The sequence below is a fragment of the Pseudomonas sp. AN-B15 genome (genome assembly GCF_019056475.1).
GTDB classification, from domain to species: Bacteria; Pseudomonadota; Gammaproteobacteria; order Pseudomonadales; family Pseudomonadaceae; genus Aquipseudomonas; species Aquipseudomonas parakoreensis.
In genome coordinates this window covers 5,155,691-6,069,411 of sequence record NZ_CP049737.1, presented here as the reverse complement: position 1 = coordinate 6,069,411, position 913,721 = coordinate 5,155,691, and the positions used below count along the sequence as shown (strand labels likewise).

Sequence of the window (913,721 nt, the reverse complement as noted above, 5' to 3'; positions counted from 1 at the left end):
AAAAAGCAGTGGCTATACTCTTGCGTTGGCATGTTTGGCGGCCTTCGCATGTTGTTGGTGTGCCTCAGTATAATAGGGTTCGCACAGTTCTGCAGAACACGGTTAATGCGACCAATGGAGTTAATTGGCAACTTCCAGTTGCCAGTTGGGGGGCGGCACACGAGTCGGCGCTGACGGCTCGATTATTTACGGCTCTTGAGGCACTGAATAACACTATAACGGGGGCTATTGCTTTTGGTTCTGGTGAAGTCCAGGGGGCGGTAAGAACTGGTCGTAATACATTCGTTTTGGAGAGCTAATGTGAAATTTTTATTTGTTTTTGCACTGTTTGCTACTGCTGTTAATGCAGCCCCCATAGACGTATGTTCTCCACAAGAGGGCGCGAAATATTTTCTATCCAAATGGTCTGAGGGAGAGCGTGAATTTGATATTCTTTCTCGGGTGGAAGGAGATAGCTTCTCACTCGAAGAGGGAAAGGTTGTCAATGTTGAAGATATTAATGGTGATGGTGTAAAAGATGCTATTTTTCTCTCGTACTCTAGTGGAGGGTCTAGTGGGGATTTTATTCACGAGTTTTTAGTGCAGTGCCATGGTTTTATGAGAAATGTGGGCGGTGAATATTTTGCAGATGTGAAGGTTCTCGACTCTCATTCTGAGATTAGTCAGTTCAGAGATATTAAAGTCTATTCGTATAAAAGAGATAAGCAGGATCAGATTATGCATAAGGATGGTAAGCCGCTAACCTCTGAGTATGTTTGGCGTTTTAATCCAGAAACCAAGCTTTATGAGGGGGAGTCTAGATAGTGGCTCGCCGTGGTTAAATAAATAATAAGGGGCGGATTAATTAGTTTTGTTGGTAATTGAAAAGTTTATCGATTTATTTGTGTTGCGAATAAATCCGCCCGCTCGTTGGTGGCAGTATTGTATTTGCTGATTGACGAGTTGTCAGTGTTTAACGAGTTTCGATAAATATGAGACGGTCATATTTTGGTTTCTTGGCGTTATTTCCTTTCGCCGCCCACAGCGCAGTCACCCGCGAATCACTCAGCTTCGAACTATCTGAAACCAGTCCGGTGAAGTTCGAATTCCGTACCTTTTACGACGCCTCGAGCAAATGGTCAGGCGGCTTCGTAAAGTACGCCAAGTCCAGCGAGCCAATTTCCATTGTGTTGACGGATACCCAGAACGAAATGCTCGGCGCCGATGCCCCTTGGCAGAGCACCAGAAGCTGGTTTGAAGTCATTAGCGGCAAGGTTTCTGGGACCTACGAGCTCGTGACTCAAGGAACGCAGATCGTCTCGATGACGTACACGAAGAAGTCCAACGGCAAGGTTTACTATTTTGGAAATAACACCAGCGTCGATTCCTCTTTGGAGTCCGGATGCAAGTGGGAGTAGGGAGAACACATGAGATCAAAAGCTCTAGCAGTATCACTCCTCGGCTTGCTGTGGACGATGCCGGTGTTAGCCGATACCACTACCTTCAGCCCAACCAAAAGCATCGAGGCGACGCTGGTGATCGAAGGCTCCACGCTGAACGTCGCGGTTAAAAGCGAAGCACATAGCGAGTCGCGGACAATCGATTTTCAAGCTGAAAACGAACTACATGTGAAGATCGATGATTTCAATTTCGACGGCGCCAAGGATTTCGCGATCCGGCAACTCGATGACGGCATGGGCTCTTACGACTACTACCGGGTGTTCATTTACCAAGTCAAAACCGGCACGTTCGAAGAGTTGCAGCCGGACTGCGGCGATGGTTTCGTTAATTTGCGTGTCGACAAAAAGCGTAAGGCGTTGCTCAGCACCTACTGGGAAATGAACATACCTAAGCAATGCGTCACCCGGTTCGCCAAACGCAAGGCATGAATAACTCAAGGAAGAACACAGTGAAACGTTTTGTTTTTACCCTTCTGGCCGTGCTGCTGCCAGTTTCAGCGGTGTACGCGCAGGATGACTGCAGCCATGTCACCTCAAGCCTGGAAATGGTGCCCTGCTCGGAGGCGGCGAAGAAGGCTGCCGATGCGCAGTTGAACCTCAGCTACAAGCAATTGATGGCGCGGCTTGAGTCTGACTATCGAGCAGATCCGGCGTTGGGCGCAGAGTACGCGGCGAAGGTCAAAGAGTCGCAACGTGCGTGGCTGAAATTACGCGATGCGAACTGCCCTTTGGAAGCATTCGAGATCGAGACGGGGATGCCTGCGCATATGTTCGCTGTTAACTCGTGCATCGCCAGAATGAGCCGCGAGCGCTCGGCGTATCTGGACAAGATTGTGCCGGCACAGTCGGCGCAGTTATCCGAAAAAGTCAGCGCCAGTCATGCTTGCCCATCCGAGGATTTCTTACCCTTCCTGGCAGTGTTTTCTGCCGATATCGAAGCACAGCGCCGGCTCACCGCGTTTACCGTCAAGTCGATGGTGTTAAAGCCAAAAGCCGAGCCGGGACGTTTCGAGCCTGTGACCACGGGCGAGAAGGGCGCCGGATTGGCCTATCCGTTGATGGCATCTATTGAATCTCGCAAAACGCCGGGTGTTGTGATTTGGGAATACGACGACAGCCACTCAACTGTTGTGGATCGACGCGCCGGTTGGAGCAACGTCAAAGTCTTCAATTTTTCCCGTCAGGCGTGCTGGGTGCTTGAAGGCGTTGAAGACTGGTCTATTCGCGAGAAAGACCTGCTCGCGGCGAGTACGCCGACTATGAGCAAGGAAGAAAGTCTCTGTTTCCAGCGTGCCGAGGCGTTCGAAGCATTGGGTGCACCGGAAGACCAGCCTCGCACCGTTGAGTTGTATGAGGCCACGCTGGAAAACTTGTTATGTGCAGCACACTCCGGAGACCCACTTGCCAGTTATAAAGCCGCTATTTTGAGCCTCTCGGGCATGGCGCCGCAGGTGCCGACGGATACTTTGGAGTCACTATTCAAAGCAGCGGCCACTACTTTGCCGAACGGTGCGATGGGACTTTCCGAGTTTTACTGCGATGGGAACGAACTAACATCCGACGGTCCCTGCAAAAATCCTGCGCTCGCAGAGCAAGCACTGATGGGCGCCGTGAAAATGGGCAATGCCAACGCTATCAGCAAGTTGGGATCCACCTTCGCGAGCGGTGAATGGGGTACCAAAGATCCATCCCGAGCCATGGCCTGTTACCAAATGGCCCTCGCGAAGGGTAGTGAAGGCGCGAGTTTCGGATTGGAAAACTTGAAGCAAAACTCCACCACACCAATCAAACCCAGCTACTGCTACTGACAACCCCCGAAACCCTACGCTTTTCCTTTAAACTCCCCACCCCCAAGGAATGCGCTCAGGACACGGAATGCCAGCCCCCTCGATCTCCCTTCGCCCCGCGTTAGTACTCTGGCTATACGCCGCCGCAATCGTGCACATTCTCGCCGGCCTCACCCTGACTTGGGCCGGTCACTCCGGTTTACTCGACGGCTATTTGCACACCCTCGAACTCGCATTCTGGGGCGCCGATGCGGTACCTGCGGCCGGCCACGAACAACAAGTCTGGTGGCTCGCGCTTTTCGGCGCGACGCTACAAAGCTATTCGCTGTACATGCTCGCTCTGGTGCACTTGGGCAATCGCTTGAAAGCCCCGGCAGTCTGGGGTTGGTTGATCGCGGGCATCCTGTTATGGGCGCCGCAGGACATGTGGCTTTCAGCGCAACGGCAGGTCTGGTCGCACCTGTGGCTCGACGGTTTTGCGTTGCTGGTGTTGTTGCCACCGCTGGTTTGGCTATATCGCCATGACCGCCGAAAATCCCCTTCAGTAAAGACTCCGAGCACATCCAACCCGTTTGTTGGCAGCGCTTTCAAACGCGTACTGATCACCGGCGGCACAGGGTTTATAGGTGAAGCTTTAGTCCTCCAGTTACTCGACGCCGGTCATTCAATTAGCGTTCTAACGCGTGATCCGTTGAGCGCCGCCACCTTGTTCAACGGCCGCGTCCGCTGTATGCATTCGCTCGGCGAACTCAGCCGCGACGAAGCCTTCGACGTAGTGATCAATCTCGCCGGAGCACCCGTCGCCGGCCCACGCTGGCGTCCCAAGCGTCAGGCGCAACTGCTCGCCAGTCGAGTCGGCACCACCGAAGCCCTGATGATCTGGCTGAAGAACACCAAGCAAAAACCACCGCTGTGGATTCAAGCTTCGGCCATCGGTTTCTACGGTGTGCGTGATGCCAGCGAAAGCCTCGATGAACAGGCCAGCAAGGGCGACGGTTTCATGGCCGAACTCTGCGCGCGTTGGGAAGCCGCCGCGCAACCGGCCACTGAGTTTGGCGTGCGTCAGGTGGTGCTGCGTCTCGGCGTGGTGTTCGGCCCGGGTGGTGCGTTGACACCGTTGCTAATGCCGTTCCGCCTGGGCTTCGGCGGGCGCATGGGCGATGGACGGCAGATCATGAGCTGGGTGCACCGCGACGATGTGCTTCAGGTGATCGCGCGGGCGTTCAACGACGACAGTCTGCGCGGCACCTATAACATGGTGGCGCCGGAAACGGTCAGTCAGGCAGCGTTCGCCGAGCAGGCCGGCAAGGTCCTCAAGCGTCCGGTGTGGTTCCACATTCCCGCCGCGCCAGTTCGTGCGCTGGCGGGGGAGATGGCGCAATTGTTCTTCGACGGTCAGCGTGTGGTGCCGCAGCGTTTGAGCGAGGCGGGCTACACGTTCCGCTATCCGACTCTTGACGCCGCGCTGCGCGATCTGGCCTGAGGATCGCCCATGAGCAAGCCCCTGATGTACCTGTTGGCCGGCAACGGCAGCGCCGCCGATTGGTGGGATGACGCGCTGCCGCATTTTCAGCGTTACGAGGTGGTGCCGCTGGAGCTGCCGGGTTTCGGCGCCAACCCGCAGCCGCCCTGCGAGGATCTGGCGGCTTATGCGCAGACCTTGCTGATGATGACGCAAAAGGGCAGCGCGATCATGGCCGTCGGAGTCAACGCGTTGCTGGTGCTGCATGCGCTGCAACGTCGGCCCGGGCACTTTTCTCGCAGTGTTTTGCTGGCGCCGGTGGGCGCTTTTTTGTGGCAGCGTCGACTGCCGGCGCTGATGTCACCGCTGCCGATCCGCAAGACCATTCATTGGCTGTTGTCGAACAAACCCACGCTGTTTGCCCGCAAGTTCTCCAACCAGACCTGGACGCCCGAGCAGTACCAGCGCATGGGCGCCGGCTATGCGCGCTGTCGTGCGTTCGTGCCGCACTGGGATCTGATTCGCGCCGACACCGCGCTGCCACTGCTGGAGTGGATCACCGATCCGGTCGAGCTGGTCTGGGGCGATCAGGACGCTGTGCTCGGCATCGAGCAAGCGGCGGCGTGGTCGGCGATTCTCGCTCGCGCTGATCTGACTATCAGTCTCAAACCCGGTTGGGGCCATTACCCGTGGATCGACTCGCCCGCGCAGTTCGCGCAATGGCTGGAGTCGGGCGAGCGCGGGTTTGTTGCGCACACCAAGGGCGGGCGTTTGCGCCTGGCTGAACTGGCGCGGCAAGCGGTGCCGGCGGCGCTGACGCTCAACGATTGCAATGATCCGCGTCTGCCAGCATTTCTCGCTGCCCAACCCGACGTGACCTGGGCGGTGCGCTCCTCCAGTTATGGCGAGGATCAGGCCGACTCGGCGAATGCCGGTTTGAGCACCACCTATCTGCGCGAGCCGACCGCCAATGTGCCGAAACGCATCGCCGAATTGACGGCCGAAGGTGTCGAGGAAGTGGTCGTGCAGCGCTTCATCACCCCCGTAGTTTCCGGGATCGCGTTCGTGCGCCATCTCTCGGTAGAACTGGAATGGGTTGAAGGTCATCTCGAATCACTGGCCGATGGACGCGTCAGCCCCTTACGAGCAACGCTTTCGCGACTGGGCGATGCGTGGCGCAGCGGTACGTTCACGCCGTCCCACGGCTTGACCGAAGACGTGCTGTGGCGCTTTCTGCAAGACGTGTTGCGCGTGTTCCACTACGTGCCCGGCGACGTCGAATGGGCCTGGGACGGCTCGCAACTCTGGCTGCTGCAATACCGGCCGATCAGTGACTACGGCTGGCGCCGGCACCTGACCGCCGCCAACATCGCCGAGATCCTGCCGCCGCAACCGAGCGTGCTGGTCGAGTACGCCCAGCGCCGCGCGGCAGCGAGTATCCCGGCGATCATGGCGCGTTGGGATGCGCGAGTGTTGCAGGACAACGAGCCATTCACTGCTGTGTTCGGCGGTGCTTCCTACATCAACAATGACCTGTTTCTTGCCCGGTTGGCCGACTGGGGCATCAGCGCCAGCAACTATGCAGGTGAAGTCGGCGGCGCGACCCCGCATCTGCCGTGGCAACCACACAAAATGCTGCGTTCGTTGCCGCTGTTTTTGCGTATGCAACGCAAGGCTCGCGGCCATTTGCTGAACCTTGAAAACGGCTTGCAGCGCTTCGATCGGGAGCTTGCCGAACTGGTCGCCCAAGCTGCCGATGGCCAGCAATTAGCAGACTGGTTCTCCCGGTTCTACGTGTTCGTGGTGCAAGGCAATCTGTGCATCGCCACGGCACTGGCCAGCAGCGGCGGCGATTGGCTGGGCCGCCCGCCGACCGCGTACGACAATCTGGAAAACAGTCCTCATCGACTGCCGTGGGAAACGGACCCGGCCACCCCTCGACCTGCGTCGAGCGAGCTGCCGCTACAGCCATTCCCGCAATGGTCCGGACTGATCCGCCTCGCGCATTCGACCGGCCTGCCGGGCCTGCGCGGTTACTACCTGCAAGTACGCGAGTGGTACCGCGACAACCTGATGCGCATCTTCTTCCGTCTGCACCACGCCATGCCCATGGCGGATCGCGAGCATTGGTTCGCGCCGCATCCGGACGTACGCACTCGCGATGGCAGCTTCTGGCAGGACGGTCGCGAAGGTGCGGAGCAGGCCACCGGGTTCATGATTTATCCGGGACAAGTGCAAGGCATTCTCGGCGAGGACATCCTGCTCGAAGACACCCTCGATCCGGGGCGGCATGCGCACTATCAAGCAGCACGAGCGGTGATTGCGCGGATGGGTGGGCGGCTGTCCCATGGCTCGACGTTGTTGCGGGAATTGCGCAAGCCGTCGGCGGTGATGCCGCAGGTGGATCCGGCGTGGATGGGGTGTGAGGTGTTGTATCGGGATGGTGAACTGGAATTGATGAATTCGAAGGATGTGAAGTGAAACGACTGCTGGTGTTATTCATGAGCTGGTTGCCGATAGCCGTTATGGCGGCAGGTGTCTGCAATCAGGAAACTGACTCTAAATATTTCTTATCTCAATGGCCGGAGAGCAGCGGAGATCAGGAAGACATACTTTCCAGTCTCGATGGAAAAGAATTCTCTATCGAGCCAGGCCACGTAGTCTTCCGTGGCGACCTAAACGGCGATGGTATCGAAGACTTCATCTTCAATTCCCGCGTAGGCATTGGTTCTTCGATGGACAGCACATTCGCCTTCCTGATCAAGTGCCGTGGTTACTTGAAGTATTCGGGTGGCGATTACTTCGCCGGGGTCAAAGTTCTGGACGGTCCGCCTAAAGGTGGCGGTGAATTCAAGGACATCGAGATCTACTCCTACATTAGGGACAAGCGAGGGCGGATTCGCTACAAGGGCGAAGAGGGCATGACCCGGCCACATCTGTGGCAATTCAACCCGCAGACACAGCGTTATGAAGGGCAGGCTGAGTAAGCCGACAGTCCCCACTGCATTTACGGAGTTACTACGTGAAAGGATTTTCGGTTCTTCTCGGCAGCTTGATATTGGCTGCAGAGTCCATGGCCTTCGCTGCAGATCCAGCCTTCAAGGATTACACCGTCACGCCAGTTTTCACCGGCCCCAACCATAAACTGGTGCCGCAAAAGAACAGCAGCCCAATGATGGATCAGGCACGGGTGCAAGCCCTGCAAGGCAAGGTCAACTTCGCCGGCCATTACATCCTGCACAGACTAAGTTGTGGCGGCAGCGCCATTTGCGGCCAAGTGCTGGACGCCCAGACTGGTGAAATGGTTGGAGGTCTGCCCAATGCTTACGACGGCAGCACTTTTGGCATGGTTTACCAGCCAGATAGTCGTTTGATCTTCGTCTCCGGCATCACGCTCGACGGTGAAGAAGATGCGCAGGGGAATGCTTTGGAAAGTGGTAACCGGGATCGTTACTACGAGTTTGTGAACAATGAATTTCGACTGCTGAGCATGACCGATGTTGAATCGTCGCCGATGGATGAGGAGTGAGTGGATGAACCGGTTTTTCATTTGGCCCGTGCTGATTGCGCTTTCGCTATTACCTCATTCACTGCCCGCGACTGCCAGCGAAGGGAGTTGCTACGGCTACCTTACTGAGCTTGTCAGGAGCAGCGATTTTCCGTTTCGTTATGTCGGCAAGGACAAGGTCAATTTGCTGATTGATGAGGATGACGGTGAAGTAGTGCGCGCTCAGCTGTTTTACGACACCGACGGCACCGGCACGATTGGCTGGATCAAATACACCCCGACTACCCACGAATTGCTCAACACCTCGGCCGAGTTGGATGAACCGGTGGCGTTGTCATTCGATGCCAAGTTTGCGGACGGCTATGCAAAGTGCCTGACAAAACAAAAGGCCGGCTAACGGCGAAAAGGATTAGCTATGGCCAGCCTTAAGTGGGTGTTGATGATCGGCAGTTTGTTCAGCGCTGCCAATGTCTTTGCCGTTGACCCGCCAATAGTGGGAGTCGCCGGAAACACCGTTACGTTCCAAGCAAAAAAATGGACATCGCCCGTCGTGGAATCTACGACCGCCTGGTTCACCGCGAATGGACAAACGTTCCCCTTGTTCCATGCCGGCATTGCTGCGCAGGCTTATCCTGACTGGCTCAGCCCTGACCAAAGATTTCTACTGGCGACTGCGGTGGAGTACGGCGTTGTCATAGGTGAGAACGGCGAGGAAATAGCGACATCACAGGGACATTGCGATGTGATCTCGATGGAAACCGGTTGCGTACTTGCTGAGACTTACGAACGGTTTTGTGAGGGTAAATGGGTAGGTAATCAATGGGTTTCTGAAGAGGGCGGGGTACTCAACCCTGTCTTGGAGACTAAGCCACCAAAGTACCTTCTGAAAAATTCTTCGAGTATTAAGCCTGCGCAGTCCCGAGCAGAGTCCATCGAATGGAGCCTGAGCTTTTTAAGCCCGGAATCCTATATGGCGTGTCATCCCCCGGCGCAAAATGTTCAGGCCTACAACGACCTCGGTTTTTATCTGGCCGAGGGCGGCAACGATGAGTTGGCAATGAAGTTTTATCGAGGCGTTGAAGCTGTCGGCAAACGCACAGTGCTGATGCTGAACATGGCTGATTCGCTGTGGCGACTTGATCGGCAAGAGGAAGCGCAGCGGTATTACCGCGAGTACCGCGACGCGATGAGTGCCGCCGGCAAAGCGCAGAAGATTTCGCAACGCGTCGTTGAGCGATCTGAAATTCAGGGACTGAAACAGTGAATATGTTCTTCCGCTTTATCGTGTTGAGCCTTGGGCTTTTATCCACTTCCTACGCATTTTCTACCCCGCAAGTCCTCAAGGAAATTCCTGCGAGTTTGCTGGGCGATGCATCACGGCAGAACGTATTCGTTCTGGCAGGAGACGCGGACGAGGCCTCTAACCGGTTGTTGATTGCGCCGGTACAGGCACGTGATGAGAACATCTTGCTTGATACGTCCAAGGCGCTGCCTCTGATCAAGAGTCAGTACTCGTCTGCTCTTCAGGGTGTCTTCAGCGTCCATGTACTCAAAGGTCGTCCTGGCGTCATGACCGTGATTAATCCGCAGGCTGAGGAAGCTGTGGTCAAGCAGCCGTTCGTTGAGGCTGGGGATTACATAGCGCTGGTAACCAGCGAGGAAGATAACGCGGTTTACAACTTCAACCTGTTGTTCACATTCAATAGAAGCTCGAAGCAGTTTGAGCTGAAAGCTCTCCTGGAAGTGGCGAATAACGACTCATGTGATCGATCGCTCGTCAGCGTAGTGGAGTTGCCGGTGCAGACATTGGGCCCCATCACTCTCGCTTCTTTCGATGGGCGTGAAGCGCTGCAGAAGCTGCAGGTTGCTCGTACTGGCAGTATTAAGGGCGTGAGAAAGAAATTGATGACCGTCGATTCGGCTGATTTGCTGGATATGGCGCTGGCAGCCTACCGAAAGGGTGATGACGTTTCCTTCAAGGATACGATGAGCTTCGCGTTGATGGGCGGCGGCTCGCATGACACTTGTCCCCCGGATAGCTATATCGTCGCAAAGTACTACTACCCGCAGCGTCCAGGTTGGTCCAACGACCTCGGTTTTTTGCTGGGCGAGGCGGGTTACTACGTTGAGTCGATTGAGTTGCTCAATGCAGTAATTGCCAATCACCCAAACAGGACGGTTGCTTACCTGAATCTCGCTGACAGTTATTGGGCCGTGAACGATAAAGAGCGGGCGGTGGCGGCATACAAGCAATACGTATCGCGAATGTCTGAAGCGGGAAAAGCTTCGAAGATCCCGGCGAGGGTGGGTGAGCGCCGCGCTTTGGTGCCCGAGGCGTGATCAACGCTCGTTGAGTTGCTGTAGATGTGTTTTCTGATACCTCATGAAATCGCTAAAGGAATGTTCGGTTTGAAATGTTTGCCTGCGTTTATTTCAGTGCTTCTTCTAATGCCACTGGCTGCGCACAGTGAAGTTTCTACACAGGTAAGGTGCTTCCGCTCGCTGGAAGGCAAAAATATCAATTTTGAATTCAGAACCTATTACGACGCGGCCGCTAAATGGAGCGGCGCAAGTGTCAGGTATAGCAAGTCGAAGAATGCTATTGCTCTGGTTCATCACCGAACCGAAGAGTACGTCATGACGGAGGACGGTCCCTACGAATTCACGACGACTTGGGTGGAAGTTTCAGGCGGTGCAGTGACGGGGCAGTATGTCATTGCAACGCAAGGCGCTCGGGTGAACTCAATGCGTTACACGAATTACAAATCCGGCAAACAGTATTCGTTCGATGAAGACTTCGGCATCGAGGCCTCCCCAGAGACGGGTTGTCAGTGGAGATGAAGTCTTCAAGAAAGGGGACTTAACGTCCCCTTTTTTTTCATCCACAAACCTCGCTAGGACTTGGCCGCCAGGTTCCGCACTTCAATATGATCGAGCGTCCCTTCCACCATCAATCGCACCCCATCCGCCATTCTGCTCAGAGCCAGTGCAACCGAGCGGCGGGAGCCGTGGAGGTCGTCGGCGAGGTCGCAGGCGATGGCGCTGATGGACAGGAGGTCTTCGGAGGCGTTGGCCATCAGGGCTTCGGCATCGGTGCCGGGGGTGAGGCTGAAGAGGCCGGTTTCGCGTTTGGGTTGGGATTCGGTGCGTGGTTTGAAGTGGTGGTCGAGGGCGCGTTCGGCGGCTTCGTGGAATTTCTTGGATTCCAGTGATTCGTAGGGCGATATGTCTGGGGTTTCGGGGGGATTGGGTGTTGGTTTGATCATAGGTATTTTCCGAGTTATGGAGCCAACACCGTTTCGCTTGCTTCGAGAGGGTGGCAGCTGTGTATAGGTGTGCAAGACCGGACTCGGAAACCGGCAGACCCGAAGGCCTCCCATACACAGCCGCCATAACAGTTCGCGAGCATAGGAAAACGCCCGGCGAATAGCCATAACTGAATGCATAACGAGTCTGGACTTGCACGTCCGAGTCACCGATTTTGCGGAGACACACACAGGCTATCGACGATGCTCCAACCTGCCTAGTTCACGCACAACACCACGCTTTGCAGGAAATTTCCCATAGGTTTGCAGGCTGGAAGATCAAAAGATCGCAGCCTTCGGCAGCTCCTACAGGGATGTGTTTCAACAGGTGTAGGACGGTGGGTGCAGAAGTGTGACTTGGCGGTCATCGTGCGGGAAATGGTCTGCATCATCTTCCAATAGCGGCGGATAGTGGCGTTATCGTTCGAATCCCTTACACTGCCCCGGCCGTTCATTTTCCTTTTGAGGCTGTGCGCATGAAATTTCGTTTTCTTCTGTGGATGATGGGTTTGTTGATGGGGAAGGCCAGCCGGACAAATCCTGCGTTCCAGCAGCAGTTGGGTGACAAGGATCTGGTGTTTCAGCTGCAGACGCTGGACGGGAAAGTGGCGCGGCATTTCGTGGTGAAGAATCAGCGCGTTACCAGCAAGTCTGGTGTGGTGGCGGAGCCGGCGTTTGCGATTGCGTTCAAGGATGCGGGTTATGCCTTTGCCACGATGCAGGCGAAGAACAAGCAGCTGGCGTTCATGCAGGGGATTCAGGACAAGTCGATCCAGCTGAAGGGGAATCCGGCGCTGGTGATGTGGTTTCAGGGGTTGATGAAGTATTTGAAGCCGAGGAAAGCCAAGCCTAAGGCTTGAGTAGATGTGCTTGAGTAGAAGGGCTTGAGTGGAGGGGCTGTTGTGGTGAGGGGATTTATCCCCGATGGGCTGCGCAGCGGCCCCAAAACCCGAGACCTCGATATAACTGACGCACCCTGTTGGCTGGGTTTGCGACTGCTGCGCAGTCGGTCGGGGACAAATCCCCTCACCACAGGGTTTCGCTGAGTCAGTTGGGTTGAGGTGGATTCTTCGCGAGCAGGCTCGCTCCCACAGGGGTTGTGTAAACCTTGGGGGAGCGGGCCTGTTTTGGTTCAGGCCTGGCTGAACTGCGAGGCCAGTTCGCGCAGCAGGACTTCGGCTTCGAGGACTTTGCTGACCACATCATTGGCCTTGTCACGAGTCAGGCCGACGCGTTCGAGCAGGGCGTCGGGGATGTCTTCGTCGGGGCCGGAGCCGATGCCGCGGCTGCGCAGCAGGCGCACGGCCAGGCAGACGAGGTTCGGGTATTCGGCGTAGGCGCCGTCGTAGCTTGGGTCGTGCTGGAAGCGCAGGGCGGTGGCCAGTTCATCGGGCATGTCCCAGTAGCGCATCAGCCACGAGCCGATCTGTTCGCGGCTGATGCCCAGCAGGTGCTGCTCGATGTAGCTGTGGCACAGGTGCGGGTTGACCTCCAGGTGGCGGCAGATCAGCGAGAAGTGCGGCGGGAACACGTGGGCCAGCAGCAGGTAGCCGAAGTTGTGCAGCAGACCGGCCAGATAGGTCAGGCCGGCTTCCGGGCGCTGGGCGCGCGGCATGGCGCGGGTCAGGCCTTCGATGACGGCGGCGGTGTAGATCGATTGCTGCCAGTACGGCGTGGTGTGTTGCGGATGGTCTTTGGGCAGGCTCAGGGTCTTGCCGAGGGCCAGGCCCAGCGCGAGGTTGATCACCAGATCGAAGCCCAGTACGCGAACGATCGCGTCTTCCACCGAACGAATCTTGCCCGGCGAGGCGTAGTACGGCGACGCCGCCCAGCTCACCACTTGTGCAGCCAGCGCCGGGTCGGTTTCGACCACGCCGGTGATGTCGTCGATAGTGGCGTTGGGGTCGACGCGTAGCTTGATGATTTTTTGTGCGGTTTCGGCCAGCGGTGGAATCTCGATGGTCGCTTCCAGACGCTGCTGAATCCGGCGTGCAGTGAACGCCTGAACCGCCTGGGTGATTTCCTCGCGGTCATCGTCCGGGCGGTCGAGGTTCGGGCGGATGCTGCTCAGGGCTTCGCCGAAGTTGGCGGCGCTGGCCTTGGTCAGCATGGTCTTGAAGGCTTCGCTGGTGATTTCCAGCAGCACGCCCGGCTCGCCAGAGTTGATCAGCAGCTTCGGCTCGCGCAGCAGGCTTTCTTCGTAGAGGCACGGCGAACTGGTCAGCGCCGGCAGGCCCGGCAGCAGGCTCAGGCTGTGTTTGCCGAGCATCTTTTCCAGACGCTCGGTGGACACGGCGGTCAGGCGCCGGCCCGTCAGTTCGGCGAGGCGGTTGAGGTCGAGCAACTGGCTCTGCGGAAACAGCACCATCAGCGCGCCCACGGCGTCGTCCAGCAACACGGCTTGTACCTTGCGCGAGGCATTGAGGCCGTGGTGGTCGAGCACTTCTTCGTAGGCGATACCCAGCTTGCCGAGCAGCAGCCGAATTACAGACGGCGCGTGCGGGGGTTCGGGGGCGAGAGCTGCGTCAGTCATGGTCTGTATCCGTTTTTGAAACAATGGCAGGAGTATAACCAGCTCTGTCGGAACGATCCTGCACAAACTGCGACGGTGCTCACACTTGGCCGTATTGCTGCCCATGGCGCAGCCAGCGGTCGAGCAATGGGCTGACGTGGGTTGGCCAGCGTTCCAGCAGCGCTTGCGCGGCATCGCGCACGGCGGGCAGCAAGTCGGCGTCGCGCATCAGGTCGGCGACTTTGAATTGCAGCAGGCCGGTCTGACGGGTGCCGAGCATTTCGCCGGGGCCGCGCAGTTCGAGGTCTTTTTCGGCGATGACGAAACCGTCGTTGGTCTCGCGCATGATGCCCAGGCGCTGACGGCCGATCTGCGACAGCGGCGGATGGTAGAGCAGCACGCAATGGCTGACCGCGCTGCCCCGGCCAACGCGGCCACGCAACTGGTGCAATTGTGCAAGGCCGAGGCGCTCGGGGTTTTCGATGATCATCAGGCTGGCGTTGGGCACGTCGACGCCGACTTCGATCACGGTGGTGGCGACTAGCAGTTGCAGATTGCCGGCCTTGAATTCAGCCATGACTGCCGCTTTTTCCGCTGGTTTCATGCGCCCATGGATCAGCCCAACCTTGAGCTCGCCGAGAGCGGCGGTGAGGTCTTCGAAGGTGGTTTCAGCGGCCTGACAGGTCAGCTCTTCCGACTCTTCGATCAGCGTGCACACCCAATAAGCCTGACGCCCTTCGGCGCAGGCGCTGCGCACCCGTTCGATGACTTCGACGCGACGGGTGTCGGTGACCAGCACGGTGTTGACCGGGGTGCGACCGGGCGGCAGTTCGTCGAGAATCGAGGTGTCGAGGTCAGCGTAGGCGCTCATCGCCAGCGTGCGCGGAATCGGCGTGGCGGTCATGATCAGTTGGTGCGGACACATGCGCCCACCGACGCCTTTCTGCCGCAGCGCCAGACGCTGCTGCACGCCGAAACGGTGTTGTTCGTCGATGATCACCAACGCGAGATTTTTGAACTGCACTTCGTCCTGGAACAGCGCATGGGTACCGACCACCATCGGCGTGCCGCTGGCGATCTGTTCCAGCGCGGCGACGCGGTTCTTGCCCTTGAGCTTGCCGGCCAGCCACGCCACGTCGATGCCCAGCGGTTCGAGCCAGCGCTTGAAGGTGATGAAGTGTTGCTCGGCGAGGATCTCGGTCGGCGCCATCAGTGCGACCTGATAACCGGCCTCCAGCGCTTGCAGTGCCGCGAGGGCGGCGACCACGGTTTTGCCCGCGCCGACATCGCCCTGAATCAGGCGCAGCATCGGTTCGTGCTGGCTGAGGTCGTAGGCGATTTCGTTGCCGACCCGTTGCTGGGCACCCGTCGGGTTGAAGCCGAGGTTGGCCAGGTATTTTGCCGGCAGTTTCGTGGCTTTCGGCATCGCCGGTGCGCGCAGGGAGCGCATGCTTTCGCGCAGGCGCTGCTGCGATAGCTGGTGAGTCAGCAGTTCTTCGAACGCCAGGCGATGCTGCGCCCAGTGATGACCGAGGGCGAGTGCATCGACGTCGGCATCGGCGGGCGGGTTGTGCAGGTAGCGGATCGCATCGGCCAGCGGCGCCAGTTGGTAGTCGCGAGCCAGTTCGGTCGGCAACCAGTCGGGCAGGGTGTTCGGCTTGAGCAGGGTCAGGGTCTGCATGCACAGCTGGCGCAGGCGCTGTTGGGTCAGGCCTTCGGTGAGTGGGTAAACCGGAGTCAGGGTTTCATCCACTGGCGGCGGTTCGTCACCGGTGATGGCGCGGTATTCAGGGTGGTAGATTTCCAGCCCCGAAGCGCCGGGCCGGACTTCGCCGTAGCAGCGAATCCGCGTGCCGCGCTTGAGGCCTTCTTTCTGCGCATTGCTGAAATGGTAGAAGCGCAGGCTCAGCCCGCCAGTGCCGTCCTGCATGCGCACGACGAGGCTGCGACGCCGGCCCATGACCACATCGGCGCCGCTGACGGTGCCTTCGACCACCGCGTCCTGGCCCGGGCGCAAGTGGCCGATCGGCACCACGCGGGTGCGATCCTGATAACGCAGCGGCAGGTGAAACAGCACGTCCTGGAGGTTTTCCAGGCCGACCTTGGCCAGTTTCTCGGCCATGGCTTCGCCGACACCCTTGAGTGCCGTCACCGACACTTGCGACAGCTCAGTCATGACCCTGGCTTAACCGGCCGTAACCGGCGCGACGGGCTTGGCCACCGAGCACAGGCGAACGGAGTCGGCGAGGATCTCGATGGCTTTCGGCCGTGGGAAGCTGGCGCGCCAGGCGATGGCGACTGTGCGGAATGGCACCGGCGCCGACAGCGGCCGCACTTCGATCACGCCTGGGGCGTAGTGATGGCTGTCCACCGCCGACAGCGGCAGGATCGAGATCCCCAGACCGGACGCGACCATGTGGCGGATGGTCTCCAGCGAGCTGGATTCCACCGTGGTGTGCTTGGCGCCGTCGTTGCCCTTGGTCAGGGTCGGGCAGGCTTCGAGCACCTGATCGCGGAAGCAGTGGCCTTCGCCGAGCAGGAGCAGGCTCTTGTCGTTGAGCAGGCCCGGATCGATGGATTCTTTTTGCGTCCACGGGTGCTGGGCTGGCATCAAGACGTAAAACGGCTCGTCGTACAGCGGCAGGGTCAGCACGTCGGCTTCGTTGAACGGCAGGGCGATGATGATCGCGTCGAGCTCGCCGTTGCGCAGTTTGTCGCGCAGCACGTGGGTGAAGTTTTCTTCGATGTACAACGGCATCTGCGGGGCGACCCGGTGCAGTTGCGGAATCAGGTGCGGGAACAGGTACGGCCCGACGGTGTAGATCGCACCGACTTTCAGCGGGGCGGTCAGCTGGTTCTTGCCGGCCTGGGCCAGTTCACGGATGCCTTGCGCCTGCTCCAGGACTTTCTGCGCCTGGGCGACGATGCCTTCGCCGACCGGGGTCAGGCGCACGGCGCTTTTGCTGCGCTCGAAAATCAGCACACCGAGTTCGTCTTCAAGTTTTTTCACGCCTACCGAGAGGGTCGGCTGGCTGACGTGACAACGCTCGGCGGCGTGGCCGAAGTGCTGCTCTTGGGCGAGGGTAACGATGTAGCGTAATTCTGTGAGGGTCATAGCGAGCGTCCATGAAGTTGCGGGCCAAGCATAACGGCTGCAATCGATAGACGCACGTTATCAGACTGAGTGAGGAATGCGACACCGGGCAATGTGAGTTTGCCGTTTATGGATGAGCTGAAAAACAAAAGATCGCAGCCTTCGGCAGCTCCTACAAGGGGCGAATACCTGTAGGAGCTGCCGAAGGCTGCGATCTTTTGATCTTGCTACTTAACGACGACGGTCCAGCGAGTACACAAACGGCGCCACAATTTCGATCGAGCCGTTGTTCAGCATATCGGCCGGCGGCTTGGGCAGCGGTTGTGCGCGACGGATCATTTCCAGGGTGGCCCGATCCAGGTCGGCGTTGCCCGAGCGGCCCACCAGTTCGAACGACAACACATTGCCTTCAGCGTCGACGACGAAACGCAAACGGTTCACGCCTTCCTTGCCGCGAGCCTGCGCACTGGCCGGATACTTCTTGTACTTGCCCAAGTGCGCGAGCAGGGTGTTTTGCCAGCTGGCCTTGGCGGCCATTTGTGCGGGCGACGGTCCAGGTGCCGGCTGGGCGGATTTCTCCGTCGGTGCCTGGGTCGGCTGCGTCTCCGCCGGTTTTTCCTCGGAAGGTTTTTCCTTCACCGGCTCCGGTTTTTTCTCCACCGGTTTGGGCGGCTGCGGTTTCGGCTTTGGCTTGGGTTTGGGCTTTGGTACGGCAATCTCGGCCTTGGGTGCTTCAGCCAGTTTCGGAATCGGCAATTCTTCGACCGGAGCCGGTGGCTGCGGCGGTGTGACGACTTTCGGCGGAGCAGGCGGTGGCGGGGTCGGAACCGGTGCCAGCTCGACCATCATTGCCTGCGGCGGCAGTTCGATGGGCGGACGGGCGGTCCAGTTCAGCGCCAGCGCGATGGCCAGCGCGTGAACGCCCAGCACCACGGCCAGGCTACCGCTGTAACGCGTCAGCTTATGGCGCGTCGTGATCATTTCTTGGCTGCGCTCTCAAGGCCCACCAGACCGACCTTCAGGTAACCGGCCGAGCGCAGTTTATCCATCACGCTCATCAGGTCGCCGTAGTCCACACCCTTGTCGGCCTGGAAGAAGATGGTGGTGTCTTTCTTGCCCTGGGTCTTGGCATCGAGCACGGCGCCAAGGGTTTCGGCTTTCACTTCATCGTCGCCGATGTACAGGCGCTGATCAGCCTTGACGCTGAGGAACACCGGTTTCTCCGGGCGCGGCGCCGGTTTGGCGGTCGAGGCCGGCAGGTCGACCTTGATGTCCACGGTGGCCAGTGGCGCGGCCACCATGAAGATGATCAACAGCACCAGCATTACGTCGATGAACGGCGTGACGTTGATTTCGTGGTTCTCGGCCAGATCGTCGTCTGCGCCTTCTTTCAAATGCAGGCCCATGGCCGATTACCCCACTTTCACCATGTGTGGTTGCGAGCTGCTGCGCTCAGGCTGGTGATCGAGGTCACGGCTGACCAGCAACAGGACCTGCGCCGAAGCGTCGGACACCTGCGCCTTGTAGCCGGCGATGGAGCGGGCGAACACGTTGTAGATCACCACCGCAGGAATCGCAGCAACCAGACCCAGCGCGGTGGCCAGCAGCGCTTCGGCGATACCCGGCGCCACAACGGCGAGGTTGGTGGTCTGGGTCTTGGCGATGCCGATGAAGCTGTTCATGATGCCCCACACGGTGCCGAACAGGCCGACGAACGGCGCGGTGGAACCGATGGTGGCGAGGACGCCGGTGCCGCTGCTCATGTTGCGGCCACAGGCGGCGACCAGACGCTCAAGGCGGAAGCTGACGCGCTCCTTGATGCCTTCCTTCTCGCGGCTGTTGACCGACAGGCGCATCTCTTCGAGGGCGTCGTGCACCAGCAGGTTGGCGAGGGTGCCTTCCTTTGCCGCAGTGGCGCTGGCTTCCTTGAGGGTGGCAGCTTTTTTCAGGGCAGCGATTTCACCACGCAGACGCCGCTTGGCGCCCATCAGCTCGAAGCCTTTGGCGATCCAGATGGTCCAGGTGATGATGGAAGCGATGGCCAGACCGATCATTACGATTTTCACAATGATGTCGGCGTTCTGGTACATGCCCCATGGCGACAGGTCGTGGGCCATGCCCAAGGTGTTGTCGGGTTCGAGCACTTCAGGGGCATCTGCCGGGGCGGCGTCTAATGCCTGCACCGGGTCGGTGGTGGCTGGCGCGGCTGCAGTTGGTGCGTGCTGTTCGGTGGCAGCCGGAGCGGTTGGCGCTTGTGCGTCGGCGAAAGCGGCGGTCGGTGCCAGCATCAGGCTGAGCAGCAGGGCCGCCACTGCGCTGAAGGCGCGAGGTCGTTTGGTTGGCGAAGCGGGGTTTTGATTACGTGTCATGCTGGCCGGACCTGAGGTAGAAAAACGGTAATGCTCTTCCAGGCCTCGTAAGGCCGAGAACAAAAGTGGGGTGCATTATTGCAAGTAATTCTTGTTAACAAAAGTAATAGAGTTTCTTTTTTTCCTTCATTGCTAGCCGTTCGTCCTGTACGAGGGCTAGTCTGTTCCTTTCTTTTGGGAGTTTTTTGATGTCCGCGCCTTCTGTTTTGATTGCCGGTTGTGGTGATGTCGGCAGTCGTCTGGCTACGCAATTGTTGGCCGCCGGCTGGGAGGTGCAGGGTCTGCGCCGTGATGTGTCGCGTTTGCCGGACGGCGTCATCGGCGTCGCTGGTGATTTGTTCAAGGAAGATTGCCCGGAAAACTGGCCATTCGGGGCGGTGGACTATCTGGTGTATTGCGCGGCGGCGACCGATCACGATGAAGCCGGTTATCGCGCTGCCTACGTACAGGGTTTGCAGAATGTGCTGAGCTGGCTGAATGACTTTGGCCAGGTGCCTGAGCGACTGCTGTTCGTGTCCAGCAGCAGCGTGTACGGGCAGCAGGAAGGAGAGTTGGTCGACGAAAATTCAGAGACTGTCGCCAGCGGATACTCCGGGCGACTGATGCTCGAAGCTGAGCAAGTGGCGCTGAACAGCGGTATCCCGGCGAGCATCGTGCGCCTGACCGGTATCTACGGCCCGGGGCGTGAGTGGCTGCTGACCCAGGTGCGTCGTGGTTATCGGGTAGCGGTCGAGCCGCCGCTGTACGGCAATCGCATCCATGCTGATGACGCGGCGGGGCTGATGGCGTTTCTGCTGCAGGCGGCTCATCAGGGCAAGCCGTTGCAGGATATCTATATTGGTGTGGACGATGCGCCGGCACCGCTGGCCGAAGTGGTCGCCTGGCTGCGGGAGTATCTGGGGGTTACCGAATGGGCTGACGACGCCAGCGTACGCCGCACTGGCAGTAAACGCTGCAGCAATGCTCGTGCGAAGGCGCTGGGCTGGACGCCGAAATATCCGAGTTACCGCGAAGGTTATGCGGCAATTCTTGAAGGCAAGTGCTGACTTTCTAACGCCACAAACCACTGTGGGAGCGGGCTTGCCCGCGATGGCGGCTTGGCAGTCAACTAAAGTGTTGAGTCTGATGGCCTCATCGCGGGCAAGCTGTGCTCCCACAGGGTTATGTATTGTTCTCAGGCGCGGTTACTGTTTCTCAAGCAACCACTTGCGCTCACCCGGGGTGAACTGCGGCATTTCATCCGCCAGCGCGGTATTCACTGCCTGGAAAATTTCCAGTGCCTTGCCTTTGCGGGCAAAGATCCAGTTGTTGCCCTGGCCGTTGAGCTGCAGCCACATGCTGTCGTGGTCGCTGTTCATCGAAGCGCAGTCGCCTGCCAGGCACAGCGCATAGCGGTCGGCGCCGGGCAGGCCGGACACCTGGCCGTCGGCCTGGAATTGCACGGTGTTGCCTTCGCCGTCGCCGCTGGCAATCTTCCAGCTGCCGCCCAGATAGGCTGAATACAGTGCGCGTTCGAAGCTGGCGCCGATTGGTGCGCCTTCCGGCACGGGGATTTGCGCGCGATCGAACAACTGATCCGGCTCGTTCTCGGTGGCGGCTTGTTTCATCCGGCCGCCGTCGCGTTTCAGCTCGCTGCCGGAGCTGCCATAGAAGTCGACTTTCCAGGCGCCGGACTGTTCGCCCTGCAGCCGTCCTTCGACGTTCTCGAAACCGTTGGTGTAGCGGGCCTGACCGGCCTTGGTATTGACGTCCCACTCCAGGTTCGGGCCATAGGCCTGAAGCGCTTCGCGCAGGGGACCGCCCTTGGCAGCGGCATCGATCGCCACCTGGTTGATCCAGGTGCCGCTGATGTCACGGTCGGCGGGGTCGCTGGCACAGCCGCCGAGGAAAATGGCGAGCAGCGAGAGAGCAAGCGCTTTGCGCATGGTGGAATCCTTTCAAAACCTTTTCTTTACCGCAGAGCAGTCGGCGCAGCGGTTGAAGGCTGCGCCGTGTGCATTACTCGATGACCAGGATGGCATCCATTTCGACTTGCGAACCCTTCGGCAGGGCTGCAACGCCGATGGCGGCGCGGGCCGGATAAGGCTGGTCGAAGTATTTGCCCATGATTTCGTTGACCTTGGCGAAGTGGCTCAGGTCGGTGAGGAAGATGTTCAGCTTGACGATGTCCTTGAACGAACCACCGGCAGCTTCAGCCACGGCTTTGAGGTTCTCGAACACCTGGACGGTCTGGGCTTCGAAGCCTTCAACCAGCTCCATGGTCTTAGGGTCCAGAGGAATCTGGCCCGACATGTAGACAGTATTGCCGGCCTTGATCGCCTGGGAGTAAGTACCGATGGCGGCTGGGGCCTTGTCGCTGGTGATAACAGTCTTGGTCATGTATGACTCCTTGTTAGGTGTGAATTAGGCACGCATGCGGGTGATGCGGATGACCCCGGTCAGGGCGCGCAGTTTCTTGATCACGCGGGCCAGGTGCACACGGTCGTGGACGCTGACCACCAGTTGGACGACGCTGATGCGGCCATCGCGCTCATCCATGCTGATTTTCTCGATATTGCCGTCGGCCGCGTTGACGCTGCTGGCCAGCAGCGCGATCAGGCCGCGCTGGTGCTCCAGCTCGACGCGCAGCTCGACGTTGAATTCGCCGGTGACATCCTTGGCCCACGAGAGCTGGATACATTTTTCCGGGTTGTGCCTGATTTCGCTGATGTTGCGGCAGTTGTCCAAGTGCACGACCATGCCTTTGCCCGCCGACAGGTGGCCGACAATCGGGTCGCCCGGGATCGGTGTGCAGCACTTGGCGTAGCTCAGCACCAGGCCTTCGGTGCCGCGAATCGCCAGCGGCCCTTCCGGACTCGGCAGCTGCTCGCCTTCGCCGAGCAGACGGCGCGCCACGACATAGGCCATGCGGTTGCCCAGGCCGATGTCTTCGAGCAAATCTTCGATCAGCTCCAGGCGATATTCGGCGAGCATTGCCTTGACGCGCTCGGCCGGGATCTTCTCCAGCGCGCTGTCGAAACCGTTGAGTACCTTGTTCAGCAGGCGTTCACCGAGGCTGATCGACTCGGAGCGGCGCTGCAGTTTCAGCGCGTGGCGGATGTGCGTGCGCGCCTTGCCGGTGACCACGAAGTTGAGCCACGCCGGGTTCGGCCGTGCGCCGGGCGCGCTGACGATCTCGACCGTGGAGCCGCTTTGCAGCGGTTCGGACAGCGGTGCGAGGCGGCGGTTGATCCGGCAGGCAATGCAGCTGTTGCCGACGTCGGTGTGTACCGCGTAGGCAAAATCGACCGCCGTGGAGCCTTTGGGCAGCTCCATGATCCGGCCTTTGGGCGTGAACACATAGACCTCGTCCGGGAACAGGTCGATCTTCACGCTCTCGATGAATTCCAGCGAGTTGCCGGCACGTTGCTGCATTTCCAGCACGCCTTTGACCCACTGGCGGGCGCGGGCGTGAGTGCCTTTCGGTTGCTCGTCACCGCTGGACTTGTACAGCCAATGGGCGGCAATGCCGTTGTTGGCCATCTCTTCCATTTCGCGGGTGCGGATCTGGATCTCGATCGGCACGCCGTGCATGCCGAACAGCGTGGTGTGCAGCGATTGATAGCCGTTGGCCTTGGGGATCGCGATGTAATCCTTGAAGCGCCCCGGCAACGGTTTGTACAAATTATGCACAGCACCCAGCACGCGGTAGCAGGTATCGACCTTGTCGACGATGATCCGGAACGCGTAGACGTCCATGATCTCGTTGAAGGCTCGACGCTTGCCGCGCATTTTCTTGTAGATGCCGTAGAGGTGTTTCTGGCGTCCGCTGACTTCGCCTTGGATGCCGTCGATGGCGAGGCAATGGCCGAGGGATTCTTCGATCTTGTTGACGATTTCCTTGCGGTTGCCCCGGGCGCGTTTGACCGCCTGGTAGATCCGCGCGGAACGCATCGGGTGCATCGCCTTGAAGCCGAGGTCTTCGAACTCGATACGAATCGCGTGCATGCCCAGCCGGTTGGCGATGGGCGCGTAGATTTCGAGGGTTTCCTTGGCGATGCGGCGGCGTTTTTCCCCGGACAACACCTCCAGCGTGCGCATGTTGTGCAGGCGGTCGGCGAGTTTGACCAGGATCACGCGAATGTCGCGGGCCATGGCCATGGCCATTTTCTGGAAGTTCTCGGCCTGGGCTTCGGCCTTGGTCTCGAAGTTCATCTGGGTCAGTTTGCTGACCCCGTCGACCAGTTCGGCCACGGTTTCACCGAACTGCGCTTGCAGCGCTTCCTTGGCGATACCGGTGTCTTCGATCACGTCATGCAGCATTGCGGCCATCAGGCTTTGATGGTCCATGTGCATGTCGGCAAGAATATTCGCCACCGCAAGCGGATGCGTGACGTACGCCTCACCGCTGCGGCGGCGTTGGCCGTCGTGGGCTTGTTCGGCGTAGAAATACGCTCGGCGGACCAGGTTGACCTGGTCGTTGCCGAGGTAGGTCGATAAGCGATCGGCGAGGGCGTCTATGCTCGGCATGATGACTCCTGCCGTAGGCTGTGTTCCCGCGCCGTGCTACGTCGACCAGGCATAGGCTTAGACGGCCTCGTTGGACTCGTCCTCGAAAGCAGCGAAGAGCGGTTCATCCTGGACGATTTCCTGCTCGGCGATGAACTCGTAGCTCATCAGGCCTTCAGCGATTTCACGCAGGGCGACAACGGTCGGCTTGTCGTTTTCCCACTGGACCAGTGGCTCTTTGCCGCCGGTGGCCAGTTGACGGGCACGCTTGGTAGAGAGCATGACCAGCTCAAAGCGGTTTTCCACGTGTTCTAGGCAGTCTTCAACGGTTACGCGGGCCATGGTATTCCTCGGAGCGAATGCAATATGCGCGCTGCCCGGTTGGGCGAGCGGACTCAACAGTTTAAAAAATCACCAGCGATTAGGGAAGCGCTGATTTTTTGACCAGACCCTTCAACGCGCTGCAGGCACCAATGTAAAGCGCTTGCAGCGGTTTTGGGAAGTGCTGATTAACCCAGCAATTCAGCCAGCAATCTGCCGAAACGCACTTGCTGGCGCTTCTGCTGCAGCTGATTGGCACGGAAAATCGCTTTCAGATCGTCCAGCGCGTGGGCGAAATCATCGTTGATGATCAGGTAATCGTATTCGACGTAGTGGCTCATCTCGCTGACTGCTTCGCGCATCCGGCCGTCGATGATCTCGTCGCTGTCCTGGCCACGGTTGGTCAGGCGCTGGTGCAGGGCTTGCAGCGACGGCGGCAGGATGAAGATCGAGCGGGCTTGCGGCATCAACTTGCGGACCTGCTCGGCGCCTTGCCAGTCGATCTCCAGAATCAGGTCGTGGCCTTCATCCAGCGTCTGCTGCAGGCGGCTTTGCGAGGTGCCGTAGAAGTTGCCGAAAACTTCGGCGCGTTCGAGGAAGTCGCCGTGTTCGCCCATCTTCACGAACTCTTCGCGGGTCACGAAGTGATAGTTCACGCCATCCACTTCGCCCGGGCGCATGGCGCGGGTGGTGTGGGAAATCGAGACGCGGATTTCCGGGTTGGTGTCGGTCAACGCCTTGACCAGGCTGCTCTTGCCCGCACCCGAAGGGGCGGAAATGATGTACAGGGTGCCGGTGTGGTGGGTCATGTCTGTTGCCTTACTCAATATTCTGCACTTGTTCGCGCATCTGCTCGATCAACACCTTGAGGTTGACGGCGGCCTGGGTGCTGCGCGGGTCGAAGGCCTTGGAGCCCAGTGTGTTGGCTTCGCGGTTGAGTTCCTGCATCAGGAAGTCGAGGCGCCGGCCAGCAGCACCGCCGGACTTGAGCACCCGGCGGACTTCAATGATGTGGGTGCTCAGGCGATCCAGTTCTTCGGCCACATCGCTCTTTTGCGCGAGCATGACCATTTCCTGTTCCAGACGCTGCGGATCCAGTTCGGCCTTCATGTCGGCGAAGCGGTCGAGGACTTTCTGGCGCTGGGTCGCGAGCATCTGCGGCACCAGTTCACGCAGGGTCACGACGTCTTCTTCTATGGAGGTCAGGCGCTCGTTGATCAGGCGTGCCAGCTCCGCGCCTTCGCGCTCGCGGCCGGCCTTGAGTTCCTTGAGACCTTGATTGAACAGGGCCAGCGCATCGGCATTCAGCGCCTGGGGATCAGTCGCGTCGGCCACCAGCACGCCGGGCCAGGCCAGTACTTCCAGCGGGTTCAGTGCCGCCGGGTTGTTGATCAGCCCGGCAACGGTTTCGGCGGCGGCGACCAATTGCGCGGCGCGCTCGCGGTCGACCTGCAACGGCTTGCCGGTGCTTTCTTCGGTGAAGCGCAGGGTGCATTCCAGTTTGCCCCGCGACAGGCCCTGACGCAGGGCTTCACGCACGGCGCCTTCGAGGTCGCGGAACGACTCCGGCAGGCGCAGGTGCGGTTCCAGATAGCGGCTGTTGACCGAGCGCAGTTCCCAGCTCAGGGTGCCCTGGGCGCCGGCTTTCTCAACGCGGGCGAAGGCGGTCATGCTGTGCACCATGGCGGTGACCTCGCAATGCAGATCGGCGCAGAAGGGATGTTCCGCAGGCTCGATATCAATGAATTTAAGCCGACTGGCAGCAAAGGCGCAGGATTGTAGCGCAGTGCGGCGGATGCGCCCAAACACACGGTGTGACAAAGGGCTGCAGGCCGTCGGTTATGCGTGTTTCAGGGCCGTAGGTCGACGGCCGGAATTTTTAACCCGTGCCCAGGCGCGGTGCAGCGCTCTATAATGCTCGGCAGTTTTCCGTCCCCAGTACAGGTATTCCCTATGAAACGTCCAAGTGGTCGCGCTGCCGATCAGCTCCGCTCGATCCGCATTACCCGCAACTACACCAAACACGCCGAGGGATCCGTACTGGTCGAATTCGGTGATACCAAAGTCATCTGCACCGTCAGCGTCGAAAACGGCGTGCCGCGTTTCCTCAAGGGCCAGGGCCAGGGCTGGTTGACCGCCGAGTACGGCATGCTGCCGCGTGCCACTGGCGAGCGTAACCAGCGTGAAGCGAGCCGTGGCAAGCAGGGCGGTCGCACCCTGGAAATCCAGCGCCTGATCGGCCGCTCCCTGCGCGCTGCGCTGGACATGTCCAAGCTGGGCGACGTGACCCTGTACGTCGACTGCGACGTGATCCAGGCTGACGGCGGCACCCGCACCGCCTCCATCACTGGTGCCATGGTCGCCCTGGTTGATGCACTGAAAGTGATCAAGAAGCGTGGCGGCCTCAAGGGCGGCGACCCGCTCAAGCAAATGATCGGCGCGGTGTCGGTCGGCATGTATCAGGGCGAGCCGGTGCTGGATCTGGACTATCTTGAAGACTCCGCCGCCGAGACTGACCTCAACGTGGTGATGACCAGTACCGGTGGCTTCATCGAAGTCCAGGGCACCGCCGAAGGCGCGCCGTTCCAGCCTGAAGAACTGAACGCCATGCTGGAACTGGCCAAGAAAGGCATGAACGAAATCTTCGAACTGCAAAAGGCCGCACTGGCCGACTGAGCAGGTTCGTAACCCGCAAGGAGGATGCGATGAGTGATGAGCAAGAGTTGCTGCCCAAACCGAGCCAGGAGGTTCGCCAATGGGCGATGTTTTGTCACTTGTCCGCCTTGCTGGGGATCTGGATTCCGTTCGGCAACCTGATCGGGCCGCTGATTCTGTGGCAGATGAAGCGCGAAACTGATCCGTTCATCGACGCTCAGGGCAAAGAGGCGCTGAATTTCCAGATCACCGTGGCGATTGCTGCCGCGATCTGTCTGCTGCTGATGGTGTTGATCATCGGCTTCTTCTTGCTGGGCCTGCTGGCCATCGGGGCGCTGGTGTTGACGATCATTGCCGGGGTGAAGGCGAACGAAGGGTTCCCCTACCGTTATCCGTTTACCTGGCGGTTGATCAAATAACGATCAGCACAAATGACCTGTAATCAGCGCGCACAAAAAAGCCGACAGCGATGTCGGCTTTTTTGCATTCACGAATCGACGCTTAGATGGTCAGCGTCCAGTCGTAGTCGACGATCAGCGGCGCGTGCTGCGAGAACCGCGGCTGACGCGGCAGGCGTGCACTGCGCACGAAGCGCCGCAGGCCCGGGGTCAGGATCTGGTAGTCGAAGCGCCAGCCCAGATTGAGCATCTCGGCCTGTTCGTTGTCCGGCCACCAGCTGTACTGGTCGCCTTCGCGGCTGACTTCGCGCAGGGCATCGACGTAACCCATGTTGCCGACAATCTCGTCCATCCAGGCGCGTTCTGGCGCCAGGAAGCCCGGGGATTGCTGGCTGTCGCGCCAGTTCTTGATGTCGAGCTTCTGCTGCGCCACGTACAGCGAGCCACAATAAATGTACTCGCGACGTTTACGCCGCTGCTTGTCCAGGTACTTGCCGAAATCGTCCATGAGCTTGAACTTCTGGTTCAAGTCCTCATCACCGTTCATCCCCGAAGGAAGCAGCAAGGTGGCAATACTGACTTTGTCGAAATCTGCTTGCAGGTAGCGCCCGTAGCGGTCGGCCGTCTCGAAACCGAGACCGCTGATGACAGCCTTCGGTTGCAACCGCGAATACAAAGCCACGCCACCTTGGGCAGGGACTTCAGCATCGCAGGCATAAAGGAAGTAGCCATCCAGTTGGAAGGCTGGGTCATCCAGTTCAAAGGCGGAGGCACGGGTGTCCTGCAGGCAGATGACGTCGGCATTCTGAGCTTGCAGCCAACTGAGCAAACCACGCTCGACTGCCGCCTGAATACCATTGACGTTCACACTGATGATCCGCATAAATGGCCCCAAAAATCGCGTGCGTGTATGATACACGGCGTCAAGCTAATTAGCTAAATCCGTGGTATTTGGGGTTTTTTTCATGCAAGCGTATCAGCGCGATTTCATTCGTTTTGCCATCGATCGCGGCGTTTTGCGCTTCGGTGAGTTCACCCTGAAGTCCGGGCGCACCAGTCCTTACTTCTTCAACGCCGGCCTGTTCAACACGGGATCGGCCCTGGCGCAACTGGGGCGTTTCTACGCGGCAGCCATCGCCGAAAGCGGCATATCCTTCGACGTCCTGTTTGGCCCGGCCTACAAAGGCATCCCGCTGGCGGCAACCACTGCCGTCGCGCTGGCCGAGCATCACGACCGCGACCTGCCGTGGTGTTTCAACCGCAAGGAAGCCAAGGCCCACGGCGAAGGCGGCAGTCTGGTCGGCGCACCGCTGACCGGAGACGTGCTGATCATCGACGACGTGATCACCGCCGGCACCGCGATCCGTGAAGTGATGCAGATCATCGCCTCCCAAGACGGCGCCAAGGCTGCTGGCGTGTTGATCGCCCTGAATCGTCAGGAGCGTGGCAACGGCGAGTTGTCGGCAATCCAGGAAGTCGAGCGTGATTTCGGTATTCCGGTGATCAGCATCGTTTCGCTGAACCAGGTGCTGGAATTCCTCGCTGACGATCCGCAGCTCAAGCAGCATCTGCCAGCTGTGGAAGCGTACCGCGCGCAGTTTGGCGTCTGATGTCGTAGGTGCTTTTGTGGCGAGGGAGCTTGCTCCCGCTTGAGTGCGCAGCGCTCACACTATTTTGGGGCCGCTTCGCAACCCAGCGGGAGCAAGCTCCCTCGCCACAAAAGAGATGGAATGCCGCAGGCAAAAAAAGACCCCGCTCAGTCAGGCTGAGCGGGGTCTTTTGGTTTCCGCGACGGCTTACGGACGCTTGCGATTGCTGATCAGCGTACCCACACCGGTATCGGTGAAGATTTCCAGCAGGATCGCGTTCGGTACGCGACCGTCGATGATCAGCGAGCTGCCGACGCCGCCCTGAACCGCTTCCAGTGCACAACGGATCTTCGGCAACATGCCGCCGTAGATGGTGCCGTCGGCGATCAGGTCGTCGACCTGCTGGGTGCTCAGGCCGGTCAACACAGTGCCCGACTTGTCCATCAGGCCGGCGATGTTGGTCAGCAGCATCAGCTTCTCGGCTTTCAGCGCCTCGGCGACCTTGCCGGCCACCAGGTCAGCGTTGATGTTGTACGACTCGCCGTTCTCACCGACGCCGATGGGCGCGATCACCGGAATGAAGTTGCCTTTGACCAGCAGATTCAACAGTTCAGTGTTGATCCCGACCACTTCACCGACCTGACCGATGTCGATGATTTCCGGCTGGGTCATCTCCGGAGTCTGGCGGGTGACGGTCAATTTCTTCGCACGAATCAGTCCGGCGTCTTTACCGGTCAGGCCGATGGCGCTGCCACCGTGGCGGTTGATCAGGTTGACGATGCTTTTATTGACCTGGCCGCCGAGGACCATTTCCACCACGTCCATGGTCGCCGCGTCAGTGACGCGCATGCCATCGACAAAGTGGCTTTCGATCGACAGGCGTTTGAGCAGATCACCGATCTGCGGGCCGCCGCCGTGAACCACCACCGGGTTGATGCCCACGGCTTTCATCAAGACGATGTCGCGGGCGAAGCCGGTTTTCAGCTCCTCGCTTTCCATCGCGTTGCCGCCGTATTTGATCACCAGAGTCTTGCCGACATAACGTCGGATGTAAGGCAACGCTTCGGACAGGACCTGGGCGGTGTGGGCGGCGGCTTCGCGTTCGAGGGTCATTCAGGGCTCCGGGTGAATCAGAACGGTAGTTGGAGATCAGGTGCAACGCGTTTCAGTTGGGTGTGGAACACCGCCTTGATACGCGCAAGTTCTGCCTCGTCATCGGCCTCGAAACGCAGCACCAGCACCGGTGTGGTGTTGGAGGCGCGCACCAGGCCCCAGCCTTTGGCGTAATCGACTCGCACGCCGTCGATGGTGGTCAGGTCAGCGCCTGGACCCCACTGTGCGTCGTGCAGTGCATCAATGATGCTGAATTTGCTCTCTTCGGTCACATGGATATTGATTTCCGGCGTAGAAATATCGTTCGGGAAGGTCGCAAACAGCTCTTCGGCGGTGGATTTTTCCTTGCTGAGGATCTCCAGCAGCCGTGCGGCGCTGTAAATACCGTCGTCGAAACCGAACCAGCGCTCCTTGAAGAAGATGTGCCCGCTCATCTCGCCGGCCAATAGAGCGCCGGATTGTTTCATTTTCTTTTTGATCAACGAATGACCGGTCTTCCACATTAGCGGGCGACCACCGTACTCCTTGATCAGCGGCACCAGGCGGCGGGTGCATTTGACGTCGAAGATGATTTCCGCATCGGGATTGCGCGCCACCACGTCGCGGGCAAACAGCATCAGCAGGCGATCCGGGTAGACGATGCTGCCGGTGTTGGTCACCACGCCGACACGGTCGCCGTCGCCGTCGAAGGCCAGGCCGAGATCGGCGTTGGTTTCCTTGACCTTGGCGATCAGGTCGACGAGGTTCTCGGGTTTGCCCGGGTCCGGGTGGTGGTTGGGGAAGTTGCCATCGACTTCGCAGAACAGCGGGATGACTTCGCAGTTCAGCGCTTCGATCAGTTGCGGAGCGATCACGCCGGCCGCGCCGTTGCCGCAGTCGACCACGACTTTCAGGCGGCGGGCCAGTTTGACGTCCTGGACGATTTCGGTGGTGTAGCGGTCGAGGATTTCGACCTGAGTGACGCTGCCCTGACCGCTGGTCAGGTCATTGGTCTTGATGCGCTCGTGCAGCACCTGGATCTGCTCGTTGGCGAGGGTGTCGCCGGCGATCACGATCTTGAAGCCGTTGTAGTTCGACGGGTTGTGGCTGCCGGTGAGCATTACGCCAGACTTGCCGGCCAGCACGTTGGCCGCGTAGTACAGCGCCGGCGTCGGCACCAGACCAACGTCGCTGACGTGACAGCCGCTCTCGGCGATACCGCGGATCAGTTCGGCAACCAGCTCCGGGCCGGACAGGCGCCCGTCGCGGCCGACCGACACGTTCGGTTCACCCTGGGCCAGGCTCTGCGAGCCGATGGCGCGGCCAATCCAGTACGCGGTTTCGGCATTGAGGAATTCCGGCACGGTGCCGCGAATGTCGTAGGCGCGGAAGATGCTGTCGGGAAGCTTCGGGGCGATCTTGGCTGGGGTGCTCATCTGCACAAATGCTCCATCTCGAAAAGGGCGGGACAGACCGACGATTCACTCGGCGGCAGGCTCAAACTGAAGGGTATGACGGCGTTTTCCACAGAGAGTTCGTGGTGTGAAAGGGCCATGACGCCTCGGCTGGCGTGGCTTTTGGCCGGCAAAACCTTGATTTTCGGTGTTAAAACCTGCTGTCGAAAATGCACAAATTTGTGGTGAGGGGATTTATCCCCGATGGCTGCGCAACAGATCCAAAAGTCTTGGGGCCGCTTCGCAGCCCATCGGGGATAAATCCCCTCGCCACAATAATGTTTCAGGGTTATTTAGTGCCGGTATGACCGAAGCCGCCCGCGCCGCGCTCGGTTTCGACGAACTCTTCCACCATTTCGAAGTGCGCCTGTACTACCGGCACCAGCACCAGTTGCGCCAGGCGCTCGCCGACGGTCATGGTGAAGTCGCTCTGGCCACGGTTCCAGCAGGACACCATCAGCGGGCCCTGGTAGTCCGAGTCGATCAGGCCGACGAGGTTGCCCAGCACGATGCCGTGCTTGTGGCCCATGCCCGAGCGCGGCAGGATCAGCGCGGCGAGGTTCGGGTCGCCGATGTAGACCGACAGACCGGTAGGGATCAGCACGGTTTCACCCGGCTTGATCACGATGTCCTGCTCCAGCATGGCGCGCAGGTCGAGGCCGGCGGAGCCCGGGGTGGCGTATTGTGGCAGCGGGAATTCGGTACCGATGCGGGGGTCGAGGATCTTGGCTTGCAAAGCGTGCATGTAAATTAAACCTGGTTCAGACGTTCGGCGATAAAAGTGACCAGTTGGCGAGCGATCTTGCCCTTGCTGGTCTGGGCGAAAACGGTGGCGTGAAGCTCACGGTCGATCACGCTGCAGGCGTTTTCTTCGCTGTTGAACCCGATGCTCGGATTGGCCACGTCGTTGGCGACGATCAAATCGAGATTCTTGTCTTTCAGCTTGCGTGCAGCGTAGTCGAGCAGGTGTTCGGTCTCGGCGGCGAAGCCGACACTGAACGGACGGTCGGGACGGGTCGCGATGGTGGCCAGGATGTCCGGGTTACGCACCATTTGCAGGACGAAGCCGTCGCCGCTTGTAGGGTCTTTCTTGAGTTTTTGCGGGGCAACGACTTCCGGACGGTAGTCCGCCACCGCTGCCGAGGCGATGAACACATCACATGGGATGGCGGATTCGCAGGCCGCGAGCATGTCGCGGGCACTGACCACGTCGATGCGCGTGACGCGATCCGGCGTTGGCAGGTGCACCGGGCCGCTGATCAGGGTCACGCGGGCGCCGGCTTCCACCGCGGCTTCGGCCAGAGCAAAGCCCATTTTCCCGGAGCTGTGGTTGGTGATGTAGCGCACCGGGTCGATGTTTTCCTGGGTCGGGCCGGCGGTGATCACTACGTGCTTGCCGGTCAGTGCCTGACGCTGGAAGCAGTCCGCCGCACACTGCGCCAGATCGGTGGCTTCCATCATCCGGCCCATGCCGACGTCGCCGCAGGCCTGACTGCCGGAGGCCGGGCCGAAGGTCTTCAGGCCACGGCTTTCAAGCAGTTGCAGATTGGCCTGGGTCGCCGGGTCGCGCCACATGGCCTGGTTCATTGCCGGCGCGACGGCCACTACGGCGTCGGTAGCAAGAACCAGCGTGGTCAGCAAATCGTTGGCGATGCCTTGGGCCAGACGGGCGATCAGGTCGGCGGTGGCCGGGGCGATCAATACCAGATCGGCCCACTTGGCCAGCTCGATGTGGCCCATCGCCGCTTCGGCAGCCGGGTCGAGCAAGTCCAGGTGAACCGGGTGCCCGGACAGCGCTTGCATGGTCAGCGGGGTAATGAACTCGGCGCCGCCATGGGTCATGACCACGCGCACTTCGGCGCCCTGGTCGATCAGGCGACGAACCAGATCGGCGCTCTTGTAGGCCGCAATGCCGCCGCCGACGCCCAGAACGATGCGTTTCCGATACAGCCGCTGCATAGGTCTGCCTTTCATTTCGTGGTTGATACGTGGCGAAACCCCCTCCCCAGGGTGAATTCGCCCGCAAAAAAGATGGGCTACGATATCACAGCGACCGCTACGGAACAGCGGCGCCCACAGACAAGGAACGTGTATGAGTATTCGCGATTGGCCGGCGGCGGAGCGGCCGCGAGAAAGGTTGTTGGAACAGGGCCCTGCGAGCCTTTCAGACGCCGAGTTACTGGCGATTTTTTTGCGTACGGGAGTCGCTGGAAAAAGCGCAGTGGACCTGGCGCGACACTTGTTGAATCAGTTCGGCAGCCTGCGTTTGTTGCTTGAGGCCGATCAGGAAGCATTCAGCAAACAGTTGGGGCTGGGGCCCGCAAAGTTTGCGCAGTTGCAGGCTGCCCAAGAAATGAACCGCCGGTATCTGGCCGAGCGCTCACGTAGAGAGCCGGCACTGGAGAATCCACAGGCTGTTCGGGATTACCTCAAATCCATGCTGCGCCATGAGCCCCACGAGGTGTTTGGCTGCCTGTTTCTTGATTCCAAGCATCAAGTGCTGACGTTCGAGGCGCTATTTCGCGGCTCGATCGACAATACCAGCGTGCATCCCCGGGAAGTGGTGAAGCGCTCATTGGCCAACAACGCGGCGGCGGTGATTCTCTGCCACAACCATCCATCGGGGAACAGCGATCCGAGCCAGGCGGATCGGCAACTGACCAAGCGTTTGCAGAAGGCTCTGGATCTGATTGATGTGCGGGTGCTCGATCACTTTATTGTCGGCGATGGCGAACCGCTGTCGATGGCGGAGTGTGGCTGGATGTAGCCGGCCTACCCTCTGCAGGAGCTGCCGGAGGCTGCGATCTTTTGATCTGAAAAACAAAATCAAAAGATCGCAGCCTCCGGCAGCTCCTACAGGGGGATTGTGCTGTGGTGGGTTATTTGAGGTTGACCTTAGAGTAGTCCTGCCGCCCAAACGGGCTGACGGAGTAACCCTGAACGTCTTTACGCGTCAGCGCATAGGCGGTCGGGTGGGCCAGTGGCAACCACAGCGCCTGCTGCTGAATCTGCGCCTGCGCCTGCTCGTAGAGTTTGGTGCGCACGCCCTGTTCGCTGGTGGTCTTGCCAGCGCTGATCAGCTTGTCCAGGTCGGCATTGCAGTAGCGGGCGAAGTTGGTGCCGGACTTGACCGCTGCGCAGGAAAACTGCGGCGTGAGGAAGTTGTCCGGGTCACCGTTGTCACCGGCCCAGCCCATGAACAGCAGGTCATGCTCGCCCGCCTTGGCACGGCGAATCAGTTCGCCCCACTCAATCACACGGATTTCCGCCTGAATGCCGATTTCCGCCAGGTCCGATTGCAGCAACTGTGCGCCCAGGCTCGGGTTCGGGTTGAGCAGGCTGCCGGACGGACGCGTCCAGATGGTGGTCTGGAAGCCGTCCTTGAGTCCGGCCTTGGCCAGCAGCGCCTTGGCTTTGGCCACGTCGTGCGGATAGCCTGGCAGGTTCTTCGCGTAGCTCCAGGTGTTCGGCGGGTAAGGGCCGTTGGCGGGTTCGGCAGTGTCTTCGAACACGGCTTTGACGTAGTTGGCTTTGTCGAAGGCGAGGTTGATCGCCTGGCGCACTTCCGGTTTGTCGAGCGGTGGATGCTGGCTGTTGATGCCGACGAAAGCGGTCATGAACGCGTCAGTCTTTTCCACTTTCAGCGTCGGCTCTTCTTGCGCGGCCTTCACGTCCAGCGGTTTTGGCGACAGAGCGATCTGGCACTCGTTGCGCCGCAGTTTTTGCAGGCGCACGTTGGCGTCCGGGGTGATGGCGAAGATCAGCGGATCGACCGCAGGCTTGCCGCCAAAATAGTCCGGGTTGGCCTTGTAGCGCACCGAGGCGTCTTTCTGGAAGCGCGTGAACACGAACGGACCGGTGCCGATCGGTTGGCTGTTGAGCTTGTCCGTGGCGTCGGCCTTGAGCAGCTTGTCCGCATATTCGGCGGAATAGATGGAGGCGAAGCCCATGCTCAGCGTCGCGAGAAACGTCGAATCCGGGTGGTCGAGGGTAAAGCGCACGGTCAGCGGGTCGAGTGCGTCGATCTTCTTGATCAGCGTCGGCAACTGCATGGACTGGGCGTGCGGGAAGCCGCTTTGCGCCACTTTGTGCCATGGGTTGGCCGGGTCGAGCATGCGGTCGAAGCTGAACTTGACGTCTTCGGCGCTCAGGGTGCGGGTCGGCTTGAAATAGTCAGTGCTGTGAAACTTCACCTGCGGGTGCAGCTTGAACGCGTAACTCAGGCCATCGGGGCTGACTTCCCAGCTGTCGGCCAGGCTTGGCACGACTTTGCCGCTGGCGGTGTCGAAGTCCACCAGGCGGTTCATCAGTACGTCGGCCGAGGCATTGGTGGTGGTCAGCGAGTTGTATTGCACCACGTCGAACCCTTCAGGGCTGGCCTCGGTGCACACGCTCAGGGCGGCAGCCTGGGCCAGGGGGCTCAGCAGAAGCGGGGCGAGCAACAGGGGTAGGGCAGCGAGGCGCATGGTCGGCTTCCTTTACAGATCGAAGGCCCATCTGCAGGTGCAGTCTGGAAAAGGGTTACCCTAGAGGGCTGGATTGCAAATGACTATCCCCTTTTTGCATTTTTCGGGCCGGGACAATGGTGTTTTTCAGACCACGGTGCACGAGGAAAAGTCGGGAACCTCTTTTAGAGCGGTTTTCTGCGACGAGTGGTCAAAACGCGCCTCAGCCTTTATCCAAAGCGTCCGCAGCCGGAAAATGCGCGTTTTTACCGGTCGATTGCACATCCATTGTTGTTGCACCCCGGTCTTTCTGGTATAAAGCAGCGCTCTTTTCTAGGGGCCCGGTTCCTTCACTGTAGGTGTAGCCGGTAAGACCTCTAAAGAAACGCGGCGCCTGGCGCCAAATGACTGAGAGATTAAGCGGCCAACCCATGCCGGGTTGGGCATGTGGTTTTAGAGGGCTGAGGCATGTCGAGAGTATGTCAAGTTACCGGTAAGGGTCCGGTAACCGGGAATAACATTTCCCACGCAAACAACAAAACCCGTCGTCGTTTCCTGCCGAACCTGCAGCATCACCGCTTCTGGGTTGAAGAAGAGAAACGTTTCGTACGCCTGCGCGTTTCCGCCAAAGGCATGCGTATCATCGACAAGCGTGGCATCAGCGTTGTGCTGGCCGAGCTGCGTCGCGACGGCAAGATTTAAGGGAGCTAATCATGCGTGAATTGATTCGTTTGATTTCGAGCGCCGGTACTGGTCACTTCTACACTACCGACAAGAACAAGCGTACTACCCCGGACAAAATCGAGATCAAGAAATATGATCCGGTTGTTCGCAAGCACGTGATCTACAAGGAAGGCAAAATCAAGTAATTGATTTTTCCCGACTTACGAAAAAGGCCCGTATCTCACGATACGGGCCTTTTTTGTTGCCTCGGATTTCTGCGGTGTCAGGCCGGGCCTCATCGCTGGCAAGCCAGCTCCCACAGTGATTACCGGTGTTCACAATATTGGTGTTAACCACAAAACCTGTGGGAGCTGGCTTGCCAGCGATAGGGCCGGAGCAGTCGGCGAAAGTCCTCAAGCCTTCTGTTCAAAGATCACATAGACCTTGCGGCAAGCCTCCAGCACTTCCCAGGTGCCACGGAAGCCCGCTGGAATCACAAAGCGGTCACCCACGCGCAAGGTCTTGGCATTGCCATCGCTGTCACGCAGCACCGAAACTCCCTGCAGGATTTCGCAATATTCGTGCTCGGTGTAGTTCACCGTCCATTGGCCAACCGCGCCTTCCCACACGCCGACACCCATTTGCCCGCAAGGGCTGTCGTACTGGTTGAACACCGCTTGCTCGGGATCGCCCTTGAGCACTTTGGCCGGATCCGGGCGATAGCGTTCGGCTGCGCTGGTGGTCAGGCTGATGTCGACGACGTTCTGGATGTTCATTGTTGTTTTCTCCCGTGATGACGGCGCGGTGACTTGAAAGTGCCAAAGTCTATGTTTATTAAAATGAACACCGCAAGGTCGTATGGCGCGCTTATGTCAAATATATTGAAACAAACCCGGCCGCTGGTTTAGGGTGGCGGGTGCCTTGGGCCGAAAAGCAGGCTGGCCGGGCAGCATTCCTGAAGACGACCGCGAAGAACGCGGCGCTCTATTCAACAAGAGGAGGACACTCGAATGACCACCCTGACTCGTGCCGATTGGGAACAACGCGCCCGCGACCTGAAGATCGAAGGCCGCGCCTACCTCAACGGTGAATACACCGACGCCGTTTCTGGCGAGACTTTCGAGTGCATCAGCCCGGTCGATGGCCGTCTGCTGGGCAAGATCGCCAGCTGTGACGCCGCCGACGCTCAGCGCGCTGTGGAAAGCGCTCGCGCCACCTTCAATTCCGGCGTCTGGTCGCGCCTGGCACCGACCAAACGCAAAGCCACCATGATTCGTTTCGCCGGCCTGCTCAAGCAGCACGCCGAAGAACTGGCGCTGCTCGAAACCCTCGACATGGGCAAGCCGATCAGTGATTCGCTGTACATCGACGTGCCCGGCGCGGCGCAGGCCCTGAGCTGGAGCGGCGAGGCGATCGACAAGATCTACGACGAAGTCGCCGCCACTCCGCACGATCAACTGGGTCTGGTGACCCGCGAGCCGGTCGGCGTGGTCGGCGCCATCGTGCCGTGGAACTTCCCGCTGATGATGGCCTGCTGGAAACTCGGCCCGGCGTTGTCGACCGGTAACTCGGTGATCCTCAAGCCGTCTGAAAAATCCCCGCTGACTGCCATCCGCATCGCTGCGCTGGCGGTTGAGGCCGGCATTCCGAAAGGCGTGCTCAACGTGCTGCCGGGCTACGGCCACACCGTTGGCAAGGCGCTGGCGTTGCACAACGATGTCGACACGCTGGTGTTCACTGGTTCGACCAAAATCGCCAAGCAGTTGATGATCTACTCCGGCGAATCGAACATGAAGCGCGTGTGGCTGGAAGCCGGCGGCAAGAGCCCGAACATCGTCTTCGCTGATGCGCCGGACCTGCAAGCCGCTGCCGAATCCGCCGCCAGCGCCATTGCCTTCAACCAGGGCGAGGTCTGCACCGCCGGTTCGCGTCTGCTGGTCGAGCGTTCGATCAAGGACAAATTCCTGCCGATGGTGATCGAGGCGCTGAAAACCTGGAAGCCGGGCAATCCACTGGATCCGGCGACCAACGTTGGTGCGCTGGTCGATACCCAGCAGATGAACACCGTGCTGTCGTACATCGAATCCGGTCACAGCGACGGCGCCAAACTTGTCGCTGGCGGCAAGCGCATCCTCCAGGAAACCGGTGGCACCTACGTCGAGCCGACGATTTTCGACGGCGTGAGCAACGCAATGAAGATCGCTCAGGAAGAGATCTTCGGCCCGGTGCTGTCGGTCATCGCTTTCGACACCGCCGAAGAGGCGATCCAGATCGCCAACGATACGCCGTATGGCCTGGCCGCAGCAGTCTGGACCCAGGACATCTCCAAAGCGCACCTGACCGCCAAAGCGCTGCGCGCCGGTAGCGTGTGGGTCAACCAGTATGACGGCGGCGACATGACCGCACCGTTCGGTGGCTTCAAGCAGTCGGGCAACGGTCGTGACAAGTCGCTGCATGCATTCGACAAGTACACCGAGCTGAAGGCGACGTGGATCAAGCTGTAAATCGTTGATGGGAGCCTGAGTGAATCAGGCTCCCGAATCGAACAGAGATCCCTGTGGGAGCAAGTCTCTGTGGGGAGGGGATTTATCCCCGATCGGCTGCGAAGCAGTCGCAAAACCAGTGCATTTGATGGTGCAGGTTTTGAGGTCGCTGCGCGACCTGTCGTGGATGAATCCCCTCACCACAGGGTTTGCTCCCACATTTGGTTTTGTGGTGTACATAAAAATAATCCACAGGAGCGTGGACCATGCGTTGGGCGACGTATTTCGCCGTGTTGGCGTCTGTCTTGAGTGTCGGTCTGGCCCTGGGGGTCAGCATGCCGCTGGTGTCGTTGCGTCTGGAGGGTTGGGGCTATGGCTCTTTCGCCATCGGCGTGATGGCGGCGATGCCGGCGATTGGCGTATTGCTGGGCGCGAAGATTTCCAGTCATCTGGCGGCGCGTTTCGGCACAGCCAACCTGATGCGCCTGTGCCTGTGGGCCGGCGCGTTGTCGATCGGCTTGCTGGCGCTGCTGCCGAGTTATCCGATCTGGCTGGTATTACGCCTGATGATCGGGGTGATCCTGACCATCGTGTTCATCCTTGGCGAAAGCTGGATCAACCAACTGGTCGTCGAACACTGGCGCGGGCGGTTGGTCGCGCTGTATGGCAGCAGTTATGCATTGAGCCAACTGTCTGGTCCATTGCTTCTGGGGGCGCTGGGTACTGAACATGATTATGGATTTTGGGTCGGCGTCGGGTTGCTGACGGTTTCGCCTTTTCTGTTGATGGGCCGCAGCGGGGCACCGAGCAGTGAAGCCAGCAGTGTGACCTTCGGCGATCTCTGGGGATTTGCCCGCGAGTTGCCGGCGATTGCCTGGGCGGTATCGTTGTTCGCCGCGTTCGAGGCGATGATCCTCACGCTGCTGCCGGTGTATTGCCTGCAGCAGGGCTTCACTGCCGAGATTGCGTTGGCGATGGTCAGCACCGTGGTGGTCGGCGACGCGCTGTTGCAACTGCCGATTGGCGCGTTGGCAGACTACCTGTCGCGGCGCACGTTGTTCACCGGATGCGCGGTGATCCTGATGCTGTCGAGCCTGGCGATTCCGCTGTTGATCGATACGCTGCTGATCTGGCCGTTGTGGGTGTTGTTCGGGGCCAGTGCCGGTGGCCTGTTCACCTTGTCACTGATCCTGATCGGCGAGCGTTATCGCGACGATGCGCTGGTGCGAGCCAATGCGCACATTGCGCAGCTGTGGGGTGTGGGCTGTCTGATCGGGCCTTTGCTCGCGGGGGCGGGCAGCCAGTGGATCAGCGGGCATGCGTTGCCATTGTTGATGGCGGTCGGGGCGTTCGGGTTGGTGATTCTCCTGATGCGCCAAGGTGCATTCGGGGCGGTGCAGACGGCTTAAGGTCAAAAGATCGCAGCCTGCAGGGAAACCGCATTCCTCCAGTGTAGGAGCTGCCGCAGGCTGCGATCTTTTGCTTTTTAAAGCATCCGTTCCAGGCCCACCGTGGTGCTGAACCACGCATTGAAGCGCCGCCACCAGCTCCCGGGTTCCTGGGTCAGCGTGTGCATCTGACCGTTGTCCTCGGTCACCCAGACAATCTTCCGATCCTGCAATTTCGCCTGATAACTCAGGGCTGGCGCCATGCCTTGCAGCGCCAGTTCGCGCACGTGTCCGGCCAGCTCCGGGCTGTCCACCAGCACCCCGACTTCGGTGTTCCACAACACTGAGCGCGGATCGAAGTTGAACGAGCCGATAAATGCTTTCTGTCGATCGAAAATCATCGCCTTGCTGTGCAGACTGGAGTCCGAGCCGCGGAACGACTTGCTGTAAAACAAATGCGGACCGCTGCCATAGTTATCCCCAGGCTGACGGCGCAGTTCATACAGTTTCACACCGTGTTCCAGCAACGCCTTGCGGTACGGCGCGTACCCGCCGTGCACCGCTGGCACATCGGTGGCTTCCAGCGAATTGGTCAGCAGGCTCACCGAGACCCCGGCGTCGGCGCGTCCGGTCAGGTACACCAGCCCCGGCTGGCCGGGCACGAAGTACGCCGAAATCATGATCAACTCTTTGCTGACGCCGCGCAGTTCCGGCGCCAGTTGCGTGGTCAGCAGCAGTTGCGGATCCGGCTCGTCCTTGGCCAGCACCTTGCTTGGCGCGTCCCACAGTGCCTGGTTCCAGGCCCAGATTAGTTCCTTGCGCCAGATATCCATGCGTGGCGCGGTCTTGAACGTCATCAACTGTTGATACAGCGCGTGGTTCTGTTTGCGGGTTTCATCCAGCGATTCTTCCAGGCGCGTGCGGGTGTTTTGCAGGTCTTTGATGCTCGGTTTGCTGGAGAGGAATTCGTCGATCAGCTTGCTCAGCGCGCTGTTCCAGTACTGGTCAAAACTGTGCCCGAGCTGTTCGGCCACCGGGCCCACGCTGAGCATGTCGATGTCGGTGAAATTCAGGTTCGGCTCGGCATCGAAGTACTCGTCGCCCAGATTGCGCCCGCCGACGATGGCCGCGCTGTTGTCGGCCAGAAACAGTTTGTTGTGCATGCGCCGGTGTTGCAGCGACAGGTTGAACAGGCGTCCGGCTGCGCGGGTCACGCCGGTGCTGCGACCCAGGTGCAGCGGGTTGAACAGGCGAATCTGGATTTGTGGGTGCGCCGCCAGCGTGGCGATGATCGTGTCCAGACCGTCGCTGGTGGTGTCATCGAGCAGGATGCGTACGCGCACGCCGCGGTCGGCAGCCTTGAGCAGTTCTTCCACCAGCATCCGCGTGCTGACACCGTCGTGAACGATGTAGTACTGCAAGTCGAGGCTGGTTTGCGCATTGCGGATCAGCTCGGCGCGCGCGGTGAACGCTTCAGTGCTGTTGGACAGCAAGCGGAAGCCGGAACGGCCCTGATAGGGCGCGGCCTGGGCCTGGATCGAGCGGCCGAAGCTGGACTTCGACGCAGGCAAGGCCTGGCTCGGCTCACGGGGTACATCAAAGCTGGCGCAGCCGCTCAGGAGCGAGGCGAACATCAGCAAAGCGAGTAGGGGCTGTCTGAAGCTCACGTAGGAACGTTCCGGTCGGCTGCAAAGGTCGGCATATGGACGCTGATCACTCGAAAAAGGTCAGTCGGCTTCGGCCAGTAGTTTGATCGCCGCTGCGCCGACCTTGCGCACCGCTTCTTCGATCTGCGGTGTCGGTTTGGCAGCGTAGTTCATTCGCAGGCAATTGCGGTACTTGCCCGAGGCGGAAAAGATGCTGCCCACGGCGATCTGTACGCCTTGGTCATGCAACGCACGATTGAGTTTCAGCGTATCGAAACCCTCCGGCAATTCGACCCAGAGCATGAAGCTGCCCTGTGGACGGCTGGCGCGGGTGCCGGGCGGAAAATAGCGAGTGACCCAGTCGATCATGATGTCGCGATTACGCTGGTATTGCGTGCGCATCCGCCGCAAATGCGGTTCGAAGTGCCCGGACTTGAGAAATTCTGCGATGGCAATCTGCGGCTGCGGCGCGGTGGAACCGGTGCTGATGTATTTCATGTGCAGCACCCGTTCCAGATACCGTCCCGGCGCGACCCAACCGATGCGCAGCCCCGGCGCCAGGGTCTTGGAAAACGAGCTGCACAGCAGCACGCGACCATCCTCGTCGAAGGATTTGATCGTGCGCGGTCGTGGGTAGGTGTAAGCCAGTTCGCCATACACGTCGTCCTCGATGATCGCCACATCGAAACGCTGCGCCAGCGTCAACAACGCGCGTTTGCGCGACTCCGGCATGATGTAGCCCAGCGGGTTGTTGCAGTTGGGGGTGATCTGGATGACCTTGATCGGCCACTGCTCCAGCGCCAGTTCCAGCGCTTCGAGGCTGATGCCGGTCAGTGGATCGGTGGGGATTTCCAGGGCTTTCATGCCCAGCCCTTTGAGGGTCTGCATGGCGCCGTGGAAGCTCGGCGAATCCACCGCGACGATATCGCCCGGCTCGCAGATCGCGTGGATGCTGGTGGACAGCGCTTCGTGGCAACCGGTGGTGATCACCAGATCGCTGGCGCTCAACTGGCAGCCGGAATCGAGCATCAGTCGGGCGATCTGTTCGCGCAGTTCGAGGGTGCCGTGGATGTTGTCGTAATACAGCCCGGGCATGTCCTGCCGGCGGCTGATCCGCGCCAGCCCGCGCAGCAGTGGTTTCAGGGTGGGCGTGGTCACGTCGGGCATGCCGCGACCCAGTTGCACCACGTCCTTGCGCGGTACCGCGCGAATCAGCTCCAGCACTTGATCCCACTGCGAAATCTCCACCGGCCGCTGCGCCGGACGGCCGACGGCAGGCAGCTCCGGCAGCTCGCGACCGACCGGCACAAAGTAGCCGGACTTGGGTTTCGGCGTTGCCAGGCCGCTGTCTTCAAGCATGCGATAGGCCTGCTGCACGGTGCTCAGGCTGACCCCGTGTTCTACGCTCAGGGCGCGCACCGAAGGCAGGCGATCACCGGGACGGTAGAAGCCTTGTTCGATGCGGGTGCCGAGCAGCTCGGCGAGGTTCACATACAGGGTCATGGCACTGCCTCGATGCAGGTGATTCGTTAAACCAGTACAGATGCAGCAAAAATCGGTAATTCAGACGCAGAAACGGCAAATCTGTATGGAATTAATACAGATGTGTTGAATCTGTAATGCTTTTGCCGACCCGCGCATCATGGAATCTCTGGCTACCCAAGTAAACAGGAGCGACAAAAATGAACGGCTTGAGCGATGTGCGGCTGACGTTACACAGTCAGGAACTGGCGGCAGGGCAGGAGGACAGCGCATGGAATAGCGCCATGCGCAACGCGCCGTCCGGCCTGAGTCGCTGGGGCCTGTTCTGGCATCGTCTGCACACGCGCAAGGCGCTTTTGAACCTGACGCCGGAGCAGCTCAAAGATATTGGGCTGACCCGGGAGCAGGCGCATGAAGAGGGGTTGAAGCCGTTCTGGCGGATCTGAAACCTGTATTTTTCTGGCGGGCCTCATCGCTGGCAAGCCAGCTCCCACAGTAATTTGGTGTTCACAATATTTGTATTCGCCGCAAAAACCTGTGGGAGCTGGCTTGCCAGCGATGGCGGCTTCAAGGACGCAGCAAAAACATCAGACCAACTCTTTGAGCCGATGCCACAACATCCCCAACGCCAGCAACGGCGAGCGCAAATGCTTGCCACCCGGGAAGGTGATGTGCGGCACCTTGGCAAACAGATCAAAGCCGCCGCTGTGCTGCCCGCTGATCGCCTCGGCCAGCAGTTTGCCGGCCAAGTGCGTGGCATTAACGCCGTGCCCGGAGTAGGCCTGGGCGTAATACACGTTCGGCTGGTCTTTGAGTCGGCCAATCTGCGGCAGCCGGTTGGCACCAATGCCGATCATCCCGCCCCATTGATAGTCGATCTTCACGCCTGCCAGTTGTGGAAACACGTCGAGCATCTTCGGTTGCATGTAGGCGCCGATGTCCTTCGGATCACGCCCGGAATAATGGCAGGCACCGCCGAACAGCAGGCGCCGATCCGCCGAGAGCCGGTAGTAATCCAGCGCCACCCGCTGGTCGCAGACCGCCATGTTTTGCGGCAGCAGGCTGTGCGCCTGGGTTTCGCTCAACGGTTCGGTGGCGATGATGTAGCTGCCGGCCGGGAGCACTTTGCCGCTGAGTTGCGGATTGAGGTCGTTGAGGTAAGCATTGCAGCCCAGCACCAGGGTTTTCGCCCGCACTGAACCTTGAGCGGTGTGGACGCGAACCTCGGTGCCGTAATCGATCCGCGTCACCGCCGATTGCTCGAACAGCTTCACACCCAATTGCTGTGCGGCAGCGGCTTCGCCCAGCGCCAGGTTCAGCGGGTGCAAATGCCCGGAGCCCATGTCGATCAAGCCGCCGACATAGCGTTTGGAGCCGACCACGGTGTGCATTTCATCCGCTTGCAGCAGGCGGGTTTGGTAGCGATAGCCGAGGCTGCGCAGCTCTTCGGCGTCTTCGGCAAAGCCTTCGAGGTCGGCCGGCTTGTTGGCGAGGTCGCAATAGCCCCAGGTCAGATCGCACGGGATCTGAAAGCGCTCGACGCGCTGGCGGACGATTTCAACTGCTTCCAGGCCCATCAGTTTCATCTGGCGTACACCGTCAGCGCCGATGACGTTGCTGAACTGATCGAGACCGTGGCCGACCCCGCGAATCAACTGTCCGCCGTTGCGGCCACTGGCGCCCCAGCCGATCCGGTGCGCTTCCAGCAACACCACGCTGAGGCCGCGTTCGGCCAGCTCCAGCGCGGTGTTCAGCCCGGAGAAGCCGCCGCCGACCACGCACACGTCCGCCGTCAGCTCGCCTTGCAGCGCCGGATGGTCAGGCTGCGGCAGGCTGCTGGCGGCGTAGTAAGAGGCAACGTGGGGTTGGCTCGCGAAGGTTCGGGCGCGGGCATTCATGGGCATCATCCAACGGCTGAGTGTCGAGAAAATTTGACGGAGCATAAGCCGCGCCGCCGAAGACCGGCAACACTGGTCGGCCGTTGCTGTCTGGATCACGGCTTTTGCGGCACAATTGCCGCCTATTTCATGTGGGTTACCGTTTCGATGAGTTGCAATCGCCAGACCCTTCGCGACCTGCGTCAGCAGATCCCCACGTTCGACTGCGTGCCGGGCTGTCACGATTGCTGCGGGCCGGTGACGACCTCGCCGGAAGAGATGTCGCGACTGCCGCGCAAGACCCGCGCCGAGCAGGATGCGGCGATGGAAGAGCTGAACTGTGTGCACCTGGGGTCCAATGGTTGCACGGTGTATGGCGAGCGGCCGTTGATTTGTCGCTTGTTCGGTACCACCAAAACCCTGCCGTGCCCGAACGGGCGGGGGCCGGTGGAGCTGATTCATCCACGGGTGGAAAAGCAGATCTTCGAGTACATGGCTTCGAACCGGCAGGTGCTGGTTTAGCGCAATTGCTGGAACTGAGTCGACCCAATCGCTGGCAAGCCAGCTCCCACAGTGATCGTTGTCGTTCGCAGAATATCTGTTGACCACTGAACCTGTGGGAGCTGGCTTGCCAGCGATGGGGCCGGATCAGGCAGCACAAATCTCAGTCCGGAATCGGCAGGCTCAGGCTCTCCTTCACTTCTTCCATCACGATATAGCTCTTCGACTCACGCACATGCGGCAGCTTCAACAGAATGTCGCCCAACAGCTTGCGGTACGAGGCCATCTCGGAAATCCGCGCCTTCACCAGATAGTCGAAATCCCCTGACACCAGGTGGCATTCCAGCACGTGCGGCAGCTTCAGCACCGCGCGGCGGAACTCCTCGAACGTGTCGCCGGATTTGTAGTCGAGGCTGATCTCGACGAACACCAGCAGGCTACCCTTCAAGTGCTGCGGATTCAGGCGGGCGTTGTAGCCCATGATGATTCCCTCACGCTCCAGCCGTCGCACCCGCTCAGTGCACGGCGTGGTGGACAAACCGACCTTCTCCCCGAGTTCGGTAAACGATATGCGCCCGTCTGCCTGCAGGATCCGCAAGATGTTGCGGTCGATCTTGTCCAGCTCACGTTTGGTCTGAGTGTTGGTACGCATAGGGGATGCGCCTCCGTGAAAAGGGTTTTTGCCGAGAATTGTCGCCAAATATAGGCGCTTATATAGTGAAATGCACTGGCCATTCTTTTTTACACTGCGCGCATCATTGCTCTAACAACAGACGTACGCGGCCCTGCCGCGATGAGGGATACAAAAATGCGCGTAATGGTCTTGGGTAGCGGCGTCATCGGTACCGCCAGTGCTTACTATCTGGCCCGTGCCGGGTTTGAAGTGGTGGTGGTCGACCGGCAGCCAGCCGTGGCCATGGAGACCAGTTTCGCCAACGCCGGCCAGGTGTCGCCGGGTTATGCCTCGCCGTGGGCCGCGCCGGGCGTGCCGCTCAAGGCCATCAAATGGCTGCTGCAGCGCCACGCGCCGCTGGCGATCAAGGCCACCGCTGACATTGACCAGTACCTGTGGATGGCGCAGATGCTGCGCAACTGCACTGCCAGCCGTTACGCGGTGAACAAGGAGCGCATGGTGCGTCTGTCCGAGTACAGCCGCGACTGCCTCGACGAACTGCGTGCCGAAACCGGCATCGCCTACGAAGGCCGTAGCCTCGGCACCACGCAACTGTTCCGCACCCAGGCGCAGCTGGATGGCGCCGCCAAAGACATCGCCGTGCTGAAAGAATCCGGCGTGCCGTTTGAAGTCCTCGACCGCGCCGGCATTGCCCGCGTCGAGCCGGCGCTGGCCAATGTCACCGATATCCTCGCCGGCGCCCTGCGTCTGCCGAACGACCAGACGGGCGACTGCCAGATGTTCACCACGCGCCTGGCGGAAATGGCCGTGAAACTCGGTGTGGAATTCCGCTTCGGTCAGGACATCCAGCGCCTCGACTACGCTGGCGACCGCATCAACGGCGTGTGGATCGACGGCAAGCTGGAAACCGCTGACCGCTATGTGCTGGCCCTCGGCAGCTACTCGCCGCAACTGCTCAAGCCGCTGGGCATCAAGGCCCCGGTGTATCCGCTCAAGGGCTACTCGCTGACCGTGCCGATCACCAACCCGGACATGGCGCCGACTTCGACCATTCTCGACGAGACCTACAAGGTCGCGATCACCCGTTTCGACAACCGCATCCGCGTCGGCGGCATGGCGGAAATCGCCGGTTTTGACCTGTCGCTCAACCCGCGTCGGCGCGAAACCCTGGAGATGATCGTCAACGACCTTTATCCTCAGGGCGGCAATCTGACCGAGGCGAGCTTCTGGACCGGTTTGCGTCCGACCACGCCGGACGGCACACCAATCGTGGGTGCCACACCGTTCAAGAACCTGTTCCTCAACACCGGTCACGGCACCCTGGGTTGGACCATGGCGTGCGGTTCCGGTCGTTTGCTGGCCGATCTGATGGCGAAGAAAAAGCCGCAGATCAGCGCCGAAGGCCTCGATATTTCCCGTTACGGCAACAAGCCTCAGGAGTCCGCAAAACATGGCAATCCAGCGCCAGCTCACCAATGAGCGCATGAGTCAGATCGTTACCCACAACGGCACCGTGTATCTGGCCGGTCAGGTCGGCGATGACTTCAACGCCGGGGTCGAACAGCAGACCCGCGACGTGCTCGCCAACATCGAGCGTTTGCTGGATCTGGCAGGGACTGACAAGCAGCATCTGCTGTCGGCGACGATCTACCTGAACGACATCGAGGCGCACTTTGCCGGGATGAACTCGGTGTGGGATCAGTGGCTGCCCAAAGGCGCCGCCCCGGCCCGCGCCACCGTCGAAGCGAAGATGGCCAAGCCGAGCATCCTGGTCGAGATTTCCATCGTCGCCGCGTTGCCGTAACCGTTTCAAAGATCCCTCTCCCGGCGCTGTTGGCGGTTCACGCCGTCAGCCAGCGCCGGTTTTTATTCCCATGACCGCCTAGAAGTCTGCCGCCATGCGTCCTGCCCGTGCCCTGATCGACCTAGAAGCCCTGCGCCACAACTACCGAATTGCCCGCGAAGTCACCGGCGCCAAGGCGCTGGCGGTGATCAAGGCTGATGCCTACGGGCATGGCGCGGTGCGTTGCGCCCAGGCGCTGGAAGCCGAGGCCGACGGGTTCGCCGTCGCCTGCATCGAAGAAGCGCTGGAGCTGCGCGTGGCGGGCATCAAGGCCCCGGTGCTGTTGCTCGAAGGCATTTTCGAAGCCGATGAACTGGCGCTGATCGTCGAGCATGATTTCTGGTGCGTGGTGCATTCGTTGTGGCAGCTCGAAGCCATCGAGCAGGCGGCATTGAGCAAACCGATCACCGTGTGGTTGAAGCTCGATTCCGGGATGCACCGTGTGGGTCTGCATCCGAAGGATTACGCGGCGGCCTATCAGCGCCTGCTGGCCAGCGGCAAAGTGGCGAAGATCGTGCTGATGAGCCACTTCGCCCGCGCCGATGAGTTGCACGAGCAGAGCAGCGCCGATCAAGTGGCGGTGTTCGAAGCGGCGCGTCAGGGCCTGACGGCCGAAGTCAGCCTGCGCAACTCGCCGGCGGTGCTCGGTTGGCCGCAGATCCCCAGCGACTGGGTACGCCCGGGTATCATGCTCTATGGCGCCACCCCGTTCGAAGAAGCCAACGCCGTGGCCGAGCGCCTGCAACCAGTGATGACCCTCGAATCGAAAGTCATCTGCGTGCGTGAATTGACCGCCGGCGAGCCGATCGGCTACGGCGCCAAATTCATTACCGACAAGCCGATGCGCATCGGCGTGGTGGCCATGGGGTATGCCGACGGCTACCCACGTCAGGCACCGACCGGCACGCCAGTGCTGGTGGCCGGTAAACGCAGCCGGATTCTTGGCCGTGTGTCGATGGACATGCTGTGCATCGACCTCACTGAGGTGCCGGAAGCCGACCTCGGTTCGACCGTCGAGCTGTGGGGCAAGAACATCCTCGCCAGCGAAGTGGCGCAGTGGGCGGACACCATTCCGTATCAGATCTTCTGCAACCTGCGTCGGGTGCCAAGGCTCTATTCCGAGGGTTGACGCCGCTGCGGGGGCCAAGTGTTGTAAATACTGAACGCTGTCGCCATGATAACGCTCAATATTCTTACAACATCAGGAGGCTCCCGCCTTGGACGTCGGTGAACGACTGCAATCGATCCGCAAGCTCAAAGGGCTTTCCCAGCGTGAACTCGCCAAACGCGCGGGCGTCACCAACAGCACCATTTCGATGATCGAAAAGAACAGCGTCAGCCCTTCGATCAGTTCGCTGAGGAAGGTACTGGGCGGGATTCCCATGTCCATGGTCGAGTTCTTTTCCGAAGAAATCCTGCAGGAAGTCCCGACCCAGATCGTCTACAAGGCCAACGAGCTGATCGACATCTCCGACGGCGCGGTGACCATGAAGCTGGTCGGCCGCGCGCACCCGAGCCGGGCCATCGCATTCCTCAACGAAATCTACCCGCCCGGCGCCGATACCGGCGAAGAAATGCTCACCCATGAAGGCGAGGAAACCGGGATTCTGGTGGAAGGTCGTCTGGAACTGGTGGTGGGGCTGGAAACTTTTATTCTCGAAGCCGGCGACAGCTACTATTTTGAAAGTACCAAGCCGCACCGTTTCCGTAATCCGTTCGACGCGCCTGCGCGACTAATCAGCGCAGCCACGCCGGCGAATTTTTAAACACAGAGGCGCCAGGCCATGACGGCGAAGGCATCCGAAGAGTTTTTCCACTGCGCGGTATAACCCCTTCGACTATGGGGTTGTTTCAGTGTGGCGGGCTACCCGCTATACTTGCGCCCGCCTGCGAACCGTGGCCGCAGGCGTGAATAGCCACCATTGAGGGTGAACGCGTGAACCTAATTATGAAAATGCTGGCCGCACCAGCAACCGTACTGGCCCTCTGGGCTGTCAGCGCTCAAGCTGCGACGAATGACGACATTGCCAAGCGCCTCGAGCCAGTGGGCCAGGTGTGCGTTCAGGGGCAGGAATGCAAAGGAATGGAAGTCGCTGCCTCTGCGGGCGGCGGCGGTGGTGCGAAGACCCCGGATGAAGTGATTGCAAAACATTGCAACGCTTGCCACGGCACGGGTCTGCTGGGCGCACCGAAAATCGGTGACACCGCCGCCTGGAAAGACCGCGCCGATCACCAGGGCGGCCTCGACGGCATCCTGGCCAAAGCCATCACCGGCATCAACTCCATGCCACCGAAAGGCACTTGCGCCGATTGCTCGGATGACGAGTTGAAAGGCGCGATCCAGAAGATGTCCGGCCTGAAATAAGCCGCGCTTCTGACGAAAAAAACCGTCTTCGGACGGTTTTTTTGTGCCTGCGATTCGCGACCTGGGCTGTCCTTTGCAGCAAAGTCGAGGCAAGCTCGGTCTACCTCTATTCACGGAACGGGCAGGAGGCTTCAGATGGTGCAGTTGTGTTCGATCGAACAGGCAGTGGACGAGGTGCTCGCACGCTTGCCGGCGCATATCCACATGGGCATGCCGCTGGGGCTGGGCAAGCCCAATCACTTCGTCAACGCGCTGTACCGGCGCATCAAGGGCCTGCCCGAGCGACAACTGACGATGTACACCGCGCTGTGCCTGGGGCGGCCGACGCTGGGCGACGGTCTGCAGAAGCGCTTCATCGAACCCTTCGTCGAGCGTGTATTCGGTGATTACCCCGAATTCGATTTCCTCGCCGACCTGCGCCGCGACAGCCTGCCCGCCAACATCCGTATCGAACAGTTCTTCATGCAGCCCGGCAGCCTGCTCAACAGCGCGCCGGCCCAGCAGGATTACGTCAGCAGCAACTACAGCCACGCCGCCCGCGACATCAATGCCGCCGGCCTCAATCTGGTGGCGCAGTTACTTGCCAGCAGCAGCGAACATCCTGATCGGTTGAGCCTGAGCTGCAACCCGGACATCACCCTCGACCTGCTGCCGATGATCGCCAAGCGCCGCGATGCCGGGGAGACCATTCTGCTGGTCGGCCAGGTGCACATCGGTTTGCCGTACATGCCCGGCGATGCCGAAGTCGATATCGACACCTTCGACCTGCTGATCGACGCGAAGGACAGCAGCACGCTGTTTTCCACGCCTAACATGCCGGTGGGCTTTCAGGATCATTTCATCGGTTTGCACGCCAGCACGCTGGTGCGCGACGGCGGCACCTTGCAGATCGGCATCGGCTCGATGGGCGATGCGCTGACCGCCGCACTGCTGGCACGGCAGGCGGACAACGCCGGTTATCAGGCCCTGCTCAATGACATCAATCTCAGCCAGTGGGCGCAATTGATCGAACGCGAGGGCGGCACCACGCCATTCGCCAAAGGCCTGTATGGCTGCAGTGAGATGTTCGTCAATGGTTTGCTGGTGCTGGCCGATGCCGGGATCATTCGGCGCAAGGTCTACCCCGACGTACAGACGCAGGAGCAGGCCAACGCCGGCACCCTCGATGAAGCGGCGCAGACCGATGGCATCTCGGTGCACGGCGGCTTTTTCCTCGGCCCGCGCAGTTTCTATGAGCGCCTGCGCGAGTTACCGCAGAGCAAGCGCCTCGAGTTCAACATGACCCGAATCAGCTACATCAACGAGCTGTACGGTCAGGAAGAGCTCAAGCGCTTGCAGCGCCTCGATGCCCGGTTCATCAACACCGTATTCACCATGACCCTGATGGGCGCGGGTGTGGCCGATCAACTGGAAGACGGGCGGGTACTCAGCGGCGTCGGCGGGCAATACAACTTCGTCGCCCAAGGCCACGCGCTGCACGATGCGCGCTCGATTCTGATCCTGCGCAGCTGGCGCGAGTCCGGCGGCGAGGTCAGTTCGAACATTGTCTGGGAGTACGGCCACTGCACGATTCCACGGCACCTGCGTGACATCGTGGTCACCGAGTACGGCATCGCCGACCTGCGCGGCAAGGCCGATGCGGCGGTGATCGAGTCGTTGCTCAATATCAGCGATTCACGCTTCCAGCCGGGGTTGATCGAGCAGGCACAGAAGGTCGGCAAGCTGCCGAAGGACTTCCGCCTCGATCCGCGATTTGCCGACAACACCCCGCAACGCTTGCAGGCCATTGCCGCAAAGCATCCGAACCTGTTTCCGGAGTATCCGCTGGGTTGTGATTTCACCGCGATCGAGCGCGATCTGCTGCGAGCGCTGAACTGGCTGAAGAGCAAGTTCAAGCTGAGCGAGATCCTGGAATTGGGCAAGGCTGCGCTGGATGCGCCGGAGGCTTCGACGTTCCCCGAACACCTTGAACGTATGCAGCTGACCAATCCGGAAGGCTTGAAGGAAGACCTGTTCCAGCGCCTGCTGCTCACCGGCCTGAAGGCCACCGCGCAATAAAAAACGACAAAAAACTGTGGGAGCGGGCTTGCCCGCGATGGCGGTGTATCAGTCAACGTGGATGTTGAAGGATAGGTCGCCATCGCTGGCAAGCCAGCTCCCACAGGAATTGCGGTGTATTCGCGTCTTTCAGCCGTTACTCGATGAAGGTAACGACACCATCCTTCAGCGACTTCACGCGAGCCAGCGATTCAACGCGATAGCCCTGCGAGTCCAGCTCGGCACGCCCACCCTGGAATGACTTCTCGATCACGATGCCCAGACCGGCCACCGTGGCGCCAGCCTGTTTGATGATCGAGATCAGCGCCTGCGAGGCCTTACCGTTGGCCAGGAAGTCGTCGATGATCAGCACGCGGTCGCTGCTGGTCAGGTGACGCGGCGAGATGGCCACGGTGCTTTCGGTCTTCTTGGTGAACGAGTAAACGGTCGCCGACAGCAGGTTTTCGGTCAGGGTCAGGGACTGTTGCTTGCGGGCGAAGATCACCGGCACGCCGAGGTTCAGACCGGTCATGATCGCCGGGGCAATGCCCGAGGCTTCGATGGTAACGATCTTGGTGATGCCCGAATCCTTGAACAGCGTGGCGAATTCGTCGCCAATCAGCTTCATCAGGGCCGGGTCGATCTGGTGGTTCAGGAAGGCGTCGACCTTCAGGACCTGGTCGGAAAGCACGATGCCTTGTTCGCGGATTTTCTGGTGCAATGCTTCCATGAAGCTGTCCTCATTTGGCGCTTTGTGCGCCGAAGGTCTAGTAAAAAGTGGTCAATTCTAGCGCTTTAACATCGCGCGTATATCAGCCAGTGCGCTGTTGCCCCGCACGGCTTTGACTTCGGTCGGTGTGTCGTCGTTGCCTTCCCACGCCAGATCGTCCGGCGGCAGTTCATCGAGGAAGCGGCTGGGCGCGCAATCGATGATCTCGCCGTACTGTTTGCGTTTGGCAGCGAAGGTGAAGGCCAGGGTCTGACGCGCGCGGGTGATGCCCACGTAGGCCAGGCGGCGTTCCTCTTCGATGGTGTCGGCTTCGATGCTGGAGCGGTGCGGAAGGATTTCCTCTTCCATGCCCATGATGAACACGTAAGGGAATTCCAGGCCCTTGGACGCATGCAGGGTCATCATCTGCACGCCTTCGGCGCCGTCCTCTTCTTCCTGCTGACGCTCGAGCATGTCGCGCAGGACCAGTTTGCCGATGGCGTCTTCGACGGTCATCTCGCCGTCTTCGTCTTTTTCCAGGGTGTTCTTCAAGGCCTCGATCAGGAACCAGACGTTGCTCATCCGGTAGTCCGCAGCCTTGTCGCTGGAACTGTTGGTACGCAGCCAGTTCTCGTAGTCGATGTCCATGACCATGCTGCGCAGGGCCGAGATCGGGTCTTCGCCGGCGCACTGTTCACGGACCTTGTCCATAAAGCGTTTGAAGCGCGACAGGCGATCGGTGAAGCGGCTGTCCAGATGCTCGCCCAGACCGATTTCGTCAGTGGCGGCGTACATCGAGATCTTGCGTTCGGTGGCGTAGTTGCCGAGTTTTTCCAGGGTCGTGGAGCCGATTTCCCGGCGTGGCACGTTGATCACCCGCAGGAAGGCGTTGTCGTCATCCGGGTTCACGATCAGGCGGAAGTAGGCCATCAGGTCCTTCACTTCCTGACGCCCGAAGAAACTGTTGCCGCCGCTCAGGCGATACGGCACTTGGTGGTGCTGCAACTTCAGTTCGATCAGCTTGGCCTGGTAGTTGCCGCGATAGAGAATCGCAAAATCGCTGTACGGGCGGTCGGTACGCAAGTGCAGGCTGAGGATTTCCATGGCCACGCGCTCGGCTTCGGCGTCCTCGTTGCGGCAGCGGATCACGCGGATCTCGTCGCCGTGGCCCATCTCACTCCACAGCTGCTTTTCGAATTCGTGCGGGTTGTTCGAGATCAGCACGTTGGCGCAGCGCAGGATGCGGCTGGTGGAGCGGTAGTTCTGCTCCAGCATCACCACTTTCAGCGACGGATAGTCGTCCTTGAGCAGCATCAAGTTTTCCGGCCGCGCGCCGCGCCAGGCGTAGATCGACTGGTCGTCGTCGCCCACCACGGTGAACTGGTTGCGCTTGCCGATGAGCATTTTCACCAGCAGGTACTGGCTGGCGTTGGTGTCCTGGTATTCGTCGACCAGCAGGTAACGCACCTTGTTCTGCCACTTTTCGAGAATGTCGGCGTGCTCTTCGAAGAGCTTTACCGGCAGCAGGATCAGGTCGTCGAAGTCCACCGCGTTGAACGCTTTGAGTGTGCGCTGGTAGTGGGTGTAAACGATGGCAGCGGTCTGTTCCTTGGGATTGCGCGCGTTTTCCAGCGCCTGGGCCGGCAGGATCAGGTCGTTTTTCCAGGCGCCGATCATGTTCTTGATCTCGTCGACGCCGTCGTCGCCTGCGTATTCCTTTTGCATGATGTCGGTCATCAGGGCTTTGACGTCGGTCTCGTCGAAGATCGAGAAACCGGGTTTGTAGCCCAGCCGCGCATGCTCCTTGCGGATGATGTTCAGGCCCAGGTTGTGGAAGGTGCAGACCGTCAGGCCGCGACCTTCACCGGCACGCAGCAGGGTGCCGACCCGCTCCTTCATCTCGCGCGCAGCCTTGTTGGTAAAGGTCATGGCGACAATGTACTGGGCGCGGATGCCGCAGTTCTGGATCAGGTGCGCGATCTTGCGGGTGATCACGCTGGTCTTGCCGGAGCCAGCGCCGGCGAGCACCAATAGAGGGCCGCCGACGTAGTTCACGGCTTCTTGCTGCCGGGGATTGAGTCGGGACATACGAAAATTCGGGAGTCGTTGACGAAATGGGCCGGCATTTTAACAGGCTCAGCGATTTGTGCTGCTCTCTCCGACTTGTGACGCACCACGCGATTCAAATTTGCCGGTTTTGTTACTTTCGCGGAGGATACACAGTGATTTTGCGGCTAATGTTCTCATTCGTGACACAAAATAACGTTCTGATAATCGTTGTCATTGAGCATCGCAACGGCATAATGCCCCGCCCACATCATTGCAGAGTCTAGGGAGCTAGCTTGTCTACGCCTGTCGAACCCTTGCGTTTGCTGCTACTGGCCGAAGAGCCAGCGTGGACAGCGTTATTGCGCGAGTGTCTGGCTCCGATGGGGAGCGCGGCGGTGCTGATCAGCGCGCCGAGCTGGGAGTCGGTCAGCAGTCTGTTCGAAGACAATCGCCACGCGGTGTTATTGACCGTTCCCGCGTTGCAGCCGGCCCCGGGCCGTTGCAGCCTGCCGACGGTGTTGCTGCTGGAGCACGAACCCGCCACTGCGCCAGTGGGTGTCAGTGACTGGCTGGTGTTTGACGCGCTTGACGCCGGCATGCTGCGCCGCTGCCTGCGCCACGTGCGTGAACGCGGCGTGCTGGAAAACACCCTGCAACGCCTGGCCGAACAGGATCCGCTGACCGGCATCGCCAACCGTCAGGGCTTCCAGACCCTGCTCGCGGCGCGTCTGGCGGAAAACGACGGCCGTGGCCTGGCCCTCGGGCATCTCGACCTCGACAACTTCCGCCACGCCAACGACGCCCTCGGCCATCAGGCCGGCGACCGGCTGATCCTGCAGGTCGTTGCGCGGCTGAAAAGCCAGCTCGAGGCCGGTGATCAACTGGCGCGGCTGGGCAGCGACGAATTTGCCTTGCTGATCGACACTCGCCGTGCGCCACAACGCGCCGAGTGGATGGCCGAACGCATCACCGAAGCCTTGTCCGAGCCGTATTGGGTCGATGGCGAAAGCCTGTTGATCGGCTCCAGCCTCGGCATCGCTCATGCCCGCGCACAAGGTGGCGCCGATCCGCTGATGTGGCATGCGCACATCGCCATGCAGCAGGCCAAGAGCACCCAGGGCTGCACGTTCCATATCTTCAACGAACGCATCAACCGCAACGCGCGGAGCATGGCCGACCTCGAAAGCGAACTGCGCCGGGCCTTGCGTCGTGATGAGCTGGAGCTGCACTACCAGCCACGGCTGAATCTGGCGGACGGACAAATCGTCGGCCTCGAAGCGCTGGTACGCTGGCGTCATGGCGAGCGTGGTCTGCTGCCGCCGAGCGAATTCGTGCCGCTGGCTGAACAAAGCGGTTTGATCGTGCCGCTGGGTTACTGGGTGATTTCCCGCGCCCTGCGTGACATGCAGGCGCTGCGCGAGCGCGGGCTGCCTGCGCTGCACATGGCAATCAACCTGTCATTCCGCCAGTTTCAGGACAGTCAGTTGCTGCCGACGCTCAGTCGGCTGATTGCCGAGCGTGGGGTCGAGGCGCAGTGGCTGGAATTCGAACTCACCGAAACCGCCGTGATGCGCCGCAGCGATCTGGTCAAACAGACCATGGATGCCCTCGGCCGCCTCGGCGTGCGCTTCTCGCTGGATGACTTCGGCACCGGGTTCTCATCGTTCGTGCACCTCAACAGCCTGCCGATCACCTTGCTGAAGATCGACAAGAGCTTCGTCGGCGGCATGGAGCAGCGCGAAGAGAACCGCAAACTGGTGCACGCAATGATCAACCTCGCGCACAACTTGCATCTGGAAGTGGTGGCCGAAGGCGTGGAAACACCGGAACAGCTGGAATTGTTGCGCGGCTTTGGCTGCGATCAGGTGCAGGGATATCTGATCAGCCGGCCGTTGCCGTTGGCGGAGTTGGTTGAGTACCTGACGTTTGGCTCAAGCCAGCAGGTTTCTGTGGAGGCCGTTTAAAAGATCGCAGCCTGCGGCAGCTCCTACACAAATCCCTGTAGGAGCTGCCGAAGGCTGCGATCTTTTGATCCTAATCTGCGCGAACGGCCTCAAACCTCTGTGACACAGGCTCCAGCCGGATCATTCGCTTCATCTTCCATTCAAACGCCAGCGTCAGGCTCACCGCCGCACACGCCAGACCCAGCGCCAGACCCCACCAGACGCCCGTTGGCCCCCAATGCAGGTGGAACGCCATCCACCACGCCGCCGGCGCGCCGATCAGCCAATAGCAACCGAGGCCGACCAGAAACGTGGTTTTTGCGTCCTTGAGTCCACGAATGCAACCCATGGCAATCGTCTGTGTACCATCGAACAGCTCAAACCATGCCGCCACCGCCAGCAGGCTCACCGTCACGCGGATCACCTCGGCAAACGCCGGGTCGTGGTGATCGAGGAACAACCCGACCAGTTGATTCGGCAACAGCCAGAACACCATGGCGAAACCCAGCATTACCACTGCACCGAAGACGATGCCGACCCGGCCGGACATGCGTGCATCGCTGAGTTGCCCGGCGCCGTAGTGCTGGCCGACACGCATGGTGATCGCGTAGGACATCCCCGCCGGCACCATGAACGCCACCGAAACGATCTGCAGGGCAATCTGGTGTGCGCCCAGTTGCGTGCTGCCCATGGTGCCCATGCACAGCGCGGCGAAGGCGAACAAACCGACCTCCACGGCATAGGTGCCGCCAATCGGCAGGCCGAGCCGCCACAGTTCTTTCAGATATTGACGATTTGGCCGCGACAGGCCGGCGCGCAACGGGTAAGCGTCGTAGGCCGGATGCCGACGGATGTGCCAGGCCAGCGCCAGCGCCATGCAGTTGGCAACGATTGCCGTGACCAGGCCGATGCCGGTCAGCCCCAGTTTCGGCAGGCCGAACAGGCCGGTGATCAGCGCGTAATTGAGCAGGAAGTTGGCCACGGTGCCGCCCAGGCTGATGACCATTACCGGCGTCGCCCGGCCGATCGCACTGGTAAAGCCGCGCAGGGCCATGAAGCTCAGATAGCCGGGCAGGGCAAAGGGCAGGGCGATGAGGAATTGCCCGGCAGCATGGACATTGGTTTCGGTTTGGCCGAACAGCAGTAACACCGGTTTCAGATTCCACAGCAGCAGACCGGCGCCCAGCGCCATCAGCCATGCCAGCCATAATCCGGCCTGAGTCAGGCGGGCCGCGCCGATGATGTCGCCGGCGCCCTGCCGGATCGCCACCAGGGTGCCGACCGCTGCGATCACGCCGATGCAGAAAATCGACACGAACGAATAACTTGCCGCGCCCAGTCCGCCACCGGCCAGCGCTTCGGGACTCAGGCGCGCCATCATCAGCGTGTCGGTCAGCACCATCAGCATGTGCGCCAACTGTGAAGCAATCAACGGCCCCGCCAGCCGCAGGATGGCCCAGAGTTCGGTACGCACAGGATGCTGCATGGTCATCACCACCCATTTATCAAAGGGAACACGAGACCGTCGATTCTCGGCGCTTGGCAGGGTTTGCACAAAAGGATAAAAAGGATGGGTGGCATGATTAAAACTCATCATGAGAACACCCCGTCGGGTTGACCGGATGCCGCTAGAGGAGCTTTGTGTATGTCCCGTCGTCTTCCACCCTTGTATGCCCTGCGCGCATTCGAAGCGGCGGCGCGGCACAGCTCGTTCACTCGGGCGGCCGAGGAGTTGTCGATTACCCAGAGTGCTGTCAGCCGGCACATCAAGACGCTGGAAGAGCATTTCGCCTGTAAACTGTTTCACCGCAGCGGACGCAACCTGCAACTGACGGAATCGGCGCGGATGTTGTTGCCCGGCATTCGCGAGGGCTTTGCAGCCCTTGAGCGCGCCTGCAACACCTTGCGCGCCGAGGACGACATCCTGCGCATGAAAGCGCCATCGACCCTGACCATGCGCTGGCTGCTGGCGCGACTCAGTCGTTTCCGCCATCTGCAACCGGGTAACGAAGTGCAATTGACCAGTGCGTGGATGGACGTGGATTCGGTGGATTTCAACAATGAGCCATTCGATTGCGCGGTACTGCTCAGTGACGGGCACTTCCCGCCGGACTGGGAGGCCAGCCTGCTGTTTCCCGAAGAACTGATCCCGGTCGGCGCGCCGAACCTGCTGAACGATCAACCCTGGGACGTGGCGCGGCTGGCCTCCACCGAGTTGCTGCACCCGACCCCGGACCGGCGTGACTGGCGCAGTTGGCTGGAGCATATGGGGCTGTCCGATCAGGTCTCGCTCAAGGGTGGGCAGGTGTTCGATACCCTCGAACTGGGCATGATCGCTGCCGCCCGTGGCTATGGGGTATCGATGGGGGATCTGCTGATGGTCGCCGAGGATGTGGCGCAGGGCCGCTTGAGCCTGCCGTGGCCGACTGCCGTCGCCAGTGGCCTGAATTACTACCTGGTATGGCCGAAAACCCGTCCGGGAGGTGAACGTTTGCGCCGTCTCAGTGATTTTCTGCAAGGCGAAGTGCGCGCCATGGTGCTGCCGCAGGTCAAGCGCTTGAGCTGAAACGTTTGAGCCGCCACAATGCCGGCCTTGCGCCATAACCCCGCTATTTACTCAAGTATTCGGTTTAACCGCCGAAAATGAGCATGTGGGACCGTCGTGCCGGTCTCCACGATTCCACCCCCATTATTAGAATTTTCCGAGCAGGTGCTGCGATCAAGGAGGATCCGGTGGCTCGGCCAGGAGCTGTTCATGTCTCAACCTCGCGCTCGGATCGCTTCGCAGCTGGGCCTCGCGCTCGCTGTGATATTGGCGATCGTCATCAGCGGCAGTACGGTATTCGCCCTGCGTTCGCTGGATTCCGCCAATCTCGCCACCCGTGAAGAACACCTCGCCAGTGAGGCGAGGCTGCTGGCTGACCAGTTGAGCACCTTCCACGGCACGCTGCGCGAGAGCACCCAGCGCCTGAGCGGGTTGTTCGAGAAGCGCTTCAGCGCGGGCCTGAGCATTCACCCGGATGAACCGGTGAACGTCGCCGGCACCCAGACCCCGGGCCTGCACCTGGGCAGTGAAGTGCTGAACAACAACTTCAAGGAAGTCGACGAGTTCAAGCAGATGACCGCTGGTGTCGCCACGCTGTTCGTGCGCAGCGGCGAAGATTTCGTGCGCGTCAGCACCTCGCTGACCAAACAGGACGGCACGCGCGCCATCGGCACTTTGCTCGATCATGCGCACCCCGCCTATGCCAGGTTGATGGCGGGGCAGGGCTACGTCGGCCGTGTCTTGTTGTTCGATCGTTCCTACATGACCCAATACACCCCGGTGCGCGACAGCAGCGGCAAGGTGATTGCGGTGTTGTTCGTTGGTTTTGACTACACCGATGCGCAGAACGCCCAGTTTGCCAATCTCAAGCGTTTCCGCATCGGCCAGACTGGTTCGTTGGCGCTGCTGGATGAGCAGAATAAATGGCTGGTGGCGCCGGCCGGCGTGCAAGCGCTGGATCAGGCCGTTCCGGTGATCAAGGGGCTGGCGGCGAAACCGGGCAAGGGTGAGTTCTGGAGCGACACCTCTGAAGACTTTTACAGCATTGCTGTTCCGTTCGAGGGCGGGCCTTGGTCGGTGGTGGCGAGCATGCCGAAAACCGAGATCCGCGCGGTGACCTGGAGTGTCGGTACGCAACTGGCTATCGGCAGTCTGCTGGCGATGTTGTTGGCGGTCGGTTCGGTGGTCTGGCTGCTGCGCAGCAAACTGGCGCCATTGAGCGATCTGGTACGTCAGGCCGAAGCCTTGGGCGCCGGTGATCTGAGCGTGCGCCTGAACGTGTCGAGCAATGACGAGATCGGCCAGCTGTCCCGCGCGTTCAACCAGATGAGCCAGGCGCTGTCGACCATGGTCGAGCACATCCGCCGCGCCTCGCAAGAGGTCAACAGCCGCGCCCAGGCACTATCCGGTTTGTCCGGTGGTGCGTACGAAGGCATGGAACAGCAGTCCGGCGAAATCACCAGCATGGCCGGCGCGGTGGAAGAGTTCAGCGCGACCTCGCTGAACATTGCCGACAACATGGGCGCGACTCAGCGTCTGGCGCAGGAAAATGCCCAGCAAACGCAGATCGGTCGCAGCTCGATGGAAGAAGCTTCGTCCTCGCTGGAACAAATCGCTGGCGCGCTGAACACCACGGCGTCCGTGATCAACACGCTGGGTCAACGCTCTCAGGAAATTGGCGGCATCGTCAGTGTGATCACTTCGATTGCCGAACAGACCAACCTGCTGGCGCTCAACGCGGCGATTGAAGCGGCGCGGGCCGGTGAACAGGGCCGTGGTTTTGCCGTGGTGGCTGATGAAGTGCGTAACCTTGCGTCGCGCACCCGTCAGGCGACCGATGAAATTTCCGGGATGATCCACAGCATCCAGCAGGAAACCGGCAACGCCATCAGCACCATGGAACAGGGCAATGTGCTGATGCAGGAAGGCCTTTCGCGCAACGCCAATGTGGCTTCGGCGCTGGCGCGGATCGATGAACAGAGCCGTTCGGCAGGGCAGCAGTTTGCGGCGATTACCACGGCGACGCAGGAGCAGAGCAGCACGGCGACGCTGCTCAGCAGCAATCTGCAGAGTATTGCGCTGGCCAACAGCGAGCAGCGTGAAGTGGTTTCCAACCTCGCGGTCACCGCCAAAGAGCTTGAAAAGCTGGCGGCGGATCTGCGTTCCGAGGTTGATCGCTTCCGTTGATTCGGCCTTGATATAGCTTTCGCGAGCAGGCTCGCTCCCACAGTTTCCGGGGTCGCTCATAAATCGTTTGAGCACCCGAATACTCTGTGGGAGCGAGCCTGCTCGCGAATGCAACGCCGCCGATCCATGAAAAATCACTCTATATGTCTCTCATCTTTTCTTGCTGAAACGTTTCCGCAGCGCTATAAAAATGGCACAACTCCAATAAAGGCTGCTGCCATGACCCCGCTCAAATTCGTCGTCGCCCTTGGCGCACTGTCCGCTGCTTCCCAGGCCATGGCATGGGATTACGTACTCCTCGACGCCAGCAAACCGGCGCAAAACTGGACGATCACCAGTGAGCAGCTCGGTGTGAAAACCGGCAAACCTTTCTCCATAAGCCTGCACACCCTGCACGGTGGGCGACAGGAAGGTGTCAGCATCGTCGATATCGATAACGGCACGATGAAACTCTCGGTGGTGCCAACCCGTGGCATGAATGTCCTGCAGGCCTCCGTCGGCAATGTACGCATGGGTTGGGATTCGCCGGTCAAGGACGTGGTCAACCCGGCCTTCATCGAACTCAATGGGCGCGGAGGTCTGGGCTGGCTGGAAGGCTTCAATGAACTGGTGACCCGCTGCGGTTACGAATGGGTCGGCCATCCCGGCATGGACAATGGTGAGTTGCTGACCCTGCACGGCCGCGCTGCCAATACCCCAGCCAGCAGCGTCACGCTGCACATCGATGAAAAACCACCCTATGCCATCAGCCTGCGCGGCGAACTGAAAGAGCAGGCGTTCAAGAAAGTCGATTTTTCGGTGATGACCGAGCTTGTCACTGAGCCCGGCAGCACCCGTTTTGCCCTTAACGATACGCTGACCAATAACGGCGATTATCCGAAGGAATACCAGGCGCTGTACCACAGCAATTTCAGCACGCCATTCCTCGAGCAGGGCGCGCGGTTCGCAGCACCGGTGAAACAGGTCTCGCCCTTCAACGACAAGGCCAAAGCCGAGTTGGCGGACTGGCAGACCTATCGCGGGCCGACCAAGGACTATGACGAAACCGTTTACAACGTCATACCTTACGCCGACGCCAAAGGCGAAACCCTGACCGTGCTGCATGACAAGGCTGGCAGCCTCGGTGTCTCCGTCGGCTTCAATACCCGGCAGCTGCCGGTATTTTCTCTGTGGAAGAACACCGACACCCAAGGGCAAGGCTATGTCACGGGCCTTGAACCGGGCACCAGTTTTTCCTACAACCGCCGCTATCAGCGTCCGCTGAACCTGGTACCGATCATTGCGCCAAAGGCCAGCCAACAGTTTCAGATCAGCTACAGCCTGCTGGCAGACAAAAGCGCTGTGGATAACGCATTGAAGCGCGTGACCGAGATTCAGGCCGGGCGCGAAACCGAAGTACGGCAGGCGCCGCTGGTGGATTTGACCGAGCATTAAGGCGTTGCCGGGCGGTATTGCAGCGCCTCGGCCAAGTGCTCACGCTTGATCGCATCCACTTGCTCAAGGTCCGCCAGCGTGCGCGCAACCTTGAGCAAGCGATGTGCCGAACGCAGTGAGAGTGTCAGCCGTTCACAGGCTGACTCGAGCCATTTCTCATCGGCTGTGGATAACTGGCAGTGCCGCTTGAGCGCCGGTAGATCAAGAAAGGCGTTGGCACAACGCTGGCGCTTTTGCTGGCGTTCTCGTGCCTCGGCCACCACGGCTGCCGCACTGGCACTGTCCTCGCCCGGTTTGACCAATGGATTCAGCGCCGTTGCCTCCCGCGCCACCGTCAGGTGCAGATCGATCCGATCCAGCAACGGCCCCGAGAGCTTGTTACGGTAGCGCTGCACCATGTCTGGTGTACACGAACACTTGCCGCTCGGTTCGCCCAGATATCCACAAGGGCAGGGGTTCATCGCTGCTACCAACTGAAAGCGCGCGGGGAATCGCACGCGGTCCTTGGCTCTGGCGATCACGATATATCCGGATTCCAGAGGTTCGCGCAGTACCTCCAACACCTTGCGATCAAATTCCGGAATTAGGATACCGGGCTACACTGTAGACGTTGGAGGTGGTCTATGAAGCTGCTTTGGCCTGCTCAAATTACCCATAGCGCCCTACAGCAGTCGCTTGATGAGGCGAGGCTGTTCGACGTCGCGAATCACTTTGCCTCCAAGAAATTTGCTCCCTCATCTGGGATACCTCTCATAATCGACAATTCGAACTCCATCGTTAGAGAGGCTAGTTATTTTCTTCAGGAAAAACTGTTTTACTCACCCGCATACCAAACCGATAAAACCGTTAAGACTTACGCGGAATGTTTGGCTGCTTGGTTTGACTATGCAGAAAAGAGTGGTTTTGATTGGAGGCGCGCGACTCCAAGAGTCATTTTAAGATATCGGAATTCAATAAAAAATACTATTAGTGAGAAAACTAATCGGCTGCTCGCGGTGCGCACGATAAATCTAAGGCTCGTGGTTGTCTCTGAATTTTATGAGTTCTATTGGTCTAGGCTATCGTTGCAGCCTTCACCAAGTGCGCAGATTTATCATGATAGCTTGCAAGAGCTATCAAGGCTGAAGCTGAACCTTCGAGGGGGAATTAAGAAGCAAAGGAGTATTCCTGTCGCCGCCTGCAATGCATTGGTAGCTAATTTGCATGGCGTGCACAAGTTGATTTTTGTATGGTCGGTCTCAACCGGATTGCGCATTGGTGCACTGCTGAATGTCAAGTTAGTTGATTTCGAGCAACTATGTAGTGAGGTCTCTGATCGTTTTGTCTTTGTACTTTCTAAAGGGGGTAAGGTAGTCCACGCTTATGTTCCGAGGTTAGTCATTGAGAGAACAAGCCGGTACGTGGAAATAGATAGGGTTTTGAGCCTGGGACGAGAAATCAAGTCTGGTCGCCCTCCTGAGGCGTTGTTCTTGAACTCCACAGGGACACCGGTCTCCTATAGCTGCTATTACTCTGCATTTAAAAGAGCTTGCTCTACAATTAGAATTAAGGCCAACCCTCATCAAGCGCGAAATACGTTTGCGACAGTGGTGGAAAGAAGGATGTCGACGTCTCCAGCATTCAATGATCTTGATTCAGTAAAGGTTATGCAGGGGTTGTTGAGTCATGCGTCTTCAGAAACAACAGAGGATTACCTGGATTCGATTGTTTCTAATAACAGCGATGTACTCGCACTGCTTGAAGATGTGGCCGGCGATATTGCGGGGGGCGTATGAGTAGGCCACTAGAAGCAAAGTTTTATGATCCGGAACGCAAGCGGTGGAATACCTATGATTTTGAAATCGTTGGCCTGGACCACACGATTGCTCAAGACCTTAAGGATGCCTTCGTAGAGCTAGTAGGACACTACCACCCTAGGAGCAGGATACAAGCGTGGAGGTCGACAAGACTACTTTGCTCCTGCATTGTCGAGCGAAAGATATCTTTTGAAGATGATTGCAAAGATATTCTCGCTGGATATGCGCTGTTCTTGGATAGTGGTAAAAGGCTAAAGAAAACTATTGGTTCACATTATAATTTTGCTCGTCGCTTGGTTGATTGGCTCTCAGGAGTTAGCGAATCTATTTTTTGGAAACGCCAGGTGATTCAGTTATTCGATTTTACTCGTGAGCGTAAAAACAATCGAGATAATGATGTTTCGTATAAGGATCTGCAGCGAATAGTCTCGGTGTGCAAAAAGGAAATCGCGGGTGTAACAAAGGATTTTGCGGTTAGCCGCGCTATCGGAAAAGGTGAAGCTGTATCGCATCCTGATTTGACTGCAGAGGACATTGAGGTTATATCGGTTTTGATTGGCGCAGCAAAAGAGAATGCGTGGACGCGGGCAGAGATAAGAGCAAAAATTGGCCGCACTATAAATCTCATTAGCCTGAAGAAATTTCGGCACTATCGTGAATTAACCTATAGAGCGGCCCTGCCGATTTATATTTTGCTTTTAGTTGAGATGGCCGCAAATCCAGTTGCGCTCATGGAAATAGAGGCGACCTGTTATGATACCGACCCGGCAGATGAAACTCGGGCTTTTATCCGGTGGGAGAAGGGGCGGTCAGGTAGGGAGCAACAACTCTCCTTTCTCAACGCAGGTAAATACTCAGCGCCAAGTTTGATTGAGCTAGTGCTCACCTTGACTGAGACAACTAGACATCTAGCCCAACCAGGCGATGAACGGCTTTTATTTTTGATACGCACCGGTCATGTCGCGAGGAGGTTCTGCGTGCAGTCCCTTCATAATTACCTCTCCGATTTTAGGGATCTGTATGGTTTTCCGTATTTTAACTTCAGCGACTTACGAAAAGCGGTTTCGGCTTTTATAAAAAACAAAAAGACAGCAAAAGACGCCAAGAATCATCTGCAGCATAAAGATATAGCGACTACAAATAGATTTTATTTGAATGGTAAGCAAGCGCAGCAGGATAGCTATGAGAAAGTTGCTGCTTATCAAGGGGAGTTGATCACCGCGGTGTTAGCTGACGAAACAGATGGCCAGTCAAGATACTCAACTCTTTTTGGCTTCTCATGCCATGGTGCAAAGGAAGGCAGGGCTCCTAATTCAGTAAGGGGAGAAGACTGTCTTGAGTTTCTTTCATGTGCAACCTGTCCGAATGCGCTGGTGGTAGTGGACGATCCAAGATTCGTTGCTAGAATTATAAAGTCCCAGATGGCCCTTGAAAAGATGGAGCGGGAATGCCAGCTTTCGGCTGATCAAATTATGCGCTTTGAATCTGTGTTTCGCCCAATACTTTCTATTATTTCTGAGCAAATAGTTCCACGTATTTCGCGCAAAGTGATCGACCGGGCTGAGCGTATGTTGGATCAACTGCCAGAATTGCCGATGGTGTATTGAGATGGAAAATCCAATCCTATTGCCTCAGCACTATTCACTCGTCACTGACGGTCTGGCAAAGTATGGTTGCGAATTTGATGATGATATTTGGACTTTTACAAATCCAAATCGTGACTCTATTGCTGACCGCCCGACACTATTTAAGTGGCCCAAAATATTGGTCGAACCTTACAATCTCTCTCCGCACTATGCAGGGCTTTTAAAATCAGTTGCCGCATGCATGCTTGTAGGCTTGGCAGGGGTTCGATATTCGCCAGAGACGGTGAAGGTGAAATTAACATATATCCGAAGGCTCTTCTTTGGCGCACATGAAAAAGGCTTCCCAAAGTTAGCTACGATGACGGCAATGCAAGCTCAAAAAATAATAGAAGAGCTATTTTTAAATAATGGCGAAAAGAAGCACTGCAATAAAACTATTGGTCAATGCTTGTTTAGCATAAATCTCGTTCATCGTTTATCCTCTTACACGGGCGATGGATTTGAATCCGAACCATTTCCAACAAAAGTTCGCAAACGGATTTTGTTTGGTTTTCGCGAGTTGGAGGAGTGGGAGGCGCCCCCTAATAATGCATCGTTTTATTTGCTTAGGCAGGCAATAAAACTTATCGACACCTGCACTGAATGCCTTCTGCGGGTGTATGGTAAATATGTTGGGGCGGTGGATAATATAAAAGCCCAAGGGGTAACTAATAGAGCGGCTGTTGCAAAATATGCTGATAGTGTAATCTCAAACGAGATTTTCAGCTTTGGCCCCGGCTTAGGTCAGTCCTTAGAGTCACTAAAGGCGAGTCGCCAGCAAGATATCTCCACGCTTCTTTGCCACATTCAGACCGCATGCTTCATTGTGATTACATTTACAACTGCGCCCCGTATTAGTGAGGTGCGGCGAGCTAGGGTTGGCAGTATTAGTAAGCGTAAGCACTATACTGGAAGGGAATACTATTATTATAGTTCTGCTCGATCTAAGAAGAGGTATTCGGCAGATCTTGAGAGTAGCTATGGAGATCAAGGTGAGGATGACCCATGGGTACTATCCAGTGCGGCCGTGAAAGCATTTGAAACGCTTACTAGACTTTCCGCGCCCGCCCGATTGGCCAGTGGCACGGATAATCTCTGGTTGGTTTCAAGTGGGGATACCCTGTGGCCATTTTTCCCAAAAGTAGGCTTCAACGTCATTGGTGTTACTGCGGTAAATATAAGGTTAAATACCTTTGCTAAGTTTATTGGGCTGAGTGAGGTCACTGGCTGGAGTGGAAGGTTACACTCTCATATGGGGCGGAAGTTATTCGCTCGATTCGTCGCGATGCGCGATCGTTCTGCTTTAGGTGATCTGGCAGTCCAGTACTCGCATACTTCGGCATATAGTGTTGATATTAGCTATGCCAAGCCAGGGATTGAGTTTCGGCGATTGGTGAAAGATGAACTTGCGCTGGAGATGGAAGCCGCAGTGCGGGATCTTGTAGGCGTTGATAGTGGCACAATTTATACGACCCCAAGTGGTGTGCACCAATCGGAGTCTATCCTGCGGTTTGCAGGTGAGTTTAAAACTAATAAGGATGTCTTGTTGTTGCTTGGACGGGGGGTAAAACTGATTCCCTGTCAGTGGGGGGCCTGTAACTACAAGCAGGAGTTGAGCGCTTGTGAAGGAAGTCGGGAAGAGCCCAATCCTTCGAAGAGAACCCCTGAGGTTTGCAGTCGCTGTTCAAATTTTTTAGCAACGCCTAAGCACGAGATTTGGTGGCAGCAGTATCGGGATGATAGCTTGAAATGGTTATCGCTTTCCGGGATGCCGGATCAGACGCGCCATGTTCTAAAATTGAGGCTGCAACAGGCTGAAAAAGTTTTGGGCGTAATTGCGAGAGGTTAATTTAAGCATGAGCAAAGGTAGCCGCGAAGCAATACTAAAGTCTTTTGAGGCTCTTAAGCTTGAGGGCACCCTCAGTATAACGAGCTTGGCCCGTGCTGTGAATTTAACTCGTTCGTCTATTTATAAATACTATCCTGACATTGTGGAACTAGTGAGAATTTATAATTCTGGAATTGATGCCGAGCCGAAAAGACAACAGGAGTTGAAAGTTCACTTGTTAAAAAGGCAACTTTCCGATCGAAAATATCTTGTTTCGGTCCTAGCGAAGGCGTGTTCTGAGTTGCTTGTGGAGTTAGAGGATGCGCGGCGCGATTATGAGGATGAAATTAAATCTAAAAATCTGATGATTTTATTTCTGGAAAAGCAATTGGCAGAATCAAAAGTTGTGCGGTTGAGGCCGGTTAAGTAACCTGAAGTGAAGATCACACTTTAAGGTGAGCCTTTACAGCGAGGAAAATAAGCTCTGTGATCGCCCCGGGTTTCGTAGACACCTCCAGCCTTAAACTGAGGCCCATTGGGAGGTGCTATATGTCACCAAAATTAATTCTGCATATGCGATCGGCTTTGCCCCTAAGGACCTAGGGGGCTTCAAGTCACACATATTCAAAATTGAGTTTTTCCCCAGGCATGGACTGACAAGCCTAAAGGACATGCTCTCGTTGAGGAGTTGGTAGGGGCTCTGGCAAAGGACAAGCCGCAGAACCTGTTCTATCGCCTGTCATCAGCGCATGACGTCCGCAATCGCTCAGGTCTGGAGCCGATCGGAGTTTACTGAGTAGCGACGGCTACTGGCCTTAATCCAGCTATATACCGCACTCACATATTACGACGCACCAAGGCATCTTTGATTTATCGTAGGACGAAGAATCTTAGGGTAGTTCAGCTGCTGCCTGGTCATACGAAGCTTGAAAGTACCGTCAGATACCTTGGGGTTGAGGTCGACGATACCATTGGAAATGGCTGAGCAGGCAGAGGTGTAAATTTTCCAGCGACAGTCGCAACTAGACCGTCGCTATCCGGCCAAAAGCGGGCGTTCGACTTGGCTCCGCTTTCGACCCAAACCAGTCATGCGACTCCTATCTAATGTGAAGAACCCATGAGTCTGTACCGGGACATACGATCAGGTCAGATGCGAATGTCTAATTCGCGCTGGTCATATCAATTTTGTGTTCTAAAAAACAACGAACCGCTAAAATTTCGTTGTGAAGTGTCGATCTACAATCTTTAGTCAATTGCCAAATCAAGGACGTGTTCGATGGCCATGAATTTTTCACCCGGTGTATTTGCCGATCATCTATCTGAAATTGCAGGTCAAAAGGTCGGCTTGGCTTTGTCGGTGCCAGAGCTATGTGATCACCTCTCGGGGGATCATCGGAATCTTGGTGATGTATTACTTAAGTCTGAAAAAGCTGGCTTGCGGATACGCTCTGAGGAATTTGAGGCGGTCTGCTATCGGTTACTTCACAGGATCGGCTATACAGAAGGCGAAGAGAATGGCATACCTCCACAGATTAAGCTCTACCATAAATACAAGCACAACCCACGTTTGCTCGCTATATACGAGGGTGTAAGCGAAATTTTCAATGAAATGATGATGGACCTAATTGAAGAAACCACTAAGGGCGGTGGTAAATCCTTAGATCCATCTCAAATAATGAAGCGTTGTGCCGTGGAGTTTGATCGAACGGGCTTGGATATGGCGATGGAGCATATTAATGGCTTCGACCACCACATGCGAATCAGTCTTCATACGTTATCAAGGTGCGATGAATGGGCCACCCCCTTAGAGCTCAAGGCACTCTTCTCCGGCACCCTAGAAACACCTGAAAGGGGAACATTCATTGACCAGCGGTTCATAAATTACCTATCTAACAATGATCACCGCTTGGGTGAAATGCACTGGCGAAAATTCGAAGAACTCACAGCAGAATATTTCGAAAGAGATGGCTTTCGAGTTGAGATTGGTCCTGGCACCAACGACGATGGTGTAGACGTCCGATTGTGGAAACCCGAAACGCTGAAGGATGCGGAACCTACTTGTCTGATCCAGTGCAAGCGCCAGAAAGCAAAAATCGAGAAAGTAATAATCAAGGGCCTTGCGGCGGACGTGCAGTTTATGGGCGCAGACTACGGCATGATAGTTACAACCTCGGAGTTAAGTCCGGGTGCACAAACCACAATCAGTGCTCGCGGTTATCCGATACAGGTTGTTGAGCGAGACGCCGTTAAGACTTGGTTAACTCGCCTTCGAACTCCCGGGACAGGAATTGTCAGAATCTAAAATAGAAAATTTGCTGGCATAGTCAATAAACTTTAACCCCGCCGCTGTGGGCCAGAACTGAGGAGAGACGAGCGTCAGTCGTTGCTGATAGCTGCGATTCATTACGGGCAGCTATCGGCCCAGAGTGTGTAAAAACGCTTCGCCAAAATTGAAGTGTGCGCTTCTACGTTGAATCTAAAATTTATCGGCACGTCAGCAGATGTGGATTTCGCGTAGAAGCGCGCTTTTCAGTCCGTTTTTAAGTACCTGTCGCGCTCAAAAACGCTTTTACACAGCCTTGGCCAAAAGCGGACATTCACCAATGTCAGCTTTGAATAAAACGCTCACTGGTTAGGTGATCTAGCTAACAAGAAATAGGTCGTCGTGAACGCGATACGTTGCCAGCGTCAGCAGTTCGAACTTAATACCATCTGCCTCAAGGTCACTCCTGGCCTTGTTGAGTTCTTTATCGAGCCGCGTGCTTTCCTCCATGACGGCAAGCATCGCTCGGTCGGGCCTGAGGCGCTTTGCAATACGGACAAAGTCCTCTACATGCACGCCCCGCAGGCTGCGCCATGCTGACTTCACCTCACAGAGAATTGACTCGCCATCGACGATGGCAAGTAGGTCCGCTTCGGAGTCGGGATTGTCGTAGTCTTGCAAGGAACCAAACCATGTCGGCCCCAAATACATAAACGACCAATGAGCACGATCGCGCAGCGCTGACAGAACCCAGACCAGCGACAGCACGCTATGAGAGCGAAGGCTTTCAATAAGGAATTCATTCGGCCGAAAGTACCAGGGAATACCGACAGGCAGATTCGTTTCGGTCCGGCAGACATCACAGGCAAGAGGCGATCTGAGGGCCTGAAAGTCCGTCCAGTTGCGATGCTGACAGGCCACACAAGTCCAGGGATAACCCTGAAAGAGCATTCGTGCTGTTCTCATTTCAGCGAGACAGTCATCAATGGCTCGCTGCTCCCTGGCATTCTGCTCTCTGCGTTCCTCTTCAGTGCCAGCCACCTCATCGGGGCGCTGTGCCCAGTACCTCTCCCTGTAAGCATTCCAGCGCTCTCGTAGATGGTCGAGCGCAACATGCATCTTCGGAGCCTTGACTGATTGCGCCGCCTTGACGACAAGCGCTGCAAGGGCTGTGCGCTCACTCTCAAGTTGAAGATCGAAGACTGGTCTTCCACGCGCACGTTTCGCGATAGCGTTCGCGGTGGCCAAAACATCGGCATCCGCAAGATTTGGCGATCCGCCCAAGGCTGCGAATTCCTCTTGTAAGAAGGGATGCAAAAGGAGGCTCTTGGCCCTCGAGAGACCACCGGCCATCCCAAGGACGCCAATGAGATGAGGGCTTTCACTTGAGGGATGCATCCATCCCGCCTTCGCCGAAGGCCACGGCGGATCACTTGGACCTACATTCCAGATCGCGGAGTCCCTGCACAGTGCATGCTGCATAGCCTCGTAGGCGCTCGGGACCCTTACCGACTCAAGCGCACGGTTAACACCAGCAAATACAGCCAGGTTACCGTGCCTACCCGTGCGACACATAGGAGGCAGGCTCTGCCCGAGGCCGCGCGTTACGAATTTGGCCTCAAAGGCAGCGGCCATGCGCCACCGCTTTGGCAGCATCCACATGTTGTCCTGCGCAAATCTGGGTTTGTCCCGCTCATACTCGAAGCTCAGATCGAGCGCCCAGAGTCCAAGTGTGAACGATTGACCCGGTGGAGCATCATTCAGATGTTCCGGCTCCATTGCTGACGGCCGAGCAATAGGCGGTTTCCACCGAAAGCCATGCCATGCAGCCCCCCTAAGTCGTCCCTCCATGGCTTGAGTCTCTTCACATGCACGTCGCAGCGAATCCTCGCTCGGGATGACGTGACCACCCGGCACGACGTCTCCCGTTCCACTAACGCTCCACACTTTTGCGCCGCGAAGCGTACTCAGTACTTCGGCGAGTTCATCTGCGCTATGTGACGCCGAGCGCACCTGAAGCTGCGACTGTCCTCCAGCACCACTATTAACGTGATTGCGCGAATTAAGCAGTTGGGCGAGTTGGCTAACCCAGTCCTCGTCCTTCAACTGGTCAAGCGTCAGCCGGAAGCAGCACAGGTCGCTGTCGAGCCATGCGGGTATGAGCAACCTTGCATTCCAGAACAGAAGCCTGTCTTCGAATGACTCACCGATTACCAGGTTGAACGCACTGCTCCACCGACTGTCCCGTATCTCGAGACGCGTCGCATACAAGGACGACAGCAAACTGATGCCCGTTGCCCGCTTGCACACAAACTCGGTAAAGGCCTCAGCTTCGGACGCGACGCGATCAAGATCGCGAGGCACTCCGTACTTGAGGTCTTGAAAATACTCTTCGGAGACAACCGTCAGTAGGCCAGCCGTTGACCGCGCATCATTTGGGTAGATGCCCGTGGCCGCACTCGTATGGTAGGTGCCAAGGTTGTCGGTCAGGAATCGGGTAGGCCTTTCCGTGTGCCAACTGTCGATGACCTTGATCTTTGGCCCATCTGGCAATGGGCTGTGACGACTTAGACGGAACATGGTCGACAGTGAGGAGAGCGCGGTAAAGCGATACTGCGGCCTGAACGCAGGAAGATCCAGTCTCGAATTGGACTCCAGCCGATGAAGGATGTAGTCCGACGGGACGAGGCGTTCGTGAATTTCAAGAACCGCATCTCCGGCCAGCTCAACATAGGAGTAGACGATGTCTGGATCGAAGGCCTCCAACCATGGCCAGTAGTCGGCGACAATCCGGCCGGCTGCACATGGGGCGATAAGGCTGAATCGACCACCCCATCGCGAGTAGCAGTCAGCAAATATACCGTCGAGAATGAGATCTGCGTGTTCACCTGGTTCGATGAGAAACGCTACCCGTATGGGCCGGGTCTTCTCCCACCCCGCCAGCTCTGTGGCTACTTTATCCGACATACGTGTGCCTCTGAAATTCGACGAAGACTTTCCTGATTGTTTACAACGTGCCGAGCTCTGCAAATGCAGCCGACAGCTCCTTGTAGCGAAGTCGCAGCAATGGTGACAGCTTCTCCTGAGCGAGCCCACGAGCATCATGCCTGGCATATCAGGCAAGCACGAAGTTCACAAAGGCTTTCTTGTCCGATAAGTCGGATACTGCCGTAAACTTGATGCGGACTCAGTCGCGCGAGTGACTGCTCTTGGCCGTTCGTGACCTAGGCCGAGTGTGTGCTGTATGCCTCCACGAACGAGATTACAGGTAGCATGGGTGCCACGTTCAACACCCTTATGAAGAAGGCGTTGAAGGTTTGGAAAGCCCGGTGAGCCGTTAGGAGTGGGAAGTATGGATTGCTACCTGTGCAGTGAGTCTCTAACGCCTCAAAACGATTCTGGTGAGCACATCATCCCTAACTCAATCGGCGGGATACGTGAGGTTAAAGGTTTCATCTGTCGTACGTGCAATGGTAAGGCCGGGGAGACGTGGGATACAGATCTAGCCAAGCAACTGAACAAGCTGGCCTTGTTCTTCCGTGTCGTACGTGACAGAGGCGAGAACCGCGCTGAAGTCGTTGAGACGACTGCTGGCGAAAAGCTAATCTACGATAAGAATTCGTTGAAATTCTTCGCGCCAGAGATCAAGAAGGAAGTGAAGGAAGATGGCGTTCACTTTCAAATCAGCGCCAATGACATGAAGCAGGCCCGCCAGATCGTGACTGGCTTGAAACGCACCTATCCCACGCTGGATGTCGAGAAAACCTTAGCCGGCGCGATAGCACAGCCAAAATACCCTGATGGGTATTTCCACTTCGAATTCAGCTTCGGCGGCCTGAGTGTTGGCAAGTCGTTCGTGAAAACGGCTCTAGCTCTGCTGTCTGCAAACGGTATCAACCCCAAGATCTGCGAGCGAGCGAACGCCTATATCTTCAACGATGGTGAACCGTGCTTCGGCCACTACTACCACCATGACCTACTCATCAACCGGCCAGTCGGCGTGCCCGTCCACTGCATTTGCGTGAAGGGCAACAAGGCCGCGCGGACGGTTCAAGCGTATCTCGAATATTTTGGCATTGTCCGAATCGTTATTTCGCTGAGCGCAGATTACGAGGGTGACGATTTTAAGCATTCGTATGCGATAGACCCAACCAAGGGTCAGGAATTTTCTGTCGATTTCGATTTGAATTTTGATGAGTCAGAGATCAGGAAAATCTATGAGTATCAGTTCTACGATTCGCAGGTAGCGTTGGACTGCCTGCACGCTGTCCTTCCCCATGAGATCCAGCGGCAGCAGGAGCAGCATCTAGAAGAGGTTCTTGCCAGCTCGCGAGCAGCGATGGAGCGTCGTTTCGCGGGCAACGACCAAGTAGACCCTGACGAGTTTATTGAAGCTTATGTAGAGAGTCTTGCACCCTACATCCATCACCTGGTCAATGCCGGACGTATCAGGCACAAATAGCCAAGAAGCCAGACGAGCGCTGAACTCTAGGTGAGCAACCGTTGCAGCTTCTGATTGTAGGTGTTGGCTGCAAGGTGTTCGCGGATTGCAACTCCGACAACTGAGTAATCGCGACTGATGGGGGAAGTATGAGATGAATTACCCCGGCTTTTGTAGACACCTACGACCGCTTCTGGCCGATTTCTGCCTGTCGCCACCGGCAGCTTTGGGTCGACATCTGCCCGCTGCGCCAGACTGAGGTCGGACAAAAGCGGCCATCGAGTTTCTACGAATACAGGGGCGATTCAACCATCCAAAATTTCGGCTCAAAAAAAGGCCCTTGCAGGGCCCTTTTGTACTCAAACAAAAATCACTTGGTCAGCCAGGACTCGACGGTAGCGGAGCCATGCTCAGCTTTCCATTCCTTCAGCGTTTTCTGATTGCCGCCTTTGGTTTCTACGACTTCGCCAGTGTGAGGGTTTTTATAAACCTTTACCTGGCGTGGTTTGCGGCTGCCGGCTTTGGAATCGACGGTTGGAGCGCGACGACCAGCTTGAGGATCAAGCAGGTTAATGATGTCTTTCAAGCTGAAGCCGTACTTGGCAAGCAAGTCCCGTAGCTTCGATTCAAATTCTATTTCTTTCTTGAGACCTGCATCGCCCTTCATTGCTTCAAGCTCAGCAAGCTGGGACGCAAGTTGTTGTTCGAGTTTACGAAACTCAGCAAGACGGGACATTTGATGCTCCAAATAAATTTAAGCGGGTAAAAATAACAACCATATCATACTCATTTTAATGGATAGAGTAAGCACGCTAAACTGAATCGGCCCTGAATTCGTAGACACTCGATGACAGCTTTTGGCCGAGGCTGTGTAAAAACGTTTTCAAGGGCAGCAAAGACCAAAAAACGTGCTGAAAAATGCGGTTCTACGCAAAATCCATATCTGCTGACCTACCGATAAATTTCAGATTTCGCGTAGACGCGCGCACTTCAATTTTGGCTCAGCGTTTTTACACACTCTGGGCCGATAGCAACCCTTGGATGCAGTCCGCTTTCGGCCCAGGCTGTGTCAAAAGACTGAATGGGATAACCTTGCACCATGAATCAATCATAAGGCTGCGAACTGAACGATGGGTTTTGAACAACTAGCTGAGCTACGCGACCGCCTGCGGGCCGAAAAAGTGCAGGTAAAGACTGATAGTACGAAGCAGCGTATGCGGAATCCTTCTCTGCAGACGAAGCCTAGCGAGCAAGATCCTGCGGTCGAAGCGATCTGGCGATTGCAGAAGCACTTTCCATTGGCCTTCCCGGTCAATCCGGCCCCCAAGGCTCCGCTAAAGGAGGGCATTTTCAAGGATGCCGAGCAACACCTGGAGCTGCTCGGAATATCCTGCGAACAGCTCAAGCAGGGCATCGCTGCCTGGTGCCGAGGAAATCGCTACTGGGCAAGCATGACGGAGAATGCGCCGCGCTTGGACTTAAACGGCCAGGCAGTTGGCATGGTGACGGCGGCTCAGGCGCTGCATGCTAAGCAGCAGGCTAAGCGGCAGCGCGGACAAGCACGACGTAATCAGACAAAGCCGAAAGAGCGTATACAGGACAAGGCCGTCGATACCGCTGTGGAACAGATCGTGGATTAAAATCACTCGTGCTCGGCGCCGAGTCGCCCAATCACTGACAAGGTGCGAGAGGCGGTTCGAAGAGCGGCAAGTGACGGGTACCGCCTGTCAGATGTGCCCGCTGCCGGCCAAATGGAGTCGTCGGGGTAGCCTATTCGAAGCTACCGGTACGCTCGCGCTCTTCTTCATCCTCGCGAAGCTCTTCCGCAGCGATTCCTCATCAAGTGCACATGAGGTTTGAGGGCATGTCGGAAGGCTATCCGCCAGCCCCATCAAGCCCTGGATCGTAAACAGCTAGTTTGTGGGCGCTTCTGGCCGATCTCAGCCGCCCACGACAGGCAGCCATTGGCCGATTCTGTTGAAAAAGTCAGCCGTGGTAATTGGCGATACTCACATCTGTATCGGCTGCTGCCAGTAATCGGGCGAGTGCGGTGGCCACCGCCTTCGAGCGCTGACGGCAGAACAGAACGAAGCCTTGCCACTAAGGCCTGCGGATAATCTATCGTCTCTGCCGTTTCTTCAGGCAGACCTCCGAAATGACTGCTTGCTTGTTGGGCCGCACCTTTTTGGATCGTTCGCAAACCTTATGTGCAGTACCGAACAGAGCTTCATTTCTGTCGCTATTACAGTGTACTCAACTTCTGTTAGAGATGTTGAGCATGCTTCGGCAGAACCGCCTTTTGATAGCCCTTTCAGAGGCCGCTAAAAAGCGCCTTTTCAGTCATATGGAATGGGTGGCATTACCGCAGGGCGAAATTCTCTACGAGTCCTGCGAGACAATAAGTCATGTCTATTTTCCCGTTGACTCGATCATTTCGCTCCTCCATGTATTGGGGAACGGTGATTCAGCTGAGGTATCTGTGGTTGGTAACGAGGGACTAGCCGGTATTTCGCTGTTCCTGGGCGTCGATAGCACAATCAGCCGTGCAGTCGTACAAAGTGCTGGTCGTGCCTACCGAATGCCTGGAAAACTACTCCAGGACGAGTTCAACCACCACAGTGAGCTGAATATACTGATACTGCGCTACATCCAGACACTGATTATCCAAATGTCGCAAACATCAGTTTGCAATCGGTATCACTCCATCCTCCAACAGCTATGCCGATGCTTACTGTTATCGCTGGATCGTTTGCCGGGCAATCAGTTGACGATGACCCAGAAGCTCATTTCCGACATGCTCGGGGTGCGTCGTGAGGGCATCACTGAAGCTGCCGGTATACTGCGGAGATTGGGCGTGATCGCATACAACCGTGGTCATATCACTGTGCTTGATCGTATTAAACTCGAACATCTGAGCTGTGAGTGCTATGCCATAGTCAGGCAGGAGACTGATCGACTACTGCCTCGGTAAGCGCCATCTTTTAGCTGATTGAATAGCCTCGAGTTCTCTAAAGGCTTCCATGCCTAATTGTGAGTCCGCTTTTGGCCGACTCCTGCCTGATGCGACAGGATCAAAGCGGCCAAAAGCGGCCTGTAGCAGGCAGCGTAAAAGGTCAGGAGCTGACGGCCACCGAACAATGTCTCCGTCCATGGCAGTTGGTTGCAATAGGTCTGAAGCGACCCTTGGCTCAGGATTGAATCGGTTAGCCTGCAGCTGCGCGAACCTCACCAATGCAGCTGCCTTGATGAGAGGCTTGGGCGCTGTGGCTTGCTTAGGCTTGTCTGCGCAGGTCAAAAAACTGGCAACCAGAGTTGAGACCCACCAGCCAACCAAACCTAGAGTGGCATTCCCGATACTTTCAATAACAGGGAATGCGTATGAAACTCAAACTCTTGGCGACGGTTCTAGTGGGCGTCGCTCTGACCGCCGGGTATCAGTACCTTGCCGTCCCCGACCTGCAGAAGAAAGATCCGGATGCAGGCCTCAGTCGCGACGAGCTTCGCAGCCGCGATGAGCGTGCGCAAGAAAACTGGGCCTACTCACTGGGCTTGCAGGCATATATCTGGGGGTTGCCGCTGACCATCACCGACCGCGAGCGCCTGCTGCGGCTTAACGAACGCAAACTGCGGTTCGTCACGGAACGCCAGATCTGTCCCTGCGCGCCCATCAACCAGATTGGCCACATGACCAAACTCGCCACCTCGGATGATGAACTGCCCTACACCCCGAACAATGACACCGTCTACAGCGGCGTCATGCTGGAGCTCAAGGATGATCCGGTGATCCTCAGCCTGCCGGAAGTCCACGACCGCTACTGGAGCGTGCAGGTCGTCGATGCCTATCTTGAAAATCTGCCCTATATCGGCACCCGTGCGACCCTGGGCAAGGGCGGCCACTATCTGTTCACCGGCCCGGATTGGCAGGGCGAGGTACCGCCCGGCGTCGAACTGCGTCGCTTGCCGACCAACTCCGGCGCCCTCGCCCTGCGCTACGGGGTGAGCAAGGAAGACCCTCAGGATCTGCCGCGCGTGCTGGAGCTGCAGAAACAGGTGCATACCACGTCGCTGAGCAACTGGAGCAGACCCGATGGCTTCGGCAAGGTGGTCGCGGTGAAGATGAACCGCAAGGAATACAGTGGCGACCTAGCCGTCTTCGAACGCATGGTCGACCTGCTTAATGAGAACCCTCCACGCCCTGGGCAACAGGCCGCCGTAGCTATGTTCCAGAGCATCGGCATCGAGCTCGGCAAGCCCTTCGATGCCAGCAAGCTGCACCCTGCCACGGTGGCTGGCCTTAAACGCGCCCTGCAGGACAGCCAGGACCTGATGACCTGGAAGGTGAAGTACCGCGGTACGCCCTATCCGACTCGCTGGAACAACCTGCACGAGGGCACCTACGGCTTCCACTTCATCAACCGGGCAGAAGGCGCGCTCGAAGGGCTGATGGTGCATGATCGCGAGGAAGGGGTGTATTTCAGCACCTACGAGGACGGCACCGGCCAGTTGCTCGACGGCCAGAGCCGCTATGTCCTGCACTTCGAGCGCGACGCACTGCCTCAACTGCAGAACAAGGGCTTCTGGTCCATCACCCTGTACGGCACGAATTTCCAGTTGGTGGACAATGCCATCGACCGCTACTCGATCGGCGACCGCACCCCGGGCCTGAAATACAACCCGGATGGTTCCCTGACCCTCTACATCCAGCACCAGCCGCCGGCAGGGCAGGAGAGCAACTGGCTACCGACTCCACAAACGGGTCTATTCCGCTTGAACTACCGCATCTATCTGCCCAATGAGCAAACACGCAATCCGCAAACACTGCAGCAATTTATTCCCGCCATTCAGCCTCAGGACCAGAGCTGATAGCGGCCAGGCTGGGTCCGCCTTATGCCCCAGCCTGAACTCTGCAAACTAGCGCGCCTTCCGTTCACGCCGGTACTGCCCAGGACTGCCACCTGTCCAGCGTTTGAAGGCCCGGTTAAAGCTGCTCTGATCAATGAAACCAAGGCTGAATGCGATCTCATTCAGACTCATGCCGGGCATGCCCAGATAGCGCAGCGCCAAGTCATGGCGGATCTCGTCCTGCAGCTCCTTGAACGAGGTGCCTTCCTCGGCCAGCTTGCGGTGCAAATTGCGTCCACTCATGTTCAGGCGCTCGGCAATCTGCTCAAGCCCGAACTGGTCGGTGCTCAGCAGGGCAATGATTTCCTTGCGCACCTGCAGGCTGACCTGCTCATGGCGCATGCGCCCCAGGTAATCGCGTAGCAGCTGCTCATTCATGCCAGCAATCATGGCGTTGGCCGCCGGCAGCTCACGGTCCAGCATGCCGGAGGCCATCAGCAGTACATTCGCCTCCGCGCCGAAGTGCAGGGGCACCCCGAAGAACTGCTCGAACGCATCCCGCTGCTGCGGAACCGGGCGGCGCAGATGCACCTCCAGCAGGCCATCCGCCGCACAGGCGCCGAGCAACTCGCGGAAGGTGCGGAACAACACCCCCATGAAGGCATCGATCGGAAAATAAGGCCGTTGCGCAGAGGTGGAACTGTCGGACCCGAGGATCAGCGCGACTCCCTGCGGCCCCTCGTTCACCTCGATCTCGGCGATGGTCGTCACCACCTGGACGTAACGCTGAAGACGCTGCAGAGCTTCGCGCAAAGTGGCGCTGGCCTGCAGGGCAAAGACCATGGCATTGAGGTGTGTGGGGTAGAGGTTGGCCGCCACCTGCAGTCCGAAGGCATCGTTGCCAGTCCGCTCCACGCTGAGCCGCCAGAGTTTCCACATATTGACCACCGCGACCCGAAACTCCGGATCGAGTACCGACGCCGGATCGATGCCCGCCTCCAACATTAGAGGCTCAGCCTCTATGCCATAGCCCTGCAGGGCACGCTGAATAGCCAGAGTCCATGTAGCGATGGTGGTGTGGACCAGTTCGTGGGGGGCGCTGCTCATCTGTATTCCTGTCTGAAAATGCCAAAAAAGCGGCAATGCACGCCAAGAAAGATAAGACGCTTCTTCATATCTTAAGCCTCCAGCCATGCGGAACAACCGTTTGCGCTCACAACAACAAAAACAATCCTCGAGGATTCTCATGCACAAATTTCGCAGAGGCCGCGGTGCAATCCTGTACCCGCTGCTAGCCCTCAATGGTGCGCTCTGCCAGGCCGCTACCTTCGAGCTGGACAACGGCATCAGCGGCCGTTGGGACACCAGCCTGTCAGCCGGCCTCAGCATCAGCACCAGCAATCCGGACAAGCCGCTACTGCCCATTGCCTACGGCGGGTCTGCAGCCGGCATCAACGGCAACGATGGGCGCCAGAACTTCAAGGCTGGCGACACCTTCTCCCGACGGGTCAAAGCCATCTCCGAGCTGGCTCTGAGCCGAGACAACCTCGGCCTGCAGATCAGTGGCAAGTTCTGGTATGACGACCTGCTGAAAAACGGGGACGCCCGCTTCAAAGACTTCGACGATTCGGGTTTTGATTCACTGGCCACGTTTTCCGGGGCCGAGTTGATGGATGCCTACGTCTGGGGTGAGTTCCAGCTGAATGACCGAGCGCTGGATATCCGCCTTGGTCAGCAGGTCCTGAGCTGGGGGGAAAGCACCTTCATCCAGGGCGGTATCAATGTGATCAATCCCATCGACGCAAATGCCCTCACCAGCCCAGGGGTCGAGATCAAGGAAGCCTTGATTCCAGTCAACCTGTTCAATCTGTCGTTGGGACTCAGCGACAACCTCTCGGCCAGCGCCTTCTATCAGCTGGAATGGCGTGCCACGGTACAACCGGGCTGCGGCACCTTCTTCGCTCAGTCGGATGCCAGCCAACCGGGCTGCGGCCCGCTGCACGCAGTGGCCGCGCTCACCGAAGCGCAGCAGGACAACCTGCAGTTGGTCTACCCGCGGCTGCCAGCTGGGGCCAACATGCGAATTCCTCGTCTCAGTGACGATAAGCCTTCAGATAGCGGGCAGTGGGGCCTAAGGCTGGACTACTTCGCCGAAGCGCTGAACAGCACCGAATTCGCCTTCTACGTGATGAACTATCACAGCCGTCTGCCCTATACCAACGCCGCCACTGCCGACTATTCGAAACGGCCCGGAAGCGGATTCTTCCTGCCCGGGGTCACCAACAACCCGGCTTATGGAGGCAGCATCGCCAATCCCTTGGCCCAGGCACCGCTCTATCAGATGGCCTTCCCAGAAGATATCCGCCTGTACGGGCTGAGCTTCAACACCTCGGGTCCCTGGGGAATTTCCTTAGCCGGTGAGATAAGCCACAGGCCCAACCAGCCGATTGCCATCAACGGCCAGGACTTTCTCTATGCCAGCGGTTTTCTCGATACCGAGTCGCCCATCGTCGATGAACTATTCGGCCTGGACATCGTGACCCCGGGCACCGGTCCCATCCTTGCTAAAGCCGCAGGTCTCTATGGAAAGCAAGTACAGGGTTACCAGCGCAAACCTGTGAGCCAGCTGCAATTGACCGCCATGCAAACCTTCAGCGACATCTGGGGCGCGGAGAACCTGCTGCTGATGGCCGAGGTCGGGGCCGTGCATGTGGCTGACCTGGAACCGGTGCAAACCATTGCCTACGGGCGCGATGCGGTCTACGGCTCTGGCGTGGAAGGCACCGCCATCGCCTGCAAGAACCCGGCGCTGAACAAAGACTATTGCCGGCTTGATGGCTACACCACGCCGTGGTCCTGGGGCTATGCCGCTCGGGCCAACCTGACCTACAGCAACCTGCTACCAGGCACCGTGGTCACCCCGTCGCTGGCCTGGCGCCATGATGTCAAAGGCTACGCGCCCTCTCCGGCACCACAGTTCATCGAGGGTCGCCAGGCCGTCACGCTAGCCGTGAACTTCGATTATCAAAATCGGTACAACGCGGCGCTCAGTTACACCGACTTCTTTGGGGGCGACTTCAACCCACAGACTGACCGGGACTTCATCTCATTCACCCTTGGCGCCAAGTTCTGAGGAACCACGCATGTTCAATCACTCTGCCACCCGCCACGTCCTCTTTGCATTGGGGCTGGCGCTCAGTCAACCCGTACTCTGTGCAGTTTCACCCGAGCTGGCTGCACAGCTTGATCTACAGCTGACCCCCATGGGGGCCGAACGCGCCGGGAATGCCGACGGAAGCATTCCCTCCTGGGACGGAGGTTTCAAGACATCGAGCATGGACCGAACGCTGGCTGACCCCTATAGCACCGAACAGATGCTGCAACGCATCGACTCCAGCAATATGGCGCCGTTCGCCAAATGGCTGAGCCCCGGCACCCAAGCGATGCTCCACCAGTATCCGCAGAGCTTTTACCTGCAGCTGTATCCCACACACCGTAGCGCGGCCTACCCCGAGTCCATCCTGCAGCAGAGCCGTCAGAATGCTACCCAGATCAGCCTCAATGCCAGTGGTAGTGGCCTGGAGGGCGGCTACGCCAGTGGCGTGCCATTTCCGATTCCGCAGCGGGCCGAAGAGGTCATCTGGAACCATGTCACCCGCTACCGCGGCGGCGCTGTCATGCGCGAGACGCATCGTATGCCAGTGCAAACTGACGGCAGTTATCAGGCCAGTCTCATCCGCCAGACCCAGGTCTTTGCCACCCATGTCAAAGACAACACCCCGGACAGCAATATCCTCTTCTACTTCATCGGCCAGACCCTGGCTCCTGCCCGCCTGGCCGGCAATATCGCCCTGATTCACGAGCCCCTTGATCAGTTACGTACGCCCCGTCAGGCCTGGTCCTACAACGCCGGACAGCGGCGTGTGCGCCGCGCTCCGACACTGGCCTACGACTCCCCACAGAACAGCGCGGAAGGCCTGGCAACTTCAGACAACATGGATATGTACAACGGTGCGTTCGACCGCTACAACTGGACCCTCAAAGGCAAACGGGAGCTGTTGATTCCCTACAACAATTACCACCTGCACGACAAAGGCCTGAAATACGCTCAGATCATCCAGCCCGCCCACATCAACAGCGGCTATATACGTTACGAGCGGCATCGGGTCTGGGAGATTGAAGGTGAGCTCAAACCTGGCCAGCGCCACATCTATCAGAAGCGCACCTTCTTCATCGATGAAGACACCTGGCAAATTGCCCTGGCGGATCACTATGATGCTCGCGGAGAGCTCTGGAGAGTATCGACCGCCTACCAGATGAACTTCTACAACGACCTGGTGCCATGGATGACCGCTGAGGCCACACATGACCTGCAGTCGCGCCGCTACCTGCTGAGCGGTCTGAGCAACGAAGTCAAGCGCGAAGCCAGCTTCGGCCATGAGGCTCTGCGCCAAGACTTCAAGCCAGATGCCTTGCGCCGCTTGGGTGGGAAGAACTGAAGGATCGGTCTTCGGCGAGTCAGCCATTCGGCGTCGGACGACGATCTGCTGCAGGTTGACCGCCTTGCCATGCCCTTCCCTAACGGGCCAACCAAGCATCTTGGCGCTGGCGCACGGTGGCATCATGGGCCAGAAGCACCTCGATGAAGCATTGCGCAGCCAGTGATAGGCGCCTGCCGCGCAGACGAGCAATCCCGAAACGCCCACGCAGGCCAGGGTCAAGGCTGCGTAAAGCCTGCAAGTCGCCGCGCCGCAGTTCGTCTTCCACCATAAACCAAGGCAATATCGCCAGCGCCTCACAGCCCTGCAGGAGCTGCTTGAGAATGGCCGAGCTATCGCAGGTGATGGCCAGCTTCCACTGCTCACGCCAGGTGTTCTGCAAGGCTCTAGGTAGGCGCTTGAGCAGCTGCTCGCGAATATCCTCGGGAAGGTTGGGTCCGGCCAGTGGATACTTCAACAGCATCTCCAGACTAGGCTCGGGGTGCTCAAGCAAGGGATGACCGGCGCGGCACATTGGCAGCGTGTGGTGCTCACCAAGGGCTTGTATCGTATAGCTGGGGTCGTCTTCGATCTCGTGCAAGTCGGCCACCAGCAGATCTATTTCCCGGCGTTGCAAACGCGCGGGCAGTTCTTGCCAGGGTGCCAGCACCACCTCCAAATGCACGCCGGGGTGCGCGCGGTTCAAGATGGCCAGCACCGGGGCGACAAGCGCGGCGCCGGCAAACGGACCTACTCCCACACGCAACTCACCTTGCTCCAGGCCGCGCGCCAATTGCAGGTCACGCTGCAAGTCCTGGGCGTGCAGCAGCAGTTGCCGGGCATGCTGCAATAGCAGCTCGCCCATCGTAGTGGGGGTCACTTCGCGGTGGCTGCGATCAAACAACTGCTCGCCAACCTGCGCTTCCAGCGCTTGCAGGCTGCGGGTCAGCGCCGGTTGGGAGAGGTGCAGCGCCTCTGCGGCGCGGGCAAAGTTGCCATGTTCGGCCAGGGCCAAGGCATGACGCAGGTGACGGAGCTCTATATTCATGTCTTTCGCGCATCAAGGAGATGATTTGATTGCATTGGACGCATAATAGGGCGCACGCCATGCTCTGACCAGACACTCTCTGGAGAACGCCGATGAATCTGCCCTTTCGCTGGATGCTAACCAGCACCTTGTTGCTACTCAGTGCATGCAGCGACAGCCCTGCGCCCAGCCACAGCGCCGCCACGCCACGCACGCAAGCTGCCCAGGCCGAGGTGGCGCAGAGCTATGACCTGAGCCATGTCGAGGGCCTGGCCCAGGCACGCCGCGGCCTGATTGCCACGCCTCAGGGCCAGGTGCGCGATGCCGAAGGCGAAGTGATCTGGGACTTCGATAGCTTTGCGTTTATCCAAGGCGAGGCCCCCACTACCGTCAACCCCAGCCTGTGGCGGCAAGCGCTGCTGAATAACCAGGTTGGGCTGTTCAAAGTCAGCGACAAAATCTATCAGCTACGCGGCTTCGACCTAGCCAACATGACGCTGATCGAAGGCGACAGCGGCTGGATTGTCATCGACCCGCTAACCAGCCGGGAAACCGCCGCCTTCGCCATGGACTTCGTTGCGCAACATCTGGGCCCGCGCCCGGTAAGCGCGATGATCTTCAGCCACAGCCATGTCGATCACTTTGGCGGCGCCCTCGGCGTGATCAGCGCCGAAGACGCCAAGGTTCGTCAGCTGCCGGTGATTGCCCCGGCTGGGTTTATGGAAGAGGCCACCAGCGAAAACCTGATGATGGGCATCGCCATGTCCCGCCGTGCCACCTTCATGTATGGCAAGCGTCTGCCGCGCAGCGCCGAGGGCCTGGTGGACAACGGCCTGGGCAAGGCGGTGGCCTTCGGGCACATGGGCATTCTGCCGCCCACCCAACTGATCGACGGCCGCGAACAGACGCTGGACGTGGATGGGGTGCGCTTCGTCTTCTACAACGTACCCGGGAGTGAAGCCCCGGCGGAAATGACCTTCAGCCTGCCGGAGCTGAACGCCTTTGGCGGCGCCGAGCTACTCTCGCAAACCCTGCACAACCTGTACACCCTACGCGGCGCCAAGGTGCGCGATGCCTTGCAGTGGGCCAACTACATCGACGCCAGCCGCGCGCAAGCCGCTGGCGCCGAGGTACTGTTCAACCAGCACCACTGGCCAGTGTGGGGGCAGGACAACATCCAGACCTTCCTCACCACCCAGCGTGATGTCTACCGCTACCTGCACGATCAAACTGTTCGCCTGATGAATGCCGGCCTCACCGCGCCGGAGATCGCCGAGCAACTGCACCTGCCGCCCAGCCTCGACCGCCATCTGAACGTGCACGGCTACTACGGAACCCTCAAGCACAACGTGCGCGGCATCTATCAGTTCTACCTGGGCTGGTTCGACGCCAACCCGGCCAACCTCGACCCACTGCCGCCGGTGGCCGCCGCCGCCAAGTACGTGGCCCTGGCCGGCGGCCGTGAGCCGCTGCTGGCAGCCGCCGAGCAGGCCTATGCCGAGGGCGATTACCGCTGGGCCGCGGAGCTGGGCAAACATCTGCTCTATGCCGATCCGGACGACCAGGGCGCCCGCGATCTGCAGGCACGCAGCTTCGAGCAACTGGGCTATCAGGCCGAGTCGGGGCCCTGGCGCAACTTCTACCTGAGTGGCGCCTATGAGCTGCGCCACGGCCTGCCGGAAGAGGGTTTCACCCCGGTGATGATGCTCGACATGCTCAAACACACCGCGCCCGAGCGGTTCCTGGACGTGATGGCCACCAAGCTCGATGGCACGGCGGCAGCCGACAGCGCGCTGCGTATCAACCTCAACTTCACCGACAGCGGCGCGCGCTATCACCTGTGGATCGAGAACGCCGTGCTGCATCACCGCCGCATGAATGAAGACGAAGTCGCCGAGGCCGACGCCAGCCTCAACCTGAGTAAGGACTTCTTCTTGCAGATGATCAGTGGGCAAGCCGGCGCCGCTGCCCTGCTCAGCTCCGATCAGGTGTCGATCGACGGCAACCCCCTGGCCCTTGGGCGCTTCTTCAGCCTACTGGATCAGCCAGACGGACGCTTCCCCATTGTCACGCGGTAGTATTTGGACTACGCCAACCAATTGCGCCGAGACAGAGTGGCGGGCTTGGCCGTACCCGCAAATAGGTCCAGCTATCGTAGAGTCCTCGATAGTTAGACTTAAGCCCCATGTTGCTGTGAGTGGGGCTGGCCGCTTTCGCTCTGACTGGCTGCACAGGTGTTTTGAATCATCTTGGATAGGATGCTTCGGGCCGGAAGTAGCACCTAGCTAACGGCTGCTTTTGGCCGATTCCGGTCTGTGAGAATGACTGCAATCGTCCAATGCAAACAAAGAACATCACGCGCTCGCAGGTTTCCCATAGCGAAAGGCTTACACACATTGGCTGCGATATCCTCTGTTGAGGCTTCGCCATTAAGCCTAACCTACATACATCAACTGAAGCGCAGGACGCGCTCAGGATCACGGATGATCGACCATCGCCTGGGAGGCTGCCGACAGGATGTCGGAATGGTCTTGAAGAGACCCGCTTCGGCGGGTTTTTTGTTGCATTATCAAAAGAGACCGGTTGATTCCGGTGCGTCTCGGACTTTAAAGTCTGGCCGATTTCTGCCGGTCGTGACAGACCGCAGTTGCCAACACGCTGCGGTGTGAGCAGGTGCAGCCGAGTGCAATCAGATGCCTATCTTGGATGATGAGTTAGCATCCCCAACGCGAGCCCCTTCAGTGCATGGCCGAATGCTGATGTTCGGGCTTCGGAAGGGGACTATGTGGCATGTTAAGGATGTGCCCAACGGGAAAGCCTGTGGCTGTGTTTGCCCTGAGTGTGCCGCACAGCTGGAAGCCAAGAACAATGGGAGAGTCCGGGCTGCCCACTTTAGCCATTCGTCGGGGGCTGATTGCGCTGGTGGCTACGAAACAGCCCTTCACCTGGCCGGCAAGGAAGCACTCCAGCGACTAAAGCGCGTGTGCCTTCCTGAGTACATCACCACGCTCCATGCCCAAGCTATCGACGGCAAGATTTTCAAGGAAACGATTCATCTCGAAACCACCACACCTATCAAGGCGGATCAAGCTTGGGAGGAGGTGTGGCTGGGTAGGTTTCGGCCCGATGTAGTGTTTGAGGTTAATGGCAAACAACTGCTAATTGAGATCAAGGTCACCCATGCGGTTGATGAAGTAAAACTGGCGAAAATCAAGGGAAAGGGCATTTCCGCCATTGAGATTGATCTGAGCGTCATTGAGCCAGAGGCGCTAAGGGATCAGGCCTCATTTGATAACTGCTTGGTTTCAGACCCCACTATTCGGACTTGGTTACATTCGCGCAAGATCGACAAGCTCGAGTCGGAGGCGAGGGCGAGGCTACGCGCACGGGTTGCAGTCCACACACCAGAGGCCCAGAAAATACGTGCGGCCGAACGCGCCTTGGAGCAGCGCAAGAAAGAGCCCCGCATCCAACGTAAAGTAGCTACGGAACAGTACAGGGCAGAGCAACCCACGAAAATCCAGGTTGCGCGCGTTACATTGGAACCCCACTTGGAGCAACTGATGCTCAGTCAAAATACGGAGAGGATGGCTACCCGTGAACATAAACTATCCGAGCGGATTTCAGTGCCCAGCTTGGGACGATACGAAGTGTGCGGGGTCGCTAACCTTTTCGTTCGGGTCAAAGGACACTGGGTATTCAATGCCACGTTCGCTCAATGGCAGTCCTACGTCCTCGATCACTTCTATCCAATAGACCGTGAGCCGCCCAAGTATGTGCTGCTGCAATTCGTCGGTGACGAGGTCGAGTCGAAGTTCGGAGTCGCCAGGTTCATCAAAGAGTTGAGGAACGCCATGCGTACAAAGTCCGGCAGACTGGCGCTGTACGCTGATGAGATTGCCGCCCTACCGCGGTCTACGGTAGTGATCTCTGCGTACCTGGATCACCTGTGCTCTCTCGGGTTGATCGTGAGACAGCGTACCCACTTCAAGACAAGCATCTTGCGAGTTGCCTATGAGCCGCGGGGTAGCACGCTTGAAGAAGCGCATGCGGCACACGTCAAAGCGACTGAAAATGCTTGTGTCGAGAAAGCCCGTAAGTCCGATGAGGCTTGCAGGTATCAGGACGAATACTTGGAGCGCCTGCGCAAGGGCCCACCCCCTCACATGGAGCCGCATGTCGCTGAACGTGTACTGGCGATCCTAGCATCAGAGCTCTGGGTTTTCGTTCACCAAGCGGGAAAGGGAAGACGATGCAACACCTGCCACATGGTTTCACCGGAGGCTGCCACCCTTTGCCCGTTCTGTCGGAAAAAGGGGAGTGGCCAGCAGGTTCGAGTCGACATTGAGCGTCTATGTGCAGGTCGCCATATTCTGCCTCTCTCGCCCGGTGTTGCTGGTTCGCTATATGCGGCCCCGATATTGGATTTGAGCGACCTGCAACTGTTTATGGACAGGCTAAAGGCCGAGTGCTGAAACGGCACTGCTTTGGTAGGCATTTTCAATGCATCTGCTTTTGACCGTTTCTGGGCATCCTAACAAGCTACTACCGGCCAAAAGCGGCCAATCCCGGTAGGACGCTGTCTTCAATCTAGCAATACATGGCATCACGAAAGAGAAGCTGGGGTATCAAGTCCAATCAGATGAGCTGCGGTTTGCTGTGCTTTCTCCAGATCGAGATACATCGTGGCGAACGACTCCATACGAAGCTCAGGAGGCAGCGCCCAGTCCCATTTCTCCCTGATCAAATTCTGAACATTGTGAAGGACGGTGCTCGCCTTAAGCTCTTTCAACGCAGCAACCTCTCGAAGCTTGCTTTCAAGCAACGCCACTCCCCCCTGCACTTCGATGACTAGCCCTGAGTTCTCAGTGGGCAAACCGACGTACTCCAGAAGAACGGCCAAGGCGTCGTTGGTCCAATCGCCCTGCCAGGTGAAAAGACAGGTTCTTCCTCCGCTCCCAATAAAGCTCTGGTGGCCCAACTCAAGATCAGCAAAGCTTTGCCGCGCCTCCGCCAATAAACTCTGTGCCACTGGATCGAGGTAGGGATAAGCCTTCTCTTCCTGCAGTACGGTTTTCATCTCCTGCCGAACATTGTCGTGAACTCGAGCAGCCAGACCGTCAAAAGCCGGGGGAGCTCCTCCTGGAGAGGGCCTGACGACAATCACCTTGCCTTCCGTATCAACGTTAATCACCTGCCAACGACGCCCGGCGAAGATGATGCGTTGTTCAGCACACAGTGGTCGCGAGACAGGCAGGGCCCCAAGGGGTCTGCCATCGCAAACAACTCGGAATTCTTCATTGCTTGTGAATGCACTGTAGAAGTCATAGTGGTTGATCAGCCGCTCGCCCAACTCACCTGGCAGCAGAAGCCCAGCCGATTCCTGAATAATCAGATCTCGTTCACCCAAAGCACGCAGGAGATTCAGAAAGCTGCCCTGCTCGACAGCCAAGAAAGGGCCGTTGCGTACTAACGTTCCCCACAACTCAGCCGCAGTGGCACCACCTTGCTGCGCAATCATCGAGAGGCATTGTTGCACCAAGGTCGACAAATGCAGCCCCTGCGCTCTTGGCGGTTCAAACCATCCCCTCATCAGTAGCCGGATCATCGCGATGCTTTGTACCAATCCTTGGCGCAAGCGATCCGATATTGGGGAGTCATCCGTCAATCGGCGCTCCTTGCAGTATCCGCGGAGAATGGCTGCCTCTCCTGGGCGACGTCCAGAACGGCCAAGACGCTGGCGCAAACTGGCAACTGAAGGCGGCGGCCCTATCTGTGCAACCGTTTTGATGCTGCCAATGTCGATGCCCAGTTCCAGCGTAGTGGTACAGATCGCAGTCGCCGGCCGGTCCCCCGCTTTAAGGGCCCGCTCGGTATCCTCCCTAATATCTTTCGACAGGCTGCCATGATGTGGCCAGAACTCATTAGGTACACCGTCTTGCTCGCAGCGACGCCGCAGCTGATCGGCAAACCATTCGACCTGAGTCCTGCTGTTAGGGAACACCAAGTTGTTGCTTCCACGCAGCACCTGGAAGAGGTGCTCGGAAATTGCGTGATCGGAGGCTGAGTTGTCTTCTAGGCTCTCCTTATCTTCGGGCTGCTGGGGTGTGTCTTTCTCTGGCTCCTGAAAGCCTCTGATCTGAACTTTCAGAATTTGCCCCGAACCTTTCGATTCGATCACCGTCACCTTGCTCGGGGAAGCTGGGCGCAAGAAGGTAGCAGCCAGCATCATGTCGCCCAGTGTCGCTGACAAACCTACTCGCGGGAGAGGACGTCCGATCACCTGCTCGACCCGATGCATCAAAGACTGCAGTTGCTTGCCTCGCTCACTGCCGATAAAGGCATGCAGCTCATCAATCACGAGGTAGCGCAGGTTCGCGAAAATCCCAGGCAGACTCGTCCCCCGGTTCACGAACAGCGCTTCAAGAGACTCTGGGGTGATCAACAGCACGCCTTCAGGGGATTTTAGAAAGCGATGCTTGCGGCTCGACGAGATATCGCCGTGCCAGGCAACGACGGGAATCTCGAGTTCGTCGCATAGCTTGCTCAATCGCTCCCACTGGTCATTGATCAGTGCCTTGAGCGGACTGATGTAAAGCACTGACCCTGGCGGCTCCTGCTGCTTCAGCAGGTTCGTCAGAATGGGCAGGAACGCGGCCTCGGTTTTCCCCGCCGCCGTCGCCGCGGCGACGATGACGTCCTGATCAGCATTGAGCAGCGCGGGGATGGCCCGCTCTTGGGCATCTCGTAGAGAGGTCCAGCCTTCCATCCAAATCCAGCGCTGAATCCGGGAGTCAAGAAGGCTGAAGCCCTCCGACTCAGAGCTGGAAGGTTGCGAGCTCATCGTCGGCATCTACTTGAGTGTCGGTTTCACCACCTCTATCCGGGCTCAGCTCCACAGCCCCCAACAAATGTCTCCAGTCCGCGCCCGGGTTCTGCTCCAGCACGGCCAGCAAGTTGATGAATGCCGTGATCGTGGTGCGGGGTGTACGGAAATAGGCATCCCCCAACCGTTGGTTGCAATGCGCCATGAACAAAGGCAGCGCCTCGTCAGGAAGGAGGTAGCGTGCGCTGTCGCCCGAGGCGTAGACATGGCGCAGCTTCTGAAGAAGCACATAGAAATCCTCGGGTGTCAGGCTCGCTAGGCGGATGACTGGCCCTGACAGATCCACCAACCCAGACTTGGCGAAACTGTTTTCCGCCAGACGTGACTGCAAAGCCGGATAGCTGTACAAGCCGCGGCGGGTATCCATCAGGAATTCGGGGGTGCCTCCGAGCACAAATCCAAGGCCTTCGGCAGAACCCTGCAAAGAGTCGTTAAGGATGCGCAGGATCTGTTCGTAGTTGGCGTTACGTGCCTGGGTATTGGCTAGTTTGTAGAGATTGACCAGCTCATCCAGGCAAACCATCAACCCCTCAAAGCCCGCCAAGCGGACAAACCGAGCCAGGAGCTTGAGCTGATCATAGACGGAAGCATCGTCGATGATTGTGCGTACACCCAAGGCAGAGCGCGCGTCGGTTCTTGTGGTGAACTCACCTCTCAGCCAGCGGATGGCATCGGCCTTGAGCTGTTCGTTGCCCTCCTCGAAGCCCTTGCAATAGGCCGCAATCACATCAGCGAAATCATAGCCGTTGACCATCTCGGTCAATTGGCCCAATTGCTCGCGTATCACAGCCTCGCTGTCCTTACCGGACGCCTTGGCCTCGCTCTTGGCTTGGGATATGAACCTTTCGACAATGCCCTGCAAGGCTCCGCCATCAGGCTTGGTACGCGTTGACATGTTTTTCGCCAGCTCAGCATAAAGCGAGCGAGCCTGGCCACCAGAGGCATGGAGCCGGCGATCGGGATTCAGATCCGCATGCATGGTCACGAGCTTGCGCTCCATCGCAATGGAACGCACAAGATTCAGGAAAAAGGTTTTTCCCGCGCCGTACTCACCAATTACGACTCGAAACGCTGAACCGCTCTCGGTCAAGCGCTCGACATCACGAATGAGCGCTTCCAGCTCACCAACCCTACCCACCTGGATCAGGTGTTGACCTGCCCGCGGAACGACTCCCGCACGAAGGGACTGAATAACCGCATCGCGATCTTTAGCTCTGATGCTGCTCATAACGGTAATTTTCCCATGATGTCAGGATTGATCTCGAGGGGATCTTCACCTTCGGTAATAGGCATATCGAAATGCTCGAAGGCCATGTCGTTAATGTGCTCAAGCGCGCCATCGAGCATGAGATCCATATCGCTGGCCACCGCCTCCAACTCCTCTCGTGACCATTCCATCCGAGAGACAAGCAAGCGAAGGAAGGCCGAGTGATCAGCATCCAGCCCACAGATGCTGCTGGCGTCATCCGAAGCGCCACTATTATCGGGCTCCTCAGGCTCGACGATTCGCTCATCCACGAAAACTTGGGCCAGCAACGCCGACACCTGCTCGGTTTCACGTTGTAGTTGGGCAATCCGCTCATGATCCAGCGTGAAGCCAGTCATCGACGCTGACGATGCGGAGGACGGTGATATCGACGCAACTGCAGGAGCAGTGCTCGTCGGCGCGCCACTAGCTGCCACATGGAGGTCGCCGTATAGGAGCTGAGAGTCCAGTTGAAGAACCTTGTAGACACGCTCAAGCAACTTCACTTCCGCAGGGCTCACCTCCCCATCCGCTTGAGCTAGGTGGGCAAGGAACGCCGCCACAGTTCGCTTCGCCGAGCTGGTCAGCGGTTCCAGCTTTTTCTTCAGGCTTTGCAAGGTCGGCGGCTGGTTGAGTTTTAGACGGAGGTGGGCCTTCAGGCGCTTGCGATGCGCCCCACTCAAGTGGCTCCAAGAATCGACGTGACGGGACAGCAGCATGATCTCTTCTGGAGATGTGTCGCCATCCGCCGCCGCAACGGCACAGGCTAGATCCAAGGTGACCGAGGCGGCATTGTAAGCGGGAGATGCTCTTAGATCCCCGTCTTCGATCTGGGTGGCAAACAGCGCCACGGTATCTTCCGCCTTAGGTGTTTTGCTGCCGGCTAATACATCTGGCTCAATGCCGATATGCAATGACTCCAACGCCCGCGCCAGTGCGATCACCTTGTCCCGCGAAAGGGCTCCGGCACTTTTCAGTCGCCCCGCCAATTCGCCGAAACTCATGACCACCATGCCGTCACCTAGGCGCTGCTTCAGCGCATCCAACTCAGCACGCGAAGCCGCCGGCCACAGCATGATGGGAAGCTGCAGCAAGCCTTCCAAGGCATCGGGGGCATCCGGATTACGACCGAGATATCGGCTGTAGGCCTCCAGCTCCGCCGTGCATTCATCGACTATCTGCTGCAGTTTTTTTCGGGGTACTGAAGTCGCTGTTACGTCGGGGATATCACCCACCCCCTCGAGCGCTTGAACCGGCAAGGCAGCCGACGCGGTGTTGTACTGCAACTTCAACCTGGTCTTATTCTGCGGCAGAATCAAGCCGTCGCCATGAAGCTGCTCATACTTGATCTTGAACAACACGGCGAAGGCGTCATGGCAACGGCTCACTGGCGTTCGCTTGCCAATATTCTGATCCGCCAGCGCCCAGGACAAGGCCCATTCGGCGGGCACACGCTGCTTGTCGGTAGCTAGTTGCCCCAGGCCAATACGCAATTCCATGGGCATTTCATAACCGTAGGCCTGGTTTTCCGGAGGCGGTGCCAAATAACGTCTCGGCGGGGTCTCACCCATGCGCAGAAACGCGAGAAACCGACCGGCGTAGTTGCTGAATGAACTGCTCCCCCCATAGATGGCGAGAAGGCGCTCGACTTCCAACGCGATGCCAGCGATTTCGGAAGCGACATTAGGATCGCTCTTCGCATCAACGAATACACGCCGCTCAAGGCCGTAGAAGAACAGGAATACATAGCCGATATTGGCATGAGGTGCTTTCCGTCCACTGGACAGCCATTGCAAGTAGGCGCGCCGCGCCTCGGGTGAAATCGAGTCGTAACTGGCCCAGTAGCCAGTCAGCCTCTCGGCGATGTCGATAACACCACGCGAAACCTTGAGTTTGGGGTTGATCAAAGACGGCTCGGGTGCAGCATAACGATCAACTCGCCCTGTACCGACATAGATCATGCCGCCAGGAATCTTTTCTCCGGCTACCTCTACGAATTCACCGGCCGGAATCCATCGGACATTTTCATCCATCAGTGTCACCGGCGCACTCGGCAGGCGATATGAGGATGGTGTCGAGACCTCGAGGGTGACCGTGAAAAATTCTGAGTCCGCTCGCCGCCTGACTTTCTCCTCCACAGCAGGTGCCAGTTCCCGAGTGTTGCCTGTATGGGCCTGATCTTGGATTTCGACCTCGTCCAGAGAGAACACTAGGACCCGATTCGGATCAGCCTCTACCGCTCTAGGCCGATTTGTCGAAGATGGAGGGCGGTGCTGTTGATGTGTCACCGCGGGCGGGGTTCTGGACGAGTTGCTGTAGGCCTTTACAATCAGCCATATACCGAAGCTGATCACCCCGACTCCAGCAAGAGCAATCCAGGCTTCTTTGGGGATGGAGGCAATCGCTCCCAAGAACAAAACTCCAAGGATAGCTACCCCGGAAATTTCAGATTTGTTTCTTCGCTTCCGTGCCATCAGATCTGACTGCCCCTCTAAGTCCATACTGGCTTATTGTCAGTATCTGCAATTTGAGCTGATCAGCCAATCTCTTTGATCCTCGGGATATGGCCTCGTGAATCACTTTTGCCTGCGATTTCAGTTCGCGTTCTGGTACCAAGTCGTTTGGAGCCCTCAATGTGAGTCATTTTTGAGGCGCTCAGCAAGCACTGGACTACCCCCGATCCGGTAGCGGCCTATGCTTGGACTACCCCCGCCCCGGTAGACATCCCCGGCCTATGCTTTGAGCATAGGAGAAAGTCTATGAGCACCCAACGATTCACCCCAGAAGTCAAGGCTGAAGCCGTCAGGTAAGTGACCGAGCGAGGCCTGCCCGTTGCCGATATAGCCGCTCCTCTGGGCATGTCGGCACATAGCCCTCAGCCAGTCGACTGCATGCGGTGCTGGGCCTCAGCCTCAATGACAGTGAACACTCCCGGCCTTGTTATCCATATGACAACACTGCCCTGGCGGTGAGCTTTTGCGGCATCCACCTCCGTGCTCGACAATCTCCGTTCCGTTTCGTGACATACCATGGCTAGAGGAACTGACCGCCAGAGAAGGGAGGTTGATGGCAAACAGTAGAGCAAAACCAATAGCCAAACGCTTCATGGGCGACCTCATAATGCCATCATTGCTGATAAGCCAAGAGAGCACGGAATCGCACCATGATCCATCGAAATAGTCACTTCGAGTGACCGACGGTGTCTGAGAAAAATCCGTCAGAAGTCTTTGCCATGCATATCGCCAACATAGGGAAGCATCACGATGAATATCAGGGAACGTCTTTTTCTTGAGGTCGATGCAACTGCCAGAAGCCATGGCTTATCAGGTTTCAACCGCTTCATCTGCATACTGATTATCGGCGCGGTGCTGCTGGCAGTATTGGAAACCGAGCAGCCTATAGCCGAAACCTACCATCAGATGTTCAGTGCAGTAGAGTGGTTGCTGTTTGGGGTTTTTCTGATCGAGTATTGCTTGAGGGTCTACATCGCTCCGATGAATCCCCTGTTCTCGGGCAAATATGGCCGGCTCAAATACATTTTCAGCGTCTGGTCGATCATTGATCTCATTGCTCTACTACCTTTGCTGCTGACTGTATTCGACGGCACCGCCTTCTACTTGCGCCTGGCCAGACTGGTGCGAATTCTCAGGGTGTCGAAGCTTGGGCGCTTCACAAAAGCCTGGACGCTTCTGTGGCAAGCCATCGCCAAGCGCCGTTACGAGTTGATGCTGAGTGGCATGGCCGCATTGATGCTGCTTCTGGTCTCCAGCACCTTCCTCTACGTGCTTGAAGCTGCTGAGCAACCGGAAGCGTTTGGCAGCATCCCGAGAGCCTTGTGGTGGAGTGTCGCCACGCTGACAACGGTTGGCTACGGAGACGTCACTCCAATAAGCGCTGCCGGCCGCTTTTTCGCCGGTATTACTGCGGTTGCTGGTATTGGGTTGGTCGCCATGCCAACCGGCATATTAGCGGCGGCTTTCAGTGACGCGTTTCAGAACCAGGAAAGCAAGGAGGCTTGAAATGGCATTTTGATTTCAGCGCCGGATCAAGACCGCACCCGGACTGCGTTTGAACATCGGACAAAAAGGGGGACTTTATTTATAGAGCAGGCCGGCGGCCTCGGGCCGTTTTCTACCCGTCCAAACAGGCAGCAATGGATCTGTTCCGGCCGTTCACGACAGGCCGCTACCGGCCCAGGCTGTGTGAAAACGCTTTAAGGCGAGTTTGACAGTCAGAATCGCAACGAAAAACGCGTCCGTATGCAAATTTCAGGGCTGCTGACCAACCACGCGCGGGCAGATTTTACGTAGCAACGCAGACCTCAAAAAGGAGCCAGCGTTTTTACACAGCCTGGGCCATAAGGGGACATTCATCGTCTCTGTGCTAGACAAGATGATTTACGTCAGCAGTGCGTCGTGTTTAGTTCTCCTAGTGGACTGTTTGGTTAGTTCAATAACTTATTCTTGATTGCGGTGAGCTTTGCGCGATTAACAGAGCTGATGATGGATTCAGCCGTTTTGTTCCAGCGAAATGGCTTGTCTGAATGCTCATTATGGGCCTCGATAAAACGGCGAATGGCCGCTTTCAGATCAGCCACGCTGCTGAACGCATCGCGATACAGCGCCCGCCTTTCCAATTGAGCAAACCACCCCTCTACGGCGTTCAGCCATGAGGCGCTGGTCGGCGTGAAGTGGAGCTTGAAGCGGGGATGCTTCTCCAGCCACGCCCTGACGGCGGCCGTCTTGTGAGTCGAGCTGTTGTCCAGAATCAAATGCAGATCCAGCTCGGCAGGCGTCGCGCGGTCGATCTGCCGAAGGAACTCAAGGAACTCTTTGGCCCTGTGTCGTTGGGTGATGCGACCAATGACCTGGCCCGTCAGGATGTCGAAAGCGGCATACAAACTGGCCGTACCGTGACGCTTGTAGTCATGCGTCCTGCGCTCGATCTGACCCGGCTTGAGAGGCAGCATGGGCTGGGTGCGATCCAGCGCTTGGATCTGGGTTTTCTCGTCAACTGACAGCACCAGTGCATTGCCAGGCGGGTTCAGGTACAGCCCAACCACATCGACCACTTTGTCAGCAAAGTGTGGGTCGTTGCTGATCTTGAAGGTTTTCAGCCGGTGAGGCTTGAGATCGGCGGCGGCCCATACCTGGGCGACTTGCCAGACGGTAACGCCCACGTATTTGGCCATCAGCCGCAAGCTCCAGTGAGTCGCCTCACGCGGTACACGCTGGGTCGTCAGGGTCAGGATTTCCTTAATCTTCGCCTCGTCGAGCTTGCGTGGATGTCCGCTGCGCGGGAGGTCGCTCAGCCCATCGAGGCCAGCTTCCTGATAACGCTTGCGCCATTTGAATACGACTGGCGCCGAAATTTCCAACCGATCGCTGACCTGCTTGGGCGTGAGGCCGCTAGCCAACAGCAACAGAATCCGGGCGCGTTGACCAAGGCTCTGAGGCAGAGATCCCATGCACAACCAGCTTTGCAGCGTCTCAACATCAGTGGGTTTTAAACAAAAAGAAGCCGCTGGTCGAGCCATGTTACTCACGCCGAAAAAGGAGGGGTGCACAGTATATTTGTTACTCCTTTATAGATAAACGAACTTTACGGACAGTCCACTAGTCTCGATTTCACAAAAGTCCGGACACCCTCTGTTCATGTTCTGGGTATTTTGCGTAGCAGTAGGCGAATTCTGGGCAAACTGGTTTCAACGTAATTAAGGGCAGGGATGTGCCACAGCTGCGTTGTTCTCAAGAATGACGCTAAGTCTGGATTCGAGTTTTTCCGGTGACAGCTCTATGCCAGTCTTGTTGACTCTTGAAAGATGGCAGGGCTGGTCGAGCAGCTCTTTCAGCTGCGCCAGATCGGTTGCAATCCGGGTGATCAGGGCTTCAGTGCTCGCTCTTGTGGTGCGGCTCCGTTTAAATTTCATTCTAAATCTAGTCGTTTAGCTGTTGACAAGTTTACTTTTTCAGTGCCCTTGTGATACCATTGTTATATCTCGTCTTGGCAACAAAAGTTGCTTCGACTCCAGAGCAATATGCTGCGTCATATGCGGCTCTTGGGGAGGCGGGTTGTTGATGCTGATCGTGCTGGCAATATTAATGTGGTACCTGCAAGCACTCATCGACACACCAAAAGCAACTCAACAACCTGGACAAGAAGGAGAAGGGCGTATGAAGAAAGTGGTTATTAAAACATTTGTAAATTTCATGGCAAATGCAACAACAGCCTTCTGCGTCAACAACCTGCCTACCTTGACCATTCGAGTATCTCGGTCTTAATCGAGAATACTCATCGCGATTCAACGTGTTGCTTGTCCAGCACACCAATTAAAAAGCCCAGCACTAGCTGGGTTTTTCTTTTCCGATGATCCATGCGATTGCAACGAAGAGAAGACTTTCAGCTGCGGCAAGGCTGATGGCTTCATCTCAACAGTCGAGCTTGGCCACAAGGCGCATCAGCCAGGCTGGGCTGGGCCGCTTGCTGCGGCGTGGCGGATTTCTTCGTCAGTGGCGGAGACTGGCGGGGTTCCGAGCTGCAGAGCCACGTTTGCCATGCAAACACAGAGACCGCCGGCGACCAGCAAGATGAGGAACAAGGCTCCAACTGGTCTGGGCCCGGCAAAGAACTACGTCACGAGCGTGCCAATGACCAGAAGGTAAGCCATGGCTGCATTGAAACGGCGAATGAAGATCTGGTGAGCGATCCAGGCATCCATGGCATATCCCTCGAACAGATTGGTTGTTACTGGCTGCGATAGCACTGCTTGAGATACTCGGCTGTTGCTGCAGGGCCGCCGTGGCGCTCCGTGAAAGCATCCGGCGACGCGGTCTAGTGGCAGTTGGTAAGACGGTACTGGCAGCGTATTTCTACCATGCCGTTGTCCTGGCGGGCAGTAATGAAATTCGCGCCATTCTCAAACTCAATTCGCATGGTGCGTCCTCGGCATCCGTAAAGACCTCATCGTTTCACGGAGTGCTGGTAACGCAATCCTATGAGAACTCAGCTCTTAGATTTCAGCCCAGGTAAGAGGGATGCCTAAGTACGGGCCGTTGTCCTCCTCTTCGTCATCATCTCGTTTTGGGCCATGGTCCTTGAGCTCATACCTGAAATTATTCGGATTGAGTTGGTTCGCGTGGTTATCCGCAGTAGCCTTGAAGGCCGGGTTGTTGGGGTTGAGCGTATTGCTGCGATCATCGTTGGCCGTATTTGAGCCCGGAATGGTCAGATGCTCATTGGGGTAGTGAGCCGCAGACGCAAGACCCGCGACCACGCGTTTTTGATACGGGTGAAAATCACGTGCTGGTTCGTAAATCATGAACAAGTAGTTCCAATGATCGTACTTATCTCCGATGTCGAGCCTGACATTGGCCTGGACGGCTGTTGCGAACGGATCCAGTTGGCATAGGCAAGGGTTACCAAGTGATGCATGTTCACACGGCAGACGAAAGAAGTAGGGGGTTACGCCTCCGAGGGCTTCACATAGCTCATTTACGCTATGGACCTGCTTTGAGGATCGATCCTTAAAACTGACCCATGTGAGCCTTTGACGGTGATGAGGTGGCAGAAGATTTCTGTAGTGTTCAGATTGCTTGTGAAGCTCTTTAAGCTGGTGCCAGTTTGAGTAGCCAGCTTTATGGGCGACAAGGTCTAGGGCCTGAGCGAGGCTGATGTCTGAACTTCTTACAAGGGATTTCGCTTCGCGATTGAGTTTCTCAACAGCGGTAGCAGTAATCAGGGGGAGGGTCATGCGTGTGCTCCAAAAGTTAGAGCGGATTTATCCAGTGCCCACTGCTGAATTCCGCAAACTCAAGGAATCAACGCATAAGGTGAAACTTCATCGTCCCGGCGAACCAGGTGAGCCATAGGTGGGCAGCACGCGTCGATGAACGCGTGTCACAGATACTACCGCTGATATTCATCGTGGCGCCAGCCTTTTGAGGCCTGGGAGGTCATTCCGCCGGTGGGCGCCGGAAAGGGCCTAGCTGGCTCCCGAGCCACTGTCTGTATCAGTCTTTGGGAATCGAGAAAGGGCCAGCCAGGTGCCGACACCCACTGCGAACAGGTCGGGCAGGGCGTATCGTGGGCTCCCAGTTGCTAGGGCAATGACGCCGCCAATAACCGCGCCAATGATTACCGCATTCCTGGATTTGCCTATAACGCCACCAAGAACGGGGGCAAGGCCATGGGCTGCTGCTACGAGTAAAACAAATGCGCTCAAGGTAGGTGCCCTCTGAATATCACTTTGAGTGGTGTTTTCGTCTTATCAGTCCGAAGCGGACAAGGATAGTCTAGGTAATTAAAAAGGCCGGCGCACATCTGTGGGCCAGTCTTGATTATCGTGGCGACGCCCCCTCGATTTGAGTAGCGCCAAGTTTTAGATTCCAACGCAAGCCGTCAATTTTAGGACGGATAAGATTTGTCCGCCTTTGGCCGATTGTTGCCCGTCACGACCGGCAGCGATCGGTCGGCCACTGCCGGTCGTAATAGGCAGTGATTTTTTGATGTGGCAAACACCGGCCCCTGTAAAAATCCCAAGAAACTGAGTTATTCAAGCTTCGAACTGAGAAACGGCTGATACCTATACTTAGCCTCAAGCCCGTCCTGAATCCGCCCCTGAAGCAGTACCTAACTTATGCTTGGGTAGTGCCAGAGACGGTGTATCGCGGCTCTCCGAACTTCTTCGCTTTGAGAAGCATCCCGTGAAAGCTCCTCCAGAAACTCCGCGCCTGCACAATTGCACGCGAACGCTCGTGGGGCATCGTCATCTGGCGAACTCTTCGCAGCTCATTAAAACATGCTGGTCACTATAGCTGGATCTGCTGTCTTCCGGCTTCCTGCACCCAGGAGGATGTAAACACTATTTTTGGTTTCAAAAAGACAATTACTCTTTTGATCGACCAAGAGCGTGCTCCTGACCCAATCACCTGGTGAAAAGCGACGTGCACTATCGGTAACTACAGTGTGGGCATAGAGAAGGACTGGCTGAAAACCTTGCTCTGTAACCAACGCTTTCTTGTCATCTGAAATATCGAGATCGACGAGAATCCACTGCCTTACTGAGCAGTATGGTTTTCCTTGGCACAGCTCCTGAGCAAGCACGATGCCAGCAGCCTCGTCGTCACAGGCGCTATGTATTGCTTCGCCTTCTTTTGATAGAAAATCACTGATCTTTTCAATGCTTATGTTTGCCATTTACGGCCTCCCCTGTAGCCACAATTACCGTTGCCTGCGATTTGATCCCCATGCTTACCTCCGATTATTTGCCTAGCCAATGACGCGGACGATCGCGCGCAATTCACACGCTGCCACAACTCTGGCTAAGGCCTCACAGCATCAAAAACAAGCCAACAACTGCTGCCTATAATGCTGAGAAAAGTTCACCTGATAGCTTGGCTCAGCTGCAAAGCCCCCAAGAGAAATATTGTTCGTAGCTTCTGCCCCGTCAGCCAGCTCAAACCCTCCACCAATACCATCATCCAGGCCTTCAACGCTGCCAACAACTCCAATCAAACCGGGCTTTGAACCCGGGGTAAGGCCTGGCATCTGCACCTCGTTCAGCACCGCAAGGTCATCAGGCAGGTCATCCGCTATTCGCTCCGCAAAGCTCTGCAGCGTCGTTTCCGCCAGCATAAATAGCCAAGCCTGGTCATCGGATTCACCTGTGCGCCGAAGTATCCGCCCCAGTACTTGCCGGTAATGCAGTTCGGTTCGGGTGCGACTGAGGTAGCAGCACACTTGCAGGCGTGGAATGTCGGTGCCTTCGCTGATCATTCCGACGGCGACAATCCAGCGGCAAGCACCCTGCCTGAACGCATTGATCACCTGTTGCGCATCAGGGGTTTTGTTGGTCACGAAGCGGCAACCCTCACCCCTAGCATCCAGGGCCTGGACAATTTGCTGGGCGTGCTCAATATCAGTGGCAACGACCAAGCCGGCTGCATCCGGCTTGATCTGGCGAAGATCATTGAGCTTGCTGCAGCCAAGATCGAGTAGCTGATAGATCACATCGTCATGGCGCAGCAATTCTTCGTAGGTGACAGGTGATTCCCCTAAGAGCTTGGGAATGCTGGGAAACAGCTTCACAGAGCTATCAGCGCCCAGTTCTTCCGTGAGTTTCACCTTCTGATTGTCGAGCAGGACAATGCGAGGGGATCGGCACACGCCGTCTGCAATGGCCTCTTCCAGGCCATAACGATAGTCGCAGATCAAGTGCCCCTCCGGCGAGGAGTAGCGAGCCAGGGCAATGGCCCGATCGTCCGAACGCCAGGGTGTGCCAGACAGGGCCAGCGTGAAGGCAGCGCGATCCTGTATCCGGTGCAGTATCTGCTGGCCCCAGGCGTTGCTGAGCAGCGGATCATGGCCAGCGCAATGGTGGATCTCATCAAAGACCACCAGCACACGGTAGTTATCAAGAAGCTGCCAGAACCCCTCATCCCGGTATTCCATGGCTTGGTAGGTGAATGCCGCACCCACGGCACCTATCTGGCCGTCGAGACGCCTGCCAAGCACCGCAGCAAAGGTCGAACGGAAGCCCTCAACGACCTGGCAGGATGGCGCGAAGCACATCACTAGGTCGATCCTGTTTTGCTCAAGCAGCCGGCTGGCCAGTTCTGCAGCCATGCGCGTCTTGCCAGCCCCCGGTGTTGCCTGGCAGAAGAAATGCGGCGTGACATTAAAGTGCTCCAGTGCCCTGGTGATACATCTGCATTGCCAGTCCCGTAGCAATCGGGTCATAAGGGGGCAGCAAGCGTCTTGAGGGTCTTTTCGATGGCACGAAGATGCCCGAGCAGGCGAGAACTGCGATCTCTGGCCTCCAGGTACTCGCCTTCAACCTTGTCCCGCAAATGGGGCATATCCTCCAGAAGCAGCTTGAATCGCTCCGCCTCGCCCATTGAAGACAGGAAATCCAAGCGAATTTCTTTGTGAAGCGCTTCCAAGTGCTGATCCGTATGGTCTGAAGAGTTAAGCGGTAAAGCCTCATTTTCTGGCACTGCAAGTATCTGCTCGGGCTCACAGGCAGTCTTGAGGCTGTTCTCAAACCCGTTGTCGATCAGCTCCAGTTGCAAATGCGCCGGAATCGGCTGCAGGTGGTAGATCTGCCCTCGAACACGGAGATCTTTATCGAGTACGACCCACCCCATGCGCAGTAATCGACGGATCTGCTCATACACATAGCGGCGTACATCGGCGATACGGAAATTCATGCCGTCCAGGCGATTGGCATAGGCATCGCGTAGTTCACGGGTCGTGAACGTTGTGCGCCCTTCCTCCTGAAGCAGCTCATACAGACGCCTATCGAAGATAAACGAGGCCGATTTCATTGAGGCACCAGAAGAGTTAATGCGAAAGAAATACGGATTATAATCCGTGGCTCGTGTGTCCGCAAACGCACGATAGTGCCGCCTCAGTGGAATTGAGACGGTCATGGATAAGTTGGCGAAAGCGTTAGGGGAACGCATCCGAATGCAGAGGAAAGCCTGTCGGATTTCCCAGGATGCACTGGCGCTGGCGTGCAATATCGACCGCAGCTATGTGGGGCGGATCGAGCGTGGCGAAGTAAACATCACCGTCGAGAAGCTATACCGCATCGCAGGGGAGCTCGCCTGCGACCCTTCAAGCCTTCTGCCTCAGCTGTCAGAAATCTAACCCGACTGAGCAATACCGGCCTCAAGAAGGTCTGACCCTAGCGCCGTTTTTCACATTTCCCCAAGCCTCTCGCCGCCATCAGCATCCTAAAAACTGCTAACACAAACGCCCGACTTTTGGTCTCGTTATCCAATTCAGGTAGACCTAGCGGCTCAACAAACTCACCTTGGTTAGGTCTCGTCAGTGAGTTGCGATATGTGGCCCCTGTATTAGTCGCTTCAATGTCCGCTTCTGGCCCAGGCTGTGTAAAAACGTGCACTGAGATCGACGCGACCAAAAAGCGACCTCCTGTAGTCGCGGGGGGGGGGGCACAACCTGCAATGACTATCGAAGAGAAGTGGGGGCAGGTGGGGTCAGTTGCTTCTGCGATTTGGCTTGTTGAGAATCCACCAGGCAATGGGGCTAGTTGTGAAGGAGCCCCTCTCAGTTATTTCCCGTTTTTTCAACAATTGCCCGATGTCGCAACGGGTATGCTAATTTTTATCTCCCCTCGGACTAGCTAACAGAGGCTTTTATTCCTGGTCACCTCATAAGCTCGTATGAGGTGACCAGGAGCGAAACAGCCGGGGGCGCTGCTTTGCCGGCTGAATCGATGCTGAGCGTACCTAGCCAGATTCTAAGTTAGACAGGATTATGTCGACACTGTTGACATGCTCACCTAACACTGAGCTCGTCGAGAAACAGCACGCCGTGGTGGGCGAGGGTGATTTCGCCGGGTTGTGGTTTCGAGTTGCCACCGACCAGCGCCGGCCCCGATGCAGAATGGTGCGGTTGACGGAATGGACGCTGCGGCCAATGAGTCAGCGGCACGCCGCTGGCGACCGATTGAATCGCCGCCACTTCCAGCGCTTCGCACTCGGACAGGGGCGGCAGCAGGCCTGGCAGGCGACTCGCCAATAACGTTTTGCCAGTGCCCGGCGGCCCGCTGAACAACAGGTTGTGCGCGCCTGCCGCGGCAATCAGCAGCGCCCGTTTGGCGGCCATCTGCCCTTGCACTTCGTTGAGGTCGGGATAAGGTTTCGCCGCGTGGATCAGCCCGTCCGAGACATAAGGCTCGACCGGAGTATGTCCGTTGAAATGCGCCACGGCTTCCAGCAGATGATCCACCGCAAACACTTTCAGGCCAGAAGCCAGACAGGCCTCCTCGGCATTCGCCCGCGGCACCACCAGGGCCCGCCCGGCCTTGCGCGCCGCCAGCGCCGCTGGCAACACCCCGCGCACCGGCCGCACCGCGCCGGACAGCGCCAGTTCACCGAGGCATTCCACCTCATCCAGCGTGAGACACGGCACCTGCACACTTGCCGACAGAATCCCCAAGGCAATCGCCAGATCGAACCGCCCGCCGTCCTTGGGCAAATCCGCCGGCGCCAGATTCAGGGTGATCCGCCGCGCCGGAAACTGCAGCCCGGAATTGATGATCGCGCTGCGCACCCGATCCTTGCTCTCCTTCACCGCCGCCTCGGGCAGGCCGACCATGGTCAGCGACGGCAGGCCGTTGGCCAGATGAACTTCGACGGTAACGGCGGGTGCATCCACGCCTATCTGGGCGCGACTGTGGACGATGGACAGGGACATGGTCGTTCCTTGAGCTGAATCGGGGGCCGCTTCCTGCGGGTTTTTGAAGGGTAGTCGGGGAAAGGGGAGCTGGCGCGCGCGAACTTTCACTGGATGTTGCGGGAGGAGGTCAACCAATTTCGAGGCGAAAAAAAACCGCCTTGAGTAGACGGTTTTCAGTTTGCAGGCTTCGGTGAGGCCAAGGCCTGCGTATCCTTTGCGGACACACTCGTGTATGTGCAGGTTATGCACGTTTTCACGTTGACGCAAGCACCGACATCATTTGTCCAAAGTCAATATCACCTTGAAATGATTGACTCATTAAGGTGTGAAACATTGCTTAATCACTTGATACAACTTGTTTAAGTCCCCTTCGAACTACCGGCATAACATCCCCGGCGACGATGCCCACTCCTCGAGTTTTCGTGAAGTGTGGTCGGGAGCTAAAGATTTCATGTTCCTCGACACGGTATGAGACCCGTGCCGGTGCTGTTTTTGGGGAACCCACACCCGGCCGCCTTGGCGGACACACTCGTGTGTAGTCCCGAAGATGTTCGTACGCCGGAAAGTGCATCGGAGGTTTGGCCCCACGCAAGGAGGGCCAAAGTATGTCCAAGTTTCTTAAACATAGGTGGCGCCTCGTCAGAATCGCGTTATGGGCTTTTCGCCTGTACGAGTTTCTGCGAGACCGTTGGAATAATTCGTTGTAGAGGATTGATCTGACGGAAACCGCTCCTGCCTCGGCGGGGGCGGTTTGATGTCTATTCGCAAACTTGAAGGCGTCTCGGCCCGGCGGCTGCAGTCTTACTCGGCCGGCGGCGTCAGCCTGGCTTCCAGTTCTGCGACTTTGGCTTCAAGGCTTTCAAGGCGGGCGCGAGTTCGAGCCAGGACGACCATCTGGCTATCGAATTCTTCACGGCTCACCAGATCCAGTTTGCTGAAAGCACTTTGCAGCAGCATCTTGAACTGGCTTTCGATTTCGGCTTTTGGCAGCGGGGTGTCGCCGCTGAACAGGCGGGAGGCAGTGCCGCTCAGGGCGTCGAGGAAGTCTTTGGGCGCGAGCATGGGATGTGTCCTGTAAACAGTGGTGCGCAGTGTATCACGCAGTGTCTATAGTCATTGACGCAGGCACGGATGCACGCTTTTCGCGCAAGCGGACGGACGGCAACGCACCGTTGTTGTGCGTAACCGTCGGGCGTTTTTCGTGCAAACGCCTGTGGCAGCGGCCAAAGGATTGAAATCAGAGGAATTTGGAGAGATGGCAAGCTTTCTGCTTAGTCGGTAGTGACCCATGCACTGATGCAGTCGCTGTGACGAATGCAGTGCGGCAGGCGGAGCGGGGAGTTTCGCCGGCAGCGGTTAGCTGGCGTCAGTCGGGCAGGCAAGGCCGACGATGCGTTACAAAGCCAGGCACTGCGCTTAGACTTGAGTCGGGTTTGTTTTCCTGGGGCAAGTCCACCAATTCGGGAGAGAGTTTCATGAAGCTAGTCACTGCCATCATCAAGCCGTTCAAGTTGGACGACGTGCGCGAGTCGCTGTCCGAAATCGGCGTGCAGGGCATTACCGTTACTGAAGTCAAAGGCTTCGGCCGGCAGAAGGGTCACACCGAGCTGTATCGCGGCGCGGAATATGTGGTCGATTTTCTGCCCAAGGTGAAAATCGACGTGGCCATCGACGACAAGGATCTGGATCGGGTTATCGAGGCGATAACCAAAGCGGCCAACACCGGCAAGATCGGTGACGGCAAGATCTTCGTGGTCAATCTGGAACAGGCGATTCGCATCCGTACCGGCGAAACCGATACCGACGCGATCTAAGCGCCGCCACAAACCCAACGCCCCAGGAGAAAACAATATGACTCTGCGTAAATTCGCAGGGCTAGGAGCCCTGTTGTCCATCGTAATGCCCGGCCTTGCAATGGCGGCAGACGAAGTGGCGGCCCCGGTCCTCAATTCCGGCGATACCGCCTGGATGCTCACCTCGACAGCCCTCGTGCTGTTCATGACCATCCCGGGCCTGGCGCTGTTCTACGGCGGCATGGTCCGCTCGAAAAACATTCTTTCCGTGATGATGCAATGCTTCGCCATTACCGGTCTGATCAGCATCCTGTGGGTCATTTATGGCTACAGCATTGCGTTCGACACCACCGGCATGGAGCAGGGCGTCGTCAACTTCAACTCGTTCTTCGGCGGCATGGGCAAGGCGTTCCTCGCCGGTGTCACGCCTTCGAGCCTGACCGGCCCGGCGGCGCTGTTCCCTGAGGCGGTGTTCATCACCTTCCAGATGACCTTCGCGATCATTACCCCGGCGCTGATCGTCGGTGCGTTCGCCGAGCGGATGAAGTTTTCCGCGATGCTGATCTTCATGGGCATCTGGTTCACCCTGGTCTATGCACCGATCGCGCACATGGTCTGGTCCGGTAACGGCGGCCTGATGTGGGACTGGGGTGTACTCGACTTCGCGGGTGGCACGGTGGTGCACATCAACGCCGGTGTGGCCGGTCTGATCGCCTGCCTGGTCTTGGGCAAGCGTAAAGGCTTCCCGACTACCCCGATGGCGCCGCACAACCTCGGTTACACCCTGATGGGCGCGGCGATGCTGTGGGTCGGCTGGTTCGGTTTCAACGCCGGTTCCGCTGCAGCGGCCAACGGCACTGCCGGCATGGCGATGCTGGTTACTCAGATTGCAACCGCTGCGGCTGCGCTGGGCTGGATGTTTGCCGAGTGGATCACCCACGGCAAGCCAAGTGCGCTGGGCATCGCCTCGGGTGTGGTTGCCGGTCTGGTGGCAATCACCCCGGCTGCTGGCACCGTGGGCCCGATGGGCGCACTGGTGATCGGTCTGGCGGCGGGTGTGGTGTGCTTCTTCTGCGCCACCACCCTGAAACGCAAGCTTGGTTATGACGACTCCCTGGACGCATTCGGCGTGCACGGTATCGGCGGTATCCTCGGTGCGATCCTGACCGGTGTATTCGCTGCACCGTCGCTGGGCGGCTTCGGCACCGTGACCGACATCGCGGCGCAAGTGTGGATTCAGTGCAAAGGCGTCGGCTTCACAGTGATCTACACCGCGATTGTCACCTTCATCATCCTCAAGGTGCTGGACGCCGTGATGGGTCTGCGTGTGACCGAGGAAGAAGAATCGGTTGGCCTGGACCTGGCACAACACAACGAACGCGGCTACAACCTGTAAGTACGCGCATCGAAAAAACTTGCCCGGCTTGCCGGGCATTTTTTTGTCCGGGATTTGTCATTGAGAGAGCAACTGAAAGGATTTTTCGTACGGCTTTCGTCGTGTTTACGATGGGCATTTTTCTGCGGCCAATGGCTTACATCATTGCAGGAATATTAGGGCCTTTGTTTTTTCCCAGAGCGCGCTAGAATGCGCCCCGAACGTGCGGAGAACTGTATGTGGCAACAGACTCTGATAACCCTGCGGGCACGGCCCCGGGGCTTTCATCTGGTAACGGACGAGTTACTCGCCGGCCTGCCTGAACTCAAGGCGTGCCGGGTCGGTCTGTTGCATTTGTGGCTGCAGCATACCTCGGCGTCGTTGACCATCAACGAGAACGCCGATCCGGCGGTCCGTCGCGACTTCGAACGATTTTTCAATCGTCTGATCCCACAAGGAACAGACGGCTATGAGCATAACGACGAAGGCCTGGACGACCTCCCGGCGCACTTCAAGGCCAGCGTGCTTGGCTGCCAGATCAGTCTGCCGGTATCGGCGGGACGTCTGGCTCTGGGAACCTGGCAAGGCGTTTATCTGGGCGAGCACCGTGATCATGGCGGTGCCCGTAAAGTCCTCGCCACCTTGCACGGTGAAGGGGCGTAAACCGCTGGTCACCAGCGGTTACCGATTTTTTTCCGGCGACTTTCGACAGTCGCCAAAGCTGGTCTATAACTAATCTGCTTTTCGCAAGTCATGAGGTAGAACATGAGCGACGATGATCTGGAAAACGACGACCTCGAAGTAGGCGACGAAGACGAGGCCGAGGACGGTCTGGAAGCAGCAGCGGAAGACGTTGCTGAAGACGATGGCGGTGACGATACGCCGGCCCCGGCTGCCAAAGGCAAAGCCAAGGCTGCGGTGTCGGTCGACGAGTTGCCGAGCATCGAAGCCAAGAACAAGGAGCGCGACGCCTTGGCCAAGGCCATGGAAGAATTCCTTGCGCGCGGCGGCAAGGTGCAGGAAGTGGAGGCCAACGTGGTCGCCGATCCGCCCAAGAAGCCGGACAACAAGTACGGCAGCCGCCCTATCTGAGGCGTGCCACTTGCTTGCTGAAAAAGCCCGCCGTCGCTGCGGGCTTTTTCATGCCTGGAACAAATACTCCAGACGCGCCGCGATCCCTTGCAGGGTGAGCCTTGTGGTGAGGGGATTTATCCCCGATGGGTCGCGAAGCGGCCCATGATGCAGCACGCCCCACAGTCCTGACACACCGCGCAAGATGACTTCACGGCTGCTGCGCAACCGATCGGGGATAAATCCCCTCACCACAAAAAAGCGGTTGTGGGTCAGCAGACGGTGGCATTCCAACGTGCGAGAACTGCTGGCAAATCAGTCAGGCTACGAATCTCGGCATCCGGCAGCCGCTCCGCTTCCCAGACCTTGCCCGCCGGGTTGAACCAGATCGCGCGCATGCCCGCCTGCTGCGCCCCGGCAATGTCGTCGCCCGGATGATCGCCAATGTGCACGGCTGCTTCCGCACTCACGCCACCGCGCTGCAACGCCTCGTGGAACAGCCGCGCATCCGGCTTGGCGATACCGATGTCTTCGGCGCACAACGCAAACTTGAAGTAATCGGCGAGCCCGAGGCGGCGTACGTCGGCATTGCCATTAGTGACCACGCCGAGAGCGTAGTGGTTGGCGAGGATTTCCAGGGTGGGTTCGACCTCGGGAAATACCGAGATCTGGTGCCGTGCCTGCAGGAACACTTCAAAACTTTTGTCGGCCAGATCCGAAGCCTCGCCGTGGGCGTACCCGGCGTCTTCCAGTGCGTGGAACAGCACCCGCCGGCGCAGCGCGCTGATGCGGTGCTTGAGGCCCGGTTCGCGGTTCAGCACCCGTTCGCGAATCGCCCACAGATGCTCCACCGGCACCGCGCCCAGGTTCGGTGCGTGTTCGCTCAGCCATTCGCGCAATACCGCTTCGGCGCTGACGATCACCGGCGCGGTGTCCCACAGAGTGTCGTCGAGGTCGAAGGTGATCAACTGGATGTTCATGAATCGTCGCCTTTGCTGCGTTTGGCCCGGGGGTGGGCGCTGTCGTAGACCGCCGCCAGGTGCTGGAAGTCCAGGTGGGTGTAGATCTGCGTGGTCTTGATGTCCGAGTGGCCGAGCAGTTCCTGCACCGCGCGCAGGTCCTGCGAGGATTCCAGCAAGTGGCTGGCGAAGGAGTGCCGCAGCATGTGCGGGTGCAGGTTCTGCCCCAGTTCACGTTCGCCGGCCAGTTTCACTCGCACCTGAATCGCCCGAGGGCCGAGGCGCCGGCCTTGCTGGCTGACGAACACGGCGTCGTCGGCCGGGTTGGTCATGGCCCGCAGCGGCAGCCATTGCTCCAGTGCTTCGCGAGCCTTTTTGCCGACCGGCAGCAGGCGGGTCTTGCTGCCCTTGCCGAGCACCTGAACCATGCCGTCGGCCAGATCCAGCTGATCGAGGTTGAGCCCGGTCAGTTCGGACAGGCGCAGGCCCGAGGAGTAGAACAGTTCGAGAATCGCTTGATCGCGACGGGCGAGAAAATCGTCCTCGACCGCACCTTCCAGCAGTTGCAGCGCACGGTCGGTGTCGAGGGTTTTCGGCAAGCGCCGTTCGCCTTTCGGCGGCGCCAGGCCGGTGGCCGGGTCGTGTTCGCACAGACCTTCGCGATTGAGGTAGTGATAGAGCCCGCGCACTGCCGAAAGCAATCGGGCAAGACTGCGTGACGATTGTCCCTGAGCATGCAGCCGGGCAATCAGGCTGCGCAGACGCTGAATATCCAGCGCCGCCCAACTGCCGATGTTCTGCTTGATGCACCAGCCGAGGACTTTATCGAGGTCGCGGCGGTAGGCCGACAGGGTGTGCGGCGACACCTGTCGCTCACTGCGCAGGTGTTCGCAGTAAGCGTCCAGTTGTCGTTCCATGTTCAGCGTACCGAGCGCAGGGAGCTGTTGACCCGTGGCAGCACGCGGCCCATGACTTCGGCGATGTAGCTGAGAAACAGCGTGCCGACCGAACTCTTGTAGTGCTGCGGATCGCGGCTGGCGATGGCCAGAATACCGTGGATGCCTTGGTGGCTGACGGCGACCACGGCGGTGGAGCCGATCTGCTTGCGCTGTTCTTCGCCGAACAGGAAGTCCAACTCATGCTCACGCAGGCTACCGCTGACGCTTTTGCCTTCGGTGAGCAGGCCGCCGATGGCGGTTTGCGCGTCGGCGTGGGTCACCCAGCGGCCAACCGAGGCCGGATTGTCGCCGAGCAGGATCAGGCTGACAAAAGGCACCTGGAAATCCTGACGCAGACTGTCTTCGACACTGATCACCACGTCTTCGAGGCTGGCGGCGTCCATCAGCGACAGAATCAGGCGACGGGTCTTGTCGAACAGCCGGTCATTGTCGCGGGCGACGTCCATCAAATGCGAGAGGCGATGACGCATCTCGATGTTGCGGTCGCGCAAAATGCTCATCTGCCGTTCGACCAGCGATACGGTGTCACCGCGCTGGTGGGGAATGCGCAGGGCGGGCAGCAGTTCTTCGTGCTCGACGAAGAAGTCCGGATGAGCCTCCAGGTATGCGGCAACCGCTGCCGCCTCCAGGCTCTCGGACGCTGATTCGTCGGACTGTCGGGCGGGTACCTGAGGCTTATCGGTCATGGCTTCTGCTCACTCAAAGACGCACTTGTCCTTCGTATACACGCACTGCCGGGCCGGTCATCAGCACCGGATGGCCGGGGCCTGCCCATTCAATGGACAGACGCCCGCCGGGCAGGTCGATCAACAGCGGCGAATCCATCCACCCCTGGCTGATAGCCGCGACAGCCGCGGCACAAGCGCCGGTACCGCAGGCCTGGGTCTCCCCGGCGCCGCGTTCCCAGACGCGCAATTGCGCGCGGTGGCGGTCGATGACCTGGATGAAACCGACGTTGACCCGTGCCGGAAAGCGCGGATGGTGTTCGATTTTCGGTCCCAGTTCATGCACCGGTGCGGTATTGATGTCCTGCACGCGCAGCACCGCATGGGGGTTACCCATCGACACGGCGGCCAGTTCGACCGTGGTGCCGTCGACTTCCAGCTGATAGCTGGACGCCTGCGCCGGTGCGTCGAACGGAATGTCCGCCGGCACCAGGCGTGGTGCGCCCATGTTCACGCCGATCTGGCCGTCGTTACGCACATCCAGCTCGATGATGCCGCCCTTGGTCTCGACGCGAATTTGCCGTTTGGCGGTCAGGCGTTTGTCGAGCACGAAGCGCGCGAAGCAGCGCGCACCGTTGCCGCACTGTTCCACTTCCGAGCCATCGGAGTTGAAGATCCGATAACGGAAATCCACGTCCGGGTTGCTCGGCGCTTCGACAATCAGCAACTGGTCGAAACCGATACCGGTGTGCCGGTCGCCCCATTGCTTGGCGTGCTTGGGCTGAATATGCGCGTGCTGGCTGACCAGGTCGAGAACCATGAAGTCATTGCCCAGGCCGTGCATTTTGGTAAAACGCAGCAGCATGGGTTACTCCGGCAGCAGGCTTTCGCCGGCAAACAGCTCAGCCACGGTTTCGCGGCGGCGCACTTCCAAAACCTGATCACCGTCTACCAGCACTTCAGCGGCACGGCCGCGGGTGTTGTAGTTGGAACTCATCACGAAGCCATAGGCACCGGCCGAATGCACGGCCAGCAGGTCGCCTTCTTCCAGCGCCAGCTCACGATCCTTGGCGAGGAAATCGCCGGTTTCGCAGATCGGGCCGACGATGTCGTATTTGCGCGCAGCGGAGTCACGCGGTTTGACGGCGGTGACGTCCATCCAGGCCTGATACAGCGCCGGGCGGATCAGATCGTTCATCGCCGCGTCGACGATGGCGAAATCCTTGTGTTCGGTGTGCTTGAGGTATTCGACCTGGGTCAGCAGCACGCCGGCGTTGGCGACGATGAAGCGGCCCGGCTCGAACACCAATGCCAGATCACGACCATTCAAACGCTCGCGCACAGCCTTGATGTAGTCGCCGGCCAGTGGCGGCTCTTCATCGCGATAACGCACGCCCAGGCCGCCACCGAGATCGATGTGGCGCAGGTGGATGCCGCAATCGCCGAGGCGATCGACCAGATCGAGCAGACGGTCGAGGGCATCGAGGAACGGTGGCAGGCTGGTCAGTTGCGAGCCGATGTGGCAGTCGACACCGATCACTTCCAGGTTCGGCAGGTGCGCCGCACGCACGTACACGTCTTCGGCGTCGGCAATGGCGATGCCGAACTTGTTCTCTTTGAGACCAGTGGAAATGTACGGGTGGGTGCCGGCATCGACGTCCGGGTTGACGCGCAACGAGATCGGCGCGCGAACGCCCAGTTCGGCAGCCACCACTTGCAGGCGCTCCAGCTCGTCGGTGGATTCGACGTTGAAGCAGTGCACGCCGACTTCCAGGGCGCGACGCATGTCGTCACGGGTCTTGCCGACGCCGGAGAAGACGATCTTGTCGGCACTGCCGCCAGCGGCCAGCACACGCTCCAGTTCGCCACGGGAAACGATGTCGAAACCGGCGCCGAGACGGGCCAGGACATTCAGCACGCCGAGGTTGGAGTTGGCCTTGACCGCGTAGCAGACCAGGTGCGGCATGCCGGCCAGCGCATCGGCGTAGGCCAGATACTGGGCTTCGATGTGCGCACGCGAGTAGACATAGGTGGGCGTGCCGAAGCGGTCGGCGATGGCGGACAGCGCCACACCTTCCGCGAACAGCTCCCCGCCACGGTAGTTAAAAGCGTCCATGGCGATCCCTTATTGGTAAACGTCGTGCTTGTGTGCTTTGGACGGCTGCTTTTGCGAAGACTGGGCTTGCTCGGCCGGGTCCTGATCGTCATCCGGCAGGTACAGCGGGCCTTTTTGACCACAGGCCGAAACGAGGCAGGCAACCGCGACGAGCGCAGCAAGGGAAGAGATCAGGCGCTTCATGGCGAAATCCTTGAAAATGCGTTAATTGCGCCGGAGTATACCGGCCACCCGGCAGCTTGCCTATGCGAGGGGGTTCCCGTCCGGCGGGGCTCTCTGGATACTGGCAATTCCTGCGGGAGCGCTGGATGGGAAATGGTGCTTGGTCGTTAATCTTTGCAATCGGCCGGCAGCGTCCGTATCTTGCGGCGCTTGAGCCTGACCCGACATTTTTTGAGGTTGCCACAATGAGTTTGTCCGAAGCGCGTTTCCACGATCTGGTCGATGCCACCCAGCAGGCGTTGGAAGAGTTGCTGGAGGATCATGCCGACGATATCGAGATCACGGCCGGCATGATGACCATCAAGTTCGATAACGGCAGCCAGTTGATCATCAGTCGCCAGGAGCCGCTGCGTCAGCTGTGGCTGGCGGCGCGTTCCGGTGGATTCCATTTCGACTACGACGAAGAGTCGGGCAAATGGAGCTGCGAGAAGTCTGAAGAACTGCTCGGTGAAGTACTGGCTCGTTGCGTTCAGGACCAGACCGGCCTCGAGCTGGACTTCGAAGAGATCTGATCGTGACCGAGGTTGCCCCACGCCCACCCAAGCCGCTCTACAGCAACGTCAGCCCGGCGGTGCCGTCACCGTGCAGCGGCGTGTGCCGGCTGGATGAGCAGAAGGTTTGCCTTGGCTGCTTCCGCCATGTCGAAGACATTCGTGAATGGCGTTCGGCGGACGATCAACGCCGCCGGGTGATTGTTGCCCAGGCCGCCAGGCGCAGAACCACCTCCCTGTAGGAGCTGCCGCAGGCTGCGATCTTTTGATCTTGCTCCTTTAAAAGCAAAGATCGCAGCCTGCGGCAGCTCCTACAGGGTTAGCGGGGTGCCGGGTGGGTGGCTTGTATATTTTTTGAGCTGTGATAGTGTCCGAACACGCCTCAACCCATCGAGGCCTGGTGAAAACCCCGTCTTTTTTGGCGGGGTTTTGCTTTTTTTGTGTGCAGAAGAAAGGAGTCTGCCCGGATCATGACCGCACCTTCCATCACCCTTACCCGTCTGGACGTACAACGTCTGGAGCGCCTGATCGACAACCTGAACGAGAAAGACCAGGCTGCGCCGGGCGTGATCGCGCTGCAAACCGAACTGGACCGCGCCGATACACTGGTCGGCCACGATGAAGTGCCCGCTGATGTCGTGACGATGAATTCACGCGTGCACTGCCGCGAAGAAGGCAGCGGCAAGGATTATCACCTGACGCTGGTCTATCCCAAGGATGCCAATGCTGACGAAGGCAAGATCTCGATCCTCGCACCGGTCGGCAGCGCGCTGCTGGGCCTGAAGGTCGGTCAGCACATCGACTGGCCCGCGCCGGGTGGCAAGACCCTGAAACTGACTTTGCTGGAAGTCGAGTCGCAACCGGCCAACGGCGGTGATTTCCGCGAGTGACCCCGCCTCAGATCTGTTCGAGCGCCTCGTTCAGGGCGCGCTCCAGGTCGGCCTTGTAGCGCAAATACAGATTGCTTGAACTCTGCCCGTCACCAAGCAGGCCCGAGAGGTCCAGGTCGGTGATGTAGCAGCGATAGCGCTCGGTTTCGCGGCGCTGTTCGACGATCTCCCGGGCGACCACGCTAAACAGCTGGTCGCCATGTTCGAGCTCGCTGAATTCTCGTTGATTGCAATACAGGGTGACCTGCACTTCGCCCGGTGCGGCTTTGCCAATGATTGCCTGCACATCGTAGAACGGTTTGTTCACCGGGGTTTGCGGCGCCGGCCGTGCTTCGACCCGGCGCGCGCGCCCCGGGCCTGAAGGCAATAACTGGTAATACAAGGTTTCGAGGCTGATCGCCCGGCTGCCGTCCATCGGCAACAGTGCTTCTCGCCGGTACTGGATCGATTGCAGGAATCGCTGCAGCGGCACCAGCAGGCTCTGTTCGTCGTGGTACGGCAGATGCTGTTGCCACAGCGCGTTGAACTCATCCAGCACGTACAACTCGGCCTGTTGTTCGGTAATCCGGTAGAACACCTGAATCGCCTCCGGCTGGCCCATGGGCAGAATCAGCGCGAGGTCATGATCCTCCAGCGCCATCGGATCCAGGTGCAGCGGGCTATAGCGCGGCTGTTCTTCACCCAGATAATCGAGCAGCGCCGGCAGGGTGGCGAGCGCGACATGATTGACCTGGCCCGGCACCAGTTCCAGCACGTGATAGTGCTGTTGCACCTGAATCAGGTAGCGGTGGTTGAGCTCGCTGAGCAGCAGAGTCTGCGCAGTATCGATGACTTCTTCGACGCGCCGGGCAATGAACTGTGCGCGGTTGTGGCAGAAGCAGCGCACTTTCAATGACGGCTGCTGCGGGCCGCGCGGCAGGTTGTTGAGGTAGTCGCGCAGGCAGTCGAGAAATGCGTGGGGACCGTCGAAGCGGTTGACCAGCACTTCGTTCCAGCTGTTGAGCGTGACCTGATCGAGGGTCAATACAAGGTTTTCGCGCACCCCGGCGTAACTCAACGAATCGGTGCGCTCGGTGGTCATCAGGATGTTCAGGTCGCGATGATGCTTGAGCGGGTCGACACCGACGTTGACCAGTATCAGCACCTCGCTCGGCACCGCGGCGCGCAGCAGCGGCTCTTCTGCAACGGTTGGCAGGGGCAGGGCGATGCACTGCTGCAGGCTGCCGAGCAGGTTGAACAACTCGAACTCGCTCATGTCGCTGGTGCCGGGATGAAGGGCCAGGCGCGTGCTGCTGTCGATCACGCCGTTGCGATGGCACCAGGTCAGCAGCTCGAGCAACTCGCGGCTGCGCTTGATCGGCGCAAAGTGCTCCCATTCCAGGGCGTTCAGGCTGCCGTTGTACAAGCCCCACTGGGTTTGCCCGGGCTCTTTCTTGTTCGGCGACTGCACCAGGGTCAAGGTGTCTTCGGCGAGGTCCGGGGCGATGCCGGGATTGATGAATTCGACCTTGTCGGCCTTGCGCTCGAACGCGGCGTACAGGCGACGGCCAAGCACGTTCAGGTCGCGCTTGTTGATCAGGCTGACGGTCTGTTCGCTGGGGCAACGGTCAGGAGCGGTAGCTGTAATTCAGCTCATTGACCAGGGCGCGGCGTTCAGCGCTGACCTGGCGGACTTTCCACTGGCTGCGGCTGTCGAGCAAGGCCAGTTGGCGCTGATCCCAATGCCATTCGTGCGCCAGGCGCTCCAGCAGCGAGCGCTGCCAGCTCTGGGTGCGGCTGCTGCCAGTGAGCTTGCGGTTGACCTTGAGGTACAACGCGCGTCGTACCAGCTCCAGCCGCTCCGGCTCGTTGCGGGCGGTCAGGTACTCTTCGATGCGTCGGTACACGACCATGTACGGATCCAGCTCATCCAGATCCAGTTGATTGGCAAACACGGCCTGCTTGTAACGCAGGCTCAAGCACTGCACTTTCGGGTGTTCGCTGGCGTAGACCTCGGTCAGCAACAATTTGAGTACCGATTTGTAGGGCGACTCAATGCCCTTGAACAGTTGCCACAGGCCGGCGCCGATGAACTCGCCCGGCGGAATCGTCGCCAAATGCCCGAGATCCAGCGTCTCGTCGGCGCGGATGAAGCGCTTGGACAGCAAAGTGTGGGTGTACAAGTCGTACGCACTTTCTTCGTAGACCGGCACCAGCCACCAGATCGGCGTGCGTCCGCCCAGCCAGATCGCGGTGCGATAAAACTCGTCCAGCAGCAGATAGTGCTGAGTGCTGCCGCAATTTTCGGAGCTGAGCTGGCTGTCGCGTTCGCCTGTGACGAAACGCACCGGGTCGATCAGAAAGAAGTGCGCCTCGGCGCCCTGGGTCGCGGCCCAGGCTTCGAGCAGCTGGCATTTTTTGCGCAGCTCGGCGATCTCGCTTTCGCCCAGATCCGGCGCATGGCAGACCCACACGTCCATGTCGCTCTGATCGGCCTGGGCCAGGGTGCCGAGGCTGCCCATCAGGAACAGCCCGTGAATCGGCCGTGGCGGGTTGCTGCCGTGGCGTGGTTTGTAGGAGAACGAGCGAGTCAGGCGTTGTGCTTCGGCGAGGGCGATGGCGTCCGGTTCATAGTTGGACAGCCCGGCTGGCGTGCTGCCGGAAACATAGCCCGGCAGCAGCGGATGATTGACGTGGAAGAACAGCGGCAGCAGGGTCAGCACGCCTTGCTGGCGGGTCGACAGCCCTTCGAGTGCCCGGCCAAGGCGACCTTCATTGAGCTTGAGAAAACGCGCGCGCAGCTGGCTGAGTACCTTGCGGTCGATGCCTTCGTCCAGATCGGGGCGGATTTCATGGGTGCGCGTCATGTCAGCTCAAACCGGCTCGTGGGCTCGGACGAAGAGGGTCTCGGAATGGGAGGCAGTTTAGCCTTTGCACGGCGGGACTTTTAAGCTGAATTTGTTTTTTGACGTCAGATTTTTAGCGCGAGGGCCGGGCAGGCCCGCGGAAATCCCGTGGCAGGAGTTCCCGTGGGCAAAGAAGGGGGATCAGGCGGTTTCCTGCTCTCTCAGAATGGTCAGCACGGTTTGCACATTTTGCGCGGCATCGCGACCCAGGCTGGTCAGATACCCGCCATCGGGCTGGTCGGTGAGTTCTTTTTCGAAGAGGCGTTTGGCGGCGGCAATGTGTTTCGGGGCAGCGGTCTGATGAATTTTCAAACCTTCCTGGGAACTGTCCAGGTTGAAGAGTGCGAGGACTTCCAGTTCGGCAACCAACTCAGGGGTAAGCGACATAAGGACTCCAGACTTTCTAGGAATTGGACGACAGCGTCCCTAAGGTGAACCCGCTTTTGCGGCATGTCCAGTGCTCAGATCAGGGATTTTGTCTTGAGGCGGATTCCAGTGTAGTCGGGGCCGGAGAGATGGCTGGATGGATGGGTGACAAATTGTGTGGGAGTGAGCCTGCTCGCGAAAGCGGTGTGTCATATAGCGTTGTTTTTGCTGATACACGGCATTCGCGAGCAGGCTCGCTCCCACAAGGGGATATGTTTTGCTTACTGCTTTTCCGCTGGCAGCTCGGGCAGCGCACGCAGTGCGGTTTCATACCACTCGGTATCGAACGCGCGGTCTTCGTCGAGCATCGCGTCAATCTCATAGGCCAGCACGTGCGCCATCAGATTGAGGATCTCTTCGCGCTCGACACCCACCAGGGTCAACTTGTTGAAGGTCGCCTTGGCGGCTGGCGGGTTGTCGCTTTCGATCTGGTTCTCGATGGCTTCGATCAACGTCGCCTCGGTGAACTCTTCTTCGTCGTTGTCGATGTCTGTCGGCTCGCTCATGGCAGGCTCCTCAAGGAAAGGCGCCAGTTTACCCGCATTCAGCGGCGTGATGCTGCTGGCAGGATCGTGACGGGCGATCTATAAACAGTGCCTGCCCACCCCGCACGGCCTGGAGGCTATGTGATGTTCAAGCTCTATGGATTCGCTGTCAGCAACTACTACAACATGGTCAAACTGGCACTGCTGGAAAAAGGCCTGGCGTTCGAAGAAGTCACCTTCTACCCGACGCAGACCCCGGAGTCGCTGGCGATCAGCCCGCGGCAAAGTGCCGGTACTCGGTGTCGATGCCGGATTTATTAACGAAACCGCGATCATCCTCGAATACCTTGAGCAGACCCAGAAAGGTACGCCGCTGCTGCCGAGCGATCCATTCGAGCGAGCGCAGGTGTTGGCGATTGCCAAGGAAATCGAGCTGTACATCGAGCTGCCGGGTCGCGCCTGTTATGGCGAGGCGTTCTTCGGCGCGACGGTGCCGGACGCGATCAAGGAGAAAACCAAAGCCGAGCTGTTGCTGGGTTTTGCGGCACTGGGCCGACACGGCAAGTTCGCGCCGTACGTGGCGGGCGACAGCCTGAGCATTGCGGATCTGTACTTTCTGTACAGCGTGCCGCTGGCCTGTGCGGTCGGGCAAAAACTGTTCGGGATCGATTGGCTGGCGGAGATGCCGAAAGCCAAGGCGCTGCTGGAGCAGCTTGAGCAGAATCCGCATGTGCAGAAGATTGCTGCGGACAAAGAGGCGGCGATGCCGGCGTTTTTGGCGATGATCGCTGCCAAGAAGTGATATTGCGGCGTTTGTAAATAGGTAATCGCTGGCAAGCCAGCTCCCACAGGTCTTTGGGTCGAACACAAAATCGTGTTCCAACAGAGAACCCTGTGGGAGCGGGCTTGCCCGCGATGCTTTTAGCGGCTTGCGATCAACGTCTGACCGCGAACCACCGCCGCCTGACCTTCTGCGCCGGCGCAGTCCCGCCGATGTGGTCACGGGCATTCACCGAGCCTTCCAGCGTCAGTACGGCAAACACGTCCTGCTCGATCTGGTCGCTGAACTGGCGCAGTTCCTCCAGGCTCATCTCGGCCAGATCCTTGCCGGTATCCACACCGTATTTCACCGCGTGACCGACGATTTCGTGGCAATCACGGAACGGCAGGCCACGGCGTACCAGGTAGTCCGCCAGGTCGGTGGCGGTGGAGAAACCGCGCAGGGCCGCTTCACGCATGATCGCGTGTTTCGGCTTGATCGCCGGGATCATGTCGGCAAAGGCGCGCAGCGAATCGCGCAGGGTGTCGGCGGCGTCGAACAGCGGTTCCTTGTCTTCCTGATTGTCCTTGTTGTAGGCCAATGGCTGGCCTTTCATCAGGGTCAGCAGGCCCATCAGCGCCGAATACCCGGCCGGTCTTGCCGCGTACCAGCTCCGGCACGTCCGGGTTTTTCTTTTGCGGCATGATCGAGCTGCCGGTGCAGAAACGATCCGGCAGATCGATGAACTGGAATTGCGCGCTGGTCCACAGCACCAGCTCTTCGGAGAAGCGCGACAGGTGCATCATCGCGATGCTCGCGGCCGAGCAGAATTCGATGGCGAAGTCGCGATCGGAAACGTTGTCCAGCGAGTTACCGCCGACGGCATCGAAACCCAGCAGTTGCGCGGTGTATTCGCGGTCGATCGGGTAGGTGGTGCCGGCCAGCGCAGCGCTGCCCAGCGGCATGCGGTTGGTGCGCTTGCGGCAGTCGACCAGACGCTCGTAGTCGCGGCTGAGCATTTCGAACCAGGCCAGCATGTGGTGGCCGAAGGTCACCGGTTGTTGCGGTCTGCAGGTGAGTGAAGCCGGGCATGATGCTCGCCGCTTCACGGTCGGCCTGCTCCAGCAGGCCTTTTTGCAGGCGAGTGATTTCGGCCAGGATCAGGTCGATTTCGTCACGCAGCCACAGGCGGATGTCGGTGGCGACCTGATCGTTACGGCTGCGCCCGGTGTGCAGTTTCTTGCCGGTGATGCCGATGCGGTCAGTCAGGCGCGCTTCGATGTTCATGTGCACGTCTTCGAGGTCGACGCGCCAGTCGAACTGGCCGGCCTCGATTTCGCCCTGGATGGTCTGCAGGCCATCGATGATGCTGTCGCGCTCGGCATCCGTCAGCACGCCGACCTTGGCCAGCATGGTGGCGTGGGCGATCGAGCCCATGATGTCGTGGCGATACAGGCGCTGGTCGAAAGTGACGGAGGCGGTGAGCGGGCGACGAAGGCGTCGACGGGTTCACTGAAGCGGCCGCCCCAGGACTGATTGGTCTTGTCAGTGCTCATGAATTCGCTCGTATCGGCTTGGAGAAAGAAGGCGTGAAACGCTGGCGCGGATAATAACAGGGTTGCCAATCCTGTCGCTGACACCGGTCGATACGTTTTTTTCTCATCTGCTCGTTCATAGTCGGCGCTGTCTGCAAGGGATTTGCGCAAGGATATTTTTCGATTGAGCAATATCGGCCCGGCAAGCGTCTACAGTTGGACATAAGGGTCGGCGCGACTGCAGATCGCGCTAAGGTCTGGACGCCGACTATAAGAAGAGGGGGTGGGTGGATTTGTCCTTTGGCATACCCCGTGAAAAACGCAGAAAACAGCGGGCTTTGAGCAGTACGACCCGACACTGGCAGAGGTGTGACTGACACTCCCTTTTCGCGAGCAGGCTCGCTCCCACAGGGGAAATATGTTCAGCAGTAAATTTCAGGCACAAAAAAGCGCGTATCAAACGCGGCTTTTTCTTGGACGTAACGCTTACACGTTGAAGCGGAAGTGCATCACGTCACCGTCCTTGACGATGTAGTCCTTGCCTTCCAGGCGCCATTTACCGGCTTCCTTGGCACCGGCTTCGCCCTTGTACTGGATGAAGTCGTTGTAAGCGATGACTTCGGCGCGGATGAAGCCTTTTTCGAAGTCGGTGTGGATCACGCCGGCAGCTTGGGGTGCGGTGGCACCGACGCGGACGGTCCAGGCGCGGACTTCTTCGACGCCGGCGGTGAAGTAGGTCTGCAGGTGCAGCATTTCGTAGCCGGCACGGATCACGCGGTTCAGGCCAGGCTCTTCCAGGCCCAGCGCCTCGAGGAACATGTCCTTCTCTTCGCCGTCTTCGAGCTCGGCGATTTCCGCTTCGATCTTGTTGCACACCGGAACCACCATGGCGCCTTCTTCTTCGGCGATGGCCTTGACCACGTCCAGGTGCGGGTTGTTCTCGAAACCGTCTTCAGCGACGTTGGCGATGTACATGACCGGTTTGGTGTCAGCAGGTGGAAACCCTTGATGATCGCCTTCTCGTCGGCGCTCATGTTCTTCATCAGGCTGCGCGCAGGCTTGCCTTCGGTGAAGTGAGGGATCAATTGCTCCAGCAGGGCTTTCTGAGCCACTGCGTCCTTGTCACCACCCTTGGCATTGCGCGCGACTTTCTGCAGTTGCTTCTCGCAGCTGTCGAGGTCGGCGAAGATCAGTTCCAGGTCGATGATTTCGATGTCGCGCTTCGGGTTGACGCTGTTGGACACGTGGATCACGTTGTCGTCTTCGAAGCAGCGCACCACGTGAGCGATGGCGTCGGTTTCACGGATGTTGGCCAGGAACTTGTTGCCCAGACCTTCACCTTTCGAGGCGCCGGCTACCAGGCCTGCGATGTCGACGAATTCCATGGTGGTCGGCAGGATGCGCTTCGGATTGACGATGGCCGCCAGAGCGTCCAGACGCGGATCCGGCATCGGCACGATGCCGCTGTTCGGCTCGATGGTGCAGAAGGGGAAGTTCTCGGCCGCGATACCGGATTTGGTCAGGGCGTTGAACAGGGTGGACTTGCCGACGTTAGGCAGGCCGACGATGCCGCAATTGAATCCCATGGTGTTTCCCCTCGGATTAGAGTCAGGCCTTCTGGCTGTGCAGGTTTTTCATCGCGCGGTTCCATTCACCGGCGAGGATATCCGGCAGCACGCCGAGGGCAAAGTCGATGCTGGCATCGAGTTTTTCCTGTTCGGCGCGTGGCGCACGACCCAGGACGAAATTTGAAACCATACTGGCAACGCCCGGGTGGCCGATGCCAAGCCGCAGGCGGTAGAAACGTATTCTGATTGCCCAGTTGCGCGATGATGTCGCGCAACCCGTTGTGACCGCCATGGCCGCCGCCTGCTTGAGCTTGGCGACGCCCGGAGGCAGATCGAGTTCGTCGTGCGCCACCAGGATTTCTTCAGGCTTGATGCGGAAGAAACCGGCGAGTGCCGCCACGGCCTGGCCGCTGCGGTTCATGTAGGTGGTGGGAATCAGCAGGCGAACATCCTGACCCTGATGCGAGTAGCGCCCGGTCAGGCCAAAATATTTGCGATCGGCCACAAGGTTCACACCTTGCGCGGCAGCGATGCGCTCAACAAAAAGGGCCCCTGCGTTATGCCGGGTCTGTTCGTATTCGGCGCCTGGATTTCCCAGGCCAACGATCAGTTTGATGGCAGTCACGATAGGGGCCCTTCCTTGGAGTGGTGGTTGACATCGCCGCGATCAGTGAAGGCGGCGAAAGTGGACGAAAATTGCTCATTTACCATGAATGTAAACTCCGCGTTCCCGCCCGCTTTCTCGCTACGTTCCAGTCCGCGATGTTTCACTCACTCCGACGAACAGAGTGAAATTACTCTGCTGCGCCTTCTTCGGTAGCTTCTGGAGCAAACACGTGGAGCGTGGACGTTGGCTACTGCCTTGTCATCGCCGTGTGCCAGAGCAACGAACTCGACACCTTTAGGAGCTTTGAGGTCCGACAGGGTGAACGATGGTGCCGATTTCAGCGTTAGCCAGGTCGACTTCGATGAACTCAGGCAGGTCTTTTGGCAGGCAGGAAACTTCGATCTCGGCAACAACGTGCGAGATTTCGCCGCCTTTCTTCACTGGAGCAGCTTCGTTGATGAAGTGCACAGGAACGATAGCGGTCAGTTTCTGGCCAGCGACAACGCGTACGAAGTCAGCGTGCATCACGTGGCCTTTGGCCGGGTGACGTTGCAGTGCCTTGATCACGACGTTTTGTTTCTTGCCACCAACGTTCAGCTCGATGATGTGGCTGTAAGCCGCTTCGTTTTCGAGCAGTTTGGCAACTTCTTTGGCCAGCATGCTGATGGATTCAGGGGCTTTGTCGCCACCGTAAACAACAGCTGGAACCAGAGCGGCGAGACGACGCAGGCGGCGGCTCGCACCTTTCCCCAGGTCGGAACGCACTTCAGCATTCAGAGTAAAATCGTTCATTTTGTATCTCCAAAATAGCCATGACCGAGCGGCGTTTGCGACCAGCGCCAAACACGGTATGGCAAAAAAGCCCCGCCCGACAGGAATGCCGGGGCGGGGCGCTTTTCGTCAACGAGACATTTCGAGAAGGGCAGGGCCCTTAACGGAACATCGCGCTGATCGATTCTTCATTGCTGATGCGGCGAACCGCTTCGGCAACAACCGGTGCGATATCCAGTTGACGGATACGTGCACAGGCTTGTGCTGCAGCGGACAGCGGGATGGTGTTAGTCACCACCAGCTCGTCCAGCACGGAATTTTCGATATTCTCGATGGCCCGACCCGACAGCACAGGGTGTGTGCAGTAGGCAAAGACCTTGGCTGCGCCATGCTCTTTCAAGGCCTTGGCCGCGTGGCACAGAGTGCCGGCGGTATCGACCATGTCATCGACCAGAATGCAGGTACGCCCTTCGACATCACCGATGATATGCATCACTTCAGAGTGATTGGCTTTCTCACGGCGTTTGTCGATGATCCCGAGATCCACGCCCAGGGATTTGGCAACGGCACGTGCACGCACGACGCCACCAATGTCCGGGGACACGATCATCAGGTTTTCGAAGCGCTGATCTTCAATGTCATCCACCAGAACCGGGGAGCCGTAGATGTTATCTACCGGAATATCGAAGAAGCCCTGAATCTGGTCAGCATGCAGATCAACCGTGAGCACACGGTCGATGCCGACTACGGTAAGCATGTCAGCAACGACTTTCGCGCTGATAGCCACACGTGCGGAACGCGGACGGCGATGACGGCATAACCAAAATAAGGAATAACAGCAGTGATACGAGTAGCCGAGGAGCGGCGGAAGGCATCAGCCATCACGACCAGTTCCATCAGGTTATCGTTGGTCGGGGCGCAAGTCGGCTGAATAATGAAAACGTCTTTACCGCGAACGTTTTCATTGATCTCGGCAGTGATTTCGCCGTCGGAAAAACTTGCCGACAGAGATGTCACCGAGAGGGATATGCAGCTGACGTACAACACGCCGAGCCAGATCGGGGTTAGCGTTCCCCGTAAAGACCATCATCTTGGACACGCGCAGTACCTAGAGGCTGAGGGTAACCTGGATGAGTATAGAAAATGGCAGGGGCGGCTGGATTCGAACCAACGCATGGCAGGATCAAAACCTGCTGCCTTACCGCTTGGCGACGCCCTGTATCTGTTGCTTCAAGTGCCTGGCACTTGATTCCTTTTAGAGCAGACTTTGCAGCTTGCGATGCAACATCGAAACGTTGCTTCCTTTTGCTACAAACCCTGTAAGGGTCTCTGTAAGAAGGGCCGAGACTTTATCAGCTTCAGCTTTGCTTGGGAAGCCCCCAAACACACAACTTCCAGTTCCGGTGAGTTTTGCTTCGGTAAATTACCTAACAAATCCAATGCGTTACGTACCTCTGGATAACGCCTTGCAACCACCGGCAAGCAGTCATTTCGACTGTTTCCCTCGGGAACGGGGCGCACTTTAATGGGCGGCGTGTTACGTGTCAACAAAGGATCGGAAAAATTTCTGCCGTACTTACAGAGACTTGCGGCACGAGCACCAGATACCACGGTTCTTCGGGTTCGACCGGGGTCAGTTTTCGCCCACGCCTTCGGCAAATGCCGCGTGGCCACGGACGAAAACCGGCACGTCAGCGCCGAGCGACAGGCCCAGTGCGCGAGGCGATCCTCATCCCAGCCCAGTTGCCACAGGTGATTGAGACCGAGCAGGGTAGTGGCCGCGTTCGAGCTGCCGCCACCGATGCCGCCACCCATCGGCAGCACCTTGTCGATCCAGATGTCGATGCCCAGTGGGCAGCCGGACTGTTGCTGAAGCATTTTCGCCGCGCGCACGATCAGGTTGCTGTCGTGGGGCACGCCAGCGAATTCGGTGTGCAGCTGTATCACGCCGTCGTCGCGCACGGCGAAGGTGATTTCGTCGCCGTAATCGACAAACTGAAACAGCGTCTGCAGTTCGTGATAACCGTCTGCACGGCGCCCGAGAATGTGCAGCATCAGATTGAGCTTGGCCGGCGACGGCAGCGTCAGACGTGGAGCGGTCATGGGTTATTGCCCCAATTTACGCGGTTGCCAGGTCTTGATCACCAGCGTCACGTCCAGATCGGTGCCATGCAGTTTGATCCGCTCGGGCAGCCAGTAACCGTTCTGCTCGGCGTAGCTGAGGTACTCGACCTTCCAGCCGTCCTGTTCCAGATTGGCCAGGCGACTGTCGTTATCCAGGGTCAGACGGCTTTTGCTGCTGGGTGCCGGCAAGCCACGGACCCACCAGGCCAGATTCGACACGGGCAGCTTCCAGCCCAGTTGCTCTTCGAGCAGCGCTTCCGGTGACTCGGCGTCATAGCGGCCCTGATTGGCGACTTCCAGCGAGACCTTGCCCGGACGCCCGGTCAGACGCGCCGCGCCACGACCCAGCGGGCCGGACAGACGAATGTCGTAATAGTCCTGGCGTTGCAGCCAGAACAGCGTGCCGCTACCGGAATCTTTCGGTGCGCGGATGCCGATCTTGCCGTCGATCTGCCAGCCGTCAAGGCCGGTCAGCTGTTGTTTGTTTGCGGTCCACTGAGCCGGACTGCCGTGGCCCTCGACCGACTCGCGAGCACCGAAGCCCGCGCAACCGGCGAGCAGGGCGATGAAACTGAAAATAATAACGTGGCGCAAAAACATGAGTTAAAGAGTCTCGGATCCGGTCAGGCGCTTGATGGTGCTGCGCAGGATGGTGCTGTCGGGCTGATCCTTGAGGAATTTGCCCCAGACTTGTTTGGCTTCGCGCTGATTGCCCTTGACCCCAGGACTTCGCCCAGGTGCGCGGCGACTTCGTGGTCCGGGAAGCGCTCGAGCGCCTGACGCAGATACTTCTCGGCGTCGTCCAGATTGCCCATGCGGAAATTCACCCAGCCAAGGCTGTCGAGTACCGCCGGGTCTTCCGGATTGATCTGCGCCTGTTCGATCAGGGCTTTGGCTTCGGCATAGCGGGTAGTGCGATCGGACAGGGTGTAGCCCAGCGCATTGAGCGCCATGGCGTTGTCCGGGTCGCGCTTGATGATCAGGCGCAGGTCTTTTCCATCTGCGCCAGGTCATTGCGCTTTTCCGCGAGCATGGCGCGGGTGTAGAGCAGATTCAGATCGTCCGGGTATTGCAGCAGCGCTTGCTGCAGGACCTTCCAGGCCTTGTCGTCCTGTTTGTTGGCCGACAGGGTTTCGGATTCGATCAAATACAGCTGGATTGCGTAATCCGGCTGGGCATCGCGCTCGGCCGCCAGTTTGCTCTGGGCTTCGGCGGTCTTGCCGTTGTTCATCAGAATGTCCGCCTGACGCAGTTGCGCCGGCAGATAGTCATTGCCCGGGCCGACCTGGGCGTATTCGATCAGCGCGCCCTGTGGATCGTTGCGCTCTTCAGCGATGCGGCCGAGGTTCAGGTGTGCCGAATCGACGTGGCTTTCCCGGGCGATCAGGTCTTCCAGGTAGCCCTTGGCCTCGTCCCAGGCCTTGGCTTCCAGGCAGACCAATGCCAGCGAGTAACGCAGTTCGTCATCTTCCGGGTATTGCTGAACCAGGGTGGAGAACTCGACTTTGGCGTCGTCCATCCGGTCCTGTTCGACCAGGGTGCGCGCATACGTCAGGCGCAGGCGCTTGTCGTCCGGGTATTGCTTGATGCTTTTGCGCAGCAGTGGCAATGCTTCGTCGCCACGATTCAGGGTTTGCAGCAGGCGCGCGCGCAACAGGATCGGAGCAATCTCGCCTTCTTCCGGGGGGTTGTCTTCGAGCAGGGTCAGTGCGGCTTTATTGTCGCCGTCCTGTTGCAGCAACAGGGCCTTGCCGAAAATCAGCTGACTGTTCTTCGGGTGGCGCTGCAGCAGACGGTCGAAACTTTTCATCAAACCGTTGCGGGTTTCCTGATCGGTGTCGGCCGCCGACAGTGCGAGGAAGTCGAAATGAGTGTCGCCCTTGCCCTGCAGAACTTTCTCCATGTAGACCATGGAGTCGTCGTAACGCCCGGCGCGTGCCAGCTGCACGGCAGCGGCGCGCTGCGCTTCGAGGTCGTCCGGGGCGTTTTTGCCCAGATCAGCGCGGTATCCAGCGCAGGCTGGTCGGCACCGAGGTATTCGGCGATGCGGAACGCGCGCTCGGAAACCCCCGGATCCTGGGTGTTGATCGCCTGGGTCACGTAGTTGTCCAGGGCAATGTCGAAACGATTGCGCTGGCCGGCGAGTTCGGCGCTCAGCAGGCTGAAGACGGTTTCCTCGCTGAACGAGCTGTAAACCTTGGGTTTTTCAGGCGCGGGCGTGGTGTCTTCGACCGGCGGGGTACCGTCCGGCGAAACGGGTGCCATGGCCTGGCAGCCGCTGAGGAAGACAAAAGCAAGGAGCAACGCGGAAGATCTATTCATATAGGAGAAGGACGACTAACTGCGGTCGGATCATCATGACACAAGCCTTCGGTCAAACATAACCGAGTCTCGAATGTGGCCTTTATAGTGGCCGACAATTGGGACAATAGTCAGCGGTAGTGTTCTGAATCTGACGAAGTAGGACAATTGCCGGCTTCACGTCACCATCAGCGACCTTGAATGGCCTTCCTTGCACTCGGTATTAACCACAAGACTGCTTCAGTAGACGTCCGCGAGCGCGTGGCCTTTACCCCTGAGCAGCTGGTTGAGGCCTTGCAGCAGCTCTGCCGACTCACCGACAGCCGCGAAGCTGCGATCCTCTCCACCTGCAATCGCAGTGAGCTTTATATAGAACAGGATCAGATTTCCGCTGATCTGGTTCTGCGCTGGCTGGCGGATTATCACCATTTAAGCCTCGATGAGCTGCGCGCGAGCGCTTATGTGCACGAAGATGATGCGGCAGTTCGTCACATGATGCGCGTCGCCTCCGGGCTCGACTCGCTGGTGCTGGGCGAACCGCAGATTCTCGGCCAGATGAAATCGGCCTACGCCGTGGCGCGTGAGGCGGGCACCATCGGCCCGCTGCTGGGGCGGCTGTTTCAAGCGACGTTCAACGCCGCCAAGCAAGTCCGTACCGACACCGCCATCGGCGAAAACCCGGTGTCCGTGGCGTTTGCCGCCGTCAGCCTGGCCAAACAGATTTTCAGTGATTTGCAGCGCAGCCAGGCCCTGTTGATCGGCGCCGGCGAGACCATCACGCTGGTCGCCCGCCATTTGCACGAGCTGGGGGTCAAGCGCATCGTGGTGGCCAACCGTACGCTGGAACGCGCCAGCCTGCTGGCCGAGCAGTTCGGCGCGCATGCGGTGCTGCTCTCGGACATTCCGGCAGAACTGGTGCGCAGCGATATCGTGATCAGTTCGACCGCCAGCCAGTTGCCGATCCTCGGTAAAGGCGCCGTCGAAAGCGCGCTGAAGCAGCGCAAGCACAAGCCGATCTTCATGGTCGACATCGCCGTACCCCGCGACATCGAGCCGGAAGTCGGCGAACTCGACGACGTTTACCTGTACAGCGTCGACGATCTGCACGAAGTGGTCGCCGAGAACCTCAAGAGTCGGCAGGGCGCAGCCCAGGCGGCGGAAGAGATGGTTTCGGTCGGCGCCGACGATTTCATGGTGCGTCTGCGCGAACTGGCGGCGGTCGATGTGCTCAAGGCTTATCGGCAACAGAGCGAACGCCTGCGCGACGAGGAGCTGCAAAAGGCCCTGCGTCTGCTGGCCAACGGCGGCAACGCCGAAGAGGTGCTCGGGCAACTGGCCCGTGGCCTGACCAATAAACTGCTGCATGCGCCCAGCGTGCAGTTGAAAAAGCTTTCTGCCGAAGGCCGCCTCGATGCGCTGGCCATGGCCCAGGAACTCTTCGCCCTCGAGGGCTCACCGGATAGTTTTTCGGATAAAAAACCGCAATGAAAGCGTCACTGCTCAACAAGCTGGACACCCTCCAGGACCGTTTCGAGGAACTGACCGCGCTGCTCGGCGACGGCGAAGTCATTGCCGATCAGGCCAAATTCCGCGCTTATTCCAAGGAATACGCCGAACTCGAGCCGGTGGTACAAGGCTATAAAAAGCTGCTCGGCGTACAAAGTGATCTTGAAGGCGCCCAGGCGCTGCTCAAGGACAGCGACCCGGACATGCGTGAAATGGCCGTGGAGGAAGTCCGCGAAGCCAAGGAATTGCTGATCAGACTGGAAGATGATCTGCAGCGCATGTTGCTGCCCAAGGATCCCAATGACGGGCGTAACGTCTTTCTCGAAATTCGCGCCGGTACCGGTGGCGACGAAGCGGCGATCTTCTCCGGCGATCTGTTTCGCATGTACTCGCGTTACGCCGAACGGCGTGGCTGGCGCGTGGAGATCCTTTCGGAAAACGAAGGCGAGCACGGTGGCTATAAAGAAGTCATCGCCCGCATTGAAGGCGACAACGTTTACGGCAAGCTGAAATTCGAGTCCGGCGCGCACCGCGTACAGCGTGTACCCGCCACCGAGTCCCAGGGCCGTATCCACACCTCGGCCTGCACCGTGGCGGTGTTGCCCGAGCCGGACGAGCGGGAAGCCATCGAGATCAACCCGGCGGATCTGCGTGTCGACACTTACCGCTCCTCCGGGGCCGGTGGTCAGCACGTCAACACCACCGACTCGGCGATCCGCATCACGCACATACCGACCGGCACCGTCGTCGAGTGCCAGGAAGAACGTTCCCAGCACAAGAACCGCGCGCGGGCGATGGCCTGGCTGTCGGCCAAGCTCAACGACCAGCAGACCGCCGCAGCGGCCAATGCGATTGCCAGCGAGCGTAAGCTGCTGGTCGGTTCCGGCGACCGTTCCGAGCGTATTCGTACTTACAACTTTGCTCAGGGCCGGGTCACCGACCATCGCGTCAACCTGACCCTGTACTCCCTGGATGAAATTCTCGCCGGTGGCGTTGAAGCGGTGATCGAGCCTTTGCTGGCCGAATACCAGGCCGACCAGCTTGCAGCGATAGGTGAATAAATGACCATCATTGCCAGTCTGTTGCGTGCCGCCGAACTGCCGGATTCGCCGACGGCGCGTCTGGATGCCGAATTGCTCCTGGCGGCGGCACTGGGCAAGCCGCGCAGCTTCCTCCACACCTGGCCTGAGCGCATCGTGCCCAGCGAAGCGGCGCTGCTCTTCGCCGAGTATCTGCAGCGACGTCGCGGCGGTGAGCCGGTGGCCTATATTCTTGGTCAGCAGGGGTTCTGGAAACTCGATCTGGAAGTTGCACCGCACACGCTGATTCCGCGCCCGGACACCGAATTGCTGGTCGAAGCCGCGCTGGAGTTGCTGGCGGCGACGCCGGCGAAAGTGCTCGATCTGGGCACCGGCAGCGGCGCGATTGCCTTGGCCCTGGCCAGCGAACGTCCGGCTTGGCAAGTCACGGCGGTGGATCGTGTGCTGGAAGCCGTGGCCCTGGCCGAACGCAACCGCCAGCGCTTGAGCCTGAATAACGCCACGGTGCTGAGCAGCCATTGGTTCAGCGCCCTTCAAGGCCAGCGCTTCGATCTGATCATCAGCAACCCGCCCTACATCGCCGCTGCCGACCCGCATCTGGTCGAGGGCGACGTGCGCTTCGAACCGGCCAGTGCGCTGGTGGCCGGTGTCGACGGGCTCGACGATCTGCGCCTGATCGTCGCCCAGGCCCCGGATCATCTGGAAGCCGGCGGCTGGCTGATGCTCGAACACGGCTATGATCAAGCCGAGGCCGTGCGTGATCTCCTGCTCACTCGCGGTTTTGAACAAGTCCACAGCCGCACCGATCTGGGCGGCCATCAACGGATCAGCCTGGGGCGCCTGCCGTGCTGAATGATCAGGAATTGCTGCGCTATAGCCGGCAGATTCTGCTGCAACACATCGACATCGATGGGCAACTGAAGCTCAAAGACAGCCGCGTGCTGATCGTCGGCCTCGGCGGCCTCGGTGCGCCGGTCGCGCTGTATCTGGCGGCGGCCGGTGTCGGTGAGTTGCATCTGGCGGATTTCGACACGGTCGACCTGACCAATCTGCAGCGCCAGATCATTCATGACACCGACAGTGTCGGCATGAGCAAGGTCGACTCGGCGCTCAAGCGCCTCGGCGCGATCAACCCCGAGATTCAATTGGTGCCGCACCGTCTGGCGCTGGACGAGGACTCCCTTGCCGCTGCCGTGTCGGCGGTGGATCTGGTACTCGACTGTTCCGACAATTTCTCCACCCGCGAAGCGGTCAACGCCGCGTGCGTGGCCGCGCGCAAGCCGTTGGTCAGCGGCGCGGCGATTCGTCTGGAAGGGCAGTTGGCGGTGTTCGACCCGCGTCGCCCGGAAAGTCCGTGTTATCACTGCCTGTACGGGCATGGCAGCGAAGCCGAACTGACGTGCAGCGAGGCCGGTGTGGTCGGGCCACTGGTGGGCCTGGTCGGCAGTCTTCAGGCGCTCGAAGCCTTGAAAGTGCTGGTCGGTTTCGGCGAACCACTGGTAGGCCGCTTGCTGCTGATCGATGCCTTGGGTTCGCGCTTTCGTGAGCTGCGGGTCAAGCGCGATCCGGGCTGCAGCGTCTGCGGATCGCACGATGCGTGAGGCACCGATCGCGGTGTTCGATTCCGGTGTCGGCGGCTTGTCGGTACTGGCCGAAGTCCAGCGGTTGCTGCCCCATGAGTCACTGCTGTACTTCGCCGATTGCGGGCACATTCCCTACGGCGAGAAATCCCCTGAGTTCATCCGCCAGCGCTGCAAGGTGATGGCCGGTTTTTTCCGCGAGCAGGGCGCCAAGGCCTTGGTGATTGCCTGCAACACCGCGACGGTGGCCGCTGTTGCCGATCTGCGCCGGGATTTCCCCGAGTGGCCGATTGTCGGCATGGAGCCCGCGGTCAAACCTGCTGCTGCCGCGACCCGTAGCGGTGTGGTTGGCGTACTTGCCACCACCGGCACGTTGCAGAGCGCCAAGTTCGCCGCGTTGCTTGATCGTTTCGCTACCGACGTTCGCGTCATCACCCAGCCGTGCCCCGGTCTGGTCGAGCTGATTGAAAGCGGCGATCTGCATAGCGCCGAGCTGCGCGCATTGCTCCAGCACTATGTCGAGCCGCTGCTGGCCAATGGTTGCGACACGATCATCCTCGGCTGCACCCACTATCCGTTTCTCAAACCGATGCTCAAGTCGATGCTCCCCGAAAGCATCAGCCTGATCGACACCGGTGCCGCCGTCGCCCGCCAGTTGCAGCGGCTGCTGGCCGAGCGCGGGTTGCTCGCCTACGGACCGAACCAGCCAGTCAGATTCTGGACCAGCGCGGATCCGGCGTCCTTTCGCAAAATCCTGCCCCTGTTGGGCCAAGCCGCCGGCGACGTCGAAAAATTCACCTTGTAAAAAAAATGTGAAATATCTAAAAAGTCAGCTGAACTTCTGCTCAAGCGCTGATTTCTATACCGCTGGGTTTACTAAAAAACCAAACGATCGTTCCGGAAAAGGAAGTTTCAAAGTGAAGCGACTATTCTGCTTGGCCGCGATTGCGGCTGCACTGATGGGGCAAAGTATTACCGCACAAGCGGCAGGCGTTGAGTTTGCAGTGGGTGCGACCAGCGATTCGACAATGACGTATCGCCTCGGCATGAATTTCGATTGGGACAAGAGCTGGCTGCAAAGTGACGTCGGTCGCCTGACCGGTTACTGGAGCGGTGCCTACACGTATTGGGAGGGTGACAAGACTTCCAGCAACAACAGCCTGTCGTTCTCGCCGGTGTTCGTTTACGAGTTTGCCGGTCAGTCGGTCAAGCCGTATGTTGAAGCGGGCATTGGTGTCGCAGCGTTCTCCAACACCAAATATGAAAGCAACAACATCGGCGGCTCTTTGCAGTTCGAAGACCGCATCGGTTTTGGCCTGCGCTTCAATGGCGGGCATGAAGTCGGGATCCGTGCGACGCACTATTCCAACGCCGGCCTGGCCAGCAGCAACGACGGTGTAGAAAGCTACGCGCTGCATTACACGATGCCGCTGTCGGAGGCGGTGCCAAATAACGTCTCGGCGGGGTCTCACCATGCGCAGAAACGCGAGAAACCGACCGGCGTAGTTGCTGAATGAACTGCTCCCCCCATAGATGGCGAGAAGGCGCTCGACTTCCAACGCGATGCCAGCGATTTCGGAAGCGACATTAGGATCGCTCTTCGCATCAACGAATACACGCCGCTCAAGGCCGTAGAAGAACAGGAATACATAGCCGATATTGGCATGAGGTGCTTTCCGTCCACTGGACAGCCATTGCAAGTAGGCGCGCCGCGCCTCGGGTGAAATCGAGTCGTAACTGGCCCAGTAGCCAGTCAGCCTCTCGGCGATGTCGATAACACCACGCGAAACCTTGAGTTTGGGGTTGATCAAAGACGGCTCGGGTGCAGCATAACGATCAACTCGCCCTGTACCGACATAGATCATGCCGCCAGGAATCTTTTCTCCGGCTACCTCTACGAATTCACCGGCCGGAATCCATCGGACATTTTCATCCATCAGTGTCACCGGCGCACTCGGCAGGCGATATGAGGATGGTGTCGAGACCTCGAGGGTGACCGTGAAAAATTCTGAGTCCGCTCGCCGCCTGACTTTCTCCTCCACAGCAGGTGCCAGTTCCCGAGTGTTGCCTGTATGGGCCTGATCTTGGATTTCGACCTCGTCCAGAGAGAACACTAGGACCCGATTCGGATCAGCCTCTACCGCTCTAGGCCGATTTGTCGAAGATGGAGGGCGGTGCTGTTGATGTGTCACCGCGGGCGGGGTTCTGGACGAGTTGCTGTAGGCCTTTACAATCAGCCATATACCGAAGCTGATCACCCCGACTCCAGCAAGAGCAATCCAGGCTTCTTTGGGGATGGAGGCAATCGCTCCCAAGAAACAAAACTCCAAGGATAGCTACCCCGGAAATTTCAGATTTGTTTCTTCGCTTCCGTGCCATCAGATCTGACTGCCCCTCTAAGTCCATACTGGCTTATTGTCAGTATCTGCAATTTGAGCTGATCAGCCAATCTCTTTGATCCTCGGGATATGGCCTCGTGAATCACTTTTGCCTGCGATTTCAGTTCGCGTTCTGGTACCAAGTCGTTTGGAGCCCTCAATGTGAGTCATTTTTGAGGCGCTCAGCAAGCACTGGACTACCCCCGATCCGGTAGCGGCCTATGCTTGGACTACCCCCGCCCCGGTAGACATCCCCGGCCTATGCTTTGAGCATAGGAGAAAGTCTATGAGCACCCAACGATTCACCCCAGAAGTCAAGGCTGAAGCCGTCAGGTAAGTGACCGAGCGAGGCCTGCCCGTTGCCGATATAGCCGCTCCTCTGGGCATGTCGGCACATAGCCCTCAGCCAGTCGACTGCATGCGGTGCTGGGCCTCAGCCTCAATGACAGTGAACACTCCCGGCCTTGTTATCCATATGACAACACTGCCCTGGCGGTGAGCTTTTGCGGCATCCACCTCCGTGCTCGACAATCTCCGTTCCGTTTCGTGACATACCATGGCTAGAGGAACTGACCGCCAGAGAAGGGAGGTTGATGGCAAACAGTAGAGCAAAACCAATAGCCAAACGCTTCATGGGCGACCTCATAATGCCATCATTGCTGATAAGCCAAGAGAGCACGGAATCGCACCATGATCCATCGAAATAGTCACTTCGAGTGACCGACGGTGTCTGAGAAAAATCCGTCAGAAGTCTTTGCCATGCATATCGCCAACATAGGGAAGCATCACGATGAATATCAGGGAACGTCTTTTTCTTGAGGTCGATGCAACTGCCAGAAGCCATGGCTTATCAGGTTTCAACCGCTTCATCTGCATACTGATTATCGGCGCGGTGCTGCTGGCAGTATTGGAAACCGAGCAGCCTATAGCCGAAACCTACCATCAGATGTTCAGTGCAGTAGAGTGGTTGCTGTTTGGGGTTTTTCTGATCGAGTATTGCTTGAGGGTCTACATCGCTCCGATGAATCCCTGTTCTCGGGCAAATATGGCCGGCTCAAATACATTTTCAGCGTCTGGTCGATCATTGATCTCATTGCTCTACTACCTTGCTGCTGACTGTATTCGACGGCACCGCCTTCTACTTGCGCCTGGCCAGACTGGTGCGAATTCTCAGGGTGTCGAAGCTTGGGCGCTTCACAAAAGCCTGGACGCTTCTGTGGCAAGCCATCGCCAAGCGCCGTTACGAGTTGATGCTGAGTGGCATGGCCGCATTGATGCTGCTTCTGGTCTCCAGCACCTTCCTCTACGTGCTTGAAGCTGCTGAGCAACCGGAAGCGTTTGGCAGCATCCCGAGAGCCTTGTGGTGGAGTGTCGCCACGCTGACAACGGTTGGCTACGGAGACGTCACTCCAATAAGCGCTGCCGGCCGCTTTTTCGCCGGTATTACTGCGGTTGCTGGTATTGGGTGGTCGCCATGCCAACCGGCATATTAGCGGCGGCTTTCAGTGACGCGTTTCAGAACCAGGAAAGCAAGGAGGCTTGAAATGGCATTTTGATTTCAGCGCCGGATCAAGACCGCACCCGGACTGCGTTTGAACATCGGACAAAAAGGGGGACTTTATTTATAGAGCAGGCCGGCGGCCTCGGGCCGTTTTCTACCCGTCCAAACAGGCAGCAATGGATCTGTTCCGGCCGTTCACGACAGGCCGCTACCGGCCCAGGCTGTGTGAAAACGCTTTAAGGCGAGTTTGACAGTCAGAATCGCAACGAAAAACGCGTCCGTATGCAAATTTCAGGGCTGCTGACCAACCACGCGCGGGCAGATTTTACGTAGCAACGCAGACCTCAAAAAGGAGCCAGCGTTTTTACACAGCCTGGGCCATAAGGGGACATTCATCGTCTCTGTGCTAGACAAGATGATTTACGTCAGCAGTGCGTCGTGTTTAGTTCTCCTAGTGGACTGTTTGGTTAGTTCAATAACTTATTCTTGATTGCGGTGAGCTTTGCGCGATTAACAGAGCTGATGATGGATTCAGCCGTTTTGTTCCAGCGAAATGGCTTGTCGAATGCTCATTATGGGCCTCGATAAAACGGCGAATGGCCGCTTTCAGATCAGCCACGCTGCTGAACGCATCGCGATACAGCGCCCGCCTTTCCAATTGAGCAAACCACCCCTCTACGGCGTTCAGCCATGAGGCGCTGGTCGGCGTGAAGTGGAGCTTGAAGCGGGGATGCTTCTCCAGCCACGCCCTGACGGCGGCCGTCTTGTGAGTCGAGCTGTTGTCCAGAATCAAATGCAGATCCAGCTCGGCAGGCGTCGCGCGGTCGATCTGCCGAAGGAACTCAAGGAACTCTTTGGCCCTGTGTCGTTGGGTGATGCGACCAATGACCTGGCCCGTCAGGATGTCGAAAGCGGCATACAAACTGGCCGTACCGTGACGCTTGTAGTCATGCGTCCTGCGCTCGATCTGACCCGGCTTGAGAGGCAGCATGGGCTGGGTGCGATCCAGCGCTTGGATCTGGGTTTTCTCGTCAACTGACAGCACCAGTGCATTGCCAGGCGGGTTCAGGTACAGCCCAACCACATCGACCACTTTGTCAGCAAAGTGTGGGTCGTTGCTGATCTTGAAGGTTTTCAGCCGGTGAGGCTTGAGATCGGCGGCGGCCCATACCTGGGCGACTTGCCAGACGGTAACGCCCACGTATTTGGCCATCAGCCGCAAGCTCCAGTGAGTCGCCTCACGCGGTACACGCTGGGTCGTCAGGGTCAGGATTTCCTTAATCTTCGCCTCGTCGAGCTTGCGTGGATGTCCGCTGCGCGGGAGGTCGCTCAGCCCATCGAGGCCAGCTTCCTGATAACGCTTGCGCCATTTGAATACGACTGGCGCCGAAATTTCCAACCGATCGCTGACCTGCTTGGGCGTGAGGCCGCTAGCCAACAGCAACAGAATCCGGGCGCGTTGACCAAGGCTCTGAGGCAGAGATCCCATGCACAACCAGCTTTGCAGCGTCTCAACATCAGTGGGTTTTAAACAAAAAGAAGCCGCTGGTCGAGCCATGTTACTCACGCCGAAAAAGGAGGGGTGCACAGTATATTTGTTACTCCTTTATAGATAAACGAACTTTACGGACAGTCCACTAGTCTCGATTTCACAAAAGTCCGGACACCTCTGTTCATGTTCTGGGTATTTTGCGTAGCAGTAGGCGAATTCTGGGCAAACTGGTTTCAACGTAATTAAGGGCAGGGATGTGCCACAGCTGCGTTGTTCTCAAGAATGACGCTAAGTCTGGATTCGAGTTTTTCCGGTGACAGCTCTATGCCAGTCTTGTTGACTCTTGAAAGATGGCAGGGCTGGTCGAGCAGCTCTTTCAGCTGCGCCAGATCGGTTGCAATCCGGGTGATCAGGGCTTCAGTGCTCGCTCTTGTGGTGCGGCTCCGTTTAAATTTCATTCTAAATCTAGTCGTTTAGCTGTTGACAAGTTTACTTTTTCAGTGCCCTTGTGATACCATTGTTATATCTCGTCTTGGCAACAAAAGTTGCTTCGACTCCAGAGCAATATGCTGCGTCATATGCGGCTCTTGGGGAGGCGGGTTGTTGATGCTGATCGTGCTGGCAATATTAATGTGGTACCTGCAAGCACTCATCGACACACCAAAAGCAACTCAACAACCTGGACAAGAAGGAGAAGGGCGTATGAAGAAAGTGGTTATTAAAACATTTGTAAATTTCATGGCAAATGCAACAACAGCCTTCTGCGTCAACAACCTGCCTACCTTGACCATTCGAGTATCTCGGTCTTAATCGAGAATACTCATCGCGATTCAACGTGTTGCTTGTCCAGCACACCAATTAAAAAGCCCAGCACTAGCTGGGTTTTTCTTTTCCGATGATCCATGCGATTGCAACGAAGAGAAGACTTTCAGCTGCGGCAAGGCTGATGGCTTCATCTCAACAGTCGAGCTTGGCCACAAGGCGCATCAGCCAGGCTGGGCTGGGCCGCTTGCTGCGGCGTGGCGGATTTCTTCGTCAGTGGCGGAGACTGGCGGGGTTCCGAGCTGCAGAGCCACGTTTGCCATGCAAACACAGAGACCGCCGGCGACCAGCAAGATGAGGAACAAGGCTCCAACTGGTCTGGGCCCGGCAAAGAACTACGTCACGAGCGTGCCAATGACCAGAAGGTAAGCCATGGCTGCATTGAAACGGCGAATGAAGATCTGGTGAGCGATCCAGGCATCCATGGCATATCCCTCGAACAGATTGGTTGTTACTGGCTGCGATAGCACTGCTTGAGATACTCGGCTGTTGCTGCAGGGCCGCCGTGGCGCTCCGTGAAAGCATCCGGCGACGCGGTCTAGTGGCAGTTGGTAAGACGGTACTGGCAGCGTATTTCTACCATGCCGTTGTCCTGGCGGGCAGTAATGAAATTCGCGCCATTCTCAAACTCAATTCGCATGGTGCGTCCTCGGCATCCGTAAAGACCTCATCGTTTCACGGAGTGCTGGTAACGCAATCCTATGAGAACTCAGCTCTTAGATTTCAGCCCAGGTAAGAGGGATGCCTAAGTACGGGCCGTTGTCCTCCTCTTCGTCATCATCTCGTTTTGGGCCATGGTCCTTGAGCTCATACCTGAAATTATTCGGATTGAGTTGGTTCGCGTGGTTATCCGCAGTAGCCTTGAAGGCCGGGTTGTTGGGGTTGAGCGTATTGCTGCGATCATCGTTGGCCGTATTTGAGCCCGGAATGGTCAGATGCTCATTGGGGTAGTGAGCCGCAGACGCAAGACCCGCGACCACGCGTTTTTGATACGGGTGAAAATCACGTGCTGGTTCGTAAATCATGAACAAGTAGTTCCAATGATCGTACTTATCTCCGATGTCGAGCCTGACATTGGCCTGGACGGCTGTTGCGAACGGATCCAGTTGGCATAGGCAAGGGTTACCAAGTGATGCATGTTCACACGGCAGACGAAAGAAGTAGGGGGTTACGCCTCCGAGGGCTTCACATAGCTCATTTACGCTATGGACCTGCTTTGAGGATCGATCCTTAAAACTGACCCATGTGAGCCTTTGACGGTGATGAGGTGGCAGAAGATTTCTGTAGTGTTCAGATTGCTTGTGAAGCTCTTTAAGCTGGTGCCAGTTTGAGTAGCCAGCTTTATGGGCGACAAGGTCTAGGGCCTGAGCGAGGCTGATGTCTGAACTTCTTACAAGGGATTTCGCTTCGCGATTGAGTTTCTCAACAGCGGTAGCAGTAATCAGGGGGAGGGTCATGCGTGTGCTCCAAAAGTTAGAGCGGATTTATCCAGTGCCCACTGCTGAATTCCGCAAACTCAAGGAATCAACGCATAAGGTGAAACTTCATCGTCCCGGCGAACCAGGTGAGCCATAGGTGGGCAGCACGCGTCGATGAACGCGTGTCACAGATACTACCGCTGATATTCATCGTGGCGCCAGCCTTTTGAGGCCTGGGAGGTCATTCCGCCGGTGGGCGCCGGAAAGGGCCTAGCTGGCTCCCGAGCCACTGTCTGTATCAGTCTTTGGGAATCGAGAAAGGGCCAGCCAGGTGCCGACACCCACTGCGAACAGGTCGGGCAGGGCGTATCGTGGGCTCCCAGTTGCTAGGGCAATGACGCCGCCAATAACCGCGCCAATGATTACCGCATTCCTGGATTTGCCTATAACGCCACCAAGAACGGGGGCAAGGCCATGGGCTGCTGCTACGAGTAAAACAAATGCGCTCAAGGTAGGTGCCCTCTGAATATCACTTTGAGTGGTGTTTTCGTCTTATCAGTCCGAAGCGGACAAGGATAGTCTAGGTAATTAAAAAGGCCGGCGCACATCTGTGGGCCAGTCTTGATTATCGTGGCGACGCCCCCTCGATTTGAGTAGCGCCAAGTTTTAGATTCCAACGCAAGCCGTCAATTTTAGGACGGATAAGATTTGTCCGCCTTTGGCCGATTGTTGCCCGTCACGACCGGCAGCGATCGGTCGGCCACTGCCGGTCGTAATAGGCAGTGATTTTTTGATGTGGCAAACACCGGCCCCTGTAAAAATCCCAAGAAACTGAGTTATTCAAGCTTCGAACTGAGAAACGGCTGATACCTATACTTAGCCTCAAGCCCGTCCTGAATCCGCCCCTGAAGCAGTACCTAACTTATGCTTGGGTAGTGCCAGAGACGGTGTATCGCGGCTCTCCGAACTTCTTCGCTTTGAGAAGCATCCCGTGAAAGCTCCTCCAGAAACTCCGCGCCTGCACAATTGCACGCGAACGCTCGTGGGGCATCGTCATCTGGCGAACTCTTCGCAGCTCATTAAAACATGCTGGTCACTATAGCTGGATCTGCTGTCTTCCGGCTTCCTGCACCCAGGAGGATGTAAACACTATTTTTGGTTTCAAAAAGACAATTACTCTTTTGATCGACCAAGAGCGTGCTCCTGACCCAATCACCTGGTGAAAAGCGACGTGCACTATCGGTAACTACAGTGTGGGCATAGAGAAGGACTGGCTGAAAACCTTGCTCTGTAACCAACGCTTTCTTGTCATCTGAAATATCGAGATCGACGAGAATCCACTGCCTTACTGAGCAGTATGGTTTTCCTTGGCACAGCTCCTGAGCAAGCACGATGCCAGCAGCCTCGTCGTCACAGGCGCTATGTATTGCTTCGCCTTCTTTTGATAGAAAATCACTGATCTTTTCAATGCTTATGTTTGCCATTTACGGCCTCCCCTGTAGCCACAATTACCGTTGCCTGCGATTTGATCCCCATGCTTACCTCCGATTATTTGCCTAGCCAATGACGCGGACGATCGCGCGCAATTCACACGCTGCCACAACTCTGGCTAAGGCCTCACAGCATCAAAAACAAGCCAACAACTGCTGCCTATAATGCTGAGAAAAGTTCACCTGATAGCTTGGCTCAGCTGCAAAGCCCCCAAGAGAAATATTGTTCGTAGCTTCTGCCCCGTCAGCCAGCTCAAACCCTCCACCAATACCATCATCCAGGCCTTCAACGCTGCCAACAACTCCAATCAAACCGGGCTTTGAACCCGGGGTAAGGCCTGGCATCTGCACCTCGTTCAGCACCGCAAGGTCATCAGGCAGGTCATCCGCTATTCGCTCCGCAAAGCTCTGCAGCGTCGTTTCCGCCAGCATAAATAGCCAAGCCTGGTCATCGGATTCACCTGTGCGCCGAAGTATCCGCCCCAGTACTTGCCGGTAATGCAGTTCGGTTCGGGTGCGACTGAGGTAGCAGCACACTTGCAGGCGTGGAATGTCGGTGCCTTCGCTGATCATTCCGACGGCGACAATCCAGCGGCAAGCACCCTGCCTGAACGCATTGATCACCTGTTGCGCATCAGGGGTTTTGTTGGTCACGAAGCGGCAACCCTCACCCCTAGCATCCAGGGCCTGGACAATTTGCTGGGCGTGCTCAATATCAGTGGCAACGACCAAGCCGGCTGCATCCGGCTTGATCTGGCGAAGATCATTGAGCTTGCTGCAGCCAAGATCGAGTAGCTGATAGATCACATCGTCATGGCGCAGCAATTCTTCGTAGGTGACAGGTGATTCCCCTAAGAGCTTGGGAATGCTGGGAAACAGCTTCACAGAGCTATCAGCGCCCAGTTCTTCCGTGAGTTTCACCTTCTGATTGTCGAGCAGGACAATGCGAGGGGATCGGCACACGCCGTCTGCAATGGCCTCTTCCAGGCCATAACGATAGTCGCAGATCAAGTGCCCCTCCGGCGAGGAGTAGCGAGCCAGGGCAATGGCCCGATCGTCCGAACGCCAGGGTGTGCCAGACAGGGCCAGCGTGAAGGCAGCGCGATCCTGTATCCGGTGCAGTATCTGCTGGCCCCAGGCGTTGCTGAGCAGCGGATCATGGCCAGCGCAATGGTGGATCTCATCAAAGACCACCAGCACACGGTAGTTATCAAGAAGCTGCCAGAACCCCTCATCCCGGTATTCCATGGCTTGGTAGGTGAATGCCGCACCCACGGCACCTATCTGGCCGTCGAGACGCCTGCCAAGCACCGCAGCAAAGGTCGAACGGAAGCCCTCAACGACCTGGCAGGATGGCGCGAAGCACATCACTAGGTCGATCCTGTTTTGCTCAAGCAGCCGGCTGGCCAGTTCTGCAGCCATGCGCGTCTTGCCAGCCCCCGGTGTTGCCTGGCAGAAGAAATGCGGCGTGACATTAAAGTGCTCCAGTGCCCTGGTGATACATCTGCATTGCCAGTCCCGTAGCAATCGGGTCATAAGGGGGCAGCAAGCGTCTTGAGGGTCTTTTCGATGGCACGAAGATGCCCGAGCAGGCGAGAACTGCGATCTCTGGCCTCCAGGTACTCGCCTTCAACCTTGTCCCGCAAATGGGGCATATCCTCCAGAAGCAGCTTGAATCGCTCCGCCTCGCCCATTGAAGACAGGAAATCCAAGCGAATTTCTTTGTGAAGCGCTTCCAAGTGCTGATCCGTATGGTCTGAAGAGTTAAGCGGTAAAGCCTCATTTTCTGGCACTGCAAGTATCTGCTCGGGCTCACAGGCAGTCTTGAGGCTGTTCTCAAACCCGTTGTCGATCAGCTCCAGTTGCAAATGCGCCGGAATCGGCTGCAGGTGGTAGATCTGCCCTCGAACACGGAGATCTTTATCGAGTACGACCCACCCCATGCGCAGTAATCGACGGATCTGCTCATACACATAGCGGCGTACATCGGCGATACGGAAATTCATGCCGTCCAGGCGATTGGCATAGGCATCGCGTAGTTCACGGGTCGTGAACGTTGTGCGCCCTTCCTCCTGAAGCAGCTCATACAGACGCCTATCGAAGATAAACGAGGCCGATTTCATTGAGGCACCAGAAGAGTTAATGCGAAAGAAATACGGATTATAATCCGTGGCTCGTGTGTCCGCAAACGCACGATAGTGCCGCCTCAGTGGAATTGAGACGGTCATGGATAAGTTGGCGAAAGCGTTAGGGGAACGCATCCGAATGCAGAGGAAAGCCTGTCGGATTTCCCAGGATGCACTGGCGCTGGCGTGCAATATCGACCGCAGCTATGTGGGGCGGATCGAGCGTGGCGAAGTAAACATCACCGTCGAGAAGCTATACCGCATCGCAGGGGAGCTCGCCTGCGACCCTTCAAGCCTTCTGCCTCAGCTGTCAGAAATCTAACCCGACTGAGCAATACCGGCCTCAAGAAGGTCTGACCCTAGCGCCGTTTTTCACATTTCCCCAAGCCTCTCGCCGCCATCAGCATCCTAAAAACTGCTAACACAAACGCCCGACTTTTGGTCTCGTTATCCAATTCAGGTAGACCTAGCGGCTCAACAAACTCACCTTGGTTAGGTCTCGTCAGTGAGTTGCGATATGTGGCCCCTGTATTAGTCGCTTCAATGTCCGCTTCTGGCCCAGGCTGTGTAAAAACGTGCACTGAGATCGACGCGACCAAAAAGCGACCTCCTGTAGTCGCGGGGGGGGGGCACAACCTGCAATGACTATCGAAGAGAAGTGGGGGCAGGTGGGGTCAGTTGCTTCTGCGATTTGGCTTGTTGAGAATCCACCAGGCAATGGGGCTAGTTGTGAAGGAGCCCCTCTCAGTTATTTCCCGTTTTTTCAACAATTGCCCGATGTCGCAACGGGTATGCTAATTTTTATCTCCCCTCGGACTAGCTAACAGAGGCTTTTATTCCTGGTCACCTCATAAGCTCGTATGAGGTGACCAGGAGCGAAACAGCCGGGGGCGCTGCTTTGCCGGCTGAATCGATGCTGAGCGTACCTAGCCAGATTCTAAGTTAGACAGGATTATGTCGACACTGTTGACATGCTCACCTAACACTGAGCTCGTCGAGAAACAGCACGCCGTGGTGGGCGAGGGTGATTTCGCCGGGTTGTGGTTTCGAGTTGCCACCGACCAGCGCCGGCCCCGATGCAGAATGGTGCGGTTGACGGAATGGACGCTGCGGCCAATGAGTCAGCGGCACGCCGCTGGCGACCGATTGAATCGCCGCCACTTCCAGCGCTTCGCACTCGGACAGGGGCGGCAGCAGGCCTGGCAGGCGACTCGCCAATAACGTTTTGCCAGTGCCCGGCGGCCCGCTGAACAACAGGTTGTGCGCGCCTGCCGCGGCAATCAGCAGCGCCCGTTTGGCGGCCATCTGCCCTTGCACTTCGTTGAGGTCGGGATAAGGTTTCGCCGCGTGGATCAGCCCGTCCGAGACATAAGGCTCGACCGGAGTATGTCCGTTGAAATGCGCCACGGCTTCCAGCAGATGATCCACCGCAAACACTTTCAGGCCAGAAGCCAGACAGGCCTCCTCGGCATTCGCCCGCGGCACCACCAGGGCCCGCCCGGCCTTGCGCGCCGCCAGCGCCGCTGGCAACACCCCGCGCACCGGCCGCACCGCGCCGGACAGCGCCAGTTCACCGAGGCATTCCACCTCATCCAGCGTGAGACACGGCACCTGCACACTTGCCGACAGAATCCCCAAGGCAATCGCCAGATCGAACCGCCCGCCGTCCTTGGGCAAATCCGCCGGCGCCAGATTCAGGGTGATCCGCCGCGCCGGAAACTGCAGCCCGGAATTGATGATCGCGCTGCGCACCCGATCCTTGCTCTCCTTCACCGCCGCCTCGGGCAGGCCGACCATGGTCAGCGACGGCAGGCCGTTGGCCAGATGAACTTCGACGGTAACGGCGGGTGCATCCACGCCTATCTGGGCGCGACTGTGGACGATGGACAGGGACATGGTCGTTCCTTGAGCTGAATCGGGGGCCGCTTCCTGCGGGTTTTTGAAGGGTAGTCGGGGAAAGGGGAGCTGGCGCGCGCGAACTTTCACTGGATGTTGCGGGAGGAGGTCAACCAATTTCGAGGCGAAAAAAAACCGCCTTGAGTAGACGGTTTTCAGTTTGCAGGCTTCGGTGAGGCCAAGGCCTGCGTATCCTTTGCGGACACACTCGTGTATGTGCAGGTTATGCACGTTTTCACGTTGACGCAAGCACCGACATCATTTGTCCAAAGTCAATATCACCTTGAAATGATTGACTCATTAAGGTGTGAAACATTGCTTAATCACTTGATACAACTTGTTTAAGTCCCCTTCGAACTACCGGCATAACATCCCCGGCGACGATGCCCACTCCTCGAGTTTTCGTGAAGTGTGGTCGGGAGCTAAAGATTTCATGTTCCTCGACACGGTATGAGACCCGTGCCGGTGCTGTTTTTGGGGAACCCACACCCGGCCGCCTTGGCGGACACACTCGTGTGTAGTCCCGAAGATGTTCGTACGCCGGAAAGTGCATCGGAGGTTTGGCCCCACGCAAGGAGGGCCAAAGTATGTCCAAGTTTCTTAAACATAGGTGGCGCCTCGTCAGAATCGCGTTATGGGCTTTTCGCCTGTACGAGTTTCTGCGAGACCGTTGGAATAATTCGTTGTAGAGGATTGATCTGACGGAAACCGCTCCTGCCTCGGCGGGGGCGGTTTGATGTCTATTCGCAAACTTGAAGGCGTCTCGGCCCGGCGGCTGCAGTCTTACTCGGCCGGCGGCGTCAGCCTGGCTTCCAGTTCTGCGACTTTGGCTTCAAGGCTTTCAAGGCGGGCGCGAGTTCGAGCCAGGACGACCATCTGGCTATCGAATTCTTCACGGCTCACCAGATCCAGTTTGCTGAAAGCACTTTGCAGCAGCATCTTGAACTGGCTTTCGATTTCGGCTTTTGGCAGCGGGGTGTCGCCGCTGAACAGGCGGGAGGCAGTGCCGCTCAGGGCGTCGAGGAAGTCTTTGGGCGCGAGCATGGGATGTGTCCTGTAAACAGTGGTGCGCAGTGTATCACGCAGTGTCTATAGTCATTGACGCAGGCACGGATGCACGCTTTTCGCGCAAGCGGACGGACGGCAACGCACCGTTGTTGTGCGTAACCGTCGGGCGTTTTTCGTGCAAACGCCTGTGGCAGCGGCCAAAGGATTGAAATCAGAGGAATTTGGAGAGATGGCAAGCTTTCTGCTTAGTCGGTAGTGACCCATGCACTGATGCAGTCGCTGTGACGAATGCAGTGCGGCAGGCGGAGCGGGGAGTTTCGCCGGCAGCGGTTAGCTGGCGTCAGTCGGGCAGGCAAGGCCGACGATGCGTTACAAAGCCAGGCACTGCGCTTAGACTTGAGTCGGGTTTGTTTTCCTGGGGCAAGTCCACCAATTCGGGAGAGAGTTTCATGAAGCTAGTCACTGCCATCATCAAGCCGTTCAAGTTGGACGACGTGCGCGAGTCGCTGTCCGAAATCGGCGTGCAGGGCATTACCGTTACTGAAGTCAAAGGCTTCGGCCGGCAGAAGGGTCACACCGAGCTGTATCGCGGCGCGGAATATGTGGTCGATTTTCTGCCCAAGGTGAAAATCGACGTGGCCATCGACGACAAGGATCTGGATCGGGTTATCGAGGCGATAACCAAAGCGGCCAACACCGGCAAGATCGGTGACGGCAAGATCTTCGTGGTCAATCTGGAACAGGCGATTCGCATCCGTACCGGCGAAACCGATACCGACGCGATCTAAGCGCCGCCACAAACCCAACGCCCCAGGAGAAAACAATATGACTCTGCGTAAATTCGCAGGGCTAGGAGCCCTGTTGTCCATCGTAATGCCCGGCCTTGCAATGGCGGCAGACGAAGTGGCGGCCCCGGTCCTCAATTCCGGCGATACCGCCTGGATGCTCACCTCGACAGCCCTCGTGCTGTTCATGACCATCCCGGGCCTGGCGCTGTTCTACGGCGGCATGGTCCGCTCGAAAAACATTCTTTCCGTGATGATGCAATGCTTCGCCATTACCGGTCTGATCAGCATCCTGTGGGTCATTTATGGCTACAGCATTGCGTTCGACACCACCGGCATGGAGCAGGGCGTCGTCAACTTCAACTCGTTCTTCGGCGGCATGGGCAAGGCGTTCCTCGCCGGTGTCACGCCTTCGAGCCTGACCGGCCCGGCGGCGCTGTTCCCTGAGGCGGTGTTCATCACCTTCCAGATGACCTTCGCGATCATTACCCCGGCGCTGATCGTCGGTGCGTTCGCCGAGCGGATGAAGTTTTCCGCGATGCTGATCTTCATGGGCATCTGGTTCACCCTGGTCTATGCACCGATCGCGCACATGGTCTGGTCCGGTAACGGCGGCCTGATGTGGGACTGGGGTGTACTCGACTTCGCGGGTGGCACGGTGGTGCACATCAACGCCGGTGTGGCCGGTCTGATCGCCTGCCTGGTCTTGGGCAAGCGTAAAGGCTTCCCGACTACCCCGATGGCGCCGCACAACCTCGGTTACACCCTGATGGGCGCGGCGATGCTGTGGGTCGGCTGGTTCGGTTTCAACGCCGGTTCCGCTGCAGCGGCCAACGGCACTGCCGGCATGGCGATGCTGGTTACTCAGATTGCAACCGCTGCGGCTGCGCTGGGCTGGATGTTTGCCGAGTGGATCACCCACGGCAAGCCAAGTGCGCTGGGCATCGCCTCGGGTGTGGTTGCCGGTCTGGTGGCAATCACCCCGGCTGCTGGCACCGTGGGCCCGATGGGCGCACTGGTGATCGGTCTGGCGGCGGGTGTGGTGTGCTTCTTCTGCGCCACCACCCTGAAACGCAAGCTTGGTTATGACGACTCCCTGGACGCATTCGGCGTGCACGGTATCGGCGGTATCCTCGGTGCGATCCTGACCGGTGTATTCGCTGCACCGTCGCTGGGCGGCTTCGGCACCGTGACCGACATCGCGGCGCAAGTGTGGATTCAGTGCAAAGGCGTCGGCTTCACAGTGATCTACACCGCGATTGTCACCTTCATCATCCTCAAGGTGCTGGACGCCGTGATGGGTCTGCGTGTGACCGAGGAAGAAGAATCGGTTGGCCTGGACCTGGCACAACACAACGAACGCGGCTACAACCTGTAAGTACGCGCATCGAAAAAACTTGCCCGGCTTGCCGGGCATTTTTTTGTCCGGGATTTGTCATTGAGAGAGCAACTGAAAGGATTTTTCGTACGGCTTTCGTCGTGTTTACGATGGGCATTTTTCTGCGGCCAATGGCTTACATCATTGCAGGAATATTAGGGCCTTTGTTTTTTCCCAGAGCGCGCTAGAATGCGCCCCGAACGTGCGGAGAACTGTATGTGGCAACAGACTCTGATAACCCTGCGGGCACGGCCCCGGGGCTTTCATCTGGTAACGGACGAGTTACTCGCCGGCCTGCCTGAACTCAAGGCGTGCCGGGTCGGTCTGTTGCATTTGTGGCTGCAGCATACCTCGGCGTCGTTGACCATCAACGAGAACGCCGATCCGGCGGTCCGTCGCGACTTCGAACGATTTTTCAATCGTCTGATCCCACAAGGAACAGACGGCTATGAGCATAACGACGAAGGCCTGGACGACCTCCCGGCGCACTTCAAGGCCAGCGTGCTTGGCTGCCAGATCAGTCTGCCGGTATCGGCGGGACGTCTGGCTCTGGGAACCTGGCAAGGCGTTTATCTGGGCGAGCACCGTGATCATGGCGGTGCCCGTAAAGTCCTCGCCACCTTGCACGGTGAAGGGGCGTAAACCGCTGGTCACCAGCGGTTACCGATTTTTTTCCGGCGACTTTCGACAGTCGCCAAAGCTGGTCTATAACTAATCTGCTTTTCGCAAGTCATGAGGTAGAACATGAGCGACGATGATCTGGAAAACGACGACCTCGAAGTAGGCGACGAAGACGAGGCCGAGGACGGTCTGGAAGCAGCAGCGGAAGACGTTGCTGAAGACGATGGCGGTGACGATACGCCGGCCCCGGCTGCCAAAGGCAAAGCCAAGGCTGCGGTGTCGGTCGACGAGTTGCCGAGCATCGAAGCCAAGAACAAGGAGCGCGACGCCTTGGCCAAGGCCATGGAAGAATTCCTTGCGCGCGGCGGCAAGGTGCAGGAAGTGGAGGCCAACGTGGTCGCCGATCCGCCCAAGAAGCCGGACAACAAGTACGGCAGCCGCCCTATCTGAGGCGTGCCACTTGCTTGCTGAAAAAGCCCGCCGTCGCTGCGGGCTTTTTCATGCCTGGAACAAATACTCCAGACGCGCCGCGATCCCTTGCAGGGTGAGCCTTGTGGTGAGGGGATTTATCCCCGATGGGTCGCGAAGCGGCCCATGATGCAGCACGCCCCACAGTCCTGACACACCGCGCAAGATGACTTCACGGCTGCTGCGCAACCGATCGGGGATAAATCCCCTCACCACAAAAAAGCGGTTGTGGGTCAGCAGACGGTGGCATTCCAACGTGCGAGAACTGCTGGCAAATCAGTCAGGCTACGAATCTCGGCATCCGGCAGCCGCTCCGCTTCCCAGACCTTGCCCGCCGGGTTGAACCAGATCGCGCGCATGCCCGCCTGCTGCGCCCCGGCAATGTCGTCGCCCGGATGATCGCCAATGTGCACGGCTGCTTCCGCACTCACGCCACCGCGCTGCAACGCCTCGTGGAACAGCCGCGCATCCGGCTTGGCGATACCGATGTCTTCGGCGCACAACGCAAACTTGAAGTAATCGGCGAGCCCGAGGCGGCGTACGTCGGCATTGCCATTAGTGACCACGCCGAGAGCGTAGTGGTTGGCGAGGATTTCCAGGGTGGGTTCGACCTCGGGAAATACCGAGATCTGGTGCCGTGCCTGCAGGAACACTTCAAAACTTTTGTCGGCCAGATCCGAAGCCTCGCCGTGGGCGTACCCGGCGTCTTCCAGTGCGTGGAACAGCACCCGCCGGCGCAGCGCGCTGATGCGGTGCTTGAGGCCCGGTTCGCGGTTCAGCACCCGTTCGCGAATCGCCCACAGATGCTCCACCGGCACCGCGCCCAGGTTCGGTGCGTGTTCGCTCAGCCATTCGCGCAATACCGCTTCGGCGCTGACGATCACCGGCGCGGTGTCCCACAGAGTGTCGTCGAGGTCGAAGGTGATCAACTGGATGTTCATGAATCGTCGCCTTTGCTGCGTTTGGCCCGGGGGTGGGCGCTGTCGTAGACCGCCGCCAGGTGCTGGAAGTCCAGGTGGGTGTAGATCTGCGTGGTCTTGATGTCCGAGTGGCCGAGCAGTTCCTGCACCGCGCGCAGGTCCTGCGAGGATTCCAGCAAGTGGCTGGCGAAGGAGTGCCGCAGCATGTGCGGGTGCAGGTTCTGCCCCAGTTCACGTTCGCCGGCCAGTTTCACTCGCACCTGAATCGCCCGAGGGCCGAGGCGCCGGCCTTGCTGGCTGACGAACACGGCGTCGTCGGCCGGGTTGGTCATGGCCCGCAGCGGCAGCCATTGCTCCAGTGCTTCGCGAGCCTTTTTGCCGACCGGCAGCAGGCGGGTCTTGCTGCCCTTGCCGAGCACCTGAACCATGCCGTCGGCCAGATCCAGCTGATCGAGGTTGAGCCCGGTCAGTTCGGACAGGCGCAGGCCCGAGGAGTAGAACAGTTCGAGAATCGCTTGATCGCGACGGGCGAGAAAATCGTCCTCGACCGCACCTTCCAGCAGTTGCAGCGCACGGTCGGTGTCGAGGGTTTTCGGCAAGCGCCGTTCGCCTTTCGGCGGCGCCAGGCCGGTGGCCGGGTCGTGTTCGCACAGACCTTCGCGATTGAGGTAGTGATAGAGCCCGCGCACTGCCGAAAGCAATCGGGCAAGACTGCGTGACGATTGTCCCTGAGCATGCAGCCGGGCAATCAGGCTGCGCAGACGCTGAATATCCAGCGCCGCCCAACTGCCGATGTTCTGCTTGATGCACCAGCCGAGGACTTTATCGAGGTCGCGGCGGTAGGCCGACAGGGTGTGCGGCGACACCTGTCGCTCACTGCGCAGGTGTTCGCAGTAAGCGTCCAGTTGTCGTTCCATGTTCAGCGTACCGAGCGCAGGGAGCTGTTGACCCGTGGCAGCACGCGGCCCATGACTTCGGCGATGTAGCTGAGAAACAGCGTGCCGACCGAACTCTTGTAGTGCTGCGGATCGCGGCTGGCGATGGCCAGAATACCGTGGATGCCTTGGTGGCTGACGGCGACCACGGCGGTGGAGCCGATCTGCTTGCGCTGTTCTTCGCCGAACAGGAAGTCCAACTCATGCTCACGCAGGCTACCGCTGACGCTTTTGCCTTCGGTGAGCAGGCCGCCGATGGCGGTTTGCGCGTCGGCGTGGGTCACCCAGCGGCCAACCGAGGCCGGATTGTCGCCGAGCAGGATCAGGCTGACAAAAGGCACCTGGAAATCCTGACGCAGACTGTCTTCGACACTGATCACCACGTCTTCGAGGCTGGCGGCGTCCATCAGCGACAGAATCAGGCGACGGGTCTTGTCGAACAGCCGGTCATTGTCGCGGGCGACGTCCATCAAATGCGAGAGGCGATGACGCATCTCGATGTTGCGGTCGCGCAAAATGCTCATCTGCCGTTCGACCAGCGATACGGTGTCACCGCGCTGGTGGGGAATGCGCAGGGCGGGCAGCAGTTCTTCGTGCTCGACGAAGAAGTCCGGATGAGCCTCCAGGTATGCGGCAACCGCTGCCGCCTCCAGGCTCTCGGACGCTGATTCGTCGGACTGTCGGGCGGGTACCTGAGGCTTATCGGTCATGGCTTCTGCTCACTCAAAGACGCACTTGTCCTTCGTATACACGCACTGCCGGGCCGGTCATCAGCACCGGATGGCCGGGGCCTGCCCATTCAATGGACAGACGCCCGCCGGGCAGGTCGATCAACAGCGGCGAATCCATCCACCCCTGGCTGATAGCCGCGACAGCCGCGGCACAAGCGCCGGTACCGCAGGCCTGGGTCTCCCCGGCGCCGCGTTCCCAGACGCGCAATTGCGCGCGGTGGCGGTCGATGACCTGGATGAAACCGACGTTGACCCGTGCCGGAAAGCGCGGATGGTGTTCGATTTTCGGTCCCAGTTCATGCACCGGTGCGGTATTGATGTCCTGCACGCGCAGCACCGCATGGGGGTTACCCATCGACACGGCGGCCAGTTCGACCGTGGTGCCGTCGACTTCCAGCTGATAGCTGGACGCCTGCGCCGGTGCGTCGAACGGAATGTCCGCCGGCACCAGGCGTGGTGCGCCCATGTTCACGCCGATCTGGCCGTCGTTACGCACATCCAGCTCGATGATGCCGCCCTTGGTCTCGACGCGAATTTGCCGTTTGGCGGTCAGGCGTTTGTCGAGCACGAAGCGCGCGAAGCAGCGCGCACCGTTGCCGCACTGTTCCACTTCCGAGCCATCGGAGTTGAAGATCCGATAACGGAAATCCACGTCCGGGTTGCTCGGCGCTTCGACAATCAGCAACTGGTCGAAACCGATACCGGTGTGCCGGTCGCCCCATTGCTTGGCGTGCTTGGGCTGAATATGCGCGTGCTGGCTGACCAGGTCGAGAACCATGAAGTCATTGCCCAGGCCGTGCATTTTGGTAAAACGCAGCAGCATGGGTTACTCCGGCAGCAGGCTTTCGCCGGCAAACAGCTCAGCCACGGTTTCGCGGCGGCGCACTTCCAAAACCTGATCACCGTCTACCAGCACTTCAGCGGCACGGCCGCGGGTGTTGTAGTTGGAACTCATCACGAAGCCATAGGCACCGGCCGAATGCACGGCCAGCAGGTCGCCTTCTTCCAGCGCCAGCTCACGATCCTTGGCGAGGAAATCGCCGGTTTCGCAGATCGGGCCGACGATGTCGTATTTGCGCGCAGCGGAGTCACGCGGTTTGACGGCGGTGACGTCCATCCAGGCCTGATACAGCGCCGGGCGGATCAGATCGTTCATCGCCGCGTCGACGATGGCGAAATCCTTGTGTTCGGTGTGCTTGAGGTATTCGACCTGGGTCAGCAGCACGCCGGCGTTGGCGACGATGAAGCGGCCCGGCTCGAACACCAATGCCAGATCACGACCATTCAAACGCTCGCGCACAGCCTTGATGTAGTCGCCGGCCAGTGGCGGCTCTTCATCGCGATAACGCACGCCCAGGCCGCCACCGAGATCGATGTGGCGCAGGTGGATGCCGCAATCGCCGAGGCGATCGACCAGATCGAGCAGACGGTCGAGGGCATCGAGGAACGGTGGCAGGCTGGTCAGTTGCGAGCCGATGTGGCAGTCGACACCGATCACTTCCAGGTTCGGCAGGTGCGCCGCACGCACGTACACGTCTTCGGCGTCGGCAATGGCGATGCCGAACTTGTTCTCTTTGAGACCAGTGGAAATGTACGGGTGGGTGCCGGCATCGACGTCCGGGTTGACGCGCAACGAGATCGGCGCGCGAACGCCCAGTTCGGCAGCCACCACTTGCAGGCGCTCCAGCTCGTCGGTGGATTCGACGTTGAAGCAGTGCACGCCGACTTCCAGGGCGCGACGCATGTCGTCACGGGTCTTGCCGACGCCGGAGAAGACGATCTTGTCGGCACTGCCGCCAGCGGCCAGCACACGCTCCAGTTCGCCACGGGAAACGATGTCGAAACCGGCGCCGAGACGGGCCAGGACATTCAGCACGCCGAGGTTGGAGTTGGCCTTGACCGCGTAGCAGACCAGGTGCGGCATGCCGGCCAGCGCATCGGCGTAGGCCAGATACTGGGCTTCGATGTGCGCACGCGAGTAGACATAGGTGGGCGTGCCGAAGCGGTCGGCGATGGCGGACAGCGCCACACCTTCCGCGAACAGCTCCCCGCCACGGTAGTTAAAAGCGTCCATGGCGATCCCTTATTGGTAAACGTCGTGCTTGTGTGCTTTGGACGGCTGCTTTTGCGAAGACTGGGCTTGCTCGGCCGGGTCCTGATCGTCATCCGGCAGGTACAGCGGGCCTTTTTGACCACAGGCCGAAACGAGGCAGGCAACCGCGACGAGCGCAGCAAGGGAAGAGATCAGGCGCTTCATGGCGAAATCCTTGAAAATGCGTTAATTGCGCCGGAGTATACCGGCCACCCGGCAGCTTGCCTATGCGAGGGGGTTCCCGTCCGGCGGGGCTCTCTGGATACTGGCAATTCCTGCGGGAGCGCTGGATGGGAAATGGTGCTTGGTCGTTAATCTTTGCAATCGGCCGGCAGCGTCCGTATCTTGCGGCGCTTGAGCCTGACCCGACATTTTTTGAGGTTGCCACAATGAGTTTGTCCGAAGCGCGTTTCCACGATCTGGTCGATGCCACCCAGCAGGCGTTGGAAGAGTTGCTGGAGGATCATGCCGACGATATCGAGATCACGGCCGGCATGATGACCATCAAGTTCGATAACGGCAGCCAGTTGATCATCAGTCGCCAGGAGCCGCTGCGTCAGCTGTGGCTGGCGGCGCGTTCCGGTGGATTCCATTTCGACTACGACGAAGAGTCGGGCAAATGGAGCTGCGAGAAGTCTGAAGAACTGCTCGGTGAAGTACTGGCTCGTTGCGTTCAGGACCAGACCGGCCTCGAGCTGGACTTCGAAGAGATCTGATCGTGACCGAGGTTGCCCCACGCCCACCCAAGCCGCTCTACAGCAACGTCAGCCCGGCGGTGCCGTCACCGTGCAGCGGCGTGTGCCGGCTGGATGAGCAGAAGGTTTGCCTTGGCTGCTTCCGCCATGTCGAAGACATTCGTGAATGGCGTTCGGCGGACGATCAACGCCGCCGGGTGATTGTTGCCCAGGCCGCCAGGCGCAGAACCACCTCCCTGTAGGAGCTGCCGCAGGCTGCGATCTTTTGATCTTGCTCCTTTAAAAGCAAAGATCGCAGCCTGCGGCAGCTCCTACAGGGTTAGCGGGGTGCCGGGTGGGTGGCTTGTATATTTTTTGAGCTGTGATAGTGTCCGAACACGCCTCAACCCATCGAGGCCTGGTGAAAACCCCGTCTTTTTTGGCGGGGTTTTGCTTTTTTTGTGTGCAGAAGAAAGGAGTCTGCCCGGATCATGACCGCACCTTCCATCACCCTTACCCGTCTGGACGTACAACGTCTGGAGCGCCTGATCGACAACCTGAACGAGAAAGACCAGGCTGCGCCGGGCGTGATCGCGCTGCAAACCGAACTGGACCGCGCCGATACACTGGTCGGCCACGATGAAGTGCCCGCTGATGTCGTGACGATGAATTCACGCGTGCACTGCCGCGAAGAAGGCAGCGGCAAGGATTATCACCTGACGCTGGTCTATCCCAAGGATGCCAATGCTGACGAAGGCAAGATCTCGATCCTCGCACCGGTCGGCAGCGCGCTGCTGGGCCTGAAGGTCGGTCAGCACATCGACTGGCCCGCGCCGGGTGGCAAGACCCTGAAACTGACTTTGCTGGAAGTCGAGTCGCAACCGGCCAACGGCGGTGATTTCCGCGAGTGACCCCGCCTCAGATCTGTTCGAGCGCCTCGTTCAGGGCGCGCTCCAGGTCGGCCTTGTAGCGCAAATACAGATTGCTTGAACTCTGCCCGTCACCAAGCAGGCCCGAGAGGTCCAGGTCGGTGATGTAGCAGCGATAGCGCTCGGTTTCGCGGCGCTGTTCGACGATCTCCCGGGCGACCACGCTAAACAGCTGGTCGCCATGTTCGAGCTCGCTGAATTCTCGTTGATTGCAATACAGGGTGACCTGCACTTCGCCCGGTGCGGCTTTGCCAATGATTGCCTGCACATCGTAGAACGGTTTGTTCACCGGGGTTTGCGGCGCCGGCCGTGCTTCGACCCGGCGCGCGCGCCCCGGGCCTGAAGGCAATAACTGGTAATACAAGGTTTCGAGGCTGATCGCCCGGCTGCCGTCCATCGGCAACAGTGCTTCTCGCCGGTACTGGATCGATTGCAGGAATCGCTGCAGCGGCACCAGCAGGCTCTGTTCGTCGTGGTACGGCAGATGCTGTTGCCACAGCGCGTTGAACTCATCCAGCACGTACAACTCGGCCTGTTGTTCGGTAATCCGGTAGAACACCTGAATCGCCTCCGGCTGGCCCATGGGCAGAATCAGCGCGAGGTCATGATCCTCCAGCGCCATCGGATCCAGGTGCAGCGGGCTATAGCGCGGCTGTTCTTCACCCAGATAATCGAGCAGCGCCGGCAGGGTGGCGAGCGCGACATGATTGACCTGGCCCGGCACCAGTTCCAGCACGTGATAGTGCTGTTGCACCTGAATCAGGTAGCGGTGGTTGAGCTCGCTGAGCAGCAGAGTCTGCGCAGTATCGATGACTTCTTCGACGCGCCGGGCAATGAACTGTGCGCGGTTGTGGCAGAAGCAGCGCACTTTCAATGACGGCTGCTGCGGGCCGCGCGGCAGGTTGTTGAGGTAGTCGCGCAGGCAGTCGAGAAATGCGTGGGGACCGTCGAAGCGGTTGACCAGCACTTCGTTCCAGCTGTTGAGCGTGACCTGATCGAGGGTCAATACAAGGTTTTCGCGCACCCCGGCGTAACTCAACGAATCGGTGCGCTCGGTGGTCATCAGGATGTTCAGGTCGCGATGATGCTTGAGCGGGTCGACACCGACGTTGACCAGTATCAGCACCTCGCTCGGCACCGCGGCGCGCAGCAGCGGCTCTTCTGCAACGGTTGGCAGGGGCAGGGCGATGCACTGCTGCAGGCTGCCGAGCAGGTTGAACAACTCGAACTCGCTCATGTCGCTGGTGCCGGGATGAAGGGCCAGGCGCGTGCTGCTGTCGATCACGCCGTTGCGATGGCACCAGGTCAGCAGCTCGAGCAACTCGCGGCTGCGCTTGATCGGCGCAAAGTGCTCCCATTCCAGGGCGTTCAGGCTGCCGTTGTACAAGCCCCACTGGGTTTGCCCGGGCTCTTTCTTGTTCGGCGACTGCACCAGGGTCAAGGTGTCTTCGGCGAGGTCCGGGGCGATGCCGGGATTGATGAATTCGACCTTGTCGGCCTTGCGCTCGAACGCGGCGTACAGGCGACGGCCAAGCACGTTCAGGTCGCGCTTGTTGATCAGGCTGACGGTCTGTTCGCTGCGGGCAAACTGGGTCAGGAAGCGGTAGCTGTAATTCAGCTCATTGACCAGGGCGCGGCGTTCAGCGCTGACCTGGCGGACTTTCCACTGGCTGCGGCTGTCGAGCAAGGCCAGTTGGCGCTGATCCCAATGCCATTCGTGCGCCAGGCGCTCCAGCAGCGAGCGCTGCCAGCTCTGGGTGCGGCTGCTGCCAGTGAGCTTGCGGTTGACCTTGAGGTACAACGCGCGTCGTACCAGCTCCAGCCGCTCCGGCTCGTTGCGGGCGGTCAGGTACTCTTCGATGCGTCGGTACACGACCATGTACGGATCCAGCTCATCCAGATCCAGTTGATTGGCAAACACGGCCTGCTTGTAACGCAGGCTCAAGCACTGCACTTTCGGGTGTTCGCTGGCGTAGACCTCGGTCAGCAACAATTTGAGTACCGATTTGTAGGGCGACTCAATGCCCTTGAACAGTTGCCACAGGCCGGCGCCGATGAACTCGCCCGGCGGAATCGTCGCCAAATGCCCGAGATCCAGCGTCTCGTCGGCGCGGATGAAGCGCTTGGACAGCAAAGTGTGGGTGTACAAGTCGTACGCACTTTCTTCGTAGACCGGCACCAGCCACCAGATCGGCGTGCGTCCGCCCAGCCAGATCGCGGTGCGATAAAACTCGTCCAGCAGCAGATAGTGCTGAGTGCTGCCGCAATTTTCGGAGCTGAGCTGGCTGTCGCGTTCGCCTGTGACGAAACGCACCGGGTCGATCAGAAAGAAGTGCGCCTCGGCGCCCTGGGTCGCGGCCCAGGCTTCGAGCAGCTGGCATTTTTTGCGCAGCTCGGCGATCTCGCTTTCGCCCAGATCCGGCGCATGGCAGACCCACACGTCCATGTCGCTCTGATCGGCCTGGGCCAGGGTGCCGAGGCTGCCCATCAGGAACAGCCCGTGAATCGGCCGTGGCGGGTTGCTGCCGTGGCGTGGTTTGTAGGAGAACGAGCGAGTCAGGCGTTGTGCTTCGGCGAGGGCGATGGCGTCCGGTTCATAGTTGGACAGCCCGGCTGGCGTGCTGCCGGAAACATAGCCCGGCAGCAGCGGATGATTGACGTGGAAGAACAGCGGCAGCAGGGTCAGCACGCCTTGCTGGCGGGTCGACAGCCCTTCGAGTGCCCGGCCAAGGCGACCTTCATTGAGCTTGAGAAAACGCGCGCGCAGCTGGCTGAGTACCTTGCGGTCGATGCCTTCGTCCAGATCGGGGCGGATTTCATGGGTGCGCGTCATGTCAGCTCAAACCGGCTCGTGGGCTCGGACGAAGAGGGTCTCGGAATGGGAGGCAGTTTAGCCTTTGCACGGCGGGACTTTTAAGCTGAATTTGTTTTTTGACGTCAGATTTTTAGCGCGAGGGCCGGGCAGGCCCGCGGAAATCCCGTGGCAGGAGTTCCCGTGGGCAAAAGAAGGGGGGATCAGGCGGTTTCCTGCTCTCTCAGAATGGTCAGCACGGTTTGCACATTTTGCGCGGCATCGCGACCCAGGCTGGTCAGATACCCGCCATCGGGCTGGTCGGTGAGTTCTTTTTCGAAGAGGCGTTTGGCGGCGGCAATGTGTTTCGGGGCAGCGGTCTGATGAATTTTCAAACCTTCCTGGGAACTGTCCAGGTTGAAGAGTGCGAGGACTTCCAGTTCGGCAACCAACTCAGGGGTAAGCGACATAAGGACTCCAGACTTTCTAGGAATTGGACGACAGCGTCCCTAAGGTGAACCCGCTTTTGCGGCATGTCCAGTGCTCAGATCAGGGATTTTGTCTTGAGGCGGATTCCAGTGTAGTCGGGGCCGGAGAGATGGCTGGATGGATGGGTGACAAATTGTGTGGGAGTGAGCCTGCTCGCGAAAGCGGTGTGTCATATAGCGTTGTTTTTGCTGATACACGGCATTCGCGAGCAGGCTCGCTCCCACAAGGGGATATGTTTTGCTTACTGCTTTTCCGCTGGCAGCTCGGGCAGCGCACGCAGTGCGGTTTCATACCACTCGGTATCGAACGCGCGGTCTTCGTCGAGCATCGCGTCAATCTCATAGGCCAGCACGTGCGCCATCAGATTGAGGATCTCTTCGCGCTCGACACCCACCAGGGTCAACTTGTTGAAGGTCGCCTTGGCGGCTGGCGGGTTGTCGCTTTCGATCTGGTTCTCGATGGCTTCGATCAACGTCGCCTCGGTGAACTCTTCTTCGTCGTTGTCGATGTCTGTCGGCTCGCTCATGGCAGGCTCCTCAAGGAAAGGCGCCAGTTTACCCGCATTCAGCGGCGTGATGCTGCTGGCAGGATCGTGACGGGCGATCTATAAACAGTGCCTGCCCACCCCGCACGGCCTGGAGGCTATGTGATGTTCAAGCTCTATGGATTCGCTGTCAGCAACTACTACAACATGGTCAAACTGGCACTGCTGGAAAAAGGCCTGGCGTTCGAAGAAGTCACCTTCTACCCGACGCAGACCCCGGAGTCGCTGGCGATCAGCCCGCGCGGCAAAGTGCCGGTACTCGGTGTCGATGCCGGATTTATTAACGAAACCGCGATCATCCTCGAATACCTTGAGCAGACCCAGAAAGGTACGCCGCTGCTGCCGAGCGATCCATTCGAGCGAGCGCAGGTGTTGGCGATTGCCAAGGAAATCGAGCTGTACATCGAGCTGCCGGGTCGCGCCTGTTATGGCGAGGCGTTCTTCGGCGCGACGGTGCCGGACGCGATCAAGGAGAAAACCAAAGCCGAGCTGTTGCTGGGTTTTGCGGCACTGGGCCGACACGGCAAGTTCGCGCCGTACGTGGCGGGCGACAGCCTGAGCATTGCGGATCTGTACTTTCTGTACAGCGTGCCGCTGGCCTGTGCGGTCGGGCAAAAACTGTTCGGGATCGATTGGCTGGCGGAGATGCCGAAAGCCAAGGCGCTGCTGGAGCAGCTTGAGCAGAATCCGCATGTGCAGAAGATTGCTGCGGACAAAGAGGCGGCGATGCCGGCGTTTTTGGCGATGATCGCTGCCAAGAAGTGATATTGCGGCGTTTGTAAATAGGTAATCGCTGGCAAGCCAGCTCCCACAGGTCTTTGGGTCGAACACAAAATCGTGTTCCAACAGAGAACCCTGTGGGAGCGGGCTTGCCCGCGATGCTTTTAGCGGCTTGCGATCAACGTCTGACCGCGAACCACCGCTGCCTTGACCTGCGCCGGCGCAGTCCCGCCGATGTGGTCACGGGCATTCACCGAGCCTTCCAGCGTCAGTACGGCAAACACGTCCTGCTCGATCTGGTCGCTGAACTGGCGCAGTTCCTCCAGGCTCATCTCGGCCAGATCCTTGCCGGTATCCACACCGTATTTCACCGCGTGACCGACGATTTCGTGGCAATCACGGAACGGCAGGCCACGGCGTACCAGGTAGTCCGCCAGGTCGGTGGCGGTGGAGAAACCGCGCAGGGCCGCTTCACGCATGATCGCGTGTTTCGGCTTGATCGCCGGGATCATGTCGGCAAAGGCGCGCAGCGAATCGCGCAGGGTGTCGGCGGCGTCGAACAGCGGTTCCTTGTCTTCCTGATTGTCCTTGTTGTAGGCCAATGGCTGGCCTTTCATCAGGGTCAGCAGGCCCATCAGCGCGCCGAATACCCGGCCGGTCTTGCCGCGTACCAGCTCCGGCACGTCCGGGTTTTTCTTTTGCGGCATGATCGAGCTGCCGGTGCAGAAACGATCCGGCAGATCGATGAACTGGAATTGCGCGCTGGTCCACAGCACCAGCTCTTCGGAGAAGCGCGACAGGTGCATCATCGCGATGCTCGCGGCCGAGCAGAATTCGATGGCGAAGTCGCGATCGGAAACGTTGTCCAGCGAGTTACCGCCGACGGCATCGAAACCCAGCAGTTGCGCGGTGTATTCGCGGTCGATCGGGTAGGTGGTGCCGGCCAGCGCAGCGCTGCCCAGCGGCATGCGGTTGGTGCGCTTGCGGCAGTCGACCAGACGCTCGTAGTCGCGGCTGAGCATTTCGAACCAGGCCAGCATGTGGTGGCCGAAGGTCACCGGTTGTGCGGTCTGCAGGTGAGTGAAGCCGGGCATGATGCTCGCCGCTTCACGGTCGGCCTGCTCCAGCAGGCCTTTTTGCAGGCGAGTGATTTCGGCCAGGATCAGGTCGATTTCGTCACGCAGCCACAGGCGGATGTCGGTGGCGACCTGATCGTTACGGCTGCGCCCGGTGTGCAGTTTCTTGCCGGTGATGCCGATGCGGTCAGTCAGGCGCGCTTCGATGTTCATGTGCACGTCTTCGAGGTCGACGCGCCAGTCGAACTGGCCGGCCTCGATTTCGCCCTGGATGGTCTGCAGGCCATCGATGATGCTGTCGCGCTCGGCATCCGTCAGCACGCCGACCTTGGCCAGCATGGTGGCGTGGGCGATCGAGCCCATGATGTCGTGGCGATACAGGCGCTGGTCGAAAGTGACGGAGGCGGTGAAGCGGGCGACGAAGGCGTCGACGGGTTCACTGAAGCGGCCGCCCCAGGACTGATTGGTCTTGTCAGTGCTCATGAATTCGCTCGTATCGGCTTGGAGAAAGAAGGCGTGAAACGCTGGCGCGGATAATAACAGGGTTGCCAATCCTGTCGCTGACACCGGTCGATACGTTTTTTTCTCATCTGCTCGTTCATAGTCGGCGCTGTCTGCAAGGGATTTGCGCAAGGATATTTTTCGATTGAGCAATATCGGCCCGGCAAGCGTCTACAGTTGGACATAAGGGTCGGCGCGACTGCAGATCGCGCTAAGGTCTGGACGCCGACTATAAGAAGAGGGGGTGGGTGGATTTGTCCTTTGGCATACCCCGTGAAAAACGCAGAAAACAGCGGGCTTTGAGCAGTACGACCCGGACACTGGCAAATATTGCTGGCCGACGTACGGCACTTTTTGGCGCTCGGGCTAGTCTTAGCGTGGATCGCGGTGACGGACGTCACTTCACCTGTCTACGCTATCCTTGTGCGAGACTCACGCAGGAATCCAGCGCAATATGAATGTCCTGATCGTTGATGACGAACCACTGGCTCGCGAGCGCCTCAGCCGAATGGTGAGCGAGCTCGAGGGTTATACAGTTCTGGAGCCCAGCGCCACGAATGGCGAAGAGGCGTTGGCGCTGATCGACAGCCACAAGCCGGATATCGTGCTGCTCGATATCCGCATGCCGGGCCTCGATGGCCTGCAGGTGGCTGCCCGTCTGTGCGAGCGTGAAACGCCGCCGGCCGTGGTGTTTTGCACCAGCCCCGATGAATTTGCCGTGGAAGCCCTGCAGGCCAGCGCCGTGGGCTATGTGGTGAAACCCGTGCGAACCGAACATCTGCATGACGCCCTGAAGCGGGCTGAACGTCCCAACCGGGCGCAACTTTCGGCCCTGACTCGGCCTGCCGCCGAAAGCGGCAACGGCCCGCGCAGTCATATCAGCGCCCGAACCCGAAAAGGCATCGAACTGATCCCGCTGGATCAGGTGGTCTATTTCATTGCTGATCACAAGTACGTGACCCTGCGCCATGAAAGTGGCGAGGTGCTGCTGGACGAGCCGCTCAAGGCCCTCGAAGACGAATTCGGCGAGCGTTTCGTGCGCATCCACCGTAACGCGCTGGTCGCCCGCGACCGTATCGAGCGTCTGCAACGCACGCCGCTGGGGCATTTCCAGCTATTTCTCAAAGGCCTCAATGGTGATGCGCTGATCGTCAGCCGGCGGCATGTGGCCGGTGTGCGCAAGATGATGCAGGGCCTCTGATCCGGCCTTCGCGCGCGGTTGCACTTTTCTTCTGCCGGGCATTGCAGGCCAGGGAGGCCACGCCGTTTCTGATTCAAGTCAAAGTGGACTTGGCTGAGCTGTTATTATCCGCCGTATCTATTCAGTACGGATTGATCCATGTCCTCTCGCGAAATCCGCATCGCCACCCGTAAAAGTGCGCTGGCCCTCTGGCAGGCCGAATACGTCAAAGCCCGTCTGGAGGAGGCCCATCCGGGTCTGCTGGTGACGCTGGTGCCCATGGTCAGTCGCGGCGACAAGCTGCTCGACTCACCGCTGTCGAAAATCGGCGGCAAGGGGCTGTTCGTCAAGGAACTGGAAACCGCGCTGCTGGAAAACGAAGCCGACATCGCCGTGCATTCGATGAAAGACGTGCCGATGGACTTCCCTGAAGGCCTGGGGCTGTTCTGCATCTGCGAACGTGAAGATCCGCGTGATGCTTTCGTTTCCAATACCTATCAAAGCCTGGATGCGCTGCCTGCCGGCGCTGTCGTCGGTACCTCCAGCCTGCGACGTCAGGCGCAACTGTTGACCCGTCGCCCGGATCTGGAAATCCGCTTCCTGCGCGGCAACGTCAACACCCGTCTGGCCAAGCTCGATGCCGGCGAGTACGACGCGATCATTCTCGCGGCAGCCGGCCTGATTCGTCTCGGTTTCGAAGACCGCATCACCTCGGCGATCAGCGTCGACGACAGTCTGCCGGCCGGTGGCCAGGGCGCGGTCGGCATCGAATGTCGTAGCGCCGATACGCAAATCCACGTCTTGCTCGCACCGCTGCATCATGCCGATACCGCTTCGCGCGTGACCGCTGAACGTGCTCTGAACAAACATCTGAATGGCGGCTGCCAAGTGCCGATCGCCTGCTACGCCGTGCTTGAAGGTGAGCAGCTGTGGCTGCGTGGCCTGGTGGGCGAGCCGAGCGGCGGCAAGCTGCTCAGCGCCGAAGAGCGTGCGCCGCGTGCCAATGCCGAAGCGTTGGGCGTGCAGGTCGCTGAAGCCTTGCTCAGTCAGGGTGCCGACGAGATTCTCAAAGCGGTGTATGGCGAGGCAGGTCACGAGTGACTGCCTGGCGCCTGCTGCTGACGCGTCCTGCGGATGACTGCGCGGCGCTGGCCGGGGTGTTGGCCGCAGAAGGTTTTTTCAGCAGTTGCCTGCCGCTTCTGGACATCGTGCCGCTGCCGGTCTCTGACAAGATACGTCGGGCACTGGCGCAGCTTTCGGGTTGCAGCGCGGTCATCGTGGTCAGCAAACCGGCGGCGCGGATTGCGCTTGATCTGCTGGACGCTCATGGGCCTGGGTCGTTGTCGATGCCGTGGTTCAGCGTCGGCGCGGCGACCGCGCAGATTCTTCGCGATCACGGTCTCGACGTGCACTTTCCCGCCGACGGCGATGACAGCGAAGCTCTGCTGCAATTGCCGCGTCTGCGCGAAGCGGTCAGCGGGGCCGACGCGCAGGTGCTGATCCTGCGCGGGGAGGGCGGTCGCGAGTTGCTCGCCGAGCGCCTGCGTGCGCTAGGTGCTAGTGTCGAGTATCTGGAGTTATACAGGCGTGACCTGCCAGCCTATGCCCCGGATGAACTGCCACGACGGATCGAAGCGGAACGCTTGAACGGGCTGGTGGTCAGCAGTGGACAGGGTTTCGAGCACCTGTGCCAACTGGCCGGCGCTGCCTGGCCGGCGATTGCGCAGTTGCCGTTGTTTGTGCCAAGCCCAAGGGTCGCCGAGCTGGCACGTGCCGCCGGGGCCCAAACAGTTGTGGATTGCCGTGGCGCGAGTGCTGCGGCTTTGCTGACGGCGTTACGGGAGCATCCCGTGCCCGTTCTCTAATGCAAAGGATGGATACGTGAGCGAAACAGCCTTGCCTAAAGATGATGTCCAGCCTGTGATCGATGCCCAGGTTGAAACGCCACCGCCGGCCCAAGCGCCGCGCCGAGGCAACGGCCTGGCCATTGTCGCCCTGTTGCTCGGCGCTGCCGGCGTGGCGATCGGTGGCTGGGGTGTCTGGCAGGTGCGTCACCTGCAGACCAACACTGCGCAGCAGTCCGGCCAGGTGCAGGCGTTGAACGATCAGGCGCAGAGCCTCAAGCTCAACGAACAGCGCCTGACCGAGCGCCTCGCGCAACTGCCCGGTGCCGATGAACTCGCCGAGCGCCAACGTCTGGTGACGCAACTGCAGGGTGATCAGCAGCGCCTCAACCAGCGTCTGGAAACCGTCCTCGGTGCCAGCCGCAAGGACTGGCGTCTGGCCGAGGCCGAGCATCTGCTGCGACTGGCCAGCCTGCGTCTTTCGGCCTTGCAGGACATCAGCAGCGCGCAGGCGCTGGTGCAGGGCGCTGACGAAATTCTCCGTGAGCAGAATGATCCGGGATCGTTCGCCGCCCGCGAGCAAGTGGCGAAAACCCTCGTCGCGCTGCGCAGCACCGAACAGCCGGATCGCACCGGCCTGTTTCTGCGCATTGGTGCCTTGCGTGACCAGGTCATCGAACTGACCGAACTGGCCCCGGAGTACAAGGATCGTGGCGAGTCACTGCTGGGCCTGACCGCTGACGGCGATGGTGCCAGTCGCTGGGCGCAGTGGTGGGATCAGGTGTCGCGTTACATCCGCATCGATTTCAATGCCGACAAGAACGTGAAGCCACTGCTGGCCGGGCAAAGCCTGAGTCAGGTGCGTCTGGCCCTGAGCCTCGCGCTGGAGCAGGCGCAATGGGCGGCGCTCAATGGCCAGGCGCCCGTCTACACCCAGGCGCTGACCGAAGCGCGGGACGTGCTCAAGGGCAATTTCAACCCGGACAATCCGCAGAGCAAAACCATGCTCGAACAGGTTGCCGAGCTGAGCCAGCAACCGGTCACCGTCAAGACGCCGGACCTGACCGGCACATTGAGCGCGGTGCAGGCTTATCTGGAGCGGCGTAACGTCAACGCTGAAGAGTCGGTCAAACCGTTCGCCAAACCTGCCGCCAGCACCGCGCAGGAGACCACGCCATGAAACGCCTGTATGTGATCGTGTTTCTGGTGATTGCGGCGACAGCGGCACTGGGCCTGGCGATTGCCGAGCACTCCGGTTACGTGCTGATCGCCTACAAGAGCTTCCGTTATGAATCGAGCCTGTGGGCGACGCTGGCACTGATCGCCGTGTTGTGGCTGCTGATTTGGGGCATCAAAGCCCTGATCGAGCTGGTCATGGCCTCCAGTGGTGTGGTCAACCCGTGGTCGCGACGTAATCGCAGCCGGCGGGTGCAGGTGGCCATCGAACACGGGCAACTGGATCTGGCCGAAGGTCGCTGGGCCAGCGCGCAACGTCATCTGTCTCGCGCCGCCGAGGCCGAGCGCCAGCCGTTGTTGTATTACCTCGGCGCGGCACGCGCGGCCAACGAGCAAGGCAAGTACGAGGAGTGCGATCAGTTGCTTGAGCGTGCGCTGGAGCGCCAGCCGCAGGCCGAACTGGCGATTGCCTTGAGTCATGCGCAATTGCAGACCGATCGCGGTGATACCGACGGCGCCCTGGTGACCCTGCAAGCGATGCACGAGCGGCATCCGCATAACGTGCAGACTTTGCGGCAGTTGCAGCGTCTGCATCAGCAGCGCGGCGACTGGTCGGCGGTGATTCGCCTGTTGCCGGAACTGCGCAAGGACAAGGCTCTGCCGCCAGCCGAACTGGCTGAACTGGAAAGGCGAGCCTGGGGTAACAACCTGTCGCTGGCGGCGCATCGTGACGAGGACGGCAAGGTTGGTCTGCAGTCGCTCACCCGTGCCTGGGAGCAATTGACGTCCGCGCAGCGCCAAGAGCCGGCACTGGTGCTGGCATACGCCGAGCAACTGCGTCAGCTGGGTGCACAGGTTGAAGCGGAAGAAGTCCTGCGCAGCGCCCTCAAGCGCAAGTACGACAGCCATCTTGCACGGCTGTATGGCCTGGTCCGCGGCAGTGATCCGGCGCGTCAGTTGCAGACCGCCGAAGGCTGGCTCAAAGAGCATCCGGCCGATCCGAGCCTGTTGCTGACCCTCGGTCGTCTCTGTCTGCAAACCAGTTTATGGGGCAAGGCACGGGATTACCTGGAAAGCAGTCTGCGGCTGCAGCGCAATCCGGAGGCCTGTGCAGAGCTGGCGCGTCTGCTCGCGCAACTGGGTGACACCGAGCGCAGTAACCAGTTGTTCCAGGAAGGTCTCGGATTGCTGGATGAGCGCCTGCTGGCCGCGCCGTTGCCAGTGCCGGTTCACGCCTGATATCGCGAGGGAGCATGCTCCCTCGTGAACGTTCAGTGAGCGAATAATTACCTCCGGCGGGCGTCTTGGGCGATGTCCTACAGCGGACTACGCCTATTCCTCTCGCGTCTGTCGGGTTTTCCCTACACTTCTGGTGAACTGTCGCCAGAGCTCCGCCTTGAAAGGCTGACAAGCTTTCCTCTACCGTAACTGCCTGTCTCCATTGCTACGGAAAAGCCATGTCGTTGGCCTGTTCACGCTCCTTGTTATTCACGGCTTTCACTGCAGGGGCTATGGCCCTGGGAGCTTCCTATTATCTCGAGTATGCGGTCGGGCTGACGCCCTGCAGCCTGTGCCTGGCGCAAAGATTCTTCATGGCGGTGCTGACGTTGTGTTGCGGGGTGGCGGCAGTCCATGGACCACGGCGTTTCGGCCTGTCGCTGTACTGGGGCGCTGCGCTTGGCCTGAGCCTGGGCGGGACGACGGCAGCCTGGCGACAGGTGTTGTTGCAGAGTGACCCGCTGGTGCAGATGACGAGATGCGCGCCAGATTCCGAAGCGTTGTTCAGCAATCTGCCATGGTTGTGTGCCACGGTGCGGATGCTCAGAGGGGATGGTGATTGCGCAGAAATTTCCTGGACACTGTTCGATTTGAGTATCCCCGAGTGGAGCCTGCTGTTCTTTGTGGCAATGTTCATCCTGTCTGTGTACCAATTGCTGAGGCTGGTCTGGAGCGCTCTGCAGCGCTCCCCCAGCGGCGAAGCGTCGCACCGCGCGCTGGTCAGGGATTAAACACTTGTATGAACTTTATCTCCTGCGTACCTTGAAGCCACAGGCGTGCGGGCATAATCTGGCCCGCACGTGTCATTGGATTTATGTTGCTCGATGACGCTCTGCCCGGTTCGCCTCCAAGCGATAACAGCCAGAAAAGGGGCGCGGGTGTAGAGCAGCATGACCCACAAGGGAAGAGAGATCGCCATGCTCGAAAGTTGTCAGAATGCTCAGGAACGCTGGGGTGGAGTTCATCTGCTGATCGACCGCTGGTTGCAAGAGCGTGAAGAACTGATCGGTGCCTACGACAAGCTGGGCGACAAGCCGCAGGCTCTGTCCGAGAACCGTAAACCCTTGCTGGAATTCTGCGGTGTGCTTGTCGATTATGTCTCGGCCGGGCACTTCGAGATCTACGAACAACTGACCGGTGAAGCCAAGGCGTTCAACGACAAGCGCGGCCTCGAACTCGCCGAAACCCTTTACCCGCGTATTGACGTCATCACCGAAAAACTCCTCGCGTTCAACGACCTTTGCGATGCGGGCAAATGCGTCGCCGAGAAGTTCAAGGAGCTGGGTGGCCTGCTGCACGAGCGCTTCGAGCTGGAAGACTGTCTGATTGAAGTGCTGCACACGGCACACAAGGAAGAAGATACCGCTCAGGCCTGATTGATTTTCTCAGGCACAAAAAAACGCGATGCGCCGAAAGCGCATCGCGTTTTTTTATGCCCGTGAATCGGCGTGAATTAGCTCGTTGCACCGCGCAATTCGATCTCAAACACCAGCGGTGTGAACGGCGCGATCAGATCACCCGCACCATCGGCCCCGTAGGCCTGATCCGATGGAATCACCAGTCGCCACTTGGCACCTACCGGCATGTTCTGCAGTGCGGTACGCCAGCCGGCAATCACACTGTCGAGGCTGAACCATTGCGGCTGAGTGTTCTGGTCGAACACCGTGCCATCCGGTAATCGACCGACGTACAGCACCTGCACTTTTCCATCGGGCCCGGCCTTGGCACCAGTGCCTGGGGTCAGCTCGGTCAGGAGAATGCCGTCGGCCAATTCTTTCACCCCCGGTTTGGCTTTTTCGGCGGTGAGAAAACGTTGTTCGTTTTCCATCGCGGCATCGCTTGAAGGCAGCGTTGAGTGTTCGGCGTTTTGCGATTCGTGATCGGCGAGGATCTGCTCGATCCGTGCTTCGCTCAGTGCCAATGGCTTGCCTTGATAGGCCTGCTGCAATCCGTCGACCAACGCCTGAATCTGCAATTGCGGGACCTCTTGGCGCAAGCGCTCACCGAGGCTGGCGCCGAGGCTGTAGGCCAGATCGTGAGCATCGTTCGCGGTGGTTTTTTCGTCGGCGTGGGCGGCAGAAAAAATCATCCAGAGGGATAAAACAAGGTAGCGCGACATGGGCACACTCCGTCCTGAGATGCGGGCGATTATGCCAGCGCGAACGTCTGCAACGGTGAACTGCTTTTGTCTTTGTGCAGAACATTTTCGCTTCGTTGCAACGCAACGGTTTCGTTACTGTCAAGATGACCTAGCGGCGGTAACTGCAGAGGTCTAGTATGAGCCGCACTCACGTCAGCCAGGAGGTAAACCATGTCGGCCACCAAGAAGCCTGTAAACACTCCGTTGCACTTACTCCAACAACTCTCGGGCAGCCTGCTCGAGCATTTGGAAAACGCTTGCTCCCAAGCCTTGGCTGATGCTGAAAAACTGCTCGCCAAACTGGAAAAGCAACGCGGCAAGGCGCAAGAAAAGCTGCACAAATCCCGCACCAAATTGCAGGACGCAGCCGCTGCCGGTAAAGCCAAGGCGCAGAACAAGGCCAAGGCTGCGGTCAAAGAACTCGAAGATCTGCTCGATGCGCTGAAGAATCGCCAGTCCGACACTCGCAGCTACATTCTGCAACTCAAGCGAGACGCCCAGGAAAGCCTGAAACTGGCCCAGGGTGTCGGTCGTGTGCAAGAAGCCGCCGGCAAAGCGTTGACCTCTCGCGCAGCAAAACCTGCAGCAGTGCCTGCGAAGAAAGCAGCCGCGAAACCTGCGGCGGCGAAAGCGCCGGCGAAAACTGCTGCAGCCAAACCAGCGGCAAAACCAGCGGCAAAACCCGCGGCCAAGGCACCGGCTAAAACCGCCGCCAAACCTGCTGCCAAAACCGCAGTGAAAAAACCGGCCGCAGCGAGCGCTGCGAAACCGGCTGCTCGTACTGCCGCTGCCAAACCTGCAGCGACAAAACCGGCTGCCAAGCCAGCGGCAAAACCTGCTGCGCGCAAAGCCGCTCCGGTAAAAACCGCTGCTGCTAAACCAGCTGCCAAAGTCGCGGTAAAACCGGCTGCCAAGCCTGTCGCGAAAACAGCCGCTGCAAAACCGGTCGCGGCAAAACCAGCTGCCAAGGTTGCTGCCAAACCAGTGGCCAAGCCTGCTGCTAAAACCGCGGCCAAACCAGCGACCAAACCTGCAGCAGCAAAACCTGCGACCGCTGCGGCCAAGCCTGCTGCCAAACCAGTAGCCGCTAAACCAGCCGCCAAGTCGGTTGCAAAACCCGCCGCGAAAAAACCGGCCGCTGCCAAACCCGCTGCCGCCAAACCGGCGACTGCACCGGCTGCCAAGCCAGCTGCTCCAGCGCCAGCCGCGGCACCTGCTCCAGCCGCTTCCACCTCGACCACCTCGACTGCGCCAACGCCAGCCGCTGCGTCGAGCGTCAGCAGTAACCCGACCAGCGCTTCCTAAGTGCCGGTTGCCGCGACGCGCAGCACTTGCAGCGCGTCGCGGTTCGGGCTGGCGGTTGCCCCCGCAAGACTCTCCAGCCATTGTCCCGACGCTGAGGCGTCATCGCGAGGCCAGTGCTGAGCGACCTGTTCCAGCTGCCACAGCAGATGTCGTTCGGCTTCCAGCTCCAGCGCTTTCATTTGTTCTCGCAGACCCTTGAGTACCGGATCATCTTCGGCCAGGGTTTTCCATTGAGTGCGCAGCGCACGCAGTGGCTGCACCACCTCCCGATCCCAAGGCCCCACCAGTTTTTTCAGCTGCTCTACGCGCTGTTCGTCACAGGCCGCGCCACGTTGCTCAAGCCACAAACTACAGAGCAGCAGGCAGACGTTGGCCCCCGCCGTTTGCAGTTGCAGGCAGGCAGGTTCCACGCCCGGTCGGGCGTAGGTGGCAAGGGAAAAGCTCCACAGGTCAGAGGACATCGTGCTACTCGCGCCAGTTGTGAGCGAAGCTGGTAGACTCCGCCGCCATTATGATCCGACTTCAGAACCTGACTTTACAGCGTGGCCCGCAACGTCTGCTAGAAGACGCCGAGCTGACCCTGCACGCCGGCCACAAAGCCGGCCTCATCGGTGCCAACGGCGCCGGCAAATCCAGCCTGTTTGCCTTGCTGCGCGGCGAGTTGCACCCGGACTCGGGCGATTGCCTGCTGCCGGCCGACTGGCGCATCGCGCACATGCGCCAGGAGGTCGACACCCTCGAGCGTCTGGCGGTCGACTATGTGCTCGATGGCGACCTGCGTCTACGTGAGGTGCAGCGTGACCTCGCCGTCGCCGAAGCGGCCCACGATGGCACGGCGCTGGCCCGCCTGCACGCCGAACTCGACAGCGCCGACGGCTATACCGCCGACGCTCGCGCCCGCAAACTGTTGGCCGGCCTCGGGTTCACCAATGAGCAGATGGACCGTCAGGTAGGCGATTTCTCCGGTGGCTGGCGGATGCGTCTGAACCTGGCGCAGGCCCTGATGTGTCCGTCGGATTTGCTGCTGCTCGACGAACCGACCAACCACCTGGATCTCGATGCGATCATCTGGCTCGAAGAATGGCTGAAAAGTTACCCGGGGACCTTGCTGCTGATTTCCCACGACCGCGACTTCCTCGATGAAGTGGTCGATCACGTGGCCCACGTCGATCAGCGCAAACTGACCCTGTACCGGGGCGGCTATACCGCATTCGAACGTGCCCGTGCCGAGCGTCTGGCCCAGCAGCAACAGGCGTACGAGAAGCAGCAGGCGCAACGTGCGCACATGGAAAGCTACATCGCCCGCTTCAAGGCCCAGGCCACCAAGGCCCGTCAGGCGCAGAGCCGGATCAAGGCGCTGGAACGCATGGAAGAGCTGTCGGCAGCCCACGTCGATTCGCCGTTCGACTTCGTCTTTCGTGAATCGACCAAAATCTCCAGCCCGCTGATCGACCTGTCCGATGCGCGTCTGGGTTACGGCGAAAAAACCATCCTGGAGAAGGTCAAGCTGCAACTGACCCCGGGTGCGCGGATCGGTCTGCTCGGGCCGAACGGTGCCGGTAAGTCGACCCTGATCAAGAACCTCGCCGGCGAGCTCGAACCGCTGGCCGGGCGCCTGACACGCGGCGAGAACACCGTGGTCGGCTACTTCGCCCAGCATCAGCTCGACTCGCTGGATGCCAAGGCCAGCCCGTTGCTGCACCTGCAGCGTCTGGCGCCGACCGAACGCGAGCAGACCCTGCGCGACTTCCTTGGCGGTTTCGACTTCCGTGGCGCGCGTATCGACGAGCCCGTACTGAATTTCTCCGGTGGCGAAAAAGCGCGTCTGGCCCTGGCGTTGATCGCCTGGGAGCGGCCGAACCTGTTGCTGCTCGACGAACCGACCAACCACCTCGACCTGGAAATGCGCCTGGCGCTGACCATGGCGCTGCAGGAATTCAGCGGCGCGGTACTGGTGGTGTCTCACGATCGGCACTTGCTCAAGAGCACCACCGACAACTTCTACCTCGTCGCTGACGGCAAGGTCGAAGAGTTCGATGGCGACCTTGAAGATTACGCGCGCTGGCTGGTGGAATACCGCCAGCGCAACGCTCCGGTCAGCAACACGCCGGTTAACCCGGACAAAACCGACAAGAAGGCCCAGCGCCAGGCCGCCGCTGCATTGCGTCAGCAACTGGCGCCGCACAAGCGCGAAGCCGACAAGCTCGAAGCCGAGCTCGGCAAACTGCACGAGAAACTCGCCAAGGTTGACGCCAGCCTCGGTGACAGCGACATCTACGAGCCGGCGCGCAAGAACGAGTTGCGTGATCTGCTGGCCGAGCAGGCCAAGCTGAAAGTGCGCGAAGCCGAGCTGGAAGAAGCCTGGATGGAGGCGCTCGAGACGCTGGAAAGCATGCAGGCGGAGCTGGAGGCGCTGTCCTGATGGACGCGTTCAAGTGGCCATTGCCGGCGGTGTGGGTCGAGCCGATCTGGCTCGGCGTGCAGATTCTGCTGATCCTGCTGGCCGGCTATCTGACCCAGCGTTTCGTTGCCAAAGGCCTGACCCGTCTGGGTGAGCGCTACCCGTTTCCGCCGCAGTTGCTGATGCCGCTGCGCGGCGGTCTGCGCTGGCTGATCATGGGCAGTGCGCTGATCTTTGTGCTGGAGCGCCTCGGCGTGTCGGCCACGGTGTTGTGGACGGCGCTGTCGGGTTTCGTCGCAGTGGCGGCGGTGGCGTTCTTCGCGATGTGGAGTGTGCTGTCGAACCTGCTCTGCGCGATCCTGATCTTCACCGTCGGCCCGTTCCGCCTCGGCGATGTGGTGGAGCTGGTCGACACCACTGACAAACCCGGGGTCAAAGGCCGGGTGGTGGCGATCAATCTGCTTTACACCACGTTGATCGAGGCAGAGGAGCTCGGGACGGGCAGCGCCATGGTACAAGTGCCGAACAGCCTGTTCTTCCAGCGCTCGGTGCGACGTTGGCGCGGCAGCGATGTGTTTCCGTCCAGCGGGTTCGAGAAGTAGTTTTTCCAGACACGATCAAAAGATCGTATTTCAATGCAGGAGCTGCCGCAGGCTGCGATCTTTTGCTTTTAGGCCCAAACCGCATTAGCTTTGACGTCTGTCACGATTCAAAGTCGAGGTGTGCGATGGAGCTTCAAACATGGCTGGCATTCTTTGCCGCCTGCTGGGTGATCAGTCTGTCCCCGGGTGCTGGCGCCATTGCGTCGATGTCCAGCGGCCTGCAATACGGTTTCTGGCGCGGTTACTGGAACGCGCTGGGCCTGCAAGTCGGCCTGGCGGTACAGATTGCGATTGTCGGCGCTGGGGTCGGCGCGATCCTCACTGCTTCGGCCACCGCTTTCTATGCGATCAAATGGTTCGGTGTGGCCTATCTGGTCTATCTGGCGGTCAAGCAATGGCGTGCGCTGCCCATGGACATGAGCGATGACGCAGCAGTCCGGCCGATCGGCAAACCGCTGGCGCTGGTGTTTCGCGGCTTCCTGGTCAACATCAGTAACCCCAAGGCGCTGGTGTTTATGCTGGCGGTGCTGCCGCAGTTCATCAATCCCCATGCACCGCTGCTGATGCAGTACCTGGTGATCGGCGTGACCATGATCTGCGTGGATCTGGTTGTCATGGCTGGCTACACGGGTTTGGCGTCCAAGGTGCTGCGTCTGTTGCGCACGCCGAAGCAGCAGAAACGCATGAATCGCACGTTTGCCGGGCTGTTCATTGGTGCGGCGGCGTTTATGGCGACGTTGCGTAAAGCGGCGGTCTAAGAGCCCCGGCAATAAAAAAGGCGACCTCTTGAGGTCGCCTTTTTCGTCTCTGACGATACATCTGGGTTACATCCAACTGTGGTGAGGGAGCTTTTGTGGTGAGGGGATTTATCCCCGATGGGCTGCGTAGCAGCCCCTTCTTTCAAGATCAAGAGGGGCTCGCTTCGCGAGCCATCGGGGATGAATCCCCTCACTACAGAGTTGTTCACTCAGCCGGTCAGTGCAAAATCACCGGCGCGGTATCACGCGGCAGATTGTTGCGCTGCTGCGCCTCGCGCGGCTGCTCGTAACCGCCGCCACCGAGCTGCATGCTCAGTTGCCCGGCGACGTCTTCGCCCAGGGCTTTCGACACTTCACGCACCACCCGCGGGCGGTTCAGCGAGATCTTGATGTCGCGGCCGTTCACCAGTTTGGTGTCCTGCGCTTCGCCCATCGCCGTGAAGGCCGAAGTGATCTCGTAGGTCTTGGTGTTGATCAGGCTGAAATCCGCCACCAGCGTCAGACCCAGCACTGCCGAATAGCTGTCGGTGTGCGCCAGCTCGTTCATGTCCTGGGTGAAGTCGATGTCGGATACGGTGCCGAACAGCACGTAGTCGGCGCCTTTGAAGCTGCCGGCCTTGATCCGCTTGATCACGTCATAGACGTCACCCTTGGACGACGCGGTATACGGCGTGCCCTGCACCAGCTGGAACATCCCGGTGCGCAGGATCTCGCCCTTGATGTCGCCGGTGAATTTACGCAGTTCACCCTGTTCGATGTAGCTGGTGGTCGCTTCCAGCTCGTTGTAGTTCGACGAACCACTGGAGCTGTAGTAACCCTCGCGGTAATTGTTCTGCGCCGAAACGATGTGGATGTACTGCTCCACACGCTCCTGATACGCCAGATCCGTTACCGCGACTTTCGGGGCCGCTTGCACGCTGAACGCGCAAGCCAGGGCCATCATGCCAATCCATGCGCGCATCAATTAACGCTCCGTGGTTTTGCGGATCTCTTTTTCGTCCATCCACTCGGCCAGACCGCTTTCGACGTCGATCAGTTGCAGGCTGAATTTGTAGAAAACGTCCTTGTAGTCGCTGCTGCGCTTGACGATCGAGCTGATCGAGCCTTCCAGACGGTACTTGGCGGCGATCATGTTGCCAGTCTTGGCCACGGTGCTCTTCTTGTACAGACCGCTCTGGTTTTGCAGCTTGAGCTGATCGACCTGGCTCTGCATCGCGGTGTTGTCGCTGGCGAAGCGGGCAGTGCCGGACTTCATCAGTTGAGTCTTGATGCTGGTGGTGATTTCGCGGGTATCGATGTACTCGCTGGTCTTGTTTTTCACGTCGTAGACCTGCACCACCGGGCGGCCCTGCAGAATGCCGGACTGGGCCAGGGAGCGGGTCATCGATTCGGCGATCATCTGCAGGTCGGTCGAACCGAATTCGTTGGTCACGGTTTCAACCGCTTTGGTGTCGCCGTAGCTGATGTTCTTGCTACCCAGGGTCGGCGAGGTGTTGGCGCAACCGGAGGCCAGCAGGGCGAGGACAGCGATCAGGGAAAAGCGTGCAAACATGGGGATGCTCTCTAATACAGGAATAGGTTGGCGGGCTTAAGGCGTCTTGAGTTCGAGACGGAAGTCCACGGCTTTCGGGGTCGGGGCGATGCCCTGGATGAAGCTGGTCTGAGCGCCGTACATCATCTGGCTTTTCCAGACCTCTTCCTCGGCGATCGGGAAACCTTCCGCACCGAGCCAGGCGAAGCGGTAGTAGAACGTCTTGTTGCTGTTGAGGGTGTTGGTCAACTGCACATTGACGGTCATGAAACCGTTCTCGCGGGCGACGCGCATGGCGCCGACCGCGATGTGTTTCTGCGGGCCCATGGCCACGACCTTGCTCGCGGCGCTGCCCGGCTCCGGTGGTGGCGGGGTGGCGCAGCCGCTGGCCAGGACGGCGAGGGCGGCAACGGCGATGAGTTTCAAGCGCATGCAAAGACTCCGTTCTTAAGGTTGTTTGAGGCTGGCGACGTTGGTCGCGCCGGCGCTCGGGATGACGTGGGCGGCGACGCCACCGGCAAATACCTGGTTGCCCACCGCTCGCAGGCTGATCACTTGATAACGCTGATCGACGGTGACCTTGACCAGCGAACCGCCGACGGCGCTCGGCAGGCTGACTTGATGCTCGCCTTTCTTCAAGCGCAGACGTACCACCTGGGTGTTGTCCGGCAGGGTGCGCCACGTACGGGTATCGGCACCTTCCAGCACGGCTGAAGAGATACCCACGGCCAGACCGGCCAGCGGATTGGTTTCGTTGATCTTCTTCTGTGCCACGCCTTTGGTGATTGCGCGCACGGTGGTGCGCACAATGATCCCCGGCATGTCATCGCGCAGGGCGCGGCGGGACATGGCGGTGGTGCTGTTGAGGGCCGTCAGGTTGACTTGCTGGCCATCGACACCGATCTGCGCAAGCGGTGCGGTGGAGGTGTCCGGCTTGATGATCGGGAACGACAGTGGAGTGATCACCACATTGTTGGAGATCGGCAATGGCAGCGGCACGCGGATCGAATCGCGCGAAGGTGCCAGACCGCTTTGCACCACGATCAGGATGTCGCTGTCGTCGGATTTGCTCGGCTTGTCGAGGTTGACCAGCGCCTGCTCCAGCAGCGGGGTGTTCGGGCGCAGTTCGGCCGCCTTGCGGTAGCCCGGTGCAGCCAGGTCTTTCTCGCCCAGGGCTTCGTAGACGAAACCGGCCAGGTAATGGCTGAACGCACTCTGGTAGCTGTTTTTCAGGCTGACCACTTCCGGCGCGTCGAGGCTGGCGACCGGGTAGCCTTGCAGATCCTTGTACTGAGTCTTGATCCCTTCTTTTTCGGCCTCTTCCTCACTCTTGAGGTATTCCTTGTCGCGCAGGTCGGCGATCACCGCTTCACGTTCGTGGGTTTTCTTGATCGCGGTGCGGGCGCCTTCGAAGTCGTTGACGGCCAGCAGGTTGAGGGCCATCTGCGTGGTCAGCATGACTTTCTCGTAGTCGTAACCTTCGTAGCGACGGACCTTGTCGTTGACGATGAAGCTGCCGAACTGGGCCAGGTATTTGCCGGAGTCGAGCTTGACCGAATCCTCCCACTGACCGACCACCTGGTCGGCGCTGGTCCAGGCGTTCTGGCTGCCGGACAGGTCACCCTTGGCGCGCAGCAACTCACCTTTCTCGAAGTAATAGAGCAGATCTTTGTCGGGGCCGGTGTTGTTCTTTTCCAGCAGGCTCAGCGCGGCGTCGACGTTGCCGGTGGCCAGTTGCTGGTTGGTCTGGGCCAGTTCCGAATCGTAGTTGCGAAACGCCGAACAGCCGGACAGCAGAGTGACAGCGCTGAGCGCGATCAAGGTGGGAGTGCGCAATGCCATGGGGGTACTTCTTCCCTGAGCTAGTAACTGCATCAGCCGCCGGTGCTGGTCGGGCTGGTGTGACCCATCGACAGTGGCGCTGGCCTCCTGCCAATTCCTCATAACCAGAGGAGCTTTTATGCCGCGTCGCTATAGCGAGGGCGCGGCATTATAAGCGGGCGATGCTGGCCATGTAATAGCTTTTTAATCGCACTTGTTAGTTTGGTGCCATTACTTATTTCAGGCTGGATACTCGATTTTCCAGTGAGATGCGGGGCTGAAAAGCGCTGCCGTTGGCGTAAATCTGTCCACCGAGCACGCGCAGGCCGATCATCTGCCGGTGCTGGTCGATACGGATCTTCAGCGGTGCCGCGGTATTCGACAGGCTGACCAGATGCTCGCCTTTTTTCAGGCGCAGGCGCACAACCTGCGTCAGGTCAGGCAGGGTGCGCCAGGTGCGGGTGTCGGCGTGTTCGAAATTGTCCCAGTGGGTCACGTAGGACGCCTTGCTCGGGTTGCGTCGATTGTCCGTGCCTTGAACATCTGCGGCGAGGAATGCCCGATAGGTCGTGCGCTGGATAATCCCGGGCATGTCGTCACGCAGCGTGCGCAAGGACATTTCGGTGATGCTGTTGACCGTGATCAGTTTTTTCTGGCGACCATCGATACTCACTTGGGTAAGCGGCGGGGTTGAGGTGTCCGGCACCATCACTGGAAACGAAATGTTGGCGACGATGACTTGCCCGTCTGCCAGCTTCACCGGGTACGGCACGCGTACTGAACTGCGGGCAGGTGCCAGCCCGCTTTGCACAATGATCAGCACGTCGCTTTCATCGGCCTTGAGTCCGGGGCTGTCGAGGTCGCGCAGTGCCTGTTGAAAAAAGGCTACGTCCGGGCGCAGTTCAATGGCCTGACGATATCCGGGCGCGGCAAGATCCTTTTCACCCAGCGCTTCATAAGTGAAGCCCGCAAGATAGTGGCTGAATGCACTTTGGTAACCGTTTTTCAGGGCAATCACCGCAGGCGATTCGAGCATTACCACCGGGTAGTCCTGCAGATCCCTGTAATGCACACGTGCGCCCTGGGCCTTGGCTGCTTCCTCGATTTTTTCGTATTCCAGCTCCCGTTGCCGAGCGATCAGCGCTTCGCGTTCGTGGGTTTTCTTGATGTCGGCGCGAGCGCCATCGAAGTCATTTAGCGCCAACTGATTGAGGGCCATTTGCGTGGTCAGCATGACCTTTTCATAGTCGTAGCCATCGTAGCGGCGCAGCTTGTCGTTGATGATGCTGCCCCAGTGATCGCCCATTGCAGCAAGCAACTTGTCGCCAGTGGTCTGAATTGTGTCCTGGCGTTCGATAATCATCTGTTCGGCGCTGCGCCAAGTGGTCTGGCTTTGCGCAAAATCGCCGCCGGCACTGAGTACGGCGCCTTTTTCGAAGTAGTAGAGCAGGTCTTTTTCCGGGGCCGGATTGTTCGCTTCGATCACCGACAGGGCACCTTCGATGTTGCCATTTTTGAGCGGCGCGGTGGTCTGTTGCAGCTCCAGATCGTAATTGCGATACGCACCGCAACCGTTCAGTTGCACAACGGTGGCGATCAACAGGGGTAGCAGCAAGCTATGGCGCATGAAGAGGGTTCGTCCTTGAGCGGCGAATGCAATGAGGTGGCGCAGTATAGAGTGCGGTAGTGGCCAAGTGATGCGTCCGTTTTCGCAGGTTCATGGCACCCGTCCCAGGTGGCGTACGTCGACAACGCTTGAGTGAAAAGCGTTCGAAGTGAACAATATGTAACTTCGCATTTCCATTTGAGACTCATTCATGACTGCCGCGTCCCGATTTCTGGCCTGGCTGGTGTTCCCGTTGTGCGCCCTGAGCAGCTTCAACCTGCTGGCCGACACGGTGGAAGGCGCCCCGCAAGCGCTGCACCTGCTCGATTACATCAGCGCCGACTACCCGCCGACGGTCGAAGCGGGCAAGGTCGTCGACGACGGCGAATACCGCGAGCAGCTGGAATTCACCCAAGTGCTGCAAGGACTGATCGGCGGTCTGCCGGCCAAACCGGAGAAGGCTGCGCTGGAGCAGGGCGTCGAGGCTCTGCATGCGGCTATCACGGCAAGGCAGGACGGTGCCGACGTCGCCCGTCAGGCCCGGCAACTGGGGGCGAAACTGGCGGTGGCGTATGAGGTCAGCCAGGCGCCGATCATCACGCCGGATCCGACCCGTGGCGCGCCGCTGTATGCGCAAAACTGCTCGGTTTGTCACGGTGCCAACGGGGCCGGTGACGGTCCGGCAGGTCTCGGCATGGCGCCGCCACCGGCCAACCTGCGCGATGCCGCGCGGATGGATCACCTGAGCCTGTACGCGATCTACAGCACCCTCGGCCAAGGTGTCGAAGGCACCGACATGCCGGCGTTCGCCGATCAACTGGACGACCGTCAGCGCTGGGACCTGGCGACCTACATCGCCGGTTTCAGCGCCGACCCGGCCGCCGCCAAGTCCGACAAGACCTTCAATATCGCTGATCTGGCACGCCAGACGCCGGCCGAAGTACAGGCTGCCGAAGGTGCGCCAGTCGCCGCGACCTTCCGTGCCCAGCGCGCCCAGCCACCGCAGGTCAAACGCGGCCCGGCGCAATTGCTCGACTACACTGCCGCGACGCTGGACAAAAGCCTGGCGGCGTACCGCGCCGGTGATCGTGATCAGGCCTATGACCTGTCGGTGGCGGCGTATCTGGAAGGTTTCGAACTGGTCGAAAGTTCGCTGGATAACGTCGACGCCAACGTACGCAAGGACACCGAAAAATCGCTGATGGCCTACCGTCAGTCGTTGCAGGACGGTCTGCCGGTGGCGCAGGCCGAAGAGCGCCTGGCCGCGGCCAAGGGCAAGCTCAAAGCGTCTGCCGAGCTGCTCGGCAGCGATGGCCTGAGCTGGTCGCTGAGCTACATCTCCGGTCTGCTGATTCTGCTGCGCGAAGGCCTCGAAGCGATTTTGGTGCTGGCGGCGATCCTCGCGTTCCTGCGCAATACCGGCCAGCAATCGGCGGTGCGCAGCGTCAACGTCGGCTGGGGCCTGGCGCTGCTCGCCGGTCTGGGTACCTGGGCGCTGGCGGCGTATGTGATCGACGTCAGCGGCTCGCAGCGTGAACTGCTCGAAGGCGCGACGGCGCTGTTCGCCAGCGTCATGGTGCTGTGGCTCGGTGTGTGGATGCACGACCGGCGCCACGCTGCAGCCTGGCAGGACTACATCAAACAGAGTCTGGTGGGCGGCGGCGGGCGTTTCGGCTTCGCGATCCTCGCGTTTTTCTCGGTGTATCGCGAGTTGTTCGAAGTGATCCTGTTCTACGAAACGCTGTGGCTGCAGGCCGGTCCCGCCGGGCATGATGCGGTGTTGGCCGGTGGTGCGACGGCGCTGGTGCTGCTGATCGGTCTGGCCTGGGTGATCCTGCGTGGCTCGGCGAAACTGCCGCTGGCGCTGTTCTTCAGCATCAACGCCGGTCTGCTCTGCGCGTTGTCGGTGGTGTTCGCCGGGCATGGCGTGAAGGCGTTGCAGGAAGCCGGGATCTTCGGCACACGGCCGGTGGCGTTCTTCGATTTCGACTGGCTGGGGATTCATGCCGACGCTTATTCGCTATCGGCGCAGGCCGTGGCGATTCTGGCGATTGTCGTGTTGTATGGGCGCAGCCGGATGGTTGAGAAGAAGCGGGTGATTGCTTAAGAGCATTCGCTGCGCTCACATTCGCGGGCAAGCCACGCTCCCACAGGTTTAGCGTTAACCTTGTGCGAGCGCGGCTTGCCCGCGATGCTTTTAGAAGAGGAAAAAATGATGCGCGTATGGATCGATGCCGACGCCTGCCCCCGGGCCGCCAAGGAGCTGGTGGTGAAGTTTGCCCTCAAGCGCCGGTTCGAAGTGGTGCTGGTGGCGGGGCAACCGCAGATCAAGCCGGGGCTGGCCATCGTCAAACTGATCGTGGTGCCCAGCGGCCCGGATGCGGCGGACGATTACCTGGTCGAACACGCGGTGCCCGGTGAGCTGGTGATCTGCAGCGATATCCCGCTGGCCGATCGCCTGGTGAAGAAGGGTGTGGCAGCGCTGGACCCGCGCGGCAAGGAGTTCGACGCGCAAAACATGGGCGAGCGCCTGGCCGTGCGCAACCTGTTCACCGACCTGCGTGAGCAGGGTCAGATCAGCGGCGGCCCGGCACCGTTCGGCGAGCGTGAGAAACAGGCGTTTGCCAATGCACTGGACAGGATCCTCACGCGCCTTGCACGTCAGTCCTGATTCAACCGTATTCCTGTGGTGAGGGGATTTATCCCCGATGGCCTGCACAGCAGGCCCAATGCTTCAAGATGCAAAGGGCTGCTGCGCAGCCATCGGGGATAAATCCCCTCACCACGAAAACCCTTCAGAAAGGTCGCATCAAACATCGTTCTCGTGCGTCAGTTCGAGCACCCGGTCGACCAGCTTGTTGATCCCCGAAGCCGCCTCACTGATGTTCTGCGCCAGCATGTAGGCCGGGGTGGTCACCAGTTTGCGCGCCTTGTCTTCGATGATCTCGCTCACCGCACAGTCTTCGTGGGTGGCGCCCATCTTGTTCATCGCGGTGGCGGTATCGGCATCGTTGCCGATGGTGCAGGTCACGCCCGGGCCGTAGATTTTCGCCGCCAGTGCCGGCGAGATGCACATCAGGCCCACCGGTTTGCCCGCTTCGGCAAAGGCTTCAGCCAAGGCCAGCACCTCAGGCTGTACCGTGCAGCCGGCACCTTCGATGGCGAAGTTCGAGAGGTTCTTCGCGGCGCCAAAGCCGCCGGGCACGATCAGCGCGTCGAAGTCTTCGACGTCGGCCTCACGGATGTCCTTGATGTTGCCGCGGGCAATGCGCGCCGATTCCACCAGGACGTTGCGCGTTTCGGGCATTTCTTCACCGGTCAGGTGATTGATCACATGCAATTGCGCGATGTTCGGCGCGAAGCACTGCACCTGCGCGCCGCGTTGATCCAGGCGCAACAGGGTGATGACGCTCTCGTGGATCTCGGCGCCGTCGTACACGCCGCTGCCGGACAGGATCACTGCAACTTTTTTGCTCATGGGTTTCTCTCCAGATTCATGGCGCTAAATGTCCACTAAATTGTCGTACGTTGCCATAGGGGAAAAGGGCGGCTAGACCTAGGATCTGTCCATAGAATCCGACTGGGGCGCGCCATGGACTTCATTCTGTATGCAGTGCCGTTTTTCTTCGTGCTGATTGCCGCCGAACTGCTTGCCGATCGCTGGCGCGGGACCCGACACTATCGCCTCGCCGACTCGGTCAACAGCCTCAGCGCCGGGGTGTTGTCGACCACTACCGGGCTGCTGGGCAAGGGTGTCGGGCTGCTCACGTATGCGTTTGCCCTGGAACACCTGGCGCTGCTCAGGTTGCCGGCAGACAGTCTCTGGGTCTGGGTGCTGGCCTTTGTCTTCTATGACTTCTGCTACTACTGGCTGCATCGCCTGGGCCACGAGCGCAACATCCTCTGGGCCGCGCATTCGGTGCATCACCAGAGCGAGGAGTACAACCTCTCCACGGCGTTGCGCCAGACCAGTACCGGATTTGTGCTGGGCTGGATCTTCTACCTGCCGATGGCCGTGCTTGGCGTGCCGCTGCTGGTGTTCGTCAGCGTCGCGGCGATGAATCTGCTGTATCAGTTCTGGGTTCACACCCGGCACATTCCCAAGCTCGGCTGGTTCGAGTGGTTCTTCGTCACGCCATCCAATCATCGGGCCCACCATGCACAGAACGCTCTCTACATGGATCGCAACTACGGCGGGGTGTTCATTCTTTGGGATCGGTTGTTCGGTACGTTTCAGGAAGAGGACGACAACGAGCCGGTGATTTTCGGTGTGACCACGCCGCTGGCGAGCTGGAATCCGCTGTGGGCCAATGTGCAGTTCTATGTGCAGTTGTGGGACGACGCACGCCGCACCGAAAGCCTTTGGGACAAGCTGCGGATCTGGTTCATGCGCACTGGCTGGCGTCCGGCGGATGTGGCGGCGAAGTACCCGCTGACCAAACCCGACTTGAGCCGCTTCCGCAAGTACGAGGTGCCGCTCGACAGCCGTCGCCAGTGGTATGTGGCGCTGCAGTTCTGCGTCTATATCGCGCTGGGCAGTGACCTGATGGGGCGGGCGCAACATCTGTCGACCGCCGCGCTGCTACTGGGGTGGGGTGTAGTGGCGTGGGGTTTGTTCGTGCTGGGGGTGATGCTGGAGAATCGCCCGTGGGCGTTGCGGGTCGAGCTGCTGCGGCTGGGGTCGAATGTGCCGCTGGTGTGGCTGGCGCCGCTGCTCGGGCTATGGCCGGCCAGCCCGTTGGCCTGGGCTGGTCTGCTCGGTTACAGCCTGCTCAGTGGCATCGGGCTGTATGGCTGTCGCCAGCGTGTTACTCGGCTGGCGTCTTAGGCTCGGCGGGTTTTGACTGTTCTGCCTGAAGCAGTGCGGCTTTTGCGGCTTGTTCATCGGCGTAAACCTGCTTGGCCAGGCGCGCATTCTTGAAGCGGCGACGCAGCCACAGGCCGACACCCAACACCAGCAGCGCGCCGAGTACCCACAACTCGTACTTTTTGATGCTGCCGAGCATGCCTTCGAGCACCGCGCCGAAATGGTAAGCGGCGGCTGCCAGGGCAGTGGCCCAGATCGCTGCGCCGATGCCGTTGAGCAGCAGGTAGCGTCCCGGCGGATAACCCGACAGGCCGATCGCCACCGGCATCACCGTGCGCAGGCCGTAAACGAAGCGGAAGCTCAGAACCCAGATGTCCGGATGCTTGCGGATATGTTCCAGCGCGCGGTCGCCCATCATCTGCCAGCGCGGCTTGCGCGCGAGCAATTTACGCCCGTGCTTGCGCCCCAGGAAGTACCACAGCTGATCGCCGGCATAGCTGCCGAAGAACGCCACGACCACCACCAGGTTGATGTCCATGTATCCACGGAACGCGAGGAAGCCTGCGAGCACCAGAATGGTTTCGCCTTCGAAGAACGTGCCGAGAAACAGGGCAAAGTAGCCGAAGTCATGCAGAAATTGTTGGAGCATTGTCTGGGTGCTGGCGAAATGAACGCGCAGCCTAACCCTTCGGACACATTCAGGAAAGTGTCGAAATGTGTCTCGACGTGAACAATTCCTACGCTAACAATGGAATGCGGCTACATGTCACGGGGTACGCACAACTGTAATCTGTTCGTCATAATGGCCGTCTATAACTGTCACGCTCGCCCGTATGCGCGGGCTCAGGAGTCTGCCGTGAGCTTTACCCCTGCCAACCGTTTGTTCCCCGCTACCCGTTTGCGCCGCAACCGTCGCGATGATTTTTCGCGTCGGCTGGTACGGGAAAACGTGCTGACGGTCGATGACCTGATCCTGCCGGTGTTCGTGCTTGACGGTGAGAACCGTCGCGAAGCCGTGGCCTCGATGCCCGGTGTCGAGCGCCTGACCATCGATCTGCTGCTGGAAGAAGCGGCGAAATGGGTCGAACTGGGCATTCCGGCGCTGGCGCTGTTCCCGGTCACGCCTGTCGAACTGAAATCCCTCGATGCCGCCGAAGCCTGGAACCCTCAGGGCATTGCCCAGCGCGCCACTCGTGCGTTGCGTGAACGGTTTCCCGAGCTGGGAGTGATCACTGACGTCGCCCTCGATCCGTTCACCACCCATGGGCAGGACGGCATTCTCGACGAAGATGGCTACGTGCAGAACGACATCACGGTCGACGCACTGGTCAAGCAGGCGCTGTCCCACGCCGAAGCCGGCGCTCAGGTCGTGGCACCGTCAGACATGATGGACGGTCGGATTCAGGCGATCCGTGAAGCGCTGGAGATCGCCGGCCACGTCAATGTGCGGATCATGGCTTACTCGGCCAAGTACGCCAGCGCCTATTACGGGCCGTTCCGCGATGCCGTGGGTTCGGCAGCGAATCTGGGCAAGGCCAACAAAGCCTCGTATCAGATGGACCCGGCCAACAGCGATGAAGCGTTGCACGAAGTCGGCGCCGACTTGTCTGAAGGCGCGGACATGGTCATGGTCAAACCCGGCATGCCGTACCTGGACATTCTTTTCCGGGTAAAAGATGCCTTCAAAGTGCCGACCTTCGTCTATCAGGTTAGCGGCGAATACGCCATGCATATGGCGGCGATCCAGAATGGCTGGTTGAGCGAGGCGGTGATTCTCGAGTCACTGACCGCCTTTAAACGTGCCGGCGCTGATGGCATCCTGACTTACTTTGCTGTCCGCGCCGCTCAATTGTTACGAGAGCAGAAATAGCCCTCCCAGGAACATTCGATGAATACCGAAGGACTCACTGAAGTTGCAGTAAAAGAAGCTCAACCGGTGGTGGAGCAAATCACCGAAACCCCGCCGGAACTCGAGCCTGCGCCACCCGCGCCGGTCACCGAAGCCGTCGCGGCGGCGCCAGTGATTGCGATCCCGGGGCTGGATGACAGCAGCCTGTACATCCACCGCGAGCTTTCGCAACTGCAGTTCAACATCCGCGTGCTGGAGCAGGCGCTGGATGAGTCCTATCCGTTGCTGGAGCGGCTGAAGTTCCTGCTGATCTTCTCCAGCAACCTCGACGAATTTTTCGAAATCCGCGTCGCCGGCCTGAAAAAGCAGATCACCTTCGCCCGGGAACAGGCTGGTGCCGATGGTCTGCAACCGCACCAGGCGCTGGCGCGGATCAGCGAGCTGGTGCACGGTCACGTTGATCGCCAGTACGCGATCCTCAACGACATCCTCCTGCCGGAGCTGGAAAAGCATCAGGTGCGCTTCATCCGTCGCCGTCACTGGACGACCAAGATCAAGACTTGGGTGCGCCGCTACTTCCGCGACGAGATCGCGCCGATCATCACCCCGATCGGCCTCGACCCGACGCATCCATTCCCGTTGCTGGTAAACAAGAGCCTGAACTTCATCGTCGAACTGGAAGGTATCGACGCCTTCGGTCGCGATTCCGGTCTGGCGATCATTCCGGCACCTCGCCTGCTGCCTCGGATCATCAAGGTTCCGGAAGAAGTCGGCGGCCCGGGCGACAACTATGTGTTCCTGTCGTCGATGATCCACGCCCACGCCGATGACCTGTTCCAGGGCATGAAGGTCAAGGGCTGCTACCAGTTCCGCCTGACCCGAAACGCTGACCTGGCGCTCGACTCCGAAGACGTGGAAGACCTTGCGCGCGCCTTGCGTGGCGAGCTGTTCTCGCGACGTTACGGCGATGCGGTGCGTCTGGAAGTCGCCGACACCTGCCCGAAACACCTCTCGGATTACCTGCTCAAGCAGTTCAACCTGAGTGAGACCGAGCTGTATCAGGTCAACGGTCCGGTCAACCTGACCCGCCTGTTCAGCATCACCGGTCTGGACAGTCACCCGGAGCTGCAATACACGCCGTTCACCCCGCAGATCCCGAAACTGCTGCAGAACAGCGAGAACATTTTCAGTGTCGTCAGCAAGCAGGACATCCTGTTGCTGCACCCGTTCGAGTCGTTCACCCCGGTGGTCGACCTGCTGCGCCAGGCGGCGAAAGACCCGCATGTCTTGGCCGTGCGCCAGACCCTGTACCGCTCCGGCGCCAACTCGGAAATCGTCGATGCGCTGGTGGACGCTGCGCGCAACGGCAAGGAAGTGACGGCGGTCATCGAACTGCGCGCACGCTTCGACGAAGAGTCCAACCTGCAACTGGCCAGCCGTCTGCAAGCGGCCGGTGCGGTAGTGATTTACGGCGTGGTCGGCTTCAAGACCCACGCCAAGATGATGCTGATCCTGCGTCGCGAGGCCGGCGAGATCGTGCGTTACGCGCACCTCGGCACCGGTAACTACCACGCCGGCAACGCCCGTCTGTACACCGACTACAGCCTGCTGACCTCCGACGATGCCTTGTGCGAAGACGTTGGCAAGCTGTTCAGCCAGTTGATCGGCATGGGCAAGACGCTGCGCATGAAGAAGCTGCTGCATGCGCCGTTCACTTTGAAGAAGGGCATGCTCGACATGATTGCCCGGGAAACCCAGTTCGCCGTCGAAGGCAAACCGGCGCACATCATCGCCAAGTTCAACTCGCTGACCGATCCGAAGATCATCCGCGCGCTGTACAAGGCCAGCCAGTCCGGCGTGCGCATCGATCTGGTGGTGCGCGGGATGTGCTGCCTGCGTCCGGGCATTGCCGGGGTTTCGCACAATATCCATGTGCGCTCGATCATCGGTCGCTTCCTTGAACACACTCGAGTGTTCTACTTCCTCAACGGCGGCGAGGAGCAGATGTTCCTCTCCAGTGCCGACTGGATGGAGCGCAACCTCGACAAGCGCGTCGAGACTTGCTTCCCGGTGGAAGGCAAGAAGCTGCTGACCCGCGTGAAGAAAGAGCTGGAGCTGTACCTGACCGACAACACCCACAGCTGGAGCCTGCAGTCGGATGGTCGATACATCCGCAACACGCCAACCGGCAACCAGAACCCGCGCAGCGCGCAGGCGACGTTGCTGGAGCGGCTGGGCAGCCCGATTTTGCCGGTGAGCAGCTAAGCCTCGGTTTCAGGTGAAATAAAAAGGCGATCCCTCGGGATCGCCTTTTTTGTATGCCAAACACCGACCTGTGTAGGAGCTGCCGAAGGCTGCAATCTTTTGATCTTGCCGTTTAAAGAGCAAAAGATCGCAGCCTGCGGCAGCTCCTACAGGGGTTATCAGTGGACTGTCAGCACGATGCCAACCCGCGTGAGCCACTCGGCCTCCAGGCCAAAGTCAGCCTGAGTCAGCTGATTCTCATCCAGCCAGTGCTCCGGGAATTCCACGTCGAGCGTGTTGCCCTTGGCGTGCAGCGCCACTTGCGGCATCGCCTGGGTGCCACGGATGTGGTGGAACAGGATCGCGAAGCGCAGCAGCACGCACAGGCGGATCAGCTTGTCGCCGTCGTCACCGAACTCGGCGAACTTGTCCTTGGGAATGTTGCGGCGGTGGCCACGCACCAGCAGGGCGAGCATTTGCTGGTCTTCGCGGGAGAACCCGGCAAGGTCCGAGTGCTCGATCAAGTAGGCGCCGTGCTTGTGATAGTGGTAGTGCGCGATGTCGAGGCCGACTTCGTGGACTTTCGCCGCCCAGCCGAGCAGTTCGCGCCAGATGCCGTCATCCAGCTCCCAGTCTGCAGCGACCTGATCAAAGGCGTGCAGCGCTTTGCGTTCAACCCGCGCCGCTTGTTCCAGGTCGACGTGATAACGCTCCATCAACGAAGTCAGGGTGCGTTCGCGCACGTCTTCGTGGTGATGGCGGCCGAGCAGGTCGTAGAGCACGCCTTCACGCAGCGCGCCTTCGCAGTGATCCATGCGTTGCAGTTCGAGGGCGTCGAAGATCGCTTCGAGAATCGCCAGACCCGCGGGGAAGATCGCCCGGCGGTCAGGTTTGATGCCTTCGAAATCGATCTTGTCGACGTCACCCAGTTTGAACAGGCGACGCTTGAGCCAGGCCAGGCCTTCGGCGTTGACTTCGCCGGTACCATGTCCGCCGGCCTTCAGCGCCAGGCCGATGGCGCGGATGGTGCCCGAGGAGCCGATGGCTTCATCCCAGGTCAGACGGTGCAGGGCGTGTTCGATGCTCATGATCTCCAGCCGCGCCGCCGTGTACGCCTGGGCGTAACGGGCCGGGGTGATCTTGCCGTCCTTGAAGTAGCGCTGGGTGAAACTGACGCAGCCCATTTGCAGGCTTTCGCGCAGCAGCGGTTCAAACCGCTGCCCGATGATGAATTCGGTACTGCCACCGCCGATGTCGGCCACCAGGCGCTTGCCCGGGGTGTCGGCGAGGGTGTGTGACACGCCCAGATAAATCAGCCGCGCTTCTTCACGGCCGGAGATGACTTCCACCGGGTGACCGAGGATTTCTTCGGCGCGGTGAATGAATTCCAGGCGATTGCGCGCTTCGCGCAGGGCGTTGGTGCCGACGATCCGCACAGCGCCCAGCGGCATGCCGTTGATCAGTTGGGCAAAACGCTTGAGGCAATCGAGCCCGCGCTGCATCGATTCTTCATTGAGATGGCGCTCGTCGTCGATGCCGGCGGCAAGCTGCACTTTCTCTCCGAGGCGCTCCAGAATGCGGATTTCACCGTTCTGGGCCTTGGCCACGACCATGTGGAAGCTGTTGGAGCCCAGGTCGATTGCGGCGATCAGGGACAGATTCTTGGCTTTGGATTGCGGCATGGTCAGGGGGTCTCGGTCGATAACCCCGCCATCGTGCCACGATCAAACGCTGGCGCCAACGCGCATGGTTCAAACCGTTGATCCAACACAGTTTCTGTGGCGCGGGAGCTTGCTCCCGCTGGGCTGCGAAGCGGCACTCAAGCCATTCACCTCGAGATTCAGGTAAATCGCGGTCGGCGGCTTTCACGACTGCTGCGCAGCCGAACGGGAGCAAGCTCCCTCGCCACAGGAGCGTGCCGGCTCAGTTGGCGGCTTCAACGGTACCAATGAAATTCGCCAGCTCCGCCGTCTGCGGGTTGGCAAACAACACCTTCGGATCCCCCACTTCATGCACCTTGCCATGGTGCATGAACACCAGTTTGTCGCCGACCTCCCGGGCGAAACGCATTTCGTGGGTGACCATGATTAGCGTCATGCCTTCTTTCGCCAGTTGGCGCACCACGGCCAGCACTTCATTGACCAGTTCCGGGTCCAGCGCCGAAGTGATCTCATCGCACAGCAACACTTTCGGCGACATCGCCAGTGCCCGGGCAATCGCCACGCGCTGTTGCTGCCCGCCAGACAACCGATCCGGAAACGCATCGAACTTCTCTCCCAGGCCGACGCGTTCGAGCATCTCGCGCGCCAGTTCGGCCGCCCTGGTCTTCGGTACTTTCTGCACCACTTGCGGGGCGAGCATCACGTTTTCGCCCACGGTCAGGTGCGGGAACAGGTTGAACTGCTGGAACACCATGCCGACTTTCTGCCGCAGGCTGCGCAGGTCGGCGCGGGCGGCGTCGAGGTACTCGCCGTCGACTTCGATTACCCCGTCATTGATCGACTCCAGGCCATTGAGGGTGCGCAGCAGGGTCGATTTGCCCGAGCCGCTGCGGCCGATGATCGCCACCACCTGGCCTTCCTCGACGCTCAGGTCGATGCCTTTGAGCACGTGGTGATCGCCGTAGTATTTATGCAGGGCGGAAATTCTAAGCAGAGGCATGCAGTCTCCTTTCCAGGTAGCGCGCACTGAGCGACAAGGGGTAGCAGAGCAAGAAGTAGCCGAGGGCGACGAGGCCGTAGACCATGAAAGGTTCGAACGTGGCGTTGGCGAGCATGCCGCCGGTCTTGGTCAGCTCGGTGAAGCCGATGATCGAGGTCACCGCCGTGCCCTTGACCACTTGCACCGAGAAGCCCACGGTCGGCGCGACCGCGATGCGCAGCGCCTGCGGCAGGATCACGTAGCGCAGTTGCTCCAGCGGATTCAGCGCCAGGCTCGACGAGGCTTCCCACTGGCCATTGGGGATCGCTTCGACGCAACCGCGCCAGATCTCCGCCAGATAGGCGCTGGTGAACAATGTCAGGGCAATGGCTGCCGCCATCCACGGCGAGATCTCGATCCCGGCCAGCGCCACGCCGAAGAACACCAGAAACAGCTGCATCAGCAGCGGTGTGCCCTGGAACAGCTCGATCCAGGTGCGGGCGATATTGCTCGGTAACGGGTTTTTCGAGATGCGCATGACCAGAATCAGCAAGCCGACGACCCCGCCACCAATGAACGCCACCAGCGACAGCGCCAGCGTCCATTGCAGGCCGGTGAGCAGGTTGCGCAGGATGTCCCAGAAGGTGAAGTCGCTCATCGGCTGCTCCTCGCGATATAGCGGCGGCCGACCCAGTTCAGCAACTGGCGGATCAGCAGCGCCATGCACAGGTAGATCAGCGTGGTCAGCGCGTAGGTTTCAAAGGCGCGGAAGTTGCGCGACTGAATGAAGTTGGCAGCGAAGCTCAGCTCCTCGGTGGCGATCTGCGAACACACCGCCGAGCCGAGCATGACGATGATGATCTGGCTGCTCAGTGCCGGCCAGACCTTGCCCAGCGCCGGCAGCAGGATCACATGGCGGAACGCTTCGAAACGGCTCATCGCCAGTGCGGCAGCGGCTTCCAGCTGCCCGCGCGGAATCGCCTGGATGCCCGCGCGGATGATCTCGGTCGAGTACGCGCCGAGGTTGATCACCATTGCCAGCACCGCCGCCTGCCACTCGGAAATCTGCACCCCGAGCGACGGCAGGCCGAAAAAGATGAAAAACAGCTGCACCAGAAATGGCGTGTTGCGGATCAACTCGACGTAGACGCCGAAGAGTGCCGAGAACGGGCGAATGTTCCACGCCCGTACCAACGCGCCAACGATGCCCACGCCGACCCCGAACAGCGCGCCAATCGCCGTCAGTTCCAGGGTGAACAGAGCGCCGCGCAGCAGCAGGTCGGTGTTTTGCACCACCGGCATGAAATCGAACTGATAAGCCATCAATTGTCTCCCGCGCGATCGATCAGAGATCGGCCGGCAGCGGCTCTTTGAGCCAGGTCTGCGAGTTTTTCTCCAGCGCACCGTCGGCCTTGGCGGTGGCGAGAATCTCGTTGACCTTGCCCAGCAGCGCCGGCTCGTTCTTGTTCACGCCGACGTAGACCGGCGAATCCTTGAGCTTCACTTTCAGCGCCGGCACGCGCTTCGGGTTCTTCTCGCTGATCGCTACCATCACCACGTTGCCGCTGGCGATCAGATCGACCTGACCTGCCAGATAGGCGGCAATGGTCGAGTTGTTGTCTTCGAAGCGCTTGATGGTCACGCCTTCGGGGGCGACCTTGGTCAGCTCGATGTCTTCGATGGCGCCACGGGTGACGCTGATGGTCTTGCCTTTAAGATCGTCAAGGCTGCTGATCGCTGCGTCAGGCGGGCCGAACACCGCGAGGTAGAACGGCGCGTAGGCGTGGGAGAAGTCGATGACTTTCTCGCGCTCCGAGTTCTTGCCGAGGCTGGAGATCACCAGATCGACCTTGCCGGTGGTCAGGAACGGGATGCGGTTGGTGCTGTTGACCGGGGTCAGTTCGAGTTTGACCTTGAGCTGCTCGGCCAGCAGTTTGGCCGTGTCGATGTCCAGGCCACGGGGTTTCATGTCCGGGCCGACCGAGCCGAACGGCGGGAAGTCCTGAGGCACGGCGACTTTCAGTGTGCCGCGTTTGACCACGTCATCCAGACCGTCGGCGTGGGCGGGCACATGGCTCAGCATCAGGCTGGCAAACAGGGCGGTGAGGAGGGCGCTGTAACGCAGGCTCATGGCAAATCTCCGGATCGGCGGGAAGTGTTTTCTGCGATCGGACAGAGCATGCGCCGTGCCAACACCGCGCCGGATGCCGCGCAGGCCGCGGATTTGGCGTGTTCTTTCGGTCTTACTGGTCTGAACAGTCAGGATGTTTTTCGCACCTCGATAGCGCATTGCGCCAAGGCGTCGAACCCCGCTGGGGCACGACTTGCCGGATCCGGCGAATAGCTTTACAACTAGCCGCACCTTGGCCTGACTCATCTTAAAAACCATGAACTCGATCTCCCGCGCCGTACCCGAAGTGGCGCTGCAAGCGATTCGCAAACTGATCACCGAACAGGGGTTCGGTGCGGGCGATGCGTTGCCGTCGCAACGGGATCTGGCGGTGCAACTGGGGGTCAGTCGGGCGTCGTTGCGCGAGGCGCTGTCGTCGCTCAGTGCGCTGGGCGTGGTCAGCATCCAGCCGGGCAAAGGCGTGTTCGTGCTGGCACCGGTGGACATTGCGCAGGGTGACCATGCGCCGGGCTGGCCGTTTGCGGCGCAGGCCTCGCCGCTGGACATCTTTCAGTTGCGCTATGCGCTGGAGGGTTTTGCCGCCGGGCTGGCGGCGGTGACCTTGAGCACGATCGATCTGGATGCGCTGGAGGACAACGTTGCGGCATTGCGCGAGCAATTGAAGGCTGGGGACTTCGAGGCCGCCGCGAAACTCGACTTCGAATTCCACCGGCGCATCCTGTTGGCCAGCGGCAATCAGGCGATGCTGAGCATCCTCACCGCCAGCGCCGAAATCTTTCTTGAGAGCCAGAAGCTACCGTTCATCCGCTCCGAACGGGCGATGGAGACCTGGCAGGAACACCGCAAGATCCTTCGTGCCCTCGCGCGCCGGGCTTCCGCCGCCGCCCAGAAGGCCATGCAAGAGCACGTGCGCAACGCGGCGCTGCGCACCGGGATCGCCTTCATCGCCCCCGCCACTGCGTGACTTGGGCTATACCCAGACTCATGGGGCGCCATAGCAAGACTCAATCAACTGCGGCTTCCTGAACAAGGGAAGGGCGGATATGATGGGCCACGTTTTTTTGCTTACAACCTGGAGAATTCCATGAGCAGCGATCTGATCAAACACGTTAGCGACGCCAGCTTCGAAGCCGACGTACTCAAGGCCGAAGGCGCTGTACTGGTCGACTACTGGGCTGAATGGTGCGGCCCTTGCAAAATGATCGCTCCGGTTCTGGACGAGATTGCCGAGACCTACAAAGGCAAACTGACCGTTGCCAAACTGAACATCGACGAAAACCAGGAAACCCCGGCCAAGCACGGCGTGCGTGGTATTCCGACGCTGATGCTGTTCAAGAACGGCAACGTTGAAGCGACCAAAGTCGGCGCCCTGTCGAAGTCGCAACTGGCTGCTTTCCTCGACGCCAACATCTAAGCGTCGCTGTAAATCGCCAAAAAAAAGCCTCGCAATTTGCGGGGCTTTTTGCGTATTCAGGGCTAGACGCTCCGAAACTCAGGTGGTACATTCGGCCCCGCACTGGTTTCTCCACTGCCCCCTGCTAGCCGTCGCCGACGCACTCCTTTTCGAACAAGTTCGCGATCCTGTCGCCTTCTCCGCGGCGCGGCCTCATTAAGCCAAAAGCTTAATTTCCCCCCTCCATAAATGATTACGTCATTCCTATATGAATCTGACTGAACTCAAGCAAAAGCCGATTACCGAACTGCTCGAATTGGCCGAACAGATGGGCATAGAAAATATGGCCCGTTCGCGCAAGCAGGACGTGATTTTCTCCCTGCTGAAAAAGCACGCGAAAAGCGGCGAGGAAATCTCCGGTGATGGCGTGCTGGAGATTCTCCAGGACGGCTTCGGCTTCCTGCGCTCCGCTGACGCTTCCTACCTCGCCGGCCCGGACGATATCTACGTCTCGCCGAGCCAGATCCGTCGTTTCAACTTGCGTACCGGTGACACCATCGTTGGCAAGATCCGCCCTCCAAAGGAAGGCGAGCGTTACTTCGCGCTGCTCAAGGTCGACACGATCAACTTCGATCGTCCCGAGAACGCGAAGAACAAGATTCTCTTCGAGAACCTGACCCCGCTGTTCCCGACCGTGCGCATGAAGATGGAAGCCGGTAACGGTTCCACCGAAGACTTGACCGGTCGTGTGATCGACCTGTGCGCCCCGATCGGCAAAGGCCAGCGTGGTCTGATCGTTGCACCGCCGAAGGCCGGTAAAACGATCATGCTGCAGAACATTGCCGCGAACATCGCGCGTAACAACCCTGAAGTTCACCTGATCGTGCTGTTGATCGACGAACGTCCGGAAGAAGTGACCGAAATGCAGCGTACCGTGCGCGGCGAAGTGGTTGCCTCGACCTTCGACGAACCGCCGACCCGTCACGTGCAGGTTGCCGAAATGGTGATCGAGAAGGCCAAGCGCCTGGTCGAACACAAGAAGGACGTGGTGATCCTGCTCGACTCCATCACCCGTCTGGCCCGTGCCTACAACACCGTGATCCCGAGCTCCGGCAAGGTGCTGACCGGTGGTGTCGATGCTCACGCCCTGGAGAAACCGAAACGTTTCTTCGGTGCTGCGCGCAACATCGAAGAAGGCGGCTCGCTGACCATTATCGCCACCGCGCTGGTTGAAACCGGCTCGAAGATGGACGAAGTGATCTACGAAGAGTTCAAGGGTACCGGCAACATGGAACTGCCTCTGGATCGCAAGATCGCCGAGAAGCGTGTGTTCCCGGCCATCAACATCAACCGCTCCGGCACCCGCCGCGAAGAGTTGCTGACTGCCGATGACGAACTGCAGCGCATGTGGATTCTGCGCAAGCTGCTGCACCCGATGGACGAAGTGGCTGCCATCGAGTTCCTGGTCGACAAGCTGAAAACGACCAAGACCAACGACGAGTTCTTCCTGTCGATGAAACGCAAGTAACATCGCCGCTGAACCGATAAAAATGGCGTCCCGCGCGGGGCGCCATTTTTTTGCCTGAATTTTGCCCGGATTATGGGAGGTTCCCGATCTGGTAAGGTCTGTGATCGGGCACTACAACCAGCAGCGCTCGCGAGCCTCTCGACTCGGGCTCGCGCTGTATAAAAACCACCACCTGATTGGCATTAAAGATTTTATGAGCACACTCGCTTATCGAAGGGATATCGACGGCCTGCGCGCAGTCGCGGTGATCGCCGTGGTGCTGTTCCACTTTGGCGTTCCGGGGTTTACCGGCGGTTTTGTCGGCGTGGACGTGTTCTTCGTGATTTCCGGCTACCTCATCACCTCGATCATCTGGAACCAGCGTCAAGCCGGGCGTTTCAGTTTCGTCGAGTTCTGGGCTCGGCGTGCGCGGCGGATTCTGCCGGCGCTGTTCGCGATGATCATTGCGGTGCTGGCGGTGGGCTGGTTCCTGCTGGCGCCCAAGGACTACGAAGAGCTGGGGCGTTCGGTGCGCTATCAGGTGACGTTCGTCTCGAACATTCTGTTCATGCGCCAGGACGGTTACTTCGACGTCGCCTCTGACTTGAAACCGCTGCTCCATACCTGGTCACTGGCGGTGGAAGAGCAGTTCTACATCTTCTTCCCGCTGCTGCTGACGTTGCTCTCGAGCCGGTTGAAACACTGGCGGCTGGCGCTGTTCGCTGTGCTGCTGGTGTCGTTCGGGCTGAGTGTGTGGGCGATCAATCATCATCCGGAGAAAGCTTTCTTCCTGCTGCCGATGCGTGCCTGGGAGTTGCTGGCCGGGGCGATGCTGGCGATTGCGCCGAAACACGCCTGGCGTTTGAAACCGCTGGCCGCCCAGGCCTTGAGCCTGCTGGGCATGGGGTTGATCCTGCTGGCAGTGTTCGTTTACGACAAGTCGACGCCGTTCCCGGGAGCGACCGCGCTGCTGCCGGTGCTGGGCGTGGTGCTGCTGATTCTGGCCAACGGTCATCGCGAAACGCTGGTTGGTCAATTGTTGAGCAGTCGGGTGATGGTCGGCCTCGGCCTGATTTCCTATTCCTGGTACTTGTGGCACTGGCCGGTGTTCGTGTTTTCCAGCTACGCCAGCGTCGATGAGCCGGGCGCGCTCGACACGGCCGGGTTGATCCTGCTGACCCTGGTGCTGGGTTATCTGTCATGGAAGTTCGTCGAAACGCCGTTCCGTGAACGGCGTTTGCTCGCCGGCCGTCGGCAGATTCTGTTGGCCGGTTTCTGCGGCATCCTGGTGCTCGGTCTGGCCGGGCAATCGCTGCGCTGGACCGATGGCCTGCCATGGCGCCTGTCCGAGCAGGCCCTGCAATACGCCAAGGGCCGCGAGTGGCGGCCGGAGCTGATGGCGTGTCTGGCGGATGACAAGACCCCGGACGACAAGCTGTTCTGCCATTACGGCATGACGGACCTGCCGAGCCGCGCCATGGTCTGGGGCGACAGTCACGCCACGGCGCTGATCCCGGTGTTCGATGACGGCGCCAAGGCCTACGGCGTGAGCGTGATCCTGGCCAGTTCTCCCGGCTGCATTCCGGTCGATCGACTGGAACATGACGGTGTCTGTGCGCGTTTCAACCAGCGTGTCGAGCAGGGGCTGAAGGCGCAATCGGTCAGCGATGTGGTGCTGGTTGCGCGCTGGAGCCTGTACCTGTACGGCGATGCCAAAGGTGATCTGGGCCATGTGCTGAGAACCACCGATGGCCGCTATGATCGTGCCGACGCCGAGCGGCGCCTGGCCGAAGGTCTGCGGGCCCGAGTGGCGCAATTGCGTGCCGGCGGGCATCGCGTATGGCTGGTGAAAGAGGCGCCGCTGCAGGCGTTCAGTCCGCCCTATCGGCTGACACGTCTGGCGATGCTTGATCGTCCGGTCGATGACGTCGGGCTGGACGTCGAAGCGCACCACAAACGCCAGGTGTTCATCAGTCAACTGTTTGCGCAACTTGCGCAGGAGGATCCGGCCGTGCGCGTGGTCGATCCGGCGCCACGGCTGTGCGATGACAAAGGCTTGTGCCACGCTGAACTCGGCGGCTATTCGCTGTACACCGACGACAATCACTTGTCCGAAGTCGGCGCACGCTTCGTTGCGCCGATCCTCGAGCCGCTGTTTATGAGCCTGCAAGCCCGGGAAAACCGGGGGAAAGCGCAGACCAATGCAGCCAAGTAAGCAGCGACAGGCTGCCACAGGGCTGCATAGCAGGTAGGATGTACGCCTATTTTGAGGGTGCCATCGTCAATGAAATTCAAGGATCTTCGGGATTTCGTGCAGCAGCTTGAGCAGCGCGGAGAGTTGAAACGCATCCAGATTCCCGTCTCGCCGGTGCTGGAAATGACCGAGGTGTGCGATCGCACGCTGCGGGCCAAGGGCCCGGCGCTGCTGTTCGAGAAACCCACCGGTTATGACATTCCGGTGCTCGGCAACCTGTTCGGCACCCCTGAGCGGGTAGCCATGGGCATGGGCGCCGAGTCGGTCAGCGAGTTGCGCGAGATCGGCAAGCTGCTGGCCTTCCTCAAGGAGCCGGAGCCGCCGAAGGGCTTGAAGGACGCGTGGTCGAAGCTGCCGATCTTCCGCAAGATCATTTCGATGGCACCGAAAGTCGTCAAGGACGCGGTGTGCCAGGAAGTGGTTATCGAAGGTGACGACGTCGACCTGGCGATGCTGCCGGTGCAGACCTGCTGGCCCGGCGACGTCGGTCCGCTGATCACTTGGGGCCTGACTGTCACTAAAGGCCCGAACAAGGAGCGCCAGAACCTCGGTATTTACCGTCAGCAAGTGATCGGCCGCAACAAGGTGATCATGCGCTGGCTCAGCCACCGTGGCGGTGCGCTGGACTTCCGCGAGTGGTGCGAAAAGCATCCGGGCCAGCCGTTCCCGGTGTCGGTCGCGCTGGGCGCCGACCCGGCGACCATCCTCGGCGCCGTGACGCCGGTGCCGGACAGCCTTTCCGAATACGCTTTCGCCGGCCTGCTGCGCGGTAACCGCACCGAGCTGGTCAAGTGCCGCGGCAACGACCTGCAAGTGCCGGCCACTGCCGAAATCATCCTCGAAGGCGTGATCCATCCGGGCGAAATGGCCGATGAAGGCCCGTACGGCGACCACACCGGTTACTACAACGAAGTCGACAGCTTCCCGGTGTTCACGGTCGAGCGCATCACCCACCGGATCAAACCGATCTACCACAGCACCTACACCGGCCGTCCGCCGGATGAACCGGCGATCCTTGGCGTGGCGCTGAATGAAGTATTCGTGCCGATCCTGCAGAAGCAGTTCCCGGAAATCACCGACTTCTACCTGCCGCCGGAAGGCTGCTCGTACCGCATGGCCGTGGTGACGATGAAGAAGTCGTATCCGGGGCATGCCAAGCGCGTGATGCTCGGTGTCTGGTCGTTTTTGCGACAGTTCATGTACACCAAGTTCGTTATCGTCACTGACGACGATATCAATGCCCGCGACTGGAACGACGTGATCTGGGCCATCACCACGCGCATGGACCCCAAGCGCGACACGGTGATGATCGACAACACGCCGATCGACTACCTCGACTTCGCCTCGCCAGTCTCGGGCCTGGGCTCGAAAATGGGCCTGGATGCCACCCACAAGTGGCCGGGCGAAACCACTCGCGAGTGGGGCCGTGTGATCGTCAAGGACGACGCCGTCACCCAGCGGATCGATGCCATCTGGAATCAGTTAGGAATAGATTGATGCGTGTAACCCTGCAGCCCTCCGGAGCGGTGCTTGAGATACGGCCCGGCGAGCGGATTCTCGATGGTGCGCGGCGCCTGGGCTACGACTGCCCGCAAAGCTGCCGCAACGGCAATTGCCACGTGTGTGCGGCGCTGCTGGTGGAAGGCCGGGTCGAGCAGGCCGGCAAGGTGCAGGACCACGGCGAGTTCTACACTTGCATAGCCGAGCCGCTGGAAGACTGCGTCCTGCTGTGGGATGGCGTGCTCGCGCTGGGAGAACTGCCGGTGCGCAGCCTGTCGTGTCAGGTCATCGAATGCCGGGATGTCGGCGGCGACACCTGGCGCGTGCGCCTGCGTGCGCCGGCCGGCAAGCCACCGCGTTATCACGCCGGGCAGTACCTGATGATCGAGCGCGAGAACGGTGAAAAGTCAGCGTTCTCCATGGCCTCGGCACCGCACGGCGGACGGGATCTGGAAATCCACGTGCTGGCCCGTGAGGCCAGTGCGCTGAGCCTGATCGAGCAACTGCAGCGCAACCCGCTGGTGCGCGTCGAACTGCCGTTCGGCGACACGCATCTTGCCGAATTGCCTGACGGGCCGCTGGTGCTGATCGCCGCCGGCACCGGCATGGGCCAGATTCACAGCCTGATCGAACACTGCCGCGCCAACGGCTTCAAACACCCGGTGCATCTGTACTGGGGCGTGCGTCGCCCGGACGATTTCTACGACATCGAGCATTGGGACGAATGGCTGAAGCTGCCCAATCTGTTCCTGCACAAAGTGGTCAGCGACCAGTGCGGTTGGGAAGGGCGCTGCGGGATGTTGCACCAGGCCGTGTGCGAGGACTTCGCCGATCTGAAGGCCCTCCACGTCTACGCCAGCGGCTCGCCGGCGATGGTCTACGGCACGCTGGATGCGCTGGTGGAAGCCGGGATGGATGCGCACCAGATGCGCGCCGACGTATTTGCCTACGCGCCGCGATCTTGAGCCCCGCCCCTAGAAACGTACGCCGCTAGTCACCATCGCCGCATTGGCGCCGAGAAACACCAGCTCGGCGGCCAATGGGCCGTAGTGAGTCCCGACGGACGGAATGATCACTGGCGCAACGCCATAGCGGTTCAACGGAATCTTGTCCTTGTAGTCACCGCGATAACCCTGCAACAGCCCACCGGTGACTTTCAGATACACCGGATACTCACTGCTGTCATAGCGCTTGCCGGCATAGGCGTAGTTCGAGCGCTGGCGGAACGAGTTACGGAAAGTTGCCCCGCCAAAGACCCAGCCGGAAGCCTGATTGCGTTCGATGCCGATCAAGTCCTGATGATTATTGTGTTCGGGGTCAGGCGAATAATGTCGGGTGTAGACGCTGGTCTGGGCATACCAGAAACCCTTGTCCTGCCCATCGTCCGCGGCCAATGCATGGCCGGTCTGAGTTATCAGCAATACGGTCAGAAGTCTTTGGATGTTCATTGTGCAGCCTCGGTTAAACGGGATGGCTTGCGCCAGAGGAAGGCCGTTATACGTAGGCGTTCAGCGACGGAGAAGAAAGAAAGTCCGACATTTTAGTAGGTAGTTTCCCGCGCCTTCATGAACGAAACCTGAACAAGTGAAGGCTTATGCATATTTCATTCGGGTATTTAAGATATTGCTGCAAGGGTATTAGGCTATATAAAACCGGATAACCGGGCAGATGATCCCGCATTATCGTTGTCAGGCGGGTCATACATCCTTTAGCACTTTTCGTTTTACAGTTACTGCTATATGTTCTATCAAGCGAATTGTGCTTACATCTTGTAATACTTGCGGGGCCGAACACTTCTGTCATGACAGCCATTGAATCTGCTTTTGTGAATCTGGCTTACCCTCCGCGGCTCGATCTGGGGCCGCAGCTGACCCACGAACAACTTCTCGTCTCGATGCAATCGACCATGGCGCGCCACAAGGGTGGACCGGTGTGGCTGTTCGCTTACGGCTCGCTGATCTGGCGCCCGGAGTGCACGGCGGTGGAGCGGGTGCGCGGGCGAGTCCACGGTTACCATCGCGGCTTGTACCTGTGGTCGCATGAGCATCGTGGAACGCCGGAAATGCCCGGGCTGGTGTTCGGTCTGGATCGTGGCGGTTCGTGCAGCGGCTTCGCCTATCGGCTGCCGGAAGAGAATCTCGACGCTGCGCTGTACGCGCTGTGGAAACGCGAGATGCCGTTCCCGTCCTATCGCCCGCACTGGCTGAACTGCCGGCTCGAAGATGGCAGTCAGGTTCAGGCGTTGGGGTTTGTTCTGGAGCGACACCTGCCCAGCTATGCCGGCAACTTGCCGGATCATGTGCTGAGTCAGGTGTTCGAAAGCGCTTGCGGGCGCTACGGCACCACTCGCGATTATGTCGAGCAGACCGCCCACGCCCTGCGCAGCCACGCCATGCCGGATCGAAATCTGGAGGCGCGGCTCAAGCGCTGTCAGGCAAAAGCCGATCAGGCGACGGCTTCGCGGCTCTGACTGGCGACTTGCTTGTGCCATAGCGTCGGGGCCAGGAAGGCCATCGACAGCAGGCAAGCGCCCACCAGCAGGACAAAACCACCGTCCCAGCCGAAGTGGTCAACGGTATAGCCCATCGCCGCACTCGCTGCGACCGAACCGCCCAGATAGCCGAACAGACCGGTGAAGCCTGCTGCCGTGCCGGCGGCTTTCTTCGGTGCCAGCTCCAGCGCCTGCAGACCGATCAGCATCACCGGGCCGTAGATCAGAAAACCGATCGAGAACAGCGCGATCATGTCCACGGTCGGGTTGCCGGCCGGGTTCAGCCAGTACACCAGCGTCGCCACGGTCACGAGTGCCATGAACACCATGCCGGTGAGGCCACGGTTGCCACGGAAGATCTTGTCCGACATCCAGCCGCACAGCAGCGTGCCCGGAATGCCCGCCCACTCGTAGAAGAAATAAGCCCACGAAGTCTTGTCGACGTCGAAGTGCTTGGCTTCTTTGAGGTAGGTCGGCGCCCAGTCCAGTACGCCGTAGCGCAGCAGGTAGACGAAGACGTTGGCCATGGCGATGTACCAGAGCATTTTGTTGCGCAGCACGTATTTGACGAAGATTTCCTTGGCGCTGAATTCGTCTTCGTGGCTGGCGTCATAGCCTTCCGGGTAGTCGTTCTTGTACTTCTCGATCGGCGGCAGGCCGACCGATTGCGGGGTGTCGCGCATGGTGATGAAGGCAAACACCGCCACGCCCAGCGCTACCGCTGCCGGGACGTAGAACGCTGCGTGCCAGTCATTGAACAGGCCCATGCCGATCAGGAACAGCGGGCCGATCAGACCGCCGCCGACGTTATGCGCCACGTTCCACACCGAGACCACGCCGCCCCGTTCCTTCTGCGACCACCAGTGCACCATGGTGCGTCCGCTCGGCGGCCAGCCCATGCCCTGGGCCCAGCCGTTGATGAACAGCAGGATGAACATCATGGTCACGCTGGACGTCGCCCACGGCGCGAAACCGAAAATGAACATCACTCCAGCCGACACCAGCAAGCCGAACGGCAGGAAGTAGCGCGGATTGGAACGGTCGGACACCAGGCCCATCAGGAACTTCGACAGACCGTAGGCGATGGCAATGGCCGACATCGCCAGACCCAGATCGCCACGGCTGTAGCCTTCGTCGATCAGGTACGGCATGGCCAGCGAGAAGTTTTTGCGCAGCAGGTAGTAACCCGCGTAGCCAAAGAAGATACCGGCGAAGATCTGCCAGCGCAGGCGTCGGTAAGTGCTGTCTATTTTTTCTTCAGGCAATGGAGCCTGATGTGCGGCAGGACGAAAGAAAGCAAACATTCAAGAGCTCCAGATTTCTTGTTTTGACTGCGGATGCGAATGTTACAGTTTCGTTACCGAAAATAGCACCGGTTCGCATCGGCAAAACAGCGGAAAATGTTGGAAGTCGCATGTTCTTTTACGAACCTGTCGCTCAGCTGTAAAAACAGGACGTTTTCACCACTTATCAACAGGGTGTGGCATAGACTCGCGGCCCGTTCAGCCAATTGATCAGCAGAGATAGGAAATGGCCCTGAAGGTTCGCATGTTGGTGCCGAGGTTCTTGGTGGCGGCGGGGCTCGCCGTTGTGCTGCTGACATTGATCGTCACCGATCATCCTTCCCATTCCGGCCTGCGCAACGCTACAGTGCTGATCATCCGGCATGCGGAAAAACCGGATACAGGATCGGTGCTCAATGCCCGAGGCGAGCAACGCGCGGCCGCCTACGTCGACTATTTCAATCCGCTGAAACTCGACGGCCAGACACTCACGCCCCAGCGTTTGATCGCTGCCGGCGACACCCCGGAGAGTTCGCGCTCGCGCCTGACCCTGACCCCGCTGGCCCAACGTCTGAACCTCGCGATCGAGCAGCCCTACGTCAATGGCGATCTGCATCAATTGGTCAAACTGTTGCGCAAGAGCAATCAGGCGCAAACGGTGCTGATCGCCTGGCACCACGGCCACATCAATAAACTGCTCAAGGCCTTTGGTGGCGATCCCACAGCGCTGATGGGGCAGGAAAGATGGCCGGATGAAGTCTTCGACTGGCTGATCGTTTTGCGCTTCGATGACAAGGGACGGCTGATTCCGTCCCGCAGCCTGAAGGTGCAGGAACATCTGTTGCCGGGCGACGCGGCAGCGACCAGCGGCGGCTAAACATCCGTCAGAAAATGTACCTGAAGCCCGTTGCGCAGGGCGTTCGCCTGTTTTCTTGTCAGGATCAGGAAATATCCTGCATTCAATAGCGAAGCTGCGCCATTCAGTTAACAGGCAGTGCTCCGTAACCTTTCTGTTGTTGCCGGACAGGCATCTCAATCGGGAAGGGGCGAGATCATGCGGTGGTTCTTTGCTGGGCTTTTATTGACGATCTTCAGTCTTGCGCTGGCAGCGGAAGGGTTACTCATACCGGAAAACATTCCCAAGCCGATTTACCCGAAGCTGTTGCGCAGGGCCGGGGTCGAAGGCGAGGTCAGGGTCAGTTTTGTCGTCAAGGCGGATGGTTCGGTCAGCGCGATCAACATTGTGCAAAGTGATCACCCTGATCTGGCTGAGGCAGTCAAAGACGCAATAACACAGTGGCGCTTCAAGCCCTGGACGACTGAAAACGGGCGGCCTGCAGAACAGCCCGTAGTGGCACCGATGCTCTTTCGACTGGGCCGGGACGAGCCGATCCACCTCAATCAGTGGCTGAAGTCAGTGAAGTGTCATGTCATCAATGGCAGTTTCAGGAGCATGCCTGAGTACGCCTGGGTCGACGCGGACGTGTTTCATTACACCCGCGCTTACCTTTCGAACGCGATCCACAAGAGTCAGTTGGCCGATGATCAACGTCTGGCAATCATCGCCAGGATGAATCGGCGCGTACCGATGATCGTCAGAGGCTGCCGCGAGGCTCCCATGCGTAGATACATGAGCTTTCTGCCGGGAGAGGTTCGTGAGTTGCTTTGATAACCAGCGCCGCTGAGATTGAAGCTGTGTTGCTGCCTGGCGCGAATCGGGCCGGCTCCAAGGGGCGCCGGCCGGGAAAAACTCAGCGCACCTGCACCACCACCTTGCCCACCGCCTTGCGCTGCCCCAGATCGTTGATCGCCTGCGCCGCGTTGCTCAGCGGGTACACCTGCGACACCAGCGGTTTCAGCTTGCCTTCGGCGAACCAGCCGAACAGTTGCTGGAAGTTCGCTGCGTTGTCCTGTGGCTGGCGCTGGGCGAAGGAGCCCCAGAACACGCCGAGCACGGCTGCACCTTTGAGCAGCGCGAGGTTGACCGGCAGTTCGGGGATGCGTCCGCTGGCGAAGCCGACCACCAGCAGGCGGCCGTTCCAGGCGATGGCGCGAATGGCCTGGTCAAACAGGTCGCCGCCGACCGGGTCGTAGATCACGTCGGCGCCCTGGCCGTCGGTGAGGCGTTTGATTTCGTCCTTGAGGCTGGTTGCGCTGTAGTTGATCAGTTCATCGGCGCCAGCCGCCTTGGCCACGGCGAGTTTTTCCGCGCTGCTGGCGGCGGCAATGACCCGGGCGCCCATGGCTTTGCCGATCTCCACTGCCGCCAGGCCGACGCCACCGGAAGCGCCGAGCACCAGCAGGGTCTCGCCCGGTTGCAGGTTCGCCCGTTGCTTGAGGGCGTGCATCGAAGTCCCGTAGGTCATGCTGAATGCGGCGGCCGTGTTGAAATCCATCGACGGCGGGATTGGCAACACGTTGTAGCCCGGCACCGCGACCTGTTCGGCGAAACTGCCCCAGCCGGTCAGGGCCATGACCCGGTCGCCGACGTTCAGATGGCTGACCTTTTCACCGACGGCGCTGACCACGCCGGCCGCTTCGCCCCCGGGGGAAAACGGGAAGGGCGGCTTGAATTGATACTTGCCCTCGATGATCAGTGTGTCCGGGAAGTTGACCCCGGCGGCATGCACCTCCAGCAGGATTTCGTTCTTCTTCGCGACAGGACTGGCGACGTCTTCCAGCACCAGCGATTCGGCAGGGCCGAAGGCTTTGCACAGCACGGCTTTCATCAGGGCTATTCCTTTGGGAGTGATGGCCGATAAGTGTAGGTATGTCAGTCAACGGGTCAACGAGCATGCCCGGCCCTGATAGTCAGCCATAAGCTTGTGCTTGCGCGGCGGGTCGTTATGCTAGGCCGCAAACCGGATAAGGAGCGAATTGTGAAAGCGTGGATCATGTTGTTGCTGGCCCTGTCTCTGCCTGTGGCAGCGCTGGCCGAAGAAGCCAAAGAAGGCGAGGCGCCGAAAGTCAACTACATCACCCTGAGCCCGCCGTTCGTGGGCAATTACGGGCTGGACGGCACGCCGAAGCTGAAGGTCTACAAGGCCGACGTGGCGCTGCGTGTGACCGGTGAAGAGGCGACCAAACTGGTCAAGGCCAACGAACCGCTGATTCGCAATCAACTGGTGGCGCTGTTCACTCAGCAGACCACCGAGGCGATGGGCAGTATCGAAGGCAAGGAAAAGCTGCGTCAGGAAGCCCTGAAGCAGACCCAGCAAGTGATGAATGACGAGACCGGCAAGCCGGTGGTTGAAGATCTGTTGTTCAACAACCTGATCATTCAGTAACCACACTGACCGCTGTTCAGGACGCCAGGCTTTTGCGAAAGCGTGCCAGCGCAATGAGGAAGAACAGCAGGCCGATGGCCGTCAGCGCCAGCAAGTCCGGCCAGACCACGCTCAGCCCGGCGTCGCGAAACAGAATCGCGGCGCTGAGGCTGACAAAGTGCGTGGACGGCGAGCCCTGCATCACCCACTGCAACCATTGCGGCATGCTGTCCAGCGGTGTGCTGCCGCCCGACAGCAGCAACATCGGGATGATCACTGGAATCGCCAGCAGGCCGAACTGCGGCGTCGAACGCGCCAGCGTCGCCAGAAAGATGCCCAGCGCGGTGCTGGCAAACAGATAAACCGCCGTCACCAGTAAAAACAGGCTCATCGAGCCGGCCAATGGCACGCCCAGCAGGCCTTTGACCACCACTTCCAGCGACAACCAGGTGCACAGCACCACCACCAGCAGGTTGCTCCAGATTTTCGCCAGCATGATTTCCAGCGCCGTCAGCGGCAGCACCAGCAAGTGGTCGAGCGTGCCGTGTTCGCGTTCGCGCAGCAGCGCCGTGCCGGTGAGGATGATCGCCAGAATGGTGATGTTGTTGACGATCTGAATCACCGCCAGAAACCAGCCACCCTCCAGATTGGTGTTGAACAGGGCGCGAGTAGTCAGTAGCACCGGCGCCTTGGTCGCTGCTTCACCCTGACCTGCATAGTCGAGTAACTCGCGTTGAAAGATCCGGCCAATGTAGCCAGCGCCCATGAATGCCTGGCTCATGGCCGTGGCGTCGACATTGACCTGAATCGCCGGTTGCCGCGCCGCCAGCAGATCGGTTTGAAACCCCGCCGGAATGTTGATGACGAAGGTGTATTGACCGCTGTCCATCACCTGGTCCAGCTGAGGGTAAGGCAACAGTACCGGCGTCTGGAACTCTGGCGGCTGCAGGGCTTGGGCCAACTGACGCGAGAGGGCGCTGTGGTCTTCGTCGACGATGGCCACGCTGGCGTTGTGTACGCCAATCACCGAACCCGCGGCGGGCATGTAGATCGCCACGGTGAAGGCGTAGAACAGAAACAGCAGCAACACGCTGTCATGGCGCAGGCTGGTCAGTTCCTTGAGGCCCAGGCGCAGGATATGTGCGAACTTGTGCATCAGGCCTCCTGCTTTTTCAGCATGATCAGGCTCAGCCCGGTGAACCCGACAAAGAACCCGAACAGCGCCAGGCACTGCGGCCACAGCTGACGCACGTCCAGCGCTTTGGTGAACGTGCCCACCGCGATGTCGAGGAAGTGCCCCGCCGGAAACAGCATGCCCATCACCGCAGCCGCACCCTCCAGCGACGAGCGCGGCACGATCAGCCCGGAGAACTGGATGGTCGGCAAGCTGGTGATGATCATGGTGCCGAGGATCGCGGCGATTTGTGTGCGGGTGAACGCCGAAATCAGCAGGCCCATGCTGGTGGTCGCCAGTACGTACAACAGGCCGCCGAATGCCAGCGTCAGCAGGCTGCCCTTGAACGGCACGCCGAACAGCCAGCGATTCATCGCCACCAGCACCGCGAGGTTGACCAGACTGACCAGCAGGTACGGCGCCTGCTTGCCCAGCAGAAACTCCAGACGCGTCAGGGGCGTGGCGTAGAAATTGGTGATCGAGCCCAACTCCTTTTCGCGCACGATGCCCAACGCCGTCAGCATCGCAGGAATGAAGGCGAGGATCAGCGCCATGACCCCGGGGCCGATGGCGTTGACGCTGACCACGTCCTGGTTATAGCGAAAGCGGGTTTCCAGACTGGCCGCCGCCGGGTGGGCCAGCGCGGGGCTGCTTTGCTCGGCCAGTTGTTGCAGATTGGCCAGGTGCACGGCTTCAACATAGTTGCGGCTGGTTTCAGCGCGAAACGGCATACCGCCATCCAGCCACGCCGCCACAGCGGGTTGGCGCCCGGCGTACAGATCGCGGCCGAATCCGGGCGGGATTTCCAGTGCGAATTTGATTTCCGAGCGTTGCAGGCGCCGGTGCAGCTCCTGTGGGTCATGAATGGCCGGCTGCTCGTCGAAGTAGCGGGAGCCGCGAAACGCCTCAAGATAAGCCCGGCTCTGCGGCGTCTGATCCTGGTCGTACACGGCGAACGCGAGGTTTTCCACGTCCAGGGAAATCCCGTAGCCGAAAATCACCATCATGAAAATCGCCCCCGCCAGTGCGAACGCCATGCGCACCTTGTCGCGCAGCAGTTCCTTGCCTTCGCGACGGGCCACTGCCAACAGGCGACCGAGGCTGAAACCGTGACGCGGCATTGGCGTTGTCGCTGCGCTCGGCGGCGCCATTTGCGGCTCGGCCTCAGGCGCCGATGCCTGAACGCCCTGCGCCTGTTCCAGGCAAGTGACGAAGGCCGCTTCCAGCGTCTCTCCGGCGAACTGGCGTTGCAGAGCCGCCGGGGTATCGCACGCGAGGACCTTGCCGGCGTGCATCAGTGAGATGCGGTCGCAGCGCTGAGCTTCGTTCATGAAATGCGTGGAGAGGAAGATCGTCACGCCTTGTTCACGGGACAACTCGATCAACAGTCGCCAGAAGTCATCGCGGGCTGCCGGATCGACGCCGGAGGTTGGCTCGTCGAGGATCAGCACTTCCGGGCGGTGCAGCACTGCCACCGCCAGCGACAGACGCTGACGCAGCCCCAATGGCAACGCCCCGGAAGGCTGGTCGGCGACCGCGAGCAGATTGAAGCGCTGAATCAATGCCTCGATGCGCTGTGTGCTCTCGGTTGTGGGCAGGTCGAACAGCCGCGCGTGCAGTTCGAGGTTTTGTCGCACACTGAGTTCGCCATACAGCGAAAAGCTCTGCGACATGAACCCGACCCGCTTGCGCGTGGCCAGATCCTTGGCGTTCACCGGGTTGCCGAGCAGCGTTGCACTGCCTTCACTGGCCGGCATCAGCCCGGTCAGGACTTTCATGGTGGTGGTCTTGCCGCAGCCGTTGGAGCCAAGAAAACCGAAAATCTCGCCACGGCCAATGGCAAAACTGACGTGATCCACAGCGGTGAAATCGCCGAAGCGCAGCGTCAGGTCGTGGGCTTGGATGGCGATGTCATTGCTGTTGCCGGTGCGCGGTGGAATCACCAACGGTTGAGCGTCGTGCTGGCTGTCACCCTGGAAATGGGTAAAGGCGTCATCGAGTTTGCCGCTGGGGGTGACGGTCGCCAGCTCGCGGCTCAAGCCGGTGGCGATCAACTGGCCGGCGTCGAGCATCAGGCAATGCTCGAACTGCTCGGCTTCTTCCATATACGCCGTGGCGACCAGCAGCGTCAGTTGCGGGCGCTGGCTGCGCACGTCGTCGACCAGCTCCCAGAAACGCCGGCGCGAGAGCGGGTCGACGCCAGTGGTCGGCTCATCGAGGATCAACAGGTCGGGCTCATGGATCAGCGCGCAGCACAGCCCGAGTTTCTGCTTCATGCCGCCGGACAACTTGCCGGCGGGGCGCTCGGCAAATTTCAGCAAGTCGGTCGCGAGCAACAGGCTGTGCATGCGTTGCTCGCTTTCAGCCCTGGACAGGCCGAACAGCGTCGAGAAGAACTGGATGTTCTCGCGGATCGACAGTTCGGGGTACAAGTTGCCGCCCAGCCCCTGCGGCATGAAGGCGATGCGTGCATAGAGTGTGTCGCGATGCCGGCGATCCTGGATCGCGCCTCCGAGCACTTCCAGTTGTCCTTGTTGCAGGGTTTTCACGCCGGCGATCAACCCCAATAGGCTGGACTTGCCCGCGCCATCGGGGCCGATCAACCCGCAGCGGGTTCCGGCGGGCAGGCTGAAGGCGATCTCGTTCAGCGCTTGCTGTTTGCCGTAGCGGTGGGCGATACCGTTCGCTTGAACCGCAAGGCTGCTCATTGCAGATTGGCCGGCCATTCGACGGGTGCGATCCGCACATAGCCGGCGCCGGGCATGCCGGGCTTGGCCTGTGGCACGGCGCTGGGCTGGGTCAGGCGCAACTTGACGCGGAACACCAGTTTTTGTCGCTCGTCGCGAGTCTCGACTTCTTTGGGGGTGAATTGCGATTTGGCCGCGACGAAACTGATTTTTGCCGGCAGCGGTTTATCGGGCAAGGCATCGAGCAGCACGCGCGCCTCATCGCCCACGGCCAGGCGCCCGGCCACCGCGGCTGACAGATAGAGGTTCATGTACTGGTCGTTGGGATCGATCAGCAACAAGACCCGGCCGCCGGCACCCAGCACTTCGCCGGGTTCGGCCATGCGCAGCTGGATCACGCCATCAATCGGCGCGCGCAGAAGGCTGTCGTCGATTTCGCTGGTCAGCTGCGCCACCTGCGCCTGCGCTGCGCCGATTGTTGCGCTGACGGCCGATACCTGGGCGCGGGCTGCGGTCACCGCAGCGTTGCCGGTGCCAATGCGCGACTGCAGTTGATCGATGATCTGCGCGCTGACGTAACCGTGCTTGAACAGTGACTGCGAGCGGCCGAGCTCTTGCTGGGCCAGCAGCAGCTCACTCTGACGCAACTGCACATTGGCCTGGGCGGCGTTGAGATTTTCCCGGGCGCGCAGGACTTCGGCTTCGGCCTGATTGCGCTGGGCTTCGAGGGTGCGGGTGTCCATGCGCGCCAGCAGTTGTCCTTTGCTGACCTTGTCGCCTTCATCCACCAGCACCTCGGCCAGGCGCCCGGGAGTCTTGCTGGCGATCTGCACCTCGGTGGCTTCCAGGCGCCCGTTGCCCATCGACAGCCCCTCGACCAGCCGGCTGCTGATCGACATCCAGTAACCGAGGCCACCAGCGGCGGCGAGTAACACCAGGAGCGAACCGGCATATAGAAGTGAAGAACGGCTGTGCGTCGACATGGGGGCATCCTGCGGCTGTGGCGTCCAGTCTGACTGTTCAAGCGTTTCACTCGCTTGATGTCAGTCAAATGAGCGCCAAGCCTAGCCCTTTTTTCGGGTAAAAAACCGTGACCGGAGAGTTCTCAACGCAATCCGAGCACGACGGCCCACTGTTCGGCGGTCACCGGCATGACCGAAAGACGGCTGCCTTTTTGCACCAGCGGCATCTCGGCCAGTGCGGTCTGCTGCTTCAGATAATCCAGTTTCAGCACCCGGGCAAAGGTCTCGACGTGTGCAACATCGATGGCACTCCAGGCGTTTTTCTCGGGCGTGGCTTTCGGGTCGAAGTAATGGCTTTCGGGGTCCAGTGCGGTGGGATCCGGGTACGCTGCCTGAATAATCCTGCCGATTCCGGCAATCCCCGGTTCCGGGCAACTGGAGTGGTAGAAAAAGAACTCATCCCCGACCGCCATCGCCCGCAGGAAATTGCGCGCCTGATAGTTGCGAACCCCGTCCCAGCGCGCTTTTCCGAGTGTCTCCAGGCCTTTGATCGAGAGTTCGTCCGGCTCGGATTTCATCAGCCAATAGGCCATGTCTTTTGCTCCTCAAGCGGTGATTGGACAGGTTGTCGGGCAATTTTATGACAAACCGACAGTCGGTTGACGTCAGCATTTGCGCCCGGGTTCACGTTGTCGCAAAATGCCGGCCTTTAAAGCTTGACGCTGCTGCACGGCCTACGAACGGAAACCGCTGCTGTCATCGTGATGATGTGCCTTGAGGGGGGCAATCGATGAAACGCAAACCGGATTTGCTATGGACTTTGGTTATTTTGTTCGGCCTGGGCGTCGTGACCACCGGTTATGCGCAAAGTCTGTGGACCAGCAAGACCGATGCGCCAATTGAAGTCGCGCAACAGGTCCAACAGTCGACCGCGTTCAAGCGCTGAAACAGCCTTCCCGACGCCGCTGACCTGCGCGGCGTCTACTCTGCGAAATACCACGCCTTATCGGTGACCGTGCCCTGCAACGGTACATCCCAGCTGGCCTGCGCCAGGCGTTCGACCTTCTGACATTCATGGGCCAGCCCCAGCAACGTCGGCTTGCGCCAGGTTTTGCGCCGGGCCAGGTAGGCCAGACTGCGGTCGTAGAATCCGCCGCCCATCCCCAGCCGTCCGCCGACATCGTCAAACCCAACCAGTGGCAGCAACACCAGATCCAGGGTCCAGATCCTGCGTTGCTGAGCCAGATTGGCTCGCGGTTCGAGAATGCGAAAGCGATTGGGCTTGAGCTTGTCGCCCGGGCGAATCCGCTGGAACACCATCTTGGTTCGCGGCCAGGCACTGAGCACTGGCAGGTAGGTGGCCTTGCCGCGCCGCTGGGCTTCGCGCAGCAGCAGGCGCGGGTCGATTTCACCGTCGGTGGGCAGGTACAGGGAAATGTGTCTGGCCCGGCGAAAGTGCGGGTCTTGCGCCAGTTGGCGGAACAGGCCTTTGGCGGCCTGGCGTTGTTCGCTCGGGGTCAATGCGCGGCGCGCCTTGCGCAGCAGACGGCGGAGTTGCGGGCGGGGCAGCAGCGCGGGTTCGGTCATGGTTCGGCTTCGGCAGGTGAGGGCGGAAACGCACGCATAAAAAATCCGATGCCGGCAAAAACCGGCATCGGATTCGAATCAGGCTCCCCGGATGAACCGCTGTCAACTTAGCCCTTGAACCCGAAAGTTCAAGGTGGAGGATGCAGTAGACTTTAAGGCTTTCCGTCTGGCGGACATGCACACCAGCCCAACGTGCAACCTCCAGGGTAGTGCAAATCGGCTCAGGGACATCGTCAACTGGCAAGCACCCCAGGGAGTGCCGCGAGTATACCTCAAGCGGCCCGGCGAATCAGCCCTTGGTGACGTCCGGATCGGTCGCCAGCACCAGATCGACACGATCGAGCAAGTCGCGCACCTGTTCACGGGTCGAGCCGCTGGCCTGGATGTCCGGGCGCTCTTCTTTGTGCAAGAGGTCGTGGGTGATGTTCAGCGCGGCCATCACGGCGATACGGTCGGCGCCGATGACTTTGCCGCTGCTGCGGATCTCGCGCATCTTGCCGTCCAGGTAGCGGGCGGCGCTGACCAGATTGCTGCGTTCTTCCTGGGGGCAGATGATCGAATATTCTTTGTCGAGGATCTGCACGGTAACGCTATTGCTTGAACTCATGAGTCTTGCTCCAGGGCCTTGAGGCGCGAAATCATCGATTCGACCTTACGCCGGGCGATTTCGTTTTTTTCAATGAGGTGAGCGCGTTCCTCGCGCCAGGTCTTTTCCTGAGCTAGTAAGAGTGCGTTTTGACTCTTAAGTTGCTCCACTCGACTAATCAGCAGTTCGAGTCTGGCCATCAGCGCTTGCAGGTCGGTGTCTTCCATTGTGTCCACTGAGTCGGAGTCTGTCTGATGGGATAGCTGGCGGACAGCCTTTAATAGTCTTGGCGAGTCTGTCGATGTAGGATACAAGGCCTTCATTCTAGACATAGCGCCGTCTGGCGCCTAGCTGCCCATGACCATTGCGAATTCCCCGTACCAAGCCTTTGCCACCCTGCTGACTGCCAGCGGCCACAACGTCTCGCCTGCCGAACTGCATGGCCTGCTGCTCGGCCGCAGCTGCGCCGGCGCCGGCTTCGATAACGAAGGCTGGTTGATCGACGCCGCCGAACTGCTCGAAGGCGATATCCAGGACAACGTCCGCAACGCCCTGATCGGCCTGCAAGAAATGGTCAAGGGTGAGTTGACCGGCAGCGACGTGACCGTCGTCCTGCTGCTGCCGACCGATGACGCGCCGCTGGCCGAGCGCGCTGCTGCACTGGGCCAATGGTGCCAAGGCTTCCTCAGCGGTTTCGGCCTGAACTGCCGCGACAGCAGCATGCTCAGCACCGAAGCTACCGAAGTGTTGCAGGATCTGGCGGCGATTTCCCAGGTGCAAGATGCTCTGGAAGAGTCCGACGACGGCGAAAACGATTACATGGAAGTCATGGAATACCTGCGCGTCGCGCCGCTGCTGCTGTTCTCGGAAACCAGGAAAGCCGACGTGCCGCCAGCCGCCAAGCCGTCGCTGCATTAATCGCGTGCCAGGGAAAGCCATCTGCCCATGACCCATATCCCCAAAGCGGAATACAGCCGTCGCCGCAAGGCCCTGATGGCGCAGATGGAACCCAACAGCATCGCGATCCTGCCCGCCGCCGCGGTGGCGATCCGCAACCGCGACGTCGAGCATGTCTATCGTCAGGACAGCGACTTTCAGTACCTCAGTGGATTCCCCGAACCGCAGGCGGTCATCGTCCTGATGCCCGGCCGCGAGCATGGCGAGTACGTGCTGTTCTGCCGTGAACGCAACGCCGAGCGTGAGTTGTGGGACGGCCTGCGCGCCGGGCAGGAAGGCGCGATCCGTGATTACGGCGCCGACGACGCGTTCCCGATTACCGACATCGACGACATCCTGCCGGGCCTGATCGAAGGCCGCGACCGCGTGTATTCGGCGATGGGCAGCAACCCGGAGTTCGACCGGCACCTGATGGACTGGATCAACGTGATCCGCTCCAAGGCGCACCTCGGCGCCCAGCCACCGAACGAATTCGTTGCCCTGGATCACCTGCTGCACGACATGCGCCTGTATAAATCGGCGGCAGAAGTGAAGGTGATGCGCAAAGCCGCACGGATCTCCGCTCAGGCCCACATCCGGGCGATGCAGGCCAGTCGGCCGGGTTTGTACGAGTACAGCCTTGAAGCCGAACTCGATTACGAATTCCGCAAGGGCGGGGCGAAGATGCCGGCTTACGGCTCGATTGTCGCCGCCGGACGCAACAGCTGCATCCTGCATTACCAGCAGAATGACGCGCTGCTCAAGGACGGCGATCTGGTATTGATCGACGCCGGTTGCGAAATCGACTGCTACGCCAGCGACATCACTCGCACCTGGCCGGTCAACGGCAAGTTCTCGCCAGAGCAAAAAGCGATTTACGAGTTGGTGCTGGCCTCGCAGGAAGCCGCATTCGCTGAAATCGCCCCGAACAAAAACTGGAATCAGGCGCACGAAGCCACGGTTCGGGTGATTACCACGGGGCTGGTAAAACTTGGATTGCTGCAAGGCGAGGTCGACGAATTGATCGCGACCGAAGCTTACAAGGCGTTTTACATGCACCGTGCCGGGCACTGGCTGGGCATGGATGTACACGACGTCGGCGAATACAAGGTCGGCGGCGAATGGCGAGTGCTGGAGGTCGGCATGGCGCTGACCGTGGAGCCGGGCATCTACATCGCCCCGGACAACCAGAACGTAGCAAAGAAATGGCGCGGCATTGGCGTGCGCATCGAGGATGACGTGGTAGTGACCAAAACCGGTTGTGAAATATTGACCAGCGGCGTACCGAAAACCGTCGCCGAGATTGAAGCGCTGATGGCGCAAGCACGGACCCACGCGGCATGAGTCGAGTCAATCTGGCAATCATCGGCGGCGGCCTGGTCGGCGCCAGTCTGGCGCTGGCCTTGCAGACCGGGGCCAAGGCGCGCGGCTGGAAAATCGTCCTGATCGAACCGTTCGCCCCCGGCGACAGCTGGCAGCCGAGCTACGACGCCCGTTCATCGGCGCTGTCCTTCGGTTCGCGGCAGATCTACCAGCGTCTGGGTGTGTGGCAGGAGATATCCCGCCGCGCCGAGCCGATCAAACAGATTCACGTCTCCGACCGTGGTCGCTTCTCCACTGCCCGTCTGTCGGCGATGGAAGAGGGCGTGCCGGCCTTGGGTTACGTGGTGGAAAACGCCTGGCTCGGCCAGTGCCTGTGGCAGCACCTCGATAAAGACGTGATCAGCTGGCGTTGCCCGGCGGAAGTCACGCGCATGGAGCCGCTGGCTGACGGCTATCGCCTGACCCTCAACGATGAAACCACGCTCGAATGTGATCTGGCGGTGCTGGCCGATGGTGGCCGCTCCGGTCTGCGCGAGCAGTTGGGCATCAACGTACGCAAGCGTCCGTACAACCAGAGCGCGCTGATCGCCAACATCACCCCGAGCGAGGCGCACAACGGCATGGCCTTCGAGCGCTTCACCGACGAAGGGCCGATGGCCTTGCTGCCGCTGCCGGACAACCGTTGCGCACTGGTCTGGACCCGCCTGGGCATGGACGCGCAGCGTTTGGCCGATTTGAGCGAGCGCGATTTCCTCAGCGAACTGCAGGGCGTATTCGGCTACCGCCTCGGCACCCTGAAACAGGTTGGCGCGCGGCATCTGTACCCGTTGTCGCTGGTCGAGGCCGAAGAGCAGGTGCGCTCGCATCTGGCCGTACTCGGCAACGCCGCGCACAGCCTGCACCCGATTGCCGGGCAGGGGTTCAACCTGTCCCTGCGTGATGCCGATGCGCTGGCTGCCGCACTGCTCGCCAGCGACAAAGCGCTGGGCGACTTCGCCACGTTGCAGGCCTATCGCGAGCGCCAGCGGCTGGATCAGGACCTTACAGTAGGCTTCTCCGATCAGGTCACCCGCCTGTTCGGCAGCACCCAGCCGCTGGTGTCGCTGGGGCGCAACATTGGCTTGCTCGGTCTCGATCTGCTGCCACCGGCCAAGCGCTGGTTTGCCCGTCAGGCCATGGGGCTGGGGACGCGGCCGGATGCTTGAGCGGCGGATCGTCACTTTCACTTTCAGCAGCGCGCCGCCCACTGGCGCGCTCGCTAAAACCCTTTACGGGCGGCGCATGCCGCCAGCGAGACAGGCTTAAAGCATGGAAATGCGCGCAGATCTGCTGATTGTCGGAGCCGGAATGGTTGGCAGCGCCCTCGCGCTGGCGTTGCAGGACAGTGGCCTTGAAGTGCTGCTGCTCGATGGCAGCCCGCTGAGCGTCAAACCGTTCGACGCCGCCGCAGCGTTTGAGCCGCGAGTGAGCGCCTTGTCGGCGGCCAGCCAGCGGATACTCGAACGCCTTGGCGTGTGGGACGGTATCGCCAAACGCCGCAGCAGCCCGTACACCGACATGCATGTGTGGGACGGCAGCGGCACCGGGCAGATTCATTTCTCGGCGAGCAGTGTGCACGCCGATGTGCTGGGACATATCGTCGAAAACCGCGTGGTGCAGGATGCCTTGCTCGATCGTTTGCACGATTGCGATCTGGGCATGCTGGCCAACGCACGGCTGGAGCAGATGCGTCGCTCCGGTGATGACTGGCTGCTGACCCTGGCCGACGGTCGCCAGTTGCGTGCGCCGCTGGTGATTGCGGCGGACGGCGCCCATTCGGCGGTGCGCCGGCTGACCGGCGTCGCCACCCGAGAGTGGGATTACCTGCACCACGCCATCGTCACCAGCGTGCGCAGCAGCAAGCCGCACCGGATGACCGCGTGGCAGCGTTTTACCGATCACGGGCCGCTGGCGTTTCTGCCGCTGGAGCGTGACGGGCAGCAAGACTGGTGCTCGATTGTCTGGTCGACCACGCCGAGTGAAGCCGAACGCCTGATGGCGCTGGATGAAGCCGCGTTCTGCCGAGAACTGGAGCGTGCGTTCGAAGGTTGCCTGGGCGAAGTGCTAAGCGCTGACCCACGGTTGTGCGTGCCGTTGCGTCAACGGCATGCCAAGCGCTACGTCGCCGAAGGGTTGGCGTTGATCGGCGATGCGGCGCACACCATTCACCCGTTGGCCGGGCAGGGCGTCAACCTGGGTTTCCTTGATGCGGCGGTGCTGGCTGAAGTGCTGCTGCAAGCTGCGGAACGCGGCGAGCGCCTGGCGGACGTGAAAGTGCTGAGTCGTTACGAGCGTCGGCGCATGCCGCACAACCTCGCGCTGATGGCGGCGATGGAGGGCTTCGAACGCTTGTTCCAGGCCGACCCGTTGCCGGTACGCTGGTTGCGCAACGCCGGGTTGAAGCTGGTGGAGCAGATGCCCGAGGCCAAGGCACTCTTTGTTCGTGAAGCACTGGGCCTCACAGGCGACCTCCCCGCGCTCGCCAAACCCTGAGTCGATAACGCTCCCCGTAGGAGCTGCCGAAGGCTGCGATCTTTTGATCTTGGTTTAAGATCAAAAGATCGCAGCCTCGTTTCACTCGGCAGCTCCTACAGGGGGTGTGTTGCCCTGTGCAACATCTGGTAACTCCTTGGAAAAGAGTTCGATTGAGGTGGTAAATGTGAGTCCTTATCATTTGGCCCACATTTTCCGACCGAGAGATCACTCCCATGTTGGCACCCAAGCGTCTTCTGACTGCACTGGCCCTGACCCTGATCGGCAGCACTACCGCCCAGGCCGCCGACGAGGTGGTGGTCTACTCCTCGCGTATCGACGAGCTGATCAAACCGGTGTTCGACGCCTACACCGCGAAAACCGGGGTGAAGATCAAGTTCATCACCGACAAGGAAGCGCCGCTGATGCAGCGGATCAAGGCCGAAGGTGCAAACGCCAGCGCCGACCTGCTGCTCACCGTCGATGCCGGCAACCTCTGGCAAGCCGAACAGATGGGCATCCTGCAGCCGTTCACCTCGAAGACCATCGACGCCAATATTCCCGCGCAATACCGTTCGTCCACCCATGCCTGGACCGGCCTGAGCCTGCGCGCGCGGACCATCGCTTACTCCACCGAGCGCGTTAAGCCGGGCGAACTGACCACCTACGAAGCGCTAGCCGACAAGAATTGGGAAGGACGCCTGTGCCTGCGCACGGCGAAGAAGGTCTACAACCAGTCGCTGACCGCGACCATGATCGAAGTGCACGGCGCCGAGAAAACCGAGAAGATCCTCAAAGGCTGGGTCAACAACTTGTCCACCGATGTGTTCTCCGACGACGTCGCGGTGCTGGAAGCGATCAACGCCGGGCAGTGCGACGTCGGCATCGTCAACACCTACTACTATGGTCGCCTGCACAAGCAGAAACCGGACCTGCCGGTAAAACTGTTCTGGCCGAATCAGGCCGATCGTGGCGTGCATGTAAACCTGTCCGGTATCGGCCTGACCCAACATGCACCGCACCCGGAGGCAGCCAAGGCGCTGGTCGAATGGATGACCACACCTGAAGCGCAGAAAATCTTCGCCGACGTGAACCAGGAATTCCCGGCCAACCCGGCGGTGGCACCTTCGGAAGAAGTGGCAGCGTGGGGCAAGTTCGTCGCTGACACCTTGCCGGTGGAAGTGGCGGGCAAGCGACAGGCTGAAGCGATCCGCATGATGGATCGGGCGGGCTGGAACTAAAACCTGGTTATATCCTGTGGCGAGGGGATTTATCCCCGATGGGGTGCGAAGCACCCCCAATGCCCTTAATCAAAGCGTACTGATACACCGCGGGCATAGTTTTTAAGAATGCTGCGCATCCGATCGGGGATAAATCCCCTCGCCACAATTGGGGCTGGCATTACTCTTGCGCCGACCCACGATTTATTAGAGAACCCCCTTGGCCCACCCCGCCCAACGCCGCTGGTACCCCATCGTCCTCGCCATTGCCGCGCTGGTGCTGCTGCCCCTGAGTGTCCTGCTGCTGTCGTGGCAGACCATTGATCAGCAAATCTGGTCGCACCTGTGGCAAACCCAGATGCCGCGCCTGCTGGGCAATACCCTGACGCTGGTGCTGGGCGTTGGCGTCGGCGTGACGCTGCTCGGCGTCAGTCTGGCATGGCTCACCAGCCTCTGCGAATTCCCCGGGCGGCGCTGGCTCGACTGGGCGCTGATGCTGCCGTTCGCCATTCCGGCCTACGTGCTGGCGTTCGTCTTCGTCGGCCTGCTGGACTTCGCCGGCCCGGTGCAAACCCTGTTGCGTGAGTGGTTCGGCAGCGGCCTGCGCCTGCCGCGTGTGCGCTCCATCGGCGGGGTGATTGTGGTGCTGGTGCTGGTGTTTTATCCCTACGTCTACCTGCTGGCGCGCACCGCGTTCCTGGCGCAGGGCAAAGGCCTGATGGAAGCGGCGCGGGTCCTCGGGCAATCGCCCTGGCAGGCGTTCTGGCGGGTGGCGTTGCCGATGGCGCGGCCGGCGATTGGTGCCGGTGTGGCGCTGGCGCTGATGGAGACATTGGCGGATTTCGGCGCGGTGTCTGTGTTCAACTTCGACACCTTCACCACCGCGATCTACAAGACCTGGTACGGCTTCTTCAGTTTGCCGAGCGCGGCGCAACTGGCGAGCCTGTTGCTACTGGTGGTGATGCTGGTGCTTTACGGCGAGCGGCGTGCGCGTGGCGCCAACCGGGCGAGCAACGAACGGCCGCGGGTCAAGGCGCTGTATCACTTGCAGGGACTCAAGGCGTTCGCGGCGACCGGCTGGTGCGCTCTGGTCTTTGCCTGTGCGTTCGTGATTCCAGTCCTGCAACTCATTGTGTGGTTCTGGCAGCGCGGGCGCTTTGATCTCGATGAGCGCTACGCCGGACTGATCCTGCACACCTTGTACCTGGGTGGCATGGCAGCCTTGATCACCGTCAGCGTCGCGCTGCTGCTGGCTTTTGCCCGACGACTGGCGCCGACCCGGGCGATCCGTTCCGGAGTCAGTCTGGCCAATCTCGGTTATGCGTTGCCGGGTTCGGTGCTGGCGGTGTCGATCATGCTGGCGTTCAGTTATCTCGATCGCGAACTGGTGATTCCGCTGTCGGGCTGGCTCGGTGGCGCCGGCAAACCGCTGCTGCTGGGCAGTCTGGCGGCGTTGCTGATGGCCTATCTGGTGCGTTTCATCGCCGTGGCGTACGGGCCGCTGGAAAACAGTCTGGCGCGTATACGGCCTTCATTGCCCGAAGCAGCACGTAGTCTGGGGGTCAGTGGGCCGCGACTGTTTTTCAAAGTGTATCTTCCGCTGTTGCTGCCTGGCACGTTGAGCGCGGCGTTGCTGGTGTTCGTCGATGTGCTCAAGGAAATGCCCGCGACCCTGCTGATGCGCCCGTTTGGCTGGGACACGCTGGCGGTGCGGATCTTCGAAATGACCAGCGAGGGCGAGTGGGCACGGGCGTCGCTGCCGGCGCTGACCTTGGTGTTGGTCGGCCTGTTACCGGTCATTGGCCTGATCCGCCGCTCGGCGCACCGAAACACTTAGTAGTGAGTCCTGAATCATGCGGCTACAATGCGCGGCATTCGGTGCGGTTCGTCTGACAGACCCGTTCGCTGAAATCGGCTGAAAGCCTTCTATTTCGCGGCTTTCATCCCGTACAGCGGCTGTCCGCACCTTCGCCACGCCCGGAAGGAGAAACCCATGGGACAGCGTACGCCTCTGTATGACCTGCATCTCGCCCTCGGCGCGAAGATGGTCGATTTTGGCGGTTGGGACATGCCACTGCATTACGGCTCGCAGGTCGAGGAACACCATGAGGTGCGCCGCGATTGCGGGGTGTTCGATGTTTCCCACATGACCGTGATCGATGTCGCCGGTGTCCAGGCCAAGGCCTGGCTGCAGCATTTGCTGGCCAATGACGTCGAGCGCCTGCATCGCCCCGGCCGCGCGCTCTACAGCACGATGCTCAACGAGCGTGGCGGCATCGTCGACGACATGATCGTCTATCGCCTCGAAGACCGTTATCGTCTGGTATTCAACGCCTCCACTCGCGACCAGGATCTGGCGTGGATGCAGGCGCAGGTCGCCGGTTACGACGTGCAATTGCATGAGCGTCAGGATCTGGCGATGCTCGCCATTCAAGGCCCGCAGGCCCGGCAGAAAATTGCCGAACTGGTGACCCAGTCCCGCGCCGAACTGATCAAACATCTCAAACCGTTCGAAGCTCACGTCGATGGCGACTGGTTCATCGCCCGCACCGGATATACCGGTGAGGATGGCCTGGAAATCGCCTTGCCGGCCGAGCAAGCGCCGGGATTTTTCAACGATCTGGTCGGTGCCGGCATTTCGCCGATCGGCCTCGGCGCCCGCGACACGCTACGGGTCGAGGCAGGGATGAACCTCTACGGCCAGGACATTCATCAGGATGTCTCGCCGCTGGCGTCCAATATGGCCTGGAGCATCGCCTGGGAACCGGCCTCGCGGCAGTTCATCGGGCGTGCTGCGCTGGAAGCGGAAAAAGCCGCCGGCGTTGCGCACAAACTGGTGGGGCTGGTGCTTGAGGAACGCGGTGTTTTACGCGCCCATCAGGTGGTTCGTATCGCCGATGTTGGCGAAGGAGAGATCACCAGTGGTAGTTTCTCTCCTACGCTGAGCAAATCGATTGCCCTGGCGCGTGTACCGATGGCCACCGCCGACCGCGCCGAAGTGGAAATCCGTGGCAAGTGGTATCCGGTACGAGTGGTCAAACCGACCTTCGTGCGCCATGGCAAAACCTTGATCTAACCTTTTCCGGCGGGCCTGACCGCTGACAATTTTTTGAGGACACCAAGCATGAGCAATATCCCCGCCGAACTGCGTTTTGCCGAAAGTCATGAGTGGGCGCGTCTGGAAGCCGACGGCACCGTTACCGTGGGCATCAGCGATCACGCGCAGGAAGCACTGGGCGATGTGGTGTTCGTCGAGTTGACTGAAGTGGGCAAGGTGTTTGCTGCTGAGGATCAAGCTGGCGTGGTTGAGTCGGTGAAAGCGGCCTCCGATATCTACTCGCCGATTGCCGGCGAAGTCATCGCCGTCAACGAAGAGCTGAGCGGCTCTCCGGAATTGCTGAACTCCGATCCGTACGGGGCGTGGATCTTCAAGCTCAAGCCAGCCAACGCTGCTGATCTGGACAAGCTGCTGGACGCCGCCGGCTACAAGGCTGCAATCGGCGAATAATCCTCGCTCTGTAGGAGCTGCCACAGGCTGCGATCTTTTGATTTTGTTTTTGAAGCAAGATCAAAAGATCGCAGCCTGCGGCAGCTCCTGCAGGCATGGCGGTTCAGGGCTTCAATACGGCTTTGACTGCCGCCACTGAACGCTCGACGTCGTCCTTGGTCATGCTGGTGAACATCGGCAACGACACAATCAATCGTCCGACCCGTTCGGCCACCGGCAACATCCCTTCCTTGAAACCGCGCTCGCGGTACAGACTCAACAAGTGAATCGGCGGGTAGTGATAGCCGATGCCGATGCCTTTGGCCTGCATCTGTTCCATGAACGTGGCCCGCGCCGGCAAGCCGTCCTTGCGCTCCGGCAGCACCAGCTGGAACAGATGCCAGTTGCTGTGGGTGAAATCCGCTGGCGGCAATTGCGCGCCATAGGTCGCTTCGAAGTCATCGCCAAAGCATTTGAAGTAGTGACGGGCCAGTTCCTGACGATGGGCGGTCAGCGCCTCGATATGGGCGAATTGGCCCAGACCGATGGTCGCGGCGACGTCGGTCATGTTGAACTTGCCGCCGAGCACATCAACGTCGAGACCGTCGAAGCCGTTGCGGGTCACGCCTTGCAGGCGATATTTCTCCGCCAGCCGCGCTTCTTCCGCAGTGTTCAGCACCAGACAGCCGCCTTCGGAGCAGGTCACGTTCTTGTTGGCCTGGAAACTGAACGACACGAAGTCGCCAGTGGCGCCGATGCGCTGGCCATTCCAGCTCGAACCCAACGCCTGCGCGGCGTCTTCGACAATCCGCAGATTGTGTTTGCGCGCGATGGCATATAGCCGATCCATGTCCACCGGCAGGCCGGCGAGGTACACCGGAATCAGCGCTTTGGTGCGCGGGGTGATCGCTGCTTCGAGCTTGTCCAGATCAATGTTGCGGGTCACCGGGTCGATGTCGGCGAACACCGGCGTGGCGCCGACTTCGAGGATCACGTTGGCGGTGGCGACCCAGGAAATCGGCGTGGTGATCACTTCGTCACCCGGGCCGATGCCGGCGATGCGCAGGGCGATTTCCATGGTGCAGGTGCCGGAGTTGAACGTGCGCACCGGGCGCCCGCCGAAGTATTCCGACAGCTGTGCTTCAAAGGCCTGTACCTTCGGCCCGCTGGTGATCCAGCCGGAGCGCAGCACGTCGCCGACGGCGGCAATCGTGGCTTCATCGATGACAGGTTTGGAAAACGGCAGGAACGGCAGTTGGCTCATGAGGGTTCGATCATCCGCAAGTTGGACGCCTGATGCAGGCGCTACAGCATGCCCCGGAACACCCGGCGCCGCCAAGCCGTGCGCGTCGGGATCGGCTGCTATGCTGGTTTGACCGTGTTGCATTGACGCCGAGCGCCAGCCAAGAGAGAGCCTGTCATGTCCCAGTTGCCATCCTTGAGCCAGTTACGCGACCCCGAAGCCTTCCTGCGCCGCCATTTGGGGCCCGATGCCGCCGAACAACAGGCGATGCTCGATAGCCTGGGCCTCGGCAGCCGGGTCGAACTGATCGAGCAGACGGTGCCGCCGGGCATTCGGTTGAACCGGGCGCTGGATTTGCCGCCGGCCCTTGATGAGCAGGCGGCGCTGGCCAAGCTGCGCGGTTATGCCGAGCAGAATCAGGTGTGGACCAGTCTGATCGGCATGGGCTACTACGGCACGCTGACGCCGACCGTCATTCTGCGTAACGTGCTGGAAAATCCTGGTTGGTACACCGCGTACACCCCGTATCAACCGGAGATTGCCCAAGGCCGTCTTGAGGCGCTGCTGAATTTCCAGCAACTGACCATCGACCTCACCGGGCTGGAACTGGCCAACGCCTCGTTGCTCGACGAAGCTACCGCTGCGGCGGAAGCCATGGCCCTGGCTAAACGCGTGGCGAAGTCGAAGAGCAATCTGTTCTTCGTCGACGAAAACTGTCATCCACAGACCATTTCCGTGGTGCAGACCCGCGCCGAAGGCTTCGGCTTTGAGCTGATCATCGACGCTGTGGATAACCTCGGCCAGCATCAGGTATTCGGCGCATTGCTGCAGTATCCCGACACCCACGGCGAGATTCGTGATTTGCGTCCGGTCATCGATCAACTGCACGCGCAGCAGGCGCTGGCCTGCGTGGCCACGGATCTGCTGAGCCTGTTGCTGCTGACGCCACCGGGTGAACTGGGCGCTGACGTGGTGTTCGGATCATCCCAGCGCTTTGGCGTGCCGATGGGCTACGGTGGCCCGCACGCGGCTTTTTTTGCCAGCCGTGAGGCGTACAAACGGGCGATTCCGGGGCGGATCATCGGCGTGTCGAAAGACGCCCGCGGCAACGTTGCATTGCGCATGGCCCTGCAAACCCGCGAACAACACATTCGCCGCGAGAAGGCCAATTCGAACATCTGCACCGCGCAGGTGCTGCTGGCCAACATCGCCAGTTGCTACGCGGTGTATCACGGGCCGCAAGGCTTGAAACGGATAGCGCAGAGGGTGCATCGGCTGACCTGCATTCTGGCGGCAGGCCTTGAACGCCATGGTATTACGCGAGTCAACGGGCAGTTTTTCGACACCCTCACGCTGGAGGTCGGCGGCGCGCAGAGCGCAATCATCGACAGCGCCAGGGCTGCGCAGATCAACCTGCGGATTCTCGGCCGTGGTCGAGTCGGGTTGAGCCTCGACGAGACGTGCGATGAAAGCACGGTGGCCAAACTGTTCGACGTGCTGCTCGGTGCCGATCATGGTTTAAACGTCGAGCAACTCGATGCAGAAACGTTGGTTTCAGGCATCCCCGACAGCCTCCAGCGCAAGACGCCTTACTTGCGCCATCCGGTGTTCAACGCACATCACAGCGAAACCGAGATGCTGCGCTACCTCAAGCAACTGGAGAACAAGGATCTGGCGCTCAACCAGTCGATGATCCCGTTGGGTTCCTGCACCATGAAGCTCAACGCCACCAGTGAGATGATCCCGATCACCTGGCCGCAGTTCGCCAATCTGCACCCGTTCGCGCCTCGGGAGCAGGCAGTCGGATACACCTTGATGATCGAAGAACTGCAGCGCTGGCTGTGCGCGATCACCGGGTTCGATGCGATCTGCATGCAGCCCAACTCCGGGGCTCAGGGCGAGTACGCCGGGCTGCTGGCGATTCGCAAATATCACGAGAGCCGGCAGCAGGGCGCACGGGATATTTGCCTGATCCCGTCCTCGGCCCACGGCACCAACCCGGCCTCGGCGCAGATGGCCGGGATGCGCGTGGTGATCGTCGAATGCGACGAGGCCGGCAACGTCGATCTGGACGACCTGAAAACCAGGGCGGCCGAGGCGGGGGACAAGTTGTCGTGCCTGATGGCGACCTATCCGTCGACCCATGGCGTGTACGAGGAAGGCATCAGCGAGATCTGCGAAGTTATCCACCAGCACGGCGGGCAGGTGTATATGGACGGCGCCAATCTCAACGCGCAGGTCGGGCTGGCGCGGCCGGCGGACATCGGCGCCGATGTGTCGCACATGAACCTGCACAAGACGTTCTGCATTCCCCATGGCGGTGGCGGGCCGGGCATGGGGCCGATCGGCATTCGCGCGCACCTGGCGCCGTTCGTCGCCAGTCATCCGGTCGTGCCGATTGACGGCCCGCTGCCACAGAACGGCGCGGTCAGCGCGGCGCCGTGGGGCAGTGCGAGTATTTTGCCGATCAGTTGGATGTACATCGCAATGATGGGGCCGCAATTGGCGGATGCCAGCGAAGTGGCAATCCTCGCGGCGAACTATCTTGCGCAGCATTTATCCGGCGCATTCCCGGTGCTGTACACCGGGCGCAACGGGCGGGTGGCCCATGAATGCATTCTCGATCTGCGGCCGTTGAAGGCGCAGACCGGGATCAGCGAAGAAGACGTCGCCAAGCGTCTGATGGATTACGGCTTTCACGCGCCAACCATGTCATTCCCGGTGCCGGGGACGTTGATGGTCGAGCCGACCGAGAGTGAATCCAAGGCCGAACTGGACCGGTTTATCGGCGCCATGCTGAGCATCCGTGCAGAAATCACCGAAGTGCAGAACGGCAACTGGCCGGCGGAAGACAACCCGCTCAAGCGTGCGCCGCATACCTTGGCCGATGTCACCGGAGTCTGGGAGCGGCCTTACAGCATCGAGCAGGGCATCACCCCGGATGCACACACCAAGGCGCACAAGTATTGGCCGGCGGTGAATCGGGTGGATAACGTTTATGGCGATCGCAATCTGTTTTGCGCCTGCGTCCCGGTGGACGATTACCGCTGATTTCCAGGTTGTACAACCGTCCAAATGTGGGAGCGAGCCTGCTCGCGAAGGCGTCGTGTCAGAAGACAAAGATGTATCTGACCCACTTTATTCGCGAGCATGCTCGCTCCCGCAGAGGTTGTGGTGAATTCGACATTACGGGCAAAAAAATGCCGCTCGATCGAGCGGCATTTCTGTCGGCGGCGGGCTTATTCGGAAGCCACTGCGTTTTTCGCCAGAATCGCATTCGCCAGTTCCATGTCCGTGGCCTGCAGGCCCGGATTGTCGGCGCGGACTTTCTGCATGGCTGCTTCCAGGTATGGCCCACGAATGCCGCCATCGCTGGCGACGAAGCTGCCGGCGTCGTCCTGCGCGGCAACGATCAGCTTGTGATCCTTGAAGGTCAGGTAGGTCGAACCGGTGGTGGCGCCGGACGAAATGACGTTACGCCAAAAGCTGTCGGCCATCGCTGAACCAACGGGAAGGGACAGCAAGGCAAGGGTGGCGACAGCAAGTTTGAGACGCATGATTGAGTGACTCCTGGGGGTTAACTACGGCGTTGGATAACGATTCCCCGATCCGGTTCCGTAGCGGCCTATTTCTGCTCGCTCTGCGGTGTCACCCGCAGCACCTCTTCAAGGGTGGTCAGCCCTGCCGCGACCTTCTGCGCACCCGACAGGCGCAGGCTGCGCATACCTTCCTTGAAGGCTTGTCGACGGATGGCGGTGAGATCGGTGTCCTGAGTGATGAGGGTTTTGAGGCTGTCGCTCAGTTGCATGATTTCGTAAACCCCGGCGCGCCCGCGATAACCGGTGTCGCGGCACTCGAGGCAGCCGATCGCCCGTTGCGCATTGCCCGGCAGCGGCGCCTGCCAGGGGCGGGTCAGGGTCTGCCAGTCTTCCTCTTCCAGCGTCAGCGGCGCCTTGCAGTGCGGGCACAGGGTACGCACCAGACGCTGGGCCATGACCCCGAGTACCGTGGCCTTGATCAGATAGTGCGGCACGCCGAGTTCGAGTAACCGGCTGATGGCACTGGGGGCATCGTTGGTGTGCAGGGTCGACAGCACCAGGTGGCCAGTGAGCGCCGCCTGAATCGCCATTTCCGCGGTTTCCAGGTCGCGGATCTCGCCGATCATGATGATGTCCGGGTCTTGTCGCATCAGTGCGCGTACCCCGGCGGCGAAACTCAGGTCGATGTTGTGCTGCACCTGCATCTGATTGAACGCCGGCTCGACCATTTCGATCGGGTCTTCGATGGTGCAGAGGTTGATCTCCGGCGTCGCCAGTTTCTTCAGCGTGGTGTAGAGCGTGGTGGTCTTGCCCGAGCCGGTCGGCCCGGTGACCAGGATGATGCCGTTGGGCTGGCGGGTCATGTCCTGCCAGCGGCGCAGGTCATCGGCGGAAAAGCCCAACTGATCGAAGTCCTTGAGCAGCACTTCCGGGTCAAAAATCCGCATGACCATTTTTTCACCAAACGCGGTGGGCAGCGTTGAAAGCCGCAACTCGACTTCGCCACCGTCCGGGGTCTTGGTCTTGACCCGGCCGTCCTGGGGTTTGCGCTTCTCGGCCACGTTCATCCGCCCGAGGCTTTTCAGGCGGCTGACGATCGCCATGGTCACCTGCGGCGGGAATTGATAGACGTTGTGCAGCACGCCGTCGATGCGAAAGCGCACGGTACCCTGTTCGCGGCGCGGTTCGATGTGAATGTCGCTGGCGCGTTGCTGGAAAGCGTACTGGAACAGCCAGTCGACGATGTTGACGATGTGTGCGTCGTTGGCGTCCGGCTCCTGATCGCTGGCGCCGAGGTTGAGCAGTTGTTCAAAGTTGCCGAGGTTGCCGCTTTGCTGATCGGCATTGCTGGCGCCGCTGACCGATTTGGCGAGGCGGAAGAACTCGACGCTGAAGCGCTGGATGTCCACCGGGTTGGCGACCACCCGTTTGATCGGCAGCTTCAGCACGTGAGTCAGGTCGGCTTCCCAAGCGGTGACGTAGGGCTGGGCACTGGCCACGACCACGGCGTCGCGGTCGACCGCCACCGCAAGAATCCTGTGCCGCTGGGCAAAGGCGTAGGACATCAGCGGGGTGATCGCGGCGACGTTGATCTTCAACGGGTCGATACGCATGTACGGCTGGCCGGCCTGCTGCGCCAGCCACAAGGTCAGGCTTTCCAGATCCAGATGTTTACCCGGACGGCTGAGGTCATCCAGCTGCTGGCTGGCAATGAACTCCAGCGGGTGCTGCTGGCCGTGGGTCGCGTGGCGGCGCCGGGCGTTGAGCGCCTGCTCCGCCGAATCCTGGCTGATGAAGCCTTGGGCGACCAATTCACGCAACACATCGTTGAGATCCAGCCAGCGGTCCTGAGTGGCGAGTTGAACGGACATGCGGGCTCCTTTTGAACGACAGTTCGCAAAGGATAGTCGTGGCCCCGCAGACCGTTGGGCCACTACCCGACAAAGCCGTTGCCGGATTTTTCAGCCAACCGCTTGCGCGGGCGTATCCCACGTCGTGTCGGCGTTTTGCAGGTTGACCGAGCAGACGCTGATCAGGTTACGAAGTTTTTCCGCAATCACTTGGGCGCGATGCCAACTGAAACCGCCCATGACGATGTCGATCGACATCAAGTCGTCCATCCGCTGCACATTGACCTGTTCAGGCGTCAGGAACTGCAGCGCGAACAGGTTCAGCACCCGCACCAGCAGATCCGGCTCGGCTTCGGCGAGGATCTGATACTGCGCCAGGCAATGGCTGTTGTTGACGTTCCAGACATCGGCCCGGGTTGGTGCGGTATTCACGGCTTCGAGGTGCGGCATGGCGAGTCTCCAAAAAACACTGGAGAAATTTTTACATTCGGTGCCGGGCATTTCTTGGCTAAGATCGATGTGATTGGCGAATGATCGACCGGTTTGATTCGCATGAATTCATATTTGAGGTTTTTCTATGCACAGCGAGCTGGACAGCTACGACCGCAGGATTCTCGCCCTGCTGCAAGAGGACGCTTCCTTGTCCAGCGCTCAGATCGCCGAGCAGGTGGGCCTGTCGCAGTCACCGTGCTGGCGGCGTATTCAGCGAATGAAGGAGGAGGGGATTATTCGCGGTCAGGTGACCTTGCTTGATCGCAAGAAGATCGGCCTGAACACGCAGATCTTCGCCGAAATCAAGCTCAACGCCCACGGGCGGTCGAACTTCACCGAATTCACCGAGGCGATTCGCGGTTTTCCGGAGGTTCTGGAGTGCTACGTGCTGATGGGCGCGGTAGATTTTCTGTTGCGGATTGTCGCGGCGGACATCGAGGCGTATGAGCGGTTCTTTTTCGAGAAACTGTCGCTGGTGCCGGGGATTCAGGAAGTGAATTCGATTGTGGCGCTGTCGGAGATCAAGTCCACCACCAGCCTGCCGGTAATGCGCTGATGGCCTCTGTGGCGAGGGGATTTATCCCCGATGGGTCGCGAAGCGGCCCCGCTTTAGTCGAAAGCAGGGACTGCTGCGCAGTCCATCGGGGATGAATCCCCTCACCACACAGTCATCACATACGCAGCAGCATTTTCCACGCACGATTCTGATAAACCGCAATCGCCTGCTGCTTGCGCGCATCGAGCAGTTCGTCAGTGATGGTCGGTTCGTTGGCCAGTTGTGCCAGTTTGTTCAGTTCGCCGTACAGGCGATCCATTTCCGCGATCTCCAGTACGTTGCGCGCGTGGTGCAGCCAGACCTGGATGCGCTCGATGCGCGGCAGTTGTTCGGCCAGATCTTCCGGTTGCTGCTGATAGCGCTGCAATTGCAGGGAGGTGGCTTCTTCGCCCAGCAGGCGCGGCAGCCAGCTGTGCAGTTGCGCGGCGCCCTGGCGGTTGCCGCGGGTGTTGCGCTCGGCGGTCCAGGCGCGGGCCAGCAGCCAGCGTGATGCGGTCAGCGAGAACAGGCCCCAGCGCGGGTCTTCCAGTTCTTCGAGGAATTGCTCCGGCGCCGCCTTGCGCACGTCTTCGTCTTCGATGCCGACCTGAACCAGCGGGCGCCAGTCTTCGAGCAATGCGTCCAACGCCACGCGCAGGTCGTGAGTGGCCGGACGCGGTGCGGCCTGGCCGAGGCTGCTGAGCAGGGCGCGCATTTCGGCGAGGTTCTCGACCCAGTCCTGCAGCAGGCGCCAGTGGCCATTGAAGCGATATTGTTCGGCCAGACGCTGGCTGCTGCCGAGCAAGTGCCAGGCCAGTGCGGCGAAGGCGTCGTCGAGTGGGGTTTCCAGGGTCAGTTGCGGCGCCGGCAGGCTCAGCGAGTAGCTGTTGGCGTCGTACAGACGGTAGCCGCGCTCGGCCTTGCTGATGTCGCACGGCATCAGGGCCAGGGTTTCGGCCAGCTCGGCGGCCAGTTCCAGCAGTGCGGCCGGCTCGCCTTCGCGCAGTTCCAGTTCCAGCTCGCAGATTTCTTCTTTCTGTTTGCCGACCACCACATGACCGAGGTCCAGCGCAGCTTCGATGACCACTTTGGCCTTGCCGCGGCCCCAGGCGATTTCCGCACGCTCGCGGACGAAATCGGTGGTGAAGATCGGTTTCAGGGTTTTCTTGTCCAGCTTGGCCAGCGACTCGGGCCAGCATTCGCCGTCGAGTTTCTTCACGTCGAGCTTGGCTTTGGGCAACTTCCAGTCGTATTCATTACGCTCGGACAGACCGGCAACACTCTGGCCGCGGGTCTTGAGGGTCTGAATCACTTCGTCACCGTCCTTGCGCAGGCGCAGGGCAACTTTGGCCTGGGCCAGGTCGCGCTCGGGGGTGTCGAAGTACTGGTTCATCAACTCACGGCGTTCCCAGCCATTTTTGTTGCGTTTTTTCAGTAGCGGGTGCTCGCGCAGGGCGGCGAGGGTTTCGCGGCTGACGCGGAGTTTGATTTCGGTTTCTTTCTGCATGGCCGGAAAATCCAGGATCGGGAGCGCAGCCGGGGGAATGTGTGGCTGCCAAGGCCGTGCAGTGTACAGGACTCAAACTTCCTACGCCCTGCGGCGGTTTATTCCTGGCGCCGGATGGCTCTATGATGGACTTCAAATCGGAGTTGGAGTCAGCGATGCCTTTGCCGTCCATGCAAGACCAGTTCGCTGCACTGATCGCCGCACCGTCGGTCAGCTGCACCCAACCGGGCCTGGATCAGTCCAACCGGGCGGTGATCGATTTGCTCGCCGGCTGGCTGGGTGATCTGGGCTTCAGTTGCGACATCCAGCAGGTCAGCCCCGGCAAATTCAACCTGCTCGCCAGTTTCGGCAGTGGCCCCGGCGGCCTGGTCCTGGCCGGGCACAGCGATACCGTGCCTTATGACGATGCGCTGTGGCAGACCGATCCGCTGAAGCTCACCGAAGTTGACGGCCGCTGGGTCGGGCTGGGCAGTTGCGACATGAAGGGCTTTTTCGCGCTGATCATCGAGGCCGTGCAGCCGCTGCTCGATCAACCGTTCAAGCAACCGCTGCTGATTCTCGCCACCTGTGATGAAGAAAGTTCGATGTCCGGTGCCCGCGCCCTGGCCGAGGCCGGCAAGCCGCTGGGCCGTGCGGCGGTGATCGGTGAGCCGACCGGGCTCAAGCCGATTCGCATGCACAAGGGCATCATGATGGAGCGCATCGATATCCTCGGACAAAGCGGCCATTCGTCGGATCCGCGTTTGGGGCACAGTGCACTCGAAGCGATGCACGATGCCATCGGCGAGCTGCGCGGTTTGCGCCTGTTGTGGCAGCGTGAATTCAACAATCCGCAGTTCAGCGTGCCGCAACCGACGATGAACTTCGGTTGTATTCATGGCGGCGACAACCCGAATCGCATCTGTGGCCAGTGTTCGCTGGAGTTCGACCTGCGTCCGTTGCCGGGCATGGACCCGAAAGTGCTGCGTGCGGAGATCCTGCGCAAGCTCAATCCCGTGGCCGAGCGGCACCAGGTGAAGATCGATTACAAACCGTTGTTCCCGGAAGTACCGCCGTTCGAACAAGCCGAAGACGCCGAATTGGTACGCATCGCCGAAAAGCTCACCGGCCATCGTGCCGAAACAGTGGCGTTTGGCACCGAAGCGCCTTATCTTCAGCGCCTTGGCTGCGAAACCATCGTGCTCGGCCCCGGCGACATCGCCTGTGCCCACCAGCCCGGCGAATACCTCGAAATGTCACGTTTGCAGCCTACCGTGCATCTATTGCGGCAGTTGGTTGAACATTACTGCCTGAAGAATTGAACACATCCCTTGTAGGCGCTGCCGAAGGCTCGGGCCGCGTTCGGACGATCTTTTGATCTTGTCTCTTAAAAACAAAGTCAAAAGATCGCAGCCTGCGGCAGCTCCTACAGGGGAAGACGTTAAATTAGTGGGAATCCAACCCGTATTCATGAGGAGAACGCGCGTGTCGCCAAGCCTGTTCCGACGATAACCATCAGCCCGCTGTGCGTTTTCCGTTTCGCCCTTTTTTCCGGCTGCTATTTATTACAGGCCCAGGTTCATGCCCGAATACGTCAATTGGCTTCGTCACGCGTCCCCTTACATCAACGCTCACCGCGACTGCACGTTCGTCGTCATGCTACCCGGCGACGGTGTGGAGCATCCGAACTTCGGCAACATCGTCCACGACCTGGTGCTGTTGCACAGCCTCGGTGTGCGTCTGGTGCTGGTCCACGGTTCGCGTCCGCAGATTGAAACCCGCCTCGCCGCTCGCGGCCTGACCCCGCACTATCACCACGGCATGCGCATCACCGATGCGGCAACCCTGGAATGTGTGATCGATGCAGTCGGTCAGCTGCGTATTGCCATCGAAGCGCGGCTGTCGATGGACATGGCCTCGTCGCCGATGCAGGGCTCGCGTCTGCGGGTGGCCAGCGGCAACCTGGTCACGGCGCGGCCGATCGGCGTGCTCGAAGGCGTCGACTATCACCACACTGGCGAAGTGCGCCGCGTCGACCGTAAAGGCATTAATCGCCTGCTCGACGAGCGCTCGATCGTGCTGCTGTCGCCGCTGGGCTACTCGCCGACCGGGGAAATCTTCAACCTCGCCTGCGAAGACGTCGCCACCCGCGCCGCCATCGACCTCGGTGCCGACAAGCTGTTGCTGTTCGGCGCTGACCTCGGTCTGATCGACGAAAACGGCAAACTGGTACGCGAACTGCGGCCGCAACAGGTGCCTGCGCATCTGGCGCGTCTGGGCAACAACTATCAGGCCGAACTGCTGGATGCCGCCGCCGAGGCCTGCCGTGGCGGCGTGGCGCGCAGCCATATCGTCAGCTACGCCGAGGACGGTGCACTGCTGACCGAACTGTTCACCCGCGATGGTGGCGGCACGCTGGTGGCTCAGGAGCAATTCGAATTGGTGCGCGAGGCGGCGATTGAAGACGTCGGCGGTTTGCTCGACCTGATCAGTCCGCTGGAAGAGCAGGGGATTCTGGTGCGTCGCTCGCGCGAAGTGCTGGAGCGCGAGATCGAGCAGTTCAGTGTGGTTGAGCGTGAAGGGATGATCATTGCCTGTGCGGCGCTGTACCAGATTGCCGATTCGGACGCCGGTGAGCTGGCGTGCCTGGCGGTGAATCCGGAGTATCGCCATGGCGGTCGCGGCGATGAGTTGCTGGAGCGCATCGAGACCCGTGCCCGGGCGCAAGGGCTGAAAACCCTGTTCGTGCTCACTACCCGTACCGCGCACTGGTTCCGCGAGCGCGGGTTCGAGCCTAGCAGCGTCGAACGCCTGCCGGCGGCGCGGGCGTCGCTGTACAACTATCAGCGCAATTCGAAGATCTTCGAAAAGACCCTGTAATCCGAGTCCCCTGTAGGAGCTGCCGAAGGCTGCGATCTTTTGATCTTGATTCAGAAAACCAAAGTCAAAAGATCGCAGCCTTCGGCAGCTCCTACAGGGTTTTGTGTTTACTCAGCGATGAACTTCGCACTGACGTACGGCGAATAGTCCGGCAGCACCGTCTCGACCTTGCCCTGTTCCTTCAAAAACTTCGCCGTCTCACCAATCGCTTTCGCCGTGCCACCGTCCAGCAGTGCGGTGGATTGCTGCGCCTTGGCATCCGGGAAGGCCGAACCGGCCAGCAGCTCCGGCACGTCGGCCGCATTGGCACCCGTCAGTTTTGCGATTTTCTGCACCGGCGCCGAGTCCGCTGTCCAGCTGTCCTTATGGCTGGCGTAATCGGCAAACGCATCTAGAGTGACCTTGGCAAACTTGGCCACCACCTCAGGATGCTTTTCGGCGTAGTCCTTGCGCGCGACCCAGACTTCGAAGGTCGGTGCGCCCCATTGGCCGACTTGTGCGGCATCGGTCAGGGTCTTGCCGGTCTTGCGGATTTCCCCCAGCGCCGGCGACCAGACAAACGCGCCATCTATATCTCCACGCTTCCACGCCGCTGCGATTTCTGCGGGCTGCAGGTTCACCACTTTGACTTTCGAGGTGTCCAGGCCCCAGTGCTTGAGTGCGCCAAGCAGGCTGTAGTGGGAAGTGGAAACGAAAGGCGTGGCGATGGTCTTGCCGACCAGGTCCTGCGGGGTATTGATCCCGCTGCCATTGCGCACCACCAGCGCCTCGGCGGCGTTGATCTGCGCTGAAACAATGAAAGCGACGATCGGCAGATTGCGCGATGCGGCCGCTGCCAAAGGACTGGAGCCAAGGTTGCCGATCTGTACGTCGCCTGATGCGATGGCTGTCACAACTTCCGGGCCGCTATTGAAGCGACGCCAGTTGATTTTCTCGCCGATGGTCTTCTCGTAGACGCCGTCGGCCTGAGGGACTTTGCTCGGGTCGATACCGGTTTGATAGCCAACGGTGAGGTTGGCGGCATGGGCGGAAAAAGAAATCAGCGCCGATACACAAACTGTAACAAATTGACTAGATAGTGCGCGTTTGGCCATCATGGCGTCGCCTTTTCGATAGGGTTTGACGAATCGGGGTTGCGCCAAAGCTAATCGATATAAAAAAAGGCTAACAAATACCATTTAGGAATGAGCTTAGTCGCCGATACGCTGTTTCCCGGCGGAGGTGGCACGATACTGGCCATATTTCGAAATGATATTAAAAAGAATGAATAAATTCTTTTTGGGTTTATCAGGAAATCTTTAATCTGCACGGACCAAATCACGGCGATTAGACCTTGGTCGTAGACACACAAGGTTACGATTGACTTGTCAGTCACGGTCTGGCGCTAATCGCGCATCTTAGGATCCAGGGCATCAGACCCCGGGCCAGGAACACAAGAATTAGAAACGAGAGGAGCTTTACATGAACAAGTCCACCTTGGCCCTGGCTGTGGCCGTAGGGGTTTTGGCGCAGCAGGCAGGCGCCGCCGGTTTCATCGAAGACAGCAAAGCTACTTTGGGGCTGCGTAACTTCTACATCAACACTGATAACCGTGACTCCGGCACCAAAGCGGCTGGCGCTCAGAACAAGAACGAAGAATGGGGCCAAGGCTTCGATCTGCGTTTCATCTCCGGTTACACCCAAGGCACCGTAGGCTTCGGTATCGATGCCATCGGCCTGTTGGGCGTGCGTCTGGATTCGGGCGGCGGCACCAACGGTGCAACCTCGACGTCCTACGGTGGCACAGTGTTCCCGAGCAAGTCCAATGGCGAAGCTGTTGATAACTTCTCGAGTCTGGGCCTGACCGCCAAGGCCAAAATCTCTCAGACCGAACTGAAGCTGGGCACGTTGCAGCCAAAGAACCCGGTCATCGTGACCAACGACGGTCGTCTGCTGCCACAAACCTGGCAGGGTGGCCAGATCACTTCCGGCGAGATCAAGGACCTGACTCTGGTCGCTGGTCAGATCGAAGCAGTGAAAGGGCGTAACTCCAGCAACAACGAGAACCTGTCTGTTGGCGGTGCGAACGCTCGCGTGGCCAACAGCAACAAGTTCTACTACGCCGGTGGTGACTACAAAATCACCAAGGACCTGACTGCCCAGTACTACTACGGCAACCTGGAAGACTTCTACAAGCAGCACTTCCTGGGTCTGGTTCACAACTGGGCAATCGGCCCAGGCGTACTGAAGTCTGACTTCCGCTACTTCCACAGCAGCGACGACGGCGCCAACGGCAACACCGCCGCCTACTTCGGCAACGGTAACTACGTCGGCAATGTCAGCGGTAAAGGTCCGATCGACAACAACCTGTACAGCGGCCTGTTCCTGTATACCGTTGAAGGTCACACTTTCGGTGGCGGCTATCAGGTTTCCAACGGCAGCTCCGACTTCCCTTGGCTGAACCAGGGCGACGGTTCGTCGAACTACACCATTACCGACATGCAGATCCAGAAGTTCGGTCGTGCTGGCGAGAAAACCTGGCAAGCACGCTACTCGTATGACTTCGCCAAAGTCGGCCTGCCAGGCCTGACCGCCGGCATGGTCTACCTGCGCGGCAGCGACATCGACACCGTGGGTTCCAACCGTCGTGAGAACGGCAACGGCAACTCCGAGTGGGAACGCGATCTGACCATCGGTTACGTTATTCCTGAAGGTCCGGCCAAGAACCTGGGCTTCATGTGGAAAAACGCTACCTGGCGCAACGACATCCCAGGTCAGCGTGACCAGGATGAAAACCGCCTGATCGTCAGCTACTCGATCCCGCTGCTGTAATAGCGCGCTCAAGCTACTGATGTAAAAAAGCCCCGTCCGGCATTGCGCCGGACGGGGCTTTTGCATTTTCGGGTCAGGCTCACCCCCGTAAGCCTGTCCCGACATTCCCTTCTTTTGCAGCTACTCAAGGCCTTCTCGAACCTTGGGGTCGATGTTCGTCGCGATGACGACGAGCGTCCAGTGAACGATGTTTAATATTCAATTAAATTCTAAATATCTAGTTATTTATTCTTTTTCATGATGGCAAATCCCAAGCTACAGTTGAGTTCTCCAACAACTCATCAGGAGCAGCATCATGAGCCTCAGACTCGGCGACATCGCCCCCGACTTCGAACAGGATTCCAGCGCCGGCAAGATTCGTTTCCACGAGTGGCTGGGCGATAGCTGGGGTGTGCTGTTCTCCCACCCGGCCGACTTTACCCCGGTGTGCACCACCGAGCTGGGTTTCACCGCCAAGCTCAAGGATGAGTTCAGCAAGCGCGGCGTCAAAGCCATTGCGCTGTCGGTGGACCCGGTGGACTCGCACCACAAGTGGATCGAAGACATCAACGAAACCCAGAACACCATCGTCAACTTCCCGATCCTGGCCGATGCCGATCGCAAGGTGTCCGATCTCTATGATCTGATCCACCCGAACGCCAACGACACGCTGACCGTGCGTTCGCTGTTCGTCATCGATCCGAACAAGAAGATCCGCCTGACCATCACCTACCCGGCGAGCACCGGGCGCAACTTCCACGAGATCCTGCGGGTGATCGATTCGCTGCAACTTACCGACAACTACAAGGTGGCCACGCCGGCCAACTGGCAGGACGGTGAGGAGGTGGTGATCGTGCCGTCACTCAAGGACGAGGAAGAGATCAAGCAGCGCTTTCCGAAGGGCTACCGCGCGGTGAAGCCATACCTGCGCCTGACGCCGCAGCCGAATCGTTAAGATCAAAAGATCGCAGCCTGCGGTGCTCCTACAGGAGGAGGCCGCTCCATGCAGAAGCTGCCGAAGGCTGCAATCTTTTGATGCATCCAAATAGCAGGGGATTTCAGGCCGTTTCGACGGCCTTTTTTTTGCGCGCAGTTTGTTGAAATTTATATCTCTAAAATGCATAACCAAATGAATAAATATGATTTATGGATATATAAATCAGCTGGTAAGGTCACTCCATCGAAGCGAGATCGCAACCGGCGAATCGCCTGTAACGCGCAAGGAATCGTCTGAATGCTGGTCGTCTCACTCGGTGGCAGTCCCAGCCAACGCTCCCGTTCCGGGGTGTTGCTGGAGCGCTCGCAACGCTGGTTGCAGGAGCAGGGGGTGGAAGTGGTGAGTTATCAGGTGCGGGACTTCCCGGCCGAAGACTTGCTCCACGCCCGCTTCGACAGCCCGAAGGTGCTCGACCTGCTGGCGCAGATTGAAAACGCTGACGGTCTGCTGATCGCCACGCCGGTGTACAAGGCGTCGTTTTCCGGCGCGCTGAAGACCGTGCTCGATCTGCTCCCGGAACGCGCCCTGAACCACAAAATTGTGCTGCCGATGGCCACGGGCGGCAGCATCGCCCACATGCTGGTGGTCGATTACGCCCTCAAGCCCGTGCTGTCGGCATTGAAAGCCCAGGAAATGCTGCAAGGGATTTTTGCCGAGGACAGCCAGATTGCTTACGGCGAAGGCAGTGCCCAGGCGCAACTGGCGCCGGCGCTGGAGCAGCGTCTGCACGAAGCACTGGAGCAGTTTGTCAGTGCCATGGCCCGCCGGCCGAAACCGCTGGAGCCGGGACTGTTGAATGAACGTTTGTTGAGTGCTCGCTGGAGCATTTAAGCCTCACCGAAATTGAAGTACTGGCCTTACTCGCCCGCCAACGGGCAAGCAGGTGCAGCCACAACCCAACAGCAAAAAGGAGAGCGCTATGCGCACTGTATTTTTGCGTCGTGGTCTGGTCGCTCTGTTTGCTGCGGCTGTGTCCTTCGGCGCCATCACCCAGGCTCAGGCCGAGACGCTAAGAATCGGTTATCAGAAGTACGGCACGCTGGTGCTGCTCAAGGCCAAAGGCACACTGGAAAAACGTCTGGCTGCCCAAGGCGTGGACGTGCAATGGACTGAATTCCCCGGCGGCCCGCAATTGCTCGAAGGCCTGAACGTAGGCTCGATCGACTTCGGTGTTACCGGCGAAACCCCACCGGTATTCGCTCAGGCTGCCGGCGCTGACCTGCTCTATGTCGCCTACGAACCGCCAGCGCCGAACAGCGAAGCGATCCTCGTACCGAAAGACTCGCCGATCAAATCGGTCGCCGATCTGAAGGGCAAGAAAGTCGCGCTGAACAAAGGCTCCAACGTGCACTACTTGCTGGTGCGCGCCCTTGAAGACGCCGGCCTCAAATACGCCGATATCCAGACCGTGTACCTGCCGCCGGCCGATGCCCGCGCCGCGTTCGAACGTGGCAGCGTCGACGCCTGGGTGATCTGGGATCCGTACCAGGCCGCTGCCGAGCAACAGCTGCAAGCGCACACCCTGCGTGACGGCAAAGGCATCGTCGACAACCATCAGTTCTACCTCGCGACCAAACCTTACGCGCAGAAAAATCCCGAGGTGATCAAGACCCTCGTCGAAGAAGTGCGCGCCGTGGGCGAGTGGTCCAAAGCCAATCCTGAAGACGTGACCCGACAGGTCGCGCCACTGCTCGGCCTGCCGGCTGACATCACCCTGACCTCGGTGAAACGCCAGGGCTACGGTGCGCTGTTCCTTACCCCGGACGTGGTCGCCGCGCAACAGAAAATCGCCGACACCTTCTACCAGCTCAAGCTGATTCCCAAGCCGTTGAGCATCAAGGATGTGATCTGGACACCACCGGCCGCTGTGGCCCAAAGCTCGGTCAGCCAAGCCCAGTAAATCGAATCCCCAAGGAGACCACTCCATGAGCCTTAACATCTTCTGGTTCCTGCCTACCCACGGCGACGGCCATTACCTTGGCACCGCCGAAGGCGCCCGCGCCGTTGACCACGGTTATCTGCAACAGGTCGCGCAAGCGGCGGATCGTCTGGGTTTTGGCGGCGTGCTGATTCCCACCGGCCGTTCGTGCGAAGACTCGTGGCTGGTGGCCGCGTCGTTGATCCCGGTGACCCAGCGTCTGAAATTCCTTGTCGCCCTGCGCCCCGGGATCATTTCCCCGACGGTGGCGGCGCGGCAGGCAGCGACCCTGGATCGTCTGTCCGGCGGTCGTGCGCTGTTCAACCTGGTGACCGGTGGCGACCCGGAAGAATTGGCCGGTGATGGTCTGTTTCTCGATCACGAAGCGCGTTATCAGGCTTCGGTGGAATTCACGCGGATCTGGCGTCGGGTGCTGGAAGGCGAAACCGTCGATTACGACGGCGAACACATCAGCGTGAAGGGCGCCAAACTGCTCTATCCGCCGATCCAGCAACCGCGCCCACCGCTGTACTTCGGTGGCTCCTCGGAAGCGGCGCAGGATCTCGCTGCCGAACAGGTCGAGATGGTCCTGACCTGGGGCGAACCGCCAGCGGCGGTGGCCGAGAAGATCGAGCAGGTGCGCGCCAAGGCAGCCAGGCTCGGGCGTACCGTGCGCTTCGGCATTCGTCTGCATGTGATCGTGCGCGAAACCAACGCCGAAGCCTGGCAAGCAGCCGACCGGCTGATCTCGCATCTGGACGACGACACCATCAAACGTGCGCAAGCATCGCTGGCGCGCTTCGACTCGGTCGGCCAGCAACGCATGGCCGCGCTGCACGGCGGCAGTCGCGACAACCTCGAAGTCAGCCCCAACCTGTGGGCCGGCGTCGGTCTGGTGCGCGGCGGTGCCGGTACCGCGCTGGTCGGCGATGGTCCGACCGTGGCCGCCCGCGTGAAGGAGTACGCGGATCTGGGGATCGATACGTTCATCTTCTCCGGTTATCCACACCTCGAAGAGTCGTACCGCGTCGCTGAGCTGCTGTTCCCGCACCTCGACATCGAGCGTCCGGAGCTGCCGAAAAGCGCCGGTTATGTCAGCCCGTTCGGCGAGATGGTGGCCAACGACATTCTTCCCAAAGCCGCGTCGCAGAGCTGAGGCGCGCCATGAAGAAACTTATCCACAACCTCGCGCCCTGGGCGTTGCCGGTGTTGTTGCTGGCGGTGTGGCAGTTGTCGGTGTCGGCCGGTTGGTTGTCGACGCGGATTCTGCCGGCACCGGTGGCGGTGATCGAGGCCGGTGTCAGCCTGGTGCGCAGCGGCGAAATCTGGACACACCTGGCAATCAGCGGCTGGCGCGCCGCGCTGGGCTTCACCATCGGTGGCAGCATTGGCCTGGTGCTGGGCTTCATCACCGGCCTGTCGAAGTGGGGCGAACGCCTGCTCGACAGTTCGGTGCAGATGATCCGCAACGTGCCGCACCTGGCGCTGATTCCGCTGGTGATCCTGTGGTTCGGCATCGACGAGTCGGCGAAGATTTTCCTGGTGGCGCTGGGCACGTTGTTCCCGATCTACCTCAACACTTATCACGGCATCCGCAACGTTGATCCGGCGTTGGTGGAGATGGCGCGCAGTTATGGCTTGAGCGGTTTCAGCCTGTTCTGGCAGGTGATTCTGCCGGGTGCGTTGCCTTCGATTCTGGTCGGTGTGCGCTTTGCGCTGGGCTTCATGTGGTTGACGCTGATCGTTGCCGAAACAATCTCCGCCAGCTCCGGCATCGGCTATCTGGCGATGAATGCCCGGGAGTTTTTGCAGACCGATGTGGTGGTGCTGGCGATCCTGCTTTACGCGGTGCTCGGCAAACTCGCCGACCTCGCGGCCCGTGGACTTGAACGTGTGTGGTTGCGCTGGCATCCGGCTTATCAGGTTGCCAAGGGAGGTGTGGCATGACCGCTCAACAACCTCCACGCCTGCTGCGCGGGATTCCGCTGGTGGTGCGCAACCTGCAGAAAACCTTTGGTGCGCGACAGGTGCTGCGCGACATCGACCTGCACATTCCGGCGGGGCAGTTCGTCGCCGTGGTCGGGCGCAGCGGTTGCGGCAAGAGCACGTTCCTGCGTCTGCTCGCCGGCCTCGATCAACCGACGGGCGGCGACCTGTTGGCCGGTGCCGCCCCGCTGAGTGATGCGCGGGAAGACACCCGGCTGATGTTCCAGGAAGCCCGGCTGCTGCCGTGGAAAAAGATCATCGACAACGTCGGGCTCGGCCTTAAAGGCAACTGGCGCCCGCAAGCGCTGGAGGCGCTGGAAGCGGTGGGTCTGGCCGATCGTGCCAGCGAATGGCCGGCCGCCTTGTCCGGTGGGCAGAAGCAGCGTGTGGCGCTGGCCCGCGCGCTGATTCATCAACCGCGCCTGCTGCTGCTCGACGAGCCGCTGGGTGCGCTGGATGCGCTGACCCGGATCGAGATGCAGCAACTGATCGAACGCCTCTGGCAACAGCATGGCTTCACCGTGCTGCTGGTGACCCATGACGTCAGCGAAGCGGTGGCGATTGCCGACCGGGTGATTCTGATCGAGGACGGCGAAGTCGGCCTCGACCTGCAAGTGGAGCTGCCACGTCCGCGCGTGCGCGGATCGCATCGACTGGCGGCGCTGGAAACCGAAGTGCTCAACCGTGTTCTGTCCCTGCCCGGCGAGCCGCCGGAGCCGGAACCTGTTTCACCACTGCCTACGCAATTGCGCTGGGCTCAATAACCCAAGTTACCTCCAACGACAGGAATCAAAGCCATGACTATCAAAGCCATCAACGTGCGCAACCAGTTCAAAGGCTCGATCAAGGAGATCGTTCTCGGCGACGTGCTGTCGGAAATCGACGTGCAGACCGCCTCCGGCATCGTCACTTCGGTGATCACCACCCGCTCGGTCAAGGAGCTGGAACTGGCGGTGGGCAGCGAAGTGATCGCCTTCGTGAAATCCACCGAGGTGTCGATCGCCAAGTTGTAAGCCTGTGAGTAAAAAATAACCCCGAATGGCGTGAGCCCTTCGGGGTTTTTTGTTATCTGCATCAGATGAGGATGCTGTCGCGGCGCTCCCACAGGTTATCTGTCGGTCACCAAATCTGCATACACAGCAGCTCCTTGTGGGAGCTGGCTTGCCAGCGATGAGGCCATTCAGCTCACCAGATGTCTCTTGGGCAGATAAGGCGGCAGATACAACCCGAGGTAGGCATCAAACACCCGCATCCCTTCCTCGGCCATGCGCGGCGTGATCTGCCCGTACTGCTGCACCGAACGTGCATACACGCGGTCGCCCAGTTCCATCGCCAGCGCAAACACGTCGACATCGGTCGGCAGTCGCGGCAATTCGAAGTGATGGTCGAACAGTTTGTGCATCAGGTCGCCGAGTTCGATGTCGTGCTGGCGATCGGCCTGGGTCACTTCGGTCAGGCCGTGCTGGGCGAGGATCAACTGACGGGCCGCCGCGTCTTCGCCGTAGATCTCCAGCATCCGTTCCTCGATCAGCCGCGACAGGTCGCGCCAGTCGCGCAGGGCATCGTGGTCGATCGGCGCTTGCAGGCAGGCGCGAAACGCCGCGTGCACGTCGGCGGTCAATGCTTCGAGCAGCGCCGGGACGCTGGCGAAGAAGTGGTAGACCGAGGAGGGCGGAATCTGCGCGCGTTCGGCGACGCTGTAGATCGACAGGCTGGCCACACCCTCGGCAGCCAGCAGCGTGCGCGCGGCGTCGAGTATCGAGTCGATGCGCGCCTGACTGCGGGCACGGGGTTTACGGACGGGGGCGGGACGCGTCATGAAAGTCTCCTGCGGGGCAGCGGGCATTGTACGAGCCGGGTTCGATGTTGTCTGCCCGGACGCCATCGCTGGCAAGCCAGCTCCCACAGGTATCCGTGTTGAACACAAATTTTGATTACACAACAGAACCCTGTGGGAGCTGGCTTGCCAGCGATCCGCCGCAGGCGGCCATGCATCCCAAACACAGAGATGTGTGTTTAGCCATAAAAAAACGCCGTTGGCTGCAAGAGCCGACGGCGTTCTGTTTGGCACTACAACCGCTTAAACGGTATGCAGATACCAGTTGTACTCAAGGTCGGAGATGGAGTGTTCGAACTCCTCCAGCTCGCTTTCCTTGCAGGCGACGAAGATATCGATGTATTTCGGATCGATGTACTTGGCCATCACCTCGCTGTCGTCCAGCTCACGCAGGGCATCGCGCAAGTTGTTCGGCAGGCTTTGTTCGTTCTGCTCGTAGCTGTTGCCTTCGACCGGAGCGCCCGGTTCGATCTTGTTCACCAGACCGTGATGCACACCGGCCAGGACCGAAGCCATCAGCAGGTACGGGTTGGCGTCGGCACCGGCCACGCGGTGTTCGATCCGTACGGCGTCGGCAGAGCCAGTCGGCACGCGGATCGCCACAGTGCGGTTGTCCAGGCCCCAGCACGGCGAGTTCGGTACATAGAACTGCGCGCCGAAGCGACGGTACGAGTTGACGTTCGGGCAGAGAAAAGCCATCTGCGCCGGCAGGGTCTCGAGCACACCGCCGATCGCGTGACGCAGCGCGGCGTTCTGCTCGGGATCCTCGCTTGCAAAGATGTTCTTGCCATCTTTGTCGAGCACCGAGATGTGGACATGCAGACCGTTACCGGCCTGGCCCGGGTACGGCTTGGCCATGAAGGTGGTGTCCATTTCATGGTCGTAGGCGATGTTCTTGATCAGACGCTTGAGCAGTACCGCGTAATCGCACGCCTTGATCGGGTCGGCGACGTGGTGCAGGTTCACTTCGAACTGCGCCGGGGCACTTTCCTTGACGATGGCGTCGGCCGGGATGCCTTGCTCTTTGGCGCCTTCCAGAATGTCCTGGAGGCAGTCGACGTATTCGTCGAGGTCGTCGATCAGGTAGACCTGAGTCGAGTGCGGGCGTTTGCCGGAAATCGGCGAGCGTGGCGGCTGTGGACGGCCGTTCACGTTTTCCTGGTCGATCAGGTAGAACTCCAGCTCGAAGGCTGCGCAGATGGTCAGGCCCAGCTCGTCAAACTTTGCAACAACTTGACGGAGCACTTCGCGCGGATCGGCGAAGAACGGGTCGCCTTCGAGTTCGTGCATGGTCATCAACAGTTGCGCGGTCGGGCGCTTCTGCCATGGCTCGTTGCACAGGGTATCGGGGATTGGATAGCAGATCCGGTCGGCGTCGCCGATGTCCAGACCCAGGCCGGTGCTTTCCACCGTAGAACCATTGATATCCAGAGCAAATAGAGAGGCCGGCAGGTTGATGCCTTTCTCGTAAACCTTGTGGAGGCTGGTGCGTTCGATGCGCTTGCCGCGCACCACACCATTCATATCCGCAATCAGAAGGTCAACGTACAGAACCTCAGGATGTTCCTTAAGGAACGCGTTCGCTTCGTTAAGCTGAACGGCACGCGGGGGTACCGACATGATGCAACACCTTTGTTGTTAAAAATATCAATCATTGATCTTTTCTGGTTTCAGTCAACCCGAACGGCATGCCGAAGTCAAGCGAGGCCTTTTTTGCCCTAAAAAAGCGCTGCGAGGGCATTTATGGGGCACTTTGGGGCAGTTTTTTGTCCTTGGGACGCTTGGCACCCGCGGGCTTGAGCAGGCCGTGTTGTATTTTTTACGGGGGTGTTGTGTAAAAAAATGAACAAGGCTAAGCTCCGATCAAACCCATAACAGCAATAATACCGGGGTGCTTCATGTCTCGCCTGCCGTTAATCGGCATCACCGACTGCTCGCAACAGTCCGGTCTGCATGCTCAACACATCAGTGGCGACAAATCCGTCCGTAGTGCAGCCCGCAAGGCTCGCGGGCTGTCGACGATGTCCTCGTCCGCATCACGCCAAACGGCAGCGTCCGTTATTCTGGACGTACGGCAAAGCATTCTGTTTATGGCGCCTTCCTTCAATATAGATCCCTTTGAGTCCCAAAGCCTGTGCCGCTTCCCCAGCCGTGCTCATGATTCTGCACGCCTTGAATGTGCACAGGAAATGCAACGCCAGCGTAAAGGGCAGGTAAGCTCCTCTTTCATTGTCGATGCGCGGTGCCAGGCGTAAGCCGGCACTGCGCGCAAGCAAGCCCTCCTTTAACGCGACGCCACGGCGTCAAACTTTGCCTGACACGATGTCAGGAGACTCAGCCCAGAGGCATTTATGAGTAACAACCTCGACCAGCTCACCGATTGGTTGAAAGACCACAAGATCACAGAAGTCGAATGCATGATCGGCGACTTGACCGGTATCACCCGGGGCAAGATCTCGCCGACCAACAAGTTCATCGCCGAAAAGGGCATGCGTCTGCCGGAAAGCGTGCTGTTGCAGACCGTGACCGGCGACTACGTCGAAGACGACATCTATTACGAACTGCTCGACCCGGCCGACATCGACATGATCTGCCGCCCCGATCAGAACGCCGTATATCTGGTGCCATGGGCCATAGAGCCGACCGCTCAGGTGATCCACGACACCTACGACAAGCAAGGCAACCCGATCGAGCTGTCGCCGCGCAACGTGCTCAAGAAGGTCCTGAAGCTCTACGCCGACAAGGGCTGGCAGCCGATCGTGGCACCGGAGATGGAGTTCTACCTGACCAAGCGCAGTGACGACCCCGACTATCCGCTGCAGCCGCCTATCGGCCGCTCGGGCCGTCCGGAAATCGGGCGTCAGTCGTTCTCCATCGAAGCGGCGAACGAGTTCGACCCGCTGTTCGAGGACGTCTACGACTGGTGCGAACTACAGGAGCTGGACCTCGACACGCTGATCCACGAAGACGGCACGGCGCAGATGGAAATCAACTTCCGTCACGGCGATGCACTGTCGCTGGCCGACCAGATCCTGGTGTTCAAGCGCACCATGCGCGAAGCCGCGCTCAAGCACGACGTGGCCGCCACCTTCATGGCCAAGCCGATGACCGGCGAGCCGGGCAGTGCGATGCACTTGCACCAGAGCATCATCGACATCGAGACCGGCAAGAACGTGTTCTCCAATGAAGACGGGACCATGAGCCAGCTGTTCCTGCACCACATCGGTGGCCTGCAGAAACTGATTCCGGAATTGCTCCCGCTGTTCGCGCCGAACGTCAACTCGTTCCGCCGCTTCCTGCCGGACACTTCGGCGCCGGTGAACGTGGAGTGGGGCGAAGAGAACCGCACCGTGGGCCTGCGCGTCCCGGATGCCGGCCCGCAGAACCGCCGCGTGGAAAACCGCCTGCCGGGCGCCGACGCCAACCCGTACCTGGCGATTGCCGCGAGCCTGCTCTGCGGTTACATCGGCATGGTCGAGGGCCTCAATCCGAGCGCGCCGGTGGTCGGTCGTGGCTATGAACGCCGCAACCTGCGCCTGCCGCTGACCATCGAAGACGCGCTGGAGCGTATGGAAAACAGCGCAACCATCGAGAAATACCTGGGCAAGACCTTCATCACCGGCTACGTCGCGGTCAAGCGGGCCGAGCATGAAAACTTCAAGCGCGTGATCAGTTCCTGGGAGCGTGAGTACTTGCTCTTCGCCGTCTGATACGCCGGGCGCGGCTGGCAGCAGCCGCGCCTTCACCGATAACAAGGAGAATTGGCATGACCAGCAACAACCCGCAAACCCGTGAGTGGCAAGCCCTGAGCAGCGAACACCACCTGGCCCCGTTCAGCGACTTCAAACAACTGAAAGAGAAGGGCCCACGGATCATCACCAACGCCAAGGGCGTGTACCTGTGGGACAGCGAGGGCAACAAGATCCTCGATGGCATGGCGGGTCTGTGGTGCGTGGCGATCGGTTATGGCCGCGATGAGCTGGCTGACGCCGCCGCGAAGCAGATGCGCGAATTGCCTTACTACAACCTGTTCTTCCAGACCGCGCACCCGCCGGCGCTCGAACTGGCCAAGGCCATCGCCGACGTGGCGCCGGAAGGCATGAACCATGTGTTCTTCACCGGCTCCGGCTCCGAAGGCAACGACACCATGCTGCGCATGGTTCGCCACTACTGGGCGATCAAGGGCCAGCCGAACAAGAAAGTCATCATCAGCCGCAAGAACGGTTATCACGGTTCCACCGTGGCCGGCGCGAGCCTGGGCGGCATGACCTACATGCACGAACAGGGCGATTTGCCGATCCCGGGCATCGTCCACATCGCGCAGCCGTACTGGTTCGCCGAGGGCGGCGACATGTCGCCGGAAGAGTTCGGCATCTGGGCCGCCAATCAGCTGGAAGAGAAGATTCTCGAAGTCGGCGTGGACAACGTTGGTGCGTTCATTGCCGAGGCGATCCAGGGCGCCGGCGGCGTGATCATTCCGCCTGATACCTACTGGCCGCGCATCAAGGAAATCCTCGCCAAGTACGACATTCTGTTCGTGGCGGACGAAGTGATCTGCGGTTTCGGCCGTACCGGCGAGTGGTTCGGTTCGGATTTCTACGACCTGAAACCGGACATGATGACCATCGCCAAAGGCCTGACCTCCGGCTATATCCCGATGGGTGGCCTGATCGTCCGTGATGAAGTGGTGAAAGTGCTCAACGAAGGTGGCGACTTCAACCACGGCTTCACCTACTCCGGGCACCCGGTGGCGGCAGCGGTGGGTCTGGAAAACATCCGGATTCTGCGCGACGAGAAAATTATCGAGAACGCGCACAACGAAACGGCACCGTATTTGCAGAAGCGTCTGCGCGAACTCAACGACCACCCGTTGGTGGGCGAAGTGCGCGGCGTCGGGTTGCTGGGGGCGATCGAGCTGGTGCAGGACAAGGCCACTCGCAAGCGTTACGAAGGCCGGGGCGTGGGCATGATCTGCCGGCAGTTCTGCTTCGATAACGGCCTGATCATGCGCGCCGTGGGCGACACCATGATCATTGCGCCGCCGCTGGTGATCAGCAAGGCGGAGATCGATGAGCTGGTGACCAAGGCACGCAACTGCCTGGACCTGACCCTCAGTGCGTTGCAAGCCTAAGTGCTAGGCTTCGAGCGGGGGAGCTGCGGCGCTCTCGCTCGAAGGTGTCAGAAAGGTGGGCCTTTTCTTGAAAGACCGCCTCCGATCTTGCCAGACTAGCCGCAGTTCCAGTTGTCGGGGTTCGGCCGCTGAACAAAGTGGTTCAAAAAAGAAAAATTTGGAGCATGACGCATGAAGGCATTAGGTAAAAAGCTTGCTGGCAAGACTCTTCTCGCGCTGTCCGTCGCGGGCATGATGGCGGGTGCGGTTCACGCGGACGACAAGGTACTGCACGTTTACAACTGGTCCGACTACATCGCTCCGGACACCATTGCCAACTTCGAGAAAGAATCCGGGATCAAAGTCGTCTACGACGTATTCGACAGTAACGAAACCCTGGAAGCCAAACTGCTGGCGGGCAAATCCGGTTACGACGTCGTTGTGCCGTCGAACAACTTCCTGGCCAAGCAGATCAAGGCCGGTGTTTACCAGGAGCTGGACCAGTCCAAGCTGCCTAACTGGAAGAACCTGAACCAGGACCTGCTCAAGGCCGTGTCGGTCAGCGATCCGGGTAACAAGCACGCCTTCCCGTACATGTGGGGTTCGATCGGTATCGGTTACAACCCGGAGAAGGTCAAGGCTGCGCTGGGCGTCGACACCATCGACTCGTGGGACGTGCTGCTCAAGCCGGAAAACATCGCCAAGCTCAAGGGCTGCGGTGTGAGCTTCCTCGATTCGCCGACCGAAATGCTCCCGGTCGCACTGCACTACCTGGGCCTGCCTACCGACACCCAGAAAAAAGAAGACATCAAGAAAGCCGAGGACCTGTTCCTCAAGATTCGTCCTTCGATCACCTACTTCCACTCCTCCAAGTACATCTCGGACCTGGCCAACGGCAACATCTGCGTAGCGGTCGGTTACTCGGGTGACGTGCAGCAGGCCAAGTCCCGTGCCGCCGAGGCCGGTGACAAGGTGAAAGTCAGCTATGCCATTCCGAAAGAAGGCGCTGGCAGCTTCTTCGACATGGTCGCCATCCCTAAAGATGCCGAAAACGTCGAAGGCGCCTACAAGTTCATGACCTTCCTGCAGAAGCCTGAAGTCATGGCCGGCATCACCAACGCCGTACGCTTCCCGAACGGTAACGCTGCTGCGACCGCTCTGGTGGAAAAAGACATCACCAGCGATCCAGGCATTTACCCGCCAGCCGACGTGCAGGCCAAGCTGTATGCGATCGCCGATTTGCCGGCCGCTACCCAGCGCGAAATGACCCGCAGCTGGACCAAGATCAAATCCGGTAAATAAGCCGGTTTGAAGCAGCAACCGCTGGCTGTCGTCGCCATGACGGCGGTCAGCGGATCAATTAAATGACAGAAAGTTTTGCTGGATCGGTTTTTCGAAGGTAAGTTGCGCGCCGGTTTTGTTGCCGGGCAACCGTGACTGTCTTGCAGCACGGGGCAACTTGGGCCCAACTCAATTAGAGGACCTCCACTTGCCTATTTTTTCTTCTTTGCGCAAAGCTCTGCTGGCCACTGCCGGCCTGACGATCGCTGTCGGAGCCCAGGCCGCCGGTACGGTGCATATTTATAACTGGTCGGATTACATCGGCGAGACCACCCTGGCCGACTTCCAGAAAGAAACCGGGATCAAACCGGTGTACGACGTGTTTGATTCCAACGAGACCCTGGAAGGCAAGCTGCTGGCCGGGCGTACCGGTTACGACGTGGTCGTGCCGTCGAACCACTTCCTTGGCAAGCAGATCAAGGCGGGCGCGTTCCAGAAGCTCGACAGGTCGCAGCTGCCGAACTATGCGAATCTCGATCCGGTGCTGCTCAAGCGCCTGGAGCAGAACGATCCGGGCAACCAGTACGCGGTGCCGTACCTGTGGGGCACCAACGGCATCGGCTACAACGTCGACAAGGTCAAGGCCGTGCTCGGTATCGACAAGATCGATTCCTGGAGCGTGCTGTTCGAGCCGGAGAACATCAAGAAGCTGCACAGCTGCGGCGTCGCGTTCCTCGACTCGGCCGATGAAATGATGCCGACCGTGCTCAACTACATGGGCCTGAACGCCAACAGCACCAATCCGAAGGATTACGCCAAGGCCACCGACAAACTGCTGGCCGTGCGTCCTTACGTCACCTACTTCCACTCCTCGAAATACATCGGTGATCTGGCCAACGGCGACATCTGCGTGGCCATCGGTTTCTCCGGTGACATCTTCCAGGCCAAGCACCGTGCCGAGGAAGCCAAGAAGGGTGTGAACATCGCCTACTCGATTCCGAAAGAGGGCGGCGCGCTGTGGTTCGACATGCTGGCGATTCCGAAGGACTCGTCCAACGTCAAAGAGGCCCACGCCTTCATCAACTATTTGCTGAAACCTGAGGTGATCGCCCAGGTCAGTGATTACGTCGGTTACGCCAACCCCAACCCGGGGTCGGACAAGCTGATGGAGCAGTCCATCCGCACCGATGAAGCGGTTTATCCACCGCAAGCAGTCCTCGACAAGACTTACGTGTCGGTCGAGTTGCCACCCAATATTCAGCGTTTGATGACCCGTAGCTGGACCAAGGTCAAGTCGGGCAAGTAAGGCACAAACTATCCTGGGTTCGTCCGCATGGGGCGAACTGCACTGTTTTTTTCTGGGAGTTTCGTAAATGGCAGTTGCCTCCGGCGCCTATAAGAAAGCCCTCGAGGGCGACCAGACACCTAAGCAGGTGTTGGTCAAAATCGACCGGGTCACGAAGAAGTTCGACGAGACGATTGCCGTGGACGATGTGTCCCTGGAAATCAAGAAGGGCGAAATTTTCGCCCTGCTCGGCGGTTCGGGATCGGGCAAATCCACACTGCTGCGGATGCTGGCAGGGTTCGAACGGCCCACGGAGGGGCGCATTTTCCTCGACGGCGTCGACATCACCGACATGCCGCCGTACGAGCGACCGATCAACATGATGTTCCAGTCGTACGCCTTGTTCCCGCACATGACCGTGGCGCAGAACATCGCCTTCGGCCTCAAGCAGGACAAGATCCCCAATGCCGAGATCGATGCGCGCGTCGCCGAGATGCTCAAACTGGTGCAGATGAGCCAGTACGCCAAGCGCAAGCCGCATCAACTGTCCGGTGGTCAGCGTCAACGTGTGGCACTGGCGCGTTCGCTGGCCAAGCGGCCGAAGCTGCTGCTGCTCGATGAGCCGATGGGTGCACTGGACAAGAAACTGCGGTCGCAGATGCAGCTGGAGCTGGTGGAAATCATCGAGCGCGTGGGTGTGACCTGCGTGATGGTGACCCACGACCAGGAAGAGGCCATGACCATGGCCGAGCGCATCGCGATCATGCACCTGGGCTGGATCGCCCAGATCGGCAGCCCGATCGACATCTACGAAACCCCGACCAGCCGTCTGGTCTGCGAATTCATCGGCAACGTAAACATCTTCGAAGGTGAAGTGATCGACGATGCTGAAGGCCACGCGACCATCACCTGCAAGGACCTCGACCGGCAGATCTACGTCGGCCACGGCATCAGCACCTCGGTGCAGGACAAATCCGTGACCTACGCGATTCGTCCGGAGAAGCTGCTGGTCACCGCCGAGATGCCGACCTGCGAATACAACTGGTCCAGCGGCAAGGTGCATGACATCGCCTACCTCGGTGGGCATTCGGTGTTCTACGTCGAATTGCCGAGTGGCAAGCTGGTGCAGTCGTTCGTCGCCAACGCCGAGCGTCGCGGTCAGCGTCCGACCTGGGGTGATCAGGTTTACGTGTGGTGGGAAGACGACAGCGGCGTGGTACTTCGCTCATGAACATGCGCAAATTCAAACGCCGGCTCAATCGAATAATTCCCGGTGGCCGCCAGTTGGTCATCGGGGTTCCCTTCATCTGGCTGTTCCTGTTCTTCATGCTGCCGTTCTTCATCGTCCTGAAGATCAGCTTTGCCGAAGCCGATGTGGCCATTCCGCCGTACACCGAGATCTACACCTTCGCCGAGCAGAAGCTGCAACTGCTGCTGAACCTTGGCAACTACGCAATGCTCGGCGACGACGAGTTGTACATCGCCGCGTACCTTGGCTCGCTGAAGATGGCTTTCTTCAGCACGCTGTTGTGCCTGCTGATCGGCTACCCGATGGCCTACGCCATCGCCAGCGCCCGTAAAGAGCTGCAGACGGTGCTGGTGCTGCTGATCATGATGCCGACCTGGACCGCGATCCTGATCCGTGTGTATGCGTGGATGGGCATTCTCAGCAACAACGGCCTGCTCAACGGCTTCCTGATGAGCATGGGCTGGATCGACGAGCCGCTGCAGATCCTCAACACCAACCTCGCGGTGTACATCGGCGTCGTCTACTCGTACCTGCCGTTCATGATCCTGCCGCTGTACGCCAACCTGGTGAAGCACGATCACAGCTTGCTGGAGGCCGCTGCCGACCTCGGTTCGAGCACCTTCAACAGCTTCTGGAAAATCACCATTCCACTGTCCAAGAACGGGATCATTGCCGGCTGCATGCTGGTGTTCATCCCGGTGGTCGGTGAGTTCGTGATCCCGGAACTGCTTGGCGGCCCGGAAACCCTGATGATCGGTAAAGTGCTCTGGCAAGAGTTCTTCAACAACCGTGACTGGCCGGTGGCGTCCGCACTGGCGGTGGTGATGCTGGCGATCCTGATTGTGCCGATCATCCTGTTCAACCGCAGTCAGGCCAAGGAAATGGAGGGTAAAGAATGAAGCGCTTCCGTTTCTCCAGCTTGATGCTGGTTCTGGGTCTGTTGTTCATCTACCTGCCGATGCTGATCCTGGTGATCTACTCATTCAACGCCTCGAAACTGGTGACGGTATGGGGCGGCTGGTCGATCAAGTGGTATGTCGGCCTGCTCGACAACACGCAACTGATGGGCTCGGTGGTGCGTTCGCTGGAAATCGCCTGCTACACCGCCGTTGCAGCGGTAGCGCTGGGCACGCTGGCAGCCTTCGTGCTGACCCGCATCACCCACTTCAAGGGTCGCACGCTGTTCGGTGGCCTGGTCACCGCGCCGCTGGTGATGCCCGAAGTGATTACCGGTCTGTCGCTGTTGCTGCTGTTCGTGGCCATGGCGCAGATGATCGGCTGGCCGCAGGAACGTGGCATCGTCACCATCTGGATCGCCCACACCACGTTCTGTGCAGCGTATGTGGCGGTGGTGGTGTCGGCGCGTCTGCGTGAGCTGGACCTGTCGATCGAAGAGGCAGCCATGGACCTCGGTGCGCGGCCGTGGAAGGTGTTCTTCCTGATCACCATTCCGATGATCGCGCCTTCGCTGGCGGCGGGCGGCATGATGTCGTTTGCGCTGTCGCTGGACGATCTGGTACTGGCGAGCTTCGTTTCCGGCCCGGGTTCGACCACGCTACCGATGGAAGTGTTCTCGGCGGTGCGTCTTGGCGTGAAGCCGGAGATCAATGCCGTGGCCAGCCTGATTTTGCTGGCGGTATCGCTGGTGACCTTCCTGGTGTGGTTCTTCAGCCGTCGCGCCGAAGAAGCGCGCAAGAAAGCCATCCAGCAAGCCATCGAAGAAAGCGCCGCCGATTCGTGGAAACAACCGGACGTGCGCCGCGCGCCTGCGCCGGAAGCGGCCTGACGGGCAAAAAGATCGCAGCCTGCGGCAGCTCCTACAGTGGATGCAATCTCTGTAGGAGCTGCCGCAGGCTGCGATCTTTTGCTTTTGGAGCTCAGGAAATCCAAGGGGATGTACGGATGACCTCGACAAAGTTCATCGGCTTGAACCCCGGTTCCTGATCCTTCAGCACATCGGTCTTCACATTGCCGAACGTGGTCTGCGGACGATGGCGCAAGCCGTCGGCAAACGCGCAGATGATGCATTCCTTGAAACCTTCCCCGCGTGGATGCGCATGCACCACCGCCTCGCGCTGGGTACTGCTGAACGCCGCATAATCCATACCCAGCACGTCCATCTCGACACCCGCCGTCACCAGCGCCACAGTCGGCCGCAGATGTTTGGGCACGCCCGGCGTGGTGTGCAAGGCAATCGACAGCCAGACCTGTTCGATGTCGTCATCGCTCAGCCCGTATGGTTTGAGGAACGCCGTTGCCGCGTTGGCGCCATCCACTTCGAAACGCTCGTCATCACTGCGATAACCGTCGACCAGTCCGAGGTCGTGGAACATCGCGCCGACATACAGCAGCTCCGGGTTGTAGGTCAGTTGTTGGCGTTCGCCGCTCAGCGCACCGAACAGAAACACCCGGCGCGAGTGGTGATAGAGCAGGTCGGATTCGATGTCGCGAATGTACTCGGTGGTGGCCCGGGCGAGGGCGCTGTCGGGGATTTTGATGCCGGCAATGGTCGTGCTCATAAGGTGTTTCCTCGTCGAAAACGCCGTCGTGGCGCTGATGGACAAAGTCTGTTCCCCGAGGCACTGCACGGACAATCAACCCATGGCTGCGATCCTTGCCAATCGACCTGCAAATCGTGCCAACTCACTTAAAACAGCAGACACCGAACCTGTGGCGAGGGGATTCATCCCCGATGGACTGCGCAGCAGTTCCAAAACCTGCTATTTCGGCGAATCAGGTAAACCGCGCAGTGAGGATCTACGACTGCTGCGCAGCCGATCGGGGATGAATCCCCTCGCCACAAAGATCCCCAAGGAGGCTTATGAACAAAACCATCGCCATCGTGGTGTTCCCCGGCGTGCAGGCGCTGGATGTCAGCGGGCCGATGGATGTGTTCGCCGAGGCCAATCGTTTTCTGCCCCCCGAGGATCACTATCGGCTGGAGGTGATCGGCGTCGAACGCGGGCCGATGGCTTGCTCCAATGGCTTGAACCTCAGCGCTCACCGGCATTTCAGCGAGGCGCTTGACGCCTGGGACTTGCTGCTCGTCGCTGGTGGCCCGCAGTTACCGTTTCTGGATTTCGGCAAAGGCTTCGACACCTGGCTGCGCGAGGCCAGTGCCCGTGCGCGGCGTTTTGGCTCGATCTGCAACGGCGCGTTCATGCTGGCGCGGGCGGGGCTGCTGGACGGGCGAACGGTGACCACCCACTGGAACGATGCCCAAGCGTTGGCGCAATTGTGTCCATCGGCGCGGGTCGAAGCCGATCGCCTGTATGTCGAGGACGGTGCGCTCTATACCTCGGCCGGGGTTACGGCGGGGATCGATCTGTCCTTGTACCTGTTGGCCCGCGATCACGGCGCTGACGTGGCGCTGAGCGTGGCCAAACGGCTGGTGGTGTTCACCCAGCGCTCGGGCGGGCAGTCGCAGTTCAGCCCGTTCCTCACGCCGCATGCGGAGCCGACCTCGGCGGTGGCAATGGTGCAGTTGTATGTGCTGGCCAATCTCACCGGCGACCTGACGATTGCCGACTTGGCAAATGCGGCGAACATGAGCGCGCGCAATTTTTCCCGGGTGTTTGCCCGCGAGGCCCGGGTCACCCCGGCAGAGTTCGTCGAAAGTGCGCGAGTCGATGCGGCACGGGTGCTGCTCGAAAGCACCACGGCGCCGCTGAAGACTGTGGCTTATCAGTGCGGGTTTCGCGATGCGCAGCACATGCGCAGTGTGTTCAATCGCCGGTTGGGGGTGACGCCGCAGCAGTTCCGGCTGAATTTTGCGTTGATGCTCTGAAGGTCTCTTGTGTTCTTAAGGGCCCCATCGCTGGCAAGCCAGCTCCCACAGGTTTCTCGGGTGTTCACATAATCTGTGTTCACTGAAAATCCTGTGGGAGCTGGCTTGCCAGCGATGGGGCCAGACCAGCCAGCACAAATCTATTGCGCAGCTCGCGCTGGCAACAGTTTCAACGTACTGCGGGTATTGGCCGTCACCTCTTCCTCGCTGAAGTGCGCCTGCACGTACATTCCCTCGATGTACTCTTCGGCCTGATCGTCATAGTGGCTGTCGAACAGCACACCGCTCTGGCCGACCGGGTTGATGGTCAGGCTGTGCGCCGGGTCGGCGAAGTCCACCAGACGCCGCGTCGAAGGCCCGTAAGTCACTGGCCATGGCGCCGGACCAAGCTTGGCCGAGAGGTTGTTCGGCACTTCGTGGCTGCCCGGCGCAGCGAATGGCCCGACATTGACGATCCGGTCCAGCGGCTTCTGCTGACCCAGCGGATGACCGTGGGTCAGGGTGTGCGCCGTGCCCCATTGCCAGTCCGACGGATTGTCGCCGAGGGTTTGTTTCAGGTGCGCGATGCTCGCCTGCCACGCCGCTCTGACGATGTCGGTGCGGGTCTCCTTGTTCGGCGTGTTGCGGTTGTCCCACCACGGCGAATCGGCGCTCGCCGCCAGGCGCGGCAGCGCGGCATCGATCACCCGGGTCGATAGCAGCGTCTCGAAGAAATCGTTGCCCAACTCATCGCGCATCGCCGCATCAGCGAGGTCGTAGAGGAACTGGTTGAACACGGTGGCGCTCACCGAATCCAGCGGATAGTCGCCCGGCCACAGCGCCAGTTGCTCGACCAGTTTCAGTTGCGCCGGATCGCTCACCACTTCACGCAGCACCGGCAGCAATGGCGCCAGGGTGCGCGGGCCGTAGGCGGTGGTGGTGCCCAGTTGCAGCTTCTGGTTGGCTTCGTTGCTCCATTTCACGCTCTTGTCACTGAGCTGGCGATTGAGCTGCTGGCCGCGATCGGCGAGGTTGTAGTAACCGGGAATCTCCATCCCGGTTGGCGACAGCGGTTGGAAGTTGGCCGAGACGATGTAGCCGCGCGCCGGATTTTCCTCCTGCGGGTTGGTGCTGAACGGGTAGTAGCCATCCTTGTCCGCCTGATTGCTGCTGCCGTCGAGAATGAACTCCGGTTTGACCCCGGCCGGGCGTTTGGGCAACAGCGCCGAGGCCCACCAGGCGATGTCACCCTTGGCGTTGGCGTAAACGATGTTCAGCCCCGGTGCCTGTACTTTGGCCGCTGCGGCGCGGGCCTTGGCCAGGGTGTCGGCGCGGTTGAGCTGGTAGAAACCTTCGAGGATCGGGTTCGGCGTTTCGAGGAATGCCCACCACATGGCGATCGGTGTCTTGCCGGCGGCAGTGCCGAGGGCGTCGTTGACGATCGGGCCGTGGGGCGACTGGCGCAAGGTCAGCGTCACCGGCGCCTGGCCCTTCACCGCGATCTGCTGCTCGGAGCTGAGCAGATCGGTCCACTGGCCGTGGTACCAGACTTGATTCGGGTTGTCCGGGTTGACCTTCTCGGCGATCAGATCCAGATCGTCGTTCTGGAACATGGTCAGGCTCCAGCCGAAATCCAGGTTGTGCCCCAGGAACGCGAACGGCACCAGCGCCTGATGATGGCCGTAAAGCTCAAACCCCGGCGCCGACAGTTGTGCTTCGTACCACACCGAAGGCACCGAGAAACGAATGTGCGGGTCGCCGGCCAGCAGCGGTTTGCCGCTCTGGCTGCGACTGCCGGCAATCACCCAGGCATTGCTGCCTTCGAATTGCGGCAGGCCGTTTTCAACCAGCGCCTGCTCGCTGAGGCGGGCGAGAGCGTTGAGGTCTTGCCAGTCGTCGGCGGCAAGGGTCGGCGTCTTCTTGGCGTGACCTTTGGCGAGTACGCCTTGGGGCTGCCAGTCGAGGTCGAAGATGTTGAGGTAATCGGCGCCGAGTTGGTCGCGCACGTAGGTCAGCAACGGCTCGGTGCGAAACGCGGCGGCGAAGCTGTAGGCCATGTAACCGGCGACGCTGATGCTGTCCTCTGCCGTAAACGGCCGCTTGGGGATGCCCAGCACGTCGAACTCGATCGGCGCCGCGTGGCTGTCCTGATACTGGTTGATGCCGTCCAGATAGGCTTGCAGGGCCTTCCACGCCGGTGACTGCTTATCGAGACTGGCGACATAACGGGCGGCGCGTTCGCGGATGCGCAGGCTGCGGAACAGTTTGTCGGTGTCGAGCAGCTTCGGCCCGAGCACTTCGGCCAGTTCGCCACGGGCGAGGCGGCGCATGGCTTCCATCTGGAACAGGCGATCTTGAGCGTGCACGTAGCCGAGGGCGCGATACAGATCGGTTTCGTTCTCGGCACGAATATGCGGCACCCCGCGTTCGTCGTAACGCACCGTCACCGAACCTTGCAGGTTGCGCAGCTCCACCTGGCCCTGACGCGTCGGTTGCTTGCTGTAGAGGTAGGCGCCGACGCTGGCGAGCAGGACAACGATGAGCAAGGCAAGAACGGTGAAGACGCGTTTCATGGTGACTCCTTGTGCATGCGGGATTGCCGCCCGTCGGGCTGCAAACAATTAGCACAGACCTTCCGTGCCGTGCATCGCTGTCCTCGAAAAGTCCGGAATGCCTTACTGCACCATCACCGGCCAAGGGCAATAACACCCGACCGCCAGGGTGTGCGTGGCGTTGACCGGTCGATCATCCATCAGCGCGTTGAGGATCGGTTCAATAAAGCTGTTGCTGGAGTTGCAGGTCAGGCCTTCGCTGTAGGGGCCGAAATACGCCAGTTTGCCGCTGCGGTCCCAGATCGCCACGGCGGGGCTGGCCGGTACCTGATCGGAACCGGGCAACACCGTGATGTGTTTCAGATTGCTCAGGGTCGCGGGCAACTGGCCGTGGCTGCCAGCCTTTTGCACGGCGAAGAATTCCACGCCGCGCGGGCCGAACTGCTCGACCATTTCCGTCAGGTGCTGTTGATTACCGACGTTGCACGGGCAGGCCGGATCCCAGAAGTGCACGAGACGGATTTTGCCGGGCCCGGCCAGTTCATCCGGCAGACGCAGCGAATCACCGGAAAACACCGCGGTGTGCTGACTGAACGCACGCAGATAACGCCCCTGAAACCAGTCGTACGCCGCCCACAGTACCCCGGCACACACAAGCGCGAGCAGGCTGGCAAACAGTGCGGTGCGGTAGGGCGAGCGCATGGTTTTTCGATCCTCGAAGGGGGGCTAGCTTGCCATGCTTGCCGCAACAGATGAATATCGCAGGCCGATAAAGTCTGTTTACCGCTTTGGAATACCCGCATGCCTGACACTTTCGATGCCGATCATTTACGCGCCAGCCTCAAGCCTTTGGCCCAGTGGCAGCCGTTGTCGGACGAGGCGAAGGTGTATCAGCGGTTTTATAAAACCGATTTCCCCGAGCGCGATGTCTGGCGCGGCATGGGCCGGTTCGAAGTGGACGGGTATGAGCTGGTCAGCCATTGCTGGTGGCCGGAGAAGGTCAAGGGCACGCTGTTTCTGCTGCACGGTTTTTACGATCACACCGGGCTGTACCGGCATGTCATCGAGTGGGCACTGGATCAGGATTTTGCTGTTATCGCCTGCGACTTGCCGGGGCATGGTCTGTCGAGTGGGCCGCGGGCGAGCATCCGTGATTTCTCTGAATATCAGGACGCCTTGCAGGCGCTGTTCGCCGAAGCCGCTTCGATTGCCTTGCCGCAACCCTGGCACCTGTGCGGACAAAGCACCGGCGGCGCGATCGTCGTCGACCATGTACTCAATCATGGCGAGGGCAGCCCGGCGCAAGGTCATTTGATTCTGTTGGCGCCGCTGGTGCGTCCGCGCGCCTGGGGCTGGTCGCAGCTCAGTTATTACCTGCTCAGGCCTTTCGTGCGAGGCATCGCCCGTCGCTTCAGCGAGAACTCCAACGACCCGGATTTCCTGCCGTTTCTGCAGGCCGATCCGTTACAGCCCAAACGCTTGCCCACCGCGTGGGTCGGTGCACTGTCGCGCTGGATCATCCGCGTCGAGCACGCGAAAAAAAGTCCGCGACGGCCGCTGATCATTCAGGGGCAGGCGGACATGACCGTGGACTGGCAGCACAACTTGCAGGTGCTGAAGTGGAAATTCGACCGGCCGCAGATTCTGTTGCTGCCAGAGGCGCGGCATCATCTGGCGAACGAGACGCTGGAGATGCGCGAGGAGTATTTCGAGTTTCTGAACAAGCGGATCAGGGGGCGGAATCTCTAGGGGAGTTGCTGGCCTCATCGCTGGCAAGCCAGCTCCCACAGGTTTTCCGGCGTTCACAAACTCTGTATTAGATGAAAATCCTTGTGGGAGCTGCCTTGCCAGCGATGGCGGTCTGAAAGGTGATAAAGCTTACTGGCCAAGGTTCGAAGTGCTTTGCCCCACCGCCAACCCGGCCCGAATCGCTGCGAGCGCCGCCTGGTAATACGCCTTGCCCTCGCTGGACTCGGCAAAGGTCGCGAACTGCTCCAGTTCGTCGTCCGACAGATCGCGATAAACGTAGAGCAGCGTGTTGTTCAAATCGGCACCGATCTGCTCCATCAGGCGCTGGCGCTGGCCGTTCAGCATGCCTTGCGCCTGACCGCCGCCGAGCAGGCCGGGAATCATCGAACTCAAGCTGTCCGCCGCCACGCCGGCAATCGCCAGGCTGACTTCGGCGCCGGCCTCGCGCGCCGGCAGCGCTTGCGCCAGATGGCCGATGATCAGCAGACGGCTGTCGCTGACCTGCATCTTCGGCAAGCCCTTGGCGTTCTTCGCCAGCTGATCGCGACGGGTGGCGAGCAACTCAGCGGCAACGATTTTCTTGCCCAGCGGCGATTGAAAAAAGGTCAGCGCCGGTTGTGGATCGGCAAGGTGCTGGCGCAGTTGCGCTTCGGCACGCTGATCCATGGCCTGCGGTGCGAAGCGCTGGTTGCTGTTATTGACCAGGGCCTGAAACACCGCCGGTGGCAGGTTGTTCTGGTAGCGCTGCTGCGCGGCACTCAGGGCATCGTTGAAATGCGCACGTTGATCTGGCCAGCCGGCGATCTTGTACAACTGATCGTGGCCGTCCGCCCAGGCGGGCAAAACGCAGAACATCAACAGTGAAAAAAGCAAACGGCGCATAGGGACTCCTGTCAGCAGCGGACTATTCTCCGTGCGGTGCCGGTACTTGTCGAGAATTCGTATCAAGCCGCCGCGTGGCTCTGTCGGATTTCCTGCCGCCGGCATACTATGCGCGCCATGCAAATATCCTCTGAACACCCGCTGCTGTTACGTATCGTCGACGACCTGGCCGAGCATGGCTGGTCGCAGCAGAACATTTTCCTGCCCGCGGGTTTGACCCGTGAGCTGGCGGCCGAGTGCCGCAAACGTGAGGCCGAGGGCGAACTGGCGCCGGCAGCGGTAGGCCGTGGGCCGTTTTCGGAGATTCGCGAGGGCATTCGTGGCGACCACATCCAGTGGATCGACCCGGGCCAGGCCGAGGCCAGCGACCGTTATCTGAATCTGATGGAGAGTCTGCGCGAGGCGCTCAATCGCGGGTTGTTCCTCGGGCTTGAGGATTTCGAGTGCCACTTCGCCCTGTATCCGCCGGGCGCGTTCTACCGCAAGCACGTCGACCGTTTTCGCGACGATGACCGGCGCATGGTCTCGGCGGTGGTCTACCTCAATGACGCCTGGCTGCCGGAAGACGGCGGTCAGTTGCGCATGTACCTGAGCGAAGACCGGGTGCATGACGTGCAACCCACCGGCGGCTGCCTGGTGGTGTTCCTCTCTGGCGAAGTACCGCATGAAGTGTTGCCGGCGCATCGCGAGCGCCTGTCGCTGACCGGCTGGTTTCGTCGTCGTGGCAACGAGCCGTTCTGAGATGCAGAAGATTCTGGTCAGCCGTTGCCTGTTGGGCCACCGCGTGCGTTACGACGGCGGGGCCAGCGGGCCGTTCGACTTGCTCGAACAGTGGATCGCCGAAGGCCGTGTAGTGCCGCTGTGTCCGGAAGTGGCCGGTGGTTTGCCGACCCCGCGCGCTGCGGCGGAAATCCCCGGCGGGCAGGGCGCCGACGTACTCGATGGCAAGGCGGCGGTGATCACCACCGAGGGCGAGAACGTCAGCGCGCAGTTTCTCGACGGCGCGCGGCAGGCGCTGGCGCTGGTGCAGAAACACGGCATCCGCGTCGCGGTGCTCAAGGCCAACAGCCCTTCCTGCGGGAATCTGCTGACTTATGACGGGACGTTCAGTGGGGTGAAGGTCTCGGGAGAAGGCGTGACGGCTGCGCTGCTCAAACGCCATGGGGTTCAAGTCTTCAGTGAACTCGAACTTTCTCAGGCCTCCATGGCCCTGGCCCACCTCGACTAAAAGCCCACCAAAGACCGTCTGTAGGAGCTGTCGAGTGAAACGAGGCTGCGATCTTTTGATCTTCAAAATCAAGATCAAAAGATCGCAGCCTGCGGCAGCTCCTACGGTTCGGTGAACCACTTCGCGGACAACGCCGCCAACCGCCCATCGGCCTTGATCCGCTGCAACGCACCTTCCAGGCTGGCGTGAAATGCCGGATTACCCTTCTGAAACGGAATCGCCAGCTCCACCGGGGTCGCTTTCGGCTTCTCTTCGGTCAGCGCCTGCACCAGCACCATTGGCCGTGGCTGCTCATCCTTCTTCGCCCATAGCTGCGAGTCGACCTTGCCGTAAGACTCGCTGAAGTCGAAACGATCCTTGAGTTCAGGTGTCAGTGCTATGTGGTTGAGCGCGACGTCGTACTTGCCGCTTTCAACGCCCTGGAGCAGGTCGGCTTCGTCGGTGACGATGAAGTCGGCGCGTACATCCAGCTCGTTGGCCAGCAGTTGCCCAAGCTCGACCTCGAACCCCGTGAGTGTGTCGCCATCCTTGAAATTGAAGGGCGGTGTATTAGCCTCAAGGGCAATGCGCAACTCGCCACGGTCGTTGATGTCATCAATCAGTTCGGCGTGAGCCAAGGGGCTCAGAAGGGGTAGCAGGCAGATCAGGCCAGGCAGAACGCGCATGGTCACTCCTTTGAAATCATTATTGCGATGCTCTGAGTCAGGCTCGCTTTGCTATGGTTGTCGAGTGCCTTCGACAACGAATGGTCATGAAGTTGTCATGACCGCGCGGATTTTACGGAAAAACTGGAGAAGAGAATGAAAACGTTTATGTCACGAGCAGCCTTGGCTGGCCTGTTGATGGGTGTTTCAGTGCTGGCCAGTGCAGCGACCCCGGCGCCTAAAGGTGCCGAAGTGTTCATCGTTTCTCCCGAAGACGGGGCCACGGTTTCTCAGGAGTTCAAGGTCAAGTTCGGGGTCAAGGACGTTGCGCTGGCACCGGCCGGTGACGTTACCAAGAATACCGGCCACCATCACCTGCTGATCGACGTCGACCAAATGCCGGCGGCGGGCGCGCCGATTCCGAATGATGCCAACCACATGCACTTCGGCAAGGCGCAGACCGAGGCCACGATCAAACTGGCCCCGGGCAAACACACCTTGCAGCTGGAGCTGGGCGACAGCGGCCACATGCCGTTCGATCCGCCGATCGTGTCGAAGAAAATCACCGTCAACGTCAAATAAGTTTTCGGCGTTGCATGAAAAAGGGAGCCCGAAGGCTCCCTTTTTCATTGCTCGGCGTTCGATCAGAACAGCACGCGGCTACGGATGGTGCCGTTGACGTGTTGCAGCTTCTCTTGCGCCAGCTCCGAGTACTCGGCGTCGACGTCGATCACCACGTAACCGACTTTCTCGTTGGTCTGCAGGAACTGACCGGAGATGTTGATGCCGTTTTCGGCGAAGACCTTGTTGATCTCGCTCATCACACCCGGAATGTTCTCGTGGATGTGCAGCAGACGGTGCTTGCCAGGGTGAGCCGGCAGGGCCACTTCCGGGAAGTTCACCGACGACACCGAAGTACCGTTGTCGCTGTACTTGACCAGTTTCTCCGCCACTTCCAGACCGATGTTGGCCTGGGCTTCGGCAGTCGAACCACCGATGTGCGGGGTCAGGATCACGTTGTCCAGGCCACGCAGCGGGCTTTCGAACTCTTCGTCGTTGGAGCGTGGCTCCACCGGGAACACGTCGATGGCCGCGCCGATCAGGTGCTTGTCCTTGATCGCGTCCGCCAGGGCGTCCAGCTCGACCACGGTACCGCGCGCCGCGTTGATCAGGATGCCGCCCTTCTTGATGGCGCGGATTTCCTTCTCGCCGATCATCCACTGGGTCGCCGCGGTTTCCGGAACGTGCAGGGTGACGATGTCGGACATGCCCAGCAGCTCGTGCAGGTTGCCGACCTGAGTGGCGTTGCCCAGCGGCAGCTTGGTCACGGTATCGTAGAAGAACACCTGCATCCCTAAGCCTTCCGCCAGAACCGACAGCTGCGTACCGATCGAGCCGTAGCCGACGATGCCCAGTTTCTTGCCACGGATCTCGAAGGAGTTGGCTGCGGACTTGATCCAGCCGCCACGGTGGCAGGACGCGTTTTTCTCAGGGATGCCGCGCAGCAGCAGGATCGCTTCGGCCAGCACCAGTTCCGCGACGGAACGGGTGTTGGAGTACGGCGCGTTGAACACGGCGATACCGCGCTCGCGGGCAGCACTCAGGTCGACCTGGTTGGTGCCGATGCAGAAACAGCCGACCGCGACCAGCTTCTTCGCGTGATCGAAGATCTCTTCGGTCAGTTGGGTGCGCGAACGAATGCCGATGAAGTGAGCATCAGCGATCTTTTCCTTGAGCTCGGCTTCCGGCAAGGAGCCTGTCAGGTATTCGATGCTGGTGTAGCCCGCCGCCTTGAGGACGTCGACAGCCGATTGGTGGACGCCTTCGAGAAGAAGGAACTTGATCTTGCTCTTATCGAGAGAAGTCTTGCTCATCTGCGTAAACCTGTATCCCGGAGAAAAATGGCAGGGAGGGGAGCAGCCTGGAGCTGACCCGCACGGCAAGAAAGCCGCCACCGCAGAACTGGCCTTGGGCACTGGCCTGCGGGGTCGGTATGCTAGCATAGCCACCCCGCGAAACACTCATTCCTGCGACGTGAAGCGTCTTCAGGATGACCATGAATTGTTCGAGAGTTCTGTCGATGACCAATCCTGCCCTGATTGATGAACTGAAGACCCTGGTCGAGCCTGGCAAGGTCCTGACCGACGCCGACTCCCTGAATGCGTACGGCAAGGATTGGACCAAGCACTTCGCGCCCGCGCCAAGCGCCATCGTGTTTCCCAAGACCATCGAGCAGGTGCAGGCCGTCGTCCGCTGGGCCAATTCCCACAAAGTGGCGCTGGTGCCATCCGGCGGGCGCACCGGGTTGTCCGCCGCCGCCGTCGCCGCGAATGGCGAAGTGGTGGTGTCGTTCGACTACATGAACCAGATTCTCGACGTGAACCTCACCGATCGCACCGCCGTGTGCCAGCCCGGCGTGGTCACCGAACACCTGCAAAACGTTGCCGAAGAAAACGGCCTGTATTACCCGGTGGATTTCGCGTCGGCCGGTTCCAGTCAGATTGGCGGCAATATCGGCACCAATGCCGGCGGGATCAAGGTGATTCGCTACGGCATGACCCGTAACTGGGTCGCCGGCCTGAAAGTGGTCACCGGCAAGAGCGATGTGCTGGAGCTGAACAAAGACCTGATCAAGAACGCTACCGGTTACGACCTGCGCCAGTTGTTCATCGGCGCCGAGGGCACCTTGGGTTTTGTGGTCGAAGCGACCATGCGTCTGGATCGTGCGCCGAAAAATCTCACCGCGATGGTCCTCGGCACCGCTGATTTCGATTCGATCATGCCGGTGCTGCACGCCTTTCAGGGCAAGCTTGACCTGACCGCGTTCGAATTCTTCTCTGACAAGGCCCTGGCCAAAGTGCTGGGCCGTGGCGACGTACCGGCGCCGTTCGACACCGAGTGCCCGTTCTATGCGTTGCTGGAATTCGAAGCAACCAGCGAAGAAGTGGCCAACACCGCGCTGGAAACCTTCGAACACTGCGTCGAGCAGGGCTGGGTGCTGGACGGCGTGATGAGCCAGAGCGAAACCCAGCTGCACAACCTGTGGAAGCTGCGCGAGTACATTTCCGAAACCATCTCGCACTGGACGCCGTACAAGAACGACATCTCGGTCACTGTGTCGAAAGTCCCGTCATTCCTGCAGGAAATCGACGCGATCGTCGGTGAACATTACCCGGACTTCGAAATCGTCTGGTTCGGCCACATCGGCGACGGCAACCTGCACCTGAACATCCTCAAGCCGGATAACCTGAGCAAGGACGAGTTCTTCGCCAAGTGTGCGACCGTCAACAAGTGGGTGTTCGAAACCGTCGAGAAATACAACGGTTCGATCTCCGCCGAACACGGCGTGGGCATGACCAAGCGCGACTACTTGACGTACAGCCGTTCGCCGGTCGAAATCGAGTACATGAAAGCGGTCAAAGCGGTGTTCGACCCGAACGGCATCATGAACCCGGGCAAGATCTTCGCGGTTTGATTGGCAATCCCCTGAATCAATGAAGGCAGGAGTCGGTAAATGAGCTATCAGCACCAGTACGTCGACGGCACGCGCATTCACTTCCCGATCGGGAAAGTGGTGTGCATTGGCCGTAATTACGCCGAACACGCCAAGGAACTGGACAATCCGGTGCCTACCGAACCGTTGCTGTTCATCAAACCGGGCAGTTGCGTGGTGCCGCTGGAAGGCGGGTTCAGCATTCCGACCGAGCGCGGCTCGGTGCACTACGAAGCGGAAATCGCCGTGTTGATCGGCAAGCCGCTGTCGACCAAGCCGAGCCGCGAAGAAGTGCTGGATGCGATCTCCGGCTTTGCTCCGGCGCTGGATTTGACCCTGCGCGACAAGCAGGCCGAGCTCAAGTCCAAGGGCCTGCCATGGGAAATCGCCAAGTCGTTCGATGGCGCGGCGGTGATCGCGCCGTTCGTGGTCGGCAGCACGTTCCCAGACCTGACCGACATCGGCATTCGCCTGACCATCAACGGTGAAGTGCGTCAGGACGGCAACAGCAGCGCGATGCTCAACCCGATCGTGCCGATGATCCAGCACATGGCCGGCTGCTTTTCGCTGCAGGCCGGCGACGTGATCCTCACCGGCACGCCAGTGGGCGTCGGCCCGCTGAATGTCGGCGACGACATTGTGCTGGAACTGGTTGGCGCGAGCAGCTTCAGCAGCAGCGTGCGCTGACCGAACGCATCCGATACACAGCAACTGTGGCGAGGGAGCTTGCTCCCGCTGGACTGCGCAGCAGGCCCCTTGAAAAGCAGGGTCGCTTCGCGCCCCAGCGGGAGCAAGCTCCCTCGCCACAATAAATCCCCTCACAACAGGGCTCACTCCCACACTGGTTATGTTTCGCGGCTCGCAAAGCCGCACGGCAATCCCGCCATTTGCCGTTTTTTTCACATTCTGTCCGGATAATTCCTCTCATTCTGGCGTCTGAGCCGGCCTCTTTGTGCTATTACCCATAGCCTGAATTTTCGGAATGCGTCCCTGATGTCAGCTCAAACACAGCTCAATCCTCCTCGCCGCTCACGTTTTGCCCTGCGCTGGTATGTCTGGCTGTTGCTGGTGCTTGCCGCCGCCTATGGCCTGGCGTTTGCCATGCATTGGGACGACCGTGGCCTGCTCTGGTTGCGCGAGCGGTTCGAAAGCCAGGCCGAGCAGAAAGCGAGCATCTGGTTGCCGGACTATCGTGTGGTCATCGACGGCAAACTGCTGCCGGGCATGGAAAAGGACGAGGCCTCTGACCTGTCCTACAACCCGCAGACCAAAACCCTGTTTTCAGTGATGGGCAAGAACCCGTTCCTGGTCGAACTGACCCTGCAGGGGGATGTGCTGCGCAAGATGCCGCTGGTGGGCTGGAGCAATCCGGAAGGCGTGACCGTGTTGCAAAACGGCCTGATGGCGATCGTCGATGAGCGCGAACACCTGCTCTCCATCGTCAAGGTCGATGCCGAAACCCGCGAACTGCAGCGTGACCAATTCCCGAAATACGACCTGGGCCCCTCGAAAGACCAGAACAAGGCGTTCGAGGCGATCACTTGGGATCCGCGCAATCAACAGTTGCTGCTGGGCGAAGAACGGCCGCCGGCGCTGTTCACCTGGAAAAGCGACGGCAGCCAGATCCTCAAAGGCGACAAGCAGAAGCTGGCCAATGATGAGCTGGATATTCGCAACCTCTCGGCGCTGGCCATCGACCCGCGTACCGGCCACACCCTGGTGCTGTCCGCCGATTCGCATCTGTTGCTGGAGCTGGACGAGAAGGGCGAGCAAGTCAGCTTCATGACCCTGCTGGGCGGCTTCAACGGTTTGAAGAGCACCATTCCCCGCGCCGAAGGCGTGACCATGGACGACGCGGGTACGCTGTACATGGTCAGTGAGCCGAACCTGTTCTACCGCTTCGAAAAGCAGAAATAACCACCGTTCACTAATCCTCGTGTAGGAGCTGCCACAGGCTGCGATCTTTTGCTTTTGTTTTTCAAGATCAAAAGATCGCAGCCTGCGGCAGCTCCTACACGGTTCTGTTGTGGACAAGGGCAAGTGGCCATTAAGCTTCAGTTCAGACAGGCGTGATATTTCATCCGCCTGTTTTGATCCCGAGCCTGCCTGAATGCGTCGACTTGCCCGTCCCAAGCCCCTGTTTGCCATCCTGTCAGTGATTGCCCTGATCGCGTTGATCGCGATCGGCCAATACCTGCGCCTGTTCGAGCGCGCCTGGTTCAACCTGCACAGTGTGTGGCAACCGTTAAGCAGCCAGGCCATCGGTCTGGATCAGGACCGGGTCGAGGTCGAGGCCAGGGTCATCGACGGGCTGAACGACGATGTGTCGGCGCTGACCTACGATCCGCTGCGCAAAAGCCTGTTCACCGTGACCAATAAGCACGCCGAATTGGTCGAGTTGTCGCTCGACGGCAAGATCCTGCGGCGCATCGCACTGATCGGCTTTGGCGATGCGGAAGCGGTGGAGTTCATCAGCGCCGACACCTACGTGATTACCGACGAGCGAGAGCAACGGCTGATCAAGGTGCATCTTGAGCAGGACACGACCTTCCTCGATGCCGCGGATGCCGAACAGATGACCCTTGGCGTGCACATGAGCGGCAACAAGGGCTTCGAGGGCCTGGCGTATGACTCGGTGGGCAAACGCCTGTTCGTGGCCAAGGAGCGCGACCCGATGCTGATTTATGAAGTGCACGGATTCCCGCACTTCAATCCGGAAAAATCCTACGCGGTGCACGTGATCAATAATCCCAAGCGCGATGCGGGGATGTTCGTGCGCGATCTGTCGAGCCTGCAATACGACGAGCGCAGCGGCCATTTGCTGGCGCTGTCCGACGAGTCGGGGCTGATTCTTGAACTGGATGTTGATGGACGTCCGCTGAGCACACTGTCACTCAACAGGGGCCGCCAAGGCCTACAAAAAAGCGTGCCACAAGCCGAAGGGATCGCGATGGATGACGACGGGACGTTGTATCTGGTGAGTGAGCCGAACTTGTTTTACGTCTTCAAGAAACCTGCACAGCCTTGACTCACACCGCAAAACACTGTGGGAGCGAGCCTGCTCGCGAAGGCGCCGTGTCAGCCAATGAAAATGTTGGCTGAACTGGCGCTTTCGCGAGCAGGCTCGCTCCCACAGGTTTATTCGTCTGCCCATCAATTGTGGGCGGCTGGCTTACTCAGCCTTCAGCGTTTTTACACCTTCGCTGGTGCCCAGCAACAGCAGATCCGCCGGGCGCGCCGCGAACAGGCCGTTGGTGACCACGCCGACGATCGCGTTGATCTGCGCTTCCAGCTCCACCGGGTTGGTGATCTGCAGGTTATGCACGTCGAGGATGATGTTGCCGTTGTCGGTCAGCACGCCTTCGCGGTACACCGGGTCGCCGCCCAGTTTCACCAGTTGGCGGGCGACGTGGCTGCGGGCCATCGGGATCACTTCCACCGGCAGCGGGAATTCGCCCAGCACCGGCACCAGTTTGCTGGCGTCGGCGATGCAGATGAAGGTCTTGGCCACGGCCGCGACGATCTTCTCGCGGGTCAGGGCGGCGCCGCCGCCCTTGATCAGGTTCAGGTGCGCGTCACTCTCGTCGGCGCCGTCGACATAGAACTCGAGGTCGCTGACGGTGTTCAGCTCATACACCGGAATGCCGTGGCCCTTGAGGCGCGCGGCAGTGGCTTCGGAACTGGCGACCGCGCCATCGAACGCGCCCTTGTGCTGGGCCAGCGCATCGATGAAGCAGTTGGCGGTGGAGCCGGTGCCGACCCCGACGATGCTCTTGTCATCGAGTTTCGGGAGGATGAAGTCGACGGCGGCCTGAGCCACTGCCTGTTTGAGTTGATCCTGGGTCATGCGGGCTCCGGAAGCGGGCAAGGTGAGTTCGGAAAGGCCGGCATTATAGCCCCCATGCCCGGCGAAAACTCCTGTGGTGAGGGGATTTATCCCCGATGGAGGGCGAAGCGCTCCCCGGCACTCCTCGCAAATATTGCGCTCTCAGGTTGACGACGGCTGCGCCGCCGATCGGGGATAAATCCCCTCACCACAATGAGGTTTACATCACAAAGTGTTTGCCCCGGCTAAAACCCCCTGTTCAGTGTGGTCGTGCGCCCAAAAGCCGGGTTAGACTCGTGGGTCCCGCCCAATCGCCAGTGATGCTTTCCGATGCTCGAACAGTACGTCAAAAAGATCCTCACCTCGCGCGTTTATGACGTTGCCGTAGAAACCCCGCTGCAGAACGCTCGCCAGCTCTCCGAGCGGCTGGGCAATGACATTTGGCTCAAGCGTGAAGACTTGCAGCCAGTGTTCTCGTTCAAGATTCGCGGCGCCTACAACAAGCTGACCCAGCTGACCGACGAAGAGCGCGCCCGTGGCGTGGTCACCGCGTCGGCGGGCAACCATGCGCAGGGTCTGGCGCTGGCGGCGAAAGTGCTGGGCGTGAAAGCCACCATCGTCATGCCCAAGACCACCCCGGAGATCAAGGTCGAAGGCGTGCGCTCGCGCGGCGGCAAAGTCGTGCTGCATGGCGATTCGTTCCCGGAAGCACTGGCCTACTCGCTGAAACTGGTCGATGAAAAGGGCTACGTTTACATCCACCCGTACGACGATCCGCACACCATTGCCGGGCAGGGCACCGTGGCGATGGAAATTCTGCGCCAGCACCCGCAACCGCTGGACGCGATCTTCGTGCCGGTCGGCGGCGGCGGTCTGATTGCCGGTATCGCGGCGTACGTGAAATACCTGCGTCCGGACATCAAGGTCATCGGCGTCGAGCCGGACGACTCCAACTGCCTGCAAGCGGCCATGGCCGCCGGTGAGCGCGTGGTACTGCCGACCGTGGGCATCTTCGCCGACGGCGTGGCGGTGGCACAGATCGGCCAGCACACCTTCGACATCTGCAAAGACTACGTCGACGAAGTGATTACTGTCAGCACCGACGAGATCTGCGCGGCAATCAAGGATATCTACGACGATACCCGCTCGATCACCGAACCTGCCGGCGCCTTGGGCGTGGCCGGAATCAAGAAGTATGTCGAACTGCGCGGCGTCAGTGGCCAGACCTTCGTCGCCATCGACTCCGGCGCCAACGTCAACTTCGACCGCCTGCGCCATGTCGCCGAGCGCGCCGAGCTGGGCGAGGGTCGCGAAGCGATCATCGCCGTGACCATTCCTGAGAAGGCCGGCAGCTTCAAAGCCTTCTGCGAAGCGATCGGCAAGCGCCAGATCACCGAATTCAACTACCGCTACAACACCGGCAGCGAAGCGCACATCTTCGTCGGCGTGCAGACTCACCCGGAAAACGACCCGCGCAGCGCGCTGCTGGCGAGCCTGACCGAGCAGGGTTTCCCGGTACTCGACCTGACCGACAACGAACTGGCCAAGTTGCACATTCGTCACATGGTGGGTGGCCATGCGGCGCACGTGATCGACGAGGTGGTGTTCCGCTTCGAATTCCCGGAGCGCCCGGGTGCGCTGTTCAACTTCCTCAACAAGCTCGGCGGGCGCTGGAACATCTCGATGTTCCACTACCGCAACCACGGCGCAGCTGACGGCCGGGTGGTCGCGGGCCTGCAAGTACCGCATGACGAGCGCCATCTGGTGCCGGCGGCGCTTGAGGAAATCGGTTATCCGTACTGGGATGAAAGCGAAAACCCGGCCTATCAGTTGTTTCTCGGCTGAGCGGCTACGCTGATGGGCAGGCCCTGAGGAAATCGAACAATGGAAACGTTAACTGCCCTGAAAACCGCGCACATGGTCGCCACTGTAGTATTGCTGGCCGGTGCGCTGGGACTGGGAGTCTGGGTGATTCTGGCAAAACGCAAGGGTGATGCAACGGCGGGCAGCCGCACCTTGCAACGGCCACGGGTGTTCATCTGGCTGTTGATGGGCCTGGCACTGTTGAGCATGCCGTTCACGGGCTGGGGCATGGTGCATCTGGTCGGCTGGCCGCTGGGGCAGACCTGGCTGCTGGCCTCCAGCGTGCTGTACACCGTGGCGGCGCTGGCGTGGTTCTGGTTGCTGGTGCGGTTGAATCGGTTGCGCAAGGCGCCGGGCGGGGTGGGCAGGTTCACTTTTGCCTTGGCGTTATTCAGTTTTGTCTGCTTTATCGCCATTGCCGGGTTGATGGGCGCCAAACCTGTTTAAAGCTTGAGGCCGCGTTGCTTTAATGGCTGGCAAGCCAGCTCCCACAGGATCTGTAGCGAACACAAATGGTGTGACCACCTGAAAAACCTGTGGGAGCTGGCTTGCCAGCGATAGCTATATCAGCCGCGCAGACTAATGACTGGCCAGCCCCGCTTCTCGGCTTCGGCCCGCAGATTCGGATCCGGATCCACCGCCACCGGGTTCGCCACCTGCTCCAGCAGCGGCAAGTCATTCATCGAGTCGCTGTAGAAATAGCTGTCATCCAGCGAATGCCCGGTTTCCTCCAGCCAGCGATTCAGGCGCGTCACCTTGCCTTCGCGGAAGCACGGAATGTCGGTGCTGCGCCCGGTGTAGCGGCCATCGACCATCTCGCACTCGGTGGCGATCAGGGTTTCAACGCCCAGGCGCACGGCAATCGGCGCGGTGACGAAGCGGTTGGTGGCGGTGATGATCACCAGTTTGTCACCGGCGTCGCGGTGCTGTTTCAGCAACTCCAGCGCCTTGGGCAGCATGATCGGCTCAATGCAGTCGCGCATGTAATCGTTATGCCACTGCTCAAGCACGGCCATTTCGGTGCGGCCGAGGATTTCCAGGCAGAAGTTCAGGTACGCGGCGTTATCCAGCTGGCCGGCCAGGTAATCCTGATAGAACTCGTCGTTGCGCGTCTTGTACGCCACCGGATCGAGGAAGCCGCGTTCGCACAGATAGTCGCCCCAAGCGTGATCGCTGTCGCCGCCCAGAAGGGTGTTGTCCAAATCGAATAGAGCCAGGCGCATTGCAGTTACCCGCTGAAAAGTCAGTAAAAAGGCGACAAGAATACGGTCTTTTCACAAGAGTGCACATAAGGTAGGAACCTTCGTTGCCGCCTTATCAAGCTTTGTGGAACAATGCGGCGACATGCGTTTGCGAGGTTGTTGCCGTGATCGACCCCGATGGTTTCCGCCCCAATGTCGGGATCATTCTGACGAATGACGCCGGCCAGGTGCTATGGGCTCGCCGTATCAATCAAGATGCCTGGCAGTTTCCGCAAGGGGGAATCAACCCCGAGGAGACGCCGGAAGACGCCTTGTACCGCGAGCTGAACGAAGAAGTTGGCCTGGAACGTGAAGATGTTGAAATACTGGCCTGTACCCGGGGCTGGTTGCGCTATCGTTTGCCGCAACGTCTGGTGCGTACCCACAGCCAACCGCTGTGCATCGGCCAGAAACAGAAATGGTTTCTCCTGCGCCTGATCTCCAACGAGCAGCGGGTGCGGATGGATTTGACCGGTAAACCGGAGTTCGATGGCTGGCGCTGGGTCAGTTATTGGTATCCGTTGGGCCAGGTGGTGACATTCAAGCGCGAGGTGTATCGACGCGCCCTCAAAGAGCTTGCCCCGCGCCTTTTAGCGCGCGACTGACGACGGAGTTCGACCCCGAGCCATGCTCAATACGCTGCGCAAGATCGTCCAGGAAGTTAACTCCGCCAAGGATCTCAAGGCGGCGTTGGGGATTATTGTGTTGCGCGTCAAAGAGGCCATGGGCAGCCAGGTCTGCTCGGTCTACCTGCTTGATCCCGAGACCAACCGCTTCGTCCTGATGGCCACCGAGGGCTTGAACAAGCGCTCGATCGGCAAGGTCAGCATGGCACCCAACGAAGGTCTGGTGGGTCTGGTCGGCACGCGTGAAGAACCCCTGAACCTCGAAAACGCCGCGGATCACCCGCGCTACCGCTACTTCGCCGAGACCGGCGAGGAGCGCTACGCCTCCTTCCTCGGGGCGCCGATCATTCACCACCGCCGCGTCGTCGGCGTGTTGGTCATCCAGCAGAAAGAACGCCGCCAGTTCGATGAAGGTGAAGAAGCCTTCCTCGTGACCATGAGCGCGCAGCTCGCCGGCGTGATCGCCCACGCCGAGGCCACCGGTTCGATCCGTGGCCTGGGCCGTCAGGGCAAGGGCATTCAGGAAGCCAAGTTCGTCGGCGTACCGGGTTCGCCGGGTGCTGCCGTCGGTACTGCGGTGGTCATGCTGCCGCCAGCGGATCTGGACGTGGTGCCGGACAAGCACATCACTGACATCGACGCCGAACTGGCGCTGTTCAAGACCGCCATCGAAGGCGTGCGCGCCGACATGCGCGCCTTGTCCGCCAAACTTGCGACCCAGCTGCGTCCGGAAGAGCGCGCGCTGTTCGACGTCTACCTGATGATGCTCGACGATGCCTCGCTGGGCAGCGAAATCACCACCGTGATCAAGACCGGCCAGTGGGCCCAGGGTGCGTTGCGTCAGGTGGTCACTGAGCACGTCAACCGCTTCGAACTGATGGACGACGCCTACCTGCGCGAGCGTGCGTCGGACGTCAAAGACCTCGGTCGGCGCCTGCTGGCCTACCTGCAGGAAGAGCGTCAGCAGAATCTGGTCTACCCGGAAAAAACCATTCTGGTCAGCGAAGAACTGACGCCGGCCATGCTCGGCGAGGTGCCGGAAGGCACGCTGGTCGGTTTGGTGTCGGTCCTCGGCTCGGGCAACTCCCACGTCGCGATCCTGGCCCGGGCCATGGGCATTCCGACGGTAATGGGCCTGGTCGATCTGCCGTACGCCAAGGTCGACGGCATCGAAGTGATCGTCGATGGTACCCGTGGCGAGGTCTACACCAACCCCGGCGACGTCCTGCGCAAGCAGTTCGCCGAGGTGGTTGAAGAAGAGAAACAACTGGCGCTGGGCCTCGACACCCTGCGTGACCTGCCGTGCGTGACCCTCGACGGGCACCGCATGCCGTTGTGGGTCAACACCGGTCTGCTGGCCGATGTGGCGCGGGCGCAGAAGCGCGGCGCCGAGGGCGTCGGCCTGTACCGCACCGAAGTGCCGTTCATGATCAACCAGCGCTTCCCGAGCGAGAAGGAACAGCTGGCGATCTACCGCGAGCAGCTCGCCGCGTTCCACCCGCAACCGGTGACCATGCGCAGCCTGGACATCGGCGGTGACAAATCGCTGTCGTACTTCCCGATCAAGGAAGACAACCCGTTCCTCGGCTGGCGCGGGATTCGCGTGACCCTCGACCACCCGGAAATCTTCCTGGTGCAGACCCGTGCGATGCTCAAGGCCAGCGAAGGCCTGAACAACCTGCGGATCCTGCTGCCGATGATCTCCGGCACTCACGAACTCGAAGAAGCCCTGCACCTGATCCACCGTGCCTGGGGCGAAGTGCGCGACGAAGGCACCGACGTGCCGATGCCGCCGATCGGGGTGATGATCGAGATTCCGGCGGCGGTGTACCAGACCAGGGAACTGGCGCGCCAGGTGGACTTCCTGTCGGTCGGCTCCAACGACCTGACCCAGTACCTGCTGGCGGTCGACCGCAACAACCCGCGAGTGGCCGATCTCTACGACTACCTGCACCCGGCGGTGCTGCAGGCCCTGCAGACCGTGGTGCGCGACGCGCATGCCGAAGGCAAGCCGGTGAGCATCTGCGGCGAAATGGCCGGTGATCCGGCAGCGGCGGTGCTGTTGATGGCGATGGGCTTCGACAGCCTGTCGATGAACGCCACCAACCTGCCGAAAGTGAAGTGGATGCTGCGTCAGATCAACCTGAGCAAGGCCAAGGATCTGCTGGCCGAGCTGATGACCATCGACAACCCGCAGGTTATCCACAGCTCGCTGCAACTGGCGCTGAAGAATCTCGGCTTGTCGAAGATGAATCCGCCGGCGGTCAACAAGGCCCTTTAAAAGGCTGATGGCCCTGTGGCGAGGGAGCTTGCTCCCGCTGGAGTGCGGAGCGCTCCCAATTCGGTCAATGAGATTCTTCTGAGAGATCGCATTGGCTGGGTTGCGGCTGCTTCGCACCCGAGCGGGAGCAAGCTCCCTCGCCACAATGGTTGCTCACTTTCAGGTATTGATCTCCACCTCCCCCAAATGCCCGCCATACGGCCCGAAACTGCGCTCGATCATCCGCCGCGTGCCGTCCGCCTGCACAATCAAGACGGTACTCGCTCGCGTCCCGTAACTCTGGCTGGCGATGAACACGCTCGACAGCAGTGATTCGGTCGCCAGCCCGACTCCGGTATCCGGCAGTTCGGCAAACGGTGCGGTTTGCGCATCGCCCAGCAACTCCAGCAACCGCGCAGGTTGTGGTTCGTCCAGCACCGCGCTCAGGGCAGCCTTGGCCTTGAGCAACTTCGGCCAGGGCGTATCCAGCCCGGCATTCGACAGACCGTAAACCCCGGGTTCGAGCATCACCGGCTCAGACGTCCGCGCATTGAAGTGCCACAGCTCGTGGGCATTGCCCAGCAGCAGGTTGAACCCGGCGTATTCCGGCGAGCGCGCGACCACATCGCTTAAATAATCATCAATTGACGCATCGCCCGTGAGAAACCGCGCCACCAGCTCGCCCCGCGATTTACGCGCCGGTGGCTGGTGCGGGTCGCGGATATTGGTCAGCGCGGCAAAGCGCCCGTTGGCGCCGATCCCCAGCCAGGTGCCGCCAGCCTCAAGATCGCGCCCGGCGTGCACGTGCGGCGCATCGGCCCATGGCGCCAGCGGCAGGCTCGGGCGGGCGTAGAACTCGTCACGGTTGGCCGCGACGATCAGCGGCTGGGCATGGCCCGGGCGCCAGGCGAAAACGATCAGGCACATAAGGTGGTCCTTGTGTGTTTTCTGCTCACTCTACGCAGTCGGCGTCCGTGCATCCATCGCAAGTGGAGCCGGAGGGCATGCATCCGTTACCATGCCGCTCCGGTTTTGGGGATGCGTCTGGGAGACGGTCATGGAATTTCTGCTCTATCTGGCGTTGGGCGCCTGTGCGGGCGTGCTGGCCGGGCTGTTCGGGGTGGGCGGCGGGATCATTATTGTCCCGGTGCTGGTGTTCAGTTTTACCTTGCAGGGATTCGATCAGTCGATCCTTACTCATCTGGCGGTAGGGACATCGCTGGCGACGATCATTTTCACTTCGGTCAATGCCGTGCGTGAACACCATCGGCGTGGTGCGGTGCGCTGGCCGATCTTCATGTGGATGACCGTGGGCATTCTGCTCGGCGCCGGTTTTGGTGCGCTGACCGCCGAGGCGATTTCCGGACCGAACCTGCAGAAGATCATCGGCGTGTTCGCCTTGGTGATTGCCGTGCAACTGGCGCTGGAGGTCAAACCCAAGGCCAGTCGAACGGTGCCGGGCAAACTGGGTCTGACCGTGGCCGGCAGTGTGATTGGCTGGGCCTCGGCGATTTTCGGGATCGGCGGCGGTTCGCTGACCGTGCCGTTCCTGACCTGGCGCAGCGTGCCAATGCAGCAAGCGGTGGCCACGTCGTCGGCCTGCGGTTTGCCGATCGCCTTGGCCAGTGCCTTAAGTTTCATGATTCTGGGCTGGCATGATCCGTTGTTGCCGCCGCATAGTCTCGGTTTTGTTTATTTGCCGGCGCTGCTGGGCATTGCCCTGACCAGCATGGTATTCGCCCGTCTCGGCGCGCGTCTGGCGCACAAGTTGTCGCCGCGCTTGCTGAAACGGCTGTTCGCCGCTTTGCTGTTCTGCGTGGGCCTGAATTTCCTGCTCTGAGCCTCTGGTTCAGAGCAGGCCGCAATCCTGGCTTAATCCTGAGGTGGCAGCGTCGCCCGGGAATTTTGGTTTCAACTCTAACGAGGAGTCGCAATGCTGCCTTACCCGCAGATCGACCCGGTGGCCCTGGCCATCGGTCCGCTGAAAATCCACTGGTACGGCCTGATGTACCTCGTCGGCATCGGCGGCGCATGGCTGCTGGCGTCGAGCCGGCTCAACCGTTTCGACCCGACCTGGACCAAGGAGAAACTCTCCGATCTGGTGTTCTGGCTGTCGATGGGGGTGATTGTCGGTGGACGTCTGGGTTACGTGCTGTTCTATGACCTGAGCGCCTACATCGCCAACCCGACGCTGATTTTCGAAGTGTGGAAGGGTGGCATGTCGTTTCACGGCGGCTTCATCGGGGTGATGCTCGCCGCGCTGTGGTTCGGCAAGCGTAACGGCAAGACCTTCTTCCAGCTGATGGACTTCGTTGCGCCGATGGTGCCGATCGGTCTGGGCGCCGGGCGTATCGGCAACTTCATCAACGCCGAGCTGTGGGGCAAGCCGACCGACGTGCCGTGGGCGATGATCTTCCCGCCGTTCAGCGATCCGGCGCAGCTGCCGCGTCACCCGTCGCAGCTGTATCAGTTCGCGCTTGAAGGCGTCGCGCTGTTCCTGATCCTGTGGCTGTTCTCGCGTAAACCGCGTCCGACCATGGCGGTATCGGGCATGTTTGCGCTGTTCTACGGCATCTTCCGTTTCATCGTCGAGTTCGTCCGCGTACCGGACGCGCAACTGGGCTACCTGGCCTGGAACTGGCTGACCATGGGTCAGGTGCTGTGCGTACCGATGATCGTCGGCGGGCTGTTCCTGATCTGGCTGGCCTATCGTCGTGCGCCGGCAGCGCCGCTCGCGCCGACCGCTTAAACTACGAACCCCGGCGCGCGACGCCGGGGCTCAAAGGACACAGGTAACTCATGAAGCAATATCTCGAACTGGTCTCGCACGTCATTGCGAACGGCACCAAACAGGCCAACCGCACCGGCATCAACACCATCAGCTTCCCGGGTGCGATGCTGCGTTTCGATCTGCAGGAAGGCTTTCCGGCGATCACCACCCGCAAGATGGCCTTCAAATCGGCCATCGGCGAGATGTGCGGTTTTCTGCGTGGCGTGAACAACGCCGCTGAATTCCGTGCGCTGGGCTGCAAGGTCTGGGACCAGAACGCCAACGAAAACGCGCAGTGGCTGGCCAACCCGTTCCGTCAGGGCGAAGACGACCTTGGCGAAATCTACGGTGTGCAATGGCGCAAGTGGCCGGCGTACAAGCAGATCCCGCTGAGCAACACCGCCGCCATCGAACAAACCCTGAACAACGGCTACAAGCAGATCGCCCAAGGCGAAGAGGATGGTCAGGCCTACGTGGTGCTGTACAAAGCCATCGATCAGGTGCGCCAGTGCGTCGACACGATCATCAAGGATCCAGGCAGCCGCCGCATCCTGTTCCATGGCTGGAACTGCGCCCAGCTCGATGAAATGGCCCTGCCGCCGTGCCATCTGCTGTACCAGTTCCACCCGAACATCGAGACCCGAGAGATCTCCCTGACGCTGTACATCCGCTCCAACGACCTGGGTCTGGGCACGCCGTTCAACCTCACCGAAGGCGCTGCGCTGCTGAGTCTGATCGGGCGCCTGACCGGTTACACGCCGCGCTGGTTCACCTATTTCATCGGTGATGCGCACGTCTACGAGAACCACCTGGACATGCTCAACGAACAGCTCAAGCGCGAGCCGTTCGCCATGCCAAAACTGAAAATCTCCGACCGCGTACCGGAGTTTGCCAACACGGGTGTGTATCAGCCGGAGTGGCTGGAGCTGGTGGAGCCGAGCGACTTCTCGCTGGAAGGTTATGAGCACCATGCGCCGATGACCGCGCCGATGGCGGTCTGACAGACTGCCATTAAACCTGTGGGAGCTGGCTTGCCAGCGATGACGGCAGCACATTCAACATTGATGTGTCTGTAAAACCGCTATCGCTGGCAAGCCAGCTCCCACAATATTTTGTGGTGTTGTCAGTGGCCGTGGCTGCGGCCCACATGGGAATGCTCCACCTCCGTCGCCACAACCCCGCCACTCACTTCCAGCCGCTGCAAAATCCCGCACTGATCGGCCCCCGGCCCTTCGCCACAGCGTTGGCGCAGGTCGAGCAGTTGTGTCTGCAACGCCAGCAAGCCATCAATCCGCGCTTTCACATGCTGGATGTGCTCGTCGATCAGTGTATTGACGCTTGCACACTGATCCTGCGGGCTGTCACGCATGGCCAGCAGGCTGCGGATTTCTTCGAGGGTCATATCGAGGGTGCGACAGTTGCGGATGAAGGTCAGGCGTTCGGCGTGGGCCTGGGTGTAGACGCGGTAGTTGCCATCGCTGCGCGCCGGTTCCGGCAGCAGGAGTTCCCGCTCGTAGTAGCGGATGGTTTCCACCGCGCAATCGGTGAGTTTCGCCAGTTCTCCGATCTTCATGACGGCCATCTCCAAATGGGTGCTTGACCCTATAGTGGCTACAGGGTCTTTACTTGGCAACAGGCACCTTTATGGACGCGACCAATGAGCGATTCCCAGCACACCCACAAGCCCGGCGACGGGCACGATCATAGCCACAGCCATAAATTGCAGCCTGTGCATAAGCACGAGCATGGCGGCGATTCCTGCTGCGGGTCGAAAGCCGCAGCACCGGCACCGGTTCATTCGCACGAAGATTCTTGCTGCTCGTCGACAGCGGCTGCGCCTGCGTTGGTGCAACTGAGCGAGAAAACCAGCGCTGACGCACGGTTGAGCAGTTTCCGCATTGAAGCGATGGACTGCCCGACCGAGCAGACGCTGATCCAGAACAAACTCGGCAAACTGGCCGGCGTGCAGCAGCTGGAATTCAACCTGATCAACCGCGTGCTCGGCGTGACCCACAATCTGCCCGACACCGCGCCGATTACCGAGGCGATCACCTCGCTGGGCATGCACGCCGAGCCTTTGGAGGCGGGCGTCGAAGCCCCGGCCCCAGCGCCAGTGAAAAAGCACTGGTGGCCCTTGGCGTTGTCCGGCGTCGGCGCGCTGGCGGCGGAAGTGATCCACTTCACCAACGCTGCGCCGACCTGGGTGGTGGCGATCATTGCGCTGGTGTCGATCCTCAGCGGCGGCCTGACCACCTATAAAAAGGGCTGGATCGCCCTGAAGAACCGCAACCTCAACATCAACGCGCTGATGAGCATCGCGGTGACCGGTGCGGTGTTGATCGGGCAGTGGCCGGAAGCGGCGATGGTGATGTTCCTGTTTACCGTGGCCGAACTGATTGAGGCGCGCTCGCTGGATCGCGCGCGCAACGCCATCAGCGGCCTGATGCAGATGACCCCGGAACAGGCCACGGTGCAGCAGGCCGACGGCAACTGGGTCGAACAAGAGGTTAAAAGCGTCGAACTCGGCGCCCGCGTGCGGGTAAAACCCGGTGAGCGCATCGCCCTGGACGGTGAAGTGGTCAGCGGCAGTTCCACCATCGATCAGGCGCCGATCACCGGCGAAAGCCTGCCGGTGGAGAAAACCGTGGGCGACAAAGTCTTCGCCGGCACCATCAACCAGGCTGGTTCGCTGGAATACACGGTGACTGCGGCGGCGAACAACTCGACCCTGGCGCGGATCATCCACGCCGTCGAGCAGGCTCAGGGGGCGCGCGCTCCGACCCAACGCTTCGTCGATCAATTCTCGAAAATCTACACCCCGGTGGTGTTCGTGCTGGCGCTGGCCGTGGCGATCATTCCGCCGGTGTTCATGGGCGCGGTGTGGTTCGACTGGATCTACCGTGCGCTGGTGTTGCTGGTGGTGGCCTGCCCGTGCGCACTGGTGATTTCCACCCCGGTGACCATCGTCAGCGGCCTCGCGGCAGCGGCGCGCAAAGGCATTCTGATCAAGGGCGGCGTTTATCTGGAGGGCGGTTTCAAGCTCGATTATCTGGCGCTGGACAAAACCGGCACCATCACCCATGGCAAACCGGTGCAGACCGATTACCTGTCGCTCGACCCGACCGCCGACGCCAGCGCTCCGGCCATCGCCGCGGCGCTGGCCGGACGCTCCGATCACCCGGTGTCGCTGGCGATTGCCAATGCGGCTGTGGATAAAAACCTCGCCGTGCTCAGTGTGGATAACTTTGAAGCGCTGGCCGGTCGCGGCGTGAAAGGCCAGGTCAACGGTCAGACTTATCACCTGGGCAACCACCGTCTGGTCGAAGAGCTTGGCCTGTGCTCGCCGCAACTGGAAGAGAAGCTGTTTGCGCTGGAGAAACAGGGCAAGTCCGTTGTGTTGCTGCTCGACAGTTCTGGTCCGCTGGCGCTGTTCGCCGTGGCTGATACGGTCAAGGAATCCAGCCGCGAAGCGATCCGCCAGTTGCATGCCCTGGGCGTGAAAACGTTGATGCTCACCGGCGACAACGTACACACCGCGCAGGCCATTGCGGCGCAGGTCGGCATCGACCAGGCAAAGGGCGACTTGCTGCCGACCGACAAGCTGCAGGCTATCGAAGAGCTTTATGCACAGGGTCATCGGGTGGGTATGGTCGGCGACGGTATCAACGACGCCCCGGCATTGGCACGGGCTGAGATTGGTTTCGCCATGGCGGCGGCTGGTACCGACACCGCGATTGAAACCGCTGATGTCGCCCTGATGGACGACGATCTGCGCAAGATCCCGGCGTTCATCAGCCTGTCGCGCGACACCGCGAGCATCCTGAAACAGAACATCGCCTTGGCCCTGGTGATCAAGGCTATCTTTCTTGGGGTAACCTTCGCCGGACTCGCCACCATGTGGATGGCGGTGTTTGCCGACATGGGCGTGAGCCTGCTGGTGGTGTTCAACGGTTTGCGCCTGCTGCGCAAATAAACGATGAGGGATGGTTGTGCTGAGTGCCGAGTTGAAAGCGTTTTACATGGTCGCCCGCCTGGGCAGCATGACGCTGGCGGCGAAAAAGCTCGGCCTCAGCCAACCCACCGTGACCACGCAGATCCGCAATCTGGAAAGCCAGTATTCGGTGGAGCTGTTCTACCGTGGCGGTCGGCGCCTGAGCGTCAGCGACGAAGGCGCGCGACTGCTGCCGATGGTCAAGGCGCTGTTGCAGCAGGAGGCCGATATCGAGTTCTTCCTGCGCAACAGCGGTCAGGTGCAGGGCACGTTGCGCATTGCTGCCACTGCGCCGTATTACATCCTCGATCTGGTGAAGACCTTCCGCGAGCGCCTGCCGCAGGTGGAAGTGTCGGTGGAAATCGGCAACTCGCAGCAGGTGCTCGAAGCGCTGGAGGATTACCGCGTCGATGTCGCGGCGTCGTCGCAGTTGCTTGAGGATGCGCGCTTGATTCGCCGGGTATTGGGCAGCGATCCGCTGGTGCTGGCGGTGCATCGCAACCATCCGCTGGCGGCGCAGGAGCATGTAGCGTTGAGTGCTTTGGCCGGTCATACCTTGCTGATGCGCGAGTCCGGTTCGACCACCCGGCGCCTGACCGAGGAGTTGCTTGAAAGCGCCGGGGTCAGTTTTGGCCCGTTGCTGGAGATCGGCAGCCGTGAGTCGATCCGCGAGGCGGTGCTGCGCAATATCGGCATCAGCATCATTGCCCGCCAGGAAGTGCCGCATGATCCGCAGTTGCGCGTGCTGACCATCGAGAATGCGCCGCAGATTCCCGAGTACCTCTATTGCCTCAAGGAGCGCAAGGGCGCGCGGTTGCCGGCGGCCTTCCTCGGCTTGGCTCAGGAAATGTCCCCGGCCTGATTTCTTCACTGCTCGTACTGGCCCCATCGCTGGCAAGCCAGCTCCCACAGGTATTTCAGGTGTTCACAAAATCTGCATTCACTGAAGATCCTTGTGGGAGCTGGCTTACCAGCGATGGGGCCAGACCCGGCAACCCATGACTTGAAACCTGAACCAAAATCCCCGAATACCACTATCGGCCGTTTTTGCCTCACTGCCACATGACGGACGCATTACAACTCTAGGATGGGCCCCATCTGCTTGATGAGGTCTGTCCATGAATCCTGCCATCGCAACTGCCCTGAGCAACCCCGGTGCGCCGATGAAAGTGCGCGGCGTACAGAAACGCTTCGGCGCCTTCACCGCACTGGATAACGTCTCCCTCGATGTCGCCGCCGGTGAATTGGTGTGCCTGCTCGGCCCGTCGGGCTGCGGCAAGACCACGCTGTTGCGCTGCATCGCCGGGCTGGAGAAGCAGGACAGCGGCGAGTTGTACCTCGGTGACCGCGATGTTTCGCAGCTCGCGCCGCAAGCCCGGGACTACGGCATCCTGTTCCAGTCCTACGCGCTGTTCCCCAACCTGACCGTCGAAGCGAACATTGCCTACGGCCTCGCTGGCAGTGGTCGTGACGAAGTACGCCGTCGCGTCGGGCAGATGCTGGAACTGGTCGGTCTCAGCGGCAGTGAGAAAAAGTACCCGGGCCAGTTGTCCGGCGGCCAGCAACAACGTGTCGCCCTGGCTCGTGCCCTCGCCCCGGCACCGTCGCTGTTATTGCTCGATGAGCCGATGTCGGCGCTGGACGCCCGCGTCCGCGAGCATCTGTGCACCGAACTGCGCCAATTGCAGCGCAACCTCGGCATCACCACCCTGATGGTCACCCACAATCAGGACGAAGCCATGCTGATGGCCGACCGCATCGCCGTGATGCACAACGGTCGGGTCGAGCAGTACGCCACTCCGCAGGACATCTACAATCGCCCGGCCACGCCGTTCGTGGCCGAGTTCGTCGGGCAGGGCAACTGGCTGCCGTTCCAGCGCAGCAGCGCCAGTCACGCCCGGGTTGGCGGGATGGAGGTGCGTCTGGCGGATGGTAGCGTGAGCGGCGCTTCGGGCCGGTTGTTCTGCCGCCCGGAGGCGATCAACGTCAATCCGCTGGTGCACGAAGAAAACCTGTTCCCGGCCAAGGTGCGCGAGATCACGTTCCTCGGCAACCGCTGCCGCATGAGCTTCGAACTCGATCAGTTGCCGGGCCATTCGCTGCTCGCCGAACTGGCGCCGGAAGCCATGCCGCGCCTCGGCGCCCAGCAGATCATGGTCGCCTTGCCGCCGCGCAGCCTGCAGGTGTTTGCCTGATGAGCGCGAACATCGCACTGCCGCTACCGCACAAGCAGGCGCGGCGAGTGTCCGGGGCCGAGGTCGGCGACCGGATCTTCGTCCTCGGTGGCAAACTCCTGCTGCTGTTGCTGCTCGGTGTCGCGGTGTTGCTGCCATTGCTGGCGATCTTCTGGCGCGGTTTCAGCAGCGAGGCCGGACAGGGCGGCGGCTGGCTCGCCGCCAAGGAACTGGTGAGCAGCGAGAATTTCCACTGGCTGCTCGGCAATAGCCTGAAGGTTTCCCTCAGCGTCGCGGCCATCGTCGTCCCGCTGGCCTACCTGTTTGCCTACGCTCTGCAGCGCACGCTGATGCCGGCCAAGGGCCTCTGGCGCGGGATTTCCCTGCTGCCGTTGATGGCGCCGTCGATGCTGCCGGGTATCGCGCTGGTTTATCTGTTCGGCAACCAAGGCATGTTGCGTGGACTGCTCTCGGACAATATCTACGGTTTCTGGGGCATTGTGCTGGGTGAGGTGATCTACACCTTTCCCCATGCGTTGATGATTCTGCTGTCGGCGTTGTCGCTGGCCGATGCGCGGCTGTTCGATGCCGCATCGAGCATGGGTGCCAGTCCGGCGAAAGCCTTTCGCAGCATCACCTGGCCGGCGACCCGGCAAGCGGTATTCGCCGCGTTCTGTCTGGTGTTCACCCTGACCATCACCGATTTCGGCGTGCCGGTGGTGGTCGGTGGCGACTATCAAGTGCTGGCACTGGAGGCCTACAAAGCCGTGGTCGGCCAGCAGCAATTCGGCCGCGGCGCGTTGATCGGCATGGTGCTGTTGCTGCCGGCGCTGTTCAGCTTCGGCGTCGATGCCTGGCTGCGTCGGCGTCACGGCGATTCCATGAGTGGCCGTGCGCAAGTATTCAAACCAGCGCCGTCGAAAATGCGTGATGCCTGCTATCTGGCGATTGTTGTGCTGATCAGCGCGGCGTTGCTGCTGGTGTTCGGCATGGCAGTGTTTTCCTCGCTGGTGAAGTTTTGGCCGTACAACCTGTCGCTGTCGCTCAATCACTACCAGTTCAACGAAACCGCCGGTGGCGGCTGGCTGGCCTATGGCAACAGCCTGAAGATGGCGCTGGGCACCGCTTTGATCGGCAGCGTGCTGATCTTCACCGGCGCTTACCTGATGGAGAAAACCCGCAGCCAGCGCGGCCTCAATTTGGCGCTGCGCATGCTCAGTTTCATCCCGATGGCCGTGCCGGGGCTGGTACTCGGTCTGGGTTATGTCTTCTTCTTCAACCTCAGCGGCAACCCGCTGCACGTGCTGTACGGCACGATGACCCTGCTGATTGTCTGCACCATTGCTCACTATTTGACCACCGCACAAATGACCGCGACCACCGCACTGCGCCAGCTCGACGCCGAGTTCGAAGCCGCCGCGCTGTCGCTCAAGGCGCCGCTGTACCGCCACTACCTGCGCGTCACCGTGCCGATCTGTTTGCCGGCGCTGCTGGACATCGTGCGCTACCTGTTTGTCTCGGCGATGACCACGGTGTCGGCGGCGATCTTCCTCTACAGCCCCGACACCATCCTCGCGGCGGTGGCGGTGCTGAACATGGATGACGCCGGCAATGTCGGCGGCGCGGCGGCGATGTCGACCCTGATTCTGTTCACCTCGGCAGGCGTGTCCTTGCTGCTGGCGTGGGCTTCGCGCGGCTTGCTGCGCCGTTCCCAGGCCTGGCGGCAAACCGCGCCCGGTCACTGATTTTCCCAACCTCAACTCAAGACAGGAAAACGATCATGTTCAAGCCTATGGCCCTGGCCGCTGCTGTGCTCGCTACTTTCAGCCTGAATGCCTTCGCGGCAAAAACCGAGTTGACGGTGTACACCGCCCTCGAAGCCGAGCAACTGACCGCTTACAAGGCGGCGTTCGAGAAGGCCAACCCGGACGTCGAAATCAAGTGGGTGCGTGATTCCACCGGGATCATCACCGCCAAACTGCTGGCCGAAAAGGCCCGTCCACAGGCCGACGCGGTGTGGGGCCTGGCCGCGTCGAGCCTGGCGATCCTTGACCAGCAGGGCATGCTGCAAAGCTACGCACCGAAGGACCTGGGCAAGATCGGCGCGAACTACCGCGACGCCGCCAACCCGCCCGCCTGGGTCGGCATGGACGTGTGGGCCGCGACCATCTGCTTCAACACCGTCGAAGCCGAAAAGCAGGGCCTGAGCAAACCGGTGAGCTGGCAAGACCTGACCAAGCCTGAGTACAAGGGCAAGATCGTCATGCCGAACCCGGCGTCGTCCGGCACCGGTTTCCTCGACGTCAGCGCCTGGCTGCAAACCTTTGGCGAGAAGCAGGGCTGGGCCTACATGGACGGTCTGCACCAGAACATCGGCCAGTACGTTCACTCCGGTTCCAAGCCTTGCAAACTGGCCGCAGCGGGCGAATTTCCGATCGGCATTTCCTTCGAATACCCGGCGGTACAGCTGAAACGCCAGGGCGCGCCGCTGGACATCATCCTGCCGAAGGAAGGCCTGGGCTGGGAGATCGAAGCCACTGCGGTGATCAAAGGCACGCCGCATGAAGACGCGGCGAAAAAACTCGCGGACTTCTCCGCCAGCGCCGAGGCGATGGACCTGTACAAGGAAAACTTCGCTGTCCTCGCCCAGCCGGGCATCGCCAAGCCACAGACCGAACTGCCGGCCGACTACGAGCAGCGCCTGATCAAGAACGACTTCGCGTGGGCTTCGAAGAATCGTGACGAGATCCTGACCGAATGGCGCAAGCGCTATGACGGCAAGTCCGAGAAAGTCGCTGCCAAGTAAGATTTTTATCGACTGACAGGGCCTCATCGCTGGCAAGCCAGCTCCCACAGGGTTTTGCGCTGAACACGAATTTTGTGAACACCTCGATACCTGTGGGAGCTGGCTTGCCAGCGATGACGGTCTCTCATTCAGAGCACCTCTAAATGACCCAACACCAAGACCTGCTCATCGTCGGCGCCGGCATCCTCGGCTTGTCCCACGCCTACGCCGCCGCCAAACGCGGCCTCAAGGTCAGCGTTTTCGAACGCACCGCCACGCCCCTCGGCGCTTCGGTGCGCAACTTCGGTCAGGCGCTGGTCACTGGCCAGCCGCCGGGTCAGATGCTCGAACTGGCCAAGGCCAGCCGCGAGATCTGGGGCGACTGGGCGCAACTCGCCGGTCTGCAGCTCAAGCGCAACGGCTCGTACCTGTTCGCCCGCAGCGAAGCCGAAGAGCACTTGCTCGAAGCTTTCTGCAACGGTCGCGCCGTGGAGCACGGTTACAACGTGGCCTTGCTGCGTGGCGCTGCCCTGCGTGATTTGTACCACGGTCAGTTCAGTCACCACCGGGCGGCGCTGCACGGCATGGACGATCAACAGCTGTACTCGCGGGAAGCGATTCCGGCGTTGATCGACTACCTGCGCCGCGACCTCGGCGTCGAGTTTCACTTCTCGACGCTGGTGCGCGACGTGGAACCCGGACACCTGTACAGCACCGCCGGCAGCTTCACGGCGAAGCAGGTCATTGTCTGCTCCGGTCATGACTATCAGACCCTGCTGGCCGAGCCGATCGCTGCGCTCGATCCGCAGATCTGTCGCCTGCAAATGCTCCGTGCCAAACCGCAGGTCGAGCTGAACCTGCAACACGCCTTGCTCACCGGACTGAGCTGCGTGCACTACGGCGCTTTCGCTGACCTGCCGCAAGCGGCGGCGGTGCAGGCGCAGATCCTGCGCGAACAACCGCACCTGCACGACAACGGCATTCATCTGCTGATCAGCCCGACGCCGTATGGCGAGCTGATCATCGGCGACTCCCACCATTACGGCAGTGATCCGTCGCCGTTCAACGCCGAGCAGGTCGACAACTGGATGCTCGATCTGGCCGAACAGACGCTGGGCTGCAAGGTGCAAGTGCTCGAGCGCTGGCAGGGCGTCTACGGTGCGCGTGGGCCGGGGCCGTTTTCGTTGCTGCGCCCGGCACCGGGGCTGAGTGTGGCGCTGATGCACACCGGCGTCGGCATGAGCATCGGCCCGGCATTGGCCGAGCGCAACGTCGCGCAGTGGCTGGAGGAAATCTGATGGATCATCCACAAATCGTCGCTCGGGTATTCGGGTTGTACGAGCGCTTCGGCACCAGCGATTACATCGGCGAGCCAGTGTCGCAGATCGAGCACATGTCCCAGGCCGCGCAGTTGGCGATGGCTGAAGGGTTTGATGATGAAGTGGTGCTGGCGGCGTTCTTCCATGACATCGGCCATTTGTGTGCCGAGGGCGCCGAGAACATGGGCGGGTATGGCGTGGTCAGCCATGAGCGCCTGGGTGCGGATTATTTGCGTGAGGCGGGTTTCAGTGAGCGTATGGCGCGGCTGGTGGAATATCACGTTGAGGCCAAGCGTTACCTGACCTTGCGCGAGCCTGGGTATTTCGAGCGCTTGAGTGAAGCGAGTCGCCGGACCCTGGAGTATCAGGGCGGGGTGATGAGCGAGGAGGAGGCGGATGCGTTTGAGCGTGATCCGTTGTGTGCCGTGAGTTTGCGCATGCGCCAGTGGGATGAGCAGGCCAAGGAGATGGATGTACCGGTGATTGACCTTCAGGTGTTGAAGGGGAAAGCGGTGCGTCTTTTGTCTTCTTAGGTCTTGGAACCGAGTGGCTGCCATCGCTGGCAAGCCAGCTCCCACAGGTATCTTGGTTGATCACAAAATGGGTTTTCACCGAGAACCCTGTGGGAGCTGGCTTGCCAGCGAAGAGGCCGGATCAGACGCTACAAATCTGCAGCTAATAGATCTATCTGCTCCTGCCGCTCCGCCTGATTCAACTTCGGATGGGGATTGAGCGACGACCACTGCGGATGCGCCCGCGCCTTGTTCAACGCCTCGGGCAACTTGCCCTCGCGCCAGCTCTTGTCCTGCGGGGTGGCGACCTGTACCGCGTCCATCGCCGCATGTCCGCGTTGATCCAGCGCTGACAGCAACTGCCGCTGACGCAACGCCAGTAGCCGCAGCACCCCGTCATCCACGGTCAACTCGCGCTGGCCCTTGATCTTGCCGAGCAGACGGCTGCCATAACTGCGCGCCGTTTGCAGCGCGCCGCCGGCAAGCGCACCGGCCAGCGCCGCAGCGCCAAGGGTGATCCCGCCCACCAGCAAATCCACGCCAGCCCCGGCCGCAGCGCCTGCCGCCATCCCGCCGCCAACCCGTACGCCGAGTTGCTTCAGGGTTTCCGGGTTGAACAGGTCATCGCCCCAACGCCCATCCAGCAGCGGCAGATCACTGGCCGACGCGTCCTGCGGGCGAAAGGCGTAGAGCTTGAGCAGCGCCTCAACGCATTTCTGTTCGCGCTGACGCACGGCTTTGCGCAGTTCGCTGATGGCTTGCTGTTCCTGCTCGGCGTCGCTGACCACGCTGCGCCGGCACGCCGCACAATCGATCAGCAATTCGGCGATCAGGCGTGCCGCACTTTGCTGGCGCGCCAGGCGCTGGGCCTGTTGATCGGCGATCAGCCGTTCCAGTTGCGGCCGGGCGTTTTCCAGCAGCAGCGCGAGGCTTTCGTACAGGCGCCGCTCGCCATCTTCCGGCGGCGCAACGCTGTCGAACCGCACCAGCGCATGCAGGCCGAGCCGCGCCAACGCTTCGCGCCAGTCCGGTTCGCGATCGCTGGCGCTGCTGACGAAATTCAGCACCGGCAGCAGCGGTTTGCCGCAGCTGGCCAGCACTTCCAGTTCGTCGCGATACTTGGCCAGCACCGGCTCACGGGCGTCGATCACATACAGTCCGGCATCGGAGGCGAGCAGTTGCCGCAGCACTTTCGCCTCCTGTTCGAAACGCTGGCGCGCCTCACTGCCGTCGAGAAACCGCGCCAGTCGAGCCGGGCCGTCGAGGCGTTCGCCGGGGCGCTCCAGACGCTCGAGGAAATCCAGCAGGGCAATGGCATCTTCCAGCCCCGGCGTGTCGTAGAGGTCAAGCAAGGGCTCGCCGTCCACCGACAACCGCGCGCCCTCGACATGGCGGGTGGTACTCGGGCGGTGCGAGACTTCGCCGAAACCGACGTCACGGGTCAAGGTGCGCAGCAGCGAGGTCTTGCCGACGTTGGTGTGGCCGACCACCGCGAGTTTCAGCGGGGCTTTGCGGGCATCAGTCATGACCGTTCTCCAGCCAGTTCATCGGTGCGCAATCGGCGAACGGCAATTCCAGCTGTTGCAGCGCGACATGCCAGTCGCCGAGGCGGGCGCTGTCCAGCGCTTCACCGGGCGGTGCTTGCAGCAGCCAGACGCGGGTGGCGCTGGCGTTGCGCGCCAGTTCGGCGATCAGCGCGAGGCTGCCGCGATCCGGCGAGCGCCGTGGATCGCAGGCGATCAGCAGGCGTGCCGGAGGGAAACGGCTGAGTTGCTCCAGGAGTTTGTTGCGCGATTCGCGGCTGTCGAGAATGCCGGCGTTGCTCACGGTTTTCGGCAGCGCTGGTGGCCAGGAGCGTTGATCGTCGAGTTCGATGGCGACCAGCAGGGCACCCTCGCTGGCGTGTTCGCTGACGCTGCTTTCGACCCGATGCAACTGCTCAGGCGCCGCGTCGTTGATGCCGAGGCGTTCGCTGGTCGGCATCAGCCGTTCGCGCAACTGGGCGTAGCCGGGCAAGTTGAGGTCCAGCGCCAGCGCGGCTTTGCCGCGATTCCAGCGCCAGAAACATAACAGCGTCAGCAGCAGACGCGGCAGCACGCCGTAGACCACCAGCACACCGACCAGCCAGGTCGCCCAGGCCTGTCGCGCGCTTTCGATACCCAGCGCCGCGTCGCCACTGGCACGGATCATTTCCACGCTGGGTACGTTGAAACCGAGCAGCGCCGGCAGCGCGCCAAGGGCTTGGGTCAGGTTGATGAACGTATCCGCGCTGAGGATCGTGGTTTCCCAGACGAAGCCATAGCGCCGGGTTGCCATCAGCGCGAGCAGCAGCACCAGCGCGCTGAGCATCGCCAGCAACCACAGGCCATTGACCAATGTGCCGAGGGCCCAGCGATTGAGTTTTCTGCGCTGTAACATCAGCAGCAGGGCCGGTGCGAGTTGCGCGGCTTTGGCGTCGCGGGCGAATTTTTCGCTGAGCCACAACCAGAGGCGCCCGAGAGTGGCGCCGTGTTCACCGGCAAAGATCAGCCCCAGCGCCCAGCTCAGCAGCAGAATCAGGTTCAGCCCGAGCAGGCTGCCCAAGGCCCAGAACACATTCACCGGTGACTGGCTCAGTGCGGCGAAAGCCAGACCGGCACCGCTCAGCAGCGCGAAAATGACCAGCAGCACCAGCGCCAGACGCGCGCCCTGCAGCCAGTGCTTGAGTGCCGTGCTCAGCCCGTCGCGCTCGGCCAGCCACGCCGCCCGGCGCTGAATACGGCTCGACAGATCGCCGCCGGCCGCGCGGGCCAGACGATTGGCTTCCAGATCCTCCAGAGGACCCGCGTGCTCTTCACGCAGGCGGATGGTTTCAGTCAGCCAGAGGTTTTGCAGGGGAGTCAGTTCAGTCACGCGCCATTCCGTTGCTCAATTGAGCCGTGAGCATAACCGCTGTGGCGCTTATCGGGTCAAGCGAGGCTCTGGTATCCTCGCCGGTATGACTAAATCACTCCCCCTCAGCCTGATCGCAGCCCTCGGTGAAAACCGCGTGATCGGCGTCGACAACAGCATGCCCTGGCACCTGCCGGGGGACTTCAAATACTTCAAGGCCACGACCCTCGGCAAGCCGATCATCATGGGTCGCAAGACCTGGGATTCCCTCGGTCGTCCGCTGCCGGGGCGCTTGAACATCGTGGTCAGCCGCCAGCCAGACTTGGTGTTGGAAGGCGCGGAGGTGTATCCGTCGCTGGAAGCCGCGGTGGTGCGTGCCGAGGAATGGGCGAAAGCCCAGGGCGTCGATGAGCTGATGCTGATTGGTGGCGCGCAGTTGTATGCGCAAGGGCTGGCGCAGGCCGATCGTCTGTATCTGACCCGTGTGGCGCTGAGCCCGGAAGGGGACGCGTGGTTTCCTCAGTTCGATCTGAACCAGTGGAAGCTGGTGTCGAATGTGCCGAATCCGGCTGAGGGCGACAAGCCTGCGTACAACTTCGAAGTCTGGGAAAAAGCCTAAAAGATCGCAGCCTGCGGCAGCTCCTACAAGGTTTACGCATGTCCCCTGTAGTAGCTGGCGAAGCCTGCGATCTTTTGATCGTGCTTTACATCAAGCCTGAGCAAGCTCCGCATGCTCATCCGCATCCAGCAGCGCTTTATCGGTCTGCTGCATCACCTGGCTGGTAATCGCACCCGCGGTGATCGAACCACTCACGTTCAACGCCGTACGACCCATGTCGATCAGCGGCTCCACCGAAATCAGCAGCGCCACCAGTGACACCGGCAAGCCCATCGCCGGCAGCACGATCAGTGCGGCGAATGTCGCGCCGCCACCGACCCCGGCCACACCGGCCGAGCTCAGGGTCACAATTGCCACCAGCGTCGCGATCCACAGCGGATCCAGCGGATTGATGCCGACCGTTGGGGCCACCATCACCGCGAGCATCGCCGGGTACAGGCCGGCGCAACCGTTCTGGCCGATGGTCGCGCCGAACGAGGCGGCAAAACTTGCTACCGACTGTGGAATGCCCAGACGACGGGTCTGCGCTTCGATGCTCAGCGGAATGCTCGCGGCGCTGGAACGGCTGGTGAACGCGAACGTCAGCACCGGCCAGATCTTGCGGAAGAAACGCAGCGGGTTGATCCCGGCCGCTGACACCAGCAGGCCATGCACCACGAACATCAGGCCCAGACCGAGGTACGAAACCACGACGAAACTGCCGAGCTTGATGATGTCCTGCAGGTTGGAACCGGCGACCACTTTGGTCATCAGCGCCAGCACGCCGTACGGGGTCAGCTTCATCACCAGACGCACCAGACGCATCACCCAGGCTTGCAGGGTGTCGATGGCGTTGATCACTTTCTGACCTTTTTCGACGTCATCCTTGAGCAGTTGCAGCGCCGCGACACCGAGGAAAGCCGCGAAGATCACCACGCTGATGATCGAGGTCGGCTTGGCCCGGGCCAGGTCGGCGAACGGGTTCTGCGGAATGAACGACAGCAGCAGTTGCGGCACATTCAGGTCGGCGACCTTGCCGGCGTAGTCGGTCTGGATGGTTTGCAGACGGGCCATTTCCTGAGTACCGGCGACCAGGCCTTCGGCGGTGAGGCCGAACAGGTTGGTCAGGCCGATACCGATCAGCGCCGCAATCGCGGTGGTGAACAGCAGCGTGCCGATGGTCAGGAAGCTGATCTTGCCCAGCGACGAGGCGTTGTGCAGACGGGCCACCGCGCTGAGGATCGAGGCGAACACCAGCGGGATCACGATCATTTGCAGCAACTGCACGTAACCGTTGCCGACCAGATCGAACCAGCCGATCGAGGCTTTCAGCACCGGGTTGCCGGCACCGTAAACGCTGTGCAGGGCCACGCCGAACGCCACGCCCAGCACCAGTGCAAGCAGGACTTTTTTCGCCAGGCTCCACGTCGTGTGGCGGGTTTGCGCCAGACCGAAGAGCAGGGCGAGGAACACCAGCAGATTGAGGATCAGCGGCAGATTCATGAAGACTCCGATAAGACTTGTGCCAGTCGCCTTCTGGGGCAACTGCGAACCGGCAAGCCTAACAGTTTGATTTCCAATGAATTAATACCGAAATAGCAGGTCGTCCGTCGTTTTTGGAATAAGCGCTTGTCGCTCTTGGCAATGCAACTGGCGTTGAAGAGACGTAAGCGGTCGCTGACAGACGAGGACTGTCACACTTATTTGTTAGCGTCGATGTCTTTCAGTCAGGGAGAAAACGCCGATGAAGTTCGCACCGAAAATGCTCGCTGTGGTGCTTGGATTGGGTCTAGCCGCTCACGCATTCGCCACCGATCTGAAGCACTGGCCGGCGGATCAGGCCAAGGCACTGGACGCGATGATCGCGGCCAATGCCAACAAAGGTAACTACGCGGTGTTCGACATGGACAACACCAGTTACCGCTATGACCTCGAAGAGTCGTTGCTGCCGTTCATGGAAAACAAGGGCCTGATCACCCGCGACAAACTCGATCCCTCCCTGAAACTGATGCCGTTCAAGGACACCGCCGACCATAAGGAAAGCCTGTTCAGTTACTACTATCGCCTGTGCGAAGTCGACGACATGGTCTGCTACCCGTGGGTGGCGCAAGTGTTCTCCGGCTTCACGCTCAAGGAGCTCAAAGGCTATGTCGATGAGCTGATGGCCTCGGGCAAACCGGTGCCGACCACTTATTACGACGGCGACGTGGTGAAGAACCTCGATGTGCAGCCGCCGAAAGTCTTCACCGGCCAGGCCGAGCTGTACAACAAGCTGATGGAGAATGGCATTGAGGTCTACGTGATGACCGCTGCCTCGGAAGAACTGGTACGCATGGTCGCGGCCGATCCGAAGTACGGCTACAACGTCAAACCGCAAAACGTGATCGGCGTGACCACGCTGCTGAAGAACCGCGAAACCGGCGAACTGACCACAGCGCGCAAACAGATCACCGCCGGCAAGTATGACGAGAAGGCCAACCTCGGCCTGGAACTGACCCCGTACCTGTGGACCCCGGCGACCTGGATGGCCGGCAAGCATGCGGCGATCCTGACCTACATCGATGAGTGGAAAAAACCGGTACTGGTGGGCGGCGACACCCCGAGCAGCGACGGTTACATGTTGTTCCATGATGTGGATGTGGCCAAGGGCGGCATTCACTTGTGGGTCAACCGCAAGGATAAATACATGACTCAATTGAACGGCATGATGGCCAAGCACGCAGCGGCGCAGGCCAAGGAAGGGTTGCCGGTGACGGCGGACAAGAACTGGGTGATCGTCAAGCCTGAAGAAATTCAGTAAGTCCTGAAATCCCTGTAGGAGCTGCCGCAGGCTGCGATCTTTTGATCTTGTTTTTAAGAGCAAGATCAAAAGATCGCAGCCTGCGGCAGCTCCTACATGGGGTGGTTTGCAAGCATCAGGCAAAAAAATGCCCCGCAGTTGGCGGGGCATTTTTGTTTTGGCGATTCGACGCTTACAGCCCGTCGAGCATCGCCTTGTTACGCACCGCACCCTTGTCGGCGCTGGTCGCCAGCAAAGCGTAGGCTTTCAGAGCGGTGGTCACTTTGCGTGGACGCTGTTCGACCGGCTTCCAGCCTTTCTTGTCCTGCTCGACCCGGCGTGCAGCCAGTTCTTCATCGCTGACCAACAGGTTGATCGAGCGATTCGGAATGTCGATCAGCACTTTGTCGCCGTCCTGCACCAGACCGATCGCGCCGCCGGCCGCAGCTTCTGGCGAAGCGTGGCCGATCGACAAGCCGGAAGTACCGCCGGAGAAGCGCCCGTCGGTGAGCAACGCACAGGCTTTGCCCAGGCCTTTGGACTTCAGGTATGACGTCGGGTAGAGCATTTCCTGCATGCCCGGGCCGCCTTTCGGACCTTCGTAGCGAATGATGACGATGTCGCCTTCCTTCACTTCGTCGGCAAGGATGCCGCGCACCGCGCTGTCCTGGCTTTCGAAGATTTTCGCGTTGCCTTCGAAGACGTGGATCGACTCGTCAACGCCGGCGGTCTTCACCACGCAGCCGTCCAGCGCGATATTGCCGTACAGCACGGCCAGGCCACCTTCTTTCGAATAGGCGTGTTCGAAGCTGCGGATGCAGCCGTTTTCACGGTCGTCATCCAGGGTTTCCCAACGGGTCGACTGGCTGAACGCGGTCTGGGTCGGGATGCCCGCCGGACCGGCCTTGAAGAAGTGGTGCACGGCTTCGTCGGTGGTCTGGGTGATGTCCCACTTGGCGATGGCTTCTTCCATGCTGCGGCTATGTACGGTCGGCAGGTCGGTGTGCAGCAGGCCGCCACGGGCCAGCGAACCGAGAATGCTGAAGATGCCGCCAGCGCGGTGCACGTCTTCCATGTGGTACTTCTGGATGTTCGGCGCCACTTTGCACAGTTGCGGCACGCTGCGCGAGAGACGGTCGATGTCGCGCAGATTGAAATCGATCTCGGCTTCCTGGGCGGCCGCCAGCAGGTGCAGGATGGTGTTGGTCGAACCGCCCATGGCGATGTCGAGCATCATCGCGTTCTCGAACGCCTTGAAGTTGGCGATGTTGCGCGGCAGCACGGATTCGTCGTTTTCGCCGTAGTAACGCTTGCACAGCTCGACGATGGTGCGGCCGGCCTGCAGGAACAGCTGCTCGCGATCACTGTGGGTGGCCAGGGTCGAACCGTTGCCCGGCAACGCCAGGCCAAGGGCTTCGGTCAGGCAGTTCATCGAGTTGGCGGTGAACATGCCGGAGCACGAACCGCAGGTCGGGCAGGCGCTGCGCTCGTACTCGGCAACCTTCTCGTCAGAAGCGCTGGAGTCGGCGGCGATCACCATGGCGTCGACGAGGTCGAGGCCGTGGGAAGCGAGTTTGGTCTTGCCGGCTTCCATCGGACCGCCGGACACGAAGATCACCGGAATGTTCAGGCGCAAGGCGGCCATCAGCATGCCCGGGGTGATCTTGTCGCAGTTGGAGATGCAGACGATGGCGTCGGCGCAGTGGGCGTTGACCATGTACTCGACGGAGTCGGCGATGATCTCGCGGCTCGGCAGCGAATACAGCATGCCGTCGTGACCCATGGCGATGCCATCATCCACGGCGATGGTATTGAATTCTTTCGCGACGCCACCGGCGCGTTCGATCTCACGAGCGACCAGTTGACCGAGGTCTTTGAGGTGCACGTGGCCAGGAACGAACTGGGTAAAGGAGTTGGCAATGGCGATGATCGGCTTCTTGAAGTCGTCATCTTTCATCCCGGTGGCGCGCCACAGTGCGCGGGCGCCGGCCATGTTGCGGCCGTGGGTGGATGTTTTCGAGCGGTAATCTGGCATGGAGCACTCCGGGCGGCTAATCAGGTATCAAAAGGGAGTGAGCTTCTATTGACGTCTGGAACACTCAGAAATGGCCGTGTGTCCTGGATGTTGCCGATGACTTTGCGGGATCGCCGCTTGCCTCAGCCTGAGCTCATAAACCCGCCGGGGGATGAATGGCGATGAATCAGTCGATTCTACACCGCTGGCGTCTGGAGGGAATGGCGCAAAGCGTTGTTCCAGTGCCGACGGTGCGTGTGGCAGGACGACCGGCAGGTTCAATCGCCGCCCGTGCTGGTGATGGGATTGGTGTCGAGCGCTCTGGCGTGGCGGCTGATCCGCCTGTTCAACGCCAGTGCGATGCAACTGAGCAGGACAAAACTGTAGCCGAGGGTCGCTTGCAGATTGCTCGGGCTGAGGCTGATCAGTGCGCTGATCAACCCACCACAAATAAAAATGATTGTGCTGCCGGCCGAGGCTGACGTACCGGCGTTCTCCGGGAACAGGTCCATGGCTCGTGAGGTGGCGGCCGGGCGTGAGATGGTGGTGCCGGCGGTGCAGATCAGCATCGGGATCAATACCGTAGCGGGCGAGAGTGCAGAGTGGCGCGACAGGAATAGCATCACCAGCCCTGCCAGCAGGATCAGGCTCAACCCGGCCACGATCTGTTGCGCAGAACTGATGCGCCGGCTCAATAGCGCGGCGGCAATTCCGCCTGTTACATAAGCCGCGCCGTAGATCAGCAGGATCAGCGAGAAGTCGTAGGCTGACAGCTGCAACTGATCCATGAAGATCAACGGCGAAATGACGATGAACGAGAAGTGACAGGCGAATGCGAAAGCCGAAATCAGCCAGTAGCCGACGAACTCGAAATCCCCGAGCACCCGTCGATAGGCGCTGAGGAAATTGAGCGGTGTAGCGTTGACGTCTGGTCGACCACCGTCGAGAAACAGCCAGGCCTTGAGCAACACCGCAGCCGCCAGGGCGATGAACAGCCAGAAGCTGCCGCGCCAGCCCAAGGCCGCTTGCAAGAAGCTGCCAGCCAACGGTGACAGAGAGATGAAGATCCCGGTGGCGGTCACCATCAGGATCCGCAGGCGATCGCGTTCCTTGCCATCGAACAGGTCCTGTACCAGCGCCTGCGACAGGACAAAGCAGCCGCAACCGATGGCCTGCACGATGCGAAAAGCCATGAACAGTATGTAGTCACTGGTCATCACGCAACCGATGGCGCCGAGGATCGAAACCGCCATGCCGGCAAGTAACAATCCCTTGCGCCCGATGACGTCGGACAACGGTCCGATCACCAGCTGGGCGAAGGCAATGCCCACGGCAAACAGGCTGATCGACAGCGCGATGTCGGCCGGAGTGCGGGCGAAGTGTTCGGCCAGCGCCGGGAACGACGGCAGCAGAACATCCAGCGGAAACACCCCCAGCAGCACCATGGCCAACAGCAGACTGACCGCCCCGCGGCGTTGTCGGGTTGTTACTGCCTTTCGTCCTTCACGCATCGATCAGTCCTGCCTTGGCGAAAAGTTTACGGTTGTTGGGTAGTGCGAAAAATCCGGCCCTTTCGAGTGCGGCAAGTGTGGCCACGGCTCTGGATCTGGCACGCTGGCGGCTGGCGTGCTCGTTGGTCAGGCTGTCGAGGATTTCCTTGATCGCAGCTTCGCCGATACCGGCGCGGCGCAGACTTTGGTGCAGCCATTGCTCGTCCACTTCGAAGAAGGTCGCCAGGGTCTCCAGCAAGGTTCTGGCAACAAAGGCGCGCTGGCGGCTGTTCAGGGTCAACCAGAGATAGTGGAAGACTTCGGAAAAAAACCGGCTGTGGCGCGCTTCGTCAGCGAGGTGATCGCGCAACATGTCATTCACGCTGCTGACCAGTGTTTCCCGACACACATCCAGCAGCTCCCGGGCAATGATGGTTTCCGAGACGAAACCCAGCAGAAACCATGCCAGCGGGCGTTTACTCTCCGGCGTTCGGGCAATCTGACCGGTCAGGCGGGTGATGCGCAGCGGCATCTGCGGACGACCGGTAAAACCATGCAGTTCGGCGATCTGTTCGGCCAGATGATGGGAGAACAGCGCGTGATAACCCTCGTCGGTATACAGCTGCAGCGCGGCGGTTTTCATCCGTGGAGGAATGTACGCGGGCAACTCGCCGTGGACGATGGTTTCCACGGCGCGGTTGACGATGCGGTGTTCAAGCAGCGTGGTGTAGTCCAGGAAGTGCACCAGGTGGCTGGCTGCCAGCCGATGCATGATCTTGCTGCCTGCGGCTTCGATGGCCGGGTGGGACAGATACGGCAGGAAGGCCGGCGGGAACCAGAAGCGGGTCTGCAGTTGCAATTGCAGGTCCTCCGGCAAACGGTAGTCGTGCCGGCTGGTGCGTACCGAAGCGTGGTTGTTCCAGTCGCCGAGGGTGAATCGAAGCGCCCAGGACGTTGGTGCTTCGGGAAGATCCGTGGATGGCACGTTCATGTCCGTGTCTCCAGCAACAGGTCGCGCATTTCCTGACACATCGCCTGACCGTCGCTGGCACCGCAGCCGACAAAGAACAACGGTTGTTCAGCGCTGCCTTCGAGCTTGAGCAGGGCTTCGACCTGCCGATCAGCGAATGCCCCGGTCAGCCACGTTCCCAGGCCCAGCGCCGTGGCCACCAGTTGAAAGGTCTGCGACAGATGACCCGCCTCGACGAACGCCATGCGATAGGCGCGCGAGTGTTCATACTTCCACCAGAGCTTGTCGAAACGAGCGGTGATGAACAGGCCCAGAGGCAGGTTATTGATGAAATGCTGGCCCGCCAGCAAATGACCGAGCGCAGGTTCGGGCAATGGGTTGACCCGGCTGAGCGCGTGTTCTGCCGGGTGATAGGCGTAGAGGCCCGGCTCAAGACCCTCGATATTGCGTGCCAGAAGAAAGCCTTCACACGCGTTCAGTCCACCCCCGGAGGGACTGCTGCGACGGGCGCCGAGGCCTTCGGCGATGCTTTCGTCGCGGTCATGGTCGCGATGGTGAAGAAAACCCAGTGTGAGATACATGAGTGTGCCGACGTCGCCGAGCGTGATCGCTTCGCCAGTAAAGGAGCGGCAGGTTTTTCTCAAGCGCAGGACATTACCCAGGCTGGCGACGGTCAGGGCCGCAGAGGCGGGGAGGGCGATTCGAGGTGCGTCTTCAAGTATCGGGCGATCTTGAGCGGGTGCCGGTGTGGTCAGCACTGCGCTGCAATGGTTCAGGTATTGCCTGGACCACTCATGAATATTCCGGGGTGTCTGTTCGCAGGGAATGTTCTGGGTACCAATATGATAAATCTTCGACAGCTCGTCCCAGCCCCATGGCGGACTGTCTATTTTTGCAACGGTTAATATGCCTGCGTTTAGAAGTTGTGAGTCTATTATGTTGCGTCTGTCGAACTGTTCCGGATTGTTGATTAGTTGTGCAAGTCGACAAGAGTAAGTCAGGTCCAGTTCATGTTGAGTGTGGTTTTTGTAGTTCCAGACTATTTGTCCGGGTGTGCGCGGCAATATGAATAAATAAGGATTGATGTACATGTTGTATTCATCACTCTGGATATAGTCGAAAGAACGCTGGGGTGCCGGCACTCCCCAGCGTTCCGGTTTACTTAGCGGGTTTTAGGCGCAACCAGAAAAGCCAGGTTTGCGATTTTGTTGGTTTCCAGAGTAATTGCTTTCATAAGTATGAACTCCTTGTTCATTGAGAGTGAATGTCACCGTCGTGGTGACAACTTAATAATAGGTTGTAATGAATTATTGGCAAGCGATACTTGGGTAGGAAATTTCTATTAATTTTGTCGGAGTGGATGTGCTGCAAGGTCAAGTTTGTAAGTTTTGGTTCTTGAAATTCAACGCGCAGGGAAATGTCCTGCGTACATGTAGGAAGTTAGTTGTAGGAAAAGGAAAGAAATTCGACGATATTGCATCGCCGTAAAGCCAACGGGAAGCCCGCAGGCTCCCCGTTTCATGGGCAATCAGCTGTTCGGCAGCAGACGGCAGGTAATGCTCTTGATGTAGCGAGTCTCGGCGATAGCCGGGTGTACCGGATGATCCGGACCTTGACCGCCGCGTTCAAGCAACTGGATGTTGCGGTCCAGGTGGCGGGCGCTGGTCAGCAGGATGTTCTGCAGATCGTCCTCCGGCAGGTGCATCGAGCATGAAGCGCTGACCAGAATGCCGTCCTTGGTCAGCAGGCGCATGGCTTGCTCGTTCAGGCGACGGTAGGCGCCTTCGCCGTTCTTCATGTCTTTCTTGCGCTTGATGAACGCAGGCGGGTCGGCAACGATCACATCGAAACGTTCTTCGCTGGCCTTGAGTTCCTTCAGCGCTTCGAACACATCACCTTCGATGCAGGTCATCTTGTCGGCGAAGCCGTTCAGCGCGGCGTTACGCTCGACGCCGTCGAGGGCAAAGCCCGATGCGTCGACGCAGAACACTTCGCTGGCGCCGAACGCGGCAGCCTGCACGCCCCAGCCACCGATGTAGCTATAGAGGTCGAGAACGCGTTTGCCTTTGGCGTAAGGGGCCAGACGGGCGCGGTTCATGCGGTGGTCGTAGAACCAGCCGGTTTTCTGGCCGCCAATGACCGGCGCTTCGAATTTCACGCCGTTCTCTTCCAGGGCCACCCACTCCGGCACCAGGCCGAACACGGTTTCGACGTAGCGGTTGAGGCCTTCGGCATCACGGGCGGCGGAATCGTTCTTGAACAGGATGCCGCTCGGCTTGAGCACTTGGGTCAGTGCAGCGATCACGGCATCTTTATGCGCTTCCATGGTCGCCGAGGCGATCTGCACGACGAGGATGTCGCCGAAACGGTCGACTACCAGACCCGGCAGCAGATCGGAGTCGCCGTAGACCAGGCGGTAGAACGGCTTGTCGAACAGACGCTCGCGCAGTGACAGGGCCACGTTCAAGCGGTGCACCAGCAGCGACTTGTCCAGCGGCAACTTGATGTCGCGCGACAGCAGACGCGCGCAGATCAGGTTGTTCGGGCTCATGGCAACGATGCCCAGCGGCTTGCCGCCGGCAGCTTCGAGGATCGCCTGATCGCCGGCCTTGAAGCCGTGCAGTGGCGTGGCGGCCACATCGATTTCGTTGCTGTAGACCCACAAGTGGCCGTTGCGCAGGCGACGGTCGGCGTTGGCTTTGAGGCGCAGGCTAGGCAGGGACATGACGTCGCTCCGGAAAAAAGAGCGGGAGTATAGCGTGTTGCTCGGCCTGATTGGCTGGTGAGTGGATATGTGGCAAGGGCAATCAGTGGAGAAGGAGTTTACTGTGGCGAGGGGATTTATCCCCGATCGGCTGCGTAGCAGCCGCAAACCCCGAACGCAGTTGTCTGACTGACCGCGTGAATCGATTTGGGACAGCTGCGCTGTCCATCGGGGATAAATCCCCTCGCCACATAAATCCCCTCACCACATGAATTCACTAGCCCACAGATCAGGCTGACAGCGCGTCGATCAGCTCCTTGTTGAACGCCGGAATATCATCCGGCTGCCGGCTGCTGATCAGATGACCGTCCTTGACAACTTCTTTATCGACCCAGTTGGCCCCGGCATTCACCAGGTCATCCTTGAGGGTCTTGTAACTGGTCATGGTTTTGCCGTTGACCAGCCCGGCGGAAATCAGCAACCAGCCGCCATGGCAGATCACCGCAATCGGTTTGCCGGCGGAGGCCCCGGTTTTCACCAGATGCTGGGCATCCTGGTCGATGCGGATGGTGTCGGAGTTCTGCACGCCGCCCGGCAGGATGATCGCGTCGTACTGCTCGCTGCTGGCGCCTTGAAAGGTCTGGTCGACCTTGAAGTCATCCGCCGGTTTGTCGTGGTTCCAGCCTTTGACCTTGCCGGCCTCGGCGGAGAGGATGTCGACCTGGGCGCCGGCCTGCTCAAGAGCCTGCTTGGGGCCGGTCAACTCGACCTGTTCGAAACCGTCTGTTACCAAAATGGCGACGCGTTTGCCGGTGAGGGAGGTAGTCATCAATAAGCTCCTGAGTCTGCGGGAAATTACCGCCGAGCCGGTGCTTGATTGTCCGGTCGGCCTTACACAGTCCGAAGCCTGAGCGTGAATGAAAGTTCCTGACAATTGCCCACTGGTGTGTCGTCGTGCGGTTTTTAGAGGTTAGAATCGCCGCCTGTCCCAGAGTGTGTACTTATGTCCCAAGAGCTGACCACCGAACAGATTCAACAATCCCTGCAAGGCATCAGTGTGCCGGCGCAGCCGCAGATCATGGTGGATCTGCAGATGGAGCAGTACATGCCCGACCCGGACCTGGAGGTGATCGCCAAGCTGATCTCCCAGGATCCCGGCCTGTCCGGTTCGCTGCTGAAAATCGTCAACTCGCCGTATTACGGCCTGAGCAACAAGATCACTTCGATCAAGCGCGCGGTGAACCTGCTGGGCAGCCGTTCGATCGTCAATCTGATCAACGCCATGTCGATCAAGGGCGAGATGAATGACGACACCATCGTCACCCTCAACCGTTTCTGGGATACCGCCCAGGATGTGGCCATGACCTGCCTGACCCTTGCCAAGCGCGTCGGCACCGAGGCCAGCGACGAGGCTTACGCCTTGGGGCTTTTCCACGACTGCGGCGTGCCGCTGATGCTTCAGCGTTTCCCGGATTACATGACGACACTCGAAAAGGCCTACGCCAACGCGAGTGCCGAGCGCCGGGTCGTGGACACCGAGAATGATGTCTACAACACCAATCACTCGGTGGTCGGTTATTACACCGCCAAGTCCTGGCGCCTGCCGGAACACGTCAGTGCAGCCATCGCCAACCACCACAATGCCCTGGCGATTTTCAGCGACGAAACCTCGCGCAACAGTCAGATGAAAAACCTGCTGGCGATCCTGAAGATGGCCGAGCACATCTGCGCGTCGTACCGGGTGCTGGGCAACCAGACCGAAGACTTCGAATGGCAGGCCGTCGGGCCGCTGGTGCTGGAGTACATCGGCCTCTCGGATTACGACTTCGAAACGTTGAAGCAGACGATCCGCGAACTTGGCGCACACTGATTTAGCAAACTGATTCGAGACCCCCATGCCTGAATTGCCGGAAGTCGAAACCACCCGCCGCGGGATCGCTCCGCACCTGGAAGGTCAGCGTGTCAGCCGGGTCATCGTGCGTGATCGCCGGTTGCGCTGGCCGATCCCCGAGGACCTCGATGTGCGCCTGTCCGGGCAGCGCATCGTGCTGGTCGAGCGGCGGGCCAAGTATTTGCTGATCAACGCCGAAGTCGGCACGCTGATCAGCCACTTGGGCATGTCCGGTAACTTGCGGCTGGTTGAGGTCGGGATGCCAGCGGCCAAGCATGAGCATGTCGATATCGAGCTGGAATCCGGGCTGGCCCTGCGCTACACCGATCCGCGCCGGTTCGGCGCGATGCTCTGGAGTAGCGACCCGCTCAATCACGAACTGCTGATTCGCCTCGGGCCGGAGCCGTTGACCGATCTGTTCGACGGCGAGCGGCTGTTCCAGTTGTCACGCGGGCGTTCGATGGCGGTCAAGCCGTTCATCATGGACAACGCGGTGGTGGTGGGCGTCGGCAATATTTACGCGACCGAAGCGCTATTCGCCGCCGGGATTGATCCGCGGCGCGAAGCCAAGAGCATTTCCCGGGCGCGTTACCTGAAGCTGGCGATCGAGATCAAACGCATCCTGGCCGCAGCCATCGAGCGCGGCGGCACCACGTTGCGTGATTTCATTGGCGGCGACGGGCAACCGGGGTACTTCCAGCAAGAGCTCTTCGTTTATGGTCGTGGCGGTGAGCACTGCAAGGTCTGCGGCACCGGTCTGCGGGAAGTGAAGCTGGGGCAACGGGCCAGTGTGTTCTGTCCGCGCTGCCAGACCTGAGGCAAAAAGCTGAAAAAGTCCTACGGTCTATAGTGAGTGGTCTCACTGTTCAGCCCGAAGGATCGTGCCATGAAGTCCTTGCAAGCCCTGTTTGTCACATTGCTGCTGTGTTCCAGCCTGGCCGTTCAGGCCACGGAAAACGGCAGCGGTGATCCGCGCTACGCCATCCAGAACCCTCCCGCCTACGCCATGATCGGCGATTTGCTGATTGCCCGACCTTTATTGGTGGTGGCAACGGTGCTGGGTGCGGGGGTGTTTGTGGTGTCATTGCCGTTTACCGCGCTGGGTGGCGGGGTAGGCGATGCGGGACAGGCGCTGGTGGTGGATCCGGCGAAAGCTGCTTTTGTGCGGTGTCTGGGGTGTACGGGGGAGGGGTTTGAGCAGCGTGAGTGAGCTGATCCGAGATCAGCGGTGTTATTGATGGCCTCATCGCGGGCAAGCCCGCTCCCACAAGGATTTCGGTGTTCACACGATTTGTGTATCACCACACAACCCTGTGAGAGCGGGCTTGCCCGCGATGGCGTCGGAACAGGCGCTGAAGGACTCAGGCCTTGCCGGTGATCTTGCGGTACTTCTCCATCAACTGTTCTTCAGTCTCCGGATGCGCCTCGTCCAGCGGAATGCAATCCACAGGGCAGACCTGTTGGCACTGCGGTTCGTCGTAGTGGCCGACGCACTGGGTGCACAGGTTCGGGTCGATCACGTAGATCTCTTCGCCTTGGGAAATGGCAGCGTTCGGGCACTCGGGTTCGCAGACGTCGCAGTTGATGCAATCGTCGGTGATGATCAGGGACATGCTAACTCCAGCCGGGGCGGCAGGCCCGGGCGCAATAAATCAATGCGCGCAATTGTGCCGCATTGGCGAGCGCAGTGCACGCGGCTGCGATCAAGGGCACAAGACTGCAATCTTTAAAAGCAAAAGATCGCAGCCTTCGGCAGCTCCTACTTTTTGAAGCGCAGGGTCAGGGCATCGGCCACGGCCGGGTGCACGAACTTGCTGATATCGCCACCCAGCGCGGCGATTTCCCGCACCAGCGTCGAGGAAATGAACGAATAACGCTCGGACGGGGTGAGAAACAGGCTCTCGACGTCCGGGGCCAACTGGCGGTTCATGTTGGCCAACTGGAATTCGTATTCGAAGTCCGACACTGCGCGCAGACCGCGAAGAAACACATTGGCATTCTGCTCCTTGGCGAAATGCGCCAGCAGCGTCGAGAAGCCGACCACTTCGACGTTGGGCAGGTGTTTGGTGACCTCGCGAGCCAGCTCAACCCGTTGTTCCAGCGGGAACAGCGGATTTTTCTTCGGGCTGGCGGCGACCGCAATGATCACGTGATCGAACAGGCGCGAGGCGCGTTCGACCAGATCGCCATGCCCTTTGGTAATAGGGTCGAAGGTACCTGGGTACAACACTCGGTTCATCGCGTCGTCCTGGCGGGAGTCCGTTGGGGAGTCGGATGGTATCGCAGCCGTCTCGGTCGGCCAAGTCGCCTGTTGGGTAAGAAAGCACTATAGACGACGCGATAAACCGTTTTTTTCACGGATTTCTCAGCCGATCGGCGAGGGATGTCGCCAGTTGTGCAGTCAGTCCATACACCGACAATTGCGGGTTGGCGCCAATGCTGGTGGGGAACAGCGAGCCGTCGTGAATCGACAGATTGCTCAGTTGATGATGCCGGCCAAGGCTGTCGGTGACTGCGTTTTTCGGGTCTTCACCCATTGCGCAACCGCCCATCACGTGGGCACTGCCCAGCCGCGTGCGATAGAGCTCAAGGCTCAGACCGTCGATCAATTTGCGCGCCTCGGCCAGGGTGTTCACGTAGCGCGCATCGGCGTGCATCGGCATTACCGCTTTCGCGCCGCCGGCGAACTGGATCTCGGCCATGCTGTGAAACGCGCGACGCAAGCCTTCCCAGGCGTAAGACGAGACTTGATAGTCGAGCACTGGTGAGCCGTCGCCGCGCAATTCGACACTGCCGCCGGGGCTGTCGGGATGGAAGCCGTCGCGCAGCAGCGCCAGCATCGCGTGGGTGCGCGGCAGATCAGCCATGTGTTCGGCGTTCTGCTGGCCGAAGCCGCCGAGCAGCGTTGCCGCCAGTGCCGGTTGCAGCGGTGGCACTTCGAGTTTGTAGCCCATTGGCCCGCTGGTGCCGTCCTGCCACTGGAAATGATCCGAGTAGATTGACTGCGGCGCGCCGTAGAACGGGTTGATCACCTCGTCGAAACGCCCGGCGGACATGTTAACCAGATGCAAAAAGGTGCGTTTGCCGAGGCGCTGATGCGGGTCCGGCGCGTCTGAACGCAAGAGCAGGGCCGGGCTGTTGATGCCGCCGCCCGCCAGCACGTAATGCCGGGCCTTGACCGTGATTTTGCGTCCGGTCGGCGCGACGCAGCGCTCGTCCATCGCCACACATTGCAGGCCGGTGATTTTGTCGCCGCTGATCAACAGTTTTTCCGCGCGGGCCAGGTACAGCAGCTCGCCGCCCTTTTCCAGGGTCGCCGGAATGGTGGTGACCATCATCGATTGCTTGGCATTGGTCGGGCAGCCCATGCCGCAATAGCCAAGGTTCCAGCAGCCACGGACGTTGCGCGGGATCACGTGCCAGCTGTAGCCGAGTTGCTCGCAGCCCTTGCGGATCACATCGTTGTTGGCGTTGGGCGGGACCCTCCATGGCGCGACGCCGAGGCGCTGTTCCATTTTCTCGAACCACGGCGCCATCTCGGCCGGGCTGTGGCCTTTGACGTTGTGTTCCCTGGCCCAGTGTTCGAGGGTCGGCTCGGGCGTGCGGAAGCTCGACGTCCAGTTGATCAGCGTGGTGCCGCCCACCGCACGGCCCTGGAGGATGGTGATCGCGCCGTCCTTGCTCATGCGGCCGATGCCTTCCTGATAGAGGCTGCTGTAGGCCTGGTCTTCAAGCATTTTGAAGTCGGAACTGGTCTTGAGCGGGCCTTCTTCGATCAGCAGCACTTTATAACCGGCGGCGCTGAGGATCTCCGCCGTGGTACCGCCTCCGGCGCCGCTGCCGATGATGGCCACGTCGGTTTGCAGCGTCAGGTCGTCGGTCAGTTGTGCGCCGTTGTAGGTTTTCCAGCCACGGGCAAGGCCTTCGCGGAACGGGTCGGGTACAGGCATTGATCAGGTTCTCTTGTTCTTGTTGTTTTGGCGGGCCCCTTCGCGAGCAGGCTCGCTCCCACAGGAGGAATGCGGTGCATGTGTGGGAGCGAGCTTGCTCGCGAAGACGCGACTCGGTTTCAAACAGTCGGCGGGCCGGGGTAGCCGCAATGCGCCCAGGACTCGGCGCGGGTGTACCAGGCCATCATCACCATTTGCTGCAATGAGCTATGGCCCATGCGCAGCAGGCTCAATGAACTGTTCTGCCAACGTTCGAGGAAGTGACGCATTGCCTCGGGGCTGGCGTTTTCCCAACTGCCCCAGATGCCGGTGAGCGGCCCGCGGGTAACGGCCATGCCGAGCACGTCGAACAGTTGTCGGGTGAGTTTGAGCATCTCCGGCGACAGGTGAGCGAGGCTGAAGTCCAGCGACTTCAGAGTGCCATCCACCGCACCGGGCATTTTCTCGGTGGTCATGGCGCCTTCGAGCATCACCGGAATCAGTGCACGCAGGAACAGCAGGTCGCCGTCACGCAAAGTGACGAAGCCATTGGCCGCGATACTCGATGAGCAACCACTGAGGCTGGCGCCAAGGCCGGCGGTGGCGAGGAACGCAGTGGCACCGAGGCTGAATTTCAGCAGGCCACGGCGCGACAGGACAGGTGTTTCGGTCAGGCTTGGGTGCATTGTTGTTATTACCCGGCGGTGACGACGATTAGCGGATGAACAGCTTCTGGATCAGTTTCTGGATCGATTTGCCGTACGGCGGATAGATCAACTTCGCGGCGTTGAAGCGCTGTTTGATCAGTACGCCCTTGGCCTTGCTGAAAGTCAGGAAGCCTTCGTGGCCGTGATAGTGGCCCATGCCCGACGGGCCGATGCCGCCGAATGGCATGTCGTCCTGGGCCACATGCAACAAGGTGTCGTTCAGGCACACGCCGCCGGAGTGGGTTTCGTGCAGCACGCGGTTCTGTTCGCGCTTGTCGTAGCCGAAGTAGTAAAGCGCCAGAGGACGCGGGCGCTGATTGATGTAGGCAAACGCCTGATCGAGATCCTGATACGGCACGATCGGCAGCAGCGGGCCGAAAATTTCGTCCTGCATCACGGTCATCTCATCGGTGACGTTCAGCAGCAGACTGTGCGGCATGCGCCGGCCCTGGCCTTGTTCGAACAGCGGAATCAGCAGCGCGCCCTTGCTCGTGGCGTCGCTGACATAACTGTTGAGCCGGGCCAGTTGGCGCTCGTTAATGATCGCGGTGTAGTCCGGGTTGTCGGCGAGGGTCGGATAGAAATTGTTCACTACCTGGCGATAGGCTTCGACGAACGCTCCGACACGGTCTTGCGGTACCAGCACGTAATCGGGCGCGACGCAGGTCTGGCCGGCGTTGAGGGTTTTACCGAAGGCGATGCGTTCGGCGGCGTCCTTGAGCGGTACGTCGCCGGAGACAATGGCCGGGGACTTGCCGCCCAGTTCGAGGGTCACCGGGGTCAGGTTTTCCGCCGCCGCGCGCATCACGTGCTTGCCGATGCTGGTGGCGCCGGTGAACAGCAGGTGATCAAAGCGCAGACGGGAGAACGCCACGCCGATGTCGGCCTCGCCGAGCACCACGCAGACCAGGTCTTCGGGGAAAATTCGTCCCAGCAGGGTTTTGAGCAACTGGCCGGTGGCCGGAGTCGATTCGCTGAGTTTGAGCATCACCCGGTTGCCCGCCGCGAGCGCACCGACCAATGGGCCGATGGCCAGATACAACGGGTAGTTCCACGGGACGATGATACCGACCACGCCGAGCGGCTGGTACACGACTTTCGCTGACGCCGGCTGAAAGGCCATGCCGACTTTGCGCCGCGACGACTTCATCCAGCCCTTGAGATGGCGGCTGGCGTAATGGATACCGTGCAGGCTGGGCATCAGCTCGGCAAGCAGGGTTTCATCGGCGCTGCGATGACTGAAATCTGCGCTGATGGCGTCGATCAAGGCCTGGCGCTCATTGCTGAGCATGTCGCGCAACGCTTTGAGCCATTGCTGACGCTGGGCCGCCGGCGGCATCGGGTTGGCTGTGTAGGCGGCGCGCTGTGCCGCGAACAGCCGATCCAGCTCTTCCAGGGGCTGTTGCAGCGTTTGCAGATAAGCAATGTCGGCAGTCATCGTCGGCTCCGGATTTATTGTAGTGAGGACTTTTTAGAGTCTAAGCTCTAGAAAGTCAAATGACTTCCCGACACAGCTTTGTTTTATCCAATTCCGGTTAGGTCGTAAGATGCCCCTCACCGCACTCTGAATTAAAGCTCAAGCCATGGCCCCACGAATAAAAACCAGCGAGCGCATCGTGCAGAACAGCCTCGAACTGTTCAATCAGCAGGGCGAGCGCAGCATCAGCACCAACCACATTGCCGCGCACATGGAGATTTCTCCGGGCAATCTGTACTACCACTTCCCCAACAAGCAGGCGATCATCGCCGTGCTGTTCAGTGAGTACGAAAGTCTGGTCGACAGCTTTTTGCGCCCGCCACAGGGGCGTGCCGCCACCGTCGAAGACAAGCGCTATTACCTCAAGGAGCTGCTGTCGGCGATGTGGGGCTACCGCTTTCTGCATCGGGATCTGGAACACCTGCTCGACAGTGACCCGGACCTGGCCGCGCGCTACCGGCGTTTTTCCCAGCGCTGTGTGATCCAGGGCATGGCGATCTACGAGGGCTTTGTCGCCGCCGGCATTCTCAAGATGGATCGGGTACAGATCGAGTCCCTGACGATCAATGCCTGGATCATCCTCACCTCGTGGGTGCGTTTTCTGTGCACCACCCGGGAAAACTCCAACCACCTCAGCGAGCAGGCCATCAAACGTGGCGTCTATCAGGTGCTGGTGCTGGAAGCCGGGTTCGTCACCGATCAGGCCCGCGAAGAGGTGAATGCCTTGTTCGACGAGTTCTACGTACCGCTGGCCCAGGCCCTCGAGGAAGGGCGGTAACCCATTTCGAAGTCGCTCACAGGAGTCCGTCATGCCGATTGCGCAACTGCTCAGCCCGACCGCACTGGATGCCCGCAAGGAGCAGCCGGGGCTGGTGATTCTCGATTGTCGTTTTGCCCTCGAAGACCCGGACTACGGGCAGCGCAGCTATGCCGAAGGGCACATCGCCGGCGCCCGCTTCGCTGACCTTGAGCGTGACCTGAGTGGCAAAGTGGTCAAAGGCGTGACCGGACGTCACCCATTGCCCGAGCCGGCGGCGCTGATCGAGCGTCTGCAGGCGTGGGGCATCAATGCCGACAGCGATGTGGTTTTGTACGACGACGGCCCTGGTGCCTATGCGGCCCGCGCCTGGTGGTTGCTGGCGTGGCTGGGCAAGCGCGACGGCGTGTACATTCTCGACGGCGGCCTCAAGGCCTGGCACGCGGCGGGTCAACCGCTGAGCCTGGATGCGCCGTCGGTCAGCCGGGGCAACTTCAGTGGTCAGCCGGACATGAAACTGCTGCTGAGCGCCGAGCAATTGCACCAGCGCCTTGCTCAGCCGTCGCTGACATTGCTCGATGCCCGGGCCTTGCCGCGCTTCAAGGGTGAGGTGGAACCGATCGATCCGATTGCCGGGCACATTCCCGGGGCGCAATGCGCGGCGTTTACCGAGAACCTCGGCAGCGACGGGCGCTTCCTGCCAGCGGAGCAGCTCAAGCAGCGTTTCGCGGCGAAACTCGGCGAGCGTTCGCCAACGGACCTGGTCGCTTATTGCGGTTCCGGGGTGACGGCGTGTCACAACCTGTTTGCGTTGTGCCTGGCGGGGTATCCGCTGGGTTCGCTGTATGCCGGGTCGTGGAGTGAGTGGATCAACGAGCCTTCCAGAGGTATAGCCACGGGCGAATAACAGCAAAAGATCGCAGCCTGCGGCAGCTCCTGCAGGGGCTGGCGTGCCGCAGGCTACGATCTTTTAGCGTTCCACGCGGGCACTGCGATACGCCGCCGGCCCAACCCCGTAAACCTGCTTGAACTGTCGGCTGAGATGACTCTGATCGGCAAAGCCCAGTTGCATGGCGATTTCCACCGGCAGGCAACCACTCTGCAATAAACCCCGAGCCGTGGCGATGCGTTGCTGCATCAGCCAGGTGTGCGGCGGCATGCCGGTGGCGCGGCGGAAGACACGGGCGAAGTGGAAGGGCGACAGATTCACCGCGGCCGCCAGTTCTTCCAGCGATGGCGGCGCCGCCAGTTGCGCGTGCAGCAGCTCCTTGGCCATCACCACCGCGCGATGCTCCTTGCCCGGTTTGCCGTTGATCTGCACCGCTGCATGCCGCTGCAACAGCAGCATCATCATTTCGCGCCACACCGTCTGCTGTTGCAGCGCGGTGGCCGGGCTTTCCAGCAAGCGGTGCAACTGACAGAAGCCGTTGACCAGATCCGGGTCGCGGTACAGCGTCGCGCCAAACGCCGGCATCGGCGCGCAGGGCAGTTCCAGTTCCTCGAGCAAGGACACGATCTGTCCGGTATCGGGATAAAAGGCCCGGTACAGCCAGCCGTCCTCGGTGCCCTTGTGCCCGGTGTGCAATTCGTCCGGATTGATCAGCACCAGCGTGCCGCTGCCGGCCAGGTGTTCGGCGCCGCGATAGCGATAACGCTGGGCGCCGGCCATGATCATGCCGATCACATAACCGTCGTGGACATGCGGGGCGAAGCGATGCTCGATGTAGCGCGCCGACAGCAACTCGACCCCGGCCAGCGGCGCGGTTTGCCAGAAGCGGATCGACTCGCCCTGATCGCTCACGACGTCACACGGGCCAGCCATTGCGGGATGCGCCGTTCCAGGTAGTAGCCGGGCTGGCGGAACGTGCCATCGACAAAGCCGACGTGCCCGCCCTTGGCCTGCAATTCGAACTGGGTGCTGGCGGACAGTTCTTCGGCCGTCGGCAAGCTGTGGGGGAACACGAACGGATCGTCAGCGGCCTGAATGATCAGGGTCGGGGTGCGGATCTCGCCGAGAAAGTAGCGACTCGATGCTCGCCGATAGTAATCCTCGGCATCGTTGAAACCGTGCAGCGGCGCGGTGACTCGGCCATCGAAGTCCCAGAAGGTGCGCATGTTCTCCAGCGAACCGAGCGCCGCCAGGGCTGCCAGGCCATCCTCACGCCCGTCATGCTGGAACTGGCGCTGCTTGTTCTTGATGTAGGCGACCATCTCGCGCATGAAGTGTGCTTGATAGACCTTGGAGAAACCCTGGCCAATGCGGTCGGCACACTGATCAAGACGAAACGGCACCGACACCGCCACCGCACCGAGCACGCCGCTGTCGCTGCCGGTCTCGCCCAGATGCTTGAGCAACACGTTGCCGCCCAATGAATAGCCGACCGCATACAGCGGCGCCAGCGGGCGCTTGGCCCGCAAGTGTTTGATGGCCTCGGCGAGGTCTTCGCTGGCACCGGAGTGGTAACTGCGCGGCAGCAGGTTGGGTTCGCCGGAGCAACCGCGCCAGTTCAGCGCGACGCTGGCCCAGCCTCGGGCGGCGAGCGCGGCCTGGATCCCGGCGACGTAAGGCGAATTGGATGAACCGGTCAGCCCATGCAGCACCAGCACCAGCGGCGCCTCGGCGCTGTGCGGGCCATGCCAGTCGAGATCGAGAAAATCCCCGTCGTCCAGCCACAGGCGTTCCCGCTCGCGATCAAGGTGGACGGTTTTGCGCCACAGCGGCCCCCACAAGGTTTGCAGGTGCGGATTGCCGAGGCCGAAGGCGGGGGTGAAGCGATCTGAAGAAGCGGGCACGATGATTCTCGATGCAGCTTTGTGGGCAGAGTAGGCAGGCTTTTGTGGCGAGGGAGCTTGCTCCCGCTGGACTGCGCAGCAGGCCTCGCTTCTGAAACAGGGGCCGCTTCGCGACCCAGCGGGAGCAAGCTCCCTCGCCACAGATTTAGCGCAAACTTTCAGTTAACCGGCGATCTCTGCCATACGTTGCCACAACGCGTAGTACACCCGCCCGGATTTCTGCTCGCGGTGCAGGCGCCAGTTGCCCGGCAGGCCCAACGTCGATGGCGCGGTCTCGCTTTCAGTGTAGATCCACGAATCCGGCGCCAGCCATTGGCGCTCTTCGAGCAAAGTGCAGACCGCTGGCAGCAGGTTCTGGTTGAACGGCGGATCGAGAAAGACCAGATCGAACGGCGTGGCGACCTGGGTCTCCAGATAACGCAGCGCGTCGGCGGTCTGTACCTGGCCGTTGGTGCAGCGCAGGGTGCCGAGGTGTTCCTTCAGGCTCGATACCGCTACGTGGCTGGCATCCAGCGCTTGACCCATGGCCGCGCCACGCGACAGTGCTTCAAGAAACAGCGCGCCGCTGCCGGCGAACGGGTCCAGTACTTTGGCCCCGGCGACGTACGGCGCGAGCCAGTTGAACAGGGTTTCGCGCACGCGGTCCGGCGTCGGGCGCAGGCCCGGCGCATCGGGGAAACTCAGTTTGCGGCTGCGCCATTCGCCGCCGATGATGCGCAGCTGGTTCACACCGTTATGGACGTTCTGCGCAGGTTTTTTAGGACGAGTAGCCATTAATGCTCCGGAACCCCGAGCGGTGGCTCGGCAGGTTTATCAGATGGGGCCGGTAACGGCTTTTGCGGCACGGTCGGGCCAGCGCTGACGATGACCAGTTTGTCCGTGCTCAGGTGTTTGTTCATCGCGTCTTTGACCTGCTCGACAGTCAGGCTCTGGGACTGACGCATGAAGTCATCCAGATAGCTCAGCGGCAGATTATAGAAGCCCATGGCGCCCAGTTGGCCGACGATATCGGCGTTGCTTGCGGTGGACAGCGGGAAGCTGCCGGCCAGCTCGCGTTTGGCGTCGTCGAGTTCTTTCTGGGTCGGGCCGCTCTTCAGGTAATCGGCGAGCACGTCCTGCACCAGTTTCAGCGTGCCTTCGCTCATTTCCGCGCGGGTCTGCAGGTTGATCATGAACGGGCCGCGAGCCTGCATCGGGCTGAACCCGGAATACACGCCGTAGGTCAGGCCGCGCTTCTCGCGCACTTCGCTCATCAGCCGGGTGCCGAAACCGCCACCACCGAGGATCTGGTTGCCCATCGACAGCGCCGCGTAATCCGGGTCGTCACGGTCGATGCCCAGTTGCGCGAGCAGCAGGTTGGTCTGCTTGGACGGGAACTCGATGTGATTGACGCTGGCCTTCGGTTCCTGCGGCTGGGCGATTTTCGCCAGCGCCGGGCCTTTCGGCAGGGCGCCGGAGACCTGATTGGCAATCGCCTCGGCCTCGGCGCGAGACAGGTCACCGACCAGTGCGATCACCACGTTGCCCGCGGCGTAGGCCTTGGCGTGGAACTCACGCAGTTGCGCCAGAGTGATCTTCGGCACGCTCTGCGGGTTGCCGTCGCTGGAATGTGCGTAAGGGTGGTCGCCGTACAAACGCTTCATCAGTTCAAGGCTGGCGAGTTTGCCGGGGTTCTGTTTCTGGTATTCGAAACCGGCGAGCATCTGATTCTTGATGCGCGCGAAGGAGTCGGCCGGGAACGTGGGTTTGCCCACCACTTCGGAGAACAGCTTGAGCGCCGGCTCGCGCTTGTCGGCGGCACTCAGACTGCGCAGCGACGCCAGCGCCATGTCCTTGTAGGCGCCGTTGCCGAAATCCGCACCGAGGCCTTCGAAGCCTTGGGCGATGGCGCCGACGTCCTTGCCCGCCACACCTTCGTTGAGCATGGCATTGGTCAGGACTGCCAGGCCCGGCGCATTGCCGTCCTGGCTGCTGCCAGCGGCGAAGATCAGGCGCATATCGAACATCGGCAGCTCATGGGCTTCGACGAACAGCACCTTGGCGCCTTCGGCGGTGTTCCAGGTTTGCACGTCGAGCTTGCGGCTGGCCGGGGCCTTGCCGTCGAGTTCGGTTAGCGATTGCAGCTTCTGGCTGGTCTTGGCGTTGTCCAGCGCTTCGCTGGCGTCGGGTTTGACTCCGGGCATCAGATAGAACGCGGCAGAGCCGATCACGGCAATAGCGATCAAACCGAGCAGCAGGCGTGGGGATTTGCGCTCACTCATGAGTCGTCTCCAGTGGCAGGACATGGGCGACGCTGAGACGTTCGCGGGTGAAATACAGCTTGGCGGCGTTCTGGATGTCTTGCGGGGTCACGCTTTCCAGATCGGCAAGTTCAGTGTCCATCAACTTCCACGACAGCCCGACCGTTTCCAGTTGGCCGATGGCGGTGGCCTGACTGGTGATCGAATCGCGTTCGAACACCAGGCCGGCGATGACCTGTGCCCGCACGCGCTCGAGTTCTTCGGCGGACGGTGCGGTGGTTTTCAGCTGTTCCAGCAGTTTCCACAGACCGGCTTCAGCTTGCGCCATGGTCTTGTTCTTCTGGGTGTTCGGCGTTGCCGACAGGGTGAACAGGCTGTCGCCACGGGTGTAGGCGTCGTAGCTCGACGAACCGCCGGAAACCAGCTCTTCGCCGCGCTCCAGTTGCGTCGGGATGCGCCCGCTGTAGCCGCCGTCGAGCAGCGCCGAGATCAGGCGCAGGGCGTTGACCGAGCGCTTGTCTTCAGCGGTGGCGATGCTGGGTACGTTGAAACCGAGCATCAGGCTCGGCAGTTGGGTCTGCACATGCAGGGTGATCTGGCGCTCACCCGGCTCGGCCAGTTCCAGCGGTTTCTTTGCTGGCGGCACGTCGCGCCTGGCAATCGGTCCGAAATAACGCTGGGCGAGGGTTTTCACTTCATCCGGGGTGACGTCGCCGACCACCACCAGCGTGGCATTGTTCGGCACATACCAGGACTGATACCAGTGGCGCAGCTCTTCGACCTTCATCCGATCCAGATCCGCCATCCAGCCGATGGTCGGCGTGTGGTAGCCGCTGGCCGGGTAGGCCATCGCCTTGTAGCGCTCGTAGGCCTTGGACATCGGCTTGTCGTCGGTGCGCAGGCGGCGCTCTTCCTTGATGACTTCGATTTCCTTGGCGAACTCGTCCGCCGGCAGGCGCAGATTGGCCATGCGGTCGGCTTCCAGTTCAAACGCTACGCCCAGACGGTCGCGGGCCAGCACCTGGTAATAGGCGGTGAAGTCGTCACTGGTGAAGGCGTTTTCTTCGGCGCCCAAGTCGCGCAGGATCAGCGAGGCTTCGCCGGGGCCGACTTTCTCGCTGCCCTTGAACATCATGTGCTCGAGCGCGTGGGACAAACCGGTCTGGCCCGGGGTTTCGTAGCTGGAGCCGACCTTGTACCAGACCTGCGACACCACGACTGGCGCGCGATGGTCTTCGCGCACGACGACCTTCAGGCCGTTGTCGAGGGTGAATTCGTGGGTCGGTTGCGGGTCGGCCGCCAGGGCCGAAAGGGGCAGGCAGACTGTGCTGAGCAGCAGGCCTGCAGCGCGGCGGGCTAGAGCATTCATTCGTTTTTTAACCTGTTGGGCTGCCCGCTTGGTCTTAGCGTCGGCGGGCGAGAGGGTGCTAGGATACTGATCCGTTTTACCGGCGACCACGCCTATCAGGTTTTCAGGCCTGATCCGGTTGTATAGGTTGGCGGCAGAAAGCTGCGGTTTATCGACTAGACTTCGCTTTTTCGCCGATTTTGCCGGTTTAGTCCTTCGTTAATACGAATCTTTGGGGTGCCGCTGGCGCCTCGACAAAATGTTGCGCGTGAACAAGCTGGATGAAACACAGTCTGTTCTGCATCGAATATTTATTTGCCGGGGCGCCCTTATGGCGCGTCGCTACCGTGAGATAGCCGTCCTCCATGTTTGGTTCCAACGACGACAAGAAGACCCCAGCTGCGGCTGGCGAGAAGAAAAGCCTGTTCGGATGGCTGCGTAAGAAACCGCAGGAACCCGTCGTCGAACAGCCGCCCGCGATTCCTGAACCGGCTCCGACGCCAGCGCCTGCCATAGAAGAAGAGTCGGCGCCGATCGTGCTGCCGATTGCCGAGCCGGTGCTGCAACCGGTTGAGCCAGAGCCGCAACCTGAAACCCCGGCGGCGGCCGAGTTGCCCCTGACCCCGGCGGCCGAGCCGTGGCTGACCTTGCCGGTGGCGGAAGAGCCGGTGGCGTTGGTCGAAGAGGCATCGCCGCATGTGACGCCGCCGATTCCGGCGCCCGCCGCGTTCGTCCCTGAAGTCGCTCCGGCGCCAGTGGTTGAGCCGGTTGTCGAGCCGGCACCGGTTGTTCCCGAACCCGTGGCCCCGGTGGTCGTCGCCCCTGTTGCGCCGGTCGTTCAGCAGCCTGCACCTGCACCGGTCGTCGCTGCTCCGGTGGTGCCGGTAGACGTGGTTGCTGAAACGCCAGTGGAAGCCCCGCGCAGCGAAGAAACCAAAGTCGGCTTTTTCGCCCGCCTCAAGCAAGGCCTGTCGAAAACCAGCGCCAGCATCGGCGAGGGCATGGCCAGCCTGTTTCTCGGTCGTAAAACCATTGATGACGATTTGCTCGATGAGCTGGAAACCCGTCTGCTGACCGCCGACGTCGGTGTCGAAGCCACCACGCAGATCATCCAGCGCTTGACTCAGAAGGTCGCCCGCAAAGAGCTGGCCGATGCCGACGCGCTGTACAAGTCGCTGCAGGCCGAGCTGGCGGCGATGCTGAAACCGGTCGAACAGCCGCTGAAAATCGCCTCGCAGACCAAGCCGTTCGTGATTCTGGTGGTGGGCGTCAACGGCGCCGGCAAGACCACCACCATCGGCAAGCTGGCGAAGAAGCTGCAGCTGGAAGGCAAGAAAGTCATGCTCGCCGCTGGTGATACCTTCCGCGCCGCCGCCGTTGAGCAGTTGCAGGTCTGGGGCGAGCGCAACAAGATCCCGGTGATCGCCCAGCACACCGGTGCTGACTCCGCGTCGGTGATCTTCGACGCCGTGCAGGCCGCCAAGGCCCGTGGCATTGACGTGCTGATCGCCGACACCGCCGGTCGTCTGCACACCAAAGACAACCTGATGGAAGAGTTGAAGAAAGTTCGCCGGGTGATCGGCAAGCTCGACGCCGACGCGCCGCACGAAGTGTTGCTGGTGCTCGACGCTGGCACCGGTCAGAACGCCATCAACCAGGCCAAGCAATTCAACCAGACCGTCGAACTGACCGGCCTGGCGCTGACCAAGCTCGACGGCACCGCCAAGGGCGGGGTGATTTTCGCCCTGGCCAAGCAGTTTGGCCTGCCGATCCGCTACATTGGTGTCGGTGAAGGCATTGACGATCTGCGTACCTTTGAAGCCGAACCCTTTGTCCAGGCACTGTTTGCCGAGCGGGAGCGTTCATGATTCGTTTCGAACAGGTCGGTAAACGCTACCCGAACGGTCACGTCGGCTTGCATGAGCTGAGCTTTCGAGTCCGTCGTGGCGAGTTTCTGTTTGTCACCGGTCACTCCGGTGCCGGTAAATCCACACTGTTGCGCCTGCTGCTGTCGATGGAGCGTCCGACCAGCGGCAAACTGCTGCTGGCCGGGCAAGACCTGAGCACCATCAGCAATGCGCAGATTCCGTTCCTGCGCCGGCAGATCGGCGTGGTGTTCCAGAATCACCAGTTGCTGTTCGATCGCACGGTGTTCAACAACGTCGCGCTGCCGCTGCAGATTCTCGGGCTGTCCAAGGCCGAGATCGCCAAGCGCGTCGATTCGGCGCTGGAGCGCGTGGCGCTGTCGGATAAAACCGATCTGTACCCCGGCGACCTGTCCACTGGTCAGCAACAGCGCGTCGGCATTGCCCGCGCCATCGTTCACCGTCCGGCGCTGCTGCTGGCGGACGAACCGACCGGTAACCTCGACCCGCGCCTGGCGGCCGAGATCATGGGCGTGTTCGAAGATATCAACCGACTGGGCACCAGCGTGCTGATCGCCAGTCACGACCTGGCCCTGATTGCGCGCATGCGGCACCGCATGCTGACCCTGCAGCGCGGCCGCTTGATTGGCGACGGGGAGGCCGGCGTATGAGTGCGACACGCAGTCCGAAGGTTTCCGAACGCGTGGCCCCGAAAGCCGCCGATCCGCAGCCGCCAAAGAAGAAAAAACACGACGATGACGACGGCCCGGACTTTTCCACGCTGTTGCGCTCGTGGATCGAAAGTCACCGTGCCAGCCTGCTCGACAGCCTGCGTCGCCTTGGCAAGCAGCCGATCGGCAGCTTCTTCACCTGCATGGTGATGGCCGTGGCGCTGAGCTTGCCGATGGGGCTGTCGCTGCTGATCAATAACGTCGAGCGTCTCGGCGGTTCGTGGCAGCGGGCGGCGCAGATTTCGCTGTATCTGCAACTGGATGCCACGCCCGCGCAGGGCGAATCGTTGCGCGAGCAGATCAAAGGCATGCCCGGCGTTGCTGATGCCGAATATGTCGGCCGTGACCAGGCGCTGGAAGAGTTTCAACAGCAGTCCGGTCTGGGCGAAGCCCTGCGCGAGCTGCCGGAGAACCCGCTGCCGGGCGTGGTGCTGGTGACCCCGAACGAGGTCGACAAGCCGACCCTGGAAGCATTAAGACAAAAACTTTCCGAGCTGCCCAAGGTACAACAGGCGCAACTTGATCTAGTCTGGGTCGAGCGTCTGGCTGCCATCCTCAAGCTCGGTGATCGTTTTGTCTTCGGTCTGACGGTGCTTCTGGTTTCTGCATTACTTTTGGTGATAGGCAATACCATTCGTCTTCATATTGAAAACCGCCGCACAGAGATAGAAGTGATTAAACTCGTCGGCGGCACCGACAGCTATGTGCGCCGTCCCTTCCTTTATATGGGCGCGCTGTATGGCTTCGGTGCAGGTGTTCTGTCCTGGGGTGTGCTGGCGTTCGGCCTGAACTGGCTGAACGACGCGGTGGTTGGACTGGCCGGCTTGTACGGCAGTGATTTCGCGCTGGCCGGAGTGCCAGTTGCCGACGGTCTGTCGCTCTTGCTTGGCGCGGTGCTGTTGGGTTATATCGGTGCATGGATTGCAGTCGCACGTCATCTCAGGGAGCTGGCGCCGAAGTAGAATCTTTTTTGCGCGTGATTGACCTTGCGGTTTTTTTGGGAACTTGTACTTGAATTCCCGGTCAATTTTTCGCAGTGCCGAGAGGCACGAGTATGTAAGTGGGAGGTTTTTTCGCATGACCAATTCTTTGCAACCTGCGTACGCGTTGGTTCCGGGTGCGAACCTGGAAGCCTATGTGCACACCGTCAACAGCATTCCATTGCTGACGCCGGAGCAGGAGCGTGAACTGGCCGAGAGTCTCTACTATGAGCAGGATCTGGGGGCGGCTCGGCAGATGGTGCTCGCCCACCTGCGATTTGTCGTACACATTGCCCGTAGCTATTCCGGCTACGGTCTGGCTCAGGCTGACCTGATCCAGGAAGGCAACGTCGGCCTGATGAAGGCTGTAAAGCGCTTCAACCCGGAAATGGGTGTGCGTCTGGTGTCGTTCGCCGTGCACTGGATCAAGGCGGAAATTCACGAGTTCATCCTGCGCAACTGGCGCATTGTGAAAGTCGCGACCACCAAGGCCCAGCGCAAGCTGTTCTTCAACCTGCGCAGCCAGAAGAAACGTCTGGCGTGGCTGAACAACGAGGAAGTCCACCGTGTGGCGGAAAGCCTCGGCGTCGAACCACGTGAAGTGCGCGAGATGGAAAGTCGCCTGACCGGCCATGACATGGCCTTTGACCCGGCTGCAGAAGCTGACGACGACAGCGCTTTCCAGTCGCCGGCCAACTACCTGGAAGACCACCGGTACGACCCGGCGCGTCAACTGGAAGATGCCGACTGGAGCGACAACTCCAACCACAACCTGCACGAAGCGCTGGAAGTGCTGGACGAACGTAGCCGCGACATTCTCTACCAGCGCTGGCTGGCAGAGGAGAAAGCCACGCTGCACGACCTGGCGCAGAAGTACAACGTATCGGCCGAGCGGATCCGTCAGCTCGAGAAGAGCGCGATGAACAAGCTCAAGTTGTCGATCGCCGCGTAACCGGCGCTCAGGCAAACAAAAACGCCCCGATCAGCGATGATCGGGGCGTTTTTTTATGCGCATATGTCAGGGCGGCATTAATCCCTGTGGGAGCTGGCTTGCCAGCGATGGCGTCGGGTCAGTCATGTAGATGGTGGCTGAACTACCGCTATCGCGGGCAAGCCCGCTCCCACAGGGATTTTCAGTGTCTATAAGAACAGTGAGGGCTATCGCGCCCAAGGCGCCCGGCGCGAATCATCCAGCCCCAGCAAATAACTGGTCCCGCCCAACTGGCTCATCTGCTGCCGAATCCACCCGGCCCGGCGCGATACATAAGCCGTCGGATGGCTCGCACTCCACACTCGCGGGTTGGGCAGTACTGCCGCCAGATAACTTGCCTGCTGACGCGACAGTGACTTGGCGCTCACGCCGAAGTGATGGCGTGCCGCCGCTTCGGCACCAAACACTCCGTCATCCCACTCGACGCTGTTGAGATAAACCTCAAGAATCCGCTGTTTGGGCCAGAACACTTCGATCAATGCGGTAAACCAGGCCTCCAGGCCTTTGCGCAGATAGCTGCGCCCCGACCACAGGAACAGGTTCTTCGACACTTGCTGGCTCAGGGTGCTGGCGCCGCGAATCGAACCGCCCAATTCGTTGTGGGCCAATGCCGCCTGGATCGCGCCGAAGTCAAAGCCCCAGTGCTCGGGAAACTTCTGGTCTTCGCCGGCCATGACCGCGACCTTGAGATCGTCGGAGATCTCGTCCCACGGTTTCCAGGTGCGCTGCAGGTCAATCGGCTCGCCGTCGACCCAGGATTCAACCTTGCGCTCGACCATCAGCGCCGTGCCCGGCGGCGGCACGAAGCGAAACAGCAACACCAGCAATACACTGCCGCCCGCGAACCAGAGCAGGGCCTTCGTGAGACGACGCAAAAGTGAACGCAGCATAGAGATGGCTTGGCCGAACCGATGGAGCGGGCCATTATACAGACCCTGCCGAACGAGTCTGACTGGAGTTCCACATGCTGCGTGGCTTTCTGATGCTGGCCGCTTTCTTTGGTTTCACCGGTGTGGGCCTTGGCGCCTTCGCCGCCCATGGCCTGAAAAACCGCCTGACCCCCGAGTATCTGGCGATTTTCCACACTGGCGTGACCTATCAGCTGGTGCACGCTTTGGCGTTGTTTGGTGTTGCACTGTTGGCCTCGCAGATTCAGGGGCGTCTCGTCGCTTGGGCGGGGGCATCGTTCGCCGTCGGCATCCTGCTGTTCTCCGGCAGCCTGTATGTGCTGACCACCACAGGTATCAGCAAGCTCGGCATCATCACTCCGTTCGGCGGTCTGGCGTTTCTGGTTGGCTGGCTGTGTCTCGGACTTGCCGCCTGGCGCCTGCAGTAAACCGCTTGACGCTTGGTGCTGACCTTTAGGTCATGATCGGGCTAGAATGCCACCCCCTAAAAATGATGGCGGCTTGGCGCATGCGCATTCAGTTGAACGGCGAATCCCTTGAACTGCCCGACGGTGAAACCGTTGCGGCCCTGATTGCCCGTATGGACCTGACCGGTCGCCGGGTGGCAGTCGAACTCAATCTGGATATCGTCCCGCGCAGTCAGCATGCCGACACCGTTCTCAATGACGGCGACCATGTTGAAGTGGTGCACGCCATCGGCGGCGGCTAGTCGCCCGGCCCGCAAGGGCACAGAATTCTGCAAGACCCTCACCCCTAAAGAGGATTCCCCATGAGCATCGTTCGTAGCGACAAGCCTTTCGTCCTGGCCGGTCGTACTTACCAGTCGCGTTTGCTGGTCGGTACCGGCAAGTACCGTGACATGGAAGAAACCCGCCAGGCCATCGAAGCCTCGGGTGCCGAGATCGTCACCTTCGCTGTGCGCCGTACCAACCTGGGCCAGATCGAAGGCGAGCCGAACCTGCTCGACGTGCTGTCGCCGGATCGCTACACCTTCCTGCCGAACACCGCCGGTTGCTACGACGCTATCGAAGCCGTGCGCACCTGCCGCCTGGCCCGTGAGCTGCTCGACGGCCACAACCTGGTGAAGCTGGAAGTGCTGGCCGACCAGAAAACCCTGTTCCCCAACGTGATCGAAACCCTCAAGGCCGCGGAAACGCTGGTCAAGGAAGGCTTCGACGTGATGGTTTACACCAGTGATGACCCGATCATCGCCCGGCAACTGGCGGAAATCGGCTGCATCGCGGTCATGCCGCTGGCCGGTCTGATCGGTTCCGGTCTGGGGATCTGCAACCCGTACAACCTGCAGATCATCCTCGAAGAAGCGAAAATTCCGGTACTGGTGGATGCCGGTGTCGGTACCGCTTCCGACGCCACCATCGCCATGGAACTGGGCTGTGACGCGGTGCTGATGAACTCGGCCATCGCCCATGCCCAGCAACCGGTGATGATGGCCCAAGCCATGCAACACGCGATCGTCGCAGGCCGCTTGGCCTACCTCGCCGGCCGCATGCCGAAAAAACTCTATGCCAGCGCCTCTTCGCCGCTGGATGGTCTGATCAAGTAAGAGCCATTGATGACTGAATCGAACGACACGCCTATCCAGACGGAAGAGGGCGACGAGCGCCAACACCGCCGCATCAAGAGCTTCGTGATGCGCGCCGGGCGCATGACCGAAGGCCAGCAGCGCGGTCTGGACCAGGGTGCGCCGCTGTACGTGCTGCCGCTGGCCGACGCGCCGGTGGATTACGATCAGGTGTTCGGCCGTTCGGCGCCGCGCTCGCTGGAGATCGGTTTCGGCATGGGCCACTCGTTGCTGGAAATGGCCGCAGCGGCACCGGATCAGGACTTTATCGGTGTGGAAGTGCACCGTCCGGGTGTTGGCGCGCTGCTCAATGGCGTGCTGACTCAGGGCCTGACCAACCTGCGCGTCTACGATTGCGACGCGATCGAAGTGCTCAACCGCTGCATCGCCGACAACAGCCTCGATCGACTGATGCTGTTCTTCCCGGATCCATGGCACAAGAGCCGTCATCACAAGCGTCGCATCGTTCAGGCGTCCTTCGCCGAACTGGTGCGCAGCAAGCTGAAAGTCGGCGGCATCCTGCACATGGCCACCGACTGGGAACCGTACGCCGAGTACATGCTGGAAGTGATGAACGTCGCCCCGGGCTACCGCAACCTCGCCGAAGACGGCAAATGCGTACCGCGCCCGGCCGAACGCCCGATCACCAAGTTCGAACGCCGCGGCGAACGTCTTGGGCATGGCGTGTGGGATCTGAAGTTCGAGAAAATCTCCTGAGCATCACGCAATAAAAACTGTGGGAGCGAGCTTGCTCGCGAAAGCGGTCTGATATTCAACGATGAGGTTGAATGTTAAGACGTCTTCGCGAGCAGGCTCGCTCCCACATTTGTTTTAGGTTCACGGTGCAAGCGGTGTAGGAGCTGCGGCACGCTGCGATCTTTTGATCTTGATTTGAAGATCAAAAGATCGCAGCGTGCCGCAGCTCCTACAGTTGTTTTGGGGGTACTGAAAGATCAGCGGCGGTCGGCGACTACGCCTATCAACACCAGCACCACCAACAACACCGGCGCCAGGCTGTAGTTGTTGAACTGGCTCAGGCCCTTGACCACCCACGGTGTGGCGTAGATCAGTGCGGCGCCGCTGCCGATCACGCACAGCAGGGCCATCAATGGTACGCGCAGGGCGCCGGCGATGCTGCCCAGGCGTTGTTCGACCCAGCCTTTGAAGTCGGCGCCGAACAGCACCAGCAGGCAGCCCACCAGCGCCAGGGCGATTTCCGAGAGGTTGCTGCGGCTCCAGCGGGATACGGTGGCGAGCAGGTCGAGTATCAAATCCATGCGTTTTCCCTTGGGACTGAAGTCAGTTCAGAAATTGTTGCAGCAAGTCGTTGAGGAACAACTGTCCGCGCTCGGTGGCCGCCAGACGTGACGGTTCGACCTGCAACAGGCCACTTTGTTCTGCCGCGGCCCGGCCTTCTGCGAGGCTTTCCAGCGGCAGGCCGGTACGCTCCGGATACAGGCGCGATTCGACGCCCGAGGTCAGGCGCAAAGCGTTCATCAGAAATTCGAACGGCATCTCGTCGTTGGTCAGCGCTTTTTCGCCAGCCTGGAAGTTTTTTGCCGGATTGAGATAGTCCTTCGGCAAACGCGTCTTCCAGGTGCGCACGATGCGCCCGTCCGGATGGCTGAGCTTGCCGTGGGCGCCGGCGCCGATGCCGATGAAGTCGCCGAAACTCCAGTAATTGAGGTTATGCCGCGCCGGACGCCCGGGCTGGGCATAGGCCGAGACCTCGTACTGCGCGTAACCGTGTGCGGCCAGCAGCGCTTGCCCGGCCTCCTGAATGTCCCATAGCGTGTCGTCTTCCGGCAGCACCGGCGGCTGGTTCCAGAACACCGTGTTCGGCTCCAGTGTCAGCTGATACCAGGAGATGTGCGTCGGTTTCAGTTCGATGGCCTGGCGCAGGTCGCTCAAGGCATCGTCCAGCGACTGATCGGGCAGGCCGTGCATCAGGTCGAGGTTGAAGTTGTCGAACCCGGCCTGGCGTGCCATGCCCGCCGCGCGCACCGCTTCGTCGCCGTTGTGGATACGGCCGAGGGCCTCGAGTTTCTGCTGCTGGAAGCTCTGGATGCCGATCGACAGGCGATTGATCCCCAGCTTGCGATACGCGACAAATTTCTCTTGCTCGAAGGTGCCGGGATTGGCTTCCAGGGTGATCTCGATGTCGGGCGCAAACGGAATGCGCCGCTCGACGCCTTTGAGCAACCGTCCGAGGGCTTCGGCGCTGAACAGGCTCGGCGTGCCCCCCCCGAAGAAGATCGAACTGATTTCACGGCCATACACCGCGTGCAGGTCCTGATCGAGGTCAGCCAGCAACGCGTCGACGTATTCCTCTTCCGGCAGTACCGGGCTGGCGGTGTGCGAGTTGAAGTCGCAATACGGGCATTTGCGCACACACCACGGAATGTGGATGTACAGCGCCAGAGGCGGCAGCGTCGGCAGCGGCGCCCGAGGCGAAGAGGCGGCGCCGCCGATGATCAGCGACGACGCGGGGTGGCTGTCGGTCATTTCAAACCCAGACGCTGGCGCAGCAGATCCATTGCACGGGCGCGGTGGCTGATCTGGTTCTTGTCGGCCGGGCTCAGTTCGGCGCTGGACACGTCACGTTCCGGCACCCAGAACAGCGGGTCGTAGCCAAAACCGTGCTCGCCGCTGGCGGCGGTCAGGATGCGTCCGTGCCACAGGCCTTCGCAGAGGATCGGCAGCGGATCATCGGCATGCCGCACCAGTGCCAGCACGCAGACGAACTGCGCACCGCGCTCGGCTTGTGGCACGTCTTTAAGCGCGTCGAGCAGTTTGGCGTTGTTCGCTGCATCGCCTTTGCCATCGGCATAACGCGCCGAGTAGATGCCTGGCGCGCCGCCGAGGAAATCCACCGCCAGACCCGAGTCATCAGCCAGTGCCGGCAGCCCGGAGATGCGCGCGGCATTGCGCGCCTTGAGGATCGCGTTCTCGACGAACGACAGACCGGTTTCTTCCGGTTCGACCTTGCTCCATTCGCCGATCGAGCGCAGTTGCACCGAGTCGCCGAGCATGGCCTGGAGTTCCTTGAGTTTGCCGGCGTTATGGCTGGCCAGTACGAGTTGCGTGAGGTTCATCATTCGCCGGGAAAGAGTTCTTGGTTGAAGTTGATGGTGTTGATCTTGTCGCCGTTCTGCACCTTGATTTCAAAGGTGCGGGTTTCCTGCTGCTCCACCGGGTACTGCGCGATGTAGTAGATCGCGCCTTGTTCGGTGACCTGGCGGAAGTTCAGCGGCACGCTCTGGCTGGTCAGGTCTTTGACCGTGCCAGTGACGTTGGCGATCAGCGGTTTGCCGTCCTTGATCACCGAGACGTTGATCACGCCCTGGTTCTTGCTGCGGATCAGCTCGGCTGCCTTGGCGATGTCGGGTGTCAGGAAGGTCGAGTTGAAGGTGTTGTAGTGCACGGTAATGTCACCGAACACTTCCTTGCGTTCGCCCTTGATGGCATCGGCGGCCACCGCCGACAGACTCAGGCAGGCGGCCAATAGCACAGTAATCAAGCGACCCATGATCGTTCTCCTCGAAATATCGTGGTTCAGACCGCGATCCGATGATCTGCGAGCACCGGGCTGCTGACGCGGTAGATACCAATCTCACCTAACAGATTAGGCCATAGCTTACTGGCCCACCCGTGGCGGTGCTGTTGATCCACGGCAAGCCGATCAATGACCTTCGCATCACGTTCGCGGCAAAGTTCTTCAAAGTCTTCGAAGGTGCAGAAGTGAATGTTCGGCGTGTTGTACCAGGTATACGGCAGAAACTCAGACACCGGCATCCGGCCCTTGCTTGCCAGGTACCAGCGGCAGCGCCAGTGACCGAAGTTGGGGAAGGTGATGATGCACTGACGACCGACCCGCAGCATTTCGTCGAGGATCTTGTCCGGGTAATGCACGGCTTGCAGGGCCTGGGTCATGACGACGATGTCGAAACTGTTGCTGGCGAAGTTGCCGAGCCCTTTGTCCAGATCCTGCTCGATGACGTTGATGCCCTTGGCCACGCACTCGGCGATGTTGTCGGCGTCGTTTTCCAGGCCATAACCGGTGACGTTCTTGTTGTCGCGCAGCCAGGTCAGCAGTTCGCCATCGCCGCAGCCGAGGTCGAGCACGCGGCTGCCGGCGGGGATCCATTCCTGGATGATTTCCAGATCAGCTCTCATGGCTTGTTCACACCGTAATTCGGTTCATGTAATTGCCGAACGCCTGCAGATAGCGCGGGATCGGAATCAGGAAGGCGTCGTGGCCCTGTGGCGCATCGATTTCCAGATAGCTCACGTCTTTGCGTGCCGCCATCAGCGCGTCCACCAGTTCCCGCGAGCGGGCCGGGGAGAAGCGCCAGTCGGTGGTGAATGACATCACGCAGAACTTGGCTGTGGCGTTTTCGAAAGTTTTCGCCAGGTTATCGTCGAAGTTCGCCGCCGGATCGAAGTAGTCCAGCGCCTTGGTCATCAACAAATAGGTGTTGGCATCGAAACGCCCGGAGAATTCTTCACCCTGATAGCGCAGATAGCTTTCGACCTGGAACTCGACGCTGTGGAAGTCGTAGTTGAGTTTTTCGCTCTTCAGGCCGCGACCGAATTTTTCGCCCATCGAGTCGTCGGACAGGTAGGTGATGTGCCCGACCATGCGCGCCAGCATCAGCCCGCGCTTGGGGATCACGCCGTGTTCCTGGAACGAACCACCGTGGAATTCCGGGTCGGTGAGGATCGCCTGTCGCGCGACTTCGTTGAAGGCGATGTTCTGCGCCGACAGCTTGGGCGCCGAGGCGATGGCCAGGCAGTGGCGCACACGATCCGGGTAGGTGATGGTCCACTGCAAGGCCTGCATGCCGCCGAGGCTGCCACCGATCACGGCGGCGAACTGACGAATGCCGAGCCGGTCGGCCAGACGCGCCTGGCTGTGCACCCAGTCTTCCACGGTGAGCACCGGGAAGTCGGCGCCGAATGGCTTGCCGGTTTCCGGATTGATACTGCTCGGGCCGGTGGAGCCGTTGCAGCCGCCCAGATTGTTCAGGCTGACCACGAAAAACTTATTGGTGTCGATCGGTTTGCCCGGGCCGATGCAGCTGTCCCACCAACCGGGCTTGCGGTCGTCGACGCTGTGATAGCCGGCGGCATGATGATGCCCGGACAAGGCGTGGCAGATCAGCACGGCGTTGCTCGCCTGCGCGTTCAGCGTGCCGTAGGTTTCGTAGATCAGGTCGTAGGCGGGCAGCGAACGGCCGCAGGCCAAAGCCAGAGGTTCACTGAAGTGCGCCGTTTGCGGCGTCACCAGACCAACAGAATCGGGGGGAAAGGCAGCTGGCATCGACCCTGCTCTCGTTGAAATGAGGCGTAAGTCTAAAGACCGGGGGGGTTAGCGGCAAGCAACGATGGGGCCTGATCGTTGATTGAGCGAAGTCCTTGTGGTGAGGGGATTTATCCCCGATGGGCTGCGTAGCGACCCTGTAATCTTTGGCCGTGCCGAAGGAATGGGGTGGGCAACAACCAGTGGGCCGCTTCGCGACCCATCGGGGATAAATCCCCTCACCACAGTGGATCAGGCTGGACGCGTCAGATCAGGCAATGCCGGCAGCTTCTTCGGCGCACGGATCTTCACCCGTTTCTGCCGGTTCAGCTCGCCACTGAGCAAACTGACCTGGCTCTTGGACACCCCGAAAGCCTTGGCCAGAAAGCCCATCAGATACGCATTGGCCTTACCCTCGACCGGCGGCGCGGTGAGGCGGATCTTCAGGCGGTCACCGTGCAGCCCGGCGAAATCATCGCTGCGGGCTGCCGGTTGCAGATGACATTCGAGAATCAAATCGTCCCCGTCCCAGCGAAACCAGCTCACATCAGCAGGCGCAGGATTTCCGGCATCATCGTCATCGCCGCCAGATTGTTGATCACCAGCATGTCGATCAGCTTCAGCGCGAGGAAGGCGAAGATCGGCGACAGGTCGAGACCGCCGAGGTTCGGCAGGATACGGCGGAACGGTGCCAGCGCCGGCTCGCAGATCTGGTTGACCAGTTCAGCGCCCGGGTTGTGGCTGCCTGGGGCGACCCACGACAGGATCACGCTGATGATCAGGGCGAAGAAGAAGATCTTCAGGAACAGCGCGGTCACGCCGATGATCGACCAGATGAACAGCTGCAGCGGGTTGCCGGTGGTGCCGTAGGTCAGCAGCAGGGTCAGGGCCATCAGGGCCAGTTGCACCAGAATTGCCAGCACCAGCGATGACATATCCAGGCCGAACAGGCTCGGGATGATCCGGCGCAGTGGCTTGAGCAGCGGCTGGGTGGCCTTGACCACGAACTGGCACAGCGGGTTGTAGAAATTCGCCCGCACCAGTTGCAGGACGAAGCGCAGCAGCACAATCAGCAGGTACAGGCTGCCGAGGGTTTGCAGCACGTAAACCGCTGCGGTGTTCAATCCAATCATGTAAGGCTCCTTATTTGCCCAGTTGTTCGGCCATTTCGGCCGAGCGGTGCGCGGCGGCGCCGAGTGCTTTTTCCACCAGGGCTTCGAAGCCATCAGCCTGGAATGATTTGATTGCAGCCTCTGTGGTGCCATTTGGCGAGGTCACGCGGCGGCGCAGTTCGGCGGCGTCGACATCGCTGGATACCGCCATGTGCGCGGCGCCCAGCGCCGTTTGCAGGGTCAGTTGCTCGGCGATTTCCTTGGGCAGGCCGAGTTTGACGCCGGCGGCGGTCATCGCTTCGATCAGCAGGAAGAAGTACGCCGGGCCGGAGCCGGAGACGGCGGTCACGGCATCGAGTTGCTGCTCTTCGTCCAGCCACAGCGCGATGCCCACGGCGGACAGCAGCTCTTCAGCCTGCTGACGCTGTTCGGCAGTCACTTCGCTGGTGGCGTACAAACCGCTGACGCCCTGACGCAGCAGCGCCGGGGTGTTCGGCATGCAACGCACGATCGGCTGCTCGCCGAGCCACGCAGTCATGCTCGCGCAGGTGATGCCGGCGGCGATCGATACCACCAGTTGATGCGGTTTCAGGCTTGGACGGATGGCTTCGCACACGGCTTTCATCGCCTGTGGCTTGACCGCCAGCACGATCACATCGACACCGTCGATGGCTTGCGCGTTGTCGGCGAAGGTTTCGATGCCGTGTTCGGCGCTGACGCGTTGGCGGGTTTCTTCACCCGGATCGCTGGCGCGGATGTGGCTGGCTTGCAGACCCTTGGCGCGCAGGCCGCCGATCAGACTGGCGGCCATGTTGCCGGCACCGATAAAGGCAATACGTGTGTTGCTCATGTCAGGTCCTTTTTCAGATGGCTGTCGGTCATTGCTGACCGTAATCTCTGGCCCCAAACAGGGCGGTACCGATCCGCACCCAGGTGGCGCCTTGGGCGATGGCCGACTCGAGGTCGTGGCTCATGCCCATGGAAAGTGTGTCGAGCGGCAGATTCAGGCTGGCCTGCAAACGTTGCACGGCAGCAAAAGCGGCGTCTTGTTCGGCGCGATCTTCGGTCGGCTCGGGAATCGCCATCAGCCCGCGCAATTTCAGCCGGGGCAGGGTGCTGATGGCCTCGGCCAGCGCCGGCAGGTCGGCCGGGGTGCAGCCGGACTTGCTGGCTTCACCGCTGACGTTGACCTGAATGCAGATGTTCAGCGGCGGCAGCTCGGCCGGGCGCTGTTCGGACAGGCGTTGGGCAATTTTCAGGCGATCCACGGAGTGCACCCAGTCGAAATGCTCGGCGATAGCGCGAGTCTTGTTCGATTGAATGGGGCCGATGAAGTGCCAGATCAAGGGCAGGTCGGCCAGTTCGAGCTGTTTGCCCAAGGCTTCCTGCAGATAGTTCTCGCCAAAGTCACGCAGGCCGGCGGCGTAAGCTTCACGCAGGTCCTGCGCGAGTTTGGTTTTGCTGACCGCCAGCAACTGCACGCTGTTTTCACTGCGCCCGGCCGCTGCGGTGGCAGCCTGGATGCGCGAACTAACCAGTTGGATGTTGTCTGCTATCGTGGACATCAAGAGGCGCCGGCGGTCTGAAGGTTCGCGGCATTCTACTGGAATTGAGGGACGCTATGGATATCACTGAACTGCTGGCGTTTAGCGCCAAACAGGGCGCTTCCGACCTGCACCTGTCGGCCGGCCTGCCGCCGATGATCCGCGTTGATGGCGATGTGCGGCGGATCAATCTGCCGGCGCTAGATCACAAGCAAGTGCACGAATTGATCTACGACATCATGAACGACACCCAGCGCGTCGACTTCGAGAAACACCTGGAAACGGATTTCTCGTTCGAGGTTCCCGGCGTCGCGCGTTTTAGGGTCAATGCGTTCAACCAGAATCGTGGCGCCGGCGCGGTGTTCCGCACCATTCCGTCGAAAGTGCTGAGCATGGAAGACCTCGCCATGGGCGATGTGTTTCGCAAGATCACCGATGCGCCACGCGGGCTGGTGCTGGTGACCGGGCCGACCGGTTCCGGCAAATCCACCACGCTGGCGGCGATGATCGACTACCTCAACACCCATCGCCATCATCACATTCTCACCATCGAAGACCCCATCGAGTTCGTCCACGAATCGCGCAAATGCCTGATCAATCAGCGCGAAGTCCACCGCGATACCCGCAGCTTTGCCACGGCGTTGCGTTCGGCGCTGCGCGAAGACCCGGACGTGATTCTGGTGGGCGAGATGCGCGACCTGGAAACCATCCGCCTCGCACTGACTGCCGCCGAGACCGGGCATCTGGTGTTCGGCACGCTGCACACCACTTCAGCCGCCAAGACCATCGACCGGGTTGTCGATGTGTTCCCGGGCGACGAGAAGTCCATGGTGCGTTCGATGTTGTCCGAGTCGCTGCTGGCCGTGGTGTCGCAGACGCTGATCAAGAAGATTGGTGGCGGGCGGGTGGCGGCGCACGAAATCATGCTGGGAACGTCGGCGATCCGGAATCTGATCCGCGAGGACAAAGTGGCGCAGATGTATTCGGCGATTCAGACCGGTGGGTCGCTGGGGATGCAGACACTCGACATGTGCCTGAAGGAGCTGGTGACCAAGGGCTTGATCAGCCGCGAGCATGCGCGGGAAAAGGCGCGTACGCCGGATAATTTTTAAAGGCTGGAATGCACCTGTGGCGAGGGAGCTTGCTCCCGCTTGAGCGCGTAGCGCTCACAAGATTTTGGGGCTGCTGCGCAGCCCGGCGGGAGCAAGCTCCCTCGCCACAGTTGATCGTGTTTCAGCGCTGAACCACGCGCATCTGCTTGCCGCCCGGGTCTTTCGGCAGCACACGCTTGGCAACCACGTAATGCTGTTCCCAGTACGGCTTGTTCAGCGTATCGATGCTGACCGCTTTGCCACGGCGTGGTGCGTGGATGAAGCGGTCGTTGCCCAGGTAGATGGCAACGTGGTTGACCCGGCGGCTCTTGATGTTGAAGAAAATCAGGTCGCCCGGCTTCAGATCCTTGCGTTCGACTTTCTCGCCATGCCCGCTGGCCATCGCGTTGGAGGTGCGTGGCAGGTCGAACGTGGCGTCGTTGAACGCATATTTCACCAGACCGCTGCAGTCGAAGCCTTTACTTGGGCTGCTGCCGCCCCAACGGTAGGGAGTACCGAGGACGTTCACCGCACGGCTCAGGACGTTGCTGCTTTCCTTGTTGGCCATCGGTGGCACCAGCTTGCCGTGACTCTTGCTGGCAAGTGTGGTGTGTTTCGTTTGTTTGCTGCTCTTGCTCGAAGGAGCCGAAGCATGGGATTTAGGGGTGAAACCGTTAACGTTGGGAAGACGTTGCTCACGATTGGTGGCGTGGGCGGCCAGTGGCATTAATAGGCAAATAGTTAGCCATGTCTTGAAAAATGGTCGCATTAGGCGTGGCTCTTAGGTGGTAGCGCGCAACTTTATAACAGCTTTTTTGTCCCTTCCGAGGCCGTTGGTCGATTCAATCGGGAGGCAACGGAACCAAACAAGCGGCAAATGGACGCGATTGTCCGACAGAAGTCCGGTGGTATAAGGCTTTGACGGACGACACAGTAACATTTGCCGTACGTCGGCTCCCTGTAAAAAAGTCACAAAGAATTAAAGAAAATTTATCTATCGAGTGAATCGAGGTCTTCATGAACCGCTATCAGCAGGTCGCTGCACCGCAGGATACGCACAGCAAAATCATCGGTTATCTGCTGTGGATTTTTGGTTTCACCGGCGCTCACCGCTTCTATTACGGCAAGCCGGTGACCGGGACGATCTGGTTCTTCACCTTCGGTCTGCTGGGCATTGGCTGGCTGATCGACGTGTTCCTGATCCCGGCGATGGATCGCGAGGCGGATCTGCGTTTCACCGCAGGGCCGATCGAATACAACGTGGCGTGGATTCTGCTGACGTTCCTGGGCGTGTTCGGCGTGCACCGGATGTACCAGGGCAAGTGGATCAGCGGGTTGCTGTATCTGCTGACCGGCGGGTTGTTCTTTATTGGTGTGCTGTATGACTTCTGGACCCTGAATGATCAGGTGTCGGTGCGCAACGCGCAGAATCGCGGCGCCTTTCAGTAACCTGTGGCGAGGGGATTTATCCCCGATGGGGCGCGTAGCGGCCCTAAAACATTCAACCGCGGAGGAACTGAAATCACCGCGGTTGTAGATCGAGGGCTGCTGCGCAGCCCATCGGGGATAAATCCCCTCGCCACAATGTCCCTCAGCAGCCGGTTACGCCTGGTGGCTGATCCGCCCATCGACCAAGGTGTAACGCACCACACCCGGCAGGCTGTGCCCGAGGAACGGGCAGTTCTCGCCCTTCGACAGCCAGCCTTCGCCGGCCACGGTGGAGGCTTTCGGGTCGAACAGCACGATATCCGCCGCACCACCGACTTCCAGTTTGCCCGCCGGCAAACGCAGCGCGTCCGCAGGCCCAGTGCTCAGGCGCGCCAGCAGGGTCGGCAGGTCCAGCAGACCATCCTCAACCAGCGTCATCGCCAGCGGCAGCAGCAATTCAACGCTGCTGATGCCCGGCTCGGTGGCGCCGAACGGCGCCAGTTTGGCGTCGCGTTCGTGCGGCTGGTGATGGCTGGAGATCGCCGACACCACGCCGGATTTCACTGCCTCGCGCAGGCCGTCGCGGTCGGCACGGGTGCGCAGCGGCGGTTGCACGTGATACAGGCTGCTGAAGTCGATCAGCGCTTCATCGGTAAGGATCAGCTGATACAGGGCGACATCCGCCGTAACCTTCAAACCACGGGCCTGCGCCTGAGCGATCAGGGCCACGCCGCGCGCGCTGGTCAGTTGGCTGAAGTGCGCGCGCACGCCGGTCTGCTCGACCAGCAGCAGATCGCGAGCGAGGGCCACGGTTTCCGCGGTTTCCGGAATGCCCGGCAAGCCAAGGAAACTGGCGACCGCGCCTTCATGGGCCAGACCGCCATCGGCCAGATCGTGATCCTGCGAATTGAAGATCACCGTCAGGTCGAAAGTGGCCGCGTAGTCCAGCGCCCGGCACAGGGTGCGGGTGTTGCGGAAACTCTCCAGACCGTTGCCGAACGCCACACACCCGGCGTCGCGTAGCGCCACCAGCTCTGCCAGCTGTTCGCCGTCCAGGCCTTTGCTCAGCGCGCCAATCGGAAACACCTTGGTGTTGCCGGCTTCGCGGGCGCGGTCGAGGATCAGTTCGGCCACCGCCGAAGTGTCGAGCACCGGTTTGGTCTTCGGCGGGCAGCACAGGCTGGTCACGCCGCCAGCCGCCGCGGCGCGGGTTTCGCTGGCGATGCTGCCTTTGCGGCTGTAGCCCGGTTCGCGCAGGGCGACGTTCAGATCGACCAGCCCGGGCGCGGCAACGAGGCCTTGAGCGTCGATGGTTTCAACGGCAGTGAAACCGGCGGGTGCGGCGCCGAAGGCGACGATCTTGCAGGCTTCAACGTGGATATCGGTGATTTGATCCAGGCCGCTGCTTGGATCGATGACGCGGGCGCCGAGAATGCTGAGCTTCACTGGGCGTTCTCCTGCTCGAATTGACGTTGCGCTGTTTGCCCGCTCATGGCCATGGACAGCACGGCCATGCGGATGGCGATGCCGTAGGTGACTTGATTGAGGATCACCGAGTGCGGGCCGTCGGCCACCGCGGACTCGATTTCCACGCCACGGTTGATCGGCCCCGGGTGCATGACGATGCAATCGGGTTTGGCCCCGGCCAGACGCGCGGTGGTCAGGCCGAACAGGCGGTAGAACTCGCCTTCACTCGGCAGCAGGCCGCCGCTCATGCGCTCGCGCTGCAGGCGCAGCATGATCACCACGTCGACGTCCTTCAGGCCTTCGTTCATGTCGGTGTAGACCTTGACGCCGTACTGCTCGATGCCGATCGGCAGCAGGGTCTTCGGCGCGATCACGCGGATGTCAGGGCAGCCCAGGGTCTTCAGGGCCAGCATGTTCGAGCGCGCGACCCGCGAGTGCAGGATGTCGCCGACAATCGCCACCGAGAGGTTTTCGAAACCGCCCTTGTGCCGACGGATGGTGAGCATGTCGAGCATGCCCTGGGTCGGGTGCGCATGACGGCCGTCGCCGCCGTTGATGATCGCCACCTGCGGGCAGACATGCTCGGCGATGAAATGCGCGGCGCCGGAATCACCGTGGCGCACGACGAACATGTCGGCGGCCATCGCTTCGAGGTTGCGCAGGGTGTCGAGCAGGGTTTCACCTTTGCTGGCCGACGAAGTCGACACGTTCAGGGTGATCACGTCCGCCGACAGCCGCTGGGCCGCCAGTTCGAAGGTGGTGCGGGTGCGGGTGGAGTTTTCGAAGAACACGTTGCACACGGTCTTGCCGCGCAGCAACGGGACCTTCTTCACCGCCCGGGCACCGACTTCGAGAAACGAGTCGGCAGTGTCGAGGATTTCCGTCAGCAACTCGCGGCGCAGGCCGTCGAGCGAGAGGAAGTGGCGCAGCTGGCCCTGATCATTGAGCTGCAGCGGGCGCTTGGTATCTAGAGGCGTCATCGCGAGGGGGACTCTCAATAAGGGCGGGTTAGGAATTCAGGTCTTGCAGTTCGAGCGTCAGCGGTTCCGGGCCGGACAGCTTCACGCGCTCGTTGGCGGACAGCGACAGCGTCGCGCCGACCACGTTCGGGCGGATCGGCAGCTCGCCGGCGTCCAGGTCGAGCAGGCAGACCAGGGTCACGCTGGCCGGGCGGCCGTAGTCGAACAGTTCGTTCATGGCGGCGCGGATGGTCCGGCCACTCATCAATACGTCGTCGATCAGCACCAGATGCTGGCCTTCGATCTCGAAGGGCAGGGCCGACGGACGCACTTGCGGGTGCAGGCCGTTCTGGCTGAAGTCGTCGCGGTAGAAGGAAACATCCAGCGTGCCCAGCGGCGCGTCACTGCCCAGTTCCTTGAGCAGGGCCTGCGCGACCCAGATACCACCGGTGCGGATGCCGATGTAACGCGGCTCGCGGATATCACGCTGGGCCAGGTGCGCCTTGAGGCGGGTCGCCATCTGGCTGATCAGATCGGCGGGATTGGGCAGGCTCATGGTTGCTCCTTCTTGGGGCCGAGCCGGGTCCTTGGACGCGGCTCGGGTCGTAGCTCAAAAGAAAAGCGCCGAAGCGCTTGTCAGGATTCAAACAATGCAGTGTTTTCATCGAGCCAGCCCTGCAGCAGCAGAGCGGCGGCGATGGCGTCCACCGGGTTGTCGCGGTAACTGCCTTTCTGCCCGCCACGCACCAGTCGCTCACCCTTGGCTTCAAAGGTGGTCAGGCGTTCGTCATGGGTATAGAAGGGCACATTGAAGCGGCCATTGAGGCGGCGGGCGAATTTCTCCGCGCGCAGGCACATCTCGCTGGGCGTGCCGTCCATGTTCAGCGGCAGGCCGACCACCACGGCGTCGGGTTTCCATTCCTTGAACAGCGCTTCAACCTGATTCCAGTCGGGCACGCCGTTCTGCGCTTTCAGGGTGCACAGTTCGCGGGCCTGGCCGGTAATCACCTGGCCGACCGCAACGCCGATCTGTTTGGTGCCGTAGTCGAAGCCGAGAATCAGGCGCAGGGCCATCAGGCGTGCCCCGCCTGGCTGGTCAGCAGGCTGAGGTTGATCCCCAGGTGCCGTGCCGCCGCTTCCAGACGCAGCTCGCTGCTGGTGTTGAACAGGATGTCGGCGTCGTACGGGCAGGTCAGCCAGGCGTTGTCGGCCAGTTCAGCCTCCAGTTGCCCGGCTTCCCAACCGGCGTAGCCGAGGGTGATCACGCTTTTCGCCGGGCCCACGCCGTCGGCGATGGCGAACAGCACGTCCTGCGAAGTGGACAGCGCCAGATCACCTTCGAGCTCAACGGTGGCCTGAAAGGTCTTGCCGGCCGGGTGCAGGACGAAACCGCGATCAGTCTGCACCGGGCCGCCGATGAAAATCGGCACGTGCTGGCACAGCGCTGGCGGATCGATGTCCGGGCGCAATTGCTCGAGGATGTCAGCCAGATTCAGCTCTTGCGGTCGATTGACCACCAGCCCCATGGCGCCATTGGCCGTGTGCTCGACGATGTAGGTCAAGGTGTGGGCAAAGTTCGGGTCGGCCATGTGCGGCATGGCGATCAGGAAGTGATGCTTGAGGTAGCTGGGGCTGACGTTTTTCATGAGCGATAGTGTGGCGTTCAAGGGGCGAACTGACAAGCTGAGGATCAGAGAACAACGCAGATCCATTGTTGAAGTTGAACCTTTGTGGTGAGGGGATTTATCCCCGATGGGGTGCGAAGCGGCCCTCAATCCATTGACGTGATATGCCTGACATACCGAGTGTGCTGGTTTTGCGACTGCTTCGCAGCCGATCGGGGATAAATCCCCTCACCACAAAAAAACTGTATGCCGGCGGTCAGTTACTGGAAAGCTTGTCGCCCCGGGCGAATTTCCAGGTGCGGATGATTTCCAGTCGGTCGATATCCGACAGATCGCCGGTAAACGGCGCGAACGGTGCCGCCAGCCGGACGATGCGCTGCGCCGCCTGATCCAGCAGCGGCTGGCCGGAGGACTCCAGCACCAGCACTTCATACAGCGAGCCGTCGCGGTTGATCGAAACCATCAGGCGCAGGTTGCCGTAAATCTGCTTGCGCCGGGCTTCTTCCGGGTAATTGAGGTTGCCGATGCGCTCGACCTTCTTGCGCCAGTCGTCCTTGTACCAGGCGCCCTTGTCGCGCATGGTCGAGGCCGCGCTCAAACGGTGAATGCGCGGGCGCTTGGCGTATAGCTGTTGTTCGTTGGCCAGTTCGGCTTCGAGGCTGGCGATGTCGCTGGACAGCTGCGAGCTGTCGAACGTCGGCGCGTTGACCGCAGGCTTGGTTTCGGTTTTGGTTTCTTCTTTCTTGGTCGGCGCCTTTTGCTGTTTCGGCGCCACGGTGGTCACCGCAGCCTTGGGCGCTGCTTCGCGCACTTCCGGCTTGGCGGCCGGTGGCGGGGTGACCTTCTTGACCTGGTTATCCTGGAACGGCGCGACCTCGGTGGTCTTGGGAATCGCCTTCTTGTCGAGGGTGCCGCTGCCTTCCTGGTTTTCCTGAGCGAGAAAATCCGCCTTTTTCGGCTTGGTTTCGCTCTTGAAGGTAGCGAGGGTGATTTCCAGGGTTTTACTGATCTGCTTGGGCTCGACCATGGTGAAGCCCACGCCGAGCAGCAGCGCCAAATGAATCAGCGCCGCCAGAAACAGGGTAAAGCCGAGGCGATCGGCCGGGCGCACGCCACGATGGGCGAGTTCTGCGGGCAGATCGGACGGGAGGGTCATGACAAGAAAACCAACATCGCGTTTTTCAGAGGCTGCGCATGATAACGCAATGTTGGTTTCACGCCTTGGGCTTCACGCTTCAAGCGACAGACTGCATGTGACGTGCATCAAGCTTGTGGCTTTTTGCCGGCGGCTTGCAGTTTCTTGTCGATCGCGTCCATCAGCATGCCGCCGATGTCGGTGCCGAACGCGTTGTCGATTTCGCGGATGCAGGTCGGGCTGGTGACGTTGATTTCCGTCAGGTGTTCACCGATCACATCCAGACCGACGAACAGCAGGCCTTTCTCACGCAGGGTCGGGCCGACTTGCGCGGCGATCCAGCGATCCTTGTCGGTCAGCGGCCGCGCTTCGCCACGACCACCGGCCGCGAGGTTGCCACGGGTTTCGCCTTGAGCCGGAATTCGCGCCAGGCAGTAATCCACCGGCTCGCCGTCGATCATCAGGATGCGTTTGTCGCCGTCGACGATGGCCGGCAGGTAGCCCTGAATCATGATCTGCTGCTTGCCGTGCAGCGTCAGGGTTTCAAGGATCACCGACAGGTTCGGGTGACCGGCGGTATGACGGAAGATCGACGAACCGCCCATGCCGTCCAGCGGCTTGAGGATGACGTCGCCATGGTGGTCGGCGAACTCACGCAGCACGTCCGGACGACGGCTGACGATGGTCGGCGGCGTGCACTGCGGGAACAGCGTGGCGAACAGCTTTTCGTTGCAGTCGCGCAGGCTCTGCGGTTTGTTGACCACCAGCACGCCGGCGGTTTCGGCCTGTTCCAGCAGGTAGGTGGAGTAGACGAACTCCATGTCGAACGGCGGATCCTTGCGCATCAGGATCACGTCCAGGTCGCTCAGCAGGTTGTCCTGCTCGGCGTCCAGTTCGAACCATTTTTCCGGGTTGGCGAAGACTTTCAGCGGCTTCATGCGCGCCCGGGCCTGACCTTCGGCCTGATACAGGTCGCGCTGCTCCATGTAGAACAGTTCCCAGCCACGTTTCTGCGCGGCCAGCAGCATGGCCAGCGAGCTATCCTTTTTATAGGAAATGCTGGCGATAGGGTCCATGACAATCCCGACGCGAACGCTCATTGGGTTTTCCTCGAAAATTGGCTACCGGATCGGTATTGAAAAAGTGCCGCCAGAGTGGCGCTGGCAGGGTTTTCGGTCAAGGAAAAACCCGTCGATAGATTGCATCTGGAGACTGTGCTAAAAAGGCTGGCATAGCGTGCTGGCCCTTGAACATCAAGGGTTTCCAGCCATTACTCATCGCAAAACGGACAATTTGATTCGCAAAGGCGACGGTAGAGCCCCCTTATGGAACAGCAGTCCAGCGCCTTGAAGGTCATGGTGATCGACGACTCGAAAACGATTCGTCGCACCGCCGAAACGCTGTTGAAGAATGTGGGCTGCGAGGTCATCACGGCCATCGACGGCTTCGACGCGTTGGCCAAGATCGCCGACAATCACCCCGGGATCATTTTTGTCGACATCATGATGCCGCGTCTGGATGGTTATCAGACCTGCGCTTTAATCAAGAACAACAGTGCGTTCAAGGCCACGCCAGTGATCATGCTGTCGTCGCGTGACGGACTGTTCGACAAGGCCAAGGGGCGCATTGTCGGTTCTGATCAATTTTTGACCAAGCCTTTCAGCAAGGAAGAACTGCTCGACGCGATTCAGGCCCACGTTCCGGGCTTTGCCGCCGTTTTGCCGCAGTAAGACACGTACAGTGACGCTCGGCCAGCGGGCCGGGAGTCGACAAGAAAAATGGGGAAGACCATGGCACGTATCCTGATCGTCGATGATTCGCCGACTGAAATGTACAAACTCACCGGCATGCTGGAAAAGCACGGCCATGAAGTGCTCAAGGCCGAAAACGGCGCCGACGGCGTGGCCCTGGCCCGTCAGGAAAAACCCGACGCGGTGTTGATGGACATCGTCATGCCCGGCCTCAACGGTTTTCAGGCCACCCGCCAGTTGACCAAGGATGCCGAGACCAGCCATATCCCGGTGATCATCATCACCACCAAGGATCAGGAAACCGATAAGGTCTGGGGCACCCGCCAGGGCGCCAGGGATTACCTGACCAAACCGGTCGAAGAAGACATGCTGATCAAGACTCTGAACAACGTGCTGGCCGGTTGATCGCGCGACCATGAGCGAATCGCTGACCGCGTTCGAACTGCTGTGGCAGATCGACCAGCGCTGCCGCCTGCTGGCGGCGGACCTGCCGTCGCAACCCGGCCGCCAGGACCGCTGGAGCGGCATCGGTTTTCGCCTCGGCGAGCACTGGTACGTCACGCCGATGGGTGAAGTCAGCGAAGTGCTGCACGAACCGCGCTGCACTCAATTGCCCGGGGTCAAGCCATGGGTCAAAGGGGTGGCTAACCTGCGTGGGCGCTTGCTGCCGATCATGGACCTGTGCGGCTTCTTCGGCCACGAGCTGTCACCGCTGCGCAAACAGCGGCGGGTGTTGGTGGTGGAGCACAACGACGTGTTCGCCGGGCTGCTGGTGGATGAGGTGTTCGGTTTGCAGCACTTCGAGCAGGACAGCTTCGAACCGATCTCGATCAGCAAGCGCCAGGGTTCCAAGGCCGAGTTCGTCAAAGGCTATTTCCGGCGCGAGCAGAACTGGCGGGTGTTCAGCCTGTTTGCGCTGGCCAGGTCGCCGGTGTTCATGAGCGTCGCGATTTAGTCGAAACACCACCCAAACCTGTGGGAGCGGGCTTGCCCGCGATGGCGTCAGATCAGTCGCCATAGATGTCGGATGTGCCGGCCTCATCGCGGGCAAGCCCGCTCCCACAGGGTTTTCGGTGAGCTTTAAATGGCGCGGGAATAGGCGAGGACCGATGACAAAAGCAAAAACAGGCAAGTCGGCAGAAGGGTCGCGCAGTCGTTCGCAGATCATCGTGCTGTTCATCGCACTGATCGTGTTCATCATGCTGCTGTTCGCCAACTTCGCCTACCTCAACACCCAGGCCAACTACGACAAGCAGTACATCGGCCACGCCGGTGAGCTGCGGGTGCTGTCGCAACGCATCGCCAAGAACGCCACCGAGGCCGCCGCCGGCAAGGCCGCCGCGTTCAAGCTGCTGAGCGATGCGCGCAACGATTTTGCCCAGCGCTGGGGTTACCTGAAGAAGGGCGACCCGGCCACCGGCCTGCCACCCGCGCCTGCCACCGTGCGCCCGGAAATGCGCGCGGTGCAGCTGGATTGGGAACGCCTGCTGAAAAACACCGACGCGATTCTCTCTAGCGAACAGACCGTGCTCTCGCTGCATCAGGTCGCCGCGACCCTGGCCGAAACCGTGCCGCAGTTGCAGATCGAATACGAAAAAGTCGTCGAAATCCTCCTGCAACGCGGCGCCCCGGCGGCGCAAGTGGCGATGGCCCAGCGCCAATCGCTGCTGGCCGAACGCATCCTCGGCGCGGTCAACACCGTGCTCGCTGGCGACGAAAACTCGCAGCAGGCCGCCGACGCTTTTGGCCGCGATGCCACCCGTTTCGGCCAGGTGCTCAACGGCATGCTGCAGGGCAACCCGACCCTGAAAATCAGCCAGGTCGAAGACCGCGATGCCCGTGCGCGCCTGAGTGAAATTTCCGAGCTGTTCCAGTTCGTCTCCGGCTCCGTGGACGAAATCCTCGAAACCTCGCCGGAGCTGTTCAAGGTCCGTGAATCGGCGAGCAACATCTTCAGCCTGTCGCAGACCCTGCTCGATGAGGCTTCGCACCTCGCCAGCGGTTTCGAAAACCTTGCCGGCGGGCGCAGCACCGACACCATTGGCGGCTACGTCCTGGGCTTGCTGGCACTGGCCTCGATCATCCTGATCGGCATGGTCATGGTCCGCGAAACCAACCGCCAGTTGCGCGAGACCGCCGAGAAGAACGAGCGTAACCAGAACGCGATCATGCGCCTGCTCGACGAGATCGAAGACCTCGCCGACGGTGACCTGACGGTGACCGCCTCGGTGACCGAAGACTTCACCGGGACCATCGCCGATTCGATCAACTACTCGGTCGACCAACTGCGCGATCTGGTCGCCACCATCAACCTCACCGCCGGCCAAGTGGCTGCCGCCGTGCAGGAAACCCAGGCCACTGCCATGCACTTGGCCCAGGCCTCGGAACATCAGGCGCAGCAGATTTCCGAAGCCTCGACGGCGATCAGCGACATGGCCCAGTCGATCGATCAGGTGTCGGCCAACGCCGCTGAATCCTCGGCGGTGGCCGAGCGTTCCGTGGAAATCGCCAACAAGGGCAACGAGGTGGTGCACAACACTATCCACGGCATGGACAACATCCGCGAACAGATTCAGGACACCGCCAAACGCATCAAGCGCCTCGGCGAGTCGTCGCAGGAAATCGGTGACATCGTCAGCTTGATCGACGACATCGCCGACCAGACCAACATCCTCGCGCTCAACGCGGCGATTCAGGCGTCGATGGCGGGGGATGCCGGACGCGGGTTTGCCGTGGTTGCCGACGAAGTGCAGCGACTGGCCGAGCGCTCGTCCGCCGCCACCCGGCAGATCGAAACCCTGGTGCGGGCGATTCAGACCGACACCAACGAAGCGGTGATTTCCATGGAGCAGACCACCACCGAAGTGGTGCGCGGCGCGCGACTGGCGCAGGATGCCGGGGTGGCGCTGGAAGAAATCGAAGGGGTATCGAAGACCCTTGCCGCGCTGATCCAGAGCATCTCCAACGCGGCGCAGCAGCAGACCTCGTCGGCCGGGCAAATCTCGCTGACGATGAACGTGATCCAGCAGATCACCTCGCAGACTTCGTCTGGCTCGACCGCCACCGCCGAGAGCATCGGCAACCTGGCGAAGATGGCCAGTCAGCTGCGCCGTTCGGTATCCGGTTTCACCTTGCCGTCGGCGTCCGCGACGGACAAGGCGTGAGTGGAGTGGTTATGGGTGACCGGCACGACTATGTGGCCCTCGAATGGGTCAAGGGTGAAATTGCCGAAACGCTGAAACAGGCGCATCAGGCGATTGAATCCGTGCTCGATGACCCGCAGGCCGCGCCGGGCCTGGACGAGTGCCTGGCGTTTATTCATCAAGTGCATGGCAGTTTGCAGATGGTCGAGTTCTACGGCGCGGCATTGCTGGCCGAAGAGATGGAGCATCTGGTGGACGCCCTGCAGCAAGGGCGCGTCAGCCACCGCGACGAAGCCCTGCACTTGTTGCTGCAAGCCCTCGGGCAATTGCCGATTTACCTCGATCGGGTGCAGAGCGCCCGCCGCGACTTGCCGTTGGTGGTGCTACCGCTGATCAACGATCTGCGCAGTGCGCGCGGTGAAAGCCTGCTCTCGGAAACCAGCCTGTTCAGCCCGCCACTGCCGGACTTGCCGCCGTTGAGCGAGGAAGCCTTGGCCGCGCTGGAGCCGGCCGAGTGGCCCAACGTACTGCGCAAGTTGCGCCAGATGTTGCAAATGGCGCTGGTCGGGTTGCTGCGCGAGCAGGATGACCAGACGCACCTCGACTACCTGGCGAAAGTCTTCCAGCGCCTCGAAGCGCTGAGCGCCAATGCGCCGTTGAGCCCGCTGTGGCAGGTCGCTTCAGCGCTGGTCGAAGGCATGCGCGAAGGCGCCATCGCCAACAGCCCGGCCTTGCGCAGCCTGTTCAAGGACGCCGACAAGGAACTCAAGCGCCTGCTCGAACAAGGCCCGCGCGGCCTCAATCAGCCGCCTCCGCCGGAGCTGCTGAAAAGCCTGCTGTTCTATATTGCCAAAGCCGAACATCCCACCGGGCAGATGCTGACCATGAAAGATCGCTACTCCCTGGACGACGCGTTGCCCGACAGCGCGATGGTCGACGAAGAACGCGCGCGCCTGGCCGGCCCCGACCGCGATGCGATGCGCTCGGTGCTGGCGGCGCTGTGCGAAGAGCTGGTGCGGGTCAAGGAGCGCCTCGACCTGTTCGTGCGCAGCGACCGTCAGCACACTGCTGATCTGGAGAGTCTGCTGGCGCCGTTGCGACAGATCGCCGACACCCTCGCGGTGCTCGGTTTTGGCCAGCCGCGCAAAGTCATCATCGATCAACTGGCGGTGGTGCTCAGCCTCGCTCAGGGCCAGCGCGAACCGAATGACGCGACCCTGATGGACGTTGCCGGCGCGCTGCTCTACGTCGAAGCCAACCTCGCCGGAATGGTCGGCACCGTTGAGCCGGAAAGTCCCGAAGACGCGCGCCTGCCGACCACCGACCTGACACAGATCCATCAGATCGTGATCAAGGAAGCGCGCATCTGCCTGCAACAGGCCAAGGACATGATCGTCGATTACATCGACGCCGACTGGGATCGCCAGCAACTGCAACCGCTGCCGGAGTTGCTGACCCAGGTGCGCGGCGCGCTCGCGATGATTCCGCTGAGCCGCGCGGCGAGTCTGGTCGAGGCCTGCAACAGCTTCATTCGCGAACACCTGCTGCTCGATCCGCATGAGCCGGGCTGGCAGCAACTGGATCACCTCGCCGACGTCATCACCAGCCTCGAGTATTACCTCGAACGCCTGAGCGACGACCCGCAAGCGCCGAATGAACAACTTTTGGATGTTGCACAAAAGAGCCTCGCCAGCCTCGGTTTCTTTCCTGACGAGCCTTCCGGCGAACCTCACGTGCCGTTGCTCGACGATGTCCTCAGCCCCAGCGAAGCGCTGGTGATGCAGGACCTGCAGACGCTGGACGATCCGCAGACCGTGCAGTCGCTGGCCGAGGTGCTGGCCAGTCCGGTATCGGCAGTCAACCCGCCGGCCTTGATCACCCCCGGCAGCCTGATGCCGCCGCCGCTCGATGAAGCACCGGTGGACGATGAACTGCGCGAAGTGTTCCTCGAAGAGACCGACGAGGTGCTCGAAGTCCTGCACGAATACCTGCCGCGCTGGACGGCTGACACCCGCGACCGCGCCGCCCTGACCGAGTTGCGCCGCGCTTTTCACACCTTGAAGGGCAGCGGGCGCATGGTTCGTGCGCTGATCCTTGGCGAGCTGGCCTGGGCCGTGGAAAACCTGCTCAACCGCGTGCTGGAACACAGCGTCGAGCCTGGCGCGCAGGTGCAGCAGTTGCTCACGGACACGGTGTTGTTGCTGCCGGAACTGATCAGCGAATTCGCCACTCAGCGCCAGCGGCAGCGCCGCGATGTCGATCAACTGGCGGCCCGCGCGCATGCGCTGGCCAAAGGCGTCGAGCCGCTGGCGGCCGAAGACGTCGACGATATGGCGGCCCTCGATCCGCTGTTGCTGGAGATCTTTCGCAACGAGGCTGAAACCCACCTCGCCAGCCTCAACCGCTTCCTCGATCAGGCCGCCGAGCATGTGCCGCTGCCGGCCAGCGACGAATTGCAGCGCGCCTTGCACACGCTCAAGGGCAGTGCGTCGATGGCCGGCGTGTTGCCGATTGCCGAACTGGCCGCGCCGCTGGATAAGCTGGCGCGGGAGTTCAAGGCGCATCAGTTGCCTCTGGATCTGGATGAAGTGGAATTGCTCCTCGAAGCCGAAGGCCTGTTCCGCGTTGGTTTGCGCCAGCTCAAGCACGATCCGCTGGCGCCGATTGTCGGTGCGCAGTCGCTGATCAAGCGCACCGAAACGCTGCTGGCCGACCGCCTGGAAGCGATCCTAAACGCGCCGAACACCGGCCTGCGGATCAAGCGCGATCCGCAACTGATCAACAACTTCCTCGCCCAGGGCATGGACATCCTGCTCGACGCCGAAAGCCTGTTGCAACGCTGGCAGCAACACCCCGGCGAGCGCCAGGAACTCAGTGCGCTGCTGGATGAGCTGACCACTTTGGGCGAAGGCGCGCACCTCGCCGATCTGCTGCCGGTGGATGTGTTGTGCGAAGCCTTGCTCGACCTTTATGGCGCCGTCGAAGAAAGCAGCCTGGCGGTCAGCGACAGGTTTTTCCACGAAGCGCAGAGCGCCCATGAAGCGCTGATCAACATGCTCGACGAACTGGCTGCCGGCCAGGAAATTACCCCGCAGCCGCAGCGCATTCGTGCCCTGCACGAGCTGCTCGATGAAAGCCTCGACCCGTCAGCGATGGGGCTGATCCGCAGCGACGGCAGCCGCACCTTGAACATCAGCGAACTGGGTGCCGCCACCGCCGAACTGTCCCGCGCGAATGCCGAGACGGCGCCAGACGACGAGATCGTCGAGATCTTCCTCGAAGAGGCGGTAGACATTCTCGACAGCGCCGGGCAAGCCCTGCAGCGCTGGTTGAGCGACCCGGACAACACTGCGCCGCTGTCGTCGTTGCAGCGCGATCTGCACACCCTCAAGGGTGGCGCGCGGATGGCCGAGGTCGATGCCATCGGCGATCTGGCCCATGAGCTGGAAAGTCTCTACGAAGGTCTGGTAGATCGTCGCCACAGCTACAGTGAGCTGCTCGGACGCTTGCTGCACAAGAGCCACGACCGCTTGGCGCAGTTGCTTGAACAGTTGCACAACCATCAGCCACTGACCCCGGCGCACGACTTGATCGAAGCGATCCGCCATTTCCGTCAGGGCCAGTCCGGCAGTGCCGAAGCGGCACAGCCGACGGCTGTATCCGACAGCGCAGCGCATGATCCGGAGCTGCTGGACATCTTCCTCGAAGAAGGTTTCGACATCATCGAAAGCTCCGGCGCGGCGCTGCTGCGCTGGCAGGCCGAGCCGGGCAATCGGCAGGAAGTGGAAACCCTGCTGCGCGATCTGCACACACTCAAGGGCGGCGCGCGGATGGTCGAGATCGGCCCGATCGGCGACCTCGCCCATGAGCTCGAATTCCTTTACGAAAGCCTCGCCACCGGCGTGCTGCAACCGTCCGCCGAACTGTTTGCGCTGGTGCAGCGCGGGCATGACCGCCTGGCGCAAATGCTCGACGGCGTACGCGCCGGGCAGCCATGTCCGCCGGCGGATCGGCTGATCAACGCGATCCAGAATTTCAGCCATCCGGCGACCCCCGACACGCCGCCGTTGCTGCCGATTCCGGCCAAGACCGAACCTGCCGCACCCGCCGCCGATGCTGGCGCGGACATGGTCAAGGTCTCCGCCGAACTGCTTGATGAACTGGTCAATCTGGCCGGCGAAACTTCGATTTTCCGTGGACGTATCGAGCAGCAGGTCAGCGATGCGCAAACCGCGCTGAACGAGATGGAAACCACCATCGAGCGCATGCGCGATCAATTGCGCCGGCTCGATACCGAAACCCAGGGACGGATTCTCAGCCGCCAGCAAGTCGATGCCGAGCGTCTCGGTTACGAAGAATTCGACCCGCTGGAAATGGATCGTCACTCGCAGTTGCAGCAACTGTCGCGGGCGCTGTTCGAATCCGCTTCCGACCTGCTTGACCTCAAGGAAACCCTTGAGCGCCGTAATCACGACGCCGAGAACCTGTTGCAGCAGCAGGGGCGGATCAATACCGAATTGCAGGAAGGCCTGATGCGCACGCGCATGGTGCCGTTCGAACGGATGCTGCCGCGCCTGAAACGTATCGTGCGGCAGGTCGCCGAAGAGCTGAACAAGGACGTCGCCTTCATCATCGACAACGCCGAAGGCGAGATGGACCGCAACGTGCTGGAGCGCATGGCGGCGCCGCTGGAACACATGCTGCGCAACGCCGTCGACCATGGCCTGGAGTCAGCCGAAGTGCGGCTGGCGGCGGGCAAACCGGCGCAGGGCACAATCAGCCTGGACTTGTCCCGCGAGGGCGGCGACATCGTTTTCGATATCCGTGACGACGGCGCCGGGGTGCCGCTGGACGCGGTGCGGCGCAAGGCGATCAAGCGTGGCCTGCTCGCACCGGACGCCGAGATCAGCGACCGCGACGTGCTGCAGTTCATCCTGCAGCCGGGCTTTTCCACCGCGGAAAAGATCACCCAGATTTCCGGGCGCGGCGTCGGCATGGACGTGGTTCATGAGGAAGTCCGGCAGCTCGGCGGCACCATGAGCATCGACTCGGTGCCGGGGCAGGGCGTGCATTTCCGCATTCGTCTGCCGTTCACCGTGTCGGTCAACCGCGCGCTGATGGTGCAGTGTGGTGAGGATCAATATGCGATTCCGCTGAACACCATCGAAGGCATCGTCCGGGTGTTGCCGAATGATCTGGAAGCGCACTACCGCAACGATCCGCCGAGCTACCACTACGCCGGCCAGCGTTACGAGTTGTGCTATCTGGGCGAGCTGCTGAAAACCGCGCCACGCCCCAAACTGCTCGGCCAGAGCCTGCCATTGCCGGTGCTGCTGGTGCAGTGCAATGACCGGCACATCGCGGTGCAGGTCGATGCGATGGCCGGCACGCGCGAGATTGTGGTCAAGAGCCTCGGCCCGCAATTCGCGGCGGTGCAGGGGGTGTCCGGGGCGACGATTCTCGGCGATGGCCGGGTGGTGCTGATTCTTGATCTGCTCGCACCGATCCGCGCGATGCAGGCGCGGATCGCCCAGCATCCGGCGCAGGCGGACATCGACAGTGAGCCGCAGAAACCCCTGCTGGTGCTGGTGGTCGACGACTCGGTCACCGTGCGCAAGGTCACCAGCCGTTTGCTCGAACGCCACGGCATGAACGTGCTGACCGCCAAGGACGGCGTCGACGCGATGCTGCTGCTCGAAGAGCACATGCCCGACCTGATGCTGCTCGACATTGAAATGCCGCGGATGGACGGCTTCGAAGTCGCCACCCAGGTGCGCCACGACGAACGTCTGCAGCACCTGCCGATCATCATGATCACCTCGCGCACCGGGCAGAAACACCGCGACCGTGCGATGGCCATCGGCGTCAACGACTACCTTGGCAAGCCGTATCAGGAATCGGTGCTGCTCGAAAGCATTGCCCACTGGAGCAAGAAACATGCATGAGCGCCGCCACAACGCGCGCACCAGCCAACTCACCGGCCTGCTGCTGCCGCTGGCCGACCGCAACCTGATCCTGCCCAACGTCGCCGTCGCCGAGCTCATCGACTATCAGGCCAGCGCCTTCGACCTGGACACGCCGCCGTGGTACCTGGGGCGGGTGAGCTGGCGTGAACGGCAGATTCCGCTGCTGAGTTTCGAGTCGGCGTGCGGGCAGAAAATCGTCATCGGCGAACGCGCGCGGATCGTCATCCTCAATGTCCTTGGTGGGTTGCCGCAGCTGAAATTCATCGCGCTGCTGGTGCAGGGGATCCCGCGTTCATACAAGCTCGACAGCCAGTTGAGTTATGTCGATGTGCCGTTGTGTGCGCTGGAGCAGGCGGCGGTGCAGGTCGGGGAACAGGTGGCCAAGGTGCCGGATTTGTTGGGGTTGGAGCAGTTGTTGGTGGAGGCTGGGCTGGTTCACTGATCCAGCCTTTGTGCTGCCCTGACTGGCCTCTTCGCTGGCAAGCCAGCTCCCACAGTGTCCGCGTCGTATTCGGATTTTGTGAATCACACAAAACCCTGTGGGAGCTGGCTTGCCAGCGATGGGGCCAGTTGAATCAGCAAATTCTTACAGGCAAATCTTCAATTTCTGCAGTGCAATAAACACTTTCCAGCACAGCTGTTTAAAGACACTCAGTGTTACGCCTCACCAGCCTACAAATCCTTGCGCCACTGCCTACGCATGCACCAGAATCCGCCGGCTTGTGCGCCCTCGGCAGGCTGCGTAACTTGATTGCGTCACTGATTCCCAGTGATCGGGTTTAGCAGCCCGTGGTTAATCTAAGGGTGCACATACATCATCGTCAGGCTCAGTGCCTGCATTCGATGGCGGCTGTGCGCAGGGCGCTTCGGCGCGCCGGCTTCCTTAGGTTCCCCGGTCTGCTAACCTGCGTTCAGCTGCCACCCCTTCTTTTAGCAGAGAAGCGGTTCCAGCTTTATTTCGGAACCTGAGAATGATTAAACCAACACCAAACCCGCCGCCAACAGACACGGCATCCCCCTACGAAGCCCCCGAATCAAAGAAATTCCACGAAGCCGCCGAACGCGCCCTCGACCATTACCTCGGCCCGCCAAAACCCGACCTCATGGCCACGCCCTACAGCCCCAACACGCTGTACATGGCCAACCCCGACGCCGACAGCGAATCCCTGTTGGCCGACGCCAGTGAATCGCTCGGCTCGGCCACGGTCATGCTCAACAACCATGCGGCGCTGGTGCAAGGCACGCACCGCAAGACCCTGCAAGGCATCGCTCAGGTGGTGATGGTGGCGGAGATGGCGGTGAATCGGGTGCTCGACAAATTGATGCCAACAGACTGAAAAGCGCAGCATTTCCCCGTAGGAGCTGCGGCACGCTGCGATCTTTTGAACTTGATTCTGAAGATCAAAAGATCGCAGCCTCGTTTCACTCGACAGCTCCTACAGGGGATTTGGGTTGTCACATAGTGGTTGAACAACTCAAATCCCTGTGGGAGCGAGTTTGCTCGCGAAGGCGTCGTCAAACGTTACGCTGACCGTAATGATTCACCACCGCGCTTGATTGATGCCCCCACCCCACACGCCTAACGTAGCTCCACGACAGCGAACCCCGTGGAGTGAGCATGACAACAATAATTTCCCCCGACTCGCGCTGGACGCGGCGGCGTGACGAGAAGCAGCGGCGTCTCGACAAGGTGCGCGGCCTGGCCGACGGTGTGGTACTGCCAAGCGACAAGATCGTCGCCGCACTCGAAGCGTTGATCCATCCCGGCGACCGTGTGGTGTTGGAGGGCAACAACCAGAAACAGGCGGATTTCCTTTCCCGTTCGCTGGCCAAAGCCGATCCGGAAAAGCTGCATGATCTGCACATGATCATGCCCAGCGTCGGTCGCTCCGAGCATCTGGATCTGTTCGAACGCGGCATCGCCCGCAAGCTCGATTTCTCCTTCGCCGGCACCCAGAGCCTGCGCATCAGCCAGTTGCTCGAAGACGGCCTGCTGGAAGTCGGCGCGATTCACACCTACATCGAACTCTACGCGCGGCTGGTGGTGGACCTGATCCCCAACGTCGTGCTCTCGGCCGGGTTCATGGCCGACCGCGCCGGCAACATCTACACCGGCCCCAGCACCGAAGACACCCCGGCACTGATCGAACCGGCGGCGTTCAGCGATGGCATCGTCATCGTTCAGGTCAACCAGTTGGTGGATGACGTCAGCGAACTGCCGCGCGTGGATATCCCCGCCTCATGGGTTGATTTCGTGGTGGTGGCGGACAAGCCGTTCTACATCGAACCGCTGTTCACCCGCGACCCACGGCACATCAAACCGGTGCACGTGTTGATGGCGATGATGGCGATCCGCGGGATCTACGAAAAACACAACGTGCAGTCGCTCAACCACGGCATCGGTTTCAACACCGCTGCCATCGAATTGATCCTGCCGACCTACGGCGAATCCCTCGGCCTCAAGGGCAAGATCTGCCGCAACTGGACCCTCAACCCGCACCCGACGCTGATCCCGGCTATCGAAAGCGGCTGGGTCGAAAGCGTGCATTGCTTCGGCACTGAACTGGGCATGGAGAACTACATCGCCGCGCGCCCGGACGTGTTCTTCACCGGCCGCGACGGCTCGCTGCGTTCCAACCGGATGTTCTGCCAACTCGCCGGGCAGTACGCGGTGGATCTGTTTATCGGCGCGACGCTGCAGGTCGATGGCGACGGGCATTCCTCGACCGTGACCCGTGGCCGCCTCGCCGGTTTCGGCGGTGCGCCGAACATGGGCCACGACCCGCGCGGTCGGCGTCACGGCACCCCGGCGTGGCTCGACATGCGCCACGACGACGCGCCGCAACCGATGCTCGAACGCGGCAAGAAACTCGTGGTGCAAATGGTCGAGACCTTCCAGGAGGGCGGTAAACCGACCTTCGTCGAAACCCTCGACGCAGTGGACGTGGCGAAGAAAAGCGGCATGCCGCTGGCGCCGATCATGATCTACGGCGACGACGTCACCCACCTGCTCACCGAAGAAGGCATCGCCTACTTGTACAAGGCGCGCTCGCTGGAAGAGCGCCAGGCGATGATCGCAGCGGTTGCCGGCGTCACCGCCATCGGCCTACGCCACAACCCGAAAGACACTGAACGTATGCGCCGCGAAGGCCTGATCGCCTTGCCCGAAGACCTCGGCATCCGCCGCACCGACGCCACCCGCGAACTGCTGGCAGCGAAGAGTGTGGCCGATCTGGCCGAGTGGTCCGGCGGCCTGTACAACCCGCCCGCCAAGTTCAGGAGCTGGTAATGCACGCACTCAACCTGCAAGCGAAACCCCTGAGCCTGAGCGAGCGCCTGGCGGATCTGGCGGTGGATGCGCTGATCGACGAAGCCGATCTGTCACCGAAACCGGCGCTGGTCGACCGGCGTGGCAATGGCGCGCACACCGATCTGCACTTGGGCCTGATGCACGCTTCGGCATTGTCATTGTGGCCGGCGTTCAAGGAAATGGCCGAGGCCGCAGTTGATATCGGCGCAGTCGATACAGCGTTGCGCGAAGCGATTGGTCGCATCGGTCGCGAAGGCGAGCAAGCCATGCTTGCGACCACCAACGGGGTGAATACTCATCGCGGCGCCATTTGGGCACTGGGTTTACTGGTGACCGCCGCTGCGCTGGAACCGAAATCTTCAAGTGCCAACGCCGTCTCTGTTCGCGCCGCACGTCTGGCCTTGCTGGATGATCGCTACGCACCAAAACCCTTGAGCCACGGCGCTCAGGTCGCCCTGCGTTACGGCGCACGCGGCGCTCGGGAGGAAGCGCAACTCGGCTTTCCGTCCGTGCTGCAACGCGGCTTGCCGCAACTCAAACGCAGCCGCGCCAACGGCCACGGCGAACAGAATGCCCGGCTCGATGCGCTGCTGGCGATCATGACCGATCTGGCCGACACCTGCGTGCTCTACCGCGCCGGTGAACAAGGCCTGCAGACCATGCAACACGGCGCGCAAGCAGTGCTCGACGCCGGTGGTAGCGCCAGCCTCAACGGGCGTCGGCGCCTGCACGCACTGGATCAACAACTCATCGCATTGAATGCCTCGCCCGGTGGCGCCGCCGACTTGCTCGCCGCCACGCTGCTGCTCGACCGAATCGAGCGCGACGGTATCCTTCAGGGAGCGTTTTGATGGAAATCTTATCCTTTGAATTTCCCGCCGGGCAGCCGCCACGCGGGCGCGCGCTGGTCGGTTGTGTCGGCTCCGGCGATCTGGAAGTGCTGATCGAACCGGGGCTGGCCGGCAAGCTGACGATCAATGTGCAGACCTCGGTCAACGGTGCGCAGCAGCGTTGGCAGCATCTGTTTGCGCGGATGTTCGACGGCACCACGCCACCGGCGATGGCCATCGATATCCACGATTTCGGCGCCACGCCGGGTGTGGTGCGGCTGCGTCTGGAACAAGGTTTCGAGGAGATCGGCCATGACTGACAGCGCAGCGCTGTTGCATAAGCACAGCTTCGTCGAACTCGGTGCGCGGCAACGGGCGAAGGCCTTGCTCGACGCCGGGACTTTCCGCGAATTGCTCGACCCGTTTCAACGGGTCATGTCGCCGTGGCTCGAGCGCCAGGGCGTGGTACCGCAAGCCGATGACGGCGTGGTGATTGCCAAAGGCAGCCTCGATGGCCTGCCGCTGGTGATCGCCGCGATTGAAGGCGCGTTCCAGGGTGGCAGCCTCGGCGAAGTCGGCGGCGCGAAGATTGCCGGCGCGCTGGAACTGGCCGCCGAAGACAACCGCAAAGGCATCCCGACGCGCGCCGTGTTGCTGCTGGAAACCGGTGGCGTGCGCTTGCAGGAAGCCAATCTCGGGTTGGCGGCGATTGCCGATATTCATGCGGCGATTGTCGATTTGCAGCAGTACCAACCGGTGGTCGGCGTGGTCGCGGGCAGTGTCGGTTGTTTCGGCGGCATGTCGATTGCCGCTGCGTTGTGCAGCTATTTGCTGGTGACTCAGGAAGCGCGCCTCGGTCTCAACGGCCCGCAAGTGATCGAACAGGAAGCCGGGATCGAAGAGTACGACTCCCGCGACCGGCCCTTCATCTGGAGCCTGACCGGTGGCGAGCAGCGTTTCGCCAGCGGCTTGGTGGATCGTTACGTCGCCGATGATGTGGCACAGATTCGCCAGCAGGTCGGTGCGTTGCTGCAACAGGGTTTGCCAACCCGGCCGCGCAGTCAGCGCTCCGATTGGTTTCTGCAACGTCTGGCGAGCCTGGACACCGATAAGCAAATCGAGCCTGCGGTGGTTCGCGATCTGTATCAAGGAGAGCGCTCATGAGTGGTTATTCGATGCGCGGTTTGAACTGGTTCAACGCATTGAGCGCGGGTGCGAAAGCGGTGGAAGGTTTGCCGCCGTCGTTGAAGGTGGCCGATGGCGAACTCGGACGCTTTATTGCTGTGGTTGCTGACCCCGACAACCGTTTTCCACGGGCTCGCAACGGCGAAGTCGGTTTGCTCGAAGGCTGGGGCCTGGCCAAGGCGGTGGATGACGCAATCACGGCAGATCGCGACAACACACGGAAACGCCCGATCATCGCCATCGTCGATGTACCGAGCCAGGCTTACGGTCGTCGCGAAGAAGCCCTCGGCATTCATCAGGCCCTGGCCGGTGCGGCGGACAGTTATGCCCGCGCCCGTCTGGCCGGGCATCCGGTGATTGCGCTGCTGGTGGGCAAGGCGATGTCCGGGGCGTTTCTGGCCCACGGTTATCAGGCCAACCGCTTGATTGCCCTGCGCGATCCCGGGGTGATGGTGCATGCGATGGGCAAGGCTTCGGCGGCGCGGGTGACATTGCGCAGTGTCGAGGAACTGGAAGCGCTGGCCGCCAGCGTGCCGCCGATGGCCTACGACATCGACAGCTACGCCAGCCTCGGATTGCTCTGGGAAACCCTCTCGGTGCAGCAGATCGAGCAGCCGACGACGGAGGATCTGACGCGGGTCACCGAGTGCCTGAAACAGGCCATCGACGATATCTCCGGCAATGACTTGAGCAAACGTCTCGGTGCGAAAAACCGTGAGGCCTCCAGCCGCGTGCGTGAACTGCTGAGGGCACAGTGGTGAACTTGCCATTGGCCCACGACCTGCTGTGGGGCATGACTCCTGCGCAGTTGCCAGCGGATGCGCCGCAGTGGGCGATCGAGTCGCTGGCTGCCGGGCAACCGGTGGTGGTGCGGCGCGCGGTGAGTGCAGAAGGTTGGGTCGCGGTGGGTATTCGCGGTGTGTTGCGTGAGCAGCGCCTGGCGGCGTTCATGAGTCTTGATGCAATCGTGCGTCGGATCAGTCCGGAGGCGCTTTGTCATGTCGATTGCGAGCACGATCTGTCAGTGATGCAGGCACTCAAACAACTGCGGCCGATGCTCGATGATTGTGGTTGGGTCTGGGGTGTCAGCGGCAGTGTCGGATTTGAGTTGGCCAGTGGTTTTACCGCGATGCACGCGGCCAGTGACCTCGATCTGATTCTGCGTACCCCGCAGCTGATCACCCGTAATCAGGCACGCAAACTGGTCGCGGGTTTCGATCAGGCTGTATGCCGGGTGGATATGCAATTGCAGACGCCGTTTGGTGCTGTGGCGCTGCGCGAATGGGCCAGCGGTTCGGCCCGGGTGCTGCTGAAAACTCAGCATCAGGCCTGTCTGGTCACTGACCCGTGGAACCCGCAGGAGCAGGCAGCGTGAGCAGCCTGTTGGTGTTCCCCGGCCAGGGCGCGCAGCAACCGGGCATGCTCCAGCGTTTGCCTCGGGCAACCTTGATTGAGGCCAGCGACGTGCTCGGTGAGGATGTCTCGCTGCTCGATTCGGCCGATGCGCTGCGCAGCACCCGGGCGGTTCAGCTGTGCCTGTTGATCGCCGGGGTCGCCGCCTCGCGGCAGTTGCTGCAGGACGGACTCACGGCGGATTACGTCGCCGGCCTGTCCATCGGTGCGTACCCGGCAGCGGTGGTCGCCGGGTCGCTGAGCTTCAGCGATGCGTTGCATCTGGTCAGCCTGCGTGGCGAGTTGATGCAGCAGGCTTATCCACAGGGCTACGGCATGGCCGCGATTATCGGTCTGCAGTTATCCACCGTCGAAACGCTGCTGGCGCAGGTGCACAGCGCGGAGTCGCCGGTGTACCTGGCCAACATCAACGCCGATAACCAGGTGGTGATTGCCGGCAGTGACGCGGCGATGCAAGGGGTGGCGGAACTGGCGCGCAGTCGTGGCGCCGGTCTGGCGAAACGTCTGGCGGTGAGCGTGCCGTCGCACTGTCCGCTGTTGGAAAAACCTGCGCAAATCCTCGCCAAAGCCTTCGCCAAGGTTGAACTGAAGCGCCCGACAATCGCGTACCTGAGTGGCAGCCGCGCGCGTCCGCTGATCAAGCCTGACGCCCTGCGCGACGACCTCGCTTTCAACATGTGCCGCGTGGTGGACTGGCGCGGCACCGTACAAAGCGCCTACGAGCGCGGCGTGCGTTTACAGATCGAACTGCCGCCCGGTGCGGTGCTGACCGGGCTGGCGCGCCGGGTGTTCGAATCGGGCACGGTCACTGCCTTCGACAGTGCGCGTCTGGACACCTTGCAGGCGCTGTTGCGAGAGGAGGGAGACCGCCGACCCTAAACCGCCGCGACTCAGGCTTCGAACAACAAAAACAACATTCGACGATGCACTTTGAGGACTACAACAATGATTATTTACGGTGTGGCGCTGTTGGCGATCTGTACGCTGGCAGGGGTGATCATGGGTGACATGCTCGGCGTGTTGCTGGGCGTCAAATCCAACGTCGGCGGGGTCGGCATCGCCATGATCCTGCTGATCTGCGCGCGGTTGTGGATGCAGAAACGCGGCGGCATGACCAAGGATTGCGAGATGGGCGTCGGCTTCTGGGGCGCGATGTACATTCCTGTGGTGGTGGCGATGGCCGCGCAACAGAACGTCGTCACCGCCCTGCACGGCGGTCCGGTGGCGGTGCTGGCGGCAATCGGTTCGGTGGTGGTGTGTGGCTGCACGATTGCCCTGATCAGCCGCACCCATAAAGGCGAACCGTTGCCTGACGAACCGGTGGAAGTCACCCCGGTCGGTACCCCGGTAGGAGGTCGCTGACATGTGGGCACTCATTGAAAACGGTCTGGAACACAACGGCCTGATCACCGCGTTCGCTTTCGTCGGCGTGATCATGTGGGTCTCGGTGATTCTCTCCAAACGCCTGACCTTCGGGCGCATTCATGGCTCGGCGATTGCCATCGTCATCGGTCTGGTGCTGGCCTGGGTCGGCGGCACCCTGACTGGCGGGCAAAAAGGCCTGGCCGACCTGACGCTGTTCTCCGGCATCGGCCTGATGGGCGGGGCGATGCTGCGGGATTTCGCGATTGTCGCCACGGCGTTCGAAGTGCAGGCGACCGAGGCGAAGAAGGCCGGGTTGATTGGCGTGATCGCGCTGCTGCTCGGTACGGTGTTGCCGTTCATTGTCGGCGCGTGCATGGCCTGGGCCTTCGGCTATCGCGATGCGGTGAGCATGACCACCATCGGCGCGGGCGCGGTGACCTACATCGTCGGCCCAGTGACCGGTGCGGCTATTGGCGCGACTTCGGATGTGATGGCGCTGTCGATTGCTACCGGGTTGATCAAGGCGATTCTGGTGATGGTCGGCACGCCGGTCGCGGCGCGCTGGATGGGCCTGGATAACCCGCGTTCGGCGATGGTGTTTGGTGGTCTGGCCGGGACGGTGAGCGGGGTGACCGCAGGGCTGGCGGCGACGGATCGGCGGTTGGTGCCTTATGGGGCGTTGACGGCGACGTTCCACACCGGGCTCGGGTGCTTGCTGGGGCCTTCGCTGTTGTTCTTCATTGTTCGCGGGATTGTGGGCTAGATCCGGAATTTCAGTTGTCTGCGCTGACGCCTTCGCGAGCAAGCTCGCTCCCACACTTGGAATGCATTCTCCTGTGGGAGCGAGCTTGCTCGCGAAGGGCGCAACTCGGTGTCAGATCTGGCGATTGGCATACATCCGACACTCCGCCAGCAACGCCAGCAGATTCGGATCGCGCTCCTTGGCCTTCAAGAAGACCACGCCAATGTGCTGCTGCAAGCGGTACTTCTCCTGCAACGGGATCAGCTTCACCCGATTCTCGTACACCGCCGCAATCCGCCCCGGCAGCAACGCATAGCCGACCCCGGAGCTGACCATGCTCAGCAGGGTGAAGATGTCGTTGACCTGCATCGCCACCTTCGGCTCGAACCCCGCCTGCTTGAACACCCGGATACCGTCCTGATGCGTAGCGAAGCCCTGGGTCAGGGTGATAAAGGTTTCGTCACGCACCTCGGCCAGATCGACTTCACTGCGTTGGGCGAACCTTGAATCTGCCGGTGTGGCGAGGAAAATGTCGTCGGAGAACAGCGGGATCTGCTCGCAGTCCGGGTCGCTGACCGTGTCGTCCAGCGACACCAGAATCGCGTCGACTTCCATGTTCTTCAGCTTGTACAGCAGGTCGATGTTGGAGCCGAGGATCAGGTCGATGTTGAGTTCGCTGCGGCGGATCTTCAGGCCCATGATCAGTTGCGGTACGGTTTTCACCGTCAGCGAGTACAGCGAGCCGAGTTTGAAGCGTTCAGCGGAGAAGCCGGCGGCCTCGCGGGTCAGGCGCACACTCTCGACCACGTCCTGGATCAGCTTCTGCGCGCGTTCTTCGAGCACGTAGGCGCTTTCCAGGGGCGTCAGGTTGCGCCCTTCATGCTTGAACAGCGGGCAGCGCAGGGCGCTTTCCAGCGAATGGATCGCCCGGTGCACGCTGACATTGCTGGTCTGCAACTCGGCTGCGGCACGCGCCAGATTGCCGGTGCGCATGAAGGCGAGGAACACCTCGAGTTTTTTCAGGGTCAATTCTTCGTCGATCAGCATGGCGCGGACTCTTTTTAGAATGCGTCGATTGTGCCCGGTATGCGCCGCTCTTTGTAGGAGCTGCCGAAGGCTGCGATCTTTTGATCTTTTAAACGGAAACATTGCGCTTTTACGCTCAAGGCCCGAGCCTTGCGCGTTGCGGTAACGAATCTTGAGGTGAGCGACACATGTATCACGGGGAAAAACTCAACGCCTGGACGCATCTGGTCGGGGCCGTGGCTGCGTTTATCGGCGGCGTGTGGATGCTGGTGATTGCCAGCCTCGACGGCAGTCCGTGGAAGATCGTCAGCGTGGCGATCTACGCCTTTACCTTGTTGGTGCTCTACAGCGCTTCAACCGTGTACCACAGCGTGCGCGGGCGCAAGAAAGCGATCATGAAGAAGGTCGATCACTTTTCCATCTATCTGCTGATCGCCGGCAGCTACACGCCGTTCTGCCTGGTGACGTTGCGCGGGCCGTGGGGCTGGACGTTGTTCGGGATTGTCTGGGGGCTGGCGCTGATCGGTATCCTGCAGGAGATCAAGCCACGCTCGGAAGCGCGGATCCTGTCGATCGTGATCTACGCGGTGATGGGCTGGATCGTGCTGGTGGCGGTCAAACCGTTGATCGCGGCGCTGGGCACAGCAGGCTTTGCCTGGCTGGCATCGGGCGGGGTGTTGTACACCGTGGGGATCATCTTTTTTGCCCTGGATCACCGGTTGCGGCATGCGCACGGAATCTGGCATTTGTTTGTGATCGCCGGGAGTCTGCTGCACTTTGTGGCGATTCTGTTTTATGTCCTTTAGAACATCACAAATCCTGTGGGAGCGGGCTTGCCCGCGATGACGGACTGTCAGTCACTCATGTGTTGATGGGGCAACCGCAATCGCTGGCAAGCCAGCTCCCACAGGGACCAGGGTTTGCAGTTGTATCTGCGCGCGTCTGCTGAATATCTGCAACAAGTCGCCGAGGGTATGCGGTGGCGGTTCGGTGGCGCGGGTCACTGCGTACAACGTGATCGGCAAGGGCGGCGCCAACGGGCGGATTACGGTGCTGGTCGGCGAAGCACCGAGTGCCGTGAAAGGGTCGATCACCGCCACCCCGGCGCCAGACTCCACCATCGCCCGCGCCAGCGAATACGTCTGCACGGCGATCCGCACGCGAGGCGGTGGCTCGACCGCTTCCAGGTAGCTGTCGAGTCGGGCAGCCAGCGGGTCGGCGCTGGACAGCCCGATCAGCGGTGCTCCCGCCAACGCCATCAGCGGCAACGGCTGACCGGTTTCTTCCTCCGGCCAGTAACCTTTCGGCGCCAGCGCCACCAACACGCCCGAGGCCAATGCCTGCGCCTTCAATCCCGGATGATCCGGCAACTGCAACGTCAGGGCCACGTCCACTTCGCGCATCAGCAGATTCTGCATCAGCTCGCGGCTGTGGGCGCTGGAGAGTTCGCAGGCGATGTCCGGGAACTGTGCCGTCCATTGCCGGATCGCTGGCGGCAGCAACGACAGCGCCAGCGCCGGGGTCGCGCCGATCCGCAGGCTGTGGCCGGGCTCGCGGCGCAGGCTCTGGGCCAGGCGTCGCACGCCTTGCAGACTTTCCGTGACCTTGTCGACTTCGCGCTCCAGTTCCAGCGCTTCCGGAGTCGCCTGCAATTTACCGCGCACCCGCAGAAACAGCGGAAAGCCCAACTGCTGCTCGGCGTGCTGCAGCACTTTGGTCACCGCCGGCTGAGAGACGTGCAGCAATTGCGCAGCGGCGCTGACCGAGCCGGTCTGGCGAATGGCCTGGAAAATCTCGATGTGGCGAAGGCGCATGGTGAGTCCATAACCTTTGTTTATAAGTCTGGCATCTTTATTCATTGTTCGGCGCCTGTCACCTCACCCTAACCTCAGCCTCGTCTTCACATAGAAATAAGGACGGACATGGCTCAGCGCGTGTGCATCATCGGCGGCGGTGTGATCGGGTTGGCAACGGCCTATGCGCTGGTGCGCGACGGTTTCGAAGTGACTGTGGTCGAGGCGCGGCAGTCGCTGGGCAGCGAAACCAGTTTCGCCAACGGCGGCCAGTTGTCCTACCGCTATGTGGCGCCGCTGGCTGATGCCGGCGTGCCGTTGCAGGCGCTCGGCTGGATGCTGCGCGGCGACTCGCCGCTCAAGCTGCGCCCGCGTCTGGACCCGGCGCAGTGGCGCTGGATGGCGTCGTTTCTCGCCGCCTGCCGCACCTCGGTCAACCGGGAAAACGCGGCGCATCTGTTGCGTCTGGCGCTGTTCAGCCAGAGCACGCTGAAACGCTGGCGCGAGGATGACGGGCTCACCGGTTTCAACTGGCGGCGCAACGGCAAACTGGTGACCTTCCGCAATGCCGGCAACTTCGACCATGCGCGCAAGGGCTTGGCCGATCCGCAGCAACAACAGGTGTTGTCCGCCGCCGAATGTGCGCAGCTGGAACCGGCACTGACCGATGCGCCGTTTGTAGGCGCGATCTACACGCCGGATGAAGAAGTCGGCGACTGTCACGCCTTCTGCCAGCAGTTGGCGGCGCGATTGACGGCGTCGGGTCGCTGCGAGTTTCGCCTCGGTCAGGCAGTCACCGGCATTCGCCACAGCCACGGCGTCGTTACGGCGATTGAGCTTGGCAACGAACCCCTGCCAGTTGAACAACTGGTGATCGCCGCCGGGCACCGAAGCCCCTTGCTGGCGCTGCCCGGCCTGCGCCTGCCGCTGTATCCGCTGAAGGGTTACAGCCTGACCTTGTCGATCGGCGATGAGCATCGGGCGCCGGACGTGAGCATCACCGACTACGACCGCAAGATCGTCTACGCGCGCATCGGCGAACAGTTACGGGTGGCGGCGATGGTCGACATCGTCGGTTTCGACCCGGCGGTAGATCCCGAGCGGTTGGCACTGATCAAGCGCCAGGCCCGCGACACCTTTCCCGATGCCGGCAATTACGACGCGGCTGTGGAATGGGCGGGCATGCGCCCGGCCACCCCCACCGGCGTACCGCTGCTGGGCGCCACGGCGTATCGCAATCTGTGGCTCAACCTCGGCCACGGCGCGCTCGGTTTCACCCTGGCCTGCGGCAGCGGGCAGTTGCTCAGTGAACTGATCGGTCAGCAGCGTACATCCATTGACCTGCACGGGTTCAATCCCCGTGCGGCGTGACAGTTTCTGCTAAAACACCCCAACCACAACGGAGAATAACAATGCAAAAAATCACGTTGCTCGGCTGCACACTGGCGCTGTTCATCGGCGCCCAGGCACAGGCCAATGAAGTGCCGCTGACCGGCGCGCTTGGCAAGATCGCCAGCGCCAACAGCATCACCCTGGGCTATCGCGACGCCTCGGTGCCGTTCTCGTATGTGGGCGATCACACCGGGCAGCCGATGGGGTATTCGGTGGAGCTGGCGGGCAAGATTGTCGAGCGGATCAAGCAGCAACTGGCGTTGCCGGAGCTGAAGGTGAAGTACAACCTGGTGACGTCGCAGACGCGGATTCCGCTGGTGCAGAACGGCAGGGTTGATCTTGAGTGCGGCTCCACCGGGGTGACGGCCGAGCGGCAGAAACAGGTGGCGTTCTCCTACGGTTTCATCTACGTCAAAGGGCAGTTGCTGACCGCAAAGGACAGCGGCATTCACAGCTTCGATGACCTGCGCGGCAAGAACGTGGTGACCACCGCCGGCACCACCAACGAGCGCTATCTGAAGAGCTACAACCTCGACCACAAACTGAACATGTTCGTGATCAGCGCCAAGGATCACGGCGAGGCGTTCCAGATGCTGCAGTCGGGACGGGCAGCGGCCTTCTACATGGACGACGCATTGCTCTACGGCGAGCGGGCCAAGGCGCGGGACCCGCACAACTGGGTCGTGGTGGGGGAGGAACAATCGCGGGAAATCTACAGCTGCATGGTGCGCAAGGATGATCCGCCATTCCTCGCGCTGGTGAACGGCGCGCTGGCCGATTTGTACAGCTCGGGGGAGATCAACGGGATCTACCGTAAGTGGTTCGAACAGCCGATCCCGCCGAAAGGCTTGAACCTTGAGTTCCCGATGACCAGCGAACTCAAGGCAATCATCGCCAAACCGATCAGTGATCCGGTGCAGTGACGGGTTAGAAATCACCCCAAAGCTGCTGAGCCACCGCCAGTGCAACCACCGGCGCAGTCTCGGTACGCAGCACGCGTGGGCCGAGGCGGGCGGCGTGGAAACCGTTGGCCTTGGCTTGCTCGACTTCGGCGTCGGACAAGCCGCCTTCGGGGCCGATCAGGAACGCCAGGGTCGCAGGCTTGGCGTGGCTGACCAACGGCTCGGCCACCGGGTGCAGAACCAGTTTCAGCTCGGCTTCGGTCTGTTTCAGCCAGTCCGCCAGCAGTACCGGTGGATGTATCACCGGCACCCGCGAACGACCGCATTGCTCGCAAGCGCTGATCGCCACCTGACGCCAGTGCAGCAGGCGTTTGTCGGCGCGCTCGTCCTTCAGGCGCACTTCGCAGCGCTCGCTGAAGATCGGGGTGATTTCGCTCACTCCCAGTTCGGTGGCTTTCTGGATCGCCCAGTCCATGCGCTCGCCCCGGGACAGGCCCTGGCCTAGATGGATGTGCAGCGGCGATTCGACTTGGCCGGCGAGCTGCTCGTCGATCTGCACCACCACGCGCTTCTTGCCGACTTCCACCAGCGAGCCGCGAAACTCATGGCCGGAACCGTCGAACAACTGCACCGCATCGCCCTCGGCCATGCGCAACACGCGGCTGATGTAATGCGCCTGGGCTTCCGGCAGTTCGTGTTCGCCGGTGCTCAGGGGGGCGTCGATAAAGAAGCGGGACAGTCTCATTTCGGGTCTCTGGAAAGATGTGAATCAGTTGGATCGGAGTCGACTTCATTCGCGAGCAGGCTCGCTCCCACAGGAAAATGCATTCCAGGGTGGGAGCGAGCCTGCTCGCGAAAGCGGCAGTTCAGGCGCCACAAATTTTCAATCAGCCCGGATCACGGAAGCCCGGGTGGAAATCCTTCGGCACCGCCACGCTGACGCTGTCGCGAGTGGCGATGTCGATGCCTTCGCTGGCGACTTCGGCGAGGAAATCGATCTGCTCCGGGGTGATCACGTACGGCGGCAGGAAATACACCACGCTGCCCAGCGGCCGCAGCAGCGCGCCACGCTCCAGCGCATGCTGGAACACCTTCAGGCCGCGACGTTCCTGCCAAGGGTAGGCCTCTTTCGTGGCTTTATCCTTGACCATCTCGATGGCCAGGACCATGCCGGTCTGCCGCACTTCGGAGACGTTCGGGTGATCAACCAGATGCGCCGTGGCCGAGGCCATGCGCCGGGCCAGCGCCTGGTTGTTCTCGATGACGTTGTCCTGCTCGAAGATATCCAGCGTCGCCAACGCCGCCGCACAGGCCAGCGGGTTGCCGGTGTAGCTGTGCGAGTGGAGAAAGGCGCGCAGGGTCGGGTAGTCGTCGTAGAACGCGCTGTAGACCTCGTCGGTGGTCAGGCACGCCGCCAGTGGCAGGTAGCCGCCGGTCAGGGCCTTGGACAGGCAGAGGAAGTCCGGACGGATGCCGGCCTGTTCACAGGCGAACATGGTGCCGGTGCGGCCGAAGCCGACGGCGATTTCGTCGTGAATCAGGTGCACGCCGTAGCGGTCGCAGGCCTCGCGCAGCAGCTTGAGGTACACCGGGTGATACATGCGCATGCCGCCGGCGCCTTGAATCAACGGTTCGACGATGACTGCCGCCACGCTGTCATGATGCTCTGCCAACGTCTGTTCCATGGCGGCGAACAGATTGCGCGAATGTTCTTCCCAGCTCATGCCTTCGGGGCGCAGGTAGCAATCCGGGCTTGGCACCTTGAGGGTGTCCATCAGCAGCGCTTTGTAGGTTTCGGTGAACAGCGGCACATCGCCGACCGCCATCGCCGCCATGGTTTCGCCGTGGTAGCTGTTGGTCAGGGTGACGAAGCGCTTCTTGTTCGGCTGGCCGCGGTTGAGCCAGTAGTGAAAGCTCATTTTCAGCGCGACTTCGATGCAGGACGAGCCATTATCGGCGTAGAACACCCGGTTCAGGCCCTCGGGCGTCATCTTGACCAGGCGCTCGGACAGCTCGATCACCGGCTGATGGCTGAAACCGGCGAGAATCACGTGCTCCAGCTGATCGACCTGATCCTTGATGCGCTGGTTGATGCGCGGGTTGGCGTGGCCGAACACGTTGACCCACCAGGAGCTGACGGCGTCGAGGTAGCGCTTGCCTTCGAAGTCTTCGAGCCAGACGCCTTCACCGCGCTTGATCGGGATCAGCGGCAGCTGTTCGTGGTCTTTCATCTGGGTACAGGGATGCCACAACACCGCGAGGTCGCGTTGCATCCACTGGTTATTCAGGCCCATTTACAGTCTCCTCGAGGCGGCTCGCGTCAGGCGCGGGCAAACAATCGCGCAAGCCTATGCAATGCATCGCGTCGGAACAACCCATTGTGTCGATTGAGCTACTTTGTATGGGCCGATAGACGTCGCTGGCGGCGTTTTGATGGCTGACGTATTCTTCGCGGTTCTTTGGGTCGTCTGACCCGCAAAAACTGCTTTTTCCTACGTGTATTTCCGGAGTTCGCTGAATGTCTGTCGGTTGGCTGCGCGCCTGTGCGCTGGTGATGTTGGGGCTGTTCAGCGTTACGGCGCTGGCCAAGGATAAAACCGCAATCGTGATCGGCGGCGGCCTGTCGGGCCTGACCGCGGCTTACGAGCTGCAAAACAAGGGCTGGCAGGTCACGCTGCTCGAAGCCAAGCCGAGCCTGGGCGGTCGCTCGGGCATGGCCACCAGCGAGTGGATCGGCAACGACAAGACCCAGCCGGTGCTGAACAAGTACGTCTCGACCTTCAAGCTGAGCACCACGCCAGCCCCTGAATTCGTGCGTACCCCGGGTTATCTGATCGACGGCGAGTATTTCTCCGCTGCCGATCTGGCAACCAAGCAGCCGGCCACCGCCGATGCCTTGAAGCGCTACCAGAAAACCCTCGACGACCTGGCGCGCTCGATCGACGACCCGCAGAACCCGGCCGCGACCAGCACCCTGCATGCGCTGGATCAGATCAACGTGTCGAACTGGCTCGACAAGCAGAACCTGCCGGCCACCGCGCGTCAGTTGATCAACCAGGACATCCGCACCCATTACGACGAGCCTTCGCGTCTGTCGCTGCTGTATTTCGCCCAGCAGAACCGCGTGTATCGCGGCGTCTCTGACCGCGACCTGCGTGCCTCGCGTCTGGTCGGCGGCAGCCAGGTGCTGGCCCAGGCCTTCGTCAAACAGATCAAGACCATCAAGACCAACTCGCCGGTGTCGGCGATCACTCAGGACAAGGACGGCGTGACCGTCAAGGTCGGCAGTGTCGGCTACCAGGCTGATTACGTGGTGCTGGCCGTGCCGCTGCGCGCACTCAACAAGATTGCGCTGACCCCGGCGCTGGACGCGCAGCACCTGGCCGCGATCAAGGGCACCAACTACGGCTGGCGCGACCAGATCATGTTGAAGTTCAAGACGCCGGTGTGGGAAAGCAAGGCGCGCATGTCCGGCGAGATCTACAGCAACGCAGGTTTGGGCATGCTCTGGATCGAACCGGCGCTGAAGGGCGGCGCCAACGTGGTGATCAACCTGTCCGGCGACAACGCTCGCGTGATGCAGGCGTTCGGCGACAAGCAGATGGTCGATCAGGTGTTGATCCGTCTGCACGCGTTTTATCCACAGGCCCGTGGCTCGTTCACCGGTTATGAAATCCGCCGCTACAGCACCGACCCGTCGATGGGCGGCGCCTACCTGGCTTACGGCCCGGGCCAGATCAGCAAGTTCTGGCGCCTGTGGGAGCGTCCGCTGCAACGTGTAGCGTTTGCCGGTGAACACACCGACACCCTGTACCCGGGCACCCTGGAAGGCGCGCTGCGCACTGGTCAGCGTGCGGCCAGTCAGGTTGAAGACCTGGCCGCCGGCAAGTCGTTTGAACCGGCCAAAGTAATTCCGGCTGCAGCAGCGGCGGGCGCGGCGGGTGCCGTGGCGGCGAAGAAGGGTAACTTCTTCAGCAACCTGTTTGGCGGTTCGGATGACGAGAAGAAGCCAGAGCCTGCGAAGGCGCCTGAGCCGGCTCCAGCTCCAGCTCCAGCGGCGCCAGCGCCTGCACCGACTCCGGCACCTGCGCCAGCTCCGGTGGAAGCGCCGAAACCAGCGACTCCGGTGAAAGCCGAGCCGGCGAAGAAAGCGCCAGCCAAGCCTGCGGCGAAGAAACCTGCAGCGAAAACCGAGGCGAAAAAGGCCCCGGCCAAGCCTGCGGCGAAAAAGGCTGAGCCGGCGAAGAAGCCAGCGGCCAAGCCTGCTGCAGTGCCGGCTCCGGCGGCAGGCACGGACAGCAAAGCGCAGTAAGGCTTTGCGGTGAATGAAAAGCGCGGCTTCGGCCGCGCTTTTTTATTGCCTGTGAGAACCTCATCGCGGGCAAGCCCGCTCCCACAGATTTTGCGGTGAGCGCAGAGTTTGTGTGCGCTATTGTCCACTGTGGGAGCGGGCTTGCCCGCGATGAGGCCTGTTCATACAGCACATCATCAGGATCTTCCACCTGACATCCCGCCACACTTTTCCCGGTTAATCTTTCCTTAACAAGCCACTTACAGACTCTTGATCGTATTTCTCGATATTTCAAAGCAAAATTTTTCGCTTTAATTCGATAGATAACTCGCTAGTCTTGGTTCGCAGTTCTCACAGGATTTGGGCAATGCAGCTACGTAACTCTGCTTCACGCTATGGTTGGGTCAGCATCTTCATGCACTGGGGCGTGGCGCTGGCGGTCTTCGGACTGTTCGCGCTGGGTCTGTGGATGGTGGGGCTGGATTACTACAGCAGCTGGCGCAAAGACGCGCCGGATCTGCACAAGAGCATCGGTCTGGTGCTGCTGGGTGTGATGGTGTTGCGGGTGTTGTGGCGCTTTATCAGCCCACCGCCACCGACGCTGCAAAGCTACAGCCGCATGACCCGCCTCGGCGCCAAATTCGGCCACGGGTTTCTGTACGTCGGGCTGTTCGCTGTGATGCTTGCCGGTTACCTGATTTCCACCGCAGACGGTGTCGGGATTCCGGTGTTTGGTCTGTTTGAAGTGCCTGCGCTGGTTTCCGGGCTACCGGATCAGGCAGATACCGCTGGGGTGATTCATCTCTGGCTGGCATGGGCGCTGGTAATTTTTTCCGGCCTCCATGCGTTGGCAGCATTGAAGCACCACTTTATCGATCGTGATGCGACCCTGACGCGAATGCTCGGTCGCAAATCCTGAAATTCAACCTCGACTCAAAGGAAAAGAAAGCATGTTGAAAAAGACTCTGGCCGCTCTGGCAATCGGTTCGGCCGTACTGTCCGCGAACGTGATGGCTGCTGATTACACCGTCGACAAGGAAGGCCAGCACGCTTTCGTCGACTTCAAGATCAGCCACCTGGGCTACAGCTACATCACCGGTACGTTCAAGGACATCGACGGCAAGTTCAGCTTTGACGCTGCCAAGCCTGAAGACAGCAAAATCGAATTCAACGTGAAGACCGCCAGCGTGTTCACCAACCACGCCGAGCGCGATAAGCACATCGCCAGCAAAGACTTCCTGGACGTGGGCAAATACGCTGACGCCAAGTTCGTCTCCACCAGCGTCAAATCCACCGGCAAGAACGCCGCTGGCAAAGACACGGCTGACGTGACCGGCGACCTGACCCTGCACGGCGTGACCAAGCCAATCGTGGTCAAGGCCGTGTTCCTGGGCGAAGGCAAGGATCCATGGGGCGGCTACCGTGCCGGCTTCGAAGGTACTACCAGCATCAAGCGTTCTGATTTCGGCAAGATGATGGACCTGGGTCCACAGTCCGACAACGTCGACCTGTACATCTCGTTCGAAGGTGTGAAAGCGAAATAACTTCGCCGCCATACAAAAACGCCCCCGGTCGCAAGGCCGGGGGCGTTTTTTATAGCCCGCCACAACCCGGATCCCCTGTAGGAGCTGCCGAAGGCTGCGATCTTTTGAGAGGTTGGTTTTTCCAGGATCAAAAGATCGCAGCCTTCGGCAGCTCCTACAGAAAGCGGGTTCTGGGACATCCATAAAAAATGCCCCGGCTCTTTCGAACCGGGGCATTTTTCATTGCAGCGATAACTCAGCGATTGCGGGTCAGCAAGGCTGGTTTTTCGCCGCGCGGACGGGTCGGCAATTGATCAAGTTGCTCAGGCGTCGGGAAGCGGTCGGCTTTCGATTCCTTGTGCATGATCTTCGGCCCGGTGCTGCGCGGGTTCTGCACGGCCGGTTCGGCGCGTTGCTGATCGTCACGAGCCGGACGGCGGTTGCGCGAGGACTCGTCACGACGGCCCTGGCCGTCACGTGGGGCGCCGTTGCGCGGACCGTTGCGTTTGCCCGGTGGAGTGCCGGTGCTCGAACCGTTGCTGTTGCGCGGGCCGTTCTGGCGACCTTGCGATTGACCGCCGCGAGGTGCGCCGGCACCTGCGCCCTGGCCTGGCGCGCCCGGACGGCGACCACGACCACCGGCCGGAGCGGCTTTGGGCACGTAGTCAACGCGGTTACCGAAGTTATCGATATCGTCGTCGAGGAACTCGTCCGGTGCACGATCAGCCGCCGCGCGTGGTGGCTGGCTCGGACGCTGTTCGCGGCTCGGCGTGCCTTCACGGGGCTTCTGCTGGCGGGCAGGGCGCTCGCCGCGTTCGCCGGCCGGTTTTTCCTTGCCCTTGTCTTTGCCTTTGTCCTTGCGACCGCCGCCACCGCCGCCGCCATTCGGACCGTCGCCGCGCGGACCGCGGGAGTTGCGCGGGTTGCGCATGTCCGGACGCTCGCGCACTTCAGGCTTCTCGGCCTCGATGGTGCTGGCATCGAAGCCCATCAGGTCGCCGTCGGCGATTTTCTGCTTGGTCATGCGTTCGATGCTTTTCAGCAGTTTTTCTTCGTCCGGCGCGACCAGCGAGATCGCCTCGCCCGAACGACCGGCGCGGCCAGTACGGCCGATACGGTGCACGTAGTCTTCATCGACGTTCGGCAGCTCGAAGTTGACCACGTGTGGCAACTGGTCGATGTCCAGACCGCGAGCAGCGATGTCGGTCGCTACCAGAATGCGCACTTCACCGGCCTTGAAGTCGGCCAGGGCTTTGGTGCGGGCGTTCTGGCTTTTGTTGCCGTGGATCGCCACAGCCGGCAGGCCGTGTTTGTCCAGGTATTCGGCCAGACGGTTGGCGCCGTGCTTGGTGCGGGTGAACACCAGCACCTGTTCCCAGGCGCCGGCGGTGATCAGGTGCGCCAGCAGGGCACGCTTGTGGCTGGCCGGCAGACGGAACACGCGTTGCTCGATGCGCTCGACCGTGGTGTTCGGCGGCGTGACTTCGATGCGTTCCGGGTTGTGCAGCAGTTTGCCGGCCAGATCGGTGATGTCTTTGGAGAAGGTCGCCGAGAACAGCAGGTTCTGACGCTTGGCCGGCAGACGCGCGAGGACTTTCTTCACATCGTGCACGAAACCCATGTCGAGCATGCGGTCGGCTTCGTCGAGGACGAGGATTTCGACGTGGGACAGGTCAACGCTGCCTTGGCCGGCGAGGTCAAGCAGGCGACCCGGGCAGGCGACGAGGACGTCAACGCCACGGGACATGGCCTGGACTTGCGGGTTCATGCCGACGCCGCCGAAGATGCAGGCGCTGACGAATTTCAGGTCACGGGCGTAGATCTTGAAGCTTTCGTGAACCTGGGCCGCGAGTTCGCGGGTCGGGGTCAGGACCAGTACGCGCGGTTGGCGCGGGCCATGACGCTGGGATTTGTCCGGGTGACCGTTGGGGAACAACCGCTCCAGGATCGGAAGGGCGAAACCGCCGGTTTTACCGGTACCTGTCTGTGCCGCAACCATCAGGTCGCGACCTTGCAACACGGCGGGAATGGCCCGCTGTTGCACCGGAGTAGGCTCGGTATAGCCCGCATCTTCGATGGCACGGACTAAAGCCTCGGAGAGACCGAGGGAAGCAAAGGACATGAGTAATCCTGTTTTAGTTAGGGCTTGGCCCAATGGGAGTCTTGCCTGGCGCGAATCGCGTTTAAGAGGACGCGATCCCGTCCGGTCCTGCTGCGGTCTCGAAGGCACGTCAGGAGCGCTCGCGCGGGCTGAAAAGCTGCGCTGTAGCGGGACTGGAGGCCTGTTACGGTTCCGGGCGTCCGGGCGTGAGCCTGGCGGGAACGCCGGAGTATAACAGAGCAATCACTGCGCGCTGCTTTCCTGCTGCTCAACGGTTTTGCGACTGGCCGAGACGTTGCTCATTGGCGCGGCGTCGACCGGGGCTGCGCCGTAGCGTGCGCTGAGCTCGGCGTAGGCCGGTTCGCGCTTGAAGCGCTTGAGCTCGGCGCCAAAACGCGCCACCAGCAGATCCATCCCGGCATTGCGACGAACGGCCAGATATTGGCTCTGGCGGCTTATGACTGTAGGGTTTTCGCTGATTTGATCGCGGATATTCAACTGATCGAGCAAATGCTGACCGACGCGGCGATCGGTGATCAGCAAGTCGATGCGCCCGCGCAGCAGTTTGCCGAAGTTGGCTTCGTGGGTTGGCGCCGGTTCCCGGGTGAACAGTGTCGATTCGCGGAAGTCAGGGCTGTACAGATAACCCGGCGAGGTGCCGATGGTCAGGCCTTTGAGTTCTTCGAGTTTGCTGAACGGGTGTGGCCGGTCGTTGGCGTAGAACATCACGAACTCGACGTCCGACAGCGGTTCGATGGGGTAGAGCAGGGTGGCGTCGCGCTCGTCGCTGTGAAAGATGTCCAGTGCGCCGTCAGCCTGACCGGTTTCGAGCATCGACAGGCAACGTTTCCACGGCAAAAATTGCCATTCGACCTCGATGCCCAGACGCTTGAACACGATGGCCGTGGTTTCGTAATCCAGCCCGAGGTTCTTGCCGTCCTCTTCGTACACGTACGGCGCCCATGGCTCGGTGACAATGCGCAACTTCTCGCCCCGAGCGGCAAAGCTCAGGCAAGCAAAAACCAGCACCGTGAATAATTGCGCGATCAAAGGCATGGCTTGAGATTACGACGAGAAACGCGAAAGAGCCAGAAAGTGCCTGCACAAGCTCTAATTCGGGGATTCAAAAGCAAAAGATCGCAGCCACGACACCCCTGTAGGAGCTGCCGAAGGCTGCGATCTTTTGATTGTGCTTTGATGCTTTTTAGCGCGGCAACTTCAGGTTATTCCAGATCGCCAGACTAGGCTCGGCCTGGTTCATGGAATAGAAGTGCAGCCCAGGTGCGCCACCTTGCAGCAGGCGCTCGCACATTTCGCTGACAACCTGCTCGCCAAAGCGCTGAATGCTCTGGCTGTCATCGCCGTAGGCTTCCAGTTGCTTGCGAATCCAGCGCGGGATTTCCGCACCGCAGGCATCGGAGAACCGCGCCAGCTTGCTGTAGTTGGTGATCGGCATGATCCCCGGTACCACCGGAATGTCCACGCCCAGCGCCTGCAAACGGTCGACAAAGTAGAAGTAGCTGTCGGCGTTGAAGAAGTACTGGGTGATCGCGCTGTCGGCGCCGGCGCGGGCCTTGCGCACGAAGTTGGCGAGATCGTCTTCGTAGTTGCGCGCTTGCGGATGCATCTCCGGATAAGCGGCAACTTCGATGTGAAAATGATCAGCGGTTTCTTCACGAATGAATTCAACCAGTTCATTGGCGTGACGCAGCTCGCCGCTGGTCATGCCCATGCCGGACGGCAGGTCACCGCGCAGGGCAACGATGCGCTTGATGCCGGCAGCCTTGTACTCGTTCAGCAGTCCGCGCAGGTCGTCCTTGCTGTCGCCGACGCACGACAGGTGCGGTGCGGCCGGTACTTTGACTTCGCTTTCCAGCTGCAGAACGGTGTTGAGGGTGCGATCACGGGTCGAACCGCCAGCGCCGTAGGTGCAGGAAAAGAAATCGGGGTTGTACGTTGCCAACTGACGGGCAACGTTGAGCAGTTTTTCATGCCCAGCATCGGTCTTGGTCGGGAAGAACTCGAAGCTGTAGCGACGGTCTTGGGACATGGTCATACCCTTGGAAACACGTAAGCCGGACGCTGTACTCCTGTAGGAGCTGCCGCAGGCTGCGATCTTTGAAGATCAAAAGATCGCAGCCTGCGGCAGCTCCTACACAGAGCGGTCAGCAGCGCCAGTCAGGCAACGCGGTGCGCAAGGCACACCGCGTCGACGCTCAGCCAATCAGTAGCGGTAAGCGTGCGGCTTGAACGGGCCTTCGACGGTGACGCCGATGTAGTCAGCCTGTTGCTTGGTCAGTTGAGTGACCACGCCGCCGAAACCGCGCACCATTTCCAGGGCCACTTCTTCGTCGAGTTTCTTCGGCAGTACTTCAACGGTCAGACGCTCGGCTTTCTGGGCTGGCGACAGGTCGGCGTACTTCTGGCCGAACAGGAAGATCTGCGCCAGTACCTGGTTGGCGAACGAACCGTCCATGATGCGGCTCGGGTGACCGGTGGCGTTGCCCAGGTTCACCAGACGGCCTTCGGCCAGCAGGATCAGGTAGTCGTCGTTCTGCGCGTCGAAAGCGCCCGGGCCGGTACGGTGGATCTTGTGGACCTGTGGCTTCACTTCTTCCCATGCCCAGTTCTTGCGCATGAAAGCGGTGTCGATTTCGTTGTCGAAGTGGCCGATGTTGCAGACAACAGCACGCTTCTTCAGGGCTTTGAGCATGTTCGCGTCGCAAACGTTGACGTTACCGGTGGTGGTCACGATCAGGTCGATCTTGCCCAGCAGCGCTTTGTCGATGCTCGCTTCGGTGCCATTGTTGATGCCGTCGATGAACGGCGAAACCAGTTCGAAACCGTCCATGCAGGCCTGCATGGCGCAGATCGGGTCAACTTCGGAAACCTTGACGATCATGCCTTCCTGACGCAGGGACTGCGCGGAACCCTTGCCCACGTCACCGTAACCGATGACCAGCGCTTGCTTGCCGGACAGCAGGTGGTCGGTACCGCGCTTGATCGCATCGTTCAGGCTGTGACGGCAGCCGTACTTGTTGTCGTTCTTGGACTTGGTCACCGAGTCGTTGACGTTGATCGCAGGGATCTTCAGCTCGCCCTTGGCCAGCATGTCCAGCAGACGGTGAACGCCGGTGGTGGTTTCTTCGGTCACGCCGTGAACGCGGTCCAGCACCTGTGGGTATTTCTTGTGCAGCAGCTCGGTCAGGTCGCCGCCGTCGTCGAGGATCATGTTGGCGTCCCATGGCTGGCCATCTTTCAGGATGGTCTGCTCCAGGCACCACTCGTACTCTTCTTCAGTCTCGCCTTTCCAGGCGAAAACCGGGATGCCGGCGGCAGCGATGGACGCAGCAGCCTGATCCTGAGTCGAGAAAATGTTGCAGGACGACCAGCGTACTTCGGCACCCAGGGCAACCAGGGTTTCGATCAGCACGGCAGTCTGAATGGTCATGTGGATGCAGCCGAGGATTTTTGCGCCCTTGAGCGGCTGCTCGGAAGCGTACTTGCGGCGCAGACCCATCAGGGCCGGCATTTCCGATTCGGCGATGATGGTTTCGCGACGGCCCCAGGCAGCCAGGGACATGTCGGCAACTTTGTAATCGTTAAAATCGGCAGGCGTGATAACAGCGCTCATGAAGAGCCTCCATTCGTAATGTATGCGAATGGGCGCCGTTGTGCGTTTAGTGTCCGGCCGTGGCCAGTCAACGCCCCATCCGAGCCTGACAGGTTGATCCTGCTGCAGCGCCCCTCGGACAGGTGGCGGGAAAACGGTAGCAAGTGAAGGTTACCGTTTTGAAACGGGGGCGATTATAGCCGTCTAGACTGATCTTCCAAAGGGTTTCTGTCGGCCAGATGAAGATCGTTAATAGCGACCATAGTAGAAGGCTCATGGAGCATGACCGCCCGGTCTGCCAAGATGGCGCCATCTTTCGGCAAATGCTCAGGAGTGAACATGAATTTCCACACCCGCAAATGGGTAAAACCCGAAGACCTGAACCCCAACGGCACCCTGTTCGGCGGCAGCCTGCTGCGCTGGATCGACGAAGAGGCGGCGATTTACGCGATCGTCCAGTTGGGCAATCAGCGCGTGGTGACCAAGTACATTTCCGAAATCAACTTCGTCAGCGCCTCGCGTCAGGGCGACATCATCGAACTGGGCATCACCGCTACCGAGTTCGGCCGCACCTCGATCACCCTCACCTGTGAAGTACGCAACAAGATCACCCGCAAGAGCATTCTCACCGTCGAGAAAATGGTCTTCGTCAACCTCGGTGAAGACGGCCTGCCGGCGCCGCACGGTCGCACCGAGATCAAGTACGTCAAAGACCAGTTCAAGGAAGATGAGCTCGTCAGCGAGTAATGCGAGCCCTGTAGGAGCTGCCGCAGGCTGCGATCTTTTGACGTTGTTTTTGCAGAGCAAGATCAAAAGATCGCAGCCTGCGGCAGCTCCTACACTGTCATGCGTAAAACCGGGGATTTGCGTGGCGCATACAGAACGTATTCCAAGCAAGAACGGTCGTAGCTAAAAGCCCCCACCCGGTTCCCACGCCATGACCACCCCGACAGACGGCAAGACCCCCAACCTCTCGACCGATGAACAACATGAAGTCGAGAAAAACCAGCCGCCTCGCGCAGCGGTTCTGCATGAAATCATCCGCACGCAGGGCGATCAGGAACTGGAGCGCAGCATCGCCGCGTTGTGGTGGTCGGCGCTCGCGGCCGGATTGACCATGGGCCTGTCGCTGATGGGCATGGGCCTGCTCAATTCGCGCCTGCCCGAGGGTGACGAATTCAAGGTCATCGCCAGTTTCGGCTACTGTGCCGGTTTCCTCGCGGTGATTCTCGCCCGCCAGCAACTGTTCACCGAAAACACCCTGACCGCCGTCCTCCCGGTGATGACCAAACCGACTCTGACCAATTTTGGCCGGTTGATCCGGTTATGGGGCGTGGTTCTGTTCGGCAATTTGTGCGGGACGATTCTGGTGGCCTACGTGATGCTCGAGCTGCCGATCTTTGATACCAAGACCGATCACGCCTTCCTTGAAATCGGCCGCAAGGTCATGGAGAACCACGCCAGCCAGATGTTCGCCAAGGGCATCGTCTCCGGTTGGATGATCGCCACCATGGTCTGGATGATCCCGTCCATGGAGAGCGCGAAGATGTGGATCATCATCCTCATCACTTATCTGATGGCGTTGGGCGACTTCACCCACATCGTGGTCGGTTCGGCGGAAGTCTCGTACCTGGTGTTTGCCGGCGAGTTGGCGTGGAGTGATTTCTGGATGGTGTTTGCCGGTCCGACGCTGGCGGGGAACATCATCGGCGGCAGTTGCATCTTTGCCCTGATCAGCCATGCGCAGATCCGCAGCGAAAGCGGTGCGCCAAAGGAAACAGGCAAGGCCAAAGGGTCTGCGGATCAGGCCGAAAAGCCTGATCCGCAGCAGATCAGAAAATGATCAGTGGTGCGCGGGCTCGGCCGTGGTGGCCGGCTCGTCGCGGGTGGCATGCTTGACCAGCTTGCCGATGGTCAGGCCTTGCAACAGGATCGACGACAGCACCACGATGTAGGTGATGCTCAACAGCAAGTCGCGCTCCGGGCCCAGCGGCAGGGCCAGCGCCAGTGCCACCGAAACACCACCGCGCAAACCGCCCCAGGTCAGGATGCGGATGGTGCCACGCGGCACTGTGCGCCAACGCCGCAGCAGAACGATGGCCGGGGCCACGGTGAGCAGGCGCGACAGCAGGATCGCCAGCGCCAGCAAGCTGGCCGCCGCCACGTGCGCCCAGTTGAACGGCAGCAGCAACAGCTCCATGCCGATCAGCGCGAACAGCAGGGCGTTGAGCATGTCATCGAGCAGTTCCCAGAAGCCGTCGAGGTACTTGCGGGTCATGTCGTTCATCGCCAGGTTGCGCCCCAGGTTACCGATGATCAGACCGGCCACCACCATCGCAATCGGCGCCGAGACGTGCAGCTCGGTGGCCATCGCCGAACCGCCAATCACCAGCGCCAGCGTCAGCATCACGGTGATCTGATGCTGCTGGACGCTTTTGATCATCCGGTACACCCCATAACCGATCAGCCCGCCGAACAGCACGCCGCCAAGGGCTTCATGAACGAACAGCATGGCCGTGGCGCCGAGGGTCGGCGTTTCACCCAATTGGGCGATGCCCAGCAGCACGGTGAACACCACGACCGCGGTGCCGTCGTTGAACAACGACTCGCCGACGATGGTGGTTTTCAGCGGCTTCGAAGCGTTGGCGGTGCGCAGTACGCCGAGCACCGCGATCGGGTCGGTCGGCGAAATCAGCGCGCCGAACAGCAGGCAGTAGAGGAAGCTCACGTGCCAGCCGAACAGGGCAAAAATGTAATAGGCGAGGCTGCCGATCACGGCGGTGGCAATCAGCACGCCGAACGTCGCCAGCAGGCCGATGGGCCAGCGATAGCTGCGCAAATCGTTGAGGTTGACGTGCAGGGCGCCGGCGAACAGCAGGAACGACAGCATCCAGTTCATCAGCAGATCGCCGAAGTCGATCTGGCCGATCAATTGCTGCACGCGTTCTTCGAGGCCGGGGTAGCCGAGCACGCTCAGGCCCTGCAGCAACAGGGAGAACATCAGCGCGGTGACCATCACGCCGATGGTCGGCGGCAGGCCGATGAAGCGGTAATTGACGAAGGTGAGAAGGGTGGTGAGGCAGATAAAAGCGGCTACAAGTTCTAGCATCCGGGCTCCATTGGATGGGGGGGAAGTCAGCGCCCCGATTCTTCGGCGCGAATGTTGGATGGGCTGTTTCGGGGTGGGGACACAATCGCATCCCTCGGTTGGTCAGCGGTACGCATTGGTGTAGGGTCAACAAAAAATCAAGGAGTGGGACGTGGCGGCGACAGTTCTGGTGTTGATGGCGGCGCTGTTGCATGCGACGTGGAATACCCTGATCAAGTTCAGTGCCGAACGGCTGTTGGTGGTGGCGTGCATGGACACGGTGGCGCTGTTGTTCGTGGCGCTGGCATTTCCGTTCATCAGCCTGCCACCGGCGCAAATCTGGCCGTGGATTCTGGCGTCGGCAGCATTCGAGCTGCTGTATCGCTATCTGCTGATCCAGGCTTATCGGGTCGGCGACCTCGGGTTGGTCTATCCCTTGATGCGCGGCTTGTCGCCGCTGGTGGTGCTGGCGCTGACCCTGATCTTCGCCGGCGAAGTGCTCACCACGCAGCAGATCTTCGGGATCATGCTGATTCCGCTGGGCATGGTCTGCCTGCTCTGGCAGGGCGGTGGTGGTAAGCATTTGCCGTGGTCGATGCTGCCGGTGGTGGCGCTGATCGGGCTGTGCATCGGTTGCTACACCTACATCGATGGCCAGGCCTTGCGGCGCTGGTCGCATCCACTGGATTACCTGGTCTGGGTCACGCTGCTCAGCGCCTGGCCGTTTCCGTTGCTGGCGTGGGTCGCCAAGCGCCCGGCGTTTCTGGTGTTCTGGCGCGAGCAATGGAAGCTGGGGCTGGCGGTCGGGTTCTGCGTGTTGTTCAGCTACGCTCTGGTGCTATGGGCGATGCAGTTGGGCTCGATTGCCGAGGCGGCGGCCTTGCGTGAGATCAGCGTGATCCTGGTGGTGCTGTTCGGCATGCGGTATCTGAAAGAACCTTTCGGCAGGCCGCGGCTCTTAGCCTGTGGGCTGGTGCTGATCGGCATGCTGGTGATGAAGTTCTGACGGCCCGCCATTTCCAACACTCGAAAAAAGGACGGCGTTATGACGGTGGCTCTGTGGTGTGTATTGATCGCGATTTTCCTGCCGTATGTGTGCACGATTGTGGCCAAGGTCTCGGGCGGTTTCCGGCTCAGTGACAATCATGATCCTCGGGACTTTCTCGATAGCGTGGGCGGCGTCGCCCGACGGGCGCATGCGGCACAGCTGAACAGCTTCGAAGTGATGCCGGCATTTGCTGCCGCAGTGATTGTTGCGCATCTGGTGGGCACGGCGCAGCTAGTGACCGTGAATGTGCTGGCGGTGCTGTTTATCACCAGTCGCCTGCTGTACATCATTTGTTATCTGGCGGACTGGGCGATCTTGCGGTCGCTGGTGTGGTTCGTCGGGATGGGGCTGATTGCTGCGTTCTTCTTTGTGTCTGTCTGATTCTCGGGTGCTGCTGCCGGCCTCTTCGCGGGCAAGCCCGCTCCCACAGGGCTTGGGTGTACACAGGATTTGTGCTCGCCATGGATACCTGTGGGAGCGGGCTTGCCCGCGAAGGCGGTAGCTCTGGCGCCGAGGCGCTTAAGGCTTGTCCTTAACCGTATCGGCCACCTGCGGTACTTGCGGCAACGCCGCACCTTTAGGCCAGAGCATCCAGATCTGCCCCTGCTGTTTCATGTCCCCGGCCAGTTGCCCGGCTGCGTCGCCGGTGCCCCAGAACAAGTCCGCGCGCACCTCGCCGGCAATCGCGCCGCCAGTGTCCTGCGCCGCGACCGGGCGAACCAGAGCGGTGCCATCCGGACGGGTGGTCGACAACCACAGCAGACTGCCCAACGGAATCACCTTGCGATCCACCGCCGCGCTATAGCCGGCCGTCAGCGGTACGTTCAACGAGCCGCGCGGGCCTTCATTGCTGTCCGGGTTGCGAGTGAAAAACACGTAGCTCGGGTTGCTGCCCAGCAGCTCCGGAATGCGCGACGGGTTGGCCTTGGCCCAATTGCTGATCGCGCTCATGGTCACGTCTTCTTTCTTCAACTCGCCCTGTTCCACCAGCCAGCGGCCGATCGGCCGGTACGGGTGGCCATTCTGGTCGGCGTAGGCGATGCGCAGTTGTTTGCCGTCCGTCGTCTGAATCCGCCCGGAGCCCTGAATCTGCAGGAATTGCAGGTTCATCGGATCGGTCAGGTACGCCACCACCGGGGCTTTGACGCCTTTGGATTCGATGGTTGCGGCGTCGTCATACGGCTTGAGCACCCGACCTTCGAGGCGACCGCGCAGGCGCTTGCCCTTGAGTTCGGGGTAAATGCTGTCCAGCGACACGATGATCATGTCTTCGGGCACACCATAGACCGGCACGTTGGCTGTTTCGGTGGGGGTCAGGCTGCCGGGGTAGACCGGCTCGTAGTAACCGGTGATCAGGCCGTTGGGGTTGTCGTGTTCGGCGCGCAACCCGAACACGTCGAGGTTCTGCTTGAGGAACGCGCGAATCTCGTTGGCGCTTTGCGGCACGCTGGCGGCTGCCGCGCAGGTGCCACCCCAGATCGGATCAGCCTTGAGTCGGGTGCAGGCGCTGCGCCACGAGCCGAAACCGGCGACCAGGTCGCTGTCGGACACCGCCGGCAAGGATTCCCAGGTGGCGCTGGAATAAGTCGCCAAGGCGTGGGTTTTCGGTTTGGCATTGTCGCCGCCCGTACAGCCAGCAAGGATAGCCAGCAGCGGCAGGGTTGCGATCAGCGGGTGACGCCAGGCCTTGAAACGGTGGTTCATGGAGTGATTCCTGTGCCGGTTGCCCGAGTGCTCCATGCGCTCGGGCAACCCGTATTTTTAATAGGGCTATTGGTGTTTGACGGCGACGCGAGGATACTGGCCGCCGAATTCCGTGACCTGAAGCCACCATGACTCTTAAAAGAATTGCTGTTGTATTGCTGGCCTGTCTGACCTTGTCCGCCTGTGGCGGCGTCGATCCGAATTCGCCGCTGGGTCAACGCAAGGCGATCTTCAAGCAGATGCTCAAGACCGGTGAAGACCTGGGCGGCATGTTGCGCGGGCGCATTCCGTTCGACGGGCCGAAATTCGAGGAGGGTGCGGTGAAGCTTGATGCGTTGTCCCATGAACCGTGGAAGCATTTCCCGCAGGTGCGTGAAGAAGATCACACCAGTGCCAGGGACGATGTCTGGCTGCGTCAGGCCCGCTTTCAGGAACTGGCCCGCAACCTTGAGGCGGCCACCGGTGAACTGGTGATCGCCAGCAAGGTTGAGCCGTACAAGGCCAGTAACCTGGGGCCAGCGGTGCAGAAAGTCGAAGATGCCTGCAGCGCTTGCCATAAAGAGTTTCGGGATCATTGATTGTCGGAGACTGCCGGACGACTGTGGCAGGGAGCTTGCTCCCGCTCGGCGGCGCAGCCGTCGTAAACCCATTCAACCAAGTTGAGTCTGGTATAGCGCGATTGAATGGAGTTTGGGCCGCTTCGCGGCCCAGCGGGAGCAAGCTCCCTCGCCACAGGAAATCGCCCTCAATACGGGTTACTTGTCAATCTGGTCCAGCGCATCCTGCAGTTCTTTGCGCGACTCGGCGAGTTTGTTTTTGCGCTTGTCGATCTTCTCCGGATCACCTTTCTTCATCGCCTTGTCGAGATCAGCCTGACGCTTGCTGACTTCGTGCTTGGCTTCCAGCACCTTGTTCTCGCGTTCTTTCTTCAGGCCCGCATCGGTGCAGTTTTTCGTCACTTCCTCCAGAGCGGTTTGCAGACCCGCCTGCTGGTCGGTGTTGCCTCGGGATTTGGCTTGTTCGATCTGATTGATGATGCCCTGCTTCTTCGCGGCGCAACCGGTCAGGCCCGGTGCATCTTCGTCGGCCATCGCAGGTGCGGCCAAAACGCCACAGAGGGTCAGCAAGGCGAGCGGTGCAAGAAATTTCATAAAAGCTCCATGTGCGAAGGCAATCGGGTCGGTGGCACTGCGCTGTTTGAGCGTCTGACGTTCCTTCGGTTCCCGGCTGCCGGGATTGCGTGATCAGAAGCCGTCGATTCCGGCGGCGCGTAATGTGTCACTCAAGGCCAGCACCTGCGGGTCGCGGAAGAATGCGCTCAATTGCGCCGCGCGGCCCGGGCCGATTCCGGCTTCTGCTTGCCATTGTTCGGTGTTGCGTTGTGCCAGCGCCTGCCACGAGTCGGCCAGTTGTGCCTGACCGGTGGGCGGTAAACCCAATGCTTTGAGCCACTGCGTGAACGGTCGTTGGCGGGCGCTGTGAAAACTGTTGATCAGACGTGCGCTGCTGCGCTCGCCGAAGCCGGCAATGTTAGCAAGCTCTGGCTCGTCGAGGGTCAACCAATCCAGCAGGTTGTTCAGGCGGCCTGTTTCCAGAAGTTTCTCCCAGGTGCCGCGCCCGACATTCTGCAGCGCCAGGCCTTGTTTGCCACTGAGCCAGGTCAGGCGCGCGAGAAACTGGCTTTCACAACCGGGTGTCGGTTGCCAGCAACTCAAGGCGTGGAAGTCGCGCGTGTCGGGAATGTCGAGGGCGGCTCGTTCGGTAGTGCGCAGCACCACACTGTCGAGTCGCGGGATGGTCAACCCGGCCAGGCTGATTGCTACTTGATCGCCGGGGCGGATATCCAGCGCCTGCCAGCGCTTGAGTGAACCGGCGCTGACGCGTTTGATCTCGCGGTCATCGAGCATCACCGGCGACAACTCCAATACCGGCGTGATGCGTCCACTGCGGCCGACCTTGAAATTCACTTTGCGCACCTCTGCCAGCGCTCGGGTAAACGGGTATTTCCAGGCGACGGCCCAGTAGGGCGCGCTTGCCTGCCAGCGCTCGGCCGGTGGGCGCTGGCTCTGGCGCAGGACAATGCCGTCAGTAGCGAACGGCAGGGGCGATCGATACCAGTACTCCCGCCATTTTTGCGCGTCGGCAAGGTTGGTGATGGCCTGACTGAATGGCGCTGTCGTGGCAAAGCCCAATGTCGCTAGCGTCGATATTCTTTCCGGCAGATTCGCCGGCCCCTGCGGCCAGTCCCAGACGAACAGACCGATCCCGGACGCCTGATCTGTGCTCAAGGTTTTACGGCTCATCAGCCCGGCAACGGTGGCGCGGGCATTGACGCTGCCGGCGCTGGCTTGCACATGTTGATCCAGGCGCCAGTAGAGTTCGCCCTGCACCAGCAAGTCCAGCGGTTGAGACAGTTGTTGCGGAATGGCAGCGATCTTTTGCGCCGACGCTGTCCAGTCCTGACCGCTGATCCCGTCGCCGCGACTGATCGCTTGCTGCAACAGGCCGCGACGGTAAATCAGCGTGACGGCCACACCGTCGACCTTGGGTTGTACCCAGACATCCTGCCGATTCTTCAACCACGCTTGAACGGCAGCAGCTTCGTGAAGCTTGTCCAGACCGGTGTGGGCGACCGGATGCGCGACGGAGCCAGACACGCTGCGCAACGGTTCGGGCGCTGCGGGCTGCTGGAAGCACTGGCGCCATTGGTTGAGCCGCAGGCGCGATTGATCGTAGAGCTCGTCGGCAATCAGCGAGCGACCTTGGCGGTGGTAGGCGTTGTCCCATTGATCGATCTGCAGTTGCAGGGCCGAGATTTCAGTTTTTGCTCTGCTGGTAGACCAGTCGGGGCAGGCTGAGTAAGCGATCAGAGGGATGAAGCTCAGCAGAACAGCGGAAAACAGGCGCAGCGTGGCAAGCATTTTGAGCGTCCTTGCTCAGGGGAATGTTTGAAGGCTAGGCGAGGATTGCGGGTCGGGTAGCCTGGGTGTTTTGCGGGGTGTTGCGCAGCGTTAAAGTCAAAAGATCGCAGCCTTCGGCAGCTCCTACAGGGGGATGCGTTGTGTAGGAGCTGCCGAAGGCTGCGATCTTTTAATCCTGGCAAGCATGAAAAAGCCCCGCACGGCGCGAACCGTGCGGGGCTTTTTTTGCAGCCGGGAAGGGCTTACAGACCAGCGGCAGAACGCAGAGCGTCGGCGCGGTCGGTTTTTTCCCAGGTGAAGGTGGAGAAGGTGTCTTCGCCAACCGTCTTGGTCTGCGGAGCACGACCGAAGTGGCCGTAGGCTGCAGTTTCCTGGTACATCGGGTGCAGCAGATCGAGCATGGTGGTGATTGCGTATGGACGCAGGTCGAACACTTCACGCACCAGTTTGATGATCTTGTCATCGCTGATCTTGCCGGTACCGAAGGTGTTCAGCGAGATCGAAGTCGGCTGAGCGACACCGATGGCGTAGGACACCTGAATCTCGCAACGCTCGGCCAGGCCGGCAGCGACGATGTTCTTGGCAACATAACGGCCAGCGTAGGCAGCCGAACGGTCAACCTTCGATGGATCTTTACCGGAGAACGCGCCACCGCCGTGACGGGCCATGCCGCCGTAGCTGTCGACGATGATCTTGCGACCGGTCAGACCGCAGTCACCTACCGGGCCGCCAATGATGAACTGGCCGGTCGGGTTGATGTGGAACTGGGTGTCTTTGCTCAGCAGTTCGGCAGGCAGCACGTGCTTGACGATCAGCTCCATCACGCCTTCGCGCAGGTCTTTGTACGACACTTCTGGGTTGTGCTGGGTCGACAGAACAACGGCGTCGATACCGACCACCTTGCCGCCTTCGTAGCGGCAAGTCACTTGCGACTTGGCGTCCGGACGCAGCCACGGCAGCAGGCCCGATTTGCGGGCTTCGGCCTGACGCTGCACCAGCTGGTGCGAGAAGGTGATCGGCGCTGGCATCAGCACGTCGGTTTCGTTGCTGGCGTAGCCGAACATCAGGCCCTGGTCGCCGGCACCCTGATCTTCAGGCTTGGCGCGGTCAACACCCTGATTGATGTCAGGGGACTGCTTGCCGATGATGTTCATCACGCCGCAGGTCGCGCCGTCGAAGCCGACTTCAGAACTGGTGTAGCCGATGTCGCAGATCACATCACGAACGATCTGCTCCAGGTCGACCCAGGCGCTGGTGGTCACTTCACCGGCCACGATGGCAACGCCGGTCTTGACCAGGGTTTCCACGGCAACGCGTGCGTGTTTGTCCTGGGCAATAATGGCGTCCAGCACCGCATCGGAAATCTGGTCGGCGATTTTGTCCGGATGTCCTTCAGACACGGACTCGGAGGTGAAGAGGGAGTATTCGCTCATCTCGATGTTTTCCTGAATTTACCGATGGTGAGTGTCGCCAGCCGGTCGCTGAAAGTGGCGAACCTGGATCTGGAAACCATTACGTAAGCCTACATAGAGGCTGTCCCCGGGAACGAGTCCCGCAGCGGTGGCCCAACGGGCCAGATCGTCCTGTTCAAACCCCAACCACAGATCACCGCAGGCCTCCCTGGCCCAACTCTGGTTGTGGCTACATAACTCTGTCACGAGCAGGCTACCGCCCGGTTGCAGCAGGCCGGCCATGTGCTTGAGCGCTTCGGCCGGCGCGGCGAAATGGTGCAACACCATGTTCAGTACCACGCAATCGGCCTGAAGGCTGGAGCCATTCAATGCATCGGCCAATTGCAGGCTGACGTTAGCCAGCCGTTCACGTTCACATACCTGACGCGCCAGTTCGAGCATCGCCGGGCTGTTGTCCAGCGCGGTTACGGTGCCGAAGCGGCGGGCCAGTTCCGGCAGAAAAGCACCATCGCCGGGGCCGACTTCAATGGCCGTGGCAGCACCATTGAAGTTCAGTTTGTCGAGCAGGGCCAGCACGCTGTCGCGGTACTGCGGCAGACCTGCGATCAAGTCTTGCTGGGCGCGGAATTTTTCCGCAACCCGGGCGAAAAAATCCTGGCTGGCGGCTTCACGCTGTCCGTGGACCTGAGTGATGCGAGCCTGCACGTCCTCCGGCAGCGCCAGATTGTCGACTTCTTCTAACAGTGCTGCATGCAACTTGCCGCCCAGCAATTCGGTGTGGGGCAGGGCGCGGCGATAGAAAATCGCGTTGCCCTCGCGGCGCGTCGCCACCAGATCGGCCTGGGCCAGCACCTTGAGGTGGTGGCTCATGCCTGACTGACCAATGCCGAAAATCTGCGCCAGCTCCAGTACGCCGAACGAATCGTTGGCCAGCGCGCGCAATACATTCAGGCGCAGCGGGTCGCCACCGGCCTTGCACAGGGCCGCCAGCTCGTCGCAATCGTCATGGCGAATGGAAGGCACGCGTAAGTTCATGGGGCAGCAGTCTAGTGACGGTGGGAAATCGCCGCAAGGGCAATATCAAAAAGTTTTGATATTGCTCGATAGATGGCACTTCTCACTGGCTGGTTAACTCTACAAACGAACAGCGGAAAGGTTTCACCAGACGAAACCGCCGTCCAGCACGGGAAAAACGCCCTCGGATGACTATCTGTCATTGCCCCGAGGCGCTCCGGTGAGGGAAAATGCCCTCCTTTTTTCCGTTTCAATCTATTCACACCCAGGAGATCAGCGATGCCTAGCCGTCGTGAGCGTGCCAACGCCATTCGTGCCCTCAGCATGGATGCCGTGCAAAAAGCCAACAGCGGCCATCCCGGTGCCCCCATGGGTATGGCAGATATCGCCGAAGTACTTTGGCGCGACTACCTCAAGCACAACCCGAGCAACCCGTCGTTCGCCGACCGTGACCGCTTCGTGCTGTCCAACGGCCACGGCTCGATGTTGATCTACTCGCTGCTGCACCTGACCGGTTACGACCTGTCGATCGACGACCTCAAGCAGTTCCGTCAACTGCACAGCCGCACCCCGGGCCACCCGGAATTCGGCTACACCCCGGGCGTCGAAACCACCACCGGCCCGCTGGGTCAGGGTCTGGCCAACGCCGTCGGTTTCGCCCTGGCGGAAAAAGTACTGGGTGCGCAGTTCAACCGTCCTGGCCACAACATCGTTGATCACCACACCTACGTGTTCCTCGGTGATGGCTGCATGATGGAAGGCATTTCCCACGAAGTCGCTTCCCTGGCCGGTACCCTGGGCCTGGGCAAGCTGATCGCCTTCTACGATGACAACGGCATTTCCATCGATGGCGAAGTCGAAGGCTGGTTCACCGACGACACACCAAAGCGTTTCGAGTCTTACAACTGGCAGGTGATCCGCAACGTCGACGGTCACGATCCGGAAGAGATCAAGACCGCCATCGAAACCGCGCGCAAGAGCCCGCTGCCGACCCTGATCTGCTGCAAGACCACCATCGGTTTCGGTTCGCCGAACAAGCAGGGCAAGGAAGATTGCCACGGCGCCCCGCTGGGTGACGCGGAAATCGCTCTGACCCGTCAGGCGCTGAACTGGAACCACGGCCCGTTCGAAATCCCGGCCGACATCTATGCCGAGTGGGATGCCAAGGAAAAAGGTCGCGCCGCCGAAGCCGAATGGGATCAGCGTTTCGCTGCCTACTCTGCGGCGTTCCCGACCGAAGCCAACGAGCTGATCCGTCGTCTGAGCGGCGAACTGCCGGCGGACTTCGCGGAAAAAGCCTCGGCTTACATCGCTGAAGTCGCGGCCAAAGGCGAAACCATCGCCAGCCGTAAAGCCAGCCAGAACACCCTGAACGCGTTCGGCCCGTTGCTGCCGGAGCTGCTCGGCGGTTCGGCTGACCTGGCCGGTTCCAACCTGACCCTGTGGAAAGGTTGCAAGGGCGTCAGCGCTGAAGATGCCAGCGGCAACTACATGTACTACGGCGTGCGCGAATTCGGCATGACCGCGATCATGAACGGCGTGTCCCTGCACGGCGGTCTGGTGCCTTACGGCGCGACCTTCCTGATGTTCATGGAATATGCGCGCAACGCGGTGCGCATGTCGGCACTGATGAAGAAACGCGTGATCCACGTCTACACCCACGACTCCATCGGTCTGGGCGAAGACGGCCCGACGCACCAGCCGATCGAGCAACTGACCAGCCTGCGTTCCACGCCGAACCTCGACACCTGGCGTCCAGCCGATGCCGTTGAATCGGCGGTGGCCTGGAAAAACGCGCTGGAGCGCAAGGACGGCCCGTCGGCGCTGATCTTCTCGCGTCAGAACCTGCAGCATCAGGAACGCGACGCCGCCCAGATCGCTGACATCAGCCGTGGTGGCTATGTGTTGAAGGACTGCGCAGGCGAGCCTGAGCTGATCCTGATCGCCACCGGTTCGGAAGTCGGTCTGGCCGTTCAGGCCTACGACAAGCTGACCGGGCAAGGCCGCAAGGTGCGTGTGGTTTCCATGCCTTGCACCAGCGTGTTCGATGCGCAGGACGCCGGCTACAAGCAATCGGTTCTGCCGCTGCAGGTCAGCGCACGTATCGCGATCGAAGCGGCTCATGCCGACTTCTGGTTCAAGTACGTGGGTCTGGAAGGTCGCGTGATCGGCATGACCACCTACGGCGAATCGGCGCCGGCTTCGGCACTGTTCGAAGAATTCGGTTTCACCCTGGACAACATCCTGGGTCAGGCTGAAGAGCTGCTGGAAGACTAAAACATAGCGCGGCGACCCAAGTCGCCGCGTTCCCTGTAGGAGCTGCCGAAGGCTGCGATCTTTTGATCTTGATCTTGAACAACAGGATCAAAAGATCGCAGCCTTCGGCAGCTCCTACATGGGGTTGTGTTGTTAGCGAATACTATCGAGAACCCCATGCCTCAACCGCGTCCCTACAAAGTTGCACTCAACGGCTACGGCCGGATTGGTCGTTGCGTCTTGCGTGCGTTGTTCGAGCGTGGCGAGAAGGCCGGGTTTGAGATTGTCGCGATCAACGATCTGGCGGACATGGCCAGCATCGAATACCTGACACGCTTTGATTCCACTCACGGCCGGTTTCCCGGCGAAGTGCGTGTAGAAGGCGATTGTCTGCATATTAATGGCGACTGCGTGAAGGTCCTGCGCAGTGCCACCCCCGAAGGCATCGACTGGGCGGCGCTGGGCGTCGACCTGGTGCTCGAATGCTCCGGCGCTTACCACACCCGCGAAGATGGCCAGCGTTTCCTCGACGCCGGCGCGCCCCGCGTGCTGTTCTCGCAACCGATGGCCAGCGAGGCGGATGTCGACGCCACCATCGTCTACGGTGTCAATCAGGATTGCCTGACCGGCGCCGAACTGCTGGTGTCCAACGCCTCCTGCACCACCAACTGCGGCGTGCCGCTGTTGCGTCTGCTGGACAAGGCGATTGGCCTGGATTACGTGTCGATCACCACCATTCACTCGGCGATGAACGATCAGCCGGTGATCGACGCCTATCACCATGAAGACCTGCGCCGCACCCGTTCGGCGTTCCAGTCGGTGATCCCGGTGTCCACTGGTCTGGCGCGTGGCATCGAGCGCCTGCTGCCGGAACTTGCCGGGCGAATTCAGGCCAAAGCCGTACGCGTGCCGACGGTCAACGTGTCCTGCCTCGACATCACGATGCAGACCGCCACCGCGACCGATGCGGGCGAGGTCAACCGGATCCTGCGTGAAGCCGCCACCAGCGGCCCGCTCAAGGGACTGCTGGCCTACACCGAGTTGCCGCACGCCAGCTGTGATTTCAACCATGACCCACATTCGGCCATCGTCGATGCCAGTCAGACCCGTGTTTCCGGCCCCAAACTGGTGAACATCCTGGCCTGGTTCGACAACGAATGGGGTTTTGCCAACCGAATGCTGGACGTTGCAGACCACTATCTGCAAACAGCGATTTCAAAAAAACCTGCTCTCTAAGAACAGTTACTCAGGAAGTGCGACCCATGACCGTGTTGAAGATGTCCGACCTCGATCTGCAAGGTAAGCGCGTATTGATCCGCGAAGACCTCAACGTCCCAGTCAAGGACGGTGTTGTCACCAGCGATGCGCGTATCCTGGCTTCGCTGCCGACCATCAAGCTGGCCCTGGAAAAAGGTGCGGCGGTGATGGTGTGTTCGCACCTGGGCCGTCCGACCGAAGGTGAGTTCTCCGCCGAGAACAGCCTCAAGCCAGTCGCTGACTACCTGAGCAAGGCTCTGGGCCGCGAAGTGCCGCTGGTGGCCGATTACCTGGATGGCGTTGACGTCAAGGCCGGCGACATCGTGCTGTTCGAAAACGTGCGCTTCAACAAGGGCGAGAAAAAGAACGCCGACGAACTGGCCCAGCAATACGCCGCCCTGTGCGACGTGTTCGTGATGGACGCCTTTGGCACTGCTCACCGCGCTGAAGGTTCGACGCACGGCGTGGCCAAGTTCGCCAAGGTCGCCGCGGCAGGCCCGCTGCTGGCCGCTGAGCTGGAGGCACTGGGCAAGGCGCTGGGCGCGCCGGCCAAGCCAATGGCTGCGATCGTTGCCGGTTCCAAGGTGTCGACCAAACTCGACGTCCTCAACAGCCTGAGCCAGATCTGCGATCAACTGATCGTTGGCGGCGGCATCGCCAACACCTTCCTGGCGGCCGCCGGTCACCCGGTCGGCAAGTCGTTGTACGAGCCGGACCTGCTGGACACCGCGCGCGCCATCGCCGCCAAGGTCAGCGTGCCGCTGCCGGTGGACTTGGTGGTTGCCAAGGAATTCGCCGAAAGCGCCGAAGCCACCGTCAAGCTGATCGCTGACGTTGCCGCTGACGACATGATTCTGGACATCGGCCCGCAAACCGCGGCCAACTTCGCCGAACTGCTGAAATCGTCGAAAACCATTCTGTGGAACGGTCCGGTCGGCGTGTTCGAATTCGATCAGTTCGGCAACGGCACCAAAGTGCTGGCCCAGGCCATCGCTGACAGCGCCGCGTTCTCCATTGCCGGCGGTGGCGACACCCTGGCGGCCATCGATAAATATGGCGTGGCCGAGCAAATCTCCTACATTTCCACCGGTGGCGGCGCGTTCCTCGAGTTCGTCGAAGGCAAGGTGCTGCCAGCCGTAGAAGTCCTGGAAAGCCGGGCCAAGGCCTGAGGCCGCCCGGTTGGCCAGGCAAAGGAGTGTTCAGATGGTCAAGTCGTTAGCGCTGTTGTTGCTGACCGGTACGCTGGCGGCCTGCGGGAGTAACCCGAAGGCCGAGGCCACGCCCGCGCCGGATGCCGCGCAGAAAGGCTGCTACCAGGCCGACTGGCAGGCCGAAACCAATCCGGTGCTGAACAAGCGCTCGGGGCCGGACGGCCTGGACAAATACGAGACGCAAACCCCGGCCAAGGAACATGGTTGTCCTTGACCGGTCTGACTCTTTAACGCAGGGCTGGCGGCGTGCGCTGTCAGTCGAGGAACACGGATGAAAGGCTTGATCGCCATTGCGGCGTTGGCATTGTTGGGCGGTTGCGCGCAGATGAACCTGTTTCAGTCGTCCGCGCCGGCGGATAGCTGGACCACCTGGACCTGCGACAGCCAGGCCAAAGTGCTGTGGCGTTACGCCGATGCCGGCCAGAAGGAAGTCGATGTCCGGCTCGGTGGCGGTGATCAGGTCTATCGCCTGAAAGAAGAGCCGGGCGCCTCGGGCGTGCTGTACAGCGACGGCATGCTGGCGTTTCACGTCAAGGGTGACGAAGGCCTGGTGTACTGGGTCGCCACCAATGACCTGATTGGCCGCGGCTGCAAGGCCGAGTAATTGAAGCACTGCAATTCTCATGTGGGAGCGAGCCTGCTCGCGAAAGCGGTCTGACAGGCACTGCATCAACGACTGCGAGATTGCTTTCGCGAGCAGGCTCGCTCCCACAGGGGATCTGTGCAGTTCTCAGGATTTTGCTTTATCGAATCACCAGACCGGGCCTCAACCCCCGATCTGCAATCACTTGAATAGCCGCCGCCGCTCCGGCAGGCTGGCACGATTAACGACCCTCAACCGGGAGAGACACACACAATGGCACTTATCAGCATGCGCCAGATGCTGGACCACGCAGCCGAGTTCGGCTACGGCGTTCCAGCCTTCAACGTCAACAACCTTGAGCAGATGCGCGCCATCATGGAAGCCGCTGACAAGACTGACTCCCCGGTGATCGTCCAGGCTTCGGCCGGCGCTCGCAAATACGCCGGCGCGCCATTCCTGCGTCACCTGATCCTGGCCGCGATCGAAGAGTTCCCGCACATCCCGGTGTGCATGCACCAGGACCACGGCACCAGCCCTGACGTCTGCCAGCGCTCGATTCAACTGGGCTTCAGCTCGGTGATGATGGACGGCTCCCTCGGCGAAGACGGCAAGACGCCGACCGACTACGAATACAACGTCCGCGTGACCCAACAAACCGTCGCCATGGCTCACGCCTGCGGCGTTTCGGTTGAAGGCGAGCTGGGCTGCCTGGGTTCGCTGGAAACCGGCATGGCCGGTGAAGAAGACGGCATCGGCGCTGAAGGTGTTCTGGATCACAGCCAGATGCTGACCGACCCGGAAGAAGCCGCTGACTTCGTCAAGAAGACTCAGGTCGACGCCCTGGCCATCGCCATCGGCACCAGCCACGGCGCCTACAAGTTCACCAAGCCACCTACCGGTGACGTACTGGCGATCGACCGCATCAAGGAAATCCACAAGCGCATCCCGAACACCCACCTGGTGATGCACGGTTCCTCGTCGGTTCCGCAGGAGTGGCTGGCGATCATCAACCAGTACGGCGGCGACATCAAAGAAACCTACGGCGTACCGGTTGAAGAAATCGTCGAAGGCATCAAGTACGGCGTGCGCAAGGTCAACATCGACACCGACCTGCGTCTGGCGTCCACCGGCGCCATGCGTCGTCTGATGGCCACCAACCCGAGCGAATTCGACCCGCGTAAATTCTTCGGCGCGACCGTGACGGCAATGCGTGATGTGTGCATCGCTCGTTATGAAGCGTTTGGCACTGCCGGTAATGCTTCGAAGATCAAGCCGATTTCGCTGGAAGCGATGTTCCAGCGGTATTTGAAGGGTGAGTTGAACGCGAAGGTCAACTAAGCCCGGGTGTTGAGCTGCTTTTATGAGAAACCCGCCGAGAGGCGGGTTTTTTGTGGGCGTAATTAAACAAATATTTCCGCTAGCTCTTCAAGCGTAGGCATCACTGCCGGAACGACGGTGAACTCACAATCCAGAGCGGCAATAACACGTGCATAAGCGTTCATGCCCACGGAGAGGGTGCCTTTCTCTATAGCGATGACTTTGTATGGCGTCACTCTCGCGAGGTCGGCGAGTTGCGCTTGCGTTAGTCCGCGCTCCCTACGCTTTATGCGTAATTGGGTGGCGAGGCGGCTCATTAATAGAACGTGATCCATCTACTGTCTCTGTAACGTTCAAAGTTAAATGGCGTAAACGCTACATTTGATCGTTATGAGTCCGCTCGGCGCGGGTCCGCGTCTACTCGATCCCCAGGCTTTGTTTCAAGCTGCTTGCGCCGCCTTCTGCAGAGTGGCACTTCACAAGGCACAGCTAGGTGAATGGCACCTGTAATGGAAGTTTGGAAGATTTTTCGACGAAAAGTCCGTTATCAGGGACTACTCCTTCAGTTCAACGTGATCCAGTGCCTGATTTACCGCCAATTCACCGAGCATGACCACCTGTGCGATACCTAGTGCAGTCTTGCGGTGGGAGATATCGAGTGTTGCGGCGAAGTTGTTGAGCATTTCGCTGGCTGAACCCAGGGTTTCGCTGGCGTTGGCCAGCAGAGATTCGGTGTTGTACTTCGGGTTGGCGAGGTACATGGACTCTGGTTCGCAGGTGCTGGTCATGATGTGTGCGGCCGGGTTGAGGTAGTGGTCGAGGGCGCGCTCGGCGGCGTCGTGGAGCTTTCTTGAGTCGAGGGATTCGTAGGGGGAGGCCAGGTCGGTGGCTGGCGGGTGTGGTGTTGATTTGGTCATGTTTCGTCTCCGGTAAATGGAGCCGGCACCGGATCGCTACTAAACGAAGGGGTGGCAGCTGAACGCAGGTTAGTAGACCGGGGAGACGCGACCGGCGCACCCGAAGGCGCCCTGCGTACAGCTACCATCAAGCGCGGATGAATGTCCGACTGAATGGTGCCAATGCGCATCGCGTAACCTCGGGCTACTAAACCCGATCACTGGAAATCAGTGACGCGAATCAAGTTACCGATGGCCCTCCAGGCGCACAAGCCGGCGGATTCTGGCGTAGCTGTAGGTATCCACGCAAGTTGTTGTAGGCATCGGGAAGTAACCGCCGAGCGATTTAAACAACACCGTTTAAAGGATGTCCGACTGGCAATAAATAACACTGTGGCGAGGGAGCTTGCTCCCGCTGGACTGCGCAGCAGGCCTCGCTTTTTTAGGGCCGCTGCGCGCCCCAGCGGGAGCAAGCTCCCTCGCCACAGGGATTTGTGCCAATGAAGCCTTATTTGTCGTGGTCGATGTCGAGTTTGCTGAAGGTGACCTGGCCGCCTTCGCTGGTATAGCCGGTGTTGTCCTGCACATACACCCCGGCCTTGAAGTACAGCGGCTTGTTGCGCCAGGTCGCGCTGATCTGTGAGTCCCACTGGTAACCCGCCGCGCTTACGCCAAGCGCACCGCCGGGGCTCAAGTGGATCAGGTAGTTGAATTCGCGATCCAGCTTGATGCCGGTGGCGAGGGTGATGACGCGGCTTTCCTGGTCGTCGGGGTGCATTCGCACTTTGATCACCAGGTTGCCGTTCTGGGTTTTTTCCTTGTACTGGTATTCGAGCTTGACCATCGGGCGCTGGCTTTCATAAGCGTGGATCTGGCCGATGACGATCTTGCCGGAGCTGGGCACCTTGTTGACCGAAAGGGTCGCGCGCAGCAGGTTGTCGGCGTCTGGGTAGTACCAGTTGCGCAGGGTGCCGTTGCTGTAGGTTTCGCGCAGTTCGGTGCGCGGGTAAATGGCGTTTTCGGTTTTTGACCCGGTCACCGGCGACCAGAAGAACAAGGTGCCGGTGTCGGAATGGAAGTACTGATCCTTGAAGCCATTCACCAGTTTGGAGGTTTCGACGGTGTACGGCGGACTGCCGACGGGAACGCTGAGGTTCCAGGTTGCGAGATCGATCATGTCGGTTCTTCCACTCAATTTTCCTGTACGCGAGTGCCAGAAGCTCTAGCCCGCGCTTTTTCGGGCGGCAGTTATAAGCGTAGAGGTGTTTTTTGTTAACGCCCGTTTGGCAGATGATTGGCGTCAACATCCTGTCGAAATGCCATCTGTGCCGGTTTTCGGGGGCTGCAGGGGTGACCGTTAGTCGGTAAATTACAGCTTTGGCTAAATGATGGCGGCGTGGCAGCTTCTGCTTTCACAGATCCGGGACTAGAGTGATGGCTCAGTAACTGTACGGTTTTCACAAAAAACCGGCCGATAGTCCGACAAGAGATGTCCCGACAAGAGAAGCAGCATGGAATGCGCGCAACCCCAGCCAGGTGAAGGCAGCTCTGTCCTTTTGATCGTTGATGACTACCCTGAAAACCTGATCAGCATGCGCGCGTTGCTGCAGCGTCAGGATTGGCACGTCATGACCGCCGCCTCCGGTTTCGAGGCGCTCAATCTGCTGCTCGAACACGACGTCGATCTGGTGCTGCTGGACGTGCAGATGCCGGGCATGGACGGCTTCGAAGTCGCGCGGCTGATGCGCGGCAGCCAGCGCACACGTCTCACACCGATTATTTTTCTCACCGCCAACGAGCAATCACAGGACGCCGTGATCAAGGGTTACGCCAGTGGCGCGGTGGATTACCTGTTCAAGCCGTTCGATCCGCAGATCCTCAAGCCGAAAGTCCAGGCGTTGCTCGAACACCAGCGCAACCGCCGCGCCTTGCAGCGTCTGAGTCATGATCTGGAGGTCGCGCGGGCCTTCAATGCCTCGGTGCTGGATAACGCGGCGGAAGGCATTCTGGTGCTCGGCGAGGACGGCCTGATCCGCTTCGCCAATCCGGCGATTTCGCGCTTGCTGAATGCGCCGGTGAAAGAGTTGGAGGGCAAGGAGTTTCTCGATTTTCTGCAGAAACCGCACATCCCGCTGTGGGCCGGTTCCGAGTTGCTGGCCGGCTATAAACGCGGTGAGACCTTGCGTCTGCACGATGCGCTGTTGCGTACGGCGCCGGGGCAGCAGGTGCCGGTGGCGTTGTCCTGTGCGCCGCTGCCCGCCGAGCAGCGGGCGATGGTGGTGACGGTGCTGGACATGTCGGTGGTGCGTCACCTGCATCAGCAGCTGGAATTTCAAGCGGTCACCGATCCGCTGACCGGCCTGCTCAATCGCCGGGGCTTTTATCAGACGGTGGAAAACCTGCTGCTGCGCGGTGAACGCAGCGACAGCAGTTGGGTGCTGCTGTATCTGGATCTGGATGGTTTCAAACGGGTCAACGATTCCCTTGGCCACGATGCCGGCGACCGGGTGCTGCGCTGGGTCTCCGAGCAGTTGAAAGCCTGTCTGCGACCGTTCGATATTCTCGCGCGCATGGGCGGTGACGAGTTCACCGCGTTGCTCGATCTGGAGTTTCCCGAGCAGGCCGCAAAAATTGCCGAGAAGCTCATCGAACGGGTGTCGATCTGTCAGCAGATTGAAGGACTGGACATCGCCCTCGGCGCGAGTATCGGTATCGCCACTTACCCGGACTGCGGCGCGAACCTCGACGGTTTGCTGCGCGCCTCCGACATCGCCATGTATGAAGCCAAGCGCGCCGGGCGTCAGCAATATCGTTTTTATGATCACGAAATGAACGGCCGCGCCCGTTCGCGGCTGATGCTCGAAGAGAGCGTGCGCAATGCCATCGAGAACCGGGATTTCAATCTGGTGTATCAGCCGCAAGTGGCGATCGACAGCGGGCAGATCCGCGGTTTCGAGGCGCTGCTGCGCTGGCAGCACCCGAGCGTCGGCGATGTGCCGCCGGGGCTGTTCCTGCCATTGCTGGAGGAAGCACGGCTGATCAGTCGGCTCGGTAGCTGGATCTATCACCGTGGCGCCGGCCAGCGCAAAGCCTGGGAAAGCCTGTTCGCCGAAGATCTGGTGCTCGGCGTGAGTTTGAGCAACACCCAGTTCGGCCTGCCGAACCTGGTCACCGAATTGCGTCAGGTGCTGGAGCGGCATTCGCTGCAGCCGCGGCAACTGGAGGTGGAAGTCACCGAAGACGCGCTGATGCACAACCCCGACGAGACCCGCAAACAGTTGCGCCTGCTGCGTAATCTCGGGGTGCGGGTGGCGCTGGATGACTTTGGTTCAGGGCCGTGTTCGCTGGCGTATCTGCGTGATCTGGAACTGGATACGCTCAAGCTGGATCGACACCTGATTGCGCGGCTGCCGGACTCGACGCGCGACGCGGCGCTGGTCAGCAACGTGATCAATCTGTGCAAACAGTACGGTTTGCTGGTGATCGCCGAAGGCGTGGAAACCGTTGAACAGTATCAATGGCTGCAGGCGCATGGCTGCGAATACGTACAGGGTTTCCTGGTGGCGCGTCCGCTGACCTCCGAGGACGCCGTCAGCTTTGCCAAACCCTTTGACTGGAGCGCGCTGCCGGTTTGAATTCGCTACACTGGCGCTCTTTTCGAACCGTGCTGCCGTGTCCATGACTGCGTTGAAATACCTCCAGGCCTATCCCGCGCCATTGCAGGATCAGGTGCGCCAACTGATCGCCGAACAGCGCCTGGGTGATTACCTGAGCCAACGCTATCCGGGGCGTCACGGTGTGCAGAGTGACAAGGCGCTGTACAGCTACGCGCTGGACCTGAAGCAGGAATACCTGCGCAACGCACCGGCCATCGACAAGGTGCTGTTCGACAACCGCCTCGACCTGACGCACCGCGCACTGGGATTGCACACCACGGTCTCAAGGGTGCAGGGCGGCAAGCTCAAAGCCAAGAAAGAGATTCGCATCGCCTCGTTGTTCAAAGAGGCGGCGCTCGAGTTCCTGAAGATGATCGTCGTGCATGAACTGGCGCACTTCAAGGAATCGGATCACAACAAGGCCTTCTATAAGTTGTGTGAACACATGCTGCCGGGGTATCACCAGGTCGAGTTCGATCTGCGGGTGTACCTGACGTGGCGGGATTTGCAATGAAGATCAAAAGATCGCATTCCAACTGTAGGAGCTGCCGCAGGCTGCGATCTTTTAACGTTGGGAGTGTTTAGATGGACGTAAGCAAGACCAAAAGCAGCTTTTACCGGCGCCTGTACGTGGCCTACCTGATCGACAGCGGCCTGGCCCCCAGCGTCCCGGCGCTGACCGAAGTGACCGGCATGCCCCGGCGCACGGCGCAGGACACGATCGCCGCGCTGGCGGACCTGGATATCGTCTGTGAGTTCGATCAGGAAGAGGGCGCGCGCAACCATGCCGGGCGCTATCGGATTCGCGAGTGGGGGGCAATTGATCGCGGGTGGATCGAGCGCAATCTGCGGCAGATCAAGGCTGTGCTGGAATATCCCTGAGTTTTGCAGTGTTTGAGCTGACGCAATCGCTGGCAAGCCAGCTCCCACAAGTGTCTCCAGTCAACACGGTTGTTGTGAGCAACGGATGAACCTGTGGGAGCTGGCTTGCCAGCGATGAGGGCCTCAAGGACGACGCATGCCGATATGCGGAATGTCATCCTCCAGATACTCCTCACCCGCCACCACAAACCCGTACCTGCCGTAATACCCCTGCAAATGCGCCTGCGCCGACAGATAGATCGGCACCTGCGGCCAATGCTTCTCGGCCTGATTCAGGGCGTGTTCCATCAACACATGTCCCAGCCCTTTGCCACGGCCCTGCGGCGCAATGATCACGCGGCCGATCACCACGTCACCGCCCTGGGATTCGGGGTCCAGCAGGCGCAGATAGGCCATCAGTTGATCGCCTTCCCAGCCCATCAAATGATGGGTGTCGCCGTCCAGATCCTGGCCGTCGAGGTCTGGGTAGGCACATTGCTGTTCGACCACGAACACCTCCGAGCGCAGCTTCAACAGCGCGTATAGCTGCTCTTTGCCCAGATCGCTTTGATGCTTGCAGATCCACTCGATTGTCATCTTCCGACTCCTTGAACTCCGTCGCCCGATACTAAGGGCACAGGCGCTGAATGTCTGTATGGCGGAAGAGTCTGTGACAAAGGTCAAAATGCCATCATTCCTTTCTCGCGGTGACGGCCGCTTTGTGTAATCTGCTGGAAAGCGCTGTGCACGGGCTTCAATGAGCTACTGTTAGGGCCTGGGTTCCGCCGGTACGGGGCCTTGGGGTTTTGACTGGAAAACACGCCGGGCCAACCGCCCGCTAAGGATTTTCAAGCATGCCGCGACTGCATCGAGCCTTTGCCTTGATCGGACTGCTCTTGCTGGCCCAACCCGCCGCTGCGGACAAGCTGCGACTGGTATTTGATATCTGGCCACCCTTTACCGACGACACGCTGGTCAACGGTGGCCTGGCCACCGACATCGTCAGCACCGCGCTGGCGCGGGCCGGTTACGCCAGCGACTATGAGCAGGTGCCGTGGGCGCGGGCGTTGTTGGGGGTGGGCGAGGGCCGGTACGACGTTCTGGTCAATGCCTGGTACAACGACGAACGCACCCGGATCGGCCAGTTCTCTGGCGAATACCTGCTTAACCGCATCCGCTTTCTCAAGCGCAAGGACACTCCGCTCGAATACAACAGCCTGGAGCAACTGCACACCTACCCGGTGGCGGTGGTGCGCGGTTATGCCTACTCGCAGGCGTTCGATGCCGACACGGCGTTGCAGAAAGTCCCGGTACACAACTTTGCAATGGCGGTGCGCATGCTGGCGGCGGATCGGGTCAAGCTGACCCTGGAAGATGAGTATGTCGCGCGCTATTACCTGGCGCGCGAATCACCCAAGGTACGCAACGCCGTGGAGTTCCTGCCCAAGCCGTTGAGCGAGAACAGCCTGCATATTCTGGTGAGCCTGAAGAACCCCGAGCATGAGCAGATTGTGGCCGGGTTCGACAAGGCGATTGCGGCGATGAAGGCGGATGGCAGTTATGACAAGTTGCTGAGGCAACATGGGATGTGAGCATCTGATCCCGGAGTTGCGTTGTTGCTGATGCCCTCATCGCTGGCAAGCCAGCTCCCACAGGTATTGCGGTGTACACAAGTCATGTGGGAGCTGGCTTGCCAGCGATGGGGCCAGTCCGGTCACCTTAAGCCTCACTGGTGTCTTTGATCAAATGCGCCGCCAACGTGCGCAACGGCCCCAGCTGCCGGCAGATCAACGCCAGTTGCGTCTGCACCAGCCGCTGCCCTTCGTCGATCTCGTCCGGCATCTGCTCCAGCTCATTGGCCAGCGCTTCCTCGTCGTCGCTCTGGATCGCCACTGGCTGCTTGTTGGCCAGGCCCTGGGCGATTTCATCGATGCTCGCGGCCAGTTTCACTCCAGCACCGTCGATCAGGTGTTCGCGGACTTCCGCCGGTAGCTGCGTTTCGCGATGCGCGCCCAATCCGGAGAGGTAGCTGAGCAGCGTGTGCGACAGCACCAGGAAGCGGAAACCGACATCCGCTTCCTTTCGGAAATGCCCCGGCTCCATCAGCATGTTCGCCAGCGTGGTCGACAGTGCCGCGTCGGCATTGTGCGCGTTGCGTCGGGCCAGGCGATAGGCGAGGTCATCGCTCTTGCCGGCGGCGTATTGCTGCATGATCTGGCGCAGGTAGATGCTGTTGCACGTCAGGGTGTTGGCCAGCACTTTGTTCAGGCGTCGACCCTGCCAGTCCGGCAGGAACAGGAACACCGTCAGGCCGGCGATCAGGCTGCCAAGCAGGGTATCGAACAGGCGCGGCAGGAACAGCCCGTAGCCATCGCCGATCTGGTTAAAGCAGAACAGCACCATGATCGTGATCGCCGCCGTCGCCACGGTGTAGCGCGTGGTGCGGTTGGTAAAGAACACCACCCCGGCGGCAATGGCGAAGCACGACTGCACCAGCGGGCTGGGGAACAGATCGAACAGCGCCCAGGCCACGGTCAGACCGATGGCGGTACCGAGAATCCGCTGTCCGAGTTTGCGCCGCGTTGCGCCGTAGTTCGGCTGGCAGACGAACAGTGTGGTGAGAATGATCCAATAGCCCTGCGACGGGTGAATCAGGTGCACCATGCCGTAGCCGATACTCAATGCCAGCGGCAGACGCAGGGCGTGGCGGAACAGCAAGGAGGTCGGTGTCAGCTGCGTGCGCAGACGAATCCACACGTCCTTGAGGTTGCGTGGTGAGCGGTCGAGCAGGCTACTGTCGGTGGCATCCGCCAGCGCGTCGGGGTTGCTCGCGTCGCTGAGCAAGCGGTCGAGGGTGCCGAGGTTGGCGGCCAGAGCACGCAGCGAGCGTAGCAGGCCGCGCCATGCCGGATTGCTCTGGATGCGCAGGTGTTCAAGGGAGGCATCGAGGTCTGTCAGCGCTTCGGCAAAACTGGCGTCGTAGACAAACGGCTGGCGCATCTGGATCGACTCGGCCAGCGCACGACAGGCTTTGCCCTGCTGGCGCAGCAGACGCTGGCAGCGGAACAGCACGTCGCTGTGGAAGAACGCCTCGGCCAGCGCGTTGTACGGATAGTGCGAAGAACTGGCGCGTTCGTGAATGTCTTGGGCGAGGAAATACAGCTTCAGATAACGGCTGACTTTCGAACCCGGGCGACCGTTGCCGACCCGGTGCAGGATGATTTCCTTGGCGCTGTTCAGCGCGGCCACTACGCGACCGTTCTGCTGCGCCAGTTCCAGCCGCCGCCCTTCGACGTCCAGTTGGCGGATCGGCTCGAACAGCGAGGCTTTCAGCTTCAGATAGAAGCCCAGTTCACGGAACAGCCGCGCCAGACTCTGCTGCACCGGCTGGTTGGAAAACAGCGCCTGCCACAGCACCGAGAGCAAGCCGTACCACGCCGCGCCCGCCACCAGCAGCATCGGCTCGTGCCAGAAATCGGTGACCGCGCCGCCGCGCTGATCCACGCCGATCATTGTGTAGACCGACAGAATCAACGTTGCCGAAGCAATCGCGCCATAACGCTCGCCGAGCGCACCGAGCATGGTCAGGGCGAAGCTGGCCAGGGCCAGGGCGATGGCAAAGACGATGGGGTAGGGGAAGAGCAGTTCCACTGACAGCGCGGCGATACTGAAACACACCAGGGTGACCGCCAGCGCGTTGAGGCGGCCCTGCCAGCTGTCGTCGGTCTCGGCCAGGGCGCTGGCGATAATCCCGAGGAACAACGGGATCAGCAGACCCATTTCATCCTGATACCAGCACAGCGCCATGCTGCCGGTCAGGGCGATGAACACCCGCACGCTGTAGCTGAATTTATCCAGCGCCCACAGGCGCCGCAAAGACTGACGAAACGAGGTCGAGGACATGAAGTGCGAAGGCCTTCCGAGGCGATGCCGCTAAATTGAGCCAGTAATGACGCCGACGCAATGGCGCCGATCACATCTGACAGCAAAAAGTGTTCCTTGATTGCCCGCTCCCCCCTGTAGGAGCTGCCGAAGGCTGCGATCTTTTGATCCTGTTTTTAAGATCAAAAGATCGCAGCCTTCGGCAGCTCCTACAGGGGAGTGTTGTTTCAGTCAGACGTACTGCGCAGCCGCGTACCCCGAGGCCCATGCCCACTGGAAGTTGAAACCGCCCAGATGCCCGGTGACGTCGAGAACCTCGCCAACGAAATACAGCCCCGGGCTTTTCAGCGATTCCATGGTCTTGGACGACACTTCGCGGGTATCGACGCCACCCAGCGTGACCTCGGCGGTGCGGTAGCCTTCTGTGCCGGCCGGGACAACTTTCCAGCTGCCGAGTTTGTCGGCGATCTGCGCCAGTTCGGCGTGGGTGTACTGCTTCATCGGTTTGGAGACGAACCAGTTGTCCGCCAACAGGTTGGCCATCTTCTTGGTGAAGATTTCCCCGAGCAGGGTTTTCAGTTCGCTGTTCGGGCGTTCGGCCACTTGCTGTTGCAGCCATGCGGCGGTGTCGTGATCCGGCAGCAGGTTGATCTCCACGGTGTCGCCCGGCTCCCAGAACGACGAGATCTGCAGAATCGCCGGGCCGCTGAGGCCGCGGTGAGTGAACAGGATGTTCTCGCGAAAGCTCTGCTCGTTGCAGCTGACCAGGCAATCCACCGACGTACCGGACAACTCGGTGCACAGTTCCTTGAGCTGATCGGTGATAGTGAACGGCACCAGGCCGGCACGGGTCGGCAGCAGTTCATGGCCAAACTGCCTGGCGACCTGATAACCGAAGCCGGTGGCGCCCAGTGTCGGGATCGACAGCCCGCCGGTGGCGATCACCAGCGATTGGCACTGAACCTGGCCGAGGGTGGTGTCGAGCAGGTAACCGCTTTCGACCTTCTCGATGGTCTGGATCGAGGTGTCCAGGTGCAACTCGACGCCGGCCTGATCGCACTCGTCGAGCAGCATGCCGAGGATGTCGCTGGATTTGTTATCGCAGAACAGCTGGCCGAGTTTTTTCTCGTGGTAGGGCACGCCATGCTTGGCGACCATGCCGATGAAATCCCACTGGGTGTAGCGCGCCAGTGCCGATTTGCAGAAATGCGGGTTACCCGAGAGGAAATTGTTCGGTTCGGTGTACATGTTGGTGAAATTGCAGCGGCCACCACCGGACATCAGGATTTTCTTGCCGGCCTTGTTCGCATGGTCGAGCAGCAGCACCTGACGCCCACGCCCGGCGGCGGTCAGTGCACACATCAACCCTGCGGCGCCAGCGCCAATGATCACGACTTCGGTAGAGCGCAAAACGGTGTCCTCTGAAATATCACCACAAAACCAACTGTTGTAGGAGCTGTCGAGTGAAACGAGGCTGCGATCTTTTGATCTTGCTCTTTAAAAACAAAGTCAAAAGATCGCAGCCTGCGGCAGCTCCTACAGGGCAGGCGTTGTTCTTACAAGACCCGTACGCGCAGCGAACGGCCCTTGATCTTGCCGTTGTTCAAGCGCTGCAGCGCCTGCATGACCACGGTGCGTTCAACCGCCACATATGACTGGAAGTCAAAGATCGCGATCTTGCCGACCTGGGCACCCGGGATGCCGGCGTCACCGGTCAGTGCGCCGAGGATGTCGCCCGGACGTACCTTGTCCTTGCGCCCGCCGGCGATGCACAGCGTGCTCATCGGTGGCTGCAGCGGGGCGCCGCCCTGGGACTTGAGGTTATCGACCTGATCCCAGTTCAACGGGGCTTTCTGCAACTGTTCGATGGCTTGCGCACGATGCGCTTCGGACGGTGCGACGAGGCTGACCGCGATGCCTTTTTCGCCAGCGCGACCGGTACGGCCAACGCGGTGAATGTGGATTTCCGAGTCGCGGGCCAGCTCGACGTTGATCACCATGTCCAGCGCATCGATGTCCAGACCACGGGCGGCCACGTCGGTGGCGACCAGGACCGACGTGCTGCGGTTGGCGAACATTGCCAGCACCTGATCGCGATCACGCTGTTCCAGGTCGCCGTGCAGGCCAACGGCGGAAATGCCTTTGGCGGTCAGGTGGTCAACGGTCTCCTGCACTTGCTGCTTGGTAAAGCAGAACGCCACGCAGGAGGCCGGGCGGAAGTGGTGCAGGACTTTGGTCACTGCGCTCATGCGCTCTTCCGGGGAAATCTCGTAGAAGCGCTGCTCGATCTGCGTGTCGTCGTGGAACGCTTCGGCTTTCACCGTTTGCGGATCACGCATGAATTTCGACGCCAGTTGCTTGATGCCCACCGGGTACGTGGCGGAGAACAACAGGGTCTGACGACGCGACGGGGTCTGCTCGATGATGTCTTCGATCGCGTCGTAGAAACCCATGTCGAGCATGCGGTCGGCTTCGTCGAGGATCAGCGTGTTCAGGCCGTCGAGGACCAGCGAACCCTTGCGCAGATGCTGCTGGATACGTCCCGGGGTGCCGACGATGATGTGTGCGCCATGCTCCAGCGAAGCGATCTGCGGGCCAAACGACACGCCGCCGCACAGGGTCAGGACTTTGATGTTGTCTTCGGCACGGGCCAGACGACGGACTTCCTTGGCGACCTGGTCGGCCAGCTCACGGGTCGGGCAGATCACCAGCGCTTGGCAACCGAAGTAACGCGGGTTGATCGGGTTGAGCAGGCCGATGCCGAACGCGGCGGTCTTGCCGCTGCCGGTCTTGGCCTGGGCGATCAGGTCCATCCCCTTGAGGATCACCGGCAAGCTCTGCGCCTGGATCGGCGTCATCTGGGCATAACCGAGGGATTCGAGGTTAGCCAGCATGGCGGCGGACAGCGGCAGAGTATTAAAAGCGGTGGCGATGGTGGTCACGGGACTGGCCTGCAAAACAAAATGTCGCGCAGTGTAGCAGCCCCGTGCCACTTTCCTCGAGAGTTCTGGACGAACAGTGCCTGAAACCCAAGGCGAGGTGGTTAAACTGTGGTGAGTGGATTCATCTGTGGTGAGGGGATTTATCCCCGATGGGCTGCGAAGCAGCCCCGGAATCTGTCACCTCAGTACATCAGGCTGATCGCATTCAACCTTTCTAGGGGGCGCTTCGCACCCCATCGGGGATAAATCCCCTCACCACAGGGTCTTCACGGCTCAAGTCAAGTTCAGTGTTCGATGTGCTCATCCGGATGTTCATCCGGGCGTTTGACCCGGCGACCGTCCTCTTTCGACAGTTGCGAGAAGATCGTCGCCGCCAGCATTGCCATCACTCCGACGGTCACAAACGTCAGCTGGAACGCCCCCAGCACGGTCTCGACGCCGTCGTTGCCGATTTCCGCCGTGAAGCCGCCCAGCAAGGCGCCGGCACAGGCCACGCCCAGGCTCAGCGACAACTGCGCCACCACCGACAGCAAGCTGTTGCCGCTGCTGGCGCTGGCGTCGTCGAGGTCGATCAGCGTCACGGTGTTCATCGCGGTGAATTGCAGCGAGTTGATCGCGCCGAGAACCGCCAGCAGGCACAGCAGCAGCCAGTACGGCGTCTGCTCGCTGACCAGACCCATGCTCGCCAGCATGATCCCCAACGCGAGGGTGTTGCCGGTGAGCACGATGCGATAGCCGAGGCGTTCGATCAGTGGTCGCGCCATCCACTTGGCAAACATCGCCGCAGCGGCCAGCGGCAGCATGCTCATCCCCGCTTGCGACGGCGAATAACCCAGCGCCACTTGCAGCAGCAACGGCACCAGAAACGGCAGGGCGCCGCTGCCCAGGCGGGCGAACAGGTTGCCGATAATGCCGACGGCAAAGGTTCGGGTCTTGAACAACGATGGGGCGAACAGCGGATTTTCCACACGCCCGGCGCGCAGCCAGTACGCCGCCAGGCAGGCCAGACCGCCGAACAGCAGCAACATCACCCGCAGGTGCGGCAAGTGCAGTTCGCCCAGACCTTCCATGGCGATGGTGATCAGGATCATTGCGGCGCCGAACAGCAGGAAACCGAGGCTGTCGAAGCGCGTGCGTTCGCTGCCGCGCAGGTCGGGAATGAACTTCCACACCGCATAGCAGCCGATGGCGCCGACCGGCAGGTTGATCAGGAAGATCCAGTGCCACGTCAGGTATTGCACCATCCAGCCGCCCATGGTCGGACCGATCAACGGGCCGAGCAGGCCGGGAATGGTGATGAAACCCATGATCCGCACCAGTTCCGAACGCGGATAGGCACGCAGCACCACCAGCCGTCCGACCGGCAACATCAATGCGCCGCCCAGGCCCTGGATTACCCGTGCGCCAACCAGCATGCTCAGGCTGCTCGATAACGCACAGAGCAGCGAGCCAATGCTGAACAGCAGGATCGCGCCGAAGAAGATTTTCTTGGTGCCGAAGCGGTCGGCGATCCAGCCCGAGGCCGGAATCAGCAAGGCCACGGTGAGCATGTAGGCGATGACCACGCCTTGCATGCGCAACGGGTCTTCGGCCAGATCCCGGGCCATGGCCGGCAGGGCGGTGTTGAGGATGGTCCCGTCGAGGGACTGCATGAAGAACGCAATGGCGACGACCCACGGCAACCAGCGGGCGGTGATGGCGTCGAGAGGCGGGCGTGTGGGCATGGAACCTCTTAGAGTGTGGGTCAGGCGGAACATTACCCTGCGGGAGCTGGCTTGCCAGCGATGGCGGATTTTCAGACAAAGTTATGTTGAATCTGATGTCCTCATCGCTGGCAAGCCAGCTCCCACAGGTTTTTGCGGTGTTACAGGGTTAGCGTGAGTCGGCTCACCAGCGCCCCCGGCAACAACGCCGACGAGGTATTGCGCTGGCTGTACGTGCTCGCCGACAGCAGCAACTCACGCTCGGCGGTCAGTGCTTCCAGCTGCGAACCCAGCAGGCTGTAGGCGCTGTCGTCGAAACGCATGGTGCTGACCGGCGCCTGAATCTCGCCGTTCTCGACCCAGAAGGTTGCGAAGCGAGTCATGCCGGTCAGGCGCGCCGCCGGTTGATCCGAGTAGTTCAGGTACCACAGGTTGCTGATGTACAGCCCGGTGCCCAACTGCTTGAGAATTTCTGCCTGTGACAGATCACCGGCCGCCATGTTCAGTGCACTCGGCATTTCACCGCCGCTGGCGCCGTTGGCGGTCAGGCCGTATTCGGCAGCACTGCGCGAGCCGACCAGTTGATCGCCGGCCTTGCCTTCGATGACCAGCCGCAGATCGCTGCGCGGATAGCCTTCGCCGGAGAACGCCGGGCTCAACGAGCCGCTGACTTTTTCATCCAGCGACACCAGCGAGCTGAACGCCTGATCACCGACATACAGCTTCTGCAGCGGACTGCTCTTGCTGGCGATCGACTGTGCGGAGAACCCGCCCCAACTGAGCATGCCCATGATTTCTTCCAGCGCGGCTGGCGCCAGATACGCCCGATATTGCCCCGGTGCGAGGGTGCGCAACGGTCGACCGAGAAACGCCAGTTGCTCGCGCGCCTGCTGGAAGCGCCGGGCGAAGCCTTCGCTGCTCCATTCGTGCCCGGCGTAGCTGGCCTTGACCGCTTCGCCGTTGTCGTGAAACAGGCTGAAGTCGAAGTTGAAGCTGTTGGCCTGATGCCAGCCAAATGCTCCCGAGGAGCTGGCGAAACCACGGCTGATCGGGCCGGCAGCATAGAAGCCGACCAGATCCAGACCTTCAGCCGCGGTGCAGATTTCCTCGACCACTAGCTCGGTGTCCGGCAGCGGATGTTGCTGTACGTTGTTGCTCTGCCAGCCGTTGTGGTTGAGCAGCAGGTACGGATCCTGCGGCAGCAGCGGCAGGGTTTCGCGCAGTTGTTGCAGGCCTTCGGCGAGGCGCTGCAGATCGGCTTCCTGATCACCGGACAGGGTGATGTGCAGGTCGGCATGACGGCCGTCGTTGATCAGCTTTAACCCGACGTCGGCTTGCTGCACCTGACCGGCCTGACGCACCTTGGCGTGATTGAAACGCACGAACGCCGAGGATTCCGCGGCATAGCTGAGGGTGAATTGTTCCGGCTCGCGCACACTGTCGCGCAGCCAATTGACCATGATCTTGAAGGCGTCGGACTGACTCTTCGAAATGCTCATCAGGCGTCTCCCCCAAACACATCAACGTTGCTGAATACGCAGGCCGGCGAAGCGTGGCCGACGCGGATCACCTGGTTCGGCTCGCCCTTGCCGCAGTTTGGCGTGCCCAGCACCATTCGGGTGCCGGCATCGCCGACCGCGCGCAGACTCTTCCAGAACTGCGCGGAAATACCTCGGTAATTCGGATTTTTCACCACACCCTTGAGTTCACCGTTCTCGATCAACTGCCCCCACTCGCATCCGAACTGGAATTTGTTGCGCGCATCGTCAATCGACCACGAACGGTTGGTGCTCATCAGAATGCCGTGCTCGATGCCGCTGATCAGTTGCGTCAGCGACTGATCGCCCGGCTCGATGTTGAGGTTGGCCATGCGGTCGATCGGTGGCCGGTTCCAGCCGCAGGCGCGGCTGTTGGCAACGCCGTCGAGGCCGGCGCGGAACTGTGACAGTGCGCCGCCCAATGGCCGTAACAGCAAGCCTTGGCGAATCAGGAATTGTTTGCTGGCCTTGCTGCCGTCGTCATCGTGGCCGTAGCTGGCCAGCTCTTCGGGAATGTCCGGATCGAAGGTCACGTTGAGCAGCTTCGAACCGTATTGCAGGCTGCCGAAGTCGCTGGTTTTGACGAAGCTGGTGCCGGCGTAATTGCGCTCGTCACCGAGGATCCGGTCAAGCTCCAGCGGGTGACCGATGGACTCGTGGATCTGCAGCATCATCTGGTCGGGCATCAGCAACAGATCGCGCGGGCCTTGCGGGGTATTTGGCGCGAGCAGCAATTGCAGGGCCTGATCGGCCACTTGCGGGCCGGCGCCGACCAGACCGCAACGGCTGATCACGTCGGCGCCACCCTGCTGACCGAAGTTCTCGCGGCCCAGGGAGCGGGTCTGGCTGTCGTTGCCGTCGTAGGCGGTGACATCGAAACTTGGATAAACGAAGCGCTGGGCCTGGCGCAATTCGGCGCCGGCGCTGCTCAGGTAAATCTGTTCGACGTGGGTGATGCCGATACTCGCTTGCCAATGCACCAGGCGCTCATCCTTTGGCACCGAGGCGGATTCCGCGCCGAGCAGTTCGAAGCATTCACTCAGCGACGGGAAGGGTTGATCGAGATTGGGCGAAAAGTAATCAGCGCGGTCACTCGATACCGGCTGATCGCGCAGGTCGAGCAAGGCGTGGGGCTTCAGTCGCCGGGCCTGCTGTTCGGCGCGCTCCAGGGCGGCTTGCAGGCCTTGCTGCGACAGGTCGTTGGTCGCTGCATAAGCCTCGACGCCGTTGACCCGGACTGTGAGCATCGCACCCTCGTCACGGCTCAGGCTGGGCGGTTCGGCGACGTTCTTGCGCACCGACAGGTATTGGCCGGACTCGCGCACATACCGCAGGGAAAAAAACTCGGCGCCCGTGCGCAAGGCAGCGAAGCGCTGCTTGAGCTGGGGGTGAAAATCGAACATTCGGAAACCTCCTTGTCATGGAGTTGCGGGGCGTAGCGATTCGGCGGGGAGGGGTGAAACGATTGCGCGAGGTCTAGAGTAGGCCTGCGTGGGGGTAGGATCAAGTGAAGAGGGGGTGTAGGAGGATTTACTGTGCAGCAGGGAGATGGATGCTGATTTGCAGGGCCTCGTCGCTGGCAAGCCAGACTCCCACAGGTTTCTCGGTGACCACAATATCTGTGAACGACGCAAAACCCTGTGGGAGCTGGCTTGCCAGCGATTAGCCGTGACGCGGTATCAAGTCTTACTGGGCAACAGGCGTGATATCACGCATCGGCTTGCCCTTCACCGGCGCACCGCCAGCAACATAGTAGGCAGCAGTGCTGCGCGGCAGCGGTTTGCGGCCACGGATCTTGTCGGCGATTTTCTCGGCCATCATGATCGTAGGCGCGTTCAGGTTGCCGGTGGTGATGATCGGCATGATCGAAGCATCGACCACACGCAGGCTCTGCATGCCGTGCACGCGGCCTTCGCCATCCACTACGGCCATCTCGTCGGTGCCCATCTTGCACGAGCAGGACGGGTGGAACGCGGTTTCGGCGTGCTCGCGGATGAACTTGTCCAGCTGCTCATCGGTTTGCACGTCGATGCCCGGGCTGATTTCGCGGCCACGGAAGGCGTCCAGCGCCGGCTGTTGCATGATTTCGCGGGTCAGGCGGATGCCGTCACGGAATTCCTGCCAGTCCTGCTCGGTGGCCATGTAGTTGAACAGGATGCTCGGGTGCTGACGCGGGTCCTTGGATTTGACCTGGATGCGGCCACGGCTTGGCGAACGCATGGAGCCCATGTGCGCCTGGAAGCCGTGCTCTTTCACACCGTTGCTGCCGTTGTAGTTAATCGCCACCGGCAGGAAGTGGTACTGGATGTTCGGCCATTCGAACTCTTCGCGCGTACGGATGAAACCGCCGGCTTCGAACTGGTTGCTGGCGCCGATGCCGGTGCCGTTGAACAGCCACTCGGCACCGATGGCTGGCTGGTTGTACCAGAGCAGCGACGGGTACAGCGAGACCGGTTGAGTGCAAGCGTATTGCAGGTACAGCTCAAGGTGATCCTGCAGGTTTTCACCGACGCCCGGCAGGTCATGGACGACCGGGATGTCGAGGCTTTCCAGCAGTTTTGCCGGGCCGACACCAGAGCGCTGCAGAATCTGCGGCGAAGCGATGGCGCCGGAGCACAGCAGAACTTCTTTGCGTGCCTTGGCTTCAACGCGCTCTTCCGCCGAACCGACCAGGTAACGCACACCGACCGCACGCTTGCCTTCGAACAAAATCTTGTCGGTCAGGGCGTGGGTAACGATGGTCAGGGTCGAGCGTTTTTTGGCGACGTCGAGGTAGCCTCGGGCAGTGGAAGCACGACGGCCGTTCGGCGTCACGGTGCGGTCCATCGGGCCGAAGCCTTCCTGCTGGTAGCCGTTCAAGTCTTCGGTGCGCGGGTAACCGGCTTGCACGCCGGCTTCAACCATGGCGTGGAACAGCGGGTTGTTGCCGGCTTTCGGCGTGGTCACGCTGACCGGGCCGTCGCCACCGTGGTAATCGTTCGGGCCGATGTCACGGGTTTCCGCTTTACGGAAGTACGGCAGGCAGTCGAGGTAGGTCCAGTCTTCCAGGCCTGGCAGTTTCGCCCAGCCGTCGTAGTCCATCGCGTTGCCACGGATGTAGCACATGCCGTTGATCAGCGAGGAACCGCCGAGGCCCTTGCCGCGACCGCATTCCATCCGGCGACCGTCCATGTGTGGCTCCGGATCGGTTTCGTACGCCCAGTTATAGCGACGACCCTGCAGCGGGAATGCCAGCGCGGCCGGCATTTGCGTGCGGAAGTCGAAACGATAGTCCGGGCCGCCTGCTTCGAGCAGCAGCACGGTGACGCCTTCGTCTTCAGTCAGACGGGTCGCCAGGGTGTTACCGGCCGAGCCGGCACCGATGATGATGTAATCGAACTCTTGGGACATTGAATGCACCCTCTTTAGATGTGGTCAGGCAGGACCTCAGCGAGTGCTGCGCACTCGAATCGCTGGCAAGCCAGCTCCCACAAGGATTGGGAGCTGCCACAGATTTGAGGGACGACTCCAAACCTGTGGGAGCGGGCTTGCCCGCGAAGAGGCCCTCGCAGGCAATACAAGACTCGGGGCTTAGAACACCGAGACGTAATCGCCCAGCTCGACCTGTACCGATTTGATGCGTGTGTAGTTGGTCAGCGAGCTGATGCCGTTTTCACGGCCTACGCCCGACTGCTTGTAACCGCCCACCGGCATTTTGGCGTCGGACTCGCCCCAGGCGTTGATCCAGCAGATACCGGCTTCCAGTTGATGAATCACGCGGTGCGCGCGGTTCAGGTCTTTGGTGACGATACCGGCGGCCAGGCCGAAGTCGGTGTCGTTGGCGCGGCGGATCACTTCTTCTTCGGTCTCGTAGGAGAGGATCGCCATCACCGGGCCAAAGATTTCTTCACGGACGATGGTCATCTCGTCGGTGCAATCGGTGAACACGGTCGGTGCAACGAAGGCGCCTTTGGCAAATTCGCCGTCGGTCAGACGCTCGCCGCCGCACAGCACGCGGGCACCTTCTTCTTTACCCTTGGCGATGTAACCCAGCACGCTTTCCATGTGGGCGAAGCTGACCAGCGGGCCGAAGTTGGTGTTTTCGTCTTCCGGGTTGCCGATGCGGATGCGCGCTACGCGCTCGACGATCTTGGCTTCGAAAGCGGCTTTCAGGTGGCTCGGTACGAACACGCGAGTACCGTTGGTGCAGACCTGACCGGAGCTGTAGAAGTTGGCCATCATCGCGGTGTCGGCGGCGCGATCCAGGTCGGCGTCGTCGCAGATGATCAGCGGCGACTTGCCGCCCAGTTCCATGGTCACGTCTTTGAGCGACGAAGCCGAAGCGCTGGCCATGACTTTCTTGCCGGTGTCGGTGCCGCCGGTGAAGGAAACTTTCTCGATGCGCGGGTGCTCGGTCAGCCAGGTGCCGACTTCACGGCCGCTGCCGGTCAGGACGTTGAACACGCCGTTTGGCAGGCCGGCTTCGGTGTAGATCTCGGCCAGTTTCAAGGTCGTCAGCGAGGTGACTTCGCTTGGCTTGAAGATCATCGCGTTACCAGCGGCCAGGGCCGGTGCGGATTTCCACAGCGCGATCTGGATCGGGTAGTTCCACGCGCCGATACCGGCGACCACGCCCAGCGGTTCGCGACGGGTGTAGACAAAGGACGTGTCGCGCAGCGGGATCTGCTCGCCTTCGATCGCCGGCACCAGGCCTGCGTAGTATTCCAGCACGTCAGCACCAGTGACGATGTCGACGTACTTGGTTTCGGAGAAGGCTTTGCCGGTGTCCAGGGTTTCCAGAGCAGCCAGTTCATCGTTGCGCTCGCGCAGGATGTCGACGGCGCGACGCAGGATGCGCGAACGCTCCATGGCGGTCATCGCGGCCCAGATTTTCTGGCCCTTTTCAGCGCTGACCACGGCACGCTCGACGTCTTCCTTGGTCGCACGTTGCACTTTGGCGAGGACTTCACCGTTCGCCGGGTTGATGGCTTCGAAAGTGGCATCGCTGCCAGCGTCGGAGTACGCGCCATCGATGTAGAGTTTTTGCAGTTCGAAACGGGCCATAGTGTCCTCGCAAGTGCATTAGTGGTTGGCGTCGACCACCGCGCTGAAACTGCGGTGGCGGTTCAGGTACCGAGCGTTTTCTGTGTGCTCTGGCTCACCTGCTTGGCCAATTGGAAATCCATGTATTCGTAAGCGATCTGTTGCGCCTGCGCGGTGTCGAAAGCGTCTCCCGACAGCGCGCCGCGCAACCACAAACCGTCGATCAACGCTGCCAGTCCACGCGCTGCGCTGCGCGCATCTTCGAGCGGCAACACACGGCGGAACTCGCAGCACAGGTTGGAATACAGACGGTGATCGTTGATCCGCTGCAACCTGTGCAAAGACGGCTGGTGCATGCTGGTGGCCCAGAAGGCCAGCCAGGTTTTCATTGCCGGGCCATTGACCTGGCTGGCGTCGAAGTTGCCTTCGATGATCACCTGCAGATGCGCCCGTGGGCTGCTGTCTGCCAGCGCCTGCCGGCGCGCGGTGACGTTCTCGCTGAGGACATTCATCAGATACCGCATCGTGGCGGCAATCAGGCCGTTCTTGTCCTGAAAATAGTGACTGATGATGCCATTCGAGACACCGGCCAAACGGGCGATCAGCGCAATGCTGGCGTCCCCCATACCGACCTGATCGACCGCCTGCAACGTGGCTTCGATCAGTTGTTGGCGGCGGATGGGTTGCATACCGACCTTGGGCATCTTGCACATCTCCTTAGGCCTTCCGACGGGCGATAAACGCCGATCGGATTGAGGGCCAGTCTATTTTGTTTTGATTGAACGTTCAATCAACAAAGAATAAGATCTGCGACAAATCGTCGCTGCCTACAGATTTTTTCTGCTTGTAAATGGCGATAAAACGACCTCCGGAAATTCTTGAAACCTGCGTGGGGCATGGCGCGGTTCGCTATTCGATGGACGTGTTGAATGGGCAAGACGCTCGGGGCCAGGTTTCGGATGAACGTCCGCACAGCTTTGGCTACGAAAGCGATTCGCAACGCCATTTCGGCAGGTTCGGGCTTTTTTCGGGGTGTCTTTATATCACCCGCCGGTCGGCTGCCAACTAACCGATTGGTCGGGTTCCGTGTTGCCTTGTGTTCTTCTCTCGCACTGCCTGGAGCATTTGTGCCATGAGTTCTGCCTCGCTAATAAAGACCCCGCCCGAGAAGGTGACGGTCAACGGTTGGGTGTTTTACACCTCGACCGCGTTGATTCTGTTGTTGACCGCCATTCTGATCATCGCCCCGCAAGAGGCCGGCAGAATGTTGGGTATGGCTCAGGCCTGGTTGTCGCGCAGCTTCGGCTGGTACTACATGGTGGTGATCGCCGCCTATCTGGTGTTTGTGGTGGGCCTGGCGTTTTCCTCCTACGGCAAACTCAAACTGGGCAGCAAGGACGATACCCCGGATTTCAGTTACGGCGCCTGGGCGGGGATGCTGTTCTCGTCGGGTATCGGTATTTCGCTGCTGTACTTCGGCGCGTCCGAGCCGCTGGACCATTACTTCAATCCGCCGGAAGGCGCAGCGGCCAGCAACCTGGCTGCGCGTCAGGCGGTGCAACTGACGTTCCTGCACTGGGGCCTGCACGGCTGGGCGATCTACGCACTGGTCGGTCTGGCCGTGGCGTACTTCGCTTACCGTCATAACCAGCCGCTGGCCCTGCGTTCGGCGCTGTATCCGCTGGTGGGCGAGCGTTGGGTCAAGGGCGCCGCCGGTCATGCGGTGGACGGTTTCGGCATGTTCGTGACCTTGCTGGGTCTGGTGACCAACCTGGGGATCGGCTCGCTGCAAGTGTCCTCCGGCCTGGAAAACCTGTTCGGCATGGAGCACAGCAACACCAACCTGCTGATCGTGATCATCGTGATGAGCACCGTGGCGACCATCGCTGCCGTGTCCGGTGTGGAAAACGGCATCCGTCGCCTGTCCAACCTGAACATCGTGCTGTTCAGCGGTCTGCTGATTTTCGTCCTGTTGTTCGGCCCGACCCTGCACCTGCTCAACGGCTTTGTGCAGAACATCGGCGATTACCTCAACGGCGTGGTGCTGAAGACCTTCGACCTGTACGTCTATGAAGGCGACAGCGCCAAGTCCGACCGCTGGCTGGGCCTGTGGACCCTGTTCTACTGGGCCTGGTGGATTTCCTGGGCGCCATTCGTCGGCATGTTCATCGCGCGTATTTCCCGTGGTCGTACCGTGCGTGAGCTGGTGGCTGGCGTGCTGCTGATTCCGCTGGGCTTCACCCTGGCGTGGCTGTCGATCTTCGGCAACTCGGCACTGGATCTGGTGATGAACCAGGGCGCGGTGGAACTCGGCAAGACGGCGCTGGAACAGCCGTCGATGGCGATCTACCAGTTGCTGGAACACTACCCGGCGTCGAAAGTCGTCATCGGTGTGTCGATCTTTGTTGGCTTCGTGCTGTTCCTGACCCCGGCCGACTCCGGCGCGGTGATGATGGCGAATCTGTCCTGCAAGGGCGGCAACGTCGATGAAGATGCGCCGCACTGGCTGCGGATCTTCTGGTCGGTGGTGATCACGCTGGTGACTATCGGTCTGCTGTTCGCCGGTAACTTCGAAGCCATGCAAACCATGGTGGTGCTGGCCGGGCTGCCGTTCTCGGTGGTGCTGGTGTTCTTCATGTTCGGCCTGCACAAGGCGATGCGTCAGGACGTGCAGATCGAACAGGAGCAGGCGCAATTGGCTGAGCGCGGTCGTCGCGGTTTCAGCGAGCGCCTGACCCAACTGGATCTGCAGCCGAGCCAATCGGTGGTGCAGCGCTTCATGGACAAGCAGGTCAGCCCTGCGCTGGACGATGCGGCCGCGCAAATGCGTGCACAGGGTCTGCAAGTGCAGACGCTGCTGGGCAAGTCCAAACGCTGCATGGGCGTGCGCGTCGAGATGGAAGAGGGCAACCCTTTCGTCTACGAGGTGAGCCTGGACGGTTACCTGGCGACCCCGACCGAATCGGCCCAGTCCGATGAGGCGCGCCAGCGTTATTACCGTGCCGAGGTGTACCTGCACAACGGCAGCCAGGACTACGACCTGATGGGCTTCACGCAGGATCAGATCACACGCGATGTGCTCGATCAGTTTGAAAGCCATCGGCAGCTCCTTGGCCGGGTGTATAGCTAAACCTTAAGTTAATGGCGAAGCTGTTTGTGGCGAGGGAGCTTGCTCCCGCTGGGTTGCGAAGCGACCCCAAGAATTTGTGAGTGCTGCGCACTCAAGCGGGAGCAAGCTCCCTCGCCAAAGTTGTCCATGTATCAAGTCAATTTCTGTACCAACAAAAACGCCGCGATCCTCTCGCGGCGTTTTTGTGTGCGGGGTTCTTACCCCAGGTTCTTGCCCAGCAACGCGTGATACAGCTCACTGTCGCCCAGAATCCCCACCACATGGTTGTTGTCGTGCAGCACCAGTTTGTTGCCGGTCTGGTAGCGAATCTGCAGCGCGTCACGCATGCCGATGTTCGAGTCCACCAGCGTCGGTTTGCGCTCCAGGCCTTCCACGGCCTGGCCCGGCGCCCAGTTCTGTAGGTTCAGCACCGAACCGTTCTGCCGCGCGCCTTTGATGGTGTTGCCTTCGGCCAGGTCCAGCCACGAGTCGCCGCCCGGGTCGAGGCACACCGAACCGTTGATGCGTTTGCAGTTGTCCAGTGTGCGCATCAGGCTGCGACCGCAGAGCACGTTGAGCGGATTGGTGTGGGCCACGAAGGTGCGCACATAGTCGTCCGCCGGGTTCAGCACGATCTCTTCCGGCACGCTGTACTGGATGATCCGGCCGTCCTTCATGATCGCGATGCGGCTCCCCAGTTTGAGCGCCTCGTCGAGGTCGTGACTGACAAACACGATGGTCTTGCTCAGCTTGCGTTGCAGTTCCAGCAGTTCGTCCTGCAGGCCCTGGCGGATCAGCGGGTCGAGTGCCGAGAACGGTTCGTCCATCAACAGAATGTCGGCGTCCATCGCCAGCGCCCGGGCCAGGCCGACCCGCTGCTGCATGCCGCCGGAGAGTTCATCGGGTTTCTTGTTGCGCCATTGGGTCAGGCCCACCAGTTCGAGCTTGTCGTCCACCAGCTTGCGCCGTTCCTTTTCCGGCCGGCCCTGCATTTCCAGACCGAAACTGATGTTCTCGCGCACTGTCAGCCACGGCATCAGGGCGAACTTCTGGAACACCATGGCGATGCGTTTGGTGCGCATCATTTTCAGCTCGGCCGGGGTGCAGGAAGCGATGTCGATCTGCTTGCCTTCGTGCTCAACGAACAGCTTGCCGCGACTGACGGTGTTGAGGCCATTGATGCAGCGCAGCAGGCTCGACTTGCCGGAACCGGACAGGCCCATCAGCACGCAGATCTCGCCTTTGTTGATGTCCAGGCTGGCCTTTTCCACGCCGACGATCTGCCCGGTCTTTTTCAGGATCTCACTGCGGGTCAAACCTTGATCAAGCAGTTTCAGTGCTTCGCGCGGATCCTTGGTGAAGATCACGTCAACGTTATCAAAGCGAATTATGCTCATGCGTCACCCCCTGCTTTGGCGTCGGGTTGTTTGCAGATACGGTCGAGCATGATCGCCAGCAGTACGATCGCCAGGCCCGCTTCGAAGCCCAGGGCGATATCAGCAGTGTTCAGTGCGTTGACCACCGGTTTGCCGAGTCCATCGGCGCCCACCAGTGCCGCGATCACCACCATCGACAGCGACAGCATGATGCACTGGGTGATGCCGGCCGCGATGCTCGGCATGGCGTGAGGCAGTTCGATCCGTGAAAGCAATTGGCGACGCGAGCAGCCGAAGGCCTTGCCGGCGTCCATCAGTTCTTGCGGGACATCGCGGATGCCCAGGTAGGTCAGGCGGATCGGCGCAGCGATGGCGAACACCACCGTGGAGATCAGGCCCGGCACCACACCCAGCCCGAAGAGGGTCAGGGTAGGAATGAGGTAAACGAAGGTCGGTACGGTCTGCATCAGATCGAGTACCGGACGCATTAAAGTGTAGAACATCGGCTTGTGCGCGGCGACGATGCCCAGCGGCACGCCGATGACCACGCAGACCAGGGTCGCGAACATGACCTGGGCGAGGGTTTCCATGGTTTCCTGCCAGTAACCCAGATTGAGGATCAGCAGGAACGAGGCGATGACGAATACCGTCAGTCCCCATTTGCGCTGGATGAAGTGGGCCAGCAGGGCGATGAGGCCGATCAGCACCAGCGGGTTGAACCAGGTCAGCGCAAACGTCACGCCGTGGATCATCGTTTCCAGAGTCACGGCGATTGCGTCGAAGGTGCTGGCGCCGTGTTGCGTCAACCATTCAACGAAGCCCGCGATGTACTGGCCTAAAGGGATTTTCTGATCAATCAGCATGGTAGTGAACGTCCGCATGCAAGGAATAAACAGCCCGGGCGAGCGAACTCGCCCGGCGTAAGGCAATTACTGTGCGAGCTTGGCTTTCACGGCTTCCAGGCCAGGTTTACCGTCAATGGTGGTCACGCCAGCGAGCCAGGTATCGAGCACCTGTGGGTTCTTTTTCAGCCAGGCCTTGGCGGCCGCTTCAGGCTTCATCTTGTCGTCGAGGATGTTGCCCATCAGGGTACTTTCCATGTCGACGGTGAACTCCAGGTTCTTCAGCAACTGACCGACGTTGCTGCATTCAGTGGTGTAACCCTTGCGGGTGTTGGTCGCCACGGTCGCAGCACCGAAATCGGGGCCGAAGAAGTCATCGCCGCCGGTCAGGTATTGAATCTTGAAGCGCTTGTTCATCGGGTGCGGCGCCCAGCCGAGGAAGACCACGGCGGTGTCGCGTTTCTGTGCGCGGTCAACCTGCGAGAGCATGCCCGCCTCGGAGGATTCGACGACTTTGAAACCGGCGTCCTTCAGGCCGAACGCGTTCTTGTCGATCATGCTCTGGATCAGGCGGTTACCGTCATTGCCGGGCTCGATGCCGTAGATCTTGCCGTCGAGCTCTTTCTTGAATTTGGCGATATCGGCGAAGTCATGCAGACCCTTGTCGTACAGGGCTTGCGGTACGGCGAGGGTGTACTTGGCACCCTTGAGGTTGGTGCGCACCACTTCGACGGTGCCGGCATCACGGTAGGCCTTGATGTCGTTTTCCATGGTCGGCATCCAGTTACCGAGGAACACGTCCATGTTCTTGCCGTCGGCCAGCGACTTGTAGGTCACGGGCACGGAGATCATGGTGGTCTTGGTCTTGTAGCCGAGGGCGTCGAGTACCACCGAAGTGGTGGCGGTGGTGGCGGTGATGTCGGTCCAGCCGACATCGGAGAAGTTCACGGTACTGCACTGAGCGGGTTCTGCAGCGTGAGCCAGTAACGGCAGACTCAGCATGGCGGCCAACAACAACGACGGGGAACCTTTCATGGATGGACTCCTTGGTGTTTTTTTTGGCAGTGTTCCGACTGTGGACCACCGCACTTATAGGTTGCGGTTGGATGGCGTTCTGGAGACAGCTCTACCACGGCGCCTTGCAATCGAGTCATAACGATCATGTACCAGTGAAAATCTGACGCCTACAGGGTGGGTCGTATCCAGTACAGGGATGGTCGCATCCAGTGTCAGTGACGTCGTTTACAGCTTTTTTCTACCCCGTTTGGCCATCTGAACCGCATAAAAACGGCGAAAACACGGGAGCAAACCGGCACGGCGTTGGTGGGCATGAGTGCGTCGGTGTCAGACGCCGGGCGACCTGACAAAAGCCTGATGATGCGGGCATTCCGGCGGATCGCAGCTTGAGCGTAGCAGCTCCGCCAGCGGGCGCTTAACGCCCGGGAACGGCATCCTCAGGAGCTCTGCAGCAATGGCTATCAGCGTTTTCGACCTGTTCAAAATCGGCATCGGCCCGTCCAGTTCCCACACCGTCGGCCCGATGCGCGCCGCGGCCCTGTTTGTCGAATCGCTGCGCGACCGGCACCTGCTCGAACAGGTGCGGCGTATAGAAGTGCAACTGTTCGGTTCGCTGTCGGCCACCGGCATTGGTCACGGCAGCGACAACGCGGTGATCATGGGCCTGATGGGCGAGTGGCCGGACGCAATCGACCCGGCGCAGATCGGCCCGCGAATCCAGGCCCTGCGTGAAACCCACACGCTTCTTCTGGACGGCCGCTTGTCGGTGCCGTTTGTCTGGGCGCGCGACATGCGCCTGATCGACGAGAACCTGCCGTTCCACCCCAACGCCATGACCCTGATTGCCGAAGGCGATCACGGCGAGATTCATCGTGACACCTACTATTCGGTCGGCGGCGGATTCGTGGTGGATCAGGCGCAGGCATCCAGCGGCGTGGTCGATCTGGATCGCACTGAATTGCCCTATGACTTTTCCAGCGCGGTGGAACTGCTGCAGCTGTGCCAAAAGAACAATCTGCGCGTCGCCGAATTGATGATGGCCAACGAAAAGGTCTGGCGCAGCGAAGAAGAAATCCGCGCCGGGCTGATGAAACTGTGGCGGGCGATGCAGGATTGCGTCGAGCAAGGCCTCAAGCACGAAGGCATCCTCCCCGGCGGTTTGAATGTGCGTCGGCGTGCGGCGAAGTTGCATCGCAACCTGCAGGAATTGAACAAGCCCAACGTGATCGGTTCGACGTTGAGCGCGATGGAATGGGTCAACTTGTTCGCCCTGGCGGTCAACGAAGAAAACGCGGCGGGCGGGCGTATGGTCACGGCGCCGACCAATGGCGCGGCGGGCATCATTCCGGCGGTGTTGCACTACTTTATGAAGTTCAGCGAAGCGGTCACCGACGCCAACGTCGTCGACTACTTTCTGGGTGCGGCGGCGGTGGGGATTCTGTGCAAGAAGAACGCCTCGATCTCCGGTGCCGAAGTCGGCTGCCAGGGTGAAGTGGGTTCGGCCTGCGCGATGGCGGCAGCGGGTCTGGCAGAGATTTTGGGCGCGACGCCGGAGCAACTGTGCAACGCGGCGGAAATCGGTCTGGAACATAACCTCGGCCTGACCTGCGATCCGGTCGGTGGACTGGTGCAGGTGCCGTGCATCGAACGCAATGCGATTGCGGCGGTGAAAGCGATCAACGCGGCGCAGATGGCCTTGCGCGGCGATGGTCAGCACTTCATCTCGCTGGACCGGGTGATCCGCACCATGCGCGATACCGGCGCGGATATGCATGACAAATATAAAGAGACTTCGCGCGGTGGTTTGGCCGTTAGCGCGGTTGAGTGCTGAGACCGTATCGCTCCCATCGCTGGCAAGCCAGCTCCCACAGGTATTTTCAGTGTGATCACGATTTCTGTATCACCACAGAATCTGTGGGAGCTGGCTTGCCAGCGATGAGGCCAGACCAGTCAAAACTGCTCGCTAACGGAACACACATAACCGCAGGCGCCACCTTTTAGCGCGTCGCAATCAGATAAGAGCTTTTCCCACTCGCAGTGCGCCATTCGCACTCCCTACCGTCCGTCACCCGTGCCTGCGGTGACACTCCCCACAAACTGCGCGCAGGCCAGTTCCCACAAGTGCTACCGATCTGCTCACAGGCAGCGGGGCAGGGCGCTCACCGCCGCTGATGGCACTTCGAAACAGCTGTTGGCCGACGTCTTGAATAGACACGTCGCGACGTCGTTTTCAGGAGTTATTGAACGGCCATTCAATTTTAGGCATGGCATTTGCTCTGTCATAACAAAGCCCGTCTCCCACGTGAGAACGCCGGCAATAACAAGAGCCTCCGCCTGAGGCCATCACCCGCTTTGTGTGAGGAGATACCGCGATGACGTCGTTCAACTCCGGGGCCCAACCCCAGAACCGTGCGCCTCAATCCATCGGCTTTCTGCTGCTGGACAATTTCACGCTGATTTCTCTGGCCTCCGCAGTCGAACCCCTGCGCATGGCCAACCAATTGTCCGGTCGTGAGCTGTATCGCTGGAGCACCCTGACCGTCGATGGCGGACAGGTGTGGGCCAGTGACGGTCTGCAAATCACCCCCGATGCCTCCATGCACAAAGCCCCGCCCCTGGACACCGTGATCGTCTGCGGCGGCATTGGTATCCAACGCACCGTGACCCGTGAACATGTGTCATGGCTGCAGAGCCAGGCGCGTCAGTCCAAGCGTCTGGGCGCGGTGTGCACCGGCAGCTGGGCCTTGGCTTGCGCCGGTCTGCTCGACGGTTTTGATTGCAGCGTGCACTGGGAATGTCTGGCGGCGATGCAGGAAGCTTTCCCGCGTGTGGCGATGAGCACTCGTCTGTTCACCCTCGACCGTAACCGTTTCACCAGTTCCGGTGGTACCGCGCCACTGGACATGATGCTGCACCTGATCAGCCGCGATCATGGTCGCGAACTATCTGCTGCGATCTCGGAGATGTTCGTCTACGAGCGCATCCGCAACGAGCAGGATCACCAGCGCGTGCCGCTCAAGCACATGCTCGGCACCAACCAGCCGAAGCTGCAGGAAATTGTCGCGCTGATGGAGGCCAACCTCGAAGAGCCGATCGACCTCGACGAACTGGCGGTGTATGTCGCCGTGTCGCGTCGACAGCTGGAGCGGCTGTTCCAGAAATACCTGCACTGTTCGCCGTCGCGTTACTACCTCAAGCTGCGCCTGATCCGCGCCCGGCAACTGCTCAAGCAGACGCCGATGTCGATCATCGAAGTGGCCTCGGTGTGTGGTTTCGTGTCGACGCCGCACTTCTCCAAATGCTACCGCGAATACTTCGGTATTCCGCCGCGTGACGAACGCGTAGGCTCCAACACCACGCAGCAAGTGGCGATGCTGCCGCTGCCGCAGGCCATCGTGATGTCGCCGCTGTCGGGGCCGATGTCGGCGTTGAGTCAGGCGCGCAATGAGTCGACGTTTGCCAGCGTAAGGCTGTAGACCGCGTCGATCTTATCGCTGGCAAGCCAGCTCCCACAGGTTCTGCGGTGATACAGATATCTTGATCACACCGAAAATCCCTGTGGGAGCTGGCTTGCCAGCGATGACGGTCTGTCAGGCGCTGTGGCTTTGCTGATAATCCGCCAACGCGGGCAACAACTGCTTGTCGATCGCCTGACGCACCGCAGGCTGAATACTGGCGCCGCTGGTGTACATGTCCTTGACCATTTTGCGCAGTTCAAACGCACGCACATTGTCCAGACCACGCACCGCACACTCACAGGCCTGCTCGGCGGTCGAACCGCTCGGCACCTGAAAACCCAACGCCTTGAGCTGGCCCAACAGGTCTTCCTGATCGATCAAATCGGCATACATCATGGCGCGCTTCCTTCTTCGGCAATGGAGGTCGTGGCTCGATTCTGGTGGGCATGCGCAGGCACGGCAAGGGTGATTTGTCGCAGTGGCCGCGACGGCTATGAACAGGTCGTTTTCGGCTAACTCAGTGCCAAGGGGAGTGGGCACACTGGCCTCAGCTCGCTACAGACGGTTTGGTCACCCTCGACTGGCAGCTCCTCAACAGTACCCTCTGCCCCGATCCTGTCACGGCTTGTATCGGGGCTTTTTTTAATTTTATGAAAGTCAAAAGATCGCAGCCTCCGGCAGCTCCTACAGTTGAAATGCGATCCCCTGTAGGAGCTGCCGGAGGCTGCGATCTTTTGCTTTTAGCGGTCTAGCGTTGCAACACCAGAATCCGCGACAACAACTCATCCCGATCGACGTAGCAGCCCTGGAAATGCCGCGCCCCGGTGGCCGGGTCAAATGCATTGCGCGCATGCAGCGTGCGGCGATTGTCAAAGCACCACAGTTCACCCGGATTGAGTCGCTGCATCAGCCGAAAACGTGGCTCACGGGTCATGGCGATCAAGCGCCGATAGGCCCGATACAGCAGCGGCATTTGCTCCACCGACGTATCGAATGCGCCACGCAGAAAGTTTGCCATGCGAATCTCCGCCACCCGGCCCAACGCGTCCAGTGCAATGATCGGCGCCAGGCAGCGATAGTCGCTGTGGCGGTCCTTGTTGCGAAACTCCACGGGGATTTCGCACAGTGCCTGAAACAGCTCCGGTGCTTCCTGACGCAACGCGTCGGCAATCGCGAAACCGTCGACAAAAATACTCTCGCCACCTTCGGCATCATTCACCAGGCAATGCAGAAATTGCAGCCCTGGTTGCAGCTCGCGAGTCGGCAAGTCGGTGTGCAACGGCAGGTTGAAAGCGGTGTAGGCGTTGCTGTCGGCATCGGCCTTGGACTGCACGTTGAACAGTACGCCGAAATTGCTCTCGCGGATGAATGAAATGCGCTGGGCGATCAGCTTCAGCGAACCTGGTTCGGTGGGCACGCCGCGCACCTGAGTCAGGCCGATGTCGCGCACCGCGATCAACCATTGCAGCAGCGCACCGTTGTCGTTCACCAGCGCTGAATAGTCGAATGCCGGTAGCTGCAAATTGCTGCGCCACAGATAGGGCTGAGGTTTAGCCGCCAGACGTTCGGCGCGGGACTCGTCGTCATAGGCGTGGGCGCGCAGCCAGCCCGGATCGAAGCGACTGTGGTGGCCGTCCTGCCAGTCGATCTGCAGACAGCCGTCGCTGTCGATGTGCGCGTTGACGGGAGCCAGATCCGGCGCGGCATCGACGATCTCGAATACCTGCTCGCGGGTTACGGTGTAGACGCACTGTTCACACGGGCAGTTGTCCCGCAACCAGACATGGTGAAACGGGCTGACACGGCCATCAGCCCAGGCCAGCGAAACGCGATCCGTCAGGTTCTGCACGCCGCTCAGCGCGCTGATCAACGGATAACTGCGGAAATCGGCAACAGCGGCAGCGGTGTGCATAGTGGCTCCTTGCGTGGGAGGAATTAGCGGGCGGGTGGCAGGGCGATGACGCGGCCGATGTAAGCCGGGGCGGGCAGATCGACTTGCTCGGCGACGATGGCTTGCAGACGGTTCAAGGTATCCGGGGTGAATGGCGCCGAACGCGGGCCGGCGAGGTCGACGTGCAGCAGCATTTGCTCGTTACCGGCCAGTTCCTTGTCGTCGCCGGCCAGGTGCAGGCTGTGATAGAGGTGCAGGCGTTTGCTGTCGTGACCGATGATCTGCGTGCGCACTTCGACCTCGGCGTCGAGCTTCACTTCGTGCAGATAATTCACGTGCAGTTCGAGGGTAAACAGTGAGTGGCCGCTGGCCTCGCGGTTGTTACTGTCCATGCCGAGACGGTCCATCAGGGCGTCCGTGGCGTAGCTGAAGATCAGCAAGTAGAAGGCGTCGCGCAGGTGGCCGTTGTAATCGACCCAGTCGGGGATGATGGTGGTTTGGTAGGTGGTGAGGGTTGGCATGGTTGAACTCCATAGATCGCTGGCGCAATACACATTGTGGCGAGGGACTTGCTCCCGCTGGGCTGCGCAGCAGCCCCAAAACCTCTGATCGCGGTGCGTCGGTCAGACAGCATTCGCTGGTTTTACGACCGCTTCGCGGCCGAGCGGGAGCAAGCTCCCTCGCCACAGGGGAAGGCGATTACTCGCTGAAACTCATCCCGTGCTTTTCCTTGGTGGTTTTCACCGCCTCCAGTACCGCCAGCAGGCAGTCATCACGATAGCGCTCCAGCGCTGAAATGCTGTGGCGGCCAAGCTGATCGCTGGTGCCATCGACCACATCGTCAATCAGCTTGTCAGTCAGCTCCGGTGCCGGCAGATACGTCCACGGCAACTGCAGCGCCGGGCCGAACTGCGACATGAAGTGACGCATCCCCGCGTCACCACCGGCCAGCGTATAAGTCAGGAACGTGCCCATGAACGACCAGCGCAGTCCGGCGCCAAAACGGATCGCGTCGTCGATCTCGCCAGTCGTCGCCACGCCGTCGTTGACCAGGTGCAGCGCCTCGCGCCACAGCGCTTCGAGCAAACGGTCGGCGATGAACCCTGGCACTTCCTTGCGCACATGCAACGGGCGCATGCCGAGGAACTCGTAAACCTTCATAGCCGCTTGCACAGCTTCCGGCGCGGTGTGCTTGCCGCCGACCACCTCCACCAGCGGCAGCAGGTAAACCGGATTGAACGGGTGGCCGACCACGCAGCGTTCAGGGTGGGTCGAACTCTCGTAGAACTCGCTCGGCAACAGGCCGGAAGTGCTGGAGCCGATCAGCGCATCGGGTTTGGCCGCCGCGCTGATTTTGCTGTGCAGTTCCAGTTTCAGCTCGAGGCGTTCCGGGGCGCTTTCCTGAATGAAATCGGCATCGCGTACGCACTCCTCGATGGTTGCGACAAAACGCAGACGATCCTGCGACGCACCCGGCGCCAGACCGTTTTTCTCCAACGCGCCCCAGGCATTGGCCACGCGTTTGCGCAGTGCGGCTTCGGCGCCGGGCGCCGGGTCCCAGGCCACCACGTCGAGGCCGTGGGCGAGGGCACGCGCGACCCAGCCGCTGCCGATGACACCGCTGCCGAGGGCGGCGAAGGTTTTGATGTCGGTGATAAAGCTCATAGGAACTCCCTGAAAAAGGTGTTTCCTGTAGGAGCTGCCGCAGGCTGCGATCTTTTGATTTTGATTGTTTGAAGCAAGATCAAAAGATCGCAGCCTTCGGCAGCTCCTACAGGTGAAATTGGGGTGCAGTCGGGGCCCCATTTTGGGGGCTGAGATTTAGCCGCGCTGGGTCAGGCCCATCTTTTTGCGGCCTTCAGCCGGGGTCAGCACCCGGGCGCCGAGGCGGCTGAGGATCTCGGTGGCGCGTTCGACCAGTTGGCCGTTGGTCGCCAGCACGCCTTTGTCCAGCCACAGGTTGTCTTCCAGGCCGACCCGCACGTTGCCGCCAAGCAGCACCGCTTGTGCGGCCATCGGCATTTGCATGCGGCCGATGCCGAACCCGGCCCACACCGCGTCCGCCGGCAGGTTGTCGACCATGGCTTTCATGGTGGTGGTGTCCGCCGGAGCGCCCCACGGGATGCCCAGGCACAGCTGGAACAACGGGTTGTCGAGCAGGCCTTCCTTGATCATCTGTTTGGCGAACCACAGGTGGCCGGTGTCGAAAATTTCCAGTTCGGCCTTCACCCCCAGTTCGGTGATGCGCTTGGCGCCGGCGCGCAGTTGCGCCGGCGTCGAGACGTAAATGGTGTCGCCGTCGCCGAAGTTCAGCGTGCCGCAATCGAGGGTGCAGATTTCCGGCAGCAGTTCTTCAACGTGGGCCAGACGGGTCAGCGGGCCGACCAGATCGGTGTTCGGGCCGAACTCCATCGGATGCTCGCCAGCACCGATTTCGAGGTCACCGCCCATGCCGGCGGTGAGGTTGACGATGATGTCGACGTCAGCCTCGCGGATGCGCTCCATCACTTCGCGGTACAGCGCCACGTCACGGCTGAACTTGCCGGTCTGCGGGTCGCGCACATGGCAGTGCACCACCGTGGCGCCGGCCTTGGCGGCTTCCACGGCAGCCGCGGCGATCTGTTTCGGGGTGACCGGCACGTGCGGGCTCTTGGCGGTCGTGTCGCCAGCACCGGTGAGTGCGCAGGTGATGATGACGTCGTGGTTCATGGTGCGGTTTCCTTCAGGCGTGATGGGTCTGTTCGCAGCCCGGTCGGGGCTGCGAAGCGTTGATTTCCGGTGTTTTATTTGCTGGTCAGTTGCAGGTTTTCAGCGGCCGGTTTGCCATCGAAGGTGGTTACACCTTCCAGCCAGCGCTGCTTGTCTTCGGGGTGATCCTTGAGCCATTGCCTGGCCGATTCGAACGCGTCCTTGTGATCGAGCAGCGGTTGCATCATGCGGCTCTCGTCTTCGGCGGTGAACGTCAGGTTGCTCAGCAGGCGACCGATGTTCGGGCACTGTTCGGCGTATTTTGGCGCGGTGACCGTCCACACCGTGGCCATGCCTTCGTTCGGGCCGAGGGCGTCCTCGCTGCCAGTGAGGTAAGTCATCTTGACGTTCACGTTCATCGGGTGCGGTGCCCAGCCGAAGAACACCACGGCTTCCTTGCGGCGCACGGCGCGGTCGACAGCGGCGAGCATCCCGGCTTCGCTGGATTCGACCAGCTGAAATTTGCCGAGGCCGAACTGGTTCTTGGCGATCATCGCCTTGATCTGCGTATTGGCGCCCGAGCCCGGCTCGATGCCATAGATCTTGCCGCCCAGTTCTTTCTCGAATTTGGCGATGTCGGCGAAGGTTTTCAGGCCCTTGTCCGCCAGATAAGTCGGCACGGCGAGGGTCGCGCGGGCGTCTTTCAGGCTTGGCGCCGGCAGGACCTTGACCTGGTTGGCGTCGACGAACGGGGTGATGGTCTGGGTCATCAGCGGGTTCCAGTAGCCGAGGAACAGATCCAGCCGCTGATCGCGAATCCCGGCGAAGATGATCTGCTGGGACGCGCTGGTTTGTTTGGTGCTGTAGCCGAGGCCATCGAGCAGCACTTGAGTCATGGCACTGGTGGCGATCACATCAGTCCAGTTCACGACGCCCATGCGCACGTTCTGGCACGACGCAGGTTCGGCCGCCATGACGCTGGCGCTCAAGAAAGCGGTACCGCTGAGTGCAAGAACACAGCTGCTGATCAGTCGTTTCATGTCGGGTTCCTCGGCAGGTCGTTTATTGTGGTTCCCGGCGTCTGATGCGCCGGTGATGCCAAGTTACGCAGCAATGCCCCCGTAAAAACGCACTGCGGCGACTGGCTCTTGCACTGTAGCGACCTGTGCTCTTGAACGCTGACGACAATCGGCGTATCAACGATCCACGCTACCCGCTAACCGAGTGCGCACATGTCCCAGGATTTCTACTTTCTGCTGATGCCGGGTTTTTCCGCCATCGGTTTCATCTCGGCGATCGAACCGCTACGGGTGGCCAACCGCTTTCGCGGCGAGTTGTACCGCTGGCACGTGCTCAGCGCCGATGGCGGGGCGGTGCTGGCGAGCAATGGCATGTCGGTCAACGCCGACGCGGCGCTGGAGCCGCTGAAGAAAGGTGCGACGCTGTTGGTGGTGGCCGGATTCGAACCGCTGAAGTTCGCCACGCCAACCCTTGAGCACTGGCTGCGCCGGCTGGACAACGAAGGCGTGACCCTGGGCGCCATCGATACCGGCAGTTTCGTCCTCGCCGAAGCCGGCCTGCTCGACGGCCATCGCTTGACCCTGCACTGGGAGGCCATCGATGCGTTCAAGGAATCTTATCCACAGCTCAGCGTGACCCAGGAATTGTTCGAAATCGATCGGCGGCGCATCACCTCGGCGGGCGGCACGGCGTCTATCGATCTGATGCTTGATCTGATCGCCCAGGCCCACGGCCCGCAACTGGCGATCCAGGTCAGCGAGCAGTTCGTGCTGGGACGGATTCGTCCGCGCAAGGACCACCAGCGCATGGAAGTCGCCACGCGCTACGGCATCAGCAACAAGAAGCTGGTGCAGGTGATTGGTGAGATGGAGCAGCACAGCGAACCACCGCTGACCACGCTGCAACTGGCGGAATCGATCAAGGTCACGCGGCGGCAGCTGGAGCGCTTGTTTCGGCTGCATCTGAATGACACGCCGAGCAATTTCTATCTGCGCTTGAGGTTGGAAAAGGCCCGGCAGCTGTTGCGCCAGACCGATATGAGCGTGCTGGAGGTCAGCATCGCTTGCGGGTTTGAATCGCCGTCGTATTTCACCCGCAGTTATCGAGCGAGGTTCTCTCGCTGTCCCCGCGAGGACCGGCGTACCGCTCAGGCCTGAAGGGTTTTAGCAACGTCATAGAACCCTGTGGGAGCGGGCTTGCCCGCGATGAGTCCAGCACATCCAACATTGTTATTGCCTGACACACCGCCATCGCGGGCAAGCCCGCTCCCACAGGTTTCAATGTGATGTCGGGAATCGCGTTACTTCTTCACCAACGCCGAACACGCCGCTTTATAAGCCTCATGCTGATACTTGTTCAGCGTCCCCGGCAGCTCGAAATTGTGCTTCTTGGCCTGCGCATTGATCGTCTGCGGCGACAGCAGCGTCACCTCACACCCCTCCAGCAACTGAAACACTCCCTCGATCTTGAATGTCGTCGGCCCACCGGCAAACTCACCCTTCTTGCTGCGCTTCTTGATCGCAATCCGGTCAATCGAATGCTCGCGTACAAATGACGCCACCTGCGCCGCGAAGCGTTTGACGTTGGCCGCCTCGTCATCATCGTCGAGGGCGATTTTCTTGGTGCTCAGTGCAACGTGGCTCAAGGCCGAACCGTCAAGGGAGGCCGCGGCGATGATCGCTTCGCTGCCTTTGATTTCGATGCCGCAGATGTTCATGGGAATTCCTTTGAATGAAGAGGGCAGCCTATAGGTCCGGTCGTTTTTTTTGCAATCTGCCAATGCAGCAAGAGTCGGCTTTTACTGTTCTGACAGATCGGCCGCTTGTCGGAAACATCGGCCTACCTGACAGTTCTGACAGTAGACCTTGCCGCGAAACACCTCCTAGATAGGGGCGGGAATCATCCCGGATCATGGCTGAACACCCGCATCCAACAGACAAGGAGTGACTAATGAACATCAGGAAAAACATTCGTGCATTAACCACCACCGAGCGCGACAACTTCATCAACTGTCTGCTGGAGCTCAAGCGCAGGGGGCATTACGACAAATACGTTCATTGGCATCATGGTGTGATGATCCCAACGGTTCACCCAGACGAACCGCATGATCCGGAATACCGTAACGGGGCACATTTGGGGCCGGCATTTCTGCCCTGGCACCGGGAAATGCTGATGCAACTTGAGCTTGATCTGCAATCTTTGGACGAAAGCGTGACCCTGCCATATTGGGATTGGACCGAGGATGCGGCCGACCCCCTGAATTCGCCGATCTGGTCGAGTCAGTGGATGGGCGGCGATGGCGACAAGAATGATCACGACCGGGTAAAAACCGGCCCGTTTGCCTATCAGAATGGCAAGTGGCCTGTGCCAGCCTACCCGGAAAACGGTGAGACGGAGCCAGGCCTCAAGCGTCAGTTCGGACAACGGGTGACTTCGCTGCCAACCCCGGCTGACCTGGCAATGGCAATGCGCGAGTGGCTATACGACACGCCACCGTATGATGCCGGACCCTACACCCGGGGCTTTCGCAATCGACTGGAGGGCTGGGTCACCCAGAGAGGCGATCCGCAGGTCACCACTCCGGGGTCGCAATTGCATAACCGGGTGCATTTGTGGATTGGCGGAAACATGCTTGCGATGACGTCTCCGGAAGATCCGGTGTTTTTTCTGCACCACTGCTTTATCGACAAGGTCTGGGCGGATTGGCAGGCACAGATGCAAGTCGACAATCCTGACTGGACTCCACATTACACACCGCTGTCCGGCGGGCCGTCGGGTCACAACTATGACGATACGCTCAAGCCCTGGACGCGGCGGGTGAGGGACGTCATGAGTATTGCCGAGCTCGGCTATGAATATGCGCCGAGCAAGCCGCTGGAAAAAAGTCCGTTCAGATCACCGTTCATGGCGCACTGACGTTGTTGTACGAGCGCTCTGGCCTGACGAGGCGGGAGTGTTCCTTCACTCCTGCCCAATCGACTCCAAAAACTCCGACCGTTCGTCACTCATCCGCGCCACACAGTCATTCTGCGCAATCTTGAAAGCCTTGCTGCCTTCGGTGGCGGGGAAGGCTTCCACGGCGCAATCGGCGTCGCGGGTTTTCAGCCATTGTTGCTGGGCGGTTTTCAGTTTGGCGGTGATGTCGGCCAGTTGCGCGGCGTTTTTGCCGTAGGTGGCCTGCATGCGCTCGTTGAGGCTGGCGTAGTTGTCCTTGAGCAGGTCTTCGGCGGTGCTGCGGCTGTAGGTCGAGCATTCCAGGGTCTGGACGTCGTTTTCCACCGCGTCGCACGGGTTGTTGTCGGTCTCTTCGGCGGCGTGTACGCCGGTCGCCATCAGTGCCAAAGCCAGGAAGATCGATTTCATGGTTGTCGCCGCTCTAATCCAGTGGTGTATCCAAGATGCGCCAGATTCTGGCTCAAGCTGGCGGGCTTGAACAGGTAGCTGATCGCAGCGCCTGGCGACCCTTTGTCGCGGATTGACGCTTTCGGCAATTCCCCTGTCGTTTTTGCACCCGGTCGCCCCGGCACCGAGGCATATGCTGGCCCCAAAGCGCCGGCAGACGATTCGGCGCATGAATCGCCAATAAGGGGACGCCTGATGAGCCCAGCCGAATTACACGCCGACAGCATCGTTATCGACGGTCTGATCATTGCCAAATGGAACCGCGAGCTGTTCGAAGACATGCGCAAGGGCGGTCTGACGGCGGCCAACTGCACCGTGTCGGTGTGGGAAGGCTTTCAGGCGACCGTGAACAATATCGCCGCCAGCCAGAAGCTGATCCGCGAAAACAGCGATCTGGTAATGCCGGTGCGCACCACCGCCGACATTCGTCGCGCCAAGGAGCAGGGCAAGACCGGCATCCTCTTCGGCTTCCAGAATGCTCACGCGTTCGAAGACCAGATTGGCTATGTCGAGGTGTTCAAGCAACTCGGCGTCGGTATCGTGCAGATGTGCTACAACACGCAGAATCTGGTCGGCACCGGCTGCTACGAGCGCGACGGCGGTCTGTCGGGCTTCGGTCGTGAGATCGTCGCCGAAATGAACCGCGTCGGCGTCATGTGCGACCTGTCCCACGTCGGTTCCAAGACTTCAGAAGAAGTCATCCTCGAATCGAAAAAGCCGGTTTGCTATTCCCACTGCCTGCCGTCGGGTCTCAAAGAGCACCCGCGCAACAAGTCCGATGCCGAACTGAAGTTCATCGCTGACCACGGCGGTTTTGTCGGCGTGACCATGTTCGCGCCATTCCTCGCCAAGGGCATCGATTCGACCATCGACGATTACGCCGAAGCCATCGAATACACCATGAACATCGTTGGCGAAGACGCCATCGGCATCGGCACCGACTTCACCCAGGGGCACGGCCAGGACTTCTTCGAATACCTGACCCATGACAAGGGCTACGCCCGTCGTCTGACCAGCTTCGGCAAGATCATCAACCCGCTGGGCATCCGCACCGTCGGCGAGTTCCCGAACCTGACCGAAACCCTGCTCAAGCGCGGCCACTCCGAGCGTGTCGTACGCAAGATCATGGGCGAAAACTGGGTGAACGTCTTGAAGGACGTTTGGGGCGAATAAGCCGCCGCACTTCTGAATCCTTTCCCCCGGCCGTCCGTGCCGGGGGCAACAAACCGAATTTTCTGGAGTTAAGTTTCCATGGCCAAGATCGCCCCGCAATTGCCAATCGAAGTCGACAGCGAGACCGGTGTCTGGACCTCCGACGCCCTGCCGATGCTCTACGTGCCACGACACTTTTTCGTCAATAACCACATGGGCATCGAGGAAGTGCTGGGCGCCGACGCCTATGCCGAAATCCTTTACAAGGCCGGCTACAAGTCCGCCTGGCACTGGTGCGAAAAAGAAGCTGAATGCCACGGCCTGGAAGGCGTCGCGGTGTTCGAGCACTACATGAAGCGTCTGTCGCAACGCGGCTGGGGCCTGTTCAAGATTCAGGACATCGACCTCGACAAAGGCACCGCCAGCGTCAAGCTCGAACACTCGGCGTTCGTCTACGTGTACGGCAAGGTCGGGCGCAAGGTCGACTACATGTTCACCGGCTGGTTTGCCGGCGCCATGGACCAGATCCTCGCCGCTCGCGGCAGCAAGATCCGCACCGTGGCCGAGCAGGTTTACGGTGGCTCCGAAGAAGGCCACGACGACGGCCTGTTCACCGTCAAGCCGTTGTAAGTCGAGGAACCCGCCATGGCTTTCGAAGCAATGTTCCAGCCAATTCAAATTGGCAAACTGACCATCCGCAACCGCGTGCTCAGCACCGCGCACGCCGAGGTCTACGCGACTGACGGTGGCATGACCACCGAGCGCTACGTCAAATACTACGAAGAGAAAGCCAAGGGCGGCATTGGCCTGGCGATCTGCGGCGGTTCGTCGGTGGTCGCCATCGACAGCCCGCAGCAATGGTGGAGTTCGGTGAACCTGTCCACTGACCGGATCATTCCGCACTTCCAGAATCTGGCCGACGCCATGCACAAGCACGGCGCCAAGATCATGATCCAAATTACCCACATGGGCCGACGCTCACGTTGGGACGGTTTTCACTGGCCGACCCTGATGTCGCCGTCGGGCATCCGTGAACCGGTGCACCGCGCCACCTGCAAGACCATCGAGCCGGAAGAAATCTGGCGGGTGATCGGCAACTACGCGCAAGCCGCGCGCCGTGCCAAGGCTGGTGGCCTGGACGGTGTCGAACTGTCGGCCGTGCACCAGCACATGATCGACCAGTTCTGGAGCCCGCGCGTCAACAAGCGTACCGATGAATGGGGTGGCAGCTTCGAAGGCCGGATGAAGTTCGGACTGGAAGTGTTGAAGGCAGTGCGCGCCGAGGTCGGTGACGATTTCTGCGTCGGCATGCGTATCTGCGGCGACGAGTTCCACCCGGACGGTCTGTCCCACGAAGACATGAAGCAGATCGCCAAGTATTACGACGATACCGGCATGCTCGATTTCATCGGCGTCGTCGGCTCGGGTTGCGACACCCACAACACCCTGGCCAACGTGATTCCGAACATGAGCTATCCGCCGGAGCCGTTCCTGCACCTGGCGGCCGGAATCAAGGAAGTGGTCAAGGTGCCGGTGCTGCACGCGCAGAACATCAAGGACCCGAACCAGGCCACGCGCATCCTTGAAGGCGGTTACGTCGACATGGTCGGCATGACCCGCGCGCACATCGCCGACCCGCACCTGATCGCCAAGATCAAGATGGGCCAGGTCGACCAGATCAAACAGTGCGTCGGCGCCAACTACTGCATCGACCGTCAGTATCAAGGTCTGGACGTGCTGTGCATCCAGAACGCCGCGACCTCCCGTGAATACATGGGCGTGCCGCACATCATCGAGAAGTCCACCGGGCCGAAGCGCAAGGTGGTGATCGTCGGTGCCGGCCCTGCCGGGATGGAAGCGGCGCGTGTGGCGGCCGAACGTGGCCACGACGTGACCCTGTTCGAGAAGAAAGAATTCATCGGCGGGCAGATCACCACGGCGTCGAAAGCGCCGCAGCGTGACCAGATCGCCGGGATCACCCGCTGGTTCCAACTGGAGCTGGCGCGCCTGAAAGTCGACCTGCGTCTGGGCACTGCCGCAGATGCCGACACCATCATGGATCTGCGTCCGGACATCGTGGTGCTGGCCGTCGGTGGTCATCCATACCTTGAGCAGAACGAACACTGGGGTGCCGCCGAAGGCTTGGTGGTCAGCAGCTGGGACGTGCTCGACGGCAAGGTCGCGCCGGGCAAGAACGTGCTGGTCTACGACACCATCTGCGAGTTCACCGGGATGTCGGTGGCCGACTTCCTCGCCGACAAGGGCAGCCAGGTCGAGATCGTTACCGACGACATCAAACCGGGCGTGGCCATCGGCGGTACGTCGTTCCCGACCTACTACCGCAGCATGTACCCGAAAGAAGTGATCATGACCGGCGACATGATGCTGGAGAAGGTCTACCGCGAAGGCGACAAGCTGGTGGCGGTGCTGGAGAACGAGTACACCGGCGCCAAAGAGGAGCGGGTGGTCGATCAGGTGGTGGTGGAAAACGGCGTGCGGCCGGATGAGGAAATCTACTACGCGCTCAAAGAGGGTTCGCGCAACAAGGGCCAGATCGACGTCGAAGCGTTGTTCGCGATCCAGCCACAACCTTCGCTGAGCAGCACCGGTGACGGCTACTTGCTGTTCCGCATCGGCGACTGCGTGGCGCAGCGTAATACCCACGCTGCGATCTATGACGCCCTGCGGCTCTGCAAAGACTTCTGACGGCTTGCACACAACCCTGTAGGAGCTGCCGAAGGCTGCGATCTTTTGACTTTTGTTGTTCAAAGCAAGATCAAAAGATCGCAGCCTGCGGCAGCTCCTACGCAAAGACCGTGTTTCTCCAGGCTGTACTGGTGGGAGCTTCACCATGTTGAACACCCTTCTTCCAATCCTGTTGTTCGCAGCCCTGGCCCTTGCGGTGCTGGGTGCGTTGCGGCGGGTGGCCATGTGGCGTCGGGGCCGGGCCTCCAAGGTCGATCTGATCGGCGGCCTCTTTGCCATGCCCAAGCGCTACATGGTCGACCTGCACCACGTGGTGGCGCGGGACAAATACATCGCCAACACCCACGTGGCCACGGCCGGTGGTGCGGTGGCGTCGATCGTGCTGGCGATTCTGGTGCACGGTTTCGGCCTGCATAACCGCATCCTCGGATACGCGCTGCTGTTGATGACGGCGGTGATGTTCGTCGGGGCAATCTTCGTTTATCGGCGTCGGCTCAACCCGCCGGCACGGCTGTCGAAAGGCCCGTGGATGCGTCTGCCGAAAAGCCTGCTGGCGTTCTCGGCGTCGTTCTTTCTGGTGACCTTGCCGGTGGCCGGGATCCTTCCAGAGAACTTCGGCGGCTGGCTGCTGGCAGCGATGCTCGGGCTCGGTGTTTTGTGGGGCGTGTCGGAGTTGTTCTTCGGCATGACCTGGGGCGGGCCGATGAAGCACGCCTTCGCCGGTGCCCTGCACCTGGCCTGGCACCGTCGCGCCGAGCGCTTTGGCGGCGGTCGTTCCACCGGTTTGAAACCGCTGGATCTGAATGATCCAAGCGCGCCGCTCGGTGTGGAAAAACCCAAGGATTTCACCTGGAACCAACTGCTCGGTTTCGACGCCTGCGTGCAGTGCGGCAAGTGTGAAGCGGCGTGCCCGGCCTTCGCTGCCGGCCAGCCGCTGAACCCGAAGAAGCTGATTCAGGACATGGTCGTCGGCCTGGCTGGCGGCACTGACGCGAAGTTTGCTGGCAGTCCGTATCCGGGCAAGCCAATTGGTGAGCACAGCGGTAATCCGCATCAACCGATCGTCAACGGTCTGGTCGATGCCGAAACCCTGTGGTCGTGCACCACCTGCCGGGCCTGCGTCGAGGAATGCCCGATGATGATCGAGCACGTCGACGCGATCGTCGACATGCGCCGCCACCTGACGCTGGAAAAAGGCGCGACCCCGAACAAGGGCGCCGAAGTCCTGGAAAACCTGATCGCCACCGACAACCCCGGCGGTTTTGCCCCGGGCGGGCGGATGAACTGGGCGGCGGACCTGAACCTCAATCTGCTGAGCGAGAAAAAGTCCACTGACGTGCTGTTCTGGGTCGGCGACGGCGCCTTCGACATGCGCAACCAGCGCACCTTGCGTGCGTTCGTCAAAGTGCTGAAGGCCGCGAAAATCGACTTCGCCGTACTCGGCCTCGAAGAACGCGACAGCGGCGACGTGGCCCGGCGTCTCGGTGACGAAGCGACGTTCCAGTTGCTCGCCAAACGCAATATCCAGACCCTGGCCAAATACCGCTTCAACCGCATCGTCACCTGCGATCCGCACAGTTTCCATGTGCTGAAAAACGAGTACGGCGCGTTCGACGGCAACTACCTGGTGCAGCACCACAGCACCTACATGGCGGAAATCATTCAGGCCGGTGCGCTGAACCTCGGTCAGCACAAAGGCAACAGCGTGACCTATCACGACCCGTGCTACCTCGGTCGCTACAACGGCGAGTACGAGGCGCCGCGTGAAGTGCTGCGCGCCCTCGGCATCGAGGTCAAAGAGATGCAGCGTTCCGGCTTCCGCTCGCGCTGCTGCGGCGGTGGTGGCGGTGCGCCGATCACTGACATTCCGGGCAAGCAGCGGATTCCCGACATGCGCATGGAAGACATCCGCGAGACCGGCGCCGAGCTGGTGGCCGTGGGTTGTCCACAGTGCACGGCGATGCTCGAAGGCGTGGTCGAACCGCGTCCGCTGATCAAGGACATCGCCGAACTGGTGGCCGACGCGCTGCTTGAAGATGCCGCGCCAGACAAGCCTGCCACGCCGGCCAAACGTGAACCTGCGGAGGCCCACTGATGAGCGACATTATCCGCCGCGACCCACGCGCCGAATGGATTGCGCGTAACCGTCTGCACCCGCTGCACGCGGCCATGCAACCGGCGCAACACAGCTGGATGGGCCCCAACGGGATCATCCGCAAGAACCTGCACGGCATCGGTTTCATCGGCCCCAACGGCATCAAGCGTATTGACCGCAGCGGCGCGCAACAGGGCGGGGCGGTCAAACGCTCGGCCACGGTTGAAGTGCAACTGCCGCTGCATCAGGTACCGGCCCCGGCGTTCTACATCAGCGTGGTGCCGGACATGGTCGGTGGGCGTTTGAGCAGCCACGACCGCGACCTGCTGGGCCTGGCTCACCAACTGGCCGGCAAGGACGGTGCGGTGCTGGCGGTGGTGTTTGGCGAACACAAAGAGAGCGCCTTCGCCACGGCCGGCGTCGATCGCTTGCTGGTACTGGAGGGCGACCAATTCAGCGGTTATGCACCGGAACAACGGGTGCAGGGCTTGCGGGCTGTGGATAACCAGTTCAACCCGCGCCACTGGCTGCTGCCGGACAGCCGCAGCGGTGGCGGCGAACTGGGTCGGCGCTTTGCTGCCGCACTGGGCGAACGCCCGGCCACACGGGTCTGGCAGGTCAAGGATCAGCAATGCATCGGGCGCGCTGGCGCGGGCTTGCAAGACCTGGCGCGGCCGGTCGCCCGCTTGATTCTGGCTGCTGCCGAATGCGCCGAACCGGTCAGCGAAACCCGTCACGAAGCCCTGCCGGTGGAGTTATCCACAACGGTGGCGCGTAGCCTGTCGCGGATCGAGGATCTGGGTGCGGTGGCGGTGGATCCGGCGGCCATTCCGATGGCCGAAGCCGAGTTCATTTTCTCCGGCGGCAACGGGGTCAAGGACTGGTCGCTGTTTCACCAGACGGCGGCGGCGCTCGGCGCCACCGAAGGCGCCTCGCGGGTGGCGGTGGACGACGGCTTCATGGCCCGTGACCGGCAGGTCGGCGCGTCCGGTACCTGGGTCACCGCACGGGTTTATGTGGCTGTGGGTATCTCCGGGGCGATCCAGCACCTGCAGGGCATCGGTGCCTGCGACAAGGTGGTGGCGATCAACCTCGACCCGGGATGCGACATGATCAAACGCGCCGACCTGTCGGTGATCGGCGAGAGCGCGGAGATTCTTCAAGCCTTGATCGCGGCGGTAGCGGCTTACCGCAACGACGCCAAGCGCGATGCGGCTTAAGGGAAGGACACAGTTATGAACACCAATGTCATCAGCCTGGTCTCCATCGGCGCCCACCCGACCTCGGGCCGGCCACGCCGTGCCGAACAGGACGCGCGCGCCGTGGAACTGGGCCTGCAACTGGCTGGGGATAACCTGCAAGTGCTGCATGCCGGGGACGTTGCCGAACCGGCACTGCGCGCCTATTTGGGCATGGGACTTGCGCAGATGCACGTGCTGGAGCAACCCGCTGGCGCCGACGCCTTGCCGGCGCTGACCGCGTATCTGCGCGATGCCGGCGCCCAGGTGGTGCTGACCGGCACGCAGGCGGAAACCGGCGAAGGCTCGGGCATGTTGCCGTTCCTGCTCGCCGAAGGACTGGGCTGGCCGCTGGTGGTAGGACTGGCGCAGGTCGAATCGATCAGCGACGGCTCGGCGCTGGTGCTGCAAGCCTTGCCCCGTGGGCAGCGGCGGCGTCTCAAGGTGAAGCTGCCGTTTCTGGCAACTGTGGATAACGCTGCACCCAAGCCACGGCAGAGCGCCTACGGCCCGGCACGACGGGGTGTGCTCAATGCCGAAGATGTGGCAGTGCTGGACGATGAACTGCTGACCGTCGCCACCTTGCAACCGGCCAAACCACGGCCGAAACGTCTGAAGGTGATCAAGGCCAAGAGCGGTGCGGACCGGATGAAAGCGGCGACGGCCAAGGCCAGTGGCGGTGGGGGACAAGTGCTTAAAGGCGTCACCGCGCAGGCCGGCGCTGAAGCGATCCTCAAACTGCTGATTGAAGAAGGCGTCGTCCGCTGACCCCTGTAGGAGCTGTCGAGTGAAACGAGGCTGCGATCTTTAGATCTTCAAGATCAAGATCAAAAGATCGCAGCGTGCCGCAGCTCCTACAGGATGTGGTTCGACGATTTGGTGTTGTTTACCCACAATCCCTGTTGGCGGATCTGTGGATAACGTGTTCGCCCATCCCTGTACCCCACGCCAATCAAGCCCTTCAGGCCCAAGATCAAAAAACAACCAGCCTAAGTCACGGTTTTTCCAGACGTTTTCTCCTGAATAAGTTCAAGAGTTGCCCCCAATCTCTGTTGGCGCTTCTGTGGATAAGATGTTCGCTATACGCTGTGAGCCTTATGAAACATGGCTTGTAGAGAATTGCTCAATAAATGATCGATTATGCATTTAAAGCTGATAATCCCCGCGCAAACCCACGAATTGCGCAGCATTCAGCGCTTTTCCACAGCTGCAACAAAGTTACCCCCGAACTCTGTTGGCGCTTCTGTGGATAACGTGTTCGCCATCCTCTACAGGCCTTGTGAAACGTGGCATGTAGAGACTTGATCAAAAAACACTCAATCACTCGTGCAAACCATCCTTCTGGATAAGTCATGATTTTTCTTCACAAGTCAGCCCGTTATTTTTCGGTTCATCCACAGTTACCCCCATTTGCTGTGCATGGCTATGTGGATAACTTGTTCGCCAAACCCTGCAGGCCTTGCCGGGTATAGTCCAAACGGCAATTGATCAGATTTCATACAGTTCTAAGGCGCGGCCTTGACTTCGATTACTGCGCTGTCTTCACTGCAATGGCACAAGGACAGCCGTCACTTATCCACATCAGGTTCTGGGAGAACGCATGATGGATAGCCGCCCACACCGCCATCCCCCCACGCCCCGCAAGCGCACGTTACGACGTGCGGCCAATCAACACGCTCGTCTGTAGCGACCTGCTGCTCCGACCGTTGTGCTGTCGCCGGGCTCGCCCGGAGGCCAGGTGCCCGTTCGCCCATTGATTGCAGGCAACCGCAGAGTTGCCCCCCATCTGCCTGAGAGAGGAACACCCTCATGACACGCATCGCAACGCCCATCAGTGAGATCAAGGAACACTATGACGTGATCGTTATCGGCTCCGGCTATGGCGGCGGCATTGCTGCGTCGCGGCTGTCCCGGGCCGGCAAGCAGGTGTGCCTGCTTGAACGCGGGCGGGAAATTCAGCCCGGTGAATACCCCAACACCATGATTGCCGCGACTGAGGAGTTGCAGATCCACGACCCGGACGGCCACATTGGCTCGCGCACCGGCCTGTTCGATCTGCACGTGAATGCCCAGCAGAATGTGGTGGTGGGTTGTGGCCTCGGCGGTACGTCGTTGATCAACGCCAACGTGGCACTGGAGCCTGAGCCCGGGGTGTTCGACGACCCGCGCTGGCCGCAAGCGGTACGCGAACACCGCGATACGTTGCTCAAGGACGGTTACGCCCGCGCCCGGGAAATGCTCAAGCCCAATCCGTACCCGAACAGCGCACCGAACCTGCCCAAGCTCGACGCCAATAAAAAGTCTGCTGACTACCTCAAGCAAGGCGCGCACTTCTACAAGCCACCGATCAACGTGACCTTCGACAAACTGCCGAACAATCTCAACCACGTCGGCGTTGAACAGTTGCCGTGCAACCAGTGCGGCGACTGCGTCTCGGGCTGTAACAACAAGGCCAAAAACACCACGCTGATGAACTATCTGCCGGATGCCTGGAACCACGGCGCGGAGATTTTTTGCCAGGCCGAAGTGCGTCATCTGGAGCGCGTCGGCGATGGCTGGATCGTGCATTTCCAGTACCTCGACAGCGGTCGCGAGAAATTCGACGCACCGACGCTGTTCGTGAAAGCCGACATCGTGGTGGTGTCTGCCGGCACCCTGGGTTCCACCGAGATTCTGTTGCGTTCGCGGGACAAAGGCCTGGTGATGTCCGGCCAGCTCGGCGAGAACATGAGCGGCAATGGCGACATCCTCGGCTTCGGCCACAACTGCGAGCAGACTATCAACGGCATCGGCTTCGGCGCGCATTCGGCCAAGGAACTGCACCCCGTTGGCCCGTGCATCACCTCGGTCATCGACATGCGCACCGAAGGTGACTGGCGCAGCCGCATGGTCATCGAGGAAGGTTCGATCCCCGGCGCGCTCGGCCGGCCAATGGTGCCGGCGATGGCCGGGTTTGCCGAGATGATCGGCAAGGCCACCGACGACAGTTTCAGCGGCAAGCTTGGCTACAAGGAGCGCGAGGCCGAAAGCTTCCTGCGCGGCCCGTATTACGGCGCGCTGCACAACATGCAGACCTACCTGATCATGAGCCACGACAGTGGCCAGGGCCGGATGCTGCTCGACAGCAAGGATCAGTTGCGCATCGACTGGCCGGGTGTCGGCGAGCAGGAAAACTTCAAGCTCGGCAACGAGCGGCTGTACCAGAGCACCAAGGCACTCGGCGGGGTCTGGGTCGAGAACCCGATCTGGACCCAGCTGCTCAAGCACAGCATCGTTTCGGTGCATCCGCTGGGCGGTTGCGTGATGGGTGAAGACGCCGGGCAGGGCGTGGTCAATCACAAGGGTCAGGTGTTCAGCGGCGCCAGTGGCACCGATGTTTACGCCAATCTGTACGTGACGGACGGCGCGGTGATTCCGACATCATTGGCGGTCAATCCGCTGCTGACCATCTCTGCCGTGAGCGAGCGCAACATGGGCCTGCTCGCCGCTGACCGCGGTTGGCACATCGACTACACACTGCCCTCGGCACCGCGCAAACAGGTGGCACCGCCGACCCTCGGCGTGCAGTTCACCGAAACCATGAAGGGCTATTTCTCCCGCGCTTTCACCGCCGCACAAAGCACCGATCTGAAAGTCTACGAAGCGGCGGCCAAACGCGGTGAGGCGGACAACTCGCCGATCGACTTCACCCTGACCATCACCGCCAACGACCTCAACCGGATGATCAAGGAGCCGGAGCACGCCGCGACCATTGTCGGTACGGTCAATGCCCCGGCGCTGTCGCCGCAACCGCTGACCGCCAGCAACGGCGTGTTCAACCTGTTCGAACAGTTCGAGCAGCAGGTCGATACGCGGCACATGAAATACGACATGAAGCTGAGCGCCGAGGACGGCACCGACTATTTCTTCAGCGCTTTCAAAACCGTGCCGGAAGACAACGGCGTGCTGAATATCTGGCACGACACCAGCACCCTGTACGTGACGCTGTACCGCGGGCCGGACAAGTCGGGCGAGGTGATCGGCTCCGGGGTGATGCACATTCATCCGACCGATTTCGCCAAGCAGATGACTACCATGAAAGTGCTCAACGCGCGCAACGAGCGTGAGCGCATCGAAGGCCTGGCGCGCTTCGGCAAGTTCTTCGCCGGGATTCTCTGGGAGAGTTACGGCGGGGTGTTTGCAGGGGACAAATACTTCAATCCCGACGCGCCGCCACGGCTGAAACGGCCGCTGGATGCGCCAACCCCGGCGGTGCATTTCTTCCCCACCGAGGACGGCGTCGAACTGCGCCTGACCCGTTATCAGGCCGGCAGCAAAGGCCCGGTGATGCTGGTGCATGGCTTGGGTGTCGGTTCGAATATCTTCTCCACCGACACCATCCAGACCAACCTGCTGGAGTATTTGTGCAAGCACGATTACGACGTGTGGCTGCTGGATTTCCGGGTGAGCATTCTGCTGCCGGCGAGCAAGAAAGAATGGAACGGCGACCAGATCGCCCAGTACGACTTCAAGGCTGCCATCGCGCAAATTCAGCAAGAAACCCAGGCCAAAGACGTGCAATGCGTGGTGCATTGCTACGGCGCGACGACGTTCTTCATGTCGCTGTTGGCGGGGTTGCAAGGCGTGCGTTCGGTGGTCTGCTCGCAGATTGCCGCTGACACCGTGGTCGCCACGGCCACGGGACTGAAGGCGGGTCTGCACTTGCCGGGAATGCTCGACGCCATCGGTATCAAATCGATGACCGCTTACGCCGACAGCAAGGAAAACTGGTTCAACCGGCTCTATGACAAGGCCCTCAACGGCTACGCGCGGATCGAAGCGCAGGGCTACTGCACCAACCCGGTGTGCCACCGCATCACCTTCATGTACGCCTCGCTGTATCGCCACGACACCCTTAACGAAACCCTGCACGACAACCTGCACGAACTGTTCGGCGAGTCGAACATCGAGACTTTCGAGCATTTGGCGCTGATCGTGCGCAAAGGGCATCTGGTGGATTTCAAGGGCAACGATGTGTACATGCCGCACTTTGAGCGGCTGACCATGCCGATCTGCTTTATCAGCGGCGCGGAGAACCAGTGTTACCTGCCGGAAAGCACGCTCAAGACCTACCAGCGCGTCTGCGCAGTCCACGGGCCGGAACATTACAGCCGGCATGTGGTGCCGGGTTACGGCCACATCGATTGCATGTTCGGCAAGAACGCGGTGGTGGATGTGTATCCGATCATCCTTGAGCACCTGGAGAAAACGGCCCTCGGTTGAGATCGATTACTGATCTCTGCGTTGAGGAGATTCTCTGTGGCGAGGGGATTCATCCCCGATCGGCTGCGCAGCAGTCGTAAACCTGAGCGCGCGGTGATCCTGACAGACCGCGCTGGCAGGTTTGGGGCCGCTTCGCGACCCGTCGGGGATAAATCCCCTCACCACAAGGGACATTGCAGGTTGGTGGTCAGAAGGAAATGGAAGACATGGACAGCTACATCCGCTGGTTTCAACGCTTCATCTGGCTCGGCATTGCGATGAACATGGTGTTCGCGATCCCGGCGCTGTTTGCGCCGGGGTTGCTGACATTGGTGGTCGGTCTGCCGCCGCAACTCTCCGACCCGTGGCTGGAAAACGCCGGGATGCTGCTGGTGGGCATCAGCGTGTTTTACATGCCGTCGGGCTTCAACGCGCCGCGCTATGTGGTGCATTCCTGGCTGTGCGTACTGACGCGGCTGATCGCCGTGGTGTTCTGGATTTACCTGATCAACACCAGCAGCCAAGGTTCGGTGTTCGTGCCGATGCTGCTGGGCGATCTGAGCTTTTTCCTGATCCTCGGCATTCTGCTGTACCTCGGCACCACGCCCGCGAACCGGCCATGGGCGCTGCTGTGCGATGGCTGTCGCGAGTGGCGCGCGGCCTGGGCGCGGCAATGGCAGCGTCACGCCTTCAAGGTCGGCACGCTGGTGGTTGTCGCGGTGTTGGGGTTTATCGGTTACGAGACCTGGTACCAGATGCTGCGGGTGGTGCCGGAGGAGGAATACGCGTCCGACGAAGATCACTACAAATACGCCGCGATTGGCCTGGGTATCGAAGCGCGGATCCCGTATTACCTGTTCGCCGTACTGCCGCAGATGTGCCCGGAAAAACTGCCCAAGCCCGGCGGCTGGGAGGTCTTCGGCTTTCTCTATGAGAACGGCAAGGACCTGCCGATCGGCATGGCCAAACGGCAGATCGGCTACCCGACCGTGGAACCGAACTGCGCGCTGTGTCACACAGGATCCTATCGGGCCAATGCCAGCGACGTCGCGGTCAACGTGCCCAGCGCGCCGGCCAACACCCTGCAACTGCAGGCCTTCCAGTGGTTCGCCTACGATTGCGCCAGCGATCCGACATTCACCACCGATGCGGTAATGGCGGCGATCAACGGCAAGTTCCAGCTGGGCTTTTTCGAGAAGCTCTACAACCGCTACCTGATCATCCCGATGGCGAAAAGCGCTTTGCTCAAACAGAAACAGGCCTACGCCTGGCAAAAGCTGCGTCCGCAACAGGGCCCGGGCCGCACCGACACCTTCAATCCGACGAAAATGGTGGTGTTCGGCTTCCCGGATGACTCGACCATCGGCACCGTCGACCTGCCGCAAGTGTGGAACCAGAAACCGCGGGAGTCGATGTACCTGCACTGGGACGGCAATAACAACAAGATCCACGAACGCAACTACGCCGCGGCAATGGCCGTGGGCGCGACCCCGGAATCGGTGCTGCCGCCAAGCTTCAACCGGGTGACCAACTGGCTGCTCGGGCACAAGGCACCGGCGTGGCCGTGGGCACTGGATCAGGCCAAGGTCGTCCAGGGCAAACCACTCTGGGACGCCAATTGTGCCGCGTGCCACGACTTCGGTCGCGCCGACACCGGGCAAGTGACCACCAACATCGATCAGCTCGGCACCGATCCACATCGGCTGGACTCATTCACCACCGGTCTGGTGACGGCGTTCCACACCTTCAAGAAACCGCCGTTCGACTTCGGCGCGTATCGCAAGACCCAGAGCTACAGCAACACGCCGACCGACGGCATCTGGCTGCGCGCGCCGTACCTGCACAACGGTTCGGTGCCAACCCTGTGGGACCTGCTGCAACCGCCGGAAAAACGCCCGGTGGTGTTCATCACCGGTTCCGACGTCTACGACCCGGTCAACGTCGGTTTCGTTACCACGGGTGCCCAGGCCAAAGCCTCGGCCGATTTCACATACGACACGCGGCTGGAGGGCAACCACAACAGCGGTCACCTGTATGGCACCACGCTGTCGGACGACGACAAGCGTGCGTTGATCGAATTCATGAAAACCCTGTGAACCCTTACGGATAGAGGATTACGCCATGTCAGCGGTCGGTCATCTGAAGCATGAATACGACAAGGTCAAGGTGCGCATTCACGGCTTGTTCACGCGCATGGAAATGGCCTGGATGAAGCTCATCAGCGAATTGGAGCCGCAGGAGTTTCAGGCAATCATCAAGCTGCTGCAGCGCGGCCACGATCAGGCGCAATACGTGCTGAAAAATGGCGAGCTGCCGGACGACGAACCGGCGGTGCCGTGGGAGTTGTCCCATGGTCTGTCGATCCTGCGCATCGGCAATGCCACGCCGTTGCCGCAATCGCCCGATCAATTGCAGACCAAGGTGCTCAAGGACGGCACGCTGCTGGGATGTCGCAAATGGGAACTGCTGGATCTGCTGTGGAGCGAGGCGCTGCTCAAGTGGATCGAAAACCTGCGCCATCACGCGACTTTCGGCACTGACCCGGCGATGGTGACCATGGATCGCGAAGTGACGCTGGCGATTGCCGGTGACTGGGGCACCGGGCCGTTCAACAGCCACGCGCCGGCGGTGTCGGTGGCCAATCAGATGCAACTGGCGAACGCTGATTTCACCATTCATTTGGGGGATGTTTATTACGCCGGCAGCCATTCCCAGGAAGACACCGACATGGCCGGCTGGCCGATGGGCACCCACGGCTCGTTCACCCTCAACTCCAATCACGAGATGTACAGCGGCGCCCACGGTTACTTCAAGGAACTGGCCGCGCGTTTTCCGCGGCAGCAAGGCACCAGCTACTTTGCCCTGATCAACGACGACTGGCTGATTGTCGGGCTGGACACCGCGTACGCTTCGGATGTCATGAACCTGTACATGGACGGCACCCTCAACAAACCGCAGATCGAGTGGATGAAGGGCCTGCCGAAACGCAAGAAACTCATGGTGCTCAGCCACCATCAGGGCTTCGACATCACCGGGCACCACAAGACCGCGCTGTATCAACCGGTGTGTGATGCGCTGGGGCGCGAGCCGGATTACTGGTATTGGGGGCATCTGCACAACGGCATCGTCTATGCGCCACAAGGTGGACTGCATGCGCGCTGCGCCGGACACGGAGCGATTCCCTACGGCACCACCAGCGAGCTGAACGGCCATTCGCGGGTGCTGTTTTCGGAGACGCAGGATGCGAACGATCCGGACTATCCGCTGCGGGTGTTGAACGGCTACGCGAAAATCAGGTTGGTGGGGGAGGAGATTTTTGAGGAGTTTATTGGGGAGGATGGCAGTTTGAGGTGGTCATCGACGTGAGGCGGTGAATGTTCTGACGCCATCGCTGGCAAGCCAGCTCCCACAGGTTTTGCGGTGTACACGGTATCTGTGAGCACCATCGACCACTGTGGGAGCTGGCTTGCCAGCGATGTTTTTAGCCTTGGACAGGCACGCCCTTGAGGTACGGCGCTGGCTCCGCCCCGAGGTTGTTCAGCATCCGCTCGCTGTACCAGTCCACGAAGTTGACCACGCCAAACTCATAGGTCTTGGAGTACGGCCCCGGCTGATAAGCCGTGGAGTTGATCCCGCGCTGGTTTTCTTCGGCCAGACGCCGGTCCTGGTCGTTGGTTGCGTCCCACACCTGGCGCATGCGTTCGACGTCGTAATCCACGCCTTCGACGGCGTCCTTGTGCACCAGCCATTTGGTGGTGACCATGGTTTCCTGGGCGCTGATCGGCCACACGGTGAACACGATGATGTGGTCGCCCATGCAGTGGTTCCACGAGTGCGGCAGGTGCAGGATGCGCATCGAACCCAGGTCCGGATTCTTGATCCGGCCCATCAGCTTGGCGCAGCCCTGTTTGCCGTCCAGGGTCATCGACACGGTGCCCTTGAGCAGCGGCATGCGCACGATGCGGTTGCGCAGGCCGAAACTGGCGTGGGCGTAAGGGATTTTCTCGGCTTCCCAGGCAGCAGCAGACGCGGCGACGTGATCCTTGAACGCCTGATCGGCGCGCGGGTCGGTCACGTCGTCCCATTCCAGCAGGGTTTTCAGCAATTCAGGGTGCGAGCCGCCGCAGTGGTAGCACTCGCGGTTGTTTTCCAGCACCAGTTTCCAGTTGGCCTTTTCCATCAAGGTGGTTTGCACCGCCACCTTGGTGTTCTCCATGTCGTACGGTTCCATGTAGTGGTTCAGCGTCGACAGGAAGTCATCGATGGCCGGCGGGTTTTCCGCCAGGCTGATGAAGATGTAGCCGCCGGCCGTCTTCACGTTCACCGGTTTGAGGCCGTACTGCTTCATGTCGAAGTCGGCGCCCATCTCGGTACCGGCGAACAGCAGGCGACCGTCCAGCTCGTAGGTCCACTGGTGGTAGTGGCAGACCAGTTTGGCAACCTTGCCCTTGTCGCTGGTGCACAGGCGCGAGCCTCGGTGGCGACAGACGTTGTGGAACGCATGCACCACACCCTCGGCGCCACGAATGACGATGATCGGGTTCTTGCCGATCTGCAGGGTGATGTAGTTGCCCTTGGCCGGGATCTCGCAGGTCATGCCGGCGATCAACCATTCCTTCTGGAAGATCTCCTGCATATCGATATCGAACAGGCGCTCATCGTTATAGAACGGCTGCGGCAGCGAAAAGGTACGTTCGCGCTCCTGCAGCATCTGTGCGGTGGCCTTGCGTGCGGGTTCCAGCGGGTCGCCCAGGCTGATTTTTGCGGTGTCCATCAATGTGATCCTCAAGGCCATCTGCGTGGCCGGCGAAAGTGGCTGATCAGGGTTGCTACGCAAGGTGTAAAGAAGTTGTCTTGGTGTGAGACGAGTGTGGGGCCGGCGCTGCCCGGAACCTTATCCATGGGCGACATGGTGCAATCTGTTCCCGACGCGCAACCCCCGGTGGTTGGGGGCTGGTCGCGATAAGTATGCCGATGTCGCGGATAGGTAAACGGGCGGTTCACGCTATACGCAGAATCGCCACATGAAGGCCGACAGTCGGCCGTGGAGAACAGCATGTCCAACAGCTTCCTGAATCCGGTCACCACCCAGACCTGGGCCAATGGCCGACACATCGTCCGTTGCGTCAAAGTCATCCAGGAAACCTGGGACGTACGCACCTTCTGCTTCATGGCCGACCAGCCGATCCTGTTCTTCTTCAAGCCTGGGCAGTTTGTAACCCTGGAGCTGGAAATCGACGGTCAGCCGATCATGCGTTCGTACACCATTTCCAGTTCGCCGTCGGTGCCGTACAGCTTCTCGGTGACCATCAAACGCGTGCCGGGCGGCAAGGTTTCCAACTGGTTGCACGACACCCTGCATGAAGGCCAGGAGCTGGCGGTGCACGGGCCGGTCGGGCTGTTCAATGCCATCGACTTCCCGAGCCCGAAAGTGCTGTATCTCAGCGGTGGTGTGGGGATCACCCCGTGCATGTCGATGGCGCGCTGGTTCTACGACACCAACGCCAATGTCGACATGACCTTTATCCACAGCGCCCGCTCGCCGAAAGACATCATTTATCACCGCGAGCTGGAGCACATGGCGTCGCGGATCGACAACTTCAGCCTGCACCTGATCTGCGAGAAACACGGGCTGGACGAGCCGTGGGCCGGCTATCGCGGCTACCTCAATCACAAGATGCTGGAGCTGATGGTTCCCGACTTCCTCGAGCGTGAAGTGTTCTGCTGCGGCCCGACGCCGTACATGACCGCCGTCAAGCGCCTGCTCGAAGCCGCCGGCTACGACATGTCGCGTTATCACGAGGAATCCTTCGGCGCCACGCCACCGGAAGCTCGCGCCGATGCAGTGGAGCAAGCCGAACAAGCGGCCGAAGCACCGGAAATCGATGCGGCGGATCTGCATCAGGTCGAGTTCACCGCTTCCGGCAAGAGCATTCGCGTGGCCCCGGGCGAAACCGTGCATGCGGCGGCGGCCAAGCTGGGCCTGATGATCCCGAAAGCTTGCGGCATGGGGATCTGCGGCACGTGCAAGGTGATGAAACTGGGCGGCGAAGTAGAGATGGAGCACAACGGCGGGATTACCGAGGACGACGAGGCCGAGGGGTACATTCTGTCGTGCTGCAGCGTGCCGAAAGGCGACGTCAGAATCGAATTCTGAGCCGGATCCCTGTAGGAGCTGCCGAAGGCTGCGATCTTTAGATCCTAAAAACAAGATCAAAAGATCGCAGCCTTCGGCAGCTCCTACAGGGGTAGGTATTTTCAGTCGACGAACAAGTCAGGCATAAGGGGGGCGGTGCTGTCCGGATCAAATCGGTAGTGATCGAATTCGGTCACGCCGCTCTCGCGCAAAATCTCCTCATCTATCAATAACCGCCCGCTGATCTGTCGCCCGCTGCTGCTCAGAATCACATGCGCCGCATCCGCCATGATCGAAGGCAGGCGCGCCTGCTTGAACGACTCGCGATTGCCCAACTGAAACTCGATCGCCGCCGTGGCAATCATCGTCTGCGGCCACAGCGAATTGACGCTGATGCCGTAACTGGCGAATTCCTCGCTCATGCCTACCGTCAGCATGCTCATGCCGTATTTGGTCACGGTGTAGGGGCTGTATTGGGCGAACCATTTGCTCGCCATATTCAGCGGCGGCGACAGGTTGAGGATGTGTCCGGCGGATTTCTTCAGATAGGGCAGGGCGGCCTGGCTGCACAGCAGCACCGCACGGGTGTTGATCTGGTGCATCAGGTCGAACCGCTTGAGTTCGATGTGTTGCACACCGGTCAACTTGATCGCCCCGGCATTGTTCACCAGCGCATCGATGCCGCCGAAATGTTCGTTGGCCTGGGCCAGCGCACGGCGCACCGCGTCTTCATCACGTACATCCAGTTGCAGCGCCAGGGCGTTGCCGCCGGCCGCTTCGACTTCTGCGGCGACGCTGTGGATGGTGCCCGGCAATTTCGGATGGGCTTCGGCGCTCTTGGCCGCAATCACGATATTGGCCCCGTCCTTCGCGGCCCGCAGCGCAATCTCACGCCCGATGCCACGGCTGGCGCCGGTGATGAACAGGGTTTTGCCTTGTAGCGACATGCCGATGCTCCTGCTTGTTGTTATGTGAGCGGAGGGCTCGACAGACAATGTAGACCAAGGAACATCGCAATCCCTGTAGGAGCTGCCGCAGGCTGCGATCTTTTGATTTTGTTTTTAAGATCAAGATCAAAAGATCGCAGCCTGCGGCAGCTCCTACAGAGGAAGAATCAGGCGGACATCACTTCGCGGATATCGCGCGCCAGTTCGCGCACACGTTCTTCTTCGGTGTCCCACGAGCACATGAAACGCGCGCCGCCCTTGCCGATGAAGGTGTAGAAGCGCCAGTGCTTTGCGGTCAGTGCGGCGATGGCCGGTTCCGAGAGTTGCAGGAACACGCCGTTGGCCTGCACCGGGAACATCAGTTCCACGCCCGGGATGTCGCTGACCAGCTCGGCCAGCAATTGCGCGCAGTGGTTGGCGTGGCGGGCGTATTTGAGCCAGGCGTCGTTTTCGAGGATGCCGACCCACGGTGCCGACAGGAAACGCATTTTCGACGCCAGTTGCCCGGCCTGTTTGCAGCGGTAATCGAAGTCTTCGGCCAGTTTGTGGTTGAAGAACAGGATTGCCTCACCCACCGCCATGCCGTTTTTGGTGCCGCCGAAGCACAGCACATCGACACCTGCTTTCCAGGTCAGGTCGGCTGGCGAGCAGCCGAGGAACGCGCAGGCGTTGGAGAAGCGCGCGCCGTCCATGTGCAGGTGCAGGCCCAGTTCCTTGCAGGTGGCGCTGATGGCACGGACTTCTTCCGGGGTGTAGACGCTGCCGACTTCGGTGGCCTGGGTCAGGGTCACGACCCGTGGTTTCGGGTAGTGGATGTCCTGGCGCTTGAGCGCGACTTCGCGGATCGACTGCGGGGTGATCTTGCCGTTTTCGGTACCGGCGATCAGCAGTTTCGAGCCGTTGGAGAAGAATTCCGGGGCGCCGCATTCGTCGGTTTCGACGTGAGCGGTTTCCGAGCAGATCACGCTGTGGTAACTCTGGCACAGCGACGACAGCGCGAGCGAGTTGGCGGCGGTGCCGTTGAAGGCGAAGAACACTTCGCAGTCGGTTTCGAACAGCTTGCGGAAATGGTCGGCCGCGCGTGCGGTCCATTCATCGTCGCCATAAGCGCGCTGGTGGCCGTGGTTGGCCTGTTCCATGGCAGCCCAGGCTTCAGGGCAGATACCGGAGTAGTTGTCGCTGGCGAATTGTTGGCTCTTGTCGGTCATGGCCGGCTTCCGTGGTCGAGACTCTTGTGAAGGCTCGTGGTCAATGAGGGTGCGCACTTTACCGAAGATCTTCCGGGGAGCACACGGGATGTCGCTGTCAGAACTTTACAAGGATGCGAGCCGATTATGCACCTGAGCCAGCGCGACGGCGCACTCGATCTGCTCAAGTGGCTGGCGCTGCTGAGCATGCTGCTCGATCACCTGCGATATGTCGGGATCAGCGCCGATTGGCTGTATGTGCCGGGGCGTCTGGCGTTTCCGTGGTTCTGCCTGGCGATGGCGGCGAATCTGACGCGGGACGGCGCACGCAAGACCGAATGGCGCTATCTGGGCTGGTTGCTGCTGTTCAGCGCTGTGAGTGAAATTCCCTACCGTTTGTACATTCCTGATCCCGACACCTTGAACGTGATGCCCACCCTGGCGCTCGGATTGCTGGTGGCGCGGGGCTGGCAGGATCGCAGCTTGTTGTCGCGGCTTTTGGGCGTGGGCGCCTTGCTGCTGGCGGCGTTGTTTGCGCAGTGGCTGATGTTCGGCATGTTTGGCGTGCTGTTGCCGCTGGCGCTGCTGTGGGTGATCCGTTGCCCCTGGTATTTTGGCGTGCTGCCGGGGCTGGTGTGTCTGGCGGGCAATCAGTGGCGGGTGCTGTATGAGGCGGCGGAGTTCGGTAACTACGTGGCGGTGTTTGGTATCGCGGCGTGTCTGATTGCGCCACTGCTCGGGGTGTTCCTGTTGCGACACGCGCGACATCTCCAGCCGCCACCGATGCGGCGCTGGGGCTACGCCCTCTATCCTGCACATTTCCTCTTGCTGCTACTTATCCGCCAAGTCGCCGCGTAACCCTGTGGGAGCTGGCTTGCCAGCGATAGCGGTGGGTCAGTCGTCATCAATACCAGATGTGCTCTCGCCATCGCTGGCAAGCCAGCTCCCACAGGGTTCTTCAGTGTTTTCGAGATCGAGTCTGGCAAGACCATTTCCCGCCATGTCGTAAACGCACCTTTGTGTGGCGTCCGTAGGCATCTGGGCTGTCTGCGCCGGCCATACCATCGCATCAAAGGGCACCTCCGCAAGCCGCGTGCCTGACCAAGACGAAATGGCGCACCGACGCCGCTGGGAGAGACGCGATGTTCAGCAAGCAAGACCAGATCCAGGGTTACGACGATGCACTGCTGGCGGCGATGAATGCCGAGGAGCAACGTCAGGAAGATCACATCGAGCTGATCGCGTCGGAGAACTACACCAGCAAACGCGTGATGCAAGCGCAGGGCAGCGGCCTGACCAACAAATACGCCGAAGGTTATCCGGGCAAGCGCTACTACGGTGGCTGCGAGCATGTGGATAAAGTCGAAGCGCTGGCCATCGAACGCGCCAAGCAACTGTTCGGTGCCGATTACGCCAACGTCCAGCCGCACTCCGGTTCCTCGGCCAACAGCGCCGTGTATCTGGCACTGATCCAGCCGGGCGACACCATTCTCGGTATGAGCCTCGCTCATGGCGGTCACCTGACCCACGGCGCGAAAGTCTCGTCCTCGGGCAAGCTCTACAACGCGGTGCAGTACGGGATCAACACCGACACCGGGCTGATCGATTACGACGAAGTCGAGCGTCTGGCCGTCGAGTGCAAACCGAAGATGATCGTTGCCGGGTTCTCCGCCTACTCGAAAACACTGGATTTCCCGCGCTTCCGCCAGATTGCCGACAAAGTGGGTGCGCTGCTGTTCGTCGACATGGCCCACGTCGCCGGTCTGGTCGCTGCTGGCCTGTACCCGAACCCGCTGCCTTACGCCGACGTGGTCACCACCACCACCCACAAGACCCTGCGCGGTCCACGTGGCGGGCTGATCCTGGCCAAGTCCAACGAAGAGATCGAGAAAAAGCTCAACGCCGCGGTATTCCCTGGCGCCCAGGGCGGCCCGCTGATGCACGTCATCGCCGGTAAAGCGGTGTGCTTCAAGGAGGCGCTGGAGCCCGGCTTCAAAGCCTATCAGCAGCAAGTGATCGACAACGCCAAGGCCATGGCCAGCGTGTTTATCAAACGTGGCTACGATGTAGTGTCCGGCGGTACCGACAACCACCTGTTCCTGGTCAGCCTGATCCGCCAGGGCCTGACCGGCAAAGATGCTGACGCCGCCCTCGGCCGCGCGCACATCACCGTCAACAAGAACGCCGTGCCGAACGACCCGCAGTCGCCGTTCGTGACCTCGGGCCTGCGCATCGGCACCCCGGCCGTCACCACGCGTGGCTTCAAGGTCGCCCAGTGCGAAGCGCTGGCCAGCTGGATCTGCGACATCCTCGACAACCTCGGTGACGCCGACGTTGAAGCGAATGTGGCCAAGAACGTCGCGGCACTGTGCGCCGACTACCCGGTTTATCGCTGAGCGGTTTGGAGTAAATGACTATGCAACGCTATTCGGGCTTCGGCCTCTTCAAACACTCCCTCAGCCACCATGAGAACTGGCAGCGCATGTGGCGCACGCCAACGCCGAAGAAGGTCTACGACGTGGTCATCGTCGGCGGTGGCGGGCACGGCCTGGCGACCGCCTACTATTTGGCGAAAGAGCACGGCATCACCAACGTGGCCGTGGTCGAGAAGGGCTGGCTGGGCGGCGGCAACACCGCGCGCAACACCACCATCGTGCGCTCCAACTACCTGTGGGACGAGTCGGCGCACCTCTACGAACACGCGATGAAACTGTGGGAAGGCCTGTCGCAGGATCTGAACTACAACGTGATGTTCTCCCAACGCGGCGTCTACAACCTGTGCCACACCCTGCAGGACATCCGTGATTCCGAGCGTCGGGTCAGCGCCAACCGCCTCAACGGCGTCGACGGCGAACTGCTCAACGCCAAGCAAGTGGCGGACGAGATCCCGTACCTCGACTGCTCGAAAAACACCCGCTACCCGGTGATGGGCGCGACCGTTCAACGTCGTGGCGGCGTTGCCCGTCACGATGCCGTGGCCTGGGGCTTTGCCCGTGCCGCCGACGCCTTGGGCGTGGACTTGATCCAGCAGACCGAAGTCATCGGTTTCCGCAAGGAAAACGGCGTGTGCATCGGCGTTGAAACCAATAAGGGTTTCATCGGCGCCAAACGCGTCGGCGTGGTCACCGCCGGTAACTCCGGGCACATGGCCAAGCTCGCCGGTTTCCGTCTGCCGATCGAATCCCACCCGCTGCAGGCACTGGTGTCCGAGCCGATCAAACCGATTATCGACAGCGTGATCATGTCCAACGCCGTGCACGGCTACATCAGCCAGTCGGACAAGGGCGACCTGGTGATCGGCGCCGGTATCGACGGCTACAACGGCTATGGCCAGCGCGGTTCGTACCCGGTGATCGAGCATACCATCCAGGCCATCGTCGAGATGTTCCCGGTGCTGTCGCGGGTGCGCATGAACCGCCAGTGGGGCGGCATCGTCGACACCACGCCGGACGCTTGCCCGATCATTTCGAAAACCCCGGTACCGAACATGTTCTTCAACTGCGGTTGGGGCACCGGCGGCTTCAAGGCCACACCTGGCTCGGGCAACGTGTTTGCCGCGAGTCTGGCCAAGGGTGAAATGCACCCATTGGCAGCACCGTTTTCCATCGACCGTTTCCACAACGGCGCACTCATCGACGAACACGGCGCTGCTGCCGTCGCCCACTAACAGGAGAAATTCCCATGTTGCATATCTTCTGTCCTCACTGCGGCGAACTGCGCTCCGAAGAGGAATTCCACGCATCCGGTCAGGCGCATATTCCGCGTCCGCTGGATCCGAACGCCTGCACCGATGAAGAGTGGGGCGACTACATGTTTTTCCGCGACAACCCGCGCGGTCTGCACCACGAGCTGTGGGATCACGTCGCCGGTTGCCGCCAGTACTTCAACGTCACCCGCGACACCGTGACCTACGAGATTCTCGAAACCTACAAGATCGGCACCAAGCCGCAATTCACCGACAAGGCTGATACGGCAAAAACAGCCACGACGGCGCTGGGAGAGAAGGTATGAGCCAGACCAATCGCCTGTCCAACGGTGGACGGATCGACCGCAATAAAGTGCTGAGCTTCACCTTCAACGGTCAGAGCTACAAAGGCTTCGAGGGCGACTCGCTGGCCTCGGCATTGATCGCCAACGGCGTCGACATCATCGGCCGCAGCTTCAAGTATTCGCGCCCTCGCGGAATCTTCGCCGCCGGTGCCGAAGAGCCGAACGCCGTGCTGCAGATCGGTGCCACCGAAGCCACGCAGATCCCCAACGTGCGCGCGACGCAACAGGCGCTGTACCAAGGCCTGGTCGCCACCAGCACCAACGGCTGGCCGAGCGTCAACAACGACATGATGGGGATTCTCGGCAAGGTCGGCGGCAAGCTGATGCCGCCGGGTTTCTACTACAAAACCTTCATGTACCCGCAATCGTTCTGGATGACGTACGAGAAGTACATTCGCAAGGCAGCCGGTCTGGGCCGTTCGCCGACCGAAGTCGATCCGGACACCTACGACTACATGAACCAGCATTGCGACGTGCTGATCGTCGGCGCCGGCCCTGCCGGTCTGGCGGCTGCCCTGGCCGCTGCGCGCAGCGGTGCGCGGGTGATCCTCGCCGATGAGCAGGAAGAGTTCGGCGGCAGCCTGCTCGATTCCCGCGAAAGCCTCGACGGCAAACCGGCGATGGAGTGGGTGGCCAGCGTTATCGCTGAGTTGAAGAACACTCCTGACGTGCTGCTGTTGCCGCGCGCCACCGTTAACGGCTATCACGACCACAACTTCCTGACCATTCACGAACGCCTCACCGATCACCTCGGCGACCGCGCGCCAATCGGTCAGGTGCGTCAGCGCATTCACCGTGTTCGCGCCAAGCGTGTAGTGCTGGCGACCGGCGCCCACGAGCGTCCGCTGGTCTACGGCAACAACGACGTGCCGGGCAACATGCTCGCCGGTGCGGTCTCGACTTACGTGCGCCGTTACGGCGTGGCACCGGGCAAGAAGCTGGTGCTGACCACCAACAACGATCACGCCTATCGCGTGGCGCTGGACTGGCTCGACGCCAGCCTGCAAGTGGTCGCCATCGCCGACGCCCGCAGCAATCCGCGTGGTGCGCTGGTGGAAGAGGCCCGCGCCAAAGGCATTCGCATCCTCACCGGCAGCGCCGTGATCGAGGCCCGTGGCAGCAAGCGCGTCACCGCAGCCCGCGTTGCCGCGATTGACGTCAAAGCGCACACCGTGACCAGCCCGGGCGAATGGCTCGACTGCGACGTGATCGCCAGTTCCGGCGGTTACAGCCCGGTGGTGCACCTGGCTTCGCACCTCGGTGGCAAGCCGGTCTGGCGCGAAGACATCCTCGGTTTCGTTCCGGGCGAAGCACCGCAGAAGCGTGTGTGCGTCGGCGGCATCAACGGCGTTTACGGCCTCGGTGATTCGCTGGCCGATGGTTTCGAAGGTGGCGCACGCGCGGCCAGTGAAGCCGGTTTCGGTGTGGTCGAAGGCACGCTGCCAAAAGCCCTGAGCCGTCTCGAAGAAGCGACCCTGGCGCTGTTCCAGGTGCCGCACGAGAAGGGCACCTCGCGTGCGCCGAAGCAATTCGTCGACCTGCAGAACGACGTCACCGCTGCCGCCATCGAACTGGCGACCCGCGAAGGTTTCGAGTCGGTCGAACACGTCAAGCGCTACACCGCGCTGGGCTTCGGCACCGATCAGGGCAAGCTCGGCAACGTCAACGGTCTGGCCATCGCCGCCCGTTCGCTGAACGTGACCATTCCGCAAATGGGCACCACGATGTTCCGCCCGAACTACACGCCTGTAACCTTCGGCGCCGTGGCCGGTCGTCACTGTGGGCACATCTTCGAGCCGGTGCGCTACACCGCGCTGCATCAATGGCACCTGAAAAACGGCGCCGAGTTCGAAGACGTCGGCCAGTGGAAACGTCCATGGTACTTCCCGAAAAACGGTGAAGACATGCACGCCGCAGTGAAGCGCGAATGCAAAGCCGTGCGCGACAGCGTCGGCCTGCTCGACGCCTCGACCCTGGGCAAGATCGACATTCAAGGCCCGGATGCCCGCGAGTTCCTTAACCGCGTGTACACCAACGCCTGGACCAAGCTCGACGTGGGCAAGGCACGTTACGGCCTGATGTGCAAAGAAGACGGCATGGTCTTCGACGATGGCGTCACGGCCTGCCTGGCCGACAACCATTTCGTCATGACCACCACCACTGGCGGCGCGGCTCGCGTGCTGCAATGGCTGGAGCTGTACCACCAGACCGAATGGCCGGAGATGAAGGTGTACTTCACCTCGGTCACCGATCACTGGGCGACCATGACCTTGTCCGGGCCGAACAGCCGCAAGCTGCTCAGCGCCGTGACCGACATCGACCTGGCCAACGAAGCCTTCCCGTTCATGACCTGGAAAGAAGGTCTGGTCGGCGGTGTGCCGGCGCGGGTGTTCCGTATCTCGTTTACCGGTGAACTGTCGTACGAAGTCAACGTCCAGGCCGACTACGCGATGGGCGTGCTGGAAAAAATCGTCGAGGCCGGCAAACAGTACAACCTGACCCCGTACGGCACTGAAACCATGCACGTCCTGCGCGCCGAGAAGGGTTTCATCATCGTCGGTCAGGACACCGACGGCTCGATGACCCCGGACGACCTGAACATGGGCTGGTGCGTCGGTCGCACCAAACCGTTCTCGTGGATCGGCCAGCGCGGCATGAACCGTGAAGACTGCGTGAAGGATCAGCGTAAGCAACTGGTGGGCCTGAAGCCGATCGACCCGAACGTCTGGCTGCCGGAAGGCGCGCAACTGGTGTTCAACACCAAGCAGGCGATCCCGATGACCATGGTCGGCCACGTGACCTCCAGCTACGCGCACAACTCCCTCGGTTATTCGTTTGCCATGGGTGTGGTCAAGGGCGGTCTGAAGCGCATGGGCGAGCGGGTGTTTGCACCGCTGGCCGATGGCAGCGTGATCGAGGCAGAGATCGTTTCTTCGGTGTTCTTCGATCCGAAGGGGGATCGGCAGAATATCTGATGGCCTCAGGAATTGTGGGCGGGCGGCTATTCGCGAGCAGGCTCGCTCCCACATTCGACCGCGTTCCCCTGTGGGAGCGAGCCTGCTCGCGAAAGCGGCAGTTCAGCCACCGCAGGAACCAACAGAATTCAGGAAGGTGCTTTATGACCACAGCCAACGTGTACCAACAACGCCCGACCACCGGTGCCCGTGCCGAGTCGTCGCTGCACCATGCCGACCTCGCCAGCCTGGTCGGCAAGGGGCGCAAGAACGCCGGCGTCATCGTGCGTGAAAAGAAACTCCTCGGTCACCTGACGATTCGTGGCGATGGTCACGATGCCGCATTCGCCGCCGGTGTACACAAGGCACTGGGCATCGAATTGCCCGGCGCCCTGAGCGTGATCGTCAAAGGCGAAACCAGCCTGCAATGGATGGGCCCGGACGAGTGGCTGCTGATCGTGCCAAGCGGTGAAGAATTTGCGGCCGAACAGAAACTGCGCGAAGCGCTGGGCGACCTGCACATCGCGATCGTCAACGTCAGCGGCGGCCAGCAAGTGCTCGAACTGAGCGGGCCGAACGTGCGTCAGGTGCTGATGAAATCCACCAGTTACGACGTGCACCCGAACAACTTCCCGGTCGGCAAAGCAGTGGGCACGGTGTTCGCCAAGTCGCAGCTGATGATTCGCCACACCGCTGAAGACACCTGGGAACTGCTGATCCGCCGCAGCTTCTCGGATTACTGGTGGTTGTGGTTGCAGGATGCTTCGGCCGAGTACGGCCTGAGCGTGCAGGCGTAACACTAAGTGGTTGCCGCGATTGCTTCTTGTGGCGAGGGAGCTTGCTCCCGCTCGGCTGCGAAGCAGTCGCAAAAAACTGCGAGCGCATTCTTTCTGGAAGAACGCGGTTGCTGATTTTAGGGTCGCTTCGCAACCCAGCGGGAGCAAGCTCCCTCGCCACAGAACTCATTCGCCACAGAGTTCACTCTGCTCACAGATGTTGAAACAGGAGTCACCGCACCATGAGCCGCGCACCAGACACATGGATTCTGACCGCCGACTGCCCCAGCGTGCTCGGCACGGTGGACGCGGTGACGCGTTTTCTGTTCGAGCAGGGTTGCTACGTCACCGAGCACCATTCGTTCGATGACCGGCTCTCGGGTCGCTTCTTCATTCGCGTGGAATTCCGTCAGCCCGACGGCTTTGACGAACAGTCCTTCCGCGCCGGCCTCGCCGAGCGTGGTCAGGCGTTTGGCATGATCTTCGAGCTGACTGCGCCGAACTACCGGCCGAAAGTGGTGATCATGGTCTCCAAGGCCGATCACTGCCTCAACGATTTGCTTTACCGCCAGCGCATCGGCCAGTTGTCGATGGACGTGGCGGCGGTGGTGTCCAACCATCCGGACCTCAAGCCGCTGGCCGACTGGCACCAGATTCCCTACTACCATTTCCCCCTCGACCCCAACGACAAGCCGTCGCAGGAGCGTCAGGTGTGGCAGGTGATCGAAGAGTCCGGCGCCGAACTGGTAATCCTCGCCCGTTACATGCAGGTGCTGTCACCGGAGTTGTGCCGCAAGCTCGATGGCAAGGCGATCAACATCCATCACTCGTTGCTGCCGGGGTTCAAGGGTGCCAAGCCGTATCACCAGGCCTACAACAAGGGTGTGAAACTGGTCGGCGCCACGGCGCACTACATCAACAACGACCTCGATGAAGGGCCGATCATCGCCCAGGGTGTCGAGGCCGTGGATCACAGTCATTACCCGGAAGATTTGATCGCCAAGGGGCGTGATATCGAGGGCCTGACTTTGGCCCGGGCCGTGGGTTATCACATCGAAAGAAGGGTGTTTTTGAACGCCAACAGAACCGTTGTTCTTTAGATCGCCATCGCTGGCAAGCCAGCTCCCACAGGGATTTGTGTCGTACACAATTTTTGAGTTCCACCCGAAACCCGTGGGAGCTGGCTTGCCAGCGATGAGGCCATAACAGGCAACACAACAATCAGCATCTGTACCCGAGCACTTAACGCGCTGCCTGCCTGGGCAACGCGGTTCCATAAAAACAACAGCGAGGTGAAAGCATGTCTGGCAATCGTGGTGTGGTGTATCTCGGCGCTGGCAAGGTCGAAGTACAGAAAATCGACTATCCGAAAATGCAGGACCCGCGCGGCAGGAAGATCGAACACGGGGTGATCCTGCGTGTGGTGTCCACCAACATTTGTGGCTCCGACCAGCACATGGTGCGCGGCCGGACCACGGCGCAGACAGGTCTGGTGCTGGGCCATGAAATCACTGGCGAAGTGATCGAGAAGGGTTCCGATGTCGAGAACCTGAAAATCGGCGACCTAGTCTCCGTACCGTTCAACGTGGCTTGCGGGCGCTGCCGTTCCTGCAAGGAGCAACACACCGGTGTCTGCCTGACCGTCAACCCGGCCCGCGCCGGCGGTGCTTACGGTTATGTCGACATGGGCGACTGGACTGGCGGCCAGGCTGAATACGTGCTGGTGCCGTACGCCGACTTCAACCTGCTGAAACTGCCGGATCGCGACAAGGCCATGGAGAAAATCCGCGACCTGACCTGCCTTTCCGACATTCTGCCGACCGGCTATCACGGTGCCGTCACCGCTGGCGTCGGTCCGGGCAGCACTGTTTACATTGCCGGCGCCGGTCCGGTCGGTCTGGCCGCTGCCGCCTCCGCCCGTTTGCTCGGCGCTGCGGTGGTGATCGTCGGCGACGTCAACACCATCCGCCTGGCGCACGCCAAGGCTCAGGGTTTTGAAATCGTCGACCTGTCGAAAGACACCCCGCTGCACGAACAGATCGCCGCGCTGCTGGGCGAGCCTGAAGTGGATTGCGCGGTGGACTGTGTGGGCTTCGAAGCCCGTGGTCATGGTCACGACGGCGTCAAATCCGAAGCCCCGGCCACCGTGCTCAACTCGCTGATGGGGGTGGTGCGCGTCGCCGGCAAGATCGGTATTCCGGGCCTGTACGTGACCGAAGATCCGGGTGCCGTCGACGCCGCCGCGAAAATGGGCAGCCTGAGCATCCGCTTCGGTCTGGGCTGGGCCAAATCCCACAGCTTCCACACCGGCCAGACCCCGGTGATGAAATATAACCGCCAGCTGATGCAGGCGATCATGTGGGACCGCATCAACATCGCCGAAGTGGTGGGTGTGCAAGTCATCAGCCTTGACCAGGCGCCCGAAGGTTACGGCGAGTTCGATGCCGGTGTGCCGAAGAAGTTTGTGATCGATCCGCATCGGTTGTTCAGTGCGGCGTAAGTAAAAAGGGCGACCCACGGGTCGCCTTTTTTAGATCAAAAGATCGCAGCCTTCGGCAGCTCCTACAGGGATCGATGGAGGAGCTGTCGAAGGCTGCGATCTTTGATTTTTGCAATCAGAGGGCTGCCAAAGCGCCCTGATACAGCACTGGCCCGGTCGGCTGCCCGGTCGGCGACCCACCTTGCGGCTCCAGACTCACCGCCAGCGCAATCGGCTGGCCGATCAAGGCTTTCTGCGCCGCGCTCAGTTCAACCTTGCCTTTGCCGCCTGCAGGAATCACCCCCAGCGAAATCGGCTTGCCATCGGCGGGTATCGCCCACAGTTCCAGGCTGCGATCTGGCCCGACTGCCGCCAATGTCAGCGGTTCGACTTGCAGATAGTCCGCATGCGCCTCGACCTTCAGCGCCGGTTGCGCGTCGGCGCTCAGCAGGGTGGCGCGGTAGCGGGCGTCGTCGCGGTTGTACAGGGAGCCGAGGAATACCAGGACCACGATTGAGCAGAGTGCGGCGGTGACTCGCAGCCAGTTCCAGAACGGACGTTTTTCCGGGACGTGCAGCACTTGCGGTTCGATGCGTGCAGTAATACCTTGCCACACCCGATCCGGCACCGGTTGCTCCGGCAATGTATCGGTAAGGCTGGCGAGGCTCTCCTGCCACTGCGCCAACTCGGTTCGCAGTGCTGCATCGTCCAGCAGCAATTGTTCAAAGCGCCGACGCGCCGCCGACGACATCAGGCCGATGGCGTAATCGGCAGCGAGGGCGCGGCGCAGGGCAGGGGTCTGGTATTTCATGATTCAAGGCACCTGCGCAGACGTTCCATGCCACGGCGAATCCACGATTTCACCGAACCCAGCGGCGCGGCCAGGTGTTCGGCGAGTTCCGCGCAGGACAGGCCCTGAAAGTAGGCGACGCTGATCGACTGGCGCTGCATGCCGTCGAGGGTGTCCAGGCAACGGTGCAACGCGCTGGCTTCGCGGCTGCTGTTCAACAGGTCGTGGGCCGAAGGGCCTTCGTCCGGCAGGGTGTCCTGTTCGAAGTCGGTCAGCGGCCGGTCACGCTGTTTGCGTAACTGGTCGATGGCCTGGTGGCGAGTGATGTTGATCATCCAGGTCAGCGGCGCCGACAAATGGGCTTCGTAGCGCGAGGCGTTGTTCCAGATGCGCACAAAGCTTTCCTGCAGCACGTCCTCGGCCAGATCTGCCCGGCCCATGAAACGCAAGGCGACACCGTGCAAGCGCGGGCCGACGCTGCGATAGAGGGTTTCGAATGCACGCCGATCGCCCAGTGAACACTGAGCCAACAATTGGCGCAACTGATCGGTGTCGGCGGTGGAAATGACGTTTCTCCAGACCATGTGCCGGTGGCGAGGGCGCTGCTCGGGCTGTTCACAGGCTAGTTCAGCGACAGCGCTTGTGCCATTCATCTCGGATTATCCACGGTTTCACGTTTTATATACGTGGCTATCCTGAAAATGGATGCGCCGGCGAGGAACATGCCAGCGCAAACCCGGTCAAATCGGCAGTTTTGCCGCCCATAAGCGGGCGGTTACCACAGCGCAAGAGGATGTCTGAATGAAGATTTCACGCGGTATGGCCTTTGCTTCACTGATGACCCTCGCAGCGAGCCCGGTGTTTGCCGGTTTCAGCTTGAACGATGTCGCCGGTGCAGTCTCGGGGATGCAAGGGGGGGACAAGGCTGCCGCCGCTGCACCGACTTCGGAAACCGCTGGATTGCTGAGTGCCTTGAGTGCGCTGAACGTCACGCCCCAGCAAGCTGTAGGGGGAACCAGTGCGATGTTGGGCCTGGCCAAGAACCAATTGAGCAGCACCGATTATTCGCAGTTGGCCAAAGAAGTGCCGGGCATCGACAAACTGTCGGGCGGTAGCGGTAATCTGGCGGCATTGAGCGGGTTGCTGGGCTCGTCGGGCAAGTCAGCCGGGCTGGAAAATGCGCTGGGCAACGTCAAGACCACCAGCGACCTGAACAACGCTTTCAGTGCGCTGGGCATGGACAGCGGCATGGTGGGCCAGTTTGCCCCGGTGATCCTGCAATACCTGGGTCAACAGGGTGTTGGCGGTTCGCTGTTGAGCAGTCTGGGCAACATCTGGGGCGCCGGCAGCGGCAGCTGATTCAGCTGCGCTCACCGCGCAGTTCGCTGATGCGCTGATCCTTCTCGGTCCAGAGCTGGTTGACCCAGTTCTGGACCTGCTGGCGAAACTGCGGATCGTTCTCGTAATCGCCCTGCGACAGCGCCGGGTCGAGTTCGCGGGTCTGGATGTCGACGATCACCCGCGGCACGCTGCCGCTGATCAGATCCCAGAACCCCGGAATGTTCTCCTGTGGATAAACCACGGTCACGTCGAGCAACGCATCCAGCTGCTCCCCCATCGCCGCCAGCACAAACGCCACGCCGCCCGCCTTGGGTTTGAGCAGGTGCTTGAACGGTGACTGCTGCTGCGCGCTTTTCGCCGCGGTGTAGCGAGTACCTTCCAGATAGTTCACGACCGTTACCGGCTGGCGCTTGAACAGCTCACAGGCCTGTTTGGTGATTTCCAGATCTTTGCCCGCCAGCTCCGGATGCTTCGCCAGAAACGCCTTGCTGTAGCGCTTCATGAATGGGTAATCCAGCGCCCACCACGCCAGACCGAGGAACGGCACCCAGATCAGCTCTTTCTTGAGGAAAAACTTGAAGAACGGCGTGCGCCGGTTGAGGGTCTGGATCAGCGCCGGAATGTCGACCCACGACTGGTGGTTGCTGACCACCAGATACGAGGTGTCACCGCGCAGGTCTGCGCCGCCGCGGATGTCCCACTGAGTGGGGATGCACAGACGAAAGATCAGCTTGTCGATTTCCGCCCAGGTCTCGGCAATCCACATCACCGCCCACGAGGCGTAATCGCGCCAGCGCCCGGGCGCAATCAGTTTGAGCAGGGCAAAGACCATCAACGGCCCGATCAGGATCAGGGTGTTGAGCAATAGCAGCAGGGTGACGAAACAGCCGGTGAGCAGGCGGCGCATAAGCAACTCTATGAAGGCGGATGGGCGCGCCATGATAAGTGGCTTCGGGCGACAGGCCAAATCGGCGGTGACGAATGTTTCACTTTTGGGCGGCTATGCTGGAGCCAATTAGTGAGGCTTGTGCTGGCCCCATCGCTGGCAAGCCAGCTCCCACAAGGATCTCCAGTGCATGTGATTTCCGTGAATGGCAGAGAAACCTGTGGGAGCTGGCTTGCCAGCGATGCGATATCAAGGGCGAACGAATTCCTTGATGGCTGTCTAAAAACTCGCGTCTGACGCCCTCATTTTCCAAGGAAGCCCTCTACGTGAAATCCCTCCTTGCACTGTTTGCCCTCGTCGCCCTGCCGGTCATGGCCGCCGAACCGACCCTGTACGGGCGTTATGAATACATCGCGCTGCCGGAAATCGGTGGCGAGGTGCTCAAAGCCAAGATGGACACTGGCGCGCTGACCGCCTCGCTGTCGGCCAAGGACATTGAGACCTTCACCCGCGACGGTGAAAACTGGGTGCGCTTCCGCCTCGGCACCAAGGACGCCAGCAACAAAGTGTACGAGCACAAGATCGCACGGATCAGCAAGATCAAGAGCCGCTCGGACGAAGAGGACGAAGGCGACAGCACTGAAGTCGCCAAACGCCCGGTGGTCGATCTGGAACTGTGCCTGGGCAACGTCAAGCGTACCGTTGAGGTCAACCTGACCGACCGCAGCAACTTCAACTACCCGCTGCTGATCGGTGCCAAGGCCTTGCGCGAGTTTGGCGCCGCAGTGAACCCGGCGCGGCGTTTCACCGCCGACAAGCCAGACTGCTAAGTGGTCTCATTGACGTAAGGTCAGGCTTGGGGCACCGTTCGCGCACTTAACCCATGGGCTCGGACGCCATGCCTCATATCCTGATTGTCGAAGACGAAGCGGCGATTGCCGATACGCTGATTTTTGCCCTGCAGGGCGAGGGGTTCACGACCACGTGGCTGAGCCTGGGCGCCGCGGCGCTGGAGCATCAACGACAGACCCCGGCCGACTTGATCATTCTCGATATCGGCCTGCCGGACATCAGCGGTTTCGAAACCTGCAAACAGCTGCGGCGCTTCAGTGAAGTGCCGGTGCTGTTCCTCAGCGCCCGGGACGCCGAGATCGACCGGGTGGTGGGGCTGGAGATCGGCGCCGACGATTACGTGGTCAAGCCGTTCAGCCCGCGTGAGGTGGCGGCGCGGGTCCGGGCGATTCTCAAGCGCATGGCGCCGCGTCCTGCGGTTGAAGCGTCCTCGACGCTGTTTCGCATCGATGCCGAACGTGTGCAGATCGTCTATCGGGGACAGCCGTTGAGCCTGACCCGCCATGAATTTCGCCTGTTGCAATGCCTGCTCGAACAACCGCAGCGGGTGTTCAGCCGCGAGCAACTGCTCGACGCGCTAGGCGTTGCCGCCGACGCTGGCTACGAGCGCAGCATCGACAGCCACATCAAAAGCGTGCGCGCCAAATTGCGTCTGGTGCGGGCCGACGCCGAGCCGATCCAGACCCATCGCGGCCTCGGCTACAGCTACAGCCCGGGGCACAGCTGATGTCGCTGGGGCTGCGGATCTTTCTGGTGTATGTGCTGTTTATCGGCCTGACCGGTTACTTCGTGCTCAACACGGTGATGGAAGAAATCCGCCCCGGTGTGCGTCAGTCCACCGAAGAAACCCTGGTCGACACCGCCAACCTGATGGCGGAGATTTTGCGTGATGATTTCAAGGCCGGCACGCTCAGCGAGAACCGCTGGCCCGAATTGTTGCGTGCCTACGGCGAACGCCAGCCGCAGGCGACCATCTGGGGGTTGCCGAAAAATCAGGTCAACCATCGCATCTACGTCACCGACGTCAAAGGCATCGTGGTCCTGGATTCCAGTGGCGTGGCGGTCGGGCAGGATTACTCGCGCTGGAACGACGTCTACCTGACCCTGCGCGGCGCATACGGTGCGCGCTCAACCCGCAGCGATCCGAACGACCCGGCGTCGTCGGTGATGCACGTCGGCGCGCCGATCCGCGACAACGGCAAAATCATCGGCGTGGTCACCGTGGCCAAGCCCAATAGCTCCTTGCAGCCTTACGTCGATCGCACCGAGCGGCGCTTGCTGTTTTACGGTGCCGGGCTGATCGGCCTCGGTCTGCTGTTCGGCGCTTTGCTGTCGTGGTGGCTGAGCCGCGCGCTGCACCGTTTGACCGGGTATGCGCAGGCGGTGAGCGAAGGCCGGCGAGTGGAAGTGCCGCATTACCGTGGCGGCGAACTGGAGCAACTGGCGACGGCGGTGGAACAGATGCGCACCCAGCTCGAAGGCAAGGCTTACGTCGAGCGCTACGTGCACACCCTGACCCATGAATTGAAGAGTCCGCTGGCGGCCATTCGCGGTGCCGCAGAGTTGCTGCAGGATGAAATGCCAGCGATTCAGCGCCTGCGCTTTGTCGGCAATATCGACAGCGAAAGCGCGCGGATGCAGCAGTTGATCGAGCGCCTGTTGAATCTGGCTCAGGTGGAACAGCGCCAGGGTCTCGAGGAGCGCGTGGCGGTGCCGCTGGCGGCGCTGATCGATGAATTATTGCGCGCGCAGGCAGCTCGGATCGAAGGCCGGCGGCTCACGGTCGAGCAGACGATTGCGCCGGATCTGCTGCTGATCGGCGAGCCGTTTCTGCTGCGTCAGGCGCTGGGCAATCTGCTGGACAATGCACTGGATTTCACCCCGGTCGCCGGGTTGCTGCGTTTCAGTGCCGAACGTGTCGGGGAGCAGGTCGAGTTGCGCTTGTTCAACCAAGCGACGGCGATTCCCGAGTACGCCTTGCCGCGCTTGAGTGAGCGATTTTATTCGTTGCCGCGTCCGGACAGTGGGCGCAAGAGCACCGGGTTGGGGCTGAACTTTGTTGAAGAGGTGGTGAAGTTGCATGGTGGGTCGATGCAGATTCGCAATGTCGAGGGCGGTGTGGAAGTGACATTGCGCCTGCCTTGAAACCCTAAAAAGATCGCAGCCTTCGGCAGCTCCTACAGGGAACGCAATCCCAAGGAGCTGCCGAAGCTGCGATCTTTTGATCTTTCCACACAATCTCCACAATCGCCCCACATTCCTCCCACACAGCCCAACCAGACTCCGCCCATCCAAACAGGGAGAGTCCCATGAACAAAAATCTGACCATAAAGCTCGGGGCCATTGCCCTGTTGATCCTGCTGTTGCTGATCCCGCTGTTGATGATCGACGGCATCATCGATGATCGCCAGCAACTGCGCGATGGTGTGCTCGAAGACATCGCCCGCAGTTCCAGCTACAGCCAGCAACTGAGCGGGCCCGTGATGGTGGTGCCGTATCGCAAAGTGGTGCGTACCTGGAAGACCAACGAGAAAACCAGTCAGCGCTATGAAGAACTCGGTGAGGAACGCGGTCGTTTGTACTTTCTGCCGGAACGCTTCGAGCTCGACGGACAGGTGCAGACCGAGCTGCGCGCCCGGGGCATTTACCAAGCGCGATTGTTCCATGCTGACAATCGCATCAACGGGCATTTCTCGTTGCCGGCGCAGTTAGGCATCAAAGAAGACTTTGCCGATTACCAGTTCGACGCGCCGTTTCTGGCGGTGGGCATCAGTGATATTCGCGGTATTGAAAACGCGCTGAAACTGGAACTCGACGGCCAGCGTCTGGACTTTGTACCTGGCACCCAGGTGGGCTGGCTCGGCGAAGGTGTGCGGGTCACGTTGCCGACACTGGACACCCGCAACGCCACGGAGCTGACCTTCGGTTTCGACCTGCGCCTGCAAGGCACCGGTTCGTTGCAAGTGCTGCCAGTAGGCAAGGCCAGCCACGTCAGCCTGGCGGCGAACTGGCCGCACCCCAGCTTCATCGGCAACTTCCTGCCCGCCAAACGCGAAATCAATGATCAAGGTTTCAGCGCCGATTGGCAGACTTCGTTTTTCTCCACCAACCTGCAAGAAGCGATGAACCGCTGTGTGATGGGCAATGATTGCGAGGCGTTCAACGGGCGCAGTTTTGGCGTGAGCTTCATCGACCCGGTGGATCAGTACTTGAAGAGTGACCGGGCGATCAAATATGCGCTGTTGTTTATCGTCCTGACCTTCGCCGGTTTCTTCTTGTTCGAAGTGCTCAAGAGTCTTGCGGTGCACCCGGTGCAATACGCATTGGTCGGGGTGGCGCTGGCGTTCTTCTACCTGTTGTTGCTGTCGCTGTCGGAGCACATCGACTTTGCTTTGGCCTATCTGCTGTCGGCCAGTGGCTGTGTGTTGTTGATCGGATTTTATGTCTGTCACGTGCTGCACAACGTGCGCCACGGCCTGAGTTTTTCCGCGGGATTGGCAGCGTTGTATGGCCTGCTGTATGGGCTGCTGAGCGCCGAGGACTATGCGTTGCTGATGGGTTCGCTGTTGCTGTTCGGCCTGCTCGGGGTGTTCATGGTGCTGACACGCGAACTCGACTGGTACGGGATCGGGCAGAAACCGGCCAAGCCGCTGGCGTTTGATGTGGGGGCGATGCAATGAGCGGGTTGGGATTGCGTGAAGATCAGCGAGAGGTGGAGGTTTTGGTGACGCTGATTGTTGCAGCACTGCCGCCGCAACCCAGGTGGTGCCATCGCTGGCAAGCCAGCTCCCACAGGATTTGTGCTGAAACAGAGGGTTCTGTCATACCCAAATCCATTGTGGGAGCTGGCTTGCCAGCGATGAGGCCAGAACAGGTTCCGCCGATTTAAGGCTTGGGCAGGGTGGCGACCATGGACGGTCGCTGACTCACTTCAAAGAACCAGTTGGCCAATTGCGGATTGGCGCTGCGCCAGTCCAGATCCGGATGACGCAGATCAAGGTAACCCAACGCACAGGCGACGCTGATGGCGGCCACGTCGAAATGGCTGGTCAGCTCGGCGATGGCGTCAGCTTCCAGATAGGCCAGGGCGCGGCGGATCTTCTCGCGCTGGGCCTCGAGCCATTCGTCCCAGTGCTTTTCCGGGGCGCGCAATACCAGTTCGTAACGCACCATCACCGAGGCATCCATGATTCCGTCGGCCAGCGAGGCCAGGGTCAGACGCCGCCACCGGGCCGCGCCGTCGCGGGGGATCAGCGGGTTGCCGACATGCTGCTGGTCGAGGTATTCGAGGATTACGCGGCTGTCATGGATCACGCTGCCGTCGGCCAGACGCAGGGCCGGGATCTTGCCCAGCGGATTGTCGGCGTTGAGCGCAGCATCCGGGCTGACCGGGCTGAGCACGCAGTCTTGCAGGGCGACGCGATCCTGCTGGCCGGTCTCATGCAGCAGCACCATCACTTTGCGCACGAACGGGGAGAGCGTGTTGTGGAACAGGGTCATGCTGGGGGCGGACATTGGCAAACCTCGGTGGTCATCGAAGAGCAGGACGTTAGCCTAGCTACAACCACTGTGGCTGGCGAGGAATTGATGGTGTTCGTGAGATCGCCATCGCTGGCAAGCCAGCTCCCACAGTTTTTGCAGCGAACACAAATTTCAGATTCAGCATTAACCCCCGTGGGAGCTGGCTTGCCAGCGATGAGGCCATCACCGACAACACAAAAACTACCTGCGCTGCAACAAACCTCTAATGGCCAGAAACGCCGGTACACCCAGCCCGACCCAGCTCAACGCATCCCAGATCCCATCCCCCAACAACGCCGCAAACAACCCCGCCGCACTCAGCAGCGCAATCACCAGCGGCGTGCTGAAGACCTTCCAGAAATTGCTCTGACGCGGCTTCATGCGGCCGCCTCCACCGTCACCGGTTTCGCCGCTTTACGCCGCACCATCCACAGATACACGCCACTGCCAAGGACGATGATGGTCAGCACGTCGAGGGTCGCCCAGAGGATTTTCATCGGCATGCCGCCGTAGTCACCGAAGTGCAATGGCTGCGACAGGCCCATGGCGTCCATGTACCACGGGCGCTCGGCCACGGCGGTGACCTGCAGGGTGCCGGCGTCGATCAGCACCGGCGTCAGCAGGTGCGAGGTCAGGTGCGTGCCGCCCTTCATGAACACCGCGTAATGATGCTCGCTGGAAAAGCGCGTACCGGGGAAGGCGATGAAGTCCGGGTTCATCCCCGGTGCCACGTCCCGGGCGATGTCGAGCAGGCGGGTGGCCGGGGCCAGTCGGGTCAGCGGCGGGGCATCGCGGTAGGGCGCAACCATGGCAGTCAGCGAGTCATTGCGCCACGCGGCGATGATCAGATCAGCACAGGCGCTGATCACTCCGGTGACACCGACCACCAGCGCCCAAGTCAATGTAACCACGCCGATCAGGTTGTGCAGGTCGAGCCAGCGCAGGCGGGAAGACTTGTCCTGGCGCACGGTGCCGAACTGCAAGCGGCGCATGAACGGCAGGTACAACACAGTCCCCGAAATGATCGCGACCACGAACAGCAAACCCATGAACGCCAGCAGCAACTTGCCCGGCAGGCCGGCGAACATGTCCACATGCAGGCGCAGGATGAACAACATCAGGCCTCCGTTGGCCGACGGGGTTTCCAGTGCTTCACCGGTGCGCGCATCGAGCATGAACGTGTGCGAAGAATTCGGCTCGGTACCGGCGGTTTTCGCCATGATGGTCAGCACGGCGTTGGGCTCGTCGTCCTCGAAACCGAAGTACTGCACCACTTCGCCGGGACGATGCTTTTCTGCGGCCTCGACCAGTTGCGCCAGGTTCAGGCGCGGGGTGTCGGCGGGCATTTCGCGCACTTGCGGGGCATCGCCGAGCAGGTGCTCGATCTCGTGATGGAAAATCAGCGGCAGACCGGTCAGTGCCAACAGCAGCAAAAACACGGTGCAGATCAGGCTGGTCCAGGTGTGGATGAACGACCAGCGGCGAATTGTTTTACTTTTCATTTCATGACCTTCAAAAACACCGAAGCCGTCCACGGGGGACGGCCTGGTGACAGGACCTGTTTCAGCTCACGCGCTTACCACTTGTAGGTGGCGCTGGCGACGACGCTGCGCTGGTCGCCGTAGTAGCAATAGAAGCCGTCGCAGGTGGAGATGTAGTCCTTGTCGAACAGGTTGGTGGCATTGACCGCCACCGATGCACCTTTGAGGCTGTTGTCCAGGCGACCGAGATCGTAATGCACGGAGGCATCGAACACGGTGTAAGCATCGGCCTTGCCCAGCCAAGTGTTGCCCTGATCGCCGTAGGTGTTGCCGGTATAACGCACGCCACCGCCGATACCGAAGCCGTCGAGCACGCCGTTGTGCCAGGTGTAATCGGTCCACAGCGAGGCCTGCTGGTTCGGCATCAGCTGCAGGCGGTTGCCTTTGTAGTCGCCTTTCTGCACTTCGGACTTGGCCAGGGTGTAGGCGGCGATCACTTTCAGGTTATCGGTGACGTCCGAGGTCGCCTCCAGTTCCAGGCCTTTGACTTTCACTTCGCCGGTCTGGCTGGTGATCGGGGTGTTGCCGACGGTGGTGGTGACTGCGACGTTTTTCTGCGTCAGGTCATACACGGCGGCGGTCAGCAGGGTCTTGCTGCCCGGTGGCTGGTACTTGACGCCCATTTCCCACTGCTTGCCTTCGGTCGGCTTCAGCGAACCGGTGGAGGAGGCGTCGGCGCCGGTGGTGGGCTGGAAGGATTCGGCGTAGGAAATGTACGGGACGAAGCCCGAATCGAACACGTAGCTGAGCGCTGCGTTACCGCTGAAGTTCTTGTCGCGCTGGGTGTTGGTCGCGTCGGCCTTGTTGAAGAATTTGGTGCCGGTGTGGACCCAGTCTTCACGACCGCCCAGCGTCAGGCGCCATTGGTCGAGGGCCATCTGGTCCTGCACGTAGAGGCCGGTCTGGTAGGTCTTCTGGTCGTAGTCGTAATACGCCGTCGAGCGATCCGGACGAACGATGGGCTGGCCGTAGATCGGCTTCAGCACATTGGTTTTCAGGCCGTCACCGTAGATCGACAGGTAGTTGGTGTTGCTGCGCTGGTGATCCAGCCCCAACAGTACGGTGTGGCGAATGTCACCGGTGGCGAAGTCGGCCTGGAAGTTGTTGTCCACCGCGAACTGGCTGATGTCTTCGTCAACGCTGGTGCTGGTGCGCCCGACGTTGCCTTGATCGTCCACCAGGGTGTACGGATAAGAACCGACAGTCAGGGCCTGGAACGACAGATCCGACTTGGTGTAACGCAGGTTCTGCTTGAACTGCCAGACATCGTTCAGCCGGTGTTCAAACGCATAGCCGAGCGCGTAGTAAGTGCGGTCGTAATATTCCCAATCCGGGTCGCCGAGGTTTTTGTGGTGCGAGACGCTACCGAACGGCATGTCGATCTTGGTGCCCTGCACCGGCAGGAACTGGCTGGTAATGCCGGTATCGTCGCGGGTGAACTGGCTCAGCAGGGTGAACCTGGTGTCGTCGTCAATATTCCAGGTCAGGCTCGGCGCGATGTTGTAGCGCTTGTTTTCGATGTGATCGATCTGCGTGTCGCTGTCGCGCACCACCCCACTGATGCCGTAGAGAAACTGGCCGGCATCGTCGATCTTGCCGGTGCTGGCGAAGTTGATCTGGCGGTGGTTGTCGCTGCCGTACTGCAGCTGGATTTCGCTGCTGGCGTCGCTGCTCGGGCGCCGGCTGACCATGTCCAGCAGGCCGCCCGGTGGGGTCTGGCCGTAGACGGAGGAGGCCGGGCCGCGCAACAGGGCGAGGCGATCGAGGTTCCAGGTTTCCTGTTTCGGGTTGGCGTACACGCCTTTTGGCAGTGGCAGCCCATCGAGGAACTGGGTCGGCTCGAAGCCACGCACGCGCAGCCAGTCGGCGCGGGTGTCGCTGCCGTAGCTGCTGGCGGTGATGCCCGGCATATAACGCACGGCGTCATCGAGGCTGTGCACGCTGCGGTCGTCCATTTGCTGACGGGTGGCGACCGAGATCGAGCGCGGTGCTTCGACCAGCGCGGTGTCGGTCTTGGTACCGGCGGCGGTGCGGGTGGCGGTGTAGCCCTCGACCGGGCCCCAGGCCGTTTCCAGGTTTTCCACGCCGATCACGGCAGTTTCCGGCAGCGCCAGTGTCCCTTCAGGCACGGCTACCAGGCTGTAGGTGCCAGTGCTGCTTTGTTCCAGTTGCAGACCGGTGCCTTGCAGCGCCACGCGCAGAGCGCCGGCGGCGTCGTATTGTCCGTTGACCGGCGACGAGGTCTTGCCCGCCGCCAGCGACGGATTGAGCGACAGCGCGAGGCCACCCTGGCTGGCGATCTGGTTCAGCGTGGTCGACAGCGGCGCCGCCGGCAGGTTGTAGGCACGCACGCTGGAGGCCTGTTCAGCAGCGAGCAACGGGCTGCTGAGCAGCGGCGCGCTGAAGGCAATGGCGATGGCCAGCAGACTGGGGCGCAACAAGGTGTCTAGCGAACGGGACATGCGAAGGCTCCTGAATGGAAATATTTCTCAATTGCCTGTGTGCCGGACGAGAATTGAAAAGTGATAGGGCTGGATGAAAATAATGTCGATTAACTGGGAGTGGGGCAGCCGATTCGCGTGGCAACATTGGTTTTGTGCAGTTGCGGGCGGCCCCATCGCTGGCAAGCCAGCTCCCACAGGTTCAGCGCAGCTCACAGAATTGATATTCACCATCGATCTCTGTGGGAGCTGGCTTGCCAGCGATGGCGGCCGCTCGGGCACCAGATAAATCAGGGCTTTGTATCTGCTTTGGCCACCGTGACCCAATACGGCGTGTGCTGCTCGATCTGCACCGGCAGGGTCGGCAGCAGGGCGCTCAAGGCCTTGTCGGTGTCGTGCAGCGGGAAACTGCCGGTGATGCGCAGGTCAGCGACTTCCGGCGCCACGTCCAGATGCCCGCGCCGGTAGCGTCCAAGCTCACGCACCAGATCTTCCAATCGAGCGTTGTCCACCACCAGCATGCCGCGGGTCCAGGCATCGGCGCCGGGCGTAAGCGCCGCGACCGCGTCGAGGCCGTTATTGCGGATCAGTACTTGCTGGCCTTCGCGCAGGATCTGTTCTTCAGGATGGCTTTGCGGATGCGCCGCCACCGCCGATTGCAGGACGCTCAGACGCGTGCCTTGGTCTTCACGCTTGACCAGAAACCGTGTCCCCAATGCGCGCATGCTGCCTTCGCGGGTTTCGACGATGAACGGCCGCGCATCACCGTGACCGGTCTCGACCAAGATCTCGCCTTCCTGCAATACGATCAGCCGCTGCCTGGCATCGAAGCGCACATCCACCGCGCTGTGGGTGTTGAGATTGAGCACGGTGCCATCGGCCAGGCGTACCGTGCGCTGTTCGCCGGTGGCGGTGCGTTGATCGGCAAGCCAGTAATCCAGCGGCAAATACTGATCACCGGCAAACAGCGCCAGACCGATCACCGCCACCACGCTGGCCAATCCGCTGCCGAGCATGCGCACGCGCCGCCGAATGCCTTCGCGCGATTGCAGTAACGCAGCGCGAGCCGGGCCGTTGGCGACGTTGAAGCGCTGATCGAGCATGCCCAGTTGGCGCCAGGCGCGGGCGTGTTCTTCATGGGCCGCATGCCATTTGGCGAACTCCTCGCGCTCCAGCGGACTGCCGGAATCCAGCGACAATTGCCAGGCAATCGCCGCGTCCAGCACCTGGGCCGAGACCGGTTTGGAGCTGGCCGGATTCATGTCGGCTCACCGTAGAGGGCGATGTAGCACTGGCGAATGCCTTGCGCGAGGTATTGCCGCACGCGGGGCACCGAGACGCCGAGCTTCGCGGCGATTTCGGCGTGGCCGAGGCCGTCGAGGCGGTTATACAGGAAAGCGGCGCGGGCCTTGGTCGAGAGTTTGCCGAGCAGTCGGTCGATGGCCTTGAGGTCTTCCAGGATCAACTGCTGTTCCTCCACCGAAGGTTGTTCGCCTTCGGGGATCAGCATCAATTCGGCGAGATAGGCCTGTTCCAGCGCGGCGCGGCGGAAGTAGTCGAACAACAGGCCCTTGGCGATCGCCACCAGAAACGCTCGGGGTTCGCGCGGGGTCAGCAGTTGATCGCGACCGAGCAGGCGCACGAAGGTGTCCTGGCTCAGGTCTTCGGCCCGTTGCGGGCACGCCACATTGCGCCGTAGCCAGCTCAGCAGCCAACCGCGATGGTCGCGATACAACGCACCGACGAGTTCACTGTGAGGGCTTGGGACTGACGACACCAGACGCACCGATTGGGAAATGTTAACCAACGAGAATTGTTCGCGATTCTCGCAGAGGTGGGAATGGTTAGCAATTGGCCACTGGTCAGATGAGGTTAATGGTAAGCCCTGTAGGAGCTGCCGCAGGCTGCGATCTTTTGATCTTGTTTTTAAAAGCAAGATCAAAAGATCGCAGCCTGCGGCAGCTCCTACAGGGGATGTGGTTCGGCCGAAAATCTAGAAGGAGGGCGCCTGCTGACGGCGTTTCCATTGACTCAAACGCTGCTGCAAATTCAACGGACTATGAATCTGCTGCTGCCGCGCCCGGCTGAACAGGATCAACGCCAGCTCCGCCGTGGCCAGCGCATCGGCACTCGCGTTGTGCCGCTCGAACACCTCAAGTTTGAACCAGTCGATCCATTCATCCAGCCCGGCCTCGCGAATACTCGCCTGCGGGCACAACAACGGCGCCATGTCCGCGACATCCAGAAACACGTTCTGCAGCTTGTAGCCCAAGTGCTCCTTCAGGGCGCGTCCGAGCATGTGCTGATCGAAGGGCGCATGAAACGCCAGCACCGGGCTGTCGCCGATAAACTCCATGAGCTCCAGCAGCGCTTCGGCCGGGTCGCTGCCGGCGGCAATCGCGTTCGGCCCCAGGCCATGAATCAACACACTGGGGCTGAGCTTCAGCTCCCGGCATTGCAGGGTGCGTTCGAACTGCTGGCTGAAGTCGATTGCGCCGTCCTCGATGACCACTGCACCGATCGACAACACGCGATCCTTGTTCAGGTTCAGCCCGGTGGTTTCCAGATCGAGCACCACCCAGCGCTGCTCGCGCAGGCTGCATTCTTTCAGTTCGCCAATGGTCGGCAGTTTTGCCAGGCGCTGTTGCAGGTCTGCCGACAGCAGTGGGCTGGCCGGCCGCAGCCACGAAAACAGGCTCATAGCTGATACCGCAAGGCCAGGCTGCTTTGCAGGCGCTGCGCCTGGCGCAGCGATTCACGCAGGATGCGCCGGTCCAGATGATTGAGGCTGTCCGGGTCGACGCGGTTGGACCAGGGCAGATTTTCACGGGTCTGGATCTGATGCTGCTGCATGCGCGTCTGTTGGATGAAGTGGTAGGCCTCTTCATACGCCGCGCCGTCGAGCCGTTCGATGACTTGTTTTTCGACCAGCTGACGCAAGCGTTCGAGGGTGTTGTTGGTTTCGATGCCATGGGCCAGCGCCAACAGGCGCGCGCCATCGACGAAGGGCGTCAGGCCCTGGACCTTGAGGTCGAGGGTGGCTTTCTCGCCGTTTTTGCGCGCCAGCACAAACTCGCGGAAACGCCCCACGGGCGGGCGATTGCGTAGCGCGTTCTCGGCCATCATGCGCTGGAACAAACGGTTGTCGCCGACCTGCTCGAGAATCCCGCGGCGCAGTTGCGCACAGCCTTTCTCGTCACCCCAGACCACCCGCAGGTCGAAATAGATGCTCGAACCGAGCAGGTTCTCCGGCGTCGCCTCGCGAATGAACGCTGCAAAGCGTCGCGCCCATTCTGCCCGGGACAGGCACAGCTCGGGGTTGCCGGCCATGATGTTGCCCTTGCACAGGCTGAAGCCGCACTGCGCCAGACTCTGGTTGATCTGCTGGGCGATTGGCAGCAGCTTGCCGCGAATTTCCGCCGCCTGCGCCGCGTCCCTCGCTTCGAAGAGAATGCCGTTGTCCTGATCGGTGTGCAGCGTCTGTTCGCGCCGGCCCTCGCTGCCGAAGCACAACCAACTGAACGGCACGCCGGGGTCGCCTTTTTCGGCGAGGGTCAGTTCGATCACCCGGCACACGGTGTGGTCGTTGAGCAGGGTGATGATGTGAGTGATCTGCGTCGAAGACGCACCGTGAGCCAGCATGCGTTCGACCAGTTGGCCGATCTCGCCGCGCAGGCTCACCAGTTGCTCGATGCGCTGGGCGCTGCGGATGGTCCGGGCCAGATGCACCAGATCGACCCGTTGCAGCGAGAACAGATCGCGCTCGGAGACCACGCCACACAAGCGCTGATCCTTGACCAGACAGACGTGGGCGATGTGCCGTTCGGTCATGGCGATCGCCGCGTCGAAGGCGCTGTGATCCGGCGACAGAAAGAACGGCGAGCAGGTCATGTGGCGCTCGATGGCTTCGCTGAAATCACCGCTGCCATTGGCGACCACCTCGCGCAGATCGCGCAGGGTGAAGATCCCCAGCGGCGCCTTGTGTTTATCCACCGCAACGATGCTGCCGACTTGTTGCTCGTGCATCAGCTTCACTGCTTCGCGCAGTGGCGTGTCGGGGCTGCAGGTCACCGGATGGCGCATCGCCAATTCGCCGAGGCGGGTGTTGAGCGAATACTGGGTTCCGAGGGTTTCCACGGCTTTCTGCTGGACTTGCTGGTTGACCTGATCGAGCAGGCTGCTGACCCCGCGCAGGGCGAAATCGCGGAAGCTGCCGGACAGGGCAAACAGTTTGATGAACGCCGGTTTGTTCAGCTGCAGGCAGAAGGTGTCTTCGCCGGCCAGGTGTTCGGTACGGGTTGCCCGTTCGCCAATCAGTGCGGCCAACGGGAAGCATTCTCCGGTGGTGATCTCGAAAGTGGTTTCGGTACCGGGCCGGGTGATGTGCTGACGCTCGCCGATCACGCGGCCCTGTTTGACGATGTAGAAATATTCGACCGGCCCGTCGGCAGGTTTGATGATGCTTTCGCCCTGGCCATAGAAGCGCAGTTGACATTGCTCCACCAGAAAAGCCAGGTGGGCGTGTTCCATCTGATTGAAAGGCGGGAAGCGCTGGAGGAATTGCAGGGTGCCCTGAATGTTCTGCAACACCGCGGTTTTCCCTGCCTGGGTGAAGGCGTCCGCTTTACTCATAACCATTACCGCAGTCTTTTTTGAATTGTTGTTGTCGGATCGATGCAGTCATGGTCGGCCCCTGCGTGCAGGGTGCCCATTGGACGTAAGTCTAGGTTGGGGTTGCCGTTCGGCACATTTGGGAAGAGCCCTACAAAAACAGTCGGAAATTCTCGCGTCAGCCTCTTGGAAAAAAATCCGACGAAGTGCACATTGAAGCTGTGCTTAGCGATGTCTGACGACTGTGCCAGGTGACTGAATTGAAAACGTAGAGAGTGCCATGTCCGACCACGATATTTTGAGCGACGCCGAGCGTGAAGCGCTCAGCGCTGTCATGCTCGAACCCGACTTGCCGCCGCAACGTGTACTGATCGTCGATGACGACAAGGACGCCCGGGAGCTGTTGTCGGAGATTCTCGCGTTGGAAGGCATTCGTTGCATGACCGCGGCCAGTGGCGAAACCGCGCTGAAGATGCTCGACGAAAAACCTTCGATCGGGCTGGTGATCACTGATTTGCGCATGGGCAATGTTGGTGGGCTGGATTTGATTCGGCAGGTGCGTGAGTCGGAGCGGGCGGCGTTGCCGATCATCATTGTTTCCGGCGATGCCGATGTGAAAGACGCCATTGCCGCGATGCACCTGAGCGTGGTGGATTTTCTGCTCAAGCCGTTTGATACGGCCCAGTTGCTGGGCCTGGTCAAACACGAATTGGGCATCGAGCCCTGACTTTTTGCAGATCAAAAGATCGCAGCCTTCGGTAGCTCCTACAGGTGATCTCATGTAGGAGCTGCCGAAGGCTGCGATCTTTTGATTCTGCTTTCCAAAGAAAAAGCCCTGATCTCTCGACCAGGGCTTTTTCACATCAGCGCAAAGTTACAGGCCGTTGGCCTTCTTGAACTCGCGACGACGACGGTGCAGGACCGGCTCGGTGTAGCCGTTCGGCTGTTTGGTGCCTTCGATCACCAGTTCCACCGCCGCCTGGAAGGCGATGTTGCTGTCGAAGTCCGGTGCCAGCGGACGGTACAGCGGGTCGTTGGCGTTCTGCCGGTCAACCACCGGCGCCATGCGCTTGAGGCTTTCCATCACTTGCGCCTCGGTGACGATACCGTGGCGCAGCCAGTTGGCGATGTGCTGGCTGGAGATGCGCAGCGTCGCACGGTCTTCCATCAGGCCCACGTCGTTGATGTCCGGCACTTTCGAGCAACCCACGCCCTGGTCGATCCAGCGCACCACGTAACCGAGAATGCCCTGGGCGTTGTTGTCCAGTTCGTTCTTGATTTGTTCCGGCGTCCAGCTCGGGTTGACCGCCAGCGGAATGGTCAGGATGTCGTCCACCGAAGCGCGGGCACGTTTGGCCAGTTCGGCCTGACGAGCGAACACGTCAACCTTGTGATAATGCAGCGCGTGCAGTGCAGCGGCGGTCGGCGACGGTACCCAGGCCGTGTTGGCGCCGGCCAGCGGGTGAGCGATTTTCTGTTCGAGCATTGCCGCCATCAGGTCGGGCATCGCCCACATGCCTTTCCCGATTTGCGCGCGACCTTGCAGGCCGGTGCTCAGACCGATATCGACGTTCCAGTTCTCGTAGGCGCCGATCCACTTCTCGGCCTTCATGTCGGCCTTGCGCACCATCGGGCCGGCTTCCATCGAGGTGTGGATTTCGTCACCGGTGCGGTCGAGGAAGCCGGTGTTGATGAACACCACGCGCTCGCTGGCAGCCTTGATGCAGGCCTTGAGGTTGACCGTGGTACGGCGCTCCTCGTCCATGATCCCGACTTTCAGGGTGTTGCGGGCAAGGCCCAGCACGTCTTCGATGCGACCGAACAGCTCGTTGGTGAACGCCGCTTCTTCCGGGCCGTGCATCTTCGGTTTAACGATGTAGACCGAGCCGGTGCGAGTGTTCTTGCGCGAGGTGTTGCCGTTGAGGTTGTGCATCGCTGCCAGACACGTCACCAGACCGTCGAGAATGCCTTCCGGCACTTCGTTGCCGTGCTTGTCGAGGATCGCATCGATGGTCATCAGGTGACCGACGTTACGCACGAACAACAGCGAGCGCCCGTGCAGGGTCAGTTCACTGCCATCGACCTTGGTGTAGGTGCGATCCGGGTTCATGGTGCGGGTGAAGGTCTGGCCGCCCTTGGCGACTTCTTCGGACAGGTCGCCCTTCATCAGGCCGAGCCAGTTGCGGTAGATCACCACTTTGTCGTCGGCATCGACGGCAGCCACGGAGTCTTCGCAGTCCATGATGGTGGTCAGTGCCGCTTCCATCAGGATGTCTTTGACGCCGGCGGCGTCGGTCTGGCCGACCGGGGTGCTGGCGTCGATCTGGATTTCGAAATGCAGACCGTGGTTTTTCAGCAGGATCGCGATCGGGGCATTGGCATCGCCCTGAAAACCGATCAGCTGAGCATCGTCGCGCAGGCCGGTGTTGCTGCCGCCCTTTAGGGAGACCAGCAGTTTGCCGTCAGCGATCTTGTAACCGGTGGAGTCGGCGTGGGAGCCGGCAGCCAGTGGCGCCGCTTCGTCGAGGAACGCACGGGCGAAGGCGATGACTTTGTCGCCACGCACCTTGTTGTAGCCTTTGCCCTTTTCCGCGCCACCGTCTTCGCTGATCGCGTCGGTGCCATACAGGGCGTCGTACAGCGAACCCCAGCGGGCGTTCGAGGCATTGAGGGCGAAGCGGGCGTTCATCACCGGCACCACGAGTTGCGGGCCGGCGGTGCGGGCGATTTCATCATCGACGTTTTGCGTCGTTGCCTGGAAATCAGCCGCTTCTGGCAGCAGATAACCGATTTCTTGCAGGAAGGCTTTGTAGGCCACGGCGTCGTGCGCCTGGCCGGCGTGTTCCTGATGCCAGGCATCAAGACGAGCCTGGAAGTCATCGCGTTTGGCGAGTAGGGCTTTGTTCTTCGGCGCCAGGTCATGAATGACCTTGTCGGCACCTTCCCAGAATTTTTCGGCGGTGAGGCCGGTACCGGGAATGGCTTCGTTGTTCACGAAGTCGAACAGGACTTTGGCGACCTGCAGGCCACCGACTTGAACGTGTTCAGTCATTGCTTGCCTCACTCTGCTCAGCTATTTCGCTTTTCAGCTCTTCAATTTAACAATGAAGCCTCTGGCCATTTAAACCACAAACCTTCCGACCAGTACATGCCATTGCTGGCGGCTGGGCTGGGACCAATCAACGGCTTGGGGGCCTTGCTGACGGGGCTTTCAGGATTGCGAACGTGCCTTGGGCAGACATCGATCCAGCGTTATGTAGTGCGCGCTGCGGCATACTACATGATGAGTTGCGCTTGTGAAAATCAGACTAATTACGTCGTTCTGCGACCTCATGACGCATTGCGGTCACGTCGCGGAACGGGATGTTCTCAAAAAACCAGCAGATTGTTCCAGTTAAATATAAAAAGTTGTACACATAAATGCTTTCTGCCTGCTATGGCATCCCCCTGTGGTGCGCACTTCTGTAGTGAGGGGATTTATCCCCGATGGGTGGCGAAGCCGCCCCCTGCGCGCTGACAGGTAGACCGAGCTGACAGGGGTTTACGGCTGCTGCGCAACCGATCGGGGATAAATCCCCTCGCCACAGGTTGCATCCAAAACCAGGACACAGGTCTGCTGCCTGGGCTGAATCAAACCCTTGCCTATACTTGCCTTTCTATAACAAAAGTCATGAAAAGAGGGGCTGCGCCATGGACCATCTCGTACTCACTGTGTTTGCTCCGGACAAGCCCGGGCAGGTCGAGCGCATCGCCCAATGCATCGCCGAGCATGGCGGTAACTGGCTGGAAAGCCGCATGTCACGGATGGCCGGGCAGTTCGCCGGGATTCTGCGGGTGGGCGTGCCGGCGGAGGCTTACGACGAATTAGTCGATTCCCTACAAGCACTGTCGGCACAGGGCATTCGCGTGCTGATTGCCGAGAGCGGCATCGAGCAGTCTTGTACCTGGAAACCGATCGCCATGGAGCTGGTGGGCAACGACCGTCCGGGCATCGTGCGCGACATCACCCGTTTGCTCAGCGAGCAGGGGGTGAACCTCGAACGGCTGGTGACCGAAGTGCGCCCGGCACCGATGAGCAGCGAGCCGTTATTCCACGCTGAAGCAATTCTCGCGGTGCCGCTGACCCTGTCGCTGGACGTACTGCAATCGCGCCTGGAAACCCTGGCCGATGATCTGATGGTCGAACTGGTGTTACGCACTGACGTTTAAGCGCCGCTGGGGTTATCCAGTTTTAACGTGCACCTGCCTGTGGATAACCTGTAGAGACCGGGCGCAACGCCACGCCGGCTGTGGCTTGCCGGGAACTTATCAAAAAACCGCCAGCATTCAGTGACTTGCGCACAAACGGCGGGGATCACGCTGTGGATAACCTTGGGAAGGAACGTTGCAGACCACGAGAATCGTGGTCTGCGAAGGTTTGTGCGTTTTTTGATCAGCTGCGCCGGCGCAAACTGATCACCGCATCGACGCTATAAACGGCCAGACCGGCCCAGATAAAGATGAACGCGATCAGCGTGCTCGACGACAAATGTTCGCCGAACAGCAGCACTGCCTGCAGCAGCACCAGGGTTGGTGCCAGGTATTGCAGGAAGCCGATGGTGGTGTAAGGCAAGTGGCGCGTGGCAGCGTTGAAGCACACCAGCGGCACCAGCGTCACCGGGCCGGCGGCTACCAGCCACCAGGCTTGCGAGGTGGTCCAGAACTCCGGTTGCGCGCTAGTCGCGGTCTGGTTGAACAACAGCCAGGCAATGGCGATCGGCACCAGCATCCAGGTTTCCACTACCAGCCCCGGCAAGGCTTTGACCGGCGCCTGTTTGCGGATCAAACCGTAAAAGCCAAAGGTCAGCGCCAGCACCAGCGACACCCACGGCAGACTGCCGACCTGCCACACCTGCTGCGCCACGCCGATGGCCGCCAGCCCCACGGCGATCCACTGCATGCGCCGCAGGCGTTCGCCGAGAATCAGCATCCCCAGCAGCACGTTGACCAGCGGGTTGATGTAGTAACCGAGACTCGCTTCGAGCATGCGTCCGTTGTTCACCGACCACACGTAGGTCAGCCAGTTGGCTGCGATCAAGGTACCGCTCAGCGCCAGAATCGCCAGGCGTTTGGGGTTGTCGAGCAATTCGCGCAACCAGCCCGGATGCTTCCACACCATCAGCAACAGGGCGCCGAACAGCGCCGACCACAGCACGCGGTGAATGATGATCTCGACAGCGGGGACTTCGGCGATGGCTTTGAAGTAGATCGGGAACAGGCCCCAGATGATGTAGGCACTCAGGCCCAGAATGTACCCGCGACGCGGGTTGGCGGCTTGCATGCAGAATCCTTGCTTAGGCAGCTAACAAAGGAGGGATTGTAAGGAGGTTGTATAGATGTGTCGTGTCAGAAAGCGAAAAGATCGCAGCCTTCGGCAGCTCCTGCAGGGGAATGCGATCCATGTAGGAGCTGCCGAAGGCTGCGATCTTTTGATATTGAATTCAGAACAATTTCAAAGGTTCTTCGTTGAGCGCCGACAGTTGCTCCCGCAGCGCCAACACCTGATCGCCCCAATACCGTTCGGTGCCGAACCAAGGAAAGCTGTGCGGAAACGCCGGGTCGTCCCAGCGCCGCGCCAGCCACGCGCTGTAGTGCATCAGCCGCAGGGCGCGCAGCGGTTCGATCAGCGCCAGTTCGCGCGGATCGAAGTCGTGGAATTCGTTGTAGCCATCCATCAGTTCCGAGAGCTGGCCGAGGCATTCCTGACGATCGCCCGCCAGCATCATCCAGATGTCCTGCACGGCCGGGCCCATGCGGCAGTCGTCGAGGTCGACGATGTGGAACATTTCATCGCGGCACATCATGTTGCCGGGGTGACAGTCGCCGTGCATGCGGATGTTCTGGTGCGGCGTGGCGGCGTAGACGTCTTCGACACGCTTGAGCAAGTCGCGGGCCACGGACTCGTAGGCTGGCAGGAGGCTCTTGGGGATGAAGTTGCCTTCAAGCAATGTTGCCAGCGAGGCGTGGCCGAAGTTCTGCACGGCGAGGGCTTCACGGTGTTCGAACGGCTTGGTGGCGCCGACCGCATGAATGCGCCCGAGCAACTGGCCGAGGCGATACAACTGATCGAGATTGCCCGGCTCCGGCGCACGGCCGCCGCGACGGGGGAACAGGGTGAAACGGAAACCGGCATGCTCGTGCAGGGTTTCACCGTTGTGGATCAGCGGCGCCACCACCGGGATTTCGACGTCGGCCAGTTCGAAGGTGAACTGGTGTTCTTCGAGGATGGCGTCATTGGTCCAGCGCTGCGGGCGATAGAACTTGGCGATCAGCGGTTCGGAGTCTTCGATGCCTACCTGATAGACGCGGTTCTCATAGCTGTTGAGCGCGAGAATGCGCGCATCGCTGAGGAAACCGATGCTTTCGACGGCATCGAGCACGAGATCGGGTGTAAGGGTTTCAAACGGGTGGGCCATGCTGACTCCTGCGCGCAGCAGGCTGCCGCGTCCGGCCCAGCATGGTAGCGCAGATGGCAGGGGGGGAGTGGGTTGGTGTCTGGGAGGACGCTATCGCTGGCAAGCCAGCTCCCACAAAGTCTTGCACTATTTTCAAATCAGCGCAGAACCTGTGGGAGCTGGCTTGCCAGCGATTAGGGCCTGTCAGGCGCCGACGATTCCACCGTCCTCACGGGTAATCGCCATCACCGACGAGCGCGGCTTGCCATTCGGCAGATGCTCGGGGAAGGTCGAACCACCGTTCTCGCCCGGGTGCTGAATCCCGACAAACAGGGTCTTCTGATCCGGTGAGAAGCTGATCCCGGTAACTTCGCAACCAATCGGCCCGACCATGAAGCGGCGAATTTCGCCGGTCTTGGGGTCGGCACAGAGCATCTGGTTGTTGCCCATCCCGGCAAAGTCGCCGGCATTGCTCGAGTCGCCGTCAGTCAGAATCCACAGCCGCCCGGCCTTGTCGAAGCCCAGCCCGTCCGGGCTGTTGAACATGTTCTGCGGGGTGATGTTCGACGAACCGCCCTTCGGCGTACCGGCATGGACACCTGGATTGCCGGCGACCACAAACAGATCCCAGGCAAACGTCTTCGAGGCGTGATCGTCGCGGTCGGTGCGCCAGCGCAGGATCTGCCCGTAGACGTTCTTCGCGCGCGGGTTCGGCCCGCCCACCGGCTGCCCGTCTTCGCCGCGTTTGGCGTTGTTGGTCAGGGTGCAATAGACCTGGCCGTCCTTCGGGCTGACGACGATCCATTCCGGGCGGTCCATGCGCGTGGCGCCGACCACGCTGGCGGCGAGGCGGGCATGGATCAGCACTTCGGCCTGATCGGCGAAACCGCTGCTGGCGTCGATGCCGTTCTTGCCATGGGTCAGTTCGATCCACTGGCCCTGGCCTTTCGGGTGATCCGGGTTGCCGTCACCGGCATCGAATTTCGCCACGTACAAAGTGCCGTGGTCGAGGATGTTGCGGTTGGCCTTGGCGTTGCGGTGGTTGATGCGGTCGCGGCTGACGAATTTGTAGATGAACTCGCCGCGTTCGTCGTCGCCCATGTACACCACGGCGCGGCCGTCGTCGGTCTCGGCCAGTGCGGCGTTTTCATGTTTGAAGCGACCCAGCGCGGTGCGCTTGACCGGGGTCGATTGCGGATCGAACGGATCGATCTCGACCACCCAGCCGTGACGGTTGAGCTCGTTGGGGTTCTTGGCCATGTCGAAACGCGGGTCGAACGGATGCCAGTTGATCTCGCGGCTGGCCGCCGACACACCGTAACGCTTTTGCGCCGGGTCGAACTGCTGCTGGGCGTTGCTGCTGCCAAAGCAGTCGGTGAAGTTTTCTTCGCAGGTCAGATAGGTACCCCACGGTGTCTTGCCGTTGGCGCAGTTCTGGAAGGTGCCAAGGACTCTCTTGCCGTGCTTGTCGGCGGCCGTCTTCATCAGCTCGTGACCGGCGGCCGGGCCGCTGATGCGCAGCGGCGAGTTGCCGTGGATGCGCCGGTTGTAACGCGAGCCCTGGACGAACTGCCATTGGCCGTTCTTGCGCTGCACTTCGATCACCGACACACCTTCGCAGGCCAGCGCCTTGCGCACGTCTTCGGCCGATTGCGGCATGCCGCCGTGCGGGTAGAGGTAGCGGTAGTTGGTGTATTCGTTGTTGATCGCCATCAACGCGCGGTTTCTGTCGTCGGGGAATTCGAACAGGCTCATGCCGTCGTTGTTGTCGCCGAATTGCACTTCCTGTGCGGCGGCGGTGCCATTGCCGCTCGGGTCGAACGCCGGGCCGTTCTTGTGCAATGGCTGACCCCAACTGATCAGCACCGAGGACTTGTAGCCCTTCGGCAGGCTGATGACGTCTGTGGTGGCGGCGGGAATGCTCTCGAAACCGAGCAGGCGGCTGTTGCCGGCGCTGATGCCGGTGGCCAGCGCGCTGCGGCTGAGCAGGTTGCCGCCGAGAAACATGGCGGCGCCGCACAGCGCGCCGGCGCTGATGAAACCGCGACGGCTGAGGCCGACCATTTTTTCCAGGTCTGTCGATTGGTTTTCTTCTAATAGGCTCACATCAGGCTCCCTGCTTGGTTTTGGCAGCCACCTTAATGAGCGTCGATTACGCTTTCGTTGCAGCGTCTGATTACAGCGGCGTGCCGATCAGTACATTGGACGGCGAAAACTGCACCTGCACCAGTTGCCCGACACTCAGCCCGCGGGTGCGAAGCTGCAGCGGCTCAGCCAGAGCGCAGAGCGTCTGGCCGTTGGGCAAAGCGATGCGCACTTCGCTGGGGCCGTCCTCGGCATCGAGAATGGCTTCGAGCGTGCCGCTCAGTAGATTGTGTCCAGATGTTGCCGCTTGATCCGCCGCCAGCAGTTCAAGCCAGCCGGCCTTGATCAATGCCACTACTTCAGTGCCCGGTTGCAGTTCCAGGTGCACGGTGCTGTCGTGGGTGATCTGTGCGTTGATCCACAAACCTTCAGCCAGTTCGAGGCGGATCACGTCATTGCGGCCCTGACCTTCGATGCTCACGACTTTGCCGTGCAGTTGATTGCGGGCGCTGGTTCTGAGCATCAATCGCCCGAGCAGATCCAGATCACTGGCGTCTTCAGCCGCTTCCAGCACCTGCGCCTGCAAAGCCTGCAGCTTTTGATAAAGGCGCAACACCCGCTCGCCTTCGCTGGACAATCTGGCGCCACCGCCGCCCTTGCCGCCGACCGCACGTTCCACCAGTGGCTTCTGCGCCAGGTTGTTCAACTCATCGATCGCATCCCAAGCGGCCTTGTAACTCAGCCCGGCGCTTTTTGCGGCGCGGGTGATCGAGCCCTGTTCGGCAATGTGTTGCAGCAGGGCGATGCGCTGCGGACGGCGGACGATGTGCTGGGAGAGCAGGGTGGGCAGGGACATGGGTGGGGGCTTTTTCACGGTGGCGGTGGGGGGAAATTGGCGGCTTGCAACGCCGGAGTCAAGCCTGACATAGAACCCTGTGGGAGCGAGCCTGCTCGCGAAGGCGTCAGCATATTCAACGCTGATGATGACCGACACTGAGCTTCGCGAGCAGGCTCGCTCCCACAAGGGGATTGTGCTGACTTTCAATTTCCCGGTTTTGGCGTGCGCGCCAGGCAATACACGTCAACCCGCGCTGCGCCTGCATTTTTTAGCAGTCGCGCCAATGCCTGGGCCGTGGCGCCGGTGGTCAGCACGTCATCGATCAATGCGAAGTGCCGACCTTTCACATCGGTGTCAGGGTTCAGCGCGAAGGCATGACGCAAATTGCGCTTGCGCGCCTTGGCGTCGAGATCCTGCTGGGCGCTGGTGTCGTGGACCCGCCGTAGCGCCTGTTCCTCAAAAGGCAGATTCAGCTGTTGGCTTAACCATCGCCCGAGCATCGCGGCTTGATTGAACCCGCGTTGGCGCAGACGTTTGATCGCCAGTGGCACCGGCAACAACACATCGGGTCGCGGCAACCCTTCATCGAAGCGATGTTGCAGGTATTGTCCGGCAACGTCGGCAAGCAGGTGGCCAAACGGCCATTTCGCCTTGTGTTTAAAGCGTGTAATCAGACTGTCCACCGGGAAGTCATAGCGCCACGGCACGACCACCTGTTCGAACGCCGGCGGCTCTAGCAGGCACTCGCTGCAGGTCAGACCGACAGCCGGCATCGGCAAAGCGCACGTCTGGCACTGGTCGCCGAGCCAGGGCAGCTCGGTTTCGCAGGCGACGCACATTGGCAATTCTGCTTCTGCGGGTTCATCGCACAGCAAGCAGGTCTGTACGTTTTTTAAACAGATGTAAACCTGCTGTTCGTATCGTGGTTGACAGCGCATGACTCTTCCTTAAATATGCCGAACATCCGTGTCGCGCCTGTGGGTATTACGTTCCCGCAGCCGCCAGCCAAGCATAACCAAGGAACTGCCCATGAGCGCCAGCACCTCTGCCACCCTGCGTCACGATTGGTCTTTAGCCGAAGTCAAAGCGCTCTTCGTACAGCCATTCAACGACTTGCTGTTCCAGGCGCAGACGGTGCACCGCGCACATTTCAACGCCAACCGGGTGCAGGTTTCGACCCTGCTGTCGATCAAGACTGGTGCCTGCCCGGAAGACTGCAAGTACTGCCCGCAGTCCGGTCACTACAACACCGGCCTGGAAAAAGAAAAGCTGATGGAGGTGCAGAAAGTCCTCGAGGAGGCTGCCCGCGCCAAAGCCATCGGCTCCACGCGTTTCTGCATGGGCGCGGCGTGGAAGCACCCGTCCGCCAAAGACATGCCGTACGTGCTGAAGATGGTCGAAGGCGTGAAAGCCATGGGTCTGGAAACCTGCATGACCCTCGGGCGTCTCGATCAGGAGCAGACCGAGGCGCTGGCCAAGGCTGGCCTGGATTACTACAACCACAACCTCGACACCTCGCCGGAGTTCTACGGCAGCATCATCACCACCCGCACTTACAGCGAGCGCCTGCAGACTCTGGCCTACGTGCGTGAGTCGGGGATGAAGATCTGCTCCGGCGGCATTCTCGGCATGGGCGAGTCGCTGGACGACCGCGCCAACCTGCTGATCCAGCTGGCTAACCTGCCGGAGCATCCGGAGTCGGTGCCGATCAACATGCTGGTGAAAGTGGCCGGTACGCCGCTGGAAAACGCCGACGACGTCGATCCGTTCGATTTCATCCGCATGCTCGCCGTGGCGCGCATCCTCATGCCGCAATCCCACGTGCGCCTGTCCGCCGGCCGCGAAGCGATGAACGAGCAGATGCAGGCGTTGGCATTCTTTGCCGGTGCCAACTCGATTTTTTACGGCGACAAACTGCTGACCACTGCCAACCCGCAGGCCGACAAGGACATGCAACTGTTCGCGCGTCTGGGTATTCAGCCAGAAGCCCGTGAAGAGCATGCCGATGAGGTGCATCAGGCCGCGATCGAGCAGGCGTTGGTGGAGCAGAAGAGCAGCGAGCAGTTCTATAACGCTGCGGTCTGATCTTCGCTTGAAATGCAAAACCCTGTAGGAGCTGCCGCAGGCTGCGATCTTTTGATGTTGTTTTTTAAAAGACAAGCTCAAAAGATCGCAGCCTTCGGCAGCTCCTACACAGTCATTTTTCAAATGTGAGGCCTGCATGTCTTTCGATCTCGCCGCACGCCTTGCTGCCCGCCGTGCTGAAAATCTCTATCGCCAGCGGCCGTTGCTCGAGTCCCCGCAGGGGCCTGAAGTGGTGGTCGACGGTCAGCCGTTGCTGGCGTTCTGCAATAACGACTACCTCGGCCTGGCCAATCACCCGCAGGTGATCGAAGCCTGGCGCGCGGGTGCCGAGCGCTGGGGCGTGGGTGGCGGAGCGTCACATCTGGTGATCGGCCACAGCGGCCCGCATCATGCACTGGAGGAAGCGCTGGCGGACCTCACCGGCCGGCCGCGTGCTTTGTTGTTCACCACTGGCTACATGGCCAACCTCGGTGCGGTCACGGCACTGGTCGGGCAGGGCGATACGGTGTTGGAAGACCGCCTCAATCATGCCTCGTTGCTGGATGCCGGTCTGTTGTCCGGCGCGCGTTTCAATCGTTATCTGCACAACGACGCCGGTAGTCTGGCCACGCGTCTGGAGAAAGCCACGGGCAACACGCTGGTGGTCACCGATGGCGTGTTCAGCATGGACGGCGACATTGCCGATCTGCCCGCGCTGGCCCGGGAAGCCAAGGCCAAGGGCGCGTGGCTGATGGTCGATGATGCCCATGGCTTCGGCCCGCTCGGCGTCAATGGTGGCGGAATCGTCGAGCATTTCGGCCTGAGTCAGGACGATGTGCCGGTGCTGGTCGGCACCCTCGGCAAGGCGTTCGGCACGGCGGGTGCTTTTGTCGCCGGCAGTGAGGAGCTGATCGAAAGCCTGATCCAGTTCGCCCGGCCCTACATCTACACCACCAGCCAGCCACCGGCGCTGGCCTGCGCAACGCTGAAAAGTCTGGAACTGCTGCGCACGGAACACTGGCGTCGTGAACATCTGCAGACGCTGATCCGCCAGTTCCGCCACGGCGCCGAGCAGATCGGTCTGCAATTGATGGACAGCTTCACCCCGATCCAGCCGATCCTGATCGGCGATGCCGGTCGCGCCGTGCGCCTGTCGCAGATGCTGCGCGAGCGCGGCTTGATGGTCACGGCAATCCGTCCGCCGACTGTCCCGGCGGGTAGCGCACGCCTGCGCGTGACCCTGACCGCTGCCCACAGCGAGGCGCAGGTGCAGCTATTGTTGGAAGGACTGGCCGATTGCTTTGCCCAACTGCCGCCGGAGCCAAGCCATGCGTGATCGTCTGATTCTGCTGCCGGGCTGGGGCCTTGGTATTTCGCCGCTGGAGCCTTTGACCGCAGCGTTACAGGGACTCGACGAGCATCTGTATGTCGAGATCGAGCCGTTGCCCGAGCTTGATTCAAGCGACGTGCAGGAGTGGCTCGACGATCTCGATGAACGTATTCCTCAGGATGTGTGGCTGGGCGGCTGGTCGCTGGGCGGCATGCTTGCCTCCGAATTGGCGGCACGGCGCGGCGAGCGTTGCTGCGGTCTGCTGACGCTGGCGAGCAATCCTTCTTTCGTGGCTCACGAGCATTGGCCGAGTGCGATGCCGGGCGAGACGTTCGATGCATTTCTCGGCGGCTGCCAGTCCGATCCACGGCTGACCCTCAAACGGTTCTCGTTGTTGTGTGCTCAGGGCGCGCAAGAGCCGCGCGGTTTGTCGCGGTTGATGCTGGGCGGCGCGCCGAATACGAACCCCGAAACCTTGTTGGCCGGGCTGGGACTGCTCGCCCAACTGGATACCCGGGAAGCGTTGCAGGCGTTTCGCGGCCCGCAGTTGCACCTGTTCGCCGGGCAGGACGGCCTGGTGCCGGCGGAAGCGGCGGGGGCGTTGTTCGCGCGGTTGCCGGATATCGAAATTGGTCTGATCGAACAGGCCAGTCATGCGTTTCTTCTGGAAGACCCCCATGGCGTGGCGGGTGCGATCCAGGCTTTTCTACACGAGTGCGGTGATGACTGATTTGTCTCTAGTTGCGCTGCCCGGCGGCTTGCCCGACAAGCGCCAGGTCGCGGCCTCTTTCTCCCGTGCGGCGGCCAGCTACGACAGTGTTGCCGAATTGCAGCGTGACGTCGGCTCACAGTTGCTGCAGCGGTTGCCGGAAGATTTTCTGCCGTCACGCTGGCTGGATCTTGGCTGCGGCACCGGCTATTTCACTCGCGCATTGGCCCATCGATATGTCGAGGGTCAGGGGCTGGCACTGGATATCGCCGAGGGCATGCTCGATCACGCACGGCCACTGGGCGGCGCGCAGCATTTCATCGCGGGTGATGCGGAGCGTCTGCCATTGCAGGATTCGACCTGCGAGCTGATCTTCTCCAGCCTCGCGGTGCAGTGGTGTGCGGACTTCGAATCGGTGCTCAGCGAAGCTTTTCGTGTGCTCAAGCCGGGCGGGATTTTCGCGTTTGCTAGTCTTTGTGTCGGGACGTTGTACGAATTGCGCGACAGTTGGCGGCAGGTCGATGGGCTGGTGCACGTCAACCGCTTCCGTGAATTCGTCCGGTATGAGCAGTTGTGTGCCGCCAGCGGCTTGCGTACGGTGAGTCTGCGGAACCAGGCGCATGTGCTGCACTACCCGGATGTGCGCAGCCTGACCCACGAACTCAAGGCGCTCGGTGCGCACAATCTGAACCCCGGGCGGCCGGGCGGTTTGACCGGGCGGGCGCGGATCCTCGGCCTGATCGAGGCGTACGAACAGTTCCGTCAGCCGCAGGGATTGCCAGCGACTTACCAGGTGGTTTACGCCGTGTTGGAGAAACCCTTATGAGCGCAGCCTATTTCATCACCGGGACTGACACCGATGTCGGCAAGACCACCGTGGCTGCCGGGTTACTGCATGCTGCGCGCTTGGCGGGGCTGAGTACGGCGGCGGGCAAACCGGTGGCTTCGGGGTGCGAGGTAACCGCCAAGGGTTTGCGTAATGCGGACGCGCTGGCGTTGTTGGCTGAATGTTCGGTGCCGCTGACTTATCAACAGGTCAATCCGGTGGCGTTCGAGCCGGCCATCGCGCCGCATCTGGCGGCGCGCGAGGCGGGTGTCGCGCTGACCGTGCAATCGCTGTTGGCGCCGATGCGCGAAATTCTGGCGCTGAATGCCGATTTCACCTTGATTGAAGGGGCCGGTGGCTGGCGGGTACCGTTGGCGGATCAGGACAATCTATCGGATCTGGCCATCGCGTTGAAGCTGCCGGTGATTCTGGTGGTGGGCGTGCGCCTGGGCTGTATCAGTCATGCCTTGCTGACGGCCGAGGCAATTGCCCGCGATGGCCTGCAACTGGCCGGTTGGGTGGCGAATATCATCGACCCGAAGACGTCGCGGCTGGAAGAGAATCTGGCGACGCTGGCCGAACGGCTGCCGGCGCCGTGTCTGGGGCGCGTGCCGAAACTCAAGGCACTCAATGCCGAAGCGGTGGCTGCCCACTTGCAGCTCGATCTGCTGGACTAATGCTTTTGCTATGACAGGGCACTGTGCCATCAGTATTTTTGACGGGTGTTTTTCTGACGCCTCTGCTTCAATGGCAACCATTGATCCTTCCCAAGGATGAGAACTCCCATGGAAATCACCGGTAACACAGCTTTTTATGCGGGTTTGAGCACCATTCAAACCGGGCAGAATCGTGTCGATCAGGCCGCCAGCCAGATCGCCAATAATACGATCGAGCGTTCGGTTACCAGCCAGTCTTCCGAGGCGCAGATCGATCGCCTGCGCGGTATCGACCGCAGTCAGCAAATGGATCCGGGCAGCGCCATGGCCGAAATGGCGCAGGGCAAGTTTCAGGTGGAACTGGGCACCAAGGTCGCCAAGGCTTCCGATGAAATGCTCGGTACGATCATTGATACGTTTGCCTGATTTTTCACGTTCATCGTTTGCCGAACGCCGCGCTTTGTCGCGGCGTTTTTCGTTGTAAGTCCTTCTCTCTCAACTAATCTTTTTTCATTACCCGTGGCGCTTTGCAGCCCATGGCCGTTTGCTGTGTCCGGCGTTTGAAAAAAGTCATGACGAACGGCAAAAGATCGACGCTTGACAAGATTTCGGCGTAAACGTATGTTTCAAACAACTGTTTGACCGTCACAACAAATCAACGCGGTCGTTCATTCCCGGTTACATCAGCAGAGGTTTATCGCTATGCCTGACTACAAGGCCCCCTTGCGTGATATTCGCTTCGTTCGTGACGAACTGCTCGGCTACGAAGCGCACTATCAGAGCCTTCCAGCTTGCTCCGAAGCAACGCCGGACATGGTTGACGCCATCCTCGAAGAAGGCGCCAAGTTTTGTGAGCAGGTATTGGCACCGCTGAACCGCGTGGGCGACCTCGAAGGCTGCACCTGGAGCGAGTCCGGTGTGAAAACCCCGACGGGCTTCAAAGAGGCTTACAAGCAATTCGTCGAAGGCGGCTGGCCGAGCCTTGCACACGACGTCGAGCACGGCGGTCAGGGCCTGCCGGAGTCGCTGGGTCTGGCTGTGAGCGAAATGGTCGGTGAAGCCAACTGGTCGTGGGGCATGTACCCGGGCCTGTCGCACGGTGCGATGAACACCATCTCCGAGCACGGCACCCCTGAGCAGCAAGAAGCCTATTTGACCAAACTGGTTTCCGGCGAGTGGACCGGCACCATGTGCCTGACCGAACCGCACTGCGGCACCGACCTGGGCATGCTGCGCACCAAGGCCGAGCCTCAGGCCGATGGCTCCTACAAGGTTTCCGGGACCAAGATCTTCATCTCGGCCGGTGAACACGACATGGCCGACAACATCGTCCACATCGTACTGGCCCGCCTGCCGGACGCACCGGCTGGCACCAAAGGCATTTCCCTGTTCATCGTTCCAAAATTCCTGCCGAACGCCGATGGCACCGTCGGTGCGCGCAACGCAGTGAGCTGCGGTTCGCTGGAACACAAGATGGGTATCCACGGTAACGCCACTTGCGTGATGAACTTCGACGGCGCCACCGGTTTCCTGATCGGCCCGGCGAACAAAGGCCTGAACTGCATGTTCACCTTCATGAACACCGCACGCCTGGGTACCGCGCTGCAAGGTCTGGCCCACGCCGAAATCGGCTTCCAGGGCGGCCTGAAATATGCTCGCGACCGTCTGCAAATGCGCTCTCTGACTGGCCCGAAAGCGCCGGACAAGGCCGCTGACCCGATCATCGTGCACCCTGACGTACGTCGCATGCTGCTGACCATGAAGGCCTTCGCCGAAGGCAACCGCGCGATGGTGTACTTCACCGCCAAACAGGTCGACATCGTCAAGTACGGCGTCGACGAAGAAGAGAAGAAGAAGGCCGACGCACTGCTGGCGTTCATGACGCCGATTGCCAAGGCGTTCATGACCGAAGTCGGTTTCGAAGCCGCCAACCACGGTGTGCAGATCTACGGTGGTCACGGTTTCATCGCCGAGTGGGGCATGGAGCAGAATGTTCGCGACAGCCGCATTTCGATGCTGTACGAAGGCACCACCGGTATCCAGGCACTCGACCTGCTGGGCCGTAAAGTGCTGATGACTCAAGGCGAGGCTTTGAAAGGCTTCACCAAGATCGTTCACAAGTTCTGCCAGAACAACGAAGGCAACGAAGCCGTCAAAGAATTCGTTGCACCGCTGGCTGCACTGAACAAAGAGTGGGGCGAGCTGACCATGAAGGTCGGTATGGCAGCCATGAAAGACCGTGAAGAAGTCGGCGCGGCCTCCGTGGACTACCTGATGTACTCCGGTTACGCCTGCCTGGCCTACTTCTGGGCTGACATGGCGCGCCTGGCTGCTGAAAAACTGGCTGCCGGCACCACCGACGAGGCGTTCTACACTGCCAAGCTGCAAACCGCGCGCTTCTACTTCCAGCGCATCCTGCCACGTACCCGTACCCACGTGGCCACCATGCTGTCGGGCGCCAATAACCTGATGGACATGAAGGAAGAAGACTTCGCACTGGGCTACTAAGCCTCAACGCGGTCTGACCAAACCGCTGCTCCTCCGGGGGCAGCGGTTTTTTTGTTGCTGAATCGCTCAGCAACCCGGCTTTTCTGCCGTTAAAGAGACTGCCTGTGATCTGGATCACATTGTGTGTGCTTAACTGACCACATTGCAGGCACAATGCCATCTCTTTGATATGACGGGTCGGAGCTTTACCCTTGCCGCGTTCTTCCGCTGTACGTTTCAGTCATTTCCTGCCTTCACTCCTGTTGTTGCTCGCGGGGTTGGCGGCTGCGTACGTCAAAGACCTCAATGTGTTCTTCACTTCGCTGTTCAACGTGCTGCCGACCCTGGTGCTGCTATTGGGCGGCGCCTACTGTGCGGTTTACCGACGTCAGCGCGAACTGTTTCTGATGCTCACGGTGTACATCGCCTACTTTCTGCTCGACACCCAGACTGACTATTACCGCGATAACGGCAAAGTGCGCGAAGACGCTGCGGTGGTGTTCCACCTTGTCTGTCTGCTGTTGCCGTTGTTGTTCGGGCTGTTCGCCGCGTGGCAGGAGCGCACCCATCTTTTTCAGGACATGGTCGCGCGATTCGCCGTGCTGCTGGCCTTTGGCAGCGTCGCCCTCGGTCTTGAGCAAAGTTATCCCCAGGCGTTGCTGATGTGGCTCTCGGAAATCCGCTGGCCAGCGCTGCACGGCGCCTGGATGAGCCTGATCCAGATGTCCTATCCGGTGTTTCTCTCGGCGTTCCTGTTGCTGGCCTGGCAATACTGGCGCAACCCGCGCCCGTTGCATGCGGCACAACTGGTCGGCTTGCTCGGGTTGTTCTGGATGCTGCCGAAAACCTTCATCCTGCCGTTCACCCTGAACATCATGTGCAGTCAGGTGATGCTGATGATTGCCGCCGCCGTGGCGCATGAGGCCTACCAAATGGCCTTCCGCGATGAGCTGACTGGTTTGCCGGGGAGGCGTGCGCTTAATGAGCGCATGCAGCGCCTGGGTCGCAATTATGTGTTGGCGATGAGCGACGTCGATCACTTCAAGAAATTCAACGACACTCACGGTCATGACGTTGGTGATCAGGTGCTGCGCCTGGTCGCGAGCAAACTGTCGAAAATCAGCGGTGGCGGCAGGGCATATCGCTATGGTGGTGAGGAATTCGCCTTGGTGTTTGCGGGCAAAACCCTCGAGGAATGCATGCCGCACCTGGAAGTGATCCGCGAGTCGATTGCCTCCTACAACATCCAGTTGCGCAATCAGGAGAACCGCCCGCAGGACGACCAGCAAGGTCGCCAGCGGCGTGGCGGCAGCGGTGCTTCCAGTGTCTCAGTCACGGTCAGTATCGGCGTCGCCGAACGCGTCGAGCAGCGCACCCCGGAAGAAGTCCTCAAGTCTGCCGACCAGGCGTTGTACAGCGCCAAGGGTGCCGGGCGTAACTGCGTCATGGCGTTCGGTCAGAACCGTCGCGGCGCGGTGCGCATGGACAGCGCCGCGGGCTGAGTCAAGCCACACGCCATCGCTCAAAAGCCCGCTGATTGCGGGCTTTGTTTTATCGCTGAATGCTGGTGACCAAAAATAACAAATCAGTCACCGGTTGACCCTATGTGTCGCAAAAGTTGTTGAGGTACACTCGGCCTCAACGAAAACACTCTTCCACGAATCACCTGTTTAGATCTTGCGAGGTTTGCCATGGCTGACTACAAAGCGCCGCTGCGCGATATGCGCTTCGTCCTCAATGAAGTATTCGAAGTCGCCAAACTCTGGGCCGAATTGCCGGCGTTGGCCGAGACTGTCGATGCAGAAACTGTAGAAGCCATTCTCGAAGAGGCCGGCAAGGTCACCAGCAAAAGCATCGCACCGCTGAGCCGGGCTGCCGACGAAGAAGGCTGCCACTGGAAGGACGGTGCTGTCACCACGCCGGCCGGTTTCCCACAGGCCTATCAGACTTACGCTGAGGGCGGCTGGGTCGGTGTCGGTGGCGATCCGGCCTACGGCGGCATGGGCATGCCCAAAGCCGTTTCGGCGCAGGTCGAAGAAATGGTCAACTCCGCCAGCCTGTCGTTCGGTCTGTATCCGATGCTGACTGCCGGCGCTTGCCTGTCGATCAACGCCCACGCCAGCGAAGAGCTGAAAGCCGCGTACCTGCCGAACATGTATGCCGGGATCTGGGCCGGCTCCATGTGCCTGACCGAGCCGCACGCCGGCACCGACCTGGGCATCATCCGCACCAAGGCCGAACCGCAGGCTGACGGTACCTACAAGGTCAGCGGCACCAAGATTTTCATCACCGGCGGTGAGCACGATCTGACCGAGAACATCATCCACCTGGTGCTGGCGAAACTGCCGGACGCCCCGGCCGGTCCGAAAGGCATTTCGCTGTTCCTGGTGCCGAAGTTCATGGTCAATGCCGATGGCAGCCTGGGCGCGCGCAACCCGGCAAACTGCGGTTCGATCGAACACAAGATGGGCATCCAGGCATCCGCGACCTGCGTGATGAACTTCGACGAAGCCGTGGGTTATCTGGTCGGCGAGCCGAACAAGGGCCTGGCGGCGATGTTCACCATGATGAACTACGAACGTCTGGGCGTCGGCATTCAAGGCCTGGCCAGCGGCGAACGTTCCTATCAGAACGCCGTCGAATACGCGCGCGATCGTCTGCAGAGCCGTTCGCCGACCGGCGCGCAGAACAAGGACAAGGTTGCCGACCCGATCATCGTTCATCCGGACGTACGTCGCATGCTGCTGACCATGAAAGCCTCGAACGAGGGCGGTCGCGCGTTCTCCACCTACGTGGCAATGCAACTCGACACCGCCAAGTTCAGCGAAGACGCCACCACCCGCAAGCGCGCAGAAGATCTGGTCGCGTTGCTGACCCCGGTGGCCAAGGCATTCCTCACCGACCTGGGCCTGGAAACCACCGTCCACGGCCAGCAGATTTTCGGCGGCCACGGTTACATCCGCGAGTGGGGTCAGGAGCAACTGGTGCGTGACGTGCGCATCACCCAGATCTACGAAGGCACCAACGGCATTCAGGCCCTGGACCTGGTCGGGCGCAAGATCGTCGGCAGCGGCGGCGCGTTCTACAAGCTGTTCGCTGACGAGATCCGCCACTTCACCGCAACCGCCAGCGCTGACCTCAGCGAATTCACCAAGCCATTGAACGATGCCGTCAGCACCCTCGACGAGCTGACAGCGTGGCTGCTGGATCGGGCGAAAACCAATCCGAACGAAATCGGCGCGGCTTCGGTCGAATATTTGCAAGCGTTCGGCTACACCGCTTATGCCTACATGTGGGCACTGATGGCGAAAGCCGCGCTGGGCAAAGAAGCGCAGGACGATTTTTACGCCAGCAAGCTAGGCACCGCGCGCTTCTATTTCGCCCGTCTGCTGCCGCGTATCCACTCGCTGAGCGCATCGGTGAAGGCCGGCAGCGAGTCGCTGTTCCTGCTGAGTGCTGAGCAGTTCTGATGATGTAACGTCATGTAAGCATTCTCTTACATGACGTGCTGCTGTTCTCCCATAGGCGTAGATTGGATCCACAGCTAATCTACAACTCATGGACGTCGCGCAGGAAGCGCAAAGCAACAACACGGACACGTAGGATTCTGCCAGGGTGGCGGAGTGAAATGGATGTCAGGGAAACAGTCTGCAAAGCCCCGCTTCGGCGGGGTTTTCTTTTGTCTGAAGAAAAGTTCTCAGGGCAACGGATCCAGTGGTGGCGCGGCTTTCAGCGGTTTGTCTTCACGCTGAATCACCTCTTCCAGCAACGTGCGCAGCAATGCCAAAGACGCCTGCTGGCGCTGCACATCGCGACACACCAGGCCAACCTGCAGGGGCACCCGTGGCTCGCTCAGCGGTTTCCACAGCAGATCCTGATCGTCGTATTCCCTCTGTGAGCGCCCGGGCAGCACCGTCGCCAGTCTGGTGTGCGGCAAACTGTCGAGAATCCCCAGCATATTGTTCAGCTCGGCCTGCACTTGGGGGCGTCGCCCCAGGCTGGTCAGTTGCGCCTGCCAGATCTGCCGGATCTGAAACTCTTCGCCCAGCAGCAACATCGGCAATTCCGCTGCCTGTCGCATCGAGACCTTCTTGAATTCACGCAGCGGATGATCCGCCGGGATCACCAACGTCAGCTCATCTTCATACAGCATCACGCCATGCAGCCCGGGTTGTCGCGGTGGCAGGTAGCTGATGCCGATATCCAGCGAGCCGTTGAGCAGGCGGCGCTCGATCTCCAGACCGGTCAGCTCGTAAATCTGCACCACCAGATGCGGCTGCGCCTTGCGCACCCGCTCGAGCATTTGCGGGACGAGGCTGGTGTGCACGGTTTGCAGTACGCCGATCGCCAAGGTGCGCAAAGCCTGGCCCTTGAAATTGCCCAAGGCCTCGCGCGCTCGCTGCAATCCATCGAGCAGTGGCAGAGCGTGGTTGTACAGGGTGTGCGCGGCGAGGGTCGGCAGCAGGCGTTTGCTGCTGCGTTCGAACAGGGTGACGTCGAGGTTCTGCTCGAGCTGGCGGATCTGTTGCGAGAGCGCCGGTTGCGAGATCGACAGACGCTCAGCGGCCCGGCCCACATGGCCTTCTTCGTAGACCGCGACGAAATAACGCAGTTGTTTGAAATCCATAAGTAATGCTTATCGAAAATGCTGGTAAATCGAAATGGCCCGAAGCCCGCTGTGAGCCTAGTCTAACCGCAATTACAAGGCTTACAGGGCCAAAGAGCGCGATGAATAGCGTTTGCTTCGACAGTGTTTGCATAGGCAGTTCAAAAAACCTCAAACGAGGTTTTTTTCAATGAATCTGTTCAGTTTGCGGCGCCAGGCGCCGAGTCTTGATGACCTTGCGTTCGAGATCCATCCCTCCGGGGCAGGCGACAGTCTGAATGCCGAGCGCTTGATGCCCAGCGTCGAGCGCCCGCTGCAGGTGTTCGTTCGTGGTCAGGGTTCCTGGCTGTGGGACAGTCATGATCGCGCCTACCTCGACTTCTCCCAGGCCGGCGGTGCCAACAGCCTCGGGCACAGCCCCTCGGCGCTGGTCAAAGCGATTGCCAGTCAGGCTCAGGCACTGATCAATCCTGGTTTCAATCTGCACAATCGCGGCATGCTCAACCTTGCCGAACGTTTGTGTGCCAGCACTTCCAGCGACCAGGCTTACTTGCTCAACAGTGGCAGCGAGGCCTGTGAAGCGGCAATCAAACTGGCGCGCAAGTGGGGCCAACTGCATCGTGGTGGGGCGTCGCGGATCATTGTTGCCAGACAAGGTTGTCACGGCCGTAGTCTGGCGACGATTTCCGCGTCAGACAGTTGCAACCTGCACAACCGTTTCGCTCCGCTGCTGCCAGGTTTCGATCTGGTGCCATTCAACGACTTGCCGGCGCTGCACGCGGCTGTCGATGCGCAAACCGTGGCGATCATGCTCGAGCCGATTCAGAGCGATGCCGGGGTTATTCCGGCCACTGAGCATTACCTCAAAGGCGTTGAACGGCTGTGCCGCGAACTGGGCATTCTGCTGATCCTCGACGAAGTGCAGACCGGTATCGGCCGCTGCGGCAGTTTGCTCGCCGAGCAGTCCTACGGTGTGCGCGCCGATATTGTCGTACTCGGCAAGGGCCTCGGTGGTGGTGTGCCGCTGGCAGCGCTGTTGGCCCGAGGCAAGGCCTGCTGCTTTGATGCCGGGGAACTGGGCGGCACTCATCACGGCAACGCACTGATGACCGCGGCCGGTCTGGTGGTGCTCGACAGCGTGCAGGACCGGGCATTTCTCGAACAGGTCAAAGACCACGGTCAGCACTTGCGCGAGGGACTTGCGCGTCTGGCGCACCGTTACGGCCATGGCGAACTGCGTGGTCAAGGCCTGTTCTGGGGACTGAGCCTGTCAGAGGATTGCGCCGATGCCGTAGTCAGTGCCGCCCTGCATGAAGGCCTGCTGCTCAATGCGCCGCAAGCCGATTGCCTGCGTTTCACCCCGGCACTCACTGTCAGCAAGGCCAATATCGACGAAATGCTCCTGCGCCTGGCCCGCGCCTTTTCGCGGGTGCGCACCGCGCAACTGCAATGCCGCAAAGGGATTGCCGTCTGAACTGAAGTTTCCTGCCCGATTTCAAGAACCGTCTCGCGGTGTAACGCACGCCTCACGCCTGATTCTTTTGGCGTGGGGCGTTTTTTTATGCCCGATAGTGGCGATCAAATGGCGTTTGCACTGAACCCTGACGAACGGCGCAGGTCGATTAGCTTGTATGGCTCAAGTGAGCCAACCCCCAATCAGGAGCTGACCCATGGACTTCATTCGTATCATCATCGCCATTCTGTTACCGCCACTGGGTGTGTTTCTGCAGGTCGGGTTCGGCGGGGCGTTCTGGCTGAACATTCTGCTGACGTTGTGTGGTTATATCCCGGGGATCGTGCATGCGGTGTATATCATCGCCAAACGCTGAGTTCAGCGGCGCGAGATAGATTGCTATCGCGGGCAAGCCCGCTCCCACAGTGTTTTCGGTAGGTCACACATTTTGTGTACACCAAAGAACCTGTGGGAGCGGGCTTGCCCGCGATGGGGGCGGCGTCATTTTGAAAAAAGTGCGGTATTCAGTCCGCCAACCCCATCACCCGCCGATAAAACGTCCACTCCTGCTCCAGCGCATGTGCCTGATTCACCGCCCGGCGAAAGCCATGGCGCTCCTCGGCGTAGTAATGCGCCTCGACCGGGATGCCATTGCGTTCCAGCGCCGTGACCATGTCGCGGGTCTGTTGCGGCACCACCACGACATCCAGTTCACCCTGAAAGAAGATCACCGGCACCCGGATGTTGTTCGCGTGTAGCAAAGGTGTGCGTGCGGCGTAGCGCTCGACGTCCTGCTGGGGATCGCCGATCAGCCAGTCGAGATAATCGCCTTCAAATTTGTGCGTCGCCCGGGCCAGTGCCACCGGGTCGCTGACGCCGTAGAGGCTGGCGCCCGCGCGGAACACCTGATGAAACGCCAGCGCACACAACGTGGTGTAACCCCCCGCGCTGCCGCCGCGGATAAACGCGCGCTCGCCGTCGATCAGACCTTGTCTGGCCAGATACGCCACCACCGCGCAGGCGTCCTCGACGTCCACCTCGCCCCAGCTCAGATGCAACGCTTGACGGTATTCGCGGCCATAACCGCTGCTGCCGCGGTAGTTGAGGTCGGCGACAGCAAAACCGCGTTGCGTCCAGTACTGAATGCGCGGGTCGAGCATCGGGTAGCAGGCCGAGGTCGGGCCGCCGTGGATGAACACCACCAGTGGTGGCTGTGCTTCGTCGTTCATTGCCGGATAAAAGAACCCATGAGCCTCACCGCTGCCGCTCGGGTAGCGCAAGGTCTGCGGACGACTGATGCGCTCCGTCGGCAGTGGCGCAATACCACCGGCCAGCACGTTCACTTCGCGGCTGGAACGGTCAATGGCTATCACCGCCGAGGGGCTGATTGGCGAGGCGGCGATGCAATAGATGAGTTGCTGATCCAGCGCCAGGTGCCGGAAACGACTGTAGTCGCCGGTGAAGTCGTCGCCGTCGAGCGCCAGGCGACCAAAACCGCCCTCGGTCCAGCTCGCCAGAAACGAATCACCCACCGGCAACCAAGTGCAGCCACCCATTTGCCAAGGGGCGGGCGCATGATCGGCCTCGGCGCAGGGCAGTCGCTGCAAACCGTCGGACGTTTCGCCCCACGGCTGCCAGAAACCGCCGCGATCGGTCAGGCAGTACAAGCGATTTTCAGTGTCGAATCGCGGTTGCTGGATCGACTCTTCACGCTCGATGCCAGCCACGCATACCGGGGGCGCAAATGCGTCGTCGGTCAGACGCTCAGTCACCATCAAGCGAGTTGAAGTCCACGGCTGATGCGGCCGGCTCCACTCGATCCACGCCAAACGTCGGCCATCCGGGCTGATGGTGGGCGCGGCATAGAAATCCGCGCCTTCAGCCAGCAAATGCCGGGTACCGTCAGCCAGATCAATGGCGACGAGTCGATGCTGATCTTGCTGCTCCTCAACCGCCAGTACCTGGCCGAAAGCACAATGCAGATCGCCATAACGACACTCGCCAGAAGTCAGCACCTCGGGCGCGCCATCCAGCGTCTGCCGATACAACTGCTGATCCGCCTCATTGACGAAAACCACCCCGTCCGGCGTCAGACAAAACGCGCCACCGCCATATTCGTACACCCGGCTACGCACGCTGAAGCCATTCGGCGTCAGACATTTCGCCACGCCGTCGCGCCAGTGCCAGATCCGGCACGCGGCGTCTTCGGGGCGATATTCATTCCAGAATAAACCGTTGGCACCGAGTTGCAGTTCGGCGAAGTCCATTCCGGCGGCGACGGCCTGGGTGGCGCTGAAAGGCTCAGCCCTTGGCGATGAGGCGTGAGTTTCGTTCATTACGGAAGGCCAGTTGTTCGATGGTCTGGGTGGCGGTCTCGGCTTCTTCGCGGGCCTTGAGAATCACGCCGTGATGGTCGGACTTGCTGCACACCGGATCGGCGTTATTCGCGTCCCCCGTGAGCATGAACGCCTGACAGCGGCAGCCGCCGAAGTCCTGTTCCTTCTCGTCGCAGGAGCGGCACGGCTCGGGCATCCAGTCATAGCCGCGAAAGCGGTTGAAGCCGAACGAGTCGTACCAGATGTGCTGCATGCTGTGGTCGCGCACATTGGGAAATTGCACCGGCAGCTGTCGGGCGCCATGACAGGGCAAGGCGGTGCCGTCCGGAGTCACCGTCAGAAAGACGCTGCCCCAGCCGTTCATGCAGGCTTTCGGGCGTTCTTCGTAGTAATCCGGGGTGACGAAAATCAACTTGCAGGGATGTCCTTCGGCTTCCAGTTTGGCGCGGTATTCGTTGGTGATGCGTTCGGCACGCACCAGTTGTTCCTTGGTCGGCAGCAGGCCGACACGGTTGAGTTGGGCCCAGCCGTAGAACTGGCAGGTGGCGAGCTCGACGAAGTCCGCTTCGAGCGCGATGCACAGCTCGATAATGCGGTCGATCTTGTCGATGTTGTGCCGATGGGTGACAAAGTTCAGCACCATCGGATAGCCGTGGGCCTTCACCGCGCGAGCCATTTCCAGCTTCTGCGCGAAAGCCTTTTTCGAGCCGGCGAGCAGGTTGTTCACCTGCTCGTCGCTGGCCTGGAAACTGATCTGGATGTGATCGAGACCGGCCTTCTTGAAGTCACTGATCTTCTGCTCGGTCAGGCCGATGCCCGAGGTAATCAGGTTGGTGTAGAAACCCAGCTGCCGCGCTTCACGAATCAGCTCGGCAAGATCCTGGCGCACCAATGGCTCACCACCGGAAAACCCCAATTGCGCTGCGCCCATCTCCCGCGCTTCGCGGAACACCTTGATCCACTGCTCGGTGCTCAGCTCTTTGCCCTGCTCGGCAAAATCCAGCGGATTGGAGCAGTACGGACATTGCAGCGGGCAGCGGTAGGTCAGCTCGGCGAGCAGCCACAGCGGCAGGCCGACTTCAGGTTTTGGCGGTACTTGCACCGATGTCTCAGGCAAGTTCGATCCAGTGTTGCGCACGGGCAACCTCCATGAATTGCTCGATGTCGTCACCGAGCTCGGGCACGCCGGGGAACTGCTCATCGAGTTTGGCGATGATCGCCGCGACATCACGCTCACCGTCGATCAAACCGCCGATCAGCGCGGCGCTGTCGTTGAGCTTGATCATGCCCTCGGGGTAGAGCAGCACGTAGCCTTTTTGCGCCGGTTCGTACTGGAAGCGGTAGCCGGGACGCCAGGTCGGGATCTTGCTGCGATCGAAACTCATAAGGTGATTCCTTTGTGCCAGACCCGTTGTTCGGTGACGCTGTGGTACGGCGGGCGGTTCAGTTCGTAAGCCATGCTCATGGCATCGAGCATGCTCCAAAGAATGTCCAGTTTGAACTGGAGAATTTCCAGCATGCGCTCCTGACCCTCGCGGGTCTTGTAGTGCTCGAGCGTGATCGCCAGACCATGCTCGACATCGCGCCGCGCCTGACCGAGGCGGGTGCGGAAATATTCGTAACCGGCCGGGTCGATCCACGGGTAATGCTGCGGCCAGCTGTCGAGGCGCGACTGGTGGATCTGCGGCGCGAACAGCTCGGTCAACGAGCTGCTGGCGGCTTCCTGCCAACTGGCGCGGCGGGCGAAGTTGACGTAGGCATCGACAGCGAAACGCACGCCGGGCAGCACCAGCTCCTGGGAACGCAACTGATCCGGATCGAGGCCGACCGCTTGCCCGAGGCGCAGCCAGGCTTCAATCCCGCCGTCTTCACCGGGGGCGCCGTCGTGGTCGAGCAGGCGTTGAATCCACTCGCGACGGATCTCGCGATCCGGGCAATTGGCGAGGATCGCCGCGTCTTTCAGGGGGATGTTCACCTGATAGTAAAAGCGGTTGGCGACCCAGCCCTGAATCTGCTCGCGGGTGGCACGCCCTTCGTACATCGCCACGTGGTACGGGTGGTAGATGTGGTAGTAGGCGCCTTTGGCGCGCAGTGCGGCTTCGAATTCGGTGGGGGACAGCGGGGTGTCGGTCATTGCGGTTCTCCGGGGAACAACCGTTAAAATCTTGGGTGTCTGGTCGGACGTCATCGCTGGCAAGCCAGCTCCCACAGTTTTTGTGTACACCACAGAACACTGTGGGAGCTGGCTTGCCAGCGATGGGGCCATCCGCTACAGCACAATACTCATGCCATCGAACGCCACTTCAACATTACGCCGCGCGAGCTCCGCGCGCTCCGGCGAATCCTCATCGAGAATCGGGTTGGTGTTGTTGATGTGGATAAGCACCTTGCGTTGCTCAGGCAACTGCTCCAGCACTTCGAGCATGCCGCCGGGGCCGTTCTGCGCCAAGTGGCCCATTTCACGACCGGTGCGGGTGCCGACGCCACGGCGCTGCATTTCATCGTCATCCCACAGCGTGCCGTCCACCAGCAGGCAGTCGCTGCCGGCCATGATTTCCAGCAGCGGCGCGTCGACCTTGCCCAGCCCCGGTGCATAGAACAGTTTGCCGCCGGTGTTGAGGTCTTCGACGATCAGGCCGATGTTGTCGCCCGGGTGCGGGTCGAAACGGTGCGGCGAATACGGCGGTGCGGCGCTGCGCAACGGCAGCGGAGTGAAGCGCAGGTTCGGGCAGGCAGCGACGGTGAAGCTCTGGTCGAGTTCGATGCGGTTCCAGTTCAACCCGCCGTTCCAGTGGGTGAGCATCTTGAACAGCGGGAAACCGGTGCTCAAATCCTCGTGAACCATGTCTGTGCACCAGACCTGATGCGGGCAGCCTTCGCGCAGGCTGAGCAGGCCGGTGGTGTGGTCGATCTGGCTGTCCATCAGGATGATCGCGCTGATCCCGGTGTCACGCAGGGCGCGGCCCGGTTGCATTGGCGCGAAGCTCTGCAGTTGCGCGCGGATGTCTGGCGAGGCGTTGCACAGCACCCAGTTCACGCCGTCGTCGGAAATCGCGATGGACGACTGGGTGCGGGCCTTGGCATTCAGGCTGCCGTCGCGAAAGCCTGCGCAATTGACGCAGTTGCAGTTCCACTGCGGAAATCCGCCACCGGCGGCCGAACCCAGAATCTGGACGAACATGAACGCTCCCATCTTTCAACGCTGAAAATAAAACGCCCCGGCGAGCCGAGGCGTTGCACTGCAAGTCTGCGTAGGCAGAACTCAGCGGCTGGCGAAGTACATGGTGACTTCGAAGCCGATACGCAGGTCGGTGTAAGCCGGTTTTGTCCAGGACATGGGTGTCTCCTTCAGGGTGGGTGGGATAGCGCTGTCCATAGTTATAGTCCACGGCAGCGCAGGGATGTTCCAAATAGTTAGGCTGCTATGTTACTCAAAATTTCAACGGTATTGCCCGTGAATCTTTGAGAAAGCTCCTTGCAGCCTTGGTAATGATCATTTTGTCGCTTGCCACGGTGCGCCGGGTGACGGTGCGCTGGCCAGGCAGCGCCAGCCGCCCTCGGCGTTGAGCAAGCGCTGCGCTGCCGCCAGCAATGCCGAGCGTTGCAGTTGACCAATGGCCGTGTGCAGTTGTGCCAGATAATCCGACGAGTGGCCCGCGAGTCTGGCCTGCCACAACAATTCGGCGGCGTCTTTGCCGGACAGCTGACGCTCATCGAACTGATCGGCGAGTGACTGGCGTTGCTGGGTGAAATGCATGTCGTCGAGGTTTTCGATCAGCGCAGGAATGCCCTTGAGGAACTGCTGGATATGGCCGAGCAGCTCCACGGGCGTAGTTTCTGGCGACTGCACTCCGAACAGCAATCCACTCTGACCATGTACCTGCCGCAAGGCACTGAACACCGCGTAGCCCAATTGCAATTCGACGCGCAGGCGCTGATAGAACGGGGTCTGGCACAGCTGCGCGAACAGTCGCCAGGCGGCTTCGTCAGCGATTTCGTGGCCTGCGGTCGGGCAGAACAGCAGCAGCGCATGCTCGCTGGAGGCGGTGTCGATGTGGCTCCACAAATGTTGCGTAGTGATCGTCGGCACTGTCGGCAGTTGATTGTCCGGTGTGCCGGGGATGCGGCTCAGGGCCAGACCCATGGCCGATTGAGTTTTTGCGTTGAGACCAAGCGCCAGTCCGTCCCAGCGCGACGTTGTCCACACCTGTCTGGCGTCGTTCGACTCGACGGCCGATGGCAGGCAATGTTCAGGCAACGCCTTGAGCAACTGACGGATCGGTATCAACGGCGCTTCCGGCCCAGCGTTAGTTGAATCGGCGTCGATTTGCGTCAGACATTTCAGCGCGTGTTCCAGGACACCGGGCATCGGCTCCTGCAGTCCCGTCAGTTTCAGCAGCCACTGAGTGCCGGTGGCACTGAACGCGATTTCGACGCCGGCCTGCCGTGCATCTTCCTGAGTTTCCTGCAGACTGCGTTGCTGCTTGCCTTGCAGATCTGTGCCGGCCGCCGCCTGCGTTTGCCAACGCAAGTAAATCGCGCCGTGGTCGCTATGATCCGGCAACGCCTGGCTGAATTGCATCGGCGAACGCTCACGCCGACCGCGCGAGCGATCCTGAGCGAAAGTCCGCAAGCCACGATGGGCGCTGGTCTGGCCGCGAATCAGGCCGGCGTTGGCCAGCGGCTCGTTGGAGCCTAGAAAAGGATTGGCGGCAGGCAGGTGCCAATGGTCGCTGAAGTTATCCACAACGCCGAAGTCGCGCAGGATGTGTTTGAGGGCGGCCACGCCGTTTTCCGACAAGCCGTGTTCAAGCTGTTCGCTGTCGCGGCGCGCCAGTAGCAGTGCGCCACTGACTTGCTGCTGACGTTCCAGCAATTTGGCGTATTCCTCGCGTAGCGCTGCCCAGTCCTGTTGCGCGGCGAAGAAGCTCAGCCAGTCCAGCAGCTGTTCACGAATGGCGCTGAGGGAGTCGGCGGGGGCGGTGAATTGCAGGTGCAGCAACGCTTGCCCGGCGAACTGATACAGCGGCACCCCTTTCAAACCGTCCGCGAGGCGTTGTTGCTGCAAATGGACGAGCAAACCGCCGGGCTTGGCGCTGTTCAGCCAATGGCAGAGAAACGCCAGCGCTTCGGCGGACGAGTCGGGCAGCGCTTCGAAAGCGAACAGCAGATGGCTGCTTCGCTCGCCGACCTGTTGATAACTGTTCACCGCCAATGGCACGGTCGCTGCCTGTTCGAGCTTATCCCCAACCGGCAGCACGGCGGCGAACTGCTGCGCCAGTACACGCAATTCCTCGATGCTATGCGGTCCGACCAGGCTCAGCGTCATTTGCCCGGTGCGATAAAACTGCCGGTGGAAATCCTTCAGCGCCTGTTGAAAGGCTGGTAACTCAACTTTCAGGCTGTCGCGATTCCCGGCATGAAACCCGCGCAACGGATGCGTGGCTGGCAACCCTTCGTACAACGCCAATTCCTGCAGGGCCGTGGGATCTTGCGACCACGCGACAAATTCCGCGTCCAGCACTTCGCGTTCGCGCAACTGATCGTCCGGATTCATACGCGGGTGCGTGAGCATATCTGACAGACGCTCAAGCCCGGCACTGAAGGCGGAGGTCGGCAGTTCGAAAAAGAAGTCGGTGGTGCGTTCACGGGTGCTGGCGTTCACTTGGCCACCGTGACTTCGCACGTAGGCCATCAGCGCCTGACTCGCAGGAAAACGCTCAGTGCCGAGAAACAACAAATGCTCGAGAAAATGCGCCAGTCCCGGCCACTCCAGCGGCACGTCATGACTACCGGCGGCCACCCGCAATGCAGCGGCACTGCGCTTCAAACCGGGCACCTGACGCAGGGTCACGCGCAAGCCGTTGGCCAGGGTTTCAGTGTGGGGGCGGGTGTGAGTCGGCGCAGGCATGGGCACTTCCAGAACAGTGAAGTGCCCATGCTAGCGGATTGCGTAGGGTCAGCGCTTGTTCAACGCGTGGTAAAGCTCGGGGCGACGGTCGTTGAGGTAGCGGTTGGCGGCGCGGGAATCGGCCATCAACTGCCGATCCAGCTCACCGACGATCAACGCTTCATCGAGGCCGGCCTGGGCGATACGGCTGCCGTCCGGCGCAGCGATGCTGCTTTGCCCGCAATAGTGAATCTCGCCTTCCTGTCCGCAGTAATTGGCGTACGCCACGTAGCATTGGTTTTCGAAGGCGCGGGAACGCACGGTGACGTCGGCGATGAAATCGAACGGAATCATGTTCGCCGTCGGTACCAGAATCAGCTCGGCGCCGGCCAACGCCAAACGCCGCGCATTCTCCGGAAACTCCAGGTCGTAGCAGATCAGGAAACCGATTTTCCAGCCGTTGAGTTCGACGATTGGAAAGTCATCCTCCCCGGGGCTGAACATCGACCGATCCAGATCACCGAACAGGTGGGTCTTGCGGTAATTGCACAAGCGCTCGCCGTGCGCGTCGATCAACTGCACGGCGTTGTAGATCTGCCCGTCGGCCGTGCGCTCGGGGTATCCGTAAGCGATCGCCAGCCCGGCGGCTTTGGCGATTCGACCGATCTGTTGCGCCCATTCGCCGTTGTAGACCTCGGCCAAGGTGCTGACCGCTTCCTTGCCGATGTTGTAGCCGCTCAGAAACATTTCCGGCAGCACCAGCAGGTCGGCACCCTTGGCTTCCATCGCCAGTTGCTGCAGGCGATGCAGGTTGGCGGCGGGGTCCAGGGGCAGCGGTGGACATTGGTAAAGGGCTACACGCATCGGGGATTCCTCTTACTCGGGCAGGGCGATAGGGCCGATGTCTTTGAACACATCACCCGGGCCCGGGTTCTCTTTATGTGTCGAACCGCCGAAATGCTTCATGATGCCCCACACTGCGTTGAGCGACGTCTGCACCGCGCCTTCGACCCACGCCGGGGTCCACGACACATCGTCACCGGCGATGAAGATTCCGCGCTGCTCGGCTGGCATGTCGTCCTGCATGAAGTGCGCGTACATCCGCTGGTTATAGCGATAGTGGCCGGGCAGGGCGCCTTTGAATGCGCCGAGGAAGTACGGATCGGCTTCCCACGACACGGTGATCGGATCGCCGATGATCCGCGCGGCGATATCGACTTTCGGGTAGATCTTCTTCAGCGCGTTCAACGCCAGCTCTACGCGTTTTTCAACAGGATGCGGGAGCATTTTCAGCGCGTCGCTCATCCACGAATACGACAGGCAGATCACGCCCGGCTTGTCGTCACCGTTGTCGAACAAATAGGTGCCGCGAGTCAGGCGATCGGTGAGGGTCATGCTCATCAGATCGCGACCGGTTTCCGGGTCCTTGTCCTTCCAGAACGGGCGGTCGACCATGACGAAGGTCTTCGACGACTGCATGTAGCGCGTGCGATCCAGTGCCATCCACATCTTCTGCGAGAACAGGGTTTCGTCGCATTCGATCTGGGTGGTCAGCAGCCAGCTCTGGCAGGTGGTCAACACGGCGGCGTATTCGCGGGTGTCGCCGTTGTTGTCGGTGACAGCGAAACGGCCGTCCGGCGCGTGGGCGATTTTCTTCACGCCGGAACGCGGCGCGCCACGGTGCAGGGATTTCAGACTGGTGCCTTGTGGCCAGTGCACGCAGCGCTCCGGTACGTGCCGCCAGATGCCCTGCGGCACTTGCTCCACACCGCCGACCACCAGGTGCTGGTGATCGTCGCAGTTGGTCATCACCACGCGGAAAATTTCCAGCATCGAGTTGGGGAAGTCCGAATCCCAGCCGCCGGTACCGAAACCGACTTGACCGAACACTTCGCGGTGATGAAACGACAGTTTGGCGAAGGCCTTGGAGGTGGCCACGAAGTCGTAGAACGTGCGGTCGTCCCACAGCGGCACGAGTTTGTTCCACAGTTCTTTGAGGCGTGGCACATCGCGGTCACGGATGGCTTGCTGGATATCGGCGAACTGCGAGCCCGCCTCCAGCGCATCCGCCCAGGCGTCAGCCACTTCCTGAAACAGGGCAGGAAGATCCTTCAGGCTTTGTGCGTAATGGGTTTTACCTTCCAGGTCGATCACCGTGCTGCCGGAGGCTGGCGTCAGCGGGTTCGGGAACGGTTTGGTCTCAAGGCCAAGCTTGTCGACGTAGTGGTAGAACGCCGTGGAGGACACCGGGAAACGCATGCCGCCCAGTTCCGCAACGATGCCGTCGGTACCGTTGAACGCCTGCGAACGCAGGCGTCCACCGAGCTTCGAAGCTTCGTATACCACCGGTTTCAGGCCGAGCTTCATCAGCTCGTACGCGGCCACCAGACCAGCGATACCGGCGCCGACAATCGCCACTTCAGCGCCATGGTGGTGTTCAGGAATGCTGCCGAGACCGGCCGGGTGTTCGATCCAGTCGTCGAAGGCGAACGGAAAGTCCGGACCAAAAATGGTGACGGGTTTCTTACCGTCTGCAGGATGGCGATTGTTCTTGTTCATGGCTGACCCTGTTGGCGACCCGACGCAGGACGCGCGTCTGAGTATAGGAAAAGATGCCAGCCATTCTAGGGAGCGTGGAACACGTTAATAAGACGCAATGTGTCGTCGTTTTGCCATTTAACTGATCAATATGACGATGGGTGACTGCATATCGACCAGATGTAGAAGCGAACCTGCTCGCGAAGAGTCCCTCTCAGCCAACACATTTAAACCGGCTGCCCCCGATCGATCTTGCTACTCAAAATGATCGACGTTGTCGTCTTCTCCACCCCATCCACACTGCCAATCTGATCCAGCAACTGATCCAGCTGCTCCGGCGAGTCGGTGCGCAACCACGCCACATAATCAAATTCGCCACTCACCGCACACAACTGCTGCACCTGCGCCATCGCGCTCAGCCGGCGCAGCACTTCCTTGCCGGAACGCGGCTGCACCTTGATCCCGACATACGCCTGCAACCCGCCATCGACCACGCGCTGCCCCAGACGCACGCCATAACCGGTGATCACCTTAGCCTTCTCCAGCCGCGCCAACCGCGAAGTCACGGTGGTGCGCGCAATGCCCAGTTGCCGGGCAAGCATCGCCACGCTTTCGCGGGCGTTGATCTGCAGAGCGGCGATCAGCTGGCGGTCGATTTCGTCGAGGGCGGGGGGGCGGGTGTCGGGCAAAGGGGCGGCTCCATGACTGTCGAGTGCGGATGAGTTCGCATGTTACAGGCACTATCTGCGACACGCTGCTGACGATGACTGAGCACGTCACTTATGCGTGGAGGCAATCGTTGCGCCAAAACAAACATCAAATATTTGGTTTGACTTGCCGGGCCTATTTATCAAGAATGCCAACAAGAGCGCGAAATCTGCTGCCTTGCAGGGCTTTAGCGGACGTAGGTACCTCAGCGATGCTGCAACATCGGTGTAAGGTGAGACCTCTTCATCCCATTTCCTGAGGATGCAAATATCAGGATTCAAATATCAAGGGCAGCCAACTGGCTGCCCTTTTCTTTGTCTTCAAGAATGTACCGCTTGTACAAAAGATCGCCTTGGCGGTGCTTGTTCATTGCTCTTGACGGAGCGTGCATGAAATTCCAGAGGACGTGCCCGTTCCGCACATCGACCACGACGAGCATGTCGTTTTTTGCCTCATAGGCGTTGATGAATGCCAATCGGAATCCGCCATTATCGTAGAGGACTTTCCATACTTCGAAAGGTCCCGCCAGCGTGTCGATGGCATGTCAAACATAGCGTTCTCGGGAGTCTGGACGTTTCTCGACGATATGGGCCAGTTTGTCTCGCATGACTGCAACGTTTCCAATAGGCGTGAGGATAGTAACGGCTAGTACGGAATCGTCGACGAACCCAAAGTGATTCAGAAGGATTTTGAGAGCACCTTCGGCGTCGTCAGCCCTTTTTACTTCTTCGATTGCGGCTGACCGAATTTCTCTTGGCAATGTTCTTAGATCTGGCAGAGCAAGGTCGATCCAGGTTGGTTGGTCGGCTGCTTCCTTTATCAGTGGCGCAGCATTCACAAGCATAAAAACAATCCTGGACGGGCAGTGGCGTCCGGAGATTACTTGTCTGGGGAAACAGTCAACAAGGCGCGGGGAGGGGAGAAAAAACAGCTTCGGAACATTCCTACAGCCTTCGGGGAAGTCTTCCGAACATTGCGCTCGCAAAGATAGTCCCCCCAACCGATCGCCCAAGAAAAAGCCGCGCATGTAGCGCGGCTTTCAAATGTGGTGGGCCCACACGGACTTGAACCGTGGACCAAAGGATTATGAGTCCTCTGCTCTAACCAACTGAGCTATAGGCCCTCAGTAGGTCGCGGATTATAACGACGGTTTCTCGGCTGTGCTATCCGAATAATCCGATACGGTTACACGAAGAAACGTTGCGGCGAATTCTTCCGGGGGCAGTGGCAGGCTGACGATGTAGCCCTGAATCTGTTCGCAGCCCTCAGCCGCCAGAAATTGCTGTTGCGCCTGGGTTTCCACGCCCTCGGCAATCACGGTGAATTGCATGCTCCGGCCCAGGGCGATGATCGCGCGGACGATCGCCGCGTCGTGCGGGTCGTCGGGCAGTCCGCGAACAAAAGACTGGTCGATCTTGAGGATGTCCAGCGGCAGGCGTTTGAGGTAACTGAGTGATGAATAACCGGTGCCGAAGTCGTCGATCGCCAGTTGTACACCCAGGTGTTTGAGCTGGTGCAGCACCGCCAAGGCCTCTTCGGCCTGACTCATGATGAAGTTTTCGGTAATTTCCAGTTGCAGTAAATCCGGCTGCAAACGGTTGTCCCTGAGCAGTTGTTCGATACGCCCGAGCAGATTCGGCTGGCGCAGTTGCGCACCGGCGAGGTTGACTGACAGCGGGCCGAGGCTGTCGTAGATCTGATTCCACTCGAACATCTGCCGGCAGGCGGTCTCGAGTACCCAATCACCGATCTGCAAGATCATGCCGTTCTCTTCGGCCAGCGGAATGAAGTGCTCGGGCGGCACTTCGCCGAAGGTCGGGTGGCGCCAGCGGATCAGTGCTTCGGCGCCGACCAGGCGATGGTCGTCGAGGCTGATTTTCGGCTGGTAGTAGAGGAACAACTCTTCGCGTTCGATGGCCCGGCGCAGTTCGTGTTCCAGTGCCACGCGTTCGCTGGCTTGGGCGGTGAGGTCGCGGGTGTAGCTTTCGACGCGGTTGCGGCCCTTGGCCTTGGAGCGGTACATCGCGGCGTCGGCGTTTTTCACCAGAGTTGCAACGTCGCAGCCATCCCGTGGGTAGAGGCTGGTGCCGATGCTGGCACTAATGAAAAACTCGTGCTCACCGGCCTGAAACGGTGCGCCAAAGCAGTTGAGCAGTTTGATTGCGATGTTGTCGGCATCACTGGCTTGTTGCAGGCCCGGCAGCAGGATAATGAATTCATCCCCGCCCAGTCGGGCGACGGTGTCGATATCGCGCAATTGCTCCTTCAGGCGTACCGCAATGCCTTTGAGCAACAGGTCGCCAACCGGGTGACCAAGGCTGTCGTTGATGTGTTTGAAACGGTCGAGATCGAGAAACAGCACGGCGCCCTGACCGCCATTTTCCTGCTGACTGTTCAGCGCGGTGAGCAGGCGACTTTCGAACAGGGTGCGATTCGGCAGGCCGGTGAGGGGGTCGTGGTGCGCTTGATAGTCGAGTTTGGCTTGCGCGTGTTTGAGGCTGGAGATGTCAGCAAACACCGCGACGAAGTGGGTGATGAATTTGTCGCGGTTGCGCACGGCGCTAATGGTCAGCCAGCTCGGGTACAGCTCGCCGTTCTTGCGCCGGTTGGAAATCTCGCCTTGCCAGTGACCCTCGTCGGTCAACTGGTGCCACATCGCCGCGTAAAACGCGCTGTCATGCAGGCCGGAGGCGAGCAGGCGCGGGGTGTGGCCGAGGGCTTCGCTTTCGCTGTAGCCGGTAATTTCGGTGAACGCACGGTTCACCGCGCTGATGTGCTGCTGGGTGTCGGTGATCAGCACGCCCTCGGCGGTGCTCTCGAAAACGGTGGCGGCCTGTTGCAGCTTTTCCTGCATCAGATGGCGTTCGGTGATGTCCCGGGCGATGGTCAGCATACAGTCTTCTTCGCCGATCGGCAGCGGTCGGCTGGACACTTCGCACAGGCGGATCTGCCCGTCGCTGCGGCGGATATGGCAGGTGAAGTCGCGCACGAAGCCGTCGCGGTGCAGCAGGTCGAGCATCTGCTTGCGTTCGTTGAGGTTGACCCAGATCCCCAGGTCCAGCGCCGAGCGATCCACCGACATCGCGCTATTGAATCCGGTGATGCGGCTGAAGCCCTCGTTGACTTCCAGCAGCAAGCCATCGCTCTGACGCGACAGCAGCAAGCCGTCCGGTGAGGCATGAAAAGCCTTGGCGAACTTCTCTTCGGAGGTTTGCAGTTGTTGTTGGGTTTCCTTGAGCTGAGTGATGTCGCGCACCACCACCACCAGCGCTGGAGTGGTGTCGAGGTCGAAGGGTTCGGCGGAGATCAGGCCGGTGAATACCTGACCGTTGTTGCGGCGAAAGGGCATCTCCAGGTTGCGGATGCTACCGGCCTGCAAGCGCTGGAGCAGTCCCGGACCGACTCCGGGAATGCCCCAGATATTGAGTTCCGTGGCGGTCTGGCCTATGACGTCTTCGGCCTTCAGGCCGATCTGTTCCTCAAAGGCTTCGTTGACCTCCAACAGGCAGCCATCGGACAGCCTCGCGATGACCAGAATGTCCGGGCATTGCTGGAACACCGAAGCGAACTTCTGCTCCGACAGCCGCAATGCTTCTTCTGTACGTTTGGTCTCGCTGATGTCGATCATCAGCCCGCGCATCACCGGCTCATGGCCGTGCTCGATCAGGCTGACAATATCGCGCACCCACAGGCAGCGCCCGTCTGCGGTAATCACCCGATAATCGAGGGTGTGATCGCGCCCTTCGCGCACTGCCTCATCGCAGATGGCCTGGGCACGCGTCAGGTCGGCAGGGTGGATGATGTTGCGCCAGAAACCCGGAATCAGCCAGTGCGCCTGTGGATAACCGAGCAGATCCTCGGCATGCGGCGACACATAGCTGTAGGTGAAGTCGCTCATGCGTGCTTCCCAGGCGATGGCCGACAGGCTCTCCACCAGTCCGCGGTAGTGGTATTCGCTGCTGCGCAATTCCTGTTCGAGGTCGACGCGGCGGGCAATTTCCGAACTCAGGCGGCGATTGATGCGAATGACCACAGCCAGGATGATCATCAGCAATAACAGGCCCGGCAGGCCGTAAATCAGCAAATCCGACCAGAATGTCCGATGATCGAGGACATTGCCGACCCAATGTTCCTGAATGCTGCTGATTTCCTCCGGGCTCATGTCCGCCAGGACCTTGTCCAGAATGCCCACCAGCATTTTGTTGTCACGGGGCACGCCCATGGCCAACTGGTAGCGATACGGGGTTTCGCCGCTTACGTATAAACCGTCGAGCTTGAGTTGGCGCAGGCTCCAGACGCTGGAGGCGAGATCGCCGACGACCGCATCTACTTCATCGGTAGCCAGGGCCTGCAAGGCCGAGCTGACATTGGGCATGGCCACCAGATTCAGGTCCGGATGGTGGGTGCGCAGCAGTTCGTGGGGGGCGTAGTTTTCCACCACGGCGATCTTCAGTCCGTACAGGTCTTCGATTTTGCGCGGTTGCGCGCCGCCGATATGGGCGAGGGTCACGATCGGGAAATCGAGATAAGGGCGAGTAAACGACAGATAGTTCTGGCGCTCGGGCGTGGACATGATCCCAGGCAGCAGATCGATCTTGCCGGTTTTCACCTGCGCCAGCACCTCAGTCCAGCTCGACGGCTCGACCGGGGTGAGTTTGACGGCCAGGCGCTGGCGGATCACGTCGATGTAATCAGCGGCCAGACCTTGATAGTGATTCTGTTCATCACGGAACTCGAACGGCGGCCACGAGGCGTCTACACCCAGGCGCAAGTCCGGGTGAGCCGCGAGCCAGCTACGTTCTTCATCGGTCAGAGTCAGCGCGTTAGCCGTTGCGGTCCAGATCATCAGTGACAGCAAGAAAAGCACGGGCGCCAGTCTGGGCATAACCGTCTCGTTAGGGCACGGGATTCATTGTTTCGAGTGTAGACGGGGTATGCGGGGGAGGGGCGGTGCGAGGGATTTAATCTGCCGTATAAACAAAACCCCCGGCCTGGGCCGGGGGTTCTGGTATCACTCGTCGAGGAAGGAGCGCAGATGCTCGCTTCGCGTCGGATGGCGCAGCTTGCGCAGCGCCTTGGCTTCGATCTGACGGATCCGCTCGCGCGTTACGTCAAACTGTTTGCCCACTTCTTCGAGTGTGTGGTCGGTGTTCATGTCGATACCGAAGCGCATGCGCAGTACTTTGGCTTCACGGGCAGTGAGGCCGGACAGCACTTCGCGGGTTGCTTCTTTCAGGCTTTCAACGGTTGCCACATCGATTGGCGACTGCATGGTCGAGTCTTCGATGAAGTCACCCAGATGAGAGTCTTCGTCATCACCGATCGGGGTTTCCATGGAGATCGGCTCTTTAGCGATCTTCAACACCTTGCGGATCTTGTCCTCAGGCATTTCCATGCGTTCGCCCAGTTCTTCCGGAGTCGGTTCACGACCCATTTCCTGCAACATCTGGCGGGAAATACGGTTGAGCTTGTTGATCGTCTCGATCATGTGCACCGGAATACGAATGGTGCGAGCCTGGTCGGCGATCGAGCGAGTGATCGCCTGACGGATCCACCAGGTGGCATAAGTCGAGAACTTGTAACCACGACGGTATTCGAACTTGTCCACCGCTTTCATCAGACCGATGTTGCCTTCCTGGATCAGATCGAGGAATTGCAGGCCGCGGTTGGTGTACTTCTTGGCGATCGAGATCACCAGACGCAAGTTGGCTTCAACCATCTCTTTCTTCGCGCGGCGGGCCTTGGCCTCACCGATCGACATGCGACGGTTGATGTCCTTGATTTCAGCGATGGTCAGACCGGTTTCGGTTTCCAGCGCAATCAGCTTCTGCTGGCAACGGATGATGTCTGGCTGCACGCGACCAATGGCTTCGGCGTATTTGCTCTTGCCTTTCGCCAGTGCGTCGGACCAGCTTTCGTCGACTTCATTGCCCGGGAACTGACGCAGGAAATCGGCGCGTGGCATACGTGCATCACGGACGCACAGTTGCATGATCGCGCGCTCTTGCTGACGCAGGCGATCCAAAGCACTGCGAACACGCTCGACCAGGGCTTCGAATTGCTTCGGCACCAATTTGATCGGCATGAACAGCTCGGCCAGGGCCAGCAACTCGGCAACGGCGGCCTTGTTGTGACGACCGTGCTTTTTCAGGGCCTTGCGGGTGATTTCCATCTGGTCGGAGACAGCGCCGAAACGCTGCGCAGCGATGACCGGATCCGGACCGCTTTCGGCTTCTTCTTCGTCATCCGAAGCTTCGGCGTCATCGTCGTCGGTATCGTCGTCAGCCTTGGCGGCTTTCGCGTCGATCGGCGGTGGCACTTCGGCAGCAGGCGGCGCAATACCGTCGTCCGGGTCGATGTAACCGCTCAGAACGTCGGACAGGCGACCACCTTCGGTGGTGACGCGAGTGTACTCGGAGAGAATGTGGTCAACCGTGCCTGGGAAGTGCGCGATAGCGCTCATCACTTCACGGATGCCTTCTTCGATACGCTTGGCGATTTCGATTTCGCCTTCACGAGTCAGAAGCTCGACCGTACCCATTTCACGCATGTACATGCGCACCGGGTCAGTGGTGCGACCGATATCGGTCTCCACCGCGGCCAACGCGGCGGCTGCTTCTTCCGCAGCGGCCTCGTCGGTATCGGCGTCGGCCAACATAAGGGCGTCCGCATCCGGAGCACTCTCGTGTACGGGGATCCCCATGTCGTTAATCATGCGGATGATGTCTTCCACCTGCTCCGGATCTGAAATATCCTCGGGCAGGTGGTCGTTGACCTCGGCGTAAGTCAGATACTTCTGCTCACGACCCAGTTTGATCAACTCAATAATACGAGACTGCTGTTGCGCTTTTCCGGACATAACACCCTATCCACTGAAGGTCTTGGCGGGCAAAAAACAAGCCGAGGATTATACCTGAGCTATGACCTCACGCGCCAGTTGAGGTCGGGTTTGATGCGGAAACATTGCGACTTAATAGGTCGCGCAGTTGATTTTTCTCTTCGGCGCTCAGTTCGCTTTGACGCGCTTTCCTGAGCAACTGTTCCAGATTTCGCTCGCGTTGGCGGGCTGACAAGCTAGTAATGGTGTCGAAAAACTGTTGTTCAAGGTTTTCTCCGTCAATCAGCCACTCCTTTTCCGCCAACGCCTTGAGCAAGCGACCCTGTTCAGTGCCATGCCATCGCGCGATCAACTGAAATGAGTTTAGCTTGGGATTCTTCTGTACGGCTTCGAGCAGCGCCACAAGCAACTGGGCATTGGTCTGATTTTCGTCCGCAATGTGTCCGGCGTCTTCGACGCGTTCGGCCAGTTGCGGGTGGTGCAGCAATGTACGCAGGGCGGTCAGCGTCGGCGACTCGACACCAATCGGCGTGCGTGGGCGCTGTTGATCGCGATCGCCGCCACGCTTGCCGTTCTTGTCCCAAGGTTTCTTGTCCCATTTCTTGCCGCCGGCGCCGGGTTTCTTTGGCGTCCACTCCTGCTGCGGCACATACATGTCCTGTGCCTGCGGCTGATGGTAGTCGCTGTAGTCCGGCATTGCGTCGTAATCGATGCCCGGATCGTAGGTCGGAGGAGCTTCCTGCGGCGCACTTTGCGCAAGCTGGCTGACCGTTTCGCTGCTCAGGCCGGTGATTTCGGTCAGGCGCTGACGCATCAGAATGCGCAAGTTGGCGCCGGGCACTTTGTCGATCAGCGGCGCGGCGAGGGTAGCCATGTGGGCCTTGCCTTCGAGCGAGCGCGGATCGGCTTCCTCGGTCAGTTGCTGGAAGAAATAGTCTGCCAGCGGCTGCGCATGCTGATTGATGCGAGCCTTGAAGGCGTCAGTGCCTTCGGCGCGAACCAGCGTATCCGGGTCTTCGCCTTCGGGTAGAAACAGGAAGCGCGCACGGCGCCCGTCCTGCAGGCACGGCAGTGTCGCTTCCAGTGCGCGCCATGCAGCATTGCGGCCAGCCTGGTCGCCATCGAAGCAGAACAGAACGTTGGGCACGACGCGAAACAGGCGCTTGAGGTGCTCTTCGCTGGTCGCCGTGCCCAAGGTTGCGACGGCATTGCGCAAGCCTTGCTGGGCGAGGGCGATGACGTCCATGTAACCCTCGACGACGATGATTTCGTCGAGGTTGCGGTTGTTCTTGCGTGCTTCATAGAGGCCGTAGAGTTCCTGGCCTTTATGGAAGACCGGGGTTTCCGGCGAGTTCAGGTATTTCGGCTTGTCGTCACCCAGTACCCGGCCACCGAAAGCGATGATCCGGCCACGGGTATCGCGGATCGGGAACATCACGCGATCGCGGAAGCGGTCATAGCGTTTGCCGGTTTCGGCGTTCTCGATCAGCAGGCCGGCGTCGATCATGGCCTTCTGCTGCAACGTGTCGCTGCTCAAGTGCTTGAACAGATTGTCCCAGCCCGGCGGCGCAAAGCCGAGACCGAAGTCCCGGGCGATCTCGCCGGTCAGACCGCGGCCCTTGAGGTAATCCACCGCAGCCTTGCGCGCCGGATGGCTCTTGAGCGCCTGGCGGTAGAAGTCGGCGGCGGCGGTGAGCAGCGGATACAGCGGCGAGTCGGTTGGCTGCCGCGGTTTGTGCGGGCGGCCGCTTTCTTCGCGGGGGACTTCCATGCCAGCGGCTTTGGCCAGGTCCTCGACAGCCTGGGGGAAATCCAGGTTGTCGTGGTCCATGAGAAAGCCGAGGGCATTGCCGCCGGCGCCGCAGCCGAAGCAGTAATAGAACTGCTTGTCGGGGCTGACGCTGAACGACGGGGTTTTCTCTTTGTGGAACGGGCAGCAGGCGGTGTAGTTCTTGCCGGCCTTTTTCAGTTGCACGCGCGAGCTGACCACGTCGACGATGTCGGTGCGGTTCAGGAGGTCGTCAATAAAGCTCTGGGGAATCAGCCCGGCCATGGCGTTCTCGTCTGCGCTGTAATGAGTCCGATGCGAAGGGCGGCCGGACACAGGTCTTGAGTGAAGCGCACAAAATGGGCGGTTCGACCGGTCGGTGCATATTCGCTGTCGGGAAGTGTATCTGCCGAAAATCCACTGACGTTAGTAACCATCAGTCTTCGACTATTTGAAAGTGTTGCGCTGAATCCGCTGACGGCCGATAAATGGCCTCGGATAGCTCAATAAAGCGGGCACGCATGGAGGTGCCTTGGGCTGATCGTCGTGAGAGGAATCAGTGGGTGTGCTCGTCAGTAGCCTTGAAAGGCTCGTCAGAAAAGACGTGCACCGCTGGCAAAAGAGCCAGGTCTGACGCGTGAAGCAGATTTGTCTCGGTCGCGTGTGCGGCTTCGACGGTGAAGCATCAAGCGTTTTACGCAAATGCCATTAGCCCGGCTGAAGGCCGGGCTTAGGCAAGAAGCTTGCTACGAACGTCTGTGTATTAGTACAGACGAACGGCGCGGCGCTGTTCGCGCTGAACTTTCTTGGCGTGACGCTTAACAGCGGCTGCTGCTTTGCGCTTACGCTCAGAAGTTGGCTTCTCGTAAAATTCGCGGCTACGAACTTCAGCCAGTACACCGGCTTTTTCGCAGGAGCGCTTGAAACGACGCAGAGCTACGTCGAAGGGTTCGTTCTCTTTAACTTTGACGGCTGGCATCCAGAGCTACCTTCATTCATTACCGGGGTCAACATCCTCGCGGCAAAAGAGCACTTGAAGACGTCGGTTTTTAAGGGTTGCGGATGTTAACCCCTCATCGCTCGGAATGCAAAGCCTCTGATCGAAAACCGCTAGTCGGGGCATCGCGTGGCGACTATTATGCGCGCCTTCGAATTCAGCCTAAACAAGGCGCAAACCCATGCTAGTACTGGGATTAGAAACCTCCTGCGACGAAACCGGCGTCGCATTATACGACAGTGAACGCGGCCTGCTGGCCGACGCGCTGTTCAGCCAGATCGACCTGCACCGCGTCTATGGCGGCGTAGTGCCGGAGCTGGCCTCGCGTGACCACGTCAAACGCATGCTGCCCTTGATTCGTCAGGTGTTGGCCGAGGCCGACTGCGTGCCGACCGAGATCGATGCGATCGCCTACACCGCGGGCCCGGGCCTGGTCGGCGCGCTGCTGGTCGGTGCCTCGTGCGCTCAGGCGCTGGCGTTTGCCTGGGGTATTCCGGCACTCGGTGTGCACCACATGGAGGGCCACTTGCTGGCGCCGATGCTGGAGCCCAAACCGCCGGAATTTCCGTTCGTCGCTTTGTTGGTGTCCGGTGGGCACACGCAACTGGTTCAGGTCGATGGCATTGGCCAATACAGCCTGCTCGGCGAGACCCTCGACGATGCCGCCGGTGAAGCGTTCGACAAAACCGCGAAAATGATGGGCCTCAATTATCCGGGCGGGCCGGAAATCGCCAAGCTGGCCGAGAAGGGCGTTGCGGGACGTTTCACCTTCCCGCGTCCGATGTGTGATCGCCCGGGTCTGGATTTCAGCTTCAGTGGCTTGAAGACCTTTGCCCTCAACACCTGGCAGCAATGCGTCAGCGCCGGGGACGACAGCGAGCAAGCCCGTTGCGACATTGCGCTGGCGTTCCAGCAGGCCGTGGTGGAGACTTTGACCATCAAATGCAAGCGGGCCCTGAAACAGGCAGGCATGAAACGTCTGGTGATCGCTGGCGGCGTCAGTGCCAACAAGGCGTTGCGTGTTTCGCTGGAAAAGATGCTCGGCGATATGAAGGGCGATGTGTTTTACGCCCGTCCCGAGTTTTGCACCGACAATGGCGCGATGATCGCGTTTGCCGGTTGTCAGCGTTTGCAGGCCGGTCAGCAGGAAAGTCTGGCGATCAGCGTGCAGGCGCGCTGGCCGATGGAGCAGTTGTCGGCGCTGTAATGTGCGGCGCTCATGGGCGGTATTTAAAAATGCCGTTCGCGCCCGGCAAACAGGTCGCGTAGATTGCCGCGGTGGCGCCAGACGATCAGAAGCGTCAGCGCGCTCATCGGCAGCAGCGCCTCCGGCTCTTGCCATGCAAGTAGGGGCAAGGTCAGTGGCGTGGCGATCAGCGCCGCCAGCGAGCTGGTACGGGTCAGGTAGAACGTCAGCAGCCAGGCGCACACCGCCAGCAGCGCGGCGGGTGGATACAGGCCCAGCAGCATGCCGGCAGCCGTGGCGACGCCTTTGCCACCGCGAAAACGGAAATACAGCGGGAACAGGTGACCGATCACGGCGCACACGCCGATCCAGGCCTGATCCTGCAGCGAAAGGCCAGCGGCTGCTGCGATCAGCACCGGCAACAGGCCTTTGCACAGATCACCGAGCAAGGTCAGGATCGCCAGTTTGCGACCGGCCAGGCGCAGCATGTTGGTGGCGCCGGCATTACCCGAGCCACTCATTCGCGGGTCCGGATTTCCGGTCAGGCGGCTGAGCAAAATGGCGAAGGACAGAGAGCCGAGCAGGTAGGCGAGGGTCGCCAGTAACCAAAACATGCTAACTATTCCGGGCGAGGACGCCCTGATTCTAACGGCGCATTGCGCCCTTGTCGTGCAGCGGAGAAAAGTGCTTGGACAGAGTGTTTATCGAGGGCCTGGAAGTCGACACCGTGATCGGTGCCTATGACTGGGAGCGCGGCATCCGTCAGTGCTTGCGTCTTGATCTGAGCTTCGCCTGGGACAATCGTCCGGCTGCGGCCGGTGACGACCTGACCCTGGCGCTCGATTACGCCAGCGTTTCCACGCGCATCCAGGCCTTTGCCGAACAAGCGCAATATCAATTGGTCGAGACCTTTGCCGAGCGTCTGGTCGAAGTGCTGATGACCGAGTTCAAGATTACCTGGGTTCGCCTGAAACTGACCAAGCCGGGCGCCGTGCCGGCCGCCAAGGGTGGCGTGGGTGTGGAGATCGAGCGCGGATGTCGCTGACTCAGGTGTACCTCGGGCTCGGTAGCAATATCGAGCGCGAAACCCATTTGCGCGCCGGGCTCGACGCTTTGGCGACATTTCTGGTGGATATCCACTGTTCGGCGGTGTTCGAGAGCCAGCCGGTGGGAATCAAGAGCGGGCCGTTCTTCAATTTCGTGGTCTCGGCGTTTACCGATCTGCCGTTGGTGGAATTGGATCGACGCCTGAAATTCATCGAGGCCGATAATGGTCGCTATGCCCCTGATCGCAAAGGGCTGCCGCTGGATATCGACGTGTTGTTGTACGGCGATCTGACGGGTAATTTCGATGGTTTGATCCTGCCGCGTGCCGAAATTCTGAAAAACGCCTTTGTGCTGTGGCCGCTGTCGCTGATTGCGCCGGATCGGGTGCATCCGGGTGTGGGAAAAAACTTCGCGACATTGTGGGCCGAGGCGCAGATTGATCAGGTGTTGGCACCGGTGGGATTTGAATGGCGTGGCGAACAGCTCACGCCTTTGAACCTTTGAAGCAAAAGATCGCAGCCTGCGGCGGCTCTTACACGGGGACGCGCGTTTCCATGTAGGAGCTGCCGCAGGCTGCGATCTTTTGATCTTGCTTCAGCGGTTTTCCTTGTACGCTTTCAACGCCTTGAGTCGCTCACGCTTGAGCGCTTCCCCAAGCTCCGGCCCTTTAAAGCCCTTCTCCAGCAGCGGCTGCACCGCCACCCCGCGTGCCACATTGGCTGCTCCACGCAGATAATCGGCCTGTGGATAACTGCGCTGTTCCAGCCCCTTGCGTCCGCGCGCATCCATCTCGCACGCGACGATGAACTCCTCGAAACGCTGCGGGCGACGATACACGTCAAAGCTCTGCAAAAGCTCCAGCAAGGTCGATGCCTTCAGCTCCAGGGCGCGGTGGCCGTGGGTGTGGTACTGGCCAACCAGCAACGCCAGTTCCTGACAGTCCTTTGGCGCCTTGAAGCGTTCGTTGACCGCTTTGATCAGCTTCAACCCCGTGTGTTCGTGGGCGATGTGCCGTGGCCAGGCTTCTTCAGGAGTCAGGCCTTTGCCAAGATCGTGGAGCAGACAGGCCCAGCGTACGGTTAGCGGTTGCTTGTGCAGCGCTGACTGTTCCAGCACGCTGAGTGTGTGGAGCCCGGTATCGATTTCCGGGTGATGCGCCTCCGGTTGCGGCACACCAAACAGCGCGTCAACTTCCGGCATCAGTACTTTCAGCGCGCCGCAGTCGCGAAGTACCTGAATGAATACCTGTGGCTGATCCTCCATAAGCGCGCGGGAGATTTCTTTCCAGCTGCGCTCGGCGGTCAACGCTTCCAGCTCGCCGGATTCGCTGAGCTGACGCATCAGTTCCAGCGTTTCTGGGGCGACGGTAAAACCCAGTCCGGCATAACGCGCGGCAAAGCGCGCAACGCGCAGTACCCGGAGCGGATCTTCGGCAAATGCGGGGGAAACGTGACGCAGGATGCGCGCTTCGAGATCGCGCTTGCCATGATAGGGATCGGTCAGATTCTGTTGATCATCCTCGGCCATTGCATTGATGGTCAGGTCGCGGCGGATCAGGTCCTCTTCAAGGGTGACTTCGGGGCTGGCGTGAAAGGTGAAGCCGCCATAACCGCGACCGCTTTTGCGTTCGGTGCGGGCGAGAGCGTATTCCTCGCCGGTTTGCGGGTGAAGGAATACCGGAAAATCCGCGCCAACCGGGCGATAACCCTTGGCGAGCATCTCGTCCGCCGTGGCGCCGACCACTACCCAATCAATATCGGTCACCGGTAACCCGAGCAAGCGATCGCGTACCGCACCGCCAACCTTGAAAATCTGCATAAAAAACCTCCGTTAGCCCGACAGGATAAACCTTGTGCCGGACTTTCGGAGGTCAGAACCGCAACTAGAGATGAATCACGGCCAGGTCGAGCCGACCGTAATCACCCTCGCTGTGTTCACTGCGTGGCGGCACGTGATGGGTTTTCATGATCTGGTCGCCCTGCAGGGTTTCCAGATGAATGTCGAAGCCCCACAGCCGGTGCAGATGCTTGAGTACCTCATCGGTGGAGTCGCCAAGCGGTTTACGGTCGTGTTGCTGGTGACGCAAGGTCAGCGAGCGGTCGCCGCGTCGGTCGATGCTGTAGATCTGCACATTCGGCTCACGGTTGCCGAGGTTGTACTGCGCCGCCAGAGTTTCACGGATGATCCGGTAACCGGTTTCGTCGTGGATCGCCGGCACCAGCAAATCGTCCTTCTGGTCGTCATCGAGGATGCTGAACAGCTTGAGGTCGCGGATGACCTTGGGTGACAAGTACTGCAGGATGAAGCTTTCGTCCTTGAAGCTGCTCATGGCGAACTTGATGGTCGAGAGCCAGTCGGAACCGGCAATGTCCGGGAACCAGCGCCGGTCTTCCTCGGTAGGGTTTTCGCACATGCGGCGGATGTCGCGATACATCGCAAAGCCCAGTGCGTAGGGGTTGATTCCGCTGTAATACGGGCTGTCGAAACCTGGCTGGAACACCACGCTGGTGTGCGAGGTAAGGAATTCCATCATGAAGCCGTCGGTCACCAGGCCTTCGTCATACAGGTCGTTCATCAGCGTGTAGTGCCAGAACGTGGCCCAGCCTTCGTTCATCACCTGCGTCTGACGCTGTGGATAAAAATACTGGGCGATCTTGCGCACGATGCGCACGATTTCCCGCTGCCACGGCTCCAGCAACGGTGCGTGCTTCTCGATGAAATACAGGATGTTTTCCTGCGGTTCGGCCGGGAAGCGGGCGTTGTCCTTGTCGCTGTATTTGTCTGCGCCTTTGGGAATGGTGCGCCACAGATCGTTGATCTGCTTTTGCATGTGCTCTTCGCGGTCCTTCTGCCGCCGACGTTCCTCTTCAGCAGAAATCGGATACGGACGCTTGTAGCGGTCGACGCCGTAGTTCATCAGCGCATGGCAGGAATCGAGCAGGTCTTCTACCGCATCGATACCGTGGCGCTCCTCGCACTGCATGATGTACTGCTTGGCGAACACCAGGTAATCGATGATCGAGCTGGCGTCGGTCCAGGTGCGGAACAGGTAGTTGCCCTTGAAGAAGCTGTTGTGGCCATAGCACGCGTGCGCCACCACCAGCGCCTGCATGCAGATGGTGTTTTCCTCCATCAGGTAGGCGATGCACGGATCGGAGTTGATCACGATCTCGTAGGCCAGCCCCATCTGTCCGCGGCTGTAGGATTTCTCGGTGCTGAGGAAGTGTTTGCCGTAGGACCAGTGGTGATAGCCCAGTGGCATGCCAACCGAGGCATAGGCGTCCATCATCTGCTCGGCGGTGATCACTTCGATCTGGTTGGGGTAAGTATCCAGAGCATACCGGGCCGCAATCCGGGCGATCTCGCGGTCGTAGGCCTGAATCAGCTCGAACGTCCATTCGGAGCCGGTGGAAATGGGTTGGCGCTTCTGCTCTTTGGCGGTCATGTCACTAACCTGCGCTGGAAGAGTTCACGGAAGACCGGATAGATATCCCCGGCCGAGACCAGCTGCTGCTGGGCAAACGTGTCGGAAAAGGCTTCGGCGATGCGTTCGTATTCGTACCAGAGGGCCTGGTGTTCGCGTGGGGTGATTTCCACATAAGTGTAGTACTGCACAAACGGCATGATCTGGTTGATCAGGATGTCGCGGCAGATCGGTGAGTCGTCGTTCCAGTTGTCACCGTCGGAAGCCTGCGCGGCGTAGATGTTCCATTCGTTGCTCGGATAACGCTCGGCCATGATCTCCTGCATCAGTTTCAGGGCGCTGGAGACGATGGTGCCGCCGGTTTCCCGCGAGTAGAAGAACTCTTCCTCGTCCACTTCCCGGGCGCTGGTGTGGTGGCGGATGAACACCACATCGATCTTGTCGTAGTTACGTTTGAGGAACAGGTACAGCAGGATGAAAAAGCGTTTGGCGATGTCCTTGGTGGCCTGGGTCATCGAACCGGAAACGTCCATCAGGCAGAACATCACCGCTTTGGAGCTGGGGTTGGGCTGCTTGACCAGCAGGTTGTATTTGAGGTCGAACGTATCGAGAAACGGCACCCGGTGGATGCGCGCGCTGAGTTTTTCGATTTCTGCCTCGAGTTCCTGAATATCGCCGAAGTTGTCCGGCTCTTCGCGTTTTAATCGCGCCAGTTCTTCTTTGGCCTCGCGCAGCTTGGCGCGGCTGCTGCCGGACAGGGCAATGCGCCGGGCATGGGCCGAGCGCAGGGTGCGGATGATATTGATCCGCGACGGGTTGCCTTCGTTGCTGATCCCGGCGCGCACGGTCTTGAACGTGTCAGTCCCGCTGAGATTGCGTTTCACCAGATTCGGCAGTTCGAGGTCTTCGAACATGAATTCGAGGAATTCTTCCTGAGTGATCTGGAAAACGAATTCGTCCATGCCCTCGCCGGAATTGCCAGCCTTGCCGGGGCCGCGTCCGCCGCCACCTCCCGGTGGCCGGGCGATGTGTTCGCCGGCAGTGAATTCCTTGTTGCCGGGGTGAACCACGGTCTGCTTGCCGCCGCGACCGTGGTGAAGCACCGGTTCGTCGATGTCGCGACCGGGAATGCTGATTTGTTCACCGTGTTCCATGTCCGTGATGGAACGCCGGCTGACCGCCTCTTCGACAGCCTTCTTGATGTGATCACGGTAACGCCGCAGAAAGCGCTGGCGGTTCACCGTGCTCTTGTTCTTGCCATTGAGACGTCGGTCGATCACATAGCTCATGACTGCTCCTTAGAAGCTGTCCTGCAAAGGCGGGAGCGGTCATGCAGCATGGAGCCGAATGCCAGGGGACGGAAACGCTCCCCCAAGCGCTCTGGATGCTGCCTGTACCTCGCTACCGACTTGCGGACACCTTCCAGAGGCCTGTGTAGCAGAAAATGCGGGCACAGGCCTCGGGCTGACGACAACCGGTCTTACCGGCCGCGGTTTACTGTGACTTTCTGACTCGCAGGTACCACTCGGACAGCAGTCGTACCTGTTTGTCGGTGTAGCCGCGTTCGACCATTCGAGTAACGAAGTCGTTGTGTTTCTGTTGATCCTCTTTGCTGGCCTTGGCATTGAAGCTGATGACTGGCAGCAGGTCTTCGGTGTTGGAGAACATTTTCTTCTCGATGACCACCCGCAGTTTCTCGTAGCTGAGCCAGGTCGGATTCTTGCCGTTGTTGTTGGCTCGGGCGCGCAACACGAAGTTGACGATCTCGTTGCGGAAGTCCTTCGGATTGCTGATGCCGGCCGGTTTCTCGATTTTCTCCAGTTCTTCGTTCAGGGCGACACGGTTGAGAATCTCGCCGGTTTCCGGATCGCGGTATTCCTGATCCTGAATCCAGAAGTCCGCATACAGCACGTAGCGGTCGAAGATGTTCTGCCCGTACTCGCTGTAAGACTCCAGGTAAGCGGTCTGGATCTCCTTGCCGATGAATTCGATATAACGCGGCGCCAGGTACTCCTTGAGGTAGCGCAGGTAGCGTTCACGGGTTTCAGCCTGGAACTGTTCCTGTTCGATCTGCTGTTCCAGCACGTACAGCAGGTGTACCGGGTTGGCGGCGATTTCATGCGGATCGAAGTTGAACACTTTGGACAGGATCTTGAAGGCAAAGCGGGTCGACAGACCGTTCATGCCTTCGTCGACGCCCGCCGAGTCGCGGTATTCCTGAATCGACTTGGCCTTCGGATCGGTGTCCTTGAGGTTTTCCCCGTCGTAGACGCGCATCTTCGAATAGATGTTGGAGTTTTCCGGCTCCTTGAGGCGCGACAGCACAGTGAACTGCGCCAGCATCTTCAGGGTGTCTGGCGCGCAGTGGGCCTTCGCCAGCGAACTGTTGAACAGCAATTTGTCGTAGATCTTCACTTCGTCACTGACCCGCAGGCAGTACGGCACTTTGACGATATAGATCCGGTCGATGAAGGCTTCGTTGTTCTTGTTGTTGCGGAAGGTGTGCCATTCCGATTCGTTGGAGTGGGCGAGCAGGATCCCGGTGAACGGAATCGCCCCAAGACCCTCGGTACTGTTGTAGTTGCCTTCCTGGGTGGCGGTCAGCAATGGGTGCAGCACCTTGATCGGTGCCTTGAACATTTCGACGAATTCCATCAGGCCCTGGTTGGCCCGGCACAGCGCGCCGGAGTAGCTATAGGCGTCGGCGTCGTTCTGTGGGTATTCCTCGAGTTTGCGGATGTCGACCTTGCCCACCAGTGCGGAGATGTCCTGGTTGTTCTCGTCGCCCGGTTCGGTCTTGGCCACGGCGATCTGATTGAGGATCGACGGGTACAGCTTGACCACGCGGAACTGGCTGATGTCGCCGCCAAATTCAGCCAGGCGTTTGGTCGCCCACGGCGACATGATGGTGTTCAGATAGCGCCGCGGGATGCCGAAGTCTTCCTCGAGGATCGCGCCATCTTCGGTGGCGTTGAACAGACCCAGAGGTGATTCGAATACCGGCGAGCCCTTGATCGCATAGAACGGCACTTTTTCCATCAACTGTTTCAGCTTCTCGGCCAGGGACGATTTACCGCCACCGACGGGGCCGAGCAGGTAGAGAATCTGTTTCTTCTCTTCCAGGCCTTGGGCGGCATGGCGGAAATACGAAACGATCTGGTCGATGCATTCTTCCATCCCGTGGAAGTCTTCAAAGGCCGGATAGCGACGAATCACCTTGTTGGAGAAGATCCGCGACAGCCGCGAGTTGGTCGACGTATCGAGCAGCTCGGGTTCGCCAATAGCCATCAGTAGACGCTCGGCGGCGGAAACGTAAGCGCTGCGATCCTTTTTGCACAGCTCCAGGTACTCCTGCAGCGAGAGTTCTTCCTGGCGTGTGGACTCGAAGCGTTGTTGGAAGTGGCTAAAGATACTCATGACGTCACCTCGCTCGATACGTGGAGCCGACGCCGGATCACTCAGTCGATGCTGGCAAGCAGCCGTGGTGGCCACTTGTTTACCCCCCAGAACACTTTCGCGGTCGACAACCTTGAAAGTCACTCCCGATGACCCGTGCGCCGGTGTACCGGCTCTCCCCTGTTTTGGATGGCCTGGGCTTAAGGATAGTTGGGAATTCGAGAGGTAAAGGCGAGATACGTAATTAGTTGTGGCAGACCGTTCGTCTGTCACGCGCAGGCCCGCGTGAGCCGGGGCCTGCGCGTGACAAAAAAATTATTCGGCGCCGCCTTGCGCGGTTTCCGCAGGATAAGTCGTACGCCACAGCTCGAAGCCGCCGTCCATGCTGTAGACGTCGGAGAAGCCCTGGCTGATCAGGTAAGCCGCAGCGTTCTGGCTGGAGTTGCCGTGATAGCAGACCACCACCAACGGTGCGTCGAGATCGGCGTTACGGATGAATTCCGAGATCGAGTGGTTATCCAGATGGGTCGAGCCGGCGATGTGCAGCGCGGCATAGGTTTGCGGGTCGCGGATGTCGACCACCACTGCGCCTTGTTCACGCAGGGCCTGGGCCTGTTCCGGGGGGATTCGTTTGAATTCGCTCATGGCGGGTTCCTGTAGCTCGGCAGAATGCGCAGTCTAACGCGGGACGCTGACTGGCGACGTTTCGGGGATAAGTGGCGCGACGGTCGGGGCAAGTCCGCCGTGCTCATCGCATTTGCACGACACGCGCTCGCCGCTGTCGACGTTCATCAGGGTCAGGCTGCCGCCCCAGACACAACCGGTGTCCAGTGCCGAGACGCCTGGTTCACGGACATCGCCTTCCAGTGCGGCCCAGTGGCCGAAAATGATCCGCAGGCCACGGGTTTTGCGCTCCTTGTGCTGAAACCACGGTTTGTAGCCCGGTGGCGCGGTGTCGAGGCCTTCCTTGCTCTTGAGGTCGAGCTTGCCGTCGGCGGTGCAGAAGCGCATGCGGGTGAAATAGTTGGTGATCACGCGCAGGCGGGTCACGCCGGTGAGATCGCTGTCCCACTTCGCCGGCTCGTTGCCGTACATGCCATCGAGGTACAACGGAAACAGGTTGTCGTCACGCAGCGCGGCTTCGGCTTCGGCGGCGTACTTCAAGGCCTTGCGCAAGGACCACTGCGGGGGGATGCCCGCGTGCACCATGGCGACTTCGCGCTGTTCGTCATAGTGCATGAGTTTCTGTTGGCGCAGCCATTCGAGCAGGTCAGCCGCATCGGGGGCTTCGAGAATCTCGCGCAGGGTGTCGGATTTCTTCAGGCGCTCGATGTTGTTGGCGGCGGCGAGCAGATGCAGATCGTGGTTGCCGAGTACGCAGACCAGTGAGTCGCGCATGCCATAGAGAAAGCGCAGAGTCTCCAGCGACTGAGGTCCGCGATTGACCAGATCACCGACCAGCCACAGCCGATCAAGCCTGGGGTCGAACGCGACTTGCTTGAGCAAGCACTTGAGCGGATCAAGGCAGCCTTGCAGGTCGCCGACGGCGTACGTCGTCATCAGTGCAGGGCTCCAGGCACGGCGAGGCGAAAAGGCTTGATGATCGCATCGAAATGCTTGCCATCGTCGGCGACCATTTCGTAAGAGCCCTGCATGGTGCCGACCTTGGTGGTCATCACTGTGCCGCTGCTGTAAGTGTGACTTTTGCCGACCTCGATCAGCGGTTGCTGGCCGACAACACCGGCGCCGCGAACCTCTTCGACATGTCCGTCACCGTCGGTGATCACCCAGTGCCGCGACATCAGGCGGGCGGGCTTTTCGCCATTGTTCTGTACGGTGATGGTGTAGGCGAAGGCGAAGCGGTCGTGCTCGGGTTGCGACTGGTCTGCCAGATAATGGGTAACGACGCTGACATCGACCTGGTAACGGGAATCGGACATGCAAAAGGGCCTTAACGAAGCGGAACGCGTGGCGTAGCTGATGAAGAGTCAGTCTAGGCAAGTATCGGGCAGTAAACCAGAGTGGCGTCCTGCCCGATAGCGTTCATCGCCGGTCAGTCGGCGGCAGGCGCGGCAGAAACCTGCTCGGCGAGCTTGTCGGCCAGGCGCACGAACGCGGCCAGGTCCAGTTGTTCGGGGCGCAGGCTGCCATCGACGCCGGCGGCTTCGATCTCGGCGGCGGTCATCAATTGCTTGAGGGTGTTGCGCAGGGTCTTGCGACGCTGGTTGAAGGCTTCGCGAACGACGCGCTCCAGCAGGCGATGATCCTTGGCCGGGTGCGGCAGCACCGCGTGCGGCACCAGACGGACGATGGCCGAGTCGACCTTCGGCGGCGGGTTGAACGCGCCCGGGCCGACGTTGAACAGGTGTTCCACGCGGCAGTGGTACTGAACCATGATCGACAGACGCCCCCAGTCGCCGCCGCCCGGGCCGGCCGCCAGACGCTCGACCACTTCTTTCTGCAGCATGAAGTGCATGTCGCGAATGATGCCGGCGTTGTTCAGCAGATGGAAAATCAGCGGCGTGGAAATGTTGTAAGGCAGGTTGCCCACCACACGCAGGCTGTTCGGCGCGGCGTTGAGGGTGTTGAAGTCGAACTTCAGCGCATCGCCCTGATGCAGGTTGAAGTTGCTCTTGCCGGCGAACTGCTGATTGAGGATCGGGATCAGGTCCTTGTCCAGTTCCACCACGTCGAGTTGCGCGCCGGAATTGAGGATGCCGGCGGTCAGTGCGCCCTGGCCCGGGCCGATTTCCAGCATGCGGTCGTCAGGCTTGGCGCTGATGGAGCGCAGGATGCGGTCGATGACGCCGGCATCGTGCAGGAAGTTCTGGCCAAAGCGTTTGCGCGCCTTGTGTTGGTATTGCTCGGTCATAAACGGGTCTCGGCCATCTGGTAGGCGGTTTCCAAGGCGACCTGCAGGCTGCCGGTGTCGATCTTGCCGCTGCCAGCCAGATCCAGGGCAGTGCCGTGGTCGACCGACGTGCGGATGATCGGCAGGCCGAGGGTCACGTTGACCGCCGCGCCGAAGCCTTTGTACTTCAGCACGGGCAGGCCCTGGTCGTGGTACATCGCCAGCACTGCGTCGCAGTGCTCCAGATATTTGGGGGTAAACAGAGTGTCGGCAGGCAGCGGGCCACGGAGGTCCATGCCCTCGCCGCGCAGGCGCTCCAATGTCGGTTCGATGATGTCGATTTCTTCATGGCCCAGGTGTCCGCCTTCGCCGGCGTGCGGGTTGAGTCCGCAGACCAGAATGCGTGGCCGGGCGATGCCGAATTTGTCTTGCAGGTCGGCGTGCAGAATTCGCGTGACCCGCTCCAGCCGCTCCGGGGTGATTGCATCGGCAATCTCGCGCAGGGGCAGGTGAGTGGTCACCAGTGCCACGCGCAAGCCGCGAGTAGCGAGCATCATCACCACTTGGGCGGTGTGGGTCAGGTCGGCGAGGAACTCCGTGTGTCCGGAGAACGGGATACCGGATTCGTTGATCACGCCCTTGTGTACCGGTGCGGTGATCATCCCGGCGAAGTCGCCGTTCAGGCAGCCGTTGCCGGCACGGGTCAGGGTGTCGAGGACGAAGGCGGCGTTAGCCTTGTTCAGTTGACCAGCGACCACGGGAGTGCTGAGTGGAGTGTCCCAGACATACAGGCTACCAGCGGGAGCTGGAACAGCCGGCCAGTTGTCAGGCGCAACCTCAAGCAAATTGACGGCCAGCCCCAACTGCGCGGCCCGCTCGGTGAGCAGGTCGCGGCTGGTGATGGCAATCAGGGGATGTGGCTGGGCTTGCGAGGCGAGCAGCAGGCACAGATCGGGACCGATGCCGGCTGGTTCGCCGGGTGTCAGCGCGAAACGCTTGGGTTTCACTGCGCTGCCTGGTCTGCACCAGGGAGTTTGATTTCTACGTAGGCTTCTTCACGAATCTGACGCAGCCAGTTTTGCAGCTCTTCATCGTATTTTTTGTTACGCAGAACATTCATAGCCTGTTGCTCGCGTGCCGATTCGGTGCTGTCGGTGGCGCGGCGGCCAAGGACTTCCAGCACGTGCCAGCCGTACTGGGTCTGGAACGGCTTGGACAGCTGACCTTGTGGGGTCTTGGCCATCACTTCGCGGAATTCCGGTACCAGTGCGTTCGGGTCGATCCAGTTCAGGTCGCCGCCGTTGAGCGCCGAGCCCGGGTCTTCGGAGTAGTTCTTCGCCAGTTCAGCGAAGTCTTCACCGGCCAGGATGCGCTCGTACAGCGATTGCACCAGGGCTTTGGTCTTGGCTTCGTCGCGGATCGGGCTTGGCTTGACCAGGATGTGGCGCACATGCACCTCATCACGCATCTGGGTTTCGCCACCCCGTTTGGCCAGCAGCTTGAGGATGATGAAACCACTCGGCGTGCGCGCAGGCTGAGTGATGTCGCCCACCGCCATGCTGCTCAACTCGCGGTCGAACGGCGGTGGCAGTTGCGCGGCTTTACGCCAGCCCATGTCGCCGCCTTCCAGCGCGTTGTCGCTGCCGGATTTGGCCACGGCCAGTTGACCGAAGTCAGCGCCTTGCTTGAGTTGCTGGTAAACATCCATCGCCTGACGGTAAGCGCTCTGAATCGCATCAGAGTTGGCGCTTTCCGGTGTAGGAATCAGGATGTTGGCCAGGTGCAGTTCTTCGGACAGTTGCATCTTGCCCAGGTCGGAAGCGAGGAAGTTCTTCACTTCCTGCTCGGAGACCTGAATGCGTTCTGCCACGCGGCGCTGACGCACACGGCTGATGATCATCTCGCGCTTGATCTGGTCACGGGCGTCGTCATAGGACAAACCGTCGTGAGCCAGGGCGGCGCGGAATTGATCCACGGTCATGTTGTTGCGCTGGGCGATGGTGCCGACTGCCTGGTTCAGCTCTTCGTCGGTAATGCGGATCCCGGAACGTTCGCCGATCTGCAGTTGCAGGTTTTCGACGATCAGGCGCTCGAGCACCTGCTGATCCAGCACGCCCGGCGGCGGCATGCCGCCGCCGCGCTTGGCGATGGTCTGCTGAACTTCATGGACACGCTGGTCCAGCTGGCTCTGCATGACCACGTCGTTATCAACGATCGCAACCACTTTATCGATGGACTGTACTGCGGCGTTGGCCGCAGTACCCAGGAACAGCGCGCCCAGCAACAGCGGGCGCAGAGAATCAGAAAGCTTGGTCTTCACGTTGACGATAACCTTGGATGCCTTTGTCGAGGAAGCTCTCTACCTTGGCGCCAGTCAGGCCGCCGAGTCCCTTCAGAACAATTTGGAGGAAGACGCCGTGGTCGCCTTTTTCGTTTTGTGGAGCTTCCTGACTGAATTCGTCGTAGGAAACCCAGTAACGGTTGATCAGGCGCAGTTTCCAGCAGCAGTTGTCGTACTCGAAACCACCAAAGGCTTCCAGCGTACGGTTGCGGTTGTAGTCGTACTGCCAGCGGCTGATCGCGCTCCACTGCGGAACGATCGGCCAGATGACCGAGAAGTCATGCTGCTGGATCTTGTAGTAGTCCTTCACGTAGCCAGGCTGACCCGGGGTGCCGTAGTCGCCACCACCCACCGACCATTTGCCGGTGGTCTGGTCGTAACGAACCTGGTCGTTGCGATAGCGATAACCGACGTTGACCACCTTGTTCGGGTTGTCTTCAGGCTGGTAATGGAACATCGCGCTGCCGGAACGCGGGCTGCGGCTGTCCGGGTCCCAGTTGTAGTCGGCCGTGGTGCGCCAATCGCGGTTCCAGCGGTATTCGTATTCCAGCGCGTATGGCGACACGTCGGACTGGGCATCCTTGCGATCCTTGAACGCGATGCCTGGCAGTTGTACTTCACGATCCTTGAAGTAGTACGCCTGACCGACGCTGATACGTTGACGCTCGAAACCGTCGTCTTCGATCCAGCGGCTGGTCACACCCAGCGACAGCTTGTTCTCGTCGCCGACACGGTCGGAGCCAGAGAAGCGGTTGTCACGGAACAGTGACGCGTAGTTGAAGGTGTATTCACTGGTGTCGAATACCGGAATGTCTTCCTGATCAACCTTGGGTACATACAGGTAGAACAGGCGCGGTTCCAGAGTCTGGCGATAGTTCTTGCCGAAGTACGACGTGTTGCGGTCGAAGTACAGGCCGCTGTCGACGCTGGCGATCGGTACGCCACGACTCTGATTGCTGTCGAAGGTGCCGTTGAGTTTGTTCTGCTCAGCGGTTTGTGCAGCAATCTGGGACTTGCCGGTACCGTCCAGATCCAGCTGATACTGGGTGTACTGGTACTTGAGCGATGGCTTCAGGAAACCATAGGTCCAGTTCATCGGCAGGCTGACGCCCGGCTTCAGATTCAGACGGTCGCCGTTGGCGCGCGCCAGACCCTGTACGTTGGTATCGAGGCGTGGCGAGACGTTGCCGTCCTCGTCCGTGAAGTTTCCTTTTTCCAGATCACGATCAAACCGAACGATCTCGGTCTCGTAATCGAAATTCAGACCTTCCGGGTGATACGGCAGTTGACCATTAAAGGTGATCTGCGGCAGACGGCCGTACGGCGTGATGTTCGAAACAGTAGCCAATTGGTACTGCTGAGCATTCAGGCGTGCGGTATAGCTGTCACCGCGGTAGGTCACCGAACCCTGCTGATTCACATAGTCAGCGCTCTTCACACCGATCTGATCGGTGGTCAGGTCCTGGAAGTAGTACGGATCGCTGATCTTGGTGTAGTCAACCTGAGTCATCACACGGGAGTCGAGTCCGCCCTTGTGCTGCCAGTTGTACATGTAGCGATTTTTTTCGTAATCGGTCTGCTTGCTGCGATCGGTATCTTCGTCGTTCAGATACGCCGCACCGAACTGGCCTTCGCTGGACTTGGTCAGGTAACGGAACTCGCCTTCGACCAGCATGCCGCGCTTGCTCATGTAACGCGGGTACAACGTGGCATCGTAGTTCGGCGCCAGGTTGAAGTAGTACGGGGTGACCAGCATGAAGCCGGTATCGCTGCCGGTACCGATGGTCGGCGGCAGGAAACCCGATTGGCGACGATCGTCGATCGGGAAGTAGATGTACGGCGTGTACAGGATCGGAATGTCTTTGACCCGCAGTGTCACGTTGGTCGCAGTACCAAAGCCGGTGGCCGGGTTCAGGGTGATGTTGTTGCCCTTGAGCTGCCACGCGTTGCTGTTCGGTTCGCACGTGGTGTACGTGCCGTCCTTCAAGCGGATGATCGCGTTCTCGGCACGCTTGGCGTACAGCGCGTTACCGCGGATGCGCGATTTGTGCATTACGTATTCGGCGTTGTCGACCTTGGCTTCACCGGTGTCGAGCTGCACATCGGCGTGGTCGCCGACAATCAGTGCACCGTTGTCGCGTATGCGCACGTCGCCATTGAGTTCGGCGCGGCTTTCGGCCTGATAGAGGCTGGCCTCGTCGGACTCGACCTGCATGCTGCCCTGACGCAGGACCACGTCGCCGGCCAGCGTACCCACCTGATCTTCGGTGTTGTAGCGCGAGGCCTTGGCGCCGATAAAGGTCGGTGCGTCACTTTTATTCGTCTTGTCATTCATGCCAGGACGAATCGGTTCGATATAGGAACCAGAGCAGTAAGGACCGGTCTCGGCCAATTGGGCGGCGGTGAGCTTCTCGCGCGGAACCCAGTCGAGGTGACTGTAGTCTTCGCTACGGGATTTCAGGCCGCGGCCCTTGGCTTCGGTGACCAGCACAGGCTTGGCGCCGGTGTCGGCAGTGGAACCGTTCTGGGCCGGGGCTTCGCCGGCGGCGCTGACAGCGCTGACAGCGCTGCCGTCATGCACCGGACGCGGCGGCAATGCAGCTGCCGGCGTCTTGGGCGCACAGGCCCAGCCACCCGTTGCCGAGACGGCGCAGTCATACTGCTCGGCGGCAACAACGAATTGACTGGCCAGAGGTTGCATAGCCAGCAGACTGCCGGTTACCAACAACGGAAATTTTTTACGAAACGCGGGGGATTTCAATGCCATCTTATTAGTCCGGGCTTCCTGCGTGCCATCTGCCCGCGGTGTGGGCCGCACGCCTCTCGATGGTCTGAAAAAGATGCTGGATAATAAAGCATGACCCGCTTGACGGCTAGCGCCGTCGGAGACCCTTGCAATGCCTGACCAAGATGTACGCTTGCAACACCTGAAAGTTTGGCTCGATGAGCAGTTGGCAATCCTGTTTGCAGATCAAGGCTGGGGCACCGTGCCCCCGGCCACGTTGACCGCGGCCAGCAGCGACGCGAGTTTCCGCCGGTATTTCCGTTGGGAAGGCGCGGGTCGCAGTTTCGTCGTGATGGACGCGCCACCGCCCCAGGAAAACTGCAAACCGTTCGTGGATATCGCCTTTTTGCTGGCGAAATCCGGAATTAACGTGCCGAAAATTTATGCAGAAGACCTCGAACGCGGTTTTCTTTTGCTCAATGACCTGGGCAACAAGACCTATCTCGACGTGATCGACGGCGAAAATGCCGATGCTTTGTTCAGCGATGCCCTGCAGGCGCTGTTGGCTTTTCAGCAATTACCGATGGTCGCACCGCTGCCGAGCTACGACGTCGCGCTGCTGCGCCGTGAGCTGGAATTGTTCCCCGAGTGGTACGTGAAACGCGAACTCGGCATCGAGTTCGACGCAGCACAGCAGCAACAATGGCAGTCCGTCAGCGAACTGCTGATCGACAGCGCACTGGCCCAGCCGAAAGTTCTGGTGCACCGCGACTACATGCCGCGCAATCTGATGCTCAGCGAGCCGAATCCCGGCGTGCTGGACTTTCAGGATGCGGTCTACGGCCCGGTCACCTACGACGTCACCTGCCTGTTCAAGGACGCCTTCCTCAGTTGGCCTGAAGAGCGCGTGCGCGGCTGGCTGGAAAGTTATTGGCAGCAAGCCTCGGCGCTGGACATTCCGGTGCAGGCCGACTTCGAAGACTTCCTGCGTGCCAGCGACCTGATGGGCGTACAGCGGCACCTGAAAGTCATCGGTATCTTCGCCCGCATCTGCCATCGCGATGGCAAACCGCGCTACCTGGCCGATGTGCCGCGTTTCTTCGCCTATATAGAAGCGGTGATTGCGCGTCGTCCTGAACTGGCGGATCTGCAGGCATTGCTCGCCAGTCTGCGTGGTGGAGCGATCGCATGAAGGCGATGATACTGGCAGCAGGCAAGGGCGAGCGCATGCGCCCCCTGACCCTGACCACCCCGAAACCGCTGGTGCGTGCCGGTGGCGTGCCGTTGATCGAATACCACCTGCGGGCGCTGGCGGCGGCCGGTTTCAGTGAAATCGTGATCAACCATGCCTGGCTCGGTCAGCAGATCGAGGATTACCTGGGCGACGGTTCGCAGTTTGGCGTGAGCATCCAGTACTCGCCGGAAGGCGAGCCGCTGGAAACCGGCGGCGGGATTTTCCGTGCTTTGCCATTGCTCGGTGACGACGCCTTTTTGGTGGTCAACGGCGATATCTGGACCGACTACGACTTCAGCGTACTGCACCAACCGATCAACGGTCTGGCGCATCTGGTGCTGGCGGACAACCCGGCCCACCACCCGCAAGGCGATTTCACCTTGACCGACGGTCAGGTGATCGATGGCCAACCGGACGCGGCAACTCTGACCTACAGCGGCATCGCCGTCCTGCATCCGCAGTTGTTCGATGGTTGCGCGGACGGCGCATTCAAGCTTGCACCGTTGCTGCGCATAGCCATGGCAAACGGGCAGGTCAGCGGTGAACGTCTGAAAGGCCATTGGGTGGATGTCGGCACGCATGAGCGTCTGGCCGAAGCTGAAGCATTGATAGAAGCGAGTCGTTGATATGTTGTGGCCAGGGACTCTGATTGGAGCCGGAGCGGGTTTTGCGATCGCCAGCATTCCGGGGGCCATGCTTGGGGCATTGTTGGGGCAGGCGCTGGATCGGCGCCTGCACTTGCAAAGCTGGGGGCATCTGCGGGAAAAGCTCGGCGGGCGACCGATGTTGCGCAACGACGAACTGTTGTTCGTGCTGCTCGGGCGTCTGGCCAAGAGTGACGGGCGGGTGACGGACGGCCATATCCAGCAGGCGCGCAACGAAATGAACGCGTTGGAAATGAGCGAGCCGGCGCGGCGGCGGGCGATTGCGGCGTTCAATCGTGGCAAGTCCGGCGGTGACCGCCTGCGCGGTTATCTGCGGCGCCTGAGTGCTCAGCCGCATGCCGCCGAAGGCGTGTTGCGTGCCTGCTGGCGGATGGTCTGGGCCGACGGTCGTGCGGGTGTCAGTGAGCGCGAATTATTGGCGCAGTGGGGCAAGTGGCTGGGCTGGACGACGCACCAGATCCAGGCGCTGGCCAATGATTACGAGCCGAATAAACGGCCGATTGTCAGTGCGGCGGTGAGTTATCAGGAAGCGATGCGCCTGCTCGGCGTGTCGGCGACCAGCGAGCCGGCACAGATCAAGCGCGCCTATCGACGGCTGCTCAGTCGTCATCACCCGGACAAGATCGCCGGCAGCGGTGCGACGCCTGAGCAGGTGCGCGAGGCGACCGAGAAAACCCGTGAGTTGCACAACGCGTTTACCCTGATTCGGGCGCGGCGGGATTTTCGCTGATCGTTGCCGTTAAATATGGGTTGGCTGAAATGGCCTCATCGCGAGCAGGCTCGCTCCCACAGTTGAATGCATTCCGTCTGTAGGAATGCGATCAGTGTGGGAGCGAGCCTGCTCGCGAATGGGGCGACTCGGTCTTCGAGTCAGTCAGTCTTCTGCGGATTCAACCAGCCACGCACCCGCCGAAACAACTGTTCCTGCTCAGCCTTTTTATCCGGCAACGCCTTGAGCGCCACCTGGCTGAACGCCGAAGTCTTCAGGCGCTTGCTGGCCTGCATGCGCTCCAGCGCCGCGTTACGATCCAGCGCCTTGTCCATGTAGAAAATGTCAGCCGTCGGCAACTTCAGGGTCGGCGTCAGCTCGGCCAGTTGCGGCTTGGCTTTACTTGGCGTTTGCGCATCGACCATCACTAGCTTCTCGACCTGCGAACTCTGCCGCTCGCTGAGGAAACGCGCCGCCCAGTACGCGCCCGTACCGTGACCGAGGATCACGACCCGGCGTGCGCTTTGTTGCTCGGCGTAGGCAATGGCCGCGTCGATCCGCGCAAAGATTCGCTCGGCATCCGCCTTGGATTGTTCTTCAGTCGTTTCGGCCACGACCTGATCCGCCACGTCCGCTTCGCCGCCCGCCGCCTGTTCGATTGGTTGCGCGGTGGTGGAATCCTTGCTGCCACTTTCCGCGGCTTTTGGCGCGGCGGCGGGCGCAATCACGCGTGGAGCGATGACATCGCTTTGCAGATCCGGCAGGGTGATACTCAGGCTGCTCCACTCGACGTCGGGCAATTTGTTGCGCAGCGGGGCGATCACTTGCGGCCAGTCAGCGGTTTCGCCGGCGCCCGGCACAATAATGACCGCACCTTTGGGTTCGGCAGTGTTGGCCGGTTTCCACAGGGCGAGGAAAGTGTCGGCGCCGGCCTGCAGTTGCTGCTGCTCTTGCGCCGGGACTTTACGTTCGAGTGCTGCGGCTTCTTCCTGACTACGCTCAAGCAGTGGCTGGCGTTCGGCGGGTTTTTCGGCGGCCGGTTGCTCGGCGGTGGAGGCGGGCGCCGGATCGGCGGCTTCGACGGAAAACGCACAAGGCAGGATCAGCGACAGGCACAATGCTGGCATTGCCAGGCGATAGACAGAGGGCATCGGTTATTCCAGGCCAGAAAAGTATCCCGGCAGCCTAATGGGTTGGTCAGAATTTGTCAGTGCAAGAGACTTCAATGATGCGTTTTTGCTGCCTGTGGGTTATCGGCTGGTTGTGTTTTCCCTTGATGGGCTGGGCGGCGTCTGCGCCGGCGGCGCATGCAGCGCTGTTGACGCCCGCCGAGCAGCAATGGCTGGCGCAGCACCGTGAGTTGCGTGTGGGCCTGGTGCTGCAGGCGCCGTACGCGCAATACGACCGACGTCTGCAGCGCTTGTCCGGGGCCAATGTCGAATTGATGAAATCACTGGCCAAGACCTTGAACGTCGAGCTGAGCTGGCGCAATTTTCAGGATCTGGCGCAACTGGAGGAGGCCGCCCGCGAAGGCGAAATCGACATCGCCCCGGGCCTGACCCAGACCCCGGGTGCACTGCGCCTGTGGCAGTTTTCCGATCCCTACATGCGGGTGCCGCAGCTGGTGGTCAGCGACCAGAAGAGCGGCGGCGTGGTCGAGCTGGAAAAACTCGACAGCCTGTCGCGCGTCGCCGTGCGCATGCCCAGCGTGACGGCAGACTATTTGCGCAGCACCTATCCCCATCTGAATCTGCAAGGCGTGCCGCTGGAGCGCCAGGCGCTGCAACTGCTGTTGACCCAGCAGGCGTCCTACGCCGTGGTAGATGAAGCGCAACTCGGACGGTTGTCTGCCGAACCTGAGTTCGCCGGGTTGGTGGTGGTCGGCGATATCGGCTTGCCGCAGCTGTTGCGCATTGCCACACGGCGCGACTGGCCGGCGTTGGCCGGCATTGTTGAAACTGCTCTGCGGGCGATTCCCGCGAAGGATCTGGAACGCCTGCACACGCAATGGCTGCAACCCAAATACCCGCGTCTGTCGGAGTCGCCGGGGTTCTGGCAGAACCTCAGTTTGCTGTTTGCGGTGTTGTTGCTCAGTTGTGTGGCCATTGTGGTCTGGCAACGACGCCAGCAACACAGCCTCGAACACCGTCTGTTGACCGCCCGGGAAGACATCGCCCTGCGCACGGCCAGCGAAGAAGCCTTGCGCCTGACCCAGTTTTCCATCGATCAAAGTACTGTCGGCATTCTTTGGGTCAACTGGGACAGCCATGTGCGTTACGCCAACCGCGCGGCGGAAAGCATGCTCGGTTATCCACAGGGCGCGTTGATCGAACGGCCGCTGATCGATTTCGAACCCGGTCTGCACATGGACCGCTGGCTCAACCTGTGGAAACGCGCGCGGGCCAGTGAAGAGGGACCGCTGAGCTTTGAAACCAGCTGCGTGCGCGCTGATGGCAGCGTCCTGCCGGCGGACGTTTCGCTGAGTTTTCTGCGCTTTCGCGACAGCGAGTATCTGGTGGTTTATCTCACCGACGTCACCGAGCGTCGCCGCGCGCTGGCCGCGTTACAGGAAAGTGAAGCGCGCCTGCAAGGCATCGCCGCCAACGTACCGGGGCTGGTGTTTCGCCTGGAGCGGGCGCCAGTGACCGGGCAGATCGATTTCGCCTACATCAGCGAGGGCAGCGAGACTCTGGTCGGCTACGCGCCGGCCGCCATTGCGCACCGCGACATGGGCTTGCGCAGCCTGGTGCACCCGGACGACAAGGCCAGTTACCACCAGACCCAGGACCAGGCACTGGACACCGACAGTGACTGGTCGTGGCAGGGCCGCATCCTCACCCGTCAGGGCGAACAACGCTGGGCCGAGATCAAGGCAATCACCCGCCAGCTGGAGGATGGTGCCTATGTCTGGGACGGCATCGTCTGGGACATCAGCGAAAGCAAGCGCATCGAACTGGAACTGGCGGCGTCCCGCGAGCAACTGCGCGAGCTGTCGGCGCACCTGGAAAGCGTGCGCGAAGAAGAGAAGGCGCGCATTGCCCGCGAAGTGCACGATGAGCTGGGGCAGATGCTCACGGTGCTGAAACTGGAAACCTCGATGTGCGAGCTGGCCTACGCGCAACTCGATCCGGGCCTGCACGAACGGTTGAACAGCATGAAACGCCTGATCGCCCAGTTGTTCCAGCTGGTGCGCGATGTGGCGACGGCGCTGCGCCCGCCGATCCTCGATGCCGGGATCGCTTCGGCGATTGAGTGGCAGGCGCGGCGATTCGAGGCGCGCACGCAGATTCCATGTCTGGTGCAGGTGCCGGACAATCTGCCGGTGCTCAGCGACGCCAAGGCGATCGGGCTGTTCCGCATCCTGCAGGAGGCGCTGACCAATGTGATGCGCCACGCCCAAGCGCATACTGTGGAGCTGACGCTGGCGCTGAAAGGCGACGAGTTGTGTCTGACGGTCAGCGACGATGGCGCAGGCTTTGTCGCGACGGCGCAGCGGCCGACATCCTTTGGCCTGGTCGGAATGCGCGAGCGGGTGTTGATCATGGGCGGGCGGCTGGTGCTTGAGAGTGAGCCGGGTGAGGGCACCAGTCTGAAGGTGTGGGTGCCGGTGAGTGAGGTTTGAAGGTTTGTGGTGTTTGAGCTGACGCTATCGCGACCAGGCTCGCTCCCACAGGGTTTGGTGTGTACCTGAAATCTGGAGAAAAAATTTGATCCGTGTACTGGTAGCCGAAGACCACACCATCGTCCGGGAAGGCATCAAGCAATTGATCGGCCTGGCCAAGGACCTGCAAGTGGTGGGGGAGGCGAGCAATGGCGAGCAGTTGCTCGAAACCCTGCGCAGTGTGCCGTGCGAGGTGGTGCTGCTGGACATCTCGATGCCTGGCGTCAACGGTCTGGAGGCGATCCCGCGGATTCGCGCGTTGAACAATCCACCGGCGATTCTGGTGCTTTCGATGCACGATGAAGCGCAAATGGCCGCTCGCGCGCTAAAGGTCGGCGCTGCTGGTTATGCGACCAAAGACAGTGATCCCGCGTTGCTGCTGACGGCGATTCGCAAGGTCGCGGCGGGTGGGCGCTACATTGACCCGGAGCTGGCCGACCGGATGGTCTTCGAGGTCGGCCTGACCGACACGCGACCGTTGCATTCGTTGCTGTCCGAGCGCGAATTCTCAGTGTTCGAACGCCTGGCCCAAGGCGCCAACGTCAACGACATCGCCCAGCAACTGGCGCTGAGCAGCAAGACCATCAGCACGCACAAGGCGCGGCTGATGCAGAAGCTCAACATCACCTCGCTGGCCGAACTGGTCAAATACGCGATGGAGCACAAACTCCTCTAAGCACATTGATCCCGTGTGTAGGAGCTGCCGAAGGCTGCGATCTTTTGATCTTGTTTTCATAAGATCAAGATCAAAAGATCGCAGCCTTCGGCAGCTCCTACAGTTAGAACCGTGTGGGCATATCCATCAGCGACAACCGCTTTTGCTTGTTCTTGCGGCTCGCAGCTTGGCGCTCGTCGCTCGCTTGCCAAAACGCGCCATCCTTGTAGGGCAATCCCTACCCCCAACCTTCCATCCCGCTGAGGCGATTCTCTCCTGCGCCCCGATTTGCGTGGCTGGCGCCAGCCACTAGGCTTAATCCACAGCAGTTACCAATAACAAAGGTGTGGGTATGAGCCAGGTCGATTCAAACGCAGGGGCCAGTGACGTGCTGGTCAGCTTTCGTGGAGTGCAGAAGAGCTACGACGGCGAGAACCTGATTGTCAAAGACCTCAACCTGGACATTCGCAAAGGCGAGTTCCTGACCCTGCTCGGGCCGTCCGGCTCGGGCAAGACCACCAGCCTGATGATGCTCGCCGGGTTCGAAACGCCGACCGCCGGCGAAATCCTCCTCGCCGGCCGTGCAATCAACAACGTGCCGCCGCACAAGCGCGACATCGGCATGGTGTTCCAGAACTACGCGCTGTTCCCGCACATGACTGTGGCCGAGAACCTGGCCTTCCCGCTGACCGTGCGCGGCCTGAACAAGAGCGACGTCAGCGACAAGGTCAAGAAAGTCCTGAGCATGGTCCAGCTCGACGCGTTCGCCTCACGTTATCCGGCGCAACTCTCCGGCGGTCAGCAGCAGCGGGTGGCGCTTGCCCGGGCGCTGGTGTTCGAACCACAACTGGTGCTGATGGACGAACCGCTGGGCGCGCTCGACAAGCAACTGCGCGAACACATGCAGATGGAGATCAAGCACCTGCACCAGCGTCTCGGCGTGACCGTGGTCTACGTAACCCACGATCAGGGTGAAGCGCTGACCATGTCCGATCGCGTCGCCGTGTTTCATCAGGGCGAGATCCAGCAGATCGCGCCGCCGCGCACCCTCTACGAAGAACCGAAAAACACCTTCGTCGCCAACTTCATCGGCGAGAACAACCGCCTCAACGGCCGTCTGCTCAGCCAGAGCGGCGAGCGTTGCGTGGTCGAGTTGGGTCGGGGCGAGAAGGTCGAGGCGCTGGCGGTCAACGTCGGCCAGACCGGCGAGCCGGTGACGCTGTCGATCCGCCCGGAGCGCGTCAGCCTCAATGGCTCGAGCGACCAATGCGTCAACCGCTTCTCAGGGAGGGTGGCGGAATTCATCTATCTGGGCGACCACGTCCGGGTGCGCCTGGAAGTCTGCGGCAAGACCGACTTCTTCGTGAAACAGCCGATTGCCGAGCTCGATCCCGGGCTCGCGGTCGGCGACGTGGTACCGCTTGGCTGGCAGGTCGAGCACGTTCGTGCACTCGACCCACTTCTAGAGGCGCATTGATCGCCCCGGCAATACCAACACCAACCCTGCACGTGGAGAGAACAATAAATGTTGAGATCCCTGAAGTTCACCGCCCTGACCCTGGGCCTGATGGGTGCGGCCAGCGCGATGGCCGCCGGTCCCGATTTGACTGTGGTGTCGTTTGGCGGGGCGAACAAGGCGGCGCAAGTCAAAGCCTTCTACGCACCGTGGGAAGCCGCGGGCAACGGCAAGATCGTGGCCGGCGAGTACAACGGCGAAATGGCCAAGGTCAAAGCCATGGTCGACACCAAGAGTGTGTCGTGGGATCTGGTGGAAGTTGAATCGCCGGAGCTGTCCCGTGGTTGCGATGAAGACATGTTCGAACAACTCGACCCGGCGCTGTTCGGCAAAACCGAAGATTACGTCAAAGGTGCGATTCAGCCTTGCGGCGTGGGCTTCTTCGTCTGGTCGACCGTGCTCGCGTACAACGCTGACAAGCTGAAAACCGCGCCAACCAGCTGGGCCGATTTCTGGGACACCAAGAAATTCCCGGGCAAGCGTGGCCTGCGCAAAGGCGCCAAGTACACCCTGGAATTCGCGCTGATGGCCGACGGTGTAGCGCCGAAAGACGTCTACAAAGAACTGGCGAGCAAGGGTGGTCAGGATCGTGCATTCAAGAAACTGGATGAGCTCAAACCGAACATTCAGTGGTGGGAAGCCGGCGCCCAGCCACCGCAGTACCTCGCTTCCGGTGACGTGGTGATGAGCTCGGCCTACAACGGTCGCATCGCCGCCGTGCAGAAAGAATCCAACCTGAAAGTGGTGTGGAACGGCGGCATCTACGACTTCGACGCCTGGGCAATCCCGAAAGGTCTGGACAAGACCCGCGCCGATGCAGCGAAGAAATTCATCGCCTACTCGGTCCAGCCGCAACAGCAAAAGACCTACTCGGAAAACATCGCCTACGGCCCGGCCAACACTCAGGCAGTCCCACTGCTGAGCAAAGACGTGCTGAAAGACATGCCGACCACTCCGGAAAACATCGCCAACCAGGTGCAGATCGACGTCAGCTTCTGGGCTGACAACGGCGAGCAACTGGAGCAGCGCTTCAACTCCTGGGCTGCGAAGTAATCCTTCGCCCTGTAGGAGCTGCCGCAGGCTGCGATCTTTTGACTTTGCCTTTGAATATCAAGAGATCGCAGCCTCGTTGCACTCGACAGCTCCTACAGGAGTGAGGTGTTTCTTGTGTGTTGAGGTAATGCGGCATCGTTTTGTGGGGTGCCGCCCATCCAAAGATTTGCGGAGTACGTCATGGCCATCGCCGTTCCCCTGAACGAGGGCGCCAGCCCCACCTTGAAGCAGAAGCTCAAGCACGCCGAGCGGGTCAACCGCTGGAAGGCCCAGGCGTTGATTGCGCCGCTGGTGCTGTTTCTGTTGCTGGTGTTTCTGGTGCCGATCGTGGCGCTGCTCTATAAAAGCGTCGGCAACCCGGAAGTGGTTGGCGGCATGCCGCGCACCGTGGCGGCCATCGCCAGTTGGGATGGCCGTGGCCTGCCTGCTGAACCGGTGTACAAAGCGGCTGGCGAAGACCTCGCTGAAGCGCGCAAAAACCAGACGCTGGGCGATTTGTCCAAGCGCTTGAACATGGAGTTGGCCGGCTATCGCAGCCTGTTGACCAAAACCGCCCGGGCGCTGCCTTTCGCCAGCGAACCGGCCTCCTATAAAGAAGCCCTCGAAGCGCTCGACGAGCGCTGGGGCGATCCGGCCTATTGGCAAGCGGTCAAACGCAACACCAGCAGCATCACCCCGTATTACCTGCTGGCGGCGGTTGATCACCGTATCGACGATCTCGGCGAACTGGCCCCGGCCACCCCGGATCAGGCGATCTACCTCGACATCTTCGCCCGGACTTTCTGGATGGGCCTGGTCATCACCGTGATCTGCCTGTTCCTCGCTTATCCATTGGCTTACCTGCTGGCCAACCTGCCATCGCGGCAGAGCAACCTGCTGATGATTCTGGTGTTGCTGCCGTTCTGGACCTCGATTCTGGTGCGGGTTGCGGCGTGGATCGTGTTGCTGCAGTCGGGCGGGCTGATCAACAGCGCGCTGATGGCCATGGGCATCATCGATAAACCGCTGGAGCTGGTGTTCAACCGCACCGGGGTCTACATCTCGATGGTGCACATTCTGCTGCCGTTCATGATCCTGCCGATCTACAGCGTGATGAAAGGCATCTCGCCGACCTACATGCGCGCCGCCATATCGTTGGGCTGCCATCCGTTCGCCAGTTTCTGGCGGGTGTATTTCCCGCAGACCTACGCCGGTGTCGGCGCCGGTTGCCTGTTGGTGTTCATCCTCGCCATCGGCTACTACATCACCCCGGCGCTGCTCGGCAGTCCGAACGATCAGATGGTCAGCTACTTCGTCGCGTTCTACACCAACACCAGCATCAACTGGGGCATGGCCACTGCACTCGGCGGCTTGTTGCTGCTGGCGACCGTGGTGCTTTATCTGATCTACAGCTGGCTGGTAGGCGCCAGCCGCCTGCGCCTGAGCTAAGGGGAATTTGAAATGCTGAGTCCTTACATGTCGCCCATTGAACGGGTGTGGTTCTACAGCTTGCGGATCCTCTGCGGCCTGATCCTGCTGTTCCTGATCCTGCCGGTGCTGGTCATCGTGCCGCTGTCGTTCAACTCGGGCAGTTTCCTGGTGTATCCGCTGCAAGGCTTCTCGCTGCACTGGTATCAGGACTTCTTCGCCTCGGCGGAATGGATGCGCTCGCTGAAGAACAGCATCATCGTCGCCCCCGCCGCGACCGTGCTGGCGATGGTTTTCGGCACCCTGGCCGCGATCGGCCTGACCCGCGGCGATTTCCCCGGCAAGGCGCTGGTGATGGCGCTGGTGATTTCGCCGATGGTGGTGCCGGTGGTGATCATTGGTGTGGCGAGTTACCTGTTCTTCGCGCCGCTGGGGCTGGGTAACAGCTTCTTCTCGCTGATCGTGGTGCACGCGGTGCTCGGCGTGCCGTTCGTGATCATCACCGTGTCGGCAACGCTGCAAGGGTTCAACCACAACCTGGTACGGGCGGCGGCCAGCCTAGGGGCTTCGCCATTGACCACGTTCCGCCGGGTGACTCTGCCGCTGATCGCACCGGGGGTGATTTCCGGGGCGCTGTTCGCCTTCGCCACGTCGTTCGATGAAGTGGTGGTGACGCTGTTCCTCGCCGGCCCCGAGCAAGCGACGCTGCCCCGGCAGATGTTCAGCGGGATTCGCGAGAACCTCAGCCCGACGATTGCTGCTGCGGCAACCTTGCTGATCGCGTTCTCCGTCATCCTGTTGCTGACCCTTGAATGGCTGCGTGGGCGCAGCGAAAAACTACGTACCGCTCAGGTCTGACGCAGCTCCTATATAGGAATGTTCGTGCGTACAGCAAATCTATGTGTGGTTGTCATTCATGGGGTGAATGGCAGACAACCCGGTTTCCCCAGCTACGCTTGTGCTCAGCTCCCACATCTATAAGAGGCTGCGCACGATGAGTCTGTCCCAGTTCAAAATTGCTCACAAACTGATCACCGGCGCCGGGGCCATTGAGCAACTGGCAGCGGAACTCACCCGCCTCGATATCGACAACCCGCTGATTGTCACCGACGCCGCGCTGGTCAAGTCCGGCACTGTGGAGCTGGCGCTGTGCCAATTGGGCGGGCGCGAGTACGAGATTTTTGATCGGGTGCTGCCGGACCCGGAAATCGCCATTGTCGAAGATTGCATGCGCGTGTACCGCGAGGGCGGGCATGACGGTTTGATCGGCCTCGGTGGCGGCAGTGCCATCGATATTGCCAAGAGTGTCGCCGCGTATGCCGGGTACCACGGCGCGCTGGAAGACCTGTTCGGCGTCGATCAGGTGCCGCGCAAAGGCCCGCCGCTGATCGCCATCCCGACCACCGCTGGCACCGGTTCGGAAGTGACCAACGTCGCCATTCTCTCGGACAAGGTCGCGCAACTGAAGAAAGGCATCGTCAGCGACTACCTGTTACCGGATGTGGCGCTGGTCAGTCCGCAGATGACCCTGACCTGCCCGCGCAGCGTCACCGCCGCCAGTGGCGTCGATGCGCTGGTGCACGCCATCGAATCCTATCTGTCGGTCAATGCCTCGCCCATTACCGACTCACTGGCCATCGGCGCAATCAAGTTGATCGCCAAAGCCCTGCCCAAGGCCTACGCCAATGGCGCCAATCTCCAGGCCCGTGAAGACATGGCCACCGCCAGCCTGATGGCCGGCATGGCGTTCGGCAATGCCGGGGTCGGCGCGGTGCATGCGTTGGCCTATCCGCTGGGCGGGCGTTTCAACATCGCCCACGGCGTCAGTAACGCCTTGCTGCTGCCGTATGTCATGACCTGGAACAAGATGGCCTGCGTCGAGCGCATGCAGGATATCGCCGAAGCCATGGGAGTGAAGACCGCTCATTTGAGCGCCACCGAGGCGGCGGACAAAGCCGTGCAGGCGATGACCGAGTTGTGCGCGGCGGTGGAAATTCCTGCCGGGTTGCGCAGTTTTGGCGTCCCGCAAGAGGCGATCCCGGCCATGGCCGTGGAGGCCGCGGGAATCGAGCGTCTGATGCGCAACAACCCGCGCAAGCTCAGCGCTGCGGATATCGAGAAGATCTACCGAGCGGCGTACTGATCATCGCGGTCACGGTGCGCGCACGGAAACTTGAGGTATACAATGCGCGCCATCGTGATTTAGCTCAGAAAAGGTGCGTCATGCAGCCCTTCGTAATTGCTCCGTCGATTCTCTCCGCCGACTTCGCCCGCCTCGGCGAAGAAGTGGACAACGTTCTGGCCGCCGGTGCCGACTTCGTTCACTTCGATGTCATGGACAACCACTACGTGCCGAATCTGACCATCGGCCCGATGGTCTGCGCCGCATTGCGCAAGTACGGCATCACCGCGCCGATCGACGCGCACCTGATGGTCAGCCCGGTGGATCGCATCGTCGGCGACTTCATCGAGGCCGGCGCCACCTACATCACCTTCCACCCGGAAGCCACGCTGCACGTCGATCGTTCGCTGCAACTGATCCGTGAAGGCGGCTGCAAATCCGGCCTGGTGTTCAACCCGGCGACCCCGCTGGATGTGCTCAAGTACGTGATCGACAAGGTCGACATGGTGCTGCTGATGAGCGTCAACCCGGGCTTTGGCGGGCAGAAGTTCATCCCCGGCACCCTCGACAAACTGCGCGAAGCGCGGGCGATCATCGATGCCTCGGGGCGTGATATCCGTCTGGAAATCGATGGCGGCGTCAACGTCAACAACATTCGCGAAATCGCGGCCGCTGGCGCTGACACCTTTGTGGCCGGCTCGGCGATCTTCAATGCGCCGAACTATCAGGAAGTCATCGACAAGATGCGTTCCGAACTGGCGCTGGCCCGCCCATGAGCGGTTTTGAGCAGCTGTTCCCGGGGCAACTGCCACGGTTGGTGATGTTCGATCTGGATGGCACGCTGATCGACTCGGTTCCCGACCTGGCGGCGGCGGTGGACACCATGCTGCTCTCCCTCGGCCGCAAGCCTGCCGGCATCGAGGCGGTACGCGAGTGGGTCGGTAACGGCGCACCGGTGCTGGTGCGCCGGGCGCTGGCCGGCGGCATCGATCATTCGGCGGTGGATGACGTCGAGGCCGAGCACGCGCTGGAAGTGTTCATGGAGGCCTATGGCGCGAGCCACGAGCTGACCGTGGTCTATCCGGGTGTGCGCGACACCCTCAAGTGGCTGCACAAGCAGGGTGTGGCCATGGCGCTGATCACCAACAAGCCGGAGCGCTTTGTCGCGCCGCTGCTGGATCAGATGAAGATCGGCCGCTACTTCAAGTGGATCATCGGCGGCGATACCCTGCCGCAGAAGAAGCCTGATCCGGCCGCGCTGTTCTTCGTGATGAAGATGGCCAACATCCCGGCCTCGCAATCGCTGTTCGTCGGCGACTCGCGCAGCGACGTGCTGGCGGCGAAGGCGGCGGGGGTCAAGTGCGTGGCGCTGAGCTACGGCTACAACCATGGCCGGCCGATTGCCGAAGAATCCCCGGCACTGGTGATCGACGATCTGCGCAAGCTAATTCCCGGTTGCCTCGGTACAGCCGCTGAGATAACGTTGCCCGACGCATCTCAATCCCATTCTGGAAACGCCATCGTGGTGGTCACCCGCAAACTCTGGATGAAAGTCATCAAGGCCCTGGCCCGCTGGCGTTGGCGCGCCTGACGGGTTCCTGGCCGGCTTGCCGGCGCGTTTGCACACCTGACTGATTTGCCCCTCACACCACGAGGCACCCCATGATCCGCGAAGAATTCCTGCGCCTGGCCGCTGACGGCTACAACCGCATTCCGTTGGCCTGCGAAACCCTGGCCGACTTCGATACGCCGCTGTCGATCTACCTGAAACTGGCCGACCAGCCCAACTCCTACCTGCTCGAATCGGTGCAGGGCGGCGAGAAATGGGGCCGTTACTCGATCATCGGCCTGCCGTGCCGCACCGTACTGCGGGTGCACGACCATCACGTAAGCATCACCGTCGATGGTGTCGAGACCGAAAGCCATGACGTCGAAGACCCGCTGGCCTTCGTCGAAACCTTCAAGGCCCGCTACAACGTGCCGACCATTGCCGGTCTGCCGCGTTTCAACGGTGGCCTGGTCGGTTACTTCGGTTATGACTGCGTGCGCTATGTCGAGAAGCGTCTGGGCAAATGCCCGAACCCGGATCCGCTGGGCGTGCCGGACATTCTGCTGATGGTGTCCGATGCGGTAGTGGTGTTCGACAACCTCGCCGGCAAGATGCACGCGATTGTCCTCGCCGACCCGGCGCACGCCGATGCTTACGAGCAGGGTCAGGCGCAATTGCAGGCACTGCTGGAGAAACTGCGCCAGCCGATCACCCCGCGCCGTGGCCTGGATTTCAGCAAGCAACAAGCGGCTGATCCGCTGTTCCGCTCCAGTTTCACCCAGAGCGACTACGAAAAAGCCGTCGACACCATCAAGGAATACATCCTCGCAGGCGACTGCATGCAAGTGGTGCCGTCGCAGCGCATGTCGATCGACTTCAAGGCCGCGCCGATCGATCTGTACCGCGCCCTGCGTTGCTTCAACCCGACGCCGTACATGTACTTCTTCAACTTCGGCGACTTCCACGTCGTCGGCAGTTCGCCGGAAGTGCTGGTGCGGGTCGAAGACAACCTGATCACCGTGCGCCCGATCGCCGGCACTCGTCCACGCGGAGCTACCGAAGAGGCGGATCTGGCGCTGGAAGAGGATCTGCTGTCGGACGACAAAGAGATCGCCGAACACTTGATGCTGATCGACCTCGGTCGTAACGACACCGGTCGTGTTTCGGAAATCGGATCGGTGAAGCTCACCGAGAAAATGGTCATCGAGCGTTATTCCAACGTGATGCACATCGTCTCCAACGTCACCGGCCAGTTGAAGGCCGGGCTGACCGCGATGGACGCGCTGCGGGCGATTCTGCCGGCGGGCACCTTGTCTGGCGCACCGAAGATCCGTGCGATGGAAATCATCGACGAACTGGAGCCGGTCAAGCGTGGGGTGTATGGCGGTGCGGTCGGTTACTTCGCCTGGAACGGCAACATGGACACCGCGATTGCGATTCGTACCGCGGTGATCAAGAACGGCGAACTGCACGTGCAGGCCGGTGGCGGCATCGTGGCCGACTCCGTGCCGGCGCTGGAATGGGAAGAAACCCTGAACAAGCGCCGCGCGATGTTCCGCGCCGTGGCCCTGGCTGAGCAGACTCCGGACGCCTGACCCACATGGGCTTTATGGTCAGGCATAAAAAACGCGACACCCGCAAGGGCGCCGCGTTTTTTGTACCTGCCAGGCCCCTGTAGGAGCTGGCGCAGCCTGCGATCTTTTGCTTTTCAGCCTCAGAAATCGAGACTGACCCCGACGTTCACCCCTTGCTGGGTAAAGTCATCATCCTTGCGCACGTTGTAGCTGGCGCGCAACGCCAAATCCTGCGTGAGCTTGTGGCTCACGCCCAGGTTCAGGCGATTGAGGTTGGTCTGCGGCTCGTAGCCTTCGAGCGTGAAGCGGTTGTTCGGCAAGCTGTTGAGGTTGATGGTCAGATCCTGACGGTCATCGTTGTACTCACGTTCGTGAGCGAACTCGCCAAACACTTCGGTCTGCGCCGTGATCTGGTACTTGCCCTGAATACCCAGGCCCAGACGCCGCGAGTTGCGCGACTGGTCATCGAAGGTCAGCGCGGTGGAATCCGCGCCTTTTTCCGAGTAACCGTCGACCTCGACCTTGCCAAAGTCGGCGCTGACGAACGGCGACAGGTGCCACGGACTGCTGGCCTGCTGTGCGATGTCGTAGCCGATACGGCCGCTGATCGCCAGCACGTAGCCATCGGTATCGCCTTTCTCCCCGCGCTCGTTGACCCCGAGTTGAAATTTACGCTTGAGGCTGTCGTAGTCGAGTTTGCCGGCGGTCATTGCCAGATCGCCCCACCAGCGGTTTTGTTGATACTGGGCGAACGCGGTGCCCATGTAGGAGTTGAGTTTGTATTCCGAATCGGCGTCGCCGGCCTCGAGTTTCTGGTTATAGAAACCAGCGGCCAATCCGACACGCCAGGCGTCGTTGACGCGATAGCTGCCGCCGATGTTCAGGTTGTAGCCGTTGCCGTCGGCACTGGCGGCGCTGTGCTGGCCGTCGAAGTCCTGATGCTGTCCGCCACCGGCGACGATAGCGCGCCATTGGCCCACGGCCTGCCAGTTTTCCCAGTCGGCCAGCCATTGATTGCGCAGTTCATCCTGATGCGCGCGCAACGAACCTTGGGCCATTTCCGGCAGCAGGGTCAGTTCCCACGGGGCGGCGAGCAGCGAGTAGGCGTAGTCGGCAATCAGGCGCTGGCCAGCTTCGGTGGGGTGCACCGAGTCGTTGTAGATCAGCTTGGTCGGATCCGGCGTGGCGCTGTTGATGCCGTATCGGGCGTTCTCGGTGCAACTGTTGCCGCTGAAGCAGGTGGCCGTCAGGTTCTGGTCGGTCGCGAGGCCGAACTGCGCCGGGTTGGCGAACGCTTCTTTGAGCAGCACCGGAATGTTCAGTGGAATGATTTCGGCGTTGATGCCCTGCAACTGGCTGACCAGTTCGGTGTTGAATTGGGCGCTGAGCTGCGAGGTGAAGCTCTGCAGCGGTGAGCCGTTGATCGCCGGGGTCAGGCCGATGTCTGGCAGCAGCCAGACCATGATGTATTTGGCGCCGGCACCTTGCAGCGTGCGCACGCTGTCGGCCAGTCGGTCGGCCGCCGAGCTGGCCTGATCGAGGCTGAGCACGCGGCCCTGAAGGAAGTCGTTGCCGCCCCCGGACAGGTAATACAGCGCGTTCGGATCAGCGCGGAAGCCATTCGACGGCAGGTAACCGCTGCGCGTGCGTTCACCGGTGGCGGACTGGGTAGTGATCGAGTCGAGGATCTGGTCGGTACGGTAACCACCCACCGCCCAGTTGTTGCCATCGGCCAGACCTTCACCGGCACGCACGGCCGAGGACGCGGAGGCGGTCTGATCCGGGCTGAAACCGAGTTTGCCGCCGATGATCTGGGTGGCGTTGAGGTCGCGGTTTTCCCCGGTGCCATCCTTGTACAACGGGCCGGTGCGGTTGGTGTAGCGCTGCGTGGCGCCGGCCGGGCCGCCGGTGTCCTTGAAAGTCCCGGCATCGTTCAGGCTGTCGCCGAACACGATGAAGTTCGAATAGGGTGCGGGGGCTGCGTAGGCCTGGGCGCAAGCCATGGCGAGCAGGCAACCGGCGAGCGGTACAAACAACGTCTGTTTGATCATGAGCAAGTCCGTTTATTTATTGTTGTAGGTGAACGAAACGACAGTACCAAAAACTCCCGGCGTTTTGCCATCGGTCGCGAAGCCTCCCATAGTTTTGTCCCCCGTCAGCCCCGCCATATTGCACGCTCTGCCCAGCTAAGTTACTGTGCCGGAACGTATGAACGAGACCTTCCCCGTGTTGATCGTCAGCAAACTTCTGGATCAAGTCATCAAGGCACACGCCCGTTGGCGTTGGCGCGCCTGAATCTTTTCTGCCGGCCCGGCCGGATCTGTATCGCTTTGCCTTCCTCGCCCGTTTGAAATGCCGCTGTGCCGACGCTCTCTGTGCGTCCGACATCGTGCAGCGCCCTGCGGGCAAGTCATCTGAAGGCTGTCTTCAAGTCAGAATTCAAGAGGTTCGAAACGCCATGTTGCTGATGATCGACAACTACGACTCCTTTACTTACAACGTTGTGCAATACCTCGGCGAGCTGGGTGCCGAGGTCAAAGTGGTGCGCAACGACGAACTGACTGTCGCCGAAATCGAAGCGCTCAACCCCGAGCGCATCGTGGTCTCGCCAGGTCCGTGCACGCCGACTGAAGCCGGCATCTCCATTGAGGCCATCAAATACTTCGCCGGCAAACTGCCAATCCTCGGCGTCTGCCTCGGCCATCAATCGATTGGCCAAGCGTTCGGCGGCGACGTGGTGCGCGCCCGTCAGGTGATGCACGGTAAGACTAGTCCGGTATTCCACGAGGACAAGGGCGTTTTCGCCGGTCTGAATCATCCGCTGACGGTTACCCGTTACCACTCGCTGATCGTCAAGCACGGTACTTTGCCCGATTGCCTGGAGCTGACCGCGTGGACGCAGCACGATGACGGCAGCGTCGATGAAATCATGGGCCTGCGGCACAAGACCCTGAACATTGAGGGCGTACAGTTCCACCCCGAGTCGATCCTCACCGAGCAGGGTCATGAACTGTTTGCCAACTTCCTCAAACAAACCGGCGGCACGCGCTAAGGACTCCCATGAATATCAAGACAGCCCTGAGCCGTATCGTCGAACACCTCGACCTCAGTACCGAAGAAATGCGCGACGTGATGCGCGAAATCATGACCGGGCAATGCACCGACGCACAGATCGGCGCATTCATGATGGCCATGCGCATGAAGAGCGAGAGCATCGATGAAATCGTCGGCGCCGTGTCGGTGATGCGTGAGCTGGCCGATCAGGTCGAACTCAAGACCCTCGACGGCGTGGTCGATGTAGTCGGCACCGGCGGTGACGGTGCGAACATCTTCAACGTATCGACGGCTTCGGCGTTCGTTGTCGCGGCAGCCGGTTGTACCGTGGCCAAGCACGGTAACCGTGCGGTGTCGGGCAAGAGCGGCAGCGCCGACTTGCTGGAGGCCGCCGGTATCTACCTGAACCTGACCCCGGTGCAGGTTGCCCGTTGCATCGACAACGTCGGCATCGGTTTCATGTTTGCCCAGACTCACCACAAAGCGATGAAGTACGCCGCCGGCCCACGCCGCGATCTTGGCTTGCGTACGCTGTTCAACATGCTCGGCCCGCTTACGAATCCGGCCGGTGTCAAACATCAGGTGGTGGGCGTGTTCACTCCAGCGCTGTGCCGGCCATTGGCCGAAGTCTTGCAGCGCCTGGGCAGCAAACATGTGCTGGTAGTGCATTCGAAGGATGGCCTGGACGAGTTCAGCCTTGCCGCGCCGACCTTCGTCGCTGAGCTGAAAAACAACGAGATCACTGAATATTGGGTCGAGCCGGAAGATCTCGGCATGAAGAGCCAGAGCCTGCACGGTCTGTCGGTCGAAGGTCCGGAGGCATCGCTGGCATTGATCCGTGATGCGTTGGGCAAGCGCAAAACCGAAAGTGGCCAGAAAGCTGCTGAAATGATCGTGCTCAATGCCGGTGCGGCGCTGTATGCCGCCGACCTGGCGACCAGTCTCAAAGAAGGCGTGGCGCTCGCGCACGACGCACTGCACACCGGTCTTGCTCGGGAAAAACTCGAGGAGTTGGGTGCCTTTACCGCGGTATTCAAAGTGGAGAATGAGGGATGAGTGTACCGACGGTTCTGGAAAACATTCTGGCGCGCAAAGTCCAGGAAGTCGCCGAGCGCAGCGCTCGCGTCAGCCTGAGCGAGCTGGAAAGTCTGGCCAAGGCGGCCGATGCACCCCGTGGTTTTGCCCAGGCATTGCTGGCGCAGGCCAAGAAGAAGCAACCGGCGGTGATCGCCGAAATCAAGAAGGCTTCGCCGAGCAAAGGCGTGATACGCGAGAACTTCGTGCCTGCCGATATCGCCAAGAGCTACGAGAAGGGCGGGGCGACCTGTCTTTCGGTGCTGACCGATATCGACTACTTCCAGGGCGCTGATATCTACCTGCAACAGGCCCGCGCCGCGTGCAAATTGCCGGTGATCCGCAAAGACTTCATGATCGATCCGTACCAGATCGTCGAAGCTCGCGCGCTGGGCGCCGACTGCGTACTGTTGATCGTCTCCGCACTGGACGACGTAAAAATGGCCGAGCTGGCCTCGGTGGCCAAAGGTGTCGGTCTCGATGTGCTGGTGGAAGTGCACGACGGCGATGAGCTGGAGCGCGCACTGAAAACCCTCGACACACCACTGGTCGGGGTCAATAACCGCAACCTGCACACGTTCGACGTCAGCCTGGAAACCACCCTCGACCTGCTGCCGCGCATTCCGCGCGACCGACTGGTGATTACCGAGAGTGGCATCCTCAACCGTGCCGATGTCGAGCTGATGGAAATCAGCGATGTGTATGCCTTTCTGGTGGGCGAAGCGTTCATGCGCGCGGAAAGCCCGGGCACCGAACTGCAACGCCTGTTCTTCCCTGAACGCGGCGTACCGGTCAGTGGTTCGACCCTCGACTGACCGAGTCGACCTCATTCGTGAGCAGGCTCGCTCCCACATTGGAATGCATTTCCCCTGTGGGAGCGAGCCTGCTCGCGAAAAGGCCCTCAAAATCCCTAAAGATTCCAGATCTGCCGGAGCCCTCCATGTCGCTGCCCACCTTCCTGACCATCGAGGCCGGCCTGCAAGCCGAACAAGACTTGCTCGCTTCCGTCTGCGCCGGCGACGCCGAGTTCGGCCTGCTGTTCTGGCAACCCAGCGATAACGCCCTGGTCATGCCGCGCCGCCTTAATCGTCTGCCCGGTTTTGATCACGCCTGCGAAGTCTCCGCCACTGCTGGTTGGCCAGTATTGCTGCGGGAAACCGGCGGTGAACCCGTCCCGCAGTCCTCCTCAACCATCAACATCGCACTGGTCTACGCTCCGCCCCGCAGCGAGGGCGATCTGAATCGCATCGAAACTGGCTATCGGCGTCTGTGCGATCCAATCTGTGAGTTGCTGGATGAGTTGGGCGGCACATCGTCGTTGGGCGAAATCGACGGTGCGTTCTGTGACGGCCGGTTCAACGTCAATCTCGACGGCCGCAAGATGGTCGGCACTGCTCAACGCTGGCGCCAGAGTCAGGGCGGTCAGCGTCCGGTGGGGTTGGTGCACGGGGCGATGTTGATCGATAACGAGCGCGAATCGATGGTCGCGGCGGTCAATCGCTTCAACGAGGCTTGCGGTCTGGAGCAGCGAGTGCGGGCTGAAAGCCACATTGCCCTGCATGAGAAGTTCGTCGCGCCAAATGCTTTGGCGCGTCTGGATGAGCTGTTTCGACGGATGCTGGCGCAGGTCTACAGCGCCTGAGCTTGCGCGCTTAGCGGGTGCCGAAGACCACCATGGTCTTGCCTTTCACATCGACCAGGTTGCGTTCTTCAAGATCCTTGAGCACGCGACCGACCATTTCCCGCGAACAACCGACAATTCGCCCGATTTCCTGACGGGTCACCTTGATCTGCATGCCGTCCGGGTGGGTCATTGCGTCAGGCTGTTTGCACAACTCCAGCAGGCAACGGGCAACGCGACCGGTAACGTCGAAGAACGCCAGGTCGCCGACCTTGCGCGTGGTATTGCGCAGACGTTGTGCGATTTGTCCGCTGAGGACGTAAAGAATGTCGGGATCCTGCTGTGACAGTTCGCGGAACTTCACATAGCTGATTTCGGCGATTTCACTTTCAACCTTGGCCCGCACCCAGGCGCTGCGTTGTTGTTCCTGACCCGCTTGTTCGAACAAACCCAGTTCGCCAAAGAAATCCCCGGCGTTGAGGTAGGCAATGATCATTTCGCGGCCGTCGTCATCTTCAATCAGGATCGTGACCGAACCCTTGATGATGAAGTACAGCGTGTCCGAGCGATCGCCGGCGCAGATGATGTTGCTTTTGGCCGCATGGCGACGGCGTTGGCAATGCATCAACAGTTTGTCGAGGTTTTTGATTTTGGGTGTGGGGGTAATAGCAACCATGGTTGTATCCCGAAAAGACTGCACGGTGATGTTTGATTTTTATATGAGGCGCTGAAGGCGGTCGCTACACAGGCTGACAATTGGCGCCAGCGAATTGGCGCCAGCTTACCAGACACTTCGTCGAAAATTCGAGAAATTACCTACGCAGCTTAGGCATCTTTCCCAGGAACGCCGGGCGCTGTCAGAGCAAAGGCCTGTGTTAAGCTGGCGACCCTTTTTTCTACAGTGGAGTCTTGGCGATGAAGGCACGCATCCAATGGGCTGGCGAAGCCATGTTCCTCGGCGAATCCGGTAGCGGTCATGTCGTGGTGATGGACGGTCCGCCCGACGCCGGTGGTCGTAACCTGGGTGTTCGCCCGATGGAAATGCTTCTGCTGGGCGTGGGTGGTTGCAGCAACTTCGACGTGGTGAGCATCCTGAAGAAGTCGCGTCAGGCGGTTGAAAGCTGCGAAGCGTTCCTTGACGCCGAGCGCGCGACCGAAGACCCGAAGGTGTTCACCAAGATCCACATGCACTTCGTGGTCAAGGGCCGAGGCCTGAAAGAAGCCCAGGTCAAACGCGCCATCGAACTGTCTGCCGAGAAGTATTGCTCGGCCTCGATCATGCTCGGCGCGGCCGGCGTGGCGATCACTCACGATTATGAAATCGTCGAACTCGGTTGAACCGACATTCAACTATCATAAAAGCAGTGCAGACTCTGGCGATCCCTCGCTGACGTCTGCATAATGCGCCACTTTTTTCAGGGCAGTGATCGGTCAGCCGACGGATCATCCGCCTGAACAGATAACCAAAATCGCCATCGCGAAGAGGTGTTAACCGTCCTACGCAGGTGCGTTGTTCGCACTTGACGGGCATGCTTGATCACGCGGCTGCGCCGCATACATAGAGAGTTTTTAACGGTGAAAAGCAAACTCAAGCTCCACGGGTTCAACAACCTGACAAAGACCTTGAGCTTCAACATCTATGACATCTGCTACGCGGAAACCCCGCAAGACCAGCAGGCTTACGTCGAGTACATCAATCAAGAGTACAACGCCGAACGCCTGACGCAGATCCTCACGGAAGTTGTCGAAATCATTGGTGCCAACATTCTGAACATCGCGAGTCAGAACTATGAGCCTCAGGGTGCCAGCGTCACGATTCTGATCTCGGAAGAGCCGGTGACCCCGACTGACAGCCAGATCGAGGAGTCCCCGGGCCCATTGCCCGAAATCATCCTTGCCCACCTCGACAAGAGCCACATCACGGTGCATACCTATCCGGAAATCCATCCGGACGCCGGTATTGCGACGTTCCGTGTGGACATCGACGTGTCGACCTGTGGTGTCATTTCACCGCTTAAAGCGCTCAACTTCCTCATTCACCAGTTCGATTCGGACATCGTGACTGTGGATTACCGTGTGCGCGGTTTCACCCGTGACGTTGAAGGCAACAAGCACTTCATCGACCACGAGATCAACTCGATCCAGAACTACCTTTCCGAAGACACCCGCGACGCGTACCAGATGACCGACGTGAACGTGTACCAGGAAAACCTGTTCCACACCAAAATGCTGCTTAAGAACTTCGAGCTGGATAACTACCTGTTCGGCGACGCCACCAGCAACCTGTCCGCTGAACAGCGGGCACAGGTAACTGAACGTGTGAAACACGAAATGCTGGAAATCTTCTACGCGCGCAACATGCCGGCGTAAGATTCCCGGGCACAAAAAAGGCGACTACTTTGCGGTAGTCGCCTTTTTTATTACCGAAACAGAGCCCTGTGGGAGCGAGCCTGCTCGCGAAGGGGCCCTCAGCAGCAATACTGATCTCAGATCCGATAAGTACTCTTGGTCATCACCTTCGCCAACAGACTCATCCCGAACTTCACCGGCGCCGGAAAACGGAAACCACCCGCATCCAGTGCACTCTCCGCATGATGTTGTTCATCAATGCGCATCTGTTCCAGAATTGCCCGGGACTTCTCGTCCTCGGCCGGCAATTGCTCCAGGTGCTCGTTCAGGTGCTTGCACACCTGATGCTCGGTAGCTGCGACGAAGCCAAGGCTGACCTTGTCACTGATCAGACCGGCCACAGCGCCGATGCCGAACGACATTCCATAGAACAGTGGATTGAGCACACTGGTATGGCTACCCAGTTGATGAATGCGCTGTTCGCACCACACCAGATGATCAATTTCCTCTTCGGCGGCGTGTTCCATGGCAGCACGCACCTGCGGCAACTTGGCGGTCAGCGCCTGACCTTGGTACAACGCTTGGGCGCACACTTCACCGGTGTGGTTGATGCGCATCAGGCCGGCGACGTGGCGGGTGTCTTCATCGCTCATCTGCACTTCCGGCTGCACAATGGCTGGAGACGGACGGTACGGCTGACCACTGAAGGGCAGCAGGGTACGCATCGCGGCATCGGCTTGCAGCAGAAGACGGTCAATCGGCGAGTAGTGACGTTGGGTAGTCATGCTGACCTCCGGGAAAAATCTCGACCGCCAGTTTAACCGAATCGGCCGGGGAAGGTTTGCGCTGGGTCATCAGTCACACTGGATGTGCTTTTTGCTTTATGCAGGAGCTGCCGAAGGCTGCGATCTTTTGATCTTGTTTTTTCAGGATCAAGATCAAAAGATCGCAGCCTTCGGCAGCTCCTGCACAGGTTTGCTGATATCAGCCCGGCGGCCAGTTCATCTGGCGCTGACCGAGTACATGCATATGAATGTGATAGACGGTCTGCCCACCTTTTTCATTGCAGTTCATCACCACCCGGAAGCCTTCCTCGCAGCCCAGTTCCAGCGCCAGACGCTGGGCGGTGAACAGGATGTGCCCGGCCAGTGCCTTGTCGTCTTCGGTCAGGTCGTTGAGGGTGCGCACCGGTTTCTTCGGGATCACCAGAAAGTGCACCGGTGCCTGAGGGGCGATGTCGTGGAACGCCAGAACCTGGTCGTCCTCGTAAATGATCTTGGCCGGGATTTCCCGGTTAATGATCTTGGTGAACAGAGTATCCACTGCTGTTTTCTCCGTTGTGGGGGCTGGCCTGAGTGTACTCATGGGAAATGACCGCGCCCAGTGATTTGCCGTAGGACAGTTCAGCGCGGGCAGTAAGCCTTGTTGACCATGCCGACGAGGGTGCGATTGAGCCAGCGCGAGCCGAGGCGCGGCAGGAACGCCAGCCAGCGGTTGCGTCGTCCCGGGATAATGATTGCGCGGTTTTTCTCCAGCGCACGCACGGTGTACAGCGCGACTTCCTCGGGGCTCATCAGCAGTTTGCTGTCCTTGAGTTTGTCGCTGTTGAGCTGAGCGGTGCGGAAGAAAGCGGTGCGTGTCGGGCCGGGGCAGAGCACCGAAACCTTGACCGCGCTCTGTTTCAGTTCAACCCGCAGCGCCTCGGAGAAGTGCAGAACGTAAGCCTTGCTGGCGTAGTAAGTGCTCATCCACGGACCGGGATTGAACGCTGCCACTGAGGCGACGTTGAGGATCTGTCCGCCGCCCTGCAGCGCCATGCTGTTGCCGATGGCATGGCACAGACGGGTGAGGGCGAGGATGTTGACTTCGATCAGGTCCTGCTCGGTCATCCAGTCCTGGGCGAGGAATGGGCCGCAGGTGCCGATACCGGCGCAATTGACCAACAGATCGATCTGCCGGTCGCCTTCTTCCAGCTCCAGCAGGAAGCCGGACAGGCGCAATGGCTCGCCCAGATCGCAGGCGCGGAACAACACTTCCACGCCAAAGCGCTGGGTCAGTTCGATCGCGATACTTTCCAGCTGATCACGCTGTCGAGCCACCAGAATCAAGCTGCGTCCGCGTCGGGCCAGCGCTTCGGCCATGGCCAGGCCGATGCCGCTGGAGGCGCCGGTGATCAGAGCGTAACGGGTCATGCATTTCTCCATCGCAACAGCCCCGCGCCAGCGACGCAGGTGTCACGGCGGGGAGCGTTGTTCATTCTTTCGCAGAGTCTACAGGGGCCGGGGCCGCTTCGGCTGCATCGTCCACGGAATTCGCAGGTTCAGTTTCGACCTCGACTTCATCCGTGGTGACCGAGCCACTTTCATAGCTGCTCTCGAGGTTGGTTTCATATTCTTGCTGAATGGCCGAAATACCGCCGAGCATGCCGCCGGCAAATACCAGGGCGAAGAACACGATCCACAACGAGCACAGCACTTTGACCGCGGTGCTGTTGGGCGGGGGCGGCGGGCCGTAGCGGTTGGCCCCGGTGTTGCCCGGCACGACCATGATCACCAGCGGGAAGAAGCTGCCCACGAACGGCACCAGATTCAGCAGCCAGAGCCAGCCGGACCAGCCGATGTCGTGCAGGCGCTGCACGCTGAACAGAATGCTGACAATGATGAAACCGAGGAACAGGAAGAACGCGAATAGCCCGCCGATGATCAGGCCGGTGGTGGAGTCGCCACTGACCAGTCCGAGCCCGATAAACGCGAATATAGCCACGATCGGCAGAGTCACCAGGCTCAGGACCATGGTCCAGGCCAGAAAGCGCAGGCGACCGATCCGGCCCTCGACGCTGAAGGGCTTGAGGGTGGCGAAGGCTGGCAGGTTTTCGCCGACGTTGGCCTGAGGGGGCGCATAAGGTGATGCGGAGTCGTTGAAGGTTGCCGGTTGCTCATGCACGTCCGACAGACTCAGTTCGATCGCCGTTTCGCTTTCGATCCGTGCATCGATCCCGGTCTTGTTCAGTGCTTGCAGATAGGTTTGCGCATCGCTGTAGGTCAGGTCGCGTTTGAGGGCGACGGTGCTGCCATTGAACAGGCGCTCTATGGCGGCGACATCGCTTTTGAACAGGGCCGCGAGATTGAGCTTGGCGGTGGTGAGATCGACACCGGGCTGTAGAGCTCCGGCGAAAACGATCTTGTAACGAGGTTCGCTCATGGCCGAGGCATCCTTGTCGCGAATTAATTGAGGGTCAGCAAGTGTAAGGCCAGTCACTCTAAGACTGGCCTGATTTTTCTCAGCGTGGCCAACGCTTCGGCAACTGCGCCGCACGCTCCAGCGCCTGACGGTATTCCGCGTCGAGCCGGGCGATCAACTGATCCACGCTCGGCAGGTCGTCAATCTGGCCAACGCCCTGGCCGGCCGACCACACGGTCTTCCAGGCCTTGGCTTCGTCGTTGATCGGTTTGAGCTTGTCACCGAAATTGACCTCGCCTTTGCCTTGCAGCGCGGCCATGTCGAAACCCGCAGCTTCCAGACTTTGGCGCATGAAGCTTGCGGGTACGCCAGAGACCGCAGGCGTATGAATGATGTCCGCCGCTTTGGCCGTCAGCAGCATGTCCTTGTAGGCGTCAGGCGCATGACTTTCGGTGGTGCCGATAAATCGCGTGCCGAAGTAGGCCAGATCCGCGCCAAGCAGTTGTGCAGCCAAAATCTCATGGCCGTGGTTCAGACATCCGGCAAGCAGCAGGGTTTTATCGAAGAACTCGCGGATCTCGGCGATCAGCGCAAACGGACTCCAGGTGCCGGCATGGCCACCGGCACCCGCCGCAACCGCGATCAAACCGTCGACGCCGGCTTCGGCGGCTTTCTCGGCATGCCGGCGCGTGGTCACGTCGTGGAACACCAGGCCGCCGTAGCTGTGCACGGCATCGACCAGTTCCTTCACCGCACCGAGGCTGGTGATGACAATCGGCACCTTGTGCTCGACGCAGATGTTCAGATCCGCCTGCAAGCGCGGATTGCTGTTGTGCACGATCAGATTCACGGCATACGGCGCCGGGTTGTCCAGTGTCGCCAGGCCCGCTTCAATCTCCTCCAGCCAGGCCTTGAAACCGCTGCTTTCACGCTGGTTCAGCGCCGGGAAGCTGCCGACCACGCCGTTACGGCAGCAGGCGAGCACCAGTTCCGGGTTGGAGATCAGGAACATCGGCGCCGCCACTACCGGCAAGCGCAGACGTTGTTCGAGCAGAGCGGGCAGTGACATTGGAAATCCCCCGAGGTGTGATGCCTGTTATGAAATTAGAACGGCTTGACCACGACCAGAATTACGATAGCCAGCAATATCAGAACCGGCACTTCATTGAACCAGCGATAAAAGACATGGCTGCGGGTGTTCTCGCCACGGGCGAAGCGTTTTACCTGCGCGCCGCACATGTGGTGGTAGCCGATCAGCAGGACCACCAGGGTCAGCTTGGCGTGAATCCAGCCGCCCATGCTGAAGATGCCCGGATTGAGGTAGATCAGCCAGCCGCCGAAGATCAACGTGGCGATCATCGCCGGGCCCATGATGCCGCGATACAGCTTGCGTTCCATGAGGCTGAAGCGTTCCTTGCTGATCGTGTCTTCACTTTGTGCGTGATAAACGAACAGCCGTGGCAAGTAGAACAGCCCGGCAAACCAGCAGACGACGCTGACAATATGAAGCGCTTTGATCCATAGATAGAGCATTTTGGTTATTCCCAGGTTCACGGTAGCCGGGATAGTAGAGGCTTGAGCGTCCGCACGTCACCTTGATGGTTGTCGCAGGGCCGCGCGGCCCCTATTATCGACGGCTTTCCAGTGGGTTCGTTGAGGGCAGGTTTATGGTCAAGGTCGGTATCGTCGGCGGCACGGGTTACACCGGTGTCGAACTGCTGCGTCTGTTGGCACAGCATCCGCAGGCAGAAGTGGTGGTGATCACTTCCCGATCCGAGGCCGGTCTGGCCGTGGCTGACATGTACCCGAACCTGCGCGGTCACTACGACGGTCTGGCGTTCAGCGTGCCGGACATCAAAACCCTGGGCGCATGTGATGTGGTGTTCTTCGCCACCCCGCACGGCGTTGCTCATGCGTTGGCCGGTGAACTGCTGGCGGCGGGCACCAAGGTCATCGACCTGTCCGCGGACTTCCGTTTGCAGGACGCTGAAGAATGGGCCAAATGGTACGGCCAACCACACGGCGCGCCCGAGTTGCTGGACGAGGCGGTCTACGGCCTGCCGGAAGTCAATCGCGAGCAGATCAAGAAAGCGCGTCTGATCGCTGTGCCGGGTTGCTACCCAACCGCTACGCAGTTGGGTTTCCTGCCGCTGCTTGAAGCGGGTCTGGCTGACACTTCGCGGCTGATCGCCGACTGCAAATCAGGTGTCAGCGGTGCCGGTCGCGGCGCATCTGTAGGCTCGCTGTACTCTGAGACCTCGGAAAGCATGAAGGCTTATGCGGTCAAAGGTCACCGTCATTTGCCGGAAATTCGCCAGGGTCTGCGTCGCGCGGCGGGCAAGGATGTCGGTCTGACTTTTGTGCCGCACCTGACGCCGATGATCCGTGGTATTCACTCCACGCTCTACGCGACCGTGGTTGATCGTTCGGTGGATCTGCAGGCTCTGTTCGAAAAGCGTTATGCCAACGAACCGTTCGTCGATGTGATGCCGGCCGGCAGCCATCCGGAAACTCGCAGCGTGCGTGGTGCCAACGTCTGCCGCATCGCCGTGCACCGCCCGCAGGATGGCGATCTGGTGGTGGTGCTGTCGGTGATCGACAACCTGGTCAAAGGCGCGTCGGGTCAGGCGGTGCAGAACATGAACATCCTGTTCGGGCTGGATGAGCGTTTCGGCCTGTCCCACGCCGGTATGCTGCCGTAACACGTTCGTCAACACAGCAAAAAGGCCCGTCAACCGGGCCTTTTTGCATTCTGGGCAGTTGGTCGGGTTTATTGATATACCGTAACAATAGTTGACCGATTTTCTAGGACAAGCGGATAATGCGCGTCATCACGCATTATGGCGGCGTAACGCCGGGAGATAGTCAGCATGAGCGTCGAATCCTTCACCCCCACGGCTTTGCAATTCACTCAAGGTGCTGCGCACAAAGTGAAGAGCCTGGTCGATGAAGAGGGGAATGATCGCTTGAAGCTGCGCGTATTCGTTACGGGCGGCGGTTGTTCAGGGTTTCAGTACGGCTTCACCTTCGATGAAGATGTGGCCGAGGACGACACCATCGTCGAGCGCGAAGGCGTGAGCCTGGTGGTGGATCCGATGAGCTTCCAGTATCTGGCGGGTGCCGAAGTGGATTACCAGGAAGGTCTGGAAGGTTCGCGCTTCGTGATCAAGAACCCGAACGCCACCACTACTTGTGGTTGCGGCTCTTCGTTCTCGATCTGATCGCGCCTCGCTGCACGCAACAAAACGCCGCAGAGCCTTACGGTTCTGCGGCGTTTTTTGTTGCCGGCGTTTTGCTCAGTTGGGGTAGATGGCGCCGAGTACCCGCAGGCCTTTGGCGCCGGTGACGCTCGGGCGATTGGCGGCAATGCCTTCGAGGCAGCAATGGGCCAGCCAGGCGAAGGCCATGGCCTCGACCCAGTCCGGATCGACACCGTGAGTCGCGGTGCTGGCGACGATAGCGTTCGGCAGCAGATCGGCCAGACGCTTCATCAGCGTGGCGTTATGAGCGCCGCCGCCGCAGACCAGCATTTCCCGGGTATCAGATTGAGCGCTTTGCAGCGACTCGACGATGGTCAGTGCCGTCAGTTCCAGCAATGTTGCCTGGACGTTTTCAGCAGCAAAGGTCGGCAGTCTGGATAGGTGTTGTTGCAGCCACGGCAGGTTGAACACTTCGCGGCCGGTGCTCTTCGGGCCCTTTGTGACGAAGAACGGGTCGCTGAGCAGCGCTGACAGCAAGGCGGGCTGGACCGTACCGCTGGCTGCCCACTGACCGGCGCGATCATAATTCTCACCGCGTTGCTGATGAATCCAGGCATCCATCAGCACATTTCCGGGGCCGCAGTCGAAACCGGCTACAGGCCGCGTCGGCTCTATCAGGCTCAGATTGCTGAAACCGCCGACATTCAAGACTGCACGGTTGCCGCTACGCTCTTCGAACAAAGCTTCATGGAAGGCTGGCACCAGCGGCGCGCCCTGGCCGCCGGCAGCCACGTCGCGGCTGCGGAAGTCGCTGACCACGGTGATACCGGTCAGCTCTGTAAGAAGCGCAGGATTGCCGATCTGTACGGTGAAGCCGCGAGCGGGCTCATGGCGAATGGTCTGGCCGTGGCTGCCGATTGCACGAATGGCGTCGGGCTTGAGCTGCTGCTGATCGAGGAGGGTATGGATGCCCTGTGCGGCGAGTTTCACCCAGTGCTGTTGGGCGATCGCCGAGCGTGCGATCTCGTCGGGGCCGCTGGCGCACAAGCCAAGCAGCTCGGCGCGCAGGGATTCAGGCATGGGGATGTAGTGCGTGGCGATCAGTTTGATCGCCGAGGTTTGCTCGATCAGGGCGATGTCCAGCCCGTCGAGACTGGTGCCGGACATCACGCCAATATAAAGCGCCATGGCTTAGCGCTTGCTCGAAGCCAGCATGGTGGCCTTCTCTTGATCCATGCGCGCCATCAGCGGCTGGCTCTGCGCAAGGAAACGTGCGCGTTCGGACTTGGCGATCGGATCCGCCATTGGCAGCTTCTGGCCCAATGGGTCGACGTGAACACCGTTGACCTGGAACTCATAGTGCAAGTGCGGGCCGGTGGACAGACCGGTAGTCCCGATATAACCGATCACCTGACCCTGCTTGACGTTACCGCCGGTCTTCACGCCCTTGGCGAAACCCTGCATGTGGCCATACAAGGTGCGGTAGGTGTTGCCGTGCTGGATGATCACCGTGTTGCCGTAGCCACCGCGGCGACCGGCCAACAGCACTTTGCCGTCGCCGGCAGCCTTGATCGGCGTGCCGCGTGGCGCTGCGTAATCGACGCCCTTGTGGGCGCGGATTTTGTTGAGGATCGGATGTTTGCGGCCCATGGAGAATTTGGAACTGATGCGGGCGAAGTCCACCGGGGTACGGATGAACGCTTTGCGCATGCTGTTGCCATCAGCGGTGTAATAGCTGCTGTTGCCTTGCTTGTTGGTGTAACGCACGGCGGTGTAAGTCTTGCCGCGGTTGGTGAAGCGCGCCGACAGAATCGGGCCATTACCGACGGCTTTGCCGTTAACCACTTTCTGCTCGTAGATCACGTCGAATTCGTCGCCCTGACGGATATCCTGAGCGAAGTCGACGTCGTAGCCAAATACGCTGGCCATGTCCATGGTCAGACTGTGGGACAGGCCTGCGCGGGCAGCGGATTGTGACAGGGAGCTATTGATCACGCCGTGCACGTAAGCCGTGCGAACAGTCGGTTTTGCGGTGACGCGGTTGAATGCATAGCCCTTGTCGTTCTTGGTCAGGGTGATGGTTTCAACGTCGCTGACTTTGCTGTGCAGGCTGGTCAGTTGGCCTTGCGAGTTCAGTTCGAACTCAAGCTTCTGGCCGTGCTTGAGCTGGCTGAATTGTTTGGCTTGCTTGTCGCTCGCCAGGACTTCATGCACGGCGGCGGCTGGCAGACCGACTTTCTCGAACAATGTAGAGAGCGTATCGCCTTTGGAGACAACGACTTCGCGGTGTCCTGGAGCTTTTGGCTTTTCGGCAACCGGAGCGGGCGCAGGTGCGGCTTCAGCGGCTTGCGGAGTGTCTTCGGTGCTGTTTTCGATCTGGGCGAAAGGTGAGGCTACTGGCTCATTTGTGGCTTGAGCCGCGTCAGCAGCGTCTTGATCTTGTGTCAGTTGTTCAGCAGGACTTTCCAGTTCAAGGCTCAGGGTCGTCTTTTTGGCTTCAACATCACTGGAAGGGAATACCAGGAGCGCCAGGCTGAGAAGGGCGGCGATTCCACTTGCGGCGAGCAGGTGGGTCTTCGGGTAAAGCGGTGGCGCTTTAGACGGTTCAGTGGTCATAAGTATTTTTGACTTTGAAAAAAGATGAATTGGAAAAGATGAATGACATGATGAAGATGAAATAACTGTATAAAATATAACCAAATCATCCCCGAAGCAAGTCTACAGACACCCTGTCTGCAGATTGGTGTCCGTGCGCCGGGCAAAACTTGTAATTGGTGCACGATCTTGTATGGTTGGTTCCCTTTGAATCTGAGCCTTGCGGGTCTGTTATGAAGTCGGTTGAAGAGCAGCTAGCGCTGATTAAACGTGGTGCGGAAGAACTATTGGTCGAGTCCGAGCTGATCGAGAAGCTCAAGCGCGGCCAGCCGCTGCGTATCAAGGCTGGTTTCGATCCAACCGCCCCGGATCTGCACTTGGGTCACACCGTGCTTATTAATAAGCTGCGCCAGTTCCAGGAATTGGGGCATCAGGTGATTTTCCTCATTGGTGACTTCACTGGAATGATCGGTGATCCAAGCGGCAAGAGTGCGACTCGTCCTCCCTTGACTCGCGAGCAGGTTCTGGAAAACGCCGAAACGTACAAGACTCAAGTGTTCAAGATTCTTGATCCGGCGAAAACCGAAGTCGCATTCAACTCCACCTGGATGGATCAGATGGGGCCGGCGGACTTCATTCGTCTGACTTCGCAATACACCGTCGCGCGCATGCTAGAGCGTGATGACTTCGACAAGCGTTACACCACCAATCAGCCGATCGCTATTCATGAGTTCCTCTATCCGCTGGTTCAGGGTTATGACTCGGTTGCTCTGCGCGCGGATGTCGAGCTGGGCGGTACCGATCAGAAGTTCAACCTGCTGATGGGGCGAGAGCTGCAGCGTGGTTATGGTCAGGAAGCTCAGTGCATTCTGACCATGCCGTTGCTCGAGGGCCTGGATGGCGTGAAGAAGATGTCCAAGTCGTTGGGCAATTACGTCGGTATTCAGGAAGCGCCAGGTGTGATGTACGGCAAGCTTGTTTCGATTCCGGATGTGCTGATGTGGCGTTACTTTGAGCTGCTCAGCTTCCGTTCGATGGATGAGATCGATGCCTTCCGTGCGGATGTTGAGGCGGGGGCCAATCCGCGCGATATCAAGATCAAGCTGGCGGAAGAGATTGTTGCGCGTTTCCACGGTGAGGAGGCTGCGGCCAATGCTCATCGGGCTGCGGGTAATCGTATGAAGGATGGTGAGTTGCCGGATGATCTGCCGGAGATCGAGCTGGCCTCTGTTGAGGATATGCCAATTGCTGCTGTCCTTAATAAGGCGGGCTTGGTGAAGAACTCGGCGGCGGCGCGCGATCTGTTGGCTTCCGGTGGTGTGCGTGTCGATGGTGAGGTGGTTGATCGCTCCTTTATATATGTACTGGGTGCGACTCACGTCTGTCAGGCCGGCAAGAAGGCGTTTGCGCGCATCACGCTGAAATCGGAATAAAGTTTGAAATAAGGGTTGACGGCGAATTTTAGAAGCCTATAATTCGCCCCACTTCCGGCGCAGTCGAAACGGAAAACTCCTTGAGATTCAACGAGTTACGCAGTTTTCGACGGCAGATCGCTTCAGTTCATCGAAGCCTGGAAGGAGTTGAAGGAGCGGTGATGTTTGGCTCTTTTGACGGTTCGGTCTTCTCGGTCGAAAGCGGTGAAAAAGAGGTGTTGACAGCAGCGTGTAACGCTGTAGAATTCGCCTCCCGCTAACGAGAGATCGGAAGCGCAAGTGGTTGAAGTTGTTGAAGAATTCTTCGAAAACTTCTGAAAATAATCACTTGACAGCAAATGAGGCTGCTGTAGAATGCGCGCCTCGGTTGAGACGAAAGATCTTAACCAACCGCTCTTTAACAACTGAATCAAGCAATTCGTGTGGGTGCTTGTGGAGTCAGACTGGTAGTCAACAAGATTATCAGCATCACAAGTTACTCCGCGAGAAATCAAAGATGTAACCAACGATTGCTGAGCCAAGTTTAGGGTTTCTTAAAAACCCAAAGATGTTTGAACTGAAGAGTTTGATCATGGCTCAGATTGAACGCTGGCGGCAGGCCTAACACATGCAAGTCGAGCGGATGAGAGGAGCTTGCTCCTGGATTCAGCGGCGGACGGGTGAGTAATGCCTAGGAATCTGCCTGGTAGTGGGGGACAACGTTTCGAAAGGAACGCTAATACCGCATACGTCCTACGGGAGAAAGCAGGGGACCTTCGGGCCTTGCGCTATCAGATGAGCCTAGGTCGGATTAGCTAGTTGGTGAGGTAATGGCTCACCAAGGCGACGATCCGTAACTGGTCTGAGAGGATGATCAGTCACACTGGAACTGAGACACGGTCCAGACTCCTACGGGAGGCAGCAGTGGGGAATATTGGACAATGGGCGAAAGCCTGATCCAGCCATGCCGCGTGTGTGAAGAAGGTCTTCGGATTGTAAAGCACTTTAAGTTGGGAGGAAGGGTTGTAGATTAATACTCTGCAATTTTGACGTTACCGACAGAATAAGCACCGGCTAACTCTGTGCCAGCAGCCGCGGTAATACAGAGGGTGCAAGCGTTAATCGGAATTACTGGGCGTAAAGCGCGCGTAGGTGGTTTGTTAAGTTGGATGTGAAATCCCCGGGCTCAACCTGGGAACTGCATCCAAAACTGGCAAGCTAGAGTATGGTAGAGGGTGGTGGAATTTCCTGTGTAGCGGTGAAATGCGTAGATATAGGAAGGAACACCAGTGGCGAAGGCGACCACCTGGACTGATACTGACACTGAGGTGCGAAAGCGTGGGGAGCAAACAGGATTAGATACCCTGGTAGTCCACGCCGTAAACGATGTCAACTAGCCGTTGGGAGCCTTGAGCTCTTAGTGGCGCAGCTAACGCATTAAGTTGACCGCCTGGGGAGTACGGCCGCAAGGTTAAAACTCAAATGAATTGACGGGGGCCCGCACAAGCGGTGGAGCATGTGGTTTAATTCGAAGCAACGCGAAGAACCTTACCAGGCCTTGACATCCAATGAACTTTCCAGAGATGGATTGGTGCCTTCGGGAACATTGAGACAGGTGCTGCATGGCTGTCGTCAGCTCGTGTCGTGAGATGTTGGGTTAAGTCCCGTAACGAGCGCAACCCTTGTCCTTAGTTACCAGCACGTTATGGTGGGCACTCTAAGGAGACTGCCGGTGACAAACCGGAGGAAGGTGGGGATGACGTCAAGTCATCATGGCCCTTACGGCCTGGGCTACACACGTGCTACAATGGTCGGTACAGAGGGTTGCCAAGCCGCGAGGTGGAGCTAATCCCACAAAACCGATCGTAGTCCGGATCGCAGTCTGCAACTCGACTGCGTGAAGTCGGAATCGCTAGTAATCGCGAATCAGAATGTCGCGGTGAATACGTTCCCGGGCCTTGTACACACCGCCCGTCACACCATGGGAGTGGGTTGCACCAGAAGTAGCTAGTCTAACCTTCGGGAGGACGGTTACCACGGTGTGATTCATGACTGGGGTGAAGTCGTAACAAGGTAGCCGTAGGGGAACCTGCGGCTGGATCACCTCCTTAATCGACGACATCAGCTGCTCCATAAGTTCCCACACGAATTGCTTGATTCATTGAAGAAGACGATAGAAGCAGCTTTAAGCTCCAAGCTGATAGCTCTGAGCTAATCAGTTACGCGCTCGAAATTGGGTCTGTAGCTCAGTTGGTTAGAGCGCACCCCTGATAAGGGTGAGGTCGGCAGTTCGAATCTGCCCAGACCCACCAATTTTGTATGGGGCCATAGCTCAGCTGGGAGAGCGCCTGCCTTGCACGCAGGAGGTCAGCGGTTCGATCCCGCTTGGCTCCACCATTAACTGCTTCTACTTGTTAGAGCTTAGAAATGAATATTCCGGCGTGAATATTGATTTCTAGTCTTTGATTAGATCGTTCTTTAAAAATTTGGGTATGTGATAGAAAGATAGACTGAACGTTACTTTCACTGGTAACGGATCAGGCTAAGGTAAAATTTGTGAGTGACTCTTAAGAGTTTTGCGAATTTTCGGCGAATGTCGTCTTCACAGTATAACCAGATTGCTTGGGGTTATATGGTCAAGTGAAGAAGCGCATACGGTGGATGCCTTGGCAGTCAGAGGCGATGAAAGACGTGGTAGCCTGCGAAAAGCTTCGGGGAGTCGGCAAACAGACTTTGATCCGGAGATGTCTGAATGGGGGAACCCAGCCATCATAAGATGGTTATCTTGTACTGAATACATAGGTGCAAGAGGCGAACCAGGGGAACTGAAACATCTAAGTACCCTGAGGAAAAGAAATCAACCGAGATTCCCTTAGTAGTGGCGAGCGAACGGGGACTAGCCCTTAAGTGGCTTTGAGATTAGCGGAACGCTCTGGAAAGTGCGGCCATAGTGGGTGATAGCCCTGTACGCGAAAGTCTCTTAGTCATGAAATCGAGTAGGACGGAGCACGAGAAACTTTGTCTGAATATGGGGGGACCATCCTCCAAGGCTAAATACTACTGACTGACCGATAGTGAACTAGTACCGTGAGGGAAAGGCGAAAAGAACCCCGGAGAGGGGAGTGAAATAGATCCTGAAACCGTATGCGTACAAGCAGTGGGAGCAGACTTTGTTCTGTGACTGCGTACCTTTTGTATAATGGGTCAGCGACTTATTTTCAGTGGCGAGCTTAACCGAATAGGGGAGGCGTAGCGAAAGCGAGTCTTAATAGGGCGTCTAGTCGCTGGGAATAGACCCGAAACCGGGCGATCTATCCATGGGCAGGTTGAAGGTTAGGTAACACTGACTGGAGGACCGAACCGACTACCGTTGAAAAGTTAGCGGATGACCTGTGGATCGGAGTGAAAGGCTAATCAAGCTCGGAGATAGCTGGTTCTCCTCGAAAGCTATTTAGGTAGCGCCTCATGTATCACTGTAGGGGGTAGAGCACTGTTTCGGCTAGGGGGTCATCCCGACTTACCAAACCGATGCAAACTCCGAATACCTACAAGTGCCGAGCATGGGAGACACACGGCGGGTGCTAACGTCCGTCGTGAAAAGGGAAACAACCCAGACCGTCAGCTAAGGTCCCAAAGTTATGGTTAAGTGGGAAACGATGTGGGAAGGCTTAGACAGCTAGGAGGTTGGCTTAGAAGCAGCCACCCTTTAAAGAAAGCGTAATAGCTCACTAGTCGAGTCGGCCTGCGCGGAAGATGTAACGGGGCTCAAACCATACACCGAAGCTACGGGTATCACGCAAGTGATGCGGTAGAGGAGCGTTCTGTAAGCCTGTGAAGGTGAGTTGAGAAGCTTGCTGGAGGTATCAGAAGTGCGAATGCTGACATGAGTAACGACAATGGGTGTGAAAAACACCCACGCCGAAAGACCAAGGTTTCCTGCGCAACGTTAATCGACGCAGGGTTAGTCGGTCCCTAAGGCGAGGCTGAAAAGCGTAGTCGATGGAAAACAGGTTAATATTCCTGTACTTCTGGTTATTGCGATGGAGGGACGGAGAAGGCTAGGCCAGCTTGGCGTTGGTTGTCCAAGTTTAAGGTGGTAGGCTGAGATCTTAGGTAAATCCGGGATCTTAAGGCCGAGAGCTGATGACGAGTTACCTTTCAGGTGACGAAGTGGTTGATGCCATGCTTCCAAGAAAAGCTTCTAAGCTTCAGATAACCAGGAACCGTACCCCAAACCGACACAGGTGGTTGGGTAGAGAATACCAAGGCGCTTGAGAGAACTCGGGTGAAGGAACTAGGCAAAATGGCACCGTAACTTCGGGAGAAGGTGCGCCGGTGAGGGTGAAGGACTTGCTCCGTAAGCTCATGCCGGTCGAAGATACCAGGCCGCTGCGACTGTTTATTAAAAACACAGCACTCTGCAAACACGAAAGTGGACGTATAGGGTGTGACGCCTGCCCGGTGCCGGAAGGTTAATTGATGGGGTTAGCTAACGCGAAGCTCTTGATCGAAGCCCCGGTAAACGGCGGCCGTAACTATAACGGTCCTAAGGTAGCGAAATTCCTTGTCGGGTAAGTTCCGACCTGCACGAATGGCGTAACGATGGCGGCGCTGTCTCCACCCGAGACTCAGTGAAATTGAAATCGCTGTGAAGATGCAGTGTATCCGCGGCTAGACGGAAAGACCCCGTGAACCTTTACTATAGCTTTGCACTGGACTTTGAATTTGCTTGTGTAGGATAGGTGGGAGGCTTTGAAGCGTGGACGCCAGTTCGCGTGGAGCCATCCTTGAAATACCACCCTGGCAACTTTGAGGTTCTAACTCAGGTCCGTTATCCGGATCGAGGACAGTGTATGGTGGGTAGTTTGACTGGGGCGGTCTCCTCCTAAAGAGTAACGGAGGAGTACGAAGGTGCGCTCAGACCGGTCGGAAATCGGTCGTAGAGTATAAAGGCAAAAGCGCGCTTGACTGCGAGACAGACACGTCGAGCAGGTACGAAAGTAGGTCTTAGTGATCCGGTGGTTCTGTATGGAAGGGCCATCGCTCAACGGATAAAAGGTACTCCGGGGATAACAGGCTGATACCGCCCAAGAGTTCATATCGACGGCGGTGTTTGGCACCTCGATGTCGGCTCATCACATCCTGGGGCTGAAGCCGGTCCCAAGGGTATGGCTGTTCGCCATTTAAAGTGGTACGCGAGCTGGGTTTAGAACGTCGTGAGACAGTTCGGTCCCTATCTGCCGTGGACGTTTGAGATTTGAGAGGGGCTGCTCCTAGTACGAGAGGACCGGAGTGGACGAACCTCTGGTGTTCCGGTTGTCACGCCAGTGGCATTGCCGGGTAGCTATGTTCGGGAAAGATAACCGCTGAAAGCATCTAAGCGGGAAACTTGCCTCAAGATGAGATCTCACTGGAACCTTGAGTTCCCTGAAGGGCCGTCGAAGACTACGACGTTGATAGGTTGGGTGTGTAAGCGCTGTGAGGCGTTGAGCTAACCAATACTAATTGCCCGTGAGGCTTGACCATATAACACCCAAGCAATCTGAATGCTCGAAAGAGACCAGATTGCGGTGTGTGAAGACGCAATGAACCGAAAGTTCGCGCTACTCACAAAACACCTGTATCACATACCCGATTTGCTGAAGCGAGGCCAGTTGGTCACGAGTCAGTACCCGAATTTCTTGACGACCATAGAGCGTTGGAACCACCTGATCCCATCCCGAACTCAGAAGTGAAACGATGCATCGCCGATGGTAGTGTGGGGTTTCCCCATGTGAGAGTAGGTCATCGTCAAGATTAAATTCCGAAACCCCAATTGCGAAAGCAGTTGGGGTTTTGTTTTGCCCGCAGGAAAGTGGCTTGCTTGATTTCTATGCAATTGCCCGGGTCATGGCTATTATTCGGGCCTCATTGTGAGGCGAGACCTGCATGTTGACGTTGTTGAATCTTTTGAAGGATGGTCGATTCCATTCCGGCGAGGCTTTGGGGATTGCTCTGGGAATCAGTCGAAGTGCGGTGTGGAAGCAGCTTCAGCATCTTGAGGCCGAGCTCGGATTGTCAATTAACAAAGTCCGGGGCAGAGGCTATCAACTGGCTGCACCCCTGACGCTGCTCGACCCCTTGAAGATTGGCGCCTTGGCAGCGGTTTGGCCGATTACAGTCTTTGACTCCATTGACTCCACTAACGCAGAGGCGCTTCGCGCGATCAATCAGGGTCGAGCGGCGCCGTTTCTGGTATTGGCAGAGCGACAGATTTCCGGTCGTGGCCGCCGGGGACGCAAGTGGGTAAGCCCTTTTGCTGAAAATCTCTACTACAGCCTCGTTCTGCGCATAGATGGTGGCATGCGTCAGCTTGAAGGCTTGAGTCTGGTGGTCGGTTTGGCTGTTATGCACGCCTTGCGAAAGTTGGGGGTGGCGGGCGCAGGATTAAAGTGGCCCAACGATGTGCTGGTCGGAAACAAGAAAATCGCCGGTATTCTTCTTGAGCTAGTAGGGGATCCGGCAGATGTTTGCCACGTGGTGCTGGGTATAGGTATTAACGTGAACATGCAGGTTGCTGAGGCGGTTGGCCAACAATGGACGTCGATTCGACTCGAGACCGGCAAAAGCTGCGATCGCAACGTCTTGGTGGCTGAGTTGAACGAGCAGCTGCGCGGCTATATCCAGCGCCATCAGGTTGATGGTTTCTCTGCGCTCCAGGAAGAGTGGGAAAAGGATCACATGTGGCAAGGTCGCCCGGTTTCTTTGATTGCCGGGGTTAGTCATATAGAAGGCGTTGTGCTTGGCATCGATAGCCAAGGTGCGCTGCGCTTGAAGGTGGACGGCGTGGAAAAGGTTTTTAGTGGTGGTGAGCTCAGCCTGAGGTTGCGTGATGATTCTTGAGCTCGACTGTGGGAATAGCTTTATCAAGTGGCGTGTATTGAATACGGCCGCTGGCGGTCTTTTCGCGGAGGGTGTTGTCGACTCGGATCAAGCTCTGGTGGATAGCCTATGCGCATTTGATAGCCTGTCGTTGCGTAAATGTCGGTTGGTCAGCGTAAGAACCAGCGAAGAAACTGCCGCGCTCACCCGGATTCTCGAGCAGGCGTTCGGTGTCTCGGTTGTGTGCGCCACGTCGTCCAGTGAAATGGCTGGTGTCAGGAATGGCTATCACGACTATGAACGCTTGGGGCTGGATCGCTGGTTGGCGATGCTTGGTGGCTTTCATTTGGCTGCGGGCGCCTGTTTGATTCTGGATTTCGGCACTGCAGTGACGGCTGACTTTATTAATGCCGAAGGTGAGCACCTTGGGGGATTCATTTGCCCAGGGATGCCCTTAATGCGTAACCAATTGCGTACACATACCCGGAAAATCCGTTATGGGGACTCGGCTGCCGAAAGAGCGCTGGCGAGCCATGCTCCGGGGCGCAGTACCGTCGAAGCGGTGGAGCGTGGATGCTCTTTAATGTTGAGAGGCTTTGTCCTGACCCAGATGGAAATGGCTCGATCCTATTGGGGAGAGCGCTTTACTGTTTTTATTACCGGTGGCGATGCTGGGTTGGTGGCGGACATCGTGCCTGAAGCGCGGATCGTCCCTGACCTGGTATTCATAGGGTTGGCGATGGCCTGTCCGTTAACTTGAGGTTTGTATGCGTTGGTTGTTCCTGCTGCTCGTTGTTCTCAATGTGTTTTATTACGTCTGGCATCAGCAGGAAGCTCCCTTGCGTGCGAAAGATGTCACGCCCCTCAGCATGTACCGCGGGTCTCAACAAGATATTCGCTTATTGAGTGAGGCGAATGGTGGCTCTGGGGGAGGGCAGGGCGTGCTCCGAGCTGGGCAAGAGTGTCTATTTTTGGGTGGTTTGACTCAAGAAAGCATCATTTCCGCGCTGCAGCTGCGTTTAGCGGCCATGGGGGTGAAGGTTCAGGCGTCGCAAAAAGATCTCTCCGAGCCTGGTTATTGGTTGCGCATTGCGCCCGAAAGCCAGCGTTTATTAGGGGATGTGCAGTTGCAGAACCTTTCCAAGGAATTCAATGAGTTAAAACATAAAATAATGCTGTGTGAGGGGGTTGCACCGCTGGAATAGTTTGCATAGAATGGCGCCCGCTCCACAGCGAACACCTAAGCAGGTGGTCAGCGCGGAGTGGTGTCAACGCAGCTAACCTCAGGTTTTTAATGAGAAAATGCTTGACAGAAGGTCGGCATAGTATAGAATGCCGGCTCGCTTAGGAGGGGTTCCCGAGCGGCCAAAGGGATCAGACTGTAAATCTGACGTCTACGACTTCGAAGGTTCGAATCCTTCCCCCTCCACCATTTTTAGCGTGAGCTGCAAGCTCCGCGGGTATAGTTTAGTGGTAGAACCTCAGCCTTCCAAGCTGATGATGCGGGTTCGATTCCCGCTACCCGCTCCAAGTTTGCAGGTTGTGCAAAGTGTTACGCTCTTGTAGCTCAGTTGGTAGAGCACACCCTTGGTAAGGGTGAGGTCAGCGGTTCAAATCCGCTCAAGAGCTCCATATAACAAGGCAGATATGAAAATATCTGCCTTTGTTTTAATGGTAGATATCGTTCGTCTAATTCTTCTGTTGAGGGTGTTATCGATGGCTAAGGAAAAATTTGATCGTTCCCTGCCCCACGTCAACGTAGGGACCATTGGTCACGTTGACCACGGTAAAACCACTCTGACCGCTGCTCTGACTCGCGTCTGCTCCGAAGTTTTCGGTTCGGCCGTAGTTGAATTCGACAAGATCGACAGCGCTCCAGAAGAAAAAGCTCGCGGTATCACCATCAATACCGCGCACGTTGAGTACAACTCGAACATTCGTCACTACGCTCACGTTGACTGCCCAGGTCACGCTGACTATGTGAAGAACATGATCACCGGTGCTGCTCAAATGGACGGCGCTATCCTGGTTTGCTCGGCCGCTGATGGTCCGATGCCACAAACCCGTGAGCACATCCTGCTGTCCCGTCAGGTAGGCGTTCCGTACATCGTGGTTTTCCTGAACAAGGCTGACCTGGTAGACGACGCTGAGCTGCTGGAACTGGTTGAGATGGAAGTTCGCGACCTGCTGTCCACCTACGACTTCCCGGGCGATGACACCCCAATCATCATCGGTTCGGCTCGTATGGCGCTGGAAGGCAAAGACGACAACGAGATGGGCACCACTGCCGTCAAGAAGCTGGTTGAAACTCTGGACAGCTACATCCCAGAACCAGTTCGTATGATCGACAAGCCATTCCTGATGCCAATCGAAGACGTATTCTCGATCTCGGGTCGCGGTACTGTTGTGACTGGTCGTATCGAGCGCGGTATCGTTCGCGTTCAAGATGCACTGGAAATCGTTGGTCTGCGTGACACCACCACCACCACCTGCACCGGTGTTGAGATGTTCCGCAAGCTGCTCGACGAAGGTCGTGCTGGTGAGAACTGCGGCGTTCTGCTGCGTGGTACCAAGCGTGACGACGTTGAGCGTGGTCAGGTTCTGGTCAAGCCAGGTTCGGTTAAGCCGCACACCAAGTTCACCGCAGAAGTTTACGTTCTGAGCAAGGAAGAAGGCGGTCGTCATACTCCGTTCTTCAAAGGCTACCGTCCACAGTTCTACTTCCGTACTACTGACGTGACTGGTAACTGCGAGCTGCCAGAAGGCGTTGAAATGGTAATGCCAGGTGACAACATTCAGATGACTGTTACCCTGATCAAAACCATCGCGATGGAAGACGGTCTGCGTTTCGCTATCCGTGAAGGCGGTCGTACCGTCGGCGCTGGTGTAGTGGCCAAAATCATCGAATAAGCAGTTGTAATGTATTTTTCGGGCCGGCATAATGGTCGGCCTGATTTTGTTTTAGGTCAGTAGCTCAATTGGCAGAGCGACGGTCTCCAAAACCGTAGGTTGGGGGTTCGATTCCCTCCTGACCTGCCAGATTCACTCGGTGTGTCTGGCTTTCTTTTCACAGGATCTTCATAGATGACTCCTAAGGCTGAAGCTCAAGGCTCTCGCTTCGATCTGCTAAAGTGGCTTGTGGTAGCCGCTTTGGTAGTTGTGGGTGTAGTTGGCAATCAGTATTACGCTGCTTCGCCGATCCTGTACCGTGTACTCGCATTGCTCGTGATTGCTGCTGTAGCTGCCTTTGTAGGCCTGCAGACTGCAAAGGGCAAGTCGTTCTTTGTACTGGTTAAGGAAGCGCGCACCGAGATTCGTAAAGTCGTATGGCCAACTCGCCAGGAAACTACGCAGACAACGCTAATTGTTGTTGCTGTGGTTATCGTTATGGCGTTGCTGTTGTGGGGGGTTGATTCCCTGCTCGGCTGGCTTGTTTCCTTGATTGTCGGCTAAGGGTGTCCCGTGGCTAAGCGTTGGTACGTTGTGCATGCTTACTCGGGTTACGAGAAGCATGTCATGCGCTCGCTGATTGAGCGCGTTAAGCTGGCTGGCATGGAAGATGGCTTCGGCGAAATTCTGGTTCCCACTGAAGAAGTGGTTGAAATGCGTAATGGCCAGAAGCGCAAAAGCGAACGCAAGTTCTTCCCAGGCTATGTGCTGGTACAGATGGATATGAACGAGGGTACTTGGCACTTGGTCAAGGATACTCCTCGGGTGATGGGCTTTATTGGCGGTACCGCCGACAAGCCTGCTCCAATCACCGACAAAGAGGCGGAAGCCATTCTGCGTCGCGTGGCCGATGGTAGTGATAAGCCGAAGCCGAAGACTCTGTTTGAGCCGGGTGAGGTGGTTCGGGTTACCGATGGTCCATTCGCTGACTTTAACGGCACTGTCGAAGAAGTTAATTACGAAAAGAGCCGTGTCCAGGTGGCAGTGCTTATTTTCGGTCGCTCTACTCCGGTAGAGTTGGAGTTCAGTCAGGTCGAAAAGGTCTAACTGAACAAGCATCCCAACCCCGCAGCCCTAGGCTGTGGGGTTTTGTCGTCACTGGGATAAACGCGCAAGTAACCGGGGAGCCTTTCGAGGCGTTCGAACCCGTAATTGGAGTGCCTCATGGCCAAGAAGATTACCGCTTACATCAAGCTGCAAGTGAAGGCCGCTCAGGCTAACCCAAGCCCACCTGTTGGTCCTGCTCTGGGTCAGCACGGCGTGAACATCATGGAATTCTGCAAGGCTTTCAACGCCCGTACTCAGGGTCTTGAAGCAGGTCTGCCGACTCCAGTGATCATCACTGTCTACAGCGACCGTAGCTTCACTTTCGAAACCAAATCCACCCCTGCTTCGGTTCTGCTGAAGAAGGCGGCCGGTCTGACCAGCGGTTCCGCTCGTCCGAACACCGTTAAGGTTGGCACTGTTACCCGTGCTCAGCTGGAAGAAATCGCGAAAACCAAAAACGCGGATCTGACTGCAGCTGATATGGATGCAGCCGTGCGTACTATCGCCGGTTCTGCTCGTAGCATGGGCCTTAACGTGGAGGGTGTGTAATGGCTAAGCTGACCAAGCGTCAAAAGGCTATCGCCGGCAAAATCGAAGCAGGCAAGGCCTACAACATTGTAGACGCTGCTGCTCTGCTGGCTGAGCTGTCGACTGTCAAGTTCAGCGAGTCGTTCGACGTTGCTGTAAACCTGGGTGTAGACCCGCGCAAATCCGACCAGGTTGTTCGTAGCGCTACTGTGCTGCCACACGGCACTGGCAAGACCGTTCGCGTTGCTGTGTTCACCCAGGGTCCAGCTGCTGAGGCCGCTCTGGCTGCCGGCGCTGACCGTGTAGGTATGGACGACCTGGCTGCTGAAATGAAAGGCGGCGACCTGAACTATGACGTAGTGATCGCATCCCCGGATGCCATGCGCGTTGTAGGTCAACTGGGTCAGATCCTCGGTCCACGTGGCCTGATGCCTAACCCGAAAGTCGGCACCGTAACTCCAGACGTAGCTACCGCGGTTAAAAACGCCAAGGCTGGCCAGGTTCGTTATCGCACCGACAAAAACGGCATCATCCACACTTCCGTTGGCAAGATCGGCTTCGATGCCGTCAAGCTGAAGGAAAACGTTGAAGCCCTGATCGCTGATCTGAAGCGTATCAAGCCAGCTTCTTCGAAAGGTATCTACGTCAAGCGCGTTACCCTGAGCACCACTATGGGCCCAGGTCTGGTTATCGATCAGAGCTCGCTGGACGCGTAAGACAAAGATTGGCGCGTTTGATTGCGCCAATTGAAAGATTGGGGTCCCTGCCTGGCGGGGGCTATCCAAGACCGTAGGCGACGCAAGTCTTAAACCATAAGCCTACGCAGATGGTGCTCCCGGTTCCTTACCGAATCAGACACCAAAACGACATTCGGTTTCGACCGAGTGAAACGGTAACAAGCAGGAGTTAAACCCGTGGCAATTAATCTCGAAGACAAGAAGGCCATCGTCGCTGAAGTCAACGAGGCTGCCAAAGTCGCTCTGTCCGCTGTCGTGGTTGATGCCCGTGGCGTAACAGTAGGCGCAATGACCGGACTCCGTAAAGAGGCTCGTGAAGCTGGCGTTTACGTACGTGTTGTACGTAACACCCTGCTCAAGCGCGCTGTTGCTGACACTGAATACAGTGTCCTCAACGACGTGTTCACCGGCCCGACCCTGATTGCATTCTCGAACGAACATCCGGGCGCTGCTGCCCGTATCTTCAAAGAGTTTGCCAAGGGTCAGGACAAGTTCGAGATCAAGGCAGCTGCGTTCGAGGGCAAGTTCCTCGCAGCTAATCAGATCGACGTACTGGCAACTCTGCCGACCCGTGACGAAGCAATTTCTCAGCTGATGAGCGTGATTCAAGGCGCTACCAGCAAATTGGCTCGTACTCTGGCGGCAATTCGCGACCAGAAAGAAGCTGCCGCAGCCTAAGGCTCGTCGACTTCTCGCGTTTTTTGTTTATTTCGATGGTCGCGTAGGCCGTCCCCCAATTCAGGAATTGAGTCATGTCTCTGACTAACGAACAAATCATCGAAGCAATCGGCCAGAAATCCGTAGTGGAAATCGTTGAGCTGATCAAAGCGATGGAAGAAACCTTCGGCGTTACCGCTGCTGCCGCTTCGGCTGGCCCAGCTGTAGCTGCTGCTGCTGTTGAAGAGCAAACCGAGTTCAACGTTGTTCTGGTTGAAGCCGGCGAGAAGAAAGTAAACGTGATCAAGGCAGTTCGTGAACTGACCGGTCTGGGCCTGAAAGAAGCCAAAGAGAAAGTAGATGGCGCTCCTCAGGTTGTAGCTGAAGGCGTTTCGAAAGAAGCTGCTGAAGACGCTAAGAAGAAGCTGGAAGAAGCAGGCGCTAAAGTCGAGCTGAAATAAGTATCGACTTTGCTCCTCCAGCCCGAGCGTCAAGCGACAGGCTGATGGCTGGTGGCTCTTGCCACCGGCCTTTTTCCGTTATTGGCAGCCGACTGGGTCGGTGCTGATAAAGGCGCTGTAACCACCCGATGCGGTGGCGCAAACCATGGGGTTTGCACGATTTTCTGGCTGCTCCCGTCGGGAGGGGCCAAACAAGCAGGTGACCAAGCTGGGGAACGCTGATGGCTTACTCATATACTGAGAAAAAACGTATCCGCAAGGACTTTAGCAAGTTGCCGGACGTCATGGATGTGCCGTACCTCCTGGCCATCCAGCTGGATTCGTATCGTGAATTCTTGCAAGCGGGAGCGACTAAAGATCAGTTCCGCGACGTGGGCCTGCATGCGGCCTTCAAATCCGTTTTCCCGATCATCAGCTACTCCGGCAATGCTGCGCTGGAGTACGTCGGTTATCGCTTGGGCGAACCGGCATTTGATGTCAAAGAATGCGTATTGCGCGGTGTAACTTTCGCCGTACCTTTGCGGGTAAAAGTGCGCCTGATCATTTTCGACAAAGAATCGTCGAACAAAGCGATCAAGGACATCAAAGAGCAAGAAGTCTACATGGGCGAAATCCCATTGATGACTGAGAACGGTACCTTCGTAATCAACGGTACCGAGCGTGTTATCGTTTCCCAGCTGCACCGTTCCCCGGGCGTGTTCTTCGACCACGACCGCGGCAAGACGCACAGCTCCGGTAAACTGCTGTACTCCGCGCGCATCATTCCTTACCGCGGTTCGTGGCTGGATTTCGAGTTCGACCCGAAAGACTGCGTATTCGTGCGTATCGACCGTCGTCGCAAGCTGCCGGCCTCGGTACTGCTGCGCGCGCTCGGCTACACCACCGAAGAAGTGCTGGACGCGTTCTACACCACCAACGTATTCCACGTTAAAGGCGAAGGCCTGAGCCTGGAACTGGTGCCTCAGCGTCTGCGCGGTGAAGTGGCTGTCCTCGATATCCAGGATGATAAAGGCAAGGTGATTGTAGAGCAGGGCCGTCGTATTACTGCCCGCCACATCAACCAGCTGGAAAAAGCCGGGATCAAAGAGCTGGACGTGCCTCTGGACTACGTTCTGGGCCGCACTACCGCCAAGGTCATCGTGCATCCGGCTACCGGCGAAATCCTGGCAGAGTGCAACACCGAGCTGTCGACCGAAGTCCTGGCGAAAATTGCCAAGGCCGGCGTTGTTCGCATTGAAACTCTGTACACCAACGACATCGACTGCGGTCCGTTCATCTCCGACACGCTGAAGATCGACTCCACCAGCAACCAATTGGAGGCGCTGGTCGAAATCTATCGCATGATGCGTCCAGGCGAGCCGCCAACCAAAGACGCTGCCGAAACCCTGTTCAACAACCTGTTCTTCAGCCCTGAGCGCTATGACCTGTCTGCGGTCGGCCGGATGAAGTTCAACCGTCGTATCGGTCGTACCGAAATCGAAGGTTCGGGCGTGCTGTGCAAGGAAGACATCGTCGCGGTCCTGAAGACTCTGGTCGACATCCGTAACGGTAAAGGCATTGTCGATGACATCGACCACCTGGGTAACCGTCGTGTTCGCTGCGTAGGCGAAATGGCCGAGAACCAGTTCCGCGTTGGCCTGGTACGTGTTGAGCGTGCGGTCAAAGAGCGTCTGTCGATGGCTGAAAGCGAAGGCCTGATGCCGCAAGACCTGATCAACGCCAAGCCAGTGGCTGCGGCGGTGAAGGAGTTCTTCGGTTCCAGCCAGCTCTCGCAGTTCATGGACCAGAACAACCCGCTGTCCGAGATCACCCACAAGCGTCGTGTCTCTGCACTCGGCCCTGGCGGTCTGACTCGTGAGCGTGCAGGCTTCGAAGTTCGTGACGTACACCCGACTCACTACGGTCGTGTCTGCCCGATTGAAACGCCGGAAGGTCCGAACATCGGTCTGATCAACTCCCTGGCTGCTTACGCCCGCACCAACCAGTACGGCTTCCTGGAAAGCCCGTACCGTGTGGTGAAAGAGGGTGTGGTCACCGACGAGATCGTGTTCCTGTCCGCCATTGAAGAGGCCGATCACGTGATCGCGCAGGCTTCGGCGACCATGAACGAGCAGAAAGTCCTGATCGACGAACTGGTAGCCGTACGTCACCTGAACGAATTCACCGTCAAGGCGCCGGAAGACGTCACCCTGATGGACGTTTCGCCGAAGCAGGTAGTTTCGGTTGCAGCGTCGCTGATTCCGTTCCTCGAGCACGACGACGCCAACCGTGCGTTGATGGGTTCGAACATGCAGCGTCAAGCTGTACCAACCCTGCGCGCTGACAAGCCGCTGGTAGGTACCGGCATGGAACGTAACGTGGCTCGCGACTCCGGCGTTTGCGTCGTGGCTCGTCGTGGCGGCGTGATCGACTCCGTTGATGCCAGCCGTATCGTGGTTCGTGTTGCTGATGATGAAGTTGAAACCGGTGAAGCCGGTGTCGACATCTACAACCTGACCAAATACACCCGCTCGAACCAGAACACCTGCATCAACCAGCGTCCGCTGGTGAGCAAGGGTGATCGCGTTCAGCGTAGCGACATCATGGCCGACGGCCCGTCCACCGACATGGGTGAGCTGGCACTGGGTCAGAACATGCGCATCGCGTTCATGGCATGGAACGGCTTCAACTTCGAAGACTCCATCTGCCTGTCCGAGCGTGTGGTTCAGGAAGACCGTTTCACCACGATCCACATTCAGGAACTGACCTGTGTGGCGCGTGACACCAAGCTTGGCCCAGAGGAAATCACTGCGGACATCCCGAACGTGGGTGAAGCTGCACTGAACAAGCTGGACGAAGCCGGTATCGTTTACGTAGGTGCTGAAGTAGGCGCAGGCGACATCCTGGTGGGTAAGGTCACTCCGAAAGGCGAGACCCAACTGACTCCGGAAGAAAAACTGCTGCGTGCGATCTTCGGTGAAAAAGCCAGCGACGTTAAAGACACCTCCCTGCGTGTACCTACCGGTACCAAAGGTACTGTCATCGACGTACAGGTCTTCACCCGTGACGGCGTTGAGCGTGATGCTCGTGCACTGTCGATCGAGAAGTCCCAGCTGGACGAGATCCGCAAGGATCTGAACGAAGAGTTCCGTATCGTAGAAGGCGCGACCTTCGAACGTCTGCGCTCCGCTCTGGTAGGCCACAAGGCTGAAGGCGGCGCCGGTCTGAAGAAAGGTCAGGACATCACCGACGAAGTACTCGACGGTCTTGAGCATGGTCAGTGGTTCAAACTGCGCATGGCTGAAGATGCTCTGAACGAGCAGCTCGAGAAGGCTCAGGCCTACATCGTTGATCGTCGCCGTCTGCTGGACGACAAGTTCGAAGACAAGAAGCGCAAACTGCAGCAGGGCGATGACCTGGCTCCGGGCGTGCTGAAAATCGTCAAGGTTTACCTGGCAATCCGTCGTCGCATCCAGCCGGGCGACAAGATGGCCGGTCGTCACGGTAACAAGGGTGTGGTCTCCGTGATCATGCCGGTTGAAGACATGCCGCACGATGCCAATGGCACCCCGGTCGACGTCGTCCTCAACCCGTTGGGCGTACCTTCGCGTATGAACGTTGGTCAGATCCTTGAAACCCACCTGGGCCTCGCGGCCAAAGGTCTGGGCGAGAAGATCAACCGGATGGTCGAAGAGCAGCGTAAAGTCGCTGAGCTGCGCACCTTCCTGGACGAGATCTACAACCAGATCGGTGGTCGTAACGAAGATCTGGACAGCTTCTCCGATCAGGAAATCCTGGATTTGGCGAAGAACCTGCGTGGCGGTGTTCCAATGGCCACTCCAGTGTTCGACGGTGCCAAGGAAAGCGAAATCAAGGCCATGCTGAAACTGGCAGACCTGCCGGAAAGCGGCCAGATGCAGCTGACTGACGGCCGTACCGGCAACAAGTTCGAGCGTCCAGTTACCGTTGGCTACATGTACATGCTGAAGCTGAACCACTTGGTAGACGACAAGATGCACGCGCGTTCTACCGGTTCGTACAGCCTGGTTACCCAGCAGCCGCTGGGTGGTAAGGCGCAGTTCGGTGGTCAGCGTTTCGGGGAGATGGAGGTCTGGGCACTGGAAGCATACGGTGCTGCATACACTCTGCAAGAAATGCTCACAGTGAAGTCGGACGATGTGAACGGCCGTACCAAGATGTACAAAAACATCGTGGATGGCGATCACCGTATGGAGCCGGGCATGCCCGAGTCCTTCAACGTGTTGATCAAGGAAATTCGTTCCCTCGGCATCGATATCGATCTGGAAACCGAATAACACGTGACGCGATCGAGAGCGGGGCAGGACTGCCCGCTCTCTGCTCCGCCAGGAGGAAAGGCCTTGAAAGACCTACTGAATTTGCTGAAAAACCAGGGTCAAGTCGAAGAGTTCGACGCCATCCGTATCGGATTGGCCTCGCCTGAGATGATCCGCTCGTGGTCGTTCGGTGAAGTTAAAAAGCCGGAAACCATCAACTACCGTACGTTCAAACCTGAGCGTGACGGTCTGTTCTGCGCCAAGATCTTTGGCCCGGTGAAGGATTACGAGTGCCTGTGCGGTAAGTACAAGCGCTTGAAGCACCGTGGTGTGATCTGCGAGAAGTGCGGCGTTGAAGTCGCACTGGCCAAGGTTCGTCGTGAGCGCATGGCGCACATCGAACTGGCTTCGCCGGTTGCCCACATCTGGTTCCTCAAATCGCTGCCGTCCCGTATCGGCCTGCTGATGGACATGACCCTGCGTGATATCGAACGCGTTCTCTACTTCGAGAGCTACGTCGTTATCGATCCGGGTATGACTACCCTTGAAAAAGGTCAGCTGCTGAACGACGAGCAGTACTTCGAAGCGCTGGAAGAGTTCGGTGATGACTTCGACGCCCGCATGGGTGCTGAAGCTGTCCGTGAACTGCTGCACGCTATCGACCTGGAACACGAGATTGGCCGTCTGCGCGAAGAAATTCCGCAAACCAACTCGGAAACCAAGATCAAGAAGCTGTCCAAGCGTCTGAAGTTGATGGAAGCCTTCCAAGGTTCCGGCAACCTGCCAGAGTGGATGGTGCTGACCGTTCTGCCGGTTCTGCCGCCAGATCTGCGTCCACTGGTCCCGCTGGATGGCGGTCGTTTCGCGACTTCCGACCTCAACGATCTGTATCGTCGAGTGATCAACCGTAACAACCGTTTGAAGCGCCTGCTGGATCTGTCCGCTCCGGACATCATCGTGCGCAACGAAAAGCGTATGTTGCAGGAAGCTGTCGATGCACTGCTCGACAACGGTCGTCGTGGCCGCGCTATCACCGGTTCGAACAAGCGTCCTCTGAAATCCCTGGCTGACATGATCAAGGGTAAGCAAGGTCGTTTCCGTCAGAACTTGCTCGGCAAGCGTGTTGACTACTCCGGTCGTTCGGTAATTACCGTAGGCCCGACCCTGCGTCTGCACCAGTGCGGTCTGCCGAAGAAGATGGCTCTCGAGCTGTTCAAACCGTTCATTTTCGGCAAGCTGGAAATGCGTGGTCTGGCGACCACCATCAAAGCGGCCAAGAAGATGGTCGAGCGCGAGCTGCCAGAGGTTTGGGACGTTCTCGCTGAAGTGATTCGCGAACACCCGGTTCTTCTCAACCGTGCACCGACCCTTCACCGTCTGGGTATCCAGGCGTTTGAACCGGTACTGATCGAAGGTAAGGCTATCCAGCTGCACCCGCTGGTCTGCGCCGCGTACAACGCCGACTTCGACGGCGACCAAATGGCCGTGCACGTACCGCTGACGCTGGAAGCCCAGCTCGAAGCGCGTGCGTTGATGATGTCGACCAACAACATTCTGTCGCCAGCCAACGGTGAGCCAATCATCGTTCCGTCGCAGGACGTTGTATTGGGTCTGTACTACATGACTCGCGAAGCGATCAACGCCAAGGGCGAAGGTCGTGTGTTCGCGGATCTGCAGGAAGTTGACCGTGTGTTCCGTGCCGGCGAGGCCGCACTGCACGCCAAGGTTAAAGTGCGCATCAACGAAACCGTCAACGACCGTGACGGCAACAGCGTGAGCAACACTCGTATCGTCGACACCACTGTCGGCCGTGCGCTGCTGTTCCAGGTGGTGCCGAAAGGTCTGTCGTTCGATGTCGTCAACCTGCCAATGAAGAAAAAGGCGATCTCCAAGCTGATCAACCAGTGCTACCGCGTGGTTGGTCTGAAAGAGACCGTGATCTTTGCTGACCAGTTGATGTACACCGGTTTCGCTTACTCGACCATCTCCGGCGTTTCCATCGGTGTTAACGACTTCGTTATCCCGGACGAAAAAGCCCGCATCATCGGTGCAGCCACCGACGAAGTGAAAGAGATCGAGAGCCAGTACGCCTCCGGCCTGGTAACCCAGGGCGAGAAGTACAACAAAGTGATCGACCTTTGGTCGAAGGCGAACGACGAAGTTTCCAAGGCGATGATGGCCAACCTCTCGAAAGAGAAAGTCATCGACCGTCACGGCGACGAAGTTGACCAAGAGTCCTTCAACTCGATGTACATGATGGCCGACTCGGGTGCGCGGGGTTCCGCAGCACAGATTCGTCAGCTGGCCGGTATGCGTGGTCTGATGGCCAAGCCGGACGGTTCCATCATTGAAACGCCGATTACCGCGAACTTCCGTGAAGGTCTGAGCGTACTCCAGTACTTCATCTCGACTCACGGTGCTCGTAAAGGTCTGGCGGATACCGCGTTGAAAACTGCGAACTCCGGTTACCTGACTCGTCGTCTGGTAGACGTGGCGCAGGATCTGGTTGTAACCGAGATCGATTGCGGCACCGAACACGGTCTGCTGATGACTCCGCACATTGAGGGCGGTGACGTTGTAGAGCCGTTGGGTGAGCGCGTATTGGGTCGTGTTATTGCTCGTGACGTATTCAAGCCAGGCACCGAGGACGTTATCGTTCCTGCCGGTACTCTGGTGGACGAGAAGTGGGTCGAGTTCATCGAGCTGAACAGCATCGACGAAGTGATCGTGCGTTCGCCGATCAGCTGCGAAACCCGCTATGGTATTTGCGCCAAGTGCTACGGCCGTGATCTGGCTCGTGGTCACCAGGTGAACATCGGTGAAGCGGTCGGCGTTATTGCTGCCCAGTCCATCGGTGAGCCGGGTACCCAGCTGACGATGCGTACGTTCCACATCGGTGGTGCGGCAAGCCGTACTTCCGCAGCCGACAGCGTTCAGGTGAAAAATGGCGGTACTGTCCGTCTGCACAACCTGAAACACGTTGAGCGAGTGGATGGCCACCTGGTTGCCGTGTCCCGTTCCGGTGAGCTGGCCATCGCTGATGACTTCGGTCGTGAGCGTGAGCGTTACAAGCTGCCGTACGGTGCTGTGATTTCGGTTAAAGAAGGTGACAAGGTCGACGCTGGCGCAATCGTCGCCAAGTGGGATCCGCACACTCACCCGATCGTTACCGAAATGAAAGGTACCGTGACCTACGTGGGCATGGAAGAAGGCATCACGATCAAGCGTCAGACTGACGAATTGACCGGTATGACCAACATTGAAGTACTCGACGCGAAAGATCGTCCAGCTGCGGGCAAGGAAATCCGTCCAGCAGTGAAGATGGTCGACGACAACGGCAAGGATCTGTTGCTGCCAGGCACTGACGTTATCGCTCAGTACTTCCTGCCAGCCAACGCCCTGGTCGGTGTTGCAGACGGTGCGAAGATTGCGATCGGTGATGTTATCGCTCGTATCCCGCAAGAAACTTCGAAAACCCGCGACATCACCGGTGGTCTGCCGCGTGTTGCCGACCTGTTCGAAGCTCGTCGTCCGAAAGAAGCGTCGATTCTGGCTGAAGTCAGCGGTACCATCGCATTCGGTAAAGAGACCAAAGGCAAGCGCCGTCTGGTTATTACCCCGAACGACGGTAGCGATCCGTACGAAGAGCTGATTCCGAAGTGGCGTCACCTGAACGTGTTCGAAGGCGAACAGGTTAACCGCGGCGAAGTTATCTCCGACGGTCCAAGCGATCCGCACGACATCCTGCGTCTGCTGGGTGTGAGCGCGCTGGCCAAGTACATCGTGAACGAGATCCAGGACGTTTACCGTCTGCAAGGCGTGAAGATCAACGATAAGCACATCGAGACCATCCTGCGTCAGATGCTGCGTAAAGTTGAGATCTCCGAGTCCGGCGATTCCAGCTTCATCAAGGGCGACCAGATGGAACTGACTCACGTACTGGTAGAGAACGAGCGTCTGAACGCGGAAGACAAGTTTGTCTCCAAGTTCACCCGCGTTCTGCTGGGTATCACCAAGGCGTCGTTGTCGACCGAATCGTTCATCTCGGCGGCTTCCTTCCAGGAAACCACCCGCGTACTGACCGAAGCGGCAGTCACCGGCAAGCGCGACTACCTGCGCGGCCTGAAAGAAAACGTGGTCGTGGGTCGTCTGATCCCGGCCGGTACCGGTCTGGCTTATCACAGCGAGCGCAAGCGTCGTCGTGATGCAGACAAGCCGTTGCGCGTAAGCGCCAGTGAAGTGGAAGCTGCACTGACCGAAGCGCTGAACTCGAGCGGTAACTGAGTTCTGCGGTAAATAAGCTGAGGCCCTGATCGCTCCGTTCGTCGAATCGAGACAAATTGTCAAGGTTCGACGGGCGGGGTGGTCGGGGCCTTGCCTTGACTGGGGGCAAGATCCTCTTTAGACTCTTGATCCCCTAAATTTGGCGGGAATCCGTTCCTGTCATTTTGCTTTTCTTGCAAGACAATAGCGTCGCAAGACAACAGTGGAGCTAGTAGATGGCAACTATCAACCAGCTGGTACGTCAGCCGCGTAAGCGTATCGTCGAGAAATCCGACGTACCTGCGCTGCAGAACTGCCCGCAACGTCGTGGCGTGTGCACCCGTGTGTACACCACTACGCCGAAAAAACCTAACTCGGCACTGCGTAAAGTATGCCGTGTGCGTCTGACCAACGGTTTCGAGGTTTCCTCGTACATCGGTGGTGAAGGCCACAACCTGCAAGAGCACAGCGTGGTACTGATCCGCGGCGGTCGTGTAAAAGACTTGCCAGGTGTTCGTTACCACACCGTTCGCGGCTCCTTGGATACTTCCGGCGTTAAAGGCCGTAACCAGGGTCGTTCGAAGTACGGTACCAAGCGTCCGAAGTAATCGGCCGTTTTGCAGATTTTCATTTTATTGAGTCGATAAGAGTAAGGTCGGGCTTGCATCCACTGGATCTGTCCCGAACTAACCTGAAGACCGCTTGAGGGCTTATCATGCCAAGACGTCGCGTAGCAGCAAAGCGTGAGATTCTGGACGATCCGAAATACGGAAGCCAGATCCTCGCCAAATTCATGAACCACGTTATGGAAAGCGGCAAGAAAGCCGTTGCCGAGCGTATCGTTTATGGTGCCCTGGAAACCGTGAAGGCTCGTAAGGCCGGCACCGATCCCCTGGAACTCTTCGAAAAAGCACTCGACGCCATCGCTCCGCTGGTCGAAGTGAAGTCGCGCCGCGTTGGTGGTGCTACTTACCAGGTCCCGGTCGAGGTTCGTCCTTCCCGCCGTAACGCTCTGGCAATGCGCTGGTTGGTAGACTTCGCACGTAAGCGTGGCGAGAAGTCTATGGCTCTGCGCTTGGCTGGCGAACTGCTGGATGCTGCTGAAGGTAAAGGTGCTGCTGTTAAGAAGCGTGAAGACGTGCACCGTATGGCCGAAGCCAACAAAGCTTTCTCGCACTACCGCTTCTAATTTTAGCTTCACTAATTTTGCGAGGGCTTTATGGCTCGTACTACTCCGATTAGTCGCTACCGTAACATCGGTATCGTCGCTCACGTGGATGCTGGTAAAACCACCACCACCGAGCGCGTCCTTTTTTACACTGGCAAAAGTCACAAAATGGGCGAGGTGCATGACGGCGCCGCGACCACAGACTGGATGGTGCAGGAGCAGGAGCGTGGTATTACCATTACTTCTGCTGCCATCACCGCCTTCTGGAAAGGTTCCGAGAAGCAGTATCCTCACGAACACCGCTTCAACGTCATCGATACCCCGGGCCACGTAGACTTCACCATTGAAGTTGAGCGTTCCCTGCGCGTACTCGACGGCGCTGTGGTTGTATTCTGCGGTACCTCGGGTGTTGAGCCTCAGTCGGAAACCGTATGGCGTCAAGCCAACAAATACGGCGTTCCACGTCTTGTTTACGTAAACAAGATGGACCGTGCTGGTGCCAACTTCCTGCGCGTGATCGGTCAGATCAAACAGCGTCTGGGTCACACTCCGGTGCCGATCCAGCTGGCTATCGGTTCGGAAGACAACTTCCAGGGCCAGATCGACCTGATCAACATGCAGGCTGTTTACTGGAACGACTCTGACAAGGGTATGGTTCCTGTTCGCAAGGAAATCCCTGCGGACATGCTCGAGCTGGCTACTGAGTGGCGCAGCAACATGGTTGAGGCTGCGGCCGAAGCCAGTGAAGAGCTGATGAACAAGTACCTGGAAGGTGAAGAGCTGTCGATCGAAGAGATCAAGGCTGCTCTGCGTCAGCGCACTATCGCTGGCGAAATCGTTCTGGCTGTGTGCGGTTCTTCGTTCAAGAACAAGGGCGTTCCCCTGGTTCTCGACGCCGTTATCGACTTCCTGCCTGCTCCAACCGACATTCCTGCGATCAAGGGCTCCAACCCTGATAACGAGGAAGAGGAAATGGAGCGTCACGCAAGTGACGACGAGCCGTTCGCGGCACTGGCGTTCAAAATCGCTACTGACCCATTCGTGGGTACCTTGACCTTCGTCCGTGTTTACTCGGGCGTGTTGAACTCCGGCGACGGTGTGATCAACTCGGTTAAAGGCAAGAAAGAGCGCGTGGGTCGTATGGTGCAAATGCACGCAAACGCCCGTGAAGAGATCAAGGAAGTGCGCGCTGGCGACATCGCGGCCCTGATCGGCATGAAGGACGTCACCACTGGTGAAACCCTCTGCAACGCTGACAAGCCAATCATCCTGGTTCGTATGGACTTCCCGGAGCCGGTTATTTCGGTTGCCGTAGAGCCTAAGACCAAGGATGACCAGGAAAAAATGGGTATCGCACTGGGCAAACTGGCTCAGGAAGACCCGTCTTTCCGCGTTAAGACTGATGAAGAGACTGGTCAGACGATCATCTCCGGCATGGGCGAGCTGCACCTGGACATCCTGGTTGACCGGATGCGCCGTGAGTTCAACGTCGAAGCCAACATCGGCAAGCCTCAAGTTTCGTACCGTGAGCGCATCACGAAGAACTGCGAAATCGAAGGCAAGTTCGTTCGCCAGTCCGGCGGTCGCGGCCAGTTCGGTCACTGCTGGATCCGTTTTGCTCCTGCTGACGAAGGTCAGGAAGGTCTGCAATTCCTGAACGAAGTAGTAGGTGGTGTGGTTCCTAAGGAATACATCCCGGCTATCCAGAAGGGTATCGAAGAGCAGATGAAGAACGGCGTTGTTGCCGGCTATCCGCTGATCGGCCTGAAGGCTACCGTGTTCGATGGTTCTTACCACGACGTCGACTCCAACGAGATGGCGTTTAAAGTGGCTGCTTCCATGGCGACCAAGCAACTGGCCCAGAAGGGTGGTGGTGAGTTGCTCGAGCCGATCATGGCGGTAGAGGTTGTTACGCCTGAAGACTATATGGGTGATGTAATGGGCGACCTTAACCGTCGTCGCGGCATGATCCAGGGTATGGAAGACACAGTGTCCGGCAAGGTTATCCGTGCCGAGGTTCCACTGGGTGAGATGTTCGGTTATGCGACCGACGTTCGTTCCATGTCCCAGGGTCGCGCAAGCTACTCTATGGAATTCAAAAAATACGATACGGCTCCGTCGCACATCGTCGAATCCGTAACCAAAAAACAAGGCTGATTCAGCCCCTTTAGGCTAGGAGTTAATTGTCGTGGCTAAAGAAAAATTTGATCGTTCCCTACCGCACGTCAACGTTGGCACCATCGGTCACGTTGACCACGGTAAAACCACTCTGACCGCTGCTCTGACTCGCGTCTGCTCCGAAGTTTTCGGTTCGGCCGTAGTTGAATTCGACAAGATCGACAGCGCTCCAGAAGAAAAAGCTCGCGGTATCACCATCAACACCGCGCACGTTGAGTACAACTCGAACATTCGTCACTACGCTCACGTTGACTGCCCAGGTCACGCTGACTATGTGAAGAACATGATCACCGGTGCTGCTCAAATGGACGGCGCTATCCTGGTTTGCTCGGCCGCTGATGGTCCGATGCCACAAACCCGTGAGCACATCCTGCTGTCCCGTCAGGTAGGCGTTCCGTACATCGTGGTTTTCCTGAACAAGGCTGACCTGGTAGACGACGCTGAGCTGCTGGAACTGGTTGAGATGGAAGTTCGCGACCTGCTGTCCACCTACGACTTCCCGGGCGATGACACCCCAATCATCATCGGTTCGGCTCGTATGGCGCTGGAAGGCAAAGACGACAACGAGATGGGCACCACTGCCGTCAAGAAGCTGGTTGAAACTCTGGACAGCTACATCCCAGAACCAGTTCGTATGATCGACAAGCCATTCCTGATGCCAATCGAAGACGTATTCTCGATCTCGGGTCGCGGTACTGTTGTGACTGGTCGTATCGAGCGCGGTATCGTTCGCGTTCAAGATGCACTGGAAATCGTTGGTCTGCGTGACACCACCACCACCACCTGCACCGGTGTTGAGATGTTCCGCAAGCTGCTCGACGAAGGTCGTGCTGGTGAGAACTGCGGCGTTCTGCTGCGTGGTACCAAGCGTGACGACGTTGAGCGTGGTCAGGTTCTGGTCAAGCCAGGTTCGGTTAAGCCGCACACCAAGTTCACCGCAGAAGTTTACGTTCTGAGCAAGGAAGAAGGCGGTCGTCATACTCCGTTCTTCAAAGGCTACCGTCCACAGTTCTACTTCCGTACTACTGACGTGACTGGTAACTGCGAGCTGCCAGAAGGCGTTGAAATGGTAATGCCAGGTGACAACATTCAGATGACTGTTACCCTGATCAAAACCATCGCGATGGAAGACGGTCTGCGTTTCGCTATCCGTGAAGGCGGTCGTACCGTCGGCGCTGGCGTCGTAGCCAAAATCATCGAGTAATTCTCTTTTATAGAGTCTGCTTGATGAATTGAAAAAGCCCCCGCTCAGCGGGGGCTTTTTTATTGGGTTGACACCTATCTGGGGCGTCTATAGAATTGCGCCTCCTTTTAACGGGCGTATTGCGCCCGGTGGGAATAGCAGCCGGAGTCTGAAATCCAATGCAAAATCAGCAAATCCGTATCAGGTTGAAGGCTTTCGACCATCGCCTGATCGACCAATCAACCCAGGAAATCGTGGAAACCGCGAAACGTACTGGTGCTCAAGTGCGTGGTCCAATTCCACTGCCTACCCGTAAAGAGCGGTTCACCGTTCTGGTTTCCCCGCACGTCAACAAAGACGCGCGTGACCAGTACGAAATCCGCACTCATAAGCGCGTTCTGGACATCGTCCAGCCAACGGATAAAACCGTTGATGCACTTATGAAGCTTGATCTTGCGGCCGGTGTGGAAGTGCAGATCAGCCTCGGCTAAGACTCGGTCTTGGTCGTGTAACGCTCTGAAATGGGCGGCCATAGCGGGTGAAAGCCCCGTACACTCATGAGGTTTACAACATGACTATTGGTGTAGTCGGTCGTAAATGCGGTATGACCCGTATTTTCACCGAAGAAGGTGTCTCCATTCCGGTCACGGTCATTGAGATCGAGCCGAATCGCGTCACCCAGTTCAAAACTGAAGAGACCGATGGCTATCGTGCAGTGCAAGTCACTGTCGGCGAGCGTCGCGCTTCGCGTGTAACAGCAGCTCAGGCTGGCCACTTCGCTAAAGCGAACGTTGCCGCTGGTCGCACCACCATGGAATTCCGTCTTGAAGAAGGCGAGTACCAGGCTGGCGATCTGATCAACGCTGAAATCTTCGCCGCTGGTCAACTGGTTGATGTAACCGGTCAGTCCAAGGGTAAAGGCTTCCAGGGTACGATCAAGCGTTGGAATTTCCGCGGGCAAGATAACACCCACGGTAACTCCGTATCCCACCGCGTCCCAGGCTCTATCGGCCAGTGCCAGACTCCTGGTCGTGTATTCAAGGGCAAAAAAATGTCCGGTCATATGGGCGCTGAGCGCGTGACCGTGCAGTCCCTGGAAGTAGTGCGCGTGGACGCTGAACGCAATCTGTTGTTGGTCAAGGGCGCTGTTCCTGGCGCTACTGGCGGCAACCTGGTTGTACGTCCAGCAGCCAAGGCTCGCGGTTAAGGGGAAGCTGACATGCAATTAAATGTAAATGACGCTCAAGCGATCGAAGTTTCCGAACTGACATTTGGCGGCGAATTCAACGAGACGCTGGTTCACCAAGCAGTCGTGGCCTACATGGCCGGCGGCCGTCAAGGTAGCAAGCAGCAGAAGACCCGTTCCGACGTTCGTGGTGGCGGCAAGCGCCCATGGCGTCAGAAAGGTACTGGCCGTGCTCGTGCCGGTACTATCCGTAGCCCAATCTGGCGTGGCGGCGGTACCACTTTCGCAGCTCGTCCACAAGATCACTCCCAGAAGCTGAACAAGAAGATGTATCGCGCAGCAATGCGTTCCATCCTTGCTGAGCTGGTGCGTACTGATCGTCTGGTCGTGGTTCAGGATTTCGCTGTTGAAACTCCGAAAACCAAAGATCTGCTGGGCAAACTGAACAACATGAGCCTGACCGACGTTCTGATCGTGTCGGACGCTGTTGATCAGAACCTGTACCTGGCTGCTCGTAACCTGCCACACGTAGATGTACGTGACGTGCAAGGTTCCGATCCAGTTAGTCTGATCGCATACGACAAGGTGTTGATCACCGTGTCGGCCGTGAAGAAATTCGAGGAGCTGCTGGGATGAACCAGGAACGCGTATTTAAAGTTCTGCTTGGCCCGCACGTTTCCGAGAAGGCTACGGTTCTGGCAGACAAGAAAGGCCAGTTCGTTTTCAAGGTTGCTACTGATGCAACCAAGCTGGAAATCAAGAAGGCCGTCGAAAGCCTGTTCAGCGTGAAAGTAGAGCGCGTCACTACCCTGAACGTTCTGGGTAAGAGCAAGCGCACTGCTCGCGGTCTGGGCAAGCGTAATGACTGGAAGAAGGCAGTTATCTCCCTTCAGCCAGGCCAAGATCTCGATTTCAGCAGCAGTGCTGAGTAAGGAAGGGGTGCATCATGGCAATCGTTAAATGCAAACCGACTTCCCCTGGCCGCCGTTTTGTGGTCAAGGTGGTCAACCAGGAGCTGCACAAAGGCGCTCCTCACGCACCGCTGCTCGAGAAAAAATCGAAGACTGGTGGTCGTAACAACAATGGCCGTATTACCACTCGTCACATCGGTGGTGGTCATAAGCAGCATTACCGTATGGTCGATTTCCGTCGCAACGACAAAGATGGCATCGTCGCCACTGTCGAGCGTATCGAATACGATCCAAACCGTACCGCTCACATCGCACTGCTCTGCTACGCAGACGGCGAGCGTCGCTACATTATCGCCCCTAAAGGCGTGAGTGCTGGCGACCAGCTGATCGCAGGCGCTCTGGCTCCAATCAAGCCAGGCAACGCTCTGCAACTGCGCAACATTCCAGTCGGTTCTACCGTACACGGCATCGAACTGAAGCCAGGTAAAGGCGCACAGATCGCTCGTTCCGCTGGTGCTTCGGCTCAGCTGATCGCTCGTGAAGGCGTGTACGTTACCCTGCGTCTGCGTTCCGGTGAAATGCGTAAAGTCCTGGCTGAATGCCGTGCGACCCTGGGCGAAGTCTCGAACTCCGAGCACAGCCTGCGTTCGCTGGGTAAAGCTGGTGCCAAACGCTGGCGTGGCGTTCGCCCAACCGTTCGTGGTGTTGCCATGAACCCGGTTGACCACCCACATGGTGGTGGTGAAGGTCGTACCTCTGGTGGTCGTCATCCGGTATCGCCATGGGGCTTCCCGACTAAGGGCGCGAAGACTCGTGGTAATAAGCGTACCGACAAAATGATCGTCCGTCGTCGCAAGTAAATAGAGGGATACGACAGTGCCACGTTCTCTGAAAAAAGGTCCTTTTATTGATCTTCACCTACTGAAGAAGATCGAAGTGGCGGCGGAAAAGAACGATCGCAAACCAATTAAGACTTGGTCGCGTCGTTCGATGATCCTGCCACAAATGGTCGGTCTGACCATTGCAGTACACAACGGCCGTCAGCACGTCCCAGTTCTCGTGAACGAAGACATGGTTGGCCATAAACTGGGCGAGTTCGCCGGTACCCGCACTTATCGTGGGCACGTGGCTGACAAGAAAGCCAAGCGTTAAGGGGTAAGGAAATGGAAGTAGCCGCTAAGTTGTCGGGCGCTCGAATCTCCGCCCAGAAAGCCCGCTTGGTCGCCGACCAGATCCGCGGGAAGAAGGTGGGCGAAGCGCTCAACCTGTTGGCTTTCAGCAGTAAGAAAGCCGCCGAGATCATGAAAAAAGTGCTGGAGTCGGCCGTAGCCAACGCCGAGCATAACGAAGGCGCAGACGTTGATGACCTGAAGGTCAGCACCGTTTTCGTCAACGAAGGGCGTTCGCTGAAGCGCATCATGCCACGTGCCAAAGGCCGTGCTGATCGCATCGTCAAGCGGTCTTGCCATATCACTGTCAAGGTTGCTGACAAGTAACGGAGTCGAAGAGATGGGTCAGAAAGTACATCCCATTGGCATTCGCCTGGGAATCGTCAAGGAGCACACCTCCGTCTGGTACGCAGACGGTCGGACTTATGCGGACTACTTGTTCGCAGATCTGAAGGTGCGTGAGTATCTCCAAGACAAACTAAAAAGCGCGTCCGTAAGCCGTATCGATATCCATCGTCCGGCTCAAACTGCACGCATCACCATCCACACCGCTCGTCCAGGTATCGTTATCGGGAAGAAGGGTGAAGATGTTGAGAAACTGCGTCAGGACCTGACCAAGCAAATGGGTGTGCCTGTGCACATCAATATCGAAGAGATCCGCAAGCCGGAGCTCGACGGTATGCTGGTTGCGCAGAGCGTAGCTCAGCAGCTGGAGCGTCGTGTAATGTTCCGTCGCGCTATGAAGCGCGCAGTACAGAACGCCATGCGCATTGGTGCCAAAGGCATCAAAATCCAAGTGAGCGGTCGTCTCGGCGGTGCTGAAATCGCACGTACTGAATGGTATCGCGAAGGTCGTGTGCCACTGCACACCCTGCGTGCCGACATCGACTATGCCAACTACGAAGCTCACACCACTTACGGTGTGATCGGTGTAAAGGTTTGGATCTTCAAAGGCGAAGTAATTGGTGGTCGCCAAGAAGAGCTGAAGCCGCAAGCACCAGCGCCTCGTAAAAAAGCTGCTAAGTAAGGGGTACGCCAAATGTTGCAACCTAAGCGTACGAAGTTCCGCAAGCAGATGACCGGCCACAACCGTGGTCTGGCACTGCGCGGTAGCAAAGTCAGCTTCGGCGAGTTCGCGCTGAAGTCTGTTGCTCGTGGTCGTCTCACCGCTCGTCAGATCGAGTCAGCGCGTCGTGCTCTGACCCGTCACGTAAAACGTGGCGGCAAGATCTGGATCCGTGTATTCCCGGACAAGCCGATCTCCAAAAAGCCTCTCGAGGTTCGTATGGGTAAAGGTAAGGGTAACGTGGAATACTGGGTTGCCCAGATTCAGCCAGGCAAAGTCCTGTATGAAATCGAGGGTGTTTCTGAAGAGCTGGCGCGTGAGGCTTTCGCCCTGGCTGCTGCAAAGCTGCCGCTCGCCACCTCCTTTGTTAAACGGACGGTGATGTGATGAAAGCGAATGAACTTCGTGAAAAATCCGCACAGCAGCTGAACGAGCAACTGCTCGGCTTGCTGCGCGACCAGTTCAATCTGCGCATGCAGAAAGCAACTGGCCAGTTGGGGCAGTCTCATCTGCTCTCGCAAGTTAAGCGTGACATCGCTCGCGTGAAGACTGTGCTCAACCAGCAGGCAGGTAAGTGATCATGGCTGAAGCCGAAAAAACTGTCCGTACGCTGACTGGCCGTGTTGTCAGCGACAAGATGGACAAAACCATCACCGTTCTGATCGAGCGTCGCGTTAAGCACCCGATCTACGGTAAATACGTTAAGCGTTCGACTAAGCTGCACGCGCACGACGAAACCAATCAGTGCCACATCGGCGACAAAGTCACTATTCGTGAAACTCGTCCGATGGCCAAGACCAAGTCTTGGGCGCTGGTTGATGTTCTCGAACGCGCTGTGGAAGTCTAAGGGCTAGGGGTCGGAGAAATTATATGATTCAGACTCAATCCATGCTCGATGTGGCCGATAACAGCGGCGCTCGCCGTGTTATGTGCATCAAGGTGCTGGGTGGCTCCCATCGTCGTTACGCTGGTATCGGTGACATCATCAAAGTTACCGTGAAGGAAGCAATTCCTCGCGGTAAAGTGAAAAAAGGCCAAGTGATGACTGCTGTTGTAGTCCGCACTCGTCACGGCGTACGTCGTGCTGATGGCTCCATTATCCGCTTTGATGGCAACGCTGCTGTTCTTCTGAACAACAAGCAAGAGCCGATCGGCACCCGTATCTTTGGGCCAGTGACCCGTGAGCTTCGTACTGAGAAGTTCATGAAGATCGTCTCGCTCGCCCCAGAAGTGCTGTAAGGAGATCCGACATGCAAAAGATTCGTCGTGACGACGAGATCATCGTGATCGCCGGCAAAGACAAAGGTAAGCGCGGTAAGGTGCTGAAGGTTCTTGCTGACAACCGTCTGGTTGTTGGTGGTCTGAACCTGGTCAAGCGTCATACCAAGCCTAACCCGATGTCGGGCGTACAGGGCGGTATCGTCGAGAAAGAAGCGCCACTGCACGCTTCCAACGTCGCCATCTTCAACGGCGAAACCAACAAGGCTGACCGCGTTGGTTTCAAAGTAGAAGACGGTAAGAAAATTCGTGTCTTCAAGTCGACCCAAAAAGCGGTTGATGCTTGAACACTGCTAGGTAGAAGACCATGGCACGACTAAAAGAGATTTACCGGAAGGAAATCGCTCCGAAACTTAAGGAAGAACTTAAGCTTTCGAACGTGATGGAAGTTCCGCGCGTTACCAAAATCACCCTGAACATGGGTCTGGGCGAAGCGATCGGCGACAAAAAAGTCATCGAGCACGCTGTTGCTGACCTGGAAAAGATCACCGGCCAAAAAGTCGTTGTGACCTACGCTCGTAAATCCATCGCTGGCTTTAAAGTCCGTGAAGGATGGCCGATCGGTGTCAAAGTGACTCTGCGCCGTGAGCGTATGTACGAGTTCCTGGATCGTCTGCTGTCGATCTCCCTGCCTCGGGTTCGCGACTTCCGCGGCCTGAATGCCAAGTCCTTCGATGGTCGTGGCAACTACAGCATGGGCGTGAAAGAGCAGATCATTTTCCCGGAAATCGACTACGACAAGATCGATGCTCTCCGCGGTCTGGACATTACCCTGACCACCACTGCCAAGAACGATGATGAAGGCCGCGCTCTGCTGCGTGCTTTCAAATTCCCGTTCCGCAACTGATTGGAGTAGGAAAATGGCCAAGAAGAGCATGAAAAACCGTGAGCTGAAGCGTCAGCTCACTGTTGCCAAGTACGCCGTCAAGCGTGCAGCGCTGAAAGCTATCATCGTTGATCTGAACGCAAGTCCAGAAGCGCGTTGGGAAGCGACCGTAGCTCTGCAGAAGCAACCACGTGACGCAAGCGCTTCGCGCATGCGTAACCGTTGCCGCCTGACTGGTCGTCCGCACGGCGTTTACCGCAAGTTCGGCCTGGGCCGTAACAAACTGCGTGAAGCGGCAATGCGTGGTGACGTTCCAGGTCTGGTTAAAGCCAGCTGGTAATCGCTGTCAAAGCCTTGATGGTCGGGGTCGCAAGAACCTGACCATCGGTGGCCTTGAATTTGAATCAAGCCCCTTTTGGGGCTTGATTCATTTCTGGGGTGTGTCTAGAATGACCGGCTCGCCTGAGCCCGTGTTTTTCGTGCCCGGAATTTCTCGGCGACAAGTAGTAGCCGCAAGGCTAATTTTTCTGTATTAGGAGCGTCTAGCCCATGAGTATGCAGGACCCGTTAGCGGACATGCTAACTCGAATCCGTAATGCCCAGATGGCTGAAAAGTCTGTCGTAAGCATGCCGTCTTCCACGTTGAAGGTGGCTGTAGCAAAAGTCCTGAAGGACGAAGGTTACATCGCGGATTTTCAGATCACCACCGACGCTAAGCCGTCGTTGTCCATCTCGCTGAAATACTTCGAAGGCCGTCCGGTCATCGAGGAAGTCAAGCGCGTTAGTCGTCCAGGCCTGCGTCAGTACAAGTCCGTTGAAGATCTGCCGAAAGTTCGTGGCGGTCTTGGCGTGTCTATCGTCTCCACCAACAAAGGTGTGATGACGGATCGTGCTGCGCGCGCTGCCGGTGTCGGCGGCGAAGTTCTTTGCACTGTGTTCTAAGGGGGGATAAGCATGTCTCGCGTCGCTAAGAACCCCGTTAAGCTGCCAGCCGGTGTCGAAGTCAAATTCGCAGGCCAACAGCTTTCGGTGAAGGGTGCCAAGGGTACTCTTGAACTGAACATCCATTCGTCCGTTGAGATCGTTGAAGAAGCTGGTGAGCTGCGTTTCGCTGCTCGCAATGGCGATCAACAGACTCGCGCAATGGCCGGTACCACGCGTGCGTTGGTAAACAACATGGTCCAAGGCGTAAGCCAAGGCTTCGAGCGCAAGCTCCAGCTGGTCGGTGTTGGTTACAAGGCGCAAGCAAAAGGTCAGGTGCTGAACCTGGCTCTTGGCTTCTCGCACCCAGTGGATTACGAACTGCCGCAAGGCATCACCGCTGAGACTCCTAGCCAGACCGATATCCTGATCAAGGGCATCGACAAGCAGCTGGTAGGTCAAGTGGCCGCTGAGATCCGCGACTTCCGTCCACCAGAGCCGTACAAAGGCAAAGGTGTGCGCTACGCGGACGAAGTCGTCCGTCGTAAAGAAGCCAAGAAGAAGTAGGGCATAGCAAATGACCGACAAAAAAGTTACTCGACTGCGTCGCGCTCGCAAAGCACGCCTGAAAATGCACGAACTCGAAGTCGTGCGTCTCTGCGTGTTCCGCTCGTCGCAGCACATCTACGCCCAGGTCATCTCGGCCGACGGCAACAAAGTCCTGGCAAGTGCCTCGACTTTGGATAAAGAACTGCGTGATGGTGCCACTGGCAACATCGACGCGGCCACAAAGGTTGGCCAGCTGGTCGCTACGCGTGCTAAGGCCGCTGGCGTCTCGCAAGTGGCTTTCGACCGCTCTGGCTTCAAGTACCATGGCCGCGTTAAAGCGCTGGCTGATGCTGCTCGTGAAGCTGGGCTGGAGTTCTAAGTTATGTCAAATAACGACCAAAAGCGCGACGAAGGCTACATCGAGAAGCTGGTTCAAGTTAACCGCGTAGCCAAAACCGTTAAAGGCGGCCGTATCTTCACTTTCACCGCGTTGACCGTGGTTGGTGATGGTAAAGGGCGTGTTGGCTTCGGCCGTGGCAAGTCGCGTGAAGTGCCTGCTGCGATCCAGAAGGCAATGGAAGCTGCTCGCCGCAACATGATTCAAGTTGACCTGAACGGCACCACCCTGCAGTACGCAATGAAGTCCGCTCACGGCGCTTCGAAGGTGTACATGCAGCCTGCTTCTGAAGGTACCGGTATCATCGCTGGCGGCGCTATGCGTGCTGTCCTCGAAGTTGCTGGCGTTCAGAACGTTCTGGCCAAGTGCTACGGCTCGACTAACCCGGTAAACGTGGTTCACGCCACTTTCAAGGGTCTGAAGGCTATGCAATCTCCTGAGTCCATTGCTGCCAAGCGTGGCCTGACTGTCAAGGAGATCTTCTGATCATGGCTACCGTTAAAGTTACGCTGATCAAAAGCATGACCGGCCGCATCCCTAACCACAAACTGTGCGTTAAGGGTCTGGGTCTGCGTCGCATCGGTCACACTGTAGAAGTCCAGGATACTCCCGAGAATCGCGGGATGATCAACAAGGCTTACTACATGCTGCGTGTCGAGGGTTAATCGATGAAACTCAATGATCTGAGTCCAGCGCCGGGTTCCCGTCGCGAAAAGCATCGTCCGGGCCGTGGTATCGGTAGTGGTTTGGGTAAGACTGGTGGCCGTGGTCACAAAGGTCAAACCTCCCGCTCCGGTGGCACCATTGCTCCAGGCTTTGAAGGCGGTCAACAGCCGCTGCATCGTCGCCTGCCGAAGTTCGGTTTCGTTTCCCTGAAAGCCATGGACCGCGCAGAAGTGCGTCTGTCCGAGCTGGCCAAAGTGGAAGGCGACATCGTCACCGTGCAGTCCCTGAAAGATGCCAACGTGATCAACGTCAACGTACAGCGTGTGAAAATCATGCTGTCCGGTGAAGTGACTCGCGCTGTCACTATCGGCAAGGGAATCGGCGCCACCAAAGGTGCGCGTGCGGCTATCGAAGCAGCTGGCGGCAAGTTCGAGGAATAAATGGCTAAGCAAGGTGCTCTCTCTGCGCTCGGCAAAGGCGGTATGTCTGAACTCTGGGCTCGTCTGCGTTTTCTGTTCCTGGCGATTATCGTCTACCGAATAGGCGCACACATCCCGGTTCCAGGTATCAACCCGGACCGACTCGCAGACCTGTTTCGACAGAATGAGGGGACCATTCTTAGCTTGTTCAACATGTTCTCCGGCGGCGCGCTGGAACGGATGAGCATCTTTGCACTGGGGATCATGCCGTACATTTCGGCATCGATCATCATGCAACTGATGACCGCCGTCAGCCCGCAGCTGGAGCAGTTGAAGAAGGAAGGTGAAGCTGGCCGTCGCAAGATCAGCCAGTACACCCGCTACGGCACCGTCGTCCTCGCTCTCGTTCAGGCTATTGGCATGTCCATTGGCCTGGCGGGGCAGGGCGTTGCGTTCACTGGTGACTTTGGCTTCCATTTCGTCGCGGTATCCACTTTTGTGGCTGGTGCGATGTTCATGATGTGGCTGGGTGAGCAGATTACTGAGCGTGGTGTAGGCAACGGTATCTCGATGTTGATTTTTTCGGGTATCGTCGCCGGTCTTCCGAGAGCAATCGGGCAGTCTTTCGAGTCTGCGCGTCAGGGTGATATCAATATCTTCGCCCTGGTTGCCATCGGTTTGCTGGCAGTAGCGATTATCGGTTTCGTGGTGTTCATTGAGCGTGGTCAGCGTCGTATCGCTGTTCACTACGCCAAGCGTCAGCAGGGCCGCAAGGTTTTTGCTGCGCAGACAAGCCACTTGCCGCTGAAGGTGAACATGGCCGGTGTTATTCCGGCTATTTTCGCGAGCAGCATTCTGCTGTTCCCGGCTTCGTTGGGTGCCTGGTTTGGTCAGTCTGAAGGTATGGGCTGGTTGCAGGACATCTCGCAGTCGATCGCTCCTGGTCAGCCGTTGAATATTCTGCTGTTTAGTGCAGGGATTATTTTCTTCTGCTTCTTCTATACGGCGTTGATGTTCAATCCGAAAGACGTAGCGGAAAACCTGAAGAAGTCCGGTGCCTTTATTCCGGGCATCCGTCCAGGTGAGCAGTCTGCGCGCTATATTGATGGCGTTCTGACTCGCTTGACCATGTTCGGTGCTCTTTACATGACGGCCGTGTGCCTGTTGCCCCAGTTCCTGGTGGTTGCAGCAAACGTTCCGTTCTACCTTGGCGGGACCTCGTTGCTGATCGTGGTCGTGGTTGTGATGGACTTCATGTCCCAAGTACAATCGCACCTCGTTTCGCACCAGTACGAATCCCTGATGAAGAAAGCCAACCTGAAGGGTTACGGCAGCGGCATGTTGCGCTGAGTACCCATAAGGTTCGAGGAGTTGGTGATGAAAGTTCGTGCATCGGTGAAAAAGCTGTGCCGTAACTGCAAGATTATTCGCCGCGAAGGTGTTGTTCGAGTAATTTGCAGCGCGGAACCGCGTCACAAACAGCGCCAAGGCTGAGTGTGATTGTGCTTCAAGCCCGGCAGCTAGTGCGCTGCCGGGTTGATTATTTGTTATTACAGCGATATTATCTCGCGCCCTATTTCTTGGCTTCCGGGGCGTAGGTAGCTGTCAATTGGAGTCCCACTGAATGGCCCGTATTGCAGGCGTTAACATTCCAGATAACAAGCATACTGTTATCTCGCTGACCTACATCTATGGTGTCGGTCGCACTACTGCGCAGAAAATCTGTGCAGACACTGGGGTAAACCCAGCAGCAAAGATCAAAGATCTGAGCGACGAGCAAATTGAACAGCTGCGTGGCGAAGTGGCGAAGTTCACCACTGAAGGTGACCTGCGTCGCGAAATCAACATGAAAATCAAGCGCTTGATGGACCTCGGTTGCTATCGCGGTCTGCGTCATCGTCGCGGTCTTCCAGTACGCGGTCAGCGTACCAAGACCAACGCGCGTACCCGTAAAGGTCCGCGTAAGCCGATCCGCAAGTAATCGCCCCAGCGAATCGACAGGAATTTAATCATGGCAAAACCTGCTGCTCGTCCTCGTAAAAAAGTTAAAAAGACAGTGGTTGATGGCATCGCCCACATCCATGCTTCTTTTAACAACACCATCGTGACCATTACCGACCGTCAAGGTAACGCTCTTTCCTGGGCTACCTCCGGTGGTTCGGGTTTCCGCGGTTCCCGCAAGTCCACCCCGTTCGCTGCTCAAGTAGCTGCTGAGCGTGCTGGTCAAGCTGCGCTGGAATACGGCCTGAAAAACCTCGACGTTAACGTCAAGGGTCCAGGTCCAGGTCGTGAATCCGCAGTCCGCGCTTTGAACGGCTGTGGCTACAAGATCGCCAGCATCACCGACGTGACGCCAATCCCGCACAACGGGTGCCGTCCGCCGAAGAAGCGCCGCGTGTAATCCAGGAGATTGTAAAGAATGGCTCGTTACATTGGTCCAAAATGCAAACTCGCTCGTCGCGAAGGCACCGATCTCTTCCTGAAGAGCGGCGTGCGCGCGATCGAATCGAAGTGCAACATTGAAGCAGCACCTGGTATCCACGGCCAACGCCGCGGTCGCCAGTCCGACTACGGCACCCAACTGCGTGAAAAGCAGAAGGTCCGTCGTATCTACGGCGTTCTCGAGCGTCAGTTCAGCGGCTACTACAAAGAAGCGGCTGGCAAGAAAGGTGCAACCGGTGAAAACCTGCTGCAACTGCTCGAATGCCGTCTGGACAACGTTGTATACCGTATGGGCTTTGGTTCGACTCGTGCCGAATCCCGTCAGCTGGTATCGCACAAGTCGATCAGCGTTAACGGTCAGACCGTAAACGTTCCGTCGTATCAGGTTCGTGCTGGTGACGTGGTCGCAGTTCGCGAGAAAGCAAAAAACCAACTTCGCATTGTCCAAGCTCTCGATCTGTGTGCCCAACGTGGCCGCGTAGAATGGGTAGAAGTAGACACTGAGAAGAAGTCGGGCGTTTTCAAGAACGTTCCTGCTCGCAGTGATCTGTCCGCCGACATCAACGAAAGCCTGATTGTCGAGCTCTACTCCAAGTAAGGGCTAGAAAATAGGTGCATCCATGCAGATTTCGGTAAATGAGTTCCTGACACCCCGCCACATTGATGTGCAGGTTGTCAGTCCAACCCGCGCCAAGATCACTCTCGAGCCTCTCGAGCGTGGTTTTGGCCACACCCTGGGCAACGCGCTGCGCCGCATCCTGTTGTCCTCAATGCCCGGCTGCGCAGTAGTCGAGGCCGAGATTGACGGTGTGCTCCACGAGTACAGCGCCATCGAAGGTGTACAGGAAGACGTAATTGAAATCCTGTTGAACCTTAAAGGTCTGGCCATCAAGCTGCACGGTCGTGACGAAGTTACGCTGACCTTGTCGAAGAAGGGTTCGGGGGTGGTTACCGCTGCCGATATTCAGCTGGATCATGATGTCGAGATCGTTAACCCCGATCACGTAATCGCTAACCTGGCGTCTAACGGCGCCCTGAACATGAAGCTCACCGTAGCTCGTGGTCGTGGTTATGAACCAGCCGACTCGCGTCAGAGCGATGAAGACGAAAGCCGCAGCATTGGTCGCTTGCAGCTCGACTCTTCGTTCAGCCCGGTTCGCCGTATCGCATACGTGGTTGAAAACGCCCGTGTCGAGCAGCGTACCAACCTGGACAAGCTGGTTATTGATCTGGAAACCAACGGTACTCTGGATCCTGAAGAGGCTATCCGCCGCGCTGCAACCATCCTGCAACAGCAGTTGGCTGCGTTCGTCGACCTCAAAGGTGACAGTGAGCCAGTGGTTGTCGAGCAGGAAGACGAGATCGATCCGATCCTGCTTCGCCCGGTTGACGATCTGGAACTGACTGTACGTTCGGCTAACTGCCTTAAGGCGGAAAACATCTACTACATCGGCGACCTGATTCAGCGTACCGAAGTAGAGCTGTTGAAGACTCCGAACCTGGGCAAGAAATCCTTGACTGAAATCAAGGACGTTCTGGCCTCCCGCGGTCTGTCCCTCGGCATGCGCCTCGACAACTGGCCGCCTGCAAGTCTTAAGAAGGACGACAAGGCGACTGCCTGATCGTCATAATCACCGAACGTAGTGTTTGGTAAGGAATGAACCATGCGTCATCGTAAAAGTGGGCGTCACCTGAGCCGCACCAGCTCGCACCGCAAGGCCATGTTCCAGAACATGGCGGTGTCGTTGTTCGAGCACGAGCTGATCAAGACTACTCTGCCAAAAGCCAAAGAACTGCGCCGCGTTGCCGAGCCGCTGATCACTCTGGCCAAGACAGACAGCCTGGCTAACCGCCGTCTGGCTTTCGACCGTACTCGTTCGAAAGCTATCGTTGGTAAGCTCTTCAACGACCTGGGCAAGCGTTACGCTACCCGTGAGGGTGGCTACCTGCGCATCCTCAAGTGCGGTTTCCGCGCTGGCGACAACGCGCCTATGGCGTACGTCGAGTTGGTTGATCGTGCTACTGCTGGCGAAGCTGTATCCGCCGAGTAAGACGTCAGTCTGAAACGAAAAACCGGGCCTAGTGCCCGGTTTTTTGTGCCCGCAAGAAAATGCGCTGTTCGTACAAGCTTCTGACATTGTTCTGTTGTCACTATGTGTTGGGAAACATAATTAGTAATTATCTATCGATGACTACAGATTAATGAATTTGTAGGTGTTACATCGATGATCAATACTTCCCAGCAAGCCGATTAGCCGGCAGTTTCAAGACTGACAGAGGAAGAACACCGTATGAGCCAGTTCAAAACGCTTACGACCGCCAGTGGCGCACCTGTCGCTGATAACCAGAATTCTCGCTCCGCCGGCCCTCGTGGCCCGCTGCTGCTCGACGATTTTCACCTGATCGAGAAACTTGCCCACTTCAACCGTGAAAACATTCCTGAGCGTCGTGTGCACGCCAAGGGCTCAGGTGCTTACGGTACGTTCACCGTCACTCGCGATATCACTGAATACACCAGTGCCAAACTGTTTGAGTCCGTGGGCAAGCAAACCCCAACATTCCTGCGCTTCTCCACTGTAGGCGGTGAACGCGGCTCGGCTGACACCGAGCGTGATCCACGTGGTTTCGCCCTGAAGTTCTACACCGAAGAAGGCAACTGGGACATCGTTGGCAACAACACTCCGGTGTTCTTCATTCGTGACCCGCTGAAGTTTCCTGACTTTATCCACACCCAGAAGCGTCTGCCGCAAAGCAACCTGAAAAGCGCGCAAATGATGTGGGACTTCTGGTCGCATTCGCCTGAAGCGCTGCACCAAGTGACCATTCTGTTTTCGGATCGTGGGATTCCCGACGGCTATCGTCATATGCATGGCTTTGGCAGCCACACCTACAGCCTGATCAACGCTCGAGGCGAGCGTCACTGGGTGAAATGGCACTACAAGACCCGGCAAGGGATCAAAAACCTCGCGCCGGCCGAGGCCGCGCGTCTCGCGGGTACCGACCCGGATTACGCTCAGCGTGACCTGTTCGAGGCCATCGAGCGTGGTGACTTCCCGAAATGGCGCGTGTGCATTCAGATCATGACTGAGGCTCAAGCTGCAGCGCATTACGAGAACCCGTTCGACGTGACCAAGACTTGGTCGCAGAAGGAGTTCCCGCTGATAGAAGTCGGCGAACTGGAACTGAACCGCAACCCGCTGAACTACTTCGCAGAAGTCGAGCAAGCCGCATTCGGTCCAAGCAATATGGTGCCAGGTGTTGGTCTGTCGCCGGATCGCATGCTGCAAGGTCGCGTATTCGCTTACGCCGATGCACACCGCTATCGCGTCGGCACCAACCACCAGCAATTGCCGGTGAATGCGCCGCGCAGCCCGGTCAATACCTACCAGCGCGACGGCTCGATGGCGTTCGGCAGCAACGGTGGTGCAGCGCCTAACTACGAGCCCAACAGCTACGTGGAATCACCGAAGCAGGCGCCGCGTTACGCTGAGCCTTCGTTGGCCTTGAGCGGTCCGGCAGATCGTTACGATCATCGCGAGGACAGCGATTACTACAGCCATGCGGGTGCGTTGTTCCGATTGATGAATGACGAACAGAAAGCGCTTCTGGTCAGCAACATCGCCGGCGCCATGAGCGGTGTTTCACCCGACGTGGTTGACCGTCAGTTGCAGCATTTCTTCAAAGCCGATCCGGCGTATGGAGAAGCAATCGCAAAGCTGCTCGACGTACAGCTTAACGAAGTCTAAACGAGAAGCAGAACCGCCCTCATTGAGGGCGGTTTTTGCGTTATTTCGCCAGCTTTTCTCAGAACATCTTCGCTTTTATTGCGCAAAACGGGTGACCTTCCGGTCGGCTTGGTTCAAACTACCGACTTTCAAGCAGGGAGATGTAGGGCGATGCAAGGCCACCCAGATGTTATCGATTACCTCAACACGTTGCTGACCGGCGAATTGGCCGCGCGTGACCAATATTTTGTTCACTCGCGGATGTATGAGGACTGGGGTTTCACCAAGCTCTACGAACGAATCAACCATGAGATGGAAGAAGAAGCCGGTCACGCCGACGCACTGATGCGCCGGATCCTGATGCTCGAAGGCACGCCGCGCATGCGCCCGGACGATCTCGACGTCGGTACCACCGTTCCGGAGATGCTCGAAGCCGATCTGCGTCTCGAGTACAAAGTTCGCGCCGCTCTGTGCAAAGGCATTGAGTTGTGCGAGCAGCACAAGGATTACGTCAGTCGCGAGATCCTGCGTGTTCAGCTCAACGACACCGAAGAAGATCACACCTATTGGCTGGAAAAGCAGTTGGGACTGATCAAACTCATCGGTCTCGAGAATTACCTGCAATCCCACACCTGATTGCCAGATACAAAAAAGCCCCTGTCACGGTTGAAGTGACAGGGGCTTTTTCATGCCCGGAGATCAGGCCCGATCGCGAATCAGCAATGGCTTGAGGTAGTGACCGGTGTGAGATTGCTTCATCTCGGCCACTTCCTCCGGCGTGCCGGTGGCGATGATCTGCCCACCCTTGGAGCCGCCTTCCGGCCCCAGGTCCACCAGCCAGTCGGCGGTCTTGATCACGTCCAGGTTGTGTTCGATCACCACCACCGTGTTGCCGTGGTCGCGCAGGCGATGCAACACGTCGAGCAGTTGCTGGATATCCGCGAAATGCAGGCCGGTGGTCGGCTCGTCGAGGATATACAGGGTCTTGCCGGTGTCACGCTTGGACAGTTCGCGAGACAGCTTGACCCGTTGTGCTTCACCACCGGACAGCGTGGTCGCAGACTGCCCGAGCTTGATGTACGACAGGCCCACATCCATCAACGTCTGCAGCTTGCGCGCCAGCGCAGGCACCGCGTCGAAGAACTCCCGTGCCTCCTCGATAGTCATCTCGAGGGTTTCGTGGATGCTCTTGCCCTTGTATTTGATCTCAAGGGTTTCGCGGTTGTAGCGCTTGCTCTTGCACACATCGCACGGCACGTAGATATCCGGCAGAAAGTGCATTTCGACCTTGATCAGACCATCGCCCTGACAGGCCTCGCAGCGCCCGCCCTTGACGTTGAACGAGAAACGCCCAGGGCCGTAACCACGGGAGCGCGATTCGGGCACACCGGCAAACAGTTCGCGGATGGGGGTGAACAGCCCGGTGTAGGTCGCCGGGTTGGAGCGCGGCGTGCGGCCGATCGGGCTCTGGTCGATATCGACGACCTTGTCGAGATGCTCCAGGCCCTTGATGCTGTCGTGCGCGGCCGCTTCCAGCGTGGTGGCACCGTTGAGTGCGGTAGCGCTCAACGGGAACAGCGTGTTGTTGATCAGCGTGGATTTGCCGGAGCCGGAAACGCCGGTCACGCAGGTCAGCAGGCCGATCGGAATTTCCAGATCGACATTGCGCAGGTTGTTGCCGCGCGCGCCTTTGAGCGACAGCGTCAGCTTCTTGTTGCGCGGCGTGCGTTTGGCCGGTACTTCGATCTTCACCCGGCCCGACAGATATTTACCGGTCAACGAGTCCGGGTGCGCCATGACTTCGGCGGGCGTTCCTTCCGCCACGATCTGCCCGCCATGCACGCCGGCACCCGGGCCGATATCCACTACATAGTCGGCCAGGCGAATCGCGTCTTCATCGTGTTCGACCACAATCACCGTGTTGCCGATATCGCGCAGGTGCTTGAGGGTGCCGAGCAAGCGGTCGTTATCGCGCTGGTGCAAGCCAATGGAGGGTTCGTCGAGGATGTACAGCACTCCGACCAGACCGGCGCCGATCTGGCTGGCCAGACGAATCCGCTGTGCCTCGCCGCCGGACAATGTGTCAGCGCTGCGGTCGAGGGACAGATAGTCGAGGCCGACGTTGACCAGAAACTGCAGGCGCTCGCGGATTTCCTTGAGGATCTTGTCGGCGATCTCGCCACGCCGGCCGGTCATCTTCAGCTCGCCGAAGTACTCGCAGGCATCGCCGATCGGCAGGTTGGTCACCGCCGGCAAGGTTTTCTCGCCGACCCAAACGTGCCGCGCTTCACGACGCAGACGGGTGCCACGGCAATCCGGGCAGGCCTGGGTGCTGAGGAACTTGGCCAACTCTTCGCGGACGCTGGCCGATTCGGTTTCGCGGTAGCGGCGCTCAAGGTTCGGCACGATGCCTTCGAACGGATGCGAACGTTTGACGATGTCGCCGCGGTCGTTGAGGTACTTGAAGTCGACATTCTGTGAGCCGCTGCCGTGCAGGATGTGCTTCTGCTGTTCGGCGGTCAGCTCGTTGAATGGCTTCTCAAGACTGAACTTGTAGTGCGAGGCCAGTGAGCCGAGCATCTGGAAGTAATAGACGTTGCGCCGGTCCCAGCCGCGAATCGCGCCCTCGGCCAGGGTCAGTTCACCGTTGACCAGGCGCTTGATGTCGAAGAACTGTTTCACACCCAGACCATCACAGGTCGGGCAGGCGCCAGCCGGGTTGTTGAAAGAGAACAGCTTCGGCTCGAGCTCGCTGATCGCGTGGCCGCAGATCGGGCAGGCAAAACGCGCAGAGAAGATCATCTCTTCGCCCGGCTCATCGTCCATCGGCGCCACCAGGGCAATGCCGTCCGCCAGCTTGAGAGCGGTTTCGAACGATTCGGCCAGACGCTGCTGCAGGTCGGCACGGACCTTGAAACGGTCGACGATGACATCGATCGAGTGCTTCTTCTGTTTGTCCAGTTTCGGCAGCTCGTCGAGCTCGCAGATGCGGCCATTGACCCGCGCCCGGACGAAGCCTTGGGCGCGCAGCTCTTCGAACACCGACAGGTGTTCACCTTTGCGTTCGCGAACAACCGGCGCCAGCAACATCAGCTTGCTGCCTTCCGGCTGCGCCAGCACCAGGTCAACCATCTGGCTGACGGTCTGCGCTTCCAGCGGAATGTCGTGATCCGGGCAGCGTGGCGTACCGACGCGTGCATACAGCAAACGCAGGTAATCGTAGATTTCAGTGATGGTGCCGACCGTGGAGCGCGGGTTGTGCGAGGTCGACTTCTGCTCGATGGAGATGGCCGGCGACAAACCTTCAATGGTGTCGACGTCGGGTTTTTCCATCATCGACAGGAACTGTCGGGCGTAGGCCGACAGGGATTCGACATAGCGGCGCTGACCTTCGGCGTACAGCGTGTCGAAGGCCAGGGACGACTTGCCGGATCCGGACAGGCCGGTGATGACGATCAGTTTGTCCCGTGGCAGGGTCAGGTCGATGTTCTTCAGGTTGTGGGTACGGGCCCCACGTATCAGGATCTTGTCCAAAGTGGCCTCGCTCGGCGGGCGTCGAAAACGTAGGAGTATACGGGCAAATACTGGATGGATGCACACTATCAAACGAAGGGTTTTTTGCCTTGCATGAAGAGAGTTTCATCTATACGCGTCATAGCGTCGCGATATACCCCGTCTTTCGATGGGACTGGTAGAATCGCCGCCGGTTCACACGAGGTTTTTCCATGCACGATCCCCACAGCGAACGCATGAGTGGCAGCGAGACCCGCGCAGCGAGCGGCCTGGCCCTGGTGTTCGCCTCCCGTATGCTTGGCATGTTCATGGTGTTGCCGGTCCTGGCGACCTACGGCATGGACCTGGCGGGAGCGACCCCGGCCCTGATCGGGCTGGCGATTGGCGCTTACGGCCTGACCCAGGCGATTTTCCAGATTCCGTTCGGGATCATTTCCGACCGCATCGGCCGGCGTCCGGTGATTTTCCTCGGGCTGATCGTTTTCGCCCTCGGCAGTGTGCTGGCGGCTCAGGCCGATTCGATCTGGGGCGTGATTGCCGGACGCATCCTGCAGGGGGCCGGGGCAATTTCTGCGGCGGTGATGGCGTTGCTTTCCGACCTGACCCGTGAACAACACCGCACCAAAGCCATGGCCATGATTGGCATGACCATCGGTCTGTCGTTCGCGGTGGCGATGGTGGTCGGGCCGTTGTTGACCCGGGCCTTTGGCCTGTCCGGACTGTTTCTGGCCACTGGCGGCATGGCGCTGGTCGGCATCCTGATCATTATGTTCATGGTGCCGAAATCCACCGGGCCGCTGAGCCATCGTGAATCCGGCGTGGCGCGTCAGGCCTTGATGCCGACACTCAAGCATCCGGATCTGTTGCGCCTGGACCTCGGCATCTTTGTGTTACATGCCATGTTGATGTCCAGCTTCGTTGCCTTGCCGCTGGCACTGGTGGAAAAAGCCGGGTTGCCCAAGGAGCAGCACTGGTGGGTCTATCTCACCGCGCTGCTGATCTCTTTCTTCGCCATGATTCCGTTCATCATCTACGGCGAGAAGAAACGCAAAATGAAACGAATCTTGCTCGGCGCCGTCCTGACGCTGATGCTCACTGAGCTATTCTTCTGGCAGTTCGGTGACAGCTTGCGGGCGCTGGTGATCGGCACGGTGGTATTCTTCACCGCGTTCAACCTGCTGGAGGCTTCGCTGCCGTCGCTGATCAGCAAGGTTTCACCGGCAGGCGGGAAGGGCACGGCGATGGGCGTGTATTCCACCAGCCAATTCCTCGGTTCGGCACTCGGCGGGATACTCGGCGGCTGGCTGTTTCAGCATGGCGGTCTGTCGGTTGTGTTCCTTGGATGTGCCGGTCTGGCTGCCATCTGGCTGGCCTTTGCTGTTACCATGCGCGAACCACCCTATGTGACGAGCCTGCGCTTGCCGTTGTCGCCCGAGGCGATCCGCGAAGCGGGTCTGGTCGAGCGCCTCAAGGCCCTCGTAGGGGTAACAGATGCAGTGATAGTTGCTGATGAAGCAGCTGTTTACATCAAACTGGACAAAGAATTAGTGGATCGCGACACCCTCGAACGCCTGGTGAACAACCCGGCCGGGGCTGCTTGCGAAGCCTAGGAGAACGTTATGGCCCGTGGGGTTAACAAAGTCATATTGGTCGGCACTTGCGGCCAGGATCCCGAAGTTCGCTACCTGCCTAACGGTAACGCCGTGACCAACCTGAGTCTGGCAACCAGCGAACAGTGGACCGACAAGCAAACCGGTCAGAAGGTCGAGAAGACCGAGTGGCACCGTGTTTCGATGTTCGGCAAGGTTGCGGAAATCGCCGGCGAATACCTGCGTAAAGGTTCGCAGGTGTACATCGAAGGCAAACTGCAGACCCGCGAGTGGGAAAAAGACGGTATCAAGCGTTACACCACTGAAATCGTGGTCGACATGCAAGGCACCATGCAACTGCTCGGTGGCCGTCCACAACAGGGCGACCAGCAAGGCGGTGGCAACAACTATCAGCAGCAGGCGCCACGTCAACAGGCTCCGCGTCCGCAGCAATCGGCTCCGCAACAGCGTCCAGCCCCGGCTCCACAGCAGGCTGCACCGCAACCGGCTCCGGATTTCGACAGTTTCGATGACGATATTCCGTTCTGATTGGATGTTGCATCCACGCTGGATAAAAAAGGCCCGTCGTTCAAAACGACGGGCCTTTTTTGTGGGCGCGGATGCATGCCTCAGTCGAGGATCAGGTGCGGCAGAAACCGGCTCGAATCCTTGGTAATCAGACTATTGTCCTCCCGCACGCCGATCCCCGCCGCCTGATCACCAATCACCCAGGAGCCGATCAGCGTGTAGCTGTCGTCGAACTTCGGCAATGGCGCAAATTCCTGCAGGATGAATGGCGCATCGGTGTAGGGCCCGTCTTCTTTGACGATCAGACCTTCTGCCGTGTGCAGTTCGATATTGGCGCCTTCGCGGGAGAAGTACGGTTTGCGCACCCAACCCTTGGGCACCGCACTGGCCGGATTCGGATCAAGGTGCGCCGCCAGCAGGTTCGGGTGGCCCTGGTGGAGTTCCCACAGCAGCGGCAGCGCGCCTTTGTTCGACAGGATCGACTTCCATGCCGGTTCGAAAAACTGTGTATCGCACTCGGCGATCGCCGCACCGAACGGCTCGTGGAAGATGAATTCCCAGGCGTGCAGTTTGAACAGGTGCGGGATCCAGCGATCCTCAAGGTCAACGAAGCGACCCTCGGCGGTCAGGCCGATGTCTTCGATGTCGATGTGCCGGGATTCGATGCCGACCTTTTCCGCGATCAGGCGCAGGTAGTCGGTCGTGCCTTTGTCCTCGACCGAGTCTTTCATCGAGGCAAAGTAGAACGGACGCTTGAGCTGCAACTCGGCAAACGCCTGATGCAGCCTGGTATCGATGCTGTTGAACTGGTCGGCGTGGCGCGGCAACATTCCGCGATCGATGCATTGCTCCAGCCAACCCCACTGAAACGCCGCCGCCTCATAGAGGCTGGTCGGCGTGTCGTAGTTGAGCTCCAGCAGTTTGGCAGGGCCATTGCCGCTGTAGGAAAAGTCCATGCGTCCGTACAGATGCGGATGACCTTCCAGCCAGGAAGTACGAATCATGTCGTAGTACGACGCCGGGATGCTCAGGCGATCCAGCAGCTCTTCGCTGTGCACCACGCGGTCGACCAGATCCATGCACATCTCGTGCAGTTCGGTGGTCGGGTCCTCCAGGTCGTTTTCGATCTGCGCGAGCGTGAACTGGTAGTAGGCGCGTTCGTCCCAGTACGGCTCGTCGTCAATGGTGTGGAACAGAAAGCCGAGACTTTCGGCTGTCTGTTTCCAGTCGGGGCGCTCGGCGCAGTGGATCTTTTTCATGGTCAGCTGCTCGAGCGTCCGGAACTGCTGCCCCAGCCACCCCAGCCGCTGCGAGCGGAAGACTGGCTGCCGAAGCCGCCACGGGAGGTCGACGAGGCGACGTTCACCGGTTTGCTTTTGCTGCTCTCGTAGTCCGGTTGACTGCGCGGCGCCGATTCGATTTTGCGGTACTGCGTCGAGGTGTTGTAGGTCTGACGCGTGTCGCGATCGCGGTAAACGGTGCGGTTGGCGTTGTTGCTCATCGCATTGCCGATCAGCCAGCCCGTGAGCCAACCGTTGCCGCCGCCACCAGAGGCGTGGGAAGTGCTTTGCGCGTTCTGCGCAGCCGCTGCTTCACCGGCAGGTATCTGCGCGTTGGCAAGCGCATTCAGGTCCTGCGGGGGCTCGCCGTTCTGCGGTACCTTGAAACCGCCGAGTTTGGGCACGAAGCGGCCGTCGGAGTTTTTCTGGCACCAGTCGGCGGCGAAGTCAGCGTCGCACGTGGCCTTGTCGGCGTAGGCCGGGGCAATGCGTCGGTGCTCGGTCAATGCCGCGACGTAGGCGTTGGAGCAGACATCGGCCGCCACTTCGGCGCCGACGCACTCCTCGACCGATTGAAAGCGTTGCTGATCCTGCGCGGCAACCTCGCCGGAAATCGCCAGCGCCACCGAAGCGGCGAGGGACAGTTGAACGTACTTGCTGCGTTTCATCGAAGGCTTCCTGCCGATCAGTTGGACGGGGTCATGCACGCGGCATTGAGCATGCCGACACTGATGGCCACTGCGGCCACGTAGATACCCGAAGCGATTTCACCGTTGGCGATCCGCCTGGAGGTGCCTTTGAGAACCAGGCCGGTGGCGAGGAACGCGAGCAATTGCACCACCGCCGCAATCACTGCCCACAGCACGAAATCGAGGACGTTGACCGAAAACGCGATGACATTGCTGGCCGGAATCGCAAAACCGATGATCGCGCCGGACAGGGCGATCGCGGCAGCGATGTTGCCGGAGCGGATCAGCTCAAATTCCTTGTGGGGCGTGATGCGCGTGTAGACGAACTGAAACAGCATGAACAGCAGCACAGCGCCGATCAGGTAGACGACGAAACCGACCAGCGCGGTCTTGTTCAGGGAAACGGCCAGCACTTCCAGCATGGAAAACTTCCTTTTTAAATGGTGCTCAGATCAGTCGTGTACAGCGAAATGCCCAGCGAGGTGCTCAGGCTGACGGTGCCTTCTTCGTCCTGTTCGACGGAGAACAGCAGCAATTCGCGGCGATCGGTCAGGCCGGTCTCGCGCGCATAAAGCATGGAGTGGTGTTCGATGGTGTAACTCTCGTCCGGATTGACCACGTGTTCGGTCAGCGGGACCAGTTCGGTCTGGCCTTGTTCGGTGCCCCATTCGCGGCTGTACTGGACGCCGTCGTGGGTGTAGGTCGGCAGGCCGATCGGGCTTGCAGGACCGGCCAGGCGCTGGAGCTCGGCGTCACTGTTGACGGTCACGTAGTTGAGGTAGTTGAACAGGGTGACCGACTCGATCTGGTCGTCACCGGTGACGTGGATCTGCAGCCAGAAATCCTCGTTGTTGAGGTAGTAGCGATGCAGTTTGTTGGATTGGCCAAGGTCGATCCAGCCAGCGCTCCAGATTGCCTCTGCCGCCGGAACCTGCACTGAGGTGCTGCCATCAAGCAGCAAGGCCAGGGTCGAATCGAATCGCACGCCTTTGCCCTGTGCCATTCCGAGTGGGCCGCCGGCTACCGGAGCGGGCGCAGCCGGCTGCCAGTTGCTGGTGCCCAGCAAATCTTTTAACCATCCCATGGGTACATTCCTTGAGGCGGGTGGAGGTATTCGTCGGTAAAAAAAACGTCGCTAGTGTACCGGGCCGGGCGACGAACGAGCAGGCACAATGCAAATATTCCGGGTGCAAAAAACCTGTAGGAGCTGCCGCAGGCTGCGATCTTTTGATCTGGATTGAAGATCAAAAGATCGCAGCCTGCGGCAGCTCCTACAGGAGAGCGATTTTACTGCGCGGACTTCTGTTTCAGCCGCTCAAGAATCGCATTGGCGCTGCCTTCGTTCGGCGTGATGCCGGCGTCGCGCAGTTTGCGCTCCAGGTCGTTGCCGGTCGAAGCGTCGGCCAGTTCGTCGGCGGCGCTCAGCTCGGCAGCGCGTTGCTGCTGCTTGGCCTGCAGACGGTTCAGCGTGCCGACGGCGGTTTCCAGTTTGCCGTTGGCGCCGCCGCTGGCGATGGACGCGCTGACCTGCGCCTTCTGCACGCTTTCACGGGCCTTGGCCATGTCCACTTGCTGGCGCAGGCTCTTGATCCGCGACTCGGCCTTGGTAATGTCCTTGCGCATGTTTTCGGCGTAGGTGCCGAACTCGTCGCTCTGGGCTTTCTCGGCGGTCAGATCGTTGGTCAGGGTCGAAATCGCTTCGGCCACTTCCATGGCCAGGTCTTCGCGGCCGGCGTTCAGCGCGGCAACCGCCTTGGCTTCCAGGTCCTTGATCTTGGCGTCGTACTCGCTCACGCGGTCGGCGGCCAGCTTGTGCTTGGCCATGATGGTGACCAGCTCGCGGCGCGCGTTCGACAGCGCGGTGTCAGCGTCGCGGATCTCCTGATCGAGGATGCGCAGGGCCTGCTGGTCGACGATCGCTTCGCCGACTTCATTGGCGCCGCCGCGCAGAGCGGTGAACAACTTGCTCCAGATGGACTGAGTCATTGGATATTCCCTGTTGATTACTTGAAGAAGTGTTCGAAGGCTTCGCTCGCGCGCTGCACGTTGTCGACCAGGGTTTTCACCTCGGTGACGACGTTGGTCAGGCTCGAGTCGGCGCTGAGAGCGCCAAACATGTTGTAAACGGTCTGACCATTGGGCATCGACTCGATGCCGATCGATGACAGCGGGAACATTTCCCGGCTGCGCAGCACGGCGTCGTTGAAGGCGCGCACGTCAGTGATCGAATCGATGTCCACCAGCACGGTGTCGACGATGATCTGCTGACCGGCCACGGCGATGTGAATCGGCAGACCGCCGAATTCGTTCATTTCCAGCTTGATGCTGGGTTCGGAGCTCTGGATCAGAGACAGCGTGATCTCGTGCGAAGCCACCTCGTCCAGTGCCTTGAGGGCGTTGAAGAGGCTATCGATGTTCCAGTTGTTGCCTGCGCTCATGTAATTCTCCGACATGAATGAGCCAGCCAGAATCGGTTGGCGTAGCTGTTGCTCCATCTGCTTGAGCAAGCTTCGGTTTTCCGGAAGCACCCAAGTTTCGTGTTTCACATAACCGGCGGCAGCCAGGCCCGCGCGCATCTGCTTCATGTAGAAGCTCGACGGTTTTTTCGCGGACGATTTCGAGCGCTCTCCCTTTGGGCTCTCTGACGCAACAGTGGGGGAGCGGCTTTTCATGGCAATGACTCCGTTATGAACATCTCACGCGTGAGCCACACTACAACCAATTCAGAGTGCCATCAATGGCTCACGCGTGAGATTTTCATGACAGACGAAAAAACGCCCGCAACGTGGCGGGCGCAAGTTTTTACCGGGTGTGTCGTGATGGATCAGCGCCCCAGAAACTCCTCCGCCGAGACCACGCTGGCGTAAGCGAAACCCAGTGCCGACATGAATGCCGCGTGGACCTGAGCGGCAGGCACCGTGACCCCGTTGAATTCCAGGTCACGGCAGGCGCAGGCGTCGTGGATTACCGTGACGCCGTAGCCCAGGTCCGCTGCCGCACGGGCGATGCCGTCGATGCACATGTGGCTCATGCTGCCGACAATCACCAGATCCCTGATGCCTTGTTCATCGAGAATCGATTGCAACTCGGTCTCCCGGAACGAATTGACGAAGTGCTTGAGCACCACCGGTTCGTCCGGACGATTGAGTACTTTGGGATGCAGTTTTGCGCCGTCCGAGCCCGGGGTAAAAAACGGCGCGTCGGCCGAAGTGAATTCGTGGCGAATGTGCACCACCGGATCGCCCGCTTCGCGGAACGCGGCGAGCAGCCGTGCGGCGTTGTCGGCGGCGGCTTCAGCCCCCACCAGCGGCCACTTGCCTTGGGGGAAGTAGTCGTTCTGGATATCGACTACGATGAGCGCTTGTCTGGTCATGGTGTGTCCTCGATGCATGGGCTGGAAGTGGATTCAGTATTGGCGCTGGCCGACGTTTCGAGGATTGGCCGGACCGACAATAAGCAGGGGAAAACTGACATGGGCGCAGAAAGGGCCGCCACGGTGGAACTGGGCGTACTGATGTACCCGGGCGTGCAACTGGCGGCGGTGCATGGGCTGAACGATCTGTTTGCGGTCGCCAACCGGATCGCTGCCGAGCGTCAGGCGGCGCAGTTACCGGTGCTGCGCGTCAGTCACTGGAAAGCCGACGCCGAGCAGACGCCGCAGCGGGTGTACGACAGTCATCCCGGCGCTGACAGTCATTTGCTGGCAGTGCTGATTCCACCGTCCCTCGGCAGCTTTTCTGCGGCCAGCGTTTCAGCGCAATGGTTGCAATGGCTACGTGATCAGCATGCCCGTGGTGCAACCCTCGGCGGTGTCTGTGTGGGGTCGATGCTGCTGGCCGAAAGCGGTCTGCTCGACGGGCGTAGCGCCACCACGCACTGGACCTCGGCCAAGGCGTTTGCCGAGCGTTATCCGAACATCCGGCTCAAGGCGGATACGCCGATTGTCGATGACGGCGACTTGATCACCACCGCCGGGCTGATGGCCTGGTCGGAACTGGGCTTGCGCCTGGTCGACCGGCTGCTCGGGCCGAGCATCGCCAGCGGCACCGCGCGCTTTCTGGTGATGGAGCACAGCGACAGCGCCAGTGCCTGCGGGAGCAATTTTGCACCGATCCTCAGTCATGGCGACGCGGCGATTCTCAAGGTTCAGCATTGGCTGCAGAGCACCGGCGCCACTGATGTTTCGCTGACCTCGATGGCAGAGCGGGCAGGCCTGGAGGAGCGCACATTTTTGCGGCGCTTCCGTGCGGCGACCGGGTTGAAACCGACCGAGTATTGCCAGCATCTGCGGGTCGGCAAGGCACGAGAGTTGCTGGAATACAGCAACGGCACTATCGATCACATTGCATGGACTGTGGGCTATCAGGACCCCGGCGCGTTTCGCGCGATCTTCAAGAAAATCACCGGACTGACGCCAAGTGATTATCGGGCGCGGTTTGGTGTCTCGGGATAGTCCAGACACGCCATGACCTGTGGAAGCAAGCCCCCACCCGCATTGAAATCTGGGGCTGCTGAAATCGTGCAAATTACCGGATCCTGACGCCCGGTCGTGCAGATTGAAACGGGCGTGATGCCATCACGTTTTCGGCAAGCATTTGATCTGCCGAAGTTTTCCACAGCCCCCCGATTGGCCTGATCTCTGCACCGTTCATCACTCCATTCACCCATCGCTGCAAGGGGGACGCATGACCCCGACGCCAGGCAGAAAAATCGTCGTCGCGCACTCGGTGCGCGCTGGCGCGCCACACCATGAAGTGCAGACCAACAAGGCGCTGGCCCGTTGGCTGGCGCAGATTCTCGGGCTCAGATTTGCTGGCAGCTACGACCCGGAAAAACACCGCGGTCGTGATCTGTACTGGGTGCCGACGCAAACCATTGTCGGCGCCGGACAGGCACAGGCCTTGGGCATCAAAAGCGCGGATGATTTATGGGGCGGATTCGTCGAACACGATTTCATCTGCACCAAAGCCATCAGTCACGGCCTGCGCAGCCATCTGGCCTACGCGCCGCAAGGCTGGGCGCCGCAGTTCTGCGAGCGTGTGCGCGACGTGGTGCTCGATGGCTTGACCGTGTTTGCCCTGGAGGACGCGCGGCCCGCCGCCGAACACCTGCTGTACAGCGGCCCCATTCGCCTCAAGCCGATTCACGCCTGTGCCGGTCGCGGTCAGGAAGTTATCAACAGCCTCGACGCGTTCGACGAGGTCCTCGCTCGAGTGGATGCAGCAGCGTTGTTCCGCGATGGCGTGGTGCTGGAGCAGGACTTGAGCAAGGTCGTCACCCACAGCGTCGGTCAGTCATTCATCGGCGGCAAGGTGCTGAGCTACTGCGGTGATCAATACTTGACCAAGGATGCCCATGGCGAAGACGTATATGGTGGTTCGAATCTGTTGGTAGTGCAGGGCGGCTACGAAGATCTGCTGGCGTTGGACTTGCCGGATGACGTGCGACTGGCCATCAAGCAGGCCCAGATTTTCGACCGGGCGGCGGATGAGGCTTATCCAGATTTCTACGCCTCGCGGCGCAACTACGACATCGCTCAAGGCCTGGACAGCAATGGCAAACCGCGCAGCGGTGTGCTCGAACAATCCTGGCGCATGGGCGGTGCCAGCAGCGCTGAACTGGCCGCGCTGCAGAGCTTTGTCAACGCTCCGCAGATGCGGGCGATCCGTGTGTCGACCGTAGAAACCTACGGTGATCAAAGCCTGCCGGCGGACGCCATCGAAATCTATCGCGGCCCGGCCGAGAACAGCGACTTTCTCCTCAAATACGTAACGGTCAAATCCTATGACGGCTAGAAGCGAAAGCATTCAGATCGACATTGATGACGAACAGATGAGCGGGACGTTTCTCAGTCCCAAATCGAAAGTCCCCGGCGTGTTGTTTGTGCACGGCTGGGGTGGCAGCCAGGAGCGTGATCTGGAGCGCGCCAAGGGCATCGCCGGGCTGGGTTGTGTGTGCCTGACCTTCGACCTGCGCGGACACACCGGTGGCACCGGCATTCCGCTGACCCGGGTGACGCGCGAAGACAACCTGCGTGACTTGCTCGCGGCCTACGATCGCCTGTTGGCGCATCCGGCGCTCGACACCTCGGCGATTGCGGTAGTCGGCACCAGTTATGGCGGCTATCTCGCGTCGATTCTCACCTCGCTGCGCCCGGTGCGCTGGCTGGCGCTGCGAGTGCCGGCGCTGTATCGCGACGAGCAATGGCATACACCCAAGCGGGATCTGGACAAGGCTGATCTGCGTGACTATCGGGCGACGCTGGTGCGTGCCGACAGTAACCGCGCCTTGCACGCCTGTTCGCAGTTCACCGGGGATGTGTTGTTGGTGGAATCGGAAACCGACGACTACGTGCCGCACGCCACGATCATGAGTTACCGCGCCGCGTGTCAGCAGACGCATTCGCTGACGCACCGGATCATCGACGGTGCTGACCATGCGCTGAGCGACCCGGTTTCGCAGCAGGCCTACACCTCGATTCTGGTGGACTGGATTACCGAGATGGTGGTGGGTGAGCGGTTGAGCATTATTCAGTCCACATAGTGTGTTTTGTCTTTTCGGATGCCTTCGCGAGCAAGCCATTACCAAAAACTCAGGAGGGCGTCTTCTCGATCCGCAACGCCTTCGCCTTGGCCTCGACCAGCAGGTACATCACCACGGTGATCAACAACGGCAAAAGAAAATAAATCGCCCGATACGCCAGCAATCCCGCCACCAGACTGCCCCGCGAAACTTCGTGCTGCAGCAGCGCGACGAACACCGCTTCCAACACTCCAAGCCCCGCCGGAATGTGCGTGATGACCCCGGCAATCGCACTGATCAACAGCACGCCAAGCACCAATGGATAATCCAGCTTGCCCGGCAGCAAGGTGAAAATCACCGCCGCCATCAACGACCAGTTCAGCGCCCCCAGCAGCAGTTGCAGGACGGCCATGCGCAGGGACGGCAGGTTGATTTCCACCCCGCGAATCGACCACTCGCGGCGCTTGGAGAACTGGCACGCGGCGAGGTAACCGGCACTCAGCAGCAGCAACAGCACGCCAATACCCTGCAACGCATCGCTGCTGATTTTCCAGCCCGGCGGCATGCTCACCAGGCCACTGCTGAACACCACGCCGGCAATCGTCATGTAGCCGAACCAGTTGGTGGCCAGGCTCAAACCGAGAATCTTGGCGATGTTGCTTTTGCTCACCCCCAGGCGCGAATACAGCCGATAGCGCATGGCGATCCCGCCGACCCAGGCGCTGAGGTTGAGGTTGAACGCATAGCTGATGATCCCCACCGGGAGGATCTGTTTCCAGGTCAGGTCCTGGCGGATGTAGGTGCGCCCGATCAGGTCGAAGCTGGCGTAGGTGAGAAAACTCAACAGGGTCACGCCGGCGGCAATGAGCAGTGTGCGCACCTTGAAGTCGGCCAGGGTCTGCAGCACTTCCGCCCATTCGATGCGGGTGGCAAACATCGTCAGCAACACGATCAACGCGAGGAAGAACAGCAGCGTCAGTGGGCGTTTCCAGCGACTCCATCGAGAATGCACGGCGGGCGCTGCTTGCGCTGGGGATTGGCTCATGACATGTGCCCCCGAAACGGCTTGAGCCGTGGTTTGTGCGCCGGCAGCCAACCGGCCATCGCCGGGAAATGCCGCAGGAAGTGGAACACCAGAAACCCCACGGTCATGTGCCAGATCCGTCCGCGTGGCACCTTGCTCGGGTCCATCGCCTTGCAGTGGTTGTGGCTCAGGTCTTCGAGACGCTGGAACAAGTGCTGATTGAACGTGCGATCGCGGATCAGCACGTTGGCTTCAAGATTCAATGACAGGCTCAACGGGTCGAGATTGCTCGAACCGACCGTGCTCCATTCCTCATCCACCAAGGCGACTTTGCCGTGCAGCGGGCGCTGGCAATATTCGTGGATCTGCACCCCGGCCTTGAGCAGGTAGTCGTAGGTCATGCGCGCCGCCAGTTTGGCCACCAGCATGTCCGGTTGACCTTGCAGGATCAGGCGCACCTCGACGCCACGGCGCGCCGCGTTGCGGATCTCGCGCAGCAGGCGGTAGCCGGGGAAGAAATAGGCGTTGGCGATCACCACCCGGCGTTTGGCCCGGCGCAATGCGTGCAAATACACATCTTCGATGTCGGTGTGGTGCTGATCGTTGTCACGAAACACCAGGCGCACCTGACCGTCGTGATCGTTGAAAGCCATGTCTGCCCGACGCTGGCGCCGACGTTGCCACCAGAAGCGTGCGCGGCCCGGCCGACCGCTTTGCAGCAGGGCGAAATGATGGATGTCAGCGACCGCCGGCCCTTGAACCTGCACCGCGTAATCCTGCTTCGCTTCGGGGCCGAAGTCGGCCAGGTGATCGCCGGAAAAGTTGATCCCGCCAATGAACGCGATCAGTCCGTCGACCACCACGATCTTGCGGTGCAGACGGCGGAACCAGTTGGTGCGAAAACCCAGGTGCTTGGGCGCCGGATCAAACATCTGCAGGTGCACGCCGGCGTCGCTCAATGCCGCGAGATAACCGGTGGTCAACTCACCACAGCCGAAACCGTCGAGGCTGACGGTGGTGCGCACGCCGCGCCGGGCGGCGTCGATCAGGATCTGCTGCAACTCTGCGCCGACCTTGTCTTCGAAAACGATGAAGGTCTCCAGCAGGATTTCACTCTTCGCCGCACGCATGGCGTCGAACACCCGAGGGAAATATTCCTCGCCGTTTTCCAGCAACTCGACACGGTTGTTGCCCTGCCAGTTGTACTCGACATCGACAGGTCCGGGCTCGCGTACCGGCGGGTTGATGCTGATCGGTTCCACGGCGGATTTCTCCAGCGGTGCGCTGCTCATAGTTCGATCTCCACCGATAACGGGGCGTGGTCGGAAAGGTGTGACCAAGGCCGTGTTGTCAACACGTTTGGCTGGCTGGCCTTGAGGTTACGTACGTAGATGCGGTCCAGGCGCAGGATCGGCAGACGTGCCGGAAAACTGCGCGCCGGTTTGCCGTGATGTTCGGCGAACACTTCGCGCAGGCCGCAGGGCTCGAGCAGCGCATCGGCGCGCTGGCGCCAGTCATTGAAGTCACCGGCGACGATCACGGGAGCATCAGCCGGCAGTTGCGCGATGCGCTCGCGCAGCAGCTTCAGTTGCGCATTGCGATGGCTTTCGCGCAGGCCCAGATGCACGCAGATCGCATGCACCTCGACGCCATCGCCCGGCAGGCGCAGCACGCAATGCAACACGCCACGGTTCTCATGGCCGCTGATCGAAACGTCGAGGTTGTCGTGGCGGATGATCTGGAATTTCGACAGCAGCGCATTGCCGTGATCGCCCTCCGGGTACACCGCGTTGCGTCCATAGGCGAATTGCGGCCACAGGCTGTCGGCGAGGAACTCGTACTGCGGCATCGTCGGCCAGTTGCTGTAGCGCTTGGGATGATGTTCATGGGTGCCGTGGACTTCTTGCAGAAACACCACGTCGGCGGCCACGCTGCGCACGGCTTCGCGCAACTCCGGGAGGATGAAACGTCGATTGAGTGCGGTGAAACCCTTGTGAGTGTTGACCGTCAGCACGGTGAAACGGCGCACCGAGGCTTCGACACGGGTCTGCTCGTCGGTGAACCCGACCGGTTCTGGAATACTCATGTCAGCACCCCTTCGGCAGCGTGTTCGCCGGGGGCGGTGGCGAGTGTTTTATCCAGCTCAAAACAGTGGAGCAACCGGCGCGCGTCGTAGGGCGCGCGGACTTTGATGTCGTTGTCGAAATAGCAGAACACTTCGCGGGACTTGCGCGCCCGGGGCTTGAGGCGTGGCGCGATCAGGTGCGCATCGCCGGGCTGTTGACCGTGGTGCCAGGCGTCGATGCGTTTGGCCCAGTGCTGCAGCGCCGATTCGCTGTAGCCGCTGGCGTAGAGTTCTTCGGCACCATGCAGGCGCAGGTAGACGAAGTCGCTGGTAAGGTCTTCGCGATACGGCCATTTGCCGGCGGTGTCGGCGATCACCAGGGCGGTGTTGTAGCGTTTCAACAAGCGCACGAAGTCGGGATCGATGAAGCTGTCGTTGCGAATTTCGACGGCATGGCGCAGCGGTTTTTTGCGCCAGGCTTTCAGGCTGGCGTGGCCGTGCAGGTGCGCGTCGTGCTGGCGGGCGAGGGCGGCGGCCGCCTCGGTATCGTGGGGCAACAATGAGAGGAAGTGTTCGAAGCGCTCGGGGTCGAATTTGAAGTTCGGCGGAAACTGCCAGAGGATCGGCCCGAGCTTTTCCTTGAGCTCCAGCACCCCGGAGGCGAAGAAATTCGCCAGCGGTTTTTCGATCTCGCGCAAGCGGCGCACGTGAGTGATGAAGCGCGGCGCCTTGACGCTGAAGACGAAGTCGTCCGGCGTTTCGCTGTACCACTGCGCATAACGTTCGGGCCGTTGCAGGGCGTAGAACGATCCATTGATTTCGATGCTGTTGACCGCCCGTGATGCGAATTGCAGTTCGCGCTTCTGGGTCAGTCCCTTCGGGTAGAAATCCCCGCGCCACGGAGCGTAGCGCCAGCCGGAAATACCGATGTGAATCGTTGCCATGCCGCCCTCCCGTCGTCAGTCCTCATACAGCCTGTGTCTGTTGATGACTGTGGGCGGTTCTGGAAAGTTTCGACGGCGTTACGGACGGTAGTCTGTAGGAGCTGCCGAAGGCTGCGATCTTTTGATGTTGTTTTTCAAGATCAAAAGATCGCAGCCTTCGGCAGCTCCTACAGGGGATCTCATTGAGACAGCTATTTGATCAGTGACCGGTGACGACTCGTCTGGTGCTTTCGGCATAGGTCGGGCCGAGCCGATCCAGTCGCCCGCTCCACGCCGTCAGCGCGAGCGCCACCAACACCACCAGCCCGCCGATCCATGCTGTGTGAATCAGGCCAAGGTGTTCGACGATCAGCCCGCCGCCCCATGCGCCACCGGCAATCCCCAGGTTGAACGCCGCGATGTTCAGCCCCGATGCCACGTCCACCGCCTGCGGCGTGTGATGTTCAGCCTGACGCACCACGTACACTTGCAGCCCCGGCACATTGCCGAACGCCACCGCGCCCCACACCAGCACCGTGGCCAGCGCCAGCCATGGGTTGCCCGCGGTGAAGGTCAGTACGAACAGCACGGCGGCGAGCAGGGCGAAGATGATTTTCAGGGCGCTGATCGGCCCACGCTTGTCCGCCATTTTGCCGCCCCAGATATTGCCGGCCGCCACCGAGACGCCGTACACCAGCAGCACCAGGCTGACGGTACTGGCGCTGAAACCGGAGATGTCCTGCAGGATCGGTGCCAGGAAGGTGAAGGCGATGAACGAGCCGCCGTAACCGATCGCGGTCATGGCGTACACCAGCAACAGGCGCGGTTGTTTCAGCACTTGCAGTTGTTGCAACAGCGACGCCGGTTTGCTGTGGGCGATGTTGTTCGGCACATACAGCAGGCTGCCGATGAAGGCGATCACACCCAGCGCCGAGACCGCGAGGAAGGTTTCACGCCAGCCGAAATGCTGACCGATGAACGTGCCCAGTGGTACGCCGGTGACCAGCGCCACGGTGAGGCCGGTGAACATGATCGCAATCGCGCTGGCGGCTTTTTCCTTGGGCACCAGGCTGGTGGCGATGGTCGAGCCGATGGAAAAGAACACCCCGTGCGCCAGGCCCGTGACGATCCGCGCCAGCACCAGCGATTCATAACTGGGCGCCAGCCAGGCCAGCAGGTTGCCGAGGGTGAACAGCACCATCAGCGACAACAGCAACAGTTTGCGCGGGACTTTGCCGGTCAGGGCGGTCAGCACCGGCGCGCCAATGGCAACGCCCAGCGCATACAGGCTGACCAGCAGGCCGGCGGACGGCAGACTGACGCCGAGGTCGGCGCCGATGGTGGGTAACAGGCCAACGATGACGAACTCGGTCGTCCCGATGGCGAAGGCGCTGAGGGTCAGCGCGAGCAAGGCAATGGGCATGACAGCACTCCGGTAGAGGTTTGAATGGAGCGCAGTGTCGGGGTTTGGCTCCTGCGGAAAAATACGGGGCCAGGTATTTGATATTTGCCGCTGACGCAAATATCCACAGTCTGCTGTGAACCCTGTGGTGAGGGGAATGCAGTGGGCACTGGGGTTATTCAGGCAAAAACCGAACTTGTCCGCCATTCACCGATCAGTTCCTTAAAGGTTCAGCCAAGAGGGATCGCAGTTTTGATCAAGTTCAGGATCGCCATTCTGCTGGGAGCGCTACTGTTTCTCGGCGCCAGCGAACTCGAAGCCGCCGCGCTGCCGGGGGTTCCGGCTGCCGCTGAAGAGCCGGCCAAACCCGAGCCGATTGTGCAGGGCGGTCTGCTCGGCGCGATCAGTTCGAGCATCGACGACGTGCAGGACAAACTCGACCTCAATGAACATCTGGTCGATGCCTGGCGCCTGCGTGCCGACCGCGCGGCGGACGAGGTCGACAAACTGGTCAACCAGCCGTCGAACCGGTCCGGCTGGAGCGTCGCCGGTGATTTCCTGATGTTGTCCGGCGTCTGGCTCGGCGCGTTTGCGCTGCTGACCGTGCTCGGCAGCCTGCTGGCCAAGCGGCTGAGTCAGGGCCGTTGGCTGCGGACCCGGCAGCGCAGTCAGGACCTGGTCGGCTACCTGCTGCCGTACACGCTGCCGGCGCTGATCTGTCTGCCGCTGACGCTGTACGTCAGCCACTTTCTGCAAGCCTCGGTGGGACGGGCGCTGGCGCTGTGTCTGGCGTACGCCACCAGCAGCGGTATTTTCTCCACTTCAATGTTGTTGTGCGTGGTGGTGATGTTCAACGTCGGGCACAAACGGCCTGCCGCGCGGATCATCCGCCACTACTGCCCGAAACCGCTGTTCCTGATCGGTTTCCTCGCGGCCCTCAGTGACGCGTTGACCAGCCCGCAGATCGCCCGTCAGCTGGGCGGCAACATCACCAGCAGCGTCGCGGTGTTCACCGGGCTGATCGCCTCGATCATCTTCGGTCTGCTGGTGATTCGCCTGCGCCGGCCGGTGGCACATCTGATTCGCAACCGGCCACTGGAACAGCGCCTGAAGCAGCCGTCGTTGCAGGAGTCACTGCGGATTTTTTCCGGGCTCTGGTACTGGCCTATCGTGTTGATGGTGCTCGTTTCGGTGGTCAATCTGATCGGCATCGGCGAGGACAATCAAAAGGCTCTGCGCTGCGCGTTGTTCACCACCGTGCTGCTGATCGGCACGGTGTTCCTCAGCACCATCCTCCAGCACCTGTTCAAGTCGCGCAAAGCCGAAGCGATCCAGCGCAGCAGCGCTTACAAGGAACGCTTTCTCAGCCTGTTGCACGCCTTGCTGCGGATCGTCATTGCGATTGCTTTCATCGATATTCTCGGGCGGATCTGGGGTGTTTCGCTGCTCGACTTTGCCCAGAGCAGCACCGTCGGCCGGGCGATCAGCAATGCGTTGAGCAGCATCGGCCTGATCTTCCTCGTCACCTGGCTGTTGTGGGTGGTGCTCGACACGGCGATTCAGGAAGCGCTGAAACCACCGGTCAGCAAACGCTCGTCGCGCCAGCCCAGCACCCGGGTGAAAACCATCCTGCCGCTGCTGCGCAACGCAATCAAAATCATCCTGGTGGTGATCTGCGCGATCACCACCATGGCTAACCTCGGGATCAACGTTGCGCCACTGTTGGCCGGTGCCGGGGTGGCCGGTCTGGCCATCGGTTTTGGCTCGCAACAACTGGTGCAGGATGTGATCACCGGGCTGTTCATCATCATTGAAGACACGCTGTCGATCGGCGACTGGGTGGTGCTCGATTCCGGGCATGCCGGCACCGTCGAAGGCCTGACCATTCGCACCCTGCGCCTGCGTGACGGCAAGGGGTTTGTGCACTCGGTGCCGTTCGGTCAGATCAAGGCAGTCACCAACCAGTCACGCCAGTTTGCCTTCGCGTTTTTCTCGGTGCAGTTCACCTACGACACCGATGTCGACAAGGCCATCGAACTGATCCGCCAGACCGGCGATTCGATCCGTGAAGACCCGTTCCTCAAGTACAACCTGCAGGGGCCGCTGGATGTATTTGGCGTGGACAGGATGGACTTGAACGGCGTAGTGCTGACCGCGCAATTCCGTACCGTGTCGGGCGGGCAGTATGCGGTGAGCCGGGCGTTCAATCAGCGTTTGAAAAAGCTTGTGGATAACAGCGCCGAGGTGCATTTCGCGCAGACTTATCCACAGCAGGTTTTGTTGCCCAGGCGGCAGGGTGAGGGGGACTGGGTAGCGAGCGAGGTGCCACAAAAGTCGAGTACTTGATGGGCGGATTGTGTAGTGGGGTTTCCGGCCTCTTCGCGGGCAAGCCCGCTCCCACAGCGTTCTGGGTGATGTTGAAATAGTAGGCACACCAAAAATCACTGTGGGAGCGAGCTTGCTCGCGAAAGGGCCGGAACTGTCGACATCAATGCCGGATCAGCTTGCTGCGCACCTGCTCCATGGCCATCTGATCCAGCTCAGTCCAGAACACCTGCTTGCCGGCAATCTCGGCAGCAACCGGCAAACCATCTTGATACACCAGCCGATTACTCACCAGTGCCGGCACTTTCGCCCCTGGCAACAACGTCCCTGCCAGGTTCAGCGGATCAACCCCGCACACCGCAACCAGACTGCCGTCATGCGCCCGGCGCCGAACCTCGCGCAGCAATGGAATCGCCTCCGGCAAGGCAAACTGCTCCCCCGCCAGACCACTGACAAAGCGCCCGCCGCGTATCTCGCCACGGGCTTCCAGCCGATGAAACGTGCGCAGCAATTCGCGCCAGCTCGGCAGCCAATCCGCTTCGCGCTCCAGCAGGCGCCAGAACACCACGCCATAGCGGCGCAGCAACGTCATGGCGACATGTTCGAGGGTTTCCGGTGACGCTATCTCAGCGCTTTCCTGCCGTGGCCCGCGGCGCAACAATGCCCAGCGCCCGGCATCGTCCATGCCACCGACAAACGCACCGCGCCCACGACGACTGCTGCGTTGCTGGCGCTTGCTCGCCGGGGTGATCAAGGCGCGCAAGCCGGCGAAGCTGTCGGCGTTTACCAGGCCGGCGCCGACCAGTTCCTGCAAGGCGATTTCCAGCTCGGTGCGCAGCAGATGCGCCTCGTGAATCAGCTCATCGAAAAACAGCGCGCCGTGCTGACTCAGCGCCTCATAAACCTTTTGCGTTTTGGGCGACAGTTCACTGACCGGCGTCTGCTCGGCCAGCGCACCCCACAAGCCGACCTGACTGCGCGGCAGCAGCACAATCGGCGTACTGCGCAACGCCGTGCCGCTGACTTTCTGTCGGGCGCTGAGGCGCGTCCACACCAGTTTGCCGTTGCGACACAGGTCATCAAGCCAGCTCGGCGAATAATCTTTCAGGCGCGCCGGGAGAAGGTCGCTGTCCCACGCCGAAGCCGCTGCCGGGTAACCTTCGAACTGGCCGACAATCGCCGGCAGCACCGCGTGCCCCTGACCGCGCGTAGCAGCGGACAGGTGCTGCCAGTCGAACAGAAAGCGCATGAAATCCTGCAACGCCACCGGCTCGATTTCCCGGCGCAGACGCTTGACCGTGTAGCGATGAATGCGCGCCAGCAGATGCCGTTCGCACCATTCTTTAACTGCTTCGCCCGGAGTGAAATGACCACGCAGCACATAGCCTTCGCGCTCCAGCCGGGCGAGCGCTTGTGCTATTTGTGCAGTGGGCAGCGCCAGCGGCTCGGCAATTGCCGGGAGCGGCAGCGGGCCGAACGCACCGAGGCGTGCGCGGACCACTTCGACCAGCGCGTCCTCGAAGGTCCACGGCTCGTTGAAGCCGGGCAGAGCCTCCTGCGGCGGGTGTAGCGTGGCGTGTGGATAAAGCGCCTGCAGGCAGGTCAGGCGTTCGCGTGCCAGCCACAACGAATGTTGAGGGTTGAGCTTCAGGCGACAGGCTCGACCACTGTCAGTCAATGTATCCAGCCATTCGCGCCAGGAGGCGTTGACCTGCGCCTCCGCCTCGCTGGCGCAGGACAGGCTCATCAGCGCCTCGTGCATTTCATCGACGTTGGCCGGCGTCGGCCATGCTTCCTCGCGCACCGCGTTGATGGCGTCGGCGTCCAGTGCCCCGAGATCATCGGTGGATTGCGGATCGCTCCAGCGTCGGTTGATCACCGCTTGGGTGCGGCGTTCTTCCAGCGGTGCATCGTCGAGAAAACTGTACGGCCGCGCGCTGAGAATTTCCGCCGCGAGCGGCGAGGGTGCCGGCAGATCGCGGCTGATCAACCGCACCTCGCCACGCTCCATGCGCCGTAGCAGCGTGAGCCAGCCGTCGCTGTCCATGGCCTCGTGCAGGCAATCGTCGAGGGTCTGTTCCACCAGCGGATGCTCGGGAACCTCCCGCTCGCCGGCGAGGTTTTCCAGGCAGGCGATCTGATCGGGGAACACGCTGGCGATCAGGTCTTCGCTTTTCATCCGCTGCAACTGCGGCGCGACTTTGCGCCCGCCGGTAAAACGCGGCAACGCCAGGGCCACGCCGGCATTCCAGCGCCAGCGCACGCCGAACAGCGGCGCGTCGAGAATCGCCTGAATCAGGATGTGCTCGGCACTGTTGCTGTGCAGGTACCGCCAGACATCATCCAGTTCGAAACTGTGGCTGGTGGACAGCGACAGGACAATCGCGTCTTCGCTGGCGGCTGCCTGCAACTCGAAGTTGAACGTGCGGCAGAAACGCTTGCGCAAGGCCAGGCCCCAGGCTCGGTTGATGCGGCTGCCGAACGGTGAATGGATGATCAACTGAGTACCGCCGGACTCATCGAAAAACCGCTCCATCAGCAGCGTGTCCTGCGAGGGCAGGGCGCCGAGGGTCAGGCGAGCGCGGGCGAGATACTCCACCAGTTGTTCGGCGCTGGCACGGTTCAGGCCGAGGGTTGCGGTCAGCCAGTCGAGCGCCGGTTGCAGATCGCCGGGGCTGGCGCCGAGCAACAGGTCGAGAGTCGCTTGCAGGCGCGCCACCGCCGCCGACAATTCATCGCTGCGCCCCGGGGCTTCGCCGAGCCAGAACGGAATGGTCGGCGGCTGGCCCTGGGCATCCTCGACCCGCACCTTGCCGGTTTCAACCCGCAGGATGCGGTAGGAGGTGTTGCCGAGCTGGAACACATCACCGGCGATGCTTTCCACGGCGAAGTCTTCATTGACGCTGCCGATGTTCAGACCCTGCGGTTCGAGCAACACGCTGTAGTCGGCATTGTCGGGGATGGTGCCGCCACTGGTCACGGCGGTCAGTTGCGCGCCGCGACGGCCACGCAGGGTGCGGCTGACGGCGTCGCGGTGCAAGTAGGCGCTGCGGATGCCCTGACGACCGTTGTAGCCTTCGGCGAGCATGGTCAGCAGCGCCTGATAGTGTTTCTCGTCGAGATCGCGGTACGGCGAGGCTTGGCGGAACAGCGCGAGCAAAGCGTCTTCGGGCCACTCCTGACAACTGACTTCGGCGATGATCTGCTGCGCCAGTACATCCAGCGGCGCTTCGGGGATGTGCAGGGTGTCGAGTTCGCCACGGCGCACGCAGTCGAGCAGCGCGGCGCACTCGATCAGGTCGTCGCGGGTGGTGGCGAACAAGCGGCCCTTGGGCGTGCCGCCAACCTGGTGCCCCGAGCGACCGACTCTTTGCAGAAACCCGGCAATCGAACGTGGCGAGGCGATCTGGCAGACCAGATCGACTTCACCGATATCGATGCCCAATTCCAGCGACGCAGTGGCGATCAGCACTTGCAACTCGCCGCGCTTGAGCCGCTGTTCGGCGTCGAGGCGGAATTCCTTGGCCAGACTGCCGTGGTGCGCGGCCACTGCGTGCTTGCCGAGACGTTCGCTGAGGTGTCGGCTCAGGCGTTCGGCGAGGCGCCGGGTATTGACGAAAATCAGCGTGGTGCGATGTTCGCGGGCCAGTTCGGCGAGCCGGTCATAAACCAGCTCCCAGACATCGTTAGCCATCACCGCCGACAACGGCACCGGCGGCACTTCGATGCCCAGATCCCGTGGCCGGGCGTGGCCGATGTCGATGATCTCGCAGGGGCGATCAGTGCCGACCAGAAACCGCGCCACGGCCTCGATCGGCTTTTGTGTGGCGGACAAGCCGATGCGGGTCAAGGGTTCGGCGCACAGCGCCTGCAGGCGCTCGAGGCTTAGCGCCAGATGACTGCCGCGTTTGCCAGCCGCGATGGCGTGAATCTCGTCGATGATCACCGTGCGTGTGTTGCCGAGCATTTTGCGCCCGGACTCGGAGCCGAGCAGCACGTACAGCGATTCCGGCGTGGTTACCAGAATGTGCGGCGCACTTTTGCGCATGGCGGCGCGGTCTTTCTGTGGCGTGTCGCCGGTGCGCACTGCCGTGGTGATGTGCAATTCGGCCAGGCCCATCTGGCGCAACTGCTCGCTGATTCCGGCCAGCGGATTTTGCAGGTTGATGCGGATGTCGTTGGACAGCGCCTTGAGCGGTGAAACGTAGACCACCAGGGTTTCGTCGGGCAGGCCCTCGGGGTTTTCCAGGCCACGGTGGACGAGGTCGTCGAGCACCGCGAGAAACGCGGTGAGGGTTTTACCGGAGCCGGTGGGCGCGGCGATCAGCGTCGAGCGGCGCTGGCGGATCAACGGCCATGCGCGGGCCTGGGCGGCGGTGACCGACGGGAAGGTGCTGCTGAACCAGGCGCTGACGGCGGGGTGAAAGCCAGTCAGGGCGGCGTCCTTGGGGATGGGCAGATTCATGCTCAAGTTATGCGGGTGGGGGCGGCAAGATGCAAGTACCGCTGGGGGATCTGCGCTGTTCATCAGGGCCTCATCGCTGGCCAGCCAGCTCCCACAGTGTTTGTTGTTGTTCAAAAGTTCGGCAATCAACACTGAACCCTGTGGGCGCTGGCTTGCCAGCGATGGAGCCAGTTGATTCAGCACAATTCCCGGCGATCTACACTTTACGGGTGACGGTTGCGCACTAAACCCGCAAAATGCAACGATTCCGGCAATTATCGATGACGGTGTCACCCGCACCGTCGCTAAAGCCATCGTTCCAATCAGACTGGGCCTGCTGACTCTATGCGAATGCGCCTTATGTTACTGGGCGGCGGAAATGCCCTTGGGCAGGCGCTGATTCGCCTCGGTGCGGAAGAAGACATCGGTTTCCTCGCCCCCCGCCCGCCAGAAGACGGCTGGGATGCCGCGAGCCTGACGCAACTGCTCGACGATACCCGTCCGGATGCGTTGATCAACCTCGCCTACTATTTCGACTGGTTCCAGGCCGAGACCGTCAGCGAAAGCCGTCTGGCCGGCCAGGAGCGCGCCATCGAACGGCTGGCCGAACTGTGCCAGCACCACAACATCATTCTTGTGCAACCGTCCAGTTACCGGGTGTTCGACGGTTCGCGGGCGACTGCCTACAGCGAAAAAGACGAGCCGGTGCCGCTGGGCCTGCGCGGCCAGGCGCTGTGGCGCATCGAGCAAAGTGTCCGCGCGACCTGCCCGCAACATGTGTTGCTGCGCTTCGGCTGGCTGCTCGACGACAGCCCTGAAGGCACCCTCGGACGCTTCCTCGCCCGCGCCGAACAGCCGGATGAATTGCTGATGGCCGATGATCGCCGGGGCAATCCGACCCCGGTGGACGATGCGGCGCGAGTGATCATTTCGGTGCTCAAGCAACTCGATTGCGCGGCGCCGCTGTGGGGCACTTACCATTACGCCGGCCACGAGGCGACCACACCGCTCGCGCTCGGTCAGGCGATTCTGACCGAAGCACGCAGCCTGCATCCGCTGGCGATCGAAGCGCCGACCGCTCAGGCCCATGCCGCGCGGCCGGATGCCGCCGAGGAACCGCAGCACGCGGTCCTCGCCTGCAAGAAAATTCTGCACACTTTCGGGATCAAGCCTCGCGCCTGGCGCGCCGCACTCCCGGCTTTACTGGATAGGTTTTATCGTCATGGCTGAAGGCCCTGTTTTAATCACCGGCGGCGCCGGTTTCATCGGCTCGCACCTGACGGATGCATTGCTCGCCACCGGCCATTCGGTGCGGATTCTCGATGATCTGTCGACCGGCAAACGCGCCAACCTGCCGCTGGACAACCCGAAGGTCGAACTGATCGTCGGTGACGTCGCCGATGCCGCGCTGGTCGCGCAGGCCATGCAAGGCTGCAGCGCCGTTGCGCATTTGGCGGCAGTCGCTTCGGTGCAGGCGTCGGTGGACGATCCGGTGAAGACGCATCAGAGCAATTTCATCGGCACCCTGAATGTCTGCGAAGCCATGCGCCAGGCCGGGGTCAAGCGTGTGCTCTACGCGTCGAGCGCAGCGGTATACGGCAACAATGGCGAAGGCGAGTCGATTGACGAAGACACGCCAAAAGCCCCGCTGACGCCGTACGCCTCGGACAAACTGGCCGGCGAGCACTACTTCGATTTCTATCGTCGCCAGCATGGTCTGGAGCCGGTGATCTTCCGCTTCTTCAACATCTTCGGCCCACGCCAGGATCCGTCCTCGCCGTATTCCGGGGTCATCAGCATCTTCAGCGAGCGGGCGCAGAAAGGTCTGCCGATCACCGTGTTCGGCGATGGTGAACAGACCCGCGATTTCCTCTATGTCGAGGATCTGGTCGATGTGCTGGTGCAGGCAATCGACAAGCCTGAGGTGGAAGTGGGCGCGATGAACGTCGGCTGGAATCAGGCGATGAACCTCAAGCAGATGTTGCAAACGCTGCAGGAAGTGGTCGGCGAACTGCCACCGGTCAGCTATGGCCCGGCGCGCGCCGGCGACATCCGTCATTCGCGGGCGAACAACGCGCGTTTGTTGCAACGCTTCAAGCTGCCAGAGCCGACGCCGATGCGTGTGGGACTGGCGCGGTTGCTGGGACGCTAAATCGAAAAAACAAAAAAGGCGCCTTTGCAGGCGCCTTTTTTGTGGGCGGGGTATCGCTTTGACGCTTGTGCAATCCCTGTGGCGAGGGAGCTCGTCGAATCGTCGCACCGTCCCGCTCGACTGCGCAGCAGTCGCAAATTCAGTCAACGCGGTTTTTCTGAAGCACCGCTTTTGCCTTGTTCAGGGCTGCTTCGCAGCCCAGCGGGAGCAAGCTCCCTCGCCACATTAGCCCGCATTCACCACCACGCAAATGTTCGAATGTTGCTTAGAACTTGTAGCCCAGACCCACCATGTACACAAACGGATCGACATCAACATTCACCTTGGCACGGGTGCCCGGTGCCACGGCGTTGTTCTCGACGGTAGCGCGAGTATCGATGTCGATGTAGCGCACCTGGGCGTTGAGCATGATGTTGTCGGTCAGCATGTAGTCGGCGCCGACCTGCCAGGCCAGGCCCCAGGAGTTTTTCGCTTTGAAGTTGCTGAAGCCGTTGGACTGGGCTTCGCTGCCGACGTGCTCGTCGTAGATCCAGGTGTAATTGATGCCGCCGCCGATGTACGGCTGGAATGGCGACTTCGCATCCAGCGGGTAGTACACGACGCTGAGGGTGGGCGGCAGGTGTTTCAGGGTGCCGAGTTTGCCGTTGGCGGCTGGCAGTGCGGTGCCTTTGATTTTTACGTCATGCTCGAACGGCGAGGCGGCCAGCAACTCGATCCCGATGTTGTTGGTCAGCATGTAAGCGAAGTTCAGACCCAGTTGGGTGTCGCTGCTCATGGTCGCCTTGCCGCCCAGGTTGGTGCCGCTCAACGGACCCTGATCGACTTTGACGCTGGAGCTGTCGGCCTTCGGGTTGACGGTAATCGCACCGGCGCGAACGATGATGTCACCGGCTTCGTGGGCTTGGGCGAGCGGGGCTGCGAGCGCGACTGCAAACAGCGAGGCGCTGAGCAAGGACTTGTTCATGGGAGCTCCAAAAGGACGTTAAAAATGTCTGATGTCCTATGGTATGAAGCCAACTGATACGGTCTTTTGACTCAGCTCAATGAAACAGTGATGCCCCGGTTTTTTGTGGAACCTTGGCCGGCCCCTTCGCTGGCAAGCCAGCTCCCACAGGTTTCGTTGGTGTTCAAAAAATCGGTGAACGACTCGATCACTGTGGGAGCTGGCTTGCCAGCGAAGGGGCCATTAAAAACATCACAGAAGTGCCGGAACTACTCCGGCAGCTCATACACATAAATCTTGTCCGCCGCCATCTGATACCCGGCATCCGCCAGTTCGCTGGTGGACGCCTTGACCTGCAGCGGTCCCTCGACCCAGTACGGCTGATACAGCTCGTCGAGCTTCACGCCCAGCTCGCTTTTCACATGCACGATCTGGTTCGACGGCGGTGGCGGCACGTGGATGCAGGCGCCGAAGTACGGCACCAGCAGGAAGTCGGTGGTGCGTCCTTCTTCATTGACTTCCAGCGGCACGATGTAGCCCGGCAGGCGGATGTTCTGCCCGTCGAGACTTTGCACGACCGGCGCGTTGGGCATGTCCTGTTTTGCCGCTGGCGCCGACTCGGCGGAGAGCGCGTCGCCCATCTTCGACAGGTCGTGCAACGGCGTCATGTTCGGCACCTCAGGCGCGGCGTCCGGCGGGATCATCTCCGACCAGGTCAGGTCTTTCGGTGCCGCTGCCCACACGGGCAGGGCGACCAGCAACAGCAGCGCAAGCACAGCGCGGGGCATGGTGAACATCCTCATAAACGGATCGACAGGCCATCGGCCAGGGATTGGCGATACGCGCGCCAGGCCGGCACGCTGCCCATCAGCAGCGCGGCCGCCAGAATGCCACCGAGCAGCGTCCATTCATACTCGCTCGGCCACGCCAACGGCAGATACAGCCCGTAATTGGCCTGTACGTAACCCTGCGCGGCGGCGATGCCGAGGTACAGCAACGCCAGTCCGGCGATTACGCCGGTCAGTGCCAGCGCGAAAGCTTCCAGCACCAGCAGACTTGCGATGTGCCACGGTCGCGCACCGACCGAACGCAAAATCGCCATCTCCCGGCGGCGCTCGTTAAGGCTGGTGAGAATCGCCGTGAGCATGCCGATCAACCCGGTCAGCACCACGAACAGCGAGACCACAAACAGGGCCTTTTCAGCGGTGCTCATCAGGCTCCACAGCTCCTGCAAAGCCACGCCCGGGAGGATCGCCAGCATTGGCTCGCCACGGAATTCGTTGATTTCGCGTTGCAGGGCGAAGGTGGAAATCTTGCTGTTGAGGCCTAGCATGAACGCGGTGATCGCCTGTGGCGTCAGATCCATGTTGCGTGCCTGATCCGCCGTGATTCGGCCGTTGCCGCGTGCCGGCACGCCGTTGTGCCAGTCGATGTGAATCGCCTCCATACCGCCGAGGCTGATGTGCAGCGTGCGATCTACTGGCGTGCCGGTGCGCTTGAGAATGCCGACCACGGTGAACGGTTTGTCATCGTGCTTGACCAGACTGATCGCCGCTACGCCGTGGGCCAGCACCAGTTGGTCGCCGAGCTTGTAATGCAGCGCTTCGGCGACTTCGGCGCCGAGCACCACTTCGAACGGGTCGGTGGCGAAGGCACGGCCGTCGGCCAGTTCCAGATGTTGCTGACGACCGTACTGGTAATGCTCGAAATAGGCTTCGGTGGTGCCCATCACCCGGTAGCCGCGATGGGAGTCGCCGAGGGACATCGGGATCGCCCACTTTACCTTCGGGTTGCTGGCGAAATGTTCGAAGCTGTCCCAACGAATGTTGTTGGTCGCGTTGCCGATGCGGAACACCGAGTACAGCAGCAAGTTCACCGAACCGGAGCGGGCGCCGACGATCAGGTCGGTGCCGCTGATGGTGCTGGCGAAACTGGCTTTGGCCTCGGTGCGCACGCGCTCGACCGCGAGCAACAGGCACACCGACAGGGCAATGGCGAACGCGGTGAGCAGGGCGGTGAAGCGGCGGTTGGCCAGGCTGGCCATGGCCAGACGAAACAGATACATCTCAGACCTCGGCAGACGTGGCGGCGCGATTGAGCTCGGCCAGGGACAGGTGACGGTCGAACAGCGGCGCCAGGCTCTGGTCGTGGCTGACGAACAACAGGCTGGAGCCGGCCTCGCGGCATTCGGCGAACAACAGACGAATGAAGTTTTCCCGGGCGTCGTAATCCAGCGCCGAGGTCGGTTCGTCGGCGATCACCAGTTCCGGCTGGCCGATCAACGCACGAGCGGCGGCGACCCGTTGCTGCTGACCGATCGACAGCGAATCGGCGCGACGGCCGAGGATGCTTTCATCCTTCAGACCCAGGTGGGCGAGCAGGGTGGCGGCAGCCTGGTCGACGCTGCCGTGACGCTGTTTCGCCCGCTCGGCACGCAGCCTGGAGAAGTGGCAGGGCAACTCGACGTTCTCGCGCACCGAAAGAAACGGCAGCAGGTTGAATTGCTGGAAGATGTAGCCGGTGTGATCGACACGAAAGCGGTCGCGGGCGCCGGCACCGAGTTCGGTCAGTTCCTGGCCGAGCAGGCGAATGCTGCCGCGCCCGGGCTTCTGCACGCCACCGAGCAGACCGAGCAGGGTGGTCTTGCCACTGCCGCTGGGGCCTTTGAGGAACAGGGTTTCGCCGGGCTCCAGGCGAAACGCCGGGATGTCCAGCAGCGGCGGGTGGCCGGGCCAGTTGAAGCCCAGGTCGGACAGTTCGATGAGTGCTTGGGTCATGGCACCAGTTTCATGTTTGATCACGGGCCCGTGTAGGAGCTGCCGAAGGCTGCGATCTTTTGATCCTGTTTTTAAAGGCAAGATCAAAAGATCGCAGCCTTCGGCAGCTCCTACAGGGGATATTTCAGGCAATCAGAATTTCAGGGCGGCAGCCTTGGCGGTCACTTCGGTGCCTTGCTGGCCGCTCGGGCCGATCAGTTGTACCTGAATTTTCTGGGTCGCCGGGAAGGTATTGAAGAGCGTCGCCAGATCCAGCGTCTTCAACGCACCCGGTGTAGCGCAGGTGAATTGATAGTGCGCATGGATTTCGCTGTGATCGTGGTGATGCGCCTCACCGCCCTTGGCATCTTCGTCGTGGTCATCATCGTCATGCTCGTCGGCCGCCGGCTTGTCGCCGAACAGCGGGCTTTGCAGTTCCTGGCTGACCACTTTGCAACCGGCGGCGGCTGGCAGGCTGAACAGCGCCAGCGGGTTTTCCAGTTTGGCGCGGGAGGCGGCGACCTTGGCCTTGTCGGCATCGCTGGTGGCGGCATGTTCGAAGCCCACCAGGTTCATCGCCGGGCTTTCCAGTTCCAGCTCCAGAGTCTGGCCGTCGAGTGCAGCATTCAGGCGGCCGACGCCATGTTCGTGGGCACCCAGGCTGCCGTGCTCGTGGTCGTGATCGTGCTCATCGGCGGCATGGGCGATGGCCAGCGGCAACAGGGCAAACGGCAAAGCGAGGAGCAGACGACGCATGGCGGTCTCCGGGAAGTAAAGTGAAGAGTTTGTTATGTAATCTTATAACGAAAGTGCGCAGAGTTTGCCCGTGCGCTTGGCGTTGCACAAGTCCCGTGGGAGCATGCAGGTCAGAAATGTGCAGGAGCGAAGCAGATGTTGCGGATACGCGGAACCGTCGGTGTGATCCCGGTGGATTTGACGGTGGAGCTGGATGACAGTGATTGGGCGAAGCTCGGCGCAGCCCTTGGCGCGCAGCCGCAGGGTGATCAGCCTGAAGCGGCATTGAGCACGCCGGCAGCGAAACCACTGAACCAGGACGATGCGTTGTGGCAGGTCACGCAGGATCTGTTGCGCAAGGCCGGGCAGCTCAGCGGGCCGGATCTGCTGGAGCAGCTTGAGGGGCTGACCGGCAGCGCCTCGGCGGGCAAGCGCCTGCTGGTGCGCCTGCGCCACAGTTCACAGGTGAAAGTGGCGAGCGGCGGCGATACGCCGCTTTACAGCTGGATCGAGTGAAACGAAAAAGATCGCAGCCTGCGGCAGCTCCTACAGTTTCATCCATGTTTTGCGGATGAACCTGTAGGAGCTGCCGCAGGCTGCGATCTTTTGATCTTAATAAAGCGCAGCGAACACTTTACGGCGGTATGCAGTCACCAGCGGATGATCATTGCCCAACAGTTCGAACACCTGCAGCAAGGTCTTGTGCGGCAGGCCTTCACCGTAGCTGCGGTTACGGATGAACAGCTTGAGCAAGGCCTCCAGCGCCGCTTCGTATTGCTGACGCGCCAGTTGCTGGATCGCCAGTTGATACACCGCTTCGTCGTCCTGCGGGTTCTGTGCAAGGCGCGCCTTGAGGTCGGCGGCATCCGGCAGGTCGCGGGCCAGGCCAAGGAATTTGATCTGCGCTTTGGCGCCGGCCAGTGCAGCCTTGTGCTCATCGCTCTTGACTGCGTCGAGCACGGTTTGCGCCTCACCCAGTTCGCCGCGTTCGGTCAGGCAGCGGGCGTAGAGGATCAGCGCTTTGGCGTTGCTGTTGTCTTCGGTGAGCATCACTACCAGCGCGGCTTCTGCTTCCGCGTAACGACCTTCATCGAACAATGCCTGAGCCTGTTCGAACGGATCGGCGGCGGCCGGCGGTGGCATCTGTACATGCGGTTCGAGCAGGGCACGCACGGCCGACTCCGGCTGCGCACCGGCAAAACCGTCGACCGGTTGGCCGTCCTTGAACAGCACCACGGTCGGCAGGCTGCGAATGCCGAAGCGGGCGACGATGTCCTGTTCGATGTCGCAGTTGACCTTGGCCAGCAGCAGTTCGCCCTGATAGCTCTCGGCAATGCCTTGCAGCATCGGCATCAACGCCTTGCACGGCGCACACCATTCGGCCCAGAAATCCACCAGCACCGGTTTGTTGAAGGAAGCTTCGATCACCGACTGGTCGAAATCGGCAGTCGTGGCGTCGAAGATGTACGGCGTTTGCTGACTCATGGGGGATCTCGTAAAAGCGTGGATGGGGCAACTATACGGCTTGGCGGGGTGTGGCCGGAAGCGGGGCAGATTTGAGAGGTGTACCGCTAGGCAGGACGCCATCGCTGGCAAGCCAGCTCCCACAGGATTCTGTGTCGTAGAAGAAATGTTGGTTCGACTCGGTCACTGTGGGAGCGGGCTTGCCCGCGATGCTTTTGGTTAGCGCCGCGCATGGTAAAGACTGACATGTCTGAACTCTTCCGGCTCCGCCAGATCCGGCAAGGTCATCGCCTCAAGCATTTCGATCCGCTCATACAGCGGATGACGAAAGTCCCGAACCCGCGAATCCGCCACCAGCGCCTCACGGCCACGGCTGAGAAATGCATCGAGTAGCGGCAGGTTCTCGCGGTCGTAGAGCACGTCCGCCACCAGAATCAGATCAAAGCGATCAGCCTCGGCAAAGAAGTCCGTCGAATAACTCATCTGCACATCATTGAGTTCAGCGTTGGCCCGACACGCAGCAATCGCCAGCGGATCCAGATCACAGGCCACCACTTCCAACGCCCCGGCCTTGACTGCCGCAATCGCGGCGATCCCGGAGCCGGCGCCGAAATCCAGCACCCGTTTGCCACGCACCCACTCGGGAAACTCCGCCAGATAACGCGCCACCGCCAGGCCGCTGGCCCAGCAGAAGCTCCAGTAGGGCGGTTCGTGGAGGATGCGCCGGGTTTCATCCGGGCTGAATTCGCGATCCATGTTATCGCCGTCGATCAGCCACAACTGCAAATCGGTGCCCGGCAATCCGCAGGCCTTGAGCCGCGCATCACCGAGCAATTCACCCAGCGCCTGTTGCAGCTCGAGCGGTACGATCATGGTGCTTTGACAAATTGCAGCTGGCCCAGCGCCTGAGTGGTCGGCTGAGTAATGGTTTGCGACGGCAGGTGCAGGATCAACTGGCCCGATTGCGTGGCACGACCGCGCAGTTCAACCCGTGCGCCAGCCGGAAAGGCTTCCGGATTGAAGCGCAGGCGGAACGGCAGGATCTGGTTGTTGCCAATCAGGCTGGAACTGGCGAGCAATTGCTGCGGACGCGATTTTTCATCGATCACCAGCAGCGCCAGTTCGACTTCGGCTCCGGCCGGCACGCCTTGCAGGGTACCGCTCAGTTCCCGTTGATAGGCAGGCAGCGGACCCAGGTCGGCGGCTTCTTTGGCTTTTTTCTGCGCCTGTTGCGGCGCCGGGCCTGGTGTTGGCGGTTGCGGTTTGGGTTTATCGCTACCGCAGGCCACCAGCAGGGCGAAAAGACTGAGCAAAACGAGCGGTCGTAGCGACATTGGCAGCTCCAGAAAATGAAATCCGTGGATCAAACGATCATGGCAGTCTGTATACCGCAAACCCTATGGCTTGTCTTGCCACCGGGATGCGCTACCATGGCCCTCCCTTTTTTTGTTGCCAGCCACCATGCACTGTCCCTTCTGCGGTGCCAACGACACCAAGGTCATCGACTCGCGTCTGGTCGCCGAGGGCGAACAGGTGCGCCGCCGGCGTGAATGCCTGGCCTGCGGCGAACGTTTCACGACATTCGAGACGGCCGAACTGGTGTTGCCGCGCCTGATCAAAACCGACGGCAGCCGCCAACCGTTCGACGAAGAAAAACTCCGCGCCGGCATGCAACGCGCCCTGGAGAAACGTCCGGTGAGCGTCGAGCGTCTCGAATCCTCCCTGGTCCACATCAAGCACAAGCTGCGCGCCACCGGCGAGCGCGAGGTCAAATCCCTCGTGGTCGGCGAACTGGTGATGGCCGAGCTGCAAAAGCTTGATGAAGTCGCCTATATCCGTTTCGCTTCGGTTTACCGACGCTTTCAGGACCTCAACGAATTCCGCGAAGAGATCGACCGCCTCGCCCGCGAACCGGTGAAAGAATGACCAGTGCCGCCGAGCAGGCGATCCTTGACGCCCGTTTCATGACCCGCGCGCTGGAACTGGCGCGCAAGGGCCACTACACCACCCATCCCAATCCCCGGGTTGGCTGCGTGATCGTCAAGGACGGGCAGATTGTCGGCGAAGGCTTTCACGAGCGTGCCGGTGAACCCCACGCTGAAGTCCACGCCTTGCGCGCAGCCGGTGAGCTGGCCCGGGGCGCCACGGCTTACGTGACCCTCGAACCGTGCAGCCACCATGGCCGCACGCCGCCGTGCGCCGATGCGCTGGTAAATGCCGGAGTTGCCCGGGTGGTCGCCGCGATGCGCGATCCGAATCCGCAGGTCGCCGGACGTGGCTTGCAGCGCCTGGCCGATGCCGGCATCGCCACCGAAAGCGGCGTGCTGGAAGCCGCAGCACGTCAACTCAATCAAGGTTTTCTGAAGCGCATGGAACACGGCTTGCCGTTCGTGCGGGTCAAGCTGGCCATGAGTCTCGACGGTCGTACGGCGATGGACAGTGGCGAAAGCCAATGGATCACCGGCCCGGCTGCGCGTTCCGCCGTGCAGCGTCTGCGCGCGCAGGCTGCTGTGGTGCTGACCGGGGCCGACACGGTGCTGGCCGACGGTGCGCGCCTGACCGTGCGCGCCGACGAACTGGGTCTGGATGCGGAACAAACCGCACAGGCCATGAGCCGTCCGCCGCTGCGGGTGCTGATCGACGGGCGCCTGCGGGTGCCGCTGGATGCGCCGTTCTTCAAGGCCGGCCCGGCGCTGGTCGCCACCTGCATGGCGGTCGAAGAGCAATACGCCAATGGCCCGGAGTGTCTGATCGTGCCGGGCGATGACGGTCAGGTCGATCTGCATCAACTGCTCATCGAACTGGCCAACCGTGGCGTCAACGAAGTGCTGGTCGAGGCCGGCCCGCGTCTGGCCGGCGCGTTCGCGCAGCGCGGTCTGGTCGACGAGTTCGTGATCTTCATCGCCGGCAAGTTTCTCGGTTCCACGGCGCGGCCGCTGCTGGACTGGCCGCTGGTCTATATGAAGGACGCTCCGGAGCTGAAAATCACTGAAATCCGCGCGGTTGGCGATGACTGGCGAGTCACTGCGACGCCAGTCGTTTCGGCGAGCGTATAATTCCCGGCCATCGCCTTAGCGCTGGCTTCGTTCTCAAGGAGAACCCCATGTTTACCGGCATCATCGAATCCATCGGCAGTATCCGTGCACTGACCCCCAAGGGCGGTGATGTGCGGGTGCATGTCGAAACCGGCAAGCTCGACCTGAGCGACGTCAAACTCGGCGACAGCATCGCCGTCAACGGCGTGTGCCTGACCGCGGTTGAATTGCCGGGCAACGGTTTTGCTGCTGACGTCAGCCGCGAAACCCTCGATTGCACCGCGATGAATGACCTGAAAAGCGGCAGCCCGGTCAATCTGGAAAAAGCCCTGACCCCGACCACCCGTCTCGGCGGGCATCTGGTCAGCGGTCACGTCGACGGTGTCGGCGAAGTGGTGTCGCGCAGCGACAATGCCCGCGCCGTGGAATTTCGCATCCGCGCGCCGAAAGAGCTGGCCAAGTACATCGCCCATAAAGGCTCGATCACCGTCGACGGCACCAGCCTGACCGTGAACGCGGTGGATGGCGCCGAATTCCTGCTGACGATCATTCCGCACACCCTGAGCGAAACCATCATGGCCTCCTACAAGCCAGGCCGCCGGGTGAACCTGGAAGTCGATTTGCTGGCGCGTTATCTGGAGCGTTTGCTGTTGGGCGACAAGGCTGCAGAGCCGACGTCCGGTGGTATCACTGAAAGCTTTCTGGCCGCCAACGGCTATCTCAAATCCTGACTGAAGGGGGTGCCTTGTGGCGCTCAATAGCATCGAAGAACTGGTTGAAGACATCCGCCAAGGCAAGATGGTCATCCTCATGGATGACGAAGACCGCGAGAACGAAGGCGACCTGATCATGGCCGCCGAATGCTGCAAGGCCGAGCACATCAACTTCATGGCCAAGCACGCCCGTGGCCTGATCTGCATGCCGATGAGCCGCGAGCGCTGCGAGCTGTTGAAGCTGCCGCTGATGGCTCCGCGCAACGGTTCCGGTTTCGGCACCAAGTTCACCGTGTCGATCGAAGCCGCCGAAGGCGTCACCACCGGTATCTCCGCCGCCGACCGTGCGCGCACCGTGCAAGCGGCGGCGGCCAAAGATGCCAAGGCTGAAGACATCGTCAGCCCGGGCCACATCTTCCCGCTGATGGCCCAGGCCGGCGGTACGCTGGCCCGTGCCGGCCACACCGAAGCCGCCTGCGACCTGGCGCGCATGGCCGGTTTCGAGCCAAGCGGGGTGATCTGCGAAGTGATGAACGACGACGGCACCATGTCCCGTCGCGCCGAGCTGGAAGCGTTTGCCGCCGAACACAACATCAAGATCGGCACCATCGCCGACCTGATTCATTACCGGATGATCCACGAACGTACCGTTCAGCGGATTGCCGAGCAGCCGCTGGACAGCGAACTGGGCCAATTCAACCTGGTGACCTATCGTGATTCGGTGGAAGGCGACGTGCACATGGCGCTCACGCTGGGCACCGTTTGCGCCGAGGAACCGACCCTGGTTCGCGTGCACAACATGGACCCGCTGCGCGACCTGCTGATGGTCAAGCAACCTGGCCGCTGGAGCCTCCGTGCCGCGATGGCTGCGGTGGCCGAGGCCGGCAGCGGTGTGGTGCTGTTGCTCGGGCACCCGCTTGATGGCGACGTGTTGCTGGCGCACATCCGCGAAACTGCTGATCAGGCGGCGGTGAAAAAACCGACCACCTACAGCATCGTCGGTGCCGGTTCGCAGATCCTGCGTGACCTCGGTGTGCGCAAAATGCGCCTGATGTCGGCGCCAATGAAATTTAATGCGATATCCGGTTTCGATCTGGAAGTTGTAGAATACGTGCCCTCCGAATAATGGCCCGGTGAATTCGGCATTGTTGATGTAGATCCTTGTGGTGAGGGGATTCATCCCCGACGGGCTGCGTAGCGGCCCTATTTGGTTGGGACTGCTGCGCAGTCCATCGGGGATGAATCCCCTCGCCACAGGGTGTAGTCAAACAGCAATGCGGTGTTTCCGGTCATGAATTTGTGGCTAATATCACTGAGGGATGCGTACGAGACGCGTCCCGGCTCTTTAAGAGATCTGACGAATGACCCTGAAGACCATCGAAGGTACCTTCATCGCCCCTAAAGGCCGCTACGCTCTGGTAGTGGGCCGTTTCAACAGCTTCGTGGTTGAAAGCCTGGTCAGCGGTGCAGTTGATGCCCTGGTTCGCCACGGCGTGAGCGAAAGCGACATCACCATCATCCGCGCACCTGGCGCCTTCGAAATCCCGCTGGTTGCGCAGAAAGTCGCCCAGAAAGGCGAGTTCGCAGCCATCATCGCCCTCGGCGCGGTCATTCGTGGCGGCACTCCGCACTTCGAATACGTGGCAGGCGAGTGCACCAAGGGTCTGGCCCAGGTGTCCATGGAATTCGGCGTACCGGTCGCGTTCGGCGTCCTGACCGTTGATTCCATCGAGCAAGCCATCGAACGTTCCGGTACCAAGGCCGGCAACAAAGGTGCTGAGGCTGCCCTGTCCGCTCTGGAAATGGTCAGCCTGCTGGCGCAGTTGGAGGCCAAGTGATTAGCGACGATAGCGATCGTTTCAACCCGCGCGATCCGAAACCTGCGGATGCCGGCAAGCCATCGAAGAGCGCCAAGCGCCGCGAAGCCCGTCAGCTCGCGACTCAGGCCCTGTATCAGTGGCACATGGCCCGGCAATCGCTGAACGAGATCGAAGCGCAGTTTCGCGTTGATAACGATTTCACCGATGTCGATGGCGCCTACTTCCGCGAGATCCTGCACGGGGTTCCGCAGTTCAAGACTGAAATCGACACCGCGCTCAAGCCATGCCTGGACATCGAAATCGAAGAGCTGGACCCGGTTGAACTGGCGGTTCTGCGCCTGTCCACCTGGGAACTGCTCAAGCGCGTTGACGTGCCGTATCGTGTGGTGATCAACGAAGGTATCGAGCTGGCGAAAGTCTTCGGTTCGACCGACGGCCACAAGTTCGTCAACGGCGTACTCGACAAGCTGGCTCCGCGCCTGCGTGAAGCTGAAGTGAAGGCGTTCAAGCGCTGATACGCGCTTGAGACCTCATGGGCGAGTTTGAGCTGATCCGCAATTTCTTCGCCGCCGCGCCTTGTGCGCAGGGCGGCGAGGGCGTTGCTCTGGGGATCGGCGATGACTGCGCCTTGCTGGCGGTTCCCCCCGGGGAACAGCTGGCGATTTCCACCGATACGCTGGTGGCCGGCGTGCATTTCGCCGACCCTTGCGATCCGTTTCTGCTCGGTCAGCGCTCGCTGGCCGTCGCGGTCAGCGACCTGGCCGCCATGGGCGCCACGCCCGTTGCCTTTACCCTTGCCCTGACTGTGCTGACGGTGACCACCGATTGGCTGCAAGCCTACGCCCGCGGTTTGAACCGCATGGCGCAGAGCTGCGGCATCGCGCTGGTCGGCGGTGACACCACGCGGGGGCCGTTGAGCCTGACGGTGACCGTATTCGGTCGCGTTCCGGTCGGGCAGGCCTTGACCCGCAGCGGCGCACAACCGGGCGATCTGCTCTGTGTTGGCGGTGAGCTGGGCAATGCCGCCGGGGCGTTGCCGCTGGTGCTTGGCCAGCGCGAGGCCGAAGCAGATATCGCCCAGCCGTTGCTCGATCATTACTGGTCGCCGCAACCGCAACTGGCGCTCGGTCAGGCCTTGCGTGGCAAGGCCACATCGGCCCTCGATATCTCTGACGGCCTGCTCGCCGACTGCGGGCATATCGCTCTGGCTTCGGGGGTTCGACTCGAAGTTGAACGCGAGCGCGTACCGTTGTCCGATGCTTTAGTGGCGTTTCTCGGTCAGCGTGGTGCCGAACGGGCAGCGTTGAGCGGCGGCGATGACTATGTGCTGGCCTTCACGCTACCGTCCGTCGAGTTGCCGGCGCTGCTGGCCGATGGTTGGCCGATCCATGTGATCGGGCGTGTGGCGCAGGGCCAGGGTGTGGTGCTGCTGGATCGCGAAGGCCACGATATCACCCCGCAAATCCGCGGTTATCAACATTTTCAGGAGACACCGTGACAGATCACCCGAAACAGGTTCCGGCCGAATTCGTTCCGCCGTCGGTCTGGCGCAATCCCTGGCATTTCCTCGCATTCGGCTTTGGCTCCGGCACCTTGCCGAAAGCACCGGGCACGTGGGGTTCGTTAGTTGCGCTACCCTTTATCCCGTTGTGGCAGATGCTGCCCGACTGGGGTTACTGGCTGATGCTCGGGATCACCATGCTGTTCGGCTTCTGGCTGTGCGGCAAGGTTGCCGACGATCTGCGGGTGCACGACCACGAAGGCATCGTCTGGGATGAAATGGTCGGGATGTGGATCACCCTGTGGCTGGTGCCGGAAGGCTGGTACTGGTTGCTCGCGGGGTTCCTGGTGTTCCGCTTCTTCGACATTCTCAAGCCATGGCCGATTCGCTGGATCGACCGGCATGTCCACGGCGGCGTCGGCATCATGCTCGACGACGTGCTGGCCGGCGTGTTTGCCTGGCTGGCGATGCAGGGGCTGGTGTGGATTTTCGCCTGATCCGAATCGTCAGGGTTAAGTGAGGAAACGAGGGATGGCTCGACGCTGGCTGGCGCTTGTGTTTTTGACCTTGCTGGGCACTGTTGCCAGTGCGCAGGAAGCTGCGCCGACGCCCGTGGTCATCCATCTGGCCAGCGAAGACTGGGAAGACTACACCGCCGCCGACGGCCACGGCCTGGGCTGGGACGTGCTGCGCAAGGTGTTCGAACCGGCCGGGGTGAAGCTCGACATCCGCACTGAACCCTATACGCGCTCCGTAGGTCTGGCCGAGCGCGGTGAAGTCGATGCCTGCGTCGGTTCGTATAAAAACGAGGCCAGCGACCTGCTATACCCACGCTGGAACTTCGACACCGATCACATCTACGCCCTGGGCCTGGCGAGCAATCCGTCACCGACCCCGGAGACCCTCGGCAACTATCGCCTGGCGTGGGTACGCGGTTACGACTATCAGGATTATTTGCCCAATGTGCGCAACTACAATGAGGTCGTGCGGCGTACCGGGATCCTGTCGATGCTCACCCACAACCGCGCTGACTATTACATCGATGCCTTGACCGAAATCGATTACGTGCTTGGCCGGGCCAAGGATCCGACGCAGTTTCGCAAGACGCCAATCGCCGAATTGCCGCTGTACCTGTGCTTCGCCGACACGCCGCAAGCGCGCACACTGTTGGCGCTGTTCGACAGGCGCATGGAGCAACTGGTCAAGAGCGGGGAGCTGAAGCCGGTTTTCGAGCAGTGGAAGCAGCCGTATCCGTTTGAGGCGCCCTGATGCGAACCCCTGTAGGAGCTGCGGCACGCTGCGATTTTTTGATCTTGAACCAATACAACCCGTCAAAAAGATCGCAGCCTCGTTTCACTCGACAGCTCCTGCAGGGATCCCGGTTGTCCGAGGAGTCATCAAACATTTTGATCGTTATGCCCGATAATTCAGCCTAAGCGTCTGCAGGAACCTGCTGTTACAATGCCGGCCTGCGAATCTTCAGACTTTTAGATCAGGAGCACACCGGTGCCTGTCGTTTTTGTCGCCGCTTCCAAGCTGCCAACGCCTTTTGCACAATTCACCATGCACGGTTTTCTCGATGAGGCCACCGGCCGCGAGCACGTTGTGCTGAGCCTGGGTGATTTCGCCGACGGTGCCCCGGTGCTCGGCCGGTTGCACTCCGAGTGCCTGACCGGTGACGCGCTGTTCAGCCAGCGCTGCGACTGCGGCTCGCAACTCGAAGCGGCACTCAAGGCCATCGCCCGTGAAGGCCGTGGCGTGCTGCTGTACCTGCGTCAGGAAGGTCGTGGCATCGGTCTGCTGAACAAGATCCGCGCCTACGAGTTGCAAGACGGCGGCGCCGACACCGTTGAAGCCAACGAACGTCTGGGGTTTGCCGCCGATCAGCGTGACTACGCCATGTGCCTGCCGATGCTCGAGCATCTGGGCGTGAAGTCGCTGCGTCTGATGACCAACAACCCGCGCAAGGTCAAAGCCCTGACCGACATGGGCATCGTCGTTGCCGAGCGTGTGCCGCTGCACACCGGGCACAACCCGCACAACAAACTGTACCTGGCAACCAAGGCCAGCAAGCTCGACCACATGATGGGCAACGAGCATCAGGGCGAGGTAGACCGCGCGTGACCCGCGGTCAGGTGCGACGCCGCCTGGCGGTCGACTGGTGGAAGTATCTGGCGTTGGCGCTGCTGCCGCTGTTTGTCCTGAACCTGCTGTTCGGTCAGGGCGAGGGCATTGTGCCGGTGCTGACCATGCCATTGTTCATCGCCGGCGTTGCGTCGATGTTTGTCAGCCTGAAGTTCTTCGGGCGCTACAAACACGCGCTGATCACCACGCAGAAAGCCCTCGACACCCCTGATGAACCGGCGGCCTGGATTGCTTTGGCCACCCAGCGCCGTATTGCATTGCTCGCGGCATCGTTGCCGGCATGGATCGGTGCGCTGGCGGTGTTCGTCGGTCTTGAAGCCGTACCGCTGATGTTGCTGGCGCTGTCCACGGCCGTGCTGTTCTACCTCTACCGTATCCCGCGTCAACTCGGCTGATGCGCCGTCTGTGGCTGGCGGTTCTGCTGCTGGCCTGCGCGGGCCCGGTGCTGGCGAGTCTGCGGGTGGTCAGCCTCGCGCCTTCGCTGTCGGAAATCGTCGTTGAGCTGGATTCGGCTGATCTGCTGGTGGGCGTACTCGATGCTGGCGAGCGTCCTGCCGCCATTGCCGGTGTTCCCTCGGTGGGGCGCTATGGGCAACTCGACATGGAGCGCCTGCTCAGCCTCAAGCCTGATGTGCTGCTGTTGTGGCCCGGCAGTGTCGGCGCGGCGCAGCGCGACCAGCTCAAACGCCTGAACATCCCGACCTACGTTGCCGAACCGCACAATCTCCAACAGTTGTCAGCGCAGATCGAGACGATTGCCGCGCAACTGGGGCGACCCGAGCGTGGGAGGAAACTGGCGGCAGACCTGCGCCAGAAACTCGATGACCTGCGCCAGCGCTACCGCCGGGACACGCCGCTGAACGTGTTTTATCAAGTCTGGGACAAACCGCTGTACACCGTCGGTGGCGGGCAGATCATCAGCGATGCGCTTGAGGTGTGTGGCGCACGCAATGTGTTTGCCGACCTGAGTGTGCCGGCGCCGCAGGTGAGTATCGAGGCAGTGTTACAGCGCGATCCGCAGGTGATTCTGGCCGGTGATCAGGCCCAGCTGGATGCGTGGAAAGCCTGGCCGCAGGTAGCAGCAGTGAAGCAGGGGAAACTGCTGTTGATTACCGATAAAGGCCTTGAGCGCCCAAGCGGCCAAATGATCGATGCCACCGCCAGACTCTGCCAACTCATTCAGCCACACCGCTGACCCCTGTAGGAGCTGCCGAAGGCTGCGATCTTTTGATCTTGCTTGTGGCTGACTTGGAGTCGCTGAAGATCAAGATCAAAAGATCGCAGCCTTCGGCAGCTCCTACAGGGAGATCAGTTAAGTCCTGGAGTCCAGGTGACCCCAAACATCCAGACTCGCCCTTCCTCGCGATAGCCATACTGGCTGCCGTCATAGCTGTAATTCGCCCGGCTGTAGCCTTTGTCGAAAACGTTATCGACCTTCAGATCCAGCTTGATCTCGCGGTTCAGCGCCCAACTGCTGCGCAAGCCGAACAAGGCGTAGCCACCCAGCGGGTTTTCATTTTTCAGGTCGTCATAACTGTTGCTGACAGCCTGCCAACTCGCACCGACGCCGATCTGGTCAAACTGCCGATCCAAATCCCAGCTCAATGTACGCCGCGCACGACGCGCTAACGTGTGCCCGCTATCACGATCGCGCGGGTCGATAATCGCCACACCGAGATTGCTCTGCCAGCCGAACAGTTCCTGTTTCAGCGCGGCTTCGAAACCATTGATCCGCGCCGAGGCCACGTTCTCCGGGCGCGAGTTGCTGCCGAAGATGATCGCGTCTTGCAGATCCGTGCGGTAGATCGACGCTTCCAGCCGACTGCTATCGCCCAACTGACTGCGCCATTGCAATTCGTAGCTTTTCGAGGTTTCCGGTTTAAGATCCGGGTTGCTGAAGTCCGGGTAGTACAGGTCGTTGAAGGTCGGCGCGCGGAAGCCTTCGCTGTAGCTCAGCAGCAGGTCGTTGTCCGGGTTCAGCGGCAGGGTAAAGGTGCCGCTCCAGGTGTTCTGACTGCCGAACTGCTGATTATCGTCGTGACGCAGACCCAGTTCGGTGGAGAAGCTGTCGGCCTGATAGCGATGCTGAATGAACGCGGCGCGATTCCAGCGGCTGTCTTCGTTGAATGCGGTGCTGCTGTTGACCCGGTCCTCGTACCAGTCGCCGCCGAGGATCAGGCTGTTGCGCGCATCCAGAGTCAGGTCGTTCTGCCAGTTCACCGAGTCGCGATAGGTATTGAACACCGTGCGCTCGTCGCTGAGCTTGTCGAAGGTTTTCTCGCGGTTCTCGCTGTGACCGAATTCGACGCGGGTTTTCCAGGTTTCGTTGACCCGCGCATCGACGTAGCTGCTGACACTGCTGACGTTGAAGTCGCTGTAAGGCTGTTGCTGCACCGACTCGAAGGTGCTCGTGTCAAAGCGGCCGAACGGGTTGTCAAACTCGCTCTTGCCACGGTTATCCAGCAGGTTGGCGCCGACTTCTATGTCATCGGCCAGCGCATGGCTGAGGCTCAGGCTGACGGATTTATTGCGATAGGCATCATGATCGCTGTCGCTTGGGTACGACTCGTGGGTACGGTCTATACCGGCGGTGTCATCGAGGCTGGCGCCAAGGTTGAAGCGGGTCTTCTCGTCGCCACCGGACAGGCCGAGGCTGCGTTCCCAGGTCTGGTTACTGCCGAAGCCGACGTGCAGGCGTGGTTGCAGGCCTTGCTCGTTGCCGCGCCGGGTGAAGATCTGAATCACCCCGCCAATCGCATCGCTGCCGTAAATCACCGAGCGCGAACCGCGCAGCACTTCCACACGTTCGATCTGATCGATGTTCAGGTGCTGCAGGTTGCTGTCGCCGGAGGTCGAACTGCCGATGCGCTGGCCATCGACCAGCACCAGACTCTGCGCCGACTGCGTGCCGCGAATGTAGATCCCCGGCAGACTGCCGCGCCCGCCGGCCTGCGCCACCTGCACGCCCGGCACCCGTTGCAGCAGGTCGGTGACGCTGCCCGGTTGCAGGCGGTCGATGTCTTCGCGGGTGAACACCGTGTTGGCGGCGCTGCTGTCGTTGCGCGCTTCGACCTGGCGGTTTGCACTGATCAGCGTGTCCGGCAGTTTCAGCGCTTCGTCGCGTTCGAAGGTGTCGGCGAGGGCACTGGCGGCTGGCAGCAGGAGGAGGGGCAGGGCGAGGCGCGAGAGGTTCATCGGTGTTCCGTTCGTATTTCTGGTGTGCACAAAATTTCTAGCGACACAAAACACTGTGGGAGCGGGCTTGCCCGCGATGGCGTCGGTACATCCAACATCAATGTTGACTGTGCCGACCTCATCGCGGGCAAGCCCGCTCCCACAGGGATGGTGATTACTTGTTGAGCAGAGTCAGGCGCTCACGAATAGAGGCTTCGATGCCCACTTCATCCAGCCCGCACTCGGCCAGCATTTGCGCCGGTTTGGCGTGCTCGACGTAAATGTCCGGCAAGCCCAGGTGCAGCATCGACCTGAGGATGTTCTCGCGCGCCAGGAATTCGCTGATCGCACCACCGGCGCCGCCCATGATCGCGTTCTCTTCAATGGTCACCAGCAGCTCGTGGCTGCCGGCGACCTCGCGTACCAGCGCTTCATCCAGCGGCTTGACGAAGCGCATGTCGACAACGGTCGCATCCAGCTTCTCGGCGACTTTCAGCGCTTCGGTCAGTTGCACGCCGAACACCAGCAGAGCGACTTTGCTGCCCTGACGACGAACAATGCCCTTGCCGATCTCGATCGGCTCGAGGTCTTTGTCGATGGTCGCATTCGGGCCGGTGCCGCGTGGGTAACGCACCGCCGCCGGGCCGTTGTACAGGTGGCCGGTGGTGAGCATCTTGCGCAGTTCGTTTTCATCGCTCGGGGTCATGATGACCATGCCCGGGATGCAGCGCAGGTACGACAGGTCGAAGCTGCCGGCGTGGGTCGGGCCGTCTTCGCCCACCAGGCCGGCGCGGTCGATGGCGAACAGCACGTCGAGGTTCTGCACCGCGACGTCGTGCACCAACTGGTCGTAGCCGCGTTGCAGGAATGTCGAGTAGATCGCCACCACCGGTTTGGCACCTTCGCAGGCCATGCCGGCGGCGAACGTCACGGCGTGCTGTTCGGCAATTGCCACGTCGAAATAGCGCAGCGGGAAACGTTCGCTGAACGCCACCAGGTCCGAGCCTTCCTTCATCGCCGGGGTGATCCCGACCAGACGCGGGTCAGCCGCCGCCATGTCGCACAGCCACTCGCCGAACACCGCCGAATACTTCGGCCCACCGGCCTTTTTCGGCGCGGCGGCCGGAGCGTCGACCGGTTCGAGCTTGGTGATCGCGTGGTAACCGATCGGGTCGACTTCCGCCGGAGCGAAGCCTTTGCCTTTCTTGGTGACGATGTGCAGGAACTGCGGGCCTTTCAGATCGCGCATGTTGCGCAGGGTGGCGATCAGGGTCGGCAGGTCGTGGCCGTCGATCGGGCCAATGTAGTTCCAGCCCAGCTCTTCGAACAGGGTGCCGGGAACCAGCATGCCCTTGGCGTATTCTTCGGTGCGACGGGCGATTTCCCAGGCGCCGGGCAGGCGCGACAGGACTTTCTTGCTGCCCTCACGCATGCTTGCGTAGGTGCGGCTGGAAAGGATCTTCGCCAGATAATTCGACAGGCCACCAACGTTGCGCGAGATCGACATGTCGTTGTCGTTGAGGATCACCAGCATGTTGGCGTTGACTTCCGGCGCGTGGTTCAGCGCTTCGAAGGCCATGCCGGCGGTCAGCGCGCCGTCACCGATCACCGCAATCGCCTTGCGCTCGCTGTTTTGCAGGCGGGCGGCAATGGCCATGCCCAGCGCTGCGCTGATCGAGGTGCTGGAGTGGCCGACGCCAAAGGTGTCGTACTCGCTCTCGGCGCGACGCGGGAAGGCCGCGATGCCGTCCTTCTGGCGCAAGGTTTCCATGCGCTGGCGACGACCGGTGAGGATCTTGTGCGGATACGCCTGATGCCCGACGTCCCACACCAGCCGGTCATCCGGGGTGTCGAACACGTAATGCAGCGCGATGGTCAGCTCGATGACGCCCAGGCCGGCACCGAAATGCCCACCGGTCTGGCCGACCGTGTAGAGCAATTCCAGGCGCAACTCATCGGCCAGGGTTTCCAGCTCGGCTTCGCCTAACCGGCGCAGGCCGTCCGGCGTGTTCGCGCGGTCGAGCAGGGGCGTGGTCGGGCGCTTGCGGGGAATCTCATGAAACGTCGTGGGCATCAGGCGAATCGTTATAGGTATAAAAGATGCGGCAGTTTACCTGATGCATCGCCCCCTGCCCACGCGTTGGTCTTTTTTGGCGGATTAGCCGTCAGTTGCGCCGCTCGACAATATACCGGGCCAGGTCGCGCAAAGGCTCGGCGGCCGCGTCAAACGGTCGCAGCGCTTGCAGGGCTTGATCGCGCAGCTCAAGGGCATAGGCTTTGGCCGCCTCCAGCCCCAGCAGGGCCGGGTAGGTCGGCTTGTCGCGGGCGATGTCGGCGCCCTGGCGCTTGCCGAGGGTCTCGGTATCGCTTTCGACGTCGAGAATGTCGTCCTGCACCTGAAAGGCTAGACCGATGGCCTGTGCATAAGTCTGCAGGGCCTTGAGTTCATCCTGCTCGGCACGGCCGCTGGCCAGAGCGCCGAGTTTGACGCTGACCTCGATCAGCGCGCCGGTCTTGTGCCGGTGCATCTGCTCCAGCGCTTGTTGATCGAGCTTCAGACCGACCGAACCGAGGTCGATGGCCTGACCGCCGACCATGCCCGCCGGGCCTGCGGCGTGCGCCAGCGCCGTGACCTGTTGCAGGCGGATGTCGGCATCCAGATTGCTCAGGCGCGGATCGAGCAGGGCGCTGAAGGCCAGACTCTGCAGGCCGTCACCGGCGAGGATCGCGCAGGCTTCGTCGAATCTCTTGTGGGTGGTGGGCTGGCCGCGACGCAGATCGTCGTCGTCCATCGCCGGCAAATCGTCGTGCACCAGCGAATAAGCGTGGATCAGCTCAACCGCGCAGGCCGCGCCGTTGGCTTGCTCAGCCTTGCCGCCCAGCGCTTCGCACGCGGCGTAGGCCAGCAGCGGGCGCACGCGTTTGCCGCCGATCATCACGCTGTAGTGCATCGCCTCATACAGGCGCGACAGTTCCGGCAGCGGTGCCTTGAAGAGGATTTCCAGTGCCGCATTGACTCGCGCCTGGCTGGTCGCCGAATAGGCCGCAATCATTCTGGCTGGTCCGCGTCGAAGGGTTCCTCGGCGAGTTCGCCATCGCGCTCCAGCAGCACTTGCACTTTCTGCTCGGCCTGGGCCAGCGCTGCCTGGCAGTCACGGGTCAGACCGATGCCCTGCTCGAAAGCGGTCAGCGAGTCTTCCAGCGACAATTCACCGTTCTCCAGACGCTCGACCAGTGTTTGCAGGTCGGCGAGGGACTGTTCGAAATCCAGTGCAGCTTTTTTGCGGGCCATGGCGGCGATTTCCGGTTGACGTTAAACCGGCGCGACACTAGCAGATAGGGGGTTTATGGGCAAATGAGCCTCCCCGGACGTTCCCATTTTACTGTGGCGAGGGAGCTTGCTCCCGATGGGTTACGCAGCAACTCCAAAATCCCCACTGCACTTATTCAGGCAGATTGCATGGACCGGTTTGGGCCTGCTGCGCAGTCCAGCGGGAGCAAGCTCCCTCGCCACAGGATTTGTGGTGATTTCAGGAAGGTTGGAGCTTATTCGGCTCATTTTGTGAGCCGAATAACGCCGCTATTCGGCTCACGCCTAACAAACCTGCGTGATTCTCGCCGCAAATCCAGATGTATCCGATTGTTAAAAAACTGCCGAATCGCTAATCTTCGCGCCTTCTACGACCCGCTAGTCACGGGGTCTTTCAGACGAAACGCAGTTTCCACCGCTGTGAAGTACCGAGGATCGGGTGCAAGGTTTCGTTCAGGCATGGCAGGAGGCATTACATGCGTTCATTTCTTTGGCTGCTGATCGGTTGGGCTTGCGCGCCCGCGCTGCTGGCGGCGCCGACTGCCGAGCTGTCAGAGCCGTCCGGTGGCTGGCGTTATCACGGCCTGCTTGATCGCAGTGAAAACCCGCAAGTCGCCTATCCCACCCCGCCAATCGATCGTGGCATCCAGCGCAATCGCACGATGATCCAGGGCCAGCTCAAGGCTATCGGTCATCAGCGCGGGCCGCATACGCTGGCGGTCAACGGCAATCCATTGAATCTGTACACCGACGATGACGGGCGTTTCGCCCGGCCTTATGCGTTTGGCGCCGGCTCCAACAGTGTCGAAGTGCGCAGTGCCGAGGGGCAGTCGCTCAAGCGTGTGCAGTTCTATGAAGCGAACAACTTGCGCACTCCGGCGAAGATCCGCGTGGTGCTCGGCTGGGATGATCCCAAGGCCGAACTCGATCTGCACATCATTACCCCGGACGGCCAGCATGCGTTTTTCGCCCACACGGCGTTGACCAACGGCGGCGGTCTGGATCCGGATGGCGTCGATGGCCCCGGCCCGGAAATGTTCACCATGACCGCGCCGCTGCATGGCACCTATCTGGTTTACGTCAACTATTGGGGCAACTTCGGCGACGGCGGCTATAACTTCGAGGAGGCCAGCAACCAGAACGAGGTCATCACCTCGCAAATCACGCTGGTGCTCAACGAAAACACGGTCGACGAAAAACGCGAAACATTCATCGTGCCCCTGCGGGCGATCGGTGATCTGCTGCTGGTCAAGACTTTCAACTATTAAGCATCCCGCTCCACGGATGAACTTCGGGTTTTGTGAACATGAGTGATAACGCTGCTTCTCCGGCTGTCCCGACTCCTGCCGGCCAACCTTCCCGGCGCTGGCCGGCGCTGCTGATCGGCCTGGCCCTGGTGGCCGGGGTGGCCGGTGGTCTCGGCTGGCTGCTGCACAAGCCCAAGGTGCCGGCGGCGGCATTGGCCAGCGACAAGCTCGGCCTGAGCCGTCCGGATGCGCTGCTGGAAACCCGCTCCCTGAGCCAGCTGCCCAAGGACCTGCTGACGGTGCCGTTCCTCAAGGCCACGCTCACCGAAGATTTCGTCTTCTATTACGAAACCCACGCCGACCGTCTCGGCCTGATCGGCAGCCTGCGCCGGATCATCTACGAACACGACTTGAAGCTGCAGGACAGCCTGATCGAGCAGCTTTTCGACCAACCGGCCGATGTAGCGTTGTGGCGCGGTGCCGACGGCCGGCTCAAGGATTTCCTGCTGGTGATGGATCGCGGCGGGTTGGCGAAGCTGCTTGAGCCGTTGGCGAAAGTCGCGCTGGACGATGCGCAGCTCAGCGTGTTCGGCAGCCTCAAGGTCGGCGGTGACGAAGTGCCGCTGTACCAGCTCAGCTACAACGCCAGCAAATCACTGCTGTTCGCGTCGCGTGGCGACAAACTGGTGGTGCTGTCCAACCCGAACAAATATTACGACCCCGCCAATGGCGAATCGGAAGAGTCCGGGCACGTCTCGCCGCAGGCGCTGGCCGCGCTGCTCAACGGCGACAAACTGTTCCCCGAGGCCTTCGGTCTGCCGGCCAGGGCGCCGGAGATCAAACAGCGTCTGTCGGTCAATTCCAGCGTCCTTGCGATGGGCTATCAGCGCTTCATCCCGAACTTCGCCGGGCTGCGTTTCGACATGGACGACAAAGGCTGGCACAGCTATCTCGCCATGGATGAGCTGGATAACCAGCCGGACTTCGATTTCAAACCGGTGTGGCAAGCCATGCCGCTGGGCGCCAGTGCCTGCGTGACCTTGCCGGTGGCGGCCGAACCGCAGAAACCGCTGCTGGTGAAACTTGGCGCTGACGAAGCCGTGGCGCAGAAACTCACCGAGCACGTCGCCGGCGCGGCAGGCCTGTGCTGGTACGCCGATTCGCGGTTGTACACGCCGTTGCTGGTCGCCAGCTTGAAGGATGAGGGCAGCAGCAAGCTCGATGGCGACCTGGGCACGTTGTTCGGTTCGATGGTCGGTGCCTACGAGACGAATGTCGATGAACACGCGTTCCCGGTGGTCGAGAAACAGGAAGGTGAAAGTCATGTCTGGCAGCGTCAGGTCAGCTCCAACTTCGGTCCGTACGCCGCCAAGACTGCCGAGAACCCGGACGCGATCAGCGGCCGCGCTTTCATGAAAGTCAGCCTCGCGCGTCACGGTTCGACGCTGCTGTTCTCCCTCGACGACAAACTGGTCGACAAGGCCCTTGGCACCCTCGACAAGCGCTTCCCGCCGATGGCTGACGTGCTGCCGAAAGATGTGTTGATGCCGATCTACTTCGGCCCGGATTCGATGGCGCAACTGATGCAGCAGGAAACCCTCGACAGCCTGCCGCAGGACATGGAGCCGGTGTTCTACAACGCCGCGCAAACCTACCTGATCCCGAAACTGCGCACCCTCGGCGGTATGGGCAAATACGCCCTGACCTTGCCCGAAGGCAGTGAGCCAGACGGCCACTGGCAATGGCTGCCGCTGGAATGGAAAGCGCTGTGACGGCATTGATCCGCAACCTCGGCCTGCTCGCGCTGTTGCTCAGCGCCAGTGCCCGAGCCATCGAAACGCCTGCGCTGGATCCGGCGCAGTCCCAGGTATTCCGCGCCTGGTTCGTGCGCATCGCTCAGGAGCAACTGAGCCAGGGCCCGAGCCCGCGCTGGTATCAGCAGGACTGCGCAGGCCTCGTGCGTTTTGCCGCCAACGAAGCGCTGAAGGTCCACGACGACAAATGGCTGCGCAGCAATGGCCTGTCCAATCGCTACCTGCCGCCGGAACTGTCGCTCAGCGATGAGCAGCGCAAGCTCGCCCAGCAATGGCAGCAGGGCGGCGGCAAGGTCGGGCCGTACGTCAACGCGATCAAACTGATTCAGTTCAACAGCCATCTGGTCAGCCGCGACGTGTCCCAGGCACGCCCCGGCGACCTGATGTTTTTCGATCAGGGCGACGACCAGCACCTGATGATCTGGATGGGCCGCTATATCGCCTATCACACCGGCACGACCACCCCCACTGACAACGGCATGCGTTCGGCAAGCCTGCAGCAACTCATGACATGGAAGGACACCCGATGGATACCCGACGCAGCCAACCCCAACTTCATCGGCGTCTATCGACTGAACTTTCTCTCCCAATGACCGGTGCCCGCATGCTGCGACTCTGCGCTCGAATTCCTCTGCTGCTGGCGCTGTTGCTGCCATTGGCGACCGTCAACGCTGAAGATTCGGTGGAGCCAAGCGGCTACACGCCAGTCGCCGGTGAAAGCTTCTTCCTGCTGGCCGACAGCAGTTTCGCCGCCGACGAGCAGGCGATGGTGCGTCTCGAAGCACCGGGCCGCGACTACCGCCGTTTCCGCATGGAGCCGTATGGCGGCGCCGACATTCGCGTGTACCGCATCGACAAACCGCTGGATTTCCTCAAGCGCCAGAAGAACCTGCACCGGGTGGTCAGCGACGGCCAATTCAAGGGCGAAGGCCTGTCCAACACCCTCGCGTACCTGTGGGACAACTGGTACCGCAAATCGCGGCGGGTGATGCAGCGCGCGTTCTCCTACGAGTCGCGCAAGCAGGTCACCGAGGAAGTGCCGGAGCTGAAGATGGGCACCGCCATCGCTGCGCCGACGCCGTACGACGCGCAGCCGCAATTCGCGCTGATTCCGGGTCTGCCGGTGGTCAGCCAGTTCCGTTATCCGCTGTGGCAGGCCAAACCGATCCAGCCGCCGGCCGGCGTCAATCTGGCCGGGTCGTCCAGCGAGTTCGTCAGCGTTGCGCCGGGTAACGTGTACATCCCGCTGGGCAACCTGAAGCCGGGTCTGTACCTGGTCGAAGCGCTGATCGGCAAGTACCGCGCGACCACCATGGTCTTCGTTTCCAACACCGTGGCGGTGAGCAAGATTGCCGGTGATGAATTGCTGGTCTGGGCCGCGCGCAAACACGAAGGCAGTTCGGTGCCGAAGGTCAATGTGCTGTGGACTGACGGCCTCGGCGTGATGAGCAGCGGTGCCACCGATGCCGATGGTTTGCTGCGTCTGAAACACGTCAGCCCCGAGCGTTCCTTCGTCATTGGCGAGGACGAAGAGGGCGGGGTGTTTGTCTCGGAAAACTTCTACTACGACAGCGAAATCTACGACACCAAACTCTACGCGTTCACCGACCGGCCGCTGTATCGCCCGGGTGATTGGGTGTCGCTGAAAATCGTCGGTCGCGAATTCAAGAATGCGCGGGATTCGGTATTGCCGGGTGCGGCTGACGTAACGGTCAGCGTACTGGATGCCACCGGCACCGAGCTGCAACACCTCGACCTGAAACTCGATTCCAAGGCCGGTACACAAGGCCGGTTCCAGTTGCCGGACAATGCCGTGGCCGGTGGTTACGAGATCCGCTTCAACTACAAGGATCAGGCCTACAGCAGCGCTTTCCGTGTGGCCGAATACATCAAGCCGCACTTCGAAATTTCGCTGAATCTGGCCAAGCAGGATTACCGCACTGGTGAGCCGGTGAAGGGCAGTCTGGTGCTGCTGTACCCGGACGGCAAACCAGTGGCCAACGCCAAACTGAGCCTGAGCCTGCGTGCCCAACAACTGTCGATGGTCGACAACGAGTTGCAATATCTCGGGCAATTCCCGGTGGAGCTGACCAGCACCGAACTGACCACCGACAGCAAGGGCAACGCGACCCTCGACCTGCCGGCCGCCGAGAAACCGAGCCGCTACATGCTCACCGTGTTTGCCAGTGATGGCGCGGCGTATCGGGTCAAGACCACCAAGGAGATCCTCATCGACCGTGGCGCCGCGAGCTTCCGCCTGAGCGCGCCGCAACGCTTCAGCGCGGTCAACGACAAAGTTGCGTTCCGCTACGTCAACGAGGGCGGCAGCGAGCAGAGCAAAGCCGTGACCCCGAGCAGCTACAGCTGGGTGCGTCTGGAAGACCAGAGTACCGGTGAAGGCAAACTGGCGGCGACCGACAAGGGCTTCAGCATTGCCTTCGAGCGTCCGGGTACCTACAACCTGACGCTGAAAGATCAACACGGTCGGGTCATCGGCGCCACCGGTCATTCGGTTACGGGGGAGGGTGTCAAAGCGGTGCCGGGCACTGTGGAAATCGTCCTCGACAAGCCTGAGTACAAGGCTGGCGATGAAGCGCTGGCGCTGATCACCTTCCCGGAGCCGGTCAACGATGCCCTGCTGTCGCTGGAGCGCGACAAGGTCGAAGCCACCGCGCTGCTGGCCAAGGGCGGCGACTGGCTGAAGCTGGAAAAACTCAGCGACACCCAATACCGCGCGCGGATTCCGGTGAAAGACAATTTCGCGCCGAACCTGACCTTCTCGGTGCTGTACACCAAGGGCGGGCAGTACAGCTTCCAGAACGCCGGGATCAAGGTGGTCGCACCGCAAATCGACGTGGCGATCAGCACCGACAAAGCGGTGTATCAGCCGGGCGACACCGTCACCGTCGACCTGACCACGCAGTTCGCCGGCAAAGCCGTACCGGCGCACCTGACCGTCAGCGTGGTCGATGAAATGGTCTACGCGCTGCAACCGGAAGTCGCGCCGACCATCGACCAGTTCTTCTACCACCCACGGCGCAACAACGTGCGCACCAGCGCCAGCCTGTCGTTCATCAGTTACGACGTGGCGTTGCCGGGCAGCCCCGGCGCGCCGGGCAAGGCCAACCGCAGCGAACGCGGGGTGAAAGTGCTGGAGCGTCCGCGTCGTGAAGACGTCGACACCGCCGCATGGCAGCCAGAGTTGTTGACCGGTGCTGACGGCAAAACCCGCTTCACCTTCAAGATGCCGGACTCGCTGACCCGCTGGCGCATCACCGCGCGGGCCATCGCCGATGACGGTCAGGTCGGGCAGAAGAAGCAGTTTGTTCGTTCGGAAAAACCGCTGTACCTGAAATGGAGCGGGCCGAGCAAATTCCGCAAGGGCGATCAGCCACAACTCGGTGTATTCGCTTTCAGCCAGGCCGAGAAACCGGTCAAGGCTGAGCTGGTCAGCCATTACGCCGGCGCCGAACAACGCCTGCCGGTGACGCTGAACAACGGCATCAACTATGTGCCGCTGCCAGCGTTCGCCCTGGCCTCGGGTGAGTGGACTGCCGAACTGGTACAGGACGGCAAAACCGCTGACGCCCTCGCCGTGCGCCTGAGTGCGACGGGTGACGGCTGGCAAGTCACGCAAACCCAGAGCCTCGACGTGGCCAGCGGCGACACACCGTTGAGTTTGCCAGCAGATGCCACCGATATTCGCCTGCGTCTGGATGACAGTCCGCAAGCGCTGTTCCGTTCCGCGCTCGATGATCTGCTGAGCTACCCGTACGGTGGCGTCGAGCAGACCGCCAGCCGCTTGCTGCCGCTGAGCATTGCTTATCCGTCGCTGGCGTCGAACCCGCAGATCCGCGATCGACTGCGCCTGATCATGCAGAACAGCCGCCTGCGTCTGGTGCAGATGGCCGGACCGTCGGCGAGCTTTACATGGTGGGGCTTTGACGGTGAGCCGGACGCCTTCCTCACTGCTTACGCTTACTACGCCGACTGGAACGCCAGTCAGGTGCTGGAACTGACTCTGCCGCCGGAGCATTGGCAGCGGGTGCTGGAGGTCTACGCCAAACAAGCGCCGAACACGCCATTGCTGCAGCGGGCGCTGATTCTGTCGTTCGCCCGGCAGATGCACTTGCCGGTGAACACCTTGCTCAGCGGTTTGATGGACGATCTGGCCAAGGCCGGTGAGGGCAACGCCGAAACCCTGATGGACGACGGTGAAGACAGCCTGGTGATGAGCGATCCGGATTCGGCGCTAGGGCTGGCGGCGGCGCGGGTATTGACTGCGGCGCTGGCGACCCAGTCGAAAGTCGCGTTGCCGGAGGCGTTCAATCGACAGGTCGGTGCGGCGCAACAGCGTCTGGCGGTCAGTTCGCAGCCGTTTGCCGAAGCGCTGAATTTGTCGCTGCAAGCGTTCGATCAGGCCCGCGCGACGGCGTTGCTGCAACGTCTGTTGCCGCAGCAATCGACCCTCGAACGGGCGCTGGCGTTGAGCTGGTTGCAACGCAGCATCGCTCAGGCCTCGCCGACCATCGCGCTGCTGCCGGGTGAAGGCTGGAAGAAAAACTACGGCACCACCGGCGAGATGTACTGGACTTGGCAGGGTGCGACGCCGGTGCCGAGCGTGTTGTCGGTGTCCGGCACTCAGGAGCGTCCGCTGCGCGCGGCGTTGAGCTTCCAGACCCAGCAACCGGCGGTCGATCCAATGGCCGTGACGATCACCCGGCGTCTGTCGCGACTGGTGCCGGGCGACGAAGCGTTCACCTTCAAACTGGAGCCGGTCGGCGCTAAACCGCTGTCCAGTGACAGCCTGTACCTGGACGAGGTGATCCTCACCAGCAAGGCGCCGAAACCGCTGCGCTACGGCATGCTTGAAGTGCCGCTGCCACCGGGTGCCGATGTCGAGCGCACTACCTGGGGCATCAAGTTGCAGGGCAAGGACGGCACCGAGCCGACCGCGCTGGAGAAGGCGCGCTTCGAGCCGGGGCAACTGGCCTACGCGGTGCCGGTGGATGCGCTGAGCGGCGAATTGCGTTTGCGCCATCTGGTGCGCTTCTCGCAGAAGGGCCAGTTCAACCTGCCGCCGGTGCGTTTCACTCAGGTCTACGCGCCGCAGCATCAGGCCCGGGAAGCGAAAGCCGCCCTCGGTCAGGTCACGGTCAACTGACATGAACCGGCCGCTGCTGTGGCTGCTGATGTGTGTGATGCCTGCGCTGGCGACGGCGCAGGATGAGCCGCTGCGGCTGGCGTACAAGGGTGAGTTGCTGTCGTTGAATCACACGCAACTGATCGCTCGCGAGCCGTTGCCGCCGACGCTGGAGACGCCGCTGGGCAGTCTGTGGAAATTGTTCGTCTATGCGTGGCTGGTGGATAACGGTGCCCGCGAGCCGGCGTATGAGTGTCGCGGACAGTCGAAGGACGAGGTTTATTGCTGTTCGGCGGGCGGCAGGATCGAGCGTGATCAGGCGTTGGTGAAATCCTGCGGCTTGTACTTCGAGCCTGCGCGGTTGGGCATCACAGCTGCCGATTGGCGCACGTATTGGCAGGCGCGGCAGGCGCCGGCGTGGTTGCTGGATTTGCCAACCGTGCAACCGGCTACCCGGGTTTCCGTGGCTGATTTGCTGAAAGTGTTGTCGTTGCTGCCGGCACAGGAGCAGATGCGCCGCGTGTTGCTCGACGTCGTGCTGAACGCGGCGGACGGCAATGTCGTCGGTGAGCTGGGCGGGCGCTTGCGGGTGAAGACCTGGAGCTGGCTCGGCGATCAGGATCCGCAGTCGCGCCAGGGTGGTTTCGCCGGTTGGACGGCGGACGGCTCGCCGATCTGGGCCGGTGGCCGGGGCACCAGTCAGATGGTTTTGCGCCACTACGGGCAGGCGTTGGCGACGGTGTTGCCTGCTTCCTGGCCGGCGGAAGCGGGGCGTTGTGTTGAGGTCGGACTGTTCTCGCGTTATCCGGTTTCGCGAGTTCTGTCGGGTGAGCGCGTTGCTGGTTCCGGGCCTTTGCAGGGCGACTACCGCGTCGAATTCGCCAACGGCAATGCGCTGGATATCCACAGTTCCGGCGAACTGTTTCTGCTCAACGACAAACTGGTCGCCAGACTTGATCGCGAAGAATACGTCGCCCGCGTCCTTGAGCGCGAAGCCAAACCCGAACCCGCCGAAGCTGCCAAAGCCTTGGCCGTGGCGATCCGCACCTATCTGCTGCAAAACGCCACGCGCAACGGCGATTGCCTGAGCATTGACGACAGCAGCAACCGTCAGCGCGTCGCTCCGCGCCCGGCCTCCGCCGAGTCGCGCAACATTGCGGCGTGGACCGCGGATCTGGTGTTGGCCGGCAGCACCGTCACCTATCACTCCGATCAACCCGGCCCGGACAAACTCGCCTGGCAACAAGCCGTCGAGCAGGCCAGCGCCGGCCAGCGCTATGACGCGATTCTGCTGCACGCTTATCCGCGCGCCAGCCTCAGCCGTTGGGACAACCCGGTCGCTTCCTGCGAAGCGCTGCCTGCCGCGCAAGACTGGCTGCAAAAGCAGCGTCGCGGCTGGCGTCCGACCCTGGAAAGCGAAACCGGCTACAACGAAGTCAGCACGTTCGCCGTGTGCAAACTGGCGTTCGGCCGCCCGTTTGTCGATCGCGAACGCCAGCGCATTTATGTGCGCGGCGTGCTCACGCTGCAGGATCGCCTCGATCTGACTCACGAATACCTGCACCTGGCCTTTGAAGCACATCCCAACGGCCAGGATGAAACCTACATCGAAGGGCTCGCCCGTCACCTCTTGCTGGAATAGACCATGACACTCCGTTATCCACAGGTCTTGCTGTTGCTCTGCGCGTTCAATGCATGGCCGATGGCGATGGCCGCCGACAGCGTCAAACTCGACACCCCGGTCGGCGGCTGGCGCACCGGCGCGCCCGAGGGCGAAGGCGAAAACTTCCGCCAGACCGTCAACTACCCGGCCTCTTCGGTCAACACCCCGGTCGGCCAGGCCAACACCGCACGCATCAGCGGCGAAATCAAAGCCACCCCCAAGAACAAGGAGCCTGGGCGACTGATCGTCAACGGCGTCAGCATGCCGCTGAAAATCGACGACAGCGGCCGCTTCGACCGTCCGTTCTCCTTCCCCAACGGCAGCAACAGCGTCGAAGTGCGCAGCCCCGACGGCCAGCAACGCCATCGCACGCAGTTCCTCAACGCCAGCGGCGGCGCGACTCCGGCCAAACTGCGCGTGTTGCTGTCGTGGGACAGCGACGGTACCGACCTCGACCTGCACCTGATCACCCCCGACGGCGCGCACATCTGGTACGGCGATCGAGTCGCGCCCAATGGCGCGGCGCTCGATGTCGACGTCACCACCGGCTACGGCCCGGAAATCTTCGCCATGCCGGCACCGATCAAGGGCCAGTATCTGGTGTATGTGAACTACTTCGGCGGTGGTTATCGCGGGGATGAGGAAGGCGGGGAAGAGGCGGTGCAGCCGCTGACCACGGCGCAAGTTTCGGTGATTACCGAGGAAGGCACGCCGAGCGAGAAGATGGAGACGTTTGTGGTGCCGATGCGGGCGGTGGGGGAATTGACGTTGGTGAAGTCGTTCAGTTATCCCTGAGCAGGTACCTGCTCAGGGTTGCACTAGAAACCAGGCGGAATGTAACCGGGCACGAACGGCACGTTGATGCACTTGCCGTGAATGATCTTTCCATCCTCGATCCTGAACAGCACGATCTTTTTCGCCTTGTTGACGGTGGCTTCGAGTTTGCAATCGGAACTGTGGCCGACCGTCTGGTAATACTCGGTGTAAACCATGCCGTTACCGGTGTGATTCATTGAAGTACCGGCCGCTTCCGTGGTGGTCCAACTGGACGATTTATACCAGGTGAGCACAGCCAGATTCTCGCCGTTGGCCCCGGTCTGTTTTTTCATCGAGTCGGGTTTGCCAAACAGATCGAGCGCTTCCTGAACATCGCGTCCTTCCCAGCGCGACTGCGCAATCAAGTGGCAGCCATTGATCAGCAAAACGGCGGGCGTTATCAGCAGCGCCAATAACGTTTTAGTCCATGGGTTCATCGTGATTCCCGCCGCTTACTTGTTGCCCAGGATCGAGTCGAGGTTATCCATCATCTGGCCTTTCTCCTGAATCGGCGCCAGTTTGAAGAACATCTGCTGCATACCCTGAATCATCTGCAGGTACTCCATCTTGCCCAGCGCAATCATGTCCTTTTTATTGGGTGAGCAAACGAACTCGCTGGTGCGCTGCACCCAGAACTCCTTCGGCTGCTGCCATTGGTCATTAACTTTCAGGTTGCGCATCATGTAGGCGATGCGATCAACCGACTGGCCATTGAGCATTCGGACCTTATTCGTCGAACACTGAACTTCGAGGTTGTAGGCATCGATCATCGGTTTGCCGGGTTCTTCATACACCAGTGTCACGGCGACCAACTTGGCCCCCTTGGTGTGCTTCGACGGCACGACTGAAGTGCTGTCGGCGACATACATGATGTTCTTGTGGGGAATACCGTTGCCGTAAATGATCCACCAGTCACCAACGAGCTTCGGCTCGTCTGCCAAGGCTGAAGTGGTAGCGGTCAGGAGTACGGTCAGTAGAACAGCGAATTGATTGAGTTTGAAAAACGACGACATGGTGTTGCTCCATTCCTTGGCGCTTTTGTAATGCACAAAAACAGAATGGAAATTTAGTGGTGAGGTTGGGCGCGGGGCAATTAGGGCGGATGTGCTAATGGCTTATTGCGATGCCCGTTTCAGTCAGGGCATGGTAAGGGGGCAAGTACTTCTTGCCCCATTTCATAACGATGTCAGGCCGCTATTTCCGGGCTGAAGCTGGTGGATGTCAGACGAGCGATCGCAATGCCTAGTGCCTGATCATCGAATAACTTGTTTTTACGCACCGCAGCTGCGGCTCCGCCGTCCCAATTCTTCATTGCTTTACGTACCGCAGGAATGGTTGGAGCAATCCTTTCCCGAATCAGCAACCAATCAACGGTCGCCAGCAACTCCATGCCGAAAGGTGACTCAAAACCATCGATCAATTCGGCCGTTCGCTCTAAAGCCTGGGAGTATTCCTTGGCTTCGGTCTTGAGGTAGGTCTGCAAAAACGTTTTGCGATCTTGATCAAACCAAATGACATCGGTGATTCCAGCATCACTGATGCGCTTGTCGCAATGTAGATAGCTGCCATCCAGATTGTTGAGCAGATGCTCCAATCGATTGGCATACGGACCGAATTTATGAGCGACAAATTTGAGGTTTAGCGGATTCTCGGTATCTGGAGTTTTCTCGATTGCACGCTCAAGAAACCAAGCCAGTTTCTGAATTTCAAGCAGGCTGCATTCCATGCCCAGAACCCAATAACGCCGAACCAGTTCAGCAATCAGTGCGCGTGCCGGAGTGAGCTGCTCAACGCCATCGCGCTTAGCGACATTCAGATACTGATTGGAGGGTTCGAACACTAATATATCGACATCCAGGTCACCCAGCACTTCTACAATCTGCTCGCGCACTTCGGGCCACTTCAAACCACCGTTACCAGCGCCCAGCGGAGGAACAGCAACGGACTTCACATCGTTTTCAAGCAGGAACCGTCGCAGGTCATGCAAACCTTCGGTTATCCACGCCATTTGCGACGGAGAACGCCAATGGCGCTTGGTCGGGAAATTCACGATCCAGCGGGGGCCATCGAGTTCGTTGGTGGCCGTCACATGCATCTTGCCGGTTTCTACTTCCCCGGCCTTACATGCCGCTGCATACACGCGGTAATTCTGCGCAAAGCGCTCTTTGAACATCAGCGCGATGCCCTTACCCATCACGCCAACGGTGTTCACCGTGTTGACGAGGGCTTCGGTTTTGGCTTCCAGCAGGTTGCCTTGGGTGAATCTGATCATTGGAAATACCATGTGGGGCGCGCATGAACCGGCAACGTCAGGCCTCTGGCGGCAACGTCTGCTTCTATGCGTACTTTCATTGCATCGGTGTGGCACATGATGCCCAGTAGTCCCGTAATCGGTAAATGATGGTGGATCAGCGCCTCAGCCTGATAACGCTCCATTTTGCGAGGGTCGTCAGGATCGCGCTTGAAGTCGCGCCGTTGAAGGATAGACCAATCGACCTGGTCGAGATTCGCCAGATCGCTGTAGTAGTTTGTCCAACTCGGGTAAGCATGTGCGTTTGTGAAGACAAACGGTAGGCCAAGCTCTTCAACGCGATAAAGGCTCGAGACCAGAATCACGATCTCGTCGTTGCTGCGTTGCTGAACACTCCACCCAGAGTGAATGTTCTGCATCATCACCGAGAAAGGTGTGAAATAGAAGGGCACGTAGTCGGCCAGAACGCCTTCGGGCGCAATAGGCACCTGACGGGTACGGCGCTTGTCGATCAATTCGACGTTGCCGATATTCACGTACTGAGGTGCCTGTACTTCCGAGTTTGCACAATGCAGACCGTTGTCCAGAATCCAGGGCAGGTTATCGCGATGGACGATACGCCAAATCAGAGCTTTCTCTGGATTCAGGTTGGTATAGATCATTGATAAAACATTCTCTGGTTTACGCTGGTCTGCACATTAACATCGGCCGCCTGTAATTTAGCTACGCAAAGTGCATCAACTTCTTCGCTGGGGGTGAAGATTTTGAAGAAGGCATCAGGTTTAACAACCCCCGGTGCGAGACACTCTGCCATGCAGATGCTTTTGCAATGAGGGTCTAGGTAATCGCGACTGCTCATGACATTCCACTCGATGGCTTCGAAACCCTGTTCGTAATCAAGTAGCTGTATTGAGTCGCCTGCTAACGGGTGGCGTGGAATGACTTTCCAGCCGTATTGCTTGGCTGTTGATCTGTAGACCGAGATCAACACAAATTGTGCCTCTGGCCTACTGCGCTGAACGCTTCCGTCAAATGGATTCTTCGCAAACCAGTGGAAGGGGACGTAGTTGTCGAGCTGCAGAGCCTGCCGCTTTTTCAGGATTTCAGCATCTGCGACGTCTTTGAAACCCGAGAGGCCGGCGCGAGGTTTCAAGCCATCCCTGAAAATCCCATCCAGGTTTTCAACTGAAGTGAGATGGTAGAGAAGCTTCTGATCCTTGATGCTTTTAACGTCCGACATAGTGGTCTCCTTGACCTGCACATCAACCTATACTGAATTCAGTCCCGGCCTCGCCCCGTGCTGATGTAACCCTCGATCCGTGGGGGTTGGTAGAACAATTGTCGTGATTCTAATGTGCCATCACTTTTCACGGCAAGCCCAATATAGGAATCGAATAACCGGGCCAAATTGACTCACCACTGAACTCATTCCTCATCAAAATAATCGCGATCCAGCGTCGGCAACCGCAACAAACGTGATGTCACGCCCACCTCATGATCCATCATCAGATGCACGAGCCGCGTGCCGTCTACCAACACAATACCGTCCACCGATTTGGCAAAGTCGACAGCGTGCGCTGTGAAGCCGGACGTAGTGATGAAAACGCCACGCTTGGCTTTTTGCCCAGCGAGCGCTCCGTAGAACGCCTGCAGTTCAGGCCGGCCAACCGTGTTCTGCCAGCGCTTGGCCTGAACGTAAACCTTCTCCAGCCCCAATTTATCGAGCGAAATAATGCCGTCGATGCCGGCATCACCGGAACCGCCGACACGTTGCAGATCATTACGACTGGCGCCGTAACCCAGGCGATGAAGTACATCCAGCACGATCACTTCGAAGCGGTTGGGACTGACTTGCAGCAAGTTATCCAAAAGGTCGACCGCCGTGGCATCGCGCAATTCCTTTAGCGCTCGCTCCAGTCGGTCGTCGGGGCTTTCGGTGGCGGAGGCCAGATCTGGCTCCACATTTGGTTGGTCATCGAGTGGCTCGGCATCAGGCGCGACTTTCAGCTTCACATTCATGTAGCCGATTGCTAAATGCTCCACATCCTTGGCCGACAGCGGAAATGCATGCTCCTTGGCGTACTGCACGCCTGCATCGGTCAATTTCCAGTAGCCGCGTTTGGCACTGCTGGAAAGACCGGCACGCTTGAGACGGTCGTGCGCCCAGCCTGATCGGTTCTTGTAGGTGGCCTGACCACTCGCGATCAGCTCTTCACGCTGCGCTTCTGTTAGTTGCAGCATTTTGGCTGCCGCTTCTTGAGCGTCCCGAGCGATTGCCCCCTCGGGTTTTGTGGCGAGAAAGCGAAGGATCGGCTCAATGAACTGATCGTAGGTTGGAACGGACATGGCGCATCCCTGTGCTGATGGTGTTTTTGAACTGATGGGCGGGCGAGTATAAGTTAACGCTCGCTGAGGATGCCTTGGAGAGTAAGCGCTGGTGCTATGAAAACGTAAGCCGCTGTGTATCGGTTCACTCCTAGGCCTTATGTCAATCCGACAGACGTTTCGTCCTACAGAACATCCCTGCGCAATAAATTCCGCCGTCTGGCATACGCAAGCTTTGTCCAGACGCTATCATCCCCCACTTTTTAGCGCCTGCTGATCGGGCGCGTGAGCTATGGAGCAACACACGGTGATCACCGGCGAACTCAAAAGCAAAATCGACGTTATCTGGAATGCCTTCTGGTCGGGCGGTATCTCCAACCCGATGGAGGTCATGGAGCAACTGACCTATTTGCTGTTCCTGCGTCGTCTGGATGAGTTGCACACCCTGGAAGAGAACAAGTCCAATCGTCTGAAGCAGCCGATGGAGCGCCGCATCTTCCCTGAAGGCCTCGACGCGCGGGGCTGCAATTACAACGATTACCGCTGGTCGCACTTCAAGAACCTGGCCCCGGCGGACATGTTTGAAGTCATTGCCGATCACGTATTCCCGTTCCTGAAAACCATCGGCAGCGATGACTCCACCTACAGCCACCACATGCGTGATGCGCGCTTCACCATTCCGACGCCGGGGCTGCTGGCCAAAGTGGTGGACTTGCTCGACGACATCCCGATGGAAGATCGCGACACCAAGGGCGACGTTTACGAATACATGCTCGGCAAAATCGCCAGCGCCGGGCAGAACGGTCAGTTCCGCACGCCACGACACATCATTCAGTTGATGGTTGAACTCACCGCGCCGCAGCCGAACGACGTAATCTGCGATCCGGCTAGCGGTACTTGCGGCTTTTTGGTCGCGGCGGGTGAATATTTGCGTGAGAAGAATCCGAGCCTGCTGCTGGATGCTGCACAGCGTGAACACTTTCACCATGGCATGTTCCATGGCTTCGACTTCGACAACACCATGTTGCGGATTGGCAGCATGAACATGATGTTGCACGGGGTGGAGAATCCAGATATTCGCTATCGCGATTCTCTGGCGGAGAATACCGCGGGGGAGGCTGAGCATTACAGCTTGATTCTGGCGAACCCGCCGTTTGCGGGGAGTCTGGATTATGAAAGTACGGCGAAGGATTTGCAGAAGATTGTTAAAACCAAAAAGACTGAATTGTTGTTTTTGGCTTTATTTTTACGGTTTCTAAAGCCTGGTGGTCGTGCAGCAGTAATTGTGCCAGATGGTGTGATGTTTGGCTCTAGTAAAGCGCATAAGGAGTTGCGCCGTATGATTGTTGAAGATCATAAGTTAGACGGTGTAGTAAAGCTGCCGAGTGGCGTATTCAAGCCGTATGCAGGCGTTGCAACTTCAATTTTACTTTTTACAAAAACAAATTCTGGCGGCACCGATCACGTTTGGTTCTACGATCTGCAAGCAGATGGAATGAGCCTAGATGACAAGCGCTTGCCGTTATTGAGTGAAAATAAGTTGGGTGTTACCCCAGATATTGGTTTGAGTGACGAGGAACACGCAAAGAATAACCTTCCTGATACGCTTGCACATTGGCATCAACGCGACAGAGCGGAGCTTGAACGACCGCGTACGGCGCAAAGTTTCTGTGTGCCTAAATCCGAGATTGTTGAACAGGGTTATGATTTGAGCATTAGCCGCTATAAAAAAGTTATTCATGAGAGAATTGAGCATCGTGCACCGCAGGATATACTTGTTGAGTTGGAAGGGTTGGAGAGTGAGATCCAACAGGAGATGAAAAGTCTTCGGGGGATGTTAGCTTGAATGATATGAATTGGGTGCAACTTGGTGATGTGGCGGAGCTAAGAGCTGGAGTTGGATTTCCAATCGCATTGCAAGGGAAGGTTGCAGGCGATTATCCATTTGCCAAGGTTGGAGATATATCGCGGGCTGCCCGCTCTGGAGAAATATATATATCCTCGTCTGAAAATTATGTTGATGCTAGTGATCTTGTAACTCTTGGTGCGAAGGTTGTTCCAAAGGAAAGTATACTGTTTGCAAAGATTGGAGAGGCAATACGACAGAATTTCCGAGTTCTTTCCGGTTGTGAGATGTTGGTTGATAATAACGCTATGGCGGCTATTCCCAATGAGCGAATTTATTTTAAATATCTTTATCATTACTTGAAGTCTGTAAATTTTTATTCTTTGGCGCCATCTACAACTGTTCCTGCGATTAGAAAGAGTGATTTGCAAAAGCTCCAAGTCCCGATTTTTTCGATGCGGGAGCAATGGCGGATTTCTAAGATTTTGGATCATGCCGAACTTTTGCGTTCAAAGCGTGCAACTTCGATTGAAAAACTCGATGAGCTGGCTCGCACTACTTTTGTCAAAATGTTTGGTGATTCTTTATCGAACCCTTTCAATTGGCCAGTGCAGTTATGCAAAAACGTATGTAGTCGTGTAACTGTGGGTATCGTAGTTCAGCCATCGTCATATTATACGGATGGCGGGGTCCCTGCTTTGCGTTCTTTGAATATTAAGCCTGATGGGTTGATGTTAAATGATCTGGTTTATTTTTCTGAGTTGGACAATGAGAAGCTGAGTAAGACTAGGGTTTGGCAGGGCGATGTGGTACTTGTTAGGACCGGGCGGCCAGGCACTGCGACTGTTATTCCCTCAAGCTTAGATGGGGTGAACGCGATAGATATACTTATTGTTACTCCGGATAAAAATAAAGTTAACTCCAGATATTTGAGTTTTTTCTTTAATTCTAGTGCCGGGCGTAGTTTGGTTTTGGGGCAGGCTAGAGGTCAGATTCAGCAGCATTTGAATGTGGGCTCCTTGAAGATGGCTGAAATTCCTATGCCGCCGTTAGAGTTGCAGAATGAATTTGCTAATCGTTGGGAGAAAATAGACAGTTTAAAAAAACGTTATCTTCAGCACTTAAATGAATTGGAATCACTGTGTTCGTCTCTTCAGCATCGCGCCTTCCGAGGCGAACTCTAACCTATGCGCGGCTCCCTGCTTCCCGTCTGGTCCCGAACCTGGCGCGAGCTCTGGAGCCCCTTGGCGCGGCACGGATCGGCGCCTGCCGATCTGTTCTGCGAGTTGTACCGGGCGTTGGTGCCAACCTTAAAAACGCCCCCATCCATGGCCGCTCTGGCCGAGATCATCGACGACCCGCCTCAGAGCGTTCGAGCCTTCCGGCAGATCAGCGCCGATGACCTGATCGACGAATCGTCCCTGCTTAGCTTCCTGCAAACCGCCTACGAAGTACTCGACGAACTGGCCGGTGACGCACTGGCCAATGCGTATTTCAATCGCCTCGCCAACTTCATCGACACCTACAACCTCAACTACGAACTGCGCCGCCCCTGTCGGTTGTACCCGACCGTCCCCGGCCTGTTCGCCAATCTGGTTCAAGGCCTGCGCAACAGCAACGCCGAGCATCCGCACCTGCATACCCTGCAAAGGGATTTCGACGAAGCCTTTCGCGACCTGCACGACAGGGGCGGAGAAGGGCGGATCAAAACCTGCCTGCAGAAACAGATCAATCTGCTGGAAGCCCTAGGTCGCAATAATCCGCAGGTCAATGAATACGCACTGTCGAGCATCTGCGATCAGCTCCCGCATTGGCCTCACGCCAAGGTTCGCCAAGCGCTGAAAAGCCTCTATGGTTTCACCTGCGACTATCCCGGCATCCGCCATGGCGGTAAGCCCGGTAGCGTGGAAGGCAATATAGAGATGCGCGATATGCTGGCACTTTGTATCCTATTCACCGGATTCACTCCCTACCTGACCGATCGGCTGGACGTTGCCGCCATATTTCAAGGACGTTGATATGAGTAACTTTGCCTTCTTGCGCGCTGAATGGCCCGGGCTGCATGCCGAGGCGCTGAAGGCTGAAGCCAATGTGCTGGCGGATCCACGTACGTCCTGCTTCTACGCCCGGCGCACGCTGGAGTTGTTGGTGGCGTGGCTGTTCCAGGCTGATCGCAGCCTGAAGCTGCCGTACAAAAGCGACCTGTCGGCGTTCCTGTTTGAGCCAACGTTCAAGACCCTGACCGGGCCGATGCTCCACGCCAAAATGGAAGTCATCCGCAAGCGCGGTAACGATGCCGTGCACAGCGCCCGGCAAGTGCGCGAGCAAGACGCCAAAGCAGTGCTCAGCGAACTGTTTCATGTGGCCTATTGGTTGGGGCGGCATTACGCACGCAGCGCAGCGGGCAAACCGGATGGCGCGCTGAAGTTCGACTCGGCGTTATTGCCCAAACCGCCGCAAATCGCTGCCACGCAAACTCAGGCGCAACTGCAAAAGCTTGAACGCGAACTCGCTCAACGAGACGCCGCGCTGGCGCAAGCACAGAAGAAAAACGCCGCGCTGGATCAAGAACTGGCTCAGTTACGTGCTGATGTGGCCGCTGCCAAAGCCGCGAACGCCAGTCAGCCCGATAACCACGATTACAACGAAGCACAAACCCGTGACCTATTTATCGATCAGTTGCTGCACGAGGCAGGCTGGCCACTGAATGCCGCCCGTGATCGTGAGTTTGAAGTCGCGGGCATGCCGAATAGTAAAGAACAAGGTTTTGTCGATTATGTGCTGTGGGGCGACGACGGCAAGCCGCTGGCGTTGATAGAAGCCAAGCGAACGCAGCACGATGCCCGCAAGGGCCAGCAGCAGGCCAAGTTGTACGCCGATTGCCTGGAGGCGATGTTCGGCCAGCGCCCACTGATCTATTTCACCAATGGCTACGAACATTGGCTGTGGGATGACTTGCTTTACCCGCCACGCCTCATTCAGGGCTTCCACAAGAAGGCGGAATTGGCGCTGCTGATTCAGCGTCGCAGCAGCCGCAAGAAATTGGGCGAGGCGTCAATTGATCCGCTTATTGTCGAGCGGCACTACCAGCAACGGGCCATTCGCCGTATCGGTGAGACCTTCGAGCAGGATCACCAGCGCAAAGCGTTGGTGGTTATGGCGACTGGGGCCGGCAAGACCCGGACAGTCATCGCTTTGAGCGATTTGCTGATGCGCTGTAACTGGGCCAAACGCATTCTGTTTCTGGCCGATCGCGTGGCTTTGGTCAATCAGGCTGCGAATGCTTTCAAAAAGTTTTTGCCCAACGCGGCGCCGGTCAATCTGGTGACCGAGAAAAACACCGAGGGCCGCGTCTACGTCTCGACCTACCCAACGATGATGGGCCTGATCGATGAAAAGCAGGAAGGGCAGCGGCGCTTCGGTGTCGGTCATTTCGATCTGATCATCATCGATGAGGCGCACCGTTCGGTTTATCAAAAGTACGGCGCGATCTTTTCCTACTTCGATGCGTTGCTGGTTGGCCTGACCGCGACGCCTAAAGACGAAATCGATCGGAACACATACAGCCTGTTCAACCTTGAAAGTGGCGTCCCGACCGATGCCTACACTTTGGATGATGCGATTGCCGAGGGTTATCTGGTCAAACCGCGTGGTGTTTCGGTGCCGCTGAAATTCCAGCGCGAAGGGATCAGCTACGACGAACTGTCTGAAGAAGAGAAAGACCAGTGGGACGAACTCGAATGGGGCGAAGAGCAAGAAGTTCCGGACGAGGTCAGCGCTGATGCGGTCAACCGTTGGTTGTTCAACACCGACACGGTCGACAAGGTGCTGCAGACACTGATGGAGCGCGGCCACAAAGTGGCGGGCGGCGATCGGTTGGGCAAGACCATTATTTTCGCCAAGAACAACGCACATGCTGAGTTCATCGCCGAGCGGTTCGACGCGAGCTATCCGGACAAGAAGGGTGCTTTCGCTCGGGTGGTGACTTACAAAACCGATTACGCACAGTCCTTGATCGATGACTTCTCGATCAAGGACAAAGCGCCGCACATTGCCATTTCGGTGGACATGCTCGACACCGGGATTGATGTGCCGGAAGTGGTCAATCTGGTGTTCTTCAAGATCGTTCGCTCTAAAGCCAAGTTCTGGCAAATGGTTGGACGTGGTACGCGATTGTGCGATGACTTGTTCGGGCCAGATCAGGACAAAGAGGACTTCTTCATCTTTGATTTCTGCCAGAACCTGGAATATTTCAATCAGAACCCTGAGCCAACTGAGGGCACGTTGAGCGAGCCACTGGGGCAGCGTTTGTTCAAAGCGCGCTTGCAGGTGTTGGCGGCGCTGGATCGACGCCGAAAGAGTGTTGATGCCAGAGAGTCTTGCGGCACCTACTCCATCATCTATAGCGACGATGAACTGCGTGATGACATTGCCCGTGGTTTACACGAGCGAGTCATTGCCATGACGCTGGATAACTTTGTGGTTCGACCAAAGCGTTACTGGGTTGAGCGGTTCTCCGCTGCCAGTATCTGGAAGGATCTCGGTGACACCCAACTGCAGGAGCTTGCCGAGCATCTGTCCGGGCTACCGACTCAGTTGGCGGAGGAGGATGAGGAAGCCAAACGTTTCGACCTTTTGCTACTGAGACTGCAGCTTTGCGTTCTCAATGCCGAGCCAGGCTTCGCCAACTTGAGCGAAAAGGTTCGGGAGCTGGCGGAGGCGCTGTTGGGCCAAAGCAACATCCCGGCAATTGCTGAGCATTTGCTGATGGTCGAGGCCGTGGCGAGTCAGGAATGGTGGGAAGACGTAACGGTTTCTATGCTCGAGCAGGCACGTCGCAAACTACGGAGCTTGATCAAGTTGCTGGAAAAGGGACGAGGTGTTCGCGTCTATACCGATTTTGAAGATGAGCTGGGCCAAATCGACGAAGTGATCATGCCTTCGATGGTGAACCCGGCAAGTTTCGAGCGTTTTCGTGACAAGGCCCGTGCGTTTCTGAGGGCGCATCAGGACCATTTGTCCTTGCAGAAGCTGCGACGGAATCAGCCGCTAACTGCGCTGGATCTTGAAGCGCTTGAGCAGATGTTGGTTGAAAGCGGGGCGGGTGCAGGCGAGATCAGTCGAGCGCGTGAACAAGCTAAAGGCTTGGGTCTGTTCATTCGCTCCTTGGTTGGATTGGATCGCGACGCGGCAACTGATGCGCTATCGGGGTTTTTGGCAGGAAGAGCACTGAATGCCAGCCAGATCGAGTTCAGCAATTTGGTGATACAGCACCTCACGGAACATGGGGCGATGGATGCGAATCTGCTCTATAAATCGCCGTTCACCGATATCACCCCTAAAGGGCCAGATGACTTGTTCGACTCAAAACAGGTGGATGAGTTGTTTGCGGCGCTTCAAAAGATTGAGGCAGGTGCCCGCGTAGCTTAAGGCTCATCACTGCATTTATAGAAATGGATTAAAAGGATTAAAAGGAGCTGCACGATGACTTCAATTTCAACCAAAGACGTGATGGCAAAAGCTTCGAATGAGGATCTAAAACCTCTGGTCGAATACATTCTTAAAGCCAGTACGACCGAAAGCTTGTCTGGGAAAGAACTCTATAAAGCGCATAACCCCAATCATCAACGCTATACCGGTCTGATATTCAATGAGATCCGTTTGTTCGGAGGCAATAGTTTCGTCAATCTCTTCCGCAGCGAGGGGCCGGAATACCATGAGGTTGTGAAGGATGTAGCCAGCAAATTTGGCGTAAAAGAAATCGACTCCTTTAGTCTGGTTCAACTCGAGGAAGAACTGATTCAGAAAATTTTGCGTGACGCGCTGAAAAAAGCTGAAGGGCAAGAGCGTGCGGACATGGAAGCTATTCTCAAAGAGGCAGGTCTTGGTAAAAGTGATCTGAGTGCGTTGCTCTCTGGCGCGTCTCTCCTGACTCTATTGGGAGCCAGGGCAGCAGGCGTAGTCACCTACCAATTGTCGGCAATCATTGCCAGTGCGATGGCCAAACAGCTTTTGGGCTATGGCATCACATTGGCCGTCGGTGGTGCAGCTAGCGCGGCGCTCGGCCGTGGTTTAGCTGTTTTCATGGGGCCAATCGGATGGATCCTCACCGGCATCTGGACTGCCATTGATTTGGCTGGCCCCGCGTTCCGAGTGACTGTGCCCTGCGTTCTGCATATCGCGATGCTCAGGCAGAAAATGATGTGTGCTCAGATGAGCTCGGTATTTGAGGACGCTTTCGATGATTGATTTGAGCGTTGTATTTAAAGTGCCGGAGTGGCTCGCGGCTGGACTTCAGTCTGGTGAGCTTGAGCGTGTCGGCGGTGTGATCCGGGATAAGGTCACGAAAAAGGTCGTTGCTTGGTTGAGAGAGGGTGATTCTGTCAGTACTGAGCCGCCATCAGAAGTGCTCAATGGGCAGTTGTCGAAGTTGATGATGCAAGGCCAAGTGTTGATGGGACTTCAGGTCGCCAACTTGGTTGTGAGTGCTGTTGGCTTTGCCATGATTTATCGAAAGCTACAGGGAATTGAGCGGCAACTTTCCGTTATTGGCGATGCTGTAAATGAGGTAAAGGGAAATCAGAAGTGGTTTGATGACAAGCAGTGGATCGCCAACTTTGCACCTGTGAGTGCAGCGATGAATACGCTGGCTGATCTTCAGCATTACGTTTCGCCCAAACTTGTTCATGAGAAGTTATCCACAGCTGAAACTCAATGCGCTGTTGGCCAGAATTATTTTCATGGTGTGGTTCGCAAGCTCACAGCCGATAACAAGGAGTATCTACGTGCCTTTGAGCTTTCGATGAGCTATCGCTCATGGTTGGCTTCAGGGCAGGGGCGAATTCAGGCGCTGTCGGAACTGGGTGAGAAAAAAGCTGCTCTCACTGTCGCTCAGAAACTCACCACTGATCACGCTGAGTTTGGGAAGACCCTTACGGCGATTTTGAGCGACCCATTGCGACGTTTCGTTCCCGGAAACTACGACCAGCAGGCCAGCGCCAGTTTGATCGACCTAGCCAGTCAGGCAACACAAGTGCATCAAGTATTGAAGGGGAATGTGCTGCAGCTTGATTTCATGCACGAGAACAAGCTGCTGCCGTCTGATTTGCCATCGGCTGAAGAGTTGGATCAGCAAGGAATGTTGATCTACCTCGCTAATCGCTGAGGGGGGGGGGCTTTCAGGCAGGCATTAAAAAGCCGGCTTGTGGCCGGCTTCTCGGGGACTGGCTTGGTTTATTTTTGGTAAACCGCGTCAGCCTTCAAAACGTACACCCGGATCTGCGTCCGGCTGTGGGACTTGGTCAGACGTTGGTCTGCCGCGTCAGGCGTCATCTGGGCCGCGGGAGCGGGGCGATGCGCAAATGTGGGGCGCAGGATACTGAGTTTTGTCGGGGATTCCCAGCCTCAAGTGCGGAATAGAGCCACTGCGGGGGGCAAAATTCGTAATTTGTACTGATTTTCGGGGCCTCTTCGCGAGCAGGCTCGCGCCCACAGGTGTTGGTGCAGGGTCGAAGGTCCGTATCCGATCAGAGAAACGGCACCACCGGCCGGCGTTTGCCCAGGGTCGACCACCAGAATACCCAGCCCAGGATATGGATTCGTTGCTCTTCGATCTGCGCGGCGCGAAAGATTTCGTCCGGGTGTTCGGCGCTGTTATGGCTGCGCAGGCGCAGGGCGTTGCCGGGCATACGGTGCAGGTATTTGATGCGCAGCATGCCGTCGTGTTCGATGGCGTAGATTTCGCCATCGACGACTTGGGTCAGGCCGCGGTCGATGCCGACGATAGAGCCGTCTTCGATGCGCTCGGCCATGCTGTTGCCGATCATGTGTGCGCAGATGGCGTCGGTGTGGCGGATTTCCAGTTGATCGAGGTGGGCGCGGGGCAGGCGGATGGTTTGTTCGGGGTCGAGGATGACGTGGGTTTTGCCGGCGCCGTTGGTGATCGGCGTTTCCTTGAAAAACGGCAGTTCGATGTCCCTGGGGTCTATGACGGTGTAGACGCCGCAGATGGCCTCGGCATCAAAGGTGTCGCCGTTGCTGGCAGGCGTCTGCAGGCGCGGTAACTCCTTGCTGCCTTCGCCGGTCTTCAGCCACTCGCTGTTGACCGAGAGCAGGCGCGAGACTTCCTCCATGCGATACGCCGGGACACCCCGGGTGTACCAGTTATGAATGTTTTGGGCTTCCGTGCCCCAGAACTTTGCGAATCCCGTGGTGGTGATGTTCGCTGCTTCCAGGAGTGCCTTGAATCTTGGACCGCTAGTGTTCTTTCTCATAAACACCGAGTCTACGGCCGTGCCAGAGCGGTTTGAATAAACCGGGTGTTCAAAAAAAGGCTGTATTTTGCGACTGGATGTAAGACGTGCTTGTGGGAAATCACTCACATCGAAACTTTTCTGTAGTCCGTGATAAACACACTGTTTAAAACGCCATTGCTCAGGCACAAAAAACCCCGGATCAACCGGGGTTTTCTTCAGGCATCTTGCAGTCAGCAGGTGCTTAGCCCTTGTAGGCAGCAACCGACTTGGTGATCGCTTCGCGAGCGGCGTCAGCGCCAGCCCAGCCTTCGATCTTGACCCACTTGCCTTTTTCGAGATCTTTGTAGTTCGCGAAGAAGTGCTCGATCTGCTGGATCAGCAGCGGTGGCAGGTCGGTGTATTCCTTCACGTCGACGTACAGCTGGGACAGCTTGTCGTGTGGCACTGCGATGACTTTGGCATCGCCGCCGCCGTCGTCGGTCATGTTCAGGATGCCGACTGGGCGCGCGCGGATCACCGAGCCTGGAGCAACCGGGTAAGGGGTCACAACCAGCACGTCGAGGGGGTCACCGTCGTCAGCCAGGGTGTTCGGGATGTAACCGTAGTTGGCCGGGTAGAACATTGGGGTGGCCATGAAACGGTCAACGAACAGGCAATCGCTGTCTTTGTCGATTTCGTATTTGATCGGCGCGTGGTTGGCCGGGATCTCGATCGCGACGTAGATGTCGTTCGGCAGGTCTTTGCCAGCCGGAATCTTGCTGTAGCTCATTGGGCGTTGCCCCCGTAGTTGACCAAAAACACTTGGCCGGATTGACCAAAAAGTGGCGGCGATTATAGGCATATTCCTACGCCGACGCCACGTACCAGAAGTCGTGCAGCGCTTACGCGTGCGCCTGATAGACCGGGTCTGTGGCCTGAAGTTGCCGCAGCCTGCCCAACGGATCCTGCCGGTAGAAAAGCTGCAGTTGCAAGTAGACCTGTGGATAAGCCGCGTGCAGCAGATCCGGGGCGCTGAAAAAGTATTCGCTGGTGACCGCGAAAAACTCCGCCGGGTTTTCGGCGGCGTACGGGTCGATGGCGGTTTCGGCGTCGGGGTTGCGGTCGAGCTGGCGGTTGAGGTCATCGTAGGCGTGTTGCATGACCTCGGCCCAGTCGCTGACGCGCATGTCGGCGTGCAGCGGCGGCAGGCCGTTGGCGTCGCCGTTGAGCATGTCGAGTTTGTGCGCCAGTTCGTGGATCACCAGGTTGTAGCCTTCCCAGCCACCACTGGCCATCACCCCCGGCCAGGCGAGGATGATCGGGCCCTGTTGCCAGGCTTCGCCGCTGTGTTCACCGTCCCACTCGTGCTCGACACCGCTGGCATCGCGATGCCGTTGCGGGCTGAGAAAGTCATCGGGATAAAGGACGATTTCGTGGAAACCCTGATACCAGTTCAAGTCGCCGAGATTGAGCAGCGGCAATTGGGCCTGGGCGGCGAGCAACAGGCGTTGTTCCTGATGCAGTTCGACACCGGGCAGGGCGGTCAGGTGTTTTTCTTCGAGGAACAGGACGCAGGCTTCACGCAACCACTGGTCTTCGGCGGCGCTGATGCCGTCGAGAAAACTCAGGTGATGGCGCACCCGTTGCCACATCTCGTCGGCAATCGGGTGCCTGGCCAGAATGCGCCGGCGACGCCAGGCGCTCAGTGACCACATCGGATCAGTGGGTTTCGACTTTGGCGCCGCCGAAACGGCTGCGCACCACACCGATGATCATCGGTACCAGCGACAGCAGGATGATGGCCACCACCAGCAGCGACAGGTTCTTTTTGATGAACGGCACGTTGCCGAAGAAATAACCCAGGGTCACCAGACCGCCGACCCACAGCACGGTGCCGAACACGCTGAACGCGAAGAAACGCGGATAAGGCATTTTCCCGACGCCGGCGACGAACGGTGCAAACGTGCGGATGATCGGCAGGAAGCGCGCCAGGGTCACGGTTTTGCCGCCGTGCCTGTCGTAGAAATCGTGGGTTTTTTGCAGGTAATCGCGACGGAAGATTTTCGAATTCGGGTTGCTGAACAGTTTTTCGCCCGCCGTTCGGCCAATCACGTAGTTGGTGCTGTCGCCGAGGATCGCCGCGAGCATCAACAGACCGCCCAATAGCACCGGATCCATGCCACCGCCCGCCGCCACGGCACCGGCGATGAACAGCAGCGAATCACCCGGCAGGAACGGCATCACCACCAGACCGGTTTCACAGAAGATGACAGCGAACAGAATCGCGTAGATCCACGGCCCGTAGTTGGTCACCAGCAAATCGAGGTACACATCGAGATGCAGGATAAGGTCGAGCGGGTTGAAATCCATGGGGGCACCTGTGGTGACGGCCCGACTCGGCAGGCCTGTGCGGATGATTCGGGTGTAAGCCTACAGCGGGGTGTAGTTTTTCTTACAAGCCGGAAAGCTCGGGATTATACGGTCTGAGAGGTGAAAAGCGCGTTGGTTTTGTAGCGAGGGATGTCGGGGGGTGAATAAATGTCAGGCAGACTTCGGGTTTGATAAAAGATCAAAAGATCGCAGCCTGCGGCAGCTCCTACCTTTGGAATGCGTGATCCCTGCAGGAGCTGCCGAAGGCTGCGATCTTTTGATTTCAGAGCTCGTCGCTGATCGGCAACACGTAGTTCTTGAACTCGGTGTCTTCCTTGAAGCCAATGGATTCGTAGGTCTTCTGCGCCACCTCATTGTCAGCACTGGTGGACACGCGCATGCGCACGGCCTGGGTTTCCTTGGCCATTTTCTTCGCGGTGCGGATCAGGTTGTCGGCCACCAGCTGGCGGCGGGCATCTTCGGCGACATAGATGTCGTTGAGAATCCACACGCGCTTGAGCGACAGCGAGGAGAAACTTGGATACAGCTGGCAGAACCCCATCAGTTTCTTGTCGTCATCATCGGCCAGGGCCAGATAAATCACCGATTCCTTGCGTCGCAGGCGCTTTTCGAGAAACGCGCGGGAGGAATCCGGGTAAGGCAGGGAACCGTAGAACTCGCGATACTTGACGAACAACGGGGTCAGCAAATCCAGGTGTTCGAGGGTCGCTTGAATAATCCGCATGATAGGTCTCGTCTTCAAGTGGCTGTCTTCAACTGCTCTGACGGCGATGGGAAACCCTGCGGCCGTGCTTCGATCCTGCCTTAAAGCAGCGCAGAAACGCAATGCGGAAACGGTTCAGGTTGTGGGTGGATCAAGCAGGAAGTTTCCCTTCATGTCCGCACCGGTGTCCGACTCCAGCGTCTGTACTTGCGCTTCATCCTTCAGGTTGACACCCGACAGCTGCCGCCGACAGGCTTCGCGCATCAGATACAACAAGCGATGCGCCGCCATGCCATAGCTCAAGCCCTCAAGCCGCACATTGGAGATGCAATTGCGGTAGGCATCGGTCAGCCCGACTTTTGGATTGTAGGTGAAATACACACCGAGGCTGTCGGGCGAGCTGAGGCCCGGACGCTCGCCGATCAGCATCACGACCATTTTTGCGCCCAGCAACTGACCGATCTCGTCACCGATGGCCACTCGACCCTGTTCCACCAGCACCACGGGGGCAAGTGACCAGCCGTCGGTGCTCATCTGCTCCTCCAGACGGCTCAGAAACGGCAAGGTATGGCGATGCACCGCCAGCGCCGACAAACCGTCCGCCACCACAATCGCCACGTCGACCCCGCCGGGATTGGCCTGCGCGTGCTCATGCAGGGCCTGCGCCGAGGTGTCGCTGAGCTTGCGCCCCAGATCCGGACGTTGCAGGTAGCTGTTGCGATCAGTCGCCGCGCTGTGCAGCAATAAACTGTCGCGCCCGCGTTCGCTCAGCTGCGCACTGAGCCCGGCATGATCGAACGGCAGATGCACCGCATCCCGCGCCTGAGCGTGGGCGAACTGGAAATCCAGCTGGGCGCGGGTTGGCAGGCTGGTGCCGGTACGGCCCAAGGCAATGCGCGCCGGGGTCAGGCGGCGCAACTCCAGCCACGGGTTTTGCGGGTCCACAGGCGGTTTTTCCATCACACTCATCCCAGTTGCGCCAGCGCCTGGCGGAAGGCCGGCGGCAGGTTGTTGCCAAAGCGGACCTTGCCGTCCGCCTGGGTGAAAATACCCATGTTCGCCAGCCATTGCTCGAACTCCGGCGCCGGCTTCAGGCCCAAAGTCTGACGGGCGTAGAGCGCGTCGTGGAACGAGGTGGTCTGGTAGTTGAGCATGATGTCGTCGGAACCGGGGATGCCCATGATGAAGTTGATCCCGGCTACGCCGAGTAACGTCAGCAAGGTGTCCATGTCGTCCTGATCGGCTTCGGCGTGGTTGGTGTAGCAGATGTCGCAACCCATCGGCACGCCGAGCAACTTGCCGCAAAAATGATCTTCGAGGCCGGCGCGGATGATCTGCTTGCCGTTGTACAGATATTCCGGGCCGATAAAGCCGACCACGGTGTTCACCAGAAACGGCTTGAAGTGCCGCGCGACGGCGTAGGCCCGGGTTTCGCAGGTCTGCTGGTCGACACCGTGGTGGGCGTTGGCCGACAGCGCGCTGCCCTGGCCAGTCTCGAAATACATCAGGTTCTGCCCGAGGGTGCCGCGCTTCAGGCTCAGCCCCGCGTCATAGCCTTCCTGCAGTACATTGAGATTGATGCCGAAACTGGCGTTGGCCGCTTCGGTGCCGGCGATCGACTGGAACACCAGATCCAGCGGCACACCACGATTGATCGCTTCGATCGAGGTGGTGACGTGGGTCAGCACACAGGCCTGAGTCGGAATGTCGTAACGCTGGATGATCGCGTCGAGCATCTCCAGCATCGCGCAGATCGAGGCGATGCTGTCGGTGGCCGGGTTGATCCCGATCATCGCGTCGCCGTTGCCGTACAGCAGGCCGTCGAGAATGCTGGCGGCGATGCCGGAAGGTTCGTCGGTCGGATGGTTCGGTTGCAGGCGGGTCGACAGGCGTCCGCGCAGGCCGAGTGTGCCGCGAAATTTTGTGACCACGCGGATCTTCTGCGCCACCAGCACCAGATCCTGCACGCGCATGATTTTCGACACGGCGGCGACCATTTCCGGGGTCAGGCCGGGGGCGAGCTTGCGCAGGCTGGTCTCGTCCGCCGCATCGCTGAGCAGCCAGTCACGGAAACCACCGACGGTGAGGTGGCTGACCACGGCGAAGGCTTGTTTGTCGTGGGTGTCGATGATCAGTCGGGTGACCTCATCGGCTTCGTAGGGAATCAGCGCTTCCTGCAGAAAATGCGTGAGCGGAATGTCGGCCAGCGCCATTTGCGCGGCCACGCGTTCACCGTCGTTGAGCGCGGCAACGCCAGCCAGGAAGTCCCCCGAGCGCGCCGGGCTGGCTTTGGCCATGACGTCCTTGAGGCTGTCGAAGCGATAGGTCTGGGCGCCGACGGAATGGGTAAATGCGGCCACAATATCCTCCTGTAAACGATAAACCCCCTGTAGGAGCTGCCGCAGGCTGCGATCTTTTGACTTTGATTTTCTAAAAACAAGATCAAAAGATCGTCCGAACGCGGCCCGAGCCTTCGGCAGCTCCTACAGAGTTCCAGCACAGTGCCTGGATGGGCGCTGTGCACTTTTATATGGCAGTTCAGATACCTTCGAGCATAGCGTCTGCCGGGGCGTCGGCGCGTTGTTTGGCGGTCAGCTGGAAGTACAGGTAACCAGCGGCCATGAAGCCGAGGAACACGCAGCCGATCAGCGTGTTGAACCACGCCATCGCCACCAGGCACACCACCGCCAGAAACAACGCAATCGCCGGCACCACCGGGTAGCCCGGGGCGCGGAAGGTGCGTTCCAGGTGCGGTTCGGTTTTGCGCAGTTTGAACAGGCTGAGCATGCTGATGATGTACATCACGATTGCGCCGAACACCGACATGGTGATCATCGCGGCGGTCAGGGTCATGCCTTGCAGGTTGACCAGGCCGTCGCTGTAGATCGCCGCGATGCCGATCACGCCGCCAGCCAGAATCGCCCGGTGCGGGGTCTGGAAGCGCGACAGCTTGGCCAGGCTTTTCGGCAGGTAACCGGCGCGGGCGAGGGCAAAGAACTGTCGCGAGTAGCCGAGGATGATCCCGTGGAAACTCGCCACCAGGCCAAACAGGCCGATCCACACCAGCATGTGCATCCACGAGGAGTTGTTGCCGACCACCGCTTTCATTGCCTGCGGCAGTGGATCGTTGATGTTCGACAGCTGGCGCCAGTCGCCGACACCGCCGGCCATCACCATTACGCCGATGGCGAGGAATACCAGGGTCAGAATGCCGCTGACATAGGCCCTGGGAATCGTGCGTTTCGGATCCTTGGCTTCTTCGGCGGCCATGGCCGCGCCTTCGATGGCGAGGAAGAACCAGATGGCGAACGGAATCGCTGCGAAAATCCCGGGGATCGAACCCAGTGTGAACTCGTTGGCGCCGGACCAGCCGTTGAGTACGAAGTTGCTGAAGCTGAAGCCTGGCGCAACCACGCCCATGAACACCAGCAATTCAGCGACCGCCAGCACCGTGACCACCAGTTCAAAGGTGGCGGCGATGCTGACACCGAGGATGTTCAGGATCATGAACACGAAATACGCGCCGACCGCCGCGATTTTCGGGTCGAGTCCCGGATATTGCACGTTGAGGTAGGCGCCGATGGCCATGGCAATCGCCGGTGGGGCAAAGACGAATTCGATCAGCGTGGCGATGCCGGCGATCAACCCGCCTTTTTCGCCGAACGCTCGGCGGCTGTAGGCAAACGGCCCACCTGCGTGGGGAATTGCGGTGGTCAGTTCGGTGAAACTGAAGATGAAGCAGGTGTACATGGTCGCGACCATCAGCGCCGTGACCAGAAATCCGAGGGTGCCGGCAGTGCCCCAGCCGTAACTCCAGCCGAAGTATTCGCCGGAAATCACCAGGCCGACGGCAATGCCCCAGAGGTGCAGTGTGCCGAGTGTGGGTTTGAGCTGTGTGGTGGAAGTCATAAGTCCTCTCTGTTTTTTATTGTTCGATCTGTTGGACTTTCGGGTGCAGCGGTTGAGGTGGATGGAAGCTGTTCACGCAGCGGCAGTTTTTTTGCAAAACCTGAATGACGGGTACGCAAGTGCCGTGCCAGAGCGGCCAGGCCTTGTGTTGTGTCATTGAGGACGCCATCGCTGGCAAGCCAGCTCCCACAGGTATCTGTGGTGTGCCCGTTATCGAGATCTGCAAAGATCCCTGTGGGAGCTGGCTTGCCAGCGATAGCTATTGGGAGGGCAACACAGAAACATCTGTGTTGCCCCGGGTTTTAGAAGAAGCCCAACGGATTGATGTCGTAGCTCACCAGCAGGTTTTTTGTCTGCTGATAGTGATCGAGCATCATCTTGTGGGTTTCACGGCCGACGCCGGACTTCTTGTACCCGCCGAACGCGGCGTGCGCCGGGTACAGGTGGTAGCAGTTGGTCCATACGCGACCGGCCTTGATCGCGCGGCCCATGCGGTACGCGCGGTTGATGTCGCGGGTCCAGAGACCTGCGCCGAGGCCGAACTCGGTGTCGTTGGCGATCGCCAGGGCTTCGGCTTCGTCCTTGAACGTGGTGATGCTCACCACCGGGCCGAAGATTTCTTCCTGGAACACGCGCATTTTGTTGGTGCCCTTGAGCAGGGTCGGCTGGATGTAATAGCCGGTCGCCAGATTGCCCTCGAGTTTTTCCACCTGGCCGCCGGTCAGCAGCTCGGCGCCTTCACCCTTGGCGATTTCCAGGTACGACAGGATCTTGTCGAATTGCTGCTCGGACGCCTGGGCGCCAACCATGGTGTCGGTGTCCAGCGGGTCACCGCGTTTGATCTGGCTGACTTTCTTCATCACCGCTTGCATGAATTCGTCATAGATCGATTCCTGGACCAGGGCACGGGACGGGCAGGTGCAGACTTCGCCCTGGTTGAAGAACGCCAGCACCAGACCTTCGGCAGCCTTCTCGATGAAGCTCGGCTCGGCCTGCATGATGTCTTCGAAGAAGATGTTCGGCGACTTGCCGCCCAGTTCCACGGTGGAAGGAATGATGTTCTCGGCGGCGCACTTCATGATGTGCGAGCCGACCGGGGTCGAGCCGGTGAAGGCGATCTTGGCGATGCGTTTGCTGGTGGCCAGTGCTTCGCCGGCTTCTTTGCCGAAACCTTGCACCACGTTGAGCACGCCCGGTGGCAGCAGATCACCGATCAGCTCCATCAGCACGCAGATGCCCAACGGTGTCTGCTCGGCAGGTTTGAGCACCACGCAGTTGCCGGCGGCCAGGGCCGGGGCGAGTTTCCATGCGGCCATCAGCAGCGGGAAGTTCCACGGGATGATCTGGCCGACCACGCCCAGCGGTTCATGGATGTGATAGGCCACGGTGTTGCCGTCGATTTCGGCCGCGCTGCCTTCCTGGGCGCGCAGGCACCCGGCGAAGTAGCGGAAGTGGTCGGCCGCCAGCGGGATGTCGGCGTTGAGGGTTTCGCGGATGGCTTTGCCGTTGTCCCAGGTTTCGGTGATCGCCAGGGTTTCGAGGTTCTGTTCGATGCGGTCGGCGATTTTCAGCAGGATCAGCGAGCGCGCCTGCACCGAGGTCGCACCCCACGCGTCGGCAGCGGCATGGGCGGCGTCCAGTGCCTTGTCGATGTCTTCGGCAGTGGAGCGGGGGAATTCGGCAATCGGCTGGCCATTCACTGGCGAGGTATTGGTGAAGTACTGACCTTTGACAGGCGCGACGAACTCGCCGCCGATGTAGTTACCGTACTTGCTCTTGAACGAGACTTTGGCGCCTTCAGTACCGGGGTGAGCGTAACGCATGATGTTGTTCTCCTTGGCTTTGTACTTATTAGAGAAACGCGCAAGTGCGCTTGCTATAAGCGTAGAGCAAAGGTCGGGCCATTGCCGCGCAGGGCAGGCAAATCAAGGCCTTGCGTGGTTTGTGTCGGACGGGCGGGCGCAGCTTGTGATGGTTTCGGTACAGAGCGGGTGACAGTTTGTACCGCTTTTGGCACAGCCTGTGACCGGCTGGTCTTGCCAGCATTGCAATGCCGGCCTGCCTGGAGGATCCTCAGCCAACAGAAACCCTGTAGGAGCTGCCGAAGGCTGCGATCTTTTGACCTTGTTTTTGAAGATCAAAAGATCGCAGCCTTCGGCAGCTCCTACACGAGGTTTGCGTCGACCTTTCGGGGAGAATAATAAGAAATGCACGACAACCATTTGAGTCGCCATGCCCAGCAGGTTCTCACCGTCAGTCAGGGCAAGCCGCACCTGCACGGGCCGGGTGCCGATCCGTCGATTGCCCGTTCGTGGCTGCGCTGTCTCGAGGACTACCACCTCGATCCGGCCCTGACCATGGCGCCTACGGTGCTCGAACACGGGCGTGTGCTTGAAAGCCGCGAGCGCCTGCAACAGGTGTTACAGATTGCCGGCAATGAAATGAGCAGCCTGCATCAACAACTGTCCGGCGCCGGTCATGCGGTGCTGTTGACCGACGCGCGAGGAGTGATCCTCAACTGCGTCACCGCACCCGCCGAGCGCAAGATATTCGAACGCGCCGGGCTTTGGCTCGGCGCCGACTGGAGCGAAGCCTGCGAAGGCACCAACGGTATCGGCACCTGCCTGGTCGAGCGCCAGGCGCTGACCATCCATCAGGACGAACACTTTCGCGGTCGCCACACCGGCCTGACCTGCTCGGCGAGCCCGGTGTTCGACCCGCACGGCGAATTGCTCGCAGTGCTCGACGTATCCTCGGCGCGCCACGACGTTTCGCGCCAGAGCCAGTTCCACACCATGGCGCTGGTCAATCTGTCGGCGAAGATGATCGAGAGCTGCTATTTCCTGCGTTGCTTCGATAACCAGTGGTTGCTGCGTTTTCATCTGCAGGCCGAATCCGTCGGCTTGTTCAGCGAAGGGCTGCTGGCGTTTGACGGCGAAGGGCGGATCAGCGCGGTCAACCAGAGTGCGCTGAACCTGTTGGGGCATATTCGCGGTGGTTTGCTCGGCAAGCCGGTGGAAGCGTTTTTCGATTGCTCGCTGGACGAGTTGCTCGGCCGTGCCAGCGCCAATGCCAGCGCCAGTTGGCCGCTGCGCACCCGCGATGGGCGGCATCTGTTTGCCTTGCTGCGTGGCGAGTCGCGCAAACCGGCGAAAATCATGCCGGCCCCGGTCGTGGCCAAAGCTCAGCCACTGGCGGGCATCTGCCTCGGTGACGCCGCGCTGCAAGCGGATTTTCACAAGGCGCTGCGCGTGTTCGAGCGCGACGTGCCGCTGCTGATCAATGGCGAAACCGGCTCCGGCAAGGAAGCCTTCGCCAAAGCTGTGCATCATGCCAGCCAGCGTGCCAACAAAGCCTTCGTCGCCCTCAACTGTGCGGCGATCCCCGAGAGCCTGATCGAGAGCGAGCTGTTCGGTTATCGCGGTGGCAGTTTCACTGGCGCGCGCAAGGACGGCATGCGCGGCAAGCTGCAGCAGGCCGATGGCGGCACCTTGTTTCTCGATGAAATCGGTGACATGCCGCTGGCGCTGCAAACCCGTTTGCTGCGTGTGCTGGAAGACCGGCAGGTGGTGCCGATCGGCGGCGAGCCGGAGGCGGTCAACGTGCGGATCATCAGCGCCACGCATCGCCATCTGCTGGAGCGGGTCGAAGACGGCAGCTTCCGTGAAGACCTGTATTACCGGCTCAATGGCCTCGAAGTTGCGCTACCGGCGCTGCGCGAACGCAGTGATAAATCGCAGTTGCTGGATTTCCTGCTGGCCGAGGAGGCCGGCGGCGAGACAATCGTGATTGACGAGGCGGCCCGTCAGGCGTTGCTGGCGTTCAACTGGCCGGGCAACGTGCGGCAGTTGCGCAATGTCCTGCGTACGCTGGCGGCGTTGTGCGATGAAGGGCGGATCGGGGTGGAGGACTTGCCGGCGATGATTCGCCAGGCGCAGCCGCCGCTTGCGCTGAAGACGGTTGAGTCCGAGCATCCGCTGGAGGACGCCGAACGCCTGGCGTTGCTCAATGCCCTGGAGCAAGCGCGCTGGCACATGACCCAGACCGCGCAGCAGCTCGGGGTCAGCCGCAACACCCTCTACAGAAAGCTGCGCAAACACGGAATCGCCCGAACCGCATAAATCCCCCTGTAGGAGCTGCCGGAGGCTGCGATCTTTTGATCTTGTTCTTTACAGGATCAAAAGATCGCAGCCTCGTTGCACTCGTCAGCTCCTACAGGTGGGGTGATGGTGATCAGCTAAAGAGTGCGATTTCCCCCTCCCTGCGCTAACCTGCGGCGATGTTTTACGAGGTCGACTATGCACATTCATATTCTGGGTATCTGCGGGACTTTCATGGGCTCGATGGCGGTTCTGGCCAAAGAGCTGGGCCACCACGTGACCGGCTCCGACGCCAACGTCTATCCGCCGATGAGCACGCAGCTTGAGGCCCAGGGCATTCAACTGACCCAGGGCTACGACCCGGCCCAACTTGATCCGGCACCGGATCTGGTGGTGATCGGCAATGCCATGTCGCGCGGCAACCCGGCGGTGGAATATGTGCTGAACAAAGGCCTGCCGTACGTCTCCGGCCCGCAATGGCTGGCCGATCACGTGCTGCAAGGGCGCTGGGTGCTGGCGGTCGCCGGTACGCACGGCAAAACCACCACCAGCAGCATGCTCGCCTGGGTGCTGGAACACGCCGGCATGAGCCCGGGGTTCCTGATCGGCGGCGTGCCGCAGAATTTCTCGGTGTCGGCCCGTCTGGGCGGTACGCCGTTCTTCGTGATCGAGGCTGACGAATACGACAGCGCGTTCTTCGACAAACGTTCGAAATTCGTCCATTACCGCCCGCGTACCGCGATCCTCAACAACCTTGAGTTCGATCACGCGGACATCTTCCCCGATCTGCCAGCGATCGAGCGACAGTTCCACCACTTGGTGCGCACTATTCCGAGTGAAGGTCTGGTGATTCACCCGACCACCGAACCGGCCTTGCAGCGCGTGATCGAGATGGGTTGCTGGACCCCGGTGCAAACCACCGGTGCCGGCGGTCAGTGGCAGGTCAAGTTGCTCAAGGACGATGGCTCGGCGTTCGAAGTGCTGTTCGAAGGTGAGTCCCAAGGCACCGTTGAATGGGAATTGACCGGTCAGCACAACGTCGCCAACGCCCTGGCTGCTCTGGCCGCGGCGCGGCATGTCGGTGTGGTGCCTGCGATGGGCATTGCCGGGCTGAGCGCGTTCAAGAACGTCAAGCGCCGGATGGAGAAGGTCGCCGAAGTGCGCGGCATCACCATCTACGACGACTTCGCCCACCACCCGACGGCCATCGCCACCACCCTCGACGGTTTGCGCAAGCGCATCGGCGACGCACCGCTGATTGCGATTATCGAACCGCGCTCCAACTCGATGAAGCTCGGCGCGCACCGTGACGGTCTGCCGGACAGCGTGGTCGATGCCGATCAGGTGATCTGGTATGCCCCGGCCAACCTCGGTTGGGATCTGGCAGCCACCGCGGCACTGTGCAGCGTGCCGTCGATTGTCAGCGATTCGCTCGAAGGCATCATCGAACGGGTGAAGAGCCAGGCTCAGCCCGGCACCCATGTGGTGATCATGAGCAACGGCGGCTTCGGCGGCCTGCACGGCAAGCTCGCCGAGGCACTGCAATGAACTCGTTTGCCCAGAGCGGCGGTCCGGAACGCATCACGCTGGCGATGACCGGCGCGTCCGGCGCGCAGTACGGGTTGCGCCTGCTCGATTGCCTGGTGCGCGAAGATCGTGAGGTGCACTTCCTGATCTCCAAGGCTGCGCAGCTGGTGATGGCCACCGAGACCGATGTCACGCTGCCGCCAAAACCGCAGATGATGCAGGCTTTTCTCACCGAGTACACCGGAGCGGCTGCCGGGCAGATCCGTGTGTACGGCAAGGAAGACTGGATGTCGCCGGTGGCCTCGGGCTCCGGCGCGCCAGCGGCGATGGTTGTGGTGCCGTGTTCCACCGGTACCTTGTCGGCGATTGCCACCGGTGCCTGCAACAATCTGATCGAACGCGCAGCGGACGTCACCTTGAAGGAGCGTCGCCAGTTGATTCTGGTGCCGCGCGAGGCGCCGTATTCGAGCATTCATCTGGAACACATGCTCAAGCTGTCGAACATGGGCGTGACCATCCTGCCAGCGTCGCCGGGCTTCTATCATCAGCCGCAGACCATCGACGACCTGATTGATTTCGTTGTCGCGCGGATTCTCAATCTGCTGGGTATTCCTCAGGACATGCTGCCGCGTTGGGGCGAGCATCATCTGAGCAGCGATGAATAAGCTGCTGACGATTGTGCTGGCGCTGCAACTGGCCGGCTGCGCCACCGCGCGCACGCTGGATGCAGCCAAACCTGGCGCGCCAGTGGTGTATTCCGGAACGCGTCTGGATTTGTATGCGATGAATGGCGGATGTTGTGCGATGGATCGCTTCGGCGCTGAGGCGCCGAGCTATCCGGGGGTGGACCTGCCGGCGAGTGCGTTGCTCGATACGGTGCTGTTGCCGCTGTCGTTGCTGACCGTGATCGGCGTCGGGTTCCAGGCGACGGGTGGATTTTAGGGGAGTGCTGCGCACTCCATTCGCGGGCAAGCCACGCTCCCACAGTGATTGATGTCGTGCGACAGGTTTGTGTTCGCTGGAGACTACTGTGGGAGCGGGCTTGCCCGCGAAGAGGCCAGCCCAGGCACCACAAAACTACTTGCCGAGCTTGCGCAGCTCATCCGACTCGACGATCCGCACCCCATCCTGTTCTTCCAGTGCCAGACGCCACATCGCCCGGGCCAGTTGGCAGGCTTCGATGCCGCGGTATTTGCCGGGAATCAATTTGGAAAACGGCGCGGCCAGCTGTTCGCCCAGGCGCGGCTCGGTGCGATCGCCCAGCAACAGCGATGGTCGGCAGATGGTCAATTGCGGCCAGTCCTGCGCGCGCAACGCCTGCTCCATCTCACCTTTGACCCGGTTGTAGAAAATCGACGATTTCGGATCGGCGCCCAGTGCGCTGATCACGATCAGGTGTCGCGCGCCCATCTCCCGCGCGCGTTTGGCGAACGCAACGACCATGTCCAGATCCACCGCGCGGAACGCGGCTTCGGAACCCGCCTGTTTGATGGTGGTGCCGAGGCAGCAATAGGCGATATCGACGCGACCACTGAGCTGCGGCAGAAACGCCTGTGGGTCGCCCACCGGGTTTTCCAGGTGCGGATGTTCCGCCAGCGGCCGGCGGGACGGGGCGAGCACGCGGGTGATCGTCGGCTCGTTGAGCAAACGGTCGAGCAGGTGCTCACCGGTCAGTCCGGTGGCTCCGGCAAGCAATACGTGCTGAGGCGTCAAGTACATAGTGTTTCTCCCTTGATACTGTTCAGCTTAGTTGCTGTTTGTGGCTCCGTCGTTCAACGCAGCACTCTGCAACGCTTTTCTGGCCTGCTGCTTACGCAGCAGTTGCCAGTGCGCCAGCACGGTTTTCGGTGCCCAGATCTGCGGCTCCGAGGCTTCGAAGTTGTCCGCTAGTTCGCGCTCGGCGACGGTGGCCTTGGCCAGTTTGAAGGCTTGCTCCAGGTCGTCGGTCTGGTTCAGCGCCTGAGCGAACAAGGCGTCGCCGAAGTAGGTGAAGTTGGCTTCTTCCGAGCAACCGAACGACACGCGGTCGGCGCGCGAGGCGGTCATGATCAGGGTGCGCTCATCTTTCAGCGCGGGGATGAAACCACCGGAATAGCACGATGAAATCACGATCACCTTGTCGCGATTCTTCAGCGGCGCCAGCACCGTGGCGAGTTCGTCGGCGGGCAGGTCGGCCAGTTCCATGCGCGGCTGGTCGAGCACCAGTTCGTGTTCGGCGGTGCCGTGGCTGGTCAGGTAGATGAACACCAGGTCTTCCGGGCCGCTGCGCTCGGCCAGGGTCTGCGCGGCGCGGCGCAGGTTTTCGCGGGTGGCCATCGGCCGGTCGGTGAGGTGGTCACGGTGGTTGACCAGACGGATCTGGCCGTAAGCGCCGAAACGTGTGGTGAGCATGTTGGCGACGTAGTCGGACTCGCGCAGGAACACGCTTTGCTTGCCGTCGCCACCGAGGGTCAGGGTGTACAACTCCACCGCCGGGGTCGAGGCGGGCACGGCGGCCAGCGCGTTATCGAGCAGGCGGCCCTGGGCCAGCAAGCCGAGTTCGAGGGTGTCGGGCAGCAGCTTGCCGTCGGCGTCACGCACGCGCTGGCCGTTGATCCAGGTGCCGCTGAGTACGGTGCCGTCGGTCAGCACCAGGGTGCCGCGCCCGGCGTAGCTGTCGCTGTCGAACTCGCCGATGTAGAAGCTGCCGTCAGACAGGTTCAAACGGCCCTGGCCGCTGAAGCGCCAGTCATTGAAATAGCCGATGTAGTGGCTGCCGTCGGCGCCGATCAATTCGCCCTTGCCGGTCAGCGCGCCTTCCTTGAACTGGCCGAGCCAGACGTCGCCGTCGGCGTTTTCATAGCGGCCCTTGCCGTGCAGTTGGCTGTTCTTGAAGCCGCCGACATAGATGTCGCCATCGGCGCTGTTGAAGGTGCCATTGCCTTCGAGCTGGCCGTTGACGAAATGGCCGCTGAAGGTGTTGCCGCTGGCATCGCCGCGCTGGCCTTCGCCGTTGGGTTTGCCGTGGGCGAACTGGCCCTGATAGGAACTGCCGTCGTCCATTTCCAGACGCCCCAGCCCGGAATACTGGTCAGCCTTGAACTCGCCACGGTAAGTCATGCCGTTTTCTTTCAGCGTGCCTTCGCCATCGCGTCGGCCCTGCTTGAAACCGCCGTTGTAACTGCTGGCGTTGGTGGTCAGACTGCCTTGGCCGTCGAACAGGCCCTGTTGGAACTGGCCGCGGTAAACCTCGCCGTTGCTACCGTGCCATTCGCCTTGGCCATGCCATTGGCCCTTGTCGAATTGTCCGGCGTACCAACTGCCGTTGGGATAGTCGACGCGGCCCTGGCCTTGCAGCAAGCCGTTGACCAGTTCACCGCGATAGCGTCCGCCGTCCGGCAGCCTTGCATCCGGGGGCAACAGCGATTCGCCGTCGCCGCACGCGGTGAGCATCAGGGTCAGGGCAAGGGGTGCAAGAGAAGCGAGTGGGCGCATAGCGGGATCCGGGCAATTAGGCGACCGAGTATGCCGCAGCCATGTGACCTTATACAGCCGGGAAAACAGCGCGGATGCGAAACAGCGTGCGCTGTTTCGCATCCGGTGACTTAAACGAAGCAGAGCGACAGCGGTTCGGCGATATAAGCCGGTTTGTCCGAGCCTTCTATCTCAAGCGTTGCGGTGGCCTTGAGCAGCCATTGACCGGGTTTTTTCTCGGTGACTTCGGCCAGGTCGACTTTCAGGCGCACTTTTGAATTGACCTTCACCGGCTGGATGAAACGCACGCTGTCCAGGCCGTAATTGACCACCATCTTCAGGCCTTGCGGCAGCACGAGGATGTCTTCCATCAGTTTCGGGATCAGCGACAGCGACAGGAAACCGTGGGCAATGGTGCTGCCAAATGGCGTTTGCGCGGCTTTGACCGGATCGACATGGATGAACTGATAATCCCCGGTGGCTTCGGCGAACAGGTTGATGCGCTCCTGATCGATGGTGAGCCATTCGGAACGTCCGAGTTCCTTGCCGACATAATCTTTGAGCTCTGCAACGGGAACATAGGGCATTGAGACTCTCCTTGGGTTCATCGGTTTTATAGTTTTTCAGGTGGGGGATTTGTCCGCCCTGCGAACCACTGTAGATCATCATGGCGTTTTGCTCCGGTCAACCGACCATGCTTTTGGCGAATGCCGATCCATAGCGCCGCCGTGCTTATAATGCCGAGGACTTGCGGGGGAGATGTCTGATGTTGTTACGTGGCCTGACCATGCTGGTGCTGTTTCAACTGCTCGGCACGGCACTCAACCATTTGCTGTTGCCGGTGCTGCCGGGGCCGATCATCGGCCTGCTGCTGTTGCTGGTGTTCCTGATCATGCGTGGTGAAGTCGGCGAGCCGCTGAACCTCGCGGCCGGCAGTCTGTTGCGTTATCTGCCGTTGCTGCTGGTGCCGCCAGCGGTGGGCGTGATGGTGTATGCGAGCGACATTGCTGCTGATTTCTGGGCGATTGTCGGCGCGCTGGTGCTGTCGTTGATCCTGTCGATGGCCTTCGCCGGGGTGCTGATGCAACGGCTGGTCAAGCGACACGCACCGAACTCGGAGGACGCTTGATGCTCTTCGATTGGCAAGGTGCCTGGGCTTCGGTCATTCATCATCCGCTGTTCGGCATCGGCATCACCCTCGGTGCCTATCAACTGGTGCTGGCGGCGTTCGAGAAAACCCGCTGGATCTTTCTGCAGCCGGTGCTGGTCTCCATGCTGTTGGTGATCGGCGTGTTGGTCGGCTGCGGTCTGACGTACGCCGAGTACCGCAAGAGCACCGAGATCCTCAGCATTCTGCTGGGCCCGGCGACGGTGGCGTTGGCGGTGCCGCTGTATCTGAACCTCAAGCGCATCCGCCAATTGTTCTGGCCGATTTTTACTACGCTGGTGATAGGCGGCGTGGTCGCCACGGGCATGGGCGTGTTGCTCGGCTGGTGGTTCGGTGCCGAGCACATGATTTTGATGACCATGGCGCCAAAGTCGGTGACTTCGCCGATTGCGATGCTGGTGGCCGAGCAGATCGGTGGCGTGGCGGCGCTGGCGGCGGTGTTCGTGTTGATCACCGGGGTGATCGGCGCGATCTTCGGCCCGGCGTTGCTGACCCGGCTCGGCGTGCACAGTCCTGAAGCGCGCGGCATGGCGCTGGGCATGACCGCACACGCGGTTGGCACCTCGGTGGCGCTGCAGGAAAGCGATGAGTGCGGCGCCTTCGCGGCGCTGGCGATGAGTCTGATGGGCGTGGCCACGGCGGTGTTCCTGCCGTTGGCGGTGTCGATGGTGGTCTAAGGAAATGTCTATGAGTCTGCCGCTTTTCCCGCTGAACACAGTGCTGTTTCCCGGCTGCAACCTCGACTTGCAGATCTTCGAGGCGCGCTACCTGGACATGATCGGCCGCTGCATGAAACAGGGTGGCGGTTTCGGCGTAGTGTGCATCCTCGACGGCCACGAAGTCGGCGTTGCGCCCGAAGGCTTTGCCCTGGTCGGCTGCGAGGCGCGGATCACCGATTTCCAGCAACAGGACAACGGTCTGCTCGGGATCCGGGTGCAGGGCGGGCGGCGTTTTCAGGTGTTGCGCACAGAGGTGCAGCGCGATCAGTTGATCCTCGCCGACGTCGAATGGCTGGACGATGAGCCGGAGCAACCACTGCAGGACGAAGACGCCGATCTGGTGGCGTTGCTCAAGGCCTTGGCCGAGCACCCGATGGTCGAGGCGCTGAACATGGGCACCGAAGCGCTGGGGCAGCAGTCGCTGGCCAATCAACTGGCGTATCTGCTGCCGTTCGCCGAAGAAGACAAGATCGACCTGCTGCAACTCGACGATCCGCAGCAGCGACTGGATGCGATCCAGGCGCTGCTCGATGAGCTGCAGGGCGAGCTGTTCGCCTGAGCGAAAAAGATCGCAGCCTGCGGCAGCTCCTACAGGGTTTTGGTTTCACATTCGCGCGATGGCGTGGGAGTGAAATGATATCTCATGTAGGAGCTGCCGCAGGCTGCGATCTTTTGATTTTCAATAAGCGTATCGCAGCATCGTTTGCGGCAGATGTCTGAAGACAAACAGGCTGAACAGCAACAGCAGTGCCGGCAGAATCAGCCACCAGACCTTGAACGGCATGGCGTTGAGCGGCGCCTTGCGCTGACTCAGCCACAGGCCCGCCGCACACACGCATGCCGCCAGCATCGCACCCGCCAGAATATCTGTCGGCCAGTGCGCGCCCAGATAGACTCGTGACAACGCAATCGACAGCGCCGGAATGCAGCCGAGCAGCAGCCAGGTCAGGCGCATGCGCGGCGGTTGGCCGCGACCGGCGAGGACTGCGAGTACCAGAAACAATGCAAACGAACCCGAGGCATGGCCGCTGGGCATGCTGTAGCTGGTCAGTGGATCGGTCAGCACCTCCGGGCGGACCCGGGCGAAAAACTGTTTGGTGACGGTGTTCAGTAGCGCGGTACACAGCAGCGTGCCGCCGGCAAAGATTGCCTGACGCCATTGCCGGCACAGCAGCAACAGGCCGGTGAGCAGGGCGCTGAACATCAGCATGTTGCGGAATTCACCGATCAGGGTGAACGTCACCGCAATCTCGTCCAGCATCGGTTGGCGATGTTCCTGCACCAGGGTCATCACGCCCTGGTCGAGGGCGTGCAGATACGGATAGCCAATAAACAGGCCGATCAGAATCAACAGGCTCATGCTGCTGATCCAGATCGTCGCCCGACGATGCTGGCGCAAGCTGCTGTTGACGCTCAGGCCGACCATCACTGCGATACTGGCGGCGACGATGCCGGCCTGCAGCCAGAAACCTTCCGGCAGCGGCAAACGGATCGCCGCGCCGGTGGCCCAGCCCGGCAGCAGGTAGGCGACGCTCCAGCCGGCCGCCGCCAGCAGGCTGACGGCGGCGAAGCGCGGGAAGGGCATGTCGCACATCCCGGCGACCATAGGCAGCATCGGTCGCAGCGGACCGATGAAGCGCCCGACCAGCAGACTGGCGATGCCGTAACGCTGGAAGTAGGTTTCAGCCCCGGCCATCCATTCCGGATGGTGGCGCAAGCCCGGCAGGCGGCGGATGTTCTGGTGGAAGTGACGGCCCAGGTAATACGACACCGCATCGCCCAGAATCCCGCCGAGAAAGCCCAGCAGCAGGGTTTCACTCAACGACAGTGCACCGCTGCCGGCCAGTACGGCGACGGCAAACAACAGCACGGTGCCCGGCACGATTATTCCGGCAATGGCCAGACACTCCACGAATGCGACGATAAACACCGCAGCGGCCAGCCACTGCGGATTGGCCGCCAGCCATCCGGTTACGCTATCGAGCCATGGGCCCATACCAAAAAACTCCAAACCATTGATGATCCCTGTAGGAGCTGCCGCAGGCTGCGATCTTTGCTGTTAAAAGATCAAAAGATCGCAGCCTGCGGCAGCTCCTGCAGGGTTACGTGTTTACAGCAGGAAATAATCGCGACCTTCGACCTGACCCCGGCGCAACGGGTTCCGCGTGCACCACTGGGCATACGTGGCGTCGACGAACCGGTACATCAGGTGCTCGTCGCGGCCCTGGGGAATGCCCAGGCGTGTGGTCTGAATGATCTGCGTCGGCGTCGGGCCGGTGTCTTCCACCAGCAGCAGTTCATGGTCGAAACGCTTGGCGTCCCACATCGGTACCTTCAAGCCCAGCGCCTTGCACAGCAACGTCTGGCCGGCGCACAGTTTTTGCGAAGGACGCGGGCGGCCTTGGGCATCGGGATTGTTCAACAGCATCTGCGCCAGGCTCGCCGGCCCGCTGACCTCATCGACCCATGGGTAGGCGGATTTGATCAACACCGCATTGCCCGGCCCCTGAGCGCTGAAGTTCAGTGAATCGCCGCCACGGGCGTAATACATATAAATGTGTCCACCATCCAGAAACAAAGCCTTACGCTTTTCCGTGTAGCCGAGGGAGGCATGACTGCCTTTTTCCGCGCAGTAATAGGCTTCGGTTTCGATGATCCGGGCACTGAGCCACAGATCGCCGACCCGGTGGCGGATGACTTTGCCGAGCAGATCGCGCGCCAGCACTTGCGCGTCACGGTCGAAAAAAGTGTCCGGAAGGCCCAGTGGCAGGCGCTCGGCGGTGGCGCGAACGGTCAGGTTGGACATGGCAAACGGTGGTTATCCAGGCGAAGGAGGTCGCGATGATAACAATCCCCGGCTTAATTACGGCTGAACGTCGGCAAATTGCAGTCCATTTCGACCATCCGCCCGTCACCGCTGTTAGTCCCGGGACGCGACAGCTATAATCTGCCGCTTTCCTCTTTGCCAAGACCCCAGCAGACCATGACTGAGTCCGTTCTTGACTACATGACCCGATTGGGTCGCGCCGCCCGCGAAGCTTCCCGGGTCATCGGCCGTGCCAGCACCGCGCAGAAAAACCGCGCCTTGCAGGCTGCTGCCAATGCGCTGGACGCTGCGCGCGCCGAGCTGGCCGCAGCCAACGAACAGGATCTGGCCGCTGGTCGCGCCAATGGTCTGGAGCCAGCCTTGCTGGAACGTCTGGAACTGACTCCCGCGCGCATCGATGGCATGATCGTCGGCCTGCGCCAGGTGGCAGCACTGCCGGATCCGGTCGGTGCGATCCGTGACATGAGCTTCCGCCCGTCCGGCATTCAAGTCGGCAAGATGCGCGTGCCGCTGGGTGTGATCGGGATCATCTACGAATCCCGGCCCAACGTGACCATCGATGCCGCCAGCCTGTGCCTGAAGTCCGGTAACGCGACCATCCTGCGCGGTGGTTCCGAGGCGATTCATTCCAACCGGGCGATTGCCGCGTGCATCCAGCGCGGTCTGGCCGAGGCCGAATTGCCGGCAGCCGTGGTGCAAGTGGTCGAAACCACCGACCGTGCCGCCGTCGGCGCGATGATCACCATGCCTGAGTACGTCGACGTGATCGTGCCGCGCGGTGGCCGTGGCCTGATCGAGCGCATCAGCCGTGACGCCCGCGTGCCGGTGATCAAGCACCTGGACGGCATCTGCCACGTTTATGTCAGTGCCCACGCCGATCTGGCGAAAGCCCAGCGCATCGCCTTCAATGCCAAGACTTACCGTTATGGCATCTGTGGCGCGATGGAGACCCTGCTCGTCGATCAAAGTGTTGCCAAGGATTTCCTGCCGTCGATGGCAGCCCAGTTCCGCGAAAAAGGCGTCGAGCTGCGTGGCTGCGAGCGCACCCGGGCGATCATTGACGCGAATGCGGCCAGCGAGGACGACTGGAGTACCGAGTATCTGGCGCCGATCCTGTCGATTCGCGTGGTCGACGGACTGGATCAAGCCATTGAACACATCAACCATTACGGCTCGCACCACACCGACTCGATCGTCAGCGAAAACCTCGCCGACACCCGACGTTTCGTCGCGGAAGTCGACTCGGCATCGGTGATGATCAACACCCCGACCTGCTTCGCCGATGGATTCGAATACGGATTGGGTGCCGAGATCGGCATTTCTACTGATAAGCTGCACGCCCGCGGCCCGGTGGGTCTCGAAGGGCTGACCTGCGAGAAGTACATCGTGGTCGGTGATGGCCAGCTGCGCGGCCAGGCGACGGTCTGACTTGACCGACCTCGACCTGACAGCGCCGCAAACCGGCAGCGAGTCTCGCCCGCAACGCATTGGCGTGCTGGGCGGCACGTTCGATCCGGTGCACATCGGCCATTTGCGCGGTGCGCTGGAAGTCGCTGAAGCGCTCGGGCTCGACGAGCTGCGCATGATGCCCAGCGCCCGGCCGCCGCATCGCGATACGCCGCAGGTGTCGGCGCAGGATCGGCTGGCCATGGTTGAGTGCGCGGTGGCCGGAGTGCCGCCGCTGGTGGTGGACGCCCGCGAATTGCAGCGGGACAAACCGTCCTGGACCATCGATACCCTGGAGTTGATGCGTGCCGAAATGGCCGCCGAGACCCAGGTTTTTCTGCTTTTGGGCTGGGACGCATTTTGCGGCCTGCCCACTTGGCACCGCTGGGAGGAGTTGCTCCAGCATTGCCATATCCTGGTGCTACAGCGCCCGGACGCCGACAGCGAACCGCCGGATGCCTTGCGCAACCTGCTGGCAGCGCGTTCGGTGAGCGACCCGCTGGCCGTCAAAGGGCCGAGCGGACAGATTGCATTCGTCTGGCAGACACCGCTCGCGGTTTCCGCCACCCAGATCCGTCAACTGCTGGCCAGCGGTAAGTCGGTACGTTTCCTGGTGCCCGACGCGGTCCTGGCCTACATCGATGCGCACGGTCTGTACCGTGCGTCGAACTGAACAAGGCGTGCTTCACTGATACGAATCCACGTATCGCCAAGCCGCCGAATACATGAGCAAAACGAGTTTTATATGACCGACAAAGATGTAAGCAAAGTTAAGCGCAAAGGCACGTTCAAGAGCGCGCCGCTGCCGGAAGTCGCCAACACCAATGAGCCGCTCAAGGGCGACGAGCTGGTCAAGGTTGCCGTGGCAGCCCTGGAAGACGTCAAGGCACAAGACATCCAGATCATCGATGTTCGCGACAAGCAGAGCATCACCGATTACATGATCATCGCCACCGGTACCTCCAATCGCCAGATCAACGCGATGCTGGACAAGGTCCGTGAAGAGGTCAAAAAGCAAGGCGCCAGGCCGCTGGGCGAAGAAGGCAAGGGCGACAGCGACTGGGTGCTGCTCGATCTGGACCTGGTGATCGTGCACATGATGACTGCCTCGGCACGTCAGTTCTACGACCTGGAGCGCCTGTGGGCCGGTGCCGAGCAAAGCCGTGCGGCAGACGCCAAGCACCACAGCCCGGAAAACACCCACGAGCATTTCACCAAGCTCAACAAAGACCAGCTGTAAGGGATTGCTGTGCGACTGCGACTGATCGCCGTCGGTTCACGCATGCCCAAGTGGGTGGAAGAAGGCTGGCATGAGTATGCCAAGCGTCTTCCGTCCGAGCTGGCGCTGGAACTGGTGGAAATTCCGCTCAATACCCGTGGCAAGAACGCCGACGTGGCCCGTTTCATCCGCCAGGAAGGCGAAGCCATGCTGGCCAAGGTCGGGCCGAACGAGCGGATCGTCACGCTGGAAGTGCATGGCAAGCCCTGGAGCACCGAGCAACTGGCGGTCGAACTCGACCGTTGGCGGCTGGATTCGCGCACGGTCAACTTCATGGTCGGTGGCCCCGAAGGGCTGGCGCCGGAAGTCTGCGCTCGCGCCGACCAGCGCTGGTCGTTGTCGCCGCTGACCTTGCCGCACCCGCTGGTGCGGATCCTGATCGGCGAACAGCTGTACCGTGCCTGGACCGTGCTGTCCGGTCACCCTTACCACAAGTAGTCCTGCCCTCATGTCTCAGCCGATCCGCATCAAGGACCACGAAAAGGACGCCCGCCTGGTGCGTAGCCGCGTCGTGTTCGGGGCTGTTGCGGTCATGCTGTTGATCGGCGTACTGATTGCGCGGCTGTACTACTTGCAGGTGATCCAGTACGAGTACCACTCGACACTCTCGGAAAACAACCGCGTCCACGTGCAGCCGATTCCGCCGACCCGCGGGTTGATCTTCGACCGCAACGGCGTGGTGGTGGCGGACAACCGTCCGAGCTTCAGCCTGAGCATGACCCGCGAGCGCTCCGGCGACTGGCAGCAAGTGCTCGACGTGATCGTCGAAGTGCTGCAACTGACGCCCGAGGACCGGGTAATCTTCGAAAAACGCATGCGCCAGGGGCGTCGGCCGTTCGAGCCAGTGCCGATTCTGTTCGAGCTGACCGAAGAGCAGATCGCCCGGATCGCGGTGAACCAGTTCCGCCTGCCCGGGGTGGAAGTGGTCGCGCAGTTGGTGCGTCATTACCCGCAGGGCGCGCATTTTGCGCACTCGGTGGGTTACATGGGGCGGATCAACGAGAAAGAGCTGAAGACCCTCGACCCGGTCAACTACAGCGGCACCCATCACATCGGCAAGACCGGCATCGAGCGTTTTTACGAGCCGGAACTGCACGGGCAGGTGGGTTACGAGGAAGTCGAGACCAACGCCCGCGGCCGCGTGCTGCGCGTGCTCAAGCGGACCGATCCGATTCCCGGCAAGGACATCGTCCTGAGTCTGGACATCAAACTGCAGGAAGCGGCGGAAGCTGCACTGGGCGGGCGGCGCGGCGCGGTGGTGGCGCTCGATCCGAACACCGGTGAAGTCTTGGCAATGGTCAGTCAGCCGAGTTTCGACCCGAACCTGTTCGTCACCGGCATCAGCTTCAAGGCCTATGCCGAGCTGCGCGATTCCATCGACCGGCCGCTGTTCAACCGGGTGCTGCGCGGTCTGTACCCGCCGGGTTCGACGATCAAGCCGGCGGTGGCGATTGCCGGTCTCGATGCCGGTGTGGTGACGGCGTCGAGCCGGGTGTTCGACCCCGGTTACTACATGCTGCCCAACTACGATCACAAGTACCGCAACTGGAACCGCACCGGTGACGGCTTCGTCGACCTCGACACGGCGATCATGCGTTCCAACGACACCTACTTCTATGACCTGGCGCACAAGCTGGGCATTGATCGGTTGTCGGCTTACATGAACAAGTTCGGCATCGGCCAGAAGGTCTCGCTGGACATGTTCGAAGAATCTCCCGGCCTGATGCCGTCCCGCGAGTGGAAGCGTGCGACGCGCAAACAGGCGTGGTTCCCGGGCGAGACCCTGATTCTGGGGATCGGCCAGGGCTACATGCAGTCCACACCCTTGCAACTGGCGCAGGCCACGGCGCTGGTGGCCAACAAAGGCATCTGGAACCGGCCGCACCTGGCCAAGACCATAGAAGGTGCCAAACCGGTAGATGAAAACCCGATGCCGGATATCGTCCTGCGCGATCCGTCGGACTGGACCAAGGTCAACCACGGCATGCAGCAAGTGATGCACGGCGCCAGAGGGACCGCGCGCAAGGCGGCAATCGGTGCGCAATACCGCATCGCCGGCAAGTCCGGTACGGCTCAGGTGGTCGCGATCAAGCAAGGTGAAAAATACGACCGGTCCAAGGTTCAGGAGCGCCACCGCGACCACGCCTTGTTCGTCGGTTTCGCTCCGGCCGACAACCCGAAAATCGTTGTTTCGGTGATGGTCGAGAACGGTGAGTCCGGCTCCGGTGTCGCCGCGCCGGTCGTGCGTCAGGTCATGGATGCCTGGCTTCTGGATCAGGAGGGTCGATTGAAGGCCGAATACGCCGGTCCTATCAGTGCGGAGGCTACGGCCCGTGATGAATAATTTTGATCGCATGCTCTCCAGTGAGGATGTGATGCGTCGTCGTGCGACGCTGCTGCAACGTCTGCATATCGATGGCCCGCTGTTGATCCTGCTGCTGATTCTCGCCGCGGGCAGTCTGTTCGTGCTGTATTCGGCGAGCGGCAAGAGCTGGGATCTGCTGGGCAAACAAGCCACTTCGTTCGGCATCGGCCTGGTGTCGATGATCGTCATCGCCCAGTTCGAACCGCGTTTCATGGCCCGCTGGGTGCCGCTCGGTTATGTGGTCGGCGTGGTGCTGCTGATGGTGGTGGACATCATGGGCCACAACGCCATGGGTGCGACGCGCTGGATCAACATCCCCGGAGTGATCCGCTTCCAGCCTTCGGAGTTCATGAAGATCCTGATGCCGGCAACGATTGCCTGGTATCTGTCCAAGCGCACGCTGCCGCCGCAGCTCAAGCACGTCGGCATCAGCCTGATGCTGATCGGTGTGCCGTTCATTCTGATCGTGCGCCAACCCGACCTCGGGACGTCGCTGCTGATTCTGGCCGGCGGCGCGTTCGTGCTGTTCATGGGCGGGCTGCGCTGGCGCTGGATCCTCAGCGTGCTGGCTGCGGCCGTGCCGGTGGCGATCGCCATGTGGTTCTTCATCATGCACGACTACCAGAAGCAGCGGATCCTCACGTTCCTCGATCCGGAAAGTGATCCACTGGGCACTGGCTGGAACATCATCCAGTCGAAAGCCGCGATCGGTTCCGGCGGCGTGTTCGGCAAGGGCTGGCTGCTGGGCACCCAGTCGCACCTGGACTTTCTGCCGGAGAGCCATACCGACTTCATCATCGCGGTACTCGGCGAAGAGTTTGGTCTGGTCGGCATCTGCGCGCTGCTGCTGATCTATCTGTTGCTGATCGGTCGCGGCCTGGTGATCACCGCCCAGGCGCAGACGCTGTTCGGCAAATTGCTCGCCGGTGCGTTGACCATGACGTTTTTTGTTTACGTTTTCGTCAACATCGGTATGGTCAGTGGCCTGTTGCCGGTGGTGGGGGTGCCGTTGCCCTTCATTAGCTACGGAGGAACTTCGCTGGTGACACTGCTGTCAGCGTTTGGGGTTTTGATGTCGATTCATACGCATCGCAAGTGGATCGCACAGGTTTGAATAAGGTGAAGAGTTCAATGCAAGTCATGCGCAGCTGGGCGACTCGTTACGCGCCGTGGGTCGGCCTGGTCGGCATCCTTGGCAGCGCGCAGGAAGTGCTGGCCGGCGATTACGAAGGCTCGCCACAGGTGGCTGAATTCGTCGGCGAAATGACCCGCGACTACGGTTTTGCCGGCGAGCAACTGATGGCCGTGTTCCGCGAGGCCCAGCGCAAGCAGGCGATTCTCGACGCCATCTCCAAGCCCGCCGAGCGGGTCAAACAGTGGAAAGAATATCGCCCGATGTTCATCACCGACGCGCGCATCGCCCGTGGTGTGGACTTCTGGCGCCAGCACGAGGCCGTACTGGCCCGTGCCGAGCAGGAATACGGCGTACCGGCACAAGTCATCGTGTCGATCATCGGCGTCGAGACCTTTTTCGGACGCAATACCGGCAATTACCGGGTGATTGATGCATTGTCCACGCTCGGATTCGACTATCCTCCCCGTGCCGAATTTTTCCGCAAGGAATTGCGTGAGTTCCTGCTGCTGGCCCGTGAGGAACAGGTCGATCCATTGACCCTCAAGGGCTCGTACGCCGGGGCGATGGGCTTGCCGCAATTCATGCCGAGCAGCTTTCGCGCCTATGCGGTGGATTTTGACGGTGACGGTCACATCAATATCTGGACCAATCCGGATGATGCGATCGGCAGCGTGGCCAGCTATTTCAAGCGTCACGGCTGGGTCGCCGGGGAACCGGTGGTGAGCCGCGCCGACGTGCGCGGCGAACAGGTCGACGAAGGTCTGACCACCGGCATCGAGCCGACGAAAACGGTTGGAGAGTTGCGGGCGCTGGGCTGGTCAAGTCATGATGCGCTGCGCGATGATATGCCGGTTACTGCATTTCGCCTCGAAGGCGACAACGGCCCTGAATACTGGATGGGCCTGAAGAATTTCTACGCGATCACGCGTTATAACCGCAGCGTGATGTACGCCATGGCCGTACATCAACTGTCTGAAGAGCTGGTAAAAGCACGGGGCGTCAAGTAATGCGGGCATTGCCTATCAATAAACCCCTGAAGCTGGTGGCATTCGCCGCGTTGGCGGTGCTGGTCGCCAGCTGTTCGACCAGCCGCGCGCCGACCCAGAAGACCCCGTCCACTGCGGTGCGTGCGCAGCCGGGGCTGGACATCAACCGCGCGCACAAAGATGGCGCGCCGTGGTGGGATGTCGATGTTTCGCGCATCCCCGACGCCACGCCGACCCTGCACACCGGTCCTTACAAGGCCAACCCGTACACCGTGCTGGGCAAGACCTATTTCCCGTTGCAGGAATCCAAGACCTACGTCGCCTCGGGCACCGCTTCCTGGTACGGCACCAAGTTCCACGGGCAGAACACCGCCAACGGCGAAGTGTATGACCTGTACGGCATGAGTGCCGCCCACAAGACTCTGCCACTGCCCAGTTACGTGCGTGTGACCAACCTGGACAACAACCGGAGCGTGATCCTGCGGGTCAATGATCGCGGGCCGTTCTATTCGGACCGGATCATCGACTTGTCCTACGCGGCCGCGAAGAAGCTCGGTTATGCCGAAATCGGCACCGCGCGGGTCAAGGTCGAGGGTATCGATCCGCAACAATGGTGGGCCGCCAAGGGCCGTCCGGCGCCGCTGATGCTCAACGAGCCGCAAGTCGCGCAGAATAGCGCCCCGGTGATCACGGCGTCGGCCGGTACCATCGAGCAGTGGACCCCGCCGCCGCAACAACATGCCTCTGACACTGTCCCTGTACAGATCAGCGCAAAAAAAAACGCTTCTGCACCAGCGTCTGGCCAGTATCTGCAGGTGGGCGCGTTCGCCAACCCGGACGCTGCAGAACTCCTGAGGTCGAAGCTCAGCGGGATGGTGAGCGCTCCGGTGTTCATCAGCTCGATCGTGCGCAATCAGCAGACCCTGCACCGGGTACGCCTGGGGCCGATCGGTTCGCCGGGTGAGATCGCCCAGGTGCAGAACAGTGTGCGCCTGGCCAATCTCGGCTCGCCGAGCGTGGTCACCGAGTAAGAAACGTAGCACTTGATTGACGGTTCACTTGCGGTTTTGGGGGGTGGACCAGGTTGTTGGCTCGTCGAAGAACAAAAGCCCGGCAAGGGTGACTGGAGTGAGCAACTGAACACGCGATGGCCCGTTAGAAGGCTGTCTGAATAGTTTTGCCTTCGGGCAAGTTTCCATTAGCGATTTCGAGAGACGGATGAACATCACCACCTTTGCCAAACGCCTGTGTCTGCTAGTCCCGCTGCTCCTCTCGCCAGCCGCCTTCGCGGCCGAGATGATGCCGTCGCCACCTCAACTGGCTGCAAAAGCCTACGTGCTCATGGACGCCAGCAGCGGCAACGTGCTGGTGGAGAACAACGGTGACCAGCGTCTGCCGCCAGCCAGCCTGACCAAACTGATGACCGCGTACATCGCTACGCTGGAAATCCGTCGCGGCCAGATCGGTGAAAACGACCCGGTGACCGTCAGCGAAAACGCCTGGCGTACCGGCGGTTCGCGGATGTTCATCAAGGTCGGCTCGCAGGTGACCGTCAGCGACCTGCTGCACGGCATCATCATTCAGTCCGGCAACGACGCCAGCGTGGCGCTGTCCGAGCACATCGCCGGCAGCGAAGACGCGTTCGCCGACCTGATGAACAAGACGGTCGCCGATCTGGGCATGACCAACTCGCACTTCATGAACCCGACCGGTCTGCCGAACCCTGAGCACTACTCGTCGGCTCACGACATGGCGATCCTGGCCCGTGCGATCATCCACGAAGACCCGGCTCACTACGCGATCTACTCGCAGAAAGAGTTCTTCTGGAACGGCATCAAGCAGCCTAACCGCAACCTGCTGCTGTGGCGCGACAAGACCGTTGACGGTCTGAAAACCGGTCACACCGACGAAGCCGGCTACTGCATGGTGTCCTCGGCTGTACGTGACGGCCAGCGTCTGATTGCTGTGGTGTTCGGCACCAACAGCGAAGTGGCCCGCGCCGCTGAAACCCAGAAGCTGCTGACCTACGGCTTCCGCTTCTTCGAAACCCAGACCTTCTACCAGAAGGGCACCGAGCTGGCTCAGGCCCCGGTGTGGAAAGGCACCACCAGCCAGGTCAAGGCCGGCCTGGCTGAGGACCTGACCATGACCCTGCCAAAAGGCCAGCTGAAAAAACTCGCTGCCAGCATGACCATGAACCCGCAACTGACCGCGCCAATCGCCAAGGGCGACGTGATCGGTAAAGTCGAAGTGAAACTGGACGACAAGGTGGTGCACAGCGCCGACCTGATCGCTCTGGACGCTGTCGAGGAGGGTGGTATCTTCCGCCGCATGTGGGATAGCATCCGTCTATTCTTCTACGGCTTGTTCAACTGATTTGTGTTGACCTGCATGGCCCCGCCCCGTTCCGGTGCGGGGCCATGTGCGTTACCACGGCTTGCGCTCTAGAGGCCGTTACGCCATGACCGATACCGAAGTAAAGGCGCCAAAGATCGAATTTCCGCAAACTGATTACCCGATTAAGGTGATCAGCGATACGGGCGTCGGCAACAAAGACAAGATCATCGACATCGTCAAGAAACACGCGACCATCAATGATGAGCGCATCGACGAGCGTCAAAGCAGCAACGGCAAGTACACCACCATCCAGTTGCACATCGTCGCGACAGACCAGGATCAGCTGTACAACATCAACAGCGAACTGCGGGCTTCCGGTTTCGTGCACATGGTGTTGTGATGCCGGGCACGCTGGGCTTTCGCGAACTTGGCCAGATGGCTTACGAGCCGGTCTGGCATGCCATGCAACGCTTCACCAACGAACGCGGCAGCAATGCCGCCGACGAAATCTGGCTGGTCGAGCACCCTCCGGTGTTCACCCAGGGTCAGGCCGGCAAGGCCGAACACCTGCTGCTGCCGGGTGATATCCCGGTAGTACAGGTCGATCGCGGCGGGCAAGTGACTTATCATGGCCCGGGCCAGTTGGTCGCCTACCTGTTGCTGGATGTGCGCAAGCTGGGTTTCGGCGTACGTGATCTGGTCACGCGCATGGAACAGTGCCTGATCGAACTGCTGGCCAGCTACGGCGTCACCGCCGCCGCCAAGCCAGATGCTCCCGGCGTCTACGTCGACGGAGCGAAAATCGCGTCTCTGGGTTTGCGGATTCGCCACGGTTGCTCCTTTCATGGCCTGGCCTTGAACGTGGATATGAACCTGGAACCGTTTCGACGGATTAATCCCTGCGGCTATGCCGGGCTGGCGATGACCCAGCTGAGCGATCACGCAGGATCGATTGAATTTGCCGAGGTAAGTGCCCGGCTGCGCGCGCAGCTCGTCAAACACCTCGACTATGCTGAGCAGACGACCCTGACGGGCGGAATCGACTGATATGACTACTGATGCAGTGCAAACCATGATCCCGACGCTCGACGTGACCGAGCGCCCGGCCCCGCGTCCCAAGGTTGAAGCCGGCGTCAAGCTGCGCGGCGCCGAGAAGGTTGCACGCATCCCGGTAAAGATCATTCCGACCACCGAACTGCCGAAGAAGCCCGACTGGATTCGCGTACGCATTCCGGTTTCGCCGGAAGTCGACCGGATCAAGAGCCTGCTGCGCAAACACAAATTGCACAGCGTCTGTGAAGAAGCGTCCTGCCCGAACCTGGGCGAGTGCTTCTCCGGCGGCACCGCGACCTTCATGATCATGGGTGACATCTGCACCCGTCGTTGCCCGTTCTGCGATGTTGGCCACGGTCGTCCGAAACCACTGGACGTCAACGAGCCGGAAAGCCTGGCCATCGCCATCGCCGATCTGAAACTCAAGTACGTGGTGATCACCTCGGTTGACCGCGACGACCTGCGTGACGGCGGTGCCCAGCACTTTGCCGACTGCATTCGCGAAATCCGCAAGCTGTCGCCGAATGTGCAACTGGAAACCCTGGTCCCGGACTACCGTGGCCGCATGGACATCGCCCTGGAAATCACTGCCGCCGAGCCGCCGGATGTGTTCAACCACAACCTGGAAACCGTGCCGCGCCTGTACAAGGCTGCGCGTCCGGGTTCGGACTACCAGTGGTCGTTGACCCTGCTGCAGCGTTTCAAGCAGATGATGCCGCACATTCCGACCAAATCCGGCCTGATGCTGGGTCTGGGCGAGACCGACGACGAAGTCATCGAAGTGATGAAGCGCATGCGTGAACACGACATCGACATGCTGACGCTGGGCCAGTACCTGCAACCGTCCCGCAGCCACTTGCCGGTGCAGCGTTTCGTGCACCCGGACACCTTCGCCTGGTTCGCCGAAGAAGGCTACAAGATGGGCTTCAAGAACGTCGCTTCCGGTCCGCTGGTACGTTCGTCGTACCACGCCGATGAGCAGGCGAAACTGGTCAAGGCCGAGCTGCTCGGTTCCTGATCCGGCGCTGAGCGCTTTGCGAAAATACCCGCCTCGGCGGGTATTTTTGTTTGCGCCTGCCGCGCACTCTTTTGTTTGTCTTTGTACCTGACTACTGTGTGTGCATGAGTTCACAGGGAGACCATGGATGACCGTTCGACCGACCCACAGCCTTTTTCCGCATAAACCCGTACCGGCGCTACCATCCGAAGGGCTGATCGGCGTGATTGCCCCCGCCGGCCCCGGCGCGCTGGACACGCAAAAGGCTGTGCAGTGGATGCGCACCCGCGGTTATGCGCTGAAGGTATTCCCCGGTGTTTACGAGAAGGACGGCTACCTGGCCGGCAGCGATGACGTACGCCTCCATGACCTGCACGCGGCATTCGCCGACTCAGAAGTCGACGCGATCATCTGCCTGCGTGGCGGCTACGGTACGCCGCGCTTGCTGGACCGGATCGATTACGACCTGCTGAGTCGTCACGCCAAGCCGTTTGTCGGCTACAGCGACATCACCGCGCTGCATCTGGCAATCAGTCGCTACGCCGGGTTCGTGACCTTCCACGGCCCGCTGCTCAACGCCGATCTGTTGGGCGACAAGGAACCACCGACCGTCACCTCATTCTTCGCCATGCTGCGCGGTCAGTTGAAGGCGGGCAGTGTGCTGAGCCATCCAGTGGCTTATCCGTTGACCACGGTCGAACCGGGCATCGCTCACGGGCGCTTGCTCGGCGGCAATCTGGCGATGATTGCCTCGACGCTGGGGACGCCTTATGAAATCGACGTGGAAGGGGTGATTCTGCTGATCGAGGACGTCAACGAGCCGCTGTATCGCATCGACCGTTTGCTCACGCAGATGCGTCTGGCCGGCAAACTGGCCCGATTGCGCGGGGTGCTGGTCGGTGATGTGGCCGGGGTCGATATCGATGCGTTGAACCGTCTGCTCAAGCAGACGTTCGAGCCGTTGCGGATTCCGGTGCTGTCGGGGTGGCGCAGCGGGCATTGTGATCCGAACCTGACCCTGCCGATGGGGGCGCTGGTTCGCTTGGATGCAGGGAAGAAGGAATTGATGCTGGAGCAGGATGTGGTCACCCGATAATGCTCGGGTGACGCAAAAAGATCGCAGCGTTCGGCAGCTCCTATATGGGATTGATACATACCCTGTAGGAGCTGCCGAAGGCTGCGATCTTTTGATTTTGTTTTATTGAGTACGCAGGCTCTCAAGCAACTTATGCGTCGGGTACCCGTCCGCGGGCCAGCCAAACGCCTGCTGGGCACTGCGGATCGCCTTGCGCGTATTGGCGCCGATGATCCCGTCAGCCATACCCGCATCGTAATTGCGTGCGCTCAGCAGGGTCTGCAATTCGATACGCTCGGTACGGCTCAGTGGCAGGTCATCTTTCGGCCACGTGCCGTTGATCAGGCCAGCGCCATTGAAGCGCTCGGACAACAGGCTCACCGCCAGTGCATAGGACGACGAGTTGTTGTATTTGAGGATCGCCCGGAAGTTGTCGAGGATCAGAAACGCCGGGCCACGATAACCGGCTGGTAGCAGCAGGGCGGCGGACAATTGTTCCGAGCCGGCCGGTGCCTGACTGCCATTGGGCAGGCTCACGCCCAGTTGACGCCATTCGGCGACAGTTTTGCGAATCGCGCCATCGGCCAGGGTGTAGTTGAAGCTGCTCGGCAATTGCACTTCGAAGCCCCACGGTTGACCACGCTGCCAGCCGGAGCTTTGCAGGTAGTGCGCGGTAGAGGCCAGAGCATCGGCCGGGCTGCCCCAGATGTCGCGGCGACCGTCACCGTCGAAATCCACCGCGTGGGTATTGTAGGTGGTCGGAATGAACTGGGTCTGGCCCATCGCACCGGCCCACGAGCCCAACATCTTCTCTGGGGTGATATCGCCCTGTTGCAGGATCTGCAGCGCCGCAATCAGTTGCGCATGGGCAAAGCCCGGACGACGACCTTCGTAGGCCAGGGTCGCCAGCGAGTTGATCACTGACTTGGTGCCCTGGAACTGGCCGAAATTGCTTTCCATGCCCCACACCGACACCAGTGCCTGACGATCGACGCCATATCGCTGTTCGATGCTTTGCAGGATGTCGGCGTACTGACTGATCAGCGCCTGGCCCTTGCGCACTCGCAGTGGCGAGAGGGCGCCGTCGAGGTATTCCCACACCGGACGTGAGAACTCCGGCTGGCTGCGGTCGGCCTTGATCACGCTGGCATCGAAGCTGACATTGGCAAACGCGCGATCGAACAGCTCGGCGCGGATCCCGGCCGCCAGGGCATCCTTGCGGAAACCGGCCTGCCATTCGGCAAAGGTCTGGGTGGGCTGAAGATCAAGAGGGTCGGCGGACGGCACTACCGGCGGGATGATTGCCGGGGCTGTTGCGACAGGGGCGGCTTGGAGAGGTTGCGCATCGGCGGCGGTAGGTTTTTCCGCGCAGGCGACAAGCAGAATGAAGCTGGAGGCAGCGATCAGTTGGCGAACGGGCCAACGACGGGAAAGACGAAAGGGCATGCACGGTTCCAGGGGATACGATTCAGGTACAGACCTTAACATGACCGGGGGGTACTGCGCTTCAGGCAGCCAGAAAGTAAGAAGCCTCCCAGCTGTCAGACTGGAAGGCTTCGCGGCGGTAGCTGCCTTTGCCCTTGGACGGTCGTTCCTGGCGGCTGCGGAACAGGGGTTGGGCGACGATGGATTTGGCCTTGTTCGGGCCATGTTTTGATGGCTTTTTGCTCATGATGATTCTCTAGAGTGAGTGGTTTTGCGGGGGAAATAATCTGCCGATGTTGGACGCCTGTCCAGTCCCTGATAGGTAGGAATGTTCTGACGCTTTCGCGAGCAGACTCGCTCCCACATTTGAATGCGTTTCAATGTGGGAGCGAGCCTGCTCGCGAAGAGTCGTTTGCGGTATGACAGATTATTCGGCGGGCAGCGAAAGGCGTTGGCCCGCCATCAACAACGCCAATCGGCTCAGGCTCATCCATGGCGAGCCGGCGGCCTGACCCTTGATCTGCGCATCGATGCGCTGGGCTTCAAGCAGCAACTGCGCCCAGCGTGGCGCCGAGTAGCGTTGCAGGGCTTTGCTCATCAGCGGTTTGCGTTTGTCCCAGACCGGCGGTTTCGCCTGACTGAAGCACTTGTCCAGCGGCGTGCCCTGGCTGTACTGCAGCGAGATATTGGCCAGCAGGCGCAACTCCCGTGCCAGAGCCCAGAGAATCACCGGTGGCTCGACGCCTTCACCGCGCAGGCCTTCGAGCATGCGCAAGGCGTGGGCCGGTTCGCCGTTGAGTACGGCATCGGTCAGGCCGAACACGTCGAAGCGCGCACTGTCGGCCACCGCGGCCTGCACGGTTTCGACGGTGATCTGCCCACCTTCGGCCATCAGCTTGAGCTTTTCGATTTCCTGCGCGGCGGCGAGCAGGTTGCCCTCCACGCGTGCGGCAATCAGTTCGACCGCATCCTGACTGGCCGATAACCCGGCCTGGGAGAGGCGCTGACGAATCCAGCTCGGCAGCTGATTGGCATCCACCGGCCAGATCTGAATGAACTGGGTCTGCTGACCTTCGACCAGCGCCTTGCCCCACTTGGTCTTCTGCGCACTGCCGTCGAGCTTGGGCAAGCTGATCAGCAGCACGGTGTCTTCGGCGGGGCGTGAGCAGTATTCGATCAGTGCGGCAGCGCCCTTGTCACCGGGCTTGCCCGAAGGCAGGCGCAGTTCCAGCAGACGTTTTTCGGCGAACAACGACATGCTGGCGCCGGCCTGCAACAAGGTACCCCAATCGAAATTGGCGTCGGCGGCGAACACCTGGCGTTCGTCGAAACCTTGCTGGCGGGCAGCACTGCGGATGGCGTCGGCGGCTTCCTGACACAACAGCGGGTCATCGCCGCTGATGATATAGACGGGCGCGAGCGCGCCTTGCAGGTGTTTGCCGAGTTGAGCGGGAGCGAGCTTCATAAGAGAGGGCGAACGGGGCGCCTGAGCGCCCCGTACGTCTTACTGCTGCGGCAGTTCGAGCGGCGACTGACGCGGTGTTTCCGCTTCAGCCTTCTGTGCCGCCTTCAGTGCATCGGCTTCGGCCCGGGCACGGTCGTTGGCCGCTTGCTGCAATTGCTGCAGTTGGCCCGGCGTCAGCTGTTGCAGGCGCAGCATCATGCGCTGAACCAATTCGCGACGGGTTTCGCGACGGGCGTCGTTGGCTTCCTGATCGGAGCCGACGAGGTTGTTGCCGTCGTGAATGAACACTTTCTGCACTTCGAGCTTGTCGCTCAGCAGGTTCAGGTTATGTTCGCCAACGATGTCGTAGTTCAGCACGGTGCTGACCTGGTATTCGCCCGTACGGCCGGCCCCGGCGTAGCTGAGGATACGCTGGCTCTCCTGCTCGTCAGCCAGGTACAGCTTGTACGGTGCACCGTTGTAAACCTTGACGCCGCTGGACTCCAGCACCTGACGCAGTTGGGTGACGGTCTCGCCATAAGCGTTGCGGGCGCTCAGGTCGAGCTCCTTGATCGTCAGTTCATTGGTGCCGGTACCACGCAGCTGGAAACCGCAGGCGCTCAGCAGAACGGCGAGGCCCATCACCAGCAGATTGCGTTTGATCATTGTGTTGCTCCCCTTGAAACCATGTGGGCCGACCCTGCGGCCCGAAAGGTTTTACAGTGCGCCAGGCGAACCTGGCGCCCAATCCAATTTAGCTGGCGACGATGTTGACCAGTTTCCCTGGTACAACGATCACTTTGCGAATGGTCAGACCGTCGACGAAACGCAGCACGTTTTCGTTGGCACGGGCAGCCGCTTCGACTTCTTCGCGGGTGGCGCTGGCCGGCATTTCGATCTGGCCACGCAGCTTGCCGTTCACTTGAATGACCAGTTGCAGGCTGTCCTGTACCAGTGCGTTTTCATCGACCGCAGGCCAGCCCGCATCGATCACCGGGTCAGCATGGCCCAGTTGCTTCCACAGCTCATGGCTGATGTGCGGCGTGATCGGAGCCAGCAGCAGCGTCACGGCTTCCAGGCCTTCGTGAATCAGCGCGCGGTCCTGTTCGGTGCCTTGCGCGGCTTTTTCCAGCACGTTCATCAGCGTCATCACCTGAGCGATGGCGGTGTTGAATTTGTGGTTCTGGCCGACGTCGTGACTGGCCTGCTTGATGGCCAGGTGAATGGCGCGGCGCACGGTTTTCTGCTCGTCGTTAAGAGCGGCAACATCCAGTTTCCCCGGCAGGCCCTGGGTGACGTGGGTCTGCGCCAGACGCCAGACGCGCTTGAGGAAGCGGTGCGAGCCTTCAACGCCGGAGTCCGACCATTCGGCGCTCATGTCGGGCGGCGAGGCGAACATCATGAACAGGCGGCAGGTGTCGGCGCCGAACTGGTCGATCATCGACTGGGGGTCGACGCCGTTGTTCTTCGACTTGGCCATTTTCTCGGTGCCACCGATTTCCACCGGCAAGCCGTCGGATTTCAGTTTGGCGCTGATGACCTTGGCTTTGCTGTCGCGCTCCAGTTCCACGTCCGCCGGGTTGAACCAGGTGTAGGCACCGTTGGCTTCGCGACGATAGTAAGTCTCGGCGATTACCATGCCTTGGGTCAGCAGGTTCTTGAACGGCTCGTTGGAGCTGACCAGACCTTCGTCACGCATCAGCTTGTGGAAGAAGCGCGCGTACAGCAGGTGAAGAATGGCGTGTTCGATACCGCCGATGTACTGATCCACCGGCAACCAGTGGTCGGCCGCGGATTTTTCCACCAGACCGCCTTCAAAGTGCGGCGAGGCGTAACGGGCGTAGTACCACGAGGACTCGACGAAGGTGTCCATGGTGTCGGTTTCACGCTTGGCAGGCTGGCCGCATTTCGGGCAGCTGCACTCGTAGAATTCCGGCATGCGCGCCAGTGGCGAACCGGCGCCGTCCGGCACCACGTCTTCCGGCAGGACCACCGGCAACTGGTCTTCCGGCACCGGCACGTCACCGCAGGTGGCGCAGTGGATGATCGGGATCGGGCAGCCCCAATAGCGCTGACGGCTGATGCCCCAGTCGCGCAGGCGGAACTGGGTGCGCGAGGCGCCGAGGTTTTTCTTGATCAGGGCGACTTCCATGGCGTCGAAGGCGCCGGTGAAGTCCAGGCCGTCGAACTCGCCGGAGTTGATCAGCGTGCCGTGCTCGCCGTAGGCGTCTTGCCACGGAGCCGGGTTGGTGTCGCCGGAGCTGGTGCGCACCACCGATTTGACCGGCAGGTTGTACTTGTGGGCGAATTCGAAATCGCGCTCGTCGTGCGCCGGCACCGCCATCACGGCGCCGTCGCCGTAATGCATCAACACGTAGTTGGCGACCCATACCGGGAGTTTTTCACCGGTCAGCGGGTGCTCGACGAACAGGCCGGTCGGCAGGCCTTTCTTCTCTTGAGTGGCGACGTCGGCTTCAGCGACGCTGCCGCCCTTGCATTCAGCGATGAACGCTTGCAGCTCAGGGTTGTTCTGCGCGGCCTGGGTGGCCAGCGGGTGCTCGGCGGCCACGGCAACGTAAGTTGCGCCCATCAGGGTGTCCGGACGGGTGGTGAAGACCTTGAGGGTGCCTGCTTCGCCGATCGAGTCGACGTTGTAAGGGAACTGCACTTCCATGCCGCGGGATTTGCCGATCCAGTTGCGCTGCATGGTCTTGACCTGTTCCGGCCAGCCCGTCAGTTCGTCGAGGCTCTCCAGCAGCTCATCCGCGTAAGCGGTGATCTTGAAGTAGTACATCGGGATTTCGCGCTTCTCGATCAGCGCGCCGGAGCGCCAGCCGCGACCGTCGATCACCTGTTCGTTGGCCAGCACGGTCTGGTCGACCGGGTCCCAGTTCACGGTGCCGTTCTTGCGGTAGATCACGCCTTTTTCGAACAGGCGAGTGAACAGCCATTGTTCCCAGCGGTAGTAGTCCGGCTTGCAGGTGGTCACTTCACGGGACCAGTCCACCGCCAGGCCCAGGCTGCGCAGCTGGGACTTCATGTACGCGATGTTTTCGTAGGTCCACTTGGCGGGCGCCACGTTGTTCTTCATCGCGGCATTTTCCGCCGGCATGCCGAAGGCGTCCCAACCCATCGGTTGCAGAACGTTCTTGCCTTGCATGCGCTGGTAGCGGGAGATCACGTCGCCGATGGTGTAGTTGCGCACGTGCCCCATGTGTAGCTTGCCGCTGGGGTAAGGGAACATCGACAGGCAGTAGTAGGTTTCCTTGCCTGGCTGTTCACTGACTTCAAAGGACTTTTGCTCGTCCCAGAACGACTGGGCGGCGGCTTCGATTTCACGGGGCTGATATTGTTCGTGCATGGCTACTTTTGTACTGGATAGGGGTGGCCTAATCCTCTTCAACGCGCCCTCCGGGGGATGCTCCGGACAGGCTGGAAGTGGAATGACAGGAAGCGCCGTAGCATACATGACCGCGCTTGGCCTAGGGAAACCCTGATTACAGCTGTCTGGCCCCCGAAAACCGTGGCGAGGGCCGTTGGTCGCGGCGTTCAGCCGGTTTGTGCAGCGAAGCTAAGCTCTTATTGGGGAGTGAGTCTTATCTTCAATGAGGTGAGGGATGGTGGAGCAACGGCAAAAAAACGTGACGAAACCCGAGTTGTACGAACGGTTGATGGATCGTCTGGGCATGGCGCTCGACGCTGCCAAAACCGCTGGCCGGCTGCGCGATGAGCGCCCCGTGGAACTGGAATTGCGTGGCTTGAGCCCCGCCGAGTTCAAACTGGTCAAGGCCTATCTGGATCGCAGTGAGCGTGAAGCGCATGGATACCTGTCGCAGGCAGTGAAACAGCTCGATACAGCACATTCAGCCAAGGTCATCTGGCTCAAGGACAAGGCGCCCGGCAGAGACACCGTCAAGGTTCGTTCTGTACAGGCCAAGTAAACGCATGGCAGGTCAGATAACGGATCTTTTCCAACAGGATCCTGCCTATCGGTTGTAACGCATCATTAACACTCTTAGGCATCGGGGCATCTCTGGAGATGCCCCGATGCCTTTTCGTTACTTCATCAAACAACTTCTGTTGCCGCCCGGCATTCTTTTGCTGCTGTTGCTGGTCGCCTGGTGGCTGCGCCGCTCACGGCCGCGACTGGCCGGCTTGTGTTTTGCCATTGGGCTGGGTGGCTTCTGGCTGATGAGCCTGCCGGTGGTCGTGCAGTCGGGCGCCAAGGCACTGGAACGTGAGCCGCCGCTGCCCCGTGATGCCTGGTCAATCCTGGCGCAGCGGGCCGATGCCATCGTGGTGCTGGGTTCCGGGCGCGAGCGCGGTGATCTGGCCTGGGGTGAGGATCAGCCAACCGGCGTGGGGCTGGAGCGTCAGCGCTATGCGGCGCGACTGGCCAAGGCCTCCGGGCTGCCGATTCTGACCAGCGGTGGCCTGCATTACGGCACGCCGCCGACCGAGGCGAAGTTAATGGCCGATTCGCTGCGCGATGACTTTGGCGTGACCACGCGCTGGCAGGAAGGCGAGAGTCGCACAACCTGGGAAAATGCCAAATTCAGCGCCGACATCTTGTTGCCTCAAGGCATAAAACGCGTGGTCGTGGTCACCCAGGCCTGGCATATGCCGCGCGCCGCGTGGTGTTTTCAGCAGGCAGGATTTGAAGTGGTGCCGGCGCCCGTAGGGTTTCTCGGGACCGATAATGCGCGACCGTTTGGTGGCTGGCTGCCGGAGTTCAAATCGATCTGGCAGAGCGGGCAGTTGCTGAATGAGGCGGTAGGGCAGGTGGGGTATTCGTTATTTTACCGCTAAGAGCACTGTTTTGAGAGGACTTCTGTGGCGAGGGGATTTATCCCCGATGGGTGGCGAAGCCGCCCCAAAACAAAACCTGCATCTCGGCCTTTCAGGTAAAACGAGTGCAATGGATTTGCGATGACTGCGTCATCGATCGGGGATAAATCCCCTCACCACAGTGTTCATGGATTGCTTTTAAAGGGTTTTCGACATCCGGCTCGCCGTCAGCGCCCAGCCAAACAGCAGCACACAAATGATGATCAGCGGCCACGAGCGCCATTGCAGGTACGGCGTCAGGTTGTGCATCGGCACCACTTCGCCATACAGAATGCCCTGCTCGAACTGCGGGATCTGCTCGGTGATCTGCCCGAACGGGTTGATCAGTCCGGTCACGCCATTGTTCGTAGCACGGATCATCCAGCGGCCCGCTTCAAGTGCGCGCATCTGCGCCATTTGCAGGTGCTGCAACGGGCCAATCGAGGTGCCGAACCAGGTGTCGTTGCTGATCGTCAGCAGCAAGTCGCTGCGTGCCGAGAGACCTGCAGCGAACTCCGGGTACACCACTTCGTAGCAGATGAATGGCGCAATCTGATAACCCTTGGCCTGCAGCAGCGGCTGATCCGCCGGACCGCGAGCGAAGTCGGACATCGGCAAATCAAAGAACGCGATCAACCCGCGCAGCAGATCCTGCAACGGTACGTATTCGCCGAACGGCACCAATTTCTGCTTGAGGTAGGTGCCATCGCCTTCGCCGACCACGGTAATGCCATTGAAGAAGCGTTTTTCGTGACGAACCGTCTCGCGGATCGGTACGCCGGTGATCAACGCCGATTTACGCTCGGCGGCGAAGTTACCCATCATGTTCAGGTAGCCTTCGGCGGACTCCTTGAGCACCGGCACCGCGGTTTCCGGCCAGATCAGCAGGTCCACCGGTTTGGAACGGAAACTCAGGTCGCGGTATAGCGCCAGTTGCGCATTGAGCTGCGCCGGGTCCCACTTCATGCTTTGTTCGACGTTGCCCTGAATCGCGGCAACGCTCAGGGCCGGACCGGACGGACTGGTCCAGGCGTGGCCCTTGAGCGCAATGCCCGCCACCCATGGCCCGACCAGCAACACCAGGCCAGCCGCGATAAAGCCCTTGCGACCGGATTGCAACAAGCGGGGCGCGTTGCAGATCAGCGCTGCAGTCAGCGCCAGAACGAACGATACCAGCCACATGCCGCCGACCGGCGCGAGCCCGGCCAACGGGCCATCGAGCTGACTGTAGCCGGAGTAGAGCCACGGGAAACCGGTGAGGAACCAGCCGCGAAAGGCTTCCTGGCCGACCCACAGTGCGGCAAACGCCAGCGCATCGGCCAGCGGCGCTTCATTGCGGCGCAACCAGCGCGCCCAGACCCAGGCGGGCAGGGCGAAGAAAAACGCGATCGCTGCGGTGAACAGCAGCATCAGGAACCCGGCCAGCAACACCGATGCACCACCGAAATGGTGGATGCTGTAGTAGATCCAGCTGGTGCCGGCACCGAACAGTCCGAAACCGAAGCACCAGCCACGGCCCAGCGCCTGACGCGGTTTCAGCTCACGCAGGCCGGCGTAGAACAGGCCGACCGCGAGCAAAGCCAGCGGCCAGATGTTGAACGGGGCCAGGGCGAAGGTGGTGATTGCACCGGCCGCCACGGCCAGCAGGTTACCGGGCCAGCCGGGGCGGGTTGTCCAGCGCATTTCAGTCCTTAGATTTAACGAGCGATTGGCGTCAGTCGCAGCAAATGAATCCGACGGCTGTCGGCATTCAGGATGCGGAAACGATAGGCGCCGATTTCAGTGATTTCGTTACGTTTTGGCAAGTGCCCGAACGCGCTCATCACCAGACCGCCGACCGTGTCGAACTCGTCGTCGGAGAATTCGCTGTCGAAAAACTCGTTGAAGTTCTCGATCGGCGTCAGGGCCTTGATCAGGAAGTCACCGCTGGGCAGCGGCTTGATGTAGCTGTCTTCTTCGACGTCGTGCTCGTCTTCGATGTCGCCGACGATCTGTTCCAGTACGTCTTCGATCGTGACCAGACCGGCCACGCCGCCGTATTCGTCGATGACGATGGCCATGTGGTTGTGATTGGCGCGGAATTCACGCAGCAACACGTTCAGACGCTTGGACTCCGGCACGAAGGTGGCCGGGCGCAGCAGGTCCTTGATGTTGAAGCTGTCGCCGTTCTCCTTGAGGATCAGCGGCAGCAGGTCCTTGGCCAGCAACACGCCCATCACGTCGTCGTGGCTTTCGCCAATGACCGGGTAGCGCGAGTGCGCCGAGTCGACCACGGCCGGGAGGAATTCACGGGGTGTCTGGTTCGCCTTAATGCTGATCATCTGCGAGCGCGGGACCATGATGTCGCGTACTTGCAGGTCAGCCACCTGAATGGCGCCTTCGACGATGGCCAGCGCTTCGCTGTCCAGCAGTTTGTTCTGATGTGCATCACGCAGCAGCTCAAGCAGCTCCTGACGGTTCTTCGGCTCGTGGGCAAAAGCCTGGGTCAGTTTACCCAGCCATGACTTCTGCCCGTTGCTCGATCGATCTTCGCTCATAGCGATTACTCTGAATCCTTTGTTGTAACGATAGGGGATGTTTCGGTTTCGTCGTCCGCGTACGGATCGGGATAGCCCAGTTCGGCAAGCAACTCGCGTTCCAGTGCTTCCATTTCTTCAGCTTCGTCGTCATCTATATGGTCGTAACCGAGCAGATGCAAGCAGCCGTGAATGACTAGATGTGCCCAATGGGCCTTGAGTTCCTTGCCTTGTTCGGCAGCTTCGCGCTCGACCACGGCCACGCAGATCACCAGATCGCCGAGCAGCGGGATGTCGAGGAATTCGTCCGGGACTTCCGCCGGGAACGACAGGACGTTGGTTGCGTAATCCTTGTGGCGCCAGGTGTGATTGAGTTCGCGGCCTTCTTCCTCGTCGACCAGGCGAATGGTCATTTCCGAGTCGGCGCTGCGCTGGCGCAGGGCCAGTTCGCACCATTGGCGGAACTCGGTGTCACTCGGGGCGCTCGCTTCGGTAGCGACTTGCAGATCCAGCTCAAGCATCGCGCGAGGTTTCCCTGGCGGCTTCGGCACGGGTCTCGAAGCGCTCGTAGGCCTCGACGATCCGCTGCACCAACGGGTGGCGCACGACGTCTTTGGGCTGGAAGTGGGTGAAGCTGATGCCCGGAACATCCTTGAGTACTTCGATCACATGATGCAGGCCGGACTTGGTGCCGCGCGGCAGGTCGACCTGGGTGATGTCACCGGTGATCACGGCGGTGGAGCCAAAGCCGATCCGGGTCAGGAACATTTTCATCTGCTCGACGGTGGTGTTCTGGCTTTCGTCGAGAATGATGAAGCTGTTGTTCAACGTACGACCGCGCATGTACGCCAGTGGCGCGACTTCGATCACCTGACGCTCGATCAGCTTGGCCACGTATTCGAAGCCGAGCATCTCGTAGAGTGCGTCATAGAGCGGGCGCAGGTACGGGTCGATCTTCTGCGCCAGGTCGCCGGGCAGGAAGCCGAGCTTTTCACCGGCTTCAACCGCCGGACGCACCAGCAGAATGCGGCGGATCTGCTCGCGTTCCAGGGCATCGACTGCGCAGGCCACCGCCAGATAGGTCTTGCCGGTACCGGCCGGGCCGATGCCGAAGTTGATGTCGTTGCCGAGGATTTCCTTCACGTAGCGCAGCTGATTCAAGCCACGGGGGCGAATCATGCCTTTCTTGGTGCGCAGGGCGACGGAAGCTTCAGCGGGAGCGTGATTGTCCAGTTCGACGACGGCCGATTCCTGGAGGAACAGGTGCACCAGGTCCGGCGACAGCTCGGTACCCTTGGTTTCGCGGTACAGGCGCCGCAGCAGGTTTTCCGCAGACGTGGTGTGCTTGGGGTCGCCGATCAGTTCGAACTGGTTTCCGCGGTTGCGGATCTCGATGGCCAGGCGCTGTTCGATCAAGCGCAGATGCTCGTCGAACTGCCCGCACAGATTGGCGAAGCGGCGGGCCTCAAAGGGCTCGAGGATAAAACGATGTGGTTCTATGGGTGCGTTCAAGGTCGTATTTAGCCGCCCTGGGGCAATTAAGATGAAATCAAGGATAACGCCAGTGGCGTGGGTGCGAAAGCTCTTAAATATCGATGCGAGTTTGGAGCGCCTTTCTGTGGCGGGTGGAGTTATCTGTGGCGAGGGGATTCATCCCCGATGGGCCGCGGAGCGGCCCCAAAACCAGAGCTCTTGGTATGGCAGATTCACCGCAACTTCAGCGTTGGGTCGGCTGCGCCAACCATCGGGGATAAATCCCCTCACCACAACAGTCCTACTACAGAAAGCGCGCGATGTTATTGGACCAGCGAGCCGCGCAGCGAATGCGGTTGCGCCGCGTCGATGTGCACGTCGGCGAACTGGCCGATCAGGGTCGGATTATCGCAGCGGAAGTTGACGATACGATTATTCTCGGTGCGCCCTTGCAGTTCGCCCGGGTCTTTCTTCGAATAGTCAGTAACCAGAATGCGCTGGATCGAACCGACCATTTGTCGGCTGATCTCGAACCCTTGCTGATTCAAACGATGCTGCAAGGCATTCAAGCGTTCTTTCTTCAGCTCTTCCGGGGTGTCATCGGCCAGATCGGCCGCTGGCGTGCCCGGACGCTGGCTGTAGACGAACGAATAGGAGAAGTCGAAGCCGACATCGGCAATCAGCTTCATGGTCTGTTCGAAGTCTTTCTCGGTCTCGCCCGGGAAGCCGACGATGAAATCCGAACTGATGCAGATGCCCGGCACGGCGGCGCGCAGTTTGCGCAGTTTGGATTTGTATTCCAGCGCGGTGTGGTTGCGCTTCATTGCCGCGAGGATCCGGTCGGAACCCGACTGCACCGGCAAGTGCAGGTGTTTGACCAGTTCCGGCACTTCGGCGTGGGCCTGAATCAGGCTGTCGGAGAACTCCAGCGGGTGCGAAGTGGTGTAGCGAATGCGGTCGATGCCATCGACGGCGGCAACCACGCGGATCAGTTCGGCCAGATCGGCCAGACGCCCATCATGGGTCAGGCCGCGATAGCCGTTGACGTTCTGCCCCAACAGGGTCACTTCACGCACGCCATTTTCGGCGAGGTGGATGATCTCGGCGATCACGTCATCGAACGGCCGGCTGACTTCTTCGCCGCGGGTGTAAGGCACCACGCAGAACGTGCAGTACTTGCTGCAGCCTTCCATCACCGACACGTAGGCGCTCGGGCCATCGATGCGCGGCTCGGGCAAGTGGTCGAATTTCTCGATTTCCGGAAACGAGACGTCGACTTGCGGCAGCTTGCTGCTGCGCGCGGCGTCGATCATTTCTGGCAGGCGGTGCAAGGTCTGCGGGCCGAACACCACGTCGACGTACGGGGCGCGATCACGGATCGCCGCACCTTCCTGGCTGGCCACGCAACCACCGACGGCGATCACCATGTCCGGGTTGGCCAGTTTCAGTTCGCGCCAGCGGCCGAGCTGCGAGTACACCCGATCCTGGGCGCGCTCGCGGATCGAGCAGGTGTTGAGCAGAATCACGTCGGCGTCTTCCGCGCGGGCGGTGACTTCCAGGGCCTGATGTTCGCCCAGCAGATCAACCATGCGCGAGCTGTCGTACTCGTTCATCTGGCAACCGTGGGTTTCGATGTAAAGCTTCTTGGCCATGGAGTAGGGTCGTCACGTGATTCAAAGAACCCGGCATTATAGGGAACAAGCCCTCAGGTTCCTACCGCTGCGCGTCCGGTGGCTATGCTATAGTTTGCGCCCTCATTTTTATCCCCGATGTTATCCCCCCGCCATGACCAAACGCGAAGCTCCAATCTATAAGGTGATTTTCCTCAACCAGGGCCAGGTGTTCGAAATGTACGCCAAACAGATCTATCAAAGTGATCTGTGGGGTTTTCTGGAAGTGGAAGAGTTCGTCTTTGGCGAGCGCACGCAAGTGGTGGTCGATCCGAGCGAAGAGAAGCTCAAGGCGCAGTTCGAAGGCGTGGTGCGCAGCTTTGTGCCGATGCATTCGATCGTGCGCATCGACGAGGTGGAACGTCTGGGCACCCCGAAAATCAGCGAAGCCCGCGGTGCGGTCGGCAATGTGATGCCGTTTCCGATGCCGATGCCTGAGAAGTAAGCCCGGATCGGGATTTGAAATGATTTGTGGCGAGGGGATTTATCCCCGATCGACTGCGAAGCAGTCGCAAGTCCATTCAGCAAGGTATGTCAGAAGGAACTTGATTGCAGGGTTTTGGGGCTGCTACGCAACCCATCGGGGATAAATCCCCTCGCCACAAAAAGTCTTATGGCAATGGCGAGAACGGCGTGCGCCCATCGGCGTTCTGCAGTTCCATCAGGTATTTACGGAAAATTTGCCCCAGCACCTGGGTCGCGGTTTCGAGGTCTTCGCGGGACATTTTTTCGGAGACTTCGTCAGCGGTGTCCAGCGCATCTTCGGCGCCGTTGACCGCGGCCATCTTCAGCACGATGTACGCCTGAATGTTGTTGGCCTGCACGCCTTCGCCGTGGAAGAACATGGTGCCGAGCTTGAACTGCGCCTGAGCGTGGCCTTGCAACGAGGCCTTTTCGAAATAGCTCAGGGCTTGATTGAGATCGCGTGGCGCGTTCTTGCCGTCGTAGTAGAACTCACCCAACTCGTATTGCGCTTGTGCATCCCCTTCGTCCGCCGCTTTCTGGCAGGCGGCCAGTGCCTGCGTGACGTCTTGCGGCTGGGTATTGAGGGTGCAACGACCCATCGCCGGGATCAACAACGAGTTGCCGCCTGCTTGTGCATGCGCGAGCAGGGGCTGAAGGAGCAACAGGCAGCCCAAGGCAAGGGTGCGGCCGGTGCGGTTCATGGGAATCGACTTACCTCTGAAGGGCACGCGGACCCATCGAGGGATCCAATAAGCGCGCATTATGAAATAAGCAGGGCCAACCTTACAAAGTCTTTACTCGTTTTTCTGCTGCGCGGGGAATATATCGGCCACTTTCTTGCCGATTTTTAGCAGAGGCGTGGGAAAAACGGCTTGGGTGTAGGTAAAAGCTGACGCTGGCGATGGCCAACGTCAGCGGCACGGCGATTACTTCAGTGCGGCGAAGGCGCGCTCGGCTGCGTCCAGAGTGATATTCAGCTCGGCTTCGCCGTGGGCGATCGAGGTGAAACCGGCTTCGAAGGCGCTCGGTGCGAGGTACACGCCGCCTTCCAGCATCAGGTGGAAGAAGCGACCGAACAATGCCGCGTCGCTGGCCATCACGTCTTCAAAAGTGACGATGTCGTCGGCACCGCTGAAGTACAGGCCGAACATGCCACCCGCTTGCGTGGTGACGAACGGAATGCCCGCCGCATCGGCGCGTTGTTGCAGGCCATCGAGCAGGCGCGTGGTGTAATCGGTCAACTCGGCGTGGAAGCCCGGACGGCTGATCAGGCGCAGGGTGGTCAAACCGGCAGCCATTGCCAGCGGGTTGCCCGACAGGGTGCCGGCCTGATAAACCGGGCCCAGCGGGGCAATGCGCTGCATGATTTCGCGCTTGCCGCCGAAGCAGCCGACCGGCATGCCGCCACCGATGATCTTGCCGAACGTGGTCAGATCCGGGGTTACGCCGTAGTACGCCTGAGCGCCACCGAGGGCCACCCGGAAACCGGTCATCACTTCGTCGAAAATCAGTACCACGCCATGCTTGTCGCACAGCGCACGCAGGCCTTCGAGGAAACCCGGCGCCGGCGGCACGCAATTCATATTGCCCGCCACTGGCTCGACGATGATGCACGCCACGTCCTGACCGACTTCGGCGAGCATCTTCTCAACCGCGTCGATGTCGTTGAACGGCAGGGTCAAGGTGTGTTTTGCAAACGCTGCCGGTACACCGGCGGAGCTCGGCACGCCTTGAGTCAGTGCGCCGGAACCGGCCTTGACCAGCAGGCTGTCGGAGTGACCGTGGTAGCAGCCTTCGAACTTGATGATGCTGTCACGACCGGTGTAACCACGGGCCAGACGGATTGCGCTCATGGTCGCTTCGGTGCCGGAGCTGACCATGCGCACCATGTCCATCGACGGCACCAGCGAGCAGACCAGATCGGCCATTTCGGTTTCCATCGCGGTCGGCGCGCCGTAGGACAGGCCGTGCTGCAGTTGATTGCGCACCGCGTCGAGCACGTCCGGGTGGCTGTGGCCAAGGATCATCGGACCCCACGAACCGACGTAATCCACATAACGCTTGTCGTCTTCGTCAGTGACGTAGGCGCCTTCGGCGTGCTTGAAGAACAGCGGTGTGCCGCCCACGCTCTTGAACGCGCGCACCGGCGAGTTCACACCACCGGGAATGTGTTTCTGGGCATTGGCAAACAGGGTTTCGGAACGAGACATGTTCGGGCTCTCAAATCAGATTTTCAGAAGTTCGTTGAAGGCGCGGGCGCGGCGGGTCACTTCGGCGGTGCTCTGGGCACCGAACAAGCCGTGGACCACCGCCAGCAGGTCGACACCGTGGGCCACCAGCGGGGCGGCGTTGTCGAGGGTGATGCCGCCAATCGCACAGACCGGCAGATGCAGCTTGCGCTTGGCCTCGTCGAGCAGATCGAGGCTGCAGCTTGGCGCGCCGGGTTTGGTGCTGGAATTGAAGAAGCGACCGAAGGCGACATAACTCGCGCCTTCCTTGGCGGCCTGTTCAGCCAGTTCGAGCTGCGCATGGCAGGTCGACCCGATGATGGCTTTGGAGCCGAGCAAGGCGCGGGTCGGCGACAGCGGGCCGTCGGTCTGTCCCAGGTGCACGCCGACGTTCAGGCGCGCGGCCAGTTCGGCGTCATCGTTGATGATCAACTGCGTCTTGTAGCGTTCGCACAGGTCACGCAGGGCTTCGGCCTCGCGCAGACGGCGGGCCTCGTCGCTGCTTTTGTCGCGGTATTGCAGCAGGGTGACGCCGCCTTCCAGCGCCGCCTCCACGTACGACAGAAACTTGCCCGCCAGCAATTGGCTGTCGGTGATGGCGTACAGGCCACGTAGTTTCATCAGGCAGACCTCACGACGTTACGAGCAAAAATCCAGCGGCAGACGACGCGGCACGAACTGGCCTTTGCCCAATTGTTCGGCATCGCGCAGGGTGCGCCAGGTGTAATCCAGTGCCGTGCGTACGGCACTGGCGAGATGTTCGCCCTGGGCCAGACGACCGGCGATAGCGCTGGCCAGGGTACAACCGGAACCGTGATAGCTGCCTGGCAGACGCTGGCAATAGAAGGTGTCACGCAGGCCGTCACGGCCGTACAGGCGATTGTGGATTTCAGTTTCGTCGCCATGGCCGCCGGTGATCAGCAGGTTTTTGACGAACGGCAGGAGTTTTTCCGCGCACTCATCCGCAGTGCCTTCGGGCAGTTCGGCGAGAATCCGCGCTTCGGGAAGGTTGGGGGTGGCAATGATCGACAGCGGCAGCAGACGCTCGCGCATCGCATAGCCGACCTCGTCCTTGCCCAGACGTCCGCCGCCGCCGGCACGCAGCACCGGGTCGCAAACCACCGGCAGATGCGGGTTCGCAGAAAGCAGTTCGACCACGGTGTCGACCATTTCCAGCGAACCGAGCATGCCCAGTTTGACCGCAGCGACTTCGGAGTCGTTGAGCACGGCATTGGCCTGGGCCAGTACCCACTCACGGTCGAGGACGCGGAAGTCAGTGACGTTGACGGTGTCTTGCACGGTCAGGGCGGTGACGGCCGGAGCCGCATGGCAACCCTGCGCGAGCAGGGCTTCGATATCTGCCTGCAAGCCGGCGCCACCACTGGGGTCGTGGCCGGAGAGACAGAGGACAACGGGGCGGGAGCTGTAGATATTCATGGTGCGCGAGCTTACCACCAAACCTGATTTTGGGGTTCAGTCCTGACGGTGTTTGGCTAGAGATTGTCTGACACATTGCGGCCATTAGTCGGGTAGCAATGGTGGCGAGGGGACTTATCCCCGATGCGCTGCGAAGCAGTCGCAAATCCATTTTACGAATCGTGTCTGAAAGAATCTGGTTGCATGGTTTGGGGCCGCTTCGCGACCCATCGGGGATAAATCCCCTCGCCACAGAGGTATGCACAACATGCGCCGTTGTAGCGAGTTGACCAACTCAACAGCTCTAGTCCGCAGCTTTGCTCTGAAACGCCCGTTCTAGAGCCTTTGCAGGAAAAATTTCGATGGTGCTCAATGGCCATCAACGGCTATGCTAGTCTGGATCCAAACCAATAACAGGTAATACCGGTTTTACGTCTACTCAAAGGGAATGGGGGGCTTCCTGACACAACCGGACGAGCCACGCTGGGGCTTCAATGCGCTATTTGCTGATGTTGCTGTTCTGCTTGCCCCTTCTCGCAAGCGCCGTCGAGTTCGACGAAAATACCCAGAGCCTCCCGCTGGGCCGCTCCTTGCAGGTGTTCGAAGACCCGAGCGGTCAGGCGAACATCGCCGACGTTCGCGCTCAAGCGGCGGCGGGCAATTTCAAACCCCACGACAAAGCCACGCTCAATGCCGGTTACTCGCGCTCGGCGTTCTGGCTGAAGATCGACCTGCATTACCGTCCGAACAATCCGGCCGCGCAGCGCACCTGGCTGCTGGAGCTGGCGTATCCGCCGCTCGATCACCTCGACCTTTATATGGCCGATGCCAATGGCGACTACCGGTTGATCCGGCAAACCGGCGACGCTTTGCCGTTCGCCAGCCGCGAGATCCGGCAGAACAATTACCTGTTCGACCTGACCTTCGCCCCTGACCAGCAAAAAACCGTGTACCTGCGTCTGGCCAGTGAAGGCTCGATCCAGGCCCCAGTAACGTTATGGTCGAGCACGGCTTACCTCGAAGACCAGCCAGTGCGCCTGTATGTGCTGGGGATTATTTATGGTGTGCTGCTGGGGATGCTGGTCTACAACCTGTTCATCTACCTGAGCGTGCGCGACACCAGCTACCTTTATTACATCTTCTACATCGCCTCGTTCGGCCTCTATCAACTGTCGGTGAATGGCGCGGCGGTCGAGTATTTCTGGCCGGACAATCCGTGGTGGGCCAACGCCGCCACGCCGTTTTTCATCGGTTGCGCCGGGCTGTTCGGCAGCCAGTTCGCCCGCAGTTTCCTGCAGACCAGAACCCACAGCCGCTGGCTCGACTATCTGCTGATCGCTTTGATTGCGTTCGGTGCACTGGTGGTCGGGCTGTCGCTGATGACCAGCTATGCGCTGTCGTTGCGCCTGGCGACCCTGTTGGCGCTGGTGTTCACCGTGGTGATTTTCGCTGCCGGGATCCTCGCCTGGTGGCGCGGCTTGCGGGTGGCGCGTTATTTCATCATTGCCTGGTCGGCGTTCCTGCTCGGTGGCATCGTCAATACCTTGATGGTGCTCGGCTTGCTGCCGAACGTGTTCCTGACCATGTACGCCAGTCAGATCGGCTCGGCGATCGAAGTCGCGCTGCTGTCGCTGGCGCTGGCCGACCGCATCAACGCGATGCGCGAGCAACAGGCGCAGACCCTGTTCGATGCCGGGCAGAAACTCGAAGTGCTCAACCAGCAACTGGCGCACAGCAACAAGCTCAAGGATGAATTCCTCGCGACCCTCACTCACGAATTGCGCACGCCGATGAACGGCGTGATCGGTTCGCTGGAACTGATGCAGACCGTCGAGCTGGAGCCTGAACTGGAGCAATACCAGCAAACCGCCGCCGGCTCTGCGCGGGACATGATGCGCATGGTCAACGGCATCCTCACCCTCACCGAATTGCAGGCCGGCAAGCTGAAAGCGACGCCGGGCAGCTTCAGCCTGCGCGCGGTGGTCGAGGCCCTGCGCGTGCAGTTCGACGGCAACGCGGCGAGCAAGTCGCTGGACTTCAAGGTCGAGGTGCTGCCGACCCTGCCGGATCGCTTGCACGGCGACAGTGCAAAACTGGCGCAGTGCCTGGAGTGCCTGCTGGACAATGCGATCAAGTTCACCCGGGTCGGTGGTCTGGCGCTGCGGGTGACCGGCAAGCCGACGGCGGACAACCGCTTGGCGTTGTCGTTTGCGGTGATCGACACCGGCATCGGTTTCACCGATCTGGGCGAGGCGACGCTGTATCAGCGCTTCTTCCAGCTCGACGGTTCGATGACCCGCGAATACGGCGGCCTGGGCGTGGGGCTGGCGATCTGTCGGCAACTGGTGGAGTTGCTCGGCGGCAAGCTCACCCATCGTTCCGAACCCGGGCGTGGCAGCCGTTTTCAGCTGGACGTCGAATTCGAACTGCCGGCGGTCGAAGCGGTGCCGAACCCGGCTCCGCTGCAGGAGCGGATCCGTGCGCCGCAGGACTGCACGGTATTGCTGGTCGACGACAACAGCGTCAATCAACTGGTGATGCGCGGCATGCTGCTCAAGCTCGGTTTCCGCGTGCGCACGGCGGACAACGGCGCGGCGGCACTCGATTGCCTGCAACGGGAAAACTTCGATGCGGTGCTGATCGATTGCCAGTTGCCCTCCCACGAAGGGGCGTCGCTGTGCTGCCAGATTCATGCGTTGCCCGGCTGCGCCAGTCTGCCGGTGTTCATGCTGGCGCAGGGCACGGATCGCGAGCATTGCGCGCCGGGTACGCGCATCGATTACCTGAACAAACCGGTGAAATTCGAAGACCTGCAAGCGGCGCTGGAGCGTCGGGTGCTCAGCGCGTAACAGGGTGAAAGCGCCGACAGTTCGGCGCATATGACACTTTGATCAGCCACGGGCCGGTGCTTAACTGAATCCCTTGGCTGACCAAAGGAGCCCCGTCATGAACCTGCATCAGTTCGCCGAAACCCACGAAGTCACCAACCAGCCACCGTCGCTGGACGGTGCCAACCTGTACCGCATCGACCTGCCATTGCAGGAGTGGTCGCGCCGCTTTGGCGCCGGTTGGGCCGAGTCGCGGATCGATGCCTACGGTGCGCTGGCCGGCGGACCGCTGATGACAGCCGGGTTCCTCGCCAATCAGAACAAACCGGTATTCGTCAGCCATGACCGGTACGGCCATCGCATTGATCTGGTGGAATTTCATCCGGCCTATCATGAGCTGATGCGCACCGCGATCGAACATGGCCTGACCTTGTCACCCTGGACTCATCCGCAGGACGGCGCGCATGTTGCCCGCGCCTCGATGACCTATCTGCACAGCCAGGCCGAGGCCGGTAGCGGCTGCCCGTTGACCATGACGTTCGCCAGCGTCCCGGCCCTGCGTTTGCAGCCGGATCTGGCCGGGCAGTGGCTGCCGAAAATCCTCGCTACCGAGTACGACCCGCGCAACGTCGGTATGGCGCACAAGGCCGGCGTGACCATCGGCATGGCGATGACCGAGAAACAGGGCGGCACCGATGTGCGGGCCAATACCACCAAGGCCTATCCGGTGGGCGCCAGTGGTCCGGGCCAGGCCTATGAACTGGTCGGGCACAAGTGGTTCTGCTCGGCGCCGATGTGCGATGCGTTTCTGACCCTGGCGCAAACCGACAAGGGACTGACCTGCTTCCTGCTGCCGCGCCATCGTCCGGACGACACGCGCAACCAGTTCTACATCCAGCGCCTGAAAAACAAACTCGGCAACCAGTCCAACGCCTCCAGTGAAGTGGAGTTTCGCGGCGCGCTGGCATGGATGGTCGGCGAGGAGGGGCGCGGCGTACCAACCATCATCGAGATGGTGGCGATGACCCGTTTCGATTGCATGGTCGGCTCCAGCTCGCTGATGCGTCAGGCGCTGACTCAGGCCAGCCATCACTGCGCGCACCGTTCGGTCGGCGGCAAACTGCTCAGCGAGCAACCGTTGATGCAGAACGTGTTGGCCGATCTGGCGCTGGAAAGCGAGGCCGCACTGGCGCTGAGCCTGCGCATGGGCAAGGCGCTGGATCATCTGGATGACCGCCACGAAGCGCAATTTGCCCGGCTGGTGACGGCGGTGGGCAAATACTGGATCTGCAAACGCGCCCCCGGAATGATCAACGAGGCCGCCGAGTGCATGGGCGGCGCCGGGTATGTCGAGGAGAGCATTTTGCCGCGGCTGTATCGCGAAGCACCGGTCAACTCGACGTGGGAAGGCTCGGGCAACGTGCAGTGCCTCGACGTGCTGCGTGCACTGTCGAAAGAGCCAGGTGTGCTCGATGTGCTGTTCAGCGAGTTGGGCAACGGCCATGGCGACAAGCGTCTGGCCGCGCATATCCAGCAGTTGCAGGCGCAGTTCAAGGACACCAGCGATATTCAATACCGCGCGCGGCAACTGACTGAAGATATAGCGCTGGGGTTGCAAGCCAAGTTGTTGCTGGAGGCGGGGAATGCGGCGGTCAGTGATGCGTTTATTGCCAGCCGTCTGAACGGTGGCGGCCGGGTCTACGGTGCATTGCCGCGGGGGCTTGATGTCGAAGCCATCGTCGCCCGCTCAACCCCGCAGGGTTTCTGACCCCGGTCCCTCGAACACTGCAAAACCCTGTGGGAGCTGGCTTGCCAGCGATGGCGACCTGTCAGTCAACATTGATATCGAATGTGCCGGCCTCATCGCTGGCAAGCCAGCTCCCACTGGGATTCGCTTTGTTTGAAAGATTTGGGTACAGCCACAACGCCACTGTTCCCGTGAGACCACGATGCAGGCAAGATGAAGCTCTGCAAGTCAGAACACAGGAAGCTGATCGTGACCGAAGCGTTTATTGTCGTTCAAACCGCCGAGCAAGCCGTGGATCGTCTGGCCGAGCTGCATGAGCGGGCCACCACTGCGCTGAACTCGGCGCTCAAGCGTTACCTCAAGGATCGCGTCGAGCCTGACGCCGAACAGCGTGCTCTGTTTCGTTATCCCGAACTGCGTCTGACCTACCTGTGTCAGGGCGAAGTCCCGCAGACCACCCGCGCCTACGCCAAGGTGCAACTGCCGGGCACTTACAGCGTCACCGTCACCCACCCCAAGGCGTTCCGCAAATACCTGCTGGAACAACTGGTGCCGTTGATGCACGACTTCACCGTGACCGTGGAAGTCGGCGTCAGTCAGCAGAACATTCCGTACCCGTACGTGGTCGAGCAGGGCGATGAGCTGGCCGGCTCCGGCGTCACCGCTGCGGTGCTGGCGCGGGTGTTTCCGAGTACCGACCTGTCCGCCGCCACCGATGGCATCGCCGACGGCCTCTATGACTGGGAAAACACCGATCCGCTGCCACTGGCGCTGTTTGACGCCGCGCGCGTCGACTTCTCGCTGCGTCGCCTGGTGCACTACACCGGCAGTGACTGGCGCCATGTGCAGCCGTGGATTCTGCTGACCAACTACCATCGCTACGTCGACCAGTTCATCGTCCATGGCCTGGAGCAACTGCGCAAAGACCCGCGTTTCGTGCGTATGGTCCTGCCGGGCAATGTGATCATCGAGAAGGGCATGGATCACGGCGAAGCCTCGGCGATTGCCGCTGGCGTGGTCTGGCACCGCTACCAGATGCCGGCCTATCACCTGATCGCCAACGACGGCCATGGCGTGACCCTGGTCAACATCGGCGTCGGCCCGTCCAACGCCAAGAACATCACCGACCACCTGGCGGTGCTGCGTCCGCATTGCTGGCTGATGATCGGCCACTGCGGCGGCCTGCGTCAGTCGCAGACCATCGGCGACTACGTGCTGGCACACGCCTACATGCGTCGCGACGGGATTCTCGATCGCGTGGTGCCACCGAACATTCCGATTCCGGCGCTGGCCGAAGTGCAACTGGCGCTGCAACAAGCCGCGGCCAATATCACCGGCGAGAAGGGCGAGGAACTGAAAAAGCGTCTGCGCACCGGCACCGTGCTGACCTACGATGACCGTAACTGGGAACTGCGCTGGGCGCAGGAACGTCCGTTGATCAACCTGTCCCGCGCCGTGGCAGTGGACATGGAAAGCGGCACCATCGCCGCCCAGGGCTATCGCCTGCGGGTGCCTTACGGCACGTTGCTGTGCGTCTCGGACAAACCGCTGCACAGTGAAATCAAGCTGCCGGGTTCGGCCAACGCGTTCTACGAGCGCGCGGTCAGCCAGCACTTGAAGATCGGCATCGCGGCGGTGGATCTGCTGCGCACCGAACTCAACTCGCTGCACTCGCGCAAACTGCGCAGCTTCGACGAGCCGCCGTTCCGTTAACGGTTAGTCGTGGTCATTTAGCGGTCGGGGCACTAGCATTAGCAGCCCTGACCGTCAGATGTTCTTTTCGCCATGTCCCGTCCCCCGCGTCCTCCTTCCCGCCGCCCTGGCGCGAAGCCTTCCCCCTCAGCGCCACGTCGTGTCGCCAAGGCGCCGCCGGCCGAGCCGAAGCTGATCCTGTTCAACAAACCGTTCGATGTGCTGACGCAGTTCAGTGACGAAGGCGGGCGGGCGACGCTCAAGGATTTCATCGATGTGCCGGGCATTTATCCGGCCGGACGTCTGGATCGCGACAGTGAAGGTTTGTTGCTGCTGACCAATGACGGTCAGTTGCAGGCGCGGATCGCCGACCCGAAACACAAGTTGCCGAAGACGTACTGGGTGCAGGTCGAAGGCGAGCCGACGGCTGAACAACTGCAGCGCCTGCGCGACGGTGTCGAGCTGAACGACGGTATGACTATGCCCGCCGAGGCACGGCAACTGGATGAGCCTGAACTGTGGCCACGCAATCCGCCGGTACGCTTTCGCAAAAGCGTGCCGACCCGTTGGCTGGAGTTGGTGATTCGTGAAGGACGCAACCGTCAGGTACGGCGGATGACTGCCGCGGTGGGGCTGCCGACGTTGCGGCTGGTGCGGGTGCGGATTGGCGACTGGACGCTTGAAGGGCTCGATCAGGGCCAGTGGAAGGAAGTGCCGGCGCGGTTATAGAGCGCCGGATTCGATCAGGCCGATCACCACACTCTTGATGATGAACGCGGCCACGCCCAGACCCAGCACGAAGAACAGAATGAACGAGCCGAAGCGCCCGGCCTTGGACTTCTTCGCCAGATCCCAGACGATGAAACCCATGAAAATGATCAGGATGCTGACCAGGCCAGTCATCATCCACTCTTCGAATACTGCAGGATCCATCGGGCATCTCCGGCGCGCACAGGGCTGAAAGGGCTGGGCGATTATACGCCTGGGGTGGCTGGGGACGCATTGATCTGCGTCGGTGTGCCGCACCTCTACCACGCGGCCCCCCTGTAGGAGCTGCCGAAGGCTGCGATCTTTTGATCTTGATCTTGAAAAGCAAAATCAAAAGATCGTCCGATCGCGGCCCGAGCCTTCGGCAGCTCCTACAGGGGAGTGCGGGTTAGCTGCGCAGATGAGTCAGCGGCAGTTCGGTGCTGTTGAGCACCTGATTCAGCACAAAGCTCGAACGCACGCTGGTCACCCCTTCAATCCGGGTCAGGTGTCCCAGCAGCAGCTTCTGATAGTGATCCATGTCCGGCACCACCACTTTCAACTGATAGTCGGCATCCACGCCCGTCACCAGGCTGCATTCCAGCACTTGCGGCAAGGTGCGGATCGCTGCTTCGAAGTTCTCGAAACGTTCCGGGGTGTGCCGGTCCATGCCGATCAGCACGTAGGCGGTCAGGCTCAGGCCGAGCATCTTGCGATCGAGCAGGGCGACCTGGCGCGAAATATAGCCGTCATCCTCCAGTTGTTTGACCCGGCGCGAGCAGGGCGAGGGCGACAGACCGATGCGCTCGGCCAGTTCCTGGTTGGAGATGCGGGCGTCGCGCTGCAATTCCGCCAAAATACTCAGGTCGTAACGGTCGAGTTTGCTCATGAATCAGTCCTTGGTTGTAACTATTGCGGCGGATTATCTATCCAGGGTTAAAAATTGCGCAAGCGGTGTTTATTTGAGCAATCTTCGCAATCATCTGTCGCGCGTTGCGGCCTATTCTTATCACCAGAATCACTGCTCGGTAACACAGTCCACTGCGGCCCGCCCAATCAGGCCCGCCGCGGCCGCCACCCCCACCGGGGATGTGCCGGCCCCCGAGCTGCACACTGTCCAGAAGACGGCGTGAGGTGAGCCGACGTCAAAAGCGTCGAGCCAGGACGAAGTTCTCTAAAGGGAGGCCGACGGGTCTCCCTTTTTCTTGTCTGCGATTTTTGTGCCTCGATGCACAGCCTTCCTCAATAAATAAGTTTCGTGACTGATAACCTGTCGCAGAACCCGGTGTGCGTATTCCCGGTCTTAGCTACAAGCCCTCTTAATACCCGCAGTGAGGAAAAGCATGAAGTCGCGCATCTGGCGTCTGGCCGGTGTTGGTTTGCTGTGTGTGAGCGTCGGTGCCCAAGCACTGGCCGACGAGCCACAGAATCGTGGCCCCGAAAATAACGGGCACGGCGGTGAGCATCAGGGCAATCAGGGGCATGGCGGTGAGCGTCAGCCCCATGGGCAAAACAATCCGCCGCCGCAAAATCCGCCGCGGCCGCAGAACAGCGACATCATTCGCGGCGACAACAGCCGTCAATTCGAGCACAACGGCCAGCCGCACAATAACGGCCAATGGCAGAACCAGAACCGCGCACCCAATCAGCCTGCACCGGTTCATCAGGCGCCACCGGCGAACAACCTGCCGATCCAGCCACGTCCCGACACCGTGCGCCAGACTCAGGAGCCGCGTCAGGGCTACTACCGCGACGAGCGTCCGCAGAATGGCTACCACAACCAGCAATGGCAAACCGGCAACCGGCCCAATGACAATCGCTGGCCGGGTCGCCCGGACGGGCATGGCAACGGTTGGGGCCCTGGCCCGCAATATCGCCCGGGGCATGTGATCGACCGCTTCCCGGATCGTGAATATCGCGTGCCGTATCGCGGTCAGGATTACTTCTATTCCGGCGGCTACTGGTATCGCCCGCAAGGCCCGCGCTACATCGTCGTGCAGCCGCCACGCGGGATTCGTATTCAGTACCTGCCGGACTACGCCCGTGAAGTGTGGATCGGCGGTGCGCTGCTGTTCCTCGCTGCCGGTTCCTACTATGCGTATCAGGAAGCCACCCAGGATTACGTCGTGGTCGAGCCACCGGTGCAGCAACCGCCGCAGCCGCAATCCCAGGGTTATGACGTCGAGGCGTATCCCGCTAACGGTCAGTCGCCGGAACAGGTGCAGCAGGACGGTTACCAGTGCTACCAGTACGCGGTGCAGCAAAGCGGTTTCGATCCACGTACCGCGACATACCAACCGGCGCCCGAAGTGGTGCAGGCCTACCGCCAGGCTCAGGGCAATTGCCTGAGCAGTCGCGGTTATCAGGTGTCTTACTGAAGTCGGGTCTGCGCCCGTTCAGTTTTGACCACTTCCTGCGGGTCGGCGTGCACCAGCACCTCGGCTCGCGGGTAGGCGGCGTGAATCGCATCCGCCGCCTGATCGCTGATGCCGTGGGCCACTGACAACGTCAGCTCTCCCGGCAACTCCAGATGCAATTGCACGAACCAGTGGTTACCCGAAATCCGCGTGCGCAAATCATGCGCGCCCAACACGCCGGGTACGCCGCAGGCCAGTTCGAGCATGTGCTGGCTGACATCGGTCGGCAGCTCCTCATCCATCAGCACCGAAAAACTTTCCCGGGCGATCTGGATCGCACTCCACAAAATGTACCCGGCAATCCCCAGACCGAACCACGCATCGAGCTGATGAAAGCCCATGCCGGCGAGAACCAGTGCGATCAGAATGCTGCCGTTGAGCAGCATGTCCGAGCGGTAGTGCAGCGAGTCGGCGCGCACGGCGTTGGAGCCGGTCTGTTTGATCACCCGGTGTTGCAGCGTCAGCAACGCCGCAGTCAGCAACAGCGAGAAAACGATCACACCGATGCTCAGCCACGGAGCGCCCAGCGGCTCCGGTTGCTTGATGCGCTCATACGCCTGAAACGCAATCAGCACCGCACTGCCACCGATGAACAGCGCCTGCGCCATGCCCGCCAGCGATTCAGCCTTGCCGTGGCCGTAACGGTGATCGTCATCGGCCGGGCGCAGTGCGTAATGCACCGCCAGCAGATTGAGCAGCGAAGTGACGCCATCCAGCGCCGAGTCGGTGAGGCCGGCGAGCATGCTCACCGAACCGCTCAGCCACCAGGCGATGGCTTTGGCGATGATCAGCGTGCAGGCCACCGCTACCGAGGCGCGGGTTGCCAGCCGCAGCAGGCGGGCGTGTTCGGGGCTGGTGGTCATGAGTGCAGAAATTCCTTATGGATCAGGCGGCGGGTTGCAGGCCGAACATCGCCAGTTGCTGGGTGCTGCCCTTGTGCTGGATCAGGCGTGGATCGTCCAGCGGCAGGTTGCGGCCCAGTTCAGTTTCGAGAATAGCCTGCAACTTGAGGTTATCGACCTGGCCGTCCGGGCCGATCGCTTGTTTGAGTTTCGCCGGATCGACCTGCGCCGTATGGCCCGGTTCGAAATAGATCGCGCCCGTGGTGAAGTCGACCGCGAAAGCGATCAGCCCGGGAATGACGTAGAACAGCAGGCCGACGGCGTCGAGTACGGCAATCGCCGGGTCGATCTTGCCGTCGATCTGACCGCGACGATCCGGATAGAAAATCGAACCGCAGGCCGTGAGTTGAGTGAGCAGGGTGGCGACCAGTACACCGCCGATCAGGCGAGAAGGTAAGCGCATGGAAAATCTCCTGAGTCATTTGAAAACGAAGCGTCGTCATTTGAAATTAAGACCCTGACAAACGCCCGGCAGTTCGCCGTTATACTCGCGGCTCTGTTTGGGAGCCAGCATGATTTCTTTGCCGATCGATGAAGTTTTACCCGCCCTGCGTGACGCGTTGGCGACACGCCACGAAGCCGTGCTCGAAGCACCGCCCGGCGCCGGTAAAACAACCCGCGTGCCTTTGGCCTTGCTCAATGAGGTCTGGCTGGCCGGGCAGACCATTCTGATGCTCGAACCACGCCGTCTCGCCGCGCGTGCAGCCGCAGAACGTCTGGCCAGCGAACTGGGTGAGAAGGTGGGCGAAACCGTCGGCTATCGCATCCGTCTCGACAGCAAGGTCGGCCCCGACACCCGCATCGAAGTGGTCACCGAAGGCATTCTCACCCGGCGTCTGCAGGATGATCCGGCGCTGGAAGGTGTCGGTCTGCTGATCTTCGACGAATTTCACGAATTACTAAATGCACGAAAAATCTTAATTCTTGTCAAAAAAAGAGAGCTTCATCACATTTGATGGACTGGTGATCGCCGCTTGCCCTCACAAGCTCACCATGGTCAACGTAAAGCAATGTACTAGTGCCCCCCATTTGGTCTGACTCAGCTAGTTCCGTTATCAGAAAACATCGGATCATTTAACAGCCAGCTGACTAACACCGGATGTAGAGGTCCATGCTTGTCGGCCAATAGGGAAAGCTCTTGCTTGGATCGCTCTTCCACTCGGCCAGCCAACCAGACGGCTTCTGCTGTCGGGTAATGCCGAAGTAGATTATTTGCTTGGTACCGTACGTTTTCAGGAAGGCTCGTGTCCCTAGCCAGCTCCTGTAGGAAGTCCCGTGTTTGAACAACGCTACGGGTGCGCTCATGGGCCATCGTCATGGTATTGCTCCTGAAATGTCCGCGGGGAGAGGCGGCTTCTCGTCAACATGGTATGAAGCCTTATCTGCCTGGATAATTGCACCGACTTGCCCACCCATTTGCACTCGACCTGACCAGTCATTTGCATCGAATCTGATCGGAACGCTTCATGTGCCCTGACTGGCAGGGAGCGACCCGCAGCGGTCAGTTGCATCAGGCAAAAGATGGCCAGAAGCGGATGTAGGTCTCTCACGGTAACGCAGTCGACCCCCTTAGAGGCCAAGTCGACTAGTGATCCTAGTTCGAGTCGTAGATGAAGTGGCAAGCCGCGAGTGACTCGGTCGGGGAATAGACCCCATACCGTCCTCGCGGTCGTCCCGTCTCTGAGATCAAGTGAAGATGTTTGCGAGCACGTGAGCTCAATACATAGAGGAGCTTGCTCGCGGCAACGTGCCCATTCGCTTCATTGAAGTGCGGCACCATGCCTTCCAACAGGCCAAAGGCGATGACAACGTCGAACTCGGCCCCCTTGACCCCATGGATGGTGGAAACCGTTATGCCGGTCCGCTCACGGAACACTTTCTTGAAGAATGACACTTGATTGATGTAGCTCGCCCCAGCGCTCTGCAACCTCTCAATTCTCGCTGCCGAGCTTCTGAAGAAAGCCTCCCGGAGTGACGGGAGTGGAAGAAAGCTTTCTTGGGGGATGTTGAGACGCTCGAATAGGTCGGTGAAGGCCTGGTTCAGGTAACGGAGTCCATCCGATTCATCGATTTCGAGTGCGTTGCACTCCCGCAACAGCATGCGTGGCGTCAGTCGTGTGGTGTCGACGCCGAAATCGTCGAGGTCTTTGATCACGTCATTTGCCCAGCGCATTCGTCGAGCGAGCAGATTCGGAGAGGACTCTGTCAGCAAGATCTTGGAGACCTTGAACCAGAAGTTATCAGGGTCGTTGCTAAAAGGAACTAGGCCCGGACCATCGAATTGCTGGTCAGGTAGCATCGTCACCAGCTTGCGAGTTGTCGAGGCCAGCAGAATCCACCATGGTCCTAGGACGCAGATATTTTCGGGTGAATTGCCGGCGGCGAGACTCAACTGAATCAATCTGACCAGCTCGTCATGCACATCGCTATGTGCTACTTCCTGGTTGTAGGTCACCAGGCTGGGAAACGCGGCATGTTTGCCCGCGCTTTTGATACTTGTCGCATGCACGTTGAAATTCGAGAAGTAGCTAATGATTCGCTCGCTGGATCGATAGTTACGGCTGAGTGCCATTTCCTTAATCGGAATCCCAGCCTGGGCGCGAAAATCTGCCACTGGCATCGCGTACCCACCAAGTGAGCCGTAGATAGCTTGGTTCGGGTCGCCAACGATGAACGCCTTAGTCTGCCCACGGCCTGCGCGAAGTATGGACGTCACAAGGCTGTACTGGATCTTTTTGGTGTCCTGATACTCATCCACGAGAACATGGGAAAACACTCGAGAGAGCAGAACTGCGATGTGCACCTGATCTCGCATCAGGGTATGGGCATGCCACAGAATCTGCTCGAAGTCGATCTGTCGACTCGCTGTAAGTTCTTTAAAGTACTCCGCTAGCACCTTGTGTATTGCGTCGTGCTTTCGAGTGTCAGGACAGCCAAGGTGATACCCCGCTTCGGTAACGTAGTAATCGCAATCCCAGTGGGTGACACCTCGATATGGCTCGCAAAGTCTTCCCAGCAGGAGTTCGCGATCATGTGTGTCGATGACGCGGTAGCCGTGGGCGAGCGCGGGGCTGTAAATGCCGTAGGGCTTGATGATCCACTCCAGGCAGAAAGCATGGATCGTGCCGATCCATAGCCCGGAGGTGTCGATCCCTAGGTCCTCGATACGCTCTTGGATCTCATCGGCAGCGCGATGAGTGTAGGTAATGGCTACAACGATCCGCTTGTCAGTGCGTCGAGACAGCTCGTAGGCAATTTTGTAGGTCAGGGTTCGCGTCTTGCCGCTGCCAGGGCATGCAATCAGGAAAACACTCGAGGGCTCTACGACGGCCGCTGATTGCTCACTATTAAGATCTTGGGGATCCCAGGTGAACATCACGTCATCTCCGCTAGAAAGTCATTGATGGCGTCCCCCGGTATCATGAGTAAGGCTGCTGTTTTGAGGGCCTGCAGGTTGATCTCGTTTCGCTGAAAGCGCTCTACCTCAAGCAGGAAATCCTTCTTCTGGGTAGCGAACGAAGGCCAGGAACTGAACAGGCATTCGGCGCGATGCTGGAGGATTCTGCCAATCAGGGAGTGGGAGAAGGGGCCGTGTGCAAAATGAATAGCTTGCAAGATGTAGGCAGGGATCTGAATCTGAGTGGTGAGATACTCGGCAAGCAATATGGCGAACCATCCCTTGCCCTCTTGCTTGGCCATCGTCAGCGTTCGGCTTCCCATTTGCCCTAACTCTCCGGATTGGAGCTCCGCCTTGGCTTGCTTGATCGTTGCATCGTCCGTGTAGACTTTCGGGACAGTCTGAACAACTGCCTCATGGTTGCCGGCAGAGACAAAGTCGACCTCGAAGGTATGTTTGGCGTAGAAGGCCGCAAGCCAAGGGTTGCCGGTAATGAACCCATCCAGATCAGCTTTTCGCTCCAAGCCTGACTTCTGCGAACCGGCCGCTTTGGCTTTTTTCGCTACCGTAGGAGGGGCATCGGTGGGTAGTGGTGTGATGTCGAAAAAGGCCTGATCGAGGTCGGTGACGATAGCGCACCGCTTTCGGATGCGCAGGTCGTGGAACAGGACTGCAACATTTTTGAAGCCCGTACTGCGGATGTTAATGACGCTAATGCCCAGTTCATCAACGCTTAATCCCAGCACCTGCTTGACGAGTATCGGTATCAGGATTTCTTCCACATCACCTTCGACGAGAATCACACTCTTGGCGAAGAGTAGATTGCTACGTACCGCATCAAGATAACGCTGGATGCTGGTGACCTGGACGGGCTCAAGGCCTGCAGCTGGCTGGTAGGCCTCACAGAAGGAGCCGTGACGTCCCAGAATGTTGACGTTACTGACATTGCTCACTTCGGAGATGTGAGTGGAATGGGTGGTGTAAATGATCTGCGCATCGCTATATGCGATACGGTCGAACAGGGTTTTTTGGATGTGGGTATGGATGTGCGCTTCCGGCTCCTCGATTAGTAGGAAGTTGGCCATGGCCAGTTTTTCGCGCTGGTACTTGAACTCCAGAAGCTTGAGCGTCAGGTAGATGAGGTTGGCCCCTCCCAGGCTCAATTCATGAATGGCACCCTCGTACCCTTCTTCTGATTCGCCCACGAAAAGCCGTAGAGACTGGAAAAGCTTATCGGCATCCTCGGGCAAATCAGATTTGATCGAAAGTGACGCCGGCGAGTAGGTTTCGCCCGCAGCGTCCTTGATGGTCTCGCGAATATGGTTGCGAACCGACTGCACATCATCCAGATCCTCGATAGATGTATTGAGTTCGCGAACCAACTCAGTAATCGGTTGCATCGTGGCGGGGTTGATCTCCCCACTTTTGCTCTTGAGCAGGGTAAGCAAAGGGTTGGTACGGTTGTTATGAAACTCGGCAACAACGTCACGCAGTGCTTGAATGAAAGTCAGCGATACCTCTTTGGTAACGGAGAGGAATCCGGGCACCTTCGATCCGATGTCCGGGAATTCCGTCTCCGAGTTGAAGCAACACAGATCGAAGTCGCCAACGAAGGCCTTGTACACATCGGGATCGCTAAAGTCAGCCCAGCTCCGCCCCGTGAAAATCGTTTCGTAGTCGTCGATCGTAATCGTGTCGCGGATCTCTGCGAGCTGGTCAGCGTCAAAAAGATCAAGGTCAGCCAGCTTCAACCGGATTTCTTTCTTGGGCCGGAAAATCAGGTTATAAGTCGCCTTGCGAAGTGGCGTATCTTCCAGCGTGGCAGTGCCGTGTAGGAACAGTGCCTGCACTGATTCGTCGGTGCTGATCTCCTCGAATTCCATGCTGATGATGATCCAATGGCCCTGCCATTGACCGAGTGAGCGGCTGAAATCCGATTCATCCAAGCGGTAAGCCGCGCGCACCATTGTGTCGTCTAGAAGAAGGCGGATCGCTCGCAGTATGTTCGACTTACCTGAGCCATTCTCGCCGATGATGGTGTTCACGCCCTTGTGAAACTGAAGGGTCGTATTCTTAAAGTTTCGGTAGTTGACCAGCGTCAATTTAGAAATATGCATGCTTTTCTGGCCTGCCGCTCCCTGAGCAGCCTTAGTTGTTTGACACAATCGTAGTGCAGTCGATCTATTACTACGACTGGTCAATGACCGCTTCTGGCCGATTCTGTTGAAAAAATGGCTGTCGCCCCGTGTCGTCGTCAAAATCACGCCGTCAGCAAGCATGGGGGTAGGCAGCATGACGGGGCAGTTACCGGTAGGACAGCAGCGGCTGTTCTACTCGTTCAATCTGGAAGAGCACGTCCCGCCCCAACACCTCTTGCGCAGCATTGACCAGCGCCTGGATCTCAACGACCTGCGCGCCCACCTGGCCGATTTCTAAAGCCCCATCGGACGCCCGTCAGATTGACCTGGAATTGGTGGTGCGCATGCTGGTGGGTGGTTACTGCTACGGCCCGTTCCGAGCGGCGGTTGTGCGAGGAGGTGCATCTGAACCTGGCCTATCGCTGCGGATTCCACGCCATTCGGACACTCAGCCCACGCTGATCCGGACACCTGTTCCACGCTCATTCGGACAGGCAGTCGGAGCGCAGCGACGCAGGGGTGGCATTGTTAGTCCGGGTTGGCTGGCGTCGTCAATTTCTGCGTCCGTTTGCGCATTGATTCACCCTTCAGATTGATCCGATAAGCGTTGTGCACCAGGCGGTCGAGGATGGCATCGGCCAGGGTCGGATCGCCGATCAGTTCGTGCCAGTTGTCCACCGGCATCTGGCTGGTGACGATGGTCGAGCGCTGGCCGTAACGGTCGTCCAGTAGCTCCAGCATGTCGCGCCGTTGCTCGCCGGTGAACGGGGCCAGGCCCCAGTCGTCGAGGATCAGCAGGTCGGTCTTGGCGTAGCTGCTCATCAGCTTGGCGAAGCGGCCGTCGCCATGGGCCAGACCCAGTTCTTCCAGCAAACGTGGCAGGCGCAGGTAGCGCACGCTGTAGCCCTCCCGGCAGGCCTGGTGGGCCAGGGCGCAGGCCAGCCAGGTTTTACCGACACCGGTGGGGCCGCCGATGATCAGGTTGAGGCCGTCGCGCAGCCACTGACCACTGCTCAGTTGCAAGATCAGCGCCTTATCCAGTCCGCGCGGGCTGCGGTAGTCGATGTCTTCGAGGCAGGCGTTGTGCTTGAGCCGGGCCTGGCGCAGGCGGCTGCTCAGGCGCTTGTCATCGCGTTCGGTCAGCTCGCGGTCGACCAGCAGGCCGAGGCGTTCTTCGAAGCTCAGGCTGTCGATGTCCGGGGTTTTCAGTTGTTCATTCAGCGCCTTGAGCATGCCGTGCAGGCGCAGGGTTTGCAGCTTGTCCAGGGTCGGATGGGGCAGCATGGTGGGATTCCTTGGGGTCAGTGGTAGTAGGCGGATCCGCGCAGGTTGGCGTGGTCGTCCGGCAGCAGCGGCAGGTTGGTTTGAGCTAGCGGCAGGTTTTCCAGCCCCTGGCGCAGGATCGATTCGAGGCTCTTGTAGCTGCACGTGCCGAGGCTGATGGCGCGACGGCAGGCCAACTCCAGACGCGCCTCACCGTGGGTTTTACCCAGGCGCAGGATGCCCAGGCAGGCCCGGTAGCCCTGCTGCGGATGGATGCGCCGTTCGAGGATGTGCCGGATCACGCCGGCGGTGTTCGGCCCGGTCTGCTCGGCCCAGCGGATCAGCCGTTGCGGCGTCCACTCGGCATGCTCGCGATGGCTCTTGGGCATGTGCTCGGCCTGCGTGCTGTGCCTGCCCTTGTGCATTGAGCGCAGGTGGCTGGCCACTCGCTGGTTGGCGTGGAAAAACTCGACGGTGCGCGCCGTCAGGCGCACCTCCAGCTGCTTCTTCACCAGTTGATACGGCACCGAGTAGTAATGCCCATCGACCTCGACGTGGTAGTCGATGTGCACCCGCGCCTTCTTCCACTCGGCGTAGACGTAGGGTTGCTCCGGCAGGGGGCGCAGCGCCGGACGATCCAGGCTGTCGAAGGCCGACTGCCGGGAGCCCGGCAGCTTCTTGAACGGGCGTTGGTTGAGCCGCTCCAGCAGCCCGGCGATGGCCGTGTTGAGTTCATCCAGGGAGAAGAACTGCCGATTCCTCAGTGCGGCGAGGATCCAACGCTCGACCACCTGCACGCCGACTTCGGCCTTGGCCTTGTCGCGCGGTTTGCGTGCCCGCGCCGGCACCACCGCCACGCCATAGTGCTCGGCCAGATCGCGGTAGCTGGGGTTGATGTCCGGCTCGTAGCGGTGACTCTTGCTCACCGCGCTGCGCAGGTTGTCCGGCACCACGATCTCCGGCACGCCGCCGAGGAAGGCGAAGCAGCGGGCATGGGAGCCTAGCCAGTCCGGCAGCTGCTGCGACCAGGTGGCTTCGGCGAAGGTGTAGCTGGACGCGCCGAGCACCGCGACGAACACCTGCGCCTGGCGGATCTCGCCGCTGTGGCGATCGATAACCGGCACCGTCTGGCCGGCATAGTCGACGAACAGCTTCTCGCCGACGCGGTGCTCCTGACGCATCACCACGTCCAACTTGCCCTGCCAGGCTCGGTAGTGCTCACAGAACCAGCTGTACTGAAAGCCCTGAGGCTGGCTCAGGCGGTACTCCTGCCAGAGCAGCGCCAGGGTCACCCCGGGGCGGCGCAGTTCGGCATGCACCCATGCCCAATCGGGTAAAGGCCGCTTCTCACTGGCAACCGCCGGGGCCGGCGGGAACAGTTGCTGCTCCAACTCGGCATCGGACAACGAACAGGGCCAACTGAGACCGCTGGCGGCAAAACGATTGAGGTAGTCGCCGACGGTGACACGACCGACCTGCACGCTGACCGCAATCTGGCGAGCCGATAGTCCGACCTCGAACTTGAGACGTAGTACTTCGCGAATCTTACGCATGGATAAACGCTCCACGACGACCTCTCTGCTTCGAAAAAGAGGTCGATGGTAGTGAAGAAATCCTGCGTTACTGCCTGCCCGGTTGAGTGGCCGGATGGCCGTGGAATCAGTGGCCGGATGCGCGTGGAATGGGTGGCCGGATCACCGTGGAATCGGTGGTCAGATGCTCATGGAATGGGTGGCCAGATGACCGTGGAATCCGCAGTCCTTGACGCGCTATTCGCGGTCTTAGCCCTTGGCGATGAAGGACTGAACTGCTTGTAGAGCGTCGGTCAGCTGCTATGTCATGGACGCACCTTCATCTTGAGTTGGATTGGACAAGCTTCCGTATAAGGCCCGCTGTAACCGTCAGATGACGGCGAAGAAAACGATGGGCAGTATTCACAGCCACTTAGCCTTCTTGAAGCGCACAAATAGGAAAACGCACGATATCGCTATCACTCCGAGCACGACAAAGTATCCGTAGGCCGTGTCCAGCTCCGGCATGTGCTTAAAGTTCATGCCGTATATTCCAGCGATCGCCGTCGGGACTGCCAGTATTGCCGCCCAAGCCGCCAGCTGGCGGGTGATCACCCCCGTCCTTTGCGCTTCAAGAAGGCTGCTGGCCTCAAAGACCGTGGACAGGACAAGCAGGAGGCCGTCGACCATGGACTGCACGCGGTGGACATGGTCCGCGACGTCGTGGAAATATGGTGTCATTTCGGCGCTGATGCAGGGAAAGTGGCCGCGAACGAGCTTTCGCACCAGCTCGGCCATAGCCCCGAGCGTGCGCTGGAACCGCGTGAGTTCGGACCTTAGTTCGAAGATTCGCGCCACCTCTTCTGGCCCGAGGAAATCGTGCAGCGACCGTCGCTCCATCGCCAGGACGTCGTCCTCGATCATTTCGAAGATGGGCAGATACTGGTCGACCACGCGATGCAAGATCGCGTGCAGCACATAGTCGACACCCTTGCCGAACTGCGTCGGCGATGCCTCGAGTTGCTCCCGAAGTTTGCCCAGCGCTCCGGCATTGCCGTGCCGCACGGTGATAAGGTGATTGTGACCGGTGAAGATCGCCATCTTGCCGTAGCTGATCCGGTCGCCGACCAGCTCGGCGGTCTGCGCGACGACGTACAACTCATCGTTGTAGACCTCGAGCTTGGGCGGGCACAGCGGGTGCATCGCGTTGTCGATCGCCAACGGATGAAGATTATATGTCCTTTGGATCGCGAGTAGTTCCTCGGGGGTGGGTTCGCTAAGCGCGATCCAGCAGAAGCCCGAGCGACTCTCGCCCAACTTGACGTGCTCATCGAGCGCGATTTCGCGAACTCGCTTGCCTTCGTTGTAATAATAGGCGGCGATGATGCTCATGCTGGCCTCGCGGGAATGTGGAGGCCACGCTGGACGGCCGGTCGAGCCAGCCCGCGTCCAAGCCATGCGCGGACGTTCGAAAAGCTGCTGAGGCCAAGGATGTCACCCGCAGCGTAGAATTCCACCAGCGCATTCACCCAGCCGAGCGTCGCGATGTCCGCGATCGAATAGTCGTCGACGATCCAGTCGCGGCCTTCCAGCCGGCGATCCAGAATCCCCAGCAGACGCGTGGATTCGTCGATAAAGCGCTGTTGCGGCCGCTTGTCCTCATAGTCCTTGCCGCCAAATCGCAGGAAGAAGCCGAGCTGACCGAACATCGGCCCGATGGCCGACATCTGAAAGAACACCCACGCTAGGGTCTCGTAACGCTGGCCTGGTTCGGTGGAGATGAACTGACCCGTCTTGTCGGCCAGATAGAGGAGGATCGCACCGGATTCCCATAAGGCGATGGGTCTACCGTCAGGGCCAGCCGGATCGATGATCGCCGGTATGCGTCCGTTCGGGTTCAGCGACACGAACGCCGGATCCTTCGACTCGTTGTTCGAGATGTCGATCAGGTGGGGCTCGTACGCCAGGCCAGTCTCCTCAAGCATGATCGAGACCTTGACGCCATTGGGCGTAGGGGCTGCGTAGAGTTGCAGGCGATCGGGATGAGATGCCGGCCAGCGCTGCGTGATCGGAAAGGACGAGAGGTCTGGCATAAATCTGCGATCCTGGTGTTGCGATGGCGACTGACTGGAACGAGCCGTCACTCTGAAGTAGGGTTCGATGACCGCGTCGCTGAACGACGCGGTCACGAAGATTGCGGACCGGATCGGCGCAGTGGCAACGGCAGTGAAGCCTATTCCGCCGCGGTCCCGGCCGCTGGCTGTACGTCGTCAACCTTTTGGCGCTTCGGAAGCACCCAGCCGGGACGGACGAAGTGGCAGGTGTAGCCGCCCGGGCGCTTCTCCAGATAATCCTGGTGATCGGGCTCGGCCTCCCAGAACTCGCCGACCGGCTGGACCTCGGTCACCACTTTGCCATCCCACAGCCCCGAGGCATCCACATCGGCGATCGTATCCTCGGCGACGCGCTTCTGCTCCTCGTCGACATAATAGATGCCCGACCGGTAGGAGAGCCCACGATCATTGCCCTGGCGGTTCAGCGTCGTCGGATCGTGGATCTGGAAGAAGAATTCCAGGATGTTCCGGTAGCTCGTCACTGTCGGGTCGAAGACAATCTCGATCCCCTCGGCATGCGTGCCGTGATTACGATACGTGGCGTTCGGAATATCGCCGCCCGTGTAACCCACACGGGTCGAGATGATGCCGGGCCGCTTGCGGATCAGATCCTGCATGCCCCAGAAACATCCTCCTGCGAGAACAGCGCGCTGATGCATGTTAAGCCTCCTCTACTTGATCGAGATATTCACCGTATCCCTCGGACTCCATCTCGTCGCGCGGGATGAAGCGAAGGGACGCTGAGTTGATGCAGTACCGCAGACCGCCGCGGTCGGAAGGACCATCGGGGAACACATGGCCGAGATGACTGTCTGCGTGTACTGACCTGACCTCCGTCCGGACCATGCCGTGTGCGCTGTCCCGCACCTCGTTCACGTTTGCCGAAACGATCGGCTTGGTGAAGCTGGGCCAGCCAGTACCCGAATCGAACTTGTCCGTCGAAGCGAACAGTGGCTCTCCCGACACTATGTCGACGTAGATGCCAGGCTCCTTGTTGTCGTTGTACTCGCCCGTGAAGGGCCTTTCGGTGCCCGCCTCCTGGGTAATTCGGTGTTGCTCGGGAGTCAGGTGGTCGATTGCTGTCTGTGACTTTTCAAACTTCATTACAGTCTCCAATACTTATCTAGAGGGCCAGGCACGCTACCGCTAATTTTTTATGTCTCCTGATTTGCTCCTACAATGGTAGTGGGATGGCAAACGAGGTTTTACTAAGTGTTGGAAAATTAGAGATTTAAATTTCGCGTCTATTAATTCTAGCGCAACTGAGTGGTTAAGCAAGTACGTAATCAGTAAATATTAAAAAAATAACACAAAAGCACGATTATATAATACAGTGTCAGTGTTTTATGATAATCAACAACGCCTGTTTAGATGCTGGTAGATGCGAATTTTTTGGCGTACAGTCAAAATTTTCTGATGGTTGCTTAGTGTGTTGGCGCTGATGGAAAATTGACCCACCCTGCCGATTGAAATTTGACCCAGGGCGGATTGCTGATTTTGTTACCAGCAACTGTGGATAAGTCTACCAGCGCAGCTGCTGTTGCCCCCACTCCTTCGCTAGCCCAGTTCAGTTGTTTAAGACCTGCCACACGCAGCCATGTAGCAGGCCGTCGTCGCCATGAAATCAGAACGGCTCATCGTCCTCCGGTTCCTGGCCGCCCTTACGCTTTCGCTCCCGTGATTTGATCTTGGCCTGGGCCGCCAAGCTACTGTGTTGCAGGCGATAGGACTCGTTACCGGTTTCGACGATGTGGCAGTGGTGGGTCAGCCGATCCAGCAGGGCGGTGGTCATCTTGGCGTCGCCGAACACGCTCGACCATTCGGCGAAGCTCAGGTTGGTGGTGATCACCACGCTGGTGTGTTCGTACAGCTTGGATAGCAGGTGAAACAGCAACGCACCGCCGGCCTGGCTGAAGGGCAGATAACCCAGTTCGTCGAGGATGACCAGATCCATGCGCAGCAGAGCTTGGGCGATCCGCCCGGCTTTGCCGTCGTGCTTTTCGCGCTCCAGCAGATTGACCAGATCGACCGTGGAGTAGAAGCGCACGCGCTTGCCGTGCCGGGTGATGCCGGACACGGCCAGCGCAGTGGCCAGGTGGGTTTTACCGGTGCCAGGCCCACCGATCAGCACCACGTTCTGCGCGGTGTCGGTAAAGGCCAGACTGGCCAGTTCGCTGATCAAACGAGCGTCTGCGCTGGAGGCGCTGAAGTCGAAGCCGGCCAGGTCGCGGTGCATCGGCAGCTTGGCCATGTTCATCTGGTGGCTCACCGAGCGCATGGCGCGATCTGTGTGCTCTTGTTCCAGCAGGTGTTCGAGCAGCCACTTGGACGAGGCTGTGTTCGACTCACCCTGCGCAGTCAACTCCGCCCAGGCCGTGGCCATGCCGTGCAGGCGCAGCTCCTTGAGTTCCGCCATCAAATCACGCATGACCGATCTCCTCGGTCTGGCCACGCAGGCGGTCGTAGCGCGCCGTGTTAGCGACGGGGGCTTCCTTGAGCGACAAGTGGGTTTCGACGCTGGGTGGTGGTTCGGTCGCGGCCAGGCGCGCCACGACATTGAGGATGTGTTCGGCGCTCAGGCTGCCGCTTTCCAGTACCAGCTCAACAGCCACCAGCACCGCATCGAGCCCGGCGACCGGTACGGCAGCCAGAACTTGCGCCATGATCCGGTCACCGCCGGCATGACGCCCCAGACCGTGCTTAAGCTGACGCAGCGGCGCCGGCAGATCAGCAAAGGGCGCGCCGTTGCGCAGCGCACCGGGCTTGCGTTCGATCAGCGGGAGGTAGTGCTGCCAGTCATAGCTGACCTGGTCGCGATCCAGCAAGCGGACATGGCTGGCGATCAGCGCGTCGTCAGCCACCACCTCGATTCGCGTCGGATACAAACGGCTGCTGACCCACTTACCCGCATACTCACACGGCACCGAGTAGCGGTTGCGCCCGACGCTGACCAGGCAGGTGCTGGAGACCCGCGCAGGCCGCTCGACGTAACCGTCGAATGGCGCTGGCACAGGCATCAGTTCAGCGCGCTCCAACTCCAGCACTTCGGCCACACTCAGCCCGCTGTATTGAGGGTGCGTCAGCTCGTTCCAAAGCGCGCGGCAGCGCTGGCCCAGCCAGGCATTGAGTTCCTCGAAGGAGTGAAACTGGCAGTCCTGGGCGTCTAGCCAGATACGCCTGCGGCTGTCTTGCACGTTCTTTTCAACGATGCCCTTTTCCCAACCAGCGGCGACGTTGCAGAAGTCCGGATCGAACAGGTAATGCGCGCACATCACCGCAAAGCGCGCATTCACCGCCCGGCCTTTGCCCTTATTGACCTTGTCGACGGCGGTCTTCATGTTGTCGTAGATGCCCCGGCGCGGCACGCCGCCCAAGGAGCCGAACGAGCGTGTATGGGCGTCAAATAACATCTCATGGCCCTGGCTCGGATACGCCACAAGCCAGAACGCACGGCTGGCACACGGCTTCAGATGTGCCACCTGCATACGCCGGTAAATGCCGCCGACCAGCAAGCCTTCCTCGCTCCAGTCAAACTGAAACGCCTCGCCAAGAGCAAAGGTCAGCGGCACAAAGGCCTGCGACGCCTTGCCCTGTCCCCCTCGCCAGGCACGGATAAACGCGGTGAGCTGGCTGTAGCCACCGTCATAACCTTCGGCTTTGATTTGCGCCAACAGCGCCTTGGCACTGCGCCGCTGTTGCTTGGGCCGCAGCGAATCGGCTTTTAGCGCCTGCTCCAGCGTGGCGTGAAAAGGGCTGAGTTTGTTGAAGATCGCGCGGCGTTGGTAGACCGGCGGCTTGGCCTCAGGTGCTCTGACCCACTTGCGAATCGTGTTGCGCGCCAACCCGGTGCGCTTGGCTATCTCATGCAGCGACAGCTTGTCGCGGAAATACATCCGGCGAATTTTGCCCATCATTTCCATACTGATCACCCTGTGTTCTCCTGCTCAAAAATTGAGCAGAAGCAGTTGAACACCTGGGTCAGTTTTCAGTCGGCAGAACAGCCTCTACTGGGTCAGTTTTCGGTCAGCGGCAACATCAACGGCTCCTCCTCCTATTGGGTAAAGAATCTAATGATTGATTTCTGGCTATGGGTCGGCCTGCTGTTGCTGGTTGCCCTCAGTTTCGTGCTAATCCCTGTGTTGTTTGTACGTCGTGCCCAAAGCGAAGAAGATCGCACCGCTTTTTACGTGGCGCTGTATCAGGAACGCCTGGCGGAGCTACAGCTTCAGCAAGGGGACGGAGTGATGTCTCCTGCGCAAAAAAACAGTGCCCGCTCTGAGGCGGACCGCGAATTGCTGGCGGACACCGAAGGAGCTGGCCTCGAACGTTTTTCGACTACAGGCAAGCCGCTACCAGTATTCGTGGCTTTCTTGATACCGGCGCTGGGGCTCGCGCTGTACCTGCATTTTGGCGCCAGCGACAAAGTCGAGCTGGTTCGTGAGTTCGCCCAGCCTCCCGGTTCACTCGCGCAAATGAACGACCGTCTGGAACGCGCGGTTAACGCCCAACCGGAGTCAGCTGAGAACGCTTATAACCTGGCCCAAAACTACATGGCTCAAGGGAGGCCCGACGATGCCGCTAGAATGTTCGAACGAACGGTGTCACTGGCCGGTCGCCGACCGGAGTTATTAGGCGAGTGGGCTAAAGCATTGTATTTCTCTAACAACAAAATGTGGTCTCCGCCAATCAAGGCGCTGACAGATGAAGCTTTAAATGGAAATCCGGGTGAGCTCCAGAGCTTGAGTCTCATAGGTCTGGCTGCGTTTGAAGAGCATCGTTACCAAGATGCTTTAAAATATTGGCATCACGCATTAGCAGAGATGGGTTCCGACCATCCGTCACACGCTGCTTTAGTACAGGCCATTGGAAAGGCAAGAAACGGTCTTTCAGCGGATGAAAAAAACAACAATTTGACGATTAACCATGTTGCTGGCTTGCCACCAACACCGCTCAAGGTACGGGTGGACATTTCCCCGGAAATTTTCGAAAAGGTCGCTTTGGATGACAGTGTGTTCGTTTTCGTACAGACGCTATCGGGCTCCAAGGTACCTCTCGCTACCATACGACTTAAGGTCTCAAGTCTGCCGGCCGAGGTGGAGTTTTCAGGCGCTGATGCAATAGTTACCAGCAACACCTTATCGCAGACAGCCGCGATTCAAGTGACTGCTAGGGTCTCTAGGGGAGGGAAGAGTAGGTCGGGGGAATGGTTCAATGTCATCAACTTTGGAAATTATCCATAAATATCATATAATTAGCGCTCAAATCAGTGCATGGGAGAAGCCCTTTTGACTACCTATACCGCATCGCTTGACACCGCCAGCCAAACCCTGGCTTGAAAATTGTACAAAAAATAACCAGCCCGCTCGATTGTCCCGCCTTCATCGCCGCCCACCGCCAGAATCCTCAAGACTTTACCCGCCGACGCCAGCTCACCTTCAAGAACCTCGTCCTGTTCCTGCTCAATCAGCCGCGCACGGCCCTGCAAACCGAACTCGATCAGTTCTATCGCGTACTCAATCAGGCGTCGACTGAGACGCAAATGGTCACTGCGCAGGCCTTCTGCAAAGCGCGCAAAAAGCTCAACCCCGAGGTATTTGAAAGTCTCAATCGCCTCCTGCAGCAACAAATTGACTGCTTCGGGCTGCGTCAGAAGTGGCGTGGGCTGAGGGTGCTCGCGGTGGATGGCTCGACCGTGCATTTACCCCTGGAGTCGACCATGGCGACCTTCTTTGGCAGTCACTCTGGCTTTCCCATGGCTCGCTTGTCCACACTCTACGAAGTCGCTGACGGTCAAACCTTGCATAGCCTGATCGTGCCCCTGACCGTCGGCGAGCGCGACTGTGCCCATCTGCACCTTGAGCACCTGCCGGCTGACAGCCTGACGCTGTTTGACCGTGGTTACCCTGGGCACTGGTTATTCGCGCTGTTCGCGCAGCAACAGCGGCACTTTCTGATGCGCCTGCCCTGTGGCTATAACGCCCAGGTCAAAGCGTTTCTACACTCTGGCCAAGTTGAAGACACACAGCTTTTCGTGGCCAACCATCCTGAAGCACGTCTGTTCTGCTCCGAGGCTGGCGTTGATCCTGCCAGCCAGATCGAGCTGAGACTGATCCGGGTCGAGTTGGCCAACGGCGAAAGCGAAGTATTGCTGACCTCGCTGCTGGATCGAGAAGCCTTTCCCGCTGAGGTGTTTGCCGAGCTTTACCACCGCCGCTGGGGCATCGAAACCGATTTCCGTCGCCTCAAACAAACCCTGACGCTGGACAACTTCAGCGGCCGCAGCGTGACCGCTGTAAAGCAGGACTTTCATGCCGCTCAACTGTTGAAGAACCTGGCGCTGTTGATGCAGCACCTGCTACAGCCGGTCATCGAACAGCGCCACAAAGGTCGCAAGCTGCGATGGAAAGTCAACTTCACCCAAGGCGTGTCACGGCTCAAAAATACCCTGGTCGAGCTGCTGGTGCGGCACTGTGCTCAGGGGCTGAGCAATGTGCTGGCCTTGATGGCTAAAAGCCTCAGTGCCGTACGCTCAGGCCGTAGCTTTGCGCGCCAACGCAAACGCGCAGCCAGCCGAGGTTGTGAGGGCTACAAACCGACGCGCTGAAGAAACACCACCGCCCAACCTCCGTGCAAAAAAGCTGGCCACAAGCGGTCGGCATAGGCTCGTCCGGAGAACGAGAAATCTCGCCTAGACAGCCGGAACAGACGATGATCACATCACCGCCAGCCCAGCTAGACCGCCTGATTGAGCGGCAGAGGCCTGGTCATCGCCCGACGGCCATGGCGGCTGGCTGCTTCGGGGGGCTTGCCTTGGGCAGGGCTGCAGCTTAGGTTGATGACATTGGGGAATGGTTGGGCCGAAGCTCGACGACATTAAATTCGAAGAGCGCTAGGCTGAAGCTTACGATCAACCTTCCGGATATCTGATCGACTGCACCGCAAAGTGCTGTTGCCAGGTACTGTAAAATAGAAGAGTGAGCACTTGATTTGCTGGTGCTTTCAAACAACGGTGTTGTTTTTTTAACAGCCGAACTGGAAAGGGAGGCTGAGCTGCTCAGTGATCACTTTATCCGTTGGCTGATTTACGCCGGCATGTTCGCTACAGGCACTGAACGACAACGCAGATGGTATGGTCTGTGCGTTCTGACTCGTCAAGGATCGGCCAATGGATCGTTTGTCTAATTTGCTCTCGCGGTTCGGCGTGCGGGCCAATCTGTTCTATGACGGCGACCTATGCGGCTCTGCATCTTACGATGGCGCCGAGCGGCGAGGTTATATCCATCTGCTTCAGGCCGGCAGCGTGACGTTGCTTGGTCCCGATCGCAAGGATTTGCAGCTCACTCGCCCTAGCTTGATTTTTATGCCACGCCCCGCCAAGCATCAATTGTTTGCGGGTGAGTCCGATGGCGCAAAGTTGTTGTGTGCTTCCATGGAGTTTGAGGGCGGAATTGATAATCCTTTGTCGGCTTCATTACCGGACTGTTTGGTGCTCGCACTCGATGATCTGCCCATGCTGGCAGACACGTTGGAGTGGATGTTTGCCGAGGCGGCAAATGTGCATTGTGGAAGGGAAGCCGCGCTTGAGCGCTTATTTGAGCTCCTAATCATTCTGTTGCTCCGTTACCTGCTCGATCATCACCAGTTGCGCACCGGAATGATGGCTGGACTGGCCGACATGCGGCTTGCCCGATCGCTTTTACAGATGCACAACTCCCCGGAACATGCCTGGTCAATAGCAGAGCTGGCCAGTGAGTCAAATATGTCACGCGCTGCGTATGCCGTGCATTTCAAGAGTGTCATCGGACAGACGCCTGCTGATTATTTGTTGAGTTGGCGAGTTAGCCTGGCTCAGAAGCTGATGCGAGAAGGGCGCTCGATTACGCTGATTGCAGCTCAAGTCGGCTACGAAAGTCCTTCGGCGCTGTCTCGCGCATTTAGACGCAAGACGGGGTTGAGCCCTCGTGACTGGTTGAAAGATCTGGCGGGGGAAAATGATGGCAAAAAGGCCTAAGGCATTACTGCCTTAAGCCATTGAAAAAATTATGCATTAATTTTACGTTTTTCCAGTTCAACCAGCGAATGGCCTGCCACAAATATCGAAACAGCAAGCAACCCTAAGTCTTTAAGCAGAAACTGACCTGGCGCAACGGAAATCGCCGGAAACCCTAAACTAGGCTCAATGACGCCCGGAGTGGAAAACATAAAGCTAAGGGTTGTGAAGAACAGGCCTGCAGACAGAGCGCCTCCTACCACGGATAGTTTGGGCGACAGCATGCGGCCTGCGATCAGAGTGCCGATCGAAATCTCTAGTATGCCGAGCAGGCTGGAGAACATGTCGACCGAAAAAATGCTATACACCCATCCCAAAAGCGGGCTGTTGCTCACCAGTGGAACCAGGCCCTCGGCCTCGTAGTGGGTAAATTTCATGCCGCCGAACCAGAAGTAAATAATAGCGAGAGCCAAGTACGCGCCATAGATACCTAGCCCCATAGTTTTGGTTCCAAGCGTTAAGTGGGCCTGTACGCTGGACTTCGAGTTTTCAATGCCTATGGTTTTCATGTCTGAGCTTCCAGTAGTGAGTGAGAGTGTGTTGGCTGCCGAACGCCGTATGCGTTGGCGATGAGATGATTATGGCTGGCATCTCTAATCAAGAGGCATCAGAAAGTATTGATTTCAGTGCAGATCGTCTTGGGCGGTGCAATTCGCGATGAAGGGATCGCCGTGGAGAGCGATGAGTGCACTATTTCGATAAAGGAGTCGTTTTACATAGGTCGATGAAGCGCGTTGCGGCATCGCCTACTGTCATTTCTCAAATCTGACTATGGGGCTTGGGGCGAAGGGCGGCACTGACTAGGCTTAGAACAGCTACCAACTAGCCGCGCGGCCGCGATGCACAAAGAATGGTAACTGAGCCGTGAGTGCGGTGGGCGCCCGCATTTATTTCCAAACCCTACAGATACATCGATCTTCGACTTCAACCGGGCAGATAGCTGTTGCAGCAAGCCTATCAATCGACTTTGACGTGTTAAAGAGGATAGGTTTTCCAGGGTTGGGGAACAGCCAATGTCATCAACTTTGGAAATTATCCATAAATATCATATAATTAGCGCTCAAATCAGTGCATGGGAGAAGCCCTTTTGACTACCTATACCGCATCGCTTGACACCGCCAGCCAAACCCTGGCTTGAAAATTGTACAAAAAATAACCAGCCCGCTCGATTGTCCCGCCTTCATCGCCGCCCACCGCCAGAATCCTCAAGACTTTACCCGCCGACGCCAGCTCACCTTCAAGAACCTCGTCCTGTTCCTGCTCAATCAGCCGCGCACGGCCCTGCAAACCGAACTCGATCAGTTCTATCGCGTACTCAATCAGGCGTCGACTGAGACGCAAATGGTCACTGCGCAGGCCTTCTGCAAAGCGCGCAAAAAGCTCAACCCCGAGGTATTTGAAAGTCTCAATCGCCTCCTGCAGCAACAAATTGACTGCTTCGGGCTGCGTCAGAAGTGGCGTGGGCTGAGGGTGCTCGCGGTGGATGGCTCGACCGTGCATTTACCCCTGGAGTCGACCATGGCGACCTTCTTTGGCAGTCACTCTGGCTTTCCCATGGCTCGCTTGTCCACACTCTACGAAGTCGCTGACGGTCAAACCTTGCATAGCCTGATCGTGCCCCTGACCGTCGGCGAGCGCGACTGTGCCCATCTGCACCTTGAGCACCTGCCGGCTGACAGCCTGACGCTGTTTGACCGTGGTTACCCTGGGCACTGGTTATTCGCGCTGTTCGCGCAGCAACAGCGGCACTTTCTGATGCGCCTGCCCTGTGGCTATAACGCCCAGGTCAAAGCGTTTCTACACTCTGGCCAAGTTGAAGACACACAGCTTTTCGTGGCCAACCATCCTGAAGCACGTCTGTTCTGCTCCGAGGCTGGCGTTGATCCTGCCAGCCAGATCGAGCTGAGACTGATCCGGGTCGAGTTGGCCAACGGCGAAAGCGAAGTATTGCTGACCTCGCTGCTGGATCGAGAAGCCTTTCCCGCTGAGGTGTTTGCCGAGCTTTACCACCGCCGCTGGGGCATCGAAACCGATTTCCGTCGCCTCAAACAAACCCTGACGCTGGACAACTTCAGCGGCCGCAGCGTGACCGCTGTAAAGCAGGACTTTCATGCCGCTCAACTGTTGAAGAACCTGGCGCTGTTGATGCAGCACCTGCTACAGCCGGTCATCGAACAGCGCCACAAAGGTCGCAAGCTGCGATGGAAAGTCAACTTCACCCAAGGCGTGTCACGGCTCAAAAATACCCTGGTCGAGCTGCTGGTGCGGCACTGTGCTCAGGGGCTGAGCAATGTGCTGGCCTTGATGGCTAAAAGCCTCAGTGCCGTACGCTCAGGCCGTAGCTTTGCGCGCCAACGCAAACGCGCAGCCAGCCGAGGTTGTGAGGGCTACAAACCGACGCGCTGAAGAAACACCACCGCCCAACCTCCGTGCAAAAAAGCTGGCCACAAGCGGTCGGCATAGGCTCGTCCGGAGAACGAGAAATCTCGCCTAGACAGCCGGAACAGACGATGATCACATCACCGCCAGCCCAGCTAGACCGCCTGATTGAGCGGCAGAGGCCTGGTCATCGCCCGACGGCCATGGCGGCTGGCTGCTTCGGGGGGCTTGCCTTGGGCAGGGCTGCAGCTTAGGTTGATGACATTGGGGGAACAGCATGCCCTGCAGAACGACACACGTCACTTTTGTTAAATTAATAAGCTAGCTACCTATTGGGCATAACCTTGCAATTTGCTTCAATTTACGCACATGCACTTGCGACCTCAAAATGCAACGTAAGCCCCGAATATCTCCATTATTGTCGCCGCCAGCCTTAGTTACAGCTGCTATGATGAATGAGATCGAAAACTGAAATCCCCCACTAGAATTGTTGACTGGAGTCAAAATGAATAAAAAGCGGCCGGTTAATCTTGATATTCGAACCATTCAGCTTCCTCTCACGGCGCTTACATCGATTCTGCACCGGATTTCAGGAATTATGCTCTTTATTTTTCTGGGACTGATACTGTATATGCTGAGCAAATCGTTGGAGTCAGAAAAGGGTTTTAATGAAGTCAAGGAGATTTTTTCTTCACCTTTCGGCAAAGTTAGTTTCTGGTTGGTATACTCTTCATTTATTTATCATCTCGTAGCCGGAATTCGACACCTAGTTATGGATGTGGGTGTTGGTCATACTTTGAAAGGCAGCAATCGCGCCTCTACTATTGTTTTAGTAGTGTCGGGTGTTTTAATGGTTGCTGGCGCCGTATGGATTTGGTAGCTGTGGAGTCGTAATGCGTATTTACAAGGACTAAAAGCGTCCTTTAAAGCTAACTTACGAAAGTATTTATAATCGACGGTTCACGCTTAAACGGTTGAATCCTTTCGGGCTTCCGAATAGCTGTTAGCTGAAAGCTATCATGAGCTAAGTTTTCTGTGCATCATCAAATGTGTTAATGGGAGCGCCATAGTACTAGGTACAAATATGGCTCTAGGACAATGTTAGATGTTTTGGATTTTGAGGCGGATCGCTCTTATCGAAGATCGTCTAATTCGCTCTGAAGCGCAGGTTTTTTGAAACTATCACCTGGTTGGCACACTGTGCGAATCAACATCAGATATGAGAAAGCCAATCAGGTGAACACTACCCTCGAGGGCTCATCTGTCCAGTTAAAGCCTCGAGTCTTTCTGGGTGCGCAAAAGACAAGAAGGTTATATGGGAAAATTATGAGGCCTGGATACCATGCGTCATGGGCGTGCCGATGCTGTGAGTGACAGAGCGAGAAGCAAGTGAAAGTCCCTGAAGTAGGGGCGGGATGCGCCCGAGTGGCATTTTTTGTCTTAAGGTAGATCGCGTAGCTGTTCTTCAGAATAATCTTCAGAGCGTTGACGACAGCCATCGCTGTGCATTCCTCAAGAATAGAATGTGTCGGAAGGGTGGCGTCATTGGTGTTAGTCATCGCTTAGGATTTCTCAATCTGGCTTACACGGGCGCCTGTACCGATATCCCCGCGGATGGCGACGTATCGATGTTGAATTCCTCGCCAGACGAAGTGCAATGAGCTGCGGCTATAGGCTTGCGCAGCCTTAGATAGCCGGCCGTCGCAGGCGCGCCGGTTGGCCGGGATCTTCTTCTGCCCGTCAGGTGTCCGGTCGGAACTCCAGCACGAACGCTACGACCTTTTCGGCGGACATTTCGCACGGCTTCAACAATGTCCTATCTGATGTAACGCGGAAGAGGTTGAAGCTGACAATGTCAGTCCCGTCCAACTCCCTGGCGAACAGACTGTTGCGACGTCCGTCCCCAGATCGCCGGACGATCAAGCTGAAACGCCGGCCTTCATAAGTCCCTTCTCTGTATCCCTCCGCAAGCTTCGCGAAAGCGGCATCGAACTCGGAATGCTCCATGTCATCCATCCTTATTGATAGAACAGAGGCGCGGCGGGTGCGAGACCGCCAGTGCCGGGTCGCGCTAAGGTGCCGGGCAGATTCCTGCAGCCGACGAGGCCCGGGGTGGGCAGGATAATTGAGATGTCGGCGCCCGCATGGCTATCAGCGAAGTCGTCCGTCCAGTCTGCTAGGCAACGTCCACGCCTTTCCAGAAAGCGATGTAATCCCGGATACCCTCGGCATCCGGAGTGGGGGCGGGATAGGTCCAAGCGGCGTTCACGTTGAGCGCGTCACCCGCGCGAACATGAAAGAAGCGCGCGGCGCCTTTGATCGGACAGACAGATGTGTGCGGGCTCATCTCAAGCAGGCTCAGGTCGACTCCTGACGGTGGGAAGTAGTGATTTCCCTCGACGATGACTGTTTCGTCGCTTGTGGCGATAGTAGTGTCTTTCCAGATGGCTGAGACCAACGGACTCTCCTTTTGTATTCATCAACCGGCGAAGGCTCGCGGGCTGGCTGCCCCAAGCCGCACCTCCTCAGGTGGCAGGCGGGTTGCGCCCGAGAAGTTTGTCGAGCTCGCCTCTGACATCGAGCGCGAATAGCTCATCGGAGCCACCGATAAGGGTGCCATTGATGAAGATCTGCGGCACGGAGCTTCGCCCCGACGCTTCCGCCATGGCCTGCCGGTGAGCCGGATCCGCCTCAATATCGAGCTCCTTCCATCGCACGCCCTTTTCCTTGAGGAGCGCCTTCGCTCGGCGGCAGAACGGGCACCAATTCGTGGTGTACAGCAATACATCAGTTGTCATATTGCATCTCCGGCAGTTGCACGCGGATCGCTGTCATGGCGTTGATCTCCAATTCGCGGCGTTCAAAGATGGCGACTGCACCTTGGCCGACATCGGAGCAGATGCTGACGATTGGCCGCTATCCAGGCGACATGGCCCAAAGTGCTTTCACCGCCAGGCAGAGGCCGCACGCGCCTCCTGTAGCGCCGAGCCGATGCTCTAAGGTAACCGAGCCTCGATTGGGACGGAAGCGGTCCCGCTCGAATCGCCCATCATGCTGGTCGAGCATATCAGGACGACGGATAGTGCAGGAACTTTCAAATTGAGCTTGATGTCGAGCCAGGTATCGCGAGCGAAGGCGTTCTAGAGGCCGGGGGGTACGAAGACTGTGTTCGGCAAAACGGTTCACGTTGATCGCCAAAGCTTCCCAGGGCGCACGTCTACGATCGGCGCGACGTGAGATAGCTCGCGCCGCTAGCCCCCGTAGCGCTCCGTCTTGATGATGGAGGCGTCCAAGCCCGCCAGCAGCGCGCTATCGGTTGCGATGTTGACGAATCCGTTAGACCCGCAGACGAACACTTGCGTCGGCTTTCCCTGAAGCCTGGTTAGAATTTCTTGGACCATCATGCCGTCGATCCGTCGCGCAAAGTCCGATGCGCGAACCGGTTTCTCGCGCGTAATCGCGAGCGCCAGGACGAACGCCGGATCGCTGATTTCGATGCAATGAAGTTCTTCTGAGAAGAGAACGTCCTCGGCGGTTCGTGCGGACAGGAGCAACGCTGTCGGAACGGCTTGGGCCAATGCGCGGCGCTGCCGGATCATTGCCATCAACGGCACGAGGCCGGAGCCTCCCCCGATCAACAGAACCGGATCTATGGCAGGCTCAGGCCAAAGGAAATGGCCACCGAGCGGACCGCGAACTTCGATTTCGTCACCAATCGCCGCGATGTCGTGAAAAAACGGCGAAACTTCGGCATCCGGCATGCGCTCGATAGCTATCTCGACGATCGGGGTCGAAACTGCCGATGACGCGATCGAGTAGCTGCGCATTGCACTGTAGCCGTCGGGCGCGGTCAGCCGGATATCGACGTGCTGACCTGCGGTGTGCGCGAACGGCTTGCTCAACCGAAGGAAGAAGCTCTTGATACTCGGTGTTTGCTGGATGATGTCGTCGATCACGCATGATTGCCACGAACGGACTTGCGCTTCGTTTTCAGTCATGGGTGTATCGTTGTTCGCGCCACGGATCGCCGTAGATGTGATAGCCGTGCAGCTCCCAAAAGCCGGCCTCGTCACGCGTCGTGAATTGCAGCGCATTCACCCATTTGGCGGATTTCCAGAAGTAAAGGTGCGGCACTAGAAGACGCGCCGGCCCCCCATGATCGCGGGAAAGTGGCTTGCCCGCATAACTGAGGGCGACCATCGCTTTCCCGGAAAGCAGATCCGTCAGAGGGACGTTTGTCGAATAATTATCGTAGCAGTGCGCCAAGACGAAATCGGTAGGCCGATCAAGCTCTGCATCTGCAAGGATGTCTTCAATGAGTACACCCTCCCAAACGGTATCCAGTTTGGACCAAGAGGTGACGCAGTGAATATCCTTTGTCACCTGGGTCTTTGGTAGAGTGTTGAATTCGCCCCAATTCCACGTTTTGACGGGCTTCGGACCAATTTTGACTGTGAATTTCCAGTCGGAGGGCTCTACCCTCGGCGTAGGGCCGGCCGACAGAACAGGGAAATCCTCCACCAGATGCTGACCTGGCGGAATCCGATCGGACTGGTCGCCTGAACCGCGACCGGTGAAACCTCTGGTGACCATAGTGACCCCTCTTGCTCGATACGGCAGACCGAAGCCGGCCTTCATTTCAGTACTCTGCGTAAAGCATTTGCCCGCACATCCGCCGAATAAGCCAATCGACTAAAAATCAGATACAGATGCTCTATCATCGTAAAAAATCGCGTATCGAACATAGCGTCAGGCCAGCATGATTCCCAATACCCAATGGCTATAGGGTAGATAACCCCAAGGCTGCGTACGCTGATCTGCGGTATGCGGAGCGGAAGTTGCAGGTTCGCTCTCAAACGGATGGGCAGCGTGCAAAGCTCAAGGCTCACCAGCGCATGGTTGCCCAGTTCGCGCTCGCCGGCAGCTTGAGTATATTAAGGACGAAATGTCGATCTGATCTATTCTGGCTTCAGGAAATAGGGAAAATAAGGTCGGACGTTCGCGCACCGTCGCGACGCGCGATCATCCACTAAGCTTCTGTATCGGGGTTGGAGGATCAGATGAACGAGATCGAACGACAAGCGCCTGAGCTGCGGGTGCAAAAATGGATTGGCAAAGATGGGGAAAGTATCGCGCCGTTCAAACTGTCAGATATCGGGCCCGGCCCGAAAATCTTGTTTGCCTTCCAGCATTGGTGCCAAGGTTGCCATTTGCATGGGTTTCCGACGCTACAAAAGTTGCATGCAGCGTTGAGCTCAAAAGACGTGGGGTTCGCAGTGATCCAGACCGTCTTCGAAGGAACGCATGAGAATACCTTCGAGAAGTTGCGCGTGAACCAGCTCAAGTATGAGCTTCCTATCGTTTTCGGTCACGACGAGCAACCGACCGGCTCGCCGTTTCCAACCTTCATGGAAGACTACCGCACACGAGGAACTCCGTGGTTTACGGTTATCGACGCTGGCGGTAGCATTGTTTTCTCGGACTTCCATCTCGACGCGGAGCGACTAGTGAAGCAACTTGAGCAAGGTTAATCGTTGGAAGGTGGGCAATCATCCTGATTGCCACCCATCCCCTGATGCCCACTACAGGCGTTGCGCGCTGTAACTCTGTTGATCAGCGTGCGAAAACCCGGATCCGGATAGGAGGAGCGTCAACGATTGAATCAATCCGTTGGGAGAGGGCGGCTCCGCTCCGTCAGCTCGGCAATAGATAACCCATTCTCGCCGAGCAACTCTCTGATCCGATCGACGATATGAGCCCCTAGCGCCGCTGTCTTGGTCCCCCCCACAGATTCCCAAGATGCGAGTTCACACGCCGATACCTCGTGGTCAGCGCCGAAGTGCTTCTGTCGGTATGTCACCGCCGCCCTTCAATGATAAAGGCGCGGTAACGGGAACCGGCAAAGCGATGAGCAGCGATGGTTTGGTAGGCGGGACTGTCATACCAGTCGCGAGCGGCCTGCATCGTCGGGAAACGCAAGATTACGGCCCCTTCGATGGGCGGCCCCTCCAAATGCTGGATCGCGCCATAAGCGGCGAGAAAGGTAACGTCGTGACCATCGAACGATGGTCCGACGCCTGCAGAATAGGTTGCGAGTGCATGTGGGTCGCTGGTTTCTTCCCGCGTAAAGACGACGAACGCTTCCATCATTAGGCCTCTCAAAGGTTGGATCTGTTGGCCATTACCACCGGTGATGGCCTCACAGTCGTCAGGCTGGCAACTGGAACCCGATTTTCATGAGTGCCTCGACGCACGCATCCTGATCCTGCTGATAGTTGCCTCCGGAGATGCCTATGCCGCCGATCAACTTCCCATCCTCCAGAATCGGATAACCGCCGCCGACAGCGACCATCCGAGGGCGATAGGCTAGCGGCGCCACTTTTGGATCGTTGGTCACATAGTCGTTCCAGACATGGGTCGGGAACCCAAACGAGGCGGAACTCCAGGCCTTGTCGATGGCAACATCGACGGTAAGGAACGGCGCATCGTCGGTGCGCTCGAACGCGCGCAGGTTACCGGTGGCGTCGACGACGGCGACGGCAGCCGGGATGCCGATGGCACGGGCCGCAGCGAGCGCCGCGTCGATGAGGGCGACTGCGGTTTCGCGGTTGATCGAGGCGGTGGCAATAGATTTGGTCATGGGATTCTCATCGCTGGGGCATAACCCGTTCGGCTTTTTGAGGTTGGACAAGATGTTTGGCGATCGCGGTCGTTAGAAGCCTTCGAGGGGCGAATAGAGAAAACGGAAAAAATCGTACGCTAAGGTTTTCCGGGCAACCGTAGCGGCCTGAACTTCCCGTCTTCAAGCCGGCGGCTCTGCCGCCAGACGTAATCGCCGGTTAGGTTGATGTGTTCCCAACCCAGCGGCGACAGGTATTGCAGCAGCTCGCCGTCCACCGGCTTACCAGCCTCGACCAGCCCCTGGGTGGCGCGTTCCAGATACACTGTGTTCCACAGCACGATAGCCGCCGTCACCAGGTTGAGGCCGCTGGCCCGGTAGCGCTGCTGCTCGAAGCTCCGATCCCTGATTTCGCCGAGGCGGTTGAAGAACACCGCCCTGGCCAGGGAGTTGCGCGCTTCACCCTTGTTCAGGCCGGCATGCACGCGACGGCGCAGCTCGACGCTTTGCAGCCAGTCGAGGATGAACAGCGTGCGCTCGATCCGGCCCAGCTCGCGCAGGGCCACGGCCAGTCCGTTCTGGCGCGGGTAGCTGCCGAGCTTGCGCAGCATCAGCGAGGCGGTGACGGTGCCCTGCTTGATCGAGCTGGCCAGGCGCAGGATGTCGTCCCAGTGGGCACGCACGTGCTTGATGTTCAGGGTGCCGCCGATCAGCGGGCGCAACGTCGGGTAGGCTTGCACGCCCTGCGGCACGTACAGCTTGGTTTCGCCGAGGTCGCGGATGCGCGGCGCGAAGCGGAAGCCTAGCAGGTGCATCAGGGCAAAGACGTGATCGGTGAAGCCGGCCGTGTCGGTGTAGTGCTCCTCGATCCGCAGGTCGGACTCGTGGTACAGCAGGCCGTCGAGCACATAGGTGGAATCGCGGACGCCGACATTCACCACGCGGGTGCTGAACGGCGCGTACTGGTCGGAGATATGGGTGTAGAACAGCCGTCCCGGCTCGCTGCCGTACTTCGGGTTGACGTGCCCGGTGCTCTCGCCCCGGCCACCCGCGCGGAAGCGCTGGCCATCGGAGGATGAGGTCGTGCCGTCGCCCCAGTGGGCGGCAAAGGCGTGGCGATACTGGTGGTTGACCAGCTCGGCCAAGGCCGCCGAATAGGTTTCGTCGCGGATGTGCCAGGCTTGCAGCCAGGACAGCTTGGCGTAGGTCAGGCCGGGGCTCGACTCGGCCATCTTGGTCAGCCCGAGGTTGATCGCATCACCGAGGATTGCGGACAGCAGCAACGTCCTGTCTTTGGCCTCGGCCCCGTCCTTCAAGTGGGTGAAGTGGCGGCTGAAGCCCGTCCAGTCGTCCACGTCCATCAGCAGTTCGGTGATCTTGATGCGCGGCAGTAACTGGCTGGTTTGGTCGATCAGCGCCTGCGCCCGATCCGGCACCGCCGCATCCAGCGGGGTGATTTTCAGCCCTGACTCGGTGAGGATGGCATCGGGCAGCTCGTTGTCCTTGGCCAGGCGGGTGACGGTGGCCAACTGCTCGTCCAGCAGCTGCAAACGCTCTTCCAGGTACTGGTCGCTGTTCGGGTTGATCGCCAGGGGCAGGGCCTGCTCGCGCTTGAGTGCGGCGAACTTCTCGGCCGGCAGCAGGTAGTCGTCGAAGTCGCGGAACTGCCGCGAGCCCTTGACCCAGATGTCGCCGGAGCGCAGGGCGTTCTTCAGCTCGGACAGGGCGCAGATTTCGTAGAATTTCCGGTCGAGGCCTTCCGGGGTGATCACCAGCGGCTTCCAGCGCGGCTTGATGAAGGCCGTGGGTGCATCGGCCGGCACCTTGCGCAGGTTGTCGGCGTTCATCTCACGCAGGGTCTGCACGGCTGCCAGCACGCCTTGCGCGGCCGGCGCGGCGCGCAGTTCCAGCACCTCCAGCAAGGCCGGCGTGTAACGGCGCAGGGTGGCGAAGTTCTCGCCGACCAGGTGCAGGTGGTCGAAGCCTTCCGGCCCGGCCAGCAGCTCGGCCTCGCTGACGCTCTCGGTGAACTCGTCCCAGGGAATCACCGCCTCGATGGCGGCATAGGGGTCGCTGCCGCTTTCCTTCGCTTCCAGCAGCGCCTGGCCGATCCTGGAGTACAGGCGCACCTTGTCGTTGATCGCCTTGCCCTGCTTCTGGAACTGCTGCTGATGCTTGTGCTTCGCGCCGCTGAACAGCTTGACCAGGATGCGGTCATGCAGATCGACCAGCTCATCGATCACGGTCGCGGTGCTCTCCAGCACCACGGCGGCCAGGGTCGCGTAGCGGCGCTGCGGCTCGAACTTACCGAGGTCTTTGGGCGTCATCTGCCCACCCTCGCGGGCCAGCTTGAGCAGGCGGTTCTGGTGGATGTGCCGGCCCAGGCCTTCGGGCAAGTCCACCAACTGAAATGTCTTCAGCCGCTCGATGTGTTCCAGCATGTGCCGAGAGTTGGGTTTCAGCGGTGCCTGGCGCAGCCAGGTCAACCAGGTGATGCTGCTGCCGGCCTTGAGCTTCAACAGCTCGTCCAGCTTGGCCCGATGCGAGTCCGTGAGTGGTTCGACCAGGGCGCGGTAGACCCGCCGATTGGCTCGCGCAATGGCTTCCGAGCAGGCCCGGTCAATCACGCTCAGCGCCGGCAGGATGCGTCGTTTCTGCCGTAGGCTCTCCAGGGCCTGACCGGCCAGCAGCAAGCCTTTGTCGGTCTGCTGGGCCAGCTCGGTTAGCTCGCGCACCAGGGCGCGGAAGTCGGACAGGCCGAACGGGGCCAGTTGCAGGTCGGTGCGCAGTTCCTGGGCATGCTCGCGACGGGTCACGTCGCGCTCGCCGTACTTTGCCCAGCTCGCCGGCTCGGCCTGGACTTGCTTCGCCACCCACAGGATGACCGGCTCGGGCAGCTCGCTGTCGGTTCCCAGCGCGTAACCGGGGTAGCTGTCGTTTTCAGAAGACGGCTGCACTGAACGTCAGAAGCCGACTGCACTATAGCAGCGGAGGGGTTGGATCCATCAGGCAACGACGGGCTGCTGCCGGCCAAAAGCAGTCTTTGATTGGTGACCAAGCGGCCCTCGTGCGGGGGCAGTTATTAGGCCCAAAGGTCTCTAGGAAAGCCGGGGCTATTGATAGGGCCGGTTCACCTCTAGCATTGTGGTCAGGTGGTACTGATGAAGTCAGGTGGTGAGTCCACTCATGATCAACAGCGATGCACTCGGCCCTGCGAAAATTACATCGAGATTAGTGCCGGCTCAGTTAGCCGCGTGCTCAGAAAGCCCAGCTGGATCAATTACTCGAATATGCCGAAAACCGATCTTAATCAGTCCCGCCTTTTCCAGTTGTTTTAGCAGCCCGTTGATAGTCTGGCGGGAAGAACCAAGTATGGAGGCTAAATCCGCCTGAGAAACATTCAAAATAACTTCCTCAGAGCCTGTTGCCGGTGGTTGCAGCAACAACAGTTCTGCTAAACCTGTACGCAGCCGTTGCAGCGGCACGATCATCTGGCCATCGGCAAAGTGCCGCATAAAAGCGGCATAGCGCTTGGCAATAAAAAGTGTAATTGCCTTGCAATAGAGAGGTTCCTCTTCAAGGATTCGCTCGAATTGCTGCAGAGGCAGCATTAGTAATTGCACATTGGTATCGGCGATCACAGCCACATCGGCCTTTTCGCCTGTAATCAGGGCGAGGAAGTTGAACCAAAATCCTCTCTCGCCAATCATATAAAGCTTCTCCTCACCCTCGAATAGCAGCCGCGAAACCCGCACGCGCCCCTCAAGCACTACTGAGGCTGCAGTCGGTCGGCTGCCTTGGGCAGTGATCACCTGCCCTTTGCGATAGTGGCGCAATACGGAAGACTGGATGATTTTGTCTTGCACTTCCCCCGGCAAGCTTGCGAACCAGTCATCTGCCTCGCGCAGGCGGTAGATTGTCTGATGGGCTGCGTCATCTATGTTTTGCATTTGGAAACCTTGGAAACATCGATGTTGGGTCTTAACCACATTCGACAGTTTCCCATGATATGGGATGCAGGGGAAGCCGAATTAACGGCTCGCAGCTAACAGCGGCACCACCCTATCCCGGTGCAGCAGCAGCAGGGCTAAAGACAGCAAGTAGTGCAGCCATTGGATGCCAGATAGCGGTCCGAGCATCTCTTCACCGGTTGCACCGGCCGCTAGACTAACGATGAACACTAGCGCCGCCCCGAGTGGCATTACCCGCCGCGTCACTAAGGCTGTGGCACAGATTAACAAGACAGAGCCAAGAGGCACCAGCATGCGCCAGGTGTCAAATCCCGACACGCTAATCACCACCCCGAAGCTCCCAACCAAGAGCGCGAAGCGCCCTGCGGCCGTGATGCGCTGAGCAACAGAGTCATCTGGCCAGCGCAGTGCAATGACCAGCAGCGGGAAACCTGCGCTGGCGGCAACCAGGCCGGTAAAGCGATGTGGGCCGGCGAACAACTCACCATACTGGTAATGCAGTGTACCAATCGCTGCCGCCAGGCCGATCAGGCCGCAACCAATGGCTAGAGCAGGGCGCTGGCGCAGCTGGACAAAGGCAATGGAAAAGGCAACCACAGCCAAGATCAAGTCGGAAATGGCATCGGCATTCATTGGGAAGTCCACAAAGCAGCAGGTTTGAAGGAAGTGCGGCTGAGCCATGCAGCGCTGCCTAGCATTACAACCAATAACATCAGCTTGAGTGCGATGGGCATACTAAAACCGAACCAGTCAGGTAGAGCAGCAAAGGCAATGCCCAGTCCTATGACACGGCACTGCTCAAAACGCCGTGCATTGGCACGTCCTTCCAATAGTGACGTGAGAGAGATTGCCGAAATGGCAAAGCCAGCGGCGTAGAGTGCCAGTAAGGTCTTCGGCAAGGTGTTGAGTAGCGTCAGAAAATGCATGAGGAACAACATTGCAAGCACCTGATGCACTACCGCATAGCGTTTGACCGCATCGGGTGTACACGGATCGTAATACTTAAACTGCGACGGCTCGTAAGGCTCGCTCGCCTCATCGTGCCAGCCACCAGGTGGTGCCAGCCAGACGCCAAGTTTAGCCCGCCAGCCCGGGGTGGCTTTGGATTTCTGCCAGAGCTCAATGTAGTAATGCATGTTGCCCCAGAATGGGTTAAGGCTCTGCAACGGTGTGCGCACGCCGTAGATGACCTTCTCGTCCTTGCGCTCCTCGGCGAAGGTACCGAATAGGCGATCCCAGAGAATCAGAATGCCCCCGTAGTTTGTGTCCATGCAGTAGTCATTTTGCCCATGATGGACGCGATGGTTTGAGGGTGTGACGAAGATGCGATCAAGCCAGCCCAAACGACCAATTACCTCGGTATGCACCCAGTACTGGTAAAGCAAGTCGATCAGCAACACCCCGGCAAACACGCTGGGCGGCACACCGGCCACTGCCATCGGTAGATAGAATATCCAGCCCAGAAGTGCGCTCGTCGAGGACTGGCGTATGGCTGTTGCCAGGTTGAAGTACTCGGAAGAGTGATGCGATACGTGCCCGGCCCACAGCAAGCCAATTTCATGGTTCATACGGTGATGCCAGTAGTAGAAAAAGTCGTAGGCCACAAGGGCTCCGACCCATACCCACAGGCTATCGCTAGGCAAGGTCGTGGCGCGGTAGGCTTCGAATACCAGAGTGTAAACGCCCAGTTTCGCCAACTTGGTGAACGCCCCAACCACCTGGCTCAATAGACCATATTGGTAGCTGCTGATGGCATCAGGTATGGAATACGCCGCTAGCCCGCGGCGGTGCGCCAGCCATGCTTCCAGCAAGGTGGTGGTTAAAAAAATCGGTATGGCAAACACGATCAGATTCATTGCGCGCGATCCTTTTCTCTCGACTCAAGAAAGTTGAGCGGCTGATGGCTTTCAGCGACTCAGCGACCAGGCAAGTTAGCACTCTTGACTGTGCCCACTTGTCGGCTCGGCGACAGGTTCTGCACGGCAATAGTGGCAACCTAGCTGACCACTCGTGCCGGGGCTCAGTGCTCAGTGCAGCCCTGGTGTAGTCCACTTCAAGGAGAATAAGCGTGAGTAAAGTAGTCGCAATTAGCGGTGGATTCGGTTGTCTAGGTATAGCGGTAGGCGAGGCGTTCGCGGCCAATGGTTGGCGGGTGGCCCTGATTGATCAGGCCAGCGTGCCGCGACCCCTGGCCGACACGGCGCGCTCTGAAAAACTGCTTATCGGCGCGGTCGATCTAACCGATCTGCACATGGCAAATTGTGCAATGCAGCAGGTGCAGCAGCATTTTCAAGGATTAGATGCGCTCATCAACGTGGCGGGTGGTTTTCGCTGGGAGACCATCGAGGGCGGCGATCTTGCGACCTGGGATTTGATGTATCAAATGAACGTGCGCACTGCCGCAACGGCTAGCATGGCCGCGCTGACACACCTGAAGAAAGCCGAAGCCGGGCGCATTATCAACATTGCAGCCGGAGCGGCCAGTAAGGCCAGCCTAGGCATGGGGGCCTATGCTGCAGCAAAGTCCGGGGTGATGCGCCTTACGGAGGCGTTGGCCGAAGAGTTGAAAGATCAGCGCATCACGGTCAATGCGATCATGCCATCGATCATCGATACCCCGCAGAACCGCCTCGATATGCCTGATGCGGATGCCACCCGCTGGGTTACGCCAGAGCAGGTCGCTAATGTGATCGTATTTTTAGCCTCTCAGGAGGCTAGTGCAATCACAGGTGCAGCTATCGCTGTAAATGGGCGGTGCTAATTTATTAGGCCGGCTGTCGACATAGCAGAGTGGCTGCCTAGAGCCGTTCTTCTCACCCAGGGTTCGCCCGATCCTAATGATCCTAATGATCCTAATGATCCTAATGATCCTAATGCGGCATGCGTGGCCTATGCGTGGGGAACTGACTGGTGTTGCCGGCGGAGAGCTAGCAGCCCTCGGTAGCAGGTCCCAAGTCCTTAGGGTCGACCACCACATACTTTGCCAAGGCGTGTGTCCGCAGCAGTTGTAAGCGACAACATTAGAAAAATACGCGCTAGAAAACCGCCCTATCCCTTGTGGTGCCCACACTATTTCGCTGCCTGGATACGGTATCCAAAATAAGGTTTGAATCCACCGATAAGGAGATGACCTTGAAGCCCTCATATTTGGCTAACGTCACAAGTTTTAGCGATGACCACTCTAATCCTGGCGGCCTCGCCTTCTCAGGCTAACTGGGATCAGGCGAATGCCTTCGAGGAAGGCCAGCAGCGTGTTGCCATCGGTAAGGATCCAATGCCAGGCCCTCGTTCGTGTTTTTGGCGCTACGGCCCGGTCAGTGGTGACCCCTACATCAACATCGCCTTCCCTGACGCCGGAACATTCTATTGGGGAGCAGCTTTCTCGGTGCCGAAGGGCGCGAAGCTGCATTTAGAGGGCAGTTTTCCGCATGCTCGCTATATGTCCCTAATCAGCTATGACCGTTTGGGTGCTCCTCTCGACTCAGTGGCCGACTACCTGATCGCGCCGAAGCCAGGTGCTAGCAACCCATATCTCTTCGGTGCAGACCGCAACAGTAAACAGCGCGGCTATAAAATCGAAGTGGTTAGCGAGCCGTTGAGCACTCCTATTCCATGGGGCGTTTACCAAGAAGCCAAGACCCGCGACAAGATCCATGCGCCTGGTCAAGCCGAAAACGGCCAGCAGCAACTGATTTATCGGATCTACGCAGGGGACAAAAATACCGACGAAACAGCAGGTTCCGGTCTGCCAACTCCGGTACTCACTCTCGCTGATGGCAAGGAGCTGCGCGGACAGGATGTTTGTGCCAGCTTGAGTAGCTTCCAGCCATTGTCGTTTGATCAGGCAGCCCTGGCGACCCCGCGTGAGTACCTCAATAAACTGACGGAGGTGGCCAAGGCGCGTGGCGGTCCGGCCATGCCGGCCAGTAACCCGCCGACCTGGAGCAAGAGTTCGGAAAGCATGTCGCGTTATGCCATTTACACCGGCGACAACACAGTGGCGAGTGGTACCAATAAGAAAGACGGGACCTTCTTTGCCAACCTCGACAACCAGTATGTGCGCACCTTTATCAACCGTAAGCACGGCGAGGTTTTCGTAATCCGCGCCAAAGCACCAACTACGCCAAAGACCTATAACGGCAACACCAAGTTTGAAGATGGTGATCTGCGCTACTGGTCGTGGTGCTCTCAGCAGGGCTACGCATCTGGTCGGGTCAATAAGTGTCTGTTCGATGAGCAGATTCCGGTGGACGCTAACGGCTACTACACCTTGGTACTTAGTCGCGAAAGTGACCGCCCACGCAATGCAATCAACGAGTGTGGTGTGTCCTGGTTGCCAATCGCGGATGTGGGCGACGGTACCGGTGATCCGGATCTGAGTTTCCTGGTTCTGCGCAACATGCTGGGCCGTGGTGAGTTCAAACACGCAGTGCAGAATATTAAGTCGCAAGAAACTATCCAGCAGGATATGGGCGACTACTTCCCGCGTGCTCGCTACACCACAGTTTCTTCGTTCGAGACGGCAGTTCCTTGCCAAGTAGAGAAACGTTAAGTGGCTTAAAACAATATAGCTTCTTGGTCGTCGGCGGGGTTCCTGATGTTTCCAGAGCCCTGTCGCGATTAGGCTGGCTGGCGATTAATTTAATTTTTTCGTGGATAATTAAAGCTTTCAAGTTGCTTGTTTTTTATTGCTGTTTTTTACGCGTAAAGATTTTTAATTTGAAATGAAAAAGCTGTTGGTAGTTGTCGATTACTTAATTCGTCACATAGCTCTAATGGTGTCTGGATTTTCGGTGAGACCTTGTGGGGTTAGTGATGGCTATTTCAGGTAAGTGTTCAAATGACGCATTTGGCGCTCGCTGGTAATAATGCTATTGGCAGCCGCTAGAGATATGTTTGATTCGTGTTTTTATAAGCAGCAAATTAATCTGGTGCGATATCCATAATCGCCGATTAAATAGAAGTAAATATAATAAAAATAGGAGGCTGTTTCGTGAGATTTGAAAGAAGTGAGTCCGGCCTGATTAATCCGTTGTTGTTGAAGATGACAGCTTGCATAACCCCGCTAGCGCTCATGATTTCACTGCAGGCTCAGGCGGGTGAGTTTGCATTAGGTGAAATCACGGGGCGCGCCAACGGTAGCATCAGTGTGGGTGGAATCTGGAATGCTGAGAAACCCGATTCAAACCTGATTTTTCAGGGTAATGCTGATCATATCGGCTACGGCTCGGCTGGTGAGTTCAACCCTTCAGGTGCGCGTAACGGTGATGACGGCCGCCTGAATTTTCGTAAGCGCAATTTGGTGTCTTCACCGATCACCCTATTGGCGGAAACCGAGTTGAACTGGCGTAATTATGGGGTCTTTCTGCGCGGTAAGGCCTGGTACGACTACACCTTGAACAACCGTGAGGTCGACCATGGCCATTCAGCCAATGGTTACCAGGTGGGTGCCAAGCTCAACGATAGCGGCTTCGACGATCTGGCCAAGTTCCAAGGCGTTGCCTTGCTGGATGCCTATGTATTTGGTGACTTCGAAGTCGGCGAGCGACCGTTGCACTTACGCGGCGGTAATCAGGTAATTAACTGGGGCGAGGGGTTGTTCTTCCAGAATGGCCTCAACTCGATCAACCCAGTGGATCTTGCCGCGTTACGCCGCCCGGGCTCTCAGTTGAAGGAAGCTCTACTCCCGGTGCCACTGCTCTTCGCCAACTTCGGTATCACCGACAGCCTCAACCTTGAGGTGTTTTACCAGTTGCAATGGCGTGAGACCGTTCTGGAAGGTTGCGGTACCTACTTTGCTAGCAACGACTTGATCCAGGATGGATGTTTCGGCTTGGCCAGGGGCGGTATTGCTGCCAATGTCATCAACCTAAGCTGCAGCCCTGCCCAAGGCAAGCCCCCCGAAGCAGCCAGCCGCCATGGCCGTCGGGCGATGACCAGGCCTCTGCCGCTCAATCAGGCGGTCTAGCTGGGCTGGCGGTGATGTGATCATCGTCTGTTCCGGCTGTCTAGGCGAGATTTCTCGTTCTCCGGACGAGCCTATGCCGACCGCTTGTGGCCAGCTTTTTTGCACGGAGGTTGGGCGGTGGTGTTTCTTCAGCGCGTCGGTTTGTAGCCCTCACAACCTCGGCTGGCTGCGCGTTTGCGTTGGCGCGCAAAGCTACGGCCTGAGCGTACGGCACTGAGGCTTTTAGCCATCAAGGCCAGCACATTGCTCAGCCCCTGAGCACAGTGCCGCACCAGCAGCTCGACCAGGGTATTTTTGAGCCGTGACACGCCTTGGGTGAAGTTGACTTTCCATCGCAGCTTGCGACCTTTGTGGCGCTGTTCGATGACCGGCTGTAGCAGGTGCTGCATCAACAGCGCCAGGTTCTTCAACAGTTGAGCGGCATGAAAGTCCTGCTTTACAGCGGTCACGCTGCGGCCGCTGAAGTTGTCCAGCGTCAGGGTTTGTTTGAGGCGACGGAAATCGGTTTCGATGCCCCAGCGGCGGTGGTAAAGCTCGGCAAACACCTCAGCGGGAAAGGCTTCTCGATCCAGCAGCGAGGTCAGCAATACTTCGCTTTCGCCGTTGGCCAACTCGACCCGGATCAGTCTCAGCTCGATCTGGCTGGCAGGATCAACGCCAGCCTCGGAGCAGAACAGACGTGCTTCAGGATGGTTGGCCACGAAAAGCTGTGTGTCTTCAACTTGGCCAGAGTGTAGAAACGCTTTGACCTGGGCGTTATAGCCACAGGGCAGGCGCATCAGAAAGTGCCGCTGTTGCTGCGCGAACAGCGCGAATAACCAGTGCCCAGGGTAACCACGGTCAAACAGCGTCAGGCTGTCAGCCGGCAGGTGCTCAAGGTGCAGATGGGCACAGTCGCGCTCGCCGACGGTCAGGGGCACGATCAGGCTATGCAAGGTTTGACCGTCAGCGACTTCGTAGAGTGTGGACAAGCGAGCCATGGGAAAGCCAGAGTGACTGCCAAAGAAGGTCGCCATGGTCGACTCCAGGGGTAAATGCACGGTCGAGCCATCCACCGCGAGCACCCTCAGCCCACGCCACTTCTGACGCAGCCCGAAGCAGTCAATTTGTTGCTGCAGGAGGCGATTGAGACTTTCAAATACCTCGGGGTTGAGCTTTTTGCGCGCTTTGCAGAAGGCCTGCGCAGTGACCATTTGCGTCTCAGTCGACGCCTGATTGAGTACGCGATAGAACTGATCGAGTTCGGTTTGCAGGGCCGTGCGCGGCTGATTGAGCAGGAACAGGACGAGGTTCTTGAAGGTGAGCTGGCGTCGGCGGGTAAAGTCTTGAGGATTCTGGCGGTGGGCGGCGATGAAGGCGGGACAATCGAGCGGGCTGGTTATTTTTTGTACAATTTTCAAGCCAGGGTTTGGCTGGCGGTGTCAAGCGATGCGGTATAGGTAGTCAAAAGGGCTTCTCCCATGCACTGATTTGAGCGCTAATTATATGATATTTATGGATAATTTCCAAAGTTGATGACATTGGTATTGCTGCCAACCCTAATGATGAGGCTGGTTATGCCAAGGGCCTCTATGTGCATCGGCTGGAGGACGACGAGCCATCTGACAGCGGTCAGTTTGGTATGGCCATGCGCTATTTCGCCGACAGCATAAGCACCGAGTTCGGCGCCTATGCCATGAATATCCATTCGCGCACCCCGCAGAACCGCGCGCGCACCGACTTGCGCCCTGCGGTTGGAGCGGGCTGGATCGCAGGTCAGGAGGCCACCAACGCCAAGTATTTCATGGCCTTCCCCGAGGACGTCCGCATCTTCGGTCTTAGTTTTTCCACCAGCCTCCTGGGTGCCTCAGTGTTCGGCGAGTACAGCTACCGTCCGAATCAGCCCGTGGGGCTTTCCCTCGGCGACACCATCCCGAGCACCTTCGGCAATCCCAATCTACTCATTCCCGGTGCACCGCTGGCAGGGGAGATGAAGGCTGCCGCCCCCGGCTCGCTGATCAATGGTTATGACCGCCTGGAGGTGTCGCAGCTGTCACTTGGGTTTATTAAGAGCTTCCCCCGAGTGTTGGGCGCGGATGGTCTTGATGTAACCGGTGAGGTCGCGATGAAGTACATGCATGACTTGCCGGCGCTGAGTGAGCGTCGTTACGGGAAAACCGAGGCATACGGCAGCAACATGGCTGATGGCCAGGGGATTGGTTCGCCAGGCTGCAACGCTGGGGTGCCAGAGCAAAGTTACAAAAAAATCGGTTGTAGCCGTGACGGCTTTGTCACGGACCTTTCCTGGGGCTATCGCCTGCGTGCCCAGTTGAATTATTCGGGTTTGCTGGCCGGGGTCAACGTATCGCCATTTATGACCTTCGGTCAGGACGTAAAGGGCTGGTCCCACGACGGTAACTTCGTCGAAGACCGACTGCTGGGTTCGCTGGGGGTAAGGGCTAGCTACAAGCAAAACTATTCGGCCGAACTGTCCTGGTCTGGTACCGGTAATACGCCGCTCGTAGTGACCGACCGTGATTTCGTCGCGTTCAACCTGCGCATGGGCTTCTGATCTCGAGGTAATCCAATGAACAAGAATCTTCTCTCCGCTGCCATTCTCGGCACCCTTCTCAGCCTAACCAGTGCAACGGCCCTGGCCAAGCTGGATGCCAGTGAAATTGCCCGCTTGGGCCAAGACCTGACGCCCACCGGCGCCGAGCAAGCGGGCAATGCCGACGGCAGCATTCCTGCCTGGAGCGGTGGCCTTACCCAGCCGCCGGCCGGTTACAGTGCGGCCAAGGGTTATATCGATCCCTTCGCGAATGAACAACCGTTGTACACCGTTACAGCGGCCAACATGGCGCAATATGCCGACCGGTTGATGCCAGGGTACAAGGCGCTGCTGGCGAAGTTTCCCAGCTACAAGCTGAACGTCTATCCGAGTCATCGCACTGCTGCGCTGCCCCAGCACGAGTACGAGCTGATCCGCGAAGAGGCCGCTAAGCTCGAGCTTAACGGCGATAGCATGGTCAACTATCAGAAAACCTCGGTGCCTTTTCCTATTCCCAAGTCGGGTCTGGAGGCCATGTGGAACCACCTGACGCGCTATCGTACCGGTGGCTTTCTCGATTACCCGACTGAAATGGTGGTGCAGGCCAACGGCTCATTTACTCCGGTGCGCCGAATGCGAAAATTTGCCATGGCCTCAAGCATGACCAACCCGGAGCCGAACCGGCTGTACTATTTCTGGAATAGCGTTACCTCCCCAGAAAGTATCGCCGGCAGCCAGACTCTGGTGCATGAGCCACTCGACCAAACCAAGGAGTCCCGGCTGGCCTGGCAGTACAACCCAGGGCAGCGGCGCGTGCTGCGCGCGCCCGAGTTCTCTTATGACACGCCGCCAGGTGCCTCCGATGGCTTGCGTACCAACGACTCAGCTGACATGTACAACGGCGCGCCCGACAAGTACGACTGGAAGCTGGTAGGCAAAAAAGAAATGCTTGTGCCTTACAACACTTACAAGCTGGCCGATACTTCGCTGAAGTACGAGCAGATCATTCAGCCCAACCACTTCAACCAGGACCTACTGCGCTACGAGCCACATCGCGTCTGGGTGGTCGAGGCCACGCTGAAGCCGGGTGAGCGGCATATCTACGCCAAGCGGGTCTTCTATCTCGACGAGGACAGCTGGAGCATCCTGGCCTCGGACATTTATGACAGTCGTGGCGAACTTTGGCGCTTTCATGAGGCCCACGCGTTGCAGCGCTACGACATTTTGTCCAGTTTTCATATAAGTGAGGTTTCCTACGACCTGCAGGCACGCCGTTACCTAGTGGTTAACCTGCAGAACCAGGAGATCCCAATCAAGTTCAACGTTCCGGCGAACTTGAAAGATTTTAGTCCCTCGGCTCTGCGTCGCAGCGGCCGCTGATTAACTGTTTACTCCGTGGTCTTTGGGTGGAAAGCGGTTAGCGCTTTCCCCCTTTTTTACTTTCTGAGACGCTGGCCATGAAAAAATACAACCAACCAGCGCTGAGGTTGCTCTGCCTGTTGTCTGTCGGCCTGGCGGCCTTGCCGCTCAGCGCCGCGCCACTGGTCGATCGCCTTGAGCGCGCCGCCCGAATTTCCCCCTTAGCCAGCGAGTCGCCCCTCACCGATGGGCAGTTGGTCGGCGATTATCTGGTGACGGTGGGGGGCAGCGGCCACGTGCTGTTGCGCTCGCCCTCCGGCGAGATCCAGCAGGCACAAGTGCCGGTCGATGTTCTGCTGACCTCGGTGCATTTCCCCGATGCCAACAACGGCTGGGCCGTCGGCCATGACGGTGTGGTCCTGCATAGCACCGATGGCGGCAAGACCTGGAGCAAGCAACTCGACGGCAGTGCCATAAGCGCTTTGATGTTGAAGTGGGCCGAGGCCGAGATGGCGCGTTTGGAATTAGCCAGTGCGGCGGCGCCAGACGACGAGGCGCTGCATACCGAGTTGGAGAATGTCATCTTCGCCTTCGATGATGCTAAAGCCGGTATCGAGTCAGGCCCGGCACGCCCGCTGCTGGATGTGTGGTTCCGCGATGCGCAGCAAGGCTGGGCGGTTGGTGCCTATGGGATCCTTGTGCATACCCGCGATGGCGGGAAAAGCTGGGAATTTGTCTCGACCCTGGAAAACCCCGAGCGTTTGCACTTCAATGCGGTCCTCGGTCTGCGCGACGGCAGTCTAGTGGTCGCCGGCGAAGGCGGGCGTCTGTACCGCTCTAGTGATGACGGCCAGCACTGGACAGTGATCACGCCAATGAGCCCGGCCTCGCTGTACAAACTGCAGCAGCTGAGCGATGGCCGCCTACTGGCCTTGGGCTTCGGCGGTACCTTGCTGGCCAGCCAGGATCAGGGCCTGAGCTGGCAGGTCATCCCGCTGCCGGTGCGCGCGGGTCTGTACGGCGCCGCACAACTGGCGGACGGCAGCTTGCTGCTGACCGGGCAAGGTGGCGTGGTGCTGTACAGCACCGATGGCCAGCAGTTCAAAGTTTGGCAGGCGGCCGCTAAGGCGCCTTGGCTCGGCGTGGCGCAAGTGTCTGCCGAGCAACTGGCGCTGATTGGTAGCGCCGGCCTCATCACCATGCCCTTGGCAGAGCTCAAGGAGCAGCTGCAATGAATGCCAAACTGAACGACGGGTCTAGCCCGCAACTTGAGACCAGCGCTTTGCAGCGGCTGGTTGGTTTCACCGAACGTGCACTGTTTCGCAATCGCGTGGTGGTGCTTCTGTTCTTCTTGGTCCTTTCGCTGTTGCTCGGCTACCAGGCCCTGGGCTTGCGCCCAGACGCCAGCTTCAGCCGGATGATCCCGACCGGCCACCCGTTTATCCAGAACTACCTGCAGTTTGAGAGCGTGCTCCGGCCGCAGAGTAACGTGCTGCGCGTGGTGGTGGAAAACCCCAAGGGCGACATTGTCAGCAAGGAGTTCCTTGAGACTCTGCGCGAGGTCAACGATAGGATTTTCTACATCCCTGGCGTCGATCGCGGCAATTTGAAATCGCTGTGGACCCCTAACGCGCTCTGGGCTGAAGTCACCACCGAAGGCTTGCGCGCCGGCCGGGTGATTCCCGACACCTACGACGGGAGCCCAGAGGCGTTGGCACAGGTGCGGCAGAACATCCAGCGCGCCAACATGCTCGGCAGCTTCGTCGCCAACGACTTCAAGTCGGCGGTGATCCGGGTGCCACTGCTGGAGATGAACCCAGAGACCGGCGAGCCGCTGGACTACGGTGCCTTTACCCAAGCGCTGGAAAAGCAGGTGCGCGAGCATTTCGGTGTACAGGGCGTGAATATCCGCGTGATCGGCTTCGCCCAGATCATCGGTGATCTGCTGGCCGCTGCCACCGACATCGCGCTGTTCTTCGCTATCACAGTCGGCCTGATTAGCCTGATGCTCTATCTCTATTGCCGCTGCTGGCGCAGTACCGCAGTAACCGTGGTGACTTGCCTGCTCACCGTGGCTTGTCAGCTTGGCCTGTTGCACCTTTTCGGTTTCGGTCTGGACCCATACTCGATCTTGGTGCCGTTCCTGATCTTCGCCATAGGCATCAGCCACGCGGTGCAGAACATTAACCTGATGATGAGCGCGATGGGGCATGGCGCCACGCCGCTGGTTGCCGCGCAACACACCTTCCGCGCCCTATTCATTCCTGGCACCACGGCGCTGCTGGCCGATGCGGTGGGGTTTATCACCTTGTTGGTGATCGACATTGGTGTGATCCAGCAGCTGGCAATCACCGCCAGCATTGGCGTGTTCGTCGCCATTTTTACCAAGATGTTCCTGCTGCCGGTGCTGATGTCCTACGCCGGCATCAGTCCGCGCGGCTTGCGTGAGCAGGAAAAGCGAGCCAATTCGTCCTGGCCTATCTTCCGCCGCCTGTCGGCCGTGGTCGAACCGCGCGTGGCGCTGCCGCTGATCGCCCTCAGCGTGATGCTGCTCGGCGTCGGCTACTACGCCCGTCAAGATCTGAAAATTGGAGACCTGGACAAGGGCGCACCGGAGTTCCGTCCGGAAGCGCGCTACAACCAGGACAACGCTTACTTGCTCAAGCACTACAGCACCAGCACTGATGTTTATGTAGTGATGTTCAAGACACCGGCTGAACAGTGCGCACGCTTCGCCGCTGCCGACCTGGCCAACCAGTTCGAACAGAGCATGCGTGAAGTCAAAGGTGTGGAATCGGTGCAGTCGCTCTATCGCACCATGCGCTTCAACATCCTTGCGCGCAATGAGGGCAACCCGAAGTGGGCCGAACTGTCGCGCGATCAGTTCGTGATGAACAATGCCCGCTCAGGTGTCGCTGCCGAGTTCGTCGACCCCAACTGCAGCGTGGCGCCAATCAGCCTGTATCTGAGTGACCACAAGGCCGAGACGCTGACCCGGGTGGTCAGCGCGGTCGAGGCCTTCAGCAAGCAGTACGACACAGGAGACTTCGAGATCCTCCAGGCGGCAGGTAATGCCGGCATTGAGGCGGCGACTAACATCGTCATCGAGCAGTCCGAGAAGCTGATGCTGCTCCTGGTGTTTGTGATCATCTCGCTAGTGGTCTGGTGGGAGTTTAATTCGATCAAAGTGACCATCGCCTTGATGGCGCCGCTGTACCTGTCAACCGTGCTGTGCGAAGCGGTGATGGCGCAGATGGGCCTGGGAGTGAAGATCGCCACGCTACCGGTGATTGCCCTCGGCGTCGGCATCGGTGTCGACTATGGCATCTACCTGTACAGTCGCATGGAAGGCTTTCTGCACCAGGGCCTGAAATTCCGTGCGGCGTTCTTTGAAGCGTTGAAAACTACCGGCACCTCGGTGGCCTTCACTGGCATCACTCTGGCCATGGGTGTAGCCACCTGGTCGTTCTCGGCACTGAAGTTCCAGGCCGACATGGGCCTGCTGCTGGTGTTGCTCTTCATCTGGAACATGGTAGGTGCACTGGTTTTGTTGCCGGCCATCGCCTCGATGCTGATGTGCAATAAAGAAACTCGCTGAAACTGAAAGCCTCTAGCTTTAGGACATGTTAGAGGCTCGCTTATGGTGCTTCGGAAGCAGCTGTAGCGCGCTATTTTTCGCCATCCCCTGGACATTGTCCTTCGCGCAGGGGATTCGCCCGACGACGCTCAAACCACCTGTTGAGGAGATGCTGATTTCGAGCTCTCCTCCTATCGCCAGCATGCGCGAGCGCATGCTGGCGATCCCTTGGCCTTCATTGAGATTCAGCGGGTGCCTGTTGCTGCAGCCGCTGTCCACCACAGCGAACGAAATCCCATCCCGTTCTTGGCGCAATGTAACTTTCGCCGTTGCCCCTGCTCCTGCATGTTTAGCTGCGTTCTGTAGGGCTTCGACACAGCAGAAGTAAATTGCTCGTTCGGCGAGCGGGCTTTCGCGTCTCGGTGCTTGAAAGTCCGTGACTACTGGCAAGCCCGCATTATTGGCGGCCTCTCCCAAGGCTGCTGCCAGTCCTCGCTCAGCCAGTAGTGGCGGAGTAAGGCCATGTGCCAGCGTACGCAGTTCGGTGATGGCGGCATCAATGTCCGTTGCCATTTCCACTAGCAGTGCATCCGCTCGGCTCGGATCGCTATCGACCAGGCGTCTGGTCACGCTGATCTTCATACGCAGCGCGAGTAAGCGTTGCTGTGCACCATCGTGTAGGTCTTGTTCAAGCCGGCGGCGCTCCTCTTCCGCGACAGTTTCAGAATGGGCATGGGCACCGGCCAAGGCAGATTCGAATTGCCAATTGACGATGGCGTTATGGATCGAGCTAACAACTGCCTCCAGCAACATCGGCTCTTCCAACAAGGCGCGGTTATGAATCAGGATTGCGCTAGGTTGGTCATTGAGGTCATGCAGTACGCGTACGGCTTGCTCCTTGGCACTTGGTTCGGGTAACGGCACGACTTGTTGGGATGAGTTAATCCAGCGCCCAGTGTTTGGCTCCCAAATACCTAGCTCCAGTGATGGGTCATCCAGAGCATTCGCCATCATGGTTTTCAGGCCTTGCAGGTTCGGCCGGCGCCTTAATCCGGTCACTAACCGATGTAGCGCTTGGGCGGTGTAGAGCCGGCTGCGCAGCAAGCCCAAGGCAATAGCTAACGGAACGGCCCAGAAGGTAAAGGTAAGCAACAACAAGCCAGTCCCGGTTGTCAGGAAAAACGCCATGCATAGCGTGCGGGCGACAGAGGCGAGTAGTACGGGGGCGAGCGAGCGACGCATCAGTGTGGAGGCCTGTCGCAGTCGCTGTAGCAAGTACAGGCTGGTCGCGATCAGGATGCCTGTGTTGACGATGCGAAAGGCATTCAGCAGGAGGTTGGACCAGGTAGGGTGGTCGGCAATAAACAGTAAATTGTCCTGGCACACGTCAGTGCAGGAGGGCAGTGGGCCGAAGCGCGGCACGTGCGGAGTCAGCATCACGCTGGGTAGCCATAGCAAGGCAATAGCAGCGATAGCTGCGCCAATCAGCATACCCTCACGTCGGTCGGTGATGCGCCCAGTCGGGAAGGTCAGCACCACCCACACCAGCAGCGCTTCAGCACAGGGGCGAACGGTTCTGCCAATCGTATAGAGCAGATCATTGGTCGAATAAATTAGGGGATGAAGCGCGTAAGCTACAGCGAGCATTCCGAGCAATATCCAGAGCGGGCGTTGTGGGTAGCGGGCGCGCACGGTCATCGCCACGCCGGAAACCAACATCACGCCAACGCCGGCCATCAAGGCGTCGATTATTCGTGTCGAGCCCGCGCCTGTCGCCATGATCCCGGCAACTATGGTTACCGTGCCTCCACCGAGGATAGCGAGCCAGGGTTTTAGGCTTTTCATTGGCCGTTACGTGATAAATAAAGCAGCGTCGCTTGTACCCGGCGGCTGATGCTTTCGTCGTTGGCCAAGCCAAGGCGGCCGAAAATCTCGCTTATATGTTTTTCCACCGCCCGCTGGGTTACTCCCCTGTCGCGCGCAATGGCAAGGTTGCTCTTACCTGTCGCAAGGTCGGCCATGATTTCCCGCTGGCGTGGTGTTAGCTCTTCTAAGGGGGAGCGCTGGTGCTTGCGCGACAGCAGGGATTCAATTAGTTGCGTATCAATTCGACACTCACCAGTTGCAACCGCATGAATGGTAGACACCAGATGATCGAGGTCGTGAATACGATCCTTTAACAGGTATCCACGCCCAGATGCCCCTTTCTCCAGTAGCTCGGTTGCATACTGTGAGCTGCCATGTTGGCTCAGCACGATTACGCCTATATCCGGATGGCTCTGGCGCAGATGTTCTGCTACTCGCATGCCCTCATCCGTTTGCGTAGGCGGCATGCGGATGTCTGTCATGACAACCTGTGGTGGATTTGCTTCTACCGCTGCAAGCAGCGCGGTTGGGTCAGCATAAAGCCCGACTACACGAACTCTTGGAGACTGGGCAAGAATCTGCGACAAGCCCTCGCGAATAAGGTAGCTATCGTCGGCAATTGCCACGCTGATAGGAGGTGCCGAAAAAGTGACATTGTCAGAACTGTGCATCGCGTTCATGAAGTTAAACGACCAGTATTATTGTAGGTATTTGGTTGATCCTATCAGATGCCTGAAGATGCTCTATGAAAAGCATAATGTCTGCTTTTTTCCCGCATCTTCCTGTCACGGCCGGCAGAGAGCGGCCAGAAGCGGAACTTGCTGAAAGCGCCTTAACTACGTCAAATTGACCAGACGCCATCAATGATGAACGCTAAGCAGCGCCAGCAAGATCCCGACGCTAAGTCAAATGCTAGAGCCGGAATAGCAATTGGATCTCAACCTATCTGCGGTGATTTCAAAGTGCCACCCTTCGTGATAAAAGCGATTGGACCACTACGCGATCCCAAGGAAGGCATATGGCACTTAGATTCCCCAACCACCCTTACTACATTCCGATCATTAAGTGGCAGTCCTGGGAGCAGAGAGCTCTGCTTCAGACTCGGGGAGACGTTAAGCCCTACGTTCGCCCCTGCATCGAGGTCCGTCACTCGAATCAACACAGCAGCCTGGTAGGGAATTTCCAAACAGCTTGGGGAGCCCCTGCATTGGTAGATTATGCGAATCCCGAAGGGCGGCTCGTTGGCATTCGTCCTTTAGAATTTGAGGCGTTCCTTCAGATCGCAAAAGCTAACGGCTTTCCAACTCTTCCAGTTATCAATCCGTTAGATGCCCCTCTGCTACGCCCTGCGCTACTTGGTCTAGTGCAATCCTTCCCTGAGATTTTCCTACGCTTACGTATCAGTGGATTAACAGTTAATGCTGAGCACTACACCCAGACGATGATGGCCGCACAGGTACTATCAAGGCCTGGCAACCGTATTCATCTTATGGTCGATCTAGGTGTTACTCCCGCTTGGGAAGCCGCAGAGGTACCCGCCTTTACAGGCATGATGGCGGCGTTCAAGAACGCAGGGTTTTCCCAAATTCATGTGGCATCAGGTGCGTTCCCCGAGAGTCTTGCGGCCGTAAAAACGGTAGCTAACTTGCCACGCCGAGACTGGTCTCTATGGGCCGCGCTGAATACCAACGCTCCCGGACTGCTTCTCGGATATTCAGACTATGGGACGATATCTCCGCGCTGGACTGAGGAGACACTAACTCGCCGCGGCGGCCGTGTTGCCATTCGCTATGCAAGGAACCTTGACTGGTTGGTGTTGCGAGCTGACGGAAGCAAGTCAGAGCATTCAGTTGCTATCTCGACTTTGATGGTGACCGTGCATGCAGCCTCCTTCAAAGGCCGAGAGTATTCCTATGGGGACGAATTAATTGCAGATCGAGCGAATCCGGCAATCAAAAAGAAGAATGCAGGCCTCTTCCACTTCACTGAAGGTTGGTGTCATCACCTTGCGACGGTGATTAAGGAACAGTACTAGGCCGGGCAGGCTGAAAATTGAGGTGTAGCTTCCTCGACCCGTTTGAGGAGGTAGTCCCGAACATTGTTCTTGAGCTCGGGAAGTGTGAGCAGCTCTGCGATATATGCCTGAATGAGATATAGGCTCTTGCTCTTCCAGCCTCGAACCTTACCCATTTCGGTCAAGAGGTGAAGCGCCTCGTCTCGCTTGAGTAGGGAGGCAAGCACCTCAGGTTCGTGGCGCTTATTAGGTCTTGCGGCCCGAACATGCTTAAACCCCGCCTCAGGCACCTCAGGGACAAGGATGATCCCCCACCACGGCGGCAACAAGGGAAGCGCGTTTTTCAGATGGCATTCCGCAGTCACTAACGTGATGCGATCAAAAACTCGAGCGTAACGGGATCCTTGACCGATAAGGCGCTTCAAGGAGTCGGCCTCACTCTTAATCTCATAGCAATGCATATCGTAGATGTGGACAAGGTCTGCACGAACCTCACCGCCACTAAGCTGTAGCTCCTCCAGGAACAAGCCAGGGTGGATACCCAACGAGGTATCCAAGTAGTGAGTGAGTGCTCGTTTGATCTCCGCTTCGCGCATTATCCAATTCTCGATGGCCGCCGGCGTCCTGCCGGACAGCTAGTCAGTTTATCTCATACGGCGATGGGTGGCTTGGGTAATGCCACCGACCACCAAAACCATGCATTTATGCTATTTTATACTTTATGAAATGCATGAAAAGCAAAACCAAAATCGTCGCAGAGCTCCTCGCTTTCTTTGCGTCCCACGGACAAAGGACGAGCACCTCAATAGCGAATGCCTCTGGATTAGGCCAGCCACAGATTCACCGCAACCTTTTTGGCAAGCCGAAGCGGGTTACAAAGACTCACCGGGAATTATGCATTTATGCAAAAATCTCGCTAGAGCTGGAATTGCCTGACCCTCGGACTTCAGATGTCTTGATGGATAGTTTGGCAAACGTGTGGGATGGCAGTGAGGAGCACGCTCGTCGCCTTGCTGAACTGCTCTTTGCCCACCGAAGGGCCTGCATGTGAAAATGATGCTGGAATCTAATGTTATGGGAGGGTGCTATGCATGACGCAACGACTCCAATAACAGTGAAGTCCGCCTTCGAAAGTCTTAAGGCTGCAGGATATCCGCGCCCTTATGTTGAGAGACTATTGCCCGATTGGTGGGATCACAGCCTCTTCAAGACCAGCGCTGGAGCCTTCCAATTTGCACTGTTGCTTAAGCAACGCTTGGGCTTGGTTGTAAATTTTGCCCAAGACGGCAGTCTTGCAATCGACGCGGCTACGCCCAACGCTCGATTCAAGCGAAGAAGAGGTACAGAGGAAGGGGCGCTAAACATAGCGGCCAGCCTTGGCATGGCGTTGGCTCGACTTTCAATTTTCAGTGCCGGAGCCCCATACAGCCCCTTACCCCCTGACCCGAATTATATCGGGCACCTAGTTCGCCAGATCTCGGGTACGAATAGCGTAGGTTTTGAAGGGCTTCTGGCGCTTTGCTGGGCTCAGGGCATTCCTGTGTTGTTTCTCAAGGATTTGCCCAAAACGTCGAAGCGGATGACAGGTATGGCCGTTAGCGTTCAAGGCAGACCCGCAATTGTTTTAGGATTTAATAGCCCCCAGCACGCTCGACAGTTGTTCGTCCTAGCACATGAACTCGCTCATATCGTATGCGGCCACGTCGGTGAAAATGGTGTTCTCATAGACGAGGACATTGCCGAAGTCACCGATGCCTTGGCCGGGAGTGACGCCACCAGGAAGGATGCGGAGGAGAAAGAGGCTGACTCTTTCGCTCTCGCACTTTTGAGGAACGGGCATACAAACGTGCTTAAAGCTATCGGACGACCAGACTCCGCAGCAGTACTAGCCTCGAATGCTGTCATAGCTGGAGAACAACTTGGAGTCGACCCCGGCCACCTAATTCTTTCCTACGCCAGAGAGAATGACGATTGGGCCCGAGCAAATCAGGCCTTGGGTTATATCGCAGACCCCAGAGGGGCGATCGAGGTGCTTAATCAGTGGTTCATGCAAAGTACCGATCTCGGAGCTCTTAGCGACGAGAATCGGGAGCACGTGCTAGCTATCCAAGGCTTCGGGTCAGTCACACGTGTACCTACTTGATAGCGACGCAGCCAAGTCCCTTTGTCAGTACTTGCTTCTAGACGAGCTTGCGCTCGCTCTTGAGTGCCCGCTCAGCGACTTCGCGATACTTCCACAGCTTCGTTTTCAGCTCAGGCTTAACAAACCCGACGCCGCCCTAAAGAAATTGGGATCACAAGACGCTGTTGTGACGGCTCAGCGGCTCGTCGAGGCTGCGACAGAGGTCCAAGTAGTCACCGACTCGGCTAATACGATCCTCGAGCTAAATCGGCCGGATATCGACAGCGGAGAAGCGATCTTGTTTGCGGCCGTAAGCCAAGACGAAGACGACGCCCTCATCACCGGCGATAAACGAGCCCTTATCGCCCTCTCTGAGATATCAGAAGTACCCATCGTAGATAGCCTCTGGGAAAAGATCATTACCCTTGAGGAAGCAATTTATTTGATTGTGCAGCGTTCGGGTTTCGACCTGGTTTCGCAAAGGATTCGGGCGAGACCCGACGTGAACGTGGCCCTCAGCGTAATTTTTGGTAGAGCTAACCCAAACAAAATCGGAGAGGTCCTCGAAGGACTCAACAGCTATATGAATCACCTTCAGTCGATCTCGCAGGGTAAATACCTGCTCCCGTACTGAAAGCCCCCAATTCCCTGGACGCTTTAGAGCGCACCCGGCTGGCCGACAGCTGCCGGTCATGAAGGGCAGAAATCGGCCAACAGCGGCCGTTTTAGAGTAGGGAAAATAAATCCCCTTTTCTGCTGTCTACGCTTCGCAGCGCCGGTTACCCGGTCACCACGCAAGACTCGCTTCCGGTCGGTGGCTAACCTTTACCGGGCGGGGGTCATACCCGCTGGGTTTCTTACGCCATTTCGTGACGGCTTGCGCCGTCATTCCCAGGCGACCAAGCTTTGCCTGGCGCACATAAATCAGTCCCCTTTTTCGTAAGCGTCCAGCCAAGTCACCTTCCGCAATCCCGCATTAAGGGCGATGGTGTCCGCGTATTTTTAAGCGGACGCGATAGCCCTTATCGCCGGGATTTCCATGCGCCAACGAAGCTCTTACCCCAAACCGTTCAAGGCCCAGGTTGTTCAGGAGTGCCTGCAACCTGGTGCGACCGTCTCCAGCGTGGCCATACGCCATGGCATCAACGCCAACGTCATTCGCAAGTGGCTACCGCTTTATCGGGATCAACTGCCAGCGGCGTTGCCGGCGTTCGTTCCTGCGAGGGTTACGCCCAAACGACCAGCTGAAGCAGCGGTGATTATCGAGCTACCGCTGGGCGCGCAATCGGTCACGGTGAAATGGCCAGCCTCCGATCCTGAAGGTTGCGCCCGCTTTGTCCGTGGGCTCGCCCAGTGATCCGCGTGGATAGTATCTGGCTCGCCACCGAGCCGATGGATATGCGTGCGGGTACTGAAACCGCGTTGGCCCGCGTGGTGGCGGTGTTCGGTGCGGCGAAGCCGCACTGCGCCTATCTGTTCGCCAATCGCCGCGCCAACCGCATGAAAGTTCTGGTGCATGACGGCGTGGGTATCTGGCTCGCCGCGCGGCGCTTGCACCAGGGCAAGTTTCATTGGCCAGGCATCCGGCACGGCTCGGAAGTCGAACTCGACACCGAGCAACTTCAGGCTTTGGTACTGGGGTTGCCCTGGCAGCGAGTCGGCACAGCCGGCACGATCACAGTGCTGTAGCACCTGCCATTAGCCCATCGGTTTATCTCCGCTGACCGCCTGCTCTGGCACAATCAGCGGCATGACTTCCTCGCCCAATCTCGACCAACTGACACCTGACCAGCTGCGCGCACTGGCCGCGCAGTTGCTCACGCAAGTCGATGCGATGGGCAAAAAGATCCACCGCGATCAAACAGTCATCGAGCAGCTCACCCACGAAATCGCATGGTTCAAACGGCACAAGTTCGCCAAGCGCAGCGAGCAGCTAAGCCCTGATCAGGGCAGCCTGCTTGATGACCTGCTCGACACCGACATCGCCGCCATCGAGGCCGAGCTGAAAGCCGTCAATCCTCCGGTTACCCCAGCCGAACCACGCCAACAACCCAAGCGCACACCGCTGCCACCGCAATTTCCGCGCACCGTGATCCGTCACGAGCCGGAGAACACCCAGTGCGCCTGCGGTTGCCAGCTTCAGCGCGTCGGCGAAGACGTCAGCGAAAAGCTCGACTACACGCCGGGCGTGTTCACCGTCGAACAGCACGTGCGTGGGAAATGGGCCTGCCGCCAATGCGAAACGCTGATCCAGGCGCCCGTGCCAGCCCAGGTGATCGACAAGGGGATCCCTACCGCCGGCCTGCTGGCTCACGTGATGGTGGCCAAGTTCGCCGACCACCTACCGCTGTACCGGCAGGAGAAGATCTTTGGCCGTGCCGGCCTGGCCATCGCTCGTTCGACACTGGCGCAGTGGGTCGGGCAAACCGGCGTGCAGCTCCAGCCCCTGGTCGATGCGCTGCGCGAAGCGGTGCTTGCCCAGCGCGTGATCCATGCCGACGAAACCCCGGTTTCGATGCTCGCGCCCGGCGAGAAGAAGACCCACCGTGCCTACGTCTGGGCCTACAGCACCACGCCCTTCGCCGATCTGAAGGCCGTGGTCTACGACTTCAGCCCCAGCCGTGCCGGCGAGCATGCGCGCAATTTTCTTGGCCAGTGGAATGGCAAGCTGGTCTGCGACGACTTCGCTGGCTACAAGGCCAGCTTCGAGCAAGGCATCACCGAAATCGGCTGCATGGCTCACGCCCGGCGCAAGTTCTTCGATCTGCACGCGGCGAACAAAAGCCAACTGGCCGAACAGGCGCTGCACTCTATCGCTGGGCTGTACGAAGTCGAACGCCAAGTGCGCGACATGAGCAATGGAGAACGCTGGCGAATACGGCAGGAAAAGGCTTCACCGCTCCTCGACGCACTACATGACTGGATGCTGGCCCAGCGTGATCTTGTGCCCAACGGCTCAGCCACGGCGAAAGCTTTGGATTACAGCCTCAAACGCTGGGTAGCGCTGACGCGCTACCTGGACGATGGCGCTGTGCCCATCGACAACAACCAAGTCGAGAACCAGATCCGCCCGTGGGCTCTAGGTCGCTCCAATTGGCTGTTTGCCGGGTCGCTACGCAGCGGCAAACGGGCGGCGGCAATCATGAGCCTGATCCAGTCGGCGCGGATGAATGGGCACGATCCGTATGCCTATCTCAAGGATGTGCTAACGCGACTGCCGACGCAGAAGGCCAGCGCTCTGGCCGAGCTGCTGCCGCACAACTGGGTATCCGTCGGCAAGGTGTAATGCCCGTTCGCTTACCCTTTTTCTCTTTGCGCAGCAATGGCGTCGATCCTTCGCGCCTGCAAACCTTTGGTGCAGGCTCCAGCTCGCCCATTGCCCCCAACGACACCGCCGAGGGTCGCGCCCAAAATCGCCGCGTTGAAATCAAACTGGTGCCCCGTAGCGGCGCTGTAGCTCAAGGGTAATGGTGCCTTGGTGCTCTTTTCGTCGGATGCCCAGCTATCTTTTAATGGGTTACGGGCGATTTGCAGTGGGCTCCAAAACCTGGCCTCAGGAGGTGCAAGCTCCCGTGGCACCGGCTTTGGACTGGGCAGACCAATACGCCGGCCCATAAGCCCATAAGGATCCCGGCCTCGGCCGGGTTCTTTATGCCCGCTTCGCGGGCTTGAGCCCAGAAGGGAGCGGCGTGCGCCGGATTCGCATCTGCCAGCCAGTACGCAGCCCGTTTGGAACTCAGTTGATCCGTCTTTTTCAACGGTTTAACAGCCAAATCAATACGTTCACAAGTACACTCGCCACCCTAGGGATGGTGAAGCATCCACGAGCGGTACTAGAATTTTCAGCTTTTCGGTGCCGCCGCACGAATTCAAGGGGCAAGCATGGATTACGAACAACTGCCGAGGGCCGCCTTGGTCCGTATGCTGCAGGAGCATGATGCGGCGCTTGCCGATGCTGGCAAGAATGGCATCGTTATGAGTTACACCGGGCGGGCTGCTCCCTGGCAGATCATCCGCCAGGTCAAGCCGAAGCTGCATCGTATTATCAAGAAAGTATCCTTTGGAGAGGAAACCGCCCAGTCAGAGAATGAGATCTGGGACGGTGAAAACCTTTCTGCGATGGTCACGCTCTATAAATATCGTGGTCAAGTTGATCTTGTAGTAACAGACCCGCCGTACAACACCGGCGAGGACTTCCGCTATAACGACAAGTGGGACAAGGATCCAAACGATCCAGATCTCGGCGATGTAGTTCCTAAAGATGATGGGTCCAAGCACAGCAAATGGTTGCGCTTCATGACACCCAGAATCTGGATGATGCGTGAGATGCTAACCCCAGGCGGGGTTATGGCTATCTGTATTGATCATAGGGAACTATTTAGACTTGGCATGCTCATGGACGAAATCTTCGGCGAAGAGAATCGCATTGGCATAATCAATTGGCAGAAAAGCTATTCACCTCGCAGTGATAATAAGGGGGCGGCGGCGAAAACTGAGTGCAACACCTGACCTTTCCGGTACGGTGCTGTCCCTATGTCTTATTCCGAACTCAGCGTTGAAGAGCGCGCCACCATTCAAATCGGTCATGCCCAAGGTTTCAGCCTGCGCGGGATTGCCTGCTTGATCAACCGATCCCCTTCGACCATCAGCCGGGAGCTGCGCCGCAATCGAGATGCCTGTGGCGGCTACTCGGCCCGCGTGGCCCAGCAGCAGATGCAGGCCCGCCGTCAGGTGTGTCGACCGAAGCAAAAGCTGTTGCCGGGTAGCGAGCGCTTCGAATTGGTGGCGCATATGCTGCGTGAGCGTTTGTCTCCCGAGCAGATTGCCGGCAAGCTGCGCAGCATGAATATTCCCAGCCTCAGAGATGCCTACGTCTGTCGCGAGACGATCTATAACGCGATCTATGCCTTGCCAGTCGGCGAGCTGCGTAAAGAGCTGATCATCTGCCTGCGCCAAAGCAAGACGATGCGCAGGCCGCGCTCTGGCGGCGTGGATCGGCGCGGTCAGATCCCTGAGAGGGTCAGTATTCATGTACGTCCGCCGGAGATCGAAGACCGACTGATGCCAGGGCATTGGGAAGGCGACCTGATCAAGGGCAAGGCCAACGCCTCGTCTGTAGGTACGCTGGTGGAGCGCACCAGTGGCTACCTGATGCTGGTGAAGATGAACGACGCGACGGCGACCTCGGCGATGGAAGGCTTCAGTGCAGCGCTCAATGGCATGCCGCTGGCGATGCGCAAGAGCATGACCTACGACCAGGGCCGAGAAATGGCGCGGCATGCTGAAATCACCCAGCAGACCGGGGTGGCGATTTACTTCTGCGACCCGCACAGCCCTTGGCAGCGCGGCAGTAACGAAAACATCAATGGCCTGATCCGCCAGTACCTGCCCAAAGGCACGGACTTGTCGGTGCATAGCCAGGAGGAACTGGATGCCATCGCACTGCAACTGAACATGCGCCCCCGTAAGCGCTTCGACTTCAAGTGTCCGATCGAGGTTATGGACGAGGTGATGCAGGAAGCTATGGCTATGCGGCATGATGCTCCAGCTTCAATTCAATAACCGTGTTGCACTCAGCTCCTGTAACCGCCCACTTTAATGTCAGGAAGCTTAAGCTCTTTTAGTGTTTTGGCTATTCTCTCTCCTCTTGGAAGACTGGTTGAAAGAGCCAGGAATATTTCCAATAACCCATTAAGTCAATCCCTCTACACTGGGCGCACCGATGAGTTTGGCCAAATAGAGTTTGCTTTACGAATGATGCAAGCTGAAACAGGCGCCATAGTAGGTCGCATAGGTGATGCATCAAATCGGCTTAGCGAACACACCCGAGGCCTACTAAAGGATATTGAGTCAAGCAATGTACTTACAGTTGAGCAGCAGGCAGAGACAGATCAAATAGCAACGGCAGTAAACCAAATGGCGGCAAGCATTCAAGAGGTTGCGAGCAATGCACAGCATGCTGCAGATGCGGCCGGAAGAGCAGACACTGAGACGGCATCTGGCCAGCGTCTGGTAGCCCACACAAGCCAGTCAATCACTGCCCTTGAAGGTGAAATTAGGCAAGCCGCTCAGGTTATTCATGAGCTTGAAGGTCAAAGTAACGAGATATCAAAAGTTCTTGACGTTATACGAGGGATCGCCGAGCAAACGAATTTGTTGGCACTCAACGCAGCAATTGAGGCCGCGCGTGCTGGTGAGCAGGGGCGTGGTTTTGCTGTTGTCGCCGATGAGGTTCGCAGTCTTGCTGCTCGCACACAGCAATCGACAACGGATATTCAAAGCATGATCAGCGCTCTACAAGAGCGAGCGCAATCCGCTGTTACAGTCATGGAGCAAAGTAGTCGGCAAGCGCACACGAGTGTAGCTCACGCAGAGGAAGCAGCTACAGCTCTTGATGGAATTGGCCAACGCGTTAACGAAATTACCGACATGAACGCGCAAATAGCGACTGCGGTCGAGCAGCAGGGAGCAGTAAGTGAAGACATAAACCGCAGTATTATCAATATACGCGATGCTGCTGATACCAATGTACAGACCGGGCAGAATAATTTGCAAAGTGCGAAATCTGTCGCTCAGTTAACTAGCGCTCTGAGCGAACTGGCAAAACAGTTTTGGGAAAAACGAGGATAACGCTTTTCAGTATCTCGACAGGGATAACTTACTTTACCATCGGTTATCCCTTTTAGCCGCACAAATTTTAGCCATGGCTTTTCAGGAAGTCAGGGCTATCAGAATGGCCTTAGAAAGCCTAGTCAAAGAGCTGTCACGAGAACACCGTTAGCTTAGCGTACGATTTTTTCCGAATTCTGCGGTTCCCCCGAGATGGGCCTGGACACGGGTGATAGATGCTGAATTAAGCCGTGTGACGGCAGGCTGTGCTGGGCTGCACGTCGGCATGGGCGTGCGTGGTCAGGACGCAAAAACACACTTGCCCGCAATGGCGGGCAAGTGTGTTTGCAGAGGGGGAGTGCGTTGTTGGTTATTGTTTGTTGCGACCGGCAATCACCACCAGGATCAGCGACGCCAGGATCAGGATCGAACTGATAGCGGCAATGGTCGGATCGATCTCGTCGCGCAGCGCCGTGAACATGCGCTTGGTCAGAGTCTGGTTGTCGCCGCCGGAGATGAACAGCGCCACCACAGTTTCATCCAGCGAGGTGATGAAGGCGAACAGTGTCGCCGAGACCACACTGGGCTTGATCTGCGGCAGGGTCACGGCCATGAAGGCGCGAAAGCGGTTCATGCCCAGGCTGCGCGCCACCATTTCCTGGGACATGTCGAAGTTACGCAGACCGGCCAGCAGCGCGATGATCACGTAGGGCAAGGCGAGCATGATGTGCGCCAGCACCAGGCCGGTCAGCGTGCTGATCAGGCCGACCCGGGCGTAAACGAAGAACACGCCGGCGGCGATCAGGATGATGGGCACCATCATCGGCAGCAGCAGGATGATCTGCAGCGTACGCACCACCTTCAGGCTGGAGTTGTTGATGGCGTAGGCGGCCGCCATACCAATCGGCAGGCTGATGGCCATGGTGAAAAATGCCGTGATCAGACTGACCCGCGCCGCCGACATCCACTCCACGCTGTTGAAGAACGCCTCGTACCAGTGGAAGGACCATTGCTTGGGAGGGAATTGCAGGAAGCGCGCCTCGGAGAACGACATGGGTACCACGATCAGCACCGGGATGATCAGGTACAGCAGGATCGCCGCGACCAGCACCGTGAACAGCACGTGGGACAGGCGAAGGTGACGCAGGTTGGCAAGCAGGTTCATTTAGCGCGCTCCCAGGATGCGTTCGATGGGGATGAAGCGATTGATGCCCCAGAAGATCAGGAACACCACAAACAGCAGCACCAGGCCGACTGCGCTGGCTGCGCCCCAGGCGTGATAGAGCTCGACGTTGCGTTGCACCAGCATCGACACCAGGATCGTGCGGCCACCGCCGAGCAGTTCCGGGGTGATGAAGAAGCCTAGGCAGATGACGAACACCAGGATGGAACCGGCCATGACCCCCGGCGCTGCCATCGGCAGGAAGACCCGGCGGAAGGTGTAGAAGGGTTTGGCGCCAAGGCTCTCGGACGCTTGCATGAGGTCCTGGGGGATTTTTTTCATCACCGAATACAGCGGCAGGACCATAAAGGGCAGCATGACGTGCAGGGTGCCGATTACCGTGCCAGTGGTGTTGTGCATCAGCGTCAGGGGTTGGTCGATGATGCCAAGGTCCATCAGCGTCTGATTGACCAGTCCGCGGCGTTGCAGGAGCACCAGCCAGGCATAGGCCCGCACCAGCACGCTGGTCCAGAACGGCAGGATCACGCAGATCAGAATCAGGTTGGCCCAGAAACCCTGCAGGCGCGAAGCGGCGTAGGCAATGGGGAAGCCCATGACGATCGACAGGATCGTCACCAGGAAACTGATCTTGAAGGTCAGGGCGAAGGTGTCCCAGTAAATGCTTTCCTGGAAAATCCGGATGTAGTTGGCCAGGGAAAACCCTTCCTCGGTCTGGACCGACTGAAAGGCCAGCCAGCACAGCGGCATGATCAACAGCACCACGACCATGACCAGCGCCGGGGTGAGCAGCAACAGCATGGAGGTGTGCTCCTTGCGTTCTTCACGGGCCAGGGCGTCTTCGCTGGTCATGGGCGGCTGGTGCTGCTGGTCGCTGGAGTCGGGCATGGATTTGGCGAGATAGGCGTTGGACATGATGACCTCTCGTCACTGCGCAGTGCTGGAGGGTATCCAGCACTGACGGGTAGCGCTGGCGGTGGCAGTCGTCCTGGCGGACAGCAGGGTGCGGTGCTCGGGTAATGTCATGTGAAGAACTCCCAATGGTGGGCAGGTACTTGAGGCGAGCGCGAGTTGTCTGCACAGGTCACTCTGCGGGACCCTCAGGCCTAATGTACCGGGATGCCAACGAATGAAGTGGACGCAATTGACCGGTGCGCAAGCGCTTTATGTCGAAATCGCGGGGGCAGACGGCATGTCCTGCGCCGAGGCCTCTGGCCTGCGGCGCAGCAACGGCCGATGGCTATTTTTTCTGGACGAAGGACAACCAGCGTTCTTCGGCCTTGACCCCGGCTTCGGAGGCCCACCATTGCGCCGAGAGCAGGGCCTGGCGCGAGATGTTGCCGGGTGCGGAAGGCAGCTTGGCCTCGCGCTCGGCCGGGATTACCCCGGTCTTGAAGGCTTCGGGGTTGAGCGGGCCGTAGTCGATGATCATCGGCAACGCCGCTTGCAGTTTGGCATCGATGGCCTCGTTGACGAATTTCATGGCGGCCACCTTGTGCGGCGAGCCTTTGAGGACGCACAACGAGTTGGTTTCCAGCACACCCTGGTTGTAGTCGAATGCCACGGGTGCGCCGGCGGCCTGTACGGCGGTGATACGGCCGTTCCAGGCCTGGATCATGTCCACTTCGCCGTCGCTGATCAGCTGCGCCGACTGCCCGCCGGACGTCCACCAGGTGGCGATGTCGGGCTTGATCTGCTCAAGCTTGCGGAAGGCGCGATCGACGTCCAGCGGATAGAGCTTGTCCATCGGCACGCCATCGGCCAGCAGCGCGATTTCCAGGGTTGGACGTGGCAGGTTACGTAGGGAGCGCTGGCCCGGGTATTTTTTGGTGTCCCAGAAGTCGGCCCAGGTCTTGGGTACGTCCGCGCCTTTGAACGCGTCCGTGCGATACGCCAGCACCGTGGAGTAGCTGATGTAGCCGACGCTGTATTCGTCCTTGAGGCTGTCGGGTATTTGCGCGGCATTGGGAATCAGCGCAAGGTCGAGCTTCTCGAACAGCCCTTCGGCTTCGCCACGGATGCAGTCGCCAGTGGGCAGGTCCACCACGTCCCAGGTGACCTTGCCGCTCTCGACCTGGGTCTTGATGATCGGGTAGGCCTTGGGCGAGCTGTCCTGTTTGAGCGTCAGACCGAGCTTTTTCGCCGCAGGCTCCAGGATCGCCTTGCTCTGGGCTTCCTGATAAGCACCGCCCTGGGATACGAACGTGATGTCCTCGGCCATGGCCTGGGTGGCGCTACCGATGAACAGGGCCAGACTCGCGAGTTGGAAAGCTGTAGTGCGCAATGTGCTCATGGAAAGACTCCGAATGGTTGGCAGATTTTCTTGGGCGAGCTGTAGGTTTTGTTGTCGGTCGCTCTGCGGGACCATGGAGGTCTAATGTACCGGCTTGTCCGTGAACGAAGCGGCTACAAATGCGCGGATGAAAAGTGGTTTATTGCGAAAATGCGAACGGGCACAGTATTTCGTGCGTCGGGTGCGGGCTTGCGCGCCTGTCGCGAGCAGCCCCGAAGCCCCCGGTAGGAGCGAGCATGCTCGCGATGGCGGTGTGTTGGGTGAGTCATAGCCAAGTCATTCAGCCCACCGTCATCCGCCTCACCACGCGCCGAATCATCGGCGCCGCCAGCACCACCACCGGCAACATCGATACCCACGACAGCGCCCACGCGTTCAACCAGCGGCCGGCAAAGGCCAGGTCGAGCGCATGGGGTGTGGTGGCGATGGCGGCCGCGACCGCGCAGGTCAGGCCGGATTGAACGACGCCGAAAACGAAATGCTCATAACGGGCGGGGATTTTCATCGGGGGTTCTCGAGAAAGAGCGGGGGGGCGCGATGCCCGGCCGCTCGGGCACGATCAAGCCGGTTGCAGTTGCGCGATAGTCTCTTCGGTGGTCCACAGCCCGTGGGCGAGGAAGCGGTAATTGATGATGGCCGCCAGGTAGCCGTCGCCATCCGGCAGGCGCGGGCCGGCGGTGGCGTCGCGTACCACGACTATTTCAAAGCCCTGTTCGAGCAGTTCGCGCAGGTGTGATTCCACGCAAAGGTTGGCCGCCATGCCGGCGAGGATGATCTGCGACACGCCTTTCTTGCGCAATTGCAGCGCCAGGTCGTTGGTTTCCGGGCCGTAGACCTTGTGCGGCGAGGCGATGATGGTCTCGCCGTCGAGAATGTACGGCTTGTAGATCTCGAGGAAATCGGCGCCGGAGCCTTCGAAGTTTTCCAGGGTGTTCGGTCCCTTGCGATCGAACATGCAGATGCTGTGCATGACCTTTTCCAGCGGACCGCCAAAATGCCAGTCGTGGTCGTGCGGGTAGTAATAGTGTGGCGACACGGCCACGGGCAGGTCGTGAGCCTTGAAGGCCTTGAACAGTTTTTCCAGGTTTTCGACGGTGTTGTTCTCGACGATGCTCTCACCGAACACCGCCCAACTGGCGCCGGCAGGGCTGAGGAAGTCGTTCTGTGGGTCGATGACCACCAGGGCGGCTTTGCTCAGGTCGAGCTTGAAACCAGTGGCAGGCAGTGCGGGTTCGGCGGGGTCGGCGTACAGATGGCTCATGACGATTTACCTCTTGGGTGCTTGCGTGGATGAGACGTGAATGTTGCTTTATATAAATGACCAGTCGTCTTATTAATGAGGAAAAAAAACTCACTCCAATAGCCGAGGCAAGACCATCGATACGAAACGCTGCAGAGGTGCACCGTCGCGCAGGACCTTGCCGCGCATGACCGCACCTTCCCAGCCTTCGACGATGACACTGGCCAGCGCTTCGGCGTCGTGAGTTTCAGAGAGTTCGCGGCGCTGCTGCGCTTCACGCAGGCAGCTCGCGAGCAAACCTTCCCAGCGCGCCAGCACATCGGCCAGACGCTTGCGGGTTTGTTCGCTGCCATTGGACATTTCCAGGGACAGGTTGCCAATCAGGCAACCCAGGCTGTATTCATGCTCGCCGTGCTCGAGCACCAGGGCCTGGAAGAACTGGCCGATGCGCTCCAGCGGCTTGACCCGGGCGTCGTAGAAGATCGGCCCGTGGCGGGTTTCGATCGAGGTCCAGTATTCCTCGAGGATCTCTGCCGCGAAGTCTTCCTTGCTGGCGAAGTAGTTGTAGAAAGAGCCCTTGGGAATCTCGGCAGCGGCGGTGATGTCCTGGACGCCGCAGCCGTTGAAGCCACGGTTGTGAACCACCTGGCGGCCAATCGACAGCAAACGGGATCTGACTTCGAGGTTGACCGGGCGAGCCATGACAGAGACATCCAGTGATGAGAAAGTTTTAATAAACTAACTGGTCATCTATGTTTCGTCAACAGTCGAATTGACTGCCAATCAGTCCGCCTGCGCCATCTCGATGTACTCGAGCATCTTCTCGTTGCCATCGAGAATGTCACGGCAGATGGCCGCCCGTGCCGCCGCGCCATCGCGGCGCTTGAGTGCGTCGAGCACTTCCCAGTGATGGTCGATGGCCATGCGCTCGTTGAAGTTGCCATAGGCACGGGCGATCAGTGGGCCGGTGCGCATCCACAGGCTATCGAGCAAACCCGCCAGCACCGGCATGCGCGCGATGGTGGTCAGCGCGTAGTGAAATTGCTGATTGCACTTGAGAGCGGCTTGCAAGTCCTGGGCGTTGATCGCGGCGATGTTGTTTTCGATGCAGGCTTGCAGGGGTCGTCTCAGAAAACGGAAAATAAAGCACGCTAAGCGTGCGTGGAGGCTGGCACCCAGCGGTACAGCGTCGGAATGGACACGCCGAGGTTCTTGGCCACGTCCTTGGGCGGCACCCCGCTGGCCAGCAGCTTCTTGGCCGACTCGATCTTGCTGTCGGTCATCTTCGGCTTGCGGCCGCCTTTGCGGCCGAGCTGCTTGGCGACTTCCAGCCCGGCGCGGGTGCGCTCGACGGTCAGCTCGCGCTCCATTTCGGCAAGGCTCGCCATGACGTGGAAGAAGAACCGCCCGGATGGTGTGCCGGTGTCGATGGAGTCGGTGAGGCTCCTGAACTGGACACCGTGCTTGTGCAGATCGCCGACCAGATCGACCAGTTGCTTGACCGACCGGCCCAGCCGGTCGAGCTTCCAGACGACCAAAGTATCGCCTTCGCGCAGCATTTCGAGCGTCTTGGCCAAGCCAGGCCGGTCTGCCCGCGTGCCACTCACCTTGTCCTCGAAGACCTTTTTACATCCGGCCTTGCTCAAGGCTTCGCGTTGCAGCTCCAGGTTCTGATCCTGCGTCGAGACGCGCGCATAGCCAATCAACATGGCTTGTCTCGCGCCCGGTCGATGCGTTCCTGCATCGCCTGCATCACTTCTTCGTGGGTGTACGATCTGGCGTTGGCGTCGGTGGCTTGCCGCAGGGCTTCCTCAACCTCGCGCGTCATCCGCTCGTAATCCTCCGGCCACAGCGCTTGCTCCATGCGCAGCGACGCCTGACCCAGCAGGTGCAGCAGGCTGAACAGCCGCATGTCGTTGGTGGCGACGATGCGCTCCCGAATCTGCTCCTGAATAGCTTCGCTAGCCCGATGCGCTTGTGGTGTGGCAGTCCCCTCGTAGTCAGCGGGGAATTCCGCTTCCTCGGCAATCCTTGCCCAGGCGCTGGCCAGCGCCTCGATGGTTGACGTGCTCATTTCCGCCGCTCCTGTGCTCTTTGGCGAATCAACCGGCCAAGGGGCCTCGACGCGAAAACCAGCAGCATCACGCCTATCGGATACCAGGTCGAGAAGACCACCAAGGCATCGAAGGCTGGCCGTCCGGTGTTGGTAGGCAGTACGGCGGTCACAGCCATCAACCCGCCGACCGTCCAGATGATGCGCCACACGTAGGGCATCACGCGGGGCACGTAGCCGTCATCGAAAGCGGTCTGGTAGTAGCGGCGCAGGCCGCGCTCGGCAAGCGCCTGGCGCTGCCGCTCCGACAGCGCATCCGTCCGGCCATACCAGCGCCGGAATGGTGGACAGCGCAGCAGCAAAGGGGTGAAGAGGATCATCACCGCCACGATCGCGACACCCCACGCCATGACGGCGCCGGCATCGGGCCGCTTGGCGTTCTCGATCACGGGCGCGAAGACGCCCGGAGCACCGATCATCCAGAACAGCGCAATGTGCTGATGGAAGGAGAGCTTCATTTGCTCATCCACTTGCGCAGCAGGCGCTTTTTCAGGGAGGCGCGTTCTTGCGGGTTGCGTCCCTTGTGATTGGCGATGCGATCCGCCGTGGCGGCCTGGCGCTTGACGGGCCAGTAGGAGCGGCCATCCTTGCCCATCGACCAGACGCTGCTGGCCTGGTTTTCCAGCAGGGGCAGATGGGCGCTCAGGGCTTCGGGCGACGCGCTGGTCAGCGCCGTGCGCTCACGGGTGCGCCAGCGCTGATGCCAGAGCTTCTTGTCCTCGCGCTCGCTGCCGCAGGTCGTGTGCCCGACGATGGGTGTTTTGCGGCGGCTGCGGCTCATAACGTAGTGGTCTCCAAGAACATTCAGGACTGATCCCAGGCGTCGATGGTCAAGACCTGATCGGCAGGACAGGCGGCTACGCGGTCGGGAACTGGATGGTGTTCAGTCTCATGCCGACCCCATTCGATTGATCGCGTCGCTTGCGGCACGCTGCGACGCAAGGAGGTTTGCGACCTGGTTTAGCAGCCGTGTCCGCTGCATGTCTGTTACCTATCTCCCCGACCGCTCATTGGACCAACTCCAGAGATTGGGCTCTATCGCTCAGCCAATACGAAACCGGCAGTGGCTGATGCCACAACCGAGACGAACACAAATGGCTCGGTACCTGTATTTCGCGCCCCGTGCACTTGGCCCGGTCTTGCCACGGCTATCTCACCTTCCCTGAGGGCACGAACAATCCCATTGCCCTGAAAGTAATCAGCCATTCCCGACAAAACAGTCCACGTGTCTTGGCCGTGAGGATGAATGTGAGCCGCAATTTCCTGCCCGGGATGGACATGCCAAACCACGATAATTGAGTCTCGGGTTTCAAGCACAACGGAACGAATAGGCTCGCCTTCGGACGGCTGAACATACTCGGCTACAGAAAATATTCTCGATTCAACAGTCATCGGAGATCCCTCTTTCACAGTGCCCCCAGACAGGCTGGATATGAGTTCTAACTCGAATTTGAACGGGAGGCTGGTCGTGCGGTCGTGCAGTTGCCGATGAGCGTGTCGGCTGCTGCCTCCTTGCCCACCAGCGAACTCACGTCCGTTGCGGCCATCCAGAAGGTCTTGCCCGAGCGCGGCTCATAGGTCGCGGGATCGAACACGCCAGAGGGGCCGAACATCGGCGGCTTGATTGGTCATGGCTCCATGCCTTTGTCGTTACGGTCTTCATCGTCGGCATCCTGACGCACGGCGGGCAATTGCTGGAGCAACGCCGGCAGCCATTCCTGTACCGTCTCCCACACCACATCGAGGTTGATGTCGAAATAGCCGTGAGCCATGCGATTACGCATATTACGCATATTGCGCATGCTGCGCCACGGCACGTCGGCATGCGCCTGGGTGAACTCGACGTAGCCATCCATCACCTTTGTGGCCGCCTCGCCGATGACGATCAGGCTCATGATGACGGCCTGCTGGGTGCGCTTGTCGGCCAAGAAGTCGTCCTTGGCCATCCCTTCCACGAAGCTGCGCGCATCGGTTGCGGCCTGCTGAATGTGGTCGAGGTAATCGGGCAGGCGGTTCTCGCTCATATCGGTTGCGCCTCCGCGAGCACCTTGGCCCGGAACTTCGGCGGCAGGTCGCCGGGAGTCAGCAGATCGACGTCAACGCCGAGCAGCGATTTCAGTTCTTCTTCCAAATCGCCCAAGTCCAACAACGTGGCACCGGGCAGCGCATCGACCAACAGGTCGAGGTCGCTGCCATCCCGGTCGGTGCCATGCAGCACCGAGCCGAAGACGCGCGGGTTCGCGGCGCGAAAGCGGCCTACCGCTTCACGCACTGCGCTTCGCTTCATGTCAAGCACAACAGACGGTCGCATGGGCATCCTTTCTTATCGAAACTCGTTGAGATGATATGCAATCAAGAATAGAATTTCAAGAACTATTTTCGAGAATCGCAATGCCTTGATTCCCGTGCCGCGCCTGTCACTTTCAGAAGGCGACAGCACGAAATATCAAAAGTCGACCGCACGGTCTTTTCTGACGTTGGAGTCGCCTCAGAAAACGGAAAATAAAGCACGCTAAGGCGTAGTTCCCTCGGGCTACACCGCGTCCGCACTGCGCGGTTCTTTCTTCCCTTGCAGTGACGCAATCAGCGGGCAGGAAACGTTCCCCTTCCGCGCATGGCAGGCGCACACCAAATCAGACAGCACGGCCTCCATGCGCGCCAGGTCAGCCATCCTCTCGCGCACGTCCTTGAGCTTGTGCTCGGCCAGGCTGCTGGCTTCCTCGCAATGGGTGCCATCCTCCAGCCGCAGCAGCTCGGCGATCTCATCCAGGCTGAAGCCCAACCGCTGGGCTGATTTCACGAAGCGCACCCGCGTTACATCCGTCTCGCCATAGCGGCGAATGCTGCCGTAAGGCTTGTCCGGTTCCGGGAGCAAGCCCTTGCGCTGATAGAACCGGATGGTCTCCACATTGACCCCGGCCGTCCTGGCGAAAACGCCAATGGTCAGGTTCTCCAAATTGTTTTCCATATCGCTTGACTCCGTACATAACTACGGAAGTAAGCTTAAGCTATCCAATTCAGATTCGAAAGGACAAACGTATGTCTGAACCTCAAAACGGGCGCGGCGCGCTCTTCACTGGCGGGCTGGCCGCCATCCTCGCCTCGGCTTGCTGCCTCGGGCCGCTGGTTCTGATCGCCTTGGGGTTCAGCGGCGCTTGGATCGGCAACTTGACGGTGTTGGAACCCTATCGCCCCATCTTTATCGGCGTGGCGCTGGTGGCGTTGTTCTTCGCCTGGCGGCGCATCTACCGGCCGTCAGCCGCCTGCAAACCGGGTGAGGTTTGCGCGATTCCCCAAGTGCGAGCTACTTACAAGCTCATTTTCTGGGGCGTGGCCGTGCTGGTTTTGGTCGCGCTCGGATTTCCCTACGTCGTGCCATTTTTCTATTGATCACAGGAGTTCACCATGAAAAAGCTGCTTTCCGCCCTTGCCCTCGCTGCCGTTGTTGCCCCCGTGTGGGCCGCCACCCAGACCGTTACGCTGTCCGTACCGGGCATGACCTGCTCGGCCTGTCCGATCACTGTCAAGAAGGCGATTTCCAAGGTCGATGGCGTCAGTAAAGTTGACGTGACCTTCGAGACGCGCGAAGCGGTGGTCACCTTCGATGATGCCAAGACCAGCGTGCAGAAACTGACCAAGGCTACCGAGGATGCGGGCTACCCATCATCAGTCAAGAACTGATCATGAAAGACCCGAAGACACTGCTGCGGGTCAGCATCATTGGCACAACCCTCGTGGCGCTGTGTTGCTTCACCCCTGTTCTGGTCATTTTGCTCGGTGTGGTCGGCTTGTCCGCGCTGACCGGCTATCTGGACTATGTGCTGCTGCCTGCGCTGGCGATTTTCATCGGCTTGACCATCTACGCCATCCAACGAAAACGCCAAGCCGATGCCTGCTGCACCCCGAAATTCAATGGAGTAAAAAAATGACCGAAATCACCGTGAATGGCATGACCTGCACATCCTGCGCCACCCATGTCAAAGATGCTTTGGAAAAGATTCCCGGCGTGAATGCCGCTGTGGTGTCCTATCCAGAAAGCCGCGCGCAAGTCATGGCAGACACCGCCGTGAGCCACAACCAACTGCTGGCCGCCATCGCCGCATTGGGTTATCAAGGCTCGATCCGGGTTGGTGATTTCAAAGATGAACCAAAAATCCGTGATGCACTTGAGGGCGCCGGTTTGCATATCGCCATCATTGGCAGCGGCGGGGCCGCGATGGCGGCGGCGCTGAAGGCCGTCGAGCAAGGCGCGACGGTCACGCTGATCGAACGCGGCACCATCGGCGGCACCTGCGTCAATATCGGCTGTGTGCCGTCCAAGATCATGATCCGCGCTGCCCATATTGCCCATCTGCGCCGGGAAAGTCCGTTCGACGGCGGTATTGCGGCAACTGTGCCTGCGATTGACCGCAGCAAACTGCTGGCCCAGCAGCAGGCCCGTGTCGATGAACTGCGGCACGCCAAATACGAAGGCATCCTGGACGGCAATCCAGCCATCACCGTTTTGCACGGTGAAGCGCGTTTCAAGGACGACCAGAGCCTGGTCGTCCGTTTGAACGAGGGTGGCGAGCGCGAGGTAACGTTCGACCGCTGCCTGGTCGCCACCGGTGCCAGTCCGGCCGTGCCGCCGATTCCGGGCCTGAAAGAGTCACCCTACTGGACTTCCACCGAAGCGCTTGTCAGCGACACCATTCCCGCACGCCTGGCCGTGATCGGTTCGTCGGTGGTGGCGTTGGAACTGGCGCAAGCCTTTGCCCGGCTCGGCAGCCAGGTCACGATCCTGGCACGCAGCACCTTGTTCTTCCGGGAAGACCCGGCCATCGGCGAGGCCGTGACAGCCGCTTTCCGCGCCGAGGGCATCGAGGTGCTGGAGCACACGCAAGCCAGCCAGGTCGCCCATGTGAACGGCGAATTCGTGCTGACCACCGGACACGGTGAATTGCGCGCTGACAAGTTGCTGGTTGCCACCGGTCGGGCACCGAATACGCGCAGCCTCGCGCTGGACGCGGCGGGGGTCACTGTCAATGCGCAAGGGGCCATCGTTATCGACCAAGGCATGCGCACGAGCAACCCGAACATCTACGCGGCCGGCGACTGCACCGACCAGCCGCAGTTCGTCTACGTGGCAGCGGCCGCCGGCACCCGTGCCGCGATCAACATGACCGGCGGCGACGCAGCCCTCAATCTGACCGCGATGCCGGCAGTGGTGTTCACCGACCCGCAAGTCGCCACCGTGGGCTACAGCGAGGCGGAAGCGCACCACGATGGCATCGAGACCGACAGTCGCACGCTGACACTCGACAACGTTCCGCGAGCGCTTGCCAACTTCGACACACGCGGCTTCATCAAGCTGGTCATCGAGGAAGGTAGCGGACGGCTCATCGGCGTGCAGGCGGTGGCCCCGGAAGCGGGCGAACTGATCCAGACGGCGGTGCTCGCCATCCGCAACCGCATGACGGTGCAGGAACTGGCCGACCAGTTGTTCCCCTACCTGACAATGGTCGAGGGGTTGAAGCTTGCGGCGCAGACCTTCAACAAGGACGTGAAGCAGCTTTCCTGCTGCGCTGGATAAAAAAAGGAGGTTTTCAATGAGCGCCTACACCGTGTCCCGGCTGGCCCTTGATGCCGGGGTGAGCGTGCATATCGTGCGCGACTACCTGCTGCGCGGATTGCTGCGTCCGGTGGCGTGCACCCCGGGCGGCTATGGCCTGTTCGATGATGCCGCCTTGCAACGGCTGTGCTTCGTGCGGGCGGCCTTCGAGGCGGGCATCGGCCTGGACGCGCTGGCGCGGCTGTGCCGGGCGCTGGATGCTGCGGACGGCGATGAAGCGGCCGCGCAGCTTGCCGTTCTGCGCCAGTTCGTCGAGCGTCGGCGCGAAGCGTTGGCCGATCTGGAGGTGCAGTTGGCCACCATGCCGACCGAGCCGGCACAGCACGCGGAGAGTCTGCCATGAACAGCCCCGAGCGCTTGCCGTCCGAGACGCACAAACCGATCACCGGCTACCTGTGGGGCGCGCTGGCCGTGCTCACCTGTCCCTGCCATTTGCCGATTCTCGCCATTGTGCTGGCCGGCACGACGGCCGGCGCGTTCATCGGAGAGTACTGGGGTATCGCAGCCCTCACGCTGACCGGTTTGTTCGTCCTGTCTGTGACACGACTGCTGCGGGCCTTCAAAGATCGATCATGAGCGCTTCCCATTGAGACAAACCACGCTGTCGCTACGTTGCCTCATGCCGGCATCAAATTCGGCTGAGTAGCTTCTCGCCATCTGGACGTAGCTCACCCTTGGGTGAAACATGCCGATACAGGGTCTGCCGCGTGACGCCAAGTTCCTGGCACAGGTCGCCGACCTTGGTCTCTGGCTGACCCATTGCCGCCATCGCCAGCCGCAGCTTGGCGGCGGTCATCTTGAACGGCCGGCCGCCTTTCCGCCCGCGCGCGCGGGCCGAGGCTAGGCCGGCAATCGTGCGCTCCGCGATCAACTCGCGCTCGAACTCGGCCAGGGCGGCGAAGATGCCAAAGACCAGCTTGCCGGCGGCGGTCGTGGTGTCGATGGCCGCGCCGTGCCCGGTTAATACCTTCAAGCCGATGCCGCGCCCAGTCAGGTCGTGCACGGTGTTGATGAGATGTCGCAGGTCGCGTCCGAGCCGATCCAGTTTCCACACGACCAGTGTGTCGCCAGTTCGCAACGCCTTCAGGCAGCTCGTCAAGCCGGGCCGATCCTCGCGCATGCCGGATGCCTGGTCCTCGTAAAGATGTACTGGATCGACCCCGGCGGCAATCAGCGCGTCGCGCTGCAAATCGGTAGCCTGGGAGCCGTCCGCCTTCGATACCCGCATGTAGCCTATCAGCATGTCGTACCTGTCACATATACGTTCGATTATGTGACAGTGTGAGCCAGAAAGTTCTCGCCGTCAAAAACTGTCACTTAACCCGTCATTTAGTCTAAGACCTGCAAACGGCCATTCAGGCTCGTAATGTGACAAAAACTCCGGCGGGATGCCCTCCTTGGTGAACGTGGCGCGCAAACGTTCCAGGGATTCGGGGTCGCGTCGCCCGTAGGACGCCAGTGTGAACAGCAAGCGGGCCGTCTCCGGGTTGTGTCGCGCTTCAATGATGGCCTCATCGATGGCCTGGGCTGCTCGTTGCCAGTGGTTGATGGGTTCCGGCTTCGGCACCTTCGCCGGCAGGCCGTTGGTGAAACCAGTGTGCGGCTCCGTCTGAAACAGCGCGGCCTGTTCCCCGCGCGGGATCAGCGCCTTTGACTCGATCAGCGTGATGGCGGTGGCCGCCGCCTCCAGCATCTGCCACTGCACCGCCGGGGCCAGAATCTCGTAGGGACGCCACAGACTCTGCCCGGCGCGCAGCGGATGGCCGCAGCGCTCCCAGACATGGCGGATGCTCGCCGAGCAACTGCCGCAGTGCGAGAGCGGCGTGTTCAGCTCATCAAGCAGGGTGCGCAGCAGCCGGAACCACAAGCCGGCGTGGACACGCCGACGCGGCAGCTCCACAAAACCCGTCGTCAGCGCCTGCCAGGTGCGCCGGTCCATGCAGGCGATTGCGTCATCGGCAGGGCGCGGCGCAGCATCGGCGATTTCCCACTGAAGATACCGGCCGGGCATGCCCCAGTAGGACTCCAGCCAGCAGCCATGCTGCGGGCAGCTCAGCATCAAGGGGAGCTGCCAGACGAGTAGCACAGCTTGATTCGTTGGATCGTTCAGACACTGCGGACACGCCCGGCGAATCGTCTGGCTCGGTAGCCAGGCACGCCAGCGAGTGATGGACCGCACCTTGCGGGTGCGCTTGGGCAGGAGCACCGCGCATTGGAATGTATAGGTTTCCAAGGCTGCTGGTACCGAATCGTCGAGACTGTCGAGCAGCCACGGCACCCAGCCTGCAAGACTCATGCTGCGCAACCGCTCCAGCTCGACGCCACTGCGCTGGCAGAGCGCCGTCAGCAACGACAAGGATGGTGCGGTATCCAGGTCATCAAGTTGGCTGTGACCAAGATCGTGGGCCAGCAGCTCGTGCACGTCCATCTGGTAGCAGGCGGCGACCCGGTTGAGCCATGAGGACAGGGCTTCGCCTTCCTTGGGTGCCGGATGCAGCGGCCAGCGCGGCGCGGACTTCACATCAGTTCCCGCTCGAACTGTCGCCGCCGCTCACTGGGGCCGATGTAGTCGGCCATGCTGAGCGTGCGGTGGTTGATCGCTTCCTCGCCACTCTCCACGGCGGCGACGGCCGCCGCCACCAGCAGATGTGCAAGCTCGCCGATGGTGCCTTCGCTCCGGGTGAGCAGGTAGCGGGCCATGTCCAGCGTGGCAATCGGGGATGGCCGCCGTAGCGGGAGTGACGCCGCGAAGCTGGCCAGCAGCGAGCAGCAGTCCTCATTGGCCTCCCACGGCGGCAGCAGCATCGGCTCGAAGCGGTTTTCCAACTGATCGTCCGAACGGATGGCCAGGTACGCCTCGCGCGTGCCGACCCCGACCAGGGGGATACGCAGCTCGTTGCCGAGGAAGCGCAGCAGGTTGAGGAACTCGCGCCGGTTAACGCTGTTGCCAGCCAGTACATTGTGCAGTTCGTCGATCACCAGCATGCGCACGCCGACCTTGCGCAGCAGGGCCAGCGCCAGTTGCTCCATTTCCGGCAGCCGTGGGCGCGGGCGCAGCGGCGCGCCCATCGCAGCCAGCAGCGCGACATAGAAGCGGATCACCGATGGCTCTGACGGCATCTGCACGACCAGCACCGGGATATGTTCTTGGTCAGCGTCGGTGCCGACCGGGTGCGCCCGCCGGAATTTCTCGACGATCATCGACTTGCCGTTGTTGGTGGGGCCGACCAGCAGCAGGTTTGGCATGCGTTGCTTGTTCGGCCACGCATACAGAGTTTCCAGCCGGTTCAGCGCCTCGACCGCGCGCGGGTAGCCGATCCAGCGGTCGGCGCGAATGCGCTGGATGCGCTCGTCTGCCGGCAGCCTGGCCAAACCCTGTGCCGCTGGCAGCAGGTGGGACAGGTCAATGACGGGATATTCGTCCACGGCTACCACTCCTCGATCTGATCGAACGGTTTGGCCGGCGGCAGGTTGTCTGCCTGCGGGTCAGCCATGTCCACATCCGGCGGTATGGGCTTGGCCGGTGGCTCCGACGTCTTGAGGTGCTGGCGGCGATCAGCGTCGCGCCGCGCCTTGCGCGTGGCCTTCTGGGCGGTGGTCACGATCTCGCGCATCTGCCCGATCATGCGGAACAGCGCCGACTCGTCCACCTGCTCGCGCCCGAGCTGACGCAATTTGGCCAGCGCCTGGCGTTGTTCCCAGAGGGTGACGGCCGGATGGGACAAGGTGCGGTAGTGGATCTCCAGATAGTGCTGACCTTCCGGTTCCAGTACCCAGATGCGGCTGATGTCGCGCGGATCGCGCCGGATCAGGAAGGCGGGCAAGCGCTCGCGCCGGGCAATCCACGGCTTGAGGGCGTCGGCGTAGTAGTGGATGTGGTCGATGACAAAGCCGGTGCGGGTCAGGGTGCGGCGGATCACCGGCAGGAAATCGACCAAAAACGCGGTGGGGCGGGTAACGACGGCCGGGACGCCAACGCGCTCCACGGCCTCGGCCCAGCGCGCGGCCGGCGGCTGGAGCAGGCCGTTGTGCACGGAGCCGTGATAGGTGCCTACCGCCAACGCGAGCCAGCGCTCCAGCTCGCGCAGCGTCAGGGTGGCCATCTTCTCGGAATCGTACTCGCCGCGCTGGCCGGGATTGGAGAAGGTCGTCCCCGGTAATTCGTCGTGGATCATCTGCATCGCCGTGCCGATGATCCGTTCCACGATGCCGCCGTAGTGCGGCTGGCCTGGTGGGCGATAGTCCAGCCGGATGCCATGCTGTTCGCAGCCACGGCGCAGCGCTTCGCTTTTGAACTCGGCCGCGTTGTCCAGATAGAGCAGCCTGGGCTTGCCGCTCATCGGCCAGTCCATTTCCACATTCAGCCCTTCCAGCCAGGGCCGCTTGTCGCAGGCGGCATGCGCGAGGCATAGGCCGACCGAGACGGCGGACGGCGCTTCCAGCGTGACCACCATGCCGAGTACGCAGCGCGTGAACACGTCGATGGCGAGGGTCAAATATGGGCGGCCAATCGGTTGCCGGTCGCGCTCGTCGACCACGATCAGGTCGATGACGGTGTGGTCGATCTGCACCTGTTCCAGCGGCATGGTGACTTCGGGCGGAATGCCACCCGCGCCTTGCAAGGGACGGGCAGCGTCCTGCCCGCCCCGGCTGCGGGCTATTTTCGCCGGGTGTAGTCCGGCAATCCGCTGGGCCACGGTGTTGCGCGCCGGCACCGGCAGCTTCTGGGTTTTGCACGCCTGCGCGACTTCGCGGTGGAACGCCGCCAGGCTGCGTTTCTGCTTGGTCAGGAAGCGCTTTTGCAGCAGCTCGCGGATGATGCGCTCGACCGGTTCCGGCAAGCGCCCCTTGCCTTTGCCGCCGCCGGATCGGCCGGGCGTCAGGTCTGTTACCAGGCCAGTACCCTGCCGGGCGCGACGGATCAGGACATATACCTGTCGCCGGGACAGGCCCAGCGCTTGGGCTGCCTCATCGGCGGCTTCATGCCCGACCACCTCAAGCGCTGCCAGTGGCCCGATGATTTCCGTCCGGTGCCGGGCTTGCGCCCATGCCTCGTCGGGCAGGGTGGCCACGCCTTGCGCGGCAATCGGTGGAGTGTCTGATGTCATGCCCAAACCTCGCTTTGGTGCACACGAGTATTGAGCATAGTCGAGATTGGTGCAGACGACTCCTGATATTGGGCTGTCAGGAGCCGTATGCACACCAGGCGTTACATCCAGTCAGATGGTGCGGTCGTCTTCTGAAAACGACAGCGCGGCCCTGCCTGACATCCAGTTAGGGTATAGCCTAGATTGACATGCGCGATGCAACCCTTAACTTGCTTGCATCTATCGTTTCCATGCTAGTTTTATCGTAACGCTAAAGAAATTGGGCTTAATGCCGAACACAATAAAATAAAACAGCCAACCCTTGAGGCTCTTATGCGCCAGAATTTACCAGTGACGGGTCGAAACTTAGAACTCCCAAAAGATGCCAATATTCTTTCGACTACCTCCCCTCAAAGCCATATCACGTACGTTAATCCTGACTTCATTAAAATCAGTGGTTTCACTGAGGAAGAACTATTAGGCCAGCCTCACAACATCGTAAGACACCCAGATATGCCGCCTGCTGCATTTGAGCATATGTGGAGTACATTAAAATCTGGCCGCTCATGGATGGGGCTAGTAAAAAATCGCTGTAAAAATGGCGACCACTATTGGGTAAGTGCTTATGTAACGCCAATAGCTAAGAATGGTTCGATTGTTGAATACCAGTCTGTAAGGACCAAGCCTGAACCTGAGCAGGTTTTGGCTGCGGAAAAATTATATGCTCAATTGAGAAGCGGGAAGGCCGCGAGGCCGAAATTGGCTGCTAGCTTTTCCGTGAAAATACTCTTGCTCATATGGGGTAGTATTATATCAAGCGCAATGGCTGCCGGCATGCTTACTGATACATCAATAAGCAGCTTATTGTTAGCCACTTTAATGTCAGGAAGCTTAAGCTCTGTTAGTGTTTTGGCTATTCTCTCTCCTCTTGGAAGACTGGTTGAAAGAGCCAGGAATATTTCCAATAACCCATTAAGTCAATCCCTCTACACTGGGCGCACCGATGAGTTTGGCCAAATAGAGTTTGCTTTACGAATGATGCAAGCTGAAACAGGCGCCATAGTAGGTCGCTTAGGTGATGCATCAAATCGGCTTAGCGAACACACCCGAGGCCTACTAAAGGATATTGAGTCAAGCAATGTACTTACAGTTGAGCAGCAGGCAGAGACAGATCAAATAGCAACGGCAGTAAACCAAATGGCGGCAAGCATTCAAGAGGTTGCGAGCAATGCACAGCATGCTGCAGATGCGGCCGGAAGAGCAGACACTGAGACGGCATCTGGCCAGCGTCTGGTAGCCCACACAAGCCAGTCAATCACTGCCCTTGAAGGTGAAATTAGGCAAGCCGCTCAGGTTATTCATGAGCTTGAAGGTCAAAGTAACGAGATATCAAAAGTTCTTGACGTTATACGAGGGATCGCCGAGCAAACGAATTTGTTGGCACTCAACGCAGCAATTGAGGCCGCGCGTGCTGGTGAGCAGGGGCGTGGTTTTGCTGTTGTCGCCGATGAGGTTCGCAGTCTTGCTGCTCGCACACAGCAATCGACAACGGATATTCAAAGCATGATCAGCGCTCTACAAGAGCGAGCGCAATCCGCTGTTACAGTCATGGAGCAAAGTAGTCGGCAAGCGCACACGAGTGTAGCTCACGCAGAGGAAGCAGCTACAGCTCTTGATGGAATTGGCCAACGCGTTAACGAAATTACCGACATGAACGCGCAAATAGCGACTGCGGTCGAGCAGCAGGGAGCAGTAAGTGAAGACATAAACCGCAGTATTATCAATATACGCGATGCTGCTGATACCAATGTACAGACCGGGCAGAATAATTTGCAAAGTGCGAAATCTGTCGCTCAGTTAACTAGCGCTCTGAGCGAACTGGCAAAACAGTTTTGGGAAAAACGAGGATAACGCTTTTCAGTATCTCGACAGGGATAACTTACTTTACCATCGGTTATCCCTTTTAGCCGCACAAATTTTAGCCATGGCTTTTCAGGAAGTCAGGGCTATCAGAATGGCCTTAGAAAGCCTAGTCAAAGAGCTGTCACGAGAACACCGTTAGCTTAGCGTACGATTTTTTCCGAATTCTGCGGTTCCCCCTTCCAGCAAACGTGGCAGGCGCAGGTAGCGCACGCTGTAGCCCTCCCGGCAGGCCTGGTGGGCCAGGGCGCAGGCCAGCCAGGTTTTACCGACACCGGTGGGGCCGCCGATGATCAGGTTGAGGCCGTCGCGCAGCCACTGACCACTGCTCAGTTGCAAGATCAGCGCCTTATCCAGTCCGCGCGGGCTGCGGTAGTCGATGTCTTCGAGGCAGGCGTTGTGCTTGAGCCGGGCCTGGCGCAGGCGGCTGCTCAGGCGCTTGTCATCGCGTTCGGTCAGCTCGCGGTCGACCAGCAGGCCGAGGCGTTCTTCGAAGCTCAGGCTGTCGATGTCCGGGGTTTTCAGTTGTTCATTCAGCGCCTTGAGCATGCCGTGCAGGCGCAGGGTTTGCAGCTTGTCCAGGGTCGGATGGGGCAGCATGGTGGGATTCCTTGGGGTCAGTGGTAGTAGGCGGATCCGCGCAGGTTGGCGTGGTCGTCCGGCAGCAGCGGCAGGTTGGTTTGAGCTAGCGGCAGGTTTTCCAGCCCCTGGCGCAGGATCGATTCGAGGCTCTTGTAGCTGCACGTGCCGAGGCTGATGGCGCGACGGCAGGCCAACTCCAGACGCGCCTCACCGTGGGTTTTACCCAGGCGCAGGATGCCCAGGCAGGCCCGGTAGCCCTGCTGCGGATGGATGCGCCGTTCGAGGATGTGCCGGATCACGCCGGCGGTGTTCGGCCCGGTCTGCTCGGCCCAGCGGATCAGCCGTTGCGGCGTCCACTCGGCATGCTCGCGATGGCTCTTGGGCATGTGCTCGGCCTGCGTGCTGTGCCTGCCCTTGTGCATTGAGCGCAGGTGGCTGGCCACTCGCTGGTTGGCGTGGAAAAACTCGACGGTGCGCGCCGTCAGGCGCACCTCCAGCTGCTTCTTCACCAGTTGATACGGCACCGAGTAGTAATGCCCATCGACCTCGACGTGGTAGTCGATGTGCACCCGCGCCTTCTTCCACTCGGCGTAGACGTAGGGTTGCTCCGGCAGGGGGCGCAGCGCCGGACGATCCAGGCTGTCGAAGGCCGACTGCCGGGAGCCCGGCAGCTTCTTGAACGGGCGTTGGTTGAGCCGCTCCAGCAGCCCGGCGATGGCCGTGTTGAGTTCATCCAGGGAGAAGAACTGCCGATTCCTCAGTGCGGCGAGGATCCAACGCTCGACCACCTGCACGCCGACTTCGGCCTTGGCCTTGTCGCGCGGTTTGCGTGCCCGCGCCGGCACCACCGCCACGCCATAGTGCTCGGCCAGATCGCGGTAGCTGGGGTTGATGTCCGGCTCGTAGCGGTGACTCTTGCTCACCGCGCTGCGCAGGTTGTCCGGCACCACGATCTCCGGCACGCCGCCGAGGAAGGCGAAGCAGCGGGCATGGGAGCCTAGCCAGTCCGGCAGCTGCTGCGACCAGGTGGCTTCGGCGAAGGTGTAGCTGGACGCGCCGAGCACCGCGACGAACACCTGCGCCTGGCGGATCTCGCCGCTGTGGCGATCGATAACCGGCACCGTCTGGCCGGCATAGTCGACGAACAGCTTCTCGCCGACGCGGTGCTCCTGACGCATCACCACGTCCAACTTGCCCTGCCAGGCTCGGTAGTGCTCACAGAACCAGCTGTACTGAAAGCCCTGAGGCTGGCTCAGGCGGTACTCCTGCCAGAGCAGCGCCAGGGTCACCCCGGGGCGGCGCAGTTCGGCATGCACCCATGCCCAATCGGGTAAAGGCCGCTTCTCACTGGCAACCGCCGGGGCCGGCGGGAACAGTTGCTGCTCCAACTCGGCATCGGACAACGAACAGGGCCAGGTGAGGCCGCTGGCGGCAAAACGGCAGAGGTAATCACCGGCACTGCTGTGGCCAATGCCCAGGCTGCGGGCGATCTTGCGCACGGACAGGCCGCAGTCGAACTTGAGGCGTAACACCTCTCGGATTTTACGCATGGATAAACGCTCCACAACGACCTCTCTGCTTCGAAAAAGAGATCGATGGTAGTGAATAAATCCTGCGTGGCTGCCTGCCAGAAAAGTGTCCGGATGACCGTGGAGTCGGTGTCCGGATGCTCGTGGAATGAGTGTCCGGATCAGCGTGGAATCACTGTCCGGATGCGCGTGGAGTGGGTGTCCGAGTCAGCGTGGAATCCGCACTATCGCTGGTTCTGCCGACTGGGCCTGGAAGATGAAGTGCCCAATCACTCGACCTTCTCGAAGAATCTCCACGGCCGTGTTGCCTGCAGAGCAACATTCAATTCGGGGTCGTGCGATGAGAATCTTTCTCTTCATTGCGGTAAAAAATCTTACAGTAAGTCTATTTACACTCTTCTTTCGCTCGGGCAGTATCGGAATCGAATCCTGGTCAGGCCTTGCGGATGCTCAATCTCAAACACGAAGTCCTTCTCCGCCTGCGCGCCATTGAGCTGATTGCTTTCTGGGAGGGGCGTCTGATCACTACTCAGCTAGTCGAGTGGTTTGGCATTACTCGGCAGCAGGCTTCCTCGGACATCAACCGGTACAACACGGAGTTCAACGAAGGGGCGCTCATCCATAACCCCGCAGTCAAAGGCTATGTTCCAGCTGCAGGCTTCCAGCCGGTGCTCACGGCTGGGCACGTCAATGAGTATCTCGAAATGCTCGTGAGTCAGGGCGGGCAGCCGATGGCTCAAGTGCTGGAGTCTCATCCGGGGGTTGCCACTGTCCAGTTGCCCGACCGTGCAATTCGACCGGAGGTTGTGCGCGAGGTAGTCAGGGCTTGCCGTGCGGGAACTAGTCTCAGAGTCCTCTATGCCTCAATGAGCAACCCGGCACCACACGAGCGAGTCATCTCTCCCCACACCTTGGTTTACACGGGCTTCCGCTGGCATGTACGGGCCTGGTGTCACAAGCGGGAGGACTTCCGTGATTTTCTTCTGTCGCGCATTGATCGTACGCCCAAGCCTTGTGATGAAGAGGCACCTAAGGCGGAAAGCGACTGTCTATGGCAAGAGAAGATTTCTCTGACGCTCATCCCCAATCTGCTGCTCAGCGACTCTCAGAAAGCCTTGGTCGAGCGCGACTTCGCCATGCCGGAAGGGCGCTTACAGTTGACCGTACGTAAGGCTTTAGCTCACTACACCCTGCAGCGCTTTCAGGCAGCAATTACCGAGGACGACGCTTCCCGTGTGCGGGAGCATCCGCTGCAACTGTTGCCCACGGATCGCAGAAGGCTTGAACCTCTTCTCTTTGGTGGGGGGCAGGGGTGAGCGTACAGGCTTTCAGTTATGACTCCGACCTGATCGGCGGCTCGCTGCAGGTTCGAGAATCTCGCATTGTGGCCGACCTGCTGCTGCAGAACGCCAACGCCGAGCAGTGGTACGAGGTCATCCAGCAAGAGAACCGACTGCAGAAACGTACCCCTGCTTCGGCCAAGCGCGTTGCCCAGGCCTTACGCAAGCGCTTGGAACGGCTGGACGCGGCCTTTTGGCAGGCCATTCGCGATGGTGACGATGAGCTCGCCACTCAAGTGGTGTTCTGCTCGGCTCTGGAGCGCAATCTTCTTCTCGTCGAATTCATAGAAACTGTCGTCCGGGATGCCTTTGTTACCCGCGCTGGGGTGCTTGAACCCTACCACTGGAGCGAATTCCTGGATGAGCGCAGTCATCGAGATCCAGCCATCACGACCTGGACTGAGTCCAGTCGCAAGAAGATGGCTCAAGTCGTCTACCGCATGCTGGCTGAAGTCGGCCTGCTGGAAAGTACGCGCAGCATGAGATTGCAAAACCTAAGGATCCGGCCAGAGGCCCGCGCATTGCTGGACGACAGCTACCGGCAACGAATCAAGGCCTGCCTGGAAGTATCCAGCGCCGCTGCGCAGTAAGCGCGGAATCAAGGAGTCAGTGATGAATCAGCAGCTACAGGATCGGCTGAATCAGATCCCGGAAAAAATCCTCACAGAGGAGTTCCTCAAGAGCCAAGGCCTCGGCAACGAGATCGGCTTCTGGATCTTCGACTATGACCCCGAGGATGAGCTTCAGGTCCGCGAGTACCTGTGCTTCCTAGAGGGGCTCCTGGCCAAGAAGCACAGTCATCTCAAGGTTGCCCACATCAACCTGCTGCAGGCAATGCGCCAATACTTGGATCAGCGCAGCTTCACCGATAAGGCCATCCTAATGCAGCAGGCCAAGGGCGACCAGGCATTACTCAAGGCGCTTTCCGGGCCTCTGCACATGGATAAGTTTGCTCCCTTCCTGATGGAGCACAGCGGCGCTGCCGAGCGCGATGTCGTCTTGATTTCGGGCGTGGGTTCTGTTTGGCCCGTCCTACGAGCCCACAATCTGCTCAACAAATTGCACGCGCTGCTGGGGCACAAGCCTTTGGTGCTGTTCTACCCCGGCCATTACTCAGGGCAGTCGCTGTCCCTGTTCAACCGTATCCCCAGCAACAACTACTACCGTGCGTTCAAGCTGGTGCCCTGATCAATAAGGACGATTGCCGTGAGCATTAAAGACATCTTCTCCAAGGAGCTCGACCGCCCCATCAATGGGGTGGTCAAAGCGGACCAGTCTGACGACGCCACCGTGTACCAGGAGCTCGACGAGTATGTGGTTACCAACGAGCTGGAGAAGCATTTTCGCAGCTTCTTCGAGTCCTATGGCACCGACCTGACGGATCCCTCCATTGCCAACCGCGTAGGCGTCTGGATCAGCGGCTTCTTCGGCTCGGGTAAGTCGCACTTCCTGAAAACCCTGTCCTACCTGCTGGCCAACATTCGGGCTCGGGATGCCCAGGGCAACACCCGCAACGCTGTTTCCTTCTTCGATGCCAACAAGCTGCGCGATGCGATGATTCGCGCAGATATCGACAAGGCCGTCGCCAATAGCGCCGATGTCATCTTGTTCAACATCGACAGCAAGGCGAGTTCCAACGACGCTGGCAATCCGATCCTCAATGTCTTCCTGCGCGTTTTCAACGAGCATCAGGGATTCAGCGGCGACCACCCACACATCGCCCACATGGAGCGCCACCTGACCCAGCGCGGGGTATACGAGCGCTTTGTTGAGGCCTTCAACGAATCTACCGGTCTGGTCTGGGCCGAAGAGCGCGATGGCTACCAGTTCTATCAGGACGATATCGAGAAAGCCCTGGCGCAGGTATTGGCTCTGTCCGCCGAAGCAGCGCACAAGTGGTTCGAGGAGTCCGAGCAGACGTTCAGTGTCTCGGTCGAGAACTTCTGCCACTGGGTGCGCGAGTACCTCGATGCCAAGCCGGCCAAGCATCGTGTCCTATTCCTGGTGGACGAGGTTGGCCAGTTCATCGGCAGTGATACCCGCCTGATGCTGACCCTGCAGACCATCACCGAAAACCTCGGCACTATCTGCAAGGGGCGCGCCTGGATCATCGTCACCTCCCAGGCCGACATGGATGCGGTGCTCGGTGAGCTCTCGGCCTCCAAGGCCAACGATTTCTCCAAGATTGCCGGGCGCTTCAAAACACGCCTGTCGCTGTCCAGCTCCAACACCGACGAAGTGATCCAGAAGCGCCTGCTGCGCAAAAAAGCGGAGGCCGAAACCAAGCTGCGCGCTCTGTGGGGGCAGAAGGGCGACATTCTGCGCAACCAGATAACTTTCGACCGCTCCGGTCCGACGCTGCGTAATTACGACGGCCCGGAGAGCTTCATCGCCAACTACCCCTTTGCGCCGTACCACTTCCAGCTGGTGCAGAAGGTCTTCGAAGAAATTCGTAAGGTCGGCGCCACTGGCGCGCATCTGGCCTACGGCGAGCGCTCTATGCTCGATGCCTTCCAGATGGCGGCCCTGTCGATTGCCAACAAAGACATTGGCGCATTGGTTCCCCTGCACAGCTTCTACCGTGCGGTGGAAGGCTTCCTCGACACAGCCGTCAAGCGCACTATCGACCAGGCCGGCGAAAGCGCTGTGCTCGATGTCTTCGACGTACAGATCCTGCGCACCTTGTTCATGATTCGTTATGTTGATCTGATCAAGGGCACGTTGGATAACCTTGTCACTCTGTCCATAGAGCAGGTCGACGAAGACAAGCTCGCCCTGCGCCGCCGTATCGAAGAAACCCTTCAGCGCCTGGAGAAAGAGAGCCTGATCACCCGTAATGGTGAAGAGTTCGTCTTCCTCACTAACGAGGAGCGCGATATCACCCGCAAGATCAAGGCCACCGAGATCGCCTCGTCCGATGAGAACAAGGCTCTCGCCGATCTGATCTACAAGGACCTGCTCAAGGACAAGAACAAGTTCCGCTATAGCATCAACAAGACCGACTACAGCATTGGCCGCTATCTCGATGGCCACAGCTTGGAAGGCCGCTATGAACATGACCTGCGCGTCGAGGTGATCTCGCCGCTGGATCTGGATTACGCCCTTCACGGTGAAGCTGGTTGCATCAACAAGAGCAACGAAGCGCCCGCCGGCATGGCACTGTTCAAGCTGCCGGACAACAAGGAGTTCTTCACCGAGCTACGCACCTGGCTGAAGACCAACAAGTTCATCCGCCTCAATGACGATGGCAGCCAGCCCGAGCTGAGCAAAATCCTCGCCGACCGTGGCCGGGAGAACCAGGAGCGCAAGAAGCGCCTGCGCCTGATGCTCGAAGAGCTGATTGAGCGCACCGAAGTCTACGCGCTGGGCCAGCACCTCAAACTGTCCAGCAGCAACATCCAGAGCAAGTTCGACGAAGCCTGCCAATACCTGCTGGAGAACACCTACACCAAGCTGGGTTACCTGAAGGTGCTGCAGCAGGAGCCTGAGCGCGAGCTCCATGCCATCCTGCACACCAATGACATTGGCCAGCTTGGCCTGACCCTCGACGGCGAGGAAGGCAATCCGCAGGCGATCAAGGAAGTCGAGCAGTTCATCACCCTGCGCGCCTCCGGCAATGACCGCTTGCTGGTGGCCGACATCATCGAGCGTTTCAGCAAGCGGCCCTATGGCTGGCCGGATGGCGAGATCCTGCTGATCCTTGGCCGCCTGGCCGCGACCAGTCGCATCTCCTTTCATGCTGCAGGTCCCAGCCTGCCGCTGCCGGATGCCTTCGACTACCTGAGCAACAGCCGCAAGCGTCGTGAAATCTCGGTGCAGAAAAAGCGCCAGACCGATGCAGTGCTGCTCAAACAGGTGCGCAACCTCAGTCAGGACTTGTTCAACGCACTCGGCCCTGCCGGCGAGAAGGAGCTGTTCGAGTATTACCGTGGCCATTTTGAGACCTGGCTGGGCAACCTCAAGAGCTACAAGAGCAAGACCGATGTTGGTCGTTTCCCCGGCAGAGAGGTGATCGAGAAGGCCCTACTCAGTTTGCAGCGCTTGTTGAGTAACACCGACAGCGTCGACTTCTTCAAGTCCGTTGTTGACAACAGGGACGACTACCTGGATCTGGAGGAGGACTACCGCGACCTCCATGAGTTCTTCACCAATCAGCTGCATACCTGGCAGCAGCTGCAGCAGGCCCTGCGTCGCTTCGACAAGAACAAACCTGCCCTGGAAAAGAACGATAAGGCCCGCACGGCCCTCCTTGAGCTGCAAGCCATCGAGCTGAACGCCGCCCCCTACAACCAGCTGCACAAGGTGGCTGGCTTGGTAGAAGCGGTGGAAGCGATCAATGCCTCCATCCTCACCGAGAAGCGCGAACATGCTCTGGCCCGTGTCGACGAGAAGATTGCTCAGCTGCAGGCTGAAATCGCCAAGAGCGGTATCGAAACTGCGGAGTTGAGCAATCGCCTGCTGCGCCCGCTGCAGTTGGTCAAGGCGGATCTGGAGACCGAAACCAGCATCGCCAATATCTACCTGCTGCAAACCCAGACCGCCGACGAGCGTCTGCACGACGGTGTATTCGAGCTGGAGCGCGCCATCCAGGCCGAAGCCGAACGCCAGCGAAAACTCCAGCAGGAGCAGGTCAAGGCTGCACAGGCCGCCAATTCGGCCAGCGGCGTCAAGGAAGAGAGGGCGCCTTCCCTGACGCCCGCACCTAAACCGCTAGCACCGCCTAAACCGGTGGTTGAGGTGGCCGCCACCAGCGTATTCAACAAGCTCGGCAATGGCCTGTATCTGGAAAGCCAGGGCGATATCGACCGCTTTATCGACGCCCTCAAGGCGGAGCTGGACAGCGTCATCAAGCAAGACAAGCGAATTCGTATCCGCTGACTCGGTGCAGTCAGGAGGGGGAAGCCTCCTCCAGGCTGCAACCCAGCGTCAATGCCGGCTCAAAAAGAATTAGGGAAAGCCCATATGAACACCAATAACATCAAAAGCTACGCCCCTAAGGCGCGCGCAGCTTTTATCTCCGCCATGACCAAGCGCGCGGCGTTGTTTGGCATTCGCGAGTCCAATATCCCCAGTATGGGCATCGCGCCAGTGGAGCAAAAGGGTGATCTGGCCCTGATCGGTGAGCGGGCCTTTCCGGCCAGCATCATCCGCCCCCGCGCCGCGCTGGTGAAAATGGTCGAGCAACTGGGCTTTGCCCAGGCCATGGAACAGGCAGCCTACAGCTGGTTCAACCGCTTATGCGCCATCCGCTATATGGAACTCAAGGACTACCTCGACCACGGTCGTCGCGTGCTTAGCGCCGCCGACGGGAGCGCTACCACGCCGCAGATTCTCGACGACTGCCTGGACATCGACCTGCCGGGTCTCGACAAGCAGCGCATTGCCGAGTTGAAGCTCGACGGCACTAAAGACGAAGAGCTCTACCGCGAACTGCTGCTGGCTCAGTGTCACGCCCTGCATCAGGCAATGCCGTTCCTCTTTGAGGCGGTGGATGACGCCACCGAACTGCTCCTCCCGGACAACCTAACCAAAACCGACTCATTGATCCGCGAGCTGGTCAGCGCCATTCCTGAACAGGACTGGACCAGTATCGAGATCATCGGCTGGCTCTACCAGTTCTACATCTCCGAGAAGAAGGAAAAGGTCATTGGCAAGGTGGTCAAGTCGGAGGATATACCGGCGGCGACCCAGTTGTTCACGCCAAACTGGATCGTCAAGTACATGGTCCAGAACTCATTGGGTGCGCAGTGGTTGGCAACCTATCCCGACTCGCCGCTCAAGGCGCAGATGGAGTACTACATCGAGCCTGCTGAGCAGACCGATGAGGTCAAGGCGCAGCTCGCGGCCATCTCGCCCGAAAGCCTCAACCCTGAAGAGCTGACCTTAATCGACCCGGCCAGTGGCTCCGGGCACATCCTGGTGGAGGCCTATGACCTGTTCAAGGCTATCTACCTTGAGCGTGGCTACCGTCAGCGCGATGTGGCACAACTGATCCTGCACAAGAATCTTTTCGGCCTCGACATCGACGGGCGTGCCGCCCAACTGACCGGCTTTGCCCTGATGATGAAAGGCCGTGCCGATGACCGACGACTGTTCGAGCGCGGGGTAAAGCTAAACGTCATGGCTCTGGTGGATAGCACGGGCTTCGATGTTGAGGTGTTGGCTAGCGGCGTAAAGCTGTCGGACTACGGGCTGCAGCTAGGTGATCTCACTGAGCTGAAGAGGCTGTTTGAGCATGCCACTACCTTTGGCTCGCTAATTCAGGTGTCAGAGGGGCTGGTGGAAAAGCTACCGGCGCTGAAACAGCTCAGCCAGGCAACCAGCCAGGATCTTTTTGTGTCGGATGAGCTAAGGCGCTTGGGGCTGCTGGTGCAGCAGGCCGAGTTGCTGGCGGGGCAGTATGACGCTGTGGTCGCGAATCCGCCCTATATGGGCATGAAGGCCATGAATGCCCAGCTGAAGAGGCTCGCCTCGGCTGAGTATTCGGATTTCAAGATTGACACATACTCGATGTTTGTTGGGCGCGCTCTAACTCTAGTGAACGCAACGGGGATAGCTTCGTTGGTCACCATGCACAGTTGGATGTTTCTCCACCGCTTCGAAAGCATGCGAGGGCGTCTGCTTGCTGAGGCGACCATTCAGAGCCTTGGCCACCTCGGAGCTAGGGCGTTCCCCGCCATTTCGGGAGAGGTGGTTCAAACGTGCTGTTTCGCTCTTGGTCGCCAACATGTTGCTGGCTACAGACCGGTCTTCTCAAGGTGCGTAGACGGCGATGAAGCCCACAAAAAGGAAGCGTTAAAGTCGCAGGTATCTAGGTATGCGCGATTCACCGCTGAGGATTTTGAATCAATCAGTGGGCGAATCTTGGCCTACTGGATAAGTCGCGATGTCATGCGCCATTTTCACGGCGACAGCAAGGTGGCTGATCACGCCAGCCCTCGTCACGGCATGGTTACAAGCGACAATGATCGATTTCTCCGCTTCCACTGGGAAGTGTCGTTGGCTAAACAGGCTCATGGCTGCGTCTCAAGAGAGGCAGCCAGAGAAACGCTCAAGAAATGGTTCCCTTACAACAAAGGGGGGCCTGCTAGGCGGTGGTACGGAAACGCGGAGTATTTACTCAACTGGGAGGACGATGGACGCGAGGTCATTGGTTATGCGCGAGAACTCTACGGCTCGCCCAGTCGGAAAATTCAGAGTCAAGAATTCTACTTCCAAGACGGTTTAACTTGGTCTGCGCTGGGTAGCGGAGACATTAGCCTTCGAGCTAACGGCCCCGGATATCTTTTTGACTCTAAGGGCAGTTCGATGTTCTTTGCGTCAGACGAAGTGAAGTACTTCATGTGTGGCTTGTTCAACTCAAACGTCGCAGCCCTTTTCATCTCGGTCATGTCACCTACGCTCGACTTCAGCGCAGGCTCGATGGCGAACATGCCTCTTGCCGACCAGCTTGAGGCCAAGCTTAAAGAACATGCAAGTGATTGCAGCAAGAGAGCAATCGGAATCGCGAAGGCAGACTGGGACGCATTTGAATGCTCCTGGGACTTCAAGTTCCACCCTATTCTGAGCGCTTCCAAGCATACTCTTGAGTCCAGTTACGTTGCCTGGGCCACCCAGAATCGCGCCACCATCACAGAGATGCAACGCCTCGAAGAGGAGAATAACCGTCTCTTTATCGATGCCTATGGCCTCGCAAACGAGCTCAGCCCCGACGTCCCCGTTGAGCAGATTACCCTCATGATAAACCCTGCCTACCGCTACGGAGGCAAGTTGACTGAAGATGAGTTGTGGACGCGCTTCCGTGAAGACAGCATGCGGGAGGTGGTGTCCTACGCCGTCGGTTGTATTCTCGGTCGCTACAGTCTCGATGAGCCCGGTCTGATCTACGCTCACAGCGGTAACCATGGCTTCGACCCCAGCCGCTACGCCAGCTTCCCGGCCGATGCCGACGGCATCCTGCCGCTCAACGATAAAGAGTGGTTTGCCGACGATGCGGCCAACCGCCTGATCGAGTTTGTCTCGGTGGCTTGGGACAAGACTCACCTCGAAGCCAATCTGTGCTTTCTCGCCGATAACCTCGCGCCGAAAAAGACCGAGTCCAGCCGCGAGACCTTGCGTCGTTATCTCTGCGACAACTTCTTCAAGGATCACCTTCAGACCTACAAGAAACGCCCAATCTACTGGCTGTTCAGTAGTGGCAAGCATAAAGCCTTCCAGTGCCTGGTCTACCTGCATCGCTATAACGAAGGGACCTTGGCGCGTATGCGTACCGAGTACGTCATTCCGCTGACCGCCAAGCTCAACACTTATGCCAACAAGCTTGAGCAGGACATCGAAGCCAGTACCAGTACCGCCGAGAAAAAACGTCTGGAAAAAGAGCTCGCAGCCCTGCACAACCAACAAGCCGAACTCGCTACCTTCGACGAAAAACTACGTCACTACGCCGACCAGCGCATCAGTCTGGATCTGGACGACGGAGTCAAGATGAACTACGGAAAGTTTGGCGATTTGTTGGCCGAGGTGAAGGCTGTAACAGGTGATAAATCTTCAGACGCTTAAGGCGCCGACAGACTCTGCAACACCGTCATGGAGGGGAAGTGCAATGCATGATTACGCTGTTTTTGGTCACGATCGAGCGATGGTTGGCAGATGGCTTGGTGTTGCATCAATTGCGGTTGCCGGTGGCATCTCGCAGCTATTGGCTTGGACAACCAATCTCACTGGAATTGATGCATTCACTCGGGCCACGATTACAACTGGCGCTATCTATTTTGCGCTGCACTGGGCCTTCAACAAGTGGGCATGGAAAATCCCTTACTTTGAGATCCCTGACCTAAACGGAACTTGGACTCTCAAAGGTCAGACGTTGAATGAGGATGGCAGCACAAGGTTTGATTGGGAGGGGGAGATTGGAATTGAGCAAAACTGGAAGGCAATATCCGTCCACCTTAAAACCAAGAACAGCCAAAGCTTGAGTTACACCGCAACACTTTCTAAGCGCCACGGCCCCACTGGCGGATGGCTGTTAAGTTACAGCTACAGGAATGAGCCAGAGCTTGAGCAGAGCCATGAGCTTAACTCTCACAAGGGTTATTGTGAAGTGGAAATAGATAAGGATCTGTCTACAGCTCGTGCCTCCTACTTTAATAGCGGCGGCAGAAGAACCTTTGGCACGATGTCATTAAGGAGAGCAGCATGATTGACTTTGAAAATCGGCTGAAGTCGCTCAAGGAGCGTCGGCAAGGCTCCCGCGAGAGAGCGATATTTGAATCCATGGATTCTTTTGCTGCGAATCAAGCGATTCTGACAGGGCGGGATGTTCGGAAAAGGGAATTTTTTGAGACGCTGAACGAATCTGCAGGAGTCAAATACGCCATAGGTGCTATGGCGGCGGTTGATGAGGCGGCTACTAAGGTCTCTATCAGAGAGGGTGAGCGGGTTGCGGATAGTTTGATCAAAAGCCTTAGTAGTGAAGGGGAAAGTGTCACTAAAAGGCTTCAAGGATCGGTTGCTTTAGACATCCATATTAAAGGTCACTCCGACGTTGATATGCTTATCCTTGTGACTAATCCGGTGAATGTGGAACTTCCGAAGGTTGTGCCAAACGGATATTTGCCTTCTAGTGACCCTAGAAGTCTTTTGCAGATAATTCGTGATGTTCGTGCAAAGTCAGAGAGGATACTTCCGGTAAACTTCCCCAAGGCAAATGTCGACTGCTCAAGCAGTAAATGCATTTGCGTGAGCGGCGGCAGTCTGGCTAGGGAAGTGGATGTGGTTCCAGCGATCTGGTTTGATACTATCAAGTATCAGAGCTCTTCCCAAGATCATGATCGTGGCGTGAAGATATATAACAAGAGTGATGATGAGTTCTTGCTGAATTTTCCGTTCACTCATATAAAATTGGTTAATGATCGTGATGCTTTGTATGGTGGGAACTTAAAGTCCGTTATCCGGTTAATGAAGAACATGATTGCAGATATGCCGGACTACAAAAAGCGCGTGGTTAAACAGCTTAGCAGCTATGACCTGGCTGCAATCGGGTACCACATGAACGAAAACCTTTATGCGCCCTACTATATGAAACTTTCTCTTGTTGAGAAAACAAGGGCTCACTTGGCTTTCTTGCTCGCAGCTAAAGATTACCGCTCATCGCTTTCTGTCCCAGATCAGAGCCGTAAAATCTTTGACAATGATGGCAAGGTGGAAGCTTTGTCGATTTTAAGCAAGGAGATGGATGATTTGGCGGTTTCTATATTTAAAGAGTTGCAACCTCTCCGTAGCGCATATGATTCGTCTGCAATATTGACTAAGTCGATTTTTTAGGTCACTTGAGTGCTCAGCTGATTTTTTCTGCGCAGTAGTTGCGTAAACTATTGCGCTTGACCTTAATAGGAGACCGCCCATGCTGAACAGCCTCAAGCTAGAAGGCATCGGCCCCGCAGAGCGGTTGGCCGTTGACTTCAGTCCACGCCTGAACTTTTTGACTGGCGACAACGGACTGGGCAAGAGCTTTGTGCTGGATATTGCCTGGTGGTCGCTTACTCGTACGTGGGGCCGGGGGGTGGTGGCGGCTCCTCGTGCTGATGCTAAGCAATCGAGCATTGATTACTCCTACACCGGGAGTGCAGGCCCGTTTACCTATAAAAGTAAATTCGACCATCAAAGCCAACAATGGTCGGTCAAGCAGGGGCGGCCAGCCGTTCCCGGTGTGGTTATCTATGCCGGCGTGGATGGTAGTTTCTCGGTCTGGGATCCGGCACGGAACTACTGGAAGGGGGACAAAGAGGTCGCTGCCACACCCGACCGGACGCGCAGTTTCGATTTCAGCCCCGATGAAGTCTGGAATGGCCTGCTTTCCAGTGATGGCAAGACGCAGCTGTGCAATGGCCTGATCAGTGATTGGGTACTGTGGCAGGAGGGCCGCAAAGAGGCCTTCGATGACCTGACAAAGGTACTTGATGTCCTCTCACCCTCAGGGCTGGAAAAGCTGTTACCTGGCGAACCCATGCGCGTCGGCTCTAGCGTAAAAGAGATCCCCTCACTCCGGATGCCTTACGGCCAGGACGTGCCATTAACTCACGCTTCGGCCGGGATGCGGCGCATTTCAGCCCTGGCTTATTTATTGGTCTGGACTTGGCGCGAGCATCAACTGGCCTGCAAGCAGTATCGGGTCAACCCTGCGAAGGAAATCATCTTCCTGATCGACGAAATCGAGTGCCACCTGCATCCGCAATGGCAGCGCCGCATCGTCCCCGCTTTGCTTAACGTAATGCGTGCGCTGACAGGAAGTCGCGATGTGCCTGTGCAGTTGCTGGCCGCCACCCATTCCCCGCTTGTGTTGGCCTCGGTCGAGCCGGAGTTCGACCTTGATCGAGATTGCATCTGGGACTTCGACCTGGTCGAGGGGGAAGTAAAAGCGACTCTCTACCCGTATTCACGCAAAGGGAGCGTAAATGCCTGGTTGACTTCGTCAGTGTTTGACCTGAAAGAGCCGGCCTCTGTGGACGCCGAACAGGCTCTGGAAAAGGCACGCGCCTTCTTGCGGGAGGCAGCGGGTACTCAGCAGCCCCTTACAGCTCCACAAAGACAGGCGTTGGAACAAATTGACGCCGAGCTGCGTGCCAGTCTGAGTGACGTGGACTCCTTCTGGATACGCTGGAGCCAGTTCCGCGAACAGCGGATGAGCGAAGCATGATCCGGGTAGAGTTGGCTGCTGAACCCCAGGATTTTGATGCAAAGGTCAGGCAGCCGGGATTGAGAGCTATTGCCGAACTGGCGGGTGAGCCAGGCCTGCCCAAGCGCAAGGGCCGCCCTCGACAGGCGGTTGCCAATAGCCGTGAACAGATCCCGGCCGACAAATTCCCGTCTTACTGGACTGAGGCACTTCCTGAGCTGAGAGCGGCCTATGGGCATGTCTGCAGCTATGTGTGCGTCTATATCGAGCCAGTGACCGGCGCTGCTTCGGTCGACCATATGCTGCCCAAGTCGCTTTCTTGGCAAGAGGCCTACGAGTGGCGCAACTATCGGTTGGCCTGCTCCTTGATGAACAGTCGAAAAAACGATTATCGCGATGTACTCGACCCATTCGAGATTGACGATGACTGGCTCCGTATTGAGCTCGTCGGCTACCAGGTGATTCCCAGCGCGGATCTGGATCCGGCAATCAAAACCCGTGTGCAAGCCACTATCGACCGTTTGAAGCTTAACGACCGGGACTGCCTGACGTTACGTGAGGATTACGCTACCGACTATTTCCAGGGTGATATCTCGCTTGGCTATCTGCGTCGCCGTGCGCCATTTCTGGCCAGAGAAATCGAGAGACAAGGCATGGCCCTGTGAAAGCTCTGTCAGCCAGTATCAAGGAAACGCATTCGCTGGTATGCGCACCCTTATGACGCAGCCGACCAAGGATTGATTTGATGGATACGCAACAACTGACCCAAGGCCTGCGGCAGGCTTTTTTCGCGGAAAACCACCGCATAGTCTTCTGGTACGACCCTGAGCAGAGTTTTGTAAGCGAACTGGGGCAGCTCGATCTGCCCGATGTTCAGGTGTTAAACATGCAGGGCGAGTCCACCTTCGGCATCAAACTCAAGCTGGAGCTTGAGGATGCCGAGGGGAAGTACCTACTGTACTTCCCCTGTGCCGAGCCGGATGCCAATGATGATTGGCTGCTGGATATCAAACTGTACTCGCGCAGTTTTTATGCGGATAAGGTCTCGCTGATCTTCAACGACCTGGGTCTACAACAGCAGAGTTTGCGCGAGCACCTTGCTGCCCGTGAGCGCTTCCTCAGCAACAAGAATCGCTTGGCCAGCCTGAAACGATTGATCCAGCCAAGCGACACTGAACAGGCGTTGGATCTGGCGATGATAGCCGTGGTGTTGGGGGCCAATGCCAGTGACATCATGGCGCTGCTCTGCACCATGGCAGGAGCAATGGTAAGTGATGACCTAGGCCTGGAGCAGAATCCCCCGGTTATCGATGAGCTGTACAAATTCGGCCTGATGCCGGCGCTGCTCCAGGCACTACGAGATGAGGTTGGCTACCCGGCCAGTGTTGAGGAAATCAATGGCGAAAAGCCGTTCAGCTTCGGACATTTCCTGATTCGTCTGCTGGCCACCGGCTTCTGCGAAAGTATCGGCGACATCCCAAGCTGGGCTTCTGCGATTGCCATCCCGTCTGCCAATGCCCGAGCGACTTCTCGGGCACTGCTTTCGCGTTGGAGGGATAGCTCGCGTTATTACAAGGCTTACGACGAAATTTCCAGCTGGGTCGCCGAGGCTCTGCATATCGGGCAGAAGATCGGTGAGATTCCGTTGGAAACGCTTGCCAACGTCGCCACCTTCGAGGCTGTAGAGCGGCAGATAATCGTCGATCTGAGTAAGGCCATTCCGGAGTCGGATCCAAGCGACCTAGGCCTATTCTCAAAGATCATTTCCGAGCGCTTGGATAACTACTGGGCCTCGCGTCACAAGGACGACGAGATCCGCCGCAAGTACCGCCTGCTCTACTCCGGGCTGTCAGCGGCGATTGATCTGTTCAGCCTGCGTCAGCAGTATGCCGCTGGATTCCACTTTGCCAGTACCGAAGCAATCTACAAGGCCTATGAAAGCGAGCTGTATCGCTTTGATAGGGCTTATCGCCACTATTTTACGGCCTCCCAGCGCGCTCATGTAGAGCTGCTGAAGAAGCTCGATGAAGCCGTCGAGCAATGTTACGCCTACTGGTACCTCGACCAACTGGGCCGAAGCTGGGGCGACAAGGTAGAGGCCGAGCAACGGCTGGAGCACTGGAGGATCGCCGGAGTACCCAGCCAGCAGAACTTCTTCGATCATTGGGTGCAGCCACAATTTGGGAAGAACCGCAGTAAGCGCCTGGTGGTGATAATCAGCGACGCCTTCCGCTATGAGGCTGCGGTTGAATTGCGTGACCGCATCAATGAAAAACGCTACAGCGAGGCAAACCTCGCCAGTCAGCTTGGCGTGCTACCCAGCTACACCACATTGGGCATGGCCTCGCTACTGCCACACAACACCCTGGAGTATCGGGAAGGTGCGGGGGATACGGTGTTCGCAGATGGCCAGTCCACCGCCGGTACAGTCCAGCGCGACAAGATCCTTGCTCAGCACAATGGCATGGCAGTGACGGCCGACCAGGTCAAAGCCTGGTCACGGGATGAAGGCCGAGAAGCACTGAAAGATCAGCAACTGATCTACGTCTATCACAACGTCATCGATGACCGTAGCGACAGTGGTGGCCCGTCCGAGTCGGACACATTCCACCATGTGGACGTGGCCATTGAGGAACTGACTGAGCTGACTCGCAAGATCCTCATGCACTTCAACACCAGCACGGTGCTGATTACCGCCGACCATGGTTTTCTATTCCAGCAGAGCAAGCTGGAGATCGCTGACCGCACCTCGCTTGCTGAGAAGCCCGAGAACACTATCAAGAGCAAAAAACGCTACGTCATCGGCCACACCCTGCCTGCAGCCAAAGATGTATGGCAGGGCTCCACTAGACAGACAGCTGGTACAACCTCGGATACCCAATTCTGGATTCCAAAAGGCGCGAACCGCTTCCACTTCGTTGGCGGTGCGCGCTTTGTACATGGCGGTGCCATGCCCCAGGAGATTGTTGTACCGGTGCTGACGGTCAACCAACTGCGCGGCGAGAAAGCCGAGAAACGCACCAAGCGCAAGGTGGGCGTGATTTCACCGAAGTCGGTGCTGAAGATGGTGACCAATATCCAGCGCTTCGATCTGATCCAGACGGAGTCGGTTAGCGAACAGGTACTGCCAGTCACCGTGGCGGTCGCCATTTTCGAGGGCGAGCAGCCGATATCCAGTGAGGAGGTCGTGACCTTCGATTGCTCCACTGACTCGATGAGCGAACGCATGAAGCAGGTGCGGCTGTCTCTGCTCGGCAGTGACTTCGACCGCAAGAAGGACTACTTCCTGGTCATCCGTGACAAAGATCTCCATACAGAGCTGGAGCGCTACAGGATCACCATCGATTTGGCCTTCACCGACGATTTTTTTTGAGAGCATGACACGCAATGGACACCTATCAGGACAAAGACCTGGATCAGCTTCTCAATGAACACTTTGCCGGACGCGTGGTGCGAAAGGACCTGACCAAGCTGATCAAAGAAGGGGCTAACGTCCCCGTCTATGTGCTCGAATATCTGCTGGGTATGTACTGCGCATCGGATGACGCCGAGGTCATCGAGCAGGGCCTGAAGAACGTCAAGACCGTGCTGGCCGAAAACTATGTGCGCCCTGACGAGGCCGAGAAGGTTAAATCTCTTGTGCGCGAGCGCGGCACTTACAAGGTGATCGACCGGGTAACCGTGCGGCTCAATGAGCGCAAGGACCGTTACGAGGCCTCTTTCAGCAACTTGGGCATCAAGGATGCGGAGATTTCTGCCGGCATCGTCAAGGAATACGAGAAGCTGCTGGTAGGCGGGATCTGGGTAATTGCCACCTTGAGCTACTACCACGAGGAGGGCCAGAACGGCTCTCCCTTCGGCGTGACGCTGCTCAAGCCGATCCAGATGCCGAACATGAACATGCAGGAGCTTTTCTCGGGCCGGGCGGCACTGACCACTGAGCAGTGGCGTGAGGCTCTGATTCGCTCCATCGGCATGGAGCCCTCGACCTTGGACGAGTCCGTGCAGTGGCACTTGCTGGCTCGCATGGTTCCCTTCGTCGAGAACAACTACAACGTCTGCGAGTTGGGGCCGCGTGGCACCGGGAAGAGCCATATTTACAAGGAGTGCTCTCCCAACAGCATGCTGGTGTCCGGCGGGCAGACCACGGTGGCCAACCTGTTCTACAACATGAGCAGCCGGCGCATTGGCTTGGTCGGTCTGTGGGATGTCGTTGCCTTCGATGAAGTGGCCGGTATCAACTTCAAGGACAAGGATGGCGTCCAGATCATGAAGGACTTCATGGCATCTGGCTCCTTTGGCCGGGGGCGTGAGCAGATGGAAGCCTCAGCCTCGATGGTTTTCGTTGGCAACATCAACCAGAGCGTCGAGTCCCTGGTGAAGACAAGCCACCTGCTGGCTCCCTTCCCGGAGCAGATGATCGACTCGGCCTTCTTCGACCGCTTCCATGCCTACATCCCTGGCTGGGAGATTCCCAAGATGCGCCCGGAGTACTTCACCAATAGGTATGGCCTGATCGTCGACTACCTGGCAGAGTTTTTCCGCGAAATGCGCAAGCGCAGCTTCGCCGATGCCATCGATAAGTTCTTCAAGCTTGGCAACAATCTCAACCAGCGCGACGTGATCGCGGTACGCAAGACCGTTTCCGGGCTACTCAAGCTGCTTTATCCCCATGACCAGTTCACCAAGGAAGACGTGCGGCAGTGCCTGGAGTACGCCTTGCAGGTCCGCCGTCGGGTCAAGGAGCAGCTGAAGAAAATCGGTGGCATGGAGTTTTACGATGTCCACTTCAGCTACATCGACAATGAAACGCTGGAGGAGCACTTCGTAACGGTAAAGGAGCAGGGGGGCGGGACGCTGATCCCTGAAGGCCAGAGCAAGCCTGGTTTCATTCACACTATCGGCTTGAGCGGAAAAGGTATGCCAGGGCTGTACCGCCTTGAGCTACAGGTCACCAAAGGCTCTGGAAAGCTCGCCACCTCTGGTCTCTGGAATTCCAGCATTGCCAAGGAGCAGGTGAAGATTGCCTTTGACTACTTCAAGGCAAATGCTTCGCGCATCAGTGCCTCGGCCAGGGTTCTAGAACATGATTTCCACCTGCATGTGGTGGAATTGCAAAACACTGGTCCGCTGACCCACATGGCGCTCGCTAGCTTGGTGGCTTTCGCCTCAGGCTTGCTGGGGCGTCCTGCCCAGGGGCAGATGGTTGTACTTGGCGATATGAGTCTGGGTGGCAACATCACTCCAGTGGAAAGTATCGCGGAGTGTCTGCAGGTGGCTTTCGATGCAGGCGGCAAGCGGGTCGCGTTGCCTATGAGCAGCGCGGTGGATCTGCCAACAATTCCCCCGGAACTGTTTACCAAGTTCCAGACGAGTTTTTACGCGGATCCCGTCGATGCGGTGATCAAGGCTTTAGGTGTGGATTGAGCTTCGAGCTTCAGATTTGTACCAAGTAACGATGAGGCTGCTATCAAGGCTATGGCGTACAGGGGCCGCCTCTCCTGGGATCAGTGGTGATGACGGTCTGCAGGTAAATTGAAACGGCCGCTAGGCAAGGGCTTTGTCGCCGCTGGAGGTGCTGTTCGTGAAGCATATTGTTGTTTTGCCGAGTGAAACGGTCGCAGACATTACCTGTGATGTGTGTTGTCAGAGTACTCACGTTGAAGGTCATGGTTTCCAGTTTGGAACCCTTCAGGCTCATTGGGGGTATGGCTCCAAGCATGATGGCGAGCGTTATGAGGTGCATCTCTGTGAGGCCTGCTTTTTCGGCGCGCTGAGTGGTCTCCGCCGCGAGCGCATGGTCAACACCATGTTCGATGAGAATCCCGATAGGGCTGACGATGAGTTCGGCCTTGTGCAGCGGAGCGAGTTCTGGAAAGACAACTGAGCTCGGTTCAGATGGGACTATGGATACGGGCAGGATATGGGGCGTTAGCCTCGCAGATGTGATGCAGCAGAGAAGATCACGTGGTTACTAATTCCACTGCCGAGAGACTGACTCGCTGAGGTTGAGTACGTGCGATCTCCCTCCACTCGGTACTGGTGCCCAAGCTCGCTACCTTGTGCATCACGAATTGAAAGAACCTCCAGTAACGGCTCCATCAACCAGCGACCAACCTCGTTCGTATGCCCAGGACTCACAAGATACGCCTGCTCCAGCCGGGCGTGCTCAGTCTGCGCAGCTATGACCTGTTCCAGCAATGGAACCGACGGAACCATTAGCATGCTTCGAAAGGCCTCGTTTCCATCGTCCTCAACGATCTGCAAGTAGAACCAGGGCCAGGTCATCTCTAGCTCGACATATGACCAGAACTGCACGCCATCTGGAGCTGTTGAGAGCCCAGGAAGCAGTTCCGCATTCCGACTGGTTTTGAACACGAGGCAATTTCCTAATGAGAATTTTGCTTGATTGGTGAACAATATATTTTGTAGTCATATATTGTTCAATCGCGCTTCATCGTTCCATTTTGCGGAGCAGCAAAATGGAAGTCCGGGATTCGTTCGGGAAGGCGTTGAGGCTCGTGCGACAGCGTAGGGGGCTGACACAGGAAGATTTCTCACTCGTTAGCAGTCGTACCTTCGTAAGCATGTTGGAGCGCGGGACAACGAGCCCGACTCTCGAAAAGCTCGATAGCCTCTGCACAGTGCTCGACATTCATCCGGTCACCCTCTTGGCCCTGACCTACTTGCTTGGATCCGAAGCTCCTGAAAGTTTTGAGCAGCTCTTGGAGAAGGTTGGTGAGGAATTGAGGGAAGGTCTGAAGTAACCCTGTATTTCCGGTCGACTTCAGCCCTCGCTGCTTTTGAAAGCGGGCCGTCGATCAAAATCGACCAGGTAACCCGCTCAGTTCTCCGTTTTTGGCCGCCGCGAGCACCTCGCAGCAGCCATTTTCCGCATTACAGGTGCACCTTTCCTGCGGTAGTCAGCAAATGTCGGCGCGCCATCCATAGGTTCGACAGCGCGAACAGCGTCACCAGCTGAGCGGTGTTCTTGGCCAGGCCACGGAAGCGCACCTTCACGTAACCGAACTGGCGCTTGATCACTCGAAACGGGTGCTCGACCTTCGCTCGCACTTGTGCCTTGGCCTTCTCGATCTTGCGCTTGGCTTTGTACAGGGCGCTGCGTTTATCGAGCTTCTTGTAGGTGCTGCGGCGTGCTGCGACCTGCCAGATCACTTCGCGGCCAGCATGTTCGGGGCGCTTTTCGACGCCGGTGTAGCCGGCATCGGCGCAGACGACGTTCTCGTCACCGTGCAGCAGTTTGTCGACCTGGGTGACATCCGCCACATTGGCCGCCGTGCCCACTACGCTGTGCACCAGACCCGATTCGTCATCGGCGCCGATGTGGGCCTTCATGCCAAAATGGTGAGTCGGCCGCGGGAACTGCCCCCGCAGCCGCTCGCAGAACCGTACGTGACACTCTCGCGTCATACGGCTCCCGTTATCCAACCTTGCTGCCCGGTCACTCGCCAGTGATGAAACAGCCGGGGTACCACGGCCCGCATCTTGTCCAGCCATTGGCTAATGCGCCGCTTGCGCCTATGAAGGGCCTTGTATTTTCGTCGGGCCCAGCGTTCAAGCGCGCGGTCAATGTGCTGGAAGATGCCAAGCATGGCTGTCCGATAGAACGAGCCATAGTATTGCCACCACCCCTGTATCACTGGATTGTAGAGCCGAGCCACGTCGACCAGCGTCACGTGGGTTTGGCGATTGAGTCGCCACCTGCGCACCGCTTGCCGCATCCGCTTTAAGGCATCCGCACTCGCTCCCGGAAGGAAGCTCGTGAAGAGCTGGTCTTGTTTGCTGAGCGCCTTCCTCGGCCTAAAGGTGAAGCCGAGGAAGGTAAAGCTCACATGCGGATAACCTGCGCGACGGTTACTGTCCTTGCAGTACACGACCTTCGATTTCTCGGGGTGCATCGTCAAGCCACAGGCAGCCAGCCGTGAAGCAATGGAGCGCATCACGTACTCCGCTTGCTTTCGACTGCGGCAGTGCACCACCGCATCATCGGCGTAGCGGGCAAACGGGCAGTTGGGGCTGGTACGTTGCATCCAGGTGTCGAAGGCATAGTGCATGAACAGATTCATCAGGAGGGGACTGATCACTCCACCTTGCGGGGTGCCGCGTTCGCGTCGGACGCGCATACCGTGATCCGTTTCGAACGGCGCAACCAGCCACCGCTCGATGTACAGAAGTATCCAGTCCTCCTTGATGTGCAGGCGCACCGCCTTCATCAGCAACCCATGATTGATCTGATCGAAGGCTGCCTTGATATCAAACTCCACCACCCAGTCGTATCGCCAGCAGCGCTCACGCGTGATCGCCACCGCCTGCTTCGCTGATCGTCCCGGCCGGTACCCATAGGAGTCCGAGTGGAAGATCGAGTCCAGCTCCGGCTCGATGAGAAGCTTGACCACGGTTTGCGCGACACGATCACCAACCGTGGGCACTCCCAGCTTGCGCGTGCCTCCCGATGCCTTGGGAATTTCTACTTGCTTGACCGGAGGCGGGAAGTACGACCCCGACGACATCCGATTCCACAGCTTGTAGAGATTCTTAGACAGATCCCGCTCGAAATCGGCGATGGTTTCATCGTCGATGCCGGCAGCACCGCGGTTGGCCCTGACCTGCTGGTAGGCGTCCCATACCGTGCGTTTCGCTATGTCATAAGGTTTCGCCGAGCTCACGCCACTCATCCCCGGAGGTTGGCAACGCTCGTCGGCCGGATAACGCCGCCCCTTCGCTCCACCTCCATTACAGAGGCTTCATCGCTACTACGGGAGGCTCCGCCCCTCGTTCCAGCATCGGTATTCTTCCTCATGGTGTTGGCCATTTGTCATTTTCCTTCGCATCTGGAACAAGGTTCTCACGTTCCGTACCAAAGCCTGTATGAAGATCATGCCGCCTATACACCGGCTGCCATCGGGTCCGTAAGCAGGTAACGCCCCGACTTGTCCTGAAGCCAGTACTCCACCTCAGTTTCGGCAGCACCTTGGGCATAACGATGCGTCATCGGACGGTTTGCTTTCGCTCATCTTCTCCATACTCACCTGCCATCCTCAGGGATGACTTTTCCTCGGTCGCTCACCACCACACCTTTTGGATGCAGCAGCACCGGGTGGTTTGAAGTCCGCTCCTGCAAGCCGACTTCGGAAGGCCTACTTCCATCTTCGGCACAGCAGCACAGGTCATCTGACCTGTGTTCGTGACACACAATACTGGTTTCCCTTCTTGGTCTGGTGCATTTCCGGGTCGCGCTTGCCGTCCTTGTTCTTGGTCGAACTGGGCGCATTGATCAGCGTTGCATCGACGATGGTGCCCTGGCGCAGCGACAGGCCGCGGTCGCCCAGATAGCCATTGATGACAGCGAGGATGCCGGCCGCCAGCTCGTGTTTCTCCAGCAAGCGGCGGAAGTTGAGAATGGTGGTTTCGTCGGGGATGCGCTCCAGGTTCAGCCCGGCAAACTGGCGCAGGATCGTGGTTTCGTACAGCGCTTCCTCCATCGCTGGATCGCTGTAGCCGAACCAGTTCTGCAGCAGATGCACACGCAGCATCGCCATCAACGGGTAGGCCGGACGGCCACCTTCACCCTTCGGATAATGTGGCTCGATCAAAGCAATCAAGCCCTTCCACGGCACCACCCGATCCATCTCGATCAGGAACAACTCCTTGCGGGTTTGCTTGCGCTTGCCAGCGTACTCGGCGTCGGCGAAGGTCATCTGCTTCATCGGGAAACTCGGTGGGTGGGGTCGCGGTATTTTGCCAAATCAGAAAGTCTTTTTCAGAGTTTCCCTAGGCTGACAAGCCAAGCGCTGGATCGCAACCATCCATCACCTTATCCAGCTAGATCTGCCTCCTCCAATAAGTGCCGCACAAATCCCGGCGGGTGCAGATTTCCGGGAGGTTTGCGCCAGATCAGTTGGAGACGCTTTTCAAGCCCCGGGATGGGAAGAGCTACCAGCGCGCCACTGCGAACTTCGTCTTGTACTGCGGAAGCCATCACCAACGACACGCCGAGTCCCGCCCTCACTGCTTGTTTGACTGCCTCGGTGCTGCCTAGCTGCATACCGCTGCGAGGCACGCCCAGTTCGCCAAAGTATTCGGTCAGAAGCCGTCCGGTACCGCTACCCGGTTCACCTCCCAGCATCGGCAGGTCCACCAGACGATCACGTTCTATGCACCCTGCTTCAGCCAGCGCATGGTCGGGGCTGACGATAAGCACCAGCGGCTCGACCCGCCAGAGGCGGTGTTCGAAGTCGGGGTGAGGTAGCCACCATTCCATGATCGCGGCGTCGAGCTGGCCCGCCAGTAGCTGGTCGGCCACATCCGGGTTGGCGGCGATGCGCAGATCCACCTCGCCCCTCTCATTTGCGGTCGTCAGATAGTTGCGCACGAATGGCTGGAGAAGGTAGGTGCCGATGTTGGAGCTGGCCCCGACGCGCTCACGATTGCCATGCAGGGCTTCTAGCGCCCGGGCGTGCATGTCGAGCAAGGCGGTCGCATGCGGCATGAAGGCCAGCGCCCGTGTGGTAGGCTGGCAGCCGCTACGACTGCGCTGCACCAGCGTTACGCCGACCTGCTCTTCAAGCTTCTGCAAGTGCTGCGACACCGTCGGCTGGGCCAGCCCCAACGCCCTCGCCGCGCTCTGAAAACTGCCTGTTTGAACGATCGCTACCAGGCTCTTCAGCCAGACCGGATTCAACATGCGGCAGGCTCGGCCTTGGGCAGACGGTTCGCAGCGTTGATTGGGCGCGCACCTGCCAATACCTGGATGATGTTCTGCGCTGCACAACGTTCAATCTCCAGGCGCACCGCGCGCACTGCCGACCCTATGTGCGGAGTGAACAGCGTATTCGGATGCGCGAGCAGCGCAGGATCGATCAGCCGCGGCCGGTCCGCGCGAGCCCAGTCTTCCATTTCGAATACATCCGCCGCATACCCGCCGAGCTGGCCTCGCTCAAGCGCCGCGAGCACGGCGGCTTCATCCACTACCGAACCACGACAGGGGTTTACAAGCAGAGCGCCCGGCCGTACGAGGGCAAGCAGCTCGGCGTTGACCAGATGCTGGGTATCGGCATTCAAGGGAAGCGCCAGCAGGATGAAGTCCGAGCTGGCGAAGAGTTCGCTGCACGCCACCTGGCGCAGGCCGAGCCGTTGCTCGGTTTGTGTATCCAGAGCCTTCGCCTCGTGGTACTGCAGGGTCGCGCCCCATCCCTGCAAGCGATCAGCCATGGCCAGTCCGATGGCGCCCATGCCAAGGATGCCGACCGTAGCGTTATCCAGCCCCGTGCCGTAGAACTGTGGTTGCCAGCCCTGGAACTCGCCAGAGCGGACGAACGCATCTGCTGCCCGCAGATGCCGCCCCAGCCCCACCGCCAGTCCGATCGCCAGCTCGGCAGTCGGGACCGTCAACAGATCAGGCACGAAGGTCAGCCAGACCCCGCGGGCAGTACAGGCGTCCACATCGAAATTGTCGAAGCCCTTGAGCGCGCAGCCGACTACACGCAGCTCAGGGCAGGCTTGAAGAAAGTCTGCATCGACCCGATCGGGCATGAACGCCATCATCGCCTGAGCATCGCGGCAGCGGCGCAGAATTTCCTCGCGCGTCAGCGTGCTGTCGGTCTGGTTGGTCATCAGCTCGCAATGTGGCGCCAGCAGTTGCAGGATCTCATCGTGTACTCGGTGAGTTATAACGAGTTTCGGCAGCATGGTTTGTCCTATTTGAAACGTTTGCGCAGCACGCCACTGAAGGCGTCTACTAGCGTGACCATGGCCAGGATGACCAGCAGGATTGCTGCAACCTCCTGGTACTGCATGATGCGCAGCGAGCCCATGAGTTCGAAGCCGATACCGCCGGCGCCAACCATGCCCATCACGGTGGAGGCGCGAAAGTTGTATTCCCAGCGGTAGATCGCCACGTCGGCGAACTGCGGCGTCACCTGTGGCAAAACCGCGTGCAGCAGCACTTGCATCGGCGTAGCCCCCGCCGCCCGAGCGGCTTCCACCGGCGCTTCGTCGACGTGCTCGATGGCCTCGGCGAAGAACTTGCCGACCATGCCGACCGAATGCAGACCCAGGGCAAGCACGCCCGGCAAGGCGCCGAACCCTACGGCTGCAACGAAGATGATGCCCATGATCAGCTCCGGCACCGACCGCAGGGCATTGAGCAGCACCCGGGCAACACCGAACACAAGGGGGTGCGGCGCCGTATTGCGCGCTGCAACGAAGGCCACCACCAGCGAGAACACCACTGCGATGGCCGTACCGGCGATGCTCATCGCCAAGGTGTCGATCAAGGGGCGAATCCAGCTTCGATAGCCCGAAAAGTCTGGCGGCATGGCCTCGCCTGCCAGGGTCGCGATGGAGGGCAGCCCGTTCAGCAGCGTGGTGGCATCGAGCAGCCCCACGTACCAGCAGGCCAACAGCACCACTCCGAATACAATCGCCACCTGCCCCAGCTGGCGCCACCAACCGAGGCCGAAGCCTCGAAGGATGTGCTCGCGTTGCTCTGCAGGCAGCGCCTGCACGTCGTAATGAGTAGACATATCGGTGCTCACATCGTGGCGAAGTCGAGGCCGAGCAGCGATCCCATGTTGCGGATCACATCGTAGTCGGCGTCGGTGATTGGCGCGAAGGCCTCGGCCTTGAAGTTGCGCAGCACTTCGGGATCGTCGATACCGACGAATACATCCCGCACCTTGGTTTTCAGCTCGGGGCTCAGGTTCGAGCGCATCGCCCAGGGGTACTGGGGGTATTCGCCGCTGTAACCAAGTACTTTCACCTTGCTCGGATCGATTAGGCCACGTTCGGCTACGTGATTGAAAATTACCTCCGACAGCCCACCCGCATCGGCGTTGCCGTTCGCCACGTTGACGGCAACGGCGTCATGCGTGCCCACAAAATGTTGTTCGTAGTCCTGCCCACCCGTCAAATCGGCCGTCTCAAGAAGCACGGTTTTGGGAATCAAATGGCTGGACGTCGATGCCCGGTCACCATAGGCCATCTTCTTGCCCTTAAGGTCGGCATACTCATTCACGCCTGACGCCACATTGGCGATAATCACCGAGCGATAGGTCGGCTTGCCGTCGATGACCATGGCAGCGAAGGGCTCGATGTCGCTTTTGCTTTTGGCCATGACGTAGGACAGCGGACCGAAATACGCCAGGTCGATACGGCCAAAGCGCATCGCCTCAATCATCGAGGAATAGTCGGTGGTTACGATCAGCTGCACCTTCTTGTCCAGATGCTCTTCCAGATAATCCTTCAGCGGCTGGTTACGCTTGATCAGCTCGGAGGCGTTTTCGTCCGGCAGCAGGGCAACCTTTAGCACATCCGGATCGGCATCGGCCGCTAGGGCGGACAAACTTGAAACAGCGGACAGCAAGCAAGTCAATAAGAGCGCGGATAAGCGTTTCATCGGGACATCTCCAGTGAAGGTTCGAGCATGACAGGTGGTTCAGCCGGAGCATTCGCTGGCTGAGTCGTAGAGCGGCCTGCATAGATGCGCTCAAGCTGCGCATCGGTGAGTTCCGAGGGCGCGGCATCGAAAACGATCTGAGAATCGGCCAGCCCGACGACGCGATCGGCGAAGCGGCGGGCATATTCGAGTTGATGCAGCGAAACGATGGCGGTGATGCCGTCTTCCTTGCAGATGTCGCGCAGCAATCCGAGAACACGGACCGAAGTGGCCGGGTCGAGACTGGCTACCGGCTCATCGGCCAGAATGATCGCCGGCTGTTGCGCTAGCGCACGCGCGATGCCTACCCGCTGCTGCTGGCCACCGGACAGTTTGTCCACCCGGCTTAGCGCCTTGTCTGCCAGACCGACCCGAGCGAGGCAACTGAGCGCAATCTCCTGATCGGCACGCGGCAGAGGAAACAGCGAGCGGAGCGTGTTGTGAAAGGCCAGCCGACCGGTAAGCACATTAGCCAGTGCGCTTTGACGTTCGATTAGCTGGTGGTGCTGAAAGATCATGGCGGTACGCCGACGATGCTGACGCAAGGCCGAGCCGCTGCCGAGTTCACCGAGTTCGCTGGTGACACTGCCGCCAGTGGGCGTGACGAGTCGATTGAGACTACGGAGCAAGGTCGACTTGCCTGCGCCCGAGAGACCAAGCAGCACGGTGAACTCACCACGCCGAAATGCAATCGAGGTATCGCGTAGGGCTGTCACGCCGCCTGGATAGACGACGCTCAACCGGTCGACCCGCAGCACGGCGTCCTGTATCGGATGGGGCGTCATTTGATCACCTTTCGCAATATTGCTGGCCGCACAATTGCGGTTCGCGATGCAAAGGGTAGAAATTCCTTGTTAACGCACTGCTTCTAAAGGATGACATTTCGATGAATACTTCGAATCTGCCGTAGCGGGGCGGCAAGCGAAGCCGTGGAAGAACGGGCGCAACGTAGCGTCTTTCTTCACGCGGGATACAGGAGGCTTTGATTGATACTGCTGCGGATTCGCTACAGTAACGTTGGGCCAGAACGTAATGCCATCCAAGCAAGAGAGCGCACACTAGCGGACTATAGGAGACATTCTATTCTTGCCCGTCGATTGACCTAGGCCGTTATGTGGCTGGTCGAAACCTTCAGGTGCCGCCCAACTAGACGTCTGTTGTCGCGCCCAGCTTAATGCTAGGGAAACTCTGAAGAAGACTTCCAGATTTTGGCAAAATACCCGGATTCCACCCACCGAGTTTCCCGATGAAGCAGATGACCTTCGCCGACGCCGAGTACGCCGGTAAGCGCAAACAAACCCGCAAAGAGTTGTTCCTGATCGAGATGGATCGGGTGGTGCCGTGGAAGGGTTTGATTGCCTTGATCGAGCCGCATTATCCCAAGGGTGAAGGCGGTCGTCCGGCCTATCCGCTGATGGCGATGCTGCGCGTGCACCTGATGCAAAACTGGTTCGGTTACAGCGATCCAGCGATGGAAGAGGCGCTGTACGAGACCACCATCCTGCGCCAGTTCGCGGGGCTGAGCTTGGAGCGTATCCCCGATGAAACCACCATCCTCAACTTCCGTCGTTTGCTGGAGAAGCACGAACTAGCCGCCGGCATCTTGGCTGTCATCAATGGCTATCTGGGCGACCGAGGTTTGTCGCTGCGCCAAGGCACCATCGTCGATGCCACGCTGATCAATGCGCCGAGTTCGACCAAGAACAAGGACGGTAAGCGCGACCCGGAAATGCATCAGACCAAGAAGGGTAACCAGTACTGTGTGTCACGAACACAGGTCAGATGACCTGTGCTGCTGTGCCGAAGATGGAAGTAGGCCTTCCGAAGTCGGCTTGCAGGAGCGGACTTCAAACCACCCGGTGCTGCTGCATCCAAAAGGTGTGGTGGTGAGCGACCGAGGAAAAGTCATCCCTGAGGATGGCAGGTGAGTATGGAGAAGATGAGCGAAAGCAAACCGTCCGATGACGCATCGTTATGCCCAAGGTGCTGCCGAAACTGAGGTGGAGTACTGGCTTCAGGACAAGTCGGGGCGTTACCTGCTTACGGACCCGATGGCAGCCGGTGTATAGGCGGCATGATCTTCATACAGGCTTTGGTACGGAACGTGAGAACCTTGTTCCAGATGCGAAGGAAAATGACAAATGGCCAACACCATGAGGAAGAATACCGATGCTGGAACGAGGGGCGGAGCCTCCCGTAGTAGCGATGAAGCCTCTGTAATGGAGGTGGAGCGAAGGGGCGGCGTTATCCGGCCGACGAGCGTTGCCAACCTCCGGGGATGAGTGGCGTGAGCTCGGCGAAACCTTATGACATAGCGAAACGCACGGTATGGGACGCCTACCAGCAGGTCAGGGCCAACCGCGGTGCTGCCGGCATCGACGATGAAACCATCGCCGATTTCGAGCGGGATCTGTCTAAGAATCTCTACAAGCTGTGGAATCGGATGTCGTCGGGGTCGTACTTCCCGCCTCCGGTCAAGCAAGTAGAAATTCCCAAGGCATCGGGAGGCACGCGCAAGCTGGGAGTGCCCACGGTTGGTGATCGTGTCGCGCAAACCGTGGTCAAGCTTCTCATCGAGCCGGAGCTGGACTCGATCTTCCACTCGGACTCCTATGGGTACCGGCCGGGACGATCAGCGAAGCAGGCGGTGGCGATCACGCGTGAGCGCTGCTGGCGATACGACTGGGTGGTGGAGTTTGATATCAAGGCAGCCTTCGATCAGATCAATCATGGGTTGCTGATGAAGGCGGTGCGCCTGCACATCAAGGAGGACTGGATACTTCTGTACATCGAGCGGTGGCTGGTTGCGCCGTTCGAAACGGATCACGGTATGCGCGTCCGACGCGAACGCGGCACCCCGCAAGGTGGAGTGATCAGTCCCCTCCTGATGAATCTGTTCATGCACTATGCCTTCGACACCTGGATGCAACGTACCAGCCCCAACTGCCCGTTTGCCCGCTACGCCGATGATGCGGTGGTGCACTGCCGCAGTCGAAAGCAAGCGGAGTACGTGATGCGCTCCATTGCTTCACGGCTGGCTGCCTGTGGCTTGACGATGCACCCCGAGAAATCGAAGGTCGTGTACTGCAAGGACAGTAACCGTCGCGCAGGTTATCCGCATGTGAGCTTTACCTTCCTCGGCTTCACCTTTAGGCCGAGGAAGGCGCTCAGCAAACAAGACCAGCTCTTCACGAGCTTCCTTCCGGGAGCGAGTGCGGATGCCTTAAAGCGGATGCGGCAAGCGGTGCGCAGGTGGCGACTCAATCGCCAAACCCACGTGACGCTGGTCGACGTGGCTCGGCTCTACAATCCAGTGATACAGGGGTGGTGGCAATACTATGGCTCGTTCTATCGGACAGCCATGCTTGGCATCTTCCAGCACATTGACCGCGCGCTTGAACGCTGGGCCCGACGAAAATACAAGGCCCTTCATAGGCGCAAGCGGCGCATTAGCCAATGGCTGGACAAGATGCGGGCCGTGGTACCCCGGCTGTTTCATCACTGGCGAGTGACCGGGCAGCAAGGTTGGATAACGGGAGCCGTATGACGCGAGAGTGTCACGTACGGTTCTGCGAGCGGCTGCGGGGGCAGTTCCCGCGGCCGACTCACCATTTTGGCATGAAGGCCCACATCGGCGCCGATGACGAATCGGGTCTGGTGCACAGCGTAGTGGGCACGGCGGCCAATGTGGCGGATGTCACCCAGGTGGACAAATTGCTGCATGGCGACGAAAACGTGGTCTGCGCCGATGCAGGCTACACCGGTGTCGAAAAGCGGCCCGAGCATGAAGGACGTGAAGTTATCTGGCAGGTGGCGGCACGCCGCAGCACCTACAAAAAACTCGATAAGCGCAGCGTGCTGTACAAAGCCAAGCGCAAGATTGAAAAGGCCAAGGCTCAGGTGCGCGCCAAGGTCGAGCATCCGTTCCGGGTAATCAAGCGCCAGTTCGGTTACACCAAGGTGCGCTTTCGCGGCTTGGCCAAAAACACGGCGCAACTGGTGACACTGTTCGCTCTGTCGAACCTGTGGATGGCGCGCCGACATTTACTGACGAATGCAGGAGAGGTGCGCCTGTAATGCGGGAAATGGCCACCGGAGTGGGGTCCGGGTGGCGAAAACGTAAGAAATACTCGTCGAATTGATTGTTTTTTGATCATTTGGCGAGTTTAAAAGTTGCGCTAGGTGGTATGCCGGGGAAATACATGGCTACTTCAGACCATCCTGAGAGATCTAGTCGAACCTGGCTGATTGCTCAGCGGGGCTGTGAGAGGAGGCGGTTCCGTGACCGCACAGTGAGTGTTGACCTTGCTGTCCCTCTCTTGGCGCTGATGGAAAATTGGGGTTCATATGTCCCTCGCGCAAGCAATTTTGAATCGAGTCAAGCACATGCCAAAGGGGAGACCCTTTGTCGGCGCGGTGTTCGCGCAGCTTGGTTCCCGTGCGTCGATTAATAAAGCGCTTTCTAGACTGGTGCAATCAGGCACGCTGGAGCGAGTGGCTCGCGGTGTCTACATGCGCCCTAAAATGAGCAAGTACACCGGTAGGGTGGTGCGCCCGAGTCCGCTGGCTGTCATGGAGGTCATCACGAAGGCGAACGGCGAGACGATCCAGATACACGGCGCGGAGGCTGTTCGGAAGTTGGGCCTCAGCACACAGATGCAGGTGTTGCCGACCTTTTACACCAGCGGATCTACTCGCGAGATCAAGGTTGGCAATGCGGTGGTTCGCCTCCGTCACGTATCCAAGGACCGCTTGCAGCACGCCGGCACGACGGTAGGTGTGGCGCTTACTGCTCTCTACTACATCGGGAAAGAAGGGCTGTCCGCTAATGTGGTTGCCAAGATTGTTAGTGCGCTGAGCGGCGAAGAGCTGATGAAGCTAAGGGCCTGCAAGATGCCGAGATGGATGCGATCGTCATTGAGCCTTGTGTGAGCGTACGTGGATGCGTCTTGCGTACTGGATCACTTGGCCTCGATGGTGGTGATGTGTGTGGCGATTCAATCAGCCCCCCCCAGCATTTCACAAGAAAGGAGCCATTCGCTCTGATATGCGTGATCATCTCTGTCAGTCCTCCTTGTGCACTGTAAAATTAGTATGAGCTTTCTCCCTATCGACGTTGCTCTGCCTGCCCTTCGCTCAGCATTGGCAGAGCGAAATGAAGCTGTTCTTGAAGCTCCTCCAGGAGCGGGTAAGACAACCCGAGTTCCCCTCGCGCTATTGAATGAGACATGGCTTGGAACCCAAACCATCTTGATGCTCGAGCCGAGGCGTCTTGCTGCTCGAGCTGCGGCTGAGCGTCTAGCTAGCGAATTGGGTGAGAGAGTAGGTGAAACCATCGGGTACCGGATTCGCTTGGAAAGCAAAGTCGGTCCGAAAACCCGAGTTGAAGTCGTCACCGAGGGCATCCTGTCCCGTCGTTTACAAGAGGACCCCGCCCTCGACGGCGTTGGGATTGTCATCTTCGATGAATACCATCTTCGTACGCTTGACGCAGATTTAGCCTTGGCACTTTGTCTAAACGGCCGTGAGCTTCTTAGGGACGAAAGCCAACCACTTAAGATCCTTCTGATGTCTGCAACGCTTGAGGGGGATCGCCTTTCTAAGCTCCTGAACGACGCTCCAATAGTGAAGAGCGACGGCCGTATGTTTCCGGTCACCACGTATTGGGGGAGACCTCATCAATTCGGTGAGTTCGTTGAGCAACGCGTGATTCAGATCTGCCTGCAGGCCCTATCTGAACAAAGCGGGAGCATCCTTGTGTTCCTTCCCGGTCAGGCTGAAATAAGCCGGGTTAACGAGCAGTTGAAAACTCAACTGAAGGACCAAGATAACATTATGCTTTGTCCGCTCCATGGCGAACTTGACCTGTCGTCCCAGCGAGCTGCTATCGAACCCGCGCCACAAGGCAAACGCAAACTAGTGCTTGCCACCAACATAGCCGAAACGAGCTTAACCATCGACGGCGTTCGCGTCGTAGTGGACGCTGGACTGGCACGCGTGCCGCGTTTTGACCCTGTCAGTGGTATGACTCGCCTGGATACGCAACGTGTTTCTCGAGCGGCAGCTACGCAACGTGCTGGCCGCGCAGGACGCCTAGAACCAGGTGTTTGCTATCGACTCTGGTCGGAATCGCAACATGACCAGCTTGCAGCATACGACGCTGCCGAAATTTTGCAGGCAGATCTATCTGGACTCGCGCTGCAGCTAGCGCGATGGGGTGTGCAGCCTGACGATTTGGCTTGGTTAGACTCGCCTCCTGTAGCAGCTTATGCGCAAGCTCGTGATCTACTAACCCGGCTAGGAGCATTAGATGAGCGTGGTGTTATTACTGCCCATGGTCAAGCGATGGCTGAGTTACCTGCACATCCACGAATCGCGCATCTGTTACTCCGTGGCCAGGCATTCGGACTCGGTAACCTCGCCTGTGACATCGCGGCGCTGCTTGGAGAAAAAGATATCCTCCGCGGTACCGGCGCTGACCTTCATGATCGTATTAGCGTATTAGGTAATGAAGCGTCCTCACGCGCCAGTCGAGGGGCTGTTCAACGAGCACGTAAGCTAGCGAGGCAGTTCAGGGGATATCTACGCGGTCCGGTATCTGAGCCTGTGGCAGACCCTGATCATCCAAGGTGGCAAGGGGGGCTCTTGGCCTTCGCTTATCCCGATCGAGTTGCTCGACAGCGACGCGATGGTGGAGCTGAATACCGACTAGCAAATGGCCGTGCCGCTCAGTTTGGCGAGCCTGACGCACTGATGAAAGAACCTTGGCTAGTCATTGCAGATCTTGGGAGCAGACAAGGTCAGAGAGAGGAGCGCATCTACATTGCCGCAGCACTTGATCCCCAGCTATTCGACACTCTGCTTGCCGAGCAGGTAAGCCAGCGTGATGAACTCGAGTGGGACGAACGCGAGGGTGTATTGAAAGCCGAGCGTCAGAAGCGAGTGGGTGAGCTGGTACTGAGTCGAGCGGCCATTCCCGGGCTTGATGAAGAGGCTCGTTCTCGGGCATTGGTCGGCCTCGTACGTCGCAAGGGCATGGAGCTGCTACCGTGGACACCGGAACTTCGTCAGTGGCAGGCACGAGTGTCTCTTCTTCGTTGTCTGGATCTCGAGCAAAAGGGCGAGAGTGAGTGGCCTGATCTGTCAGATGCCGCGCTCCTGAGCTCACTTGAAGTGTGGCTGGGGCCGTACCTGGGTAAAGTCAGCCGACTTAGTCATTTCGCCAACTTGGATCTCCCAAGCATCCTTATTGGCTTACTGCCTTGGCCGTTACCTGCACGCCTCGATGAACTAGCCCCCAAAGCGCTGCAGGTGCCATCTGGCTCGCGCGTTGCCATTGATTACTCAGAACATCCTCCCGTGCTTGCCGTTAGGCTACAGGAGCTGTTTGGCATGGCTGACACTCCACGTATAGCAGGAGGCCGTCAGGGAGTACTACTGCATCTACTGTCTCCAGCTCGCAGACCCGTACAGGTTACTCAAGATCTCGCCAGCTTTTGGGCCAATACCTACATTCAGGTGAAGAAAGATCTAAAGGGTCGGTACCCCAAGCACTGGTGGCCTGATAACCCTATGGAGGCAGAACCGACCGCTAGGATTAAACCTAGAAAGCAATGATTCATCCGCCGCTCTTGAGGTGAGTGCGTAAATCGATTTGCCGCTGGGCTCGCCTATCCGCGAAGCGGCTAGGCTTTGATGGCTGGATCAGCTTAAGAAAAACCTAAAGATCTAGACAAGGTGCGGCCGAGTTTACGCGGCGCGTGCCTTGGCAATTTCAAAGTCTTCATTACGCAACTTCTTGAGCTTTTCAAGCTCTATTGCGTACTCGGCAACAGGCATTCCTGCCTTTAAGTCGTTCAGAAGTTTTTCTTGGCTTTGGTCAAAGACCTCAATCGCCTTAATCATGTAAACCGAGGAAACCGTGGTGTGGTAGTTCGATACCTTCTCGAAGGCTAGGTGAATGTAGCGCTCTACAGAATCAGGACTCTGGTGGCCAGTCCACTGCATCACCTCTGCGACGAATTTTTTGCTGTCGAGTAATGCGCGCCTGAAGTCATCTACGTTTTCAAGTTCGTGCCTGCGAATGAGCAGAACAAACAAATTGGTGATAAAGGCATGACGGAACATATGTGCGCAAATAGGCTCTTTGATCCCAGCATGACTCTTCAGCACCGAAATCTCATTTGTAATCGAGTCAGCGTTAAGCCTGGAGCCATTTTGGTCGGATACAAAGAGGAAGCCGTGATCATTGGACTTTCTGAATTTGTTGATTAGCTTCTTTCGAGGAAAGTCTATGTATTTCTTCAGCTCGTTCAGCAGCATCTTCGTAATGGGTATCGTACGCTCCACACCCACTCCTCGTTTAAGAGTCTCAAGACGCAACATCGGAAACTCCATCGCTAGCGCCGCCTGGACATCGCTGACTAAGATGTTTGCGACTTCACTACGCCGAGCACCTGTATGTTCCAGTAGAGAAATCATGACGTGACGGCGCATCTGTAGGTGTCTTGTTTTGCCGAGGCTGTTAATGGCCTCCCTTAAACGATCAATGTTCTGCGCTGTAATCGGATCACGCGTGCGTGGACGTCCACCGGAAAGTGAAAGCGAGTGATGGTGGACAAAGTCCCTTTTAATGATTTTTCCTGAGCGGGTTCTGATCGTAACTGTCTTGTGAGTCGTGCGAATGCTACCAGTAGGTGAAACAAAGGTATTGTCGCCGTAGAAATAGCCAACGTGACTCAAAAAATCCAAGCAGACCCGGCCAACATTCAATACCGTAGTTTCAGATTTCCTCTTATGTTTGGAACCAGGCCTAAGCGATTCTGTTCGAATTGAGCTGATGAAGTTGCTAAATCCATTGTCATTTAGTTCAATGAAATCAATATTATGGTGGAAACAATAGCGAATAAGCTGGCTGATTTTCGCTGCATAATCCCCCATGGTGCCGCCTTTGCTGCCTTTTCTGGATAGACCGGATTGACCGCCTCTTCCGGGTCTGTCTCGCAAGGCCAGCATATAAAGGTTTGCAAGCAAACAAGGTCGTCCATCAGGCCATACAATAAATGGCATGTTGGATCCATCTTTCGTAACAAGAGAGCCCAGGGCGTGATGATCAAAGAGCTTTAGCTCGCCGACGGGTCTGAAGAGTTGCTTTATAGATTGCATACTCATTGACGGTACTTGTCTAATTGGGTCACTGTTCGATCGCTCTCAATTGGCGGAAAATGATCGAAAGGCGGCGGATTCATAGAAACAATCATCGTCAGCGTCGTTAACGCTTCTTGCACACGCTTTTTGCGAAGATTTTCGTTAGGCGTATCCCGGACGTTCTTCAACTCAGCTATAGCATGTGATAAACCCTGTAGTAAGATGAGGTTGATTTTTTGATGTTGCTCAAGATCACGTTCCATCTCGTCAATACGCTTTTTTAAACCGCTTTTCGTACGCTTGTTACTATTTTGACCTCGCCTATTGAAGGTGTCGATGCTATCTTTGGCTGATGTGCGAAGATGATTTATATCCTCAAATCCGCGCTCAAATAGTTGGTTGGCGTATGTCTTAAGCGTATTTAAACTTACAGCCTTCGTCTGCTTGATGCCTTCATTGTCCTCGAATTCGACTTCAAATGCTGCGATCCCCGCCTGGCTTTTAAGCGCCGAGATCAGCTCTACATTTTCAGCGAATAGATGAGGCGCTCTAGTAACCAGCCTGAGAAAGTCGCGCAGAGCGATTACAGCATTTCTGCTATTTAACACTCGTGAGTCAGTCTTCATTGTTAACTCAAATTTTTAATTTTTACAATAACGCGCATGTGCTTCCCGAGGTTGTCGACGAAAAACTCTGGCTCAATGCAAACCTCGCCCACTTGGATCAGCTCCAAAATATGGTCTTCAAGCTCTTCAGTGTCGACTAGCGCAAAGTCGTCGGTACCATAGCGCGCCCGAAGTAGGTCAGCGAGCTCGACGTAGCTATTAATCTCGCCCTTATGAAGACTCTCGGCTATAAACTGAGCCTTAGCCCCACGCAGAATCGTTCCGTCCAATGTCTCGGTTATATAGTTCCAGAGATGCTCAATATCAGTATGACCAAGCATCCACTGCAAGGTCTCTAAGCCGCCGAAGCTAGCAGAGTGAAAGAACAACATCGCAAAGAATCGACGTAACTGATGCTGGCGAATATAGTAGCGTTCTCCCTTGCGGTTAACTGGTGTTTGGATGTAGTCGCAAAGAAAATCAAGGTTGCGGTTGTATAAGTACGAGCTTGACTGCCCGTCCGCTAAGTCACCTCTAGTTGCAGGCGTTGCAAATAAATGATTCATACTTTCGTGGTAACCAATACGAACAAGAATTTTCTGCATTCGAATTAGGTTTTTAATCATTTGAACGGCGATAGGTTCAATTGGGCGTGCTTCTAGCTGCCTGAGCCCATAAAGCTGGTAGGTGCTTTTTCGGTTGTAGAAGTTCAGCCATTCTTCAGTGGAATCTAAACAAGTTGTGCTGTGTAGGTCGAGGAGCTCTCCGACCCGGCGCGCAGTAATAGCACCTACTACTAATTGTACTGCTCCAATATAAACGCCGATGAGTTCAAGAAGAGCCTCGCGAGCGCGGAGTTTCGCAAAGTAAATAGCCTTTTCCTCTTTTTTATTTCGCCTGTTTTGCGAGTCTTTTGCGCTATGTGAAAGTTGCCATTGTTTTACTCCTAATGATGTGAGCTCCGGACCTACTGCGTGTTGAAACTCTTTATTAGATAATTGTCCGATTCGGCTGTTGTGGGCTTTGCAATATATTATTAGTTTGCAAAATCCATTCACAATTATCTTGCCGTACTTGAGGTGAAACTCTACCGAGTCTTTGAATGCGCTAAATACCACTGTGGATGGAAGTGTCCTAAATCTGCCTAGGCTCGATAGATTAACTCTAAAATTACTGAACTCTATTAAATGGCTAACTGCCGGCGCAGGAATTCCAAGTTCATGCAGTTTTCCCATGCCATAAATCGCGGATTTATATCCAGTAGCGGCTGACGGCGTTATGGTTTCTCGCTCACCCGTGGTTACCCGGAAAGGTGGATGTTCACGTCTAAATCCGGAAGCATGTTTGTAATATGACAAGATCTTTATGATGGGTTTGCAGTCCGATTTTCCTTTAAGTGTCCTTTTATATATGTGCTCTGAGAGCATCAAAGAGTTTGGTGAATGCCAGCTTTCAGTTCCTTTCCTATAGTAGCCTCTAAGGTAAAGAGCGGCGCGGAATTTTGGGATTAAATCAAACTCCACATCCAGTTCGTTTTCGTCCTCTTGGTCGGGGGTGATTAATCGCATTTCGGGTATGGCTGCTAGCGTTTGGTTGATCAGGTTCTTATTTGTGCTCTTCAGAAGATCCAAGCAGTAGGAGGAAACCCGTTTGCGCCATCCATATACTGACTCGGAAGAGTCTGAGTGCTGGGTAAGCGTAGTTAATATTGATTTGAGGTTATTCGTAGAGAGACCAGCCAATCCATATTTAGCCAGCTCAAAGTCAGCTGAATGAAGAAGTAAGTAGTCTACTACGTGAACGGCTCTTGCAAACTTGACTTGTTGGGTTCTAATTGAGTTGGACTCGGCGCCGCCGCCAGCTATTTTCTCTGTGGATGAAGTAAGCATATATTTTAGACCGCTAAGCAGGTCATTATTCTTCCAGTCGGTAAGTAGGGTCCCGTCTTCAAGTTCGATATTCCAGTCGAGTACCTTATCGGTCTTGTGGTTAAAGTCGTAGAGCCATATCTTGTCGTGAAAGTTACTTTTGAGCCAGTCTGCTCTTTGTAGCTTTTTCGTGGGGTCTACAAAGAAAGCATCCAAGAAATTAAGTTCGCTGGGAAGTTTCATAAATTAACTCCTTCATCTTTTCAGGATTGCAGTGCGTCAGGGCATCTGAGAGATGTTGCTTAAGTAGGTAGTCATTACCTCTATTTATTTCCGCGACTACTTTTCTTGAAAGATCGGCCCAATAAGTGGCGCGGCCACATACTTTTTCGGGAGTCAAGGCTATATCTACTGCTTTTTCTAAAGAGACAAGGGCTGTCATTATTCCTGGGTCAATTGAAATTAATACTTGTTTAACCCTTTGGTCAGTGCTTATTTCATTTTCAGCTGTCGTGTGTTCTGGATTGCTAAGGTGGTGCGGAATAAGTTTCAGCGCATGGTTGGCGAGGAAACTATGTAGTTCTTCAATGTTGGAAAAATTAGCTGCTTCCAATAGATATGGGCTGTCTTTCATAGCTTCGCAGATAAATCCCTTTTGAAAGATACGAATCCATCTTGTCTGGAAAAAAGCCAATATAGCTTCTGGAAGATATCTTCTCATAAGCAGTGTGTCATATCTCGCGTGACCAAGAGCTTTCGCCATCTCAGCTACACTTTTTGTTTTGAGGTATACCAGAACTCCTGAAGATGCTCTTAAGGTCGACATGGATACTCTGGTTAGGAAGTCCTCCAATTCCCCGTGGCGGCGGGTTGTGTGTGGATGAAATTGGTCCTTTAGCATATCTAAGTACTTCGGATGACCCTTGAAGTTTGATTTATTCCATGCCGGAAATTCAGCGCTGCTCGGAGTAGAAAAACCATGTCCGCATGTGATAAATAATTCTCTCCAAGTGTCGTCATTTTTTCCTTTTAAGAAGTCTCTTAGCGGTCTAGTGATCTGTATTATTTTCTCTATGAGTTCAGTGGTGCTAGGGCTTAGTTTGATTTTTTGTTCGCTAAGTTTGCTGCCTCTTCGATCTTTGTAGCCTATTAACCAATTTCCTTCTGTTTCTGTTTTTTTGAATCCGATCATATCTCCGTTTTTGTCGTGTAGTATCAATTTTTTAAGGAAGCCATGGGTGATTTCTGGGTGCTCAATTACCAGTAGGCATTGAAATGGAAATAATTTTCCATGTGTGGGCAGGCCGAGAAGTTCAGCTAGGTGTCCTTTGGAGATTTTTGCACTATATCTAGTATTGATATAGTAGGAGTCATTACTAAAGCCATCGCGCTCGAATGTTGCGCATAAATTACTAAGATTCAGTTTTTCAGCCGTTACACCCCAGGCTCTGGATGTAATAGGGGTTCCAATTTTTGATAGATCTCGTCTGCGCTGAGTTGAGCTATATATTTTTTCGCACTGGTCGTACGCCCAATTTTTTACTGTGCGCAAATCAGTTTCTATATCGTGGAATAAGATTTCAATCGCCTCAGTGTCAGTTAGGTGTAGCGGCACAGATGTAATGAGTTTTTCGTGAACCTCAATACCTTCTTTGTTTAGGCTAACTCTTGAGGGTGTTCCCGATACTTTTCTCTCAGTTGGCTTGGGTAAGCTGTCATCAAATGGCAGTGCCCAGACGTTGCTTTGCAGGAACGCCTCCTCTAGATTAGATATCATCCTTCCCCAGGTCTTGATCTGAGAGTTAAGATTAAGTTTTTGATCGTAAGCGCTCATGAAAAAGTCTTTCATGAAGCTCAAGAAAAATCTTTTTATCATTATTGGGTTTTTAAAGGTTTCTGGTGGCCAAGTTGTAGCGTTTTCGCTAAGAAATTTGGCTAATTTGTTTATGTCGCTAACCCCCGGTCTTGCTTGTTTCTCGTAAAAGAGACGAAGATTTTCATAGAACTCTTCAGTGAAGGCTTGGCCGTGCGAGTGCCAAATGCAGGGGAGCGCTAGAAAGTGTGGTATTCCTTTGTTCGTGATAATTTCCCAGCCATTCCAGTAGCGAGCATGAGGGGAGTCGAGTATCGAAGAATTTTTATTATTGGCAGCAGCATCGGTATCTGTTATCCAAGCCTTGTAACTTATCGTTGCTATCCAAGGTGATTTGATTGCCATTTTTTCAATGGCCCTCAGCAAAGTTCGTGCGTATCGACGTCTTGTCTGTAGTCTAGTGCTGACGAGATCCTCACCTGCCAGGGCGATAAGAAAGCCTTGTACGGTATTTGCAAATGTCTTGCTTGCGAGGCTGCTCAGAAAAACGGGGCTGTTTGTTAGATGGCAGTAACACTCGAACACCTTCAAGGCAGTATCAAGGGAGGCAACGTCCCCTTTTCCGCATCGCTGAAACAACACGACGACGTCAGGTGAAAGCATTTGAAAGGGGTAATTGATCAGAGCAAGGGTGTTTTTGATGATTGTCAAAATTTTATCACCTTGGTTTCTCTCTAGAATGCCTCAGCCATGCGGGCTGGTAGGCGTTGATAAATTTATGCATATAGTAAAGTCTTCGAACGCAGCCTTGATGCCGATCTGGCTTTGGCTCTGAGTTTGAACGGTCGTGAACTGTTCCGCGCTGAACAGCCGCTGAAGATTCTGCTGATGTCTGCCACGCTGGAGGGCGAGCGCCTGGCCGGGTTGCTGGATGACGCGCCGATCCTGCGCAGCGAAGGGCGCATGTACCCGGTGACGATGCGCTGGGGGCGGCCGTTCCAGCCTGGCGAATACATCGACCAACGCGTGACCCGGACCGTCCTCGATGCCCTGCACGATGAAACCGGCAGCCTGCTGGTGTTCCTTCCGGGGCAGGCGGAAATCCGTCGTGTGCATCAGCAACTGAGCGATGCCATCGGTGAGCGTAAAGATGTCTTGCTCTGCCCGTTGCACGGTGAACTGGACCTGAATGCCCAGCGCGCCGCCATCGACCCGGCGCCGGCGGGTCAGCGCAAAGTGGTGCTGGCGACCAACATTGCCGAAACCAGTCTGACCATCAACGGCGTGCGCGTGGTGATCGATGCCGGGCTGGCGCGGGTGCCGCGTTTCGACCCCGGCAGCGGCATGACCCGTCTCGATACGCAGCGTATTTCCAGGGCCAGCGCCACCCAGCGTGCGGGCCGGGCCGGACGTCTGGAACCGGGCGTGTGTTATCGCCTGTGGTCGCAGGATCAGCACGAGCAACTCGCCGCTTACGGCAGTGCGGAAATTCTGTCGGCGGATCTGGCGGGTCTGGCGCTGCAACTCGGACGCTGGGGCGTCACGCCGGGCGAACTGGTCTGGCTCGATGTGCCGCCGGCAGCGGCTTATGCCCAGGCCCAGGATCTGTTGCAGCGCCTGGGCGCACTCGAAGGCGAGGCGCTGACCGCCCACGGTCAGGCCATGGCCGAATTGCCGGCACATCCGCGCATCGCCCATCTGTTGCTGCGCGGTCAGGCGCTGGGGCTGGCGCAGATGGCGTGCGACGTCGCGGCACTGCTCGGCGAACGCGATATTTTGCGCGGCGCCGGGGCGGATCTGCACAGCCGCCTGGTGCTGCTCTCTGGCGAGGAACGCGCGGCACGCGGTGCTCAGGGTGGCGTGCAACGTGCGCGGCAACTGGCGCGGCAGTATCGCGGTTACCTGCGTGGCAAGGCCAGCGATCCCGTCAGCGATCCCGATCATCCGCGCTGGCTCGGCGCATTGCTGGCGCTGGCCTATCCGGATCGCGTCGCCCAACAGCGGCGCGCCGGTGGCGCCGAATATCGGCTGGCCAATGGTCGCGCTGCGCTGTTCGCCGAAGCCGACAGCCTGATGAAGGAGGCGTGGATTGTGATCGCCGACCTCGGCAGTCGTCAGGGGCAGCGCGAGGAACGGATTTACCTGGCGGCGGATTTCGATCCGACGCTGTTCGACTCGGTGCTCGCCGAGCAAGTGCGTGCCGTCGATCAACTGGACTGGGACGAGCGCGAAGGCGTGCTGCGCGCCGAGCGTCAGCGCAAGGTTGGCGAACTGATCCTCAGCCGCGAACCGTTGACCGGGCTCGACGAAGCGGCGCGCAGTCAGGCGCTGGTCAATCTGGTCCGGCGCAAAGGTCTGGAGTTGCTGCCGTGGACGCCGGAATTGCGTCAGTGGCAGGCGCGGGTCGCGTTGTTGCGGCAATTGGATCTGGCGACACAGGCCGACAGCCAATGGCCGGATGTCAGCGACGCGACGTTGCTCAAAACCCTGGAAGCATGGCTGATGCCCTATCTGGGCAAAGTCTCGCGACTGAGTCATTTCGCCAATCTGGACCTGTCGAGCATCGTGCGCAATCTGTTGCCGTGGCCGTTGCCGCAGAAGCTTGATGAGCTGGCCCCACATCACATCAGTGTGCCGTCGGGGTCATCGATTCGTCTGGATTACAGCGAGTCGCCGCCGATTCTCGCGGTGCGTTTGCAAGAGCTGTTCGGCCTCGCCGAGACGCCGCGAATCGCCGGCGGGCGGCAAGTGGTCAAGTTGCACCTATTGTCCCCGGCGCGGCGGCCGGTGCAGGTGACACAGGATCTGGCCAACTTCTGGCGCAGCACCTATGCCGAGGTGAAAAAGGATCTGAAGGGGCGGTATCCGAAGCATTATTGGCCGGATGATCCGCTGGTGGCCGAGGCCACGGCGCGGATCAAGCCGCGCAAGTGAGCCTTTGTCCGGGGTTGATCAGGCCTCGCCGTAGAGGCTTTGCGCAGCACGGCGGCGGTGCTTGATGCTGTGGCAGACCCACACCAGCGTGATCCACAGCGGAATCGCGTAGACCGCCATCCGGTTGACGGGGTCCATCAGCATGACCGCCATGATGAACACCATGAAGGCCAGACAGACATAGTTACCGTAGGGATACCAAAGCGCCTTGAACCGTGGAGTCTGCCGGGTCTCGTTCAGGTGCCGGCGAAATTTGCCGTGGGCCAGGCTGATCATCGCCCAGTTGATCAGCAGCGTCGCCACCACCAGCGATAGCAGTATTTCGAGGGCCTGCTGCGGGATCACGTAGTTCATCACCACCGCGACCAAAGTCACCGCAGCCGTTGCAAGGATCGAGCGCACAGGAACCCCGCGCGAGTCGATCTTGACCAGGCTTTGTGGCGCGTCACCCTGCCGGGCCAGACCGAGCAGGATCCGGCTGTTGCAGTAGGTGCCGCTGTTATAGACCGACAACGCCGCGGTAAGGACCACGAAGTTGAGAATGTGCGCGGCGGTATTGCTGTCGAGCATTGACCACACGCGTACGAACGGGCTGCCGCTGTAGGTATCGCCAGAGGCATTGAGTGACGTCAGCAGGCTGTCCCACGGCATCAATGACAACAGCACGACGAGTACGCCGATGTAGAAAATCAGGATGCGGTAGATCACCTGATTGATTGCCTTGGGGATCACGCGACGAGGGTTTTGCGCTTCGGCGGCGGTAAAACCGAGCATTTCCAGCCCGCCAAAGGACAGCATGATAACCGCCATGGACATGGCCAGGCCGGCCATCCCGTGGGGGAAAAAGCCGCCGTGCTGCCACAGGTTGCTCAACGATGCCTGCGGCCCTCCGTTACCGCTGACCAGCAGGTAGCTGCCCATGACGATCATCCCGATCACCGCCAACACCTTGATGATGGCGAACCAGAATTCCGCCTCGCCGAACACTTTGACGTTGATCAGGTTGAGTGCATTGATCAGCACAAAAAACACCGCAGCCGATACCCAGATCGGTATCTCGGGCCACCAGTAATGCACGTATTTGCCGACGGCTGTCAGCTCGGACATGCCGACCAGGGTGTACAGCATCCAGCAGTTCCATCCCGACAGGAAGCCGGCGAATGCGCCCCAATACTTGTGGGCGAAATGGCTGAAAGAGCCGGCAACCGGCTCTTCAACGATCATCTCGCCCAGTTGTCGCATGATCATGAAGGCGATGAAGCCGCAAATGGCGTAGCCGAGGATCATCGAGGGCCCGGCAGACTTGAGTGCGCCCGCCGAGCCCAGAAACAACCCCGTGCCGACGGCGCCTCCCAGTGCGATCAATTGGATGTGTCGATTTTTCAGGCTGCGTTGCAGTTGACCTGAGTGCGTATGGAGTCCGCTCATGAGAAAGGGTACTCGCAAGGTTGCTTGAGTGTTTGCAAGACACTTGCGCGGGGCGAGGCGGGCCGATGCAGTGACGCGACGGTGCCAACAGTGGGGGACGGGTAATTCTCCACAGTCATACGGATTCTGTTCCTTCAGATTATTTCTATTTTTATCAATCAGTTAGATCGGGTTTTCAGCTTGGTTGTGCGCGATTTCGTGCGCGCCGAACATAAAAATCTATTGGAAGAAACATATTTCTATCTGTTGAATTTGTAAATGGGGGATGGTATCTAATGCATCGCACAGGGACATGCCAACGATTCCAGGGACTGAGGAGTGATGACGGTGACGGAGTGCAATGCACTAGGGACATTCGATTTTGTGGTCGGCGCCGAGGCCGATCCGGCGGGCTATTTTTCAGCGGCGGCGCAGGACATTCGGGCACAACTGTTGAGTGAAGGCGCGGTGCTCATTCGCGGTGCCACGCCGTGCAGGGATCCCGAGGTGTTTGAACGGGCCATCGGTGCGCTGGGTTTTCACACGCGCGATTACGTCGGCGGCAGCTCTCCACGCTCGACGATCCAGGGCAAGGTCATGGAAGCGACGCGCACCCCGCCCGACTGGTCGGTGATCCTTCATCAGGAAATGGCCTATGTACAACATCCGCCCGAAATCATCGCTTTCGTGTGTGTCGAGCCTGCGGAGCGTGGCGGTGAATCCGTGGTCGGGGACATGCGCAAACTGGAGCAGTTGATTGATCGCGCCACCCTGCAGCAACTGACCGATCGCGGGCTCAAGTTGCGCCGCACGCTGCCCGGCGAGGCGCGGGTGAATCTCAAGCCCGGGGTGAAAAAAAGCTGGCAGGAGACGTTCTCCACTTCCAGCACCGCCGAGGCAGAAGTGCTGTGCCGGACGCGCGGTTGGGACTTCGAATGGAGTGGCGGCGACCTGATCCTCTGGCAGGACTGTATCGCCCCGATGCGCCGACACCCGCGCAAAGCGGCGGACATCTGGTGCAATCAGGCGCACTTCTGGGGCGCGGCTGCGATGATCGAATGGGCGCGTATCGACGGTCGTGAACAGGACGCCAGTGATTTGGCCGAGGCGCAGCGCAACACGCCGCAACTGTTGGAGGCCATGTGTTTCGGTGACGGCGAACCACTGCCGCAAGACCTGACGCTGGAGTTGTTCCACACCGTCAGACGTCTGGAACAGGATGTCGATCTGCGGGCGGGCGATATTTTGCTGCTCGACAATTTCCAGTATGCCCACGGCCGGCGCGCCTTTTCCGGCAATAGGACCATCAACGTGATCATCGCCAATTGGGCGGATGATCAGCCACACGCAGCTCAGGGATGAAAAGATGACGATTCAGGAAAGAAACTTCACGTCGGATAGCACGTTTGTACTGACCCCCGGCGTGGATGTCAGTCTCAAGGACTTGATCAGGTATTCCCGGCCCGGGGCAAAGGTGGTCGCTTCGCAAGCCACCCGGCAACGGGTTCAGGCATCGCGAGACGCCCTGGAAAATCTGGTTGCACAAGGCGCGGTGATTTATGGGGTGAACACCGGGATGGGTGGTTTCGTTGACCATCTGGTGCCCATCGACAAAGCCCACGAGCTTCAATCGAACCTGATTCAGGGCGTCTCGACCAACGTTGCCGAGCGGTTCCCGGACAGTGTGGCGCGAGCCACCATGTTTGCGCGGATCGTATCGCTGTCCCGTGGCAACTCGGCACTTTCGCTGGAAAATTTCGACCGCTACATCGCCATTTACAACGCCGGCCTGATCCCGGAAATCCCGAGCAAGGGCTCGTTGGGGACCAGTGGCGACCTGGGGCCGCTGGCGGCGGTTGCGCGGATGCTGACCGGAGACGGTCATGCCTACCTCGACGGTGCCCGGATTCCGGCCGCGCAAGCGCTCGAGCAATTGGGCCTGGCGCCGCTGCACCTGAGTTACAAGGAAGGGCTGGCGCTGATCAATGGCACCTCCTGCATGGTCGCGGTGGCGGCGATGAATGTGGTTGAAGCCCGGGAACTGCTCGAGCAATACACGTCGATCTCGGCCTTCTCGTTTGAAGCGCTGCAGGCTCGGGTACGTCCTTTCCATCCGGATGTTCACCAGTTGAAACCGCACCTGGGCCAGCAAAAAATTGCCGAGGCCATCTGGGCTGATCTGCAAGGCTCGGAACTGGCGATTGACGATCTTGAACTCTCTTCGCAATTGAGCGCCCTGCGCACCGACCAGGTACGCCAGGAAGACATGCCCATCGAAGATGCCTATTCCATTCGCTGCACGCCGCAAATCCTCGGGCCGGTGCTGGAGACCATCGAATTTGTCGAGCGCGTGGTCGGCAACGAACTGAACTCGTCCAACGACAACCCGTTGATCACCCCTGAAAACGGCGAGGTTTTTCACAATGGCCATTTTCATGGGCAATACATCGCTTCGGCCATGGACTACCTGACGATCTCCATCATCACCCTGTGCAATCTTTCGGATCGGCGGATCGATCGCTTCCTGACCAAAGCCAACAGCAATGGCCTGCCGTCATTCCTGTGTGCGGAAAACGGTGGCCTGCGTTTCGGCCTCATGGGCGGGCAATTCATGTCGGCGTCGCTGACGGCGGAAAACCGTTCGCTGGCCACCCCCGTCTCGATCCAGACCCTGACCACCACCGGCGATTTCCAGGACGTGGTTTCCTTCGGTCTTGTCGCCGCGCGCCGGGTGACCGAAGTGCTGCAGAACACGCGTTACGTCCTCGCGTTTGAGCTGATCTGTGCAGCCCAGGCCGCCGATATCCGTGGCAACGCCAGACTCGGGCCGAAGGGCCGCGCCTGGCATGCGCGGGTGCGTGAACACATTCCGTATCTGGATCGGGATGTGGCGTTGACCGCTTACCTGGAAGCGCTCGTTACCCAGGTACTGGGAGGGCACGGCCGATGAGTTCGTCGGGAAAGAGTGACCTGTTGGCAACGTCAATCACTGAGCCGGTCCGGCTGCATGCCAACGAAAATCCGCTGGGTGCATCGGGCCTGGCCCTGCAGCTGTGCGCCTCGATGCCGACGCTGCTCAGCGAATACCCCGAAGTCACTTACAAGTCTCTGCGCCTGGCAATCGGCGAGCGCTGGCGCGTCGATCCCGAGCGCGTCGTGGTGGGCGCCGGTTCGGACGAACTGATCGACATTGCGTTGCGTAGCCTGTTGAAGCCCGGCAGTCGCATCGTGACGCAGCAGCACTGCTTCAAGATGTACAAAATCCGGGCCGCGTTGCTGGGGGCCGACTACAGCGAGATGACCCCGGATGCCAGCGGCGACTATGAGGCGGCATTGCAGCTTGCTCTTGAGCAAAAGCCCGACGTCGTGGTCCTGGTCAATCCGTCCAATCCATTGGGCGACTATCTGTTGCCCTCGCAGTTGTTATCGCTGGTGGCGCTGATTCCACCCGGCACGACCGTCATCATCGACGAAGCGTACGCAGAGTTTGCGCCGGATCGGGAAAACACGGCTGGCATTCAGATCGTCAACAGCCGGGAAAACGCGATATGCCTGCGCACGTTTTCCAAGGCCTACGGTATTGCCGGCCTGCGCCTTGGCTGGGCTTATGCGAGCGGCGATCAGGTGCCGGCGCTGCAAGCGCGGCGTGCGCCGTACAACGTCAGTTCGTTTTCCGCCCTGGCAGGCGAATACGTCCTGCAGGACGGCGATCATCTGGACAACACGGCGGCGTATTGTCAGGCGTGGGGGCAGGAGCTCGTGAGCCTGTTCAAGTCCTGCGGCATTGAAGCCAGAAGCCGCTACGTCAACTTTGTTTTCGTCGAATGCGTCACCGCGCCACGCTGCCAGGATTTGCATCAGCATCTGGAAAGGGAAGGTTTCCTGACGTCCCGGTTGACCGACTATGGTCTTGAGACGTGTCTGCGGATCTCCTTCGGCAACCAGGCGCAGATGACCCGGTTGCGCGCTGTACTGAAGCAAAAACTGCAAACCCTGGAACTTGCCTGAGGCCGGCAGGGCAAGATCAGTGAAACCTTGACTGAGGTAAAAATGAGCCAGACGCTGACGTTGTTTCACGCTGAACCCTACTTGAAGCAACTGGACTGCCGAGTTGATCGACTGGCGCGCGACGACGCCGGTCTGCCTTTCGCACTCCTCGGCGAAACCGTGTTCTACCCTCAGGGAGGCGGGCAACTGGGCGATCGGGGGGTATTGAACATTCCGCTCGCCGGGGAGGGTGAGGCACTGCGCACGCTGGAGATCGTCGCGACGAAAAAACGGGACGATCAGATCAGGCATTACCTGAGCATTGACGACGAAACGTTCGCTGACCTGCAGACGCGGGTGAGCGACCGGCAGGCGACTGCCACGCTGGATTGGTCATTGCGATATCATCAGATGCGGGTTCATTCGGCGATGCATTTGATTCATTGCATGCTCGAGCGGACGCTCGGGCGAGCGATTGCGCATCCGGTTCGTTCGCCGCTGAGCGACGAGGGTGGCGAGAACCAATACGAGTTTGTCGGTGAGTTCGACGAAGACAGTCTGAGGCGCGCAACAGATGCCTTGAACGAGTTTTGCTCTGCAAGTCATGAGATTCGTACGGAAGCGGATACCCGCCAGGGACAGGGATTTCGTTGGTGGCAATGCGAAGACTGGTCAATCCCCTGTGGGGGCGTTCATGTGCGTAATACGCAAGAAATAGGCGTGGTGACTTCCAGTATGAAGATCAAGAAAAACACGACCAGAGTGCTTGTCACTCTGTCGGCAGAGGCGGAAGAGCTTGGATAGCAAACGTGCGTTTGGCGCATTTCTCATGCAGTTTCGAATCGACGCGGGGCATCTGAAGATCTCCACGTTTCTCGACGAGGTCAATATTCCGTTCTCGGCCAATTACTACCGCGACGTCGAGGCCGGAAGGAAATACCTGAGTATCGATGCTGCCGTCGAACTGCATGATCACCTTGGCATCGACGCGGCCAGCAAAGCCAGTTTTGATTATTTCTGGCACTACTTCAGGGATTTGTTGCCGGCGGACGTCCACGAAATGTTGTTCGGCAAAGGCGTCGAGGTGACCGATCTCTCTTCGCGCCTGGAACTGCGCGAACACGACTCCAGAATCTTGCGCCGAGCCCTGAGCCTGAGTCGCTACGAGCGTGAGTTCATTGTCACCGAAGAGGTGATCGCCGCGTTCGAGGCGCAGTTCGAACTGCTGCCATTGATGACGTATCTGTACATGGTCGACAGTGCCTCAGTGGCGGAGATTCAGCTGGTGTGCCAGCAGATCGGTCTGGCTTATGACCAGGACACTGAAGCGTTCCTGAACCTGGTGTCCAAGCCGCGCGCAACGCCGGATGACCCGTTTGTCCGGCATGCACCCACGTTGAGGATGCCCAGGACGGTGGATGCGTTGAAGTTGAAGGATCAGTTCCTGCGCCATGAAGTGGACCGGTCGCTGCTCAAACCGGAGAAGAGCGAATACTTCGATGTTTCAGGCTCTTTCAAATACAGCTCGATGGTGACACTCAAGGACGCCGAAATAGAACAGATTCAGGACCGTCTGGTGGACCTGTTCTCGGTTATCGAAGTGCATAACAAGTCTGGCCGTCAGCTGGAGGATTCAGGCGCACAGCCTTATTTCTTCGGGCTGGTGGTTTCCGGGCGTCCGGAGTACGACGGGCGCGCGGCCCGCGTCGGTGAAAAAGACGAGGAGTGAACAACTGCCGGGCGCTTCGCCGCTTCTGTGTGGCATGGCCCGGCAAAAACCAACCGTTCACAGGAGTGCGCGGACAGTACAGAAAACGGGGCGCAGAACCGCAAACCGGCCGTCATCAGTCAGAACAGGGATGAGATGAATGAATGCTCCAGTCGTAGAAAAACTCCGTCAGTTGTTCGGCGAACGCTTGAGGCTCGAACAGGGAATCCGGCAACAGTTCTGCCAGGCGCCTCCCGGCATCGAGCTGAGTCCCCCCGATGCGGTAGTGACCGTTCGCAGCGAAGACGAAATCATTCAGGTCGTGAAGCTTTGCCGTGAGTACGGTGTGGCGCTGATCCCGTCGGGTGCGCGTTCGTCCCTCGAAGGGCAGATCAATGCGCCACAGGGTGGCGTCTGCGTCGACTGCTCGGAAATGAACGCGATTGTCGATGTGAACGTCACCGACATGACCGCCACGGTTCAGCCGGGCGTTACCCGCGAGCAACTCAACAGCCACTTGCGTGAGACCGGACTGTTCTTTTCCGTCGATCCTGGCGCCAACGCTTCCATGGGCGGAATGGCGGCGACCCGTGCATCGGGGACCAACTCGGTGCGCTACGGGACCATGGCCGGGAATGTCAAAGCCGCACGCTGGATCATGGCGGACGGCTCGGTCGCCGCCATTGGTTCCCGCGCGCCCAAATCGGCCATGGGTCTGGATCTGCTGGCGATTGCCATCGGTTCAGAGGGCACTCTGGGCATCTTCAGCGAACTGCAAGTGCGCCTGCATCCGGTGCCCGAGGCCATTGTTGCCGGTGTCTGTTCGTTCGATTCGGTGGATAACGCGGTACAGACGGTGGCCAGTGCCCTGGGCCAAGGACTCTCGATCGCCCGGATCGAGCTGCTGGATGCCACGGCGGTGCGTGCGTGCAATGCCTATTCTGCGGCACTGGGGCTGGTGGAAACGCCGCATCTGTTTCTGGAGTTTCACGGCGACCGGTCGACGGTCGCCAGCAGTGTCGAGCTGTTCAAGGATTGCGCCGGCGAGTACGGCGGGCAGGTCAGGATCTCCGAGCGCCTTGAAGAACGCACGGCCCTGTGGAAAGCCCGACATGACGCCTGGTGGGCCTTTCACGCTTTTTACAAAGGCCGCAAGGGGCTGGCCACCGATGTCTGCGTCCCGCTGTCCTGTCTGAGTGCCTGCATCAGCGCCACGGCCGCCGACATTGCGGCCTCCGGTCTTGATGCGCCGCTTATCGGCCATGTCGGTGACGGTAATTTTCACCTGCTGATCATGCTCGATGAGGGTGAAGACGAAAGTGCGGATATTCAGGCGTTCCTCAGCCGGCTGTCGAGTCGCGCGTTGTCGTTCGGCGGCACCGTCAGCGGCGAGCACGGGGTAGGGCAGGGAAAACTGAAGTGGATGTCGGCGCAACACGGCGCAGCGCTGCAATTCATGAGAGCCATCAAATCGGCCCTGGATCCGGACAACCTGTTCAACCCCGGCAAGATGTATCAATCGTTACGGGTTGACGCTCGATAACGGTCGAATTTTTGTTTTTAAGGATGGATGTGAAAGATATGGATCATATTTTGATAGTGGGCATCAACAAGGTCTCCATCAAGTACGTGTGCGAGGCGATCCGCGGTGCGGGCTTCGAACCGATACTGTCCGTTGATCCCTCGGGTTTTCATGGCGCGGCGAAAAACGTGTTCGAAGGGGTCACCTGCATTCCTGCCTTTACCGACAGGGTCGCGCTGTCCGCTTACCTGAACGCCCATCCCGCACTGGTTGGCGTGATTCGCAGCATCACGACATTCTTTGACGAGTTGTTCCCGGTCGTATCCGCGATTGCCGAAGAATTCGGCTTCAAGGCGCCGCCTGAGGTGTTTGCCCGGCTGTCCTCCAAGGGCTTCGTCGGCCGCTTGATCCCGGAACATGTGCCCGCCGAGACCTGTGTGTCGCTGAGCGATGGCGACGTGGTCATTCCCTGGCTGACACCCGGGCAACAAAACGATGTGGTGCTCAAACCCTCGGTCGGCTCTGGCGCGGTGGCCACCACCCTGCTCTCGATTGCACCGGACGCTGACCCTGGCGCAGTAATCCGCGCCGCCATCCTGAACAGCGGAATCGACGACCCGCAAGACACTGCCTGGATTGTCCAGGCGCATTGCGCGGGTGATCTCGTCAGCCTGGAAGGCTTTGCCCAGGAGGGGCGGGTGGTCTTCCTCGGACTGTCCAGGCGCGACCGAGTGGGATTCACGGAGGTTGCCAACCAGTTCCCGGCCGACGCCCGCATGGCCTTGCCCGTGCGTGCGAAAATCGAGAAGGCGGTCCGCGATCTGATTGCCCGTTCAGGGTTCGACAATGGCTTCTTCCATTGCGAGTTCATCGCGAACGACGCCACGGCTTATCTGATCGATGCCAACATGGGGCGCCTGGGCGGCGCGAGCATCGTTGAACAGATTGCGCTGGCCTACGATCTGGCGCCAGCGACCGTCCTGCAGCACGTGGCGCTGCTGCCACTGGGCTTGCTGGAGGCTGCGCTTGAATACCAGCCGGTCGAATCTTGCCGCCAGACCCTGAGCTACTGGTACTGCCTGGATCACGAAGCCGTCGTGCATGACTGGGAGATTCCGCCGATGGCTTCCATTCACACGCCCATTGCCAACGTCGGCAGCGTGATCCAGCCCATCGGCACGTCCGACTACGCCTGGGTCGGCATGCTCACCGGCTATGCCGATGTCGTCGCGCGCGAGATTGGCCAGGTACGTGTCCTGACCGATCGCGGCCCTAGAAGCCCGGTATTCAAATGATTTACTTCGTCCGGTTTCTTTCGTCCGCCGCCTGGAGCTGTTTCTATCCGTTCATGGCCATTTGGCTCAATGCCTCCGTGGGCCTCAGTACCAGTGCGGCGGGGGTCGTTGTCGGGTTCGCGATTGTCTCCAACCGCATCGGCGCATTGGCTTTTCAGGGCATGCTGGACAAGGTCGAGCGACGCCGGGAAATAGCCCTGGCCTTGTTCTGTGTGGCGGTGGCGGCGCTATTGATGCTGGTCACCGCCGCGATGGGCATTACCAACGTGTTGATCTGGGTCGTACTGGTTGTGGTGTTCGGTGTCTCCAATTCGATCGCCACGATCTCGCAGATTTCCTACATCGTGCAGTACTTTCGCGAGGGCGAGCACGAACGCGTGCTCTCTTACGAGAATGTTGCGGCGAACGCAGGGGCCGGGGTCGCGCCGTTCGTGGCGTCGTTGATTCTTGCCGGCACCGGTTACTGGTTTGTTGCCCTGCCGCTGTTGTTGGGCGTGCTGGCCACGGCTTCCACCCGGCTGATTCCGCAGGTGGCGCGTAGTGCAGGCGTGGCGTTTGCCGCGCGTGCCTCCACGCCGGGCGAAACCGAGGCATCGCCCAAGGTGGTGGCGTTCATGGCGATCAACTTTCTGACCATGATCGGCTATGCGCAGTTTTATTACGTGTTCCCTACCTATGCCACCGAGCGCTTTTCCAGTGAACTGGTCGGCGTGCTGTTTCTGGTGGCCAGCGGAATCATCATCTTCAGCCAGGTTTACGTGACCTCATTCGCGCAGCGTGTCTCGCGGTTGTGGCGGGTCATCGTTTCCAACCTGTTGATCGGCGCGGGCTGCCTGCTGTTGATCATTTCGTCACAGGCGCAGGCGATCCTGTTTGTCGTGGTGGTGTTTATCGTGATCGGCGAGATGATCTGCGGCCCGCTGTACCAGGCTCAGGCCGTGAAGATCTGGCGCGGGCGCAGTTCCGTGGCGATGGCCGTGCAGACCTGTGTCTGGGGCGCTGCCGAAGCTACCGCCGCCGTGCTCGGCCTGCTGGCAGTGGCCAACGAGCTGAGCTTCATGTCGTTTCTGTTGGGGTTTGCCGCCTGCGTCATCGCCGCCGTGGGCGCCTGGGTATCGATTGCGCTCAAACGCCCGTTGATCGGCATCGACGTGGAACAGCGCTCAGTCCCGGTTGCCTGATGGCTCGGTGCGGCAGGCAGCGGTCTTGGCGGTCAACTGTTCGCGACAATAGTCGGCGAACAGCTGTGCCGGTTTGGTCAGTTGCCCGCGCTTGAGCCACGCGGCGACCAGACCTGAGCCGGTGACGTCTTCGACGATGTCCACGCACACCACTTTCTTGCCGTCATAGGTGCATTCCGAGTGGGGCCGGGTCACCAGGATCGAGAAACCGAAACCCTGACCGACCATGCCCCTGACCATCTCGATCGACGGCGAGCTGAACTCGATGCGCGGGGTCAGGCCCAGTTCCTCGAACAGGCTGACGAAGTAGGTTCGGCTTGGCTGCACGTCGAGCAGAATCATCGGCTCCAGACACAGATCGCGCAGCGACACTTGCTTGTACTGGGCGAAACGGTGGTCGGTCGGCAATAGCGCATACGGCCGTTGCGCCGGCATCAGCGGCTCGGTCTGGATGGTGGCATCGAGTTCGTGTTCATAGAGGATCACCAGGTCGAAACTGCCCGAGGTCAGGCCTTGCACCAGTTCCTGTTGCTCGCCGTCGCGGATGCGGATTTTCACGCCCGGATACAGCGCGGAAAACCCGGCGATCAATTGCGGCAGGTACAACGGCGCGACGGTTTCGAAGCAGCCGATGTCGATCTGTCCGGCGACGATGTCGTTGTCGGCGAGGGCGTTCTGCTCGAACTCCCGAGCCATGCGCAACAGCTCCTGCGCCTTGCGAAAGAACCGTGCACCGCTCGGCGTCAGGGATACGCCCTGAGCGTGATGGCGAATCAGCAGTTGCACCGCGAAGCTGTCTTCCAGACCTTTGATCGCCGTAGAAATCGCCGGTTGTGCGATGTACAGCTTGCGCGAGGCTTCGGCAACGCTGCCGCATTCGACGGTGGTGATGAAGTATTTCAACTGACGCAAATTGTAGGCGGCCACGGCAAACCTCAGGACGAGCGGACTCGACTTCCAAGCAATTTGTGCGCCGCCGCGTCCGCTGCGCGACGTTGTTTTTATCCTTGAACCTTAGTCATCCACGGCGGTTTTGGGGAAACCGATTGAGCAGTTTTTTCATTGCCTGCGAAGACATTTTTACTAATTTTCGCCCGTCCGGGCCTGCGCCACCATCGACTGCACAATAACGTCCAAGGAGCATTCGACGTGTTAGAACTTGCAGAGTGGCAGCGCCAGGCTGGTGCCTTGAAGTTTCCCGATCGAGCCGTGATCAACGGCCAGCACTGCGCCGCGCAATCGGGGCAGACCTTCGCCGCGATCAATCCCGCCACCGGCCAGTTGCTGGCCAATGTCGCGGCCTGTGGCGAGGCGGATGTGGACGCGGCGGTGCGTAACGCGCGACACGTGTTCGAGGCCGGCAGCTGGGCGCAACGTCCGCCCGCCGAGCGCAAGCAAGTGCTGCTGCGCCTGGCCGAGCTGTTGATGGAGCATCGTCAGGAGCTGGCCCTGCTCGACTCGCTGAACATGGGCAAACCGGTGATGGACGCCTACAACATTGATGTGCCGGGCGCCGCCGGGGTGTTTCGCTGGTACGCCGAAAGCCTCGACAAACTCTACGACCAGATCGCTCCCGGCGCCGTCAATGTGCTGGCGACCATCACCCGTGAAGCACTGGGTGTGGTGGCAGCGGTGGTGCCGTGGAATTTCCCGTTGGACATGGCCGCGTGGAAGCTTGCGCCAGCGCTGGCAGCGGGTAATTCGGTGATCCTTAAACCGGCCGAGCAATCACCGTTTTCGGCATTGCGTCTGGCCGAGCTGGCACTGGAAGCGGGCCTGCCACCGGGCGTGCTCAACGTGTTGCCGGGGCTTGGCGAGCAGACCGGAAAAGCCTTGGGCCTGCACGCGGATGTCGATTGTCTGGTGTTCACCGGCTCGACGCAGGTCGGCAAATATTTCATGCAGTACTCGGCGCAATCCAACCTCAAACAGGTGTGGCTGGAGTGCGGCGGCAAGAGTGCCAATCTGGTGTTCGCCGATTGCCGGGATCTGGACCTGGCGGCGGAAAAAGCCGCGTTCGGGATCTTCTTCAATCAGGGCGAAGTGTGTTCGGCCAACTCGCGACTGTTGGTCGAGCGTTCGATTCATGATGCGTTTGTCGAACGCCTCAAAGCCCAGGCCGAACGCTGGCTGCCGGGTGATCCGCTCGCCCCGCAAAGCCGTGCCGGAGCGATCGTCGATCAGCGGCAGACGGCGAGCATCATGCGCGCCATCCGCGAGGCCGGGCAGGCGGGTGCGAGCCTGGTGTGTGGCGGTCAGCAACGGCGCTTCAACGGCTCGGACAACTTCATCGAGCCGACGATCTTCACTGGCGTGAGTGCCGACATGGCGTTGTTTCGCGAAGAGGTGTTCGGCCCGGTGCTGGCGGTGGTGCCGTTCGATGATGAAGACGCGGCGGTGCGCCTGGCCAACGACAGTGTGTACGGGCTGGCGGCGTCGCTGTGGACCGATGATCTGCATCGCGCACACCGCGTGGCGCGAAGGCTGCGGGCGGGCACGGTATCGGTGAATACCGTCGATGCGCTGGACGTGACCGTGCCGTTCGGCGGCGGCAGGCAATCGGGCTTCGGCCGCGACCTGTCGCTGCACTCGTTCGACAAATACACCCAGTTGAAAACCACCTGGTTTCAGTTGCGCTGAGACCGCGTAGACCCTATCGCTGGCAAGCCAGCTCCCACAGGTTTTGTGGTGTCCACCCATTCCGGGTACACCAACGATTACTGTGGGAGCTGGCTTGCCAGCGATGGCATTCTCCCAGGCAGTGAAAATTCCTGGCTTGCACCGACCGTGAGCATCCCTGCCAACCCCGCGCTTTTGCGGTGCACGCTAAGCAGTTTTTTCATCATTTGCTGCCAACAATTTCCTGATTTTCCTCAGCCCGCACATGGGCCACCATCGATCTTGCCAGCCCGGTGGTTCACGCCAGCGTCCAGCAGAGACCGCAGTGTGGATTCACATCATTGGTGCTGGCCGTACTGCCCATGACAAAACTAAATCAACAGCGTCGGGAGTGCTCCATGATCAAGTCCTTGTGTCTCCGTCTCACCCATCCACTGGCGATCACCGCCCTGGCGGCCACGGTCGCGACCGGCGCGCAGGCCGGCACCTTGTCCATCGGCCATACCACCTGGGTGGGTTATGGCACGCTGTATCTGGCTCAGGACCTGGGCTACTTCAAGGAAAACGGCCTGACCGTCGAATTGCCGGTGGTCGAAGAAGCTTCGATGTACATGGCCGCACAGGCTTCCGGACAACTCTCCGGTTCGGCCTCGACCATCGACGAAGTGCTCAAGTACCGGCCGCAGTTCTGCTTCAAAGCCGTGGCGGCGCTGGATGACAGCCATGGTGGCGACGGCGTGCTGGTGGGCAAGGACGTGAAGTCGTTGCAGGAACTCAAGGGCCAGGCCGTGGCCGTCAACGAAGGTTCGACCTCGCAGTTCTGGCTCTCCTATCTGCTGAAAAAGAACGGCATGAAAATGAGCGACATCACCGTGCAGAACATGACTGCCGACGATGCTGCCACCGCGTTCATTGCCGGTCGCGTGCCGGCCGCCGTGACTTGGGAACCGCACCTGTCGATGGTGCGCGACAAGCAGCAGGGCAAAGTGCTGATCGACAGCAGCAGCACGCCCGGGGTGATTGTCGATGTCGTGGCGCTCAACTGCACGGTGATCGAGAAGCAGCCCGAAGACGTCAAGGCGCTGGTCGCCGGTCTCTACAAAGCGGTGCAATACACCAAGGACCATCCACAGCAAGCCTACGAAATCATGGCCAAGGGCGTCGGCGGTTATCTGTCCGATCCGAAGGAACTGGCTGCTGCAGCGCAAGGCGTGCGTTTCTACGATCAGGCCATGAGCGAGAAGCTGCTGGGCAAACCGGGCGCGCCGGGTGACAGCGCACCGCTGATTAAACTGGCCAACGAAACCGCCAGCGAATTGCAGGGCAAGCCCTATAACGTCAGTAACGACGATCTGGTGGATAACCGTTTCGTCAGCCCGCTCTAGGAGACTGGTCATGTTCAAGCGCAATTCATGGCTGAGTCGCTGCATCACACCGAAGACCGGCTTGCCGGTGCCGGTGGTATGGAGCGCCAGTGGTCTGGCCTGGGTGTTGCTGGTCGGGCTGTGGGCCGGGCTGTCCTACGGCGGCATCGTCCCGGGGATGTTTCTGCCGACGCCCGGCGCGGTGGTTGAAGCCGCCGTGCGCCTGAGCCGCGACGGCACCCTTGGCACCCATGTGTGGGCCAGTGTCGAAGTGGTGATGGTCGGGTTCATCGTCTCGTCGCTGGTGGCGGTGCCGCTGGGGTTGCTGATGGGCAGCTTTCGCATCGTCCAGGCGTTTCTCGAACCGCTGGTCAACTTCATCCGTTACCTGCCGGTGACCTCGTTCGTGCCACTGTTCATCCTGTGGATTGGCATCGGTCTGGAACAGCGGGTATCGGTGATCATCTTCGGCGTGTTCTTCCAGCAACTGGTGATGATCGCGGATGTGTCCAAGGGCATCTCCAAGGACCTGATCAACGCCTCTTACACGCTCGGTTCCAACCGCCGCGACGCGGTGCTGCATGTGATCGCCCCGGCCTCGGTGCCCGGCGTGCTCGACACCTTGCGCGTGACCATGGGCTGGGCCTGGACCTATCTGGTGGTGGCCGAACTGGTCGCTGCGTCGAGCGGCCTCGGTTACCTGAGCCTGAAAGCCATGCGCGGTTTTCAGGTCGACGTGATTTTCCTCGCCATCGCGATCATCGGCCTGCTGGGGCTGGTCACCGATCAACTGTTCCGCTTTCTCCGCCTGAGGGTTGCCGCATGGGCTCAGTAACTGCCGCCAATCATCGCTTTACCGAATCGCGCGCTGCGGCGCCGCAAGCCGCCCCGCGCCTGCAAGTGGACAAGGTCAGCCTGCGCTACAAAAAGCCTGATGGCGGTACGTTCACGGCGCTGGAACAGGTGTCGTTCGAGGTGCCGGATCAGCAGTTCGCGGTGCTGGTCGGGCCGTCAGGTTGCGGCAAATCGAGCCTGTTGTACCTGACCGCCGGCCTCGCCGAGCCAACCTCAGGCGAGATCTACGTCGGCGGCCAGCAAGTGCAGGGCCCCGGTGCCGATCGCGGCATGGTGTTCCAGAGCTACACACTGTTTCCGTGGCTGACGGTGCGGCAGAACGTCGAGTTCGGCCTCAAGCGGCGCGGCATGCCGGCGGCGCGGCGTAAGGAAATTGTCGATTACTACGTCAACGAAGTCGGGCTTGCCGGGTTTGCTGACAATTACGCCAAGCAACTCTCGGGCGGGATGATGCAGCGTGTGGCGATTGCCCGGGCGCTGGCCAACGACCCGCAGATTCTGCTGATGGACGAACCGTTCGGCGCCCTCGACAGCCAGACCCGTTTGCAGATGCAGCAGTTATTGTTGCGGGTCTGGGGCAACAGCAAGAAGACTGTGTTGTTCGTCACCCACGATATCGACGAGGCGATCCTGCTGGGCGACCGGGTCTATGTCATGGGCGCCAAACCGGGGCGAATCAAGCAGATCCTCGACGTGCCGATCGAGCGTCCGCGCTCACTGGACATGGTCATGGAGCGCTCGTTTATCGACATGAAACGGGAGATTTTCGGGTTGTTGCATGACGACCTGGAAGAAGTTCATTGATCGCATGAGTCCCCTGTAGGAGCTGCCGCAGGCTGCGATCTTTTGATCTTATCCTTAAAAAAGTCAAAAGATCGCAGCCTTCGGTAGCTCCTACAGCGGTAATTGGTGATCAGGGAGCAGCGGGCAGCAGAAACCGCGCAATCACCGGCAGATGATCGGAAATGCGCAAGGTATCGTCCTGGCGCACGCTCGCTTCGACCCGTTTGATTTTCGGGCTGTAGAACAGGTAGTCGACGGTGCGATCCGGACCGTTGAGGCCGGGGTCGTTGGGGTAGTGGGTCAGCCAGTGGGCGCGGTCGACGCCGCTGGCCTCGTTGTTGGTCGGGATCATCGGGTACTTGTCCCATAACAGGTGCAGGGCGCTGTCGATGGAATAAGGCGTGCGCTGTTCAGCGGGCAGGCGTTGATACTGGCCCAGCGGCAACAGGTTGAAGTCACCGCCGATCAGCCACGCCAGGCCCTGGCTCTCATACTTGTCGAGCACCTTGGCCACCGCCGTCACTTGCGCCTGCAAGGTGTCGTCGGGTTGGCTGGCGCGATCCAGATGGGTGTTGAATACCGTCAGTTGCCCGCCGTCACTCAGCGGCAGCTTGGTGGCGAGCAACGCATCCTTGGGTGCGAACTGTCGAGCGATGATATTCGCCGGCGGCACCGGTAATTGCAGGCGTTCGGCGTGTTCGATGCGGTAGCGGCTGAGGGTCGCCAATTGCCGGCCAACGCTGCCGAAAATATGCGGGTCGGGAACGAAATCGGCCTTCCAGTCGAACGCGTGAGCGCTGCACGGGTAGAGGTCGGTGACCCGTTCCTGCAGCAACTTGAGCTGGTTCTGGTAATCACTGGCCTTGGCGCCGTCATCCAGTTCCTGCAGCAGCACCACGTCGGGCTGCTCGTCCCGGATCACCCGCGCCACCTCGTCGAGGCTGAAGGCCATGTCTTCCGGGGTTGGCGCTTCGTCGGTGCCTTGGGCGAGGTCGTTCCAGAACACGTAGCGCTTGCCCGCCAGGTACTGCACGTTCCAGGTCATGACTTTCAGTGCCTGCCCGGGCACCAGTGTCGGTGGGGTGCCGGTGCAGGTGACCGGCAAGGTTTCGCGCGCGCCGGGGCGCCAGGTCAGGCTGTAGATCAGCCCGCCGATCAGGGCGATGGCGAGCACAATCAACAATAGGGTGTAGCGCAGCAGACGGGGCATGGCTCGGCTTATCGCGTTACAAAAGTGCTTGCGAGCATACCCGACCGCAGACGCTTGGCCCAAGTCTCCTGAAGTCAGACTGCTCCGCTACGTTTGTCAGGCAATTCGCTGATCAGCATGAACAGACGGAACAGCACCACGCTGGTGAACAGCTGCAGGAAGCTGTGCGCACTGTCGATCAATACCGCGATCAGCGGATTCTGCGGGTCGGGGTACGCCGCCAGGGTCGCGCCCTTGAGCAGCCACAACGGCCCCATCACACACAGAATGCACAGCAGGATCCGCCAGAAATGCCCACGGGTCAGACGCAGGCTTTCCTTCATCGCCTGCAACGGCCCCATACCGCGCAACACCAGCAGGTACTCACCAAATGCGAGCATGACCATCAGCATCAAGCCTGGCAGGAAATACAACGACAGCCCCAGCAGAATCAGCAAGGTATTGAGCGCCGTGAGCAGGGCGAAACGCGGCCACAGGCGCGCGGACATCGCCAGCAGATCGAGATTGCGCGGAGCTTCGCCGCGGGTGCGGGCGTCGAGGAACAGGATCAGCGCGGCGGTGTACAGCGGATACACCAGCAGACCGACCACCACGCTGGCGGCGGAGAAACTGTCCGGGTCGGTGACGTGATCCACCACTTGCTGCAGCGCCGCCTCGAAGATCACCAGCGGCAGGCACAGCTGCACGATGCTGCCCAAGTGGCGTTTGAAAAAATACAGAGAGTCGCGCAGTACATCGAAGGCATTCATCAGTCGGTATCGCAGGTGGAAAACAGTGGCTCACTTTAACCGATGATGCGTGGGCCGACACAAACGTAAACATTCGGTAAAGGTCGTTGAAACATCCTGTCACTGCCTCCATTACAGAGGTGCGCCATGTCCGCAGTGGGCACGGGCAACGTTATCCCCGGCAATCTACGAGGTCGCCATGAACAGCGAAGAGCAAACCCTGATCGATGGACTGTTTTCCCGGCTGCAACAGGCCGAAACGGAGGCAGCCCCGCGTGACGCCCAGGCCGAGGCGCGGATCAAGGAACACCTGACCCGCCAGCCGGCGGCAGGTTATTTCATGACCCAGGCGATTCTGGTGCAAGAGGCGGCCATCAAGCGCCTCGACGAACAGAACAAGCAACTGACCCAACAAGTTCAGCAGTTGCAGGCTGAACTGCAAGCGGCCAAGTCCCAGAGTGTGGCCCCGGCGCCAAGCGGCGGTGGCGGTTTCCTGTCGAGCATCTTCGGCGGCAGCAGCTCGCGTCCGGCGCCGACCCAGAGCGCTCCGGCCTCCACCGGCGGCTGGCGTGAACCGGCACCGCAGCAGAACTACTCTGCGCCAGCGCCACAACAGAACTATGCCGCACCACCGCCCAATTACGCGCAGCAAGCCGCCCCGGCGGCGGGCAGCAGCTTCCTCGGCGGCGCCCTGAAAACCGCCGCAGGCGTGGCCGGTGGCGTGATGCTGGCACAGGGCATCAGCAGCCTGTTCCATCACAACCAGCAGCCTGAAGAAATCGTTGAAGTGATCAAGGAAGAGCCGGCGCAGGTGGCCGACCAGAGCGGCAACGACTGGGGCAATGACCAGCGTGTGGCCGATAACGGTTTCTCCGGCAATGACCAGGGCGGGTTTACCGAAACGGACTACAGCGATGACAGCTCGTCGTTTTTCGATGACGACGATTCGTTCGTCTGACTAATAAGCCGCCAGTATCAAACCTGTGGTGAGGGGATTTATCCCCGATGGAGTGCGCAGCAGTCCCATTTTCGGGGCCGCTGCGCTGCCCATCGGGGATAAATCCCCTCGCCACAGTCCACCATCCGTCTGGAGTGGTGGGTCGATTATTCGCGCCACCTTCCTGTGGGCTGGCATACTGAGCGCCTTTTTCGGGCCTGGCGCCTGATCCCGCTTCGTGCGCTATGCGCTCACAGGAATCCCGGTGAAAAAAATCGCAGTGTTCGCCGACGTGCAGAACCTCTACTACACCGTGCGTCAGGCCTATGGTTGCCATTTCAACTACGCCGCGCTGTGGGCGGATGTGAGCAAGCACGGGCAGATCGTCGAGGCCTATGCTTACGCCATCGATCGCGGCGACAGCAAGCAGCAGCAGTTCCAGCAGATCCTGCGCAACCTCGGCTTCACCGTGAAACTCAAACCCTACATCCAGCGCAGCGACGGCTCGGCCAAGGGCGACTGGGACGTGGGCATCACCCTCGACATCATGGACGCCGCCGACCACGTCGACGAAATCGTCCTGGCCTCCGGTGACGGCGACTTCGACATGCTGCTCGAACGCATCATCAGCAAGCACGGCGTACAGGCAGTCGCCTACGGCGTGCCCGGGTTGACCGCCAACTCGCTGATCCGCGCCGCCAGCCGTTACGTGCCGATCGAAGGCGCGTTGTTGCTGAAGAATTAAGCTGAAAAATTGATTTGAACGGAGTTGAACCCGGTTTGGAACGCATTGCAGTCATCGACTTTGAAACCACCGGCCTGTCGCCGAACAGCAGCTGCCGCGCCACGGAAATCGCCGTGGTCATGCTGGAAAACGGCCGTATCGTCGAGCGTTACCAGAGCCTGATGAATGCCGGTGTGCGCGTCCCTGCGTTCATCGAGCAACTGACCGGCATCAGCAACGCCATGCTGCGTAGCGCGCCTGCGGCGGAGCGGGTGATGGAAGAGGTCAACGAATTCGTCGGCTGCACGCCGCTGGTGGCGCACAACGCTTCGTTCGACCAGAAATTCTGGGACTTTGAACTGGGACGGATCAAACGCACCCGTCTGCAGAACTTCGCCTGTTCACTGCTGCTGGCCCGGCGCCTGATGCCCGCGGCACCCAATCACAAGCTCGGTACGCTCACCGCATTTGCGCGCCTGCCGCACACCGGCCAGGCGCACCGGGCCATGGCGGATGCGGAGATGGCGGCCAACCTGATGGCGCATCTGGCGGATGAACTGCGCAGCAAGCACGGCGTACGTGAGCTGAACCATGACTTGCTGTGCAAATTGCAGAAAGTCCCGGCGGCCAAAGTCAGCGAACACCTGCAGCGCTACCGCTGATCCCCAGCCCGACACAGAACCCTGTAGGAGCTGCCGAAGGCTGCGATCTTTTGATCTTGCTTTTAAAAGTCAAAGTCAAAAGATCGTCCGAACGCGGCCCGAACCTTCGGCAGCTCCTACAGTGGATTTGTGGTTGGCCCGAACTATTTGCCGTTGGCTTCTATATGGCTCAGCGGCACGCGCTTCTCGATTGCGCTGGACAACACGATCGAGGTCTTGCTGAAGCCAAACTTCGCCACGTGATTGATCAGTTCCTCCAGTTCGGTCATCGAGCCCACCGCGCCCTTCATCATCACGCATGGATCGCCGGTCACACGGAAGCATTCGGTCAGTTGCGGGATTTTCACCAGTTCGTCGTAGACCTTCTGGCTGCCGTTCTGGTGCAGGCGCAACTCGATCATGCACTGGATCGGCAAACCGATTTTCGACAGGTCGATGTTCGCCTGGTACCCGGTGATCACGCCGGACGCCTCAAGCTTGGCCACCCGTTCGGCCACTGCCGGGGCGGACAGGTTCACCTTGCGCGCCAGATCGGCGTAGGACGCGCGACCGTTTTCCAACAGGGCGCTGAGCAGCATGCGGTCGTATTTGTCCAAGGCCGGACTCCTGAAAATGCCAGACTTTCGAAATCACGGCTTATCCCGTCGATCTCCGTTGTTTCAAAAGTGTACCGGCGCGATAAACAGGTTTTGTAACTTATTTTTGCTCGCGGGCCTTTCTAGAATAATCCTCACCCTGCCGTTGACTGTCGAGCTGCCCATGCCTGCCTTGCGCCGTTTTTCCTTACCGTTGATCGCCGCGTTTTTCGCGCTGTATGTGATTTGGGGATCGACCTATCTGGTGATCCGCCTCGGCGTCGAATACTGGCCGCCGCTGATGCTCGGCGGGGTGCGCTTCGTGATTGCCGGCAGCCTGATGTACGCCTTCCTGCGCTGGCGTGGCGCGCCGGCGCCGACCTGGGTGCAGTGGAAAGCGGCGGGGATCATCGGGATTCTGTTGCTCAGCTTCGGTAACGGCGCGGTCAGTGTCGCCGAGCACACGGGTGTGGCGTCCGGCGTGGCGGCACTGGCAGTGGCGACCGTGCCGTTGTTTACGTTGTTGTGCGGCTATTTCTGGGGCGCGCGCAATACGCGGCTGGAGTGGGCCGGGGTGGCGCTGGGAATTATCGGCATCGCCATGCTCAACATGGGCTCCAATCTGCAATCGAGCCCGCTGGGCGCGGCGTTGCTGATTTTCGCGGCGGCGACCTGGGCCTTCGGCTCGGTGTGGAGCAAACACCTGCCGCTGCCGCAAGGGGCGATGGCCAGTGCCGTGGAAATGCTGGTGGGCGGCGTGGTCCTGCTGATCGGCAGCGCGGTCAGCGGCGAACACCTGAAAGCCCTGCCACCGGTGGAAGGCTGGCTGGCCCTGGGGTATCTGATCTTCTTCGGCTCGATCATCGCCTTCAATTCCTACATGTACCTGCTCAAACACGTGCGTCCGGCGGCGGCCACCAGCTATGCCTACGTCAATCCGGCGGTGGCGGTGTTGCTGGGGATCGTGTTTGTCGGCGAGACCATCGGTATGGAAGAAGCGCTGGCGATGCTGGTGATCATCAGTGCCGTGGTGCTGATCGGTCTGCCGCAATGGCGGCGGCCGGCGCAGCCGCTGGTCGTGGAGCCACCGAAGACCGCCGTTCCAGCAGAACCGCGTGTGAATTAGGGTAAACTGCGCGCCATTGCACCCTTGTTTTGCGCAACCGCGCTGATTTTTCCTACGGTACTCCCATGACTTTCGCCACCCTTGGCCTGATCGAACCCTTGCTGCGCTCCCTTGAGAAGCTCGGCTACCAGACCCCGACGCCGGTCCAGGCGCAAGCCATTCCGGCCGTGCTGGCCGGTCGCGACCTGATGGCTGCGGCCCAGACCGGTACCGGCAAGACCGCAGGTTTCGCCTTGCCGCTGCTGCAGTTGCTGGCCATGGAAGGGCCGAAAGTCACCGCCAACTCGGTGCGTGCGCTGATCCTGGTGCCGACCCGCGAGCTGGCCGAGCAGGTGCACGAATCCGTGCGCCAGTACGCGGAAAATCTGCCGTTGCGCACCTACGCGGTGTATGGCGGTGTCAGCATCAACCCGCAGATGATGAAACTGCGCGGCGGCGTCGACCTGCTGGTGGCGACTCCGGGCCGTCTGCTCGACCTGTTCCGCCAGAACGCGTTGAAATTCAATCAGCTGCAAACATTGGTGCTGGACGAAGCCGACCGCATGCTCGACCTCGGCTTCTCCGAAGAGCTGGCGAACATCTACCGTGCGCTGCCGAAAAAACGCCAGACGCTGCTGTTCTCCGCGACCTTCTCCGATGACATCCGCCTGCTGGCCGGGCAGATGCTCAACGATCCGCTGAGCATCGAAGTCAGCCCCCGCAACGTGGCGGCCAACACCGTCAAGCAGTGGGTGGTGACGGTGGACAAGAAGCGCAAGCCGGAACTGTTCGTGCACCTGATGCGCAAGAACAAGTGGAAGCAGGTGCTGGTGTTCGCCAAGACCCGCAACGGCGTGGACGCGTTGGTGGAAAAACTCCAGGGCCTTGGTGTGAACGCCGACGGTATCCACGGCGACAAACCGCAGGCGACCCGTCAGCGCGCGCTGGATCGTTTCAAACTCAGTGAAGTGCAGATTCTGGTGGCGACCGACGTCGCGGCTCGGGGTCTGGATATCGAAGATTTGCCGCTGGTGGTCAACTTCGACCTGCCGATCGTGGCCGAGGATTACATCCATCGCATCGGTCGTACCGGCCGTGCCGGTGCAACGGGCGAGGCGATCTCGCTGGTGTGTGCCGATGAAGTGAACATGCTCTCGGCCATTGAGATGCTCACCCGTCAGACCTTGAAGCGCCAGAACGAGCCGGACTTCGAACCTGAGCACCGTGTGCCGGAGACCGATGCCAGCGGTCAGGTGATCAAGAAGCCGAAGAAGCCGAAAAAACCGAAGACCTCCGGCGGCGGTGGCGGCAAGCGCAATCTGGGCAAGTGGGTCGACAGTGGCGAAACTCAGGCACCTGAGCCGTCGATCAAGCCTGTGCGTAAAGTGCCGGTGTTCAATACCGGGCCGCGCAAGCGCAAACCTTGATGTGACGCGGCGTCTGTGAGGACGCCTTCGCTCGTCAATTGGGAATGCATTTCCCTGTAGGAGCTGCGGTACGCTGCGATCTTTTGAACCTGTTTTTAACGGTCAAAAGATCGCAGCCTCGTTTCACTCGGCAGCTCCTACAGGGTTTTGTGCTGTAGCCACTGCAGCATCCCCAACCCCGCCGCCCGCCCACTGGCAAAACACCCGGTCAGCAGATAGCCGCCCGTCGGCGCTTCCCAATCCAGCATCTCCCCCGCGCAAAACACTCCCGGCAAGATCTTGAGCATCAAGCGCTCATCCAGCGCCTCGAACGTCACGCCTCCGGCACTGCTGATCGCTTCGTCCAGCGGACGGGGTTTCACCAGGGGCAACGGCAACGCCTTGATCGCCCGCGCCAGCAGCGCCGGATCGGCAAAGGTCGCCGCGTCACTCAGCTCGCGCAACAACGCCGCTTTCACCCCATCAATCCCGACCTGACTGTGCAGATGCTTGGCCATCGAGCGCGAGCCGCGCGGTTTGCCCAACGCTGCCTGTAATTTATCCACAGGCCGGCCGGGCAACAGATCGATGTGCACCGTGGCTGAGCCCTGCGCGTTGATCGCCTCGCGAATCGGTGCCGACAGCGCATAGATCAGGCTGCCTTCAACCCCGGTCGCGGTGATCACGCATTCGCCCAAGCGTGGGATATCGTCGTTCAAACCGATGGCGACATTTTTCAGCGGTGCGCCGGCGAATTTGCTGACAAGCAATTCGCTCCAGCCCTGCACCTCGAAGCCGCAATTGCTCGGCTGCAACGGCGCCAGTCCTACACCTTTTTGCTCCAGGGGCAGCATCCACGCGCCATCCGAACCCAGCCGCGACCAACTGCCACCGCCGAGGGCGAGCAGGGTGGCGTCGGGTGTGACGGTGATTTCGCCGTCGGGGCTGCTGATGCGCAGTGCGCCATGTTCATCCCAGCCGAGCCAGCGATGGCGGGTGTGGATAACCACGCCGCTGTCGCGCAGACGCTTGAGCCAGGCGCGCAACAGTGGTGCGGCTTTCATGTCGGTGGGGAATACCCGGCCGGAGCTGCCGATGAAGGTCTCGATGCCCAGTTCATGAATCCAGCGGCACAACGCATCGGCATCGAAGCCTCGCAGCAAGGGCGCGATCTGCGGTGCGCGTTCGGCGTAGCGCGCGAGGAACGCCGGGTAAGGTTCGGAATGGGTGATGTTCATGCCGCCGACCCCGGCCAGCAGGAACTTGCGCCCCACCGAGGGCATGCCGTCGTACAGGTCGACACGCACACCGGACTGGCTCAACACTTCGGCGGCCATCAGGCCGGCGGGGCCACCGCCGATGATGGCGACGTGAGCGGGGAGGGGGGCGGAGGTCTGGGTCATGGCGTGCGCTGCGGTATGGCGGGATGAGGCGCGCATTCTAACAGCCGGGATCCGTGTAGGAGCTGCCGCAGGCTGCGATCTTTTGATCTTGGCCCTTAGAAAACAAAGATCAAAAGATCGCAGCCTGCGGCAGCTCCTACAGGGGGATCGACGGTGAATCTGGTGGCCTGGTCAAAAAACAACCATCGCGCTGTACGTCATGTTCGCTGTGGGCTGTAGTCCCTTTCGCTCAGGTTATCCACAGGCCGTTCCACAGCCATTGTGGGTAACGCAGCACAGCTCAGTGACAACCGTGTGACGTCCAGACCCGTTGCGCGCTGTGATGCAGGATGCCGTGGCGGCGGGCGAGGGCGTGGCGATCCTTGCTGTAGCCACCGCCGATCACGCCAACCACCGGGATGTCGCGGCCCAGGCAATGGCGCATCACGCTTTCATCGCGGGCGGCGACGCCTTCGTCAGTCAGTTGCAGATAACCAAGGGCGTCGTCCTTGTGCACATCGACCCCGGCGTCGTACAGCACCAGGTCCGGTTGATACAGCGGCAGCAGGTAGTTGAGTGTGTCATCCACCACCTTCAGGTAGTCGCCATCGCCCATGCCTTTAGGCAGCGGAATGTCCCAGTCGCTTTCGGCCTTGCGTGCAGGAAAATTCTTTTCACAGTGCAGGGAAACGGTGATCGCCTCCGGCGTGTCGTGGAGGATGCGTGCGGTGCCATCACCCTGATGCACGTCGCAATCAAAGATCAGCACCCGGTTCACCCGGCCGCTTTGCAGCAGGTAATGGCTGATGATCGCCAGGTCATTGAAAATGCAGAAGCCGGCCGGGTAATCGTAGTGGGCGTGATGGGTGCCGCCGGCGAGGTGACAGGCCAGACCATGCTCCAGGGCTTTTTCTGCCGCCAGAATCGAACCGCCGACCGCCCGCACCGTACGCCGCGCCAGCGCTTCGTTCCAGGGCAAGCCAAGGCGCCGCTGGTCTTCGCGGGACAACTCGCCGCTCATGTAGCGTTCGATATAGCGACGGTCATGGGCCAGGGCGAGGATGTCGTTGGGGCAGATCTCCGGGCGCAGCAGGTCGGCGTCGCGGGTCAGGCCGCTGTCGACCAGGTGGTCGCGCAGCAAACGGAACTTGTCCATCGGAAAGCGGTGATCCGCCGGAAACTCGGGACTGTAGTCTTCGTGGTAGATCAACGGCAGTGGCATGGCGACTTCATGTAGGAACGATGGAAAGAGTGAACGATCCTACCAGCGATGTAGACTTGCGGCATGGAAACGGAGGGGCATGATGGAGCCGATACTGCAACTGGAAAGTGCGCGATTGCTGATGCGCCAATGGCAGGACGAGGATTTGCCGGCATTTGCGGCGATGTGTGCCGATCCGCAGGTCATGCGTTACTTTCCACAGCCCTTGAGCCGTCTGGAAAGTGCGTCGCTCATTGGTCGGGTGCGCGGCCATTTTGCCGAACACGGTTTCGGATTATGGGCGCTGGAGCGCAAGGACAGCGGCGAGTTCATCGGTTTCACCGGTTTGGGTGTGGTCGGTTTCGATGCCCCGTTCACGCCAGCGGTGGAAATCGGCTGGCGCCTGGCCCGCGAGCATTGGGGGCTGGGCTATGCCAGCGAAGCGGCATGGACCGCTCTGCGTTGCGGCTTTGACCGGTTGTCGCTGAAGGAAATCGTGTCCTTCACCGCCCAGAGCAATCTGCCCTCGGAGAAAGTCATGCAAGCGATTGGCATGCAGCACGATCCGGCCGATGATTTCGATCACCCCAAACTTGCCGTCGATCACCCGTTGCGCCGGCATGTGTTGTACCGGATTACCAGGGAGCAATGGCTGCAAACCCTGCATGGCTAAGCCGACACGGACGTTTACAATGGCGCGACAATGGCTCGCGCCAGAACCTGAATGGGCCGCCGCAGCCAAGACTGCGCGGCATAGCGTTGTGTGAGGAGAGTCTGAATGAGCCAAGTGTTGGAAGATCTGGTCGACCTGCTGACCCTGGAGCCGATCGAGGAAAACCTGTTCCGTGGCCGCAGCCAGGACCTGGGTTTCCGTCAGTTGTTCGGTGGGCAGGTGCTCGGCCAGTCGCTGTCGGCGGCCAGTCAGACGGTTGAAGAGGCGCGCCATGTGCATTCGATGCACGGTTATTTCCTGCGCCCGGGCGACGCCAAATTGCCAGTCGTGTACTCGGTGGATCGCGTGCGTGATGGCGGCAGCTTCAGCACCCGGCGGGTTACGGCGATCCAGAAGGGCCACCCGATTTTTACCTGCAGCGCGTCGTTTCAGTACGACGAAGCAGGCTTCGAGCACCAGAGCCAGATGCCGGTAGTGGTCGGTCCGGAAAACCTGCCATCGGAGCTGGAACTGACCCAGCAACGCGCGCACCTGATTCCCGAGCACATGCGCGAAAAATTGCTCTGCCCGAAACCGATCGAAGTGCGCCCGGTTACCGAAAAAGACCCGTACAACCCGCAGCCGGCCGATCCGGTGAAGTACGTGTGGTTCCGTGCTGATGGCGCACTGGCCGACATTCCGGCGCTGCACAAATACCTGCTGGCCTACGCCTCGGACTTCGGTCTGCTGACCACTTCGATGCTGCCCCACGGCAAATCGGTCTGGCAGAAAGACATGCAGGTCGCCAGCCTCGATCACGCGCTCTGGTTCCACAATGATCTGCGCGCCGACGACTGGCTGCTCTATGCGATGGACAGCCCGTGGGCCGGCAATTCCCGTGGGTTCTCCCGTGGCAGCGTGTACAACCGCGCCGGGCAACTGGTGGCGTCGGTGACCCAGGAAGGCCTGATTCGTCACCGCAAGGACTGGGCATGAGCCTGAGCGATGTGAAGCATTGGGTGTTCGACATGGACGGCACCCTGACGGTCGCCGTGCATGACTTTGCGGCGATCCGCGTGGCGCTGGCGATTCCGCCCGAGGATGACATTCTCACCCACCTCGCGGCGCTGCCGGCCGACGAAGCGGCGGCGAAACATGCCTGGCTGCTGGAGCATGAGCGCGATCTGGCGTTGGGTTCGAAACCGGCTGCCGGTGCGGTGGAGCTGGTGCGCGATCTGCACGGGCGTGGCTATCGCCTGGGCATCCTGACGCGCAACGCGCGGGAGCTGGCGCATGTGACGCTCGAAGCGATTGGCCTGGCCGACTGCTTCGCTGTGGAAGATGTGCTGGGCCGCGATGAAGCACCGCCGAAGCCGCATCCCGGCGGGTTGCTGAAACTGGCCGAGGCCTGGAACGTGCCGGCGCGCGAGATGGTGATGGTCGGGGATTACCGCTTTGATCTGGATTGCGGGCGAGCGGCCGGGGCGCGGACGGTGCTGGTGAATCTGCCGGACAACCCGTGGCCGGATCTGACGGACTGGCATGCGCAGGATTGTGTCGAGTTGCGGCGGATGCTTCTGGCCTGAGTTCTTTAGCGCCTGAAAGGGCCTCATCGCGGGCAAGCCCGCTCCCACATTTGAAATACATTCCCCTGTGGGAGCGGGCTTGCCCGCGATGAGGCCTGAGCGGCCACTGCAAAATCATTGATCAAACAGCGCTTTCTGCCCCTCCGGCGACGTCAACATCCCATCGCCGTTATGCCCGACCCCGGGCACTTCAACCAGCCGCTGATTCACCCCTTCCGGATGCCGGCGCAGCAGGTAGCCGAAAAACAGTTTGCCGCGTTCCAGTCGATACGCACCCTGGGCTTCGGCGGCGCAGCTCTTGTCCAGCGCCGGATGCTGCGGGTCGGTGTCCTGCTGACCGAGCAGATAAATCACCTCGCGCTTGATGTAACTGCTTTCAAGCTGCAACGGCGTTTGCCCGCCGGCGTACACCGGCATGTCGCTCAGACCGTACTTCCAGCGATTAAACCCAAGGCACTGTGCGTGATCGAAGGCGACCGGCCGCTGTTCGTTGAAATACGCGTACGACGACGGATTGGCCACCACATAGCGCAGGCGAATGCCGTTGGCTTTCAGCGCCGGTTGGTCCTTGGCCAGCAGGGCATAACGCTGCACCACTTGGCCGCCACCGGAATGGCCGAAAATCACAATCTGTTTCACATCCGGAAACTGCTTGCGGTCGCTGACCCGGGCGACGATTTCATC

General features: G+C 59.7%; 816 protein-coding genes, 8 tRNA genes, 3 rRNA genes, 1 other RNA gene, 27 pseudogenes and 1 riboswitch (2 of these 856 running past the window's edge). Of the genes and pseudogenes, 463 read left to right on the top strand and 392 right to left on the bottom strand.

The window, feature by feature from the left end; translation table 11 throughout:
* From GTQ41_RS27580 to GTQ41_RS27520, 13 genes are all read left to right on the top strand, one after another.
* Positions 1 to 299 carry the final stretch of a peptidoglycan-binding protein gene (locus GTQ41_RS27580; RefSeq protein ID WP_080963323.1) on the top strand. 1,462 nt of this gene lie to the left of the window's left edge, so 299 of the gene's 1,761 nt are visible here — the last part of the coding sequence; its start codon lies beyond the left edge, outside the window; the stop codon is at positions 297 to 299.
* 1 nt (position 300) lies between these two features.
* On the top strand, positions 301 to 804 hold the full coding sequence (locus GTQ41_RS27575; protein WP_230679401.1) for a hypothetical protein: 504 nt from the start codon (positions 301 to 303) through the stop codon (positions 802 to 804).
* 167 nt (positions 805 to 971) lie between these two features.
* The gene (locus tag GTQ41_RS27570) at positions 972 to 1,397 is read left to right on the top strand and encodes a hypothetical protein (protein ID WP_047297293.1); all 426 of its coding nucleotides are present in this window, start codon (positions 972 to 974) and stop codon (positions 1,395 to 1,397) included.
* A gap of 9 nt (positions 1,398 to 1,406) precedes the next feature.
* A complete protein-coding gene (locus GTQ41_RS27565; RefSeq protein WP_047297292.1) occupies positions 1,407 to 1,868 on the top strand; it encodes a hypothetical protein in 462 nt (153 codons plus the stop codon).
* A gap of 20 nt (positions 1,869 to 1,888) precedes the next feature.
* Positions 1,889 to 3,247, top strand: coding sequence for a lysozyme inhibitor LprI family protein (locus GTQ41_RS27560; protein ID WP_047297291.1), 1,359 nt, complete (start codon positions 1,889 to 1,891; stop codon positions 3,245 to 3,247).
* Positions 3,248 to 3,314: 67 nt separating this feature from the next.
* Positions 3,315 to 4,709: a TIGR01777 family oxidoreductase gene (locus GTQ41_RS27555; protein ID WP_080963322.1), complete on the top strand. Its 1,395-nt coding sequence runs from the start codon at positions 3,315 to 3,317 to the stop codon at positions 4,707 to 4,709.
* Positions 4,710 to 4,718: 9 nt separating this feature from the next.
* Positions 4,719 to 7,169, top strand: coding sequence for an alpha/beta fold hydrolase (locus GTQ41_RS27550; RefSeq protein WP_047297290.1), 2,451 nt, complete (start codon positions 4,719 to 4,721; stop codon positions 7,167 to 7,169).
* Positions 7,166 to 7,675, top strand: coding sequence for a hypothetical protein (locus GTQ41_RS27545; RefSeq protein ID WP_230679400.1), 510 nt, complete (start codon positions 7,166 to 7,168; stop codon positions 7,673 to 7,675). Before GTQ41_RS27550 ends, GTQ41_RS27545 begins: the two co-directional genes overlap by 4 nt.
* Before the next feature lie 86 nt (positions 7,676 to 7,761).
* The gene (locus GTQ41_RS27540; protein WP_047297289.1) at positions 7,762 to 8,217 is read left to right on the top strand and encodes a hypothetical protein; all 456 of its coding nucleotides are present in this window, start codon (positions 7,762 to 7,764) and stop codon (positions 8,215 to 8,217) included.
* Between the two features lie 4 nt (positions 8,218 to 8,221).
* Positions 8,222 to 8,593 carry a hypothetical protein gene (locus GTQ41_RS27535; protein WP_047297288.1) on the top strand — a complete coding sequence of 124 codons (372 nt, stop codon included), beginning with the start codon at positions 8,222 to 8,224 and terminating at the stop codon, positions 8,591 to 8,593.
* A gap of 18 nt (positions 8,594 to 8,611) precedes the next feature.
* The gene (locus tag GTQ41_RS27530) at positions 8,612 to 9,460 is read left to right on the top strand and encodes a type IV pilus biogenesis/stability protein PilW (protein WP_047297287.1); all 849 of its coding nucleotides are present in this window, start codon (positions 8,612 to 8,614) and stop codon (positions 9,458 to 9,460) included.
* A gap of 2 nt (positions 9,461 to 9,462) precedes the next feature.
* Positions 9,463 to 10,536: a M48 family metallopeptidase gene (locus GTQ41_RS27525; RefSeq protein ID WP_047297286.1), complete on the top strand. Its 1,074-nt coding sequence runs from the start codon at positions 9,463 to 9,465 to the stop codon at positions 10,534 to 10,536.
* A gap of 60 nt (positions 10,537 to 10,596) precedes the next feature.
* Entirely contained in the window at positions 10,597 to 11,037 is a 441-nt protein-coding gene (locus GTQ41_RS27520) for a hypothetical protein (protein ID WP_047297285.1), read from the top strand.
* A 53-nt stretch (positions 11,038 to 11,090) separates the two neighbouring features.
* Here the strand turns inward: GTQ41_RS27520 and GTQ41_RS27515 are convergent, their stop codons facing one another.
* Complete coding sequence (locus tag GTQ41_RS27515; protein ID WP_027610398.1) at positions 11,091 to 11,462, bottom strand: DUF6124 family protein; 372 nt, start codon at positions 11,460 to 11,462, stop codon at positions 11,091 to 11,093.
* Between the two features lie 515 nt (positions 11,463 to 11,977).
* Between GTQ41_RS27515 and GTQ41_RS27510 the strand changes: the two genes are divergently transcribed.
* Complete coding sequence (locus GTQ41_RS27510; protein WP_003229522.1) at positions 11,978 to 12,361, top strand: helicase; 384 nt, start codon at positions 11,978 to 11,980, stop codon at positions 12,359 to 12,361.
* Positions 12,362 to 12,633: 272 nt separating this feature from the next.
* Here the strand turns inward: GTQ41_RS27510 and GTQ41_RS27505 are convergent, their stop codons facing one another.
* The 6 genes from GTQ41_RS27505 to exbB all read right to left on the bottom strand — a co-directional run bounded on the left by GTQ41_RS27505 (position 12,634) and on the right by exbB (position 19,476).
* On the bottom strand, positions 12,634 to 14,034 hold the full coding sequence (locus GTQ41_RS27505) for an aminoacyl-tRNA deacylase and HDOD domain-containing protein (RefSeq protein WP_047297284.1): 1,401 nt from the start codon (positions 14,032 to 14,034) through the stop codon (positions 12,634 to 12,636).
* A gap of 79 nt (positions 14,035 to 14,113) precedes the next feature.
* Positions 14,114 to 16,189, bottom strand: a complete 2,076-nt coding sequence (gene recG, locus GTQ41_RS27500; RefSeq protein ID WP_217325393.1) for an ATP-dependent DNA helicase RecG — start codon at positions 16,187 to 16,189, stop codon at positions 14,114 to 14,116.
* Between the two features lie 9 nt (positions 16,190 to 16,198).
* Positions 16,199 to 17,128 (bottom strand): hydrogen peroxide-inducible genes activator, encoded by a 930-nt coding sequence (locus GTQ41_RS27495; protein WP_047297282.1) that lies wholly within the window; start codon positions 17,126 to 17,128, stop codon positions 16,199 to 16,201.
* A 210-nt stretch (positions 17,129 to 17,338) separates the two neighbouring features.
* Positions 17,339 to 18,088 carry an energy transducer TonB gene (locus GTQ41_RS27490; RefSeq protein WP_047297281.1) on the bottom strand — a complete coding sequence of 250 codons (750 nt, stop codon included), beginning with the start codon at positions 18,086 to 18,088 and terminating at the stop codon, positions 17,339 to 17,341.
* Positions 18,085 to 18,513, bottom strand: coding sequence for a TonB system transport protein ExbD (exbD, locus tag GTQ41_RS27485; RefSeq protein ID WP_047297280.1), 429 nt, complete (start codon positions 18,511 to 18,513; stop codon positions 18,085 to 18,087). Before exbD ends, GTQ41_RS27490 begins: the two co-directional genes overlap by 4 nt.
* 6 nt (positions 18,514 to 18,519) lie before the next feature.
* The gene (exbB, locus tag GTQ41_RS27480) at positions 18,520 to 19,476 is read right to left on the bottom strand and encodes a tonB-system energizer ExbB (protein ID WP_047297279.1); all 957 of its coding nucleotides are present in this window, start codon (positions 19,474 to 19,476) and stop codon (positions 18,520 to 18,522) included.
* A gap of 188 nt (positions 19,477 to 19,664) precedes the next feature.
* Here exbB and GTQ41_RS27475 point away from each other — a divergent pair, with 188 nt between their 5' ends.
* Positions 19,665 to 20,522: an SDR family oxidoreductase gene (locus GTQ41_RS27475; RefSeq protein ID WP_047297278.1), complete on the top strand. Its 858-nt coding sequence runs from the start codon at positions 19,665 to 19,667 to the stop codon at positions 20,520 to 20,522.
* A gap of 138 nt (positions 20,523 to 20,660) precedes the next feature.
* Here GTQ41_RS27475 and GTQ41_RS27470 read toward each other — a convergent pair whose 3' ends face one another.
* The 6 genes from GTQ41_RS27470 to GTQ41_RS27445 all read right to left on the bottom strand — a co-directional run bounded on the left by GTQ41_RS27470 (position 20,661) and on the right by GTQ41_RS27445 (position 25,968).
* Positions 20,661 to 21,401, bottom strand: coding sequence for a hypothetical protein (locus GTQ41_RS27470; RefSeq protein WP_027610405.1), 741 nt, complete (start codon positions 21,399 to 21,401; stop codon positions 20,661 to 20,663).
* A 73-nt stretch (positions 21,402 to 21,474) separates the two neighbouring features.
* A complete protein-coding gene (locus tag GTQ41_RS27465) occupies positions 21,475 to 21,855 on the bottom strand; it encodes a RidA family protein (protein ID WP_003229509.1) in 381 nt (126 codons plus the stop codon).
* Positions 21,856 to 21,879: 24 nt separating this feature from the next.
* On the bottom strand, positions 21,880 to 23,985 hold the full coding sequence (gene spoT, locus GTQ41_RS27460; protein ID WP_041071922.1) for a bifunctional GTP diphosphokinase/guanosine-3',5'-bis pyrophosphate 3'-pyrophosphohydrolase: 2,106 nt from the start codon (positions 23,983 to 23,985) through the stop codon (positions 21,880 to 21,882).
* Between the two features lie 57 nt (positions 23,986 to 24,042).
* Positions 24,043 to 24,306, bottom strand: coding sequence for a DNA-directed RNA polymerase subunit omega (gene rpoZ, locus GTQ41_RS27455; RefSeq protein WP_008030604.1), 264 nt, complete (start codon positions 24,304 to 24,306; stop codon positions 24,043 to 24,045).
* Between the two features lie 167 nt (positions 24,307 to 24,473).
* Positions 24,474 to 25,094 carry a guanylate kinase gene (gene gmk, locus GTQ41_RS27450; RefSeq protein WP_041071927.1) on the bottom strand — a complete coding sequence of 207 codons (621 nt, stop codon included), beginning with the start codon at positions 25,092 to 25,094 and terminating at the stop codon, positions 24,474 to 24,476.
* Between the two features lie 10 nt (positions 25,095 to 25,104).
* Positions 25,105 to 25,968 (bottom strand): YicC/YloC family endoribonuclease, encoded by an 864-nt coding sequence (locus GTQ41_RS27445; protein WP_047297277.1) that lies wholly within the window; start codon positions 25,966 to 25,968, stop codon positions 25,105 to 25,107.
* Between the two features lie 270 nt (positions 25,969 to 26,238).
* Here GTQ41_RS27445 and rph point away from each other — a divergent pair, with 270 nt between their 5' ends.
* Both rph and GTQ41_RS27435 read left to right on the top strand, forming a co-directional pair.
* Positions 26,239 to 26,961, top strand: a complete 723-nt coding sequence (gene rph / locus GTQ41_RS27440) for a ribonuclease PH (RefSeq protein ID WP_003229494.1) — start codon at positions 26,239 to 26,241, stop codon at positions 26,959 to 26,961.
* Positions 26,962 to 26,990: 29 nt separating this feature from the next.
* Positions 26,991 to 27,359 carry a DUF4870 domain-containing protein gene (locus GTQ41_RS27435; RefSeq protein WP_003229492.1) on the top strand — a complete coding sequence of 123 codons (369 nt, stop codon included), beginning with the start codon at positions 26,991 to 26,993 and terminating at the stop codon, positions 27,357 to 27,359.
* A gap of 82 nt (positions 27,360 to 27,441) precedes the next feature.
* On the opposite strand, the gene GTQ41_RS27430 is transcribed toward GTQ41_RS27435, so the two are convergent.
* Positions 27,442 to 28,221, bottom strand: coding sequence for an exodeoxyribonuclease III (locus GTQ41_RS27430; RefSeq protein ID WP_007920349.1), 780 nt, complete (start codon positions 28,219 to 28,221; stop codon positions 27,442 to 27,444).
* Positions 28,222 to 28,303: 82 nt separating this feature from the next.
* Between GTQ41_RS27430 and pyrE the strand changes: the two genes are divergently transcribed.
* Entirely contained in the window at positions 28,304 to 28,948 is a 645-nt protein-coding gene (gene pyrE / locus GTQ41_RS27425; RefSeq protein WP_041071932.1) for an orotate phosphoribosyltransferase, read from the top strand.
* 186 nt (positions 28,949 to 29,134) lie between these two features.
* Here the strand turns inward: pyrE and argB are convergent, their stop codons facing one another.
* From argB to coaBC, 4 genes and pseudogenes are all read right to left on the bottom strand, one after another.
* The gene (gene argB / locus GTQ41_RS27420) at positions 29,135 to 30,040 is read right to left on the bottom strand and encodes an acetylglutamate kinase (protein WP_003229488.1); all 906 of its coding nucleotides are present in this window, start codon (positions 30,038 to 30,040) and stop codon (positions 29,135 to 29,137) included.
* 17 nt (positions 30,041 to 30,057) lie between these two features.
* A pseudogene (locus GTQ41_RS27415) lies at positions 30,058 to 31,455 on the bottom strand (phosphomannomutase/phosphoglucomutase); the annotation flags it as partial.
* A 307-nt stretch (positions 31,456 to 31,762) separates the two neighbouring features.
* Positions 31,763 to 32,218, bottom strand: coding sequence for a dUTP diphosphatase (dut, locus tag GTQ41_RS27410; protein ID WP_003229483.1), 456 nt, complete (start codon positions 32,216 to 32,218; stop codon positions 31,763 to 31,765).
* A 5-nt stretch (positions 32,219 to 32,223) separates the two neighbouring features.
* On the bottom strand, positions 32,224 to 33,432 hold the full coding sequence (coaBC, locus tag GTQ41_RS27405) for a bifunctional phosphopantothenoylcysteine decarboxylase/phosphopantothenate--cysteine ligase CoaBC (RefSeq protein WP_041071937.1): 1,209 nt from the start codon (positions 33,430 to 33,432) through the stop codon (positions 32,224 to 32,226).
* Between the two features lie 133 nt (positions 33,433 to 33,565).
* Here coaBC and radC point away from each other — a divergent pair, with 133 nt between their 5' ends.
* Entirely contained in the window at positions 33,566 to 34,240 is a 675-nt protein-coding gene (gene radC, locus GTQ41_RS27400; protein ID WP_047297276.1) for a DNA repair protein RadC, read from the top strand.
* A gap of 112 nt (positions 34,241 to 34,352) precedes the next feature.
* On the opposite strand, the gene GTQ41_RS27395 is transcribed toward radC, so the two are convergent.
* Positions 34,353 to 35,939, bottom strand: a complete 1,587-nt coding sequence (locus GTQ41_RS27395) for an ABC transporter substrate-binding protein (protein WP_047297275.1) — start codon at positions 35,937 to 35,939, stop codon at positions 34,353 to 34,355.
* 447 nt (positions 35,940 to 36,386) lie between these two features.
* On the opposite strand from GTQ41_RS27395, the gene rpmB reads away from it, so the two are divergent.
* Both rpmB and rpmG read left to right on the top strand, forming a co-directional pair.
* Complete coding sequence (gene rpmB, locus GTQ41_RS27390; RefSeq protein ID WP_003229474.1) at positions 36,387 to 36,620, top strand: 50S ribosomal protein L28; 234 nt, start codon at positions 36,387 to 36,389, stop codon at positions 36,618 to 36,620.
* Between the two features lie 11 nt (positions 36,621 to 36,631).
* Positions 36,632 to 36,787: a 50S ribosomal protein L33 gene (gene rpmG, locus GTQ41_RS27385; protein ID WP_003177274.1), complete on the top strand. Its 156-nt coding sequence runs from the start codon at positions 36,632 to 36,634 to the stop codon at positions 36,785 to 36,787.
* A gap of 207 nt (positions 36,788 to 36,994) precedes the next feature.
* Here the strand turns inward: rpmG and GTQ41_RS27380 are convergent, their stop codons facing one another.
* Positions 36,995 to 37,357, bottom strand: coding sequence for a cupin domain-containing protein (locus GTQ41_RS27380; RefSeq protein ID WP_041071946.1), 363 nt, complete (start codon positions 37,355 to 37,357; stop codon positions 36,995 to 36,997).
* Positions 37,358 to 37,591: 234 nt separating this feature from the next.
* Between GTQ41_RS27380 and GTQ41_RS27375 the strand changes: the two genes are divergently transcribed.
* Positions 37,592 to 39,085 (top strand): aldehyde dehydrogenase, encoded by a 1,494-nt coding sequence (locus tag GTQ41_RS27375; protein WP_047297274.1) that lies wholly within the window; start codon positions 37,592 to 37,594, stop codon positions 39,083 to 39,085.
* A 245-nt stretch (positions 39,086 to 39,330) separates the two neighbouring features.
* Positions 39,331 to 40,473 (top strand): MFS transporter, encoded by a 1,143-nt coding sequence (locus GTQ41_RS27370; RefSeq protein ID WP_047297273.1) that lies wholly within the window; start codon positions 39,331 to 39,333, stop codon positions 40,471 to 40,473.
* A gap of 77 nt (positions 40,474 to 40,550) precedes the next feature.
* Here the strand turns inward: GTQ41_RS27370 and GTQ41_RS27365 are convergent, their stop codons facing one another.
* Together GTQ41_RS27365 and GTQ41_RS27360 are read right to left on the bottom strand one after the other, a co-directional pair.
* Positions 40,551 to 42,119 (bottom strand): phospholipase D family protein, encoded by a 1,569-nt coding sequence (locus GTQ41_RS27365; protein WP_047297272.1) that lies wholly within the window; start codon positions 42,117 to 42,119, stop codon positions 40,551 to 40,553.
* 60 nt (positions 42,120 to 42,179) lie between these two features.
* Complete coding sequence (locus tag GTQ41_RS27360) at positions 42,180 to 43,601, bottom strand: PLP-dependent aminotransferase family protein (protein WP_047297271.1); 1,422 nt, start codon at positions 43,599 to 43,601, stop codon at positions 42,180 to 42,182.
* Positions 43,602 to 43,780: 179 nt separating this feature from the next.
* Here GTQ41_RS27360 and GTQ41_RS27355 point away from each other — a divergent pair, with 179 nt between their 5' ends.
* Entirely contained in the window at positions 43,781 to 44,026 is a 246-nt protein-coding gene (locus GTQ41_RS27355; RefSeq protein ID WP_047297270.1) for a DUF1127 domain-containing protein, read from the top strand.
* Between the two features lie 141 nt (positions 44,027 to 44,167).
* On the opposite strand, the gene GTQ41_RS27350 is transcribed toward GTQ41_RS27355, so the two are convergent.
* On the bottom strand, positions 44,168 to 45,478 hold the full coding sequence (locus tag GTQ41_RS27350; protein ID WP_047297269.1) for an FAD-binding oxidoreductase: 1,311 nt from the start codon (positions 45,476 to 45,478) through the stop codon (positions 44,168 to 44,170).
* A 147-nt stretch (positions 45,479 to 45,625) separates the two neighbouring features.
* On the opposite strand from GTQ41_RS27350, the gene GTQ41_RS27345 reads away from it, so the two are divergent.
* On the top strand, positions 45,626 to 45,979 hold the full coding sequence (locus GTQ41_RS27345) for a YkgJ family cysteine cluster protein (RefSeq protein WP_047297503.1): 354 nt from the start codon (positions 45,626 to 45,628) through the stop codon (positions 45,977 to 45,979).
* Between the two features lie 142 nt (positions 45,980 to 46,121).
* On the opposite strand, the gene GTQ41_RS27340 is transcribed toward GTQ41_RS27345, so the two are convergent.
* On the bottom strand, positions 46,122 to 46,610 hold the full coding sequence (locus tag GTQ41_RS27340) for an Lrp/AsnC ligand binding domain-containing protein (RefSeq protein ID WP_003177284.1): 489 nt from the start codon (positions 46,608 to 46,610) through the stop codon (positions 46,122 to 46,124).
* A gap of 156 nt (positions 46,611 to 46,766) precedes the next feature.
* Here GTQ41_RS27340 and dadA point away from each other — a divergent pair, with 156 nt between their 5' ends.
* The 6 genes from dadA (at position 46,767) to GTQ41_RS27310 (ending at position 52,858) form a co-directional block, all read left to right on the top strand.
* Positions 46,767 to 48,071, top strand: a complete 1,305-nt coding sequence (dadA, locus tag GTQ41_RS27335) for a D-amino acid dehydrogenase (protein WP_041071961.1) — start codon at positions 46,767 to 46,769, stop codon at positions 48,069 to 48,071.
* Positions 48,043 to 48,396 (top strand): RidA family protein, encoded by a 354-nt coding sequence (locus GTQ41_RS27330; RefSeq protein WP_041071962.1) that lies wholly within the window; start codon positions 48,043 to 48,045, stop codon positions 48,394 to 48,396. Before dadA ends, GTQ41_RS27330 begins: the two co-directional genes overlap by 29 nt.
* A 94-nt stretch (positions 48,397 to 48,490) precedes the next feature.
* The gene (gene alr, locus GTQ41_RS27325; protein ID WP_217325392.1) at positions 48,491 to 49,564 is read left to right on the top strand and encodes an alanine racemase; all 1,074 of its coding nucleotides are present in this window, start codon (positions 48,491 to 48,493) and stop codon (positions 49,562 to 49,564) included.
* An 88-nt stretch (positions 49,565 to 49,652) separates the two neighbouring features.
* Positions 49,653 to 50,201 (top strand): cupin domain-containing protein, encoded by a 549-nt coding sequence (locus tag GTQ41_RS27320; RefSeq protein ID WP_007920393.1) that lies wholly within the window; start codon positions 49,653 to 49,655, stop codon positions 50,199 to 50,201.
* 182 nt (positions 50,202 to 50,383) lie between these two features.
* Positions 50,384 to 50,800: a cytochrome c5 family protein gene (locus GTQ41_RS27315; protein WP_041071964.1), complete on the top strand. Its 417-nt coding sequence runs from the start codon at positions 50,384 to 50,386 to the stop codon at positions 50,798 to 50,800.
* A 135-nt stretch (positions 50,801 to 50,935) separates the two neighbouring features.
* Positions 50,936 to 52,858, top strand: a complete 1,923-nt coding sequence (locus GTQ41_RS27310; protein WP_047297267.1) for an acetyl-CoA hydrolase/transferase C-terminal domain-containing protein — start codon at positions 50,936 to 50,938, stop codon at positions 52,856 to 52,858.
* Positions 52,859 to 52,994: 136 nt separating this feature from the next.
* On the opposite strand, the gene GTQ41_RS27305 is transcribed toward GTQ41_RS27310, so the two are convergent.
* Together GTQ41_RS27305 and rep are read right to left on the bottom strand one after the other, a co-directional pair.
* The gene (locus GTQ41_RS27305) at positions 52,995 to 53,567 is read right to left on the bottom strand and encodes a xanthine phosphoribosyltransferase (protein ID WP_003229440.1); all 573 of its coding nucleotides are present in this window, start codon (positions 53,565 to 53,567) and stop codon (positions 52,995 to 52,997) included.
* Positions 53,568 to 53,624: 57 nt separating this feature from the next.
* Complete coding sequence (gene rep / locus GTQ41_RS27300) at positions 53,625 to 55,634, bottom strand: DNA helicase Rep (protein ID WP_027610430.1); 2,010 nt, start codon at positions 55,632 to 55,634, stop codon at positions 53,625 to 53,627.
* 254 nt (positions 55,635 to 55,888) lie between these two features.
* Between rep and GTQ41_RS27295 the strand changes: the two genes are divergently transcribed.
* A complete protein-coding gene (locus GTQ41_RS27295) occupies positions 55,889 to 57,559 on the top strand; it encodes a bifunctional diguanylate cyclase/phosphodiesterase (RefSeq protein WP_041071967.1) in 1,671 nt (556 codons plus the stop codon).
* A gap of 70 nt (positions 57,560 to 57,629) precedes the next feature.
* Here the strand turns inward: GTQ41_RS27295 and GTQ41_RS27290 are convergent, their stop codons facing one another.
* Positions 57,630 to 59,030 carry a NorM family multidrug efflux MATE transporter gene (locus GTQ41_RS27290; protein ID WP_196302454.1) on the bottom strand — a complete coding sequence of 467 codons (1,401 nt, stop codon included), beginning with the start codon at positions 59,028 to 59,030 and terminating at the stop codon, positions 57,630 to 57,632.
* Positions 59,031 to 59,183: 153 nt separating this feature from the next.
* Between GTQ41_RS27290 and GTQ41_RS27285 the strand changes: the two genes are divergently transcribed.
* The 3 genes from GTQ41_RS27285 (at position 59,184) to GTQ41_RS27275 (ending at position 63,704) form a co-directional block, all read left to right on the top strand.
* Entirely contained in the window at positions 59,184 to 60,104 is a 921-nt protein-coding gene (locus GTQ41_RS27285; RefSeq protein WP_047297266.1) for a LysR substrate-binding domain-containing protein, read from the top strand.
* 189 nt (positions 60,105 to 60,293) lie between these two features.
* Positions 60,294 to 62,270: a methyl-accepting chemotaxis protein gene (locus GTQ41_RS27280; protein ID WP_047297265.1), complete on the top strand. Its 1,977-nt coding sequence runs from the start codon at positions 60,294 to 60,296 to the stop codon at positions 62,268 to 62,270.
* A 219-nt stretch (positions 62,271 to 62,489) separates the two neighbouring features.
* On the top strand, positions 62,490 to 63,704 hold the full coding sequence (locus GTQ41_RS27275; protein ID WP_047297264.1) for an aldose 1-epimerase family protein: 1,215 nt from the start codon (positions 62,490 to 62,492) through the stop codon (positions 63,702 to 63,704).
* Here GTQ41_RS27275 and GTQ41_RS27270 read toward each other — a convergent pair.
* A pseudogene (locus GTQ41_RS27270) lies at positions 63,701 to 64,288 on the bottom strand (ATP-binding protein); the annotation flags it as partial. The gene GTQ41_RS27275 and the pseudogene GTQ41_RS27270 overlap by 4 nt on opposite strands.
* 39 nt (positions 64,289 to 64,327) lie before the next feature.
* Here GTQ41_RS27270 and GTQ41_RS27265 point away from each other — a divergent pair.
* The 6 genes and pseudogenes from GTQ41_RS27265 (at position 64,328) to GTQ41_RS27240 (ending at position 71,255) form a co-directional block, all read left to right on the top strand.
* Entirely contained in the window at positions 64,328 to 65,479 is a 1,152-nt protein-coding gene (locus GTQ41_RS27265) for a tyrosine-type recombinase/integrase (protein WP_131670727.1), read from the top strand.
* Complete coding sequence (locus GTQ41_RS27260; RefSeq protein ID WP_131670726.1) at positions 65,476 to 67,107, top strand: hypothetical protein; 1,632 nt, start codon at positions 65,476 to 65,478, stop codon at positions 67,105 to 67,107. Before GTQ41_RS27265 ends, GTQ41_RS27260 begins: the two co-directional genes overlap by 4 nt.
* Position 67,108: 1 nt before the next feature.
* The gene (locus GTQ41_RS27255; protein ID WP_131670725.1) at positions 67,109 to 68,974 is read left to right on the top strand and encodes a hypothetical protein; all 1,866 of its coding nucleotides are present in this window, start codon (positions 67,109 to 67,111) and stop codon (positions 68,972 to 68,974) included.
* A gap of 7 nt (positions 68,975 to 68,981) precedes the next feature.
* Positions 68,982 to 69,383: a hypothetical protein gene (locus GTQ41_RS27250; protein WP_131670724.1), complete on the top strand. Its 402-nt coding sequence runs from the start codon at positions 68,982 to 68,984 to the stop codon at positions 69,381 to 69,383.
* Positions 69,384 to 69,764: 381 nt separating this feature from the next.
* Positions 69,765 to 69,954, top strand: a pseudogene (locus tag GTQ41_RS27245) (integrase); the annotation flags it as partial.
* Positions 69,955 to 70,229: 275 nt separating this feature from the next.
* Entirely contained in the window at positions 70,230 to 71,255 is a 1,026-nt protein-coding gene (locus tag GTQ41_RS27240; protein ID WP_131670723.1) for a restriction endonuclease, read from the top strand.
* A gap of 339 nt (positions 71,256 to 71,594) precedes the next feature.
* Here GTQ41_RS27240 and GTQ41_RS27235 read toward each other — a convergent pair whose 3' ends face one another.
* Positions 71,595 to 74,183 carry a hypothetical protein gene (locus GTQ41_RS27235; RefSeq protein WP_131670722.1) on the bottom strand — a complete coding sequence of 863 codons (2,589 nt, stop codon included), beginning with the start codon at positions 74,181 to 74,183 and terminating at the stop codon, positions 71,595 to 71,597.
* Positions 74,184 to 74,568: 385 nt separating this feature from the next.
* Here GTQ41_RS27235 and GTQ41_RS27230 point away from each other — a divergent pair, with 385 nt between their 5' ends.
* Positions 74,569 to 75,678 carry an HNH endonuclease gene (locus GTQ41_RS27230; protein WP_131670721.1) on the top strand — a complete coding sequence of 370 codons (1,110 nt, stop codon included), beginning with the start codon at positions 74,569 to 74,571 and terminating at the stop codon, positions 75,676 to 75,678.
* A 349-nt stretch (positions 75,679 to 76,027) separates the two neighbouring features.
* Here the strand turns inward: GTQ41_RS27230 and GTQ41_RS27225 are convergent, their stop codons facing one another.
* Positions 76,028 to 76,393 (bottom strand): histone-like nucleoid-structuring protein, MvaT/MvaU family, encoded by a 366-nt coding sequence (locus GTQ41_RS27225; protein WP_131670720.1) that lies wholly within the window; start codon positions 76,391 to 76,393, stop codon positions 76,028 to 76,030.
* Positions 76,394 to 76,787: 394 nt separating this feature from the next.
* Between GTQ41_RS27225 and GTQ41_RS27220 the strand changes: the two genes are divergently transcribed.
* The 3 genes from GTQ41_RS27220 (at position 76,788) to GTQ41_RS27210 (ending at position 80,520) form a co-directional block, all read left to right on the top strand.
* Positions 76,788 to 77,297, top strand: coding sequence for a ProQ/FinO family protein (locus GTQ41_RS27220; RefSeq protein WP_131670719.1), 510 nt, complete (start codon positions 76,788 to 76,790; stop codon positions 77,295 to 77,297).
* A gap of 638 nt (positions 77,298 to 77,935) precedes the next feature.
* A complete protein-coding gene (locus tag GTQ41_RS27215; protein ID WP_236170289.1) occupies positions 77,936 to 78,628 on the top strand; it encodes a Crp/Fnr family transcriptional regulator in 693 nt (230 codons plus the stop codon).
* A gap of 407 nt (positions 78,629 to 79,035) precedes the next feature.
* Positions 79,036 to 80,520, top strand: coding sequence for a DUF1254 domain-containing protein (locus GTQ41_RS27210; RefSeq protein ID WP_131670718.1), 1,485 nt, complete (start codon positions 79,036 to 79,038; stop codon positions 80,518 to 80,520).
* A gap of 48 nt (positions 80,521 to 80,568) precedes the next feature.
* On the opposite strand, the gene GTQ41_RS27205 is transcribed toward GTQ41_RS27210, so the two are convergent.
* Complete coding sequence (locus tag GTQ41_RS27205) at positions 80,569 to 81,606, bottom strand: AraC family transcriptional regulator (RefSeq protein WP_131670717.1); 1,038 nt, start codon at positions 81,604 to 81,606, stop codon at positions 80,569 to 80,571.
* A 100-nt stretch (positions 81,607 to 81,706) separates the two neighbouring features.
* Between GTQ41_RS27205 and GTQ41_RS27200 the strand changes: the two genes are divergently transcribed.
* Entirely contained in the window at positions 81,707 to 83,632 is a 1,926-nt protein-coding gene (locus GTQ41_RS27200) for a DUF1302 domain-containing protein (protein ID WP_217325391.1), read from the top strand.
* A gap of 10 nt (positions 83,633 to 83,642) precedes the next feature.
* Positions 83,643 to 84,998, top strand: a complete 1,356-nt coding sequence (locus GTQ41_RS27195; RefSeq protein WP_217325390.1) for a DUF1329 domain-containing protein — start codon at positions 83,643 to 83,645, stop codon at positions 84,996 to 84,998.
* Positions 84,999 to 85,077: 79 nt separating this feature from the next.
* Here GTQ41_RS27195 and GTQ41_RS27190 read toward each other — a convergent pair whose 3' ends face one another.
* Positions 85,078 to 86,025 carry a LysR family transcriptional regulator gene (locus tag GTQ41_RS27190; protein WP_131670716.1) on the bottom strand — a complete coding sequence of 316 codons (948 nt, stop codon included), beginning with the start codon at positions 86,023 to 86,025 and terminating at the stop codon, positions 85,078 to 85,080.
* Between the two features lie 92 nt (positions 86,026 to 86,117).
* On the opposite strand from GTQ41_RS27190, the gene GTQ41_RS27185 reads away from it, so the two are divergent.
* Both GTQ41_RS27185 and GTQ41_RS27180 read left to right on the top strand, forming a co-directional pair.
* A complete protein-coding gene (locus GTQ41_RS27185) occupies positions 86,118 to 88,082 on the top strand; it encodes an alkyl/aryl-sulfatase (RefSeq protein WP_131670715.1) in 1,965 nt (654 codons plus the stop codon).
* Between the two features lie 705 nt (positions 88,083 to 88,787).
* Complete coding sequence (locus GTQ41_RS27180) at positions 88,788 to 90,479, top strand: hypothetical protein (protein ID WP_131670714.1); 1,692 nt, start codon at positions 88,788 to 88,790, stop codon at positions 90,477 to 90,479.
* A 131-nt stretch (positions 90,480 to 90,610) separates the two neighbouring features.
* On the opposite strand, the gene GTQ41_RS27175 is transcribed toward GTQ41_RS27180, so the two are convergent.
* From GTQ41_RS27175 to GTQ41_RS27165, 3 genes are read right to left on the bottom strand one after another with little or no spacing between them, the layout of a single operon-like run.
* Positions 90,611 to 92,848, bottom strand: a complete 2,238-nt coding sequence (locus GTQ41_RS27175; protein WP_131670713.1) for a DEAD/DEAH box helicase — start codon at positions 92,846 to 92,848, stop codon at positions 90,611 to 90,613.
* Positions 92,823 to 94,118, bottom strand: coding sequence for an ATP-binding protein (locus GTQ41_RS27170; protein ID WP_131670712.1), 1,296 nt, complete (start codon positions 94,116 to 94,118; stop codon positions 92,823 to 92,825). The genes GTQ41_RS27175 and GTQ41_RS27170 overlap by 26 nt, the downstream gene beginning before the upstream one ends.
* The gene (locus GTQ41_RS27165; protein ID WP_131670711.1) at positions 94,115 to 96,610 is read right to left on the bottom strand and encodes a TerB N-terminal domain-containing protein; all 2,496 of its coding nucleotides are present in this window, start codon (positions 96,608 to 96,610) and stop codon (positions 94,115 to 94,117) included. The genes GTQ41_RS27170 and GTQ41_RS27165 overlap by 4 nt, the downstream gene beginning before the upstream one ends.
* Positions 96,611 to 97,399: 789 nt before the next feature.
* Between GTQ41_RS27165 and GTQ41_RS27160 the strand changes: the two genes are divergently transcribed.
* Complete coding sequence (locus tag GTQ41_RS27160; RefSeq protein ID WP_131670709.1) at positions 97,400 to 98,155, top strand: ion transporter; 756 nt, start codon at positions 97,400 to 97,402, stop codon at positions 98,153 to 98,155.
* A gap of 425 nt (positions 98,156 to 98,580) precedes the next feature.
* Here the strand turns inward: GTQ41_RS27160 and GTQ41_RS27155 are convergent, their stop codons facing one another.
* Together GTQ41_RS27155 and GTQ41_RS27150 are read right to left on the bottom strand one after the other, a co-directional pair.
* A complete protein-coding gene (locus tag GTQ41_RS27155) occupies positions 98,581 to 99,672 on the bottom strand; it encodes an IS630 family transposase (RefSeq protein ID WP_131670708.1) in 1,092 nt (363 codons plus the stop codon).
* Positions 99,673 to 99,849: 177 nt separating this feature from the next.
* Positions 99,850 to 100,065 carry a hypothetical protein gene (locus GTQ41_RS27150; protein ID WP_131670707.1) on the bottom strand — a complete coding sequence of 72 codons (216 nt, stop codon included), beginning with the start codon at positions 100,063 to 100,065 and terminating at the stop codon, positions 99,850 to 99,852.
* A gap of 148 nt (positions 100,066 to 100,213) precedes the next feature.
* Here GTQ41_RS27150 and GTQ41_RS27145 point away from each other — a divergent pair, with 148 nt between their 5' ends.
* Positions 100,214 to 100,417 carry a hypothetical protein gene (locus GTQ41_RS27145; RefSeq protein ID WP_131670706.1) on the top strand — a complete coding sequence of 68 codons (204 nt, stop codon included), beginning with the start codon at positions 100,214 to 100,216 and terminating at the stop codon, positions 100,415 to 100,417.
* A 728-nt stretch (positions 100,418 to 101,145) separates the two neighbouring features.
* On the opposite strand, the gene GTQ41_RS27140 is transcribed toward GTQ41_RS27145, so the two are convergent.
* The 4 genes from GTQ41_RS27140 to GTQ41_RS27125 form a co-directional block, all read right to left on the bottom strand.
* Positions 101,146 to 101,886: a hypothetical protein gene (locus GTQ41_RS27140; RefSeq protein WP_217325388.1), complete on the bottom strand. Its 741-nt coding sequence runs from the start codon at positions 101,884 to 101,886 to the stop codon at positions 101,146 to 101,148.
* Between the two features lie 1,040 nt (positions 101,887 to 102,926).
* Positions 102,927 to 103,331 (bottom strand): hypothetical protein, encoded by a 405-nt coding sequence (locus tag GTQ41_RS27135; protein WP_131670704.1) that lies wholly within the window; start codon positions 103,329 to 103,331, stop codon positions 102,927 to 102,929.
* A 141-nt stretch (positions 103,332 to 103,472) separates the two neighbouring features.
* Positions 103,473 to 104,873: a DEAD/DEAH box helicase gene (locus GTQ41_RS27130; protein ID WP_131670703.1), complete on the bottom strand. Its 1,401-nt coding sequence runs from the start codon at positions 104,871 to 104,873 to the stop codon at positions 103,473 to 103,475.
* Entirely contained in the window at positions 104,870 to 105,460 is a 591-nt protein-coding gene (locus GTQ41_RS27125; RefSeq protein ID WP_131670702.1) for a hypothetical protein, read from the bottom strand. Before GTQ41_RS27125 ends, GTQ41_RS27130 begins: the two co-directional genes overlap by 4 nt.
* Positions 105,461 to 105,563: 103 nt before the next feature.
* Between GTQ41_RS27125 and GTQ41_RS27120 the strand changes: the two genes are divergently transcribed.
* Complete coding sequence (locus tag GTQ41_RS27120) at positions 105,564 to 105,785, top strand: helix-turn-helix domain-containing protein (protein ID WP_131670701.1); 222 nt, start codon at positions 105,564 to 105,566, stop codon at positions 105,783 to 105,785.
* Between the two features lie 608 nt (positions 105,786 to 106,393).
* Here GTQ41_RS27120 and GTQ41_RS27115 read toward each other — a convergent pair.
* Both GTQ41_RS27115 and GTQ41_RS27110 read right to left on the bottom strand, forming a co-directional pair.
* Positions 106,394 to 107,360, bottom strand: a pseudogene (locus tag GTQ41_RS27115) (YifB family Mg chelatase-like AAA ATPase); the annotation flags it as partial.
* Between the two features lie 783 nt (positions 107,361 to 108,143).
* Positions 108,144 to 108,404, bottom strand: coding sequence for an accessory factor UbiK family protein (locus tag GTQ41_RS27110; RefSeq protein ID WP_041071977.1), 261 nt, complete (start codon positions 108,402 to 108,404; stop codon positions 108,144 to 108,146).
* 413 nt (positions 108,405 to 108,817) lie between these two features.
* Between GTQ41_RS27110 and glnK (GTQ41_RS27105) the strand changes: the two genes are divergently transcribed.
* The 4 genes from glnK (GTQ41_RS27105) (at position 108,818) to sutA (GTQ41_RS27090) (ending at position 111,602) form a co-directional block, all read left to right on the top strand.
* Positions 108,818 to 109,156: a P-II family nitrogen regulator gene (gene glnK, locus GTQ41_RS27105; RefSeq protein ID WP_002555808.1), complete on the top strand. Its 339-nt coding sequence runs from the start codon at positions 108,818 to 108,820 to the stop codon at positions 109,154 to 109,156.
* Between the two features lie 37 nt (positions 109,157 to 109,193).
* Positions 109,194 to 110,531 (top strand): ammonium transporter, encoded by a 1,338-nt coding sequence (locus GTQ41_RS27100; RefSeq protein ID WP_027610437.1) that lies wholly within the window; start codon positions 109,194 to 109,196, stop codon positions 110,529 to 110,531.
* Between the two features lie 216 nt (positions 110,532 to 110,747).
* Positions 110,748 to 111,173: a secondary thiamine-phosphate synthase enzyme YjbQ gene (locus GTQ41_RS27095; RefSeq protein ID WP_003229414.1), complete on the top strand. Its 426-nt coding sequence runs from the start codon at positions 110,748 to 110,750 to the stop codon at positions 111,171 to 111,173.
* 102 nt (positions 111,174 to 111,275) lie between these two features.
* Positions 111,276 to 111,602 carry a transcriptional regulator SutA gene (gene sutA / locus GTQ41_RS27090; RefSeq protein ID WP_007951900.1) on the top strand — a complete coding sequence of 109 codons (327 nt, stop codon included), beginning with the start codon at positions 111,276 to 111,278 and terminating at the stop codon, positions 111,600 to 111,602.
* Positions 111,603 to 111,853: 251 nt separating this feature from the next.
* Here the strand turns inward: sutA (GTQ41_RS27090) and GTQ41_RS27085 are convergent, their stop codons facing one another.
* From GTQ41_RS27085 to GTQ41_RS27060, 6 genes are read right to left on the bottom strand one after another with little or no spacing between them, the layout of a single operon-like run.
* Entirely contained in the window at positions 111,854 to 112,561 is a 708-nt protein-coding gene (locus tag GTQ41_RS27085) for an HAD family hydrolase (RefSeq protein ID WP_047297262.1), read from the bottom strand.
* Positions 112,558 to 113,457, bottom strand: coding sequence for a tyrosine recombinase XerC (gene xerC / locus GTQ41_RS27080; RefSeq protein WP_047297261.1), 900 nt, complete (start codon positions 113,455 to 113,457; stop codon positions 112,558 to 112,560). Before xerC (GTQ41_RS27080) ends, GTQ41_RS27085 begins: the two co-directional genes overlap by 4 nt.
* Positions 113,458 to 113,459: 2 nt before the next feature.
* Positions 113,460 to 114,185, bottom strand: a complete 726-nt coding sequence (locus GTQ41_RS27075; protein WP_041071987.1) for a DUF484 family protein — start codon at positions 114,183 to 114,185, stop codon at positions 113,460 to 113,462.
* Positions 114,186 to 114,198: 13 nt separating this feature from the next.
* The gene (gene dapF, locus GTQ41_RS27070; protein WP_041071988.1) at positions 114,199 to 115,029 is read right to left on the bottom strand and encodes a diaminopimelate epimerase; all 831 of its coding nucleotides are present in this window, start codon (positions 115,027 to 115,029) and stop codon (positions 114,199 to 114,201) included.
* Positions 115,030 to 115,032: 3 nt separating this feature from the next.
* A complete protein-coding gene (gene lysA, locus GTQ41_RS27065) occupies positions 115,033 to 116,280 on the bottom strand; it encodes a diaminopimelate decarboxylase (protein ID WP_047297260.1) in 1,248 nt (415 codons plus the stop codon).
* 9 nt (positions 116,281 to 116,289) lie between these two features.
* Positions 116,290 to 116,463, bottom strand: a complete 174-nt coding sequence (locus GTQ41_RS27060; RefSeq protein WP_007911098.1) for a lipoprotein — start codon at positions 116,461 to 116,463, stop codon at positions 116,290 to 116,292.
* Between the two features lie 224 nt (positions 116,464 to 116,687).
* On the opposite strand from GTQ41_RS27060, the gene cyaY (GTQ41_RS27055) reads away from it, so the two are divergent.
* The 3 genes from cyaY (GTQ41_RS27055) to rnk (GTQ41_RS27045) all read left to right on the top strand — a co-directional run bounded on the left by cyaY (GTQ41_RS27055) (position 116,688) and on the right by rnk (GTQ41_RS27045) (position 117,883).
* Positions 116,688 to 117,014: an iron donor protein CyaY gene (gene cyaY, locus GTQ41_RS27055; protein WP_041071991.1), complete on the top strand. Its 327-nt coding sequence runs from the start codon at positions 116,688 to 116,690 to the stop codon at positions 117,012 to 117,014.
* Positions 117,015 to 117,016: 2 nt separating this feature from the next.
* Positions 117,017 to 117,235 (top strand): DUF1289 domain-containing protein, encoded by a 219-nt coding sequence (locus GTQ41_RS27050; RefSeq protein ID WP_047297259.1) that lies wholly within the window; start codon positions 117,017 to 117,019, stop codon positions 117,233 to 117,235.
* A gap of 228 nt (positions 117,236 to 117,463) precedes the next feature.
* Entirely contained in the window at positions 117,464 to 117,883 is a 420-nt protein-coding gene (gene rnk / locus GTQ41_RS27045; RefSeq protein ID WP_041071993.1) for a nucleoside diphosphate kinase regulator, read from the top strand.
* Between the two features lie 7 nt (positions 117,884 to 117,890).
* Here the strand turns inward: rnk (GTQ41_RS27045) and GTQ41_RS27040 are convergent.
* The 3 genes and pseudogenes from GTQ41_RS27040 to GTQ41_RS27030 form a co-directional block, all read right to left on the bottom strand.
* Positions 117,891 to 120,729: pseudogene (locus GTQ41_RS27040) on the bottom strand (class I adenylate cyclase).
* 180 nt (positions 120,730 to 120,909) lie between these two features.
* Positions 120,910 to 121,155, bottom strand: a complete 246-nt coding sequence (locus tag GTQ41_RS27035; protein WP_003229392.1) for a TIGR02647 family protein — start codon at positions 121,153 to 121,155, stop codon at positions 120,910 to 120,912.
* 260 nt (positions 121,156 to 121,415) lie between these two features.
* The gene (locus GTQ41_RS27030; RefSeq protein ID WP_047297257.1) at positions 121,416 to 121,700 is read right to left on the bottom strand and encodes a hypothetical protein; all 285 of its coding nucleotides are present in this window, start codon (positions 121,698 to 121,700) and stop codon (positions 121,416 to 121,418) included.
* A 123-nt stretch (positions 121,701 to 121,823) separates the two neighbouring features.
* Between GTQ41_RS27030 and GTQ41_RS27025 the strand changes: the two are divergent.
* Positions 121,824 to 122,481 (top strand): annotated as a pseudogene (locus GTQ41_RS27025) (glutathione S-transferase family protein).
* 119 nt (positions 122,482 to 122,600) lie between these two features.
* On the opposite strand, the pseudogene argH (GTQ41_RS27020) reads toward GTQ41_RS27025, so the two are convergent.
* From argH (GTQ41_RS27020) to GTQ41_RS26980, 9 genes and pseudogenes are all read right to left on the bottom strand, one after another.
* Positions 122,601 to 123,995 (bottom strand): annotated as a pseudogene (gene argH, locus GTQ41_RS27020) (argininosuccinate lyase).
* 465 nt (positions 123,996 to 124,460) lie between these two features.
* Positions 124,461 to 125,560 (bottom strand): annotated as a pseudogene (ychF, locus tag GTQ41_RS27015) (redox-regulated ATPase YchF).
* A 22-nt stretch (positions 125,561 to 125,582) separates the two neighbouring features.
* A complete protein-coding gene (pth, locus tag GTQ41_RS27010) occupies positions 125,583 to 126,167 on the bottom strand; it encodes an aminoacyl-tRNA hydrolase (RefSeq protein WP_254369341.1) in 585 nt (194 codons plus the stop codon).
* A gap of 146 nt (positions 126,168 to 126,313) precedes the next feature.
* A pseudogene (locus GTQ41_RS27005) lies at positions 126,314 to 126,941 on the bottom strand (50S ribosomal protein L25/general stress protein Ctc).
* Positions 126,942 to 127,080: 139 nt separating this feature from the next.
* Positions 127,081 to 128,019 (bottom strand): annotated as a pseudogene (locus GTQ41_RS27000) (ribose-phosphate pyrophosphokinase).
* A gap of 45 nt (positions 128,020 to 128,064) precedes the next feature.
* Positions 128,065 to 128,139 (bottom strand) — tRNA-Gln (locus GTQ41_RS26995).
* A gap of 36 nt (positions 128,140 to 128,175) precedes the next feature.
* Positions 128,176 to 129,023 (bottom strand): annotated as a pseudogene (gene ispE / locus GTQ41_RS26990) (4-(cytidine 5'-diphospho)-2-C-methyl-D-erythritol kinase).
* 3 nt (positions 129,024 to 129,026) lie between these two features.
* Entirely contained in the window at positions 129,027 to 129,644 is a 618-nt protein-coding gene (gene lolB, locus GTQ41_RS26985; RefSeq protein ID WP_047296510.1) for a lipoprotein insertase outer membrane protein LolB, read from the bottom strand.
* Positions 129,645 to 129,647: 3 nt separating this feature from the next.
* Positions 129,648 to 131,366, bottom strand: a pseudogene (locus GTQ41_RS26980) (tetratricopeptide repeat protein).
* Between the two features lie 180 nt (positions 131,367 to 131,546).
* Here GTQ41_RS26980 and hemA point away from each other — a divergent pair.
* The 6 genes and pseudogenes from hemA to GTQ41_RS26950 all read left to right on the top strand — a co-directional run.
* Complete coding sequence (gene hemA, locus GTQ41_RS26975; RefSeq protein ID WP_041072472.1) at positions 131,547 to 132,833, top strand: glutamyl-tRNA reductase; 1,287 nt, start codon at positions 131,547 to 131,549, stop codon at positions 132,831 to 132,833.
* Positions 132,830 to 133,912: a peptide chain release factor 1 gene (prfA, locus tag GTQ41_RS26970; protein WP_027612234.1), complete on the top strand. Its 1,083-nt coding sequence runs from the start codon at positions 132,830 to 132,832 to the stop codon at positions 133,910 to 133,912. The genes hemA and prfA overlap by 4 nt, the downstream gene beginning before the upstream one ends.
* Positions 133,913 to 134,743, top strand: coding sequence for a peptide chain release factor N(5)-glutamine methyltransferase (prmC, locus tag GTQ41_RS26965; RefSeq protein WP_047296505.1), 831 nt, complete (start codon positions 133,913 to 133,915; stop codon positions 134,741 to 134,743).
* A complete protein-coding gene (locus GTQ41_RS26960; protein ID WP_047296503.1) occupies positions 134,737 to 135,492 on the top strand; it encodes a molybdopterin-synthase adenylyltransferase MoeB in 756 nt (251 codons plus the stop codon). The genes prmC and GTQ41_RS26960 overlap by 7 nt, the downstream gene beginning before the upstream one ends.
* Positions 135,485 to 136,276 (top strand): glutamate racemase, encoded by a 792-nt coding sequence (murI, locus tag GTQ41_RS26955; protein ID WP_047296502.1) that lies wholly within the window; start codon positions 135,485 to 135,487, stop codon positions 136,274 to 136,276. Before GTQ41_RS26960 ends, murI begins: the two co-directional genes overlap by 8 nt.
* 112 nt (positions 136,277 to 136,388) lie before the next feature.
* A pseudogene (locus GTQ41_RS26950) lies at positions 136,389 to 136,904 on the top strand (acyloxyacyl hydrolase); the annotation flags it as partial.
* A gap of 3 nt (positions 136,905 to 136,907) precedes the next feature.
* Here GTQ41_RS26950 and GTQ41_RS28735 read toward each other — a convergent pair.
* Positions 136,908 to 137,336: pseudogene (locus tag GTQ41_RS28735) on the bottom strand (TerB N-terminal domain-containing protein); the annotation flags it as partial.
* A gap of 1,673 nt (positions 137,337 to 139,009) precedes the next feature.
* On the opposite strand from GTQ41_RS28735, the gene GTQ41_RS28845 reads away from it, so the two are divergent.
* Positions 139,010 to 139,342, top strand: a complete 333-nt coding sequence (locus GTQ41_RS28845; protein WP_367997143.1) for a potassium channel family protein — start codon at positions 139,010 to 139,012, stop codon at positions 139,340 to 139,342.
* A 475-nt stretch (positions 139,343 to 139,817) separates the two neighbouring features.
* Here GTQ41_RS28845 and GTQ41_RS26935 read toward each other — a convergent pair.
* Both GTQ41_RS26935 and GTQ41_RS26930 read right to left on the bottom strand, forming a co-directional pair.
* Positions 139,818 to 140,908: pseudogene (locus tag GTQ41_RS26935) on the bottom strand (IS630 family transposase).
* A gap of 176 nt (positions 140,909 to 141,084) precedes the next feature.
* Positions 141,085 to 141,300, bottom strand: a complete 216-nt coding sequence (locus GTQ41_RS26930; RefSeq protein ID WP_131670707.1) for a hypothetical protein — start codon at positions 141,298 to 141,300, stop codon at positions 141,085 to 141,087.
* Positions 141,301 to 141,448: 148 nt separating this feature from the next.
* On the opposite strand from GTQ41_RS26930, the gene GTQ41_RS26925 reads away from it, so the two are divergent.
* Positions 141,449 to 141,652, top strand: coding sequence for a hypothetical protein (locus tag GTQ41_RS26925; protein ID WP_131670706.1), 204 nt, complete (start codon positions 141,449 to 141,451; stop codon positions 141,650 to 141,652).
* Positions 141,653 to 142,380: 728 nt separating this feature from the next.
* Here GTQ41_RS26925 and GTQ41_RS26920 read toward each other — a convergent pair.
* The 4 genes from GTQ41_RS26920 to GTQ41_RS26905 form a co-directional block, all read right to left on the bottom strand.
* Positions 142,381 to 143,121 carry a hypothetical protein gene (locus GTQ41_RS26920; protein WP_217325388.1) on the bottom strand — a complete coding sequence of 247 codons (741 nt, stop codon included), beginning with the start codon at positions 143,119 to 143,121 and terminating at the stop codon, positions 142,381 to 142,383.
* A 1,040-nt stretch (positions 143,122 to 144,161) separates the two neighbouring features.
* Positions 144,162 to 144,566, bottom strand: a complete 405-nt coding sequence (locus GTQ41_RS26915) for a hypothetical protein (protein WP_131670704.1) — start codon at positions 144,564 to 144,566, stop codon at positions 144,162 to 144,164.
* Between the two features lie 141 nt (positions 144,567 to 144,707).
* Positions 144,708 to 146,108 (bottom strand): DEAD/DEAH box helicase, encoded by a 1,401-nt coding sequence (locus GTQ41_RS26910; protein WP_131670703.1) that lies wholly within the window; start codon positions 146,106 to 146,108, stop codon positions 144,708 to 144,710.
* Positions 146,105 to 146,695 carry a hypothetical protein gene (locus tag GTQ41_RS26905; RefSeq protein WP_131670702.1) on the bottom strand — a complete coding sequence of 197 codons (591 nt, stop codon included), beginning with the start codon at positions 146,693 to 146,695 and terminating at the stop codon, positions 146,105 to 146,107. Before GTQ41_RS26905 ends, GTQ41_RS26910 begins: the two co-directional genes overlap by 4 nt.
* Before the next feature lie 103 nt (positions 146,696 to 146,798).
* On the opposite strand from GTQ41_RS26905, the gene GTQ41_RS26900 reads away from it, so the two are divergent.
* Positions 146,799 to 147,020: a helix-turn-helix domain-containing protein gene (locus GTQ41_RS26900; protein ID WP_131670701.1), complete on the top strand. Its 222-nt coding sequence runs from the start codon at positions 146,799 to 146,801 to the stop codon at positions 147,018 to 147,020.
* Between the two features lie 607 nt (positions 147,021 to 147,627).
* On the opposite strand, the pseudogene GTQ41_RS26895 reads toward GTQ41_RS26900, so the two are convergent.
* Positions 147,628 to 148,594: pseudogene (locus GTQ41_RS26895) on the bottom strand (YifB family Mg chelatase-like AAA ATPase); the annotation flags it as partial.
* Positions 148,595 to 149,377: 783 nt separating this feature from the next.
* Positions 149,378 to 149,638: an accessory factor UbiK family protein gene (locus tag GTQ41_RS26890; RefSeq protein ID WP_041071977.1), complete on the bottom strand. Its 261-nt coding sequence runs from the start codon at positions 149,636 to 149,638 to the stop codon at positions 149,378 to 149,380.
* Positions 149,639 to 150,051: 413 nt separating this feature from the next.
* Between GTQ41_RS26890 and glnK (GTQ41_RS26885) the strand changes: the two genes are divergently transcribed.
* The 4 genes from glnK (GTQ41_RS26885) (at position 150,052) to sutA (GTQ41_RS26870) (ending at position 152,836) form a co-directional block, all read left to right on the top strand.
* On the top strand, positions 150,052 to 150,390 hold the full coding sequence (gene glnK, locus GTQ41_RS26885; protein WP_002555808.1) for a P-II family nitrogen regulator: 339 nt from the start codon (positions 150,052 to 150,054) through the stop codon (positions 150,388 to 150,390).
* A 37-nt stretch (positions 150,391 to 150,427) separates the two neighbouring features.
* Positions 150,428 to 151,765 (top strand): ammonium transporter, encoded by a 1,338-nt coding sequence (locus GTQ41_RS26880; protein ID WP_027610437.1) that lies wholly within the window; start codon positions 150,428 to 150,430, stop codon positions 151,763 to 151,765.
* Between the two features lie 216 nt (positions 151,766 to 151,981).
* A complete protein-coding gene (locus GTQ41_RS26875) occupies positions 151,982 to 152,407 on the top strand; it encodes a secondary thiamine-phosphate synthase enzyme YjbQ (protein WP_003229414.1) in 426 nt (141 codons plus the stop codon).
* 102 nt (positions 152,408 to 152,509) lie between these two features.
* A complete protein-coding gene (gene sutA, locus GTQ41_RS26870) occupies positions 152,510 to 152,836 on the top strand; it encodes a transcriptional regulator SutA (protein ID WP_007951900.1) in 327 nt (108 codons plus the stop codon).
* A gap of 251 nt (positions 152,837 to 153,087) precedes the next feature.
* Here the strand turns inward: sutA (GTQ41_RS26870) and GTQ41_RS26865 are convergent, their stop codons facing one another.
* Genes GTQ41_RS26865 through GTQ41_RS26840 form a run of 6 tightly spaced genes read right to left on the bottom strand, consistent with a single transcriptional unit; the run spans position 153,088 to position 157,697 of the window.
* A complete protein-coding gene (locus GTQ41_RS26865; protein WP_047297262.1) occupies positions 153,088 to 153,795 on the bottom strand; it encodes an HAD family hydrolase in 708 nt (235 codons plus the stop codon).
* Positions 153,792 to 154,691 (bottom strand): tyrosine recombinase XerC, encoded by a 900-nt coding sequence (gene xerC, locus GTQ41_RS26860; RefSeq protein ID WP_047297261.1) that lies wholly within the window; start codon positions 154,689 to 154,691, stop codon positions 153,792 to 153,794. Before xerC (GTQ41_RS26860) ends, GTQ41_RS26865 begins: the two co-directional genes overlap by 4 nt.
* Before the next feature lie 2 nt (positions 154,692 to 154,693).
* Positions 154,694 to 155,419, bottom strand: coding sequence for a DUF484 family protein (locus tag GTQ41_RS26855; RefSeq protein ID WP_041071987.1), 726 nt, complete (start codon positions 155,417 to 155,419; stop codon positions 154,694 to 154,696).
* 13 nt (positions 155,420 to 155,432) lie between these two features.
* Positions 155,433 to 156,263 (bottom strand): diaminopimelate epimerase, encoded by an 831-nt coding sequence (dapF, locus tag GTQ41_RS26850; RefSeq protein WP_041071988.1) that lies wholly within the window; start codon positions 156,261 to 156,263, stop codon positions 155,433 to 155,435.
* Positions 156,264 to 156,266: 3 nt separating this feature from the next.
* The gene (gene lysA / locus GTQ41_RS26845) at positions 156,267 to 157,514 is read right to left on the bottom strand and encodes a diaminopimelate decarboxylase (protein ID WP_047297260.1); all 1,248 of its coding nucleotides are present in this window, start codon (positions 157,512 to 157,514) and stop codon (positions 156,267 to 156,269) included.
* A 9-nt stretch (positions 157,515 to 157,523) separates the two neighbouring features.
* Positions 157,524 to 157,697 carry a lipoprotein gene (locus GTQ41_RS26840; RefSeq protein WP_007911098.1) on the bottom strand — a complete coding sequence of 58 codons (174 nt, stop codon included), beginning with the start codon at positions 157,695 to 157,697 and terminating at the stop codon, positions 157,524 to 157,526.
* Between the two features lie 224 nt (positions 157,698 to 157,921).
* Here GTQ41_RS26840 and cyaY (GTQ41_RS26835) point away from each other — a divergent pair, with 224 nt between their 5' ends.
* From cyaY (GTQ41_RS26835) to rnk (GTQ41_RS26825), 3 genes are all read left to right on the top strand, one after another.
* On the top strand, positions 157,922 to 158,248 hold the full coding sequence (cyaY, locus tag GTQ41_RS26835; protein WP_041071991.1) for an iron donor protein CyaY: 327 nt from the start codon (positions 157,922 to 157,924) through the stop codon (positions 158,246 to 158,248).
* 2 nt (positions 158,249 to 158,250) lie between these two features.
* Complete coding sequence (locus GTQ41_RS26830; protein WP_047297259.1) at positions 158,251 to 158,469, top strand: DUF1289 domain-containing protein; 219 nt, start codon at positions 158,251 to 158,253, stop codon at positions 158,467 to 158,469.
* A 228-nt stretch (positions 158,470 to 158,697) separates the two neighbouring features.
* Positions 158,698 to 159,117 (top strand): nucleoside diphosphate kinase regulator, encoded by a 420-nt coding sequence (gene rnk, locus GTQ41_RS26825; RefSeq protein WP_041071993.1) that lies wholly within the window; start codon positions 158,698 to 158,700, stop codon positions 159,115 to 159,117.
* 7 nt (positions 159,118 to 159,124) lie between these two features.
* Here rnk (GTQ41_RS26825) and GTQ41_RS26820 read toward each other — a convergent pair whose 3' ends face one another.
* The 3 genes from GTQ41_RS26820 to GTQ41_RS26810 all read right to left on the bottom strand — a co-directional run bounded on the left by GTQ41_RS26820 (position 159,125) and on the right by GTQ41_RS26810 (position 162,941).
* Positions 159,125 to 161,968 carry a class I adenylate cyclase gene (locus tag GTQ41_RS26820; protein WP_047297258.1) on the bottom strand — a complete coding sequence of 948 codons (2,844 nt, stop codon included), beginning with the start codon at positions 161,966 to 161,968 and terminating at the stop codon, positions 159,125 to 159,127.
* A 182-nt stretch (positions 161,969 to 162,150) separates the two neighbouring features.
* Positions 162,151 to 162,396, bottom strand: coding sequence for a TIGR02647 family protein (locus GTQ41_RS26815; protein WP_003229392.1), 246 nt, complete (start codon positions 162,394 to 162,396; stop codon positions 162,151 to 162,153).
* 260 nt (positions 162,397 to 162,656) lie between these two features.
* Positions 162,657 to 162,941 (bottom strand): hypothetical protein, encoded by a 285-nt coding sequence (locus GTQ41_RS26810; protein ID WP_047297257.1) that lies wholly within the window; start codon positions 162,939 to 162,941, stop codon positions 162,657 to 162,659.
* 123 nt (positions 162,942 to 163,064) lie between these two features.
* Here GTQ41_RS26810 and GTQ41_RS26805 point away from each other — a divergent pair, with 123 nt between their 5' ends.
* Entirely contained in the window at positions 163,065 to 163,724 is a 660-nt protein-coding gene (locus GTQ41_RS26805) for a glutathione S-transferase family protein (protein ID WP_047297256.1), read from the top strand.
* Between the two features lie 119 nt (positions 163,725 to 163,843).
* On the opposite strand, the gene argH (GTQ41_RS26800) is transcribed toward GTQ41_RS26805, so the two are convergent.
* Positions 163,844 to 165,238, bottom strand: coding sequence for an argininosuccinate lyase (gene argH, locus GTQ41_RS26800; RefSeq protein ID WP_047297255.1), 1,395 nt, complete (start codon positions 165,236 to 165,238; stop codon positions 163,844 to 163,846).
* A 472-nt stretch (positions 165,239 to 165,710) separates the two neighbouring features.
* On the opposite strand from argH (GTQ41_RS26800), the gene GTQ41_RS26795 reads away from it, so the two are divergent.
* The 7 genes from GTQ41_RS26795 (at position 165,711) to GTQ41_RS26765 (ending at position 172,110) form a co-directional block, all read left to right on the top strand.
* Positions 165,711 to 166,457 (top strand): LytTR family DNA-binding domain-containing protein, encoded by a 747-nt coding sequence (locus GTQ41_RS26795; protein WP_041072003.1) that lies wholly within the window; start codon positions 165,711 to 165,713, stop codon positions 166,455 to 166,457.
* 138 nt (positions 166,458 to 166,595) lie between these two features.
* Positions 166,596 to 167,537 carry a hydroxymethylbilane synthase gene (hemC, locus tag GTQ41_RS26790; protein WP_047297254.1) on the top strand — a complete coding sequence of 314 codons (942 nt, stop codon included), beginning with the start codon at positions 166,596 to 166,598 and terminating at the stop codon, positions 167,535 to 167,537.
* Positions 167,534 to 168,301 carry a uroporphyrinogen-III synthase gene (locus GTQ41_RS26785; RefSeq protein WP_047297253.1) on the top strand — a complete coding sequence of 256 codons (768 nt, stop codon included), beginning with the start codon at positions 167,534 to 167,536 and terminating at the stop codon, positions 168,299 to 168,301. Before hemC ends, GTQ41_RS26785 begins: the two co-directional genes overlap by 4 nt.
* 16 nt (positions 168,302 to 168,317) lie before the next feature.
* Complete coding sequence (locus tag GTQ41_RS26780; protein ID WP_047297252.1) at positions 168,318 to 169,460, top strand: uroporphyrinogen-III C-methyltransferase; 1,143 nt, start codon at positions 168,318 to 168,320, stop codon at positions 169,458 to 169,460.
* Positions 169,457 to 170,695, top strand: coding sequence for a heme biosynthesis protein HemY (locus GTQ41_RS26775; RefSeq protein ID WP_047297251.1), 1,239 nt, complete (start codon positions 169,457 to 169,459; stop codon positions 170,693 to 170,695). Before GTQ41_RS26780 ends, GTQ41_RS26775 begins: the two co-directional genes overlap by 4 nt.
* A gap of 218 nt (positions 170,696 to 170,913) precedes the next feature.
* Positions 170,914 to 171,465 (top strand): disulfide bond formation protein B, encoded by a 552-nt coding sequence (locus GTQ41_RS26770; RefSeq protein ID WP_047297250.1) that lies wholly within the window; start codon positions 170,914 to 170,916, stop codon positions 171,463 to 171,465.
* Between the two features lie 186 nt (positions 171,466 to 171,651).
* Positions 171,652 to 172,110: an Rsd/AlgQ family anti-sigma factor gene (locus tag GTQ41_RS26765; RefSeq protein WP_047297249.1), complete on the top strand. Its 459-nt coding sequence runs from the start codon at positions 171,652 to 171,654 to the stop codon at positions 172,108 to 172,110.
* A 77-nt stretch (positions 172,111 to 172,187) separates the two neighbouring features.
* Here the strand turns inward: GTQ41_RS26765 and GTQ41_RS26760 are convergent, their stop codons facing one another.
* Positions 172,188 to 172,853, bottom strand: a complete 666-nt coding sequence (locus GTQ41_RS26760) for an FKBP-type peptidyl-prolyl cis-trans isomerase (RefSeq protein ID WP_047297248.1) — start codon at positions 172,851 to 172,853, stop codon at positions 172,188 to 172,190.
* A gap of 192 nt (positions 172,854 to 173,045) precedes the next feature.
* Here GTQ41_RS26760 and GTQ41_RS26755 point away from each other — a divergent pair, with 192 nt between their 5' ends.
* Positions 173,046 to 174,179, top strand: coding sequence for an AlgP family protein (locus GTQ41_RS26755; protein WP_047297247.1), 1,134 nt, complete (start codon positions 173,046 to 173,048; stop codon positions 174,177 to 174,179).
* Here GTQ41_RS26755 and GTQ41_RS26750 read toward each other — a convergent pair.
* Entirely contained in the window at positions 174,176 to 174,640 is a 465-nt protein-coding gene (locus GTQ41_RS26750; protein ID WP_047297246.1) for a TIGR02444 family protein, read from the bottom strand. The two genes, GTQ41_RS26755 and GTQ41_RS26750, sit on opposite strands and share 4 nt — an antisense overlap.
* Positions 174,641 to 174,690: 50 nt before the next feature.
* Here GTQ41_RS26750 and GTQ41_RS26745 point away from each other — a divergent pair, with 50 nt between their 5' ends.
* The 3 genes from GTQ41_RS26745 (at position 174,691) to rhtB (ending at position 177,940) form a co-directional block, all read left to right on the top strand.
* Positions 174,691 to 176,601, top strand: a complete 1,911-nt coding sequence (locus tag GTQ41_RS26745) for an ATP-binding cassette domain-containing protein (RefSeq protein WP_047297245.1) — start codon at positions 174,691 to 174,693, stop codon at positions 176,599 to 176,601.
* The gene (locus GTQ41_RS26740; protein ID WP_047297244.1) at positions 176,601 to 177,182 is read left to right on the top strand and encodes a mechanosensitive ion channel family protein; all 582 of its coding nucleotides are present in this window, start codon (positions 176,601 to 176,603) and stop codon (positions 177,180 to 177,182) included. Before GTQ41_RS26745 ends, GTQ41_RS26740 begins: the two co-directional genes overlap by 1 nt.
* Positions 177,183 to 177,307: 125 nt before the next feature.
* Positions 177,308 to 177,940: a homoserine/homoserine lactone efflux protein gene (rhtB, locus tag GTQ41_RS26735; RefSeq protein WP_041072021.1), complete on the top strand. Its 633-nt coding sequence runs from the start codon at positions 177,308 to 177,310 to the stop codon at positions 177,938 to 177,940.
* A gap of 217 nt (positions 177,941 to 178,157) precedes the next feature.
* Here rhtB and GTQ41_RS26730 read toward each other — a convergent pair whose 3' ends face one another.
* From GTQ41_RS26730 to GTQ41_RS26710, 5 genes are all read right to left on the bottom strand, one after another.
* The gene (locus GTQ41_RS26730) at positions 178,158 to 178,901 is read right to left on the bottom strand and encodes a hypothetical protein (protein WP_047297243.1); all 744 of its coding nucleotides are present in this window, start codon (positions 178,899 to 178,901) and stop codon (positions 178,158 to 178,160) included.
* Positions 178,902 to 178,904: 3 nt separating this feature from the next.
* A complete protein-coding gene (gene lpoB, locus GTQ41_RS26725; protein ID WP_003229365.1) occupies positions 178,905 to 179,492 on the bottom strand; it encodes a penicillin-binding protein activator LpoB in 588 nt (195 codons plus the stop codon).
* A gap of 36 nt (positions 179,493 to 179,528) precedes the next feature.
* Entirely contained in the window at positions 179,529 to 179,903 is a 375-nt protein-coding gene (locus tag GTQ41_RS26720; protein ID WP_047297242.1) for a YcfL family protein, read from the bottom strand.
* A 15-nt stretch (positions 179,904 to 179,918) separates the two neighbouring features.
* Entirely contained in the window at positions 179,919 to 181,313 is a 1,395-nt protein-coding gene (locus tag GTQ41_RS26715; RefSeq protein WP_047297241.1) for a COG3014 family protein, read from the bottom strand.
* Between the two features lie 214 nt (positions 181,314 to 181,527).
* A complete protein-coding gene (locus GTQ41_RS26710) occupies positions 181,528 to 182,919 on the bottom strand; it encodes a COG3014 family protein (protein ID WP_047297240.1) in 1,392 nt (463 codons plus the stop codon).
* A gap of 190 nt (positions 182,920 to 183,109) precedes the next feature.
* On the opposite strand from GTQ41_RS26710, the gene GTQ41_RS26705 reads away from it, so the two are divergent.
* Together GTQ41_RS26705 and GTQ41_RS26700 are read left to right on the top strand one after the other, a co-directional pair.
* Positions 183,110 to 185,005 carry an FTR1 family protein gene (locus GTQ41_RS26705; RefSeq protein ID WP_047297239.1) on the top strand — a complete coding sequence of 632 codons (1,896 nt, stop codon included), beginning with the start codon at positions 183,110 to 183,112 and terminating at the stop codon, positions 185,003 to 185,005.
* A 108-nt stretch (positions 185,006 to 185,113) separates the two neighbouring features.
* The gene (locus GTQ41_RS26700) at positions 185,114 to 185,569 is read left to right on the top strand and encodes a YaiI/YqxD family protein (protein ID WP_047297238.1); all 456 of its coding nucleotides are present in this window, start codon (positions 185,114 to 185,116) and stop codon (positions 185,567 to 185,569) included.
* Positions 185,570 to 185,707: 138 nt separating this feature from the next.
* On the opposite strand, the gene elbB is transcribed toward GTQ41_RS26700, so the two are convergent.
* A complete protein-coding gene (elbB, locus tag GTQ41_RS26695) occupies positions 185,708 to 186,376 on the bottom strand; it encodes an isoprenoid biosynthesis glyoxalase ElbB (RefSeq protein WP_047297237.1) in 669 nt (222 codons plus the stop codon).
* A 114-nt stretch (positions 186,377 to 186,490) separates the two neighbouring features.
* On the opposite strand from elbB, the gene GTQ41_RS26690 reads away from it, so the two are divergent.
* A complete protein-coding gene (locus GTQ41_RS26690; RefSeq protein WP_047297236.1) occupies positions 186,491 to 187,726 on the top strand; it encodes a sterol desaturase family protein in 1,236 nt (411 codons plus the stop codon).
* Here GTQ41_RS26690 and GTQ41_RS26685 read toward each other — a convergent pair.
* Positions 187,707 to 188,354, bottom strand: a complete 648-nt coding sequence (locus GTQ41_RS26685) for a DedA family protein (RefSeq protein WP_095668047.1) — start codon at positions 188,352 to 188,354, stop codon at positions 187,707 to 187,709. The genes GTQ41_RS26690 and GTQ41_RS26685 overlap by 20 nt on opposite strands.
* A gap of 207 nt (positions 188,355 to 188,561) precedes the next feature.
* On the opposite strand from GTQ41_RS26685, the gene hemB reads away from it, so the two are divergent.
* Entirely contained in the window at positions 188,562 to 189,575 is a 1,014-nt protein-coding gene (hemB, locus tag GTQ41_RS26680; protein WP_047297234.1) for a porphobilinogen synthase, read from the top strand.
* An 18-nt stretch (positions 189,576 to 189,593) separates the two neighbouring features.
* Positions 189,594 to 191,819 (top strand): polyphosphate kinase 1, encoded by a 2,226-nt coding sequence (gene ppk1 / locus GTQ41_RS26675; protein ID WP_041072035.1) that lies wholly within the window; start codon positions 189,594 to 189,596, stop codon positions 191,817 to 191,819.
* Positions 191,820 to 191,977: 158 nt separating this feature from the next.
* On the opposite strand, the gene ppx is transcribed toward ppk1, so the two are convergent.
* From ppx to GTQ41_RS26650, 5 genes are all read right to left on the bottom strand, one after another.
* Positions 191,978 to 193,480, bottom strand: coding sequence for an exopolyphosphatase (gene ppx, locus GTQ41_RS26670; protein WP_047297233.1), 1,503 nt, complete (start codon positions 193,478 to 193,480; stop codon positions 191,978 to 191,980).
* Positions 193,481 to 193,721: 241 nt separating this feature from the next.
* Positions 193,722 to 194,459, bottom strand: a complete 738-nt coding sequence (locus GTQ41_RS26665; RefSeq protein WP_095668048.1) for an amino acid ABC transporter ATP-binding protein — start codon at positions 194,457 to 194,459, stop codon at positions 193,722 to 193,724.
* Positions 194,446 to 195,096, bottom strand: coding sequence for an amino acid ABC transporter permease (locus tag GTQ41_RS26660; protein ID WP_047297231.1), 651 nt, complete (start codon positions 195,094 to 195,096; stop codon positions 194,446 to 194,448). Before GTQ41_RS26660 ends, GTQ41_RS26665 begins: the two co-directional genes overlap by 14 nt.
* The gene (locus tag GTQ41_RS26655) at positions 195,093 to 195,761 is read right to left on the bottom strand and encodes an amino acid ABC transporter permease (protein WP_047297230.1); all 669 of its coding nucleotides are present in this window, start codon (positions 195,759 to 195,761) and stop codon (positions 195,093 to 195,095) included. The genes GTQ41_RS26660 and GTQ41_RS26655 overlap by 4 nt, the downstream gene beginning before the upstream one ends.
* Positions 195,762 to 195,783: 22 nt before the next feature.
* Positions 195,784 to 196,569: a transporter substrate-binding domain-containing protein gene (locus GTQ41_RS26650; RefSeq protein ID WP_047297229.1), complete on the bottom strand. Its 786-nt coding sequence runs from the start codon at positions 196,567 to 196,569 to the stop codon at positions 195,784 to 195,786.
* A 256-nt stretch (positions 196,570 to 196,825) separates the two neighbouring features.
* On the opposite strand from GTQ41_RS26650, the gene GTQ41_RS26645 reads away from it, so the two are divergent.
* The 6 genes from GTQ41_RS26645 to GTQ41_RS26620 all read left to right on the top strand — a co-directional run bounded on the left by GTQ41_RS26645 (position 196,826) and on the right by GTQ41_RS26620 (position 204,188).
* Positions 196,826 to 197,533, top strand: coding sequence for a FadR/GntR family transcriptional regulator (locus GTQ41_RS26645; RefSeq protein ID WP_047297228.1), 708 nt, complete (start codon positions 196,826 to 196,828; stop codon positions 197,531 to 197,533).
* A gap of 120 nt (positions 197,534 to 197,653) precedes the next feature.
* Positions 197,654 to 197,983: a thioredoxin TrxA gene (trxA, locus tag GTQ41_RS26640; RefSeq protein WP_003206727.1), complete on the top strand. Its 330-nt coding sequence runs from the start codon at positions 197,654 to 197,656 to the stop codon at positions 197,981 to 197,983.
* Between the two features lie 247 nt (positions 197,984 to 198,230).
* Positions 198,231 to 199,490: a transcription termination factor Rho gene (gene rho / locus GTQ41_RS26635; protein ID WP_003229334.1), complete on the top strand. Its 1,260-nt coding sequence runs from the start codon at positions 198,231 to 198,233 to the stop codon at positions 199,488 to 199,490.
* A 193-nt stretch (positions 199,491 to 199,683) separates the two neighbouring features.
* Positions 199,684 to 201,684, top strand: a complete 2,001-nt coding sequence (locus GTQ41_RS26630; RefSeq protein WP_047297227.1) for an acyltransferase family protein — start codon at positions 199,684 to 199,686, stop codon at positions 201,682 to 201,684.
* Between the two features lie 69 nt (positions 201,685 to 201,753).
* Positions 201,754 to 203,220: a 4-hydroxy-3-polyprenylbenzoate decarboxylase gene (gene ubiD, locus GTQ41_RS26625; protein WP_007968427.1), complete on the top strand. Its 1,467-nt coding sequence runs from the start codon at positions 201,754 to 201,756 to the stop codon at positions 203,218 to 203,220.
* Positions 203,220 to 204,188, top strand: coding sequence for a CDP-6-deoxy-delta-3,4-glucoseen reductase (locus tag GTQ41_RS26620; RefSeq protein ID WP_047297226.1), 969 nt, complete (start codon positions 203,220 to 203,222; stop codon positions 204,186 to 204,188). The genes ubiD and GTQ41_RS26620 overlap by 1 nt, the downstream gene beginning before the upstream one ends.
* 9 nt (positions 204,189 to 204,197) lie before the next feature.
* On the opposite strand, the gene GTQ41_RS26615 is transcribed toward GTQ41_RS26620, so the two are convergent.
* Positions 204,198 to 204,671: a hypothetical protein gene (locus GTQ41_RS26615; RefSeq protein WP_047297225.1), complete on the bottom strand. Its 474-nt coding sequence runs from the start codon at positions 204,669 to 204,671 to the stop codon at positions 204,198 to 204,200.
* A 353-nt stretch (positions 204,672 to 205,024) separates the two neighbouring features.
* Between GTQ41_RS26615 and GTQ41_RS26610 the strand changes: the two genes are divergently transcribed.
* A complete protein-coding gene (locus GTQ41_RS26610; RefSeq protein ID WP_041072057.1) occupies positions 205,025 to 205,693 on the top strand; it encodes a gamma-glutamylcyclotransferase in 669 nt (222 codons plus the stop codon).
* On the opposite strand, the gene glpT is transcribed toward GTQ41_RS26610, so the two are convergent.
* The gene (gene glpT / locus GTQ41_RS26605) at positions 205,669 to 207,018 is read right to left on the bottom strand and encodes a glycerol-3-phosphate transporter (RefSeq protein WP_003229323.1); all 1,350 of its coding nucleotides are present in this window, start codon (positions 207,016 to 207,018) and stop codon (positions 205,669 to 205,671) included. The genes GTQ41_RS26610 and glpT overlap by 25 nt on opposite strands.
* A gap of 226 nt (positions 207,019 to 207,244) precedes the next feature.
* On the opposite strand from glpT, the gene GTQ41_RS26600 reads away from it, so the two are divergent.
* On the top strand, positions 207,245 to 207,874 hold the full coding sequence (locus GTQ41_RS26600) for a hypothetical protein (protein ID WP_041072059.1): 630 nt from the start codon (positions 207,245 to 207,247) through the stop codon (positions 207,872 to 207,874).
* A gap of 177 nt (positions 207,875 to 208,051) precedes the next feature.
* The gene (locus GTQ41_RS26595; protein WP_047297224.1) at positions 208,052 to 208,666 is read left to right on the top strand and encodes an energy transducer TonB; all 615 of its coding nucleotides are present in this window, start codon (positions 208,052 to 208,054) and stop codon (positions 208,664 to 208,666) included.
* Positions 208,667 to 208,748: 82 nt separating this feature from the next.
* Here GTQ41_RS26595 and GTQ41_RS26590 read toward each other — a convergent pair whose 3' ends face one another.
* Positions 208,749 to 209,726 carry an NADPH:quinone oxidoreductase family protein gene (locus GTQ41_RS26590; protein WP_047297223.1) on the bottom strand — a complete coding sequence of 326 codons (978 nt, stop codon included), beginning with the start codon at positions 209,724 to 209,726 and terminating at the stop codon, positions 208,749 to 208,751.
* Between the two features lie 150 nt (positions 209,727 to 209,876).
* Between GTQ41_RS26590 and GTQ41_RS26585 the strand changes: the two genes are divergently transcribed.
* Positions 209,877 to 210,284, top strand: coding sequence for a flagellar basal body-associated protein FliL (locus tag GTQ41_RS26585; protein ID WP_027610485.1), 408 nt, complete (start codon positions 209,877 to 209,879; stop codon positions 210,282 to 210,284).
* 16 nt (positions 210,285 to 210,300) lie between these two features.
* On the opposite strand, the gene GTQ41_RS26580 is transcribed toward GTQ41_RS26585, so the two are convergent.
* The 4 genes from GTQ41_RS26580 to GTQ41_RS26565 all read right to left on the bottom strand — a co-directional run bounded on the left by GTQ41_RS26580 (position 210,301) and on the right by GTQ41_RS26565 (position 215,679).
* The gene (locus GTQ41_RS26580; RefSeq protein ID WP_047297222.1) at positions 210,301 to 211,419 is read right to left on the bottom strand and encodes an ABC transporter permease; all 1,119 of its coding nucleotides are present in this window, start codon (positions 211,417 to 211,419) and stop codon (positions 210,301 to 210,303) included.
* Positions 211,419 to 214,145, bottom strand: coding sequence for a ribosome-associated ATPase/putative transporter RbbA (gene rbbA / locus GTQ41_RS26575; RefSeq protein ID WP_217325387.1), 2,727 nt, complete (start codon positions 214,143 to 214,145; stop codon positions 211,419 to 211,421). The genes GTQ41_RS26580 and rbbA overlap by 1 nt, the downstream gene beginning before the upstream one ends.
* On the bottom strand, positions 214,142 to 215,107 hold the full coding sequence (locus GTQ41_RS26570) for an HlyD family secretion protein (protein WP_041072069.1): 966 nt from the start codon (positions 215,105 to 215,107) through the stop codon (positions 214,142 to 214,144). The genes rbbA and GTQ41_RS26570 overlap by 4 nt, the downstream gene beginning before the upstream one ends.
* Positions 215,108 to 215,229: 122 nt before the next feature.
* Entirely contained in the window at positions 215,230 to 215,679 is a 450-nt protein-coding gene (locus GTQ41_RS26565) for an EVE domain-containing protein (protein WP_047297220.1), read from the bottom strand.
* Between the two features lie 197 nt (positions 215,680 to 215,876).
* Here GTQ41_RS26565 and GTQ41_RS26560 point away from each other — a divergent pair, with 197 nt between their 5' ends.
* The gene (locus GTQ41_RS26560; RefSeq protein WP_086792358.1) at positions 215,877 to 216,032 is read left to right on the top strand and encodes a hypothetical protein; all 156 of its coding nucleotides are present in this window, start codon (positions 215,877 to 215,879) and stop codon (positions 216,030 to 216,032) included.
* Between the two features lie 35 nt (positions 216,033 to 216,067).
* Here GTQ41_RS26560 and GTQ41_RS26555 read toward each other — a convergent pair whose 3' ends face one another.
* The 4 genes from GTQ41_RS26555 to GTQ41_RS26540 form a co-directional block, all read right to left on the bottom strand.
* On the bottom strand, positions 216,068 to 216,673 hold the full coding sequence (locus GTQ41_RS26555; RefSeq protein ID WP_047297219.1) for a 5-formyltetrahydrofolate cyclo-ligase: 606 nt from the start codon (positions 216,671 to 216,673) through the stop codon (positions 216,068 to 216,070).
* A gap of 80 nt (positions 216,674 to 216,753) precedes the next feature.
* Positions 216,754 to 216,932: non-coding RNA, 6S RNA (gene ssrS, locus GTQ41_RS26550), on the bottom strand.
* A gap of 30 nt (positions 216,933 to 216,962) precedes the next feature.
* Positions 216,963 to 217,280, bottom strand: a complete 318-nt coding sequence (locus GTQ41_RS26545) for a cell division protein ZapA (protein WP_008055229.1) — start codon at positions 217,278 to 217,280, stop codon at positions 216,963 to 216,965.
* Positions 217,277 to 217,486: a TIGR02449 family protein gene (locus GTQ41_RS26540; protein WP_025112001.1), complete on the bottom strand. Its 210-nt coding sequence runs from the start codon at positions 217,484 to 217,486 to the stop codon at positions 217,277 to 217,279. The genes GTQ41_RS26545 and GTQ41_RS26540 overlap by 4 nt, the downstream gene beginning before the upstream one ends.
* Positions 217,487 to 217,616: 130 nt before the next feature.
* Here GTQ41_RS26540 and GTQ41_RS26535 point away from each other — a divergent pair, with 130 nt between their 5' ends.
* The 8 genes from GTQ41_RS26535 (at position 217,617) to gcvH (ending at position 226,757) form a co-directional block, all read left to right on the top strand.
* Positions 217,617 to 218,177 (top strand): YecA family protein, encoded by a 561-nt coding sequence (locus GTQ41_RS26535; protein ID WP_047297218.1) that lies wholly within the window; start codon positions 217,617 to 217,619, stop codon positions 218,175 to 218,177.
* Positions 218,178 to 218,204: 27 nt separating this feature from the next.
* Positions 218,205 to 219,539 (top strand): Xaa-Pro aminopeptidase, encoded by a 1,335-nt coding sequence (gene pepP / locus GTQ41_RS26530; RefSeq protein ID WP_047297217.1) that lies wholly within the window; start codon positions 218,205 to 218,207, stop codon positions 219,537 to 219,539.
* Positions 219,536 to 220,723 carry a 2-octaprenyl-6-methoxyphenyl hydroxylase gene (gene ubiH / locus GTQ41_RS26525; protein WP_047297216.1) on the top strand — a complete coding sequence of 396 codons (1,188 nt, stop codon included), beginning with the start codon at positions 219,536 to 219,538 and terminating at the stop codon, positions 220,721 to 220,723. Before pepP ends, ubiH begins: the two co-directional genes overlap by 4 nt.
* Positions 220,724 to 220,832: 109 nt before the next feature.
* On the top strand, positions 220,833 to 222,050 hold the full coding sequence (locus GTQ41_RS26520) for a 2-octaprenyl-3-methyl-6-methoxy-1,4-benzoquinol hydroxylase (RefSeq protein WP_196302456.1): 1,218 nt from the start codon (positions 220,833 to 220,835) through the stop codon (positions 222,048 to 222,050).
* 215 nt (positions 222,051 to 222,265) lie between these two features.
* Positions 222,266 to 223,270 (top strand): extracellular solute-binding protein, encoded by a 1,005-nt coding sequence (locus tag GTQ41_RS26515; protein WP_047297214.1) that lies wholly within the window; start codon positions 222,266 to 222,268, stop codon positions 223,268 to 223,270.
* A 199-nt stretch (positions 223,271 to 223,469) separates the two neighbouring features.
* Entirely contained in the window at positions 223,470 to 225,086 is a 1,617-nt protein-coding gene (locus GTQ41_RS26510) for an iron ABC transporter permease (RefSeq protein WP_047297213.1), read from the top strand.
* Positions 225,087 to 225,242: 156 nt separating this feature from the next.
* On the top strand, positions 225,243 to 226,325 hold the full coding sequence (gene gcvT / locus GTQ41_RS26505) for a glycine cleavage system aminomethyltransferase GcvT (protein WP_047297212.1): 1,083 nt from the start codon (positions 225,243 to 225,245) through the stop codon (positions 226,323 to 226,325).
* Between the two features lie 48 nt (positions 226,326 to 226,373).
* A complete protein-coding gene (gene gcvH, locus GTQ41_RS26500; RefSeq protein ID WP_041072090.1) occupies positions 226,374 to 226,757 on the top strand; it encodes a glycine cleavage system protein GcvH in 384 nt (127 codons plus the stop codon).
* Positions 226,758 to 226,860: 103 nt separating this feature from the next.
* Here the strand turns inward: gcvH and GTQ41_RS26495 are convergent, their stop codons facing one another.
* A complete protein-coding gene (locus tag GTQ41_RS26495; RefSeq protein WP_047297211.1) occupies positions 226,861 to 228,000 on the bottom strand; it encodes a DegT/DnrJ/EryC1/StrS aminotransferase family protein in 1,140 nt (379 codons plus the stop codon).
* A 156-nt stretch (positions 228,001 to 228,156) separates the two neighbouring features.
* Here GTQ41_RS26495 and gcvP point away from each other — a divergent pair, with 156 nt between their 5' ends.
* Positions 228,157 to 231,030 (top strand): aminomethyl-transferring glycine dehydrogenase, encoded by a 2,874-nt coding sequence (gene gcvP / locus GTQ41_RS26490; RefSeq protein ID WP_047297210.1) that lies wholly within the window; start codon positions 228,157 to 228,159, stop codon positions 231,028 to 231,030.
* 188 nt (positions 231,031 to 231,218) lie between these two features.
* Here gcvP and GTQ41_RS26485 read toward each other — a convergent pair whose 3' ends face one another.
* From GTQ41_RS26485 to GTQ41_RS26475, 3 genes are all read right to left on the bottom strand, one after another.
* Entirely contained in the window at positions 231,219 to 231,539 is a 321-nt protein-coding gene (locus GTQ41_RS26485) for a DUF2388 domain-containing protein (protein ID WP_169843014.1), read from the bottom strand.
* Between the two features lie 65 nt (positions 231,540 to 231,604).
* The gene (locus GTQ41_RS26480; protein ID WP_047297209.1) at positions 231,605 to 233,389 is read right to left on the bottom strand and encodes a GspE/PulE family protein; all 1,785 of its coding nucleotides are present in this window, start codon (positions 233,387 to 233,389) and stop codon (positions 231,605 to 231,607) included.
* A gap of 90 nt (positions 233,390 to 233,479) precedes the next feature.
* A complete protein-coding gene (locus tag GTQ41_RS26475) occupies positions 233,480 to 233,818 on the bottom strand; it encodes a hypothetical protein (protein ID WP_047297208.1) in 339 nt (112 codons plus the stop codon).
* A gap of 127 nt (positions 233,819 to 233,945) precedes the next feature.
* Here GTQ41_RS26475 and GTQ41_RS26470 point away from each other — a divergent pair, with 127 nt between their 5' ends.
* Positions 233,946 to 234,416, top strand: a complete 471-nt coding sequence (locus GTQ41_RS26470; RefSeq protein ID WP_025112016.1) for an Lrp/AsnC family transcriptional regulator — start codon at positions 233,946 to 233,948, stop codon at positions 234,414 to 234,416.
* Between the two features lie 115 nt (positions 234,417 to 234,531).
* On the opposite strand, the gene GTQ41_RS26465 is transcribed toward GTQ41_RS26470, so the two are convergent.
* Positions 234,532 to 235,902, bottom strand: coding sequence for an inorganic triphosphatase (locus tag GTQ41_RS26465; protein WP_047297207.1), 1,371 nt, complete (start codon positions 235,900 to 235,902; stop codon positions 234,532 to 234,534).
* A 155-nt stretch (positions 235,903 to 236,057) separates the two neighbouring features.
* Between GTQ41_RS26465 and argE the strand changes: the two genes are divergently transcribed.
* Together argE and argA are read left to right on the top strand one after the other, a co-directional pair.
* The gene (gene argE, locus GTQ41_RS26460) at positions 236,058 to 237,203 is read left to right on the top strand and encodes an acetylornithine deacetylase (protein ID WP_047297501.1); all 1,146 of its coding nucleotides are present in this window, start codon (positions 236,058 to 236,060) and stop codon (positions 237,201 to 237,203) included.
* Positions 237,204 to 237,462: 259 nt separating this feature from the next.
* On the top strand, positions 237,463 to 238,761 hold the full coding sequence (gene argA / locus GTQ41_RS26455; protein ID WP_007967974.1) for an amino-acid N-acetyltransferase: 1,299 nt from the start codon (positions 237,463 to 237,465) through the stop codon (positions 238,759 to 238,761).
* Between the two features lie 107 nt (positions 238,762 to 238,868).
* Here the strand turns inward: argA and tauA are convergent, their stop codons facing one another.
* Complete coding sequence (gene tauA / locus GTQ41_RS26450) at positions 238,869 to 239,855, bottom strand: taurine ABC transporter substrate-binding protein (RefSeq protein WP_196302455.1); 987 nt, start codon at positions 239,853 to 239,855, stop codon at positions 238,869 to 238,871.
* A 367-nt stretch (positions 239,856 to 240,222) separates the two neighbouring features.
* On the opposite strand from tauA, the gene GTQ41_RS26445 reads away from it, so the two are divergent.
* The 8 genes from GTQ41_RS26445 to GTQ41_RS26410 all read left to right on the top strand — a co-directional run bounded on the left by GTQ41_RS26445 (position 240,223) and on the right by GTQ41_RS26410 (position 247,465).
* The gene (locus GTQ41_RS26445; protein WP_047297205.1) at positions 240,223 to 241,572 is read left to right on the top strand and encodes an OprD family porin; all 1,350 of its coding nucleotides are present in this window, start codon (positions 240,223 to 240,225) and stop codon (positions 241,570 to 241,572) included.
* A gap of 295 nt (positions 241,573 to 241,867) precedes the next feature.
* The gene (locus GTQ41_RS26440) at positions 241,868 to 242,506 is read left to right on the top strand and encodes a peroxiredoxin (RefSeq protein ID WP_047297204.1); all 639 of its coding nucleotides are present in this window, start codon (positions 241,868 to 241,870) and stop codon (positions 242,504 to 242,506) included.
* Between the two features lie 279 nt (positions 242,507 to 242,785).
* On the top strand, positions 242,786 to 243,379 hold the full coding sequence (gene ssuE, locus GTQ41_RS26435; RefSeq protein WP_041072109.1) for an NADPH-dependent FMN reductase: 594 nt from the start codon (positions 242,786 to 242,788) through the stop codon (positions 243,377 to 243,379).
* Positions 243,380 to 243,467: 88 nt separating this feature from the next.
* Positions 243,468 to 244,448, top strand: a complete 981-nt coding sequence (locus tag GTQ41_RS26430; RefSeq protein WP_047297202.1) for a sulfonate ABC transporter substrate-binding protein — start codon at positions 243,468 to 243,470, stop codon at positions 244,446 to 244,448.
* Positions 244,449 to 244,473: 25 nt separating this feature from the next.
* A complete protein-coding gene (ssuD, locus tag GTQ41_RS26425; RefSeq protein WP_041072113.1) occupies positions 244,474 to 245,622 on the top strand; it encodes an FMNH2-dependent alkanesulfonate monooxygenase in 1,149 nt (382 codons plus the stop codon).
* Between the two features lie 8 nt (positions 245,623 to 245,630).
* Positions 245,631 to 246,413 (top strand): aliphatic sulfonate ABC transporter permease SsuC, encoded by a 783-nt coding sequence (gene ssuC / locus GTQ41_RS26420; protein WP_047297201.1) that lies wholly within the window; start codon positions 245,631 to 245,633, stop codon positions 246,411 to 246,413.
* A complete protein-coding gene (ssuB, locus tag GTQ41_RS26415; RefSeq protein ID WP_047297200.1) occupies positions 246,410 to 247,216 on the top strand; it encodes an aliphatic sulfonates ABC transporter ATP-binding protein in 807 nt (268 codons plus the stop codon). The genes ssuC and ssuB overlap by 4 nt, the downstream gene beginning before the upstream one ends.
* A gap of 33 nt (positions 247,217 to 247,249) precedes the next feature.
* Positions 247,250 to 247,465 carry a molybdopterin-binding protein gene (locus tag GTQ41_RS26410; RefSeq protein ID WP_007967989.1) on the top strand — a complete coding sequence of 72 codons (216 nt, stop codon included), beginning with the start codon at positions 247,250 to 247,252 and terminating at the stop codon, positions 247,463 to 247,465.
* Positions 247,466 to 247,632: 167 nt separating this feature from the next.
* Here the strand turns inward: GTQ41_RS26410 and GTQ41_RS26405 are convergent, their stop codons facing one another.
* Both GTQ41_RS26405 and GTQ41_RS26400 read right to left on the bottom strand, forming a co-directional pair.
* Positions 247,633 to 248,271: a TetR/AcrR family transcriptional regulator gene (locus GTQ41_RS26405; protein ID WP_047297199.1), complete on the bottom strand. Its 639-nt coding sequence runs from the start codon at positions 248,269 to 248,271 to the stop codon at positions 247,633 to 247,635.
* Between the two features lie 261 nt (positions 248,272 to 248,532).
* Entirely contained in the window at positions 248,533 to 249,909 is a 1,377-nt protein-coding gene (locus tag GTQ41_RS26400) for a glutamine synthetase family protein (protein ID WP_003229254.1), read from the bottom strand.
* Positions 249,910 to 250,187: 278 nt separating this feature from the next.
* On the opposite strand from GTQ41_RS26400, the gene GTQ41_RS26395 reads away from it, so the two are divergent.
* The 8 genes from GTQ41_RS26395 (at position 250,188) to GTQ41_RS26360 (ending at position 259,000) form a co-directional block, all read left to right on the top strand.
* Positions 250,188 to 250,544, top strand: coding sequence for a glutamine amidotransferase (locus tag GTQ41_RS26395; protein ID WP_217325534.1), 357 nt, complete (start codon positions 250,188 to 250,190; stop codon positions 250,542 to 250,544).
* A gap of 96 nt (positions 250,545 to 250,640) precedes the next feature.
* Complete coding sequence (locus GTQ41_RS26390; protein WP_007967993.1) at positions 250,641 to 251,999, top strand: glutamine synthetase family protein; 1,359 nt, start codon at positions 250,641 to 250,643, stop codon at positions 251,997 to 251,999.
* 56 nt (positions 252,000 to 252,055) lie between these two features.
* Complete coding sequence (locus GTQ41_RS26385) at positions 252,056 to 253,420, top strand: aspartate aminotransferase family protein (RefSeq protein ID WP_047297198.1); 1,365 nt, start codon at positions 252,056 to 252,058, stop codon at positions 253,418 to 253,420.
* Between the two features lie 171 nt (positions 253,421 to 253,591).
* Positions 253,592 to 254,701 carry a polyamine ABC transporter substrate-binding protein gene (locus tag GTQ41_RS26380; RefSeq protein ID WP_047297197.1) on the top strand — a complete coding sequence of 370 codons (1,110 nt, stop codon included), beginning with the start codon at positions 253,592 to 253,594 and terminating at the stop codon, positions 254,699 to 254,701.
* A 187-nt stretch (positions 254,702 to 254,888) separates the two neighbouring features.
* The gene (locus tag GTQ41_RS26375; protein WP_047297196.1) at positions 254,889 to 255,986 is read left to right on the top strand and encodes a polyamine ABC transporter substrate-binding protein; all 1,098 of its coding nucleotides are present in this window, start codon (positions 254,889 to 254,891) and stop codon (positions 255,984 to 255,986) included.
* A 67-nt stretch (positions 255,987 to 256,053) separates the two neighbouring features.
* Positions 256,054 to 257,196, top strand: a complete 1,143-nt coding sequence (gene potA, locus GTQ41_RS26370) for an ABC transporter ATP-binding protein (protein ID WP_003229245.1) — start codon at positions 256,054 to 256,056, stop codon at positions 257,194 to 257,196.
* 35 nt (positions 257,197 to 257,231) lie between these two features.
* Complete coding sequence (locus GTQ41_RS26365) at positions 257,232 to 258,113, top strand: ABC transporter permease subunit (protein WP_174377002.1); 882 nt, start codon at positions 257,232 to 257,234, stop codon at positions 258,111 to 258,113.
* Positions 258,110 to 259,000, top strand: coding sequence for an ABC transporter permease subunit (locus tag GTQ41_RS26360; protein ID WP_047297195.1), 891 nt, complete (start codon positions 258,110 to 258,112; stop codon positions 258,998 to 259,000). The genes GTQ41_RS26365 and GTQ41_RS26360 overlap by 4 nt, the downstream gene beginning before the upstream one ends.
* A gap of 91 nt (positions 259,001 to 259,091) precedes the next feature.
* On the opposite strand, the gene GTQ41_RS26355 is transcribed toward GTQ41_RS26360, so the two are convergent.
* Positions 259,092 to 259,733: an HD domain-containing protein gene (locus GTQ41_RS26355; RefSeq protein ID WP_047297194.1), complete on the bottom strand. Its 642-nt coding sequence runs from the start codon at positions 259,731 to 259,733 to the stop codon at positions 259,092 to 259,094.
* 302 nt (positions 259,734 to 260,035) lie between these two features.
* Here GTQ41_RS26355 and GTQ41_RS26350 point away from each other — a divergent pair, with 302 nt between their 5' ends.
* Positions 260,036 to 261,001: a GlxA family transcriptional regulator gene (locus GTQ41_RS26350; protein WP_047297193.1), complete on the top strand. Its 966-nt coding sequence runs from the start codon at positions 260,036 to 260,038 to the stop codon at positions 260,999 to 261,001.
* A gap of 140 nt (positions 261,002 to 261,141) precedes the next feature.
* On the opposite strand, the gene GTQ41_RS26345 is transcribed toward GTQ41_RS26350, so the two are convergent.
* Together GTQ41_RS26345 and GTQ41_RS26340 are read right to left on the bottom strand one after the other, a co-directional pair.
* Positions 261,142 to 263,553: a penicillin acylase family protein gene (locus GTQ41_RS26345; protein WP_047297192.1), complete on the bottom strand. Its 2,412-nt coding sequence runs from the start codon at positions 263,551 to 263,553 to the stop codon at positions 261,142 to 261,144.
* A gap of 102 nt (positions 263,554 to 263,655) precedes the next feature.
* A complete protein-coding gene (locus tag GTQ41_RS26340) occupies positions 263,656 to 264,234 on the bottom strand; it encodes a DUF6436 domain-containing protein (RefSeq protein WP_047297191.1) in 579 nt (192 codons plus the stop codon).
* 99 nt (positions 264,235 to 264,333) lie between these two features.
* Here GTQ41_RS26340 and GTQ41_RS26335 point away from each other — a divergent pair, with 99 nt between their 5' ends.
* A complete protein-coding gene (locus tag GTQ41_RS26335) occupies positions 264,334 to 265,281 on the top strand; it encodes an alpha/beta hydrolase (protein WP_047297190.1) in 948 nt (315 codons plus the stop codon).
* Between the two features lie 129 nt (positions 265,282 to 265,410).
* On the opposite strand, the gene GTQ41_RS26330 is transcribed toward GTQ41_RS26335, so the two are convergent.
* Entirely contained in the window at positions 265,411 to 266,163 is a 753-nt protein-coding gene (locus GTQ41_RS26330) for a DUF2059 domain-containing protein (RefSeq protein WP_047297189.1), read from the bottom strand.
* Positions 266,164 to 266,271: 108 nt separating this feature from the next.
* On the opposite strand from GTQ41_RS26330, the gene GTQ41_RS26325 reads away from it, so the two are divergent.
* Together GTQ41_RS26325 and GTQ41_RS26320 are read left to right on the top strand one after the other, a co-directional pair.
* Entirely contained in the window at positions 266,272 to 266,904 is a 633-nt protein-coding gene (locus GTQ41_RS26325) for a 2OG-Fe(II) oxygenase (protein ID WP_047297188.1), read from the top strand.
* A gap of 1 nt (position 266,905) precedes the next feature.
* Positions 266,906 to 267,391: a DUF523 domain-containing protein gene (locus GTQ41_RS26320; protein ID WP_047297187.1), complete on the top strand. Its 486-nt coding sequence runs from the start codon at positions 266,906 to 266,908 to the stop codon at positions 267,389 to 267,391.
* Between the two features lie 101 nt (positions 267,392 to 267,492).
* Here GTQ41_RS26320 and GTQ41_RS26315 read toward each other — a convergent pair whose 3' ends face one another.
* Positions 267,493 to 268,056 (bottom strand): transporter substrate-binding domain-containing protein, encoded by a 564-nt coding sequence (locus GTQ41_RS26315; RefSeq protein WP_047297186.1) that lies wholly within the window; start codon positions 268,054 to 268,056, stop codon positions 267,493 to 267,495.
* A gap of 135 nt (positions 268,057 to 268,191) precedes the next feature.
* Between GTQ41_RS26315 and GTQ41_RS26310 the strand changes: the two genes are divergently transcribed.
* On the top strand, positions 268,192 to 268,617 hold the full coding sequence (locus tag GTQ41_RS26310) for a DUF4399 domain-containing protein (protein WP_041072147.1): 426 nt from the start codon (positions 268,192 to 268,194) through the stop codon (positions 268,615 to 268,617).
* Between the two features lie 62 nt (positions 268,618 to 268,679).
* On the opposite strand, the gene serA is transcribed toward GTQ41_RS26310, so the two are convergent.
* On the bottom strand, positions 268,680 to 269,909 hold the full coding sequence (gene serA, locus GTQ41_RS26305) for a phosphoglycerate dehydrogenase (protein ID WP_003229219.1): 1,230 nt from the start codon (positions 269,907 to 269,909) through the stop codon (positions 268,680 to 268,682).
* A 206-nt stretch (positions 269,910 to 270,115) separates the two neighbouring features.
* Here serA and GTQ41_RS26300 point away from each other — a divergent pair, with 206 nt between their 5' ends.
* From GTQ41_RS26300 to GTQ41_RS26285, 4 genes are all read left to right on the top strand, one after another.
* Entirely contained in the window at positions 270,116 to 271,510 is a 1,395-nt protein-coding gene (locus GTQ41_RS26300) for an FAD-binding oxidoreductase (RefSeq protein ID WP_217325386.1), read from the top strand.
* Positions 271,511 to 271,549: 39 nt separating this feature from the next.
* Positions 271,550 to 272,215: a fumarylacetoacetate hydrolase family protein gene (locus GTQ41_RS26295; protein WP_027610530.1), complete on the top strand. Its 666-nt coding sequence runs from the start codon at positions 271,550 to 271,552 to the stop codon at positions 272,213 to 272,215.
* A 306-nt stretch (positions 272,216 to 272,521) separates the two neighbouring features.
* Positions 272,522 to 273,445, top strand: coding sequence for an SdiA-regulated domain-containing protein (locus GTQ41_RS26290; RefSeq protein WP_047297184.1), 924 nt, complete (start codon positions 272,522 to 272,524; stop codon positions 273,443 to 273,445).
* 193 nt (positions 273,446 to 273,638) lie between these two features.
* Positions 273,639 to 274,556: an SdiA-regulated domain-containing protein gene (locus tag GTQ41_RS26285; RefSeq protein WP_217325385.1), complete on the top strand. Its 918-nt coding sequence runs from the start codon at positions 273,639 to 273,641 to the stop codon at positions 274,554 to 274,556.
* 144 nt (positions 274,557 to 274,700) lie between these two features.
* On the opposite strand, the gene rpiA is transcribed toward GTQ41_RS26285, so the two are convergent.
* Positions 274,701 to 275,375, bottom strand: coding sequence for a ribose-5-phosphate isomerase RpiA (gene rpiA / locus GTQ41_RS26280; protein ID WP_041072157.1), 675 nt, complete (start codon positions 275,373 to 275,375; stop codon positions 274,701 to 274,703).
* A 309-nt stretch (positions 275,376 to 275,684) separates the two neighbouring features.
* Between rpiA and ilvA the strand changes: the two genes are divergently transcribed.
* Both ilvA and GTQ41_RS26270 read left to right on the top strand, forming a co-directional pair.
* Positions 275,685 to 277,199 carry a threonine ammonia-lyase, biosynthetic gene (gene ilvA / locus GTQ41_RS26275; RefSeq protein WP_041072159.1) on the top strand — a complete coding sequence of 505 codons (1,515 nt, stop codon included), beginning with the start codon at positions 275,685 to 275,687 and terminating at the stop codon, positions 277,197 to 277,199.
* Positions 277,200 to 277,238: 39 nt separating this feature from the next.
* The gene (locus tag GTQ41_RS26270) at positions 277,239 to 277,664 is read left to right on the top strand and encodes a DUF2269 domain-containing protein (RefSeq protein ID WP_047297182.1); all 426 of its coding nucleotides are present in this window, start codon (positions 277,239 to 277,241) and stop codon (positions 277,662 to 277,664) included.
* 119 nt (positions 277,665 to 277,783) lie between these two features.
* On the opposite strand, the gene GTQ41_RS26265 is transcribed toward GTQ41_RS26270, so the two are convergent.
* Positions 277,784 to 278,440 carry an HAD family phosphatase gene (locus GTQ41_RS26265; RefSeq protein WP_047297181.1) on the bottom strand — a complete coding sequence of 219 codons (657 nt, stop codon included), beginning with the start codon at positions 278,438 to 278,440 and terminating at the stop codon, positions 277,784 to 277,786.
* A 143-nt stretch (positions 278,441 to 278,583) separates the two neighbouring features.
* On the opposite strand from GTQ41_RS26265, the gene GTQ41_RS26260 reads away from it, so the two are divergent.
* Complete coding sequence (locus GTQ41_RS26260) at positions 278,584 to 279,063, top strand: RNA pyrophosphohydrolase (protein WP_003229203.1); 480 nt, start codon at positions 278,584 to 278,586, stop codon at positions 279,061 to 279,063.
* Positions 279,064 to 279,085: 22 nt separating this feature from the next.
* Positions 279,086 to 281,365, top strand: a complete 2,280-nt coding sequence (gene ptsP, locus GTQ41_RS26255; RefSeq protein ID WP_041072165.1) for a phosphoenolpyruvate--protein phosphotransferase — start codon at positions 279,086 to 279,088, stop codon at positions 281,363 to 281,365.
* Between the two features lie 159 nt (positions 281,366 to 281,524).
* Here the strand turns inward: ptsP and GTQ41_RS26250 are convergent, their stop codons facing one another.
* Entirely contained in the window at positions 281,525 to 282,271 is a 747-nt protein-coding gene (locus GTQ41_RS26250) for an NRDE family protein (RefSeq protein ID WP_047297180.1), read from the bottom strand.
* 130 nt (positions 282,272 to 282,401) lie between these two features.
* Here GTQ41_RS26250 and GTQ41_RS26245 point away from each other — a divergent pair, with 130 nt between their 5' ends.
* The 3 genes from GTQ41_RS26245 to GTQ41_RS26235 all read left to right on the top strand — a co-directional run bounded on the left by GTQ41_RS26245 (position 282,402) and on the right by GTQ41_RS26235 (position 285,115).
* The gene (locus GTQ41_RS26245) at positions 282,402 to 283,184 is read left to right on the top strand and encodes a sulfite exporter TauE/SafE family protein (RefSeq protein WP_047297179.1); all 783 of its coding nucleotides are present in this window, start codon (positions 282,402 to 282,404) and stop codon (positions 283,182 to 283,184) included.
* 93 nt (positions 283,185 to 283,277) lie between these two features.
* Entirely contained in the window at positions 283,278 to 284,093 is an 816-nt protein-coding gene (gene lgt / locus GTQ41_RS26240) for a prolipoprotein diacylglyceryl transferase (protein WP_007965581.1), read from the top strand.
* A 50-nt stretch (positions 284,094 to 284,143) separates the two neighbouring features.
* Positions 284,144 to 285,115 (top strand): thymidylate synthase, encoded by a 972-nt coding sequence (locus tag GTQ41_RS26235; protein ID WP_047297178.1) that lies wholly within the window; start codon positions 284,144 to 284,146, stop codon positions 285,113 to 285,115.
* Positions 285,116 to 285,237: 122 nt separating this feature from the next.
* Here the strand turns inward: GTQ41_RS26235 and cadR are convergent, their stop codons facing one another.
* Positions 285,238 to 285,687: a Cd(II)/Pb(II)-responsive transcriptional regulator gene (gene cadR, locus GTQ41_RS26230; protein ID WP_047297177.1), complete on the bottom strand. Its 450-nt coding sequence runs from the start codon at positions 285,685 to 285,687 to the stop codon at positions 285,238 to 285,240.
* A gap of 84 nt (positions 285,688 to 285,771) precedes the next feature.
* On the opposite strand from cadR, the gene GTQ41_RS26225 reads away from it, so the two are divergent.
* From GTQ41_RS26225 to GTQ41_RS26195, 7 genes are all read left to right on the top strand, one after another.
* Entirely contained in the window at positions 285,772 to 288,087 is a 2,316-nt protein-coding gene (locus GTQ41_RS26225; RefSeq protein WP_047297176.1) for a heavy metal translocating P-type ATPase, read from the top strand.
* A 16-nt stretch (positions 288,088 to 288,103) separates the two neighbouring features.
* Entirely contained in the window at positions 288,104 to 288,967 is an 864-nt protein-coding gene (locus GTQ41_RS26220; RefSeq protein ID WP_047297500.1) for a LysR family transcriptional regulator, read from the top strand.
* 256 nt (positions 288,968 to 289,223) lie between these two features.
* Positions 289,224 to 290,300: a putative 2-aminoethylphosphonate ABC transporter ATP-binding protein gene (locus GTQ41_RS26215; protein WP_047297175.1), complete on the top strand. Its 1,077-nt coding sequence runs from the start codon at positions 289,224 to 289,226 to the stop codon at positions 290,298 to 290,300.
* The gene (locus tag GTQ41_RS26210) at positions 290,300 to 292,024 is read left to right on the top strand and encodes a putative 2-aminoethylphosphonate ABC transporter permease subunit (RefSeq protein WP_047297174.1); all 1,725 of its coding nucleotides are present in this window, start codon (positions 290,300 to 290,302) and stop codon (positions 292,022 to 292,024) included. The genes GTQ41_RS26215 and GTQ41_RS26210 overlap by 1 nt, the downstream gene beginning before the upstream one ends.
* Positions 292,025 to 292,059: 35 nt before the next feature.
* Positions 292,060 to 293,085 carry a putative 2-aminoethylphosphonate ABC transporter substrate-binding protein gene (locus GTQ41_RS26205; protein ID WP_041063660.1) on the top strand — a complete coding sequence of 342 codons (1,026 nt, stop codon included), beginning with the start codon at positions 292,060 to 292,062 and terminating at the stop codon, positions 293,083 to 293,085.
* Between the two features lie 143 nt (positions 293,086 to 293,228).
* Positions 293,229 to 294,362, top strand: a complete 1,134-nt coding sequence (locus tag GTQ41_RS26200) for a TIGR03364 family FAD-dependent oxidoreductase (RefSeq protein WP_047297173.1) — start codon at positions 293,229 to 293,231, stop codon at positions 294,360 to 294,362.
* Positions 294,362 to 294,916 (top strand): phosphonate degradation HD-domain oxygenase, encoded by a 555-nt coding sequence (locus GTQ41_RS26195; RefSeq protein WP_047297172.1) that lies wholly within the window; start codon positions 294,362 to 294,364, stop codon positions 294,914 to 294,916. Before GTQ41_RS26200 ends, GTQ41_RS26195 begins: the two co-directional genes overlap by 1 nt.
* A 128-nt stretch (positions 294,917 to 295,044) precedes the next feature.
* Here the strand turns inward: GTQ41_RS26195 and GTQ41_RS26190 are convergent, their stop codons facing one another.
* Complete coding sequence (locus GTQ41_RS26190; protein WP_217325384.1) at positions 295,045 to 296,421, bottom strand: GTPase/DUF3482 domain-containing protein; 1,377 nt, start codon at positions 296,419 to 296,421, stop codon at positions 295,045 to 295,047.
* Positions 296,414 to 297,787 carry a DUF2868 domain-containing protein gene (locus tag GTQ41_RS26185; protein ID WP_047297170.1) on the bottom strand — a complete coding sequence of 458 codons (1,374 nt, stop codon included), beginning with the start codon at positions 297,785 to 297,787 and terminating at the stop codon, positions 296,414 to 296,416. Before GTQ41_RS26185 ends, GTQ41_RS26190 begins: the two co-directional genes overlap by 8 nt.
* 85 nt (positions 297,788 to 297,872) lie before the next feature.
* Here GTQ41_RS26185 and GTQ41_RS26180 point away from each other — a divergent pair, with 85 nt between their 5' ends.
* Positions 297,873 to 298,385, top strand: a complete 513-nt coding sequence (locus GTQ41_RS26180) for a dihydrofolate reductase (protein ID WP_047297169.1) — start codon at positions 297,873 to 297,875, stop codon at positions 298,383 to 298,385.
* 90 nt (positions 298,386 to 298,475) lie between these two features.
* Here GTQ41_RS26180 and GTQ41_RS26175 read toward each other — a convergent pair whose 3' ends face one another.
* Positions 298,476 to 299,867: an L-cystine transporter gene (locus GTQ41_RS26175; RefSeq protein ID WP_047297168.1), complete on the bottom strand. Its 1,392-nt coding sequence runs from the start codon at positions 299,865 to 299,867 to the stop codon at positions 298,476 to 298,478.
* 241 nt (positions 299,868 to 300,108) lie between these two features.
* On the opposite strand from GTQ41_RS26175, the gene GTQ41_RS26170 reads away from it, so the two are divergent.
* Positions 300,109 to 301,164 carry a hypothetical protein gene (locus tag GTQ41_RS26170; protein ID WP_047297167.1) on the top strand — a complete coding sequence of 352 codons (1,056 nt, stop codon included), beginning with the start codon at positions 300,109 to 300,111 and terminating at the stop codon, positions 301,162 to 301,164.
* A 172-nt stretch (positions 301,165 to 301,336) separates the two neighbouring features.
* Here GTQ41_RS26170 and ilvD read toward each other — a convergent pair whose 3' ends face one another.
* The 6 genes from ilvD to GTQ41_RS26140 form a co-directional block, all read right to left on the bottom strand.
* The gene (ilvD, locus tag GTQ41_RS26165) at positions 301,337 to 303,178 is read right to left on the bottom strand and encodes a dihydroxy-acid dehydratase (RefSeq protein WP_047297165.1); all 1,842 of its coding nucleotides are present in this window, start codon (positions 303,176 to 303,178) and stop codon (positions 301,337 to 301,339) included.
* A 257-nt stretch (positions 303,179 to 303,435) separates the two neighbouring features.
* Entirely contained in the window at positions 303,436 to 304,668 is a 1,233-nt protein-coding gene (locus tag GTQ41_RS26160; RefSeq protein WP_047297164.1) for an MFS transporter, read from the bottom strand.
* On the bottom strand, positions 304,661 to 305,638 hold the full coding sequence (locus GTQ41_RS26155; protein WP_047297163.1) for a diiron oxygenase: 978 nt from the start codon (positions 305,636 to 305,638) through the stop codon (positions 304,661 to 304,663). Before GTQ41_RS26155 ends, GTQ41_RS26160 begins: the two co-directional genes overlap by 8 nt.
* Positions 305,635 to 306,708 carry a SagB family peptide dehydrogenase gene (locus tag GTQ41_RS26150; protein WP_047297162.1) on the bottom strand — a complete coding sequence of 358 codons (1,074 nt, stop codon included), beginning with the start codon at positions 306,706 to 306,708 and terminating at the stop codon, positions 305,635 to 305,637. Before GTQ41_RS26150 ends, GTQ41_RS26155 begins: the two co-directional genes overlap by 4 nt.
* Before the next feature lie 437 nt (positions 306,709 to 307,145).
* Positions 307,146 to 308,342 (bottom strand): class I SAM-dependent rRNA methyltransferase, encoded by a 1,197-nt coding sequence (locus tag GTQ41_RS26145; RefSeq protein WP_041063621.1) that lies wholly within the window; start codon positions 308,340 to 308,342, stop codon positions 307,146 to 307,148.
* Positions 308,343 to 308,610: 268 nt separating this feature from the next.
* Positions 308,611 to 309,150 (bottom strand): type 1 glutamine amidotransferase domain-containing protein, encoded by a 540-nt coding sequence (locus tag GTQ41_RS26140; protein ID WP_047297161.1) that lies wholly within the window; start codon positions 309,148 to 309,150, stop codon positions 308,611 to 308,613.
* A gap of 228 nt (positions 309,151 to 309,378) precedes the next feature.
* On the opposite strand from GTQ41_RS26140, the gene GTQ41_RS26135 reads away from it, so the two are divergent.
* The 3 genes from GTQ41_RS26135 to GTQ41_RS26125 all read left to right on the top strand — a co-directional run bounded on the left by GTQ41_RS26135 (position 309,379) and on the right by GTQ41_RS26125 (position 311,422).
* A complete protein-coding gene (locus tag GTQ41_RS26135) occupies positions 309,379 to 310,191 on the top strand; it encodes an HDOD domain-containing protein (protein ID WP_179295008.1) in 813 nt (270 codons plus the stop codon).
* Between the two features lie 25 nt (positions 310,192 to 310,216).
* Entirely contained in the window at positions 310,217 to 311,029 is an 813-nt protein-coding gene (mutM, locus tag GTQ41_RS26130; RefSeq protein ID WP_047297159.1) for a bifunctional DNA-formamidopyrimidine glycosylase/DNA-(apurinic or apyrimidinic site) lyase, read from the top strand.
* A 69-nt stretch (positions 311,030 to 311,098) separates the two neighbouring features.
* Positions 311,099 to 311,422, top strand: coding sequence for a hypothetical protein (locus tag GTQ41_RS26125; RefSeq protein ID WP_041063610.1), 324 nt, complete (start codon positions 311,099 to 311,101; stop codon positions 311,420 to 311,422).
* Positions 311,423 to 311,573: 151 nt separating this feature from the next.
* Here the strand turns inward: GTQ41_RS26125 and GTQ41_RS26120 are convergent, their stop codons facing one another.
* From GTQ41_RS26120 to GTQ41_RS26100, 5 genes are all read right to left on the bottom strand, one after another.
* Positions 311,574 to 311,825 carry a YfhL family 4Fe-4S dicluster ferredoxin gene (locus GTQ41_RS26120; RefSeq protein WP_003195146.1) on the bottom strand — a complete coding sequence of 84 codons (252 nt, stop codon included), beginning with the start codon at positions 311,823 to 311,825 and terminating at the stop codon, positions 311,574 to 311,576.
* Between the two features lie 146 nt (positions 311,826 to 311,971).
* Positions 311,972 to 312,451, bottom strand: a complete 480-nt coding sequence (coaD, locus tag GTQ41_RS26115; RefSeq protein ID WP_003229157.1) for a pantetheine-phosphate adenylyltransferase — start codon at positions 312,449 to 312,451, stop codon at positions 311,972 to 311,974.
* Positions 312,452 to 312,566: 115 nt separating this feature from the next.
* Complete coding sequence (locus GTQ41_RS26110; RefSeq protein WP_047297158.1) at positions 312,567 to 314,162, bottom strand: GMC family oxidoreductase; 1,596 nt, start codon at positions 314,160 to 314,162, stop codon at positions 312,567 to 312,569.
* Between the two features lie 119 nt (positions 314,163 to 314,281).
* Positions 314,282 to 314,827 (bottom strand): hypothetical protein, encoded by a 546-nt coding sequence (locus GTQ41_RS26105; protein WP_047297157.1) that lies wholly within the window; start codon positions 314,825 to 314,827, stop codon positions 314,282 to 314,284.
* A 28-nt stretch (positions 314,828 to 314,855) separates the two neighbouring features.
* The gene (locus GTQ41_RS26100; protein ID WP_047297156.1) at positions 314,856 to 316,286 is read right to left on the bottom strand and encodes a coniferyl aldehyde dehydrogenase; all 1,431 of its coding nucleotides are present in this window, start codon (positions 316,284 to 316,286) and stop codon (positions 314,856 to 314,858) included.
* Between the two features lie 145 nt (positions 316,287 to 316,431).
* On the opposite strand from GTQ41_RS26100, the gene GTQ41_RS26095 reads away from it, so the two are divergent.
* Entirely contained in the window at positions 316,432 to 317,103 is a 672-nt protein-coding gene (locus tag GTQ41_RS26095) for a TetR/AcrR family transcriptional regulator (protein ID WP_007964152.1), read from the top strand.
* A gap of 31 nt (positions 317,104 to 317,134) precedes the next feature.
* Positions 317,135 to 317,989, top strand: a complete 855-nt coding sequence (locus tag GTQ41_RS26090) for a sulfurtransferase (protein ID WP_047297155.1) — start codon at positions 317,135 to 317,137, stop codon at positions 317,987 to 317,989.
* A gap of 63 nt (positions 317,990 to 318,052) precedes the next feature.
* Here the strand turns inward: GTQ41_RS26090 and GTQ41_RS26085 are convergent, their stop codons facing one another.
* The 5 genes from GTQ41_RS26085 to GTQ41_RS26065 form a co-directional block, all read right to left on the bottom strand.
* Entirely contained in the window at positions 318,053 to 318,904 is an 852-nt protein-coding gene (locus GTQ41_RS26085; protein WP_196302453.1) for an AraC family transcriptional regulator, read from the bottom strand.
* Positions 318,880 to 319,875, bottom strand: coding sequence for a hydrolase (locus tag GTQ41_RS26080; RefSeq protein ID WP_047297154.1), 996 nt, complete (start codon positions 319,873 to 319,875; stop codon positions 318,880 to 318,882). Before GTQ41_RS26080 ends, GTQ41_RS26085 begins: the two co-directional genes overlap by 25 nt.
* Before the next feature lie 162 nt (positions 319,876 to 320,037).
* A complete protein-coding gene (gene rsmD / locus GTQ41_RS26075; protein WP_027610566.1) occupies positions 320,038 to 320,649 on the bottom strand; it encodes a 16S rRNA (guanine(966)-N(2))-methyltransferase RsmD in 612 nt (203 codons plus the stop codon).
* Positions 320,649 to 322,136 carry a pitrilysin family protein gene (locus GTQ41_RS26070; RefSeq protein WP_047297153.1) on the bottom strand — a complete coding sequence of 496 codons (1,488 nt, stop codon included), beginning with the start codon at positions 322,134 to 322,136 and terminating at the stop codon, positions 320,649 to 320,651. The genes rsmD and GTQ41_RS26070 overlap by 1 nt, the downstream gene beginning before the upstream one ends.
* On the bottom strand, positions 322,129 to 323,484 hold the full coding sequence (locus tag GTQ41_RS26065; protein ID WP_047297152.1) for a pitrilysin family protein: 1,356 nt from the start codon (positions 323,482 to 323,484) through the stop codon (positions 322,129 to 322,131). Before GTQ41_RS26065 ends, GTQ41_RS26070 begins: the two co-directional genes overlap by 8 nt.
* Positions 323,485 to 323,828: 344 nt before the next feature.
* Between GTQ41_RS26065 and ftsY the strand changes: the two genes are divergently transcribed.
* The 4 genes from ftsY (at position 323,829) to rpoH (ending at position 327,991) form a co-directional block, all read left to right on the top strand.
* Positions 323,829 to 325,331 (top strand): signal recognition particle-docking protein FtsY, encoded by a 1,503-nt coding sequence (ftsY, locus tag GTQ41_RS26060; protein WP_047297151.1) that lies wholly within the window; start codon positions 323,829 to 323,831, stop codon positions 325,329 to 325,331.
* Complete coding sequence (gene ftsE, locus GTQ41_RS26055; RefSeq protein ID WP_217325383.1) at positions 325,328 to 325,999, top strand: cell division ATP-binding protein FtsE; 672 nt, start codon at positions 325,328 to 325,330, stop codon at positions 325,997 to 325,999. The genes ftsY and ftsE overlap by 4 nt, the downstream gene beginning before the upstream one ends.
* On the top strand, positions 325,996 to 327,021 hold the full coding sequence (gene ftsX / locus GTQ41_RS26050; protein ID WP_007964135.1) for a permease-like cell division protein FtsX: 1,026 nt from the start codon (positions 325,996 to 325,998) through the stop codon (positions 327,019 to 327,021). Before ftsE ends, ftsX begins: the two co-directional genes overlap by 4 nt.
* Positions 327,022 to 327,136: 115 nt before the next feature.
* The gene (gene rpoH, locus GTQ41_RS26045; RefSeq protein WP_003229146.1) at positions 327,137 to 327,991 is read left to right on the top strand and encodes an RNA polymerase sigma factor RpoH; all 855 of its coding nucleotides are present in this window, start codon (positions 327,137 to 327,139) and stop codon (positions 327,989 to 327,991) included.
* Between the two features lie 206 nt (positions 327,992 to 328,197).
* Here rpoH and mtgA read toward each other — a convergent pair whose 3' ends face one another.
* The gene (mtgA, locus tag GTQ41_RS26040) at positions 328,198 to 328,920 is read right to left on the bottom strand and encodes a monofunctional biosynthetic peptidoglycan transglycosylase (protein WP_047297150.1); all 723 of its coding nucleotides are present in this window, start codon (positions 328,918 to 328,920) and stop codon (positions 328,198 to 328,200) included.
* A gap of 74 nt (positions 328,921 to 328,994) precedes the next feature.
* Here mtgA and GTQ41_RS26035 point away from each other — a divergent pair, with 74 nt between their 5' ends.
* From GTQ41_RS26035 to trmB, 4 genes are all read left to right on the top strand, one after another.
* Positions 328,995 to 329,366 carry a DUF423 domain-containing protein gene (locus GTQ41_RS26035; RefSeq protein ID WP_047297149.1) on the top strand — a complete coding sequence of 124 codons (372 nt, stop codon included), beginning with the start codon at positions 328,995 to 328,997 and terminating at the stop codon, positions 329,364 to 329,366.
* An 80-nt stretch (positions 329,367 to 329,446) separates the two neighbouring features.
* Complete coding sequence (gene thiS / locus GTQ41_RS26030) at positions 329,447 to 329,647, top strand: sulfur carrier protein ThiS (RefSeq protein ID WP_161794890.1); 201 nt, start codon at positions 329,447 to 329,449, stop codon at positions 329,645 to 329,647.
* A 60-nt stretch (positions 329,648 to 329,707) separates the two neighbouring features.
* Positions 329,708 to 330,502: a thiazole synthase gene (locus GTQ41_RS26025; RefSeq protein WP_047297148.1), complete on the top strand. Its 795-nt coding sequence runs from the start codon at positions 329,708 to 329,710 to the stop codon at positions 330,500 to 330,502.
* A 9-nt stretch (positions 330,503 to 330,511) separates the two neighbouring features.
* On the top strand, positions 330,512 to 331,237 hold the full coding sequence (gene trmB, locus GTQ41_RS26020) for a tRNA (guanosine(46)-N7)-methyltransferase TrmB (RefSeq protein WP_047297147.1): 726 nt from the start codon (positions 330,512 to 330,514) through the stop codon (positions 331,235 to 331,237).
* A gap of 236 nt (positions 331,238 to 331,473) precedes the next feature.
* Here the strand turns inward: trmB and GTQ41_RS26015 are convergent, their stop codons facing one another.
* From GTQ41_RS26015 to GTQ41_RS25970, 10 genes are all read right to left on the bottom strand, one after another.
* The gene (locus GTQ41_RS26015; RefSeq protein ID WP_003229134.1) at positions 331,474 to 331,797 is read right to left on the bottom strand and encodes a DUF3392 domain-containing protein; all 324 of its coding nucleotides are present in this window, start codon (positions 331,795 to 331,797) and stop codon (positions 331,474 to 331,476) included.
* 22 nt (positions 331,798 to 331,819) lie between these two features.
* Positions 331,820 to 333,025 (bottom strand): radical SAM family heme chaperone HemW, encoded by a 1,206-nt coding sequence (gene hemW / locus GTQ41_RS26010; protein WP_047297142.1) that lies wholly within the window; start codon positions 333,023 to 333,025, stop codon positions 331,820 to 331,822.
* A complete protein-coding gene (gene rdgB / locus GTQ41_RS26005) occupies positions 333,022 to 333,618 on the bottom strand; it encodes an RdgB/HAM1 family non-canonical purine NTP pyrophosphatase (protein WP_041063545.1) in 597 nt (198 codons plus the stop codon). Before rdgB ends, hemW begins: the two co-directional genes overlap by 4 nt.
* Positions 333,615 to 334,049, bottom strand: a complete 435-nt coding sequence (locus tag GTQ41_RS26000; protein WP_047297141.1) for a DUF4426 domain-containing protein — start codon at positions 334,047 to 334,049, stop codon at positions 333,615 to 333,617. The genes rdgB and GTQ41_RS26000 overlap by 4 nt, the downstream gene beginning before the upstream one ends.
* A gap of 26 nt (positions 334,050 to 334,075) precedes the next feature.
* Complete coding sequence (gene metW / locus GTQ41_RS25995) at positions 334,076 to 334,696, bottom strand: methionine biosynthesis protein MetW (RefSeq protein ID WP_047297140.1); 621 nt, start codon at positions 334,694 to 334,696, stop codon at positions 334,076 to 334,078.
* 7 nt (positions 334,697 to 334,703) lie between these two features.
* Complete coding sequence (locus tag GTQ41_RS25990) at positions 334,704 to 335,843, bottom strand: homoserine O-acetyltransferase (protein WP_047297139.1); 1,140 nt, start codon at positions 335,841 to 335,843, stop codon at positions 334,704 to 334,706.
* Positions 335,844 to 336,074: 231 nt separating this feature from the next.
* Entirely contained in the window at positions 336,075 to 336,368 is a 294-nt protein-coding gene (locus tag GTQ41_RS25985) for a DUF167 domain-containing protein (RefSeq protein ID WP_047297138.1), read from the bottom strand.
* Positions 336,365 to 336,955: a YggT family protein gene (locus GTQ41_RS25980; RefSeq protein WP_047297137.1), complete on the bottom strand. Its 591-nt coding sequence runs from the start codon at positions 336,953 to 336,955 to the stop codon at positions 336,365 to 336,367. The genes GTQ41_RS25985 and GTQ41_RS25980 overlap by 4 nt, the downstream gene beginning before the upstream one ends.
* A 10-nt stretch (positions 336,956 to 336,965) precedes the next feature.
* Positions 336,966 to 337,784 carry a pyrroline-5-carboxylate reductase gene (gene proC, locus GTQ41_RS25975; protein ID WP_047297136.1) on the bottom strand — a complete coding sequence of 273 codons (819 nt, stop codon included), beginning with the start codon at positions 337,782 to 337,784 and terminating at the stop codon, positions 336,966 to 336,968.
* Positions 337,785 to 337,812: 28 nt separating this feature from the next.
* Complete coding sequence (locus tag GTQ41_RS25970; RefSeq protein ID WP_047297135.1) at positions 337,813 to 338,499, bottom strand: YggS family pyridoxal phosphate-dependent enzyme; 687 nt, start codon at positions 338,497 to 338,499, stop codon at positions 337,813 to 337,815.
* A gap of 56 nt (positions 338,500 to 338,555) precedes the next feature.
* Here GTQ41_RS25970 and GTQ41_RS25965 point away from each other — a divergent pair, with 56 nt between their 5' ends.
* Positions 338,556 to 339,590: a type IV pilus twitching motility protein PilT gene (locus GTQ41_RS25965; RefSeq protein WP_041063525.1), complete on the top strand. Its 1,035-nt coding sequence runs from the start codon at positions 338,556 to 338,558 to the stop codon at positions 339,588 to 339,590.
* Between the two features lie 121 nt (positions 339,591 to 339,711).
* On the opposite strand, the gene GTQ41_RS25960 is transcribed toward GTQ41_RS25965, so the two are convergent.
* Positions 339,712 to 340,338 (bottom strand): C40 family peptidase, encoded by a 627-nt coding sequence (locus tag GTQ41_RS25960; protein WP_047297134.1) that lies wholly within the window; start codon positions 340,336 to 340,338, stop codon positions 339,712 to 339,714.
* Positions 340,339 to 340,586: 248 nt separating this feature from the next.
* Here GTQ41_RS25960 and GTQ41_RS25955 point away from each other — a divergent pair, with 248 nt between their 5' ends.
* A complete protein-coding gene (locus GTQ41_RS25955; RefSeq protein ID WP_007964113.1) occupies positions 340,587 to 341,018 on the top strand; it encodes a TM2 domain-containing protein in 432 nt (143 codons plus the stop codon).
* 153 nt (positions 341,019 to 341,171) lie between these two features.
* Here GTQ41_RS25955 and GTQ41_RS25950 read toward each other — a convergent pair whose 3' ends face one another.
* The 7 genes from GTQ41_RS25950 to gshB form a co-directional block, all read right to left on the bottom strand.
* Positions 341,172 to 342,443: a dihydroorotase gene (locus GTQ41_RS25950; protein WP_047297133.1), complete on the bottom strand. Its 1,272-nt coding sequence runs from the start codon at positions 342,441 to 342,443 to the stop codon at positions 341,172 to 341,174.
* The gene (locus GTQ41_RS25945; RefSeq protein ID WP_041063517.1) at positions 342,440 to 343,444 is read right to left on the bottom strand and encodes an aspartate carbamoyltransferase catalytic subunit; all 1,005 of its coding nucleotides are present in this window, start codon (positions 343,442 to 343,444) and stop codon (positions 342,440 to 342,442) included. The genes GTQ41_RS25950 and GTQ41_RS25945 overlap by 4 nt, the downstream gene beginning before the upstream one ends.
* Positions 343,445 to 343,472: 28 nt before the next feature.
* Positions 343,473 to 343,979: a bifunctional pyr operon transcriptional regulator/uracil phosphoribosyltransferase PyrR gene (gene pyrR / locus GTQ41_RS25940; protein WP_047297132.1), complete on the bottom strand. Its 507-nt coding sequence runs from the start codon at positions 343,977 to 343,979 to the stop codon at positions 343,473 to 343,475.
* Between the two features lie 80 nt (positions 343,980 to 344,059).
* Positions 344,060 to 344,497: a Holliday junction resolvase RuvX gene (ruvX, locus tag GTQ41_RS25935; RefSeq protein WP_003229101.1), complete on the bottom strand. Its 438-nt coding sequence runs from the start codon at positions 344,495 to 344,497 to the stop codon at positions 344,060 to 344,062.
* A complete protein-coding gene (locus tag GTQ41_RS25930; protein WP_011336368.1) occupies positions 344,497 to 345,069 on the bottom strand; it encodes a YqgE/AlgH family protein in 573 nt (190 codons plus the stop codon). Before GTQ41_RS25930 ends, ruvX begins: the two co-directional genes overlap by 1 nt.
* Positions 345,070 to 345,304: 235 nt before the next feature.
* On the bottom strand, positions 345,305 to 346,204 hold the full coding sequence (locus tag GTQ41_RS25925; protein WP_007964106.1) for an energy transducer TonB: 900 nt from the start codon (positions 346,202 to 346,204) through the stop codon (positions 345,305 to 345,307).
* A 107-nt stretch (positions 346,205 to 346,311) separates the two neighbouring features.
* Positions 346,312 to 347,283, bottom strand: a complete 972-nt coding sequence (gshB, locus tag GTQ41_RS25920) for a glutathione synthase (RefSeq protein ID WP_041063511.1) — start codon at positions 347,281 to 347,283, stop codon at positions 346,312 to 346,314.
* Between the two features lie 225 nt (positions 347,284 to 347,508).
* Here gshB and pilG point away from each other — a divergent pair, with 225 nt between their 5' ends.
* From pilG to madM, 16 genes are all read left to right on the top strand, one after another.
* Positions 347,509 to 347,913, top strand: coding sequence for a twitching motility response regulator PilG (pilG, locus tag GTQ41_RS25915; RefSeq protein WP_041063509.1), 405 nt, complete (start codon positions 347,509 to 347,511; stop codon positions 347,911 to 347,913).
* Between the two features lie 60 nt (positions 347,914 to 347,973).
* A complete protein-coding gene (gene pilH, locus GTQ41_RS25910; protein WP_047297146.1) occupies positions 347,974 to 348,339 on the top strand; it encodes a twitching motility response regulator PilH in 366 nt (121 codons plus the stop codon).
* A gap of 10 nt (positions 348,340 to 348,349) precedes the next feature.
* A complete protein-coding gene (locus GTQ41_RS25905; protein WP_047297131.1) occupies positions 348,350 to 348,889 on the top strand; it encodes a chemotaxis protein CheW in 540 nt (179 codons plus the stop codon).
* A gap of 154 nt (positions 348,890 to 349,043) precedes the next feature.
* Positions 349,044 to 351,098, top strand: a complete 2,055-nt coding sequence (locus tag GTQ41_RS25900; RefSeq protein WP_047297130.1) for a methyl-accepting chemotaxis protein — start codon at positions 349,044 to 349,046, stop codon at positions 351,096 to 351,098.
* Between the two features lie 11 nt (positions 351,099 to 351,109).
* Positions 351,110 to 357,022, top strand: a complete 5,913-nt coding sequence (locus GTQ41_RS25895) for an Hpt domain-containing protein (RefSeq protein ID WP_047297129.1) — start codon at positions 351,110 to 351,112, stop codon at positions 357,020 to 357,022.
* On the top strand, positions 357,015 to 357,485 hold the full coding sequence (locus GTQ41_RS25890; RefSeq protein WP_217325382.1) for a chemotaxis protein CheW: 471 nt from the start codon (positions 357,015 to 357,017) through the stop codon (positions 357,483 to 357,485). The genes GTQ41_RS25895 and GTQ41_RS25890 overlap by 8 nt, the downstream gene beginning before the upstream one ends.
* A 529-nt stretch (positions 357,486 to 358,014) precedes the next feature.
* Positions 358,015 to 358,380: a hypothetical protein gene (locus GTQ41_RS25885; RefSeq protein WP_047297128.1), complete on the top strand. Its 366-nt coding sequence runs from the start codon at positions 358,015 to 358,017 to the stop codon at positions 358,378 to 358,380.
* Between the two features lie 281 nt (positions 358,381 to 358,661).
* Positions 358,662 to 360,332, top strand: a complete 1,671-nt coding sequence (mdcA, locus tag GTQ41_RS25880; protein ID WP_217325381.1) for a malonate decarboxylase subunit alpha — start codon at positions 358,662 to 358,664, stop codon at positions 360,330 to 360,332.
* Positions 360,332 to 361,204, top strand: a complete 873-nt coding sequence (locus GTQ41_RS25875; RefSeq protein WP_047297126.1) for a triphosphoribosyl-dephospho-CoA synthase — start codon at positions 360,332 to 360,334, stop codon at positions 361,202 to 361,204. Before mdcA ends, GTQ41_RS25875 begins: the two co-directional genes overlap by 1 nt.
* Positions 361,204 to 361,503, top strand: a complete 300-nt coding sequence (locus GTQ41_RS25870; protein WP_047297125.1) for a malonate decarboxylase subunit delta — start codon at positions 361,204 to 361,206, stop codon at positions 361,501 to 361,503. Before GTQ41_RS25875 ends, GTQ41_RS25870 begins: the two co-directional genes overlap by 1 nt.
* Positions 361,496 to 362,347, top strand: coding sequence for a biotin-independent malonate decarboxylase subunit beta (locus GTQ41_RS25865; protein WP_047297124.1), 852 nt, complete (start codon positions 361,496 to 361,498; stop codon positions 362,345 to 362,347). Before GTQ41_RS25870 ends, GTQ41_RS25865 begins: the two co-directional genes overlap by 8 nt.
* On the top strand, positions 362,344 to 363,129 hold the full coding sequence (gene mdcE / locus GTQ41_RS25860) for a biotin-independent malonate decarboxylase subunit gamma (RefSeq protein WP_047297123.1): 786 nt from the start codon (positions 362,344 to 362,346) through the stop codon (positions 363,127 to 363,129). The genes GTQ41_RS25865 and mdcE overlap by 4 nt, the downstream gene beginning before the upstream one ends.
* Positions 363,123 to 363,743, top strand: coding sequence for a malonate decarboxylase holo-ACP synthase (locus GTQ41_RS25855; RefSeq protein WP_047297122.1), 621 nt, complete (start codon positions 363,123 to 363,125; stop codon positions 363,741 to 363,743). The genes mdcE and GTQ41_RS25855 overlap by 7 nt, the downstream gene beginning before the upstream one ends.
* A complete protein-coding gene (gene mdcH, locus GTQ41_RS25850) occupies positions 363,740 to 364,660 on the top strand; it encodes a malonate decarboxylase subunit epsilon (RefSeq protein ID WP_047297121.1) in 921 nt (306 codons plus the stop codon). Before GTQ41_RS25855 ends, mdcH begins: the two co-directional genes overlap by 4 nt.
* Positions 364,661 to 364,726: 66 nt before the next feature.
* Positions 364,727 to 365,143: a malonate transporter subunit MadL gene (gene madL / locus GTQ41_RS25845; RefSeq protein WP_003229065.1), complete on the top strand. Its 417-nt coding sequence runs from the start codon at positions 364,727 to 364,729 to the stop codon at positions 365,141 to 365,143.
* Position 365,144: 1 nt separating this feature from the next.
* Positions 365,145 to 365,909 (top strand): malonate transporter subunit MadM, encoded by a 765-nt coding sequence (madM, locus tag GTQ41_RS25840; RefSeq protein WP_047297120.1) that lies wholly within the window; start codon positions 365,145 to 365,147, stop codon positions 365,907 to 365,909.
* Positions 365,910 to 366,020: 111 nt separating this feature from the next.
* On the opposite strand, the gene GTQ41_RS25835 is transcribed toward madM, so the two are convergent.
* Positions 366,021 to 366,935 (bottom strand): LysR substrate-binding domain-containing protein, encoded by a 915-nt coding sequence (locus tag GTQ41_RS25835; protein ID WP_047297119.1) that lies wholly within the window; start codon positions 366,933 to 366,935, stop codon positions 366,021 to 366,023.
* 167 nt (positions 366,936 to 367,102) lie between these two features.
* On the opposite strand from GTQ41_RS25835, the gene GTQ41_RS25830 reads away from it, so the two are divergent.
* Complete coding sequence (locus GTQ41_RS25830; protein ID WP_007964065.1) at positions 367,103 to 367,720, top strand: hemolysin III family protein; 618 nt, start codon at positions 367,103 to 367,105, stop codon at positions 367,718 to 367,720.
* A 51-nt stretch (positions 367,721 to 367,771) separates the two neighbouring features.
* Here the strand turns inward: GTQ41_RS25830 and GTQ41_RS25825 are convergent, their stop codons facing one another.
* On the bottom strand, positions 367,772 to 368,728 hold the full coding sequence (locus tag GTQ41_RS25825) for a LysR family transcriptional regulator (protein ID WP_047297118.1): 957 nt from the start codon (positions 368,726 to 368,728) through the stop codon (positions 367,772 to 367,774).
* A gap of 108 nt (positions 368,729 to 368,836) precedes the next feature.
* Here GTQ41_RS25825 and GTQ41_RS25820 point away from each other — a divergent pair, with 108 nt between their 5' ends.
* Positions 368,837 to 370,078, top strand: a complete 1,242-nt coding sequence (locus GTQ41_RS25820; protein ID WP_047297117.1) for a D-amino acid dehydrogenase — start codon at positions 368,837 to 368,839, stop codon at positions 370,076 to 370,078.
* A 41-nt stretch (positions 370,079 to 370,119) separates the two neighbouring features.
* Positions 370,120 to 371,022 (top strand): transporter substrate-binding domain-containing protein, encoded by a 903-nt coding sequence (locus GTQ41_RS25815; RefSeq protein WP_217325380.1) that lies wholly within the window; start codon positions 370,120 to 370,122, stop codon positions 371,020 to 371,022.
* A gap of 4 nt (positions 371,023 to 371,026) precedes the next feature.
* Here the strand turns inward: GTQ41_RS25815 and GTQ41_RS25810 are convergent, their stop codons facing one another.
* Together GTQ41_RS25810 and GTQ41_RS25805 are read right to left on the bottom strand one after the other, a co-directional pair.
* Positions 371,027 to 371,746 carry a 16S rRNA (uracil(1498)-N(3))-methyltransferase gene (locus GTQ41_RS25810; RefSeq protein ID WP_047297115.1) on the bottom strand — a complete coding sequence of 240 codons (720 nt, stop codon included), beginning with the start codon at positions 371,744 to 371,746 and terminating at the stop codon, positions 371,027 to 371,029.
* Positions 371,747 to 371,888: 142 nt separating this feature from the next.
* Positions 371,889 to 373,295: an adenosylmethionine--8-amino-7-oxononanoate transaminase gene (locus GTQ41_RS25805; RefSeq protein WP_047297114.1), complete on the bottom strand. Its 1,407-nt coding sequence runs from the start codon at positions 373,293 to 373,295 to the stop codon at positions 371,889 to 371,891.
* A 224-nt stretch (positions 373,296 to 373,519) separates the two neighbouring features.
* On the opposite strand from GTQ41_RS25805, the gene GTQ41_RS25800 reads away from it, so the two are divergent.
* The 3 genes from GTQ41_RS25800 (at position 373,520) to GTQ41_RS25790 (ending at position 376,836) form a co-directional block, all read left to right on the top strand.
* Entirely contained in the window at positions 373,520 to 375,313 is a 1,794-nt protein-coding gene (locus tag GTQ41_RS25800) for a flavin monoamine oxidase family protein (RefSeq protein ID WP_047297113.1), read from the top strand.
* Positions 375,314 to 375,659: 346 nt separating this feature from the next.
* Positions 375,660 to 376,211 carry a cytochrome b gene (locus GTQ41_RS25795; RefSeq protein WP_047297112.1) on the top strand — a complete coding sequence of 184 codons (552 nt, stop codon included), beginning with the start codon at positions 375,660 to 375,662 and terminating at the stop codon, positions 376,209 to 376,211.
* A 31-nt stretch (positions 376,212 to 376,242) separates the two neighbouring features.
* Positions 376,243 to 376,836 carry a YceI family protein gene (locus GTQ41_RS25790; RefSeq protein ID WP_041063462.1) on the top strand — a complete coding sequence of 198 codons (594 nt, stop codon included), beginning with the start codon at positions 376,243 to 376,245 and terminating at the stop codon, positions 376,834 to 376,836.
* 235 nt (positions 376,837 to 377,071) lie between these two features.
* On the opposite strand, the gene GTQ41_RS25785 is transcribed toward GTQ41_RS25790, so the two are convergent.
* From GTQ41_RS25785 to ahcY, 4 genes are all read right to left on the bottom strand, one after another.
* Positions 377,072 to 378,937 (bottom strand): DEAD/DEAH box helicase, encoded by a 1,866-nt coding sequence (locus GTQ41_RS25785; protein ID WP_047297111.1) that lies wholly within the window; start codon positions 378,935 to 378,937, stop codon positions 377,072 to 377,074.
* A 222-nt stretch (positions 378,938 to 379,159) separates the two neighbouring features.
* A complete protein-coding gene (locus tag GTQ41_RS25780; RefSeq protein WP_047297110.1) occupies positions 379,160 to 379,972 on the bottom strand; it encodes an ABC transporter substrate-binding protein in 813 nt (270 codons plus the stop codon).
* Between the two features lie 148 nt (positions 379,973 to 380,120).
* Positions 380,121 to 380,966 carry a methylenetetrahydrofolate reductase [NAD(P)H] gene (metF, locus tag GTQ41_RS25775; RefSeq protein WP_047297145.1) on the bottom strand — a complete coding sequence of 282 codons (846 nt, stop codon included), beginning with the start codon at positions 380,964 to 380,966 and terminating at the stop codon, positions 380,121 to 380,123.
* Between the two features lie 174 nt (positions 380,967 to 381,140).
* Positions 381,141 to 382,550 (bottom strand): adenosylhomocysteinase, encoded by a 1,410-nt coding sequence (ahcY, locus tag GTQ41_RS25770; RefSeq protein WP_047297109.1) that lies wholly within the window; start codon positions 382,548 to 382,550, stop codon positions 381,141 to 381,143.
* 23 nt (positions 382,551 to 382,573) lie between these two features.
* Positions 382,574 to 382,672, bottom strand: a riboswitch (S-adenosyl-L-homocysteine riboswitch).
* Positions 382,673 to 382,868: 196 nt separating this feature from the next.
* Between ahcY and GTQ41_RS25765 the strand changes: the two genes are divergently transcribed.
* Together GTQ41_RS25765 and GTQ41_RS25760 are read left to right on the top strand one after the other, a co-directional pair.
* Positions 382,869 to 383,276 (top strand): acyl-CoA thioesterase, encoded by a 408-nt coding sequence (locus tag GTQ41_RS25765; RefSeq protein WP_047297108.1) that lies wholly within the window; start codon positions 382,869 to 382,871, stop codon positions 383,274 to 383,276.
* A 190-nt stretch (positions 383,277 to 383,466) separates the two neighbouring features.
* Positions 383,467 to 384,372 (top strand): formate/nitrite transporter family protein, encoded by a 906-nt coding sequence (locus tag GTQ41_RS25760; RefSeq protein WP_047297107.1) that lies wholly within the window; start codon positions 383,467 to 383,469, stop codon positions 384,370 to 384,372.
* On the opposite strand, the gene GTQ41_RS25755 is transcribed toward GTQ41_RS25760, so the two are convergent.
* The gene (locus GTQ41_RS25755; protein ID WP_047297106.1) at positions 384,373 to 385,638 is read right to left on the bottom strand and encodes a sodium:proton antiporter; all 1,266 of its coding nucleotides are present in this window, start codon (positions 385,636 to 385,638) and stop codon (positions 384,373 to 384,375) included.
* 151 nt (positions 385,639 to 385,789) lie between these two features.
* Between GTQ41_RS25755 and GTQ41_RS25750 the strand changes: the two genes are divergently transcribed.
* A complete protein-coding gene (locus tag GTQ41_RS25750) occupies positions 385,790 to 386,623 on the top strand; it encodes an EamA family transporter (protein ID WP_041063447.1) in 834 nt (277 codons plus the stop codon).
* Between the two features lie 39 nt (positions 386,624 to 386,662).
* A complete protein-coding gene (locus GTQ41_RS25745) occupies positions 386,663 to 387,046 on the top strand; it encodes an MAPEG family protein (RefSeq protein WP_027610617.1) in 384 nt (127 codons plus the stop codon).
* Positions 387,047 to 387,184: 138 nt separating this feature from the next.
* Here GTQ41_RS25745 and GTQ41_RS25740 read toward each other — a convergent pair whose 3' ends face one another.
* Positions 387,185 to 388,369 (bottom strand): murein transglycosylase A, encoded by a 1,185-nt coding sequence (locus GTQ41_RS25740; protein ID WP_047297105.1) that lies wholly within the window; start codon positions 388,367 to 388,369, stop codon positions 387,185 to 387,187.
* A gap of 128 nt (positions 388,370 to 388,497) precedes the next feature.
* Between GTQ41_RS25740 and GTQ41_RS25735 the strand changes: the two genes are divergently transcribed.
* Entirely contained in the window at positions 388,498 to 388,947 is a 450-nt protein-coding gene (locus GTQ41_RS25735) for a cytochrome c (protein WP_047297104.1), read from the top strand.
* A 177-nt stretch (positions 388,948 to 389,124) separates the two neighbouring features.
* Here the strand turns inward: GTQ41_RS25735 and GTQ41_RS25730 are convergent, their stop codons facing one another.
* The 4 genes from GTQ41_RS25730 to GTQ41_RS25715 form a co-directional block, all read right to left on the bottom strand.
* Positions 389,125 to 389,520: a DUF1090 domain-containing protein gene (locus GTQ41_RS25730; RefSeq protein WP_047297103.1), complete on the bottom strand. Its 396-nt coding sequence runs from the start codon at positions 389,518 to 389,520 to the stop codon at positions 389,125 to 389,127.
* 93 nt (positions 389,521 to 389,613) lie between these two features.
* Entirely contained in the window at positions 389,614 to 391,290 is a 1,677-nt protein-coding gene (ligB, locus tag GTQ41_RS25725; RefSeq protein WP_047297102.1) for an NAD-dependent DNA ligase LigB, read from the bottom strand.
* A gap of 242 nt (positions 391,291 to 391,532) precedes the next feature.
* A complete protein-coding gene (metK, locus tag GTQ41_RS25720) occupies positions 391,533 to 392,723 on the bottom strand; it encodes a methionine adenosyltransferase (protein ID WP_027610621.1) in 1,191 nt (396 codons plus the stop codon).
* 18 nt (positions 392,724 to 392,741) lie between these two features.
* The gene (locus tag GTQ41_RS25715; protein WP_047297101.1) at positions 392,742 to 393,737 is read right to left on the bottom strand and encodes a metalloregulator ArsR/SmtB family transcription factor; all 996 of its coding nucleotides are present in this window, start codon (positions 393,735 to 393,737) and stop codon (positions 392,742 to 392,744) included.
* A 258-nt stretch (positions 393,738 to 393,995) separates the two neighbouring features.
* Between GTQ41_RS25715 and tkt the strand changes: the two genes are divergently transcribed.
* From tkt to fba, 6 genes are all read left to right on the top strand, one after another.
* The gene (tkt, locus tag GTQ41_RS25710; protein WP_047297100.1) at positions 393,996 to 395,993 is read left to right on the top strand and encodes a transketolase; all 1,998 of its coding nucleotides are present in this window, start codon (positions 393,996 to 393,998) and stop codon (positions 395,991 to 395,993) included.
* 156 nt (positions 395,994 to 396,149) lie between these two features.
* Complete coding sequence (gene epd / locus GTQ41_RS25705) at positions 396,150 to 397,208, top strand: erythrose-4-phosphate dehydrogenase (protein WP_047297099.1); 1,059 nt, start codon at positions 396,150 to 396,152, stop codon at positions 397,206 to 397,208.
* A gap of 26 nt (positions 397,209 to 397,234) precedes the next feature.
* Positions 397,235 to 398,398, top strand: a complete 1,164-nt coding sequence (locus GTQ41_RS25700; RefSeq protein WP_047297098.1) for a phosphoglycerate kinase — start codon at positions 397,235 to 397,237, stop codon at positions 398,396 to 398,398.
* A gap of 34 nt (positions 398,399 to 398,432) precedes the next feature.
* Positions 398,433 to 398,654: a hypothetical protein gene (locus GTQ41_RS25695; RefSeq protein WP_007961876.1), complete on the top strand. Its 222-nt coding sequence runs from the start codon at positions 398,433 to 398,435 to the stop codon at positions 398,652 to 398,654.
* 57 nt (positions 398,655 to 398,711) lie between these two features.
* Entirely contained in the window at positions 398,712 to 399,044 is a 333-nt protein-coding gene (locus GTQ41_RS25690) for an MliC family protein (protein ID WP_047297097.1), read from the top strand.
* A 252-nt stretch (positions 399,045 to 399,296) separates the two neighbouring features.
* The gene (gene fba / locus GTQ41_RS25685) at positions 399,297 to 400,361 is read left to right on the top strand and encodes a class II fructose-bisphosphate aldolase (RefSeq protein WP_003229012.1); all 1,065 of its coding nucleotides are present in this window, start codon (positions 399,297 to 399,299) and stop codon (positions 400,359 to 400,361) included.
* A gap of 62 nt (positions 400,362 to 400,423) precedes the next feature.
* Here fba and GTQ41_RS25680 read toward each other — a convergent pair whose 3' ends face one another.
* The 3 genes from GTQ41_RS25680 to GTQ41_RS25670 form a co-directional block, all read right to left on the bottom strand.
* Positions 400,424 to 400,675: a helix-turn-helix domain-containing protein gene (locus GTQ41_RS25680; protein ID WP_041063421.1), complete on the bottom strand. Its 252-nt coding sequence runs from the start codon at positions 400,673 to 400,675 to the stop codon at positions 400,424 to 400,426.
* Between the two features lie 219 nt (positions 400,676 to 400,894).
* Complete coding sequence (locus GTQ41_RS25675; protein WP_047297096.1) at positions 400,895 to 401,257, bottom strand: DUF6124 family protein; 363 nt, start codon at positions 401,255 to 401,257, stop codon at positions 400,895 to 400,897.
* A gap of 487 nt (positions 401,258 to 401,744) precedes the next feature.
* Positions 401,745 to 402,413 (bottom strand): polysaccharide lyase family 7 protein, encoded by a 669-nt coding sequence (locus GTQ41_RS25670; protein WP_047297095.1) that lies wholly within the window; start codon positions 402,411 to 402,413, stop codon positions 401,745 to 401,747.
* Positions 402,414 to 402,747: 334 nt separating this feature from the next.
* On the opposite strand from GTQ41_RS25670, the gene GTQ41_RS25665 reads away from it, so the two are divergent.
* The 3 genes from GTQ41_RS25665 to GTQ41_RS25655 all read left to right on the top strand — a co-directional run bounded on the left by GTQ41_RS25665 (position 402,748) and on the right by GTQ41_RS25655 (position 405,774).
* Positions 402,748 to 404,871, top strand: coding sequence for a bifunctional diguanylate cyclase/phosphodiesterase (locus GTQ41_RS25665; protein ID WP_047297094.1), 2,124 nt, complete (start codon positions 402,748 to 402,750; stop codon positions 404,869 to 404,871).
* 43 nt (positions 404,872 to 404,914) lie between these two features.
* On the top strand, positions 404,915 to 405,406 hold the full coding sequence (locus tag GTQ41_RS25660) for a M48 family metallopeptidase (protein ID WP_217325379.1): 492 nt from the start codon (positions 404,915 to 404,917) through the stop codon (positions 405,404 to 405,406).
* Positions 405,407 to 405,477: 71 nt separating this feature from the next.
* Positions 405,478 to 405,774, top strand: a complete 297-nt coding sequence (locus tag GTQ41_RS25655) for a helix-turn-helix domain-containing protein (protein ID WP_047297092.1) — start codon at positions 405,478 to 405,480, stop codon at positions 405,772 to 405,774.
* 123 nt (positions 405,775 to 405,897) lie between these two features.
* Here GTQ41_RS25655 and GTQ41_RS25650 read toward each other — a convergent pair whose 3' ends face one another.
* On the bottom strand, positions 405,898 to 406,350 hold the full coding sequence (locus tag GTQ41_RS25650; protein WP_047297091.1) for a GNAT family N-acetyltransferase: 453 nt from the start codon (positions 406,348 to 406,350) through the stop codon (positions 405,898 to 405,900).
* A 257-nt stretch (positions 406,351 to 406,607) separates the two neighbouring features.
* On the opposite strand from GTQ41_RS25650, the gene GTQ41_RS25645 reads away from it, so the two are divergent.
* Positions 406,608 to 407,345 carry an ABC transporter substrate-binding protein gene (locus GTQ41_RS25645; RefSeq protein ID WP_047297090.1) on the top strand — a complete coding sequence of 246 codons (738 nt, stop codon included), beginning with the start codon at positions 406,608 to 406,610 and terminating at the stop codon, positions 407,343 to 407,345.
* Between the two features lie 127 nt (positions 407,346 to 407,472).
* On the opposite strand, the gene yccS is transcribed toward GTQ41_RS25645, so the two are convergent.
* From yccS to betI, 9 genes are all read right to left on the bottom strand, one after another.
* Positions 407,473 to 409,656 carry a YccS family putative transporter gene (gene yccS, locus GTQ41_RS25640; RefSeq protein WP_047297089.1) on the bottom strand — a complete coding sequence of 728 codons (2,184 nt, stop codon included), beginning with the start codon at positions 409,654 to 409,656 and terminating at the stop codon, positions 407,473 to 407,475.
* Between the two features lie 210 nt (positions 409,657 to 409,866).
* A complete protein-coding gene (locus tag GTQ41_RS25635) occupies positions 409,867 to 411,045 on the bottom strand; it encodes an NAD(P)/FAD-dependent oxidoreductase (RefSeq protein ID WP_047297088.1) in 1,179 nt (392 codons plus the stop codon).
* Between the two features lie 146 nt (positions 411,046 to 411,191).
* Positions 411,192 to 412,529, bottom strand: a complete 1,338-nt coding sequence (gene dbpA / locus GTQ41_RS25630; protein ID WP_230679399.1) for an ATP-dependent RNA helicase DbpA — start codon at positions 412,527 to 412,529, stop codon at positions 411,192 to 411,194.
* Positions 412,530 to 412,861: 332 nt separating this feature from the next.
* On the bottom strand, positions 412,862 to 414,301 hold the full coding sequence (mdtD, locus tag GTQ41_RS25625; RefSeq protein WP_047297086.1) for a multidrug transporter subunit MdtD: 1,440 nt from the start codon (positions 414,299 to 414,301) through the stop codon (positions 412,862 to 412,864).
* 140 nt (positions 414,302 to 414,441) lie between these two features.
* Positions 414,442 to 415,779 (bottom strand): TldD/PmbA family protein, encoded by a 1,338-nt coding sequence (locus GTQ41_RS25620; protein ID WP_047297085.1) that lies wholly within the window; start codon positions 415,777 to 415,779, stop codon positions 414,442 to 414,444.
* Positions 415,779 to 417,221, bottom strand: a complete 1,443-nt coding sequence (locus tag GTQ41_RS25615; RefSeq protein ID WP_047297084.1) for a TldD/PmbA family protein — start codon at positions 417,219 to 417,221, stop codon at positions 415,779 to 415,781. The genes GTQ41_RS25620 and GTQ41_RS25615 overlap by 1 nt, the downstream gene beginning before the upstream one ends.
* 283 nt (positions 417,222 to 417,504) lie before the next feature.
* Positions 417,505 to 419,208, bottom strand: a complete 1,704-nt coding sequence (betA, locus tag GTQ41_RS25610) for a choline dehydrogenase (RefSeq protein WP_047297083.1) — start codon at positions 419,206 to 419,208, stop codon at positions 417,505 to 417,507.
* A gap of 180 nt (positions 419,209 to 419,388) precedes the next feature.
* The gene (gene betB / locus GTQ41_RS25605) at positions 419,389 to 420,861 is read right to left on the bottom strand and encodes a betaine-aldehyde dehydrogenase (protein ID WP_047297082.1); all 1,473 of its coding nucleotides are present in this window, start codon (positions 420,859 to 420,861) and stop codon (positions 419,389 to 419,391) included.
* Positions 420,862 to 420,923: 62 nt separating this feature from the next.
* Positions 420,924 to 421,544 (bottom strand): transcriptional regulator BetI, encoded by a 621-nt coding sequence (gene betI / locus GTQ41_RS25600; protein ID WP_041063389.1) that lies wholly within the window; start codon positions 421,542 to 421,544, stop codon positions 420,924 to 420,926.
* Positions 421,545 to 422,029: 485 nt separating this feature from the next.
* Here betI and GTQ41_RS25595 point away from each other — a divergent pair, with 485 nt between their 5' ends.
* A complete protein-coding gene (locus GTQ41_RS25595; RefSeq protein WP_230679398.1) occupies positions 422,030 to 423,970 on the top strand; it encodes a BCCT family transporter in 1,941 nt (646 codons plus the stop codon).
* Between the two features lie 197 nt (positions 423,971 to 424,167).
* Here GTQ41_RS25595 and choV read toward each other — a convergent pair whose 3' ends face one another.
* The 3 genes from choV to GTQ41_RS25580 all read right to left on the bottom strand — a co-directional run bounded on the left by choV (position 424,168) and on the right by GTQ41_RS25580 (position 427,202).
* Complete coding sequence (gene choV / locus GTQ41_RS25590; protein ID WP_041063385.1) at positions 424,168 to 425,346, bottom strand: choline ABC transporter ATP-binding protein; 1,179 nt, start codon at positions 425,344 to 425,346, stop codon at positions 424,168 to 424,170.
* The gene (choW, locus tag GTQ41_RS25585) at positions 425,343 to 426,188 is read right to left on the bottom strand and encodes a choline ABC transporter permease subunit (protein ID WP_041063383.1); all 846 of its coding nucleotides are present in this window, start codon (positions 426,186 to 426,188) and stop codon (positions 425,343 to 425,345) included. The genes choV and choW overlap by 4 nt, the downstream gene beginning before the upstream one ends.
* Positions 426,189 to 426,254: 66 nt before the next feature.
* Positions 426,255 to 427,202 (bottom strand): choline ABC transporter substrate-binding protein, encoded by a 948-nt coding sequence (locus tag GTQ41_RS25580; RefSeq protein WP_041063381.1) that lies wholly within the window; start codon positions 427,200 to 427,202, stop codon positions 426,255 to 426,257.
* A gap of 436 nt (positions 427,203 to 427,638) precedes the next feature.
* Here GTQ41_RS25580 and GTQ41_RS25575 point away from each other — a divergent pair, with 436 nt between their 5' ends.
* Positions 427,639 to 429,015 carry an L-serine ammonia-lyase gene (locus tag GTQ41_RS25575; protein ID WP_047297080.1) on the top strand — a complete coding sequence of 459 codons (1,377 nt, stop codon included), beginning with the start codon at positions 427,639 to 427,641 and terminating at the stop codon, positions 429,013 to 429,015.
* A gap of 541 nt (positions 429,016 to 429,556) precedes the next feature.
* Positions 429,557 to 430,660 carry a GlxA family transcriptional regulator gene (locus GTQ41_RS25570; protein WP_007949927.1) on the top strand — a complete coding sequence of 368 codons (1,104 nt, stop codon included), beginning with the start codon at positions 429,557 to 429,559 and terminating at the stop codon, positions 430,658 to 430,660.
* 114 nt (positions 430,661 to 430,774) lie between these two features.
* Here the strand turns inward: GTQ41_RS25570 and GTQ41_RS25565 are convergent, their stop codons facing one another.
* The 6 genes from GTQ41_RS25565 to GTQ41_RS25540 all read right to left on the bottom strand — a co-directional run bounded on the left by GTQ41_RS25565 (position 430,775) and on the right by GTQ41_RS25540 (position 436,261).
* Positions 430,775 to 431,038 carry a hypothetical protein gene (locus GTQ41_RS25565; protein WP_007962640.1) on the bottom strand — a complete coding sequence of 88 codons (264 nt, stop codon included), beginning with the start codon at positions 431,036 to 431,038 and terminating at the stop codon, positions 430,775 to 430,777.
* Between the two features lie 352 nt (positions 431,039 to 431,390).
* Positions 431,391 to 432,554, bottom strand: coding sequence for a gamma-butyrobetaine dioxygenase (locus tag GTQ41_RS25560; RefSeq protein ID WP_047297079.1), 1,164 nt, complete (start codon positions 432,552 to 432,554; stop codon positions 431,391 to 431,393).
* A gap of 23 nt (positions 432,555 to 432,577) precedes the next feature.
* Positions 432,578 to 433,054, bottom strand: a complete 477-nt coding sequence (locus GTQ41_RS25555) for a thioesterase family protein (RefSeq protein ID WP_047297078.1) — start codon at positions 433,052 to 433,054, stop codon at positions 432,578 to 432,580.
* Positions 433,055 to 433,232: 178 nt separating this feature from the next.
* Positions 433,233 to 434,198: an L-carnitine dehydrogenase gene (locus GTQ41_RS25550; RefSeq protein ID WP_047297077.1), complete on the bottom strand. Its 966-nt coding sequence runs from the start codon at positions 434,196 to 434,198 to the stop codon at positions 433,233 to 433,235.
* A 156-nt stretch (positions 434,199 to 434,354) separates the two neighbouring features.
* Positions 434,355 to 435,242 (bottom strand): 3-keto-5-aminohexanoate cleavage protein, encoded by an 888-nt coding sequence (locus GTQ41_RS25545; RefSeq protein WP_007962632.1) that lies wholly within the window; start codon positions 435,240 to 435,242, stop codon positions 434,355 to 434,357.
* A 74-nt stretch (positions 435,243 to 435,316) separates the two neighbouring features.
* On the bottom strand, positions 435,317 to 436,261 hold the full coding sequence (locus GTQ41_RS25540; RefSeq protein WP_047297076.1) for a choline ABC transporter substrate-binding protein: 945 nt from the start codon (positions 436,259 to 436,261) through the stop codon (positions 435,317 to 435,319).
* Between the two features lie 192 nt (positions 436,262 to 436,453).
* On the opposite strand from GTQ41_RS25540, the gene GTQ41_RS25535 reads away from it, so the two are divergent.
* Entirely contained in the window at positions 436,454 to 437,398 is a 945-nt protein-coding gene (locus tag GTQ41_RS25535; protein ID WP_047297075.1) for a GlxA family transcriptional regulator, read from the top strand.
* A gap of 143 nt (positions 437,399 to 437,541) precedes the next feature.
* Here GTQ41_RS25535 and GTQ41_RS25530 read toward each other — a convergent pair whose 3' ends face one another.
* Positions 437,542 to 437,958 carry a DUF3010 family protein gene (locus GTQ41_RS25530; RefSeq protein WP_047297074.1) on the bottom strand — a complete coding sequence of 139 codons (417 nt, stop codon included), beginning with the start codon at positions 437,956 to 437,958 and terminating at the stop codon, positions 437,542 to 437,544.
* Between the two features lie 233 nt (positions 437,959 to 438,191).
* Between GTQ41_RS25530 and GTQ41_RS25525 the strand changes: the two genes are divergently transcribed.
* On the top strand, positions 438,192 to 439,157 hold the full coding sequence (locus GTQ41_RS25525) for a tyrosinase family protein (RefSeq protein ID WP_047297073.1): 966 nt from the start codon (positions 438,192 to 438,194) through the stop codon (positions 439,155 to 439,157).
* A gap of 45 nt (positions 439,158 to 439,202) precedes the next feature.
* On the opposite strand, the gene GTQ41_RS25520 is transcribed toward GTQ41_RS25525, so the two are convergent.
* The gene (locus tag GTQ41_RS25520; RefSeq protein ID WP_027610649.1) at positions 439,203 to 439,604 is read right to left on the bottom strand and encodes a lysozyme inhibitor LprI family protein; all 402 of its coding nucleotides are present in this window, start codon (positions 439,602 to 439,604) and stop codon (positions 439,203 to 439,205) included.
* 234 nt (positions 439,605 to 439,838) lie between these two features.
* On the opposite strand from GTQ41_RS25520, the gene GTQ41_RS25515 reads away from it, so the two are divergent.
* From GTQ41_RS25515 to GTQ41_RS25475, 9 genes are all read left to right on the top strand, one after another.
* Positions 439,839 to 440,816, top strand: a complete 978-nt coding sequence (locus tag GTQ41_RS25515) for a dipeptidase (RefSeq protein ID WP_007962626.1) — start codon at positions 439,839 to 439,841, stop codon at positions 440,814 to 440,816.
* Between the two features lie 78 nt (positions 440,817 to 440,894).
* Positions 440,895 to 441,425, top strand: a complete 531-nt coding sequence (locus tag GTQ41_RS25510; protein WP_007926354.1) for a DUF5943 domain-containing protein — start codon at positions 440,895 to 440,897, stop codon at positions 441,423 to 441,425.
* A gap of 15 nt (positions 441,426 to 441,440) precedes the next feature.
* Positions 441,441 to 443,501 carry a dimethylglycine demethylation protein DgcA gene (dgcA, locus tag GTQ41_RS25505; protein ID WP_047297072.1) on the top strand — a complete coding sequence of 687 codons (2,061 nt, stop codon included), beginning with the start codon at positions 441,441 to 441,443 and terminating at the stop codon, positions 443,499 to 443,501.
* 145 nt (positions 443,502 to 443,646) lie between these two features.
* Positions 443,647 to 445,596 carry a dimethylglycine demethylation protein DgcB gene (gene dgcB / locus GTQ41_RS25500; protein WP_047297071.1) on the top strand — a complete coding sequence of 650 codons (1,950 nt, stop codon included), beginning with the start codon at positions 443,647 to 443,649 and terminating at the stop codon, positions 445,594 to 445,596.
* Positions 445,596 to 446,816 carry an electron transfer flavoprotein subunit alpha/FixB family protein gene (locus GTQ41_RS25495; RefSeq protein WP_047297070.1) on the top strand — a complete coding sequence of 407 codons (1,221 nt, stop codon included), beginning with the start codon at positions 445,596 to 445,598 and terminating at the stop codon, positions 446,814 to 446,816. Before dgcB ends, GTQ41_RS25495 begins: the two co-directional genes overlap by 1 nt.
* A 15-nt stretch (positions 446,817 to 446,831) precedes the next feature.
* Positions 446,832 to 447,602, top strand: a complete 771-nt coding sequence (locus tag GTQ41_RS25490) for an electron transfer flavoprotein subunit beta (RefSeq protein ID WP_047297069.1) — start codon at positions 446,832 to 446,834, stop codon at positions 447,600 to 447,602.
* A 1,041-nt stretch (positions 447,603 to 448,643) separates the two neighbouring features.
* Positions 448,644 to 452,096 carry a GMC oxidoreductase gene (locus GTQ41_RS25485; RefSeq protein ID WP_047297068.1) on the top strand — a complete coding sequence of 1,151 codons (3,453 nt, stop codon included), beginning with the start codon at positions 448,644 to 448,646 and terminating at the stop codon, positions 452,094 to 452,096.
* Between the two features lie 206 nt (positions 452,097 to 452,302).
* Entirely contained in the window at positions 452,303 to 454,171 is a 1,869-nt protein-coding gene (locus GTQ41_RS25480) for a hypothetical protein (protein WP_047297067.1), read from the top strand.
* 25 nt (positions 454,172 to 454,196) lie between these two features.
* Positions 454,197 to 455,441, top strand: coding sequence for a metallophosphoesterase (locus tag GTQ41_RS25475; protein WP_047297066.1), 1,245 nt, complete (start codon positions 454,197 to 454,199; stop codon positions 455,439 to 455,441).
* Between the two features lie 115 nt (positions 455,442 to 455,556).
* Here GTQ41_RS25475 and gbcA read toward each other — a convergent pair whose 3' ends face one another.
* Complete coding sequence (gene gbcA, locus GTQ41_RS25470; protein WP_047297065.1) at positions 455,557 to 456,849, bottom strand: glycine-betaine demethylase subunit GbcA; 1,293 nt, start codon at positions 456,847 to 456,849, stop codon at positions 455,557 to 455,559.
* 282 nt (positions 456,850 to 457,131) lie between these two features.
* Here gbcA and gbcB point away from each other — a divergent pair, with 282 nt between their 5' ends.
* Complete coding sequence (gene gbcB / locus GTQ41_RS25465; protein ID WP_217325378.1) at positions 457,132 to 458,232, top strand: glycine-betaine demethylase subunit GbcB; 1,101 nt, start codon at positions 457,132 to 457,134, stop codon at positions 458,230 to 458,232.
* Between the two features lie 101 nt (positions 458,233 to 458,333).
* Here gbcB and GTQ41_RS25460 read toward each other — a convergent pair whose 3' ends face one another.
* Both GTQ41_RS25460 and GTQ41_RS25455 read right to left on the bottom strand, forming a co-directional pair.
* Complete coding sequence (locus tag GTQ41_RS25460; protein WP_047297064.1) at positions 458,334 to 459,158, bottom strand: NAD(P)-dependent oxidoreductase; 825 nt, start codon at positions 459,156 to 459,158, stop codon at positions 458,334 to 458,336.
* A gap of 167 nt (positions 459,159 to 459,325) precedes the next feature.
* A complete protein-coding gene (locus GTQ41_RS25455; protein ID WP_047297063.1) occupies positions 459,326 to 460,366 on the bottom strand; it encodes a low specificity L-threonine aldolase in 1,041 nt (346 codons plus the stop codon).
* A gap of 126 nt (positions 460,367 to 460,492) precedes the next feature.
* On the opposite strand from GTQ41_RS25455, the gene GTQ41_RS25450 reads away from it, so the two are divergent.
* The 8 genes from GTQ41_RS25450 (at position 460,493) to fdhA (ending at position 470,625) form a co-directional block, all read left to right on the top strand.
* Positions 460,493 to 461,203 (top strand): TraX family protein, encoded by a 711-nt coding sequence (locus tag GTQ41_RS25450; RefSeq protein WP_047297062.1) that lies wholly within the window; start codon positions 460,493 to 460,495, stop codon positions 461,201 to 461,203.
* Between the two features lie 284 nt (positions 461,204 to 461,487).
* Entirely contained in the window at positions 461,488 to 462,741 is a 1,254-nt protein-coding gene (gene glyA / locus GTQ41_RS25445; protein ID WP_047297061.1) for a serine hydroxymethyltransferase, read from the top strand.
* A 20-nt stretch (positions 462,742 to 462,761) separates the two neighbouring features.
* The gene (locus tag GTQ41_RS25440; RefSeq protein ID WP_003206307.1) at positions 462,762 to 464,012 is read left to right on the top strand and encodes a sarcosine oxidase subunit beta; all 1,251 of its coding nucleotides are present in this window, start codon (positions 462,762 to 462,764) and stop codon (positions 464,010 to 464,012) included.
* Between the two features lie 14 nt (positions 464,013 to 464,026).
* Positions 464,027 to 464,356, top strand: coding sequence for a sarcosine oxidase subunit delta (locus GTQ41_RS25435; RefSeq protein ID WP_003228964.1), 330 nt, complete (start codon positions 464,027 to 464,029; stop codon positions 464,354 to 464,356).
* Complete coding sequence (locus GTQ41_RS25430; protein WP_047297060.1) at positions 464,353 to 467,370, top strand: sarcosine oxidase subunit alpha; 3,018 nt, start codon at positions 464,353 to 464,355, stop codon at positions 467,368 to 467,370. Before GTQ41_RS25435 ends, GTQ41_RS25430 begins: the two co-directional genes overlap by 4 nt.
* A 143-nt stretch (positions 467,371 to 467,513) precedes the next feature.
* Positions 467,514 to 468,146 carry a sarcosine oxidase subunit gamma gene (gene soxG / locus GTQ41_RS25425; RefSeq protein ID WP_034155013.1) on the top strand — a complete coding sequence of 211 codons (633 nt, stop codon included), beginning with the start codon at positions 467,514 to 467,516 and terminating at the stop codon, positions 468,144 to 468,146.
* A gap of 221 nt (positions 468,147 to 468,367) precedes the next feature.
* Entirely contained in the window at positions 468,368 to 469,225 is an 858-nt protein-coding gene (gene purU, locus GTQ41_RS25420; protein WP_008086918.1) for a formyltetrahydrofolate deformylase, read from the top strand.
* Positions 469,226 to 469,425: 200 nt separating this feature from the next.
* On the top strand, positions 469,426 to 470,625 hold the full coding sequence (gene fdhA / locus GTQ41_RS25415; protein WP_047297059.1) for a formaldehyde dehydrogenase, glutathione-independent: 1,200 nt from the start codon (positions 469,426 to 469,428) through the stop codon (positions 470,623 to 470,625).
* A 115-nt stretch (positions 470,626 to 470,740) separates the two neighbouring features.
* Here fdhA and GTQ41_RS25410 read toward each other — a convergent pair whose 3' ends face one another.
* Positions 470,741 to 471,415 carry an anti-sigma factor gene (locus GTQ41_RS25410; protein ID WP_047297058.1) on the bottom strand — a complete coding sequence of 225 codons (675 nt, stop codon included), beginning with the start codon at positions 471,413 to 471,415 and terminating at the stop codon, positions 470,741 to 470,743.
* On the bottom strand, positions 471,412 to 472,047 hold the full coding sequence (locus GTQ41_RS25405) for an RNA polymerase sigma factor (protein ID WP_047297057.1): 636 nt from the start codon (positions 472,045 to 472,047) through the stop codon (positions 471,412 to 471,414). Before GTQ41_RS25405 ends, GTQ41_RS25410 begins: the two co-directional genes overlap by 4 nt.
* Positions 472,048 to 472,195: 148 nt before the next feature.
* Between GTQ41_RS25405 and GTQ41_RS25400 the strand changes: the two genes are divergently transcribed.
* Positions 472,196 to 472,753, top strand: a complete 558-nt coding sequence (locus GTQ41_RS25400) for a DUF2780 domain-containing protein (protein WP_047297056.1) — start codon at positions 472,196 to 472,198, stop codon at positions 472,751 to 472,753.
* A gap of 1 nt (position 472,754) precedes the next feature.
* On the opposite strand, the gene GTQ41_RS25395 is transcribed toward GTQ41_RS25400, so the two are convergent.
* Complete coding sequence (locus GTQ41_RS25395) at positions 472,755 to 473,642, bottom strand: acyltransferase (protein ID WP_047297055.1); 888 nt, start codon at positions 473,640 to 473,642, stop codon at positions 472,755 to 472,757.
* A 305-nt stretch (positions 473,643 to 473,947) separates the two neighbouring features.
* Here GTQ41_RS25395 and GTQ41_RS25390 point away from each other — a divergent pair, with 305 nt between their 5' ends.
* The 4 genes from GTQ41_RS25390 to creD all read left to right on the top strand — a co-directional run bounded on the left by GTQ41_RS25390 (position 473,948) and on the right by creD (position 478,153).
* The gene (locus GTQ41_RS25390; protein WP_041069928.1) at positions 473,948 to 474,451 is read left to right on the top strand and encodes an ATP-dependent zinc protease; all 504 of its coding nucleotides are present in this window, start codon (positions 473,948 to 473,950) and stop codon (positions 474,449 to 474,451) included.
* Positions 474,452 to 474,519: 68 nt separating this feature from the next.
* Positions 474,520 to 475,200: a two-component system response regulator CreB gene (creB, locus tag GTQ41_RS25385; RefSeq protein WP_041070160.1), complete on the top strand. Its 681-nt coding sequence runs from the start codon at positions 474,520 to 474,522 to the stop codon at positions 475,198 to 475,200.
* Positions 475,200 to 476,618 (top strand): two-component system sensor histidine kinase CreC, encoded by a 1,419-nt coding sequence (gene creC, locus GTQ41_RS25380; RefSeq protein WP_047297054.1) that lies wholly within the window; start codon positions 475,200 to 475,202, stop codon positions 476,616 to 476,618. The genes creB and creC overlap by 1 nt, the downstream gene beginning before the upstream one ends.
* Before the next feature lie 164 nt (positions 476,619 to 476,782).
* Positions 476,783 to 478,153 carry a cell envelope integrity protein CreD gene (gene creD / locus GTQ41_RS25375; RefSeq protein WP_217325377.1) on the top strand — a complete coding sequence of 457 codons (1,371 nt, stop codon included), beginning with the start codon at positions 476,783 to 476,785 and terminating at the stop codon, positions 478,151 to 478,153.
* 205 nt (positions 478,154 to 478,358) lie between these two features.
* Here the strand turns inward: creD and GTQ41_RS25370 are convergent, their stop codons facing one another.
* From GTQ41_RS25370 to GTQ41_RS25335, 8 genes are all read right to left on the bottom strand, one after another.
* On the bottom strand, positions 478,359 to 478,988 hold the full coding sequence (locus tag GTQ41_RS25370) for a glutathione S-transferase (RefSeq protein ID WP_047297052.1): 630 nt from the start codon (positions 478,986 to 478,988) through the stop codon (positions 478,359 to 478,361).
* 207 nt (positions 478,989 to 479,195) lie between these two features.
* The gene (locus GTQ41_RS25365; RefSeq protein ID WP_047297051.1) at positions 479,196 to 479,375 is read right to left on the bottom strand and encodes a hypothetical protein; all 180 of its coding nucleotides are present in this window, start codon (positions 479,373 to 479,375) and stop codon (positions 479,196 to 479,198) included.
* Positions 479,372 to 480,496 carry a PepSY domain-containing protein gene (locus GTQ41_RS25360; protein WP_047297144.1) on the bottom strand — a complete coding sequence of 375 codons (1,125 nt, stop codon included), beginning with the start codon at positions 480,494 to 480,496 and terminating at the stop codon, positions 479,372 to 479,374. The genes GTQ41_RS25365 and GTQ41_RS25360 overlap by 4 nt, the downstream gene beginning before the upstream one ends.
* Before the next feature lie 74 nt (positions 480,497 to 480,570).
* On the bottom strand, positions 480,571 to 482,997 hold the full coding sequence (locus GTQ41_RS25355; protein ID WP_047297050.1) for a TonB-dependent siderophore receptor: 2,427 nt from the start codon (positions 482,995 to 482,997) through the stop codon (positions 480,571 to 480,573).
* Between the two features lie 269 nt (positions 482,998 to 483,266).
* Entirely contained in the window at positions 483,267 to 484,238 is a 972-nt protein-coding gene (locus GTQ41_RS25350) for a FecR domain-containing protein (protein WP_047297049.1), read from the bottom strand.
* Entirely contained in the window at positions 484,235 to 484,753 is a 519-nt protein-coding gene (locus GTQ41_RS25345; protein WP_047297143.1) for an RNA polymerase sigma factor, read from the bottom strand. Before GTQ41_RS25345 ends, GTQ41_RS25350 begins: the two co-directional genes overlap by 4 nt.
* 216 nt (positions 484,754 to 484,969) lie before the next feature.
* On the bottom strand, positions 484,970 to 485,677 hold the full coding sequence (locus GTQ41_RS25340; protein WP_047297043.1) for a PolC-type DNA polymerase III: 708 nt from the start codon (positions 485,675 to 485,677) through the stop codon (positions 484,970 to 484,972).
* Positions 485,674 to 487,608, bottom strand: a complete 1,935-nt coding sequence (locus GTQ41_RS25335; RefSeq protein WP_302183183.1) for a putative nucleotidyltransferase substrate binding domain-containing protein — start codon at positions 487,606 to 487,608, stop codon at positions 485,674 to 485,676. The genes GTQ41_RS25340 and GTQ41_RS25335 overlap by 4 nt, the downstream gene beginning before the upstream one ends.
* 259 nt (positions 487,609 to 487,867) lie before the next feature.
* Here GTQ41_RS25335 and GTQ41_RS25330 point away from each other — a divergent pair, with 259 nt between their 5' ends.
* Positions 487,868 to 488,314, top strand: coding sequence for a response regulator (locus GTQ41_RS25330; protein WP_047297039.1), 447 nt, complete (start codon positions 487,868 to 487,870; stop codon positions 488,312 to 488,314).
* 147 nt (positions 488,315 to 488,461) lie between these two features.
* Here the strand turns inward: GTQ41_RS25330 and GTQ41_RS25325 are convergent, their stop codons facing one another.
* Positions 488,462 to 490,639: a malate synthase G gene (locus tag GTQ41_RS25325; protein WP_047297037.1), complete on the bottom strand. Its 2,178-nt coding sequence runs from the start codon at positions 490,637 to 490,639 to the stop codon at positions 488,462 to 488,464.
* A gap of 638 nt (positions 490,640 to 491,277) precedes the next feature.
* Here GTQ41_RS25325 and GTQ41_RS25320 point away from each other — a divergent pair.
* The gene (locus tag GTQ41_RS25320; RefSeq protein WP_007966538.1) at positions 491,278 to 491,796 is read left to right on the top strand and encodes a glycine cleavage system protein R; all 519 of its coding nucleotides are present in this window, start codon (positions 491,278 to 491,280) and stop codon (positions 491,794 to 491,796) included.
* A gap of 223 nt (positions 491,797 to 492,019) precedes the next feature.
* Here GTQ41_RS25320 and rarD read toward each other — a convergent pair whose 3' ends face one another.
* From rarD to GTQ41_RS25295, 5 genes are all read right to left on the bottom strand, one after another.
* On the bottom strand, positions 492,020 to 492,907 hold the full coding sequence (gene rarD, locus GTQ41_RS25315) for an EamA family transporter RarD (protein ID WP_041069958.1): 888 nt from the start codon (positions 492,905 to 492,907) through the stop codon (positions 492,020 to 492,022).
* 160 nt (positions 492,908 to 493,067) lie between these two features.
* On the bottom strand, positions 493,068 to 494,042 hold the full coding sequence (locus tag GTQ41_RS25310) for a serine/threonine protein kinase (RefSeq protein ID WP_047297034.1): 975 nt from the start codon (positions 494,040 to 494,042) through the stop codon (positions 493,068 to 493,070).
* Positions 494,043 to 494,225: 183 nt separating this feature from the next.
* Complete coding sequence (locus GTQ41_RS25305) at positions 494,226 to 496,127, bottom strand: PhoX family phosphatase (RefSeq protein ID WP_047297032.1); 1,902 nt, start codon at positions 496,125 to 496,127, stop codon at positions 494,226 to 494,228.
* Positions 496,128 to 496,197: 70 nt separating this feature from the next.
* Complete coding sequence (locus GTQ41_RS25300; RefSeq protein ID WP_047297030.1) at positions 496,198 to 496,962, bottom strand: TOBE domain-containing protein; 765 nt, start codon at positions 496,960 to 496,962, stop codon at positions 496,198 to 496,200.
* Between the two features lie 185 nt (positions 496,963 to 497,147).
* A complete protein-coding gene (locus GTQ41_RS25295; protein WP_047297028.1) occupies positions 497,148 to 497,882 on the bottom strand; it encodes a ComF family protein in 735 nt (244 codons plus the stop codon).
* A gap of 91 nt (positions 497,883 to 497,973) precedes the next feature.
* Between GTQ41_RS25295 and bioB the strand changes: the two genes are divergently transcribed.
* The 9 genes from bioB (at position 497,974) to GTQ41_RS25250 (ending at position 508,486) form a co-directional block, all read left to right on the top strand.
* The gene (gene bioB / locus GTQ41_RS25290; RefSeq protein WP_027610689.1) at positions 497,974 to 499,029 is read left to right on the top strand and encodes a biotin synthase BioB; all 1,056 of its coding nucleotides are present in this window, start codon (positions 497,974 to 497,976) and stop codon (positions 499,027 to 499,029) included.
* A 136-nt stretch (positions 499,030 to 499,165) separates the two neighbouring features.
* On the top strand, positions 499,166 to 500,344 hold the full coding sequence (bioF, locus tag GTQ41_RS25285; protein ID WP_047297026.1) for an 8-amino-7-oxononanoate synthase: 1,179 nt from the start codon (positions 499,166 to 499,168) through the stop codon (positions 500,342 to 500,344).
* A complete protein-coding gene (locus tag GTQ41_RS25280; RefSeq protein ID WP_047297024.1) occupies positions 500,337 to 501,068 on the top strand; it encodes an alpha/beta fold hydrolase in 732 nt (243 codons plus the stop codon). Before bioF ends, GTQ41_RS25280 begins: the two co-directional genes overlap by 8 nt.
* Positions 501,061 to 501,873 (top strand): malonyl-ACP O-methyltransferase BioC, encoded by an 813-nt coding sequence (gene bioC / locus GTQ41_RS25275; protein WP_047297022.1) that lies wholly within the window; start codon positions 501,061 to 501,063, stop codon positions 501,871 to 501,873. Before GTQ41_RS25280 ends, bioC begins: the two co-directional genes overlap by 8 nt.
* Positions 501,870 to 502,550 carry a dethiobiotin synthase gene (bioD, locus tag GTQ41_RS25270; protein ID WP_047297020.1) on the top strand — a complete coding sequence of 227 codons (681 nt, stop codon included), beginning with the start codon at positions 501,870 to 501,872 and terminating at the stop codon, positions 502,548 to 502,550. Before bioC ends, bioD begins: the two co-directional genes overlap by 4 nt.
* A gap of 108 nt (positions 502,551 to 502,658) precedes the next feature.
* Positions 502,659 to 502,955 carry a hypothetical protein gene (locus GTQ41_RS25265; protein WP_047297018.1) on the top strand — a complete coding sequence of 99 codons (297 nt, stop codon included), beginning with the start codon at positions 502,659 to 502,661 and terminating at the stop codon, positions 502,953 to 502,955.
* 276 nt (positions 502,956 to 503,231) lie between these two features.
* Positions 503,232 to 505,037 (top strand): phenylacyl-CoA dehydrogenase, encoded by a 1,806-nt coding sequence (locus GTQ41_RS25260; RefSeq protein ID WP_047297017.1) that lies wholly within the window; start codon positions 503,232 to 503,234, stop codon positions 505,035 to 505,037.
* A 191-nt stretch (positions 505,038 to 505,228) separates the two neighbouring features.
* Positions 505,229 to 506,518 carry a GGDEF domain-containing protein gene (locus GTQ41_RS25255; RefSeq protein WP_041069989.1) on the top strand — a complete coding sequence of 430 codons (1,290 nt, stop codon included), beginning with the start codon at positions 505,229 to 505,231 and terminating at the stop codon, positions 506,516 to 506,518.
* Positions 506,519 to 506,707: 189 nt separating this feature from the next.
* Positions 506,708 to 508,486 (top strand): acyl-CoA dehydrogenase C-terminal domain-containing protein, encoded by a 1,779-nt coding sequence (locus tag GTQ41_RS25250; RefSeq protein ID WP_047297015.1) that lies wholly within the window; start codon positions 506,708 to 506,710, stop codon positions 508,484 to 508,486.
* Between the two features lie 227 nt (positions 508,487 to 508,713).
* Here GTQ41_RS25250 and GTQ41_RS25245 read toward each other — a convergent pair whose 3' ends face one another.
* Positions 508,714 to 509,643 (bottom strand): LysR family transcriptional regulator, encoded by a 930-nt coding sequence (locus tag GTQ41_RS25245; protein ID WP_047297014.1) that lies wholly within the window; start codon positions 509,641 to 509,643, stop codon positions 508,714 to 508,716.
* A 169-nt stretch (positions 509,644 to 509,812) separates the two neighbouring features.
* Here GTQ41_RS25245 and GTQ41_RS25240 point away from each other — a divergent pair, with 169 nt between their 5' ends.
* Together GTQ41_RS25240 and GTQ41_RS25235 are read left to right on the top strand one after the other, a co-directional pair.
* Positions 509,813 to 511,096: an aspartate aminotransferase family protein gene (locus GTQ41_RS25240; RefSeq protein ID WP_047297013.1), complete on the top strand. Its 1,284-nt coding sequence runs from the start codon at positions 509,813 to 509,815 to the stop codon at positions 511,094 to 511,096.
* Positions 511,097 to 511,292: 196 nt separating this feature from the next.
* Complete coding sequence (locus GTQ41_RS25235) at positions 511,293 to 511,451, top strand: YqaE/Pmp3 family membrane protein (protein WP_003228885.1); 159 nt, start codon at positions 511,293 to 511,295, stop codon at positions 511,449 to 511,451.
* 148 nt (positions 511,452 to 511,599) lie between these two features.
* Here the strand turns inward: GTQ41_RS25235 and GTQ41_RS25230 are convergent, their stop codons facing one another.
* The 17 genes from GTQ41_RS25230 to rpsU all read right to left on the bottom strand — a co-directional run bounded on the left by GTQ41_RS25230 (position 511,600) and on the right by rpsU (position 532,132).
* Positions 511,600 to 513,411: a S9 family peptidase gene (locus GTQ41_RS25230; RefSeq protein WP_080963316.1), complete on the bottom strand. Its 1,812-nt coding sequence runs from the start codon at positions 513,409 to 513,411 to the stop codon at positions 511,600 to 511,602.
* Entirely contained in the window at positions 513,377 to 514,549 is a 1,173-nt protein-coding gene (gene pqqE, locus GTQ41_RS25225; RefSeq protein WP_047297010.1) for a pyrroloquinoline quinone biosynthesis protein PqqE, read from the bottom strand. Before pqqE ends, GTQ41_RS25230 begins: the two co-directional genes overlap by 35 nt.
* Positions 514,521 to 514,796: a pyrroloquinoline quinone biosynthesis peptide chaperone PqqD gene (pqqD, locus tag GTQ41_RS25220; protein WP_047297008.1), complete on the bottom strand. Its 276-nt coding sequence runs from the start codon at positions 514,794 to 514,796 to the stop codon at positions 514,521 to 514,523. Before pqqD ends, pqqE begins: the two co-directional genes overlap by 29 nt.
* Complete coding sequence (gene pqqC, locus GTQ41_RS25215) at positions 514,793 to 515,545, bottom strand: pyrroloquinoline-quinone synthase PqqC (RefSeq protein ID WP_003228879.1); 753 nt, start codon at positions 515,543 to 515,545, stop codon at positions 514,793 to 514,795. The genes pqqD and pqqC overlap by 4 nt, the downstream gene beginning before the upstream one ends.
* Before the next feature lie 135 nt (positions 515,546 to 515,680).
* Positions 515,681 to 516,592 carry a pyrroloquinoline quinone biosynthesis protein PqqB gene (gene pqqB, locus GTQ41_RS25210; protein WP_041070011.1) on the bottom strand — a complete coding sequence of 304 codons (912 nt, stop codon included), beginning with the start codon at positions 516,590 to 516,592 and terminating at the stop codon, positions 515,681 to 515,683.
* A gap of 81 nt (positions 516,593 to 516,673) precedes the next feature.
* Entirely contained in the window at positions 516,674 to 516,748 is a 75-nt protein-coding gene (gene pqqA / locus GTQ41_RS25205; RefSeq protein ID WP_003422658.1) for a pyrroloquinoline quinone precursor peptide PqqA, read from the bottom strand.
* 156 nt (positions 516,749 to 516,904) lie between these two features.
* Complete coding sequence (gene pqqF, locus GTQ41_RS25200; protein ID WP_217325376.1) at positions 516,905 to 519,322, bottom strand: pyrroloquinoline quinone biosynthesis protein PqqF; 2,418 nt, start codon at positions 519,320 to 519,322, stop codon at positions 516,905 to 516,907.
* Positions 519,323 to 519,370: 48 nt separating this feature from the next.
* Positions 519,371 to 520,165 carry a carbon-nitrogen hydrolase family protein gene (locus GTQ41_RS25195; RefSeq protein WP_047297004.1) on the bottom strand — a complete coding sequence of 265 codons (795 nt, stop codon included), beginning with the start codon at positions 520,163 to 520,165 and terminating at the stop codon, positions 519,371 to 519,373.
* A 12-nt stretch (positions 520,166 to 520,177) separates the two neighbouring features.
* A complete protein-coding gene (locus GTQ41_RS25190; RefSeq protein WP_047297002.1) occupies positions 520,178 to 521,860 on the bottom strand; it encodes an NAD(P)/FAD-dependent oxidoreductase in 1,683 nt (560 codons plus the stop codon).
* Between the two features lie 206 nt (positions 521,861 to 522,066).
* The gene (locus GTQ41_RS25185) at positions 522,067 to 522,528 is read right to left on the bottom strand and encodes an Lrp/AsnC family transcriptional regulator (protein WP_007966501.1); all 462 of its coding nucleotides are present in this window, start codon (positions 522,526 to 522,528) and stop codon (positions 522,067 to 522,069) included.
* A gap of 296 nt (positions 522,529 to 522,824) precedes the next feature.
* Positions 522,825 to 523,022, bottom strand: coding sequence for a hypothetical protein (locus GTQ41_RS28725; protein WP_047297000.1), 198 nt, complete (start codon positions 523,020 to 523,022; stop codon positions 522,825 to 522,827).
* Between the two features lie 69 nt (positions 523,023 to 523,091).
* Positions 523,092 to 523,391 (bottom strand): hypothetical protein, encoded by a 300-nt coding sequence (locus GTQ41_RS28720; RefSeq protein ID WP_047296999.1) that lies wholly within the window; start codon positions 523,389 to 523,391, stop codon positions 523,092 to 523,094.
* Positions 523,392 to 523,593: 202 nt separating this feature from the next.
* A tRNA-Ile gene (locus GTQ41_RS25175) sits at positions 523,594 to 523,670 on the bottom strand.
* A gap of 15 nt (positions 523,671 to 523,685) precedes the next feature.
* The gene (locus tag GTQ41_RS25170) at positions 523,686 to 527,432 is read right to left on the bottom strand and encodes a bifunctional diguanylate cyclase/phosphodiesterase (protein WP_217325375.1); all 3,747 of its coding nucleotides are present in this window, start codon (positions 527,430 to 527,432) and stop codon (positions 523,686 to 523,688) included.
* 126 nt (positions 527,433 to 527,558) lie between these two features.
* Positions 527,559 to 529,406, bottom strand: a complete 1,848-nt coding sequence (gene rpoD / locus GTQ41_RS25165) for an RNA polymerase sigma factor RpoD (RefSeq protein ID WP_041070030.1) — start codon at positions 529,404 to 529,406, stop codon at positions 527,559 to 527,561.
* Positions 529,407 to 529,473: 67 nt separating this feature from the next.
* The gene (gene dnaG / locus GTQ41_RS25160; protein ID WP_047296995.1) at positions 529,474 to 531,438 is read right to left on the bottom strand and encodes a DNA primase; all 1,965 of its coding nucleotides are present in this window, start codon (positions 531,436 to 531,438) and stop codon (positions 529,474 to 529,476) included.
* 478 nt (positions 531,439 to 531,916) lie between these two features.
* Positions 531,917 to 532,132 carry a 30S ribosomal protein S21 gene (rpsU, locus tag GTQ41_RS25155; RefSeq protein ID WP_002551877.1) on the bottom strand — a complete coding sequence of 72 codons (216 nt, stop codon included), beginning with the start codon at positions 532,130 to 532,132 and terminating at the stop codon, positions 531,917 to 531,919.
* A gap of 199 nt (positions 532,133 to 532,331) precedes the next feature.
* On the opposite strand from rpsU, the gene tsaD reads away from it, so the two are divergent.
* Positions 532,332 to 533,357 carry a tRNA (adenosine(37)-N6)-threonylcarbamoyltransferase complex transferase subunit TsaD gene (gene tsaD, locus GTQ41_RS25150; protein ID WP_039768071.1) on the top strand — a complete coding sequence of 342 codons (1,026 nt, stop codon included), beginning with the start codon at positions 532,332 to 532,334 and terminating at the stop codon, positions 533,355 to 533,357.
* Positions 533,358 to 533,380: 23 nt separating this feature from the next.
* Here tsaD and plsY read toward each other — a convergent pair whose 3' ends face one another.
* Positions 533,381 to 533,950: a glycerol-3-phosphate 1-O-acyltransferase PlsY gene (gene plsY / locus GTQ41_RS25145; protein WP_041070041.1), complete on the bottom strand. Its 570-nt coding sequence runs from the start codon at positions 533,948 to 533,950 to the stop codon at positions 533,381 to 533,383.
* A gap of 74 nt (positions 533,951 to 534,024) precedes the next feature.
* Here plsY and folB point away from each other — a divergent pair, with 74 nt between their 5' ends.
* Both folB and folK read left to right on the top strand, forming a co-directional pair.
* Positions 534,025 to 534,381, top strand: a complete 357-nt coding sequence (gene folB, locus GTQ41_RS25140) for a dihydroneopterin aldolase (protein WP_041070044.1) — start codon at positions 534,025 to 534,027, stop codon at positions 534,379 to 534,381.
* Positions 534,372 to 534,887, top strand: coding sequence for a 2-amino-4-hydroxy-6-hydroxymethyldihydropteridine diphosphokinase (folK, locus tag GTQ41_RS25135; protein ID WP_047296990.1), 516 nt, complete (start codon positions 534,372 to 534,374; stop codon positions 534,885 to 534,887). The genes folB and folK overlap by 10 nt, the downstream gene beginning before the upstream one ends.
* 90 nt (positions 534,888 to 534,977) lie before the next feature.
* Here the strand turns inward: folK and GTQ41_RS25130 are convergent, their stop codons facing one another.
* From GTQ41_RS25130 to GTQ41_RS25080, 11 genes are all read right to left on the bottom strand, one after another.
* The gene (locus GTQ41_RS25130; protein WP_047296988.1) at positions 534,978 to 536,201 is read right to left on the bottom strand and encodes a multifunctional CCA addition/repair protein; all 1,224 of its coding nucleotides are present in this window, start codon (positions 536,199 to 536,201) and stop codon (positions 534,978 to 534,980) included.
* Between the two features lie 64 nt (positions 536,202 to 536,265).
* Positions 536,266 to 537,828 (bottom strand): SpoVR family protein, encoded by a 1,563-nt coding sequence (locus GTQ41_RS25125; protein WP_047296987.1) that lies wholly within the window; start codon positions 537,826 to 537,828, stop codon positions 536,266 to 536,268.
* Positions 537,825 to 539,096 (bottom strand): YeaH/YhbH family protein, encoded by a 1,272-nt coding sequence (locus GTQ41_RS25120; protein WP_041070055.1) that lies wholly within the window; start codon positions 539,094 to 539,096, stop codon positions 537,825 to 537,827. The genes GTQ41_RS25125 and GTQ41_RS25120 overlap by 4 nt, the downstream gene beginning before the upstream one ends.
* Positions 539,097 to 539,301: 205 nt before the next feature.
* Positions 539,302 to 541,224 (bottom strand): PrkA family serine protein kinase, encoded by a 1,923-nt coding sequence (locus GTQ41_RS25115; protein ID WP_003228848.1) that lies wholly within the window; start codon positions 541,222 to 541,224, stop codon positions 539,302 to 539,304.
* 294 nt (positions 541,225 to 541,518) lie between these two features.
* Positions 541,519 to 541,848, bottom strand: a complete 330-nt coding sequence (glpE, locus tag GTQ41_RS25110) for a thiosulfate sulfurtransferase GlpE (RefSeq protein ID WP_041070058.1) — start codon at positions 541,846 to 541,848, stop codon at positions 541,519 to 541,521.
* 33 nt (positions 541,849 to 541,881) lie between these two features.
* Positions 541,882 to 542,763 carry a symmetrical bis(5'-nucleosyl)-tetraphosphatase gene (locus tag GTQ41_RS25105; RefSeq protein ID WP_047296986.1) on the bottom strand — a complete coding sequence of 294 codons (882 nt, stop codon included), beginning with the start codon at positions 542,761 to 542,763 and terminating at the stop codon, positions 541,882 to 541,884.
* A complete protein-coding gene (gene apaG, locus GTQ41_RS25100; protein ID WP_047296984.1) occupies positions 542,763 to 543,143 on the bottom strand; it encodes a Co2+/Mg2+ efflux protein ApaG in 381 nt (126 codons plus the stop codon). Before apaG ends, GTQ41_RS25105 begins: the two co-directional genes overlap by 1 nt.
* A 113-nt stretch (positions 543,144 to 543,256) precedes the next feature.
* Positions 543,257 to 544,075, bottom strand: coding sequence for a 16S rRNA (adenine(1518)-N(6)/adenine(1519)-N(6))-dimethyltransferase RsmA (gene rsmA, locus GTQ41_RS25095; RefSeq protein ID WP_047296982.1), 819 nt, complete (start codon positions 544,073 to 544,075; stop codon positions 543,257 to 543,259).
* Complete coding sequence (pdxA, locus tag GTQ41_RS25090) at positions 544,072 to 545,061, bottom strand: 4-hydroxythreonine-4-phosphate dehydrogenase PdxA (protein ID WP_047296980.1); 990 nt, start codon at positions 545,059 to 545,061, stop codon at positions 544,072 to 544,074. Before pdxA ends, rsmA begins: the two co-directional genes overlap by 4 nt.
* Positions 545,058 to 546,374 (bottom strand): peptidylprolyl isomerase SurA, encoded by a 1,317-nt coding sequence (gene surA / locus GTQ41_RS25085; RefSeq protein ID WP_047296977.1) that lies wholly within the window; start codon positions 546,372 to 546,374, stop codon positions 545,058 to 545,060. Before surA ends, pdxA begins: the two co-directional genes overlap by 4 nt.
* Entirely contained in the window at positions 546,355 to 549,162 is a 2,808-nt protein-coding gene (locus tag GTQ41_RS25080) for an LPS-assembly protein LptD (protein WP_047296975.1), read from the bottom strand. Before GTQ41_RS25080 ends, surA begins: the two co-directional genes overlap by 20 nt.
* A 130-nt stretch (positions 549,163 to 549,292) precedes the next feature.
* On the opposite strand from GTQ41_RS25080, the gene GTQ41_RS25075 reads away from it, so the two are divergent.
* From GTQ41_RS25075 to GTQ41_RS25065, 3 genes are read left to right on the top strand one after another with little or no spacing between them, the layout of a single operon-like run.
* Entirely contained in the window at positions 549,293 to 550,312 is a 1,020-nt protein-coding gene (locus GTQ41_RS25075; RefSeq protein WP_047296972.1) for an aminoglycoside phosphotransferase family protein, read from the top strand.
* The gene (murU, locus tag GTQ41_RS25070) at positions 550,309 to 550,980 is read left to right on the top strand and encodes an N-acetylmuramate alpha-1-phosphate uridylyltransferase MurU (RefSeq protein WP_047296970.1); all 672 of its coding nucleotides are present in this window, start codon (positions 550,309 to 550,311) and stop codon (positions 550,978 to 550,980) included. Before GTQ41_RS25075 ends, murU begins: the two co-directional genes overlap by 4 nt.
* A 1-nt stretch (position 550,981) precedes the next feature.
* Entirely contained in the window at positions 550,982 to 551,749 is a 768-nt protein-coding gene (locus GTQ41_RS25065; RefSeq protein ID WP_041070087.1) for a TerB family tellurite resistance protein, read from the top strand.
* 140 nt (positions 551,750 to 551,889) lie between these two features.
* Here the strand turns inward: GTQ41_RS25065 and GTQ41_RS25060 are convergent, their stop codons facing one another.
* Entirely contained in the window at positions 551,890 to 552,879 is a 990-nt protein-coding gene (locus GTQ41_RS25060) for an alpha/beta hydrolase family protein (RefSeq protein ID WP_047296969.1), read from the bottom strand.
* Between the two features lie 74 nt (positions 552,880 to 552,953).
* Between GTQ41_RS25060 and GTQ41_RS25055 the strand changes: the two genes are divergently transcribed.
* The 10 genes from GTQ41_RS25055 (at position 552,954) to trpE (ending at position 565,286) form a co-directional block, all read left to right on the top strand.
* Positions 552,954 to 555,350 (top strand): transporter substrate-binding domain-containing protein, encoded by a 2,397-nt coding sequence (locus tag GTQ41_RS25055; protein WP_047296968.1) that lies wholly within the window; start codon positions 552,954 to 552,956, stop codon positions 555,348 to 555,350.
* A gap of 85 nt (positions 555,351 to 555,435) precedes the next feature.
* Complete coding sequence (locus tag GTQ41_RS25050) at positions 555,436 to 556,065, top strand: response regulator transcription factor (protein WP_003228820.1); 630 nt, start codon at positions 555,436 to 555,438, stop codon at positions 556,063 to 556,065.
* A 331-nt stretch (positions 556,066 to 556,396) separates the two neighbouring features.
* Positions 556,397 to 557,521 carry an ABC transporter ATP-binding protein gene (locus GTQ41_RS25045; protein WP_047296967.1) on the top strand — a complete coding sequence of 375 codons (1,125 nt, stop codon included), beginning with the start codon at positions 556,397 to 556,399 and terminating at the stop codon, positions 557,519 to 557,521.
* Positions 557,522 to 557,569: 48 nt separating this feature from the next.
* Positions 557,570 to 558,613 (top strand): ABC transporter substrate-binding protein, encoded by a 1,044-nt coding sequence (locus GTQ41_RS25040; RefSeq protein WP_041070096.1) that lies wholly within the window; start codon positions 557,570 to 557,572, stop codon positions 558,611 to 558,613.
* 180 nt (positions 558,614 to 558,793) lie between these two features.
* Positions 558,794 to 560,041, top strand: coding sequence for an ABC transporter permease (locus GTQ41_RS25035; protein WP_047296966.1), 1,248 nt, complete (start codon positions 558,794 to 558,796; stop codon positions 560,039 to 560,041).
* A 12-nt stretch (positions 560,042 to 560,053) separates the two neighbouring features.
* The gene (locus GTQ41_RS25030) at positions 560,054 to 560,878 is read left to right on the top strand and encodes an ABC transporter permease (protein ID WP_041070101.1); all 825 of its coding nucleotides are present in this window, start codon (positions 560,054 to 560,056) and stop codon (positions 560,876 to 560,878) included.
* Between the two features lie 136 nt (positions 560,879 to 561,014).
* Positions 561,015 to 562,163: an iron-containing alcohol dehydrogenase gene (locus GTQ41_RS25025; protein WP_047296965.1), complete on the top strand. Its 1,149-nt coding sequence runs from the start codon at positions 561,015 to 561,017 to the stop codon at positions 562,161 to 562,163.
* A gap of 80 nt (positions 562,164 to 562,243) precedes the next feature.
* On the top strand, positions 562,244 to 562,918 hold the full coding sequence (rpe, locus tag GTQ41_RS25020) for a ribulose-phosphate 3-epimerase (RefSeq protein ID WP_003228808.1): 675 nt from the start codon (positions 562,244 to 562,246) through the stop codon (positions 562,916 to 562,918).
* Positions 562,915 to 563,733, top strand: coding sequence for a phosphoglycolate phosphatase (locus GTQ41_RS25015; protein ID WP_047296963.1), 819 nt, complete (start codon positions 562,915 to 562,917; stop codon positions 563,731 to 563,733). Before rpe ends, GTQ41_RS25015 begins: the two co-directional genes overlap by 4 nt.
* Positions 563,734 to 563,804: 71 nt before the next feature.
* The gene (gene trpE, locus GTQ41_RS25010; RefSeq protein WP_041070110.1) at positions 563,805 to 565,286 is read left to right on the top strand and encodes an anthranilate synthase component I; all 1,482 of its coding nucleotides are present in this window, start codon (positions 563,805 to 563,807) and stop codon (positions 565,284 to 565,286) included.
* A gap of 119 nt (positions 565,287 to 565,405) precedes the next feature.
* On the opposite strand, the gene estP is transcribed toward trpE, so the two are convergent.
* A complete protein-coding gene (gene estP / locus GTQ41_RS25005) occupies positions 565,406 to 567,316 on the bottom strand; it encodes an esterase EstP (RefSeq protein ID WP_047296961.1) in 1,911 nt (636 codons plus the stop codon).
* Between the two features lie 407 nt (positions 567,317 to 567,723).
* Here estP and GTQ41_RS25000 point away from each other — a divergent pair, with 407 nt between their 5' ends.
* From GTQ41_RS25000 to GTQ41_RS24985, 4 genes are all read left to right on the top strand, one after another.
* Positions 567,724 to 568,317, top strand: a complete 594-nt coding sequence (locus GTQ41_RS25000; protein WP_047296959.1) for an aminodeoxychorismate/anthranilate synthase component II — start codon at positions 567,724 to 567,726, stop codon at positions 568,315 to 568,317.
* An 8-nt stretch (positions 568,318 to 568,325) separates the two neighbouring features.
* Positions 568,326 to 569,375 carry an anthranilate phosphoribosyltransferase gene (trpD, locus tag GTQ41_RS24995; protein ID WP_047296957.1) on the top strand — a complete coding sequence of 350 codons (1,050 nt, stop codon included), beginning with the start codon at positions 568,326 to 568,328 and terminating at the stop codon, positions 569,373 to 569,375.
* A complete protein-coding gene (gene trpC, locus GTQ41_RS24990; protein WP_041070123.1) occupies positions 569,372 to 570,208 on the top strand; it encodes an indole-3-glycerol phosphate synthase TrpC in 837 nt (278 codons plus the stop codon). The genes trpD and trpC overlap by 4 nt, the downstream gene beginning before the upstream one ends.
* Before the next feature lie 125 nt (positions 570,209 to 570,333).
* Positions 570,334 to 571,035 (top strand): lipoate--protein ligase family protein, encoded by a 702-nt coding sequence (locus GTQ41_RS24985; protein ID WP_047296955.1) that lies wholly within the window; start codon positions 570,334 to 570,336, stop codon positions 571,033 to 571,035.
* A 10-nt stretch (positions 571,036 to 571,045) separates the two neighbouring features.
* Here GTQ41_RS24985 and crp read toward each other — a convergent pair whose 3' ends face one another.
* On the bottom strand, positions 571,046 to 571,690 hold the full coding sequence (crp, locus tag GTQ41_RS24980; protein ID WP_047296952.1) for a cAMP-activated global transcriptional regulator CRP: 645 nt from the start codon (positions 571,688 to 571,690) through the stop codon (positions 571,046 to 571,048).
* A 239-nt stretch (positions 571,691 to 571,929) separates the two neighbouring features.
* Here crp and GTQ41_RS24975 point away from each other — a divergent pair, with 239 nt between their 5' ends.
* Together GTQ41_RS24975 and speD are read left to right on the top strand one after the other, a co-directional pair.
* Positions 571,930 to 572,352: an OsmC family protein gene (locus tag GTQ41_RS24975; protein WP_016772921.1), complete on the top strand. Its 423-nt coding sequence runs from the start codon at positions 571,930 to 571,932 to the stop codon at positions 572,350 to 572,352.
* Between the two features lie 237 nt (positions 572,353 to 572,589).
* Positions 572,590 to 573,384: an adenosylmethionine decarboxylase gene (gene speD, locus GTQ41_RS24970; RefSeq protein WP_047296949.1), complete on the top strand. Its 795-nt coding sequence runs from the start codon at positions 572,590 to 572,592 to the stop codon at positions 573,382 to 573,384.
* Between the two features lie 116 nt (positions 573,385 to 573,500).
* On the opposite strand, the gene coq7 is transcribed toward speD, so the two are convergent.
* From coq7 to hemJ, 6 genes are all read right to left on the bottom strand, one after another.
* A complete protein-coding gene (gene coq7, locus GTQ41_RS24965) occupies positions 573,501 to 574,148 on the bottom strand; it encodes a 2-polyprenyl-3-methyl-6-methoxy-1,4-benzoquinone monooxygenase (RefSeq protein WP_047296947.1) in 648 nt (215 codons plus the stop codon).
* A 199-nt stretch (positions 574,149 to 574,347) separates the two neighbouring features.
* Entirely contained in the window at positions 574,348 to 574,686 is a 339-nt protein-coding gene (locus GTQ41_RS24960) for a histidine triad nucleotide-binding protein (protein WP_003228789.1), read from the bottom strand.
* An 80-nt stretch (positions 574,687 to 574,766) separates the two neighbouring features.
* Positions 574,767 to 575,555, bottom strand: a complete 789-nt coding sequence (locus tag GTQ41_RS24955) for an SDR family oxidoreductase (RefSeq protein ID WP_041070136.1) — start codon at positions 575,553 to 575,555, stop codon at positions 574,767 to 574,769.
* A 61-nt stretch (positions 575,556 to 575,616) separates the two neighbouring features.
* Positions 575,617 to 576,564, bottom strand: a complete 948-nt coding sequence (locus GTQ41_RS24950) for a DUF805 domain-containing protein (RefSeq protein ID WP_047296945.1) — start codon at positions 576,562 to 576,564, stop codon at positions 575,617 to 575,619.
* 79 nt (positions 576,565 to 576,643) lie between these two features.
* On the bottom strand, positions 576,644 to 577,612 hold the full coding sequence (locus GTQ41_RS24945) for a nitronate monooxygenase family protein (RefSeq protein ID WP_047296944.1): 969 nt from the start codon (positions 577,610 to 577,612) through the stop codon (positions 576,644 to 576,646).
* Positions 577,613 to 577,647: 35 nt separating this feature from the next.
* Complete coding sequence (hemJ, locus tag GTQ41_RS24940) at positions 577,648 to 578,076, bottom strand: protoporphyrinogen oxidase HemJ (RefSeq protein WP_047296943.1); 429 nt, start codon at positions 578,074 to 578,076, stop codon at positions 577,648 to 577,650.
* A 134-nt stretch (positions 578,077 to 578,210) separates the two neighbouring features.
* On the opposite strand from hemJ, the gene argC reads away from it, so the two are divergent.
* Together argC and erpA are read left to right on the top strand one after the other, a co-directional pair.
* The gene (gene argC, locus GTQ41_RS24935; protein ID WP_047296942.1) at positions 578,211 to 579,245 is read left to right on the top strand and encodes an N-acetyl-gamma-glutamyl-phosphate reductase; all 1,035 of its coding nucleotides are present in this window, start codon (positions 578,211 to 578,213) and stop codon (positions 579,243 to 579,245) included.
* Positions 579,246 to 579,413: 168 nt separating this feature from the next.
* Entirely contained in the window at positions 579,414 to 579,764 is a 351-nt protein-coding gene (gene erpA / locus GTQ41_RS24930) for an iron-sulfur cluster insertion protein ErpA (protein WP_003228776.1), read from the top strand.
* Positions 579,765 to 579,839: 75 nt separating this feature from the next.
* Here the strand turns inward: erpA and GTQ41_RS24925 are convergent, their stop codons facing one another.
* Together GTQ41_RS24925 and GTQ41_RS24920 are read right to left on the bottom strand one after the other, a co-directional pair.
* Positions 579,840 to 580,931, bottom strand: a complete 1,092-nt coding sequence (locus GTQ41_RS24925; protein WP_047296941.1) for an anhydro-N-acetylmuramic acid kinase — start codon at positions 580,929 to 580,931, stop codon at positions 579,840 to 579,842.
* 3 nt (positions 580,932 to 580,934) lie between these two features.
* Complete coding sequence (locus GTQ41_RS24920; RefSeq protein WP_047296940.1) at positions 580,935 to 582,359, bottom strand: peptidoglycan DD-metalloendopeptidase family protein; 1,425 nt, start codon at positions 582,357 to 582,359, stop codon at positions 580,935 to 580,937.
* Positions 582,360 to 582,571: 212 nt separating this feature from the next.
* Here GTQ41_RS24920 and tyrS point away from each other — a divergent pair, with 212 nt between their 5' ends.
* From tyrS to bfr, 56 genes are all read left to right on the top strand, one after another.
* A complete protein-coding gene (tyrS, locus tag GTQ41_RS24915; RefSeq protein ID WP_047296939.1) occupies positions 582,572 to 583,771 on the top strand; it encodes a tyrosine--tRNA ligase in 1,200 nt (399 codons plus the stop codon).
* A gap of 553 nt (positions 583,772 to 584,324) precedes the next feature.
* Positions 584,325 to 585,861: ribosomal RNA gene (locus GTQ41_RS24910) — 16S ribosomal RNA — on the top strand.
* 124 nt (positions 585,862 to 585,985) lie between these two features.
* A tRNA-Ile gene (locus tag GTQ41_RS24905) sits at positions 585,986 to 586,062 on the top strand.
* Between the two features lie 9 nt (positions 586,063 to 586,071).
* A tRNA-Ala gene (locus GTQ41_RS24900) sits at positions 586,072 to 586,147 on the top strand.
* Between the two features lie 237 nt (positions 586,148 to 586,384).
* Positions 586,385 to 589,276: ribosomal RNA gene (locus tag GTQ41_RS24895) — 23S ribosomal RNA — on the top strand.
* Between the two features lie 154 nt (positions 589,277 to 589,430).
* Positions 589,431 to 589,546 (top strand): 5S ribosomal RNA (gene rrf, locus GTQ41_RS24890).
* Together the 16S, 23S and 5S rRNA genes with 2 tRNA genes alongside form the textbook arrangement of a ribosomal RNA operon.
* Before the next feature lie 132 nt (positions 589,547 to 589,678).
* Complete coding sequence (gene birA, locus GTQ41_RS24885) at positions 589,679 to 590,632, top strand: bifunctional biotin--[acetyl-CoA-carboxylase] ligase/biotin operon repressor BirA (protein WP_047296938.1); 954 nt, start codon at positions 589,679 to 589,681, stop codon at positions 590,630 to 590,632.
* Positions 590,622 to 591,371 carry a pantothenate kinase gene (locus GTQ41_RS24880; protein WP_047296936.1) on the top strand — a complete coding sequence of 250 codons (750 nt, stop codon included), beginning with the start codon at positions 590,622 to 590,624 and terminating at the stop codon, positions 591,369 to 591,371. Before birA ends, GTQ41_RS24880 begins: the two co-directional genes overlap by 11 nt.
* 7 nt (positions 591,372 to 591,378) lie before the next feature.
* Positions 591,379 to 591,816, top strand: coding sequence for a hypothetical protein (locus GTQ41_RS24875; protein ID WP_047296935.1), 438 nt, complete (start codon positions 591,379 to 591,381; stop codon positions 591,814 to 591,816).
* A 142-nt stretch (positions 591,817 to 591,958) separates the two neighbouring features.
* Positions 591,959 to 592,043 (top strand) — tRNA-Tyr (locus GTQ41_RS24870).
* Positions 592,044 to 592,067: 24 nt separating this feature from the next.
* A tRNA-Gly gene (locus GTQ41_RS24865) sits at positions 592,068 to 592,141 on the top strand.
* A gap of 26 nt (positions 592,142 to 592,167) precedes the next feature.
* Positions 592,168 to 592,243 (top strand) — tRNA-Thr (locus tag GTQ41_RS24860).
* Between the two features lie 84 nt (positions 592,244 to 592,327).
* On the top strand, positions 592,328 to 593,521 hold the full coding sequence (gene tuf, locus GTQ41_RS24855; RefSeq protein ID WP_095668187.1) for an elongation factor Tu: 1,194 nt from the start codon (positions 592,328 to 592,330) through the stop codon (positions 593,519 to 593,521).
* Positions 593,522 to 593,574: 53 nt separating this feature from the next.
* Positions 593,575 to 593,650: transfer RNA gene (locus GTQ41_RS24850), tRNA-Trp, on the top strand.
* Between the two features lie 45 nt (positions 593,651 to 593,695).
* Positions 593,696 to 594,064 carry a preprotein translocase subunit SecE gene (gene secE, locus GTQ41_RS24845; RefSeq protein ID WP_041074957.1) on the top strand — a complete coding sequence of 123 codons (369 nt, stop codon included), beginning with the start codon at positions 593,696 to 593,698 and terminating at the stop codon, positions 594,062 to 594,064.
* 9 nt (positions 594,065 to 594,073) lie between these two features.
* Complete coding sequence (gene nusG, locus GTQ41_RS24840) at positions 594,074 to 594,607, top strand: transcription termination/antitermination protein NusG (RefSeq protein ID WP_025113545.1); 534 nt, start codon at positions 594,074 to 594,076, stop codon at positions 594,605 to 594,607.
* A 117-nt stretch (positions 594,608 to 594,724) separates the two neighbouring features.
* Complete coding sequence (gene rplK, locus GTQ41_RS24835; RefSeq protein WP_003228756.1) at positions 594,725 to 595,156, top strand: 50S ribosomal protein L11; 432 nt, start codon at positions 594,725 to 594,727, stop codon at positions 595,154 to 595,156.
* Positions 595,156 to 595,851: a 50S ribosomal protein L1 gene (gene rplA / locus GTQ41_RS24830; protein ID WP_003228754.1), complete on the top strand. Its 696-nt coding sequence runs from the start codon at positions 595,156 to 595,158 to the stop codon at positions 595,849 to 595,851. Before rplK ends, rplA begins: the two co-directional genes overlap by 1 nt.
* A gap of 198 nt (positions 595,852 to 596,049) precedes the next feature.
* The gene (rplJ, locus tag GTQ41_RS24825) at positions 596,050 to 596,550 is read left to right on the top strand and encodes a 50S ribosomal protein L10 (protein ID WP_003228752.1); all 501 of its coding nucleotides are present in this window, start codon (positions 596,050 to 596,052) and stop codon (positions 596,548 to 596,550) included.
* A 74-nt stretch (positions 596,551 to 596,624) separates the two neighbouring features.
* Positions 596,625 to 596,990, top strand: a complete 366-nt coding sequence (gene rplL, locus GTQ41_RS24820; RefSeq protein WP_041074960.1) for a 50S ribosomal protein L7/L12 — start codon at positions 596,625 to 596,627, stop codon at positions 596,988 to 596,990.
* Between the two features lie 221 nt (positions 596,991 to 597,211).
* The gene (rpoB, locus tag GTQ41_RS24815) at positions 597,212 to 601,285 is read left to right on the top strand and encodes a DNA-directed RNA polymerase subunit beta (protein WP_027614262.1); all 4,074 of its coding nucleotides are present in this window, start codon (positions 597,212 to 597,214) and stop codon (positions 601,283 to 601,285) included.
* 63 nt (positions 601,286 to 601,348) lie between these two features.
* Entirely contained in the window at positions 601,349 to 605,548 is a 4,200-nt protein-coding gene (gene rpoC / locus GTQ41_RS24810) for a DNA-directed RNA polymerase subunit beta' (protein WP_047296933.1), read from the top strand.
* A gap of 215 nt (positions 605,549 to 605,763) precedes the next feature.
* Complete coding sequence (rpsL, locus tag GTQ41_RS24805) at positions 605,764 to 606,135, top strand: 30S ribosomal protein S12 (RefSeq protein ID WP_003186084.1); 372 nt, start codon at positions 605,764 to 605,766, stop codon at positions 606,133 to 606,135.
* Between the two features lie 107 nt (positions 606,136 to 606,242).
* The gene (rpsG, locus tag GTQ41_RS24800) at positions 606,243 to 606,716 is read left to right on the top strand and encodes a 30S ribosomal protein S7 (RefSeq protein WP_003228745.1); all 474 of its coding nucleotides are present in this window, start codon (positions 606,243 to 606,245) and stop codon (positions 606,714 to 606,716) included.
* A gap of 30 nt (positions 606,717 to 606,746) precedes the next feature.
* A complete protein-coding gene (gene fusA / locus GTQ41_RS24795; protein WP_047296931.1) occupies positions 606,747 to 608,852 on the top strand; it encodes an elongation factor G in 2,106 nt (701 codons plus the stop codon).
* Between the two features lie 31 nt (positions 608,853 to 608,883).
* Positions 608,884 to 610,077, top strand: coding sequence for an elongation factor Tu (gene tuf / locus GTQ41_RS24790; RefSeq protein ID WP_095668187.1), 1,194 nt, complete (start codon positions 608,884 to 608,886; stop codon positions 610,075 to 610,077).
* Between the two features lie 158 nt (positions 610,078 to 610,235).
* Positions 610,236 to 610,547 carry a 30S ribosomal protein S10 gene (gene rpsJ, locus GTQ41_RS24785; protein WP_003186070.1) on the top strand — a complete coding sequence of 104 codons (312 nt, stop codon included), beginning with the start codon at positions 610,236 to 610,238 and terminating at the stop codon, positions 610,545 to 610,547.
* Between the two features lie 80 nt (positions 610,548 to 610,627).
* Positions 610,628 to 611,263: a 50S ribosomal protein L3 gene (gene rplC, locus GTQ41_RS24780; RefSeq protein ID WP_003228738.1), complete on the top strand. Its 636-nt coding sequence runs from the start codon at positions 610,628 to 610,630 to the stop codon at positions 611,261 to 611,263.
* Between the two features lie 12 nt (positions 611,264 to 611,275).
* On the top strand, positions 611,276 to 611,878 hold the full coding sequence (rplD, locus tag GTQ41_RS24775; RefSeq protein ID WP_003228735.1) for a 50S ribosomal protein L4: 603 nt from the start codon (positions 611,276 to 611,278) through the stop codon (positions 611,876 to 611,878).
* Entirely contained in the window at positions 611,875 to 612,174 is a 300-nt protein-coding gene (gene rplW, locus GTQ41_RS24770) for a 50S ribosomal protein L23 (RefSeq protein WP_002555488.1), read from the top strand. Before rplD ends, rplW begins: the two co-directional genes overlap by 4 nt.
* Positions 612,175 to 612,188: 14 nt before the next feature.
* Positions 612,189 to 613,013: a 50S ribosomal protein L2 gene (rplB, locus tag GTQ41_RS24765; RefSeq protein WP_003228734.1), complete on the top strand. Its 825-nt coding sequence runs from the start codon at positions 612,189 to 612,191 to the stop codon at positions 613,011 to 613,013.
* A 16-nt stretch (positions 613,014 to 613,029) separates the two neighbouring features.
* Positions 613,030 to 613,305, top strand: a complete 276-nt coding sequence (gene rpsS, locus GTQ41_RS24760; protein ID WP_003228731.1) for a 30S ribosomal protein S19 — start codon at positions 613,030 to 613,032, stop codon at positions 613,303 to 613,305.
* A gap of 11 nt (positions 613,306 to 613,316) precedes the next feature.
* Positions 613,317 to 613,649 (top strand): 50S ribosomal protein L22, encoded by a 333-nt coding sequence (gene rplV, locus GTQ41_RS24755; RefSeq protein ID WP_003103908.1) that lies wholly within the window; start codon positions 613,317 to 613,319, stop codon positions 613,647 to 613,649.
* A 13-nt stretch (positions 613,650 to 613,662) separates the two neighbouring features.
* The gene (gene rpsC, locus GTQ41_RS24750; RefSeq protein WP_003176422.1) at positions 613,663 to 614,349 is read left to right on the top strand and encodes a 30S ribosomal protein S3; all 687 of its coding nucleotides are present in this window, start codon (positions 613,663 to 613,665) and stop codon (positions 614,347 to 614,349) included.
* A 12-nt stretch (positions 614,350 to 614,361) separates the two neighbouring features.
* Positions 614,362 to 614,775 carry a 50S ribosomal protein L16 gene (gene rplP, locus GTQ41_RS24745; RefSeq protein ID WP_003228729.1) on the top strand — a complete coding sequence of 138 codons (414 nt, stop codon included), beginning with the start codon at positions 614,362 to 614,364 and terminating at the stop codon, positions 614,773 to 614,775.
* Positions 614,775 to 614,966, top strand: coding sequence for a 50S ribosomal protein L29 (rpmC, locus tag GTQ41_RS24740; protein ID WP_002555481.1), 192 nt, complete (start codon positions 614,775 to 614,777; stop codon positions 614,964 to 614,966). The genes rplP and rpmC overlap by 1 nt, the downstream gene beginning before the upstream one ends.
* Before the next feature lie 2 nt (positions 614,967 to 614,968).
* Positions 614,969 to 615,235, top strand: a complete 267-nt coding sequence (gene rpsQ, locus GTQ41_RS24735) for a 30S ribosomal protein S17 (protein ID WP_003194644.1) — start codon at positions 614,969 to 614,971, stop codon at positions 615,233 to 615,235.
* 23 nt (positions 615,236 to 615,258) lie between these two features.
* A complete protein-coding gene (gene rplN / locus GTQ41_RS24730; protein WP_002555479.1) occupies positions 615,259 to 615,627 on the top strand; it encodes a 50S ribosomal protein L14 in 369 nt (122 codons plus the stop codon).
* A gap of 11 nt (positions 615,628 to 615,638) precedes the next feature.
* Entirely contained in the window at positions 615,639 to 615,953 is a 315-nt protein-coding gene (gene rplX / locus GTQ41_RS24725; RefSeq protein ID WP_003186046.1) for a 50S ribosomal protein L24, read from the top strand.
* Between the two features lie 20 nt (positions 615,954 to 615,973).
* Positions 615,974 to 616,513 carry a 50S ribosomal protein L5 gene (gene rplE, locus GTQ41_RS24720; RefSeq protein WP_003210069.1) on the top strand — a complete coding sequence of 180 codons (540 nt, stop codon included), beginning with the start codon at positions 615,974 to 615,976 and terminating at the stop codon, positions 616,511 to 616,513.
* Positions 616,514 to 616,526: 13 nt separating this feature from the next.
* Positions 616,527 to 616,832: a 30S ribosomal protein S14 gene (rpsN, locus tag GTQ41_RS24715; RefSeq protein ID WP_007955639.1), complete on the top strand. Its 306-nt coding sequence runs from the start codon at positions 616,527 to 616,529 to the stop codon at positions 616,830 to 616,832.
* A 209-nt stretch (positions 616,833 to 617,041) separates the two neighbouring features.
* The gene (rpsH, locus tag GTQ41_RS24710) at positions 617,042 to 617,434 is read left to right on the top strand and encodes a 30S ribosomal protein S8 (protein ID WP_007966178.1); all 393 of its coding nucleotides are present in this window, start codon (positions 617,042 to 617,044) and stop codon (positions 617,432 to 617,434) included.
* Between the two features lie 12 nt (positions 617,435 to 617,446).
* Positions 617,447 to 617,980: a 50S ribosomal protein L6 gene (gene rplF / locus GTQ41_RS24705; RefSeq protein WP_007966176.1), complete on the top strand. Its 534-nt coding sequence runs from the start codon at positions 617,447 to 617,449 to the stop codon at positions 617,978 to 617,980.
* Between the two features lie 10 nt (positions 617,981 to 617,990).
* On the top strand, positions 617,991 to 618,341 hold the full coding sequence (gene rplR, locus GTQ41_RS24700; protein WP_003186037.1) for a 50S ribosomal protein L18: 351 nt from the start codon (positions 617,991 to 617,993) through the stop codon (positions 618,339 to 618,341).
* Positions 618,342 to 618,344: 3 nt separating this feature from the next.
* Positions 618,345 to 618,845: a 30S ribosomal protein S5 gene (rpsE, locus tag GTQ41_RS24695; protein ID WP_003176409.1), complete on the top strand. Its 501-nt coding sequence runs from the start codon at positions 618,345 to 618,347 to the stop codon at positions 618,843 to 618,845.
* Positions 618,846 to 618,847: 2 nt separating this feature from the next.
* A complete protein-coding gene (gene rpmD / locus GTQ41_RS24690) occupies positions 618,848 to 619,024 on the top strand; it encodes a 50S ribosomal protein L30 (RefSeq protein ID WP_003176408.1) in 177 nt (58 codons plus the stop codon).
* A 3-nt stretch (positions 619,025 to 619,027) separates the two neighbouring features.
* Entirely contained in the window at positions 619,028 to 619,465 is a 438-nt protein-coding gene (gene rplO / locus GTQ41_RS24685) for a 50S ribosomal protein L15 (protein ID WP_003228720.1), read from the top strand.
* Positions 619,466 to 620,794, top strand: a complete 1,329-nt coding sequence (gene secY / locus GTQ41_RS24680; RefSeq protein ID WP_003228718.1) for a preprotein translocase subunit SecY — start codon at positions 619,466 to 619,468, stop codon at positions 620,792 to 620,794. It begins immediately after the preceding gene.
* A gap of 27 nt (positions 620,795 to 620,821) precedes the next feature.
* Positions 620,822 to 620,938, top strand: a complete 117-nt coding sequence (gene rpmJ, locus GTQ41_RS24675; protein ID WP_002555468.1) for a 50S ribosomal protein L36 — start codon at positions 620,822 to 620,824, stop codon at positions 620,936 to 620,938.
* A gap of 130 nt (positions 620,939 to 621,068) precedes the next feature.
* Positions 621,069 to 621,425: a 30S ribosomal protein S13 gene (rpsM, locus tag GTQ41_RS24670; RefSeq protein ID WP_008374135.1), complete on the top strand. Its 357-nt coding sequence runs from the start codon at positions 621,069 to 621,071 to the stop codon at positions 621,423 to 621,425.
* 30 nt (positions 621,426 to 621,455) lie between these two features.
* The gene (gene rpsK / locus GTQ41_RS24665) at positions 621,456 to 621,845 is read left to right on the top strand and encodes a 30S ribosomal protein S11 (protein WP_002555466.1); all 390 of its coding nucleotides are present in this window, start codon (positions 621,456 to 621,458) and stop codon (positions 621,843 to 621,845) included.
* A gap of 18 nt (positions 621,846 to 621,863) precedes the next feature.
* On the top strand, positions 621,864 to 622,484 hold the full coding sequence (gene rpsD / locus GTQ41_RS24660) for a 30S ribosomal protein S4 (RefSeq protein WP_003176404.1): 621 nt from the start codon (positions 621,864 to 621,866) through the stop codon (positions 622,482 to 622,484).
* Positions 622,485 to 622,506: 22 nt separating this feature from the next.
* Entirely contained in the window at positions 622,507 to 623,508 is a 1,002-nt protein-coding gene (gene rpoA / locus GTQ41_RS24655) for a DNA-directed RNA polymerase subunit alpha (RefSeq protein WP_003186012.1), read from the top strand.
* 42 nt (positions 623,509 to 623,550) lie between these two features.
* On the top strand, positions 623,551 to 623,937 hold the full coding sequence (gene rplQ / locus GTQ41_RS24650; protein ID WP_003176402.1) for a 50S ribosomal protein L17: 387 nt from the start codon (positions 623,551 to 623,553) through the stop codon (positions 623,935 to 623,937).
* A gap of 240 nt (positions 623,938 to 624,177) precedes the next feature.
* Positions 624,178 to 625,632, top strand: coding sequence for a catalase (locus GTQ41_RS24645; RefSeq protein WP_095668188.1), 1,455 nt, complete (start codon positions 624,178 to 624,180; stop codon positions 625,630 to 625,632).
* 150 nt (positions 625,633 to 625,782) lie between these two features.
* Positions 625,783 to 626,247, top strand: a complete 465-nt coding sequence (gene bfr, locus GTQ41_RS24640; protein WP_003228714.1) for a bacterioferritin — start codon at positions 625,783 to 625,785, stop codon at positions 626,245 to 626,247.
* A gap of 63 nt (positions 626,248 to 626,310) precedes the next feature.
* Here the strand turns inward: bfr and uvrA are convergent, their stop codons facing one another.
* Positions 626,311 to 629,145, bottom strand: a complete 2,835-nt coding sequence (gene uvrA, locus GTQ41_RS24635; protein WP_047296905.1) for an excinuclease ABC subunit UvrA — start codon at positions 629,143 to 629,145, stop codon at positions 626,311 to 626,313.
* Between the two features lie 191 nt (positions 629,146 to 629,336).
* Between uvrA and GTQ41_RS24630 the strand changes: the two genes are divergently transcribed.
* Together GTQ41_RS24630 and GTQ41_RS24625 are read left to right on the top strand one after the other, a co-directional pair.
* Positions 629,337 to 630,734, top strand: a complete 1,398-nt coding sequence (locus GTQ41_RS24630) for an MFS transporter (RefSeq protein ID WP_047296903.1) — start codon at positions 629,337 to 629,339, stop codon at positions 630,732 to 630,734.
* A gap of 9 nt (positions 630,735 to 630,743) precedes the next feature.
* Positions 630,744 to 631,262, top strand: a complete 519-nt coding sequence (locus tag GTQ41_RS24625) for a single-stranded DNA-binding protein (protein WP_007966163.1) — start codon at positions 630,744 to 630,746, stop codon at positions 631,260 to 631,262.
* An 80-nt stretch (positions 631,263 to 631,342) separates the two neighbouring features.
* Here GTQ41_RS24625 and GTQ41_RS24620 read toward each other — a convergent pair whose 3' ends face one another.
* The 7 genes from GTQ41_RS24620 to GTQ41_RS24590 form a co-directional block, all read right to left on the bottom strand.
* Positions 631,343 to 632,500: a glutathionylspermidine synthase family protein gene (locus GTQ41_RS24620; RefSeq protein ID WP_047296901.1), complete on the bottom strand. Its 1,158-nt coding sequence runs from the start codon at positions 632,498 to 632,500 to the stop codon at positions 631,343 to 631,345.
* 2 nt (positions 632,501 to 632,502) lie between these two features.
* Positions 632,503 to 633,189 (bottom strand): DUF1190 domain-containing protein, encoded by a 687-nt coding sequence (locus GTQ41_RS24615; protein WP_047296899.1) that lies wholly within the window; start codon positions 633,187 to 633,189, stop codon positions 632,503 to 632,505.
* Positions 633,190 to 633,206: 17 nt separating this feature from the next.
* The gene (locus tag GTQ41_RS24610; RefSeq protein ID WP_025109509.1) at positions 633,207 to 633,632 is read right to left on the bottom strand and encodes a DUF350 domain-containing protein; all 426 of its coding nucleotides are present in this window, start codon (positions 633,630 to 633,632) and stop codon (positions 633,207 to 633,209) included.
* 14 nt (positions 633,633 to 633,646) lie between these two features.
* Entirely contained in the window at positions 633,647 to 634,294 is a 648-nt protein-coding gene (locus GTQ41_RS24605) for a DUF2491 family protein (protein WP_047296898.1), read from the bottom strand.
* 203 nt (positions 634,295 to 634,497) lie between these two features.
* Positions 634,498 to 635,196, bottom strand: a complete 699-nt coding sequence (locus GTQ41_RS24600; protein WP_041074459.1) for a PspA/IM30 family protein — start codon at positions 635,194 to 635,196, stop codon at positions 634,498 to 634,500.
* A 17-nt stretch (positions 635,197 to 635,213) separates the two neighbouring features.
* Positions 635,214 to 635,795, bottom strand: a complete 582-nt coding sequence (locus GTQ41_RS24595; RefSeq protein ID WP_230679397.1) for a YjfI family protein — start codon at positions 635,793 to 635,795, stop codon at positions 635,214 to 635,216.
* A gap of 239 nt (positions 635,796 to 636,034) precedes the next feature.
* Positions 636,035 to 636,583 (bottom strand): cysteine hydrolase family protein, encoded by a 549-nt coding sequence (locus tag GTQ41_RS24590; protein WP_047296893.1) that lies wholly within the window; start codon positions 636,581 to 636,583, stop codon positions 636,035 to 636,037.
* A gap of 99 nt (positions 636,584 to 636,682) precedes the next feature.
* Between GTQ41_RS24590 and GTQ41_RS24585 the strand changes: the two genes are divergently transcribed.
* From GTQ41_RS24585 to GTQ41_RS24575, 3 genes are all read left to right on the top strand, one after another.
* A complete protein-coding gene (locus GTQ41_RS24585; protein WP_047296929.1) occupies positions 636,683 to 637,663 on the top strand; it encodes a GlxA family transcriptional regulator in 981 nt (326 codons plus the stop codon).
* Positions 637,664 to 637,895: 232 nt separating this feature from the next.
* Entirely contained in the window at positions 637,896 to 639,005 is a 1,110-nt protein-coding gene (locus GTQ41_RS24580; protein ID WP_047296891.1) for a DUF3182 family protein, read from the top strand.
* Positions 638,995 to 639,753, top strand: a complete 759-nt coding sequence (locus GTQ41_RS24575) for a S9 family peptidase (protein WP_047296890.1) — start codon at positions 638,995 to 638,997, stop codon at positions 639,751 to 639,753. The genes GTQ41_RS24580 and GTQ41_RS24575 overlap by 11 nt, the downstream gene beginning before the upstream one ends.
* A gap of 49 nt (positions 639,754 to 639,802) precedes the next feature.
* Here GTQ41_RS24575 and GTQ41_RS24570 read toward each other — a convergent pair whose 3' ends face one another.
* From GTQ41_RS24570 to GTQ41_RS24550, 5 genes are all read right to left on the bottom strand, one after another.
* Positions 639,803 to 640,777 carry a lysylphosphatidylglycerol synthase domain-containing protein gene (locus GTQ41_RS24570; protein ID WP_047296888.1) on the bottom strand — a complete coding sequence of 325 codons (975 nt, stop codon included), beginning with the start codon at positions 640,775 to 640,777 and terminating at the stop codon, positions 639,803 to 639,805.
* A complete protein-coding gene (gene clsB / locus GTQ41_RS24565) occupies positions 640,774 to 642,048 on the bottom strand; it encodes a cardiolipin synthase ClsB (protein WP_047296886.1) in 1,275 nt (424 codons plus the stop codon). Before clsB ends, GTQ41_RS24570 begins: the two co-directional genes overlap by 4 nt.
* Positions 642,045 to 642,842, bottom strand: a complete 798-nt coding sequence (locus GTQ41_RS24560) for an endonuclease/exonuclease/phosphatase family protein (RefSeq protein WP_047296884.1) — start codon at positions 642,840 to 642,842, stop codon at positions 642,045 to 642,047. Before GTQ41_RS24560 ends, clsB begins: the two co-directional genes overlap by 4 nt.
* On the bottom strand, positions 642,839 to 643,765 hold the full coding sequence (locus GTQ41_RS24555) for a DUF72 domain-containing protein (protein ID WP_047296882.1): 927 nt from the start codon (positions 643,763 to 643,765) through the stop codon (positions 642,839 to 642,841). Before GTQ41_RS24555 ends, GTQ41_RS24560 begins: the two co-directional genes overlap by 4 nt.
* Positions 643,766 to 643,964: 199 nt before the next feature.
* Positions 643,965 to 645,167, bottom strand: coding sequence for an MFS transporter (locus tag GTQ41_RS24550; RefSeq protein WP_047296880.1), 1,203 nt, complete (start codon positions 645,165 to 645,167; stop codon positions 643,965 to 643,967).
* Positions 645,168 to 645,398: 231 nt separating this feature from the next.
* On the opposite strand from GTQ41_RS24550, the gene GTQ41_RS24545 reads away from it, so the two are divergent.
* A complete protein-coding gene (locus GTQ41_RS24545; protein WP_217325374.1) occupies positions 645,399 to 647,492 on the top strand; it encodes a mechanosensitive ion channel family protein in 2,094 nt (697 codons plus the stop codon).
* A 142-nt stretch (positions 647,493 to 647,634) separates the two neighbouring features.
* On the opposite strand, the gene GTQ41_RS24540 is transcribed toward GTQ41_RS24545, so the two are convergent.
* The gene (locus GTQ41_RS24540) at positions 647,635 to 651,936 is read right to left on the bottom strand and encodes a DEAD/DEAH box helicase (protein ID WP_095668194.1); all 4,302 of its coding nucleotides are present in this window, start codon (positions 651,934 to 651,936) and stop codon (positions 647,635 to 647,637) included.
* A gap of 324 nt (positions 651,937 to 652,260) precedes the next feature.
* Between GTQ41_RS24540 and GTQ41_RS24535 the strand changes: the two genes are divergently transcribed.
* Positions 652,261 to 653,145, top strand: a complete 885-nt coding sequence (locus GTQ41_RS24535; protein WP_041074483.1) for a sugar nucleotide-binding protein — start codon at positions 652,261 to 652,263, stop codon at positions 653,143 to 653,145.
* Positions 653,138 to 654,067 (top strand): NAD-dependent epimerase/dehydratase family protein, encoded by a 930-nt coding sequence (locus GTQ41_RS24530; RefSeq protein WP_047296876.1) that lies wholly within the window; start codon positions 653,138 to 653,140, stop codon positions 654,065 to 654,067. The genes GTQ41_RS24535 and GTQ41_RS24530 overlap by 8 nt, the downstream gene beginning before the upstream one ends.
* A gap of 265 nt (positions 654,068 to 654,332) precedes the next feature.
* Here GTQ41_RS24530 and GTQ41_RS24525 read toward each other — a convergent pair whose 3' ends face one another.
* The 5 genes from GTQ41_RS24525 to GTQ41_RS24505 form a co-directional block, all read right to left on the bottom strand.
* The gene (locus tag GTQ41_RS24525) at positions 654,333 to 655,031 is read right to left on the bottom strand and encodes an OmpW family protein (RefSeq protein ID WP_047296875.1); all 699 of its coding nucleotides are present in this window, start codon (positions 655,029 to 655,031) and stop codon (positions 654,333 to 654,335) included.
* 248 nt (positions 655,032 to 655,279) lie between these two features.
* Positions 655,280 to 655,798, bottom strand: a complete 519-nt coding sequence (locus tag GTQ41_RS24520) for a DUF3299 domain-containing protein (protein WP_047296927.1) — start codon at positions 655,796 to 655,798, stop codon at positions 655,280 to 655,282.
* A gap of 11 nt (positions 655,799 to 655,809) precedes the next feature.
* Positions 655,810 to 657,075, bottom strand: coding sequence for an ABC transporter permease (locus GTQ41_RS24515; protein ID WP_047296874.1), 1,266 nt, complete (start codon positions 657,073 to 657,075; stop codon positions 655,810 to 655,812).
* 1 nt (position 657,076) lies between these two features.
* Complete coding sequence (locus GTQ41_RS24510; RefSeq protein ID WP_003228669.1) at positions 657,077 to 657,787, bottom strand: ABC transporter ATP-binding protein; 711 nt, start codon at positions 657,785 to 657,787, stop codon at positions 657,077 to 657,079.
* A gap of 132 nt (positions 657,788 to 657,919) precedes the next feature.
* Entirely contained in the window at positions 657,920 to 658,522 is a 603-nt protein-coding gene (locus tag GTQ41_RS24505) for a DUF2796 domain-containing protein (protein WP_047296872.1), read from the bottom strand.
* A gap of 135 nt (positions 658,523 to 658,657) precedes the next feature.
* Here GTQ41_RS24505 and GTQ41_RS24500 point away from each other — a divergent pair, with 135 nt between their 5' ends.
* Positions 658,658 to 659,017 (top strand): hypothetical protein, encoded by a 360-nt coding sequence (locus tag GTQ41_RS24500; RefSeq protein ID WP_047296871.1) that lies wholly within the window; start codon positions 658,658 to 658,660, stop codon positions 659,015 to 659,017.
* A 96-nt stretch (positions 659,018 to 659,113) separates the two neighbouring features.
* Here the strand turns inward: GTQ41_RS24500 and trxA (GTQ41_RS24495) are convergent, their stop codons facing one another.
* The 3 genes from trxA (GTQ41_RS24495) to GTQ41_RS24485 form a co-directional block, all read right to left on the bottom strand.
* Positions 659,114 to 659,986 (bottom strand): thioredoxin, encoded by an 873-nt coding sequence (gene trxA, locus GTQ41_RS24495; protein ID WP_041074494.1) that lies wholly within the window; start codon positions 659,984 to 659,986, stop codon positions 659,114 to 659,116.
* A gap of 198 nt (positions 659,987 to 660,184) precedes the next feature.
* On the bottom strand, positions 660,185 to 660,838 hold the full coding sequence (locus tag GTQ41_RS24490) for a methyltransferase (RefSeq protein WP_047296870.1): 654 nt from the start codon (positions 660,836 to 660,838) through the stop codon (positions 660,185 to 660,187).
* Entirely contained in the window at positions 660,835 to 661,299 is a 465-nt protein-coding gene (locus GTQ41_RS24485; protein WP_041074498.1) for a YbaY family lipoprotein, read from the bottom strand. The genes GTQ41_RS24490 and GTQ41_RS24485 overlap by 4 nt, the downstream gene beginning before the upstream one ends.
* 127 nt (positions 661,300 to 661,426) lie before the next feature.
* On the opposite strand from GTQ41_RS24485, the gene nrdR reads away from it, so the two are divergent.
* From nrdR to GTQ41_RS24425, 12 genes are all read left to right on the top strand, one after another.
* A complete protein-coding gene (nrdR, locus tag GTQ41_RS24480) occupies positions 661,427 to 661,891 on the top strand; it encodes a transcriptional regulator NrdR (protein WP_003228656.1) in 465 nt (154 codons plus the stop codon).
* Complete coding sequence (ribD, locus tag GTQ41_RS24475; protein ID WP_217325373.1) at positions 661,888 to 663,021, top strand: bifunctional diaminohydroxyphosphoribosylaminopyrimidine deaminase/5-amino-6-(5-phosphoribosylamino)uracil reductase RibD; 1,134 nt, start codon at positions 661,888 to 661,890, stop codon at positions 663,019 to 663,021. The genes nrdR and ribD overlap by 4 nt, the downstream gene beginning before the upstream one ends.
* A gap of 47 nt (positions 663,022 to 663,068) precedes the next feature.
* Complete coding sequence (locus GTQ41_RS24470; RefSeq protein WP_007955571.1) at positions 663,069 to 663,731, top strand: riboflavin synthase; 663 nt, start codon at positions 663,069 to 663,071, stop codon at positions 663,729 to 663,731.
* A 16-nt stretch (positions 663,732 to 663,747) separates the two neighbouring features.
* On the top strand, positions 663,748 to 664,839 hold the full coding sequence (ribBA, locus tag GTQ41_RS24465) for a bifunctional 3,4-dihydroxy-2-butanone-4-phosphate synthase/GTP cyclohydrolase II (RefSeq protein WP_007966103.1): 1,092 nt from the start codon (positions 663,748 to 663,750) through the stop codon (positions 664,837 to 664,839).
* A gap of 235 nt (positions 664,840 to 665,074) precedes the next feature.
* A complete protein-coding gene (gene ribE, locus GTQ41_RS24460; protein ID WP_003228649.1) occupies positions 665,075 to 665,551 on the top strand; it encodes a 6,7-dimethyl-8-ribityllumazine synthase in 477 nt (158 codons plus the stop codon).
* Positions 665,548 to 666,048 (top strand): transcription antitermination factor NusB, encoded by a 501-nt coding sequence (gene nusB, locus GTQ41_RS24455; protein ID WP_047296866.1) that lies wholly within the window; start codon positions 665,548 to 665,550, stop codon positions 666,046 to 666,048. The genes ribE and nusB overlap by 4 nt, the downstream gene beginning before the upstream one ends.
* 17 nt (positions 666,049 to 666,065) lie before the next feature.
* On the top strand, positions 666,066 to 667,031 hold the full coding sequence (gene thiL, locus GTQ41_RS24450; RefSeq protein ID WP_047296865.1) for a thiamine-phosphate kinase: 966 nt from the start codon (positions 666,066 to 666,068) through the stop codon (positions 667,029 to 667,031).
* The gene (locus GTQ41_RS24445; protein WP_007910933.1) at positions 667,028 to 667,531 is read left to right on the top strand and encodes a phosphatidylglycerophosphatase A; all 504 of its coding nucleotides are present in this window, start codon (positions 667,028 to 667,030) and stop codon (positions 667,529 to 667,531) included. The genes thiL and GTQ41_RS24445 overlap by 4 nt, the downstream gene beginning before the upstream one ends.
* A 34-nt stretch (positions 667,532 to 667,565) precedes the next feature.
* Positions 667,566 to 668,303 carry an ABC transporter substrate-binding protein gene (locus tag GTQ41_RS24440; protein WP_217325372.1) on the top strand — a complete coding sequence of 246 codons (738 nt, stop codon included), beginning with the start codon at positions 667,566 to 667,568 and terminating at the stop codon, positions 668,301 to 668,303.
* 237 nt (positions 668,304 to 668,540) lie between these two features.
* Entirely contained in the window at positions 668,541 to 669,158 is a 618-nt protein-coding gene (ribA, locus tag GTQ41_RS24435) for a GTP cyclohydrolase II (protein ID WP_027612931.1), read from the top strand.
* Complete coding sequence (locus tag GTQ41_RS24430) at positions 669,155 to 669,574, top strand: hypothetical protein (RefSeq protein WP_047296863.1); 420 nt, start codon at positions 669,155 to 669,157, stop codon at positions 669,572 to 669,574. The genes ribA and GTQ41_RS24430 overlap by 4 nt, the downstream gene beginning before the upstream one ends.
* The gene (locus GTQ41_RS24425; protein WP_047296862.1) at positions 669,574 to 670,374 is read left to right on the top strand and encodes a cobalamin-binding protein; all 801 of its coding nucleotides are present in this window, start codon (positions 669,574 to 669,576) and stop codon (positions 670,372 to 670,374) included. Before GTQ41_RS24430 ends, GTQ41_RS24425 begins: the two co-directional genes overlap by 1 nt.
* A gap of 113 nt (positions 670,375 to 670,487) precedes the next feature.
* Here the strand turns inward: GTQ41_RS24425 and GTQ41_RS24420 are convergent, their stop codons facing one another.
* From GTQ41_RS24420 to GTQ41_RS24405, 4 genes are all read right to left on the bottom strand, one after another.
* Positions 670,488 to 672,374, bottom strand: a complete 1,887-nt coding sequence (locus GTQ41_RS24420; protein WP_047296861.1) for a TonB-dependent receptor — start codon at positions 672,372 to 672,374, stop codon at positions 670,488 to 670,490.
* A gap of 154 nt (positions 672,375 to 672,528) precedes the next feature.
* Entirely contained in the window at positions 672,529 to 674,427 is a 1,899-nt protein-coding gene (gene dxs / locus GTQ41_RS24415) for a 1-deoxy-D-xylulose-5-phosphate synthase (RefSeq protein WP_047296860.1), read from the bottom strand.
* Positions 674,428 to 674,518: 91 nt separating this feature from the next.
* Positions 674,519 to 675,406 carry a (2E,6E)-farnesyl diphosphate synthase gene (ispA, locus tag GTQ41_RS24410; RefSeq protein ID WP_047296859.1) on the bottom strand — a complete coding sequence of 296 codons (888 nt, stop codon included), beginning with the start codon at positions 675,404 to 675,406 and terminating at the stop codon, positions 674,519 to 674,521.
* Positions 675,403 to 675,645, bottom strand: a complete 243-nt coding sequence (locus tag GTQ41_RS24405; protein ID WP_007894317.1) for an exodeoxyribonuclease VII small subunit — start codon at positions 675,643 to 675,645, stop codon at positions 675,403 to 675,405. Before GTQ41_RS24405 ends, ispA begins: the two co-directional genes overlap by 4 nt.
* A 494-nt stretch (positions 675,646 to 676,139) precedes the next feature.
* On the opposite strand from GTQ41_RS24405, the gene GTQ41_RS24400 reads away from it, so the two are divergent.
* Genes GTQ41_RS24400 through GTQ41_RS24375 form a run of 6 tightly spaced genes read left to right on the top strand, consistent with a single transcriptional unit; the run spans position 676,140 to position 686,325 of the window.
* Positions 676,140 to 676,931, top strand: coding sequence for a YfaP family protein (locus tag GTQ41_RS24400; protein ID WP_047296857.1), 792 nt, complete (start codon positions 676,140 to 676,142; stop codon positions 676,929 to 676,931).
* A gap of 38 nt (positions 676,932 to 676,969) precedes the next feature.
* A complete protein-coding gene (locus GTQ41_RS24395) occupies positions 676,970 to 678,682 on the top strand; it encodes a DUF2138 domain-containing protein (protein ID WP_217325371.1) in 1,713 nt (570 codons plus the stop codon).
* Complete coding sequence (locus tag GTQ41_RS24390; RefSeq protein WP_047296855.1) at positions 678,667 to 679,317, top strand: DUF1175 domain-containing protein; 651 nt, start codon at positions 678,667 to 678,669, stop codon at positions 679,315 to 679,317. Before GTQ41_RS24395 ends, GTQ41_RS24390 begins: the two co-directional genes overlap by 16 nt.
* Positions 679,314 to 683,888 (top strand): alpha-2-macroglobulin, encoded by a 4,575-nt coding sequence (locus GTQ41_RS24385; protein ID WP_080963313.1) that lies wholly within the window; start codon positions 679,314 to 679,316, stop codon positions 683,886 to 683,888. Before GTQ41_RS24390 ends, GTQ41_RS24385 begins: the two co-directional genes overlap by 4 nt.
* Position 683,889: 1 nt before the next feature.
* On the top strand, positions 683,890 to 685,509 hold the full coding sequence (locus GTQ41_RS24380) for a DUF2300 domain-containing protein (RefSeq protein WP_047296853.1): 1,620 nt from the start codon (positions 683,890 to 683,892) through the stop codon (positions 685,507 to 685,509).
* Positions 685,510 to 685,512: 3 nt separating this feature from the next.
* Positions 685,513 to 686,325 (top strand): YfaP family protein, encoded by an 813-nt coding sequence (locus GTQ41_RS24375; protein WP_047296851.1) that lies wholly within the window; start codon positions 685,513 to 685,515, stop codon positions 686,323 to 686,325.
* Between the two features lie 23 nt (positions 686,326 to 686,348).
* On the opposite strand, the gene GTQ41_RS24370 is transcribed toward GTQ41_RS24375, so the two are convergent.
* The 6 genes from GTQ41_RS24370 to GTQ41_RS24345 all read right to left on the bottom strand — a co-directional run bounded on the left by GTQ41_RS24370 (position 686,349) and on the right by GTQ41_RS24345 (position 690,943).
* Complete coding sequence (locus tag GTQ41_RS24370; protein WP_047296849.1) at positions 686,349 to 686,783, bottom strand: hypothetical protein; 435 nt, start codon at positions 686,781 to 686,783, stop codon at positions 686,349 to 686,351.
* Between the two features lie 15 nt (positions 686,784 to 686,798).
* Positions 686,799 to 687,359: a hypothetical protein gene (locus GTQ41_RS24365; RefSeq protein ID WP_047296847.1), complete on the bottom strand. Its 561-nt coding sequence runs from the start codon at positions 687,357 to 687,359 to the stop codon at positions 686,799 to 686,801.
* Between the two features lie 173 nt (positions 687,360 to 687,532).
* Entirely contained in the window at positions 687,533 to 688,618 is a 1,086-nt protein-coding gene (locus tag GTQ41_RS24360; RefSeq protein ID WP_047296845.1) for a macro domain-containing protein, read from the bottom strand.
* Positions 688,615 to 689,259, bottom strand: a complete 645-nt coding sequence (locus tag GTQ41_RS24355) for a DUF4433 domain-containing protein (RefSeq protein ID WP_047296844.1) — start codon at positions 689,257 to 689,259, stop codon at positions 688,615 to 688,617. The genes GTQ41_RS24360 and GTQ41_RS24355 overlap by 4 nt, the downstream gene beginning before the upstream one ends.
* Complete coding sequence (locus GTQ41_RS24350) at positions 689,256 to 689,837, bottom strand: DarT ssDNA thymidine ADP-ribosyltransferase family protein (RefSeq protein ID WP_047296843.1); 582 nt, start codon at positions 689,835 to 689,837, stop codon at positions 689,256 to 689,258. Before GTQ41_RS24350 ends, GTQ41_RS24355 begins: the two co-directional genes overlap by 4 nt.
* Before the next feature lie 185 nt (positions 689,838 to 690,022).
* Positions 690,023 to 690,943, bottom strand: coding sequence for a restriction endonuclease (locus tag GTQ41_RS24345; RefSeq protein ID WP_047296842.1), 921 nt, complete (start codon positions 690,941 to 690,943; stop codon positions 690,023 to 690,025).
* Between the two features lie 286 nt (positions 690,944 to 691,229).
* Between GTQ41_RS24345 and GTQ41_RS24340 the strand changes: the two genes are divergently transcribed.
* From GTQ41_RS24340 to GTQ41_RS24315, 6 genes are read left to right on the top strand one after another with little or no spacing between them, the layout of a single operon-like run.
* Positions 691,230 to 692,768 (top strand): class I SAM-dependent DNA methyltransferase, encoded by a 1,539-nt coding sequence (locus GTQ41_RS24340; protein WP_217325370.1) that lies wholly within the window; start codon positions 691,230 to 691,232, stop codon positions 692,766 to 692,768.
* Positions 692,769 to 692,773: 5 nt separating this feature from the next.
* On the top strand, positions 692,774 to 693,952 hold the full coding sequence (locus GTQ41_RS24335; protein ID WP_080963312.1) for a restriction endonuclease subunit S: 1,179 nt from the start codon (positions 692,774 to 692,776) through the stop codon (positions 693,950 to 693,952).
* 3 nt (positions 693,953 to 693,955) lie between these two features.
* Positions 693,956 to 694,786 carry a hypothetical protein gene (locus GTQ41_RS24330; protein ID WP_047296841.1) on the top strand — a complete coding sequence of 277 codons (831 nt, stop codon included), beginning with the start codon at positions 693,956 to 693,958 and terminating at the stop codon, positions 694,784 to 694,786.
* 1 nt (position 694,787) lies between these two features.
* Positions 694,788 to 698,198, top strand: coding sequence for a DEAD/DEAH box helicase family protein (locus tag GTQ41_RS24325; protein WP_047296840.1), 3,411 nt, complete (start codon positions 694,788 to 694,790; stop codon positions 698,196 to 698,198).
* 54 nt (positions 698,199 to 698,252) lie between these two features.
* The gene (locus tag GTQ41_RS24320; protein WP_047296839.1) at positions 698,253 to 699,017 is read left to right on the top strand and encodes a YaaW family protein; all 765 of its coding nucleotides are present in this window, start codon (positions 698,253 to 698,255) and stop codon (positions 699,015 to 699,017) included.
* Positions 699,010 to 699,933 carry a hypothetical protein gene (locus tag GTQ41_RS24315; RefSeq protein WP_047296838.1) on the top strand — a complete coding sequence of 308 codons (924 nt, stop codon included), beginning with the start codon at positions 699,010 to 699,012 and terminating at the stop codon, positions 699,931 to 699,933. The genes GTQ41_RS24320 and GTQ41_RS24315 overlap by 8 nt, the downstream gene beginning before the upstream one ends.
* 361 nt (positions 699,934 to 700,294) lie before the next feature.
* Here the strand turns inward: GTQ41_RS24315 and GTQ41_RS24310 are convergent, their stop codons facing one another.
* The 9 genes from GTQ41_RS24310 to GTQ41_RS24270 all read right to left on the bottom strand — a co-directional run bounded on the left by GTQ41_RS24310 (position 700,295) and on the right by GTQ41_RS24270 (position 709,828).
* A complete protein-coding gene (locus GTQ41_RS24310; protein ID WP_047296837.1) occupies positions 700,295 to 701,041 on the bottom strand; it encodes a helix-turn-helix transcriptional regulator in 747 nt (248 codons plus the stop codon).
* Positions 701,042 to 701,264: 223 nt separating this feature from the next.
* The gene (gene ppa / locus GTQ41_RS24305; RefSeq protein ID WP_003205933.1) at positions 701,265 to 701,792 is read right to left on the bottom strand and encodes an inorganic diphosphatase; all 528 of its coding nucleotides are present in this window, start codon (positions 701,790 to 701,792) and stop codon (positions 701,265 to 701,267) included.
* A 112-nt stretch (positions 701,793 to 701,904) separates the two neighbouring features.
* Entirely contained in the window at positions 701,905 to 702,717 is an 813-nt protein-coding gene (locus tag GTQ41_RS24300; RefSeq protein WP_047296836.1) for a zinc-dependent peptidase, read from the bottom strand.
* A 4-nt stretch (positions 702,718 to 702,721) separates the two neighbouring features.
* On the bottom strand, positions 702,722 to 703,372 hold the full coding sequence (locus GTQ41_RS24295; RefSeq protein ID WP_041064947.1) for a DedA family protein: 651 nt from the start codon (positions 703,370 to 703,372) through the stop codon (positions 702,722 to 702,724).
* 283 nt (positions 703,373 to 703,655) lie between these two features.
* The gene (locus tag GTQ41_RS24290) at positions 703,656 to 704,117 is read right to left on the bottom strand and encodes an N-acetyltransferase (protein ID WP_007958617.1); all 462 of its coding nucleotides are present in this window, start codon (positions 704,115 to 704,117) and stop codon (positions 703,656 to 703,658) included.
* 114 nt (positions 704,118 to 704,231) lie between these two features.
* Positions 704,232 to 705,056, bottom strand: a complete 825-nt coding sequence (gene eutC, locus GTQ41_RS24285; RefSeq protein ID WP_047296920.1) for an ethanolamine ammonia-lyase subunit EutC — start codon at positions 705,054 to 705,056, stop codon at positions 704,232 to 704,234.
* A 5-nt stretch (positions 705,057 to 705,061) separates the two neighbouring features.
* Positions 705,062 to 706,456: an ethanolamine ammonia-lyase subunit EutB gene (locus GTQ41_RS24280; protein ID WP_047296835.1), complete on the bottom strand. Its 1,395-nt coding sequence runs from the start codon at positions 706,454 to 706,456 to the stop codon at positions 705,062 to 705,064.
* 178 nt (positions 706,457 to 706,634) lie between these two features.
* The gene (gene eat, locus GTQ41_RS24275) at positions 706,635 to 708,005 is read right to left on the bottom strand and encodes an ethanolamine permease (protein WP_047296833.1); all 1,371 of its coding nucleotides are present in this window, start codon (positions 708,003 to 708,005) and stop codon (positions 706,635 to 706,637) included.
* A gap of 302 nt (positions 708,006 to 708,307) precedes the next feature.
* Entirely contained in the window at positions 708,308 to 709,828 is a 1,521-nt protein-coding gene (locus GTQ41_RS24270; protein ID WP_047296830.1) for an aldehyde dehydrogenase family protein, read from the bottom strand.
* Positions 709,829 to 710,212: 384 nt separating this feature from the next.
* Between GTQ41_RS24270 and GTQ41_RS24265 the strand changes: the two genes are divergently transcribed.
* The 4 genes from GTQ41_RS24265 (at position 710,213) to GTQ41_RS24250 (ending at position 714,574) form a co-directional block, all read left to right on the top strand.
* Complete coding sequence (locus GTQ41_RS24265; RefSeq protein WP_047296829.1) at positions 710,213 to 712,126, top strand: sigma-54-dependent Fis family transcriptional regulator; 1,914 nt, start codon at positions 710,213 to 710,215, stop codon at positions 712,124 to 712,126.
* Positions 712,127 to 712,303: 177 nt separating this feature from the next.
* The gene (gene mpl, locus GTQ41_RS24260; RefSeq protein WP_047296827.1) at positions 712,304 to 713,653 is read left to right on the top strand and encodes a UDP-N-acetylmuramate:L-alanyl-gamma-D-glutamyl-meso-diaminopimelate ligase; all 1,350 of its coding nucleotides are present in this window, start codon (positions 712,304 to 712,306) and stop codon (positions 713,651 to 713,653) included.
* The gene (gene ubiX, locus GTQ41_RS24255) at positions 713,650 to 714,297 is read left to right on the top strand and encodes a flavin prenyltransferase UbiX (protein WP_047296825.1); all 648 of its coding nucleotides are present in this window, start codon (positions 713,650 to 713,652) and stop codon (positions 714,295 to 714,297) included. The genes mpl and ubiX overlap by 4 nt, the downstream gene beginning before the upstream one ends.
* Positions 714,290 to 714,574 carry a YceK/YidQ family lipoprotein gene (locus tag GTQ41_RS24250; RefSeq protein ID WP_047296823.1) on the top strand — a complete coding sequence of 95 codons (285 nt, stop codon included), beginning with the start codon at positions 714,290 to 714,292 and terminating at the stop codon, positions 714,572 to 714,574. Before ubiX ends, GTQ41_RS24250 begins: the two co-directional genes overlap by 8 nt.
* A 135-nt stretch (positions 714,575 to 714,709) precedes the next feature.
* On the opposite strand, the gene GTQ41_RS24245 is transcribed toward GTQ41_RS24250, so the two are convergent.
* The 3 genes from GTQ41_RS24245 to GTQ41_RS24235 form a co-directional block, all read right to left on the bottom strand.
* Complete coding sequence (locus tag GTQ41_RS24245; RefSeq protein WP_007968134.1) at positions 714,710 to 715,351, bottom strand: oxidoreductase; 642 nt, start codon at positions 715,349 to 715,351, stop codon at positions 714,710 to 714,712.
* A gap of 27 nt (positions 715,352 to 715,378) precedes the next feature.
* Positions 715,379 to 717,106 carry a C13 family peptidase gene (locus tag GTQ41_RS24240; protein ID WP_047296822.1) on the bottom strand — a complete coding sequence of 576 codons (1,728 nt, stop codon included), beginning with the start codon at positions 717,104 to 717,106 and terminating at the stop codon, positions 715,379 to 715,381.
* Positions 717,107 to 717,216: 110 nt separating this feature from the next.
* Complete coding sequence (locus GTQ41_RS24235) at positions 717,217 to 717,672, bottom strand: MaoC family dehydratase (RefSeq protein ID WP_003228575.1); 456 nt, start codon at positions 717,670 to 717,672, stop codon at positions 717,217 to 717,219.
* 179 nt (positions 717,673 to 717,851) lie between these two features.
* Here GTQ41_RS24235 and GTQ41_RS24230 point away from each other — a divergent pair, with 179 nt between their 5' ends.
* The 3 genes from GTQ41_RS24230 to GTQ41_RS24220 are packed head-to-tail and all read left to right on the top strand — an operon-like array spanning position 717,852 to position 719,531.
* Positions 717,852 to 718,214, top strand: a complete 363-nt coding sequence (locus tag GTQ41_RS24230; RefSeq protein ID WP_047296821.1) for a CidA/LrgA family protein — start codon at positions 717,852 to 717,854, stop codon at positions 718,212 to 718,214.
* Positions 718,214 to 718,930, top strand: a complete 717-nt coding sequence (locus tag GTQ41_RS24225; RefSeq protein WP_007960614.1) for an LrgB family protein — start codon at positions 718,214 to 718,216, stop codon at positions 718,928 to 718,930. The genes GTQ41_RS24230 and GTQ41_RS24225 overlap by 1 nt, the downstream gene beginning before the upstream one ends.
* A gap of 10 nt (positions 718,931 to 718,940) precedes the next feature.
* Positions 718,941 to 719,531: an LON peptidase substrate-binding domain-containing protein gene (locus GTQ41_RS24220; RefSeq protein WP_007960613.1), complete on the top strand. Its 591-nt coding sequence runs from the start codon at positions 718,941 to 718,943 to the stop codon at positions 719,529 to 719,531.
* A gap of 120 nt (positions 719,532 to 719,651) precedes the next feature.
* Here GTQ41_RS24220 and GTQ41_RS24215 read toward each other — a convergent pair whose 3' ends face one another.
* Together GTQ41_RS24215 and GTQ41_RS24210 are read right to left on the bottom strand one after the other, a co-directional pair.
* Positions 719,652 to 720,968: a bifunctional DedA family/phosphatase PAP2 family protein gene (locus GTQ41_RS24215; protein ID WP_047296820.1), complete on the bottom strand. Its 1,317-nt coding sequence runs from the start codon at positions 720,966 to 720,968 to the stop codon at positions 719,652 to 719,654.
* A gap of 114 nt (positions 720,969 to 721,082) precedes the next feature.
* Positions 721,083 to 721,778 (bottom strand): DNA-3-methyladenine glycosylase, encoded by a 696-nt coding sequence (locus tag GTQ41_RS24210; RefSeq protein ID WP_047296819.1) that lies wholly within the window; start codon positions 721,776 to 721,778, stop codon positions 721,083 to 721,085.
* A 177-nt stretch (positions 721,779 to 721,955) separates the two neighbouring features.
* Here GTQ41_RS24210 and GTQ41_RS24205 point away from each other — a divergent pair, with 177 nt between their 5' ends.
* The 13 genes from GTQ41_RS24205 (at position 721,956) to GTQ41_RS24145 (ending at position 734,493) form a co-directional block, all read left to right on the top strand.
* Entirely contained in the window at positions 721,956 to 723,227 is a 1,272-nt protein-coding gene (locus tag GTQ41_RS24205; protein WP_047296817.1) for a glutamate-5-semialdehyde dehydrogenase, read from the top strand.
* 1 nt (position 723,228) lies between these two features.
* The gene (nadD, locus tag GTQ41_RS24200) at positions 723,229 to 723,918 is read left to right on the top strand and encodes a nicotinate-nucleotide adenylyltransferase (protein WP_179294958.1); all 690 of its coding nucleotides are present in this window, start codon (positions 723,229 to 723,231) and stop codon (positions 723,916 to 723,918) included.
* A 72-nt stretch (positions 723,919 to 723,990) separates the two neighbouring features.
* Complete coding sequence (gene rsfS, locus GTQ41_RS24195) at positions 723,991 to 724,485, top strand: ribosome silencing factor (protein ID WP_047296815.1); 495 nt, start codon at positions 723,991 to 723,993, stop codon at positions 724,483 to 724,485.
* A gap of 9 nt (positions 724,486 to 724,494) precedes the next feature.
* Positions 724,495 to 724,962, top strand: a complete 468-nt coding sequence (gene rlmH, locus GTQ41_RS24190; RefSeq protein WP_003185785.1) for a 23S rRNA (pseudouridine(1915)-N(3))-methyltransferase RlmH — start codon at positions 724,495 to 724,497, stop codon at positions 724,960 to 724,962.
* 10 nt (positions 724,963 to 724,972) lie between these two features.
* Positions 724,973 to 726,868, top strand: a complete 1,896-nt coding sequence (mrdA, locus tag GTQ41_RS24185; RefSeq protein WP_041064994.1) for a penicillin-binding protein 2 — start codon at positions 724,973 to 724,975, stop codon at positions 726,866 to 726,868.
* A 31-nt stretch (positions 726,869 to 726,899) separates the two neighbouring features.
* Positions 726,900 to 728,003, top strand: coding sequence for a rod shape-determining protein RodA (gene rodA, locus GTQ41_RS24180; RefSeq protein WP_047296919.1), 1,104 nt, complete (start codon positions 726,900 to 726,902; stop codon positions 728,001 to 728,003).
* A 17-nt stretch (positions 728,004 to 728,020) separates the two neighbouring features.
* Positions 728,021 to 729,031, top strand: a complete 1,011-nt coding sequence (mltB, locus tag GTQ41_RS24175; protein WP_047296814.1) for a lytic murein transglycosylase B — start codon at positions 728,021 to 728,023, stop codon at positions 729,029 to 729,031.
* The gene (locus tag GTQ41_RS24170) at positions 729,031 to 730,041 is read left to right on the top strand and encodes a septal ring lytic transglycosylase RlpA family protein (protein ID WP_047296813.1); all 1,011 of its coding nucleotides are present in this window, start codon (positions 729,031 to 729,033) and stop codon (positions 730,039 to 730,041) included. The genes mltB and GTQ41_RS24170 overlap by 1 nt, the downstream gene beginning before the upstream one ends.
* 187 nt (positions 730,042 to 730,228) lie before the next feature.
* Positions 730,229 to 731,386, top strand: a complete 1,158-nt coding sequence (locus GTQ41_RS24165) for a D-alanyl-D-alanine carboxypeptidase family protein (protein ID WP_003228546.1) — start codon at positions 730,229 to 730,231, stop codon at positions 731,384 to 731,386.
* An 85-nt stretch (positions 731,387 to 731,471) separates the two neighbouring features.
* Entirely contained in the window at positions 731,472 to 731,747 is a 276-nt protein-coding gene (locus tag GTQ41_RS24160; RefSeq protein WP_027612895.1) for a DUF493 domain-containing protein, read from the top strand.
* Positions 731,747 to 732,394, top strand: a complete 648-nt coding sequence (gene lipB, locus GTQ41_RS24155) for a lipoyl(octanoyl) transferase LipB (RefSeq protein WP_025108695.1) — start codon at positions 731,747 to 731,749, stop codon at positions 732,392 to 732,394. Before GTQ41_RS24160 ends, lipB begins: the two co-directional genes overlap by 1 nt.
* A 25-nt stretch (positions 732,395 to 732,419) precedes the next feature.
* Positions 732,420 to 733,418 carry a lipoyl synthase gene (gene lipA / locus GTQ41_RS24150; protein WP_162130488.1) on the top strand — a complete coding sequence of 333 codons (999 nt, stop codon included), beginning with the start codon at positions 732,420 to 732,422 and terminating at the stop codon, positions 733,416 to 733,418.
* Between the two features lie 127 nt (positions 733,419 to 733,545).
* Positions 733,546 to 734,493, top strand: a complete 948-nt coding sequence (locus tag GTQ41_RS24145; RefSeq protein ID WP_047296811.1) for an LD-carboxypeptidase — start codon at positions 733,546 to 733,548, stop codon at positions 734,491 to 734,493.
* A 102-nt stretch (positions 734,494 to 734,595) separates the two neighbouring features.
* Here the strand turns inward: GTQ41_RS24145 and GTQ41_RS24140 are convergent, their stop codons facing one another.
* The 5 genes from GTQ41_RS24140 to leuS form a co-directional block, all read right to left on the bottom strand.
* Positions 734,596 to 735,918: a lytic murein transglycosylase gene (locus GTQ41_RS24140; RefSeq protein ID WP_047296809.1), complete on the bottom strand. Its 1,323-nt coding sequence runs from the start codon at positions 735,916 to 735,918 to the stop codon at positions 734,596 to 734,598.
* A 61-nt stretch (positions 735,919 to 735,979) separates the two neighbouring features.
* Complete coding sequence (gene arfA, locus GTQ41_RS24135) at positions 735,980 to 736,144, bottom strand: alternative ribosome rescue factor ArfA (RefSeq protein WP_047296807.1); 165 nt, start codon at positions 736,142 to 736,144, stop codon at positions 735,980 to 735,982.
* Between the two features lie 180 nt (positions 736,145 to 736,324).
* Complete coding sequence (gene holA / locus GTQ41_RS24130) at positions 736,325 to 737,362, bottom strand: DNA polymerase III subunit delta (protein WP_025108700.1); 1,038 nt, start codon at positions 737,360 to 737,362, stop codon at positions 736,325 to 736,327.
* A gap of 39 nt (positions 737,363 to 737,401) precedes the next feature.
* Entirely contained in the window at positions 737,402 to 738,007 is a 606-nt protein-coding gene (lptE, locus tag GTQ41_RS24125; protein ID WP_041065019.1) for an LPS assembly lipoprotein LptE, read from the bottom strand.
* Between the two features lie 88 nt (positions 738,008 to 738,095).
* Complete coding sequence (leuS, locus tag GTQ41_RS24120; protein ID WP_047296804.1) at positions 738,096 to 740,702, bottom strand: leucine--tRNA ligase; 2,607 nt, start codon at positions 740,700 to 740,702, stop codon at positions 738,096 to 738,098.
* A gap of 256 nt (positions 740,703 to 740,958) precedes the next feature.
* On the opposite strand from leuS, the gene GTQ41_RS24115 reads away from it, so the two are divergent.
* Positions 740,959 to 741,282, top strand: a complete 324-nt coding sequence (locus GTQ41_RS24115) for a hypothetical protein (protein WP_047296802.1) — start codon at positions 740,959 to 740,961, stop codon at positions 741,280 to 741,282.
* Between the two features lie 106 nt (positions 741,283 to 741,388).
* Entirely contained in the window at positions 741,389 to 742,150 is a 762-nt protein-coding gene (locus GTQ41_RS24110) for a YdcF family protein (RefSeq protein WP_047296800.1), read from the top strand.
* Between the two features lie 177 nt (positions 742,151 to 742,327).
* Here the strand turns inward: GTQ41_RS24110 and lnt are convergent, their stop codons facing one another.
* From lnt to miaB, 5 genes are all read right to left on the bottom strand, one after another.
* A complete protein-coding gene (lnt, locus tag GTQ41_RS24105) occupies positions 742,328 to 743,851 on the bottom strand; it encodes an apolipoprotein N-acyltransferase (RefSeq protein ID WP_047296798.1) in 1,524 nt (507 codons plus the stop codon).
* Positions 743,852 to 743,865: 14 nt separating this feature from the next.
* On the bottom strand, positions 743,866 to 744,705 hold the full coding sequence (locus GTQ41_RS24100; protein ID WP_027612886.1) for an HlyC/CorC family transporter: 840 nt from the start codon (positions 744,703 to 744,705) through the stop codon (positions 743,866 to 743,868).
* Positions 744,706 to 744,710: 5 nt separating this feature from the next.
* Positions 744,711 to 745,205, bottom strand: coding sequence for an rRNA maturation RNase YbeY (ybeY, locus tag GTQ41_RS24095; RefSeq protein ID WP_047296796.1), 495 nt, complete (start codon positions 745,203 to 745,205; stop codon positions 744,711 to 744,713).
* On the bottom strand, positions 745,198 to 746,196 hold the full coding sequence (locus GTQ41_RS24090) for a PhoH family protein (protein ID WP_047296795.1): 999 nt from the start codon (positions 746,194 to 746,196) through the stop codon (positions 745,198 to 745,200). Before GTQ41_RS24090 ends, ybeY begins: the two co-directional genes overlap by 8 nt.
* 284 nt (positions 746,197 to 746,480) lie before the next feature.
* Complete coding sequence (miaB, locus tag GTQ41_RS24085) at positions 746,481 to 747,809, bottom strand: tRNA (N6-isopentenyl adenosine(37)-C2)-methylthiotransferase MiaB (RefSeq protein WP_003228520.1); 1,329 nt, start codon at positions 747,807 to 747,809, stop codon at positions 746,481 to 746,483.
* Between the two features lie 133 nt (positions 747,810 to 747,942).
* On the opposite strand from miaB, the gene GTQ41_RS24080 reads away from it, so the two are divergent.
* Positions 747,943 to 748,272: a DUF1820 family protein gene (locus GTQ41_RS24080; protein ID WP_003185742.1), complete on the top strand. Its 330-nt coding sequence runs from the start codon at positions 747,943 to 747,945 to the stop codon at positions 748,270 to 748,272.
* A 166-nt stretch (positions 748,273 to 748,438) separates the two neighbouring features.
* On the opposite strand, the gene GTQ41_RS24075 is transcribed toward GTQ41_RS24080, so the two are convergent.
* From GTQ41_RS24075 to GTQ41_RS24060, 4 genes are all read right to left on the bottom strand, one after another.
* A complete protein-coding gene (locus tag GTQ41_RS24075) occupies positions 748,439 to 748,993 on the bottom strand; it encodes a tetratricopeptide repeat protein (protein ID WP_047296791.1) in 555 nt (184 codons plus the stop codon).
* Between the two features lie 225 nt (positions 748,994 to 749,218).
* Positions 749,219 to 750,502, bottom strand: coding sequence for a glutamate-1-semialdehyde 2,1-aminomutase (gene hemL, locus GTQ41_RS24070; RefSeq protein ID WP_047296789.1), 1,284 nt, complete (start codon positions 750,500 to 750,502; stop codon positions 749,219 to 749,221).
* 15 nt (positions 750,503 to 750,517) lie between these two features.
* Positions 750,518 to 751,141 (bottom strand): thiamine phosphate synthase, encoded by a 624-nt coding sequence (gene thiE, locus GTQ41_RS24065; protein ID WP_041065048.1) that lies wholly within the window; start codon positions 751,139 to 751,141, stop codon positions 750,518 to 750,520.
* A gap of 18 nt (positions 751,142 to 751,159) precedes the next feature.
* Positions 751,160 to 751,957, bottom strand: a complete 798-nt coding sequence (locus GTQ41_RS24060) for a hydroxymethylpyrimidine/phosphomethylpyrimidine kinase (RefSeq protein WP_047296788.1) — start codon at positions 751,955 to 751,957, stop codon at positions 751,160 to 751,162.
* Between the two features lie 473 nt (positions 751,958 to 752,430).
* Between GTQ41_RS24060 and GTQ41_RS24055 the strand changes: the two genes are divergently transcribed.
* The 4 genes from GTQ41_RS24055 (at position 752,431) to GTQ41_RS24040 (ending at position 758,932) form a co-directional block, all read left to right on the top strand.
* Entirely contained in the window at positions 752,431 to 754,785 is a 2,355-nt protein-coding gene (locus GTQ41_RS24055; protein WP_047296785.1) for a hybrid sensor histidine kinase/response regulator, read from the top strand.
* Positions 754,786 to 754,882: 97 nt separating this feature from the next.
* Entirely contained in the window at positions 754,883 to 756,532 is a 1,650-nt protein-coding gene (locus GTQ41_RS24050) for an acyl-CoA dehydrogenase family protein (RefSeq protein ID WP_047296783.1), read from the top strand.
* 192 nt (positions 756,533 to 756,724) lie between these two features.
* The gene (amn, locus tag GTQ41_RS24045) at positions 756,725 to 758,224 is read left to right on the top strand and encodes an AMP nucleosidase (RefSeq protein ID WP_196302448.1); all 1,500 of its coding nucleotides are present in this window, start codon (positions 756,725 to 756,727) and stop codon (positions 758,222 to 758,224) included.
* Positions 758,225 to 758,296: 72 nt separating this feature from the next.
* Positions 758,297 to 758,932, top strand: a complete 636-nt coding sequence (locus GTQ41_RS24040; RefSeq protein WP_047296781.1) for a pseudouridine synthase — start codon at positions 758,297 to 758,299, stop codon at positions 758,930 to 758,932.
* On the opposite strand, the gene GTQ41_RS24035 is transcribed toward GTQ41_RS24040, so the two are convergent.
* Together GTQ41_RS24035 and GTQ41_RS24030 are read right to left on the bottom strand one after the other, a co-directional pair.
* Entirely contained in the window at positions 758,927 to 759,136 is a 210-nt protein-coding gene (locus GTQ41_RS24035; RefSeq protein ID WP_003228500.1) for a DUF2788 domain-containing protein, read from the bottom strand. The two genes, GTQ41_RS24040 and GTQ41_RS24035, sit on opposite strands and share 6 nt — an antisense overlap.
* A gap of 223 nt (positions 759,137 to 759,359) precedes the next feature.
* Positions 759,360 to 759,839 (bottom strand): Lrp/AsnC family transcriptional regulator, encoded by a 480-nt coding sequence (locus GTQ41_RS24030; RefSeq protein ID WP_007909658.1) that lies wholly within the window; start codon positions 759,837 to 759,839, stop codon positions 759,360 to 759,362.
* Positions 759,840 to 760,293: 454 nt separating this feature from the next.
* On the opposite strand from GTQ41_RS24030, the gene GTQ41_RS24025 reads away from it, so the two are divergent.
* Positions 760,294 to 761,328, top strand: coding sequence for a DUF6515 family protein (locus GTQ41_RS24025; protein WP_047296778.1), 1,035 nt, complete (start codon positions 760,294 to 760,296; stop codon positions 761,326 to 761,328).
* Here the strand turns inward: GTQ41_RS24025 and GTQ41_RS24020 are convergent.
* Together GTQ41_RS24020 and GTQ41_RS24015 are read right to left on the bottom strand one after the other, a co-directional pair.
* A complete protein-coding gene (locus GTQ41_RS24020) occupies positions 761,322 to 762,230 on the bottom strand; it encodes a cation diffusion facilitator family transporter (RefSeq protein ID WP_047296776.1) in 909 nt (302 codons plus the stop codon). The genes GTQ41_RS24025 and GTQ41_RS24020 overlap by 7 nt on opposite strands.
* A gap of 22 nt (positions 762,231 to 762,252) precedes the next feature.
* Entirely contained in the window at positions 762,253 to 762,672 is a 420-nt protein-coding gene (locus tag GTQ41_RS24015; RefSeq protein ID WP_025108718.1) for a hypothetical protein, read from the bottom strand.
* A 109-nt stretch (positions 762,673 to 762,781) separates the two neighbouring features.
* On the opposite strand from GTQ41_RS24015, the pseudogene GTQ41_RS24010 reads away from it, so the two are divergent.
* A pseudogene (locus GTQ41_RS24010) lies at positions 762,782 to 763,165 on the top strand (DEAD/DEAH box helicase); the annotation flags it as partial.
* Positions 763,166 to 763,308: 143 nt separating this feature from the next.
* Here GTQ41_RS24010 and GTQ41_RS28715 read toward each other — a convergent pair.
* The 3 genes from GTQ41_RS28715 to GTQ41_RS24000 form a co-directional block, all read right to left on the bottom strand.
* Positions 763,309 to 763,581, bottom strand: coding sequence for a BPSL0761 family protein (locus tag GTQ41_RS28715; RefSeq protein ID WP_312911415.1), 273 nt, complete (start codon positions 763,579 to 763,581; stop codon positions 763,309 to 763,311).
* 282 nt (positions 763,582 to 763,863) lie between these two features.
* Positions 763,864 to 765,645 (bottom strand): UvrD-helicase domain-containing protein, encoded by a 1,782-nt coding sequence (locus GTQ41_RS24005; RefSeq protein ID WP_023113869.1) that lies wholly within the window; start codon positions 765,643 to 765,645, stop codon positions 763,864 to 763,866.
* Positions 765,645 to 767,783, bottom strand: a complete 2,139-nt coding sequence (locus GTQ41_RS24000) for an AAA family ATPase (protein ID WP_059392769.1) — start codon at positions 767,781 to 767,783, stop codon at positions 765,645 to 765,647. Before GTQ41_RS24000 ends, GTQ41_RS24005 begins: the two co-directional genes overlap by 1 nt.
* Before the next feature lie 175 nt (positions 767,784 to 767,958).
* Here GTQ41_RS24000 and GTQ41_RS23995 point away from each other — a divergent pair.
* Positions 767,959 to 768,227 (top strand): annotated as a pseudogene (locus GTQ41_RS23995) (transposase); the annotation flags it as partial.
* Positions 768,228 to 768,332: 105 nt separating this feature from the next.
* Here GTQ41_RS23995 and istB (GTQ41_RS23990) read toward each other — a convergent pair.
* The 8 genes from istB (GTQ41_RS23990) to istA (GTQ41_RS23955) all read right to left on the bottom strand — a co-directional run bounded on the left by istB (GTQ41_RS23990) (position 768,333) and on the right by istA (GTQ41_RS23955) (position 776,612).
* Positions 768,333 to 769,088 (bottom strand): IS21-like element ISPpu7 family helper ATPase IstB, encoded by a 756-nt coding sequence (gene istB / locus GTQ41_RS23990; protein ID WP_019437637.1) that lies wholly within the window; start codon positions 769,086 to 769,088, stop codon positions 768,333 to 768,335.
* A gap of 17 nt (positions 769,089 to 769,105) precedes the next feature.
* Positions 769,106 to 770,620, bottom strand: coding sequence for an IS21 family transposase (gene istA / locus GTQ41_RS23985; protein ID WP_146537839.1), 1,515 nt, complete (start codon positions 770,618 to 770,620; stop codon positions 769,106 to 769,108).
* A gap of 381 nt (positions 770,621 to 771,001) precedes the next feature.
* A complete protein-coding gene (locus GTQ41_RS23980; RefSeq protein WP_003464971.1) occupies positions 771,002 to 771,970 on the bottom strand; it encodes a magnesium and cobalt transport protein CorA in 969 nt (322 codons plus the stop codon).
* Positions 771,967 to 772,671, bottom strand: a complete 705-nt coding sequence (locus GTQ41_RS23975) for a glutathione S-transferase N-terminal domain-containing protein (RefSeq protein ID WP_003464969.1) — start codon at positions 772,669 to 772,671, stop codon at positions 771,967 to 771,969. The genes GTQ41_RS23980 and GTQ41_RS23975 overlap by 4 nt, the downstream gene beginning before the upstream one ends.
* 140 nt (positions 772,672 to 772,811) lie before the next feature.
* Positions 772,812 to 773,351 (bottom strand): peptide-methionine (S)-S-oxide reductase MsrA, encoded by a 540-nt coding sequence (gene msrA, locus GTQ41_RS23970; protein ID WP_003464967.1) that lies wholly within the window; start codon positions 773,349 to 773,351, stop codon positions 772,812 to 772,814.
* Between the two features lies 1 nt (position 773,352).
* On the bottom strand, positions 773,353 to 773,796 hold the full coding sequence (gene msrB, locus GTQ41_RS23965) for a peptide-methionine (R)-S-oxide reductase MsrB (protein WP_003464965.1): 444 nt from the start codon (positions 773,794 to 773,796) through the stop codon (positions 773,353 to 773,355).
* Between the two features lie 520 nt (positions 773,797 to 774,316).
* Entirely contained in the window at positions 774,317 to 775,120 is an 804-nt protein-coding gene (istB, locus tag GTQ41_RS23960; protein WP_010454871.1) for an IS21-like element ISPst3 family helper ATPase IstB, read from the bottom strand.
* A complete protein-coding gene (gene istA, locus GTQ41_RS23955; protein ID WP_193829279.1) occupies positions 775,113 to 776,612 on the bottom strand; it encodes an IS21-like element ISPst3 family transposase in 1,500 nt (499 codons plus the stop codon). Before istA (GTQ41_RS23955) ends, istB (GTQ41_RS23960) begins: the two co-directional genes overlap by 8 nt.
* 45 nt (positions 776,613 to 776,657) lie before the next feature.
* Between istA (GTQ41_RS23955) and ccmI the strand changes: the two genes are divergently transcribed.
* From ccmI to GTQ41_RS23940, 3 genes are all read left to right on the top strand, one after another.
* Positions 776,658 to 777,932: a c-type cytochrome biogenesis protein CcmI gene (ccmI, locus tag GTQ41_RS23950; protein ID WP_254369339.1), complete on the top strand. Its 1,275-nt coding sequence runs from the start codon at positions 776,658 to 776,660 to the stop codon at positions 777,930 to 777,932.
* A gap of 92 nt (positions 777,933 to 778,024) precedes the next feature.
* Positions 778,025 to 779,296 carry an IS4-like element ISPa1635 family transposase gene (locus GTQ41_RS23945; RefSeq protein ID WP_004423958.1) on the top strand — a complete coding sequence of 424 codons (1,272 nt, stop codon included), beginning with the start codon at positions 778,025 to 778,027 and terminating at the stop codon, positions 779,294 to 779,296.
* 561 nt (positions 779,297 to 779,857) lie between these two features.
* Positions 779,858 to 780,703 (top strand): AraC family transcriptional regulator, encoded by an 846-nt coding sequence (locus GTQ41_RS23940; protein WP_003464995.1) that lies wholly within the window; start codon positions 779,858 to 779,860, stop codon positions 780,701 to 780,703.
* Between the two features lie 29 nt (positions 780,704 to 780,732).
* On the opposite strand, the gene GTQ41_RS23935 is transcribed toward GTQ41_RS23940, so the two are convergent.
* The gene (locus GTQ41_RS23935; protein ID WP_003464991.1) at positions 780,733 to 781,251 is read right to left on the bottom strand and encodes a YkgB family protein; all 519 of its coding nucleotides are present in this window, start codon (positions 781,249 to 781,251) and stop codon (positions 780,733 to 780,735) included.
* A 625-nt stretch (positions 781,252 to 781,876) separates the two neighbouring features.
* Here GTQ41_RS23935 and GTQ41_RS23930 point away from each other — a divergent pair.
* Together GTQ41_RS23930 and sdhC are read left to right on the top strand one after the other, a co-directional pair.
* On the top strand, positions 781,877 to 783,148 hold the full coding sequence (locus GTQ41_RS23930; protein ID WP_004423958.1) for an IS4-like element ISPa1635 family transposase: 1,272 nt from the start codon (positions 781,877 to 781,879) through the stop codon (positions 783,146 to 783,148).
* Between the two features lie 478 nt (positions 783,149 to 783,626).
* Positions 783,627 to 784,001 carry a succinate dehydrogenase, cytochrome b556 subunit gene (sdhC, locus tag GTQ41_RS23925; RefSeq protein ID WP_005005993.1) on the top strand — a complete coding sequence of 125 codons (375 nt, stop codon included), beginning with the start codon at positions 783,627 to 783,629 and terminating at the stop codon, positions 783,999 to 784,001.
* 860 nt (positions 784,002 to 784,861) lie between these two features.
* On the opposite strand, the gene GTQ41_RS23920 is transcribed toward sdhC, so the two are convergent.
* From GTQ41_RS23920 to GTQ41_RS23900, 5 genes are all read right to left on the bottom strand, one after another.
* On the bottom strand, positions 784,862 to 785,128 hold the full coding sequence (locus GTQ41_RS23920) for a hypothetical protein (RefSeq protein ID WP_003464988.1): 267 nt from the start codon (positions 785,126 to 785,128) through the stop codon (positions 784,862 to 784,864).
* A 169-nt stretch (positions 785,129 to 785,297) separates the two neighbouring features.
* A complete protein-coding gene (locus GTQ41_RS23915) occupies positions 785,298 to 785,579 on the bottom strand; it encodes a DUF427 domain-containing protein (protein ID WP_003464986.1) in 282 nt (93 codons plus the stop codon).
* 67 nt (positions 785,580 to 785,646) lie between these two features.
* On the bottom strand, positions 785,647 to 785,919 hold the full coding sequence (grxC, locus tag GTQ41_RS23910; protein ID WP_005005995.1) for a glutaredoxin 3: 273 nt from the start codon (positions 785,917 to 785,919) through the stop codon (positions 785,647 to 785,649).
* A gap of 453 nt (positions 785,920 to 786,372) precedes the next feature.
* Positions 786,373 to 787,119: a ferredoxin reductase gene (locus GTQ41_RS23905; RefSeq protein WP_002118292.1), complete on the bottom strand. Its 747-nt coding sequence runs from the start codon at positions 787,117 to 787,119 to the stop codon at positions 786,373 to 786,375.
* The gene (locus GTQ41_RS23900; RefSeq protein WP_003464980.1) at positions 787,112 to 787,714 is read right to left on the bottom strand and encodes a sulfite oxidase-like oxidoreductase; all 603 of its coding nucleotides are present in this window, start codon (positions 787,712 to 787,714) and stop codon (positions 787,112 to 787,114) included. The genes GTQ41_RS23905 and GTQ41_RS23900 overlap by 8 nt, the downstream gene beginning before the upstream one ends.
* A gap of 467 nt (positions 787,715 to 788,181) precedes the next feature.
* On the opposite strand from GTQ41_RS23900, the gene GTQ41_RS23895 reads away from it, so the two are divergent.
* Positions 788,182 to 788,652 carry a hypothetical protein gene (locus GTQ41_RS23895; RefSeq protein ID WP_003464979.1) on the top strand — a complete coding sequence of 157 codons (471 nt, stop codon included), beginning with the start codon at positions 788,182 to 788,184 and terminating at the stop codon, positions 788,650 to 788,652.
* Positions 788,653 to 788,977: 325 nt separating this feature from the next.
* Here GTQ41_RS23895 and GTQ41_RS23890 read toward each other — a convergent pair whose 3' ends face one another.
* The 6 genes and pseudogenes from GTQ41_RS23890 to GTQ41_RS23865 all read right to left on the bottom strand — a co-directional run bounded on the left by GTQ41_RS23890 (position 788,978) and on the right by GTQ41_RS23865 (position 795,567).
* On the bottom strand, positions 788,978 to 789,271 hold the full coding sequence (locus GTQ41_RS23890) for a DUF1330 domain-containing protein (protein WP_003464978.1): 294 nt from the start codon (positions 789,269 to 789,271) through the stop codon (positions 788,978 to 788,980).
* Positions 789,272 to 789,329: 58 nt separating this feature from the next.
* On the bottom strand, positions 789,330 to 789,761 hold the full coding sequence (locus tag GTQ41_RS23885) for a heme-binding protein (RefSeq protein WP_005006001.1): 432 nt from the start codon (positions 789,759 to 789,761) through the stop codon (positions 789,330 to 789,332).
* 119 nt (positions 789,762 to 789,880) lie between these two features.
* Positions 789,881 to 792,670 (bottom strand): annotated as a pseudogene (locus GTQ41_RS23880) (Tn3-like element TnAs1 family transposase); the annotation flags it as partial.
* Between the two features lie 312 nt (positions 792,671 to 792,982).
* Positions 792,983 to 793,690 carry a Crp/Fnr family transcriptional regulator gene (locus GTQ41_RS23875; protein ID WP_003090707.1) on the bottom strand — a complete coding sequence of 236 codons (708 nt, stop codon included), beginning with the start codon at positions 793,688 to 793,690 and terminating at the stop codon, positions 792,983 to 792,985.
* An 81-nt stretch (positions 793,691 to 793,771) separates the two neighbouring features.
* Complete coding sequence (locus GTQ41_RS23870) at positions 793,772 to 794,344, bottom strand: hypothetical protein (RefSeq protein ID WP_021219115.1); 573 nt, start codon at positions 794,342 to 794,344, stop codon at positions 793,772 to 793,774.
* Positions 794,341 to 795,567, bottom strand: coding sequence for a sterol desaturase family protein (locus tag GTQ41_RS23865; RefSeq protein WP_003090706.1), 1,227 nt, complete (start codon positions 795,565 to 795,567; stop codon positions 794,341 to 794,343). Before GTQ41_RS23865 ends, GTQ41_RS23870 begins: the two co-directional genes overlap by 4 nt.
* 212 nt (positions 795,568 to 795,779) lie before the next feature.
* Between GTQ41_RS23865 and GTQ41_RS23860 the strand changes: the two genes are divergently transcribed.
* From GTQ41_RS23860 to GTQ41_RS23850, 3 genes are all read left to right on the top strand, one after another.
* Positions 795,780 to 796,472, top strand: coding sequence for an SDR family NAD(P)-dependent oxidoreductase (locus GTQ41_RS23860; RefSeq protein ID WP_021219117.1), 693 nt, complete (start codon positions 795,780 to 795,782; stop codon positions 796,470 to 796,472).
* A 411-nt stretch (positions 796,473 to 796,883) separates the two neighbouring features.
* The gene (locus GTQ41_RS23855) at positions 796,884 to 798,263 is read left to right on the top strand and encodes a hypothetical protein (RefSeq protein WP_024014384.1); all 1,380 of its coding nucleotides are present in this window, start codon (positions 796,884 to 796,886) and stop codon (positions 798,261 to 798,263) included.
* Positions 798,264 to 798,704: 441 nt separating this feature from the next.
* The gene (locus GTQ41_RS23850; RefSeq protein ID WP_254369338.1) at positions 798,705 to 799,679 is read left to right on the top strand and encodes a DUF1302 domain-containing protein; all 975 of its coding nucleotides are present in this window, start codon (positions 798,705 to 798,707) and stop codon (positions 799,677 to 799,679) included.
* 128 nt (positions 799,680 to 799,807) lie between these two features.
* Here GTQ41_RS23850 and GTQ41_RS23845 read toward each other — a convergent pair whose 3' ends face one another.
* Complete coding sequence (locus tag GTQ41_RS23845) at positions 799,808 to 801,079, bottom strand: IS4-like element ISPa1635 family transposase (protein ID WP_004423958.1); 1,272 nt, start codon at positions 801,077 to 801,079, stop codon at positions 799,808 to 799,810.
* 173 nt (positions 801,080 to 801,252) lie between these two features.
* On the opposite strand from GTQ41_RS23845, the gene GTQ41_RS23840 reads away from it, so the two are divergent.
* The 4 genes from GTQ41_RS23840 (at position 801,253) to GTQ41_RS23825 (ending at position 807,166) form a co-directional block, all read left to right on the top strand.
* Positions 801,253 to 802,230, top strand: coding sequence for a DUF1302 family protein (locus tag GTQ41_RS23840; protein ID WP_254369337.1), 978 nt, complete (start codon positions 801,253 to 801,255; stop codon positions 802,228 to 802,230).
* Between the two features lie 15 nt (positions 802,231 to 802,245).
* Positions 802,246 to 803,589, top strand: a complete 1,344-nt coding sequence (locus GTQ41_RS23835) for a DUF1329 domain-containing protein (RefSeq protein ID WP_024014386.1) — start codon at positions 802,246 to 802,248, stop codon at positions 803,587 to 803,589.
* A gap of 77 nt (positions 803,590 to 803,666) precedes the next feature.
* Entirely contained in the window at positions 803,667 to 804,803 is a 1,137-nt protein-coding gene (locus GTQ41_RS23830; RefSeq protein WP_024014387.1) for a YCF48-related protein, read from the top strand.
* Positions 804,800 to 807,166 (top strand): RND family transporter, encoded by a 2,367-nt coding sequence (locus GTQ41_RS23825; protein WP_024014388.1) that lies wholly within the window; start codon positions 804,800 to 804,802, stop codon positions 807,164 to 807,166. Before GTQ41_RS23830 ends, GTQ41_RS23825 begins: the two co-directional genes overlap by 4 nt.
* Positions 807,167 to 807,184: 18 nt before the next feature.
* Here GTQ41_RS23825 and GTQ41_RS23820 read toward each other — a convergent pair whose 3' ends face one another.
* Positions 807,185 to 808,990 (bottom strand): sensor histidine kinase, encoded by a 1,806-nt coding sequence (locus tag GTQ41_RS23820; protein ID WP_024014389.1) that lies wholly within the window; start codon positions 808,988 to 808,990, stop codon positions 807,185 to 807,187.
* Entirely contained in the window at positions 808,987 to 809,691 is a 705-nt protein-coding gene (locus tag GTQ41_RS23815) for a response regulator transcription factor (protein WP_196644563.1), read from the bottom strand. Before GTQ41_RS23815 ends, GTQ41_RS23820 begins: the two co-directional genes overlap by 4 nt.
* Positions 809,692 to 810,029: 338 nt before the next feature.
* Between GTQ41_RS23815 and GTQ41_RS23810 the strand changes: the two genes are divergently transcribed.
* Positions 810,030 to 811,046 carry a hypothetical protein gene (locus GTQ41_RS23810; protein WP_071542629.1) on the top strand — a complete coding sequence of 339 codons (1,017 nt, stop codon included), beginning with the start codon at positions 810,030 to 810,032 and terminating at the stop codon, positions 811,044 to 811,046.
* Here the strand turns inward: GTQ41_RS23810 and GTQ41_RS23805 are convergent.
* Positions 811,043 to 811,621 (bottom strand): sce7726 family protein, encoded by a 579-nt coding sequence (locus GTQ41_RS23805; RefSeq protein WP_024014379.1) that lies wholly within the window; start codon positions 811,619 to 811,621, stop codon positions 811,043 to 811,045. The two genes, GTQ41_RS23810 and GTQ41_RS23805, sit on opposite strands and share 4 nt — an antisense overlap.
* 491 nt (positions 811,622 to 812,112) lie before the next feature.
* Here GTQ41_RS23805 and GTQ41_RS23800 point away from each other — a divergent pair, with 491 nt between their 5' ends.
* The 9 genes and pseudogenes from GTQ41_RS23800 to GTQ41_RS23765 all read left to right on the top strand — a co-directional run bounded on the left by GTQ41_RS23800 (position 812,113) and on the right by GTQ41_RS23765 (position 819,777).
* A complete protein-coding gene (locus GTQ41_RS23800; protein WP_160328544.1) occupies positions 812,113 to 813,168 on the top strand; it encodes an ImmA/IrrE family metallo-endopeptidase in 1,056 nt (351 codons plus the stop codon).
* Positions 813,155 to 813,781 (top strand): hypothetical protein, encoded by a 627-nt coding sequence (locus tag GTQ41_RS23795; protein WP_024014382.1) that lies wholly within the window; start codon positions 813,155 to 813,157, stop codon positions 813,779 to 813,781. Before GTQ41_RS23800 ends, GTQ41_RS23795 begins: the two co-directional genes overlap by 14 nt.
* A 405-nt stretch (positions 813,782 to 814,186) precedes the next feature.
* The gene (locus GTQ41_RS23790; protein ID WP_079761861.1) at positions 814,187 to 814,504 is read left to right on the top strand and encodes a transposase; all 318 of its coding nucleotides are present in this window, start codon (positions 814,187 to 814,189) and stop codon (positions 814,502 to 814,504) included.
* A 5-nt stretch (positions 814,505 to 814,509) separates the two neighbouring features.
* Positions 814,510 to 814,836 carry an IS66 family insertion sequence element accessory protein TnpB gene (gene tnpB, locus GTQ41_RS28710; RefSeq protein ID WP_254369336.1) on the top strand — a complete coding sequence of 109 codons (327 nt, stop codon included), beginning with the start codon at positions 814,510 to 814,512 and terminating at the stop codon, positions 814,834 to 814,836.
* A 61-nt stretch (positions 814,837 to 814,897) separates the two neighbouring features.
* Positions 814,898 to 816,433 carry an IS66 family transposase gene (locus GTQ41_RS23780; protein WP_217325368.1) on the top strand — a complete coding sequence of 512 codons (1,536 nt, stop codon included), beginning with the start codon at positions 814,898 to 814,900 and terminating at the stop codon, positions 816,431 to 816,433.
* Positions 816,434 to 816,459: 26 nt separating this feature from the next.
* Positions 816,460 to 816,615 (top strand): annotated as a pseudogene (locus tag GTQ41_RS28705) (OmpA family protein); the annotation flags it as partial.
* 414 nt (positions 816,616 to 817,029) lie between these two features.
* A complete protein-coding gene (locus GTQ41_RS23775; RefSeq protein ID WP_003465024.1) occupies positions 817,030 to 817,656 on the top strand; it encodes a DNA methyltransferase in 627 nt (208 codons plus the stop codon).
* A 24-nt stretch (positions 817,657 to 817,680) separates the two neighbouring features.
* Positions 817,681 to 818,709: an IS30 family transposase gene (locus GTQ41_RS23770; RefSeq protein ID WP_003465026.1), complete on the top strand. Its 1,029-nt coding sequence runs from the start codon at positions 817,681 to 817,683 to the stop codon at positions 818,707 to 818,709.
* A gap of 36 nt (positions 818,710 to 818,745) precedes the next feature.
* On the top strand, positions 818,746 to 819,777 hold the full coding sequence (locus GTQ41_RS23765) for a methyl-accepting chemotaxis protein (protein ID WP_254369335.1): 1,032 nt from the start codon (positions 818,746 to 818,748) through the stop codon (positions 819,775 to 819,777).
* Between the two features lie 349 nt (positions 819,778 to 820,126).
* On the opposite strand, the gene GTQ41_RS23760 is transcribed toward GTQ41_RS23765, so the two are convergent.
* From GTQ41_RS23760 to merR, 15 genes are all read right to left on the bottom strand, one after another.
* A complete protein-coding gene (locus tag GTQ41_RS23760; protein WP_003465028.1) occupies positions 820,127 to 820,921 on the bottom strand; it encodes an ABC transporter permease in 795 nt (264 codons plus the stop codon).
* The gene (locus GTQ41_RS23755) at positions 820,922 to 821,851 is read right to left on the bottom strand and encodes an ABC transporter permease (RefSeq protein WP_003465031.1); all 930 of its coding nucleotides are present in this window, start codon (positions 821,849 to 821,851) and stop codon (positions 820,922 to 820,924) included. It lies immediately after the preceding gene.
* A gap of 325 nt (positions 821,852 to 822,176) precedes the next feature.
* Entirely contained in the window at positions 822,177 to 823,229 is a 1,053-nt protein-coding gene (locus GTQ41_RS23750; protein WP_003465034.1) for an ABC transporter substrate-binding protein, read from the bottom strand.
* Positions 823,230 to 823,509: 280 nt separating this feature from the next.
* Positions 823,510 to 823,734 (bottom strand): DUF2798 domain-containing protein, encoded by a 225-nt coding sequence (locus tag GTQ41_RS23745; RefSeq protein ID WP_003465037.1) that lies wholly within the window; start codon positions 823,732 to 823,734, stop codon positions 823,510 to 823,512.
* A 54-nt stretch (positions 823,735 to 823,788) separates the two neighbouring features.
* On the bottom strand, positions 823,789 to 824,490 hold the full coding sequence (locus GTQ41_RS23740; protein WP_003465039.1) for a cysteine hydrolase family protein: 702 nt from the start codon (positions 824,488 to 824,490) through the stop codon (positions 823,789 to 823,791).
* Positions 824,491 to 824,580: 90 nt separating this feature from the next.
* Positions 824,581 to 825,171: a TetR/AcrR family transcriptional regulator gene (locus tag GTQ41_RS23735; RefSeq protein WP_003465041.1), complete on the bottom strand. Its 591-nt coding sequence runs from the start codon at positions 825,169 to 825,171 to the stop codon at positions 824,581 to 824,583.
* An 81-nt stretch (positions 825,172 to 825,252) separates the two neighbouring features.
* Positions 825,253 to 825,540, bottom strand: a complete 288-nt coding sequence (locus GTQ41_RS23730) for an FCD domain-containing protein (RefSeq protein WP_232104218.1) — start codon at positions 825,538 to 825,540, stop codon at positions 825,253 to 825,255.
* A gap of 80 nt (positions 825,541 to 825,620) precedes the next feature.
* Entirely contained in the window at positions 825,621 to 826,178 is a 558-nt protein-coding gene (locus GTQ41_RS23725) for a recombinase family protein (RefSeq protein WP_003100847.1), read from the bottom strand.
* Positions 826,172 to 826,543 carry a hypothetical protein gene (locus tag GTQ41_RS23720; protein WP_003100853.1) on the bottom strand — a complete coding sequence of 124 codons (372 nt, stop codon included), beginning with the start codon at positions 826,541 to 826,543 and terminating at the stop codon, positions 826,172 to 826,174. The genes GTQ41_RS23725 and GTQ41_RS23720 overlap by 7 nt, the downstream gene beginning before the upstream one ends.
* Entirely contained in the window at positions 826,540 to 827,040 is a 501-nt protein-coding gene (locus GTQ41_RS23715) for a hypothetical protein (RefSeq protein ID WP_003100856.1), read from the bottom strand. The genes GTQ41_RS23720 and GTQ41_RS23715 overlap by 4 nt, the downstream gene beginning before the upstream one ends.
* On the bottom strand, positions 827,037 to 827,363 hold the full coding sequence (locus tag GTQ41_RS23710) for a hypothetical protein (protein WP_003100858.1): 327 nt from the start codon (positions 827,361 to 827,363) through the stop codon (positions 827,037 to 827,039). Before GTQ41_RS23710 ends, GTQ41_RS23715 begins: the two co-directional genes overlap by 4 nt.
* Before the next feature lie 254 nt (positions 827,364 to 827,617).
* Complete coding sequence (locus tag GTQ41_RS23705) at positions 827,618 to 827,974, bottom strand: cupin domain-containing protein (protein WP_121367752.1); 357 nt, start codon at positions 827,972 to 827,974, stop codon at positions 827,618 to 827,620.
* Between the two features lie 236 nt (positions 827,975 to 828,210).
* Positions 828,211 to 828,606, bottom strand: coding sequence for a DUF86 domain-containing protein (locus GTQ41_RS23700; RefSeq protein WP_025297688.1), 396 nt, complete (start codon positions 828,604 to 828,606; stop codon positions 828,211 to 828,213).
* Entirely contained in the window at positions 828,603 to 828,893 is a 291-nt protein-coding gene (locus GTQ41_RS23695; RefSeq protein WP_001247892.1) for a nucleotidyltransferase, read from the bottom strand. The genes GTQ41_RS23700 and GTQ41_RS23695 overlap by 4 nt, the downstream gene beginning before the upstream one ends.
* A 222-nt stretch (positions 828,894 to 829,115) precedes the next feature.
* Positions 829,116 to 829,550, bottom strand: a complete 435-nt coding sequence (gene merR / locus GTQ41_RS23690) for an Hg(II)-responsive transcriptional regulator (protein ID WP_000429838.1) — start codon at positions 829,548 to 829,550, stop codon at positions 829,116 to 829,118.
* A 71-nt stretch (positions 829,551 to 829,621) separates the two neighbouring features.
* Between merR and merT the strand changes: the two genes are divergently transcribed.
* The 6 genes from merT to merE are packed head-to-tail and all read left to right on the top strand — an operon-like array spanning position 829,622 to position 832,769.
* Positions 829,622 to 829,972 carry a mercuric ion transporter MerT gene (gene merT / locus GTQ41_RS23685; RefSeq protein ID WP_001294667.1) on the top strand — a complete coding sequence of 117 codons (351 nt, stop codon included), beginning with the start codon at positions 829,622 to 829,624 and terminating at the stop codon, positions 829,970 to 829,972.
* 15 nt (positions 829,973 to 829,987) lie between these two features.
* A complete protein-coding gene (merP, locus tag GTQ41_RS23680; RefSeq protein ID WP_000735441.1) occupies positions 829,988 to 830,263 on the top strand; it encodes a mercury resistance system periplasmic binding protein MerP in 276 nt (91 codons plus the stop codon).
* 2 nt (positions 830,264 to 830,265) lie between these two features.
* Positions 830,266 to 830,511, top strand: coding sequence for a mercury resistance system transport protein MerF (merF, locus tag GTQ41_RS23675; protein ID WP_000654684.1), 246 nt, complete (start codon positions 830,266 to 830,268; stop codon positions 830,509 to 830,511).
* On the top strand, positions 830,508 to 832,154 hold the full coding sequence (gene merA, locus GTQ41_RS23670; RefSeq protein ID WP_000136268.1) for a mercury(II) reductase: 1,647 nt from the start codon (positions 830,508 to 830,510) through the stop codon (positions 832,152 to 832,154). Before merF ends, merA begins: the two co-directional genes overlap by 4 nt.
* A 16-nt stretch (positions 832,155 to 832,170) precedes the next feature.
* Entirely contained in the window at positions 832,171 to 832,536 is a 366-nt protein-coding gene (merD, locus tag GTQ41_RS23665) for a mercury resistance co-regulator MerD (protein ID WP_003465059.1), read from the top strand.
* A complete protein-coding gene (merE, locus tag GTQ41_RS23660; RefSeq protein WP_001087809.1) occupies positions 832,533 to 832,769 on the top strand; it encodes a broad-spectrum mercury transporter MerE in 237 nt (78 codons plus the stop codon). Before merD ends, merE begins: the two co-directional genes overlap by 4 nt.
* A 52-nt stretch (positions 832,770 to 832,821) precedes the next feature.
* Here the strand turns inward: merE and GTQ41_RS23655 are convergent, their stop codons facing one another.
* The 4 genes from GTQ41_RS23655 to GTQ41_RS23640 are packed head-to-tail and all read right to left on the bottom strand — an operon-like array spanning position 832,822 to position 837,301.
* On the bottom strand, positions 832,822 to 833,436 hold the full coding sequence (locus tag GTQ41_RS23655; RefSeq protein ID WP_000904941.1) for a recombinase family protein: 615 nt from the start codon (positions 833,434 to 833,436) through the stop codon (positions 832,822 to 832,824).
* A gap of 60 nt (positions 833,437 to 833,496) precedes the next feature.
* Positions 833,497 to 834,714 (bottom strand): TniQ family protein, encoded by a 1,218-nt coding sequence (locus GTQ41_RS23650; protein WP_003465063.1) that lies wholly within the window; start codon positions 834,712 to 834,714, stop codon positions 833,497 to 833,499.
* Complete coding sequence (locus GTQ41_RS23645) at positions 834,711 to 835,619, bottom strand: TniB family NTP-binding protein (RefSeq protein WP_003465065.1); 909 nt, start codon at positions 835,617 to 835,619, stop codon at positions 834,711 to 834,713. Before GTQ41_RS23645 ends, GTQ41_RS23650 begins: the two co-directional genes overlap by 4 nt.
* A 2-nt stretch (positions 835,620 to 835,621) precedes the next feature.
* On the bottom strand, positions 835,622 to 837,301 hold the full coding sequence (locus GTQ41_RS23640; protein WP_003465068.1) for a DDE-type integrase/transposase/recombinase: 1,680 nt from the start codon (positions 837,299 to 837,301) through the stop codon (positions 835,622 to 835,624).
* A 312-nt stretch (positions 837,302 to 837,613) separates the two neighbouring features.
* Here GTQ41_RS23640 and GTQ41_RS23635 point away from each other — a divergent pair, with 312 nt between their 5' ends.
* Positions 837,614 to 839,191 (top strand): PAS domain-containing methyl-accepting chemotaxis protein, encoded by a 1,578-nt coding sequence (locus GTQ41_RS23635; protein ID WP_217325367.1) that lies wholly within the window; start codon positions 837,614 to 837,616, stop codon positions 839,189 to 839,191.
* A gap of 189 nt (positions 839,192 to 839,380) precedes the next feature.
* Here GTQ41_RS23635 and istB (GTQ41_RS23630) read toward each other — a convergent pair.
* Together istB (GTQ41_RS23630) and istA (GTQ41_RS23625) are read right to left on the bottom strand one after the other, a co-directional pair.
* Positions 839,381 to 839,800, bottom strand: a pseudogene (gene istB, locus GTQ41_RS23630) (IS21-like element ISPpu7 family helper ATPase IstB); the annotation flags it as partial.
* A gap of 17 nt (positions 839,801 to 839,817) precedes the next feature.
* A complete protein-coding gene (istA, locus tag GTQ41_RS23625; RefSeq protein WP_019437638.1) occupies positions 839,818 to 841,332 on the bottom strand; it encodes an IS21-like element ISPpu7 family transposase in 1,515 nt (504 codons plus the stop codon).
* 204 nt (positions 841,333 to 841,536) lie between these two features.
* On the opposite strand from istA (GTQ41_RS23625), the pseudogene GTQ41_RS23620 reads away from it, so the two are divergent.
* From GTQ41_RS23620 to GTQ41_RS23555, 14 genes and pseudogenes are all read left to right on the top strand, one after another.
* Positions 841,537 to 841,614: pseudogene (locus GTQ41_RS23620) on the top strand (transposase); the annotation flags it as partial.
* A gap of 143 nt (positions 841,615 to 841,757) precedes the next feature.
* Entirely contained in the window at positions 841,758 to 842,627 is an 870-nt protein-coding gene (locus GTQ41_RS23615; protein ID WP_059392770.1) for a YafY family protein, read from the top strand.
* Positions 842,624 to 843,241, top strand: coding sequence for a DUF1819 family protein (locus GTQ41_RS23610; RefSeq protein ID WP_059392771.1), 618 nt, complete (start codon positions 842,624 to 842,626; stop codon positions 843,239 to 843,241). The genes GTQ41_RS23615 and GTQ41_RS23610 overlap by 4 nt, the downstream gene beginning before the upstream one ends.
* Positions 843,242 to 843,263: 22 nt before the next feature.
* Entirely contained in the window at positions 843,264 to 843,839 is a 576-nt protein-coding gene (locus GTQ41_RS23605; RefSeq protein ID WP_059392772.1) for a DUF1788 domain-containing protein, read from the top strand.
* Positions 843,840 to 843,857: 18 nt separating this feature from the next.
* Positions 843,858 to 847,529 carry a BREX system P-loop protein BrxC gene (gene brxC, locus GTQ41_RS23600; RefSeq protein WP_059392773.1) on the top strand — a complete coding sequence of 1,224 codons (3,672 nt, stop codon included), beginning with the start codon at positions 843,858 to 843,860 and terminating at the stop codon, positions 847,527 to 847,529.
* An 84-nt stretch (positions 847,530 to 847,613) separates the two neighbouring features.
* On the top strand, positions 847,614 to 851,210 hold the full coding sequence (gene pglX / locus GTQ41_RS23595) for a BREX-1 system adenine-specific DNA-methyltransferase PglX (protein ID WP_059392774.1): 3,597 nt from the start codon (positions 847,614 to 847,616) through the stop codon (positions 851,208 to 851,210).
* A gap of 43 nt (positions 851,211 to 851,253) precedes the next feature.
* Positions 851,254 to 851,850 carry a hypothetical protein gene (locus tag GTQ41_RS23590; RefSeq protein WP_059392775.1) on the top strand — a complete coding sequence of 199 codons (597 nt, stop codon included), beginning with the start codon at positions 851,254 to 851,256 and terminating at the stop codon, positions 851,848 to 851,850.
* On the top strand, positions 851,847 to 852,974 hold the full coding sequence (locus GTQ41_RS23585; RefSeq protein ID WP_059392776.1) for a hypothetical protein: 1,128 nt from the start codon (positions 851,847 to 851,849) through the stop codon (positions 852,972 to 852,974). The genes GTQ41_RS23590 and GTQ41_RS23585 overlap by 4 nt, the downstream gene beginning before the upstream one ends.
* 79 nt (positions 852,975 to 853,053) lie before the next feature.
* Positions 853,054 to 854,346 (top strand): AAA family ATPase, encoded by a 1,293-nt coding sequence (locus tag GTQ41_RS23580; RefSeq protein WP_059392777.1) that lies wholly within the window; start codon positions 853,054 to 853,056, stop codon positions 854,344 to 854,346.
* Positions 854,343 to 854,990, top strand: a complete 648-nt coding sequence (locus tag GTQ41_RS23575) for a hypothetical protein (RefSeq protein ID WP_059392778.1) — start codon at positions 854,343 to 854,345, stop codon at positions 854,988 to 854,990. Before GTQ41_RS23580 ends, GTQ41_RS23575 begins: the two co-directional genes overlap by 4 nt.
* 80 nt (positions 854,991 to 855,070) lie before the next feature.
* Positions 855,071 to 857,698 carry a BREX-1 system phosphatase PglZ type A gene (pglZ, locus tag GTQ41_RS23570; protein WP_059392779.1) on the top strand — a complete coding sequence of 876 codons (2,628 nt, stop codon included), beginning with the start codon at positions 855,071 to 855,073 and terminating at the stop codon, positions 857,696 to 857,698.
* A gap of 14 nt (positions 857,699 to 857,712) precedes the next feature.
* Positions 857,713 to 859,752 carry a protease Lon-related BREX system protein BrxL gene (brxL, locus tag GTQ41_RS23565; protein ID WP_217325366.1) on the top strand — a complete coding sequence of 680 codons (2,040 nt, stop codon included), beginning with the start codon at positions 857,713 to 857,715 and terminating at the stop codon, positions 859,750 to 859,752.
* Positions 859,753 to 859,903: 151 nt separating this feature from the next.
* Positions 859,904 to 860,212 (top strand): hypothetical protein, encoded by a 309-nt coding sequence (locus GTQ41_RS23560; RefSeq protein WP_059392788.1) that lies wholly within the window; start codon positions 859,904 to 859,906, stop codon positions 860,210 to 860,212.
* Between the two features lie 595 nt (positions 860,213 to 860,807).
* Positions 860,808 to 861,092, top strand: a complete 285-nt coding sequence (locus GTQ41_RS23555; RefSeq protein WP_059392782.1) for a helix-turn-helix domain-containing protein — start codon at positions 860,808 to 860,810, stop codon at positions 861,090 to 861,092.
* Between the two features lie 130 nt (positions 861,093 to 861,222).
* On the opposite strand, the pseudogene GTQ41_RS23550 reads toward GTQ41_RS23555, so the two are convergent.
* The 8 genes and pseudogenes from GTQ41_RS23550 to phnC form a co-directional block, all read right to left on the bottom strand.
* Positions 861,223 to 861,693 (bottom strand): annotated as a pseudogene (locus GTQ41_RS23550) (IS5 family transposase); the annotation flags it as partial.
* Positions 861,694 to 861,752: 59 nt separating this feature from the next.
* Positions 861,753 to 863,021, bottom strand: coding sequence for a group II intron reverse transcriptase/maturase (gene ltrA / locus GTQ41_RS23545; RefSeq protein WP_059393006.1), 1,269 nt, complete (start codon positions 863,019 to 863,021; stop codon positions 861,753 to 861,755).
* Between the two features lie 519 nt (positions 863,022 to 863,540).
* A pseudogene (locus tag GTQ41_RS23540) lies at positions 863,541 to 864,053 on the bottom strand (IS5-like element ISPst7 family transposase); the annotation flags it as partial.
* A 107-nt stretch (positions 864,054 to 864,160) separates the two neighbouring features.
* Positions 864,161 to 865,030 carry a LysR family transcriptional regulator gene (locus GTQ41_RS23535; RefSeq protein WP_010466239.1) on the bottom strand — a complete coding sequence of 290 codons (870 nt, stop codon included), beginning with the start codon at positions 865,028 to 865,030 and terminating at the stop codon, positions 864,161 to 864,163.
* Positions 865,024 to 866,034, bottom strand: a complete 1,011-nt coding sequence (gene ptxD, locus GTQ41_RS23530) for a phosphonate dehydrogenase PtxD (protein ID WP_003118429.1) — start codon at positions 866,032 to 866,034, stop codon at positions 865,024 to 865,026. The genes GTQ41_RS23535 and ptxD overlap by 7 nt, the downstream gene beginning before the upstream one ends.
* Positions 866,035 to 866,042: 8 nt before the next feature.
* On the bottom strand, positions 866,043 to 866,870 hold the full coding sequence (gene phnE / locus GTQ41_RS23525; RefSeq protein ID WP_010466252.1) for a phosphonate ABC transporter, permease protein PhnE: 828 nt from the start codon (positions 866,868 to 866,870) through the stop codon (positions 866,043 to 866,045).
* A gap of 8 nt (positions 866,871 to 866,878) precedes the next feature.
* Positions 866,879 to 867,742: a phosphate/phosphite/phosphonate ABC transporter substrate-binding protein gene (phnD, locus tag GTQ41_RS23520; RefSeq protein WP_010466255.1), complete on the bottom strand. Its 864-nt coding sequence runs from the start codon at positions 867,740 to 867,742 to the stop codon at positions 866,879 to 866,881.
* Positions 867,739 to 868,566, bottom strand: coding sequence for a phosphonate ABC transporter ATP-binding protein (gene phnC / locus GTQ41_RS23515; RefSeq protein ID WP_003118432.1), 828 nt, complete (start codon positions 868,564 to 868,566; stop codon positions 867,739 to 867,741). Before phnC ends, phnD begins: the two co-directional genes overlap by 4 nt.
* A 461-nt stretch (positions 868,567 to 869,027) precedes the next feature.
* Here phnC and GTQ41_RS23510 point away from each other — a divergent pair.
* The 5 genes and pseudogenes from GTQ41_RS23510 to hrpB (GTQ41_RS23490) all read left to right on the top strand — a co-directional run.
* Positions 869,028 to 869,540: pseudogene (locus tag GTQ41_RS23510) on the top strand (IS5-like element ISPre1 family transposase); the annotation flags it as partial.
* A gap of 519 nt (positions 869,541 to 870,059) precedes the next feature.
* Positions 870,060 to 871,328: a group II intron reverse transcriptase/maturase gene (gene ltrA / locus GTQ41_RS23505; protein WP_059393006.1), complete on the top strand. Its 1,269-nt coding sequence runs from the start codon at positions 870,060 to 870,062 to the stop codon at positions 871,326 to 871,328.
* A 59-nt stretch (positions 871,329 to 871,387) separates the two neighbouring features.
* Positions 871,388 to 871,858, top strand: a pseudogene (locus GTQ41_RS23500) (IS5-like element IS1384 family transposase); the annotation flags it as partial.
* Positions 871,859 to 872,128: 270 nt separating this feature from the next.
* Positions 872,129 to 872,713 carry a DUF6088 family protein gene (locus GTQ41_RS23495; protein WP_059392661.1) on the top strand — a complete coding sequence of 195 codons (585 nt, stop codon included), beginning with the start codon at positions 872,129 to 872,131 and terminating at the stop codon, positions 872,711 to 872,713.
* A 162-nt stretch (positions 872,714 to 872,875) separates the two neighbouring features.
* Complete coding sequence (gene hrpB, locus GTQ41_RS23490) at positions 872,876 to 875,398, top strand: ATP-dependent helicase HrpB (protein ID WP_059392660.1); 2,523 nt, start codon at positions 872,876 to 872,878, stop codon at positions 875,396 to 875,398.
* A 132-nt stretch (positions 875,399 to 875,530) separates the two neighbouring features.
* Here the strand turns inward: hrpB (GTQ41_RS23490) and GTQ41_RS28700 are convergent, their stop codons facing one another.
* From GTQ41_RS28700 to GTQ41_RS23470, 4 genes are read right to left on the bottom strand one after another with little or no spacing between them, the layout of a single operon-like run.
* Positions 875,531 to 876,952 carry a site-specific integrase gene (locus GTQ41_RS28700; protein ID WP_232858670.1) on the bottom strand — a complete coding sequence of 474 codons (1,422 nt, stop codon included), beginning with the start codon at positions 876,950 to 876,952 and terminating at the stop codon, positions 875,531 to 875,533.
* Positions 876,949 to 877,554, bottom strand: a complete 606-nt coding sequence (locus tag GTQ41_RS23480; protein WP_059392659.1) for a hypothetical protein — start codon at positions 877,552 to 877,554, stop codon at positions 876,949 to 876,951. Before GTQ41_RS23480 ends, GTQ41_RS28700 begins: the two co-directional genes overlap by 4 nt.
* A gap of 2 nt (positions 877,555 to 877,556) precedes the next feature.
* The gene (locus GTQ41_RS23475) at positions 877,557 to 879,644 is read right to left on the bottom strand and encodes an integrase (RefSeq protein WP_152665055.1); all 2,088 of its coding nucleotides are present in this window, start codon (positions 879,642 to 879,644) and stop codon (positions 877,557 to 877,559) included.
* Positions 879,622 to 881,925: a hypothetical protein gene (locus GTQ41_RS23470; protein WP_152665054.1), complete on the bottom strand. Its 2,304-nt coding sequence runs from the start codon at positions 881,923 to 881,925 to the stop codon at positions 879,622 to 879,624. Before GTQ41_RS23470 ends, GTQ41_RS23475 begins: the two co-directional genes overlap by 23 nt.
* An 87-nt stretch (positions 881,926 to 882,012) precedes the next feature.
* Here GTQ41_RS23470 and hrpB (GTQ41_RS23465) point away from each other — a divergent pair.
* A pseudogene (hrpB, locus tag GTQ41_RS23465) lies at positions 882,013 to 884,148 on the top strand (ATP-dependent helicase HrpB); the annotation flags it as partial.
* An 18-nt stretch (positions 884,149 to 884,166) separates the two neighbouring features.
* Here hrpB (GTQ41_RS23465) and GTQ41_RS23460 read toward each other — a convergent pair.
* Positions 884,167 to 885,576, bottom strand: a complete 1,410-nt coding sequence (locus tag GTQ41_RS23460; RefSeq protein ID WP_047296771.1) for an amino acid permease — start codon at positions 885,574 to 885,576, stop codon at positions 884,167 to 884,169.
* A 321-nt stretch (positions 885,577 to 885,897) separates the two neighbouring features.
* Between GTQ41_RS23460 and GTQ41_RS23455 the strand changes: the two genes are divergently transcribed.
* The 8 genes from GTQ41_RS23455 to GTQ41_RS23420 all read left to right on the top strand — a co-directional run bounded on the left by GTQ41_RS23455 (position 885,898) and on the right by GTQ41_RS23420 (position 895,248).
* Complete coding sequence (locus GTQ41_RS23455; protein ID WP_230679396.1) at positions 885,898 to 886,917, top strand: TauD/TfdA family dioxygenase; 1,020 nt, start codon at positions 885,898 to 885,900, stop codon at positions 886,915 to 886,917.
* 4 nt (positions 886,918 to 886,921) lie between these two features.
* Positions 886,922 to 888,505, top strand: coding sequence for a phenylalanine aminomutase (D-beta-phenylalanine forming) (locus GTQ41_RS23450; RefSeq protein WP_041065084.1), 1,584 nt, complete (start codon positions 886,922 to 886,924; stop codon positions 888,503 to 888,505).
* Between the two features lie 23 nt (positions 888,506 to 888,528).
* Positions 888,529 to 889,563 (top strand): histidinol-phosphate transaminase, encoded by a 1,035-nt coding sequence (locus tag GTQ41_RS23445; protein ID WP_230679395.1) that lies wholly within the window; start codon positions 888,529 to 888,531, stop codon positions 889,561 to 889,563.
* 42 nt (positions 889,564 to 889,605) lie between these two features.
* Positions 889,606 to 890,346 (top strand): alanyl-tRNA editing protein, encoded by a 741-nt coding sequence (locus GTQ41_RS23440; RefSeq protein ID WP_047296767.1) that lies wholly within the window; start codon positions 889,606 to 889,608, stop codon positions 890,344 to 890,346.
* Positions 890,347 to 890,371: 25 nt separating this feature from the next.
* The gene (locus tag GTQ41_RS23435; RefSeq protein WP_230679394.1) at positions 890,372 to 891,271 is read left to right on the top strand and encodes a hypothetical protein; all 900 of its coding nucleotides are present in this window, start codon (positions 890,372 to 890,374) and stop codon (positions 891,269 to 891,271) included.
* Positions 891,272 to 891,410: 139 nt separating this feature from the next.
* Positions 891,411 to 892,793 (top strand): FAD-binding oxidoreductase, encoded by a 1,383-nt coding sequence (locus GTQ41_RS23430; RefSeq protein ID WP_047296761.1) that lies wholly within the window; start codon positions 891,411 to 891,413, stop codon positions 892,791 to 892,793.
* Positions 892,794 to 892,831: 38 nt separating this feature from the next.
* A complete protein-coding gene (locus tag GTQ41_RS23425; protein WP_047296759.1) occupies positions 892,832 to 894,067 on the top strand; it encodes an acetyl-CoA carboxylase biotin carboxylase subunit family protein in 1,236 nt (411 codons plus the stop codon).
* The gene (locus tag GTQ41_RS23420) at positions 894,064 to 895,248 is read left to right on the top strand and encodes an MFS transporter (RefSeq protein WP_047296756.1); all 1,185 of its coding nucleotides are present in this window, start codon (positions 894,064 to 894,066) and stop codon (positions 895,246 to 895,248) included. The genes GTQ41_RS23425 and GTQ41_RS23420 overlap by 4 nt, the downstream gene beginning before the upstream one ends.
* On the opposite strand, the gene GTQ41_RS23415 is transcribed toward GTQ41_RS23420, so the two are convergent.
* Positions 895,231 to 896,175: a LysR family transcriptional regulator gene (locus GTQ41_RS23415; RefSeq protein ID WP_217325365.1), complete on the bottom strand. Its 945-nt coding sequence runs from the start codon at positions 896,173 to 896,175 to the stop codon at positions 895,231 to 895,233. The two genes, GTQ41_RS23420 and GTQ41_RS23415, sit on opposite strands and share 18 nt — an antisense overlap.
* A 222-nt stretch (positions 896,176 to 896,397) precedes the next feature.
* Between GTQ41_RS23415 and GTQ41_RS23410 the strand changes: the two genes are divergently transcribed.
* From GTQ41_RS23410 to GTQ41_RS23395, 4 genes are all read left to right on the top strand, one after another.
* Complete coding sequence (locus GTQ41_RS23410; protein WP_047296752.1) at positions 896,398 to 897,888, top strand: aldehyde dehydrogenase; 1,491 nt, start codon at positions 896,398 to 896,400, stop codon at positions 897,886 to 897,888.
* A 377-nt stretch (positions 897,889 to 898,265) separates the two neighbouring features.
* Positions 898,266 to 899,252, top strand: a complete 987-nt coding sequence (locus GTQ41_RS23405) for an ABC transporter substrate-binding protein (protein WP_047296750.1) — start codon at positions 898,266 to 898,268, stop codon at positions 899,250 to 899,252.
* A gap of 10 nt (positions 899,253 to 899,262) precedes the next feature.
* Positions 899,263 to 900,066 (top strand): ABC transporter permease, encoded by an 804-nt coding sequence (locus GTQ41_RS23400; protein ID WP_041065113.1) that lies wholly within the window; start codon positions 899,263 to 899,265, stop codon positions 900,064 to 900,066.
* On the top strand, positions 900,054 to 900,890 hold the full coding sequence (locus GTQ41_RS23395) for an ABC transporter ATP-binding protein (protein WP_041065116.1): 837 nt from the start codon (positions 900,054 to 900,056) through the stop codon (positions 900,888 to 900,890). The genes GTQ41_RS23400 and GTQ41_RS23395 overlap by 13 nt, the downstream gene beginning before the upstream one ends.
* Positions 900,891 to 900,999: 109 nt before the next feature.
* Here GTQ41_RS23395 and GTQ41_RS23390 read toward each other — a convergent pair whose 3' ends face one another.
* A complete protein-coding gene (locus GTQ41_RS23390) occupies positions 901,000 to 902,079 on the bottom strand; it encodes an endonuclease/exonuclease/phosphatase family protein (RefSeq protein WP_047296746.1) in 1,080 nt (359 codons plus the stop codon).
* A 74-nt stretch (positions 902,080 to 902,153) separates the two neighbouring features.
* Positions 902,154 to 902,828 carry a YciC family protein gene (locus GTQ41_RS23385; protein WP_047296744.1) on the bottom strand — a complete coding sequence of 225 codons (675 nt, stop codon included), beginning with the start codon at positions 902,826 to 902,828 and terminating at the stop codon, positions 902,154 to 902,156.
* 178 nt (positions 902,829 to 903,006) lie between these two features.
* Between GTQ41_RS23385 and GTQ41_RS23380 the strand changes: the two genes are divergently transcribed.
* The 3 genes from GTQ41_RS23380 to GTQ41_RS23370 all read left to right on the top strand — a co-directional run bounded on the left by GTQ41_RS23380 (position 903,007) and on the right by GTQ41_RS23370 (position 905,130).
* Positions 903,007 to 903,765, top strand: coding sequence for a DUF2076 domain-containing protein (locus GTQ41_RS23380; RefSeq protein WP_047296742.1), 759 nt, complete (start codon positions 903,007 to 903,009; stop codon positions 903,763 to 903,765).
* Between the two features lie 244 nt (positions 903,766 to 904,009).
* Positions 904,010 to 904,489, top strand: a complete 480-nt coding sequence (locus GTQ41_RS23375) for an NYN domain-containing protein (protein WP_041065128.1) — start codon at positions 904,010 to 904,012, stop codon at positions 904,487 to 904,489.
* 35 nt (positions 904,490 to 904,524) lie between these two features.
* Positions 904,525 to 905,130, top strand: coding sequence for a PolC-type DNA polymerase III (locus tag GTQ41_RS23370; protein ID WP_047296741.1), 606 nt, complete (start codon positions 904,525 to 904,527; stop codon positions 905,128 to 905,130).
* Positions 905,131 to 905,273: 143 nt separating this feature from the next.
* Here the strand turns inward: GTQ41_RS23370 and GTQ41_RS23365 are convergent, their stop codons facing one another.
* Entirely contained in the window at positions 905,274 to 905,726 is a 453-nt protein-coding gene (locus GTQ41_RS23365; RefSeq protein WP_041065134.1) for an Lrp/AsnC family transcriptional regulator, read from the bottom strand.
* Positions 905,727 to 905,889: 163 nt separating this feature from the next.
* On the opposite strand from GTQ41_RS23365, the gene yedA reads away from it, so the two are divergent.
* Positions 905,890 to 906,831, top strand: a complete 942-nt coding sequence (gene yedA, locus GTQ41_RS23360; protein ID WP_047296738.1) for a drug/metabolite exporter YedA — start codon at positions 905,890 to 905,892, stop codon at positions 906,829 to 906,831.
* 65 nt (positions 906,832 to 906,896) lie between these two features.
* Positions 906,897 to 908,237 carry a DEAD/DEAH box helicase gene (locus tag GTQ41_RS23355; RefSeq protein WP_047296736.1) on the top strand — a complete coding sequence of 447 codons (1,341 nt, stop codon included), beginning with the start codon at positions 906,897 to 906,899 and terminating at the stop codon, positions 908,235 to 908,237.
* Positions 908,238 to 908,374: 137 nt separating this feature from the next.
* Here the strand turns inward: GTQ41_RS23355 and GTQ41_RS23350 are convergent, their stop codons facing one another.
* A complete protein-coding gene (locus GTQ41_RS23350; protein ID WP_047296734.1) occupies positions 908,375 to 909,619 on the bottom strand; it encodes a TIGR03862 family flavoprotein in 1,245 nt (414 codons plus the stop codon).
* 280 nt (positions 909,620 to 909,899) lie between these two features.
* Complete coding sequence (locus GTQ41_RS23345; RefSeq protein ID WP_047296732.1) at positions 909,900 to 910,820, bottom strand: histone deacetylase; 921 nt, start codon at positions 910,818 to 910,820, stop codon at positions 909,900 to 909,902.
* An 82-nt stretch (positions 910,821 to 910,902) separates the two neighbouring features.
* Here GTQ41_RS23345 and GTQ41_RS23340 point away from each other — a divergent pair, with 82 nt between their 5' ends.
* The 3 genes from GTQ41_RS23340 (at position 910,903) to GTQ41_RS23330 (ending at position 913,037) form a co-directional block, all read left to right on the top strand.
* Positions 910,903 to 911,472 carry a GNAT family N-acetyltransferase gene (locus GTQ41_RS23340; protein WP_047296730.1) on the top strand — a complete coding sequence of 190 codons (570 nt, stop codon included), beginning with the start codon at positions 910,903 to 910,905 and terminating at the stop codon, positions 911,470 to 911,472.
* Positions 911,473 to 911,577: 105 nt separating this feature from the next.
* Entirely contained in the window at positions 911,578 to 912,447 is an 870-nt protein-coding gene (tesB, locus tag GTQ41_RS23335; protein ID WP_003228466.1) for an acyl-CoA thioesterase II, read from the top strand.
* A complete protein-coding gene (locus tag GTQ41_RS23330) occupies positions 912,444 to 913,037 on the top strand; it encodes an HAD family hydrolase (protein WP_047296728.1) in 594 nt (197 codons plus the stop codon). Before tesB ends, GTQ41_RS23330 begins: the two co-directional genes overlap by 4 nt.
* 114 nt (positions 913,038 to 913,151) lie before the next feature.
* Here the strand turns inward: GTQ41_RS23330 and GTQ41_RS23325 are convergent, their stop codons facing one another.
* Positions 913,152 to 913,721: the 3' portion of an alpha/beta fold hydrolase gene (locus GTQ41_RS23325; protein WP_047296726.1), read on the bottom strand. Its footprint extends 384 nt past the window's final position; 570 of the gene's 954 nt are visible here — the last part of the coding sequence; the start codon falls outside the window, past its right edge; the stop codon is at positions 913,152 to 913,154.

Bases quoted from the DNA above. Each gene is read 5' to 3' on its own strand.
- GTQ41_RS27570 (WP_047297293.1), top strand. From the start codon at position 972: ATGAGACGGTCATATTTTGGTTTCTTGGCGTTATTTCCTTTCGCCGCC.
- GTQ41_RS27565 (WP_047297292.1), top strand. From the start codon at position 1,407: ATGAGATCAAAAGCTCTAGCAGTATCACTCCTCGGCTTGCTGTGGACG.
- GTQ41_RS27555 (WP_080963322.1), top strand. From the start codon at position 3,315: ATGCCAGCCCCCTCGATCTCCCTTCGCCCCGCGTTAGTACTCTGGCTA.
- GTQ41_RS27550 (WP_047297290.1), top strand. From the start codon at position 4,719: ATGAGCAAGCCCCTGATGTACCTGTTGGCCGGCAACGGCAGCGCCGCC.
- GTQ41_RS27540 (WP_047297289.1), top strand. From the start codon at position 7,762: ATGGCCTTCGCTGCAGATCCAGCCTTCAAGGATTACACCGTCACGCCA.
- GTQ41_RS27535 (WP_047297288.1), top strand. From the start codon at position 8,222: ATGAACCGGTTTTTCATTTGGCCCGTGCTGATTGCGCTTTCGCTATTA.
- GTQ41_RS27530 (WP_047297287.1), top strand. From the start codon at position 8,612: ATGGCCAGCCTTAAGTGGGTGTTGATGATCGGCAGTTTGTTCAGCGCT.
- GTQ41_RS27525 (WP_047297286.1), top strand. From the start codon at position 9,463: ATGTTCTTCCGCTTTATCGTGTTGAGCCTTGGGCTTTTATCCACTTCC.
- GTQ41_RS27520 (WP_047297285.1), top strand. From the start codon at position 10,597: ATGTTCGGTTTGAAATGTTTGCCTGCGTTTATTTCAGTGCTTCTTCTA.
- GTQ41_RS27515 (WP_027610398.1), bottom strand. From the start codon at position 11,462: ATGATCAAACCAACACCCAATCCCCCCGAAACCCCAGACATATCGCCC.
- GTQ41_RS27510 (WP_003229522.1), top strand. From the start codon at position 11,978: ATGAAATTTCGTTTTCTTCTGTGGATGATGGGTTTGTTGATGGGGAAG.
- GTQ41_RS27505 (WP_047297284.1), bottom strand. From the start codon at position 14,034: ATGACTGACGCAGCTCTCGCCCCCGAACCCCCGCACGCGCCGTCTGTA.
- recG (WP_217325393.1), bottom strand. From the start codon at position 16,189: ATGACTGAGCTGTCGCAAGTGTCGGTGACGGCACTCAAGGGTGTCGGC.
- GTQ41_RS27495 (WP_047297282.1), bottom strand. From the start codon at position 17,128: ATGACCCTCACAGAATTACGCTACATCGTTACCCTCGCCCAAGAGCAG.
- GTQ41_RS27490 (WP_047297281.1), bottom strand. From the start codon at position 18,088: ATGATCACGACGCGCCATAAGCTGACGCGTTACAGCGGTAGCCTGGCC.
- exbD (WP_047297280.1), bottom strand. From the start codon at position 18,513: ATGGGCCTGCATTTGAAAGAAGGCGCAGACGACGATCTGGCCGAGAAC.
- exbB (WP_047297279.1), bottom strand. From the start codon at position 19,476: ATGACACGTAATCAAAACCCCGCTTCGCCAACCAAACGACCTCGCGCC.
- GTQ41_RS27475 (WP_047297278.1), top strand. From the start codon at position 19,665: ATGTCCGCGCCTTCTGTTTTGATTGCCGGTTGTGGTGATGTCGGCAGT.
- GTQ41_RS27470 (WP_027610405.1), bottom strand. From the start codon at position 21,401: ATGCGCAAAGCGCTTGCTCTCTCGCTGCTCGCCATTTTCCTCGGCGGC.
- GTQ41_RS27465 (WP_003229509.1), bottom strand. From the start codon at position 21,855: ATGACCAAGACTGTTATCACCAGCGACAAGGCCCCAGCCGCCATCGGT.
- spoT (WP_041071922.1), bottom strand. From the start codon at position 23,985: ATGCCGAGCATAGACGCCCTCGCCGATCGCTTATCGACCTACCTCGGC.
- rpoZ (WP_008030604.1), bottom strand. From the start codon at position 24,306: ATGGCCCGCGTAACCGTTGAAGACTGCCTAGAACACGTGGAAAACCGC.
- gmk (WP_041071927.1), bottom strand. From the start codon at position 25,094: ATGACCCACCACACCGGCACCCTGTACATCATTTCCGCCCCTTCGGGT.
- GTQ41_RS27445 (WP_047297277.1), bottom strand. From the start codon at position 25,968: ATGGTGCACAGCATGACCGCCTTCGCCCGCGTTGAGAAAGCCGGCGCC.
- rph (WP_003229494.1), top strand. From the start codon at position 26,239: ATGAAACGTCCAAGTGGTCGCGCTGCCGATCAGCTCCGCTCGATCCGC.
- GTQ41_RS27435 (WP_003229492.1), top strand. From the start codon at position 26,991: ATGAGTGATGAGCAAGAGTTGCTGCCCAAACCGAGCCAGGAGGTTCGC.
- GTQ41_RS27430 (WP_007920349.1), bottom strand. From the start codon at position 28,221: ATGCGGATCATCAGTGTGAACGTCAATGGTATTCAGGCGGCAGTCGAG.
- pyrE (WP_041071932.1), top strand. From the start codon at position 28,304: ATGCAAGCGTATCAGCGCGATTTCATTCGTTTTGCCATCGATCGCGGC.
- argB (WP_003229488.1), bottom strand. From the start codon at position 30,040: ATGACCCTCGAACGCGAAGCCGCCGCCCACACCGCCCAGGTCCTGTCC.
- dut (WP_003229483.1), bottom strand. From the start codon at position 32,218: ATGCACGCTTTGCAAGCCAAGATCCTCGACCCCCGCATCGGTACCGAA.
- coaBC (WP_041071937.1), bottom strand. From the start codon at position 33,432: ATGCAGCGGCTGTATCGGAAACGCATCGTTCTGGGCGTCGGCGGCGGC.
- radC (WP_047297276.1), top strand. From the start codon at position 33,566: ATGAGTATTCGCGATTGGCCGGCGGCGGAGCGGCCGCGAGAAAGGTTG.
- GTQ41_RS27395 (WP_047297275.1), bottom strand. From the start codon at position 35,939: ATGCGCCTCGCTGCCCTACCCCTGTTGCTCGCCCCGCTTCTGCTGAGC.
- rpmB (WP_003229474.1), top strand. From the start codon at position 36,387: ATGTCGAGAGTATGTCAAGTTACCGGTAAGGGTCCGGTAACCGGGAAT.
- rpmG (WP_003177274.1), top strand. From the start codon at position 36,632: ATGCGTGAATTGATTCGTTTGATTTCGAGCGCCGGTACTGGTCACTTC.
- GTQ41_RS27380 (WP_041071946.1), bottom strand. From the start codon at position 37,357: ATGAACATCCAGAACGTCGTCGACATCAGCCTGACCACCAGCGCAGCC.
- GTQ41_RS27375 (WP_047297274.1), top strand. From the start codon at position 37,592: ATGACCACCCTGACTCGTGCCGATTGGGAACAACGCGCCCGCGACCTG.
- GTQ41_RS27370 (WP_047297273.1), top strand. From the start codon at position 39,331: ATGCGTTGGGCGACGTATTTCGCCGTGTTGGCGTCTGTCTTGAGTGTC.
- GTQ41_RS27360 (WP_047297271.1), bottom strand. From the start codon at position 43,601: ATGACCCTGTATGTGAACCTCGCCGAGCTGCTCGGCACCCGCATCGAA.
- GTQ41_RS27355 (WP_047297270.1), top strand. From the start codon at position 43,781: ATGAACGGCTTGAGCGATGTGCGGCTGACGTTACACAGTCAGGAACTG.
- GTQ41_RS27350 (WP_047297269.1), bottom strand. From the start codon at position 45,478: ATGAATGCCCGCGCCCGAACCTTCGCGAGCCAACCCCACGTTGCCTCT.
- GTQ41_RS27345 (WP_047297503.1), top strand. From the start codon at position 45,626: ATGAGTTGCAATCGCCAGACCCTTCGCGACCTGCGTCAGCAGATCCCC.
- GTQ41_RS27340 (WP_003177284.1), bottom strand. From the start codon at position 46,610: ATGCGTACCAACACTCAGACCAAACGTGAGCTGGACAAGATCGACCGC.
- dadA (WP_041071961.1), top strand. From the start codon at position 46,767: ATGCGCGTAATGGTCTTGGGTAGCGGCGTCATCGGTACCGCCAGTGCT.
- GTQ41_RS27330 (WP_041071962.1), top strand. From the start codon at position 48,043: ATGGCAATCCAGCGCCAGCTCACCAATGAGCGCATGAGTCAGATCGTT.
- alr (WP_217325392.1), top strand. From the start codon at position 48,491: ATGCGTCCTGCCCGTGCCCTGATCGACCTAGAAGCCCTGCGCCACAAC.
- GTQ41_RS27315 (WP_041071964.1), top strand. From the start codon at position 50,384: ATGAAAATGCTGGCCGCACCAGCAACCGTACTGGCCCTCTGGGCTGTC.
- GTQ41_RS27310 (WP_047297267.1), top strand. From the start codon at position 50,936: ATGGTGCAGTTGTGTTCGATCGAACAGGCAGTGGACGAGGTGCTCGCA.
- GTQ41_RS27305 (WP_003229440.1), bottom strand. From the start codon at position 53,567: ATGGAAGCATTGCACCAGAAAATCCGCGAACAAGGCATCGTGCTTTCC.
- rep (WP_027610430.1), bottom strand. From the start codon at position 55,634: ATGTCCCGACTCAATCCCCGGCAGCAAGAAGCCGTGAACTACGTCGGC.
- GTQ41_RS27290 (WP_196302454.1), bottom strand. From the start codon at position 59,030: ATGACCATGCAGCATCCTGTGCGTACCGAACTCTGGGCCATCCTGCGG.
- GTQ41_RS27285 (WP_047297266.1), top strand. From the start codon at position 59,184: ATGTCCCGTCGTCTTCCACCCTTGTATGCCCTGCGCGCATTCGAAGCG.
- GTQ41_RS27280 (WP_047297265.1), top strand. From the start codon at position 60,294: ATGTCTCAACCTCGCGCTCGGATCGCTTCGCAGCTGGGCCTCGCGCTC.
- GTQ41_RS27275 (WP_047297264.1), top strand. From the start codon at position 62,490: ATGACCCCGCTCAAATTCGTCGTCGCCCTTGGCGCACTGTCCGCTGCT.
- GTQ41_RS27265 (WP_131670727.1), top strand. From the start codon at position 64,328: ATGAAGCTGCTTTGGCCTGCTCAAATTACCCATAGCGCCCTACAGCAG.
- GTQ41_RS27260 (WP_131670726.1), top strand. From the start codon at position 65,476: ATGAGTAGGCCACTAGAAGCAAAGTTTTATGATCCGGAACGCAAGCGG.
- GTQ41_RS27255 (WP_131670725.1), top strand. From the start codon at position 67,109: ATGGAAAATCCAATCCTATTGCCTCAGCACTATTCACTCGTCACTGAC.
- GTQ41_RS27250 (WP_131670724.1), top strand. From the start codon at position 68,982: ATGAGCAAAGGTAGCCGCGAAGCAATACTAAAGTCTTTTGAGGCTCTT.
- GTQ41_RS27240 (WP_131670723.1), top strand. From the start codon at position 70,230: ATGGCCATGAATTTTTCACCCGGTGTATTTGCCGATCATCTATCTGAA.
- GTQ41_RS27235 (WP_131670722.1), bottom strand. From the start codon at position 74,183: ATGTCGGATAAAGTAGCCACAGAGCTGGCGGGGTGGGAGAAGACCCGG.
- GTQ41_RS27230 (WP_131670721.1), top strand. From the start codon at position 74,569: ATGGATTGCTACCTGTGCAGTGAGTCTCTAACGCCTCAAAACGATTCT.
- GTQ41_RS27225 (WP_131670720.1), bottom strand. From the start codon at position 76,393: ATGTCCCGTCTTGCTGAGTTTCGTAAACTCGAACAACAACTTGCGTCC.
- GTQ41_RS27220 (WP_131670719.1), top strand. From the start codon at position 76,788: ATGGGTTTTGAACAACTAGCTGAGCTACGCGACCGCCTGCGGGCCGAA.
- GTQ41_RS27215 (WP_236170289.1), top strand. From the start codon at position 77,936: ATGCTTCGGCAGAACCGCCTTTTGATAGCCCTTTCAGAGGCCGCTAAA.
- GTQ41_RS27210 (WP_131670718.1), top strand. From the start codon at position 79,036: ATGAAACTCAAACTCTTGGCGACGGTTCTAGTGGGCGTCGCTCTGACC.
- GTQ41_RS27205 (WP_131670717.1), bottom strand. From the start codon at position 81,606: ATGAGCAGCGCCCCCCACGAACTGGTCCACACCACCATCGCTACATGG.
- GTQ41_RS27195 (WP_217325390.1), top strand. From the start codon at position 83,643: ATGTTCAATCACTCTGCCACCCGCCACGTCCTCTTTGCATTGGGGCTG.
- GTQ41_RS27190 (WP_131670716.1), bottom strand. From the start codon at position 86,025: ATGAATATAGAGCTCCGTCACCTGCGTCATGCCTTGGCCCTGGCCGAA.
- GTQ41_RS27185 (WP_131670715.1), top strand. From the start codon at position 86,118: ATGAATCTGCCCTTTCGCTGGATGCTAACCAGCACCTTGTTGCTACTC.
- GTQ41_RS27180 (WP_131670714.1), top strand. From the start codon at position 88,788: ATGTGGCATGTTAAGGATGTGCCCAACGGGAAAGCCTGTGGCTGTGTT.
- GTQ41_RS27175 (WP_131670713.1), bottom strand. From the start codon at position 92,848: ATGAGCTCGCAACCTTCCAGCTCTGAGTCGGAGGGCTTCAGCCTTCTT.
- GTQ41_RS27170 (WP_131670712.1), bottom strand. From the start codon at position 94,118: ATGAGCAGCATCAGAGCTAAAGATCGCGATGCGGTTATTCAGTCCCTT.
- GTQ41_RS27165 (WP_131670711.1), bottom strand. From the start codon at position 96,610: ATGGCACGGAAGCGAAGAAACAAATCTGAAATTTCCGGGGTAGCTATC.
- GTQ41_RS27160 (WP_131670709.1), top strand. From the start codon at position 97,400: ATGAATATCAGGGAACGTCTTTTTCTTGAGGTCGATGCAACTGCCAGA.
- GTQ41_RS27155 (WP_131670708.1), bottom strand. From the start codon at position 99,672: ATGGCTCGACCAGCGGCTTCTTTTTGTTTAAAACCCACTGATGTTGAG.
- GTQ41_RS27150 (WP_131670707.1), bottom strand. From the start codon at position 100,065: ATGAAATTTAAACGGAGCCGCACCACAAGAGCGAGCACTGAAGCCCTG.
- GTQ41_RS27145 (WP_131670706.1), top strand. From the start codon at position 100,214: ATGCTGATCGTGCTGGCAATATTAATGTGGTACCTGCAAGCACTCATC.
- GTQ41_RS27140 (WP_217325388.1), bottom strand. From the start codon at position 101,886: ATGACCCTCCCCCTGATTACTGCTACCGCTGTTGAGAAACTCAATCGC.
- GTQ41_RS27135 (WP_131670704.1), bottom strand. From the start codon at position 103,331: ATGGCAAACATAAGCATTGAAAAGATCAGTGATTTTCTATCAAAAGAA.
- GTQ41_RS27130 (WP_131670703.1), bottom strand. From the start codon at position 104,873: ATGACCCGATTGCTACGGGACTGGCAATGCAGATGTATCACCAGGGCA.
- GTQ41_RS27125 (WP_131670702.1), bottom strand. From the start codon at position 105,460: ATGAAATCGGCCTCGTTTATCTTCGATAGGCGTCTGTATGAGCTGCTT.
- GTQ41_RS27120 (WP_131670701.1), top strand. From the start codon at position 105,564: ATGGATAAGTTGGCGAAAGCGTTAGGGGAACGCATCCGAATGCAGAGG.
- GTQ41_RS27110 (WP_041071977.1), bottom strand. From the start codon at position 108,404: ATGCTCGCGCCCAAAGACTTCCTCGACGCCCTGAGCGGCACTGCCTCC.
- glnK (WP_002555808.1), top strand. From the start codon at position 108,818: ATGAAGCTAGTCACTGCCATCATCAAGCCGTTCAAGTTGGACGACGTG.
- GTQ41_RS27100 (WP_027610437.1), top strand. From the start codon at position 109,194: ATGACTCTGCGTAAATTCGCAGGGCTAGGAGCCCTGTTGTCCATCGTA.
- GTQ41_RS27095 (WP_003229414.1), top strand. From the start codon at position 110,748: ATGTGGCAACAGACTCTGATAACCCTGCGGGCACGGCCCCGGGGCTTT.
- sutA (WP_007951900.1), top strand. From the start codon at position 111,276: ATGAGCGACGATGATCTGGAAAACGACGACCTCGAAGTAGGCGACGAA.
- GTQ41_RS27085 (WP_047297262.1), bottom strand. From the start codon at position 112,561: ATGAACATCCAGTTGATCACCTTCGACCTCGACGACACTCTGTGGGAC.
- xerC (WP_047297261.1), bottom strand. From the start codon at position 113,457: ATGGAACGACAACTGGACGCTTACTGCGAACACCTGCGCAGTGAGCGA.
- GTQ41_RS27075 (WP_041071987.1), bottom strand. From the start codon at position 114,185: ATGACCGATAAGCCTCAGGTACCCGCCCGACAGTCCGACGAATCAGCG.
- dapF (WP_041071988.1), bottom strand. From the start codon at position 115,029: ATGCTGCTGCGTTTTACCAAAATGCACGGCCTGGGCAATGACTTCATG.
- lysA (WP_047297260.1), bottom strand. From the start codon at position 116,280: ATGGACGCTTTTAACTACCGTGGCGGGGAGCTGTTCGCGGAAGGTGTG.
- GTQ41_RS27060 (WP_007911098.1), bottom strand. From the start codon at position 116,463: ATGAAGCGCCTGATCTCTTCCCTTGCTGCGCTCGTCGCGGTTGCCTGC.
- cyaY (WP_041071991.1), top strand. From the start codon at position 116,688: ATGAGTTTGTCCGAAGCGCGTTTCCACGATCTGGTCGATGCCACCCAG.
- rnk (WP_041071993.1), top strand. From the start codon at position 117,464: ATGACCGCACCTTCCATCACCCTTACCCGTCTGGACGTACAACGTCTG.
- GTQ41_RS27035 (WP_003229392.1), bottom strand. From the start codon at position 121,155: ATGTCGCTTACCCCTGAGTTGGTTGCCGAACTGGAAGTCCTCGCACTC.
- GTQ41_RS27030 (WP_047297257.1), bottom strand. From the start codon at position 121,700: ATGAGCGAGCCGACAGACATCGACAACGACGAAGAAGAGTTCACCGAG.
- lolB (WP_047296510.1), bottom strand. From the start codon at position 129,644: ATGTTTTTGCGCCACGTTATTATTTTCAGTTTCATCGCCCTGCTCGCC.
- hemA (WP_041072472.1), top strand. From the start codon at position 131,547: ATGGCCTTCCTTGCACTCGGTATTAACCACAAGACTGCTTCAGTAGAC.
- prfA (WP_027612234.1), top strand. From the start codon at position 132,830: ATGAAAGCGTCACTGCTCAACAAGCTGGACACCCTCCAGGACCGTTTC.
- prmC (WP_047296505.1), top strand. From the start codon at position 133,913: ATGACCATCATTGCCAGTCTGTTGCGTGCCGCCGAACTGCCGGATTCG.
- murI (WP_047296502.1), top strand. From the start codon at position 135,485: ATGCGTGAGGCACCGATCGCGGTGTTCGATTCCGGTGTCGGCGGCTTG.
- GTQ41_RS26930 (WP_131670707.1), bottom strand. From the start codon at position 141,300: ATGAAATTTAAACGGAGCCGCACCACAAGAGCGAGCACTGAAGCCCTG.
- GTQ41_RS26925 (WP_131670706.1), top strand. From the start codon at position 141,449: ATGCTGATCGTGCTGGCAATATTAATGTGGTACCTGCAAGCACTCATC.
- GTQ41_RS26920 (WP_217325388.1), bottom strand. From the start codon at position 143,121: ATGACCCTCCCCCTGATTACTGCTACCGCTGTTGAGAAACTCAATCGC.
- GTQ41_RS26915 (WP_131670704.1), bottom strand. From the start codon at position 144,566: ATGGCAAACATAAGCATTGAAAAGATCAGTGATTTTCTATCAAAAGAA.
- GTQ41_RS26910 (WP_131670703.1), bottom strand. From the start codon at position 146,108: ATGACCCGATTGCTACGGGACTGGCAATGCAGATGTATCACCAGGGCA.
- GTQ41_RS26905 (WP_131670702.1), bottom strand. From the start codon at position 146,695: ATGAAATCGGCCTCGTTTATCTTCGATAGGCGTCTGTATGAGCTGCTT.
- GTQ41_RS26900 (WP_131670701.1), top strand. From the start codon at position 146,799: ATGGATAAGTTGGCGAAAGCGTTAGGGGAACGCATCCGAATGCAGAGG.
- GTQ41_RS26890 (WP_041071977.1), bottom strand. From the start codon at position 149,638: ATGCTCGCGCCCAAAGACTTCCTCGACGCCCTGAGCGGCACTGCCTCC.
- glnK (WP_002555808.1), top strand. From the start codon at position 150,052: ATGAAGCTAGTCACTGCCATCATCAAGCCGTTCAAGTTGGACGACGTG.
- GTQ41_RS26880 (WP_027610437.1), top strand. From the start codon at position 150,428: ATGACTCTGCGTAAATTCGCAGGGCTAGGAGCCCTGTTGTCCATCGTA.
- GTQ41_RS26875 (WP_003229414.1), top strand. From the start codon at position 151,982: ATGTGGCAACAGACTCTGATAACCCTGCGGGCACGGCCCCGGGGCTTT.
- sutA (WP_007951900.1), top strand. From the start codon at position 152,510: ATGAGCGACGATGATCTGGAAAACGACGACCTCGAAGTAGGCGACGAA.
- GTQ41_RS26865 (WP_047297262.1), bottom strand. From the start codon at position 153,795: ATGAACATCCAGTTGATCACCTTCGACCTCGACGACACTCTGTGGGAC.
- xerC (WP_047297261.1), bottom strand. From the start codon at position 154,691: ATGGAACGACAACTGGACGCTTACTGCGAACACCTGCGCAGTGAGCGA.
- GTQ41_RS26855 (WP_041071987.1), bottom strand. From the start codon at position 155,419: ATGACCGATAAGCCTCAGGTACCCGCCCGACAGTCCGACGAATCAGCG.
- dapF (WP_041071988.1), bottom strand. From the start codon at position 156,263: ATGCTGCTGCGTTTTACCAAAATGCACGGCCTGGGCAATGACTTCATG.
- lysA (WP_047297260.1), bottom strand. From the start codon at position 157,514: ATGGACGCTTTTAACTACCGTGGCGGGGAGCTGTTCGCGGAAGGTGTG.
- GTQ41_RS26840 (WP_007911098.1), bottom strand. From the start codon at position 157,697: ATGAAGCGCCTGATCTCTTCCCTTGCTGCGCTCGTCGCGGTTGCCTGC.
- cyaY (WP_041071991.1), top strand. From the start codon at position 157,922: ATGAGTTTGTCCGAAGCGCGTTTCCACGATCTGGTCGATGCCACCCAG.
- rnk (WP_041071993.1), top strand. From the start codon at position 158,698: ATGACCGCACCTTCCATCACCCTTACCCGTCTGGACGTACAACGTCTG.
- GTQ41_RS26820 (WP_047297258.1), bottom strand. From the start codon at position 161,968: ATGACGCGCACCCATGAAATCCGCCCCGATCTGGACGAAGGCATCGAC.
- GTQ41_RS26815 (WP_003229392.1), bottom strand. From the start codon at position 162,396: ATGTCGCTTACCCCTGAGTTGGTTGCCGAACTGGAAGTCCTCGCACTC.
- GTQ41_RS26810 (WP_047297257.1), bottom strand. From the start codon at position 162,941: ATGAGCGAGCCGACAGACATCGACAACGACGAAGAAGAGTTCACCGAG.
- GTQ41_RS26805 (WP_047297256.1), top strand. From the start codon at position 163,065: ATGTTCAAGCTCTATGGATTCGCTGTCAGCAACTACTACAACATGGTC.
- argH (WP_047297255.1), bottom strand. From the start codon at position 165,238: ATGAGCACTGACAAGACCAATCAGTCCTGGGGCGGCCGCTTCAGTGAA.
- GTQ41_RS26795 (WP_041072003.1), top strand. From the start codon at position 165,711: ATGAATGTCCTGATCGTTGATGACGAACCACTGGCTCGCGAGCGCCTC.
- hemC (WP_047297254.1), top strand. From the start codon at position 166,596: ATGTCCTCTCGCGAAATCCGCATCGCCACCCGTAAAAGTGCGCTGGCC.
- GTQ41_RS26775 (WP_047297251.1), top strand. From the start codon at position 169,457: ATGAAACGCCTGTATGTGATCGTGTTTCTGGTGATTGCGGCGACAGCG.
- GTQ41_RS26770 (WP_047297250.1), top strand. From the start codon at position 170,914: ATGTCGTTGGCCTGTTCACGCTCCTTGTTATTCACGGCTTTCACTGCA.
- GTQ41_RS26765 (WP_047297249.1), top strand. From the start codon at position 171,652: ATGCTCGAAAGTTGTCAGAATGCTCAGGAACGCTGGGGTGGAGTTCAT.
- GTQ41_RS26760 (WP_047297248.1), bottom strand. From the start codon at position 172,853: ATGTCGCGCTACCTTGTTTTATCCCTCTGGATGATTTTTTCTGCCGCC.
- GTQ41_RS26755 (WP_047297247.1), top strand. From the start codon at position 173,046: ATGTCGGCCACCAAGAAGCCTGTAAACACTCCGTTGCACTTACTCCAA.
- GTQ41_RS26750 (WP_047297246.1), bottom strand. From the start codon at position 174,640: ATGTCCTCTGACCTGTGGAGCTTTTCCCTTGCCACCTACGCCCGACCG.
- GTQ41_RS26745 (WP_047297245.1), top strand. From the start codon at position 174,691: ATGATCCGACTTCAGAACCTGACTTTACAGCGTGGCCCGCAACGTCTG.
- GTQ41_RS26740 (WP_047297244.1), top strand. From the start codon at position 176,601: ATGGACGCGTTCAAGTGGCCATTGCCGGCGGTGTGGGTCGAGCCGATC.
- rhtB (WP_041072021.1), top strand. From the start codon at position 177,308: ATGGAGCTTCAAACATGGCTGGCATTCTTTGCCGCCTGCTGGGTGATC.
- GTQ41_RS26730 (WP_047297243.1), bottom strand. From the start codon at position 178,901: ATGCGCGCATGGATTGGCATGATGGCCCTGGCTTGCGCGTTCAGCGTG.
- lpoB (WP_003229365.1), bottom strand. From the start codon at position 179,492: ATGTTTGCACGCTTTTCCCTGATCGCTGTCCTCGCCCTGCTGGCCTCC.
- GTQ41_RS26720 (WP_047297242.1), bottom strand. From the start codon at position 179,903: ATGCGCTTGAAACTCATCGCCGTTGCCGCCCTCGCCGTCCTGGCCAGC.
- GTQ41_RS26715 (WP_047297241.1), bottom strand. From the start codon at position 181,313: ATGGCATTGCGCACTCCCACCTTGATCGCGCTCAGCGCTGTCACTCTG.
- GTQ41_RS26710 (WP_047297240.1), bottom strand. From the start codon at position 182,919: ATGCGCCATAGCTTGCTGCTACCCCTGTTGATCGCCACCGTTGTGCAA.
- GTQ41_RS26705 (WP_047297239.1), top strand. From the start codon at position 183,110: ATGACTGCCGCGTCCCGATTTCTGGCCTGGCTGGTGTTCCCGTTGTGC.
- GTQ41_RS26700 (WP_047297238.1), top strand. From the start codon at position 185,114: ATGCGCGTATGGATCGATGCCGACGCCTGCCCCCGGGCCGCCAAGGAG.
- elbB (WP_047297237.1), bottom strand. From the start codon at position 186,376: ATGAGCAAAAAAGTTGCAGTGATCCTGTCCGGCAGCGGCGTGTACGAC.
- GTQ41_RS26690 (WP_047297236.1), top strand. From the start codon at position 186,491: ATGGACTTCATTCTGTATGCAGTGCCGTTTTTCTTCGTGCTGATTGCC.
- GTQ41_RS26685 (WP_095668047.1), bottom strand. From the start codon at position 188,354: ATGCTCCAACAATTTCTGCATGACTTCGGCTACTTTGCCCTGTTTCTC.
- ppk1 (WP_041072035.1), top strand. From the start codon at position 189,594: ATGAATACCGAAGGACTCACTGAAGTTGCAGTAAAAGAAGCTCAACCG.
- ppx (WP_047297233.1), bottom strand. From the start codon at position 193,480: ATGCCGCAATCCAAAGCCAAGAATCTGTCCCTGATCGCCGCAATCGAC.
- GTQ41_RS26665 (WP_095668048.1), bottom strand. From the start codon at position 194,459: ATGCCTCTGCTTAGAATTTCCGCCCTGCATAAATACTACGGCGATCAC.
- GTQ41_RS26660 (WP_047297231.1), bottom strand. From the start codon at position 195,096: ATGAGCGACTTCACCTTCTGGGACATCCTGCGCAACCTGCTCACCGGC.
- GTQ41_RS26655 (WP_047297230.1), bottom strand. From the start codon at position 195,761: ATGGCTTATCAGTTCGATTTCATGCCGGTGGTGCAAAACACCGACCTG.
- GTQ41_RS26650 (WP_047297229.1), bottom strand. From the start codon at position 196,569: ATGAGCCTGCGTTACAGCGCCCTCCTCACCGCCCTGTTTGCCAGCCTG.
- GTQ41_RS26645 (WP_047297228.1), top strand. From the start codon at position 196,826: ATGAACTCGATCTCCCGCGCCGTACCCGAAGTGGCGCTGCAAGCGATT.
- trxA (WP_003206727.1), top strand. From the start codon at position 197,654: ATGAGCAGCGATCTGATCAAACACGTTAGCGACGCCAGCTTCGAAGCC.
- rho (WP_003229334.1), top strand. From the start codon at position 198,231: ATGAATCTGACTGAACTCAAGCAAAAGCCGATTACCGAACTGCTCGAA.
- GTQ41_RS26630 (WP_047297227.1), top strand. From the start codon at position 199,684: ATGAGCACACTCGCTTATCGAAGGGATATCGACGGCCTGCGCGCAGTC.
- ubiD (WP_007968427.1), top strand. From the start codon at position 201,754: ATGAAATTCAAGGATCTTCGGGATTTCGTGCAGCAGCTTGAGCAGCGC.
- GTQ41_RS26620 (WP_047297226.1), top strand. From the start codon at position 203,220: ATGCGTGTAACCCTGCAGCCCTCCGGAGCGGTGCTTGAGATACGGCCC.
- GTQ41_RS26615 (WP_047297225.1), bottom strand. From the start codon at position 204,671: ATGAACATCCAAAGACTTCTGACCGTATTGCTGATAACTCAGACCGGC.
- GTQ41_RS26610 (WP_041072057.1), top strand. From the start codon at position 205,025: ATGACAGCCATTGAATCTGCTTTTGTGAATCTGGCTTACCCTCCGCGG.
- glpT (WP_003229323.1), bottom strand. From the start codon at position 207,018: ATGTTTGCTTTCTTTCGTCCTGCCGCACATCAGGCTCCATTGCCTGAA.
- GTQ41_RS26600 (WP_041072059.1), top strand. From the start codon at position 207,245: ATGGCCCTGAAGGTTCGCATGTTGGTGCCGAGGTTCTTGGTGGCGGCG.
- GTQ41_RS26595 (WP_047297224.1), top strand. From the start codon at position 208,052: ATGCGGTGGTTCTTTGCTGGGCTTTTATTGACGATCTTCAGTCTTGCG.
- GTQ41_RS26590 (WP_047297223.1), bottom strand. From the start codon at position 209,726: ATGAAAGCCGTGCTGTGCAAAGCCTTCGGCCCTGCCGAATCGCTGGTG.
- GTQ41_RS26580 (WP_047297222.1), bottom strand. From the start codon at position 211,419: ATGCACAAGTTCGCACATATCCTGCGCCTGGGCCTCAAGGAACTGACC.
- rbbA (WP_217325387.1), bottom strand. From the start codon at position 214,145: ATGAGCAGCCTTGCGGTTCAAGCGAACGGTATCGCCCACCGCTACGGC.
- GTQ41_RS26570 (WP_041072069.1), bottom strand. From the start codon at position 215,107: ATGTCGACGCACAGCCGTTCTTCACTTCTATATGCCGGTTCGCTCCTG.
- GTQ41_RS26565 (WP_047297220.1), bottom strand. From the start codon at position 215,679: ATGGCCTATTGGCTGATGAAATCCGAGCCGGACGAACTCTCGATCAAA.
- GTQ41_RS26560 (WP_086792358.1), top strand. From the start codon at position 215,877: ATGAAACGCAAACCGGATTTGCTATGGACTTTGGTTATTTTGTTCGGC.
- GTQ41_RS26555 (WP_047297219.1), bottom strand. From the start codon at position 216,673: ATGACCGAACCCGCGCTGCTGCCCCGCCCGCAACTCCGCCGTCTGCTG.
- GTQ41_RS26545 (WP_008055229.1), bottom strand. From the start codon at position 217,280: ATGAGTTCAAGCAATAGCGTTACCGTGCAGATCCTCGACAAAGAATAT.
- GTQ41_RS26540 (WP_025112001.1), bottom strand. From the start codon at position 217,486: ATGGAAGACACCGACCTGCAAGCGCTGATGGCCAGACTCGAACTGCTG.
- GTQ41_RS26535 (WP_047297218.1), top strand. From the start codon at position 217,617: ATGACCATTGCGAATTCCCCGTACCAAGCCTTTGCCACCCTGCTGACT.
- pepP (WP_047297217.1), top strand. From the start codon at position 218,205: ATGACCCATATCCCCAAAGCGGAATACAGCCGTCGCCGCAAGGCCCTG.
- ubiH (WP_047297216.1), top strand. From the start codon at position 219,536: ATGAGTCGAGTCAATCTGGCAATCATCGGCGGCGGCCTGGTCGGCGCC.
- GTQ41_RS26520 (WP_196302456.1), top strand. From the start codon at position 220,833: ATGCGCGCAGATCTGCTGATTGTCGGAGCCGGAATGGTTGGCAGCGCC.
- GTQ41_RS26515 (WP_047297214.1), top strand. From the start codon at position 222,266: ATGTTGGCACCCAAGCGTCTTCTGACTGCACTGGCCCTGACCCTGATC.
- gcvT (WP_047297212.1), top strand. From the start codon at position 225,243: ATGGGACAGCGTACGCCTCTGTATGACCTGCATCTCGCCCTCGGCGCG.
- gcvH (WP_041072090.1), top strand. From the start codon at position 226,374: ATGAGCAATATCCCCGCCGAACTGCGTTTTGCCGAAAGTCATGAGTGG.
- GTQ41_RS26495 (WP_047297211.1), bottom strand. From the start codon at position 228,000: ATGAGCCAACTGCCGTTCCTGCCGTTTTCCAAACCTGTCATCGATGAA.
- gcvP (WP_047297210.1), top strand. From the start codon at position 228,157: ATGTCCCAGTTGCCATCCTTGAGCCAGTTACGCGACCCCGAAGCCTTC.
- GTQ41_RS26480 (WP_047297209.1), bottom strand. From the start codon at position 233,389: ATGTCCGTTCAACTCGCCACTCAGGACCGCTGGCTGGATCTCAACGAT.
- GTQ41_RS26475 (WP_047297208.1), bottom strand. From the start codon at position 233,818: ATGCCGCACCTCGAAGCCGTGAATACCGCACCAACCCGGGCCGATGTC.
- GTQ41_RS26470 (WP_025112016.1), top strand. From the start codon at position 233,946: ATGCACAGCGAGCTGGACAGCTACGACCGCAGGATTCTCGCCCTGCTG.
- GTQ41_RS26465 (WP_047297207.1), bottom strand. From the start codon at position 235,902: ATGCAGAAAGAAACCGAAATCAAACTCCGCGTCAGCCGCGAAACCCTC.
- argE (WP_047297501.1), top strand. From the start codon at position 236,058: ATGCCTTTGCCGTCCATGCAAGACCAGTTCGCTGCACTGATCGCCGCA.
- argA (WP_007967974.1), top strand. From the start codon at position 237,463: ATGCCCGAATACGTCAATTGGCTTCGTCACGCGTCCCCTTACATCAAC.
- tauA (WP_196302455.1), bottom strand. From the start codon at position 239,855: ATGGCCAAACGCGCACTATCTAGTCAATTTGTTACAGTTTGTGTATCG.
- GTQ41_RS26445 (WP_047297205.1), top strand. From the start codon at position 240,223: ATGAACAAGTCCACCTTGGCCCTGGCTGTGGCCGTAGGGGTTTTGGCG.
- GTQ41_RS26440 (WP_047297204.1), top strand. From the start codon at position 241,868: ATGAGCCTCAGACTCGGCGACATCGCCCCCGACTTCGAACAGGATTCC.
- ssuE (WP_041072109.1), top strand. From the start codon at position 242,786: ATGCTGGTCGTCTCACTCGGTGGCAGTCCCAGCCAACGCTCCCGTTCC.
- GTQ41_RS26430 (WP_047297202.1), top strand. From the start codon at position 243,468: ATGCGCACTGTATTTTTGCGTCGTGGTCTGGTCGCTCTGTTTGCTGCG.
- ssuD (WP_041072113.1), top strand. From the start codon at position 244,474: ATGAGCCTTAACATCTTCTGGTTCCTGCCTACCCACGGCGACGGCCAT.
- ssuC (WP_047297201.1), top strand. From the start codon at position 245,631: ATGAAGAAACTTATCCACAACCTCGCGCCCTGGGCGTTGCCGGTGTTG.
- ssuB (WP_047297200.1), top strand. From the start codon at position 246,410: ATGACCGCTCAACAACCTCCACGCCTGCTGCGCGGGATTCCGCTGGTG.
- GTQ41_RS26410 (WP_007967989.1), top strand. From the start codon at position 247,250: ATGACTATCAAAGCCATCAACGTGCGCAACCAGTTCAAAGGCTCGATC.
- GTQ41_RS26405 (WP_047297199.1), bottom strand. From the start codon at position 248,271: ATGACGCGTCCCGCCCCCGTCCGTAAACCCCGTGCCCGCAGTCAGGCG.
- GTQ41_RS26400 (WP_003229254.1), bottom strand. From the start codon at position 249,909: ATGTCGGTACCCCCGCGTGCCGTTCAGCTTAACGAAGCGAACGCGTTC.
- GTQ41_RS26395 (WP_217325534.1), top strand. From the start codon at position 250,188: ATGTCTCGCCTGCCGTTAATCGGCATCACCGACTGCTCGCAACAGTCC.
- GTQ41_RS26390 (WP_007967993.1), top strand. From the start codon at position 250,641: ATGAGTAACAACCTCGACCAGCTCACCGATTGGTTGAAAGACCACAAG.
- GTQ41_RS26385 (WP_047297198.1), top strand. From the start codon at position 252,056: ATGACCAGCAACAACCCGCAAACCCGTGAGTGGCAAGCCCTGAGCAGC.
- GTQ41_RS26380 (WP_047297197.1), top strand. From the start codon at position 253,592: ATGAAGGCATTAGGTAAAAAGCTTGCTGGCAAGACTCTTCTCGCGCTG.
- potA (WP_003229245.1), top strand. From the start codon at position 256,054: ATGGCAGTTGCCTCCGGCGCCTATAAGAAAGCCCTCGAGGGCGACCAG.
- GTQ41_RS26360 (WP_047297195.1), top strand. From the start codon at position 258,110: ATGAAGCGCTTCCGTTTCTCCAGCTTGATGCTGGTTCTGGGTCTGTTG.
- GTQ41_RS26355 (WP_047297194.1), bottom strand. From the start codon at position 259,733: ATGAGCACGACCATTGCCGGCATCAAAATCCCCGACAGCGCCCTCGCC.
- GTQ41_RS26350 (WP_047297193.1), top strand. From the start codon at position 260,036: ATGAACAAAACCATCGCCATCGTGGTGTTCCCCGGCGTGCAGGCGCTG.
- GTQ41_RS26345 (WP_047297192.1), bottom strand. From the start codon at position 263,553: ATGAAACGCGTCTTCACCGTTCTTGCCTTGCTCATCGTTGTCCTGCTC.
- GTQ41_RS26340 (WP_047297191.1), bottom strand. From the start codon at position 264,234: ATGCGCTCGCCCTACCGCACCGCACTGTTTGCCAGCCTGCTCGCGCTT.
- GTQ41_RS26335 (WP_047297190.1), top strand. From the start codon at position 264,334: ATGCCTGACACTTTCGATGCCGATCATTTACGCGCCAGCCTCAAGCCT.
- GTQ41_RS26330 (WP_047297189.1), bottom strand. From the start codon at position 266,163: ATGCGCCGTTTGCTTTTTTCACTGTTGATGTTCTGCGTTTTGCCCGCC.
- GTQ41_RS26325 (WP_047297188.1), top strand. From the start codon at position 266,272: ATGCGCGCCATGCAAATATCCTCTGAACACCCGCTGCTGTTACGTATC.
- GTQ41_RS26320 (WP_047297187.1), top strand. From the start codon at position 266,906: ATGCAGAAGATTCTGGTCAGCCGTTGCCTGTTGGGCCACCGCGTGCGT.
- GTQ41_RS26315 (WP_047297186.1), bottom strand. From the start codon at position 268,056: ATGCGCGTTCTGCCTGGCCTGATCTGCCTGCTACCCCTTCTGAGCCCC.
- GTQ41_RS26310 (WP_041072147.1), top strand. From the start codon at position 268,192: ATGAAAACGTTTATGTCACGAGCAGCCTTGGCTGGCCTGTTGATGGGT.
- serA (WP_003229219.1), bottom strand. From the start codon at position 269,909: ATGAGCAAGACTTCTCTCGATAAGAGCAAGATCAAGTTCCTTCTTCTC.
- GTQ41_RS26300 (WP_217325386.1), top strand. From the start codon at position 270,116: ATGACCAATCCTGCCCTGATTGATGAACTGAAGACCCTGGTCGAGCCT.
- GTQ41_RS26295 (WP_027610530.1), top strand. From the start codon at position 271,550: ATGAGCTATCAGCACCAGTACGTCGACGGCACGCGCATTCACTTCCCG.
- GTQ41_RS26290 (WP_047297184.1), top strand. From the start codon at position 272,522: ATGTCAGCTCAAACACAGCTCAATCCTCCTCGCCGCTCACGTTTTGCC.
- GTQ41_RS26285 (WP_217325385.1), top strand. From the start codon at position 273,639: ATGCGTCGACTTGCCCGTCCCAAGCCCCTGTTTGCCATCCTGTCAGTG.
- rpiA (WP_041072157.1), bottom strand. From the start codon at position 275,375: ATGACCCAGGATCAACTCAAACAGGCAGTGGCTCAGGCCGCCGTCGAC.
- ilvA (WP_041072159.1), top strand. From the start codon at position 275,685: ATGCTCGAACAGTACGTCAAAAAGATCCTCACCTCGCGCGTTTATGAC.
- GTQ41_RS26270 (WP_047297182.1), top strand. From the start codon at position 277,239: ATGGAAACGTTAACTGCCCTGAAAACCGCGCACATGGTCGCCACTGTA.
- GTQ41_RS26265 (WP_047297181.1), bottom strand. From the start codon at position 278,440: ATGCGCCTGGCTCTATTCGATTTGGACAACACCCTTCTGGGCGGCGAC.
- ptsP (WP_041072165.1), top strand. From the start codon at position 279,086: ATGCTCAATACGCTGCGCAAGATCGTCCAGGAAGTTAACTCCGCCAAG.
- GTQ41_RS26250 (WP_047297180.1), bottom strand. From the start codon at position 282,271: ATGTGCCTGATCGTTTTCGCCTGGCGCCCGGGCCATGCCCAGCCGCTG.
- GTQ41_RS26245 (WP_047297179.1), top strand. From the start codon at position 282,402: ATGGAATTTCTGCTCTATCTGGCGTTGGGCGCCTGTGCGGGCGTGCTG.
- lgt (WP_007965581.1), top strand. From the start codon at position 283,278: ATGCTGCCTTACCCGCAGATCGACCCGGTGGCCCTGGCCATCGGTCCG.
- GTQ41_RS26235 (WP_047297178.1), top strand. From the start codon at position 284,144: ATGAAGCAATATCTCGAACTGGTCTCGCACGTCATTGCGAACGGCACC.
- cadR (WP_047297177.1), bottom strand. From the start codon at position 285,687: ATGAAGATCGGAGAACTGGCGAAACTCACCGATTGCGCGGTGGAAACC.
- GTQ41_RS26225 (WP_047297176.1), top strand. From the start codon at position 285,772: ATGAGCGATTCCCAGCACACCCACAAGCCCGGCGACGGGCACGATCAT.
- GTQ41_RS26215 (WP_047297175.1), top strand. From the start codon at position 289,224: ATGAATCCTGCCATCGCAACTGCCCTGAGCAACCCCGGTGCGCCGATG.
- GTQ41_RS26210 (WP_047297174.1), top strand. From the start codon at position 290,300: ATGAGCGCGAACATCGCACTGCCGCTACCGCACAAGCAGGCGCGGCGA.
- GTQ41_RS26205 (WP_041063660.1), top strand. From the start codon at position 292,060: ATGTTCAAGCCTATGGCCCTGGCCGCTGCTGTGCTCGCTACTTTCAGC.
- GTQ41_RS26200 (WP_047297173.1), top strand. From the start codon at position 293,229: ATGACCCAACACCAAGACCTGCTCATCGTCGGCGCCGGCATCCTCGGC.
- GTQ41_RS26195 (WP_047297172.1), top strand. From the start codon at position 294,362: ATGGATCATCCACAAATCGTCGCTCGGGTATTCGGGTTGTACGAGCGC.
- GTQ41_RS26190 (WP_217325384.1), bottom strand. From the start codon at position 296,421: ATGACTGATGCCCGCAAAGCCCCGCTGAAACTCGCGGTGGTCGGCCAC.
- GTQ41_RS26180 (WP_047297169.1), top strand. From the start codon at position 297,873: ATGACTAAATCACTCCCCCTCAGCCTGATCGCAGCCCTCGGTGAAAAC.
- GTQ41_RS26175 (WP_047297168.1), bottom strand. From the start codon at position 299,867: ATGAATCTGCCGCTGATCCTCAATCTGCTGGTGTTCCTCGCCCTGCTC.
- GTQ41_RS26170 (WP_047297167.1), top strand. From the start codon at position 300,109: ATGAAGTTCGCACCGAAAATGCTCGCTGTGGTGCTTGGATTGGGTCTA.
- ilvD (WP_047297165.1), bottom strand. From the start codon at position 303,178: ATGCCAGATTACCGCTCGAAAACATCCACCCACGGCCGCAACATGGCC.
- GTQ41_RS26160 (WP_047297164.1), bottom strand. From the start codon at position 304,668: ATGCGTGAAGGACGAAAGGCAGTAACAACCCGACAACGCCGCGGGGCG.
- GTQ41_RS26155 (WP_047297163.1), bottom strand. From the start codon at position 305,638: ATGAACGTGCCATCCACGGATCTTCCCGAAGCACCAACGTCCTGGGCG.
- GTQ41_RS26150 (WP_047297162.1), bottom strand. From the start codon at position 306,708: ATGTACATCAATCCTTATTTATTCATATTGCCGCGCACACCCGGACAA.
- GTQ41_RS26145 (WP_041063621.1), bottom strand. From the start codon at position 308,342: ATGTCCCTGCCTAGCCTGCGCCTCAAAGCCAACGCCGACCGTCGCCTG.
- GTQ41_RS26140 (WP_047297161.1), bottom strand. From the start codon at position 309,150: ATGACTACCTCCCTCACCGGCAAACGCGTCGCCATTTTGGTAACAGAC.
- mutM (WP_047297159.1), top strand. From the start codon at position 310,217: ATGCCTGAATTGCCGGAAGTCGAAACCACCCGCCGCGGGATCGCTCCG.
- GTQ41_RS26125 (WP_041063610.1), top strand. From the start codon at position 311,099: ATGAAGTCCTTGCAAGCCCTGTTTGTCACATTGCTGCTGTGTTCCAGC.
- GTQ41_RS26120 (WP_003195146.1), bottom strand. From the start codon at position 311,825: ATGTCCCTGATCATCACCGACGATTGCATCAACTGCGACGTCTGCGAA.
- coaD (WP_003229157.1), bottom strand. From the start codon at position 312,451: ATGAACCGAGTGTTGTACCCAGGTACCTTCGACCCTATTACCAAAGGG.
- GTQ41_RS26110 (WP_047297158.1), bottom strand. From the start codon at position 314,162: ATGCCTGTACCCGACCCGTTCCGCGAAGGCCTTGCCCGTGGCTGGAAA.
- GTQ41_RS26105 (WP_047297157.1), bottom strand. From the start codon at position 314,827: ATGCACCCAAGCCTGACCGAAACACCTGTCCTGTCGCGCCGTGGCCTG.
- GTQ41_RS26100 (WP_047297156.1), bottom strand. From the start codon at position 316,286: ATGACTGCCGACATTGCTTATCTGCAAACGCTGCAACAGCCCCTGGAA.
- GTQ41_RS26095 (WP_007964152.1), top strand. From the start codon at position 316,432: ATGGCCCCACGAATAAAAACCAGCGAGCGCATCGTGCAGAACAGCCTC.
- GTQ41_RS26090 (WP_047297155.1), top strand. From the start codon at position 317,135: ATGCCGATTGCGCAACTGCTCAGCCCGACCGCACTGGATGCCCGCAAG.
- GTQ41_RS26085 (WP_196302453.1), bottom strand. From the start codon at position 318,904: ATGGCTGGCCCGTGTGACGTCGTGAGCGATCAGGGCGAGTCGATCCGC.
- rsmD (WP_027610566.1), bottom strand. From the start codon at position 320,649: ATGGCTACTCGTCCTAAAAAACCTGCGCAGAACGTCCATAACGGTGTG.
- GTQ41_RS26070 (WP_047297153.1), bottom strand. From the start codon at position 322,136: ATGAGTGAGCGCAAATCCCCACGCCTGCTGCTCGGTTTGATCGCTATT.
- GTQ41_RS26065 (WP_047297152.1), bottom strand. From the start codon at position 323,484: ATGAATGCTCTAGCCCGCCGCGCTGCAGGCCTGCTGCTCAGCACAGTC.
- ftsY (WP_047297151.1), top strand. From the start codon at position 323,829: ATGTTTGGTTCCAACGACGACAAGAAGACCCCAGCTGCGGCTGGCGAG.
- ftsE (WP_217325383.1), top strand. From the start codon at position 325,328: ATGATTCGTTTCGAACAGGTCGGTAAACGCTACCCGAACGGTCACGTC.
- ftsX (WP_007964135.1), top strand. From the start codon at position 325,996: ATGAGTGCGACACGCAGTCCGAAGGTTTCCGAACGCGTGGCCCCGAAA.
- rpoH (WP_003229146.1), top strand. From the start codon at position 327,137: ATGACCAATTCTTTGCAACCTGCGTACGCGTTGGTTCCGGGTGCGAAC.
- mtgA (WP_047297150.1), bottom strand. From the start codon at position 328,920: ATGCTGCGTTCACTTTTGCGTCGTCTCACGAAGGCCCTGCTCTGGTTC.
- GTQ41_RS26035 (WP_047297149.1), top strand. From the start codon at position 328,995: ATGCTGCGTGGCTTTCTGATGCTGGCCGCTTTCTTTGGTTTCACCGGT.
- thiS (WP_161794890.1), top strand. From the start codon at position 329,447: ATGCGCATTCAGTTGAACGGCGAATCCCTTGAACTGCCCGACGGTGAA.
- GTQ41_RS26025 (WP_047297148.1), top strand. From the start codon at position 329,708: ATGAGCATCGTTCGTAGCGACAAGCCTTTCGTCCTGGCCGGTCGTACT.
- trmB (WP_047297147.1), top strand. From the start codon at position 330,512: ATGACTGAATCGAACGACACGCCTATCCAGACGGAAGAGGGCGACGAG.
- GTQ41_RS26015 (WP_003229134.1), bottom strand. From the start codon at position 331,797: ATGGATTTGATACTCGACCTGCTCGCCACCGTATCCCGCTGGAGCCGC.
- hemW (WP_047297142.1), bottom strand. From the start codon at position 333,025: ATGACCGACAGCCACCCCGCGTCGTCGCTGATCATCGGCGGCGCCGCC.
- rdgB (WP_041063545.1), bottom strand. From the start codon at position 333,618: ATGATGAACCTCACGCAACTCGTACTGGCCAGCCATAACGCCGGCAAA.
- GTQ41_RS26000 (WP_047297141.1), bottom strand. From the start codon at position 334,049: ATGGGTCGCTTGATTACTGTGCTATTGGCCGCCTGCCTGAGTCTGTCG.
- metW (WP_047297140.1), bottom strand. From the start codon at position 334,696: ATGAGAGCTGATCTGGAAATCATCCAGGAATGGATCCCCGCCGGCAGC.
- GTQ41_RS25990 (WP_047297139.1), bottom strand. From the start codon at position 335,843: ATGCCAGCTGCCTTTCCCCCCGATTCTGTTGGTCTGGTGACGCCGCAA.
- GTQ41_RS25980 (WP_047297137.1), bottom strand. From the start codon at position 336,955: ATGATTGGATTGAACACCGCAGCGGTTTACGTGCTGCAAACCCTCGGC.
- proC (WP_047297136.1), bottom strand. From the start codon at position 337,784: ATGAGCAACACACGTATTGCCTTTATCGGTGCCGGCAACATGGCCGCC.
- GTQ41_RS25970 (WP_047297135.1), bottom strand. From the start codon at position 338,499: ATGTCCACGATAGCAGACAACATCCAACTGGTTAGTTCGCGCATCCAG.
- GTQ41_RS25965 (WP_041063525.1), top strand. From the start codon at position 338,556: ATGGATATCACTGAACTGCTGGCGTTTAGCGCCAAACAGGGCGCTTCC.
- GTQ41_RS25960 (WP_047297134.1), bottom strand. From the start codon at position 340,338: ATGCGACCATTTTTCAAGACATGGCTAACTATTTGCCTATTAATGCCA.
- GTQ41_RS25955 (WP_007964113.1), top strand. From the start codon at position 340,587: ATGAACCGCTATCAGCAGGTCGCTGCACCGCAGGATACGCACAGCAAA.
- GTQ41_RS25945 (WP_041063517.1), bottom strand. From the start codon at position 343,444: ATGACGCCTCTAGATACCAAGCGCCCGCTGCAGCTCAATGATCAGGGC.
- pyrR (WP_047297132.1), bottom strand. From the start codon at position 343,979: ATGAGCCTGCCCAATCCCGCCGATCTGATCAGCCAGATGGCGACCCGC.
- ruvX (WP_003229101.1), bottom strand. From the start codon at position 344,497: ATGGCCCTGCGCCTGATTCTCGGCTTCGACTACGGCACCAAACAGATC.
- GTQ41_RS25930 (WP_011336368.1), bottom strand. From the start codon at position 345,069: ATGAAAAACGTCAGCCCCAGCTACCTCAAGCATCACTTCCTGATCGCC.
- GTQ41_RS25925 (WP_007964106.1), bottom strand. From the start codon at position 346,204: ATGACCCTCCCGTCCGATCTGCCCGCAGAACTCGCCCATCGTGGCGTG.
- gshB (WP_041063511.1), bottom strand. From the start codon at position 347,283: ATGAGCGTTCGCGTCGGGATTGTCATGGACCCTATCGCCAGCATTTCC.
- pilG (WP_041063509.1), top strand. From the start codon at position 347,509: ATGGAACAGCAGTCCAGCGCCTTGAAGGTCATGGTGATCGACGACTCG.
- pilH (WP_047297146.1), top strand. From the start codon at position 347,974: ATGGCACGTATCCTGATCGTCGATGATTCGCCGACTGAAATGTACAAA.
- GTQ41_RS25905 (WP_047297131.1), top strand. From the start codon at position 348,350: ATGAGCGAATCGCTGACCGCGTTCGAACTGCTGTGGCAGATCGACCAG.
- GTQ41_RS25900 (WP_047297130.1), top strand. From the start codon at position 349,044: ATGACAAAAGCAAAAACAGGCAAGTCGGCAGAAGGGTCGCGCAGTCGT.
- GTQ41_RS25895 (WP_047297129.1), top strand. From the start codon at position 351,110: ATGGGTGACCGGCACGACTATGTGGCCCTCGAATGGGTCAAGGGTGAA.
- GTQ41_RS25890 (WP_217325382.1), top strand. From the start codon at position 357,015: ATGCATGAGCGCCGCCACAACGCGCGCACCAGCCAACTCACCGGCCTG.
- GTQ41_RS25885 (WP_047297128.1), top strand. From the start codon at position 358,015: ATGATTAAACCAACACCAAACCCGCCGCCAACAGACACGGCATCCCCC.
- mdcA (WP_217325381.1), top strand. From the start codon at position 358,662: ATGACAACAATAATTTCCCCCGACTCGCGCTGGACGCGGCGGCGTGAC.
- GTQ41_RS25875 (WP_047297126.1), top strand. From the start codon at position 360,332: ATGCACGCACTCAACCTGCAAGCGAAACCCCTGAGCCTGAGCGAGCGC.
- GTQ41_RS25870 (WP_047297125.1), top strand. From the start codon at position 361,204: ATGGAAATCTTATCCTTTGAATTTCCCGCCGGGCAGCCGCCACGCGGG.
- GTQ41_RS25865 (WP_047297124.1), top strand. From the start codon at position 361,496: ATGACTGACAGCGCAGCGCTGTTGCATAAGCACAGCTTCGTCGAACTC.
- mdcE (WP_047297123.1), top strand. From the start codon at position 362,344: ATGAGTGGTTATTCGATGCGCGGTTTGAACTGGTTCAACGCATTGAGC.
- madL (WP_003229065.1), top strand. From the start codon at position 364,727: ATGATTATTTACGGTGTGGCGCTGTTGGCGATCTGTACGCTGGCAGGG.
- madM (WP_047297120.1), top strand. From the start codon at position 365,145: ATGTGGGCACTCATTGAAAACGGTCTGGAACACAACGGCCTGATCACC.
- GTQ41_RS25835 (WP_047297119.1), bottom strand. From the start codon at position 366,935: ATGCTGATCGACGAAGAATTGACCCTGAAAAAACTCGAGGTGTTCCTC.
- GTQ41_RS25830 (WP_007964065.1), top strand. From the start codon at position 367,103: ATGTATCACGGGGAAAAACTCAACGCCTGGACGCATCTGGTCGGGGCC.
- GTQ41_RS25825 (WP_047297118.1), bottom strand. From the start codon at position 368,728: ATGCGCCTTCGCCACATCGAGATTTTCCAGGCCATTCGCCAGACCGGC.
- GTQ41_RS25820 (WP_047297117.1), top strand. From the start codon at position 368,837: ATGGCTCAGCGCGTGTGCATCATCGGCGGCGGTGTGATCGGGTTGGCA.
- GTQ41_RS25815 (WP_217325380.1), top strand. From the start codon at position 370,120: ATGCAAAAAATCACGTTGCTCGGCTGCACACTGGCGCTGTTCATCGGC.
- GTQ41_RS25810 (WP_047297115.1), bottom strand. From the start codon at position 371,746: ATGAGACTGTCCCGCTTCTTTATCGACGCCCCCCTGAGCACCGGCGAA.
- GTQ41_RS25805 (WP_047297114.1), bottom strand. From the start codon at position 373,295: ATGGGCCTGAATAACCAGTGGATGCAACGCGACCTCGCGGTGTTGTGG.
- GTQ41_RS25800 (WP_047297113.1), top strand. From the start codon at position 373,520: ATGTCTGTCGGTTGGCTGCGCGCCTGTGCGCTGGTGATGTTGGGGCTG.
- GTQ41_RS25795 (WP_047297112.1), top strand. From the start codon at position 375,660: ATGCAGCTACGTAACTCTGCTTCACGCTATGGTTGGGTCAGCATCTTC.
- GTQ41_RS25790 (WP_041063462.1), top strand. From the start codon at position 376,243: ATGTTGAAAAAGACTCTGGCCGCTCTGGCAATCGGTTCGGCCGTACTG.
- GTQ41_RS25785 (WP_047297111.1), bottom strand. From the start codon at position 378,937: ATGTCCTTTGCTTCCCTCGGTCTCTCCGAGGCTTTAGTCCGTGCCATC.
- GTQ41_RS25780 (WP_047297110.1), bottom strand. From the start codon at position 379,972: ATGCCTTTGATCGCGCAATTATTCACGGTGCTGGTTTTTGCTTGCCTG.
- metF (WP_047297145.1), bottom strand. From the start codon at position 380,966: ATGTCCCAAGACCGTCGCTACAGCTTCGAGTTCTTCCCGACCAAGACC.
- ahcY (WP_047297109.1), bottom strand. From the start codon at position 382,550: ATGAGCGCTGTTATCACGCCTGCCGATTTTAACGATTACAAAGTTGCC.
- GTQ41_RS25765 (WP_047297108.1), top strand. From the start codon at position 382,869: ATGAATTTCCACACCCGCAAATGGGTAAAACCCGAAGACCTGAACCCC.
- GTQ41_RS25760 (WP_047297107.1), top strand. From the start codon at position 383,467: ATGACCACCCCGACAGACGGCAAGACCCCCAACCTCTCGACCGATGAA.
- GTQ41_RS25755 (WP_047297106.1), bottom strand. From the start codon at position 385,638: ATGCTAGAACTTGTAGCCGCTTTTATCTGCCTCACCACCCTTCTCACC.
- GTQ41_RS25745 (WP_027610617.1), top strand. From the start codon at position 386,663: ATGACGGTGGCTCTGTGGTGTGTATTGATCGCGATTTTCCTGCCGTAT.
- GTQ41_RS25740 (WP_047297105.1), bottom strand. From the start codon at position 388,369: ATGAACCACCGTTTCAAGGCCTGGCGTCACCCGCTGATCGCAACCCTG.
- GTQ41_RS25735 (WP_047297104.1), top strand. From the start codon at position 388,498: ATGACTCTTAAAAGAATTGCTGTTGTATTGCTGGCCTGTCTGACCTTG.
- GTQ41_RS25730 (WP_047297103.1), bottom strand. From the start codon at position 389,520: ATGAAATTTCTTGCACCGCTCGCCTTGCTGACCCTCTGTGGCGTTTTG.
- ligB (WP_047297102.1), bottom strand. From the start codon at position 391,290: ATGCTTGCCACGCTGCGCCTGTTTTCCGCTGTTCTGCTGAGCTTCATC.
- metK (WP_027610621.1), bottom strand. From the start codon at position 392,723: ATGAGCGAATACTCCCTCTTCACCTCCGAGTCCGTGTCTGAAGGACAT.
- GTQ41_RS25715 (WP_047297101.1), bottom strand. From the start codon at position 393,737: ATGAACTTACGCGTGCCTTCCATTCGCCATGACGATTGCGACGAGCTG.
- tkt (WP_047297100.1), top strand. From the start codon at position 393,996: ATGCCTAGCCGTCGTGAGCGTGCCAACGCCATTCGTGCCCTCAGCATG.
- epd (WP_047297099.1), top strand. From the start codon at position 396,150: ATGCCTCAACCGCGTCCCTACAAAGTTGCACTCAACGGCTACGGCCGG.
- GTQ41_RS25700 (WP_047297098.1), top strand. From the start codon at position 397,235: ATGACCGTGTTGAAGATGTCCGACCTCGATCTGCAAGGTAAGCGCGTA.
- GTQ41_RS25695 (WP_007961876.1), top strand. From the start codon at position 398,433: ATGGTCAAGTCGTTAGCGCTGTTGTTGCTGACCGGTACGCTGGCGGCC.
- GTQ41_RS25690 (WP_047297097.1), top strand. From the start codon at position 398,712: ATGAAAGGCTTGATCGCCATTGCGGCGTTGGCATTGTTGGGCGGTTGC.
- fba (WP_003229012.1), top strand. From the start codon at position 399,297: ATGGCACTTATCAGCATGCGCCAGATGCTGGACCACGCAGCCGAGTTC.
- GTQ41_RS25680 (WP_041063421.1), bottom strand. From the start codon at position 400,675: ATGGATCACGTTCTATTAATGAGCCGCCTCGCCACCCAATTACGCATA.
- GTQ41_RS25675 (WP_047297096.1), bottom strand. From the start codon at position 401,257: ATGACCAAATCAACACCACACCCGCCAGCCACCGACCTGGCCTCCCCC.
- GTQ41_RS25670 (WP_047297095.1), bottom strand. From the start codon at position 402,413: ATGATCGATCTCGCAACCTGGAACCTCAGCGTTCCCGTCGGCAGTCCG.
- GTQ41_RS25665 (WP_047297094.1), top strand. From the start codon at position 402,748: ATGGAATGCGCGCAACCCCAGCCAGGTGAAGGCAGCTCTGTCCTTTTG.
- GTQ41_RS25660 (WP_217325379.1), top strand. From the start codon at position 404,915: ATGACTGCGTTGAAATACCTCCAGGCCTATCCCGCGCCATTGCAGGAT.
- GTQ41_RS25655 (WP_047297092.1), top strand. From the start codon at position 405,478: ATGGACGTAAGCAAGACCAAAAGCAGCTTTTACCGGCGCCTGTACGTG.
- GTQ41_RS25650 (WP_047297091.1), bottom strand. From the start codon at position 406,350: ATGACAATCGAGTGGATCTGCAAGCATCAAAGCGATCTGGGCAAAGAG.
- GTQ41_RS25645 (WP_047297090.1), top strand. From the start codon at position 406,608: ATGCCGCGACTGCATCGAGCCTTTGCCTTGATCGGACTGCTCTTGCTG.
- yccS (WP_047297089.1), bottom strand. From the start codon at position 409,656: ATGTCCTCGACCTCGTTTCGTCAGTCTTTGCGGCGCCTGTGGGCGCTG.
- dbpA (WP_230679399.1), bottom strand. From the start codon at position 412,529: ATGCTGGCTAACCTCGAATCCCTCGGTTATGCCCAGATGACGCCGATC.
- mdtD (WP_047297086.1), bottom strand. From the start codon at position 414,301: ATGCCCACACGCCCGCCTCTCGACGCCATCACCGCCCGCTGGTTGCCG.
- GTQ41_RS25620 (WP_047297085.1), bottom strand. From the start codon at position 415,779: ATGAGCATTTCGAAGAGTCAGTCCGACGCCTTCAAGATCATGGTCAAT.
- GTQ41_RS25615 (WP_047297084.1), bottom strand. From the start codon at position 417,221: ATGTTCGATTTTCACCCCCAGCTCAAGCAGCGCTTCGCTGCCTTGCGC.
- betA (WP_047297083.1), bottom strand. From the start codon at position 419,208: ATGTCCCAAGAGTTCGATTACATCATCATCGGTGCCGGCTCGGCCGGT.
- betB (WP_047297082.1), bottom strand. From the start codon at position 420,861: ATGGCCCGTTTCGAACTGCAAAAACTCTACATCGATGGCGCGTACTCC.
- betI (WP_041063389.1), bottom strand. From the start codon at position 421,544: ATGCCCAAGGTCGGTATGCAACCCATCCGCCGCCAACAACTGATCGAA.
- choV (WP_041063385.1), bottom strand. From the start codon at position 425,346: ATGAGCATAATTCGCTTTGATAACGTTGACGTGATCTTCACCAAGGAT.
- choW (WP_041063383.1), bottom strand. From the start codon at position 426,188: ATGCTGATTGATCAGAAAATCCCTTTAGGCCAGTACATCGCGGGCTTC.
- GTQ41_RS25580 (WP_041063381.1), bottom strand. From the start codon at position 427,202: ATGAAAGGTTCCCCGTCGTTGTTGTTGGCCGCCATGCTGAGTCTGCCG.
- GTQ41_RS25575 (WP_047297080.1), top strand. From the start codon at position 427,639: ATGGCTATCAGCGTTTTCGACCTGTTCAAAATCGGCATCGGCCCGTCC.
- GTQ41_RS25570 (WP_007949927.1), top strand. From the start codon at position 429,557: ATGACGTCGTTCAACTCCGGGGCCCAACCCCAGAACCGTGCGCCTCAA.
- GTQ41_RS25565 (WP_007962640.1), bottom strand. From the start codon at position 431,038: ATGATGTATGCCGATTTGATCGATCAGGAAGACCTGTTGGGCCAGCTC.
- GTQ41_RS25560 (WP_047297079.1), bottom strand. From the start codon at position 432,554: ATGCACACCGCTGCCGCTGTTGCCGATTTCCGCAGTTATCCGTTGATC.
- GTQ41_RS25555 (WP_047297078.1), bottom strand. From the start codon at position 433,054: ATGCCAACCCTCACCACCTACCAAACCACCATCATCCCCGACTGGGTC.
- GTQ41_RS25550 (WP_047297077.1), bottom strand. From the start codon at position 434,198: ATGAGCTTTATCACCGACATCAAAACCTTCGCCGCCCTCGGCAGCGGT.
- GTQ41_RS25545 (WP_007962632.1), bottom strand. From the start codon at position 435,242: ATGAACCACGACGTCATCATCACCTGCGCACTCACCGGTGCTGGCGAC.
- GTQ41_RS25540 (WP_047297076.1), bottom strand. From the start codon at position 436,261: ATGAAACGACTGATCAGCAGCTGTGTTCTTGCACTCAGCGGTACCGCT.
- GTQ41_RS25535 (WP_047297075.1), top strand. From the start codon at position 436,454: ATGTCCCAGGATTTCTACTTTCTGCTGATGCCGGGTTTTTCCGCCATC.
- GTQ41_RS25530 (WP_047297074.1), bottom strand. From the start codon at position 437,958: ATGAACATCTGCGGCATCGAAATCAAAGGCAGCGAAGCGATCATCGCC.
- GTQ41_RS25525 (WP_047297073.1), top strand. From the start codon at position 438,192: ATGAACATCAGGAAAAACATTCGTGCATTAACCACCACCGAGCGCGAC.
- GTQ41_RS25520 (WP_027610649.1), bottom strand. From the start codon at position 439,604: ATGAAATCGATCTTCCTGGCTTTGGCACTGATGGCGACCGGCGTACAC.
- GTQ41_RS25515 (WP_007962626.1), top strand. From the start codon at position 439,839: ATGAGCCCAGCCGAATTACACGCCGACAGCATCGTTATCGACGGTCTG.
- GTQ41_RS25510 (WP_007926354.1), top strand. From the start codon at position 440,895: ATGGCCAAGATCGCCCCGCAATTGCCAATCGAAGTCGACAGCGAGACC.
- dgcA (WP_047297072.1), top strand. From the start codon at position 441,441: ATGGCTTTCGAAGCAATGTTCCAGCCAATTCAAATTGGCAAACTGACC.
- dgcB (WP_047297071.1), top strand. From the start codon at position 443,647: ATGTTGAACACCCTTCTTCCAATCCTGTTGTTCGCAGCCCTGGCCCTT.
- GTQ41_RS25495 (WP_047297070.1), top strand. From the start codon at position 445,596: ATGAGCGACATTATCCGCCGCGACCCACGCGCCGAATGGATTGCGCGT.
- GTQ41_RS25490 (WP_047297069.1), top strand. From the start codon at position 446,832: ATGAACACCAATGTCATCAGCCTGGTCTCCATCGGCGCCCACCCGACC.
- GTQ41_RS25485 (WP_047297068.1), top strand. From the start codon at position 448,644: ATGACACGCATCGCAACGCCCATCAGTGAGATCAAGGAACACTATGAC.
- GTQ41_RS25480 (WP_047297067.1), top strand. From the start codon at position 452,303: ATGGACAGCTACATCCGCTGGTTTCAACGCTTCATCTGGCTCGGCATT.
- GTQ41_RS25475 (WP_047297066.1), top strand. From the start codon at position 454,197: ATGTCAGCGGTCGGTCATCTGAAGCATGAATACGACAAGGTCAAGGTG.
- gbcA (WP_047297065.1), bottom strand. From the start codon at position 456,849: ATGGACACCGCAAAAATCAGCCTGGGCGACCCGCTGGAACCCGCACGC.
- gbcB (WP_217325378.1), top strand. From the start codon at position 457,132: ATGTCCAACAGCTTCCTGAATCCGGTCACCACCCAGACCTGGGCCAAT.
- GTQ41_RS25460 (WP_047297064.1), bottom strand. From the start codon at position 459,158: ATGTCGCTACAAGGCAAAACCCTGTTCATCACCGGCGCCAGCCGTGGC.
- GTQ41_RS25455 (WP_047297063.1), bottom strand. From the start codon at position 460,366: ATGACCGACAAGAGCCAACAATTCGCCAGCGACAACTACTCCGGTATC.
- GTQ41_RS25450 (WP_047297062.1), top strand. From the start codon at position 460,493: ATGCACCTGAGCCAGCGCGACGGCGCACTCGATCTGCTCAAGTGGCTG.
- glyA (WP_047297061.1), top strand. From the start codon at position 461,488: ATGTTCAGCAAGCAAGACCAGATCCAGGGTTACGACGATGCACTGCTG.
- GTQ41_RS25440 (WP_003206307.1), top strand. From the start codon at position 462,762: ATGCAACGCTATTCGGGCTTCGGCCTCTTCAAACACTCCCTCAGCCAC.
- GTQ41_RS25435 (WP_003228964.1), top strand. From the start codon at position 464,027: ATGTTGCATATCTTCTGTCCTCACTGCGGCGAACTGCGCTCCGAAGAG.
- GTQ41_RS25430 (WP_047297060.1), top strand. From the start codon at position 464,353: ATGAGCCAGACCAATCGCCTGTCCAACGGTGGACGGATCGACCGCAAT.
- soxG (WP_034155013.1), top strand. From the start codon at position 467,514: ATGACCACAGCCAACGTGTACCAACAACGCCCGACCACCGGTGCCCGT.
- purU (WP_008086918.1), top strand. From the start codon at position 468,368: ATGAGCCGCGCACCAGACACATGGATTCTGACCGCCGACTGCCCCAGC.
- fdhA (WP_047297059.1), top strand. From the start codon at position 469,426: ATGTCTGGCAATCGTGGTGTGGTGTATCTCGGCGCTGGCAAGGTCGAA.
- GTQ41_RS25410 (WP_047297058.1), bottom strand. From the start codon at position 471,415: ATGAAATACCAGACCCCTGCCCTGCGCCGCGCCCTCGCTGCCGATTAC.
- GTQ41_RS25405 (WP_047297057.1), bottom strand. From the start codon at position 472,047: ATGAATGGCACAAGCGCTGTCGCTGAACTAGCCTGTGAACAGCCCGAG.
- GTQ41_RS25400 (WP_047297056.1), top strand. From the start codon at position 472,196: ATGAAGATTTCACGCGGTATGGCCTTTGCTTCACTGATGACCCTCGCA.
- GTQ41_RS25395 (WP_047297055.1), bottom strand. From the start codon at position 473,642: ATGCGCCGCCTGCTCACCGGCTGTTTCGTCACCCTGCTGCTATTGCTC.
- creB (WP_041070160.1), top strand. From the start codon at position 474,520: ATGCCTCATATCCTGATTGTCGAAGACGAAGCGGCGATTGCCGATACG.
- creC (WP_047297054.1), top strand. From the start codon at position 475,200: ATGTCGCTGGGGCTGCGGATCTTTCTGGTGTATGTGCTGTTTATCGGC.
- creD (WP_217325377.1), top strand. From the start codon at position 476,783: ATGAACAAAAATCTGACCATAAAGCTCGGGGCCATTGCCCTGTTGATC.
- GTQ41_RS25370 (WP_047297052.1), bottom strand. From the start codon at position 478,988: ATGTCCGCCCCCAGCATGACCCTGTTCCACAACACGCTCTCCCCGTTC.
- GTQ41_RS25365 (WP_047297051.1), bottom strand. From the start codon at position 479,375: ATGAAGCCGCGTCAGAGCAATTTCTGGAAGGTCTTCAGCACGCCGCTG.
- GTQ41_RS25360 (WP_047297144.1), bottom strand. From the start codon at position 480,496: ATGAAAAGTAAAACAATTCGCCGCTGGTCGTTCATCCACACCTGGACC.
- GTQ41_RS25355 (WP_047297050.1), bottom strand. From the start codon at position 482,997: ATGTCCCGTTCGCTAGACACCTTGTTGCGCCCCAGTCTGCTGGCCATC.
- GTQ41_RS25350 (WP_047297049.1), bottom strand. From the start codon at position 484,238: ATGAATCCGGCCAGCTCCAAACCGGTCTCGGCCCAGGTGCTGGACGCG.
- GTQ41_RS25340 (WP_047297043.1), bottom strand. From the start codon at position 485,677: ATGAGCCTGTTTTCGTGGCTGCGGCCGGCCAGCCCACTGCTGTCGGCA.
- GTQ41_RS25335 (WP_302183183.1), bottom strand. From the start codon at position 487,608: ATGAGTAAAGCGGACGCCTTCACCCAGGCAGGGAAAACCGCGGTGTTG.
- GTQ41_RS25330 (WP_047297039.1), top strand. From the start codon at position 487,868: ATGTCCGACCACGATATTTTGAGCGACGCCGAGCGTGAAGCGCTCAGC.
- GTQ41_RS25325 (WP_047297037.1), bottom strand. From the start codon at position 490,639: ATGACTGAACACGTTCAAGTCGGTGGCCTGCAGGTCGCCAAAGTCCTG.
- GTQ41_RS25320 (WP_007966538.1), top strand. From the start codon at position 491,278: ATGGACCATCTCGTACTCACTGTGTTTGCTCCGGACAAGCCCGGGCAG.
- rarD (WP_041069958.1), bottom strand. From the start codon at position 492,907: ATGCAAGCCGCCAACCCGCGTCGCGGGTACATTCTGGGCCTGAGTGCC.
- GTQ41_RS25310 (WP_047297034.1), bottom strand. From the start codon at position 494,042: ATGGCCCACCCGTTTGAAACCCTTACACCCGATCTCGTGCTCGATGCC.
- GTQ41_RS25300 (WP_047297030.1), bottom strand. From the start codon at position 496,962: ATGTCCCTGCCCACCCTGCTCTCCCAGCACATCGTCCGCCGTCCGCAG.
- GTQ41_RS25295 (WP_047297028.1), bottom strand. From the start codon at position 497,882: ATGCGCTGTCAACCACGATACGAACAGCAGGTTTACATCTGTTTAAAA.
- bioB (WP_027610689.1), top strand. From the start codon at position 497,974: ATGAGCGCCAGCACCTCTGCCACCCTGCGTCACGATTGGTCTTTAGCC.
- bioF (WP_047297026.1), top strand. From the start codon at position 499,166: ATGTCTTTCGATCTCGCCGCACGCCTTGCTGCCCGCCGTGCTGAAAAT.
- GTQ41_RS25280 (WP_047297024.1), top strand. From the start codon at position 500,337: ATGCGTGATCGTCTGATTCTGCTGCCGGGCTGGGGCCTTGGTATTTCG.
- bioC (WP_047297022.1), top strand. From the start codon at position 501,061: ATGACTGATTTGTCTCTAGTTGCGCTGCCCGGCGGCTTGCCCGACAAG.
- bioD (WP_047297020.1), top strand. From the start codon at position 501,870: ATGAGCGCAGCCTATTTCATCACCGGGACTGACACCGATGTCGGCAAG.
- GTQ41_RS25265 (WP_047297018.1), top strand. From the start codon at position 502,659: ATGGAAATCACCGGTAACACAGCTTTTTATGCGGGTTTGAGCACCATT.
- GTQ41_RS25260 (WP_047297017.1), top strand. From the start codon at position 503,232: ATGCCTGACTACAAGGCCCCCTTGCGTGATATTCGCTTCGTTCGTGAC.
- GTQ41_RS25250 (WP_047297015.1), top strand. From the start codon at position 506,708: ATGGCTGACTACAAAGCGCCGCTGCGCGATATGCGCTTCGTCCTCAAT.
- GTQ41_RS25245 (WP_047297014.1), bottom strand. From the start codon at position 509,643: ATGGATTTCAAACAACTGCGTTATTTCGTCGCGGTCTACGAAGAAGGC.
- GTQ41_RS25240 (WP_047297013.1), top strand. From the start codon at position 509,813: ATGAATCTGTTCAGTTTGCGGCGCCAGGCGCCGAGTCTTGATGACCTT.
- GTQ41_RS25235 (WP_003228885.1), top strand. From the start codon at position 511,293: ATGGACTTCATTCGTATCATCATCGCCATTCTGTTACCGCCACTGGGT.
- GTQ41_RS25230 (WP_080963316.1), bottom strand. From the start codon at position 513,411: ATGAACGAAACTCACGCCTCATCGCCAAGGGCTGAGCCTTTCAGCGCC.
- pqqD (WP_047297008.1), bottom strand. From the start codon at position 514,796: ATGAGTTTCGATCGCAGCAAGATCCCGACCTGGCGTCCCGGCTACCGC.
- pqqC (WP_003228879.1), bottom strand. From the start codon at position 515,545: ATGACCGACACCCCGCTGTCCCCCACCGAATTCGAAGCCGCACTGCGC.
- pqqB (WP_041070011.1), bottom strand. From the start codon at position 516,592: ATGTTCGTCCAGATTCTGGGTTCGGCCGCCGGTGGCGGATTTCCGCAG.
- pqqF (WP_217325376.1), bottom strand. From the start codon at position 519,322: ATGCCTGCGCCGACTCACACCCGCCCCCACACTGAAACCCTGGCCAAC.
- GTQ41_RS25195 (WP_047297004.1), bottom strand. From the start codon at position 520,165: ATGCGTGTAGCCCTTTACCAATGTCCACCGCTGCCCCTGGACCCCGCC.
- GTQ41_RS25190 (WP_047297002.1), bottom strand. From the start codon at position 521,860: ATGAACAAGAACAATCGCCATCCTGCAGACGGTAAGAAACCCGTCACC.
- GTQ41_RS28720 (WP_047296999.1), bottom strand. From the start codon at position 523,391: ATGCTTGTGAATGCTGCGCCACTGATAAAGGAAGCAGCCGACCAACCA.
- GTQ41_RS25170 (WP_217325375.1), bottom strand. From the start codon at position 527,432: ATGCCCAGACTGGCGCCCGTGCTTTTCTTGCTGTCACTGATGATCTGG.
- rpoD (WP_041070030.1), bottom strand. From the start codon at position 529,406: ATGTCCGGAAAAGCGCAACAGCAGTCTCGTATTATTGAGTTGATCAAA.
- dnaG (WP_047296995.1), bottom strand. From the start codon at position 531,438: ATGGCCGGGCTGATTCCCCAGAGCTTTATTGACGACCTCCTGAACCGC.
- rpsU (WP_002551877.1), bottom strand. From the start codon at position 532,132: ATGCCAGCCGTCAAAGTTAAAGAGAACGAACCCTTCGACGTAGCTCTG.
- tsaD (WP_039768071.1), top strand. From the start codon at position 532,332: ATGCTAGTACTGGGATTAGAAACCTCCTGCGACGAAACCGGCGTCGCA.
- plsY (WP_041070041.1), bottom strand. From the start codon at position 533,950: ATGTTTTGGTTACTGGCGACCCTCGCCTACCTGCTCGGCTCTCTGTCC.
- folK (WP_047296990.1), top strand. From the start codon at position 534,372: ATGTCGCTGACTCAGGTGTACCTCGGGCTCGGTAGCAATATCGAGCGC.
- GTQ41_RS25130 (WP_047296988.1), bottom strand. From the start codon at position 536,201: ATGCAGATTTTCAAGGTTGGCGGTGCGGTACGCGATCGCTTGCTCGGG.
- GTQ41_RS25125 (WP_047296987.1), bottom strand. From the start codon at position 537,828: ATGACCGCCAAAGAGCAGAAGCGCCAACCCATTTCCACCGGCTCCGAA.
- GTQ41_RS25120 (WP_041070055.1), bottom strand. From the start codon at position 539,096: ATGAGCTATGTGATCGACCGACGTCTCAATGGCAAGAACAAGAGCACG.
- GTQ41_RS25115 (WP_003228848.1), bottom strand. From the start codon at position 541,224: ATGAGTATCTTTAGCCACTTCCAACAACGCTTCGAGTCCACACGCCAG.
- glpE (WP_041070058.1), bottom strand. From the start codon at position 541,848: ATGAGCGAATTCAAACGAATCCCCCCGGAACAGGCCCAGGCCCTGCGT.
- GTQ41_RS25105 (WP_047296986.1), bottom strand. From the start codon at position 542,763: ATGACGACGTACGCCGTCGGCGACCTGCAAGGCTGCCTTGATCCGCTC.
- apaG (WP_047296984.1), bottom strand. From the start codon at position 543,143: ATGTCCGATTCCCGTTACCAGGTCGATGTCAGCGTCGTTACCCATTAT.
- rsmA (WP_047296982.1), bottom strand. From the start codon at position 544,075: ATGACCGAGCAATACCAACACAAGGCGCGCAAACGCTTTGGCCAGAAC.
- GTQ41_RS25080 (WP_047296975.1), bottom strand. From the start codon at position 549,162: ATGGCATTGAAATCCCCCGCGTTTCGTAAAAAATTTCCGTTGTTGGTA.
- GTQ41_RS25075 (WP_047296972.1), top strand. From the start codon at position 549,293: ATGCCTGACCAAGATGTACGCTTGCAACACCTGAAAGTTTGGCTCGAT.
- murU (WP_047296970.1), top strand. From the start codon at position 550,309: ATGAAGGCGATGATACTGGCAGCAGGCAAGGGCGAGCGCATGCGCCCC.
- GTQ41_RS25065 (WP_041070087.1), top strand. From the start codon at position 550,982: ATGTTGTGGCCAGGGACTCTGATTGGAGCCGGAGCGGGTTTTGCGATC.
- GTQ41_RS25060 (WP_047296969.1), bottom strand. From the start codon at position 552,879: ATGCCCTCTGTCTATCGCCTGGCAATGCCAGCATTGTGCCTGTCGCTG.
- GTQ41_RS25055 (WP_047296968.1), top strand. From the start codon at position 552,954: ATGATGCGTTTTTGCTGCCTGTGGGTTATCGGCTGGTTGTGTTTTCCC.
- GTQ41_RS25045 (WP_047296967.1), top strand. From the start codon at position 556,397: ATGAGCCAGGTCGATTCAAACGCAGGGGCCAGTGACGTGCTGGTCAGC.
- GTQ41_RS25040 (WP_041070096.1), top strand. From the start codon at position 557,570: ATGTTGAGATCCCTGAAGTTCACCGCCCTGACCCTGGGCCTGATGGGT.
- GTQ41_RS25035 (WP_047296966.1), top strand. From the start codon at position 558,794: ATGGCCATCGCCGTTCCCCTGAACGAGGGCGCCAGCCCCACCTTGAAG.
- GTQ41_RS25030 (WP_041070101.1), top strand. From the start codon at position 560,054: ATGCTGAGTCCTTACATGTCGCCCATTGAACGGGTGTGGTTCTACAGC.
- GTQ41_RS25025 (WP_047296965.1), top strand. From the start codon at position 561,015: ATGAGTCTGTCCCAGTTCAAAATTGCTCACAAACTGATCACCGGCGCC.
- rpe (WP_003228808.1), top strand. From the start codon at position 562,244: ATGCAGCCCTTCGTAATTGCTCCGTCGATTCTCTCCGCCGACTTCGCC.
- GTQ41_RS25015 (WP_047296963.1), top strand. From the start codon at position 562,915: ATGAGCGGTTTTGAGCAGCTGTTCCCGGGGCAACTGCCACGGTTGGTG.
- trpE (WP_041070110.1), top strand. From the start codon at position 563,805: ATGATCCGCGAAGAATTCCTGCGCCTGGCCGCTGACGGCTACAACCGC.
- estP (WP_047296961.1), bottom strand. From the start codon at position 567,316: ATGATCAAACAGACGTTGTTTGTACCGCTCGCCGGTTGCCTGCTCGCC.
- GTQ41_RS25000 (WP_047296959.1), top strand. From the start codon at position 567,724: ATGTTGCTGATGATCGACAACTACGACTCCTTTACTTACAACGTTGTG.
- trpD (WP_047296957.1), top strand. From the start codon at position 568,326: ATGAATATCAAGACAGCCCTGAGCCGTATCGTCGAACACCTCGACCTC.
- trpC (WP_041070123.1), top strand. From the start codon at position 569,372: ATGAGTGTACCGACGGTTCTGGAAAACATTCTGGCGCGCAAAGTCCAG.
- GTQ41_RS24985 (WP_047296955.1), top strand. From the start codon at position 570,334: ATGTCGCTGCCCACCTTCCTGACCATCGAGGCCGGCCTGCAAGCCGAA.
- crp (WP_047296952.1), bottom strand. From the start codon at position 571,690: ATGGTTGCTATTACCCCCACACCCAAAATCAAAAACCTCGACAAACTG.
- GTQ41_RS24975 (WP_016772921.1), top strand. From the start codon at position 571,930: ATGAAGGCACGCATCCAATGGGCTGGCGAAGCCATGTTCCTCGGCGAA.
- coq7 (WP_047296947.1), bottom strand. From the start codon at position 574,148: ATGACTACCCAACGTCACTACTCGCCGATTGACCGTCTTCTGCTGCAA.
- GTQ41_RS24955 (WP_041070136.1), bottom strand. From the start codon at position 575,555: ATGACCCGTTACGCTCTGATCACCGGCGCCTCCAGCGGCATCGGCCTG.
- GTQ41_RS24950 (WP_047296945.1), bottom strand. From the start codon at position 576,564: ATGAGCGAACCTCGTTACAAGATCGTTTTCGCCGGAGCTCTACAGCCC.
- GTQ41_RS24945 (WP_047296944.1), bottom strand. From the start codon at position 577,612: ATGTCACTGCCCGCTCTGCTCGAACAACGTCTGCGCTTGCCGGTAGTG.
- hemJ (WP_047296943.1), bottom strand. From the start codon at position 578,076: ATGCTCTATCTATGGATCAAAGCGCTTCATATTGTCAGCGTCGTCTGC.
- argC (WP_047296942.1), top strand. From the start codon at position 578,211: ATGGTCAAGGTCGGTATCGTCGGCGGCACGGGTTACACCGGTGTCGAA.
- erpA (WP_003228776.1), top strand. From the start codon at position 579,414: ATGAGCGTCGAATCCTTCACCCCCACGGCTTTGCAATTCACTCAAGGT.
- GTQ41_RS24925 (WP_047296941.1), bottom strand. From the start codon at position 580,931: ATGGCGCTTTATATTGGCGTGATGTCCGGCACCAGTCTCGACGGGCTG.
- GTQ41_RS24920 (WP_047296940.1), bottom strand. From the start codon at position 582,359: ATGACCACTGAACCGTCTAAAGCGCCACCGCTTTACCCGAAGACCCAC.
- tyrS (WP_047296939.1), top strand. From the start codon at position 582,572: ATGAAGTCGGTTGAAGAGCAGCTAGCGCTGATTAAACGTGGTGCGGAA.
- birA (WP_047296938.1), top strand. From the start codon at position 589,679: ATGTTGACGTTGTTGAATCTTTTGAAGGATGGTCGATTCCATTCCGGC.
- GTQ41_RS24880 (WP_047296936.1), top strand. From the start codon at position 590,622: ATGATTCTTGAGCTCGACTGTGGGAATAGCTTTATCAAGTGGCGTGTA.
- GTQ41_RS24875 (WP_047296935.1), top strand. From the start codon at position 591,379: ATGCGTTGGTTGTTCCTGCTGCTCGTTGTTCTCAATGTGTTTTATTAC.
- tuf (WP_095668187.1), top strand. From the start codon at position 592,328: ATGGCTAAGGAAAAATTTGATCGTTCCCTGCCCCACGTCAACGTAGGG.
- secE (WP_041074957.1), top strand. From the start codon at position 593,696: ATGACTCCTAAGGCTGAAGCTCAAGGCTCTCGCTTCGATCTGCTAAAG.
- rplK (WP_003228756.1), top strand. From the start codon at position 594,725: ATGGCCAAGAAGATTACCGCTTACATCAAGCTGCAAGTGAAGGCCGCT.
- rplA (WP_003228754.1), top strand. From the start codon at position 595,156: ATGGCTAAGCTGACCAAGCGTCAAAAGGCTATCGCCGGCAAAATCGAA.
- rplL (WP_041074960.1), top strand. From the start codon at position 596,625: ATGTCTCTGACTAACGAACAAATCATCGAAGCAATCGGCCAGAAATCC.
- rpoB (WP_027614262.1), top strand. From the start codon at position 597,212: ATGGCTTACTCATATACTGAGAAAAAACGTATCCGCAAGGACTTTAGC.
- rpsL (WP_003186084.1), top strand. From the start codon at position 605,764: ATGGCAACTATCAACCAGCTGGTACGTCAGCCGCGTAAGCGTATCGTC.
- rpsG (WP_003228745.1), top strand. From the start codon at position 606,243: ATGCCAAGACGTCGCGTAGCAGCAAAGCGTGAGATTCTGGACGATCCG.
- fusA (WP_047296931.1), top strand. From the start codon at position 606,747: ATGGCTCGTACTACTCCGATTAGTCGCTACCGTAACATCGGTATCGTC.
- rpsJ (WP_003186070.1), top strand. From the start codon at position 610,236: ATGCAAAATCAGCAAATCCGTATCAGGTTGAAGGCTTTCGACCATCGC.
- rplC (WP_003228738.1), top strand. From the start codon at position 610,628: ATGACTATTGGTGTAGTCGGTCGTAAATGCGGTATGACCCGTATTTTC.
- rplD (WP_003228735.1), top strand. From the start codon at position 611,276: ATGCAATTAAATGTAAATGACGCTCAAGCGATCGAAGTTTCCGAACTG.
- rplW (WP_002555488.1), top strand. From the start codon at position 611,875: ATGAACCAGGAACGCGTATTTAAAGTTCTGCTTGGCCCGCACGTTTCC.
- rplB (WP_003228734.1), top strand. From the start codon at position 612,189: ATGGCAATCGTTAAATGCAAACCGACTTCCCCTGGCCGCCGTTTTGTG.
- rplV (WP_003103908.1), top strand. From the start codon at position 613,317: ATGGAAGTAGCCGCTAAGTTGTCGGGCGCTCGAATCTCCGCCCAGAAA.
- rpsC (WP_003176422.1), top strand. From the start codon at position 613,663: ATGGGTCAGAAAGTACATCCCATTGGCATTCGCCTGGGAATCGTCAAG.
- rplP (WP_003228729.1), top strand. From the start codon at position 614,362: ATGTTGCAACCTAAGCGTACGAAGTTCCGCAAGCAGATGACCGGCCAC.
- rpmC (WP_002555481.1), top strand. From the start codon at position 614,775: ATGAAAGCGAATGAACTTCGTGAAAAATCCGCACAGCAGCTGAACGAG.
- rpsQ (WP_003194644.1), top strand. From the start codon at position 614,969: ATGGCTGAAGCCGAAAAAACTGTCCGTACGCTGACTGGCCGTGTTGTC.
- rplN (WP_002555479.1), top strand. From the start codon at position 615,259: ATGATTCAGACTCAATCCATGCTCGATGTGGCCGATAACAGCGGCGCT.
- rplX (WP_003186046.1), top strand. From the start codon at position 615,639: ATGCAAAAGATTCGTCGTGACGACGAGATCATCGTGATCGCCGGCAAA.
- rplE (WP_003210069.1), top strand. From the start codon at position 615,974: ATGGCACGACTAAAAGAGATTTACCGGAAGGAAATCGCTCCGAAACTT.
- rpsN (WP_007955639.1), top strand. From the start codon at position 616,527: ATGGCCAAGAAGAGCATGAAAAACCGTGAGCTGAAGCGTCAGCTCACT.
- rpsH (WP_007966178.1), top strand. From the start codon at position 617,042: ATGAGTATGCAGGACCCGTTAGCGGACATGCTAACTCGAATCCGTAAT.
- rplF (WP_007966176.1), top strand. From the start codon at position 617,447: ATGTCTCGCGTCGCTAAGAACCCCGTTAAGCTGCCAGCCGGTGTCGAA.
- rplR (WP_003186037.1), top strand. From the start codon at position 617,991: ATGACCGACAAAAAAGTTACTCGACTGCGTCGCGCTCGCAAAGCACGC.
- rpsE (WP_003176409.1), top strand. From the start codon at position 618,345: ATGTCAAATAACGACCAAAAGCGCGACGAAGGCTACATCGAGAAGCTG.
- rpmD (WP_003176408.1), top strand. From the start codon at position 618,848: ATGGCTACCGTTAAAGTTACGCTGATCAAAAGCATGACCGGCCGCATC.
- rplO (WP_003228720.1), top strand. From the start codon at position 619,028: ATGAAACTCAATGATCTGAGTCCAGCGCCGGGTTCCCGTCGCGAAAAG.
- secY (WP_003228718.1), top strand. From the start codon at position 619,466: ATGGCTAAGCAAGGTGCTCTCTCTGCGCTCGGCAAAGGCGGTATGTCT.
- rpmJ (WP_002555468.1), top strand. From the start codon at position 620,822: ATGAAAGTTCGTGCATCGGTGAAAAAGCTGTGCCGTAACTGCAAGATT.
- rpsM (WP_008374135.1), top strand. From the start codon at position 621,069: ATGGCCCGTATTGCAGGCGTTAACATTCCAGATAACAAGCATACTGTT.
- rpsK (WP_002555466.1), top strand. From the start codon at position 621,456: ATGGCAAAACCTGCTGCTCGTCCTCGTAAAAAAGTTAAAAAGACAGTG.
- rpsD (WP_003176404.1), top strand. From the start codon at position 621,864: ATGGCTCGTTACATTGGTCCAAAATGCAAACTCGCTCGTCGCGAAGGC.
- rpoA (WP_003186012.1), top strand. From the start codon at position 622,507: ATGCAGATTTCGGTAAATGAGTTCCTGACACCCCGCCACATTGATGTG.
- rplQ (WP_003176402.1), top strand. From the start codon at position 623,551: ATGCGTCATCGTAAAAGTGGGCGTCACCTGAGCCGCACCAGCTCGCAC.
- GTQ41_RS24645 (WP_095668188.1), top strand. From the start codon at position 624,178: ATGAGCCAGTTCAAAACGCTTACGACCGCCAGTGGCGCACCTGTCGCT.
- bfr (WP_003228714.1), top strand. From the start codon at position 625,783: ATGCAAGGCCACCCAGATGTTATCGATTACCTCAACACGTTGCTGACC.
- GTQ41_RS24630 (WP_047296903.1), top strand. From the start codon at position 629,337: ATGCACGATCCCCACAGCGAACGCATGAGTGGCAGCGAGACCCGCGCA.
- GTQ41_RS24625 (WP_007966163.1), top strand. From the start codon at position 630,744: ATGGCCCGTGGGGTTAACAAAGTCATATTGGTCGGCACTTGCGGCCAG.
- GTQ41_RS24620 (WP_047296901.1), bottom strand. From the start codon at position 632,500: ATGAAAAAGATCCACTGCGCCGAGCGCCCCGACTGGAAACAGACAGCC.
- GTQ41_RS24615 (WP_047296899.1), bottom strand. From the start codon at position 633,189: ATGAAACGCAGCAAGTACGTTCAACTGTCCCTCGCCGCTTCGGTGGCG.
- GTQ41_RS24610 (WP_025109509.1), bottom strand. From the start codon at position 633,632: ATGCTGGAAGTGCTGGCCGTTTCCCTGAACAAGACCGCGCTGGTCGGT.
- GTQ41_RS24605 (WP_047296898.1), bottom strand. From the start codon at position 634,294: ATGGGATGGTTAAAAGATTTGCTGGGCACCAGCAACTGGCAGCCGGCT.
- GTQ41_RS24600 (WP_041074459.1), bottom strand. From the start codon at position 635,196: ATGACTCAGTCCATCTGGAGCAAGTTGTTCACCGCTCTGCGCGGCGGC.
- GTQ41_RS24595 (WP_230679397.1), bottom strand. From the start codon at position 635,795: ATGAAGCAGATGCGCGCGGGCCTGGCTGCCGCCGGTTATGTGAAACAC.
- GTQ41_RS24590 (WP_047296893.1), bottom strand. From the start codon at position 636,583: ATGACCAGACAAGCGCTCATCGTAGTCGATATCCAGAACGACTACTTC.
- GTQ41_RS24585 (WP_047296929.1), top strand. From the start codon at position 636,683: ATGGGCGCAGAAAGGGCCGCCACGGTGGAACTGGGCGTACTGATGTAC.
- GTQ41_RS24580 (WP_047296891.1), top strand. From the start codon at position 637,896: ATGACCCCGACGCCAGGCAGAAAAATCGTCGTCGCGCACTCGGTGCGC.
- GTQ41_RS24575 (WP_047296890.1), top strand. From the start codon at position 638,995: ATGACGGCTAGAAGCGAAAGCATTCAGATCGACATTGATGACGAACAG.
- GTQ41_RS24570 (WP_047296888.1), bottom strand. From the start codon at position 640,777: ATGAGCCAATCCCCAGCGCAAGCAGCGCCCGCCGTGCATTCTCGATGG.
- clsB (WP_047296886.1), bottom strand. From the start codon at position 642,048: ATGAGCAGCGCACCGCTGGAGAAATCCGCCGTGGAACCGATCAGCATC.
- GTQ41_RS24560 (WP_047296884.1), bottom strand. From the start codon at position 642,842: ATGAGTATTCCAGAACCGGTCGGGTTCACCGACGAGCAGACCCGTGTC.
- GTQ41_RS24555 (WP_047296882.1), bottom strand. From the start codon at position 643,765: ATGGCAACGATTCACATCGGTATTTCCGGCTGGCGCTACGCTCCGTGG.
- GTQ41_RS24550 (WP_047296880.1), bottom strand. From the start codon at position 645,167: ATGCCCATTGCCTTGCTCGCGCTGACCCTCAGCGCCTTCGCCATCGGG.
- GTQ41_RS24540 (WP_095668194.1), bottom strand. From the start codon at position 651,936: ATGAATCTGCCCATCCCCAAGGACGCCGCCCTGACTGGCTTTCACCCC.
- GTQ41_RS24535 (WP_041074483.1), top strand. From the start codon at position 652,261: ATGCGAATGCGCCTTATGTTACTGGGCGGCGGAAATGCCCTTGGGCAG.
- GTQ41_RS24530 (WP_047296876.1), top strand. From the start codon at position 653,138: ATGGCTGAAGGCCCTGTTTTAATCACCGGCGGCGCCGGTTTCATCGGC.
- GTQ41_RS24525 (WP_047296875.1), bottom strand. From the start codon at position 655,031: ATGAACAAGTCCTTGCTCAGCGCCTCGCTGTTTGCAGTCGCGCTCGCA.
- GTQ41_RS24520 (WP_047296927.1), bottom strand. From the start codon at position 655,798: ATGCCCCGCGCTGTGCTTGCGCTGCTGTTGCTGGTCGCCCTGCCCGTG.
- GTQ41_RS24515 (WP_047296874.1), bottom strand. From the start codon at position 657,075: ATGTATCTGTTTCGTCTGGCCATGGCCAGCCTGGCCAACCGCCGCTTC.
- GTQ41_RS24510 (WP_003228669.1), bottom strand. From the start codon at position 657,787: ATGACCCAAGCACTCATCGAACTGTCCGACCTGGGCTTCAACTGGCCC.
- GTQ41_RS24505 (WP_047296872.1), bottom strand. From the start codon at position 658,522: ATGCGTCGTCTGCTCCTCGCTTTGCCGTTTGCCCTGTTGCCGCTGGCC.
- GTQ41_RS24500 (WP_047296871.1), top strand. From the start codon at position 658,658: ATGTTGCGGATACGCGGAACCGTCGGTGTGATCCCGGTGGATTTGACG.
- trxA (WP_041074494.1), bottom strand. From the start codon at position 659,986: ATGAGTCAGCAAACGCCGTACATCTTCGACGCCACGACTGCCGATTTC.
- GTQ41_RS24490 (WP_047296870.1), bottom strand. From the start codon at position 660,838: ATGATCGTACCGCTCGAGCTGCAACAGGCGCTGGGTGAATTGCTCGGT.
- GTQ41_RS24485 (WP_041074498.1), bottom strand. From the start codon at position 661,299: ATGTCGCTACGACCGCTCGTTTTGCTCAGTCTTTTCGCCCTGCTGGTG.
- nrdR (WP_003228656.1), top strand. From the start codon at position 661,427: ATGCACTGTCCCTTCTGCGGTGCCAACGACACCAAGGTCATCGACTCG.
- ribD (WP_217325373.1), top strand. From the start codon at position 661,888: ATGACCAGTGCCGCCGAGCAGGCGATCCTTGACGCCCGTTTCATGACC.
- GTQ41_RS24470 (WP_007955571.1), top strand. From the start codon at position 663,069: ATGTTTACCGGCATCATCGAATCCATCGGCAGTATCCGTGCACTGACC.
- ribE (WP_003228649.1), top strand. From the start codon at position 665,075: ATGACCCTGAAGACCATCGAAGGTACCTTCATCGCCCCTAAAGGCCGC.
- thiL (WP_047296865.1), top strand. From the start codon at position 666,066: ATGGGCGAGTTTGAGCTGATCCGCAATTTCTTCGCCGCCGCGCCTTGT.
- GTQ41_RS24440 (WP_217325372.1), top strand. From the start codon at position 667,566: ATGGCTCGACGCTGGCTGGCGCTTGTGTTTTTGACCTTGCTGGGCACT.
- GTQ41_RS24425 (WP_047296862.1), top strand. From the start codon at position 669,574: ATGCGCCGTCTGTGGCTGGCGGTTCTGCTGCTGGCCTGCGCGGGCCCG.
- GTQ41_RS24420 (WP_047296861.1), bottom strand. From the start codon at position 672,374: ATGAACCTCTCGCGCCTCGCCCTGCCCCTCCTCCTGCTGCCAGCCGCC.
- dxs (WP_047296860.1), bottom strand. From the start codon at position 674,427: ATGCCCACGACGTTTCATGAGATTCCCCGCAAGCGCCCGACCACGCCC.
- ispA (WP_047296859.1), bottom strand. From the start codon at position 675,406: ATGATTGCGGCCTATTCGGCGACCAGCCAGGCGCGAGTCAATGCGGCA.
- GTQ41_RS24405 (WP_007894317.1), bottom strand. From the start codon at position 675,645: ATGGCCCGCAAAAAAGCTGCACTGGATTTCGAACAGTCCCTCGCCGAC.
- GTQ41_RS24400 (WP_047296857.1), top strand. From the start codon at position 676,140: ATGCGTTCATTTCTTTGGCTGCTGATCGGTTGGGCTTGCGCGCCCGCG.
- GTQ41_RS24395 (WP_217325371.1), top strand. From the start codon at position 676,970: ATGAGTGATAACGCTGCTTCTCCGGCTGTCCCGACTCCTGCCGGCCAA.
- GTQ41_RS24390 (WP_047296855.1), top strand. From the start codon at position 678,667: ATGGAAAGCGCTGTGACGGCATTGATCCGCAACCTCGGCCTGCTCGCG.
- GTQ41_RS24385 (WP_080963313.1), top strand. From the start codon at position 679,314: ATGACCGGTGCCCGCATGCTGCGACTCTGCGCTCGAATTCCTCTGCTG.
- GTQ41_RS24380 (WP_047296853.1), top strand. From the start codon at position 683,890: ATGAACCGGCCGCTGCTGTGGCTGCTGATGTGTGTGATGCCTGCGCTG.
- GTQ41_RS24375 (WP_047296851.1), top strand. From the start codon at position 685,513: ATGACACTCCGTTATCCACAGGTCTTGCTGTTGCTCTGCGCGTTCAAT.
- GTQ41_RS24370 (WP_047296849.1), bottom strand. From the start codon at position 686,783: ATGAACCCATGGACTAAAACGTTATTGGCGCTGCTGATAACGCCCGCC.
- GTQ41_RS24365 (WP_047296847.1), bottom strand. From the start codon at position 687,359: ATGTCGTCGTTTTTCAAACTCAATCAATTCGCTGTTCTACTGACCGTA.
- GTQ41_RS24360 (WP_047296845.1), bottom strand. From the start codon at position 688,618: ATGATCAGATTCACCCAAGGCAACCTGCTGGAAGCCAAAACCGAAGCC.
- GTQ41_RS24355 (WP_047296844.1), bottom strand. From the start codon at position 689,259: ATGATCTATACCAACCTGAATCCAGAGAAAGCTCTGATTTGGCGTATC.
- GTQ41_RS24350 (WP_047296843.1), bottom strand. From the start codon at position 689,837: ATGTCGGACGTTAAAAGCATCAAGGATCAGAAGCTTCTCTACCATCTC.
- GTQ41_RS24345 (WP_047296842.1), bottom strand. From the start codon at position 690,943: ATGTCCGTTCCAACCTACGATCAGTTCATTGAGCCGATCCTTCGCTTT.
- GTQ41_RS24335 (WP_080963312.1), top strand. From the start codon at position 692,774: ATGAATTGGGTGCAACTTGGTGATGTGGCGGAGCTAAGAGCTGGAGTT.
- GTQ41_RS24330 (WP_047296841.1), top strand. From the start codon at position 693,956: ATGCGCGGCTCCCTGCTTCCCGTCTGGTCCCGAACCTGGCGCGAGCTC.
- GTQ41_RS24325 (WP_047296840.1), top strand. From the start codon at position 694,788: ATGAGTAACTTTGCCTTCTTGCGCGCTGAATGGCCCGGGCTGCATGCC.
- GTQ41_RS24320 (WP_047296839.1), top strand. From the start codon at position 698,253: ATGACTTCAATTTCAACCAAAGACGTGATGGCAAAAGCTTCGAATGAG.
- GTQ41_RS24315 (WP_047296838.1), top strand. From the start codon at position 699,010: ATGATTGATTTGAGCGTTGTATTTAAAGTGCCGGAGTGGCTCGCGGCT.
- GTQ41_RS24310 (WP_047296837.1), bottom strand. From the start codon at position 701,041: ATGAGAAAGAACACTAGCGGTCCAAGATTCAAGGCACTCCTGGAAGCA.
- ppa (WP_003205933.1), bottom strand. From the start codon at position 701,792: ATGAGCTACAGCAAGATTCCGGCTGGCAAAGACCTGCCGAACGACATC.
- GTQ41_RS24300 (WP_047296836.1), bottom strand. From the start codon at position 702,717: ATGTGGTCACTGAGCGCCTGGCGTCGCCGGCGCATTCTGGCCAGGCAC.
- GTQ41_RS24295 (WP_041064947.1), bottom strand. From the start codon at position 703,372: ATGGATTTCAACCCGCTCGACCTTATCCTGCATCTCGATGTGTACCTC.
- GTQ41_RS24290 (WP_007958617.1), bottom strand. From the start codon at position 704,117: ATGCGGATTATTCAAGCGACCCTCGAACACCTGGATTTGCTGACCCCG.
- eutC (WP_047296920.1), bottom strand. From the start codon at position 705,056: ATGGAAAAACCGCCTGTGGACCCGCAAAACCCGTGGCTGGAGTTGCGC.
- eat (WP_047296833.1), bottom strand. From the start codon at position 708,005: ATGACTTCCACCACACAGCTCAAACCCACACTCGGCACACTGCACCTC.
- GTQ41_RS24270 (WP_047296830.1), bottom strand. From the start codon at position 709,828: ATGCGTTACGCTCACCCCGGTACTGAAGGCGCCAAAGTCTCGTTCAAG.
- GTQ41_RS24265 (WP_047296829.1), top strand. From the start codon at position 710,213: ATGCACGACAACCATTTGAGTCGCCATGCCCAGCAGGTTCTCACCGTC.
- mpl (WP_047296827.1), top strand. From the start codon at position 712,304: ATGCACATTCATATTCTGGGTATCTGCGGGACTTTCATGGGCTCGATG.
- ubiX (WP_047296825.1), top strand. From the start codon at position 713,650: ATGAACTCGTTTGCCCAGAGCGGCGGTCCGGAACGCATCACGCTGGCG.
- GTQ41_RS24250 (WP_047296823.1), top strand. From the start codon at position 714,290: ATGAATAAGCTGCTGACGATTGTGCTGGCGCTGCAACTGGCCGGCTGC.
- GTQ41_RS24245 (WP_007968134.1), bottom strand. From the start codon at position 715,351: ATGTACTTGACGCCTCAGCACGTATTGCTTGCCGGAGCCACCGGACTG.
- GTQ41_RS24240 (WP_047296822.1), bottom strand. From the start codon at position 717,106: ATGCGCCCACTCGCTTCTCTTGCACCCCTTGCCCTGACCCTGATGCTC.
- GTQ41_RS24235 (WP_003228575.1), bottom strand. From the start codon at position 717,672: ATGCCCTATGTTCCCGTTGCAGAGCTCAAAGATTATGTCGGCAAGGAA.
- GTQ41_RS24230 (WP_047296821.1), top strand. From the start codon at position 717,852: ATGTTGTTACGTGGCCTGACCATGCTGGTGCTGTTTCAACTGCTCGGC.
- GTQ41_RS24225 (WP_007960614.1), top strand. From the start codon at position 718,214: ATGCTCTTCGATTGGCAAGGTGCCTGGGCTTCGGTCATTCATCATCCG.
- GTQ41_RS24220 (WP_007960613.1), top strand. From the start codon at position 718,941: ATGAGTCTGCCGCTTTTCCCGCTGAACACAGTGCTGTTTCCCGGCTGC.
- GTQ41_RS24215 (WP_047296820.1), bottom strand. From the start codon at position 720,968: ATGGGCCCATGGCTCGATAGCGTAACCGGATGGCTGGCGGCCAATCCG.
- GTQ41_RS24210 (WP_047296819.1), bottom strand. From the start codon at position 721,778: ATGTCCAACCTGACCGTTCGCGCCACCGCCGAGCGCCTGCCACTGGGC.
- GTQ41_RS24205 (WP_047296817.1), top strand. From the start codon at position 721,956: ATGACTGAGTCCGTTCTTGACTACATGACCCGATTGGGTCGCGCCGCC.
- rsfS (WP_047296815.1), top strand. From the start codon at position 723,991: ATGACCGACAAAGATGTAAGCAAAGTTAAGCGCAAAGGCACGTTCAAG.
- mrdA (WP_041064994.1), top strand. From the start codon at position 724,973: ATGTCTCAGCCGATCCGCATCAAGGACCACGAAAAGGACGCCCGCCTG.
- rodA (WP_047296919.1), top strand. From the start codon at position 726,900: ATGCGTCGTCGTGCGACGCTGCTGCAACGTCTGCATATCGATGGCCCG.
- mltB (WP_047296814.1), top strand. From the start codon at position 728,021: ATGCAAGTCATGCGCAGCTGGGCGACTCGTTACGCGCCGTGGGTCGGC.
- GTQ41_RS24170 (WP_047296813.1), top strand. From the start codon at position 729,031: ATGCGGGCATTGCCTATCAATAAACCCCTGAAGCTGGTGGCATTCGCC.
- GTQ41_RS24165 (WP_003228546.1), top strand. From the start codon at position 730,229: ATGAACATCACCACCTTTGCCAAACGCCTGTGTCTGCTAGTCCCGCTG.
- GTQ41_RS24160 (WP_027612895.1), top strand. From the start codon at position 731,472: ATGACCGATACCGAAGTAAAGGCGCCAAAGATCGAATTTCCGCAAACT.
- lipB (WP_025108695.1), top strand. From the start codon at position 731,747: ATGCCGGGCACGCTGGGCTTTCGCGAACTTGGCCAGATGGCTTACGAG.
- lipA (WP_162130488.1), top strand. From the start codon at position 732,420: ATGATCCCGACGCTCGACGTGACCGAGCGCCCGGCCCCGCGTCCCAAG.
- GTQ41_RS24145 (WP_047296811.1), top strand. From the start codon at position 733,546: ATGACCGTTCGACCGACCCACAGCCTTTTTCCGCATAAACCCGTACCG.
- GTQ41_RS24140 (WP_047296809.1), bottom strand. From the start codon at position 735,918: ATGCCCTTTCGTCTTTCCCGTCGTTGGCCCGTTCGCCAACTGATCGCT.
- arfA (WP_047296807.1), bottom strand. From the start codon at position 736,144: ATGAGCAAAAAGCCATCAAAACATGGCCCGAACAAGGCCAAATCCATC.
- holA (WP_025108700.1), bottom strand. From the start codon at position 737,362: ATGAAGCTCGCTCCCGCTCAACTCGGCAAACACCTGCAAGGCGCGCTC.
- lptE (WP_041065019.1), bottom strand. From the start codon at position 738,007: ATGATCAAACGCAATCTGCTGGTGATGGGCCTCGCCGTTCTGCTGAGC.
- leuS (WP_047296804.1), bottom strand. From the start codon at position 740,702: ATGCACGAACAATATCAGCCCCGTGAAATCGAAGCCGCCGCCCAGTCG.
- GTQ41_RS24115 (WP_047296802.1), top strand. From the start codon at position 740,959: ATGGTGGAGCAACGGCAAAAAAACGTGACGAAACCCGAGTTGTACGAA.
- GTQ41_RS24110 (WP_047296800.1), top strand. From the start codon at position 741,389: ATGCCTTTTCGTTACTTCATCAAACAACTTCTGTTGCCGCCCGGCATT.
- lnt (WP_047296798.1), bottom strand. From the start codon at position 743,851: ATGCGCTGGACAACCCGCCCCGGCTGGCCCGGTAACCTGCTGGCCGTG.
- GTQ41_RS24100 (WP_027612886.1), bottom strand. From the start codon at position 744,705: ATGAGCGAAGATCGATCGAGCAACGGGCAGAAGTCATGGCTGGGTAAA.
- ybeY (WP_047296796.1), bottom strand. From the start codon at position 745,205: ATGCTTGAGCTGGATCTGCAAGTCGCTACCGAAGCGAGCGCCCCGAGT.
- miaB (WP_003228520.1), bottom strand. From the start codon at position 747,809: ATGGCCAAGAAGCTTTACATCGAAACCCACGGTTGCCAGATGAACGAG.
- GTQ41_RS24080 (WP_003185742.1), top strand. From the start codon at position 747,943: ATGACCAAACGCGAAGCTCCAATCTATAAGGTGATTTTCCTCAACCAG.
- GTQ41_RS24075 (WP_047296791.1), bottom strand. From the start codon at position 748,993: ATGAACCGCACCGGCCGCACCCTTGCCTTGGGCTGCCTGTTGCTCCTT.
- hemL (WP_047296789.1), bottom strand. From the start codon at position 750,502: ATGTCTCGTTCCGAAACCCTGTTTGCCAATGCCCAGAAACACATTCCC.
- thiE (WP_041065048.1), bottom strand. From the start codon at position 751,141: ATGAAACTACGTGGCCTGTACGCCATCACCGACAGCCAATTGCTGGCG.
- GTQ41_RS24060 (WP_047296788.1), bottom strand. From the start codon at position 751,957: ATGAATATCTACAGCTCCCGCCCCGTTGTCCTCTGTCTCTCCGGCCAC.
- GTQ41_RS24055 (WP_047296785.1), top strand. From the start codon at position 752,431: ATGCGCTATTTGCTGATGTTGCTGTTCTGCTTGCCCCTTCTCGCAAGC.
- GTQ41_RS24050 (WP_047296783.1), top strand. From the start codon at position 754,883: ATGAACCTGCATCAGTTCGCCGAAACCCACGAAGTCACCAACCAGCCA.
- amn (WP_196302448.1), top strand. From the start codon at position 756,725: ATGAAGCTCTGCAAGTCAGAACACAGGAAGCTGATCGTGACCGAAGCG.
- GTQ41_RS24040 (WP_047296781.1), top strand. From the start codon at position 758,297: ATGTCCCGTCCCCCGCGTCCTCCTTCCCGCCGCCCTGGCGCGAAGCCT.
- GTQ41_RS24035 (WP_003228500.1), bottom strand. From the start codon at position 759,136: ATGGATCCTGCAGTATTCGAAGAGTGGATGATGACTGGCCTGGTCAGC.
- GTQ41_RS24030 (WP_007909658.1), bottom strand. From the start codon at position 759,839: ATGAGCAAACTCGACCGTTACGACCTGAGTATTTTGGCGGAATTGCAG.
- GTQ41_RS24025 (WP_047296778.1), top strand. From the start codon at position 760,294: ATGAAGTCGCGCATCTGGCGTCTGGCCGGTGTTGGTTTGCTGTGTGTG.
- GTQ41_RS24020 (WP_047296776.1), bottom strand. From the start codon at position 762,230: ATGACCACCAGCCCCGAACACGCCCGCCTGCTGCGGCTGGCAACCCGC.
- GTQ41_RS24015 (WP_025108718.1), bottom strand. From the start codon at position 762,672: ATGCGCTTACCTTCTCGCCTGATCGGCGGTGTACTGGTCGCCACCCTG.
- GTQ41_RS28715 (WP_312911415.1), bottom strand. From the start codon at position 763,581: ATGGCCCATGAGCGCACCCGTAGCGTTGTTCAAACACGGGACTTCCTA.
- GTQ41_RS24005 (WP_023113869.1), bottom strand. From the start codon at position 765,645: ATGTTCACCTGGGATCCCCAAGATCTTAATAGTGAGCAATCAGCGGCC.
- GTQ41_RS24000 (WP_059392769.1), bottom strand. From the start codon at position 767,783: ATGCATATTTCTAAATTGACGCTGGTCAACTACCGAAACTTTAAGAAT.
- istB (WP_019437637.1), bottom strand. From the start codon at position 769,088: ATGCTGCCCCATCCGACCCTGGACAAGCTGCAAACCCTGCGCCTGCAC.
- istA (WP_146537839.1), bottom strand. From the start codon at position 770,620: ATGCGTAAGATTCGCGAAGTACTACGTCTCAAGTTCGAGGTCGGACTA.
- GTQ41_RS23980 (WP_003464971.1), bottom strand. From the start codon at position 771,970: ATGAGCATCATCGCCGCCTATTATTACAACGAAGGCAAGCGAGTTCGC.
- GTQ41_RS23975 (WP_003464969.1), bottom strand. From the start codon at position 772,671: ATGCCAGACCTCTCGTCCTTTCCGATCACGCAGCGCTGGCCGGCATCT.
- msrA (WP_003464967.1), bottom strand. From the start codon at position 773,351: ATGCATCAGCGCGCTGTTCTCGCAGGAGGATGTTTCTGGGGCATGCAG.
- msrB (WP_003464965.1), bottom strand. From the start codon at position 773,796: ATGAAGTTTGAAAAGTCACAGACAGCAATCGACCACCTGACTCCCGAG.
- istB (WP_010454871.1), bottom strand. From the start codon at position 775,120: ATGCGTGATTTGATGGCGGAACTCAAGGAGCTGCGCCTGCACGGCATG.
- istA (WP_193829279.1), bottom strand. From the start codon at position 776,612: ATGGAAATGATGGGCAAAATTCGCCGGATGTATTTCCGCGACAAGCTG.
- GTQ41_RS23940 (WP_003464995.1), top strand. From the start codon at position 779,858: ATGGATCGTTTGTCTAATTTGCTCTCGCGGTTCGGCGTGCGGGCCAAT.
- GTQ41_RS23935 (WP_003464991.1), bottom strand. From the start codon at position 781,251: ATGAAAACCATAGGCATTGAAAACTCGAAGTCCAGCGTACAGGCCCAC.
- sdhC (WP_005005993.1), top strand. From the start codon at position 783,627: ATGAATAAAAAGCGGCCGGTTAATCTTGATATTCGAACCATTCAGCTT.
- GTQ41_RS23920 (WP_003464988.1), bottom strand. From the start codon at position 785,128: ATGGAGCATTCCGAGTTCGATGCCGCTTTCGCGAAGCTTGCGGAGGGA.
- grxC (WP_005005995.1), bottom strand. From the start codon at position 785,919: ATGACAACTGATGTATTGCTGTACACCACGAATTGGTGCCCGTTCTGC.
- GTQ41_RS23905 (WP_002118292.1), bottom strand. From the start codon at position 787,119: ATGACTGAAAACGAAGCGCAAGTCCGTTCGTGGCAATCATGCGTGATC.
- GTQ41_RS23900 (WP_003464980.1), bottom strand. From the start codon at position 787,714: ATGGTCACCAGAGGTTTCACCGGTCGCGGTTCAGGCGACCAGTCCGAT.
- GTQ41_RS23895 (WP_003464979.1), top strand. From the start codon at position 788,182: ATGAACGAGATCGAACGACAAGCGCCTGAGCTGCGGGTGCAAAAATGG.
- GTQ41_RS23890 (WP_003464978.1), bottom strand. From the start codon at position 789,271: ATGATGGAAGCGTTCGTCGTCTTTACGCGGGAAGAAACCAGCGACCCA.
- GTQ41_RS23885 (WP_005006001.1), bottom strand. From the start codon at position 789,761: ATGACCAAATCTATTGCCACCGCCTCGATCAACCGCGAAACCGCAGTC.
- GTQ41_RS23875 (WP_003090707.1), bottom strand. From the start codon at position 793,690: ATGCAAAACATAGATGACGCAGCCCATCAGACAATCTACCGCCTGCGC.
- GTQ41_RS23870 (WP_021219115.1), bottom strand. From the start codon at position 794,344: ATGAATGCCGATGCCATTTCCGACTTGATCTTGGCTGTGGTTGCCTTT.
- GTQ41_RS23865 (WP_003090706.1), bottom strand. From the start codon at position 795,567: ATGAATCTGATCGTGTTTGCCATACCGATTTTTTTAACCACCACCTTG.
- GTQ41_RS23855 (WP_024014384.1), top strand. From the start codon at position 796,884: ATGACCACTCTAATCCTGGCGGCCTCGCCTTCTCAGGCTAACTGGGAT.
- GTQ41_RS23835 (WP_024014386.1), top strand. From the start codon at position 802,246: ATGAACAAGAATCTTCTCTCCGCTGCCATTCTCGGCACCCTTCTCAGC.
- GTQ41_RS23830 (WP_024014387.1), top strand. From the start codon at position 803,667: ATGAAAAAATACAACCAACCAGCGCTGAGGTTGCTCTGCCTGTTGTCT.
- GTQ41_RS23825 (WP_024014388.1), top strand. From the start codon at position 804,800: ATGAATGCCAAACTGAACGACGGGTCTAGCCCGCAACTTGAGACCAGC.
- GTQ41_RS23820 (WP_024014389.1), bottom strand. From the start codon at position 808,990: ATGAAAAGCCTAAAACCCTGGCTCGCTATCCTCGGTGGAGGCACGGTA.
- GTQ41_RS23815 (WP_196644563.1), bottom strand. From the start codon at position 809,691: ATGAACGCGATGCACAGTTCTGACAATGTCACTTTTTCGGCACCTCCT.
- GTQ41_RS23810 (WP_071542629.1), top strand. From the start codon at position 810,030: ATGGCACTTAGATTCCCCAACCACCCTTACTACATTCCGATCATTAAG.
- GTQ41_RS23805 (WP_024014379.1), bottom strand. From the start codon at position 811,621: ATGCGCGAAGCGGAGATCAAACGAGCACTCACTCACTACTTGGATACC.
- GTQ41_RS23800 (WP_160328544.1), top strand. From the start codon at position 812,113: ATGCATGACGCAACGACTCCAATAACAGTGAAGTCCGCCTTCGAAAGT.
- GTQ41_RS23790 (WP_079761861.1), top strand. From the start codon at position 814,187: ATGCGCCAACGAAGCTCTTACCCCAAACCGTTCAAGGCCCAGGTTGTT.
- GTQ41_RS23780 (WP_217325368.1), top strand. From the start codon at position 814,898: ATGACTTCCTCGCCCAATCTCGACCAACTGACACCTGACCAGCTGCGC.
- GTQ41_RS23775 (WP_003465024.1), top strand. From the start codon at position 817,030: ATGGATTACGAACAACTGCCGAGGGCCGCCTTGGTCCGTATGCTGCAG.
- GTQ41_RS23770 (WP_003465026.1), top strand. From the start codon at position 817,681: ATGTCTTATTCCGAACTCAGCGTTGAAGAGCGCGCCACCATTCAAATC.
- GTQ41_RS23765 (WP_254369335.1), top strand. From the start codon at position 818,746: ATGTCAGGAAGCTTAAGCTCTTTTAGTGTTTTGGCTATTCTCTCTCCT.
- GTQ41_RS23760 (WP_003465028.1), bottom strand. From the start codon at position 820,921: ATGAACCTGCTTGCCAACCTGCGTCACCTTCGCCTGTCCCACGTGCTG.
- GTQ41_RS23755 (WP_003465031.1), bottom strand. From the start codon at position 821,851: ATGTCCAACGCCTATCTCGCCAAATCCATGCCCGACTCCAGCGACCAG.
- GTQ41_RS23750 (WP_003465034.1), bottom strand. From the start codon at position 823,229: ATGAGCACATTGCGCACTACAGCTTTCCAACTCGCGAGTCTGGCCCTG.
- GTQ41_RS23745 (WP_003465037.1), bottom strand. From the start codon at position 823,734: ATGAAAATCCCCGCCCGTTATGAGCATTTCGTTTTCGGCGTCGTTCAA.
- GTQ41_RS23740 (WP_003465039.1), bottom strand. From the start codon at position 824,490: ATGAGCCATCTGTACGCCGACCCCGCCGAACCCGCACTGCCTGCCACT.
- GTQ41_RS23735 (WP_003465041.1), bottom strand. From the start codon at position 825,171: ATGGCTCGCCCGGTCAACCTCGAAGTCAGATCCCGTTTGCTGTCGATT.
- GTQ41_RS23725 (WP_003100847.1), bottom strand. From the start codon at position 826,178: ATGTTGATTGGCTATGCGCGCGTCTCGACGCAGGATCAGAACCTGGAG.
- GTQ41_RS23720 (WP_003100853.1), bottom strand. From the start codon at position 826,543: ATGAGCACGTCAACCATCGAGGCGCTGGCCAGCGCCTGGGCAAGGATT.
- GTQ41_RS23715 (WP_003100856.1), bottom strand. From the start codon at position 827,040: ATGAAGCTCTCCTTCCATCAGCACATTGCGCTGTTCTGGATGATCGGT.
- GTQ41_RS23710 (WP_003100858.1), bottom strand. From the start codon at position 827,363: ATGAGCCGCAGCCGCCGCAAAACACCCATCGTCGGGCACACGACCTGC.
- GTQ41_RS23705 (WP_121367752.1), bottom strand. From the start codon at position 827,974: ATGACTGTTGAATCGAGAATATTTTCTGTAGCCGAGTATGTTCAGCCG.
- GTQ41_RS23700 (WP_025297688.1), bottom strand. From the start codon at position 828,606: ATGAGCGAGAACCGCCTGCCCGATTACCTCGACCACATTCAGCAGGCC.
- GTQ41_RS23695 (WP_001247892.1), bottom strand. From the start codon at position 828,893: ATGCGACCGTCTGTTGTGCTTGACATGAAGCGAAGCGCAGTGCGTGAA.
- merR (WP_000429838.1), bottom strand. From the start codon at position 829,550: ATGGAAAACAATTTGGAGAACCTGACCATTGGCGTTTTCGCCAGGACG.
- merT (WP_001294667.1), top strand. From the start codon at position 829,622: ATGTCTGAACCTCAAAACGGGCGCGGCGCGCTCTTCACTGGCGGGCTG.
- merP (WP_000735441.1), top strand. From the start codon at position 829,988: ATGAAAAAGCTGCTTTCCGCCCTTGCCCTCGCTGCCGTTGTTGCCCCC.
- merF (WP_000654684.1), top strand. From the start codon at position 830,266: ATGAAAGACCCGAAGACACTGCTGCGGGTCAGCATCATTGGCACAACC.
- merA (WP_000136268.1), top strand. From the start codon at position 830,508: ATGACCGAAATCACCGTGAATGGCATGACCTGCACATCCTGCGCCACC.
- merD (WP_003465059.1), top strand. From the start codon at position 832,171: ATGAGCGCCTACACCGTGTCCCGGCTGGCCCTTGATGCCGGGGTGAGC.
- merE (WP_001087809.1), top strand. From the start codon at position 832,533: ATGAACAGCCCCGAGCGCTTGCCGTCCGAGACGCACAAACCGATCACC.
- GTQ41_RS23655 (WP_000904941.1), bottom strand. From the start codon at position 833,436: ATGCTGATAGGCTACATGCGGGTATCGAAGGCGGACGGCTCCCAGGCT.
- GTQ41_RS23640 (WP_003465068.1), bottom strand. From the start codon at position 837,301: ATGACATCAGACACTCCACCGATTGCCGCGCAAGGCGTGGCCACCCTG.
- GTQ41_RS23635 (WP_217325367.1), top strand. From the start codon at position 837,614: ATGCGCCAGAATTTACCAGTGACGGGTCGAAACTTAGAACTCCCAAAA.
- istA (WP_019437638.1), bottom strand. From the start codon at position 841,332: ATGCGTAAAATCCGAGAGGTGTTACGCCTCAAGTTCGACTGCGGCCTG.
- GTQ41_RS23615 (WP_059392770.1), top strand. From the start codon at position 841,758: ATGCTCAATCTCAAACACGAAGTCCTTCTCCGCCTGCGCGCCATTGAG.
- GTQ41_RS23605 (WP_059392772.1), top strand. From the start codon at position 843,264: ATGAATCAGCAGCTACAGGATCGGCTGAATCAGATCCCGGAAAAAATC.
- pglX (WP_059392774.1), top strand. From the start codon at position 847,614: ATGAACACCAATAACATCAAAAGCTACGCCCCTAAGGCGCGCGCAGCT.
- GTQ41_RS23590 (WP_059392775.1), top strand. From the start codon at position 851,254: ATGCATGATTACGCTGTTTTTGGTCACGATCGAGCGATGGTTGGCAGA.
- GTQ41_RS23585 (WP_059392776.1), top strand. From the start codon at position 851,847: ATGATTGACTTTGAAAATCGGCTGAAGTCGCTCAAGGAGCGTCGGCAA.
- GTQ41_RS23580 (WP_059392777.1), top strand. From the start codon at position 853,054: ATGCTGAACAGCCTCAAGCTAGAAGGCATCGGCCCCGCAGAGCGGTTG.
- GTQ41_RS23575 (WP_059392778.1), top strand. From the start codon at position 854,343: ATGATCCGGGTAGAGTTGGCTGCTGAACCCCAGGATTTTGATGCAAAG.
- pglZ (WP_059392779.1), top strand. From the start codon at position 855,071: ATGGATACGCAACAACTGACCCAAGGCCTGCGGCAGGCTTTTTTCGCG.
- brxL (WP_217325366.1), top strand. From the start codon at position 857,713: ATGGACACCTATCAGGACAAAGACCTGGATCAGCTTCTCAATGAACAC.
- GTQ41_RS23555 (WP_059392782.1), top strand. From the start codon at position 860,808: ATGGAAGTCCGGGATTCGTTCGGGAAGGCGTTGAGGCTCGTGCGACAG.
- ltrA (WP_059393006.1), bottom strand. From the start codon at position 863,021: ATGAGTGGCGTGAGCTCGGCGAAACCTTATGACATAGCGAAACGCACG.
- GTQ41_RS23535 (WP_010466239.1), bottom strand. From the start codon at position 865,030: ATGTTGAATCCGGTCTGGCTGAAGAGCCTGGTAGCGATCGTTCAAACA.
- ptxD (WP_003118429.1), bottom strand. From the start codon at position 866,034: ATGCTGCCGAAACTCGTTATAACTCACCGAGTACACGATGAGATCCTG.
- phnE (WP_010466252.1), bottom strand. From the start codon at position 866,870: ATGTCTACTCATTACGACGTGCAGGCGCTGCCTGCAGAGCAACGCGAG.
- phnD (WP_010466255.1), bottom strand. From the start codon at position 867,742: ATGAAACGCTTATCCGCGCTCTTATTGACTTGCTTGCTGTCCGCTGTT.
- phnC (WP_003118432.1), bottom strand. From the start codon at position 868,566: ATGACGCCCCATCCGATACAGGACGCCGTGCTGCGGGTCGACCGGTTG.
- ltrA (WP_059393006.1), top strand. From the start codon at position 870,060: ATGAGTGGCGTGAGCTCGGCGAAACCTTATGACATAGCGAAACGCACG.
- GTQ41_RS23495 (WP_059392661.1), top strand. From the start codon at position 872,129: ATGTCCCTCGCGCAAGCAATTTTGAATCGAGTCAAGCACATGCCAAAG.
- hrpB (WP_059392660.1), top strand. From the start codon at position 872,876: ATGAGCTTTCTCCCTATCGACGTTGCTCTGCCTGCCCTTCGCTCAGCA.
- GTQ41_RS28700 (WP_232858670.1), bottom strand. From the start codon at position 876,952: ATGAGTATGCAATCTATAAAGCAACTCTTCAGACCCGTCGGCGAGCTA.
- GTQ41_RS23480 (WP_059392659.1), bottom strand. From the start codon at position 877,554: ATGAAGACTGACTCACGAGTGTTAAATAGCAGAAATGCTGTAATCGCT.
- GTQ41_RS23475 (WP_152665055.1), bottom strand. From the start codon at position 879,644: ATGAAACTTCCCAGCGAACTTAATTTCTTGGATGCTTTCTTTGTAGAC.
- GTQ41_RS23460 (WP_047296771.1), bottom strand. From the start codon at position 885,576: ATGAGCGGACTCCATACGCACTCAGGTCAACTGCAACGCAGCCTGAAA.
- GTQ41_RS23455 (WP_230679396.1), top strand. From the start codon at position 885,898: ATGACGGTGACGGAGTGCAATGCACTAGGGACATTCGATTTTGTGGTC.
- GTQ41_RS23450 (WP_041065084.1), top strand. From the start codon at position 886,922: ATGACGATTCAGGAAAGAAACTTCACGTCGGATAGCACGTTTGTACTG.
- GTQ41_RS23440 (WP_047296767.1), top strand. From the start codon at position 889,606: ATGAGCCAGACGCTGACGTTGTTTCACGCTGAACCCTACTTGAAGCAA.
- GTQ41_RS23435 (WP_230679394.1), top strand. From the start codon at position 890,372: ATGCAGTTTCGAATCGACGCGGGGCATCTGAAGATCTCCACGTTTCTC.
- GTQ41_RS23430 (WP_047296761.1), top strand. From the start codon at position 891,411: ATGAATGCTCCAGTCGTAGAAAAACTCCGTCAGTTGTTCGGCGAACGC.
- GTQ41_RS23425 (WP_047296759.1), top strand. From the start codon at position 892,832: ATGGATCATATTTTGATAGTGGGCATCAACAAGGTCTCCATCAAGTAC.
- GTQ41_RS23420 (WP_047296756.1), top strand. From the start codon at position 894,064: ATGATTTACTTCGTCCGGTTTCTTTCGTCCGCCGCCTGGAGCTGTTTC.
- GTQ41_RS23405 (WP_047296750.1), top strand. From the start codon at position 898,266: ATGATCAAGTCCTTGTGTCTCCGTCTCACCCATCCACTGGCGATCACC.
- GTQ41_RS23400 (WP_041065113.1), top strand. From the start codon at position 899,263: ATGTTCAAGCGCAATTCATGGCTGAGTCGCTGCATCACACCGAAGACC.
- GTQ41_RS23395 (WP_041065116.1), top strand. From the start codon at position 900,054: ATGGGCTCAGTAACTGCCGCCAATCATCGCTTTACCGAATCGCGCGCT.
- GTQ41_RS23390 (WP_047296746.1), bottom strand. From the start codon at position 902,079: ATGCCCCGTCTGCTGCGCTACACCCTATTGTTGATTGTGCTCGCCATC.
- GTQ41_RS23385 (WP_047296744.1), bottom strand. From the start codon at position 902,828: ATGAATGCCTTCGATGTACTGCGCGACTCTCTGTATTTTTTCAAACGC.
- GTQ41_RS23380 (WP_047296742.1), top strand. From the start codon at position 903,007: ATGAACAGCGAAGAGCAAACCCTGATCGATGGACTGTTTTCCCGGCTG.
- yedA (WP_047296738.1), top strand. From the start codon at position 905,890: ATGCCTGCCTTGCGCCGTTTTTCCTTACCGTTGATCGCCGCGTTTTTC.
- GTQ41_RS23355 (WP_047296736.1), top strand. From the start codon at position 906,897: ATGACTTTCGCCACCCTTGGCCTGATCGAACCCTTGCTGCGCTCCCTT.
- GTQ41_RS23350 (WP_047296734.1), bottom strand. From the start codon at position 909,619: ATGACCCAGACCTCCGCCCCCCTCCCCGCTCACGTCGCCATCATCGGC.
- GTQ41_RS23345 (WP_047296732.1), bottom strand. From the start codon at position 910,820: ATGCCACTGCCGTTGATCTACCACGAAGACTACAGTCCCGAGTTTCCG.
- GTQ41_RS23340 (WP_047296730.1), top strand. From the start codon at position 910,903: ATGGAGCCGATACTGCAACTGGAAAGTGCGCGATTGCTGATGCGCCAA.
- tesB (WP_003228466.1), top strand. From the start codon at position 911,578: ATGAGCCAAGTGTTGGAAGATCTGGTCGACCTGCTGACCCTGGAGCCG.
- GTQ41_RS23330 (WP_047296728.1), top strand. From the start codon at position 912,444: ATGAGCCTGAGCGATGTGAAGCATTGGGTGTTCGACATGGACGGCACC.